This is a genomic window from Sphingopyxis sp. 550B (genome assembly GCF_057401805.1).
The window spans coordinates 3083785-4006530 of the sequence record NZ_CM171610.1; the positions used below are offsets into that span (position 1 = coordinate 3083785).

At 66.4% G+C, this 922746-nt stretch carries 809 protein-coding genes, 10 tRNA genes, 2 other RNA genes and 13 pseudogenes (2 of these 834 cut by a window edge); 342 read left to right on the forward strand and 492 right to left on the reverse strand.

Features of this window, described 5'->3' with window-relative positions; genetic code table 11:
* The 13 genes from AC2S9W_RS14420 to trbB (AC2S9W_RS14480) form a co-directional block, all read right to left on the reverse strand.
* Positions 1-1953: the 5' portion of a TonB-dependent receptor domain-containing protein gene (locus AC2S9W_RS14420; RefSeq protein WP_486571083.1), read on the reverse strand. It extends 1101 nt beyond the left edge of the window; 1953 of the gene's 3054 nt are visible here — the first part of the coding sequence; it begins with the start codon at positions 1951-1953; the stop codon falls past the left edge of the window.
* A gap of 210 nt (positions 1954-2163) precedes the next feature.
* On the reverse strand, positions 2164-2391 hold the full coding sequence (locus AC2S9W_RS14425) for a helix-turn-helix domain-containing protein (protein WP_486571084.1): 228 nt from the start codon (positions 2389-2391) through the stop codon (positions 2164-2166).
* Complete coding sequence (locus AC2S9W_RS14430; RefSeq protein ID WP_486571085.1) at positions 2391-2615, reverse strand: DUF2274 domain-containing protein; 225 nt, start codon at positions 2613-2615, stop codon at positions 2391-2393. The genes AC2S9W_RS14425 and AC2S9W_RS14430 overlap by 1 nt, the downstream gene beginning before the upstream one ends.
* Positions 2612-3832 (reverse strand): TraB/TrbI/VirB10 family type IV secretion system protein, encoded by a 1221-nt coding sequence (locus tag AC2S9W_RS14435; RefSeq protein ID WP_486571086.1) that lies wholly within the window; start codon positions 3830-3832, stop codon positions 2612-2614. Before AC2S9W_RS14435 ends, AC2S9W_RS14430 begins: the two co-directional genes overlap by 4 nt.
* Complete coding sequence (gene trbG, locus AC2S9W_RS14440; RefSeq protein WP_486571087.1) at positions 3829-4665, reverse strand: P-type conjugative transfer protein TrbG; 837 nt, start codon at positions 4663-4665, stop codon at positions 3829-3831. The genes AC2S9W_RS14435 and trbG (AC2S9W_RS14440) overlap by 4 nt, the downstream gene beginning before the upstream one ends.
* Entirely contained in the window at positions 4662-5345 is a 684-nt protein-coding gene (gene trbF, locus AC2S9W_RS14445) for a conjugal transfer protein TrbF (RefSeq protein ID WP_486571088.1), read from the reverse strand. The genes trbG (AC2S9W_RS14440) and trbF (AC2S9W_RS14445) overlap by 4 nt, the downstream gene beginning before the upstream one ends.
* A 4-nt stretch (positions 5346-5349) precedes the next feature.
* Positions 5350-6636 carry a P-type conjugative transfer protein TrbL gene (gene trbL, locus AC2S9W_RS14450; RefSeq protein WP_486571089.1) on the reverse strand — a complete coding sequence of 429 codons (1287 nt, stop codon included), beginning with the start codon at positions 6634-6636 and terminating at the stop codon, positions 5350-5352.
* Positions 6633-6956, reverse strand: a complete 324-nt coding sequence (gene trbK-alt, locus AC2S9W_RS14455) for a putative entry exclusion protein TrbK-alt (RefSeq protein WP_486571090.1) — start codon at positions 6954-6956, stop codon at positions 6633-6635. Before trbK-alt ends, trbL (AC2S9W_RS14450) begins: the two co-directional genes overlap by 4 nt.
* The gene (trbJ, locus tag AC2S9W_RS14460) at positions 6886-7596 is read right to left on the reverse strand and encodes a P-type conjugative transfer protein TrbJ (RefSeq protein WP_486571091.1); all 711 of its coding nucleotides are present in this window, start codon (positions 7594-7596) and stop codon (positions 6886-6888) included. The genes trbK-alt and trbJ (AC2S9W_RS14460) overlap by 71 nt, the downstream gene beginning before the upstream one ends.
* Positions 7593-10034, reverse strand: coding sequence for a conjugal transfer protein TrbE (gene trbE / locus AC2S9W_RS14465; RefSeq protein WP_486571092.1), 2442 nt, complete (start codon positions 10032-10034; stop codon positions 7593-7595). Before trbE (AC2S9W_RS14465) ends, trbJ (AC2S9W_RS14460) begins: the two co-directional genes overlap by 4 nt.
* Complete coding sequence (locus AC2S9W_RS14470; RefSeq protein ID WP_486571093.1) at positions 10031-10300, reverse strand: VirB3 family type IV secretion system protein; 270 nt, start codon at positions 10298-10300, stop codon at positions 10031-10033. The genes trbE (AC2S9W_RS14465) and AC2S9W_RS14470 overlap by 4 nt, the downstream gene beginning before the upstream one ends.
* Positions 10300-10632: a TrbC/VirB2 family type IV secretion system protein gene (locus AC2S9W_RS14475; protein ID WP_486571094.1), complete on the reverse strand. Its 333-nt coding sequence runs from the start codon at positions 10630-10632 to the stop codon at positions 10300-10302. Before AC2S9W_RS14475 ends, AC2S9W_RS14470 begins: the two co-directional genes overlap by 1 nt.
* Positions 10632-11609: a P-type conjugative transfer ATPase TrbB gene (gene trbB / locus AC2S9W_RS14480; RefSeq protein ID WP_486571095.1), complete on the reverse strand. Its 978-nt coding sequence runs from the start codon at positions 11607-11609 to the stop codon at positions 10632-10634. Before trbB (AC2S9W_RS14480) ends, AC2S9W_RS14475 begins: the two co-directional genes overlap by 1 nt.
* Positions 11610-12022: 413 nt before the next feature.
* On the opposite strand from trbB (AC2S9W_RS14480), the gene AC2S9W_RS14485 reads away from it, so the two are divergent.
* Positions 12023-13342 carry a glycoside hydrolase family 1 protein gene (locus AC2S9W_RS14485; RefSeq protein WP_486571096.1) on the forward strand — a complete coding sequence of 440 codons (1320 nt, stop codon included), beginning with the start codon at positions 12023-12025 and terminating at the stop codon, positions 13340-13342.
* Between the two features lie 72 nt (positions 13343-13414).
* Here the strand turns inward: AC2S9W_RS14485 and AC2S9W_RS14490 are convergent, their stop codons facing one another.
* Positions 13415-15025 (reverse strand): neutral/alkaline non-lysosomal ceramidase N-terminal domain-containing protein, encoded by a 1611-nt coding sequence (locus AC2S9W_RS14490; protein ID WP_486571097.1) that lies wholly within the window; start codon positions 15023-15025, stop codon positions 13415-13417.
* Between the two features lie 500 nt (positions 15026-15525).
* Between AC2S9W_RS14490 and AC2S9W_RS14495 the strand changes: the two genes are divergently transcribed.
* Complete coding sequence (locus AC2S9W_RS14495) at positions 15526-16866, forward strand: family 1 glycosylhydrolase (protein ID WP_486571098.1); 1341 nt, start codon at positions 15526-15528, stop codon at positions 16864-16866.
* A complete protein-coding gene (locus AC2S9W_RS14500; RefSeq protein WP_486571099.1) occupies positions 16835-18670 on the forward strand; it encodes a family 43 glycosylhydrolase in 1836 nt (611 codons plus the stop codon). Before AC2S9W_RS14495 ends, AC2S9W_RS14500 begins: the two co-directional genes overlap by 32 nt.
* Positions 18671-18713: 43 nt before the next feature.
* Here AC2S9W_RS14500 and AC2S9W_RS14505 read toward each other — a convergent pair whose 3' ends face one another.
* Both AC2S9W_RS14505 and AC2S9W_RS14510 read right to left on the reverse strand, forming a co-directional pair.
* Complete coding sequence (locus tag AC2S9W_RS14505) at positions 18714-20384, reverse strand: acyl-CoA dehydrogenase family protein (RefSeq protein WP_486571100.1); 1671 nt, start codon at positions 20382-20384, stop codon at positions 18714-18716.
* A 197-nt stretch (positions 20385-20581) separates the two neighbouring features.
* Complete coding sequence (locus tag AC2S9W_RS14510; RefSeq protein WP_486571101.1) at positions 20582-21988, reverse strand: sugar porter family MFS transporter; 1407 nt, start codon at positions 21986-21988, stop codon at positions 20582-20584.
* 380 nt (positions 21989-22368) lie between these two features.
* Here AC2S9W_RS14510 and AC2S9W_RS14515 point away from each other — a divergent pair, with 380 nt between their 5' ends.
* Genes AC2S9W_RS14515 through AC2S9W_RS14530 form a run of 4 tightly spaced genes read left to right on the forward strand, consistent with a single transcriptional unit; the run spans position 22369 to position 24722 of the window.
* Positions 22369-22887, forward strand: coding sequence for a helix-turn-helix transcriptional regulator (locus AC2S9W_RS14515; protein WP_486571102.1), 519 nt, complete (start codon positions 22369-22371; stop codon positions 22885-22887).
* A 59-nt stretch (positions 22888-22946) separates the two neighbouring features.
* Complete coding sequence (locus AC2S9W_RS14520; protein ID WP_486571103.1) at positions 22947-23276, forward strand: hypothetical protein; 330 nt, start codon at positions 22947-22949, stop codon at positions 23274-23276.
* Positions 23277-23316: 40 nt separating this feature from the next.
* Positions 23317-23805, forward strand: coding sequence for a hypothetical protein (locus AC2S9W_RS14525; protein ID WP_486571104.1), 489 nt, complete (start codon positions 23317-23319; stop codon positions 23803-23805).
* Entirely contained in the window at positions 23754-24722 is a 969-nt protein-coding gene (locus AC2S9W_RS14530) for a JAB domain-containing protein (protein WP_486571105.1), read from the forward strand. The genes AC2S9W_RS14525 and AC2S9W_RS14530 overlap by 52 nt, the downstream gene beginning before the upstream one ends.
* Here AC2S9W_RS14530 and AC2S9W_RS14535 read toward each other — a convergent pair.
* The 14 genes from AC2S9W_RS14535 to AC2S9W_RS14600 form a co-directional block, all read right to left on the reverse strand.
* Positions 24698-25129, reverse strand: a complete 432-nt coding sequence (locus AC2S9W_RS14535; RefSeq protein ID WP_486571106.1) for a CopG family transcriptional regulator — start codon at positions 25127-25129, stop codon at positions 24698-24700. The two genes, AC2S9W_RS14530 and AC2S9W_RS14535, sit on opposite strands and share 25 nt — an antisense overlap.
* Positions 25126-27120 (reverse strand): conjugal transfer protein TraG, encoded by a 1995-nt coding sequence (locus AC2S9W_RS14540; RefSeq protein ID WP_486571107.1) that lies wholly within the window; start codon positions 27118-27120, stop codon positions 25126-25128. Before AC2S9W_RS14540 ends, AC2S9W_RS14535 begins: the two co-directional genes overlap by 4 nt.
* A gap of 18 nt (positions 27121-27138) precedes the next feature.
* A complete protein-coding gene (locus AC2S9W_RS14545) occupies positions 27139-28881 on the reverse strand; it encodes a relaxase/mobilization nuclease domain-containing protein (protein WP_486571108.1) in 1743 nt (580 codons plus the stop codon).
* A 513-nt stretch (positions 28882-29394) separates the two neighbouring features.
* Positions 29395-30483: an IS110 family RNA-guided transposase gene (locus tag AC2S9W_RS14550; RefSeq protein WP_486571109.1), complete on the reverse strand. Its 1089-nt coding sequence runs from the start codon at positions 30481-30483 to the stop codon at positions 29395-29397.
* Between the two features lie 214 nt (positions 30484-30697).
* Complete coding sequence (locus AC2S9W_RS14555; RefSeq protein WP_486571110.1) at positions 30698-31390, reverse strand: lytic transglycosylase domain-containing protein; 693 nt, start codon at positions 31388-31390, stop codon at positions 30698-30700.
* Positions 31391-31429: 39 nt separating this feature from the next.
* On the reverse strand, positions 31430-31762 hold the full coding sequence (locus AC2S9W_RS14560) for a DUF736 domain-containing protein (protein WP_486571111.1): 333 nt from the start codon (positions 31760-31762) through the stop codon (positions 31430-31432).
* Entirely contained in the window at positions 31759-32349 is a 591-nt protein-coding gene (locus AC2S9W_RS14565) for a S26 family signal peptidase (protein WP_486571112.1), read from the reverse strand. Before AC2S9W_RS14565 ends, AC2S9W_RS14560 begins: the two co-directional genes overlap by 4 nt.
* Complete coding sequence (locus AC2S9W_RS14570) at positions 32346-32852, reverse strand: DUF2840 domain-containing protein (RefSeq protein ID WP_486571113.1); 507 nt, start codon at positions 32850-32852, stop codon at positions 32346-32348. Before AC2S9W_RS14570 ends, AC2S9W_RS14565 begins: the two co-directional genes overlap by 4 nt.
* A 35-nt stretch (positions 32853-32887) precedes the next feature.
* Positions 32888-33139 carry a helix-turn-helix transcriptional regulator gene (locus tag AC2S9W_RS14575; RefSeq protein WP_486571114.1) on the reverse strand — a complete coding sequence of 84 codons (252 nt, stop codon included), beginning with the start codon at positions 33137-33139 and terminating at the stop codon, positions 32888-32890.
* 118 nt (positions 33140-33257) lie between these two features.
* On the reverse strand, positions 33258-33869 hold the full coding sequence (locus AC2S9W_RS14580; RefSeq protein WP_486571115.1) for a DUF2285 domain-containing protein: 612 nt from the start codon (positions 33867-33869) through the stop codon (positions 33258-33260).
* Positions 33829-34104, reverse strand: a complete 276-nt coding sequence (locus AC2S9W_RS14585) for a transcriptional regulator domain-containing protein (protein WP_486571116.1) — start codon at positions 34102-34104, stop codon at positions 33829-33831. Before AC2S9W_RS14585 ends, AC2S9W_RS14580 begins: the two co-directional genes overlap by 41 nt.
* A 117-nt stretch (positions 34105-34221) precedes the next feature.
* Positions 34222-34539, reverse strand: coding sequence for a DUF736 domain-containing protein (locus AC2S9W_RS14590; protein ID WP_486571117.1), 318 nt, complete (start codon positions 34537-34539; stop codon positions 34222-34224).
* A 300-nt stretch (positions 34540-34839) separates the two neighbouring features.
* Positions 34840-35295 (reverse strand): hypothetical protein, encoded by a 456-nt coding sequence (locus tag AC2S9W_RS14595; protein WP_486571118.1) that lies wholly within the window; start codon positions 35293-35295, stop codon positions 34840-34842.
* A gap of 123 nt (positions 35296-35418) precedes the next feature.
* Positions 35419-35583: a hypothetical protein gene (locus tag AC2S9W_RS14600; protein ID WP_486571119.1), complete on the reverse strand. Its 165-nt coding sequence runs from the start codon at positions 35581-35583 to the stop codon at positions 35419-35421.
* 316 nt (positions 35584-35899) lie between these two features.
* Here AC2S9W_RS14600 and AC2S9W_RS14605 point away from each other — a divergent pair, with 316 nt between their 5' ends.
* Complete coding sequence (locus AC2S9W_RS14605; RefSeq protein WP_486571120.1) at positions 35900-36052, forward strand: hypothetical protein; 153 nt, start codon at positions 35900-35902, stop codon at positions 36050-36052.
* Positions 36053-36105: 53 nt separating this feature from the next.
* Here the strand turns inward: AC2S9W_RS14605 and AC2S9W_RS14610 are convergent, their stop codons facing one another.
* The 6 genes from AC2S9W_RS14610 to AC2S9W_RS14635 form a co-directional block, all read right to left on the reverse strand.
* The gene (locus tag AC2S9W_RS14610) at positions 36106-36432 is read right to left on the reverse strand and encodes a DUF736 domain-containing protein (RefSeq protein WP_337180275.1); all 327 of its coding nucleotides are present in this window, start codon (positions 36430-36432) and stop codon (positions 36106-36108) included.
* A 185-nt stretch (positions 36433-36617) separates the two neighbouring features.
* Positions 36618-39827 carry an error-prone DNA polymerase gene (locus tag AC2S9W_RS14615; RefSeq protein ID WP_486571121.1) on the reverse strand — a complete coding sequence of 1070 codons (3210 nt, stop codon included), beginning with the start codon at positions 39825-39827 and terminating at the stop codon, positions 36618-36620.
* Positions 39824-41632 carry a DUF6504 family protein gene (locus tag AC2S9W_RS14620; protein WP_486571122.1) on the reverse strand — a complete coding sequence of 603 codons (1809 nt, stop codon included), beginning with the start codon at positions 41630-41632 and terminating at the stop codon, positions 39824-39826. The genes AC2S9W_RS14615 and AC2S9W_RS14620 overlap by 4 nt, the downstream gene beginning before the upstream one ends.
* Positions 41538-42326: an ImuA family protein gene (locus AC2S9W_RS14625; RefSeq protein WP_486571123.1), complete on the reverse strand. Its 789-nt coding sequence runs from the start codon at positions 42324-42326 to the stop codon at positions 41538-41540. Before AC2S9W_RS14625 ends, AC2S9W_RS14620 begins: the two co-directional genes overlap by 95 nt.
* Before the next feature lie 97 nt (positions 42327-42423).
* A complete protein-coding gene (locus AC2S9W_RS14630; protein ID WP_486571124.1) occupies positions 42424-42846 on the reverse strand; it encodes a DUF1810 domain-containing protein in 423 nt (140 codons plus the stop codon).
* A 2-nt stretch (positions 42847-42848) separates the two neighbouring features.
* Positions 42849-43466: an SOS response-associated peptidase family protein gene (locus tag AC2S9W_RS14635; RefSeq protein ID WP_486572090.1), complete on the reverse strand. Its 618-nt coding sequence runs from the start codon at positions 43464-43466 to the stop codon at positions 42849-42851.
* A gap of 152 nt (positions 43467-43618) precedes the next feature.
* Between AC2S9W_RS14635 and AC2S9W_RS14640 the strand changes: the two genes are divergently transcribed.
* The 3 genes from AC2S9W_RS14640 (at position 43619) to AC2S9W_RS14650 (ending at position 46596) form a co-directional block, all read left to right on the forward strand.
* A complete protein-coding gene (locus AC2S9W_RS14640; protein WP_486571125.1) occupies positions 43619-44035 on the forward strand; it encodes an SOS response-associated peptidase family protein in 417 nt (138 codons plus the stop codon).
* The gene (locus AC2S9W_RS14645) at positions 44032-44628 is read left to right on the forward strand and encodes an alpha-ketoglutarate-dependent dioxygenase AlkB (RefSeq protein ID WP_486571126.1); all 597 of its coding nucleotides are present in this window, start codon (positions 44032-44034) and stop codon (positions 44626-44628) included. Before AC2S9W_RS14640 ends, AC2S9W_RS14645 begins: the two co-directional genes overlap by 4 nt.
* Positions 44629-45138: 510 nt before the next feature.
* Positions 45139-46596, forward strand: coding sequence for a serine hydrolase (locus AC2S9W_RS14650; protein ID WP_486571127.1), 1458 nt, complete (start codon positions 45139-45141; stop codon positions 46594-46596).
* 42 nt (positions 46597-46638) lie between these two features.
* On the opposite strand, the gene AC2S9W_RS14655 is transcribed toward AC2S9W_RS14650, so the two are convergent.
* Complete coding sequence (locus tag AC2S9W_RS14655; protein WP_486571128.1) at positions 46639-49512, reverse strand: alpha-L-rhamnosidase; 2874 nt, start codon at positions 49510-49512, stop codon at positions 46639-46641.
* A gap of 63 nt (positions 49513-49575) precedes the next feature.
* Positions 49576-52239, reverse strand: a complete 2664-nt coding sequence (locus AC2S9W_RS14660; protein ID WP_486571129.1) for a TonB-dependent receptor domain-containing protein — start codon at positions 52237-52239, stop codon at positions 49576-49578.
* 442 nt (positions 52240-52681) lie between these two features.
* Here AC2S9W_RS14660 and AC2S9W_RS14665 point away from each other — a divergent pair, with 442 nt between their 5' ends.
* The gene (locus AC2S9W_RS14665) at positions 52682-53572 is read left to right on the forward strand and encodes an AraC family transcriptional regulator (protein WP_486571130.1); all 891 of its coding nucleotides are present in this window, start codon (positions 52682-52684) and stop codon (positions 53570-53572) included.
* Positions 53573-53579: 7 nt separating this feature from the next.
* On the opposite strand, the gene AC2S9W_RS14670 is transcribed toward AC2S9W_RS14665, so the two are convergent.
* The 4 genes from AC2S9W_RS14670 to AC2S9W_RS14685 form a co-directional block, all read right to left on the reverse strand.
* Positions 53580-55799 (reverse strand): beta-glucosidase, encoded by a 2220-nt coding sequence (locus AC2S9W_RS14670; RefSeq protein ID WP_486572091.1) that lies wholly within the window; start codon positions 55797-55799, stop codon positions 53580-53582.
* 140 nt (positions 55800-55939) lie between these two features.
* A complete protein-coding gene (locus AC2S9W_RS14675; RefSeq protein ID WP_486571131.1) occupies positions 55940-56110 on the reverse strand; it encodes a hypothetical protein in 171 nt (56 codons plus the stop codon).
* Between the two features lies 1 nt (position 56111).
* Complete coding sequence (locus AC2S9W_RS14680; RefSeq protein ID WP_486571132.1) at positions 56112-57041, reverse strand: HEPN domain-containing protein; 930 nt, start codon at positions 57039-57041, stop codon at positions 56112-56114.
* 93 nt (positions 57042-57134) lie between these two features.
* Positions 57135-57458, reverse strand: a complete 324-nt coding sequence (locus tag AC2S9W_RS14685; RefSeq protein ID WP_486571133.1) for a DUF736 domain-containing protein — start codon at positions 57456-57458, stop codon at positions 57135-57137.
* A gap of 533 nt (positions 57459-57991) precedes the next feature.
* Between AC2S9W_RS14685 and AC2S9W_RS14690 the strand changes: the two genes are divergently transcribed.
* The 7 genes from AC2S9W_RS14690 to AC2S9W_RS14720 all read left to right on the forward strand — a co-directional run bounded on the left by AC2S9W_RS14690 (position 57992) and on the right by AC2S9W_RS14720 (position 69174).
* Positions 57992-61183 (forward strand): Eco57I restriction-modification methylase domain-containing protein, encoded by a 3192-nt coding sequence (locus AC2S9W_RS14690; RefSeq protein ID WP_486571134.1) that lies wholly within the window; start codon positions 57992-57994, stop codon positions 61181-61183.
* 183 nt (positions 61184-61366) lie between these two features.
* Positions 61367-61765: a hypothetical protein gene (locus tag AC2S9W_RS14695; RefSeq protein WP_486571135.1), complete on the forward strand. Its 399-nt coding sequence runs from the start codon at positions 61367-61369 to the stop codon at positions 61763-61765.
* 15 nt (positions 61766-61780) lie between these two features.
* Positions 61781-61978 (forward strand): hypothetical protein, encoded by a 198-nt coding sequence (locus AC2S9W_RS14700; protein ID WP_486571136.1) that lies wholly within the window; start codon positions 61781-61783, stop codon positions 61976-61978.
* Between the two features lie 12 nt (positions 61979-61990).
* Positions 61991-62188 carry a hypothetical protein gene (locus AC2S9W_RS14705; RefSeq protein WP_486571137.1) on the forward strand — a complete coding sequence of 66 codons (198 nt, stop codon included), beginning with the start codon at positions 61991-61993 and terminating at the stop codon, positions 62186-62188.
* A gap of 110 nt (positions 62189-62298) precedes the next feature.
* On the forward strand, positions 62299-64968 hold the full coding sequence (locus AC2S9W_RS14710) for a PD-(D/E)XK nuclease family protein (RefSeq protein ID WP_486571138.1): 2670 nt from the start codon (positions 62299-62301) through the stop codon (positions 64966-64968).
* Complete coding sequence (locus tag AC2S9W_RS14715; protein ID WP_486571139.1) at positions 64965-68123, forward strand: UvrD-helicase domain-containing protein; 3159 nt, start codon at positions 64965-64967, stop codon at positions 68121-68123. The genes AC2S9W_RS14710 and AC2S9W_RS14715 overlap by 4 nt, the downstream gene beginning before the upstream one ends.
* A gap of 49 nt (positions 68124-68172) precedes the next feature.
* Positions 68173-69174 (forward strand): helix-turn-helix transcriptional regulator, encoded by a 1002-nt coding sequence (locus AC2S9W_RS14720; protein WP_486571140.1) that lies wholly within the window; start codon positions 68173-68175, stop codon positions 69172-69174.
* Between the two features lie 105 nt (positions 69175-69279).
* Here the strand turns inward: AC2S9W_RS14720 and AC2S9W_RS14725 are convergent, their stop codons facing one another.
* The 3 genes and pseudogenes from AC2S9W_RS14725 to istA (AC2S9W_RS14735) all read right to left on the reverse strand — a co-directional run bounded on the left by AC2S9W_RS14725 (position 69280) and on the right by istA (AC2S9W_RS14735) (position 72287).
* Positions 69280-69768, reverse strand: coding sequence for a hypothetical protein (locus AC2S9W_RS14725; RefSeq protein WP_486571141.1), 489 nt, complete (start codon positions 69766-69768; stop codon positions 69280-69282).
* A 175-nt stretch (positions 69769-69943) separates the two neighbouring features.
* Positions 69944-70779 (reverse strand): annotated as a pseudogene (gene istB / locus AC2S9W_RS14730) (IS21-like element helper ATPase IstB).
* Positions 70776-72287, reverse strand: a pseudogene (gene istA / locus AC2S9W_RS14735) (IS21 family transposase). Before istA (AC2S9W_RS14735) ends, istB (AC2S9W_RS14730) begins: the two co-directional pseudogenes overlap by 4 nt.
* 447 nt (positions 72288-72734) lie before the next feature.
* Between istA (AC2S9W_RS14735) and AC2S9W_RS14740 the strand changes: the two are divergent.
* Positions 72735-73906 (forward strand): IS3 family transposase gene (locus tag AC2S9W_RS14740; protein ID WP_342520550.1). Its coding sequence is split into 2 segments (ribosomal slippage): positions 72735-72999 and positions 72999-73906, totalling 1173 coding nucleotides; the frame shifts between segments, so codons are not numbered across the junction.
* A 564-nt stretch (positions 73907-74470) separates the two neighbouring features.
* Here AC2S9W_RS14740 and AC2S9W_RS14745 read toward each other — a convergent pair.
* From AC2S9W_RS14745 to AC2S9W_RS14770, 6 genes are all read right to left on the reverse strand, one after another.
* Complete coding sequence (locus AC2S9W_RS14745; RefSeq protein WP_486571142.1) at positions 74471-75139, reverse strand: TetR/AcrR family transcriptional regulator; 669 nt, start codon at positions 75137-75139, stop codon at positions 74471-74473.
* Between the two features lie 217 nt (positions 75140-75356).
* Entirely contained in the window at positions 75357-76205 is an 849-nt protein-coding gene (gene purU, locus AC2S9W_RS14750) for a formyltetrahydrofolate deformylase (RefSeq protein ID WP_486571143.1), read from the reverse strand.
* A complete protein-coding gene (locus tag AC2S9W_RS14755) occupies positions 76202-76789 on the reverse strand; it encodes a sarcosine oxidase subunit gamma family protein (protein WP_486571144.1) in 588 nt (195 codons plus the stop codon). Before AC2S9W_RS14755 ends, purU begins: the two co-directional genes overlap by 4 nt.
* Positions 76782-79706 (reverse strand): sarcosine oxidase subunit alpha family protein, encoded by a 2925-nt coding sequence (locus AC2S9W_RS14760; RefSeq protein WP_486571145.1) that lies wholly within the window; start codon positions 79704-79706, stop codon positions 76782-76784. The genes AC2S9W_RS14755 and AC2S9W_RS14760 overlap by 8 nt, the downstream gene beginning before the upstream one ends.
* Positions 79703-79990 (reverse strand): sarcosine oxidase subunit delta, encoded by a 288-nt coding sequence (locus AC2S9W_RS14765; protein ID WP_486571146.1) that lies wholly within the window; start codon positions 79988-79990, stop codon positions 79703-79705. Before AC2S9W_RS14765 ends, AC2S9W_RS14760 begins: the two co-directional genes overlap by 4 nt.
* Positions 79991-79999: 9 nt before the next feature.
* The gene (locus tag AC2S9W_RS14770) at positions 80000-81295 is read right to left on the reverse strand and encodes a sarcosine oxidase subunit beta family protein (protein WP_486572092.1); all 1296 of its coding nucleotides are present in this window, start codon (positions 81293-81295) and stop codon (positions 80000-80002) included.
* A 328-nt stretch (positions 81296-81623) separates the two neighbouring features.
* On the opposite strand from AC2S9W_RS14770, the gene AC2S9W_RS14775 reads away from it, so the two are divergent.
* Positions 81624-82265 (forward strand): YitT family protein, encoded by a 642-nt coding sequence (locus AC2S9W_RS14775; protein WP_486571147.1) that lies wholly within the window; start codon positions 81624-81626, stop codon positions 82263-82265.
* A 150-nt stretch (positions 82266-82415) separates the two neighbouring features.
* Here AC2S9W_RS14775 and folD read toward each other — a convergent pair whose 3' ends face one another.
* Positions 82416-83300 (reverse strand): bifunctional methylenetetrahydrofolate dehydrogenase/methenyltetrahydrofolate cyclohydrolase FolD, encoded by an 885-nt coding sequence (gene folD, locus AC2S9W_RS14780; protein WP_486572093.1) that lies wholly within the window; start codon positions 83298-83300, stop codon positions 82416-82418.
* Positions 83301-83523: 223 nt separating this feature from the next.
* Entirely contained in the window at positions 83524-85806 is a 2283-nt protein-coding gene (locus AC2S9W_RS14785; RefSeq protein ID WP_486571148.1) for a TonB-dependent receptor, read from the reverse strand.
* Between the two features lie 565 nt (positions 85807-86371).
* Between AC2S9W_RS14785 and AC2S9W_RS14790 the strand changes: the two genes are divergently transcribed.
* From AC2S9W_RS14790 to AC2S9W_RS14845, 12 genes are all read left to right on the forward strand, one after another.
* A complete protein-coding gene (locus tag AC2S9W_RS14790; protein WP_486571149.1) occupies positions 86372-87208 on the forward strand; it encodes a helix-turn-helix transcriptional regulator in 837 nt (278 codons plus the stop codon).
* Between the two features lie 163 nt (positions 87209-87371).
* Complete coding sequence (locus AC2S9W_RS14795) at positions 87372-88304, forward strand: alpha/beta hydrolase (RefSeq protein WP_486571150.1); 933 nt, start codon at positions 87372-87374, stop codon at positions 88302-88304.
* Between the two features lie 115 nt (positions 88305-88419).
* Positions 88420-89811 carry an MFS transporter gene (locus AC2S9W_RS14800; protein ID WP_486571151.1) on the forward strand — a complete coding sequence of 464 codons (1392 nt, stop codon included), beginning with the start codon at positions 88420-88422 and terminating at the stop codon, positions 89809-89811.
* Positions 89812-89834: 23 nt separating this feature from the next.
* Complete coding sequence (locus tag AC2S9W_RS14805) at positions 89835-91628, forward strand: M24 family metallopeptidase (RefSeq protein WP_486571152.1); 1794 nt, start codon at positions 89835-89837, stop codon at positions 91626-91628.
* A 214-nt stretch (positions 91629-91842) separates the two neighbouring features.
* Positions 91843-94245: a S9 family peptidase gene (locus AC2S9W_RS14810; RefSeq protein WP_486571153.1), complete on the forward strand. Its 2403-nt coding sequence runs from the start codon at positions 91843-91845 to the stop codon at positions 94243-94245.
* A 40-nt stretch (positions 94246-94285) separates the two neighbouring features.
* Entirely contained in the window at positions 94286-95896 is a 1611-nt protein-coding gene (locus AC2S9W_RS14815) for a gamma-glutamyltransferase (RefSeq protein ID WP_486571154.1), read from the forward strand.
* Positions 95893-96675, forward strand: coding sequence for an SDR family NAD(P)-dependent oxidoreductase (locus AC2S9W_RS14820; RefSeq protein WP_486571155.1), 783 nt, complete (start codon positions 95893-95895; stop codon positions 96673-96675). Before AC2S9W_RS14815 ends, AC2S9W_RS14820 begins: the two co-directional genes overlap by 4 nt.
* Before the next feature lies 1 nt (position 96676).
* Positions 96677-97930 (forward strand): sarcosine oxidase subunit beta family protein, encoded by a 1254-nt coding sequence (locus AC2S9W_RS14825; protein ID WP_486571156.1) that lies wholly within the window; start codon positions 96677-96679, stop codon positions 97928-97930.
* An 8-nt stretch (positions 97931-97938) separates the two neighbouring features.
* Positions 97939-98223, forward strand: a complete 285-nt coding sequence (locus AC2S9W_RS14830) for a sarcosine oxidase subunit delta (RefSeq protein WP_486571157.1) — start codon at positions 97939-97941, stop codon at positions 98221-98223.
* A complete protein-coding gene (locus tag AC2S9W_RS14835; RefSeq protein WP_486571158.1) occupies positions 98220-101177 on the forward strand; it encodes a sarcosine oxidase subunit alpha family protein in 2958 nt (985 codons plus the stop codon). The genes AC2S9W_RS14830 and AC2S9W_RS14835 overlap by 4 nt, the downstream gene beginning before the upstream one ends.
* Complete coding sequence (locus AC2S9W_RS14840; protein ID WP_486571159.1) at positions 101170-101703, forward strand: sarcosine oxidase subunit gamma; 534 nt, start codon at positions 101170-101172, stop codon at positions 101701-101703. The genes AC2S9W_RS14835 and AC2S9W_RS14840 overlap by 8 nt, the downstream gene beginning before the upstream one ends.
* Before the next feature lie 2 nt (positions 101704-101705).
* Entirely contained in the window at positions 101706-102344 is a 639-nt protein-coding gene (locus tag AC2S9W_RS14845; protein ID WP_486571160.1) for a glutathione S-transferase family protein, read from the forward strand.
* Positions 102345-102428: 84 nt separating this feature from the next.
* Here AC2S9W_RS14845 and AC2S9W_RS14850 read toward each other — a convergent pair whose 3' ends face one another.
* Positions 102429-103664: a metal-dependent hydrolase family protein gene (locus AC2S9W_RS14850; protein WP_486571161.1), complete on the reverse strand. Its 1236-nt coding sequence runs from the start codon at positions 103662-103664 to the stop codon at positions 102429-102431.
* A 240-nt stretch (positions 103665-103904) separates the two neighbouring features.
* Between AC2S9W_RS14850 and AC2S9W_RS14855 the strand changes: the two genes are divergently transcribed.
* The 10 genes from AC2S9W_RS14855 to AC2S9W_RS14900 all read left to right on the forward strand — a co-directional run bounded on the left by AC2S9W_RS14855 (position 103905) and on the right by AC2S9W_RS14900 (position 118078).
* Entirely contained in the window at positions 103905-105428 is a 1524-nt protein-coding gene (locus AC2S9W_RS14855; RefSeq protein ID WP_486571162.1) for a hypothetical protein, read from the forward strand.
* A 97-nt stretch (positions 105429-105525) separates the two neighbouring features.
* A complete protein-coding gene (locus AC2S9W_RS14860; protein WP_486571163.1) occupies positions 105526-107223 on the forward strand; it encodes a DUF885 domain-containing protein in 1698 nt (565 codons plus the stop codon).
* 89 nt (positions 107224-107312) lie between these two features.
* Positions 107313-108572, forward strand: a complete 1260-nt coding sequence (locus AC2S9W_RS14865; protein ID WP_486571164.1) for a D-amino acid dehydrogenase — start codon at positions 107313-107315, stop codon at positions 108570-108572.
* A 29-nt stretch (positions 108573-108601) separates the two neighbouring features.
* Positions 108602-108946, forward strand: coding sequence for a RidA family protein (locus AC2S9W_RS14870; RefSeq protein WP_486571165.1), 345 nt, complete (start codon positions 108602-108604; stop codon positions 108944-108946).
* 149 nt (positions 108947-109095) lie between these two features.
* On the forward strand, positions 109096-110256 hold the full coding sequence (locus tag AC2S9W_RS14875) for an aminotransferase class I/II-fold pyridoxal phosphate-dependent enzyme (RefSeq protein ID WP_486571166.1): 1161 nt from the start codon (positions 109096-109098) through the stop codon (positions 110254-110256).
* 364 nt (positions 110257-110620) lie between these two features.
* Positions 110621-111442 carry a GDSL-type esterase/lipase family protein gene (locus tag AC2S9W_RS14880; RefSeq protein WP_486571167.1) on the forward strand — a complete coding sequence of 274 codons (822 nt, stop codon included), beginning with the start codon at positions 110621-110623 and terminating at the stop codon, positions 111440-111442.
* 522 nt (positions 111443-111964) lie between these two features.
* Complete coding sequence (locus AC2S9W_RS14885; protein ID WP_486572094.1) at positions 111965-112729, forward strand: tannase/feruloyl esterase family alpha/beta hydrolase; 765 nt, start codon at positions 111965-111967, stop codon at positions 112727-112729.
* Positions 112730-112758: 29 nt separating this feature from the next.
* Entirely contained in the window at positions 112759-113016 is a 258-nt protein-coding gene (locus AC2S9W_RS14890; protein ID WP_486572095.1) for a fibronectin type III-like domain-contianing protein, read from the forward strand.
* An 801-nt stretch (positions 113017-113817) separates the two neighbouring features.
* Positions 113818-115380 carry a tannase/feruloyl esterase family alpha/beta hydrolase gene (locus AC2S9W_RS14895; RefSeq protein WP_486571168.1) on the forward strand — a complete coding sequence of 521 codons (1563 nt, stop codon included), beginning with the start codon at positions 113818-113820 and terminating at the stop codon, positions 115378-115380.
* Between the two features lie 91 nt (positions 115381-115471).
* Positions 115472-118078, forward strand: coding sequence for a glycoside hydrolase family 2 TIM barrel-domain containing protein (locus AC2S9W_RS14900; protein ID WP_486571169.1), 2607 nt, complete (start codon positions 115472-115474; stop codon positions 118076-118078).
* 126 nt (positions 118079-118204) lie between these two features.
* Here AC2S9W_RS14900 and AC2S9W_RS14905 read toward each other — a convergent pair whose 3' ends face one another.
* Positions 118205-120664, reverse strand: a complete 2460-nt coding sequence (locus AC2S9W_RS14905) for a family 78 glycoside hydrolase catalytic domain (protein ID WP_486571170.1) — start codon at positions 120662-120664, stop codon at positions 118205-118207.
* Positions 120661-122154: a carboxylesterase/lipase family protein gene (locus AC2S9W_RS14910; RefSeq protein WP_486571171.1), complete on the reverse strand. Its 1494-nt coding sequence runs from the start codon at positions 122152-122154 to the stop codon at positions 120661-120663. The genes AC2S9W_RS14905 and AC2S9W_RS14910 overlap by 4 nt, the downstream gene beginning before the upstream one ends.
* A gap of 309 nt (positions 122155-122463) precedes the next feature.
* On the opposite strand from AC2S9W_RS14910, the gene AC2S9W_RS14915 reads away from it, so the two are divergent.
* Complete coding sequence (locus AC2S9W_RS14915; protein ID WP_486571172.1) at positions 122464-124140, forward strand: tannase/feruloyl esterase family alpha/beta hydrolase; 1677 nt, start codon at positions 122464-122466, stop codon at positions 124138-124140.
* Positions 124141-124279: 139 nt separating this feature from the next.
* Here the strand turns inward: AC2S9W_RS14915 and AC2S9W_RS14920 are convergent, their stop codons facing one another.
* Positions 124280-124720 carry a GlcG/HbpS family heme-binding protein gene (locus AC2S9W_RS14920; RefSeq protein WP_486571173.1) on the reverse strand — a complete coding sequence of 147 codons (441 nt, stop codon included), beginning with the start codon at positions 124718-124720 and terminating at the stop codon, positions 124280-124282.
* A 62-nt stretch (positions 124721-124782) separates the two neighbouring features.
* Positions 124783-125637, reverse strand: coding sequence for a phytanoyl-CoA dioxygenase family protein (locus AC2S9W_RS14925; protein WP_486571174.1), 855 nt, complete (start codon positions 125635-125637; stop codon positions 124783-124785).
* A gap of 188 nt (positions 125638-125825) precedes the next feature.
* On the opposite strand from AC2S9W_RS14925, the gene AC2S9W_RS14930 reads away from it, so the two are divergent.
* The 4 genes from AC2S9W_RS14930 (at position 125826) to AC2S9W_RS14945 (ending at position 134401) form a co-directional block, all read left to right on the forward strand.
* Positions 125826-127625, forward strand: coding sequence for a CocE/NonD family hydrolase (locus AC2S9W_RS14930; RefSeq protein ID WP_486571175.1), 1800 nt, complete (start codon positions 125826-125828; stop codon positions 127623-127625).
* A 28-nt stretch (positions 127626-127653) separates the two neighbouring features.
* Positions 127654-131052 carry a glycosyl hydrolase gene (locus AC2S9W_RS14935; protein WP_486571176.1) on the forward strand — a complete coding sequence of 1133 codons (3399 nt, stop codon included), beginning with the start codon at positions 127654-127656 and terminating at the stop codon, positions 131050-131052.
* Positions 131053-131195: 143 nt separating this feature from the next.
* Entirely contained in the window at positions 131196-133283 is a 2088-nt protein-coding gene (locus tag AC2S9W_RS14940; RefSeq protein WP_486571177.1) for a DUF6351 family protein, read from the forward strand.
* A gap of 41 nt (positions 133284-133324) precedes the next feature.
* The gene (locus AC2S9W_RS14945) at positions 133325-134401 is read left to right on the forward strand and encodes an aldose epimerase family protein (protein ID WP_486571178.1); all 1077 of its coding nucleotides are present in this window, start codon (positions 133325-133327) and stop codon (positions 134399-134401) included.
* Between the two features lie 397 nt (positions 134402-134798).
* Here the strand turns inward: AC2S9W_RS14945 and AC2S9W_RS14950 are convergent, their stop codons facing one another.
* On the reverse strand, positions 134799-135074 hold the full coding sequence (locus AC2S9W_RS14950) for an HU family DNA-binding protein (RefSeq protein WP_486571179.1): 276 nt from the start codon (positions 135072-135074) through the stop codon (positions 134799-134801).
* 231 nt (positions 135075-135305) lie between these two features.
* On the opposite strand from AC2S9W_RS14950, the gene AC2S9W_RS14955 reads away from it, so the two are divergent.
* From AC2S9W_RS14955 to AC2S9W_RS14975, 5 genes are all read left to right on the forward strand, one after another.
* On the forward strand, positions 135306-136226 hold the full coding sequence (locus AC2S9W_RS14955; protein WP_486571180.1) for a TraB/GumN family protein: 921 nt from the start codon (positions 135306-135308) through the stop codon (positions 136224-136226).
* A gap of 348 nt (positions 136227-136574) precedes the next feature.
* Positions 136575-137156 (forward strand): RNA polymerase sigma factor, encoded by a 582-nt coding sequence (locus AC2S9W_RS14960; RefSeq protein WP_486571181.1) that lies wholly within the window; start codon positions 136575-136577, stop codon positions 137154-137156.
* On the forward strand, positions 137153-138097 hold the full coding sequence (locus AC2S9W_RS14965; protein WP_486571182.1) for a FecR family protein: 945 nt from the start codon (positions 137153-137155) through the stop codon (positions 138095-138097). Before AC2S9W_RS14960 ends, AC2S9W_RS14965 begins: the two co-directional genes overlap by 4 nt.
* A gap of 71 nt (positions 138098-138168) precedes the next feature.
* Positions 138169-141108, forward strand: a complete 2940-nt coding sequence (locus AC2S9W_RS14970; protein WP_486571183.1) for a TonB-dependent receptor domain-containing protein — start codon at positions 138169-138171, stop codon at positions 141106-141108.
* Positions 141102-143102 carry an Atxe2 family lasso peptide isopeptidase gene (locus AC2S9W_RS14975; protein ID WP_486571184.1) on the forward strand — a complete coding sequence of 667 codons (2001 nt, stop codon included), beginning with the start codon at positions 141102-141104 and terminating at the stop codon, positions 143100-143102. Before AC2S9W_RS14970 ends, AC2S9W_RS14975 begins: the two co-directional genes overlap by 7 nt.
* Here AC2S9W_RS14975 and AC2S9W_RS14980 read toward each other — a convergent pair.
* From AC2S9W_RS14980 to AC2S9W_RS15015, 8 genes are all read right to left on the reverse strand, one after another.
* Positions 143009-144649 (reverse strand): asparagine synthase-related protein, encoded by a 1641-nt coding sequence (locus tag AC2S9W_RS14980; protein WP_486571185.1) that lies wholly within the window; start codon positions 144647-144649, stop codon positions 143009-143011. The genes AC2S9W_RS14975 and AC2S9W_RS14980 overlap by 94 nt on opposite strands.
* 47 nt (positions 144650-144696) lie before the next feature.
* The gene (locus AC2S9W_RS14985; protein ID WP_486571186.1) at positions 144697-145350 is read right to left on the reverse strand and encodes a lasso peptide biosynthesis B2 protein; all 654 of its coding nucleotides are present in this window, start codon (positions 145348-145350) and stop codon (positions 144697-144699) included.
* Positions 145351-145406: 56 nt separating this feature from the next.
* Positions 145407-145529 carry a hypothetical protein gene (locus tag AC2S9W_RS14990; protein ID WP_486571187.1) on the reverse strand — a complete coding sequence of 41 codons (123 nt, stop codon included), beginning with the start codon at positions 145527-145529 and terminating at the stop codon, positions 145407-145409.
* 72 nt (positions 145530-145601) lie between these two features.
* Positions 145602-145724: a hypothetical protein gene (locus AC2S9W_RS14995; protein WP_486571188.1), complete on the reverse strand. Its 123-nt coding sequence runs from the start codon at positions 145722-145724 to the stop codon at positions 145602-145604.
* A 96-nt stretch (positions 145725-145820) separates the two neighbouring features.
* Positions 145821-146426 (reverse strand): GntR family transcriptional regulator, encoded by a 606-nt coding sequence (locus tag AC2S9W_RS15000; protein WP_486571189.1) that lies wholly within the window; start codon positions 146424-146426, stop codon positions 145821-145823.
* Positions 146427-146440: 14 nt separating this feature from the next.
* A complete protein-coding gene (locus tag AC2S9W_RS15005) occupies positions 146441-147364 on the reverse strand; it encodes a phytanoyl-CoA dioxygenase family protein (protein ID WP_486571190.1) in 924 nt (307 codons plus the stop codon).
* A 10-nt stretch (positions 147365-147374) separates the two neighbouring features.
* Positions 147375-147989: an acyl-homoserine-lactone synthase gene (locus AC2S9W_RS15010; protein ID WP_486571191.1), complete on the reverse strand. Its 615-nt coding sequence runs from the start codon at positions 147987-147989 to the stop codon at positions 147375-147377.
* Positions 147990-148080: 91 nt separating this feature from the next.
* Positions 148081-148815 (reverse strand): LuxR family transcriptional regulator, encoded by a 735-nt coding sequence (locus tag AC2S9W_RS15015; protein ID WP_486571192.1) that lies wholly within the window; start codon positions 148813-148815, stop codon positions 148081-148083.
* 8 nt (positions 148816-148823) lie between these two features.
* Here AC2S9W_RS15015 and AC2S9W_RS15020 point away from each other — a divergent pair, with 8 nt between their 5' ends.
* Positions 148824-148961: a hypothetical protein gene (locus AC2S9W_RS15020; protein ID WP_486571193.1), complete on the forward strand. Its 138-nt coding sequence runs from the start codon at positions 148824-148826 to the stop codon at positions 148959-148961.
* A 159-nt stretch (positions 148962-149120) separates the two neighbouring features.
* On the opposite strand, the gene AC2S9W_RS15025 is transcribed toward AC2S9W_RS15020, so the two are convergent.
* From AC2S9W_RS15025 to AC2S9W_RS15040, 4 genes are all read right to left on the reverse strand, one after another.
* Entirely contained in the window at positions 149121-150122 is a 1002-nt protein-coding gene (locus AC2S9W_RS15025) for a GSU2403 family nucleotidyltransferase fold protein (RefSeq protein WP_486571194.1), read from the reverse strand.
* Positions 150123-150319: 197 nt separating this feature from the next.
* Positions 150320-151249, reverse strand: coding sequence for a DUF2493 domain-containing protein (locus tag AC2S9W_RS15030; protein ID WP_486571195.1), 930 nt, complete (start codon positions 151247-151249; stop codon positions 150320-150322).
* Between the two features lie 310 nt (positions 151250-151559).
* Positions 151560-152594 carry a DUF7146 domain-containing protein gene (locus tag AC2S9W_RS15035; RefSeq protein ID WP_486571196.1) on the reverse strand — a complete coding sequence of 345 codons (1035 nt, stop codon included), beginning with the start codon at positions 152592-152594 and terminating at the stop codon, positions 151560-151562.
* Positions 152595-152605: 11 nt separating this feature from the next.
* Complete coding sequence (locus AC2S9W_RS15040; protein ID WP_486571197.1) at positions 152606-154402, reverse strand: strawberry notch C-terminal domain-containing protein; 1797 nt, start codon at positions 154400-154402, stop codon at positions 152606-152608.
* Between the two features lie 125 nt (positions 154403-154527).
* Here AC2S9W_RS15040 and AC2S9W_RS15045 point away from each other — a divergent pair.
* The 3 genes and pseudogenes from AC2S9W_RS15045 to AC2S9W_RS15055 all read left to right on the forward strand — a co-directional run bounded on the left by AC2S9W_RS15045 (position 154528) and on the right by AC2S9W_RS15055 (position 157982).
* Positions 154528-156073: pseudogene (locus tag AC2S9W_RS15045) on the forward strand (tyrosine-type recombinase/integrase).
* Positions 156067-156981: a tyrosine-type recombinase/integrase gene (locus AC2S9W_RS15050; RefSeq protein WP_095687466.1), complete on the forward strand. Its 915-nt coding sequence runs from the start codon at positions 156067-156069 to the stop codon at positions 156979-156981. The pseudogene AC2S9W_RS15045 and the gene AC2S9W_RS15050 overlap by 7 nt, the downstream one beginning before the upstream one ends.
* On the forward strand, positions 156978-157982 hold the full coding sequence (locus AC2S9W_RS15055; RefSeq protein ID WP_155188124.1) for a tyrosine-type recombinase/integrase: 1005 nt from the start codon (positions 156978-156980) through the stop codon (positions 157980-157982). Before AC2S9W_RS15050 ends, AC2S9W_RS15055 begins: the two co-directional genes overlap by 4 nt.
* Positions 157983-158121: 139 nt before the next feature.
* On the opposite strand, the gene AC2S9W_RS15060 is transcribed toward AC2S9W_RS15055, so the two are convergent.
* From AC2S9W_RS15060 to AC2S9W_RS15085, 6 genes are all read right to left on the reverse strand, one after another.
* Entirely contained in the window at positions 158122-160686 is a 2565-nt protein-coding gene (locus tag AC2S9W_RS15060) for a strawberry notch-like NTP hydrolase domain-containing protein (RefSeq protein WP_486571198.1), read from the reverse strand.
* 93 nt (positions 160687-160779) lie between these two features.
* Positions 160780-161424, reverse strand: a complete 645-nt coding sequence (locus AC2S9W_RS15065) for an antitoxin of toxin-antitoxin stability system (RefSeq protein WP_486571199.1) — start codon at positions 161422-161424, stop codon at positions 160780-160782.
* 67 nt (positions 161425-161491) lie between these two features.
* A complete protein-coding gene (locus tag AC2S9W_RS15070; RefSeq protein ID WP_486571200.1) occupies positions 161492-162007 on the reverse strand; it encodes a hypothetical protein in 516 nt (171 codons plus the stop codon).
* Positions 162000-162488, reverse strand: coding sequence for a hypothetical protein (locus tag AC2S9W_RS15075; protein WP_486571201.1), 489 nt, complete (start codon positions 162486-162488; stop codon positions 162000-162002). Before AC2S9W_RS15075 ends, AC2S9W_RS15070 begins: the two co-directional genes overlap by 8 nt.
* Positions 162489-162636: 148 nt before the next feature.
* The gene (locus AC2S9W_RS15080) at positions 162637-164742 is read right to left on the reverse strand and encodes a ParB/RepB/Spo0J family partition protein (protein WP_486571202.1); all 2106 of its coding nucleotides are present in this window, start codon (positions 164740-164742) and stop codon (positions 162637-162639) included.
* 265 nt (positions 164743-165007) lie between these two features.
* The gene (locus AC2S9W_RS15085) at positions 165008-167320 is read right to left on the reverse strand and encodes a TonB-dependent receptor (protein WP_486571203.1); all 2313 of its coding nucleotides are present in this window, start codon (positions 167318-167320) and stop codon (positions 165008-165010) included.
* 353 nt (positions 167321-167673) lie between these two features.
* Here AC2S9W_RS15085 and AC2S9W_RS15090 point away from each other — a divergent pair, with 353 nt between their 5' ends.
* Complete coding sequence (locus tag AC2S9W_RS15090; RefSeq protein ID WP_486571204.1) at positions 167674-168948, forward strand: sugar MFS transporter; 1275 nt, start codon at positions 167674-167676, stop codon at positions 168946-168948.
* 442 nt (positions 168949-169390) lie between these two features.
* Here the strand turns inward: AC2S9W_RS15090 and AC2S9W_RS15095 are convergent, their stop codons facing one another.
* From AC2S9W_RS15095 to AC2S9W_RS15110, 4 genes are read right to left on the reverse strand one after another with little or no spacing between them, the layout of a single operon-like run.
* A complete protein-coding gene (locus AC2S9W_RS15095; RefSeq protein WP_486571205.1) occupies positions 169391-170596 on the reverse strand; it encodes an ABC transporter permease in 1206 nt (401 codons plus the stop codon).
* The gene (locus AC2S9W_RS15100; RefSeq protein ID WP_486571206.1) at positions 170596-171294 is read right to left on the reverse strand and encodes an ABC transporter ATP-binding protein; all 699 of its coding nucleotides are present in this window, start codon (positions 171292-171294) and stop codon (positions 170596-170598) included. The genes AC2S9W_RS15095 and AC2S9W_RS15100 overlap by 1 nt, the downstream gene beginning before the upstream one ends.
* The gene (locus tag AC2S9W_RS15105) at positions 171291-172604 is read right to left on the reverse strand and encodes an efflux RND transporter periplasmic adaptor subunit (protein ID WP_486571207.1); all 1314 of its coding nucleotides are present in this window, start codon (positions 172602-172604) and stop codon (positions 171291-171293) included. Before AC2S9W_RS15105 ends, AC2S9W_RS15100 begins: the two co-directional genes overlap by 4 nt.
* Entirely contained in the window at positions 172604-174019 is a 1416-nt protein-coding gene (locus AC2S9W_RS15110; RefSeq protein ID WP_486571208.1) for an efflux transporter outer membrane subunit, read from the reverse strand. Before AC2S9W_RS15110 ends, AC2S9W_RS15105 begins: the two co-directional genes overlap by 1 nt.
* A gap of 128 nt (positions 174020-174147) precedes the next feature.
* Between AC2S9W_RS15110 and AC2S9W_RS15115 the strand changes: the two genes are divergently transcribed.
* Positions 174148-174864, forward strand: a complete 717-nt coding sequence (locus AC2S9W_RS15115) for a response regulator (protein ID WP_486571209.1) — start codon at positions 174148-174150, stop codon at positions 174862-174864.
* A gap of 48 nt (positions 174865-174912) precedes the next feature.
* Positions 174913-176238 (forward strand): sensor histidine kinase, encoded by a 1326-nt coding sequence (locus AC2S9W_RS15120; RefSeq protein WP_486571210.1) that lies wholly within the window; start codon positions 174913-174915, stop codon positions 176236-176238.
* 85 nt (positions 176239-176323) lie between these two features.
* On the opposite strand, the gene AC2S9W_RS15125 is transcribed toward AC2S9W_RS15120, so the two are convergent.
* Together AC2S9W_RS15125 and AC2S9W_RS15130 are read right to left on the reverse strand one after the other, a co-directional pair.
* Positions 176324-177505, reverse strand: a complete 1182-nt coding sequence (locus AC2S9W_RS15125) for a tyrosine-type recombinase/integrase (RefSeq protein ID WP_486571211.1) — start codon at positions 177503-177505, stop codon at positions 176324-176326.
* 145 nt (positions 177506-177650) lie between these two features.
* A tRNA-Ser gene (locus AC2S9W_RS15130) sits at positions 177651-177743 on the reverse strand.
* A 246-nt stretch (positions 177744-177989) separates the two neighbouring features.
* Here AC2S9W_RS15130 and AC2S9W_RS15135 point away from each other — a divergent pair.
* A complete protein-coding gene (locus tag AC2S9W_RS15135) occupies positions 177990-178763 on the forward strand; it encodes a DUF1134 domain-containing protein (RefSeq protein WP_076077820.1) in 774 nt (257 codons plus the stop codon).
* 380 nt (positions 178764-179143) lie between these two features.
* Here AC2S9W_RS15135 and AC2S9W_RS15140 read toward each other — a convergent pair whose 3' ends face one another.
* Genes AC2S9W_RS15140 through petA form a run of 4 tightly spaced genes read right to left on the reverse strand, consistent with a single transcriptional unit; the run spans position 179144 to position 182420 of the window.
* The gene (locus AC2S9W_RS15140) at positions 179144-179698 is read right to left on the reverse strand and encodes an adenine phosphoribosyltransferase (protein WP_104959689.1); all 555 of its coding nucleotides are present in this window, start codon (positions 179696-179698) and stop codon (positions 179144-179146) included.
* Positions 179699-179724: 26 nt separating this feature from the next.
* Positions 179725-180537 (reverse strand): cytochrome c1, encoded by an 813-nt coding sequence (locus tag AC2S9W_RS15145; protein WP_067106743.1) that lies wholly within the window; start codon positions 180535-180537, stop codon positions 179725-179727.
* A 31-nt stretch (positions 180538-180568) separates the two neighbouring features.
* On the reverse strand, positions 180569-181849 hold the full coding sequence (locus AC2S9W_RS15150) for a cytochrome b (RefSeq protein WP_067106745.1): 1281 nt from the start codon (positions 181847-181849) through the stop codon (positions 180569-180571).
* Between the two features lie 13 nt (positions 181850-181862).
* The gene (gene petA, locus AC2S9W_RS15155; protein ID WP_067106747.1) at positions 181863-182420 is read right to left on the reverse strand and encodes a ubiquinol-cytochrome c reductase iron-sulfur subunit; all 558 of its coding nucleotides are present in this window, start codon (positions 182418-182420) and stop codon (positions 181863-181865) included.
* Positions 182421-182647: 227 nt separating this feature from the next.
* Here petA and AC2S9W_RS15160 point away from each other — a divergent pair, with 227 nt between their 5' ends.
* Complete coding sequence (locus AC2S9W_RS15160) at positions 182648-183106, forward strand: tRNA (cytidine(34)-2'-O)-methyltransferase (protein ID WP_067183481.1); 459 nt, start codon at positions 182648-182650, stop codon at positions 183104-183106.
* On the forward strand, positions 183103-183963 hold the full coding sequence (hemF, locus tag AC2S9W_RS15165; RefSeq protein ID WP_486571212.1) for an oxygen-dependent coproporphyrinogen oxidase: 861 nt from the start codon (positions 183103-183105) through the stop codon (positions 183961-183963). Before AC2S9W_RS15160 ends, hemF begins: the two co-directional genes overlap by 4 nt.
* A gap of 49 nt (positions 183964-184012) precedes the next feature.
* Here the strand turns inward: hemF and AC2S9W_RS15170 are convergent, their stop codons facing one another.
* Positions 184013-184870, reverse strand: a complete 858-nt coding sequence (locus AC2S9W_RS15170) for a hypothetical protein (protein ID WP_486571213.1) — start codon at positions 184868-184870, stop codon at positions 184013-184015.
* A 61-nt stretch (positions 184871-184931) separates the two neighbouring features.
* Positions 184932-185675 (reverse strand): glycerophosphoryl diester phosphodiesterase membrane domain-containing protein, encoded by a 744-nt coding sequence (locus tag AC2S9W_RS15175; RefSeq protein WP_067106757.1) that lies wholly within the window; start codon positions 185673-185675, stop codon positions 184932-184934.
* A 134-nt stretch (positions 185676-185809) separates the two neighbouring features.
* Here AC2S9W_RS15175 and lipB point away from each other — a divergent pair, with 134 nt between their 5' ends.
* Entirely contained in the window at positions 185810-186463 is a 654-nt protein-coding gene (gene lipB, locus AC2S9W_RS15180; RefSeq protein WP_486571214.1) for a lipoyl(octanoyl) transferase LipB, read from the forward strand.
* Between the two features lie 9 nt (positions 186464-186472).
* Positions 186473-186814 carry a hypothetical protein gene (locus AC2S9W_RS15185; protein ID WP_486571215.1) on the forward strand — a complete coding sequence of 114 codons (342 nt, stop codon included), beginning with the start codon at positions 186473-186475 and terminating at the stop codon, positions 186812-186814.
* Between the two features lie 697 nt (positions 186815-187511).
* Here the strand turns inward: AC2S9W_RS15185 and queE are convergent.
* The 7 genes from queE to AC2S9W_RS15220 all read right to left on the reverse strand — a co-directional run bounded on the left by queE (position 187512) and on the right by AC2S9W_RS15220 (position 193681).
* Positions 187512-188144 (reverse strand): 7-carboxy-7-deazaguanine synthase, encoded by a 633-nt coding sequence (queE, locus tag AC2S9W_RS15190; RefSeq protein WP_486571216.1) that lies wholly within the window; start codon positions 188142-188144, stop codon positions 187512-187514.
* Complete coding sequence (gene queC, locus AC2S9W_RS15195) at positions 188141-188839, reverse strand: 7-cyano-7-deazaguanine synthase QueC (RefSeq protein WP_486572096.1); 699 nt, start codon at positions 188837-188839, stop codon at positions 188141-188143. The genes queE and queC overlap by 4 nt, the downstream gene beginning before the upstream one ends.
* Before the next feature lie 176 nt (positions 188840-189015).
* Complete coding sequence (locus tag AC2S9W_RS15200) at positions 189016-189402, reverse strand: DUF3617 domain-containing protein (protein ID WP_486571217.1); 387 nt, start codon at positions 189400-189402, stop codon at positions 189016-189018.
* Positions 189403-189562: 160 nt separating this feature from the next.
* Entirely contained in the window at positions 189563-190477 is a 915-nt protein-coding gene (gene hslO / locus AC2S9W_RS15205) for an Hsp33 family molecular chaperone HslO (protein ID WP_486571218.1), read from the reverse strand.
* Positions 190474-191400 carry an ornithine carbamoyltransferase gene (gene argF / locus AC2S9W_RS15210; protein ID WP_076075230.1) on the reverse strand — a complete coding sequence of 309 codons (927 nt, stop codon included), beginning with the start codon at positions 191398-191400 and terminating at the stop codon, positions 190474-190476. Before argF ends, hslO begins: the two co-directional genes overlap by 4 nt.
* A complete protein-coding gene (locus tag AC2S9W_RS15215) occupies positions 191397-192584 on the reverse strand; it encodes an acetylornithine transaminase (RefSeq protein WP_486571219.1) in 1188 nt (395 codons plus the stop codon). The genes argF and AC2S9W_RS15215 overlap by 4 nt, the downstream gene beginning before the upstream one ends.
* Before the next feature lie 110 nt (positions 192585-192694).
* Complete coding sequence (locus AC2S9W_RS15220; protein WP_067106930.1) at positions 192695-193681, reverse strand: LLM class flavin-dependent oxidoreductase; 987 nt, start codon at positions 193679-193681, stop codon at positions 192695-192697.
* A 243-nt stretch (positions 193682-193924) separates the two neighbouring features.
* Between AC2S9W_RS15220 and AC2S9W_RS15225 the strand changes: the two genes are divergently transcribed.
* Entirely contained in the window at positions 193925-194941 is a 1017-nt protein-coding gene (locus AC2S9W_RS15225) for an aldo/keto reductase (protein ID WP_486571220.1), read from the forward strand.
* A 111-nt stretch (positions 194942-195052) separates the two neighbouring features.
* Here AC2S9W_RS15225 and AC2S9W_RS15230 read toward each other — a convergent pair whose 3' ends face one another.
* From AC2S9W_RS15230 to glmU, 8 genes are all read right to left on the reverse strand, one after another.
* Entirely contained in the window at positions 195053-195922 is an 870-nt protein-coding gene (locus AC2S9W_RS15230) for a dienelactone hydrolase family protein (RefSeq protein ID WP_212597045.1), read from the reverse strand.
* A 218-nt stretch (positions 195923-196140) separates the two neighbouring features.
* On the reverse strand, positions 196141-196797 hold the full coding sequence (locus AC2S9W_RS15235) for an HAD family hydrolase (protein ID WP_486571221.1): 657 nt from the start codon (positions 196795-196797) through the stop codon (positions 196141-196143).
* The gene (locus tag AC2S9W_RS15240; RefSeq protein ID WP_486571222.1) at positions 196790-197338 is read right to left on the reverse strand and encodes an STM3941 family protein; all 549 of its coding nucleotides are present in this window, start codon (positions 197336-197338) and stop codon (positions 196790-196792) included. Before AC2S9W_RS15240 ends, AC2S9W_RS15235 begins: the two co-directional genes overlap by 8 nt.
* Entirely contained in the window at positions 197335-199158 is a 1824-nt protein-coding gene (gene glmS, locus AC2S9W_RS15245) for a glutamine--fructose-6-phosphate transaminase (isomerizing) (protein ID WP_486571223.1), read from the reverse strand. The genes AC2S9W_RS15240 and glmS overlap by 4 nt, the downstream gene beginning before the upstream one ends.
* A 14-nt stretch (positions 199159-199172) precedes the next feature.
* Complete coding sequence (locus AC2S9W_RS15250) at positions 199173-199550, reverse strand: type II toxin-antitoxin system VapC family toxin (RefSeq protein ID WP_212597042.1); 378 nt, start codon at positions 199548-199550, stop codon at positions 199173-199175.
* Entirely contained in the window at positions 199547-199954 is a 408-nt protein-coding gene (locus tag AC2S9W_RS15255; RefSeq protein ID WP_486571224.1) for a ribbon-helix-helix domain-containing protein, read from the reverse strand. The genes AC2S9W_RS15250 and AC2S9W_RS15255 overlap by 4 nt, the downstream gene beginning before the upstream one ends.
* A 51-nt stretch (positions 199955-200005) precedes the next feature.
* Positions 200006-200329 (reverse strand): hypothetical protein, encoded by a 324-nt coding sequence (locus AC2S9W_RS15260; protein WP_076075218.1) that lies wholly within the window; start codon positions 200327-200329, stop codon positions 200006-200008.
* Entirely contained in the window at positions 200326-201705 is a 1380-nt protein-coding gene (glmU, locus tag AC2S9W_RS15265; protein WP_076075215.1) for a bifunctional UDP-N-acetylglucosamine diphosphorylase/glucosamine-1-phosphate N-acetyltransferase GlmU, read from the reverse strand. Before glmU ends, AC2S9W_RS15260 begins: the two co-directional genes overlap by 4 nt.
* Positions 201706-201753: 48 nt before the next feature.
* Here glmU and AC2S9W_RS15270 point away from each other — a divergent pair, with 48 nt between their 5' ends.
* Positions 201754-202425 carry an HAD-IA family hydrolase gene (locus AC2S9W_RS15270; protein WP_076075213.1) on the forward strand — a complete coding sequence of 224 codons (672 nt, stop codon included), beginning with the start codon at positions 201754-201756 and terminating at the stop codon, positions 202423-202425.
* Positions 202426-202438: 13 nt separating this feature from the next.
* On the opposite strand, the gene AC2S9W_RS15275 is transcribed toward AC2S9W_RS15270, so the two are convergent.
* From AC2S9W_RS15275 to AC2S9W_RS15340, 14 genes are all read right to left on the reverse strand, one after another.
* Positions 202439-203455 carry a nucleotidyltransferase domain-containing protein gene (locus AC2S9W_RS15275; protein WP_083675211.1) on the reverse strand — a complete coding sequence of 339 codons (1017 nt, stop codon included), beginning with the start codon at positions 203453-203455 and terminating at the stop codon, positions 202439-202441.
* The gene (locus AC2S9W_RS15280) at positions 203452-204318 is read right to left on the reverse strand and encodes an HprK-related kinase A (RefSeq protein WP_076075210.1); all 867 of its coding nucleotides are present in this window, start codon (positions 204316-204318) and stop codon (positions 203452-203454) included. The genes AC2S9W_RS15275 and AC2S9W_RS15280 overlap by 4 nt, the downstream gene beginning before the upstream one ends.
* On the reverse strand, positions 204315-204596 hold the full coding sequence (locus AC2S9W_RS15285) for an HPr-rel-A system PqqD family peptide chaperone (RefSeq protein ID WP_083675078.1): 282 nt from the start codon (positions 204594-204596) through the stop codon (positions 204315-204317). The genes AC2S9W_RS15280 and AC2S9W_RS15285 overlap by 4 nt, the downstream gene beginning before the upstream one ends.
* Complete coding sequence (locus AC2S9W_RS15290) at positions 204589-205035, reverse strand: MarR family winged helix-turn-helix transcriptional regulator (protein WP_067183428.1); 447 nt, start codon at positions 205033-205035, stop codon at positions 204589-204591. The genes AC2S9W_RS15285 and AC2S9W_RS15290 overlap by 8 nt, the downstream gene beginning before the upstream one ends.
* Positions 205036-205089: 54 nt before the next feature.
* Positions 205090-207138: a TonB-dependent receptor gene (locus tag AC2S9W_RS15295; protein WP_486571225.1), complete on the reverse strand. Its 2049-nt coding sequence runs from the start codon at positions 207136-207138 to the stop codon at positions 205090-205092.
* Entirely contained in the window at positions 207135-207767 is a 633-nt protein-coding gene (gene maiA, locus AC2S9W_RS15300) for a maleylacetoacetate isomerase (protein ID WP_076075198.1), read from the reverse strand. The genes AC2S9W_RS15295 and maiA overlap by 4 nt, the downstream gene beginning before the upstream one ends.
* A 72-nt stretch (positions 207768-207839) precedes the next feature.
* Positions 207840-208862, reverse strand: a complete 1023-nt coding sequence (locus AC2S9W_RS15305; RefSeq protein WP_076075196.1) for an SO2930 family diheme c-type cytochrome — start codon at positions 208860-208862, stop codon at positions 207840-207842.
* Positions 208859-210079 carry a parallel beta-helix domain-containing protein gene (locus AC2S9W_RS15310; RefSeq protein WP_486571226.1) on the reverse strand — a complete coding sequence of 407 codons (1221 nt, stop codon included), beginning with the start codon at positions 210077-210079 and terminating at the stop codon, positions 208859-208861. Before AC2S9W_RS15310 ends, AC2S9W_RS15305 begins: the two co-directional genes overlap by 4 nt.
* Positions 210080-210149: 70 nt before the next feature.
* On the reverse strand, positions 210150-211193 hold the full coding sequence (locus AC2S9W_RS15315) for an acyltransferase family protein (protein WP_486571227.1): 1044 nt from the start codon (positions 211191-211193) through the stop codon (positions 210150-210152).
* Positions 211190-211888, reverse strand: a complete 699-nt coding sequence (locus AC2S9W_RS15320) for a GDSL-type esterase/lipase family protein (protein ID WP_212597032.1) — start codon at positions 211886-211888, stop codon at positions 211190-211192. The genes AC2S9W_RS15315 and AC2S9W_RS15320 overlap by 4 nt, the downstream gene beginning before the upstream one ends.
* A gap of 190 nt (positions 211889-212078) precedes the next feature.
* The gene (locus AC2S9W_RS15325; protein ID WP_212597031.1) at positions 212079-212777 is read right to left on the reverse strand and encodes an aspartate/glutamate racemase family protein; all 699 of its coding nucleotides are present in this window, start codon (positions 212775-212777) and stop codon (positions 212079-212081) included.
* A gap of 98 nt (positions 212778-212875) precedes the next feature.
* A complete protein-coding gene (locus AC2S9W_RS15330) occupies positions 212876-214360 on the reverse strand; it encodes an NAD(P)(+) transhydrogenase (Re/Si-specific) subunit beta (RefSeq protein WP_486571228.1) in 1485 nt (494 codons plus the stop codon).
* A 59-nt stretch (positions 214361-214419) separates the two neighbouring features.
* Complete coding sequence (locus tag AC2S9W_RS15335; RefSeq protein ID WP_486571229.1) at positions 214420-214701, reverse strand: proton-translocating transhydrogenase family protein; 282 nt, start codon at positions 214699-214701, stop codon at positions 214420-214422.
* Positions 214702-214725: 24 nt separating this feature from the next.
* The gene (locus AC2S9W_RS15340; protein ID WP_076075180.1) at positions 214726-215847 is read right to left on the reverse strand and encodes an NAD(P) transhydrogenase subunit alpha; all 1122 of its coding nucleotides are present in this window, start codon (positions 215845-215847) and stop codon (positions 214726-214728) included.
* Positions 215848-216212: 365 nt separating this feature from the next.
* On the opposite strand from AC2S9W_RS15340, the gene AC2S9W_RS15345 reads away from it, so the two are divergent.
* Together AC2S9W_RS15345 and AC2S9W_RS15350 are read left to right on the forward strand one after the other, a co-directional pair.
* Positions 216213-217643: a sigma-54-dependent transcriptional regulator gene (locus tag AC2S9W_RS15345; protein WP_067106997.1), complete on the forward strand. Its 1431-nt coding sequence runs from the start codon at positions 216213-216215 to the stop codon at positions 217641-217643.
* Positions 217644-217653: 10 nt separating this feature from the next.
* Positions 217654-218163 carry a hypothetical protein gene (locus tag AC2S9W_RS15350; RefSeq protein WP_158682220.1) on the forward strand — a complete coding sequence of 170 codons (510 nt, stop codon included), beginning with the start codon at positions 217654-217656 and terminating at the stop codon, positions 218161-218163.
* 7 nt (positions 218164-218170) lie between these two features.
* Here the strand turns inward: AC2S9W_RS15350 and folP are convergent, their stop codons facing one another.
* From folP to glmM, 8 genes are all read right to left on the reverse strand, one after another.
* Entirely contained in the window at positions 218171-219301 is a 1131-nt protein-coding gene (gene folP, locus AC2S9W_RS15355) for a dihydropteroate synthase (RefSeq protein ID WP_076075177.1), read from the reverse strand.
* Positions 219302-219415: 114 nt separating this feature from the next.
* The gene (locus AC2S9W_RS15360) at positions 219416-220555 is read right to left on the reverse strand and encodes a site-specific DNA-methyltransferase (RefSeq protein WP_076075175.1); all 1140 of its coding nucleotides are present in this window, start codon (positions 220553-220555) and stop codon (positions 219416-219418) included.
* Positions 220556-220776: 221 nt separating this feature from the next.
* The gene (locus tag AC2S9W_RS15365; RefSeq protein WP_104960351.1) at positions 220777-221796 is read right to left on the reverse strand and encodes a DUF2804 domain-containing protein; all 1020 of its coding nucleotides are present in this window, start codon (positions 221794-221796) and stop codon (positions 220777-220779) included.
* A 273-nt stretch (positions 221797-222069) separates the two neighbouring features.
* Positions 222070-222966 (reverse strand): oxidoreductase, encoded by an 897-nt coding sequence (locus tag AC2S9W_RS15370; protein ID WP_486571230.1) that lies wholly within the window; start codon positions 222964-222966, stop codon positions 222070-222072.
* A gap of 15 nt (positions 222967-222981) precedes the next feature.
* Positions 222982-223539, reverse strand: a complete 558-nt coding sequence (locus AC2S9W_RS15375) for a ribonuclease HII (protein WP_212597025.1) — start codon at positions 223537-223539, stop codon at positions 222982-222984.
* A gap of 127 nt (positions 223540-223666) precedes the next feature.
* The gene (gene thiD, locus AC2S9W_RS15380; RefSeq protein ID WP_486571231.1) at positions 223667-224812 is read right to left on the reverse strand and encodes a bifunctional hydroxymethylpyrimidine kinase/phosphomethylpyrimidine kinase; all 1146 of its coding nucleotides are present in this window, start codon (positions 224810-224812) and stop codon (positions 223667-223669) included.
* Positions 224813-224834: 22 nt separating this feature from the next.
* Complete coding sequence (locus tag AC2S9W_RS15385) at positions 224835-225065, reverse strand: DUF1272 domain-containing protein (RefSeq protein ID WP_067107017.1); 231 nt, start codon at positions 225063-225065, stop codon at positions 224835-224837.
* A 122-nt stretch (positions 225066-225187) separates the two neighbouring features.
* The gene (gene glmM / locus AC2S9W_RS15390) at positions 225188-226525 is read right to left on the reverse strand and encodes a phosphoglucosamine mutase (protein WP_486571232.1); all 1338 of its coding nucleotides are present in this window, start codon (positions 226523-226525) and stop codon (positions 225188-225190) included.
* 109 nt (positions 226526-226634) lie between these two features.
* Between glmM and AC2S9W_RS15395 the strand changes: the two genes are divergently transcribed.
* Complete coding sequence (locus AC2S9W_RS15395) at positions 226635-227885, forward strand: dicarboxylate/amino acid:cation symporter (RefSeq protein ID WP_486571233.1); 1251 nt, start codon at positions 226635-226637, stop codon at positions 227883-227885.
* Positions 227882-228877 (forward strand): aldo/keto reductase, encoded by a 996-nt coding sequence (locus AC2S9W_RS15400; RefSeq protein WP_486571234.1) that lies wholly within the window; start codon positions 227882-227884, stop codon positions 228875-228877. The genes AC2S9W_RS15395 and AC2S9W_RS15400 overlap by 4 nt, the downstream gene beginning before the upstream one ends.
* On the opposite strand, the gene AC2S9W_RS15405 is transcribed toward AC2S9W_RS15400, so the two are convergent.
* From AC2S9W_RS15405 to AC2S9W_RS15425, 5 genes are read right to left on the reverse strand one after another with little or no spacing between them, the layout of a single operon-like run.
* The gene (locus AC2S9W_RS15405) at positions 228874-229416 is read right to left on the reverse strand and encodes a DUF1003 domain-containing protein (protein WP_076077809.1); all 543 of its coding nucleotides are present in this window, start codon (positions 229414-229416) and stop codon (positions 228874-228876) included. The two genes, AC2S9W_RS15400 and AC2S9W_RS15405, sit on opposite strands and share 4 nt — an antisense overlap.
* A gap of 25 nt (positions 229417-229441) precedes the next feature.
* Entirely contained in the window at positions 229442-230143 is a 702-nt protein-coding gene (locus AC2S9W_RS15410) for an NnrU family protein (protein WP_083675076.1), read from the reverse strand.
* A 39-nt stretch (positions 230144-230182) separates the two neighbouring features.
* Positions 230183-231484: an amidohydrolase family protein gene (locus tag AC2S9W_RS15415; RefSeq protein ID WP_076075159.1), complete on the reverse strand. Its 1302-nt coding sequence runs from the start codon at positions 231482-231484 to the stop codon at positions 230183-230185.
* Complete coding sequence (locus AC2S9W_RS15420) at positions 231481-232893, reverse strand: amidohydrolase (protein ID WP_083675074.1); 1413 nt, start codon at positions 232891-232893, stop codon at positions 231481-231483. Before AC2S9W_RS15420 ends, AC2S9W_RS15415 begins: the two co-directional genes overlap by 4 nt.
* Before the next feature lies 1 nt (position 232894).
* Positions 232895-234544 (reverse strand): peptide MFS transporter, encoded by a 1650-nt coding sequence (locus tag AC2S9W_RS15425; protein WP_486571235.1) that lies wholly within the window; start codon positions 234542-234544, stop codon positions 232895-232897.
* A gap of 167 nt (positions 234545-234711) precedes the next feature.
* Between AC2S9W_RS15425 and AC2S9W_RS15430 the strand changes: the two genes are divergently transcribed.
* Together AC2S9W_RS15430 and AC2S9W_RS15435 are read left to right on the forward strand one after the other, a co-directional pair.
* Positions 234712-235293 carry a nitroreductase family protein gene (locus tag AC2S9W_RS15430; protein ID WP_076075154.1) on the forward strand — a complete coding sequence of 194 codons (582 nt, stop codon included), beginning with the start codon at positions 234712-234714 and terminating at the stop codon, positions 235291-235293.
* A gap of 71 nt (positions 235294-235364) precedes the next feature.
* The gene (locus tag AC2S9W_RS15435) at positions 235365-235712 is read left to right on the forward strand and encodes a GntR family transcriptional regulator (protein ID WP_067183371.1); all 348 of its coding nucleotides are present in this window, start codon (positions 235365-235367) and stop codon (positions 235710-235712) included.
* Positions 235713-235742: 30 nt separating this feature from the next.
* Here the strand turns inward: AC2S9W_RS15435 and AC2S9W_RS15440 are convergent, their stop codons facing one another.
* The 4 genes from AC2S9W_RS15440 to AC2S9W_RS15455 are packed head-to-tail and all read right to left on the reverse strand — an operon-like array spanning position 235743 to position 242465.
* The gene (locus tag AC2S9W_RS15440) at positions 235743-237587 is read right to left on the reverse strand and encodes a tetratricopeptide repeat protein (protein ID WP_076075151.1); all 1845 of its coding nucleotides are present in this window, start codon (positions 237585-237587) and stop codon (positions 235743-235745) included.
* Entirely contained in the window at positions 237588-238964 is a 1377-nt protein-coding gene (gene prsR, locus AC2S9W_RS15445; protein ID WP_076075148.1) for a PEP-CTERM-box response regulator transcription factor, read from the reverse strand. It lies immediately after the preceding gene.
* A complete protein-coding gene (gene prsK, locus AC2S9W_RS15450) occupies positions 238961-241075 on the reverse strand; it encodes an XrtA/PEP-CTERM system histidine kinase PrsK (RefSeq protein ID WP_076075146.1) in 2115 nt (704 codons plus the stop codon). Before prsK ends, prsR begins: the two co-directional genes overlap by 4 nt.
* A 1-nt stretch (position 241076) precedes the next feature.
* Entirely contained in the window at positions 241077-242465 is a 1389-nt protein-coding gene (locus tag AC2S9W_RS15455; protein WP_067107056.1) for a TIGR03013 family XrtA/PEP-CTERM system glycosyltransferase, read from the reverse strand.
* Between the two features lie 124 nt (positions 242466-242589).
* Here AC2S9W_RS15455 and AC2S9W_RS15460 point away from each other — a divergent pair, with 124 nt between their 5' ends.
* Together AC2S9W_RS15460 and AC2S9W_RS15465 are read left to right on the forward strand one after the other, a co-directional pair.
* Positions 242590-243300 (forward strand): helix-turn-helix domain-containing protein, encoded by a 711-nt coding sequence (locus AC2S9W_RS15460; RefSeq protein ID WP_083675073.1) that lies wholly within the window; start codon positions 242590-242592, stop codon positions 243298-243300.
* A gap of 49 nt (positions 243301-243349) precedes the next feature.
* The gene (locus AC2S9W_RS15465; protein WP_486571236.1) at positions 243350-245185 is read left to right on the forward strand and encodes a DUF885 domain-containing protein; all 1836 of its coding nucleotides are present in this window, start codon (positions 243350-243352) and stop codon (positions 245183-245185) included.
* Between the two features lie 424 nt (positions 245186-245609).
* Here AC2S9W_RS15465 and AC2S9W_RS15470 read toward each other — a convergent pair whose 3' ends face one another.
* Entirely contained in the window at positions 245610-246998 is a 1389-nt protein-coding gene (locus tag AC2S9W_RS15470) for a helix-turn-helix domain-containing protein (RefSeq protein WP_486571237.1), read from the reverse strand.
* Between the two features lie 152 nt (positions 246999-247150).
* Between AC2S9W_RS15470 and AC2S9W_RS15475 the strand changes: the two genes are divergently transcribed.
* Entirely contained in the window at positions 247151-248743 is a 1593-nt protein-coding gene (locus AC2S9W_RS15475) for an isocitrate lyase (protein WP_424539490.1), read from the forward strand.
* Between the two features lie 304 nt (positions 248744-249047).
* Here AC2S9W_RS15475 and AC2S9W_RS15480 read toward each other — a convergent pair whose 3' ends face one another.
* On the reverse strand, positions 249048-251021 hold the full coding sequence (locus AC2S9W_RS15480; RefSeq protein ID WP_424539491.1) for a sulfatase-like hydrolase/transferase: 1974 nt from the start codon (positions 251019-251021) through the stop codon (positions 249048-249050).
* 245 nt (positions 251022-251266) lie between these two features.
* On the opposite strand from AC2S9W_RS15480, the gene AC2S9W_RS15485 reads away from it, so the two are divergent.
* Positions 251267-251488, forward strand: coding sequence for a WYL domain-containing protein (locus tag AC2S9W_RS15485; RefSeq protein ID WP_241940887.1), 222 nt, complete (start codon positions 251267-251269; stop codon positions 251486-251488).
* A gap of 25 nt (positions 251489-251513) precedes the next feature.
* Here AC2S9W_RS15485 and AC2S9W_RS15490 read toward each other — a convergent pair whose 3' ends face one another.
* From AC2S9W_RS15490 to AC2S9W_RS15515, 6 genes are all read right to left on the reverse strand, one after another.
* Positions 251514-252497, reverse strand: a complete 984-nt coding sequence (locus AC2S9W_RS15490) for a TerC family protein (RefSeq protein WP_076075130.1) — start codon at positions 252495-252497, stop codon at positions 251514-251516.
* A gap of 66 nt (positions 252498-252563) precedes the next feature.
* Positions 252564-252746: a DUF465 domain-containing protein gene (locus AC2S9W_RS15495; protein ID WP_076075128.1), complete on the reverse strand. Its 183-nt coding sequence runs from the start codon at positions 252744-252746 to the stop codon at positions 252564-252566.
* A gap of 459 nt (positions 252747-253205) precedes the next feature.
* A complete protein-coding gene (locus tag AC2S9W_RS15500) occupies positions 253206-254537 on the reverse strand; it encodes an amidohydrolase (RefSeq protein WP_104959696.1) in 1332 nt (443 codons plus the stop codon).
* Positions 254538-254558: 21 nt separating this feature from the next.
* The gene (locus AC2S9W_RS15505) at positions 254559-255212 is read right to left on the reverse strand and encodes a DUF4893 domain-containing protein (RefSeq protein ID WP_067110844.1); all 654 of its coding nucleotides are present in this window, start codon (positions 255210-255212) and stop codon (positions 254559-254561) included.
* A gap of 94 nt (positions 255213-255306) precedes the next feature.
* Entirely contained in the window at positions 255307-256092 is a 786-nt protein-coding gene (locus AC2S9W_RS15510; protein ID WP_076075123.1) for a 3-hydroxybutyrate dehydrogenase, read from the reverse strand.
* A gap of 4 nt (positions 256093-256096) precedes the next feature.
* Positions 256097-257278 carry a patatin-like phospholipase family protein gene (locus AC2S9W_RS15515; protein WP_486571238.1) on the reverse strand — a complete coding sequence of 394 codons (1182 nt, stop codon included), beginning with the start codon at positions 257276-257278 and terminating at the stop codon, positions 256097-256099.
* A gap of 162 nt (positions 257279-257440) precedes the next feature.
* Here AC2S9W_RS15515 and ypfJ point away from each other — a divergent pair, with 162 nt between their 5' ends.
* The 9 genes from ypfJ (at position 257441) to AC2S9W_RS15560 (ending at position 266500) form a co-directional block, all read left to right on the forward strand.
* Positions 257441-258352 (forward strand): KPN_02809 family neutral zinc metallopeptidase, encoded by a 912-nt coding sequence (gene ypfJ / locus AC2S9W_RS15520; RefSeq protein ID WP_104959697.1) that lies wholly within the window; start codon positions 257441-257443, stop codon positions 258350-258352.
* 52 nt (positions 258353-258404) lie between these two features.
* Positions 258405-258971 (forward strand): ATP-dependent protease subunit HslV, encoded by a 567-nt coding sequence (gene hslV / locus AC2S9W_RS15525; RefSeq protein ID WP_067110833.1) that lies wholly within the window; start codon positions 258405-258407, stop codon positions 258969-258971.
* A 6-nt stretch (positions 258972-258977) separates the two neighbouring features.
* Positions 258978-260279 (forward strand): ATP-dependent protease ATPase subunit HslU, encoded by a 1302-nt coding sequence (gene hslU, locus AC2S9W_RS15530; protein WP_076075118.1) that lies wholly within the window; start codon positions 258978-258980, stop codon positions 260277-260279.
* A 140-nt stretch (positions 260280-260419) separates the two neighbouring features.
* The gene (locus tag AC2S9W_RS15535) at positions 260420-261268 is read left to right on the forward strand and encodes a helix-turn-helix domain-containing protein (RefSeq protein ID WP_076075116.1); all 849 of its coding nucleotides are present in this window, start codon (positions 260420-260422) and stop codon (positions 261266-261268) included.
* 115 nt (positions 261269-261383) lie between these two features.
* Positions 261384-262328, forward strand: a complete 945-nt coding sequence (locus tag AC2S9W_RS15540) for a YbgF trimerization domain-containing protein (RefSeq protein WP_067110825.1) — start codon at positions 261384-261386, stop codon at positions 262326-262328.
* Positions 262291-263280, forward strand: a complete 990-nt coding sequence (tilS, locus tag AC2S9W_RS15545) for a tRNA lysidine(34) synthetase TilS (protein WP_076077801.1) — start codon at positions 262291-262293, stop codon at positions 263278-263280. The genes AC2S9W_RS15540 and tilS overlap by 38 nt, the downstream gene beginning before the upstream one ends.
* 142 nt (positions 263281-263422) lie before the next feature.
* On the forward strand, positions 263423-265366 hold the full coding sequence (gene ftsH / locus AC2S9W_RS15550; RefSeq protein WP_067110822.1) for an ATP-dependent zinc metalloprotease FtsH: 1944 nt from the start codon (positions 263423-263425) through the stop codon (positions 265364-265366).
* A 122-nt stretch (positions 265367-265488) separates the two neighbouring features.
* Complete coding sequence (locus tag AC2S9W_RS15555; RefSeq protein ID WP_234002648.1) at positions 265489-265797, forward strand: hypothetical protein; 309 nt, start codon at positions 265489-265491, stop codon at positions 265795-265797.
* A gap of 97 nt (positions 265798-265894) precedes the next feature.
* Positions 265895-266500 carry a DUF3800 domain-containing protein gene (locus AC2S9W_RS15560; RefSeq protein WP_067110815.1) on the forward strand — a complete coding sequence of 202 codons (606 nt, stop codon included), beginning with the start codon at positions 265895-265897 and terminating at the stop codon, positions 266498-266500.
* A 66-nt stretch (positions 266501-266566) separates the two neighbouring features.
* Here the strand turns inward: AC2S9W_RS15560 and rpoZ are convergent, their stop codons facing one another.
* On the reverse strand, positions 266567-266911 hold the full coding sequence (rpoZ, locus tag AC2S9W_RS15565) for a DNA-directed RNA polymerase subunit omega (protein ID WP_067110812.1): 345 nt from the start codon (positions 266909-266911) through the stop codon (positions 266567-266569).
* Between the two features lie 172 nt (positions 266912-267083).
* On the reverse strand, positions 267084-267734 hold the full coding sequence (locus tag AC2S9W_RS15570) for a hypothetical protein (RefSeq protein WP_158682221.1): 651 nt from the start codon (positions 267732-267734) through the stop codon (positions 267084-267086).
* 103 nt (positions 267735-267837) lie between these two features.
* On the opposite strand from AC2S9W_RS15570, the gene AC2S9W_RS15575 reads away from it, so the two are divergent.
* Together AC2S9W_RS15575 and AC2S9W_RS15580 are read left to right on the forward strand one after the other, a co-directional pair.
* Positions 267838-268074 (forward strand): helix-turn-helix domain-containing protein, encoded by a 237-nt coding sequence (locus AC2S9W_RS15575; protein WP_067183305.1) that lies wholly within the window; start codon positions 267838-267840, stop codon positions 268072-268074.
* A 71-nt stretch (positions 268075-268145) separates the two neighbouring features.
* On the forward strand, positions 268146-269336 hold the full coding sequence (locus AC2S9W_RS15580) for a phospholipase D-like domain-containing protein (RefSeq protein ID WP_076075108.1): 1191 nt from the start codon (positions 268146-268148) through the stop codon (positions 269334-269336).
* 5 nt (positions 269337-269341) lie between these two features.
* Here the strand turns inward: AC2S9W_RS15580 and AC2S9W_RS15585 are convergent, their stop codons facing one another.
* Positions 269342-269980 (reverse strand): class I SAM-dependent methyltransferase, encoded by a 639-nt coding sequence (locus AC2S9W_RS15585; RefSeq protein ID WP_067110804.1) that lies wholly within the window; start codon positions 269978-269980, stop codon positions 269342-269344.
* A gap of 138 nt (positions 269981-270118) precedes the next feature.
* Here AC2S9W_RS15585 and AC2S9W_RS15590 point away from each other — a divergent pair, with 138 nt between their 5' ends.
* On the forward strand, positions 270119-271423 hold the full coding sequence (locus tag AC2S9W_RS15590; protein ID WP_067110855.1) for an MFS transporter: 1305 nt from the start codon (positions 270119-270121) through the stop codon (positions 271421-271423).
* A gap of 1 nt (position 271424) precedes the next feature.
* Here the strand turns inward: AC2S9W_RS15590 and AC2S9W_RS15595 are convergent, their stop codons facing one another.
* Positions 271425-273755 (reverse strand): CDC48 family AAA ATPase, encoded by a 2331-nt coding sequence (locus tag AC2S9W_RS15595; RefSeq protein ID WP_067110801.1) that lies wholly within the window; start codon positions 273753-273755, stop codon positions 271425-271427.
* A gap of 149 nt (positions 273756-273904) precedes the next feature.
* Between AC2S9W_RS15595 and AC2S9W_RS15600 the strand changes: the two genes are divergently transcribed.
* On the forward strand, positions 273905-274783 hold the full coding sequence (locus AC2S9W_RS15600) for a LysR substrate-binding domain-containing protein (RefSeq protein WP_067110853.1): 879 nt from the start codon (positions 273905-273907) through the stop codon (positions 274781-274783).
* Between the two features lie 6 nt (positions 274784-274789).
* On the opposite strand, the gene AC2S9W_RS15605 is transcribed toward AC2S9W_RS15600, so the two are convergent.
* A tRNA-Thr gene (locus AC2S9W_RS15605) sits at positions 274790-274864 on the reverse strand.
* Positions 274865-274979: 115 nt separating this feature from the next.
* On the opposite strand from AC2S9W_RS15605, the gene AC2S9W_RS15610 reads away from it, so the two are divergent.
* Complete coding sequence (locus AC2S9W_RS15610; RefSeq protein ID WP_255211480.1) at positions 274980-275108, forward strand: hypothetical protein; 129 nt, start codon at positions 274980-274982, stop codon at positions 275106-275108.
* Here the strand turns inward: AC2S9W_RS15610 and AC2S9W_RS15615 are convergent.
* Together AC2S9W_RS15615 and AC2S9W_RS15620 are read right to left on the reverse strand one after the other, a co-directional pair.
* A complete protein-coding gene (locus AC2S9W_RS15615) occupies positions 275098-275412 on the reverse strand; it encodes a DUF1905 domain-containing protein (RefSeq protein ID WP_082797145.1) in 315 nt (104 codons plus the stop codon). The genes AC2S9W_RS15610 and AC2S9W_RS15615 overlap by 11 nt on opposite strands.
* A gap of 5 nt (positions 275413-275417) precedes the next feature.
* On the reverse strand, positions 275418-276353 hold the full coding sequence (locus AC2S9W_RS15620) for a peptidylprolyl isomerase (RefSeq protein WP_067110793.1): 936 nt from the start codon (positions 276351-276353) through the stop codon (positions 275418-275420).
* Between the two features lie 74 nt (positions 276354-276427).
* On the opposite strand from AC2S9W_RS15620, the gene AC2S9W_RS15625 reads away from it, so the two are divergent.
* Positions 276428-276518 (forward strand) — tRNA-Ser (locus AC2S9W_RS15625).
* A gap of 236 nt (positions 276519-276754) precedes the next feature.
* On the forward strand, positions 276755-277339 hold the full coding sequence (locus AC2S9W_RS15630) for an endonuclease III domain-containing protein (protein WP_486572097.1): 585 nt from the start codon (positions 276755-276757) through the stop codon (positions 277337-277339).
* A gap of 58 nt (positions 277340-277397) precedes the next feature.
* Here AC2S9W_RS15630 and AC2S9W_RS15635 read toward each other — a convergent pair whose 3' ends face one another.
* The 3 genes from AC2S9W_RS15635 to AC2S9W_RS15645 form a co-directional block, all read right to left on the reverse strand.
* Complete coding sequence (locus tag AC2S9W_RS15635) at positions 277398-277637, reverse strand: hypothetical protein (RefSeq protein WP_158682223.1); 240 nt, start codon at positions 277635-277637, stop codon at positions 277398-277400.
* Positions 277638-277759: 122 nt separating this feature from the next.
* Positions 277760-278986, reverse strand: a complete 1227-nt coding sequence (locus tag AC2S9W_RS15640) for an alpha/beta fold hydrolase (protein WP_286750320.1) — start codon at positions 278984-278986, stop codon at positions 277760-277762.
* A 576-nt stretch (positions 278987-279562) separates the two neighbouring features.
* Complete coding sequence (locus AC2S9W_RS15645; RefSeq protein ID WP_067113170.1) at positions 279563-280543, reverse strand: NAD(P)H-dependent flavin oxidoreductase; 981 nt, start codon at positions 280541-280543, stop codon at positions 279563-279565.
* Between the two features lie 131 nt (positions 280544-280674).
* On the opposite strand from AC2S9W_RS15645, the gene AC2S9W_RS15650 reads away from it, so the two are divergent.
* From AC2S9W_RS15650 to AC2S9W_RS15680, 7 genes are all read left to right on the forward strand, one after another.
* Positions 280675-281769, forward strand: a complete 1095-nt coding sequence (locus AC2S9W_RS15650) for an acyl-CoA dehydrogenase family protein (protein ID WP_486571239.1) — start codon at positions 280675-280677, stop codon at positions 281767-281769.
* Positions 281766-282971: an acyl-CoA dehydrogenase family protein gene (locus tag AC2S9W_RS15655; protein ID WP_486571240.1), complete on the forward strand. Its 1206-nt coding sequence runs from the start codon at positions 281766-281768 to the stop codon at positions 282969-282971. Before AC2S9W_RS15650 ends, AC2S9W_RS15655 begins: the two co-directional genes overlap by 4 nt.
* A gap of 13 nt (positions 282972-282984) precedes the next feature.
* A complete protein-coding gene (locus tag AC2S9W_RS15660) occupies positions 282985-283767 on the forward strand; it encodes an SDR family NAD(P)-dependent oxidoreductase (protein WP_212596969.1) in 783 nt (260 codons plus the stop codon).
* 150 nt (positions 283768-283917) lie between these two features.
* Positions 283918-285168: an acetyl-CoA C-acetyltransferase gene (locus tag AC2S9W_RS15665; protein WP_486571241.1), complete on the forward strand. Its 1251-nt coding sequence runs from the start codon at positions 283918-283920 to the stop codon at positions 285166-285168.
* 69 nt (positions 285169-285237) lie between these two features.
* Positions 285238-286368, forward strand: coding sequence for a CaiB/BaiF CoA transferase family protein (locus tag AC2S9W_RS15670; protein ID WP_076075087.1), 1131 nt, complete (start codon positions 285238-285240; stop codon positions 286366-286368).
* A 186-nt stretch (positions 286369-286554) separates the two neighbouring features.
* Positions 286555-287358 (forward strand): crotonase/enoyl-CoA hydratase family protein, encoded by an 804-nt coding sequence (locus AC2S9W_RS15675; RefSeq protein WP_067113149.1) that lies wholly within the window; start codon positions 286555-286557, stop codon positions 287356-287358.
* Between the two features lie 2 nt (positions 287359-287360).
* On the forward strand, positions 287361-288140 hold the full coding sequence (locus AC2S9W_RS15680; RefSeq protein ID WP_067113146.1) for a tyrosine-protein phosphatase: 780 nt from the start codon (positions 287361-287363) through the stop codon (positions 288138-288140).
* Between the two features lie 754 nt (positions 288141-288894).
* On the opposite strand, the gene AC2S9W_RS15685 is transcribed toward AC2S9W_RS15680, so the two are convergent.
* The 3 genes from AC2S9W_RS15685 to AC2S9W_RS15695 form a co-directional block, all read right to left on the reverse strand.
* Positions 288895-290202, reverse strand: coding sequence for a Xaa-Pro dipeptidase (locus tag AC2S9W_RS15685; protein WP_083675071.1), 1308 nt, complete (start codon positions 290200-290202; stop codon positions 288895-288897).
* A 70-nt stretch (positions 290203-290272) separates the two neighbouring features.
* Positions 290273-291004, reverse strand: a complete 732-nt coding sequence (locus tag AC2S9W_RS15690; RefSeq protein WP_234002649.1) for a sulfotransferase — start codon at positions 291002-291004, stop codon at positions 290273-290275.
* On the reverse strand, positions 291001-291921 hold the full coding sequence (locus AC2S9W_RS15695; protein WP_076075081.1) for an aminotransferase class IV: 921 nt from the start codon (positions 291919-291921) through the stop codon (positions 291001-291003). Before AC2S9W_RS15695 ends, AC2S9W_RS15690 begins: the two co-directional genes overlap by 4 nt.
* 83 nt (positions 291922-292004) lie before the next feature.
* On the opposite strand from AC2S9W_RS15695, the gene AC2S9W_RS15700 reads away from it, so the two are divergent.
* Positions 292005-292874, forward strand: coding sequence for a DMT family transporter (locus tag AC2S9W_RS15700; protein ID WP_104959702.1), 870 nt, complete (start codon positions 292005-292007; stop codon positions 292872-292874).
* On the opposite strand, the gene AC2S9W_RS15705 is transcribed toward AC2S9W_RS15700, so the two are convergent.
* From AC2S9W_RS15705 to AC2S9W_RS15720, 4 genes are read right to left on the reverse strand one after another with little or no spacing between them, the layout of a single operon-like run.
* Positions 292864-293466 carry a phosphatase PAP2 family protein gene (locus AC2S9W_RS15705; protein WP_104959703.1) on the reverse strand — a complete coding sequence of 201 codons (603 nt, stop codon included), beginning with the start codon at positions 293464-293466 and terminating at the stop codon, positions 292864-292866. The genes AC2S9W_RS15700 and AC2S9W_RS15705 overlap by 11 nt on opposite strands.
* Positions 293467-293509: 43 nt before the next feature.
* Positions 293510-294181 (reverse strand): hypothetical protein, encoded by a 672-nt coding sequence (locus tag AC2S9W_RS15710; protein WP_104959704.1) that lies wholly within the window; start codon positions 294179-294181, stop codon positions 293510-293512.
* A 54-nt stretch (positions 294182-294235) separates the two neighbouring features.
* Positions 294236-295651, reverse strand: a complete 1416-nt coding sequence (lpdA, locus tag AC2S9W_RS15715; RefSeq protein ID WP_286750281.1) for a dihydrolipoyl dehydrogenase — start codon at positions 295649-295651, stop codon at positions 294236-294238.
* A 1-nt stretch (position 295652) separates the two neighbouring features.
* Positions 295653-296978, reverse strand: coding sequence for a pyruvate dehydrogenase complex dihydrolipoamide acetyltransferase (locus AC2S9W_RS15720; protein ID WP_104959705.1), 1326 nt, complete (start codon positions 296976-296978; stop codon positions 295653-295655).
* A gap of 159 nt (positions 296979-297137) precedes the next feature.
* On the opposite strand from AC2S9W_RS15720, the gene AC2S9W_RS15725 reads away from it, so the two are divergent.
* On the forward strand, positions 297138-297593 hold the full coding sequence (locus AC2S9W_RS15725; protein ID WP_067113297.1) for a universal stress protein: 456 nt from the start codon (positions 297138-297140) through the stop codon (positions 297591-297593).
* Between the two features lie 424 nt (positions 297594-298017).
* Here AC2S9W_RS15725 and AC2S9W_RS15730 read toward each other — a convergent pair whose 3' ends face one another.
* The 5 genes from AC2S9W_RS15730 to AC2S9W_RS15750 all read right to left on the reverse strand — a co-directional run bounded on the left by AC2S9W_RS15730 (position 298018) and on the right by AC2S9W_RS15750 (position 306443).
* Positions 298018-299961 (reverse strand): CocE/NonD family hydrolase, encoded by a 1944-nt coding sequence (locus tag AC2S9W_RS15730; RefSeq protein ID WP_076075070.1) that lies wholly within the window; start codon positions 299959-299961, stop codon positions 298018-298020.
* 89 nt (positions 299962-300050) lie between these two features.
* Positions 300051-302456, reverse strand: a complete 2406-nt coding sequence (locus tag AC2S9W_RS15735) for a ribonuclease R family protein (RefSeq protein WP_104959706.1) — start codon at positions 302454-302456, stop codon at positions 300051-300053.
* A 172-nt stretch (positions 302457-302628) separates the two neighbouring features.
* Positions 302629-304155, reverse strand: coding sequence for an aminoacyl--tRNA ligase-related protein (locus tag AC2S9W_RS15740; RefSeq protein ID WP_076075067.1), 1527 nt, complete (start codon positions 304153-304155; stop codon positions 302629-302631).
* 40 nt (positions 304156-304195) lie between these two features.
* On the reverse strand, positions 304196-304732 hold the full coding sequence (phaR, locus tag AC2S9W_RS15745; RefSeq protein ID WP_067112679.1) for a polyhydroxyalkanoate synthesis repressor PhaR: 537 nt from the start codon (positions 304730-304732) through the stop codon (positions 304196-304198).
* Positions 304733-304820: 88 nt separating this feature from the next.
* The gene (locus tag AC2S9W_RS15750; protein WP_076075064.1) at positions 304821-306443 is read right to left on the reverse strand and encodes an MFS transporter; all 1623 of its coding nucleotides are present in this window, start codon (positions 306441-306443) and stop codon (positions 304821-304823) included.
* A 157-nt stretch (positions 306444-306600) separates the two neighbouring features.
* Here AC2S9W_RS15750 and AC2S9W_RS15755 point away from each other — a divergent pair, with 157 nt between their 5' ends.
* Positions 306601-307371 (forward strand): cyclase family protein, encoded by a 771-nt coding sequence (locus AC2S9W_RS15755; protein WP_486571242.1) that lies wholly within the window; start codon positions 306601-306603, stop codon positions 307369-307371.
* Between the two features lie 6 nt (positions 307372-307377).
* Here AC2S9W_RS15755 and AC2S9W_RS15760 read toward each other — a convergent pair whose 3' ends face one another.
* The 8 genes from AC2S9W_RS15760 to AC2S9W_RS15795 form a co-directional block, all read right to left on the reverse strand.
* Entirely contained in the window at positions 307378-307749 is a 372-nt protein-coding gene (locus AC2S9W_RS15760; protein ID WP_486571243.1) for a tRNA-binding protein, read from the reverse strand.
* A 108-nt stretch (positions 307750-307857) separates the two neighbouring features.
* A complete protein-coding gene (locus AC2S9W_RS15765) occupies positions 307858-309945 on the reverse strand; it encodes an acetyl-CoA carboxylase biotin carboxylase subunit (RefSeq protein ID WP_104959708.1) in 2088 nt (695 codons plus the stop codon).
* Position 309946: 1 nt separating this feature from the next.
* Positions 309947-310342, reverse strand: coding sequence for a hypothetical protein (locus tag AC2S9W_RS15770; protein ID WP_104959709.1), 396 nt, complete (start codon positions 310340-310342; stop codon positions 309947-309949).
* Complete coding sequence (gene bioB / locus AC2S9W_RS15775) at positions 310339-311370, reverse strand: biotin synthase BioB (protein ID WP_486572098.1); 1032 nt, start codon at positions 311368-311370, stop codon at positions 310339-310341. The genes AC2S9W_RS15770 and bioB overlap by 4 nt, the downstream gene beginning before the upstream one ends.
* A gap of 77 nt (positions 311371-311447) precedes the next feature.
* Positions 311448-312728 (reverse strand): O-acetylhomoserine aminocarboxypropyltransferase, encoded by a 1281-nt coding sequence (locus tag AC2S9W_RS15780; protein WP_286749307.1) that lies wholly within the window; start codon positions 312726-312728, stop codon positions 311448-311450.
* Positions 312725-314884 (reverse strand): methylmalonyl-CoA mutase, encoded by a 2160-nt coding sequence (scpA, locus tag AC2S9W_RS15785; protein ID WP_486571244.1) that lies wholly within the window; start codon positions 314882-314884, stop codon positions 312725-312727. Before scpA ends, AC2S9W_RS15780 begins: the two co-directional genes overlap by 4 nt.
* Before the next feature lie 168 nt (positions 314885-315052).
* Positions 315053-315490, reverse strand: coding sequence for a methylmalonyl-CoA epimerase (gene mce, locus AC2S9W_RS15790; protein ID WP_104959712.1), 438 nt, complete (start codon positions 315488-315490; stop codon positions 315053-315055).
* A 107-nt stretch (positions 315491-315597) separates the two neighbouring features.
* Positions 315598-317130, reverse strand: a complete 1533-nt coding sequence (locus tag AC2S9W_RS15795; RefSeq protein ID WP_067112987.1) for an acyl-CoA carboxylase subunit beta — start codon at positions 317128-317130, stop codon at positions 315598-315600.
* Positions 317131-317344: 214 nt separating this feature from the next.
* Between AC2S9W_RS15795 and AC2S9W_RS15800 the strand changes: the two genes are divergently transcribed.
* Positions 317345-318760, forward strand: a complete 1416-nt coding sequence (locus AC2S9W_RS15800; protein WP_486571245.1) for a helix-turn-helix domain-containing protein — start codon at positions 317345-317347, stop codon at positions 318758-318760.
* A gap of 128 nt (positions 318761-318888) precedes the next feature.
* Here the strand turns inward: AC2S9W_RS15800 and gor are convergent, their stop codons facing one another.
* Both gor and pgi read right to left on the reverse strand, forming a co-directional pair.
* Complete coding sequence (gene gor, locus AC2S9W_RS15805; protein ID WP_486571246.1) at positions 318889-320238, reverse strand: glutathione-disulfide reductase; 1350 nt, start codon at positions 320236-320238, stop codon at positions 318889-318891.
* 332 nt (positions 320239-320570) lie between these two features.
* Entirely contained in the window at positions 320571-322076 is a 1506-nt protein-coding gene (gene pgi / locus AC2S9W_RS15810) for a glucose-6-phosphate isomerase (protein WP_486571247.1), read from the reverse strand.
* Between the two features lie 207 nt (positions 322077-322283).
* Between pgi and lepB (AC2S9W_RS15815) the strand changes: the two genes are divergently transcribed.
* The 3 genes from lepB (AC2S9W_RS15815) to era are packed head-to-tail and all read left to right on the forward strand — an operon-like array spanning position 322284 to position 324672.
* On the forward strand, positions 322284-323102 hold the full coding sequence (gene lepB / locus AC2S9W_RS15815; protein WP_067109538.1) for a signal peptidase I: 819 nt from the start codon (positions 322284-322286) through the stop codon (positions 323100-323102).
* Positions 323099-323782 carry a ribonuclease III gene (gene rnc, locus AC2S9W_RS15820; RefSeq protein ID WP_104959716.1) on the forward strand — a complete coding sequence of 228 codons (684 nt, stop codon included), beginning with the start codon at positions 323099-323101 and terminating at the stop codon, positions 323780-323782. Before lepB (AC2S9W_RS15815) ends, rnc begins: the two co-directional genes overlap by 4 nt.
* The gene (era, locus tag AC2S9W_RS15825) at positions 323779-324672 is read left to right on the forward strand and encodes a GTPase Era (protein WP_076075051.1); all 894 of its coding nucleotides are present in this window, start codon (positions 323779-323781) and stop codon (positions 324670-324672) included. Before rnc ends, era begins: the two co-directional genes overlap by 4 nt.
* Before the next feature lie 79 nt (positions 324673-324751).
* Here era and topA read toward each other — a convergent pair whose 3' ends face one another.
* From topA to plsY, 5 genes are all read right to left on the reverse strand, one after another.
* Positions 324752-327295 (reverse strand): type I DNA topoisomerase, encoded by a 2544-nt coding sequence (gene topA, locus AC2S9W_RS15830; protein ID WP_076075050.1) that lies wholly within the window; start codon positions 327293-327295, stop codon positions 324752-324754.
* 169 nt (positions 327296-327464) lie between these two features.
* A complete protein-coding gene (locus AC2S9W_RS15835; protein WP_076075048.1) occupies positions 327465-328457 on the reverse strand; it encodes a hypothetical protein in 993 nt (330 codons plus the stop codon).
* 101 nt (positions 328458-328558) lie between these two features.
* Complete coding sequence (locus AC2S9W_RS15840) at positions 328559-329815, reverse strand: VWA domain-containing protein (RefSeq protein WP_486571248.1); 1257 nt, start codon at positions 329813-329815, stop codon at positions 328559-328561.
* 384 nt (positions 329816-330199) lie between these two features.
* Positions 330200-331282 (reverse strand): DNA-processing protein DprA, encoded by a 1083-nt coding sequence (gene dprA / locus AC2S9W_RS15845; RefSeq protein WP_199775084.1) that lies wholly within the window; start codon positions 331280-331282, stop codon positions 330200-330202.
* A complete protein-coding gene (gene plsY, locus AC2S9W_RS15850; protein ID WP_076077781.1) occupies positions 331279-331899 on the reverse strand; it encodes a glycerol-3-phosphate 1-O-acyltransferase PlsY in 621 nt (206 codons plus the stop codon). Before plsY ends, dprA begins: the two co-directional genes overlap by 4 nt.
* A 162-nt stretch (positions 331900-332061) precedes the next feature.
* Between plsY and murI the strand changes: the two genes are divergently transcribed.
* The 3 genes from murI (at position 332062) to AC2S9W_RS15865 (ending at position 334882) form a co-directional block, all read left to right on the forward strand.
* Complete coding sequence (gene murI, locus AC2S9W_RS15855; protein WP_486571249.1) at positions 332062-332868, forward strand: glutamate racemase; 807 nt, start codon at positions 332062-332064, stop codon at positions 332866-332868.
* 101 nt (positions 332869-332969) lie between these two features.
* Complete coding sequence (gene hemA / locus AC2S9W_RS15860; RefSeq protein ID WP_404950414.1) at positions 332970-334196, forward strand: 5-aminolevulinate synthase; 1227 nt, start codon at positions 332970-332972, stop codon at positions 334194-334196.
* On the forward strand, positions 334193-334882 hold the full coding sequence (locus tag AC2S9W_RS15865; RefSeq protein WP_067109501.1) for a nitroreductase: 690 nt from the start codon (positions 334193-334195) through the stop codon (positions 334880-334882). The genes hemA and AC2S9W_RS15865 overlap by 4 nt, the downstream gene beginning before the upstream one ends.
* Positions 334883-335019: 137 nt before the next feature.
* Here AC2S9W_RS15865 and AC2S9W_RS15870 read toward each other — a convergent pair whose 3' ends face one another.
* The 3 genes from AC2S9W_RS15870 to AC2S9W_RS15880 form a co-directional block, all read right to left on the reverse strand.
* Positions 335020-335631, reverse strand: coding sequence for a GNAT family N-acetyltransferase (locus AC2S9W_RS15870; RefSeq protein ID WP_486571250.1), 612 nt, complete (start codon positions 335629-335631; stop codon positions 335020-335022).
* 98 nt (positions 335632-335729) lie between these two features.
* Positions 335730-336191 carry a hypothetical protein gene (locus AC2S9W_RS15875; protein WP_234002651.1) on the reverse strand — a complete coding sequence of 154 codons (462 nt, stop codon included), beginning with the start codon at positions 336189-336191 and terminating at the stop codon, positions 335730-335732.
* A 79-nt stretch (positions 336192-336270) separates the two neighbouring features.
* Complete coding sequence (locus AC2S9W_RS15880; protein WP_067109495.1) at positions 336271-337260, reverse strand: threonine ammonia-lyase; 990 nt, start codon at positions 337258-337260, stop codon at positions 336271-336273.
* Between the two features lie 64 nt (positions 337261-337324).
* On the opposite strand from AC2S9W_RS15880, the gene AC2S9W_RS15885 reads away from it, so the two are divergent.
* The 4 genes from AC2S9W_RS15885 to AC2S9W_RS15900 are packed head-to-tail and all read left to right on the forward strand — an operon-like array spanning position 337325 to position 341195.
* A complete protein-coding gene (locus tag AC2S9W_RS15885; protein WP_076075042.1) occupies positions 337325-338533 on the forward strand; it encodes a saccharopine dehydrogenase family protein in 1209 nt (402 codons plus the stop codon).
* A gap of 4 nt (positions 338534-338537) precedes the next feature.
* Positions 338538-339644, forward strand: coding sequence for an alpha/beta fold hydrolase (locus AC2S9W_RS15890; RefSeq protein ID WP_083675067.1), 1107 nt, complete (start codon positions 338538-338540; stop codon positions 339642-339644).
* The gene (locus AC2S9W_RS15895; RefSeq protein ID WP_067183163.1) at positions 339641-339991 is read left to right on the forward strand and encodes a DMT family protein; all 351 of its coding nucleotides are present in this window, start codon (positions 339641-339643) and stop codon (positions 339989-339991) included. Before AC2S9W_RS15890 ends, AC2S9W_RS15895 begins: the two co-directional genes overlap by 4 nt.
* Before the next feature lie 16 nt (positions 339992-340007).
* A complete protein-coding gene (locus AC2S9W_RS15900) occupies positions 340008-341195 on the forward strand; it encodes a carboxynorspermidine decarboxylase (protein WP_486571251.1) in 1188 nt (395 codons plus the stop codon).
* Here AC2S9W_RS15900 and AC2S9W_RS15905 read toward each other — a convergent pair.
* Complete coding sequence (locus tag AC2S9W_RS15905) at positions 341188-341481, reverse strand: hypothetical protein (protein WP_156483058.1); 294 nt, start codon at positions 341479-341481, stop codon at positions 341188-341190. The genes AC2S9W_RS15900 and AC2S9W_RS15905 overlap by 8 nt on opposite strands.
* Before the next feature lie 105 nt (positions 341482-341586).
* Here AC2S9W_RS15905 and AC2S9W_RS15910 point away from each other — a divergent pair, with 105 nt between their 5' ends.
* The gene (locus AC2S9W_RS15910; RefSeq protein ID WP_067109478.1) at positions 341587-341805 is read left to right on the forward strand and encodes a helix-turn-helix domain-containing protein; all 219 of its coding nucleotides are present in this window, start codon (positions 341587-341589) and stop codon (positions 341803-341805) included.
* Between the two features lie 38 nt (positions 341806-341843).
* Here the strand turns inward: AC2S9W_RS15910 and AC2S9W_RS15915 are convergent, their stop codons facing one another.
* Positions 341844-343589: a hypothetical protein gene (locus AC2S9W_RS15915; protein WP_104959719.1), complete on the reverse strand. Its 1746-nt coding sequence runs from the start codon at positions 343587-343589 to the stop codon at positions 341844-341846.
* Positions 343590-343597: 8 nt separating this feature from the next.
* Positions 343598-344362, reverse strand: coding sequence for a GNAT family N-acetyltransferase (locus AC2S9W_RS15920; protein WP_076075041.1), 765 nt, complete (start codon positions 344360-344362; stop codon positions 343598-343600).
* A gap of 190 nt (positions 344363-344552) precedes the next feature.
* Between AC2S9W_RS15920 and AC2S9W_RS15925 the strand changes: the two genes are divergently transcribed.
* The 5 genes and pseudogenes from AC2S9W_RS15925 (at position 344553) to AC2S9W_RS15945 (ending at position 349754) form a co-directional block, all read left to right on the forward strand.
* The gene (locus tag AC2S9W_RS15925; RefSeq protein ID WP_067109469.1) at positions 344553-345743 is read left to right on the forward strand and encodes a type III PLP-dependent enzyme; all 1191 of its coding nucleotides are present in this window, start codon (positions 344553-344555) and stop codon (positions 345741-345743) included.
* A 509-nt stretch (positions 345744-346252) separates the two neighbouring features.
* Positions 346253-347602 carry an NADP-specific glutamate dehydrogenase gene (gene gdhA / locus AC2S9W_RS15930; protein ID WP_076075038.1) on the forward strand — a complete coding sequence of 450 codons (1350 nt, stop codon included), beginning with the start codon at positions 346253-346255 and terminating at the stop codon, positions 347600-347602.
* Positions 347603-347622: 20 nt separating this feature from the next.
* A complete protein-coding gene (locus tag AC2S9W_RS15935) occupies positions 347623-348783 on the forward strand; it encodes a CaiB/BaiF CoA transferase family protein (protein WP_076075035.1) in 1161 nt (386 codons plus the stop codon).
* A gap of 92 nt (positions 348784-348875) precedes the next feature.
* A complete protein-coding gene (locus AC2S9W_RS15940) occupies positions 348876-349307 on the forward strand; it encodes an MAPEG family protein (protein WP_076075032.1) in 432 nt (143 codons plus the stop codon).
* 12 nt (positions 349308-349319) lie between these two features.
* A pseudogene (locus AC2S9W_RS15945) lies at positions 349320-349754 on the forward strand (MAPEG family protein).
* Between the two features lie 123 nt (positions 349755-349877).
* Here the strand turns inward: AC2S9W_RS15945 and AC2S9W_RS15950 are convergent.
* From AC2S9W_RS15950 to AC2S9W_RS15985, 8 genes are all read right to left on the reverse strand, one after another.
* Positions 349878-351077 carry a class I SAM-dependent RNA methyltransferase gene (locus AC2S9W_RS15950; protein WP_104959721.1) on the reverse strand — a complete coding sequence of 400 codons (1200 nt, stop codon included), beginning with the start codon at positions 351075-351077 and terminating at the stop codon, positions 349878-349880.
* A complete protein-coding gene (locus AC2S9W_RS15955) occupies positions 351074-352432 on the reverse strand; it encodes an NAD(P)H-hydrate epimerase (RefSeq protein ID WP_076075027.1) in 1359 nt (452 codons plus the stop codon). The genes AC2S9W_RS15950 and AC2S9W_RS15955 overlap by 4 nt, the downstream gene beginning before the upstream one ends.
* Before the next feature lie 298 nt (positions 352433-352730).
* Positions 352731-353120 (reverse strand): hypothetical protein, encoded by a 390-nt coding sequence (locus AC2S9W_RS15960; protein WP_199775085.1) that lies wholly within the window; start codon positions 353118-353120, stop codon positions 352731-352733.
* Positions 353120-354976, reverse strand: a complete 1857-nt coding sequence (gene ilvD / locus AC2S9W_RS15965) for a dihydroxy-acid dehydratase (protein ID WP_076075021.1) — start codon at positions 354974-354976, stop codon at positions 353120-353122. Before ilvD ends, AC2S9W_RS15960 begins: the two co-directional genes overlap by 1 nt.
* A 20-nt stretch (positions 354977-354996) precedes the next feature.
* Entirely contained in the window at positions 354997-355767 is a 771-nt protein-coding gene (locus tag AC2S9W_RS15970) for an N-formylglutamate amidohydrolase (protein ID WP_076075019.1), read from the reverse strand.
* Complete coding sequence (locus AC2S9W_RS15975) at positions 355764-356612, reverse strand: 4-(cytidine 5'-diphospho)-2-C-methyl-D-erythritol kinase (protein ID WP_076075016.1); 849 nt, start codon at positions 356610-356612, stop codon at positions 355764-355766. Before AC2S9W_RS15975 ends, AC2S9W_RS15970 begins: the two co-directional genes overlap by 4 nt.
* The gene (locus tag AC2S9W_RS15980; protein WP_234002652.1) at positions 356612-358267 is read right to left on the reverse strand and encodes a tetratricopeptide repeat protein; all 1656 of its coding nucleotides are present in this window, start codon (positions 358265-358267) and stop codon (positions 356612-356614) included. The genes AC2S9W_RS15975 and AC2S9W_RS15980 overlap by 1 nt, the downstream gene beginning before the upstream one ends.
* Positions 358268-358280: 13 nt before the next feature.
* Entirely contained in the window at positions 358281-359936 is a 1656-nt protein-coding gene (locus AC2S9W_RS15985) for an electron transfer flavoprotein-ubiquinone oxidoreductase (RefSeq protein ID WP_076077765.1), read from the reverse strand.
* Positions 359937-360076: 140 nt separating this feature from the next.
* Between AC2S9W_RS15985 and AC2S9W_RS15990 the strand changes: the two genes are divergently transcribed.
* From AC2S9W_RS15990 to AC2S9W_RS16000, 3 genes are all read left to right on the forward strand, one after another.
* Positions 360077-360856, forward strand: a complete 780-nt coding sequence (locus AC2S9W_RS15990; RefSeq protein WP_243469501.1) for a uracil-DNA glycosylase family protein — start codon at positions 360077-360079, stop codon at positions 360854-360856.
* A gap of 3 nt (positions 360857-360859) precedes the next feature.
* Positions 360860-362641 (forward strand): lytic transglycosylase domain-containing protein, encoded by a 1782-nt coding sequence (locus AC2S9W_RS15995; protein ID WP_076075011.1) that lies wholly within the window; start codon positions 360860-360862, stop codon positions 362639-362641.
* A gap of 94 nt (positions 362642-362735) precedes the next feature.
* Positions 362736-363821 carry a PA0069 family radical SAM protein gene (locus AC2S9W_RS16000; RefSeq protein WP_076075008.1) on the forward strand — a complete coding sequence of 362 codons (1086 nt, stop codon included), beginning with the start codon at positions 362736-362738 and terminating at the stop codon, positions 363819-363821.
* 137 nt (positions 363822-363958) lie between these two features.
* Here the strand turns inward: AC2S9W_RS16000 and AC2S9W_RS16005 are convergent, their stop codons facing one another.
* The 10 genes from AC2S9W_RS16005 to tpiA form a co-directional block, all read right to left on the reverse strand.
* On the reverse strand, positions 363959-365563 hold the full coding sequence (locus AC2S9W_RS16005) for a long-chain fatty acid--CoA ligase (protein ID WP_076075006.1): 1605 nt from the start codon (positions 365561-365563) through the stop codon (positions 363959-363961).
* Between the two features lie 196 nt (positions 365564-365759).
* Positions 365760-369248 carry a DNA polymerase III subunit alpha gene (gene dnaE, locus AC2S9W_RS16010; protein ID WP_076075004.1) on the reverse strand — a complete coding sequence of 1163 codons (3489 nt, stop codon included), beginning with the start codon at positions 369246-369248 and terminating at the stop codon, positions 365760-365762.
* Between the two features lie 92 nt (positions 369249-369340).
* On the reverse strand, positions 369341-369799 hold the full coding sequence (locus AC2S9W_RS16015) for a GNAT family N-acetyltransferase (RefSeq protein WP_076075002.1): 459 nt from the start codon (positions 369797-369799) through the stop codon (positions 369341-369343).
* A complete protein-coding gene (locus AC2S9W_RS16020) occupies positions 369796-370275 on the reverse strand; it encodes a glutathione peroxidase (protein WP_076075001.1) in 480 nt (159 codons plus the stop codon). Before AC2S9W_RS16020 ends, AC2S9W_RS16015 begins: the two co-directional genes overlap by 4 nt.
* Before the next feature lie 185 nt (positions 370276-370460).
* The gene (locus AC2S9W_RS16025; protein ID WP_486571252.1) at positions 370461-371138 is read right to left on the reverse strand and encodes an ABC transporter ATP-binding protein; all 678 of its coding nucleotides are present in this window, start codon (positions 371136-371138) and stop codon (positions 370461-370463) included.
* Positions 371131-372381: a lipoprotein-releasing ABC transporter permease subunit gene (locus AC2S9W_RS16030; protein WP_076074999.1), complete on the reverse strand. Its 1251-nt coding sequence runs from the start codon at positions 372379-372381 to the stop codon at positions 371131-371133. The genes AC2S9W_RS16025 and AC2S9W_RS16030 overlap by 8 nt, the downstream gene beginning before the upstream one ends.
* Before the next feature lie 535 nt (positions 372382-372916).
* Positions 372917-373603, reverse strand: a complete 687-nt coding sequence (locus tag AC2S9W_RS16035; protein WP_067106455.1) for a Crp/Fnr family transcriptional regulator — start codon at positions 373601-373603, stop codon at positions 372917-372919.
* Positions 373604-373640: 37 nt separating this feature from the next.
* Positions 373641-375275, reverse strand: coding sequence for a CTP synthase (gene pyrG / locus AC2S9W_RS16040; protein ID WP_076074998.1), 1635 nt, complete (start codon positions 375273-375275; stop codon positions 373641-373643).
* A gap of 102 nt (positions 375276-375377) precedes the next feature.
* A complete protein-coding gene (gene secG, locus AC2S9W_RS16045; protein WP_076077762.1) occupies positions 375378-375815 on the reverse strand; it encodes a preprotein translocase subunit SecG in 438 nt (145 codons plus the stop codon).
* Between the two features lie 120 nt (positions 375816-375935).
* A complete protein-coding gene (gene tpiA, locus AC2S9W_RS16050) occupies positions 375936-376688 on the reverse strand; it encodes a triose-phosphate isomerase (protein WP_076074996.1) in 753 nt (250 codons plus the stop codon).
* Positions 376689-376889: 201 nt separating this feature from the next.
* Between tpiA and AC2S9W_RS16055 the strand changes: the two genes are divergently transcribed.
* The 7 genes from AC2S9W_RS16055 to lexA all read left to right on the forward strand — a co-directional run bounded on the left by AC2S9W_RS16055 (position 376890) and on the right by lexA (position 384716).
* Positions 376890-378833 carry a peptidylprolyl isomerase gene (locus AC2S9W_RS16055; protein WP_076074994.1) on the forward strand — a complete coding sequence of 648 codons (1944 nt, stop codon included), beginning with the start codon at positions 376890-376892 and terminating at the stop codon, positions 378831-378833.
* A 4-nt stretch (positions 378834-378837) separates the two neighbouring features.
* Positions 378838-380355, forward strand: coding sequence for an anthranilate synthase component I (gene trpE / locus AC2S9W_RS16060; protein WP_076074993.1), 1518 nt, complete (start codon positions 378838-378840; stop codon positions 380353-380355).
* A 57-nt stretch (positions 380356-380412) separates the two neighbouring features.
* Positions 380413-381477, forward strand: a complete 1065-nt coding sequence (locus AC2S9W_RS16065; RefSeq protein WP_076074991.1) for an alpha/beta fold hydrolase — start codon at positions 380413-380415, stop codon at positions 381475-381477.
* 62 nt (positions 381478-381539) lie between these two features.
* Positions 381540-382130: an anthranilate synthase component II gene (locus AC2S9W_RS16070; RefSeq protein ID WP_076074989.1), complete on the forward strand. Its 591-nt coding sequence runs from the start codon at positions 381540-381542 to the stop codon at positions 382128-382130.
* Entirely contained in the window at positions 382127-383125 is a 999-nt protein-coding gene (gene trpD, locus AC2S9W_RS16075) for an anthranilate phosphoribosyltransferase (protein ID WP_076074986.1), read from the forward strand. The genes AC2S9W_RS16070 and trpD overlap by 4 nt, the downstream gene beginning before the upstream one ends.
* Before the next feature lie 31 nt (positions 383126-383156).
* Positions 383157-383942 carry an indole-3-glycerol phosphate synthase TrpC gene (trpC, locus tag AC2S9W_RS16080; RefSeq protein WP_076074984.1) on the forward strand — a complete coding sequence of 262 codons (786 nt, stop codon included), beginning with the start codon at positions 383157-383159 and terminating at the stop codon, positions 383940-383942.
* Positions 383943-384041: 99 nt separating this feature from the next.
* Positions 384042-384716, forward strand: a complete 675-nt coding sequence (gene lexA, locus AC2S9W_RS16085; protein ID WP_067106468.1) for a transcriptional repressor LexA — start codon at positions 384042-384044, stop codon at positions 384714-384716.
* Here the strand turns inward: lexA and AC2S9W_RS16090 are convergent.
* Positions 384670-386778 carry a ComEC/Rec2 family competence protein gene (locus tag AC2S9W_RS16090; protein WP_234002654.1) on the reverse strand — a complete coding sequence of 703 codons (2109 nt, stop codon included), beginning with the start codon at positions 386776-386778 and terminating at the stop codon, positions 384670-384672. The genes lexA and AC2S9W_RS16090 overlap by 47 nt on opposite strands.
* Positions 386779-386897: 119 nt before the next feature.
* Here AC2S9W_RS16090 and gltX point away from each other — a divergent pair, with 119 nt between their 5' ends.
* Positions 386898-388367 carry a glutamate--tRNA ligase gene (gene gltX, locus AC2S9W_RS16095; protein ID WP_104959723.1) on the forward strand — a complete coding sequence of 490 codons (1470 nt, stop codon included), beginning with the start codon at positions 386898-386900 and terminating at the stop codon, positions 388365-388367.
* Between the two features lie 39 nt (positions 388368-388406).
* Positions 388407-389690 carry a citrate synthase gene (locus AC2S9W_RS16100; RefSeq protein WP_067106471.1) on the forward strand — a complete coding sequence of 428 codons (1284 nt, stop codon included), beginning with the start codon at positions 388407-388409 and terminating at the stop codon, positions 389688-389690.
* Between the two features lie 81 nt (positions 389691-389771).
* Here the strand turns inward: AC2S9W_RS16100 and AC2S9W_RS16105 are convergent, their stop codons facing one another.
* Genes AC2S9W_RS16105 through AC2S9W_RS16115 form a run of 3 tightly spaced genes read right to left on the reverse strand, consistent with a single transcriptional unit; the run spans position 389772 to position 393323 of the window.
* Positions 389772-391139, reverse strand: a complete 1368-nt coding sequence (locus AC2S9W_RS16105) for a sensor histidine kinase (protein ID WP_486571253.1) — start codon at positions 391137-391139, stop codon at positions 389772-389774.
* Positions 391136-392050 carry a hypothetical protein gene (locus AC2S9W_RS16110; RefSeq protein WP_067106473.1) on the reverse strand — a complete coding sequence of 305 codons (915 nt, stop codon included), beginning with the start codon at positions 392048-392050 and terminating at the stop codon, positions 391136-391138. The genes AC2S9W_RS16105 and AC2S9W_RS16110 overlap by 4 nt, the downstream gene beginning before the upstream one ends.
* 58 nt (positions 392051-392108) lie before the next feature.
* On the reverse strand, positions 392109-393323 hold the full coding sequence (locus tag AC2S9W_RS16115) for a hypothetical protein (RefSeq protein ID WP_104959724.1): 1215 nt from the start codon (positions 393321-393323) through the stop codon (positions 392109-392111).
* Positions 393324-393713: 390 nt separating this feature from the next.
* Here AC2S9W_RS16115 and AC2S9W_RS16120 point away from each other — a divergent pair, with 390 nt between their 5' ends.
* The 5 genes from AC2S9W_RS16120 (at position 393714) to AC2S9W_RS16140 (ending at position 398405) form a co-directional block, all read left to right on the forward strand.
* Positions 393714-393836, forward strand: coding sequence for a hypothetical protein (locus tag AC2S9W_RS16120; protein ID WP_267894975.1), 123 nt, complete (start codon positions 393714-393716; stop codon positions 393834-393836).
* A gap of 39 nt (positions 393837-393875) precedes the next feature.
* Complete coding sequence (gene gyrA, locus AC2S9W_RS16125) at positions 393876-396620, forward strand: DNA gyrase subunit A (RefSeq protein ID WP_286749618.1); 2745 nt, start codon at positions 393876-393878, stop codon at positions 396618-396620.
* On the forward strand, positions 396617-396925 hold the full coding sequence (locus tag AC2S9W_RS16130) for a DUF952 domain-containing protein (RefSeq protein WP_486571254.1): 309 nt from the start codon (positions 396617-396619) through the stop codon (positions 396923-396925). The genes gyrA and AC2S9W_RS16130 overlap by 4 nt, the downstream gene beginning before the upstream one ends.
* A 125-nt stretch (positions 396926-397050) precedes the next feature.
* Complete coding sequence (locus AC2S9W_RS16135) at positions 397051-397893, forward strand: TauD/TfdA dioxygenase family protein (protein ID WP_486571255.1); 843 nt, start codon at positions 397051-397053, stop codon at positions 397891-397893.
* Positions 397894-397943: 50 nt separating this feature from the next.
* Complete coding sequence (locus AC2S9W_RS16140) at positions 397944-398405, forward strand: host attachment family protein (protein ID WP_076074963.1); 462 nt, start codon at positions 397944-397946, stop codon at positions 398403-398405.
* Between the two features lie 48 nt (positions 398406-398453).
* Here AC2S9W_RS16140 and AC2S9W_RS16145 read toward each other — a convergent pair whose 3' ends face one another.
* Positions 398454-399128 carry a lysoplasmalogenase family protein gene (locus tag AC2S9W_RS16145; protein WP_486571256.1) on the reverse strand — a complete coding sequence of 225 codons (675 nt, stop codon included), beginning with the start codon at positions 399126-399128 and terminating at the stop codon, positions 398454-398456.
* Between the two features lie 109 nt (positions 399129-399237).
* Between AC2S9W_RS16145 and trmFO the strand changes: the two genes are divergently transcribed.
* The gene (gene trmFO, locus AC2S9W_RS16150) at positions 399238-400602 is read left to right on the forward strand and encodes a methylenetetrahydrofolate--tRNA-(uracil(54)-C(5))-methyltransferase (FADH(2)-oxidizing) TrmFO (protein ID WP_486571257.1); all 1365 of its coding nucleotides are present in this window, start codon (positions 399238-399240) and stop codon (positions 400600-400602) included.
* Between the two features lie 220 nt (positions 400603-400822).
* On the opposite strand, the gene AC2S9W_RS16155 is transcribed toward trmFO, so the two are convergent.
* Positions 400823-401284 (reverse strand): EF-hand domain-containing protein, encoded by a 462-nt coding sequence (locus AC2S9W_RS16155; RefSeq protein ID WP_076074957.1) that lies wholly within the window; start codon positions 401282-401284, stop codon positions 400823-400825.
* Between the two features lie 277 nt (positions 401285-401561).
* On the opposite strand from AC2S9W_RS16155, the gene AC2S9W_RS16160 reads away from it, so the two are divergent.
* Entirely contained in the window at positions 401562-402467 is a 906-nt protein-coding gene (locus AC2S9W_RS16160; RefSeq protein ID WP_067106484.1) for a hydrogen peroxide-inducible genes activator, read from the forward strand.
* 17 nt (positions 402468-402484) lie between these two features.
* Here the strand turns inward: AC2S9W_RS16160 and pgsA are convergent, their stop codons facing one another.
* The gene (gene pgsA, locus AC2S9W_RS16165; protein ID WP_104959727.1) at positions 402485-403060 is read right to left on the reverse strand and encodes a CDP-diacylglycerol--glycerol-3-phosphate 3-phosphatidyltransferase; all 576 of its coding nucleotides are present in this window, start codon (positions 403058-403060) and stop codon (positions 402485-402487) included.
* 147 nt (positions 403061-403207) lie between these two features.
* On the opposite strand from pgsA, the gene AC2S9W_RS16170 reads away from it, so the two are divergent.
* Positions 403208-404479, forward strand: coding sequence for an MFS transporter (locus AC2S9W_RS16170; RefSeq protein WP_067106488.1), 1272 nt, complete (start codon positions 403208-403210; stop codon positions 404477-404479).
* Here AC2S9W_RS16170 and AC2S9W_RS16175 read toward each other — a convergent pair.
* From AC2S9W_RS16175 to AC2S9W_RS16190, 4 genes are all read right to left on the reverse strand, one after another.
* A complete protein-coding gene (locus AC2S9W_RS16175) occupies positions 404476-404712 on the reverse strand; it encodes a hypothetical protein (protein ID WP_234002656.1) in 237 nt (78 codons plus the stop codon). The two genes, AC2S9W_RS16170 and AC2S9W_RS16175, sit on opposite strands and share 4 nt — an antisense overlap.
* 86 nt (positions 404713-404798) lie before the next feature.
* A complete protein-coding gene (locus tag AC2S9W_RS16180) occupies positions 404799-405410 on the reverse strand; it encodes a ribonuclease T2 family protein (protein WP_243469499.1) in 612 nt (203 codons plus the stop codon).
* A 91-nt stretch (positions 405411-405501) separates the two neighbouring features.
* Positions 405502-406350, reverse strand: coding sequence for a carboxylating nicotinate-nucleotide diphosphorylase (gene nadC, locus AC2S9W_RS16185; RefSeq protein WP_076074950.1), 849 nt, complete (start codon positions 406348-406350; stop codon positions 405502-405504).
* A 96-nt stretch (positions 406351-406446) separates the two neighbouring features.
* Positions 406447-406896 carry a peptidylprolyl isomerase gene (locus AC2S9W_RS16190; protein WP_076074947.1) on the reverse strand — a complete coding sequence of 150 codons (450 nt, stop codon included), beginning with the start codon at positions 406894-406896 and terminating at the stop codon, positions 406447-406449.
* Positions 406897-407076: 180 nt separating this feature from the next.
* Between AC2S9W_RS16190 and mgtE the strand changes: the two genes are divergently transcribed.
* Positions 407077-408540 carry a magnesium transporter gene (gene mgtE, locus AC2S9W_RS16195; protein WP_082796976.1) on the forward strand — a complete coding sequence of 488 codons (1464 nt, stop codon included), beginning with the start codon at positions 407077-407079 and terminating at the stop codon, positions 408538-408540.
* A 225-nt stretch (positions 408541-408765) separates the two neighbouring features.
* On the forward strand, positions 408766-408897 hold the full coding sequence (locus AC2S9W_RS16200; protein ID WP_076074945.1) for an entericidin A/B family lipoprotein: 132 nt from the start codon (positions 408766-408768) through the stop codon (positions 408895-408897).
* A gap of 19 nt (positions 408898-408916) precedes the next feature.
* Here AC2S9W_RS16200 and tatC read toward each other — a convergent pair whose 3' ends face one another.
* From tatC to AC2S9W_RS16245, 9 genes are all read right to left on the reverse strand, one after another.
* Positions 408917-409726: a twin-arginine translocase subunit TatC gene (tatC, locus tag AC2S9W_RS16205; RefSeq protein ID WP_076074942.1), complete on the reverse strand. Its 810-nt coding sequence runs from the start codon at positions 409724-409726 to the stop codon at positions 408917-408919.
* Positions 409723-410163: a Sec-independent protein translocase protein TatB gene (gene tatB / locus AC2S9W_RS16210; protein WP_104959728.1), complete on the reverse strand. Its 441-nt coding sequence runs from the start codon at positions 410161-410163 to the stop codon at positions 409723-409725. Before tatB ends, tatC begins: the two co-directional genes overlap by 4 nt.
* A 38-nt stretch (positions 410164-410201) precedes the next feature.
* Positions 410202-410429, reverse strand: a complete 228-nt coding sequence (locus tag AC2S9W_RS16215) for a twin-arginine translocase TatA/TatE family subunit (protein ID WP_067106498.1) — start codon at positions 410427-410429, stop codon at positions 410202-410204.
* A gap of 25 nt (positions 410430-410454) precedes the next feature.
* A complete protein-coding gene (gene scpB, locus AC2S9W_RS16220; RefSeq protein WP_067106503.1) occupies positions 410455-411048 on the reverse strand; it encodes an SMC-Scp complex subunit ScpB in 594 nt (197 codons plus the stop codon).
* Positions 411045-411818 (reverse strand): segregation and condensation protein A, encoded by a 774-nt coding sequence (locus AC2S9W_RS16225; RefSeq protein WP_076077751.1) that lies wholly within the window; start codon positions 411816-411818, stop codon positions 411045-411047. The genes scpB and AC2S9W_RS16225 overlap by 4 nt, the downstream gene beginning before the upstream one ends.
* 7 nt (positions 411819-411825) lie before the next feature.
* Positions 411826-412833, reverse strand: coding sequence for a beta-N-acetylhexosaminidase (gene nagZ, locus AC2S9W_RS16230; protein WP_076074937.1), 1008 nt, complete (start codon positions 412831-412833; stop codon positions 411826-411828).
* A 108-nt stretch (positions 412834-412941) separates the two neighbouring features.
* Positions 412942-413718 carry an SPOR domain-containing protein gene (locus AC2S9W_RS16235; RefSeq protein ID WP_067106508.1) on the reverse strand — a complete coding sequence of 259 codons (777 nt, stop codon included), beginning with the start codon at positions 413716-413718 and terminating at the stop codon, positions 412942-412944.
* The gene (argS, locus tag AC2S9W_RS16240; RefSeq protein ID WP_337180705.1) at positions 413718-415445 is read right to left on the reverse strand and encodes an arginine--tRNA ligase; all 1728 of its coding nucleotides are present in this window, start codon (positions 415443-415445) and stop codon (positions 413718-413720) included. Before argS ends, AC2S9W_RS16235 begins: the two co-directional genes overlap by 1 nt.
* 150 nt (positions 415446-415595) lie before the next feature.
* Positions 415596-416234 (reverse strand): hypothetical protein, encoded by a 639-nt coding sequence (locus AC2S9W_RS16245; RefSeq protein ID WP_486571258.1) that lies wholly within the window; start codon positions 416232-416234, stop codon positions 415596-415598.
* 449 nt (positions 416235-416683) lie between these two features.
* Here AC2S9W_RS16245 and ispH point away from each other — a divergent pair, with 449 nt between their 5' ends.
* From ispH to rnhA, 3 genes are read left to right on the forward strand one after another with little or no spacing between them, the layout of a single operon-like run.
* On the forward strand, positions 416684-417655 hold the full coding sequence (gene ispH / locus AC2S9W_RS16250) for a 4-hydroxy-3-methylbut-2-enyl diphosphate reductase (protein WP_212596895.1): 972 nt from the start codon (positions 416684-416686) through the stop codon (positions 417653-417655).
* A 13-nt stretch (positions 417656-417668) separates the two neighbouring features.
* Positions 417669-418628: a homoserine kinase gene (thrB, locus tag AC2S9W_RS16255; RefSeq protein ID WP_486571259.1), complete on the forward strand. Its 960-nt coding sequence runs from the start codon at positions 417669-417671 to the stop codon at positions 418626-418628.
* Positions 418625-419077 (forward strand): ribonuclease HI, encoded by a 453-nt coding sequence (gene rnhA / locus AC2S9W_RS16260; RefSeq protein WP_067109118.1) that lies wholly within the window; start codon positions 418625-418627, stop codon positions 419075-419077. The genes thrB and rnhA overlap by 4 nt, the downstream gene beginning before the upstream one ends.
* 32 nt (positions 419078-419109) lie before the next feature.
* On the opposite strand, the gene AC2S9W_RS16265 is transcribed toward rnhA, so the two are convergent.
* Entirely contained in the window at positions 419110-419286 is a 177-nt protein-coding gene (locus AC2S9W_RS16265; RefSeq protein WP_076074922.1) for a YegP family protein, read from the reverse strand.
* Between the two features lie 88 nt (positions 419287-419374).
* Positions 419375-420505, reverse strand: coding sequence for an NAD(P)/FAD-dependent oxidoreductase (locus AC2S9W_RS16270; RefSeq protein WP_486571260.1), 1131 nt, complete (start codon positions 420503-420505; stop codon positions 419375-419377).
* A gap of 109 nt (positions 420506-420614) precedes the next feature.
* Between AC2S9W_RS16270 and AC2S9W_RS16275 the strand changes: the two genes are divergently transcribed.
* From AC2S9W_RS16275 to AC2S9W_RS16305, 7 genes are read left to right on the forward strand one after another with little or no spacing between them, the layout of a single operon-like run.
* Entirely contained in the window at positions 420615-421103 is a 489-nt protein-coding gene (locus AC2S9W_RS16275) for an A24 family peptidase (protein WP_067109112.1), read from the forward strand.
* 48 nt (positions 421104-421151) lie between these two features.
* On the forward strand, positions 421152-422192 hold the full coding sequence (gene cpaB / locus AC2S9W_RS16280) for a Flp pilus assembly protein CpaB (protein ID WP_104959729.1): 1041 nt from the start codon (positions 421152-421154) through the stop codon (positions 422190-422192).
* Between the two features lies 1 nt (position 422193).
* Entirely contained in the window at positions 422194-423663 is a 1470-nt protein-coding gene (locus tag AC2S9W_RS16285) for a type II and III secretion system protein family protein (RefSeq protein WP_067109107.1), read from the forward strand.
* Positions 423664-423689: 26 nt separating this feature from the next.
* The gene (locus AC2S9W_RS16290) at positions 423690-424334 is read left to right on the forward strand and encodes a CpaD family pilus assembly protein (RefSeq protein ID WP_067109103.1); all 645 of its coding nucleotides are present in this window, start codon (positions 423690-423692) and stop codon (positions 424332-424334) included.
* Positions 424331-425620, forward strand: a complete 1290-nt coding sequence (locus tag AC2S9W_RS16295) for a CpaE/TadZ family protein (protein ID WP_486571261.1) — start codon at positions 424331-424333, stop codon at positions 425618-425620. Before AC2S9W_RS16290 ends, AC2S9W_RS16295 begins: the two co-directional genes overlap by 4 nt.
* A gap of 60 nt (positions 425621-425680) precedes the next feature.
* Complete coding sequence (locus AC2S9W_RS16300) at positions 425681-426649, forward strand: type II secretion system F family protein (RefSeq protein ID WP_067109097.1); 969 nt, start codon at positions 425681-425683, stop codon at positions 426647-426649.
* 13 nt (positions 426650-426662) lie between these two features.
* Positions 426663-427703, forward strand: a complete 1041-nt coding sequence (locus AC2S9W_RS16305; RefSeq protein WP_104959730.1) for a type II secretion system F family protein — start codon at positions 426663-426665, stop codon at positions 427701-427703.
* Positions 427704-427741: 38 nt separating this feature from the next.
* Here the strand turns inward: AC2S9W_RS16305 and AC2S9W_RS16310 are convergent, their stop codons facing one another.
* Positions 427742-428743 carry a fumarylacetoacetate hydrolase family protein gene (locus tag AC2S9W_RS16310; protein WP_486571262.1) on the reverse strand — a complete coding sequence of 334 codons (1002 nt, stop codon included), beginning with the start codon at positions 428741-428743 and terminating at the stop codon, positions 427742-427744.
* Between the two features lie 58 nt (positions 428744-428801).
* Entirely contained in the window at positions 428802-429218 is a 417-nt protein-coding gene (locus AC2S9W_RS16315; RefSeq protein WP_067183003.1) for a hypothetical protein, read from the reverse strand.
* 148 nt (positions 429219-429366) lie between these two features.
* On the opposite strand from AC2S9W_RS16315, the gene AC2S9W_RS16320 reads away from it, so the two are divergent.
* Positions 429367-430599: a sensor histidine kinase gene (locus tag AC2S9W_RS16320; RefSeq protein ID WP_486571263.1), complete on the forward strand. Its 1233-nt coding sequence runs from the start codon at positions 429367-429369 to the stop codon at positions 430597-430599.
* Between the two features lie 18 nt (positions 430600-430617).
* On the opposite strand, the gene AC2S9W_RS16325 is transcribed toward AC2S9W_RS16320, so the two are convergent.
* The 4 genes from AC2S9W_RS16325 to AC2S9W_RS16340 all read right to left on the reverse strand — a co-directional run bounded on the left by AC2S9W_RS16325 (position 430618) and on the right by AC2S9W_RS16340 (position 435187).
* The gene (locus AC2S9W_RS16325; protein ID WP_255211443.1) at positions 430618-431697 is read right to left on the reverse strand and encodes a choice-of-anchor A family protein; all 1080 of its coding nucleotides are present in this window, start codon (positions 431695-431697) and stop codon (positions 430618-430620) included.
* 152 nt (positions 431698-431849) lie between these two features.
* A complete protein-coding gene (gene aptA / locus AC2S9W_RS16330) occupies positions 431850-433163 on the reverse strand; it encodes an omega-aminotransferase AptA (RefSeq protein WP_067109084.1) in 1314 nt (437 codons plus the stop codon).
* Between the two features lie 27 nt (positions 433164-433190).
* Positions 433191-434129, reverse strand: coding sequence for a DUF808 domain-containing protein (locus AC2S9W_RS16335; RefSeq protein ID WP_486571264.1), 939 nt, complete (start codon positions 434127-434129; stop codon positions 433191-433193).
* Between the two features lie 71 nt (positions 434130-434200).
* On the reverse strand, positions 434201-435187 hold the full coding sequence (locus AC2S9W_RS16340; protein ID WP_486571265.1) for a glucokinase: 987 nt from the start codon (positions 435185-435187) through the stop codon (positions 434201-434203).
* A gap of 137 nt (positions 435188-435324) precedes the next feature.
* Between AC2S9W_RS16340 and AC2S9W_RS16345 the strand changes: the two genes are divergently transcribed.
* Positions 435325-437082 (forward strand): GGDEF domain-containing protein, encoded by a 1758-nt coding sequence (locus tag AC2S9W_RS16345; protein WP_486571266.1) that lies wholly within the window; start codon positions 435325-435327, stop codon positions 437080-437082.
* A 199-nt stretch (positions 437083-437281) separates the two neighbouring features.
* On the opposite strand, the gene sciP is transcribed toward AC2S9W_RS16345, so the two are convergent.
* A complete protein-coding gene (gene sciP / locus AC2S9W_RS16350) occupies positions 437282-437569 on the reverse strand; it encodes a CtrA inhibitor SciP (protein WP_067109134.1) in 288 nt (95 codons plus the stop codon).
* A gap of 173 nt (positions 437570-437742) precedes the next feature.
* Entirely contained in the window at positions 437743-438906 is a 1164-nt protein-coding gene (locus AC2S9W_RS16355; RefSeq protein WP_067109074.1) for an alpha-hydroxy-acid oxidizing protein, read from the reverse strand.
* A gap of 138 nt (positions 438907-439044) precedes the next feature.
* Between AC2S9W_RS16355 and AC2S9W_RS16360 the strand changes: the two genes are divergently transcribed.
* Together AC2S9W_RS16360 and AC2S9W_RS16365 are read left to right on the forward strand one after the other, a co-directional pair.
* A complete protein-coding gene (locus AC2S9W_RS16360; RefSeq protein WP_486571267.1) occupies positions 439045-439917 on the forward strand; it encodes a DUF2520 domain-containing protein in 873 nt (290 codons plus the stop codon).
* Between the two features lie 315 nt (positions 439918-440232).
* Complete coding sequence (locus AC2S9W_RS16365; protein ID WP_486571268.1) at positions 440233-442113, forward strand: YadA family autotransporter adhesin; 1881 nt, start codon at positions 440233-440235, stop codon at positions 442111-442113.
* A 133-nt stretch (positions 442114-442246) separates the two neighbouring features.
* Here the strand turns inward: AC2S9W_RS16365 and AC2S9W_RS16370 are convergent.
* The 5 genes from AC2S9W_RS16370 to AC2S9W_RS16390 all read right to left on the reverse strand — a co-directional run bounded on the left by AC2S9W_RS16370 (position 442247) and on the right by AC2S9W_RS16390 (position 448808).
* Positions 442247-442323: transfer RNA gene (locus AC2S9W_RS16370), tRNA-Arg, on the reverse strand.
* 94 nt (positions 442324-442417) lie between these two features.
* Complete coding sequence (gene ppdK / locus AC2S9W_RS16375; protein ID WP_067109065.1) at positions 442418-445078, reverse strand: pyruvate, phosphate dikinase; 2661 nt, start codon at positions 445076-445078, stop codon at positions 442418-442420.
* Positions 445079-445192: 114 nt separating this feature from the next.
* Positions 445193-447418, reverse strand: a complete 2226-nt coding sequence (gene glyS, locus AC2S9W_RS16380) for a glycine--tRNA ligase subunit beta (protein ID WP_486571269.1) — start codon at positions 447416-447418, stop codon at positions 445193-445195.
* Positions 447415-447768, reverse strand: coding sequence for an endonuclease domain-containing protein (locus tag AC2S9W_RS16385; protein ID WP_486571270.1), 354 nt, complete (start codon positions 447766-447768; stop codon positions 447415-447417). Before AC2S9W_RS16385 ends, glyS begins: the two co-directional genes overlap by 4 nt.
* A gap of 116 nt (positions 447769-447884) precedes the next feature.
* The gene (locus AC2S9W_RS16390; protein WP_486571271.1) at positions 447885-448808 is read right to left on the reverse strand and encodes a glycine--tRNA ligase subunit alpha; all 924 of its coding nucleotides are present in this window, start codon (positions 448806-448808) and stop codon (positions 447885-447887) included.
* A 230-nt stretch (positions 448809-449038) separates the two neighbouring features.
* On the opposite strand from AC2S9W_RS16390, the gene AC2S9W_RS16395 reads away from it, so the two are divergent.
* From AC2S9W_RS16395 to ychF, 9 genes are all read left to right on the forward strand, one after another.
* Entirely contained in the window at positions 449039-449383 is a 345-nt protein-coding gene (locus AC2S9W_RS16395; protein WP_067109056.1) for a UrcA family protein, read from the forward strand.
* A gap of 42 nt (positions 449384-449425) precedes the next feature.
* On the forward strand, positions 449426-449638 hold the full coding sequence (locus AC2S9W_RS16400) for a helix-turn-helix transcriptional regulator (protein WP_067109053.1): 213 nt from the start codon (positions 449426-449428) through the stop codon (positions 449636-449638).
* Positions 449631-450068: a hypothetical protein gene (locus AC2S9W_RS16405; protein WP_486571272.1), complete on the forward strand. Its 438-nt coding sequence runs from the start codon at positions 449631-449633 to the stop codon at positions 450066-450068. Before AC2S9W_RS16400 ends, AC2S9W_RS16405 begins: the two co-directional genes overlap by 8 nt.
* A gap of 70 nt (positions 450069-450138) precedes the next feature.
* On the forward strand, positions 450139-451089 hold the full coding sequence (locus AC2S9W_RS16410; RefSeq protein ID WP_486571273.1) for a TraB/GumN family protein: 951 nt from the start codon (positions 450139-450141) through the stop codon (positions 451087-451089).
* A gap of 2 nt (positions 451090-451091) precedes the next feature.
* Complete coding sequence (locus tag AC2S9W_RS16415; protein ID WP_486571274.1) at positions 451092-451988, forward strand: TraB/GumN family protein; 897 nt, start codon at positions 451092-451094, stop codon at positions 451986-451988.
* Between the two features lie 121 nt (positions 451989-452109).
* Positions 452110-452739: a 50S ribosomal protein L25/general stress protein Ctc gene (locus AC2S9W_RS16420; RefSeq protein ID WP_104959736.1), complete on the forward strand. Its 630-nt coding sequence runs from the start codon at positions 452110-452112 to the stop codon at positions 452737-452739.
* Between the two features lie 356 nt (positions 452740-453095).
* Positions 453096-453665, forward strand: a complete 570-nt coding sequence (gene pth / locus AC2S9W_RS16425) for an aminoacyl-tRNA hydrolase (RefSeq protein WP_486571275.1) — start codon at positions 453096-453098, stop codon at positions 453663-453665.
* Between the two features lie 58 nt (positions 453666-453723).
* Positions 453724-454719 (forward strand): SDR family oxidoreductase, encoded by a 996-nt coding sequence (locus tag AC2S9W_RS16430; protein WP_424539299.1) that lies wholly within the window; start codon positions 453724-453726, stop codon positions 454717-454719.
* Positions 454720-454878: 159 nt separating this feature from the next.
* Complete coding sequence (gene ychF, locus AC2S9W_RS16435) at positions 454879-455976, forward strand: redox-regulated ATPase YchF (protein ID WP_212596841.1); 1098 nt, start codon at positions 454879-454881, stop codon at positions 455974-455976.
* 63 nt (positions 455977-456039) lie between these two features.
* Here ychF and AC2S9W_RS16440 read toward each other — a convergent pair whose 3' ends face one another.
* A complete protein-coding gene (locus AC2S9W_RS16440) occupies positions 456040-456444 on the reverse strand; it encodes a MerR family transcriptional regulator (protein ID WP_486571276.1) in 405 nt (134 codons plus the stop codon).
* Between the two features lie 41 nt (positions 456445-456485).
* Between AC2S9W_RS16440 and AC2S9W_RS16445 the strand changes: the two genes are divergently transcribed.
* The 4 genes from AC2S9W_RS16445 (at position 456486) to AC2S9W_RS16460 (ending at position 461754) form a co-directional block, all read left to right on the forward strand.
* Positions 456486-457223, forward strand: coding sequence for a MauE/DoxX family redox-associated membrane protein (locus AC2S9W_RS16445; RefSeq protein WP_486571277.1), 738 nt, complete (start codon positions 456486-456488; stop codon positions 457221-457223).
* Positions 457220-458968 carry a copper resistance system multicopper oxidase gene (locus AC2S9W_RS16450; RefSeq protein WP_486571278.1) on the forward strand — a complete coding sequence of 583 codons (1749 nt, stop codon included), beginning with the start codon at positions 457220-457222 and terminating at the stop codon, positions 458966-458968. The genes AC2S9W_RS16445 and AC2S9W_RS16450 overlap by 4 nt, the downstream gene beginning before the upstream one ends.
* Positions 458965-460086, forward strand: coding sequence for a copper resistance protein B (locus tag AC2S9W_RS16455; RefSeq protein ID WP_486571279.1), 1122 nt, complete (start codon positions 458965-458967; stop codon positions 460084-460086). Before AC2S9W_RS16450 ends, AC2S9W_RS16455 begins: the two co-directional genes overlap by 4 nt.
* A gap of 96 nt (positions 460087-460182) precedes the next feature.
* Positions 460183-461754, forward strand: a complete 1572-nt coding sequence (locus AC2S9W_RS16460; RefSeq protein WP_486571280.1) for an alkaline phosphatase D family protein — start codon at positions 460183-460185, stop codon at positions 461752-461754.
* 228 nt (positions 461755-461982) lie between these two features.
* Here the strand turns inward: AC2S9W_RS16460 and AC2S9W_RS16465 are convergent, their stop codons facing one another.
* Entirely contained in the window at positions 461983-463587 is a 1605-nt protein-coding gene (locus AC2S9W_RS16465) for a M20/M25/M40 family metallo-hydrolase (RefSeq protein WP_156483099.1), read from the reverse strand.
* 157 nt (positions 463588-463744) lie between these two features.
* On the opposite strand from AC2S9W_RS16465, the gene AC2S9W_RS16470 reads away from it, so the two are divergent.
* The gene (locus AC2S9W_RS16470; protein WP_067111840.1) at positions 463745-464209 is read left to right on the forward strand and encodes a MaoC family dehydratase; all 465 of its coding nucleotides are present in this window, start codon (positions 463745-463747) and stop codon (positions 464207-464209) included.
* A 243-nt stretch (positions 464210-464452) separates the two neighbouring features.
* Here the strand turns inward: AC2S9W_RS16470 and mutL are convergent, their stop codons facing one another.
* Positions 464453-466273 (reverse strand): DNA mismatch repair endonuclease MutL, encoded by a 1821-nt coding sequence (gene mutL, locus AC2S9W_RS16475; protein ID WP_486571281.1) that lies wholly within the window; start codon positions 466271-466273, stop codon positions 464453-464455.
* Between the two features lie 195 nt (positions 466274-466468).
* On the opposite strand from mutL, the gene AC2S9W_RS16480 reads away from it, so the two are divergent.
* From AC2S9W_RS16480 to rodA, 5 genes are read left to right on the forward strand one after another with little or no spacing between them, the layout of a single operon-like run.
* Positions 466469-467515 (forward strand): rod shape-determining protein, encoded by a 1047-nt coding sequence (locus tag AC2S9W_RS16480; RefSeq protein ID WP_067182815.1) that lies wholly within the window; start codon positions 466469-466471, stop codon positions 467513-467515.
* A 21-nt stretch (positions 467516-467536) separates the two neighbouring features.
* On the forward strand, positions 467537-468430 hold the full coding sequence (gene mreC / locus AC2S9W_RS16485) for a rod shape-determining protein MreC (RefSeq protein ID WP_076074863.1): 894 nt from the start codon (positions 467537-467539) through the stop codon (positions 468428-468430).
* The gene (locus tag AC2S9W_RS16490) at positions 468427-468948 is read left to right on the forward strand and encodes a rod shape-determining protein MreD (RefSeq protein ID WP_067111828.1); all 522 of its coding nucleotides are present in this window, start codon (positions 468427-468429) and stop codon (positions 468946-468948) included. Before mreC ends, AC2S9W_RS16490 begins: the two co-directional genes overlap by 4 nt.
* A gap of 6 nt (positions 468949-468954) precedes the next feature.
* A complete protein-coding gene (gene mrdA, locus AC2S9W_RS16495) occupies positions 468955-470874 on the forward strand; it encodes a penicillin-binding protein 2 (protein WP_486571282.1) in 1920 nt (639 codons plus the stop codon).
* Positions 470871-471977, forward strand: a complete 1107-nt coding sequence (rodA, locus tag AC2S9W_RS16500) for a rod shape-determining protein RodA (RefSeq protein ID WP_067111865.1) — start codon at positions 470871-470873, stop codon at positions 471975-471977. Before mrdA ends, rodA begins: the two co-directional genes overlap by 4 nt.
* Before the next feature lie 144 nt (positions 471978-472121).
* Here the strand turns inward: rodA and metB are convergent, their stop codons facing one another.
* Genes metB through AC2S9W_RS16515 form a run of 3 tightly spaced genes read right to left on the reverse strand, consistent with a single transcriptional unit; the run spans position 472122 to position 474667 of the window.
* A complete protein-coding gene (metB, locus tag AC2S9W_RS16505) occupies positions 472122-473285 on the reverse strand; it encodes a cystathionine gamma-synthase (protein WP_486571283.1) in 1164 nt (387 codons plus the stop codon).
* 42 nt (positions 473286-473327) lie between these two features.
* On the reverse strand, positions 473328-473828 hold the full coding sequence (locus tag AC2S9W_RS16510) for a DUF6306 domain-containing protein (protein ID WP_076074853.1): 501 nt from the start codon (positions 473826-473828) through the stop codon (positions 473328-473330).
* Positions 473825-474667 carry a LysR family transcriptional regulator gene (locus tag AC2S9W_RS16515; RefSeq protein WP_486571284.1) on the reverse strand — a complete coding sequence of 281 codons (843 nt, stop codon included), beginning with the start codon at positions 474665-474667 and terminating at the stop codon, positions 473825-473827. Before AC2S9W_RS16515 ends, AC2S9W_RS16510 begins: the two co-directional genes overlap by 4 nt.
* Before the next feature lie 142 nt (positions 474668-474809).
* Here AC2S9W_RS16515 and AC2S9W_RS16520 point away from each other — a divergent pair, with 142 nt between their 5' ends.
* Genes AC2S9W_RS16520 through AC2S9W_RS16535 form a run of 4 tightly spaced genes read left to right on the forward strand, consistent with a single transcriptional unit; the run spans position 474810 to position 476089 of the window.
* Complete coding sequence (locus tag AC2S9W_RS16520; RefSeq protein ID WP_486571285.1) at positions 474810-474932, forward strand: hypothetical protein; 123 nt, start codon at positions 474810-474812, stop codon at positions 474930-474932.
* A 30-nt stretch (positions 474933-474962) separates the two neighbouring features.
* A complete protein-coding gene (locus AC2S9W_RS16525; protein WP_486571286.1) occupies positions 474963-475463 on the forward strand; it encodes a CinA family protein in 501 nt (166 codons plus the stop codon).
* Positions 475464-475490: 27 nt separating this feature from the next.
* The gene (locus AC2S9W_RS16530; protein WP_486571287.1) at positions 475491-475829 is read left to right on the forward strand and encodes a hypothetical protein; all 339 of its coding nucleotides are present in this window, start codon (positions 475491-475493) and stop codon (positions 475827-475829) included.
* A complete protein-coding gene (locus tag AC2S9W_RS16535) occupies positions 475826-476089 on the forward strand; it encodes a hypothetical protein (RefSeq protein WP_212596830.1) in 264 nt (87 codons plus the stop codon). Before AC2S9W_RS16530 ends, AC2S9W_RS16535 begins: the two co-directional genes overlap by 4 nt.
* 30 nt (positions 476090-476119) lie before the next feature.
* Here the strand turns inward: AC2S9W_RS16535 and AC2S9W_RS16540 are convergent, their stop codons facing one another.
* From AC2S9W_RS16540 to AC2S9W_RS16550, 3 genes are all read right to left on the reverse strand, one after another.
* Positions 476120-476779, reverse strand: coding sequence for a DUF6766 family protein (locus tag AC2S9W_RS16540; RefSeq protein ID WP_486571288.1), 660 nt, complete (start codon positions 476777-476779; stop codon positions 476120-476122).
* Between the two features lie 42 nt (positions 476780-476821).
* Positions 476822-477238, reverse strand: a complete 417-nt coding sequence (locus tag AC2S9W_RS16545; RefSeq protein ID WP_076074840.1) for a low affinity iron permease family protein — start codon at positions 477236-477238, stop codon at positions 476822-476824.
* A gap of 81 nt (positions 477239-477319) precedes the next feature.
* Positions 477320-478630 carry an SLC13 family permease gene (locus AC2S9W_RS16550; RefSeq protein WP_067113411.1) on the reverse strand — a complete coding sequence of 437 codons (1311 nt, stop codon included), beginning with the start codon at positions 478628-478630 and terminating at the stop codon, positions 477320-477322.
* A gap of 99 nt (positions 478631-478729) precedes the next feature.
* On the opposite strand from AC2S9W_RS16550, the gene AC2S9W_RS16555 reads away from it, so the two are divergent.
* Positions 478730-479587, forward strand: coding sequence for a hypothetical protein (locus AC2S9W_RS16555; RefSeq protein WP_486571289.1), 858 nt, complete (start codon positions 478730-478732; stop codon positions 479585-479587).
* Between the two features lie 540 nt (positions 479588-480127).
* Here the strand turns inward: AC2S9W_RS16555 and fixJ are convergent.
* Both fixJ and AC2S9W_RS16565 read right to left on the reverse strand, forming a co-directional pair.
* Positions 480128-480745 carry a response regulator FixJ gene (gene fixJ, locus AC2S9W_RS16560; RefSeq protein ID WP_067107927.1) on the reverse strand — a complete coding sequence of 206 codons (618 nt, stop codon included), beginning with the start codon at positions 480743-480745 and terminating at the stop codon, positions 480128-480130.
* Positions 480735-482261 carry a two-component system sensor histidine kinase NtrB gene (locus AC2S9W_RS16565; protein ID WP_486571290.1) on the reverse strand — a complete coding sequence of 509 codons (1527 nt, stop codon included), beginning with the start codon at positions 482259-482261 and terminating at the stop codon, positions 480735-480737. The genes fixJ and AC2S9W_RS16565 overlap by 11 nt, the downstream gene beginning before the upstream one ends.
* 100 nt (positions 482262-482361) lie before the next feature.
* On the opposite strand from AC2S9W_RS16565, the gene AC2S9W_RS16570 reads away from it, so the two are divergent.
* Positions 482362-483051: an alternative oxidase gene (locus AC2S9W_RS16570; protein WP_212596826.1), complete on the forward strand. Its 690-nt coding sequence runs from the start codon at positions 482362-482364 to the stop codon at positions 483049-483051.
* A gap of 108 nt (positions 483052-483159) precedes the next feature.
* Here the strand turns inward: AC2S9W_RS16570 and AC2S9W_RS16575 are convergent, their stop codons facing one another.
* Complete coding sequence (locus AC2S9W_RS16575) at positions 483160-484590, reverse strand: L,D-transpeptidase family protein (RefSeq protein ID WP_486571291.1); 1431 nt, start codon at positions 484588-484590, stop codon at positions 483160-483162.
* Between the two features lie 79 nt (positions 484591-484669).
* On the reverse strand, positions 484670-485350 hold the full coding sequence (locus AC2S9W_RS16580) for a murein L,D-transpeptidase catalytic domain family protein (RefSeq protein WP_486571292.1): 681 nt from the start codon (positions 485348-485350) through the stop codon (positions 484670-484672).
* Positions 485351-485521: 171 nt separating this feature from the next.
* Here AC2S9W_RS16580 and AC2S9W_RS16585 point away from each other — a divergent pair, with 171 nt between their 5' ends.
* Positions 485522-486274 (forward strand): hypothetical protein, encoded by a 753-nt coding sequence (locus AC2S9W_RS16585; RefSeq protein ID WP_486571293.1) that lies wholly within the window; start codon positions 485522-485524, stop codon positions 486272-486274.
* A 12-nt stretch (positions 486275-486286) separates the two neighbouring features.
* Here AC2S9W_RS16585 and AC2S9W_RS16590 read toward each other — a convergent pair whose 3' ends face one another.
* A complete protein-coding gene (locus AC2S9W_RS16590) occupies positions 486287-488104 on the reverse strand; it encodes a DUF885 domain-containing protein (RefSeq protein ID WP_486571294.1) in 1818 nt (605 codons plus the stop codon).
* Positions 488105-488209: 105 nt separating this feature from the next.
* Entirely contained in the window at positions 488210-488635 is a 426-nt protein-coding gene (locus AC2S9W_RS16595) for an alpha-hydroxy-acid oxidizing protein (protein ID WP_486571295.1), read from the reverse strand.
* On the opposite strand from AC2S9W_RS16595, the gene AC2S9W_RS16600 reads away from it, so the two are divergent.
* Together AC2S9W_RS16600 and AC2S9W_RS16605 are read left to right on the forward strand one after the other, a co-directional pair.
* On the forward strand, positions 488540-488782 hold the full coding sequence (locus AC2S9W_RS16600; protein ID WP_486571296.1) for a sensor histidine kinase: 243 nt from the start codon (positions 488540-488542) through the stop codon (positions 488780-488782). The genes AC2S9W_RS16595 and AC2S9W_RS16600 overlap by 96 nt on opposite strands.
* Positions 488783-489051: 269 nt before the next feature.
* Entirely contained in the window at positions 489052-489186 is a 135-nt protein-coding gene (locus AC2S9W_RS16605; protein WP_082737170.1) for an entericidin A/B family lipoprotein, read from the forward strand.
* Between the two features lie 100 nt (positions 489187-489286).
* On the opposite strand, the gene AC2S9W_RS16610 is transcribed toward AC2S9W_RS16605, so the two are convergent.
* The 3 genes from AC2S9W_RS16610 to AC2S9W_RS16620 are packed head-to-tail and all read right to left on the reverse strand — an operon-like array spanning position 489287 to position 492304.
* A complete protein-coding gene (locus AC2S9W_RS16610; RefSeq protein WP_486571297.1) occupies positions 489287-490474 on the reverse strand; it encodes a sensor histidine kinase in 1188 nt (395 codons plus the stop codon).
* The gene (locus AC2S9W_RS16615; RefSeq protein ID WP_067107910.1) at positions 490363-490809 is read right to left on the reverse strand and encodes a response regulator; all 447 of its coding nucleotides are present in this window, start codon (positions 490807-490809) and stop codon (positions 490363-490365) included. Before AC2S9W_RS16615 ends, AC2S9W_RS16610 begins: the two co-directional genes overlap by 112 nt.
* On the reverse strand, positions 490802-492304 hold the full coding sequence (locus AC2S9W_RS16620) for a sensor histidine kinase (RefSeq protein ID WP_486571298.1): 1503 nt from the start codon (positions 492302-492304) through the stop codon (positions 490802-490804). Before AC2S9W_RS16620 ends, AC2S9W_RS16615 begins: the two co-directional genes overlap by 8 nt.
* Positions 492305-492486: 182 nt before the next feature.
* On the opposite strand from AC2S9W_RS16620, the gene AC2S9W_RS16625 reads away from it, so the two are divergent.
* The 12 genes from AC2S9W_RS16625 to AC2S9W_RS16680 all read left to right on the forward strand — a co-directional run bounded on the left by AC2S9W_RS16625 (position 492487) and on the right by AC2S9W_RS16680 (position 501740).
* The gene (locus tag AC2S9W_RS16625; protein ID WP_486571299.1) at positions 492487-494637 is read left to right on the forward strand and encodes a catalase; all 2151 of its coding nucleotides are present in this window, start codon (positions 492487-492489) and stop codon (positions 494635-494637) included.
* A 98-nt stretch (positions 494638-494735) separates the two neighbouring features.
* Positions 494736-495230 (forward strand): hypothetical protein, encoded by a 495-nt coding sequence (locus AC2S9W_RS16630; protein WP_486571300.1) that lies wholly within the window; start codon positions 494736-494738, stop codon positions 495228-495230.
* A 239-nt stretch (positions 495231-495469) separates the two neighbouring features.
* Complete coding sequence (locus AC2S9W_RS16635; RefSeq protein WP_156483013.1) at positions 495470-495637, forward strand: hypothetical protein; 168 nt, start codon at positions 495470-495472, stop codon at positions 495635-495637.
* 192 nt (positions 495638-495829) lie between these two features.
* Positions 495830-497071, forward strand: a complete 1242-nt coding sequence (locus AC2S9W_RS16640; protein WP_486571301.1) for an NAD(P)/FAD-dependent oxidoreductase — start codon at positions 495830-495832, stop codon at positions 497069-497071.
* A gap of 422 nt (positions 497072-497493) precedes the next feature.
* A complete protein-coding gene (locus tag AC2S9W_RS16645; protein ID WP_212596818.1) occupies positions 497494-498249 on the forward strand; it encodes a Crp/Fnr family transcriptional regulator in 756 nt (251 codons plus the stop codon).
* A 36-nt stretch (positions 498250-498285) separates the two neighbouring features.
* On the forward strand, positions 498286-498567 hold the full coding sequence (locus tag AC2S9W_RS16650; RefSeq protein WP_067107890.1) for a DUF6894 family protein: 282 nt from the start codon (positions 498286-498288) through the stop codon (positions 498565-498567).
* A gap of 28 nt (positions 498568-498595) precedes the next feature.
* On the forward strand, positions 498596-498916 hold the full coding sequence (locus AC2S9W_RS16655) for a histidine phosphatase family protein (protein ID WP_353745028.1): 321 nt from the start codon (positions 498596-498598) through the stop codon (positions 498914-498916).
* A gap of 134 nt (positions 498917-499050) precedes the next feature.
* A complete protein-coding gene (locus tag AC2S9W_RS16660; RefSeq protein WP_158682232.1) occupies positions 499051-499317 on the forward strand; it encodes a hypothetical protein in 267 nt (88 codons plus the stop codon).
* A gap of 317 nt (positions 499318-499634) precedes the next feature.
* Complete coding sequence (locus AC2S9W_RS16665) at positions 499635-500321, forward strand: MgtC/SapB family protein (protein ID WP_486571302.1); 687 nt, start codon at positions 499635-499637, stop codon at positions 500319-500321.
* 72 nt (positions 500322-500393) lie between these two features.
* On the forward strand, positions 500394-500798 hold the full coding sequence (locus AC2S9W_RS16670) for a PRC-barrel domain containing protein (RefSeq protein ID WP_486571303.1): 405 nt from the start codon (positions 500394-500396) through the stop codon (positions 500796-500798).
* A gap of 151 nt (positions 500799-500949) precedes the next feature.
* Entirely contained in the window at positions 500950-501363 is a 414-nt protein-coding gene (locus AC2S9W_RS16675) for a hypothetical protein (protein WP_486571304.1), read from the forward strand.
* A gap of 301 nt (positions 501364-501664) precedes the next feature.
* A tRNA-Lys gene (locus tag AC2S9W_RS16680) sits at positions 501665-501740 on the forward strand.
* A gap of 17 nt (positions 501741-501757) precedes the next feature.
* On the opposite strand, the gene AC2S9W_RS16685 is transcribed toward AC2S9W_RS16680, so the two are convergent.
* The 15 genes and pseudogenes from AC2S9W_RS16685 to AC2S9W_RS16755 all read right to left on the reverse strand — a co-directional run bounded on the left by AC2S9W_RS16685 (position 501758) and on the right by AC2S9W_RS16755 (position 515534).
* The gene (locus AC2S9W_RS16685) at positions 501758-502858 is read right to left on the reverse strand and encodes a tyrosine-type recombinase/integrase (RefSeq protein ID WP_449328166.1); all 1101 of its coding nucleotides are present in this window, start codon (positions 502856-502858) and stop codon (positions 501758-501760) included.
* A 62-nt stretch (positions 502859-502920) separates the two neighbouring features.
* Positions 502921-503076: pseudogene (locus tag AC2S9W_RS16690) on the reverse strand (helix-turn-helix domain-containing protein); the annotation flags it as partial.
* The gene (locus AC2S9W_RS16695; RefSeq protein ID WP_449328165.1) at positions 503073-503303 is read right to left on the reverse strand and encodes a DUF2274 domain-containing protein; all 231 of its coding nucleotides are present in this window, start codon (positions 503301-503303) and stop codon (positions 503073-503075) included. The pseudogene AC2S9W_RS16690 and the gene AC2S9W_RS16695, both read right to left, overlap by 4 nt.
* Position 503304: 1 nt before the next feature.
* On the reverse strand, positions 503305-504525 hold the full coding sequence (locus AC2S9W_RS16700) for a TraB/TrbI/VirB10 family type IV secretion system protein (RefSeq protein ID WP_449328164.1): 1221 nt from the start codon (positions 504523-504525) through the stop codon (positions 503305-503307).
* A complete protein-coding gene (trbG, locus tag AC2S9W_RS16705; RefSeq protein ID WP_449328163.1) occupies positions 504522-505487 on the reverse strand; it encodes a P-type conjugative transfer protein TrbG in 966 nt (321 codons plus the stop codon). The genes AC2S9W_RS16700 and trbG (AC2S9W_RS16705) overlap by 4 nt, the downstream gene beginning before the upstream one ends.
* Positions 505484-506302, reverse strand: a complete 819-nt coding sequence (trbF, locus tag AC2S9W_RS16710; RefSeq protein ID WP_449328162.1) for a conjugal transfer protein TrbF — start codon at positions 506300-506302, stop codon at positions 505484-505486. Before trbF (AC2S9W_RS16710) ends, trbG (AC2S9W_RS16705) begins: the two co-directional genes overlap by 4 nt.
* The gene (gene trbL / locus AC2S9W_RS16715) at positions 506302-507612 is read right to left on the reverse strand and encodes a P-type conjugative transfer protein TrbL (protein WP_449328161.1); all 1311 of its coding nucleotides are present in this window, start codon (positions 507610-507612) and stop codon (positions 506302-506304) included. The genes trbF (AC2S9W_RS16710) and trbL (AC2S9W_RS16715) overlap by 1 nt, the downstream gene beginning before the upstream one ends.
* Positions 507605-508141 (reverse strand): hypothetical protein, encoded by a 537-nt coding sequence (locus AC2S9W_RS16720; protein ID WP_449328160.1) that lies wholly within the window; start codon positions 508139-508141, stop codon positions 507605-507607. The genes trbL (AC2S9W_RS16715) and AC2S9W_RS16720 overlap by 8 nt, the downstream gene beginning before the upstream one ends.
* Positions 508142-508267: 126 nt before the next feature.
* Positions 508268-508999 carry a P-type conjugative transfer protein TrbJ gene (gene trbJ / locus AC2S9W_RS16725; protein ID WP_449328159.1) on the reverse strand — a complete coding sequence of 244 codons (732 nt, stop codon included), beginning with the start codon at positions 508997-508999 and terminating at the stop codon, positions 508268-508270.
* Between the two features lie 26 nt (positions 509000-509025).
* Positions 509026-511464, reverse strand: a complete 2439-nt coding sequence (gene trbE / locus AC2S9W_RS16730) for a conjugal transfer protein TrbE (RefSeq protein ID WP_449328158.1) — start codon at positions 511462-511464, stop codon at positions 509026-509028.
* Complete coding sequence (locus AC2S9W_RS16735) at positions 511458-511742, reverse strand: VirB3 family type IV secretion system protein (RefSeq protein ID WP_449328157.1); 285 nt, start codon at positions 511740-511742, stop codon at positions 511458-511460. Before AC2S9W_RS16735 ends, trbE (AC2S9W_RS16730) begins: the two co-directional genes overlap by 7 nt.
* A complete protein-coding gene (locus tag AC2S9W_RS16740; protein WP_449328156.1) occupies positions 511739-512080 on the reverse strand; it encodes a TrbC/VirB2 family type IV secretion system protein in 342 nt (113 codons plus the stop codon). Before AC2S9W_RS16740 ends, AC2S9W_RS16735 begins: the two co-directional genes overlap by 4 nt.
* An 18-nt stretch (positions 512081-512098) precedes the next feature.
* Positions 512099-513049 (reverse strand): P-type conjugative transfer ATPase TrbB, encoded by a 951-nt coding sequence (trbB, locus tag AC2S9W_RS16745; RefSeq protein ID WP_449328904.1) that lies wholly within the window; start codon positions 513047-513049, stop codon positions 512099-512101.
* 47 nt (positions 513050-513096) lie between these two features.
* Positions 513097-513492 (reverse strand): CopG family transcriptional regulator, encoded by a 396-nt coding sequence (locus AC2S9W_RS16750; protein ID WP_449328155.1) that lies wholly within the window; start codon positions 513490-513492, stop codon positions 513097-513099.
* A 2-nt stretch (positions 513493-513494) separates the two neighbouring features.
* Complete coding sequence (locus AC2S9W_RS16755; protein ID WP_449328154.1) at positions 513495-515534, reverse strand: conjugal transfer protein TraG; 2040 nt, start codon at positions 515532-515534, stop codon at positions 513495-513497.
* Positions 515535-515786: 252 nt separating this feature from the next.
* On the opposite strand from AC2S9W_RS16755, the gene AC2S9W_RS16760 reads away from it, so the two are divergent.
* Genes AC2S9W_RS16760 through AC2S9W_RS16770 form a run of 3 tightly spaced genes read left to right on the forward strand, consistent with a single transcriptional unit; the run spans position 515787 to position 518448 of the window.
* Positions 515787-516398: a type IV toxin-antitoxin system AbiEi family antitoxin domain-containing protein gene (locus AC2S9W_RS16760; protein ID WP_449328153.1), complete on the forward strand. Its 612-nt coding sequence runs from the start codon at positions 515787-515789 to the stop codon at positions 516396-516398.
* Positions 516395-517354: a nucleotidyl transferase AbiEii/AbiGii toxin family protein gene (locus tag AC2S9W_RS16765; RefSeq protein WP_486571305.1), complete on the forward strand. Its 960-nt coding sequence runs from the start codon at positions 516395-516397 to the stop codon at positions 517352-517354. The genes AC2S9W_RS16760 and AC2S9W_RS16765 overlap by 4 nt, the downstream gene beginning before the upstream one ends.
* Positions 517351-518448 carry a toll/interleukin-1 receptor domain-containing protein gene (locus AC2S9W_RS16770; RefSeq protein ID WP_486571306.1) on the forward strand — a complete coding sequence of 366 codons (1098 nt, stop codon included), beginning with the start codon at positions 517351-517353 and terminating at the stop codon, positions 518446-518448. Before AC2S9W_RS16765 ends, AC2S9W_RS16770 begins: the two co-directional genes overlap by 4 nt.
* Positions 518449-518451: 3 nt before the next feature.
* Here AC2S9W_RS16770 and rlxS read toward each other — a convergent pair whose 3' ends face one another.
* From rlxS to AC2S9W_RS16790, 4 genes are all read right to left on the reverse strand, one after another.
* A complete protein-coding gene (rlxS, locus tag AC2S9W_RS16775; RefSeq protein WP_449328150.1) occupies positions 518452-520416 on the reverse strand; it encodes a relaxase/mobilization nuclease RlxS in 1965 nt (654 codons plus the stop codon).
* Between the two features lie 292 nt (positions 520417-520708).
* A complete protein-coding gene (locus tag AC2S9W_RS16780) occupies positions 520709-521329 on the reverse strand; it encodes a lytic transglycosylase domain-containing protein (protein ID WP_449328149.1) in 621 nt (206 codons plus the stop codon).
* Positions 521317-521901, reverse strand: a complete 585-nt coding sequence (locus tag AC2S9W_RS16785; RefSeq protein WP_449328148.1) for a S26 family signal peptidase — start codon at positions 521899-521901, stop codon at positions 521317-521319. The genes AC2S9W_RS16780 and AC2S9W_RS16785 overlap by 13 nt, the downstream gene beginning before the upstream one ends.
* The gene (locus AC2S9W_RS16790; protein ID WP_449328147.1) at positions 521898-522131 is read right to left on the reverse strand and encodes a helix-turn-helix domain-containing protein; all 234 of its coding nucleotides are present in this window, start codon (positions 522129-522131) and stop codon (positions 521898-521900) included. The genes AC2S9W_RS16785 and AC2S9W_RS16790 overlap by 4 nt, the downstream gene beginning before the upstream one ends.
* 206 nt (positions 522132-522337) lie before the next feature.
* Here AC2S9W_RS16790 and AC2S9W_RS16795 point away from each other — a divergent pair, with 206 nt between their 5' ends.
* Complete coding sequence (locus tag AC2S9W_RS16795; RefSeq protein ID WP_449328146.1) at positions 522338-522568, forward strand: hypothetical protein; 231 nt, start codon at positions 522338-522340, stop codon at positions 522566-522568.
* Positions 522569-522581: 13 nt separating this feature from the next.
* On the opposite strand, the gene AC2S9W_RS16800 is transcribed toward AC2S9W_RS16795, so the two are convergent.
* From AC2S9W_RS16800 to AC2S9W_RS16825, 6 genes are all read right to left on the reverse strand, one after another.
* Entirely contained in the window at positions 522582-522845 is a 264-nt protein-coding gene (locus AC2S9W_RS16800; RefSeq protein ID WP_449328145.1) for a hypothetical protein, read from the reverse strand.
* Between the two features lie 89 nt (positions 522846-522934).
* Positions 522935-523435: a hypothetical protein gene (locus AC2S9W_RS16805; protein ID WP_449328144.1), complete on the reverse strand. Its 501-nt coding sequence runs from the start codon at positions 523433-523435 to the stop codon at positions 522935-522937.
* Positions 523428-523895, reverse strand: a complete 468-nt coding sequence (locus tag AC2S9W_RS16810) for a hypothetical protein (RefSeq protein WP_449328143.1) — start codon at positions 523893-523895, stop codon at positions 523428-523430. The genes AC2S9W_RS16805 and AC2S9W_RS16810 overlap by 8 nt, the downstream gene beginning before the upstream one ends.
* A gap of 38 nt (positions 523896-523933) precedes the next feature.
* Complete coding sequence (locus AC2S9W_RS16815; RefSeq protein ID WP_449328142.1) at positions 523934-524122, reverse strand: hypothetical protein; 189 nt, start codon at positions 524120-524122, stop codon at positions 523934-523936.
* Between the two features lie 51 nt (positions 524123-524173).
* Positions 524174-525244, reverse strand: coding sequence for a chromosome partitioning protein ParB (locus AC2S9W_RS16820; RefSeq protein WP_486571307.1), 1071 nt, complete (start codon positions 525242-525244; stop codon positions 524174-524176).
* A gap of 362 nt (positions 525245-525606) precedes the next feature.
* The gene (locus AC2S9W_RS16825; RefSeq protein WP_486570907.1) at positions 525607-525972 is read right to left on the reverse strand and encodes a hypothetical protein; all 366 of its coding nucleotides are present in this window, start codon (positions 525970-525972) and stop codon (positions 525607-525609) included.
* Between the two features lie 263 nt (positions 525973-526235).
* Here AC2S9W_RS16825 and AC2S9W_RS16830 point away from each other — a divergent pair, with 263 nt between their 5' ends.
* The 4 genes from AC2S9W_RS16830 (at position 526236) to AC2S9W_RS16845 (ending at position 528893) form a co-directional block, all read left to right on the forward strand.
* Positions 526236-526712, forward strand: coding sequence for a tyrosine-type recombinase/integrase (locus AC2S9W_RS16830; protein WP_486570908.1), 477 nt, complete (start codon positions 526236-526238; stop codon positions 526710-526712).
* A gap of 107 nt (positions 526713-526819) precedes the next feature.
* Complete coding sequence (locus tag AC2S9W_RS16835; protein WP_486570909.1) at positions 526820-526990, forward strand: tyrosine-type recombinase/integrase; 171 nt, start codon at positions 526820-526822, stop codon at positions 526988-526990.
* Positions 526984-527895 carry a tyrosine-type recombinase/integrase gene (locus tag AC2S9W_RS16840; RefSeq protein WP_475283338.1) on the forward strand — a complete coding sequence of 304 codons (912 nt, stop codon included), beginning with the start codon at positions 526984-526986 and terminating at the stop codon, positions 527893-527895. Before AC2S9W_RS16835 ends, AC2S9W_RS16840 begins: the two co-directional genes overlap by 7 nt.
* Entirely contained in the window at positions 527892-528893 is a 1002-nt protein-coding gene (locus tag AC2S9W_RS16845; protein WP_486571308.1) for a tyrosine-type recombinase/integrase, read from the forward strand. Before AC2S9W_RS16840 ends, AC2S9W_RS16845 begins: the two co-directional genes overlap by 4 nt.
* 124 nt (positions 528894-529017) lie before the next feature.
* Here the strand turns inward: AC2S9W_RS16845 and AC2S9W_RS16850 are convergent.
* From AC2S9W_RS16850 to AC2S9W_RS16865, 4 genes and pseudogenes are all read right to left on the reverse strand, one after another.
* Positions 529018-529632: pseudogene (locus AC2S9W_RS16850) on the reverse strand (ParB/RepB/Spo0J family partition protein); the annotation flags it as partial.
* 84 nt (positions 529633-529716) lie between these two features.
* A complete protein-coding gene (locus AC2S9W_RS16855; protein ID WP_449328140.1) occupies positions 529717-530139 on the reverse strand; it encodes a DUF2958 domain-containing protein in 423 nt (140 codons plus the stop codon).
* Positions 530136-531107: an ArdC family protein gene (locus AC2S9W_RS16860; RefSeq protein ID WP_486571309.1), complete on the reverse strand. Its 972-nt coding sequence runs from the start codon at positions 531105-531107 to the stop codon at positions 530136-530138. Before AC2S9W_RS16860 ends, AC2S9W_RS16855 begins: the two co-directional genes overlap by 4 nt.
* A gap of 68 nt (positions 531108-531175) precedes the next feature.
* Positions 531176-531583: a DUF736 family protein gene (locus tag AC2S9W_RS16865; RefSeq protein ID WP_449328138.1), complete on the reverse strand. Its 408-nt coding sequence runs from the start codon at positions 531581-531583 to the stop codon at positions 531176-531178.
* Positions 531584-532324: 741 nt separating this feature from the next.
* On the opposite strand from AC2S9W_RS16865, the gene AC2S9W_RS16870 reads away from it, so the two are divergent.
* Positions 532325-532570, forward strand: a complete 246-nt coding sequence (locus AC2S9W_RS16870) for a helix-turn-helix domain-containing protein (RefSeq protein WP_486571310.1) — start codon at positions 532325-532327, stop codon at positions 532568-532570.
* A 28-nt stretch (positions 532571-532598) separates the two neighbouring features.
* Here AC2S9W_RS16870 and AC2S9W_RS16875 read toward each other — a convergent pair whose 3' ends face one another.
* The 29 genes and pseudogenes from AC2S9W_RS16875 to AC2S9W_RS17015 form a co-directional block, all read right to left on the reverse strand.
* Positions 532599-533354, reverse strand: coding sequence for a DNA -binding domain-containing protein (locus AC2S9W_RS16875; RefSeq protein ID WP_449328136.1), 756 nt, complete (start codon positions 533352-533354; stop codon positions 532599-532601).
* A 24-nt stretch (positions 533355-533378) separates the two neighbouring features.
* Positions 533379-534257, reverse strand: coding sequence for a phytanoyl-CoA dioxygenase family protein (locus tag AC2S9W_RS16880; protein WP_449328135.1), 879 nt, complete (start codon positions 534255-534257; stop codon positions 533379-533381).
* A gap of 11 nt (positions 534258-534268) precedes the next feature.
* Positions 534269-534505 (reverse strand): hypothetical protein, encoded by a 237-nt coding sequence (locus AC2S9W_RS16885; RefSeq protein WP_486571311.1) that lies wholly within the window; start codon positions 534503-534505, stop codon positions 534269-534271.
* A gap of 239 nt (positions 534506-534744) precedes the next feature.
* The gene (istB, locus tag AC2S9W_RS16890) at positions 534745-535590 is read right to left on the reverse strand and encodes an IS21-like element helper ATPase IstB (protein WP_486571312.1); all 846 of its coding nucleotides are present in this window, start codon (positions 535588-535590) and stop codon (positions 534745-534747) included.
* Positions 535590-537094, reverse strand: a pseudogene (gene istA / locus AC2S9W_RS16895) (IS21 family transposase). Before istA (AC2S9W_RS16895) ends, istB (AC2S9W_RS16890) begins: the two are co-directional and overlap by 1 nt.
* A 163-nt stretch (positions 537095-537257) precedes the next feature.
* Positions 537258-537668, reverse strand: coding sequence for an acyl-homoserine-lactone synthase (locus AC2S9W_RS16900; protein WP_486571313.1), 411 nt, complete (start codon positions 537666-537668; stop codon positions 537258-537260).
* 57 nt (positions 537669-537725) lie between these two features.
* The gene (locus AC2S9W_RS16905; RefSeq protein ID WP_449328133.1) at positions 537726-538478 is read right to left on the reverse strand and encodes a LuxR family transcriptional regulator; all 753 of its coding nucleotides are present in this window, start codon (positions 538476-538478) and stop codon (positions 537726-537728) included.
* Positions 538479-538745: 267 nt separating this feature from the next.
* Positions 538746-539675, reverse strand: a complete 930-nt coding sequence (locus AC2S9W_RS16910; protein WP_449328132.1) for a catechol 2,3-dioxygenase — start codon at positions 539673-539675, stop codon at positions 538746-538748.
* 269 nt (positions 539676-539944) lie between these two features.
* Positions 539945-540661, reverse strand: coding sequence for an NAD(P)H-dependent oxidoreductase (locus tag AC2S9W_RS16915; RefSeq protein ID WP_449328131.1), 717 nt, complete (start codon positions 540659-540661; stop codon positions 539945-539947).
* 375 nt (positions 540662-541036) lie between these two features.
* Positions 541037-541468 (reverse strand): tautomerase family protein, encoded by a 432-nt coding sequence (locus tag AC2S9W_RS16920; RefSeq protein WP_486571314.1) that lies wholly within the window; start codon positions 541466-541468, stop codon positions 541037-541039.
* Between the two features lie 9 nt (positions 541469-541477).
* Complete coding sequence (locus AC2S9W_RS16925; RefSeq protein WP_449328129.1) at positions 541478-542227, reverse strand: SDR family oxidoreductase; 750 nt, start codon at positions 542225-542227, stop codon at positions 541478-541480.
* A 3-nt stretch (positions 542228-542230) separates the two neighbouring features.
* Complete coding sequence (locus AC2S9W_RS16930; protein WP_449328128.1) at positions 542231-543223, reverse strand: catechol 2,3-dioxygenase; 993 nt, start codon at positions 543221-543223, stop codon at positions 542231-542233.
* Entirely contained in the window at positions 543163-543576 is a 414-nt protein-coding gene (locus tag AC2S9W_RS16935) for a 2Fe-2S iron-sulfur cluster-binding protein (protein ID WP_449328127.1), read from the reverse strand. Before AC2S9W_RS16935 ends, AC2S9W_RS16930 begins: the two co-directional genes overlap by 61 nt.
* Before the next feature lie 92 nt (positions 543577-543668).
* Entirely contained in the window at positions 543669-544130 is a 462-nt protein-coding gene (locus AC2S9W_RS16940) for a GlcG/HbpS family heme-binding protein (protein ID WP_449328126.1), read from the reverse strand.
* 2 nt (positions 544131-544132) lie between these two features.
* Complete coding sequence (locus AC2S9W_RS16945; RefSeq protein ID WP_449328903.1) at positions 544133-545188, reverse strand: NADH:ubiquinone reductase (Na(+)-transporting) subunit F; 1056 nt, start codon at positions 545186-545188, stop codon at positions 544133-544135.
* A 5-nt stretch (positions 545189-545193) separates the two neighbouring features.
* Positions 545194-545550: a phenol hydroxylase subunit P4 gene (locus AC2S9W_RS16950; RefSeq protein ID WP_449328125.1), complete on the reverse strand. Its 357-nt coding sequence runs from the start codon at positions 545548-545550 to the stop codon at positions 545194-545196.
* 70 nt (positions 545551-545620) lie between these two features.
* Entirely contained in the window at positions 545621-547135 is a 1515-nt protein-coding gene (locus AC2S9W_RS16955) for a YHS domain-containing protein (protein WP_449328124.1), read from the reverse strand.
* Positions 547136-547149: 14 nt separating this feature from the next.
* A complete protein-coding gene (locus tag AC2S9W_RS16960) occupies positions 547150-547419 on the reverse strand; it encodes an MmoB/DmpM family protein (protein WP_449328123.1) in 270 nt (89 codons plus the stop codon).
* A 12-nt stretch (positions 547420-547431) separates the two neighbouring features.
* Positions 547432-548424: a ferritin family protein gene (locus AC2S9W_RS16965; RefSeq protein ID WP_486571315.1), complete on the reverse strand. Its 993-nt coding sequence runs from the start codon at positions 548422-548424 to the stop codon at positions 547432-547434.
* A complete protein-coding gene (locus AC2S9W_RS16970) occupies positions 548424-548765 on the reverse strand; it encodes a phenol hydroxylase subunit (RefSeq protein WP_449328121.1) in 342 nt (113 codons plus the stop codon). Before AC2S9W_RS16970 ends, AC2S9W_RS16965 begins: the two co-directional genes overlap by 1 nt.
* Before the next feature lie 200 nt (positions 548766-548965).
* Entirely contained in the window at positions 548966-550660 is a 1695-nt protein-coding gene (locus AC2S9W_RS16975) for a sigma 54-interacting transcriptional regulator (protein ID WP_449328120.1), read from the reverse strand.
* Between the two features lie 144 nt (positions 550661-550804).
* Positions 550805-553348 carry a TonB-dependent receptor gene (locus tag AC2S9W_RS16980; RefSeq protein WP_486571316.1) on the reverse strand — a complete coding sequence of 848 codons (2544 nt, stop codon included), beginning with the start codon at positions 553346-553348 and terminating at the stop codon, positions 550805-550807.
* A 171-nt stretch (positions 553349-553519) separates the two neighbouring features.
* Positions 553520-555268 carry an acyl-CoA dehydrogenase family protein gene (locus AC2S9W_RS16985; protein WP_449328118.1) on the reverse strand — a complete coding sequence of 583 codons (1749 nt, stop codon included), beginning with the start codon at positions 555266-555268 and terminating at the stop codon, positions 553520-553522.
* Between the two features lie 113 nt (positions 555269-555381).
* On the reverse strand, positions 555382-556428 hold the full coding sequence (gene dmpG / locus AC2S9W_RS16990) for a 4-hydroxy-2-oxovalerate aldolase (protein WP_449328117.1): 1047 nt from the start codon (positions 556426-556428) through the stop codon (positions 555382-555384).
* Positions 556428-557348: an acetaldehyde dehydrogenase (acetylating) gene (locus AC2S9W_RS16995; protein ID WP_449328116.1), complete on the reverse strand. Its 921-nt coding sequence runs from the start codon at positions 557346-557348 to the stop codon at positions 556428-556430. Before AC2S9W_RS16995 ends, dmpG begins: the two co-directional genes overlap by 1 nt.
* Positions 557345-557554, reverse strand: a complete 210-nt coding sequence (locus AC2S9W_RS17000; RefSeq protein ID WP_449328115.1) for a tautomerase family protein — start codon at positions 557552-557554, stop codon at positions 557345-557347. Before AC2S9W_RS17000 ends, AC2S9W_RS16995 begins: the two co-directional genes overlap by 4 nt.
* Positions 557554-558426 carry a 2-oxo-3-hexenedioate decarboxylase gene (dmpH, locus tag AC2S9W_RS17005; protein ID WP_486571317.1) on the reverse strand — a complete coding sequence of 291 codons (873 nt, stop codon included), beginning with the start codon at positions 558424-558426 and terminating at the stop codon, positions 557554-557556. The genes AC2S9W_RS17000 and dmpH overlap by 1 nt, the downstream gene beginning before the upstream one ends.
* Entirely contained in the window at positions 558347-559153 is an 807-nt protein-coding gene (locus AC2S9W_RS17010) for an FAA hydrolase family protein (protein ID WP_486571318.1), read from the reverse strand. Before AC2S9W_RS17010 ends, dmpH begins: the two co-directional genes overlap by 80 nt.
* 1 nt (position 559154) lies before the next feature.
* Positions 559155-560654: a 2-hydroxymuconic semialdehyde dehydrogenase gene (locus tag AC2S9W_RS17015; protein WP_486571319.1), complete on the reverse strand. Its 1500-nt coding sequence runs from the start codon at positions 560652-560654 to the stop codon at positions 559155-559157.
* Positions 560655-560730: 76 nt separating this feature from the next.
* Between AC2S9W_RS17015 and AC2S9W_RS17020 the strand changes: the two genes are divergently transcribed.
* Together AC2S9W_RS17020 and AC2S9W_RS17025 are read left to right on the forward strand one after the other, a co-directional pair.
* Positions 560731-561771 (forward strand): LysR substrate-binding domain-containing protein, encoded by a 1041-nt coding sequence (locus AC2S9W_RS17020; RefSeq protein ID WP_486571320.1) that lies wholly within the window; start codon positions 560731-560733, stop codon positions 561769-561771.
* A gap of 213 nt (positions 561772-561984) precedes the next feature.
* A tRNA-OTHER gene (locus tag AC2S9W_RS17025) sits at positions 561985-562080 on the forward strand.
* Between the two features lie 640 nt (positions 562081-562720).
* On the opposite strand, the pseudogene AC2S9W_RS17030 reads toward AC2S9W_RS17025, so the two are convergent.
* Positions 562721-562903 (reverse strand): annotated as a pseudogene (locus AC2S9W_RS17030) (IS630 family transposase); the annotation flags it as partial.
* Between the two features lie 403 nt (positions 562904-563306).
* Here AC2S9W_RS17030 and AC2S9W_RS17035 point away from each other — a divergent pair.
* The 3 genes from AC2S9W_RS17035 to AC2S9W_RS17045 are packed head-to-tail and all read left to right on the forward strand — an operon-like array spanning position 563307 to position 565558.
* Complete coding sequence (locus AC2S9W_RS17035) at positions 563307-563636, forward strand: hypothetical protein (protein WP_039337648.1); 330 nt, start codon at positions 563307-563309, stop codon at positions 563634-563636.
* Positions 563637-563646: 10 nt separating this feature from the next.
* Complete coding sequence (locus AC2S9W_RS17040) at positions 563647-565038, forward strand: SEL1-like repeat protein (protein ID WP_212596811.1); 1392 nt, start codon at positions 563647-563649, stop codon at positions 565036-565038.
* Between the two features lie 58 nt (positions 565039-565096).
* Complete coding sequence (locus AC2S9W_RS17045; protein WP_486571321.1) at positions 565097-565558, forward strand: hypothetical protein; 462 nt, start codon at positions 565097-565099, stop codon at positions 565556-565558.
* Positions 565559-565636: 78 nt separating this feature from the next.
* Here the strand turns inward: AC2S9W_RS17045 and istB (AC2S9W_RS17050) are convergent, their stop codons facing one another.
* From istB (AC2S9W_RS17050) to istA (AC2S9W_RS17065), 4 genes and pseudogenes are all read right to left on the reverse strand, one after another.
* Positions 565637-566473 (reverse strand): IS21-like element helper ATPase IstB, encoded by an 837-nt coding sequence (istB, locus tag AC2S9W_RS17050; RefSeq protein ID WP_067182650.1) that lies wholly within the window; start codon positions 566471-566473, stop codon positions 565637-565639.
* Positions 566470-567976: pseudogene (gene istA / locus AC2S9W_RS17055) on the reverse strand (IS21 family transposase). The gene istB (AC2S9W_RS17050) and the pseudogene istA (AC2S9W_RS17055) overlap by 4 nt, the downstream one beginning before the upstream one ends.
* A gap of 25 nt (positions 567977-568001) precedes the next feature.
* Positions 568002-568858: pseudogene (gene istB, locus AC2S9W_RS17060) on the reverse strand (IS21-like element helper ATPase IstB).
* Positions 568855-570110, reverse strand: a pseudogene (istA, locus tag AC2S9W_RS17065) (IS21 family transposase). Before istA (AC2S9W_RS17065) ends, istB (AC2S9W_RS17060) begins: the two co-directional pseudogenes overlap by 4 nt.
* A 516-nt stretch (positions 570111-570626) precedes the next feature.
* Between istA (AC2S9W_RS17065) and AC2S9W_RS17070 the strand changes: the two are divergent.
* Together AC2S9W_RS17070 and AC2S9W_RS17075 are read left to right on the forward strand one after the other, a co-directional pair.
* Entirely contained in the window at positions 570627-571082 is a 456-nt protein-coding gene (locus AC2S9W_RS17070; protein ID WP_486571322.1) for a hypothetical protein, read from the forward strand.
* A 62-nt stretch (positions 571083-571144) separates the two neighbouring features.
* Complete coding sequence (locus AC2S9W_RS17075) at positions 571145-571591, forward strand: hypothetical protein (protein ID WP_283420073.1); 447 nt, start codon at positions 571145-571147, stop codon at positions 571589-571591.
* Positions 571592-571876: 285 nt separating this feature from the next.
* On the opposite strand, the gene AC2S9W_RS17080 is transcribed toward AC2S9W_RS17075, so the two are convergent.
* From AC2S9W_RS17080 to AC2S9W_RS17100, 5 genes are all read right to left on the reverse strand, one after another.
* Entirely contained in the window at positions 571877-572113 is a 237-nt protein-coding gene (locus AC2S9W_RS17080; protein WP_244857805.1) for an NAD(P)-binding protein, read from the reverse strand.
* Positions 572114-572173: 60 nt separating this feature from the next.
* Positions 572174-573001: a 2OG-Fe(II) oxygenase gene (locus tag AC2S9W_RS17085; RefSeq protein WP_486571323.1), complete on the reverse strand. Its 828-nt coding sequence runs from the start codon at positions 572999-573001 to the stop codon at positions 572174-572176.
* Positions 573002-573069: 68 nt separating this feature from the next.
* A complete protein-coding gene (locus AC2S9W_RS17090) occupies positions 573070-576480 on the reverse strand; it encodes an autotransporter domain-containing protein (protein ID WP_486571324.1) in 3411 nt (1136 codons plus the stop codon).
* Between the two features lie 155 nt (positions 576481-576635).
* A complete protein-coding gene (locus AC2S9W_RS17095; protein ID WP_212598860.1) occupies positions 576636-577289 on the reverse strand; it encodes a response regulator transcription factor in 654 nt (217 codons plus the stop codon).
* Positions 577286-579403, reverse strand: a complete 2118-nt coding sequence (locus tag AC2S9W_RS17100) for a sensor histidine kinase (RefSeq protein ID WP_212596806.1) — start codon at positions 579401-579403, stop codon at positions 577286-577288. The genes AC2S9W_RS17095 and AC2S9W_RS17100 overlap by 4 nt, the downstream gene beginning before the upstream one ends.
* A gap of 203 nt (positions 579404-579606) precedes the next feature.
* Here AC2S9W_RS17100 and AC2S9W_RS17105 point away from each other — a divergent pair, with 203 nt between their 5' ends.
* Both AC2S9W_RS17105 and AC2S9W_RS17110 read left to right on the forward strand, forming a co-directional pair.
* Entirely contained in the window at positions 579607-580104 is a 498-nt protein-coding gene (locus AC2S9W_RS17105) for a hypothetical protein (RefSeq protein ID WP_212596805.1), read from the forward strand.
* Between the two features lie 101 nt (positions 580105-580205).
* Positions 580206-580273, forward strand: a tRNA-Ser gene (locus AC2S9W_RS17110).
* Positions 580274-580511: 238 nt separating this feature from the next.
* Here the strand turns inward: AC2S9W_RS17110 and AC2S9W_RS17115 are convergent.
* The 3 genes from AC2S9W_RS17115 to AC2S9W_RS17125 all read right to left on the reverse strand — a co-directional run bounded on the left by AC2S9W_RS17115 (position 580512) and on the right by AC2S9W_RS17125 (position 581879).
* Positions 580512-580949, reverse strand: coding sequence for a hypothetical protein (locus tag AC2S9W_RS17115; RefSeq protein WP_486571325.1), 438 nt, complete (start codon positions 580947-580949; stop codon positions 580512-580514).
* A 370-nt stretch (positions 580950-581319) separates the two neighbouring features.
* Complete coding sequence (locus AC2S9W_RS17120) at positions 581320-581649, reverse strand: type II toxin-antitoxin system RelE/ParE family toxin (RefSeq protein WP_067182702.1); 330 nt, start codon at positions 581647-581649, stop codon at positions 581320-581322.
* The gene (locus AC2S9W_RS17125; protein WP_067182700.1) at positions 581646-581879 is read right to left on the reverse strand and encodes a type II toxin-antitoxin system ParD family antitoxin; all 234 of its coding nucleotides are present in this window, start codon (positions 581877-581879) and stop codon (positions 581646-581648) included. Before AC2S9W_RS17125 ends, AC2S9W_RS17120 begins: the two co-directional genes overlap by 4 nt.
* Positions 581880-582232: 353 nt before the next feature.
* On the opposite strand from AC2S9W_RS17125, the gene AC2S9W_RS17130 reads away from it, so the two are divergent.
* The 3 genes and pseudogenes from AC2S9W_RS17130 to AC2S9W_RS17140 all read left to right on the forward strand — a co-directional run.
* Positions 582233-583081, forward strand: a complete 849-nt coding sequence (locus AC2S9W_RS17130; RefSeq protein WP_237233976.1) for a conjugal transfer protein TraF — start codon at positions 582233-582235, stop codon at positions 583079-583081.
* Complete coding sequence (locus AC2S9W_RS17135) at positions 583078-583659, forward strand: hypothetical protein (protein WP_067182696.1); 582 nt, start codon at positions 583078-583080, stop codon at positions 583657-583659. Before AC2S9W_RS17130 ends, AC2S9W_RS17135 begins: the two co-directional genes overlap by 4 nt.
* A gap of 53 nt (positions 583660-583712) precedes the next feature.
* Positions 583713-584828: pseudogene (locus AC2S9W_RS17140) on the forward strand (conjugal transfer protein TraH); the annotation flags it as partial.
* Between the two features lie 292 nt (positions 584829-585120).
* On the opposite strand, the gene AC2S9W_RS17145 reads toward AC2S9W_RS17140, so the two are convergent.
* Positions 585121-585276 (reverse strand): transposase, encoded by a 156-nt coding sequence (locus AC2S9W_RS17145; RefSeq protein ID WP_148650832.1) that lies wholly within the window; start codon positions 585274-585276, stop codon positions 585121-585123.
* A 183-nt stretch (positions 585277-585459) separates the two neighbouring features.
* On the opposite strand from AC2S9W_RS17145, the gene AC2S9W_RS17150 reads away from it, so the two are divergent.
* The 4 genes from AC2S9W_RS17150 (at position 585460) to AC2S9W_RS17165 (ending at position 590687) form a co-directional block, all read left to right on the forward strand.
* Positions 585460-587016, forward strand: coding sequence for a carboxylesterase/lipase family protein (locus tag AC2S9W_RS17150; RefSeq protein ID WP_486571326.1), 1557 nt, complete (start codon positions 585460-585462; stop codon positions 587014-587016).
* A 151-nt stretch (positions 587017-587167) separates the two neighbouring features.
* A complete protein-coding gene (locus AC2S9W_RS17155; protein WP_067182684.1) occupies positions 587168-589339 on the forward strand; it encodes a TonB-dependent receptor in 2172 nt (723 codons plus the stop codon).
* Positions 589340-589443: 104 nt separating this feature from the next.
* Positions 589444-590226, forward strand: coding sequence for an alpha/beta fold hydrolase (locus AC2S9W_RS17160; protein ID WP_212596803.1), 783 nt, complete (start codon positions 589444-589446; stop codon positions 590224-590226).
* A complete protein-coding gene (locus tag AC2S9W_RS17165) occupies positions 590223-590687 on the forward strand; it encodes an acyl-CoA thioesterase (RefSeq protein WP_067182679.1) in 465 nt (154 codons plus the stop codon). Before AC2S9W_RS17160 ends, AC2S9W_RS17165 begins: the two co-directional genes overlap by 4 nt.
* Positions 590688-590696: 9 nt before the next feature.
* Here AC2S9W_RS17165 and AC2S9W_RS17170 read toward each other — a convergent pair whose 3' ends face one another.
* From AC2S9W_RS17170 to AC2S9W_RS17180, 3 genes are read right to left on the reverse strand one after another with little or no spacing between them, the layout of a single operon-like run.
* Complete coding sequence (locus tag AC2S9W_RS17170) at positions 590697-591821, reverse strand: zinc-binding dehydrogenase (protein WP_237233961.1); 1125 nt, start codon at positions 591819-591821, stop codon at positions 590697-590699.
* Positions 591822-591848: 27 nt separating this feature from the next.
* Positions 591849-593141 (reverse strand): spinster family MFS transporter, encoded by a 1293-nt coding sequence (locus AC2S9W_RS17175; protein WP_067182673.1) that lies wholly within the window; start codon positions 593139-593141, stop codon positions 591849-591851.
* Positions 593142-593186: 45 nt separating this feature from the next.
* A complete protein-coding gene (locus tag AC2S9W_RS17180) occupies positions 593187-595451 on the reverse strand; it encodes a TonB-dependent receptor (protein WP_212596802.1) in 2265 nt (754 codons plus the stop codon).
* Between the two features lie 169 nt (positions 595452-595620).
* Here AC2S9W_RS17180 and AC2S9W_RS17185 point away from each other — a divergent pair, with 169 nt between their 5' ends.
* Both AC2S9W_RS17185 and AC2S9W_RS17190 read left to right on the forward strand, forming a co-directional pair.
* Positions 595621-596376 carry a TetR/AcrR family transcriptional regulator gene (locus AC2S9W_RS17185; RefSeq protein WP_172709638.1) on the forward strand — a complete coding sequence of 252 codons (756 nt, stop codon included), beginning with the start codon at positions 595621-595623 and terminating at the stop codon, positions 596374-596376.
* Between the two features lie 271 nt (positions 596377-596647).
* Positions 596648-598165: a class I adenylate-forming enzyme family protein gene (locus tag AC2S9W_RS17190; protein ID WP_067182668.1), complete on the forward strand. Its 1518-nt coding sequence runs from the start codon at positions 596648-596650 to the stop codon at positions 598163-598165.
* Positions 598166-598217: 52 nt separating this feature from the next.
* Here the strand turns inward: AC2S9W_RS17190 and AC2S9W_RS17195 are convergent, their stop codons facing one another.
* From AC2S9W_RS17195 to AC2S9W_RS17225, 7 genes and pseudogenes are all read right to left on the reverse strand, one after another.
* Positions 598218-598496: a P-loop NTPase family protein gene (locus AC2S9W_RS17195; protein WP_067182666.1), complete on the reverse strand. Its 279-nt coding sequence runs from the start codon at positions 598494-598496 to the stop codon at positions 598218-598220.
* 111 nt (positions 598497-598607) lie between these two features.
* Positions 598608-598850, reverse strand: a complete 243-nt coding sequence (locus AC2S9W_RS17200; protein WP_067182663.1) for an ABC transporter transmembrane domain-containing protein — start codon at positions 598848-598850, stop codon at positions 598608-598610.
* Between the two features lie 58 nt (positions 598851-598908).
* A pseudogene (locus AC2S9W_RS17205) lies at positions 598909-599211 on the reverse strand (acyl-CoA dehydrogenase family protein); the annotation flags it as partial.
* Positions 599212-599546: 335 nt separating this feature from the next.
* Positions 599547-600797, reverse strand: a complete 1251-nt coding sequence (locus tag AC2S9W_RS17210) for a type II toxin-antitoxin system HipA family toxin (protein ID WP_212596801.1) — start codon at positions 600795-600797, stop codon at positions 599547-599549.
* Entirely contained in the window at positions 600794-601162 is a 369-nt protein-coding gene (locus AC2S9W_RS17215; protein WP_244857799.1) for a helix-turn-helix domain-containing protein, read from the reverse strand. Before AC2S9W_RS17215 ends, AC2S9W_RS17210 begins: the two co-directional genes overlap by 4 nt.
* 336 nt (positions 601163-601498) lie before the next feature.
* Positions 601499-603109 carry an FMN-binding glutamate synthase family protein gene (locus AC2S9W_RS17220; protein WP_486571327.1) on the reverse strand — a complete coding sequence of 537 codons (1611 nt, stop codon included), beginning with the start codon at positions 603107-603109 and terminating at the stop codon, positions 601499-601501.
* Between the two features lie 101 nt (positions 603110-603210).
* Positions 603211-603810 (reverse strand): hypothetical protein, encoded by a 600-nt coding sequence (locus tag AC2S9W_RS17225; protein ID WP_486571328.1) that lies wholly within the window; start codon positions 603808-603810, stop codon positions 603211-603213.
* A gap of 383 nt (positions 603811-604193) precedes the next feature.
* Between AC2S9W_RS17225 and AC2S9W_RS17230 the strand changes: the two genes are divergently transcribed.
* Positions 604194-606599, forward strand: a complete 2406-nt coding sequence (locus tag AC2S9W_RS17230; RefSeq protein WP_486571329.1) for a serine/threonine-protein kinase — start codon at positions 604194-604196, stop codon at positions 606597-606599.
* A 31-nt stretch (positions 606600-606630) separates the two neighbouring features.
* On the opposite strand, the gene AC2S9W_RS17235 is transcribed toward AC2S9W_RS17230, so the two are convergent.
* The gene (locus tag AC2S9W_RS17235) at positions 606631-607191 is read right to left on the reverse strand and encodes an ECF-type sigma factor (RefSeq protein ID WP_067112272.1); all 561 of its coding nucleotides are present in this window, start codon (positions 607189-607191) and stop codon (positions 606631-606633) included.
* Between the two features lie 237 nt (positions 607192-607428).
* Here AC2S9W_RS17235 and AC2S9W_RS17240 point away from each other — a divergent pair, with 237 nt between their 5' ends.
* Together AC2S9W_RS17240 and AC2S9W_RS17245 are read left to right on the forward strand one after the other, a co-directional pair.
* Positions 607429-608382 (forward strand): efflux RND transporter periplasmic adaptor subunit, encoded by a 954-nt coding sequence (locus AC2S9W_RS17240; protein WP_486571330.1) that lies wholly within the window; start codon positions 607429-607431, stop codon positions 608380-608382.
* 52 nt (positions 608383-608434) lie between these two features.
* Entirely contained in the window at positions 608435-609877 is a 1443-nt protein-coding gene (locus AC2S9W_RS17245; RefSeq protein ID WP_486571331.1) for a TolC family outer membrane protein, read from the forward strand.
* Positions 609878-610120: 243 nt separating this feature from the next.
* Here the strand turns inward: AC2S9W_RS17245 and AC2S9W_RS17250 are convergent, their stop codons facing one another.
* The 6 genes from AC2S9W_RS17250 to AC2S9W_RS17275 form a co-directional block, all read right to left on the reverse strand.
* Positions 610121-612142 (reverse strand): preprotein translocase subunit SecA, encoded by a 2022-nt coding sequence (locus tag AC2S9W_RS17250; protein WP_486571332.1) that lies wholly within the window; start codon positions 612140-612142, stop codon positions 610121-610123.
* Positions 612135-614288, reverse strand: coding sequence for a PqqD family peptide modification chaperone (locus tag AC2S9W_RS17255; RefSeq protein ID WP_486571333.1), 2154 nt, complete (start codon positions 614286-614288; stop codon positions 612135-612137). Before AC2S9W_RS17255 ends, AC2S9W_RS17250 begins: the two co-directional genes overlap by 8 nt.
* A 148-nt stretch (positions 614289-614436) precedes the next feature.
* Positions 614437-616290 (reverse strand): GAF domain-containing protein, encoded by a 1854-nt coding sequence (locus AC2S9W_RS17260; RefSeq protein WP_486571334.1) that lies wholly within the window; start codon positions 616288-616290, stop codon positions 614437-614439.
* 15 nt (positions 616291-616305) lie between these two features.
* A complete protein-coding gene (locus tag AC2S9W_RS17265) occupies positions 616306-616647 on the reverse strand; it encodes a DUF3467 domain-containing protein (RefSeq protein WP_486571335.1) in 342 nt (113 codons plus the stop codon).
* A complete protein-coding gene (locus tag AC2S9W_RS17270) occupies positions 616647-653681 on the reverse strand; it encodes a CARDB domain-containing protein (protein ID WP_486571336.1) in 37035 nt (12344 codons plus the stop codon). The genes AC2S9W_RS17265 and AC2S9W_RS17270 overlap by 1 nt, the downstream gene beginning before the upstream one ends.
* Positions 653682-653872: 191 nt before the next feature.
* Complete coding sequence (locus AC2S9W_RS17275; protein WP_067184830.1) at positions 653873-654337, reverse strand: Lrp/AsnC family transcriptional regulator; 465 nt, start codon at positions 654335-654337, stop codon at positions 653873-653875.
* 125 nt (positions 654338-654462) lie between these two features.
* Between AC2S9W_RS17275 and alr the strand changes: the two genes are divergently transcribed.
* The 4 genes from alr (at position 654463) to AC2S9W_RS17295 (ending at position 658650) form a co-directional block, all read left to right on the forward strand.
* Positions 654463-655602 carry an alanine racemase gene (alr, locus tag AC2S9W_RS17280; RefSeq protein WP_486571337.1) on the forward strand — a complete coding sequence of 380 codons (1140 nt, stop codon included), beginning with the start codon at positions 654463-654465 and terminating at the stop codon, positions 655600-655602.
* On the forward strand, positions 655599-656846 hold the full coding sequence (locus AC2S9W_RS17285; RefSeq protein ID WP_076076016.1) for a D-amino acid dehydrogenase: 1248 nt from the start codon (positions 655599-655601) through the stop codon (positions 656844-656846). Before alr ends, AC2S9W_RS17285 begins: the two co-directional genes overlap by 4 nt.
* A 29-nt stretch (positions 656847-656875) precedes the next feature.
* Complete coding sequence (locus AC2S9W_RS17290; protein WP_067107944.1) at positions 656876-657220, forward strand: RidA family protein; 345 nt, start codon at positions 656876-656878, stop codon at positions 657218-657220.
* Between the two features lie 299 nt (positions 657221-657519).
* A complete protein-coding gene (locus AC2S9W_RS17295) occupies positions 657520-658650 on the forward strand; it encodes an NAD-dependent epimerase/dehydratase family protein (protein ID WP_076076018.1) in 1131 nt (376 codons plus the stop codon).
* A gap of 9 nt (positions 658651-658659) precedes the next feature.
* Here AC2S9W_RS17295 and AC2S9W_RS17300 read toward each other — a convergent pair whose 3' ends face one another.
* From AC2S9W_RS17300 to AC2S9W_RS17340, 9 genes are all read right to left on the reverse strand, one after another.
* Positions 658660-659142, reverse strand: a complete 483-nt coding sequence (locus AC2S9W_RS17300; RefSeq protein WP_104959751.1) for a flavin reductase family protein — start codon at positions 659140-659142, stop codon at positions 658660-658662.
* Positions 659132-660301, reverse strand: coding sequence for a CaiB/BaiF CoA transferase family protein (locus tag AC2S9W_RS17305; RefSeq protein ID WP_104959752.1), 1170 nt, complete (start codon positions 660299-660301; stop codon positions 659132-659134). The genes AC2S9W_RS17300 and AC2S9W_RS17305 overlap by 11 nt, the downstream gene beginning before the upstream one ends.
* On the reverse strand, positions 660298-660990 hold the full coding sequence (locus AC2S9W_RS17310; protein ID WP_076076028.1) for a VOC family protein: 693 nt from the start codon (positions 660988-660990) through the stop codon (positions 660298-660300). Before AC2S9W_RS17310 ends, AC2S9W_RS17305 begins: the two co-directional genes overlap by 4 nt.
* Before the next feature lie 32 nt (positions 660991-661022).
* The gene (locus tag AC2S9W_RS17315; RefSeq protein ID WP_104959753.1) at positions 661023-661835 is read right to left on the reverse strand and encodes an enoyl-CoA hydratase-related protein; all 813 of its coding nucleotides are present in this window, start codon (positions 661833-661835) and stop codon (positions 661023-661025) included.
* Positions 661836-661875: 40 nt separating this feature from the next.
* Entirely contained in the window at positions 661876-663075 is a 1200-nt protein-coding gene (locus tag AC2S9W_RS17320; protein ID WP_207797305.1) for an acyl-CoA dehydrogenase family protein, read from the reverse strand.
* Positions 663076-663130: 55 nt separating this feature from the next.
* Positions 663131-665398, reverse strand: coding sequence for a TonB-dependent receptor (locus tag AC2S9W_RS17325; protein WP_067110645.1), 2268 nt, complete (start codon positions 665396-665398; stop codon positions 663131-663133).
* Between the two features lie 97 nt (positions 665399-665495).
* Positions 665496-666599, reverse strand: a complete 1104-nt coding sequence (locus AC2S9W_RS17330; protein WP_156483078.1) for a CaiB/BaiF CoA transferase family protein — start codon at positions 666597-666599, stop codon at positions 665496-665498.
* A 105-nt stretch (positions 666600-666704) separates the two neighbouring features.
* Entirely contained in the window at positions 666705-667496 is a 792-nt protein-coding gene (locus tag AC2S9W_RS17335) for an SDR family NAD(P)-dependent oxidoreductase (RefSeq protein WP_067110639.1), read from the reverse strand.
* A 13-nt stretch (positions 667497-667509) separates the two neighbouring features.
* Positions 667510-668316, reverse strand: coding sequence for an enoyl-CoA hydratase/isomerase family protein (locus AC2S9W_RS17340; RefSeq protein WP_486571338.1), 807 nt, complete (start codon positions 668314-668316; stop codon positions 667510-667512).
* A gap of 87 nt (positions 668317-668403) precedes the next feature.
* Here AC2S9W_RS17340 and AC2S9W_RS17345 point away from each other — a divergent pair, with 87 nt between their 5' ends.
* The 5 genes from AC2S9W_RS17345 (at position 668404) to AC2S9W_RS17365 (ending at position 672846) form a co-directional block, all read left to right on the forward strand.
* Complete coding sequence (locus AC2S9W_RS17345) at positions 668404-668796, forward strand: Zn-ribbon domain-containing OB-fold protein (protein WP_486571339.1); 393 nt, start codon at positions 668404-668406, stop codon at positions 668794-668796.
* Positions 668796-669947: a thiolase family protein gene (locus AC2S9W_RS17350; protein ID WP_424537924.1), complete on the forward strand. Its 1152-nt coding sequence runs from the start codon at positions 668796-668798 to the stop codon at positions 669945-669947. The genes AC2S9W_RS17345 and AC2S9W_RS17350 overlap by 1 nt, the downstream gene beginning before the upstream one ends.
* Before the next feature lie 46 nt (positions 669948-669993).
* Positions 669994-670737, forward strand: a complete 744-nt coding sequence (locus AC2S9W_RS17355) for a maleate cis-trans isomerase family protein (RefSeq protein ID WP_486571340.1) — start codon at positions 669994-669996, stop codon at positions 670735-670737.
* A gap of 56 nt (positions 670738-670793) precedes the next feature.
* Entirely contained in the window at positions 670794-671984 is a 1191-nt protein-coding gene (locus tag AC2S9W_RS17360; protein ID WP_486571341.1) for a PhoPQ-activated protein PqaA family protein, read from the forward strand.
* Between the two features lie 169 nt (positions 671985-672153).
* Positions 672154-672846, forward strand: coding sequence for a TetR/AcrR family transcriptional regulator (locus AC2S9W_RS17365; protein ID WP_083675123.1), 693 nt, complete (start codon positions 672154-672156; stop codon positions 672844-672846).
* Positions 672847-673086: 240 nt separating this feature from the next.
* On the opposite strand, the gene recA is transcribed toward AC2S9W_RS17365, so the two are convergent.
* The 7 genes from recA to dapA form a co-directional block, all read right to left on the reverse strand.
* The gene (gene recA / locus AC2S9W_RS17370; RefSeq protein WP_104959756.1) at positions 673087-674166 is read right to left on the reverse strand and encodes a recombinase RecA; all 1080 of its coding nucleotides are present in this window, start codon (positions 674164-674166) and stop codon (positions 673087-673089) included.
* A gap of 116 nt (positions 674167-674282) precedes the next feature.
* Complete coding sequence (locus AC2S9W_RS17375; RefSeq protein WP_486571342.1) at positions 674283-674633, reverse strand: response regulator; 351 nt, start codon at positions 674631-674633, stop codon at positions 674283-674285.
* Entirely contained in the window at positions 674626-677058 is a 2433-nt protein-coding gene (locus AC2S9W_RS17380) for a hybrid sensor histidine kinase/response regulator (protein WP_486572099.1), read from the reverse strand. Before AC2S9W_RS17380 ends, AC2S9W_RS17375 begins: the two co-directional genes overlap by 8 nt.
* A gap of 88 nt (positions 677059-677146) precedes the next feature.
* Positions 677147-679213, reverse strand: coding sequence for a M13 family metallopeptidase (locus AC2S9W_RS17385; RefSeq protein ID WP_486571343.1), 2067 nt, complete (start codon positions 679211-679213; stop codon positions 677147-677149).
* Positions 679214-679307: 94 nt separating this feature from the next.
* Complete coding sequence (locus AC2S9W_RS17390; protein ID WP_067110663.1) at positions 679308-679886, reverse strand: DUF2062 domain-containing protein; 579 nt, start codon at positions 679884-679886, stop codon at positions 679308-679310.
* 35 nt (positions 679887-679921) lie between these two features.
* Positions 679922-680407, reverse strand: a complete 486-nt coding sequence (gene smpB / locus AC2S9W_RS17395; protein WP_067110614.1) for an SsrA-binding protein SmpB — start codon at positions 680405-680407, stop codon at positions 679922-679924.
* Between the two features lie 85 nt (positions 680408-680492).
* Complete coding sequence (dapA, locus tag AC2S9W_RS17400) at positions 680493-681368, reverse strand: 4-hydroxy-tetrahydrodipicolinate synthase (protein WP_076076057.1); 876 nt, start codon at positions 681366-681368, stop codon at positions 680493-680495.
* Positions 681369-681468: 100 nt separating this feature from the next.
* Between dapA and AC2S9W_RS17405 the strand changes: the two genes are divergently transcribed.
* Together AC2S9W_RS17405 and greB are read left to right on the forward strand one after the other, a co-directional pair.
* Positions 681469-683502, forward strand: a complete 2034-nt coding sequence (locus AC2S9W_RS17405; RefSeq protein ID WP_076076060.1) for a lytic transglycosylase domain-containing protein — start codon at positions 681469-681471, stop codon at positions 683500-683502.
* A gap of 5 nt (positions 683503-683507) precedes the next feature.
* Entirely contained in the window at positions 683508-683999 is a 492-nt protein-coding gene (gene greB / locus AC2S9W_RS17410) for a transcription elongation factor GreB (protein WP_076076063.1), read from the forward strand.
* A gap of 338 nt (positions 684000-684337) precedes the next feature.
* Here greB and AC2S9W_RS17415 read toward each other — a convergent pair whose 3' ends face one another.
* The 9 genes from AC2S9W_RS17415 to AC2S9W_RS17455 all read right to left on the reverse strand — a co-directional run bounded on the left by AC2S9W_RS17415 (position 684338) and on the right by AC2S9W_RS17455 (position 692079).
* Entirely contained in the window at positions 684338-684493 is a 156-nt protein-coding gene (locus AC2S9W_RS17415) for a hypothetical protein (protein ID WP_156483147.1), read from the reverse strand.
* Between the two features lie 78 nt (positions 684494-684571).
* Positions 684572-684956: RNase P RNA component class A (gene rnpB / locus AC2S9W_RS17420), an RNA gene on the reverse strand.
* Positions 684957-685320: 364 nt separating this feature from the next.
* Positions 685321-686010, reverse strand: coding sequence for an N-acetylmuramoyl-L-alanine amidase (locus AC2S9W_RS17425; RefSeq protein WP_076076065.1), 690 nt, complete (start codon positions 686008-686010; stop codon positions 685321-685323).
* A gap of 79 nt (positions 686011-686089) precedes the next feature.
* Positions 686090-686950, reverse strand: a complete 861-nt coding sequence (locus tag AC2S9W_RS17430) for a CheR family methyltransferase (protein ID WP_486571344.1) — start codon at positions 686948-686950, stop codon at positions 686090-686092.
* Positions 686947-688065, reverse strand: a complete 1119-nt coding sequence (gene cheB / locus AC2S9W_RS17435; RefSeq protein ID WP_083675124.1) for a chemotaxis-specific protein-glutamate methyltransferase CheB — start codon at positions 688063-688065, stop codon at positions 686947-686949. The genes AC2S9W_RS17430 and cheB overlap by 4 nt, the downstream gene beginning before the upstream one ends.
* Positions 688066-688084: 19 nt before the next feature.
* Positions 688085-688459 (reverse strand): response regulator, encoded by a 375-nt coding sequence (locus AC2S9W_RS17440; protein WP_067113125.1) that lies wholly within the window; start codon positions 688457-688459, stop codon positions 688085-688087.
* A 79-nt stretch (positions 688460-688538) separates the two neighbouring features.
* The gene (locus AC2S9W_RS17445) at positions 688539-688976 is read right to left on the reverse strand and encodes a chemotaxis protein CheW (RefSeq protein ID WP_067184886.1); all 438 of its coding nucleotides are present in this window, start codon (positions 688974-688976) and stop codon (positions 688539-688541) included.
* A complete protein-coding gene (locus AC2S9W_RS17450; protein WP_486571345.1) occupies positions 688973-691393 on the reverse strand; it encodes a chemotaxis protein CheA in 2421 nt (806 codons plus the stop codon). The genes AC2S9W_RS17445 and AC2S9W_RS17450 overlap by 4 nt, the downstream gene beginning before the upstream one ends.
* Before the next feature lie 29 nt (positions 691394-691422).
* Positions 691423-692079: a histidine phosphotransferase family protein gene (locus AC2S9W_RS17455; protein ID WP_076076071.1), complete on the reverse strand. Its 657-nt coding sequence runs from the start codon at positions 692077-692079 to the stop codon at positions 691423-691425.
* A gap of 121 nt (positions 692080-692200) precedes the next feature.
* On the opposite strand from AC2S9W_RS17455, the gene AC2S9W_RS17460 reads away from it, so the two are divergent.
* From AC2S9W_RS17460 to AC2S9W_RS17470, 3 genes are all read left to right on the forward strand, one after another.
* On the forward strand, positions 692201-693157 hold the full coding sequence (locus AC2S9W_RS17460; protein WP_076076073.1) for an RluA family pseudouridine synthase: 957 nt from the start codon (positions 692201-692203) through the stop codon (positions 693155-693157).
* An 80-nt stretch (positions 693158-693237) separates the two neighbouring features.
* Positions 693238-694140, forward strand: a complete 903-nt coding sequence (rpoH, locus tag AC2S9W_RS17465) for an RNA polymerase sigma factor RpoH (protein ID WP_067113112.1) — start codon at positions 693238-693240, stop codon at positions 694138-694140.
* A gap of 631 nt (positions 694141-694771) precedes the next feature.
* Positions 694772-695479: a hypothetical protein gene (locus tag AC2S9W_RS17470; RefSeq protein ID WP_076076078.1), complete on the forward strand. Its 708-nt coding sequence runs from the start codon at positions 694772-694774 to the stop codon at positions 695477-695479.
* Positions 695480-695761: 282 nt separating this feature from the next.
* Here the strand turns inward: AC2S9W_RS17470 and AC2S9W_RS17475 are convergent, their stop codons facing one another.
* Positions 695762-696574, reverse strand: a complete 813-nt coding sequence (locus AC2S9W_RS17475; protein ID WP_486571346.1) for a transporter — start codon at positions 696572-696574, stop codon at positions 695762-695764.
* An 82-nt stretch (positions 696575-696656) separates the two neighbouring features.
* Here AC2S9W_RS17475 and mtgA point away from each other — a divergent pair, with 82 nt between their 5' ends.
* Together mtgA and AC2S9W_RS17485 are read left to right on the forward strand one after the other, a co-directional pair.
* The gene (gene mtgA / locus AC2S9W_RS17480; protein WP_076076083.1) at positions 696657-697334 is read left to right on the forward strand and encodes a monofunctional biosynthetic peptidoglycan transglycosylase; all 678 of its coding nucleotides are present in this window, start codon (positions 696657-696659) and stop codon (positions 697332-697334) included.
* Positions 697335-697516: 182 nt separating this feature from the next.
* Positions 697517-698395: an OmpA family protein gene (locus tag AC2S9W_RS17485; RefSeq protein ID WP_104959758.1), complete on the forward strand. Its 879-nt coding sequence runs from the start codon at positions 697517-697519 to the stop codon at positions 698393-698395.
* A 195-nt stretch (positions 698396-698590) separates the two neighbouring features.
* On the opposite strand, the gene AC2S9W_RS17490 is transcribed toward AC2S9W_RS17485, so the two are convergent.
* The 6 genes from AC2S9W_RS17490 to aspS all read right to left on the reverse strand — a co-directional run bounded on the left by AC2S9W_RS17490 (position 698591) and on the right by aspS (position 704109).
* A complete protein-coding gene (locus AC2S9W_RS17490; RefSeq protein ID WP_076077985.1) occupies positions 698591-699127 on the reverse strand; it encodes a J domain-containing protein in 537 nt (178 codons plus the stop codon).
* A gap of 648 nt (positions 699128-699775) precedes the next feature.
* On the reverse strand, positions 699776-700561 hold the full coding sequence (locus AC2S9W_RS17495; RefSeq protein ID WP_067107534.1) for a polyphosphate kinase 2 family protein: 786 nt from the start codon (positions 700559-700561) through the stop codon (positions 699776-699778).
* A gap of 92 nt (positions 700562-700653) precedes the next feature.
* On the reverse strand, positions 700654-701532 hold the full coding sequence (locus AC2S9W_RS17500; RefSeq protein WP_486571347.1) for an alpha/beta fold hydrolase: 879 nt from the start codon (positions 701530-701532) through the stop codon (positions 700654-700656).
* Positions 701529-701915: a type II toxin-antitoxin system VapC family toxin gene (locus tag AC2S9W_RS17505; RefSeq protein ID WP_486571348.1), complete on the reverse strand. Its 387-nt coding sequence runs from the start codon at positions 701913-701915 to the stop codon at positions 701529-701531. The genes AC2S9W_RS17500 and AC2S9W_RS17505 overlap by 4 nt, the downstream gene beginning before the upstream one ends.
* Positions 701912-702265, reverse strand: coding sequence for a hypothetical protein (locus AC2S9W_RS17510; RefSeq protein ID WP_241941274.1), 354 nt, complete (start codon positions 702263-702265; stop codon positions 701912-701914). Before AC2S9W_RS17510 ends, AC2S9W_RS17505 begins: the two co-directional genes overlap by 4 nt.
* A 62-nt stretch (positions 702266-702327) precedes the next feature.
* Positions 702328-704109, reverse strand: coding sequence for an aspartate--tRNA ligase (aspS, locus tag AC2S9W_RS17515; protein WP_486572100.1), 1782 nt, complete (start codon positions 704107-704109; stop codon positions 702328-702330).
* Between the two features lie 449 nt (positions 704110-704558).
* Here aspS and rnd point away from each other — a divergent pair, with 449 nt between their 5' ends.
* Positions 704559-705743, forward strand: coding sequence for a ribonuclease D (gene rnd, locus AC2S9W_RS17520; protein ID WP_424539690.1), 1185 nt, complete (start codon positions 704559-704561; stop codon positions 705741-705743).
* Positions 705744-705872: 129 nt separating this feature from the next.
* Here the strand turns inward: rnd and AC2S9W_RS17525 are convergent, their stop codons facing one another.
* Genes AC2S9W_RS17525 through AC2S9W_RS17540 form a run of 4 tightly spaced genes read right to left on the reverse strand, consistent with a single transcriptional unit; the run spans position 705873 to position 711328 of the window.
* Complete coding sequence (locus AC2S9W_RS17525; RefSeq protein ID WP_486571349.1) at positions 705873-707333, reverse strand: Ppx/GppA family phosphatase; 1461 nt, start codon at positions 707331-707333, stop codon at positions 705873-705875.
* Between the two features lie 4 nt (positions 707334-707337).
* Positions 707338-709506 (reverse strand): RNA degradosome polyphosphate kinase, encoded by a 2169-nt coding sequence (locus AC2S9W_RS17530; protein WP_486571350.1) that lies wholly within the window; start codon positions 709504-709506, stop codon positions 707338-707340.
* On the reverse strand, positions 709497-710153 hold the full coding sequence (locus AC2S9W_RS17535) for an HdaA/DnaA family protein (RefSeq protein ID WP_486571351.1): 657 nt from the start codon (positions 710151-710153) through the stop codon (positions 709497-709499). The genes AC2S9W_RS17530 and AC2S9W_RS17535 overlap by 10 nt, the downstream gene beginning before the upstream one ends.
* Entirely contained in the window at positions 710153-711328 is a 1176-nt protein-coding gene (locus AC2S9W_RS17540) for a heavy-metal-associated domain-containing protein (protein ID WP_486571352.1), read from the reverse strand. Before AC2S9W_RS17540 ends, AC2S9W_RS17535 begins: the two co-directional genes overlap by 1 nt.
* A 239-nt stretch (positions 711329-711567) precedes the next feature.
* Here AC2S9W_RS17540 and purM point away from each other — a divergent pair, with 239 nt between their 5' ends.
* The 3 genes from purM to cls all read left to right on the forward strand — a co-directional run bounded on the left by purM (position 711568) and on the right by cls (position 715263).
* Positions 711568-712674 carry a phosphoribosylformylglycinamidine cyclo-ligase gene (purM, locus tag AC2S9W_RS17545; protein ID WP_475282765.1) on the forward strand — a complete coding sequence of 369 codons (1107 nt, stop codon included), beginning with the start codon at positions 711568-711570 and terminating at the stop codon, positions 712672-712674.
* A 138-nt stretch (positions 712675-712812) separates the two neighbouring features.
* A complete protein-coding gene (gene purN / locus AC2S9W_RS17550; protein WP_486571353.1) occupies positions 712813-713763 on the forward strand; it encodes a phosphoribosylglycinamide formyltransferase in 951 nt (316 codons plus the stop codon).
* A gap of 54 nt (positions 713764-713817) precedes the next feature.
* Positions 713818-715263 (forward strand): cardiolipin synthase, encoded by a 1446-nt coding sequence (gene cls / locus AC2S9W_RS17555; RefSeq protein ID WP_475282767.1) that lies wholly within the window; start codon positions 713818-713820, stop codon positions 715261-715263.
* Positions 715264-715326: 63 nt separating this feature from the next.
* Here the strand turns inward: cls and ndk are convergent, their stop codons facing one another.
* The 4 genes from ndk to AC2S9W_RS17575 all read right to left on the reverse strand — a co-directional run bounded on the left by ndk (position 715327) and on the right by AC2S9W_RS17575 (position 718416).
* A complete protein-coding gene (gene ndk / locus AC2S9W_RS17560) occupies positions 715327-715749 on the reverse strand; it encodes a nucleoside-diphosphate kinase (protein ID WP_067107570.1) in 423 nt (140 codons plus the stop codon).
* 100 nt (positions 715750-715849) lie between these two features.
* Positions 715850-716392: a hypothetical protein gene (locus AC2S9W_RS17565; protein WP_286749871.1), complete on the reverse strand. Its 543-nt coding sequence runs from the start codon at positions 716390-716392 to the stop codon at positions 715850-715852.
* A 120-nt stretch (positions 716393-716512) separates the two neighbouring features.
* On the reverse strand, positions 716513-716962 hold the full coding sequence (locus AC2S9W_RS17570; RefSeq protein WP_076076116.1) for a DNA polymerase III subunit chi: 450 nt from the start codon (positions 716960-716962) through the stop codon (positions 716513-716515).
* 8 nt (positions 716963-716970) lie between these two features.
* Positions 716971-718416, reverse strand: coding sequence for a leucyl aminopeptidase (locus AC2S9W_RS17575; protein ID WP_067107579.1), 1446 nt, complete (start codon positions 718414-718416; stop codon positions 716971-716973).
* 131 nt (positions 718417-718547) lie between these two features.
* Here AC2S9W_RS17575 and AC2S9W_RS17580 point away from each other — a divergent pair, with 131 nt between their 5' ends.
* The 4 genes from AC2S9W_RS17580 (at position 718548) to rsmA (ending at position 724182) form a co-directional block, all read left to right on the forward strand.
* The gene (locus tag AC2S9W_RS17580) at positions 718548-720848 is read left to right on the forward strand and encodes an LPS-assembly protein LptD (protein WP_486571354.1); all 2301 of its coding nucleotides are present in this window, start codon (positions 718548-718550) and stop codon (positions 720846-720848) included.
* Between the two features lie 135 nt (positions 720849-720983).
* Positions 720984-722321: a peptidylprolyl isomerase gene (locus AC2S9W_RS17585; RefSeq protein ID WP_067107585.1), complete on the forward strand. Its 1338-nt coding sequence runs from the start codon at positions 720984-720986 to the stop codon at positions 722319-722321.
* A complete protein-coding gene (pdxA, locus tag AC2S9W_RS17590) occupies positions 722321-723340 on the forward strand; it encodes a 4-hydroxythreonine-4-phosphate dehydrogenase PdxA (protein ID WP_076076122.1) in 1020 nt (339 codons plus the stop codon). Before AC2S9W_RS17585 ends, pdxA begins: the two co-directional genes overlap by 1 nt.
* Complete coding sequence (rsmA, locus tag AC2S9W_RS17595; RefSeq protein ID WP_486571355.1) at positions 723337-724182, forward strand: 16S rRNA (adenine(1518)-N(6)/adenine(1519)-N(6))-dimethyltransferase RsmA; 846 nt, start codon at positions 723337-723339, stop codon at positions 724180-724182. The genes pdxA and rsmA overlap by 4 nt, the downstream gene beginning before the upstream one ends.
* Here the strand turns inward: rsmA and AC2S9W_RS17600 are convergent.
* From AC2S9W_RS17600 to guaB, 3 genes are all read right to left on the reverse strand, one after another.
* The gene (locus AC2S9W_RS17600) at positions 724179-724709 is read right to left on the reverse strand and encodes a tetratricopeptide repeat protein (RefSeq protein WP_067107588.1); all 531 of its coding nucleotides are present in this window, start codon (positions 724707-724709) and stop codon (positions 724179-724181) included. The genes rsmA and AC2S9W_RS17600 overlap by 4 nt on opposite strands.
* 32 nt (positions 724710-724741) lie before the next feature.
* Positions 724742-725932 (reverse strand): RsmB/NOP family class I SAM-dependent RNA methyltransferase, encoded by a 1191-nt coding sequence (locus AC2S9W_RS17605; RefSeq protein WP_486571356.1) that lies wholly within the window; start codon positions 725930-725932, stop codon positions 724742-724744.
* Between the two features lie 124 nt (positions 725933-726056).
* Complete coding sequence (gene guaB, locus AC2S9W_RS17610; protein ID WP_424537991.1) at positions 726057-727514, reverse strand: IMP dehydrogenase; 1458 nt, start codon at positions 727512-727514, stop codon at positions 726057-726059.
* A gap of 69 nt (positions 727515-727583) precedes the next feature.
* On the opposite strand from guaB, the gene AC2S9W_RS17615 reads away from it, so the two are divergent.
* The gene (locus AC2S9W_RS17615; RefSeq protein ID WP_234002444.1) at positions 727584-728981 is read left to right on the forward strand and encodes an MFS transporter; all 1398 of its coding nucleotides are present in this window, start codon (positions 727584-727586) and stop codon (positions 728979-728981) included.
* A gap of 165 nt (positions 728982-729146) precedes the next feature.
* On the opposite strand, the gene AC2S9W_RS17620 is transcribed toward AC2S9W_RS17615, so the two are convergent.
* The 8 genes from AC2S9W_RS17620 to cyoA all read right to left on the reverse strand — a co-directional run bounded on the left by AC2S9W_RS17620 (position 729147) and on the right by cyoA (position 737384).
* On the reverse strand, positions 729147-730331 hold the full coding sequence (locus tag AC2S9W_RS17620; RefSeq protein ID WP_486572101.1) for an acyl-CoA dehydrogenase family protein: 1185 nt from the start codon (positions 730329-730331) through the stop codon (positions 729147-729149).
* Between the two features lie 301 nt (positions 730332-730632).
* Positions 730633-731166: a response regulator transcription factor gene (locus tag AC2S9W_RS17625; RefSeq protein WP_104959766.1), complete on the reverse strand. Its 534-nt coding sequence runs from the start codon at positions 731164-731166 to the stop codon at positions 730633-730635.
* A complete protein-coding gene (locus tag AC2S9W_RS17630; RefSeq protein ID WP_486571357.1) occupies positions 731166-732470 on the reverse strand; it encodes an ATP-binding protein in 1305 nt (434 codons plus the stop codon). The genes AC2S9W_RS17625 and AC2S9W_RS17630 overlap by 1 nt, the downstream gene beginning before the upstream one ends.
* Positions 732470-733177: an SURF1 family protein gene (locus AC2S9W_RS17635; protein WP_486571358.1), complete on the reverse strand. Its 708-nt coding sequence runs from the start codon at positions 733175-733177 to the stop codon at positions 732470-732472. Before AC2S9W_RS17635 ends, AC2S9W_RS17630 begins: the two co-directional genes overlap by 1 nt.
* Positions 733174-733554, reverse strand: coding sequence for a cytochrome o ubiquinol oxidase subunit IV (cyoD, locus tag AC2S9W_RS17640; protein WP_104959768.1), 381 nt, complete (start codon positions 733552-733554; stop codon positions 733174-733176). Before cyoD ends, AC2S9W_RS17635 begins: the two co-directional genes overlap by 4 nt.
* Complete coding sequence (gene cyoC / locus AC2S9W_RS17645) at positions 733551-734180, reverse strand: cytochrome o ubiquinol oxidase subunit III (protein WP_067184969.1); 630 nt, start codon at positions 734178-734180, stop codon at positions 733551-733553. Before cyoC ends, cyoD begins: the two co-directional genes overlap by 4 nt.
* Before the next feature lie 4 nt (positions 734181-734184).
* A complete protein-coding gene (gene cyoB, locus AC2S9W_RS17650; RefSeq protein ID WP_486571359.1) occupies positions 734185-736194 on the reverse strand; it encodes a cytochrome o ubiquinol oxidase subunit I in 2010 nt (669 codons plus the stop codon).
* An 11-nt stretch (positions 736195-736205) separates the two neighbouring features.
* Positions 736206-737384, reverse strand: a complete 1179-nt coding sequence (gene cyoA / locus AC2S9W_RS17655; RefSeq protein ID WP_286749873.1) for a ubiquinol oxidase subunit II — start codon at positions 737382-737384, stop codon at positions 736206-736208.
* 157 nt (positions 737385-737541) lie between these two features.
* Between cyoA and AC2S9W_RS17660 the strand changes: the two genes are divergently transcribed.
* Positions 737542-738870: an MFS transporter gene (locus AC2S9W_RS17660; protein WP_076076145.1), complete on the forward strand. Its 1329-nt coding sequence runs from the start codon at positions 737542-737544 to the stop codon at positions 738868-738870.
* Between the two features lie 12 nt (positions 738871-738882).
* Here the strand turns inward: AC2S9W_RS17660 and AC2S9W_RS17665 are convergent, their stop codons facing one another.
* Positions 738883-739347 carry an Lrp/AsnC family transcriptional regulator gene (locus tag AC2S9W_RS17665; protein ID WP_486571360.1) on the reverse strand — a complete coding sequence of 155 codons (465 nt, stop codon included), beginning with the start codon at positions 739345-739347 and terminating at the stop codon, positions 738883-738885.
* Between the two features lie 125 nt (positions 739348-739472).
* Between AC2S9W_RS17665 and AC2S9W_RS17670 the strand changes: the two genes are divergently transcribed.
* The gene (locus tag AC2S9W_RS17670) at positions 739473-740528 is read left to right on the forward strand and encodes a Leu/Phe/Val dehydrogenase (protein ID WP_076077995.1); all 1056 of its coding nucleotides are present in this window, start codon (positions 739473-739475) and stop codon (positions 740526-740528) included.
* The gene (locus AC2S9W_RS17675; protein WP_067107624.1) at positions 740529-740810 is read left to right on the forward strand and encodes a hypothetical protein; all 282 of its coding nucleotides are present in this window, start codon (positions 740529-740531) and stop codon (positions 740808-740810) included.
* A 12-nt stretch (positions 740811-740822) separates the two neighbouring features.
* On the opposite strand, the gene AC2S9W_RS17680 is transcribed toward AC2S9W_RS17675, so the two are convergent.
* Positions 740823-742067, reverse strand: a complete 1245-nt coding sequence (locus AC2S9W_RS17680; RefSeq protein WP_486571361.1) for a glycosyltransferase family 87 protein — start codon at positions 742065-742067, stop codon at positions 740823-740825.
* 171 nt (positions 742068-742238) lie between these two features.
* On the opposite strand from AC2S9W_RS17680, the gene AC2S9W_RS17685 reads away from it, so the two are divergent.
* The 3 genes from AC2S9W_RS17685 to AC2S9W_RS17695 are packed head-to-tail and all read left to right on the forward strand — an operon-like array spanning position 742239 to position 745233.
* Entirely contained in the window at positions 742239-743156 is a 918-nt protein-coding gene (locus tag AC2S9W_RS17685) for an SDR family NAD(P)-dependent oxidoreductase (protein ID WP_076076154.1), read from the forward strand.
* Between the two features lie 12 nt (positions 743157-743168).
* Positions 743169-744020, forward strand: a complete 852-nt coding sequence (locus tag AC2S9W_RS17690; RefSeq protein ID WP_486571362.1) for an HTD2 family dehydratase — start codon at positions 743169-743171, stop codon at positions 744018-744020.
* Positions 744021-744039: 19 nt separating this feature from the next.
* Positions 744040-745233, forward strand: coding sequence for an acyl-CoA dehydrogenase family protein (locus tag AC2S9W_RS17695; RefSeq protein ID WP_486571363.1), 1194 nt, complete (start codon positions 744040-744042; stop codon positions 745231-745233).
* On the opposite strand, the gene AC2S9W_RS17700 is transcribed toward AC2S9W_RS17695, so the two are convergent.
* Complete coding sequence (locus AC2S9W_RS17700; protein WP_486571364.1) at positions 745227-745964, reverse strand: helix-turn-helix domain-containing protein; 738 nt, start codon at positions 745962-745964, stop codon at positions 745227-745229. The genes AC2S9W_RS17695 and AC2S9W_RS17700 overlap by 7 nt on opposite strands.
* Positions 745965-746167: 203 nt before the next feature.
* On the opposite strand from AC2S9W_RS17700, the gene AC2S9W_RS17705 reads away from it, so the two are divergent.
* From AC2S9W_RS17705 to AC2S9W_RS17735, 7 genes are all read left to right on the forward strand, one after another.
* Positions 746168-747337, forward strand: a complete 1170-nt coding sequence (locus tag AC2S9W_RS17705) for an acyl-CoA dehydrogenase family protein (protein WP_486571365.1) — start codon at positions 746168-746170, stop codon at positions 747335-747337.
* Positions 747338-747372: 35 nt separating this feature from the next.
* On the forward strand, positions 747373-748569 hold the full coding sequence (locus tag AC2S9W_RS17710; protein WP_104959769.1) for a CoA transferase: 1197 nt from the start codon (positions 747373-747375) through the stop codon (positions 748567-748569).
* Positions 748570-748649: 80 nt separating this feature from the next.
* On the forward strand, positions 748650-749864 hold the full coding sequence (locus AC2S9W_RS17715) for an acetyl-CoA C-acetyltransferase (RefSeq protein ID WP_104959770.1): 1215 nt from the start codon (positions 748650-748652) through the stop codon (positions 749862-749864).
* A 2-nt stretch (positions 749865-749866) separates the two neighbouring features.
* A complete protein-coding gene (locus AC2S9W_RS17720; protein ID WP_486571366.1) occupies positions 749867-751456 on the forward strand; it encodes an acyl-CoA dehydrogenase family protein in 1590 nt (529 codons plus the stop codon).
* A 539-nt stretch (positions 751457-751995) separates the two neighbouring features.
* Complete coding sequence (locus AC2S9W_RS17725; RefSeq protein ID WP_076076173.1) at positions 751996-752379, forward strand: DMT family transporter; 384 nt, start codon at positions 751996-751998, stop codon at positions 752377-752379.
* On the forward strand, positions 752376-753626 hold the full coding sequence (locus tag AC2S9W_RS17730) for a hypothetical protein (protein WP_486571367.1): 1251 nt from the start codon (positions 752376-752378) through the stop codon (positions 753624-753626). The genes AC2S9W_RS17725 and AC2S9W_RS17730 overlap by 4 nt, the downstream gene beginning before the upstream one ends.
* Positions 753613-755046 carry a UbiA family prenyltransferase gene (locus tag AC2S9W_RS17735; RefSeq protein WP_486571368.1) on the forward strand — a complete coding sequence of 478 codons (1434 nt, stop codon included), beginning with the start codon at positions 753613-753615 and terminating at the stop codon, positions 755044-755046. The genes AC2S9W_RS17730 and AC2S9W_RS17735 overlap by 14 nt, the downstream gene beginning before the upstream one ends.
* 24 nt (positions 755047-755070) lie before the next feature.
* Here AC2S9W_RS17735 and AC2S9W_RS17740 read toward each other — a convergent pair whose 3' ends face one another.
* Positions 755071-757536: a TonB-dependent receptor gene (locus tag AC2S9W_RS17740; RefSeq protein WP_486571369.1), complete on the reverse strand. Its 2466-nt coding sequence runs from the start codon at positions 757534-757536 to the stop codon at positions 755071-755073.
* A gap of 140 nt (positions 757537-757676) precedes the next feature.
* On the opposite strand from AC2S9W_RS17740, the gene AC2S9W_RS17745 reads away from it, so the two are divergent.
* Both AC2S9W_RS17745 and AC2S9W_RS17750 read left to right on the forward strand, forming a co-directional pair.
* Entirely contained in the window at positions 757677-758426 is a 750-nt protein-coding gene (locus AC2S9W_RS17745) for a helix-turn-helix transcriptional regulator (protein WP_486571370.1), read from the forward strand.
* A 47-nt stretch (positions 758427-758473) separates the two neighbouring features.
* Positions 758474-759604: an acyl-CoA dehydrogenase family protein gene (locus AC2S9W_RS17750; RefSeq protein WP_486571371.1), complete on the forward strand. Its 1131-nt coding sequence runs from the start codon at positions 758474-758476 to the stop codon at positions 759602-759604.
* A gap of 9 nt (positions 759605-759613) precedes the next feature.
* Here the strand turns inward: AC2S9W_RS17750 and AC2S9W_RS17755 are convergent, their stop codons facing one another.
* Positions 759614-760645 (reverse strand): acyl-CoA dehydrogenase family protein, encoded by a 1032-nt coding sequence (locus AC2S9W_RS17755; protein WP_486572102.1) that lies wholly within the window; start codon positions 760643-760645, stop codon positions 759614-759616.
* A 211-nt stretch (positions 760646-760856) separates the two neighbouring features.
* Between AC2S9W_RS17755 and AC2S9W_RS17760 the strand changes: the two genes are divergently transcribed.
* Entirely contained in the window at positions 760857-761987 is a 1131-nt protein-coding gene (locus AC2S9W_RS17760) for a GGDEF domain-containing protein (RefSeq protein WP_234002445.1), read from the forward strand.
* A gap of 15 nt (positions 761988-762002) precedes the next feature.
* Here the strand turns inward: AC2S9W_RS17760 and AC2S9W_RS17765 are convergent, their stop codons facing one another.
* From AC2S9W_RS17765 to coxB, 10 genes are all read right to left on the reverse strand, one after another.
* Entirely contained in the window at positions 762003-762887 is an 885-nt protein-coding gene (locus tag AC2S9W_RS17765) for a class I SAM-dependent methyltransferase (protein WP_486572103.1), read from the reverse strand.
* Between the two features lie 4 nt (positions 762888-762891).
* Positions 762892-764289, reverse strand: coding sequence for a threonine synthase (gene thrC, locus AC2S9W_RS17770; protein WP_486571372.1), 1398 nt, complete (start codon positions 764287-764289; stop codon positions 762892-762894).
* Positions 764290-764317: 28 nt separating this feature from the next.
* Positions 764318-764959, reverse strand: a complete 642-nt coding sequence (locus AC2S9W_RS17775) for an SURF1 family protein (protein ID WP_067108872.1) — start codon at positions 764957-764959, stop codon at positions 764318-764320.
* A complete protein-coding gene (locus AC2S9W_RS17780) occupies positions 764952-765347 on the reverse strand; it encodes a DUF983 domain-containing protein (protein ID WP_067185036.1) in 396 nt (131 codons plus the stop codon). The genes AC2S9W_RS17775 and AC2S9W_RS17780 overlap by 8 nt, the downstream gene beginning before the upstream one ends.
* Before the next feature lies 1 nt (position 765348).
* Positions 765349-766224 (reverse strand): cytochrome c oxidase subunit 3, encoded by an 876-nt coding sequence (locus tag AC2S9W_RS17785; RefSeq protein ID WP_067108880.1) that lies wholly within the window; start codon positions 766222-766224, stop codon positions 765349-765351.
* Positions 766225-766305: 81 nt separating this feature from the next.
* Positions 766306-766860, reverse strand: a complete 555-nt coding sequence (locus AC2S9W_RS17790) for a cytochrome c oxidase assembly protein (protein WP_067108881.1) — start codon at positions 766858-766860, stop codon at positions 766306-766308.
* On the reverse strand, positions 766857-766997 hold the full coding sequence (locus AC2S9W_RS17795) for a hypothetical protein (RefSeq protein ID WP_169799671.1): 141 nt from the start codon (positions 766995-766997) through the stop codon (positions 766857-766859). The genes AC2S9W_RS17790 and AC2S9W_RS17795 overlap by 4 nt, the downstream gene beginning before the upstream one ends.
* Positions 766994-767905, reverse strand: coding sequence for a heme o synthase (locus tag AC2S9W_RS17800; protein ID WP_486572104.1), 912 nt, complete (start codon positions 767903-767905; stop codon positions 766994-766996). The genes AC2S9W_RS17795 and AC2S9W_RS17800 overlap by 4 nt, the downstream gene beginning before the upstream one ends.
* A gap of 208 nt (positions 767906-768113) precedes the next feature.
* Positions 768114-769781 (reverse strand): cytochrome c oxidase subunit I, encoded by a 1668-nt coding sequence (gene ctaD / locus AC2S9W_RS17805; protein ID WP_067108883.1) that lies wholly within the window; start codon positions 769779-769781, stop codon positions 768114-768116.
* Between the two features lie 17 nt (positions 769782-769798).
* Positions 769799-770860, reverse strand: a complete 1062-nt coding sequence (gene coxB, locus AC2S9W_RS17810; protein ID WP_076076181.1) for a cytochrome c oxidase subunit II — start codon at positions 770858-770860, stop codon at positions 769799-769801.
* Between the two features lie 230 nt (positions 770861-771090).
* Here coxB and pyrE point away from each other — a divergent pair, with 230 nt between their 5' ends.
* The 5 genes from pyrE to AC2S9W_RS17835 all read left to right on the forward strand — a co-directional run bounded on the left by pyrE (position 771091) and on the right by AC2S9W_RS17835 (position 774822).
* Entirely contained in the window at positions 771091-771675 is a 585-nt protein-coding gene (pyrE, locus tag AC2S9W_RS17815; RefSeq protein WP_067108887.1) for an orotate phosphoribosyltransferase, read from the forward strand.
* Positions 771672-772415, forward strand: coding sequence for a pyridoxine 5'-phosphate synthase (locus AC2S9W_RS17820; protein ID WP_076076183.1), 744 nt, complete (start codon positions 771672-771674; stop codon positions 772413-772415). The genes pyrE and AC2S9W_RS17820 overlap by 4 nt, the downstream gene beginning before the upstream one ends.
* A gap of 66 nt (positions 772416-772481) precedes the next feature.
* Positions 772482-772889 carry a holo-ACP synthase gene (gene acpS, locus AC2S9W_RS17825; RefSeq protein WP_067108890.1) on the forward strand — a complete coding sequence of 136 codons (408 nt, stop codon included), beginning with the start codon at positions 772482-772484 and terminating at the stop codon, positions 772887-772889.
* The gene (gene lepB / locus AC2S9W_RS17830; RefSeq protein ID WP_067108893.1) at positions 772886-773734 is read left to right on the forward strand and encodes a signal peptidase I; all 849 of its coding nucleotides are present in this window, start codon (positions 772886-772888) and stop codon (positions 773732-773734) included. The genes acpS and lepB (AC2S9W_RS17830) overlap by 4 nt, the downstream gene beginning before the upstream one ends.
* Positions 773735-773739: 5 nt before the next feature.
* Entirely contained in the window at positions 773740-774822 is a 1083-nt protein-coding gene (locus tag AC2S9W_RS17835) for an AI-2E family transporter (RefSeq protein WP_067108896.1), read from the forward strand.
* A 418-nt stretch (positions 774823-775240) separates the two neighbouring features.
* On the opposite strand, the gene AC2S9W_RS17840 is transcribed toward AC2S9W_RS17835, so the two are convergent.
* Positions 775241-775756, reverse strand: a complete 516-nt coding sequence (locus AC2S9W_RS17840; protein ID WP_104959772.1) for an FKBP-type peptidyl-prolyl cis-trans isomerase — start codon at positions 775754-775756, stop codon at positions 775241-775243.
* A 372-nt stretch (positions 775757-776128) separates the two neighbouring features.
* A complete protein-coding gene (gene rpsU / locus AC2S9W_RS17845) occupies positions 776129-776335 on the reverse strand; it encodes a 30S ribosomal protein S21 (protein WP_003047635.1) in 207 nt (68 codons plus the stop codon).
* Positions 776336-776598: 263 nt separating this feature from the next.
* On the opposite strand from rpsU, the gene AC2S9W_RS17850 reads away from it, so the two are divergent.
* From AC2S9W_RS17850 to AC2S9W_RS17865, 4 genes are all read left to right on the forward strand, one after another.
* A complete protein-coding gene (locus tag AC2S9W_RS17850) occupies positions 776599-777363 on the forward strand; it encodes a class II aldolase/adducin family protein (protein ID WP_076076186.1) in 765 nt (254 codons plus the stop codon).
* 27 nt (positions 777364-777390) lie between these two features.
* Positions 777391-777936 carry a (2Fe-2S)-binding protein gene (locus AC2S9W_RS17855; protein ID WP_486571373.1) on the forward strand — a complete coding sequence of 182 codons (546 nt, stop codon included), beginning with the start codon at positions 777391-777393 and terminating at the stop codon, positions 777934-777936.
* A gap of 124 nt (positions 777937-778060) precedes the next feature.
* Entirely contained in the window at positions 778061-778912 is an 852-nt protein-coding gene (locus AC2S9W_RS17860; RefSeq protein ID WP_486571374.1) for an RcnB family protein, read from the forward strand.
* Between the two features lie 118 nt (positions 778913-779030).
* A complete protein-coding gene (locus AC2S9W_RS17865) occupies positions 779031-780302 on the forward strand; it encodes a metal-dependent hydrolase family protein (protein WP_486571375.1) in 1272 nt (423 codons plus the stop codon).
* Between the two features lie 7 nt (positions 780303-780309).
* Here the strand turns inward: AC2S9W_RS17865 and AC2S9W_RS17870 are convergent, their stop codons facing one another.
* A complete protein-coding gene (locus AC2S9W_RS17870) occupies positions 780310-782952 on the reverse strand; it encodes an EAL domain-containing protein (protein ID WP_486571376.1) in 2643 nt (880 codons plus the stop codon).
* 145 nt (positions 782953-783097) lie between these two features.
* Between AC2S9W_RS17870 and AC2S9W_RS17875 the strand changes: the two genes are divergently transcribed.
* Positions 783098-784129: a fatty acid desaturase family protein gene (locus AC2S9W_RS17875; protein ID WP_486571377.1), complete on the forward strand. Its 1032-nt coding sequence runs from the start codon at positions 783098-783100 to the stop codon at positions 784127-784129.
* 11 nt (positions 784130-784140) lie between these two features.
* Here the strand turns inward: AC2S9W_RS17875 and AC2S9W_RS17880 are convergent, their stop codons facing one another.
* A complete protein-coding gene (locus tag AC2S9W_RS17880) occupies positions 784141-784620 on the reverse strand; it encodes an asparaginase domain-containing protein (protein WP_076076192.1) in 480 nt (159 codons plus the stop codon).
* Positions 784621-784649: 29 nt separating this feature from the next.
* Positions 784650-786266, reverse strand: a complete 1617-nt coding sequence (locus tag AC2S9W_RS17885) for a lysine--tRNA ligase (protein WP_486571378.1) — start codon at positions 786264-786266, stop codon at positions 784650-784652.
* Positions 786267-786571: 305 nt separating this feature from the next.
* Here AC2S9W_RS17885 and AC2S9W_RS17890 point away from each other — a divergent pair, with 305 nt between their 5' ends.
* From AC2S9W_RS17890 to AC2S9W_RS17905, 4 genes are all read left to right on the forward strand, one after another.
* Entirely contained in the window at positions 786572-786937 is a 366-nt protein-coding gene (locus AC2S9W_RS17890; RefSeq protein ID WP_076076196.1) for a PilZ domain-containing protein, read from the forward strand.
* A 108-nt stretch (positions 786938-787045) separates the two neighbouring features.
* The gene (locus AC2S9W_RS17895; RefSeq protein ID WP_234002446.1) at positions 787046-787444 is read left to right on the forward strand and encodes a GIY-YIG nuclease family protein; all 399 of its coding nucleotides are present in this window, start codon (positions 787046-787048) and stop codon (positions 787442-787444) included.
* Between the two features lie 55 nt (positions 787445-787499).
* On the forward strand, positions 787500-790250 hold the full coding sequence (locus AC2S9W_RS17900; RefSeq protein ID WP_104959773.1) for an ATP-dependent DNA helicase: 2751 nt from the start codon (positions 787500-787502) through the stop codon (positions 790248-790250).
* Between the two features lie 62 nt (positions 790251-790312).
* Positions 790313-790864 carry a SixA phosphatase family protein gene (locus AC2S9W_RS17905; RefSeq protein WP_486571379.1) on the forward strand — a complete coding sequence of 184 codons (552 nt, stop codon included), beginning with the start codon at positions 790313-790315 and terminating at the stop codon, positions 790862-790864.
* 391 nt (positions 790865-791255) lie between these two features.
* On the opposite strand, the gene AC2S9W_RS17910 is transcribed toward AC2S9W_RS17905, so the two are convergent.
* From AC2S9W_RS17910 to rpmF, 5 genes are all read right to left on the reverse strand, one after another.
* Positions 791256-791594 (reverse strand): MerR family transcriptional regulator, encoded by a 339-nt coding sequence (locus AC2S9W_RS17910; RefSeq protein WP_067112525.1) that lies wholly within the window; start codon positions 791592-791594, stop codon positions 791256-791258.
* A 59-nt stretch (positions 791595-791653) separates the two neighbouring features.
* Positions 791654-791947, reverse strand: coding sequence for an integration host factor subunit alpha (locus AC2S9W_RS17915; RefSeq protein WP_067112480.1), 294 nt, complete (start codon positions 791945-791947; stop codon positions 791654-791656).
* A gap of 161 nt (positions 791948-792108) precedes the next feature.
* The gene (locus AC2S9W_RS17920; protein ID WP_076076206.1) at positions 792109-793074 is read right to left on the reverse strand and encodes a beta-ketoacyl-ACP synthase III; all 966 of its coding nucleotides are present in this window, start codon (positions 793072-793074) and stop codon (positions 792109-792111) included.
* The gene (gene plsX, locus AC2S9W_RS17925; RefSeq protein ID WP_067112487.1) at positions 793071-794105 is read right to left on the reverse strand and encodes a phosphate acyltransferase PlsX; all 1035 of its coding nucleotides are present in this window, start codon (positions 794103-794105) and stop codon (positions 793071-793073) included. The genes AC2S9W_RS17920 and plsX overlap by 4 nt, the downstream gene beginning before the upstream one ends.
* 22 nt (positions 794106-794127) lie before the next feature.
* Entirely contained in the window at positions 794128-794307 is a 180-nt protein-coding gene (gene rpmF / locus AC2S9W_RS17930; protein WP_056348227.1) for a 50S ribosomal protein L32, read from the reverse strand.
* A 318-nt stretch (positions 794308-794625) separates the two neighbouring features.
* On the opposite strand from rpmF, the gene AC2S9W_RS17935 reads away from it, so the two are divergent.
* Positions 794626-795063: an MAPEG family protein gene (locus tag AC2S9W_RS17935; protein WP_424538784.1), complete on the forward strand. Its 438-nt coding sequence runs from the start codon at positions 794626-794628 to the stop codon at positions 795061-795063.
* 292 nt (positions 795064-795355) lie between these two features.
* Here the strand turns inward: AC2S9W_RS17935 and AC2S9W_RS17940 are convergent, their stop codons facing one another.
* The 4 genes from AC2S9W_RS17940 to ygfZ all read right to left on the reverse strand — a co-directional run bounded on the left by AC2S9W_RS17940 (position 795356) and on the right by ygfZ (position 798148).
* On the reverse strand, positions 795356-796033 hold the full coding sequence (locus AC2S9W_RS17940) for an MBL fold metallo-hydrolase (protein ID WP_067112490.1): 678 nt from the start codon (positions 796031-796033) through the stop codon (positions 795356-795358).
* A 115-nt stretch (positions 796034-796148) separates the two neighbouring features.
* The gene (locus AC2S9W_RS17945; protein WP_424543353.1) at positions 796149-796712 is read right to left on the reverse strand and encodes a retropepsin-like aspartic protease family protein; all 564 of its coding nucleotides are present in this window, start codon (positions 796710-796712) and stop codon (positions 796149-796151) included.
* A gap of 46 nt (positions 796713-796758) precedes the next feature.
* A complete protein-coding gene (locus AC2S9W_RS17950; protein ID WP_424543354.1) occupies positions 796759-797382 on the reverse strand; it encodes a hypothetical protein in 624 nt (207 codons plus the stop codon).
* Between the two features lie 31 nt (positions 797383-797413).
* Positions 797414-798148, reverse strand: a complete 735-nt coding sequence (gene ygfZ, locus AC2S9W_RS17955) for a CAF17-like 4Fe-4S cluster assembly/insertion protein YgfZ (RefSeq protein WP_486571380.1) — start codon at positions 798146-798148, stop codon at positions 797414-797416.
* Positions 798149-798299: 151 nt separating this feature from the next.
* Here ygfZ and pyrC point away from each other — a divergent pair, with 151 nt between their 5' ends.
* The gene (gene pyrC / locus AC2S9W_RS17960; RefSeq protein ID WP_067112502.1) at positions 798300-799322 is read left to right on the forward strand and encodes a dihydroorotase; all 1023 of its coding nucleotides are present in this window, start codon (positions 798300-798302) and stop codon (positions 799320-799322) included.
* A 16-nt stretch (positions 799323-799338) separates the two neighbouring features.
* Here the strand turns inward: pyrC and rarD are convergent, their stop codons facing one another.
* Positions 799339-800256 (reverse strand): EamA family transporter RarD, encoded by a 918-nt coding sequence (gene rarD / locus AC2S9W_RS17965; RefSeq protein ID WP_486571381.1) that lies wholly within the window; start codon positions 800254-800256, stop codon positions 799339-799341.
* Positions 800257-800281: 25 nt separating this feature from the next.
* Positions 800282-800503: a hypothetical protein gene (locus tag AC2S9W_RS17970; protein WP_067185099.1), complete on the reverse strand. Its 222-nt coding sequence runs from the start codon at positions 800501-800503 to the stop codon at positions 800282-800284.
* 216 nt (positions 800504-800719) lie between these two features.
* Between AC2S9W_RS17970 and AC2S9W_RS17975 the strand changes: the two genes are divergently transcribed.
* From AC2S9W_RS17975 to AC2S9W_RS17990, 4 genes are all read left to right on the forward strand, one after another.
* Positions 800720-801124, forward strand: a complete 405-nt coding sequence (locus tag AC2S9W_RS17975; RefSeq protein ID WP_324787668.1) for a glycine zipper 2TM domain-containing protein — start codon at positions 800720-800722, stop codon at positions 801122-801124.
* A gap of 425 nt (positions 801125-801549) precedes the next feature.
* The gene (locus AC2S9W_RS17980; RefSeq protein WP_067112511.1) at positions 801550-802101 is read left to right on the forward strand and encodes a GNAT family N-acetyltransferase; all 552 of its coding nucleotides are present in this window, start codon (positions 801550-801552) and stop codon (positions 802099-802101) included.
* Positions 802098-802535, forward strand: a complete 438-nt coding sequence (locus tag AC2S9W_RS17985) for a DUF1330 domain-containing protein (RefSeq protein ID WP_076076223.1) — start codon at positions 802098-802100, stop codon at positions 802533-802535. Before AC2S9W_RS17980 ends, AC2S9W_RS17985 begins: the two co-directional genes overlap by 4 nt.
* Positions 802536-802679: 144 nt before the next feature.
* A complete protein-coding gene (locus AC2S9W_RS17990; protein ID WP_076076226.1) occupies positions 802680-803426 on the forward strand; it encodes a hypothetical protein in 747 nt (248 codons plus the stop codon).
* 96 nt (positions 803427-803522) lie between these two features.
* On the opposite strand, the gene AC2S9W_RS17995 is transcribed toward AC2S9W_RS17990, so the two are convergent.
* The gene (locus tag AC2S9W_RS17995) at positions 803523-803705 is read right to left on the reverse strand and encodes a CsbD family protein (protein ID WP_067112520.1); all 183 of its coding nucleotides are present in this window, start codon (positions 803703-803705) and stop codon (positions 803523-803525) included.
* A 116-nt stretch (positions 803706-803821) separates the two neighbouring features.
* The gene (locus AC2S9W_RS18000; protein WP_104959775.1) at positions 803822-804556 is read right to left on the reverse strand and encodes a Crp/Fnr family transcriptional regulator; all 735 of its coding nucleotides are present in this window, start codon (positions 804554-804556) and stop codon (positions 803822-803824) included.
* A gap of 655 nt (positions 804557-805211) precedes the next feature.
* Between AC2S9W_RS18000 and AC2S9W_RS18005 the strand changes: the two genes are divergently transcribed.
* Positions 805212-806600: a DUF1254 domain-containing protein gene (locus AC2S9W_RS18005; protein WP_076076229.1), complete on the forward strand. Its 1389-nt coding sequence runs from the start codon at positions 805212-805214 to the stop codon at positions 806598-806600.
* Between the two features lie 113 nt (positions 806601-806713).
* On the opposite strand, the gene AC2S9W_RS18010 is transcribed toward AC2S9W_RS18005, so the two are convergent.
* From AC2S9W_RS18010 to thiS, 3 genes are read right to left on the reverse strand one after another with little or no spacing between them, the layout of a single operon-like run.
* Positions 806714-807490, reverse strand: a complete 777-nt coding sequence (locus tag AC2S9W_RS18010) for a bifunctional sulfur carrier protein/thiazole synthase protein (protein ID WP_076076231.1) — start codon at positions 807488-807490, stop codon at positions 806714-806716.
* A 2-nt stretch (positions 807491-807492) separates the two neighbouring features.
* Complete coding sequence (locus AC2S9W_RS18015) at positions 807493-807843, reverse strand: VOC family protein (RefSeq protein WP_067113501.1); 351 nt, start codon at positions 807841-807843, stop codon at positions 807493-807495.
* Entirely contained in the window at positions 807843-808043 is a 201-nt protein-coding gene (gene thiS, locus AC2S9W_RS18020) for a sulfur carrier protein ThiS (protein WP_174521678.1), read from the reverse strand. The genes AC2S9W_RS18015 and thiS overlap by 1 nt, the downstream gene beginning before the upstream one ends.
* Positions 808044-808121: 78 nt before the next feature.
* On the opposite strand from thiS, the gene AC2S9W_RS18025 reads away from it, so the two are divergent.
* The 4 genes from AC2S9W_RS18025 (at position 808122) to AC2S9W_RS18040 (ending at position 812218) form a co-directional block, all read left to right on the forward strand.
* Complete coding sequence (locus tag AC2S9W_RS18025; protein WP_076076234.1) at positions 808122-808574, forward strand: type II 3-dehydroquinate dehydratase; 453 nt, start codon at positions 808122-808124, stop codon at positions 808572-808574.
* 69 nt (positions 808575-808643) lie between these two features.
* A complete protein-coding gene (accB, locus tag AC2S9W_RS18030) occupies positions 808644-809123 on the forward strand; it encodes an acetyl-CoA carboxylase biotin carboxyl carrier protein (protein ID WP_104959776.1) in 480 nt (159 codons plus the stop codon).
* An 8-nt stretch (positions 809124-809131) separates the two neighbouring features.
* Entirely contained in the window at positions 809132-810493 is a 1362-nt protein-coding gene (gene accC / locus AC2S9W_RS18035) for an acetyl-CoA carboxylase biotin carboxylase subunit (RefSeq protein ID WP_076076237.1), read from the forward strand.
* Positions 810494-810868: 375 nt separating this feature from the next.
* Positions 810869-812218 (forward strand): L,D-transpeptidase family protein, encoded by a 1350-nt coding sequence (locus tag AC2S9W_RS18040; RefSeq protein WP_234002448.1) that lies wholly within the window; start codon positions 810869-810871, stop codon positions 812216-812218.
* A 318-nt stretch (positions 812219-812536) separates the two neighbouring features.
* On the opposite strand, the gene AC2S9W_RS18045 is transcribed toward AC2S9W_RS18040, so the two are convergent.
* Positions 812537-813235: a murein L,D-transpeptidase catalytic domain family protein gene (locus AC2S9W_RS18045; RefSeq protein ID WP_076078021.1), complete on the reverse strand. Its 699-nt coding sequence runs from the start codon at positions 813233-813235 to the stop codon at positions 812537-812539.
* A 223-nt stretch (positions 813236-813458) separates the two neighbouring features.
* Between AC2S9W_RS18045 and AC2S9W_RS18050 the strand changes: the two genes are divergently transcribed.
* Positions 813459-813803, forward strand: a complete 345-nt coding sequence (locus tag AC2S9W_RS18050) for an arsenate reductase family protein (protein ID WP_076076240.1) — start codon at positions 813459-813461, stop codon at positions 813801-813803.
* Positions 813804-813815: 12 nt separating this feature from the next.
* Here the strand turns inward: AC2S9W_RS18050 and AC2S9W_RS18055 are convergent, their stop codons facing one another.
* Positions 813816-814133 (reverse strand): hypothetical protein, encoded by a 318-nt coding sequence (locus tag AC2S9W_RS18055; RefSeq protein ID WP_076076241.1) that lies wholly within the window; start codon positions 814131-814133, stop codon positions 813816-813818.
* Between the two features lie 63 nt (positions 814134-814196).
* Positions 814197-815306, reverse strand: coding sequence for a DNA replication/repair protein RecF (gene recF, locus AC2S9W_RS18060; RefSeq protein WP_076076243.1), 1110 nt, complete (start codon positions 815304-815306; stop codon positions 814197-814199).
* 337 nt (positions 815307-815643) lie between these two features.
* On the opposite strand from recF, the gene AC2S9W_RS18065 reads away from it, so the two are divergent.
* Complete coding sequence (locus tag AC2S9W_RS18065; protein WP_255211446.1) at positions 815644-815769, forward strand: hypothetical protein; 126 nt, start codon at positions 815644-815646, stop codon at positions 815767-815769.
* A gap of 58 nt (positions 815770-815827) precedes the next feature.
* Positions 815828-816007: a PspC domain-containing protein gene (locus AC2S9W_RS18070; RefSeq protein ID WP_067109263.1), complete on the forward strand. Its 180-nt coding sequence runs from the start codon at positions 815828-815830 to the stop codon at positions 816005-816007.
* 100 nt (positions 816008-816107) lie between these two features.
* Here the strand turns inward: AC2S9W_RS18070 and AC2S9W_RS18075 are convergent, their stop codons facing one another.
* From AC2S9W_RS18075 to AC2S9W_RS18095, 5 genes are all read right to left on the reverse strand, one after another.
* Positions 816108-816854: a protein-S-isoprenylcysteine O-methyltransferase gene (locus AC2S9W_RS18075; protein WP_475282774.1), complete on the reverse strand. Its 747-nt coding sequence runs from the start codon at positions 816852-816854 to the stop codon at positions 816108-816110.
* Between the two features lie 392 nt (positions 816855-817246).
* Positions 817247-821530 carry a DNA-directed RNA polymerase subunit beta' gene (rpoC, locus tag AC2S9W_RS18080; protein ID WP_067109266.1) on the reverse strand — a complete coding sequence of 1428 codons (4284 nt, stop codon included), beginning with the start codon at positions 821528-821530 and terminating at the stop codon, positions 817247-817249.
* A 53-nt stretch (positions 821531-821583) separates the two neighbouring features.
* Positions 821584-825762: a DNA-directed RNA polymerase subunit beta gene (gene rpoB / locus AC2S9W_RS18085; protein ID WP_076076244.1), complete on the reverse strand. Its 4179-nt coding sequence runs from the start codon at positions 825760-825762 to the stop codon at positions 821584-821586.
* Between the two features lie 251 nt (positions 825763-826013).
* On the reverse strand, positions 826014-826547 hold the full coding sequence (locus AC2S9W_RS18090; RefSeq protein ID WP_486571382.1) for a redoxin domain-containing protein: 534 nt from the start codon (positions 826545-826547) through the stop codon (positions 826014-826016).
* On the reverse strand, positions 826544-826780 hold the full coding sequence (locus tag AC2S9W_RS18095; RefSeq protein ID WP_067185140.1) for a hexameric tyrosine-coordinated heme protein: 237 nt from the start codon (positions 826778-826780) through the stop codon (positions 826544-826546). Before AC2S9W_RS18095 ends, AC2S9W_RS18090 begins: the two co-directional genes overlap by 4 nt.
* A gap of 242 nt (positions 826781-827022) precedes the next feature.
* Here AC2S9W_RS18095 and AC2S9W_RS18100 point away from each other — a divergent pair, with 242 nt between their 5' ends.
* Positions 827023-827607, forward strand: a complete 585-nt coding sequence (locus AC2S9W_RS18100) for a hypothetical protein (protein WP_486571383.1) — start codon at positions 827023-827025, stop codon at positions 827605-827607.
* An 85-nt stretch (positions 827608-827692) separates the two neighbouring features.
* Here AC2S9W_RS18100 and AC2S9W_RS18105 read toward each other — a convergent pair whose 3' ends face one another.
* A complete protein-coding gene (locus AC2S9W_RS18105) occupies positions 827693-828340 on the reverse strand; it encodes a TetR/AcrR family transcriptional regulator (RefSeq protein ID WP_486571384.1) in 648 nt (215 codons plus the stop codon).
* 72 nt (positions 828341-828412) lie between these two features.
* Between AC2S9W_RS18105 and AC2S9W_RS18110 the strand changes: the two genes are divergently transcribed.
* A complete protein-coding gene (locus tag AC2S9W_RS18110; protein ID WP_486571385.1) occupies positions 828413-829855 on the forward strand; it encodes an 8'-apo-carotenoid 13,14-cleaving dioxygenase in 1443 nt (480 codons plus the stop codon).
* A gap of 174 nt (positions 829856-830029) precedes the next feature.
* The gene (locus AC2S9W_RS18115) at positions 830030-830998 is read left to right on the forward strand and encodes a hypothetical protein (RefSeq protein ID WP_486571386.1); all 969 of its coding nucleotides are present in this window, start codon (positions 830030-830032) and stop codon (positions 830996-830998) included.
* Between the two features lie 88 nt (positions 830999-831086).
* On the opposite strand, the gene rplL is transcribed toward AC2S9W_RS18115, so the two are convergent.
* Together rplL and rplJ are read right to left on the reverse strand one after the other, a co-directional pair.
* Complete coding sequence (rplL, locus tag AC2S9W_RS18120; protein WP_486571387.1) at positions 831087-831461, reverse strand: 50S ribosomal protein L7/L12; 375 nt, start codon at positions 831459-831461, stop codon at positions 831087-831089.
* A gap of 67 nt (positions 831462-831528) precedes the next feature.
* Complete coding sequence (gene rplJ, locus AC2S9W_RS18125) at positions 831529-832044, reverse strand: 50S ribosomal protein L10 (RefSeq protein ID WP_076076256.1); 516 nt, start codon at positions 832042-832044, stop codon at positions 831529-831531.
* Positions 832045-832536: 492 nt separating this feature from the next.
* Here rplJ and AC2S9W_RS18130 point away from each other — a divergent pair, with 492 nt between their 5' ends.
* Both AC2S9W_RS18130 and AC2S9W_RS18135 read left to right on the forward strand, forming a co-directional pair.
* Complete coding sequence (locus AC2S9W_RS18130) at positions 832537-833130, forward strand: PadR family transcriptional regulator (protein WP_420894022.1); 594 nt, start codon at positions 832537-832539, stop codon at positions 833128-833130.
* Between the two features lie 11 nt (positions 833131-833141).
* A complete protein-coding gene (locus AC2S9W_RS18135; protein ID WP_286749985.1) occupies positions 833142-833489 on the forward strand; it encodes a DUF2218 domain-containing protein in 348 nt (115 codons plus the stop codon).
* On the opposite strand, the gene AC2S9W_RS18140 is transcribed toward AC2S9W_RS18135, so the two are convergent.
* From AC2S9W_RS18140 to AC2S9W_RS18155, 4 genes are all read right to left on the reverse strand, one after another.
* Positions 833462-836257 (reverse strand): DUF3857 domain-containing protein, encoded by a 2796-nt coding sequence (locus AC2S9W_RS18140; RefSeq protein ID WP_486571388.1) that lies wholly within the window; start codon positions 836255-836257, stop codon positions 833462-833464. The genes AC2S9W_RS18135 and AC2S9W_RS18140 overlap by 28 nt on opposite strands.
* 72 nt (positions 836258-836329) lie before the next feature.
* Positions 836330-837733, reverse strand: coding sequence for an amino acid permease (locus tag AC2S9W_RS18145; RefSeq protein WP_076076264.1), 1404 nt, complete (start codon positions 837731-837733; stop codon positions 836330-836332).
* 64 nt (positions 837734-837797) lie between these two features.
* Positions 837798-838439 carry a YoaK family protein gene (locus AC2S9W_RS18150; RefSeq protein WP_486571389.1) on the reverse strand — a complete coding sequence of 214 codons (642 nt, stop codon included), beginning with the start codon at positions 838437-838439 and terminating at the stop codon, positions 837798-837800.
* Positions 838440-838446: 7 nt separating this feature from the next.
* Positions 838447-838734, reverse strand: coding sequence for a 4a-hydroxytetrahydrobiopterin dehydratase (locus AC2S9W_RS18155; protein WP_076076270.1), 288 nt, complete (start codon positions 838732-838734; stop codon positions 838447-838449).
* 52 nt (positions 838735-838786) lie between these two features.
* Between AC2S9W_RS18155 and AC2S9W_RS18160 the strand changes: the two genes are divergently transcribed.
* From AC2S9W_RS18160 to AC2S9W_RS18170, 3 genes are all read left to right on the forward strand, one after another.
* On the forward strand, positions 838787-839215 hold the full coding sequence (locus tag AC2S9W_RS18160; protein ID WP_067109316.1) for a metallopeptidase family protein: 429 nt from the start codon (positions 838787-838789) through the stop codon (positions 839213-839215).
* The gene (gene ccmA, locus AC2S9W_RS18165) at positions 839212-839799 is read left to right on the forward strand and encodes a heme ABC exporter ATP-binding protein CcmA (protein ID WP_076076272.1); all 588 of its coding nucleotides are present in this window, start codon (positions 839212-839214) and stop codon (positions 839797-839799) included. Before AC2S9W_RS18160 ends, ccmA begins: the two co-directional genes overlap by 4 nt.
* 145 nt (positions 839800-839944) lie before the next feature.
* Positions 839945-840592 (forward strand): heme exporter protein CcmB, encoded by a 648-nt coding sequence (locus AC2S9W_RS18170; protein ID WP_076076275.1) that lies wholly within the window; start codon positions 839945-839947, stop codon positions 840590-840592.
* Between the two features lie 148 nt (positions 840593-840740).
* Here AC2S9W_RS18170 and rplA read toward each other — a convergent pair whose 3' ends face one another.
* The 5 genes from rplA to secE all read right to left on the reverse strand — a co-directional run bounded on the left by rplA (position 840741) and on the right by secE (position 843828).
* On the reverse strand, positions 840741-841436 hold the full coding sequence (rplA, locus tag AC2S9W_RS18175) for a 50S ribosomal protein L1 (RefSeq protein WP_067109326.1): 696 nt from the start codon (positions 841434-841436) through the stop codon (positions 840741-840743).
* A gap of 4 nt (positions 841437-841440) precedes the next feature.
* Positions 841441-841872, reverse strand: coding sequence for a 50S ribosomal protein L11 (rplK, locus tag AC2S9W_RS18180; protein WP_067109329.1), 432 nt, complete (start codon positions 841870-841872; stop codon positions 841441-841443).
* Between the two features lie 160 nt (positions 841873-842032).
* Positions 842033-842971, reverse strand: a complete 939-nt coding sequence (locus tag AC2S9W_RS18185; protein ID WP_104959780.1) for an acyl-CoA thioesterase — start codon at positions 842969-842971, stop codon at positions 842033-842035.
* A gap of 84 nt (positions 842972-843055) precedes the next feature.
* Complete coding sequence (nusG, locus tag AC2S9W_RS18190; protein WP_067109332.1) at positions 843056-843592, reverse strand: transcription termination/antitermination protein NusG; 537 nt, start codon at positions 843590-843592, stop codon at positions 843056-843058.
* Positions 843593-843630: 38 nt separating this feature from the next.
* A complete protein-coding gene (gene secE / locus AC2S9W_RS18195) occupies positions 843631-843828 on the reverse strand; it encodes a preprotein translocase subunit SecE (protein ID WP_067109334.1) in 198 nt (65 codons plus the stop codon).
* 369 nt (positions 843829-844197) lie between these two features.
* Between secE and AC2S9W_RS18200 the strand changes: the two genes are divergently transcribed.
* Complete coding sequence (locus AC2S9W_RS18200; protein ID WP_076076277.1) at positions 844198-844818, forward strand: PilZ domain-containing protein; 621 nt, start codon at positions 844198-844200, stop codon at positions 844816-844818.
* A gap of 64 nt (positions 844819-844882) precedes the next feature.
* Here AC2S9W_RS18200 and AC2S9W_RS18205 read toward each other — a convergent pair whose 3' ends face one another.
* Together AC2S9W_RS18205 and AC2S9W_RS18210 are read right to left on the reverse strand one after the other, a co-directional pair.
* Complete coding sequence (locus tag AC2S9W_RS18205; protein ID WP_067109341.1) at positions 844883-845203, reverse strand: DMT family transporter; 321 nt, start codon at positions 845201-845203, stop codon at positions 844883-844885.
* Positions 845204-845289: 86 nt separating this feature from the next.
* Positions 845290-845365, reverse strand: a tRNA-Trp gene (locus tag AC2S9W_RS18210).
* A gap of 286 nt (positions 845366-845651) precedes the next feature.
* Between AC2S9W_RS18210 and AC2S9W_RS18215 the strand changes: the two genes are divergently transcribed.
* From AC2S9W_RS18215 to AC2S9W_RS18225, 3 genes are read left to right on the forward strand one after another with little or no spacing between them, the layout of a single operon-like run.
* Positions 845652-846584, forward strand: a complete 933-nt coding sequence (locus tag AC2S9W_RS18215) for a DMT family transporter (protein WP_076076280.1) — start codon at positions 845652-845654, stop codon at positions 846582-846584.
* Entirely contained in the window at positions 846581-846775 is a 195-nt protein-coding gene (locus AC2S9W_RS18220) for a thioredoxin domain-containing protein (protein WP_486571390.1), read from the forward strand. Before AC2S9W_RS18215 ends, AC2S9W_RS18220 begins: the two co-directional genes overlap by 4 nt.
* A 45-nt stretch (positions 846776-846820) precedes the next feature.
* Positions 846821-847198 carry a glutathione S-transferase family protein gene (locus tag AC2S9W_RS18225; protein WP_486571391.1) on the forward strand — a complete coding sequence of 126 codons (378 nt, stop codon included), beginning with the start codon at positions 846821-846823 and terminating at the stop codon, positions 847196-847198.
* 289 nt (positions 847199-847487) lie between these two features.
* Here AC2S9W_RS18225 and AC2S9W_RS18230 read toward each other — a convergent pair whose 3' ends face one another.
* The gene (locus tag AC2S9W_RS18230; RefSeq protein WP_486571392.1) at positions 847488-848360 is read right to left on the reverse strand and encodes a sigma-70 family RNA polymerase sigma factor; all 873 of its coding nucleotides are present in this window, start codon (positions 848358-848360) and stop codon (positions 847488-847490) included.
* Positions 848360-848818 (reverse strand): carboxymuconolactone decarboxylase family protein, encoded by a 459-nt coding sequence (locus tag AC2S9W_RS18235; protein WP_076076282.1) that lies wholly within the window; start codon positions 848816-848818, stop codon positions 848360-848362. The genes AC2S9W_RS18230 and AC2S9W_RS18235 overlap by 1 nt, the downstream gene beginning before the upstream one ends.
* 267 nt (positions 848819-849085) lie before the next feature.
* Between AC2S9W_RS18235 and AC2S9W_RS18240 the strand changes: the two genes are divergently transcribed.
* On the forward strand, positions 849086-849463 hold the full coding sequence (locus AC2S9W_RS18240) for a DoxX family protein (protein WP_067105386.1): 378 nt from the start codon (positions 849086-849088) through the stop codon (positions 849461-849463).
* Positions 849464-849538: 75 nt separating this feature from the next.
* Here the strand turns inward: AC2S9W_RS18240 and AC2S9W_RS18245 are convergent, their stop codons facing one another.
* The 11 genes from AC2S9W_RS18245 to AC2S9W_RS18295 all read right to left on the reverse strand — a co-directional run bounded on the left by AC2S9W_RS18245 (position 849539) and on the right by AC2S9W_RS18295 (position 859960).
* Entirely contained in the window at positions 849539-850513 is a 975-nt protein-coding gene (locus AC2S9W_RS18245; protein WP_475282780.1) for a DUF6607 family protein, read from the reverse strand.
* Positions 850514-850539: 26 nt separating this feature from the next.
* A complete protein-coding gene (locus AC2S9W_RS18250) occupies positions 850540-852810 on the reverse strand; it encodes a TonB-dependent hemoglobin/transferrin/lactoferrin family receptor (protein ID WP_234002452.1) in 2271 nt (756 codons plus the stop codon).
* Between the two features lie 477 nt (positions 852811-853287).
* A complete protein-coding gene (locus tag AC2S9W_RS18255) occupies positions 853288-854295 on the reverse strand; it encodes a PhoH family protein (RefSeq protein ID WP_067105388.1) in 1008 nt (335 codons plus the stop codon).
* 132 nt (positions 854296-854427) lie between these two features.
* The gene (miaB, locus tag AC2S9W_RS18260; RefSeq protein ID WP_104959781.1) at positions 854428-855792 is read right to left on the reverse strand and encodes a tRNA (N6-isopentenyl adenosine(37)-C2)-methylthiotransferase MiaB; all 1365 of its coding nucleotides are present in this window, start codon (positions 855790-855792) and stop codon (positions 854428-854430) included.
* A 7-nt stretch (positions 855793-855799) separates the two neighbouring features.
* Complete coding sequence (locus tag AC2S9W_RS18265; protein ID WP_076076294.1) at positions 855800-856594, reverse strand: lysophospholipid acyltransferase family protein; 795 nt, start codon at positions 856592-856594, stop codon at positions 855800-855802.
* The gene (locus AC2S9W_RS18270) at positions 856563-856988 is read right to left on the reverse strand and encodes a Fur family transcriptional regulator (RefSeq protein ID WP_067105391.1); all 426 of its coding nucleotides are present in this window, start codon (positions 856986-856988) and stop codon (positions 856563-856565) included. The genes AC2S9W_RS18265 and AC2S9W_RS18270 overlap by 32 nt, the downstream gene beginning before the upstream one ends.
* Positions 856989-857114: 126 nt before the next feature.
* Positions 857115-857546 carry a Ros/MucR family transcriptional regulator gene (locus tag AC2S9W_RS18275; RefSeq protein WP_067105392.1) on the reverse strand — a complete coding sequence of 144 codons (432 nt, stop codon included), beginning with the start codon at positions 857544-857546 and terminating at the stop codon, positions 857115-857117.
* A 110-nt stretch (positions 857547-857656) separates the two neighbouring features.
* Positions 857657-858133 carry a GNAT family N-acetyltransferase gene (locus AC2S9W_RS18280; protein WP_076076297.1) on the reverse strand — a complete coding sequence of 159 codons (477 nt, stop codon included), beginning with the start codon at positions 858131-858133 and terminating at the stop codon, positions 857657-857659.
* Positions 858130-858747 (reverse strand): tRNA (adenosine(37)-N6)-threonylcarbamoyltransferase complex dimerization subunit type 1 TsaB, encoded by a 618-nt coding sequence (gene tsaB / locus AC2S9W_RS18285; RefSeq protein ID WP_076076300.1) that lies wholly within the window; start codon positions 858745-858747, stop codon positions 858130-858132. Before tsaB ends, AC2S9W_RS18280 begins: the two co-directional genes overlap by 4 nt.
* Before the next feature lie 15 nt (positions 858748-858762).
* Positions 858763-859356, reverse strand: coding sequence for a malonic semialdehyde reductase (locus AC2S9W_RS18290; protein WP_076076303.1), 594 nt, complete (start codon positions 859354-859356; stop codon positions 858763-858765).
* A gap of 22 nt (positions 859357-859378) precedes the next feature.
* On the reverse strand, positions 859379-859960 hold the full coding sequence (locus AC2S9W_RS18295; protein ID WP_067105461.1) for a NifU family protein: 582 nt from the start codon (positions 859958-859960) through the stop codon (positions 859379-859381).
* Between the two features lie 61 nt (positions 859961-860021).
* Between AC2S9W_RS18295 and AC2S9W_RS18300 the strand changes: the two genes are divergently transcribed.
* From AC2S9W_RS18300 to AC2S9W_RS18310, 3 genes are all read left to right on the forward strand, one after another.
* Positions 860022-860894, forward strand: coding sequence for a hypothetical protein (locus AC2S9W_RS18300; protein WP_486571393.1), 873 nt, complete (start codon positions 860022-860024; stop codon positions 860892-860894).
* 22 nt (positions 860895-860916) lie between these two features.
* A tRNA-Thr gene (locus AC2S9W_RS18305) sits at positions 860917-860992 on the forward strand.
* A 59-nt stretch (positions 860993-861051) separates the two neighbouring features.
* Positions 861052-863844 carry a M14 family metallopeptidase gene (locus AC2S9W_RS18310; RefSeq protein ID WP_486571394.1) on the forward strand — a complete coding sequence of 931 codons (2793 nt, stop codon included), beginning with the start codon at positions 861052-861054 and terminating at the stop codon, positions 863842-863844.
* Between the two features lie 18 nt (positions 863845-863862).
* On the opposite strand, the gene AC2S9W_RS18315 is transcribed toward AC2S9W_RS18310, so the two are convergent.
* Positions 863863-864441: a TetR/AcrR family transcriptional regulator gene (locus AC2S9W_RS18315; protein ID WP_169799619.1), complete on the reverse strand. Its 579-nt coding sequence runs from the start codon at positions 864439-864441 to the stop codon at positions 863863-863865.
* 154 nt (positions 864442-864595) lie between these two features.
* On the opposite strand from AC2S9W_RS18315, the gene AC2S9W_RS18320 reads away from it, so the two are divergent.
* From AC2S9W_RS18320 to AC2S9W_RS18335, 4 genes are all read left to right on the forward strand, one after another.
* Positions 864596-865783: an efflux RND transporter periplasmic adaptor subunit gene (locus tag AC2S9W_RS18320; RefSeq protein WP_234002454.1), complete on the forward strand. Its 1188-nt coding sequence runs from the start codon at positions 864596-864598 to the stop codon at positions 865781-865783.
* A complete protein-coding gene (locus AC2S9W_RS18325; protein WP_076076313.1) occupies positions 865780-868980 on the forward strand; it encodes an efflux RND transporter permease subunit in 3201 nt (1066 codons plus the stop codon). Before AC2S9W_RS18320 ends, AC2S9W_RS18325 begins: the two co-directional genes overlap by 4 nt.
* On the forward strand, positions 868980-870392 hold the full coding sequence (locus tag AC2S9W_RS18330) for an efflux transporter outer membrane subunit (RefSeq protein ID WP_104959782.1): 1413 nt from the start codon (positions 868980-868982) through the stop codon (positions 870390-870392). Before AC2S9W_RS18325 ends, AC2S9W_RS18330 begins: the two co-directional genes overlap by 1 nt.
* 70 nt (positions 870393-870462) lie before the next feature.
* The gene (locus AC2S9W_RS18335; protein WP_475282782.1) at positions 870463-871308 is read left to right on the forward strand and encodes a hypothetical protein; all 846 of its coding nucleotides are present in this window, start codon (positions 870463-870465) and stop codon (positions 871306-871308) included.
* Between the two features lie 4 nt (positions 871309-871312).
* Here AC2S9W_RS18335 and AC2S9W_RS18340 read toward each other — a convergent pair whose 3' ends face one another.
* Complete coding sequence (locus AC2S9W_RS18340; protein ID WP_212598739.1) at positions 871313-871945, reverse strand: cation efflux transmembrane domain-containing protein; 633 nt, start codon at positions 871943-871945, stop codon at positions 871313-871315.
* 68 nt (positions 871946-872013) lie between these two features.
* Here AC2S9W_RS18340 and AC2S9W_RS18345 point away from each other — a divergent pair, with 68 nt between their 5' ends.
* Both AC2S9W_RS18345 and AC2S9W_RS18350 read left to right on the forward strand, forming a co-directional pair.
* On the forward strand, positions 872014-872427 hold the full coding sequence (locus AC2S9W_RS18345; protein ID WP_475282783.1) for a MerR family transcriptional regulator: 414 nt from the start codon (positions 872014-872016) through the stop codon (positions 872425-872427).
* An 8-nt stretch (positions 872428-872435) separates the two neighbouring features.
* The gene (locus tag AC2S9W_RS18350) at positions 872436-872762 is read left to right on the forward strand and encodes a YnfA family protein (protein ID WP_475283694.1); all 327 of its coding nucleotides are present in this window, start codon (positions 872436-872438) and stop codon (positions 872760-872762) included.
* 204 nt (positions 872763-872966) lie between these two features.
* On the opposite strand, the gene ssrA is transcribed toward AC2S9W_RS18350, so the two are convergent.
* Together ssrA and mscL are read right to left on the reverse strand one after the other, a co-directional pair.
* Positions 872967-873324, reverse strand: a transfer-messenger RNA (tmRNA) gene (gene ssrA / locus AC2S9W_RS18355).
* Positions 873325-873347: 23 nt separating this feature from the next.
* Positions 873348-873761 carry a large conductance mechanosensitive channel protein MscL gene (gene mscL, locus AC2S9W_RS18360; protein ID WP_067105404.1) on the reverse strand — a complete coding sequence of 138 codons (414 nt, stop codon included), beginning with the start codon at positions 873759-873761 and terminating at the stop codon, positions 873348-873350.
* Positions 873762-873884: 123 nt separating this feature from the next.
* Here mscL and AC2S9W_RS18365 point away from each other — a divergent pair, with 123 nt between their 5' ends.
* The 4 genes from AC2S9W_RS18365 (at position 873885) to AC2S9W_RS18380 (ending at position 876638) form a co-directional block, all read left to right on the forward strand.
* A complete protein-coding gene (locus AC2S9W_RS18365; protein WP_475282784.1) occupies positions 873885-874481 on the forward strand; it encodes a LemA family protein in 597 nt (198 codons plus the stop codon).
* 115 nt (positions 874482-874596) lie between these two features.
* The gene (locus AC2S9W_RS18370) at positions 874597-875370 is read left to right on the forward strand and encodes a TPM domain-containing protein (protein ID WP_424539896.1); all 774 of its coding nucleotides are present in this window, start codon (positions 874597-874599) and stop codon (positions 875368-875370) included.
* A gap of 13 nt (positions 875371-875383) precedes the next feature.
* Complete coding sequence (locus tag AC2S9W_RS18375; protein ID WP_424539891.1) at positions 875384-876064, forward strand: TPM domain-containing protein; 681 nt, start codon at positions 875384-875386, stop codon at positions 876062-876064.
* Between the two features lie 28 nt (positions 876065-876092).
* Complete coding sequence (locus AC2S9W_RS18380; protein WP_067105407.1) at positions 876093-876638, forward strand: NUDIX hydrolase; 546 nt, start codon at positions 876093-876095, stop codon at positions 876636-876638.
* A gap of 79 nt (positions 876639-876717) precedes the next feature.
* Here AC2S9W_RS18380 and AC2S9W_RS18385 read toward each other — a convergent pair whose 3' ends face one another.
* From AC2S9W_RS18385 to carA, 5 genes are all read right to left on the reverse strand, one after another.
* Complete coding sequence (locus tag AC2S9W_RS18385; protein ID WP_067105408.1) at positions 876718-877353, reverse strand: rhomboid family intramembrane serine protease; 636 nt, start codon at positions 877351-877353, stop codon at positions 876718-876720.
* 13 nt (positions 877354-877366) lie between these two features.
* Complete coding sequence (greA, locus tag AC2S9W_RS18390; RefSeq protein ID WP_067105409.1) at positions 877367-877843, reverse strand: transcription elongation factor GreA; 477 nt, start codon at positions 877841-877843, stop codon at positions 877367-877369.
* Between the two features lie 97 nt (positions 877844-877940).
* A complete protein-coding gene (carB, locus tag AC2S9W_RS18395; protein WP_486571395.1) occupies positions 877941-881297 on the reverse strand; it encodes a carbamoyl-phosphate synthase large subunit in 3357 nt (1118 codons plus the stop codon).
* Between the two features lies 1 nt (position 881298).
* Entirely contained in the window at positions 881299-881979 is a 681-nt protein-coding gene (locus AC2S9W_RS18400) for a hypothetical protein (RefSeq protein ID WP_486571396.1), read from the reverse strand.
* Complete coding sequence (gene carA / locus AC2S9W_RS18405; protein ID WP_486571397.1) at positions 881976-883160, reverse strand: glutamine-hydrolyzing carbamoyl-phosphate synthase small subunit; 1185 nt, start codon at positions 883158-883160, stop codon at positions 881976-881978. Before carA ends, AC2S9W_RS18400 begins: the two co-directional genes overlap by 4 nt.
* A 132-nt stretch (positions 883161-883292) precedes the next feature.
* Between carA and AC2S9W_RS18410 the strand changes: the two genes are divergently transcribed.
* The 7 genes from AC2S9W_RS18410 (at position 883293) to AC2S9W_RS18440 (ending at position 891445) form a co-directional block, all read left to right on the forward strand.
* Positions 883293-883745, forward strand: coding sequence for a GatB/YqeY domain-containing protein (locus tag AC2S9W_RS18410; protein ID WP_486571398.1), 453 nt, complete (start codon positions 883293-883295; stop codon positions 883743-883745).
* Between the two features lie 119 nt (positions 883746-883864).
* Positions 883865-884224 carry a GIY-YIG nuclease family protein gene (locus AC2S9W_RS18415; RefSeq protein WP_486571399.1) on the forward strand — a complete coding sequence of 120 codons (360 nt, stop codon included), beginning with the start codon at positions 883865-883867 and terminating at the stop codon, positions 884222-884224.
* Positions 884224-886107, forward strand: a complete 1884-nt coding sequence (gene dnaG / locus AC2S9W_RS18420) for a DNA primase (RefSeq protein ID WP_486571400.1) — start codon at positions 884224-884226, stop codon at positions 886105-886107. The genes AC2S9W_RS18415 and dnaG overlap by 1 nt, the downstream gene beginning before the upstream one ends.
* A 30-nt stretch (positions 886108-886137) precedes the next feature.
* Positions 886138-888144, forward strand: a complete 2007-nt coding sequence (gene rpoD / locus AC2S9W_RS18425) for an RNA polymerase sigma factor RpoD (RefSeq protein WP_067105416.1) — start codon at positions 886138-886140, stop codon at positions 888142-888144.
* A gap of 875 nt (positions 888145-889019) precedes the next feature.
* Positions 889020-889421, forward strand: a complete 402-nt coding sequence (locus AC2S9W_RS18430; protein ID WP_486571401.1) for a PspC domain-containing protein — start codon at positions 889020-889022, stop codon at positions 889419-889421.
* Positions 889422-889678: 257 nt separating this feature from the next.
* Positions 889679-890350 (forward strand): DUF6975 family protein, encoded by a 672-nt coding sequence (locus AC2S9W_RS18435; protein ID WP_424539960.1) that lies wholly within the window; start codon positions 889679-889681, stop codon positions 890348-890350.
* Between the two features lie 249 nt (positions 890351-890599).
* Entirely contained in the window at positions 890600-891445 is an 846-nt protein-coding gene (locus AC2S9W_RS18440; RefSeq protein ID WP_486571402.1) for an AAA family ATPase, read from the forward strand.
* A gap of 83 nt (positions 891446-891528) precedes the next feature.
* Here the strand turns inward: AC2S9W_RS18440 and AC2S9W_RS18445 are convergent, their stop codons facing one another.
* Positions 891529-892926, reverse strand: coding sequence for a methyl-accepting chemotaxis protein (locus tag AC2S9W_RS18445; protein WP_076076347.1), 1398 nt, complete (start codon positions 892924-892926; stop codon positions 891529-891531).
* A gap of 308 nt (positions 892927-893234) precedes the next feature.
* Between AC2S9W_RS18445 and AC2S9W_RS18450 the strand changes: the two genes are divergently transcribed.
* The 3 genes from AC2S9W_RS18450 (at position 893235) to AC2S9W_RS18460 (ending at position 896246) form a co-directional block, all read left to right on the forward strand.
* Entirely contained in the window at positions 893235-894413 is a 1179-nt protein-coding gene (locus AC2S9W_RS18450) for a vWA domain-containing protein (protein ID WP_067105420.1), read from the forward strand.
* Between the two features lie 161 nt (positions 894414-894574).
* Positions 894575-895381: a lipid II flippase Amj family protein gene (locus tag AC2S9W_RS18455; RefSeq protein WP_076078043.1), complete on the forward strand. Its 807-nt coding sequence runs from the start codon at positions 894575-894577 to the stop codon at positions 895379-895381.
* Entirely contained in the window at positions 895374-896246 is an 873-nt protein-coding gene (locus AC2S9W_RS18460; RefSeq protein WP_104959790.1) for a DUF817 domain-containing protein, read from the forward strand. Before AC2S9W_RS18455 ends, AC2S9W_RS18460 begins: the two co-directional genes overlap by 8 nt.
* A 6-nt stretch (positions 896247-896252) precedes the next feature.
* Here AC2S9W_RS18460 and AC2S9W_RS18465 read toward each other — a convergent pair whose 3' ends face one another.
* The 3 genes from AC2S9W_RS18465 to AC2S9W_RS18475 are packed head-to-tail and all read right to left on the reverse strand — an operon-like array spanning position 896253 to position 899276.
* The gene (locus AC2S9W_RS18465; RefSeq protein WP_199775005.1) at positions 896253-897503 is read right to left on the reverse strand and encodes a M24 family metallopeptidase; all 1251 of its coding nucleotides are present in this window, start codon (positions 897501-897503) and stop codon (positions 896253-896255) included.
* A 13-nt stretch (positions 897504-897516) separates the two neighbouring features.
* Positions 897517-898722, reverse strand: coding sequence for an exo-beta-N-acetylmuramidase NamZ family protein (locus tag AC2S9W_RS18470; RefSeq protein WP_076076352.1), 1206 nt, complete (start codon positions 898720-898722; stop codon positions 897517-897519).
* Positions 898719-899276, reverse strand: coding sequence for a DOMON-like domain-containing protein (locus AC2S9W_RS18475; RefSeq protein ID WP_083675133.1), 558 nt, complete (start codon positions 899274-899276; stop codon positions 898719-898721). The genes AC2S9W_RS18470 and AC2S9W_RS18475 overlap by 4 nt, the downstream gene beginning before the upstream one ends.
* Positions 899277-899308: 32 nt before the next feature.
* Here AC2S9W_RS18475 and tyrS point away from each other — a divergent pair, with 32 nt between their 5' ends.
* Both tyrS and AC2S9W_RS18485 read left to right on the forward strand, forming a co-directional pair.
* A complete protein-coding gene (gene tyrS / locus AC2S9W_RS18480) occupies positions 899309-900535 on the forward strand; it encodes a tyrosine--tRNA ligase (protein ID WP_067105425.1) in 1227 nt (408 codons plus the stop codon).
* Between the two features lie 90 nt (positions 900536-900625).
* Positions 900626-900967, forward strand: a complete 342-nt coding sequence (locus AC2S9W_RS18485; RefSeq protein ID WP_067185286.1) for a PilZ domain-containing protein — start codon at positions 900626-900628, stop codon at positions 900965-900967.
* A gap of 17 nt (positions 900968-900984) precedes the next feature.
* On the opposite strand, the gene AC2S9W_RS18490 is transcribed toward AC2S9W_RS18485, so the two are convergent.
* Positions 900985-902160, reverse strand: coding sequence for an iron-containing alcohol dehydrogenase (locus AC2S9W_RS18490; RefSeq protein ID WP_234002455.1), 1176 nt, complete (start codon positions 902158-902160; stop codon positions 900985-900987).
* A gap of 77 nt (positions 902161-902237) precedes the next feature.
* Positions 902238-904304: an ATP-dependent DNA helicase RecG gene (recG, locus tag AC2S9W_RS18495; RefSeq protein WP_076076356.1), complete on the reverse strand. Its 2067-nt coding sequence runs from the start codon at positions 904302-904304 to the stop codon at positions 902238-902240.
* A 207-nt stretch (positions 904305-904511) separates the two neighbouring features.
* Here recG and AC2S9W_RS18500 point away from each other — a divergent pair, with 207 nt between their 5' ends.
* On the forward strand, positions 904512-904772 hold the full coding sequence (locus AC2S9W_RS18500; RefSeq protein ID WP_076076359.1) for a succinate dehydrogenase assembly factor 2: 261 nt from the start codon (positions 904512-904514) through the stop codon (positions 904770-904772).
* Complete coding sequence (mfd, locus tag AC2S9W_RS18505) at positions 904769-908356, forward strand: transcription-repair coupling factor (RefSeq protein ID WP_104959791.1); 3588 nt, start codon at positions 904769-904771, stop codon at positions 908354-908356. The genes AC2S9W_RS18500 and mfd overlap by 4 nt, the downstream gene beginning before the upstream one ends.
* Before the next feature lie 101 nt (positions 908357-908457).
* Here mfd and AC2S9W_RS18510 read toward each other — a convergent pair whose 3' ends face one another.
* Positions 908458-909654 (reverse strand): GGDEF domain-containing phosphodiesterase, encoded by a 1197-nt coding sequence (locus AC2S9W_RS18510; protein ID WP_076076361.1) that lies wholly within the window; start codon positions 909652-909654, stop codon positions 908458-908460.
* A gap of 60 nt (positions 909655-909714) precedes the next feature.
* On the opposite strand from AC2S9W_RS18510, the gene moaA reads away from it, so the two are divergent.
* From moaA to AC2S9W_RS18525, 3 genes are all read left to right on the forward strand, one after another.
* The gene (gene moaA / locus AC2S9W_RS18515; RefSeq protein ID WP_076076364.1) at positions 909715-910722 is read left to right on the forward strand and encodes a GTP 3',8-cyclase MoaA; all 1008 of its coding nucleotides are present in this window, start codon (positions 909715-909717) and stop codon (positions 910720-910722) included.
* 24 nt (positions 910723-910746) lie between these two features.
* Positions 910747-911517, forward strand: coding sequence for an NAD kinase (locus tag AC2S9W_RS18520; protein WP_076076367.1), 771 nt, complete (start codon positions 910747-910749; stop codon positions 911515-911517).
* 109 nt (positions 911518-911626) lie between these two features.
* Positions 911627-911701, forward strand: a tRNA-Asn gene (locus tag AC2S9W_RS18525).
* Between the two features lie 39 nt (positions 911702-911740).
* Here AC2S9W_RS18525 and AC2S9W_RS18530 read toward each other — a convergent pair.
* Positions 911741-912025 carry a hypothetical protein gene (locus tag AC2S9W_RS18530; RefSeq protein WP_104959792.1) on the reverse strand — a complete coding sequence of 95 codons (285 nt, stop codon included), beginning with the start codon at positions 912023-912025 and terminating at the stop codon, positions 911741-911743.
* A 4-nt stretch (positions 912026-912029) separates the two neighbouring features.
* Complete coding sequence (locus tag AC2S9W_RS18535; protein WP_158682257.1) at positions 912030-912461, reverse strand: hypothetical protein; 432 nt, start codon at positions 912459-912461, stop codon at positions 912030-912032.
* Positions 912462-912463: 2 nt separating this feature from the next.
* Between AC2S9W_RS18535 and AC2S9W_RS18540 the strand changes: the two genes are divergently transcribed.
* Genes AC2S9W_RS18540 through AC2S9W_RS18555 form a run of 4 tightly spaced genes read left to right on the forward strand, consistent with a single transcriptional unit; the run spans position 912464 to position 913329 of the window.
* Positions 912464-912670: a cold-shock protein gene (locus tag AC2S9W_RS18540; protein WP_067105435.1), complete on the forward strand. Its 207-nt coding sequence runs from the start codon at positions 912464-912466 to the stop codon at positions 912668-912670.
* A gap of 3 nt (positions 912671-912673) precedes the next feature.
* The gene (gene infA, locus AC2S9W_RS18545) at positions 912674-912931 is read left to right on the forward strand and encodes a translation initiation factor IF-1 (RefSeq protein ID WP_067105436.1); all 258 of its coding nucleotides are present in this window, start codon (positions 912674-912676) and stop codon (positions 912929-912931) included.
* A 25-nt stretch (positions 912932-912956) separates the two neighbouring features.
* Positions 912957-913097 carry a hypothetical protein gene (locus tag AC2S9W_RS18550; RefSeq protein WP_156482933.1) on the forward strand — a complete coding sequence of 47 codons (141 nt, stop codon included), beginning with the start codon at positions 912957-912959 and terminating at the stop codon, positions 913095-913097.
* A 22-nt stretch (positions 913098-913119) separates the two neighbouring features.
* Positions 913120-913329 carry a hypothetical protein gene (locus tag AC2S9W_RS18555; protein ID WP_076078051.1) on the forward strand — a complete coding sequence of 70 codons (210 nt, stop codon included), beginning with the start codon at positions 913120-913122 and terminating at the stop codon, positions 913327-913329.
* A gap of 45 nt (positions 913330-913374) precedes the next feature.
* On the opposite strand, the gene AC2S9W_RS18560 is transcribed toward AC2S9W_RS18555, so the two are convergent.
* The 6 genes in view from AC2S9W_RS18560 to AC2S9W_RS18585 are tightly spaced (at most 23 nt apart) and all read right to left on the reverse strand, a layout consistent with a single transcriptional unit that may run on beyond the window.
* A complete protein-coding gene (locus AC2S9W_RS18560; RefSeq protein ID WP_076076377.1) occupies positions 913375-914841 on the reverse strand; it encodes an NAD-dependent succinate-semialdehyde dehydrogenase in 1467 nt (488 codons plus the stop codon).
* Positions 914838-916118, reverse strand: coding sequence for a 4-aminobutyrate--2-oxoglutarate transaminase (gene gabT, locus AC2S9W_RS18565; RefSeq protein ID WP_104959793.1), 1281 nt, complete (start codon positions 916116-916118; stop codon positions 914838-914840). The genes AC2S9W_RS18560 and gabT overlap by 4 nt, the downstream gene beginning before the upstream one ends.
* A 23-nt stretch (positions 916119-916141) precedes the next feature.
* Positions 916142-917317, reverse strand: a complete 1176-nt coding sequence (locus AC2S9W_RS18570; protein ID WP_076076382.1) for an MFS transporter — start codon at positions 917315-917317, stop codon at positions 916142-916144.
* Positions 917308-919416: a serine hydrolase gene (locus AC2S9W_RS18575; protein WP_076076385.1), complete on the reverse strand. Its 2109-nt coding sequence runs from the start codon at positions 919414-919416 to the stop codon at positions 917308-917310. Before AC2S9W_RS18575 ends, AC2S9W_RS18570 begins: the two co-directional genes overlap by 10 nt.
* Entirely contained in the window at positions 919413-920816 is a 1404-nt protein-coding gene (locus tag AC2S9W_RS18580) for a tetratricopeptide repeat-containing sulfotransferase family protein (RefSeq protein ID WP_083675134.1), read from the reverse strand. The genes AC2S9W_RS18575 and AC2S9W_RS18580 overlap by 4 nt, the downstream gene beginning before the upstream one ends.
* Positions 920817-920821: 5 nt before the next feature.
* Positions 920822-922746 carry the 3' portion of a TonB-dependent receptor domain-containing protein gene (locus tag AC2S9W_RS18585; RefSeq protein WP_486571403.1) on the reverse strand. It continues 1255 nt past the right edge of the window, so 1925 of the gene's 3180 nt are visible here — the last part of the coding sequence; the start codon falls outside the window, past its right edge — the gene reads right to left on this strand; the stop codon is at positions 920822-920824.

A 922746-nucleotide genomic window follows, 5' to 3' on the forward strand; every position in this document is an offset into this window, starting at 1 on the left:
GACCTCCCAGGTGAAACCGAACTTCGGATTGGTCGTGCTGCCCGTATCGTTATAGTCATCGTAACGAACCGCGCCCGAAACGGCGAAGCGCTTCATCAGCGGGACATTCATGTCGTCGCCGACCAGCGGCACGTAGAGCTCGCCATAGGCCGAGGTGATCGTGCGGCTGTAATAGCTGTTGTTCTTGTCGGTCAAAACGGTGGGCAGGTTCATGATGCCGCCGAGCGATGTGTTCTCGTTCCAGTTGAACACCTTGTTGCGCTCGCCGCCGATCGCCGCGCGGACGGTACCACCGGGCAGCGCGAACAGCGGGCCGTTCAGCTTGACGTTGATATCGTCGATGCCGTTATGGCCGATCTGCTTTTGCGTCCCGGAGACCTTCGCGAGCATCGCCGGCGACAGCGGCGCGGAGCTCAGCGGATTAATGGCGCCGATATCGATCTGATACTGGAGCGCGGTCGTGTTCACATAGCTGCCGATCTGGCAGTAGGTGCAGCCCTCGTTCCGGCCGAGCGTGTAGGAAACCTCGCCCTCCCAGTTCCCCGGTAGCTTTGCGCGCAGCCCGGCGGTGACGTTGTAAGATTCATCGCTCCCGAGGTAGGTGCGCGCGCCGAAATCCTTGAGCGCCGGATAGAGAACCGTGAGATCGGCCGCCGGCTGCGCCGGGATCGGAGGAATGAAGGGCGGGAAGCCCGGGAATGCCGGCGAACCCTGCGATACGCCCGGGACATTGTAGACATAGAAGGGGTTGGGCGTGGTGGTCACCGCCCCGTTCGCATCGCGCAGCATCGAGCGGAGTTGCACCTGCGTTACGCCCGTGGAACCGACGGCTTCGGTGCTACGCGTAATGGTCTTGCGATCAGAGTAGCGGCCCTGAACGAACAGTTCGAGCGACTGCCCGAGTTCCTGATTGAGGTACAGCGAGACCTGGTGACGGTCCTGCTTTCCGAGATAGTCGGTGAAATAGGAAAAATCGGTAAGCGCCGGCTGGTTCACCAGCAGCTGTCCGACCGTCAGCCCGGGGCCCGCACCTTCGGGAACACCGTAGAAGATGCTCGATCCCGCGCGCGGGAAGACCGGATTGATCGGCGGATTGGTGGCGGCGTCGGGGGTGACTACGATCGACGGGATAAAGCCGACCGTCGCGATCCCGCCATTCACCCGCCGGTCCGGCCCGCCGAGAGACGTGAGATCGTAGCGAAGATAGGGGTTCTTTCCCGCGATATAGGGATCGCGCTTTGCATAGTCATAGGTCAGCAGGATGTTACCGCGGCCGAGGCCGCCGGCATTCCAGCTCGTCCCGCCCGTGATGCTGACCCCGCGCTCGAATCCGCCCTGGGTGTTATTGCCGCGAAGCGAGATCTCCGCGCCCTGATAATCCTTGCGAAGGATATAGTTGATGACCCCGCCGATGGCGTCGGATCCGTAGATTGCCGACGCCCCGTCGGCGACGATCTCGACCCGTTGCAGCGCCGCGAGCGGCACCTGGTTGGCATCGACTGCGGAGACGTTTGCGCCCGTGCCGACCGTGCGGCGACCGTCGACGAGAATGAGGGTGGTGCTCGAGGTCGACGTCAGGCCGCGAAGGTTCACCGTGTTGGACCCTGCGGAATTCTGGAGCGAGATGGTGGAAACACCGCCTTCGCGGTCATATTCGCCCGTGCGGACCTGCGGAAGCGTGCGCAGCAGCTCGGCGGGCGTCGTGTGACCGGTCTTCTCGGCATCCTCGCGCGTAATGACGACAGCCTCGGCGCCTGTCGGTTTGACCCCGGCGATGCTCGTGCCGGTGACAATGATATCCTCGTCGCGCGGCGCGCTTTCCTGCTCCTCTTCCGACTGAAGATCATCGTCGCCGCTGTTCTGTGCGTAAGCCGGCGTCCCCACGGCGACGGCGGTACAAAAGGCCAGCATGCTCAACGTGGCACGCAGCGACTCCTTGGTCGAAACGGTCATGGATTCCTCCCCCTCTTCAATGCCGGTGTTCATCGACGACTCGGCTTGCCTGACGAGGATATTTCAAACACCCGTGCTTGTAAATATTTCCAATCCCACCTGACTGTAACTGTGGGCGCCGACGTCGAAACGCACCAGTTTTCCGGGCTGCACGAACTGAGACGGCACCGTAGCTAGCGAGACTCCACCATTCAGCTTGGCGGTGAATTTTCACAAACTGCGATGCCGCCGCCGCTCGATGAAACCTCTGAGGCTCTCGGTGAGAACAAGGGTCGAGGATCCCAATTTTACGATTTCGACCTCGCCACGCGAGATGAGCAGATAGAGACTGCTGCGACTTATCCCGGTGAAGCGGCAAGCATCGGGAACACGCATCGATATTGGCTCGATCGCCAGCGGCGACGAGGGGTGCAGGGAGCCGGGACCGAGCGCCTCCATCAACCGGCCCTCCGCCGCCGTCGCGCAAATTCGCGGTCGGTGGCGATGAAGCGCTCGATCATGGGAGGGATGAGGCGCTCCGGCGGCAAAGGATTTGCCAAACCCGTGAGGGCGGCATGAACCCTCGCATAATCCGAAAGCTCGCGCATGAGCGCGCCCGGAAGCTCCAGCGTGATCTTGACCGGTTTTTCCTCGAGCACCGGCCCCAGGCGAAGCTTGCTCATCGTATCGCGCCCGCGAAACTATTGCCCAGAACAAGGTCCCGGGTCACGATGACCCTGAACGCGAAGCCCGGACGGACGGTGAGCGTAGGCCGAACAGAAAGTTCGCGCTCGACGACGCGCCGCCCGGCCTCGTTGGCGCCGTCCTGCATTCCCGACCGCAACGCGCGAATGAGATCGCCCTCACCTCCCGCGGCAAGTTCCGCCCCCACGCCGAGCAACGAGGAGACGAGCGCCGCGCGCAGCATGCGGCCCCAGTGATTGTCGACCCGATCTTCGAGCCCGGCATAGCCTGCCACATCGGCACCCGGCTGGCGATCGAGGCCGATCGAGCGCCCGCCGGGCAGAATGATGCGATCCCAGGCCAGAAGGATACGCCGCTGGCCCGCAGCTACCTCGCTGTCATATTCGCCGATCAGGCGCGCGCCCTGCGGGATCAGAAGAAGGCGCCCGGTAGGGCTGTCGTAGATATTCTCCGTCACCTGCGCCGTGATCTGGCCGGGGAGGTCCGACCGTATGCCGGTTATGAGCGCTGCCGGGATGACGGTCCCCGCCTGGATGATTGAGGCGGAACTTGGGGAGACAATGCGCTCGTCGCTCTCGTTCGCGCCCCGCAGGCCGCCGGCGAGAAAGGCCTTCCGGCCATTCTCCGCTCCGGCAGGTTCGTTGCCCGACGGGCCTTGCGGAGGCAGCACCTCCCCAGATCCTTCCGTGACCGCGCCGACGTTGCCGCCGAGGAACAGCGCGCTGCCGTCGGCGGCCTGCCGCTCCTGCAGAGCGCGCTGCCGAGCCTGTTCGCGGGCTGCCTGCCGATGATCGGGTGGCGGCGCCATCCTGTAATCAGGCACCGCCTCACCTGCTTTCTGCGCCGAAACAATAGGCCGCCCCAGATCGCCAGGTAGCGGCGGGCCGAGCTTGGGGACAGCGGCGTAATCAGCAGGTCCGCCAGCAATGATTTCAGGGCGGTTTGGCTCCGCAACCTCGAATAGTTCCCGACCGGCTTTCGGTTCGACTGACCGAAGCGACCAGAGCAAGGCTCCGCCGATCGCGACCCCGGCAACGCCGGCAAGCACCGCAAGCGTCTTGCGCGACAAGCGCATGACCCGCGGCAATTCGCCCTCGAGCCGGAAGCCGCCGGGACTTGCCGGCGCCACCTCCTCCGTCTCTTCGGCACGGCGACCATGAGCGGCCTCGGAAGCCATTTCTTCAGGGCGGGTCACGGCTGTGCCCGCCGGACGGGCGCTTCCCGCACGATGCGCACCTTCTTCGCCGCCTTCCCGGCGCCGAGACGGAGCTCGCCCCGCTCGAACAGACGATCGACGATCATGAAGCGACCGTCGACGCGGTAATTCAGAAGCTCGGCGGCCCCTTTCTCGCCGAGCGCGAACAGCGGCGGCATCTCGGCGGTTGCAATCGAGGGCCCGAACTCGACGAAGAGCTGGCGGCCATCATCGAATGCCCGCACGGGGCGCCAGGCCACCTTGTCGCCGCTGATGCGGTACGCAAAATTGAGCGACGGCAAGTCGATGCCGCCAGCAACCGGCGATGCCCGGACGCGCTCGGCTTCGGCGGCGCGAAGCGCAATCAGCTCGTCCTGCGGATAGCGCCACGAGACGGCTGCCATATAGGTGGCCGGCGTCGCGCGCAGTTCGATGTGATAGGTTCGGCGGCTCGTGTTGATCACGAGATTGGTCGTGATGTCGGGCCGCGTCGGCTTCACCAGTATATGGACCCGCCGCGAGGCTCCCGCACCGCTCAGCGTATCGCCGATGATCCAGCGCACCGTATCGCCCGCGGCAACCGGTCCGGGACCCACCAGTTCCTCGCCCTCCTGTAGGACGATGTCGGTGACCTGACCAGGCGCGGTATAAACTTGGAACAGCGCGCCCTCGGCCCAGGCATATTGCTGGATCGCCCCCAGGAACGTCGAACGCTCGGGCTGGACGCGCGCCGCGTCATTGGCGCGGCCGACCTGCGCGCGCGGATCGACAGGCGCGGCGTGGAGCGGCAGGGCGAACAGGACCGCCCCCGCCAGCAGAGAAATTCTGATCATTGGCTGAGCTCCTTCGAAAGATTGATCGCAGTCACCCGGAGACCGAGTGGATTTTTCTGCAGGGCTTCAGGGGTGCGCGGCGGCTGGATCGTGACCGTCACGATCGCCGACCAGCGCGAGGTTTCGATGAGCCCGCCGTCCTGATAGCGGCGCTCGGTCCAGGCGATGCGAAAGCTGTCCTTCGACGCGCGGATCACGCTCGACACATCGACCGCGACCTGCCGCTTGCCGACCTCGGCGAACGGGTCGTTGTTGCGCGCATAATCGTTGAGCGCCTGCGCCCCCGATGTCGCCGCGAAGTCATAAGCGCTGAGCCAGTTCGCACGCAGCACAACGGGATCGGCGGGGATCGACCGGATATGCTCGATGAAGCGCGCAAGGTGGAACGCGACCTGCGGATCGGTCGGCGAATAATCGGCATCGGCGGGTGCGACCGCCCTCGCCTCGCCGAGCTTGTCGACCTCGACTACCCAGGGCGTGATCGTGCCGCGCAGCGATTGCCATACGAGCGCCGAGGCGAGCCCGCCCGAGAGCGCTAGGCATGCGAAGAAGGCAAGCCGCCAATTCTTCGCCTGCACACGCGCTGCCCCGATGCGGTCGTCCCAGACCTGAGCCGCGCGCTGATAGGGCGTGACCGGCGAGGGCAATTTACCATAATGGGTCGTCGGTCGTCGGAACATGAGGTCAATCCTTCTGGCTGATGTCGGGGGATGAGCCGGCGCCATGGCTGTCGCCGGCCTTCAGGGTCTGCGCGCCGATGGTCGCGCCCGAGGTGATCGCCTGTCGGCGTTTCATGGCGGCCGCCCAAGTCGGCGGTTCAGAAGTTTCGCCGCCGCCGCCGGTTGGTGCCCGCGCCGGTTTGCCGGCCTGCCCTTCGACAAAATTCTCCCGGAGACGGGCCGCGGCGCGGCGCAGCGGCGAACCCGCGCCGCTGGCGGCGTCGCGCGCGACACTTGCCATGCCGGCGCCAAAGGCTCGCATCCCGGACTTGCCCGCAGCGCCGCGGGCATAGGAGGCAGATGCCGAACCGGCGGCTCGCGAAGCTCCTGCCGCGCCCTTCCCGGCCATCGATGCGGCGGCGCCGGTTGAGAGGGTGGCGCCGGCGGCCCCCGCTGCGATGGTCGCCCCGGCCGCAAGAGTGGTCCCGGCTGCGGCTCCGGCTCCAAGCTGGGGCCCGCCAGCGACGATGCCATTGGCAACGCTCGGGCCAAATATTCCGAGACCGAGCAATGTGAGCGCGCCGAGTGCGATCGCCATCACCTCGCGAATGTCTGGCTCGGTCCCAAACCCCGCTTCCATGAAGCGCTCGAACAGCGTGACGCCGATGCCGGTAATCACCGCGAGGACTAACAGCTTGATGCCCGATGAGATGACATGCCCGAGAACGCGCTCGGCCATGAAGGCGGTACGACCGAAGAAGGCGAAGGGCAGCAGGACGAAGCCCGCGAGCGTCACCAGTTTGAATTCCAGTATCGTCACGAAGATCTGCACTGCGAGGATGAAGAAGGCGAGCACGACGATCACCCAGGCGATCAGCAGGATCATGATCTGGACGAAGTTGGTGAAAAGGCCGACCGGGCCGACGAGATCAGCTGTCGCGTCAAGCAATGGCTCGGCCGCGTCGAGGCCGGTCGCCGCCACCATGCCGGGGCGCATGAAATCGCCGATCGCGAGTCCGCCGCCGCTCGCCTTCAGCCCGAGGCCGGCGAAGCTTTCGAGCAGGATGACCGAAAGCGCCTGGAAATTGCCGATGATGAAGGCGAACACGCCAATGTAGAGCGTCTTCTTGACGAGCCGCTGCAGCACATCCTCGTCGGTACCCCATGCCCAGAAGAGCGCCGCGATCGTCACGTCGATCACGATCAGCGTCGACGAGAGGAAGCCGACCTCGTCGCCGAGAAGCCCGAAGCCGCTGTCGATATAGGTCGAGAAGACCGACAGGAAGTTGTCGATCACGCCGGTGTCGTTCATGTCGGATCCTTGTCGTCGCGGAAGAAGTGGCGCCGCTTGACGTCCCAGGCGGCTTCGCATTCGGGGTCGGCCTCGGTGATCGTGCGGCAGCGCCTGAGCACCTCCTCGGTGAAAGGGAGTGCGTCCGCTCCGGAGATCGGGGGAGCGGACGCACGAGGCGCGGGCGGATCGAGCGAAGCGATGAGGGCCAGGGTCAGCGCAAGACCCAGGACGATTGCCCCCACGACCAGCCCGCCCGCCCGGCCCATCTCAATTGCCCTTGCGGAAGCGGCGAAAGCGTTCGCGGCCTTCGGCTTCGGCGGCGGCAGCGCGGGCGGCATCGAGCATCTCGGCGCGGCCCTGCGCCGTCATGACGGCGGCGAGGTCGGCGATCTGCTGCGACTGGATCGCGAGCAGCTGGTTTCCCGCCTGCGCCGCCTGCAGTGCACCGGTCGCCCCCTGGCTGGCGCCGACGATGGTCGAGATCGAGGTACGCGTGCCGCCCATGTTCGAGACCATGCCGGCCTGCACCTCCATCGCATCCTCAAAGGCGCCGACGCTGTCCTTCCAGCGCGCCTCGGCATTGGCGACCATTGCCGCCGCCGGCCCCGAGAAGGCGGTCCCCTTGTAGCGCTGCTCGAAGCCCTTGCGGATGTCGGTGACATCATAGGCGATGCCCTCGGCCTCGCTCAAAAGCTGCTTCGTCTGGTCGATCTGCGCCTGCAGCTCGCCGAGCGTCGACGTCGGCAGGCTCTGCAGATTGCGCGCCTCGTTGAGCAGCGAGGTCGCCTGGTTCTGGAGCTGCTTGATCTGGTTGTTGATCTGCTCGAGCGTGCGCGCCGCGGTCAGGATATTCTGCGAATAGTTGCGCGGATCATGGACGATGCCGCCGACCTGCGCATTGGCCGGCGCGGCGGCCATCGGGCCAGCTGCCGAAACGAGCAGCGCGGCCGCCAGAAGGCGGGCAAAATTCTTCGTCATTGGGGGGACTCCTGGTTGGGGGCAGCGGTGGGTTGGAGGAGCTCGGCCGCCCATTCGAGCTTTCGGTGACGGAGCCAGGCGGCCGCGAAGCCGGCACGGCCATGCGCCGCGAAAAGCTCGCCGATGCGTGTCTGGTCGGTCTTTGAGGAGGCGGCCGTGAAGGCCAATGCGACGTCGCCGAGCCCGACGTCAAACAAGCGGTTGCCGCGCCGCGACTGGCAATAATAGTCGCGCTTCGGCGTCGCCCGGCTCAAAATCTCGATCTGCCGGTCATTAAGGCCGAAGCGCTCGTAGATACGTGCGATCTGCGGCTCGAGCGCGCGCTCGTTGGGCAGAAATATCCGCGTCGGGCAGCTTTCGATGATCGCGGGCGCGATGCTCGACGTCTCGATGTCGGCAAGGCTCTGGGTCGCGAAGACGACGCTCGCGTTCTTTTTTCTCAGCGTTTTGAGCCATTCACGAAGCTGCGCGGGGAAGGCCGGGCTGTCGAGAACGAGCCAGCCCTCGTCGATGATGATCATCGTCGGCGAGCCATCCAGCCGCCCGGCGATCCGATGGAAGAGGTATGAGAGCACCGCACCCGCCGACGCCGCGCCGACGAGGCCTTCGGTCTCGAACACCTGCACTGCGGCGTCGCCGAGCCGCTCGTCGTCGGCATCGAGCAGCCGCCCCCACGGGCCGCCGATACAATAGGGCGCGAGCGCCTGCTTGAGTTCGATCGACTGGAGCAGGACCGCGAGCCCGGTCAGCGTCCGCTCGGACGCGGGGGCGGTCGCGAGCGACGTCAGCGCCGACCAGAGATGCTCCTTCGCCGCCGGATCGATCTCGACGCCTTCTCCCGCGATCATTGCGGCAAGCCATTCGGCGGCCCAGCTGCGCTCGGCTGCCTCGTCGATCCGCGCGAGCGGCTGGAGCGCCACGCCGCCCTCTCCATCATGGAGCGCGCCGCCGAGATCCTGCCAGTCGCCGCCCATCGCGAGCGCCGCGGCGCGGATCGAGCCGCCGAAGTCGAAGGCGAAGACCTGCGCGCCGGGATAGCGGCGGAACTGCATCGCCATGGTGGCGAGCAGCACCGACTTGCCGGCGCCGGTCGGCCCGACGATCAGCGTATGCCCGACGTCGCCTACGTGAAGGGAAAGGCGGAACGGGGTCGAGCCTTCGGTCTTGCCATAAAGCAAGGAGGCATCACCGAAATGCTCGTCCCGTTCCGCCCCCGCCCAAACTGCCGAGAGGGGGATCAGGTGGGCGAGATTGAGCGTGGAAATGGGCGGCTGGCGAACATTGGCATAGACGTGGCCGGGGACGCTCCCGAGCCAGGCCTCGATCGCATTCATGCCCTCGATCGCGCAGGTGAAGTCGCGGCCCTGAATGACCTTCTCGACGAGGCGAAGCTTTTCCGCCGCGAGCGCCGGATCGTTGTCCCAGACCGTCACCGTCGCGGTGACATAGGCGATCCCAGCATGATCGGCGCCGAGTTCCTGAAGTGCCATGTCGGCATCGGCGGCCTTGTTCGAGGCGTCGCTATCCATGAGCACCGACTGCTCGTTGGTCATCACCTCCTTTAAGATCGCGGCGATCGACTTGCGCTTGGCGAACCATTGCCGCCGGATCTTGGTCAGCAGCTTGGTCGCATCGGTCTTGTCGAGCATGATCGCCCGGGTCGACCAGCGATAGGCGAAGGCAAGCCTGTTGAGCTCGTCGAGCAGCCCCGGCCACGTCGATGACGGGAAGCCGGTGATCGTCAGCGTGCGCAGATGCGAGCAGCCAAGCCGCGGCTCGAGGCCGCCGACGAGCGGCTGGTCGGTCAGAAGCGCGTCGAGATAGACGGGCGTCTCGGGAACCCGAACGCGCTGCCGCTTCGTCGAGACGGTCGAGTGGAGATAGGTCAGCGTTTCGCCATCATCGAGCCAGTCGGCCTCGGGCATGAAGCCCTCAAGGAGATGAAGGACGCGGCCCGTGCGGTCGGTAAAGCTCGCGACATGCTCGCGCGGATCGACGCCCGAACGCGCCATGCCCTCATAGAGCCACCCTTCCGCCCGCGAAGCGTCTTCGGCGGGCGGCATCCACAGGAGGGTCAGGAAGTAGCGGCTCTCGAAATGCGCCCCTTCCTCCCCGAACTGCTCGCGGCGCTCCATATCGACCAGCGCCGAGGCGGGATCGGGAAATTCCGATTGCGGATAGTCGCTCGCCGGCAGGCGCTGCGCCTCGACGAACACCGCCCAGCCGGATCCCAGCCGCCGCAGCGCATTGTTGAGCCGCGAGGTCACCGCGACGAGTTCGGCGGGCGTGGCGCTGTCGAGATCGGGACCTCGGAAGCGCGCCGTGCGCTGCAGCGATCCGTCCTTGTTCAGCACCACGCCCTCGCCCACCAGCGCGACCCACGGGAGAAAATCGGAGAGGCAGGCGGATTTCGAGCGATATTCGGCAAGGTTCATCATGGCCGCATCCGGACAGGATATTTGAGGTGACGCCGGGCGACGTCGACGAAGAGCGGATCACGGCGCGCCGCCCAGACCGAGAGCGCATGGCCGATCGCCCAGATGGCGAGGCCGGCGATCCAGAGCCGAAGGCCGAGGCCGATCGCCCCGGCGAGCGTGCCGTTGACGATCGCGAGCGACCGCGGCGCGCCGCCGAGCAGGATGGGCTCGGCGAGCGCCCGGTGGACCGGCGCGAAGAAGCCCGGCACCTCGCCTTGGCTCTCCATCAGACCAGCGCTCCGCCGCCGAAGGAAAAGAAGGACAGGAAGAAGCTCGATGCCGCGAAGGCGATCGACAGGCCAAACACGATCTGGACGAGGCGACGGAAGCCGCCCGAGGTGTCACCGAACGCGAGGCTGAGCCCGGTCACGATGATGATGATCACCGCGACGATCTTCGCGACCGGCCCCTCGATGCTCTCGAGGATCGATTGGAGCGGCGCTTCCCACGGCATCGACGAACCTCCGGCTCGCGCGGGAGCGGACACGGCGAGTGCGACGAACAGTGCGGTCGAACAGAAGATGGCGCGGCGTGCGCCATGCCGGAGGGCATGGATCATCAAATTTCTCCTTCGGGGATGAGCGGGGTCAGACAGAATTGACCGGTCGCAGGATCGAGGCCGTCGACGCGGGTAAGTTCGGAAAGGCGGCGCCCGGCGCCGTCGCGGACGAGTACGGCGACCAGATCGATGGTCTCGGCGAGCAGCGCGCGCGGGACGGTGATCACCGCTTCCTGGATGAGCTGCTCCATCCGGCGGAGCGCACCGATCGCGCTGCCAGCATGGATGGTCCCGATGCCGCCCGGATGGCCGGTGCCCCAGGCTTTCAGAAGTTCGAGCGCCTCAGCACCGCGGACCTCCCCGATCGGAATGCGATCGGGCCGTAGGCGCAGCGACGAGCGTACCAGATCGGCAAGTGTGGCGACCCCGTCCTTGGTCCGCATGGCGACGAGATTGGGCGCCGCGCATTGGAGCTCGCGCGTGTCCTCGATCAGCACGATCCGATCGGACGTCTTTACGACTTCGGCCAGCAAGGCGTTGGTGAGCGTGGTCTTTCCTGTGCCCGTGCCGCCGGCGACGAGGATATTCTTCCGTTCGGCCACGGCGCAGCGCAGGATCTCCGCCGCGATATTCGACATGATGCGGGCATCGACATAGTCGCCGAGCGTGAACACCGCGACGGCGGGCTTGCGGATCGCGAAAGTTGGCGCGGCGACGATCGGCGGCAACAGCCCCTCGAAGCGTTCTCCCGTTTCGGGCAGCTCGGCGGAGACGCGCGGCGAGCCGGCATGGACCGCGGCGCCGACATGGTGGGCGACGAGACGGATGATGCGTTCACCATCGGTGGCGGCGAGCATGAGACCGCTGTCGGCGATGCCAGCGCCGAGCCGATCGACCCAGAGCCGGCCATCGGGGTTAAGCATGATTTCGATGACGGCGGGGTCCGCGAGCCACTCGGCAATCGCTCCGCCGAGCGCCGTGCGCAACATGCGCGCGGCGCGCGCCTGCGGCTCATTGACGGTCGATGTTGCGCCCATTGGAAACCCCGTTTGATGGTCCGGGCAACGGCACCCGGCTCGACGGGGACGAGTAAAAGAGCCACAAGAAGCCCGGGCTCAACATGAAAAATCATCAGGCGTAGCCTGGTGTAGAAGAAGAAGCCGCAGCGTGGGTAGAGTCAGACGAGCGAGGATATCTGGGCGGCTCAATTCATGCGCCGTCACAGCGAATCGACATCGGTTCCGCCCCCCCGACATGCGTATGGGTTCCGGGGCATCCGGGGCCACTCTGGTCCGAGCCTCCAAAGGCGATCATTATTTTACGGTCAGCTTTGCTTGTATCTAGACCGATGCTTCGCTATCGAATATGCCAACGCCGGAACACCGGCCTCGAAGGAAGCTGCCGATCGACCTGGCTTATGGGACCGAGGGCATTTTGGGAGTTGAATCACATGATCGATCGTCGAACCTTGTTGGGGGCCGCCGCCGCAGCGAGTGCTGCACCGCTGGTTGCTCGCGCGGCGCCGTCGGGAATGGGACGATTCCCGAAGGGCTTCTTGTGGGGTGCCTCGACGTCAGGCCACCAGATCGAGGGCAATAATGTCAACAGCGACACGTGGCTGGTCGAGCATGTGAAGCCGACGATTTACGCCGAGCCGTCAGGCGACGCCGCCAACAGCTTCGAACTCTGGCCGCAGGATCTCGACCTGGTAAAGCGCCTCGGCCTAGGATGCTATCGTTTCAGCCTCGAATGGTCGCGTATCGAACCCGAGCCGGGTCAGTTTTCGGTGGCAATGCTCGACCATTACAAGGCGATGATCGACGGCTGCCGCGCGCGCGGTCTCGTCCCCTTCGTCACTTTCAACCATTATACGACGCCGCGATGGGTTGCGGCTCGAGGCGGCTGGACCAACCCGGAAATGCCTGCGCTCTTCGCGAACTTCTGCGATCGGGCCGCGCGTCACCTTGCAGGCGACATCGGCTATGCCATGACGTTGAACGAACCCAATCTCATCCTCGTGATCCGGAACGGGTTTTCAGCGCAGACTTATGGGGGCATCAAGGCGATCATCGAGAAGATGAGCGCAGCGGCCGCGAAAGCGGTCGGCAGCGATCGCTTCGTGACAGGCAACACGATCAGCGTCGACGACGTCGATACCCTGCAACGGAACATGATTGCCGGGCATGAGGCGGCCCGCGCTGCGATCAAGGCGGTCCGCTCCGATCTTCCTGTCGGCGTGACCCTTGCGATACCTGACGACCAGCCGATCGGCAGCGCCAGCATCCGCGATGCAATCCGGACCAAGACCTATGGCGCATGGCTCGAAGCGGCGCGAAAGGATGATTTCCTCGGCGTCCAGAATTACGAGCGCACCTTCTGGGATGACAAGGGTAGCGTCGAAGTCCATGGCGACGGCGACCGCAACGCGGCTGGTGCCGAAGTCTATCCGCCCTCGCTCGCGAACGCGGTGCGCTACGCCCATTCGGTCGCGAAAGTTCCGATTTTCGTAACCGAGCATGGTGTCAACGCGCAGGACGATGCCGTTCGCGCGCGCATGATCCCGGCAGCACTTGCCGAACTCAAGAAGACCATCGACGAAGGCATTCCGGTGAAGGGCTATCTCCACTGGTCGCTGCTCGACAATTTCGAGTGGATATTCGGCTATAAATATCAATATGGACTTGTCGCTGTCGACCGGACGACTTTTAAACGGACCCCCAAGCCGAGCGCGGCGATCTATAGCGCCATCGCGAGACGAAACGCGCTCTGATTGGCAGGGGGCGGCGCGCGATTTTTCGCGCGCGCGGCGCCGCGCCTATCTCAGTCGCAGGAGATATTTCAGTCAAGGCGCGCGGTGCGGGGGCGCCGTGTCGTTGAACAGTGCCGTGAACCCCTTGACGAGTTCTATCTGCGCCGCGCCCTTCTTGACCCGAGTATCTTTTACCTCGAAGGCCTGATGCTCATACTCCCAGTCATCCGCGACATAGCCTTCATACCCATTGGCGGCCGTCACCAGGATCGTGTTTCGATAGGGCGATGTTTCCCTCACCGCCTTGCCGATCGACGTCACCACCTCGGCCGACACGCCTTGGAATGCGATATCGCCCAAGGTCAGCAATCGCAGCTTGTAGGGCTGTTTCTTGCCGACATCGATGGTGTCCACCAGTGCAACCGCTTCGGCGCTGTGAAACTCGGGTGCGACCTGCGTCGCCTCGATCCCGGCATTGGCCTTCAGGATGTCCCGGACATGCTCGTCGGAAAGATATTCCAATATTGCCGATCCCGCGCTTCCGAGGTTCCTCCTCTGCGGTTCCCCGTCCTTTATCGCGCCGGTGTACTGCGTCATAAATCGCGGATTCTGATCTCCTGCCGCGGCCATGGTCCAAAGGACCACAGCGTCGCCCCACCGCGCTTCGATCTTGGCGCTGGTGCGGCCGGCGATATCGCCCGTGATCGGCGTCCCGATGCCGGAGAGGTTTCCGTTCATCACGACGGGATGAACCGCATAATTCACGATCAGAGAAATTACCTTCCCATTCAGATCCTCGATGCGAACCATTCGGATCGTCTTGTCGCTCGGCCGTTCGAAATTGCTGCCAAGAACCGATTTTTTGCCAACGACGATATCCCTGTTGACGTTGATCAGAGACTGTCCTTCTCCGTAACCATAGCGGGCGGGAACCATGTTGGACCGGGCTTGCGCGATGGTGGACGCAAGCGTTCGCTTGATCTCCTCGTACCACTTGCGGCTCTTTCTGCTGTCCGCGGGGCTCGTGTAGTCAAAAAGCGATACGGGCGTCGTTCCATGCGTGTGGGTAGCAGCGACAAAGATGTTCTCGATCGGAATTCCTGTCTGCTGGTGGATAAATTGCAGCGTCTCGTCGGCCTGGGGCACAAGCGTCATATCGAGGGTGATGAACAGATACTGCTGTGTGCCATCGGACATCGCCAAAACCCTGGCGTAGACCGGGTCGTTGATCGACCTGAACTTAAGACCGTAAAGGAGCGGCATCGGCATCAGATAGGCTGACGGCGTGATCTCGCCTTTCGCCGCGCCAGCCATGAACAAAGGTCCGCCACGGATCGGTTGCTGACGCGATACGGCCCCCGTCTCTTGCGAAGGATCGGGCATCATTCCATCGCCCTCCCTATTGAGAGCAAAGGCGATTGAATTTATCACGACGCTGACCACCGCCAACGCGGAGAGGATCGCCAATATCTTTCTCGGCCGCGTGCTTTTCTTCGAGACGAGGACAAGATTGACCAGCAGGAGAGCGACGACCACCACGCAACTGAGGAATGGCCATTCCGCAATATAGAAGCTTCCATCGGAGAGATACGGCAGGCCGCGGAAAGCGAATATCGACCAAATGCTGACGAATGCGGATACCGCCCCGACAAGGATCGTCGTGCGCTTCAATTCCAGCCAGCTTGCGGTTCGGTCGCTTTTCACTTCCTGGTTCCTGTGCGTTCAAGCGCGAGCTTTGCGCGGCCTGGTTCCGTTTCTGGCTCGATGGGCAGCCCGGAGGCCCGCCGAAGATGCGGGCTGCGCTGCCTGCCTCGCCGGCTGGATCCTGGCCTCACCACCTAAACGACGCCCGATCCCTCTTTTATCTCAGCCTCAAATCCGAGCCCTCGGCGCTGGGAGCGGACACGCCCCGCTCCGCAGAAAGGCTCAGTGCGCCGAAGCTGCCGAAAGCCTAGGAACCCATCGCCGATGTTACAAGCTAAATTGACTGTTTATTCAAGCCGGGATTTATGATCGCTCATGGCGTGACCACTCTCGATCGGGCACCACTGAGCAATAAACAGTCAGTGTAGCTTGCATATGCGCGTCATCCCTCTATGAATTGCAGAGCGAACCAACCAAGCGCCCTTCGATATCGACCGGGCATGCGATCACTTTCCATCGCAATCTTGGCGTAACGACAACGAACGGGATGAGGATAAAAGATGGACTGGAATCGGCGAACCTTGATCGGTGCGGGTGCAGCCCTCATGGCAATGCGAAGCGCGGGCGCCGTTGCCGCACTATCGAAGTCGCAACGATTTCCTGAAAATTTCCTTTGGGGCGCTGCCACCTCCGGCCATCAGACCGAGGGCAACAATGTCAACAGCGACTTCTGGGTGGCCGAGCATGTCAAGCCGACATTCTTCGCCGAGCCGTCCGGGGATGCGACGAACAGCCTGCTATTATGGCCTCGCGACCTCGACCTCGTGAAATCCCTGGGGTACAACAGCTATCGCTTCGGCATCGAATGGTCGCGGATCGAACCCGAGCCCGGCAGATTCTCGATCGCCATGCTCGATCACTACAAAGCCATGCTTGAGGGATTTCGCGCGCGCGGCCTGACGTCGATGGTGACGTTCAGCCACTGGACCTCGCCGCGCTGGTTCGCCGCGCGCGGTGGGTGGAACAATGCTGATGCGGTGGACCTTTTTGCGCGGTTCTGCGATCGCGCCGCCCGCCATCTGGCGCCGTACATGGATTACGCGATCACGCTGAACGAGCCCAATCCGCTTGTCGCCAGCTTCGAACCGCCGCGCCCCGAGCGGATCGCCAAGCTGCTGGAGGCAAGTATGGCGGCTGCGGCCAAGGCGGCCGGCAGCGACCGTTTCGCGATGGCGAATATCGGTATCGATGACAAACAAGCTTATAATCTCCGCATGCTTGAGGCACACCGGCAGTCGAAAGCGGCGATCAAGGCCGCGCGCCCGGACCTTCCTGTCGGGGTCGCGCTCGCTATGCCCGACGATCACGAGGCCGGGCCGAACAGTCTGCGGGATCGGTTTCGGCAGGAAGCCTATGTCCCGTGGCTGGAGCTGGCGCGAGACGACGATTTCTTGGGCGTCCAGAACTACGACCGCGTCTTGTGGGACGCGAAGGGAAAGGTCGAGCCGCCCAAGGGCGACACACGCAGCGCGAGCGATACTGTCGCCTATAATGCGAGCGGTGGCATCGTCTATCCGGACTCGCTGGCCAATTCGGTCCGCTATGCCCATTCGGTCGCGAAGGTGCCGATCATCGTCACCGAGCATGGCGTGAACTCGGCGGACGACCGTGTCCGCGCCAATCTGATCCCATCAGCGCTCGCCGAACTGAAGAAGGTGATGGACGAGGGGGTTCCCGTGAAGGGCTATCTCCACTGGTCGCTGCTCGACAATTTCGAATGGGTCTCGGGTTACAAGCATCAATATGGCCTCATCGAGGTCGATCGGACGACGTTCCGCCGCACGCCCAAGCCGAGCGCGTCGGTGCTGGGTGCGATCGCGAAGCGCAACGGCCTCCGCTGAAGAGGCTTTACCATCCGCGCTCCGACAGCGGTCCACCTATGTGGAGGGGAGATTAACTTTGACGTTTGGACGCATGCCCGCATTGACCATCCTTCTGTCGTCCACAATTGCGGCGCTTAGCGCACCCGCTACGGTTATGGCCAAAAGCGATGACAGGCGCCTTGCCACCTTCGCCAATCCCATCGACCTTCCCTATCGCTATCAGCCGATCCGCGATCCCAAGGCGACAAAAGCTATTTTTCGGGAGGCCGCCGATCCGACGATCGTGTTTTTCAAGGATCGTTACTGGCTCTTCGCCTCGCATTCGCACGGCTATTGGTGGTCGAAGGATTTGCTGCGCTGGACCTTCGTCAAACAGGAGGGTGCGCAGGTCGAGAAATATGCACCGACCGCTGTCGTCATCGGCGAGCGCCTCTATATGGCGACGAGCGACATGGGCTCGAAGATATTCGTCACCGACGATCCGTCGACCGGCAAATGGGACGTCGCCGCTGAAATACCCATGCACTATTGGGATCCGGCGCTGTTCCTCGACGACGACGGCCGCCTCTACATGTACTATGGTCTGAGCGAGAAAAACCCGCTCGAAGTCGAAGAGCTCGATCCGAAAACATTCCAGAGTCTGACGCCGCGCACGCTTGTTCCGGCCTCGCGCGACGAGCGGTCGCGTGGCTGGGAGGTCGTCGGAGACAATAATGAGCTCGACGAAAAGCCGAGCTATATGGAAGGCGCCTGGATGACCAAGCATGACGGGCGCTACTATCTCGAATATTCCGCGCCCGGGACCGAATGGAAGAGCTATGCCAACGGCATATTGACCGCGACGAGCCCGATGGGACCCTTCACCTATCAGAGCTATAATCCATTCGCGATCAAGCCCACGGGGTTCGTCGCCGGCGCCGGGCACGGAAATACATTCCGGGGTCCCGGCGGCAAATGGTGGCACGCAGGCACCACGACGATTTCGCAGCGGCACATCTTCGAACGGCGCCTGGCGCTATTCCCGACATGGTTCACGCCCGATGGGAAAATCGTCGCCGACACCTATCTTGCCGACTATCCCCGCTATATCGACGGCAATCGCGAGTTGACCGGTTGGATGCTGCTGTCGCGCAAGAAGGCCGTGACGGTTTCGTCGACCCTCGACGGATATCCGGCGGAAAACGTGGTCGATGAAGAAATCCGGTCATGGTGGTCTGCCCGGACCGGGGCGGCCGGCGAATGGATGCAGATCGATCTTGGCGCCCCCAAGCGGATCGAGGCGGTCCAGGTCAACTTTGCCGATCAGGACAGCAAGGGTGCCGGGATCAGCACCGACGGTTATCGGTACCGGCTCGAGCTCTCCGATGATGGACGAAACTGGCGAACCGTGGTCGACCGGGCCGACGAGGGCCGCGATGCGCCTCACGACTATCAGGTGCTGCCGCGCGCGGATCGGGCACGCTACGTCAGGCTGACGAACCTGCACTCGCCCGACGGCGGGAAATTCTCGCTCTACGACCTCAGAGTTTTCGGGAAAGGCGACGGGGCGCCGCCAGCGGCGGTGACCGGCGTTTCCGCGGCGCGGCAGCCTGACGACGAGCGGAAGGCAAGCGTCAGCTGGAAAGCCGCCAAAGGCGCCGAATTCTATATTGTCCGGCTGGGTACAGCGCCCGATCTCCTGACCCAGTCTTTCCAGGTCTACGATGGCCAGACGTCGCGCCTGATCCCGACCCTCAACCGCGGCCAGGCCTATTATGTGGCGGTCGATGCGGTGAATGATGCCGGAATTCGCAAGGCAGGATCCGTGACTCGCATGAAATGATTCGGATCGAGGGTCCCTCGCCGCCTTGGGCTGGCTTTCGCGCCTAGTCCAAGGCCGCGAGAGGGATGCTCGCGGCGGTATCATGGGGCTGGGCGACGATCTGCAGCCAGCACCGTGCCTGCGGCATTTCTTCCTCGTAAAAGAAGCGGCAAGCGAACGCGACCCCGTCGCGGAAATCCGCGTCGCTCAGCTTTGCTGCGACGACGGCCTGGTCCAGCCACAGCCAACCGATAACGCCATGACCGAAAGCGCGCTGGAAGAGCGTGGCGTCGTCGAGCGCGCGCTCGGGCGCCCTGTCCCGCAGCCCGCCAATGACGGTCTCGATCTCGTCCCAGAAGGCCGCGAGGGTTTCGGCATGACGCGACAACTCGGCGTCGGCGGCGGCACGCGCGATCGTTTTGCCGATCCGTTCGCGCAGGACCGCCAATGCCGCTCCGTCGGAGCGGAGCAATTTGCGACCGAGCAGATCCATCGCCTGGATACCGGTCGTGCCTTCGTGAATGGGATTCAGCCGGTTGTCGCGCCAGAGCATCTCGACATCGAAATCGCGCGTGTAGCCATAACCGCCGTGTGTCTGGATAGCGAGGTCGTTGGCAATCAGCCCGAACTCGGCCGGCCAGGTCTTGGCGATGGGGGTCAGGAGAGCGAGCAGCGCTTCGGCTTCGTCGCCCGCCTCGTCCATGAGGCTCGCGCAATAGAGACAAATGGCAAGCGCTCCTTCCGAATAGACTTTCTGGAGAAGAAGCATTCGCCGGACGTCCGGATGTTCGATGATCGGTACCGGATCGCCGCCGGCCATTCCCGCGGGGCGGCCCTGCCGGCGCTCGCGAGCATAGCGAAGGGCGTGACGATATCCGCGATAGGCAATCGCCGCGGCTCCCATGCCGACACCGACGCGCGCTTCGTTCATCATCATGAACATCTGGGCGATACCCTGCCCCTCGTCACCGACGCGCCAGCCGACGGCGCCACCCTTTTCACCGAGATTGAGGAGGCAGTTCGGCGTGCCCCGAAACCCGAGCTTGTGATTGAGACCGGCGACCGCGATGTCGTTGCGCGTGCCATCGGGGAGCCATTTGGGAGCGATGAAGAGCGAGAGCCCCTTGGAACCCGCCGGCAGGCTCCCATCCTCTCGTGCTGCCTTGGCAAGGACAAGATGGACGATATTCTCGCTGGCATCCTGGTCACCGGCGGAAATCCACATCTTGTTGCCGGAGAGACGATAGCGCTCGCCGAGTTCGTCCGTGCCATCGCGGACCGCGCGTGTACGCACGTCGCCGAGGCTCGACCCCGCCTGCGGCTCGGACATGCACATCGTGCCGAACCACCTGCCTTCGATCTCGGGCCTTGCGAAATATTCGATCTGTCGGGGGCTGCCGAAAGCGCAGATCAGCCGCGCATTGGCTGCCGTGAGAAGCGGATAGGCCCAGGTTGCGACGTTGGCGGAGGAGAAAATTCCGCCCAAAGCCAGGCCGATGGTTCCGGGAAGTGCCAGCCCCCCGAGCGCTTCGGGAAAGGTCGCTCCGAAGAGGCCCGCATCGCGCACCTCCGCCATCGCCTCGCGCGCCGCGGGCAGAATGCGGACCTCACCGCCCTCGAGCCAGGGCTCCTCGATGTCGGACTGGCGATGATGCGTGAGAAAGGAAGAGGCCGCCATGCGCAGCGCCATGTCGATGATGGCAGTGTAGGTGTCCCGTGCCTCCTCGTCGCCCACGCCCAGCCATTCGAACAGCTGGAAAGAAAGCAGTCTGGGAGAAAGCAGAAGGTCGCTCATGTCATATCGGTCCAAAGCTTGCGGCCGCGCCGGGCGTCGAGGCAATTTGCCCTTCCGCTAGCTTCCATGTCGATCGAGCACAACCACAAACAGTCAGATCAGATTGCAAAGCGTCCGCAATCGATGTCCGACGACAATCACCCGGCCATATCTTCCAGTTCCTTGCCTTTTGTTTCCTGAATGAAGCGGCTGACAAGGAAATAGCTGATGATCGCGCAAAGCGCATAGAAGCTGTAGCTCACCGCGAGTCCGAGACCCGACGCCATCAACGGGAAGCTCTGCGCCACCAGATAATTTGCGAACCATTGGGCGAAACCGCACACTGCGAGCGCGGAACCGCGAAGCTGGTTCGGGAACATCTCGCCGAGCATCACCCACATAACCGGGCCCCAGCTCAGATTGAAGAAGATGACATACAGATTGGCGGCAACGACGGCCGTGACGCCCAATTGCTCCGACAGAATGAGCTTGCCGCCCGGATCGAGCGTTCCCTGGCTGAACACATAGACCATGACGAGCAGCATCACCGCCATGCCAGCCGACCCGGCAAGAAGGAGCGGCTTGCGCCCGATGCGATCGACAAGCGCGATGGTTACGAGGCAGGCCGCGATGGAGACGGTGCCCGAACCGATATTGATCAGCAGCGCGTCATTTTCGGTGAAGCCGGCAAGCTGCCAGAGCGTCGCGCCATAATAGAAAATCACGTTGATGCCGACGAGCTGCTGAAAAACAGCCAACAGCAAGCCGGCCCAGACGATGGAGCGGACCCGCCCCGTCACCGGATCGAGAATGTCGCGAAGCGAAGGCCTGTGGTCGGCGAAGCTCGCCTGAATTTCGGTGAGCTTGCGGCCGCCCTCAACCGCTCCGAACAAGCGCGCGAGGACGGATTCCGCCTCGCCGTGCCGGCCCCTGGAGACAAGATAGCGAGGGCTCTCGGGAATGAAGAAAAGTGCGAACAGAAAGATGGCCGCGGGCACCGCCTGCATCCAGTACATCCAGCGCCAGGCCTCATAACCACCCCAGAAGAGATTGGTCGACGCGCCCGCGGTCCGCGCGAGATAATAATTGACCAGGAAAGCCGCGGTTAGCCCGGTGATGATCATGATCTGCTGAATTGTCGTCATTCGGCCGCGGATATGGGCGGGCACGACCTCGGAGATATAGGCTGGCGAGAGCACGCTTGCCGCGCCGACGGCGACGCCGCCCGCAATGCGTGCCAGAACGAACAGCCATTGCGCATGGCTGAAGCCTTGGACCAGAGCCCCGACCAGGAAAAGTATGGCGGCAAGAATCATGACGTTCCGCCGCCCCATCAGGTCGGCAAGGCGCCCCGCCAGAAATGCGCCGATGAAGCAGCCGATGAGGAGCGAACCGACGGTGAAGCCGAGCCCGCCTTCGCTCAGCGCGAAGGCCGACTTCAGCCCCTCCTGGGTGCCGTTCACCGCCCCGCTATCGTAACCGAAAAGCAAGCCGCCTATTGTAGCGACCGCGACGATCGCGATAATCAGCGGCAGATTTGTCGCAGGTGCCTGCCTGTCGGACATCTGACCCTCTCCCCATTATTGAAGTCTGACCCCAAAGGACCGACCTCGCGCTTCCGCCACCCGCACATCCGTCTTGGCGCGAAAGGCCGATGGTCCGCCCGGAGCCATCACGACAATTCGCTCTTCCGCGCCGCGCCACCGCGCCGCGAGGTCGACGAAACGAACTCGGCGACCCGGAACTTTCGCACTACGGGTAATATCCCGCCCCATAAACCGTCAAGCGTGACTTTTATTACCCACGAATTTCCAGCGCAAAAACGAGTCGGTCCACAATATTCCGAAGGAAGCAAACGTCGGCCCACGCCGCGCATCCGCGCGGCACGCCAGGATTCGGGCCCTAAGGATTTGATCGGGAAGCGGCATTTTGGGAAAGTGGCGCCATGGATGATTCGGGGTCGCACCCAATTGACGACAAAGATCGATGGAACCGGCTGACCGGGAAGCAGCGCGCGTGCCTTGAGCTGCTCATCGAGCACAAGACGTCGAAAGAGATCGCGCGACTGCTCGATATTTCGAAGCACACGGTCGATCAACGCCTCAACCTCGCGCGTGACGTTCTTGGCGCGCAGGATCGCAATGGCACCGCCTTCATCTACCGGCAGATGAAGGAAAGATACGATCAAGTGACATACGACACAGTGGAGGTTCCGGAGCGCACGGCATTGGTGCGATCCGATTTCCCGGACGGAGGCCCTCCCGACGTCACGGCGCTGCATGACAGTTCCGGGGCGCAAACTGGGCAAACGGGAATTCGCCCGCCGTTCAGGGGTCTGTTCAGGCGCGATCATCATACGGCAAGTCGGCTTTGGATTTATGTGGCCGGACTAGCCGCAACGGTTTGGATTGTTCTGGGCGGCCTTGGCGTGGCCCAGGCGCTCAACCAGCTGATCGCACGCTGACCTCTCCTTAGATTATATCAAAAAGGCCGAGCGCCCATGGTCTCGGCGAAGGAGAAGTTATGTCCGAGAATATTGGCGCAATGACAGCAAGGCTCGAGCGCGATGTCCCGAACGCCGAAGGCAGCATCGACGAAGCACTGATTGCCGTTTCCACCCTGACTGCGAGCGTCGCAATGGCGCGCCGCGCGACGGGTGTTTCTGCCGCCAAGGGTCAGCGGACGATCGTGCGCCTCGTGAAGGCGCAGATGTCGCTGGTCCAGGTCAGCGGCAACATCCTTCGCGCTCACGGCGAGCTCGCCGAGCTTGGAAAGGAAATTGCCGGCTACGACCTGCGGGAGTGCCCGGCGAGCGCGGGCACCGATGCGGCGCCCCTCTCCTCGGTTGCCTGATCCAATTGACCGAGAGCGATCCGCATGAAAAAACTGCGAGATGCGGATAGCCGTCTTCGCCACCATCTTGTTGGTCGCTCTCATTTACGCGGCGTGGAAGGGGGGCGGCCCGGAACGTGCGATGGTCGGGATCGCAATCATCATCATTATCTGGGACCGATTGCTGGTCGGATCTGGGGCGGTGTCCTATCATTCGCTCGATTGGGGCTATCTCGCGCAGGACGTTTTCGGAACCGTTGCCACATTGATCCTGGCGATGGTGGCGTATCGCTTCTGGACGATCCCCGCTGCCGTTCTCCACACGCTCCCTCTGCTCGCCCATCTCAGCCGTGCGGCCGATCTCTCCATCAGTCCGGTCGTGTATCTCACGATGCAGGTGTCCGCGTCGTGGCTGTTCCCGCCCCTCCTCATCCTTGCAACCTGGCATCATCGACGTCGCCTGAAGCGCTACGGGAGCGATCCGTCCTGGCACATCTCGTGGAGATCGCCGCCCCCGGACGCGGCGCGGAGATCGCCAACGCCCTCCTAGACGAATTCCAGTCGCTGGGACGGCTATGGGCGCAGGAGCCCGAGGCGATCGCTCGGACCCCGGGAGCTGGCCACCCCATATCCACCATCATTCGCCACGCGCGGGAAACCGCCATCGCCGCCGCGCGTTCGGACATCCGCGGCATTTGCATCGACCCGTTCGCGCCGGCGCTCAGCCACTATCTGATATTGTCGATGGGAAACCTTGCCGATGAGCGCTTTCGGATCCTGTTTCTCGATCCGTCGCGCCGCCTGATTGCCGACGAGGAAATGCAACGCGGGACAATATCGCAAATCAACCTCTATCCCCGCACCATTTTCCGCCGGGCACTCGAGCTGAATTCCGCTGCCATCATTCTAGCCCACAATCACCCGAGCGGAGATTCGACGCCGAGCAAGGCAGATATCGAAGTCACGCGGCACCTTGAGCAGATCGGCCGCCCCTTGGGGGTGGAGGTGCTTGCGCATATTGTCGTAACCGCGACCAACGCGCATCATCTCGTCGACAGGCCGATATCGTCTGCAAGCTCTGCCGCCGCGGTCACGCTCAGAAGTCCCGAACGGCGCGCTCCTTCGGATGGCGACGATATCGCGCTCACCAATGCGCGGACGATGATGCGGAGGAGGCTGCTGCGGCTGCATCTGTTCGACGCGCCTGAACTCTTCGGCGACCCGGCCTGGGAAATGCTTGTCGACCTCTTCATTCACGAGTGCGAAGGAACGCCACTCTCGGTGACCTCGCTCTCGGTAACGCCAAGCCTCCCGTTGAGCAGCGCCATCCGGCTTTGCCAGAAACTTTGCGATGCCGGACTGGTAAAGCGCGTACCTGATCCGCTCGATGGCCGCCGCACATATATCTGCCTCCACCCCGAGACGTCGCATCGTATTCGAGCCTATTTCGTTGCCGGATCGGATTGACGCTCGCCGCGGCCCAGTTCGGCGGCAAGCTTCGTACCGCCATCCATCCGTCTTGCCAGCGCCTCGACGAAACCGTCCCAACGCCGTTTGCCGGTCGCCTGCGCGGCGGCAAGCGCGCTTTCGGGTAGCGGCGATGTGCTGGTAAGCCAGTGGCGCACGAACAGGGCCAGTGTCTCGTTCGTCAAATCGGTGTGCCATTCGAGCCTTTCCAGAACCCGCAGGAGACGGTCGAACCGCCGGATCAGCAGCTTTTCGGCGCGGTCGTCCTCGTCCGGTGCCAGAAAGGCCGCCAGCGCTGCCTCGACAACTTCGGTCTTCGTGATACCGCGCGCTCTCGCCCGTTCCTCGGCCCGCTGGACAAGGGCGGCGTCGAGACGGAAGGTCTGTTTGATATGGGCACGTCTCACATGTCGATCCCGTCATCGGGATCGAGCGACGCATTCCGCGCCGCGCGCGACAGGCGGCGGTCGGCGGCCGCGCGCGCTCGCGCGGCATCGCCTTGCAAATCGTCGTCGCTATAATCGAACTCGCCCTGCACGGGTCGCGGCGGCGGCGCGATGTCTTCATGGACCGGGATCTCCGGCTCCTGCCGAATGCCGCTGTTGGCCGTATCGCCTTCGGGCTCGGCCTCGGGTTTCGCTTCGGGAGCCGGCAGTGCCAGGAGAGGCTCGTCGCCTCCTTTTGCAGGGACGCTGATCCAATCATTCGGGCGCGGCGCAAGGGCGGGCTTCACCGGAGCCGGCAGCAGACGGGCTTTGAACCTTTCGTCGAGAAAATATCGCGCCTTCTGGGCCCGGATCGGCGGCAAGCCCGCCACCATCACAATCTCCTCGTCGGGTGGCAGCTGCATCACCTCTCCCGGGGTCAGCAAGGCCCGCGCGGTCTCGGTGCGCGAAATCATTAAATGCCCGAGCCAGGGCGAGAGGCGATGCCCGGCGTAATTTTTCATCGCCCGCTGTTCGGTGGCCGTGCCGAGCGCGTCCGATATTCGCTTGGCGGTGCGCTCGTCGTTGGTCGCGAAACTCACCCTGACATGGCAATTGTCGAGGATCGCATTATTCTGCCCATAGGCCTTCTCGATCTGGTTCAACGACTGGGCGATCAGGAAGGCCTTGATCCCGTAACCCGCCATGAAGGCGAGGGCGCTCTCGAAGAAATCGAGCCGCCCGAGCGCCGGGAACTCGTCGAGCATCAGCAGCAGGCGGCGCGGCCGCGCTGCAGGATTGAGCTCCTCGGTAAGCCGCCGCCCGATCTGGTTGAGAATGAGGCGGATGAGCGGCTTGGTCCGGCTGATGTCGCCGGGCGGTACGACGAGATAAAGCGACACCGGCGCATCACCCTCCATCAGATCGGCGATCCGCCATTCGGACGCACCTGTCATCGCAGCAATCACCGGATCGCGATAGAGGCCGAGGAAGGACATCGCGGTCGACAGCACGCCCGATCGTTCATTCTCGCTCTTGTTCAGCAATTCCTGCGCCGCGGCCGCGACGACCGGATGGACCGATGTTCCGAGATGCTTCGTCGTCTTCATCCGCCGCAGCGTCGTCTCGATGGGGCGACGCGGATCCGACAGGAAAGCGGCGACCCCGGCGAGCGTCTTGTCCTCCTCGGCGTAGAGGACATGGAGGATCGCGCCGACGAGCAGCGCGTGGCTCGTCTTCTCCCAGTGATTTCTCTTCTCGAGGCTACCCTCCGGATCGACCAGCACGTCGGCGACATTCTGCACGTCGCGAACCTCCCATTCACCGCGCCGCACCTCGAAGAGCGGATTATAGGCCGCCGAGGCCTTGTTGGTCGGGTCGAAGAGCAACACGCGGCCATGCTTCGCCCGGAAGCCCGCGGTGAGCTCCCAATTCTCGCCCTTGATGTCGTGAACGATGCAGCTCCCCGGCCAGGTCAGCAAGGTCGGGATGACGAGCCCGACGCCCTTCCCCGACCGCGTCGGCGCGAAGCAGAGGAGATGCTCCGCCCCATCATGCCGGAGATAATGCTTCCCGAGCCGTCCGATGATGACCCCGTCCTCGCCGAGCATCCCGGCGGCGCGGACTTCGCGCGGGGTTGCCCAGCGCGCAGAGCCATAGGTCTCGGCGCGGCGACGCTCGCGGGCGCGCCAGATCGACATGAAGATGGCGACGATGATCGAGAGGAACCCGCCCGATGCTGCGATCGCCGCGCCGCGGTAAAAGACCGGCGGCGCATAGGCGTCAAAGGCGAACCACCACCAGAAGAAAGCTGGCGGCGGATAGACGGGATAGTCCGACACGCGGAACCAGGGCTCGCCGAGCGCTGCCTGATACCCAAGCTCCCATGCCGTCCACTGCGTCGCGGTCCACACCGCGCCGAGCACGATCAGGAAGATGACGGTGATTTGCCCCCAGAGGATGCGATCGTTCATATGCTTTCTCCTGTCGGGTCAGATGCCGAGCCCGCGGCCGCGCCCGAGCGACCAGTCGATACCGCCCCCGCCCGTCACGGTTCCGCTGATATGCTTGCCGAGGTGCGGCTCGAGCGCGGGCCGCCAGGGCACGAGCTGGAAGCCGAGCCCGTCGTCGATCATCGCGAAGCGCCCGGAGGCGAGCTGCACCCGCTCACGGTAGATGCCGCTCACATGCTCACCCGGCGCCGAAGGCCGATGCTCGAGGCCGGTCCGCGCGGCGATCGCCTCGACCGCCATCTCCATCTCGCTCCGCTGCAGCGACGCGACCCGCTCCTTCGGGACGGGACGTTCCCTCCCCTGCGGCAAGAGGTCCGTATGTTCCAGAAACTCGGAGCGCGCTTTCATCGCGTCTTGGACCTCTCGTCCGAAGCCTTCGGCGCGCATCGTGCGCTCCGGCGATGCCAGCTGCCGGTCGAGCCAGGTAGCGCCGCGCGCCTCGACTTGCTCACCGATCGGCAGATCCGAGCGAACCGCCAGCGAGATGTGCCGGGCGCCGTCGCGCCCGTCCCAGTGCCGCAGTTCGACGATCGCACCCGACTTTGCATCCCCCGTCCATTGGAGATCGGGAAAGCGAATATGGTGCGTCCGCCCATCGACTCCGTCGACTATCGCATAGGCCGATCCGGCGAGTTCATCGTCGAGCCCCCGGGCAACGAGGCGACCGATCACACTCCCCTCGCCCTGCTCGCCGATGGCGATCGCCGAGGCGTCGAATGCGATCCCGCGCGCCGTCATCTCGCGGTGCATCGTCTTGATGATGTCGCCGCGTTCGCCGATCGCGCGAAGCCGGTCCTCGGCTGCCGGATCGATCACATACTGGGCGGGCCCAACCCGCGAGGCGAGCCCCATCGTTTCCAGCATCGCAGCCCGACCGAGAAGGTGTCGTTCGCGCCCTGCTTCTGTCCCCACGACCGGACGCAGATCTACGATCTCGTTCTCGAGCGCGCGACGCGCCAGTTCGGCATCGAGGCTCGTCCAGCGTTCGGCATCGACCTCGCGGCGGAGCGCGGCATCGACCTGAAGTTCGCTCCTCGGACCCAGCTCGAGCGTCGCGATCTCCGACGCGCGGCCGCGTACACCTTCGGCCATATAGGTCCGGTCGATGACAAGGTCGCTGCCGTCCGCCGCGACCCCGCGCACCAGCACATGGATATGCGGATTGTCGGTGTTCCAATGATCGACGGCGACCCAGTCGAGACCCGTATCGAGATCGGCCTCGAGCTGGCGCATGAGGTCCCGCGTATAGCCGCGCAGGTCGCCGAGCTCGGCCGCATCTTCGGGACTGACGATGAATCGAAAATGGTGGCGATCGCCGGCGCAGAACTCGGCGAAGGCGCCGCGATCGGCCTCGTCGCCGACGCCATCGAACATCGAGGCGTCGCGCCCGTCGCGTGTCACGCCGTCGCGTTCGAGATAGGCGATGTGCCGCCCGAGCGGCGCGGCGCGATACTGTGCGCCGCGATGCCGGACGATTCGTCCCATGACCGTAACGCGGCGCATCGCTGGGCCACGGCGTAAGGCCGCGAGGGCGCGGCGGCCGCGCCCGTGGCGCCCCGTCCCGCCGCGCGATGGCCCGGCGCGCCGGAGCCGCGTCGCGCCCGATCGCGCAGCAGCGCGCCGCACCTCGGCGGCCAGCCGCTTGCCCCGGCCCGCCGATCCGGCCCCGGCATCGCGTCCCCTTCCCGGCCTGATGCGGAAATCATTGTCGTCGGCGCTCATCGGCGCGCTGCCATATCGCAAGCCCCTGAAAAATGGGCCAAACGCAGGGCGCTATATGGCTCAAAGGCAGGGGTGCCATATGATATTACCGCACAAAACCAACCACATACCGCCAGCGAGCTGGCCGGTCTTTTATCTTGCCCTCTTATTTGGCTCCGTGATTTTCGAAGTTTTCGCCATCTCCATCTCTCCTTCATAGCAAGTAATCGGCCCTTATTCGACGACAGCCGTTGAGCATCCGCAATGTGGTCGAGGTCTGATACGCCGTGCACTCTTCCGGGCTCATCGACGGGATGTTGGGACCGCAGCTTTGCGGTGCTGGCGCCGTCGCGGCACATGTCGCTATCGGATTTACGGGGCAGCATCACAGGCACTCCGGCGTGGTCCGCGCGGGGCGGCCACAGGCAAGATATCGTGCTTCCCGTTTTCCAGGTCTGTATCATTCCTCTGCCGCTTGCGCGGACCTCCTAAGCTCGTTGCGCCGTCAACCGGCAGTCAATGGGGCGGTGGTGTTCATGAGTTCGCGCGGCTGAGCCGCCGCAGTTTCGCTGCGTTCGATGCGTCGTTGTCGTGCGCAGACGCGTCCGGATCGCCGACATAAAAGGTGCCGTCGCGCCACATCGCGTGCATCACGATTGCAAGTTTGCGCGCCACCGCGACGCGGGCTTTCGCATGACATTTCGTCTTCGCGAGCTTCAACCCCCATGTCTTGATCATGTCGCGGCCCTTGAACCGGGTAAGCATTGCTGACGCCGCTTCGTAGAGCGCGCGGCGCACGTCGGGATCGCCCGCCTTGCTGATGCGTCCGCGCACATCGATCGACGTGCCCGACTGCCATCGCTTCGACGTCAGTCCGAAGTAGGCGGCGACATTGCGTGAGCGCCGGAACCGCTGCGGATCGTCGATCGCGCTGCTGAAGCTGAGCGCCGTCACTGGACCAACGCCGGGGATAGCCATGAACCGTCGACATAACTCGTCGCGCATCGCGATCTGCACGACCAGCTTGTGCAGCGTCAGATACTCAGCCCACAGGGCAGCGCGCGCCCGAAGCATGCAGTCCATCAGGCCAGCGGTCATCGCGTCGCCGGCAACAGACTCGCGCACGACCTTCTCCATGGCGCCGCGGCCGACTTTGCCGAGCCGGATTCCGAACACCTTCAGGGAGTGGCGGATGGCATTTTCAAGGTCGAGGAACTTGCGCTTCAGATTGCGGCGCTGAACGAGCAGCAGCCTGATCCGATAGCAGGCGTCCGTCTTGACGTGCGCTTGGCGGAACCAGCCAGTCCGCATGATATGGGCGATGCCGAGTGCATCGTTGGCGTCGGTCTTGTTGCGCTGCGCCGACAGCGCCGCGCGCACGTGACGCGTTTCCAGACAGACCGCTGGAACACCTTCCGCCAGCAGCTCGGTATGCAGCCACGGCGACAGCGATCCGGCCTCGTGGCCGACGCGGCGCATGCGGTCGGCATATGGCCTGAGCGCCTCCGCGATCGCAGCCGGATCGGTTTCGACGGCGGTTTCGAACGCTACTTTGCCGTCATCGCCAACGACACAGATTGCGGTTTCGTCGACCGAGACATCGAGGCCGGTAAAGTATTCCATCACACGACTCCTTCGCTTCCGTTTGACCGGAGCGAGGGTCGCGCCGCTGGCGGGAACGACGCAAGGTTTCTCATCGGGCGCAGGGGCCGTGCTGGTCGGGAGCAACGCCAAGTCCTCGCCAAATACGGCGGCAATGCCCCCATCCTCTTCCAGACAAGCCACAACGCCCCAGCCAACAGGTCCGGGCAAGCCATCGAATAGCAGGCGCTCAAGTTCATTGATCGCGGCCGGTAAGCGGAACGAAGAGCGCCGCAGGCGCGCGAGGGGATGCGTCTCGGGCTGCATTTTTGTTGCGCCCGATCTGCACCGGCTCTGCGGCGGAAGGAGCATCCGTGCTACCTTCGCTACGCCCGGCAAAGAGCGATGCGCTGCGCCAGCTGGGTGCCGTCGATGTCAGCGCGGGGGCGAGCGAAGCGACGCCCGATGCGCCGATCGACGGTGCGATCGCGGCAACATAGGCGATGGTTTCGGCGGGCAGTCCGCGTCGTCCGGCGGCGTAAGCGTCGGCGCGGCCGGGACCGGCATTATAGGCGGCGAGCATCAGCGAGACGTCGCCGTAGCGGTCCCACATCATCCGCAGATAAGCTGCGCCCGCATGGATGTTCGCGCGGACATCGAAGGGATCAGAACCCAGCCGATAGCGCGCCGTCAGCATTGCCCAGGTCGCGGGCATGATCTGCATCAGCCCCATCGCACCGGCGTGCGATACCGCGCGCGATCGGCCCCGGCTCTCTACGTGCATTACGCGCCAGATCCACGCCTCCGGAATGGCGAAGCGCCGTGCTGCGTCGGTCACATGCGCGGCATAGGGATGCACCGCCGACGCTCGCCCAGCCGCCTCGCGGGCTGCCGCCGGAACGGCAGGCAGCGCCGCGAGCGCCAGCAATGCGGCAGCGGCGATGCGCATGGCGCGGAAGCGCGCCGAGCGAGCCGAAGGCCGCACCGGTCAGGCTCCGCCCTGCGGCGCCGGACGCGACCACAGCAGGTGATGGTCGCCTTCGTTTCGCGTCGAGCGAATGAGGTTGGCGCGCAGCGGCACCGGAAACGCCGGGTCGTCGATCTGCAGCGCGATATAGGATCCGGCCCGCTCGCCGCTGCGATCCCAGCCCGCCCCGATCTCGATGCCTTCGTCGGCCTCGACGAGCAGCACCCGCCAACTTGGTGCATTCTCGGCGTCGGACGGCGCGGCCGGAACGATCGCGATCATCGCGTCAAGGAGCAGCGTGCGGATCGATCCGGCATAGCCGTCACCTGCGATCTGGAAGTTTCCGATCATCATGGGTCTTGGTCCTTGTCCGGCGAGTTGGAGGGAAGCCGAGCGCCATCCCGGCGCCAGCGCAGCGGCGCGCCGGAGGCGTCGCGGATGAGAATGGGATGTGCGGTGCCGATGACGGCGGAAGTCGGAAGCGGCCCGAAGTAACGGCTGTCGAGGCTCTCGAGCGACGTGCCCAGCAGGAACAGCTCGCCGCGCTGGAGGCGGCGGCAGCCGAGCCAGATCGGCAGCGTTCGCCCCATACGGTCGGCCGATCGCGCGCGCGCCGCAGGCGCGCCGTCGATCGTGACGAAGACGCCGCTGCGGCAGACGAGCGCGCCTTCGGTTGCGGCGACACGCTTCAGCAGCGGCACGCCGCGCGGCAGATAACCGCGTGACACAAGCCAGCCCGCCAATGGTTTGGGCGGCGCAATGGCGACAAGGTCGCCGCGCGTCGGCATCGCGCCGACGTCGATGGAATAGAGCCCGACGGGAACGCTGGAGCTGGCGTTCCAGAGGAGTCGCGGCTGCGGCGCCAGCATCGCGACCGCGCCAAAAAGCACACCGACCAGCCCCCCGCAGGCTGCAGTCGCGCGGAGCCATCGGCGGTTCATCGCTCGACCTCCTGGCGGCGGAGCCAAGCGGCGTGTCGCTCGGCGCTATATGGCCGAAACGGCGCGGCTGCGACGAGCTGCGCGTCAACGTGACGCCAGTGATCGGGCGCGGCATCGCACGCGTCGATGCCCGCCGCCTCGATCAGATCGATCTCGCGCAACACCGCTTGGATTAGCGGAACCTCCACGACACTGAGCAGAATTTCGGCGCCGTGAGCATCACCGAAGAGCGAGGAAGATGATGAGCCAGCGACCGTCGCGACAAGGACGTCAAGGCGCCATCCAACTTGGCCGCGGTCGCATGACCGATATTCAAGCAGGCAGAATGTGGCGCCCTCGTAGAACGAGACGATACGCTTGTGCGCGTCGATCACGCGCTCGGCAGCGACACGTCCGAACCGGACCTGCTGCTCGAAGCGGCCTTCGATCCAGGTCAGTTCGACATCGACCAGCCCGTTGCCGGGACGCAGCGCTCGGGCGCGCGGACTGCCCGGGCGGATCATGGGCCGGGAGCCGACGGGGGAAAGCTTCGGGCACATCAGCGGCGGATCGGCCGCGCGGGGTGGACGGTGCCCTTGCCCGGATCGGACGTCGATTTCTTGCGGCCGATCTCCGCCCAGGCGTCGAGATCGGCGATCGCATAGACGATGCGGCCGCCGAGCTTGCGATATTCGGGGCCCGTTCCATAGCAACGATGCTTTTCGAGCGTGCGCGCAGAAAGGCCGAGATGCACTGCCGCATCCGGTGTGGTGAGGTAGCGCGGGATGAGCGGAGCATGGATGTCGTTCAAGGGATACCTCCGGGCAAGAGCCGGACCCTCTGGCGGGCGCCGGCGGCGAGGAGGCGACAATCGGAAATGCGAGCGAGGATTCGGAACGGACAAAGTTCTGCCGGTCCGAATGTCCCGATCAGGGCGCGGCGAGGAGCATCCGGAAATTGTCGTCGCGCATCGCAATCGCGGCGCGGCGCCAGCGTGCGATGCGCTTGCGCTCGCTCGAGGCATCCCATTCGGCCGCCGAGTAACCGGCGACATCTTCAAGCAACAGCGCCGCTGCGATCTCGCGCGAGGACGCGCCTTGCGCGGCCGCGTCGAGCAAGCGCAGCCACTGGACGAAGCGCCATCTCTCGGACGTACCAAGCGAGCTCGCCAGGTTCGGCTCCTGTCCCTGGAGCCCGAGGATGTGGCGGTGGAGTTCCATCATCCCTGCCGCACGCATGGCCAGGTGCGCGTCGACTGGATTGACGAACGCAAGCCGTTCATTCGCCTCGCATCGAAAGATCGCGAGACGATAACGGCGGCCTCCCGCGACGAGGACAATATGCCATGCGTGCCAGCCGATCAGTTCGGCCGCCACTTCGAGCTTGTCTACGAAGTCGGCAAGGCGGAGCGCGGCAAAACCCCGGGGGCCGGGCCGGGCAACGGTCACATGCGCACAGGCCCGAGGACACCAGAGAGCAGGCGCGAACGCCGCCGGACGCTCAGGATCGACCGCGAAAGACCAACCCCCAGTGGCGCGCATGGCGTGCCAGCAGGCGGCGGCGCTCGTCGCCGCTCGCTGCGAGCGCGGCTGAATATCCCGCGCGGTAATGGGGATTTCGACGCAAAAATTCCTGCGCGAAATCCGCGCGATCATATTGTTCGAATATACTCGGAAAATTTGGCGACTGCCATTCGACTGCCTGATCCATTCGCACCTCCGACCCGTTCGAGGAGAATAAACCGCGGTTTCTCAGCCGGTTCGGCTCACCAGGCATGACATGGTTACCGGCACATATGGGATGAGCGTAGCGCAGTTCGGTCTGAGTTTCGCACCCTAAAGCACTCAATCTGGATATATATCGCCCGGCCTGGGCCGGGCGATATCGCGTTGGTCAATTGTCGCCGCGGCGGGGCGGACGACTCCACACCAGGTCGTGCTCGCCCTCTTCGCCGGCGAAGAGCTGCGCGAACACGGGCGCGGTGAAGCTCGGGTCGTCGAGTTTGACCGAGAGATAGGAGCGCTTGTCCTGGCTCGTTTTCGACCAGGCTGCGCCGACCTCGACATCGCCGACGAACACGCGGTGGCTGGGCGCGTTGCCGCTGGCGTTCGTCTCGGGGACGATGCGGACATCCCGGGCCTGCAACGCGAGGGTGACGATCGCGCCGCGAAATTCGCCATCGACCAGTTTGAATGTACCGATCCTGCTCATGATCATTTCCTTTCTTCGCTCGGGCCGCACCAGCGCGGCCTCGATGCGGATCGGCAGCCGGCCTGCGGGCCGCGACGCAGCCCATGGGCCCGGAGCGCAGCGGAGGACGGCGGGCTCCGTGAGTTTCTTGATCCGCGAGGAACGGCGGCACGCCGGGGGAAGAAAGTCTCGGGACCGCCGTTGCGTCCAGCGGCCGAGCGCCAGCGTCAGGACGGCAGATCGCGCATCCGAAGAGGCCGGGAGGGTTCGGCGCCAGCTAATGGATCATGGGCTCGGGATCGGCAGCTCTAAATGGTCGATTTACGGCGCCATCGTCGAGCTGGGCGGGCGACCGGCCATGTTGCTTGTCAGTCCGGGTGGCGGCGGTCCCGCCAGACTGCGCAAGGCGCCGAAGGCGCCGACCGCCGCCCCCACGATCCCGAGCCAGCTCAGGGCATGCCCTTCTGCGGCAGCCAGTCCCGCAAGTCCGCTCGCCGCCTGATATCCTGCAAAGGCCGCGGGAACGGTGAACGCCAGGGCAACCGGCAGGCGATAGAGCGGCGGAAGGCTGGAACAGAGGATACGGCCCAGGCCGAGGATTATCGCGCCGGTGAAAAGGCCTGCCGCGATCGACATGCCATATCCCGAACCGCGTTCGAGCATCCAGAAACCAGCGCCGATCCCGGCATAGACAGGCAGCGCCAGCGCGGCGAGCCGGAACAGCAGCATGATGATGAAGACGGCCGCCACGGCGCCGAGGATGATCATAAAGGTCACAAGCGTCCTCCTGTCGGACGCGCTCGCCACCACCACAGCGCCATCTGCCCTCTCAGCATAGCAAAACCGCCCCGAAGGCGGAACCGGAAGCCGGCCCACCTCGGGGCGATTTGCCGTGCGGTTTCAGCGGTTGAACGGATCATATTCGCAGATGATGCAGGCGGGATCGCCGTCGAACTCGTCGAGCGGCATGACCGCATATCCAGCCGAGTTTTCGATCAGGACGATGATCGTCATCATCGTGCGGGCGAGATTCCAGCCAAGCGATTGGGCGGTTGAAAGCGGCATATCGAGGCTCCTGTCGGGGAGCGGGACCATCCCGCTCGACAGTCGCCCCGCCGGACGGGGACAGGCCGCAGTCACCGCGGCAAAGCCGCGGCCCAAGCTTGCGAAGGGACCCCATCGGGGTTGACTGTAGGAGGCCGGTCCTCGGCCAAGGGAATAGCGGCAATCGAGAGCGGGACTGGTGCCGCGGTGGCAGAAGCCATGTCGGGCTCCTCCTCCCGGTTGCCGTTGAAATATGCCGATAGCTGCCCGATGATGAGGCAGACCGATGCTACCGCACAGGCCTGCTTCGCTCCGCTCGACTGGAAAGGCCGACCCGATGGATGACGATTTACGCCAGGCGCTCACCGCGCTCATCCGCATCCGCGACGACGGCAATCTGGTCGACCGCACCAGTGATGAAGGCGGCTATATGTCCCAAGAGCTTGAGGATATTCTGGACACGATCGAGGCCGCGCTCGACGAAGCGTGATGCGAACATGCGAATGCGGCCCCGCTTGAAAGCGGGGCCGCGATGCTGTCGGATCAGGTACCCGGGGGATTCCAGATCAGCACCTTCTTCGAGGGATCGTCGCCCGGCGCGTTTGCGACGTTGCAGAAGATCTCGCCGAGTTCGGGGGCCGAGAGCGACACCGAGATATATTCGGCGCCGGTCGAGCGCGCGGTCTTCACCCAGCCGCCGCCGAGTTCGAACCCGTTGCGCCGGCTGACGACGCGGAAATCGGGCTCGCTGTCCTTCGCCTTGCGGCCGTTCTCGACGATCGCGATCGGCACGGTGACCATGAGGGTCGCGAGCGTGCCTTCGAGGCTGCCGTCGTCCTTGAGGGTCAGATTTCCGATGGTGGTACCCATGTTCAGTCTCCTTTGATGCTCGGGGACCATCCCCGATGGCGCCAGAAGGAGGGGCCGTGAGCCGCCGTCACCGAGCGTATGCGAGGGCGAACCCCCAACGGGGGTTGACGGCATTAGGCGAGCCGAGCCCCGCAATCAGGCAGCCAATGAGGGAGAGGTCCCTTGCAACGGGAGACTGAGGGTCATCAGTGGAAATCGTGACTCCGGATACGCAGCGGCGCGTCACGCGAGTCCGGTCCTCCCCCATTCCGCGCCCCATCGCCGCGTCCCGGTGCTATGGAAAGGTCGCTGCGGCCGACCGAGCGCAGCAGCGCATCATGATCGATGATCCGGTCGCAGATGATGTGAATGACCTCGCCTTCCTTCTGAAGCCGACCTCGCATCGCGATCATCGAGGCCGACATGATCTGGCGCCGATAGATGTCGAACCGGTCGGGCCAGAGGATGCCGTTGGCGATGCCGGTCTCGTCCTCGATCGTGACGAACAGCACCCCCTTCGCCGAGCCGGGCCGCTGCCGCACGAGAATCACGCCGGCGACCTCGACGTTCCGGCCATCGCGGATCTGCGCGAGGTCCGCGCAGCGGACCACGCCCATCGCGTCGAGCTCGTCGCGCAAGAAACTCAAGGGATGCGCGCGCAGCGACAGCTGCAGCGTGCGATAATCCTCCACCACCTCCCGCCCCTCGGTCATCGGCCGAAGGGCCGTCGGCGGTTCGAGCCCCTCGGGCGAGAAGCTCGCCTCGCGCGCGTCAGCGGCCGCGAACAGCGGCAGCGGCGCTTCGCCGAGCCCCCGCACCTTCCAGAGACCCTGCCGCCGGTCCTCGGCGAGACAGGCAAAGCCGTCGGCCTCGGCGATCCGTTCGATCGCGGCGCGCGGCACGCCGGCGCGGCGCCACACATCCTCGACACAATCATAGGGCACCCCGCCCCGAGCCCCCACAATCGCGGCGCCATGGACGTTCGCAAGGCTGCGAACCTGGCGAAAGCCAAGGCGCACGGCGCGATAGCGCCCTCCCCCATCCTCGAGCGTGCAGTCCCAATGGCTGTCGTTGATCGAGACCGGGCGCACCTCGACACCATGATTTCGCGCATCGCGCACGATCTGCGCGGGCGCATAGAAACCCATCGGCTGCGCGTTGAGCAATGCGGCGCAGAAGACATCGGGATGATGATGCTTCATCCAGCAGGACGCATAAGAGATCTTCGCGAAGCTCGCGGCATGGCTCTCGGGAAAGCCATAAGAACCGAAGCCCTCGATCTGCTTGAACGTCCGCTCGGCGAAATCCTTGGGATAGCCGCGCTCGACCATGCCGCCGACGAGCTTGTCGTAGAAATGCGAGACGCCCCCTGTCAGCTTGAAGGTCGCCATCGCGCGGCGGAGCTGGTCGGCCTCGGCCGGCGTGAAGCCCGCACCGACTATCGCGACCTTCATCGCCTGTTCCTGGAAGAGCGGGACGCCCAGCGTCTTCTCGAGCACGGCGCGCAGCTCGGGCTTGGGATATTCGGGCTTTTCGCGGCCCTCGCGGCGGCGAAGATAGGGATGGACCATGTCGCCCTGGATCGGGCCGGGACGGACGATCGCGACCTCGATCACGAGGTCGTAGAAGCATTTCGGCTTGATCCGCGGCAGCATCGACATCTGCGCGCGGCTCTCGATCTGGAAGACCCCGAGCGTATCGGCCTTCTGGATCATGCCATAGACCGCCGGATCATCGTCCTGCAGGTCGGCCATGCCGACCATAATCCCCTTATGCTCGGCGAGCAGGTTGAACGCCCGGTTCATGCAGCCGAGCATGCCGAGCCCGAGCACATCGACCTTCATGAACTTCAGCATGTCGATATCGTCCTTGTCCCATTCGATGATCTGGCGGTCCTCCATGCGCGCCGGTTCGATCGGCACGAGATCGTCGAGCCGCTCCTCGGTCAGCACGAAGCCGCCGGGATGCTGCGACAAATGCCGAGGCGTTCCAATAAGTTGCCGCGCGAGATCAAGACATAATCTCAGCCGATGATCGCCGGCATTGAGATTGAGCTCGGCGATCCGCTCCTCGGGGATACCGTCCATCGACCAGCCCCAGACGAGGCCGGTGAGCATCTTGGTGAGATCGCGCGGCAGCCCGAGCGCCTTGCCGACTTCGGCAACGGCGCCGCGGGTCCGGTAGCGCGTGACCACGGCGGTCAGCGCGGAGCGATGCCGCCCGTAGGTCTCGTAGATCCACTGGATGATTTCCTCGCGCCGCTCATGCTCGAAGTCGACATCGATATCGGGCGGCTCCTTGCGCTCGCCCGATACGAAGCGCTCGAAGAGCAGTTCATGCTTGATCGGATCGATCGAGGTGATGCCGAGCAGGAAGCAGACGCAGCTGTTCGCCGCGCTCCCCCGTCCCTGGCACAATATCCCGCGCCGCCGGCTCTCGGCGACGATCGAGTTCACCGTCAAGAAATAAGGAGCGTAATCGAGTTCTCCGATCAACCGCAGCTCATGATCGATCTGTTGCCGGTAGGCCGGCGGCACGCCCCCGGGAAACATGCGCGCAGCGCCTTCCTCGGTGAGCGCCGCGAGCGCCTCCTGCGCGGTGCGGCCTGCCATCACCTCCTCATAGGGATATTGGTAGCGCAGCTCGCCGAGGTCGAAGCGGCACATCGCCGCGATATCGGCGGTCGCCTGAACTGCATCGGGAAAAAGCGCGAAGCGCCTTTCCATCTCGGCCGGGCTCGTCAGGGCCCGGTCCATGAAACGCTCGCGCTTGAAGCCGAGCGCATCGACCGTGGTCTTCTCGCGGATCGCGGTCAGCACATCTTGGAGCGGTCGGCGTTCAGGCGCATGATAGAGGATGTCGCCGCAGGCGACGGCTCGAACGCCGACATCGCGCGCGAGATCATCGAGCGCGCGAAGCCGCGCATGATCCCCGGGCCGCCGGCGCAGGCCGAGCGCGAGAAAGGCGCGGGGGCCGAAGGCCTCGCGTAGCTCTGCAAGGTCGAGTCTCGCGCGATCATCAGCGAGATCCGGAACGAGGATCGCGACGAGGCCGTCGGCCGAGGCCGCGACGTCGGGCCAGTCGAGCCAGCATTGGCCCTTGCCGCCACGCGCTTTGCCCAGTGACAGGAGCCGCGTCAGCCGCGACCAAGCTGGCCGATTGGTCGGATAGAGCAGGATTGCGCGGCCATCGCGGAGGTCGACGCGCGTCCCGGCGATCAGCCGGACACCCGTCGCCTCCTGCCCCGCGAGGCCACGCACCATGCCCGCAACGCTGCCCCGGTCGCAAAGGCCGAGGGCCGAATGGCCGAGGCCCGCGGCGGCCGCGAACAGCTCTTCCGGCGAAGACGCCCCACGCAGAAAGGAGAAATGGCTCGTCGCCTGAAGCTCGACATAAGTGGTCGGGGCGCCGGTCATCCGAAGACGCCGTGCATGTACCAGCTCAAATCGCCGGTCGCGTCCTCCTGCGCGTCGCCGCGGCGGAAGAGCCAGAAGCGCTCGCCCGTCTCCGCCTCGACCCGGAAATAGTCGCGCACCGCCCACATTTCGTTCGCGCGGCGCCACCATTCCCCATGGATGCGTTCGGGACCGTCGCCTGCGACCACGGCATAGCTCCGCCCGCGCCACGCGAAGCGGCGCGGCGGATGGTCTGGAAGCAATGCGACGACGCCCGAGAGCGCCTCGGGGCGGGCAAGCATCCGCGCGGGCCGCGGCCAGGCGGGCCAGCCCGCCGGCGCCGCGAGCGGCCCGGCGCGCGCGATCGCGCGCTCGGGCACGTCGCTCTCGACCGACCGCAGCCGGAACAGCGCCGCCTCGCCCGCGCGCCCCGCGAGCTGGTCAACGAGCGGCGCGATATCGCGCGCCCGCACCTCGTCACCGAGCGGCGCCGCGACGGCGAGCGCGCCAAGCGGCTCGACCGCGGTCGCCGCGAGCCGCATCGCCTCGATCCCGAGCCCCGGCTCGATCCGGTCGATCCGAAGCCGGAACAGGCGAACGAGATGCGCCGCGTCGCGCGTCGCGCGCGCGGTCCCGACGGCAATGCGCTGCTCGGCGGCGTCGACGCGTTCGCAGCATAGCAAGGCGCTGCGCAGCCCGAGCCCGCGGGAGCGTAAATCCGACACAAGATCGCCGACCAAATCGCCGATGACCTCTTCGATCGCCTCGGCGGTCCCGATCGGCTCGACCAGCCGGCGCTCGGCGACCGGCGTGTCGAAGGGAATGACCGGCACGATCGGTTCGGGCAAAAAACCCCGCGCCTGGTCGAGCCGCTCGACCGCAGCGCGCCCGAGGCGCCGCGCCAGCGGCCCGCGGGGCATCGGGTAGAGATCGGAAATCCGCTCGATCCCGAAGCGCGCGGCCGCGCCGAGCGCCTCCGGCGATAGCCGGAGCGCCGCCAGCGGCAGCGAAGCCAGCGCCTCTCCCTCCTTCCCTTCCGGCAACACCGTCGCCGCCTCGCGGCCGTAGCGCGCGAGCGCGTGCGCGGCGCCGGGCGTGCCCGCGATCGCGACACGCGCGGTGACGTCAAGACGCCGCAGGAAGGCGATGAGCCGCGCGGCAAAGCGGGCTTCGCCGCCGAAAAGATGCGCCGCGCCGCTGATATCGAGCCAGAGCCCGTCGTTCCCCGACACCGCGGCGGTCGGGGTCCAGTGTCGCGCCGCATGAAGCGCAAGGCGGTCGAGCCAGGCCGCATCGTCGCCGGGCGCCGCATCCATTACGTCGAGATCGGTCACCAGCGCCCGCGCATGCGCCGCCGCCATCCCCGGGGACAGGCCGAGTTCGAGCGCGAGCGGGCACGCGGCGGTAACGATGTCGCGCTGCCCGGACCGAAGGACGAGGATCGTCGGGCTGGCACCCCAATTCGGCAGAAGCGCAAGCGGAGCCGGTGCCCGAGGTGCGCTGTCGTCGCCGCGGACCGGGCGAAAGGCAGGCGCAGCCGCTTCGCTTCGGCGTGCGAGCTCGCGCATCGTCGGGCGCTGATGCGCCGGCAAGGCCGCAATCGCGGCCTCGCAATCGCCCGCGCCTTGCGCCCAGCGCGCGCCCGGGCGCCAGCCGCCGCCCCTGGGTACCGAGCAGGGTCCGGGATTGTCGTCGACGGGCGGCGGAAAGCGCGGTTCGAGCCGCGACGGTTCAGGCGGCGCGGTCGGCCGCGAGCCTGTCCGCTCGGCCCGGCGCAGCCGCTCGATCGGCAGCTGCGGCAGGAAGAGCGAGGCGACCCTGATCATCGCACGCCTCCATATCGAGAGAAAATGGCGGTCCGCCGCGCTGGCGGACGAGCTCGACCGACCAGCGCCCGCGCCCGACACCGGGCCCAGAGAGGCGCTGCGAGGCGAGCGAACCGATCCGCCAGCGCGTCATCGCGAGCGAGGGATCGGCGAGCGGACATTGGCCGTAGCGGCGATAGCGGCGGTAGAGCAGCATCGGCGTCGCGCCTTCGGACGCGGCAAGCTGCAGCCGCCGCGTCGCGGTCTGGTCGGCCGCCTTCACTTCGGCGACGACGCAGCCGAGCGCCCCGTCGCGCAGCGCATCCTCGCAAAGCGCGAGCAGTTCGCGGTCGTCTTTGCCCTGAGCATAGAGGATGCGCTCGGGTCCGAGTCCGGCTTGCTCGAGCCCCGGCGCATAGAGATCGAAGCGCGTCAGCGCCCAAAGGACCGAGAGGCCGGGCTCTGCGGCAAAGCGCGCGGCAATACCCGCAGTGAAGAGCGTCGCGGCGGCATCGTCGGCGAGGCTCGCCGAAGCTCCCGCGATCTCGTGGAGGCCCGCGCCGTCGAGCCCGCCGCCCGCCAGGGCTTCATCGAGCGGCGCCATGCCGAACGGCAGCGCCGGACCGCGCGCCGAGCGGACGTGCGCGATCGTCGCGCGAAGCGCGGCGAGCTGTTCGGCAGAAGGCCGGGACGGAGGAATTAGCGTGATGGTCATAGGGCAACATCGGTCTAAATGTTCCCTATATGTTCTTCCGAGTCATGCGCGCCGTCAAGCGCCGTTCCAAAAGACGCGGAAAACCGCGCGTAAATGACTAAACTGCGAGGCGCACCAACGTCTTCGGGCAGCGTTCCCCGCCGAACCAGCGATCGAGCGCGGCGGTAAACAGGCGGTTTTCGCTCACCGACTCGAAGAGGGTCAGCGACGAGCGCAATTTGACCGCGTCTACCTCGCCGAACACCGCGGCGGGATCGCTGCCCGGCAAATCCTGGAGCGCGCCCACGCATTCGACATAGCGCGCGCCCAGCAGCGGATGCGCAAGATAGGCCCTCGCCTCATCAGCCCCCGCCAACCCGTAGAGCTGAGCCATTGCGCTGCGCCCGAGCCCGGCGAGCTGCGGAAAGACGAACCACATCCAGTGCGTGCGCTTGCGCCCGCGCCGAATCTCGTCGAGCGCGCGGGGATAGATTTGCTCCTGCGCCGTCACGAACAGCTCGAGTCCATCCTCTTCGGTCATCATCACAACGCGAGCGCCCCCTGCGCCGGCGGTTTGCCATAGACTTGGGCAACCTCCAGAATTCCTGAAGGCAACCATTGCAGAACCGCCTCAGCGGGCGTGCGCGGATCGAGCCAAGCCGCCCATTTATCCCGCGGAAGCGGGATGATCTGACGGTGATGATAGGGTGCGATATCCGGGCCTGCGTCCATGGTGAGCAGGCTGAACGCCTCGCCCACATGGGCGTCGCGCCAGATGCCAGCCATGCAGAACCAGCGATGACCCTTCATCGTGAAGAGCCATTTATCGAGCCGTTTCTGTGTCTTGTCGGCTGGGTCTGTGAACTCGTAGAAACCATCGCACAGGACAAGGCAACGCTGCGCGGAGAGATCGCGGCCTTCCGACCGCACATTATAGACGGGCTTTCCCCCCTGCCCCGGCCAGCTCCATCGCCGGTTCACCAGCTCGCCGACGACATCGCCGTCGGCCGCCTTCACGATCGGGGCCATGTCGGTGATTCGCACATCCTCGCGCGCCGGTACGTTCGGCGCGCCTTCGGGCATCCTGATCTTGATCTGGAGGTCGTCGAAGTCTTCCATGATCGAAGCAACGTCGACTTCCAGCCTGTAATCATTGCACATTCGCGACACGCCCCTGATGCTTGCGACTCAAGTCCGTTCCCATTATGTTCTACACAATGAGCACGGCGCCAACCCCCTTTGATCCCGATGCCCCGGACGGAGGTCGCCGCGCGCTCATAAGACGCAATCCCGAAGATGAAAGCGAGTTAGAAATGGTCGAGGCAGTCTGGGGCAGCGATCCCAGATTCAGCGACGGCATAAACTATCGCTTCGTTCGGTCGGAAGGCCACGCCTTCCCGAAGCGCCGCTGTCTGATCCCGGCGTCCGAGTTCCGAATGGGCACCGGCGATCATCGCTACCGTGTGACGCTCGACAGCGGCAATTTCTTCTATCTCGCCGCAGTCTGGGATCCGCCGTTCGCCGACTGGCCGCTCTCCTACCGCATCATCACCATGCCCGCGGGCGCCGACGTCATCCCCTACCAGTCGCGGCACGGAGTGATCGTCGAACGCCGCAACGTCATGCACTGGCTTGACGGCACGCTGCCCAACGAAATCCTGTTCGAGGAACCGCCGCGCCACCGATTTTACGTCGAAGCCCTGCACAGCCAGGCCGACCTCCCGTTGTGACGAATGCCGCCGCACGCGCGCCGCAGGGCGCGCGCCAACCCGACCTGTTCGCCCCAGCACCTTCCCTCCTTCCCGGCCTCGTCCTGTCGGACGATGTCGTCACGGCCGCCGGAGAAAGCGCGTTGATCGGCCAAATCGAGGCAGCGCAGCTCACCCCCTTTCGGTTCCAGCAATGGGAAGGCAAGCGGCTCACGCGATCCTTTGGCTGGACTTATGATTTTCAGAGCGGACGCTTTGCGCCCGGCGATCCGATACCGGGATGGTTATCGCCGCTCGGTGAGAAGGCGGCCGACTTTGCCGGGATAGATCCCAAGGCGATCGAACAGGTCCTGCTCATCGAATATGGCGTCGGCGCCGCGATCGGCTGGCACAAGGACAGGCCGGTTTTCGGCCATGTGATCGGCGTTTCGCTGGGTGCCCCGGCTTCGATGCGTTTTCGTCGCCGCGAAGCCGGCGGCTTCAGGCGCGCCGTTGCCGAGCTTGCCCCTCGATCGATTTACCATATGCACGGCGAAGCCCGCGACGCATGGGAGCATAGCATCGCGCGGATGGCGGCACCGCGCTGGTCCATCACCTTCCGGACGTTGCGCTGACGAAAAAGACACGGAGCAACCCGAGCGCGGAACCATCGGCCCACGGGCGCGTTACAATAGCCTGTCCAGACGAAAGAATGGCAGAATTTGATCGGCATCTTCGGATGCGATCTAGGGAAGCCCCGCTACAGAAATGTAGCGGGGCTTACGCTTTTCACATCCCCGACATCGCAATTACCGGCCCGAAGGGCCCCAAAGAATCGCACTCTTGGCGAGCCCGCCGCGGGGCGGCGTGCGATGCGGGCCAAGGGCCTAGCCGCCGCCCCGCAAGGAAAGCGAGCCCAAGTGTGCTCGCGCGGCCCAATCATCAGCGCGGCCCCGGGCGGCGCCTGCCGCCGCCCGAGCACGCCCATCAGCCGCCGCGCTCGACGGGTCGGGCAAAGAAATGTCTGCAAAAAAACGCCCGTCCAATCGAGATCGGACGGGCGCAAGATGAAGAATTCCGTCCTCATGGGAGGAAGAGCTCTTCTGGGTCGCGCCGCCCACCTAGAATGAGGCAATGGCGAGCGATTGGATAGAAACGCCAAAAATGACGCAGACTGCCCAGCTGCTCTGCGCCCATCGAGATCAACATTAAACAGTCAGAGTAGCTTGCAAAATGCGAGGGCTGTATTATTGAAACAACACCCGTATTTCAGGAGCAATGCCATGATCGATCGCCGCGAGATGTTGAAGCTCGGCGCAATGTTGGGAGCCGGAAGCGCACTTGCAGGATGCGCGGCCACCAAAATTGCCACACGCCCGGCTAGGGCGCTCGATTGGTCGACCTATTCTCCGGAGGCCGCCGGCATGACGCGCAGCGGCGTCGAAGCCATCCGCACGGCGATTGCGACGCATATCGAAGGGAATGAGCTCACCGGCGCGGTCACGGCGGTCGCGCGGCACGGCAAGCTCGGCTGGTACGAAGCTCAGGGCCTGCGTGACGTGCCGGCGAAAACACCGCTTCGCAAGGACGATATCTTCCGCCTCGCATCGAGCAGCAAGCCGGTGACCGCGGTTTCCATCCTCATTCTCCAGGACGCAGGCAAATTGTCGATCGACGACAAGGTGAGCCGCTTCCTGCCGAGCTTCGCCAATCCGAAAGTCGCCTATCTCCCGCCCGAACTGGAAATGGAGCGCTTCAACTTCGCCAAGCGCGAAGCGCTGAAGTCGCAGGTAAAAATCATCCCGGCGGAGCGTGAGCTGACGCTCAAGGATCTTCTGACGCATACGGGCGGCCTCGGCAGCGTACTCGGCATGGGCGGCCCCTCCCCGGCCATTTCCAGGGAAAAAACGCTCGCCGACCGCATCCCGCTGCTCGGCGAGTCCGTGCTCGACTTTCAGCCGGGAACGCACTGGTCCTACTCACCGCTCGATGCGTTCGACGTGCTCGCGCATATTGTCGAGATCGTCTCGGACATGCCGATCGACATGTTCATGCGCTCGCGCATTTTCGAGCCGCTCGAGATGGTCGACACGACCTTCCATCTCACACCGGAACAGCAGCCGCGCCTGGTGCCGCTCTACAAGCGCGAGGGAGACGCCTGGAAGATCAGCCCGGACCTCCTCGGCGCCGGCGATCCGGCGATGAAATATCTCTGCGGTGCCGGCGGGCTCGTCGGGACGGCGCGCGACTATATGCAGTTCCAGGCGATGCTGCTCAATCGCGGCGAGCTCGGCGGCCGGCGTATCCTCAGCGATGGGGCGGTCGCGCAAATGTCGACCAATCATGTCGGCAACCTGTTCGAGAAAATGCCGCTCATGGGCCGCAAAGGCTGGGGCTTCGGTCTCTCCGTCGGGGTCATGGTGGACCCGGTTGCCGCCAATTCCGCGCGCAAGGCGGGCGCCTTCGGCTGGGACGGCGCTCACGGCACCGACGGCTGGGTCGATCCGCAGCAAGGACTCGCGGCGGTCTATTTCGTGCAGCAATCGACGAAGCCGCCGCTCCACGCCTTTGAAAAGGCGATCGCCGCAGCCATCGCCGCCTGATCGAGGACCACCGGTCGTATCGAGCGGCGGCGATGCCGCGGCTCAGTCGTGCACCCCGGCCTCGAGCGCTTTCGTATCGCGCAGCCCGGCGTGTGCCAGCCGGAGCAGATGGCGTCCCGAACCGAGCTCACGCATCGTCTCGCCGTCCGAAAGCGCAAAATCGACCGGCGCGCGGAACTGCGCGGTCGCACCTGGCGGGACGACGAGTTCGGCGACAAGGGCGTCCTTGTCGCGTTGCCAGCAGATCGCAGCCTCGCCATAGCCGGTCGTCAGCGAGGCGCTCGCCCAGTCGAGATTGCCACCGGGTTCGGGGGCGAAGATGATGTGGCCGAAGCCGGGTTTGGCGGGATCCGGCGAAATCCCCGCAACATGCTGGTAGAGCCAGGCCGAAACGGCGCCATAGGCATAATGGTTGAAGGAGATCATCGAATTGGCCTCCTCGGTCTCCATTTCGCCCGCATGAAGGCTGCCGTCGGCGCCGACCGCATCCCAGCGCTCCCACATGGTCGTTGCGCCGCGCTCGACCTGATAGAGCCAGCCGGGACAATCGCGGTTGAGGAGCAGCCGGTAGGCCGCCGCGGTCTGGCCGGTCCGGCTGAGCGCAGGAAGAATGAGCGGAGTGCCGAGAAAACCCGTCGCGATGCGGCCGCCACCGCGCTCGACGAGCCCCGCGAGACGCGTGCCGACAGCGCCCTGTTCCGAAGCTGGCGCGATTTCGAACATGATCGCGATCGCACAGCCGGCCTGGGTGGTCATCGCCGCGTCACGCCAGCGCGCCCAGGCGGCGGCCGCGACGCGCTGCGAGAGCAGCGCATATCGCTCGGCGTCCGCATCGTGGCCGAGCAGCGCCGCCGCGTCGGCGAGACGCGCCGCGCTGTACGACAGATAAGCGGTCGCGATATATTCGCGGTCGGTCGTCGCCATGTGCGGCTGGCCCGGCGGTGCGCCGGGATCGAGCCAATCACCGAGGTGAAAATCGCCCGTCCAGAGACTGTCGGCATCGAGGCGCGAGGCGCCATAATCGACCCAGGCGCACATGCTCGCATATTGCCGCTCGAAAATTCCGACGTCCCCATATACCTTGTACAGTGTCCAGGGGACGAGCGTCGCCGCATCGCCCCAGCCGACCCCGCCATATTCGAACTTGTGGCCGCGAATGATATTGGGCGCGGTTGAGGGGATATTGCCGTCGGCGCGCTGTTCGCTCGCAAGATCGACAAGCCAGCTTGCAAGAAAGCTGCGCGCATCGGCATTGAGGCAGGCGGTTTCGCTGAAGACCTGGATATCGCCCGTCCATCCGAGCCGCTCGTCGCGCTGGGGGCAATCGGTCGGAAGCGCGATGAAATTGCCCTTTTGCGACCGCACGCTGTTCTCGAACAAACGGTTCACATCGGCGTTCGAACAAGCGAAGCGGCCCGAATAGTCGAGGTCCGAACCGATCTGAACGATCTCGACTCCTTCGATCTCGACACCGTCGTCGCAGAGGATCTCGGCATAGCGAAAGCCGTGAAAAGTGAATGGAGGCTCGAGTGGCTCGCACCCGCCATCGCCGCGCAGGATATAATTGTCCGTAGCGCGCGCATTGCGAAGCGGCGCGAGGTGGAGCGCACCGTCGGCCTCGAGCATCTCGGCATGGCGCACCTGCAGCGCGGCGCCGCGCGGCCCGCGCGCGCGGATATGGAGATAACCTGCGATATTCTGACCGGCATCGATGCGGATCGGGCCCGGCAGGCGCTCGATGGCCGCCGGTTCGAAACGATCGAGGATGCGGATCGCCGGCATGGCGCGCTGCTCGAGCCCGCGCGGCAGGTCGAGGGTCAGCACCTCCTCCCAGCCGTCGTCGTCGAAACCGACCTTATCCCAGCCCTCGGGCTCGGCGCGCCGGTCGATATCGACCCCGTCGTAAAGCTCGGCCATCTGCGCCGCGCCATATCCGCTGCGCCACGACGGATCGGTCGCGATGACCTGCCGCTCGCCCGCGCGCGTGACGACCTCGAGCTGCGCGACGAGTGCGGTCGTGTCGCCATAATGGCCGCGCTCGCCGAGCCAGCCGAGTTCGCCGCGCCACCAGCCGTCGGAGACTTCGGCCGCGATGCAGTTACGGCCGGCGCGCAGCAGCGGAAGAATGTCATAAGCCGAGAAGAGCGTGCGGTGGCGATAGTCGGTCCAGCCCGGTTCGAGCAGATCGCCGCTGACCGGCGCGCCGTTGATGCGCATCCGGTAGACGCCGAGCGCCGCGACATAGACGCGCGCCGAGACGCAATCTTCGACATCGAACTCGCGCCTCAGAAGGAAAGGCGGCGACGGCTCGAGGCGGCCCCTATTACTCCGCGGCGAGATGGCATTCGCGGTCCAGTCCGATTGTTCGAAAAGACCGCCTTCAATGACGGACGCATCGCTCCAGCAGGTCCAGCCGCAATCGGTCCGTACCCGCACGCGCCACCATTTGCGTTCGCGACTGTCGAGCGGCGCGGCCGGCCAGGGCGCAAAAAGCGGACAGTCGCATTCGACGATCCCCGACCGTGCAACGCGGGTCTCGAAACGCGGATCGCTGGCCGTTTCGATCTCATATGCGAACTGCTGGACGCCGGGCCGCGATGTCTCGAGCCGCCAAGACAGGCGGGGCAACGGCATGGCGGTGGATATGAGTCCGGAATCATCCTCGGTCCGCAGACCTACAACAAGGACCGCGTCGTCATATTCCGCTCCTGATGTGGGGGCGCCGGCGCTCATCGTGCCGCACCGTGACGCGGGTGGAAAGCTATAAGCGCGAACCGGCGAAGCCGAAGTTTCGCTTGCACGCCACTTTCGAGGATTTCGCTGAAATTCAGAACCATTCGATATTCCATCTGCGACGCGCATCGCGAACGCAGTTCGCGCCACGAACAAATGGCCTCCCCAGATAGGGGAGGCCATTCCCCCTTTTCTCGATGGGTCCCGGTGCCGCCCGCCTGCCGGGCGGACCGCACCGACGCCAAATCAGAATTTCGTGCGCAAGCCGAACTGGACCAGGCGCCCCAGCGTCGATCCGTTGGTAAAGCCGGTACCTGAATTGTAAAATGGCGGATCCTCGTTGAACAGGTTGGTGATGTTCACCGACAGATGGGTTTCGTTCGTACCGAGGATCGGTGGCAGTTTGTAATCAAAGTAGAGATCGACCGTGGTGAACGAACCGACATCGTTTTGGGCCAACGGAAACGGATTGGCCGGGTTCGCCGCGATCACAGGATCGAGATCATATCCGCTCCGGTGATTGAGAGCTGCATTGGCATTGAGGTTGCCGATCTGGGCGCCCAGCGTCGCGGTCGCGAGAAAGCGTGTGGCGCCCGGCGAGTCGAGTGTCTCGATGAACATCGCACCGGGCACGATCGATTGATCGCGGTTGAGCGTGTAGGTTCCTGCAATGCGACCGTAAACGGTCCCGAAGCCGACCTGCCGATCATATCCCAGATTGAAATCGATGCCGTCTGTCTTGATCTCGCCGGTATTCTGCAAGCGCAGGTCGATGATCGCCGTCGTCGGAGAAAAAGCACAGGTCAGCGCCACGGGGATGGTCTGGGGGAATAGTTCCAGTCCGCCCAATTCGGCAGCCGCCTCGGCGCACGGAACATTGTCGCGCCAGAAAGGTTCGAGTTCGGGTCCGAAGCGACCGGCAACCGCCGCGATCACGTCCTTGATGTGGATGTTATAATAGGTCGCGCTCATCGTGAGCCCCGGCGCAGCCGAGGGCTGGATATCGACACCCAGCGACCAGGTCGTCGCCTTTTGCGGCCGCATGTCGTCGCCGCTATTGCCGGCCCGGACGATCGCCCAGGGCGCCGACTGTCCGAAGGCGAAGACGCTCGAGAAGAAGCCGCCCGCGACATCGCGGCCGGACTTGTCGACGAGGCTCGGCGCGTTGAAGGACTTGCCCCAGTTTGCGCGGAGCTTGAGACCATCGACCGGCACATAGGTCAGACCCAGCTTGGGATTGAAGGTATCGCCGAAATCGGAATAATCGTCGTAGCGCGCCGATGCCGAAAGGGTGAGCGACTGCAGACCGCCACGCGCATTGTCCGCGCCGAAGATCGGCACCGCGAGTTCGGCAAATGCCGACTTCACATTGCGGCGCGCCTTGTTGATCGGGATCGTATTTTCCGCGCCATAGGCCGAAAGGCCGCTCTGAATCCGCGTCGACTCCCGGCTATACTCGGCGCCGATCGCAATGCGCACGTCGCCGCCCGGCAGCTTTGCGAGCGGCCCGTCGGCGATGAGCCGGAAGTTGGTGAGGTCCTGCTTCGCCTGGGCCAGATTGTGCCGCACGAAAGATGCAAGCGACGACTGCGGCGTAGCCGCGAGATCATAGGGATTGACGACGGTTTCTGCCGCCGTCGCGTCGAAGGTCGTGGCGTCTTCCCTCGTATCGCTCCAGCCAAGATTGGCCATGGCGCGCAGTTGCCAATCCCCGCCGACCTGTGCGGTTAGCGTCGGGGTGATTCCATAGGAGGTCAGGCTATTATAATGGTTGAGGTCGAGCAACGAGCTGAAGTTCGTGGCCAGCGACTGGCTTGCCTCGCCCGCGATCGGATCGAAAAACGGATTTGCCGCAGTGACGTTCAGCGAGGCCGTGCCGAGTCCTTCGTTCGTCAAAAGCTCGCGCCGAGCCCAATAGCCCTTGACGTCCACCGTTACAGCGCTGCCGATATCCTGACTGATGCTGGCGAAGATATTGTGCCGCACCGTCTTGGGCCAGAAGCTTTGCGGATCGGTGACGTCACAGCTGGAGATGGTGCCCGGCGTCAGATTATCGGGGTCGGAGCCCGTGATTTCGTAGCTCGTGCCATTCGCGAAGATCGTTCCCGCATTGCAGAAGCCGCCATTGGGGGTCGTTTGCTGCATGAAGTCGCGGTCGCGGCCATAGAGCGCATTATTATATGCCCAAGCGTAGGAGACATAGGCCGAGCCGCTACCCCAGTCCTTGCCTGCAGTGACATTGACGTCAGTGGTGCGATAATCATCGGCAAAGCCGGTACGGGCGTTCACTTCGAAGCCGTCGAAGGATTTGCGCGAGATATAGTTGATGACGCCGCCGACCGCGTCAGAACCGTAGATCGACGACCCGCCGTCAGGAACTACGTCGACCCGCTGGAGGACGCCCGGGGGAATCACGTCGGGATCGGGTGTCGTCTGCAGCACGCCCGCGCCGACGACGCGGTGACCGTCAACGAGCACCAGCGTGGTGGTGCCGCCCCCAGCGCCAAGATTACGGATGTTGGGCCGGATGACCGCAAGGCCGGCGTTCAGCCCCTTGGTCGGCGTTTGGAGAAATGCGCTCGAGACCTGCGGAATCCGCGTCAGAATTTCATTTGCGCTCTTGCCCGGCGATGCGACGATATCCTCGCGCGACATCGTCACCACATTGGTACCGACAGGCGCAATTCCGCGCAGCTGGGTACCGGTGACGATGATTTCCTGATCACTCGGCGCCTCGTCGGCTGCCGCCGCATCGTCGGACACGTCTTGCGCCTGGGCCGCCGCTGCGTGCAGCATCATCGAGCTCGCGGCAATACCGCCAAGCAAGCGGATGGTCATCGCGGCGAATCGCGAGCGAACGGGCCGGACGTCCAGAGACGCGGCGCCGGCAGTGTCGATAATATCGGTCATAATCCCTCCCGGAAACTCTTCTTCTCTTCTTCAGGCGGTGCGTGCCTGCGAGCACGCTGGCCCCATCCGTCCGCAGAGCTGACGAGGGGCTAGCCTTGCATCGACAATGACCGCTGATCGGGCACGACCGCTACAAGCGTTTTGCAGGAAGACTTGACCGGTTTTTCCAAGCTTCCGGACAGCCGCCTTGCGCCGTCCACCTAGGACAACAGGGGCGCAGCCGCAATAGCTTACAGTCAGTTGTGATTTTTTTTGACAGAAAGGCCGACGTCGATCATTATGCCCGAAACGGTCGGCGCGGTGCGTTTGCGGACAGGCAAACGCGATCCGACAGCCGGCGATGACGGGAGGGAGAGTGCCGACCCGGGCCGGTTCGCGCCGGATCGCGGATCGCGCGCGACCTTTCGCCATCATGCCGGGACGCATGGATGGGACAAGCGCGATGAAGACCCCTCAGTTCGAACATGTGCCAGCGGACGGCGGCAGCCCGTTTCGCTATATGCACAAGCGCTCCGAAGATCTCGCGCGCGAGCATGCCTGGCATTTTCATCCCGAATATGAGCTGAGCTGGGTGATGAGCAGCCACGGGACGCGCTACGTCGGCGACTATATCCAGCCCTATGGCCCGGACGAGCTCGTCCTTTACGGCCCCAATCTTCCCCATTGCTCGCGCAACAATGTCGGCGCGGGCGAGATGGTCGAACATGTGACGATCCAGTTCGATCCCGACTGCATGGGGGGCGATTTCTTCGAGATTCCCGAGGCCTCGTCGCTGAAGCGCATGCTCTGCGAAGCGAAGGGCGCGCTGATGTTCGAGGCGGCGGCGCTCGAATGCGTCGGCCCGATGCTCCTGGAACTCGGGCAGGTGTCGGGGCTCACCCAGCTCCTGCGGCTCATGGAGATACTCGACCGGCTGAGCGGCTTCGAGCGGCGCATCCTCACGACCTCGGCCTATCGCAACGACGTCGTCGTCGACCGCCGGCTCGTCGGCCGCCTCAATGAGGTGGAGCGTTATATCGACGAACGGTTCCGCGGCACGATCTGCCAGGCCGAGATCGCGCGCAAACTCGGCATGAGCGCTCCCGCGTTCAGCAAGTTCGTTCGAGCCGCGACCGGCAATACGTTCATGGGCCTCGTCAAGCTTGCGCGGATCAACGAGGCCTGCCGCCAGCTCGCATATGGCGACGAGCGGATCACCGATGTCGCGCTCGACTGCGGCTATCAGCACACCTCGCATTTCGATCGCCATTTCATGGCGTTGAAGGGCATCTCTCCCAGCGATTATCGCCGCCGGATGCAGATGCTCGAAACCGAGACCGAAGCGGCGGCCTGAGCCGCCGTCAGCGCCCCTCGAGCTGCACCGTCGCGGCGAGCCCGCCGGGCGCCGCCGAAGGCGCCGCGTGCACCGACCAGGTGCCGGCGGCGCGTGTCCAGCCTGAAGCACCCCAGATGCCGAGAATGCGCGGATCGGCGCTAATCGTGACGCGGCGTGTTTCGCCGGGCGCAAGCTTGACGCGCGCCCAGCCGACGAGCCGGTGGGTGCGCCCGGGCGGCGCGACATAAAGCTGCGCCACCTCGACGCCCTCGCGCTCGCCGCTGTTGGTGATCGAGAAGCTCGCCGAGAGCGATTTCCCGCCGGTAGCGGCAAGGTCGGAATAGCGAAAACTGGTGTAGGTAAGCCCGTGCCCGAAAGCGAAAAGCGGCGCGGCGCCGCGGCGCTCGAACCAGCGATAACCGACGTCGCTGCCTTCGGTGTCATAGTCGAGCGTGAAGGGTTCGACCTCGGTGTCGAGCATGGTCCGGATCGGCGCCCAGCCGGGAAGCCTGGGGCGCGGAAGCTGCGCCTCGCTTACGGGATAGGTGATGGGAAGGCGCCCCGAGGGCGCCGCCTTGCCGGTGAGCAGCGCCGCAATCGCCTCGCCGCCGCGCTGCCCGGGATACCAGGCCTGAAGGACCGATCCCACCTTGCCGAGCCACGGCATCGCCACGGGATTGCCGGTCTCGAGCACCACGGCCGAGGGACGCCCCGCCCCCGCCACCGCCGCGATCAGCTCGTCCTGCTTTCCGGAAAGCGATATATTCTCGCGGTCGCCGCCTTCGGTCTGGACGCTGGTGGCGAAGATGATGGCGGCGTCGGCGCGGCGCGCCGCGGCGGCGGCGCGCGCGGGGTCGCTGCCGTCGTCGTAGAGGATTTCGAGATCGGGCCGGAGCGCCTTCAGCGCCGCCATTGGCGACGATGGCACATAGGCGGGCATGAAAAGGTCCATCATCGATTTCAGCGGCGCCTCATATTGGATGCCGCCATAGGGATTGACCTGCGCCGACCCCCCGCCGAGGACGACCCATTTGTCGGCATGACCGCCGACGAGGAGGAGTTTCTTCACCGAGCCGCCGAGCGGCAGCAGGCCGTCGTTCTTGAGGAGGACGGCGCCTTCCTCGGCGACGCGCTGCGCGAGCGCGGCATGGGCCGCGACATCGACCGCGCCGCCGCGCCGCGCCGGCTTGTCGAGCGCGCCGACCGCGACGAGCGAGCGGACAACGCGAAAGGCCATGTCGCGCACGCGCTCGCGCGGCACCTCGCCCGAGGCGACGGCGGCGGGGAGCTTGTCGAAGAAGCTCGGCTCCTGCGGCGACTGCTGGTCGAGGCCCGCGAGCGCCGCGCCCATCGTCTTGACCGCGCTCCAGTCGGACATGACCCAGCCGCGATACTGCCAGTCGCCTTTCAGAACCTTGTTCAGGAGATAATCGCTCTCGCAGGCATGGTCGCCGCGGATCCGGTTATAGGCGCACATGACCGCGCCGGGGCGGCCTTCCTCGATCGCGATCTGGAAGGCGAGAAGGTCGGATTCGCGCGCCGCGGCTTCGGATATCTTGACGTCGAGCACCGCGCGCCCCGATTCCTGGTCGTTGAGCGCGAAATGCTTGACGGTCGAGACGACGCTATGATCCTGGATCCCCGCAACGCTCGCGCCGACGATGCGGCCCGCAAGCAGCGGATCCTCGCCCGCATATTCGAAATTGCGTCCCCCGCGCGGATCGCGCGCGAGATTGAGCCCGCCGGCGAGCTGGACGTTGAACCCCTTGGCATGGGCCTCGGCGCCGATGACCGATCCGAATGCGCGCGCGAGCTCGACGTCGAAGGTCGAGGCGAGTGCGAGCGTCGAGGGCAAGGCGGTCGCCTCGTCGCCGCGGCGAAGCGCGCCGCCCTGGTTGCTGATGCCGAGCCCGGCGTCGGTGATCTGGAGGTCGGGGATGCCGAGGCGCGGGATGCCGGGGATGAAGCCCGCCGAGCCGATCGCCCCGGGCGGCTTGGGCCGGCGCATGGCGGCTGGAATGAGCTCCTCCTTGCCGCCATTGGCCACCGCAAAAGTGTCGAGGGTGCGAAGGAGCTGGACCTGCTCGGCGAGCGACATCGCGTCGACAAGGCGCGACGCGCGCGCATCGATCGCCGCCTCGGCGGCCGATGATGCCCCGCCAGCCGCAGCGGGCGCGCCGCCGGAAGCGGCCTGTACCGCGCAGCCCGCCAGAGCAAAGGCACCGACCGATGCCAGCAAGATCATCCTGTTCACGTCAACTCTCCCGTGCCGGATGCCGCTCACAGGGCGCAGCGATCCGGCTATCGGAGGCAAGAATAGGACCCACCACCCGAAACGAAATAACGCTTTTGCCGGAGAAGCGGACATTCTTGCCCGCCAACGGGTCAGTCGGAAAGCCCCAGCGCGGCGCGAATGACGGCGAGCGCGCGCTCAAGTTCTTCGGAGCGATAGCCGCCCTCCTCCGCGCCGCGGTCGAACAGGCCGCGTTCATCGTCGATCGCAACGAGGATCTGGAGCGCCGCGAAGAGCTCGGCCGCGCCCGGCGCCCCGGCCATGTCAGCCCGCCGCGCGTGCGGTCGCGGCGAGCGCGTCGATACGCTCGCGGCAGATGGTTTCGACGAGGCCGGCGAGCACCGCGACGCGCGAGCCGAGCCAGGACAGTTCCTCGGCTGAGATGCTGTAATGCTTGGAATAGCGCGCCTTCACATAGGCGTCCTTCAGCTTCTCGAAGCGCGCGCGGTCGGCTTTCGCCTCGCGCGGCCAGGCCGCAAGCAGGCGCGCATCGATGCGCTCGGCCTGCGTGCGCAGAAAGGCCAGATTGTGCACATGCGGCGTGTAGAAGGTGCAGACCAGCAATGCGCAGTGATAGAGCCGTTCCGCTGACTGATGGAGCAAGAATGCAGCGTCCTTCAGTCTTCCTTCGCTTTGGCTAAACTTGGCTGTCTTTAACATCCCGGTAGCGGCTGGCATCCACTCTTCGAAATACTCTTCAGCCATGATCAATGCCGCATGCGGCGTCTTCGGCTGCGGCTCCGGAAGATCGTCATCGACCGACTGGTAAAGCGCGATCCCGTCGCCTGCGACATCCATGAAGAAATAGCGGCCCTCCGCTAGGCCCGCATTCACCTCGTCGACGCTATGAACGATGAAGTTCACCGGCGTGCGGATCGCCTTCGAGACGCCGAATTCGCGGATCAGCCGGTCGTCGAGCTTCGACCAATATTCGATGCGATCGGTGAGCCGCTTGTCGTTGACGATGATCAGCAGGTCGTAATCGGACTGATAGCCCTTCGCCGTGTGGGGTTCGTCAACCCAGCCGCCGCGGGCATAGCTGCCGTAGAGGATGATCTTCTCGATGCGCCCCTTGCGCTTCCAGTTCTGGGTCGCAATCGCGAGCGCATCGTCGAATTCCTCGAAGATGATCGCCACGACGCGTTCGAGTTCGCGCTGTTTTACAGGGGGGAGATGGTCGACGCTGCTTCGCATATCAGATCACCCTAACAAGGTGGCGCAGGCCTTGCACCCGGATTGTCGCCGATCCGGATGCAATGGGTGAGAATGAGACAGGGACGCCACCCATCAGTCCATCGGATTCCAGAGGATCGCATAGCAGTCGTCATTGCCCTGCCCCGCCGCGCGCCCGAGGTTTGCATAAAGGCGGCGCTGGCCGAACTCGGGCGCTTCAAGAGCGAGCGAGACATAGGCTTCGCCCGAAGTCCTCCCGACGCGGATCCATCCTGCGCCGATATCGACGTCGTCGGACCAGATGCGATAGTCGGGCTGAATATCCCTGCCCTTGCTGCGATTGGGGCGGATTTCGATCCGCGCCCGGATCGACAGAGTGCGTATCTCGCCGACGAAGCCCTTGTCGATCGTTCCGCTGACCATCCCGATGGCGCCCATGATGCGTCTCCTTGCCGTGCGGGCCGCTCCCGCGCCGACAGTCAGGCGCGGCGCCTCAGGCGCGCGCGCACCGAAGGCCGCAGCGAAGCGAAGGATGGGCGCAGCCCATTGCGGGCGCGCAGCGCCGTGCCAGGACCAAGGCCGGGAGCTTGGTCCGCATGGGATGCACAACGGGGTGGCAACGAGAATACTGCGGCAACGGGCGGAGCGGAATGGCTGCATTTCAGCCGAAAGTTCATCGCTAAATCTGGCCGCTTGCTGACTGGCAGCTTTCAAACCCGAATCGGGATAACCAGACACCCAATCGGGGTGCGTTCCGCCAGATAAGCTCTATGGTTGCGGAGAGTCGCAGTGATGCTGGTACAGATATATTCAAGTCCAACCGCTGATCGACTAGTCAGGCGAAGGGCACCGCGTTATGCCCCATCGTTCATCGGGGTCAAACGCTGGCGCCGTGAAGGCCAATTCACTTACACGAGGCGGATGCGCGGCAAATACCCGCTGACGACGTCTCTCAGCTTCGAGTTTTATGCATGGCAATTGGCATTCTTCCACTTTTCAACGCCAAAGTGCTCAAAAACCTGATTAAGGCCGAACAAAAAAAGTGTAGTTCTCCGCCTCCAACCGCACGTCAGCGCATTTTGTTTTGGATCGATCAACTCGAACGCGGCGTCCTGCACCGGGTGACTGAAAGCACGGCTGAACAAACATTCAACAACGAGATTTTCGGGACGGTGTTGGGTTATCAGCAAATCGGCCAAGCGGTTGAGTGCACGCTCTTGCCGAAGCGTACTGGCCAAAACACCAAACATACGCCGGATTTCGTCCTTGGCCGGTTCGACCTCACTGCCGGCATCGAGGCATGGTCCGCGGTCGGTGAAATAAAGAGCGCCGCATGTGACCTCGATCAGCCCCAGATCTCCCGGAAAAACAAAGAGACGCCGGTTGAGCAGGGATTTCGCTACGCCATCAATGGTCGCCCGGGTGTTGAATGGATCATCGTTTCAAATTTTCAAGAAGTTAGACTCTATCGAAACGGCTTCGCAAACGCGTGCCATCGCTGGGAAATGGCCGATCTGAGGGACGAGAGCCGATTTCTGGAATTTTACCTGCTGTTGCGTCCCCAAGGATTGCTCAGCATCGGCGGACCAGGGCTCGCCAATCGAGCCTACGCCGCTTCAATCGCGGCCGGCAAAGACCTAACCGAAGGCTTTTACGGATTATACCGGCATGTCCAAACTGAACTCGTAGCCCACCTCCTAACCGAACCTGCTTCGCAAGCGCTGAGCCTCAAGCAAATATATGGCAAAGCCCACAAGCTTCTCAACCGAACTCTATTTGTTGCGTTTTGCGAGGACCATCCCGCGGCTCTTCTTCCGCGCGGCACCCTTCGCACAACGCTTGATCGTGCACGTGCAGCTGGTGCGCCTTACAGCTACTGGTCGGACTTTAAAGCGTTGTTCGAAGCGCTAAACTTGGGCCAGGCAATCGACGGCGTTGCATACAATGCCTTCAACGGCGGTCTTTTTTCCGATGATCCGTATTTCAGCGCCGTCCAATTACCCAATAGCCTCTTTGAAAAGCGCTTTCAGACCGGAAAGGGGCGCAAGCTATCGAACGAAATTACCGGCATCTTCGGCTTTGAGACCTATGATTTCGCCGACGATCTGAACGCCCAAGCGCTCGGTGCGATATTCGAGCAAAGCCTCAAAGATCTTCCTGAAGGTGAAGCCGCGGTGCGCGGCGCCGGCCACGTCGAAGTTTCAAGCCAAGAAGTCAGCGGCGTCTATTATACTCCACGGGAGATCACGTATTATTTGGTGCATCGCGCGCTCGAAGAACATTTCGCCGCGGTGTGGGAGGAAGTAGAAACAGAGCTCAAGGACCAGATTGCTGCTGACCCCCGACGTTCTCGCCGTCCGTTGACCGCGAAGGAAGAGGAAATAGCTCGCTTCCGCTTATATGCCGACAAGGTTTCCTCTTCGCGCATTATCGACCCAGCCTGTGGCTCGGGTGCCTTTCTAGTGGAGGGCCTCAGTCAATTGCATTATGAGTACGAACGCGTGAACCGGACACTTGCCGGCTTGCTTGGAACACCTAATCAGCTTTCCACTTCTGACCTCGATCGCAGGATATTACAAACTAATCTGTTTGGGCGCGATATCTTGCCCGAATCTGTTGAAATCTCTCGCCTTAGTATCTGGCTCCAAACGGCAAGACCTGGCGAACGCCTCGAAACACTCGACAGCACGATCACAAGTGGCGACACGCTACGTGCGCGGGACGAGGCGTACTATGATGTAGTAATCGGCAACCCCCCTTGGGGCGCCGAGTTAGACGGTTGGACCGAGGAGGAGGTCCGCGCGCGCTTTCCCGAAAGCGGGAGCGAGCGCGACACCTACGCGCTATTCTGCATTCGCGCTTGGGAGATGCTGAGTCCCGGCGGCATTCTGGCGTACATCATTCCAAATAGTTGGCTCACCGTCCGCGGCTATGCCGGCTTCCGGCGCTGGCTTATCGAAGCATTCGAGATTCTCGAGATTACGAACGTTTGGAAAATCTTCCGTGATGTCAATCACGACGCTTGCCTGCTCGTCGCTCGAAAACGGCCAATAGGTGCACGCAGTTCTGGGCAACGCGAGCTGAATATAAAGGCCCTGCATCGTGGCAAATCTGAAGCCAGCAAACTTGCCGATTTGCAGACGCAGACTTGGTGGCTCGATCACACGACGACCGAAGAGTTTCAAACCTCCCAGCCAGAAACCCGCTTCGAGGTCATCTATGCGCCTAAAGTCGCGGCCGAACTCGACAAAGTCGCGGCGCGGTCGCGGCCGCTGGATGATATCGCGGATGTGACGGTCGGAATCCAAGTCTATCATCATAGTAAAGTGTCTAAGGCCGACATCAAGAAGCGGATATTCCACGGCCACTACAAGCAAGCAAGCGACTGGCACCGCTTCATCGACGCCAACGATGCCCAGCGCTACATGCTGCGGGAAAGCGACGACCAATGGCTGAAATATTCCGATCGCCTCCGCGACAAAAGGCCGCTTCTTCACTACTCCGAACCGCGTATTCTGGTACAACAGATCTTCTGGCAGCGCATGTCGGCGGTCCTCCAGATCCCTGTCGAACCTACCCTCTACCTGAACACCATCTTCTCTATTTCCAACGCGCGCGGCCTTCCGCTGGCCACAATTCTCGGGGTGATCAATTCACGCTTTGTCTCGGCATCTTATGAGCGCCGCGCCAACCGCCTCTTCGGCGACAAATTTCCTAAGATCAGTCGGATCGATCTCGCCAACACGCCGATGCCGAAGATGAACCCGTCTGCCTCAAAATCATTGGCCGAGGCAGCGTTGGCGTTGCAGGGATATTGGTCAGAGCTCAGAGCGGAGCTTCGGAGCGCTAATGCGATGCTTGGGCTGGTGCGCAGTAAGCTCGATCTCGCCGATGCCGGCAATTTCTGGACATTAGACGAGCGCGCATTTTCCGATTGGGCACTGAAATCTGTCGGCTCGATGTCGATTGATGAGGACAACTCGATTCGAAGCGCATTTCGTCAAGCAAAAGGTGCCGTGAACAGCCACTGGCACAACGTCGTGGCGTCGGAACAGTCAGTTGAAGAGCTGGTTGTCAAGGCCTTCAAGCTCCCGGATAGTTTGATCGAAGCCCTATCTGAAAGCTATTTCGAGCCTCAAATTGGCTGGGCTCTCCGCGGCTAGGCAATCACGCTGTATTGCTTCGAATGACCCGCTCGCCCTTTCTGCAAGGGCGCAAACCCGTTCAGTGCCGAACGGTTCGACAGCTCTGTCGATACACCGGCTCGCGGCTCACAGCGTTGCCTACCAAGTGTGGCCGGTTTGAGTCCGTCAGTCTTTGGCGCAGATCACAAATAAGCGGTTGGAATGGCCCTGGCGGGCGTCGCGTTGTTCGAAAATTTGATACGTCCGGTTTTGACGTGGTTCTGTCGCAGTGTTCGACTGTCCAAAGCGAATCGGAGACTGAACATGACATTCCAGAGCAAAAAGATAGGCCGCTTCGTCATCGACATCGACGGCTGCCTGAAATCGACCGACCTCGTGACGCTTGCTGCCGAGGACATCCGGCGGCTTCGCCATCCCTCCGGGGCCGCCGACCAAGTCTTCTGGGAAATTTATGGCGACCTGGTTCCGCTCGGGCCGGGCGACCGCGTAACACTTTCGGAGGAGAGCGTGGCCTTCTTTCGGACCCGCGCCGCGGATAGCCATTATGCCGACGGACGTCAGCACCACACCGCGCGGCCGACGTTCTCGCTCGCCGCCTGAGAAGGAGTAGGATCGATGCGTGTGCAGATCGAAAACGAGTGGGAAGGGTGGGACGGCGACACGATCGTCGTCCTGACTGACGGCTCGGCCTGGCGACAGGAAGAGTATCACTACGAGTACAGGTATTCCTACCGCCCGAACGCGATCCTCGATGGCGATCGTCTGCTGGTGGACGGCATGTCGCGGGCGATCCGCGTCCGCCGCATAGACTAAAGGATGCGGGACATGAAATCACGGATCGACGGCGCGTGGACCGGGTGGAGCGGCGATACCATCGTCAAGCTCGTGAACGGCTCGGTCTGGCGGCAGGTGCAATATTACTACCGCTATCAGTATAAGTATCGCCCCGCAGTGATCATCGAGGGCGGGCTGATGCATGTCGAGGGCATGCCAAAAGCCGTTCGCGTCCGCCGCATCGACTGATGCGCCGGTGCGCCGCCGGAAATTCGATCCGGATCGGCGCTAAATTGCACTGTGGACCGGCGTCGCGCGGCGCTAGGCTGCATGATCGGGTCAGGGGAGCGACCAAGGACATGATGGATATCATATTCGGCCTTTGGGCGGACGGCGGTGCATCGCCCGAGCAGGGCAGTGATGGTCTGGGGGCGCTCGGCGCGCCGGTCGTCGGCCCCCACGGCCTACTTGAGATATTGGAGACGGCGTGCGGACTCGGCGCCCCGCCCATCCCCCACGTCGTTCGGGTCGCCGCCTATCAGGCAGCGCTGGAAGCGGCAGGGCCGCAGCGCTTCTGGTCGCGCTCTCTCGAGGCCGATGGCTGGGCGACGGCACGGACCTTACTCGGCTGGCGCGACACGCTGATCGATTTGGGCTGGAACGCTGGTGCCGCGTGGAAATCGCAGCGGTTGACCGACCTTGCGGCGGCGGAAGCGGCTGCGACGGCGCTCCCACCCGCGGCATGCGACCGGGTCGCCGCGCTAGCGCATCACCTGTCGGCGGGTCGGCCGCTCCCCGTCGCGCGGATTCGCCTAATCGACGCGCGGGCGCACTTTTCGCCGGGATGGCGCCGCCTATTCGAACGGCTGGAGGCGTGCGGCGTGTCTCTGGTCCCGATCGAGCCCGTCCCCCAAGCCGAGACGGGGATCGCACTCGGGAGGCTGCAGCGCTGGATGCAGAACGGTGCGCCGTTCCAAGAAGGCTCCGATGGGAGCATCACCCTGGCGACGTGCGCCAGCACGGCGCTGGCGGCGGAGGTCGTCGGCCAGTGGCTCGCGAACAGCGGCGAAGAGGAGATCACGATCATCGCACAAGAGGGTGATACTCATCTCCTCGACGAAGCCTTGGCGGCTGCAGGATTGCCGAGGGCGGGGCGCAGCCGCGCTTCGGCCCATCGCGGCGCGCTTCAGACACTGTTGCTGGCCTTCAAGGTGGCATGGGCGCCCTTCGAGCCGCGCGCGCTGCTCGAATTGCTTCTCTTCCCGGGCTCCCCGGTGGCGCAGCGCGCCGGCGGCCGCCTCGCGGCGGCGATCGAGGATGCACCGGGCCGGCAGGGGCCCCGGTGGCAAGCGGCGTGGGAGCGCATCACGACCCATGAGATCGAGAAAGCGGGCGATGACACGGCCGAGAAGCACAAGGCGGAGGCGCGGATCGCGCGCTGGCGGAGCTGGGTTGAGCCCGAGCCCGCCGACCCGATCGCCGGGATGCCTCTCGCGGACGCGCTGGCTATCTGTGACAGGGTGACGAGCTGGGCGACGGCGCGTCACGGCCAGGATGACGATCCGCTCTACAGGGCGACGGCAAGCATCGCGGCGGATGTCCGCCGGGCGCTGATCGCGCTCGGGCGCGATCGTTTGCCGCGCGCCTTGGTCGAGCGCGTGATCGATCAGGCGCTCGACATCGGCCATGACAATCCGCTGGCGATCGCCGAGGCGTCGTCCTGGCGATGCGTGCCGCACCCTGGCGGCGTCTGGAACGGCGCGAGCACGATCATCTGGTGGAACTTTCGGTCTACGGGCGAAGCGCTCGTCCGGCAGCCTTGGACCGAGGCGGAGCGCCGGGAGCTCGCCGCTGCCGGCAGTCCCGCCGATGCCGACACGATCACCGCGTCGGCGGCGTCGGCGGCGTGGGAACGCGCGGTGATGCATGCGCGAAGCAGGCTGCTCCTCGTGAACGCCGGTCTCGATGCCGAAGAGGAAGAAGCGCAGCATCCGCTCGCCCATCGCCTCGCGCCCGCGACGAAGCTGCTGGGGCATCGCTTGCGGCTGGAACGCGCGATCGAGGCCTCCGATATCGACCTCGCAGGAACCCAGCTCAGACGCGAGCGACTCGAGACCCGCGCCCTTCCCGAGACGCGGACGCTCTGGCCGACGCCGAACGGGCATTCCGACAAGGTCGCAGCCCTCGAGCATTCCGCGACGTCGTTCGAGAGCGGCTTGGCGTGCCAGCTCATGTGGGCGCTCAAACATGTCGCGAAGCTGCGCCCGGGGCGGGTGCGTTCGGTTCCCGATGCCAACCAGCTGCTCGGCAATCTCGCCCACGCGCTGGCGCAGGAGATCTTCCAGCCGGGGGCGCCGCCCGACGCCGACGCCGCACAAGCCGTCGCGAGCGGACGACTGGAGGCGCTGATCGACGAGATGGCGGCGCCGCTCCGGCTCCCAGAATTTGCGGCGCACCTCGCCCTCGCGCGGCGACGGCTGCCGCCCGCAATGCGGGCATTGGCACGGACGCTCCACGACAATGGCCTCATCGTCGAAGCGTCCGAGCTTCAGACGAGTGCGCTCTTCGACGCGGCGCTCGCGGTGCGCGGTGCGATCGATCTGGTGGCGCGTGATACCGGGGGCCATCATGTGATCATCGACCTCAAATGGACGCGGCGCCCCGTCAAGCGGCTCGACGAGCTCGCCAGCGGCAAGGCGGTGCAGCTTGCGACCTATGGCGCAATGCTCGCCGACGACCAGCCATATCGGGCGGGCTATTTCCTGCTCAATCAGCGGCAGTTCGCGACCCTCGCGGCGAACGGCCTAATCGGCCGCCCGGTCGAAGGCGTGCGCAGCCTGCCGGACACCTGGGCGGCGGTCCGCGACAGCTGGGGGCGGCTGGCCGATGTCGCGAACGGCTCCGGGCTCATCGCCGGCGGCCTCGAGGGCAGCGCCGATCATCTACCCGCGGACCTGCCCATCCTACTCGAGGCCAATTGCCGATGGTGCGACTATCAGACGATCTGCCGGACGAAGGGACTTTCATGAGCGGCACCAGCCAATCAAACCCGGTCGATACGATCATCGCCTCGGCCGGTACGGGCAAGACCTACACGCTGGTCGAGCGTATCCGCGACGTCGTCGATGCGGGGCTTCCGCCCGAGCGCCTGCTGGCGACGACCTTCACGAAGAAGGCAGCAGCCGAACTTTCGGGCCGCATTCGCTCGCGGCTGATCGAGCGCGGCAAGCCGGAACTTGCGGCGGGAATGCTTGCCGCGCGGATCGGCACGGTGAACGGCGTCTGCGGCTCGCTGATCGCGGATTATGCGTTCGAGCTCGGCCGGTCGCCGGTCGCCGACGTCATCGCCGAAGACCGTCAGCGCCCGCTCTTCGAACGGGCGATCGGAGCGGCCATCGCGCAGTTCGCCGACGTGATCCATCCGATCGCCGAGCGTTTCGACATCGAGGCGCAAGGCTATCGTTCGGCGCGCGGCTGGACCGACGGATGGCAGGACGATATCCGCCGTATCGTGCATCTCTCCCGGTCGAACGGCATCGCGGCGGACCGGTTCGACGCCTGTGCCGACCATTCGCTGACCGGCCTGCTGGCACTGCTCCCCGCGCCGCACGCGGGCGAGACGGGGAGCGCACTCGACGCCGCGTTGCGGGATGCGGTGATAGCGTGCCGTGCCGCCATCGCCGGCGCCGGCGGTACGCTGAAGAAGGGAACGACCGACAAGGATGTTCCGATGGTCGAAAAGGCGGCGGCGGCGTTGGACGCAGGCAACCGCCTGCCCTGGTCGGATTGGGCGAAGCTTGCGAAGCTCGGCGCCACCAAGGCCGACGAGCATCTCTTCGAAGACGTGAAGGCGGCCGCCGCGGCGCATCCGCGGCACCCCGGCCTGCGAGACGACATCGAGCAGTTCGTGCGCCTCCAGTTTCGCTGCGCCGCGCAGTGTCTCGCCGATTATGAGCAGTTCAAGCGTGGACGCGGTCTCGTCGACTTCGTCGACCAGGAAATGCTCGCGCTCGACATACTGCGCGATCCGGACAATGCCGAGCGCTTGCGCGAGTCGATCGCGGCCGTATTCGTCGACGAGTATCAGGACTCGAGCCCGATCCAGATCGCGATTTTTTCGGCGCTCGCGCGGATCGCACCGGTCAATGTGTGGGTCGGCGATCCGAAGCAGTCGATCTACGGCTTTCGCGACGCGGACCCCGCGCTGACGCAGGCGGCGGCGGATGCGATCACCCGTGCGACCGGCGGCAAATTCGGCTATCTGCGCAAATCCTATCGCTGCACGCCCCGCCTCGGCGCGTTCGTCAACGCGGCTTTCGCGCCCAACTTCGGGCGCGCGGGCATGAGCGACGAGGAGATCAGTTTCGACGCCTATGATCGGACCGACGGCGAGACCGCGCCGCTGTCGACTTGGCGGCTGGGCGGCAAGAACAAGGAAGAGCGGGCCGCGGCATTCGCGGCCCAGGTCGCCTGCCTGCTGCGCGACAGGGACCATTGGCTGGTCGGTGCGGAGGGCGGGAAAACCCGTCCGGCGCGCGGCGGCGACATCGCCGTCCTCTGCCGGTCGAACGGTCAGGTCGCGGCGCTCGCCGCCGCCTTCGCCAGCCAGGGTCTGCGCGTCGCGGTGGAGCGGACCGGATTGCTCGATCAGCCTGAGAGCGAGTTGCTGCTTGCCGCGCTGCGCTGGATCGCCGACCCGAGCGACAGCCTCGCGCTCGCCGAGATCGCCCGGCTGTCGACGGCGGACGATGACTGGTTCGGCGCTGCCTTCGCGGACGACAAGACCGAAGCGCTGAAGGCCTGCCTTCCCTTTGCGGCGTCACTCGAGGCCATTCGCGCCGCGGCGCCCCAGCTGACGCCCGCCGAGATCTTCGACGCGGTGTGCCATATCGACCCGATCTCCGCGACGGTCCGCGGATGGGGCGGCGGCGAACAGCGGCTCGCGAACGTCGAGGCGCTTCGCGCGCTGATCTTGGTCTATCAGGAAGAGCAGCGCCACGAGCGGCAGGCCGCGACGCTTGCCGGGGTCTGCGACTGGCTCGTCCATCGCGAAGCGACTCCGCAACCGCAGAACCGGCACCCTGAGGCGGTCAACATCCTAACCTATCATGGCGCAAAGGGCCTCGAGTGGCCGATCGTCCTGCTCTCCGAACTTGAGGCGAAAGCGAAAGGCGACCCGTTCGGCATCTACGCCGAGGAGGAAGCGCCGCCGTCGTGGGAGGATCCGCTGGCCGGGCGCATTCTGCGCTACTGGCCTTGGCCCTATGGCGCGCAGCGCAAAGATGTCGGCCTCGACGTCTCGGCACCGCTGAGCGCGGAGGGCCGGGCGGCGCTCGACGATGAACGGCTGGAACGCACCAGGCTGCTCTACGTGGGACTGACGCGCGCGCGCGATCATGTTGCGCTGGTCCTCGCGGGCGGCCCCGATTGGCTGAACGAGCTCTGCACGGCCGATGGTCAACCCCTCGTCACGCCCGGCGCCGACGAGATCGTAGTTGGGGGCCAAGTCTTCCCAGCGCGTGCGGCGCCGCCCGCTCGAGAGATCGAAGCCGTGTCCGCGCTGCCCGAATTCATCCGCGCGCCCGGCGTGCGCCGCGATCACGCTCCCTTGCGCATCCGTCCGAGCGGACAGGGGGCCGACGGTGCCGTCCAAGTCGCCGAAACCGTCACATTGGGTGCGCGGATTGTTCTCGCCGGTAATCCCGACATACAGATGCTGGGGGAGGCCTTTCACCGCTATTTCGCGTGCGATGACCCTGCTCTGCCGCGAACCGAACGCGTCGATGTCGCGCGGATGATCCTGAAACGCTGGGGGGTCCCCGAGGTCGATCCCGACGAACTGGTGAACGCGGCCGATCGGTTCAGCGCCTTTCTCGACCAGAGGTTCGCGGGCGCGGCGCGTCTTCGCGAATGGCCGGTGCATGCCGCCGACGGTCTTCATCTGATCTCGGGCCGGATCGACCTTTTGATCGATCATGGCGACGCCTATTCGATCGTCGATCACAAGAGCTTTCCGGGGTCGATCGCACTCGATACCGAGCGTCTCGGCGCCTTCGGTGGCCAGGTTCAGCATTATGCCCGCGCGATAGGACTCGCGACTGGCCGATCGTGCCGCGATTATTGGGTGCACCAGCCCGTCGCCGGGATAGTCTCGCGGGTCGAGCTTTTGAGCGCGACGTCGTGATCGCGCCGTTCGGACGGCGAGCGACTGCAGTGACGGCAGCGCAGCCGGCATGAGCGATCGCTTCGCGAAATTCGACCGCCTGCTGGGCTTGATCCAGGCGCTTGCCGAAACGACCGACGGGTTGACCCTCGACGACATGGCCGATCACCTCGCCATGGGCCGGCGGACCGCGGAGCGGCTGCGGGATTTGATCGCCCTGCATTTCGACCTCGATTTCAAGATGGATAGTCGGCGCAAGCGCTTCCTGATCCGCGATGGTCTGAAGCGCCATTATGTCCGGCCGGTGCCTGCCGAGCTTGCTGCGCTACAGGCCGAGATTGATGGGCATCGGGCCGGTGGCAACGAACCGACCGCCGTCCTGCTCGCAGCACTGCTGGCGAAGATCAAGGGGGCCTTCGACGATCGGGAGAAGTTGCGGATCGATCCCGATCTCGATGCCCTTGCTCGCGTCCAGCGCAATATCGTCGCAGCAGGTCCGATCGTGAGCATCGCGCCGGAGACGATGACGATCGTCCAGAGCGCGATCCTCGCCGGTTGCTGCGTCGAGTTTCATTACCGAACTGAGGCGCGCACCGATCCACAGTGGCGGCGGGTCGTTCCCTTCGGGCTCGTGCACGGCCCCGTCACCTATCTGCTGGGCAAGATGCCGGGCGATAGCCGTGAACCGGTGTATTATCGTTTTGATCGCATTGTCGATCCGAAGCTCAGCGACAAGTTGGGTTGTGTGCCTGACGACTGGGACATCGACGACTGGCTCGCCAAGAGTTTCGGGGTCTGGCGCGACGAGGGGTTGCAGGATATTGTGCTGCGCGTTTATCCCGCCGCCGCCGACCGCGCGCGGAATTGGCGTTTCCATCGCAACCAGCATATGGAGGCGCTTTCTGACGGAAGCTTGCGCGTGACTTTCTCCACCGGCGGCATGCGCGAATTGGCCGATCATCTGTTTAGCTGGGGAGGCGACCTCGTTGTTGAGAGTCCGCCGGTTCTCATTGAAACTCTCCGCACGCGGATCGACGCCGCCAATAGTATGATTGATCCGCCCAGACTCTAGCAGATAGTAAAATGCCCGCTTCTAAGTTTCACTTGGGAATCCCAAAGTGGCAGATATGAGATGCGAGTCTGACAAGAGAGCGGTTATCGCTGGATCGGTCTTTTCCTAGTCATTCCCATAGTCTGGTTCATAATCCATCTCCCGCTCTACTTCGTCAGTGTGGATATAATTGATGCCGGCTGAATCTATCTCGTCGCTGCCTATAAGAACGAGTTTGCACGTGGGGCATCTGAACTCGTCGCCAACAAACTCACGCTCCACGATCTCCCACATCGCGTATTCGTCGTTTTCCTGTTTTATGTCCTCGCCGGTCTGGTCGCCTGCTACGAAGGCCCGGCACCCGCATCCAGGACAGGCCTCGATCCATATCTCGTCGAAGGCAGCTGCGAAGCTCGCCACTTGATCGATTGGCATGATCTCGTCCGCTACTTGGGCGAGCGCCTCCCGTTCCGCCTTCTTAAGCCCGCCGAACCATGCCTGGGCGGCTTCCACCCTGAGCTTCACGGCAGCATCACTCGCCGCGGCAGCCTCTGCTACGATCTGCCTCGGCGCCTTAGCATCGGCGCCTAACCAATCTTCAAGTGAGGAATCCATGTGGCGGAGGATTGCGTCGCAGGCGTGCCAATATCTTGCTTCCCACGCCTCAAGCCGCATGGCGCGAAACGGGATTGTAGCGCGACGATCTGGATGAGAAGTTAGCGACGATCAGGATGAGAAGCGCTGACCGCGACGGTGCCGTTTTGATGTGTTTAATTGTCGCTGGCAAGGCCTATGTCGCAGGTTGATTGTCGTGGAGCGACAGGCCGGTATTTTTGATTGTCGCGACCTTTGCGGGCCGACCTGCGCCGTGCTGCTTTCGGTCGATCGCGGCGCGCCGCCGATAGCTTTCGACGTTCATTTCGAAGATGGTGGCGTGGTGCACGAGGCGATCGACAGCGGCCAGCGTCATGGCGGGATCGGGGAAGACCCGGTTCCATTCGCCGAACGGCTGGTTGGCGGTAATCAGCAGCGAACGCCGCTCGTATCGCGCGCTGATCAGCTCGAACAGGACCGAGGTTTCGGCTTGGTCCTTGGCGACGTAAGCCAGATCGTCCAGGATCAGCAGATCGAAGCGATCGAGCCGATTGATCGCGTTTTCGAGCGTAAGCTCGCGGCGCGCAACCTGCAGTTTCTGGACGAGGTCGGAGGTCCGGACGAACAGCACGCGCCAGCCCTTTTCGATGAGCGCCAGTCCGATCGCCGACGACAGGTGCGATTTGCCCCCGCCGGGCGGGCCGAACAGGATCAGGTTCGCGCCGTTTTCGAGCCAGCTGTCTCCGGCGCAGATCGCCATGACCTGCGCCTTCGATATCATCGGCACCGCGTCGAAGTCGAACGTATCGAGCGTCTTTCCCGGCAACAGCTTTGCTTCCGCCAGATGCCGCTCCATCCGGCGGCGACCGCGTTCGGCGATCTCATGCTCGGTGATGGCGCTGAGGAACCGTGCCGCCGGCCAGCCTCCTTGTCGGACCGATCGGCGAACGTCGGCCAGAGCTGCTTGATTGTCGGAAGCCGCAGCTCATTGAGCATCAGGGTGAGCTTGGTCGCATCGATGCCCTGGGTCATGCCATTTCCTCCGCGCGAGGAGCCAGCAGCGCTTCATAGGCGCTCAGCGGGACGAGCTCGACGATAACCTCGGGTAAAGCCGCGGGGTCGGGCGCGAACCGCGCACGCAGCGCTGCCATGTCCGGCATGCCCTGCGGCGTCGCCAGCAGGGATTCCAGCACGCCAGCAAGCTCGGCCTCGCAGGCCCGCTCATGTGCAAGGCTGAGCAACTCGACCATCGTCCGGCACGCCATCCGATCGGCGAGCCGCTCGATCAGCCGGTCGAACATGCGCCGATAGGCCTCGCGCGGGAAGAGCTGGTCACGGTAAACGAGGTTCAGCAACGCCATCGGCTTACGCCGCAGCGCATGGATCACATGGCGATAATCGACGACATGATCATGCTTGCCTTTGCGGTCGGCGCGACCGCGCGGCAGAGTGAACAGGGGCGTGCCGCCGAGGAAGAGCTCAAGCCGGTCGTCGTAAAGCCGTACCCGCAGCCGGTGACCGATCAGCCGCGACGGCACCGTGTAGAAGACCTTGCGCAGCGTGAACCCGCCCGAGGAGGTGACCATGACGAGCACCTCTTCATAATCGCTGGTGCGCATGCCCGGCAGCGACTGAAGCACCGCCCGCTCGGCGTCGATGCGCTTCGCGCTCCGGGCATTCTTGCGCGCGACGATCTCGTCGATGAAGCGTCGATATTCCGCAAGCTCGCCAAAGTCGACCGATCCGCGCATCAGCAGGGCATCACGCACTGCCGCCTTCAGATGCCCGTGCGCGCTTTCTATCGCGCCATTCTCGTGCGCAACGCCGCGGTTGTTGCGGCTCGGCTCCATCCGGTAATGGCGGCACAGCGCGTCATATCTGTGCGTCAGATCATCGCGCGCCGATGCATCCAGATTGCGGAACGCCGCCGACAGGCTGTCGCTGCGATGTTCACGCGGCGCCCCGCCCAGCGCCCACAGCGCATTTTGCAGACCCTCCGCCAGCGCGACATAACTCTCGCCGCCAAGGATCACATGGGCATGCTCGAAGCCCGAACAGGCGAGCCGGAAGTGATACAGCCGGTGGTCGAGCTCGACCCCCGCGATCCGTACACCCAGATCGGCCATGTCCGTAAAATCCGACAGCCCCATCCGCCCCGGCTCGTGCACCGGCGGAAGATCACATCGCGATCCGGGCCTTGCAGCGCCCGCCAACTGCGGATCCGACGCTCCATCGTCCGCCGCACTCCATCGGGAAGCTCAGGATGACGACGCTGCATTTCTTCGAACACCGCGACGGCGCGGATTCCGGCGCACTCTCCAGAAGCGGTACAACCTCGCTATCGAAGATATCCGCCAGCGGATCGGGGCGACGGCGACCGCGCGGCGCCTTCTTTGCGACGGCAACTGCGCATCCTGCTCCAGCCGATAGGCCGTCGCCGTGCTGAACGCCGCGCACGCCGCCGCTGAACGCGGCGACACTGTCTGTCTCATCTTCATATATAATCTCACCTGATGATCGTTGATATGGCTCCCAGGCACCGCTTCTCCCCTTCAGAAGGAGGCGCCACCTGACAGGTCACGATCACCAAAAGCGCCCTTCCAGAAGAAAAGGCGCTCGCGGCGGTGTGTCTGTCGCTCCTCGGGGCTTCGCCCCTCGTCCCGACAGACACACCGCCGCCTTTCTCATCTAGATTGTCGCGCTGTTCTCACCTTGATTGTCGCGCAGCACGGGATGTCCGCAGAATGCAGCTCTGCGTTTCGACGTTCCGAAATATCCATACAGAACTTGTGCATCACGTGATCAAACCTTGGTACGAGATGCGCCAATCGTTCAAACAGGGTCTTTGCGGTGATCGTCTTCACGTCGGTGGTCACGTTAACGCCCGCTGCCACGAACAGCGACTTCCAGTTCGTTGGGTCTTGAGGTGGTGCCGGTTTTCTGGACAGGGTGTTAAGCTAGTCCAGACCTGAAGGACTGGTACGGGAATGAAGACGACGAGGAAGCGGTACAGCGCGGATTTCAAGGCGAAGGTTGCGCTTGAAGCGATCCGGGGCGATCTGACGCTGGCGGAGTTGGCCGCAAAGCATGGCGTTCACCACACGATGATTGCGTCATGGAAGCGGCAGGCCATCGCGGGGATGGCGGGCACATTTTCCGGTGCGGGCGAAGCGGCCAGGGCGGCCAGCGAGGCCGAAGTGGACAAGCTGCACGCGAAGATCGGGCAGTTGCTGGTGGAGCGGGATTTTTTAGCGAAAGCCTCCGGTCGATGAGCGTGGCACGGAGGCGATCGATGATCGAGCCTGCTCACCATCGCCTGTCGATCGCGGCGCAATGCCGGCTGCTGTCGATCAGCCGGTCGAGCTACTATTACGCGCCAGTGCCGGAGACCGAGGAGACGTTGGCGCTGATGCGAGTGATCGACGCGGCGTTCCTCGACATGCCGTGGTACGGCAGCCGGCAGATGGTCCGGCATCTGCGCCGTAATGGTCATGACGTTGGGCGACGACGGGTGCGGCGGCTGATGGCGAAGATGGGTCTGTCGCCGATCTACCAGAGGCCTCGCACGAGCGATCCGCACCCGCAGCATAGGGTCTATCCTTATCTGCTGCGCAAGCTGGCGATCGAGCGGCCGAACCACGTCTGGTGCGCCGACGTGACATACATCCCGATGCGCCGGGGCTTCCTCTATCTGGTGGCGATCATGGACTGGGCAACGCGCAAGGTACTGGCTTGGCGCTTGTCGAACACCATGGACGCGGGCTTCTGCGTCGCGGCATTGGAGGAAGCGCTGACGCGCTTCGGAAGGCCCGAGATCTTCAACACCGATCAGGGCAGCCAGTTCACCAGCTTCGCCTTCACCAGCGTGTTGCGCGAGGCCGAAGTCCGCATCAGCATGGACGGCCGGGGCCGGTGGATGGATAACGTCTTCATCGAGCGCCTCTGGCGATCGCTGAAATACGAATGCGTGTATCTGCACGCCTTCGAGACCGGCTCCGAGTTGCGGGCTGGTCTTGGCCGGTGGATCACCTATTACAACACCCAGCGCCCACACTCGGGCCTTGCCGGGAGAACCCCGGCAGAGGCCTATCGGCGGATCGGGCAATCAGATCATGGGGGGCATGCCCCCCATGATCTGATGATCAAACAGGCGGCATGAACGACAACCGGGATTAGCTTAACTTAGCCGCCAAACTGTCCAAGAAGGCGGGACCACCTCATAGCTCCGGCTCGCCCCGCGGCGGGTCGGCCAAGAAACTTGACCGCTCGGTCCGCGGCAAGAGCGATAGCCGCCTCGCACTCCGAGTTCGAAGCAAAGCGGCACCAGCCATCGCGCTCTAGGTCCGCGGCCAGCAATTCCAGAAGAATCTCCACGATTTGTCAGTTAGCTTAGCGTCTCCCTAAATAACAGCTGGATACAACTCGACATGTCGCCTTCCCCGATCTTGCCAGCATCGCAAGTGTATGAATGTCTGTTTCGACCTCCGCGAGCCTAAAACCAGATAATTGCAGTTGAAGAGTGAGAACTGTCGCTGTGCGCCCACCATATGAATGGCCGCTTTCGGGGACGGTGGTTGCATTGTTGGAACGACCGACATCAGGCGCCTTCCCGACATAATCGTGGCGCGAACCCGGACTCGGCACGCGGCCTATCCGTCCACGCCAGCCAGAACGACGACAGCCTTTGATCCTCTGCTGGATGCCGGGCGCGTCATCCGCGAAGTCAGGCGGCACGGGCTTTCCGGCTCTTCCCGGCACTCGCCCGGGCCGCCGCCAGCTTTTCCTCGCCGCAGATGATGTCGATGTAGAGATGGGCGTTCTTGCGGCGCTCAGCGATGCTCTGCAGCACCCCGATGGCGTAGTAACCGATCTGGTGATAGTAGAAAACACGCGCCCGGATCGCTGCGTGCTGGCGATCGTACCCGAGCGCCTCGAAGAAAGCACGGAGGCGCTCTAGCCGTTCGCGATCGGTACGCTCCACGGCCCAGCCCGCGCGCTTGTCGCCTCGCGCCCATTCGCGCACCGCGAGATCGAACTGATAGTCATACCCGTCGGCATCGATGAGCCGAGCCACCGTACGGTCGAGCCAGTCGGCGGCGTCCGCGGGTTTCGAAGGCGGTGCATCGTCCGGCAAGAACCGGCAGGTCTCTTCCCAATATTGGATGACCTGATCGAAGAACTCGTCGCGATCCTTGAAGTGGTGGTAGAAGCCCCCGCGCGTCACGCCGAGGCGATTGGCCAAGCGGTCGACCTTAAGCCCGGAAATGCCCTCTTCAACCAGCATTCGCTTGGCTGCTTCAATCCAGTCCTGAATTGTATTCTTTGGCGTGCGGCCAACCATGATCAATGCTTCCAGCTGGGCCTTACAAGGCATCAGAAATGCCCATGCCATATATGCACCCAGTTACAAAGCGCAGAGGCACGGAAATCTCCGGCCTGGCCGGCGGTTCATATTCCCGCCCTACTCACCCCGAAGCACTTTCCGCCGCGCACCCCGCGTTTCCGACAGAGGCGAAACGGCGAGATCACATATTTCCGCCAGCATGATCAAAACATGCAGACCTGTCCCATTGTGGAAACAAACCACCGGTTTCGCCGCGAGCAACGCCCTAGATCGATGACAGGACAACGGTCTTGTTGCCGTTCTGGAAAATACGGTGCTCGGCTTGCCAGCGGACGGCGCGGCTAAGCACCGACGCTTCGATCTCGCGGCCGATGGCAACCATTTCATCGGCCGTCACCGAATGGGATACGCGTCGCACGTCCTGCTCGATGATCGGTCCTTCATCGAGTTCGGGCGTCACGAAGTGCGCCGTCGCGCCGATCAGCTTCACGCCGCGGGCATGGGCCTGGTGATAGGGCTTCGCGCCCTTGAAGCTCGGCAGGAAACTATGGTGAATATTGATGCAACGCCCGGAGAGCTTCGCGGAAAAGTCATCCGAAAGAATCTGCATGTAACGCGCGAGGACGGTCAGTTCGGCGCCGCTCTGCTCGATGATCGACAGAAACGCCTCTTCCTGCGCAGGCTTCCCCTGATCCATGGGCAGATGGTGATAGGGCAGCCCGTGCCACTCCACGGTCTTGCGCATCGCTTCATGATTGGAGACGACACCGACGATGTCGATCGGCAGCTGCCCGATCTCGCGCTTGTGAATGAGGTCGACGAGGCAATGTCCGAACCTGGAAACGGCAATGAGGACCTTCAGCCTGGTCCCAAGATCGCGCAACTCCCAGTCCAGCGAGAGATCGCGCGCGGCTGGCTCGATGATCGCCGCGAGTTCCTCGCGCGGCGAAGAGCCGGTCAAGACCATGCGGCAGAAGAAGCCGCAGGTATCGTCGTCGCCGTAGACTTCTGCACCCCGCACGTCGCATCCATTGGCCGCAAGCAGCGTCGCGAGGGCCGCCATGATGCCGGGACGGTCCGGTGCGCGAAAGCGCAGCACAAATTCTGTAGTCAAGAATTAACTCCTGGAGACAGGGCCGGCCCGCGCAACATTCTGACAGCGTAGGTGGCCATGGTTTGATCGACGACGATCCTGAAAACCGGTTGCCCTTCGCTATCGGGCAAGCGTGCTATGAACATACCTGTGTCGCTCAGCGGTGCCCGCGCGACATCGCCCACCGTCATCGCAGCATCGGTCACATCGAGCGGCGTGACTGCGGCAAGCCTGTCGCGCGCGCTGGCACCCGAAAGCCGAAAGGCCTTACGCGCGTGCGACAGGTTCGTCGCGAGGCAGGAATCACCGAACATGGCCGCGCGTCCGATCATCGCGAGCACCTCGGCCTCGCCGCCGGTCAGAAACCACTCATCGGGTGCGAGCCAGGAGACTTCGACCGTGTCCAACGAGAGCGACTGGCGGTCGGCCGGGGCGGGATGGCCAAACAGATCGGAAAAATATGCGGCGGTGGTTCCCCTCAGGAACTGCACCTTCCCTACCCCGAGCCCGTCCTCCAGCGTGAGCGCGGCGCCTGCCTCGCTGAAGCCGGCCAGCCCAGAAGATCCACGGCGAACCAGCGGCGCCGAACCATCCTGATCAAACATCGAGCCGTGCTCCTTCCGGGTCATAGGCGCGCGGATCCACGATCCGGGCCCGTCGCGTCTGTCCAAGATGCCAAGTGCGGACCTCCTCACCCATGCGGGCGGAGCCCGCAGCAACCAGCGCCATGGCCAGCGGCTTCTGCAAGGTCGGGGACATTACGCTCGACGTCACCCAGCCCTCGGTGCCGCGCGGCTCGGTCGATCCCCGCGGAAGCAGATGGGCACCGATCGGGATCATCCCGCCCCCATCGATGACTTCAAGGCCAACCAGCTGGCGGCGATCGCTGCGCAGCCCGTCGGGACGTGTCGTCGATCGGCGGCCGACGAAGTCATCGGGCTTTTTTGCGATCGCCGGGCCGAACCCCACATCCTGGGGGTAGGTCGTCCCGTCGGTATCGGAGCCGACGTGCAGGAATCCCTTCTCGACACGCATGACCATCAGCGCCTCGATGCCGAACGGTGCGATGCCGAACTTGCGCCCGGCGCGCATGAAACGATCCCAAAGTGCCGCCCCGTAGCTCCACGGCACGGCCACCTCGTAGGAGAGTTCGCCCGAGAAGCTGACACGCTCGATCCGCGCCTCTACGCCGGCGACGCGCCCTTCGCGATAGGTCATATGCGGGAAGGCCGCGGACGACAGATCGATATCGGTCCCAACGGCTTTGAGGACGTCGCGCGCCTTCGGCCCGGCCACATTCATCACCGCCCAGCCGGTGGTGACATTCTCGACCAGAACGTTCAGATCGCGCCATTCGCACTGCAGCCACTCGTTGAAGATATCGGTGATGGCGGCGGCATGGCCACTGGTGGTGCCGACGAGGAAATGGTTCTCTCCGATCCGCGCGAACACGCCATCGTCATAAACCACGCCATGTTCGTTCAGCATGAGACCATAGCGGCACCGGCCAACCTTCAGGTTGCGCACGCCATTGACATACATCCTCTGCAGGAATTCGGCGGCGTCGGGGCCCTTGACCTCGATCTTGCCGAGCGGCGAAGCGTCGAACAGACCGACCGAATTGCGGACCGCGAGCACCTCGCGGCGAACCGCCGCTCCCTCGGCTTCCTCGCCTTTCCTGTACCAGGCGGCGCGCAGCCAGCCTCCATATTGCTCCATTTGTGCGCCGGCGGCCATCTGTTCGTCATGCGCTGCCAGGCGCGCGAACGGCATGAGGTCCTGTCCAACAGCCCGGCCGGCAAAGCCGCCGATCGTTACGGGATCGAACGGGGGCCGGAATTTGGTCGTGCCGATTGTTTGCGGCGGCTTGCCCAACAGGTGCGAGAGGACGCCGATACCCGCGACATTGGAGGTCTTGCCCTGGTCCGAGGCCATGCCCAGCGTTGTGTAGCGCTTGAGATGTTCTATCGAGCGGAAACTCTCTCGCGAGGCCAGCTGGACATCGGCCACGGTGACGTCGTTCTGGAAATCGAGCCACGCCGTCTGCGCGGCGACGTCGCCGTCGGCAAAATGACGTGTCGGACCGACCCCAACGGGGGCGGAACGGGTTGGCTTGCCGCCGCGCGCAACGGCGCGCGCGCCGGAAATTGCGGCCTCCATGTCGAACACTCCGGCTGCCGCCCCCACGCATGGAGCCTCCTGGACGGACTGGGAGGGAAGGAACGCCTGCAACGCCTCGTCGAACGCGAGCGAGCCGCCCGATTGGGAATGCAGGTGAACCGCCGGATTCCAGCCGCCGGCGGTGAGGATCGTATCGCATCGCAAGGTCGCGCGCGCCGACCCGCCGGCCGGATCGCCGATTGAGAGCGATTTCACCCGGCGCCTGCCGCGCGCCGCGACCGGCGCAGACGAGAGAATGACGCGGATCGAGCGGGAAGCAGCCTGGGCAGCCATGGGCGTTTCGGCCCGCGTGTCGATGATGGCGACGATCGCCGCCCCGGCGTCCTGGAGCGCGAAGGCGGCCTCATACCCGCTGTCATTGTTCGCGGTGACGACGATCCGCTTTCCCGGGACGACGCCATAGCGATGGGCATAGGCCTGGGCTGCAGAGGCCAGCATGACGCCGGGAATATCATTTCCCGAAAAGGCGATCGGTCGCTCGAAAGCGCCCGTCGCCAGGATCGCGCGGCGACAACGGACTTTCCAGAGCCGCTGGCGCGGCCCGCTGCGCTGCGACAGCGGTAGATGGTCGGTCAGGCGTTCGCACAGGGCGACCAGCCCGTGATCGTAGAAGCCGAACGCCATCGTGCGCGCAAGAATCTGCACATTGGGAAACGTCCGAAGCCGCGAGAGCGCGGCGTCGCGCCACGCGGCCGGCGATTGGTCTTCGACCGGCCCGGTCGACGCCAGCAATCCTCCGCCAAGGATCGCATCGGCCTCGACCAGCAGTACCTGCGCTCCGCTCGCCGCGACCGCCTCCGCAGCGGCAAGGCCCGCCGCGCCTGATCCCACAACAAGCGTGTCTATGTGTTCGAAGCGATGTTCGTACGGGTCTGGGTCGGGGTGTTGCGGCGCGACGCCAAGGCCCGCAGCCTTGCGAATCCACCGCTCGAACAGATGCCAGTTCGGCCAGAGAAATGTCTTGTAATAGAAGGCGGCGGGAATGAAGCGCTTCACCAGCGAATTCACCGCCAGGATATCAAATGTCGCGCTCGGCCAGCTATTGACGGGACTGGCCGCCAGCCCTTCATATAGTTCGACCTGCGTCGCCTTCATGTTGGGTATCGTGGCCGCACCCGCCTCGAGCTGGACGATAGCGTTCGGCTCCTCGAGGCCTGCGGCGATCAGGCCGCGAGGCCGATGATATTTGAAACTGCGCCCGACGATCGAGACACCATTGGCGAGGAGGGCCGAGGCGAGCGTGTCGCCCGCGAAACCCTCATAGCAACGACCCGCCCAGGTAAAATTCACCCGGCGAGCACGATCGATCGTCGTCCCCGCATTGTTTCGCCATCCGGTCACCGGACATCTCCCGTCACGGGCATGCTTTCACCCATCAGGTAGACCGCATTGATCCGGTGCGTGACGGTATCGCGCGCCACGTTAAACCAGCGCCGACAGCCCGCGGCGTGGACCCATCTCTCGCGATGCTCGCCCTTCGGATTTTGCCGATAGAAGAGATAGTCCGCCCAGGCTTCGTCATCGACATCGCCATGGGGGCCAGGCCGCTGGATATGACTCTCGCCGCCGCAGCGGAATTCGAGTTCGGCGCGCGGCCCGCAATAGGGACAGTTGATCAGCAGCATATTGGGTCCTTAGTGCGCGATGCCGGCGGCCGACGCTTCGTCGATCAGGGCGCCGGTCTGGAAGCGTTCGAGGCCGAAGCCTGCCGCGAGAGGATGCGACTGTCCGGTCGCCATGAGGTGGGCCAGACACCAGCCACCTGCCGGGATCGCCTTGAAGCCGCCCGTCCCCCAGCCCCCGTTGACATAGAGGCCGTCGACCGGGGTCCTCCCGAGGATCGGCGTCGAATCATGGGTGACGTCGACAAGTCCCGCCCATTGCCGCAGAAACCGCATGCGGGAGAAACCCGGGAAGAGTTCGACCACCCCGGCGGCCGCGCGCTCCATCCACGGCAGGCTGCCTCGCTGGGCATAGGACAGGAATATGTCCAGCCCCGCGCCGATCACGAGCTCGCCCTTGTCCGATTGGCTGAGATAGGTCCCGGTCGCCGGCGAGAGCAAAACGGTGTCGAGGCAAGGCTTGACGGGTTCGGATACGAAGGCCTGCAAACCGTACGAGCTGATCGGCAACCTGACGCCGGCCTTCGCTGCAAGCGCCGTCGAGTGCCCGGCCACGGCCATCCCGACGTTACCGGTGCCGATCATGCCCAGGCTCGTTTCGATCCCGCGCACCTTGCCGTTCGCGATGAGAAAGCCGGTCACCTCACAATTCTGGATGATATCGACCCCGAGGCGCGAGGCGGCGCGGGCATATCCCCAAGCGACGGCATCGTGACGCGCCGTGCCTGCGCGGGGCTGGTTGAGCGCCCCGTGGATCGGGAAACGCGGATTGTCGTTCAGCCCCGGAATATTCTTTCGTACCGAGGTGGCATCATGGAGTTCCGCATCGACGCCATTGAGGAGCATCGCATTGGCCGACCGATTGAGCATCTCCATGCCGTGCCGGTCGTGGCCGAGAATCCAGATCCCGCGCTGCGAGAACATGATGTTGTAGTTGAGTTCGCGCGACAAGCCCTCGTAGAGCTTCAGCGCGAAATCGAAAAATTGCGCCGTTTCCGGAAAGAAGTAATTCGACCGGATCACCGTGGTGTTGCGGCCGGTGTTTCCGCCGCCGATCCATCCCCGCTCGATCACGGCGATATTGGTCATGCCGTGATTCTTGGCGAGATAATAGGCCGTGGCAAGGCCGTGCCCGCCGCCGCCGATAATGACCGCGTCATATCCCGCCTTGGGCGCTGCTTCCCTCCACGCGGGCTCCCAGCCTCGCTGGCCGTTCAACCCCTCGCGTATCAGCGACAGTGCGGAATAGCGTCTCGTCACAGACTCCCCCTTCTTTTCATATGAGTTTAATGCACAACTGAATGTCATATCGCAAGAGAAATACAGCACCGTTCTTCCCATATTTTTTCCGGCGATAATACGGGCGTTCGCGCCTCAAGAGCCGCGCAATTCTCCTTATTACGCTAGGTATCTACGAGCCTTCGAGAGCGAAGCGGCAACCGCGTCGGTAAAACAATGCAGTGTTGCTTAATTTATTCGCTTCATCGATAGGCCGCCGGGGGCGCGAAGAGGCTTCGACTCGCCGAATTGCCGAGAGTGCTCACCGCCCGCTCGGGATCGCGCCGAGCCGGACAAACCGGCATGTCCGCGTCGCAATCCGGCAGTCGCGGCAAAGCCAGGGGCGGAATGACATCCGATGACGGAGCACTTAGAAAACACCGAACCGCCGCCGCTCGACCGCGCCTGGTCGACGCGTGCCACGCTAGAAGATGCCTACGCGATCTTCGTCGGTTCGCTATTGATAGTCGCCGGACTCGCCCTGCTTTCTTCCGCTCGCCTTATTATCGGGGGGCTTTCGGGAATCGCGTTGCTGATCTCCTACATCGTTCCGGTCGAGGCGGGGATCTTGCTGATGGTCCTCAGTGTGCCATTCTTCCTGCTCGCGGGGCGCGCGATGGGCCGGGGCTTCCTTGTCAAAACCGTCACGGCGAGTCTGTGCCTGTCCATCCTGTCCGGCCTCACGCCATTGGCATTCCACATCGACGTGCTCAGCAAGCCGATCGCAGCTCTCGCGGCAGGCGCGATGCTCGGTATGGGAACGCTTTCGCTGGCGAGGCATGGCGCTGGCGTAGGCGGGTTCGGAGCATTGTTTCTGTGGATCGAGCGCCGCCACGGCGTGAACCCGGGAAAAATTCAGCTTGGCATCGATACCGTGATTTTCACGGCATCATGCGCGATCATCGCGCCGTCCGATCTGCTCTGGTCGGCACTCGCGACCCTCACGGGAAGCGCCATCCTGATCCTGTGGCAACGGCCACCGCGGCTAACCACGGACTAGGCGGGCTCGGGCAATCCCGTGAAGTCGTCTGCGGCAAACGCGCATGGATTACGCTGATCGGGCAAAGCCAAATGCGCTCCGCTGCCCAATAATCCAAAGAACATCGGGGACGGCGTGCCCGTCGGGCGCCAGTTCAGGCTCGCCCGGACATCAATCGTGGCGTGCTTCGACGAGCCTCTGCCGCACATTCGCGCGCTCCGCCGATGCAATCGTGTTTTCCAAAAGCATGGTGACGGTCATCGGACCGACCCCGCCCGGCACCGGCGTTATGCCTGCCGCTTTCTGCGCGACGCCGGCGAAATCGACGTCGCCGGTGATTGTCCCGTCCGGCAGCCGGTTGATGCCGACGTCGATAACGATCGCGCCGGTCTTGACCATCTGGGGCAAAATCAGGTTGGGCACGCCCGCCGCGACGACAAGAATGTCCGCGAGAATGGTGAACTGGGCAAGGTCGCGCGTCTTTGCGTGGCAAATCGCGACGGTGGCATCGCGGGCCATCAGCATGAGCGCCATCGGCTTTCCGACGATGTTGCTGGCCCCGACGATGACGACATTCTGGCCCTCTACCGACACACCCTCGCTTTCGAGCAGCTTTACAACGCCATAGGGCGTGCATGGCGGGAAAACGGTATTCCCGGCTACGAGCGCGCCCACATTATACAGATGAAACCCGTCGACGTCCTTTTCGATCGCGATCGTTTCGAGCACCCGTGCAACATCGATATGCGGAGGGAGCGGCAGTTGAACCAAGATACCATGCACGGCGGGGTCTGCATTCAGTTCGACGATCATGCCGAGCAGTTCGGCATTGGATATTGTCGACGGCAGTCGATGGCTGACCGATTTGATCCCTGTCGCCTCGCAGGCCCTGATCTTGTTGCGGACATAGACGGCCGAGGCTGCGTCCTCTCCGACGAGGATGACGGCCAAACCCGGCGGACATGCCCCGGACGCCTCGAGCGCCTGCACGCGAAGAGCAAAAGCCTCGCGCAGTTTCGCGGCCAATTTGCGGCCATCAATGATTTTTGCCGCCAACTTAATTTCTCCGGGAACCGTTGCGCTTCCGCATGTCACTCCGGGTGCGCAAAAAGCGATCCGGTGCCACCGCCCGGATCGCGACACGCCTCCTAACCCGGGGCTTCGCCTAGCCCGCCCGCGATATGCAGCACCCATTAAAAAGGGAGCCTGCCTCCCCCCGGCGACAGGCTCCAATCGAGCGCGCATTACCCGGCTGGTGATACCGGGACGCGCCGGCCCGCTAGAACTTGGCGCTCAACGACATAGTGAAGCTGCGCGGACGGATGATGTTTGCCGTCGCCGGGACCCCAGGCGTGCCGGGCGCGTAGTTGATGACGCCGAACTCGTTCAAAACATTGTCGACGCGGAACTGGACCTGATATTGCCGGAAGCTCACACCTGCCCGCAGATCGACGGTGCCGATCGACGGGAGCTTCACGTTCGGAGCGGTCACGCTGCTCGGATAGGAGGTGAACATTTCCGACTGAAAGCGCATCGTCGCGCCCAGCTGCCCTTCGACATCGTTTCCAAGCGAAACGCTTTGGTCGACGGTTGCCGCGACCGTCCATTGCGGCGTGTACGGGATCGGGTCGCCGGCCGCTGCGCCGATGACAGCGCTCACGCCGGGATCGATCCTGGTGAGCCGCGGATCGGTGTAGCCGGCGTTGACGCCAATGCTGAGTCGATCGGACGGGCGTGCCAGGGCCGAGACCTCGAAGCCCTCCACCTTTGCCTTGCCGGCATTGGCGAGCACGATCTGGTTCTGGAAGATCGTGTAAAGCTGGATATTCTTCCAATCGATCCGGTAAACCGAAGCCTCGAGGCTCAGCGTCCTGTCGAGGAAGTCGCCCTTGATCCCCGCTTCATAATTCCAGACCGTGTCGGGATTGATCGTGGTTTGAGCGCCCGTCGGCGGGGCTACGGCCGGCTGGGGACCGCCCGGCCTGAAGCCGCTTGCGGCGCGGAGGAACAGGCTGAGGTTGCTTGTCGGCCGCCAGCGTACCGTCGCGAGATAGGATGTATGATTCTCGCTGGCGTCGAGCCCGGGTGTCTGCTGCGGTCCGCCCAGCAACGCGTCATAATAGACGCCGCTGTAGTTCAGGGTGAAATTTTCCTTGTAGTGCGCCAGTCGCGCGCCGCCGGTGATATCGAAGTTATCCGAGAGATAGAATGTGAGGTTGCCGAAGGCCGACAGCTCTTCGTACCGGTCCCTGATGGGGGAGGAGATGAAGGAGCCGAGGGCGCCCGAAAGCTGCGTGTTGGTCGTGGTGTCGCGCGCGACGATATCGGTCGTGAGCGGATCCACCCGCTCATGGGTGTAGAAACCGCCGACGAGAAATTCGACCGGGCCAAGCCTGTTCGAGACAAAGCGGAGTTCGGCAGTCTTCTTCTTTTGAGGGATCGTGCTTTGATAGGCAAAGCCGGTGTTCGCCGGATAGTTGTAACCGAGCAGTCCGAGGAGCGGGAGAATGGGCACATAGCTCGCCGAAAAGTCATTCTCGGTATGCAACTTGCTCTCGGAATAGGCGGCAACGGCGATCACCCGGCCGATCCCGACATCATAAGTTCCGGTCGCCGACACCAGCCGGTAGCGAGTGCTCGACGGCGCGTCGAAGAACTGACTGTACTTCCGCTTGCCATAGAGAGGCGTGAAGGTGCCCGTGACATTGTCCTGCAGCGCCAGGCCATTTGTATCGGTGTCCTGGAACTGGCCCACCAGATCGATCGTCAGCCGGTCGGTGGGCGTCCATCCGATCGCGAGGCGGGCGCCCTTCGAATCGCTTTCGTTGACGTTCTTGGTTCCGGTACCGATGTTGTCGACATAGCCCGGCGCGCGCCGGTAGAACGCAGTTGCGCGCACCGCCAGCCGATCCGCCACGAGGGGTATGTTGACGCTGGCATTGGCCAGATAACCGAACCCACCGCCGTCGATCGCGGTCGCTTCCGCCCGGACACTGGCAGAGAAGCTCGACGGGTCGGGCCGCTTCGAGATCATCCGGATGACGCCGCCGAGGCTCGACGCGCCATAAAGCGTGCCCTGCGGACCTTTCAGCACTTCGATTCGATCAAGGTCGACGAGTTCCGGATCGGGCGCAACGAATGCGCCGCCGCCATTGGACGAGCTGGCGGTGAACGGCACGTCATCCAGATAGACCACCGTCGTGGCGGATTGCTGGAGCGCCCCTGTCTGCAGACCGCGGATATAGACTTTCCCCGAGCCGGGAGTGCCATCGTCCTGAACGGTCAGGCCGGGCGTGAGCGTGGCATAGTCGCGAACCGACTGGACACCGAGCCGCTCGATTGCATCGCCTCCGAGCACCGTAATCGCCGAGGGGACATCGCGCAGCTTCTCTTCGCGCTTGCTGGCCGTCACGACGATTTCACCATCGTTCGGAACCTCGTCGGCAACAGCCGGCAGGACGACGCTATCGGGCGCGACTTGTGCCTTTGCGTGGTTTGCCGTCAGGCATAGCGCAACCACGCTAGCCGACAAAAGATAGCCTTTTCCGAACATCGCGGTCATCAAAACACTCCCTCGTCATAATACATAAATGTATGTTTGATATATCGTCGCCGACGGAGGATTCTCGCGTGGCCCGACCCGCATCTGAACGCCTTTTCTGCGGGAGAGCAAGCCATCCACCTTTCGAACACCGCCAAATGGATTTCGCTCACGGCCAAAATTCCAATTTTTGACGATGCTGTATTTTTACTTGACCAGCTCCGCGAACCGGGCTGAACTGCATCGACACGTAGGAGGACTGTAAGCGATGCAAGCGTCAGACGAACTCTCCGCCGGGCAGAAACACGGACCTCGGCTCGGCGCGGGTTGGATTGCACCGCGGCGACAGGCGCGGACACCCTCCCGTCTCCCCCCTGCGCGCCGCTTCCCCTCCCCCGACCGGGATACCGAACAGCTTACCATCCGCTATGCGATCGACGACTATGCGATCGACCCTGTCGTAGCCGAAGGGCAGCTCCCCGATGCTTTCGTCCGCTTGAGCGATAACCGTCACTATCGCTTCGGCGCAAGCGGCTCATTCGGGACCGGCCAACATGAATTTTGCGGGTTTACCGACGGCTTCTACATGATTTTCAGCGAGACCGAATATTACTCGCCGCAATCGAGTCATGTCCTGTCGCCCGACACGTTGCAGCTCTACGTCGCCAGCAGCGGCGATGGAGAATATGTCGCGCATGACGGAGAGCCGGTGAGCTTCGAAGGTCCGGGTACGGCACTCATCATCGAACCCGAATATCAGCCACCCGCCGATGTGACGCTCGCGGGGATGGCACGATATATCTACATCGTCATCCACCGGAATGCCCTGAAGGCGCTCTTCGCGGGCGGCGAGCATGAACTGCCGGTCGATGTCCAGGATTTCCTCAACGGTAACCTGCGGCAGACAGCCGGTCGCGCGCTGCCATTGTCGGCCGCGATGTTCCGATGCCTCGACGACGTGCATGGCTGCCCGCTCGAGGGGCACAGGCGGCGATTGTTCCTGCAATCGAAGGCAATCGAGATCATCTGCCAGATGTTCGAGGCTTTCGATCACAGCGAAGGCTTCACCTCTCCCGAGACGACGCGGCTGACGGCGCGGGGAGTGTTGAAGGCGCAGCAGGTGCTGGCCGATAATCTGGCCTCCCCGCCTTCGCTCGAGGCGTTGGCGCGCCGCGTCGGGCTTAGTCGCAGCGCCCTGTGCAGCGGGTTCCGGCAGATACTCGGCCAGTCCGTGTTCGACTATGTCCATGGTCTTAGGATGCAGCAGGCGCTGGAACTCCTCAACGAGCGGGACGCCTCGATCACGCAGATTGCCTATGCCGTCGGTTACAATCGCGCATCGAGCTTCACGGTCGCCGTTCAGAGGCACTTCGGCGCCACTCCGAGCGAGCTTCGCCGGCGCAGCGCATTGCCGCGAAGCTGAACGGCAGCCCCCCATTCCCTCGAGCATTTTCACCGGCATGGAGGCAACAGGCACGGCTCGGCGTTCGTCCATTTGGCGGCATGCGAAATCTTTTTGGCGAGGGGCGAAAGACGGGCCGGAAATCGATGGCTAGTCTGACCGCCATTTCATCAAAAGGTGTTGCATGACTGACCCGATCGCCGAGATAGCGCCGTCACCGGCTTCCACCGCGCCCGTCCGACTGCCCGTTGAGCGCGCCAATTGCGAACAATGGGACATGACGTCGGAGTCCACCGGGCGCACATATCGGATTTACGTGGCCAAGCCCGAGTGGGCGGGCGATCCGCCGCCGGAAGGCTTCCCCGTTATATATCTGAACGACGCCGATTTCATCTTCCACACATTTGCCGACACCCTTCTGATGCAGGCGGTCGGCCTGGAACTGAAGCCCGCCTACCTGGTCGGAATCGGTTATGGCAAGGATTGGGCCTATGCTTCGCGTGCGCGTTGCGCCGACCTGCTGCCGACCCAGCCCGACGCGGCTACGCTCGCGGGGCTTGAAGCGTCGCCGATCACCCAGGGCGCGATTTATGGCGATGCGGAGAATTTTCACCGGTTCATGATCGAGGAACTGCGGCCGCTTATCGACGCCACTTACGCGACCGATCGCCGTAACAACATCCTGTGGGGCGATTCGTTCGGCGGACTGTTTGCCCTGCACGTCCTGTTCAATCATCCCGCCGCCTATCAGACCTATCTCGTCGGCAGTCCGTCGATCAACTGGAGCGGCGGCGCGATTCTCGACGACGAGATCAAGCTCACGGCGCCGGTTGCGGCGGGCGAAGTCGCACCGCGCGTCTTGTTCACCCTGGGCGAGCTCGAGGAAAAGCTGGCCGAACATGTGCCGGTCCATCCCGGCGTGACGCGCGAACAGATGCAGGAGATGCTCACATCGTTCGCGATGGTCACCAATGCGCTGGCATTGGCCGACCGCCTGCGCGCTCTCGAAGCCCCGGCTCCATGCGAAGTCGAGGCCATCGTCTTCGAAAACGAAACGCACCTGAGCGTATTCCCTGCGGCCATCAGCCGCGGTTTGCGCTTCGCGCTGCGCCTCTAGTCATCGCGATCAATCGGGACTGCAGGCGGGTACGCCGCATGCCGGCCGACCACATCGACTTGCCTGAAGTCCGGACAGCGATGGCAGCATCGCTGCAAGAGGGGAAATCAAGATAATGCAATCGCGGGCATCACTCGCATCCTGGTATGCGCTTCTCGTCCTCTCGGTGGCTACGCTCTACGCGGTCATCGACCGGCAGGTCATCATCCTGCTCTCGCAGCAGTTGAAGGCGGATTTGCATCTCAGCGACACGCAAATCGGAAGCCTGCAGGGCTTCGGTGCCGTATTGTTCGCCAGTATCGCCGCCTTTCCGCTCGGTTGGCTTGCCGACCGGATGGATCGCCGCGTCCTCCTGTCGCTGTGCGTCATTGTCTGGTCGATCGGGATCGCGACCTGCGGCCTGGCGACAAGCTATCCCTCGCTGCTGGCCAGCGTCGCATTGCTCGGGGCTGGTGAGGCCGGCCTGTCCATCATCGTTTTTGCGCTGATACCCCAATTGTTCGCCGAAAAGCAGCGGATGACGGCCAATTTCATTTACTATGCGGCGTCTGTCGTCGGTGGCGGCGTCGGCATCGCGCTCGCAGGCCTGATCATCGATCATATCGGTGTGATCAGCCATTTGGTCCCGACCGGAGAGTTCACGCGCGAGACCTGGCGCCTTGTCTTCTTCGCCGTAGCCTTGCCCGGCCCGGTCCTGGCCATCGCGATCGTTTTCCTTCGTCTCAATTCACAGCCTGCTCCGGCGCCCATCTCAACGCCAACCGCCATCGAGCTGCCGGAGCTGAATTTCCGCGCCTATCTAGCCGCGAACTGGAAAGCGATTTCAGCCGTGTTCGTGCCCTTCGGGCTGGTCATACTCGGAGCATCGGCGGTTTTCACATGGCTGCCGATCATACTCATGCGCAAATTCGAAATGACCCCAGGTGCGGTCGGCGCCGGACTGGGAACGGCGATGGTGCTCGGCAGCGTGGGCGGGCTGGTTCTTGCCGGCACCGCGGCCAAGGCCATGAAATCGAGGTGGGGCGTGATGACTCCTGTGCGGGTGTCGCAGATCGGATATTCGCTCTATGCCCTCATCATTCCGCTCTACCTTTTCGCTCGGACTTCCACCGAAATCTTCGTGATCGCGACCATTCAAATGGGCCTCGGTATCGGGGGGAACTCCTTGCTGCCGACCGTCGTCCAGGACCTCGCGCCCCCGCAGCTCCTCGGACGATTCTTTGCGATCTCGACGGTCTCGTCGACGTTGTTCGGGGTGATCAGCCCGGTCCTGGTCGGGCTGTTGTCCGATCATGTGTTCGGCCCTGAAAGCGGACTGCAGATGGCCTCGCTGTCGGTGGCGTTCCCCGCGGTCGTGATCGGCGCAACGATCTACTGGCTCGCTGACAGGCATATCGCTCGAACGATCGCAAAGGTCCGCGCGCCTGACACGCCCCCTCCCCCTTCTTCGGGCGAGCTTGCCGGCGATGATCGCTGGCCGCCGAGCACTGCCCGAAAGGAAGCGTAGCCAGAAGAACCGCTCCGATCGTCATGAGAAGATACTTTGAGCATCTGATGGCCTTGCGGGCGGAACTGGCAGGGGTAGGTCTGAACGGCTTTTTGCTTGCGACGGGCGACGAGCACATCACCGAATATCCGGCAGCCTATGCCAAACGGCTCGAATGGTTGACGGGTTTCAAGGGTTCGACCGCGTCGGCCGCAGTGCTGATGGATCGAGCGGCGCTATTCGTCGATGGCCGCTACACGGTCGCGGCGCGCGAGCAGGTCGACGGCGACTGCTATCAGATCGCACCAGTGCCGCACACCGGCCCAGGCGCATGGCTGACCGAGCATGGCCGCGACGGGGACCGGATCGGTTATGATCCGCGCCTGCACACCCGTAGCTCGATAAACCAGATCACGTCGACGCTCGCCGTATCGGGCGTCGAGTTGATACCGGTCGCGACAAATCCGCTCGACCGCCTTTGGCTCGATCAACCCGGCCGCCCGGCCACACCGATGTTCGTCCAGCCGATCGAAAAGGCCGGGAGGAGTTCGGACGACAAGCGTTGCGCGGTCGCTGACCTGCTGAGGACCCGCAATCTCGACGCCTCCATATTGATCGCGCTCGACTCCATCGCCTGGCTCCTGAACATCCGCGCGAGCGATGTGGAATTCGCGCCGGTGGCCTACGCATTCGGCATCTGCTGGAGCGATGGCAGCGTCGATCTGTTCGTCGATGAAAGCAAGCTGAGCTACGCAGTCCTCCGGCATCTGGGAGCCGGGGTGCGGACCTTTGGCTACGATGATTTCTACCCCGCGCTCGAAAGCATGGCGGGGCGGCGCGTCGCGGTCGATCCCGACCTTTCGCCCATCGCCGTCTATCAAGCGCTGGCCAAGGGCGGCGCGCAGGTTCGCGACATGGCCGACCCGACGCGGATGCCCAAGGCCATCAAGAACCCGGTCGAAATCGAGGGTATAAAGCAAGCGCATCTCCGCGACGGCGCCGCTCTCACGCAATTCCTGCACTGGCTGTCCGGCGAAGCGCCGAAGGGACGGCAGACCGAGATGTCGGCGGCCGAACGCCTCGCCGGGTTCCGCCGCGCGGAGGCAGGGTTTCATGGCCTGTCGTTCCCGACAATTTCGGCAGCCGACGCCAATGCCGCGCTCCCGCACTATGACGCGACGGTGGAGACCGACCGGCCGATAAATCCGAACAGCATCTATCTCGTCGATTCTGGCGGGCAATATTCCGGCGGAACCACCGACGTCACGCGAACTGTCGCCATCGGCGATGCGCGTAAAGAGATCCGCGACCGGTTCACCCGCGTGCTCAAGGGCCATATCGCCATTGCCCGGCTGACCTTCCCGGCAGGCACGATGGGCTTCCGCCTCGATCCCTTCGCGCGGCGGGCGCTGTGGGAGGTCGGTCTCGATTACGCCCTCGGCACCGGCCATGGCGTCGGCCATTTTCTCAATGTCCATGAAGGGCCGGCCCACATGCTGGCCGCACCCCGGCCGGGTGACGCAGGCATCGAGGCAGGAATGATCCTGTCGAACGAGCCCGGCTACTACAAGGAGGGCGACTATGGCATCCGGATCGAGAATCTGGTCGTCGCCGTCCCGCGCGACATCCCCGGCGCAATGAAGCCGATGCTCGGTTTCGAGACGATCACGATGGCGCCGATCGACCGAATGCTTATCGATACCGCGTTGCTCACCGACGCCGAACTCGATTGGCTCAACGATTATCATGCGACCGTCCTCGGGTCGATCGGCCCACTGGTGCCCCCGGATGTCCGGCCCTGGCTGGAGATCCAGACATCGCCGATCGGCCGGGCATGAAGGCCGCGCCCGGCGGCGTCTTCGCCGCGCCGCGTACGACAGGACACCGGATTTTCGCCCTCGGCCAAATCTCTTTTGAAAGCCGCTGAAAGCGTCCCGGCGGCCTTGATAGGGCCGCGCGAGGGACCCTAGCTTGCCGTCTTCCACCGCCGCTCGCGACCAGCCTGGAACCCGCGCCGGCACCCTCCCCTCGCGATCGATCGGAGTTCGCTCGATGAACCAATCCCTGGTAGCCGCCGACGACGAGGCATTGGACCAACCCGCCTCCGACGCCGCGGACATGCTGGCACGATATCGGGCCGCGGAAGCCGTGCTGGATGCCAGCGTGATGCGCCTGGTATTGAACGAAAGCGTGCGGCCGAACTGGGTGGGCGCCAATAGCTTCTGGTATCGGCGCGAGGTGGCCGGAGGCGGCCGGTATATCTGGGTGGAAGGCGGAACGCGCCGCCCGGCGTTCGACCATGCGGCCGCCGCAAGCGCGCTCGAGACCGCAGCGGGACAAGCGGCGAATGCCGACCTGCTGATGGTAGAGTCCATTACCGCGGACGGGGAATGCGTGCTGCACCATGGCGGGCGGCGCTGGCGGGTGGTTTCCGACGTTGCCGAGGACCTTGGAGCGATCGAAGGGGCAAAACCCGGACTTCTGCTATCGCCCGCGGGGGACCAGGCGCTGGTCGTGCGCGGCCACGATCTTGCCGTGCTCGACATCGCGAGCGGCGCCGAACGCCGCCTCACCGACGATGGCGAGGAAAGTTACGCCTGGGGCAAATATCCCGATGCGGCCTTGCTTGCGATCGCGCGGCGCCAGGCCAACATCCCGCTGATACCCTTCGGCTGGTCATGGTCGCCCGACGGAAAATATGTCATCGGCGGACGGGTCGATGAGCGGCATATCGAGCCCTATCCCTTTCTGGAATCGGTGCCGCAGGACGGTAGCGCCCGGCCGCGCGCTTATCATGTGCAGCAGGCGCTCGTCGGGGAGCGAGGCCCCCTGTTCAGCGCCTGCGCGATCGAAATCGCCACGGGCCGGCGGGTGCCGATCGCGCTTCATGACAAGCTCGGGCGCGATCTCGGCGAAGGGATCGTCCATCTCGAGCCGCTCGACTGGTCTGACGACAGCCGCCGGGTGTTCGTCGCCACCGCGCCCGACAGGACCGGGGCGACCATGCTTCTCGAGATCGATGTCACCACGGGGACGCTTCGCATCCCCATCGCCGAACCGACGACGGGCTTTCTCAAGCTCGGCGCCGAGCTGTATAAGCAGCCCAACAGCCGGATCATCGCCGGTGGGAGCCAAGCGATCTGGTATTCCGAACGCAGCGGCTACGGGCATCTTTACCTGTACGATCTTGCGACCGGCGAACAGATCAACCCGATCACTGCGGGCGACTGGCCGGTGCGCGATGTGCTGGAGGTCGACGAAGCGAAGGGGCGTATCTATTTCACGGCCTCGGGCCGCGAACCGGGCGATCCCTACCAGCGCCGCGTGTATCGCGTGGACATCGACGGTCAAAATCTGACGCTCCTCAGTCCCGAGGCGGCCGATCATGCGGTTGACGGGCCTCCGGAATCCCTGCTGGCGCGCATCTTCGGCATGGCGCGCCCTGCATCTGCGATTTCGCCCGATGGCAGCGTCTTTATCGACAGTTGGTCGACGGTCTCCACGCCCGGCAGCACGGTCCTGCGTTCCACCGACGACGGCAAAATGATCACACCGCTCGAGGAAGCGGACGCGAGCGCGCTCTATGACACCGGCTGGCGCCCGCCCGAACCTTTCGTCGCGAAGGCCGCCGACGGGGTCACCGATCTCTACGGCGCGATCTACCGTCCTCACGGTGCGACCGGCGCCGCGGTGCCGGTCGTCACGGCGATCTACGGCGGGCCGCAGATCGTGGTCGCACCGCATAATTTCGCGGCGGGGCGTTTCGGTGTCGGCTATCATGGTCGCGCAGCCTTCGCGGCGCTCGGATTCGCCGTCGTTGTCGTCGACGGACGCGGCACGCCGCTGCGATCGAAAGCTTTCCAGGACGCCGGCTACGAGGCCTCGGGCGACGTCTGCCTCGACGATCATGTCGAGGTGCTGAGGCAGCTTTGCGAACGCGATCCAACGCTCGATCGCGACCGCATCGGCGTCTATGGGCATAGCGCGGGCGGATATACCTCGGCGCGTGCCATCCTGCGTCATCCGGACGTCTTCAAGGTCGCTTTCTCGTCGGCCGGGAGCCATAATTTCCACGGCCTCTATTATGCAGGCGGCGGCCCCCTGCCCGATTATGGCAACGGCGTGCGCCTCAAGCCCGACGCCGGGGCGGTCCCCGAGAACTACCGGAAGCTGGACAATGGCGTCCTCGCGGCCAACCTGAAAGGCAAGCTCCTTCTCGCCTATGGCGACATGGATGAAAATGCGTTTCCCGCCGTCACCTTGCAGCTTTGCGCGGCGCTCAACCAGGCCAACCGGTCCTATGATTTGCTCTACATGCCCAATGGCACGCATTTCTATCTCGCAGAGCCCTACTTTCTGCGGCGGCAATGGGACTATTTCGTCGAGCATCTGATGCGCCAAACCCCGCCGCGCGATTACAGCATCGGAAAAGGCGGCATGAGCGCATTCGCGTGACCGGTCGCGGCCCTGCGACCAAGACCCCGGGAGTTTGATGATGTTCGACGTCGACGATATCCGCCAGCTTTCCGACCGTGCGGTTTTCGGCCGGAAACGCATGGCTTCGGGCAAGGAGGGGGTCGCGGTTTCCTCGCACCCCATCGTGACGCGCGTCGCCACCGCGATCTTGCGCGACGGCGGCAATGCAGTGGACGCAATCCTTGCCGCCTCGCTGGCGCAAACGGTGGTCGAGCCGCACATGACCACCGCCTTCGGCATGCTCAGCATGATGCACTATGACGCCGCGACGGGGGCGACCCACTATCTCAACGGTTCGATGAACGCGCCGCTAGCCGGGCTTGGCGGAATAACCGGCGCGGACCTCGCGACGGGACGCGGGGTTGCGATCCCGGGCTTCTGGGCGGCATGGGAAGCCGCGCGCGAGCGCCATGCGACGAAATCGCGCGAGGAACTCGCCGCTCCGGCCATCGAGCTCGCGCGCACGGGTATTCCGATCTATCCCTTTCTCTATGGCATGATGTTCGAGCAGGCGGGCAAGATCGGCCTCAGCGAGGAGGGACGCGAGATTTATTTTCGCGACAATGCGCTGCGCGGCCCCGGCGAGATCATTGTTAATCATCGGCTCGCCGATACGCTCGAGAAGATGGCAATTGGCGGGGTCGATTATTTCTACCGGTCGCGCTTCACCGAAAAGGTGGTCGAAACCGTTCGTGCCGCCGGCGGCGTGCTGACGATGGAGGATTTCGACCGCTTCGCGCCGCGCTGGATGGAGCCCGCCTGGGGAAGCTATCGCGGGCACAGGATCGCCGGTTCGCCGCCGCCCGACAATGGCGGCACCCACATCATCGAAATCCTCAACCTGATCGAGCAGATCCCGCTCGCGGAATGGGGCATGCCCACCGACAGCGCGGACAGCCTGTACTGGCTGTCGCGCTTCTGCCTCGAGGTCCCGCTCGACGGGGCCGCACAAGGCGACCCCAACAGCTGGCCGACGCCGCTCGAAACCATCCTGTCGAAGGATTATGCGGCGATGCGCTTCGAACTCATGAAGATGCGCGACCCCGTGCCGGTCGATCCGGCGCGCTCTCCTTACCCCGGCTCGAACCATCTGACGGTGGTCGATCGCGACGGCAATGTCGCGACCGTCCTCCACTCGGTCATGTCGCTGCCGTGGATGAACGGGCTGATGGTCGACGGCATGAGCCTGTGGTCCGGCGCCGCTCACTTCGCGCGCAACATGCCGAAACCCGGCGACCGCGCGACCTGCTACGTCGCGCCGCACATCATCTTCGGTTCGAACGGCAAACCCGTGCTTGCGGCCGGATCGCCGAGCGTGGCGTTGATCCAGAATTGTGTGACCAACGCGCTGAACATCCTCGATTTCGGTATGGATATCGAGACATCGGTGCACCGGCCGCGGATCGGCGGGCCGGTCTATGGTGGGAGCACGGCGAACAGCGTCGCGATCGAACTCGATTGCGGGACCCCGGAGATACACGCAGCGGCCGCGGCGCGGGGCCTGCAGTTCGAATTGACAAGCCCGTGGAGCTTCCACGCGGGGAGCTACGAGGGCATCCATATTTCGCCCGGCGGCGTCGCCAGCGCCTGCGCGGACCCGCGTCGTTCCGGGGCAGCGGAGGCGGTATGAGCAAGGAAGCCAAACCGCTGGTCATAGTCACCGGCGCCGCGCGGGGAATCGGTCTCGCCTGCGCATCGCGCTTCCTCGATGACGGATATCAGGTCGCGATGTGCGATATCGACGTCGCGAAGGTCGAGGCGGAAGCCGGCCGGCTCGACGCAAGCGGGGCGGATGTCAGAGGCTACGGGCTCGATGTATCAAGCGCGCAAGACGTCGAAAGATGCCTCGCGGACATTTTCGAATGGGGCGGACCCGCCCATGTGCTCATCAATGTCGCCGGCATCGTCCACAAGGCGCCGTTCCTCGAATTGGCGGAGGCCGATTTCGATCGCGTGCTCGGCGTCAATCTCAAATCGGTCTTTCTCGTGAGCCAGCATGTCGCCCGCGAGATGGTCGCTTACGGCATCCGGGGTTCGATCATCAATATGAGTTCGATCAACGCGGTGGTCGCGATCGGCGATCAACTCGCCTACGCCGTGTCGAAAGGCGGGATAAACCAGATGACGCGCGCGATGGCGCTGGCGCTCGCCGCGTCCGGCATTCGCGTGAACGCGATCGGTCCCGGGACCATCGCCACCGATCTGGCCCAAAACACGCTTCTGCGCGATGCCGACGCGCTGCGTGCCGTGCTCTCCCGCACGCCGCTCGGCCGCGTCGGCGAGGTCGAAGAGATTGCCGGCATCGCCGCGTTCCTGGCCAGCAAGGACTCCTCCTATATGACCGGCCAGATCCTCTACGCCGACGGCGGCCGCCTTGTCCTCAACCACACCGTTCCGGTGCGTGACTGACATGCAGCGTTACTCGCTCTTCTCGCTTATTCGCCACGGACTGCGCAATCACTCGGGATGGCGCGAGCAGTGGCGCGCCGCGGCGCCCAAATCGCATTATGACGCCATTGTCATCGGCGGCGGCGGCCATGGCCTCGGCGCCGCCTTCTATCTCGCTCGCGACTATGGGCTCACCAATATTGCCGTGCTGGAAAAGGGCTGGATCGGCGGCGGCAACACCGGCCGCAACACGACGATCATCCGCTCGAACTACCTCTTCGACGAGAGCTCCTCGCTCTATGATCATGCGGTCAAGAAGTGGGACACGCTGAGCGAGGAACTGAACTACAACGTCATGTATTCGCGGCGCGGCGTGATGATGCTGGCTCACACGGTCCATGACGAGCAGGTGTTCCGGCGTCACATCCACGCCAATCGCTTGAACGGTGTCGACAATGAGTGGCTGACGGCGGAGCAGGCAAAGGCCTATTGCCCGCCGCTCAACATCGATCCCGGCATGCGCTACCCGATCATCGGCGCAGCGCTGCAACGTCGCGGCGGCACGGCTCGCCATGATGCGGTGGCCTGGGGATATGCCCGGGCGGCCGACGCAATGGGCGTCGACATCATCGAGAATTGCGAAGTGACGGGGATCGACCGCGACCGTTCGGGGCGGGTGATCGGGGTCCAGACGTCCCGCGGCCCGATCCGGGCGGCGAAGGTCGGCGTGTCCGCGGCCGGCAACAGCAGCGTCGTGATGGGCATGGCAGGCCTGCGGTTGCCGCTCGAGAGCTTCCCGTTGCAGGCGCTGGTGTCTGAGCCTGTGAAGCCGGTCCTGCCCTGCGTGGTCATGTCGAACACGATCCACGCCTATATCAGCCAGTCCGACAAGGGCGAACTGGTGATCGGCGCGGGCACCGACGTATATACGAGCTACACCCAGCGCGGGGGGCTTCACGTCGCGCAGCATACGCTGGAGGCGATTTGCGAGATATTCCCGCAATTCCGCAGAATGCGGATGTTGCGCAACTGGGGCGGGATCGTGGACGTCACGCCCGACCGATCGCCGATCATCGCGAAGACGTCCGTTCCCGGCCTCTATGTCAATTGCGGCTGGGGGACAGGAGGGTTCAAGGCGACGCCGGGCGCCGCGCACCTGCTGGCACATACGATGGCGACCGATGCGCCTCACGCGCTCAATGCACCGTTCACGATCGAACGCTTCCGCGACGGCTATATGATCGACGAGGCGGCCGCGGCCGCGGTGGCGCACTGAGACCGGCCATGCTTCTCATCCCCTGCCCCTATTGCGGCGACCGCCCCGAAATCGAATTCAGCTACGGAGGGCAAGCGCATATTGCCCGGCCGCCGGTGCCTGCGGCGCTCGACGATGAGCAATGGGGTTCGTTTCTCTATGGCCGCGATAATGTTCGCGGTCCTCATCGCGAGCGCTGGCGCCATTCGCATGGTTGCGCACGCTTCTTCAACATCCTCCGCGACACGCGCACCGACCTGATTCTGGCAAGCTATCGCGTGGACGACCCTCGGCCGGAGACCGGTGCGTCATGACCCAGAAATACCGTCTGGCCGGGCACGGCCTCGTCGATCGCAGCCGTCCGCTGCGCTTCCGTTTCGACGAGCGCATTTACCAAGGCTTTGCGGGCGACACGCTCGCCTCCGCGCTGCTCGCCAATGATGTTCACCTCGTGGGGCGTTCGTTCAAATATCACCGGCCGCGCGGGATATTGGGAGCCTGGGCCGACGAACCAAATGCGCTGGTCACGATCGTTCGCGGCGGGGGGCGGGTCACACCCAATCTCCCGGCGACGCAGGTCGAACTGGTCGACGGGCTCGTCGCGTACAGCCAGAACCGCAATCCGAGCCTCGCACATGATCGCTGGAGCATCAACGATCGCCTCAGCCGCTTCCTGCCCGCCGGCTTCTACTACAAGACCTTCATGTGGCCGCGCCGCGCCTGGGACACGGTCTACGAACCGCGCATTCGCGCCGTGGCCGGGCTCGGCGTGGCGCCCGACGCACCCGACCCCGACCGCTACGCTCAGCGTTACGCGCACTGCGAGGTGCTTGTCGTCGGCGCAGGTCCGGCCGGGCTCGCGGCCGCATCGGCGGCGGCTGCCGGAGGCGGGCGCGTAATCCTCTGCGACGATCGTCCGCGCATGGGCGGATCGCTTCTCGCTGCGAGCGACGCCGTCATAGATGGCGAGGACGCCGCCGAATGGACCGCCCGCACGCTCGAGCGGCTTGCCGCGCTTCCCAATGTCCGGTTGCTCCCGCGCACGACGGCGTTCGGCTATTATCCCCACAATATGATCGGCCTCGCGGAGCGGCTCGGCGACCATGTCGAGGATGGCGCCGCTCCTGTCCGCGAACGGCTCTGGCAGGTCCGGGCGGCACGCGTCATACTGGCGACCGGCGCGATCGAACGCCCCCTCGTCTTTCCCGACAATGATCGCCCGGGGATCATGCTCGCCGACGCGGCGCGTACCTATCTCCAGCTCTACGGTGTCGCCGTCGGCGCCCGCCCGGTGGTGGTGACCGCGCATGACGCCGGATATCGCGTCGCGCGGGAGCTGACGAGCGCCGGGCTGGCGACGGTGCTGGTCGACATACGGCCTGGCCCGGCCGTTTCGAGCGCCCCCTTCCGCATCATCCGCGGCGCCCGCATCGAGGGAACGCGGGGCAAAATGCGCGTGAACGCGATAGATATCGTCGCGGGCGGCCACCGCGAACGCCTTGCGTGCGATGCCGTCCTGATGTGCGGCGGCTTCACGCCGGCGATTCACCTCGCCTCGCAGTCGCGCGGCCAAATGGCGTGGAGCGCGGACGTCCAGGCCTATGTGCCCTCGGGCTCGGTCGAGGACGAACGAACGGTCGGCGCCGCAAGCGGACGCCTCGAACTCGCAGACGCGTTGAAAGACGGCTGGTGGGCGGGAATAGACGCCGCGAAGACAAGCGGCGGCAAAATCGTGGCGGCCCCGCTGCCGCCGCGAGCCGACGTGCGCCAGTCCATCGGCAAGGGCGGCGTCATCGGCGCGCTCCCGCACGGCAGGAACCCTTTGCGCGTCAAGGCTTTCGTGGATTGGCAGAACGACGTGACGGCGCGGGACCTCGCCCTTGCGACCCGCGAGGGGTTCCGCTCGATCGAGCATGTCAAGCGCTACACCACGACCGGCATGGCGACCGATCAGGGCAAGCTGTCGAATATCAACTCGCTCGGGATCGTCGCCGCCGACACCGGGCGAGCGGTCGAAGCCGTCGGCTTCACCACCTTCCGGCCGCCCTATACCCCGGTCACTTTCGGTGCGCTGGCGGGAAGCGCGCGCGGCGAACTTTTCGATCCCGTGCGGCGCACCCCGATCCATGGCTGGGCCGAAGCAAAAGGCGCGGTCTTCGAAGATGTCGGGCAGTGGAAGCGCGCCCGCTACTTTCCGCGTGCCGGAGAGACGATGCGCGAAGCGGTCGACCGCGAGTGCCTGGCGGTCCGAAGCGCGGTCGGCATTTTCGACGCCTCGACGCTCGGCAAGATCGAGGTCGTCGGGACCGATGCGGCCGAGTTCCTCGAGCGCTTCTACGTCAACGCCTGGAAAAAACTCGGCGTCGGACGATGCCGCTACGGCGTGCTGCTGCGCGAAGACGGCTTCATCCTCGACGACGGCGTCATCGCCCGGCTTGCGAGCGATCGCTTCCACGTCACCACGACGACCGGCGGGGCGGCGCGGGTCCTCGGCCTCATGGAGGATTATCTCCAGACCGAATGGCCCGATCTCGACGTCTGGCTGACGTCGACGACCGAGCAATGGTCGGTGATCGCGATCCAGGGCCCGCTCGCCCGCGAGCTGCTGGCACCGTTGGTCGAGCAGCTCGACATCTCGGCTGCCGCCTTTCCCCATATGAGCGTTGGCGAGGCCGAAATCTGCGGCGTAGCGACCCGGCTGATGCGGGTCAGTTTCACCGGCGAACTCGGCTTCGAGGTCAACATCCCCTCGGGTCTGGTGCGACAGGTCTGGGAGGCGATCTGGGCTCGTGGCCAGACGCTCGGCCTCACCGCTTATGGCACCGAGGCGATGCACATATTGCGCGCCGAGAAGGGCTATATCATCGTCGGACAGGAAACCGACGGCACGGTCACTCCGCAAGACGTCGGGCTTGGCTGGGCCATCGGCAAGGCGAAGCCCGATTTCGTCGGCAAACGCTCTCTAGAACGCCCCGCGCTCCTCGCAAAGGGCCGCAAGCAACTTGTCGGCCTCTGCACGACCGATCCGTCGATCGTGCTTGAAGAGGGCGCACAGCTCATGGCGCCGGCCGGGCGGCCGTCGCTGGGCCATGTGACATCGTCCTACTATAGCGCGTCGCTCGGCCGCTCGATCGCGCTCGCGATGATCAAGGACGGCCGGGCCATTAAGGACCAGTCGCTTGTGGTGCCGATGCCGGATGGCAACATCGCGGTGAAGGTGACCGGGACCGTTTTCGTCGACCCCGAAGGGCACCGTCTCAATGACTGACCGAGGCGACCAGCGCGGCCCGGTCCGGCATTCACATACCCTGTCGCGCCACATCTTGCGCTGCCGCGAGGGGGCCATCGAGAAAGCCTCGGCGATCCTCGGGCTTTCGCTCCCGCGCACAGCCTGCCGCTCGGCATCGGGCGACGGGCTCGACGCACTATGGTTGGGGCCCGACGAATGGCTGGTTCTGGCGACTGGAGCGGCGGCTTCAACGATGTCGCAGGCCAGCGAGCGTTTGTCCGCGCTCGGCGGAGCCTTTGTCGACGTCAGTCACCGGCAGGTCGCGATCACGCTGGGCGGCCCGGAGGCGGAGATTTGGCTGGCGAGCGGTTGCCCGCTGGACCTGGCGACTAGCGCCTTCCCTGTCGGCACCTGTGCGCGAACCCTGTTCCACAAGGCCGAAATCATCGTGTGGCGGACCGGCCCCGAGAGTTTCCATCTCGAGGTCTGGCGTTCCTTCGCGCCTTATGTCGAGGCCCTGTTGTCGGAGGCGGCTCAAGAAGAGCCCGCGAGAAGCAGGAACTGACGATGCTGACGATCCACCATCTGGGCATCTCCCAGTCGGACCGTATCATCTGGCTCTGCGAGGAATTGGGGATCGACTATGTCCTTCAGAAATATGATCGCGATCCGGCAACCGGGGCGGCGCCGGCCGCCTACAAGGCGCTGACGCCCTTCGGTACGGCGCCCGTCATCACGCATGACGCCCTGGTTCTCGGCGAGTCCGGCGCGATCATCGAATATATCATCCACCGCCTGGGTGGCGGCCGTCTTGCGCTGGCACCGTCGGACGCGGCCTATCCGGACTATCTGTTCTGGCTGCATTTCGCCAATTCCTCGCTGATGTCGGCGCTTATGGTCGAGATGATCATCCCGGCAATCGAGCCTGCGAACCCCGATATCGCCGAGGCCTTGCGCGGACGCGGCAATCGCGCCTTCGGCCTCGTCGAGCAGCGCTTGTCGGAAGCGCCCTATTTTGCGGGGGATGAATTTACCGCCGCCGACATCATCATGGCGTTCCCATTGACGACGATGCGGCTGTTCGTGCCACGCGAAATCGCCGCCTATCCGAAGCTGAAGGCCTATCTGGCGAAGATAGTCGGGCGCCCCGCCTTCAAGCGCGCGCTCGCGGTCGGCAATCCGGGGCTCAAGCCCGTGATCGACTGAGCCGAAGGTGATCGCGCGCAAAGCTTCGCGGGCGATCCTGTGAGTTCAGCGCTCACCGCGCGCCGGGCGGCGCGGCGGCCGGCCCTATAGCCGATTCTTGATGATCTCGCCGTCGCGAATGATGAGGTCAAGGCGCTCGCCATTTTGCGACAGCAAGCCGATGTCCTTGAGCGGATCGCCATCGACGACGATGAGATCGGCGAATGCGTCGGGCTTGACGCAGCCCAGCCGCCCTTCGTGCATCAGGATTTCCGCGCCCACCGACGTCGCTTGCCGAAGGATTTCGATCGGCTCGAACACTTCGCGCCGCAGGGTGAACTCGCGGCATTGCTGATCATAGAGTTCGCCGAGCAAATCGGTGCCGAGGCCAAGCTTCACATTGGCCGACCGCATATGATCGAGTCCTTCGATGGCCGATTTGTGGGCGATCTTGAGCTTGTCCATCACGACGGGCGAAATTCCCATGGCGCTCCCCCCTTCCATGAGGGCGAAGATGATCGCCAGCGTGGGTACGACATAGGCTCCCTTCCCGGCGACGAATGCGGCCGTCTCGGCATCCATCAGCGTGCCATGCTCGATCACCCTGACGCCCGCCTCCACCGAGCGGCGGACGCCGCTCGCCGGGTGACAATGCGATGAAACGTAGGTCCGTCGCTCCTCGCATTCGCGAACGATCGCCCGTATCTCGTCGTCCCGGTACTGGTTCATCCAGATGGGATCGAGGGGCGAGGTCACGCCGCCCGACCCCATGATCTTGATGCAATGGGCGCCGCGCCGAAGCTCTTCGCGCGCCGCCTTGATGCAACCGTCGATGCCGTCGGCGATCACGCTCATCGTGCCGACCACGCTGCACGAGCAGGCTCCGAATTCATGCTCGCTATCGTGCATGTCCCGAAAATCGCCGTGCCCTCCCGTCATCGAGAGGATTTTGCCGGCATAGAAGAAGCGCGGCCCTTCGATGATCCTGTCTTTCAGGGCCTTGGCCAAACTCCAGTCGCCGCCGCCGATATCGCGCATCGTCGTGAAGCCGCAATGAAGGCTGTGGCACAGCATGCGCCCGGCGTGAAGGGCGTTATAGGGCGTCCCGACCTTTTCGAGCTGCGTCAGGTCGACATCGGCGGTGTAGGCATGGGTGTGAAGATCGATGAGTCCGGGCATCAGCGTCTTTCCGCCGACGTCGATAACCCGGGCATCGGGTGCGCGGATTTCCTTTTCGGAGACTTCGCGAATTTGACTGCCGTCGATCAGGACAGACATGCCTTCGGCGCATTCCTCGTTCATTCCGTCGAAGATGCGGGCATTTGTCAGCAGCAGTGTCACATAAGGTCTCCTGTTCGGGCGGCGACCGCATCTCGTCGGCGGTCGTCGCGTTCGGACAAGAATTTCAAACGGCACCCACCATGTCAACATGCATTATTGCATTTTAATATCCCGAAAATGGCTAGGATTGTTCAAATCATTGTCAAATCCTCCGGTTAAAAATCTTGCATTCTCGCCCCATAGCATACAGATATGCATGGACGATACGCGTCGGACTCGATGGGAGTGCGTGGAGAGGTTATGGACATTCCGAATGACAACCGGGCCTATACAGCGCTCGGAGAGCGATTTGGAACGGTCGGCCGGCTGGGCGCCGCCCGCGCAACCCTGTTCTGGGACAGCCAGACGCATATGCCGCCCGGAGCAGCATGGAGCCGAAGCGAGCAAATGGCGGCGATCGACGCGACCTGCACCGACCTCATCGCCTCGCCCGAAACAGAAGAGCTGCTCGAGACCGCGGCCGCGGCGGCAGGCGCGCTGGAGCCGGTCGAGCGCACCAATCTCGGCGAGATGCGGCGCATCTGGCGTCACGGCACCGCGGTTCCCAAGGAGCTGATGCTCGAAAAGTCGCGGCGTGTGTCCGCCATCCAGCCGATCTGGCTCGCGGCCAAGCAGTCCAATGATTTCGCACCTTTCGGCGCTGCCTTCGAGGAGCTCATGCCGATCTACCGCGAGGTAGCGCAGGCGAAGGGAGAAGCTTTGGGGCTCAGCCCCTTCGACGCGCTGATGGACGAGTTCGACCCCGGCCTGAGCACCCAGATCGTGGACCCCATTTTCGCGGATCTGGAGCGCTTTCTCCCGGCGCTTCTCGCCGACGTCATCGAGCGTCAGAAGAGCTGGCCGGACCCGGTCCCTTTCGAAGGCGATTTTTCAGCCGACCGGCAGCGCGAACTTTCCTACAAGCTGGTCGAGGCCCTCGGGCACGATCTTGCGCATGTCCGCATCGACGCGGCGCCGCACCCCTTTGCGCTGGCGGGATCGCCGGGCGACAATCGCATCACCACGCGGTTCGACGCGGACAATGTGCGCTACGCGATTCTCGCGACGCTGCACGAGGCGGGCCATTCGCTGTACGAAGCGGGACTGCCGCGGGAACATGCCTTCACGCCGGTCGGGCAGGCGCGCGGGGCGACCGCCCATGAGAGCCAGTCGACGATGGTCGAGATGCAGGCGGGCCGGAGCCGCGAGTTCCTGTCCTGGCTCGCTCCGCAGTGCCAGGCCGCCTTCGGCGGCAATCCCGATTGCTGGACCGCTTCCAACCTTCTCAACACCTATCGGCGCGTGGGGAGCGGATTCATCCGGGTCGAGGCCGACGAGATTTCGTACCCGCTTCACATCATTCTCCGGTATCGCATCGAGCAGGCCCTGCTTCGCGACGATCTCAAGGTTGCGGACCTGCCCGCCGCCTGGTCCGACTTGTCCGAGGCGATGTTCGGACGCCGGCCTCCCGATCACGCAACGGGCTGCCTCCAGGACATGCATTGGGCTGTCGGACTATTCGGCTATTTCCCGAACTATGCGCTGGGCGTGAGCCTCGCGGCGCAGCTTTTCGAGCAGGCGGTGAAGGACGATCCGGCCGTCCTCGCAAATCTGGCCGAAGGCGACTTCGCGCCGTATCGCGCATGGGTCGTTCCGCGTATCCACGCCAAGGCCAGCCAGATGCCGTTCAACGAACTGGTCACCGAGGCGACCGGCGCGCCCTTGTCGGCATCTGCGCTCGAGCGTCATCTGCGAGCGCGATATCTGGTCGAGGATATGCCCTGAGGCTCGGGCACACCGTCCATCGGAGCCTCCTGCGAAGCCAAAATGAATGCCGTCGGTCGTCATGAGCATGACGCCTTGAAAAATGAACGGATCAGCTATGCAATTCGATACGCGCAACATGAACCTTGCTCTCAAGGTGATCGACGAGGTCACCGGCGAGCGCGGCAGATCCCCCTTCGCGGTGCTCGCGCAAGGCATCATGCCGACGAGCTTGCCCGATCTGGGTTATGACGAGGCGGTGCGCATCTCCAAGCTTGGAAGCGAGCTGCTCGAACGCGCTGACGCGGTCGATGCGGGGGCCCTGCCCGGCGACCTCGGCCTGACATTCGAGATCGCACGCGGGCAGGCGAAGATCTGGTCGCGCTGCGGCGACTGGTATTGGCTGATAATCGACGCCTCCTTCCCGGTCGCCTTCCTGCCGACGGTTTATGGCGGGGGTTATCTGCTCAACACCCTGAAATCCGTCTTCGCTGCGCTCGAGGTGAAATCACGCGGCGATCAACATCGCTATCTCGCGCTGGTGCATGATTATGGGCGGCTGGTGTCGCAGATGGAGGAGCGCACCCGCGGTCAGGCCGAGCGCGGCATTTTCATCCCCAAGCCGCAGCTCGAGCTTTGCTGCCCGCTGATGCGGAATGCGCGGACGGCCGCGATCAACGATCTGGCGATGTCCCCTGACCGCGTGAGCGGCATCGGCTCGGAAGATTTCGCTGCGCAGCTGCAGGCCGCGCTCGATACGGCAGTGTTGCCCGCATTCGACTCGCTCATCGCCTATCTCGAGGACCCCGCTTATGCGGCGAAGGCGCCCGATACCGTCGGGCTGAGCCAGTATCCGGGCGGCGCCGCGGTCTATGCCGAGCTGGTGCAACTGCACACCACGCTGGAGCTTACGCCCGAGGAGGTCCACGCGCGCGGGCATGAACGCATGCGCGAGGTCAGGAGCCAGATGCGGACGCTGCTGGACGAGATGGCGTTCGAGGGCGATCCTCAGGCCTATCTCGAAGAGTTGACCGCCAACCCGAAGTGGCGGGCGGAAACAGCCGAGGGGATTGCGGACGTCTTCCAGCGCTACATCGATCGCATGGCGCCAAAGGTCGAAGAAGTTTTCCGGTTCAAACCCAGGGCGGCCTATGGCGTTCGGCCTCTCGCACCCGAGCTCACCGGATCGATGACATTCGGCTATTACTCGATGCCGTCGCCGCACCAGCCTGACGGGCGCTACCTGTTCAACGCCGTCAACCTGTCCCAGGCACCGCTGCTCAACATCGGCGCTCTCAACTATCACGAGCTCGTCCCCGGGCATCATTTCCACATCGCCTCCCAAAACGAGAATGAAGAGCTTCATGAACTGCGCAAGAAGTCGAGCTTCTCGTCGTTCAACGAAGGCTGGGCCGAATATGCGGCCACGCTCGCCGGCGAACTCGGGATGTATGAGGAGCCTGCGGAGAAATTCGGGCGACTGATGATGGATGCGTTTCTGACATGCCGGCTCGTGGTCGACACCGGGATGAATGCGCTGGGCTGGTCCCTTGAGCAGGCTCGCGAATATATGCGGGAGCATAGCTTCATGTCGGAGCGCGAGATCGAATCCGAAACGCTCCGCTACTCCTGCGGCATCCCGGGGCAGTCGCTCGCCTACAAGCTTGGTGACACCTTCCTCCTCGATCAGCGTGAGCGGATGAAAGCGGCGCTCGGCGACCGCTTCGACATCCGTGACTTCCACGACCTGGTGTTGAAGCCGGGCGGGCTGCCATTGCCCCTGGTGGCGCGGAATGTGGATGCGGCGATCGGCTGACGGACATCCGCCGGTATCGGCAAGCCACGCCTGAGCTGACCACCCGGACAACCCTATGGATACCGCCCGATGAGACGGAGAGAAAAAGCATGAAGGTCGCCGTCCTTGGCAGCGGCGTCATCGGCGTTACGTCCGCCTGGTATCTCGCCGAGGCCGGGCATGATGTCGTCGTGATCGACCGCCAGCCCGGACCCGCACTCGAGACAAGCTTTGCCAATGCCGGTGAAATCTCTCCGGGTTACGCTTCGCCATGGGCCACGCCCGGCATTCCGCAAAAGGCGATCCGGTGGCTGATGATGCGGCATGCGCCGCTGATCCTCCAGCCGGCGATCGATCGCGAGATGCTCGGATGGCTGGTCGCGATGCTGCGTAACTGCACGAGCGCGCGCTATGCGATCAACAAGGCGCGTATGGTGCGGCTTGCCGAATATAGCCGCGACCGGCTCATCGCGCTCCGTGCCGTTACCGGCATCGCCTATGACGAGCGGATGAAGGGGACGCTGCAGTTGTTCCGGACGCAAAAGCAGCTCGACGGGACCGCGAAGGACATTGCCGTCCTCCGCACCGGCGGAGTGCCATTCGAATTGCTCGATCGCGAGGGGTGCATCGCAGCCGAACCGGGGCTCGCCGCAGCGCACGAGAAGATCGTCGGCGGTCTCCGTCTTCCGGGCGACGAAACGGGCGACTGCTTCAAATTCACCGGCGCACTCGCTGCGATGGCTGCCGAACGCGGCGTCCGGTTCCGCTATGGCGAAGCGATCCGGTCATTGGCAATCGACGGCGCGCGCATCGTCGGCGTCGAAACCGATCGCGGCCGGATCACTGCCGATTGCTATGTCCTCGCGCTCGGCAGCCATTCGGCGGCGATGCTGCGACCGATCGGACTCAAGCTACCCGTCTATCCGGTGAAGGGTTATTCGATCACGGTCCCGATCGTCGACGCGGCGCGCGCGCCCGAATCGACGCTGATGGACGAAAGCTACAAGATCGCTATCACGCGGCTCGGCGAGCGCATTCGCGTCGGCGGAATGGCGGAGATTTCGGGATATAACAACATGCTCCCCGAGCGCCGCCGCGCCACGCTCGTCCACTCGCTCACCGACCTCTTCGCGGGCGCCGGCGACATCGACGCCGCCAGCTACTGGTCCGGACTCAGGCCGATGACCCCCGACGGTACGCCCGTCATCGGGGCGACGCCCTATGGCAATCTCTTCCTCAATACCGGTCACGGAACCTTGGGCTGGACGATGGCGTGCGGGTCGGGCCGGCTGATCGCCGATCTGGTCAGCGGCCGCGCGCCCGACATCGAGGCTGAAGATCTTTCCATCGCGCGTTATGGCATGCGCTGAGTTTGCCCTCACAAAATGAAAGGAAAAACATGACGATCACTCGCATCCAGTCCGGCGCGCGCATGAGTCAGGCCGTCGTCCATGGCGACACCGTCTATCTCGCCGGTCAGGTCGGCGCTCCGGGCGAAAGCGTAATCAACCAGACGCAGGCGATCCTCGGGCAGATCGAGGCGCTGCTCGCCGAAGCCGGCTCGGAAAAGGCAAAGATCCTGTCGGCGACGATCTGGCTCGCGGACATGGCGGATTTCGCCGAAATGAACGCGGTCTGGGACAAATGGGTCGATGGGAAGGATGCCCCTGCCCGCGCGACCGGCGAAGCCAGGCTCGCGACGCCTGACTACAAGGTCGAAATCATCGTCATCGCTGCGCGATGACGAGCATATTCCCAAGTTAAGTCGAGCCTGTATCGAAGTTGCTTTCGATCTGACCGCAATCGGACAGCAGGCGTCTGACCTGAAATCCGGATAAGAGACGGACACCGACACCAGGCATTCGGTGGATATAAAGATGGAGCAAGTTTCCCATGCCGATCGAGATCGATCCCTTTCATGCCATTGCCGTCAGCCGGCTCGCACATCGGTTGCGGGCCGAAGGACGGTCGGTGATCCACATGGAGTTCGGCCAACCCTCGACTGGCGCCCCGGCGGCGGCGATCAGGGCCGCGCACGACATCCTCGATACCGACGGCATGGGCTATTGGGAAAGCCCGGGGCTGAAAGCGCGGATCGCGGCGCATTATGACGAAGCCTATGGAGTAGCGGTCAATCCGGAGCAGGTCATCCTCACCTGCGGCGCTTCGCCGGCGCTGGTCCTCGCTCTTTCCTGCCTGTTTTCCCCCGGCGCGCGCGTCGCGCTCGCGAGACCCGGCTATGTTGCCTACAGAAACACGCTGAAAGCGCTTCATCTCGAGCCGGTGGAACTGGCCTGCGGCGAAGCCGAGCGATTCCAGATCACCGCCGAGGCTGTCGCGCGGCTGGAGCCCGCCCCGGACGGGCTGATCCTCGCCAGCCCGGCCAATCCCACGGGCACGATCATCCCGCCGGAGGAGCTCCGGGCCCTCGCCGAGGTTTGCAAGCGCCGCGGCATCGCGCTCGTCTCTGACGAAATCTATCACGGATTGAGCTATACGCTGCCTGCCGAAACCATGCTGAAGCACGCGCCAGACGCGCTGGTCGTCAACAGCTTCTCCAAATATTTCAGCATGGCCGGTTGGCGGCTTGGCTGGCTTGTCGTTCCGGAGAGCTTGGTCGATGCCGCCCGCGCCCGAATGGGGAACTTCTTCTTGACCCCGCCCTCGCTCGCCCAGCACGCCGGCCTGATCGCCTTTGACTGCCGCGAGGAACTCGAAAGTCATATCGAAACCTATGCGCGCAATCGCGAACTCCTGCTCAAAGCCCTTCCCAAAATGGGTCTCCGGCGGATCGCACCTCCCGACGGAGCCTTTTATATCTATGCCGACGTCAGCCACCTGACGGATGACAGCCTTGCCTTCTGCGAAGCGCTGTTGCGCGATACCGGCGTTGCCATAGCTCCCGGACTGGATTTCGATCCGGTCGATGGCAACGGCTTCATACGCCTCAGCTTCGCTGTTTCCACCGACCTGATCGAGGAGGCGATCCGGCGCATTGAACCATGGTTGGCCGGCAGGGTAACCAATGGAGCCATTGTTGCTCTCACTAAATGAGATTTTTGTCCGCCCAAGCGAGTTAGCTTGCTCGCCATCTCCAATATAGATGGCGAACCTTGCGTCGCGTCCCGCTCCGGCGGAAGTACCGCGATCTCGCGGTCCGCATCATCCGGTTGCAGAACTTGGAACAACGGCAGCTTTCAAGATTTGCAATGGTCCGTCCACATGACCGAGATGAGGCGCAAAGCGGAATGGCGAGCAAGCTCCGTAGGGGAAAAACAGCAGCTCAAAACAGAGCACTCCACAAGCAGGTTGCCTTGACCGTAAATAACCATCATCAGCAAACCGCACGCCGCCACTGACCTCCGACCATTTTGCTTGCATGTCATCGGCGGCCTCAGATTCAAGGTTTCACGATCCCATGATGATTGCGATGACATTGGCATTGGCAGCAGCCGACCCGGGCTATGCACCCGTGCCCGGCGGGTTGATGGACTTTCGCTGCTTGCAATTGCCTTCCGCGCCGGCCGAGGCACTCGAATATCGCAAGGCTGTATTGGAAGCCGAAAAGGCGGGAAAGCCAATACCCGTCGCACCGCCCGATCTGGCCGCGAGATTCACCGCATGGCAGGCGTTCATCGCGAAAACGGACCCTCTGCGGCTATGCAAATATGATGCGGCCAACAAGGCGCTGCCTCCGCCAACGCGCCACCGCATCGTCTTCATGGGCGATTCCATTACCGAGGGCTGGACCGGAGACGTCTTCGGCGGCGACCGGATCAACCGCGGCATCAGCGGCCAGACAACGCAGCAGATGCTCGGCCGCTTCTATGCCGACGTGATCGCGCTCCGCCCCGCGGTCGTCCACATCCTCGCCGGCACCAACGACGTCGCGGGAATCAGCGGCGCCGCCCATCTCGAGATGGTGCAGAATAATCTGAAAGCCATGATCGACCTCGCAAGGGCCCATGGCATTCGCGTCGTCATCGGGACGGTGCCGCCCGCCAAGCGCTTTCCCTGGCGCCCGGATGTCGATCCCGTGCCATCGATCGCGGCGCTGAATGACTGGATCCGAAGCTATGCCCGCGAACGTGGCATCGAGGTGATCGATTATCATGCGGCCCTTACCGACGGACAGGGCGGGCTGGCGGCTGCCGATAGCGAAGACGGCGTGCACCCACTGCCTGCCGGCTATCTGAAGATGGCAGCGGGCGCCGAAAAGATACTCGGCGCCTCCTGGTAACATCGTTCCGGTCCCTGGGCCGCGTCATAAATGCACGCACCAGCTATTCGCGCACCGGGCGCTCCATGGTGCGGGCGGTAAGCCAGTGACGCGGCCGCCCAGCGCCACATCACCCTGCCCGCACATGTCGGCGGCAACGCGGATCGACGGGAGCGCGGGGTTGCAAAGTCGAACGAAGCGCTCCTATCGAACCTACCATGGCCCTGCGCAAAGACGCTGCAGAAGGCCCCCTGGCCGCGATCATAATGCGGGCGGCATGTCAAAGAAGAACACTCCTCATTCGCGGCGATAGCGACGGACGGGCGAGACGATCGCCCCGCCGATCCGATCATCGCCAGCGACGCAGGCGCGGCGCAATGCGCCGCACTTGCCGGGCAGACGCTGGGCGGGGCGACGATCGAGAAGGCCGACGTCATCGCCAAGGGCGGAGCGACGATTTCCCCGCTCATCAAGGCTGCGAACGACATCTGCCGCGTCTCGGCGCGGGCCACGCCGGTTCCAGGCTCGAACATCAAGCTGCGCATCTGGCTCCCCGCCAACTGGAACGGAAAGCTGCTCGGCGTCGGCGGCGCGGGCTTCAACGGCGGTTTCGCGGGCGAGTGGTTCGTCGCCGTCGGGCCGATGGCGCAAGGCTATGCCGCGGTATCGACCGATGCCGGGCACGATGCGGCCGACGATGCGAAATGGGCGCTGAACCAGCCCGAGAGGATCATCGACTATGGCCATCGCGCGGTGCATGCCGGGACGGTCGCGGCAAAGGCGGTCATCGCGCGCCATTATGGCCGCTCGGCAAGCCGCGCCTATTTCCAGGGATGTTCGAACGGCGGACGCGACGCGCTGATGATCGCGCAGCGTTATCCCGGGGATTATGACGGTATCGTCGCGGGCGCGCCCGCCAATGACTGGACGGCGCTGATGGCCCCCTTCGCGCATGGCGCGCAGCTCGGCCTGCGCTATCCCGGATCGGCGTCGGCGGGCTCCAAGCTCAAACTGGTCCATGAGGCGGCGGTCGCGAAGTGTGATGCCGACGACGGCGTAAAGGACGGGCTGATCGGCGCGCCGAATACATGCCGCTTCGATCCGGCGGTGCTGCAATGCAAATCGGGGGACGGCCCGTCGTGCCTCGCCAAGCCCGAAGTCGCCGCGCTGCGAGCCATCTATCGGGGTTCGCGAAGACCGGACAGAAGCCACTCTTCCCCTTCGGTTACGGCCTCACCTACACGAGCTTTCGCTACAGCGATCTCAAGCTCACCGGCGGCGATACATCGACCGCGACCTTCACGGTAAGCAACACCGGCAAGCGCGAAGCCGTCGCAATCCCGCAAGTCTATGTCCAGCTGCCCGACCCCGATATCCCGCCGCGTCTCGCCGGGTGGCAGACGGTGCCGCTCAAGCCCGGCGAGAGCAAGACCGTGACGGTGGCGGCCGAACCGCGCATCCTCGCTTCCTTCGACACGTCGCTTATCGGCTGGCGGATCGACGCCGGCACTTACCGGTTCAGCCTCGCCGCCTCGGCTGAGGATGTGAAGCTGACGGACACGGTCCGGCTGGAGCGCGGTTTCATCGAGCCGTGACGGGGCAGCCCGGCTCGGCGTCCCGCAAGGTGAGCAGCCCCAAATCACCTGAACGCGGATCGACGGTGTGAAAAGCCCGCGCGGGATAAGGCTGGTCAGGAGCGAGTTTCTTCGGCCACCATTCCGGCATCGCTCCCCGGGCGACCGCGCCCGATGAGCGTGACCGGTCCGCTCAACCCCGACCGCCGGATCGGCGCTTCGGGCCGGAAGGTCGACAAGGGAGTATAGGCGATACGCGTTGCCCCGGGCTGATTGTCGCCGATCAAACGGCTCTTCCAAAGGTCGCGACCTCGACCTCGAGACGATTCAGGCGAACTGCGGCCGAACGGGCTGGTCGATGACGGACGCCACCACATAAATCTGGCATAATGCTTCCGATCGGTGATGCAGAGGATGATGCCAGGATACGCGCGGAGGTGGGCGCCGTGCTCCTCCCGGTCGTGAGCGAACCGCCCAACTCCGACCGGCATTCGAGCGCCATATAAAACAGTCAGACTAGCTTGCTAGTCGGCGTGCTTTATGCGATCAGCACAGGTGAAAAATGTCAGCGTCCGGATTCACGACGCATGGATTGAGGGGAACTGAGAGTGACCAGGCGCCATATTTCGTCCATCGCGCTGATCCCTACTTTCTTTGCGACCGCGAAATCGACGGGAGCCGAGCTCCGGGTCCGAGCAACCGAAATCGAAAGCCGCGGATACGAACGCACGCGTGCTGCCATCCCCTGAACCCCCGCTTGGCCATGCGGCGAGAGGAGTATCTCGTATGAAACTGACACGGACCGGATTGATTGGCACGGCCATGGCCACCCTCTCGGCCTGTACGGGAGTGGCCATGCAGGCGCAGCCCGGCGCGGCAGCAGAACAAACGACCGCTCTTCCGGGCGGCGACGAGGCGGCGCGCTGCGCCGCGCTCCTCGGCACCGAGGTCGAGGGCGCGACGATCACCAGCGCCAAATTCATTGCCGCAGGCGCCGAACTGCCGCCCTTCAAGGTCCCTGCCCGCTCGGGCATCTGCCAGGTGCGCGCGTCGATTTCGCCGGTGCCGACCTCGAAGATCCAGATGGAAATCTGGCTCCCGGCTCAGTGGAACAACAAGATGCTCGGGCTTGGCGGGAGCGGCACGAGCGGCGGCATGGTCATGGCGCCGCTGACCTTTCCGCAGCCGGTCAACGCCGGCTATGTGACGATCGCGACCGACGCCGGCCATGATAATACGGACCAGCCCGACTGGGCTTTCAAGCAGCCCGAGCGCCTCATCGACTATGGACATCGCGCCAACCATCTGGGTGCGGGCATCACCAAGGCTCTGATCGCGCGCTATTATGGAGCGCCCGCCAAGCGCGCCTATTTCCAGGGCTGCTCGAACGGCGGACGCGATGCCCTCATGCTGGCGCAGCGCTATCCCGGCGATTATGATGGGATCATCGCCGGGGCCGCGGCGAACCGCTTCGTGTCGCTGATGACGCGGTTCGGCGTCTTCAGGCAGGCGATGGAGACGCTGCCGCCTGACAGCCTCACCGCCAAGATGCCCTTGCTCCATGAGGCCGCGCTCAAGGCGTGCGACGCGCGCGACGGAACGAAGGACGGCCATGTCGAGAATCCCCGCGCCTGCGGCTTCGATCCCGCGGTTCTCGCGTGCAAGCCGGGACAGGATCCCAAGGCCTGCCTCGCGGCGCCCGAGGTCACGGCGCTGCAGACGCTCTATCGCGACGTGAAGACGAGCAGCGGCCAGTTTATCGACTATGGCCTGCCCGCCGGCAGCGAATATCTCTGGGGCGAATGGTGGACCAAGACCAAGTCGACCGGCGGCGATTTCCCGCCCAAGATGTTCGGCTATTTCGTCTATGACAACAAGGACTGGACGATGGCCGACTTCGATCTCGACCGCGACTGGCCGGCGGCGATGCGCAAGCTCGCCGGCGTGCTCGAGGCGACCGATCCCGACATCCGCCCGTTCGTGAAAGGCGGCGGGAAGCTGATGATGTATCATGGCTGGGACGACCAGGCCGTCGCGCCCGAGAACAGCATCGATTATTTCACCGCCGCGCGGAAAAAGCTTGGCGGCCGCTCGGAGGCCGCGCAGCTCTACATGGTCCCCGGAATGGGCCATTGCTTCGACGGCAACGGCTTCCCGACGGTCGATTTCGTCGGCGCGATGGACCGCTGGTTCGAGACCGGCAAGGCGCCGCAGCGCATCGTCGCCGAAAAGCCCGTGAATGTGATGGTGGCGCTCGCCGGCATCCCGGCAAAGCCGCTTAAGACCCGGCCGCTCTGCCCATGGCCCAAGGTCGCGCGCCACGACGGCCAGGGATCGATGGACGAGGAAAGCAGCTTCAGCTGCGTCGCTCCGGAATCGAAATGACCCCGGCACGCGGGACGGGCCGCCAACGAAAGGAACCGCCCGCCTTCGACGGGCGGCAGGCCATGCGCCTTGGCGCGTCGAGGGAGAGATCATGGGCGTGAAGTCATGGGAACAGGGCGGCGCTGTGAGCCGCCGCGCGCTGCTCGCCGCGGGCGCAGGCTTGTCGGCGCTCGCGATCGCGCCGATCGGCCTCGCACGAACCGGGTCCAGCCTTCCGCGGCTGACGTCGCTGTTCGACGAGGGCTGGCTGTTCTGGCCGGGCGAGGCCGAGGGCGGCGAGCAAGTCGCCTTCGACGACCGCGGCTGGAATGCGGTGCATCTGCCGCATGACTGGAGCATCGAGGACCGCCCGGGCGCGCCCCTGACATCGGGCGACTGGACGCCTCCCGCCGCGACATGGACCCTCAAACGCGCGCCGCGCACCCCTGACAATTTCCTGACGGGCTATGACGAACCGCTGGTCGAAGGCGCCCCCCTCAGGGTCGGTCCCTTCGACCTTGCCGCGTCGGCACCGCGCGCCATGATGCGCGGCGCGACCGTCGGCGGGATCGGCTGGTATCGCAAGAGCTTCGTCGCGCCCGACCTCAAGCCCGGCGACCGCGTCGAAATCCAGTTCGATGGCGCCTATTCGGAAAGCGAGGTCTGGCTGAACGGGGTGCGGCTCGGCGCCAGCGTCTATGGCTTTGGCGCCTTCACCCTCGACATGACGGCGCACATCAGGCCCGGCGAGCGCAACCTGCTCGCGGTCCGCGTCGTCAATGTCGGCGACACCGCGCGCTGGTATACAGGTTCGGGCATCAATCGCCATGTCTGGCTGCGCGTGACCGGGCCCGTGCGTGTCGCACCCTGGGGCGTTGCGGTTTCGACGCCCGAGGTAAACGCAGCATCGGCGAGGGTGCAAATCGATGTCGAGCTTGAAAATCATCTCGCGGCGCCCGCGCGCGCCGAGGTCGTCGTTGCGCTGCGCGATGCCAGCGGACGCCGCGTCGGCTCGGGTCGGGCAGAGGCCTTGCTGCCGGCGAGCGGCAAGGGTGCAGCGCGCGCCAGTCTGAGCCTTGCCCGGCCGGACCTGTGGAGCCCGGACGCGCCCCACCTCTACACCGCCGAACTATCGGTCGCGGCGGGGGGCGCCGCGACCGATCAAGCCTCCACCCGCTTCGGCATCCGCACGATCGAGGTTTCGGCCGCACGAGGCCTCCGGATCAACGGCACCGCATATAAGCTGAAGGGCGCGTGCCTTCACAGCGACAACGGGCTCATCGGGACGGCGGCGTTCGACGGGGCGGAGCGGCGAAAGGCCGAACTGCTCAAGACATTCGGCTATAATGCGGTCCGTCTCGGCCACCAGATGTTTCCCAAGGCCTTTCTCGATGCCTGCGACGAACTGGGTCTGATGGTCATCGACGAAGTCTTCGACATGTGGGAGGAGCCCAAGGTCGCCGGCGATTATTCGAAGCATTTCAAGGCGCACTGGCGCGACAATATGGCGGGCATGATCCGCCAGGACCGCAATCACCCGAGCGTCATCTTCTGGAGCATCGGCAACGAGATCCCCGAACGCGAGCAACCGCGGGGCGCCGAAATCGCCGCGGAACTGCGCGCGCTTATCCTGTCGATGGATCGATCGAGGCCGCTCACCGCGGGCATCAACGGCCCTACCGGCGCGAAGGGCGAGATCACCCGCCGCAGCATCGATGTGGTCGGCTATAATTATCAGCTTAAGCACCATGCCAGCGACCATGCGGACTATCCGGACATGGTCATGATGTCGACCGAGCAATGGGCCGCCGACATTCACGACGGCTGGCGCCTTACCGAAGCCAACCCCTGGATGCTCGGCGAATTCGTCTGGACAGGTATCGACTATATCGGCGAGGTCGGCGTCGGCGGCACCGACCTCAAGCCCGCGTCCGATACGCTCGACTGGAAAACCTTCGCGATCTTCCTCTGGGATTATCCCGCATTTACCTCGGGCTGCGGCGAAATCGACATATTGGGGCTGCGCAAGCCGCAGGGCCTTTACCGCGACGTCCTCTGGGGCAACAGCGATCTCGAACTCCTCATCCATCGCCCGCTACCCGACGGGATGGCCGAGCGGCGCGGCCCCTGGTCATGGTATGACGAGCTCGAGAGCTGGACCTGGCCGGGACATGAAGGAAAAGCGATCACGGTGCGCGCCTATAGCTCGGGCGACGAGGTGCGGCTGCTGCTCAACGGGGAGGAGGTCGCCCGCCGATCGGTCGCCGCGCCCGCGGAGCAGCTGACAGCCACTTTCGAACTGCCCTATGCGCCGGGCGAGCTGGTCGCGGCCGCATTTCGCGGCGGCCGCGAGATCGCCCGCAAGCGGCTGGAGACGGCCGGCGCGCCGGCTCGGCTGAGATTGCGCGCCGAACGGTCCGACCTCGCCGCCTCCCCCAATGACCTTGGCTATATATTTGCCGAAATCCTCGACGCCGATGGCCGGCTGGTGCCCGACGCCCAGGTGCCGCTGGTCTTCTCGCTGGAAGGGCCGGCCATCATCAAGGCGACGGGATCGGCCAATCCGCGCGGTATCAAGAGCTTCACGGATCCGCGAACATTGACCTTCCATGGCACCGCGCTGGCGATCGTCCAGCCGGGCGGCAAGCCCGGCCGGGCGACGCTCCATGTCACCAGCCCCGGGCTCGAGAGCAGCGCGCTCGCGCTCCGGCTCGGCTGAACCGACGCGGATGGTCGCGCTTCGCTGCGCGGATCGCGCCAGGCGCCGCCGCGCGCGCGCGCCTGCACTCGCGCGAACACCCGGCCAACGACGCAATTGAACGCCGTTTCGCGGGCCGGCTCGCCTTCAGCGTGCCGTCCCCGCCTCGCGGCATATGTCCGTACAGGCGATGACATTGGTCCCGCCCGCGAGCGGTACCGACGCATCCCTCCAGCGGAAGGTGCCGGCAAGTCCCTGCGGCAAACGGACCGTACCGAGGAGGCCGTTGGCGCCGCTGCGCCGCAGATCGACCTCGATGATGCCGGCCGGATGCGGCATGCGCCCCGAGGCGCGCCGCAGCGTGCCGAGCGCAGGCTCGATACGGACCGAGCGAAATCCCGGCGATCCCGGGCGGATGCCGAGCACCGTCGCGAGCAGATGATAATTGGGGTGCGCGCTCCAGGCGTGCGAGTCCGAACGGCTCGGCTCGGGCGCTTCGGCCGTGGAGGTCATGCCGTTCTGCAACATCGTACGCCAGGGCCCCAGTCCCTCGATGTAGCGGTCGGCCATCCCGGCGCGCTGCAGCGCCTCGTCGACATAATAGCGAAAATAGAGGCTGGCCTGGATCAGCGTCTTGTCCTCGATGATCTTCGTCATCACCGCGGCGCGCTGCCCCTCCGGCACCGCATCGGCGAGGATCGCGAGCGCGTTCGCCTGCTGCCCGAAGCGGCGCACCTCGGGTGCCTCCATGAACAATTCGCGCGCCGGATCCCAGGCGCGCGCGCGAACCGCCGCCACGAGCGCATCGGCCTGCGCCCGGTTGCGCAGCGCCGCTTCCTTCCGGCCGAGCGCGTCTTCGAGATCGGCGGCCTCGCGCAGCGCAAGGACGAGCTGGAGCGAAAAGGCCGTGTTATGCCCGTCGTCGGCGCCCGGCGGCCGCCCGCCCGGATAATCGGCGGTCCAGTCGAGAAAGGGCCACCAGGGGGTCGGCCCGACCATGCCGGTCTCGTCGACCAGTCCTTCATACCAGTCGAGCGTCGCGCGGACGCCGGAGAGCTGTCCTTTCACGAAATCATCGTCGGGGCGTAGCATCCAGTAATCGTGGACCATCCCGATCCACCAGAGCGAGAAGGGCGGGATACGCTGCGCCAAGGTGCTGGGATAGCTGCTGAGCGTGATCCCGTCAGGCGTTCGCGACTGCGCGAGCTGCGTTATCGCATTGCGCGCGAGGCGGTCGTCACCCGACTGGTAGATCGACATGAGCGCCTCGATGCGCGTGTCGCCCACATATTGGAGCTGCTCATAATAGGGCGTGTCCCAGAAGGTTTCGTGCGCGCTCAGCCGCAATGCGCGCCAGTTCAGCTCCCAGACCGGCTTCAGCCAGGCCGCGTCGGACTCGAAACTTGCCTTCTGCTCGAACGGATAGGCGACGAACAGGCTGTGCAGATCGTCGATGCGCAGCGGCTCGGCGCCGGTCCGGATCTCGAGCTGGACGTAGCGGAAGGCGCGCAACCAGAGCGGCGTGAACGAACGGGCCGCGCCGCCATCGAAACGGATCGTGTCGCGAAGGCCGCGAATGGTCTTGCCTTCCACAACATTGCGGTCGCCCTTATTGCCCTTCCCGTCGTAAAGGCTCTCCGCGTAGATCATGGTAAGTTCGGCGCCCGAACCGCCGCTGGTGCGCAGCACGGGATAACCCATCGTCATATGCCCATTGTCGATGAGGAGGGTCGCGCTGCTGCCGGGCGGGATCGTCAGCGCCTGCTTCCCCTCGAGAAAGCCGCTGGGGACGCGCACGCCCTCGGCGCGCCGGACCGCGGCGAAGCGGATCGCCTGCCGGTCCATCATCGGGATCGTCCGCGGGACGAGCTGCCAGTTCAGCACGAGCCCCGCCGGATGGCGCGCGCGGCGGGACGCCGCGCCGACGACCGTCGCCGCCTGCCAGCCGGGCCCGGAAAGCTCCGCGGTTTCCCATCCCCAGGGATAGGCCGCGGCGTCGATCGTCTCGCCCGGGCCCGCCACATAGAAGCCGCCGGCATCGGCCTCCGCGACGCGGGTGAAGCTGTACGAGCGATCGGTCCGCACCTTCCAGCCGGTGCCGCTGTTCAAGGCCTTGGAGGTGTCGTCGAGGCCTTCCATGAGCAGCCCGGTCCGCAGGCTGAACTGCGCGGCAGGCTTCAAATCGCCGAAATTCCACACCGTCACCGCGATGCTGTTGCGTCCCGCGCGCAGATGCCGGGCGAGGTCGAGCGTCTCGTAATTCCAGTTGAGGAGGTCGCCGCGCGCGGGTCCCTCGGCCACAAATTCGCCGTTTACGACGAGGCGGTAGCGATTGTCGGCGGAAAGCCGGACCGGAAATGTCGAAGGCTTTCCTCCAAGCTCGATGTCGCGGCGAAAAAAATAGACGCCCGCCGCCGTCGGCGACGCATCGGGCGCGGCAATCCAGAGCGCGCTCCATCGGCGATCTTCGGCGGGGCCGGATTGCGCAGCCGCCGCAGGCTGCTGCAGCGCCCAGGCACCGCCTGCGAGGCCAGCCCCGAGCGCCAACAGCAGCGCCGCGCGTTTCAATGCGAAGAGCGGGCGCTGGGGGCGCACGCCGATCGTCATGGATAGACCTCGCCGATCGTGTCGAGGGCGGCGCGGCGCGGAACGTCGGCAAGCTTCGGACCGTCGTTCGTGAGGTCCATGATCTTGCCCGCCGGGCTTTCGAACTGCGGCCATTCGGGGCGCCCGGCGCCATTGGGACTACCGCTTTTCGCAAAGCTCACCCAATAGCCGCTAATCGTGCGCGCCTGGACGGCATCGTTCGGCCCGAAACTGGGGCCGATCAGATTGTTGAACACATAGTCGCGGTCGAGCGCGTGCGGCGTGCCCTTGAGCTTGTCGCGCAGGCTCTCGGGCAGCACCGACATCTGGTAGACGAATGTCGGATTGCCGCCCGCGGCATGGAGCCGGGCGAGGTTGAGCGCGGGTTCGTTGAAGATCACGTCGCTTGCGAGGTGCAGTTCATAGCTTTCCGGATCAGGATAGGCCGCCTTGATCCGTTCGAGCGCGGCGGCATCGAACGGCGAGCTCGCCCCGCCCATGCCGCCCTTGCCGATGATGGCGGCGGGAACCGGAAATTCGAGGCTGTTCCAGCCCACCACATAGGGAACCTTCGCCTGCTTGCCGGCGCGAAAGGCCTCGGCCGGGGAAGCGGGCAGGAGCTTGCCGTCATTGATCGCGCCGCCCATCGACTGGCCGCCGAGCGCGGTCAGAATCTGCTCGGCCGTAAGCCCGCGCAAATCGGCGGCAGCGGCGTCCTTGAGCCCGGCCGCCTCCGCCAGCGCTACGCCGCTCTTTTCGGCCTCGGCGAGCGTCGGCACCTGTTCGCGCCCGAGGCCCGACTGCGAGACCGCGCGGACGAAGAGACCGCGCGCCTCGGGCGAGACCATCAGATAATTGACCGCCATGCCCCCGGCAGATTCGCCGAAGACCGTGACCTCATTCGCATCGCCGCCGAACTGCGCGATATTGGATTGCACCCATTTGAGCGCGGCGACGATGTCCATCAGCGCATAATTGGCGACCGGCCCGCCCTTCGCCTCGGCAGTGAGCGCGGGATGCGCGAAGAAGCCGAAGCGCCCGAGGCGATAGTTGATCGTGACGACGACCACTCCCTGCCGCGCGAGCGCCGCGCCGTCATACAGCGCCGCGGTGCCCGATCCGTTGACGAAGCCGCCGCCGTGAATCCAGAACATGACGGGGGCGCCCTTGGCATTGGCGGGCGCATAGACGTTGAGCGTCAGGCAATCCTCGCTCATCGGCATCGGCCCGACGCCATTGTCCTGGGCGTTATATTTTTGCTGGCAGAGCGCGCCCACCTTGTCCGCTGCGCGCACCCCGGTCCAGGGCAGGGCCGGTTGCGGCGCGCGCCAGCGCAGCTCGCCCACCGGCGGCGCAGCATAGGGGATATTCTTGAAGCTCACCACATCGCCCTCGCGCACGCCTTGCAGGCTACCCGAGGCGATCCGGACCGTCGGCGGCGCGTCCTGCGCCTGCGCCGGCGCGGCAAGGATGAGGAGGAGCGCGGCTGCGCAGCGAAGACGGTTCATCATGGGAATATCCTCTCGATTGCCGCCATCCAGCGGCTCGCCCCACCCTAAAAGCAGTCAGCACAGCCTGCAAGACGCCTTGCCGCCGAAAGGCGGACAATTTTGGCGGCGGGACAAGAATTTCAACATAATCGCGGCGCATTTTCCAAGCCATGCTGACTGGTTGTTTGTTGGTCGGGTTGACCGTAGAACGGCACGAGATGATCGGGGCGAATCAGCGCCATGCGAATGCCGAAGGCGCTCGCAATCGCTGGCAGCGATGCCGGACAAGGCGGCACGCGGACCCGAAAAGCCTTGAAGAGGGAGAGCAGGATGAACCCGGCCAGCCATGTTGAAACTGTCGCGCACCTGCCCTTGCGGCGCGGCTTTGCCGCTCTCCTTCTCCTCGCCGCAGCCGCGTTCGGCCTCCCGGCGCCGGCTTCGGCCGCAAGCCAGCCGTGCGAAAGCCTCGGCAATGGAACGCGGATCGGCAATGCGGTCGTACTGGTCGCCAAACCGATCCCCGCCGGCGACTATACCGATGCCCAGCGCAACACGCTGAAAGGCCTGCCCGCCTTCTGCCGCGTCTTTGCGCTGACGCGCCCCCATCCCTCCTCGCGCGTCCTCGTCGAAATCTGGCTTCCCGAAGCCGGCGCCTGGAACGGGAAACTCTTCGGGACGGGCAATGGCGGCGAGGCGGGCAATATCAGCACCGGCAGTCTCGCCGGCGCCCTCAAGCGCGGCTATGCGGCAGCGAACACCGACCTTGGCACCTATCCTGGCGGCCAGCCCGACATCGGCTTCCAGTTCGGCGACGGCAGCCCCGAGATGATCCGCGACTGGGCCTATCGCGGCACGCACGAAATGACCGTGCTAGCGAAGGAAATCGTCAGCCGCTATTATGGCCGCGCCGCGGAAAGATCCTATTTCGCGGGCTGCTCGACCGGCGGGCACCAGGCGCTGATGGAGGCGCAGCGCTATCCCGACGATTATGACGCGATTATCGCCGGCGCCCCGGCGCACAATCGCACCCGGCTCCACACGCGCTTCAACGCGCTGCGCCTCCTCGGCCGCGAGCCCGGCGCGGGCCTCTCCTTCCCCCTGATCCAAAGCTGGCGCACGGCGATGCTGAAAGCGTGCACCGGGCGCGATGGCGGCGCCCCCGGCGACATGTTCCTCAGCAACCCGCTCCAGTGCAATTTTGCGCCGAGCCGCTTCGCCTGCAAGCCCGGCGCCGCCAAGGACAGCTGCTTCTCGGACGCGCAGGCCGCGGCGCTTTCCAAGATCTACGATGGCACCCGCAACCCCCGCACGGGCGAGTTGATCTATTTCGGCGACCTTCGGGGCACCGAGAGCCAACTGCTCATGGTCTATGGCGACGCCGTTTTTTCGGGCCGGTTCGACATCAGCAACTGGGTCCTGCCCGCGGACCGCAGCTTTGCAAGCTTCGACTTCGATCGCGACATGGCGACGCTCGACGACACCTGGGCGGGTGAAGTCAATGCCATGAACCCCGATCTCAGCCGCTTTGCGGCACGCGGCGGCAAGCTCATCCTGTTTCACGGCTGGGAAGACGGGCTGATCACGCCGACCGACTCGATCGACTATTTCCAGCGCATCCGGGCCGACGGCCGGCAGCGTGCCGATTTCGCGCGCCTCTTCCTCGTTCCCGGCATGGGACATTGTGCGGGCGGCCCGGGACCCTCGGTCTTCGGCCAGCTTCCCGATATTCCGGCGGCGGCCGAGCCCTCGGCCGACAACGACCTGATAATCGCCCTCGACCGCTGGGTCGAAGGCGGGGCGGCGCCGGAGATGATCATGGGCCGCGGCATGCGCAAGCCCGCCGAAGCCAAGAGCGACGACCCGCTCTTCGCCTCGCGCCCGATCTGCGCCTTTCCCGCGGCCGCCCGCTACGACGGCAAGGGCGACCCGATGATCGGCACCAGCTTCAAATGCGCCAAGGCCCAGATGCCCAAATATGAACGGCCTGCCGCGCGCTATTTGCGCTAGTGTAATAAGGTCTGCGCCGGTGCCGCACGGCTCGACCTTCCGGCCCTGCCGGAACGGCCAGAGTCGCGCGAGCGCACCAACGCACACACGCCGACCAGCGCTGCGGCCTGCGACACCTTGCCGGCGGAGAAGCGAGGGCTCAGGGCGTATCGAAGCCGACCGCGCCCATGGCGGCGATCGCCGCCTCCTGGTCCTGCTCGCCGCGGCCGCCCGATACGCCGATCGCGCCGACGAGGCGGCCATCGAGGCGCAGCGGATAGCCGCCGCCGACCGCGACGACGCGCGGCAAATGGCCCATGGGCGCGTGGCTCGGATCGGCCATCAGCCGGTTCCAGACATGGGTCGGGTAGCCGAGCGAGGCTGCCGTCCACGCCTTGCCGACGCTGAGCTCGATGGTAAGAAAATGCGCGCCGTCGGTGCGCGCGAAGCCGCGCAGCGCCCCCGCCGTATCGACGACGGCCACCGAACCCTCGAATTCCGCCGCCGCGACGGCGCCCAGAGCGGCGTCGATCAGCGCGGCGGGCGCCTTGCCGCTCACCGAGGATGTCGTCACCAGAAGATCTTCAACCATGCGCGTCATGCCGCTTCCTTTCAAGGTCCGATCGCGGGCCGCATCCCGGCCCAAAAGAGTCGCGCTCCATGTCAGGGAGCCAATATGCCCGAATATGTCCCGGGCCGCCCCTGAGGCGAAATGTCCGAATAGCCGTCGATCATCCCGAGGCCCTGCCACTGCCCGAACCCGGCGAGCGCGAGCAGCTCGGGCGAAGCTCCCGCAAGGACTTCGGGGCTCAGCGAGACCGTGTGATTTTCCTGCGGGCGAAGAAAGGGAACGCAATAGGCGATGATCATGCCGTGGCGCGGGAGGTCGGTCCGGTTTTCGCCGGTTCCGTGCCAGAGCCGCCCATCCCACATCATCAGCGTTCCGGCGGGACCGGTGGCCGCAGCCGTTTCCACCTCCTCGCCATCGGCCGGCCAGCGTCCCTCAAGATGCGTGGCCGGCGCGACGCGGGTCGCGCCATTGGCTTCGCTGAAGTCGTCGAGCATCCAGAGGCTGTTCGCGATGAGCGGCAGCGACATCGCGGCCGGTGCGAAAAGCTGGTCGGCGTGGAGCCGCTGCGCAAGCCCCCCGCGCCGCGCGATATTGGCGGTGCAGGAGAAGAGCAGAAGGTCCTTGCCGAGCATATGGCGCGCGAGCGCGCGCGCCTTGTCGTTGAGCGCGAAGCGCGCGAATATGTCACCCTTGTTGAGGAGGTTCCAGACCCGCTGGTTGGCCGCCCGCTCGGCCGGGAGCGGGCTAAAGCCATTGTCCCGGTGGGCGATGCCGGCCCTCTCCTCCCCCGCCGCCTGTTCGGCGAGGCGCCGCCGCGCCTCGGCAATGTCCGCGGGAGCGGCGGCGCCCGAAAGGCGCGTGACGCCGTAGCGGTCGAGGTCGGCCTTCGCCTCCTCGAGGCCGGTTCGAACGGACGGCAAGGCCGCGGGACCGGCAGCAACAGTCATCCGATCCTCTCTCCCTGTCACAGCGCGCCGGGCCGGCGCGTCCGGCCGAACGGCGGCCAGCGAGCCGCCCCACGCGCTCCCGACATGTAGCCCTGTGACAAAAGCGGTCAATCCCGCTTGTAACTTGCACAGCTCGGTTTTATTCGAGGGGAAAGGGAAGAGGCGAGAGAAACAAAATGGCAGATAAAGTGGCCGCAAAACCTGGACGCGGGCGCAGGATCCTGAAGATCCTGCTCTGGCTGATCGCCGGACTGCTCGGGCTTCTCCTCGGTCTCGCCGCGCTTCTTTACTGGTCGCCCGGCGCGCGCGACTGGACCGCGACGCGGCTCCTCACCGATCCGATCATCGACAAAAAGCTTGCGGCGACGCCGCCGCGTAACGAGGCACAGCCGGTGCGGATCGTCGATGTGGCGATGCGCGACGGGGTAAAGCTCAGCACGCAGGTCTATCTCCCCGAGGGCAAGGGTCCCTGGCCGGTGATCGTCGTGCGCGACCCCTACAGCTTCAGCCAATATGTCTTCTGCAAGGTCTGGGTCCGCTACGGCTATGCCTGCGTCAACCAGGAGGTGCGCGGCCGCGGCAAGTCGGAAGGCACATGGTATCCGTTCGTCGACGAGCGCCGCGACGGGCTCGACACGCTCGCATGGATTCTCCGCCAGCCCTGGCAGAATGGCAAGCTCGGCCTGTCGGGCGGTTCCTATCTCGGCGTCGTCCAATGGGCGGTCGCGGGCGACCTCCCTCCCGAGGTGAAGACCTTCATTCCGGTCGTCGCGCATGGCGACGTCCATGACATCGTCTATCAGGGCGGCCTGTTCGACGAAGGACTCGCCGGCGTGTGGCTCAGCAGCCAGATGCGCTCGCCGCTCGGCATGCTCACCGCCGGCAAGGAGTGGCGCGAGAAGGTCGCGGGCCAGTTCCCGGCCAACGGCGTCGATCGCGCCGTCTTCGGCAAGACCTGGCGCGCCTATAGCGACTATATCGGGCACCCCGAGCGCGACGATCCCTATTGGCAGTCGCCGGACTATGTCGCGCTCCGCGAGGCGCACCGCAAGGTGAAGGTCCCCGTGATGATGATAGGCTTCGCCAATGATTTCTTCCTTCCCGGAATGCTCCCCACCTATGACGAGCTCCCGACGCGCGGCCAAAGCGTGATGATGGTGGGGCCCGGCAATCATGGCGGCGGTGCCGAACCCGAGATCGCGGGCAGCTACACGCGCGACTATGCCGACATGCTCGCCTGGTACGATCATCATCTGAAGGGCGCCCCGCTGCCCGCCCGGCTGAAACCCGGCGTCAATGTCTTCGTCCATGGCGCGAACGCGTGGCGCCATTATGCGCGCTGGCCGCTGCCCGAGCCGAAGACGCCGCCGCTCGAATGGCATCTCGCCGATCTCGGCAAGGCTGGCCGCTGCGACGGCGGCAGGCTCGCCGCGAGCGCCGCTGCCCCCGAACCGCCGGCGCGCTACAGCTATGATCCGCGAAAGCCCGTGCCGACGCGCGGCGGGCCGTGGGAGCTTATCGGCGACACGGTCATGGAGCAGGGCCGCGATCTGTGCGACCGGGCAGATGTCCTCTCCTTCGCCTCGGCGCCGCTTGCCGCCGACACGCTGCTCAGCGGCGCGATCCGCGTGCGGCTCGAGGTCGCGAGCGATGCGGCCGACACGGCCTTCACGGTCAAGCTCTCCGAGCATTTCGCCGACGGGCGCGTCTATAATATCCGCGACGGGATCAGCAGCCTCGCGCTACGCAATGGCGCGACGCGGCGCGCCGCATATAAGCCCGGCGAGCGCGTCGAGCTTGTCTTCGACCTGACCCCGATCCTCTGGCAGCTTCGCAAAGGCTCGCGGCTCCGCCTCGATATCAGCTCGTCGAATGCGCCCGCCTTCTTCCCGCACCCCAATCGTGCCGGGCTCTGGAGCACGGTCGCCGACCCCGTAGCCGCGCGACAGACGGTCTTCGGCGGCACGCTGACGCTGCCCGTCGAATGAGCGGAAGGTTCGCGCAAAGGATGGCGGCATGAGCCCTTTGAACCGCGTTTGCGCGGGCGCCCAAAGAGACCGGCAACACGCGCGCGGCCGCAAGACGGCGCTCGCGCTGCTGCTCGCCGCCGCGGCCTTGCCCGGCCCAGCCCTGCTCGCGCAGTCCGGGAACATGGGGGCCGCGGAAGAAGGGGCCGCCGACCAGGCGGCCGCGCCGGCGCCATCGCTCGAGGCGCTGCTCGCCGCGCCCCCGCCCGCGGCGCGCCCGCGCGTCTGGTGGCACTGGATGGACGGCAATGTGACCGAGGACGGGATCGTCAAGGACCTCGCCTGGATGGAGCGCGTCGGGATCGGCGGGGTCCAGAATTTCGACGGTTCGCTCCACACACCGCAGATCGTCGCCGAGCGCGTGCCGTTCGGCAGCGAGGCCTGGCGCGCGGCGCTCCGCCGCGCGGTCGCCGAAGCCGAAACGCGCGGCCTCGAGTTCACGATCGCAAGCTCGCCGGGCTGGAGCGAGACGGGCGGCCCCTGGGTCCGGCCCGAGCAGGCGATGAAAAAGCTCGTGTGGAGCGAGACCGAAATCGAAGGCGGCAAGCCCCTCGCCCGCGCGCTCCCTCTGCCTCCGAGCGTCAGCGGCCCCTTCCAGGAGATTGCGGGCGGCGGCGCCGAGCCATCGGCGGCGCCCCCTGCCGACCTCCCCACGCTCTACCGCGACAGCCGCGTCATCGCCTATCGCATACCCTCCGCCGACGCACTCCCGTCTCCGCGCATCACCGCCTCGGCGCCCCTCGATCTCGTGAAGCTCGCGGCCGGCGACCGCACGGCGTTCCAGAACCTCAAAATGGACGGCGACGGGCGCGGCTGGGTCGATTTCGCCTATGATGCGCCGGTGACGATGCGCGCCGCCGAGCTGGTGCTGGGGCCGGGCCCGCGCATCGGCCCCATCTATCCAAGCTGGCCGCGCGGCTGGATCGAGGCGAGCGACGACGGCAAGACCTACCGCCGCATCGCCCCCCTGCCCGAACGCGGCGCCCCGCAGCAGACCATCGCCTTTCCGGCCACGACCGCACGCCATTTCCGCCTGCTGCTCGAAGCCCATTTTGCGCCCTTCCCCGTCAAGGCCTTCGCGCCGCCGGACAAGGCGGTCGGCGCGCATGGCATTGCGCATATCCGCTTCCTTGGCGAAGCGCGCGTCGCGCGCTTCGAGGACAAGGCCGGATGGTCGACTGTCCCCGGGCTCGCTGCCGCGTCGACGCCCGCCGCAGACGCCGCCGCGCGGATCGAGACGCGCGATGTCGTCGACGTCAGCAAATATCTGCAGGCCGACGGCCTGCTGCGCTGGACGCCGCCCAAGGGGCGCTGGCGCATCCTCCGCCTCGGCTGGTCGCTCACCGGCAAGCTCAACAATCCGGCGTCCGAGGAAGGCACGGGCCTCGAGGTCGACAAGCTCAATGGCGAACATGTGAAGGCTTATGCCGACCATTATCTCGGGCTCTACGAAAAGGCGGTCGGGCGCGAGAATATGGGGACGCGCGGCATCGCCTATATGCTGAACGACAGCTATGAGGCGATGGCGGCGAACTGGACCGACGATATTCTCGCCGAGTTCGAAAAGCATCGCGGCTATGATCCCACGCCCTTCCTGCCGGTGCTGACCGGGCGGGTCGTGCAAGACTCTGCCGCGAGCGACCGCTTTCTCTGGGATTTCCGGCGCACGCTCGCCGACCTCATCGCCGACGAACATTATGGCCTGCTTTCGGCCGAGCTCAATGCCCGCGGCATGGGGCGCTATGGCGAGGCGCACGAGGCGCTGCGCGCCTTTGTCGGCGACGGGATGGAAGTGAAGAAGAGTGCCGACGTACCGATGGGCGCGACCTGGGCGCTGCCCAATGCGTCGAAGCGGCTTCCCGACATATTGGAATCGGCCTCGGTCGCGCATCTCTACGGCCAGAATATCGTCGCCGCCGAATCCTTCACCGCGATCTTTCCCTCCTACGGGTTCGATCCCGCCAAATTGAAGCCGATCGCCGACAAGATGATGGCGAACGGGGTCAACCGCTTCGTGATCCACACATCGGTCCACCAGCCCGTCGATAAGCCGGGACCCGGCATCGGCCTTGGCGGCGTCGGCCAATGGTTCACGCGCAAGGAGACCTGGGCAGAGATGGCGCGTCCCTGGAGCGACTATCTTGCGCGTTCGAGCGCGCTCCTCCAGCAGGGCCGCTTCGCCGCCGACATCGCCTGGTTCTACGGCGAGGACGACAATATCACGGCGCTCTACGACGATCATCCCCCGGCGGTTCCCGAAGGCTATGGGTTCGATTTCGTGAACGGCGATGCGATCCGCAATTTGCTCGCCGCCGATGCACAGGCGATCAGCGCGCCGTCGGGCGCGCGCTACCGGCTCATCGCGATCGACCCCGCGGCGCGCATGACGCTGCCGACCTTGCGCAAGCTCGACGCGCTGTCGCGCGCCGGCGCGGTGATCGCCGGGCCGCGCCCCGCCGCCTCACCGAGCCTTGCCGACGACCAGGCCGAATTTGCCCGGCTCGCCGGCGCGGTCTGGAGCCGGCGGGACCGCAGCTTTGCGACGCTCGAGGCCGCGCTCGAGGCGCTGGACCTTGCCCCCGACGCGCGCCTTGGACATGAGGCCCTCGCCTTCATTCACCGCAAGCTCGCCGACGCCGACATTTATTTCATCGCCAATCTTGGCGACGAGCCGGTCGAGACCCGCGCTTCCTTCCGCCTTTCGGGCCGTGCTCCCGAGATCTGGCGCGCCGACACGGGCGCGATGGCGCGGGCAAGCTATGACATGACGCGGGATCGCACCGATGTGCCGCTGGCGCTCGGCGCCCATGACGCGCTGTTCGTCGTTTTCCGGAACCCCGCCGCAGCCCCTTCTTATCGGGCTCCTCCCGAGACGCTCACCCGGATCCGGACGATCGACGGCCCCTGGGAGCTCGAATTCCCCGGAGGCAGCGGCGCACCATCCGCGCTCACCCTCCCCGCGCTCGCCTCCTGGACCGAGAGCAAGGCGGCCGCCGTGCGCTATTTTTCGGGAACCGCCCGCTATCGCAAGACCCTCGATATCCCGGCCATTCCCAAGGGAGGCCGGCTCGTCCTCGACCTTGGCGCGGTCGCCAATGTCGCGCGGGTGACGGTCAATGGCCGCGAGGCGGGCTATGCCTGGAAGGCCCCCTACCGCGTCGATATCGGCGACATGGCGCGCCCCGGGTCCAACAGGCTCGAGATCGAGGTGGCGAACCTCTGGCCGAACCGGATGATCGGCGACAAGCAGCCGGGCGCCGGATCGCCGCGCGCCGAAGCGGCATTCGATCCGTTCAAGGCGGACAGCCCGCTGCTCCCATCGGGGCTCTTGGGCCCTGTCCAGCTGCTGTTCGCCGTTCCGATAGATCGGGAAGAAGCCGGGGATTGACGGGACCCTGACTGCCGTGCGGGCCCGCGCGCCTATTGAAACTTACAATCAGATTTGACCGTATCATTCAGCCCCGGTAATGCTGACGCCAGCAACAGGCGGCCGCGGGACACGGACCGTCGAGCCATAAGAGGGAGACAAACATGATCCGGAAGCACGTGACCCGGGCAGCAATGATCGTCGCTGCATTGGCAGGCCTTGCGACCGGCGGCGCAGAGGCCAGGGAAAAGATCGAGCTGCGTGTTCTTTCCTCGCCGCGGGCGGACCTTGTTTCGGGCGGCGATGCCCTGGTCGAGCTTCGCGGAGCCGGTGGCTCCGCAGTCTGGACGCTCAATGGCATCCCCCTCCCGCCGCCGACCCCCGATGCCGAGCGCGGAACGCTCGTCGGCATGATCAAGGGCCTCGCTCCAGGCCGCAATATCGTCGAAGCGCGCGCGGGGAAGGCTCGCACGAAACTCATACTCGTCAACCATTCACAGAATGGCCCGATCCTCTCCGGCCCGCATATCTGGCCCTATCGCTGCACGACCGAACTGGCGGGCCTCGGTCCCGCGACCGACCGCATGTGCAATGCGCCGACCAAGGTCGAGCGCTTCTACCGCACCACCGCAAACAGCTTCAAGCCGCTTCCCGCCGGAACGAAGCCCGACGATCTCGCGACGCTCACCCTCCCCGGCGGGCGCAGCCTCCCCTACATCGTGCGGGTCGAGAGCGGGACGATGAACCGCACCATCTACCGCATCGCGATGCTCGACGACGGCAGCGCCGCCGAAGGCGAGGACTGGCTGCCGGGCAGCGCCTGGAACCGCCGCCTCGCCGTCCTGTTCGAAGGCGGACTCGCGGGACGGTACGAGCAGGGGATGAGCCTGCCGCCCATGGTCCTCAACAATCTCTATCTCTCGCGTGGGTTCGCGGTGATGAATGCGAGCGGCCTCGTCAACGGGCTCGCCTCGAACGCGGTGATCCAGGGCGAAACGCTGATGATGCTGAAGGAGCATTTCATCGAGCGTTACGGCGTGCCGCGCTGGACGGTCGGCACCGGCGGATCGGGCGGCGCGATCCAGCAGATCCACATTACCGCGCTGTACCCCGGTCTTCTCGACGGCATTCAGGCGCAATCCTCCTTCGTCGACTCGCAGGTCGCAACGCATGTCCTCGACTGCGACCTCATGGAAAATTACTGGAAAAAGGCCGATGCCAAGGCCTGGACCGACGAGAAGAAGGCGGCTGCCGCCGGCTATGCGTCGGCGACGACCTGCCAGCTGTGGACCCGCTTCATCGCGCCCGGTCTCAAGGTCAAGGAAAAGGCGGCGTGCGGTCTCACCGACCTTGCCCTCGTCTATGACCCAAGGACCAACCCCAAGGGCGCGCGCTGCGGCATCTATAACTGGATGGTCAATCAGCTCGGTCGCGATCGCGCTACCGGCTTCCCGCTTTCGCCGCTCGACAATGTCGGCGTGCAATATGGACTAACCGCCCTCAATTCCGGGCAGATCGGCGCGGAGGAATTTCTCGATCTCAACGCCGGGATCGGCGGCTACACCGTCGATGGCGAATTTACGCCCGCCCGCACGGCTGCAGCGCCCGAGGCGATGAAGCGCCTTTATGCAAGCGGCCTTGTAAACCCCGGCGGCGGCGGTCTCGCGACGACGCCGGTGATGCTCTACCGCAGTTATGGCGATCCGCAGGGCGATTTCCATGACCGCCAGCGCGACTTCGAGATCCGCCTGCGCATGGAGCGCGCCAATGGCGATGCGGAAAACCAGACGATCTGGGTCGGACCGCGCACGCCCGATGCGCCTTTCGGGCAGCCCAAGCCCCTCGAGACCGAGGTGCTCGGCGCGATGACCGAATGGCTCGATGCGATCGCAGCCGATCCTGCGCCGCGCAGCCACGCCAAGGTCGTCCGCCTGCGCCCTGCCGCAGCCGCCGACGCCTGGTTCGATGCCGACGGCCGGAAGCATGTCGAGAAGGCGACGCTCGACTCCGCAAGCGCGTTCAACCGGACCTATCCGGTTCACGGCAACCCGCGCATCGCCGCCGGTGGACCGCAGACCAACGACATTCTCAAATGCCGACTGAAGCCCGTCGACCTTCGCGACTACAAGGTAAAGTTCACCGCAGCCCAGGAAGCAAGGCTGCGCGAGATTTTCGCCGACGGCGTCTGCGACTTCGGAAAGCCGGGCATCGGCCAGGAGGCGCGCTGGAAGGGGAGCTATCAGCGCTTCTGAAGGACGTCCTGCAAGAACGCCGGCACGAAGGGCAGCGGTTTATGACGAACGGCAGGGTCGAGATTTCTCCCTACGGCGCACTGCCGGGCGGCGGAACGGCGCGGCTTTACGTGCTCCGGCTCCATAGCGGAGTTTCGGTTACACTTTGCGATGTCGGTGCCGCGCTCGTCGGCCTCGTCTGTCCCGATCGCGACGGAAAAATGGGCGATATCATCCTCGGCTGCGACAATGCCGCCGCCCATTATGAGCAGAACGCCTATTTCGGCGCCATTGTCGGGCGGATCGCGGGACGAGTTTCGCAAGCCGAAATTTGGATCGGCGACGATCGCCTGCCGGTCACGCGCAATCACGGCCGCCACCAGCTTCATGGCGGCGTCCACGGCCTTACACGTCGCCTATGGGATGCCCGCATTATCAAGGGTTCGGACCCCACCGTCGAATTCAGCCTCTTCGATCCCGCGGGCAGCGAGGGATATCCCGGCAACCTCGACGTCGTCGTTCGCTGGACCCTCGCGCCGCCCTGCCGTCTTGCGCTGACGATCGAGGCGCGCTCGGACGCCCCGACGCCGTTCAATCCGACTTCCCACCCCTATTTCAATCTCGACGGCCATGACGCCGCGAGCCTGGCCGCCCACCGGCTAGCCATCGCGGCGAACCGCTATACGCCGACCGGTCCCGACCTCATTCCGACGGGCGCGTTGGCACCCGTCGCAGGGACAAGGCTTGACCTCAGATCAGCCTCACCGCTGCGCCCCGACATCGAGGAACATATTCTGGGCTTCGATCATAATTTCATCCTCGACCCGCGCGACCCACACGCGCCAGCGGCCCGGCTGGAATCGGAGGCCACCGGGCGGCGTCTCGACCTTTGGACAGACCGCCCCTGCCTTCAACTCTATACGGGCGGAAACCTCGACGGGATCGCAGGCAAGGAGGGCGCGTGCTACCGCGCCCTTGCGGGGCTTTGTCTCGAGCCGCAGGATTATCCCGATATGTTCGCCCACGCCGCTTTCCCGAAGACAATGCTGCACCCTGGCGATGCGTACCGGAGCCGGACGTTCTACGAATTTTCAACTATGGGCGCGGAAGGCGAGCGCATGCCGACCCCGAACGACTAGCAGCGACACGCCCTTGCAACCGCATTCCCAACATGCAGCCACAAGGGCGTCGCTGCAGTCCGCGGGCCGAGAGGGTCGCATTCCAAGCCCGCGGAAGCTGGTAGGGCAAACGGGAGAAAGCCCTCGCCCGCAGCAAGGTCGGGCCAGCGCGTGCACCCTAAGGGTTCGCACCGGGCGGCGAAACATCAAACAGTCACTAATGACTGCAATTAAGCTTCTTTTTCCGCCGGGTGCGACATTGCTGCATCACATGGTTTCAACAGTGACCAACGGCGGGATACTGCGGATCCATCCGAGAGACGAGAGCCCAATGTCCGCTCGTGGCAGTATTTGATCGTGATCGAGGGCAAGTGCGAGGGACCGGAACCGGCAAGTGCGCCGGTCCCTCGACATATGATCAGCCGTTGACGCGGTCCTTCAGCGCCTTGGCGGGTGCAAAACCGAGCTTCTTGGCCGCCTTGATCTGGATCGTCTCGCCGGTTGAAGGATTGCGTCCTTCGCGCGCCGGGGTCGCCTTCACCTTGAACTTGCCGAAGCCGCTGACCGACACTTCATCGCCCTTCGCGGCGGCATCGGCAACGGCGTCGAACACCGCCTCGACGGCCTTCTTCGCATCGGCCTTGCTCGTCCCGAGCGCTGCTGCAACGCCATCGATCAATTCGGCATGGTTCATTTTAATCTCCTTGTCGCGGTCCCGGGAATCGGGAGCGGGAATGCGGCTATAGCCTATGGCGCACCGCGGACAATGGGCGCAGGCAGGCGTGGCACGAGGCGAAGCGACCGCAGATTTTTACGAACAGTTTTGCTTGTAACTGACACGCAATATGGCCAATGCGTCCCCGACCGCGCAGCCCGCCAGGATCGAGAACCGAAGCGGCAAGGAAGAATGACCATGCGAAAACCGATGCTGATCGCCGTCCTCATGGCCGCCGCGCTCCTGCCGGCGGCGGCGCTCGCGACGCAGGATGACGAAGGCGAAGCGATCGTCGTGACCGCGCGCCGTTCGGGCGCGCCGATGTGGACCGTCGAGACGAACCGCGGAACCGTGCTGCTCGTGGGCGAAATCACCGAGATGCCGAAGGCGACTCCCTGGTTCCCGGACCGCCTCGAGGCCGCCACCGAACGCGCCGACCGCGTTATTTTGGGAACCAAGGCGAAAGTCTCGCCCGGCGATGTCTTCCGCCTCATCTTCAGGGGCGGCAAGCTCACCAAATTACCCAAGGGCGAGACGGCGGCGAACTATCTCGATCGTCCGCGGCTCCGGCGCCTCACAGCACTCGAAGCCCGGTTCGGGCAGGACTATAGCCGCCAGAATTTCCTGCTGACCGCCTCGGATCTCCTTTCCAAACGGCTGCGCTTCAACCGCGACACGGGAACCGACGCGACCGACGTGGTGCGTAAAGCCGCCAAGCGCGCACGCGTGTCCACCGAACCGGTCGGCACCGTCCGCGGCGAGGATATTCTCGACAATCTCTTCGCCGCCGCACCGGCCTCGCACATCCCCTGCCTCGACGCTGCCATGGCGGCCACCGAGGCGGGTTCGGACATTGTGGAGGAGCGGGGCAGCGACTGGCGTGCGTTCGACGTTCCCGCCGTGATGAACAACCCCCTCGAGCAGGCTCTCGGTCAATGCTGGCCCTGGAGCGACGGCGCCTTCGGCCCCGAGCTTCGCGCCCAGTGGAACGAGGCGATCGACGGCGCGATCGAACGGCCCGAGGTCACCATGGCGGTCGTGCCGCTCCGCCTCCTCGCCGAGAAGGGCGGCATCCTCGACCGCCTCGATCGCCGCGGCCTCGAGCTCAAGGGCCCCGTTTGGCGGCGTTGAGGCTGCAAGCGAAAGCGGCCACGATCGAGACCCTTGCCGAAATCGGGAAATCAAGCGGGACGCGGCGGCTCCAGTCGTGACGAATTGGATTCAATCTGGAGCAATCTCACGCCCTCGGGCTTGCCCTGACGTTACGGCGAGCTATGCTTGCCCGGCATCGGGCAGACAGGCGCGCGATGCCGAGTTGTAAGAAGCTCGTTCGGAATGCCTTGTGAAATTCCCATCCTTGCCGGGTGGCCGACGCGTATGTCCAAGCCCTCGGGCCAAAGGCGGCGGCACATATTTCCGAATATGTTCTTACCGCCCGGCTTTCGATCGCCGCCGCTCCCGACCGGTAGGCGATGGATTATGGATTATGACGACGACGCCCCCGAAAGAAGGGGCCTGCAGGGCGACGTGGCGCTGCCACCCTCCGACTGGTCGGGCCTCAGCCATGCTTCGACGGTGGAGGCCCTGATCGAGGCCCATAAGGAAGACCTCGCGAAATATGTCCGCCGCCGCGCGCCGCGACAGGATCTTGGCGACGTCATGCAAGAGAGCATCGGGCGCTTTGCCGCCAAATCGAGCCACACCCTGGCGCTCATCGAAAAGCCCGGCGCCTATCTGCTCCGTATCGCCCGAAACGTCCTGGCCGATCGAGCGCGATCGGATGACGCAAGAATGCAAGCGCAGCATCACAGCTTCGAAGACGGCGAGATCGCCGGACCCGATCCGCACGCGGCGCTCGAGGCCCGCGAAGCACTTCGCCGGGTCGACCGTGCCATCAAGAAACTAAAGCCCCAAACTGGTTCCATCTTCGTGATGCATCGTTTCGACGGACTGAGCTATGATGAGATCGCCGAGGCGAAGGGAATCAGTGTGAAGGGTGTCGAATGGCATATCGCGCAGGCGATGAAAGCAATCCGCAAGGCGCAGGTCGGCCCTAAGTGAGCGACCGCGACTCCGAGGCGGGCGACTGGTTCGCCCGCATGCGTTCGCCCAGCGCGGACGCCGCCCGCGCCGATTTCGAGGCGTGGCGCGCCGATCCCGACAATGCGGCAGCCTATGCCCGCGCCGAGCGCGACTGGCTGCTCGTCGGCGGCGCGTCACCCGAGGTCGTCGACAAGCACCGCCACGTTCCAGCGCAGCCCGGGCGATCCCATACACGCTGGGCCCTGGCAGCAGCGCTGTTGCTTGCTTTGTCGCTCCCTCTCGCATGGACGGTGATGGGCCAGCGCGGTGACGCGCCTGTCGTCGCCGATATCGGCAGCGGCGAACTCATTCTCGAGGATGGAACCCGCGTCTCGCTGATGGACGGGGCTACGCTCCGGCACGCGTTCGGGCCAAAGGAACGGCGGATATTCCTCAGCGGCGGCCGCGCCCGCTTCACGGTCGCCCACGATAGCGCGCGGCCGTTCCGGGTCGAGGGCGGGGGGAGCGAGACGACGGCGCTCGGCACGATCTTCGAAGTCGATCTCACCGGGGCGACGCCAATCGTCCAACTGATCGAGGGGTCGGTCGAAGTCCGGGCTGCGGCGAAGCCGGAAAGACCTCTTCGCCTCCATCCCGGCGAACGCGCCGCGGTCACTGTCGAAGGCCCGGAGCGTGTCGGCGGCTTATCACCGGAACAGCTGCCGATGCAAAGTCCGGTCCGCGAAAATGGCTCCAATAGCGTCCTTCTCGCGGACGAGCTTCCACTCGCCGCTGTGCTCGATCGCGCCAACCGGGTGAACGGCACGAAGATCGAGGTGGCGGAGGCGGCGCTCGCCGGCCGTCTCGTGAGCGGGAGGTTCGATGTCTCGGATGCAAGGTCGCTTTCGCGCAAGCTTGCCGCAGCCCTCGACCTCGTCGTCGTCGAACGCGCAGGCGCCTATATTCTGTCCGCAAAATAATTAACTAGGAGATTTCCCGCTCGCAACGACGTGCCCACCCAGACGGCCATTGAGGCCGCTGGGAGGGAAGAATGCGAAAGACTTTACTGGCCGCTTTTCTGGTTTCGGGGTGCGCTGCCGCCGCACTTGGCGCGACGCCCGCGATGGCGCAGAGCGATAACCGCAGTTTCGATCTCGCGGCCCAGCCGCTCGGCGACGCGCTGCGCCGCTATTCGGAAATTTCGGGACGCGAAGTCATCTTCTCTGCAGAACTCACGCGCGGAAAAGCGTCGAAGCGCCTGCGCGGGACGATGTCGCCCGACATGGCACTTTTCCGCCTGCTTGCCGGAAGCGGCCTTGTCGCCGAACTTGTGGACGGAACGCTTGTCATACGCGAGGGAAACGACCTTGCCGCGGAAACTGGATCGACTGAAGCGAACGGCGACGCAATCGTCGTCACCGGGTCACGTATCCGAGGCGCCGGTCCGACCGGCTCGCCGGTCGTTACGATCGACCGCGAGGCGATCGAGAAGAGCGGCTACGGCACCGTACAGCAGATGCTCCAGTCGCTTCCGCAAGCCTTCATGGGCGGCTCGAACGAAACCACGACCGGTGCGACGACACGCAACGGCACGGGCAATGATGCGACGCTCGGATCGAGCATCAACCTGCGCGGTCTCGGCACCAATTCGACGCTCGTTCTGATCGACGGTGCGCGCCCGGCGCTCGGCGGTACCGGCGGGCTCCTCGCCGACATTTCGCTGATCCCGATGACGGCGGTCGAACGCATCGAGGTGCTGACCGACGGGGCATCCGCGATTTACGGCGCCGACGCCGTGGCGGGTGTCGTCAACCTTCGCCTCCGCAACCACTTCGAAGGCGCCGAGACGATTCTTCGTGCCGGCACCGCCGATGGCGACACGACCGAGCTGCTGTTCAGCCAGCTTCTCGGCAAGAAATGGAGCGACGGGCATGTCGTCGTCGCCTATCAATATTCGGACCGCGGCGCGCTGGCAGCGCGCGAGCGCGATTTCGCGCGTGAAGATCTCCGTCCGTTCGGCGGGCCGGATTATCGTTCGATCTATGCGAGCCCCGGCACGATCCGCGCCGCTAACGGCCAGCTCTTCGGCATTCCCGCGGGGCAGAATGGTCGCGGGCTGACTGCCGGACAACTGCTTCCCGGTGTCCAGAACCGCCGCGACAACCGCATCGATACCGACATTCTCCCTCGCCAGCGTGTCCACAGCCTCTATGCGGCAGCCGAGTTCGACATCACCGACAGCCTCACCTTCCGCGCCAGCGCGCTGGCCGCGCAGCGCGAATTCAGCCGCATCAGCAACGTCACCTCGCTCCGCACCGCGCGCGTGCCCGTCACCAACCCTTTCTACGTCGACCCGATCGGGACGCGCCAGCCGGTGCAGGTCACTTACAATTTTACGAACGACGTCGGCCCGCAGATCAACGACGGGCGCGTCCGCGCCATATCGACCTCGGCGGGCCTCGAACAAGCCATCGGCGAATGGCGGGTCCAGCTCGGCGGAACCTTCGGCGCGCAGAAGGGCAAGGCGACCTCGAACAATATCGTCAACAGTGCGCGGCTCGCCTTGGCGCTCGCCGACACGAACCCCGCGACGTCGTTCAACGTCTTCGGCGACGGCACCGCGAACAACCCGGCGACGATCGACTATATCCGGGGCAGCATCACCACGATCGACGACTTCAAAAGCTGGGGCGCGTCTCTCCGCGCCGACGGACCACTCTTCCGCCTGCCCGCTGGCGATGTACGGCTTGCGCTCGGCGCGGAGTATCGCCGCGAGGCGTATGACTATTACCGGATCCTCGACAGCAACACGCTGACGCCCGCCGCCGGCCCCTATCCGGGCTTCCCCGGCCCGCGCCATGTGAAGTCGATCTATGCGGAAATGCTCGTCCCTGTGTTCGGGCCGGACAATGCCACGGCCGGGTTTCACCAGCTCGACGTGACGCTTGCCGGGCGGATCGAGGACTATAACCAGTTCGGTCGCACCGAGAATCCGAAGTTCAGCCTGCGCTGGGAGCCTGTCGAAGGCGTTGCGCTCCGCGGCTCCTATGGCACGTCTTTCCGCGCGCCGCAGTTCGACGAGCTGATCGGTCCGGCGCTGTCGCTCTATTCGACGCTCTCGGTTCCCGACCCGGCATCGCCCACCGGCATGTCGAACGTCCTCGCACTGTTCGGTTATGCCGCGAACATCCAGCCCGAGAAAGCGACGACCTGGACCGCCGGCTTCGACATCGCACCGGTGTCGGTGCCGGGGCTGAAGGCGTCGCTCACCTATTTCGATGTCGACTATCGCGACCGGATCGGGACGCTCACCGAGGATTATCTCCGCTTCCTCACCAATCGGGACGTGTTCGGCGGGGTTGTGACCGACAATCCGCCGTTCGACCTCGTGCAATTCTACTATAGTCAGCCGACCTTCACCAATCCGATCAATATCGCGCCGAACCAGGTCGTCGCAATCCTCGACGGACAGACGCGCAATCTCGCGCGTGAGCATCAGAAAGGCGTGGATTTCGACATCGGCTATGCCCCAGAGTTTGCGGGCGGCACACTCGACCTCGGCATCAGCGGCACGCGCATCTTCTCGATCCGCAAACAGCTCTCGCCGGGATCGGTCAGCAGCGATTTCGTCGGCCTCTATGCGAGCCCGGTCAAATTGCGGCTGCGCGGCCGCCTCGGCTGGTCGAAAGGCGGCTTCGCGGCGAGTGCGTTCGTCAACTATACTGACAGCTATATCAACCAGGTTGTGGTGCCGATCGAACAGGTGTCGTCCTACACGACGGTCGATCTCTCGTTTTCGCAGCGCATCGGACGGAGCGCCGAGGTCGCGGACCGACGCGGCCTACAAGTCAGCCTTGCGATCCAGAATCTCTTCGATAGAGATCCGCCCTATGTGATCAACAAGAGCCAGACTTCGGCTCTCGGCTACGACCCCGAGAAGGCGAGCCCGCTCGGCCGTATGATCTCGGTCCAGGCAGTCATCCGATGGTGAGCCGGGCCGCTTTACTGATCGCCCTTCTGGCCGCAGCATCGCCCGCGGCCAGTCAAGTCACATCGCGCGAGATCGCCGAGACCGCCGATATTTCCGGGATCAGCGCCTCGCCCGACGGGCGATGGGTCGTGTATCGGATCGAGCGCCCCTCGACGCTCACCAACCGGATCGACGTCGACTGGTACATCGTGGCCGCCGATGGCAACAGCCCGCCCCGCGCGCTCGGTCGGACAGGCACGGCCCTATGGAACGACGCTGGTGTCGTCGAACCCGGCGAAGCCAAGTGGTCGCCCAATAGTAGCTCGGTCGCGGTGCGCGCGCTCGTCGACGGCCGCGTTGCCATCTGGTCGAGCCCCGTCGACGGATCTGGTTTCCGGCTGCTCGCCGGGGGTGAAGGCGACATTGAAGCTTTTGCCTTCGACCCGAATGGTACGCTTATTGTTCGCGAAGGACCGCCGCGCGACCTCATAGCCCGCACCGAAGAAGCCGAACGGGAGCATGGAATCCTCGTCGATGGCCAGCCCGACCTCGCGCAGCCGCTGTTCCGCGGCGCGCTGATTAACGGCCGCGCCGCGTCGCAGCGCTTCGCGAACGACTGGTTCGATCGCAGGCCGCTGCTGGCAAATGCTCCGCGCAGCTTTTGGGCTATTTCAGCGCAAGGCGAAGCGCGCCCCGCCCACGACGCCGAGCAAGCGTTGCTTGCCCCTCCTCCCGACCCCGTCCGACTGCTAACGAGCGACATGCCCGCAGACATCCGGGCCGCGATCGAGGCGCGCGGCGTCTGCAAAACCAAGACGGGCTGCGCCGCGACCTTGAGACGCCTTTCATGGGTTTTGCCGCTCGCTGGCGGCGACATGATCGTCGGCGTCCATGACGCAGATTTTCGCCAAACCCTGCTGCGTTGGTCGGGCCGCGCGCACCGCCTGTCGACACTCGCCTCGTCGGAGGGCCTGCTTGCCGGGAGCCGACAATATTTCGATCGCTGCTCTTGGGCCGGCAACGCGCTCTTCTGTGTGGAGGCGGCCGCGGCCCTGTCGCCCCGGCTCGTCCGCATCGATGCGGACGGACGAAAAGCGATCATCGACAGTCCCAATTCCTATCCTGACCGCGACGGGCTCCTTGCCGAAAGGATCGTGTGGCAGGCGAGCGGCAGCCGTGCGTCGGGCGTTCTGATACGCCCGAAGATCCCCGGGCGGCTGCCGCTCTTCATCACCTACTATACCTGCGCCGGCTATCTGCGCGGCGGCGTCGGCGACGAATGGCCGCTGCGCGCCCTCGCGTCGAAAGGCATCGCCGCCCTGTGCATCAACTCGGTACCGGGCGATTATGCGAAGAATGCGCGATATGCGAAGGCGCTCGATGCCATCGAGAGCGTGACGAAGCTGCTCTCGGATCGCGGCCTAATCGATCCGGACCGCGTCGGCATGGGCGGCCTCAGCTTCGGAAGCGAGGTGACGATGTGGGCCGCGACGCACAGTGACCTGCTGAGGGCGATCTCGATCGCATCGGTGCAAATGGAACCCGCCTATTATTGGTTCAATGCGCGTCCGGGCCGCGAGACCTTCGCCGACAATCTAAAGAAGACCTGGGGCGTCGGCTCGCCTGGCGAGACACCCGAGGCCTGGAAGCAGCTTTCTCCCGCGCTCAACAGCGAGCGAATCCGCGCTCCGGTGCTGATGCAGTTTCCCGAGCAGGAGGCCCGCCTGTCAATTGAGCTGCTTAGCCGGCTCGCGACCGCAAGGCGGGGCGAAACGCATATTTTTCCTTATGCCCCGCACATCAAGGTCGAGCCTCGTCAGAAGCTCGCGGCCTACGAGCGCAACCTCGACTGGTTCCGCTTCTGGCTCAAGGGCGAGATCGACCCCGACCCTGCCAAGGCCGATCAATATCGGCGGTGGGGTCAGCTATCGCCAGCCGACCCGCCCACCGAGCCTCCGCCTTCCACGGCCCTGACCCAGCGCTCGATGTCGCCGATCTCGATCAGCCGGAAATAGTCGAAATCGCCTTCGGCCAGATCGCGCGCGAGATAGGCTTCGATCGCCGGACGATCGAGCAGTCCTTGCGCGGCGAGCCGTCCGCCAAGGAGCAGGTCGCGAAGCGGGGTACGCTGCCGCAGATAGGCAGCCGAGCACATGGACTCGAGACGTCCCTTATCACGGCGCCACACCACCTCTGCCGGGAGCCGGTGGGCAAAAGCTGACCGAGCGACTGCGCGGTTCAGCCCACCCGCAAACCAGGTCCAGCTCGGAACAGACAGGCAGTGCTCGACGACGGGCTGCGTGAGAAGAGGTGCTACGACATCGCGGTCATGCCAACGCGCGGGCCGATCGAGGAAATCAAGAATATGGCGGATCGCCTGGACATGATTGATCCGTGCTTGGGAGGCTACCACCTCGCCTGCGTCCCAAGGGTGGGGAAACTGCCGTTCGGGAACCGCCCCGGGGTTCAGATATTTGGGGTCGCGGCGCCCGCCGAGGCGTCGCCCGGCCCGGCGAGCACGAGCGGATAGTTGCAAAGCCCGCCAGACCGTCGCGTTGCCTGCGCGGGCGACGTCACGCAGCGCCCCGAAAGTGCGGCGGCCGACGCCGAACGTGCCGAACGCGTCAAGGATCGGCGCGACACTACCATCGAGGGCGAACACGCTGTCACCGCCGATCCCCCCGAAAATCGCGGCATCGCGGTCCGCCGTCGCCGCGCCAAAGGCCCGGTCAATGCCGCCCAGCACCGAGTAGGCGCCGGGCCGTGGCAGGAGAATGTCCGGCGGCGCCACGAGATCGATCGCCTCGCTGTCGCCCATAATCTCCGCGAGTTTGATCCCGCAGCGCGCCGCAACCGCGCGAGCGAAGAAGCGTTCGTCGCCGTCTGCCGCCGAGGTCGCAAAGGTTATGGCGGAGAAATTCGCTCCGGCCTCCTCGAGCGCGGCGGTCACGATCGAGGAATCGAGACCGCCCGATAGCTCGACCACGATCTCCGGTCGCGACGCAGCGAGGGCAGCGACGCTCCGCAATATCCGTCGCTCAAGTTCGCGCGCGTGATCCTGGACTGGCCGATCGACGACAGCGTGGTCCCAAGGCGACCAAGTCGCCTCGACCCTAGCCTCGGTGCCATCGAAAGTAAGGCGCGTCCCGGGCAGAAGCTCGACGACGCCGGCGATCCCGGTCCGATCGATGCGCAGGTTGATGAAATGGAGGGCGTGGGCAACGAACGCCCAGTCGACCGCCATGGGCGGAAGAAGGCTCGCCAGCAGCTCGAGGTGTGAAGCACAGAGGATCCCCGCGCAGTGCCGTACCCAATAGAGCGGTATGCCGGTAAGCGGCGCGCGCTCGATCATAGCGGCTGCACCGTCCCGCCCGAATGCGAGATAATTCCCCCAGCCCTCGCTCGGAACATCCATCGTCGCGCCCGATCGCGAAACGATGTCGCCGACGATCGTCGCGCCGCCCGGCATCGTGCAGACCGGCAACGCCCTACCGGCGAACAAGAGCATGCCCGGCTCGATGACCACTGGCTTCAGCCCGTGGCGCTCGCCGGCGATCGCCACGTCAGCGCCCTGCCGGGCGTCGCCAAGCCAGGCGATGACGCCGCGCCTCATTCGACGACCAGGATCGGCGTGAAGGCTCGCGCCTCGGCGGCCGTACCGGTGAGAACGCGCTCAGGGGTTTGAAGCCAACAATGTGCGCGAAAGGGGTCGAGCTGGACGCCGAATACCATGGACGCCGCGAGACCGCGCGCGATCAGAATATGGTCGAGGGCCAACGCATCAATCAGGCAGCGCGGGGTCACGGGGACGGCCCAGCGACAAGCCGCGAAGCGCAACGCGACCTCCGAAGCGGGACCATCGGCGCCGGCAACGCCGATCCGCGCCTTCGCGCTGCGCAGAGTCTCGATCGTGCCAGCAATGCGGTCGGGCCGCATCGCACGCCCGGCCCAATGCAGCGCGGCTCCCGCTCTGAAGGCTGATGACAGCGAGAAGCGGGCATCATCCAACGCCGATAGATCGCGTGGAGGCACCTCGATTGCAGCTGCCGATAGCCGCGCGGCGCCATCCGATCTTGCCAGAAATCCGGTGTCGACCAGACGGGTCATGGCCGCACTATCGTTGGGCTGTCCGGACCGCAGGCGCTCGAAAGCCTCGCGATCGGCCCCGCGGAGCGCGAAATATCGGTCGCGCACGAGATCGAGGAAGACAAGCTCGCCGCCCATCTCGCAATATCCGGTGCCGGATGCCAGTCGCCAGGCCATAAACATCACTCCGCCGCGTCGGGAGCCGGGCGCGAGGTCCGGCTCCCGCCGGCTGCCTAATCGGCGGTGAGGCCAGTCCAGTCCTCGCGCCCGCCCATTTCCATGGGGAGACCATGTTCGCCGGCAGTGTCGGCGCTGACACGGCCGAGCTCGACGAGGCTGTTGGGTTCGATATCCATCGGTTTGTCCCTTCGAATAGGGGTTGGTCGGCGAGAACCGGAAGCCGGGGTCACCGGCTCCCGGCGCCCGAGTCAGTCCTGGCGAAGACCGAGGTCTTCTTCCTTGCCGCCCAGTTCGATGCCGAAGCGCACCGGACCGGCGGTGTCGGCGCTGACGCTGCCGAGTTCGACGAGGGTGTTGGTTTCGCGATCCATGATCGTTTCCTCCATGATGCCGCGGAATTGCGGCTCTTTCGAAGCTAGGGCCGCCACGTCGTATAGGAATTTTATACGGCGCATATTCTCCGAATATTATCGAAGCGGATCCGACCGCTTGCGGATCTCGGCCGCGACGCGCCCGGCAAGGTTCGCACGCCGGCGATGGAAGCGCGTGATTTTGCTACGCAAAGCGCTCCAGCGTCCGAAGCGATAATCCTCCGACATCGCGGCCAGCGCGTCGACGGCGGCCCCATCGACCCGAACCTCGATCGCGCGCACTGTCATGCTGCGCTCGACACTATTGATGATCGACGCGCGAAGTTCGCCATTCGAACTGCCAGTTGCGATCGTCCGGAAGAGGCGGTCGATCCCTTCTGAATATGAGTCGGAGGCCGCCAGATCGATTAGTCCACCCGGCAAGTCGGGCCGCGGCGCCCTCCCCTTCAGGGCCATCGAGAGCAGCGCCCCGGCCCAGCCATAGAGATCGACAAGGTCGGCCTCGCTGAGGAGGGGTTGCCGGAACCCCTCCTGATGCCAGCTCTCGATGATCCGCTCGCCCGACAGGCGATAGAGGGCATCACGTACCGGCGTGGCGCTCGCGCCGAGCGACCGCGAGAGCTGTGCGGCCTCAAGCCGTGTCCCCGGCGGGTAGGCGCCCGACAATATGCGCGCCTTCAGGTCCAGATAGACCCGCTCCATCGTGGCGCCGGGACTCATGCCCCGAGCGGCCCCCGCCCGCGCCGGCCCGCCCCTCGCGGCCGCTGCGCGGTCACATAGTCGTCGAGTAGCGCCCGCTGGTCGGGCCGGAGCGCATCGACGGCCGCAATCGGGCGTTCAGGATAGCCATCGAAGAGGATCGACGGACATTGCCCCTCGAAATTGCCGAGATTGGGTCGATGCTGGGCGTAGCCGGCGAGCGCGGAAACTTCCGGCGGAAAGGTTCGCGCGATCTCGGGCGGATAGGCCAACCACTGATTTTCGTAGGGTTTGAGCCATCCCAGGCAATAGCTGACGATGACCCCGCGTCGGACGTCCGCACTGCTATTCTCGCCGGCACCGTGCAAGGTGGAACCAAGAAAGACGATCGCATCGCCCGGGTCGGCCTCGGCGACGACAGGCTGGCACCTCGGCTCTTCGACGAGCGCCTCGACCCCGTGGCTGTGCGGCCAGATGACCGTCGCCCCATTCTCCTCGGTGAAACTTGTCAGCGGCCACATGACGTTGATCAGATATTCAACCTCACCCAACGCACCCCTCCACATATCTTGATCGCGATGCGGAAATTGGGCGAGCGCGCCGGGGTGGATCTCGATCGCCTGCGCGAGGTTGAGCTGGATCCGGTCGCACCAATTGCCGAGCGCGAGCTCCGCCAGGCCGAGAATTTTCGGGTTCATGACGAGATCGGCCATGTGCGGCGAACGGATGAGCAATCGCCCGAAGCGCTTGGTGCGCGCACCGTAAAAGCCTCCCTCGCAAAAGGGCGTCGCGCTGAAACGCGGATCGAGGTCAGCGGTGATACCGGCCATGAGGTCGGGAGGCGCCGCGCCGCGCAGGATCGTATAGCCTTGATCCATAAGCTCGACGCCGGCGACGGAACGCGGCGCGGCCGCGTCGAGTGCAGCTGAATTGATGATCATCGCACCCTCCTCATGCCGCGCGCGCGGCGGGAGCCGCGATGGCAGTGCTGACGATCCCGCCGCCTTCGAGCTTGTCGATGGTTGAGCCGTCGATATCGATACGGAGCGCAACGAGCGCCTGCCCGCGATGGAGGACCGGTTCGCCGAGCGGGCGGCAGTCCCAGCCGAAGCTCTGTATCTGGCGGAACCAGGCGAGTTCGGCGACACCGGTGTAGGTCCTGATGCCGTTCGCGAGGGCGAAGTCGGCGAGGCCGACAAGGAGTGCATCGCGCGCTGCTCGCCGCTGGCGCGCCCCGACACCGGGCGACAGGCAGAATCGCGTGACCTCGAGCACGCCTTCGCCCTGCGGCACCTCGCCATCGACGAGTCCCGGAAACAGACTGTCGAGCAGCGCGGGTCGCGTCGTCAGAAGGAGCCGCGCGGAAGCGAGATGCTCGCCCTCGACATCGGTGACGATGAGATAGTTTGCATGCTCATCGTCAAACTGGTCGAGTTCGAACCGACCCGCGAGCGCGGGCAAGTCCCATTTCAGTAGATCGATGAAGACACGCTTGCGCGCTTCGAACATCGTGCGCATCGCCTTTTGCTCGAGCGCCCGATTGGTGGAATCGACAATAAGCAGCATGGAAAAAGCCTCCGTTTGAAAAGAGGCGTTCCAATTGAAGGGCTTTTTGCGGCCGCACCATAGCACGAAAGGGGGGTGCAGCCATTTTTTGTCATCGTTTCGCAATGTCCTCGAAGCTGATGTCGCCATCGTAGAGTGCCCGCACCGTCAGTGTAATGCCGCCGTTCGCCTCATATCGCTGCCGGGCGTTTCGCAAATGCTCGCGGACCGTGTCCGGGCTGAGACCAAGCCTGAGGCCTATCCTGCGGACGGTCTCGCCCTTGGCAGCCCAGATCAGTACCTCGCGCTGCCTGCGCGTCAGCCGCGGTCCTATATGCGCAAGGTCTGGATAGGCGATCAGTCGCGCCGCATCAAAGGCGGGACCGCCGATCATCCGGGCGAATTGCAGCGCGTCGGCACTCGCAATAGCGCCGGGCTTCCACGCGAACGATACCGAGCCATGCGCGTGCCCTGGAAGATGGGCGGGGACGGTGAGCCCATCGCCGATGCCATGCCGGCGCGCCTCCGCGAGGATGATTTCATCCTCGGGTCGCTCGGCCTTCATATCGTGCCAGAGAAACCCGGACATGCTGCGCTGGCTTTCGCGGTGAACGGGATCGGTGGCACCGAGCCTTTGTTCGTCGAACCAGTGCTCCCATTCTTCCGGATAGTTGTGAACCCGGATCCCGCGGTCCGGCGCCGCGAGGAAATCGATATGGTGACTGAGCGCAAACCACGAGCAGCCCATTCGTGAACAGATTTCCTGCAATAGGTCTGCCAGACCCGCCATGTCCTTTACGCGAGATACGTCGAGCGCAAAATCATGCGCGGCGTCGATCGTCGGCATTGCGCCCCATGGCGCGCGAACTGCTGTTTCCGACCAGCCCGGTCCGCGAGCCCCTCGTCAATGCGGACAGCCCTGCCCTCTTACCAGGCTGGCCTCGCCGCTTGCGGCCGATCGCTGCTGGTCATGGCGATCTTGGGAAAATCTGAAACTGCGGGCCAATTCTCTATTTTTCAAACATATTCGGAAAATAGAACCAGATTGAGTGCATCTCCCCAATCGCCTCGCCAGAATAGGGGGCCGGGCCCGGCGCCAATGAGTGAAGCGAGAGTTTCGATCGCGCGGACCCGGCCCCTGCGCCCAAAGTCCTACCAGCGCGGCAAATTGCCGTCGGAACGCTGTTCGGCCCATTCGGCATAATAGGGCGCGAGTTCTGCGGGCAAGCCGGACTCGAATTCGTCATCGAGGGGATAGTGCGGCATAGTCTCGGCAATCGCGCCCAGAAGCAGCAACCCCTGCTTGCGATCCTTACCGCGCTTCAGCTGGTTGCGCTTCGTCTGCCGAGACATCCAAAGCTTCTGGAGCGCGAACCAGCGCGGATCGGGCGCGACGATGCGCGCGGGGCTGCCGTCGCGGCAGATAAGGATCTGGTCGACGGGCCGTCCCTCAAGCAGCCATTCCTGTTCTGGAAGCGGAATCGGCTGCGGCCTGTCAGTTCGCGCCATGGTTCGCGCTCGCGAGGGCGCCGCCAGGATTTCTACCTCATAGGCTTTCGCGTTGCGCGCCTGGAAGCTGCGCTCGGTGTTGACGGTGAAGGTCGCATCGACCGCTTTCAGAAGATCCCAGACGACCTGCGCGTCGCGCTGCGGATCAGTCTCGGCCCAGGCAAGATCGAAATCGGCCGTCTCGTCCGGAAGTTCGGGGATGAAACCGCCAGCTTCGAGCGCGTAGGCCGCAACGGCGTTGGTCCCGACGACAAGCAGCGCGCCGCCGAATAGACCGCGGCGGTCGGCCTCGCGCAATATCGGTCCGGCCTCGTTGGCGATCATCGGCACCCGCACCGCCCGGGCGATGGCCGCGCTTTCACCAAGGGCCGTCCGGCTTGTGGCGCTGCGCGCCTTCAGCGTTTCCTTCTCCTGCTTGTAAGCCTCTAGCCGCGCGGCCTGCTCGTCCGACCAGGGGCCAAGGCTCTTCGCATTGCCCCGGCGGTCGAGGATCTCATAGAGATAGGCCCGGCCCGCCACCTCCTTGCGCGCGAGATTATAGGGGAGCCTCGCAAGCCCGCGCTCGGCCTCGATCCAGACCTCATAGCGCTGACGCAAATTGACGAGCGCGCGCGCCTGCTCATCGGAGAAAATTCGGACCGCCATGGCGAATTTATCCAGCAAATTCTAGATTCTGTCAAATGCAGGATAAATTATTCATATTCAGTTTATTGAAATAGACTCCTAAGGTACGATCTAGCAAATTTGTCCTGCAACGGCAGCAATTGTGCTCATCGCTGGACAATCACCGCAGAAATGGCCGACACCGAGGCGCGCGCAAGCATATGCGCGCGCTCGCCTCATCAACGCGAGCGAAAATCCCACAGCGGTATTCCCATTTTGGCCGCCTTGTCGGCGAGGTTGTCCTGAATTCCGGTTCCCGGAAAGACGATCAGACCGACCGGCAGCGCCTCGAGTAGGCGATCGTTGCGCTTGAAGGGGGCGGCCTTGCCGTGGCGATTCCATTCGGGCCGGAAGGCGACCTGTGTCACGCCGCGCGCCTCGGCCCAGCAGGCAGCGGCTCGCTCAGCGCCCGTCGGCGTCGCGCCGTGCAGGAGGATCATGTCGGGATGCCGTTCGCGCGTCCGATCGAGAACATCCCAGATCGCCCGATGCTCGCCGACGTCGCTGCCGCCGGTGAAAGCGATACGGGTACCCTCGGGAAGGAGAGCCGCTGCGCGCTCGCGAAGTTTGGCGTCGAGGAAGTCGCGGCTGTCGATCAGCGAGGCCGTCAGCGTCTGGTGCCGGACGCGCGATCCCGTGCGCGGAGCCCAGGCCTTGCGCAGCAGCAGACGGAACTGATCGGCGGCAGCTTCGCGGAAAAACTCCATGACGTCGCGCCGCTCGATGAGCGAGATGCCCTCTCGCGTCGCCTTCTCGAGCTCGACCGAGCGGATCTCGCTGCCATCCTGCTCCCGCTGCAGTCGGCGCTGGAGCTGCTCATTGTCGTCGAGGGTGCGCTCGATGCGCTCGCCGGTGCGGTGGAAGAGATTGACGAGGTTCCAGAGCAGATCCTCGAGGTCGGGCTCGATCCGCGTCTCGATGAGGCAGCCGGCGAGCCCGTCGAACATGTCGGCGATCGCGCCGCCGGCGAGCTGCGCGTCGGGCAAAGGCCGGGGATCGGGTTCGTCCTCATAAGGCCGGTAGCCGAAGAGCTGTATCTCCTGGAGGAGATAGGCGGTAGAGCCCGGTTCGGCAGGGCTTGTGTCGGGGTGATCGTGAGTATCGGTCATGGAAAGTCTCCTGTGGCCGCGCCCCGCGCGGCCTTCGCGGCGACAGGCAGCGGCAGGCGGGACGGGACCGCACCCCGCCCGAGGGGCGGGGCCGAAGCACAGCGGAGGATGGCGAGCGCGCGGCAATTTTGCTTCGCGATGCAAAGGGGCCCCAAGGCCCCGGCGGAAAATTGCCGCGAACGCCGCCATTGCGATGCCGGTCCGTCTGCCGCAGTCGCCCTCTTGCGAAGGCCGGAGCGCGGCAACACCGGGACACCAAGGCCGTTCCCGCTCCCGCCACCTGCTCCCCTTTCCGGCCGACTGGCGGCCATCAGAGAAAGCGATGACGGTCCGATGGATGGAGCTGACGCGACAGCGACCGCGCAAGACGGTCGCGGCCGAGAAGGACGAGATCGGCGTTGAAGTCGCCGCGCTCCGGCTCGAGCGGCACGACCTCGACACCGGCTGCGCCGCCGCGCTCGGTCAGCGTCGCGAGGGCGCCGGCACCGGCGGGATCGTCATCGCGGGCGACATATAGGCGGCGCAGCGCACTCGGAAATTCGATCGCCGCGAGATGCGCTGCCGATAGTGCGGCGATCATCGACATCGCCGTCATCGGCTCGCGGAGCGAGAGCAGAGTCTCTATCCCTTCCCCCGCGGCCATGACGGGCGCCGCCGGCCCGAAGCGGACACCGTGACCGAGCAGCAGCCCCATGGCGCGCCGGGGATAGGCGACGGGCGCCTTGTCCACTGTTGCCGGATCGAGCCAGGTGCGATGTACGCCGGTGACGCGGCCATCCTCACTCGTGACCGCGGCGATCATGGCGGGCCATGCCGGCGGACCGCCGGGCTCGTCGTCCTCCGAAGGTCGATAGAAGCAATGCGGATGAAAGCGGAGCGGATCCCCGGTCCTGAGGTCGATGATCTTGCGAGCTTTGAGATAGAAGCGAACGAGCGTGTTCGCCATCGGCCTCGACCCCGCCCAGAGGCGCCGCGCCGCCTCGGGCGATCCCTGCGCGGCCTTCTTCGCTTTCGGCCCAGGGGGCGATGGATCCGGCATCGGCAGGCTGAGGAAATGCCGCGCCTCGTCGAGCGTCTCTCGAAAGCCCGTATGCCCGCAGCTCACGGCGATGATGTCGAGGAGATCGCCATGATCGCCGCTCGCGGCATCGGTCCACTTTCCCGCCGCCCCGCCGCCATCACCGCGCGCCGCCAGGCGGACATAGAGGCTGCGGCCGGGACTGTTCCTTATGTCACCGACCGTCCAATAATGGCCTTCGCGGCGGCCGTTGGAGAGATAGCGGCGGCACACCGCCTCGGCATTGTCTGCGAGGCGGCGTGCGATATCGGCGGCTGTGCTGGTCATGCGGGGCTCCTTCAGGCGGCCTTGCGCTCGAGAACCCGCGCGATCGGGAATCGATCGACCAGGCGTTCGAACACATCGGCGCCAGCAGCCCCTGCCGGCACGTAGAGCTTCAGTTTCCACGAGACGATCTCGGAGATCAAGCCCATCGATTTGAGGCGTTCGACGCCGAGATCGCTGAACCCCGAAAGCTCGATCCGCCAATCGTTCATCGAGCGTACCCGCTTCAGTACCTGCCCCTCGGCGAGCTCGAGGCCCGCCTCGCCCGCGAGCAGCATGCGCCAGGCATCGGACGGCGCGAGCTTGACCGCGGCGACGCCGGTTACCGCCGCCGCCCAGGCTGCCGACACTTTGCGCCCGATAACCCGCTCGCCGGCATCGGTCTGAAGCCGGTACACGCGCGCCGATTCCTTCGGCAGGCGTCCCCAGATCGGGAGCAGCAGCCCGGTGACGATGTGCATCGTCGAGGCTTCGAACTCGGGAAGCTCGGCGACCTCGGCCTTCCACGCCTCGGCGAAGCGTCCTGAATCGACGGTTTCCCAGTGCGAGGTCAGATAATCGGCCTCGAGCATGTGCAGTTTCTCGAGCGGGCGCTGCAGCCGGATGCGGCGATGAATTTCGCCGTCATCGTCGAACAGGCTTCGCGCGCGCAGGCGCACCCCAGCCCGGCCCGAGCGCGCATTGACGACGAGGGCGCCCTCGCGCGCCGCAGCGAGCTCCAACGCATCATCGATCGACATCGACGTGACGCGGTCCTTTCGGCCCACGGTCAGCAACTCGGTCGCGGCGCCCGTGCCAGGGTGGGTGTAGATCGTCTGCCGCGCATCGACGACGAAGCTCTCCGCGCGCAGGGTCTCGAGCCCGATCTCATAGCTGCCCGACGCGACCGCCGCCTCGATCCGCGCCACCAGCAAGCCCTCGAACGCCTCGAAGAGGATGTTCTGGAGGTCGATGGTGAGCGCGAGCATGCGGTTGAGGAAGGTGGTGATTGGCGGCAGTTCGTCGCGAAGCCCGCCGTCGGCATCCATCAGCGACAGGCCCGTCGCGCTCTCGAACGCGGTGAGCGAGCAGCCGTCGACCTTGCCGTCGGCGATCAGCACATAGAGCTGGCGCAGGCTGTCGCGCGCATAGTGCGATTCCAGATTGTCCTCGGGTCGGAACATATTCTGCCCGCCGGTCTGCCGCTGTCCGCGGGTGATCGCGCCCATGGAATCGAGACGCCGCGCGATAGTCGAGATGAAGCGCTTCTGTGCCTTCACGTCGGTCGAGACCGGGCGGAACATCGGCGGCTGCTTCTGGTTCGTCCGATTGGTGCGTCCGAAGCCCTGGATCGCGGCATCGGCCTTCCAGCCCGCCTCGAGCAGATAGTGGATGCGCCGCCGCTGGTTCTTCGCGCCGAGGTCGGCATGGTAGGACCGCCCGGTTCCGCCGGCCTCGGAGAAGATCAGGATCTGCTTCGCATCGTCCATGAAGGCGTGGGTCTCGCCGATGTTGGCGCTGCCCGGACGGTTCTGCAGCGCGAAGCGCACCGACCCGTCGCCATTCGCCTTCGGAATGATCCGCCGCGAGCGCCCGGTGACCTCGGCGACCGCCTCGGCCCCGAAATGCTGCACGATCTGGTCGAGCGCCCCCGGCACGGGTGGCAACGATGCGAGCTTCTCGATCATCGCATCGCGGCGCCGTGCGGCCTCGCGGTTGACGATCGGATTGCCGGCTTCGTCATAGGCCGGACGCGAGGAGAGATTGCCCTCGCCGTCGGTGCAGGGTTCGAAAAGCTGCACGGGAAAGCTGTGCTGGAGATAGTCGAGCACATATTCTTTGCAGTCGCAGTTTATGTCGAGCGTGGCGGCAGGAGGCGCAGGTTTCCTTCGGTTTTCCATGATTTCACTCCAGATAATTACGGTTCCCTCGACCTCAACAAGTCGAAGGAACCAACATGCGATCAAGATCATCATTGCCGTTTCGAGCGGCCCCGCTCCGGGTCGACGACCCGCCCAGTCACGACGCTCTACTCACCGCATTCCTCTCCTCTCTGTCGCTCGACGAGAGGTCAGGCAGTGCGGTTCTGTTTGGCGCTGCGGCCCGTCATTTCCTGCATTGGATGGAACTGCACGGGATCGCGATCCGCACGATCGACGATCGGACCGTTCGGCGGTTCGAGAAGCATCGGTGCCGTTGCCACCGGTATTCGGCGCAGCAGCCAGTTTATAAGGCGGACATTGCAGCGCGGGTCAGGCGCTTCGTCCGCTTCCTGGAAGATCAAGGCTACGTCGATGTCGACGACGGGATGGACGATCTGCCACGGTACCTCGCCGACTATTTCGATGGGATCGATCGCTTGCAACTCGCGCAAGGACCGGCCCAGTCCTATCGATCCGAGGCCGAGCATTTCGCGGCCTGGCTTCGCATTGTGCGGCGGCGGTGGGCCGATATCGACGACACGATCATCGACCAGTACGGCGCGCATGTTTGTCGCTGTCCGGTCTGGCGCAAGCGAGGCAAGCTCGTTGCATCAGGTGCGAAGCGTCGACGGCGGTGCGCTCGGCACTTCGTCGAGTTTCTGCGGCGGCAGGGTGCCATCCCACCAGTCGAACCGGTGGCGGATGCTGACCCGCACATGGCGGCTTACCTTGCCTGGCTTCGGCAACATCGCGGCGCCACCGAAGAGACGATCCGCCGCTACCGGGCCGACATTCGTCGGCTCATGCCCATGCTGGGCGAGCCTTCGCAATGGGATGCGGCGGCGCTCAGGCGGGCGTTTGAACGACGAAGCAAGGAGACGCCGGGATCCGTCTCGCTGATCGTCACGATCATGCGGAGCTACATCCGCTTTTTGATTGGGCAAGGCGAGTGTCGACCGGCACTGTTGCACGCGATCCCTTCGGTCCAGCGATACCGCCTGTCGACGCTGCCCCGCCACGTCGACCCGGCAACGGTCGAGCAGATCATCGACGCCTGTCCGACAGGCCGCCCAGTGGAAGTTCGGGACAAGGCCATCATTCTTCTGCTCGCCGGCTCGGCCTGCGTGCCGGCGATATTCAGGATATGCACCTCGAAGACATCGACTGGCGGTCCGGTCATCTGACGGTCAAGGGCAAGACCAGACGGCCAGACCGGCTGCCGTTACCCCAGGATGTTGGCGACGCGATCCTGGACTACATTGCCACGGCCCGTCCCAAGGCCGCCGATCCGCACTTGTTCGTACGCGCGCAAGCCCCGTTCCGGCCATTCCGTTCGTCCGCCGAGATTGCCGGCATAGTTGCGCGCACGCGTGAACGCGGCGGGATCCGGGCGTGCCGACCGGATCGCACATCTTCCGGCATTCGCTTGCCACCAACTTGCTGCGCGCAGGCGCGGGGCTGGAGTCCGTCGGGACCATCCTGCGCCACAGCTCACCCGAGACCACCGCCATCTACGCCAAGGTCGATCTGCCGATGCTCATGAAGATCGCCCAGCCATGGCCAGGAGAACCGTCATGCTGAACACGCACATTTCCCGCTACGTTGCACTGCACCGCAGTCTTGGCCGGAAGTATGACGAACAGGATCGGCTGCTCCGCCTCTATGCAGCCTACGCAGGGCATTTCGGTGACCAACACACCCAGGTCCAGCGCATCTACGACTGGTGCCACACGGCGAGCTCGCAATATGTGGCACAGACCCGCTTCGACACCGTTCGCAACTTCAGCCTTTTCGCCCATGCCGAGGAACCCGCCCACGAAGTGCCTCCTGCTGGCGTCTTCGGCCGGGGTAAGCGTCCACGCCCGACCCCGTATATCATCGAGCCCGAACAGATCCGCGCCATCATGGCCGCGGCGCTGGACCTGCCGCCCAAAGGCACAATCAGCCCCCACACCTACCATTGCCTGTTCGGATTGCTGGCAGCGACTGGCCTGAGGATTTCCGAAGCCCTCGCGCTACAGTGTGACGATCTGGGCGAAGACGGGTTGATCATTCGCAATGGCAAGTTCGGCAAGCAGCGCCTCGTCGCGTTGCAACCGTCGACCCGGCAGGCGCTCGAAGCATATCTCGCGACCCGAGCGAGGCTCGGCGCCACGGGCAATGACCTGTTCGTCACCATCCGAGGACGGGCACCCCACAAGGTTCGCGCCCACATCGTGTTCGTCCGGTTGGCACGACAGCTTGGATACCGCGGACCGACCGGAACAGCGGGTATGCGGATGCACGATTTGCGCCATACCTTCGCCGTGCGCTCGCTGGAGTCCTGTCCGCCGGACAGGGAGGCCGTGGCACATCACATGGCCGGCCTCAGCGTCTATCTGGGACACGCGTCGGTCGCCAACACCTACTGGTATGTCGAGGCCACCCCGGTGTTGCTGCGCGACATCGCGGTCGCCAGCGAACACCTTTACCTGGGAGAAGCGGCATGACGGCACTCGCCCCTTATCTCTCGGCGTACCTGCGCGAACATCTTCCGCGCGACCGCGCCGTCAGCCCGCACACGGTGAAGACCTACGCCAACTGCTTCGTGCTGCTGGTCCGGTTCGCTGCCGACCGGTTGAAGCGTCGGCCAACCGATCTTGAGGTCGAGGATCTCGGCACGGACCTCATCCTGGCCTTCCTCGACCATGTTGAGAACGGACGCGGCAGCTGCGTGAGGACCCGCAATGGCCGATTGGCAGCGATCCGATCATTCTTCCGGTACATCGAGTATCGCGTGCCTGCCTGTCTCGATCAGGCCCTGCGCATTCGTGCGATTCCAACCAAGAAGACCGACAAGGCACTGATCGACTACCTCGACCGGGCAGAGATCAAGGCTTTGCTTGATGCACCTGATCCCCGGACCCGCCTCGGCACTCGTGACCGCGCTATGTTGCACCTGGCCTATGCTGGCGGGCTCAGGGTGTCGGAACTCGTATCGCTGCAACAGCGCGATTTCCCGGACCGTTCGCTGTCCACCATGCACATCATGGGAAAGGGCCGCCGCGAACGGGTCTTGCCGCTCTGGAAAGAGACCCAGATCGCATTGCGCGCATGGCTTGCGATCCGCCCCGAAGCGCAGGTTTCCGAGATATTTCTCAACGCGAACGGGCAGCCCATGACGCGTGACGGGTTCGCATTCCGACTGGCCGAACACGTTAAGATTGCCGGAATCAAGCAGCCTTCGATCCTCGGAAAACGGGTCACGCCGCACGTGCTGCGCCATTCCTGCGCCATGCACACGTTGGCGGCGACAGGTGACATTCGCAAAGTCGCGCTGTGGCTCGGCCACGCCAGCATCCAAAGTACCGAGGCCTATCTGCGCGCCGATCCCGAGGAGAAGCTGCAGATTCTCGCGGCCCACGGCGCCCCCGCCATCATGCCCGGACGCTTCAAGCCGCCATCCGACGCTCTGATCACCATGCTTACCGACGTTCGAAGACTGGCCTGACCCGTCCCCAGACATTCCCCTGATCCTCATATATTATCTGGAGTGAAATCATGGAAAACCGAAGGAAACCTGCGCCTCCTGCCGCCACGCTCGACATAAACTGCGACTGCAAAGAATATGTGTAATGTTGAGCTCAACATTACACCAGTTCGCGCGGGGTGATGTCGAGCGAGACATCGTCGAACTCCTCCGCGGGGATCTCGGCGAGCCGCCGTTCCTGAAGAGCCTCGCCCGTCGAGACGATCTGGACGACCGCGGCATGGCCTTCTTCGAGATCGCGCTTGATGCTCGCGACGACGCTCGGGGTCTGCATCGCGGTGATGAGATGGTTGAAGAAGCGCTGCTTGGTGCTCTCGAACGCCGACCGCGCCGCCGACTTCGCCTGCGCGTTGAGCGTGCCATGCTCGCTGCTGGTCACGCCGGCAGCCTCCATCGCGGCATCGAGATTGTTGTGAATGACCTGGAAGGCGCCGGCATAGCTGTCGTAGATGCGGCGTTGCTCCTCGGTCAGCGCATGTTCGAGCAGCTCATATTCGACGCCGTCGAACGACAGCGACCGCGCAGCATAAAGGCCGAGCGCCTTCAGGTCGCGCGCGAGCACCTCCATTGCAGCAACGCCGCCCTCCTCGATCGCTGCGACGAATTCGGAGCGTGTCGCGAACGGGAAATCGGTGCCGCCCCACAGGCCGAGCCTTTGCGCATAGGCGAGTTTCTGCACCGTCGTCGCGCCGGTCGCCGACACATAGACGATGCGCGCGTCGGGGAGCGCGTGCTGCAGGCGCAGCCCCGCGCGCCCCTGCTGCGAGGGCTTCTGGTCGCCGCGCTCGCCCTTGCCGCCCGCAGCATTCGCCATCGCATGCGCTTCGTCGAAGACGATGACGCCGTCGAAATCGCGGCCAAGCCATTCGACGATCTGCTCGATCCGGCTCGACTTGCCCTCGCGCCCCTGCGACCGAAGCGTCGCATAGGTGGTGAAGAGGATGCCTTCGCCGAGCTTGACCCGCGTGCCCTGCTTGAAGCGCGAGAGCGGCGTGACGAGCAGTTTCTCCTGTCCGAGCGCCGACCAGTCGCGCTGCGCGTCCTCGAGCAATTTGTCCGACTTCGAAATCCAGAGCGCGCGGCGCCGACCCTTCAACCAATTGTCGAGAATGATCCCGGCGACCTGCCGGCCCTTGCCCGCACCCGTGCCGTCACCAAGGAACCAGCCGCGCCGGAAGTGGACCGCTGCCTCGGCATCGTCGCTGGCCGCGCCGACGCGGTCCCAGTCGTCGTCGACATTCCATGCACCCGATAGATGCCCCTGATGCGCCTCGCCCGCATAGATGACGGATTCGAGCTGCGCGTCCGACAATATGCCTTCGGCGATCAGCCGCGAGGGCAGATGCGGGCGATAGGCAGGTTTGGGCGGCGCAACCGACGCCATCGCCGCCGACTGGACGAGCGCGGTCGGATGTGGACGGGCGAGCGGGATCCGCAGCGATTGGAGCGCATAGGGCTCATAGATGCTGTCGGCGAGCTGGCCCTCTGGCGACATCCAGTCGACCAGTTCATAATCGAGTTCATCGACAGCGCCGCCAATGTCCGGGACCGCCGGGTCGCCACGTCCGGCACCGCGCTGGCGCTCACCACCACGCGAGGACGAGATCTGCGGTACGACAATGGGCTGTGCGCCCGCCGGCGGCCCCGAGCGCGGCGGAAGCTCCTCTTCGACCCACTGCAGCAGCGTCCGGGCATCGGGCGCCTCGCCGCGGCTGGCGACGAAGGAGGTCGGATCTTCCGCTGCAACCTTGTCGATGACCAGCAGGCGCGTTGCGGTGGTGGTCCCATGCTTCGCATAGACTTTGCCCGCAACGGCGGCCGAGAAGAGCAAAGTGCCCTGCTCCTGGAGGCGCTCGAAGCCGGACCGGAAAGCGGACGCCTCGGGCGAGCAGTTCGCACCGACGATCGCCACAAGGCGGCCGCCGTCGCGCAGCCGTGCGAGCGCGGAAGCGACATGGCGGAGCGCAACATCGCGTATCGGCCTGTCGACGTGGGCCGCCGCCGAAAAGGGCGGGTTCATGAGCACCACATCGGGCACCGCGCCCTCGCCGAGGCGATCGTCGATCGAGGCCGCATCGTGACGCGTCACCGCAGCCGAAGGGAAGACGAGATCGAGGATGTCGGCCCGTGCGTCCGCATACTCGTTGAGCAAGAGCCTGGCCCCGGCAAGCTCGGCATGGATCGCGAGCATCCCCGTGCCCGCCGAAGGCTCGAGCACGACGTCGCCCACCGAAAGCGACGCCGCGCGCGCGGCGACGAAGGCGAGCGGCAACGGCGTCGAGAATTGCTGGAAAGATTGCCCCTCTTCGGAGCGGCGCGTCTGCGTCGGGATGCGGCTCACGAGCCGCTGCCAGATGGCGAGGCGGCTCCGGTCGGACCGGCTGCGGACCGCCAAGGCGCCGCCATAGCGGCGCAGCAGCATCACCTGCGCCACCTCGCACGCATCATAGGCGGTCTTCCAGTCCCACGCCCCTTCCGCGTCGCCCGCGCCGAAGGCGCCGACCATCGCCTCGCGGAGCTGGCCGGTGTCGAAAGGCGCTCCGGCTTCGAGCAGCGGCTGCATGAGCTCGGCAGCGGCGACGATCCGGTGAGCGGCGCTCGGATCGATCGCCGCACCGGAGGACGCGGCGGCGCCCGGCGCCGCCTCGGGAAGAATGTTTCGCATCGGTAAGTCCTCGAGAGAGAGGGAAAGGGACAAACCGCCCGCCGCTCTCTCTCGGACCCGGGCCGTTCCCCCTTCCCGGCCCCTCTCTTGCTCTCAGCCGAAGCGCCTGCCTTCCGCGGTGAAACTGTATTCATTGGCCGCGATCGCTTCGTCGACCGCCTCGTCCGAATTCAGACCGTCAAACTCCTCCTCGAGCCGCCGGTAGAGCCAGCGTGCAAGATCGCGAAGCGCCTCGGTCACGTCGTCCTCGGCAGTCGCAGTCATCTCCTGATAGACCGGGCTGTCGCGCTCGACCGAGATACCCATGCAATATTCGTGATAGTATCGGCCGCGATGCGTCACGCACGCGCGCAGCTGGAAGAAATTGCGCCATTGGATGTCGGCGAGCGCATCGGCGATCCGATGAAGCTCCTCATCTGTGGGAGCATAGGCGCGGATCGCGGCGGACGAGCCCTTCGCGTAGCTATAGTCGCCCTCGAAGCAGGCGCCGTCGCCCTGGCTCCAGAAGCCTGAGAACCAGACGCTCGGCTTTCGCCGCGTTCCGCCACCATAGAGGCAGACAGGCCGCGTATGCAGTTCGATACCAAGGATGTCGCAGATGCGCTCGAAATCGTCATAGACGAATTCCCACCATTCATAGTCGAACCCGCCCTGGCGGTACCATTCACGCGCCTTCTCGCGCGCCTCGTCCGACAGCTCGCCGATCTGAAAGACCGTCGTTTCAATAATTTCGGGCATACCAGCCTCCACAAATGAAAATGGCCCGGGGCAAGGGCCGGGCCAGGTTGAGCCAGTCGAACGGTGGTCAGGATTCGGACGCGGATCCTTGCGCGAGCCGCGCGCGCGCTTCGTCGAGGAAAGAGGCCGTCGACATCGATTCAATGGCGTCCGCCGTGATCAAGGTCGCCATCCCGCCGAAGCCATCGGGCCGCATCTTGGTGCACGTCCATCCGGCCACGACTTCCACATCTTCGAGTGCATCGCAGCGCTTCACAATATCCTGGAAGATGTCTTCATAGCCGATGGCCGACATGTCGAGCGCAAGCTCGTCTTCGCCCGGATCGAGCTTGTCCAACGCTTCGCTTACCACCCTGCTCGCATAGCTGGCCGCATCGGGGTTGGGATCGGACTGTATGAGCCAAAGCACCTCGGAAACCCGAAGGTGGAGGAGGTCGTTCACATAGTCCTCGGCGAAGAAGTATACCGAGTCCTCCTCGCCCTCGTAGCTGAACATGCCGATGAGGAGGCGATGCTCGAGCAAAGTCATCGCGGCGCGCGGAATGTCGGGCCGAACGACTGTCGGCGAGCGATAATCAGCCATGGCTCATCTCCCCGGCATCACCCGCCTGCGCCTCGAGATCGCCTTCGACGACAAGCGGTGGAACTGTGAAGTCGGCGGCATCGAAATAGGCGAGCACGGCCTCGATGCTCCCGCGCCGTTCAACTTCACCGCGATCAATCAGGACCCGATCGGATTCGTCGGCAATGAAGGAGTCGGGCGCGCCCTCGCCCCGGTAAATGATCCGCTCGGCGCTCCATTCTGCGAAGAAGCCGCCGGCCCAGAAGTGGTAGGCAACACCATGGTCGGCGCAGAAATTCTCGAGAGCCTCGACCTTGCCCCACGCAACCTCATTGGCAAAAAGTTCGAGCGGCTCGCCCTTGGTACGTTGGGACGCTTCGAAGGCCGGGCCGTCCCATTCGGTCGACAGACCTTCGGCGACGATGACCGAGACCAATACCTCATAGTCGGCAGCCGAAATCCGGCCGCCAAGGGTGAAGGTGACGGAAACGCGGTCAGCCATGACGACCTCCCCGCACGACGGGCCGGCGATCATGCGCGGCCTGATGATGTAAGATGTTCATTTCACTTCTCCGAAAAAGCGAAAGCCCGGCGCGATGGCCGGGCTTTCGAGGTTGAGACTTCATGTCGCCGCGTAAAGCGGCGCGAGATCACTCGGCAGCGATCGCAGCCGCGTCGTCACCTCCTTCCGCGTCGTCCGCGAGGAAGGCGGGCAGTTCCCCGGCATCGTCGTCATTGGCGACCATGGACGCACCTTCGCCTTCGATGCCGGGCGTGCGCATGCAGGCGGGAACCCAGTCGGTCTCTTCGAGGAGACGTTCCGCTTCGCGGGCCATGTCCCCCTTTTTGAGATGGTCGATCATGGCGGCAATATTCTCGCCCCGCGCCTCGGTAACGTCGGCGATGATCCGCGGCTTGGTCACGCTGCGGAAGTAGCCGCCCTCGGTCGGGCGCCAGCCGGCGGCATAGACATCGAGCCCGACCGCGCGCGCAAGAATGTCGCTGTGCGCGACACGCCGCGCGACGCCATGCGCCGAGATCCGGCCATTGTCATATTTGGGGACGATCTCGGCCTGTGCATTGACGGCGACCGACACACAGTGCGCGAGAAGCATAGCCCGGTCATCGTCGCCCATGCCGAGCAGATGATCCCACACATCCTTGTCCGATTTCGGCAGCCCTTCCTTCCATTCGGCCCCGCGCGCATCGATCGCCTCGGCGGGCGCGCAATCGCGAATGTTCGAGGGGGCGTTGCTGAAATAGACCCGGCTCGCCGAGACTTGGAGGCAGCTTTCCTTGCTGAAGCTGTAGAAGCAGCCGAGCACGAGGGAATGCAGAAGTGCGAGATAGGCGGTCGCCGGATTCTGCGCGAAGGCATCTTGCAGCGCAAGCGTCCGCCACGCCGTCAGATCCGAAACGAGACGATCGGGCAGCGGCTTCAGCTCCTCGGCCCCTTCGCCATCTTCGGCTTCCTCGGGTGTTTGCACGGACGCGGCCGCATCCCCTTCCGCGACCGGCGCGGCGTCGGGGCCCGAAGCATCGTCGCCCATCGCCTCTTCGTCATCGACAGGCTCATCCTCGGGCCGGACGTAACCACGGTCGATGCGGATCGAACCGTCACGCTCCAGCGACACGAACACGCCAGAGATCGCGATTTCCTCGGGCGCAAAGGTCAGCGGCCGCTTCTCGATCGCCGCATATTCGGCATTGATCGCATCGACGCGCCCATGGATGTCGTCCGGCACCTCTTCGGCCTCCGACCATTCGCGATCGATTTCTTCGCCCTCAGCCTCGAGCTCGGCGATCCGCGCCTCCTCCTCGGCCGTCATCGGAACCTCATCACGGTCGATCTCGCGATGATCGCGAAGCGCGTCCCACGGCAGATCGACCGAGGTCTCCACCCATTTCCAGCCTTCGGCGAGTAGCGCCTCGCCTTCGGCCTTCAGCTTCTCGTCGACGAGGCGATCGAGAAGCGCGGGATCGGTGAGCCAGCCGCCGCCATCGGCCTCGAACAGGTCGCGGACGATCCCGCCGCCGGCTTCGACATAGGCGTCGGTGGTCACGAAGCGCGCCCGCTTGTCCGCGGCGCGGACGACATTTTCGGTGAGTTTCTGCCGGATGAAGGCTGGCGAGAGACAGTGGCTCTCGTTCAGCAGCTCGAAGACCTGGACCTGACGTTCGAAATCATCAGAAACCGTGAACGCCATCAGCTGGTCGAGCGACATCCGGTCCTCGGCATAAGCGTCGTGCAGCACGGGCGAGACCGATGCGAGCTTGAGCCGCTGCCGCACGACGGCCGGTGTGACGAAGAAGTTCGCCGCGATTGCCTGGACGTCCTCGCCCTTGCTGGCCATCGCCTCCATCGCGCGGAACTGATCGAGCGGATGCAGCGCCTCGCGCATCGCATTTTCGGCGAGGCTGTCGTCCTCGGCGAGAATATCGTGATTGGCGGCCCGGATGATGCAGGGGATCGGCGCATTTTTAGCGAGCCGCTTCTGCTTCACCAGCAGTTCGAGCGCACGAAAGCGACGTCCGCCGGCCGGTATCTCGTAGCGGCCGGTTTCCTGGCCCTCGTCATCGAGGATCGGACGCACGTTGAGGCTCTGGAGGAGTCCCCTGCGGGCGATATCCGCCGCCAGGGTTTCGGTGGAGATTCCGGCCTTTACGCGCCGGACATTGGATTGGGACAGAACAAGCAGATCGAGAGGGATGTCACGCGAGTTGCTCAGGATGATTCTGTTTGAAGCTTTTGCCATGGCGGTTTCTCCATGACGAGCTGCGAAGAGCCTCTCTCTTCGCCCGAAACTCGTCATGAAATCCAGATCCTCCTGCCTCTCGCCCGCCGAAGGGCGGGCGTGATCTGCGTCCAGAATGGCAATAACCGGGTGTTCCGCCGCAGGGTTCGGCGGGACAAACTGCAAAAAAATGGGCGGTCCGCCGCATCGCAGATGCGCTGGACCGCCCAAGCGTGAGGAGAGGAAGGATCGCTCCGAGAGGAGCTATCCGGCCACCATTGAAAAGCTAGAAACGAAAGTCGACCGTTGCGCCCGCAGTCATGCCACGCACGGGACCCAGCCAATAGGATTGGCCGTCGCCACCGTTGAAACCGCCAAGCGGATCGCCCGTCAGGCGAGACTGGTCGACGTCCGTCAGGTTCTTCACGAAAACCGACGCCGCCCACCGGCGATCGGTTGCCCGGAAACCCACGCGCGCGTTGACGATCGTTTCGCCGGGAATATCGAGAAGCGGATCCGGTGTCGTTCCCGCGAAGCGGCTGCTTTCATAGGTCGCATCCGCCTGGAAGAAGACGGTCACACCGTCGGTCACTTCGGTGGCATATTCGCCGTTCAGCAGCAGGCGCCATTTCGGGACACCGGCCAATTGCGAGACAGGCGAGGTGAGCCCTTCTGCCGAACAGTCTCCTGCCCCCGGCGTCTGACTCTGGTTACAGGCCACCAGGAAACTCGGTGCGTAGGTCGCCTTGTTGTAGAGCACACCGCCGACCAGCGTGAGTTCATCGGTCGGACGCGCGGTAATATTGAAATCCACGCCACGCGTTTTGACGTAGGGAGCATTGCCTTGGGCGAAGCTCCCCTGCGGGCTTGTCGTCGAAGGCGGCACATAAACAAACGCCTGAAAGTCCTTGACCTTGCTGTGGAACAGCGCGAGCGTCGCAAAGACACGATTGTCGAAAAAGGCGCCCTTGATTCCCAACTCGTAGGCCATCGGGATTTCGGGTCGAACGATTGGAATCGCGATGGGAGGCGAAGCCTGGTCGTTGACCGCCGGTCCTTTGTAACCGCGCGTTGCCGTGAAATAGGCCATCACGTCCGGCGCCAAGTCATATTGGGCACCGAGCTTCCACGAGAAATTGTTGACTTTGATGCCTGTGTTGACCGGCGCGAGGAAGAAGGCCGGCGGCGATCCCGGCAGAAATGGATTGACCACAAAGGAATAGCCATAACTTCCAAGTGTCGGCGTGGTGGTCGGGGTCAACGACCGCGACACGTCGCTCAACTTGTCTTCGGTGTATCGCGCCCCAGCGATAAGCGAAAGCTGATCGGTGACATGGAACGTCGCCTGTCCGAACGCGGCATAGGCCCGCTGATCGATGTCGAGAAGCGTAACGCGTCCAATAATCGCGGTCGGCGGCAGTCCGTTCACGAGCCTGAGCACTGCACCCAGATCCCCCAGCTGCCCGGCCTGGATCACCGAATCCTTCTGGTTCTTCTCGAAATAATAAAGGCCGAGAACATATTCGAGCTGCTGGTTGCTCGGCGAGGTCAGGCGGATTTCCTGGCTGAAGGTCTGGAGGTCTTCGGCCGTAAGATTGGTGTCGAGGATATTCTCCGACAGGAAATCGCTATCGCCGCCCGGCCCGTTATAACCCATGTCTCCGAGCCGGTGCCGGCGATAGGCCGTGATCGAGGTGAGCGTATGATCGCCGAGACCGAGATCGATCTGGCCCGAGAAGCCATATTTCTCGTTACGCGCCGTCACCGGCGACACTCCGCGGGGGCAATTTTCGCGATTGTTGAGGCTTGCGGTGATCCCGCACGCAGCAAGCCGCGCCTGAAGGGCGGGCGTCGGCGCGATTGCGTAGACGACGTCGCGCTCGCCATTGCCGCCGCCGCGGTTATAATCCGCGATGAGGTTGACGCTGAGGTTATCGCTCGGCTCCCAAAGCAGGCGGCCGCGCACGCCCCGGTCGTAGCTCGTGGGGCGGTTGCCGGTAATGACGTTGCGCACGATTCCGCGATTTTCGTCATTATGTCCGCTGACGCGGAGAGCAAGATTGCTCGCAAGCGGAAGGTTGAGCGTCAGCTGCTCGCGGTGAAAACCGAATTCGGCGACTTCGACTCTGCCGCTCACTTCGAACTTGTTCGGATTGGGAGCTTTGGTGACCACATTGATCACGCCGGCCGAGGCGGTCGTTCCGAACAATGTACCCTGAGGTCCGCTCAGGACTTCGATGCGCTCGACGTCGAAGAGATTGCTGATTTGCGAATTGCCCACCACCGGCGGCCCGAGGTCGACGCCATCGAGAATGATAGCGACGGCGCCGGCGGAGGATCGCGCCGCGCCGCCAGTCGAGATGCCGCGGATGGCCCCGTTCGACGACACTGATGGAACCGCGCGCGAAAGGTCGCCCAGACTGTAGACGCGCTGGCGATCGAGTTGTTCGCTGGCAACCGCGTTCACCGACACGGGGACGTCGAGGATGCGCTCCTCGCGCTTCTGCGCGGTAACGATGATGATCGCATCGTTCGAATTATCGTCGGCCTGCGCCGAGCCCAGGTCAGCTTCCGATTGGGCGAAAGCCGGTGCGGCCATCAATCCCGATGCCGCCAATGCGATAAGCGAAACACGCGCAACGCGCGAAGACATATTTCGAGACATGGCTCGCCCTCTCCCTTCAGTCCCGGCGCTGTACCGCACCGCGAGTCTCATCAACCCTATTTTTCACAAACAGTCAAGCATGCTTGTATGGATCGTGCGTGATTTTGTTGATGGGAAAGCGGAGAGCTTTCAGTCAGGTCTGCTGGCGAATGCGCGACGCCCCCTCAAGCCGATTCAGCTTGACAAATCCCACCATTAAAGCAGTCACAACTGACCGTAACCTGACGAACGAATCCAGTCAGGGCCGGGCCGCTCGAGGTGGCGGGATCGATGAGAGGGACTGTTCGATGGCAACGCAGGCACGAGACGCAAAACCCTATGGAAAGGCGTTGGCGCTGCTCGCGACGCTTTTTTTCATGTGGGGTTTCATCAGCGTAATCAACAACACGCTGCTTCCGCACCTGCGTAGCGTATTCGACCTCAGTTACACGCAGACCACCCTCATCGAGTCGGTCTGGTTCATCGCTTACGGCATCGCTGCCATGCCGTCGGCCTTTCTGATCGAGCGTGTTGGATACAGGAAGGCCATAGTCATCGGCCTGGTGGTCATGGCCGTCGGTGCCGTCTGCATGGTCCCGGCGGCAAGATTGCCCTCGTTCGAAGTGACGCTCGCCGCCCTATTCGTCATCGCGGCGGGAATCGCGCTGCTGCAAGTTGCGGCCAATCCGTACGTCGCCGTTATCGGCCCCGCAGAAACTTCCGAGTCGCGCCTGACGCTCGTCCAGGCGTTCAACTCCGCAGGAACCTTCTTCGCTCCCTATTTTGGCGGCTATCTCATCTTGAGCCGGACGACGTCGGGCACCAGCCTCGAGGGCAACACGCTCACGGTGGAGCAGCGAATGGCCGATGCGGCAGCGACGCAATTGCCCTATCTGCTCGTCGCGATCGTTCTCGCCGTCCTTGCCGTTGCCATCGCGCGTTCGCAGCTTCCCGAACTCGATCCGGCCAACCGGCGCGCGAACGCCGAGGAACGGCGCCATCTTTCGCTCTGGAGCCACCGCAATCTCGTCTTCGGTATTCCGGCGATCTTCATTTATGTTCTCGCCGAAATCGGGGTGGCCAATCTGTTTATCAATTTCGTCGCCCAGCCCTCGATCGGAAATATGACCCATGCGACTGCGGCCAATTACCTCATCCTGCTCTGGTCGGGTATGATGGTCGGGCGATTCGCCGGAAGCTATCTTCTCGTCCGCTTTCCTGCCGGCAAGGTTCTAGCCTGTTTTGCCATCTTCGCGATGATTGTGATGATCGGCGCCGCAACCCTCGAAGGCAGGATTGCCATGTGGTCGCTCATCCTTGTCGGCCTCGGACATTCCATTATGTTCCCCGCGATCTTCGCCCTCGGCATCAAGGGGCTGGGTCCGCTCACAGAGGAAGGATCGGGACTGCTCGTTACGGCGATCGTCGGCGGAGCGCTTGTCGTCGTTCAAGGCTGGCTCGCCGACCAATATGGTCTGCAAAACAGCTTCTGGCTCACTGTCGCCTGCGAGGTCTATATCCTCTTCTACGCCCTTTGGGGCAGCAAGCCGACCAATGCCTTGCCGCCAGAGAAGGTGACCTGATCCCTGGCCAGGATTGGCGGAAAACGTCAAATCCTGCCTCGCTTCCAACCTTCCGTCACCGCGTTGGCCGAACATTCCGGACCGGCCTCCAGTCTTTGCCCTGCCCCGCACCAGGTCGAAGCTTCACGCTGATGCCAGCGTGTCGACGTCACGCTGGCGCCGGAAAATATTCCAATCCGGTACATGACCCGATGTTGGTCCGTGCGCTGGTGCTGGAAAGCCGGAAGAACTATTTCGACTTGCCAAACAGTCCATGCCGAAAGGCAAGAATGCGAAAGCGCAGCAGCGATCGGAAAGCGGGACCAGTGCGGAAAGAAGATCGTGTCACACCCCAATCCCGCGTGCCGAAGTACCGACAACGCGGCTGGACGAGCAGCCCATATCGCTGGCGGGCCGCTCGAAAGACTGACGAACGTGGGCGCCGTCCGCCAAGCGCCTGGCGTCATTCGTGGCGCAGTGCTTCGATAGGATTGAGGGCGGCCGCGCGGCGTGCCGGAAAATAGCCGAAGATGACACCGATCGCGGCGGAGAATGCAAACGCCAAGAGGTTGATCTGCGGATCGAAGATGAACGGAATGTCGAGCGCTGCCGTCGCGGCGAGCGTGAGGATGAAGGCAAGGAGCAGTCCGGTCACGCCGCCCAGACACGACAGCACCACGGCTTCGACCAGAAACTGCATCAGGACTTCCCGGCCGACCGCCCCGATGGCGAGCCGTATGCCGATCTCGCGCGTTCGCTCGGTAACGGACACAAGCATGATGTTCATGATGCCGATGCCGCCAACCAGCAAACTGACCCCGGCGATCGTGCCCATCACCGCGGTCATTGTCCGCGTCGTGCCCGTGATCGCCTCGGTGATCTCGCGGGTGTCGAAGATGTTGAAATCATTCTCTTCGCCCGGCGCCAGATTGCGCCGCTCCCGGAGCAGTTCGACAATCGATGCCTGCACCAAAGCCGGGTCATATCGCGCATCGACGGCGATCTGGACCGCTCCCAGCGTCCTCGTTCCGGTCAGGCGGCGCTGAACCGCCTTGATCGGCATCGCCACCACGTCATTCTGATCCTGAAAGCCGCCCTGCCCCTTGGACGCCAGAACACCGATCACCGCGCAGCTGACGTCGCGCAGCCGGATATTTTCGCCCACGGGATCATCGTTCGCGAAAAGTTTGTCGCGCACCGTCGTCCCGATCAGGCAGACCGACTTCCCCGCCGCTTCCTCTTCGGCGGAAAAGAGGCGGCCTTCGGTGGCATTCCACTGCTGACCGACAAAATAGTCGCCGGTCGTGCCGGTTACCGTGGTCGACCAGTTCGACGCATTGCGCACCGCCTGCGCGGACTGCTGCGCGAGCGGCGATACCGCGACGACGCCCGCCACCTGCTCCTTGAGCGCCTCTATATCGTCCATCTCGAAATTAGGCGGTGGGGGTCCGCCGCCGCCGCGACCGAACCCCTGTCCCGGTCGAATGGTGAGCATATTGGCTCCGAGCGACGAGATCTGGTCCTTGACCGAGGCCGTGGCGCCTGTCCCGAGGGTTACCATCGTGACCACGGCTGCGACACCGATCACCACGCCCAGAACGGTCAGGAAGGAACGCAGCAGGTGACGCCTGATTTCGCGAAGCGCCAGGACAAGCGTGGTCCCGAACATCAGGCGTGCCCCCCGGTTTCGATTCGCTCGACGAGGCCGTCACGGAAATGCACGATCTTCCGGGCATATTCAGCCATATCCGCCTCGTGGGTGACCATCATGATGGTGATACCGCGCGCGCGATTCAGCTCGGTGAGCAATTCCATGATCTCGACCGAGCGTTCGGTGTCGAGATTACCGGTGGGCTCGTCCGCAAGGAGCACCTCGGGATCAGTTACGAGGGCACGTGCGATCGCGACGCGCTGCTGCTGCCCGCCCGAAAGCTCCGCCGGCGTGTGATTCCACCAGTCTGCAAGGCCGACCTGCGCGAGGGAGGCCATCGCCGCGTCGCGGCGGCGCGCCTTTGCCTCGCCGCGATAGACGAGTGGCAGCTCGACATTCTCAAGTGCCGAGGTACGGGCCAGAAGATTGAAGCCCTGGAAGACAAAGCCGAGATAACGGCGGCGCAGCAGCGCGCGTTGGTCGCGGTCGAGCGCCTCGACATGCACGCCCTTGAACAGATAATGGCCTGCCGTCGGGACATCGAGGCAACCCAGAATGTTCATCGTCGTCGACTTGCCCGAGCCCGACGCGCCCATGACCGCGACAAATTCGCCGCGCGAGATCGTGAGATCGATGCCCTTGAGTGCGCGGAACGCCGTGGCACCCGCGCCGAAGCTCTTCTCGACATTGCGCAGTTCGATAATGGTTTCCGTCATGGGGCGTCGGCCAGTCGACCGGTGATCACCTTGATGCCGGGTTTGAGGCCTGCTCCCGATACGGCGGTCCAGCTGCCGTCGCTGCGCCCGGTGACGACGTCGACACGGCTCGGCTTGCCGTCGGCACCCAGAATATAGACCGACTGACGGCTGCCGCGCCCGATCTTGGCATCCCTGTCGGGTCGCGGAGGGCCGCTCATCAGGCCTCCCTGAGAAGCTGCGGTCGGAACGCGCTCGGGCGAGAAGCGCAGCGCCGCGTTGGGAACGAGGAGAGTGTTATTCACCTCAGCCGAAATAATTCGGGCGGTTGCCGTCATGCCCGGCCGCAGGATGAGCTTCGGATTGTCGACAGTGAGCACCGCCGTATAGGCCACAACCTGATTGCTGCTCACGGCGCTGCCTGTTGTCGCGCTTCCCGAGCCTCCCGATGCGTTGGCGCCGAGGTCGACGCGGATGAGGCGCGCAGGGAAGCTCTCGCCCGGGAAGGCGTCGACCGTGAAGCGCGCCGCCTGGCCTTCGCGCACCTGCCCCACGTCCGCTTCGTCGACCTTGACCTCAAGACGCATGGTGCTCAGGTCCTCGGCGATGGTGAAGAGGACGGGCGCCTGAAACGAGGCGGCAACTGTCTGCCCGGGATCGACCGACCGGGAGAGAACCACCCCCGTCACGGGCGAAACGATCGTCGCACGGCTGAGATTCGTTTCGGCCGATGACAGGGCGGCGCGCTGCTGCACGACCTGCGCTTCCGCCGATCGGGTCGCCGCGGCGGCTCTGCGATATTCCGCCCGGGCCGCATCGAGCTCGGTGGCGGAAGGAACCTTGCCTCCCGAGAGCTTGTACACCTCTTCTAGCCGCGCAAGGTTGGCACGGGCCTGCCCCTGCGTTGCCTCGGCGGTTGCGACCTGCGACCGGGCGACGGCAAGCGACGCCTCGGACTGCCGGATCGTGTCGACGAGGCGAGCCGTGTCGAGCCGCGCCAGCGGCTGCCCCTTGGTCACGCGGTCATTATTGTCGACATAGACCGCCGCGACGAGGCCCGATTGCTCCGAACCGACCTCGACCTGGTTGGTGGGCTGAAGATTACCCGTCGCAGTGATCGAACTTTCAAGTCCGCCGCGCTTGACCGCCGTCGTCGCAAACCCCTGCTCCTCGCCCCCGCTCATGCACTTCGCGAGGACGAGAAGCATGACCAGCACTAGCCCCGCCACGATCCACGTCCGCGGACGACGTATAAAGGGACGCGCCGGAGGCGCGCCCAGAAATTCGTCGAGAGCGGCATCGCCAGCAGGCGCTTTCACGTCGTTGGTCATTACGATCCTTCCGGATTGGGGAGGGAGACAGCGGCGTTCCAGCCGCCGCCTAGTGCACGATAGAGCTGGACAGCTGCTTGGGCGCGTTCGGCGCGCGCGCCGAGCAAGCCTTCGCGCGCCGCCAGAAGCGCCCGTTCGGCATCGAGCAGGGTCCTGAAATCGGTGAGGCCCGAGCGATATTGGCTGCGCGCGAGAATTGCGCTGTTAGACGCCGCCTTGAGCGCGACCTCGAACGCCTGCTCGCGCGCTTTTCCCGCGGCGGTCGCCGCGAGTCCATTTTCCGTATCCTCGATCGCGACGAGCACCGCCTTGCGATACGCCGCAAGGGCCCCTTCCGCGGCCGCCTCCGACGCACGCAGCTGTGCGCGGCTACGCCCTCCGTCGAATATCAGCTGCCCGAGCGTTCCGAAGAAATTTCCGGTGACAAGGTCGAAGAGGCCGCCCGGAGTCGCTGCGCTCGTGGAAAGGTCACCTCCAATACGAAGCGCCGGATAGAGCCGTGCCTCTGCCACGCCGATCCGCGCCGTCGCGGCCGCCAGCGAGCGTTCGGCCGACCGAACGTCGGGACGTTGGCGCAATGTGTCCGCTGGAATGCCGACAGCAAGAGCTTCGGGGGCGCGGGGAATGGTGCCGGGCTCCTCGATGAGATAGCTGGCCGCTCCGGGCGCCTCGCCGGTGAGGATTGCGAGACGGTAGCTCGCGGAGGCCAGGCGCGCCTCGATGCTGGGGATGGTCGCCGAAGTCTGTGCCCGAGACGCGCGAGCCTGTTCCTCGTCGAGGCTCGACACAAGTCCGGCCTGGACGCGCCACCGCGCGATTTGGAGATTGTCATCGGCGATCCGCAGCGTGTCGCGAGCAAGAAGCAATTGCTCCTGCGCCTGCCGAAGCATGATGTAATTGCTGGCTGTTTCCGCAGCCACAGCGACGCGAACGCCGGCCATGTCGAAGTAGCTCGCCTCGGCGTCCGCGCGCGCCGCTTCCGAGGTGCGGCGCAGGCCGCCGAAAATGTCGGCCTCCCACGATGCGGAACTTCCAAGTGACAGGCTGCTGCGGCTTCCCCCCGGCTCGGCAATAAACTCGCTCGCTCCTGCCGAGGCGCTGAGGCTCGGCAATTGTGCGCCTCTGGCCTGCACAAGTGCTTCTCGGGCCTGCCGAAGGCGCGCAAGCGATTGCGCAAGATCGAGATTGCCCGCCAAGGATAGGCCGACGATCCTGTCGAGATCCGCATCGCCGAAGGTCCGCCACCAGTCCGCGATTCGCCCGGGTCCCGCCGCCAGGGGAGAGGCTTGTTGATAGGCGGCGGGAACACCGAGCTCGCCAGCCGCAGCCGGGCGATAGTCGGGACCGACAGCTGTGCAACCAGCCAGAAAACTGGCCGTGAGTACGGCTGTGCAGATATGGGGCTTCGTTGGCATGCCCCGTCAATTAGGCCTCGAAGGTCACCCGCAATTGCCGCTATGTGACAGATTGTGTCTGCGCATGGCATGTCCGACAAACGCGCGGCCGCCAAAGTCGCTATGATTGGGGAATGGAAGAGCCTGCGATGACGACCGATCCGGCGAGGATACTCGTGGTCGATGACGATCCGAGTCTGAGGTCCCTCGTTGGCGCCTTTCTGGGCGCGCATGGGTATCAGATATTCGAAGCGGATGGCGGCGCTGCAATGCGTGCCATCCTCGAACGCGAGTCGATCGATCTCGTCATCCTCGACGTGATGATGCCGGGCGAGGACGGCCTCAGTCTGGCGAGGGGGCTCGCCGCATATCAGGACGTTGCGATCATTTTCGTGTCCGCGCTTGGCAGCGAGACCGACCGCATCATCGGCCTCGAAGTCGGGGCCGACGACTATGTTGCCAAGCCTGCATCGCCGCGCGAGCTGCTGGCACGCGTGCGCGCTGTCCTGCGCCGCCGCCGCGGAAGCGACCCGGGACCCGGCAAGGAGGCCACCTTCCTGTTCGACGGCTGGCGGCTCGATCTCGCACGGCGGATCCTCCACGATCCGAAGAAAATCGTCATCAGCCTGTCAGATGGCGAATTCTCTTTGCTCCGTGTATTTGTCGAGCGGCCACGCCGCGTCCTCAATCGCGATCAGCTGCTCGAACTGTCGCGCGGTCCCGAAAGCGACAGTTTCGACCGGGCCATCGACACGCAGGTCAGTCGCTTGCGCCGCAAGCTCTCCGGTCGGTCGAGCGGCGAGATTATCAGGACCGTTCGCTCGGAAGGCTATATGTTTCTTCCCTCGGTGACCCGCGGCGGCTGAATGAGGCTCCGAATACCCTTCCCGCGCGGCCTTCTTGGACACACGCTGATGCTATCGATCGGCGTCGTGCTGCTGGTGTTCGCCGCAGCGGTTGCGCTTGCGATGGCGTGGCGGACACCTTTCTTCACGCCGGTATCGGCCTATGAGATTGCGCGGCTCCTCGAAGATCGACCGGTAGCCTCCGAACGCCCTGGCGTGACGCGCGGAATCTTCGCGACCCCGCCCACCGAAGATGCGAACTGGCCGGCGGCGCAGATGATCCGCGGCGCCATTGCGCGCGAGCTCGGTCGTCCCCTTGCCGACGTCTCCTTCAGTGCGAAATCCATGGCTCCGGCGGATACCGACGCCGATGAGGTGGCACGTTTCTTCGCCGGCAACCGGATCGAGCGCGACTACAAGGCCTATGCCAGTGAGGGCCGATTCAATCCGGACGTCTATGATGCCTTCACCGCGGCGGTGCGAATGCCCGACGGTGGATGGAAATATATCCGCCGCGACCGGGGCGACAGTCTTGCCGATTTCCGTTGGCGCCTGACGATGCTGGTCGGCCTTGCTGTGCTGCTCGTGGTCCCGGTTGCATGGTGGTTCAGCCGTCGCATCGCCGAGCCGATCCGCTCCTTCGCTGCCGCCGCCGACCGTATCGGCCGCCGCGAGCAGAGCGAGCCTGTCGATGTGCGCGGCCCAACCGAGATCAAGCTTGCCGCGCGCTCCCTCAACGACATGCACGCGCGCCTCGAGCGCTATGTGCTGGAGCGGACCTCGATGATTGGCGCCATCGCCCATGACCTGCGCACGCCGCTGGCGCGGCTTGCCTTCCTTCTCGTCGCTGGGCCCGAGGAACTTCGCGGGCGCGCCGAGGCCGAAATCGCAGAAATGGAAGCCATGATTGCGGCTGTGCTCGACTTCGTCGCGCATGAGGCGACGCCGCGCACGCGCGAGCCGCTCGACCTTCCGCTGCTCGTCGAGGGCGTCGTCGACGATTTTGCCGACATGCGAGCGCAAGTGACGTTCGTGTCCGATGGCCCGGCCATCGTAGCAGGCGATCCGTTGAGCCTGCGGCGCATGATACGCAACCTCGTTGGCAATGCGGTCCAATATGCGGGCTCGGCCGAGGTCAGCACGGCACATAGCGGCAGCAACGTGATGATCGAGGTATCCGATCGCGGCCCTGGCCTCACCGCTGCTGATCTGGAACGTGCGTTCGAACCATTTTACCGCGGGGAGAGCTCCAGGAACCGCACGACAGGCGGGATCGGTCTCGGTCTCGCCATCGTGCGCGCAGCGGCATCCGCACACGGCGGCGATGTGGAACTTGCCGCCCGCCCAGGCGGCGGGACAACGGCGCGGATTACGCTTCCGCTCCAGAAGGGGTAAGTTCCGCGCGTAGCCCGGGAATTGTCCCATTGGACACCCGAATTTCGCCGCTGGCCTCGGTCCAAGCAGGCTTGCAAAGTGAGGGCTACGCGAACTCGCCCATCTCACCCACCGGTAGCTGCAAGGCTGGCTCGCAATAAATGGCCCAATCCTCCATCATGACCCGGCGCTTGGCGAGGAGTTTACCTCGCCGATAAGCGGCTTCGGTTTTGTCGGCCACGAGATGCGCGAGCGCGGCTTCGGCGACGTCGCCCTGATAGTTGGTCTCTTCGCTCACCCAGTCGCGAAAGGAAGAGCGGAATCCGTGCGGCGTATAGGGCTGCTTCATCTGGTGCATCAGCTTGCTCAGCGTCATGTCGGAAAGCGGCAGCCCCCGCTTGGTTCCGGAAAAAACCAGCTCGCTTCCGGGCCGCCTGAGCTCTGCGCAGCGCCGGACGATCGCAACGGCCCGTTCGCAAAGCGGAACCACATGTTCGCGGTTCGCTTTCATCCGGTGCGGCGGGATGGTCCAAAGGGCGAGCTCCAGGTCGAACTCATCCCATGTCGCCCCGCGGACTTCCCCGGAGCGAGCCGCCGCCAGGATCAGAAATTCAAGAGCAAGCCGACTGAAGGTCTCGCGGCGCCGGAGCTTGAGGACAAAGCGCGCTACCCTATCGTACGGCATAGCGGCAAAATGGCCGTCCTGCTTCGGCTGCCGCGGCAAGCCCTTGCTGATAGCGCGCATTGGCGCCTCATTGTCGCGAAATCCCATCGAATAGGACCAGTCGAGAATGTTCCCGATCCGCTGCCGTACGCGTCGCGCCGTCTCCGGTTTCGTGAGCCAGATCTTGAGAAGCAGCTCCCGGATCATCGGTCCGGTAATATGATCGACACGCTCGTTCCCGATGTGGGGAAAGGCATACGCCTCCAGAGTGTTCATCCACTGCTGCGCGTGCTTCTGGTTACGCCAGGTTTTTCTCGTTTCTTCAAAGACGGTTACCGCCGCTTGACGGAAGGTGGGTTTCCTCACCGGCGGCTTGCGCTCCTCCACCGGGTCGACGCCCATGTCCATGAGCCTGTGGGTATCGCGCGCCAGCTGCCGCGCCTCGACGAGATTGACGTCGACCAGGCTCCCTAGCCCGATGTCACGGCGGCGGCCGTCGCGCTGCACGCGACAAACCCAGCTTTTTGAACCAGTTGGCTGGACCACGAGGTAGAGGCCCCCTCCGTCTCCATATCGTCCGGGACGCGAGGCGTGATTCACGGCGGTTACGGTCAGTCTGTTCATGCTCATTTTTTGTGCAAATCCTTACCCACATTTCAAATCGTCGGGTCTGGACGCGTGAGGATGTTCAGGGATACGAATCACCCGATAAGCCGCAGAAATCCTTGGGCTTTCTCGGGACCGTTCTGGACGTATGGGGTGGAAAGTATGGCGGAGACGGAGGGATTCGAACCCTCGGTACCGGATTTACCAGTACGACGGTTTAGCAAACCGTTGGTTTCAGCCACTCACCCACGTCTCCGCATGGCCCGCCGCAAGTGCGACGGTGTTGGCCTGAGCGGGGCCTATAGCCAGCCCCGTGCCAGCCCGCAACGCCTAAGATTCGGCATTTCACGGCTCGTTCGGCGCATTTGACGGCCCGCGCGATTCGGTCCAACGCAAATTCGACTCGGGTCATCGCCGGTTCATTGCCCGAAGACCAAAGCGAGTCATGATTAACGCGACCTTCGGCCCGTCGATGCGGGCCGGACAGCTGTTGGGGGAAGAAATGCGCCGGACGCTCACCACCTTTGCGACCATGGCCCTCGCGTCGATCGGGATGGCGCTCGCGCCGTTGCCGGCGGCCGCGCAGATGACCTCGGTCGATCCGAATACCGCGATCGATTCGGATCTCGACAACCCCGCCCCGCCACCGCCCGTCGATACGCCCTCGACGGCGCCTGAAAGCGAATCCTATGACAGCGACCTCGCGACGGGCAGCGAGCAATATGGCACCACGCCCGACACGACGACCGCAACCACCGATCCGGCGACGGCGGCAACCAGCGCCCAGCCCGGCACGACCTACAAGCAGGACGACCTGATCGGCGCCGCCGAAGGCGTGTTCGGCAAGGGCGCGCAAGGGCTCGCCGCGATGATCGAGGACATTTTGCGCAAGCAGGGCGAACCCAACGCCTATATCGTCGGCCGCGAGGCCAGCGGCGCGCTCGGCATCGGGCTGCGCTATGGGTCGGGAACGCTGTACCACAAGGTCGAGGGCGAACGCCCCGCATATTGGACCGGGCCGTCGATCGGTTTCGACGCGGGCGCCAACGCCGGCAATACCTTCGTGCTCGTCTACAATCTCTTCGACAGCGAAGATCTCTACAAGCGCTATCCGGCGGGCGAAGGCGCCGCCTATCTGCTCGGCGGCTTCAACGCCTCCTATCTGCGCCGCGGCGACGTCGTGCTGATCCCGATCCGCGTCGGCGTCGGGGCGCGGCTCGGCGCCAATGTCGGCTATATGAAGTTCCGCAAGAAGCAGAGCTGGCTGCCCTTCTGATCCCGCCCCGCCAGGGATGAGACGGCTCGCGCTTCGGCACCTGGGCGACGTTCATCTCCCCTCCCGCAGGCGGGAGGGGCTGGGGGTGGGCAGCGACAGTGCAAAGGCCCGCCCCGCTGCGACTAAAGCGTGATGACATCGAATGGAATCGTCATTGCGAGCGGCGAAGCCGCGCGGCAATCCGGAATGTGCGCAAACCGCTCTGGATTGCTTCCCCCGGATCAGGTCCGGGGTCGCAATGACGAAGTGGGTCAATCCAAAGTCATCAGAGTCTAACGAACAAGTTCGTAAGCCTCGCTGCCCCTCCCGCCTGCGGGAGGAGAAAACGGGGCATGGCCCAAACCTCCGCTTCCCACCCCGAAACCGCCGCCGGATTCCCGTTATTCCCCGTCGAAGGCGATCAGCGTTTCGCATGCCAGCCCGGCGGCTGCCAGCCGCGCCGAACCGCCGAGGTCGGGCAGGTCGATCACGAACAGCGCGGCGGCGACCTCGGCTCCGGCGCTGCGCATGAGCTGTGCGGTGGCGAGGATGGTGCCGCCGGTCGCCAGCAGATCGTCGATCAGCACGACGCGATGGCCCGGAAGCACCGCGCCTTCGTGCAGTTCAAGCCGATCGACGCCATATTCGAGCTCGTAATCGACCCCGATCGTCATGCCGGGCAGTTTGCCCGCCTTGCGCACGGGAACGAGCCCCAGCCCCATCGCGGTCGCCATCGCCGCACCGAACAGGAAACCGCGCGCCTCCACCGCCACGATCAGGTCGGGGCGATGGATCGCCGCGCGGTCGCAAAGCCGGCGGACGCTTTCGGCGAAACCGGCAGCGTCGCCAATCAGCGTCGTGATATCCCGAAAGGAAATCCCCGGCTTCGGAAAGTCGGGGATCGTGCGGACGAGCGCCGCGAGGTCGAGATCGGGACGGGGCGGAAGGGCGATCATGCAAGCGGCCGCCCTTCCGTCACCGATCAGTGCTCCTTGTCGGCCCAGATGTTCCGATAGGACAGATAGGTCAGCGTGCTGAAGATCAGCAGGAAGATGAAGGCGCCCCAACCCACCTGCACGCGCTTAACCAGCTTCGGTTCGGCGGTCCAGACCAGAAAGGCCGTCACGTCGCTAGCCATTTGGTCGACGGTCGCCTTGGTGCCGTCGGCATAGGTGACCTGACCGTCCGCGAGCGGCGGCGCCATCGCGAGGTTCAGGTTGGCGAAATAGGGGTTGTAGTGCAGCCCGGTGCCGGGGCGCAGTTCCTTGGGCAGGTTCGCCGGCGGGTTCTGAAAACCGGTCAGCAGCGAATAGATGTAATCCTTGCCGCCTTCGCGCGCCTTGGTGATCAGCGACAGGTCGGGGGGCAGCGCGTTGTTGTTCGCCGCACGCGCCGCGACCTCGTTGGCATAGGGCGCCGGGAAATGATCCGACGGCAGGCCGGTGCGCGTCGCCGGTTCGCCCGTGTCCGGGTTGATCGACGGGATATTGTCATAGCTCTTGGCGAAGCTCTTCACCTGGCCTTCGGTATAGCCCAGGTCCTGAATGTTGCGGAACGCGACGAGGTTAAGGCTGTGACAGGCCGAGCAGACTTCCTTGTAGACCTGCATCCCGCGCTGAAGCTGCGCCTTGTCCCAGTGCGGCACCAGGCCGTCACTGGCGAGCTTCAAATGCTTCGGATGTTTATGGAACTCGTGCGAGGCATTGGGCTCATTGGTGAGCGGCGTCGTGAGTATCGCGAGCACCAGCGCGGCAATGAAACCCAGGCCGACGAGAAAACCGAGCGGACGAACCATGGCTGTATCAGCTCCTATATAAGTCCGGCGCTCAGGCCGTTGCCGCCGACGCGGCGTCGGCATGTTTTGCAAGGACCGCTTCCGTGATCGAATTCGGCATCGGTTCGGGACGTTCGATCCGCGAAACGATCGGCAGAATGATCAGGAAGTGCGCGAAATAATAGATCGACGCGAGCTGGCTCATGATCACATAGGGCTGCTCGGCGGGGCTCATGCCGCACCAGCCCAGGATGAACACGTCGAGGACGAGCAGCCAGAAGAACTTCCGGTACAGCGGACGATAGTTCGACGACTTCACGGGCGAACTGTCGAGCCAGGGCAGGAAGAACAGCAGCGCGATCGCCGCGAACATCGCGATGACGCCCCACAGCTTCGCGTCGATCCACAGGAAGTTGAAGGTGAAGGCGCGCAGGATCGCGTAGAAGGGCCAGAAATACCATTCGGGCACGATATGCGCGGGCGTCGAAAGCGGGTTCGCGGGGATGTAGTTGTCCGCGTGGCCCAGCATGTTCGGGACGAAGAAGGTCAGCGCGACGAACACGAGCAGGAAGATGCCGAGTCCGAACCCGTCCTTCGCGGTGTAATAGGGGTGGAAGGGCACCGTGTCCTGTTCGTCCTTCACCTCGATCCCCGTCGGGTTCGACGAGCCCGGAATGTGCAGCGCCCAGATGTGGAGGATGATGACCCCCGCGATCACGAACGGCAGCAGATAGTGCAGCGAGAAGAAGCGATTGAGCGCGGCGTTGTCGGGCGCGAAGCCGCCGAGCAGCCAGACGCGGACCGGCTCGCCGACCACAGGAATGGCGGAGAAGAAGCCGGTGATGACCTGCGCGCCCCAGAAGCTCATCTGCCCCCAGGGGAGCACGTAACCCATGAAGGCGGTCGCCATCATCAGCAGGAAGATGACGACGCCGAGCAGCCACACCATTTCGCGCGGCGCCTTGTACGACCCGTAATAGAGGCCGCGGAAGATGTGGAGATAGACGACGATGAAGAACATGCTCGCGCCGTTCATGTGCGCGTAGCGGATGAACCAGCCCGCGTTGACGTCGCGCATGATGTGCTCGACCGAGTCGAAGGCGACGCCGGCATTGGCGGCATAATGCATCGCCAGCACGATGCCGGTGATGATCTGGATCGCCAGCGCGGCGCCGGCGAGGACGCCGAAGTTCCAGAAATAGTTGAGATTGCGCGGCACCGGATAACCACCGCCGATGGCATTGTAGACGAGGCGCGGCATCGGCAGCTTCTCGTCCAGCCACTTCATCAGCGGGTGCTGGGGCTGATACTGGTTGGCCCAGGGAAAGCTCATCTTATCTCGCTCCTCAGCCGATCGTCACGACAGTGTCGCTGGTGAAATCATAGGGCGGCACGACCAGATTCTTGGGTGCCGGACCTTTGCGGATGCGCGCCGCGGTGTCGTAGTGCGATCCGTGGCACGGGCAGAAATAGCCGCCGAAATCGCCGCGCGGCTCGCCTTCGGCGGCGCCCAGCGGAACGCAGCCGAGGTGCGTGCAGACACCGAGCGTGATCAGCCAGTTCTCCTTGCCCACCTTGGTCCGCTCCGCCAGCGTTTCGGGGTCGCGCAGTTCGCTGAGCGGCACCTTGTTCGCCTCGGCGATCTCGGCGGGAACGAGGTTGCGGACGAACACCGGCTGCTTGCGCCAGCTCGTCTTGATCGACTGCCCCGGCTGGATCGCCGAAATGTCGATTTCGGTCGACGACAGCGCGAGCACGTCGGCGGACGGATTCATCTGATTGACCAGGGGAAGAACCACCGCGACGGACCCGACTCCGGCAAAACTCACTGCCGCGATATTGATGAAGTCCCGGCGCCGCACGCCATCTTCGATGCCGGCGGAGGTTTCGGTTTCACTGGCCATTCGACTGCCCTTGCATGGGTGAACTGACAAAGTTCCCGGAAAAGGAATGACCCGCCCCTGATGCATGCGCGCGAAACGACGCAGCCCCGGCGGCCCCTCCGGGAATTGCCGGCCTGATAGCCGCACATACCCGCCTTGCCAACAGGCAATTTCCCCTTTTCCGCCAATGCGGCGGGCTTGGCCCCTCGCCTCTCGATTCGCTGCCGGGCCGGCGCTATGGCGGCGACATGGACCTGGCGCTGTTCCAGCCCGAGATCGCGGGCAACGTCGGCACGACGCTGCGCACCGCGGCCTGCCTGGGCGTCGCGGTCCACATCATCGAGCCGTGCGGCTTTCCCTTTTCGGATGCGGCGCTGAAACGCGCCGGCATGGATTACGCCACGCGCGCCAACAGCCGGCGCCACGCCGACTGGGCCGCGTTCCGGTCGTGGAGCGCAGCGGAAGGGAAGCGGCTGGTGCTGCTGACGACGGCCGGAGCGACTCCCCTTCCCGCCTTCGATTTCCAGCCCGGCGACACGCTGCTGCTCGGCAGCGAATCCGCGGGCGCGCCGCCCCATGTCCACGATGCCGCGGCGGCGCGGGTCGCGATTCCGATGCGTCCGGGCTTTCGGTCCTTGAATGTCGCGGTGGCGGCTGGCATCGCGCTCGCCGAAGCGCTCAGGCAGACGAAAGGCTTTCCCGCATGATCACGCTCGATCCCCAGCAACAGGCGGCGCGCGACTGGTTCGAGTCGCTGCGCGACCGGATCTGCGCCGCGTTCGAGGCGATCGAGGCCGAAGCCGGCAGCGACGCCCGCTTCGCCTACACGCCCTGGGACCGCGAGGCCGAGGGGCTCGCTCCCGGCGAAGGCGGCGGCGGGGTGCGCGGGGTGATGACGGGGCAGGTGTTCGAGAAGGTCGGGGTCAACGTCTCGACCGTCGGCGGCCGTTTCGCGCCCGATTTCGCCCAGTCGATCCACGGCGCGGGCGACGACCCCAGCTTCTTCGCCACCGGCATCAGCCTCGTCGCGCACATGGCGAATCCGCATGTCCCGGCGGTCCATATGAACACGCGCTTCCTCGTCACCCAGAAGCGCTGGTTCGGTGGCGGCGCCGACCTCAACCCGCCGATTCCCTATGCCGAGGATACCGATGCCTTTCACGCGCGGCTGCGCGCGGCCTGCGCCCCCTTCGGGCCCGATGTCTATCAGCGCTACGCCAAATGGGCCGACGACTATTTCTTCATCCCGCATCGCGGCGTTTCCCGCGGCGTCGGCGGCATCTTCTACGATCATCTCGAATGCGGCGACGACGCCGAATATGATCGCAACTTCGAATTCACTCGCGCGGTCGGCGAAGCGTTCCTCGACATCTTCCCGCAGATCGTGCGGCGGCGGATGAACCAGCCGTTCACCGACGCGGACCGCGAGGCGCAACTCGTCTGGCGCGGCCGCTATGCCGAGTTCAACCTCGTCTACGACCGCGGCACGCTGTTCGGACTGCGCACCGGGGGCAATATCGACGCGATCCTGATGAGCCTGCCGCCGGTCGCCAAATGGAGCTGACGGACGGAAGGCGGCGCCACGGTCGGACCGCCTTCCCTCGCGTCGCAGATCAGGCGAACACGTCGCTCCTGTTGGTCCCGCCCAGCGCGCGATAGAGGCCCGCTGGCACCCCGACCTGCAGATAGGCCATCGGGACGCTGAGCAGGATCGCGCCGATGATCAGGCCGAGCATCGACCCGGTGCCCGGCGCGCCGCCGGCCAGCAGCGACACGCCGACGATCATCCCGAGGATCATGAAGATCACGATCAGCGCGACGCCGAGCAGGATGAAATAGGCGAAAATCTTCCACTGCGACGCGGCGGTCATCCGCCACGAAGCGCCGAGCGCCGCGAGCACGTTATAGCTGCGCTGGTCGGCCATATAGGGGCCGGTGCAGCAAAGGCGCGCCGCGAGCCAGACGAGGAACAGCAGGAACAGCGGCGCGATCAGAAAGAATGCCACGCCAATTCCCATCAGCGCCGAACTGCTCGGCTCGCCCCCGCTCGCCAGCGTCGTCAGGGCGCTGCCGAAGAACAGGAAACCGATGATGCCGAGCAGCAGGACCACCACGACCGCCAGCAACAGCACCGGCAACGAAGCGATCATGCCATAGCCGAGCGCCGCGCCGACCGGCTCGCCGCCATTGGTCAGGCCGATCCGCCAGGACGCGAAATAGCTGCCCGTCTGGAGCACATAGTTGACGATGCCGAGCAGGACGCCCGTCGCCCCCATCGCTGCGACCAGGCCGGCGCTGTTTTCGACCATGGCGGCCGGATCGAACATCGTCGCGCCGCCGCCCAGCAGGAGCTGGAGGATCAGCGGCGCCGCGATGCCGACGCCGATCAGCACGATCGCGTGTTGGACCGCCTGCCCGCTGAAGAAACCGGTCGCATAGGACCAGGCCTCGCTTATGCTAATTCGGTTCATGTCATCCGTCTCCCCTGCTTGCCGAACCGGCTTCCGCGCTTCCGCTGTCCGGCCCCTGCCATCATTCGAACAGTTCGCTCCGTCGCACGGCGAGCTGGCGATACGCCGCCGCCGACACCGCGATCGAAACGAAGCTGGCAACAGCGCCGAACCCGGCCTCGACAAGCCCGCTGAGGATCCGGCCGATCCCCGCGCCGGTTCCGCCGACGAGCCCGACGAGGCTGCCGAGGATCACCGATGCGATCCCGAAGACCAGCGCGACCAGGAACAGGAAGAAGAAGATGGACCAGGCGTTGCCCTGGGTCAGCCGCCAGCTTTCGCCGATCGCGGCCATGGGATTGCGGATTCGCCGGTCGGCGACCGCGGGCGCGATCAGGGCGAGCCGACCGACCAGATAGAGTCCCGGCACAATGAGCAGGATGAAGCCCAGCGCCAGCATGATGCCCGCCAGCAGATGCGCCACCACCAGCGTCGGGAACAACGTCAGCGCAAAGCTCAGCGCCTCGCCGACGCTCGTCCCGGTGCGCGACAGCCAGAGCCGCAGGATCGCCAGCGTCCCGGCAATCGTGAACAGCGCCACGACAAGGCTGCCCGGCACCATCTGCCGGATATTCTCGCGAAAGGTCGCCATGATCTGATCGACCGTCGCGCCGCTCGGCGGTTCGATCGGCACCGGGCCGAACCAGGCGACCGCGAGCGCCGGAAGGAAGAGAAAGACCGCCGCGATCGTGCCGGTCAGGCCGCTGTGGGAACGCAGCAGCTGGACCGCATCGTCCCACGCCGCGCCCATGTCGAATTTTGTCATTGATACCCCGTCGCTTTTCGGTGGTTCCGTTTTCGGGGGGAGAGTGACGTGCCCGGCCTCTCCTGTCCAGCATTCTCGGCAGTGCCGCGCAGCGCGGGCTTGCGTCGTCGGGAACCGCGAGGCAGGGAGCGACCATGCCCGACCCCGCCCTGCCCGAATGGCGCGTCACGCCCGGTCTTGCCGATTATGCGGAGGCGCTCGCCGACATGGAGGGGCGCGCCGCCGCGATCCAGGCCGGCGATGCGCCCGAACGTATCTGGCTGCTCGAACATCCGCCGCTCTACACCGCCGGGACGAGCGCCGATCCCGCCGAACTGCTCGAAGCGCGCTTTCCAGTGCATGTCGCGGGACGCGGCGGCCGCTACACATACCACGGCCCCGGACAGCGCGTCGGCTATGTCCAGTTGGACCTCGCCCGGCGCGGGCGCGACGTGCGCGCCTATGTCTCGGCGCTCGAGGGCTGGGTGATCGACGCGCTGGCGGTTTTCGGTGTCGCGGCGCGGCGCGCCGAAGGGCGCATCGGCATCTGGACCGACGATGCGCAGGGTCGCGAAGCGAAGATCGGCGCGATCGGCGTCCGGGTGCGGCGCTGGGTGACGCTGCACGGCTTTGCGCTCAACGTCGCTCCCGACCTGTCGCATTTCTCCGGAATCGTCCCCTGCGGCATCGCCGAATTTCCGGTCACGAGCCTCGCCGCGCTGGGGATCGACGCGGGTATGGATGACGTCGACGCCGCCTTGCGGCAGGCGCTGCCCGCCTTTCTCGACAAGCTTCCGGCAAGCGATTAGGAAGCCCGCATGAACCGTTCGCTTCTCGCTTCGCTCCTGCTTCTTCCCCTTGCCGCCTGCGGTGGCGGCGACAGCGGCGGCTCCTCGACCGCCAGGCTCGACGCGGTGGAGGTGCAGCCGGGGACGATCAGCGATTCGATGATCATCCTCGACGACGCCGCGGGCGACGGCACCGCGATCGACAACAGCGTGCCCGACGATGGGACGAAGAAGGAAGCGGCCAAGCCCGACGAGGCGGCGACGGACGACGCCGATGCCGCCCCCGACGCGGCCGACGACAATCCCGACGCGGTCGACATGCCCGCGGCGCGCAAGGCGGTCACCCCGGAAAGCGCAGCCAAAAAGGGCTGACCCAATCCTTTGCCGAATGTCGTCACGCTGAACCCGTTTCGGCATCCATGACCCGGCTCTCCTCCGGCGCTGCGGCGAAGAAAACGGCAGGCGATGGCGGCCTACAGGGCTCTCAGGCAGATAACGGCCTGATCCCCGGCGAAAGCCGGGGTCCAGATGGCATGGCGCTGCCCCACATGGACCCCGGCTTTCGCCGGGGAACACTCCTTGCCGGAAAGCGATAATCACCAGCTTGTTTCAGGGTCGAGGCGACATGGTAAGCCCCTCCCCTTCAAGGGAGGGGTGGGGCTCGAACCCTTGCACGATCCCCCCGCACTTGAAGGGGAAGGGCTTGATTCAATCCAGACAGGACAGAGCTTAGAGCCCGACGCCATGCGTTGGAATCGTCATTGCGAGGAGCGAAGCGACGCGGCAATCCAGAGTGTGCGCAAACCGCCCTGGATTGCTTCGCTCCGCTCGCAATGACGAAGCGGGTGAATCCCATGTCATCAAAGCCTGATGGGGCAGCGTAAAAGCTGAAACGAGTTCAGCATGACGAAGGAGTAGGTCAGCTTGGGGAAGGCCGATCTACACAGACCATAGCTGGAGATCGCTTCCCCCGGCTTTCGCCGGGATCGCAATGACGCAAGCAGGTCGATCCAGATCGTCGCGCCTGGAACCCAGGTCGACACCCGCGGCCTTCCCCATGATCCGCCGGTCAGCGCAGCCCCAGATGCTTGTGCGTCTGGAGCGACAGCTGCCAGCGCGGATCACGCATCACCAGCTCGATGCAGGCGCGTACATTGCCGGCCGCATTCGCGTCGTCGAGCGGCTGGATCAGCCGATGTGCGAAATCGAGGCCGGCCAGACGCTCGACGTCGCTGCCCGGCTGCGGCCAGACCAGTTTCAGTTCGTCGCCGCTCGTCTGGACCAGTTCGCTTCCCGCCTTCGGGCTGACGCAGATCCAGTCGATGGCGCGCGGAACCGGCAGCGTGCCGTTAGTCTCGATCGCGATGGTGAAACCTTCGCCGTGCAGCGCGTCGATCAGCGCCCGATCGACCTGCAGCATCGGTTCGCCGCCGGTCAGCACGACATAGCGACGATCGCGCGCCTCGCCCCAGCTCCGCGCGATCGCCGCCGCCAGCGTCGCGGCGTCGGCATATTTGCCGCCGAGCGTCCCGTCGGTGCCGACGAAATCGGTATCGCAAAAGCGGCATACCGCTTTCGCCCGATCGACCTCGCGTCCGGTCCACAGGTTGCATCCGGCAAAGCGGCAGAACACCGCGCGGCGCCCCGACCGCGCGCCTTCGCCCTGCAGGGTCAGGAAAATCTCCTTGACCGCATAGCTCATGCCGGGGGCTTCACCGCATAGCGCGTCGGATCGGTCAGCCCCGCCTCGGCAAATCCCTTGCTGCGCAGGCGACAGCTGTCGCACAGCCCGCAATGCAGGCCGTCGGGCGTCGGGTCGTAGCAGGACCAGCTCATCCCCGCGTCGAGGCCGAGCCGCGCCGCCTCGGCCGCGATATCGGCCTTCGACATATATTGCAGCGGCGCATGGATGCGAAAGGCGACACCTTGGTCGCCGTCGCGCGTCGCGAGCCGCGCGAGCGCCTCGAAACCGGCGATGAACTCGGGGCGGCAGTCGGGATAACCCGAATAGTCGAGCGCGTTGACGCCGATCACGATATCCGCCGCGCGGCGTGCTTCGGCAAGGCCCAGGGTCAGCGACAGGAAGATCAGGTTGCGCGCCGGGACATAGGTCACGGGAATATCCTCCCCCACCCCGTCCTTCGGCACCGCGATATCGGCGGTCAGCGCCGACCCGCCGAAGCGCCGCAGGTCGAGCGGCAGCACGATATGCTCGTCCGCGCCGACCGCGGCGGCGATCCGCGCCGCCGATTCGAGTTCGACGCGGTGGCGCTGGTTATAATCGATGGTGAGCGCGACGATCCGCGCCCCGGCCTCGCGCGCGAGGCCCGCGCAGACCATCGAATCGAGGCCGCCCGACAAAAGGACGACCAAAGGCTTTCCGGCAAGGTCCTGCATGCGCCGCCCGTTACGCTCGCGGCGGCGCCCGCGCAAGGCCCGCGCCGACAAAGGAAACGGGCCGCGCAGCCTTTGCCGCACGGCCCAGTTTGGCATGAAAGCCTTTGGGAAGAAGAACCACACATCGGCTCTGCCTCCCTTGTGGAGGAAGAAGGTTAAGGCCCGCTTAACGCGGTTCAGCAGCCGCCGGTGCGGCGTCCCTCGATCGCCTGCGAGAAGGGCCGTCCTTCGGCGATTCCCTGCGTGTCGATCTGGACGAGGCGGTTGGTCTCGGCGCGAATGGTGGTGCGGCCGTGCCCGGCGCCGGGGCAGGTGTAATGGACCGTCACCGAATTGGGTGTGTCCTCGATGACATAGCGCGAGCAGCCCGAGCGCGGGTGATAGACCTGGATCATCCGCCGCGCATCGCCGACGCACAGCGTCTGCATGACCTTGTCGCTGCCGCGCTCGCGAAGCTGCCAGCTTCCCTTTTCGAGCCGGTCGAGCATCGCCAGCGACGGCGCCTGCGCGGGTACCGCGGTCGTACCCGCCGCCACCGCCGCGCTCATCGAAATCCATCGCATGAAGGGAGAGAAGATCGCCATTTCCACCTTGTCCACCGGCTGCCCGCACCCGGGCAAAACGCGACCCTGTGGACAGTCCGTTAGCAAGACGAGGGCGCGGTTTCAACCGCTTGGCGCTGAATAGCGTCGTTTCGTCGCCCCGTTTCGGGACCGCGGCGGCTCAATCGCGCGCCGCGATGTCGTCGAGCGCGATCGGGAAGATGCGCGAGCAGAAGGCGCAATCGACCGGGATCACGCCCCCTTCGTCGGCCATCTCGCGCCGCTCGGTTTCGGGAAACTGCGCCAGCACCCCGGAAAAATGCTCGATGCTGCACCGGCACCCGCGCGACACCATCGTGCCCGGTTCCACCCGCACCTCGTCCTCGTGATAGAGGCGCCACGCCAGCGTTTCGAGCGAGGTCGCGGGGTCGGTCAGCTCCTCGTCCCTCAGCGTCGCCGCGATGGTGCGCGCATGCTCCCATTCGGGATGCTCGCGCCGCAGGTGCAGCCGGTCGCGCCCCGCCTCGCCCTCAGGCAGATGCTGGAGCAGCAGCCCGCCCGCGACGCATCCCGCCTCGGCATCGCGCCGGGCCGCGAGGCGGATCAGGCTCGGAATCTGTTCGGACTGCTCGAAATAATGCTCGGCGGCCTCCCCGATCGACGCGCCTTCGAGCGGAACGATGCCCTGATAGCGCTCCCCGGTCAGCGCATGGTCGAAGGTGATCGCGAGGAAGCCTTCGCCGAACAGCGCGAACAGGCTCGGATCGGGGCCGATTCCCGCCAGCCGCTCGGCATCGAACTTCATATATCCGCGCAGCTCGCCGCCACGATAATCGCAAACCAGCAGCTCAACCGCCCCCCCCCCCGTCTGCGCCTGCAAGGTAAGCTGGCTTCGCTCGTCCTTGAGCGTCGAGCCGAGCAGCACCGTCAGCGCCAGCGCCTCGGCCAGCAGCCTTTCGGCCACCGGCGGATAGTCGTGCGCCGCCATGATCCGGTTGAGCGTCGGGCCGAGCCGCACCAGCCGCCCGCGCACATGGCGGTCGGCGATGGTGAAGACCAGCGGCTGGTCGAACCAGCTTTCCGGCGCCTCGCTCATAGGTGGCCGAGCGCCCACAGCAGCACCGATTTCTGGGCGTGGACGCGGTTTTCCGCCTCGTCCCACACGCGCGATTGCGGGCCGTCGATCACGGCGTCGACGACTTCCTCGCCGCGATGCGCGGGCAGGCAATGCAGGAACAGCGCGTCCGCCTTCGCCTCCTCCATCAGTCGCTCGTCGACCTGGAAGGGCGCCATCGCGGCGAGTTTGTTATGCGCATGCGCCTGCCCCATCGACACCCAGGTGTCGGTGACGACGACATCGGCACCCGCCGCCGCCTCGCGCGCGTCGCAAAAGAGGTCGATGCGGACGCCGCGCGCCCGCGCCGCCTCGACGAAGCCTGGATCGGGCTCATAGCCCTGTGGGCAGCCGGCGCGGATATGGAAACCGAACAGCCCCGCCGCTTCGATCAGCGACGACAGGACATTGTTGCCGTCGCCCAGCCATGCGAGTTCGAGCCCCGGCAGGGCCTTGCCATGTTCGACGAGCGTCAGCAGGTCGGCCACGATCTGGCAGGGATGCGACAGGTCGGTCAGCCCGTTGATCACCGGCACCGATGCATGCGCCGCCATGTCCTCGACCTTGGCATGATCGTCGGTGCGGATCATGATCGCATCGGCATAGCGCGACAGCACCCGCGCGGTATCGGCGATCGTCTCGCCGCGCCCGAGCTGCATCGACCCCGCGTCCATGACCATCGCCGAACCGCCGAGCTGGCGGATCGCGATGTCGAAGGAGGCGCGGGTGCGGGTCGAGTTCTTTTCGAAGATCATCGCGAGCACATGGCCGGCGAGCGGCGCATCGGCGTCGGGCTTGCCCTTGGGCCAGCCGGCGCGCGCCGCCTTGCGGTCGATCGCATCGGCCAGCATCGCCGCGATCGCGTCGCCGCCGGCGTCGGACAGGTTCAGGAAATGCCGCATCAGCTTTCCGGCGGCGTATAGCTCGCCGCCCCCGCCGACAGTTTTTCGATGAATTCGTCGATATGATGCTGTTCGATGTTGAGCGGCGGCAGGACGCGCACGACATTGTCGCCCGCCGCCACGGTCAGCAGCCCGTGGTTGTCGCGCAGGTGCGCGACGAAGGCCCGGCTTTCCACCTTGAGCTTGACCCCGAGCATCAGCCCCATGCCGCGGACGCTTTCGAACAGGTCGTCGTGGTTCGGGATCATCTGTTCGAGCGCGCCGCGCAGGCGCTCGCCGGTCGCCTTGACCTGATCGAGGAACCCTTCCTCGAGGATCACGTCGAACACCGCCTGTCCCGCCGCCATCGCCAGCGGGTTGCCGCCATAGGTCGAACCGTGCGTGCCGAACGTCATGCCGCGCGCCGCCTTTTCGGCCGCCAGGCAGGCGCCCATCGGGAAGCCGCCGCCGATCCCCTTGGCGCTCGCCAATATGTCGGGCGCGACGTCATATTGCTCATAGGCATAGAGTGTGCCGGTGCGCGCGACGCCACACTGGACCTCGTCGAAGATCAGCATCAGATCGCGTTCGTTGCAGATGTCGCGCAACCCCTGCAGAAAAGGCTGTGACGCGGGGCGGATGCCGCCCTCGCCCTGCACCGGCTCGACCAGGAACCCCGCCGTATTGTCGTCGACGAGGTCGAGCGCGGCGTTGAGGTCGTCGAACGGCGCATAGGCAAAACCCGGAAGCAGCGGATCGAAGCCCTTGCGCAGTTTTTCCTGGTTCGTTGCGGAGATCGTGGCCAGCGTTCGTCCGTGGAAGGCATTGTTGAAGGTGATCAGGACATGCTTTTCGGCATTGCCTGCGCTCGAATGATAGGCGCGCGCGGTCTTGATCGCGCATTCGACCGCCTCGGCGCCCGAATTGGTGAAGAAGACGGTGTCGGCGAACGTATTGTCGACAAGGCGCTGCGCAAACGCCTCGCCCTGCGGGCTGCCGTAAAGGTTCGACACATGCATCAGCGTCGCCGCCTGATCCTGGATCGCCTTGGTCAGGTGCGGGTGCCCGTGGCCGAGCAGGTTGACCGCGATGCCGCTGGCGAAATCCAGATAGCGCTCGCCTCGCTCGCCGATCAGCCAGGCGCCTTCGCCGCGCACCGGACGCACACCGCACCGGGGGTAAACGGGCATCAGCGGCGTGATCGACATGGCACAGCACCTTTCCAGACAGATAAAAGGAAAAAGGCGACCGCATCCGGGCCGCCCTTGGTCGGGCGGCTCCTATACCGCCGCGGCGGGAGGCGCGTCAACACGGCGGGCTAAAGGCTCTTCGCCGCCTCCATCGCCAGCGCCAGCGAGCGCTTGCGCGCGTCATGGTCGTACATCGAGGATGCGACGATGACCTCGTCGGCACCGGTGCGCGCCACGAACGCCTTCAGCCCCGCCGCGACATCCTCGACCGTCCCGACCGCCGAGCATTGCAGCACATGGTCGAGGATCGCGCGCGCATTCGGCGGCAGGCTGTCCGTGTACCCCGCGCGCGGCGGCGGCATCCGGCCCGGATTGCCGGTGCGCAGCGCCACGAACGCCTGCTGCTGCGACGACGCGAGATATTCCGCCTCCTCGCGCGTGTCGGCCGCGAAGACGTTGAACGCCGCCATGGCATAGGGTTCGGAAAGCTGCGCCGACGGCTTGAACTGGCGGCGATAGAGCGCCAGCGCCTCGTCGAGCGCGTCGGGCGCGAAATGGCTGGCAAAGGCATAGGGCAGGCCCAGCATCGCCGCGAGCTGCGCGCCGAACAGGCTCGACCCCAATATCCACAGCGGAATGTTCGTCCCCTCCCCCGGCACCGCGCGGATACCGAGCCGCTCGTCGCCGGCCAGGAAGGCCTGCAACTCGACGACGTCCTGCGGGAACTGACGCTCGTCGCTCGCAAGGTTGCGACGCAGCGCCTGCGCGACGCGCTGGTCCGACCCCGGCGCACGGCCAAGCCCCAGGTCGACACGGCCGGGAAACAGCGCTTCGAGCGTCCCGAACTGCTCGGCGATCACCATCGGCGCATGGTTCGGCAGCATGATGCCGCCCGCGCCGATGCGGATCGTCCGCGTCGCATGACCGACGTGCGCCAGAACGACCGAGGTCGCGGCGCTCGCAATCCCCGCCATGCCGTGATGTTCCGCGACCCAATAGCGCGAATAGCCGAGTTCTTCCGCATGGCCGGCCAGATCGGCGGCGTTGGCGAGCGATTGCGCGACCGTCCCATTGTCGGTGACGGGGACGAGGTCGAGGAAGGCGAGTTTCAGCATCGGCCCTAATTGGGTGCCCGCCCCTCCGATTGCAACGTTGCGTTTCGCAACCTACAGCGTCGTCCGTCATATCCGAATTATCTTTCCCGTTCGTGTCGAGCGAAGTCGAGACACCCAACGACAGAGCGCAAGGTCGATAGGTGTCTCGACTTCGCTCGACACGAACGGAAGAGGGGTAGCACCAAATTAATGTCCGACGTTCCAAGTCGCCTCGGCCCCGAACAATAATGGAGACTCCAGCCCATGAAGACCCGCCGCCTCGGCCAGAGCGCCATCCACGTCACCGACATCTGCATGGGCACGATGACCTTCGGCAGCCAGGCCGACGAAGCGACAGCGTTCCGGGTGCTCGACCGCTGCTTCGAGGCGGGCATCAATTTCTTCGACACGGCAGAGGGATATCCGGTGCCGCCCGACATCAAATGGGTCGGCCGCACCGAGGAGATCGTCGGCCGCTGGATGAAAACGAAGCCGCGCGACGCGATCATTCTCGCGACCAAGGTGTCCGGGCCGAGCCACGTCTGGTTCAAATCGCCGTGCCGCGGCGGCACCACCGCGCTCGACCGTCACCATATCCGCGCGGCGATCGAGGGCAGCCTGACGCGGCTCCAGACCGACTATGTCGACCTCTACCAGACGCACTGGCCCGACCATGACGCGCCCTATGACGAGATGATGGACGCGCTCGACGAACTGGTGCGCGAGGGCAAGGTGCGCATCCTCGGCTGTTCGAACGAGACGAGTTGGGGCCTGATGAGGGCGCTCGCGGCGTCCGAGCGGCTGGGCGGCGCGCGCTATCATACGATCCAGAACAATTTCAGCCTCAACAACCGCCGCTTCGAGGACGAGCTCGCGCAGGTCTGCCGACAGGAAGGCGTCAGCCTGATCCCCTATTCGCCGCTCGCCGGCGGCGTGCTGTCGGGGAAATATCAGGACGGTGCACGGCCGGAGGGCGCGCGCTTCTCGCGCTATCTGGCGATGGAGGGCCGGCAGGCCGCGATGGGGCGGCGTTTCGTGAACGACCGGAGTCTCGCCGCGACCGAACGCTACCTCGCCATCGCCGAAGAGGCGGGGCTGCATCCGGTGACGATGGCGACCGCCTGGTCGAAGCAGCATGATTTCGTCGCCTCGACGATCGTAGGCGTGAGCGCTTATGACCAGGTCGACCCGATCCTCGATGCGATCGACCTTGTGCTGGGTGACGATGTGATGAAGGCGCTGAACAAGGTCGGCAAGGACATCCTATACCCGATGGGGTAACCTCGTCATTGCGAGGAGCCGAAGGCGACGCGGCAATCCAGAGCTGGCGTAAACCCGCCCTGGATTGCTTCCCCCGGATCAGGTCCGGGGTCGCAATGCCGTGATCAAAAACTATAGCGCGGCCTTGAACAGTTCGAGCATCCGTCCCCACGCCTTCTCCGCCGCCGCTTCGTCATAGGCGCGGCCGTCGGGCGGGCACCAGCCGTGCATCGCGCCCTTGTAGACCTCGACTTCGTGCCACTCGGGACGCGGGTCGAGCGCCGCTTTCAGCCGGACCTTTTCCTGCGGGTCCTTCTGGTCGTCATTGTCGGCGATCGCGAACAGGAAGCCGGCCTGCGTTTCGGGAATCAGCAGATGCGGGCTGTCGGGCTTGTCGGTCGCGACCGAGGCGCCGTGGAAGCTGGCTGCTGCCTTGACGCGCCCCGGGTTCAGCGCCGCGGTGTAGATGACCATCGGCCCACCCATGCAATAGCCCGCGGTGCCGATGCCCCGCCCCGTATCGACCTCGGCCTGCGCATCGAGAAAGGCGAGATGCGCCTTCGCATCCGTTTGCACCGTCGCACGATCGAACCGCTTCAGATAGCCGAACAGCGTGTCGCGCACGCCCGGGTCGTCGAAATCATGGCCGGGATAGACGACCGGCGCCTTCGCCCAGCGATAAAAGGGGTTCACGCACAGCACCGCATAGCCTTCGCCCGCCAGCCGGTCGGCCATCTGGCGAAAAGCCGGGCGCAGGCCGCGAATGTCGGGCCAGATCAGCACGCCCGGATGCCGGCCCTCTCCGGGCGCGGTAAAATAGGCATCGGCGGTGCCGTCGTCGGTCGCGATCGTCACGTCGCGCCCCTTCACGGACCCCGCGGCACAGGCGGCCGCCGGCAGCATCGAGGCCACCGCTCCCGCCCCGATCAGGGCGCCGAACGCGCGCCGCCGGACGGGAAGCCCGGCGCGGTCGAGATCGGCTTCGGTGAATTCGTCGCACATGGCTCTCTCCTCTTCCCTCTCTCTTCCCCGGCGCCGATACGCGCCGGAGCGCCAAAGGCTGCGGCCGCGAAAAGCGATTCTCCGAAAGGCGCGGGAAACTGCGCAACTTCGCTCTGAAATCGCATGGCGGAGGCCAATGGTTACAGGGGCAGCTAAGCACGGCCACGGATAATAGGAAAGGGTTGGCGCGAATACCCTCCCCCCGAAGGGAGCGGGCATCAGGCGCGCAACAACACTTCGTCATAACCATGCGCGACATGATGCACGCCCACGCCGCGCAGCACGTCCCCGTGCGCCGCGCGGTCGAGGATATGGCCGCCGCCGCAGAAGCCGATCACCGTCATCCCCGCCGCGAGCGCCGCCCGCGCACCGGTCGGCGAATCCTCGATTGCGAGGCAGGCCGCGGGATCGATGCCCAGCCCGTTCGCGGCGGCGAGATAGATGTCGGGATGCGGCTTGCCGCGGGCCCAGCCGTCGGCGCTGTAGACGTGGCGTCCGAAATGGCGCGCGAGCCCGAAGCGATCGAGCGACGCGGCGATATAGGCGGGGCTGCTCGACGAAGCGATGGCGCGCGGCAGGCGGCCCAGCGATTCGAGGAATTCGGGCGCTCCCGGCACCGGCGCGAAACCTTCGGCAAAGCGCCTCTGCGCCCGCTCGCGATGCCTCTCGCGGAAATCGTGCGGCAACGGCCGCCCGAGCCGCACGACGATCCGCCGCTCGGTCTCCTGCCAATTATGCCCGCAATAGTCGCGCAGGCATTCTTCATAGGTCGTGGGCAGACCGATGGCGGTCAGGCTTTCGGCAAGCGTCCGGTTCGCGCGCACCTCGCTGTCGGCGATGACGCCGTCGAAATCGAAGATGATGGCGCTATACACGGCGGCGTCCGAAGCTCTCCAAGGCCAATGGTGGGGAAGCGGGGCGACGGCGTGCGCCGCGATAATATTCGATCGCGGCCCAAGCCTCGTCGAACCCGCGATCCAGCCCGGTCAGATTAACGGTGATGTCACCGCCGGTGAGCATCCGGTTCGCTCCCGCCATCTTTCCGGTGAATTTGGTCGACGGGTATTGATCGGGCCGGACGAGGCTGAGAACGATGAACCTCTGACGCCGGAACTGCCAGACGGAAATCTCGACCATCTCCTCCCACGGAATCGTCTGTTCGGACCATTGGCGATAATAGAGTCCACTGGACGAAATTCTGATCTGGTCGCGATTGTCGAACAAACGCGTGAATATCAGAATCGAGCAGGCACCGAAAAACAGGATCGACAGCCAGCCGATCCATTCCACGCCCGGCTTGAGCGGCTGCCCCGCGATCCCCGCCAGCCAGATACCGAGGACGACAAACGCAACGCCGCCCAAGAGCAACAGCAGGAGCCGCCATCGCGAATTGTGGGCAACGAAAACTCCCGTCACTCCACCGTCACCGATTTCGCCAGGTTGCGTGGCTGATCGACGTCCGTCCCCTTGGCGACCGCGACGTGATAGGCCAGCAATTGCACCGGCACGGCGTAGACGAGCGGTGCGATCAGCGGGTGGACCTTGGGCATCTCGATCGTCGCCATGCAGCCCTCGCCCGCTTCGGCCAGGCCTTCGGCGTCACTGATCAGCACGACCTTGCCGCCGCGCGCCATCACCTCCTGCATGTTGCTGACGGTCTTTTCGAACAGCGGGCCGGAGGGGGCGAGGACGATCACCGGCACCGCTTCGTCGATGAGCGCGATGGGCCCGTGCTTCATCTCGCCCGAGGCATAGCCTTCGGCGTGGATATAGCTGATTTCCTTGAGCTTGAGCGCGCCCTCGAGCGCGAGCGGATAGTCGGGGCCGCGGCCGAGGTAGAGCACGTCGCGCGCCGGCGCGACGAGCGGCGCCATTTCTGCGATCTCCTCGTCGTGGGCGAGCGCGGCGTTGAGCGCGGCGGGCGCCTCGATCAGATGCCGGACGATCGCGCGTTCCTGCGCAGCGTCGAGCTTCCCCTTGCGCAGCGCGAGATGCGCCGCGAGCGCGGCAAGCACCGCGAGCTGGCAGGTGAAGGCCTTGGTCGAGGCGACCCCGATCTCCGGCCCCGCATGGGTCGGGAGGAGCAGATCGGCCTCGCGCGCCATGCTGCTGGTCGGGACGTTGACGACGACCGCGATCGTCTGCCCCTGCGCCTTGCAATGGCGCAGCGCCGCGAGCGTGTCGGCGGTCTCGCCCGACTGCGAGATGAAGAGCGCGAGGCCGCCGGGCTGGAGCACCGGGTCGCGATAGCGAAACTCCGACGCGACATCGATGTCGACGGGCACGCGCGCGAACTGCTCGAACCAGTATTTGGCGACCATGCCGGCGTAGAAGCTGGTGCCGCAGGCGACGATGGTGATGCGGTCGATCCGCGACAGGTCGAAATCCATCTGCGGCAGCGCCACCGTCTGTTCGAGCGGGCGGATATAGGAGGCGAGCGTCTGCGCGACGACGGTCGGCTGCTCGAAAATCTCCTTTTGCATGAAGTGGCGGTAATTGCCCTTCTCGATCGCCGTCGCGGTGACGCCCGATGTGGTGATGTCGCGCTCGACGGGAATGTTGTCGCGGTCGAAAATCCGCGCGCCGTCGCGCGTGATGACGACCCAGTCGCCCTCCTCCAGATAGGCGATCTTCTGCGTGAGTGGCGCCAGCGCCAGCGCGTCGGAACCGAGATAGGTCTCGCCGTCGCCATAGCCGACGACGAGCGGCGAGCCGAGCCGCGCGCCGATCAGCAGGTCGGGATGGTTGCGGAATGCGATGGCGAGCGCGAAGGCGCCGCGCAGTTCGGGGAGCACCGCCTTCACCGCTTCTTCTGGCGATTGCCCCGCCTCGATCCGCTCGGAGACCAGATGCGCGACGACCTCGGTATCGGTATCGCTCTCGAAACGACGACCGCGCGCGGTCAGCGCCTCGCGTAGCGGCCGGAAATTCTCGATGATGCCGTTGTGGACGAGCGCCACCTCACCCGTCGCGTGCGGGTGGGCGTTGTTCGTCGTCGGCGCGCCGTGCGTCGCCCAGCGCGTGTGAGCGATGCCGACGGTCCCTGGCGCCGGATGCGCAGCCAGTTCCTTGACGAGTCCGCCCAGCTTGCCTTCGGCCCGACGGCGGATCAGTTCGCCGCCCTCGACCGTGCAGACGCCCGCCGAGTCATAACCGCGATATTCCATCCGCCTGAGTCCGTCGACAAGGCGGTCCGCCACGGGGGCCTTGCCAATAATTCCGATGATTCCGCACATGGGCGACCGTCTTTCTATAGGGTGTAGGGGACACGGATGCCCGGCATCGCCGCCGGGAAATCCTTTGTGTTTCGCGTGACCAGAACACGACCGCGCGTAAGCGCGGTCGCCAGTATGATCGCATCCATGGCTTTGAGCCGAAACCGCTCACGCCGCAGCGCAGCGGCGCGCTCCCCGATTTCGGCGTCGATTTCATCAACCCCGAAACCGGACAGCAGGATTTCCGCGCGCCGCAGACCGTCGCCCTCGCCTTTGGACATGACCTCGATCCACACCGCCCGGCTGATCCAGACCCGCCCCCTTTGCGCGGCGCGTTCCAACTCGGCGCGCGCCTGGGGAAACCCGCGCAGCAAGTCGATGACGATATTGCTGTCGAAAGCAAAGCCGCTCACTTCTTCGCGCGCTTCTTCGGTTTCGCTTTGGTGCCCAGCCGGGTCTGCATCGCCTTTGCCGGATCGGGATGGGTTTCGCCGGGCTTTATTCCCTGTTCGGCCAGCCAGGCTGTGTGAATTTCATATTCGCGATCATCCTGCTCGTCGAACAGATCGGGAAATTCCGCCCGCACTTCCGGATAATCCGGGTCCCAAGGTCGTGTCGATCCGGCGCGCTCACGCCGCTGCCACTCAACGGCGTCGCCGATGTCGGTCCGATCCTTCCACGCCCCGAAACCGGCCTCGATCCAGTCCAGCGGCGTTTGCGGTCGATAAGCCGCCACCGCTTCGCGCAGGATCGCCGCGCGGGACTTCCCCTGCTCGACAGCAAGCTGGTCGAGCCATTTGATATCCTCATCAGGCAAATCGGCGAGTATGCGAGTCATGATATACTGATATCATATCATGATATCATGTCAACCCTGCGCTCCGCCGCCCATGGTCCGGTCGACGAAAATCATCGCGAACTGCACGGGGTCGGCCGCCTCGCCGTTTCCCGCCTCGAAGCGCGCCTTGCCGTCGGTCCATATCTTGCGGATCTGCGCCGGAAGCTCGGGGGTGAAGTTCATCTGCTTCGCGACGATCTCCGGCCAGCGGCCGGTGGTGTTGAAACTCTGATGAAGCTGCGGCTCCATCGCGGTGCAATAGGCTTCGGTCGCCTGGTCGAGGTGGCCGATCGCCTTCAGCACCCAGGCGTCGACGAAGCGCAGGAAGGGCTTGTTCTCGTACCGGTCGCTCATGTTTTCTGCTCCGCCGCCTTCTTCTTGCGCATCGCGTCGTGGAAGCGGTCGGCCCAGCCGGGCTTGACCGACTGTTCGGCGCGCACCAAGCGCAGTTCACCGTCACCGACGTCACGCGTCACCGTGCTGCCCGCACCGACGATCGCGTCGGCACCAACCCGCACCGGCGCGACCAGCGCGCTGTTCGATCCGATAAAGGCGCGCTCGCCGATCTCGGTACGATATTTGAAATAGCCGTCATAGTTGCAGGTGATCGTGCCCGCGCCGATATTGGCCCCCGCGCCGACCGTCGCATCGCCCAGATAGGTCAGATGATTCGCCTTGGCGCCCTTGCCCAGATGCGTCTTCTTGGTCTCAACAAAATTGCCGATCTTCGCCTTTTCGTCGAGCACGGTTCCGGGGCGCAGCCGTGCGAACGGCCCGACCTCGCAGCCCGCGCCGATCTCCGCGCCCTCGATATGACTGAAGCCGCGGATCGTCGCGCCGTCGGCGATCCGCACGCCGGGGCCGAAGAAGACATTGGGTTCGACCGTCACGTCGCGGCCGATTTCGGTATCCCACGAGAACCAGACGGTGTCGGGCGCCTTGAGCGACACGCCAGCCGCCATCGCCTCCTCCCGTTTGAACGCCTGCCACTGCGCCTCGGCGGCGGCGAGTTCGGCGCGGCTGTTGATGCCGGCGACTTCGTCGGCGCCGGTCTCGATCGCGACGACACGGGCTCCTTCGGCGATCGCGCCCGTCGCCACGTCGGGCAGATAATATTCGCCCTGCGCGTTGTCGTTGCCGACGGCGTCGAGAAGGCGCCACATATCGGGCGCACGCGCGACGATGACTCCCGAATTGCACAGATCGACCGCGCGCTCCTCGGCGGTGGCGTCCTTATATTCGACCATCTTGCGGACCGTTCCGTCGGCATCGGCGATGATGCGTCCATAGGCCGCGGCATCGGCGGGCCGGAACCCGAGCACCGCGACCCGCGCGCCCGCGTCGAGCGCCGCGCACAAGCGCAGCACGGTATCGGCGGCCAGCATCGGACAATCGCCGAAACAGACGAGAATCATGCCGCCGAACCCGGAAAGCGCCTCACGCGCCTGTAGCGCCGCGTGCGCGGTCCCCAATTGGGGATCCTGAACGACCGTCACCGCACCGGTGCCGGCCAGCGCGGATTCGACCTGTTCGCGCTTGTCGCCGACGACGACCACGGTCGCCGCCGGGGCCAGCGCGGCAAAGCTGTCCATCAGGTGAAGCAGCATCGGCCGCCCCGCGATCGGGTGGAGCACCTTGTGAAGGTCGGACTTCATGCGGGTGCCCTTGCCGGCGGCAAGGATGACGGCGGCGACGGGCGGGAGGGAGGCGTTGCTCATGCGCCCCGCCATGCCAGCAAATCATTGCGGTTTCCAGACCGTCGCGCCATGGCAGCGCGCATGAGCGACTTTCCCTTTCGCATCGTCGGCTTCGATCTCGACGGCACGTTGATCGACACGCTGGCCGACCTGACCGCCGCGCTCAACCACGCGCTGGGCGTCGCGGGGCGGCCGCCGCAGGATGTCGCGGCGGTGCGGCCGATGGTCGGGCTGGGCGCGGCGCATATGCTCGAACAGGGACTCGCGGCGACCGGCGGCGTCCCCGCCGATGCCTCACCGCGCCTCTACGACGAATTGATCGCCTATTACCGGGCGCACATCGCGGTCCACAGCCGTCCCTTCCCCGGCCTGCTCGCGGCGCTCGACCGCCTCGACGCGCTCGGCGTCCGGACCGCGGTGATGACTAACAAGGCCGAAGACCTCGCACGCCAACTGCTCGGGGACCTGGGGCTCGCCGATCGCATGGCGACGATCATCGGCGGCGACACGCTGGGGCCCGGAAAGCGCAAGCCGTCGCCCGAACCGATCCGCGCGATGATCGAAGCATGCGGCGGCGGGCGCACCGCCTTTGTCGGCGACAGCATCTTCGACGTCATGGCGGCGCGCGGCGCGGGCGCGACCAGCGTCGCGGTCAGCTTCGGCTTCCTGCACCAGCCGGTCGAGGAACTGGGCGCCGATCATGTGATCGACGACTATGCCGAACTGGTGCCGCTGCTCGCCGGCATCCGATGAACAGGGACAGACCCTATTGATTGCGGCGCCACTTGGTCCACAGGTGCCGCGCGAGCAGGACCGGCGGCATGCGCATCCAGTGCGAGCGGATATAGAAGGCCTGCTGCAATAGAAAGTCGGTGGGGCGTCCCCAATCGTCGCGCGCGAGCAGGCGGCGCACATAGAGGCGGTCCGCCGCGCGCGGCTGGCTCCACCCGGCCGGAAGCGTCGCGCCGTAAAGCGCATGCGCCAGCCGCGCCGCGCGGGCGACCTCGGGCCCCAGTTCGTGTTTGTCCGCGCGCGCCGCGAGCCGGTCCCAGAAATCCGGATCGGCGGCCGCGAAATCGCGCGTCAGGCAGTGGAAATCCCACAGGTTGCGCAGACCGCCCTGCAGGTCGCCGTCGGCCAGCAAGTGCGCGGCGCAGTGACACACCATGTCGACCGGACACAGCACCGTGAAACCGTCCGCCGTGGCGACCGCCTCGCTGACCAGCACCAGCGGATCGGGCGTCCGGCGGTGCGTGCGCGGCAGGATGGTGTGGTGGACGTCGATCATGCGGTCGCGGCTGCGATGGATCATCGGCGGCAGTTCGTGCATATGCTCGCGATAATAGGCATCGTCATAGGGGTCCGACTTCACCCATTCCCACCCCGATTCGAGCAGTTCGTTCTCGACTCGTCCGACCTCGTGCCACGGGATCAATATGTCGAGGTCGCCGATCTGCCGCCCCTCGCTGCACGACAGCCCCGCCGCCGCATAGGCGGTACCCTTGAGCAGCACGAATTCGAGCCGTTCGGACGTCAGCGCCCGGCGCGCCATTTCGGCTTCCCACAATGCCTGGGCCTGCGCGACCGCGACGGCCGCGCGCTGGTCGGCAAAGAGCGCGGCGACCGGCGGCGGCAGCGGCGCATCGGCGAGCCGGCAGGCCAGCGTGCCCAGCAAGGCCTCTGCCCGCGCCACCGAGATCACCCCGTCCCACGCGCGCGGCGCCAGCGCCGCCGGGTCCTGCCGCCCGGCAAGCAACGCGACGAGATCGCGCACCGCGCTCACCGCGCCGCCTCCGCCCACAGCCGGTCGACGAGCGCCATGCCGGTGGCGCTGTCGGGATAGGAGACGGCAAAGGCCGGCGTCTCGCGCACCAGCCGCAGCAGCGCGGCAAAACCGGTTTCGCCGAGCGCGACATAGTTGGTCGAGGCTTCGGTCAGGCGCACGAAGGCCTCCCCCTCGCCCATCGGCTCGACCGCCGCCTCGCCGCCGAAGCGCGGGAAGAGGAGCAGCGCCGGGCGCACCGGATCGTGCATCGCCGCGACGGCGTCGGCACGCGGTATCAGGTGGCGGATGTCGCCCTTCGGGGTGCCCGCGAGCAACGGGCCGAGGCGCGCGCGATCGACCCGCGCCGCAACCTCGGCGATCGCCGCGTTCTTCAGGCTGACGGCGCGCGGGAACGCCAGCGCGTCGCCGCTCGCGGGATCGACCAGTGTGAATTCATCACCCATCAGCCGCCAACCGTCCTCGCCGAGCAGCGCCGCGAGCGTCGATTTGCCCGATCCCGATTCGCCCGACAGGATCGCCGCGCGTCCGTCCTTCGCCACCGCGCTCGCATGGAGCAGCAGGTGGCGGCGCCAGCCGAGCGCGACCTGCAGGTTCATCCCCATCTCCGCCGCGAGCAGCCCCATCGACAGGGGCAGCGGCAGCGCATCGGGAACGGTGAAGTCGCCGCCGATCTGCACCGATGGGCGCAGCCAGCGCCGCCACGGCCGCGCCGCGAACAGCCGCACGGTGGCGTCGGCAGGGCGGTCTTCGTCGCCGGGATAGCCGGCGTAGAGACGGTTCAGCGCGGCGATCGGCGCCGCCCAGTCGCTGCCGATACGGAACTGCACCGGGCCGACCGCGAGGCGCGTTCCATATCTCACACCGGCGCCACCAGCCCCAGTTCCGCCAGTTCGACGAGCCGTTCGGCGACGAGCGCCTGCGCGCCGTCCGCGTCGCCGAGGTCGAATGCTGCTGCCAGCCGCGCGGCGACCGCGGCGGCGTTGCAGCCGTCGGCACCCATCGCCGCCAATATCTCAGGCATCGGCGAAACCACGATATGCGTCTGCGTCGAGCGCCGGTCGAAGATCAGGGTGAGGTCGCCGAGCGGTTCGACGCGCAGCGCGTCGGGAGGCGCGGCGCGATAGGTCCGATCAGCCATAATCTTCGGCGGCGGCGGTCAGCTTGGCGAGGATCGTCATCAGCGTCGCGCGCTCGGCGGCGCTGATATGCGATTCGAGCCGCGCCTCGGTCGCCAGCGCCGCGGGAACGATCGCATCGTAAAGCGAGCGGCCGGTCTCGGTCAGTTCCAGATGATGCGAGCGCCCGTCGGCCTCGTGCGCCTGCCGCGCGATCAGGTTGCGATCGGCGAGCGCCTTTGCCGCCCGGTTGACCGTCACCTTGTCCATCCGCGTCGCCGCGACCAGCTCGCGCTGCGTCTTGGGCCGCCCTTCGCCGAGCACGGCCATCAGCCGCCATTCGGGAATCTTGAGGCCGAACCGGCTCTGATATTCGGCCGCGATCCGGCTCGACAGCGAATTGGACGCGATCGACAGCCGATACGGCAGGAACTGGTCGAGGTTGAGGGTCTTGGGTGGCATGCCCTTTCTTATCGCCAAACCCGGCGCTGTGAAGGTCCGAAGTTACCGTGACGATCAGAAGTTGATGCGCGTGCCGATCCACAAGGTGCGCGGCGTCGCGCGCTCGACGATCCCCGAGGAGGAGATGGCGGCGGGCACCGGCTCGTCGAACAGATTCTCGCCGCGCGCCTCGATCCCGATCACGCCGGAAAGCCGCCACGACAGCCCGGCGTCGAGCGTCAGCGCGTCGCCCAGCCGCTGGAGGCCGAGGTCGTCCTCATTCTGCGCGCCGATATAGCGCAGTGTCGCAAAGCCGCCGAAGGGGCCGCCGCCATTGTCGCGCAGCGACAGGCTGGCGCCGTGCCTCGCGATCTGCGCCGGGCGCCGTCCGTCGAGCGCCGCGGCTGCTCCGGAAGCATCGACGCGCGCGTCGGTATAGGCCCAGGTTGCGCGCAGCACCGCGGGGCCGATCGCCTGCTCGGCGCTGACCTCGACCCCCTTGCTGTCGATTGCGTCGAGATTCTGCCGCTGGCTGTAAGTCGCCCCCGCCGCGACGAAGCCGACGCCGGGGAAATTGCCGGGACCGGTGGCGAGCGTGACGTTGGCGATCGCATTCGACAGCCGGTTCGCGAACAGCGTCGCCGACAGCTTCGTTCCACCGCCCTGCCAATCGGCGCCGACTTCGCCGCCCCACAATCGCTCGGGCTTCAACAGTTCGTTCGCAGCGGTCGCGTCGGCGCCGACGCGGAAGGGGCGATAGAGCTCGTTAAGCGTCGGCAGGCGCCAGCCGCTGTAACCCGCGGCGCGCAGCGAAAAGCCGTTCGCGGTCCAGCGCAGCCCGATGCGCCCGCTGCCTTCCCATCCCTGTCGCGCCGCGAAGGTCGCATCGCTGATCGGCGGGCCGCCGAAATTATACTCGTGCCGATAGCCCGCCGCGAGCCACCAGCGGTCGAGGCGTCCGCTGACGGTCCACAGGAAAGCTTCGTGCGGATCGCCGGAGGTCCATTCGGCGAATGTGCCGAGCGTGTCGCTGCTGCCGCCCGCGACGCGATGGCGGCCGGGGACGAGGCCGGTGAAGAAATAATCCTCCTCGGTACGTCCGACGGTCCGACGCCAGTCGACGCCGACCCGCAGCGGATTGGCGTCGCCGATCGCCGGGCGCAATTCGACGCGCCCGCCGAGTCCGGTCGCGGGCACGCGCTGGAACAGCGCCGGCGCGACGCTGTTCCGATCCGCCGCGACGCTGGCGAAACCGCTGTCGAAATCGCGCTGCTGGACATAGGCGAGCGCCAGCCACTGGGTCGCGCCCGCCGGGTCGTGGACGAAGCGCAGGCTGGCATCGACCCCATCGATCCGGCTGGTGGTGAAATCGACGCCGCGGTCGCGCCGGTCGGAAAAGCCGCGCAGGCTCGCCTCGACCCGGCTGTCGGCGCCCGCGTCGAACCGCAGCCGCACGCCGAGCCCACCCTGCTCATAAGGCGCCGCCCGATCGACCGCGCCGCGCTGTCCCGCCGTTACGGGCACGAAGCCGTCGCCGCGGCTGTAGCGCCCGTCGATCGCGACCTGCCCGGCGCCGAGCCGCGCTCCGGCGCTGAGCGTCGCGTCCCAGCCGTCGCGGCTGCCGTGGGCGAAGCTCGCCTCGATGCCGTCCGCCATTTCGGAATAGAGGCCGATCGTGCCGGCGAGCGCGCCGGGCCCGTCGGCGCCGCTGCCGCCGCCGCGCGCGACGACGATGCCGCCGAGCCGGATCGCGTCATAGGCGCTCCACGCGACCCAGGCGCCGAAGGGGTCGGCCTGCGGCACGCCGTCGAGCGTCACCAGCGCGCGGCTCGACGCATTGCCGCCGAGCCCGCGCAGCGTCACGCCCTGGCTCGTCGGATGCGCGGTGCGTCCGTCGGAGCGCCGGAACTGGACGATCCCCGCCTCGTCGCGCAGCCGGTTTTCGATGCGCGAGCCGAGGCCGGGGTCGAGATCGCGCAGCACCGCCACGCCCTGCGCCCCGTCGCCCGGCGCCGGTCGCAGCAATCCCGCGCCGGTGACGACGATGTCCTGGTCGCCGGTCTCCTCGGCCAGCGCCGTCACCGGCAGCGCCAGCGCCGCGACCCCCGCGAGGAGCCGGATCATGCCGCCTTCACCGCGTCGGGGTGCGCCCGCTGGAACGCGTCCAGCCCCGTGCACGCCGCGTCGATGGCGACGAGCCGCGGATAGGCATCGAGCGGCACATCGAACCGCCGCGCATTGTACATTTGCGGCACCAGGCAGCAGTCGGCGATTCCGGGCGTTTCGCCGCCAAGATAGCGGCCGTCGCCCGCCATCGCCTCGAGCGCGTCGAAGCCCTCGATGATCCAGTGGCGATACCAGCGGTCCTTGGTCTGCTCGTTGAGCCCGAGGTCGCGCTTCAGATATTTGAGCACGCGCAGATTGTTGAGCGGGTGGATGTCGCAGGCGACGACCTGCGCCTGCGCGAGCGCGACCGCGCGCGGCATCGCGTCATCGGGGATCAGCCGCGGTTCGGGAAAGGCGCGGTCGAGCCAGTCGATGATCGCGAGGCTCTGGATGATCGTCTGCCCGTCGGCGACGAGCAGCGGCACGAAGCCCTGCGCATTCTGCGCGAGATAGGAGTCGCTCTTCTGCTCGCCCGCGATCAGGCTGATCTCGACGCGCTCATAGGCGAGTCCCTTCAGATTCAGCGCGATGCGGACGCGATAGCTGGCCGAGGAGCGGAAATAATCGTGGAGGACGAGCGAGGTCATGGCCCGACCTAGGGTCAGTTTGGCGCTCTTGGCAAGCATCCGGCGAAAAGCAGCGGACGGTATGTCCGGCCATCACTCGCCTTTCGGCATCTCCGCTATCCATTGCCGCAGCAGCGCCACGCCTTCCCTGTGCACGGTCGAGCGCCCGATCTCGGGCATCGCGATGCCGGGGTCGAGGCTTTCGAGGCGGTAGATGAGGAAGCTGTGGTCGGGATCGCCGGGCTTTATCGCGAACTCCATCCCGCCGCTGCCGCGTCCCGCGGCGGTCGGGCGCTTGCCGACGCCGTAATTGACGCCCACCGGGTCGGTCCAGCGCAGGAACAGCCCGCTGTTCGACGCGCTACCCTCGGGGTTGTGGCAATAGCTGCAATTGGCGTCGAGATAGGCGCGCGCGCGGTCATGGAGCGATCCGCTCGCCGGATCGTCCCAGCGCGGCATCGGCGCGACCGGCCGCGCCGGGCCGGTCAGGAACCGCGCGACATCGCCGCGCGCCGCCGCCGCGCCGAAATCGATGTTCGCCGCCTTCGGCCCGATCGGGACGATCGCGCCCGCCTTGCTGTGGCATTCCTTGCACTGATTCTTGTTGGGCACCGCGTACCGGATGCTGTGCGCCTCGCCGTCGGGGCTCCGGAACGTCACCGGAACCCGCCGCCCGGCCAGCGCCAGCGTCGCGTCCTTCCCATCGGCGTCCCAGATATAGGGCAGCGCCGCCCAGCCGTCCGCACGGTGGATCAGCAGCCGCGTCTCGAGCGGAGCGCCGCCCGCCCGGTCGGGCCAGCCGAAACTCTTGACGATCACGGTGCCGAGCGGAAAGGCGATCGCGCCATCGTCGGCCACCTCGGCATGCTGGCCCGGCGGGATCCAGATCAGCCGGTGCTTCTCGGCATAGTCGCTGAACAGCGGGGTGTGCAGCGTATAGGGCAGCAGACCGCCGACCGGCTCGCTGGTGCCGACGCGAAACAGGCCGAATTCGGACAGTTTGCGCGGCATCGTATCGCCGTCGATCACCGCCTGCTGCGGCCCCGGTTCGGACACCGCGACCGCGCCGCTCGCACACAGCAGCGCGGCGGCCAGCGCGGCGGCGACGCGCCTCACCGGACCTTCGCCTCCATCGCCGCGGGCAGCGTGATGCCGGGAAGCGGCGTCGGCGCCTCGCCTTTCAGGTCGGCGGGCGACGGCTTCGCTTCGCTCTGCGGCGTCGATACGTCGGGCAGGTTCAGCGACAACACGCCGACGTCGTCGTTGACGATCGCGCTCCCCGCACCGTCCCACAGCACCGGGGGGATCGCACCGCCCATCGCCGCCGCGATCTCCGCCCCGCCCGGAAACGCCGGTGCGAACCCGGCCTTGCCATGCTCGTTGTTCCACGCGGCGATGTCGCGGGGCAGCGGCTGATATTTGTCGTCCTGATAGGGATAGCGATAGCCGACGATCATCACATTGGCGGTGCCGTTGTTCTCGAACACATTGTCGAATATCTCGACCCGGCTGTTCGCCATCACCAGCACGCCGGTGCCGGTGGGGACGCTCGCGACGATATTGCCCTTCGGTGCGAAATTGGGGGTGCTGTTGTCGTTGACGACATTGTCGAAGACGCGGACATTGTGCCCACCCTGCTGCGGCAGGCTGGGCAGATCGAAGACAAGGATGCCGCCGGTGTTCTTCGTCGCGACATTGTCGTGGACGTCGGCGTCGAAGCTGTTCTCGATCTCGATCCCCGCGACATTTTCCGTCGCGATCGAATCGCGCACGACGATATTGCGCGACTGGCCGACATAGATGCCCGCGTCCGACGCGCCACGGACATAGACGCTGTCGATGAGCACGTCGCGGCTCTCGACCGGATAGACGCCATAGGCGCCGTTGGTCTCCTTCGGCCCCGCGGTCCATTCGACGCGCAGCCGGTGATAGACGATGCGATCGGCGCCCTTCGACTTGATTCCGTCGCCCTTGGTGTTGAGCACCGCGAAATTCGTCAGATACACGTCGTCGGAAGTGACGAGCAGTCCCTCGCCCGCCCCCTGCTGGTCGGAGAAATCGAGGATCGAGCCGGTGCCGTCCTTCGTCCCCGCGCCGCGCAGCGTGACCTTGTCGACATCGAGCGAGAGCCCGTCGGTCAGCTTCCACACACCGGCGCCCAGTTCGACGATGTCACCGGGCTCGGCCAGGATCAGCGCTTCCTGCAACGCCTCGTTGGCGTCGGGACCGCCGGCCGCGACGGATATGGTCTTTGCCTCCACGGGGAAGGCCGCGAGCATCGCCACGGCGGCGATCCCAAGGCCAAGGGCGTGCGGCAGCTGGTGGACTCGCATCTCTTTCTCCCATCCTATCGCGCCGATCATGGGACAATCGCGCGGCGCTGCCAAGCCCGGCGGCGGCGGATCAGCCGGACGGCGCCCGCGCGGCAAGCGGGGTGCGGACGCGCGCGGCCCACGCCGTCAGCCGGCGCTTCATCCACGCCGACACCGGGCGCTCCCAATAATGGGTCAGCAGATGCGCGAGCAGCAGCGCACAGCCCAGCGCGACCGCGAACGACACCCAGGGTCCGACCCCCAGCTCCTGCAGGTGCGCGATCAGCGCATAGCCGAGCATCTGATGCGTCAGATAGAGCGCATAGGAAATGCCGCCGAGCCAGATCAGCGGCCTCGCAAGGCGTCCGGGCTGCCAGCGGGTCAGGCAGGCGAAGCTCATCGCCAGCACGATCAGGCCGACGACGATCAGCCCGTGCCAGCCATCGTAAAGCGCCTCGACCAGCGGCGTCGCGGGCAGGATCGCCGCCTGCGCGAGCGAAAAGCCGCGCGTGCGCAGCAGGTAGAGTGCCAGACCGCAGCCGAACAGGTCGGCATATTGGTTGAGCATCAGCAGCAGGTGCAGCGGATGCGGGATATAGGGCGCGGCGACAGAAAACAGCGCCGCCCCAGCCACCATGTAATGCGGCAGGATCGAAACGATCCGCGCGCCGCCGAGCCGCAGGGCGGTGAAGAGAAAGGCATAGAAACCCAGCTCATAGGCGAGGCTCCAGTAGACGCCGTCGACCGCCCCCACCCGCACGAAGGACTGCATCATCGTCAGGTTGATCAGGAATTCGCCCGCACTGACGCTGTAGGCGATCCAGTGCGAAGAGGTCAGCACCGCGAAGGTCAGCAGGCAGGCGAGCCAATAGACGGGATAGAGCCGCGTGAAGCGCGAGATCAGGAATTGCGACGCACTGCTGCGTTCGAGCGACATCAGGATGACGAAGCCCGACACGACGAAGAACAGGTGGACGCCATAGCCGCCCGCTTCGAAGGCGATGGGGATCGGCCGCGCTGCCGGGGCGAAGCGCGGCAGGATGACGCTGTAGTGGAACAGCAGCACCGCGAGCGCGGCGAGGCCGCGCATGATATCGAGGCTCTGGAGCCGGATTTTCGGCGCCTCACCGCTCATCGCGCCGCCACCGGCAGGCCGTTGATCGCAGCCGCCACCACCAGTCCGCCGGCACGGTTCAGGTGCAGGCCGTCGCCGCTGTCGTAGGCCGGCCGGAGTGCGCCGTCGGCACCGGCAAGCCCGGCGGTCACGTCGACGAAGCGGCAGCGCGCGCGGCACGCCTGCGCCAGCAGCGCATTGGTCCGCGCAATGGCGCGCTGCAGGTCGTGCCGGGGCGGCTTCGCTCCAACAGGTGCGATCGATACGAGCCGGATCGGAGTCGGGGCCGGGATGGCGGCCTCCGCCTGCTCGAACGCCGCGCGCACCGCTTCGGGGTCGCGGCCGCGCAGCAGGTCGTTAACGCCGGCCCACAGCACCACCGCCTTCGCCTCGCCCGGCTGGCGATAGTCGGCGATGCGCCGCGCGACGTCGCGCATCGTGTCGCCGCCCGCGGCGAAATTATAGGCGGGCATATCGAGCGCCGCGGTGTCGAGCCGCTGCAACTGGCTGTCGCCGACCAGCAGTAACCGGCCCGGCGCCGCGTCGGCGTCGATGGCGCGGAACAGGCGGTGGCTTTGCGCGCCATAGGCGCTCGGTTCGGGCTGGAGCCACGACGCGCGCCAGCGCTGCGCGTCGATCAGGTCGGGGCGCAGCAGCGCGAGCGCCACGATCCCGTGCAGGACCGCGATGTAGACAAGAGCCAGAGCAACCCGCACGCGTTCGAAACACCCCCACCCACAACCGGTCCCGATCGGCCCTGGAGTGCGTTCGGTTTTGATGGAATCAAAACCGGCACTCCAGATTCTTGTCTTGCCGCGTTTTCCGAGCCGTCAGGCGGTTCCGCCTGACTTGAAAACACTCTAGCGGTCCGGCCTTAAGAATCCGATACCGTCGCGCGGCGGCGGCCTACGGTTCGTCGCCCAGAATCCAGTCGATGCCGGCGGCGACGTGGATGCGCGTCGTGTCGTAGATCGGCAGCACATTGGCGTCGGGATCGACGAGCATGACCAGTTCGGTGCAGGCGAGCACCAGCGCCTGCACGTCCTGCTTCGCAATGTCGGTGATGATCGTGCGCATCGTCCGCCGCGAATCCTCGGTCACGCGGCCCTGCATCAGTTCGTCATAGATGATGCGATCGACCGCGTCGGCGCTGTCCGCGTCATAGGGCGCGAGCGTCAGCCCGTGCCGCACCAGCCGCTGGCGGAACCACGGCTCGGTCATCACGTTGCGCGTGCCGATCACCGCCGCGGTCCGGATGCCGTCGGCGCGCATCTTCGCGCCCGTTTCGTCGACGATGTGGATCAGCGGGATGGCGATCGCCGCCGCGACCTCTTCGGCGACCTTGTGCATCGAATTGGCGGCGATCATCAGCGCCGTCGCTCCCGCCTTTTCCAGCCGCCGCGCCGAGGCGATCAGCACCTCCTGCGCGTGCGCCCACTGTTCGGGCGTCGTCAGCCGCGACAGGTCGCAATAGTTGAGGCTCTCCATCAGGATCGGCGCCGAACAGCTCGATCCGATGCGTTTCTGCAGTCCCTTGTTGAGGTGGCGATAATAGAGCTCGGTGGAGGCCCAGCTCATTCCACCGATCAGGCCGATCTTGCGCATCGTGAATATTGTCCCTCTTTCGTCATCCTGGCGACGCCGGGATCGATAACGGTTTCAAACCGATAACGATCCCGCTTTCGCCGCCGCGACGGTCGAGGTCAATGGCCGCTGCCGCTGAGCGCCTTGACGATGTCGTCGGCCATCTTCTTCGCATCGCCGAGCAGCATCATCGTCTGGTCCATGTAGAAGACGTCGTTGTCGACCCCGGCATAGCCGACGCCGCCCATCGAGCGCTTGACGAACAGCACCGTCTTCGCCTTCTCGACGTCGAGCACCGGCATGCCGTAGATCGGCGACGTCTTGTCGGTCTTCGCCGCCGGGTTGGTCACGTCGTTGGCGCCGATGACGAAGGCAACGTCGCACTGGGCGAATTCGTTGTTGATGTCCTCCAGTTCGAACACCTCGTCATAGGGGACGTTCGCCTCTGCCAGCAGGACGTTCATGTGGCCCGGCATGCGCCCCGCGACCGGGTGGATCGCATATTTGACGTTGACGCCTTCCTTCTTGAGCAGGTCGGCCATCTCGCGCAGCGCGTGCTGCGCCTGCGCGACCGCCATGCCGTATCCGGGGACGATGATGACATTGTCGGCCTGGCTCATCAGGAAGGCCGCGTCGTCGGCGCTGCCCGGCTTCCACGGCCGCTGTTCCTTCGCGGCGCCGCCCGCCGAGGAGGTGTCGGCGCCGAAGCCGCCGGCGATCACGCTGATGAAGCTGCGGTTCATCGCGCGGCACATGATGTAGGACAGGATCGCGCCCGACGAGCCGACGAGCGCGCCGGTGATGATCATCGCGGTGTTGCCGAGCGTGAAGCCCATCGCCGCCGCCGCCCAGCCCGAATAGCTGTTGAGCATCGAGACGACGACCGGCATGTCGGCGCCGCCGATCGGGATGATGAGCAGGAATCCGATCAGGAAGCTCAGGCCCGTGATCGTCCAGAACACCCAGCCCGACTGGTCGGTCAGGAAATAGCCGATCAGGCCGAGGATCGCGGCGAGCGTGCCGAGGTTGATCAGATGGCGCAGCGGCAGCATGATCGGCGCGCCCGACATATTGCCGTTGAGCTTCAGGAAGGCGATCACCGATCCCGAAAAGGTGATCGCGCCGATCGCGACGCCCAGCCCCATCTCGACCCGGCTGACGGTGAAGATTTGGCCCAGTTCGTCGGCGATGCCGAACGCGCCCGGGTTCAGATAGGCGGCGGCGGCCACCGCCACCGCGGCGAGGCCGACGAGGCTGTGGAACGCCGCGACGAGCTGCGGCATCGCGGTCATCGCGATCTTGCGCGCCATCACGATGCCGATGACGGCGCCGATGCCGATCGCCGCCAGAATTTCGCCCAGCGCAACGAAGTCGATCGTGGACGTCTCGTGGGCGGGAAGGCCCGGCGTCGAAGCGATATTATCGAACGGCACATGGGTGATCAGCGTCGTCACGACCGCGATGATCATGCCGATCATGCCGAAACGGTTGCCGCGCCGCGCCGAGGCGGGACTCGACAGGCCGCGCAGCGCGAGGATGAAGAGGATGCCCGAGGCGAGGTACGCCAGCGCCACCCAGGGATTGATCGGTGCTACTTCGTGCATGCTAATTCCCCCGTCGGGCCGTCCGTCGACGGCCCGTCAAATCCATGAATCGCAGCGCCTCAGCGCTCCTTCTTCTTGTACATCGCAAGCATGCGCCCGGTGACCGCGAAGCCGCCGAAGATGTTGATGCTCGCCATCACCACCGCGGCGAGGCCCAGCCATTTCGACGAGGCGGAGCCGGCCGCGGCGCTGGCGATCAGCGCGCCGACGATGATGACCGAGGAAATCGCGTTGGTGACGCTCATCAGCGGCGTGTGCAGCGCCGGGGTCACCGACCAGACCACGAAATAACCGACGAAGCAGGCCAGAATGAAAATCGAGAAAATCGCAATGAAATCCATGTTATATCTCCCGATCTTCCTTGACTACCCGAGCAACCGCTCGTTCACGACCTTGCCGCCCTGCGTCAAGCGGACGGCATTGCCGATCTCTTCGTCGAGTACCGGCCTTCCCTGTTCCTTGTCCCAGAAGGCGGAAAGGAAGTTGAACAGGTTGCGGCTGAACAGCGCGCTGGTGTCGGCGGGCATCAGCGCGGCGATATTCTGCGCGCCGATCACCGTGACCCCGTGAATCCGCTTCGTCTCGCCCGACACCGATCCTTCGACATTGCCGCCGCTTTCGGCCGCCATGTCGACGATCACGCTGCCCGTGCGCATCGTCGCGAGCTGCGCGTCGCTGATCAGGCGCGGCGCCGGGCGTCCCGGGATCAGCGCGGTGGTGATGACGATGTCCTGCTTGGCGATATGCGACGACACCAGTTCGGCCTGCGCCGCCTTATATTCGTCGGACATTTCGGTCGCATAGCCGCCCGCGCCTTCGCCCTCGATCCCCGCCACGCTTTCGACGAAGATCGGTTTGGCGCCGAGCGAGAGGATCTGTTCCTTCGTCGCCGAGCGCACGTCGGTCGCGCTGACCTGCGCGCCCAGGCGGCGCGCGGTCGCGATCGCCTGAAGCCCCGCGACGCCGACGCCCATGATGAAGGCCTTGGCGGCGCTGACCGTGCCAGCGGCGGTCATCATCATCGGAAAGGCGCGGCCATAGGCGTTCGCCGCCATCAGCACCGCCTTGTAACCGGAAAGGTTCGCCTGGCTGGAAAGGATGTCCATCGACTGCGCGCGGGTGATGCGCGGCATGAACTCCATCGCCAGCGCCTCGAGTCCGAGCCTGGCATATTCGTCGACCCGCGCCCGCTCGCCGAACGGGTTCAGCCCGGCGGCGAGCCACGCGCCATCGGCGAAACCCGACAGACCCTGCGGATCGGGCCCCTGGATGGCGAGGATGATCCCCGCGCCCTTCAACACGTCGGCACGCGATGCGACGCTCGCACCGGCGGCGGCATAGTCGGCGTCGGCGATCGAAGCCCGTTCCCCTGCCCCGGTCTCGACGGCAACTTCAGCGCCCAGGCCGATGAATTTCTTCACGGTTTCCGGGGTCGCGGCGACACGGGACTCGCCGGGGGCGAGCTCCCTCAGGACAGCAATGCGCATGCGGTCGTGCGTCAGGAGATCAGCAGGACGACGACGATGGCCACGATGCCGGTGGCGATCGCGCCGACCTTGAACAGGCTGAGGAAGCCCGAATAGGTTTCGTTCGCCGCCTGCATTTGCTGTTCCGCCATGGCTTTTCCCCTTGCCTCTTCCCCGTCGAAGGCGCGCGGAAATGCGGCCCAGAATCGGGTCTCGCGCCGGTCTTAGCCACGCCTTTCGCGATGCTCAAGGCCCGCTTTGCCATCATGGCACCTTGCGGCACGCCCGAAAGCCCTTAATCGCCCCTTTACTCCTGTCCGCTACAAGCCTGCATCAAAGCGGAACACTTCCGCGGGGACCGGCGGCAAAGGACGGATTCGAGGGCGATGGCAAGCACGCGCGACACGCGAACGGTGATGATCGTCGACAGCGAGCCGGCGCAACAGCGCTTTCTGTCGGCGCTGGCGTCGCGCGGCGGCTGGCGCAGCGTCATCGCCGCCGATACCGACACCGCGCTCGCCCGGCTCGGCACGCAGGACGGGATGGCGCTCGACGCGGTGCTCGTCGATCAGGGCGTGCCCGGCCTGCCGCTCGGCGAGTTCGTCGGCGAACTGCGCCGCTGGCGGCCCGCGCTGCCGCTGATCGTCATCACGATGCGCAACGGAGTCGAAGCGGCGGTCACCGCGATGCGCGCGGGCGCGAGCGATTTCGTGCAGAAGCCGATCGCCCCCGACCGCCTGCTCGGCGCGCTCGACCGCATCGCCTCGCCCGGCGGTCCGCAGGGCGAGCTTCGTCCGCTCACCGAAAAGCTGCGCGCGCCGCTGGCGTTCGAGGAAATCATCGGCTCGGCGCCCAATTTCCGCAGCGCGCTCGCCATCGCCGCCAAGGCGGCGCGCGCGCGCGTGCCGGTGATGATCAACGGCCGCACCGGGACCGGCAAGGAAGTGTTCGCCCGCGCGATCCACGGCGCCTCGCCGCGCGCCCGCGGCCCGCTCGTCATGGTCGACTGCTCGGCGGTATCGCCAGGGCTGATCGGATCGGGCCTGTTCGGGCACGAGCGCGGCGCCTTTCCCGGCGCGTTCGACCGTCAGGTCGGCCGGCTGGTCCAGGCCGACGGCGGCAGCCTGATCATCGATCATGTCGAATGCATCCCGCTCGAGACGCAGGCGAAGCTCGTCGAGTTCCTGAACAGCGGCGAAGTGCAGATGATCGGCGGCTCGATCCGCCAGAGCGTCGATGTGCGCATCATTTCGACCAGCGCGAGCCCGCTCGACAAGCTGATCGAGGCGGGGCATTTCCGCGAGGACCTGTTCTATGCGCTGTCGGCGGCGCAATTCACCCTGCCCGCACTGTCCGAGCGGCGCGGCGACGTCGGGCCGCTTGCCCGCCACCTGCTCGCCCGCATTGGCGGCCTGCCCGGCATGGGGCCGATCGGCGTCACCGACGACGCGCTGCGCCTGCTCGCCGCCTATGCGTGGCCGGGCAACGTCCGCCAGTTGCAGGACGTGCTGTTCCGCGCCGCGGTCGCCAGCGAGACCGACGTGCTGACAAGCGCCGATTTCAAGGCGATCGAGGCGGCGCTCGGCGGCAGCGCGTCAAGCGGCAGCGACGTCGCGATCAACGGCGAGGCAATCGGCATCACCCTCTATCTGCCCGACGGCAACCTGCGCCCGCTCGAAGAAATCGAGGCCGACGTCATCCGCCTCGCCATCGGCCACTACCGCGGCCGGATGAGCGAAGTCGCCCGTCGGCTCGGGATCGGGCGCTCGACGCTCTATCGCAAGCTGAGCGATCTGGGGATCGACACGGCGGCGTGAGAAACCAGAGATGAGATATGACAATCCGCCGAGCAGCGACGCCTTATATCTGGGCGATGGCGAGTGGATGAGTTGGGAAGACTTCGGCGAAGATGAAGAATTCGACGAAGATCTTGAACAATCTGAAGCGCGCGAAGCACTTTCTGATCCCGATCCCCGTCTCATAGAAATCTTCGACCAATTACTCGATACGGCAAGGGATTATCACAACCTCACCGGTAAGCATCTGCAAGTTTATGGCGATCTCGGCGAGCTACATGGCGCAATAAAATATGGAATCCGGCTTCACCGGAACTATGCGCAGGGTTCAGATGGTCGATTGGGAAATGACCTGATCGAGATCAAGACCATTAGCCCAATCAAATCGACGAATGTTATCGAATTGAATTTCAGCCGAAATTTCAGCAAGGTTCTCATCGTCAAAATCGATGAGAATTTTAAAATTCATTCAAAGCTGATCGAACGCAAATCTCTTCGCAAGAAGCAAGGCAAGAAGCGCATCCGCTGGAGCGCATTTTAGCGAACCGTCACCCCGTCAGCGCCGCATCCCTGAGCCCGCGCCAGACGCGCAGCGCCTGCCGGGTTTCCGCAACGTCATGGACGCGCAGCAACTGCGCGCCTAGCGCCGCCGCCTGATAGTGGAGCGCGATGCTGCCGCCGAGCCGCTGATCGACGGCGGCTTCATTGTCGAGCGCGCCGATCATCCGCTTGCGGCTGGCGCCGAACAGGATCGGACAGCCGAGCGTGTGGAACAGCGCCAGCCCGCCCACCAGCGCCAGATTGTCGGCGACCCCCTTGCCGAAGCCGATGCCCGGATCGACGATGATCCTCGCGGGGTCGATCCCCGCCGCACGGCACGCCGCGACGCGGTCGGCGAGCATGTCGTAGACGTCGAGCAGGACGTGGTCATAGCGGGCGCCCTCGTGCGGGTCGCTCTTCGCCGAGGGCGCGTGCATCAGCACCACCGGGCAGCCGGCGCGCGCGACGACCTCCATCGCGCGGTCGTCGTAGCGCAGCGCCGAAATATCGTTGACGATGCCGGCACCCGCGGCGAGCGCCGCCTCCATCACCGCGGCCTTGCGCGTGTCGATCGATACCGCGACACCGCCCTTCGCCAGCGCGGCGACGACGCCCTCGATGCGCCCGATCTCGTCGCCTTCCCAGACGAGCGGCGCGCCTGGGCGCGTCGATTCGCCGCCGACGTCGACGATCGCGGCGCCTGCCGACGCCATGGCGAAACCGGCATCGGTCGCGGCGGCGGCATCGACATGCTTGCCGCCGTCGGAAAAGCTGTCGGGGGTGACGTTGAGGATGCCGACGATCTGCGGCTCGTTCAGCCGCACCGTGCGTTCGCCGAGCGCCAGCACGGCGCGGGGCCGACAGGTGGCGGCGCGCTGCGCGGTCGCCGCCTCGGCCAGGCGGTCGGGCATCGCGGCGATCCAGTCGTCCAGTTCGGGGACCGGAACGATCGCCGACCGGACGGCATCGCCGTCGCGCAGGCTGACATGCCACGCGGCGAACCACAGCATCGTGTCGGCGATGCGCAGACAGCCGTCGCCGAGTTCGTGCGGCCGGTCGATGAAGCAGGCGGGGCGCAGATAGATGCGAGCGCCCTCCCCCGTCGCGCCGAGGTCGGGCTTGGTCAATGGAGCGAACATCCGCCTCCCCTTCTCCGTTCGTGCTGAGCTTGTCGAAGCACCGTTCTTCCTTTGTGGGGTTGAAGAGAAGGACCGCCCTTCGACAAGCTCAGGGCGAACGGATTTGGAGGATGGCTACGCCTCGTTTGCGAGCAGCCAGTCCTGCCGCACCGCGTCGATCACGCGCAGTTCCCGGCCATTGTCGAGGTGCCAGAAGGTCCAGCCGTTGCAGCTCGGCGCGCCCTGCACCGCCGCGCCGACCTTGTGAATCGAGCCCGCGGGCTGGCCGTCGCAATCGAGGCTGCCGTCGACGCGGACGGTCGCCTTCCAGCGCCGCTTGGCATCGGTGAGCCGCGAACCTGGCGCGATCATCCCGCATTCGACGAGCGTCCCGAAGGCGACGCGCGTCGCCGCCTTGGGCGCCATCATCGTCCGCACCGTGCTTTCGTCGAGCGGCAGCGCCATTTCGATGCGCTCCTTCGCCGCGGCGATATAGCCGTCCTCGCGCTCGATGCCGATGAAATGGCGGCCGAGGCGTTTCGCGACCGCGCCCGTCGTCCCGGTGCCGAAGAAGGGGTCGAGAACGACGTCGCCGGGGTTCGAGCAGGCGAGCAGGATGCGATAGAGCAGCGCCTCCGGCTTCTGCGTCGGGTGCACCTTGTGCCCGCCCTTCTTGAGCCGTTCCTGGCCGCCGCAGATCGGGATCAGCCAGTCCGACCGCATCTGCAATTCGTCGTTGAGCGTCTTCATCGCGCGATAATTGAAGGTATAGCGCGCCTTTTCGCCCATCGACGCCCAGATCAGCGTTTCGTGCGCGTTGGTAAAGCGCGTACCCTTGAAATTGGGCATCGGGTTTGCCTTGCGCCAGACGATGTCGTTGAGGATCCAATAACCCTGATCCTGCAGCGCGGTGCCGACGCGGAAGATGTTGTGGTAGCTGCCGATCACCCAGACGCTGCCATTGGGCTTCAGGATGCGGCGCGCCTCCGCGAGCCAGGCGCGGGTGAAGCGGTCATAGGTGCCGAGGCTGTCGAACTTGTCCCAATCGTCGTCGACCGCATCGACCTGGCTGCCGTCGGGGCGATGGAGGTCGCCGCCGAGTTGGAGGTTGTACGGCGGGTCGGCGAAGATCATGTCGATCGACGCGGCGGGCAGCGAACGCATCATCGCGATGCAATCGCCCTGCAGGATGCTGTCGAGCGGCAGGTCCGCGACGGCCTTCGCTGCCGCACGCTGCTTCGCGACCGGACCCTCGACCCGTTCCATCACACCCATGATCCGCCCCTGCTTCCGTTCGAAAGAAGGCCTTGATGAGTCCCGCGGAGTCCGCCGTCAAGCCCGGGATTCCGAGGAATCCGCCATCGGCGCGGCGCGGCGTGACGAGAACGAAAGGAGTCTGCCACGACATATGGAGTCCGCCGCGACTCGCAGACTCAACCACTGGTGGTGTGGCCGCGCGGACTCACCTGCAAAAAATTTTTTCGAATGGCGCGGCGCTACCAGCGGTTCCAGACCTTCTCCGCGAAGCCGGGCAGGTCGCGCACCGTCATCGGCGTGCCGTCGTCGAGGATCACGCGGCCCGAGAACCAGCCGAACACCTGGTCCTGCTCGGTCTTGACCATCCCCGCATCGACCTTTGCCCAGCGGTTGACCGCCGGCGCGAAATCCATCTCGAAGCGCCCGTCATTGCTGGTGAAGCGCCACGGCGCGCTGTCGGGCGCGCCGTCGGGCATGTGGAACGTCACCCGGTCGAGCTTGTGCGCGCGGCCATCGACGAACAGCATATTCTCGCTCGCCGCCGAGGTGTCGCCGAAGCCATAGCCGATGTTGAAGCCGAACGGCCGGCCGTCGACCAGTCCCGACGCCGATCCCCAGTACCAGACATTGTCATAGGTCCAGACGCCGCGCCCCCAGTCGAGCACCGCGAAGGCGCTTTCGGGAACGAAATCATGGCTTTCCGTTCCGACCCTCACTCGGCCTCGCGCCGGCATGCAGTTGATCTTCTGGTTATAATAGAAGGCGTGCGGATCGTCGGCGAAGGGCGTCGCGATCACCATCCGGTCCATGGGCGGCTGGTCGAGCCAGACCTCGCCCGACAGTCCGCGCCCATCGTCGAAGCCCGGCGCATGGACCGTCAGCCGCCGCCCGCCCGGTTCGTGGCGAAAGGCGAGTTCGAGACCGTCCTGCGCCTGGACGATGTCGCCGCGGTCGGCGCTGGCGGGAAGCGCCATGCTGCCCATCGGCTCGGCGATCAGGGCGCCGTGGTTGACGAAGCGCCGCCCGCGCAAATCCATCCACGACACGCCCAGAAAACCCGCATAGCCATTGTCTGCAACGGTCAGCGCGAGCCCGAACTCGCCATCGAGCACGCAATAATAGTCCCATTCCTTGATCCGCACCGGCTCCGCGCCGATCGCCGCGCGGTCGTAACGGCGGACCTCGCGCGTCGCATAGCCGGGGTCGATCAGCCGCCCCGCGGCATCGTGGAGCGGGCCCTCGCCCATCCTGTGTTGCATCGTCATCCTAGGTCACAGACCCATAATTTACGGGTTCGAGGCGTCGAAATGGCGAAGATATCGGGCTTGGGCGGATGCAGCGGGTAGCATCGCTACCCGCAAGGCCGCACGAGCCTGAGATCGAAGCCATTTCGGCGTCGCTTCGCGATTTGACCGATTTTGCCCATGGCTTCGTCGGCAAGTCTTGAAATATCGACATATTCCTGCGCCTTGCCTCCTCGCCCTGAGCAAAATCGCTTCAAACCTCGAACCCGTAAATTATGGGTCTGTGACCTAGAGCCCCGGATCGACGCCAGTCAGTTCGACCGAGCGGTCCCACAATTCGCGGGCGAGCCGGGGATCGCGCGCGCGGCCGGTCGCGCGCGCCGCGCCCGACGGCCCCGAAATCTCGCCCAGCCCCTGCGGCCCGACATAATCGCCGCCGCGCACCTTGGGGCCCGTCGCCGCCTGCAGCGTCGGCCAGGCACCGCGTGCGGCGCTGTTGAAGAAAGGGGTCGCCAGCGGCGTCATCGACCGCAGCGGCCACGGCAGGTGCCGCGTCAATTCGGTGAGCGCGACGCCTGGATGGCAGCCGACCGCCTCAGTCTCCCGCCCCGCCGCGCGCAGCCGCCGGTCGAGCTCGAACATCGTCAGCAGATTGGCAAGCTTGCTCATCTGGTAGCGCGGCCAGCGAGAATAGCCGCGCGTCGCAGACAGGTCGCTGAAATCGATCTGACCTTCCTTGTGCGCGAGGCTCGCGGTGATGACGATACGGTGGTCGACATGCCGATGGAGCAGGCCGGTGAAGGCGAAGGTGCCGAGATGGTTCACCCCGAATTGCAGTTCGAAGCCCTGCTTCGTCAGCGTCCGTGGCGGGATCATCACCCCGGCGTTGTTGATCAGCCCGTGCAGGCGCGGGCCGTCCAGCACCGCCGCCGCCGCCTCGCGCACCCGGTCGAGGTCGGCGAGGTCGAGCGGCTGGAACGTCAGGTCGGCCTGCGGCACCTCGGCACGGATGTGCGCCATCGCCGCCTCGGCGCGCGCGGCATCGCGGCAGGCGAGGATCACATGCGCCCCGCGCGCGGCCAGCAGCTTTGCGGTTTCGAAGCCGATTCCGGCATTGGCCCCGGTAACGAGGAAGACACGCCCGGTCTGGGCCGACACATTGTCGGCCGTGAATCCGCTGCCCATCGCCCTCTCCCGCCGTCAGATCAGCGCCAGTTGCGCGACCGGCGCGAAACTGGAGCGGTGATGCGGCGTCGCGCCCAGCCGGCGCAGCGCCGCGAGATGCTCCGCGGTACCATAACCCATGTTGCGTTCCCAGCCAAAGCCGGGAAAGTCGCGCGCCGCCGCGACCATGATGCGGTCGCGATGCTCCTTGGCGATGATGCTCGCGGCGGAGATGCATGGATGCAGCGCATCGCCGCCGATCACCGCGCGCGCGCGATAGCGCCATCGCGGCAGCCGGTTGCCGTCGACCAGCACCTCGTGCGGGTCGCAGCCGAGCGATTCGACCGCGCGCGTCATCGCAAGGAGGGTCGCCTGAAGGATATTGATCGCGTCGATCTCGGTGACGCTCGCCTCGCCGACGCCCCAGCGGCAGCGCGCCTTGATCTGGATCTCCAGTTCTCCACGCCGCTTCGCGCTGAGCTTCTTCGAATCGTCGAGCCCGTCGATGCCGCCGTCGCACAGGATCACCGCCGCCGCGACCACCGGCCCGGCGAGCGGCCCGCGTCCGGCCTCGTCGACACCAACGATCAGCATGCCCCCTCCCGCTTGCGGGAGGGGCAGCGAGACTTGCGAGCTTGCTCACTAGTCGCAGCGGGGTGCGCGGCGAGAACTCGCTTCAATCGCACCCACGCCTGGCCCCGTCCGCTTGCGGAAAGGAGGCTCATAGCCGCCACGGCGGATACCTCCGATACTCGCCCGCCTGATAGAGGCACAGGCGGTTGCCGGCCGGATCGGTCAGCCGCGCCTCGCGCCAGCCCCATTCCTCGTCGCGCGGCATGTGGTCGAAGCGCACCCCGCGCCGCGCGAGATAGGCGACCCAGGCGTCGAGCGCGCCGCTTTCGAGATAGGTCGTCGCGCCGCCCGCTGCCGCGGTCTCCCCGACATGGATCGACAGGGTAACGCCGTTCACCGCCTCGAAGCGTGCATAGCCGTTCGCGGGACTGTCGACGATCTGCGTCAGGCCCATCAGCTTGTAGAAGGCGACCGAGGCCGCATAATCCTGCGCCGGCAGCATGAACTGATTGAGCGCGGGGCCGGTGAACAGCCCGTCGTTGCGCACCGCCTGCTGCCCCATCGGGCCATGGCCTTCGCCCAATCCGGGCGCGGCGAGCAGCGACAGGCGCACGAAATCGCGCGCGCGCGCGATCGCGGGCTCCAGCGGCATGCCCTGCGCCAGCCCCGTCGCGATCGCGCTCGCCAGCGTGCAGCCGGTGCCATGGGTGTGCGGCGTGTCGATCCGCGGCGCTTCCCAGCGCGCGACCTCGCCGGCGTCGGGTTCGATCAGGCGATCGGTCACGGTATCGCCGTCGCCATGACCGCCCTTGGCGAGCAAGGCGCAGCCGTGCGCGAGCACCGCCGCCTCGCCGCCGAGCGCCGCCAGTTCATCGCGGTTCGGCGTCGCGACCGTCGCGCGATCGAGCAGCGCCTCGAAGGCGCGAATCGTCGCCGCATCGGCGAGCGCCGATCCGCTGGTCGCGACCATCACCGGATCGAAGACCACCGCCGCACCGGCGAGGTCGGGCCGCGCAAGCCGGTCGGCAACCGCCGCCGCGGTCTGTGCGCTGCCGATCATGCCGATCTTGACCGCATCGACGCCGATGTCGGCCGCGACGCTGTCGATCTGCATCAGCACCATCTCGGCGGGAACCGCATGGACGCCCTGCACGCCCATCGTGTTCTGCGCGGTGATCGCGGCGATCGCGGTCATCGCGTGGCCGCCGAGCATCGTCACCGTCTTGATATCGGCCTGAATCCCGGCCCCGCCGCCGCTGTCGGAACCGGCGATGATCAGGACGCGCGCGGTCATCGGACGAACCCGAATATCGAAATCATCTTGCGCCCGGATGCCGCCGCTCGGTCGAGGCCGGGAACTTCGCCAGTGCCGCCCCTTCGCGCAACGGCCGGTCGAGCAGGTCGCCGCCGCAATTGGGACAGCGCTCGTCGAGTTTATCGGCACAGGTCGCGCAGAATGTGCATTCGAACGAGCAGATGAACGCGCCGTGGATATCGGCGGGCAGGTCGCGGCCGCAGCGTTCGCAATCGGGGCGCATTTCCAGCATATGATTGTTCCTTAACTTCCGTTTGCCCCGAGCTTGTCGAAGGGGGTCATTTTTCCTTCCCCGCTCTTAGAGAGAAGAACGGGGCTTCGACAAGCTCGGCACGAACGGAAACAAAAAAGCTTCTATTCCGCCGCGACGCGCACCGCGTCGCAGATCATGTCGACGACCCGCTCCACCTGTCCGGCGTCGTCGCCCTCGGCCATCACCCGGATGACGGGTTCGGTGCCCGAGGCGCGGATCACCAGCCGGCCCCTGTCCGCCAGCATCGCCTCGCCCTCGGCGATCGCCGCCGCGACCTGCGCATCCTCGAGCGGTTTGCCACCGGCGAAGCGCACATTCTTCAGCAATTGCGGCATCGGGTCGAACTGGTGGAGCAGCGCGCTCGCCGGCTTGCCGCTCGTGACCAGTTCCGCCAGCACCTGAAGCGCGGCGAGCGTGCCGTCGCCGGTCGTCGCATGGTCCGACAGGATCATGTGCCCCGACTGCTCGCCGCCGACGTTGAACCCGCCCTCGCGCATCCTTTCGAGGACATAGCGGTCGCCGACCTTGGTGCGATCGAGCCGCAGCCCCTCGCCTTCGAGGAAGCGTTCGAGGCCGAGATTCGACATCACCGTCGCGACGATGCCGCCGCCCTTCAGCCGCCCCTGCCGCGCCCAGCTCGCGCCGATCAGCGCCATGATCTGGTCGCCGTCGACGATCGCGCCCGCTTCGTCGACGACGATCAGCCGGTCGGCGTCCCCGTCGAGCGCGATGCCGATGTCGGCACCGCTCGCCACCACCGTTTCCTGCAACAGGCCCGGTGCGGTCGAACCGCATTTGTCGTTGATATTCGTGCCGTTGGGGGTGACGCCGACCGCGATCACGTCGGCGCCGAGTTCCCAGAACACCGTCGGCGCGCTGTTGTACGCCGCGCCATTGGCGCAATCGAGCACGATCTTCAGCCCGTCGAGGCGCACCGCGGGCGGCAGACTGTTCTTCACCGCGTGGATATAGCGCCCCCGCGCGTCCTCGATGCGCTTGGCGCGCCCGATGTGCGCCGGCGCGGCAAGCGGCGGCTCGCTGGCGAGCAGCCGCTCGATCGCCGCCTCGTCGGCGTCGGACAGCTTGTAGCCGTCGGGGCCGAACAGCTTGATGCCATTGTCGTGGAACGGATTGTGGCTGGCGGAGATCATCACGCCCAGGTCGGCGCGCATCGACGGGGTCAGCATCGCGACCGCGGGCGTCGGCATCGGCCCGACCTGCACCACGTCCATCCCGACGCTGGTGAATCCCGCAACCAGCGCATTTTCCAGCATATAACCCGACAGGCGCGTGTCCTTGCCGATCACCACGCGGTGCTTGTGCGTCCCGCGCAGGAAATGCGCCCCCGCCGCCATGCCGACGCGCATCGCGACCTCGACGGTCATCGGAACCTGGTTGGTCAGCCCGCGAATGCCGTCGGTCCCGAAAAACTTGCGCATGGCACCTCCGCTTCCTAATCGTCGGGATGAGACGCGAGCCCATCCCGCACAACCGGGACGGCCCTAAGTCACCCATTTTTGCTTGGCAAGCGGGCCAGGGGGTTTGAACGTGAAATCGGCATGGATCATCCTTTCGGCGCTGGTCGCCGGGATGCTGCTGGGGATCGGCATCGAAGGCGTTTCGCCGTCGGCGGCGCAGGCGTCGTTGCCGTTCGTCGAACCGTTCGGAACGCTGTGGCTCAACGCGCTCAAGATGACGATCATTCCGCTGATCGTCGCGCTGCTGATCACCGGCATCACCGCGACCGCCGACGCCGCGCGCGCCGGGGCGCTCGCCGCGCGCGCGGTGATGACCTTCCTCGGCGCCATCTTCCTGTCGGGGCTGATGTCGCTGATCATGACCCCGTTGCTGATCGAGCTGTTCCCGCTGTCGGCGGAGGCCGCCGCGGCGCTTCGCCACGGGCTCGGCGGCACGGCGCAGACCGCGCCCTCGCCGACCTTCGGCGATTTCCTGCTGTCGCTGATCCCGACCAACCCGATCGCGGCGGCGGCCGAGACGGCGGTGCTGCCGCTGATCGTCTTCACCACCATCTTCGCCTTCGCGATCACCCGCATCGGCGAAGCGCAGCGCGCCCTGCTGTCGAACCTGTTCAAGGCGCTGGGCGACGCGATGCTCGTCGTCATCGGCTGGGTGCTAGCGCTCGCGCCCTTCGGCGTCTTCGCGCTCGGCTATGCCCTCGCGGTCAAGGCGGGGGTCGCCGCATTCGGCGGGCTGGTCCATTATGTGCTGATCGTGTCGGGCATCGGGGTATGCTGCGTCGTGCTGGGGCTGCTGCTCGCCTGGCTCGCCGTCGGGGTGCCGCTGCCGCGCTTTATCCGCGCGATGGTGCCGACGCTGGCGGTGGCGATCAGCACGCAAAGCTCGCTCGCCTGCCTGCCCGCGATGCTCCAGGCGTCGGCCGAACTGGGCGTGCCGCCGAAAAAGGCCGACATCGTGCTGCCGCTCGCGGTCGCGCTGTTCCGCTTCACCAGCACCGCGATGAACCTGGCGGTCGTCGTCTATATCGCCTGGCTGTTCGGGATCGGGCTGACGCCGTGGACGATGGCGGTCGGCCTTGCGGTCGCGATGGCGGCGGCGCTGTCGTCGGTCAGCCTGCCCGGGTCGATCAGCTATGTGACCTCGATCGCCCCGATCGCGGTGTCGATGGGCGTGCCCGTCGCGCCGCTGGGGCTGCTCGTCGCGGTCGAGACCTTCCCCGACATCTTCCGCACCATCGGCAACGTCGTCGGCGACGTCGCCGCCACCAAATTCGCCGCCGACCGGGTCGACGACGCACCCGCAGAAGGAGTTTCGCCATGAAATACCGCACGCTCGGCAACGGCCTGACCGTCTCCGCCATCGGCATCGGCTGCATGCCGATGATCAAGGGCGGCAACATCCTCTACGGCGAGAACGCCGACATCGACGAATCGACGCGGACGATCCATCGCGCGATCGACCTGGGCGTGACCTTCTTCGACACCGCCGAAATCTATGGTCCCTTCAGCAACGAGGAACTGCTCGGCGAAGCGATCCGGGGCAAGCGCGAGGGACTCGTCATCGCGACCAAGTTCGGCTTCCGCTTCGAAGGTCAGCGGATCACCGGGGTCGACGGCAGCCCCGCCAACGCCCGCCGCGCCTGCGAAGGATCGCTGCGGCGGCTCGGCATCGACACGATCGACCTCTTCTATCAGCACCGCGTCGACCCGGCCGTGCCGATCGAGGAAACCGTCGGCGGCATGATGGAGCTGGTGGCGGAAGGCAAGGTCCGCCACATCGCCTTGTCCGAGGCCGGCCCCGAAACGCTGCGCCGCGCCGCAAAGGCCGCGCCGATCACCGCCCTCCAGAGCGAATATTCGATCTGGGAGCGCGACGTGGAGGAGGAAATCCTGCCCATCTGCCGTGAGCATGGCATCGGCTTCATCCCTTATTCGCCGCTCGGCCGCGGCTTCTTGACCGGCAGCGTGCGCAGTCGCGACGACCTGCCCGAGCAGGACTGGCGCCGCAACGATCCGCGCTATTCGGACGAGAATCTGCCCGCCAATCTGCGGATCGTCGATGCGATCGCGGCGGTCGCGGCGCGGCATGGCGTCTCGAACGCGCAGGTCGCGCTCGCCTGGCTGCTCGCGCAGGGCGACGACATCGTGCCGATCCCCGGCACCAAGCGCCGCGTGACGATGGAGGACAGCGTCGGCGCGGCCGACCTGACACTGACCGCCGACGACCTCGCCGCCATCGCCGCAGCAGCGCCGCGCGGCGGCACCAGCGGCCCGCGCTACGGCGAACAGGGCATGCGGATGGTGCGGCTTTAGGAGCGCCCCAACCCCTTCAGGTGCGTGTCGAGCCGTTCGGTCAGCGCGTCGACCTTGTCCATCAACTCGGCGATGCGCATCTGGTCGATCTTCTCGTGCAGCCGCATGATCTCCAGCTCGGCGCGCAGGTTGATCTCGTAATCGAGCTTTTCGGTAAGACGGTCCTTTGCCGCCTGCCGGTTCTGGCTCATCATGATGACCGGCGCCTGCACCGCCGCGAGCATCGACAGCATCAGGTTGAGAAAGATGAACGGATAGGGATCGAAGGCGAGCCCCAGCCGGTCGAGCGCCTTCGAATTGATCAGCATCCATACGAACAGCACGCATGAAAAGGCGATGATGAAGCGCCACGAACCGCCCACCGCCGCGACCCGGTCGGCCAGCCGTTCGCCGAAGCTCGGCCGCGTCGCGCCGTCGTCGGCCTCGCCGATCGACTGGCTCGTCGGCGAGCGCTCGGCGATCGATCGGATCACCCGCTGCTCGGCCCGGTCGAGTTCGTCATAGGCGCAGCCGAGCAGGCGCAGCGACAGGTCGGACATTCTTTCGTCGCTGTTCACCGCGCCCTCACCCGATCCAGCGCCAGATGCCCGCCGCCATGAAGCCGAGCGCGCCGTGCGCCCAGGTCGCGGCGAGCCACAGCACGAAGCCACCGGCCAGCGCATGCGCGCGCGGGATCGCGTCGCCCCAGGGGGTGACGCCCGCGACCTGCCGCGCGAAGGGGACGAAGCTGGTGCGCGCCGCCCAGTGCCGCCACGCATCGCCCATCAGCCGCGCCTTCTTCACATCCTGCCCCGCCGAACCGACGAGCGCGAGAAAGGCGATCGCCGCCGACAGCACGAGTTGCCCCGGCGCCGGCATGACGAGCGCATGGGCGAGCGCCCACAGTGCAAAGCCCCACATCATCGGGTGCCGGGTGATCGCGAAGACGCCGCGCGGCGCCTTCTGCGCGGCAAAGGCGGCGCCGGGCGCGGGCAGCGCCGGATTGCCGATCAGCGATCCCATGAACAGGATGCTCGCGAACAGCACGAGCAGCGACGCCAGCGCCCACAGCGGATCGTCGACGGCCCACAGCGGCGGTTCGGGCGGCATGCCGCGCCACGCCTGCACGACCATCGCCAGCGTCGCGAAGGCGACGACCGAATAGACGATCTGGAAACCGCGCGGGCCGAGCCGCCCGGCCAGCGGGTCGCGCAGCGGATGCGAGAGCAGGAGGTGCGAACCGACGAAGAGCACGCAGGTCGTGATCAACAGCGACATCGGTTCCACGGGGTCGGTCTCCCTCCTGCGCGCCCTGCCGGCGCTACGTCATCGATCGTAGGCCTTGGGCAGCGCCCCTTCCTGCGGCGTGGCATAGCGGTCGCGCAACCGGTCCTGCCGCGTCGTCAACGACTGGCGCTTGCCGTCGATCCAGATCGCCGTCGGGCGGCTGCCGAGTTCGAGCGGGTCACGGTCCCAGATCACCACGTCGCCGACCCGGCCGGGTTTCAGCGACCCGATGGCGCCGTCCATGCCGATCGCGCGCGCCGGGGCGCTGCTGATCGCGGCAAAGGCCTGGTCCCAGCTCAGCCCGCTGGCTCCCGGCTGGCGGGTGAGCGCCACCAGATTGCCGGCATATTGCGTCGTATACCCCATTTTGTGCGCATCGTCGTCGTCGAACACGCCGACCGACACGTCGATCCCCGCCGCCTTCAGCCGCCCGGCGTTCGACTGCGTCGCGCCCAGCCGCTCGAAGCTGTCGGGCAGGTCGCTGAGCGGCGACAGGATCACCGGCACCTTCGTGGCGGCGATCTGCGGCGCCACCAGCCATCCCTCGGTCGCGCCGACGAGGACGAGCTTCAGCGCCGGGAAATCGCTCTTGAGCCCCAGCACGTTCAATATGTCGGCGGCGCGGTCGACGCGCACGAACAGCGGCGTCGTGCCGTCGATCACCCGCACCAGCGCATCGGCATCGGCGCGCTGGATCATCGCGTCATTGCCCCATTCGGCGAGCGCCGCGGGATTGCGCGCATAGCTGCGCGCCGCGAGCAATTGTTCGCGGAACAGCAGGAAGGTCGCGGCTCGGCTGCCGCCCGCCTTTGCCGACCCATCCTCGCCGAAGGCGACGAACTGCAAGGCGCGGGGCCGCGTCACCATGGCCATGTCATCGCCCAGGTCGACGACGGCGCCCTGCCCCGCGAACAGGTTGCTGCTGCCGCTCGGCGCGACGATCGCGCGGGTGACGCCCGCGGCGCGGTTCACCGCGACCGGCGAGCCCATCGGGTTGAGCGCGGGCGCAATGTCGAGCCCGGCCGAAAAGCGCGTGCGCGCCGCGGCGCGGTCGTTGGTGCCCGGCACGGCATCGACCTCGACCAGCCCGACGCGGCTGAACGCCGCGACGATCCCCGGCGTCACATAGCGGCCGCCGGCGTCGACCGCCTCTACCCCTGCGGGAACGGCGACACCCGCGCCGGCCGCGACGACCTTGCCGGCGCGCACGACGACGGTGCCGCCCTCGATCGGCGCGCTGCCGTCGCCGACGACGAGCTTGGCGTTGGTGATCGCGACATCCTGCGCCGCGACGGGCGAAGCCGCCACGATGGCGACGGAAAGCAGAAGCGCGCGCATCATTTCACATCTCCCTCGCCCGGCTGGCCCAGCTCGAAATCGCTCACCGGCCGCCGCTTGGGGTCCATCGCGTCGTACAGCAGCGCCCCGTCGACCCACACTTTTTCGGGGCGGGTATAGACGCTGAACGGATTGCCGTTCCACAGCACGACATCGGCCATCTTGCCGGGTTTCAGGCTGCCCGTCTTCGCCTCGATGCCCAGCGCCTTCGCCGGGTTGTAGGACAGCCAGGTCCACGCCTGCTCGTCGCTGATCTCGATCCCCATGCGGCGCCCGGCGGCAAGGCCCTTCGCCGCTTCCTGGTTGAGCCGCTGGATCTGGTTCGCGTCGTCCGAATGGACGATCGTGCAGGTGCCGGCCTTGTATACGAGCGGAATATTCTCCGGCACGCTGTCATAGGCTTCCATCTTGAAGCCCCACCAGTCGGCCCACAGCGCGGCGCAGATTCCCTCGCGCTGCAGCAGGTCGGCGATCTTGTAGGCCTCGACCGCGTGGTGGAAGGCCGCGACCTTGTAGCCGAACTCGTGGCTCATATCGATGACCTGCGCCATCTCGTCGGCACGATAGCAGTGGTTCTGTACCCGGATCTCGCCCGACAGCACCCCCGCGAGCGTTTCCATCGCCAGGTCGCGGTCGACCGTCTTGCCGTCGTCCAGCTTCTTCTTGTACGCCGCCGCCTTGGCCCAGGTCTGGCGATCGACCGCCATATTGCCCATGCGGGTCGACGGCATCCGGCCCTTGGCGCCATAAACGCGCTTCGGATTCTCGCCGCACGCCATCTTCAGCCCATAGGGTGCGCCGGGGAATTTCATGCCCTGCACGGTCCGCGCGGGCACGTTCTTGAGCACGACCGAGCGTCCGCCGATCAGGTTGGCGCTGCCCGGCAGGATCTGGAGCGTCGTGACGCCGCCGTTGGTGAGCGCGCGGCCGAACCCCGGGTCCTGCGGCCAGACGCTGTGCTCGGCCCACACCTCGGGCGTCGTCGGGCTGGTCGCCTCGTTGCCGTCCGAATGCGCGGGAACGCTGGGCGAGGGATAGTCGCCAAGATGGCTGTGGATGTCGATGATGCCGGGGGTCAGATACTTGCCCGTTCCGTCATAGACCGCGATGTCGGCCGGAATCGGCAGGTCGGCGCCGCCGATCGCCTCGACCTTGCCGTTGGTCAGCAGCACCGTGCCGTTGTCGATCCGCCCGCCCTCGCCGTCGAAGATCGTGACATTGCGCACCGCGGTCGCCTGCCCCGGATAGGGCTTGTAGGTCGAAGGATAGGGGTCCTTGTCGAACTTGGCGGGTTTGTCCGCCGTCGCCGCCGGCTTGTCGTTCGCCGACTCCACCGTGCCGTTCGACGCCGCGCATCCCGCGAACGCCAGCGACACCGCAGCCAGCAGGCTGCCCCTTACGCCCCTTGTCATATTATGCTCCCGGATTGGTAACAGGATGGACGCCGGCGCCCTGCGGCTCGGCCAGTTCCTCGGCGCCGGCCAGTTCGCCTTCGCGATCGCGCAGCGTGTCGAGGTGCATCCATTTCTTCACGATCGGCGACAGCGCGAGGACGACGACGCTCGCGCCGATGGTGATCAGGCCGATCTCCCAATAGATGCCGAGCGTCGCTTCCTTGGTCATGTCGCCGCTTTCGCCGCCGGTCGCCTCGCCGATCTTGCCCGCGACGAAATTGCCCACCGCAGTCATGTAGAACCACGCCCCCATGATCAGCGACGCCATGAACGACGGCGCGAGCCGGTTCATCGCGCTCAGCCCCACCGGCGACAGGCAAAGCTCGCCCGTGGTGTGGAGAAGATAGAGCAGGAAGACGAAGATCACCGGGGTCGCGACTTCCGGCGCAACGCTGTTCGCGCCCCAGACGAAGACGAGGAAGCCCGCGCCGACCTGCGCCAGCGCCAGCGCGAACTTCGCGGGCGCCGAGGGCTCCAGCCCGCGCTTGCCGAGCCATTGCCACAGCCCGGCAAAGACCGGCGCGAACAGGATGATGTAGATCGGGTTGATCGACTGGAACACCGACGCGGGCACCCCGCCCGTATCGACATAGCGGTCGGTATAGAGGTTGAAGCTGCCGCCCGCCTGTTCGAACAGGCCCCAGAACAGCGGGTTGAGCGCGATCAGGAAGAGGATGGCGAAGATGCGTTCGCGCGGTTCCTTGTCGAGCTTGAACGCCTGGAACAGCACCCAGCCGAGCAGCGAGAAGCCCGATACGACGAGCAGCGTCTGAATGACGTCCTGATACTGGACGAGCGCCCACATCACCGCGACCGCGGCGAGGCCGACGCCATAGACGGTCCATTCGGTCTGGCGCGACAGCGGCGCGGACGCCTCGCCGGCGCCGAGCAGCACCTTCTTGCCGAGCACGAAGACGATCAGGCCGGCGATCATGCCGATGCCCGCGAGGCCGAAGCCATAGGACCAGCCGACCTTCTGCCCCAGATAGCCGACGAGGATCGTGCCGAGCGCGGCGCCGACGTTAATCCCCATATAGAAGATCGTGTAGGCCGCGTCGCGGCGCAGGTCGGTCAGGCGATAGAGCTGGCCGACCATCACCGAGATATTGGCCTTCAGGAAACCCGAGCCGACGATGATCAGCGCGAGCGCGAGCCAGAAGATGTTGATCGCGGAATCGGCCTGCTTCGTCGCGACGTCGGTGATGCCGTGGTCGCCTTCGAACGCCATGAAGAGATGGCCGAGCGCGAGCAGGACACCGCCGAACAGCACCGCCTTGCGCTGCCCCAGATAGCGGTCGGCGATATAGCCGCCGAGCACCGGGGTGATATAGACGAGCGCGGTATAGGCGCCATAGATCAGGTTCGACTTGCCGTCGGAGAACAACCAGTGCTGCGTCAGGTAGAAGATCAGCAGCGCGCGCATGCCATAGTAGGAGAAACGCTCCCACATCTCGGCGAAGAAGAGCATGTAGAGGCCCTTCGGGTGCCCGGCGAACTCGGGCTTTCTGCTGCCCGCGATGAGCGCGCCGATGCTCAGGAAGACGCCGAGGATGACCAGCGCGATGACCGCGATCCAGTCCCCCTCGTCCCACAAGGCCATGTCTTTCATGCGCGCGCGTCCCTTTTCCCTGTTTCGTATACCGCGGCCCCTCCGCCGCGCGAATGCGACAACCTAGCGCGAAAATTGCGTATGGAAAGAATCTAATTGCGCGCGTAACCAGTCCGGGCCGTGGCGCGCTCTTGCGAAAGCTTCGCAAAAAGCCCACATGCGCGGGCATGTTCAACGACACCTCCTCGCTGCTCGCCCATCTTTCGACACGCCGTTCGGGCAAGGCGCGCGACATGGTCGCGCCGGGTCCCGATGCCGCGCAACTGCGCGCGATCCTGTCGCTCGCCCTGCGCACGCCCGACCATGGCAAGCTCGCCCCGTGGCGCATCGTCACCGTGGCGGACAGCCAGCGCGATGCCTTTGCGGCGCTGCTGAAGCGGGCGTGGATCGACGAGCATCCGGGCGCCGAGGGGATGGACCTGTCCGCGCTCGACCAGTTCGCGCATCAGGCGCCAACGTTGCTGGTGCTGCTCTCCACGCCGGTCGCCGACAGCAAGATTCCGCGCTGGGAACAACAGATGTCGGCGGGCGCGGTCGGCATGAACCTGCTCCACGCGGCGCATGCCCATGGCTTCGTCGGAAGCTGGCTGACCGGCTGGGCGGCCTATTCCCCGCCGGTCGCGGCGGCGTTCGGCGCGCGCGAGGGCGATACGATCGTCGGCTATTTCTTCCTGGGCACGCCGGCCAGGCCGCTCGATGAACGGCCGCGACCGGAATATGGCGATGTCGTCCGCGACTGGGACATATAGTTTCGCCATCGAAAAGCATCGCGCAAGGATCGCAATTTGACTGTGATGCTGTCTTATGGCATTAAGTCGGCATGCTCGATCAATCGAAACCGGTCTACCAGCGGCTGCGCGATGTCATCGCCAACGCGATCCTCGACGGCACCTATCGCGATGGCGACATGCTGCCGTCGGTCCGCTCGCTCGCGGCGGAGGAAGGCGCCAATCCGCTGACCGTCGCCAAGGCCTATCAGACCTTTCAGGACGAGGGGCTGGTCACGGTGAAGCGCGGCGTCGGCATGTTCGTCGCCGAGGGGGCGACCGACCGGCTGCGCACCCTGATGCGCGAGGATTTCCTGACCAACATCTGGCCGCCGGTCGCGCAGCAGATTCGCCGCATCGGCCTCGACGCACGCGCGCTGCTCGACCTGACCGACGCCTGATTCGCCGGCTCGCCGGTCGCGGCGCGATGCTCAGCGCCCGATCTGGTCGGCCTTGTCGCGCAGGTCCTCCGCCGCCTGCCGGTCGCCCTGGCGTTTGAGCAGGTCGGCATAGATCAGCATGATATCGCCGTTCAGCGGCTGGAGCCGGTAGGCGAGCGCGATCAGCGGCAGCGCGCGGTCGTCGCGGTCCTTCGCGGCCCACGCGCGCGCCAGCTCGCGCAGGATCACGACGTCGCGATTGCCGATGCGCCGGCGGACGCGTTCGAAATGCGCGATCGCCTGGTCCCAATGCTCGAGGTCCATCGCAAGGTGCCCGGCCAGCCGGTCGGCGGCGATGCTCGACGGCTGGCTGTCGCGCAATGCGAGGATCGCGGCGCCCGACCCCGCGGGATCGTTCGCGCGGTATAGCGCATTGGCGAGGCGCAGCGTCGTCCGCTCGCTCGCGTCGAGGTCGCGCGCCTTGCGATAGGCTTCGATCGCCAGCTCATATTGCCCGCCCGCCATCGCGGCGTCGCCCAGCAGGATATGCGCGTCGGCGACCCCCCGATTCGCATCGCGGAGCGCCCGCGCGCGATTGATCGCCGCGCCGCCGCGCCCCCGTTCGATGTCCGCGCCGATGGCGGGGATCACCTTCGCCGGGTCGAGCGGCGCGGCGTCGGCGCGCATCGCGACGAGCCCATAGTCGTCGTCGACCGCAAAGGGCGCCGCATCGCCCCGCGTCAGCGCGGCCGCGCGCGCCATATAGCCCGCCGATGCCGCGCGCGCGCCCTGCTCTGCGGCGACGCGCGCCGCGAGCAGCAGCGACCAGCTGTCGGCATCGGCGCGCGCCACCAGCGGCGCCAGCGCCTCGCCGGCGCCGTCGGCATCACCATCGGCCCAGTTCGCCGCCGCCAGCATACGCCGCGCCGTCCCGTTGTCGGGCTGCGCCATCAGCAGGCGCTCGGCCCAGCTCGCCGCCACCGCCTCGCCGCCGAGCTGCAACTCGACGACCGCGCTGAGCAGCATGAAGCCGGGCTGATCGTCCATCTCGCCGCGCGTGCGCTGCAACAGGCTGCGCGCCAACTGGTAATCGTCGGCGCGCGCGGCCAGCACCGCCTGCAGATAATAGAGGCGCGGATCGCCCGGCGTGACCGCCGCGGCGCGGCGCAGCGCCGCGAGCATGTCGCGGTAGCGCCCGAGATCGCCGAAGGTCGCGGCCTGGTCGATCAGCGCCCCGGCATTGTCGGGGTCGATCGCCAGCGCCTTGTCGTACCAGGACAGCGCGGCGACCAGGCCCTGCTGCGTGCGCACCAGATTGGCCTTCAACGCCAGCGCCCCGCTGTTCTGCGGATCGAGTTCGATCGCATAGTCGACCGCGTCGCGCGCGCCGAGCGTGTCCGCATTGGCGTCGCGAAAGCGCGCGACGTCGACCCACAGCGCCGATTCGCGCGGCAGTTCGCGCACCGCGCGGTCGAAGGCATCGCGCGCCGCGCCCAGGTCGCCATTGTCGAGATGGACGTCGCCCGCCACCCACGCCGCCTCGCCGATCGCCTCGGGCGCGATCGGGCCGGCGTCGAGCGTCTGCAGCGCCCGCCGCCCGTCGCCCTGCATCGCATAGGCGCGCGCGAGCAGCGGGCGCAGCACCTCGGCATTGCCCCCCGCCGCGAGTGCGGCCTTGACCGCGGCTTCGGCGGCGACGCCGTCGTGCAGCGCGATCGCGACGCGCGCCAGTTCGGTCCGCGCGTCGAGCGCGGCGGGGTCATCGGCGATGGCATCGCGCAACTCAGCGCGGCGTTCCTCGAGCGTCGCGCGCGGGTCCTGCGGACGCGGACCCCCGCACCCCGCGAGCAGCGCCGCCCCGCACAGCGCGCCGATCCAGGCCCCCCGGACGCGCATTCACCCCTGCATCTGATATTGCTTGAGGAGGTCGTAGAGCGTCGGACGACTGATCCCGAGCAGCTTCGCCGCCAGCGAAATATTGCCTTCGCTCTGCGTCATCGCGCGGCGGATCGCGACCCGGTCCGCCGCCTCGCGCGCGCTGCGCAGGTTCAGATAGGCCTCCTCGCCCCCGTCGCCCGCCGCCGCCATGTCAAGGTCGTCGCGGGTGACGAGCTTGCCGTCGGCCATGATGACGGCGCGCTTGATCCGGTTTTCGAGCTCGCGGACATTGCCCGGCCACCGCCCCTCGTCGATCGCCTGCAGCGCGTCGGGCGCAAAGCCGCGGACGCCCGAGTTCATCGCCGGCGCATATTGGTGGAGGAAATGCCGCGCGAGCAGCACCGCGTCGCCCGGACGTTCGGCGAGCGCGGGAATCCGCACCACCATCTCGGCCAGCCGGTAATAGAGATCGTCGCGAAAGCTGCCCGCGGCGATCATCGCGTCGAGGTCGCGGTGCGTCGCGCAGACGATACGCGTGTCGACCGCGATCGGCTTGCGCCCGCCGATGCGCTCGATCGTCCGCTCCTGCAGAAAGCGCAGCAGCTTGACCTGCAACGGCAGCGGGATGTCGCCGACCTCGTCGAGAAACAGGGTGCCGCCGTGCGCCAGTTCGATCTTGCCCTCGGTCGTCTTGACGGCGCCGGTGAAGGCCCCCTTCTCATGCCCGAACAGCTCGCTTTCAAGCAGATTCTCGGGAATCGCGGCGCAGTTGATGGCGACGAAGGCGCCGTCGCGGCGCGGGCTCGCCTCGTGCAGGCCGCGCGCCAGCAACTCCTTGCCGGTGCCGCTCGCGCCGAGCAGCATGACCGAAACGTCGAGCCCGGCGACGCGCTCGATCGTGCGCGCGACCTTCAGCATCTCGGGCGCGCCGGTAATCATGCCGCCGAGGACGCGGTTGTCGTTCGCGCCCTCGCCCGCGAGCCGGGCATTCTCGGCCTCCAGATCGTGGACATGAAAGGCGCGGCGAACGATCAGGCCCAGTTCCTCTATGGCGATCGGCTTCTGATAGAAATCCCAGGCGCCGCTCGCAATCGCTGCCAGCGCGCTCGCGCGTTCGCCGTGCCCCGACACGACGATCACCTTCGTATCGGGTTTCATTTCGAGGATCGCTTTCAGCAGGCGAAACCCCTCGCGCGTGCCGTCTGCGTCGGGCGGCAGGCCCAGGTCGAGCGTGACCACCGCCGGCTCCTCGGCGCGCAGCAGGTCGATCGCGGCGTCATGATCGCCCGCGATCAGCACGCGATAATCGTCATAGGCCCATTTGAGCTGCGCCTGCAGGCCGGGATCGTCCTCGACCACCAGCAGCGCACGCGGCTCCCCCCCCCTGTCGCTCATCGCGTCGCCACCTTCGTCATCATCGTTCCGGTCGCTTCATCCGCCGCCGCGCCGCCGGCAAGCGGCAGCCACAGCGTGAACCGGCTTCCCTCTCCCGGCTCGCTCGAAACGTCGATCATGCCCCCCATCGCCTGCGCGATCTGCAATGCCTCGAACGCGCCGAGGCCGAAGCCGCCCTCCTTGGTCGATACGAAGGGCTTGAACAGTTCGTCGCGGATGAAGGCGCGGCTCATCCCCGCGCCGCGGTCGATCACGTCGATCCGCACCCGCCCCTGCTCGCTCGCCGCGACAAGCTGCACGGTGGCGCCCTTGGGCGAGGCGTCGAGCGCATTGGCGGCGAGCTGCTCGACGATCTGGGCGATCGCCGCGCCGTCGCCGCGCGCGGCGAGCCCGGCATCGCAGCCCACGAACAGGTCGCCGCGCGGCCGCAGCCCGGCCGCCACATCGGTCAGGATCGGCTCGACCAGCACGCGCTCGACGCTCGCCGCCCGCGCGCGCTCGCGCGGTGCCAGCCGGGTCAGAAGATCGCTGAGCCGCCCCGCGGAGATTGTCAGCGTCTCGACCATGTCGGCGCGGAACGCGGGCTTGTCGGCGTGGCGCTCGGCATTGCGCGCGAGCAGCGAAAGCTGGCTCGCCAGATTCTTGATGTCGTGCATGATGAAGGCGAAACGGCGGTTGAACTCGTCGAAGCGGCGCGCCTCGGAAAGCGCCTGCTGGCTCTGCGATTCGGCCAGGTAGCTCGCCGCCTGCTGCCCCGCGATCCGCAGCACGTCGAAATCCTCCCAGTCGAGCGCGCGCAGCGCGGGCGGGCGGTGCAGCACGGCGACCGCGATCATGCGCTGAAAATGCAGCAGCGGGACGACGACCCAGGCACGCGCATCGGCGATCAGCCAGTCGGGCATCGCCAGCGCCTCGGCATCGTCGGCGCGCCCGTGGCGCACCGCTTCGAGGTCGACGATATGCTGTGTTTCCTGCAACATGAAGGCGGTGCGCAGCGGCAGCCGTGCATCCTCGTCGATCGCGACGGGCCAGCCCCAATGCTCGGCGACGTGAAAGCCGCCCTGCGCGTCGGGCAGCATCAGCAGCGCCGCCGGGCTTCCCGTCAGTTCGGCCAGCGCCTTGGCCACGCGCCGATGCAGGCTGGTGCCCCCCTCCTCGACCTGCGCCAGCGTCGCGGTGAAGCGCATCCATTCGGACCGATAGTCGTAGCGATGCTCGAAGAAATGCTTGCTGATCGTGACCGACAGCCACGCGCGCGCGCGCGCCGATGCGAACAGCAGCCCGCCCGCGCCGAGCGCGACGAGCAGGAAAAGGCTTTGCGCAAGCTCGCCATAATCCCCGCCGACCAGCCGCGCCACGGCGCCCGCCAGCGCGATCAGGATCAGATAGGCGGCGCCGCCGACGAGCAGGACGGCGCGCATCGCGGCGGGCCGCGACAGCCGCATCCGCTCGCGCCCGATGTCCATCGCGGCGATGACGAAGGTGGGCAGGATCAGCAGCGCTACGGCCGGGACGAGCGCGATCAGCGTCGAGGCGCGCTGCCCGGTCAGCGTGCCGATCAACTGGATATTGAGCTCATAGGCCCACAGCATCGCGAAGCCCCCCGCGACGGCAAGGGTCGGCATCCGCATCCGGCCGCCGGCGTGGCGGGCGCCGCCGTCGATCAGCAGCAGCCCGCCCGACGCCACGACCATCGCGACGATCGTCAGCGTCGGCTTCAGCCACGCCGCCGCGGTGCCGCCGTCGTGGAGCCATGCGGCCGCGCCGCCCGCCAGCATCGCGAGACAGAGCGCCGCAAGCAGCCGCTGGATCAGGCGCAGCGCTTGCGAGGTCGGCGCCGCCGCGGTCCGAAACGTCCCGGCGAGCCAGCCAAGGATCGCCAGGTCGCGCAGCGCCTGTGCCGCGAGCGTCGGCGGCGACCCCGCGCCCGACAGATATAGCGCGGCGCACCAGAGCGCCATCGCCGCCGCCGCGATCGTCAGCCGCCCCGGCGCCGGCATCAGCACCGCCATGCGCGCGCGCGGACGCGTCAGCAGCCAGATCAGCGCGCCGACGAAGCCGAGCAGCGCCAGACCCGCCAGCAGGTCCGACAGGGCCGACAGCGCCCCCATGTCAGCGGGCCCCCTCCGGCCACAGCACGACGCGCACCGTCTGGAGCAGGATCAGCAGGTCGAGGAAGGGCGAATAATTCTTGGCATAGTAAAGGTCGTATTCGAGCTTCACCCGCGCATCCTCGACCGACGCGCCATAGGGATAATTGATCTGCGCCCAGCCGGTGAGCCCCGGCTTCACCATGTGCCGCTCGGCATAATAGGACAGCTCGCGTTCGAGTTCGGCGACGAAGCCCGGCCGTTCGGGGCGCGGGCCGACGATGCTCATCTCGCCCTTGAGCACGCACCAGAGCTGCGGCAGTTCGTCGATGCGCAGCTTGCGGATGACATGCCCGACGCGGGTGACGCGCGGGTCGTTCTCGCTCGCCCAGACCGCCTGCCCCGCCGCCTCGGCATCGGTGCGCATCGACCGGATCTTCCAGATCCGGTACGGCTCGCCGAACAGGCCGACGCGCGACTGGCCATAGAAGGCGGGTCCGCGGCTGTCGATCTTCACCGCGATCGCCGCGATCAGGATCAGCGGCAGGCCGACCACCAGCACCGCGATGCTAGCGATGATATCGAATATCCGCTTGCCGACGCGCGAGATTCGCTGCCCCGCCGAAAAACCGTCGGAAAAGATCAGCGCGCTGGGGTTGGTCGTCGCCAGATCGACGCGCCCCGTCTCGCGCTCGATGAAGCTCGCGATGTCGTTGACATGGACCCCCGCGGTCTTGACGCGCAGCAGGTCGGCAAGCGGCAGCGCGCCGCGCCGTTCCTCCATCGCCAGCACGACCTCTCCGGCGCCGAGCGCGACGACATGCTCCGACAGATTGTCGATCGCCTCGCGCGGCACCGCGTCCTTCACCTTGCGCTCGATGTCCGACATGGCGACGAAGCCGACGATCGCGATGCCGCTGCCGGGCGCATCGGCCAGCGCCTGCAGCCGCGCCGCGCGAGTGCCGGCGCCGAGCACCAGGATGCGCCGCTTGAAGGTCTCCGCGCCCGCCACCCGCGTCATGCCCAGGCGGATCAGGAACAGCGCCGCGATCGCCAGCGCCATCGCATACAGGCTGTTCACCCGCCACAGCGTCGCGGTCGGCAGCAGGAAGCCGACGACCGAGAGGAAGATGACCCCCAGCGAGATCGCCGCGAGCAGCCGCGCGGTCGCGAACCGCATCGATCGCAGCGCCTCCGACCCGTACATCCCGGTCGCCATCAGCGCGAGCGCGTTGGCGAGCGCGAAGGTCGTCAGCGGCAGCCACCGTCCGGCCAGCCTCCCGGCGTCAAAATCGGCGAAATGGGCATAGAGATGCCACGCCGCCTCCGCCGATCCCAGCAGCGCCAGGAACTCGATCAGCGCCAGCCAGACGACCGCATGCGGCACATAATGCTTGAACAGACGGAACATGGAGTGCGGCGAACCCTTTCGTCGCGCGATTCTAGCGGAGAGGCGTCAACTGTCGGTTAATTTTACACTTGTCGCCGGGCTATTCGGGGATGACCGCCGATGCGTCAAACGATAGACCGCAGCGATGATCGCGCGCCCATCCTTCGCCGCCGCACCATTGGGCCTGCTCGCCCACGTACCGAACGAACTGCGCGGCCGCCATTGTCACGACACGGCCTATGTCGCGATCGTCCTCGAAGGCGGCTATCAGGAAGCCGGCGACGAGGGTCGTTTCGACGTGGGGCCGGGCGACGCGCTGATCCACCATGACTTCGAATCGCATCTGGACCGGGTCGAGGCGCGAGGCGCGCGCGTGCTGATCCTCGACCTGCCGCCCACGCTCGCTGGCGCGCCGCACGTCCGCGGACGGGTGCGCGATCCCGATGCACTGGTTCGTTTCGCGAGCCGCGACGCCGCGGCGGCAGCGGCACTGCTCGTCGAGGATTTCACCGCCCTGCCGGCGGCCGCGCGCGACTGGCCCGACCTGCTCGCTCGCGACCTGCGGGCACTCACCCCTTTTGCACTCGCCGATTGGGCGGAGATGCACGGCGTGCGGGCCGAAACGCTGAGCCGGGGGTTCCGCGTCGCCTATGGCTGCACGCCCAAGGCCTATCGCGCCGACGTCCGCGCCCGCGCGGCGCTCGCCGCCGCCCGGGCGAGCGGCGAATCCTTCGCCGCCATCGCGCACCGGCTGCATTTCACCGATCAGGCGCACATGACCAGGGCCGTTGCGCGCATCAGCGGCGTCACGCCCGGCCGGTGGCGCGCGCGTCAACTGATTACAATACAGCGCTGACCGGGGCGGCTAGAACGATCTCCGACGCTTTTTTCTCCCGGAGATTTCCATGCTCGATCGCCGCACGCTCATCGCCACGCTCGCCGCCGCCTCCGCGCTCGGCGCCGCGCGTTCCCCCGCCCGCGCGATGCTCGCCGATCCGGCGCAAAGCGAGGGCGAGCGGCTGAACGCCCTCTACGAGCGCCTGTTCGACATGCTGGTCGAGAACGACCCCGAGTTCGCCACCGCGCTGGGGCTCGACAAGGGCGCGCACGCCGCGGCCAAGTCGCGCCTCGCCGACCGTTCGCCCGCCGGGATCGAGCGCAGCCACGACCTCTATCGCTTCGGCCTCGCCGCGCTCGAGAAGATCGACGCGGCGAAGCTGTCGGGGATGGACCTCGTCAATTACGAGACCTTCCGTGGACCGTGGGACCATTATGTGAAGGCCTATGACAGTTTCACCTATGGCCTGCACAGCTGGCCGGAGCCGCACCCGGTCACCCAGCTCAGCGGCACCTACCGCTCGATCCCCGACTTCCTCGTCAACCAGCACAGCATCGCCGACACGGCCGATGCCGAGGCCTATCTGGCGCGTTGCGAGGATTTCGCGGTCCAGCTCGACAACGAGACGAACCGGATGAAGACCGACCATGCGGCGGGGATCATTCCGCCCGATTTCGTCATCGACCGCACCCTCGGCCTCTACGAAAAGATCATGGCGCCCGCCGCGGAGGCCAACGGCCTCACCGCCAATCTCAAGGCCAGGACCGACGCAAAACATATCCCCGGCGACTTGGCACGCCGCTGCGCCGCGATCGTCGCAGGCAAAATCTATCCGGCGATGCGCCGCCAGGCGGCCGAACTGGCGCGCGTCCGTCCCAAGGCGACCCACGACGCGGGCGTCTGGCGGCTGCCAAAGGGCGACGCATATTACGCCTATGCGCTGAACTTCGCGACGACGACCGAAATGTCGGCCGAAGCCATCCACCAGCTCGGGCTCGAACGCATGACCGAACTGACCGCGCGCGCCGACGCGATCTTCCGCGAACAGGGCATGACCGGTGGAACGGTCGCCGAGCGGCTGCGCGCGCTCGGCGAGGACAAGCGCTTCATCTATCCGAACACCGACGCCGGCAAGACGGAACTGATCGCCAAGCTCAACGAACAGATCGAGGAGATGCAGCGCCGCCTGCCCGAGATGTTCGGCCGCCTGCCCAAGGCGAAGGTCGAGATCCGTCGCGTCCCGGCGGAGATCGAGGACGGCGCCGCCGGCGGCTATTACCAGATTCCGGCGCTCGATGGCTCGCGCCCCGGCGCCTATTACATCAACCAGCGCGATACCGCGGAGAATCCATCATGGACGCTGCCGACGCTGACCTATCACGAAGCGACGCCAGGCCATCATCACCAGATCGCGCTGGCGCAGGAAGCGACGGGTATCCCACGCCTGCGCCGCCTGCCCGTCTATTCGGTCTATACCGAGGGCTGGGGTCTCTACGCCGAGCAGCTTGCCGACGAAATGGGGGTCTATGACGGCGACCTCTTCGGCCGTCTCGGTTACCTGCAATCCTATATGTTCCGCGCCGCGCGGCTCGTCGTCGACACCGGCCTGCACCACTATCGCTGGAGCCGCGAGAAGGCGATCTCCTATATGAACGAGGCGCTCGGCACGCCCGAACCCTCGAACGTCACCGAAGTCGAACGCTATTGCGTGTGGCCCGGTCAGGCGACGAGCTACATGGTCGGACAGACGCGCTGGGTCGCAACGCGCGAAAGGGCGCGCGCGGCGCTGGGCGACAAGTTCGACATCCGCGCCTTCCACGACACCGCGCTGGCGGCGGGCGCGATGCCGATCGACGTCCTCGGATCGATGATCGACCGCTGGGTGGCGGCGCAAAAGGCCTGAAGAACCGCACGGTCTCAGCCGTTCGTGTCTATCGGTTCGTGACCTGTGGGGATTCGGGGTTTGGCGTGCTGCCACATCCTTCGTCATGCTGAATTCGTTTCAGCATCCATGGCCGGACGCTGCCCTTTGCGCCGCTTTTTAGGTGAGCGCAGACCATGGGTCCCCGGATCGGGTCGGGGCAGGCTCTGAAACAGGTGGCATATATTACCCTTCAGGCAAGTCAGGCGCCGTTCCCCGGCGAAAGCCGGGGTCCAGATGGCACAGCGCTACCTCGCATGGACCCCGGCTTTCGCCGGGGACGGTGACTTGTCGAAAAAGGGTCATTGCCAGACAAGGTCAGGGAGACGGAAAAGAGAAACCGTGCATAAACCTGCAACACCCCTATCCGTTCGGGACGATGGGTCAGATTTTAAGACTCGATGCTCTAATCCCCCGCGAAATCGAAGGCGCTGACACCGCGCTCGCCCTCTCTGAATCGCAGCGGACGGCCGAGCGGCGGCATCGAGCGCTGGACGCAGCCGCTGCGCGTGCAGCGGCGGCAGCCGAGGCCGATCGGGGTCGCGGGACTGCGCATCAGGTCGATGCCGCGCGCGGCGGCCAGCGGCGCGGCGACCTTGGCGTCGACCCCGATGCACACCGCGAAGCGCGCGGGCGTGCCCCCTCCCGTCGCGCCGGGCGCCGCGACCGAGCGGCTCTGCGTGAACCAGCGCGACCCGTCCTCCAGCTCGACAAGGTCGGCGATCACCTCGCCGGCGCGCGCGAAGGCTTCGTGGACGCCCCACAGCGGACAGCGCGCATCGCCGTCGACGAGCAGCGACTGGCTGGCGCCCGCATAGCGTTTCGACCCCTGCCCCGCGCGGTCGATGCGGAGCATGAAGAAGGGCAGCCCGCGTGCGCCGACGCGCTGTAATGTCGTCAGCCGATGTGCGACCTGCTCGAACCCGGCGCCGAAACGCCGCTGGAGCAGCAGCAGGTCGTAACCCGTCGCGTCGCAGGCGCGCAGGAAGCGGCCATAGGGCATCATCAGCGCCGCCGCGAAATATTGGATCAGGTGCCGCTCGAACAGGCGCGCGGCGGCGGGCTCGGCGAATTCGGCGCCTGCGACGAGGGCGGAAATCTCGTCCTTCGCCTCCATCTGCGCCAGCGTCGCCGCGGCCTGAAATGTGCGCGAGGCGGGGCGCAGCAGTTCGTTCAGCATCAACTGCCGCGCATGCCAGTCGAGCCAGCGCAGCCGGTCGGGCATGACGTCGGCGGGCAGGATGCGGATGCCAAGCTGGTGCCGCGTGCGCAGCCGCTCGGCGATGGTGCCATAGAGGTCGCCGCCCGCGAGCCGCAGTTCGTCGGCCAGTTCCTCGGCGCGCGCATCGAGATCGGGAAAATGGTTGCGCCATTTCTCGATCGCGCGGCGCACCGCATCGACCTCGGGCGCTTCGGCGGCGGCGGGAGCGGTCGCATCGCCCGCCGCGTCGAACAGCCGGATGAAGGCCGTCGCGGTCGCCGGCGCGCTCTCCAGCCATTCCTCGACCTCGCGCGACCCGATGTCGAGATCGGCGAAGCGCGGGTCGGCCAGACGGCGGCGCAGCGCGGCGAGCCCGCCCGGCACCGTCTCTGCCCCCAATTTCGCCGCGTCGAAGCCGAAACGCTCGGCCAGTCGGACAATCACCGTGGCGCTCAGCGGACGCTGGCCGTGCTCGATCAGATTCAGGTAGCTCGGCGAGATGCCCAGCGCCTCGGCCATCGCCGCCTGCGTCAACCCGGCATCGCGCCGCAACTTGCGCACCGCCGGTCCCGCGAATACCCGCCGCTCCGCCATTCTGTAACTTTCTTTACTAATTTACATGCTATAATGCACTTCATCCGCTTTATTCACAAGAAATATTCACAAAGCTTTTCCAATCCGGGCGGCGGGTCGGCACAAGGGCGGCATATTCATCGCCCACCGGGGCGCAGCCGAGGACAGTGAAGATGAGCTATACCGAAGACATGGCGCAGGCCGGCCGCCTCATCCGCGATCAGGACGGCCGCTGGGATGCGATCGGCGCCGAAAGCGTCGCCCGCATGCGCGCCCAGAACAAGTTCCGCAACGGCCTCGACATCGCCCGCTACACCGCGCGGATCATGCGCGCCGACATGGCGGCCTATGACGCCGATCCAGCCAACTACACCCAGTCGCTCGGCTGCTGGCACGGCTTCATCGCGCAGCAGAAGATGATCGCAATCAAGAAGCATTTCGGCACCGTCAAGGGCCGCTACATCTATCTGTCGGGCTGGATGGTCGCCGCGCTGCGCAGCGAGTTCGGTCCGCTGCCCGACCAGTCGATGCATGAAAAGACCAGCGTTCCGGCGCTGATCGAGGAAATCTACACCTTCCTGCGGCAGGCCGACGCCCGCGAACTGGGCGGCCTGTTCCGCGAGCTCGACGCGGCGCGCGAAGCCGGCGACGAGGTCAAGGCAAAGCAGATCCAGCACGCGATCGACAACCATGAAACGCATGTCGTGCCGATCATCGCCGACATCGACGCGGGCTTCGGCAACGCCGAGGCGACTTATCTGCTCGCCAAGAAGATGATCGAGGCCGGTGCCTGTGCGCTGCAGATCGAGAATCAGGTGTCGGACGAAAAGCAGTGCGGCCACCAGGACGGCAAGGTCACCGTGCCGCACGAGGATTTCCTGCAGAAGATCCGCGCGCTGCGCTATGCCTTCATGGAGCTGGGGGTCGACGACGGCGTGATCGTCGCGCGCACCGACAGCCTGGGCGCCGGGCTGACCAAGCAGATCGCTTTCACCCGCGAACCGGGCGACCTCGGCGATCAGTACAACGCCTTCCTCGATTGCGAGGAAGTGACGGGCGCGGGCAATCCGGGCGACGTGCTGATCAACCGCGACGGCAAGCTGCTGCGCCCAAAGCGCCTGCCCTCGAACCTCTATCAGTTCCGCCCCGGAACCGGCGAGGATCGCTGCGTTCTCGACTGCATCACCGCCCTGCAGAACGGCGCCGACCTGATCTGGATCGAGACCGAAAAGCCGCACATCGAACAGATCGCCGGCATGGTCGACCGTATCCGCGAGGCGGTTCCCAATGCGAAGCTCGCCTATAACAACTCGCCGAGCTTCAACTGGACGCTGAATTTCCGCCAGCAGGTGTTCGACGCGTGGCAGACGGACGGCAAGGATGTCGGTGCCTATGACCGGGCGAAGCTGATGAGCGTCGATTACGACGGCACCGAGCTGGCGGTCGAGGCCGACAACCGCATCCGCAGCTTCCAGCGCGACGCCGCGAAGCGGGCCGGCATCTTCCACCATCTGATCACCCTGCCGACCTATCACACCGCCGCGCTGTCGACCGACAATCTGGCGAAGGAATATTTCGGCGAGGAAGCGATGCTGGGCTATGTCAAGAACGTCCAGCGTCAGGAAATCCGCCAGGGCATCGCCTGCGTGAAGCACCAGAACATGGCCGGCAGCGACATCGGCGACGATCACAAGGATTATTTCGCCGGCGAAGCCGCGCTGAAGGCGGGCGGCAAGGACAATACGATGAACCAGTTCGCCGCCTGACGATCGAGCTAGAGCATTTTCCAGTCAGGTGGAATCGCCTGACGATTCAGAAAATGCGGAAAAACAAGAATCTAGAGCGGCCGATCCGATGCAATCGGATCGATAACCGCTCTAGGCGCGGGGGTTTTCGTTGCCCCCCGCGCCACCCTTCTCGGCGCGGGGTGCCTTGCACAAACGCCCCGCGCCTCCCGAGCTTTCCTGGGGAGGAAAGCCTGCCCGCCGGAAGTCGTTCGACCTCCGGCGGGCATTTTTATGCGATACGCGATTGTTTTCTCCGTGCGCGCCCGCTCCCGGCGCTACGCGGCTATGGCGAGCTTCGCGCCGCCTTGCGGGTCGCCAGATGGCGCATCCAGCGTTGTCGCGCCCATTCGTTGACCAGCCGGTCGGCGCGAGCCTTGTCCGCACCGGCAAGATCGCCGTAGCGCGCACGCCGACCGCTGTCGGAAAACCACATTTCCTCGGTTCCGAGCGCGAGCGTCGTGAAGACGCCGCCCGGTTCGACGATACCGATCGCGGCGGGCGTATCGACCGCTCCGATGTGCAGGAAAACCGGAGCGTCGTTGTCGGGCGCGGGCGCACCGCCCAGTGCCTGGAGCAGGATCGACCGCATGTCGCTGAGGCCGAGCGGCCGGTCGCTGGAGAGGCCCGGCACGTTCAGTACGAACGGGATATGGGTTTGCGCGGGCTCGATCACGTGGCCATGTCCCAGGAATCCGTTTTCGAACAATGCCTCGCCATGATCGCCGGTGACCATCAGCACGGTGTCGTCCCACGTCCCCAGCGCCTTCAGGCGAGCCACGACCGCGCCGATCTGCGAATCCGCATAGGCGACGGCGTTCCAGTAGGTCTGCTGGACGCGGCGGGCGTTGGCCGCGGAAATGTCGCCGCGCGGCAGTGGGTCGACACCCAGCATGTCGGGCATGCCCGGATGATGATAGGGGAAATGCGGCGACTGGAAATTGAAATAGACGAAGGTCGGCTGCGCCCACGGTCCCGGATCGCCCATCCGCCGATCGAATTCGGCCAGTATCTTCGTCTCGTCGACGAGCAGCGAGCCCTTGGCGGCGAAGCCGAAGGCGCGTTCGTGCGCCAGCGTTTCGGCGTCGACGAATATGTCGGCCGCCTTGCGCATCCCGACCACCGCCGAAATATCGCCGAAGCTTTCGGGCTGGCCCGAAAAGACGCCGATGCGATAGCCATTGGCCTTGAGGTCGGAGAATAAGGAGGGGTCTCCCGCCCGCGGATCGAGCGCGCCCGAAAACAGGCTCTTGAGCGAAGCCGTCGTGAAGCCGACGTGGCTGTAGGCGTGCGGAAAGCGGCTTCCCGCGCGCGCCAGCGCCGCGAGGTTCGGCGCCACCGGCCGCCCGTTCACCCGTTGCGTCAGCGCGTCCGCGCGCGTGCTTTCGAGCACGATGACGACAAGATGCTTCCGCTTCGCCGGCAGCTTCGGCGCGGGCGTCGCCGGATCGGCGCCGGTAAAGACGAAATCGCCGCCAAAGCCGTCTTCGTCGATCCCGTTCCCCGGAATGTCGAGCGCCAGCGGATGGCGCGACGCGTCGAAGGGATGCCGGTCGATCTGCGCCGAATACCAGCTATACCCGTCGCGGTCGAAATCGGTCAGCTGTTCGAGTAGCCGGTTGACCAGCCCATAGGCGGTCATCCGGCGCAGGCCGTCGCGCGCGTCGGGCACCCCGTTGGCCTGCGCGGCGATCGCCGGCATCGCGACCGCCAGCGCCAGCACCGCCCAGCGCAGCGGCGAGCGCCCCGCCGGCAGCAGGGTCCGATTGCCGCGACGGCGCAGGCGGACCAAGACGATGCCATAGAGGATCAGCGCGCCGCCGAGACCGATCAGCATCAGCGCGCCTTCGTTCAATACGAACAGGAAAGCGTCGAACAGGCTTCCCCCGCCCAGATTGCGGATCAACTGGAAACTGACCGCATCGCTGAAATAGGACAAAAGCTCGAACTTGGCGGTCAGCGCGGCGAGAAAGCCGGCGACGCCGAAAAACAGCAGGTTGAACCGGAAGATCAGCGGGTCGTATTCGCGTCCGTGCAGCCGGCGCAGCAACAGGAAGAACAGACCGAAAAGCAGCGCATGCGCACCGACGGCGCCGAGCAGGAACAGGACGGTCTCGGCCGGCGTATCCAGCGTTTGCGACTGGCCGAAGCCGCCGCCGAACAGCGCGAACTTGCGTTCGACGAGCGCCATTTCGATCAACAATGTCGCGACGGCCGCAAGCAGCAACGTCAGCAGGTCCCCCTGCCCCTTCCTGGTCATCGGATTGTCATAAATATGGCCTTGCTAATATGGTGTTAAGCCAATCCGAACGGCATTCGTCCGCAACTGCGGGCGACCGGGCGGACGAGCGATCAAGCGATGCTTGCCAGGTCCGCCGCGGCGGGTGTATGGTGCACCGCACAACGAAACCACCTCTCCCTGGGCCGATGAACGATACACGACTGAAAATGATGGAAGCGATCGCACGGCGACGCATCGTGTCCACGCGCTACAATGGCGACGCCATGACCCTTGCCCCGCACCAGATGTTCGAGCGGCACGGGGCGCTGTTCGTCAGCGCGCTGAATCTCAACAAGAACTGGCGGTCGGACGAGGAAAAGCGCCTCGGTCAGTTCAAGCTCGACGGGCTTGGCGAGACCGAGGTCACCGACGAGGCGTTCGAGCCGCTCCCGATGTTCCAGCCCGCCGCGCCGAGCGACAAGGACACGCTTCTCCTCGCCGTATGAGCGGCGGGCCGCGACAGCCGGCCCGTCACCGCACGGCCGAGTCGGACGGGCGACTGATGACGAGCGACCACAGCACGCCCCCGGCGATCAGCGCGACGGTGACTCCCAGGCTCGCCAGCGGCGGGAATTTCGCGCTGCCGAGCAGGAAATCGGCCACGAATATCTTCGACCCGATGAAGACGAGCACCAGCGCCAGCGCATATTTCAGATAGTGGAATCGATGCACCATCGCCGCGAGCGCGAAATAGAGCGCGCGCAGGCCGAGGATCGCCATGATGTTCGAGGTATAGACGATGAAGGTGTCGGTCGTGATCGCGAAGATCGCGGGCACGCTGTCGACCGCGAACACCAGATCGGCGAGGTTGATGACGACGAGCGCAAGGAACAGCGGCGTCGCCGCCAGCACGACCTTCCCCGTCTTGGCGTCGGGCACGCGCACGAAGAATTTCTCGCCATGCAGGTCCGCGGTGATCGGCATGCGGCGCGACAGCCAGCGCACGACGGGATTGCCCGCGACGTCCATCGGCTTGTCGCTCGCGAACAGCATCCTGATACCGGTGAAGATCAGGAAGGCGGCAAAGACGTAGAGCAGCCAGCCATATTCGGCGACCAGCGCCGCACCGCCCGCGATCATCAGGCCGCGCAGCACGATCACCGCGATGATTCCCCACAATAGCGCGCGATATTGATAGCGCGCCGGAATCGCGAAGGTCGCGAAGATCAGCGAGATGACGAAGATATTGTCGATCGACAGCGCTTTTTCGATGAAGAAGCCGGTATAATATTGAAGGCCCGCATCGCCGCCCTTCTCGACCCAGATCCAGGCGCCGAACGCGAGCGCGATGCCGATGTAGAGCGCGGAGAGCTTCAGGCTTTCCGCGATGCCCATCTCCTTGTTCTCCTTGTGCAACACGCCAAGGTCGAAGGCCGTGAGGGCGATGACGAGGCCGAGAAAGGCCAGCCAGAACCAGGCCGGGGTTCCCAGCCAGTCGGTGAAGAGAAATTCCATGATGACGATCCCTGGACAGGCGAAACGCGCCGCCGAAAGCAGCGCGCTTCGCCTTCATTGCCGGATTCAGCGGGCGCGAACGGGGCGCCGCATCAGTGATGCGAGGCGGTCCTTGACCGCCAGCTTCAGCTTCTTGAGCCGCAGCACGCGGAACGGGTCGCCGCCGCGGCGGCGCGCCTCGCGCCGGACCGCTTCGTCGAGCCGCCGATGCAACGCGGTCAAGTGAAAGATATGGGGATTCACAGACATATGGCCTCCTGATTGAGCGAACTCAAAACAGGCGACGCCGATGCCGGGACCTGGATCAGGGGGGAGAATTGGCCGCCGTGCATCGGTGTCACCCGATGCGGTCCGACATCACGTGGCGGGATGTTGATCCCGCCGACGCCAGAGGGGCCCGGCCCGCATTCCCGTTACATAGGAACGGCGGTCGGGCTTTTCAATCCCGGCTGCCGGGTTTGTTTCTTTCGGGGCGAAATCCCTGTTCCCGTCGCTCGTAATGACGAGCCCTTCCAAGGCCAACGAGGGTTCATCGAGGGTTGATAACGGCGGCCGCGAAACATGACGGCATATTATCCTTCAGGCAAACGAGCTGTTCCCCGGCGAAAGCCGGGGTCCATGCGAAGCAGCGCTGTGCCGTCTGGACCCCGGCTTTCGCCGGGGAACAGTTCCTTGTCGAAAAGGGATAATTGCCAATGCCAAATATGTTCAACCCTTCGGCATCAGCTTCATCGCCATCGACGCCAGCGCCTCGGTCGCGGTGGAGATGACCGCGGGAGCATCGGGTGCCCAGAAAGGAGAATGGAGGCTCGGCAGCGTCCGGCCTTCCTTCTTCGCGGCGTCATATTCGGCCTGCGGAACGCCGCCGACCCACAGGATCAGGCTCTTGATCGACTTGTCCTCGCGGCCATAGCGGCTGAAATCCTCCCCGCCCATCACCGGCGGCATCTGCACGACGCGCTGGTCGCCGAAGCGGGTCTTCAGGAAGGCCGCCATCTCTTCGGTGAACTCGGGGGTGTTGAAGACCGACGGCGTATATTCGTCCTTTGCGACGCTGATCGTCGGCATCCTGTCTTCCGGCATGCCCGCCGCGATCGCTTCGCCCTTCGCGATGCGCGCGATGCCGTCGAGCAGTTGCGTGCGCACCTCGTCGGTATAGCTGCGCACGGTCAGTTGCAGCTTCGCCTCGTCGGGGATGATATTGTGCTTGGCGCCGGCGTGGAAGCTGCCGACGGTGACGACGCCGCTGTCGAGCGGGCTGATCTCGCGCGCGACGAGCGTCTGGAGCGCGGTGACGATGCGGCTGGCGAGCACGATCGGATCCTTGGTCGCCTGCGGATAGGCGCCATGACCGCCGAGCCCCTTCACCGTGACGTCGACGCTGTCGACATTGGCGAGCGCATAGCCCGGCGTATAGCCGATCATGCCCGCGGGAAACTGCGCCGCGTCGTGAAAGGCGATCGCATATTCGGGCTTGGGAAAACGGGTGTAGAGGCCGTCCGCCAGCATCATTCGCGCACCCGCGCCGCGCTCCTCGGCGGGCTGGCCGATCATCACCAGCGTCCCCGACCACTGCCTCTTGTTCGCCGCCATCAGCCGCGCGACGCCGATCCATGCGGTCATGTGCGTGTCGTGGCCGCAGGCGTGCATGACGCCGGTCTCGACGCCTTCCTTGGTCGTCACGCGCACCGTCGACGCGCCGGGAAGGCCGGTCTGCTCGGTGACGGGAAGCCCGTCCATGTCGGCGCGGACCAGCACCACCGGGCCGGGGCCGTTCTTCATCACCGCGACGATGCCCGTCCCGCCGACCTTCTCGGTCACCGTGAAGCCCAGCTTGCGCGCCTCGGCGGCCAGGATGCCCGCCGAGCGGACCTCCATGAAGCTGAGTTCGGGATGCGCGTGCAAATCCTTGTAGATGTCCATCAGCGAGGGCATCTGCTTCTGCACCTGGTCGCCCAGCGACTGCGCCGCCACCGGCGCCGCCAGCCCGAGCGCGAGCGCCGCGGCGCCCAGTCCCAAAATCCGCCCGCTGATCTTCATTATTGCTCCCCTGTTTTCAAATCATCCGTTTGCCGGCACCAGCTCGATCACGTCGAGCAGCGATTCATAGGCGGGCGCCGGCAGCACCAGCCGCCAGCGATTGTCGGCGATCCGTTCGATCAGCCCCGCCATGTCGCGCATCCGGTCGCTGCCGTAATTGACCGGGATCTTCTCGTCCCCCAGCACCAGCGTGCCGAGGAATATCTGGCGCTTGAGATTGTCGGGAAAGATCAGGCCGACCGGCCGCTGCGACCCCGTCAGCTTGGTCAGGCTGGCGAGTTCCTGCTCGTCCGACACGCGGCAGCGGAACCAGTCATAGGCGATGAAGCCAATCGCACCGCGTCCCTGCGTGCCCAGCTTGATCGTGCGGCAGCGATACTCGCCCGCGGGCAGGTGCGGATTGGGCAGCGCCGCCGTCGGTTGCAGCAACACGCCTTCGCGTTCGACGTCGGCGCCATAGCCCTTTGCCCGCGCGTCGGCGAGCGCCGCGGTCCAGCTCGAATACCAGCCGCGGATGCGCGCCTTGTCCTGGTCGGTCGCGGTGGCGCGCCAGGTGCCCGCGGCCTCCGCCGGCGCGGCGTCGGCCGCCGAGGGCGGCATCGCCGGCACGGTCCGGCATCCGGCGAGCCCCAGCCCCGCCGCGCATGTCAAATATAGAAAGGTGCGACCCCACATCGTCCGTCTCTCCTGGTCCGGTTCGCCGTTAACCTTAGGAGCGGATGACGCAATGCTCAAGGACGCAGCGCGCCGCAGGCAGGATCGCGCAACGTCAGGCGGCGGTCCAGCCGCCGTCGACGCTCAGGTTCGCCCCGGTGATGTTCGCCGCCTCGTCGCGGGTCAGGAAGGCGGCAAGCGCCGCGACCTGCTCGACCGTCACGAACTGCTTGGTCGGCTGCCCCGCGAGCAGAACGTCGTTGATCACCTGTTCGCGCGTCATGCTCCGCGCCTTCATCGTGTCGGGAATCTGATTCTCGACCAGCGGCGTCCAGACATAGCCCGGGCTGATGCAATTGGCGGTGATCCCCGCGTCGGCGACCTCGAGCGCGACCGTCTTGGTCAGCCCGGCGAGCCCGTGCTTCGCGGCGACATAGGCCGATTTGAACGGCGAGGCGACGAGCGAATGCGCCGAGGCGGTGCCGATGATGCGGCCCCATCCCTTCTTGCGCATCCCCGGCACGGCGTGGCGGATGGTGTGGAAGGCCGACGACAGGTTGAGCGCGAGGATCAGGTCCCATTTCTCGACCGGGAAATCCTCGACCGGCGACACGAACTGAGTGCCGGCATTGTTCACGAGGATGTCGACCCCGCCCATGTCGCTGTCGGCGCGCTCGAACATTTCCGCGATCGCGTCGGGCTTGGTGAGGTCGGCGCCGTCATAGGCCGCCTTGCCGCCGTTCAGCGCGGCGAGCGCCGCGCGCTCGGCCTCGATCGCGCCCTCGTCGCCGAATCCGTTGATGATGATGTCCGCGCCCGCCGCGGCAAGCGCCTTGGCGATGCCGAGTCCGATGCCGGAGGTCGAGCCGGTGACGAGGGCGGTCTTGCCTTTGAGATGCATGGGATCAATCCTTTTTCTCGCGAGGGGATGGGGAAACGGCATGGGCCGATTTGGGCTGCAGGCCGCCCGCCTCGATGGCGAAACTGTCCGACCGCCCTTCGGCGATGCTTTTGGCGAGCAGGTGTCCGTCCTTCAGCGACGCCTCGACCGCTGCGCGGCCCAGCGCCCAGTTGGCGTCCATCGTCGCGCGCGAGAATTCGAAGTCGCGCGCGCCGGTCTGCCATGCCGGCGGCTGGTGGATGAGCTGAACGACGTTCAGCGCCTTGCAGTCGACCATGCGCTCGACCGCCTTCACCTCGGGCAGCGCGCGCATCTCCCCGGGCAATTTGTCGAGCATCCGGGCGATCAGCCGATGTTCCTTGCGCCGCCGGACCAGCCCGTCCGAAATGCGGCGGGTGCGACTGGAAAAGCGGATATCCTTCTCGCGCGACCAGGCTTCCTCCAGATCGTGCGGGCGCGGGCCGCGCGCCGGGAACAGGTCGACCTGGAACACCAGCATCGCCTCGTCCGCGCTTTCGACGACATGTTCGAGCGGGGTGTTCGAAACGAGCCCGCCGTCCCAATACCAGGTGCCGTCGATCTCGACCGGCGGCAGGCCCGGCGGCAGCGCGCCCGACGCGAGGATATGGCGCGCGTCGATGCGGTCGGTGCGCGTGTCGAAATAGCGGAAATTGCCCGTTTCCACCGCGACCGCGCCGACCGACAGGCGCACCTTGCCGTCGTTGACGCGGTCCCAGTCGACGAGGCGGTCGAGCGTCTCGACCAGCGGCGCCGTGTCGTAGAAGCTGATCGCGGCGGGCGTCTGCGGCGCGGCGAACATCGGCGGCGGGATACGCGGCGTGAAGAAGCCCGGAACGCCGAAAGCCGCAACCTGCCCGGCCGCCGCCCAATGCGCCCATTCGCGCGCCAGATCATTGTCGGCCACCGGCAGGACGGGCAGCGCCGACGACACGCCTTCCCAGAACTCCCGCATCTTCCCGACCGCCGCGTCGCGTGGATTGCCGGCGATGATCGCGGCGTTGATCGCGCCGATCGATATGCCCGCGACCCAGTCGAGCTCGACGCCGAGATCGATCAGCGCCTCGTAGACCCCGGCCTGAAAGGCGCCGAGCGCTCCGCCGCCCTGCAGGACCAGCACGACGAGGTCGGGCAAGGGCAAGGCGGCTCGGGCGGCGCGGCGGGGCATGGACTCGAAGCGATCCTTTCGGGGGGCGGGACGGCCGGAGCCGTTGGTGCACCGCAGCAACGCCCTTGGCAAGAGGCGGTTCCCGCGCGAAGCCTCTTCCAATTGCCCCCCGCCGCTGCCACAAACAGGCAGCAAGCAGATCTTCAACAGCGGAGCCCCCTCATGCGCCTCGACGATTACGACCCCGGCGACGACATCCGCGACCTCGGTCGCGGCGGCGGCGGTTTCGGCGGGGGCGGGGGCGGTGGCATGGGCGGGCTGCTGTTCGGACTGCTGCCGATGCTGCTCGGGCGCAAGATGGGCTGCGGCACGATCCTGCTGCTCGGCGTACTCGCTTTCGTCTTCCTCGGTCCCGGTTCGCAGATGCTGAGTACGGGCGGCGGCACCGCCGACCCGATGGCAGACAGCCGCGGCACGCAGCAGGGCGTCGCCTGCGACACCGCCGCCGAACGCTTCGCCTGCCAAGTGTTCAGCTCGACCAACCGCTTCTGGGAAAGCCAGATCAACGGTTATCGCGCGCCCGGCCTGCGTTTCTATACCGACCACAACAGCTCGGGCTGCGGCGCGGCGCAGGCGGCGATGGGACCCTTCTATTGCCCCGCCGACCAGGGCATCTATCTCGACACCAGCTTCTTCAACGAGTTGAAGACGAAGTTCGGCGCCGCCGGCGATGCTGCGCAAGCCTATGTCGTCGCGCACGAAGTCGGGCATCATATCCAGACGATTACCGGAACATCGGATCAGGTCCGCCGCGCGCAAGCCCGCGCTTCGCAGACCGAGGGCAATGCGATCCAGGTCCGCATGGAATTGCAGGCCGACTGCTATGCCGGCGTGTGGGCCGCGCGGGCGCGAACGAAGGACGGGCAGACGGTGATGGAGCCGGGCGACATGGAGGAGGCGATGACCGCCGCCAACGCGATCGGCGACGATACGCTGATGCGCTCGGCGGGCCAGCGACCGGTGCCCGAAAGCTTCACCCACGGCACCAGCGAGCAGCGCATGCGCTGGCTCCGCCGCGGGCTGGAGACCGGCGATCCGCGCCAGTGCGACACGTTCGCCGCCAACGCGATCTGATCGCCGTCCCCTCCCCTTGCAGCCCCGGCGCCGATTGCCCATATCGCGCCGCATGACCGATCCTCATGCGCACAGTGCCGCGCCCTGGCACGGAACCACCATCCTGTCCGCCCGCACCCCGGAAAAGGTCGTCGTCATCGGCGACGGTCAGGTGTCGATGGGCCAGACGGTGATGAAGCCCAATGCCCGCAAGGTGCGCCGCCTGCACGACGGCAGCGTCATCGGCGGCTTCGCGGGGGCGACGGCCGATGCGTTCACGCTGTTCGAGCGGCTGGAGGCGAAGCTGGAGCGCCACCACGGCCAGTTGCTGCGCGCCGCGGTCGAACTCGCCAAGGATTGGCGCACCGACAAATATCTGCGCAATCTGGAGGCGATGATGATCGTCGCCGACAAGGAGGTGACGCTCGTCATCACCGGCAACGGCGACGTGCTGGAGCCGCAGGGCGGCATCGCGGCGATCGGATCGGGTGGCAATTACGCGCTGTCCGCGGCGCGCGCGCTCGTCGATTACGAAAAGGATCCCGAGGTGCTGGCAAAGAAGGCGATGCAGATCGCCGCCGAAATCTGCGTCTACACCAACGACCAGACCACCCTCGAAATTATCGATATCCAGGCATAAGCGATCATGAACAAGGATCTGACCCCGAAGGCGATCGTCGCCGCGCTTGACACGCATATCATCGGCCAGGACGCCGCGAAGCGCGCGGTCGCCGTCGCGCTGCGCAACCGCTGGCGCCGCCAGCAGCTCTCGCCCGAACTGCGCGACGAGGTGAGCCCGAAGAATATCCTGATGATCGGCCCGACGGGATGCGGCAAGACCGAGATTTCGCGCCGTCTCGCCAAGCTCGCCGACGCGCCCTTCATCAAGGTCGAAGCGACCAAGTTTACCGAAGTCGGCTACGTCGGCCGCGACGTCGAACAAATCGCGCGCGACCTGGTCGAGGAAGCGGTGCGGCTGGAGAAGGACCGTCGCCGCGAAGCGGTGCGCGCGGCGGCCGAAGAGGCGGCGATGGAGCGGCTGCTCGATGCCTTGACCGGCAAGGGCGCCAGCGAGGCTACGCGCCAGAGCTTCCGCCAGCGCATCCGCGAAGGCCATCTCGACGACAGCGAGGTCGAGATCGAGGTCGCCGACACCCCGAACATGCCGTTCGAGCTTCCCGGCCAGCCGGGGCAGATGAGCATGATCAACCTGTCCGACATGCTCGGCAAGGCGATGGGCGGCCTGCCGAAGAAGCGCCGCAAGCTGACGGTTCTGGAAGCTGCGACGCGGCTGATCGAGGAGGAGCAGGACAAGCGCCTCGACCAGGACGACGTCGCGCGCGTCGCGCTGGCCGATGCGGAAGCGAACGGCATCGTCTTCCTCGATGAGATCGACAAGATCGCGGTCAGCGACGTGCGCGGCGGCTCGGTGAGCCGAGAAGGCGTGCAGCGCGACCTGCTGCCGCTGATCGAGGGCACGACGGTCGCCACCAAATATGGTCCGATGAAGACCGACCATGTCCTGTTCATCGCCTCGGGAGCCTTTCACGTCGCGAAGCCGAGTGACCTGCTGCCCGAACTCCAGGGCCGCCTGCCGATCCGCGTCGAACTGGGCGCGCTCGGCGAGGAGGATTTCGTCCGCATCCTGACCGAGACCAAGGCTGGCCTGCCCGAGCAATATTCGGCTCTGATCGCGACCGAGGGCGTGACGCTGACCTTCACGCCCGACGCGATCGCGCGCGTCGCGCGGCTCGCGGCCGACGTCAACGAGAAGGTCGAGAATATCGGCGCCCGCCGCCTCCAGACGATCATGGAACGGCTCGTCGAGGAGGTGAGCTTCACCGCCGAGGACCGAACGGGCACCACGCTCTCCATCGATGCCGCCTATGTCGACCGGCAGCTTGCCGACGTCGTCGGCGACACCGACCTCAGCAAATATGTGCTCTGATCGCCTGCCCTTCGGACCGCTCCCCATCCGCATGCTTGCCGCCGACGTTTCGCCGAACTTCATTTGACTTTCGCGCATCGCCAATGCGATGAACGGCGCCACGGTCAAACCGGGTTGCACCGACCGGCACGGAGACAGCAATGGCAGAGGAAGAGGTCGCCACGCAGGGCGAACTGGCGATCACGCGCACCGGTGACCGGCTGCGGCTGGCGCGGGAGGCGGCGGGATTGTCGCTCGCCGACGTCGCGACGCGCACGCGCATCACCCAGCGGCATCTTCAAGCCATAGAGAAATCCGAATTTTCGGAGCTGCCGGGGCGCACTTATGTCACGGGCTTCGCGCGCGCCTATGCCCGTGCGGTCGACCTGCCCGAAACCGAGATCGCCGCCGACATCCGCCGCGAACTCGACGAGGATCAATATGGCGCCCGGCCGATCTACGAGGCTTACGAACCGACCGACCCCGCCCGCTTGCCGACCGCGCGGCTGGCGTGGACGCTGGTGATCGTCGCCGCGGTGCTCGTCTCGGCCTATGGCGTATGGCGCTTCCTGTCGGTCGAGCCCGACGAGGCGCTGGTCGCAGCGCAGAATCGCGATGCCGACGCGTCCGAAGCTCCCGCGGCCGCAACCGCGCCGGCCGCAGCGGGCAAGGCCGCCGCCGACGGCGCCGTTCCTGCCGATGCGCCGGTCGTGCTCACCGGCATTTCGGAGGTGTGGATCGGGTTCGACGACGCAAACGGCAAGACCGAGAACTGGCGCACGCTCGATCCCGGCGAGACCTATCAGGTGCCCGCCGCCTATATCAAGCAGTTCACGCTGCGCACCAGCCGACCGCAAGCGCTCAAAGTGACCGTCGGCGGGCGCGATATCGGGTCGCTCGGCGCCGCCGACACGCTGGTCAAGAGCATCTCGCTCAAGCCCGCCGACCTTCTGGCGCGGGCCGAAGGCGGCGCCACGGCACCGGCGCCGAAGGCTTTGCCGCGGCGCTGAATTCCGCAACAATCGGGCCGATCGGAATGGCGGTGCACCGAAATGGGTTTGCGCCGCCGCCCCGTGCCGCGTTATGGACGCCAAACAAGGTTAATTGGTGGGGGCCTATCGGCAGATGAAGATGCGTCATATCTCTTTTCTCGCAACCGCCGCGATCGCGCTTTCGGCCTCGGTGCCGACGCTCGCGCAGGATGCCGGAATCGACAAGCGGGTCGAACGGCTCGAGAAGGAAATGCGCGCCGTCCAGCGGTCGGTGTTCCCGGGCGGCAGCCCAGCCTTCTTCGAGGGCGAGATCGCACCCGACAACACGCCGGGCGAACGGGTCAAGAGCAGCGCGCCGGTGATCGACCTGACCGCGCGCGTCGATGCGCTCGAAGCGCAACTCCAGACCCTGACCGGACAAACCGAGCAGAACGCCTTCCAACTTCGCGAACTCGAAAAGAAATTCAACGCCTACAAGGCCGAAACGGACAAGCGCCTCGCAGCACCCGAAGCGTCCGAGGTGACGGGCACACCTGCCAGCCTGGCTCCCACGGTCAAGCCGCCCGCGACGGTCGCGACCACCGCCGCAGCGACGCCGGCGAAGAAGCCGGCAACGACCAAACCCGCAGCCACCACACCCGACGCCACACGGCTTGCGCTGGTCAAGAAGGTCGAGATTCCCGCGACCGGCAACGAGGTCGAGGACAGCTATAATTATGGTTATCGCCTGTGGGAGGCAAAGCTCTACCCCGAGGCCGAAGCACAGTTGAAGCAGGTGGTCACGAAATGGCCGAATCACCGCCTCGCGAGCTACGCGCAGAACCTCCTCGGCCGCGCCTATCTCGACGAAGGCAAGCCAAGCCTCGCCGCAGTCGCTTTCTATAATAATTACAAGGATCGGCCGAGCGGCGCCCGCGCACCGCACAGTCTGATGTACATGGGGGTCGCGCTCGACAAGCTGGGACGCAAGGCCGACGCGTGCAAGGCGTTCCGCGAGCTCGACGAAGTCTATGGAGACAAGGCGCCAAAGGATGTCCGCGATGATGCAGCTGCCGCCAAAGCAAAAACTGGTTGCTGACGCGGACGCGGTCGAGCGTTTCGCGTCGGATCTGGCGCTCGTCGCGGGGCCCGATTGGCATAGACGTCACTATGGCGTCGCGGTTTCGGGCGGGCCCGACAGCATGGCGCTGCTCTGGCTCGCGACCTCGCTGCTGCCCGGACAGGTCGACGCCGCGACGGTCGATCACGGGCTACGCCGCGAATCCGCCGACGAGGCGCGCATGGTCGCGGGCTTCTGCGCGCGCGAACATGTTCCGCACGCGACGCTGCGTCCCCCCGCCCCGATCCGCGGTTCGTTGCAGGCCGCGGCGCGCGCCGAACGCTATCGGCTGCTCGAGGCGTGGCGCGAGGCGAACGGCATCGACTTCCTGCTGACCGCGCATCACGCCGACGACCAGCTCGAAACGATCATCATGCGGCTCAACCGCAGTAGCGGGGTCGGCGGACTGGCGGCGATCCGCGCGCGCAACGGCGCGGTGCTGCGCCCGCTGCTGGGCTGGCGCCGCGCCGAGCTGGCGCATGTCGCGCTGGAGGCCGACCTGCCGTTCGTCGAGGATTCGACCAACGCCGACACGCGCTTCGACCGCGCGCGCCTTCGCCGGGCGCTCGCCTCGCAGACCATCGTCGACGCCGAAGCCGCCGCGCGATCGGCGCGCTGGCTGGCGGAGGCCGACGCGGCGCTCGATTGGGCGGTCGCGGCCGCGATCGGGTGCTGGCCCGACGCCGACGACATCGCGACCATCCGCGACCGCGCCTATCCGCCCGAGCTGTTCCGGCGCATCGTCGAGCAACGGCTGAAGGCGAACGACCCGCGCCTCGGGCTGCGCGGTATCACCCTCGATGGAGTGATCGCGGCGATGCGCGCGGGCCGGCGGGCGATGGTCGGCAGCCTGCTGATCGACGCCATTGCGACCGACGAGCATCGCGCCTGGCGCATTTCCACGGCGCCCCGCCGCAAAACGCGCCGCTGAACGCCGCTTTACGCTAGGCGACAATAGGACCGATTGGCTCATTGTCATTTAACGCCATGCTCCTATCTTAGGAACCTGATCGCATCGCACACCATCCTTTGGCGCGATTTCGGCGATCGATGTGATTTTGGAAAGATTCCGCATGCAGGACGACAAGGAACCGCAGGGCAACCCCTGGATGAAGAGCGTGATGATCTGGAGCGGCATCCTGCTCGCCATGCTCCTTGTCGCCTCGATGTTCGGCGGCGCCGCGCAGCCCGCGGGAAGCCCGCTCGCCTATTCCGATTTCCGGCAGAAGGTGCAGGAAGGTGCCGTCAAGGAGGTCGTGCTGTCCGAGGATCGGGTGACGGGCACGATGTCGAACGGCGACCGCTTCACCGCCAATGTCGTCCGCGATCCCGACCTGCTCAAGATGCTCAACGAGAATGGCGTCAAATATGACGGCAAGCCGCAGGAAGTGCCGAACTTCTGGATGTATCTACTCGTCCAGTCGCTGCCCTTCCTGCTGATCCTCGCGGTCGCCTTCTTCGTCTTCCGCCAGGTGCAGAAGAACAACGGGTCGGGCGCGATGGGCTTCGGCAAGTCGCGCGCCAAGATGCTTACCGAAAAGCAGGGCCGCGTCACCTTCGACGACGTCGCCGGCATCGACGAGGCGCGCGAGGAACTGCAGGAGATCGTCGAGTTCCTGAAAGACCCGAGCAAATTCTCGAAGCTCGGCGGCCAGATTCCGAAGGGCGCGCTGCTCGTCGGCTCGCCCGGCACCGGCAAGACGCTGCTCGCCCGCGCGATCGCGGGCGAGGCGGGCGTCCCCTTCTTCACCATTTCGGGCTCGGACTTCGTCGAGATGTTCGTCGGCGTCGGCGCCAGCCGCGTGCGCGACATGTTCGAACAGGCGAAGCGCAACGCACCGTGCATCGTCTTCATCGACGAGATCGACGCGGTCGGCCGCCATCGCGGCGCGGGCCTCGGCAACGGCAACGACGAGCGCGAGCAGACGCTGAACCAGCTTCTCGTCGAGATGGACGGGTTCGAAGCGAACGAGGGGATCATTATCGTCGCCGCGACCAACCGCCCCGACGTGCTCGATCCCGCCCTCCTGCGCCCCGGCCGCTTCGACCGCCAGGTCGTCGTGCCGCGCCCCGACATCGAGGGTCGTCACAAGATTCTGGAAGTCCATACGCGCAAGAAGCCGCTGGCGCCCGACGTCGACCTGCGCCGGATCGCGCGCGGCACCCCCGGATTCTCGGGCGCCGACCTCGCCAACCTCGCCAACGAGGCGGCGCTGCTCGCCGCGCGCAAGGGCAAGCGCCTGATCGCCAGCGACGAGTTCGAGGAAGCCAAGGACAAGGTGCTGATGGGCGCCGAACGCCGCTCGATGGTGATGACCGAGGACGAGAAGAAGGCGACCGCCTATCACGAGGCCGGCCATGCGCTGGTGTCGCTGCACGTCGAGGGCAACGATCCACTGCACAAGGTGACGATCATCCCGCGCGGCCGCGCGCTGGGCGTGACGTGGAACCTGCCCGAGCGCGACCGCTATTCGCAGAACATGAAGCAGATGAAGGCGCGGCTCGCGCTCTGCTTCGGCGGCCGCATCGCCGAACAGCTCATCTATGGCAAGGACGAACTCAACACCGGCGCGTCGAACGACATCCAGCAGGCGACCGACATGGCGCGCGCGATGGTGATGGAATATGGCATGTCGGAAAAGCTCGGCTGGCTGCGCTATCGCGACAATCAGGACGAGGTGTTCCTGGGCCACAGCGTTTCGCGGGCGCAGAACATGTCGGAAGAAACCGCGAAGCTGATCGACGCCGAGGTCCGCCGACTGGTTGAGGAAGGCGAGAATGTTGCGCGGCAGGTGCTGACCGATCACCTCGACGAACTGCACCTGCTCGCGGGGGCGCTGCTCGAATATGAGACGCTTTCGGGCGAAGAAGCGCGCCGCGCGATCAAGGGCGAAGATATCGGCCGCGAGAATGACCAGGGCCGTCCCGGGACGCCGATCCAGGGTCACGCCGGTTCGCTGCCGCAGATCAAGCGCAAGCCGCGCCCCTTCGGCGACGCCAATCCGCAGGGCGCCTGATCCCTGATTGGGGGCGTTCGGTAAATGATGTCGGGGTGCAGCGAGTGATCCGGAGGCAAAGCGCACGCGCGGCGGTTGCCTTGGGTACCGCCGCGTTGCTGTGCGGCATGGCACCCGGCGACATGAGCGTCGCAGCCTTTCTGGCGCGCGCCGACAATCTGCTGCGCCTCGGTCCTCTCGCGCTCGCCACCCCCGAAGCGGGCGCGCTCAAGGGCGAGGTGATCGCCGCCGGCAAGCGCTACAAGGCGCGGATCGACGCCGAACGCCGGGCGGGGCGCAAGACGACAAGTTGCCCTCCCGCTTCGGGCACGCTGACACCCGAGGAATGGCTCGCGCATCTGCGCACCTACCCGCCGCAGACGCGCAAGTCGGTAAGCGTCTATGCCGCCTTCGACGGCCTGATGAAGAAGCGCTATCCGTGCCCCGCCTGATGCGCCATGATGCGGATACGATGACTCGGGGCGTTCACGGAGAAAAAGGGGGCAGCGTGGCGGGACCGGACGGACCGGCCATGCTCTTCGCCATATCATGACGATTTATTGCGACGAATCAGGCGGGCTCAACGCCGGCGCGATGACCTTTGCCGCGGTGATGCTCACCCCCGAGGCGGCGGCGGCGATCCACGCGCGCTTTCGTGCGGTCACGGGCCTGCGCGGCGAACTGAAAGGCAGCCGGATCAGCCTGACCGAGCGTGCCTATCTGCTCGAACTGTTCGATCGTGCCGGTGGACGCGCCTGGGTCGCGGTCGCCGAGCGCGAGCGGCTGTTGCCGAATGCCAACGGCACCCCGCCGAGCGACCTCGCCCTTTACGCGGCGCTGCTCGACAGCGCGGTCGGCCACTGGCTGCCCGAAACGGGCGGCGTGTGCACCGATGTGGTGATCGACGACGGTCGCTATGACCCCGCGATCCTGACGCGCGTGCGCGACACGATCCAGGCCGGGCTCGGTCACTGGGGTCGCGCGTCGCTTGCGGACAGCCGGCGGTCCGATGGCGTGCAGATCGCCGACGTAGTCGCGAACAGCCTCTACAACATCACCGCCCGGTCGCAGCGGGCGCACCGCATCGGCATCATCCTCGAACCCTTGCTCGCCTCGCGCGCAATCCGCGTCGCCGAACTGATCCAGCTGCCGTGATCCAATAGCGCAACGAAAAAGGGCCCCGGTTTCCCGGAGCCCTTTTCGATGCGTCGGACGCGGCGCTTATTCGAAGTCGCCGCCGCCGCCAGCGGGGCTGCGCGGCGGCGCGGCGGCCGTCAGGCGCAGCGCTTCGGCTGAGCGCGCGATCGAGCTGATTTCGTCGGGCGTATCGTCATCATCGACGACCACTTTCTGCAACGTGCCGACGAGCGAGTCCTTGAGGTCGACGGGACGCACGGTCTGCTCGGCGATCTCGCGCAGCGCGACGACGGGATTCTTGTCGCGGTCGCGATCGATCGTCAGTTCCGAACCGCCCGAAATCTCGCGCGCGCGGTGCGCGGACAGCAGGACCAGATCGAAACGGTTGGGAACTTTGTCGACGCAATCCTCGACGGTAACGCGGGCCATGTTGTTTCCTTGGATTGAGGAGAGGCCAGCCGGAGAGGCGTGGCGGCAAGCGCTGCGCGCTAGCAGGGAGCCGGCAAAATGTCAATCGAGCGCGGCGTGGGGGGGGCGGTAGAGTTCGACATGAGGCGCCCGGTCCACCGCCCCGCCCCGTACGGCCCGCCCGTATCGCAGGTCAATCCGCTCGCGATACCGGCTGTTGCAAGGAAGAGAAGCCGGGGCGCGCCGTTTCGTATGAATCGGGCTGCGCCGGAATCAACGCGATCTTGGGACCCGGCTCCGGATACCAGGTGAATCGCAACGGTTCCGCGAGATAGGCCTCCACGGGCGTTCCCGCGTCGATCCTGGCGCTTGGGCCATGAATGAAAAAACCACCCAGCGCCGACGCGAACAACATCGTGCCGACCGACAGCGCCGTGCCGCTCTTGCCCTCGTCATAGGATGTTCCTGTGAGGCGCACGGGACCGCTCGGCGTTTCCGCATAAAGCAGTCGGATCTCAAGTTTTCCTTTTTTGCCGACATGACCGTTACGCTGCGCCCGCGACACCTCGGCAACGACAGGCGCACCGATCGGGACGATGATCTGTCCGCGGAAACTGACGCTTTCGGCTACCTCCAGATACGCGCGATCGCCGGGCTTGTTGTCCTTGGTCGAAATTTGCGTGCGCGTTTTCAACATCAGTGGCGTTCCCATCGGTAAATAGTAACGCTTGGCCTCCCCGAGCGGCTGCGTTTCGGGCGCGGGCCAATGGAAGACCGTCTGCGCCTGCGCCGTCCCATATACCATGAATGCCGCGATGGCCGCAGCGGCTTTCCAATTCCTCATCTCACCCTCCATCGGTCAAACTGCGAATCGAATAAGCCGCAAAGGTTAACAAAGGGATCAATACTCCGTGGACCGATAGTCACCTATCCCGTGACTGGAGCGGGTGGATCCCTATCTGGACATCTTGGGCAAGCGCATTCGCGCTCGCAGGCGCGAGCTAGGCATGTCGCAGGAAGGCCTTGCCCACGAAGCGGGGCTTGATCGCAGCTATGTCGGACGAATCGAGCGCGGCGAGCATAATCTGACCTTCGTGGCGCTCATCAGGCTATGCCGGGCCATGAAGTGCGATGTAGCCACGCTGACGGTCGGCCTGCCGCTGGGCTACGGACAGGAAGACTGAGGCATCGGCAGCGTAGCGCCTCGTGGTCGCGACCCTCTTGCGCGGAGACGCCCGCAGCCTATGTCCGGGCGATGACCGAAGCGGCCGATCAAAGCCCGATGCCGGGGCGGCTGACCGCGGCCGTCGCGGGCCATCGGCTCGAACTGCTCTTCTCGGGCAGCGAGCGCCGCGAGCGACTGCACGACCTGATCGCGGGGGCGGTGCGGAACATCGACCTGGTCATGTATATCTTCGCCGACGATTCCGCCGGACGCGCGATGGTCGCGGACCTGACCGCCGCGGCCCGGCGCGGGGTTCGGGTGCGCGCCGTGATCGACAGCTTCGGATCGGCGACGACGCCTGACACTCTGTTCGCGCCGCTGCGCGCGGCGGGGGGCGAGGTAACCTTTTTCTCGCGACGCTGGCGGTCAAGCTATCTGATCCGCAACCACCAGAAGCTGATCCTGATCGACGATGCCATCGCGGTCACCGGCGGATTTAACATCGCCGACACCTATCTGGACGAGCCGCACCGCGATTGCTGGTTCGACCTCGGCCTGATCGTCAAGGGGACCAGCGTCGTCCAGGCGGCGCGATGGTTCGAGCGGCTTCACGCCTATACCGTGCACCACGACGGCAAGCTGCTGATGCTGCGACGCCTGATCCGCACATGGCCGCAGCGGGAAGGCCCCATATCCTGGCTGGTCGGCGGCCCGACGCAGCGCCTGTCGCCATGGGCGCGCGCAGTGCGCAGCGACCTGGAGGGCGCGGCGCGACTCGACATGGCGATGGCCTATTTTTCGCCGGGACAAGGCATGCTGCGGCGGCTGGGACGCGTCGCGCGACAGGGGCGTGCGCGCTTCGTCATGGCCGGGCGGTCGGACAATGCCGCGACGATCGGCGCGTCGCGGCTGCTCTACGGCTATCTATTGCGCCGGCGAGCCGAGGTCTGGGAATATCAGCCGTGCCGGCTGCACATGAAGCTGATCGTCATCGACAATGTCGTCTATATCGGATCGGCCAATTTCGACGTCCGCAGCCTGTTCCTGAATGTCGAAATCATGGTGCGGATCGCCGATGCCAAATTCGCGGCGCGGATGCGCGATTTCCTAGCGGGCCTCGAACCCGATTGCACAATCGTCACCCGATTGTCGCATCGGGCGCGTGCCGGATGGCTGACGCGGCTGCGCTGGACGCTCGCCTGGTTCGTGGTCGGCATCGTCGACTATACGGTATCGCGGCGGCTGAATTTCGGTCTCGCCGATCCCGACCCCGATATCTGAAAGGGTCAGTCCTTCCAGCCCCAGAAGAGGAAGCAGGGCGGGACGTTGACCCATTCGAAGGCGTTGTCGATGCGCCGGAAATGCGTGGCGAGGAAATCGCGCGCACGGGCACGGAACTGATAGACGAGGAAGGCGCCGCCGGGGCGCAGAACGCGGTGCGTCGCGGCGGCTATCGCGGGACCGACTCCGGCGGGCAGCGTCGAGAAGGGCAGACCCGACAGGACATAATCGGCCTGGTCGAAGCCGTGCGCCGCGATGATCGCCTCGACGTCGGCGGCCGACCCGTGCACCGCGATGAAGCGGCTGTCGCGGATGTCCTTGCGCAGATAGGCGATGAAATCCTCGTTGGTGTCGATCGCGATCAACGTCGCGTCGCCCGGCATCCGCTCGAGGACCGGACGACAGAAGGTGCCGACGCCGGGGCCGTATTCGACGAACAGTTTCGTGTTCTTCCAGTCGACGGGCCGCAGCATGTGGCGGATCAGCGTCGGCGATGACGGCACGATCGAACCCACCATGACCGGATGCTTGATGAAGCCTCGGATGAACATGCCCCACGGGCCGAATACGCGCTTGAGCCGCTCGCGAATCCGGCTGAGCGGCGCGATCTTCGATTCATGGGCCTGCGCCCTGGGGTTGGTCATGATGGCTTTCGCATTGTTAGGGTCGGAAATTGCGTGGCAAAGTTGAGGCTCCGGCGCAAGGAAAGAGTCTGGCCCGATGCTGGACAGCGCGCGCTTCCCGTGTAGGGAGAGGCAGGCATGCGGCGAAAGGAGGCGGACATGACGGCGATAGCGCGTTCGATTCCCTCCGACCGCATGGCCGTGCTTTTCGCTATCATGCTTGTCGCCGCGGCCGGCAATACCGCGATGCAGTCGATCCTGCCGGCGATCGGCGCCAAGCTGCATATCCCCGACGTGTGGGTCAGCCTCGCCTTCAGCTGGTCGGCGCTGCTGTGGGTGATGACCGCACCGCACTGGGCGCGCCAGTCGGACAAGCGCGGGCGCCGGGCGCTGATGGCGCTCGGCATCGTCGGCTTCCTCGCCTCAATGGCGCTGTGCGGACTTGCGCTGTGGGCGGGGCTGAGCGGCGCGATCTCGGCGAGCACGACCTTCATCCTCTTCGCGCTGTTTCGCAGCCTTTATGGCGGGCTCGGTTCGGCCTCGCCGCCCGCGGTGCAGGCCTATGTCGCCGCGCGCACCGATGCCGAGGAACGCACGCAGGCGCTATCGCTCGTCTCCTCCTCCTTCGGGCTCGGCACCGTGATCGGACCGGCGATTGCGCCCTTCTTCATCCTGCCCTTCGTCGGACTCGCGGGGCCGCTGCTCGTCTTCGCGCTCATCGGCCTGATCGTGCTGGTGATGCTGCGCTGGCGCCTGCCCAACGACACGCCGCGATTCGCCGCTCGCGGTGCGATCGCCCCCTACCCGCTGTCCGCCGGCCCGGCCGAACCGACCGCGGAGGACGAGAACGACCGCGATCCCTCGACGCAAAAGGCGCTGGGCTGGCGCGACCCGCGCGTGCGGCCATGGCTGCTCGCCGGCTTCTTCGGCGGCCAGGCGCAAGCGATGATGCTGGGAGTCATCGGCTTCCTGATCCTCGACCGGCTGCACCTTCGCCTCAAGCCCGACGAGGGGGCGGCGATCACCGGCATCGTACTGATGGCCGGCGCCTTTGCGACCCTGCTCGCGCAATGGGGGCTGATCCCGCTGCTGAAGATGACGCCGCGCACCACCGTCCTGTACGGCGCGGCGCTCGGCGCGGCCGGCATCCTGCTGACCGGGCTGGCGCAGGATCTGCACGCGATCGTCATCGGCTTCGCCCTCGCCTCGCTCGGCTTCGGGCTGTTCCGGCCGGGTTTCACGGCGGGAGCCTCGCTCTCGGTCTCACGCCGCGACCAGGGCAGCGTCGCCGGCATGACCGCGTCGATCAACGGCTCGGCCTACATCGTCTCACCCGCGGTCGGCGTGCTGCTCTACAACTGGCACGCGATGGTGTCCTACGGCCTGATGGCGCTGTTCTGCGGCTGGCTGGTGCTGTGGGGCTGGTCGGCCCTCCAGCAGGAGGGCCACCAGCCCCAGGCCTGAATCAATCCTTGGCCTCTGCCTCGCCGCCGTGCTTCTGCTCGCGGACCGGCTTGAGCATGCCCGGCGCGAAGAAGCCGATCGGATCGACGCTCATCGCCTGCTGCTTGATCTCGCCCTGGATCTTTTCGTAATCGCGCTCCATCGCCTCGGTGACCGAGGCGCGCGTGTCCTTCAGCGCGGCCTCGAAATCGGCCATCGTCACGATGTCGCTGTCGAGCGAGCGCTTGAGCGCCGCAAGCCCCGCGCGGCGCACCAGATCCTCGAGATCCGCGCCGGTGAAGCGCTCGGTCCGCTCGGCGAGCGTGTCGAGCGATACATCGTCCGCGAGCGGCATCCGGCCGGTATGGATTTCCAGGATGCGTCGCCGCCCCTCGGCGTTAGGTACCGAGACATAGATCAGTTCGTCGAGCCGGCCAGGACGCAGCAGCGCCGGGTCGATCAGGGTCGGGCGATTGGTCGCGCCAATGACAACGACCGACTGCATCTCCTCTATCCCGTCCATCTCGGCGAGGATCGTGTTGACGACGCGTTCGGTCACCTGCGGCTCGCCCGCCCCGCCGCCACCGCGCGCGGGAACGAGGCTGTCGAGTTCGTCGATGAAGACGATCGTCGGCGCCACCGCCCGCGCCCGCGCGAACAATCGCGCGATCTGCTGCTCGCTCTCGCCATACCATTTTGACAGCAGGTCGGACGACTTGATCGCGATGAAATTCGCGTCCGATTCGCGCGCCGCCGCCTTGGCAAGCAGCGTCTTGCCTGTGCCCGGCGGGCCATAGAGCAGAAAGCCCTTGGCAGGGCGGATACCGAGCCGGCGGAACGCCTCGGGATGCTTGAGCGGCAGTTCGATGCCCTCGATCATCTTGTCACGCGCGGCGTCGAGGCCGCCGATATCGCTCCAGCGCGTCCGGGGCGCCTGCACCATCACCTCGCGCATCGCCGACGGCTGCACGCGTTTCAGCGCGTTCAGGAAATCGTCGCGCGTCACCCGCACCTCTTCCAGCACCTCGGGCGGGATCGTCCCGTCCTCGAGGTTGAGCTTGGGCATGATGCGCCGCACCGCCTCGATCGCCGCCTCGCGGGTCAGCGCCGCCATGTCGGCGCCGACGAAACCGAAAGTCGTGCGCGCGAGTTCGTCGAGGTCGACATCCTCGCCCAGCGGCATGCCGCGAGTGTGGATGCCCAATATCTCGCGCCGCCCCTTTTCGTCGGGAACGCCGATCACGATCTCGCGGTCGAAGCGGCCCGGACGGCGCAGCGCCTCGTCGATCGCATCGGGACGATTGGTCGCCGCGATGACGACGAGGTTCGTCCGCGGTTCGAGTCCGTCCATCAATGTCAGGAGCTGCGCGACGATCCGCTTCTCGGCCTCGCCCGTCACCTGCCCGCGCTTCGGCGCGATCGAATCGATCTCGTCGATGAACAGGATCGACGGCGCCGCCTTGGTCGCCTGCTCGAAAATCTCGCGCAGCCGCTTTTCGGACTCGCCATAGGCGCTGCCCATGATCTCCGGGCCGTTGATCAGGAAGAATTGCGCGTCGCTTTCATTCGCAACCGCGCGCGCCAGCCGCGTCTTGCCGGTACCCGGCGGCCCGTGGAGCAGCACCCCGCGCGGCGGATCGACGCCCAGCCGCCGGAACAGTTCGGGATATCGCAGCGGCAGTTCGACCATCTCGCGAAGCTGGTCGATCGTCTCGCCGAGCCCGCCGAGGTCGTCATAGGTGACGTCGGTGCGGCGCGCATCCTGCGGCTCCTGATATTCGGAGAGCAGTTCGACTTCGGTGTTTTCGTCGATGAAAACGACGCCTTTCGGGGTCGCCGACACGACGAGCAGGCGTACCTCGGCCAGTGCATAGGCGGGCGCGTTCAGCATCTGGCGGAGCTGCGGCGGCATATCGCCCGAAGGCAGGCGCTGCTGCCCCGCGGTCGCCACCGTGTCGCCGGCGACGAGCGGCCGCCCGAAAAAGCTGCGCTTGAGCGCCATCGCCGATCCCTGAAGCCGCAGATTCTCCTGCGCCGGGGCAAAGACGACGCGCGTTGCCGGACGCATCTCCACCCGGCTCAGCATCACCACGTCGCCGGCACCGGCGCCCGCATTGGCGCGTTGCAGGCCGTCGAGGCGGATCACTTCCAACCCTTCATCCTCGGGATAGGGGGCGACGATCCGCGACGCAGTGTCACGCTTGCCGCTGATCTGCACCACATCGCCCTCGGTCACGCCGAGCGCGGCCATCGCAGACCGCGGAATGCGCGCGATGCCCGCGCCGCTCTCTTCCGCGCGCAGCGTCGCGACCTGCAGCTTGACCTGCTTTTCCTTCACCGGTGCGTCGGCCAATACCCGTCTCCCGCAAAATGGTCAGAACGGGGAAGATAGGAGGATCGTTCCCCGATTTCACCCCCCGCGGCGGAACGATCGATGACGCGCCGCACAAAATTCTGGCAAGCTTGCCAAGGCCATGCCATCAGCGCCGTCAGGAGACGATGATGCAACGCCTTCCCCCCCTCAGCAGCATGGAGGCTTTTCTGGAGGTCGCGCGCCACGGCACGGTGAAAGCCGCCGCGAGCGAACTCGGCCTGTCGATGCCAGCACTGTCGCGGCGTATCCAGACGCTCGAGCATGCGGTCGGCCGCCCGCTGTTCAATCGGCATCATCATGGCCTGAAGCTCACCGAAACCGGGCGTCAGTTGCAGGATCAGCTCGGCCCGATCCTCGATGATCTGCGGTCGGTGCTCGTCCGCGCCGGCAGCCCGGAAGCTTCGCTCCGCCTGCATCTCAACGTCCTGCCGCTCTTTGCGCAGCAGCGGCTTTTCCCGCGACTGCCCGCGCTACGGCAGCAGCATCCCGAACTGCATATCGACATCGACACCATGTCGCACGCCGAGGCGCGGCTGGGCGAAGGGATCGACGCGGCGATCGCTCTGGCGCGCGCGATCGATCCAGCACTCTACGCGGCCCGGCTCGATCAGAACAAGGTGTTCCCCATCGCATCGCGCGCGCTGACCGACGGCGACCGCCCGATCACGGTGCCTGAACAGCTTCAGCGGATGACCATCCTGCTGCATCGCGAGATGCCCGAAACCTTCAGCGAATGGCGGCAGGCGATCGGCATGCCCTATCTGGAACCGGCGGGGGTCGATTTCTTCGATTCGGGGCCGCTGATCCTGGAAGCCGCGGCGCAGGGCATCGGCGTCGCCTTCATGCACGCGCACCATTTCGACGACGCGCAGGACCCGCGGCTCGTGCGCCTGTTCGATTTCGACGTCGACAGCAGCTACAGCTATTGGTTCGTCTGCCGCCCGCGCGCGCTGCGCCAGCCCGCCGTGAAGCTGTTCCACGACTGGCTGCTGGCGACGAAAATCTGAAAAATATGGTGCTGCTGGACAGGATTGAACTGTCGACCTCTCCCTTACCAAGGGAGTGCTCTACCACTGAGCTACAGCAGCGCCGGCCGGCCGCGGCGACGACGTCGCGGGGCAGGCGCGGCCTATGGCGGGGCGTCCCGCGCCTGTCAAGCTGCGAGGCTTGACGTCGTGCGGATTTCGCGGGCATGGCCGGTGCATGAGTCAGCCGCCCTCCCCCGCCGACCTCGAACGCGAGCGCCGTCTGGCCGAAGCGCTGCGCGCCAACCTGCGCAAGCGCAAGGCAAAGGCGCGCGAGGCGAAGGCTGAAAGCCCGGCTAAAGACTGACCGTCACAGTTACCGCATCGCCCTCGGCCAGCTCTTCGGCCTTTCGCACCGTAGCCTTGACCGGCAACAGCCAGCCACCGCTTTCGCGATGCGGAAAGACCGACGTGTTCCAACGCGTATCGCCGATCGTCGCGCGCACTTTCGCCGATCCGAACCCGCGGCGCCCATCCAGCCATTGCCCGCCGAGCGCCGCCAGCCTGATGCCATCGGCCGCCTCGCCCCCGATCGTAAGGAAATGCCAGACGGCAGGCCCCGTCGCCGATCGCCAACGCCAGAGCGGCGCGGTGACAGTGAAATCCTCCATGCCGACTATTTCTGGGCGGTGGGGCGGATCGGGATCGGGATATTGCAGATGTCGGCGCCGCCCGCCGGCCGGATAAAAAAGGCATCGCGGCGATTGGCGCGCGCGTCGGCATAGCGCGCGAAGCTTTCGCTCTCGGTCGACAGATATTCGAACCGCGGTCGCTGGACTGCGGGCAGATCGCTGGCGAGCCGGATCGACAGGATCGGCACGCGCTCCTCCGCTCGCTCATAGACGCCCAGCGGGCCCGTCCCGCGCGGCAGGCTCGACAGATGCTCGATCCCGCTCACGACGCGTCCGACGAGCGCGATGTTGCGGTCGAGATGGCGCGGCGCGTGGCCGATCACCGTATAGAGTTCGGCTCCGGAGCCGGTATCGGGCGACATGTTGCGACCGACGCCGACCATGGCATAGCAATGGACGGGCCATATCTCTCCATTCTCACCGTGCGCAATAGGCCATCCCCAAAGCGCCTGGCTCGGGGCATAGGGATCGGCGGTCACCGACGCCGAAACGCGCATGGCCCGTGCCGCCGACCAACCCGCGGCCGTTTTCGCGTCCACGACATACTCGCTCTCCGGCACCACCGTCAGCCCTTCCGGCAGCGGTTTCGCTTCGGTCGGATCGCCCCATTGCGCGACATAATTGTCCTGCACGCGGGTGACGGCGGTGCCGTCCCACCAATGCGCGGCGGCGAGTTTGCGGATATTGTCGATCCATCCCTGGCTGAACGGCGCGGGCATAAGTTGGATGATGACGCGCCGAGGCTGCCCCTTCGCATCGGGGGCCAGGTCCATCACGAGCAGGTCCGTAGGCGCGATGGCGATCCACGCTTCGTCCGGAGCGGCCGCCACGATCTCGCCCGGCGCCGGCGGTTCCGCCTGCTGCGCGTGCGACGGAATGGCGAGCGAGGCGGCGACTGCGGCCAGGAACAGATGTCTCATCGGGCCTGTCTGCCACGTCCATGCGACTTGCGAAAGCCTTGCCAACCGATTAGGGGCGCTCGTCCAAGGCATGCGGAGCGGTGGCCGAGTGGTCGAAGGCGCTCGCCTGGAAAGTGAGTATACGGCAAAACCGTATCGAGGGTTCGAATCCCTCCCGCTCCGCCATTTTCCGCCGAATCTAATCCCATAGTGCGACGTGTCGGGACAACCGCAGAGCCCGTCGGCCGCTTTTTTTCCTTGCAATGTTCTCTTTTTGTTCATATTATGAGACTATGCAGATGGCGTTTAGCTTCTGGGCTACAGAAGATATGGAGTGGGTGCGGGATCGGCTAAGATGCCGCTTTGGCTGCCCTGCTGAACCGGTCCGTGTGCGAACGCCCGTCGGCCAGCTGGTGAAGTCGATGATCAGCGGTCGCACACGCGACGCCGTCTCGTTGGGCGCCTATCACCGCCTCGTCGAAATCTATCCCGAATGGTTCAGCATCGCACGAGCGACGACCGCTGAGGTCGAGGAAGTCATCGGCGATGTGACCTTTCCTGATGTAAAAGCGCAATACCTTCGTGATGCCTTGACCTTCGTCGCCGCAGATCGCCCTGATTTCAACCTGACGTTTCTCGGCGCGCTGGACGTGGAGAGCGCGCTCGCGTGGCTGGAACGTCTGCCGGGTGTGGGCCGAAAGGTTTCGGCGTCTACCCTCAACTTCAGCACGTTGCGCATGCCGGCCTTCGTAGTGGACACGCATATACTGAGGATCATGCGTCGATTCGGATTCGTTCGAGGCAAGGCCGACACGCAAACCGTCTATAATCTGACCATGACGGCATTGTCCGACTGGTGTGCGACCGATCTTGCGGAACTCCATGTGTTGATCAAACGCCTGGGTCAGACGGTCTGCCGTGCCGATCGCGCCGATTGTCGAAGCTGCCCGATCCGCCGGCGCTGCCGGGCTGCCACTTTCGGAATCCGAAACTCCCTCCAGAAATAGAAGCGCTTGCGACTTCGAAACCGCAAGCGCTTCATTCCATAAGAGGCGAACCCGGCTGTCAGGGACTGACGGGTGAATCGTCGTCGTTGTCATCGGCGATCGCGATCATCACCGCGATGCCCGCGGCAAGCCCGATCAGACCGATGATCCAGCTTGCGCCGCCGGCGAACTCGCTGTTTTCCTCGCTCGACGATACCGCGCGCGCGCCGTCGAATGCGGGGGCGGCCGAAACCGCAACTGGTGCCGCCACCATCGAAAACGCCGCCAGACAGACGGCGGCTTTGCTCAGATATCTCATGAAGTCCTCCATGTTGGGGCCGGTGTTTCGCGTACATCAACGCGCGAAGGCGTGCCGCGATCCGGCTTCGGCCTCGATTCGACGACAAAGCGGCACGGCCGGGAGCAATCGCGTGGTGGGGATCAGGCGAAGTGCAGCTTGCGATACTTGCCGCGAAAATAGAGCAGCGGATCGCGGCGCGGCTCGAAGATCGCCTTCAGCACCCGTCCGACGAGGATGAAATGATCGCCGCCCTCGTGCACCGCATCGCGCGCGCATTCGAAGCTGCCGAGCGACCCCACGAGCACCGGCGTGCCGAACTCGCCGATTTCCCACGGCGTCGCGGCAAAGCGATCCTCCCCCTTGCCGGCAAAGCGGTTCGAGGTGGGCTGTTGTCCGATCTGGAGGACGTTGACCGCGAAATGGTCGGCGCCGCGCAGGATCGCCGCGCTGCCCGAACTGTTCGCGATGCAGACGAGCAGCAAGGGCGGGTCGAGCGAGACCGAGGTGAAGCTGTTCGCCGTCAGGCCGATCGGCACGCCGTCGGGGTCGATCGCGGTCACCACGGTCACGCCCGTCGCGAAGCAGCCGAGCGCGTCGCGAAAGGTGCGCGCATCGGACCCGGCGCGATATTCGGGCGATTCGCGCGGCACACGGCGCTCGAGGAAGTCGATCAGATAGGCCCCGAGCGTATCGCTGCGATCGTCGGCGAAGCGCGGCGCCGTATCCTCGACCTCGACGAGTTCGCCGTCGGGAAGCCGATCGACGAAGGACGCGGCATCGTCGCGCGAGGCGAGATCGCTCGTCAGACCGTGGATATAGAGCGTCGGCAGCGCAATCGTCCCGGCCACATCCGCGAGGCGTTCGGCCAGCGCCGCAGTGTCGAACGCGTCGGCGAGGCGTGGGTCGCAGACGGGCTGCTCCGGCCCGGGGCGGACGGCATCGCGCAGCCACTCGCCGATCCGAAGCGCCGCGCCGCTGTCGTCGCCGACGGGCAGGTCGACGAGCACGAGCCCCGAGGCCAGCAATGCCGCATCGCGCGCCAGCGCCGCGCTGGCGATCCAGCCGCCGAAAGTCGAGGCGACGACCACGGGACGCGTACCGAGCTGCGCGAGCACGGCGCGGAGATCTTCGACCATCGCTTCGAAATCATAGCGGCCGTCGGCCGGCCATTCGCTGCCGCCATGCCCGCGCAGGTCGAGGCTGATGACACGGCGCCCGGCCTGTTCGAGCGCATCGGCGAGCCGCGCCCAGACCGCGCGCGTCTGCCCCGCCCCGTGCAGCAGCAGCACCGCGGGATCGTTTTCCGACCCGATGATGTCCGCTTCGAGCCGAACGCCCGCGAAGCCGCGATATTGGACCGTCGTCATGCCATTCCGTCTTCCTTAGCTCCGAGCGCCATGCCGTGCTTTCCCGGGCAAGACCAGCCCGCGAAAGAATATGGCCTCGCTTGATCCATATCAACGCGGGGACATGCTTCCACCCTATTCTGCCGGACACAGGTTCGGTGTCGGCCTGTAGCCAATGCGACACGGTCGCAGCGGCCTGCTCCTCGGCACCATCTCCCCACTGCCCCGTCGCCCTGCGGCGGGGCGTTCTTTTTGCACCGTCGACCGCCACCCCGGACCTGATCGATAATGATCCCTTTTCGACAGGTGCCGTTCCCCGGCGAAAGCCGGGGTCCATGCGGGGCGGCGCCATGCCATCTGGACCCCGGCTTTCGCCGGGGAACAGGCCGTTGCGTGTCTGAAGGATATATAGGCCGACTTGATCCGGGGTGACGGCGTCAGGGCGCTTCGGATCCCCGCGCTCATGGGGACACACGGATGCCGCATTCGACGGAATCGTCAGTGCGAGCGGCGCCGCCGCGCGGCAATCCAGAGCGGCCGCAAACCGCCCCGGATTGCTTCGCTCCGCTCGCAAGGTCAATCCAACGTCATCGGCCTCTAGCGGCGAAAGCCTGCCAGACGCTGGTCGATGATCGCTTCGGCCTGGCCGATGATGCGGTCGATCAGGTCCTGACAGCTCGGGATGTCGTGGATCAGCCCCTGCACCATGCCGGCCCAGAAGACGCCCTTGCTGAGGTCGCCGGTTTCGAGCAGTTCGCGACCCGCGGCGCCCGCGACGAGCGGCTGGACGTCCTCGAACTTCGCATCGGGCAGCGACAGGCGGCGCACCACCTCCTCGCTGACCGCGCTCTTGCCGACGCGCGCGGTGTTCTTGAAATTGCGGAAGATCAGGAAGCTGCCGCGCTCGTCATTCTCGACATAGGCCTGCTTCACATTGTCGTGGATCGGCGCTTCCTTCGTCGCGCAGAAGCGCGTGCCCATGTTGATGCCCTCCGCGCCGAGGCTGAGCGCCGCGACGAGGCCGCGTCCGTCGCCGAAGCCGCCCGAAGCGAGCATCGGAATCTTCACCTTGTCGGCGGCCGCCGGGATCAGGATCAGCCCGGGGATGTCATCCTCGCCCGGGTGCCCCGCGCATTCGAAGCCGTCGATCGAGATGATGTCGCAGCCCGCCCGTTCGGCCGACAGCGCATGGCGCACCGCGGTGCATTTGTGGAGGATGGTGACGCCGTGCGGCTTCAGCATTTCCCAGATTTCGCGCACGGCCTGCGTCCCGGCCGTCTCGACGATCTTCACCCCGCCGTCGATGATCGCCTGCGCATAGGCCTTGTAGTCGGGCGCGTTGATCGTCGGAAACACCGTCATGTTCACGCCGAACGGCTTGTCGGTCATCGACCGGCAGCGCTCGATCTCTTCGCGCAGCGCCTGCGGAGTCGGCTGGGTCAGCGCCGTCAGGATGCCGAGCCCGCCGGCGTTCGACACCGCGCTCGCCAGTTCGGCATAGCCGACGCTCTGCATGCCGCCCTGCACGATCGGATGCTCGATTCCCAGCATCTCGGTGATCCGCGTCTTGAAAGCCATTCGCTGTCCTTCCCTCTGTTCGTTGCCCACATGATGACGCTACGTCGCCGCCGCGCCGGAATTGACTTGACGTTTACGTCAACGTCCGGTTCATTGGCAAGAGCGAAGGGTGAGAGAAGGACAGTGCGGCGATGACGATCCTCCACGACGAGGGCCAGCAGGCGATCGCGACCGAATCGCGGCGCGTCCTGGAGGCCCGCATGCGCAAGGAAGACCTTCTGCCGCTGCTCGAGGTAGAGGGGCGCTATCACGAAGGTTTCTGGGCGACCGCGAAGGAACAGGGCTGGACCGCCCTCGCGCTGCCCGAATCGCATGGCGGGCTGGCGCTCGGCCTCGTCGAGCTGGGACTGATCGCGCACCAGGCGGGGCGCACGCTGAGCGGCGCGCCTTTCCTGACCTCCGGCTTCGGCGCGGCCAAGGCGATCGAGCTCTACGGCTCCGACGCGCAGAAGGCGCGCTGGCTTCCGGGCCTTGCGAGCGGCGACAGCATCGGGGCGATCGCCTTTGCATCGGGCGCCGATCCGCTGCCGGCGCAGCCCGGCGTGCGATTCGCCGACGGGCGGCTCGACGGCATCGCGCCCGCCGTGTCGGGCGGCGTCGCCGCCGACGTCGCAATCCTGTTCGCCGCCGGAGCGGACGGGCCGGTGCTGGCGATCGCCGATCTGGCCGGGGTCGAGCGGCGGACGGTCGCCAGTTTCGACAACAGTCGCTGTCTCGCCGACCTCGTTTTCGCGGGCACGCCCGCCGAGCGTCTGGAAACGGACGGCGCGGCGCGCGACGCGGCGCTGCACATCCTTGCGCTCCAGGCCGTCGTCACCGCGCACGAACAGACGGGCGGCGCCGAAGCGCTGATGGAGATCGCGCGCGACTATGCGGTGACGCGCAAGGCGTTCGGCCAGCCGATCGGCGCGTTCCAGTCGATCAAGCACCGCATCGCAGAGCTTTACGGCCTCGTCGAACTGGCGCGCGCCAATTGCATCCATGCCGCGGCACGCGAGGGGGCGGAGGATTTCATCACCGCCGCCGCCGCCGCGCGGCTGTCGGCGACCGAGGCCTATGACAGTGCGGCGCGCGATTGCGTCCAGATTCACGGCGGCATCGGCGTGACGTGGGAAATCGGCCTGCACCTTCACATGCGCCGCGCGCGCAGCCTGGCGCTCGAACAGGGCAGCACCCTGTTCTGGGAGGATGTCCTCGTCGACCGTTTGGCGGGAGAAGGTGCATGAGCGATCTGGAAGCCTGGCGCGCCAAGGCGGCCGCATGGTGCGAATCGATGGTGCCGCAATTCGGCAAGGCAGCGCGCAAGGGCCTGACCGTCGAAGAGGATCTCGCGCTCGGCCGCCGGTATCAGAAGGCGAAGTTCGACGCGGGATTCGCCGGCATCAACTGGCCGACCGATCTGGGCGGACAGGGGCTCGGCCATATCGAGAAGATCGCCTTCGAGGCCGAGGAGATGAAGCACGGCTTCCCGAACGTCTATTTCGGCATTTCGCTGGGGATGCCGGTGCCGGTGCTGATGCAGTTCGGCACCGACCGCGAGTTCGTGAAGGAACGCGTGCTGAAGGCGCTGCAGGGCGAGGAAATCTGGTGCCAGCTTTTCTCCGAACCGTCGGGCGGCACCGACCTGGCCGGCCTGCGCACCCGCGCCGAGACCGACGGCAACGGCTGGAAGATCAACGGGCAGAAGGTCTGGACGAGCTGGGCGCAATATAGCGACTATGGCGTCATCGTCGTGCGCACCGACCCGACCGTCGCCAAACACAAGGGCCTGACCTATTTCTGGGTCGACATGAAGGCGCCGGGCGTCACGGTGCGCCCGATCAAGCTCGCGGGCGGCGACAGCCATGTCAACGAGGTGTTCTTCGACGATGTGCGGATCGGCGACGATCATCGCATGTCGCCGGTCGGCGGCGGCTTCGCGGTCGCGATGGCGACGCTGATGATCGAGCGTTATGTCGCGACCGACAGCGCCGGCTTCGGTCCGCACCTCGACCTGTTCGTCGACCTGGCGAAAGAGGTGCGGCTGAACGGCCGCCCGGCGATCGAGGACGGTCGCATCCGGCAGCAGATCGCGCGCAACCATGCGATGCGCGCCGGGCTCGATTCGATCAATGTGCGCGCGCGGCTGATGATGCAGGCGGGGATGACGCCGGGGCCGGAGGGATCGCTGAACAAACTGGTCGCGGTGCGCTCGCGCCAGAAGCTGTCCGAACTCGCGATCGACTTGCAGGGCGCGGCGGGCTTCGCGTTCGACGCGCACGCCTCCCCCAAGGACGACTGGGCGTCGAGCTGGATCAACGCCCCGACGGGCCGGATCGCCGGCGGGTCGGACGAAACGCTGCTCAACACCATCGCCGAGCGCATCCTCGGCCTGCCGCAGGATCATCGCCCCGACAAGGGCGTCCCCTTCAACGAGATACCAGCCTGACAGGAGCCTCCCCATGAAGATCGATTCCTCCACCGCGGCCGTCGTCACCGGCGGCGCATCGGGGCTGGGCCGCGCGACCGCCGAAGCGCTCGCCGCCGCCGGGGTCAAGGTGGCGATATTCGACATCAACGACGCGCTCGGCGAAGAGGTCGCGAAGGCGATCGGCGGACTGTTCGTCCATGTCGACATCACCGACGAGCAGTCGGTCGTCGACGGCTTTGCCACGGCGCGCGCGGCGCATGGGCAGGAACGCATCGCCGTCCACTGCGCGATGACCTCGCGCCGCGGCAAGACGCTCGCCTTCGACAAGGAAACCGGCAAATATCGCCGCACCCCGACCGCCGATTACGAATATGGCGTCGCGGGCATATTGACCGCCAGCTATCGCATCGGCTCGATCGCCGCCGAGGGCATGGCCAGCTTGCCCGAACTGGAGGATGGCGAGCGCGGCGCGATCATCTTCACCGCGTCGGTCGCGGCGCAGGACGCGCAGATCGGGCAGGTCATCTACGGATCGGCCAAGGCGGGCGTGAACGGCCTCGTCCTGCCGATGGCGCGCGACCTGATGGACCTGGGCATCCGGGTCAATTCGATCATGCCGGGCGTGTTCGGCACGCCGCTGCTCGGCAATATGAACCCGAAGGTCAAGGAAAGCCTGGAGGCCTCCGTCCCCTTCCCCAAGCGCCTCGGCAAGGCCGAGGAATATGCGAGCCTGGCGATGGAGATGGTTCGCAACACCTATTTCAACGGCCAGTGCGTCCGCCTCGACGGCGCGATCCGCATGGCGCCGCGCTGAGACCATGACACCCCCTCTTTCCGTTCGTGTCGAGCGAAGTCGAGACACCCATCGGCACGGCGCTGCCCCGATATGTGTCTCGACTTCGCTCGACACGAACGGGAGTGGAGGATGAATTAAAATGAACTTCTCTTTGTAAAGGAACCCATCATGTCCGAAGCCTATATCATCGACGCCGTCCGCACCCCGCGCGGGATCGGCAAGCCCGGCAAGGGCGCGCTGTCGCACCTGCACCCGCAGCATCTGGCCGCGACGGTGCTCGCCGCGATCCGCGACCGCAACAATCTCGACACCGCGACCGTCGACGACATCGTCTGGTCGACCTCGACGCAGGAAGGCAAGCAGGGCGGCGACCTCGGCCGCATGGCGGCGCTGGCGGCGGGTTACGACATCAAGGCCAGCGGCACGACGCTCGACCGCTTCTGCGGCGGCGGCATCAGCTCGGTGAACTTCGCGGCCGCCAGCGTGATGAGCGGCATGGAGGATTGCGTCATCGCCGGCGGCACCGAGATGATGAGCTATCAGCAGCAGCTGTCCGCCGAGCGCGCCAACGCCGGCCTGCCGCAGCGCATGATGGGATCGGGCAACCCCGAACTCGACGTGCTGCATCCGCAATCGCACCAGGGCGTGTGCGGCGACGCGATCGCGACGATGGAGGGGATCAGCCGCGAGGCGCTCGACGCCCTCGCCCTCGTCAGCCAGCAGCGCGCCGACAAGGCGATCAAGGAAGGCCGCTTCGCCAAGTCGGTCGTCCCCGTCCACAATCCCGACGGCAGCGTCGCGCTCGACCGCGAGGAATTTCCGCGCCCCGAAACCACCGCCGAAGGGCTGGCGGCGCTGAAGCCCAGCTTTACCGCCCTCGCCGATTTCGACCTTGGTGACGGCACCACCTTCCGCAAGCAGATCAACCGCCGCTATCCCGACCTGGAGATTCAGCATTTCCACCATGCCGGCAACAGCTCGGGCGTCGTCGACGGCGCGGCGGCGGTCCTGCTGACCTCGAAGGATTATGCCGACAAGCATGGGCTGAAGCCGCGCGGCCGCATCCTCGCCTATGCCAATATCGGCGACGATCCGACGCTGATGCTCAACGCCCCGGTCCCGGCGGCGAAGAAGGTTCTCGAAAAGGCGGGCCTCAAGAAGGAGGACATCGACGTCTGGGAAATCAACGAGGCTTTCGCGGTGGTCGCCGAGAAGTTCATCCGCGACCTCGACCTCGATCGCGGGAAGGTGAACATCAACGGCGGCGCGATGGCGCTCGGCCACCCGATCGGCGCTACCGGCTCGATGCTGATCGGCACCGCGCTCGACGAGCTCGAGCGTTCGGGCGGCCGCTACGGCCTCGTCACCATGTGCGCCGCGGGCGGCATGGCGCCGGCGATCATCATCGAACGCATCTGAGGCGATTATCGCCACCCGCGAGCGCTTCGCTCCGCTCGCGGGTGGCGACGAACGGACAGGAGACACGACATGACCGGACCGCTCAGGGGCGTCAGGATCATCGAGTTCGCCGGCATCGGCCCCGGCCCCTTCTGCGGCATGATGCTCGCGGACCATGGCGCCGAGGTGATCCGCATCGACCGTCCGGGCGGGTTCATGGACCCCCGCGATCCGCTGTCGCGCGGGCGCACCTCGATCGCGCTCGACATGAAGAACCCGCAGGCGGTCGAGATCGCGCGCGACCTGTGCAAAAGCGCCGACGGCATCATCGAGGGCTATCGCCCCGGCGTGATGGAGCGGCTGGGGCTCGGGCCCGAGGTGCTGCTCGCCGACAATCCGAAGCTCGTCTATGGCCGCATGACCGGCTGGGGCCAGTTCGGTCCCTATGCCCAGTCGGCGGGGCACGACATCAACTATATCGCGCTGTCGGGCGTGCTGCACACGGTCGGCCGCGCCGGCGAGAAGCCGACGCCGCCCGTCAACTATGTCGGCGATTTCGGCGGCGGCGGCATGATGCTCGCCTTCGGCATGGCCAGCGCGCTGCTCCACGCGGCGAAGACCGGCGAAGGCCAGGTCATCGACTGCGCGATGACCGACGGGTCGGCGCTGCTCGCGGGCATGACCTGGGGCTTCCGCGCCATGGGCCGGCTGCACGACGAGGCGGGGGTCAACATGCTCGACAGCGGCGCCCATTTCTATGACACCTATCGCTGCGCCGACGGCAAGTTCATCTCGATCGGATCGATCGAGCCGCAATTCTATGCGCTGCTGCGCGAGAAGACGGGGCTCGACAAGGACCCCGCCTTCGACGCGCAGATGGACCCCGCGCAATGGGGCCCGCTCAAGGACAGGCTGACCGCGCTGTTCGCGACGAAGACCCGCGATGAATGGTGCGCGCTGATGGAGATGACCGACGTCTGCTTCGCGCCCGTGCTCTCGCTCGACGAGGCGCCGAAGCATCCGCACAATGTCGAGCGCGAAACCTTCGTCACCATCGGCGGCGCGACCCAGCCCGCCCCGGCGCCGCGCTATTCGGCGACGGTGAACGACATGCCGCGGGCGGCGCCGCAGGTCGGCGGCGACGGCGATGCGCTGCTGGCCGGGCTCGGCTATGACGCCGACCGGATCAAAGCGCTGCGCGAGGGCGGCGCGGTTCGCTAGAGCACCGCGGGTTAAACCTGAACCATTTGCCCCCCGCTTTCGCGGGGGCAGGCTCCGAGCTTGTCGAAGCACCGTCCTTTCTCTTACGGAGTCAGAGAAAGGACGGTGCTTCGACAAGCTCAGCACGAACGGGTACAATTTGATGTCTCGATGCTCCAGAGTCGGGATTCTAGAGGAGATAAGGGCGTGGGTGAATTTCTGAGTGTCGAACGGCGGGGCAAGATTGCCATCCTGACGATGAGCAAGCCCGAAAGCATGAACGCGATCGGAACGCATGCGGATTGCGACGACATCATCGACACGCTGCGCGCGCTGGGCGAGGATCGCGGCGTCAGCGCGATCATCCTGACCGGCAGCGGCAAGGCGTTCAGCGCCGGCGGCAACCTGAAGAGCATGCAGGAACGGCAGGGGATCGGGGTGCTCGACCAGCCCGATTCGACCCGCGCCAACTATCGCCGCGGCGTGCAGGCGGTGATCCGCGCGCTGATGGACTGCGAGGTGCCGATGATCGCGGCGGTGAACGGCCACGCCATCGGGCTCGGCTGCGATCTTGCCTGCACCTGCGATATCCGCATCGCGGCCGAGAGCGCCAAATTCGCGTGCAGCTTCATCAAGGTCGGGATCGTCCCCGGCGACGGCGGCGCCTGGCTGCTCCAGCGCGTGCTCGGCTATCCGCGCGCCGCCGAGCTGTTCCTGACCGGCGACCGTTTCGACGCGGCGACGGCGAAGGACTATGGCCTCGTCACCGAGGTCGTGCCCGATGCCGACCTGCTCGACCGCGCCGTCGCGATCGCCGAGCGCATCGTCTGCAACCCGCCGCGCGCGCTGCGGCTGACCAAGCGGCTGATGCGCGAGGCGCAGCACAGCCGGATGAGCGACATCCTCGAACTCAGCGCCGCTTATCAGGCGATCGTCCACGAAACCGCCGACAACCGCGAAGCGATCAACGCCTTCGTCGAAAAGCGCGCGCCGGTGTTCACGGGAGACTGACCATGGCCGCCGACCGCGTCCTGCCGCTTTCGGGCGTCCACAATTTCCGCGATTACGGCGGCTATGGCGTCGAGGGCGGCGGGCAGCTGCGCAGCGGCGTGCTGTGGCGGTCGGCGCAGCACGAGGCGGCGACCGACGACGACCTCGCCGCGCTCGACGCGCTGGGCCTCGAAACGGTCGTCGACCTGCGCGGCGACGACGAGCGCGAACTGCATCCGTGCCGCCGATCGGATCGGTTCGCGGCGCGCGTGCTGTTCGCGGGCGGCATCACCGCGGGCCTCGCCCCGCACCTTCAGGCGGCGGGCGGCGCGATCGACGTCGAGACGGCGCGGGCGCGGATGATCGACACCTATGCCGCCATGCCCTATCGCCCCGCGCTCGTCGCGACGCTGCGCCTCTATCTGTCGGCGCTCGCCGAATATGATGCGCCGAGCCTCGTCCATTGCGTCGCTGGCAAGGACCGCACCGGCTTTGCGGTCGCGATCGTCCACCGCCTGCTCGGCGTGCACGAGGACGACCTGATGCACGACTATCTGCTCACCAACACGGCGGGCAAGATCGAGGAGCGGATCGCCCAGGGTGCCGCGCATATCCGCCAGCGCTATGGGGGCGAGATCAAGGACGACGCGGTTCGCGCGCTGATGTCGGTCAACCCCGCCTACCTCGACGCCGCGCTGGCCACGGTGCGGCGCGATCATGGCGACATCGCGGGCTATGCCGAGGCGGTGCTGAACGTCACTCCCGAAATGCGCGAGGCGATGGTCGACAAGCTGGTCGTCTGAACGGCGGTTTCCCGGACCGGCGACCGTTTCGACGCGGCGAAAGCTGGAGCCGCTGGCGGTCTGTAATGGCGATCCGTCCTAAGGCGTGTGGGGATTCATCTTGCGACTGTCCTTTATCGTGTGTCCCCGCGAAGGCGGGGACCCATCTGCGGTGGTTTCGAGATGGAACCGGCCGAAGATGGACCCCCGCCTTCGCGGGGGAACACGGCTTTATACAATATCGCGGCGATAGACTCTGAATCCCCACAGACCTTAGGACGGATCGACATTCAGCTCTGGCGGCCTGCAAATAGCGGCTTTGCGAGTTTCCGGTGCTCACGTGCCATCAGCACGCTGCGCTCCGGGTCTCGCAAATCCACCATTTTGACCTGTGGTCGTCTTCGACTCCGGCTCGCCATCCTCTGAATGTCGATCCGTCCTAGGCCGTGATGACATCGAATGGAATCGTCATTGCGAGCGGCGAAGCCGCGCGGCAATCCAGAGCGTGCGCAAACCGCCCTGGATTGCTTCCTCCGGATCAGGTCGGCGTTTATACCCTTGAGACAGGGACGCTGGTGATCCCCGGCGAAAGCCGGGGTCCATGCGAGGCAGGCGCACGTAGCTGGACCCCGGCTTTCGCCGGGGAACGCTCACCTGTCGGAAGGGGATAATTGCCGATCAGGTCCGGGGTCGCAATGACGAAGTGGGTCAATCCAAAGTCATCGGATTCTAGCTTTCGCGGGGATGACGTTTCCCTGTTTTCGCCGGGCGACGTCTATTCGCTCTTTACCAGCGCCCCGCCCTTCACCACCGCCGCGACATGCTCCAGCCGCGTCACGTCGGCCAGCGGGTCGCCGTCGACCGCGATGATGTCGGCATAGCGGCCGACCGCAATCGCGCCGACGTCGCCGGTCATTCCCAGCGCCTCGGCGCCGTTGACGGTCGCGGCGCGGATCGCCTGCAGCGGGGTCATGCCCCATTCGACCATTTTCGCGAACTGCTTGCCATTGTCGCCGTGGGGGTAGACGCCGGCGTCGGTGCCGAAGATCATCCGCACCCCCGCCTTGACCGCGCGCTGGAAGGTCTGGCGCTGCGCGAGGCCGATCGCCTTTTCCTTGTCGAGGCTTTCCTGCTCGGTGCCGTTGGCGGTGCCGGTCGCGAGGATATAATCGTCGTTGTAGATATCCATGTCGAACCAGGTCTTGTGCTCGACCGCGAGTCGGATCGCCTCGTCGCTCGCCAGGCTGCAATGTTCGATCGTGTCGATTCCGGCGCGGATCGCGGTCTTGATCCCGTCGTCGCCATGCGCGTGCGCCGCGACCTTCAGCCCCAGCATATGCGCCTCGTCGGCGATCGCCTTCATCTCGTCGAAGGTGAGTTGCTGCGCGCCGACGCTGTCGCCGAGCGAAAAGACGCCGCCGGTCGCGCAGATCTTGATCGCGCGGGCGCCATATTTGTGCAGCCAGCGCACCTTGGCGCGCGCTTCCTCGGGACTGTCGACGATCGACGGCTGCTTGCGGTCCATCGACGGCGGCAGCCCGCCGCTGTCGCAATGTCCGCCGGTCGCGCCCAGCGCCCAGCCCGCGGGGATGATCCGCGGCCCGGCGATATGACCGCCCTCGATCGCCTGCTTGAGCCCGACGTCGCCGAAATCGGCCGAGCCGAGGTTGCGGACGGTGGTGAAGCCGGCGTCGAGTATCTTCTTTGCATTGGCGACGCCGACGACGGTCCAGAAGCTGTCGGTGTAGCGCAGTCCCTGATAGCCGCCGACTTCCGCCAGCGAGGTCAGGTGGACGTGCATGTCGATCAGCCCGGGCAGCAGCGTGCGGTCGCCGAGGTCGATCTGCTTCACGTCGCTGCCCCAGCGCACGGTGCGCGCGTCGGCAATGTTCGCGATGCGGCCGTCGGCCCCGACGAAGATCGCCGGATGCTCGACCGTCTTGCCGGTCAGCACGTCGACATAGCGCGAGGCGGTGATCACCGTCTGCCCGCCATCGGCCTGCGCCGCGTTCGCGGCGAAGAATGCGCCCGCGCCCAAGGCGATTGCGCGCAGGAAACCGCCGAACTTCACACTGGATTGCATATCCGCCCCCGTTGTTGGTGCCCGCGACCCTGATGGCAAAAAGCGGCGCGGCAGGACAGCGGAAAAGGTCTCAGATCGAAATCTTGTGGCGCGCCAGATAATCATAATCGGCGCGGCACGCATCGGCGACCGCGCGCGCCGCGGGGTCGAGATCGGGCATCGGCTTGTCGGGCGCGCCGAAGCCGGTGCTCGCCGCGACCGCGTCGTACCAGTGCGACGCCCAGATGCCGTCGGTGTCGCGCAGCCCCGCCCGCCAATGCAGCATCGCCGGGTCCCAGGCGATGCCGAGCGCTTCGCACAGCCGGGCGAGCATATTGGCGGGGTCGCGCAGGATGTCAGCGCTGTCGACAACCGGCGGCGCGTGGCCGAGCCGGTCGGCCTCGCGGTCGAAATATTCGACCTGCTTCGCGGTGCCGAGATGCTCAGGCCGCACCGCCTCGCGCTTTGCGGCATAGCTCGCGACGACGCGCGCCGGGTCGCGGATCAGGAAGGCATGGCGCAGCCCCGGCAGGTCGTGGTGCGCGACCGGGCCGACCATGTGATGCGCCATATGCTTCTGGTACCAGACGGCCTTCCCGGCGGGGCACGGCCCGGTCATGCTGCGCGCGACGCCGGTCCAGTCGCAATCCATGTCGGCGATCACCGCGTCGGCCATCGGCTGCGGATCGCCCGTCGCCTTCAGATAGGCACCATAGAAGGGCTCGTCGGTGACGAAGGTGTCGGCGCGGCTGCCGAAGCTGCGCATCATCGCGGTCGACAGGTTGCGCGGCCCCGACCACATGGCGATGCGGACGGTCGTCACGGCCGCCCCCGCTCCGCGATGTCGCGCTCGATCAACTGCTTGTAGAGCCCCTGCAGCCGCTCGACCATCGGGCCCCTGCCCTCGGTCAGCCGGCGGCCGTCGATCGTGTGCGCCGGGACGACGCCGGCGAAGGTGCCGGTGACGAACGCCTCGTCGGCGCCATAGACGTCGGTGAGCGAGAAATTCTTCTCGAACACCGGGATGCCGTTTTCGCGGCAGATGCGGATAACGTTGCCGCGCGTGATGCCGCCGAGGCAATAGTCGCCGCTCGACGTCCACACCTCGCCCTTGCGGACGATGAAGAAATGGGTCGAATTGCACGTCGCGACGAAGCCGTGCGGGTCGAGCATCAGCGCCTCGTCGGCGCCCGCCTGCGCCGCCTGGATGCAGGCGGTGATGCAGTTGAGCTTCGAATGCGAATTGAGCTTGGGGTCCTGCACCGCGGGGTCGCCGCGGCGGACGTGGACTGTGAAGAGCGAAAGCCCCGTTTCCACCGTCGCGGGCAGCGGGTCCTTGTGCTCGGCGATGATGACGATCGTCGCGGGCGAGATGACGACGCGCGGGTCCTGATAGGGTGTCGAGCGGATGCCGCGCGTCACCATCAGCCGGATGTGGCAGCCGTCCATGCCGTTGGCGTCGATCGTGTCGTAGAGCCGTCGCTCCAGTTCCGCGCGCGACAGGCCGATATCCATCGCGATCGCCTTCGCGCCTTCCCACAAGCGGTCGAGATGCTGGTCGAGGAAGGCCATGCGCCCCTTGTGGACGCGAATCCCTTCCCACACGCCGTCGCCGAGCATGAAACCGCTGTCGAACACCGACACGCTCGCCTCGGCGCGCGGGACGAGCGCGCCGTTGACGTTGATCAGGATCGCATCGTTGCGCGGGTCGGGGGCGAAGTCGTGGGTGCCATGTGCCATGCACGCGACGTTAGTCCGTTCGGCGCGACTGTCGAGGGTGATTGATCGGCGCTGGCAATCGGATAGGAAGGTCCGGGCTTCCCATGACCTTTCTCTCGCTCGGCCTCGTCGTTCTCGCCGCCCTGATCCATGCGACGTGGAACCTGCTCGCGAAGCGCGCGGCGCACGCCGGCGTCGCGTTCGTCTTCGCCTATAATCTGGTCGCGGGTATCGCCTATGCGCCGTGGGTCGCGTGGATCTTGCTGAGCGACGGCATGGCGTGGAGCCTGCCCGTCGCGGGCGTCATCCTGCTGTCGGCGCTTATCCATCTCGCCTACAGCCTGTGCCTCCAGCGCGGCTATCAGGTCGCCGATCTGTCGGTCGTCTATCCGATCGCGCGCGGCACCGGGCCGATGCTCGCGTCGGTCGGCGCCGTCGTGCTGCTCGGCGAAGCGATCAGCGCGCCGGGGCTGGCGGGGCTGCTGCTCGTCGTCGCCGGCATAGGACTGATCGCGACGCAGGGCCACTTCGCCGCCTTCCGCAGCGCGGAGGCGCACCGCGGCGTGCGCTGGGGGCTCGGCACCGGCGCGCTGATCGCCGCCTATACGGTCGTCGACGGCTGGGCGGTGAAGCGGCTCGGCGTGCTTCCCGTCGTGCTCGACTGGCTGTCGAACACGCTGCGCTTCTTCTTCCTGCTGCCGGTGATCCTGCGCGACCCGCGGGGGAACATGGCGCGGATGCGCGGGCATTGGCGCCTCGCGATCGCGGTCGGGCTGCTGTCGCCCGCTTCCTATATCCTCGTGCTGACGGCGCTGCGGATGGGCGCGCCGGTCCATGTCGTCGCGCCGACGCGCGAAATGTCGATGATGGCCGGCGCGCTGTTCGGGATGATCTTCCTGGGCGAGGCGGTCGGGCGCTGGCGGCTCGCGGGCTGCCTGCTGCTCGTCGTCGGCGTCGTGCTGCTCAGCGGCTGACGCGCCCGCTCCCCGCAACCGCGAGCGCGCATCCCGCGCCGAGCAGCGTGCCGCCCACGACATCGCTCGTCCAGTGCACGCCGAGCATCACCCGCGACAGCGCGGTCAGCAGGATCGCGAGCGCCGCGAAACCGGCCGCCGCCGGACGCCAGCGCGGCGGGACGAGCAGCGCGAGCGCGATCACGATCGCCGCGACGCTCGTCGCATGACCGCTGGGATAGGACCAGTTCGACACCTGATCGAGGTGCGGGACAAGGTCGGGGCGCGGCCGGCCGTAGACAGTCTTCAGCAGGCTCGACGCCAGATTGGCGACGAGCGCCGCGCCGAACAGCCGCAGCGCCGCCTGCCTGTCCACCCAGCGCCAGAGCGAAAGGCACAGGATGAGGACGAGAGCCCAGCGCGCGACGCCGCCGCCGAACCAGCTCACGCCTTGCAGAAAAGCGATCAGTGCGGGCGCCGCTATGCCCTCGCGCAGCGCCAATGCCTTCGACAGGCGTTCATCGACAGGGGTCAGAGCGCCGGTCGCGAAGCCGAGCAGCAGCGCGGCGGCGACCAGCAATGCGGCCCAAAAAAGCGAACTGCGCGCGGTCATCTCCGGCGCCTAAGCGACCGCGAAGCGCCGCGCAAGCGGGCGGTCAGGCGACCTTGCGGCCGAACGTCGGGCGGGGACGCAGGCCGGGCGTCGCGGCAGGCGCCTCGGGCCGGGGCGCCGGGCGATGGGCGAGATAGCGCGCGAGCGCCGCGTCGGCGTCGAACGCGTCGCCGCGCGGGGCGCCTTCGAGCGGATCGCGACCGCGCTCCAGCCTCGCGGTCGCGGACGCTGTCGGTTCCATTGCGGCCGCGGGGACCTGCCCGGCATGCGCCGCCTGCAGGTCGCCGACGAGCGAATCGAGATCGCGCTTCTTCACGTCGAGCACCGATGCGGCAAGGCGGATCGTCCGCGTTCCGAACACGCCGCCTTCGACCTTGAAGTCGATGAAATTCTGCCGGCTCACCGGAATGAAGCCATACATGCGGGTGACGAGCTGGCTGCGGCCGATGCTGCGGACCTGCGACCAGCGGAGGCGCTCCGACGACCAACTCGTCGCGACGCGCACCCCGGCGGCGTCATATTCGAGCGCCACGCCATCACCGAGCAGCCGCTTGATGCTCGACGCCGAAGCGAGCGGCCCCGCAACGATCAGGACGACGCCGAGAACGGCGAGCAGACCGCCGCCGAACAGCATCGGCAACCCCATCGCCGGCAGGACGATCCCCGCCAGCGTTCCGATGACGAGCTTTCCGGTCCCGAACCTGATCGTGCGCATGGCCGTCCCCTTCACCGGCCGGCATAGCGCGCAAAGCTTAAGAAATCGGCGACCTCAGATGTGCAGCGCGCGGCCCCAGGCGCCGAGCACGGCTTCGTGCATCGTCTCGCTGATCGTCGGGTGCGGAAAGACCGTGTGCATGAAATCCGCCTCGACCAGTTCGGCTGTCTTGCCGACGGTATAGCCCTGGATCATCTCGGTCACCTCGGCGCCGACCATATGCGCGCCGAGCAGTTCGCCCGTCTTCGCGTCGAAGACCGTCTTCACGAAGCCCTCGACCTCGCCCAACGCGATCGCCTTGCCGTTGCCGACGAAGGGGAAGTTGCCGACCTTCACCTCGTGCCCCGCTTCCTTCGCCTTCGCCTCGGTCAGGCCGACCGACGCAATCTGCGGGTGGCAGTAGGTACAGCCGGGGATGTTGCGCGCGTCCATCGGATGCGGGTGGACATCCTTGTTGCCCAGTTCCTGCGCGATCGCTTCGGCCGCGATCACGCCTTCGTGGCTCGCCTTGTGCGCGAGCCACGGCGGCGCGGTGACGTCGCCGATCGCCCACAGCCCCTTCACATTGGTGCGGCAATAAGGGTCGGTGTCGATATGCCCCTTGGTGGTCTTCACGCCGAGCGTGTCGAGCCCGACGCCCTCGGTATTGGGCAGGATGCCGATCGCGACGATCGCATGGCTGTAATCACCCGCCTGGACCTTGCCGTCCTTCGTCTTGATCTTTGCCGAGACGCCGTTGCCGGTCGCCTTCAGCTCCTCGACCCCGGCACCGGTCAGGATCGTCATGCCCTGTTTCTTCAGCGATTTTTCGAGGAAGCTCGACACGTCGGCATCCTCGACGGGGACGATGCGGTCGAGCATCTCGACCACGGTCACTTCGGCGCCCATGTCGTTGTAGAAGCTCGCAAACTCTATCCCGATCGCGCCCGACCCGATGACGAGCAGCTTCTTCGGCATTTCGGCCGGCGTCATCGCGTGGCGATAGGTCCAGATGCGCTTGCCGTCGGCGGGCGCGAAGGGCAGATCGCGCGCGCGGGCGCCGGTCGCGACGATGATATGCTTGGCGGTCAGGGTTTCGGTTCCCTTCTCGCCCTTCACTTCCAGTTTCCCGGGCGCGGTGAGCTTGCCGTCGCCCATATGGACGGTGATCTTGTTCTTCTTCATCAGGTGCGTGACGCCCTGGTTGAGCTGCTTCGCGACCCCGCGGCTGCGCTTCACCACCGCGTCGAGATCGGCGCTGATGCTCGCCGCGGCGAGGCCGTAATCCTTGGCGTGCTGCATATAATGATAGATTTCGGCCGAGCGCAGCAGCGCCTTGGTCGGAATGCAGCCCCAGTTGAGGCAGATGCCGCCGAGATTCTCGCGCTCGACGATCGCGGTCTTCAGGCCCAGCTGCGCCGCGCGGATCGCCGCGACATAGCCGCCGGGCCCCGAACCGAGGACGATGAGATCGTAGTTGGTGTCAGCCATGTTACGCCACCAGTCCGAGCGGGTTTTCGACGATCTGCTTGAACGCCTGCATCAGTTGCGCGCCGTCGGCGCCGTCGATGGCGCGGTGGTCGAAGCTGCCGGTTGCCGACATCACCGTGGCGATGGCCAGCGCGTCGTCGACGATCCACGGCCGTTTCTCGCCTGCGCCGATCGCCATGATCATGCCCTGCGGCGGGTTGATCACCGCGTCGAACTGGCTGATGCCGAACATGCCCATGTTGCTGATGCTCGCGGTGCCGCCCTGATATTCGTGGGGCTGGAGCTTGCCCTCCTTGGCGCGGCCCGCGAGTTCCTTCATCTCGGTCGAGATCTTGCTCACCGATTTCTCGTCGGCGCCGACGATGATCGGGGTGATGAGGCCGGCGGGGACGCTGACCGCGACCGAGATGTCGGCGCGGCTGTAGCTGATGAGCTGGTCGCCGGCGAAGCTGACGTTGCACTTGGGCACCTGAACCAGCGCCTTGGCGAGCGCCTTGATGAGCAGGTCGTTGACGCTGAGCTTGATCCCCTGCGGTTCCAGCGCCGCGTTGAGCTCGCCGCGCAGTTTGAGCAGCCGGTCGAGCTGGATATCGACGGTCAGGTAGATGTGCGGGATCGTCTGCTTCGCCTCGGTCAGGCGGCGCGCGATCGTCTTGCGCATGTTGCTGAGCTTGTCGGCGGTATGCGGGATATCGGTTTCGAACGGTGCCGCCTGCTGCGGCGCAGCGGCTGGGGCCGGAGTCGCCGCGGCGGCTTGCGCCGGAGCGGCGGCGGTGGCGGGCGCGCCCTCGAGGTCGGCCTTGACGATGCGGCCGCCGGGGCCGCTGCCATTGACCGCCGACAGGTCGATGCCCTTTTCAGCGGCGATACGCCTGGCGAGCGGGCTGGCCTTGATCCTCTCCCCCTTCTCCATTTGTCCTGACCCCGGATCGCGTCCGGGGGAAGGACCGTCCTTTTTCGCGGCGGTCGCCGAAGAGGAGGACGGCGCTTCGACAGGCTCAGCGCGAACGGGTTCAGGGGTGGGTGCGGAAGCAGCAGCGGCAGGTGCCGGCGCCGGCGCGGCCTTCGCCGTGCCCGCATCCTCGCCCTCGCCCGCGATCACCGCGATCACCGTTCCGACCTTCACATTGTCGGCGCCTTCGGGAACGAGAATCTGCGCGATCGTGCCCTCGTCGATCGCTTCGAATTCCATCGTCGCCTTGTCGGTCTCGATCTCGGCGAGCAGGTCGCCCGACTGGACCGTGTCGCCCTCCTTGACCAGCCATTTGGCAAGCGTCCCCTCCTCCATCGTCGGCGAAAGGGCGGGCATTTTGAGTTCGATGGGCATCGTTGTTCTGGTTCCTGTCACTTGGGAGGCGAAGCCTGCCGTAACGGCTTTCCCCCTCGCCATACGCATTCGCCGGGTCAAGGTCCAGCGGGTGGAACTTGCGTTTCATACGAATGTGCCGCACTCTTCCAGTGGCAAAAGGCATAAGGGGTCGGGGGTATGCGGACCTATCTGGTGGTGATCGACGATAGCCCCGAAGCGACGCTGGCGCTGCGCTTTGCGGCGCGGCGCGCGGCGCGGACGGGCGGCGGGGTGATGGTGCTGGCCATCGTGCCGCCGCAGGATTTCCTCGCCTTCGGCAGCGCGCAGGCGACGATCGAGGCAGAGGCGCGCGAACAGGCGGAAGCGCTGGCATCGTCCGCCGCCGCCGCGATCGCGCAGGAAGCCAATATCTCGCCGCAGATCCTGATCAAATCGGGCAAGCCCGCCGAGGTGGTGCGCGAGGTGATCGGCGAAAGCGACGAGGTCGCGGCGCTGGTGCTCGCAACCGCCGCCAGCGGCGCGCCGGGCCCGCTCGTCACCCATTTCACCGGGCACGATGCGGGTACCCTGCCCTGCCCGGTGATGCTGGTCCCGGGCGGCATCGACATCGCGCGGCTCGACGCGCTGAGCTAGAGCGTCGAACGGTAAATCCGCATCCCTCACAATCCGTTCGTGTCGAGCGAAGTCGAGACACCCATCGGCGTGGAGCAAGGTCGATGGGTGTCTCGACTTCGCACGACACGAACGGAACAGGGATTCAGATTAAAGGCTCGATACTCTAGACTCGGATGACATCAGATGGCCTCGTCATTGCGAGCGGCGAAGCCGCGCGGCAATCCAGAGTGGGCGGTAACCGCTCTGGATTGCTTCCCCCGGATCAGGTCCGGGGTCGCAATGACGAAGCGGGTCAATCCAAAATCATCAGAGTCTGGCGTTTTTCGGATGTAAAGAAGCCGGGGCGTAGATGGCATGGCGCCGCTCCGCGTGGCCCCCGGCTTTCGCCGTGGAACGGCTGGAGAATGCTTCCGACCGGGTTCCGGGCGCGAGCCGATCGCCCCTATCGCGCCACTTTGGCCGCCGACTGATCAACCGGCACCACGGGCAGCAGCACGCCGCTCGCGGTGTCGCCGCCCTGCAGGATCGTCACCTCCTGCTTCCGGTAATCCTCGGGCCGCGCGAGGAAGATGTTGGGGACGAAGGTCTGCGGATTGCGGTCGTAGAGCGGGAACTGGCTCGACTGGATCTGCACCATGATGCGATGCCCGGGCTGGAACACATGGTTCACGGTCGGCAGGCGGAATTTGTACGTCTGGGTGACGCCCGAGGGGATGGCGGTCGGCTGCGCGAAGCTGTCGCGATAGCGGCCGCGGAAGATGTCCTGGCTGATCGCGAGCTGATAGCCGCCCATTTCGGGCTTCGCCGCGACCTCGGCCGGATAGACGTCGATCAGCTTGACGATGAAATCGACGTCCGAACCCGTGATCTGCGCGAAGATGTTCGCCAGCGGCGCGCCCGAAACGCGCACCGGCGCCGTCAGCACGTCGGTCTGCCAGGTCAGCACGTCGGGGCGGCCGTCGACGTGGCGCTGGTCGCTGACCAGCCAGTCGCCCCAGCGGCCGTCGCGAAAGTTCACCGGGCGCGGCAGGTGCGGCACGGGCTTCGCCGGGTCGGCGATATAGCTGGTGCTGCCCGGCTGCGGCGGCGCGAAGCCGAGCGTTCCGTCGGGGCCGACATAGATGGGAGTCAGCGGCGCCTGGCATCCGCTTTCGCAGGCAAGCGGCCAGGTGCGGAAACGGTCCCAGCGATTCTCGCCGGTGTTGTAGATCGCGGCGGCGGGCATCGCGACCGGCGGACCGTCCTTCAGATAATGGTTGAAGAAGGGCAGCACCATGTCCTCGCGGAACTGCGCCGCGGTGTCGCCGTCCCACTGGAAGGGGCCGAGCGAGCGCCCCTCGCGATTGACCTGGCTGTGGCGCCACGGGCCCATGACGAGGAAATTATTCCCCATCCGGCCCTTCGCCTTCAGCGCCTCCCACGTCGTGATCGCGCCATACATGTCCTCCTGGTCCCACAATCCCTGCTCCCACAGCGTCGGGACGTTCGACGGGTTCGCGGCGACGAGCTTGTCGAGCGCCTGCTGCTGCCAGAAATCGTCATAGGCGACGTGCTTCAGCATCTTCTGCCAGAAGGGCAGCTGGTCGTATCCGACCGCCTTCGCCCAATCGTTCGCCGAGCCGCGACGGAAATTGTCATAGTCGTCATAGCCGCCGGTGGACGGCACCTTGCCCTCCGCCTTGTAGCCCGTCTGGCCGCCGATCCACGCGATGTTGGCGAGGCGGAAGGCGCCGTGATGGAACCAGTCGTCGCCCATCCAGCCGTCGATCATCGGGCTTTCGGGCGCCGCGACCTTCAGCGCCGGATGCGGGTTCAGCAGCGCCATGACGACGGTGAAGCCTTCGTAGGACGATCCGATCATGCCGACGCGGCCGTTCGATTCGGGCAGGTTCCTGCGGTTCACCAGCCAGTCGATCGTGTCCCACGCGTCGGTGATGTGATCGACCCTGGTCGGATTGAGCGGGCCGACCGGCGGGCGGTTGACGATATAATCGCCCTCCGACCCATATTTGCCGCGGACGTCCTGATAGACGCGGATATAGCCGTCCTTCACGAACATCTCGTCGGCGAGCGGCAGGGTCGACAGCATGCTGGCGCTGTCCATGCGGTTCGCGCGGCCCTTGGCGTTATAGGGGGTGCGGGTGAGGACGATCGGGGCGTCCTTCGCCCCCTTGGGCACGACGATGACGGTATAGAGGCGCGTACCGTCGCGCATCGGGATCATCTCGACGCGCTTGTCGTAATCGGCGTGGTCGCTGGGGATCGTGAAGCTGTCCGGAATGTCGCTCGCGGTCGGTGTCGACCTGGGCGCCTCGGCCGCGCCGGTCAGTGACGCGCCGGCCAGCGCGACCGCCGACAAGGTCATGAACAGGAACGAGCGGACCATGCGAACCCCCTTGATGTCGATGTCTTCCGCGCAGGATCGTGCGCGCGGCCGCGATGCTTTGCAACCTTTCGGCGTAACGATCTTGCGCCTCAGCGCCGCCGCCCCTGATGCCGGATGTTCGCCGGGCGCCCGCGGCGGCCGACCGGATGCCGACCCTTGCCGTCGCGGCGCGGCGGGCGTTTCGCCGGCGGGCGATCCTCGGCGTCGGGCAGTTCGAAGCGCAGCGCGCCGCTGATCGGGTTCGCCTCCATCAGGCGCAGGTCGAGCCGCTGGCCGACGCCATAGCTCACCCGGCCATGCTCGCTGTCGAGCGTCCGCGCCGCTTCGTCATAGAAGAAGCGCTCGCTGCCCAGCGTCGACACCGGCACCAGCCCGTCGCCGCCGAGCCCGTCGACCGTCGCGAAGAAGCCGAAGGGCTGCACTCCGGTGATCCGCGCCGGCACGATCTCCCCGACCTTCGTCGCCAGCCATGCTGCGACATAGCGGTCGACGGTCTCGCGCTCGGCCTCCATCGCGCGGCGTTCGAGCGCGCTGATCGCCTCGCCGATCCGCGACAGTCCCTTGCGGTCGGCCTCGCCCAGCCCGGTGCGCGCGGGCAGGTCCTTCGGCTTGCCCGGCGTCTCGAGCCGCCAGGCATCGACGAGCGCGCGGTGAACGATCAGGTCGGCATAGCGGCGGATCGGCGAGGTGAAATGCGCATAGCTGCCGAGCGCGAGGCCGAAATGGCCGGCGTTGGCGGGGCCGTAATAGGCCTGCGTCTGACTGCGCAGGATCGCCTCCATGATCTCGGGCAGGCGGTCGTCGCCCGAGAAGCCGTCGATCAGCCGGTTGAACACCGCGGGGGTGATCACCTGCCCCAGCGCGAAGCTCTGGTCGAAGGTGTCGAGATAATCCTTGAGGCTGACCAGCTTCTCGCGGCTCGGCGGCTCGTGGATGCGGTACATGACCAGCGATTTCTTCGCTTCGAGCGCCCTGGCCGCCGCGACGTTCGCCGCGATCATATAATCCTCGATCAGCCGGTGCGCATCGAGCCGCTCGCGCACGCGAATCTCCGCGATGCCGCCCTGCTCGTCGAGGATCACCTGCCGCTCGGGCAGATCGAGGTCGAGCGGCGCGCGGGCAGCGCGCGCCTTCGCGAGCAGAGCCCAGCAGCCCCAGAGATTTTTCAGAGCGGGCAGTATTTCCTCCCCGGAACGGGGAGGGGGACCATCCGCAGGATGGTGGAGGGGGGTAGCGGGATCAAGCGGCGGCGCGTCTGGCCGCCTGCCCCCTCCACCACCGGCTTCGCCGGCGGTCCCCCTCCCCGTTCCGGGGAGGATCTTGTCGGCATCGATCATCGCCTGCGCATCCTCATAGGCGATGTTGGCGCGCAGCCGCACCAGCGCGCGGGCGAAGCGCCACGCCGTCACCTTGCCGTGCCGGTCGACGGTCAGATGGCACGCCATCGCGGCGCGATCCTCGCCCGCCTTCAGCGAGCAGACGCCCGCCGACAGCGCTTCGGGCAGCATCGACACGACGCGGTCGGGGAAATAGACGCTGTTGCCGCGCCGCCGCGCTTCGCGGTCGAGCGCACCGTCGGGACGGACATAATAGCTGACATCGGCGATCGCGACGATCGCGCGCCAGCCGCCCTTGTTCGTTTCGTCGCTGTCGGGCGCGGCCCAGACCGCGTCGTCATAGTCGCGCGCGTCGCGCGGGTCGATCGCGACGATCGGCAGGTCGCGCAGATCCTCGCGGCCGTCGGGGGTGAGCGGCAGCTTCGCCGCGCGCCCGGCTTCCGCCAGCGTCTCCTCCCCGAACACATGCGGGATTTCGTGCCGGGCGATGGCGATCATGCTCAGCGAGCGCGGCGCGAACGGATCGCCGATGCGCTCGATCACCTTCGCCTTCGTCGCGGCGCCGCGCCCCGACAGTTCGGCGCGGACGAGGTCGCCGATCGCGGCGTCGCCCATCTCGGCGACCGCGAAATCGAAACGCGCGCGCTTGTCCGCGGGGCGCAGCCAGGTCATCGGCTTGCCGCCCGGTCCCATGTCGGACACGAGCACCCCGATGATGCTCTCGCCGCCCGACTGGAGCTTTTTCATCGGATGCGCGACATGGCCGCTGCCGCGCTCCTCGGTGCGCGCAAGGATGCGGTCGCCGACGCCGAGCGCGCCGCGCCGTCCCTTCTCCATCACCCGCACGCGCGGCGGCGGGCCGCTCGCTTCCCACCGCTCGGGCACCGCCCAGACGGCATCACCCTCCACCGCCGCGATGCGGAAGACGGTGACGCGGGGCAGCCCGCCATGCTTGTGAAAGGCGCGGCCGGGCGCCATGTCGACGAGCCCTTCGTCGGTCATGTCCTTGAGCAGCGCCTTCAGCGCGATCTTGTCGGCGCCGCGCACCGCGAAATGCTTCGCGATCTCCCGCTTGCCGACCGCCGCCTCGCTTTCCTCGATGAAGCGGAGGATCTGCTCGCGAGAAGGCAGGCCGGGTTGCGGTTTGGGCTTTTTCATCGCGGGTCGTCCAATGGATTCACGCGAAGACGCGAAGACGCGAAGAAGATCGCTCGGGCCGACAGCCCCCTACCCATCGTCCTCGATGCGGCATGGCGCGGCGCCGGAAAGAGAAAGCCGCCTCGCGGCAAGCACGACCTCTTCGCGACTTCGCGTCTTCGCGTGAAATAAATCAATAGGTCCGTCCGATCAGCACACGCTCGACTGCGGGCTCGCCCGTGAAGAAGCAGGCGCCGTCGGCAGGCGCCGCGTCCAGCGGCGTGTTGCGCATCGTCAGTTTGAGCGCCTTCAACTGCTCGACGATCCCTTCGAGCACCGCGCCCGTCGGCCGCGACCATTGGACTTCGACCCAGCCGGTGAACTTGTCGTCGCCGCCGAAATGCGCGGCAAGGTCGGTGACGTCGCGGCGGATGTTCGCGTCGAGCCGCTGCTTTGCCTCGGCATGGAGGCTCGCCTGAATATCTTCGAGCATCGCCACGGCGCCCGCGACGAAATCACCCTTCGCGACGAAGGCCGTGTTGAGCTTGCCGCTGTCCTGATAGAGGCGGTCGCGGCGGATCACCGCGACATTGCCGCCGGCGACGTCGCGCGGGCCGATCTCCAGCACGACCGGCGCGCCCTTCTTGACCCAGCCCCAGCGCTTGGCCTGCGCCTTGTTCGCGCTCGCGTCGAGCAGCACGCGCACCGGCTCGCGGAAGGCGTCGAGCGCCCGGAGTTCGGTTTCGAGCGCGCGGCAATAATCGAGGATCGCGGCGTCCTCGTCATTGTCGCGCAGCATCGGGACGATGACGATCTGATAGGGCGCGATGCGCGGCGGGCAGCGCAGCCCGTCGTCGTCGCCGTGCGTCATGATGACGCCGCCGATCATGCGCGTCGAGGTGCCCCAGCTCGTCGTGTGGCAGAGGCTGTGGCCGCCGTCCTTGTCCTGATAGCGGATGTTCGCCGCCTCCGCGAAGCCGGTGCCCAGATAGTGCGAGGTGCCGGCCTGCAGCGCCTTGCCGTCCTGCATCATCGCCTCGATCGAATAGGTCGCGACCGCGCCGGGGAAGCGCTCGTTCTCCGGCTTCTCTCCGGCGATCACCGGCATCGCCAGCACCTCCTCGGCAAAGGCGCGATACATTTCGAGCGCGCGCAGCGTCTCCGCCATCGCGTCCTCGCGCGTCGCGTGCGCGGTATGGCCTTCCTGCCAGAGGAATTCGCTGGTGCGCAAGAACATGCGGGTGCGCATTTCCCAGCGCACGACATTGGCCCACTGGTTGACCATCAGCGGCAGGTCGCGCCAGCTTTGCACCCAGCGGCTCATCGCCGAGCCGATCACCGTCTCCGACGTCGGGCGGACGATCAGCGGCTCCTCCAGCTTCGCCTCGGGGTCGGGAACGAGCTTGCCCTTACCGTCCGCGATCAGGCGATGATGCGTGACGACCGCCATCTCCTTGGCGAAGCCGTCGACATGATCGGCCTCCTTCTCGAAGAAGGACAGCGGGATGAACAGCGGGAAATAGCAGTTCTGGACCCCGGCATCCTTGATCGCCGCGTCCATCACTTTCTGGATGCGTTCCCAGATGCCATAGCCCCACGGCTTGATGACCATGCAGCCGCGCACGCCCGATTCCTCGGCGAGGTCAGCCTCCGCAATCACATCCTGATACCAGCCCGCGAAGTCGGCCTGGCGGGTTACGCTGAGCGCATGCTTGATCATCGTTCCTGTTTTCGTTCCTGGCGGGGCAAGAGGCCCCCGATTATTTCTTCCTGGCGAGTTCGGCCTTGAGCTCGGCGATCTCGGCCTTCAGCGCCGCGATCTCCGCATCCCTCGCCTTGCCGGCGCCGGGTATGAACGCACCCGCCGCCTGCTGGAACATTTCGAGATTGCGGCGCGTCAGTTCGGCGAGCGGGTTCTTCGACCCCAGCGCCCCCTCGAAAGCCGAGCGCACGTCCTGCTGATTCTTGCGGAAGGCCGCCATCGAGGCTTCGAGATATTGCGGGACGACGCCCTGCATCTTGTCGCCGTAAAGACCGATCAGGTGGCGCAGGAAATTCACCGGCAACAGCGTCTCGCCGCGCGTTTCGGTGTCCATGATGATCTGCGTCAGCACATTGTGCGTGATGTCGTCCCCGCTCTTGGCATCGACGACGCGGAAATCGCGGCCGTCGCGCACCATGGCGCCGAGGTCGTCGAGCGTGATGTAGCAGCTCCGCTCGGTATCGTAGAGGCGGCGGTTCGCATATTTCTTGATCGTGACGACATCGCCGTCCGCCGCCGTCTTGGACTTCGCCATGATGCCTCGCGCTCCTGAGGGGTCAAAGGGGTAAGGACGGGCATTAGCACCAAATTATGATGCATCGCAACATGCGCACGGGCCGGTATCAGCCGGGCTTGTCCCATTGCGCCTTGTCGGGTTCCTTCAGCCAGACGGCAGAGACGATGAAGGCGACGAGCACGACCCCCCACGTATACCAGAGCCCGGCATAGGCATCGCCGGTCCGGGCGATGATATAGCTCGCGATCAGCGGCAGGAAGCCGCCGAAATAGCCGGTCCCGATATGATAGGGGATCGACAGCGACGAATAGCGGACGTGCGGCGGGAACATCTCGGCCAGCAGCGCGGCGACGGGGCCATAGGTGAAGCCCGACAGCGCGCTGAGGCCGAGCAGCGCGAGCAGGATCACCGCGATGCCGCCCGCGCCGGGGACCTGCGGTTCGAAGTCGTAGCCCATCGCCTCGAGCGCGGGCTTGAGCAGCGCCGGGTCGTCGCTCGCGACCTGCTTGCCGCCGATGTGGATGTCGACGCTGTCGAAGGTGTTGCCGCTCGCGACGACCTTGTAGGGCACGCCGAGGCGGGTGAGTTCGCCCAGCGTCCGCGCGCACGCCGTCGCCTGCTGCTTCGCCATCGGGTCGAAGCTGCACTGCGACCCCGTCACCACGACCGGCGCGCGCTCGGCGGCGCGGTGCAGCGCGGGATTGGCCGCGCCGCCCATCAGCCAGAAGAGCGGGAAGAGCAGCATGAGCGTCGCGGCATAGCCCCAGACGATCGGCTTCTTGCGGCCGATGCGGTCCGACAGATGGCCGGCGATCAGGAAAAAACCCATGCCGAGCGCCGCGGCGGTGCCGACGATGATCTCCGCCGCGGTCTCCTCGACCTTCATCGGTCCCTTGAGCAGCGACAGGCCGGAGAACATCGCGGTGTACCAGATGACCGTCAGCCCCGCCGCGATGCCGAACAGCGCGACGAAGATGCGCAGCTTGTTGCCCGGATAGGTGAAGCTTTCCTTGAGCGGATTGCGCGCCAGTTCGCCCTCCGCCTTCATCGCGCGGAACACCGGGCTTTCGGACAGCTTCAGGCGCATCCACAGCGAGATGGCGAGCAGCAGCAGCGACAGCAGGAAGGGCACGCGCCAGCCCCAGGCGTCCCAGACCGCGTCGGACATCGCCGCCTTGCATCCCAGCACGACGATCAGGCTGAGGACGAAGCCGCCGACGACGCTCGCCTGGATGAAGCTGGTATAGAAGCCGCGCCGTTCGGGCGGCGAATGTTCGGCGACATAGATGGCGGCGCCGCCATATTCGCCGCCGAGCGCGAGGCCCTGGAGGACGCGCAGCAGGATGACGATCACCGGCGCCGCGATGCCGATCGTCGCGGCCGACGGGATCATGCCGACCCCGGCGGTCGCGACGCCCATCAGCGTGACGGTGATCAGGAAGGTGTATTTGCGCCCGAGCCGGTCGCCGAGAAAGCCGAACAATACCGCGCCGAGCGGCCGAAAGCCGAAGCCGACCGCGAAGCCGGCCCAGACGAGCAGCACCTCCAGCGTCGCGTTATCGCTGGGAAAGAAAGCCTTGCCGATGATCGCCGCCAGCGTGCCGTAGATGAAGAAATCATACCATTCGAAGACGGTCCCGGCCGACGAGGCGGCGATGACCATGCGAATATCCTTCGCGGTCGGCTGATAGGCCGCGCCGTGGTCGGCGCCGGCGGCTTGATCGGTCATATCCTCTCCCTGGCCCGTGCAGGATACGACGCCCCTCCCCGGAAGGCCTCCCCCCTGCCCGCCCGCTTCGCGGCGAACTTATGCCCCCTGTCTAATTCCCCCGCGCCGCCGCGCAAGCCTTCTTGGCGCCAGCGCCCGTTGATGGCAGACTGGCGCGATGACACGCTTCATCGACCTTTCGATCCCGATCACCAACGACGTCGTGTCCGACCCGCCGGTGATGCGTCCGCAGATCAGCTATATGACCCACGAGACGACGTGGGAGCAGATCGCGCTGTTCTTTCCCGGCCTGACGCGCGAAGACCTGCCCGACGGCGAAGGCTGGGCGGTCGAGAGCCTGACGCTGTCGACGCACAACGGCACGCACATGGACGCGCCGTGGCATTTCCACTCGACGACCGACAGCGGCGCGCGCGCGGCGCCGAGCATCAACGAGGCGCCGCTCGACCTGTTCTTCCGCCCCGGCGTGAAGCTCGATTTCTCCGACCGGCCCGCGGGCCATGTCGTCGGCGCCGCCGAGGTCGAGGCCGAACTCGCGCGCATCGGCCATGCGCTCCAGCCGCTCGACATCGTGCTCGTCCAGTCGGGCGCGATCTACGGCACCGCCGATTTCACCGATCAGGGTTGCGGCATGGGCGCCGAGGCGACGCTCTGGCTGACCGAGCGCGGCGTGCAGGTCGTCGGCACCGACGCGTGGAGCTGGGACGCGCCGTTCAGCCACACCGCGCGGCGCTGGGCCGAGACGCGCAACCCGTCGATCATCTGGGAAGGCCACAAGGCGGGACGGATCAGGCCCTATTACCAGATCGAGAAGCTGACCAACCTGGCCGCCCTGCCCCCGACCGGCTGGACGCTCTCCTGCTTCCCGGTGAAGATCGAACGCGCGAGCGCCGGGTGGATCAGGGCGGTGGCGCTGATCGACGATTGAGGCGCGTCAGAACAGCCGCGACCCGTTCGGTACCGGGCGGTCGGGGGCGAAGAGGATCACCGCGCCTTCGTCGTCGGCGAAGCCCAGCGTCAGCACCTCGGACATATACTTGCCGATCTGGCGCGGCGGGAAGTTGACCACCGCCGCGGCCTGCCGCCCCGGCAGCTCTTCGAGCGCGTAGCGCGACACGATCTGCGCGCTGCTCTTCTTCACGCCGATCGCGGGACCGAAATCGATCTTCAGCTTATACGCGGGCTTGCGTGCTTCCGGGAAAGGCTCGGCCGCGACGATCGTGCCGATGCGGATGTCGACGCGGAGGAAATCGTCGAAGGTGATCGGGTTGGCGGCTGCCGCCCCTTGATCGTGGTTGATGTGCATTCAACAAACTCCATTCGCCCTGAGCTTGTCGAAGGGCCGTTCTTCTCTTCAATGCCGTAGAAGGAAGGACGGTGCTTCGACAAGCTCGGCACGAACGGAATTGGAGAATCACTCCAGCTCCAATATCACCGCGTCGACCGCCAGGCTGTCGCCCTGCGCGGCGTTGACGCTCTTCACCACGCCGGTCTTTTCGGCGCGCAGGATATTCTCCATCTTCATCGCCTCGACCGTCGCGAGCGGCTGGCCCGCCTCGACGCTGTCGCCTTCGCCGACGTGCAGCGCGACGAGCAGGCCCGGCATCGGGCAGATCAGATATTTCGACAGGTCGGGCGGCACCTTCTCGATCATGTGCGACGCCAGCGGCGCGACATGCCACGGCAGCACGCGCACGTCGTGGATGGCCCCGCGCGTCGTCATCCGCCAGCCGGTGCGCGTCTTCGCCACCTTCACCGCCAGTTCGCTGCCGTCGATCTCCGCGACGACCAGCCGGTCGCCCGGCGTATATTCGAGCGCGATGTCGACCTTCTCGCCGTCGACCTTGATATGCTTGCGGCCGAGCTTCACCTTGTGGCTCGCGTCGCCGATCGTCACCTGCCATTTGGCGGGCGGATCGAGCCGGTCGCCGAGCTGACCGTCGACGCGCCGCGCGCGATCGGCCTCGGCGCTCGCCATGAAGCCCGCGATCGCCGCCAGCGCGCGCGTCACCGCTTCGTCGGCGGGCGCGCCGTGGAACCCTTCCGGATATTCCTCGGCAATGAAACCCGTCGTCAGCTCGCCCGAGCGGAAGCGCGGGTGCTGCATGATCGCCGAGACGAAATCGATATTGTGGCCGAGCCCTTCGAGCTCGAAGCGGTCGAGCGCCGCGACCTGCAGATCGGCGGCCTCGTCGCGCGTCTCGCCCCAGGTGATCAGCTTGGCGATCATCGGGTCGTAGAAGATCGACACCTCGCCGCCTTCGGCCACGCCATCATCGACGCGGATATAACCCGCCTTCTCATCTCCGTTCGTGTCGAGCGAAGTCGAGACACCAGGAAGTCGCGCACGACCGATGGGCATCTCGACTTCGCTCGATGCGAACGGGGCTTGATGGCGGCTTGCGGGAGGCGGCGAATAGCGCACAAGCCGCCCGGTCGAAGGCAGGAAGCCGCGATAGGGGTCCTCGGCATAGACGCGATTCTCGATCGCCCAGCCGTCGATCTTGATGTCGTCCTGCGTCAGTTCGAGCTTCTCGCCCGCCGCGACGCGGATCATCTGTTCGACCAGGTCGATGCCGGTGATCGCCTCGGTCACCGGATGCTCGACCTGAAGCCGGGTGTTCATTTCGAGGAAATAGAAGCTCTCGCCCGTCGGATCGGCGCCCGAGACGATCAGTTCGACCGTGCCCGCGCTGTAATAGCCGACCGCCTTCGACAGCGCGACGCACTGTTCGCCCATCGCCTTGCGCATCTTCTCGGTCACGAAGGGCGACGGCGCCTCTTCGACCACCTTCTGGTGACGGCGCTGGATCGAGCATTCGCGCTCGTTCAGATAGAGGATGTTGCCGTGCTGGTCGCCGAGGATCTGAATCTCGATATGGCGCGGGTTGAGGATGAACTTCTCGATGAAGACGCGGTCGTCGCCGAAGCTGTTCAGCCCTTCGCGCTTGACGCTCTCGAACCCCTCGCGGACGTCCTTTTCGTCATAGGCGAGGCGCATGCCCTTGCCGCCGCCGCCCGCCGACGCCTTCATCATCACCGGATAGCCGATCTCGTTCGAAATCTCGACCGCATGCTCGGTGTCGCGGATTTCGCCGACGAAGCCGGGGACGACGTTGACGCCCGCTTCCTTCGCAAGCTTCTTCGACTCGATCTTGTCGCCCATCGCGGCGATCGCGTTCACCGGCGGGCCGATGAAGGCGATATTTTCCTTGGCCAGCGCCTCGGCGAAGCTGGTGCGTTCGGACAGGAAGCCATAGCCCGGATGCACCGCCTCAGCCCCCGTCGCCTTGCAGGCTTCGATGATCCTGTCGGCGATCAGATAGGATTCGGACGCGGGCGACGGGCCGATGTGCACCGCCTCGTCGGCCATGCGCACGAAGGGCGCGCGCGCGTCGGCGTCCGAATAGACGGCGACGGTCGCAATGCCCATGCGGCGCGCGGTCTTGATGACGCGGCAGGCGATTTCGCCGCGGTTGGCGATCAGGATTTTCTTGAACATATTATGGCCTGTATCCCAAAATGACGTAGTGGTTATCGGCAGTGCGCCGCAGGTAGAAGTCGCCGGAGTAAGTCGGCTTCGGGTGTTCGCGATCGGGTTCCCATCCGGCACCGCTGCAATAGAATTGCATAACGCTGTGGCGGATTGGGTATGACTCGGCTGGAATCCCCTTCATGATCTTTTGCGCGGCAATGTTGCCAACGAGCCAGTCAGGCGCACCAAATGGCAGATCTTCTTCGTCGCTAAATGAGTAGGTTAGCTGACCTTTTACAACTACATCGCTTACCTCTCGGATACGGCTAATCTTTAACCGTTCCGGCTGATATCCACACGCCTCGGCCACGGGCGTGCACACGCCCAAGGCCGTCGCAACAAGGATAAGGCGCGCGATGCTCACTCCGCCGCCTCCATCCGCATCGGCTCTTCGCTCTCCATCGGGCGCAGCCCCAGCTTGGCGAACAGCGCGGCGTCTTTGCTATCGCCCGCGTTCGCCGTGGTCAGCAGCTTGTCGCCGGTGAAGATGCTGTTCGCGCCCGCCATGAAGCATAGCGCCTGCGTCGCCTCCGACATGCTCTCGCGGCCCGCAGACAGGCGAACCATCGACTTCGGCATCGTGATGCGCGCGACCGCGACGGTGCGGACGAATTCAATGTCGTCGATCTTCGCCAGCGGCGTGTCGGCCAGCATGTCGCCGAGCACCGTCCCCTTCACCGGCACCAGCGCGTTGATCGGAACGCTGCCCGGATGCTCCGGCAGCGTCGCGAGCGCGTGGATGAAGCCGACGCGATCCTCGCGCGTCTCGCCCAGGCCGACGATGCCGCCCGAACAGACGTTGATGCCCGCCGCGCGAACCTCTTCCAGCGTGTCGAGCCGGTCCTGAAAGGTGCGGGTCGAGATGATGTTGCCGTAATTCTCCGGGCTCGTGTCGATGTTGTGGTTGTAATAATCGAGCCCCGCGACCGCGAGCGTCTGCGCCTGCTCGCGGGTGAGCATCCCCAGCGTCATGCAGGTTTCCATGCCCATCTGGCGCACGCCCTCGATCATCTCGACGATCGCGGGCATGTCGCGGTCCTTGGGGTTGCGCCACGCCGCGCCCATGCAGAAGCGCTGCGAGCCCGCATCCTTCGCCTCGGCCGCCGCCTGCAGCACGGCGCGGACGTCCATCAGCTTGGTCGCCTTCAGCCCCGTTTCGGCGTGCGCCGACTGCGAGCAATAGCCGCAATCCTCGGCGCAGCCGCCGGTCTTGATGCTGAGCAAGGTGCAGAGCTGCACCTCGCCGCGCGCATGGTGGCGCCGGTGGATGCCCTGCGCCTCCCACATCAGCTCATCGAACGGCAGGTCGAACAGCGCGGCGATTTCCTCGCGCGTCCAGTCATTGCGCGCCTCTCCCGCTCCGTTCGCATCGAGCAAAGTCGAGATGCCCATCGGTCGCGCACGACCTCCCGGTGTCTCGACTTCGCTCGACACGAACGGATGAGGGGGCGGAGTGGATTGGATCTGGCTCACGCGATCGCCTCCAGCGCCTGTGCGAGGTCGGCGATGATGTCGTCGATATGCTCGATGCCGACCGACACGCGCACCACGTCGGGACCCGCGCCCGTCTCGACGAGTTCGGCTTCGGAAAGCTGGCTGTGCGTGGTCGAGGCGGGATGGATGATGAGCGAGCGTGTGTCGCCGAGGTTGGCGAGGTGGCTGAACATCTTCACCGACGACACCAGCTTGACGCCCGCGTCGTAGCCGCCCTTGAGCCCGAAGGTGAACACCGCGCCGCCCTTGCCGCCGAGATAGCGCTTCGCGAGCGCGTGATAGGGGTCGTCCTCCAGCCCGGCGTAGGACACCCAATCGACCTTCGGATGCGCACGCAGCCATTTGGCGAGCGCGAGCGCGTTGCTGCAATGGCGCTCCATCCGCAGCGCCAGCGTCTCCATGCCGGTGAGCGCGAGGAACGCGTTCATCGGTGCGAGCGCCGGGCCGAGGTCGCGCAGGCCGAGCGTCCGCGCGGCGAGGATGAAGGCGAGGTTGCCGAACGTTTCGGCGAACTTGATGCCGTGATAGGAGGCGTTGGGCTCGGTCAGCGTCGGATATTTGCCGCCCTTCGTCCAGTCGAACGATCCCGCGTCGACGATCACCCCGCCGATCGCATTGCCATGGCCGTTGAGGAACTTGGTCGTCGAATGAACGACGATGTCGGCGCCATGCTCGATCGGGCGGCACAGCATCGGTGTCGCCATCGTGTTGTCGACGATCAGCGGCACCCCGGCATCATGCGCGACCTTGGCGATCGCCTCGATGTCCTGCACGACCCCGCCTGGGTTGGCGAGGCTTTCGATGAACACCGCGCGCGTCTTGTCGGTGATCGCAGCGGCGACATTGCCGGCATCGTCGGCGTCGACGAAATGCGTTGTCCACGCCATCTTGCGGAAACTCTGGCCAAGCTGGTTCTGCGACCCGCCATACAGCTTGCGCGCCGCGACGATCTCGCAGCCCGGTTCCATCAGCGTGTGAAAGGTCAGGAACTGCGCCGCGTGGCCCGACGCCACTGCGAGTGCGCCCGCGCCGCCTTCGAGCGCGGCGATCTTGCCCTCCAGCGCGCCGTTGGTCGGGTTCATGATCCGCGTGTAGATGTTCCCGAACTCTTCGAGGTTGAACAGGCGCGAGGCATGTTCGACGCTGTCGAAGACATAGGATGAGGTCTGATAGATCGGGGTGATCCGCGCCTTGGTCGTCGGATCGGGCTGGGTCCCGGCGTGGACGGTCAGCGTTTCGGGCTTCATCTCAGTCATGCGGCATCCTCCAGTGGCGGCATATTGTGGCCGAGCAGGCGCAGCACGTCGGCGGCGCATTCGACCACGTTGGAACCGGGTCCATAGATACCCTGCACCCCGGCGTCGCGCAGATAATCATAATCCTGCGGCGGGATGACGCCCCCCGCGATAACCTTGATGTCGCTGCGCCCGGCTTCCTTGAGGCCCCGGATCAGTTCGGGGATCAGCGTCTTGTGCCCGGCGGCGAGGCTCGACGCACCGACCGCGTCGACCCCGCTTTCGAGCGCGAGCACCACCGTTTCCTCCGGCGTCTGGAACAGGGGGCCTGAGACGACGTCGAAACCCATGTCGCCGAAGGCCGAGGCGATGACGTTGGCGCCGCGGTCGTGCCCGTCCTGCCCCATCTTGGCGATCAGCAGCTTGGGCGCGCGGCCCAGCCGGCGCTCGACCGCCTTGACCCCGTCGACGACCTGCTGCCAGCGGCCGTCGTCCTTGTAGGGCGCGGCATAGACGCCCTTCACCGGGGTCGGCACGGTCGCATAGCGGTCGAAGGCTTCCTCCATCGCCGCCGAAATCTCGCCGAGCGTCGCGCGGGCGCGCGCCGCATCGACCGCGTGGGCGAGCAGGTTGGTCTCGATCGACTGCGGCGCGGCCGCCGCCCTGCGCAGCGCGTCGAGGGCCGCGCGGCACGCCGCCTCGTCGCGGCTCGCCTTCACCTTGTTGATGCGCGCGACCTGCGCTTCGCGCACCTTGGTGTTGTCGACCTCGAGCGTTTCGAGCAGGTCCTCGTCCTTCAGGCGATATTTGTTGACGCCAACGATCACGTCGTCGCCGCGGTCGACGCGCGCCTGCCGCGCCGCGGCGGCTTCCTCGATCATCGCCTTGGGCCAGCCCGCCGCGACCGCCTTCGCCATGCCGCCCTCGGCCTCGACGCGGTCGATGATCGCCTGCGCCTTGTCGACCAGTTCCTGCGTCAGCGCCTCGACATAATAGCTGCCGCCCAGCGGATCGACGACATTGCACATGCCGGTCTCTTCCTGGATGATGATCTGGGTGTTGCGGGCGATGCGGGCGGAAAAATCCGTCGGCAGCGCGATCGCCTCGTCGAGCGCATTGGTGTGGAGCGACTGGGTGCCGCCGAGCATCGCCGCCATCGCCTCGATCGTCGTGCGGATGACGTTGTTGTAGGGGTCCTGCTCGGTCAGCGACACGCCCGACGTCTGGCAATGGGTGCGCAGCATCTTCGAGCGTTCGGATTGCGCGCCGAGCTTCGTCATCGCGCGATGCCACAGGACGCGCGCCGCGCGCAGCTTCGCCGCCTCCATGAAGAAGTTCATGCCGATGGCGAAGAAGAAGGACAGCCGACCGGCGAACCTGTCGATGTCGAGGCCGGATGCGACGCCATATTTCACATATTCGATGCCGTCGGCGATGGTGAAGGCGAGTTCCTGCACCTGCGTCGCCCCCGCCTCCTGCATATGATAGCCGGAGATCGAGATGCTGTTGAACTTCGGCATCTCGCGCGACGTATAACCGAAGATATCGCTGATGATCCGCATCGAGGGTTCGGGCGGGTAGATATAGGTGTTGCGGACCATGAACTCCTTGAGGATGTCGTTCTGGATGGTCCCGTCGAGCAGCGACCGCGCCACCCCCTGCTCCTCGCCCGCGACGATGAAGAAGGCGAGGATCGGGATCACCGCGCCGTTCATCGTCATGCTGACCGACATCTGGTCGAGCGGGATGCCGTCGAACAATATCTTCATGTCCTCGACGCTGTCGATCGCGACGCCCGCCTTGCCGACGTCGCCGACGACGCGCGGATGGTCGCTGTCATAGCCGCGGTGCGTCGCCAGATCGAAAGCGACCGACAGCCCCTTCTGCCCCGCCGCGAGGTTGCGGCGATAGAAGGCGTTCGATTCCTCGGCAGTCGAAAAGCCCGCATATTGCCGGATCGTCCACGGCCGCCCGGTGTACATCGACGCGCGCACGCCGCGCGTGAAGGGCGCGAAACCAGGCAGGCCGGGGTCGGTCTTCACATCCTCGGCCGTGTAGAGCGGCTTGACGTCGATCCCCTCGGGCGTGTGCCAGGTCAGGTCCCTAAACGCATCTGGGCCCTTCACCTCCTTCTCGGCGGCGGCGGCCCATTGGTCGAGGGTGGGTTTGTCGGTCATAATCTTCAGTCCCCTGCCCTCTCCCCTTCAGGGGAGAGGATACGCAGGCTTGCCAGCTTGCTGGCTAGCCGGAGTTGGAGAGGGGCCTCCCCCTCTCCGCTGCGACTAGGGCCTGCTGCGCAGACCCAAGTCTCGCGCCTCTCCCCTGAAGGGGAGAGGGCAGAAAAGTCAGTGCGCCCCCTTCGGCGTCTCCATGATCTCGGTCAGCACCCCGCCCATGTCGCGCGGATGGACGAAGAAGATCGGCGTCCCGTGCGCCCCGATCCGCGGTTCGCCGAGCACGCGCTTGCCCATCGCCTCGAACTCCGCCTTGGCGGCGTGGATGTCGGGGACCTCATAGCACATATGATGCTGCCCGCCCTGCGGGTTCCGTTCGAGGAAGCCCGCGATCGACGCATTGCCGGGCAGCGGCTCGATCAGCTCGATCTGCGTGCCGTTCGTCCCACCCTCGCCGGGCGTATCGACGAAGCACACTTTGACGCCCTGATCGGGCATGTCGAACGGCTCGCAGATCGTCGTCGCGCCCATCACGTCGCGGTAGAAGGCGATGCTGTCGGCGATGGACGGCGTCGCGACGCCGATGTGGTTGAGGCGGCCCAGTTTCATATCAAAGTCTCTCCAGTTTCGTCATGCCGGACCCGATCCGGCATCCCGCTTAGACCTCGCGGAACAAGGATAGCGGGACCCCGGATCAGGTCCGGGGCGACGCCAAACTACAGCGGAATATTGTCATGCTTCTTCCACGGGTTCTCCAACTGCTTGTTCCGCAGCTTCCGCAGCCCCAGCGCGATCCTTTTCCGCGTGTTGCGGGGATGGATGACCTCGTCGATATAGCCGCGCGATGCCGCGACGAAGGGGTTGGCGAAGCGATCCTCATATTCCTTCGTGCGCTCGGCGATCTTCTGCGCGTCGCCGATGTCGCTGCGGAAGATGATTTCGACCGCGCCCTTCGCGCCCATCACCGCGATCTCGGCGGTCGGCCACGCATAGTTCAAATCGCCGCGCAGATGCTTCGACGCCATGACGTCGTAGGCGCCGCCATAGGCCTTGCGCGTGATGACCGTGATCTTGGGCACCGTCGCCTCGGCATAGGCGAAGAGCAGCTTCGCGCCATGTTTGATGATGCCGTTATATTCCTGCGCGGTGCCGGGCAGGAAGCCGGGAACGTCGACGAAGGTGACGATCGGAATCTCGAACGCGTCGCAGAAACGTACGAAGCGCGCCGCCTTCTTCGACGAATTGATGTCGAGCACGCCCGCCAGCACCAGCGGCTGGTTGGCGACGATGCCGATCGTGCGCCCCTCGATGCGCCCGAAGCCGCAGATGATGTTCGCGGCGTGCGCCGGCTGCACCTCGAAGAAATCGCCCTCGTCGACCGTCTTGCGGATCAGCTCGTGCATGTCATAGGGCTGGTTCGCATTAGGCGGGATCAGCGTGTCGAGGCTGTCCTCGGCGCGGTCGTAGGGATCGCTCGTCGGGCGCACGGGCACGCCGGCGCGGTTGTTCTCGGGCAGATAGTCGAAGAAATCACGCGCCGCGAGCAGCGCCTCGATGTCGTTCTCGAACGCCAGGTCGGCGACCGAGCTTTTCGTCGTGTGCGTGATCGCGCCGCCCAGTTCCTCCTGCGTTACCACCTCGTTGGTCACCGTCTTGACCACGTCGGGACCGGTGACGAACATGTAGCTCGAATCCTTCACCATGAAGATGAAGTCGGTCATCGCGGGCGAATAGACCGCGCCGCCCGCGCACGGCCCCATGATGAGCGAAATCTGCGGCACCACCCCCGACGCCAGAACATTCTTCTGAAACACGTCGGCATAACCGCCGAGCGATGCGACACCCTCCTGAATTCGCGCGCCGCCCGAGTCATTGAGGCCGATAACCGGCGCCCCCACCAGCATCGCCTTTTCCATCACCTTGCAGATCTTCTCCGCATGGCGTTTCGACAATGAACCGCCGAAGACTGTAAAATCCTGGCTGAAGACATAGACGAGCCGGCCGTTGATGGTCCCCGATCCGGTCACCACGCCATCGCCGGGGATTTTCTGGTCCTGCATCCCGAAATCGACGCAATCATGCTCGACATAAGTGTCGAGCTCCTCAAATGAATCCTCGTCGAGCAGCACGAGCAGCCGCTCGCGCGCGGTCAGCTTGCCCTTGGCGTGCTGCGCGTCGATGCGCTTCTGCCCGCCCCCCAGCGCGGCGGCGGCGCGGCGGCGTTCCATTTCGGCGATATTGGCAGACATGCGGCTCTCCACGGATATTGAGCGGTCCGCCCTGCCCCGTTCGGCGCCCGGTGGCAAATGTGAATTTGCAAAGTTGCGAAGTCGGAATTTGCAAAGTAGAGCCACACCATAGGCCGTTCGTGTCGAGCGAAGGCGAGACACCCAGCGACCTTGCGCCACACTGATGGGTGTCTCGACTTCGCTCGACACGAACGGAAATGAGAGGTTTCGTGCCATGACCCGCCAACGCATCTTCGCCGGCAGCCGCATGCGCCAGCTTCGCGCCGAGCGCGGCCTGCGGCAGGCCGGGTTCGCTGCGAGGCTCGGCATCTCGACCTCCTACCTCAGCCAGATCGAGCATGACGACCGGCCGCTGACCCCCGCGCTGCTCGACCGGCTGCAAAGACTGTTCCCGCTCGAATGGGAGGAGGTCGCCGCCGACGCGGGCGACCGGCGCGCGGGCGCGCTGCGCGAGGCGGCGGCCGATCCGCTGTTCGCCGCCGCCCCGATCGCGCCCGAACAGCTCGAACGCGCGGCGCTTCAGCAGCCGCAACTCGCCGACCAGTTCGTCGCGCTGCACGCCGCCTATCGCCGCGCCGGACAGCGGCTCCAGATCATCGACGAGGCGCTGACCGGCGGCACCGCGGAAGGCAGCCGCCTGCCATGGGAGGAGGTGCGCGACTGGTTTCACGACGCGGGCAATTACGTCGACCGGCTCGACCGCGCCGCCGAGGAACTGGCGAAGGGGCTGCGCGGCGCGTCCTCTGCCCCCTCTCCTGCGGTCGAGACGATCGAGCGGCGGCTGCGCGATGCGCTCGGCATCTCGATCGTTTACAATCAGGCGCAGGCGCTGCGCGATTATGACGCGACGATGCGCCACCTTGTCATCGACCCGTCGCAGCCGCCCGAAAGCCGCCGCTTCCAGCTCGCGCACCAGCTCGCGGCGCTGGCGCTCGCGGACGAGATCGCGGCGGTGGTCGAGGCGTCGCCGCTGCGCACCGCCGCGGCGCGCCAGTTGCTCCACGTCGGTCTCGCCAACTATGCGGCGGGCGCGGTGCTGATGCCCTATACGCCCTTTCGCGCCAGCGCGCGCGCGGTGCGGCACGATATCGACCGGCTGCGGCTCGAATATGGGGTCAGCTTCGAACAGGCGTGCCACCGCCTCTCGACGCTCCAGCGCCCCGGCGCGCGCGGCATCCCGATGTTCTTCTGCCGCGTCGACATGGCGGGCAACATCACCAAGCGGCACAGCGCGACGCGGCTGCAATTCGCGCGCTTCGGCGGCGCCTGCCCGCTGTGGATCGTCCACGAGGCGGCGGCGATCCCCGACCGCATCCTGTTTCAGCTCGCCGAGACGCCCGACGGCCTGCGCTACGTCTCGATGGCCAAGGGGCTGGTGAAGCCGTCGGGCAGCTACGCCCGCGCCCCGCGCCGCTATGCCGTCGCGCTGGGGTGCGAGGCGCGATACGCCGCCGACTTCGTCTATGCCGACGGGGTCGACGTCGACGCGCCGCAGGCGGCGGCGCGCATCGGCCCGTCGTGCCGCATCTGTCCGCGCGACGACTGCGACCAGCGCGCCTTCCCGCCCGGCGACCGGCCGATATTGGTCGATCCGGATCGCCGGGACGTGGTGCCCTATCGGATCGGGTGACCAATTCCCCTCCCGCTTGCGGGAGGGGGCTGGGGGTGGGTCTGCGACGGTGCCTCTGCCCACCCCGCTGCGAGTAGCGAGCAAGCTCGCAACTCTCGCTTCCCCTCCCGCTTGCGGGAGGGGAGCGATTACTTCAGCAGCACCAGTTCCTCCGCCATGCTCGGGTGCAGTGCCACCGTGGCGTCGAAATCGGCCTTGGTCAGCCCGGCCTTCACCGCGACCGCCGCCGCCTGCAATATCTCCGGCGCGTCGGGGCCGATCAGGTGCAGGCCGACGACCTGGTCGGTCGCCTCGTTGACCACCATCTTGTAGAGCGCGCGTTCGTTGCGGCCGGCGAGGACATTCTTCATCGCGCGGAAATCGCTCGTATAAACCCGGATCGAGCCCAGTTTATTGCGCGCCTCGGCCTCGGTCATGCCGACGGCGCCGATCGGCGGATGGCTGAACACCGCGCTCGGAACATTGGCATAATCGACCGTCGTCGGCTTGCCACCGAAGACCGAGTCCGCGAACGCCTGTCCCTCGCGGATCGCCACGGGGGTGAGCTGGATGCGGTTGGTGACGTCGCCGACGGCATAGATGCTCGGCACCGACGACCGGTTGCCCTCGTCGACCTTCACGGCCCCGTCCGCGTCGAGCTCGACGCCCGCCTCCGCGAGCCCCAGCCCGCGGGTGTTCGGCACCCGTCCGGTCGCCACCAGCACCGCGTCGGCGGGAATCGGGTCGCAATTGGCGAGGTGGACCATCAGCGAGCCGTCGGCCTGCTTCTCGATCGACTGGAAGGGGGCGTTGAAGCGGAACTCGATGCCCTTGGTCATCGATATCTGCAACAGCCGGTCGCGGATCTGCTCGTCATAGCCGCGCAGGATCGCATCGCCGCGATTGACGATCGTCACCTTGCTGCCGAACTCGTTGAAGATGCCGGCGAATTCGTTGGCGATATAGCCGCCGCCCGCGATCACCACGCGCTGCGGCAGCGTTTCGAGGTGAAAGACCTCGTTCGAGGTGATCGCATGCTCGCTGCCCGGAAAGTCGGGGACGAAGGGCCAGCCGCCGGTGGCGATCAGGATGCGCTCCGCAGTCAGTTCCTGGCCGTCGGCGAGGCGCACCGTCTGCGGCCCGGCGACCGTCGCGCGCGTCTTGAAGACCTCTACCTGGTGATTGTCGAGCGTCTGCCCGTAAAGCCCTTCGAGCCGGGTCACCTCGGCCAGCACATTGTCGCGCAGCCGCGCCCAGTCGAAGCGGCAATCGGGAGGAACGTCCCAGCCGAAATGGCGCGCGTCCTTCAGGTCTTCGGCGAAATGGGCGCCATAGACGAGCAGCTTCTTGGGAACGCAGCCGCGGATGACGCAGGTGCCGCCGACCCGATGCTCCTCCGCCACCGCGACGCGCGCGCCGTGCGACGCCGCGACGCGGCTGGCGCGCACCCCGCCCGACCCGGCGCCGATGACGAAAAGATCATAGTCGAACTTGGACATGGAAGAGCCCCCGCACTGGAATGATTGGCTGGCGCCTATGTGGGTGGGCGGCGCCGGCTTGCCAATCGAATTTTGCGGTCAGTGCGAAACACTTGTCGTTGCGGCCCCGGACGGATCGGCAATTATCCCTTTTCGGCAGGGAACCGTTCCCCGGCGAAAGCCGGGGTCCATGCGAGGCAGGCGCACGCATCTGGACCCCGGCTTTCGCCGGGGATCACCAGCTTCATTGTCTCAAGGGCATGAACGCCGACTAGATCTGGGGGAGTCATCTACAGCAGTGTACGCAACTCTGGATTGCCGCGTCGCCATGCCCCTCGCAATGACCCTATGGGTTATTCCCCCAGCGCCGCCTGCATCAGCGCCTGCGTCGCCGGATCAAAATCGACCGTCCCCTCGGCCAGACCCTTCGCCATTTCCTTGCCCAGTTCGACCCCGAACTGGTCGAACGGGTTGATGCCGAGCAGCACCGCGTTGGCGAAGACGCGATGCTCGTAGAAGGCGATGAGCGCGCCCAGCTGATGCGGCGTGACCTGTTCGAGCAGGATCGTCGCCGAGGGCCGGTTGCCCGGATAGGCGCGCGCGCCGTCGTCGCTCGCACGCCCGGCCATCAGTGCAGCCCCCTGCGCGATGCAGTTGGCGACGAGCGTTTCGTGGTGCGCGGCGTCGAGCAGATCGTCGGCCTCGCGCGCGACGACGAACTCGACCGGGACCAGATGCGTGCCCTGATGGAGCAGCTGGAACACCGCATGCTGGGCATCGGTGCCGACGCCGCCCCAGGTGATCGCGGCGCTCGCGCGGCCCAGCGGCTCGCCGTCCAGCGTGACGCCCTTGCCGTTCGATTCCATTTCGAGCTGCTGCAGATAAGAGGGAAGCAGCCGCAGCCGCTCGTCATAGGCGAACACCGCGCGCGTCTGGCAGCCGAGGCGGTTGGCATAGAGCTGGTCGGCGAAGGCGGCGAGCAGGCAGATGTTGTCGGCACCCTCGGCCAGCCGGAAATGCCGGTCCATCTCCGCCGCGCCTTCGAGCAGTTCGGCGAAAGCATCCCAGCCGAGCGCGAGCGCCGCCGGAAAGCCGATCGACGACCACAGCGAATAGCGCCCGCCGATCGTCTCGCTGAACGGCAGGATGCGCGTTTCGTCGATCCCCCATTCCATCGCCTTGTCGGGATTGGCGGTCAGCGCGACGAAGCGTCCGCTGGGGTCCTCGACCCCGCCCTCCTCCAGCCATTGCAGCGCCGACGCGGCGTTGAGCAGCGTCTCGGTCGTCGTGAAGGTCTTCGATGCGACCGCGACGAGCGTATATTCGGGGTCGAATTTCGCAAAGGCCTCGCTCAGCGCGGCCCCGTCGACATTCGAGACGACGGTAACGTCATAGCGCCGGTCGTGCCGCCCGAGCGCGTCGACGAGCAGGTCGGGGCCGAGCGCCGAACCGCCGATGCCGATGTGCAGCAGGTGGCGGATTTCGCCGAACGCCCCCGCCTCGATCGCGTCGACCAGCATGCGCATCCGCTGGTGGAGCGCCTGCGCGCGATGCACCGAATCGGGCGCGCCGTCGCCGCGCTCGGCGCTGTGCTCGGCGGCGCGCTCCTCGGTGGGGTTCACGATGCCGCCCGAAAACAGCGTCTTTCGCCGGCCCGCGAAATCCTGCGCCTCGGCCAGCCGCGACAGGATGGCGACCGCCGCATCGTCGAGGTGCGTCTTGGCGAAATCGAAGCGGATGTCGGCGACGCGGCGGACGAACGCCTGAAGCCGCGCATCGGGATCGGCGGCGACAAGCTCGGCGAGCGGACGGGGCTGCCAGTCGGCGAGGGCCTGCCAGGCTTCGGTGGCGGTGGTCATCGGATGTCCTCTTGGTTTCCGCTCGATGCGAACGGGATCGGGATGTGGCTTTCTCCATAAGCCAGCGGCGGTGCCCATGCCAGCGTCGTCCGCCGATATTCGCTTGACCTTCGCGTCCATTCGTCGCCAATGCGCGGCATGACCGACGCCAGCGCAACCGCCAGAAATTCCGCCGCCCCGACTCCCGCGCCCCCGGCCCCCGCTCCGATGTCCGCAAAGGAGGAGGCGGTCGACACCATCCGCTTCCTCGCGCTGCTCGCGGTCGCGGTGCTGATCTTCCGCAGCTTCTTTCTGTCGCCCTTCAACATTCCGTCGGAATCGATGCAGCCGCGGCTGCTGATCGGCGATTACCTGCTCGTCAACAAGATGGCCTATGGCTATTCGAAATACAGCCTGCCGTTCAGCGTGCCGCTGATCCCCGGCCGCATCTTTCCGCGCACCCCCGAACGCGGCGACGTCGTCGTGTTCAAGGCGCCGCCGGTGGGCGACAACGACTATATCAAGCGCGTCATCGGCCTGCCCGGCGACACGGTGCAGGTGAAGGACGGCGCCGTCTGGTTGAACGGCCGGCCGCTGAAGCGCGAGCCGATGCCCGATTTCGTCATTCCGGTGACGCAGAACATGATCGACGCCTCGCGCGCGATGGGCACCCTGCCCTGCTATTCGCCCGAGTTCGAGGAGACCGCCGCCGACGGCGGGCGCCAGTGCCGCTACAAGCAGTTCCGCGAGACGATGCCGAACGGCAAAAGCTATCCGATCCTCGACATCACGACGATCCAGCAGGACAATACGCCGCCGGTCACGGTGCCGGCCGGGCATCTGTTCCTGATGGGCGACAATCGCGACCGCAGCGCCGACAGCCGCTTCCCGGCGGTGGAGAATGAGGGGATCGGCCTGGTTCCCGAAGAGAATCTGGTCGGCCACGCGCTGGTCGGCATGTTCTCGACCGACGGCTCGGCGAGCTGGCTCAACCCGATCAGCTGGTTCACCGCCGCGCGGTGGAGCCGCATCGGGGACGGCTTTTGAGCGAAGGCGCGTCCGCCGAAACCATCGCCGCGATCACCGGCGCGCCGCCCGGCGACCTTGGCCTCTATCACCGCGCGCTGACCCATGGCAGCAGCGGCGCGGGCGATTATCAGCGGCTTGAATTCCTGGGCGACCGGGTGCTGGGGCTGGTGATCGCGTCCGAGCTGTTCCGCCGGTTTCCGAAAGCGAGCGAGGGCGAGCTTTCGTCGCGCCTGCACGCGCTGGCATCGGGCGAAACCTGTGCGCGCATCGCGCAGCGGCTCGACCTCAACGCACATGTCCGCTTCGGCGCGCAGGCGATCAGCGACGGCGGGCGGCAGAGCGACAATGTCGCCGCCGACGTGCTCGAAGCGCTGATCGGCGCGCTGTGGCTCGACCGGGGCGAGGTGGCGGCACGCGCCTTCATCGTCCGCGAATGGGGCGCGATGATCGAGGGGCAGACCGCGGCGCCCAAGCATCCCAAGGCGGCGCTCCAGGAATGGGCGCTCGCCCGCAAGCGGCGTCCGCCCGAATATCGCCTCGTCCGCCGCGAAGGCCCCGACCATGCGCCGCGCTTTCGCGTCGCGGTCGCGGTCGGCAAGCTCGCCGAGGCCGAAGGCGAAGGCGCATCGAAGCAGGCGGCCGAAAAGGCCGCGGCGGCCGCTCTGCTCGACCGGCTGACACAGGAAGAGAAACAATGACCCAACGCTGCGGCTTCGTGGCCGTTGTCGGCGCCCCCAATGCGGGCAAGTCGACCCTCGTCAATGCGCTCGTCGGCCAGAAGGTCGCGATCGTCAGCCCCAAGGCGCAGACGACGCGCACCCGGCTGATGGGCGTCGCGATGGCGGGCGACACGCAGATCGTGCTGATCGACACCCCCGGCATCTTCGCGCCGACGCGCCGGCTCGACCGCGCGATGGTCGCCGCCGCGTGGGGCAGCCTGGAGGAGGCGGAGGCGACCCTCGTCATCGTCGATGCCGCGGCGAAGCTGAGCGGCCGCGTCGAGCGCGTGCTGGAAGGCGTCGCGGGACGGCCCGAGAAAAAGTTCCTTGTCCTCAACAAGGTCGACCTGACGCGCAAGGACAAGCTGCTGACGATCGCGACCGAGTTGAATGCGAAGCTGCCCTTCGACGAAACCTTCTTCATCGCTGCGAGCAGCGGCGACGGCGTCGCCGACCTCAAGGCGCATCTGGCTTCGCTGATGCCCGAGGGACCGTGGCATTTCCCCGAGGATGAGGTGAGCGATGCGCCCGAGCGCATGCTCGCGGCCGAAATCACGCGCGAGCAACTCTATCGCCAGCTTCACGAGGAACTCCCCTATCAGTCGACGGTCGAGACCGAGCTGTTCAAGTCGCGCCCCGACGGCAGCGCCGAAATCCATCAGCAGATCCTCGTCGCGCGCGACAACCAGCGCGCGATCGTCCTCGGCAAGGGGGGCAGCCGGATCAAGGAAATCGGCGCGAAGGCGCGCGCCGAGCTGGCCGAGTTGATGGGGCGCAAGGTCCACCTGTTCCTGCACGTGAAAGTGAAGGAGAACTGGGACGAGGATCGCAGCGTCTATCGCGACATGGGGCTCGACTGGGTCGATTGATCCTGCCCTGAAGTCGCCTGGACTATCCTTGCCTTCGTTCGTGCTCAGGGCGAACGGGGTTGGGTTAACACGCGGAATTCTATTCCTTCGCCTTCTTCTTCGCCGGGGCCTTCTTCGCGGGCGCCTTTTTCTTCGGCGCGGCTTTCTTCTTCCCCTTGGCCGGTCCCTTCGCGGCGCGCGCGTCGATCAGCGCGACCGCTTCCTCGACCGTCAGCGCGTCGGGTTCGACCGTCTTGGGCAGCGTCGCGTTGGTCGTGCCGTCGGTGACATAGGGGCCGAAACGCCCCGCCATCAGCTTCATCTCGCCGCCGCTCGTCGGGTGCGGGCCGAAGGTCTTGAGCGGCTCTGCCTTGGCGCGCGCGCCGCGGCCGCCGCCGTTCGCCGCGTCGGCGATGCGCGCCACCGCGGCGTTCATGCCGATCTCGAAGATTTCGGCGGTGCCGGTCAACTTCGCATATTTGCCGTCATGGAGCAGATAGGGACCATAGCGCCCCAGCCCCGCGACGATCGGCTTGCCGCTTTCGGGATGCATGCCGACCTCGCGCGGCAGGCTGAGCAGCCGCAACGCATAGTCGAGGTCGAAATCCTCGGCAGGGATATCCTTGGGGATCGACGAACGCTTCGCCTCCTTGCCCTCGCCGAGCTGGATATAGGGGCCGAAGCGACCGCTGCGCTTCGTCACCTCGAGCCCGCTGTCGGGGTCGGTTCCCATCGCCTCGGGGCCGTTGTCGGCGCCGTTGTCCGCACCGCCCGGCTGCGCGAACTTGCGGGTATATTTGCACTCGGGATAATTGCTGCATGCGATGAACGGCCCGAAACGCCCGCCGCGCAGCGCGAGCCGGCCGGTGCCGCAATTGGGACAAAGCCGGGGATCGCTGCCGTCGCCCTTGTCGGGGAAGAGATAGGCGCCGAGGAATTCGTCGAGCGCCGCGGTAATCTCCGACGGTTTCTGTTCCATCACCTCGCCGGTGCGCGGCTTGAAATCGCGCCAGAAGCGGTCGAGCACCGCCTGCCACTGCGCGCGGCCGCCCGACACGTCGTCGAGCTCCTCCTCGAGCCCGGCGGTGAAATCATAGCCGACGTAGCGCGCGAAGAAGCGTTCGAGGAACGCCGTCAGCAGCCGCCCGCTTTCCTCGGGGATGAAGCGGTTCTTCTCGATGCGCACATAGGCGCGGTCCTTGAGCACCTGGAGGATCGAGGCATAGGTCGAGGGCCGCCCGATGCCGAGTTCCTCCATCTTCTTGACGAGGCTCGCCTCGGAATAACGCGGCGGCGGCTGCGTCTCGTGGCTCTCGACCTCGACGCCGGTCTTCGCCGGCGCATCGCCCTTGTCCATCGCGGGGAGCAGACGACCATCCTCGTCGTCGCTGTTATCGTCGCGCCCCTCGTCATAAAGGGCGAGGAAGCCGGGGAATTTCACCACCTGCCCCGTCGCGCGCAGCATCGTCTTGCCGGTGCCGTCGGACAGGTCGACGCTGGTGCGTTCGAGCCGCGCCGACGCCATCTGGCTGGCTAGCGCGCGCTTCCAGATCAGTTCGTAGAGCCGCGCATGGTCGCCGCCGCCGACGCGGTCCCTGCCGAAATCGGTCGGCCGGATCGCTTCATGCGCTTCCTGCGCGTTCTTCGCCTTGGTCTGATACTGCCGCGGCTTGTCGGGGACATAACCGCCGTCGTAGCGGTCGGCGATCGCGCGACGCGCGGCACTGATCGCGCTGCCGTCCATCTGGACGCCGTCGGTCCGCATATAGGTGATCGCGCCGTCCTCGTAGAGGTCCTGCGCGACGCGCATCGTGTGGCTGGCGGAAAAGCCGAGCTTGCGCGCCGCCTCCTGCTGGAGCGTCGAGGTGGTGAAGGGCGGCGGCGGGTTGCGGGTCAGCGGCTTGGTCTCGACCGCATCGACGGTGAAATGGCCCGCCTTCACATCGGCCTCGGCGGCGCGCGCATCAGCCTCTGTCGTGATCGACAGCCGCTCGATCTTGTCGCCGCGCCAGCGCGCGAGGCGCGCCCTGAACGGTGTGCCGCCCATTTCGAACAGCCCGGTCACCGACCAATATTGCTGCGTGACGAACGCCTCGATCTCGCGCTCGCGCTCGACCACCAGCCGCAGCGCGACCGACTGGACACGGCCAGCCGACTTGGCGCCGGGCAGCTTGCGCCACAGCACCGGAGACAGGGTGAAACCGACCAGATAGTCGAGCGCGCGCCGCGCGCGATAGGCATCGATCAAATCGGTGTCGAGGTCGCGCGGATGCGCCATCGCATCGGTCACCGCCTGCTTGGTGATCGCGTTGAAGGTGACGCGTTCGACCGCCTGCGGCAGCGCCTTTTTGCTGCGCAGCAATTCCTGCACATGCCAGCTGATCGCCTCGCCCTCGCGATCGGGGTCGGTCGCGAGGATCAGGCGGTCGGCCTGCTTCGCCGCGTCCTGAATCTCCTTCAGCCGCTTCGCCTTGTCGGGATAGAGCTGCCACTGCATCGCGAAGCCGTCGTCCGGATCGACCGAACCGTCCTTGGGCGGCAGGTCGCGGACATGGCCGTAGGATGCGAGCACCTTGAAATCACGGCCGAGATATTTCTCGATCGTCTTCGCCTTGGCAGGCGATTCGACAATTACCAATTGCATTGAAAATCCGTTCGCTGGGAACCCTTACACGTGTGCGCGAGGGTTGCGGAGGGCTTGGCCCTTCGTCAAGAGGGATTTGGCGCAACCGTCGCCGCCCGCGAAGATGGGACCGCTCGCGGTGTCGCACAAGGCTGCCGGCGGTCCCCTCTTCGCGGGGCGACGGTGGGGATCAGCGCAAGGCGCCCAGCCGCCCGATCAGCATCTCGCTCGCCAGGCTTGCCGCCTTGGCCGCACCCTCTTCATAGGCGCGGGGCTTTGCCGCGAATTCGAACTTGCGCGTCTTGCCGAAGCGCAGGCCGCCCAGCCCGGCGACCGCCGCGAGGCCGCCCGCGACGTTGGCGCCCGATTGCAGCGCCTTGTCCGCGCCGCTGGTCGCATCGTCCTTTTCGATGAAATCGCCCTCGACCGCGACCGGGGCCTTGACGGTGATGACCGACTGCTTGCCGCTCGGCGCGATCAGCGTCAGGCGCGAATAGTCGGCCGCGACCGACAGGCCGCTGTTGACCTGAATGCCGCCGAAGCTGAAGGCGCCGGGACGCTTCTGGTTCGAAAAGTCGATCAGATAGACGACGTCGATCACGCCGACCCCCGCCTGTTTCGCATAGTTGGCGAAGGCCATGCCGGTCTGGCCCGCGGCCATGTTGATGCCGATGCTGCTCATCCCCGACCCCAGGAAGTCGCCGGGAATCATCAGCAGCGACGGCAGGTCATTGGGCTTGAAATAGGTTGCCTTGCCCTTGCTGCCCTTTTCGAGCGCAATATTGATGTCGAGCGGCACGTCCTGCGACTTGCTCTTGCCGAGCGCCGCGTGACCGAACAGGTCGGCGGGCGTCTGGACGGTATAGCCGCTCGCCTGAAGTCGGGAGACGAAATCGGCATAGGCCGCATCGGTGATCGTCTGCATCATCGCCGGCGTCACGCCGACCAGTTCGCTCTTTGCCTTGGTGGTGCCGCCGAAGGCGCCCATCAGGCCGCCGCTCGCCTGCGTCTGGTCGATCGATTCGAAGATGAAGCCGACGTTGAACGCGCCGATCGCAACGGTGCCGACGCCCTTCGCATTGGCGGGCCCCGAAATCTTGACCGGTTCCTGGTCCCTGGCGATGGCGGCGGCAGGCTGGGCCAGCAGCGCCGCGACGGCGAGCGCCGACAGCAATTTCCTCATGGGTCGTTCCTCCGCACCCCGCGACCGCCCGGCGGTGCGAGATGTTCGCGAAGCAACCCACGATCCCGCGCATCCGCCAGATGCGAGGGCGTGTCAATCGCTTACTGATTGTCCCACCGGAAGCCCGCGGGCAGGCGGCATTTGCCGGCGTCGTAATCGCCGACGCTGCGGATCACCTCGCTGCGTTCGGGTTCGATGCGGCGGCCGCTGATCTGGCTGTCGATCACGCGGCGGACGAGCGCGTCGAGCCGGGTGACGAGATAGCAGTCGATCGCCGGCGGCGCATGCGGATTGCCGACGCCGCTGTCGTCGGTCAGGAACAGATAGCGCGACTGGGTCGCCGCGGCCATCGCGCGCATCGCATATTCGGCCTTGTCGGCGACGCCCGACGCGGCGACCGGGGTGATGTGGATCCGCTTTGCGCGCGCGGCTTCCGCCGCCTGCCACGTCCGCCCGAAGCGATCGTCATGCGGCGGCGCGTCGGCGACGAGCAGCAGCGACTTCACCGCATCGAGGCGCCAGTCCTGCCCGACCGCGCGGATCAGCGCCTGGTCCATCGCTTCGGGATAATCGCCGCCGCCGCTCGCATATTGCTGCGCGAGCCGCCCCTGCACCGCGCCGATGTCGCGGTCGAAGGCAAAGCTGCGGGTGACGTAATCGTCGCCCTCGTCGCGATAGAAGACGAAGCCGACACGGATATCGAGGTCGCGATGCCTGGCGGTGATCGCGGCGATGATCGAACGCAGTTCGGCCTGCAGATACCGGATCTCGTCGCCCATGCTGCCCGTGGTGTCGACGACGAGCATCAGGTCGAGCTTCGTCGCCTTCGCCGCCGTCCGGTCCGCGGTGAGGCCGACGAGCTGGCCGCCGGCCGCCGCCGACACCAGCACCGGGCGCGCGTCGGCGATCGCCCGGCCCGCCTGGCGCGCGGACACGGTGATCCGCTCGCTCAGCCGGTCGAGGCCGGGAAAGAAGACCGCGCTGCCGTCGGCCTGCGTCGCCATGGTGATGCTGTTGCCGTCGCTGCACGTCACGACGACGTCGGCGAAGGGAATCGGCTGGCCGTTGCGGTCGGCGACCCGGACCGTCACCACGCGCATCGTGTCGACGCGCGGCAGGGCGCGCACCTCCTGCCCCAGGTCGCTGCGATTGACATAGGCGGCGTAGAGTTCGGGATTGAGCAGGTCGTCATGCTCGCCCGCGGTCAGGATGCCCGACTGGGGCTGCGGCTGCGGCCAGGGCCGCGGCGATGGCGGGTAGCGGGAGGCGTCGGACGATCCGGGTGCCGCGCTCTCGGCAGTCCGCGACGCATCGCCCGCAGCGCGCGCACCCGTTACCGCGACCGCGTCCGCCGCCATGGGCGCCATCGCCGGCGGCGGGGGCGGAGGGGGCGGCGGGGAGGAGGAGCTGGTGGCGGCGGTGGCTCGGCAGACATCGCACGGTCGCGTCCGGAGCCGCCACGGGATTTGAGCGCGCGGTCGGGCCGCTGCTGCCCCGCCTCGGTCTCCGCAGGCAGGCGCGGGAGCGGATCGGCGGCGCGGCAAAAACCCTGCTGCCCCGTCACGGGCTTCGCGGCGGCACTTGCCGCCGGAAGCGGTGCCGGCCCGGCGGCAAGCAGTCCCGCCATCGTTGCGCCCGTCAGCAAGCGACTCCGCATCGTCCCTCTCCCCACCATGTGATACAATATCATCAACCTGTCGGCGGGGCGCTGAACCATGGCTTAACGGCCGAGGTCACCGGTCTCAGGCGACGCTGACCCGGGCGCCGGCGTGGCGTTCCAGGCGGCCCGCCAGTTCGAGTTCGAGCAGCACGAGTTGCACCGCCGCCGCCGGGCGGCCCGACTGGCGCACCAGTTCGTCGATGGCGACGGGGGTGGCGCCGAGCAGGCTGGCGATGGCGCCGCGGTCGCCCTCCGCCACCTGCGGCCCGGTCGATGCGACATCGCGGAGCCGCGGGGCCGCGCGCGTCATGCGGGCGTCGATCGGCCCGAGCGCCTCGATCACGTCGTCGGCATTCTGGACCAGCGTCGCGCCTTCGCGGATCAGCAGGTTGCACCCTTGCGCGCGCGGGTCGAGCGGCGAGCCGGGGACCGCCATCACCTCGCGTCCATAGTCGCCGGCGCGGCGCGCGGTGATCAGCGATCCCGACCGGGGCGCCGCCTCGATCACCACCGTTCCCTGCGCCACCCCGGCGATGATCCGGTTGCGCGCTGGAAAGTGGCGCGCGAGCGGTTCGGTACCCGGCGGCTGTTCGGTCATCAGCAGATGGTCGGCCGCGATCCGGTCCTGCAAGGCGGCATTCTCCGTCGGGAAGGCGATGTCGATACCGCTCGCGATCACCGCCGCGGTCGCGCCGCCCAGCGCGCCGACATGCGCCGCGGTGTCGACCCCGCGCGCCAGCCCGCTGACCACGGTGACACCGCGCGCCGCAAGATCGGCGGCGAGCTGGCGCGCGAAGCGGCAGGCGGCGGCGGAGGCGTTGCGCGCACCGACGATCGCGACGCAGGGACGATGGAGCATTGCGCCGTCGCCACGCACGATCAGCACCGGCGGCGCGCTTTCCACCTCGCGCAGCAAGGGCGAATAATCGGCTTCGTCGCTGAAGACATGGCGCGCGCCGAGCGCCGAAACGCGGGCGATCTCGCGCTCGGCGAGGTCGGCCGGGGCGATGCGTGGCTTGCCGCCGCCGCGCAGCGCAAGGTCGGGGAGCGCCGCAAGTGCGGCTTCGCCCGACCCGAAGCGCTGCATCAGCTGGTGCCAGCTCACCGGGCCGACGTGCGGCGTGCGGATCAGCCGCAGCCGCGCCAGCCGTTCGGCATCGGTCACGCGGCCGCGTCCGGTTCGGGCGCGCCCTTCCCCGCCCCGATGCGGGGTTCGGTCCCTGCACGCAGCCGGGCGATATTCTCCCGATGCCGCCACAGCAGGATCGCCGCCAGCCCGGCCAGCCCGACGGCATAGACCGGATAGCCGAGGACGAGCGCCGCGACGGGCGCCGCGACCGCTCCCGCCATGCCGCCGAGCGACGAGATGCGGAGCAGCAGCACGGCGCCGAGCCAGAAGGCGGCGAAGACGAGCCCGATCGGCCAGGCGAGCGCGAGCGCCACGCCGAGCAGCGTCGCCACCCCCTTGCCGCCGCGAAAGCGCAGCCAGACGGGGTAGCAATGACCGATCATCGCCGCGGCGCCCGCGATCATCGCGCCATGATCGCCGAGCCCGGGCACGAAATGGCGTGCGAGCAGCACCGCGACCGCGCCCTTAGCGCCGTCGAGCAGCAGCGTCGCCGCCGCGAGTCCCTTGCGCCCGGTCCGCAGCACGTTGGTCGCGCCGATGTTGCCCGACCCGATCCGCCGAAGGTCGCCCGCGCCGAACATGCGCGTCAGCAGGACGCCGAAGGGGATGGAGCCGAGCAGGTAGCCTGCGGCGATCAGCAGATAGACGGTCATCTCGGTCCCCCAATATTCTCCGGGCCGCACTGTGCAGCCAATGCGCCCGGCGATCAACGGATTCGGATCGGATGACTGCCAAAACGGACCAACGTCGTCCCTGCGAAAGCCGTTCGGCGCGAAGCGATTGAGCGCGACGCGCGCGCCTGCTAGGCGCCGGTCATGCCCCCCCCTGCCCTCGACGCCCCGATCCTCTTCTTCGACAGCGGTCTCGGCGGATTGACCGTGCTCGCCGCGACGCGCGCCCTGCTGCCGAACGCGCCCTTCGTCTATGCCGCCGACTATGCCGGCCTGCCCTATGGCCGGAAAAGCGACGAGGAGCTTGCGGCGCGCGTTCCCGCGCTGCTCGGTCGGCTCGTCGAGCGCTTTCAGCCGCGGCTGGCCGTGATCGCCTGCAACACGGCCTCCACGATCGCGCTGTCGCATGTCCGTGCCGCGCTCGACCTGCCGATCGTCGGCACCGTCCCCGCGATCAAGCCCGCCGCCGCGCTGACCCATAGCGGCGTTATCGGCGTGCTCGGTACCGAGGCGACGGTGCGCCAGCCCTATGTCGACGACCTCAGCGCGCGCTTCGCCGCAGGCAAGACGGTGCTGCGCCACGGCAGCCCCGAACTGGTGACGGCGGCGGAAGCGCGGCTGCGCGGCGAGACGGTCGACCCGGCGGTGGTGGCGCGCGCGATCGCGGGCCTGATCGATCAACCCGGCGGCGATGCGATGGACGTCATCGTGCTCGCCTGCACCCATTTCCCGCTGCTGCTCGATGAGCTGCAAACCGCGGCGGGCCCCGGCGTGCAGTTGATCGACGGCGCGGCGGGCATCGCGCGGCGCGTCGCCCAGCTGACCGCGGGGCAGGACTGGCCCATCACCGCATCTCCGGGCCTTGCCGCCTTCACCCGCAGCGACGCGATTCCGCCGCCGCCGCTCGCCGCGCTGCGCCCCTATGGCATTGGGCGGACTGAGACAATTTGACCCATGCTTGCGAATCGTTCGCACTGGCCTTCGCGGAAAATCGACGCTATTGCCCCGTCCGTTCGTCGCCGGAGGGGGCGGCGCACCCGAAGCTGCGGGGCATGCAAGTGAACTACGACGATATTTTCGCCCGAGCCATCGACCGGCTGCACGAGGAAGGCCGCTACCGCGTCTTCATCGACATCCTGCGTAACAAGGGCGCCTTTCCCAACGCGCGCTGCTTTGCCGGGCACAACGGACCGAAGCCAATCACCGTCTGGTGCTCGAACGACTATCTGTCGATGGGCCAGCACCCGAAGGTCGTCGCCGCGATGGAGGAAGCGCTGCACGACGTCGGCGCGGGCGCCGGCGGTACGCGCAACATCGCGGGCAACACCCATTATCATATCGATCTGGAGGCCGAACTCGCCGACCTGCACGGCAAGGAAGGCGCGCTGCTCTTCACCTCGGGCTATATCTCGAACGAGGCGACGCTCGGCACGCTGGGCAAGCTGCTGCCGGGCTGCATCATCTATTCGGACGAGCTCAATCACGCCTCGATGATCGCGGGCATCCGCAATTCGGGCTGCGAAAAGCGCGTGTGGCGCCACAACGACCTCGATCATCTCGAGGAACTGCTCGCCGCCGACGATCCGCAGGCGGCCAAGGTCATCGCGTTCGAAAGCGTCTATTCGATGGACGGCGACATCGCGCCGATCCACGCGATCTGCGACCTCGCAGAGAAATATAACGCGCTCACCTATTGCGACGAGGTCCACGCGGTCGGCATGTACGGCCCGCGCGGCGGCGGCATCACCGACCGCGACGAGTGCGCTTCCCGTGTCGACATCATCGAAGGCACGCTCGGCAAGGCGTTCGGCGTGATGGGCGGCTATATCGCCGCCGACCGGAATATCATCGACGTCATCCGCAGCTATGCGCCCGGCTTCATCTTCACCACCAGCCTGTCGCCGGTACTGGTCGCCGGAGTGCTCGCGGCGGTCCGCCACCTCAAGCAGTCGAGCGTCGAGCGCGACGCGCAGCAGGCGGCGGCGGCCTATCTCAAGCAGAGCTTCCGCGACGCGGGCCTGCCGGTGATGGATTCGACGACGCACATCGTGCCGCTGATGGTCGGCGACCCGGTGCGCGCCAAGAAGATCAGCGACATATTGCTCGCCGAATATGGCGTCTACGTCCAGCCGATCAATTTCCCGACCGTGCCGCGCGGCACCGAACGGCTGCGCTTCACGCCCGGCCCGACGCACGACGAGGCGATGATGCGCGACCTGACCACGGCGCTGGTCGAAATCTGGGATCGGCTCGAACTGGAATTCCAGAAGGCGGCGTGACGGGCGCATTGCCCTATGACGAGGTGGTCCGCGGTCGCCGGTCGATCCGCGGCTTCCTCGACAAGCCGGTTCCGCGCGCGCTGATCGCCGAGATCATCGAGGTCGCGATGCGCGCGCCCTCCTCCTTCAACAACCAGTGCTGGAATTTCTCGGTCGTCACCGGCGCACCGCTCGACGCGATCCGCCGCGGCAATAGCGAGGGCATCTTGGCCGGCAAGCCCGACAGCCGCGAATTCCGCCGCTTCGACCGGGTCGTCGACGCGCACCGAACGCGCCAGATCGAAATCGCCAAGCAATTGTTCGGCGCGATGGGAATCGCGCGCGACGATCGGGACGCGCGGCAGGACTGGGTGCTGCGCGGTTTCCGGCAGTTCGACGCGCCGGTGAGCATCGTCGTCACCTATGATCGCGCGCTACTCGGCAGCGACATCGCCCCCTTCGACTGCGGGGCGGTGACCAATGCGCTGGTCAACGCGGCATGGTCGCGCGGGCTGGGCTGCGTCATCAACAGCCAGGGGATCATGCAAAGCCCCGTGGTGCGCGAGCATGCGCATATCCCCGACGATCAGGTCATCATGATCTGCGTCGCCATGGGCTGGCCCGACGAGACGTTCCCCGCCAACGCCGTCGTGTCGAACCGCAAGAGCGTCGACGAGGCCGTCCGCTTCGTCGGCTTCGACGACTAGGGCGTTCATGTTTGGATGAACCATGCCGAGTCCCCGCGCAGGCGGGGACCCGGAGCGATGTAGCGCCAATTTTGGCTCTTCCCACTCTGGCTTCCCGCCTGCGCGGGTGCACTCGGCTTCTCAAGCCGAAACGACGCTCAGGCCGCCGGGCGCATCATTCCCCAGAAATGCGGTCCGCCGCCGGGCACGTCCCATTCGACCTGCGCGACGAACCCCAGCCGCTCGTAAAGCGGCACGTTGTGCGGCGTCGCGGTTTCCAGCCAGCAGGGCAGCCTTTCGGCATCGGCCCTCGCGGTCTGCGCGCGGATGATCCGCCCGCCGTGCCCCTTTCCCTGATGCGCGGGACGCACGCCGACATAATGGAGATACCAGAAGCGCCCCGGCGGCCGGTGCGCGTCGATGCTTCCCTGCACCTTCAGACCGCGCGGCAGCGTCGCGCCGAAGGCCGCGACGAGCGGAAGCACGGTGCGCAGAAATTCGAGGCTGCCGCTGTGAGCACGGCCCGGCGCCCGCCACAACGAAGCCGATTCGTCGTCCGCCCCGCGCAACGCCACGCCCGCACGCATGTCGGCGGGAACGAGGGCGCGGAACAGGCCGCGCAACGCGCGGGCGCGGCGGTCGGGTTCGGGCAATATCCACGACAGGGCGGGATCGGTCTGAAACGCCTGCGCCAGCGTTTCGACCAGGGCAGGCCGATCGTCGTCGCATGCCTCGAGGATTTGGTCCGTCCGGTTTGCACGATTCGTCATTGCGAGCGAAGCGAAGCAATCCGGAGCGGTTTATGCAAGCTCCGGATTGCCGCGTCGCTTCGCTCCTCGCCGGGGGTATCGATGCTCGCCGCGGCATCTCAATCGCGACAATAGCCCTCGCCCTGCTTGACGATCAGGCATTGCTGCTTGCCGGCCAGATATTTGAGCCCGGTTTCGTCGCCGTTGCCGCGATGGAGCGACAGTTGCTCGCCGCCGCGCCGGAACTGGATGCCATGCTCGCTGTCCTGCCCGTCATAGGTCCCCCTGGTGTCGAGGTCGGACTGCATCTCCAGCTTGTATTTGCCGGGCTCGGCAGCCGGGGCGATCGTCACATACATGCCCTCGACCCCGGTCCATTTGCCCGCCCAGCTTGCGAAGCGGTGCGACGCGGTCGCCGGATCGGTCCCTGCATCGGGCGCCGCGGTATCGACGGGCGGCACGGTTTCGACCGGGACCTCGGTGGTGTCGGTAGGCGCCGGGGCCGGCGCCTCCGCCTTTTCGCAGCCGGCGAGCAGCGCCAGCGCCACCGGGGCCGCGAGGATCAGGCTCATCTTCATCATGCGTCTCCTTCCACCGGCGCAACGCATCGCGCGGCATAAGTTTCCGCCCGGGATGCGCTGCCGGCCTTTGGAAGGTCCGTCAGCCCGCCAGTATCTCCGCATATTTCTGCGGATCGACATTGCCGCCCGACAGCGTGATCAGCGTTGCCGCGCCCGGCGTCACCTTGCCCGCGAGCACCGCGGCCAGCGCCGCCGCACCGCCGGGTTCGACGACAAGGTGCAGCTTTTCGAAGGCGACGCGCATCGCGTGGCGCACCTCTTCGCGCGTGACCACGACTCCGCGCACGCCGCGCGCCTGCAACACCGCGAAATTGATCGGCCATGTCTCGGGCGTCTGGAGCGCATCGCATTCGGTCGGATAGCTCATGTCCGCGACCGACAGGATTTCGCCGGCGGCCAGGCTGCGCGTCACATCGTCCCACCCTTCGGGCTCCACGGCGAAAATATCCGCGTCGCCGCAGGCCAGCGCGAGCCCGGCCGACAATCCGCCCCCGCCGCAGCAGGCGACGACCGTGTCGGGCCCGGCGATGCCGCGCGCCCGCATCTGCGCGGTCGCCTCGATCCCGGCGCTCCCCTGCCCCTCGATGATCCACGGGTCGCCATAGGCGTGCACCAGCGTTCCCCCGCGCTCAGCGATCAGCGCCGCCGCCACCGCGTCGCGCGATTCGGTGACGCGGTCATAGAGCACGACCTCCGCCCCCAGCGCGCGCGTCGCCGCCAGCTTCATCTGCGGCGCATTGCCCGGCATGACGATCGTCGCCCTGATCCCCAGCCGTTTCGCCGCCCAGGCAACGCCCTGCGCATGGTTGCCGCTCGACACGCCGACGACGCCGGCCGCCGCCTCTTCCGGAGTCAGGTCGCTCAGCCGGTGCCACGCGCCGCGAATCTTGAAGGCGCCCACCGGCTGGAGGCATTCGGCCTTGCACCAGAGCGTCGCGCCGTCGACCTCCAGCGGCAACAGCGGGGTCGGCGGCAGGATGGCGGCGACCTTCGCCGCGGCGCGCTCGACGCCAGCGAGCGTCGGCGCGCGCGCGGGGTCGCGCAGGGGATCGGGGCTTTGCTGTGTCATGGCTTCGTCCTATAGGGCGCGGCATGGATGACAAGCGGCGACACGCCGCGCAGGAGATTTTTCGATGAGCAAGGTTCTGGTGATCGGCGCCGGCGGCGTCGGTTCGGTCGCGGTGCACAAGATGGCGATGAACGCCGACATCTTCCCGTCCATCACGCTGGCGAGCCGCCGCAAGTTCAAGTGCGACGCGATCGCCGAGTCGGTGAAGGCGCGCACCGGGGTGACGATCGCAACGGCGGAGGTCGACGCCGACGACATCGACGCGACCGCGACGCTGATCCGTCAGGTCGGTGCGACGCATGTCGTCAACCTCGCGCTTCCCTACCAGGACCTCACGATCATGGAGGCGTGCCTGAAGACCGGCGCGCATTATCTCGATACCGCCAATTACGAACCGCGCGACGAAGCGAAGTTCGAATATCACTGGCAATGGGCCTATCAGGACCGCTTCAAGGACGCCGGACTGATGGCGCTGCTCGGTTCGGGTTTCGATCCCGGCGTGACGAGCGTCTTCACCACCTGGCTGAAGAAGCATCATTTCGAGCGCATCGACACGCTCGACATCCTCGACTGCAACGGCGGCGATCACGGCCAGCATTTCGCGACCAATTTCAATCCCGAGATCAATATCCGCGAGGTGACCGCGGTCGCGCGCCACTGGGAAAACGGCGACTGGGTCGAAACGCCGCCGATGTCGGTCAAGCAGAACTTCGACTTCGAAGGCGTCGGGCCGAAGACCATGTACTTGATGTACCACGAGGAAATCGAAAGCCTGAAGACGCACCTGCCGGAGATCGGGCGCATCCGTTTCTGGATGACCTTCGGCGACGCCTATATCCAGCATCTGACCGTGCTCCAGAACGTCGGCATGACGCGCATCGACCCGGTGATCTACGAAGGGCGCGAGATCGTCCCGCTGCAATTCCTGAAGGCGGTGCTCCCCGAACCGTCGAGCCTGGGCGAGACGACCAAGGGCAAGACCAACATCGGCGTCATCGCGACCGGCCTCGGCCGCGACGGCAAGGAAAAGACTCTCTATCTCTACAATATCTGCGACCATGAGGACGCCTATGCCGAGACGGGCAACCAGGCGGTCAGCTACACGACCGGCGTCCCGGCGATGATCGGCACCGCGATGATGGTGACGGGCACCTGGTCCGGAAAGGGCGTGTTCAACATCGAGCAGATGGACCCCGATCCCTTCATGGACATGCTGAACAGGCACGGCCTGCCGTGGCAGGTGAAGGAACTGGATGCGCCGCTGGAGTTCTGAGGCCATGATGAAGTCGCTGCTGGGATTCGTCGCGGCAGCCTTTGCCGCCGTCCTCGTCACCGCACCGGCGCAGGCGCAGGGCGACGACGCCTATGCGCCCGCGCGCGCGATCGTCGCCGACCTCAACCGGATCGTGACGCCGAACGGCGTGCAGGAGACCTTCGTCGCGACGCTCGGCGGCGCGAAGCAGGTGGTGAACGTGCGCGGTGCGGACCGCGACAATCCGATCCTGCTTTTCGTCCACGGCGGTCCGGGCGCGGTCGAGATGCCCTTCGCCTGGGCCTTCCAGCGGCCGTGGGAGGACGTCTTTACGGTCGTCCAGTACGATCAGCGCGGCGCCGGGCGTTCCTATCCGCTGAACGACCCCGCGACGCTGGCGCCGACGATGACGCTCGACCGCTATCGCGACGATGCGATCGAACTGATCGAATTGCTGCAAAAGCGCTACGGCCAGCGCAAGGTCGTGCTGATGGGGCATAGCTGGGGCTCGTTCGTCGGGCTCGCGGTCGCGCTCGAACGTCCCGACCTGCTCCACGCCTATGTCGGCGTCGGCCAGGGCATCGACTTTCGCGAGGGCGAAAAGGTGGGCATGGCGTGGACGCGCGCCAAAGCGCTCGCGGCGGGCGACCGCGCGGCGGTCGCAGCTATCGACGCACTCGCCCCCTATCCTTCGTCGGGGCCGTTCACGATCGAACAGGCGGACGGCTGGCGCAAATATGCGATGCCCTATGGCTCGCTGCTCTACAATCGCCCACCCGCGACGACGCTCTATTTCGAGCAGCCGCGGCTGTCGCCCGAATATACGGAGGCCGACCGGCAAGCGTGGGGCAAGGGCAGCGCGTTCACGGTCACGACCTTGTGGCCACGGCTCGCCGATGTCAGCTTCGCGCAGGCGCGGGCGATCGACATTCCGATCGTCTTCCTTCTCGGGCGCCACGACTATACCGTCCCGTCGCCCGTCGCGGCCGCCTGGTTCGCAAAGGCCCGGGCGCCGTCGAAGACACTCGTCTGGTTCGAGCATTCGGCGCATATGCCGATGGTCGAGGAGCCGGGGCTCTTTTTCGCCGCGCTGCTTCGCGACGTGCTGCCGCTGACCAAGGACCGTCCATGACCGCCTATCTGCTGCCGATCGGCCTGCTGTTCGCATCGAACATCTTCATGACCTTTGCCTGGTACGGCCACCTCGGCGACCTGTCGCGCCCGGTGTGGCTCGCGGTGCTGCTGGCGTGGGGCATCGCCTTCTTCGAATATTGCCTGGCGGTGCCGGCGAACCGCATCGGCCATTCGGTCTATTCGACCGCCGAGCTGAAGACGATGCAGGAGGTGATCACGCTGATCGTCTTCGCCGGCTTCGCGACCTTCTGGCTTGGCGAAAAGCTCAGCTACAACCATCTGGTCGGCTTCGCCTTGATCGCGGCCGGCGCCTTCTTCATCTTCAGGGGGCCGATCGCGGCCTGACAGGATCGATTGCATCATGGAAACCAGAGCCGGCGACCCCGGAGCCTTTGCCCGCTTCGACCTCAGCCGCGTCCCGACGCCCGCCTTCGTCGTCGACGCGGCGAAGGTCCGCGCCAACCTGGCGGTGCTGCGCCATATCGGCGATGCGTCGGGCGCGCGCGTGCTCGCCGCGCTCAAGGCCTTTTCGATGTGGTCGCTCGGGCCGGTCGTCGCCGAATATCTCGACGGCGTCTGCGCCTCCGGCCTCTACGAGGCGAAGCTGGGACGCGAGGAATATGCCGCCCCCGGCAAGCACAGCGAGGTCGCGACCTATTGCGCCGGCTACAAGGAGAGCGAACTGCCCGAGATCGCGCGGCTCTCCGACCATCTGATCTTCAATTCGCCGGGACAGATCGCGCGCTTCCGCCCGCTGCTCGACCGCCTGCGCGCGGAGGGCGAGCAGTTCGATATCGGCCTGCGCATCAACCCGATGCACAGCGAGGGCGAGGTGGCGAAATATGATCCGGCGGCGCCGTGCAGCCGGCTCGGCTTCCCGGTCAGCCAGCTTTTGCCCGAGCATATGCAGGGGGTCGACGGCATCCACATGCACACGCTGTGCGAGCAGGATTTTCCGCCGCTCGAACGGACATGGGCGGCGGTGCAGCCGATGCTGCATCCCTTCGTCCGCCAGCTCCGCTGGATCAATTTCGGCGGCGGACACCACGTCACGCGCGCCGACTATCAGATCGACGACCTGATCGCCTTCCTGAAACGGGTGCGCGCGGCGACCGACTGCGACGTGATGATCGAGCCCGGCGAAGCGGTCGCGCTCGATGCCGGAATCCTCGTCGGCGAGATCCTCGACCTGTTCGACAACGGCATGCCGATCGGCATCACCGACGTCAGCGCCACCTGTCACATGCCCGACGTAATCGAGGCGCCCTATCGCCCGGCGATGCTGGGCGAGGACACCACCGACGCCGTGGTGCGGCTCGGCGGCCCCTCGTGCCTCGCCGGCGACGTGATCGGCGACTATCGCCTGCCCGGCGGCGCGCGCATCGGCGGGCGCTTCGCCTTCCTCGACCAGGCGCATTATTCGATGGTCAAGACCAACAGCTTCAACGGCGTCCCCCTGCCCTCGATCTGGCTATGGGACAGCGAGACCGACGAACTGAAGGAAATCCGCCGCTTCGGCTATGAGGATTTCAGGACGCGCCTCAGCTGACGTCATCGGCAGAACGGGACGATCCGCGACGCCGGTCGCGGACATGGCCGTAATAGCTGCCGTAGCGACGATAACGGCGCTGCGGACCGTTCCAATATTTGCCCATCAGTCTGCCGAGAGCCCGCAGAAAGGCACCGGACACGCTCGCGAGGTTCAGCAGCGCCCAAATCGGCAGCGCCAGCGGCAGCAGGAGAAGGAAAGCCCGCCGGATCCGGCGCGGCCACGACATGGGGCGCCACAGCCGGAACAGGAAAGTCGGCGCATGGCGCCCATAACCGTCACTCACCGCCATCCCTTCCCCACCCGATCGCCGTCCATCGTCCCTTATCTGGTCCTCTATACATAATATAGTTGATAAACCCGTCGGCGATTGAAGGTCAACAGGGACCGCATGGATATGCGGCGCGTCGTTGGAGAGAATGTGCGGCGAGCGAGGCTGGCCGCCGGACTCACGCAGGAGCAACTTGCGGAGCGGAGCGGTTTCAGCCAGCAATATCTGAGCGGGCTCGAGCAGGGAAAGCGAAACCCGACCATCGTCAGCCTCTATGAACTGGCGATGGCGCTCGGCGTGTCCCATGTGGATCTGGTGAGCGCCGGACCGGACGCATGACCGGCGATCCCGTCAGGACGCGCCTCGGCTGAGCGCGCCTACCCCATCCGGTCGCGCGGCCGCAGCAGCCGCGTCGCGCCTTGCCAGACGCGACGCGGAAACGCCGTGACTTCGGAGGGGAAGGACAGCAGCAGCAGCACGATCAGCAGCAGGACGAACGCCGCCTGCCCCAGCAATTCCATCCGGAAGATGCTGACCAGCCCACTGGTCAGCTGGTCGTAGAAATTGATGAGCCCGAGCAGGGTGATGAACATCACCATGCGCCCGGTCCGCGCGCTGTTGTAGGCGCCGTTGACCGCATGCATGTCCTCGACCAGCCCCTCGATGCGGTCGATCATCCGGTGCGCCCGCTCGTAACGGTCGCGATTGCCCATCCCCGCCTCGACCGCCGCCAGAGCCTCGCGTTCCTTTTCATAGCGGAACAGATGGCTCGACTGGTTGATCGAATAGCGCCGGAACAGATCGAAGCGCGCCTCCAGATTGCGGCGCAATTCGCGGATCGGCGAGCGCCAGGGCAAGGTGATGGCACGGACGGCCTGCGCCAGCGGGCGCAGCGGCTCTGCGATCAGTTCGGCTTCGTCATTGCCATAGATGAGGACGTCGATCGCCTCCTCGATCTCGGTCACCATCAGTTCGTCGTGCACGGCGACGAGCCACATCAGCGTCAGATAGGGGCAGTTGCCGAGCGCGAGCCGCGCGTCGTGCATCGAGCGCGAATCCTCGCTGATCTCGATATGATAGCGCGGGTGCGCATAGTTGAAGAAGCTTTCGCCGCGGATCGCCGGACGCGTCGAATCATAAAGTTCGGCCGGGTCCTGAAAGGGGAAATCGACCACCGATTGCAGCACGCCCGACAGCGCCAGAAAGGGCAATAGTTCGTCCGGATTTTCGGCCGGATAGTGCGGCTGCGCACCCGCGAGGCACGCCGCGCGCCGCGCCGCCAGTTCGGCCGCCGCCTCGCGCGCCTCGTCGGTCAGCGCAAAATCCTCCTGCAACGCGTCCGAAAAGGAGGCGATGCCGAGCAGCCGTTCGTCCTCGATCGAAATCAACAGGTTGCGCACCGCGCGCGGACCGACCTCGAAGGGCGGCTTCAGTCCCAGCGCGCGTTGCAGATAGCGGCGCAGCCCATTGTGCGTCGCGCTGTCGTCGGCGGCGAGCATCGCGAGGCGCGCCGTCGCCATGTCGGTCAGCGAAACAGGCGATTCGCCGTCGAGAGCGAAACGCCATCCCTTGACCACCTGCTGATCCGGCTTTGCCGCCGCAAGCCGCTGCATCGCGATCAGCGTATATTCGTCGACCCCCTTGCCGCTGCCGTCGGCCTCGGGAAACATGCTGAAGCAATAGAAAAGCCGCCCGCTTTCGAACAGACAGAAGGCGTCGCGATAGCGCAGCGCGATCGTCTTCGCGCCGCCGCAGGCGCTCGTCATCTCCATCGTGCGCCCCTCGGAACGGTATCGCCACTGGGCGGGGCAATGAAGCGTCAGGCGGCGGCGGTCGTCTTCGATCTTTTCGGGCTGGGCCAGGAAGATCAGAGGCCGGCCGCCGCGGCCCGGCCCGCCGTTGGTCACATCGTCCAGATAGGAACGGACAGGCTCGACCAGCGCATCATAGGCCGGGAAGCGCGAATCGGATTCGTCGTCCGGTTCGATCGCGCGGTGGATCGATTCGAGGCGGAAAGCCGCCGGATGGCCGCTTTCGCCGATCCGCACCGGCAGTTCGAACAGAAAGGTCAGCGCGAAATCGGCGATGTCGGGGAACACCGGGCATTCGGCGTAACGCGGCATTGCCACCGTCATCCCTTCGCCCTCGGAAGCGGCAGCAGGTGCAGGGTGTCGCGCGTCTCCAGCGCCGCCATCATGTCCGCCGTGTCGGCATGCGCCGCCAGGTCGGCGCCGAGCGCTGCCGCCAGTTCGCGCAGGAAGGCCGCGACCTGCGGCGCGCGCAGGCTGTCCCGCACCTCACCGTCGCGCAGGAAACACATCAGGTGCAGCCGATAGGGCGGCAGTTCGGGGCGCAGCGGCGGCATCACATAATCGAAATCGAGCATGCGCGCGCCGAGCCCCGCGAGCCTTTTCTGCCGAAGGTCGGTCTCGCCCCGCTCGGCATCGTCATGCGCGTCCTGATAGCGTTCGGTCTCCGCCAGCATCGGCGTCGCGGCGTCGGCGGTCCGGTCAAGCCAGGCGCGCGCCGCGGCGATCAGGCGACGCCCGATTCCCTTGCCGCGCGCGCCCTCCGCGACCGCGATATAGGTGAGCAGACCGATCCGGGCGGCGCGATAATATTCGATCGTCACGCCCGCCACCGGATGGTCCTCCGCGTCGAGCAACAGCACGACCTCGATTCGCGGCTGCGGCGGAGGCGGCGGCTCGGCGGCGTCGAGCAGATCGACCCAATAGCGCGGATCCTCGCGGATCACCGCATCGGGGAAAGCGGGAATATAAACGTCGTGGGCATAGGCCTCCATCAGCGCGTGGCGGCGCGCCGCCGTTTCGCGCGACAGCTCGACCGCCCGCAATTCCGGCGGCGCTCCCTTCGCCTGCGTCGAACCTTCCGTCACGGCGTCTACCCCGCTTCCTTCGCTAAACCGCATAGCGTTACTGCGGGCCGCCCCGTCGCATGGCAAGCCGGATTCGCTCTTTACATGGGGGTCCCCCGACCATATATGCGCCCTCCGCTGCCCCATGGGGACTTCCAATAACCGCAAGGCAGCTCTTGTCGTTTAACTTATTTTTTGGGGGTCCCTTGAGTTGCACCAGCATCATAGCGCCCACGGGCTGATTCAGGCACTTTCGCCGATCGAACCTGTCACGCTTGTCCGCCCGCACGCCGCGCGGCGTGCGGCGCGGTTTTTCATCGAGCGATTTCCCGGCACGACCATGTATGCGGTCAAGGCGAATCCGTCGCCCGACCTGCTGCGCCTGCTGTGGGATTCGGGTGTCACCCACTATGACGTCGCCTCGATCGCCGAGGTGCGGCTGGTGGCGCGCACCCTGCCGCGGGCGACGCTCTGCTTCATGCACCCGGTGAAGGCCGAGGAAGCGATCGCCGAAGCCTATTGGCAGCACGGCGTCCGCACCTTCTCGCTCGACACGATGGAAGAGCTTGAGAAGATCGTCCGCGCGACCCGAAACGCGGCCGACCTCAACCTGCTCGTGCGCCTGCGCGTATCGTCCGACCATTCGAAGCTGAGCCTCGCCGCCAAGTTCGGCGCCGAGCCCGACGAGGTCGCCGAACTGCTGATGGCGACCCGTCAGGCCGCCGACGCGCTCGGCATCTGCTTCCATGTCGGCAGCCAGGCGATGACCCCGCACGCCTATGCGCAGGCGATGGAGCGCGTCCGCGCCGCGATCGTCGCGGCGTCGGTCACCGTCGACATCGTCGATGTCGGCGGCGGCTTCCCGTCGAGCTATCCCGGCATGGAGCCGCCCCCGCTCGATGCCTATTTCGACACGATCCACCGCAGCTTCGAAAGCCTGCCGATCAGCTATTCGGCCGAACTGTGGTGCGAGCCCGGTCGCGCGCTGTCCGCCGAATACAGCTCGCTGATCGTGCGGGTCGAAAAGCGCCGCGGCGACGAGCTCTACATCAACGACGGCGCCTATGGCGCGCTGTTCGACGCCGCGCATGTCGGCTGGCGCTTTCCGGTCACGCTGCTGCGCGATACGGCGAGCGAGGAACTGGCGGCATTCAGCTTCTATGGGCCGACCTGCGACGACCTCGACCATATGGCGGGACCCTTCTACCTGCCCGCCGACGTCAAGCCGGGCGATTTCATCGAGATCGGCATGCTCGGCGCCTATGGCTGCGCGATGCGGACGAAGTTCAACGGTTTCGGAGCCGAGGAAATCCACGTCGTCAGCGACGAGCCGATGACCAGCCTCTACACCGGCGAGGTCGAACCCGAACGCCGCACGGCGACAGTGACGAAGCTGTTCTGATCGCTTTGCCGCGCCGATAGTTGCAGGGCCGGTTCGCCAATGTGCGAGCCGGCCCTTTTCTTTTGGCGGTGCCGGAGTTCGATGGAATGGCGGACCCGCTTCGTCATGCGGGCGCAGCGAAGCAATCCAGAGTGATTGGAGCATCGAGCATTAAATCTGAACCGTTTGCCCCCCGCTTTCGCGGGGGCAGGCGCTGAGCTTGTCGAAGCCTGTCCTGAGCGCCTGCAAGGCAGTCGAAGGGGGCCGTTCTTTCTTTTGGCGCCGCAAGAAGAAGAGCGGTGCTTCGACAAGCTCAGCACGAACGGCAGAACAGGGTGATGCGGATTTACGGCACGCCGCTCTACGCCCCATCCGGATTGCCGCACGGTTTCGCGGTTCGCGGGTGAAGCGCCCTCGTCGATGGCTCGCCCGACCTCCGCCCTTTCGTCCCTTCGCGGCACAAGCGAAGCTTGCGACATCGGCTCGCATGGTCCACAGGCACGTTCGATTCATGCTGTCGGGAGGTTCTTTTGAGCAAGATTGATGAAAAGTTGCAGCCGGTTCTTGATGAAGTATTACGCCGCAACGCGGGCGAAGCCGAGTTTCACCAGGCGGTTAAAGAGGTATTGGAAAGCTTGGGCCGCGTCGTCGCGAAACATCCCGACTATGCCGACCACGCGTTGATCGAACGCATCTGCGAACCCGAACGGCAGATCATCTTTCGCGTTCCGTGGATCGACGATGACGGCCAGGTCCAGATCAACCGCGGCTTTCGCGTCCAGTTCAATTCGGCGCTCGGCCCTTACAAGGGCGGCATCCGCTTTCACCCGTCGGTCAATCTCGGCATCATCAAGTTCCTGGGCTTCGAACAGATCTTCAAGAACGCACTGACCGGCATGCCGATCGGCGGCGGCAAGGGCGGGTCGGACTTCAACCCGCGCGGCCGCTCGGATCGGGAGATCATGCGCTTCTGTCAGGCCTTCATGCTCGAACTGCACCGCCACCTCGGCGAATATACCGACGTTCCCGCGGGCGACATCGGCGTCGGCGGGCGCGAGATCGGCTATATGTTCGGCCAGTACAAGCGGCTGACCAACCGCTACGAGGCCGGCGTCCTGACCGGCAAGGGGCTCGCCTATGGCGGGTCGCGCGCGCGGACCGAGGCGACGGGCTTCGGCCTCGTCTATTTCGTCCAGCAGATGCTCGCGACCAGGGACCAGTCGCTCGACGGCAAGCGCGTCGTCGTGTCGGGGTCGGGCAATGTCGCCATTTATGCGATCGACAAGGTCCGCCAGTTCGGCGGGACCGTCGTCGCCTGCTCCGATTCGAACGGCTATATCGTCGACGAAGAGGGGATCGACCTCGCCCTGTTGCGCGAGATCAAGGAGGTCCGCCGCGCCCGCCTGTCGACCTATGTCGAGCTCAAGGGGCCGGGCGCCCGCTATATCGAAGGCGGATCGATCTGGGACGTCCCGTGCCAGATCGCCTTGCCCTGCGCGACGCAGAACGAACTGACCGGCAAGGACGCGACGACGCTGATCAAGAACGGCGTCGAGGTGGTCGGCGAAGGCGCCAACATGCCCTCCACCCCCGATGCGGTCGACCTGTTCCACGGCCAGGGCGTGATGTTCGCGCCGGGCAAGGCGGCCAACGCCGGCGGCGTCGCGACCTCCGCGCTCGAAATGCAGCAGAACGCCTCGCGCGACAGCTGGAGCTTCGAGCAGACCGAAGCGCGCCTCGCGCAGATCATGCGCGGCATCCACGACGATTGCGCCGCGACCGCCGACGAATATAGCGCCCCCGGCAATTATGTGCTGGGCGCGAATATCGCCGGCTTCGTGCGCGTCGCGGAGGCGATGAGCGCGCTGGGCGTCGTCTGATCGGCGAAAAGGGGGCGAAGATGGCCATGCTCGAGGGAATCCGGATCGTCGATCTGACCACCGTCATCTTCGGCCCCTATGCGACGCAGATGCTCGCCGACCTCGGCGCCGAGGTGATCAAGGTCGAAACGCCGGGGCTCGGCGACGTGTCGCGCTATCTGGGCACCGGCAAGCCCGATCCGACGATGGGGTCGATCCACCTTACGGTGAACCGCGGCAAGCGCTCGATCGCGCTCGATCTCAAGCAGGCGGAGGACGCCGCGGTGCTGACCGACATCATCGCGACCGCCGACGTCTTCTTCCACAATATCCGCGGCAAGGCGATCGCGCGGCTCGGCTTCGATTACGAAAGCTGCAGGGCGATCAAGCCCGACATCATCTATGTCCACGGCACCGGGTTCGGGCAGGACGGCCCCTATGCCGATCTACAGGCCTATGACGACGTCATCCAGGCCGCGAGCGGGACCACCAGCCTGCTGCCGCGCGTCGACGGCAATCCGCGCCCGCGCTATATCCCGTCGCTGATCGCCGACAAGGTCGCGGGGCAGTTCGGCGCGCAGGCCATCCTCGCCGCGCTGGTCCACAAGCTGCGGACCGGCGAGGGCCAGCATGTCGAAGTGCCGATGTTCGAATGCTTCACCGCCTTCATGCTGACCGAGCATCTGCGCGACGCGACACTCGACCCGCCAATCGGCCCGGCGGGCTATCCGCGCCAGCTCGACCCCGCGCGCCAGCCCTTCCCGACCGCCGACGGCTATCTCGCCATCGTCCCCTATACGCCCGCATCGACCGCGCGGTTGATGGAACTGCTCGGCAGCGAGGATATGCTCGCCAGCCCCGAATATACGGCCGCGAAGGCCGCGGGCACGCAGATGACGCTGATCTATGAGGAGATTGCGCGGCGGACGCCGGCAAAGACCACCGCCGAATGGCTCGCCATCTTTGCCGAGAATGCGATCCCGGCGATGGCCGCGCACGACCTGGAAGAGGTTCGCGACGATCCGCATCTGTCCGCAATCGGCTTTTTCCGCCGCCGCGAGCATCCCGAGGCGGGCGGCTTCGTCGAGATGCGGCCGCCGGTGAAATATGGCGCCGCGCGGGCCGGCGAACTGGGGTTCGCGCCGCGGATCGACCAGGATGGAGAGGCGATCCGCGCCGAGGCCGCGGCGCGCAGAGGCTGATGCGCGCGCCCCATTGCATCTCGCGCCGCATGCCCTAGCATCGCGCCCCGGACGGCCGGGCCGTGACCCGCCGCCGGGGAAGGGGAAATGCGATGCCAGGAAATCTGTTGGCGGCCGGCGCGGTGCTCGTGCTGTGGACGCTCGTCATGCTGCTGTGGACCGCGACGACGCGCTTTTCGGCGCTGGCCAAGGCCGGCGTCGACCTCAAGACCGCGCCGCCGGGCGGGCGCGGGGTCGATCTGGAGGGCGTGCTGCCGCCCGTAACCAACTGGAAATCCCACAATTACACGCATCTGCTCGAACAGCCGACGCTTTTCTATGCAGTGATCGTCTTCCTGCACCTGTCGGGCGGCGACACCGCGCTGACGCAGGGTTTCGCCTGGGCCTATGTCGTGCTGCGCATCGTCCACAGCCTGTGGCAGGCGACGGTGAACCGCGTCCCGGTGCGCTTCACCATCTTCGCGCTGTCGACGCTGTGCCTGCTGGCGCTGTCGGTGCTCGCCGTCATCGCGACGCTGGGTTGAGGGGGGAAAGACATGGATACGAACGCGATACTGGGACCGGTCGCGACGCTCGCGCTGTGGTCGATGGTCATGTGGGTGTGGATGTACGCGACGCGCATCCCCGCGATGAGCCGCGCGAAGATCGACGCCGCGAAGATGGTCGGCGGAACCGGCAAGAATCTCGACGAGGTGCTGCCCGCCGAGGTGCAGTGGAAGGCGCACAACTACAACCATCTGATGGAGCAGCCGACGGTCTTCTATGCCGTCGCGCTGGCACTCGCAGTCGGCGGCCTGGGCGGCGGGCTCAACGCGCAGCTCGCCTGGGCCTATGTCGGATTGCGCATCCTCCACAGCCTGATCTAGGCGACGGTGAACCGGGTGATGTGGCGCTTCGCGGTGTTCGCGCTGGCCAGCCTCGCGCTGCTGGCGCTGTGCGTGCATGCGTTTATGGGGTTCGTGCTGCATTGATGATTCCCCTCCCGCTTGCGGGAGGGGTTAGGGGTGGGCAGCGACGGGGCAGAAGCCCACCCCGCTGCGACTAACGAGCAAGCTCGTAAGTCTCGCTGCCCCTCCCGCTTGCGGGAGGGGAGATTATTTCATGAAGCGCGCCGCCAGTTCGACGTGGGTGGACCAGCGGAACTGGCCGACCGGCTGCACCCAGTCGAGGCGATAGCCGCCCGCGACGAGCCGCTTCGCGTCGCGCGCGAAGCTCGCGGGATTGCAGCTGACATAGGCGATCACGGGCACCGTGGACGCCGCGATCTGCTGCACCTGCTCCTCCGCCCCGGCGCGCGGCGGGTCGAGGATCACCGCGCCGAAGCGGTTCAGATCCGCCGGGATCAGCGGACGGCGGAACAGGTCGCGGTGCTCGGTCGCGACCAGCGCCCGCGCGCGGTTCGCCGCGCCGGTCAGCGCGAGCAGCGCGTCGCGCGCGCCCTCCGCGGCATAGAGCTTGCGCCCCGCCTGCACCGACAGCGCGAAGGTGCCGATGCCCGCGAACAGGTCGGCCACCGCGCTCGTCTCGCCGATCGCTTCGCGCACCGCCGCGACCAGCGCCGCCTCGCCCGCCGCCGTCGCCTGCAGGAAGGCGAAGGGCGGCACCTCGACCGCGATCGCGCCGAAGCGCACCGTCGGAGGCTCGGGCTGCCAGACCGTCTCGACCCCGTCGCCCTGGTCGATCGCGAGCCGCGCCAGCCGATGCGCCGCGGCGAAATCCTGCAACGCCATCGCCGCGTCGAGCCCCTCGGCGCGCACGCCCTCGAGCAGCACCTCGGCGCCCTGATCGAGCCTTTGCAGCTTGACCTTCACCGGCCGGCGCTGCGGCGCGATCGTTTCGAGCAGCCGGCGCAGCGGCTGGACGAGCGCGAACAGCTCGGGCAACAGCAGCGGGCATTCGCGCATGTCGACGATCTGGCTGCTCTGCGCGGCGTTGAAGCCGATGGCGACCCGCCTGCCCGCCCGCAGCGCGGTCAGCGCCGCGCGGCGGCGGCTGTGCGGCGGCGACAGAAGCGCGGGACGGATGGCATCCGCCGTCACCTGCTGCGCCGCAAGCGCCCCCGCCACCCGGTCGCCGACATAGGCGAGAAGCGCGTCCTCGGCGACATGCTGGAGCTGGCAGCCGCCGCATTGGCCGAAATGGCGGCAGACCGGATCGGCGCGGTGCGGGCCGGGCACCAACGCGCCGTCGGCCGCGACGCGGTCGCCCGGCACGCCGCCGGCGACGTGGCGGCCGTCCCCCGTCACGCCGTCGCCGCGCGCGGCGATGCGCACGATCAGATTGTCATCACTCATTTCGTAGTCTTCACCAGGTCATCCGCAACAAGGCCGCGGCCTATAGAGCGCGCCCGCGCGATATGCCAGCCGACCGCCGCGACCGCCGCGTCGAACGCATCGCCGCCGCGCGCCAGCATCGCGCCGCACACCCCCGCGAGCACATCGCCCGTTCCCGCCGTCGCAAGCCAGGGGCTGCCCGGCCACGCCGCCACGACGCGCCCGTCGGGGGCGGCGATGACGGTGTCGGCGCCCTTGTAGATCACCACCGCTTGCGCCCGCCGCGCCGCCGCCAGCGCGCGTTCGATCTTGCTGCCCCGCAGATCCGGAAAGGCGCGCGCGAACTCGCCCTCGTGCGGCGTCAGGATCGCCGCCGGCGCGTCCTTGCCAAGGCGGGGCAGCGCCGCGCCGATCGCCGCGGCATCGAGCACCAGCGGCTTGCCGGTGTCCAGCACCTCCCCGACCGCCGCCGCGAGGGCATCGCCCGCCGGAAAGCCGGGACCGACGACGATGGCGCCGACGCGCGGATCATCCAGCCGCGCGCGGAACGCCGCGGGCGCTTCGGCGATGATCGCCGACAGCGGCGCCGGCCCGCCATCTTCGAGCACCACATAGCCCGCCCCCGCGCGCAGCGCCGCCGCGGCCGAAAGCCCGGCGGCGCCCTTCATCGGCCCGGCGCGGACGAGCACCATGCCGCGGCTGAACTTGTGCGCGTCGGCGGTCGGCGTCTCCGGCCGCAGGGGCGGCAGCGTCCGCATCCGCCGCTCCGCATCGATCCCGATCGGCGCCAGCAGCACGCGTCCGCAGGCCGGTGCGGCCGGCAACAGCAGGTGCGCGGGCTTGAGCGCGCCCAGCGCCAGCGTCACGGCGGCGGGAAGCGGCGGCAGCCAGTCCTGCAAGCCGTCGCTCTCGATCCCGCTCGGCACGTCGACGGCCAGCACGCGCCGGCTTGCGAAGCGGCGCAGCATCGCGGCCCATTCGTCCGACAGCGGGCGCGTCAGTCCGACGCCGAACAAGGCGTCGACGATCAGCGGCGCCGGCACGGTGTCGGACGCGAACGCCTCGACCGGCCCGTCCCACGCGGCGCGCGCCGCCCTCGCCAGATCGGTGGCCGGCGGCGCCAGCGCGGCGACCCGTATCGTCGCGCCGCGCGCCTTCAACAGGCGCGCCGCGACATAGCCGTCGCCGCCATTGTTGCCGGGGCCGCACAGGATCAGGACCGGCGCGCCCGCCGCCATCCGCCACGCGGTTTCGGCCACCGCCGCGCCCGCGCGCTCCATCAGTTCGGACAGGGACACGCCCGCCGCCGCGCACGCGGCCTCGGCGGCGCGCATCGCGTCGGCGGTCAGGATCGGGGCATCGGCTGGCACGGTCATCCGCCGGTCCTAAGCTTGTGGGGATTTGGATTTCGACGCATTGCCCCATCCCTTCGTCATGCTGAACTCGTTTCAGCATCCATGGCCGGGCCTTTCCTTTTGCGCCGCCTTCATTCGAGGGCGGGCCATGGACCCTGAAACAAGTTCAGGGTGACGAAAGGCTAAACGGAGCGGACGCCCGAAACCCCACGGGCATAAACCGGATGCCATGGGGTGGAAACGCTTCAATTCCGTTCTTGTCGAGCGAAGCCGAGCCACCCCAGTCATCGTCTGCGGGCGGTGCAGGCGCAAAGGATGATTATTGCGCCCCGCTCGTATTGGCCGGCAGGCGATAGCGGTCGCCGCCGACCGTCACCTCGATCACCCCTTCGCCGACGATCGCCACCTTCGCGGGCTCTGCGCCGTCGGCCGATACGACGCCGCGCCCGTCGGTCGTGATCTGGAGCCGCCGATAACCGACATCCTGTTTCCCGACGACGAGGATCGCGCCATCGGCGCCGCTCATCTCGGTCACGGTGCAGGTGCGGTCGAACAGCTTCGCGCCCTCGAGCGCGCACTCGATACGGCCGTCGGCGGCGGCGCTCTTCGCCCCCCGCGCCTCGGCTTCCGCCAGCGTGCCATTGTCGGGCGCGCCGTTGCAGCCCGCGAGCAGCAGCACCGCGCCGATAGCCCCCGGCCGTCTCATCATCACCGCCCCTTGAGCTGCGACAGGTCGCGCACCGCGCCCCGCGCCGCGCTCGTCGCCATCGCCGCATAGGCTTGCAGCGCGACCGACACCTTGCGCGGACGCGGCTTGGCGGGTTGCCAGGCCGCGTCGCCCTTCGCCTCCATCGCCGCGCGGCGCGCCGCCAGTTCGGATTCGGGGATCGCGAGGGTGATCGTGCGGCCCGGAATGTCGATCTCGATCCGGTCGCCGTCCTCGACGAGGCCGATCGCCCCGCCCTCGGCCGCCTCGGGCGAGACATGGCCGATCGACAGGCCCGACGTGCCGCCCGAGAAGCGCCCGTCGGTGATCAGCGCGCAGGCGGCGCCGAGCCCCTTCGATTTGAGGTAGCTGGTCGGATAGAGCATTTCCTGCATCCCCGGCCCGCCTTTCGGCCCTTCGTAGCGGATGACGACGACGTCGCCCGCCTCGACCTGCCCGGTCAGGATGCCCGCGACCGCCGCGTCCTGGCTTTCATAGACCTTGGCGGGCCCCGCGAATTTCAGGATCGAATCGTCGACCCCAGCGGTCTTAACGATGCAGCCGTCGCGCGCGACATTGCCCGACAGCACCGCCAGCCCGCCGTCCTCGCTGAAGGCATGCTCGGCCGAACGGATCACGCCGTTTTCGCGGTCGAGGTCGAGCGATTCCCAGCGCCGGTCCTGACTGAACGCCGTCTGCGTCGGCACCCCGCCGGGGGCGGCCATGAAGAAGGTCCGCACCGCCGGGTCGTTCGTCCGCCCGATGTCCCACTGGCTGAGCGCATCGCCCAGCGTCGCGCTGTGCACCGTCGGCAGATGCGCATGGAGCAGCCCCGCGCGCTCCAGCTCGCCCAGGATCGCCATGATCCCGCCGGCGCGGTGGACGTCCTCCATATGGACGTCGGCCTTCGCCGGGGCGACCTTCGACAGGCAGGGAACGCGGCGCGACAGCCGGTCGATGTCGGCCATGGTGAAATCGACCTCCGCCTCGTGCGCGGCGGCGAGCAGGTGGAGCACCGTGTTGGTCGAACCGCCCATCGCGATGTCGAGGCTCATCGCATTCTCGAACGCCTCGAAGGTCGCGATATTGCGCGGCAGCACGCTGGCGTCATCCTGCTCATAATAGCGGCGGCACATTTCGACCGCAATGCGTCCCGCGCGCAGAAACAGCGCCTTGCGGTCGGCATGCGTCGCCAGCGTCGATCCATTGCCCGGCAGCGACAGGCCCAGCGCCTCGGTCAGGCAGTTCATCGAATTGGCGGTGAACATGCCCGAACAGCTTCCGCACGTCGGGCACGCCGACTGCTCGATCGCCGTGACTTCGGCGTCGCTATACTGCTCATCGGTGGCGGCGACGATCGCATCGACCAGATCGAGCGCGACCTCCTTGCCCTTGAGGACGACCTTGCCCGCCTCCATCGGCCCGCCCGACACGAACACCACGGGGATGTTGATGCGCAGCGCCGCCATCAGCATGCCGGGGGTGATCTTGTCGCAGTTCGAAATGCACACCATCGCATCGGCGCAATGGGCATTGACCATATATTCGACGCTGTCGGCGATCAGGTCGCGGCTCGGCAGCGAATAGAGCATGCCGTCGTGCCCCATCGCGATGCCGTCATCGACCGCGATGGTGTTGAATTCCTTGGCGACGCCGCCCGCCGCCTCGATCTCGCGCGCGACCATCTGGCCCAGGTCCTTCAGGTGGACATGGCCCGGCACGAACTGGGTGAAGCTGTTGACGACCGCGATGATCGGCTTGCCGAAATCGCTGTCCTTCATGCCGGTCGCACGCCACAGGCCGCGCGCGCCCGCCATGTTGCGCCCGTGAGTGGTGGTTCGTGAACGATAAGAAGGCATGGAGAGGATTCCTGATAATATTATTTCGCGAATGAGCGGATAGAAGCGCCTCTACACGCCTCTTCGGCCAGTTTCAACGACGCTTTCCGAACCATGTGCGCAAGCCGGTCGGCGAACAGCGCCTGCCCGGCGGCATCGGCGACCAGATCCTGCCGCATCTCGATGCCGATATAGGGGATGCCGTTCGCTTCGGCATGGCGGTTCATCGTCGCGTTGAGCAGCTTGCCCGAATAGGGAAGCTGGTCGCCGACGGTCAGCCCTTCCTCGCGCAGCGCCGCGATCGCCAGCGGCGCCAGCCGGTCGTCGTCATTGTAGAGCACGCCGACGTGCCACGGCCGCCGCTGCGCCGGGTCGCTCGCCAGTTCGGGGGTGAAGCTGTGCAGCGAAACGATCATTGCCGGGCGCGCCGCCGCGATCGTCGTGGCGATATGGTCGTGATAGGGGCGAAAGAAGCGCGCGATCCGCGCCGCGCGGTCCGCCTCGCCCAGCGCGTTGCCCGGAATCGCATGGCCGTCGCTGGCGATCGGGATCAGGCCCGGCGCGCTCTCGTCGCGGTTGCAGTCGATCACCAGCCGCGACACGCCGCCCAGGATCGCGGCATCGACCGCGCCGCCGGCGACCAGGCGCCCGGCCACCTCGGCGACGCCGATGTCGATCGCGATATGATTGCTCAGCAGCGCGGGATCGATGCCGAGGTCGATGTCCGCGGGCACGTGCGCGGAGGCATGATCGCCGATCAGCAGCACGCCGCCGGCACGCGGGCGGCCCAGGTCGCGCCACGCCTCGATCACCGCAAAGCTCCCGCCATCTGCCACCAGCCGGGGCGGCGCTGCTTCAGGTGCAGCGCAGCGGCATCGCGCTCGGCGGGCGCGTCGAACAGCGCAAAACAGGTCGCACCAGACCCCGACATCCGCGCCAGCCACGGACGCAGGCCGCCGAGTTCGGTGAGCACGTCGGCGACCGCCGGGCATTGCGCAATCGCCGGGCGCTGCAGATCGTTGCGCGCCGCGAAAAGCTGCGCGCGCAGGTCGGCGCCGGTGAACAGCGGCCCGCGATCGACCCCGTCCCACGCCGCGAAGACCGGTCCGGTCGCCACCGGCTGGCGCGGATTGACGAGCAGCACCGGCGTGCCCGACAGCGCCAGTTCGGGTGCCGGGCTCAATTCGGCGCCCGTCCCGACGCCAAGGCAGGTCTCACTCGCGACACAGGCGGCGACGTCGGCGCCGAGCGGTCGCACCAGCCTTTCCAGTGCGGCATTGCCGACCTCGGGCAGGAAATGGCGCCGCACCAGCCGGGCGAGCGCTGCGGCGTCGGCCGACCCGCCGCCGATCCCCGCCGCGACGGGCAGCGTCTTGGTCAGCCGCAGCGCCAGTGGCGGCACCCGTCCCGCGCCGTGACGCGCGCGCAGCAGCGCCAGCGCGCGCCGGACCAGATTGTCCTCGCCCGCGCTCAATTCCTCGGCAAACTCACCGTCGAGGACCAGCGAATCGCTGTCCGCCACTTCCGCGACCAGCGCATCCCCTGCGTCGACAAAGGCGAACAATGTCTCGATGGCGTGATAGCCGTCGGCGCGGCGGGCGCGGACATGCAGCGCCAGATTGATCTTTGCCCAGCCGGTTTCGCGCATTTCCGCCATCACGGCGCCATTGTCGCCGGCGTCAATCCGTCACGCAGCTTCGCCTCCAGCCGCGTCGCCATGTCGGCGTCGGCGATCAGCGCCGCTGCGCGCCAGACATAGCGCGCGGAGAAGCGCTGCCCCGCCTGCCAATAGGCATCGCCCAGATGCTCGACGATCACCGGATTTTCGGGTTCGCCGCGCTGCGCCGCTTCGAGCAGCGGCACCGCTTCGGCGATCCGACCGGTCAGCACATAGGCCCAGCCGAGCGAATCGGTGATGCTCGGATTCTGCGGCTCCGCCTTCCACGCCGCCTCGATCTGCGCGAGCGACGCATCGATGTTCCGCCGCCGTTCGAGCGCTGAATAACCGGCGAAGTTGAGGATGGTCGGATCGCCCGGACGCAGTGCGACCGCCCGGTCGAGCATCGGTTGCGCCTTGTCCCACTCTCCCTTCTGCAACAACAGATCGGCACGCGCGATCAGGATGGTGGCATGCAGCGCGCGATCCTCCTCGCTGTCACCGAGATCGGCCTCGAGCCGCGCATAGGCACGCTCGGCCGCAGCCCCATCGTCGGATCGCCGCGCAATGTCGGCAAAGCGCACGAGCAGGCTGCGCGACGCCGGCGCCTGCGCGGCCGCCGCCTCGGCAAGCGTTGTCGCGGCGCCCAGATCGCCGGCGTCGGCGAGCAGTTCGGCCTTGCGCATCGCAAGCGCCGGAAGCGGCGGCGCGCCGCGATTGTCCGCGAGCAGCGCGAGCGCCGCTTGCCGCTGTCCGTCCCGGTCGAGCGCCTCGACCAGCGCCGAGCGCACCGTCGGATCGCTGGCGTCGAGCCACCACGCGCTGCGCGCGATCATCAGCGGAAGGCGCGAGTTGCCGACCGGTGCGCGCGCAAATCCATCGGCGAGCAGAGCCAGCCAATGCGCGATCCCGCCGCGCGGCGTCGACACCGGCCGGTCCGAGAGCAGCAGCAGCGGGTCCTCGCGCCCGCCGGTCGCCAGCGCGATCCGGCCGCGCAGCCGCTTTGCCGCTTCGCCCTCGCCCGCCGCGTCGAGCGTCGCGGCAAGCCGCAGCGCGACAAGCTGGCTGGTGCGATCGGTCAGCATCGTCGCGTCAGCCAGCGCGACGGCGTCGGCGGGCCGCTTTGCCGCAAGTTGCACCAGCGCCGCCTCGAGGATGAAGGCGGGCTCGGGTCGCCCCCGGGCACCCGCCGCGAGCAAAGGCCGCTCGGGCAGCTTGCCGCGCGCACCGACCTCGATCCAGGCGCCGATCACGGGCAACAGCAGCCGCGTCATCGGGTCGCCGCCGGTCTTGTCGCCATCCACCCCGGCGAAGGTGCGCGCCGCGCGCCAGTCGGATCGCCGCACCGCGTCGACCGTCAACACCAGACGCGCATCGAAACGCCGCTCGCCGCTGGTCCAGAGCTGCATCGCCGCACTGCGCGCCGCCGCCAGGTCGCCGCCCTGCATCGCCTGTTCGAGTATCCGCCCGCGCAGCCCGGGCAGGCCGGGCGCCCGGCTCGCCACATCGGTCAGCGCCGTCAGCGCGGCGCGTGGATCGCCGGCCTCTTCCGCAAGGCGCGCGCGCGCCAGCGCATTCAGCACCTCGCGTCCGCTCTCGGTCGCCTGCGCGGGCGCAGCCGCCGTGAAGGCCGCGAGCAGCGCGGCCCCCGTCATCAGGCCGACAGACTTACATATTCGGGTAATTGGGGCCTCCGCCACCTTCGGGAGTGACCCAATTGATGTTCTGGGTCGGGTCCTTGATGTCGCATGTCTTGCAATGGACGCAATTCTGCGCGTTGATCACGAACTTCGGGTCGCCTTCGTCCTGCCCGACCACCTCATAGACGCCGGCGGGGCAATAACGCTGCGCCGGCTCGTCATACAGCGGCAGATTATATTCGATCGGGATCGACGGGTCCTTGAGCTGGAGGTGGATCGGCTGATCCTCCTCATGATTGGTGTTCGACAGGAACACCGAGGACAGCCGGTCGAAGGTCAGCACGCCGTCAGGCTTCGGATAATCGGGCTTCTTCATCTGGTCGGCGCGATAGAGCGTCGTGTTGTCCGGATGATGCTTCATGGTAAAGGGTACGCGGATGCCGAAATTCTCCAGCCACATCGTCATGCCCGCCAGCATCGTGCCCGCGAGGTCGCCGAACTTCTCGACCAGCGGCAGCACGTTGCGGACGATGCCGAGTTCCTTCTTCACCCAGCTTTCGTCATAGGCGTCCTGATAGGCGGTTAGGACATCGCCCTCACGCCCCGCCGCGACGGCTGCAAAAGCCGCTTCCGCCGCCATCATGCCCGACTTCATCGCCGTGTGCGTGCCTTTGATGCGCGGCACGTTCAGGAATCCCGCGGTGTCGCCGATCAGCGCGCCGCCCGGGAAGGCGAGTTTCGGCACCGACTGCCACCCCCCGTCGCTGATCGCGCGCGCGCCATAGGAAACACGCTTGCCCCCCTTCAGTATCTCCGCGATCGCAGGGTGCGTCTTCCACTTCTGCATCTCCTGAAAGGGGGAGATGTGCGGATTGCGATAGTTGAGCCAGGTCACGAAGCCCAACGCGACCTGTCCGTTCGCCTGATGATAGAGGAACCCGCCGCCGTTGGCGTTCTCATCGAGCGGCCAACCCTGCGTGTGGATGACACGCCCCGGCGCGTGCTTGGCGGGTTCGATGTCCCACAGTTCCTTGACCCCGATGCCGTAGACCTGCGGCTCGCATTCGGCGTCGAGCGCGAATTGCGGCTTCAATATCTTGGTCAGATGGCCGCGCACGCCCTCGGCGAAGAAAGTGTATTTGGCGTGGAGTTCGAGCCCCGGGGCATAGTCGGGCTTGTGGCTGCCGTCGCGTGCGACGCCCATGTCGCCGGTCGCGACGCCCTTCACCGATCCGTCGTCGTTGTAGAGGATTTCGGCGGCGGGAAAGCCCGGGAAAATTTCGACCCCCAGCCCTTCGGCCTGCTCGGCCAGCCAGCGGCAGAGGTTGCCGAGGCTGCCGGTATAGGTGCCCTTGTTGTGCATGAAGCCCGGCGTGATGATGTGCGGAATGCCGAACTTCTTCTTCTTCGTCAGCATCCAGTGCTGATTGTCATTCACCGGCACTTCGGCGAGCGGACAGCCCTGATCGCGCCAATCGGGCAACAGCTCGTCGAGCGATTTCGGATCGATCACCGCACCCGACAGGATATGCGCGCCGACTTCCGACCCCTTTTCGAGGACGCACACCGACAATTCGCCGCCGGCCTCGTTCGCCAGCTGCTTGAGACGGATCGCCGCCGAAAGCCCCGCAGGCCCCGCGCCGACGATCACGACGTCATAGGGCATCGATTCCCGTTCGCTCACCGCAATCACCTTTCTGCCGTCCCCGCGCGGATCATTCATCGCGTCCCGCGCTCATTCTGTCACGAATTGCGATGCCTTCCAATTGACGCGCCCGTCAACCTCCTGTTTCAAACATTTTCATGGGTGGGCGATATTCAGCCTTGCTGGCCGAAAGCTATTGCGACTGGTGGTCACTGGCCGGTGTGGACTCGCTCGTCGGCGAGGTTCCGGCGGGCTGGCTCGACGTGCCCGTGGCGAACGACGTCGCAGGCCAGACGGGCGCCGCAAGGTCCGGCCCGGCGCCGACGGCCGAACCCGAGCGCGTCGTCCTGCACGCCGCCCTTCAGCGCCAGGAGGCCCCCGCCGCGCCGCAGGCGAAAACGCCCGCGGTGTTTCCCGGTGACTGGCAGGCATTCCAGACCTGGCTTTGCGAAGGCGAAGACGTTCCCGGCAGCCAATGGGACGCGCGTCGCGTGCTGCCTGCCGGCACGGCCGAGGCGCCGCTGATGCTGCTTACCGCGTGGCCGGAGATCGACGATCAGCGCGAAGGCATTCTCTTTGCCGATGCGGCGGGCAAGCTGCTCGACGCAATGCTGCGCGCAATCGGCCTTTCGCGCGCCGACTGCTATGTCGCGAGCCTCGCTGTCACGCGGCCGCCCGGCGGACGCTGCGACGCCCGCGACGCGGCGGAACTCGACCGGCTGCTCTGGCACCATCTGCGGCTCGCGAGGCCGCGGCGGCTGTTGCTGATCGGCGGCGACATCGTGCGAATGGCGGCGGGCATCGCCCTTCCCGACGCGCGCGGAAGGTTACTCGATATTAACCAAGATGGCGGCAAGGTGGAGGCGGTGGCAGTCGCACATCCCGCGACTCTGCTTGCCCGGCCGGTCCAGAAGGCGGCCGCCTGGGATAGCCTGAAACTGTTCAACCGGGGACGTTGACAGATGACCAGAACGATCACGGCGGTGACCGCCGCTCTCCTGTTTTCGATCGCCGCGGGCGGTGCGCCCGCGCTCGCCGCGGATGCCGGTGCGCCCGAGATGACGGCGCCGCCGCAGACCGTGCCCGACATTCTCTCGTCGAAGCAGAAGGCCTTCTACAAGCAGGTTCTCGCCGCGATCCGCGGCCAGCGCTGGGCGGAGGCGAAGACGCTGCTCGACGGGGCCGACCAGGACGCGAAGGGCGCTCCGCTCAGCGATTTCCTACGCGCCGAACTGCTGCTCGCGGCGGGCAGTCCGCGCGCTGAGGTCGCCGACATCATGCCGCTGCTCGCACGAGCGCCATGGCTCCCGCAAGCCGACCGGCTCGGCCGTCTGGCGGCCAAGCGCGGCGCCACCGACCTGCCGACACTGCCGCCGCAGACGCGTCTCGCCTGGGCAGGCAGCGCGCCGCGACGCGTCGGCGCCGATTCGGTCAACGACCCGGTGGCCGCCAGCCTCGCGCGCACCATTCCCGACCGGATCAAGAATGACGACCCGGCGGGGGCCGAGGCGTTGCTCAACGCGGTGATCGACCAGCTTTCGCCCGACGCGCGCGCCGAATGGACGCAAAAGGTCGCCTGGTCCTATTATATCGAGAATGACGACGCGAACGCGCTGCGCCTCGCCCTGTCCTGCGCCTCGGGCCACAATGGCTGGGCGACGCAGGGCGCCTGGGTGCAGGGTCTGGCGGCATGGCGACTGCGCGACTATCGCACCGCGCTCGTCGCCTTCGATCGGGTCGGCCGCGAAGCGCCCGACAGCGAACTGCGCGCCGCCGGCTATTACTGGGCCGCGCGCGCGGCGATCGCCAGCGGCGAGCCGGCGTCGGTGCAGCAGCGCCTGCGCGCCGCCGCAGCCAACGAAGAAACGCTCTACGGCCTGCTCGCCGCCGAAACGCTGGGTATCGAAACGGGAAGCCAGCGCGAGAATGTCCGCGCCGACCGCAGCGCATGGCGCGCGCTGGAGGATCTGCCCAACGTCCGCGTCGCGATGGCCTTTGCCGAGATCGACGAAGATCAATATGCCGGCGACGCGCTGAAACACCAGGCGCGCATCGGCAACCCTGGCCAGCACGGCCAGCTCATCGGCATGGCGCAGGCGCTCAGCCTGCCCGAAACCCAGCTTTATCTCGCGCACAACACTCCCGGTGGCCGCAAGCTCGCCGCCGCGTCGCGCTATCCGCAGCCCAAATGGGAGCCCAACGGCGGCTGGAAGGTCGATCCGGCTCTCGTCTTTGCGCACACCCTCCAGGAATCGCGGTTCCAGCGTGCGGTGGTGAGCCCGGCGGGCGCCTATGGCCTGATGCAGGTGCTGCCCGGCACCGCGCGCGATGTCGCGCGGTGGCGCGGCGAGGCGGTGGCGACGACCGATCTGCGCATCCCCGCGGTGAACATGGATTTCGGCCAGAGCTATCTGCAATATCTGAGCCGCGACGCATCGACCGGCGGCTTGCTGCCCAAGGTGATCGCCGCCTACAACGCCGGTCCGGCGCCGGTCGCGCGCTGGGCGACCGAAGTGCGCGACAATGGCGATCCGCTATTGTTCATGGAATCGATCCCCTATTGGGAGACGCGCGGCTATGTCGGCATCGTGCTGCGCAATTACTGGATGTACGAGGCGCAGCAAGGCAAGCCGTCGGTCAGCCGCGCCGCGCTCGCGCAGGGCCAGTGGCCGCGCTTTCCGGACGGCAAGGACCGGGTGCGCCTGACCCATGCGGCCCCGACCGGCCTCGCCAGCGCCAATTGACCGCGCCCTGAATCTCTTCGACCCGTCCCGGCTGTCGCCTTGAGACGGCAAGAATGTTCTTTCTTTGTTCTTATCCGCGCTCTATCCTGCGCCGATGGTCGCCAAGCCCCTGCCCCCGATCGCCGGTCGCGGCGCACCGGCGAATCCACGCCCGACACGCACCGGGTCGCCGGATCGCGAGGCCGACGGCGACTGGCTCGACGCGGCGGCGGAGATCGACGGCGGCGCGCCGCCGCTGCGCACGACGGTGACGGTCGAGCACCCAAAGACGATCATCGCGCGCAATAGCTCGCCCGACATCGGTTTCGACCGCTCGATCAATCCGTATCGCGGCTGCGAACATGGCTGCATCTATTGCTTCGCGCGGCCGACGCACGCCTTTCACGACCTGTCGCCGGGCCTCGACTTCGAAAGCCGCCTGTTCGCCAAGCCCGGCGCCGCGGCGCTGCTACGGCGCGAACTGGCGAAGCGCGGCTACAAGCCGGCGCCGCTGGCGATCGGGACCAACACCGACGGCTATCAACCGATCGAACGCGAATGGCGCATCACGCGACAGGTTATCGAGGTGCTCGCCGAGACCAAGCACCCGCTGCTGATCACCACCAAGTCCGACCGGCTGCTGCGTGATATCGACCTGCTCGCGCGGATGGCGCGCAACGATCTGGTCGGGGTTGCGGTGTCGGTGACGACGCTCGATCCCGCGCTCGCGCGCACGCTGGAACCGCGCGCGCCACACCCGCGGCGCAGGCTGGCCGCGATCCGGGCGCTGATCGATGCCGGCGTGCCGACGCAGGTCAACATCTCGCCGATCATCCCGGCGATCACCGACCCGGAGATCGAGGCGATCATGGCCGCGGCGGCCGACGCGGGTGCGATCCGCGCCTCCTACATCCTGCTCCGCCTGCCGTTCGAGGTCGCGCCGCTGTTTCGCGCCTGGCTGGCCGCCCATTACCCCGACCGCGCCGACAAGGTCATGCATATCGTGCAGGACATCCGGGGCGGGCGCGACAATGATCCTGATTTCTTCAGCCGGATGAAGGGGCGCGGCGTCTGGGCGCAACTTATCCGCACGCGAGTTCGGCGCGCCGCCCGCGCGCACGGACTGGACGGGGGCTTCCCGCCGATCCGCTGCGATCTGTTCAGACCGCCGGAAAGGGACGGTCAGATGGAGCTTTTCTAGATTCTAGTAACCTTGGATCGATGCGTTTCGTCATTGCGAGCGGAGCGAAGCAATCCAGGGCGGTTTGTGCCTGCTCTGGATTGCCGCGCGGCTTCGCCGCTCGCAATGACGATCATCCTGTTCCAGTCTGGCCCGACCTACGCTTCCGCCAGCGACTTCAGCTTGTAATCCTTGTAATCGTCGCGGAGTTGGCGCTTCAGCAGCTTGCCCGTCGCGGTGTGCGGCAGTTCGTCGACGAAGACGATCTCGTCGGGCAGCCACCATTTGGCGACCTTGTCCTGCAGATGATCGATGATGCTCGCCTCGCTCACCTCGGCGCCGGGCTTCTTCACGATCAGCAGGATCGGCCGCTCGTCCCACTTGGGATGGAAGACGCCGACCGCCGCCGCTTCCTGCACGCCCGGCGCGCCCACCGCCGCGTTTTCGAGCTCGATCGAACTGATCCACTCGCCGCCCGACTTGATGACGTCCTTCGCACGGTCGGTGATCTGCATGACCCCGTCGGGGTGCAGCACCGACACGTCGCCGGTGTCGAACCAGCCGTCCGCATCGGCGGCATCCTCTTCCGCCTTGAAATAGCGCTGGATGATCCACGGTCCACGGCACTGCAACCGGCCGCTCGTCTTGCCGTCACGCGGCAGGACATGGCCTTCGTCGTCGACAATGCGCAGTTCGACGCCGAACGGCGGGCAGCCCTGGCGGCAGATGACGTCGACCTGTTCGTCGAAGCTCATGCTGTCCCAGTTCCACGGGCGCCGGCCCATCGTCCCGATGGGGCTGGTCTCGGTCATGCCCCAGGCATGCCCGACATAGACGCCCGCTTTCATGAACCGCTCGATCATCGCGCGGGGCGCCGCCGAGCCGCCGATCGTGACATGCTGAAGCGCCCCGTAACCGATACCGGTTGCGTCCATGTGCGCGAACATCGCAAGCCACACGGTCGGCACCCCCGCGCTGTGCGTGACACCCTCGGCGTGCATCAGGTCGCACAGCACCTGCGCATCGTTGGTCGCCGAAAAGACCATTTTCGCCCCCACCGTCGCGGCGGCGAAGGGCACGCCCCAGCTGTTTGCGTGGAACATCGGCACGATCGGCAGGATGACGCTGCGGTTCGACAGGTTGAAAGCGTCGGGCTGAATTTCAGTGATCGCGTGGATGACGTTCGAGCGGTGTTCGTAAAGCACGCCCTTGGGATTGCCCGTCGTCCCGCTGGTGTAACAAAGCCCGACCGGATCGCGCTCGTCGAGGGCGACCCATTCGAAATCGGCATCCTCGGCCTCCACCAGATCGCGATAGGACAGATAGCCGTCCCGCGCCGGCGCGTCGAACAGCACGAAATGTTCGACCGTGCGGAACTGCGGCCGCAGACGCTCGACGATCGGCAGGAACGCCGCGTCGAAGAACAGCACGCGATCCTCGGCGTGGTTGACGATATAGACGAGTTGCTCGTCGAAAAGCCGCGGATTGACCGTGTGGAGCACCCCGCCCATTCCCGCAGAGCCGTACCAGCTCACCAGATGATGCCCATGGTTCATCGCCAGCGTCGCGATGCGGTCGCCTTTTTTCATGCCGAGCCGGGTCAGCGCGGCGGCAAAGCGGCGCGCGTCGCGTCCCACTTCTCCCCATGTCGATCGCGTCATGCTGCCATCCGCCCAGCGCGTGACGATCTCCCGCGTCGCATGTTCGCGCGCGGCGTGGTCGATCAGGCTCGTGACGAGTAACGGCTGGCCCTGCATTCCCATCTTCGGCACCCCTCCAGATTATTTGTCCCAGCGATAGGGCGTGACGCGCACTCGATGCAAGGCCTCACGCACCGACGGGGCGCGCGTTCGACGGGAATCAGCTACTGTAAAAGGCGCAATTGGGGCGTTAGTCGCAATTTTATTACAAAACCGCCTGCCTGCTGTTCGCTTCCAGCTTAGCGGCGCGGCCCCTACGCTACCGCACCCGGAACTCGCGCGGCGCGACGAGCGACAGCGCCGCGTCGCTTACGCCCGCGATCATTTCGAGCCGCGAGACGACGTCGGGTCCCAGCGCGAACCCGCGGCCGAGTTCGACGCGAACATCGCGTTCGGTCAACGGATCGCGGGTATCGATGACGACCCGGCCGCGCGCATCGTCGCGGCGTTCGAGCAGTGCCGCCATCTCGGCCATCGCCTCGGCCAGTTCGACGCGGCAGGTCAGTTGCAAGGCGGCTGTCGCCGCGATGTCGGTGAGCGACTGCGCGCCGCGCACCGTCACGCGCGGCGTCTCCTCGCCCTCCAGCAGGTCGAGCTCGACCGACAGCAGCGCGCAGCCTCCTTCCGCTGCGAGCGCTTCCAGCACCTTGCCCGCGCCCTCGTCGAAGCAACTCGACTGGAACTGGCCGCTTCGGTCGGAGAGTGTCAGGTTGAGGAAGCGGTTGCCGCGCTGCGACACGCGCGCGCGCGCGTTTTCAACCATCGCCGCCATCGTCATCGGGATGCGCGTGCCCGGCGTCATTTCGACATTGTCGCAGATGTCGCCATAGGTACGCACGCCGCGCGCGGCGAGGATCGCTTCATATTGCTCGACCGGATGGGCCGAGAAATAGAAGCCGAACGCCTCCTTCTCGCGCGTCATCCGCTCCCCGAGCGTCCATGGCTCGGCCGCGGGAAGCTGCAGCACGGGCGCAAGATCGACATCGCCGCCGAACAGCCCGCCCTGCCCGGTCGATCGCTCGTGCGCCGAGCTGTTCGCGCAGCCGAGCAGCGCTTCGGCCCCGGCATAGGCGCGCGGGCGGTCGGGCTCGACGCAGTCGAACGCGCCCGCCCCCGCCAGCGCCTCGATCTGGCGCCGGTTGAGTTGCTTGGGATCGATACGCCCCGCGAAATCGTCGAGGCTGGCGAAATCGCCCTTGGCGCGGCGTTCGGCGACCAGCGCCTCCATCGCCTTTTCGCCGACGCCCTTGAGCGCGCCGAGCGCATAGCGCACCGCGAGCCCGTCCTCCGTGCGGCCGACCGAAAAATCCGCCTCGCTCTCGTTGATCGACGGCGGCGCGATCGCGATGTCGAGCCGGCGCATGTCGTCGATGAACACCGACAATTTGTCGGTCTGGTGACTGTCGAACGACATCGAGGCGGCAAAGAATTCGTGCGGGTGATGCGCCTTCAGCCAGGCCGTCTGATAGGAGAGCAGCGCATAGGCCGCGGCATGGCTCTTGTTGAAGCCATAGCCGGCGAACTTGTCGATCAAGTCGAACAACTCGTTCGCGGTCTTGGCGTCGATGCCGTTATGCTCGCCGCAGCCCTTGACGAAGGTCTCGCGCTGCGCGTCCATCTCGGCCTTGATCTTCTTGCCCATCGCGCGGCGCAGCAAGTCAGCGCCGCCGAGGCTGTAGCCGGCCAATATCTGCGCCGCCTGCATCACCTGTTCCTGATAGACGAAGATGCCATAGGTTTCGGCGAGGATGCCCTCGAGCAGCGGGTGCGGATAGGCGATCGCCTCGCGCCCGTTCTTGCGCGCGCCGAACAGCGGAATATTGTCCATCGGTCCCGGCCGATAGAGCGCGACGAGCGCGATGATGTCACCGAAATTGGTCGGCTTCACCGCCGACAGCGTCCGCCGCATCCCTTCGGATTCGAGCTGGAACACCCCGACCGTGTCGCCGCGCTGGAGCAGTTCGTAGACCCTCGGATCGTCCCACGCGAGCTGATCGAGATCGACGTCGACCCCGCGCAGCGCGAGCAGCCGCCGCGCCTCCTTCAGCACCGACAGCGTCTTGAGGCCGAGGAAGTCGAACTTCACCAGCCCCGCGGTCTCGACATATTTCATGTCGAACTGCGTCACCGGCATGTCCGAGCGCGGGTCGCGATAGAGCGGGACGAGCTGGTCGAGCGGCCGGTCGCCGATCACCACGCCCGCGGCATGAGTCGAGCTGTGACGCGGCAGGCCTTCCAATTGGCGCGCCATGTCGAACAGGCGGCGGACACCATCGTCCTGCTTATATTCGGTCATCAACTCGGACACGCCGTTCAGCGCGCGTTCGAGCGTCCAGGGATCGGTCGGATGGTTGGGAACCAGCTTCGCCAGCCGGTCGACCTGGCCATAGCTCATCTGGAGGACGCGGCCGGTATCCTTGAGCACCGCGCGCGCCTTCAGCTTTCCGAAGGTGATAATCTGCGCGACCGTGTCACGGCCGTATTTCTCCTGCACGTAGCGGATCACCTCGCCGCGCCGCGTTTCGCAGAAGTCGATGTCGAAGTCGGGCATCGACACGCGCTCGGGATTGAGAAAGCGTTCGAACAGCAGCCCGAGCTTGAGCGGGTCGAGGTCGGTGATGGTCAGCGACCAGGCGACGAGGCTGCCCGCCCCCGAACCGCGACCCGGCCCGACCGGGATATCGTGCGCCTTCGCCCATTTGATGAAGTCGGCGACGATCAGGAAGTAACCGGGGAATCCCATCTGGGTGATGACGCCGACCTCGAAATCGAGCCGCGCGACATAGGCATTGCGTTCTTCCTCGCTGAGGTCAGGATAGAGCGCCAGCCGCGCCTCAAGCCCGGCATGCGCATCGCGCGCCAGTTGCGCCGCCTCGCCCTCGCGGTCACCGGCGAGGCTGGGCAGGATCGGCTTGCGTTTCGGCGCCATGAAGGCGCAGCGCTGCGCGACGACGAGTGTGTTGCGGATCGCCTCGGGCAGATCGGAGAAGGCATCCTCCATCGCTTCGGCGGGCTTCAGCCACGCCTCGGGGCTCGACACCCGGCGGTCTTCGCTTTCGACATAGGCCGATTGCGCGATGCACAGCATCGCGTCGTGCGCCGCGTGGAATTGCGGCTCGACGAAATTGGCGGGGTTGGTCGCGACGAGAGGCAGCGCGCGCGCATAGGCCATGTCGATCAGCGCATTTTCGGCCGCGATCTCGACTGCCTCCCCCCGGCGCGACAGTTCGATATAGAGGCGCCCGCCGAACAACGCTTCGAGCTGTTCGACATAGGCCTCCGCCGCGCTCGCCTGTTCATCGGCGAGCAGGCGTGCGAGCGCCCCCTCACCGCCGCCGGTCAGGCAGATCAGCCCGTCGGTCTTTCCCGCGAGTGCCGACAGCGCAACGTGCGGATCCTGCTCGATCGGCCGGTCGAGATGCGCCGCCGAAACGAGCGCGCAGAGATTGTCGTAGCCCATATCGTCCTGCGCATAGAGCGCGAGCCAGTCGATCAGCGGCGCGCCATTAGGCAGGCGCTGCCCCGGCCGCGCGACCGACAGGAAGGTGCCGACGATCGGTTGTACCCCCGCCGCCTTGCATGCGTCGCCGAACGCCATAACCCCGTAAAGCCCGTTGCGGTCGGCGATCGCGATCGCCGGGAACCCGCGCTCGCGCGCGGCCTTCGCAATGGCTTTCGGGTCGATCGCCCCCTCCAGCATGGTGAAACTGGAAAAGACGCGCAGAGGGACGAGGGGGCTGTAGGCCATGCGAGCGACGCTAATGCGCCCGAGGCGATTCGACCATGGCCGGTTTCACAAAATCGTCGAGTGGAGCGCCACGCCCGAAGAAGTGAGGCCCGTCACCGCAGCGGGCGCACCATGTGAACCGCGATGATCTCACCGTGCCGGGTTTCCTTCTCGAATCGGTAGCCCAGCCGCTCGTAAAGGGCGATATTCTCCGCCATCAGCTTGTTGGTGTAGAGCCGCGTCGCGCGCAGCCCTGCCTCGGCCGCCAGGGTTTCGGCATGGCGCATCAGGCGGGTGCCGAGGCCGTGACCCTGATGGCCCGGTTCGATCGCCACATTGACGATCAGCAATTCGTCCGCCTGCGGCACCGTTTCGACAAGCCCCGCAAGCGTGCCGTCGCGATAGAGGCAGTCGAAACGATGGTCGCGGATCGCGGCGTCATAATCGGCGGTCATGGGACGCGGCTTGACGGGCGTGACGCCAATCCATTTCGCATAGGCCCGCAACGTCAGGCCGCGAATTTCCTCGACCTGGTCGGGCCGGGCCCGACGAATCACCGTGCCGCCGGTCACGCTCCCAGCAACGCCTCGATTTCCTCGCGCAGCAATTCCGGCCGCGTGGTCGGGGCGTGGCGCGACACCACATTGCCCTCGCGATCCACCAGGAACTTGGTGAAATTCCACTTGATCCCGCTACCGAGCAGGCCGGTCTTCTCGTCCTTCAGATGCTTGAAGATCGGGTCGGCGCCCGACCCGTTGACGTCGATCTTCGCCATCACCGGAAAGCTCACGTCATAGGTGAGCGAACAGAAATTGGCGATTTCGTCGGCGTCGCCCGGCTCCTGCGCGCCGAACTGGTTGCAGGGAAAGGCCAGCACCTCGAACCCGCGATCCTTGTAATCGCGGTAAAGCGCCTCCAACTCCTTATATTGCGGGGTAAAGCCGCATTTCGACGCGGTGTTGACGATCAGCAGCACCTTGCCGCGATAATCGGCCATCGGTTTCGTCCCGCCGTCCGGCAGCGGCGCCGAAAGATCGTAGAGCGTCATTCGCCTTCTCCCTTTTTCACCCCCTTCCGCCTGCGGGAGGGGCAGTGAGAGTTGCGAGCTTGCTCGCTACTCGCAACGGGGTGGGCAGAACCATGCCGTCGTTAGCCCACCCCGCTGCGACTAGGCCCGACTGCGCCGGACCAAGTCTCGCTGCCCCTCCCGCAAGCGGGAGCGGAGGTGTCTGCCTACGCCTCGATATGCCCTTCGTGCAAGCGCAGCACGCGGTCCATCTTCGCCGCCAGCCGCTCGTTGTGCGTCGCGACCAGCGCCGCAGAGCCATGGTCGCGCACCAGCCCCACGAACTGCTCGAACACCCGGTCGGCGGTCGCCTCGTCGAGGTTGCCCGTCGGCTCGTCAGCAAGCACCAGCAGCGGCCGGTTCGCCAGCGCGCGCGCCACGGCGACGCGCTGCTGCTCGCCGCCCGACAGCTTGCTCGGCTTATGATGCAGCCGCTCGGCGAGCCCGAGCCGGGCGAGGAGGTCGGCGGCCCGGCCCTCCGCTTCGGCCTGGTCGGCGCCGCGGATCAACTGCGGCAGCACGACATTCTCGAGTGCGGTGAAATCGGGCAGCAGATGGTGGAATTGATAGACGAAGCCGATCTTCTCGCGCCGCGTCTTTGTCCGCTGCCCCTGATCGAAGCGCGTGACGTCCTCGCCGTCGATGCGGATCGTTCCCTCGAAGCCGCCTTCGAGCAGGCCCACGGCCTGCAGCATCGTCGACTTGCCCGATCCCGAAGGGCCGAGCAGCGCGACGATCTCGCCGCGGCGCAGGCTGGCGTCGACCCCGCGCAGCGCGTCGATCGTCACCTCGCCTTGCGTGAAGCTGCGCCGCAGGCCGATCAGTTCCAGCGCCAGATCATTCATAGCGCAGCACCTGCACGGGGTCGGTGTTCGCCGCCTTGAACGCCGGATAGAGCGTCGCGAGGAAGCTGAACAGGATCGCCATCACCGCGATGCCGGCAATTTCGAACGGATCGGGCTTCGACGGCAGTTCGGCGAGGAAGCGGATCGACGGGTCCCACAGCGGCTGGCCGGTGACGAACTCGGCGCCGCGCAGGACGCCCTGGCGGAAATAGAGCAGGCTGAACCCCAGCGCCATGCCGAACAGGGTCCCGGCGATGCCGATCGACAGGCCGATCGCCATGAAGATGCGCAGCACCGCGTCGCGCGGCGCTCCCATCGTGCGCAATATCGCCATGTCGCGCGTCTTGGCGCGCACCAGCATGATCAGCGAGGAGACGATGTTGAACGCGGCGACCAGCACGATCAGCGACAGGATGACGAACATCGCGACGCGCTCGACCGACAGCGCCTCGAACAGCGCGCTGTTCATCGACCGCCAGTCGGAAATGACCGCCTTCGCCGCCACCTTCTCGGCAAGCGGCTGAAGGATCGGGCCGACCTTGTCGGGATCGGTCACCTTGACCTCGATCATCCCGACCTGGTCGCCGGTGAGGAGCAGCAACTGCGCATCCTCCATCGGCATCACGACATAGGCCTTGTCGAAATCATAGACGCCGATCTCGAAGATGGCGGAGACGCGATAGCCGATTTCGCGCGGGACGGTGCCGAAGGGCGTCGAACGGCCCGCCGGGTTGATGATCGTGATGTTCGACCCCACGGTGGCGCCGAGATTCTTTGCCAGTTCGCTGCCGATCGCGACATTGCCTGATCCCGGCGTCAGTGTATCCAGGCTGCCTTGCAACACCTTGCCGCCCAGCGTCTCGTTGCGACGGATGTCGGGGACGGTCATCCCGCGCACCAGCACGCCTTCGACGCGGCCGCCGAAGGTGGTGAGCAAGGGCTGCTCGATCAGCGGCGTCGCGGAAACGACGCCGGGCGTGGCTTTCGCCTGCTTGAGCACGCCCTGCCAGTCGTCGAGCCGCCCACCGAATCCCTGCACTACCGCATGGCCGTTGAGCCCGACGATCTTGTCGAACAGGTCGGCGCGCACGCCGTTCATCACGCTCATCACGATGACGAGCGCCGCGACGCCCAGCGTCACCGCGACGAAACTGAACGCCGCGGCGACGAAAATGAAGCCTTCGCCGCGTTGCGGGAGCATGTAGCGCTTGAAGATGGCACGCTCGTAAGGACGCAGGATCATCGGAAAACCGGCCTTCTGGAGCGCAAGGGAAGGTCATGCATGCCGCTGCTTTACGGGCGCCTCCGCCCGCTGGCAATGGGCGGTGACCGCCGTTCATTTGCGAATCATTCGCATAATCTGTTGCCCATCCGCCACAGCCGCGGGCAAAAGCGGCGATCCGCGCGTGCCAGAGGGTGACAAAGCGCCATCGTCGCCCTAGCCCGATGACTTCTGGTTCAACGCGGCCAAAGGCCCGGCTCCAGGGAGTGCAGATCCTTCGCCGGTCTGCGCACAAGGGGGATGGCGACGTTCGTCACTGGCGCCCGGGTCTCGATAGAGGCCCGGGCGTTGTGATTCGGGTCGCGGACAAGCGAAGTCCGGACACGAATGGAAGCCGGGGCAAGCCGGCACCTCCCCTGCCGCTTGCGGGAGGGGCTGGGGGTGGGCAGCCACGCCGCAACGGCCCACCCCGCTGCGACTGACGAACAAGTTCGCAAGTCTCGCTGCCCCTCCCGCCTGCGGGAGGGGAGATAGGTTCCGCTGCCGCGCGCCGCTCCTACCCCTCGCTCTCGCTGATATCCTCCAGCATGTCGGGGTCGAGCACGCGCACGCGGCCCTGCTCAAGCGAAATGATCCCCGATTCCTCCCAACTTCTCAGCTGGCGGTTGATATGTTCGCGGCTCATCCCCGCGAAATTGCCGAGTTCGGTCTGCGACAGCTCGAGGCGCTGCGCGGCGTCGCCCGCGTCCTTGCGGATCAGGCGCTTCAGGTAGCGCGCGAGCCGCGGTCCCGAGGCATAGGCACGGTCGCTTTCGATCGTCTGGTCGGCAGTGCGTAGCCGCCGCGCCAGCTGGTGCATCAGCGACCATGCGAAATCGGGGTGGCTGGTCACGAAATCGCGCATCGCGTTGCGCCCGAGCTGGAGCGCGCTGCCGGCGCTCGTCGCCGTCACCGACGCGGTCCGTTCGCCGCCGTCGAGCAGCGCGATCTCGCCCAGCACCGCGCCCGGTTCGGCATAGGCCAGCACGATCTCGCGCCCGTTCGGGGTCAGCATCGATACGCGCGCGCTGCCCTCGGTCAGGATCAACAGGCTGTCGCCCGCCTCGCCCTGCGCCAGCAATTCCTTGCCCTTGGCGAAGTGCATGTGGACCGCGCGGCCGGCGATGTCGGCCCAATCCTGAAGCGTCAGGCCGGAAAAAATGGAGTCGGGGCCTTGGAGTTCGGCAAGTTTCGCGTGATCCATGGCCTGTACGTCCTTCCTGTTGCCCCACTCCGGCGCGTCAGACCAGTCGGCTCTGCTTCACCGCCGCTTCGATGAAGCCTTTGAACAGCGGATGCGGATCGAAGGGCTTCGACTTGAGCTCCGGATGGAACTGCACCCCGATGAACCACGGATGGTCCGGCCGCTCGACGATTTCGGGCAGCATGCCATCGGGCGACAGCCCTGAAAAGACCAGCCCGCCCTTTTCGAGCGGCTCGCGATAGGCGCCGTTCACCTCGTAGCGGTGGCGGTGCCGTTCGCTGATCGTGTCGGCGCCATAGATGCTGGCGACATGGCTGTTCGGCGACAGCTTCGCCTCATAGGCGCCGAGGCGCATCGTCCCGCCCATGTCGGTATCGGCACCGCGCTTCTGAAGCCCCTCGGCGCCCATCCATTCGGTGATCAGCCCGACGACGGGTTCGTCGGTCGGGCCGAACTCGGTGCTCGAAGCCCTGGCGATGCCGCTGGTGTTCCGCGCCCCCTCGATGCACGCCATCTGCATGCCGAGGCAGATGCCGAAGAAGGGCACGCCGCGTTCGCGCGCGAAACGCACGCTCGCGATCTTGCCTTCCGACCCGCGCTCGCCGAAACCGCCGGGAACGAGGATGCCGTGCATCGGCTCCAGCTTGGCGGCGAGGTCGGCCTCGCCGTCCTCGAACATCTCGGCGTCGAGCCAGCGGATATTGACCTTGACCCGGTTGGCGAGGCCGCCGTGGGTCAGCGCCTCGTTGAGCGACTTGTAGGCGTCGGGCAGCGAGACATATTTGCCGACGACGCCGATCGTCACCTCGCCCTCGGGGCTCCGCTTGCGGTCCATGATGTCGTACCAGCGGGTCAGGTCGGGGTCGGGCGCATCGGCGATGCCGAAGGCGCGCAGCACCTCGCTGTCGAGCCCCTCGCCATGATATTGCACCGGCACCGAATAGATGGAGTCGGCGTCGAGCGCCGGGATCACCGCTTCCTTCCGCACGTTGCAGAATTGCGCGATCTTGGCGCGCTCGCTGTCGGGCAGCGGCTTTTCGCAGCGGCACAGCAGGATGTCGGGCTGCACCCCCAGCGAGGCGAGTTCGCGCACGCTGTGCTGCGTCGGCTTGGTCTTCAGCTCCCCCGCCGCGGCGATATAGGGGACCAGCGTGACGTGGACCGAAACCGTATTCTCGCGCCCGACGTCGTTGCGAAGCTGGCGGATCGCCTCGATGAAGGGCAGCGATTCGATGTCGCCGACGGTGCCGCCGATCTCGCACAGCACGAAATCGAGGTCGTCGGTCTCGGCGCGGGCAAAGGCCTTGATCGCGTCGGTGACGTGCGGGATCACTTGCACCGTGGCGCCCAGATAGTCGCCGCGCCGTTCCTTGGCGATGATGTCCTGATAGATGCGGCCGGAGGTGACATTGTCGCTCTGCCGCGCCGCGACGCCGGTGAAGCGCTCGTAATGGCCGAGGTCGAGGTCGGTCTCCGCCCCGTCGTCGGTCACATAGACCTCGCCGTGCTGATAGGGCGACATCGTGCCCGGATCGACGTTCAGATAGGGGTCGAACTTGCGAATGCGGACGCGATAGCCCCGCGCCTGCAACAAAGCCGCGAGACTAGCCGCCATCAAACCTTTGCCAAGGGAGGAGACCACGCCGCCGGTGATGAAAATGAACCGCGCCATGGGAGGAAAGACTTACTCAACAGGAGGGGGACGGCGCAAGCCGCCGAATCGGTCGCCGCGGAAATATTTTCCGCGACGCGGGGTGGACAGGGCCGAAGCCGCTTATTTCTTGGCGGGCGGCGTCTGCGCCGGGGCGGCGTCCTGGCTTGCCGCGGCAGCGGCCGCCGCCAGCGGATCGTCGCTCGCCGGGGCGGCCGGAGCCGCCTGGGCGGGGGCTTCGGGTGCCGGGCCGGTCATCGACGGCGCCGCCGTGCCGCTCGATGGCTGCGCGGTCTTCGACAGCGAGGTATCGATCGTCGAGCCGTCGCGACCGACCGAGGCCATCGCCGCAAGCAGGATCGACAGACCGACGAACAGCGTCGCGAGGATCGTCGTCAGTCGGGTCAGGAAATCCGCCGCGCCGCGCGCCGAGAGCAGACCCGCCGGACTGCCGCCGACGCCCAATCCGCCACCTTCCGACTTCTGCATCAGGATGACGCCGATCATCGTGGCCGCGATCACGGCCTGGACGACCAGCAGGAAGGTAAAGAGGCTCGACATCGACGATTCCCGAAAGCTCGCGCGGCCCCCAAACGGACCGCGCCCGCGGCGCACATAGAGACGAAGCCGCGTCGCTTCAAGCCATACGTCGCCGCCGCGGGGCCGCAGCGGCGATCGCGATCACCCCAACTGCGCCGCCGCCGCGACGATCGGCAGGAACTTGGTGGCGGTCAGGCTCGCCCCGCCGACCAGCGCGCCGTCGACGTCGCCCGCATCCAGCAGTTCGGCGGCGTTGTCGCCGTTCACCGACCCGCCATAGAGAAGACGCATCGCCTCCGCCGCCGCCGGACCGGACAGTTCGCCCAGCCTGGCGCGAATCGCGCCGTGCATCGCCGCAACATCGGCGACGGTCGGCACCAGCCCGGTGCCGATCGCCCAGATCGGCTCATAGGCGATGGCGAGGCGCGCGGGATCGAAGGCGGCGGGCAGCGAGCCCGCGACCTGCGCCAGCACATAGGCGATGGCGCCCCCCGATTCGCGCACGTCGCGCGGTTCGCCGACGCACAGGATAACCGACAGGCCGGCGGCGAGCGCCGCTTCGGCCTTCGCCTTCACATCGGCGTCGCTTTCGCCGAACCCTTCGCGCCGCTCGCTGTGCCCGACGATGACGAGCCGGGCACCGGCATCGGCCAGCATCGGCGCCGCGACCGACCCCGTATAGGCGCCCGCTGCGGCGGCATGGCAGTCCTGCCCGCCGACCGCCGCCCCCGGCGCCGCGTCCGCCATCGCGCCGATCAGGGTGAAGGGCGGACACAGCGCGACGTCGACCGCGGCATGATCCGCCGCGCCGGCAAAGATCGCCCGCGCCTCGTCCAGCGCCGCCTTCAGCCCGTTCATCTTCCAGTTGCCGACCACATATTTGCGCCGCGCCATTGCCTCTTTCCCTTGTTGAACCTGTGAATGGGCCTGCCCTAGCGGTGCGCGCCGGGGAAAGGAAGCCGTGCGCATGCGAAGGACGTCGGCGGATGAACCGGCAGACGAAAAGGCCCTTTCCCGCCTTGATGCCGCCCCGCCTCCCGCCTAAAGCAGCGCAAGCCGCGCGATGCCGCGCTTCGCCGAAAGAATGCCCGCTTCATGATCACCGCCATCCGCAATCTCTTCAGCTCCGCCATCGGCAAGTTCCTCGCGCTCGCCTTCGTCGTCGTCGTCGGTCTCGCCTTCGCGCTCAGCGACGTGACCGGCAGCGGCACCTTCGGCGGCATCGGCGGCGCCAACGTCGCGCAGGTCGGCGACACCGAGATCGGCGTCGGCGAGCTACGCGACCGCGTCCGCCTCGCCTATAATCAGGCGCGGCAGGATCAGCCGGGGATGACGATGGCGTCCTTCGTCGAATCGGGCGGACTCGATCAGGTGCTGAACCAGCTGATCGAGGGCGCCGCCTTCGAACAGTTCGCGGCCAAGCTGGGGTTCGGCACCAGCAAGCGGCTGGTCGACGGACGCATCGCCGACCTGCCCGTCTTCGCGGGCGTGTCGGGCAAGTTCGACCAGACGCGTTTCCAGGCCTTCCTGCGCGAAAACGGCATCAGCGAGGCACAGCTTCGCCGCGACCTGCGCCAGCAGCTCTTCGTCGAACAGCTCGCCGCGCCGATCGGCACCGTCGCCCGTCTCGCGCCGGGCATGGCGCAGCCCTATGCGGCGCTGTTGCTAGAGGCGCGCCGCGGCGACGCGACCTTCATCCCGTCGAGCGCCTTTGCGCCAAAGACCGATCCGGGCGACGACGCGCTGCGCAAATATCTGGCGCAGAACAAGACCAAATTCACGGTGCCCGAACGCCGCGTGCTGCAATATGCGCTGTTCGATCGCGCGTCCGCGCCGGTTCCGGAGGTCGCGGCCGACGAAGTCGCCGCCTATTACAAGGCGAATGCGGCGCGCTTCTCCGCGAGCGAGACCCGTCGCTTCGCGCAGGTGATCGCGCCCGACCAGGCGACGGCGAACGGCATCGCCACGAAGGTGCGCGGCGGCGCGACCATCCAGGCCGCGGCGCAGGCCGCCGGGCTTTCGGCCTCGACCACCGGCGCGCTCACCCGTTCGGCCTATACCGCCATGACGAGCGATACGATGGCCAAGGCCGCCTTCGCCGCCAAGCGCGGCGACCTGCTCGGCCCGACGCAGACCGGCCTCGGCTGGGCCGTCACGCGCGTCGAGGACATCATCGCCCAGCCGGCACGCACGCTGGCCGAAGCGACGCCGGAAATTCGCACCGAGCTCGAAAAGAACAAGGCGAACGAGTCGATCGTCGATTATTACAACGCCATCCAGGACGCCGTGAACGGCGGCGCCGCGATCGAGGAGGTCGCCAGCGACCGCAAGCTCAAGCTCGTCGAGACCCCGCCGCTGCTGCCGAGCGGGCGTCCGGCCGGACCGTCCGATTTCACTCTGCCGCCCGAACTGGCGCCGATGGTCGCGCAGGCCTTTCAGGGGAACGAGGGCGAGGGCCAGATCGCGACGCTCGTCGAGAACGAGAAGTTCGCGGTGTTCGCCGTCAAGTCGGTCGTCGCCGCCGCACCGCCGCCCTTTGCGCAGATTCGCGGCGACCTGCTGACCGACTGGCGCTTTGCCGAGGGGCAGAAGGTCGCGCGCGACAAGGCACGCGCGATCGCCAAGGCGGTCGAAGGCGGCAAGAGCCTGGCCGAAGCGGTACGCGCCGCCGGCCCCAATATCGGCAACGTCCAGACGATCGGCGGCCGCCGCGCCGAACTGGGCCGCGACGGTCAGGGCGTCCCGCCCGAACTCGCGCTGCTCTTTTCGATGGCGCAGGGCAGCGTGAAGACGCTCGAAATTCCAGGCAACCGCGGCTGGATGGTGATTTCGCTCGGCCATGTCGACCGCCCCGATCCCAAGCAGATCGACCCCGCGCGCGTCGCCGCCATCGCCCAGCCGCTCGGCCCGGCCTTCGGCAGCGAACTGGTCGAGCAGCTTGCCGCCGAGGCCAAGCGTCGCGTCCGGGTGAAGATCGACAAGGACCTGCTCGAACAGCTTCGCCAGGAGTTGAGCGGCACGGCAGCCGCCGTCGAATAGCGCCATGACGCTCGAAGGCCGATCCGCAGCGCTCGAAGCGCTGGCGCAGGGACGCGGCGCGGTGGTCTGGCAGCGCCAGATCGCCGACGTCGAAACGCCGGTTTCGGCGGCCCTCAAGCTGATCGAGCCGGGTCGCGGCGACTGGGTTCTCGAATCGGTCGAAAGCGGCGAGACGCGCGGCCGCTACAGCCTAATCGGCCTCGATCCCGACCTGATGTTCGAGGTGACGGGCGACGCCGCGCGGATCAACCGCGAATGGCGCCGCGACCGCGCCGCCTTTCGCCCGGTCGCGGGCGGGGCGCTCCAGGCACTGCGCGACCTCGTCGCCGAATGCCGCTTCGCGGTGCCGGAGGGACTGCCCAAGGCGCTGGCGACGCTCGTCGGCTTCTTCGCCTATGAGACGATCGGCCTCGTCGAGCGGATTCCGCGCGCGGCCGGACCGGGGCTCGGCCTGCCCGACATGATCTTCGTGCGCCCGACGACGATTCTCGTCTTCGACCGGCTCGCCGACGAACTGTTTCTGATCGCGCCGATCTGGCCCGATGCGGACGGCGCGATCGACCGGATGATCGACGACGCGCAGGAGCGGATCGAGACGATCGCCGCGCGCCTCGCCAGTGCCAGCGCGCACGGCGCGCGCGCCGAAACCCGCATCGACCCGGCCGCGATCGTCGCCACCCCCGCAACCGCGCCCGACGATTATGCGCGCATGGTGCGCGCCGCAAAGACGTATATCGGCGCCGGCGACATCTTTCAGGTCGTGCTGTCGCAAAGCTTTTCGGCGCCGTTCGACCTGCCGCCCTTCGACCTCTATCGCGCGCTGCGGCGGGTGAACCCCTCCCCCTTCCTCTATTTCCTCGACCTGCCGGGTTTCGCGCTGATCGGTTCGTCGCCCGAGATTCTCGTCCGTGTGCGCGATGGCGAGATCACGATCCGGCCGATCGCCGGCACCCGCCCGCGCGGCCGCACCAGCGCCGAGGATGCCGAGAATCGCGAATCGCTGCTCGCCGATCCCAAGGAGCGCGCCGAGCATCTGATGCTGCTCGACCTCGGCCGCAACGACGTCGGCCGCGCCGCGACCGGGGGCAGCGTGACCGTCACCGACAGCTATACGGTCGAATATTACAGCCACGTCATGCACATCGTGTCGAACGTCATCGGCCGCCTGGCGCCCGGCAAGGACGCGATCGACGCGCTGTTCGCAGGCTTTCCGGCGGGCACGGTCAGCGGCGCGCCGAAGGTCCGCGCCTGCCAGATCATCGCCGAACTCGAAACCCAGGCGCGCGGGCCCTATGCGGGCGGCGTCGGCTATTTCGCGCCCGACGGCAATATGGACAGCTGCATCGTGCTGCGCACCGCGATCGTCAAGGACGGCGTCATGCATGCGCAGGCCGGCGCGGGCATCGTCGCCGACAGCGACCCCGCCTACGAACAGCGCGAGTGCGAGGCCAAGGCGGGCGCGCTGTTCGCCGCGGCGCGCGAGGCGGTGCGGATCGCGGGAACGCCGGGTTACGGGCAATGATCGCCGCTTCTCGAAGAGGGCTTAAATCCGGCGCGCAAACGCGCTAGCGTCGCCGCCATGCTGAAATATCTCGCTCCGCTCGCCCTGCTGCTCGGCGGCATCGCCCCGACCCACGCCCAGACGGTCGAAGGTGCCGTCGAAGGCGATGCGATCCTCAAGGATTTCACCTTCGGCACGGGCGAAAAGCTGCCCGAGCTAAGGCTTCACTATACGACGCTCGGCAAGCCGCAGCGCGACGAACAGGGCCATGTCACCAACGCCGTGATGATCCTCCACGGCACCGGCGGGACCGGGAAGCAGTTCTTTCAGCCCCAGTTCGCCGACGAGCTTTTCGGCCCCGGCCAGCCGCTCGATACGAGCAGATATTATATCATCCTGCCCGACAATATCGGCCATGGCGGCTCGTCGAAGCCCAGCGACGGCCTGCGGATGAAATTTCCCCGCTACGACTATGACGACATGGTCGCCGCGCAGCACCGCATGCTCACCGAAAAGCTCGGCGTGACGAAGCTGAAGCTGATCCTCGGCACCTCGATGGGCTGCATGCACGCCTTCGTCTGGGGCGAGATGCATCCGGGTTTCGCCGAAAGGCTGGCGCCCTTCGCGTGCCTGCCTGTCGAAATTGCCGGCGTGAACCGGATGTGGCGCGCGCTGTCGATCGACGCGATCAAGGCCGATCCGCTGTGGAAGGACGGCAACTACACCGATCCGCCGCTCGCGGGCCTGCGCACCGTGGCCTCGCTCATGCTGATCGCGGGCTCCAATCCCTATGCCTTGCAGGCTCAATATCCGACGCGCGCCGCGGCGGAGGCTTACAAGGATGAGGCGTTCGCGCGCACATTCGCTCGCGGCGATGCAAATGACACGATCTACCAGCTTGATTCGTCGCGCAATTACAATCCGTGGTCGAACCTCGAAAAGATCACGGTGCCTATGCTGTGGATCAACTCCGCCGACGATTTCATCAACCAGCCCGGCTACGGGATCACCGGAAAGGCGGCGGCACGCATGCCCGGCGCGACATTCGTCCTGATCCCGGCCAGCCCCGAAACGAAGGGTCACAGCACGCACAGCTGGGCGAAATTCTGGAAAGACGACCTCGTGAAGCTGATGGCGGAGTGATCGGCCGCCGGAAAGCTTCTATCCCTTCCCCTCGCCTCTCAAAAGCGATACGGCCCGCCGCCATGATCCTGGTCATCGACAATTACGACAGCTTCACCTTCAACCTCGTTCATTATCTGATCGAACTGGGGGCAGAGGTGCGCGTCGAACGCAACGATGCGCTCACCGCAGCCGAGGCGCTGGCGAGCGGCGCCGAGGCGATCCTCATTTCCCCCGGCCCCTGTACCCCGAACGAAGCCGGGATCAGCCTCGATCTCGTCGCCGCCTGCGCCGATGCGGCACGGCCGCTGCTCGGCGTATGCCTCGGTCATCAGGCGATCGGCCAGCATTTCGGCGGCACGGTGCAGCGCGGTCACCTGATGCACGGCAAGACCTCGCCGGTGTGCCACGACGGCACCGGGCTGTTCGCCGGCCTGCCCTCGCCGCTCACCGCGACGCGCTATCACAGCCTCGAAGTGGTCGACATTCCCGCCGCGCTCGCGATCAATGCGACGAGCGACGATGGCGCGGTGATGGGCTTTCGCCATGTCGAACTGCCGATCCACGGCGTGCAGTTCCACCCCGAGAGCATCGCCACCGAGCACGGCCACGCGATGCTCGCCAATTTCATGCGGCTGGCGGGGCTGCCGGTCGCCGAGCGGCAGGCGGCATGAGCCGCTTCGGCCCCTTTCCCGACCCCGCCCGCTTCCTCGAACCCGACGAGGCGGCGCATGCCTTCGCAACGATGCTCGACGGCGGCGGCCGCGACGAGGAGGTGGCCGGCTTCCTCTCCGCGCTTTCGGATCGCGGCGAGACGATGATCGAGATCGCCGCCGCGGCGCAGGCGATGCGCGAGCGGCTGATCCCGATCCAGGCGCCCGCGGGCGCGATCGACGTCTGCGGCACCGGCGGTGACGGCCACCACACGCTCAACGTCTCGACCGCGGTGTCGATCGTCGTCGCGGCGTGCGAGGTTCCCGTCGCAAAGCACGGGAATCGCGCCGCTTCCTCGAAATCCGGCGCGGCCGACACGCTCGAGGCGCTCGGGCTCGACATGGAGCGCGCCGGGCGGATGGCGGAGGCGCAGCTCGCCGACCTCGGCATCTGTTTCCTCTTTGCCGCCAACCATCATCCGGCGATGAAGCGCATCCAGCCGATCCGTCAGGCGCTGGCGCGCCGCACCATCTTCAACCTGATGGGGCCGCTCGCCAATCCGGCGCGCGTGACGCGCCAGCTCATCGGCATCGCGCGCCCCGCCTATGTTCCGGTCTATGCCGAAGCGCTGCACCGGCTCGGCACCGACCATTCGCGCGTCATTTCGGGCGACGAAGGGCTCGACGAGCTGTCGCTCGCGGGCGGTAACGAGGTGGCGGTGGTGACGCCCGACGGCGTGCAGATGCAGCGCAGCACCGCGGCCGACGCCGGTCTGCCCTCGCATCCGATCGCTGCGATCCGCGGCGGCGACGCCAGCTATAATGCCAGGGCCTTGCGCGACCTGCTGCGGGGCGAGCACGGCGCCTATCGCGACGCGGTGCTCTACAACGCCGCCGAGGCGCTTGTCGTCGCGGGCGCGGTCGACAGCCTCGTCGACGGGGTCGAGGAAGCCGCCGAGGCGATCGACAAGGGGCTTGCCAACGCGCTGCTCGATTGCTGGATCGCCTACCGATGAATGACGCCCAGCGCCCGGAAAAGCATTCCATATGAACAAATTGACCGAAATCCTCGCCACCAAGGCCGAAGAGGTCGCCGAGCGCCGCAAGAGCCGATCGGTGACGCAGCTTGATGCGATCGACGCGGGCGCGGTGCGTGGCTTCGCGGCGGCTCTCGAGGCGAAGATCGCGGCGGGCGGCTTCGGCCTGATCGCCGAAATCAAAAAAGCTTCGCCTTCCAAGGGCCTGATCCGCAAGGATTTCAATCCGGCGGACCATGCGCGCGCTTATGAAGCCGGCGGCGCGGCGTGCCTGTCGGTGCTCACCGACGCGCCGTGGTTCCAGGGGCATGAGGAATTTCTGATCGCCGCGCGCACCGCCTGCAACCTGCCGGTGCTGCGCAAGGATTTCATGATCGACCCGTGGCAGGTCGCCGAAGCGCGCTCGATCGGCGCCGACGCGATCCTGATCATCGTCGCCGCCCTCGACGACGGGCCGATGCGCGAGATCGAGGCGGCCGCCCTCGAACGCGGCATGGACGTGCTGGTCGAAGTGCACGACGAGGCCGAGCTCGACCGCGCACTCACCCACCTCCGATCGCGCCTGATCGGCGTCAACAACCGCGATCTTCGTACCTTCGAGACCGACCTTGCCGTCACCGAACGGCTTGCGAAGCGCGTTCCACCGGGCACGTTGCTCGTCGGCGAAAGCGGCATCGCCGCCCATGCCGACTGCCAGCGCCTCGCCCGGAGCGGCGTCCATGCCTTTCTGGTCGGCGAAAGCCTGATGCGGCAGGCGGACGTGACCGTAGCGACGCGGACGTTGCTGGAGGGCTGACGGCGTCCACGGCTCAAGCCGCTCCGTCATCGCTTGACAAGTTCCGCTCTGTTCCACTATCGTTCTCTATATGTCCATTGACAGCATGGAGACCGAGAGATGTTGACCGCGAAGCAGCACGAACTGCTCCACTTCATCCAGCAGCGCCTCGACGCGAGCGGAATTTCGCCTTCGTTCGAGGAGATGAAGGATGCGCTCGGGCTCAAGTCGAAATCGGGCATCCACCGGCTGATCAGCGCACTCGAGGAGCGGGGCTTCCTGCGCCGCCTGCCCAATCGCGCCCGCGCGCTGGAAGTGCTCAAGCTGCCCGAGGCGGCGAAGGCGCCGGCGCGCGACACCGTCGTGCCGCTGCGCAAGCCGGCGCCGGCGTTGAAGCCGATCGCCGCCAACGACATCATCGAGGTCCCGCTGCACGGCCGCATCGCCGCCGGCGTGCCGATTGAGGCGTTCGAGGATCACAACCAGCTTTCGGTTCCCGCCGCGCTGCTTGGCGCGGGCGAGCATTATGCGCTCGAAGTGTCGGGCGATTCGATGGTCGAAGCGGGGATTCTCGACGGCGACTATGCGCTGATCCAGAAGGCGAACACCGCGCGCGAAGGCGATATCGTCGTCGCGCTCGTCGACGGACAGGATGCGACGCTCAAATATTTCCGCCGCGAAGGGCCGATGATCCGGCTCGATCCCGCGAACAGCGCCTATGAACCGCAGCGCTACGAGGCCGAGCGCGTCATCGTGCAGGGCCGCCTGTCGGGATTGCTTCGTCGTTACCACTGACCTGTTGCGGTCGCCGCCACGGATGCGCGTCGCCGGCGCGCAGCGCGGTGGCGACATGCGGTCGCTCGCCCAGATAGAGCGCAAGACCGCCGCTCGCTTCCAGACTGTCGCGGTCGATCGTCAGCCAGCGCCCGATGCATTCGCGTGGCAGCCAGCGGTCGCTGATCACCACGTCGGCCGCGGCGCAGGCGGCGGCCATGGCGCGGCCATCGATGCGGTCGCGGCCACGCGCGGCGAGGATGATGCGCCGTGTCGCGCCCTGCCCCTGCCGCCAGCGGCAGAAATCGGCGTTGCATTCGACATGGTCGAGATCGGCGAGCGCGGTGAAGGGGACGTCGATCCCTGCCGCTTCGGCCATCGAATCGCGGATATAGTCCCCCGCCCGCGCGCGTAGCAGCGCATAGCCGCCGCCGGGAACGGCCGCGGCGATGTGGCGTCCGTCGCCGGAGATCAGCAGGTCGGGACGCGGCTGCGCGAGCAGGATGGCGGCCCCCGCCAGCAGCGGCGCCACCCCGGCGAGCCGCCAGCGCGTCTGCCACAGCAGCAGCCACAGGCCGCCGAACAGCGCAAGCGCGAAACCGCCCGGCGGAAAGCTGGGCAGCGTCGCGACGGCTCCCGGCGCCGAAGCGACCCGGTGGGCGAGCGCGATCAGCAACCGCAGCGCCTGTTCGGCGACCCACCAGAAGGGCGCGCCGAGCCCGACGCCGTCGAACAGCAGCGCCAGCGCCTCCATCGGCATGATGACGAAGGTCGTCAGCGGGATCGCGACGATATTGGCGAGCGCGCCGTAAAGCCCCGCCTTGTGGAAATGGAACAGCGCGATCGGCGCCAGCGCGACCTCGACGACCAGCCCCGTCAGTAGCAATCCCGCCGCGGCGCGCAGCAGACGAAGCGCCGTGCCTTCGTCGCGCCGCGCCAGGAACGTGCGCATCCAGCGGCTTTCGTGCAATGCGATGATCGCCGTCACCGCGGCGAAGCTGAGCTGGAAGCTGGGTCCGGCGAGTGCTTCGGGGCGCCACAGCAGCACGAGCAGCGCACCCGCCGCGACGAGGCGCAGCGTGATCGCCTCGCGCCCCATCAGGAAGGCGGCGAGCACGAGCAGCGCCGCGATCAACGAACGCAGCGTCGGCACTTCCGCTCCGGCAAGCCAGGTATAGCCCGCCCCGGCCAGCGCCGCCGCGGCGGCGGCCAGCGGCAACACATGCCCCGCCAGCGCGAGGCGCCGGCTCAGCCCGAGCAGCCGCATCGCGAGCAGCATCACGAAACCGATCACCGCGGTCACGTGCAGGCCGCTGATCGACAGCAGGTGCGCAAGCCCGCTGCGGCGCATCGCCTCGTCATCCGTCTCGGCGATCGCGCCACGGTCGCCGGTGACGAGCGCCGCGGCGACACCGCCGGGCGATCCCGGCACCGCGGTGTGGATATGTGCGCTGAGCCGCGCGCGCAGCGGCTGGCGTCGCTCGCCCGCTCCGGGCGCGCGCGCGACCTCTCCCAGCACCGTCCCGACCGCACCGATGCCGTCGAACCAGGCGCGCTGGGCGAAGTCGTAGCCGCCGGGCAGGTTGGCCGCCGGCGGCGGCATCAGCCGCGCGCGCAGGCCGATCGACTCGCCGGGCGCGATCCCCGCCGCGCGCTCGCCGCTCAGCGTCAGCCGGACCCGCGGCGGCAGGTCGGCGCGCCCGTGCGGCCGCACGATCATCCGCACCGTGCCGCGCGCCGGCAGCGGTTCGACGCTTTCGACCACCGCCGAAAATTCGGTCGTAGCCGGATAGGCGAGCACCGGCGCCGCGACCCACGCGGCGCGCGCCCAGATCAGCAGCAGCCCCGCAGCCATCGTGGCGCAGGCGATCGCAAGGCTGCGCCCGGTCCGCCGCTGCCAGCCGATCAGCAAGCCGCCGCAGACGCCCCCGCCGAGAAGGAACAGCGTTCCGATCCACTGCGCGCGCGCCGGCGCCGCGAACCACAAGCCGATCCCCGCCGACAGCGCGACCGGCAGCCACAGTCCCAACCGCTCGCGCTCGCGGTCGAGCCGGTCCTCCAGCCACGCGAAGGCGCGCCGCAACGCGGCGGCCGCGCTTTCCCCAATGGGCGTTTGAAGCCTCCTTGTCGCCATGCTAGGGGCTGCCCCGACATCGTCCCCGGTCCCCGCCCGGGGCCGCAAGGTGAGTGAAAGAGGCCAGAGTGGCAACCGAAAACAAGACCGATCCCGCCGAAGCGACCGGCACCGACGTGGTGACGCGCTTCGCGCCCTCCCCGACCGGCTTCCTCCATATCGGCGGCGCGCGCACCGCGCTGTTCAACTGGCTGTTCGCGCGGCACCATGGCGGCAAGTTCCTGCTCCGCATCGAAGACACCGACCGCGCGCGGTCGACCGAGGCCGCGATCGACGCGATCCTCGACGGGATGCGCTGGCTCGACCTCGACTGGGACGGCGACGCCGTCTTCCAGTTCGCGCGCGCCGGCCGCCATGCAGAGGTCGCGCAGGAACTGCTCGCGAAGGGCGCGGCCTATCGCTGCTATCTGACGCAGGACGAGCTGGCCGCGATGCGCGCCGAGGCGCAGGAGAAGCGCGTCCCCTTCCGCGTCCGCAGCCCATGGCGCGACCGCGACGACGGCGATCCCGCCGCGCCGCACGTCATCCGCCTGCGCGCGCCGCAGGACGGCGCGGCGACGATCCGCGACCGCGTCCAGGGCGAGGTCACCGTCCAGAATGCCGAACTCGACGATTTCATCCTGCTGCGCAGCGACGGCACGCCGACCTATATGCTGAGCGTCGTCGTCGACGATAACGACATGGGCGTCACCCACGTCATCCGCGGCGACGACCATCTCAACAACGCCTTCCGCCAGCGGGCGCTGATCCACGCGATGGCCGAATCTCACGAGAATTGGCGCGAGCCGGTCTATGCGCATGTGCCGCTGATCCACGGCGCCGACGGCGCCAAGCTGTCGAAACGGCACGGCGCGCTGGGCGTCGATGCCTATCGCGACGAACTCGGCTACCTGCCCGAAGCGGTGAACAATTATCTGCTCCGTCTCGGCTGGGGACACGGCGATGCGGAGATCATCAGCCGCGAACAGGCGATCGAGTGGTTCGATCTCGCGCATGTCGGCCGCTCGCCGTCGCGCTTCGATTTCAAGAAGCTCGAGAATCTGAACGGCCATTATATCCGCGAGGCCGACGACGCGCGGCTCGCCGGCCTTGTCGCGCCGCGCGTCGAGCGGCGCATCGGGCGACCGCTGGACGATGCCGAGCACGCGGTGCTGGTGCGGGCGATGGATGCGCTCAAGCCGCGCGCCAAAACGCTGGACGAGATCGCCGAAGGCGCGCTCTTCCTGTTCGAGACGCTGCCGCTGCAAGTGGACGAGAAGGCCGCGGGGCTGCTAAGAGATGCGCCCGAAGGCCTGCTCGCCGATGCCACCGAAAGGCTGCGCGCCCTGACCGGCTGGAACGCCGAAGATATCGAGGCGGCGGTCCGCGAGACGAGCGAGTCGGCCGGAGTCGGGCTCGGCAAGCTGGCCCAGCCGCTGCGTGCCGCGCTGACCGGACGGTCGGTATCGCCGGGAATTTTCGACGTCCTGCTGCTGCTGGGACGCGATGCGAGCCTGGCACGACTTGACGCAGCGCACAATTTTCCGGCAGGGGCGTAGCCGCAACGGCTCCCGCCCTTACAGATCAGGGGAAGAACAATGACCGACATCGCAAAAATCACCCTGGGCGACAAGACCGTCGAAGATCCGGTGCTGAAGGGCACGGTGGGTCCCGATGTCGTCGACATCCGCAAATTCTATGCCCAGACCGGCGCCTTCACCTACGATCCGGGCTTCACTTCGACCGCGAGCTGCGAATCGAAGATCACCTATATCGACGGCGACGAGGGCGTGCTGCTCCACCGCGGCTATGCGATCGGCGAGCTCGCCGAGCATTCGAGCTTCATGGAGGTCGCCTACCTGCTGCTCAACGGCGAGCTGCCGACCGCCGGCGAACTGGAAAAGTTCGACAACACCATCACCCGCCACACGATGCTGCACGAACAGCTCGCGACCTTCTATCGCGGTTTCCGGCGCGACGCCCACCCGATGGCGATCATGTGCGGCGTCGTCGGCGCGCTGTCGGCCTTCTATCACGATTCGACCGAGATCCACGATCCGCACCAGCGCATGGTCGCCAGCCACCGGCTGATCGCGAAGATGCCGACGATCGCGGCGATGGCCTATAAATATGCGGTCGGCCAGCCCTTCGTCTATCCGCGCAACGACCTCGGCTACACCCACAATTTCCTGCGCATGACCTTCGGCGTCCCGGCCGAGGATTATGAGGTCGATCCGGCGGTGGTGCGCGCGCTCGACCGCATCTTCATCCTCCACGCCGACCACGAACAGAATGCCTCGACCTCGACCGTGCGCCTCGCCGGCTCGTCGGGCGCAAATCCCTTTGCCTGCATCGCGGCGGGCATCGCCTGCCTATGGGGCCCGGCGCATGGCGGCGCCAACGAGGCCGCGCTCAACATGCTGCGCGAGATCGGCCGCCCCGAGCGTATCCCCGAATATATTGCGCGTGCGAAGGACAAGGACGATCCGTTCCGCCTGATGGGCTTCGGCCACCGCGTCTACAAGAACTACGACCCGCGCGCGACCGTGATGCAAAAGACGGTGCGCGAGGTGTTCGCGGCACTGAACGTCAGCGATCCGGTGTTCGACGTCGCGTTGCAGCTCGAGGAAATGGCGCTTAGCGACGATTATTTCGTCGAGAAGAAGCTGTTCCCCAACGTCGATTTCTATTCGGGCGTGATCCTGTCGGCGATCGGTTTCCCGACGACGATGTTCACCGTGCTGTTCGCGCTCGCCCGCACCGTCGGCTGGGTCGCGCAGTGGAACGAGATGATCTCCGACCCCGCGCAGAAGATCGGCCGCCCGCGCCAGCTCTACACCGGCGCGACGCAGCGTCCCTATGTGTCGGTGGAGCAGCGCTGAGCCCATTCGGCGCTCAAGCTACCGCTGGGTTCCGCGTCCCCGCGAAGGCGGGGGCGCAAGCCATCGGCCCCCGCTCTGGTCCTAATCCCGCGCCGGCAGGCTCAGCGTGAAGCGCGCACCCTGCCCCGGCGCGCTGTCGATGGTCAGGTCGCCGCCCATCGCGCGCGCGAGACGGCGCGCGATGTAGAGGCCGAGCCCCGATCCGCCGCTGTCGGTGCGGCCGAGCCGCTCGAACTTCTCAAACACCATATCCTGTTGATCCGTCGCAATCCCCTGCCCCTGATCGGCAACGGTCACGGTCGCGCGGTCGCCCTCGCGATCGACGCGAATCCATATCTGCGAATTTTCAGGCGAATAGCGGATGGCGTTGCCGAGCAGGTTGAGGAGCACCTGCAGCACGCGGCGGAACTCGCCCCACGCGGGCGCCTTGTCGTCGAGGCGCGGCGCGTCGATGCGAATCCCCTTCTCTTCCGCCTTCATGCCGAGCAGCCCGACCGCACGGCGCGCGAGATCGCCGAGGTCGATCTCGTCGCGCGCCGCGCGAAAGCCCGGCCGCTCGATATTCTGGAGGTCGGCAAGGTCGTCGACGAGTCCGAGCAGGTGGCGCCCCGCATGCGCGATATCGCCGGCATAGCGGGCATAATCGGCGCGGATCGGACCGTCGAACTGCCCCGAAATGGTCTCGGCCGTCGCGATGATCCGGCTCAGCGGCCCGCGCAGCGCGCCGTCGATGCGGCGGCCGAACTGCGGGTCGGACAGCGGCAGCGATCCGAAGGCAGGATCGACGCGCGCCGGCGCGGCTGCATCCGCCGCCGCCCCTTTATCAGGCGTCGCGATACCGCGAAAGCCGGTGAAACGCCCGGTCGCATCGAACAGCGCTTCGCCCGACAAGTGCATCGCCAGCGGACCGTCCTCCCCCTCGACGCGCACCCGCTGGTCGGCGAACGGCGCCTGCCGTGCCAGCGCGCGCAGCACCGGAAAGCGACCATCGCCGTCGGGCTGCAACTCGAACAGTTCGGACAGCGAATGACCGGCCCAGCCGCCGGGGATCGCCGGGGCTTCGACACCTGCACGCAGGGCGACCATGCGCAGATGCTGATCGCACTCCCACGCCCACCCTTGCGGCTCGACCGCATCGGCGATCGCCGGCCCCTGCGGTTCGGCGGTCGGACGCGCTCGCCAGTCGCTGATTTCGAGGCTCGCACCGTCGGCATCGGGCAGGATGCGGACGAGCGCAAAAATGTCGCTGTGATCGTCGGCGGCGTGGAGCGGGCGGCTGACGTCGCGCTGCAGCCGTTGCGCGAGCGCGACCAGCCGCGCCAGATGCGGCAGCGCCAGCGGCCGGTTCAGTCCGCCGCCCGCGCGCTGCTGAAGGCGCAGCAGCGGCGCGTCGCCGCCGACCAGCGCGCCCGACCGGTCGACCCGGCCCCGGACGATCCGCTCGCTCATCCTTCCCCCTCCGGCGCCCCGGCAAGCGCCCGGGCGGGCACGCGCGCCAGCGATGCCTCGATCGGGGCGATCGCCCCGCGGTCGATACGCAGCGGCGCGAGCAGTGGTGGCAGGGCGGCGGCTTCCGCGCTCACCAGCGCCAGCGCCATCTCTCCATAGGGACGGCGATGCGCAGCGGCGGCAAGGCCGATCAGCGCGGGCCAGTCATGGCGCATCGCCGCGGCGGCGGCGGCATCGGACAGCGCCCCCTCCGCGACAAGCGCCGTGTGATAGGCGGCGGCGGCGGCGTCGATCCCGCTTTCGGATGCCTGACGCGCCGCGGCGGCGCAGGCCGCGTCATCGAGTTCGGCGACTGCGTTCGTATCCACTCCGGCGTGTGCCTGCCACTCCACGACGTCGTCCAACAGCGCGCGATAGATTTCGGGGTCGAGGTCCGCAACCGCGATGCAGGGATTGCCCAAGGCATCGAAGCGGCGCCGGTCGGCGATCGTCAGGTCGAGATAGGCCTTGTCAACCGGCGCAAGCGGTGCCTGCGGAGCGGCCGGGGGCGCATCCGCCGCGTCCGTGTCGCTCACGCCGTCGGCCGGTGAGGATGTGTCGCGATGCAGCGCCGGCAGCGCACGCCAGCGATGCTCTTCCGCGCGCGCGAAACAGGGCGCGGCGAGCCGTTCGGCGCCGGGCAGCCCTTGTACCAGCCAGTCATGCCACAGCGCTGCCGGATCGATTCGCACACCGAGCGCTGCGGCCGCCTCACCGACGAGCCGGCGCGCGATTCCGAGGGTCAGCGCGCGCTGTTCCTCGGTCAGCCGGTCGGTCAGCGGCGCCGCCAGATGCGCGGCAACATCGCCGAGACGCGCCGACAGCGTCGGCGACGGCAGGGCGATGCCGGAAAAGGCGGAAGAGTCACTCATGCGCCTGTCGCCATAGCAGCATGGCGTTAATGCGCCCTAAACCTTCCAGCGCTTTGGTTTAGCGGGGTTCCGGCCGGCGCGCGAGGCGCAGCCACAACAGGATCTGGAACAGCGCCAGCAACGGCAGGATCGCGAACATCAGCGGCGCGATGCCAAGGATCAGCGCGGGCGCCAGCAATATCCACGCCTCGTCGGTGTCGGGAAGCAGCCAGTGGAAGCGGCGCGTCTTTCCCGAATCTTCATAGAGCCAGCGCGCGAGCAGGATCGTCGCGGCGAGACAGGGCGCAAGCGCCGCCTCCGCGAAGCGCGGCATCAGACGATCGGGTCCGCCGAGCGACACCAGCCACGGATAGGCGCCCAGCAGCAGCCAGCCGAAGGTGCGGATCACGCCGCGCACCCGGTTCTGCGCCGCGCTTTCGGCGCGAAAGGCGGCAAGGAAACGCATCGCCGCCAGGCCGAGCCCGCCGAGAATCGCCACCAGCGCCCCCGCCGCCGCCAGCCCGCCGGCGGCAAGCAGCGCGACGGCGACCCACAGCAGCGCGGTTGCATAGGGCAGATAGCGCGCGGTGCGAGGCGAACGCACCAGCAGCGGCCCGGCCAGCCGCACCAGCGGCATCATGATCGCCGAGCGCCCGAGCCCCATGCCGCCATATTCGACCTGTTGCAGGCTCGATTGCTCGATCAGCGCCGCGGTGGGCCGGTCGGCGACGATCGCGATCTCCCCCTGTTCGAACAGCGCGGGTTCGCAATAGAGGCGGCGCGCACCCGACTGCACCGCGAGGCGCAGCAGCGTCAGCATCATGTCCCACTCGCCCGGCATTGAGGCGAGATCGGCGACCATCGCGTCCGAGATGCAAGCGAGCCCGCCCCAGCGCCGGGTCGCATCGATCCGCTCGAATCCCTGCGTCAGCATCGTGTCGCCGGTGACGAGAATCGCGGGCGCGCCCGGACGCGCGATCGCGGCATAATGGGTCCCGCCCGCGCGCAATCCGTCGGCGACCAGGATGATGCGGTCGTCGGGCTGGACGAGCGCCATCAGGTCGCCGGCCGCGCGGACCGGTGTGACCTTGAGTCCGCGGCGGCGGATGCGGTCGCAGGTCGCGAGCAGTTCGGCGGGCACCGCGCCCACCGCCACCGCGATATGGGTGACCCCGGCATCGGCGAGCCGCGCCGCCTGCCGCTCGATCAGCGTCTCACCCGCGATCGCGACGAGCGCGCGCAGCCCCCCGTCGGGCAGCGTTTCGCTGGCGCCGACGAGCGCGATCAGGGCCACCGGCACCCCCCAGGCTGGCAAAAGACCATCGTTCGCGAACCTTTAGGGGCCGACAGGCGATTGGCAAGCAGCTTGTCCGCCGCCATGACGCCACGAAAAGGCGCGGAAGGGCGCGGAAGGGCGCCGGCTTCGGGCGAGTTCGATCCTCTCCGCCTCGTCACCCTGAACTTGATTGGCATATGCGCCCTTCAGGCACGTAAGGCGTGTTCCCCGGCGAAAGCCGGGGTCCAGATGGCGCTGCCCCGCGTGGCCCCCGGCTTTCGCCGGGGAGAACGGTTACTTGTCCGAAAGGGATAATTGCCAACTTCGTTCAGGGGCCACGGCCTGCTCTCGAAACAGGCGCAATGCGGAAAGGAGCGGCTCCGCCATGGATGCTGGAATGAGTTCAGCATGACGAAGCTGGAGAAGTGGCGTTTTGCCCGAAATCGCCCGCATGATCGCAAACCGGATACTCGCCAAAAAATCAGCCAGAATCGCCCCGAATCACTGGCCTTTTCCGCCGCCATGGGCTAGGCTGGAACCACCTCCCGAAAGAAGAAAAAAGGCCGGGTCTTGACCGAAGAAAATACGCCTGTTCCGCCGTCCGAGGACGGCATTTCGCCGATCAATATCGTCGACGAAATGAAGACCAGCTATCTCGATTACGCGATGAGCGTGATCGTCAGCCGCGCGCTGCCCGACGTGCGCGACGGGTTGAAGCCGGTGCATCGCCGCATCCTTTATGCGGCACAGGAAGGCGGCTTCATTCCCGGCCGCCCGTACAAGAAATCGGCGAAGATCGTCGGCGACGTGATGGGCAATTACCACCCGCACGGCGACAGCGCGATCTATGACGCACTCGCGCGGATGACGCAGGACTGGTCGATGCGCGTGCCGCTCATCGACGGTCAGGGCAATTTCGGGTCGATGGACCCCGATCCGCCGGCGTCGATGCGGTATACCGAGGCGCGCCTTGCCAAGGCGGCGATGTCGCTGCTGGGCGACCTCGACAAGGACACGGTCGACTTCCAGCCAAACTATGACGCGAGCCGCGAGGAGCCGCAGGTTCTGCCGGCGCGTTTCCCCAACCTGCTCGTCAACGGCGCGGGCGGCATCGCGGTCGGCATGGCGACCAACATCCCGCCGCACAATCTGGGCGAGGTGGTCGATGCCTGCCTGGCGATAATCGACCGCCAGCTCGAGGGCGGGACGCCGCTGTCGACCGAGGAACTGATGCAGATCGTCCCCGGTCCCGATTTCCCGACCGGCGCGATGATCCTGGGCCAGGGCGGCGCGCGCAACGCCTATGCGACCGGGCGCGGCTCGATCATGATGCGCGCGACGCACGAGATCGAGGAAAGCCGCGGGCGCGGCGAAGGGCGCCGGTCGATCGTCCTGACCTCGATCCCCTTTCAGGTCGGCAAGTCAGGGCTGGTCGAGAAGATCGCCGAGGCGGCGCGCGACAAGCGGATCGAGGGCGTCGCCGACATCCGCGACGAATCGAACCGCGACGGCGTGCGTGTCGTCATCGACCTGAAACGCGACGCGACGCCCGACGTGGTGCTCAATCAGCTCTGGCGGCATACCCCGGCACAATCGAGCTTCCCCGCCAACATGCTCGCGATCCGCGGCGGTCGCCCGGAGATGCTGGGGCTGAAGGACATATTGACCTCCTTCATCGCCTTCCGCGAAGAGGTCATCACCCGCCGCTGCAAGTTCGAACTCGCCAAGGCGCGCGACCGGGCGCACATCTTGCTCGGGCTCGTCGTCGCGGTGTCGAATCTCGACGAGGTCGTCCGCATCATCCGCGGCTCGCCGTCGCCCGCCGCGGCGCGCGAGGCGCTGCTGCTGCGCGAATGGCCGATCGGCGAGATCGCGCCCTATATCCGCCTTGTCGAAGCGATCGAGGGCGAGATGGAGGCCACCGCCACCTATCGCCTGTCGGAAATCCAGGTGAAGGCGATCCTCGACCTGCGCCTGCACCGGCTGACCGCGCTCGGCCGCGACGAGATCGGCAACGAACTCAAGGAGCTGGCGAGCGAGATTGAGGAACTGCTTTCGATCCTCGCCGACCGCGTCAAGCTCTATGGCGTGATGCGCGAGGAGCTGGTGCAGGTGCGCGCGGAGTTCGCAACGCCGCGCCGGACGCTGATGGCGCCCGCCGCCGACGGTATCGACGACGAGGATCTGATCGAACGCGAGGAGATGGTCGTCACCGTCACCCTCGACGGCTATATCAAGCGCACCCCGCTCGACACCTTCCGCGCCCAGCGCCGCGGCGGCAAGGGCCGCGCCGGCATGGCGACGAAGGACGAGGATGTCGTCACCGAATTGTTCGTCACCTCGACGCACACGCCGGTGCTCTTCTTCTCGACACTCGGCAAGGTCTACCGGCTCAAGGTGTGGCGCCTGCCCGAGGGCGGGCCCGCGACGCGCGGCCGGCCGATGATCAACCTGCTGCCGCTGGCGCAGGGCGAGACGATCTCGACCGTCCTGCCGCTGCCCGAGGACGAGGCCGAATGGGGCGCGCTACACGTCATGTTCGCGACCGCGAAGGGCAGCGTGCGCCGCAACAGCATGGACGCCTTCACCAACGTGCCGTCGAACGGCAAGATCGCGATGAAGTTCGAGGGCGAGGACGAGGACGACCGGCTGATCGGCGTCGCGCTGCTGGGCGATAACGACGACGTGCTGCTCGCGACGCGGCAGGGCAAGGCGATCCGCTTCGCCGGCGACGAGGTGCGCGCCTTCCAGAGCCGCAATTCGACCGGCGTGCGCGGCATGAAGCTGGGTCAGGACGACGAAGTCATCTCGCTGTCGATCCTCCATCGCGGCGGAATGCGCGATCAGGACGAGCGCGAGGATTATCTGCGCTTCGCCCCGTGGAAGGCCGAAAAGGAAGGGTCGCCCCAGATGAGCGAGGAGCGCTTCGCCGAACTGGCGGGACGCGAGCAGTTCATCCTGACCGTGTGCGCGGGCGGCTATGGCAAGCTGTCGTCGGCCTATGAATATCGCCGCACCGGCCGCGGCGGCCAGGGCATCACCAACATCGACAACATCCGCCGCAACGGGCTGGTCGTCGCGAGCTTCCCCGCGACGCAGGCGCATCAACTGATGCTCGTCACCGATCAGGCGAAGCTGATCCGCATGGGCCTCGACAGCCTGCGCGTCATCGGCCGCGGCTCGGCCGGTGTGCGCCTGTTCGACGTCGCCGAGGGCGAGCAGGTCGTCTCGGCCGCGCTGATCGAGGACAGCGACGAGGAAGAGGCGATCGAAACCGCCGAGGCCGAAACCGCGACGGAGGCGCCCTCGGAATGAGCGCCGCGACGGCCTTCAAGGTGCTGACCGCACAGCAATGGGCCGATTTCGAGCGCGAGCATGTGTTCCGGGGCGCGCCGGTCGATATCGCCGACGGCTATATCCACCTGTCTACCGCCGAACAGCTCGACGAAACGCTGGCGAAGCATTTCGCCGGCCAGACCGACCTGCACATCGCCGAAATCGACCTGACCCGGTTCGGCAATGCGGTGCGATGGGAGGAATCACGCGGCGGCGCGCTCTTTCCGCACCTCTACGCCGAACTGCCGATGCACGCGGTGGTGGGAGTACGGACGCGCGATTGACGGGCGATCCCTTCGGGATGGAGAATGGACCCTGAAACAGCTTCAGGGTGACGGCGGCGGGAATGTCCGCCTCGGGCCGGATGCACTCGATTGACCCCACGCCCCGATTGGCGCAGCATCCCGCCATGACGCTCACCATCACCCCCAGCGGTCAGGCGTGCGGCGCGCGCGTGACGGGCGTGGACCTGACGCAGCCGCTCGCGCCCGCTACCGTCGCCGAAATCCGCGCCGCATGGCTCGATCATCATGTCCTCGCCTTCCCCGACCAGAAGGTGAGCGATGACGATCTCGAACGATTCACCGCTTCCTTCGGCGGCTTCGGCGACGATCCCTTCATCAAGCCGATCCCCGGCCGTGCGCACATCATCGCGGTGAAACGCCGCGCCGACGAGACCGCGCCGCTGTTCGCCGAAAACTGGCACAGCGACTGGAGTTTCCAGGCGCGGCCGCCCGCGGGCACCTGCCTGTTCGGCATCACCATCCCGCCGGTCGGCGGCAGCACCGAATTTTCCAACCAGCATGCCGCGCTCGACGCCATGCCCGATGGCCTGCGCCGGCGCATCGAGGGTCGCAATGCGATCCACAGCGCGCGCGGCGGCTACGCCCCCTCGGGCATGTATGGCGCGCGCGACGCCGGGCGCAGCATGGACATCCGCTCGGGCGAGGAAGCGATGGCGACACAGCGTCACCCCTTCATCCGCGCGCACCCTGAAACCGGCCGCGAAGGCCTGTTCGGCTGCGCGGGCTATATCATCGGCGTCGAGGGGATGGACGATGCCGAGGCGCAGCCCCTGCTCTACGAATTGCTGCAATGGCAGGGGCGCGAGGAGTTCCGCTACAGCCATGTCTGGGAACCCGACATGCTGCTGATGTGGGATAACCGCTCGGTCCTGCACCGCGCAACCGGCGGTTACGACGGCCACGACCGGTTGCTTCACCGCACGACGATCGCGGCGTGGGACGGATAGGGAAACCAGATCGACAGGCAAGGCGTTGGTCCGGCAGGAAGGAAGCCATCATGACGATTGCCCATAACACCCTCGTTCTCGTCGCCGACGGCCGCAAGGCGCTGATCCTGCGCAACCATGGCGACGAGCAGCGGATCGACCTGCGCACCGAAACGCACCGCGAGCGCGAGGATCGCAAGGACAGCGACATCAAGACCGCGCCTGCCGGCCAGTCGCCCGCCCCGGCCGGAACCGGCCTGCCCGGCGGCACGATGGGCGAACCCGATTTCCACCAGCAGGAAGAGGACCGCTTCGCGCGCGATCTTACCGAAAGGATCAACGCGATGGCGCTGGCGGGCGAATTGGACGCGCTCGTCGTCGTGGCCCCGGCGCGCACCATGGGGGTACTGCGGCCGCTCTGGCACAAGGAGGTCGCCGCGCGCATCGTCGGCGAGCATGTCAAGGAGATGACCGACCGCCCGACTCCCGATATCGAGGCGCTGCTAATGAACGAGGCCGCCCCGCCCGCCTGACGGTCAAAGGGGCCGCAAGGACGGATTGCGAGCCTTATCCGTTGGCCGTCATCCCGCCCGTGCTTCGCTCGACAGCGTCTTCACGACGCCCCACGCGATCAACGCCTGTCCGGCGAAATAGAACGGCCAGACGAGCCACAGCGTGACCCCCTTCGGCAGCGCGCCGCCCTCGCCCGCGAAGATGAAGAGATCGCTCGCCAGGAAAAGCATCGCGCCGATCCCGGTGCGATAGCGCGGGAAGCGGCTGATCCATGCGCAGGCCGCCATCGCCGCGACGATCGCGGTATAGGCAAGCGCCGCCCCCATCAGGTCCGCGGGCGCGGCGCGCGTCAGGCCCCAGGCGATGAGCAGCGCCAGCGGCACCACCAGCGCGGCCAGCAGCGTCTGCGACCGCGACGGGCCCCGCCGCCGATTGCGAAGATAAAGGATGATCGCTATTCCATGCCCCGCCGCGAAGGCCGCCGCACCGACGAACATGCCGATCGCATCGAGCATCCAGTCGCCGAGCGCCCCGAAACCGAGCGCGGCCGCGATCAGCCAGCCGTTCGTACCGCGCGCATTGGCGGCCGCCCACAGCGCAAGGAAACCGACCCCGGTCGCCTTCCACGCCCAGATCGCCGGACCGTCCCAGCGCTGATACACCGCGATGAAAAAGCTGATCCCGCCGATCAGCGCGAGGATCCACAGCCAGCGCGCGCGATCCCAGCTCTGTTCTCCGCCCATCGTCCGCCCCTTTGCATCTCGTTGTCTACCGCCTAGAGCATCGCGTCATTGATCGGCTCCATCCCCGATCTCCTGCGCGGCAGACCCCGCTCAAGTCAACGGATAGAATATGGCGACCCACGACATTCACATCATCGGCGGCGGTCTTGCAGGCTCCGAAGCCGCCTGGCAGCTCGCCGAAGCGGGGTTCCGCGTCCGCCTGTCCGAAATGCGCGGCGCCGGTCTGCCCGACGGGGGCGACACGACGCCCGCGCATCAAGGCGACGCGCTCGCCGAGATGGTCTGTTCGAACAGTTTCCGCAGCGACGATGGCGACAGCAACGCCGTCGGCCTGCTGCACCGCGAGATGCGCGCGCTCGGCTCGCTCATCATGCGCGAGGCCGACGCGACGAAAGTTCCCGCGGGCTCGGCGCTCGCGGTCGACCGCGACCTGTTTTCGGGCGGCGTCACCCGCGCGCTCGCCGAACATCCCAACATAACCGTCGTGCGCGAACGCATCGACGCGCTGCCCACCGAGGGCCTGACGATCGTCGCCACCGGTCCGCTCACCGCCGCAGGCCTCGCAGACAGCATCGGGACGGCAACGGGCAAGGATTCGCTCGCCTTCTTCGACGCGATCGCGCCGATCGTCTATCGCGACAGCATCGACATGGATGTCGCGTGGATGGCGAGCCGCTGGGACAAGGTCGGGCCGATCGGCGACGGCAAGGACTATATCAACTGCCCGATGGACCGGGACCAATATTACGCCTTCGTCCAAGGACTGATCGACGGCGAAAAGACCGAGTTCAAGGATTGGGAGACCGACACGCCCTATTTCGAAGGCTGCATGCCGATCGAGGTGATGGCGGAACGCGGCCCCGACACGCTGCGCTTCGGCCCGATGAAGGGGGTCGGACTCGATAATCCGCGCACCGGGCGCTGGCCCTATGCGGTCGTCCAGCTTCGCCAGGACAATGCGCTCGGAACGCTGTGGAACATGGTCGGCTTTCAGACCAAGCTCAAGCATGGCGCGCAGGTCGAACTGTTCCGCACTATTCCCGGGCTCGAAAAGGCCGAGTTCGCGCGGCTCGGCGGGCTGCACCGCAACAGCTTCATCCGCTCGCCCGAACTGCTCGACCCGCAGCTTCGCCTCAAGTCGGCGCCGCATATCCGGTTCGCGGGACAGATCACCGGCTGCGAAGGCTATGTCGAAAGCGCGGCGATCGGTCTGGTCGCCGCACGTTTCGCCGCCGCCGAACTGGCGGGCCGCCACCTGCCCCCGCCGCCGCCCGAAACCGCGCTCGGCGCGCTGCTCGGCCATATCACCGGCGGCGCCGACGCCGCGAGCTATCAGCCGATGAACGTCAATTTCGGCCTTTTCCCGCCGCTCGCCGACGAGGTGCGCAAGAAGGACCGCAAACTCGGCTATACCCAGCGCGCAGGCGAGGCGCTGGCCGGATGGATGAAGCTGGCAGACGGCGTGGTCGCCTAGGGATCGTTGCGGCAGTTTCGGGGTGGGAAGCGGTCGTTAGACATGCCCTGGTTTCCCCTCCCGCTTGCGGAGGGGCAGCGAGACTTACGAACTTGTTCGTTAGTCACAGCGGGGTGGGCCTTTGCGCCGTTGCTGCCCACCCCCGACCCCTCCCGCTTGCGGGAGGGGAGATGGACGGCAGCTTCCGGTCGCAACCAGACACTCAACCTCATCCCGCCGCTCAGCAACTGCACTTGGGCTTGGCCGCCGGTTTCGGCGCCGTCGTGGCGAACTCGGCGCGGGTCAGGTCGCCCGATTTGTCGGCGTCGGCCTTGGCGAAACGGTCGCTCGTCGCCGCCGCCCATTCCTCGAAGGTCAGCAGATTATCGCCATTCTTGTCGAGCTTGCGGAAAGCGGCGGTGCGCGTCGCCATCATCTCGATCCGGCTGATCCGTTCGTTGCGGTCGCGATCGTAGCGATTGAAGCGCCGCTCCTCGCGCGACTTCGCCTTCGCGGCGGGCAATGCCGGCGGCGCCGGGCCGCGCTTGGGTGCTCCCGCGCCCGCAACGGGAATGGCCGGCAAGGCCGGCGGGGGCGCCGGCAGCACCTCTTCCTCGGCGATCTGGCTATACCCCTTCCACACGAACAATCCGCCGGTCAGCAGCAGCGCGCTCGCCACGCCGCCGATCAGAAATCTGGACATCGCCATGGCCTCCCTCCTCACCGTCGCGTGCTAACATGGCGCGGCAAGCAGCGGCAACAAACGCGGTCCTATCGGCCTATATATCCTTGAAACATGGCAGGACCCGTTCCCCGGCGAAAGCCGGGGTCCACGCGGGGCAGCGCCATGCCGGTTGGACCCCGGCTTTCGCCGGGGAACGATGACCTGTCCGAAAGGGGACCATGATCAATCCTGTCGGCGGCAAATATCAATCGGGCGGATTGTTCAAAATCGACGACATCATTGCTATATCCGATCAATGCAGAACTACCTCCCGTCCCTGAAGCAGATGCAATATCTGGTCGCACTCCACCAGCATGGGCATTTCGGCCGCGCCGCCGACGCCTGCAACGTCACCCAGTCGACGCTGTCGGCGGGCGTTCGCGAGTTGGAGACACTGCTCGGCCAGACGCTCGTCGAACGGACGCGCCGCGTTGTCCGCTTCACCTCGCTCGGCGACCGCATCGTCGACAAGGCGCACCGCGTGCTGCGCGAGGCCGAGGAACTGGCCGACATGGCGGCGGCGGCGGCCGCGCCGCTGGTCGGCGAGCTTCGCATGAGCGTCATCCCGACGATCGCGCCCTTCCTGCTGCCGGGGCTGCTGCCCCGGTTGCGCAAGGAACGCCCGGCCCTCAAACTCTTTCTGCGCGAGGAGCCGAGCGCGCAGGCCTGCGAGTCGCTGCATCACGGACAGGTCGATTGCGTGCTGCTGGCGCTGCCATACGCCTGCGGCGACGTCGAGAGCGAGGCACTGTTCGACGACGCGCTGTTCGTCGCCTTCCCTGGCGACCAGGCCGAGGACCTGCCTGCGGTCGTCACCGCCGATCAACTCGACCCCGCGCAGATGCTGATGCTCGAGGACGGGCATTGCCTGAAGGATCACGCGCTTGCCGCGTGCAACCGGCCCGAACTGCGCGCCGGCGCGCGGATGATGGGCACCTCGCTCCACACGCTGGTGCAGATGGTCGACAACGGCCTCGGCATCACCATGCTGCCGCAGATGGCGATCGAGGCGGGTATCCTAGACCATACCGGGATCGACACCCGACCGCTCGCGTCGGATCACGATTGGCGCACGATCGCGCTGGTCTGGCGCAAGGGCAGCCCGCGCGCGGACGAATTCCGCATGCTCGCCGACATTTTTCGCAAGCACCGCGCGAACTGATCGCCGCGCAGCTTTGGTCAATCCATGTGCTTGAGGCCGACGCGCAGATAATCCCAGCCGGTGACCAGCGTCAGCACCGCGGCGCCCCATAGCGAGGCGAGACCGACCGTCTTGATCCACGCCATCGCGGGCAGCGCGCCCGCGAGGATCAGCGCACCGAAAGCGATTAGCTGAAAGGCCGTCTTCCATTTGGCGAGCCGCGTCACCGGCATCGACACCTGCAGGGTCGCGAGGAATTCGCGCAGCCCCGACACGATGATCTCGCGCAGCAGGATGACCAGCGCCGCGATGACGTGCCACCCTTGTATGTCGCGGGTGAAGACGAGCAGCAGGATCACCGCCGCGATCATGATCTTGTCGGCGATCGGATCGAGGAAGATGCCGAGCCGCGACACGGTGCCGCGCGCCCGCGCCACATAACCGTCAAAATAATCGGTGATGCCCATCAGGCAATAGAGGCCGAAGGCGAAGGCATAGTCGATCGGCAGCGGCTGGTGGCGCGCGGCCTCGTGCGCGCCGGGCCACAGCAGGAACAAGAGGATCGGCACCGCCAGGATCCGCGACAATGTCAGAAGGTTCGGAAGGCTGAGCATGGTTCCTGATTCCCGCCCGCAAAGCGCGACTGTTCCAAAATGGGCTTTGACCCCATCTGCCCTAGCCGATAAGTCCCCCGAGCGACAACCGAATTGCCCGCGGCGGCAGCGTTCGTCGCGCGTTCGAATAACAAGAGTGGGCTTCGCATGACCGGTTCCCTTGCGCTGATGAAGCAACGCCGGTTCCTGCCCCTGTTCGCCACCCAGTTCCTGAACGCCTTCAACGACAATTTCTACAAGATGGCGATGGTGATCCTCGTCACCTTCACCATCTACAAGGACCCGGAGACCGAGGCGTGGTTCAACGCGCTGGCGGGCGGGCTGTTCATCCTGCCCTTCTTCCTCTTTTCGGCGCTCGCCGGCCAGCTTGCCGACAGCACCGACAAGACCCGGATGATCCGCATCATCAAGAGCGCCGAAATCCTGATCATGGTCATCGGCGCGTGCGGCATCTGGCTGCACAATGTCCCGCTGATGCTGCTCGCGCTCTTCTCGATGGGGATGCACTCGACCTTCTTCGGCCCGATCAAATATGCGATCCTGCCCCAGCATCTGGAAGCGGACGAGGTGCTGGCGGGGACCGGCTGGGTCGAGGCGGGCACCTATATCGCGATCCTCGGCGGCACCATCGTCGGCGGGCTGACGCCGCCGCACATCGCCATTCCCGGTATCGTCGCGGTTGCGGTGATCGGCCGCATCACCGCCAGCTTCGTGCCGTCGGCCCCGCCCGAAGCCGAAGCGCGGGATTTGGTGATTGATCACAATGTCCTGCGGTCGTCGTGGCAGATCGTCAGTACGACGATGCATATCCCGCGGCTGTTTCTCGCCATCGTGTCGATCAGCTTCTTCTGGGCCATTGGCGCGATTCTCGCCGCGCAGTTCCCGCCGCTGGTCAAGAATGCGCTCGCGGCCGACAAGACCGTCGCGACGATGTTCACCGCCATCTTCTCGGTCGGGGTCGCGATCGGCTCGATCGTCGTCAACCGCCTGCTCAAGGGGCGCGTGTCGGCCCGCTATTCGCCGGGGTCGGTGATCGTGATGGGGCTGTTCGTGCTCGACCTCTGGTGGTCGGTGAAGGGCTGGCCGCACCGCGACGGCAGCCTGATGGACTGGCGCGAGTTCCTGTCGCTGTCGGCAGGCGACCGCATCATTTTCGACCTGCTGGGCATCGCGATCGCGGGCGGGATGTTCGTCGTGCCGCTCTACGCCTTCCTGACCACGACGGTCGCCAAGTCGCAGACCGCGAGGACGATCGCCGCAAACAACATCGTAAACTCCGGCTTCATGGTCGCCGCGACGCTGCTGCTAAGCGTACTGATCGGGATCGGCCTCACCATCGACGACACGTTGCTGATGGTCGCGGCGATGTGCCTCGTCTCCGCCTTCCTTGCCTGGCGGCTCCACAAGGCCTGCGACTAAAGCAGGAACATCATCGTCGCGGTGAAGAAGATCGCAAAGCTCTCAAGAAACAGCCGCAGATCGCTTCCGCTATCGAACATCGAGCGCGGCCGGCGCTGCGCGGCCAGCGCGGCGCGCAATTCGCCCTGCCAGTCACTCGGCGCGGCCAGCCGAACGATCGCCACCTGACGCACGCAGTGCGCACGCACGCGGCCGCGGATATCGATGCGTTGGCCGGAGTCGATTCGATCCATGCCGCGACGCTAGGAAATCCCTAACGGCCCGGTAAGGTTAAAAGAGCGTTAACGCGCGCGCTGTCCCGCGACGGGACGCTGCCGCCTCAACGCGGCGGGCGGATTCGTACCGGGCGGCGGTCGTCGGCCCCCGCCTGAAACGGCTTGCATCGCTGCGGGCGCATGCGCGGCCCAAGGCACAGGCGCACCTCGTCGAGCCAGCCGTCGCGATCGACCGCCACCGCGACCATCGGCGCGGCAATGCCCTTGTTGGCGGTGGCGAAGGATTGGCGGATGGTTTGCGCGGTTTGTGGCGTTGCGGCGAGCGCCGCCATGTCGGGAAAGCGCACCGCGCCGAACAATATCTCGGCGGCGCGGAAATAGGCGGCGGGGTGCGGGCTCATGCAGGTGCCGTGCTTGGCCCATTCGTGCTGGAGGAGCTGCGCCGACGGCGTCATGCACAGATGGCGGCGCAGCACCGGCGCGGGCACGACCTTCGCCGGACGGCACCATTGCGGATAGGCGGGCCCGTCGGCTTCGGGCCACAGGCCGTGCAGCACCCAGCCGAAGCGGCCGCCCTCGCCCGAACATTGGAAGCGGTCGCGCGCGCCCTTCGGATCGCGGACGCGCGCGCAATGCTGCGGCGACCAGCTCATGGCGAGCAGATAGCCGCCGATCTTCGGCGTGCGCACCGGCTCGCCGCGCGGCGGCTTTTCCACGCGTGGAACGGGGATGCGATCGGGAAGCGTGCAGGCGGGCGCCCGGGCCTGGGCGACGGCAGGGAACAGCGCCAGGGCCAGCGCGACGGCGCTAGGCCAGCGCAAAGTCGAGCCCGATATCGGCGGCGGGCGCCGACTGGGTCAGCCGGCCGACCGAGACATAGGTGACGCCGGTCGCGCCGATCGCGCCGATGGTGTCGAGCGTCACGCCGCCCGACGCTTCGGTCGGGACGCGCCCCGCGACGATGGCGACGGCCTCGCGAAGCTGGTCGGGGGCCATGTTGTCGAGCAGCAGATGCGTCGCGCCCGCTTCGAGCGCGGGGGCGACCTGATCGACGCGGTCGACCTCGACGATGATGGTCGCAATCCCGGCCGCGACGGCACGGCGCACCGCTTCCTCGACCGACCCGGCGACCGCGACATGATTGTCCTTGATCATCGCGGCGTCCCACAATCCCATGCGGTGATTGGTCGCGCCGCCCATGCGCGTCGCATATTTTTCGAGGATGCGCAGGCCGGGAATCGTCTTGCGCGTATCGAGCAGCACCGCGCCCGTCCCGGCGAGCGCATCGACATAATGGCGCGTCATCGTCGCGATTCCCGACAGATGCTGGACGCTGTTCAGCGCCGAACGCTCTGCGGTGAGCATCGCGCGCGCATTGCCCGACAGGCGCATGAGCGGCGTCCCCGGCGCCACCTGTGCGCCCTCCTCCACCAGTATCTCGATCGTCATCGCCGGATCGAGAGCGCGGAAGAAGCGTTCGGCGATCGGCAGGCCGGCGACGGCGATCGCGTCGCGGCTGTTCATCACGCCATCGAAACGCGCGTCGGCGGGGATCACCGCCTGCGAGGTTATGTCGCCACCGCTGCCGAGATCCTCGGCAAGCGTGGCGCGGACGAAGGCGTCGAGGTCGAAGCCGGGAAGCGTGAAATCGGTCATGGCCCCCGCGATAGTGGCTGGGCGGGGCAAATCAACTCGATGTTGCATCTTTCGGACACGGCTCCCTCCCGCAGGCGGGAGGGAGCGGACGCCGATTCAGGCCACCGTCGCCTTGACGATCTTGCCCGGCTCGCGCGGCGGTTCACCCTTGGGCAGGGCGTCGACATTCTCCATGCCCTCGATCACCTCGCCCCAGACGGTGTACTGGTTGTCGAGGAAACGGGCGTCCTCGAAACAGATGAAGAACTGGCTGTTCGCGCTGTTCGGATTCTGCGCGCGCGCCATCGAGCAGACGCCGCGCACGTGCGGTTCGGCGTTGAATTCGGCCGGCAGGTCGGGAAGCGGGCTGCCACCCATGCCGGTGCCGGTCGGATCGCCGCCCTGCGCCATGAAACCGGGGATCACGCGGTGAAAGACGACGCCGTCGTAGAAGCCGTCCTTCGCGAGCGTCGTGATGCGCTCGACATGCTGGGGGGCGAGGTCGGGGCGCAGGCGGATGACGACATCGCCGGTCGACAGCGACAGGGTAAGGGTCTGTTCGGACATAGGGAGGCTCCTGTGAGTGGTTTGCCAGCGCCATAGCGGGCAGCGGTCGCGATGCCACGCATTAATTGCGGTCCGGACCCGCCGCAGCGCGTGCGCGGCGTTGCCATTACCCGGTTCGCGGACTAGGGGGAGGCTCGGCCCGCCGGCGACGAGCGCCCGCAAGCAACAGGGAGGACCGCGATGGACAAACGCGAAGAATCCCTGCCCCCCCATGACGCCCCGACCGCGACCATCGACGACCGCGAGCATGATCGCGATCCCGCGCCGCGCGAAGCCGAGACCGAGCTCGACGAGGACGACCGGCTGAGGCCCGAATTCGTTCGCGACGTCATCGACCTGGTCGAGGCGGGCGAGGACGAGGCGGCGCGCGAGCGCATCGGCCGCCTGCACCCCGCCGACATCGCCGACCTGTTCGAGCTAGTATCGGACGAGGATCGGCCGTCGCTCGCCCGCGTCCTCGGCGACATGCTGTCCCCCGACGTGCTCGCCGAGATGAACGAGCATGTGCGCGAGGGGCTGATCGACCTGCTCGCGCCCGAACAGGTCGCCGAGATCGCGTCCGAACTCGACACCGACGACGCGGTCGCGATCATCGAGGATCTGGAGGAAGAGGAACAGCAGGCGGTCCTCGACGCGATGGAGCCCGAGGACCGGGCCGCGATCGAAGAGGCGCTATCCTATCCCGAGGAGAGCGCCGGGCGCCTGATGCAGCGCGAGTTCGTCGCGGTGGCCGAGCATGTCACCGTCGGCGACGTCATCGACCGGCTGCGCGAGGATCGCGAACTGCCGACCGATTTCTGGGAAATCTTCGTCGTCGACCCGATGCATCGCCCGGTCGGCACCTGTCAGCTCAGCTGGATCATGCGCACCCCGCGCGACATCGCGATCGGCGACGTGATGAAGCGCGAGCAGACGCTGATTCCGGTCGACATGGATCAGGAAGAAGTCGCGCTGCGCTTCCAGAAATATGCGCTGATTTCGGCCGCAGTCGTCGACCGCGCGGGCCGCCTGGTCGGCGTGATCACCGTCGACGACGTCGTCCACATCATCCAGGAAGAAGCGGGCGAGGACATATTGCGGCTGTCGGGCGCCGGCGACGGCGACATCAACGAGCCGATCCGCGAAACCTACAGCGCGCGCGTGCGCTGGCTGATCGCCAATCTGGGCACCGCGCTCGTCGCATCGAGCATCGTCGGGATGTTCGGCGGCGCGATCGAACATATGGTCGCGCTCGCAGCGCTGATGCCGATCGTCGCCGGGGTCGGCGGCAATGCGGGCACGCAGACGCTGGCCGTCACCGTCCGCGCGCTGGCGATGAACCAGCTCACCGATTCGAACAGCTGGCGCGCGGTGTTCCGCGAAATCAAGATCGCGCTGCTCAACGGCGGGACGATCGCGCTGATCGCCGGGACCGCCACGGCATTATGGTTCGCCAATCCGGGGCTCGGCGGGGTGATCGCCGCGGCGATGATCGTCAACATCTTCGTCGCCGGGGTCGCCGGGGTCGCAATCCCGCTGCTGCTCGACCGGCTCGATCAGGACCCGGCGGTCGCCAGTTCGATCTTCGTCACCATGACCACGGATTCGATGGGGTTTCTGGCATTCCTGGGGCTCGCGGTGGCAAGCGGGCTCACCACCCTCTGACATCGGCATCCCGAATCCACGCGGCGAAACGGCGCGATTCCGGGATTTCCGGAAAAATTTTCATCCCGGAACTTTTTTCGGGAACTCCCGCCCCATTCACGGGTTTCCCTTTCGAGCAGCGGTCAACGCCCCCGCAGCGCTGCTCAGCAACATTGGCCCGGCCCGCATTCCCTCCCCCTCGAAGCGTGCCGGGCCATTTTGCATCAAGACCCGTAGAGGTGGAAAATGACGACGCGTAACCGTGCTATCCTTCTTACCCTGCTTGCCAGCTTTCTGGTCGCTGCCTGCAATACGGTGAAAGGGGTCGGCCGCGACATCGAGTCGGTCGGCCAGGCCGGCAGCGACGCCATCCACTGATCGGCGGGAAGCTTACCCCCTATGCCTCTTCGAGAGGTTCGACAGGCGCCGTTTCGGCGCCTGTCTTGCGTCGGCGCTGGGTGAACCAGATCGCGAACAGCGACAGTTCGTAGAGAAAGACCAGCGGCACCGCGAGCAGCAGCTGGCTCAATATGTCGGGCGGCGTGAAGACCGCCGCGACCGCGAACGCCGCGACGATCATGTAGCGGCGCGCCGAGACGAGTTGCTCGCGCGTCACCAGCCCCGACCGTTCGAGCAGCATCAGCAGGATCGGCAGCAGGAAAGCGATGCCGAACGCCATGATGAACTGCATGATGAAGCTGAGGTAATTGCCGACCGATGGCAGCGCCTCCTGCATCACGCCGCCGATCTCTCCCTGATAGCCGAGCAGGAATTTGAGCGCGATCGGCACGGTGATGAAATAGGCGAAGCAGGCGCCGACCGCGAACAGCACCGGGGTCGCGAACAGAAAGGGCAGCAGCGCGCGCTTTTCCTTGCGGTAGAGGCCGGGTGCGACGAATTTCCAGAGCTGGTTGGCGATCACCGGGAAGGCGATCATCATCGCCGCGAACAGCGCGACCTTGATCTCGACGAAGAAGGCCTCGAAAAGCTGGGTATAGATCAGCTTGCCCTGCCCCGCCGCGACGAGCGGATGGACGAGGACGCCGAAGATCGGGCGCGCGAAATAGAGGCACACCCCGAAAGCGAGCGCAATCGCCACCAGGGATTTGAGCAGGCGCGAACGCAATTCGATCAGATGGTCGAGCAGCGGCATCTTGCCGCCGGCACCATCCTCATCATCGGCGGTCACGGGGGTCTCGACGGTCATGGCAGCGGTCCGCCCGGCGGCGGCACTTCGTGCGTTTCGCGCGGCGTTTCGGGCTTTGTGGTTGCCGCGGCGTGATCGGGATTTTCGGGAGCGGGGCTATCGGGTCCGGGGCTATCGGGTCGGGCGCCCGCGTCGTCGCCCTTCGCCTCCGGAGGCAGCGTCGTCGCCGGCAGCATCGTCGGCGCGTCGACGCCGTCGATATTCGGAAATTCGCGCATGATCGCTTCATTCTGCGCGCGCCACTGCTTTTCGAGTTCCTCGAGCTCGGCCTCGCGCATCATCGTGTCGAGCCCGGCGCGAAAATGGCGCGCCATGCCGCGCGCCTTGCCGACCCACTTGCCGACGAAGCGCATCGCCTTGGGCAGGTCCTTCGGGCCGATGACGACCAAGGCCACCACCACGACGAGCAGCAACTCGGTCGGTGCAACGTCAAACATGGCTCAACCCAATCCCGCGCCGGTGGTAACGGCCGGGGTCAGCGGTTTTCGGTTTCGGCTGTCGGGGTCGGCGTCGCGTCGGGCGACCGCTGTCCGTCGATCTGCCGCGGCGCGGGGCGCGCCTCGTCGTCGTCGGCCATGCCCTTCTTGAAGCTCTTTATGCCCTTGGCAACATCGCCCATCATGTCGGAAAAACGGCCCTTGCCGAACAGCAGCAGGACGAGAATCCCGACCACCAGCCAGTGCCAGATGCTGAAGCTACCCATCTATCGTCTCCTTGAGGTGCCTCATCTAGGCATCTTCGCCGTCTTTGACTAGGTCCAGCTCGTCCATCGCCGCTTCGAAAGCGAGGTCGACGGGGTCGAGCAGGCCCGCGGCGCGCAAATCCTCGATCCCCGGCAGGTCCTTCCGGCTCGCCAGCCCGAAATGCTGGAGGAAGGCGTCGGTGGTCCTGTAGATCAGCGGCCGGCCGGGCACTTCGCGCCGCCCCGCGGGGGCGATCCATTCGGCCTCCATCAGCACGTCGAGCGTGCCTTTCGACGTCTGGACGCCGCGGATCGCCTCGATCTCCGCGCGGCTGACCGGCTCGTGATAGGCGACGATCGCGAGGACCTCGGCCGCGGCGCGCGACAGCTTGCGCGGGTCGTCGCGTTCGCGGCGGAGCAGGTGGGCGAGGTCGGCCGGGGTCTGGAAATGCCAGTGGCCGCCGCGCTCGACCAGTTCGATGCCGCTGCCGGCGTGGCGCTCCGCGATCGCCGCGACGATCGCGCGCACCGCGCCGGGCGTCGTCTCGCCGCCGAGGCGCGCCGCGACCTGCCGCGCGTCGAGCGCCTCGTCGCTGGCGAACAGCATCGCTTCTATCGCGCGTTCGAGGTCGTCGATCATGCGTCTGCTGCCTTCAGATAGAGCGGTTCGAACGCGCCGTCCTGCCGCAGGTCGATGCGCCCCTGCCGCGCCAGTTCGAGCGCGGCGAGGAAGCTCGACGCGATCGCCGAGCGGCGCAGGGGTCCGTCATAATCGGCCGGCAGGAAATCGGACAGTTCGGCCCAGTCGAGCCGGACGCCGATCATGCGTTCGAGATGCTGGAGCGCCGCGTCGAGCGTCACCACCGGCCGGCGCGCGACCATGTGCACGACCGGCTCGGTCCGCAGCTTCACCTGGCCGTAGGCCGCGAGCAGGTCGTAGAGGCTGGCGTCCCAGCGCCGCTTGCGGACGTCGTGCAGCCCCTCCGGATGCGGGCGCAGAAAGACGTCGCGGCCGACGCGGTCGCGCGCGAGCAGCCGCGCCGCCGCCTCGCGCATCGCCGCGAGCCGCTGGAGCCGCAATTGCAGGCGCAGCGCCAGTTCGTCGGGCGACGGGTCCTCCGCCGGGTCCTTCGGCAGCAGCAGCGCCGACTTGAGATAGGCGAGCCACGCCGCCATCACCAGATAATCGGCCGCGACCTCCAGCTTCAGCGCGCGCATCTCGGCGATGAAGGCGAGATATTGCTCGACCAGCGCGAGGATCGAGATCTGCCGCAGATCGACCTTCTGGCTGCGCGCCAGCGTCAGCAACAGGTCGAGCGGCCCTTCCCAGCTGTCGAGCGAAAGCTGGAGCGCATCCTCGCGCTCCGTTGCCGCCGGCACGACGTCATAGGCGAGCGGCAGTTCGTCCACCGGCGCCTCAGGCCACCGCGAGCAGCGCGTCGCGCTGGTCGACGAGCAGGTCGAACGCGCGCGGGTCGTGCGCGCCGGCGATCCGGTCCATCGCACCTTCGAGCCGCGCGAGCGACGCCGGGCCCATCGGATCGAGCGCGTGCGCGATGCCGACCATGTCGTCCATCTTCGCCCAGCAGTTGAGCGCGATGTCGCACCCCGCCGCGATCGCCGCCGCCGCGCGCTGCGGCACGCCGCCCGACAAGGCCTTCATGTCGAGGTCGTCGGTCATCAGCAGGCCGTGGAAACCGATACGCTGGCGGATCACATGGTCGATGACGAAAGGCGACAGCGTCGCGGGCCGATCGGCGTCCCAGGCGTCGAAGACGACGTGGCAGGTCATCGCCATCGCGGCATCGCGCAGCGCCGCGAAGGGCGCGAGATCGGTCTGGAGATCGTGATCGGACGCGGTGACGACCGAAAGCGCCTCGTGCGAATCGAACCGGGCGCGGCCGTGGCCGGGGATATGCTTGACGACGCCGAGCACGCCGCCCGCCTGCAATCCGCCGAGGATCGCGCGGCCGAGCGCGGCGACGCGCATCGGCTCGCTGCCCAGCGCGCGGTCGCCGATGACGTCGCTCGCGCCCGGCTGGCGCACGTCGAGCAGCGGCAGGCAGTCGACCGTGATGCCGACCTCCGCCAGCATCACCGCGAGCGCCATCGCATTGAGCCGCGCCGCCTCGATCGCGCTCGCCGGCGCGCGCTCGTACAGCGCGTCGAAGGCCGCGCCGCTGGGGAAATCGGGCCATTCGGGCGCCTTCATGCGCGCGACGCGCCCGCCCTCCTGATCGATCAGGATCGGCAGCGGGTCGCGGCCGTCGAGGCTGCGCAGATCGTCGGTGAGGCGCCGCAGCTGGTCGCGATTCGCGATATTGCGTCCGAACAGGATGTAGCCCGCGGGCTGGCTGTCGCGGAAGAAGGCGCGCTCGTCTTCGGTCAGGGTCAGGCCCGACAGGCCGAAAATGGCGGGTATCATCGTGCGTCAACCTCCATCGGTCGGCGCCCCCTCATGCGGCAACCAGATCGAGCATCATGCCATAGCCGCGCCGCCGAACCAATGCCGCGTGCGGCGGGGCGGGTCGATTCAGCGGACGATGACGCAATTTTCGCCGGCAACGCGCAATTTTCCGCACAGGCCGGCCGCATTGGCCGCCGTTCCCGCCGAAACGCGCAGGCGATAGACGGTGCTGTCGCCGACCTTCGCCGGCGAGACCGAGCGATTGAGCTCCGCGAGATAGGCGAAACGCTTCGACAGGTTCGTCCACGCCTTGGTCGCCGCCGCCTCGCTGCTGAAGGCGCCGAGCTGGACCATCGTCGTGCCGCCGGGCGCAGGCGCCTCTTTCGCCGTGTCTTCGGCGGTCTTGACCGACATGGCGGCGGGCTTCGGCTTGCCCTTGTCGGCGGCCGCGATGCGCGCCGCCTCCGCCTTCGCGGCCGTCGCCTTGTCGGCGCTGGTCTTTGCGGCGGCCGCCCTGGCCGCCGCTTCGCGTTCGGCGGGAGTCACCGCGGGTTCTTCGGGCATGCGGCTGGGATCGACGCGGCCCGCGGGCTCGGCGCCCTCGCTCGCGGCGAAGCTGGCGTCGCCTTCGCCCTCGAAGGTCCGGGCGGCATCGTTGCTCGGCACGACCTTGTAATCGCCGTCCTGCGCAGCGATCAGTTCGCCCTTGCCGCGCGCGCCGCCGTTCTGGATCCACCACAGGCCGCCGAGCACGGCGCCGATCAGCAGCAGCCCGCCGAGCACCATGACGAGCAGGCGCACCGGCGACACTTCGCCGTCATCCTCGAAATCCTCCGCAGCCTCCAGCCAGGGCAGGCGATCTTCGCCCTCCAGACCCAGCCCAGCGTCCGTCTCTTCGGCCATCACAGCATCTCCTCGAGCGCCTCGACCCCCATCAGGTGCAGCCCGTTGCGGATAACCTGCCCGATTCCGTCGGCCAAATAAAGCCGCGTCGCGGTCAGTTCGGCGTCCTGCGTCAATATGATACGCGCCTCGGGCCGGTCGTTGCCCATGTTCCACCACGCGTGGAAGGCGGCGGCGACCTCCCCCAGATAAAAGGCGATGCGGTGGGGCTCGCGCGCCGCCGCGGCCGATTCGACGATGCGCGGGAATTGCGCGAGCAGCTTGACGAGGCCGAGTTCATGATCGTCGAGCCGCGCCGGGTTCGGCGCCGCGGGGGCGATCCCCGCCTCCGCGAGCTTGCGCTTGAGCGACGCGATCCGCGCATGCGCATATTGGACATAGAAGACCGGATTGTCGCGCGACGCCTCGACCACCTTGGCAAAATCGAAATCCATCTGCGCGTCGGCCTTGCGCGTCAGCATGGTGAAGCGCACCGCGTCCTTGCCGACCTCGTCGACGATGTCGGCGAGCGTCACGAAATTGCCCGCGCGCTTCGACATCTTGAACGGCTCGCCATTCTTGAGCAGGCGGACCATCTGGACGAGCTTGACGTCGAAGCGCGTCTTGCCGCCGGTCAGCGCCGCGACCGCGGCCTTGATGCGCTTGACCGTTCCGGCATGGTCGGCGCCCCAGATGTCGATCAGTTCGTCGGCATTCTGCGCCTTCTGGTAATGATAGGCGAGGTCGGCGCCGAAATAGGTCCAGCTTCCGTCCGATTTCCGGATCGGCCGGTCCTGATCGTCGCCGAAACGCGTCGAGCGGAACAGCGGCAGTTCGACCGCTTCCCAATCATCAGGCGTCTCGCCCTTCGGGGCTTCGAGCAGGCCATCGTAGACGAGATCATGCTCGCGCAGCCACGCCTCGGCCGCGGCGGGCTTGCCCGCGGCCTGCAATTCGGCCTCCGACGCGAAAAGGTCGTGATGGATGCCCAGCTTGGCGAGGTCGGCGCGGATCATGTCCATCATCGCCGCCACGGCGACCTTGCGGAACGGCACCAGCCATTCGCTTTCGGGCGCCGTCACGAAGCGGTCGCCATATTCGGCGGCGAGGCTTTCGCCGACCGGCTTCAGATAGTCGCCGGGATAGAGCCCTTCGGGGATCGCCCCGATCGCCTCGCCAAGCGCTTCGCGGTAGCGCAGGTGCGCCGAGCGCGCGAGCACGTCGACCTGCGCGCCGGCGTCGTTGACATAATATTCGCGCGTGACCCGATGCCCGACATATTCGAGCAGCGCGGCGAGCGCGTCGCCGACGACCGCACCGCGGCAATGGCCGACGTGCATCGGGCCGGTGGGATTCGCCGAGACATATTCGACGTTGACGCGGCGCCCCGCGCCGACCGCCGACCGCCCGTAATCTTCGCGCTGCGCGTGGACCAGCGCCAGTTCGGCGCGCCAGCTTTCGTCGGCGAGGCGCAGGTTGATGAAGCCGGGACCGGCGACGCTCGCCTCGACCACCTCATCGAGCGCGCCCAGTTGCTGCACGAGTTGTTCGGCGAGCGCGCGCGGGTTGGTCCCGGCCGGCTTGGCGAGCACCATCGCCGCGTTGGTCGCGACGTCGCCGTGCGACGGATCGCGCGGCGGTTCGACGCTGATCGCACCGCGGTCGAGCCCGGCGGGCAGCGCGCCCTGCGCGACGAGCGCATCGAGCGCGGCGTTGATATGGTCGGAAAAACGGCTGAACAGGGTCACGGCATCGGGCCTATCTTGGGTCGGACGGAATGGAGCGCGCCCTACCGCAGCTTGGCGGGCGCGAAAAGCCCCGCGTCGCCCGGACCGGGGCGCTGGCGCGGGCGGGGGCGCGGAAGGCCGGCGAACGGCGCCGCGGCGGCGGCGCGCGCCCTATCGTCGGACGTTGTATTCGAGCTGGTCCTGCGTGAGCTGGAAGCCGACGAGCAGTTCGAAGCTCGAACGCTGGACGGCGGCGCGCACCTCGGGCTGGCTGAGCGGATCGATCGCGGCGTCCTGATCGCCCGCCTTGCGCTTGCGGGTGATGCGTTCCTGAATGTCGGCGGGCAGCGTCGCGGCGGCCCGGTCGACATAGGCCGACGCCTGGCCGTGGCCGACCGCGCGCGTCTGACCGGCGGGGAAGGTCACGCTGACCTGGCCCAGCCGCTTGGCGACGATCGCGGTGCCGCCCTGCACGACGGTCGCGAAATAGGGGAGCGTCACCGTGCGTTCCGCCCCCGCGTCGCGGCGCGTCGCGACGACGTCGAACGACGCGAGCTGGAACACCTTCTCGCCGCCCTCGTTGCACTGCGGCGCGAGATTGGTGATCGCGGCGACGACGTCGATCGCGCTGGCGTCGCGGCTGGTCGCCGGGTCGAACAGGGTGATGTCGCCGGTATGGAGCGGCACTGCCACCGCCGGACATGTCGAGCGCGTCGCGGTGATGCCGACGCCGGCCGACACGTCGATCTCGTTGTCGCCGGCGCAGCCAGCCACCATCGTCAAGGCCGCCGCCCCGCAGAGCATCGTCATTGTCTTACGGAGCGAAGGCGAAATGGGGGTCATGATGATCGAGCTTTCCAAACGGGTGCGGCGGGACGGACAATCTCGCGCCCTAGAGCACTGAACGATTAGATTGAATCGTTCAGTGCTCTAAGGCGTGTGGGGGTTCATCTTGCGACTGTCCTTTATCGTGTGTCCCCGCGAAGGCGGGGACCCATCTGCGGTGGTTTCGAGATGGAACCGGCCGAAGATGGACCCCCGCCTTCGCGGGGGAACACGGCTTCATACAATATCGCGGCGATAGACTCTGAATCCCCACAAGCCTTAGTTTCTTCACTGTTTTCCGCATTCTCCGAGTCGTCAGGTGATTCCATCTGACTAGAGAATGCTCTATGCGCGCCGCTTCTTATCGGTGCGATGAACGCGGCGCAACGGGGAGCTTTACCGCATGGCGCCTGCTGCGCTAGAGCGCGCGCACCATGAACGCCCTTTCCCCCCTGACGCCGGGCCGTGCCGAACTGACCGTTCTGGTCGCCGCTCCGCACGGTTTCTGCGCCGGCGTCGACCGCGCGATCCGCATCGTCGAACTGGCGATCGAACGCTATGGCGCGCCCGTCTATGTCCGGCACGAGATCGTCCACAACCGCTATGTCGTCGACGCGCTGAAGGCGAAGGGCGCCATCTTCGTCGAATCGCTGAGCCAGGTCCCCGACGGCGTGCCGGTGGTGTTCAGCGCCCACGGCGTTCCCAAGGCGGTGCCCGCGAAGGCCGAAGCGCGCGGGCTCGACTATATCGACGCCACCTGTCCGCTGGTGTCCAAGGTCCACCGTCAGGCCGAGCGCGCGAACGAGGCGGGGCGCCACATCATCTTCATCGGCCACGCCGGCCATCCCGAGGTGATCGGCACGCTGGGGCAGCTTCCCGAAGGCGCGATGACGCTGGTGGAATCGGTCGACGACGTCGCGACGCTGACGCCGCCCGATCCCGACAAGCTGGCCTTCCTGACCCAGACGACGCTGTCGGTCGACGATACCGCCAGCGTCGTCGCCGCGCTGCGCCACCGTTTTCCGTCGATCCAGGGTCCGCGCGGCGAGGATATCTGCTATGCGACATCGAACCGGCAGGACGCGGTGAAGGCAATCGCGCCGCGTTGCGACCGGGTGATCGTGATCGGCGCCCCGAACAGTTCGAACAGCCTGCGGCTCGTCGAGGTCGCCGAACGGCTCGGCACCCCGGCGCACCTGATCCAGCGCGGGGTGGACATCGACCCCGCGTGGCTGGCCGACATCGCCACGCTGGGGATCACCGCCGGCGCCAGCGCGCCCGAAACGCTGGTCCGCGAAGTCATCGACGCCGTAGCCGCCCACCGCCCGATCGCCGAGCAGACGATCGTGTCCGCGGAGGAGAATATGGTGTTCAAGCTGCCCCGCGGGCTCGAACCGGCGGCATAAGGACCAAAGCCCGATGGCCGTTTACACGCACGTCGACCCCGACGACCTCGCCGCGCTGGTCGCCCGCTACGCCATCGGCACCGTCGTGTCATGCAAGGGCATCGCCGAAGGGGTCGAGAACAGCAATTTCCTGCTCGAGACGACGGACGGCCGTTTCATCCTGACCCTCTATGAAAAGCGGGTGCAGGCGGGCGACCTGCCCTTCTTCGTCGACCTGCTCGGCCATCTTGCCGATCATGGCTGCCCGGTTCCGGCGATGATCCGCGACCGCGACGGCGAGGCGATCCAGCGGATTTCGGACCGCGCCGCGTGCATCATCCAGTTCCTGCCCGGCATCTCGCCGAGCCATCCGATGCCGAGCCAGTGCGAGGCGGTCGGCGCGGCGCTCGGCGCGATGCACCGCGCGGCCGCCAGCTTCCCCGGCGGGCGCGAGAACAGCATGGGCCATCGCCACTGGCGCGCCATCGCCGAGGCGACCGGCGACCTCGACGCGGTGATTTCGGGTTTGCAGGATCTGGTCGACGCAGAGCTCGCTTTCCTCGATGCCCACTGGCCGGGCGATCTGCCCGCGCATGTGATCCATGCCGACCTGTTTCCCGACAATGTGCTGATGCTGGGCGACCGGGTGACGGGGTTGATCGACTTCTATTTCGCGGCGAGCGATTTCCGCGCCTATGACCTCGCGGTCACGCACGCCTCTTGGACATTCTCCGACGACGGCCGCCATTGCGACCCGGCGCGCGCGCAGGCGCTGATGCGCGGCTATGCCCGCGAGATCGCACTGACCGACGCCGAGGTCGCGGCGCTGCCGCTGCTCGCGCGCGGCGCGGCGCTGCGCTTCCTGCTGACCCGCGCGCACGACTGGGTCCATACCCCCGCCGACGCGCTGGTCACCCGCAAGGACCCGGCCCCGCTCCTCGCCCGCCTGCGTCGCTATCAGGCGCATGATGCCGCGGCGCTGTTCGCGGTATGAACGACACGCGGACGGTCGTCATCGCCACCGACGGCGCGTGCAAGGGCAACCCCGGACCCGGCGGCTGGGGCGCGGTGCTGCGCTGGGGCGACGCGGTGAAGACGCTGGCGGGCGGCGAACCCGATACGACGAACAACCGCATGGAACTGATGGCCGCGATCGAGGCGCTCGCCGCGCTCAGGCGAAGCTGCAACATCGAGCTGTCGACCGACAGCGTCTATGTCCGCGACGGCATCACCAAATGGGTGCACGGCTGGCAGAAGAACGGCTGGAAGACCGCCGCGAAGAAACCCGTCGCCAACGCCGACCTGTGGCAAAGGCTGCTGAGCGAGGCGAAACGCCATCGCATCGAATGGCTGTGGGTCAAGGGCCACGCCGGGCACGGCGACAACGAACTGGCCGACCGGCTGGCGAGCGACGCGGCGCTGGAGGTCGCGCGGGCGCGCTGAACGCCCGCGCGCGCTTCCCCTGTTCGGCGTCCCTATTCGGCCTCGCGGACCTCGGCGCCCGGGCCGTTCTTCAGGATCGACTCGATCGCATTTTTGGCCGAGGCCTTGCTGGTATAGCCTTCGGTCCAGAAGATCGGCTCGCTGTTATATTTGAAATAGGCGACGAACTCGCCCTTCTTGTTCTTCTTGATCTCGAAATAATGCGCCATCGGGTCCTCCGCGTTTCGGGGTGCCGCCGGCTCGCGGCGGCCAGGCCATGGTAAGCCGCCCGTTTCGCGTTGCAAGGGCGCGTTGCGGTCAGGCGAAGCGCGCGGGCGAAAAGGCGGCGGGATCGATCGCGCCGATCGCTCCACCCGGCATCGGCGCGCCGAGTTCGGCGGCGAGCAGGGCGCTGATCGCGGGCGCGGTCTGGATGCCGAAGCCGCCCTGCCCCGCGCACCAGACGAAGCCCGGAACATGCGGATCGGCCCCGAAGACCGGCAGGCGATCGGGCGCGAAGCTGCGCAGGCCGGCCCATTTGCGCTCGACCGCCGCGACCGGCCAGTCGACCACCGCCTGCAATCGCGCGATCGCGAGCGCGACGTCGATGTCCTCGGGCGCGGCATCGCCGGGGGGCGCCGGCGTTTCGTCGTGCGGGCTCAGCCAGATGCGCCGCTCTCCCGCGCCCTTGAAATAGAAATCGCCGCCGACATGGACGATCAGCGGCAGCGCGGCCGGAACCGGCGCGCCCAGCCGGACCTGCGCCATGGTGCGGCGATAGGGCCGGATGCCCATCGGCGCCGCGCCGCAGGCGGCCGCGACGCGATCCGCCCACGCTCCGGCGGCATTGACGATCACCGCGGCGCGCACGGTCCCCCGCCCGGTCTCGACCGTCCAGCCGTCGGCTTCGCGGCGCGCAGCGATCAGCGGCGCACGCGTCGCCAGCATCGCCCCGCCCCGCCGCGCCGCGCGCAGGCACGCCGCATGCAGCGCCGCGACATCGATGTCGCGGCACGAGGGTTCGGACGCGGCCGCGGTCCACCCGGCGCGCAGGCCCGGCACCCGCGCCGCGAGTTCGGCGGCCTCCAGCGGCGCGACATCGACGCCGCGCGCGGCGAAGGTGGCGATGAACACATCCACAATCGGCGCCTCTTCGGTGCGGCCGACGATCAGCGAGGAGCGCGGCAGCAGGAACGGCCGGTCCGAAAAAGCCGGGTCGGGATGCGCGAGCGCCTCGAACGAGGCGGCGGTGAGCGGCTGAACGCCCGGCCCGCCGTAGCTTTGTTGCCAGAAGGCCGCCGACCGCCCCGTCGCATGATAGCCGGGCGCGTCCTCCGCCTCGATCATCAGCACCCGGCGATGGGGCGCGAGCGCCGCCGCCAGCCCGCTTCCCGCCATGCCTGCCCCGACGATGAGAACATCGGTTGCGGAAGGGAAAGCAGCGGTCATGCAGCCGCGCATATCGGCTGGACGGCGGAATGCAAGCGGCGGGCCCAATGAACCGCAGCTCTGCACATGGTTACGCTTTGGTAAGCCATCATGCTTAAGGGACGGGGCCATGGACCGTAGCTCGATCGCTTTTGGCCTGATGGCATTGCTCGCCGCGCTGATGATCGCCGCCGCGGTCAGCGACCTGCGGTCGCGGTCGATCTCGAACGGGCTGAACGGCACGATCGCGCTGCTCGCCATTCCCTTCTGGATCGCGAGCGGCCTGTCGCTGTGGCCCGACATTCCGATCCAGTTCGGCGCCGCCTTCGCGGTATTCCTGCTGTTCGCCGGGCTGTTCGCCATCGGCGCGATGGGCGGCGGCGACGTCAAGATGATCGGCGCGGTGATGCTGTGGATTCCGTTGCCGCTGTTCGTTCCCATGCTGACCGTCATGGCACTGGGCGGCGGCCTGCTGTCCGCGATCATGCTCGTTCACATCAAGCTGCGCCCGTCGGGCAAGCCGGTCGAGGTCCCCTATGGGGTCGCGATCGCGGCGGCCGGACTTTGGGCGCTTCACCAACACTATCTTAACCAGTTTCAGTTTATCGGATCGGCCTGAGGGTAGGCACAGCCGTTTCTGGTGGGTGCAGGAGGGCGAAAAATCGTCATGGATATGCGAAAGATTATGCTGATCGTCGGCGCGCTGGTCATTGCGGTCAGTGCGGCGTTCGGAGTCAATCTGATGATGCGCGGGTCTTCGACCCCGCCCGCCCGTGCGGCGGCGGCCCCGGAAATTTCCGGCCCGATGATCCTGGTCGCAACGCGGCAACTGCCGGTGGGCACGATCATCGGCCCCGACAGCTTCCGTTTTCAGCCGTGGCCGACCGAACTGGTCGAGAAGGCCTATTTCCTGAAGGACAAGACCGACGTCAACACGCTGGTCGGCACCGTGGTGCGCTATCCGATCACCGCGGGCCAGCCGCTGACGCAGGGCGCGCTCGTCCACCCCGACGACCGCGGCTTCCTGGCCGCGGCGCTCGGCCCGGGCATGCGCGCCGTCACGGTGAAGGTGTCGCAGGAACAGGGCGTCGCCGGCTTCGTCTTTCCGGGCGACCGCGTCGACGTGCTGCTGTCGCAGGAGATTTCGGTCAAGGAAGGCAGCGCCTATCCCGACGACCAGCTCTTCACCGCGGAAACGATCGTGCGCAACGTGCGCGTCCTCGCGACCGACCAGCGCTACGATGCCGAGGACGAGACGGGCAAGACGCCGGTCCGCACCTTCGGTTCGGTGACGCTCGAGGCGACGCCCGAGATCGCGGAGAAGATCGCCGTCGCCCAGAACATGGGCCGGCTGTCGCTGGCGCTGCGTCCGCTGGCCGAAAGCACCGGCGACCTCGAATCGGCGATCGCGTCGGGCGAGATCGACGTGCCGGCCAAGGGCGGCACCGTCGCCGAACGCAAGATGCTGGCCGAAGCCGCCGCGCGTCCGACCGCCAGCCGCTCGTCGGCCACCACCGGCGGCGACGTCTCGCGCTTCTGGGTGCCGGTCCGGGGTCGTGTCACGGCGCCGCGCCAGCCGCAGCAGCAGTCGATGGCGGACACGCCGGCAGCGGCATACGGGGGCACGGCTCAGGCCGCACCGCGGGGCCCTGTCGTCCGCGTGACGCGCGGCGACAAGACCACCGAAGTTCCGGTTGGGGGTAAGTAAGATGAACAGCAAAGCCAATTTCAAGGCAGCGGCGCTCGCCCGTACCCTGGCCGTCGGCCTAGTCGCGGCAACCCTGGCCGCCGCCCCGTCGCAGCCCGCAACCGCGCAGGCGACGCAGAATGCCAGCAGCAGCATCGACCTGTCGGTCGGCCGCGGGCGCCTGATCAACCTGCCCGCCCCGATGGCCGACGTCTTCGTCGCCGACGACAAGGTCGCCGACGTGCAGGTGCGGTCGAACCGCCAGCTCTACATCTTCGGCAAGGCGCCGGGCGAGACGAGCATCTATGCGACCGACGCCGGCGGCCGCGTCGTCTATTCGACGGTTGCGCGGGTCGGCAACAATATCGAGACGATCGACCAGATGCTGACGCTGGCGATGCCCGACGCGAAGATCGCGGCGAACACGATGAACGGCTTCGTCCTGCTGACCGGCACCGTCCAGTCGCCCGACGACGCGGCGGAGGCCGAACGGCTGGTGCAGGCGTTCGTCGGCGAACAGACCAAGGTGCTGTCGCGCCTGCGCACGGCGACGCCGCTGCAGGTCAATCTGCAGGTGCGGATCGCCGAAGTGAACCGCTCGCTGGTCAAGGAGATGAGCGGCAACCTGCTGACGCGCGACATGACGGGCGGCTTCCTGGGCGGCGTGTTCAGGGGGCGCAAGGCCGGCACGATCACCACCAATCCCGACGGATCGACCAGCTACACGGTCGAGACGCCCACCGGCATCAACAGCCTGGCGGCCGCCGGACGGCTGTTCGGCGTCGACCTGATCGCTTCGCTCGACCTCGGCGAACGCTCGGGGATGGTCGCCACGCTCGCCCAGCCCAATCTGACCGCGATTTCCGGCGAGACCGCCGACTTCCTGGCGGGCGGCGAATATCCGGTTCCGATCCCCGGCAACTTCGCCGGAACGACGATCGAATATCGCAAATATGGCGTCAGCCTCGCCTACACGCCGACCGTGCTGTCGAACGGCCGGATCAGCCTGCGCGTGCGGCCGGAAGTATCCGAACTGACGACCGACGGCGCGATCGAACTCGACGGGTTCCAGGTTCCGGCGCTCACCGTGCGTCGTGCCGAAACGACCGTCGAACTGGGTTCGGGCGAAAGCTTCATGATCGCGGGACTGATGAACAATCGTTCGGTCGGCGCGATCGACAAGGTTCCCGGCCTCGGCGACGTGCCGATCCTGGGCAGCCTGTTCAAGTCGGACAGCTTCCGCCGCGGCGAAACCGAGCTGGTGATCGTCGTCACCCCCTATCTGGTGAACCCGGTTTCGGCGAACGAGATCAAGCTGCCGACCGACGCCTTCCGCGTTTCCGACGACGCGTCGCGGCTGCTGCTCGGCAAATCGAGCGACGGCGTCACCGGCGGCGACCGTCCCAAGCCGCAGCTCGACGGCGCGCCCGGCGACGCCACCCGCCCGCGCGGCAGCGGCGACGTTTCGCCCGGTTTCAGCCTCAGCAAGTAAGGCGCTGGTTTTCAGGAGCTAAAGTGATGAAGAAGATCGCAACTCTGACCGCCCTGGGACTGGCGACCGCGCTGGCCGGATGCACCGGCTCGGCCTACAGCAACCGCAGCCTCGAATCGGTCCACCAGCCGCTGGTGCGCAACGCCACCTATCATTTCGACGTCGCGGCGACGAACGGCGATCTGCCGCCCAGCGAGCAGGGCCGCCTCGAAGGCTGGCTCGACGCGATGGGCGCGCGTTATGGCGACCGCATCGCGGTCGAGGATTCCTCGACCTATGGCGCCGCGGCGGCGCAGGCCACGGTGCGCTCGATCGTCGAGAAGCGCGGGCTGCTGCTGAGCCGAGAGGCCCCGGTGACCGAAGGATCGGTCGCCCCCGGCCATCTGCGCGTCGTGATCACGCGGGCGAGCGCGCATGTTCCGGGCTGTCCCGACTGGGCGAGCAACTATTCGATCAACCCGACCAACGCGACCTCGTCCAACTATGGCTGCGCGACCAACAGCAATCTCGCCGCGATGGTCGCCGACCCGAACGACCTGATCAAGGGCGCGTCGAACGACCGCAGCGACCCGGCCGCCGCGACCAAGGCGATCAAGACCTATCGCGAGAAGCCGCAGACCGGCGCGGGCGAACTGCGCGGTCAGTCGACCAGCAACGGAGGTGCCAAGTGAACGCTCCCTTCAAAGCCGCGGGGCTGCGCGACCCGTTCAACGCCTTCGTCTGCGACGACGATACGCTGGAGCTGATCCGCGTCGCCGCGGGCGACATGGGCTGGCCGATCGAGAAGTGCAACAAGGGCGGCCTGCGCAACGCGGTGCAGTCGCTGTCGGTGTCGGCAAGCCCGAACATCCTGTTCGTCGACATGTCCGAATCGGGCGATCCGATCAACGACATCAACGCGCTGGCCGAAGTGTGCGAGCCCGGAACGGTGGTGATCGCCGCCGGGCAGGTCAACGACGTCCGCCTGTATCGCGACCTGCTGTCGAGCGGCATCCAGGACTATCTGCTGAAGCCGCTGTCGCTCGATCAGGTCCGCGAATCGCTGGCGATGGCGCAGGCGATGCTGACCGCGCCCAAGCATGGCGACGTGCACGACGACAAGCCGCACCACATGACGGCGGTGGTCGGGGTGCGCGGCGGCGTCGGCGCGTCGCTGGTATCCACCTCGCTCGCCTGGGTGACGAGCGAGCAGGCCGGCCGCCAGACCGCGCTGCTCGACCTCGACGTCCATTTCGGCACCGGCGCGCTGACGCTCGACCTCGAGCCGGGGCGCGGCCTGATCGACGCGATCGACAATCCGAGCCGCATCGACGGCCTGTTCATCGAGCGCGCGATGGTGCGCGCGTCGGACAAGCTGAGCCTGCTGTCGGCCGAGGCGCCGATCCACCAGCCGGTGATGACCGACGGGTCGGCGTTCTTCCAGCTCGAGGAGGAATTGCGCGGCGCCTTCGAGATGACGATCGTCGACATCCCGCGGCACGTGCTGATCCCCTTCCCGCACCTGGTGTCGGAAGCCGGGACGATCCTGCTGGTCAGCGACGTGACGCTCGCCTCGGCGCGCGACACGATCCGCCTGCTGTCCTGGTTCAAGCAGAACATCCCCGCGGCGCGGGTGATCCTGGTCGCGAACAAGTTCCAGAGCGCGATCGGCGAACTGTCGCGCAAGGAATTCGAATCGTCGATCGAGCGGTCGATCGACATCGTCATCCCCTTCGATCCGAAGCTGGTCAGCCAGGCCGCAAAGCTCGGCAAGTCCTATGCGGAAATCTGCAAGGGCACCAAGGGCGCGCAGGCGTGGACCAATCTGATGCGCCTGATCCTCGACGGCGCCGACGGCGACGGCGAGGAGGTCGCGGCGCCGGCCGCGAAGGGCGGCGCGAAGGACGCGGCCAGCGGATCGCTGCTCGGCAAGCTGGGCGGCATCGGCAATCTGATGGCGAAAAAGGGCGCAAAATAAGGGGGTGAAGCGGCCGCTTCGGCGGCCGTCGCGACACCCCTCAACCGGATGAATCCGACCATGAACCTGCCAGTGATCCTCATCATCGCCACCGCCTTTCTGGCTTTCGCGGCGCTTGTCGTCCTGCTGGGCGGCCCCTCGGCCGGGAAAGCCAAGTCGCGGCGGCTGGCATCGGTGAAGGATCGGCACGCGGCCTCGACCGAGGCGGTGGTCGCGGCGCAGATGCGCAAGACGATCCAGGCGTCGAGTGCCGGGAGCAACCGGCTGTCGAGCCTGATGCCGCGCCGCGAGCAGATGGAACTGCGCCTGCGCCGGACCGGCAAGACGTGGAACATCACCCAATATATGTTCGCGACGATGATCCTGTTCGTCGTCGTGGCGGCGCTGATGCTGATCATGCGCGCGCCGTTCATGCTGGCGATCCTGTTCGGCCTGCTGGCGGGGATCGGCCTGCCCTATATGATCGTCGGCCGCCTGATCAAGAAACGCGTGACCCAGTTCACCACCCGCTTTCCCGATGCGATCGACCTGCTGGTGCGCGGGTTGCGGTCGGGCCTGCCGGTCACCGAGACCTTTCAGGTCGTCAGCCAGGAACTGCCCGGTCCGGTGGGCGAGGAATTCCGCGGAATCATCGAGCGCATCCGCATCGGCAACACGATGGAGGCCGCGCTGCAGGAATCGGCCGACATGCTCGGCACGCCCGAATTCCAGTTCTTCTGCATCACGATCGCGATCCAGCGCGAGACCGGCGGCAATCTGGCCGAAACGCTGGGCAACCTGTCCGACGTGCTGCGCAAGCGCGCGCAGATGAAGCTCAAGATCCGCGCCATGTCGTCGGAAGCCAAGGCCTCCGCCTATATCGTCGGCTCGCTGCCCTTCTTCGTGTTCGGTATCGTCTGGATGATGAACCCCGAATATCTGAGCGGATTCTTCCACGAGGAGCGGCTGATGATCGCCGGGATGGGCGGGCTGATCTGGATGAGCCTGGGCGCCTTCATCATGTCGCGCATGATCAGTTTCGAGATTTGAGGACGCCGACCCGATGACCAGCAGCCTCCTCCTCACCGCCTTCACCGGAGCCCAGCCGGGCCCGACGCTTCTGGGCGTCGATGTCGTCTGGGCGGCGACCATGCTCGCCGTCGTCGGCGTGCTCGCGGTGCTCGTCGCCATTTATGGCGCGCTGACCGTGCGCGATCCGATGGCGAAGCGCGTCAAGGCGCTCAACGAACGCCGCGAACAGCTCAAGGCCGGGATCACCGCATCGACCGCGAAGCGCCGCGCGCGGCTGGTCCGCAAGAACCAGACCGCCGACCGGATGCGGACCTTCCTCGGCAAGCTGCAGGTGCTTCAGGAAGAGCAGATCAAGGATGTGCAGCAGAAGCTGGCGCAGGCCGGCATCCGCTCCAAGGACCTCGCCGTCGCCGTCATCTTCGGGCGGCTGGTGCTGCCGATCCTGCTCGGCGGCCTGGCGGCCTTCCTGATCTATGGCATCGACATGTGGCCCGATATGACGCCGATGAAGCGTTCGGGCTTTACCATGGCGGCATTGATCCTCGGCTACAAGGCGCCCGACCTGTTCGTGCAGAACAAGCGCCAGAAGCGCACCGACGCGATCCGCAAGGGGCTTCCCGACGCGCTCGACCTGCTCGTGATCTGCGCCGAGGCCGGCCTGACCGTCGACGCCGCCTTCTCGCGCGTGTCGCGCGAGCTCGGCCGCGCCTATCCCGAACTGGGCGAGGAATTCGCGCTGACCTCGATCGAGCTCGGCTTCCTGACCGAGCGTCGTCAGGCGTTCGAGAATCTGGCCTATCGCGTCAATCTGGAAGCGGTGAAGGGCGTGGTCACGACCATGATCCAGACCGAGAAATACGGCACCCCGCTGGCCAGCGCGCTGCGCGTCCTGTCGGCGGAATTCCGCAACGAGCGCATGATGCGCGCCGAGGAAAAGGCCGCGCGCCTGCCCGCGATCATGACGGTGCCGCTGATCCTGTTCATCCTGCCGTGCCTTTTCATCGTGATCTTGGGTCCGGCGGCCTGCTCGCTCAAGGACGCGCTCGCCGGCGCGATGGGCGGCGGAAGCTGAAAGCGGGGCGGGCCCAGGCCCGCCCGCTTCCCCGGCGGTCAGGCGACCGTCTGCTCGATCGCGCCGAAGATGCTGTGGTGGCGCTCGTCATCCATCCAGATGCGAACCGTGTCGCCCGTCTGCATGAAGGGCGTCGCCGGCGCGCCGCCGCGGATGGTTTCCACCGTCCGCACCTCGGCAAGGCAGCTGTAGCCGAGCCCGCCCTCGGCGATCGGCTTGCCCGGACCGCCGTCGGCATCGCGGTTCGAAACCGTCCCCGACCCGATGATCGTCCCGGCGCCCAGATGGCGCGTCCGCGCCGCATGGGCGATCAGCCGGCCGAAATCGAAGGTCATGTCGACCCCGGCATCGGCGCGGCCGAGCGGCTGGCCGTTGAGGTCGACGCACAGCGTGCCGTGCAGCTTGCCGTCGCGCCAGCGGTCGCCGAGCGCATCGGGCGTCACGAACACCGGCGACATCGCGGAGGACGGCTTCGACTGGAAGAAGCCGAACCCCTTGGCGAGTTCGGGCGGGATCAGCCCGCGCAGCGAAACGTCGTTGGTCAGGCCGACGAGCAGAATCCTGTCGCGCGCCGCCTGCGCGTCGATGCCGGCGGGCACGTCGCCGGTCACGACGACCACCTCCGCCTCCATGTCGCAGCCCCATGCGGGGTCGCCGAGCGGGATCGGGTCGCGCGGGGCGAGGAAGGCGTCGCTGCCGCCCTGATACATCAGCGGGTCGTGCCAGAAGCTTTCGGGCATCTCCGCCCCGCGCGCCTGGCGGACGAGCGCGACATGGTTCACATAGGCGCTGCCGTCGGCCCATTGATAGGCGCGCGGCAACGGCGAGGCGGCGTCGCGTTCATGGAACCGTTCGCGCGGGATCGCTTCGTGATTGACGTCGTCGGCCAGCGCCTTCAGGCGCGGCGCCGCTTCCGCCCAGTCGTCGAGCGCCGCCTGCAGCGTCGGCGCGATCGCTCCGGCGTCCGCATACCAGGCAAGATCGTCCGAAACGACGACCAGTCGGCCGTCGCGGCCGGCTTTGAGCGAAGCGAGTTTCACATCGGTCCCTTTGTCTGCGATGCGGCCGAAGCATCATCGCCCACAGGACAAGCGACGATCAGCGCGGCATCTGGATGGATGCGAAACAGGTAAAGCCGCTCTGTCCCGCCTGCAAGCGCCGGATATATTGCAGATAGGCCTGCGACTGGTCGTAGGTCGCGCCGGGCAGCGTCTGGCCGCGGAAGGCGCGCTTGACCTGCTCACCCGTGAAGGGGCGCGGCGATCCCGGAAAAGCGCCCTTCGTCCCCGGCGGGACGAGCTTGCCGTTGGGATCGATATAGCGACCGGCGCCGGTCGGGCCGGGAACCGGTATCTCGCAATTCATCACCGACACGGCGGTCTGCGCAAAGGCGGGACGGATCGTCAGCGCGGCGGAGACGCCCGCGGCGCCGAGCGCCAGCATCCGGCGGCGCGTCGGAACGGCCTCATCGGCGCCATCGGCCGGCTCGTGGCCCGGAATCTCGCTGTTTTCCATACTCTGCCCCTACCCCATAGGGAGCGGGAGGAAAAGCAAAAGACCGGCCCCCGCATCCGGCATCCCGCTTTGGGACAGGGGCCGGCACAAGCGTAACCGGCGCAAACGGCCTTGCGGGCGCCTGCGCTTCATGCGAGGCGCTGTGCCGATGTTCGACCGCCTGTCCAGCCTCGTCATCGCGTTGACGCTGGTCGCCGTCGCGGCGATCTTCGCCGGACTGGCCGGGGGCGATGCCCTGACCATCACGCTTCTGGCCGCCGCGGGCGCCGCCGCCGCCGCCATCGTCCATGCCGCAGTGCCAGGGGCCCCGCCCGACTTCGACGGGGGAACGGGCGCGCCCGAACCCGAAGCACCGCCGCCGTCGCTGTTGCGGCACCCCGATTTCGCCCGCTGGGCCGACCAGGAGCGCGAGCCGCTGATCGGAACCGCCGACAATGTCGTCACCATCGCCAATGACGCGGCGGTCCGGCTGCTGGGCCGGCATATCGTCGGCGCCGACATCCGGACCGCGATCCGCCATCCCGCCGCCACCGAAGGGCTGGCGGCGGCGGACGGCGCAAGCCCGCCGCCGCCGATCGACCTTGTCGATTTCCCCCGGCCGGGCCAGCGTTGGACGCTGCGGATCGCAGAATTGTCGGGGGGCGACCGTATCATCTTCCTGTCCGACCGGTCGGCGATCGACGCCGCCGATCGCATGCGGTCCGACTTCGTCGCCAACGCGAGCCACGAACTGCGCACTCCGCTCGCGGCGATCCTCGGCTATGTCGAGACGCTGCACGACCTGACCGGCGAAACCGACGTGCCGACGCGCCGCCGTTTCCTGTCGATCATCGAACGCGAGGCGCGGCGGATGCAACAGCTCGTCATCGACCTGCTGTCGATCTCGCGGGTCGAGGCCGACCGGTTTCGCCGCCCGACGACGCCGGTCGATCTTGCAGCGATCGTGCGGACGACGATCGCGCAGTTGCAGGACAGCGAGGAAGCGCGCCCCAAAGACATCGTTGCCTTGCCCGGCGATACCGCGGTGCCGGTGCTCGGCGACGAGGCGCAGCTGGCGCAGCTCGTGCACAACATCATTTCCAATGCGCTGAAATACGGCCGCGCGGGCACGCCGGTAACGGTCGAGCTGATCCCCGAGGACGCCGACCGGGTGCGCCTGTCGGTCAGCGATGAGGGCGACGGCATCGCGCCCGACCACCTGCCCCGCCTGACCGAGCGCTTCTACCGCGTCGACGAGGCGCGCAGCCGCTCGGTGGGCGGCACCGGGCTCGGGCTCGCGATCGTCAAGCACATCGCCGAGCGCCATCGCGGCCAGCTCGACATCGCGAGCGAGCCCGGCAAGGGTACGCGCGTGTCGGTCGTCTTTCCGCTCGCCGCCTGAAACGCTTCGGGGCGGTCGTCAGCCGTCGCGGCGGCGCCGAAACCGGCGGGCATAGATCAGGCCGCCGACGCCCAGCGCGAACAGGCCCCACAGGCCCGGTTCGGGGATCGGAACCGGATCGCCGCCCGAACTCGACCCGCCCGAGGACGACCCGCCCCCCGGCGTGCCGATATTCCCGCCCTTGTAGGTGCCGATATGCATCTCGCCATTCTGCTTCAGATTGCCGAAGACCGCCGAGCCCTGGATGTAGTTCCCGGTTTCCGCATCCGCGGACGGCGCGAGGATCGAACCGCCCCACGCGGTCGTCACGCGGATATTCTCGGCATCCGGGAAGTTCCAGATCACATGCTCGCCCAGGTTGTTGGTGCCGCCGATGAAATTGTCGTTGAGCAGGATGTTGCGGCCGCTCACATTGACGACGACCGTGTCGGCACCGTTGAGAGCGAACTGGATTTCGCCGATCTTGTCGAGGTCGGCCGAACTGATTTCGAATACCGCCAGCCCGTCGGCATTCGGCTTTGCCGTGAAGACGCCGCGATTGCCCTGGACGGCGAACTGGCTGTTCGATGTCAGCGTCCCCATGTCGAACGACAGCCGGTCGAGGCTGGAGACGAGCTGTTCCTTCTGCTGCTGCAGGCCGACCACGAAGGCCGGATCGCTGTTGCCGAGGCCGGACAACACCTTGTTCTGATTGACGTTGGTGTTGCTGATCGTCCCGCCGACCTTCACCGTCTGCGCCGCGCCGTTGAGGTTGAAGCCGCTGTTCACATTGCCGCCGACGACCGCGCCCGAACCGTTGTTCAGATTCTTGTGACCGCCATTGACGTCGCCGACGACGGTCAGGCCGGGCTGGCCGGACGTCGATTGCGCCAGCGGGCGGATCGCGTAGTTGGACGAATTTCCCGACAGGTTGCCGCCGACGAAGGTCCGCCCCTCGACCTCTGACGAGGATTCGAGATTGCCGAGAACGACAAGATTCCACTCGCGCAGGGCGTCGAGGCCGGTGATGGGCGAAGAGGATTGCGCAAGCGCGGGTAGAACCGCCAGCGATGCCGCGAAAATAGCCGTCGCGACGAGCGGCCGAAAGGCAATGGACACTCTGAAAACCTGTCTGGAAAAGGGAATTTGCCAAATGCGGCGAGGCCCTTAGCCGATTTCACGCGCCTTGCCTATCGCGGCGCTGTCCCAATCCGGAACAGGGTCGAGGCGCGGACCGCAAGGCGTGGTAAATTTACGATATCGCGCCGATTTCAGGCGATGGTGTCGAGCAGTTCGCCGAGCAACCCGAACATCTGGTCGATCTGCGCCTTCTCGACGATCAGCGGCGGCGACAGCGCGATGATGTCGCCGGTCGCGCGGACCAGCAGGCCGGCGTCGAAGGCGCGGTGGAACAGTTCCATCGCGCGCGCAGTCGGCGCGCCGGGGCGCGGTTCGAGTTCGATGCCCGCGACAAGGCCGATGGTGCGGATGTCGACGATATGACGGCGCCCCCGCAGGCCGTGCGCCGCCGCCTCCCAATAGGGCGCCAGTTCGGCGGCCCGTTCGAACAATCCCTCGCGCGCATAGAGATCGAGCGCCGCCAGCCCGGCCGCGCAGGCGAGCGGATGGCCCGAATAGGTATAGCCATGGGCCAGTTCGATGCCGCCGGGCGCGCTTTCGATCACCGCGTCGTGCAACTCGCGCTTCACCGCGACCGCACCCATCGGGACGGCGGCGTTGGTCAGCCCCTTCGCCATCGTCAGTATGTCGGGGGTCACGCCCCACGCCTGCGCCGCGGTCGCCGCGCCGACGCGCCCGAAGGCGGTGATCACCTCGTCGAAGATCAGCAGGATGCCGTTGCGGTCGCAGATCGTGCGCAGCCGTTCGAGATAGCCGACGGGCGGGACGAGGACGCCGGTCGACCCTGCCATCGGCTCGACGATCACCGCCGCGATCGTTTCCGCTCCATGCAGGTCGACGAGACGCTGGAGGTCGTCGGCCAGTTCGGCGCCATGCGGCGGGAAACCGCGCGAAAAGGCGTTGCGCGCGGGGTCGTGCGTGTGGCGCAGATGGTCGGCGCCGGGCAACAGGGCGAAGGCACGCCGGTTGCCGACGATGCCGCCCACGCTGATGCCGCCGAAGCCGACGCCATGGTAGCCACGCTCGCGCCCGATCAGCCGGGTGCGTGTCCCCTGCCCCCGTGCCCGCTGCACCGCGAGCGCGATCTTGAGCGCGGTGTCGACCGATTCCGAACCGCTGTTGGTGAAGAAGATGCGGTCGAGCCCCGGCGGCATCAGCGCGGCCAGCCGCTGCGCCAGTTCGAAGGCGGCGGGGTGGCCGAGTTGAAAGGTCGGTGCGAAATCGAGCGTCGCGGCGGCCCGGGCCATCGCCGCGGCGATTTCGGTCCGGCAGTGTCCGGCGTTGCTGCACCACAGCCCCGCGGTGCCGTCGAGGATCGTCCGCCCGTCGCCGCTCTGGTAATGCATGCCGCTCGCCGAGACGATCTGGCGCGGGTGCGCCTTGTAGGCGCGGTTCGCGGTGAAGGGCATCCAGAAGGACGCCAGCCCGTCATTGTCGCCTTGCATCGCCCAGCCGCCTTTCGCCTTTTGCCGTCAGTGCTCCGCCCGCTTGCCCGGAACGACGTGCAGCACCCCGGCGATCGCGCTGCCGAGCAGCACCCCGAACAGGCCCGCTCCCGCCGCGTTGATCAGCCATTCCCATACGCCCGCCGCCGGAAGGCCGCCCGCGACGGCATGCGCGCCATCATGGAGCGCATGGCCGATCGCGCCAAGACCATATTCATCGAGCCCGTGCAGCACGATCTGGCCGCCGACCCACAGCATCGCCGCGGTGCCGATCGTCGCAAGGGCGGCGAGCAGCCGGGGCATCAGCGTCACCAGCCCGCGCCCGATCGCCCGCCTCGCCGCGCCGCCGTTTCGCGCCATGTGCAGTCCGATGTCGTCCATCTTCACGATCAGCCCGACGACGCCATAGACGGCGATGGTGATCGCGATGGCGACGATCGCCAGCGTCGCGGCGCGCATCGCGAGATGTTCGTCGAGCACCTCGTTGAGCGCGATCACCATGATCTCCGCCGACAGGATGAAGTCGGTGCGCACCGCCCCCTTCACCATCCGTTCTTCGTGATCCGCGTCCGCGACGATCGCCGCGTCCTCGTCGAGGCTGGTCCTATCCTTCCGCAACGCATGAAGCAGCTTTTCCGCGCCTTCGAAACACAGATAGCTGCCGCCCAGCATCAGCAGCGGCGTGATCGCCCACTCCGCGAAGGTCGACAGGAGCAGCAGAACCGGCAGGATCAGCACCAGCTTGTTGAACAGCGATCCCTTGGTGATCCGCCAGATGATCGGCAATTCGCGATCGGGGGTGAAGCCGGTGACGTAGCGCGGCGTCACCGCCGTATCGTCGACCACCACGCCCGCCGCCTTCACTCCCGCCTTCGACGCCGCGGCGCCGACATCGTCGATGCTCGCCGCCGCAACCTTGGTGATGGTGGCGACGTCGTCGAGCAGTGCAAAGAGGCCGGATGGCATGGACGTCTGGTTCCTTCGATGGGTGTGCTGGCGGTGTAAAGAAGAAGGGGACGCTTCGACAAGCCTTTGCCTTATCGCCGCGAATCGTCGGCATGGCGGCGCGCGAAAGCGGCGGCGGCGCCGAACAGCCCCGGCTGCGGATGGGTGATCAGCTTGACCGGGATCGCCGCCATGATCCCGGCAAACCGCCCCTTGTCGGCGAAACGCCCGGAAAAGTCCGAACGGACGAGCCGGTCGCGGATGCGCAGGCCGAGACCGCCCGCCACGACCACCCCACCGGCGCCATGCGCCAGCGCGAGATCGCCCGCGACGCTGCCGAGCATCGCGCAGAAACGATCCGCCGCGGCAACCGCGAGATCGTCTTCCGCGCCGAGCGCGCGTGCCCACAGCGCATGGTCGTCGAGCGGCGGAACGGCGCGCCCGTCGAGCGCGGCGAGCACTTCATAGATGCCGACGATGGCTGGCCCCGCCACGACGCGCTCGACCGAGACGCGGCCGTATCTTTGGCGCAAATGCGCGAGGATGGCATCCTCGACGGCATCGCAGGGCGCGAAGCCGATATGACCGCCCTGCGCCTCCTGCACGCGACAGGCGTCGCCGTCGCGCCACAGATAGGCGGCGCCAAGGCCGGTGCCGGGGCCGATGACGCTGATCGTGCCGCGCGCGGGGAGCGGAATATCCGGCCCGGCGAGCGGTTCGAACCAGGATTCCTCCGCCTGGCCGACGGCATGGCCGATCGCTTCGAAGTCGTTGAGCAACAGGCAATGATCGAGGCCCAGCTCGGCCCCGATTCGATCGCGCCCGATCGTCCAGCGATTGTTGGTGAAGCGCAGGATGTCGCCTTGCGTCGGCGCCGCGACGGCGATCGCGGCGCTGCGGGGCAGCGGTTCGGCCAGCCGGCGCGCGTACGCCTGCCACGCGGCCTCCAGCCCCGCATGATCCGCGGTGCGCAGCGTCACCGCCTCCCCCAGCGAAACGACGCGGCCGGCGGCAATCGCCGCGATCGCGAAGCGCGCGTGCGTGCCGCCGATATCGATCGCGACGATGCGTTCGGTCATCCCTTGTCCTGTCCTCGCTTGCCCGGCCGGCGGCGGATCGCGATCCGCGATGGCGCACGACGCCCGTCGACGCAACATGCGTTCCGTTGGTAAAGCTTTCCCAAGACATTGATGCCATAGGGTTCGCGATGGAGGCGATGACGGACCTTTCGATTCGCGCTTGCGCCCGGCTGCTGCTCGCGGTGGCGGCGCTCGCCGCGCTGTGCGGCGCCGCGCCCGCGAGCGCGGAGGTGCTTCGGCTCAACCAATCGCTCTGCCATGCCGTCAGCCCGATCGAATCGGCGGACGCCAGCCTGTCGACGCTTCGCTTTTCGTGCAGCGGGACGCCGGCGGGGTATCAGCACGACAGCTTGTGGCTGCGGTCCGATCAGCGGCAATGGGCCAGCGGGCAGCGTTCGGTCGCGCTGATGGTGCATCATTCGCGCTTCGACCGGCTCGCGGTCGCCTTTTCCTATGCCGACGGCGCGGTGCGCTGGCAGCAGGTCCGGCAGGGCGATTATGGTTCGCATTGGCGCGCGGGCGGGCAGATCGTGTTCGAGGCACCGGACCGCCCCGCGTCGGTGACGGCGATCACGATGCGCTTCGACCGGCTCGCCGCCCACGACCTGGTGCGCGCCCATATCCTGTCGCGCGACCAGAGCAGTATGCAGGCCGCGGGCATGGCGGCGGCGACCGGCGCCGCGCTGATGCTCCTGCTCGTCAGCGGCATCTACAGCCTGTCGCTCGCCGTCGCGGTCCGGCGCCAGTATCTCGCCTGGCAAGCCGCGTGGGCGGCGACGATGCTTTTGTGGGGAACGCTGTGGTCGCAGATTCATCTGGCGCTGCTCCCCTTCATGGCGGGCACCGTCTCGGCCCAGCTCTGCACTTTCCTCGCCTGCCTCGCGATCGCGGTCGCCACCGCGAGCGCGGTGACGGCGCTCGACCGCAGCGGCGTTCCCGCCGCGCTGCGCCGGGCAACGCTGGCGCTCGGGGCCGGCGTCGGGCTGGCCGGCATACCGCTCGCGCTGATGCGGTCCGGCGACCTCGGCTATTGGGGCGAGGTGCTGGGCCTCGCCATCCTCGGCAACCTCGCCGCCGTCGCGATCTGCCTTGGCTGGGGCTGGCGGCGCGGTTCGATCGAGGCGCGCGATTTCGCCGCTGCCTGGTGCCTGCCGATGGCGGTGCTCGCCTTCATTCACCTCGTCGATGTCGAGAACGGCTTCTGGGGCGGCGGCTCCAAGCTGGCCGTGCTGCTCGCCGCCACCTGGCAGGCGCTGTGGCTGTCCGCCGCCGCGACCCGCCGGCTGGCCTCGCTGCGGATCGAGCGCGATCACGCACGCGCGGCCGAGGCGCAGGCGCGCGAACTGGCGCGCCGCGACCCGCTGACCGGCCTTCCCAATCGCCGCGGGTTCATCGAAAGCGTGACGCCGCTGCTCGACCGCGCGCGCGCGGACGACCTGCCGGCGGCGCTGCTGCTGGTCGACATCGACCGCTTCAAATCGATCAACGACGTCCATGGCCACGATATCGGCGACGTGGTGCTATGCCGGATCGCGCGCCGGATCGCGCGATGGGAAGGTTCGATCTGCACCGTCGCGCGCCTTGGCGGCGAGGAATTCGGCCTGCTGACGATCGGGATGGAGGGCATAGCGCTCGACCGCTTCGCCGAAAGCGTCCGGCGGGAGATCGCCGCCTGCGACCATAGCGCGTCATTGGGCGACCGGACCGTCACCGCCAGCATCGGCGTCGCCGAGGTCCGTCCCGCCTGCGATTTCCAGCGGCTGTACAAGATCGCCGACGACGCGCTCTATGAAGCGAAGCACGCAGGGCGCGACCAGGTGGTGCTGCAGCGCCATGCCGAAAGCGGCGGACCGAAGCCCGACCTGCCCGACCGCGAGGCCGTGCCGCTGGGCTGAGGCGCTGGGCTATGGCCTGTGGGGATTCAGTTTTTTTCGCAAAACAGAACCACGTGCTCCCGCGGGAGCCCACAGCGGAGGAAATCAAGGTTTGCGTTCCACCGCACTGGGTCCCGCCTTCGCGGGGACACGCCCATATGCGTCCGCAAACACCCGAATCCCCACAGGCTATAAGGGAGCATCGGCCGGGAGTCGGCCGTCAGAGGCCGAACTTCTCCCGATAATATTGGACGCGCGTCGCGCGCAGCGCCCGAACGCCGAGGCGGTCGTAGGCCCGCTGCCACGAGGCGAACTCCTCAAGGCTGAGATTATAGCGCTCGCACGCTTCGTCGACCGTGATCAGCCCGCCCTCGACGGCGGCGACCACCTCCGCCTTGCGGCGGCTGACCCAACGCCGCGTGTTGCGCTTCGGCAAATCCGCCAGCGTCAACTCACTGCCCATCGGTCCGATCACCGATGCCGGCCGAATCTTCTGATTTTCGAGCACCACGACACTCCGTTCGGCGGCCTTCGGCCGCATGGCGCCCCCCGCGTTTTCCCGAACCCGGTCTATCCGATCGTCGTAAAGGAAGGGTTAGGCGATCGGGGCGGCCGGTCGCGGGCCGGGCACGATCCGTCGCGCCGGGACCGACGTTCCGCGTTCGGCACGCCCCATCGCCGTCAGGGCAGACGCCGCGCCCCGGCTTCGCGCAGCGCGGCGATGGTCGGATAGCCGTCGACCGCCATCAGCAGGTCGGCCTCGGCCAGCAGCGAGCGCAGCACATGCGCGGCGCCTTCGGCACCGCCCAGCGCCAGCCCATAGCTGTACGGCCGTCCGACGCCGACCGCGGTCGCGCCGAGCGCCAGCGCCTTCGCCACGTCGCTGCCCGACCGGACCCCCGAATCGAACAGCACCGGCGTGCTGCCGGCGGCCGCAACGACGTCGGGCAGCATGTCGATCGCGGCGATGCCGCCATTCGCCTGCCGCCCGCCGTGGTTCGAGCAATAGATGGCGTCGGCGCCGCCATCGATCGCGCGGCGGGCATCGTCGGGATGGCAGATACCCTTGAGGACGATCGGCAGTTTGGTCAGCGAGCGCAGCCAGGGCATGTCGTCCCACGTCAGCACCTTGCCGAAGGTGCCCGCCCAGGTCATCACGCCGGTGCGCACATCCTCTTCGGGCGGGCCGCCGACCATCGTGCGGAAGCGGGGGTCGGACCAATAGTTGGACAGGACGTGCCCGCGCAGCTGCGGGAAGTTCGAATCGTTGAGGTCGCGCGGTCGCCAGCCCGTTACCCAGGTGTCGAGCGTGACGATGATCGCCTTGTATCCCGCCGCTTCGGCACGGTGGACGAGGCTCTCGGCCAGGTCCTTGTCCTTCGGGGTATAGAGCTGGAAAAAGCCCGGCGTGTCGCCCATCGCCGCGGCGACGTCCTCCATCGGATCGTTCGACAGCGTCGAGGCGGTCAGCGGCACCCCGGTCAGCGCCGCGGCGCGCGCGGCGGCGATGTCGCCATGCCCGTCCTGCGTGCAAAGGCCGGTGACCCCGATGGGCGCCATGAACAGCGGCGTCGGCAGCGTCATGCCGAACAGATCGATCGACAGGTCGCGCACCGAGCAATCGACCATCATCCGCGGCACGATGCCCCAGTGCCGAAAGGCCGAGGCATTGCTGTCCTGCGTGAACTCGTCGCCGCAGCCGCCCTGGACATATTTGAGCAGCGACGGCGCCATCGCCGCCTGCGCGCGCGCCTCGAGCCCCGCGAAATCGACAGGATATTTGGGCAGCACGCCGCTGAGCCCGCCGAAATAGATCTCGTGCTGAAAATCGCCGTAGTGCGCCATGGCCGCCCTGTCCCCTTTCGTTGATCGACGCCGATGATAAGCCGATCGCGCCGCGCGCGTCCATGCATGGATTGCATGGCGGCGTCATGATCCGATCCGGCATGGCCGCCCGCGCGCCGGCGCGCTAGGGACGAACGCATGACCGACAAACGCCTCTGCCGCCGCCTGGGAATCATCGGGACCGGCCGGGTGGCGCACGCGCTGATGCTGGCGCTTGCTCCGTATGCCGACCTGCCGCCGCTCGTCTGGGGCCGCTCGCGGGAGCAGGCCGAGGCGCTCGCCCGAGAGGCTGCCGGCGCGGCCGCCACCGACCTGCGCGCGATCGCCGAAGCGTGCGACCTGATCGTCATCGCGGTCGCGGACGACGCGGTTGCGGCCATGGCGGCCGGGCTGGCGCGCGATCTGGCGCCTCCGCATGCGCCCTTCGTCTTTCACGTCAGCGGCCGCAGCGGCGCGGCGATTCTCAATCCGCTGGCGGCAGCGGGAGCACAGATCGCGGCGATCCATCCGGTGATGACCTTCACCGGCAATCCGCGCGCCGAAATCGAGCGGATGGCGGCCGCGCATTTCGCGGTCACGGTATCGGACCCCGCGACGCTGCCGCGCGCCCGTGCGGTGATCGAACGGCTCGGCGGCACCGCGGTCGAGATCGCCGAGGCGCAGCGCACCCTCTACCACGCCGCGCTCTGCCACGCCGCCAACCATCTGGTGACATTGCTCGCCGGTGCGTCGCAGGCCTTGCGCACCGCAGGCGCCGACGCGCCCGAGGCGATGCTGGCGCCGCTGGTCCGCGCCGCACTGGAAAACAGTCTGGCGCACGGCTTTTCCGCGCTGTCGGGGCCGCTGCTGCGCGGCGACGGCGACACGATCGCCCGGCACCTCGCCGCGATCGACGCCGATTGCCCGGCGCTGGGCGCCCCCTATCGCGCCATGGCGCGCGCCACGCTCGACGAAATGGAGCGCGACGGCCTCGCCGCGGCTTCGCCGGCGATCCGCACCCTGCTGAACTGACGGCAGACCGGCCGGCAAGTCGTACGGTCGGCCGCAGATAGGGAAAAATGGGGACGACTACTTATCCCGGCCCGTTTTTCACGGCGAGAAACAACTAACGATCGACGGCTTACCTGTTGCGCCGGTCATCAATTGTTTTTCGGCATTGTTCCGCACCGTCCGTGCCGTGTTCCGCGCCGTCCAAGACGGGCGCTGGCGGGCATGGCAACCGGCAAGGGCACATAGCCGCCGCGAGAGACGATGCAACAGGGTCGCCGGGCCGAAAAGGCGCGGTTCAACGCACATCTCACGGTCCATAACAAGGAGACCCTGACCGTGCACAAGACGCGTATTTCGACCCTGCTCCTCGCCGCCACGCCCCTGGCGCTCGCCCTCCCCGCGCCCGCCTGGGCCGACCCCACGCCCGAATGCAATGCCGGAAGCGGCGCCAATTCGACCGAATGCGGCGTGAACAGCCTCGCGAGCGGGGAGAAATCGACCGCCATCGGCGATACGGCGACCGCCACCGGCGACAATAACGTCGCGATCGGCGCAGGTGCCTATGCCAACAAGGGGAACGCAACGGCGCTGGGCACCGAAGCCTACGCAACCGGCGTGGTAAGCACGGCGCTGGGATTCGGCGCCTATGCCAACAATGAAGGCGATACCGCGCTGGGTTCCTATGCCACTGTCGCCGGCGCCCATGGCACCGCTGTGGGCGGATTTGCCGTGGCGCAAGGCGAATCGAGCACGTCGCTCGGCTACCACGCCGTGGCCGTCGGCGCGAACGCCATGGCGCTTGGCGCCGACAGCCGGGCTGAAAAAGACGGCACGGCGATCGGCACCACCGCGCAGACCGGCGTTAAGGGCGTCGCCGTCGGCAGCGCGGCCGAAGCCGATAGTTATGGCGTCGCCGTCGGCACCACCGTGCACGCCGGCGTTGGGGGTGTCGCCTTGGGAGGCGAGGCCAAAGCCGGTACGTATAGCGTCGCCGTCGGCTCCAGCAGCACCGCCGGCGAATACGCCGCGGCGTTCGGCTACTACGCAAGAGCCGCCGACCATGGCTCGGCCTTGGGATTTGGGGCGGAGGTCACGCAGGCGAACGGCACCGCGCTCGGCACCGCGACGGCCTCCGGCGCTGACGGCGCGACCGCCGCGGGATATATGGCCAAGGCCATTGGCGATGGCTCCACCGCCCTTGGCACTTACGCTGAGGCCAGCGGCACCGATAGCGTCGCGCTGGGCGGGCAGAGCGCGGCCAACGGCAATGGCGGCGTCGCCATCGGCTTTCAGACCGTCTCCGATATTCAGGCGGTCGCCTTGGGTTTCGGCGCGAAGGGCAATGCGATCAACACCGTCGCGATCGGCACCGACGCCGTGGCCGACAGCGGCGCGGCGGTGGCGATCGGTGCCGGCTCCCTAGCCGAGGACGGCAGCGCGGTCGCGATCGGCTTTCAGCAACTGGCGTCGGGCAATGGCGCGGTGGCGATCGGCGATCCCAATGTCGCGAGCGGCACCGGGGCCGTCGCCATCGGCGCGGACAACACCGCATTCGGCGACGGCGCGGTGGCGCTCGGCAACCGGTCGGTCGCGAAAGGCGACGGCAATGTCGCGCTGGGCAATGCGGCGTCGGCGACCGGCACCAATGCCGTGGCGCTGGGCGCCGGGTCGGTCGCCGATCAGGACAATGTCGTCTCGGTCGGCGCGGCGGGCGCGGAGCGGCGCGTCGTCAACGTTGCGGCTGGCACGGCGGCCACCGATGCCGTCAATGTCGGCCAGGTGAACAGGGCCGCCACCGCGGTCACGACCGCGCTGGGCGGCGGGGCGGCCTATGATGTGGGAACCGGAGTCATGTCCGCGCCGACCTATATGGTCGGGGGAGCCGCCTATCATGACGTCGGATCGGCGATCGCCGCGATCGACGATGGCGTGTCGCAACTGGACAGCCGCGTCCACGCGCTCGAAAGCGTCTCCACGGAAGGATTCCGGCGCGCCAACGGCGGCATCGCGACGGCGATGGCGCTGGGGGGTACGATGATCGTCCCGGACAGCGATGTTTCGGTCTCGTTCAACCTCGCGACCTATCGCGGCGAACAGGGCTTTTCCGGCGCCGTGGTCGTCCGCGCCGCACCGCGCGTCTATATCAGCGGCGGCTTTGCGGGGTCCACCGTCAAGGGCTCGACCGGCGGGCGCGTCGGCATAGCCTTCGGCATGTAGGGGAGGATGGGCCCTGGCCTTGCGCAAGGCCAGGCCCACCCCAATCAAAACAGGGCGGACGTGGGAGCCGGTTCAGCCCGAACGGGATAATTTCCCGGCAGCCGGGCCATATGTTCGCGATGCTGTTCGGAAATGGCGCACCCGGAACGATTCGAACGTCCGACCCCCAGATTCGTAGTCTGGTGCTCTATCCAGCTGAGCTACGGGTGCGTGGAGCGGTGCCTTTACGGGCAGTCGCGGGGGGGCGCAACCCCCTATTTCGCCTTTTTCGACCGGCGAACAGGGGATCGCGCCGCCGCGGCGATCAACCGCGTTTCAGCGCCGCCTGCGCCGCCGCGAGCCGGGCGATCGGGACGCGGTAGGGCGAGGCGCTGACATAGTCGAGGCCGGTCCGCTCGCAGAAATGGATGCTCGGCGCATCGCCGCCATGCTCGCCGCAGATGCCGAGCTTGATGCCCGCGCGCGCGCCGCGGCCGCGCTCGGCCGCGATCTCGATCAACTGGCCGACACCCTCGACATCGATGCTGACGAAGGGGTCGGTGACGAAGATGCCCTTGTCGACATACTGGGTCAGGAAGCGGCCCGCGTCGTCGCGGCTGACGCCGAGCGTGGTCTGGGTGAGATCGTTGGTGCCGAAGCTGAAGAATTCGGCCGCCTGCGCGATTTCCCCCGCCATCAGCGCGGCGCGCGGCAGTTCGATCATCGTGCCGACCAGATAGGCGATCTCGCGGCCCTTCTCCGCGAACACCGCCTTCGCCGCCGCATCGACGACCGCCTTCATCAGGTCGAATTCGCGGCGCGTGGCGACGAGCGGGATCATCACTTCGGGAACCGGCGCCGAGCCGGTCTCGGCAGCGACGTCGCATGCCGCCTCGAAGATCGCCCGTGCCTGCATCTCGTAGATTTCGGGATAGGTGACGCCGAGGCGGCAGCCGCGATGGCCGAGCATCGGGTTGAATTCGTGCAGTTCGCTCGCGCGCGCCTTGAGCGCCTCGATTCCGACGCCCGCCGCGGCGGCGACCTCGGCGAAATCCTCTTCGCGCGTCGGCAGGAATTCGTGCAGCGGCGGATCAAGCAGACGGATGGTGACCGGCAGGCCCGCCATCACGCGGAAGATCGCGGCGAAATCGCCGCGCTGCTCGGGCAGCAGCTTGGCGAGCGCGGCGCGGCGGCCATCCTCGCTGTCGGCAAGGATCATCTCGCGCACCGCGGCGATGCGCGCGGCGTCGAAGAACATATGCTCGGTGCGGCAAAGCCCGATGCCCTCGGCCCCGAAATCGCGCGCGACCTGCGCATCGGCGGGGGTCTCTGCGTTGGTGCGGACCTTCATCCGGCGTACCTTGTCGGCCCAGCCCATCAGCGTGCCGAAGTCGCCGACCAGTTCGGGAAGCAGCGTCGGCACCTCGCCCGCCATCACCTCGCCGGTCGACCCGTCGAGGGTGATGACGTCGCCCTCGCGCAGTTCGCGCCCGGCGACGCGCAGCACGCGCGCCGCGCCGTCGATGCTGAGCCCGCCGGCGCCCGAGACGCAGGGGCGGCCCATGCCGCGTGCGACGACCGCCGCGTGGCTGGTCATCCCGCCGCGCGCGGTCAGGATGCCCTTTGCCGCATGCATGCCGTGAATATCCTCGGGCGATGTCTCGATGCGGACGAGGATCACCGCCTTGCCCATGCCCGCGGCCTTTTCGGCGCTGTCGGCATCGAACATGATCTCGCCCGACGCGGCGCCGGGGCTTGCCGGCAGCCCCTTGGTCAGCACGTCGCGCGGCGCCTTCGGGTCGAGGGTCGGATGGAGAAGCTGGTCGAGCGCGCCGGGATCGACCCGCTGCACCGCTTCCTGCTCGGAGATCAGCCCTTCGGCCGCCATGTCGACCGCGATCTTCAGCGCCGCCTTCGCGGTGCGCTTGCCGCTCCGCGTCTGGAGCATCCACAGCTTGCCGCGCTCGACGGTGAACTCGATGTCCTGCATGTCGCGATAGTGGTTTTCGAGCGTGTCGAAGACGCTGCCCAGCTCGGCGAAGGTTTCGGGCATCGCCTCTTCCATGCTGAGCGGCTTGGCGCCGGCCTTCTCGCGCGCGGCGCGGGTCAGATATTGCGGCGTGCGGATGCCCGCGACGACGTCCTCACCCTGCGCGTTGATGAGCCATTCGCCGTACCAGGCGCGCTCGCCGGTCGCGGGGTCGCGGGTGAAAGCGACGCCGGTCGCCGACGTGTCGCCCATATTGCCGAACACCATCGCCTGCACATTGACCGCGGTGCCCCATTCGCCGGGGATGGCGTTCAGGCGGCGATAGACTTTCGCGCGGTCGCTTTCCCAGCTCGCGAAGACGGCGCCGATCGCGCCCCACAGCTGATCCTTCGGCTCCTGCGGGAAGGGTGCGCCGGTCTCGCGCTGCACGATCGCCTGATATTCGATGACGAGCGCCTGCCAATCCTCTGCCGCCATCTCGGTATCGAGATAGAAGCCCTTGTCTTCCTTCGCGGTCTCCAGCGCTTCCTCGAACGCCGCATGGTCGAGGCCCATGACGACGTCGGCGTACATCTGGATGAAGCGGCGATAGCTGTCCCACGCGAAGCGCGGGTCGCCCGACGCTTCGGCGAGCCCGGCGACGGTACGGTCGTTGAGCCCGAGGTTGAGGACAGTGTCCATCATCCCCGGCATCGACACGCGCGCGCCCGAACGGACCGAGACGAGAAGCGGATTGGCGGGATCGCCGAAGGTGCGGCCGGTCAGCCCCTCGATATGCGCGATGCCGCTCGCGACCTCGTCGGCCAGGCCGGCCGGGAACTGCTCCGCATTGTCGTAATAGGCGGTGCAGACTTCGGTGGTGATGGTGAAGCCCGGCGGCACCGGCAGGCCGATCGAGGCCATTTCGGCCAGGTTCGCGCCCTTGCCGCCCAGCAATTCCTTCGCACGCTCGGCCGTCGTGGCCGTGCCGCCGAACAAATGCACCATCGTCGTCATGTCATGCTCCTGCTGCCCCGGGGAGGAGGGTTGGCGGGGAAATAGGGACGCCACGCCCTATGGTCGATTCAGATTTGCTTCGCGCACTATAAGGGATGCCGCATAGCCATGGCGTCAGCCCTCGATCTTCGAGAAATCGGCGACGCCATGGACGGCGCCGGTAAATCGGGCGAGCAGGCCCAGGCGATAGGCCCGGACCGCCGGATCGGGATCGTTGACCATCACGCCCTCGAAGAAAGCGTCGATCGGCGCGCGGAGCGTCGCGAGGGCCGCCATGGCATCGGTGAAATGCTCAGCGGCGACCGCAGCCGAGGCCGCCGGTTCGGCGGCATCGAGCGCGGCGAGCAGGGTTGCATCGACTTCGTTAGGCGCGGTGGCGGCAGCGGCATCGGTCACCTCGCCCGCCTGTTTCAGGATATTCGCGGCGCGCTTGTAGCCCGCGAGCAGATTGGCGCCGTCGTCGGTCGCCATGAAGGCCTGCAGCGCCTGCACGCGCGCAAGCAGGCGGACGAGATCGCTCTCACCGCCGAGAGCAAAGACCGCGTCGATCAGGTCGTGGCGGACGCCTGCCTCGCGCTGCTGGACCTTGAGGCGTTCCAAAATGAATTCTCGGACATGTGACATGAAATGACGGACAGCAACACTCGTAACCGTTTCAAGCGCGGTTTCGGCACGATACACATCGCCATAGTCGTCATTGATGCCTTGCTCGACGTACAGGCTTCGAGCACCGCGCAACCAATCACCAACTTCTCCACGAAGCCCATTCTCAAAGACTAGTCTAAGGATTGCAAGAGCCGCTCTACGGAGGGCGAACGGGTCCTTTGACCCTGTCGGACGCAGCCCGACCATAAAGAACCCTGCAATACTATCCAGCTTGTCCGCCAGCGCCACGGCCACCGTCACCGGTGCGGTCGGCACGTCGTCGCCCTGCCCGACCGGCTTGTAGTGATCGCGGATCGCGTCGACGACGGCATCGGGCAGGCCTTCGGCGCGGGCGTAATAGCCGCCCATCAGGCCCTGCAGTTCGGGAAACTCGCCGACCATTTCGGTGACGAGGTCGGCCTTCGCCAAGCGCGCCGCGCGTTCGGCTTGGTCAGCCAGTTCCTTGCGCGACACTTCCGTGTTCCCCCGCGAAGGCGGGGGTCCAGAGCTTGCGTCCGCAGACGCCGGCGCATCACCGCCCTGGGTTCCCGCCTGCGCGGGAACACACGAGGGAGCGACGATACCCTCTTCCACCAGCCAGCGCGCGAGCTTCGCGACGCGCTCGACCTTGTCGGCGACGGTACCGAGCTTTTCGTGGAAGGTGATGTTCGCCAGCTTGTCCGCGTGCTGCGCCAGCGTCTTCTTCTGGTCCTGTTCCCAGAAGAAGCGCGCATCGGACAGGCGCGCGGCGAGGACCTTGCGGTTGCCCGCGACGATCGCCGCGCCGCCGTCGCTCGCCGCGATGTTCGCGGTGCAGACGAAACCGTTCGCCAGCCTGCCGTCGGCACCGGTCACGACGAAATATTTCTGGTTCACCCGCGCCGTGAGCTGGATCACCTCGGGCGGCACGTCGAGGAAGGTCTCGTCGAAGCGGCCGAGCAGCGGCACCGGCCATTCGGTGAGTCCGGCATTCTCGACCACCAGCCCTTCGTCCTCGACGAGCGTCAGCCCAGCGTCGGCCGCGACCTTCGCCGCGCCTTCGCGGATGATGCGGGCGCGTTCCTCCTGATCGACGATGACATGGCAGGCGCGCAGCTTGTCGGCATAATCCGCCGCCGAACCGATGGTGATTTCGCCCGGACAATGGAAGCGGTGGCCGCGCGTCGCGAAACCCGCGGAAATCCCGCCAATTTCACACGCAATCAACCGTTCGCCGAACAGCGCGACGATGCCCGACAGCGGCCGCACCCAGCGCAGGCTGTCGCTGTTCGCACTGTCGCGGCCCCAGCGCATCGACTTGGGCCAGGCGAAGGCACGGACGATCGCGGGAATCGCCTCCGCCAGCACCTCGTTCGTTGCACGGCCGGGCTTGTCGATCACCGCGAACCAGACGCCGTCGCGGTCTTCGAGCCGGTCCTGCGTCAGCCCGGTCTTGCGCAGGAAGCCCTCGAGCGCCTGCGGCGGCGCGCTGGTGCGCGGACCCTTCAACTCCTCGCTGACCGCGGCGGTCGCGTCGGGAAGGTCCTTCGCGATCAGCGCGAGCCGGCGCGGGGTCGACCAGACGGTCAGATCGCCGACCGCCAGCCCCGCCGCCGCCATCCGGGCGCGGAACAGCTTTTCCAGCTCGGCGCGCGCGCCAGCCTGCATACGGGCGGGAATTTCCTCGCTGCGCAGTTCGAGAAGGAAGTCGGTCATTGCACATCCTCCCCGCTTGCGGGGAGGGGGACCATGCCGGAGGCATGGTGGAAGGGGCTATCGGCCTTGAGCCGAAGCAGCGCGACGACGCCGTCCATATTTTCCAGCACATCCTTTGCCGTCACGCGAACGACCTCAAATCCTTGCGCTGCCAGGCGTGCGTCACGCGCGGCGTCACGAGCCGGTGCCGTCCCGCGATCATGCGCCTCGCCGTCGATTTCGACGATCAGTCTTGCAGCCATGCAGCAGAAATCCGCGACATAGGGACCGACCGGGTGTTGACGACGGAATTTCGCGCCCAGTTTCTGGCCGCGCAGTTGCTCCCACAAGAGAACCTCGGGCAAGGTCATTTCGCGGCGGAGTTTGCGGGCGGCATAGACCTGCGGGCGTTGCAGGCTCCGCGAGCCCCCTCCACCACGCTTCGCGTGGTCCCCCTCCCCGTTTCGGGGAGGATTTTGGACGGCCATCACAGCGTCCATCCCGGATAGGCTGCGGTCCAGCGATCGGACTGGCTGTCGATCCACGCCTTGCAGCTTCCCTTGGCGAGGTCGCGGACGCGGGCCATGTAGTTGGCGCGTTCCTGCACGCTGATGACGCCGCGCGCCTGGAGCAGGTTGAAGAGGTGGCTCGCCTCGATCGCCTGGTCGTAGGCGGCGAGCGGAACCTGTGCGGCGATCGCGCGCTCGCATTCGGCCTCGGCCGCCTTGAAGCCCGCGAACAGCGTATCGGTATCGGCAACCTCGAAATTCCATTTCGAGAATTGCCGCTCATTTTCGAGGAACACGTCGCCGTAGCTGACCCCCGGCACGTCGCCGACCGGATCGGAGAAGCGCAGGTCGTACACATTGTCGACGCCCTGGATATACATGGCGAGGCGTTCGAGCCCGTAGGTCAGCTCGCCCGCGACCGGCTTGCAGTCATAGCCGCCCATCTGCTGGAAATAGGTGAACTGCGACACCTCCATCCCGTCGCACCACACTTCCCAGCCGAGTCCCCATGCGCCCAGCGTCGGCGATTCCCAATCGTCCTCGACGAAGCGGATGTCGTGGAGCAGCGGGTCGATGCCGATCGCCGCGAGGCTGCCGAGATACTGGTCCTGAATGTCGGCGGGCGACGGCTTCAGGATCACCTGATACTGGTAATAATGCTGAAGGCGGTTGGGATTCTCGCCGTAGCGGCCATCGGTCGGGCGGCGGCTCGGCTGGACATAGGCGACATTCCACGGCTCCGGCCCCAGGCTGCGCAGCGTCGTCGCCGGGTGAAAGGTCCCCGCCCCGACGCGCATGTCATAGGGCTGAAGGATCGCACAGCCGCGCGCACCCCAATAGGCGTGCAGGGTCAGGATCACGTCCTGAAAGCTGAGGGGTCGCTTCGCTTCGGCGTCGGCCACGGCCGCATTTCCTTCGCAGGTGCAAAATCGCCGCCGCATTGGCGCAGCAGCGGCGCAGGGTCAAGGCTCCGCTCCCGATCGGCACGGAGGAAAATCACCAGCCGTGTCAGGCTAACCGAACTTTTTGTCATGTTTTATTGACATGGTCAGCGAATCGCGACATATAGTCATGGAAACCTGACAAAACGACAGGCCAACATGACTGTCACTTCGATGAAGAAACCGATGCCATGACGACTCGCGCCGCCATCCTCGCTCTGACGCTCGCCCTCGGCGGTTCGCCCGCCTTTGCCGCGAGCGCCGATGCCGATACCGGCCGCATCGCGGTCCGCACCGCCGACCTCGACCTCGCTTCGGCGCGCGGCCGGACGCAGCTCGACGCGCGGCTGAAAAGCGCGGCGCGCCAATTGTGCCGCACGGGTCTGCGCAGCGTCGCCGACCGGGCGATTGAAGCACAGTGCATCGCCGAGACGGTCGCCGGCGCGCAACCGCAAGCGGCGAACGCCATTGCTCAGGCCGCAAGGGGCGAAGCGCAGATGGCGCTGATGATGGTGGCGTTGTCGCCGCGTGCATGAGATGGCGGCTGCCTGGCGGCACGACGAGCCCTGGAGGCGCCGATGAACAACAAGTTGAAGATATTGCGCGCGATGCGCAACTGGAGCCAGGCCGAACTGGCCGAGCGGCTCGATGTGTCGCGGCAGGCGGTCAATGCGATCGAAACGGGCAAATACGACCCGTCGCTGCCGCTCGCCTTCAAGCTGGCGCGCCTGTTCGGCATGCCGATCGAGGAAATCTTCGACGATGGCCAGAAAGGACATGCCGATGACTGATGCAGAAACCCCGCGTCCGCGCCGCCCTATGTCGCCGCGCCGTCGTCGCTATTGGACGTCGCTGGGCTTTGCCGCGCTGGTCGGCGGGCTTATCGGCGGCTGGCTCGTGGTCGATCAGCCCGAAGGGCGCGGCCTGACCGAGATGCTCGCGACCGGTTCGCTCACCCCCGGCTTCGCGATCGCGGCCGCGCTTTGCTGGACGATCGGGCTCGCGATCGCGATGATCCTCTATCACCGCGCGATCGACGATCATGAGGAGCATGCCTGGCTGTGGGCGAGCACGGCGGGATGGTATGCCCTGATGTTTCCCGCGCCCGTGTGGTGGGTGCTGCACCGCGCCGGACTGGCGCCGTCGCCCGACGCGATGCTGCTGTTCCTGCTGACGCTCGTCGTCAATGCGGTCGTCTACCTCTGGCTCAAATTCCGCTGAACCCGCCGCGCTTGCTTTCCCCATTTCCCTTGCGGCACATAGCCCCGAACGGATGAAAGGCTTTCCCCGAATGAAAAACCGAACGAAACCCTGGTTCAAGACGCTTGTCGCCGCGTGCGCGCTGCTTCCCCTCGCGCTTGGCTCGGCCGCCCCCCTTGCCTTCGCGCAGGTCAGCGAACCGGCTGCCACCGCCGCAGCCGCACCGGCCGAAACCCGCGCCGCGCCCGCGCTGTGGGTGGTGAAGGACGAGGATACGACGATTTACCTCTTCGGCTCGATCCACGTGCTGAAACCGGGGCTGAGTTGGTTCGACGGCGCGGTGAAGCAGGCCTTCGATGCCTCCGATTCGCTGATGCTCGAAGTCGTGTTGCCCGAGGACGAGATGACGGCCGCCAAGGCGACGATCCCCCTCGCGCTCGACCAGAGCGGCAGGACGCTGTCGTCGCGGCTCGAACCCGATGCGCTGAAGGCCTATCAGGCGGCGCTCGCCGGGCTGGGCATCCCGCCAGCGCAGTTCGATGCGTTCAAGCCCTGGTTCGCCGCGGTCACACTGTCGGTGCTGCCGCTGACCAACCTCGGCTACGATCCCGAACAGGGCGCGGAAAAGACGCTGACGCGCGCGGCCAAGGCCGCCGGAAAGCCGATCGAGGGTCTGGAAACGCTGGAGGAGCAGCTCGGTTTCTTCGACACGCTGCCGGAGGATCAGCAGGTCGCCTATCTCAACGCGACGGTCAAGGACATCGACCAGCTCGGCCCGACGATCGACAGGCTGGTGACGCTGTGGGGCAACGGCGACCCCGATCAGCTTGCCGTGCTGATGAACGAAAGCATGACCACCACGCCCGAACTGGCGAAGATCCTGCTGGCCGACCGCAACGCGCGCTGGGCCGAGACGCTGCAGGCGCGCATGGAGCAACCCGGCACCCTGTTCGTTGCGGTCGGCGCCGGACACCTCGCCGGACCGCAGAGCGTGCAGACCTATCTCCAGCAACGCGGATTGGCCGCGACGCGGGTCGAATAGGGATGACGCGGCGCCGTTGGCATCGGCGCCGGGGCGGCCGCGCGGCGGTCGCCCTCGCCTTCCTGCTGTTCGCCGGGTGCGGTTCGGCCGAACCGCCGCGCGAGGCGCGACCCGCGATGTGGCTGGTCGCCGATCCCGATACGCGCATCTATCTGCTCGGCACGATGCACGCACTGCCCAGGGGGACCGATTGGGACGGCGGCAAGGTCGCCGAGGCGATGCGCGCCGCCGACGCGCTGGTGATGGAATTGTCGCCCGACGAACTGGCGGCGGCCGGGGAGGTCTTCGGACAGCTTGCGCCGCGCAGCGCGCCGCTTGCGATCGACCGGCGCCTGTCGAGCGAAGCGCTCGGCGGCTATCGCAGGCTGGAGGCGAAGGGCGGCGGCTTCGGCGGCGACCGCCTCGACGACTGGGCGGTGATGGTGTTGATGGGCCAGCGCACGGCCGCGCTCGCGAAGCTATCGCCCGACGCCGGCGTCGAAGCCGGCCTGACCGCCGCTTTCCGCGACGCGGAGAAACCGATCGGCGGGCTGGAGACCGCGAAGGCCCAGTTGCTGCTGTTCGAAACGCTGCCGCCCGAGGCGCAGCGCACGCTGCTGGAGCGCGCCGCCAGCCGCGCGGACAGCGCGCCGCGCGAGGCCGGGGCGCTGGCCGACGCCTGGTCGCGCGGCGATGTCGCGGCGCTCGAAGCGGTCATCAATGCCGACGTCGAGGCGGTGCCCGCGGCGCGCAAGGCGATCCTGACCGACCGCAACCGGCGCTGGAGCGCGTGGGTGAAGCGGCGGATGGACCGGCCCGGCACGCTGCTGGTCGCGGTCGGCGCGGGGCATCTGATCGGCCCCGAGGGCGTGCCCGCGCTGCTGGAGGCCGACGGCCTGACGGTGACGCGGGTGCAGTAGATCGCGCCATTTCGCGCCGGCGGCTTGCCTTTTCGCGCTTTCCCCGCTATGCGCCCGCGCTTCCGTCATGGTCATCCCTGGAGGCGTGGCGGATTGTGCAACCGTTTCTCGGAGAAATGATATGAGCGATCAGCTGACGCTGACGGCCGAGACGCGCGAACGTGCAGGCAAGGGAGCCTCACGCGAGCTGCGTCGTAATGGCCGCGTCCCCGCCGTCGTCTATGGCGGCAACGAAGACCCCCTGATGATCCACGTCGAGGAAAAGCTGCTGATGAAGCAGCTGATGACCGGCGTGTTCCTGAACTCGGTGGTGATGATCGAGGTGGGCGGCAAAACCATCCGCACCCTGCCCAAGGACGTCGCTTTCCATCCGGTCAAGGATCGTCCGATCCACGCCGACTTCCTGCGCGTGTCGAAGGACACCAAGGTGCAGGTCGGCGTTCCCGTGCTGTTCGCGAACGAGGAGAAGTCCCCGGGCCTGAAGCGCGGCGGCGTGCTGAACGTCGTGCGCCACGAGCTGGAACTGATCTGCGAAGCGGACAAGATTCCCGACGACATCACGATCGACGTCACCGGCTTCGACGTCGGCGAGTCGATCCACATCAGCCACGTCACCCTGCCGAAGGGCGTGGAAAGCGCGATCACCGATCGCGACTTCACCATCGCGACGATCGTCGCCCCGTCGGCGCTCAAGTCGAGCGACGGCGACACGACCAAGGATGAAGGCGAAGCCGCCGAAGGCGAAGCCTGACACCGACACTTCAACCCCTCCCCCTTCCGGGGGAGGGGGCATATGCGAAGAGGCGGCGATTTCGGCGAAACGCCGCCTCTTCCCGCTTCGTCATGCTGAACTTGTTTCAGCATCCATGGTCCGACCTCTCCCTCTGCGCCGCGCCAGTTTCGAGGGCAGGCCATCGACCCTGAAACAGGTTGGCGTTTATACCCTTGAGACAGGGACGCTGGTGATCCCCGGCGAAAGCCGGGGTCCATGCGAGGCAGGCGCACGTAGCTGGGCCCCGGCTTTCGCCGGGGAACGCTCACCTGTCGGAAGGGGATAATTGCCAAACAGGTTCAGGGTGACACGACAGGGAGTGAGGGGTTTTTGACATGCAGCTCTGGGTCGGCCTCGGCAATCCCGGTCCCCAATATGCGATGCACCGCCACAATGTCGGCTTCATGGCCGTCGACGTCATCGCCGACGCGCACGGATTCGCGACGCCCGCGAAGAAATTCCAGGGCTGGGTGCAGGACGGCCGGATCGGCCGCCACCGCATCCTGCTGCTCAAGCCGTCGACCTTCATGAACGAAAGCGGCCGCAGCGTCCGCGCCGCGCTCGATTTCTACAAGCTGACGCCGCAGGACGTCACCGTCTTCTATGACGAGCTCGACCTTGCGCCGATGAAGGTGAAGGTGAAGCGCGGCGGCGGCGCGGCGGGGCATAACGGCATCCGCAGCCTGATCCAGCATATCGGCGACGATTTCCGCCGCGTGCGCATCGGGATCGGTCATCCGGGGCACAAGGACCGGGTGACCGGATATGTGCTGGGTCCTTACCACAAGAGCGAACTCGAACCGCTGACCGACCTGCTGGGCGCGATCGCCGCCGAGGCGGGCGGCCTGGCGGACGGCGACGACGCGCGCTTCCTGAACGACCTTGCGCTGCGGCTGAACGACTGAACGACGATTGGCACATGCGCCCGGCTGGGGCATGATGGCGCCGAAAGGAGTTTCGCCGATGCCCCGTCCTTCGCGCCCCGATCGCCGCCAACTACTCGCCGGGGGCGCCGCGCTGGCCGCCGCAGCCCCCGCCCTGCTTCACGCCGCCGCGCCGCCCGCGCCCGGAGCGCTGAAGGGCCGCACCGTCCTGATTACCGGCACGTCGAGCGGATTCGGCCGGATCGGCGCGCTGCATTATGCCCGGCTCGGCGCGAAGGTGATCGCGACCATGCGCAACCTGCCGCGCCCCGAGGCGGACACGCTGGCGGCCGAAGCGGCGAAGGAAAAGCTCGACCTGCACATCGTCGAAATCGACGTGACGAGCGACGATTCGGTTGCCGCGGGCACCGCAAGCGCGCTCGAAGCCGCGGGCGGACGCATCGACACGCTGATCAACAATGCCGGCGTCGGCATCTCCGGCCCGATCGAGGTGCAGGACATGGAGGCGACGCACCTTGCCTTCAATACGAACGTCATCGGCATGCAGCGGATGATCCGCGCGCTGCTGCCGCAGATGCGCGCCGCCAGGGCCGGGCAGATCGTCAACATCTCCTCGCAGCTCGGCCGGGTCATCGTCCCGGGGGGCGGCCATTATTCGGCGACCAAGTTCGCGGTGGAGGCCTTGTCCGAACAGCTTGCCTATGAACTGGTGCCGCACGGCATCGAGGTGACGATCATTCAGCCCGGCGGCTATCCGACCCGCGTCTGGCAGAACCGCAACGTCTATACCGGCGCGCTGAAGGAACGCAGCGATCCCGAGCGGCTGGCGGCCTATGAGCCCTTCACGCGCGGCATGGGGACCGAGGACGGCAGCGGACGCAGCGCCGACCCCGCCGACGTGCCGCGCGCGATCGCGGAGATCATGGCGATGCCCGCGGGCACGCGCCCGCTGCGCCGTGCGGTCCATCCGGGACCCAAGCCGCAGGAGGCGATCAATCGCGTCGCGGCCGAGGTGCAAGTCGCGTGGCTGGGTGGCAGCCCGCTGGGGCCGCTGATCCGCGCGGTCCACGACTGAGGCCCGGCCCAGCGCCCTTCCCTGCCCCCTTCTTTCGGACCCGTCCGGTACGAACCGACGGGCCGGGATCATCGCGCTCTGGAAAAAGCGATGCGAAACGGCTAGCGCGCCTCCCATCCGCGCCCGACCGGCGCCGAATATGATCGAAAGACGAGATTCATGGGTTTCAAATGCGGAATCGTCGGGCTGCCCAATGTCGGCAAGTCCACCCTGTTCAACGCGCTGACCGAGACGCAGGCGGCGCAGGCGGCGAACTATCCCTTCTGCACCATCGAGCCCAACATCGGCAATGTCGCGGTGCCCGACGACCGGCTCGACAAGCTGGCGGCTATCGCGGGTAGCCAGAAGATCATTCCGACGCAGCTCGCCTTCGTCGACATCGCCGGCCTCGTGCGCGGGGCATCGAAGGGCGAAGGGCTGGGCAACCAGTTCCTCGGCAACATCCGCGAAGTCGATGCGATCGTCCACGTCCTGCGCTGTTTCGAGGATGACGACATCCAGCATGTCGAGAACAAGGTCGATCCTGTCGCCGACGCCGAGACGGTCGAAACCGAATTGCTGCTGTCCGACCTCGAAAGCCTCGAGAAGCGCGTCCCCGCCTTCCAGAAGAAGGCGACCGGCGGCGACAAGGAGGCCAAGGCCGCGGCGTCGGTGCTCGGCCAGGCGCTCGACCTGCTGCGCGCCGGCAAGCCCGCGCGGCTGACCGAGCCGAAGGACCCCGAGGAAGAGCGCATCCTCCGCCAGGCGCAGCTTCTGACCACAAAGCCCGTCCTTTATGTCTGCAATGTCGAGGAAGCGAACGCCGCGACGGGCAACGCGCACAGCGACGCGGTGTTCGCGCGCGCGAAAGCCGAGGGCGCGCAGGCGGTGCTCGTCTCCGCCGCGATCGAGAGCGAACTGGTCGGTATGGAGGCCGAGGAGCGGATGCTGTTCCTCGAAGAGATGGGGCTGCACGAAACCGGTCTCGCGCGCGTGATCCGCGCCGGGTACGAACTGCTCCACCTGCTGACCTTCTTCACCGTCGGGCCGAAGGAGGCGCGCGCCTGGACCGTCCACACCGGCGCGACCGCGCCCGAGGCGGCGGGCGAAATCCACAGCGATTTCCAGAAGGGTTTCATCCGCGCCGAGACGATCGCCTTTGCCGACTATGTCGCGCTGGGGGGCGAGGCGAAGGCACGCGAAGCGGGCAAGCTGCGCGCCGAGGGCAAAGGCTATGTCGTGCAGGACGGGGATGTGATGCACTTTTTGCATAGCTGACCGAACTGCGTCCCAAAAAAAACTCCGTCATTGCTTCGTCGCTACGCTCCTCGCAATGACGTGCTAATATGGCTCGAACGCCGTCAGTATCGGACATGGCCCCGTATCGCTCGCCGCGCATTGGTCGGCGAGCCTCGCGAGCACCGCGCGGGTTTCGGTCATTTGCGCAATCTTCGCGTCGAGTGCGTCGATCCGCTGGCGCGCCAGCCGGCGCACGCTGGCGCGGTCGTTGCTTTCCTCGAGCGCGAGCAGGTCCGAAATCTCGTCGAGCGTGAAGCCCGCCGCCTGCGCCGAGCGGATGAAGCGAAGGCGCCGCAGGTCGTCGGCGCCATAGCGCCGGATGCCGCCGCCCCAGCGCTCGCCGCCGCTGCGCACCGGCGTCGCCATCAGGCCGCGCCGCTGGTAATAGCGCACCGTTTCGACCCCGACACCGCCCGCCGAGGCCAGTTTCCCGATCGTGATCTGCATCGCTTGACTCCGTACCATGGTACGGACGGTATAGGAGCCGCATGACGAAACAGGCAATCCTCTATCGCATGGTCATGCCCGACCATATCTGCCCTTACGGGCTGAAAGCGAAGCATCTGCTGAAAAGCCGCGGCTTCGCGGTCGATGATCGCTGGCTGACGACGCGCGCCGAAACTGACGCCTTCAAGGCCGAGCATGGCGTCAGGACGACCCCGCAGACCTTCATCGACGGGGTGCGCATCGGCGGTCACGACGATCTGCGGCGCCATTTCGGGCTGAAGGTCGCCGACCCCGACGCGACCAGCTACACGCCCGTGATCGCGCTGTTCGCGATGACCGCGCTGATGGCGCTTGCGACAAGCTTCGCGGCCTATGGCGACGCCTTCACGCTGCGCGCCGCCGAATGGTTCGTCTCGTTCAGCATGATCGTGCTCGCGCTGCTCAAGCTGCAGGATGTCGACAAGTTCGCAACGATGTTCCTGAACTACGACCTGCTGGCGCGCCGCTGGGTTCCCTATGCCAGCATCTATCCCTTTGCCGAGGGATTGGCCGGGGTGCTGATGACCGCGCATGCCCTGCCCTGGCTGTCGATTCCGGTCGCGCTGTTCATCGGCGGCATCGGCGCGGTGTCGGTGTTCAAGGCGGTCTATATCGACAGGCGATCGATCAAATGCGCCTGCGTCGGCGGCGGCAGCAAGGTGCCGCTGGGCTTCGTCTCGCTGACCGAGAATCTGGGCATGATCGCGATGGCGCTGTGGATGATCGGAACGCTGCCGTGAACGACGCCATCGGACGCCGCGCGCTGATCGCGGGGGGAGCCGCCGCGGCGCTGACCCCGTGGCTGCCGCTGTGGGCGAAGCCGGTTTCGGCAGGCCTCCCGACCGTCTCCGGCCCCGACGTCCGGCTGACGATCGCGCATCAGACGCTGACGATCGACGGACGCGATCATCATGCGATCGGCATCAACGGCACCATCCCCGGGCCGCTGATCCGCCTGACCGAAGGCACGCAGGCGCGCCTTCACGTCACCAACCGGCTCGACGAGGACAGCTCGATCCACTGGCACGGCCTGATCCTGCCCTTTCACATGGACGGGGTGCCGGGGATCAGCTTTCCGGGTATCGCGCCGGGGGCGACCTTCACCTACGAATTCCCCGTGCGGCAGGCCGGCACCTATTGGTATCACAGCCATTCGGGATTGCAGGAGCAGATGGGGCATTACGGCCCGATCGTCATCGATCCCGCCGGCGCCGACCCCGTCGCCTACGACCGCGAGCATGTGATCCTGCTGTCCGATTTCAGCCCGCTGCATCCGCACGCCATCTTCCGGAAGCTCAAGCAGATGGGCGGTTATTTCAACCACCGCAAGCAGACGCTTTCGGGCCTGCTGGCGGGGCGCGACCAGCCGCTGAAGGACCGGATCGCGTGGGGCGCGATGCGGATGGACCCGACCGACATCAGCGACGTCACCGCCGCCGCCTATCGCTATCTGGTCAACGGCCACGGCCCCGCCGACAATTGGACCGGGCTGTTCCGCGCCGGCGAGCGCGTGCGGCTGCGCATCATCAACGCCTCGGCGATGACCACCTTCAACATCTGCATTCCCGGCCTGCCGATGACCGTGGTACAGGCCGACGGATGCAACGTCCGCCCGGTGACGGTCGACGAATTCCAGATCGGGGTCGCCGAGACCTATGACGTGATCGTCACGCCGGGGGACCGCGCCTATACGCTGGTCGGCGAGACATCCGACCGGTCGGGCATGGCGCGCGCGACGCTGGCCCCGCGCGTGGGCATGGCGGCCCCGGTCCCGGCCCTGCGCCCGCGTCCGGTGCTGACCATGAAGGATATGGGAATGGGCGGCATGAACCATGGGGGGGACCATGGCGGCGGTCCGGCCTGCGCCCCCGAACATGCCGCAATGGGGCATTGCACGCCCGATGCGGCCGCCGGTCATGGCGGCGGAATGGATCACGGCATGCGCGACATGACGCTCGCCCCGACGGTCAGGGACACGCCGGCGGTGCAGAGCATCTCGCCGATGCCCGCCGATCGCACCGGCGAGCCGGGGGTGGGCCTCGAAGGAGTCGAGAGGGCGCTGACCTATCGCGATCTGATCGCGCTCGACCGCAATCCCGACACGCGCACGCCGACACGGCAGATGCAGATCCATCTGACCGGCAATATGGAACGCTATATGTGGGCGTTCGACGGGGTGAAGATGAACGAGGTCAAGGCCCCGATCCCCTTCACGCAGGGCGAGCGGGTGCGCGTGACGCTGGTCAACGACACGATGATGACGCATCCGATCCATCTGCACGGCCATTTCTTCGAGCTTGTCACCGGCAAGGGCGACCATGCGCCGCGCAAGCATACGGTCAACGTGCAGCCCGGCGGCAAGCTGAGCTTCGACCTTACCGCCGATGCCTATGGCGACTGGGCCTTTCACTGCCACCTGCTGTATCACATGCACGCCGGGATGATGCAGGTGGTGACGGTGCGCCCGGCGGGAGACGCGGCATGAGCCTGCTCGCGATCCTGCTGATGGCGGCGCAGCACCCGGCCGCCGCCGCGCCCGCCTGCACGCCCGACCATGCGGCGATGGGGCATTGCACGATGGCGCCACCGCCCGAAAAGCCGGCGCCGGAAAAGCCTGCGACCGCCTGCTCCGCCGAGCATGCGGCGATGGGGCATTGCACGATGGACCCGGCACCTCCGCGCCACGAACCGAACGCACCCGGCTGCACGGCTGAGCATGCCGCCATGGGGCACTGCACACTGGAAACGCCGCCGCCGGTACCGGCGAACCCCGCCGCCCCCTGCCCGCCCGAGCACGCCGCGATGGGTCATTGCCGGCCAGCCGAAGCCGCGCCGCCTTCCCCCATGATCCCCGACCAACCGGTGGGCGATGCGCCCGCACCTTCCGCGCCGCGCGTCGATGCCGCCGACCGGCTGTTCGGCGCCGAGGCGATGGCCGGACCCCGCGCGCGCCTCTATGCCGAGCATGGCGGCGGCCGCTTTTCGCGCATCATGGTCAACCTCGCCGAATGGCGGGCGCGCAAGGGCCGCGATGGCTACGCCTGGGAAGCCGAGGGGTGGTTCGGCGGCGACATCGATCGGCTGGTAGTCAAGAGCGAGGGCGAAGGCGATTTCGGCGGTGCGGTCGAGGGAGCCGAGGTCCAGGCGCTGTGGAGCCGCGCCATCGGCCCCTATTTCAACCTGCAGGCGGGCGTCCGGCAGGACTTCGGCCCCGGCCCTTCGCCGACGCATGCCGTGATCGGCTTCGAAGGCCTCGCCCCCTATTGGTTCGAGATCGAGGGCGCGCTGTTCCTGTCGGACAAGGGCGACGCGGCCGCGCGGCTGGAGGCGAGCTACGACCAGCGCATCACCCAGCGGCTGATCGCGCAGCCGATGGCCGAAATCGAGCTGGCCTTTCAGGACGTGCCCGAGCGCGCCGTCGGCGGCGGCCTGTCGGGCGTCGAACTGGGCCTGCGCCTGCGCTATGAGGTCGCGCGCGAGTTCGCGCCCTATGTCGGCGTCGCCTGGGAACGCAAGCTCGGCCGCACCGCGCGGATCGCACGCGCCGCCGGTGAAAAGGCCTCGCATCCCGCGTTCGTCGCGGGGGTGCACCTCTGGTTCTGAGAGCGGCCGGGCATCAGGCACGCCTGTCATTGAAGTCGCATCGGGCTCGGCTATCTGGCACTATCCGATTCGTCCTTCCTGTCCGCGGAGCCTGCCATGCTGAACCGCCGCCATTTCCTTGCCACCGCCACGCTTGCCGGGCTGTCGGCCCCCGCAATCCTACGCGCCGAGGCCGGCTTCTTCCGCGATTTTCCGTTCAGCCTCGGCGTCGCGGCGGGCGATCCGGCGAGCGACGGCTTCGTCATCTGGACCCGCCTCGCGCCCGAGCCGATGGCGCCGCACGGCGGCATGCCGCTCGTCCCGGTGCCGGTCGAATGGGAGGTGGCGAGCGACGGCGGCTTTCGCGACGTCGTCGCGAAGGGTACCGAACTGGCGCGCCCCGAGCTGGGTCACAGCGTCCATGTCGAGATCGCGGGCCTGCAGCCGGACCGCCCCTATTATTACCGCTTCGTCGCGGGTGGCGAGCGCAGCCTGCGCGGGCGCGCCCGCACCCTTCCCGCCCCCGGCGCGCGCGCCGACGCGCTGAAATTCGGGGTCTGCGGCTGCCAGCATTATGAATCGGGCTTCTACGGCGCCTATCGCCACCTCGCGCGCGAGGACCTGGCCTTCGTCTATCATTATGGCGACTTCATCTACGAATATCAGCAGGACTATCTCTACGACAGCGGCCTGCCGATCCGCCCGGTGCGCCGATATGCGCTGCGCGGACTGCAGGATCTGGGCGATTTCCGTATCGCCTATACGCAGACCTTGCTCGACATCGACATGCAGGCGGCGCGATCGGCGCATGGCTTCATCTCGAGCTTCGACGACCACGAGATCCGCAACGACTGGGTATCGACCTTCGACGACTGGAAGCTGGGGCTCGACGGCAACGACCCCGACGCGCCGCCGCCCGAGGTGTTCATGCTGCGCAAGCAGGCGGCGATGCAGGCGTGGTACGAGCATATGCCGGTGCGCCGGGCTCTGCTGCCGCGTGGCGGCATGGTCGCGGCGCATCGTGAGCTGCGCTATGGCGACCTGATGGCGATGCAGGTGCTCGATACGCGCCAGTATCGCGACAACCAGCCGTGCGGCGACGGCTTCAAGCCTGCCTGTCCCGACGTCTATGCGAAGGATGCGCAGGTGCTCGGCAAGGCGCAGGAGGAATGGCTCGCGCGCAACCTCGCCAGGGGCGGCGCGACGTGGAACACGATCGCGCAGCAGGTGACGATGATGTCGCTCGACCGCCGCCGCCGGCCCGACGAGCCCGAGAAGATCATCAACATCGACAGCTGGGCGGGCTATGAAGCGCCGCGCGAGCGCATCCTGTCGCGCTTTGCGGGATTGAAGAACTGCGTCGTGCTGACGGGCGACGAGCACCAGAATTTCTGCGGCGACCTGGTGCTGAAGGACAAGCTGGTCGCCGCCGAGTTCGTCGGCACCTCGATCTCCAGCGGCGGCGACGGCAGCGACAAGCGCGCCGGGACCGACGAATGGCTGGCACGCAACCCCGAACTGAAATTCGCCAACGACCAGCGCGGCTATCTGGTCTGCGAGGTCGGCCGCGAGGCGTGGCAGACGCATTTCATGGTCGTCGACAAGGTGACGACGCCGGTGAACACGCTGTCGAAACGCGCGACCGGCGTGGTCGAGAACGGTCGGGCCGGGATCACCATGTCGGCTTAGAGCGACGTGCCTGAAATCTGACACACCCTCACAGCCGTTCGGGCTGAGCTTGTCGAAGCATCGTTCTACTTCTTCTTGCGGCGCCTGGCAGAAAGAACGGCCCTTCGACAAGCTCAGGGCAAACGGTGCATATTTAAGGCACGGATGCTCTAAAGGCCAAATCCGCTTCCCTTTTCCGTTCGTGTCGAGCGAAGTCGAGACACGAACGGGAAAGAGGCTGCTGCGATCCTATTGATCCGGGTCCTTGTACTGGAACGGGTCATAGGGGGCCGGCTGCGACGGGACCGGGAAGCGCGGCAGCACCTTGTCGCTGTTCGCCGATGCCAGCAGCATCCCCGCCATCACCACCGACGCCTGGCGCAGGTCGTCAGCCTTCAGATGATCGAAGGTATCGGCGCTGCTGTGGTGCGTGCGCGAGCCGTAATCGAGCGGGTCCTGGATGAACTGGAAGCCCGGCACGCCGACCGATTGCATATAGACATGGTCGGTGCCGCCGGTGGGCGCCGCGACGACCTTTCCGGCGCCCATGCTGGCGAAGGGCGCGAGCCACGCCTGGAGCAGCGGAACCGCGGCGACATTGCCCTCGGCATAGAGGCCGCGCAGCTTGCCCGAGCCATTGTCCATGTTGAAATAGGCCTTGAGGTCGCCGTAGCCGGGCCGCGGCGTCACCGGATAGCGGTTCGGCCACCCGTAATAGAGCGCATTGCCGTCCTCGCCCTCGGTCGGGCCGGGACGCGTCGCCAGATGCTTGTCGACATAGGCGAGGCTGCCGAGCAGCCCCTGCTCCTCGCCCGTCCACAGCACGAAGCGGATCGTCCGCTTCGGCCGGACGCCCAACGTCTTGAGGATGCGCGCCGCCTCCATCACCACCGCGCTGCCCGCGGCATTGTCGGTCGCGCCGTCGCCCGCGACCCAACTGTCGAAATGCGCGCCCGCCATCACATAACCGGCCTTCGGGTCGCTGCCCGGGATGTCGGCGATGATGTTGTACGCCTTCGTGTCGCTGTCATCGAAGCGGATGTTGCTGTCGATCGAAAGCTGCGGCGCCGGGCCCGACTTGGCGAGGCGCGCGAGGCGGCGATAATCCTCCGCCGCCAGTTCGACACCGGGCAGCGACAGCGTGTGGCCGACGCGGTAGTTATAGCCCTCGCCATGCACCAGCTTGCCGTCGCGGTACGACTGCCGAACCCAGGCGACCGCCCCTTCGGCCTTGAGGAAAGCGTCGAGCTTTTCGGCAAAGCTGACGCGTTCGAGGCGCTTGTTGATCGCGTCGGGATCATATTTCGGCTGGCGAAAGGCGTCGAGCTTCTCGAAATCCTCACCGCCAAGGCGCCGGAAGGGGGCTTTTTCGGGCTCGTCGCCGGTGCCGGGGAGCGTGACGAGCACGATCTTGCCGGCCAGCTTGCCCTTCCATTCGGCGAAATGCTCTTCCTTGCTCATCGGCGCGACGACGATCGGCGCGGTGATCGCGCCGCCGGTCGACGGGGTCCAGGCGATCGGAATCGCCGTCAGCGCGAGCGGCCGCGGCGCCGTCATGCGCACGTCGACCGACAGGATTTCCCAGCCGCGGCCGAACTCGAACCCCTCGCGGCGGACATTGGCGAGACCCCAGCCGGCGAAACGGTCGATCGCCCATTGCTCGGCGCGGCGCATCGCGGGCGAATTGGTGAGGCGCGGACCCAGCCCGTCGGTCATCTCCTGCGCGATGCGCATCACCTGGCTGTGGTTGAAGCCCTGGTCGATGATCGCGTTGGTGTCGGCGTCGTCCGCCTTCTGTCCTGCCGCAGGCACCGCGACGAGCGCCGCCCCCGCCCCTGTCACCGCCAGGGCCATGGCGATCCAAGTCCTTCTCATGATCGGAAATTCCCCTTCGTTGCCGTTGCAACCGGATGCACCATGCGCGCGGTGCAAATCAAGGCGCAATCAGCCCGGCCGGTCGGCGACGACAAGCCCCTTGCCTCGCCCGCGCCTTTCCGCGCATAGGCGCGCCATGCTTTATTACGAGGATATAGAGGTCGGGAAAATCCAGCGCTTCGGCAGCAAGCTGGTGACGCGCGAGGAAGTCGTCGATTTCGCGAGCCGATACGACCCACAGCCTTTTCACCTCGACGACGAGGCGGCGGCGCAGACCTATTTCGGCCGTCTGTCGGCGAGCGGCTGGCACACCGGCGCGATGGCGATGCGGATGATGGTCGATCACATGAAGGCACATGAACAGGCCGGGCTCGGCTCTCCCGGCATCGACGAACTGCGCTGGTTGAAGCCCGTCTATCCCGGCGACACGCTGCGCTGCGAGATGGAGGTGGTCGAAAAGCGCCGCTCCGCGAAGCGGCCCGACATGGGGATCCTGTCCTCGAAGCTCACGGTGCTCAACCAGCATGACGAGCCGGTGATGACGATGCGCTCCGCAGGTCTGATCCGCGTCCGGGACGCGGCAGGCAACGGACAAGCGTAAACCCCGCTCTATTTGCGTGACCGTCGAAATCGACCGGGAACGCGTCGGCGAAGCGACGCGATCGTCGGCGGCACGTCCTGAAAAAACATGTCAGATCACCCATTTGGGGTATGACACCCACAACAAATGCAGCGATGGAGCCCTCAACCCTCTGCGACCCGAGGGTGACGGTCACAGATCGTCGAGGGGCGGGAAGCCGGCGGCTTTCCGCCCCTTTCATTCGGCGGCGCTATCGTCCCGCCCCTATTTCCGGCCGAACAGTTTTTCGACGTCGTCCATCGCCAGTTTCACCCAGGTCGGACGACCGTGATTGCACTGGCCCGAATGCGGCGTCACCTCCATCTGCCGGAGCAGCGCGTTCATCTCCGCGACCGCCAGCGTCCGGCCGGCGCGGACCGAGCCGTGGCAGGCCATCGTCGCCGCGACCAGCTCCAGCTTTTCCGAAAGGCCGAGCGCGGCGTCATAGCCCGCGAGATCGTCGGCAATATCGGTGACGAGCTTGCGGCAGTCGATCGTCCCCAGCATCGCGGGGGTCGCGCGCACCATCACCGCCGCGGGACCGAAGCGTTCGAGTTCGACCCCCAGCGCCGCAAGCTGCGGCGACGCCGCTTCGAGCCGGTCGCAGGCGGGTTCGTCGAGTTCGACCACTTCGGGCAGCAGCAGGCCCTGCGACGCGACGCCCTGTCCCGCCATACCGCGGCGCAGCGTCTCGAGCACCAGCCGCTCGTGTGCGGCATGCTGATCGACGATGACCAGCCCATCCTCGGCCTCTGCGACGATATAGGTTTTCGCGATCTGCCCGCGCGCGATTCCGAGCGGGTGCGCCCCGGCCGCGGGCGGCGGCGCCTCGGCGACCTCGGCGCGGCCCGCGATGGGTGCAGCGGGGCCCGCGAAGGGCGTCACCCGGTCATAGACGCGCGCGACATCCTCGGCCGGCGGCGGGACATCGGCGCCGAACAGATGCACGGCGGGCTCGGTGCGATGGCCGAACAGGAAACCCGTCGCCGATTCGGGTCCAGATGCGACCGGTTCCTGCCGCCACGCGGCGAGCGCCGCCTCGGCCGGGCGCTGGACGCTGCGGAAGCCATGCTCGTCGAGCGCGCGCCGCAGGCCGCCGACGATCATCCCGCGCACCAGTTGCGGGTCGCGGAAACGCACCTCGGTCTTGGCGGGGTGGACGTTGACGTCGACCTCGCCCGTCGGCAGGTCGAGGAACAAGGCAACGACCGGATGGCGGTCGCGCGCGAGCAGGTCGGCATAGGCGCCGCGCAGCGCCCCGACGAGCAGCCGGTCCTTCACCGGCCGGCCGTTGACGAACAGATATTGATGATCGGCGATGCCGCGATTGTAGGTCGGCAGGCTGATGACGCCGCCCAGATGCACCTCGCCGCGATCGAGATCGACGCCGATGCTGTTGTCCGCCAGCTCGCGGCTGGTCAGTGCCGCGACGCGCGCAAGCCGGTCCTGCCCGCCCTGCACGTCGAGTACCCGCCGCCCATCGTGCTCGACCGTGAAGCCGATGTCGGGCCGCGCCATCGCGAGCCTTTTCACCCCGTCGAGGCAGCTCGCATATTCGCTGCGCGCGCTGCGCAGGAACTTGCGCCGCGCCGGGACGCGGGCGAACAGGTCTTCGACCACGACGCGCGTGCCCGTCGCCAGCGCCGCGGGCCCCTCGCCCGCCAGCGCGCCATTGTCGACCACCCGCCGCCAGCCGTCGCCGCCCGCAACGCGGCTTTCGAGCGTCATGCGGGCGACGCTGGCGATCGAAGGCAGCGCCTCGCCGCGAAAGCCGAGCGTCGTGACATCCTCGATCGCGTCGCCCGGCAGCTTCGACGTCGCGTGGCGTTCGAGCGCCAGCGCCATCTCCGCCGGGGTCATTCCGCAGCCGTCGTCCTCGACCTCCAGCCGCGCGATCCCGCCCTCGGCGATTCGCACCGAAATGCGGGTCGCGCCCGAGTCGATGGCGTTTTCAACCAGTTCTTTCAGCGCCGCAGCCGGTCTTTCGACCACTTCACCGGCCGCGATCCGATTTACGAGCTTTTCCGGCAGGCGGCGTATTGACATGACCGCTCTCCTAGCGCAGTCGGACGCAAATCGCGACCCATCCGCACAGTCCTATCGCTCCATCCAGCCAGCCCTCCTTTGGTCGAGCCGGAATCTCCCTCTGATATGGTCTTGGCTGCGGGCGGACAAGCGGCGAGAATGGCGACAGGGGCGCCCCCGTCCGGGGGAGCGGCTTCGATGGCAGGAACAGTATAGATGTCCTTCTTTTCCCGGTTTCTGAAATTCAATTCCCAAGACATGGCGATCGACCTCGGCACGGCGAACACCGTCGTCTATGTGCGCGGAAAGGGCATCGTTCTCAACGAACCCTCGGTCGTCGCGGTCGAGACGCTGAACGGCATCAAGCGGGTGAAGGCGGTCGGCGACGACGCCAAGCTGATGATGGGCAAGACACCCGACACGATCGAGGCGATTCGCCCGCTGCGCGACGGCGTGATCGCCGACATCGACGTCGCCGAGCAGATGATCAAGCATTTCATCACCAAGGTCCACGGCGGCAAGCCCAACGCCTTTCGCAGCCCCGAAATCGTGATCTGCGTGCCGTCGGGCTCGACGAGCGTCGAGCGCCGCGCGATCCGCGACGCCGCATCGAACGCGGGGGCCAGCCAGGTGTGGCTGATCGAGGAACCGATGGCGGCCGCCATCGGCGCCGACATGCCCGTCACCGAACCGATCGGGTCGATGGTGGTCGACATCGGCGGCGGCACGACCGAGGTCGCGGTGCTGTCGCTGCGTGGCCTCGCCTACACCACCTCGGTCCGCGCCGGGGGCGACAAGATGGACGAGGCGATCGTCTCCTATGTCCGCCGCCACCACAATCTGCTGATCGGCGAATCGACCGCCGAGCGGATCAAGAAGGATTTCGGCATCGCGCGCATTCCGTCGGACGGCGTCGGGCTGACGATCCACATCAAGGGCCGCGACCTCGTCAACGGGGTGCCCAAGGAAATCTCCATCAACCAGGCGCAGATCGCCGAGGCGCTGTCCGAACCGATCGGCACGATCGTCGAGGGCGTGCGCATCGCGCTGGAAAATACCGCGCCCGAACTCGCGGCCGACATCGTCGACCAGGGTATCGTGCTGACGGGCGGCGGTGCGCTGATCGCCGAACTCGACGAACTGCTGCGCGACGCGACCGGCCTGCCGGTGACGGTCGCCGAGGATCCGCTGACCTGCGTCGCGATCGGCACCGGCCGCGCGATGGAGGACCCCGCCTTCCGCGGCGTTCTGCAGCAAGCCTGATCGAACGGTAGAGGTTCCCCCATGGTCCGCCCGGCACATCGACGTCCGGGGCAATCCCGAAAGGCCCAGTACGGCCTGTTCGCGGCCTATGTCATTGCGGTGACGGGGGCGGTGGCGGGCCTGTTGCTCGCGGTCCTGTCGGTGGTCGATCCCGTCGGCTTCGCCACGCTTCGCGTGGCGAGCCATGAGGTCGCCGCGCCCATCGCGCGCGTCACCCGCTCGGTCACGGGGTCGATATCCGGCATCGACGACGCGGTCTCCGCCTATGTCGGCGCGGGATCGCAGAATCGGCGGCTGCGCAAGGAACTGGCGGAGACGCGGCGCAAGCTGGTCGCGACGTCTTCGCTCGAAGAGGAGAACCGCCAGCTCAAAGCGTTGCTCCAGTTGCAGCAGACCGACAAGGCGGCGCTCGCGCACGGCTATCTGCTCACCTCGACCTCGACCAGCAGCCGGCGCCTCGCGCTGCTCAGCATCGGCCGCAACGTCGGGGTGGCGGCGGGGCAGCCGGTGCGCGGCGCCGACGGGCTGATCGGGCGCGTGCTCACCGCCGGACCGTCGGTGTCGCAGGTGCTGCTGCTGACCGACGTCGACAATGTCGTGCCCGTCCGCCGCGCGCGCGACGGCCTGCCCGCGCTCGCCAACGGGCGCGGCAACGGCGATCTCGACATCCGCACGCTCAACATCGCGAACAACCCGTTCAAGCCGGGCGACATCCTCGTCACCTCGGGCACCGGCGGCCTCTATCCGCCCAACATCCCGGTCGCGATCGTGGTACGCCGACAGGACGACGGCGCGCTCGCGCGGCCGCTCGCCGACCCGGCGAAGGTCGATGCGGTCGCAGTGTTGCGGCCCTATACCCCCGACAATCTGGAAGCGCGGGCGGCGCCCGCGGCGCCCCCCGCCGGAACGCCATGAACCGCGCCGGACCGCGCCTTGGCGAGCCGGCGTCGCTCTGGCGGATGCGGATCGTGCCGATCGCGAGCGTGATGCTCGCCTCGGCGCTGCCGCTGATGCTGCCGCTCGTCGCCAGCTCGCCCGTGCTTCCCCCGATGGGGCTGCTCTTCTTCCTGTGCTGGCAATTGCTGCGCACCGAGATGTGGCCGGTGTGGATCGGCCTGCCGCTCGGCCTGTGGGACGACCTGTTCAGCGGCGCGCCGATCGGTACCGCGATCGGCCTGTGGACGCTCGCAAGCATCGCGATCCATTATTTCTCGCAACGCATCTATTGGCGCGGCTTCTTTCACGACTGGGGCATCGCCGCGCTGCTCGCCGCCGCGGTCCAGGCGGCGGCGGCGCTGATCGCGCACCCGCACGCGCCGGCGGGGCACCTGCTGGGCCTCGTCGTGCCGCAGATCATCGTCTCGGCGCTGCTCGTGCCGCTGTTCCTGCGCCTGACCGGCGCGTTTGACAATTTCCGCCTGAAACGCCGATAACTCCCCATGCGCCGCAAAAATCCGCGTCAGACGATGCCGATCACCGAAGCCTGGAGGGGAATGACCTTCACGCGGCGCACGCTGCTGGTCGGCGGCGGGCAGATGGCCGTCGGCGCCGCGCTCGCGACGCGCATGGCCTATATCTCGGTCATCGACAACGACCGCTATGTCCTCGAATCGGAAAGCAATCGCGTCAACCTGACGCTCGTCCCGCCGCGCCGTGGCTGGATCGTCGACCGCCACGGCAAGGCGCTCGCCAACAACCGCGTCAGCCTGCGCATCGACATCATCCCCGACCGGCTGCACAACAAGGATCTGGTGCTCGGCCAGCTTCGCACTTTGCTGCGCCTCGACGGCGACGCGATGGACCGGATCGAGCGCGACCTGAAGGCCGCGTCGGGCTTTCAGCCGGTCGCAGTGGCGGAGGACGTCACCGAGCAGGACTACAGCGCGGTGCTCGTCCGCCTGCCCGACCTGTCGGGCATCGCCCCCGCACGCGGCTTTGCCCGCAACTATCCGACCGGCGCGGCGGTCGGCCATCTGATCGGCTATGTCGGCGCGCCGAATGCCGAGGAATATGAAAAGGCGAAGAACCCGCTCTACATCACGCCAGGGTTCAAGATCGGCAAGGACGGGCTGGAGAAATATTTCGAGGACGTGCTGAAGGGCAAGCCCGGCGCGCGGCGCGTCGAGGTGACGGCGCGCGGCAAGGTCGTCCGCGACCTCAGCACCCAGCCCGACGTGCAGGGCAAGACGGTCCACCTGACGATCGACGCCGACCTGCAGGAATATGTCGCGCGGCGGATGGGGCGCGAATCGGGGGCGGCGATCGTCATCGACTGCCTGAACGGCGACATCCTCTCCTTCGTGTCGATGCCCAGTTTCGACCCGAACAGCTTTTCGGACGGGATCAGCAATTCGGAATATGCCTGGCTGCGCGCCGACGACCACCAGCCGCTGATCAACAAGGCGACGCGCGGCCTCTATCCGCCGGGATCGACGCTGAAGCCGATGGCCGCGATCGCGGCGATGGAGCATGGCGTCGACCCGGGCGAGAAGCACACGTGCATCGGCGGCTACCGGCTCGGCAGCCGCTTCTTCCGCTGCCTCGGCCGGCACGGCACGATCGACATGCCGACCGCGATCGAAAAGAGCTGCAACAGCTATTTCTACTGGCTCGGCCACCGGCTCGGCTACGACGCGATCGCGCCGACCGCGCGCCTGCTGGGGCTGGGCGAGGAATATCAGCTCGCGGGCAGCGCGCAGCGATACGGCACCGTTCCCGACAGCGAATGGAAGATGCGCAAATATCACCGTGAATGGAGCGCGTCGGATTCGCTCAACGCGGTGATCGGCCAGGGCTATGTACTCGCCAACCCGCTCCAGCTCGCGGTGATGGCGGCGCGCATCGCGTCGGGCCGCGCGCTCTATCCGCGCCTGATCAACCGCCAGTTCGAGAACAAGCCGCTGCCCTTTGCCGAAGAGCATCTGGCGGTCGCGCGCGAAGGCATGAACCGCGTCGTCAACGGTCCCGGCACCGCGGTGCGCAGCCGTCTGCCGCTCGACGGCATCGCGATGGCTGGCAAGACCGGCACCGCGCAGGTGCGGGGGCTCGCCTCAGGCGGCAACGGCAAGGGCGGGACGTGGAAATATCGCGACCACGGGCTGTTCGTCTGCTTCGCCCCGGTCGACAATCCGCGCTATGCCGCGTCGGTGGTGATCGAGCACGGCATGGGCGGATCGCGCGCCGCGGCGCCGGTGGCGAAGGACATCTTCACCTTCCTCTACGACCGCGAAAAGGCGATGGCGGCGCTCGAAGGCTTCGAGGCCGGCTGGGGCGGCACGATCACCGAGCGCATGAACCGCGACTATGCGGCGTGGAAAGCGGGCGCATCGAGCGACCCCGAACCGGGAGCGCCGCGATGATCCCGGTTCCGCCAGCGATCCAGCGCATTCCGTGGAAGCTCATCGCCCTGCTGTCCGCGATCACCGGTTTCGGGCTGCTCGTCCTCTATTCGGCGGCGGGCGGCAACGCATCGCCCTGGGCGTTGCAGCAGGGCACCCGCTTCGCCATCTTCCTGACGATGGCGCTGGCCATCGGGCGCATTCCGCTCCGCTTCTTCGAGGATTTCTCCTACCTCGGCTATCTGGGGGTCGCGGTGCTGCTGGTCGCGGTCGAACTGCTCGGCTTCGTCGGCGGCGGCAGCCAGCGCTGGCTCAACCTGGGTTTCATGAACCTTCAGCCGTCCGAGCTGATGAAGGTCGCGATCGTCCTCGCGCTCGCGCGCTTCTATACCCAGTTGCCGCCCGGCGAGACGCGAAGCTGGACCGCGCTGTGGCCCGCGCTGGTGATGATCGGCATCCCCGCCGCGCTGGTGATGCTGCAGCCCGACCTCGGCACCGCGCTCGCCATCTGCGCGAGCGGCGCGATCGTGATGTTCGTCGCCGGCCTGCCGCTCTGGTGGTTCGGCAGCGCCGTGATCGCTGGCGCCGCCGCCCTGCCCATCCTCTTTTCCATGCTGCACGACTATCAGCAAAAACGGGTGCTGATCTTCCTCGACCCCGAAAGCGATCCGCTGGGCGCCGGCTATCACATCAGCCAGTCGAAGATCGCGATCGGATCGGGCGGGATCAGCGGCAAGGGATTCCTCAACGGGTCGCAGAGCCATCTCGACTATCTGCCCGAAGGCCATACCGACTTCATCTTCGCGACGATGGCGGAGGAATGGGGGCTGATCGGCGGGCTGGCGCTGATGTTCGGTTTCTTCCTGCTGCTGCGCTGGTCGACGCGCGTCGCGATGAATGCGCGCACCCGCTTCGGACAACTGGTCGCGACCGGGCTGACCATGACGATCTTCTTCTACATCGCGATCAACCTGATGATGGTGATGGGCCTCGCGCCGGTCGTCGGCATCCCGCTGCCGCTCTTTTCCTATGGCGGGTCGTCGATGCTGACGATCATGACCTGCGTCGGCATCGTCCTGGCGATCGAGAACGACAGCCGCACCGGCGTGCGCCGCTTTCACTGACATTCCGACTTGGACCATGATGACATCAGACGGCCCCGTCATTGCGAGCGGCGAAGCCGCGCGGCAATCCAGAGTCGCGTAAACCGCCCTGGATTGCTTCGCTCCGCTCGCAATGACGAAGGGGGTCAATCCATGGCAGCGGTGTCAGCAGGCCGCCAGCCCCGCTTTCATATCCTCGATCAGGTCGTGCTCGGCCTCGATACCGACCGACACGCGCAGCAGGCCTTCGCCGATCCCGGCCACGCGCCGCGCATCGTCGCCCATGTCGGCGTGCGTCATCGTCGCGGGATGGACGATCAGGCTTTCGACGCCGCCGAGCGATTCGGCGAAGGTGAAGACGCGCAGCGCCGCGACCAGCCGCTTCGCCGCCGCAGCGCCGCCCGCCAGATCGAAGCTGAGCATCGCGCCGAACCCCTGCTGCTGGCGCGCCGCGAGCGCATGGTCGGGATGCGTTTCCAGCCCCGGATAATGGACCGCGGAGACCGCCGGATGGTCGCTCAGCATCCGGGCGATCGCCATCGCGTTCGCCTGTTGCTGGCGCATGCGCGGGAATAGCGTGCGCAGGCCGCGTAGCGTCAGCCATGCGTCGAAGGGCGACCCGCCGCATCCGACGATATTCGCCCATTGCGACAGGCTGGCGGCCTGTTCGGCGTCGGCGGCGACAATCGCGCCGCCGATCACGTCCGAATGGCCGTTCAGATATTTGGTGGTCGAGTGAATGACATAATCGGCGCCGAGCGCGAGCGGCCGCTGGAGCGCCGGCGACAGGAAGGTGTTGTCGACCGCGACCGCCGCCCCCGCCGCCTTCGCCCGCGCCGCCAGCGCGGCGATGTCGACGACGCGAAGCAACGGGTTGCTCGGGGTTTCGATGAGCATCAGCGCGGGCGCGCCCGACAGCGCCGCCGCCACCGCATCCCCGTCGCGCTGGTCGACGAGCCGCAGCGACACTTGCCCAAGCTGCTCGCGCGCCTTGAGGAGGCGCATCGTCCCGCCATAGCAATCGTGCGGAGCGATCACGACGGCGCCGGCGGGCAGCCGCGACACGATCAGGTCGAGCGCCGCCATCCCGCTCGCCGTCAGGATCGCGCCCGCGCCGCCTTCGAGCTTTGCCAGCGCGGTCGCCAGCAGGTCGCGGGTCGGATTGGCAGCGCGGCCGTAATCATAGGCGCGCGGCTGCTCGAACCCCGCAAACTCGTAAGTGCTCGACAAATAGAGCGGCGGCGCGATCGCTCCGAACGCCGCGTCGCTTGCGACGCCGTGCGCGGCCGCGATCGTCTCTGGCCGCAAGCCCTCTGCCCGCTCGGTCATTCCCATATCCTTCCGTGTGGCCGCATCGCGATGAAGCGCTTCCTATTCCCCGTGCTCCGGCGGGCGCACCCGGTCCAGAAAGGCCGCAGCGCTGTCGATATTCACCACATGGCTGTCGGCCATGCGGCGCAGGTCGGCGTGGAGCGCATCGTCGCGCACCCGCCGCGTCAGGTCGGCGAGCTTGCGCACCACCCACGCCTGACCGCGATTGAGGAAGGCGAGCCGCTCGACAGGGTCCGCGATCGCCATCGCCTTGCCGTGAAAGGCACCGCACCGGCGCGACGGCGTGCCGCCGAGCCGCCGGATCTGGCGCGAGAGCATCGCGCACCAGCGGGCTTCGTCGGCGCGAACGACGCGCATCATCGCGGCATGTTCGGGCCCGGTGGCGTCGCCGACGCTCGCCAGCGCGACGCGTGCGCCGGCGCGTTCGGCCTCGAGCAATTCGTTGAGTGCCGCCAGTATCTCGTCGCGCGACGCATAGCCCATATAGACGTCGTCGGCTTCGGCGCCGTAGCAGACGGGCGAGGCGCGTTCGTCGCTCATGCCGCCGCCGCCGCGTGCAGGCCGCGCCGCGCGCGCTCGATCACCCCCGCATCGGCGGTCGCCGAATGGACGGCATAGGCGGAATAGGAAAATTCGGGGCTGTTGGGCACCCGCGCGAGCCGCCCCTGCTCGATATGCGACTGGATGAAACCTTCGCGGAAATAACCGCTGCCGCCCGTCGCGAGGATATAATCGAGCGCGAGCGGCCCATAGTCGATCGACACGACCGCATTGGGCTGGTCGGGAAAGGCGGCCTGATAACCGGCGGCGAAGTCGGGGCCCCAGTCGATGCGTACATGATCGTCGGCCGCGAGCGGGCGGTCGACCGGCGCGGTGCGGACGAGCACCAGTTTCTCCTCGAACAGCAGTTCGGCAACGACGCCGGGCAGGCGCGGCGCGGCATAGAGCACGGCGATGTCGAGCGACCCGTCCTGCACGCGGTCGAGCAGCCGGTCGGAGGCATCGATCGAGGTGCTGACGGCGATGTCGGGGCATTCGCGACGCATCCAGATCAGCCAATGGCGCAGAAGCGGGCTCCACAGGCTGAGTTCCGCGCCGATCGTCACCACCGTATGCCGTCCGGGCGGCAGCGCCACCGCCTGCTGCGCGCGGTCCCACACCTGAACCATCGTCGTCGCGAAGCGCAGGAACTGCTCGCCCGCCGGGGTCAGGCGCGCGCCCGCCTTGTTGCGGACGAACAAGGGCCGGCCAAGCTGCGCTTCCAGCCCCCGGATCCGCGCGCTGACGGCTGTTTGCGTCAGGCCGAGATCGGCGGCCGCACCGACGAAGCTGCCGGTTTTCACGATTTCCAGAAAGGTGCGGGCGACGCCGACATCCATCAACAATTTTTCTTTCAATCGCAAATTGCATCTATTTATCTGCTGCTTTCTATAAGACGGGCGATGGCGTGACAAGACGCCGCCGCGGCGAAACCGCTCTTCGTCAATCTCGCCCCGTCAAAAAGGAACGGCGCGCGCAACCATGGCCCTGCCCCGTCGTTTCGCTCTCGCGGGCGGGCCGACGATGGAGGCCGATGTGACCGACAGGACCGATACCGACGCCACCCATATTCGCGCCGCGACCCATATTGTCGCCGCGACGTGACGCGCGATGGGCGCATCACCACATCCCGAAATGGAGGTTCGCAAGACGGAACTGGCGGCGGCTCTCGCTGGCAGCGATCTCCGCATCGCGACCGCGGAAAGCTGTACCGGCGGCCAGCTCGCCGCGCTGCTGGCGAGCGATCCCGGCCTGGGCCCGCATCTCGATCGCGGCTTCGTCGTCTATTCGGCGCAGTCCAAGACCGAGATGCTGGGGATTTCGCCCGCCGACGTCGCCCGCTGCGAAGCCGTCAATGCCGAGGTTGCCGAAGGACTGGCGACCGGCGCGCTCGAACGCAGCGCCGCCGACATCGCGATCGCGGTGACCGGCTTTTGCGGACCGCAGCAGAAGGATGAGGAAGTGGGTCTCGTCTATCTCGCCTGCGCGAGCAGCCGGACCGGGCTGGCGCAACAGACATGCCATTTCGGCGACCTGGGGCGCGAACGCGTGCTGGACCATGCGGTGATGGCGGCGCTGGCGCTGGTGACAAGCACGGCGCGCGCCTGCCGGACCGAAGCCGCGCTGCCGCGATAATGAGGCGCAGCCTCGAAGGGAGACGGCATGCTGCAATTTCTGGGACGCCTGCTGGCCGGCGATCGCACCCACCCGCCGCTGGTCCGATATCTGAGCAGGGCGGAGGCCGAGCCCGAATGGCGCGAGGGGCGGCTCATGGCGCTCGACCCGCAGGGCGCCGCGTTCGAAACGCGGATCGACGGACGGCCGGTCGTCGAATGCCTCCCCTGGGGTTCGATTGCCGCAATCCACGTTCCGTTCTCCGCGCCGCGTCACGGCGAGACCGTGCAAGACACGCGTCGCCCCGATAATCCGACGAGACGTGGGGATCGGCGCAACCTTGTGTCCGATCCGCCGTTGCCTCCGTGGAAGAGGAACGACACATGATACGGACATCTGTCAAAATGATCGGCGCTCTCGCCGTGGGAGCGCTTTTCTGGTTCGCCCGGCGGCCCAAGGCGGCCGAACCCGTCAAGAGCGACGAGCATTCGGCCGCCTTCTGCGATAACGAGACCGACCCCGAGAATTTCGACCAGACCCGCTCCGCCGGTCCCGAGGGCATGCGCGATAAAACGCGCCGCGATTGGAACAAGGTCGATCAGGCGGTCGACGAATCCTTTCCGGCAAGCGACCCGCCCGCCTACTGATCGGCCGCCTTCGCTCGCGCCCGGCGGCGGTCACTCGGCGCCGGTGTGCGCATGCGGCGCGGCGACCGCTTTCGATTCGGGCGATTCGCGCTGGCGCAGGAAGATCGAGAGCACGACGAGGACGGCGGTCGACAGGAACTCGCTCTGCCAGTTCTGGAAGGATTCGAACCAGAGCTGCGGGTCGCCGAGATAGGCGATCGTCGACAGCGCGGCCTCTCCATGCTCCGCCGCCTCCTGCGCCGCGGCCTTTGCGCTCTGGGTCCAGTGCATGAGGAAGGACAGCAGGAAGAGGATGAAGAGGACGATCCCGAGCGACCGCGCATAGAGCGCGCGCGCCAGCCGGCCCTTGCGCAGGATCGCGGGGGCGCCCGGCTTCATCGCCTGCACGGCCAGATCGGCATCGCGCGGCAGGCTGTCGGGGTCCTTCGATTCCGCGGAGCCGCGCTGGATCAATATGGCGGTCAGCACGACATAGGCCGACATCTGGAGGAACTCGCTCTCCCAATTCTCGAAGACCGACGAGAGGAATTCGGGACTGATCGTATAGGACAGAAGCGACGGAGCGACCGCGCCATGGCGGGCGGCATCCTCGATCGCGACGTGCCAGCCGGCAAGCCACTGGCCGAGGATGCTCGCGGCGAACAGCAGCAGCAGGACGAGGGTCAGGCTATTGTCTTTCAGCAGGCGCATCTTCGCTCTCCACGTCGGTTCGCTTCGCCGCTCGTCGCGGGATCAATAGCGCTGCAACAGGCGCTCGACCGAGGGAACCGCGGTGCGGTTCCTGCTGTCGCCAGCCTCTATGTCCTTTTCCAGCGCGCGCCGGATCTCCTCGATCTGCGCGTCGGTCAGATGTTCGATCCCGACGAACTGCTCGCGCGCCTTTTCGAGCGATCGCAATATCTCGTCGAGCTTGGCCTGCATCGCGGCGCCGTCGCGATTCTGGCTGTTCTGGATCAGGAAGACGGCAAGGAAAGTCAGCACCGTCGTCGCGGTGTTCACGATCAGTTGCCAGGTGTCCGAATAGTGGAGCACGGGGCCGCTTGCGGCCCATATCACGACCAGCGCCATGGCGGTCATGAACGTCTGCGGCTGCCCCATGATATGGGCGCATCGCGAGGCGATCTTCGTGAATACCGCATCGACCGACATTGTCTGCTCTCCGTTGCCAAGCCGCCCCCGCCTTCAACGCCCATGCGCGTCGCAGGTTGCGGGTACGGCCGAGGCCCGGAGTCAGAAGGGAAAGAAGAAACGGATCGAGGCGATCGCGACCACGAAGGTGATGAGGTTGAGCGGCAGGCCGATGCGCACGAAATCGAGATAGCGATAGCCGCCCATCTGATAGACGATGACGTTGGTCTGATAGCCGAAGGGCGTCGCGAAGGCGGCGCTCGCGGCCATCATCACGGCGACGAGGAACGGCCGCGGGCTGACCGAAAGGCTTTCGGCGAGCGCAACGGACACCGGCGTCACGAGCACCGCCACCGTCGCGTTGGACAACAGTTCGGTGAGCACCATCGTCACCAGATAGAGGATGATCAACGCCGCCAGCGGACTCAGTCCGTGGACGCCTGAGATCAGCCGCTCGGAGGCCGCGGCGGCGAGCCCGCTCTTCTCCATCGCGATCCCGATCACTACCATACCGGCGATCAGGATCAATATCTCGGGCTTCAGGCCGCTATAGGCCTCGTCGGCGCTGATCACGCGCAGCAGGATCAGCAGCACTGCGCCCGCGAATGCCGTCGCCGCGATCGGCGCGACGCCGGCGGTCGCCAGCGCCACCGCCGCCACGAAGATCGCGAGCGAGATCGCGGCCTTGAGCGGGCGGAACGGCCGTTCCTTCGCGAACAGCGAGGCGTCGCCGACCTGGGCGTTGGCGATATGCGCCTGGTCGATTTCAGGCGCGTCGCCCGCGCGCTCGTCCGCCTCGTGCTTGCCGCCGAGCAGCCGGCCGCTGAACAGGAAAAGATAGAGGCCGCCGATCAGCGCCATCGGCAGGCCGACGGGCGTGATCTCGAAGATGCCGAAGCGTGCCTGCCCGGCCAGGCTTGCCATGTCGTCGACCAGCAGGTTGGTCGACGTCCCGATCAACGTGCAGCAGCCCGTCAGGATGGTGATGTACGACAGCGGGATCAGGAAGCGCTTGGGCGACAGGCGCAGCGTCGTCGCGACGTCGCGGATGACCGGCGCGCCGAGCACGACGATCGGGGTCGAATTGAGGAAGCAGGACACGCTGCCGATCATCGACAGCAACAGCCACAGCCCCGTCGCCCCCATCCGCCGGCACAGCGCGACGGCTCCCGCGATCGCCCGGTCGAGCAGCCCCGAGAGTTCGAGCGCGTAGGCGATGACGAACAGCGATGCGAGCGCGATGATCGCCGGGCTTGCAAAGGCCCCCTGCACGTCGACCGGCCGCACGACGCCGGTCATCAGCAGGACGGCCGCGCCGGTCAGGGCCACCACGTCGGCGCGCACCTTGTCCCAGATGAGGGCCGCAACCACCGCCGCGAGGACGAGCAGGGTCAGAACTTGGTCCACCGACATCGCCCCTGCGTCAATCGCCAGCGCCCCCCTGTCAATCGCTTCGTGAAAAAATATCCATTTGGGTCTGGAGGATGAGCGAGGATTTGCTATCCAAGTCCGATGCAGGAACCCAGCGTCAGAACGAGCCGGCTCGCCATCGCCGCCGGGTTCGCCGCCATCATCGCGATCGGCGGCAGCGGATTCTTCCTCGGCCGGGTCACCGCACCGGCCCCCAAGGCGCCGGCACCGGTCGCGCCCGCCCCCACGCCGGCGCCGAAGCCGGTCGTGAAGACGCTCGAACGCGGCGACCTGCTCGCGCTGGCGCAGCAGGCGGCGGACGCCTTCGCCTCCGGCCAGTCGGCTCCGAAGGCGGTCACCGACGCCGCCGGCCGCGCCTTCGACCTCACCCTGCCCTTCGGCTGCGGCGGTCCGGCCGATGCCGACAGCGGCGTGCCGATGCGCTGGAGCTACGACGAGGGCGAACAGATATTGCGCATCTCGGTCCGGTCCGAGACGTGGAAGGGCGGCGACTGGGGATCGTCCGGCCCGGCGGATGCCGAGGTTGCCGAAGGATTCTGGATCAGCCGTCCGTGGATGAGCAGCCCGGACTGCCCGCTACGCGGCGATCGGGCGATGGCGCGCGGCGTCGAGCCCGTGACGCTGCCCGGCCAGACGCTCGCCATCGCGCAGTTCGCGGGCAACGAAGCGGACCGCGACCTTCACCGCGGCGGCCGGCCCTACGAGATCGTCCAGCGCGTGCCGAAGGAGCGTTTCGACGGTTCGCGCGGGTTCCGGCTGCTGGTGTCGGGGCGCATCGCGAACCCCGGCGCTTCCGCGCCGATCCGGTGCGTACAGCCTGCCGGGACCGAACAGCGCCCGATCTGCGCGATCGACGTTCGCATCGAATCGGTCCGCATCGCCAATCCGGTCAGCGGCGAAACGCTGGCGACCTGGTCGACCGGCCGCGTCGGCCAATAGGGCGACTGCCCGCGATGCCCGCGTGACCGGGCGCATTCGCCCAAAGCATCGTGCGTTGAATCCGATCTGCCCCCTTCGAGAGGTTTCGATTCAGAACGCCGAGTGTCGAATATTCCCGTTCGTGTCGAGCGGGGGGAAGTGACTCAGATTATGGCCTTCGGGGATTCGGGTTTCGGCACTGTTTCTCCCTTTCGTCACCCTGAACTTGTTTCAGGGTCCATGGTCTGCCCTCGAATGAAAGGCGGCGCAAAAGGGAAGGTCCGGCCATGGATGCTGAAACAAGTTCAGCATGACGAACGGATGAGGCAGCGCGCCGAACGCCGAATCCCCACAGACCGTTGAGCGTCGTGCGTTGCATCTGCATCATTCTTTCTGCCGTTCGTGCTGAGCTTGTCGAAGCACCGCCCTTCTTCTGCGTCCTCGAAAGAAAGGACCGCCCTCTTCGACTGCCTTGCAGGCGCTCAGGACAGGCTTCGACAAGCTCAGGGCAAACGGTTCACAAGGCACGGTACTCTACGCACGTCGCTTCAGCGAGCTTTCTTAGACCCCGCCAACGCGCGCGATCGTCGCCATGCGGACGAGGTCGGACAGGGTCTTCGCCTGCATCTTCATCATCGCATTCGCCCGATAGACCTCGACCGTCCGCGCGCTGATTCCCAGATCGAAGGCGATGGCCTTGTTCGCCTGTCCCTCGACAAGGCGATCCATGATCTGGCGCTCGCGCGTCGACAGCGTCGCGATCCGGCCGGCGATCGCATTCCGCTCGGCCCGCGCGTCGGCGTCGGCCGCCCGGTCGCTGATCGCCCGGCGGATCGCCGACAGGATGACCTCGTCGTCGAACGGCTTTTCGATGAAATCGACTGCTCCCGCCTTCATCGCCTGGATCGCCAGCGGAACATCGGCATGGCCGGTGACCACGATCACGGCGGGGGCGCCGCCGCGCGCGTGCAGCGCCTCCAGCAACTCGATGCCGGTGGTTCCGGGCATGCGGACGTCGGTGACCACGCACGCACCGTCGAGCGGCGGCGACGCCTTCAGGAAGGCATCGGCCGATGCGAAGCCGCGAACGCGCAGGCCCGCGCAATCGAGCAGGAATTCGAGCGAGCCGCGAACGCCGTCGTCATCGTCGATCACATAGACGATCGGTTCACTCGCCATCTTCCAGTTCCTTCCTGTCCACCATCTGCAACGTGAAGCTGAAACGCGCGCCGCCGCCGGAGGCTTCCTCGGCCCAGATCTTGCCGCCATGCGCCTCGACGATCGTGCGCGAAATGGAGAGGCCCACCCCCATCCCGGTGCGCTTGCTGGTGATGAAGGGCTGGAACAGCCGCGCCGCGATGTCGGGGGCGATACCCGGCCCATTGTCGGTCACGCCGACGCGCGCCATGTCGCCCTCGCGGTCGATCCGCACCTCCAGCTCGCGCGGTGTCCGCCCCGATTCCGCGAGCGCATCGACGGCATTGCGCACCAGGTTGAGCACCACCTGCTGGATCTGCACCTTGTCGGCGAGCACGAGTTCGACTGCGGGATCGAAGACGAAGCGGACGCGAATATCATGTTCGCGCGCACCCACCAGCGCGAGCGCGCTCGCTTCCTCGACCAGCTTGGGCAGGCTTTCGACCGTCCGCTCGGTCTCGCCGCGCGCCACGAATTCGCGCAGGCGCCGGATGATGTCGCCGGCGCGTAAAGCTTCGGTCGCCGCCCGCTCGACCGCTTCGGCCACCCGCTCGCGCGGCACCTCCTCGCGCCCGAGCAGCATGCGGCTGCCCTTGAGGTAGTTCGCGATCGCCGAAAGCGGCTGGTTGATCTCGTGCGCGATCGCCGACGCCATCTCGCCGAGGCTGGTGAGCCGCGAGACGTGGACGAGTTCGCCCTGAAGCTCCTGCAGCCGCGCCTCGGCCTTCTGGCGCTCGGTCAGGTCGCGGATGAAGCCGGTGAAATGCCGCTCGCCGCCCGCCCGGATTTCGCCGACCGACAGCTCGATCGGAAAGGTCGCGCCGTCGCGCCGCTGGCCGACGACGACCCGGCCCTTGCCGATGATGCGCTTCTCGCCCGTCCGGTAATAGCGCTCCAGATAGCCGTCGTGCGCGCTGCGATAGGGTTCGGGCATCAGCATGCGGACGTTGCGCCCGATCGCCTCGCCGGCCGGCCAGCCGAACATCCGCTCGGCCGCCGGACTGAAATCGCGGATCTGGCCCGCCTCGTCGATCACGACGATGGCGTCGGGAACCGTTTCGAGGACCGACCGCAGATGCGCCTCGCGGTTGGCGAGCCCCGCCGCGGCGGCCTCGGTTTCGATCCGCGCGCGCTGGAACCATTCGCCGCCGGTCGCGATCGCGAGCGAGATCGCGACGAAGGCGCCCGCCGCGATCAGGCTGCCGCCTTCGACCGGCCCCGCCTGCGCATCGCACCACAGCCCCGCCGCCGCCCCCGCGAGCGCGGCGAGAGCGCCGGCGCGAAGCCCCGACAGCGCACCCGCGACGACGACGCCGGGAACGAAGAAGATGAAGGTCGCGCGCGGCCCCAGCACATCGGCGAACATCAGACGCACCCCGACGCCGCCGGCGAGGAAGAACAGCGCGACCGCGAATCCCGCCGCGGCCGAAAGGCGCGGAAGGAAACGGCTCGTGAAGCGCGCCCGCTGCGCCTCCGGGAAATCCCCTAGGGGATGCACGCTAGGGGCATCATCCGAATGTTCGCGATCCGACACAGCCCCTAAATCGGCCTCCATCGACGGCATCGCAACCCCCGCGCCGTCCCGTGGAGATATTCCAATGTCCGTACCTTTCATCGATCTTGGCGTTCATCACAAGCCGCAGGGCTTCTCTGACCGGATCGCCTATGGCTTCACCAAGGCGCTCCGCTGGTGCGCCGACACCTTCTTCGCCGAGCGCTACGGCCACCGCGCGGTCGTGCTCGAAACGGTCGCCGCGGTGCCCGGCATGGTCGGCGCGACGATCAACCACCTCGCTTGCCTCCGCCGCATGTGCGACGACAAGGGCTGGATCAAGACGCTGATGGACGAGGCCGAGAATGAACGCATGCACCTGATGACGTTCATCGAAATCTCCAAGCCGACGCTGTTCGAGCGGGCGGTGATCATCGGTGTCCAGTGGGTGTTCTACCTCTGCTTCTTCGCGCTCTATCTCGTCAGTTCGAAGACGGCGCATCGCGTGGTCGGCTATTTCGAGGAAGAGGCGGTGATCAGCTATACGCACTACCTGGCCGAGATCGACGAGGGGCGCAGTCCCAACGTCCCGGCGCCCGCGATCGCCAAGCAATATTGGGGCCTGCCCGACGACGCGACGCTTCGCGACGTGGTGCTGGTCGTGCGCGCCGACGAAGCCCACCACCGCGACGTGAACCACGGCTTCGCCAGCGAGCTTGCGGGCCTCCCCGTCGGCCGGATCGCCGAATGCCCACCGCATGTGACGCTCGAACCGAACTGGAAGAAGGCGGCCTGACACACGTCGCCATCGTGCCGGGAGCAGGGCCCACCCTGCTCCCGTTGCCGAAATCCGGCAGAGCGGACAGGTGGCCGACATGATGGAAGATGCGTCGGACCGTCGATTTTACGGCCCGATATCGTTGCCGGAGGCGCGCAATCTGAAGCCCTGCCTTTCGGGAAAGCCGAGCGCCGCGGCGACGGCGTCGTTCCAGCCATAGGGGTCGGCGCGGACGACCGGCTCGCCCGCATCGTCGAACAGCACGGTCTGGTAATAGAGCCTTACCGGTATCGCGCGCGGCAGGTCGACGAAGCTTTCCTTCCCCGTCGCGCGCGCCTTCTGCCATTCGTCGAGGATACCCTCGTCGCGCGCCAGCATCTGCGCGAAGCCGAGCGCGTCCTCGACCCGGACGCAGCCGTGGCTGCGCTGTCGCTGCACCTCGTCGAACAGCGATTTGGCGGGGGTGTCGTGCAGATAGATCGAATGCTCGTTCTTCATGTCGAACTTGACCAGCCCCAGCGCATTCTGCGGCCCCGGCTGTTGCACGATCCAGCCGTCCTTCCACGCCATGTTGTTGCGGCGAAGATAGGCCGATCCCTTCTTCGCGATCTCCCCGTTCTGGATCGAGCGCGGCACCGTCCAGGTCGGATTGGCGACGAGCCGGTAGATCGGCGATCCGAGCTGGGGCGTTTCCTTCCCCGGTTTTCCCACGACCACCTTGCGCGTATCGGCCAGCTTTCCATCGCGCCAATAGGCCAGCCGCCCCGCGGCGATATTGACGTCGATGCGCGTCGCGGGCGGCGTCCGTTCGAGCCAGCGCATGCGTTCCATCGCGACCGCGAGCGCGCGGGCCCGGTCGGCATCGGACAGGTTGAGGATTTCGAGCGCCTCGCCGCCGATCACCCCGTCGGGCTCGATGCCGTAATCGATCTGCATATGCTGCACGGCACGGACCATCGCCGGCGTGTATCGGGTCCCCTGCCCCTCTGCGCGGTCGAGATAGCCGGACGCGACCAGCTGCGCCGCGATGGCCGGGACGCGGGGATCGGTCGCACCGGGTTTCAGCGGCTTGGTATCGGGGATGGCGGCCGCCTTGTCCCCTGACCCGCGTAGCGCGAGATAGGCTTTCGAAAGCTGGCGATACTGATCATTTTGGGGCGCAAGACTGTCGATCCAATCGTCCAGCTTCCCATCGGACAGCGCCCCGGCCAGACCGGGCCGCAGATCGGCTTCGGGACGGGGGATCGTATAGATATCCTGCAATTTGGCGGGATCGGTCGCACCGCGCGCGACCGCCGCGGCGTAGCGGAGCGCGCTTTCGGTCAGCGCCTTTTCGCCCTCGGCGCTTCCCACCTGCCCCTCGACCGCAAAGCGCATATGGTCGAGACCGTGCGCCGCGCGCCGTTCGATGGCTTTGCGCAACTGCCCGACCGCTGCCTCGTTCCAGCGGATGGTGGTCGCCGCCGCGTTCGATTGCGCATCGCCGTTCGCCGAAGGATTGCCGCATCCAGTCAGCGTGAGCGCCAGCAGCGAGCCGGCCAACATCAATTTCCGCACGAATATCTCCTTGCAATGGAAGGAGATAACGCGAGGCGCTTAGGCAGCGTTCCCGCGAGATGCAAAAGCGGTGGTCGTTTCAGGCCTTTGCGGCGTAGAGAAGCCGCCCTTCGCCCAGAAAGCCGAAGACGCGATCCAGTTCATGTTCGCCGACCGCGAAACAGCCCTGGCTGCGCCCCAGCTTCCCGTGCGCGGCAAGGATGTCGGCGTTCGCATACCATGCCGAATGGATCACGATCGCGCGCCCCCGGGCATTGTCGTTCGTCGGATCGAGTCCGGCAAGCCGCTGCGACCGCCCATGCTTTCCGACATAATAGTCGCCGGTCAGAAAGGCCCCTTCGCTCGACGCGTTGGACCCGAAATCATTCGAGAAGCGCTGCAGGAAACCCGTATGCCCAGGATCCGAGCCCGCGCCGTGAGCAACGAGCAGGCTCGACCGTTCTCCCTTGATGACGTCGAGAAAATGCAGACGCGCTTCCGATGACGGCGCGGAGAAGTCGACGATCGCGATGCGGTCGCGATGGACGACCGCCCCGGCGTGACGATCCAGCGCGGCAAGGGCTTTGCGCAGCAAGGTCGGATCGAACGACGCGGGGGCCACGGATGCGGACGCCGACGGCGGCACCGTTCCGACACTCCGGGCATGGGGAGCAAGCGGCGCGGTAACGGCCGCGGACCGGCCGAGCAAGGCGGCGGCGGCCGTCGCCGTTCCCGACAGCATGAGCGCGCGTCTGTCGATCGGAAAGGAACGATCGGTCATGCGCATGATGTAGGAACGAGGAGCGGTTTTTGAAGATTCGGTCGCGACCCGCGGAGGACGGGCCCGCTCTTCCGGTCGTACAAAGGCGGCGTTTCGGCGCGCAACCGGGGCCGTCGCGCGCATCGGTGGTTCCATGAGGAACCGTTGAAATCCGCGGCGCGTTCGAACGCCATGACCGGACGATATCGGATATGTGCGGGTCCGCTCGCTTCGCTGACGCTGGCGCTCGCGGCGTGCGGCGGACCGGCCGATCGACAAGCCGGCGCCCCCGAGCCGGCCGAAACGCCGCGCCCCGCAACCGATAGTGTCGCGCGCGCCGCACCTTTGCCTTCGACGCCTGCCGCGACCGGCGAGCCGCGGTCCTGCGCCGTGGAGATCGGCAGGCAGGCGGCCGATCGCCGCACACAGCTCTGCCGCACCCTGTCGCCGGCGACCCATCCGCCCTGCAACGTCGCCAACAGCTGCGCGATGATCGACGACGAGATCGCCCGAAGCTGCGCGCTGCTGAACCGGGCGGGATCGCCGCCCGCCGATTGCCGGCCCGACCCCCGAAGCGACGAGGCCGCCGCCGATGTCGTCAAGCGCTATTATGCGGCCCTCGACGCCCGGGACTATGCCACCGCCTGGCTGCAATGGGGTCGGGACGGCCCGCCGAACCAGACCCTCGAAAAATTCAGGCAGAGTTTCGCCCACACCCGGTCGACGCACGTCACGATCGGTTCGGCGGGTGAGGCCGAAGGCGCCGCTGGGTCGCTTTATCTGACCGTCCCCGTCACGGTCGAGGCCACGCTCGATTCCGGTGCGCTACAGCGGTTTCGCGGACACTATATCGTGCGCCGCGTCAACGACGTGGACGGGGCAACCGCCGACCAGCTTCGCTGGCATATCGATTCCGCGCATCTCCAGCCGCTGCCGCCCCGCTAGAGATCCATGCGATCAGGCGGGTGCGGCGATCCAGCGGTCGACCTGCGCTTCGAGCACCGGCAGCGGCACAGAGCCCCGGCCGAGCACGATTTCGTGGAACATGCGCTGGTCGTATCGCGCGCCCAGTGCCGTCCGCGCCCGATCGCGAAGGGCCAGGATGCGCTGCATGCCGACCTTGTACGAGGTCGCCTGCCCCGGGCTCACGAAATAGCGGCGGATTTCGGAACGGATCTTGGCCGCGGGCTGCGGCGAATTGGCGGTGTAATAGGCCAGCGCCTGTGCCTCGCTCCACCCCTTGGCGTGAATGCCGGTATCGACCACCAGCCGGATCGCGCGCCATATCTCGCGGCCCAGCCGACCGAAATCGCTGTAGGGATCGGTATAGAATCCCATCTCCTTGGCCAGCCGCTCGACATAGAGCGCCCAGCCCTCGCCATAGGCGCCATAGAAATAATTCTTCCGGAATTCGGGGGTGCCGGTCATCTCCTGCGCGAGCGCGATCTGCATGTGATGGCCGGGCAGGCCTTCGTGATAGACGGTGCCTTCGATTTCATAGATCGGCGTCGCGCGCGTGTCGGCGAGGTGGACATAGAAGATGCCGGGCCGCGACCCGTCGAGCGCCGCCGGCGAATAATGCGCCGCGCCGCCCGGTTCCTCGCGAAACGCCTCGACGCGCTTGACGATCAGGTCGGCCTTGGGCAGCCGCCCGAACTGTTCAGGAAGCCGCACGCGCATGCCGTCGAGATAGGCTTCCGCCATCTTGAGATAAGCGGCGCGGCCGGCATCGTCGTTGGCGACATAGAAACGATCGTCGCTGCGCAGGAAGACGAAGAAATCCTCCAGCTTCCCCTCGAAACCGATCCGGTCCTTCAGCGTCTCCATCTCGGCCCGGATGCGCGCGACCTCGGACAGGCCGAGCGCGTGAATTTCGTCGGCGGTCATGCCGGTCGTCGTCTGCAGCCGCAGCATCGCATCATAATAGGCGGCGCCATCGGGCAGCGCGCCCGCGCCGAGCGGTTCGGCCGCGGCCTTGGCGCGGTCGGCGGCGAGCCAGGCGCGCAGCCGCTCGTAAGCAGGCTGCATAGACCCGGTCATCGCCGCGGCGACCTGCGCGACATAGCGGTCGGCCGCGGCGGCATCGATCTGCCCCGACGCGACCAGGCCCGCCGCCTTCGCCCTCGCGTCGGCGAACAGCGCCGTATCGGGACCATCGCCGAACGGTGCCCCGGTGATGACGCGCCCCACGAGTTCGATCGACTGGTCATAGGCGAATCCGGGCATGCGCACGCCCTTCGCCGCCGCCGCCGTGGCCCGCTCCAGATAGGCGTCGAGCGTCGGACCAAGCGCCGTGACGCGCGCCACATAGGCTTCCATGTCCGCCGGCGTATCGACGCGATGCTGGTTGATCATGAAGTTCGGCAGCCCGGTGTGCGGCCCGTTGCGGTCGAAGATATAATTATGTCCGCGCCATTTCGTCGACGCCTCGGCGCGCTCCAGTTCGAGGACCCACATGTCGTAGGACACCCGCGCGTCTTCGCCGAGCGCCGCGCGATCGAACTGCGTCTTCATCGCGGCGACATTGCCTCGCCGCCACGCGAGCCGCGCCGCCGCCGCCGCATCGCTGGGATCGGTGAACCGGTCCTGCTGCTCCTTGCGGCCGAGCTGGGTGAGCTGTTCGGGGTCGAGTGCGATCTCGGCCTCGAACGCCGCATCGAGAAAGGCCGTAAGCGCCGCGTCGCTCTCCCCTGCCTTGCCCGCCGCCCGCGCCGCCGGCGCCGCGACCAGACCGGCCGCCAGCGCCCATGAGAATTCCCGTCGAGATAGTCGCACCGGACCCCTTTCTCCATTGCCTGTCATCAGCGGTACCGCGATTGACGGTCCGGGGCCAAGTCCAAATTCGGCAACCTACTCTGCTTTCGGGCTCGCATCACCCTCCTAAAAGTTGACAATGTCTCGCGTGAGCCGCCGACCGACATGATCGTTACATAAGAATCTGACGTTCTGGACCCCGGTCTGGATCATCGCCAGTTCGAGCTCGGTTCTCAGCAGGTGCAGCATATGGGCGGCGCCGGCTATTCCTGCGGCGGCGAGGGCGTGGAATTGGGGTCGGCCGACAAGAACCGCTTTCGCTCCGAGCGCCAGTGCCTTGACGATATCGCTTCCCTGACGCACGCCGCCGTCCATCAGGATCGGCAGCGTGCCGCCGGTTGCGGTAACGACGGCGGGGAGCATGACGAACGGGCGGGCCGCGATGCAATCCTGCTGGTGAGCGACGACGGTCCGGGGATTCCGCCGTCCGAGCATCAACATATCTTCCGCCGCCTCACCCGCCTCGACGCCAGCCGCTCGAAGCCGGGGCACGGCCTTGGCCTGAGCCTCGTCGACGCAATCATGCGCGCCCACGGCGGAACAGTATCGATCGAACCAACGACAGTCGGGCTGCGAATTTGCTGCAATTTACCGGCGGTAGACACTCCATTTCGGCATTCTGTTGCCAAGGCTCGCTAACGCCGAGCTTGGCCTTAGCGGTCCGGCCGCTTTTGGGGGATCGACGCAATGAATCGGACATGACGCCGCATTCGGAATCAATGGCTTGGATACAATCTCCGGCGGATCGCTTTGCAAGCAGCGCCTAGCTATTTTTCCAGCCTAGCGATCATTTTGAACGCTTCGGCTAGTGTGACGCCGTGCACGGGAACAATGATTGCGGACGGCGGTTGTCGCAATATGGGAACGCAAATGAAAGGTCGTTTGCCCGCACCCCCCGGAGAGAGAAAATGAGAAGGTTCCTGACTATTTTCGCCCTTAGCGGCTCAATCCTGATCCTGTCTGCCTGCAACACGATCGAAGGTGCAGGCAAAGATATTGAATCCGCTGGAGATTGCGCTGATGGCGTTAAAGGAAACTGCTGAGCCGCAATTGCTCGCATCAGCCTGAGCCAGAAGTCGCCCATGAACGGCAATTACGTCGGCTTTCCGTATCCAGGCACTGAGCGTAAATTGCCTTCCGGCTTCAACCAGGCGCCTTAAGCTCGTGGGATCGGAGTTCGATCGAGATTGACGCGCGTGTCCCAGGATTGTCCCGTGCGGTATGCACGGGCGCGTATCGCACGGTCGCCTTGTGCGTTCGTGCGAGCGCTTCGATGAGACGAGTTCCAAGCCCGGTGCCCCGGGCAATGCCGTCAGACGGCATCCCGGCGCCGTCATCTTCCACCGCCAGTTCGACGGTCGACGCCCCCAATCTGTTGAGCATAATCCGGACCTCCCCGGCTTCGCCCGCCGGATAGGCGTATTTGCACGCGTTGCTGACCCATTCATTGGCGATCATTCCAAGCGCTACCGCCTTGTCGGTCGCGATCTTCAGAGCCTCGGCCGATGTAGACACCCGTCGTTCGCCCGTTCCGTTCGACCAAGTATCGGAAAGATCGGTGGCGAGGCCCGACAGATAGTCGTCCATCGCGACGAATTCGACATCGTTGGTCGTGTAGAGACGCCGATTGACCTGCGCGACGGTAGCGATCCGCTGCTGGGTTTTCTGGAGCGCCTCCCGGGCACCGGGATCGGACAAATTCTTCGATTGGAGCGCAACGAACGACATGACCATCTGGAGGTTGTTCGCGACGCGGTGATTCACTTCCTTGAGGAGTGCTTCGAGCCGCGCGTTGCTTGCGCGAAGTTCCGCCTCGGCTTCCTCGCGCGCACGGCGGAGCTGGGCACGCTCGAGAACCTGTCCGAAACTTGACGCGAGCAGGTCGAAAAAATCCTCGCCGACCGACTTTACGACATAATCATCGGCCCCCGATTTCAGCGCCGCGACCGCGATCCGGCTCTCCTCGGAGCCGGTGACATAGACGACCGGCGGACAAGCCGGGAGCGAACGAAGCGCTTCGAGCGTAGCAAGGCCGTCCTGTCCGGGCATATAATGATCGACGGCAATGAGATCGAAGGCCGTCGCCTTTGCCATATCGACGCCCTCGGCGCCGTTCGCCGCGAGACTGACGTCATAGCCCTTGCGGCCGAGCGCGCGAGATGCGAGCCGGCGCATGCCATCGTCGTCGTCGATGTACAGAATGTGGGACAGAAAAATTCTCAGGCCGGATCGGGATCGGGGACTTGGATCACCGACAGGAAAAGGCCGAGCTGGCGGATGGCATCGGCGAAATTCTCGTAGTTCACCGGCTTGGTGATATAGACGTTGCAACCGAGGTCGTAGCAGCGCTGGATCTCGACCTTGTCGTCGGTCGTCGTGAGCACGACGACCGGTGTGCGCCGTAGCGGACTTCCGTCTGCCTTGAGCTTCGCAAGAATATCGGTTCCGCTCATATCGGGCAGATTGAGGTCAAGCAGCACGAGCGCCGGCCCGTTGCGAACGGGGCCCTCGGCCGCGTCGTACAGAAACTCGAGCGCCGATGTACCGTCGAGGAAATGGTGGATCGTGTTCGAGATGCCCGCACGGCGGATATTCTTCTCGATGAGGCGCGCATGGCCCTCGTCGTCCTCGATCATCACGATATTGACGGGCTGCTGGTCAGTCATCCTCTTCTCCGCTTTGCCACACGAGTGGCAGGATCAGCCGGAAGGTGGACCCCACACCCAATTCGGACTGGATTTCGATATTTCCGCCGAGGCGATAGGCAAGCGCGCGTGCGTGCGCAAGGCCGATCCCCTCGCCCTGCTGATCCTGCACGCCCGATCGGCGGAAGAGGTCGAACACGCGCTCGTGATCGCGCGGCTCGATGCCGCGACCGTTGTCGGTCACCGATACCCAGGCGCGCCCAAGGTCGGTGCCCCCCGTCACGCTTATGGTCCCGGCGCGCCCCGGCTGAAGATATTTGAGCGCATTCTCGACGAGGTTCGACAGTATCTGCTCGACCGCGACACGGTCGTTCACGACTACCGGAAGCTCCTCCACCGTGACCACAGTGCCGGTCTCGTCGATCCGGTGCTGCAAACTCCCGACGATCGCGCGCACGACGCCGCCAAGATCGAGCGTTTCCGGAGCCAGCGTGCGCCGCCCCTGGCGCGAGAGATTGAGGATCGCGTTGATCAGCCGGTCCATCTTCTGGGTCGAGGTGCGAATGAACCCGATCGATTCCGGAAGATCCTCCTCAATCGCGAGACGCGTCGCGGCGTCAGGCGCTTGCCAGCCTTCGGACTCGCCCTTCTCGAGATAGCCCGCGATAGATTTGCGCGCGGTCTCGAGTTCGGCGGTGAAGCCCATGACGTTGACGAGCGGCGACCTGAGGTCATGCGACACGATATAGGCGAAGCGCTGGATTTCGGCATTGGCGCGCTGAAGCTCGCCGGTGCGGGCATCGACCAGTTCCTCAAGCCCTTCGTTGAGACGTCGAAGCTCCATGCGCGAGCTACGCAGGTCCACCAGATTGCGTCGGACGAGAAGCAGGGTCGCCGCCGCAACCACGAGCAGGAGGATGCCTGTCGCGATCAGGGTCGTTGTGAAAAGACGCTGCGTGCGGTGCTGCCGCTCCTCCCGCTCGCGAAGCAGGGCAAACTCGTCGGCAAGCATCGATTCGACAACCGCGCGCGAGGCGCGCACCGCGAGCACCCCGCGGTCGTTCGAGAAGCTGTCGATCAGCGACTGCCGGTCGGCACCGCGCAGTCCGAGCGTCTTGCTATAATGCTCGGCGTAGGCATCAAGGTGCCCGCGCAGCGTCCGGACGCGCATCTGCTGCTCGGGGTTGTCGCTGATCAGTTTCTCAAGCGTAGCCAGTTGCGCCCGCGAATTAGCCTCCGCTTCCTCGATGATCATCGCGAACTGGGCATTTTGTGTGAGGATGAGACCGCGGCGCGCGGTTTCCATTCGCTCGGTGGCGCTCGCGAAGGCGCCGAGGCCGGCTTCGACGGCCAGCGTGTGTGCGACCATCCGCGCGTCGGTTTCATTCTGGCGCTGGACGTAAAAGGCGGTCGCAGCCGCGACGAGCAACGCCGCGAAGCCGACCGACAGGAGAAGGATGATGAGGCGGCTCGCGCGCGTGTCGCGCCCAAGCGCCGATAATCTGGCCGATTCCATCTGGCTGCCCCTCGGCCCGATCCTTTGCGGCCTGATCGATGTCTTAAAATCCACCTTTAGGCAAGCAAGGGCATCAAGCTCCTTAACATAGGTTATGTGCCGCTCACGCAATTCGCGAGGCGATGAAACCAGCGCGGAAAACAGGCGTTGGCTTGGCAAAGAAACCATCAAGGAACTGCCCGATGCCGAAGAAGCCCCGCCCCTCGCCCGCAACCGACAATAGCCTTGCCGCGCACCCGCCCGGAAGCGGCCAGATGGCGCTCAAGGTCGACAAGGGGAATGCGGGTGAGCTCCACCAGCATATCGCCGCCGACGACGAGCGCGATGGCCGCGCGCACCTCACGGACAATTTCGGTCACCGCATTGCCGACAACCAGAACAGCCTCAGGGCGGGCGAACGCGGCCCGACCTTGCTCGAGGATTTTGTCCTCCGCGAGAAAATCTTCCACTTCGACCATGAGCGCATTCCCGAGCGTATCGTGCATGCGCGCGGCTCGGGCGCGCACGGCGTCTTTGAATGCACGCACGCAATCCCCGAGCTCACCAAGGCCGACATCTTTCAAGAGGTCGGCAAGACCTGCCCGGTCTTCGTGCGCTTCTCGACCGTGGCCGGCGGCGCCGGCTCGGTCGACACGCCGCGCGATGTGCGCGGCTTTGCAGTGAAGCTCTACACCGAGGCGGGGAACTGGGACCTCGTCGGCAATAATATCCCGGTCTTCTTCATCCAGGATGCGATGAAATTCCCCGATCTCGTCCACAGCGTGAAGATGGAAGCCGACCGGGGTTATCCGCAAGCGGCGAGCGCCCACGACACTTTCTGGGATTTCATCTCCCTGATGCCCGAGAGCTTCCACATGATCATGTGGGCGATGTCCGACCGAGCGATCCCGCGGAGCTTCCGCACGATCGAGGGCTTCGGCGTCCACACCTTCCGCTTCGTCAATGCGAAGGGCCAATCAAAGTTCGTGAAGTTCCACTGGAAGCCGGTGCTCGGATTGCAGTCGACGGCGTGGGACGAGGCGGTCAAGATCGCAGGCGCCGACCCCGACTATCTGCGCCGCGATCTTTACGAGGCCATCGATGCCGGCGACTTCCCGCAATGGAATCTTGGCATCCAGGTCTTCGACGAGGCTTTTGCCGCCAAGCAGCCTTATGATGTGCTCGATGCGACCAAGCTCATCCCCGAAGAAGATGTCCCGGTCGAAATCGTCGGGCGGATGACGCTCAACCGCAATCCCGACAATTTCTTCGCCGAAACCGAGCAGGTCGCCTATCTTCCCTCGAACATCGTCCCCGGCATCGATTTCAGTAACGACCCGCTGCTGCAGGGCCGCCTCTTCTCCTATCTCGATACCCAGAAGTCGCGGCTCGGTACGACCAACTTCCACCAGATCCCGATCAACGCGCCGAAATGCCCGTTCCACAATTTCCAGCGCGACGGGATGATGCAGACGCTCGTTCCGAAGGGTCGCGCGAATTACGAGCCGAACAGCCTCGCCGAAGCCGGCGAGGATGCCGGGCCGCGCGCTTGCCCGGAGACGGGCTTCACCACCTTCCCGGCCAACGGCGAGCGCAACGACCCGACCGAGAAGCTGCGCGTCCGCGCAGCCCTTTTCGCCGATCATTTCAGCCAGGCGCGGCTCTTCTACCGCTCGCAGACCGGGAATGAGCAGGCGCATATCGCCTCGGCGCTGGTATTCGAACTCTCGAAGGTCACGCTCGATCATGTTCGCGCGCGCGTCGTCGGGCAGCTCCGCAATATCGACGACGATCTCGCGAAGCGTGTCGCCAACGGACTCGCGATCGATCTGCCTGCCAGGATCAAGCCGGCAAAGACGCCCATCGACATGGCGCCTTCCGACGCGCTCTCGATCCAGAAGGACGCACGGCCCGACATCAGGGGGCGCAAGGTCGCGATCCTGTTCGCGGAGGGCTCCGACGCTTCTGCCATCGACAAGCTCAAGAAACAGATCGAGAAAGCGGGCGGAAGCGCCTTCCTCGTCGCTCCTAAGGTCGGCGGCATTCCGGTCTCGACCGGATTGCTCAAGGCCGATGGTCAGCTGGCGGGATCGCCATCGGTGCTGTTCGACGCCGTCGCCTCGGTGCTCACCGCAGCCGCCGCCGAAAAGCTGACGCGTGAAGGCGCCGCCGTCCAATGGTTCATGGACGCCTATGGCCATTGCAAGACCATCGCGCACGACGAAGCGAGCCAGGTTCTGCTCGACAAGGCCGGGGTCGAGCCTGACGAAGGTATCGTCGCGCTTGCCGATTTCATCAAGGTCGGGACGCAGCGCCACTGGGACCGCGAGCCGAAAGTGCGCGATCTCGCCTAGCGGCCCATAGCGGGACATGAAGACCGAAAAACGCCCCGCGCTCGGCGCAACACCGAGCGATTCCGTGCGTTTCAATCTCGTATCAACGGGATAGTCAGATGACGCGTTTTCTCCTTCTCATGACCTCCGCACTTTCGATCGCCGCGGCCACGCTTGCTCTTCAGTCGTGTGGCGCGGAAAGCGTCGAGGCTGCGTCCTCCGTTCGTCCGGCCAACAGTCTAGTGGTCCTGCCCGACGGGTCGACCATGGCCGCGGCGACAGGTTCGCTGTCCCGGCGCGTCTCCGAATGGCTGGCAAACCGCGAGGGCGGCAGCGCGGACTTTCAGTTCACCGGATTTCACGAGACGCAGCCCACACTCACCAGCAAGGGCCTCGGCCGCGCCGCCGATCTCGCGACGATCCTGCGCGCTGCGCCCACCGCGACGATCGAACTCGCAGGCGACGAGGCGCAGGCAACCACGCTCGCGCGCCTCCTCGAAGATCGCGGGATCGCCAACGAGAGGATGAGGGTAATTCCCGCCGCAGGTCTCGGCACCGTGACCATGACGATTCATCGCGGCACGACTGCGCCGCTGATGACTGCCCGGAGATAGGTCTCATTGACCAGCGTCGGGAATCAAGCCGGCGAGCCATTCCGCACAAAGAGTATTCGCAGTCTTATGGCGGTTGGAGCATCTGGAGTGAAAGGTTCCGGCCGCAGGGTTCCAGCCCCGATAAAATTCACGAACGTCATAACCTATGTTAAGTCCATGAAATTAGAGGAACAATCTGGAATATCCAAGCGTCTCTCCCATGCCCACCCCCGGGCAGATCATCATCAGGAGAGGCCATCATGGCGCAGAATAATCAACAGGGCGGCAACCAGCCGAATCCGAACCCCGGCCAGGACCGTCAGCAGGAACAGCAGGATCCGGCCCGCCGCCAGCAGGGCGACGATCGCGACGCCGACAAGAGCGGCAATCAGGGTGGCCGCGACGACGAGAATCGTCAGAACCGCTGATCCCTGGCACAACAACAGGCGGGCGCGCTGGTCGCGCTCTCCGGGCCGGGTCGTCGCTCCCGCGCGACCCGGCTTTTGCCGTGACGGGTCGGCCCGACCATGCTTCTCCTGCCCTCACTGTGCTCAAGACGGCGATCCAATCGAGGACGAGACGATTGCCGATAGAGGACCGACAATTCTTCCGAGACCATCATGAAAAGCGATGACGGCAGGTCGGCAAGCGATGAGCGCGACCTCAGGACGGGGCGCACCATCTGGCAGGAGCACCGCCGCCGCCCGGTTCCCGCCCTTCCCCTCCCGTCCCGCTCGCGCTGTGACGTCGCGGTGATCGGCGCGGGTATATCGGGCGCGCTGATTGCCGAGGCCCTGACCGAGGCGGGGCTCGACGTGATGATCCTCGACCGCCGCGGCATTGCGGAGGGATCGACCCCGGCTTCCACCGCGCTACTCCAATATGAACTCGACACGCCGCTCTCGCAGATGGCGGAGCGCATCGGCTGGGAGCGGGCGATGCGCATCTGGCGGCGCTCCTACCTGGCCGTCGAGGCCCTTCGCGCGCGCACCGAGCGGCTCGGACTCAAGGTCGGTGCTGCAACGCGCCCCTCGCTCTATCTCGACGGCGACCGCCTCGATCCTGCGCAGCTGGCGGCCGAGGCCGACGCAAGGCGCAGGGCCGGATTCGAGGTCGAACTCATCGGACCCGCCGAGACCGAGCGGCGCTACGGGATCAAGCGGCGCCATGCGATCGTCGGCTTCGGCAACTACTGCGCCGACCCGCGCGCGATGGCAGCAGCCTATCTGGGGGTCGCCGCGAAGCGCGGTGCACGGATCCATCCGCATAGCGAGATCGTGCGCGTCGACGCGGCGCAAAAGGGCGTGACGCTCGAGAGTGATCGGGGCGCACATGTGCAGGCTCGGCATGCCGTCTTTGCGACCGGATATGAGATGATGAAGGGCGTACCGAGGCTCGGCAACCATATCATGTCGACCTGGGTAATCGCGACGCGGCCACAACCCGAAGCCCTCTGGCGGGACGGTGCGATGATCTGGGAGGCGTCCGATCCCTATCTCTATATCCGGACAACGCCGGAGGGCGCGGTGATCTGCGGCGGGGAGGATGAGGAAATCGCGAGCGCCGGCGAACGCGACGCCAGGCTTGCGGCCAAGACGAAAATCCTGACGCGCAAGCTCGCGGCCTTGCTTCCCGCGATCGATCCCGCGCCCGCCTTCGCCTGGGCAGGCAGCTTCGGCAATAGCCCGCTCGGGACACCGACCGTCGGGCGCGTGCCGCGGATGCCGAACTGCTATTCGGCGATGGGATATGGCGGCAATGGCATCACCTTCTCGATGATGGCCGCTCAGATATTGCGCTCGGAAATTTGCGGTGCGCGCGATCCCGACAGCGACCTTTTCGGATTCCGTCGGATATTCTGAACGGGCGGCGCGCAGGCACGCAGCAACGACAGGCGATAAGAACAGGGACATGACATCACAGGCAAGGACATCGGGGTCCGGAAAGCTGCTTGGCGTCGGCGTGCTCGGCGCGCTCGTCTGGTTCACGCGCCGCGGCCAGAAGCAGACCGCCAAGGACGACGGCCATTCAGCCGCGTCTCGTGTCCTCGTGCATCAGAGCCCCTCGCCCATTCATGCTGCGCGGTTGGGATAATATTGAGGGAGGTCGGTTTCGACTTAACCCATGTTGCTTCGCCCTTCCGCATACGCGGCCATAGCGTGTCGGCATGGTCCGCCATGCTGCGGGCCGGAACCGCATCGGCCCTGCCGATGTTCTTATGGCATGCACGATCGGAAATTCTGGAACGGGTTCGAAACGCCTTATGCCCTCATCGGTACGCTGGATGGGTGACGATCCCTTCAAGTCCAAGGAGGACCGGCTCGGTATCTTCATTCGCAAACTGCTCAGCCATAGCCGGCTGTCGGCCGACGACCAGCAGGCGATAGCTTCCCTGCCCTTCAGTTTGCGACGGCTCGAGCCTAACGAATATATCTTGCGCGAAGGCGACCTCGCGAAGGTTTGCCCCGTGCTTCTCAGCGGCTTTGCGTATCGCCAGAAGACCTCGGCCGATGGCGGACGCCAGATCGTCGCGCTCAAGATTCCGGGCGATGCGCTCGACTTCCAGTCCCTCTACGTCGATATCGCCGACCACAACCTCCAGGCCCTTACCCCCGTCGAGCTTGCGGTCTTCGCCCAGAAGGATTTTGAAGCGCTCGTCGCGCCAAGGCCCAATATCGCGCGCGCCATCATCGTCGACATTCTGATCGAAGGCTCGATCAGCCGCGAGTGGCTGCTCAATATCGGCCGCCGCAACGCCCTCGGGCGCCTCGCTCACCTGCTGTGCGAGCTTTATTATCGCGTGCAGCAGATCGCGCTCGAAGAAGTTGGCGCCTTTGAATTTCCGCTGACCCAGGAGCAACTCGCCGACCTGCTCGGCCTGACGCCCGTTCACATCAACCGCACGATCAAGATTCTGGAGAAGGAAGGCGCGGTCAAACGCGTGTCGCGCCGCCTCACGATCGGCGATGTCGACACGTTGCGACGAATAGCCGATTTTTCTGATGTTTACCTGCATCGAACGTTGGATTCGCTCGTTTAGCAACCGGGGCGGCAAGACATCAGGAGAGAGCCTGCGATGCCCCGATATTATTTTCATGTTTGCGACGGCACGCAGGAGATCGACGAGCAGGGTCATGAGCTTGCCGATGACCTGGCCGCCCGGCGAGAGGCGGTTCACTATTGCTGCGGATTGCTCGGCGACGACCCCGACCTGCTCCTCGCTGACGAGAATTTGCGCATCAACGTCACTGCCGAAGACGGCCACCTCCGCTTCGCAATCGTCCTCAACGCGATCAGCGTCGATTGGCAACCGGGCACACGCGCCGAAAACCAACGCCTCACCGATACGCAGCGTTGAGCTCGGTGACGGCATTCAGTCTCCCCCTATGACGCCGCGCTGGCCCTCGATCCTTTGGGTCGTCCGGTATGGGCAAAGCGCGGGCAATGTCGCGCGCGATGCCGCCGACGCCGCGGGAGACCTCCGCATCGCGCTCGACCACCGCGATGTCGATGTCCCGCTCTCGCGCCTCGGAGAGGAACAATCGCGCGCGCTCGGCGAATGGTTTGCCGAAGGCCAGGAAGGATGCGCGGCGTCTGACCCCGCGAGAAAGGCCCCGCCTTCCGGCGGAGCCTTTCCGGGTCCAGAGGCATATCGCTATGCGCTGGAAGCCCCCCTCGAACGCTCCCGGGTCGCCAGGAACGCATGAAGAGCAGCGGTGATAAGCGCATCGCGCGTCTCGCGACACAACCTGGATCAAGTCGGAAGAACGGAACCGGCAACGACGCATGAAAGCCATCATTGTTCCCTTCGCAGGCGCCGACCTGATCTAGGTTAGGACGAATGCAAATTCTCTCGTGCGACTCCCTGTCGACACGCAACTCGCCACGGCAACGCCAGTTGTCCTCATGCCCCCTGCAAGAGGAGATCATCATGAGCATCAAAGGTAAAGCCAAGGAAGCCGCCGGCTATGTGAAGGAAGAAGCCTACGAAAATGGCGATTCCCCCGAAAGCCAGCGCAAGGCGCAGGAAGGCCGCGACCTTCGCAACGAAGGCCGGATCGAGGATGGCAAGCCGCCCAAAACCGGCAAGCCCGGCACCGAAAACTGAACCTTTCCCCTCGCAGCCGACCTCGACGCTGCGTCCTCGGCCCGCTTCGGCGGGCCGTTTTCTTGGCCATCGCCATCATGCGACCGTCGTGCAGCCGAACAGGCCGCGCCATCTTTCCCTCCGAACGCAAAGTTTCTGACGCGTCATGCAACCTTTCGCATTCTCACCGGTTTCTTTTCCGCAAGTCCCGATCTCCGGATCGGACTTCAGGAGAGCCCCGCCGCTTCGTGCAGCGGGACTTTACGTTTTGGGCCGGACACCACGATGCGTTATACTCGTGCCAAGGAACCTAAGTTCGCCCCGAGCGGTAACCGAACATGGACCTTTTTGACCCCGACCTGATCTGGCCGATTGCCGGCGCCACGCTGGCCGGCGCGATAATCGGCGCCGAACGCGAGTATCGAGCCAGCCCTGCGGGTCTCCGCACGCACATCCTCGTTTCGCTCTCGTGCTGCCTGCTGATGCTGTCCGCCGTGCATCAGATGGCGTGGCTCAACGATGCTCCTTCCGATGTCATCCGCATCGACCCGGTCCGCATGGCGCATGGCATCTTGACCGGCATCGGCTTCCTGTGCGGCGGCGTCATCTTCCGCGAAGGCTTCAATGTGCGCGGGCTGACGACGGCCGCCTCGCTCTGGACCACGGCAACGCTCGGCATGTTGTTCGGGATAGGCTTCTACCAGCTCGCGATTTTCGGCGGCGCCGCCACGCTCGCCGTGCTGGCGGCGGTCTCGGTCACCGAACGTTACGCGCCTCAGCGACGGATCGCGCATATCAGGGCCATATACCGGCGCGGCAGCGCCATGACGCTGGGCGACTTTGGCGACCTGCTCGCGGCGAAGCACCTCACGTCGATCACGATCGACCAGGCGCTCGACGGCGATCAGCACAGCTTCACCGCGATCGCGGGCGGATACACCGAAAGCCGCGCGGAGAAGCTTGCGACAGACTGGTCGGCCGACGCCGATATCATCGGGTTCGAAATCCGCCCGCAACAGGCCTGACAGGGAAACGGCGAAGTCTGCAACCCTCTTCGCGGGGAGACGTTCAACTTGTTCGCAAGCAAAGGAATGACGATGCGCATGATTCTCACCCTCGCCGCCCCGGCCATCCTCCTCGCCGCCTGCTCCGACAAGAATGAAGCAGCCGAAGACAAGCTTGAGCGCTCCGCCGAGACAAGCGCCACCGTCGCGGGTCCCGTACCCGCAGCCCTCGGCCTCAGCGAAGCACAGCTGCTCGATGCCGATATCATAGGTGCTGACGGCAAGGAACTTGCCGACGTCGCGAAGGTCGAACGCGGGGCCGACAACAAGGTCGATCGCCTGCTCGTCGAACTCGATGGCGCGGGGCCGGATCGCTATGTCCATGTCCCGATCACCGGCCTCAAGGTCGTCGTTCGCGGAGACGACACCGATCTTCAGACGTCGATGACCAAGACCGACCTTGCAAGCCTGCCCGAGGTCAAGCTGCCCCCCGCGTGATCGACACGTCGCGATCGAACCTGGGATTAGCCATGGCGCCAGGATCGCGGCGCGCGCCCATCGCGGACAAGTTCGCGGCGCTGCCGCGCTGGACGCGCATAAGGCACGATGGCGGCACCGCTCGACACGAGCGCGATGACAATGACCATGCGTGCGCGGGGAACAAGCCTCAAGCAACTCGATCATATCGCCGAGGCGGGGCTCTTCGGTCGGCCGCTCGGCGATCCGCGCCAAGGCGACCGTCCTCAAGCGCGACGGCCGAACGAAAATCGATGCGACCATCGACGCGCCACAGCTCGATTTCGACGACCTCGCCGACGACGCCGGTCTCGCTGCCGCTCGTGCAAAGGAAGCCCGGATCGGTCCGCGCATCCTCCCCGACACGCGGATCAATCTCGAAAAGATGGGGCCAACCGACGGTACGATCCGCGTCTCGATCGCAAGCCTGCTGGTCAAGGGCGGTTCGGTCTTCAAGAGCCTGAGCGGCACACTCAAGCTCGACCACCGTGTCCTTCGCCTCCCCTGTTGCCGCTCAGCAAGCCGTAGTGCATGCATCAGCCGTTGAACAAGTCCGGCTACTCATCAAAGCCGGACCGCCGCAGGAAACATTACGAATTGTGACGTTGCCAGGAGAAGAAAGTCAGTGTGATGCACTTCAGCCAAGATCATGTTGCCGGCGTCTCGTGCCTCGTCGAACAAGAATCCGAAGTCTTGTCGAAAGCAGCCGTGTCTCGCCGCAGCTTGGCTTCGGCCGAAAAAATATCGGCAAAGGCCATTGCCATGTGCTGAGCACCATGATAGCGGGCCGCTCTCTTCGCAGCACAAGGCTCCAGAGCCACTGATGAAGAACGCCGCAAACCGGCAGTGGACGCATAGCTCAGTTGGTAGAGCAGCTGACTCTTAATCAGCGGGTCCTTGGTTCGAGCCCAAGTGCGTCCACCATTTTTCTGCCTTTTTAATCAACATCTTACTCCATTCCGGGCGACCACCCGAAGGCCGCCTTCGGGCGCCGATGTGGGTGATTTTGTGTCATTGCCTTCCGCAGTTTCCTGCACCTTTTCGGACAACCCGATTTTCGGCGCAAAAATCAGCTGGTCGGCATAGGGCTGCAAATGCTTCACCGACAGATGGGCATAACGCCGTACCATCGTCTCCGATTTCCATCCCCCCAGTTCCTGAAGCACCCAGGTGGGCACGTCATTCTGCCGGAGCCAACTCGCCCAGGTGTGCCGCAGATCGTGCCAGCGAAAATTGGTGATCCCGCATCTCGCCAGCGCTTTGCGCCACGCCCGCGTATTCGCCGACCGAAGCGGTTCGCCCCGATAAGTGAACACATGGGTCTCGTGCTTGCCCAACTGCCGCTGCAAGACAGCCATGGCGAGATCGTTGAGGGGTACGCCAAGGGCATTCCCGTTCTTCGTATCGCCATGCTCGATCCTGGCCATGCGCCGGGCCAACTGAACCCGGTCCCAGGTCAGATCGAGGACGTTCCCCTGGCGCAGGCCGGTGGAGAGCGCAAACACGGCCACTTCACGCTGATGGTCGGGCAGTTCGCGAAGCAGCCGTTCGGCCTGCTCCTCGGTGATCCAGCGAACGCGGACCTGCCCTCCCCTGCTGTAGGTCTTGAACGCCGGGACGTGATCGATCCATTCCCATTCCCGCATCGCCCGCCGGAACATGGCGCGAATGAGCGCCACATAGAGGTCCTTCGTGCGATCCGAGGCCTGAACATGTTTCGTCACCAGCCGGTCGATCAGCCCCCGGTCGATCTGGTCAAGGGTCTTGCCCCGCAAATGACCAGTCCACCAGCGGATCCGCTGCACGTCGTCCCGGTAGGACTTCTTGTGCGACTTCTCCTTGAGCCAGCGCACCGCCGCTTCGTCCCAGCTACGCAGGGGCTTCCGCTTGAGCCGCGCCAAATCCCACAGTTCGGCTTTCAGCCTGTCGTGGTATTCCTTCGCCTTTGCCCGGTCGGTGGTGCCAGCAGAGCGTCTAATTCTGCTTCCGTCCGGGGCTGTGATGTCGACATTGTAGATACCTGCACGTTTCCAGAGTGCCATAGTGCCTCCTTCTCGTCGGCACTCAGATGCATCCGTGCGGGCGCAGAATACCGCTCACGCAGCCAGGCGACAAGATCGACTTCCAGAAACCGCCAATCGCGACCGATCTTGGCGCAGGGAATCATCGCCAGTCGGGCATATCTGCGCACGGTGTTGGGATGCACGCCGAGGAAATCCGCGGCCTGTTTGAGAGTCAGAAATCCCGATGAATCCGTCATGGCGACGTGACAGCATTGCGCCGTGTCTTGGCGAAGGTGCGGTCGCTGACGAGAAAGGCTTCGAGCATCGCGGGAATGAGGTCGGCGACTGTTGAAGCCGTATCCCCATAAGCCGCCCGATAAAGCTCGAGATAGTCGCGCAGCGCGTGATCAAGCTCGGGCGTCACCGTCACGGCAATCTTCACCGGCGTGCGATCGGGCAGCTTGCCGAGCTTGATCCCCGCCATGTCAGCGGCCCCCGACCGGGGCGAGCACCAGATCCTTGTGGACGACCAGCCTGACCGGCGCGCCGGGCCGGATGGTGATCGTCGGCTGGATACCGAGGTTTCGCTGGGTAATCTGATCGCCGGCCCGCGCAACGCTGTCCTGCGTCGATGTCCGCATGGCCTGGACAAGGTCGCTCTGACCGGACAACGCGAGCTGCGAGCTGACCCCGAGCAGGGTCGAGAGCCCAATGCCCTTGAGCAATTGCCACGTATGAAAATCCACTTTGTCGGCCAGCCCGGCATAGCCGGAGGGATCGGTGGCGGGCACGTTGTCGATCCGCAGCGAAGAACCGTCGGGCATGATGATCCGCTGCCAGACGATGAGCGCGCGGCTCTGCCCGAACGCCACCACGCTGTCATAGCTGCCGATCAGCCGCGCGCCCTGCGGGATCAGCAGAATACGCCCGGTCGCGCTGTCATAGGTGTTTTCGGTGACCTGCGCGGTGACGAGGCCGGGAAGATCGGAGCGCAGCCCGGTGATGAGACTCGCCGAGATCACACTTCCTGCGGACAGCGTATAGGGTGATGGCGCCGCAGCGAGCAGATGTGGATTCACGTCCCCGCGCGGATCGAGCGTGCCGACAAAGGCTTCCTTACGCCCCTGCGCGTTGGGATCGTTGGCGGGATCGAGCGCCAGCTTGGGGGCAGCGGCGCTATCCGCGCTCGCTGCCGCCGATGGGATTGCTGAAGCCTCGCCGCCGACGCTGCCCTGCCGCCCCTGCACCAGCACCCCGGATTCCCGCGCGGCCTTGAGTTCGGCGAGCTGACGCTCGCGCTCGGCGGCTTGTGCCTGCTGGAGCTGCTGATCGGCCGGATTGATCGGATTGACCGGGATGGTCATCGCCTGCTGATGATCGAGGATCGGTTTGCCGAGATCGCCGGGCAACGGCGGCCCGAGCCTGGGCACGTCGCCATAGGTCGCCGGTGCGCCGTTCAAAGCGTCGGTCGGCCGCGCATTGGGCTGCGACAGTTCTTCCTGCGTGTTGACCGCCTGAAACAACCGCGGCTTGAGCGCCATCCATGTGACCGCGACCAGGCTCACCGAACCAAGCGCGGCGATGCCGATGATCACGCCGCGCTTGAACCGGATCGCGCGCGGCGGCCGGGTGCGGATCGCCAGACTTTCCGGATCGAGCTTGGCGGACTGGGCCGGGGCGGCTCCGTTCTCGGCAACCGCGCTCATGCGCCCCTCCGGTGCTTGGCGGCAGCGCCCGCGCGGCTGATCCGCACCACATCCTGATGCTTGAGCCCGAGCCGCAGTTCGGCGACGTCGAACAGCCGATCGACGATATAGTAGCGGCCCTGCACCCGGTAATTGACGAGGCTGGCCGTGCCGTTGCCATCGACCAGGAACAACGGCGGCGCCTCGCCTACCGCCAGGTCCGCCGGGAACTCGATGAACGTCTGCCGCCCGTCATCGAACGCGCGTAGCGGCCGCCAGGCCGGCTCATCGCCGGTGATCACATAATCAAAATGAAGTCGGTCAACCGCGAGACCCGAGGCGACAGGCGCGGCGGCCCTCGCCTGCTGGGCCGCCGCCTTGAGCGCGATGAGCTGGTCGGCCGGATAGGTCCAGGATAGCGCCGCCATAGCGGTATGTTCGGTGCTGCTGAGCGCCAGATGATAGGTGCGCCGGTCGGTGGTGATGACGACGTTGGTGGCAAGCCCCGAAGTGAACGGCTTCACGAGGACATGGGTGCGCCGGGTATCGCCACTGCCGCTCGTCGTGTCGCCGACAACCCAGCGCACGGTGTCGCCAGCGGCCACAGCGCCCAGCATCTCGCCAGCCTGCAAGGCGATGTCGGTGACCTGACCCGGCGCGGTCAGCACATGATAGATCACGCCGTCACTGTACGGATAGACCTGCGCGGCATTGAGATAGCCGCCGGTCGCCGGCTCGAGTGTCGCCTTGCGATTGGCGGCGCGGACACGCAGTTCGGCCGGCGAAGGCGATACGTGGCGGTGTCGCGGCGCCGACACGGCAACCACGGGTGGCGGAGAAACGACCGATGCGGCGGGCGGCATCGTGATGACAGCCGACGGCGCTCCCGGTGCGGTGGACGACACCGGAGCGTTCGGAACGGTTTGCGCGAAGGCGGGCACGGCAGCAGCAAGCGCCGTCGCCGCAAAGAATGCGGACTTCATGGGCGGGTCTCCGGGTTGGGGGTCGGGTCGGCGAGGTGAGGATCGAGCGGCGAGCCTGCCGGGATGTTCGTCGGCGTCGGCGTGCTGGCGGTCGCTGATGCCACCGGCGATGCGGCTGGAAGCGCCGCCGGCGTTTCCAGCTCGCGGCTCCAGTCGATCGCATCGATGTAGACGCCGAGCGGATTCTTGCGCAGCGTGTCGGCGCTCGATGGCGGCGCCATCACGACGGTCAGGATCGCGGTCCAGTGCGACGCGCCCGTCTGGCTCCCTCGCTCGTAAGCCGTCTCGACCCACTTCACCTGAAACGATTTGTCGGACGCCCGCACGACGCTGGTGACCTGCACCGACACGGTACGCTCGCCGACCTGCGCGAATGGATCGGCGGTTCGCGCATATTCGCCGAGAAACAGAGCGCCCCGCCTGGTGGTGAAGTCGTAGGCGGAGAGCCAGTCGGCCCGCATCAGTACCGGATCGAGCGATCGTCCGCGCACGTCGATGATGAACCGCGAGAGGAACCAGGCGACCTGTGGATCGGTGGGCTGGTAATTCTTCTCGGCGGGCTCGACCGCCCGCGCTTCGCCGAGCCGATCGACCTCGACCACATACGGCACGACCCGGCTTTGCAAGGATTGCCAGAGCAGACCGCCCGACAATGCCGCGGTCAGCCCGAGGCAGCCGAACGCGATCAGCCGCCAGTTGCGCGCCTGCACGCGGGCCGAACCGATGCGCTCGTCCCAAAGCTGGCCGGCGCGTTGATAGGGTGTTTCGGGTTCGGGCGTTCGCCCATAGCGTTGCACCGCTCGCTTGAAGAGCATCAGTCGTCCCTTTCCTTGATGTCGGGCGTGGCGCCGTGGCCGCCACGGTCGCCCTGATTGATCGTGTGGATCGCGGCCTGGCCGTGATGACGGGTGGTTTGCTGCGCCTTCATCGCACGCGCCCAACCGGGCATGGCGGAAGCCTCGCTGCCTGTTTCGCCAGCGGCGCCTGCGGCAGCCGCGCGGCCGGTCATGGCGTTGAACGCGGCTTGTCTCCCGGACTCGGCTGCTTCGCCAATTCCGAGCGCTGAGGACATGCGCGATTTCGCGGCACTTCCCGCAGCCTGCGCCACGCCGCTCATTCCGGCGCCGACGCTCGACGAACCCGCCGCTTCCTGGCCGAGTGTATAGGCGGTCGAGGCCGCCGACCCCATCGCGGTGCCGGCGCGTACCGCGCCGAGACCGGCGGCGGCAAGGCCGCGTCCCGCACCGAGCGCGCCAGCGCCGCCCAGATACATGATGCCGCCAGCACCGAGCACGGAGCCTAGCGCCGCGCCCGCGCCAAGCTGCGGTGCGCCGGCGACCAGGCCGGAGGCGATGCCGGGACCGAAAATGCCAAGGCCGAACAGAGCAAGGCTGGCGAGCACCAGGCTCATGGCCTGGCCGATGTCGGGCTCCTGCCCTTGCAGCGCGGTCGTGAACTGCGTGAAGTAGTTCGAGCCGATGCCGACGATGACCGCGAGCACCATGACCTTGATGCCCGAGGAGACGACGTTGCCGAGCACGCGCTCGGCAAGGAAGCTGGTCCGGTTCCACAGCGCGAACGGCACGAGGACGAAGCCGGCGAGGCTCGTCAGCTTGAACTCGAGGATCGTCACGAACATCTGCACCGCGAGGATGAAGAAGGCGAGGATGACGATGACCCAGGCAACCAGCAGCACGACGATGGTCAGGAAGTTGTCGAAGAAGGTCGTGAACCCGAGATACTGGTTCACCTGTTGCAGCAGCGGCCATGCGGCGGTGAAACCCGTGCCCGCGAGCTTGCCGGGCTTGAGCAGATCAGCCGCCGTGATCGTGCCGCCGCCCGCCGTAAGCCCGGCCTGCGCGAACGAACGGAAGATGATGTCCGAGAGCGTCGAGAAGCTGTTCAGGATGAACGCGAAGGCGCCGATATAGAGGATCTTCTTGATCAGCCGGCCGAGCACATTGTCCTCGCCGCCCAGCGCCCAGAACAGACCAGCGAGCGTGATGTCGAGCGCGATCAGCGTGCGCGAGAGGAAGCTGACGTCGCCGCCCAGCAGGCCGAACCCGCTATCGATGTAGCGGATGAACGCCTGCATGAACTGGTCGATGACGTTGAGGTCACCCATGGCGGCGGCCCTCCTCCGCTTCGGGCAGCGCGAACTTGCCTTGCCATGTCGCCCAGGCGCGGCTCACCGCGCCGGTGCCGGGGAAGAGATCGATCAACTCGTCATCGGGCCGAGCGCCGGCCAGTTCGAACGCCCAGTGGCAGACGGCCTCGGGCTTCGCGCCAACCAGACCCCGGCGCTGCGTGATGCCATGCTCGATCCAGTCGCGCAGCACGAGCCGCTTCGAGACGACCGGCTTGCGCGCCGCCTTCACGATCACGGGTTCCCATGCATAAGCGACGCTGACGTTGCGCTTGAACGCCGCGAAGCCCTTGACCCAGACCATCCATCTCGCGCCGGTGGCGCTGACGATCGGCGCCAGCACCGCCATGCTGTGCGGCGTCGCCGCGGCATGAAGCACCCAGCCGTCAAAGTCGGTTTCGAGGCGTTCGATCAGCGCGGCATGGTCGACCTCGCCGGCATAGTCCGGCTGGTCGCTATAGCGATGCGCACAGGCGATATAGGGCGGGTCGGCATAAGCGATACGCATGGTCGTTTCGATCTTTCAGGAGAAACCAAAAGGCCGCGGGACCCGTCCGGGAGGCATGGGGGCAAACGAGCCCCGCGGCAGGAACGGCGACGGCACTTGGCTTTACGTCGCCTCATCGGCGTCCGCCTACTGGGGGGTGTAGGCGGTGCCGGAACCGAGGAACTTGGCGGCCGCGCCCTGTGCGTCGGTCTGCTGCTGGATGCGGTTGGCGCGCTCCATGGCATCGGCCCGGAATTGTGCCGCCATCAGGTTCTGGATCTGGAACTGCTGCTTGGCGACGAGAGCCAGAAGCTGGTTGGTGGCCTGGGTGACCTGCAACGCGCCTTCGGCGCTCTGGCTGCGCTGCACGATCCCGTTCAATGCCGCCTGGTCGGCGGCGATGTTCTCGACCACCTGCGCCTGCACGGTCATCGTCTGCTTGTAGGCCGCCATCGAGGTATCGAGCCGGCTGTGTGCGGCGATGACCTGGGCGTTGCCGGTCAGCGCCTGGTTGAAGCTCGCCGGGAACATCGAACGGAACTGCTGGTCGAGATTGGCGACACGAAACTGGATGCCCTGGGCCTGGCCCATCAGCTGGTCGATCTGCTGGATGGTCTGCTGCAATGCCTGCAATTCGGGGAAGGTGATCGTCGTCAGGTTCTTCGCCTGATTGATCAGGCTCTGCGCCTGGTTCTGGAGCATGCGGATCTGGTTGTTGATCTGCGTGAGCGTGCGCGCTGCGGTCAGGATGTTCTGACTGTAGTTCGACGGATCATAGACGATGATCGCCTGCGCCGGCGTTGCCGGCAGGACAGCGGCAGCGATCAGCGAGCCGGTCGCGGCGAGCGACAGCGCGGTCGAAAGGATTCTGGACTTCATCGGGATGGTTCCTTCTGCTTGGGGGATCAGGGGGTGGGAAAGGCACCGAGCAGGTCGGTGGCCCAGGCGAGATCGGCGGATCCGAGAAAGTGGGCGGCAAAGCCATCGACCCCGTGCTCCGCAAGGATCGCATCGATGCGCTTCTGGCTGGCGGGATCGGAGGCGCCGGCGAGCGCCAGCGCGATCGGCCCGAGACCAAGCTCGAACAGCCGGTTGCCGCGCGCCGATTGCAGATAATAATGCCGTTTGGGCGTCGCCCGGCTGACCAGCTCGATCTGGCGGTCATTGAGCCCGAACCGTTCGTAGGCCGCCCTGCCTTGCGGCTCGATCGCCCGATCGTTCGGCAGCAGGATGCGCTGCGGGCAGCTCTCGATGATGGCCGGCGCGATGCTGCTGTCGGCGATGTCGGCGAGGCTCTGCGTCGCGAACAGCACCGCGACGTTCTTCTTCCTGAGCGTCTTCAGCCATTCACGGATGCGCGCGGCGAACAGCGGGTGGTCGAGGAATATCCAGGCCTCGTCGAGAATCAGCAGTGTCGGCCGGCCATCGAACCGTTCTTCGAGCCGGTGAAACAGATAGGTGAGGACCGGCGCGACGACGCTCGCCTGGCCGAGCAGCACCTCGGTTTCGAAGCATTGCACGTCGGCGAACCGGAATCCGCTCTCTGCGGCATCGAGCAGCGACCCGTGCGGTCCATCGAGCGTATAGGGCTGGATCGCGGCGCGCAGGGCATTGGACTGCAACAGCAGCGTCAGGCCTGTCATCGTCCGCTCCTGCGGCGGTGCCGAAGCAAGGCTGTTCAACGCCGACCAGACGGCATCCTTGACCTCGGGTGTGACCGTGACCTTCTCGGCATCGAGCAACGCGGCGATCCATTCGGCGGCCCAGCTCCGTTCGGCGGGATCGTCGATGCGGCGCAAGGGCTGGAACGCCAGTGCAGCACCGGCATCCGATCCCAGCCCTAGCGCATGATGCGCCCCGCCCATCGCCAGCACGGCGGCGCGCGCGGAAAAGCCCTTGTCGAAGATGTAGACCTGGGAGCCCGCATAACGCCGGAACTGCATGGCGATCATCGCCAGCAGCACCGATTTACCCGCGCCGGTCGGGCCGACCACCATCATATGGCCGACGTCACCGACATGGGTGGAAAGCCGGAACGGCGTCGAACCGGCGGTCTGCGCGACCAGCAGCGGCGGTCCGTCAAGATGGTCGTTGCCTGCCGGTCCCGCCCAGACCGAGGACAACGGCATCAGATGCGCGAGGTTCAGCGTATGGACGATGGGCTGGCGGACATTGGCATAGGCGTGCCCGGGCAAAGATGACAGCCAGGCTTCGACCGCGTTGACGCCTTCATGGATCGTCGTGAACCCCAGGCCGCCGACGATACGCTCGACCTCCCGGATCTTGTCCTCGACCTGGGGTCGCGACACGTCCGACACCGTGATCGTCGTGGTCAAGTAGCCGAAGGCGACATGATCACCGCCGAGGGCCTGGAGCGCCATGTCGGCATCGGCGACCTTGTTGTCGGCGTCGGAGTCCAGAAGCTGCGCGGGCTGATTGTACATCACTTCGCGTAGCAGCGCGGTGATCGACTTCCTCTTGTTGAACCACTGCCGGCGCAGCCTGGTCAGCAGCCTGGTCGCATCGCTCTTGTCGAGCGCGATGAAGCGCGTGGCCCACCGATAGGGAAAATCTGCTTCGTTAAGCGCGTCGAGAATCCCCGGCCGGCTCATGTTGGGAAAGCCCGTGACGGTGAGTGTGCGCAGATGGCGCTCGCCCAGCATCGGTTCGATCCCACCGATCAGAGGCGTATCGGCAAGGAGTCCATCGAGGTAGATCGGCGTCTCGGGCACCGCGACCGGATGACGGCGCGCGGAGATCGTGCCATGCAGATAGGTCAGCGTCTCGGCCGAAGTCAGCGCCCGCACTTCCGGCATGAACGCCGCGAAGAGATCGAGCGCCCTGTCGGTCTCGGCGATAAAATTGGTCAATGCGCCGCGCCAGTCGCGTCCCCGAAGAGAACCGGCGCCGGCATCGGGCCGATCGACCAGCGAGCGTCCCGCCGCGTCCGCGCCATCGGCAGCGGGCAGCCAGGTCAGGGTCAGATGATAGCGGCTCTCGTAGTGCGCCCCTTCGGCTTCGAACCGGCCGCGCCGCTCGCGATCGACCAGCCAGGTGACCGGATCGGGAAAGCTGCTTGCCGGATACCCCAGCGCCTCTCGCCGTTCGGCTTCGAAATGCAGCGCCCAGCCGGTGCCGAAGCGCTTCAGGACATTGTTGGCTCGCGCGCAGGCGGAAACCAGCTCGGCCTCGGTCGCGGATTCAAGATCAGGCCCACGGAACGCCAAAGTGCGCTGGAAGCTGCCGTCCTTGTTGAGGACGACGCCTTCGGCGACCAGAGCGGCCCAGGGGAGATGGTCGGCAAGCCGATCGGCCACATGGCGATATTCGCGCAAGTTCAGCATGTGAGATAGCTCCGCTGGCGAAGATGGCGGGCAAGGACCGGCGCAAAGGCGGAATCGCGGCGGGCCGCAAAGACGGCGACGCTGTGGCCCACCGCCCAGACGACGATGCCGGCGATCCATTGTTGCAGCCCGAGACCGATGGCGGCGGCAAGCGTGCCGTTGACGATGGCGAGCCCGCGCGGTGCGCCGCCGAGCAGGATCGGCGCCCCGAGGCTCCCATGAATGGGAACCTCGAAGCCCTCGATATGGCCGCCGGTGTTGTGGCTGCCGATATTCACGCGATCAGCGCTCCGCCGCCGAACGAGAAGAACGACAGGAAGAACGAGGAGGCGGCAAAGGCGATCGACAGACCGAAGACAATCTGGATCAGCCGCCGAAACCCGCCCGCCGTCTCGCCGAACGCGAGCGTCAAGCCGGTGGTAATGATGATGATCACCGCGACGATCTTGGCGACCGGCCCCTGCACGGATTCGAGCACCTGCTGGAGCGGTTGCTCCCACGGCATGCCCGAACCAGCGGCCTCCGCGCTGGTGGGAAAGGTCATGGCGAGGCCGACGACCGCGGCCGTAATCAGGCTGGTGCGGCGGGCGAAAATCTTGAGGATACGCGAAGGCATGGGTCGTTCTCCTTGGGGCTAGGGTTTCGGGGTGATGTCGGTGAGGGCGTAGCTGCCGTGCCGGTCGAGCCCGGCAACGCGGGCGATGGTGTCGATCCGCCGCGCGAGACCGCGCCCGGCGATGAACACGATGAGGTCGATGGCGTCGGCGATCAGCGCGCGCGGCACGGCTGTAACGGCTTCCTGCACCAGCTGTTCGATGCGGTAGAGCGCCGACAGCGCCGAGTTGGCGTGGACCGTGGCAATCCCGCCAGGATGGCCGGTGTTCCAGGCCTTCAGCATGTCGAGCGCTTCGGGGCCGCGCACCTCACCGACGATGATGCGGTCGGGGCGCAGGCGCAGCGTCGAGCGGACAAGATCGGCCATGGTGACCGAGCCGGCCCCACTCGCATTGCCAGAACGCGTGCGCAGTGCCACCACGTCGGGCGCGGCGCATTGCAGCTCACGCGTATCCTCGATGAGGATCACCCGGTCGCCCTGATGCGCCATCTCGGCGAGCAGCGCATTGGCAAGTGTGGTCTTGCCCGACGAGGTGCCGCCGACGACCAGAATATTATTTCGGTCGACGACCGCGCCGCTGAGCAGCAATGCAGCGTCGGCCGACATGATACCGTCGTTCACATAGTCGAGTAGCGTGTAGACCTTCGCGGCCGGCTTGCGGATCGAGAAGCAGGGAAACAAGGCCACGGGCGGCAGGACACCTTCGAACCGTTCGCCCGCACTTGCCCCATGCGGCGGCAGCTCCGCCGAGACGATCGGCTTGTCACCATGCACCTCGCTGCGCGCATGGCTCGCTACCAGGCGGATGATGCGTTCGACTTGTGCGGGATCGAGGCGGACGTCGGTATCGACGCGGCCCTCCCCCAATATGTCGACGCGCAACGCGCCGTCGGGGTTGACCATCACTTCGATGACCCGAGGATCGGCAAGCGCGGCGGTGATCGCCGGTCCCATTGCGGTGCGGAGCATGGCGCGGCGGCGCGTGTCCGACGTGATGGCGGATGGAGGCGCGCCGCTCACAGCTCGTCCTCCTGCCCGAGCGTGCGCTTGCCCGAAGCAATCTGGCGGCTGACCTGCCCGACGAAGGCGGCGAAGCGCTCGCGCGCGATGGCACGGCCCGCGTTGTCATTGTCGGCAAGCGGCGCGTGGATCGCCAGTTCATAGCGAACGAACAGCGCCAGCGTCTCGATCAGGATATGCGTGTTGCGCTCGATGCGCCCGAGCGTGGTGGTCAGCCGGTCGAGCCGGTGCCCGAAGCGATCGTCGAGTTCGTTCGAGCCGCGCCGGTTTAGCCAGGCGTCGACCGCATCGGCGAGGATCGCCGACTTGGTCGCACCGGGCCGCGCGGCAAGCTCGTCGAGCCGCTGGCTCAACCTGGCATCGAGCATGAACTGATGACGGATACGCGCCATGATCAGAAGCCCGGCAGCAGGTCGGACGACGGCGAAACGCCGGCATCGATGCCATAGGCCGTGCGCGCGACGCTGGCGGCGCGGGCCTGGTCCATCATCCGCGCGTCGGCGGAACCATCGGCATCGTCCTCGCCGAGCCCCAGCGGGTCGGGCGTCGCGGGCTCGTCGGGCGCGATCGGCTGTTCCTGCGGCAGGCCGGGGTGGCGCTCCTGCTGCAAACCGCCTTCGTCACTGGCATCGGCATCTTCGGCATCACCGTCTTTGCTCGCAAGGCGCGCATCCGGCAGGCAGGCGAGGCCGCCCCAGTCGTTCGGCCGCTGCGGCGGTCGGTCGGCATAGGGGCCGTCCCCCGTCGCCGGTGGTGGCAGGAGGCGGGCCGTGAAGGTACGATCCTCGTAGTAGCGCAGCTTCTTCGCGCGGATCGGCGAATGCCCGGAGACCAGCACCAGTTCGTCGCTGGGCGGAAGCTGCATCACCTCGCCCGGCGTCAGCAATGCGCGCGCCGTCTCCTGCCGGCTGACCATGACGTGCGCGAGCCAGGGCGCGAGCCGGTGCCCGGCGTAGTTGCGCATCGCGCGCTGTTCGGTCGCGGTGCCGAGCGCGTCGGAAATCCGCTTCGCGGTGCGATCGTCGTTGGTCGCGAAGGCGACGCGGACATGGCAGTTGTCGAGGATGGAATTGTGCTCGCCGTAGGCCTTCTCGATCTGGTTGAGGCTTTGCGCGATCAGGAAGGCGCGGATGCCGTAGCCCGCCATGAAGGCAAGGCTGGTCTCGAAGAAGTCGAGCCGCCCCAGCGCCGGAAACTCGTCGAGCATCAGCAGCAGTGTGTGCCGGGCTTTGCCGTCCTCGGTGTGAAGCTGCTCGGTCAGCCTGCGGCCGATCTGGTTGAGGATCAGACGCACCAGGGGCTTGGTGCGGCTGATGTCGGACGGCGGCACGACCAGATAGAGCGAGACCGGCTGCCTCGCGTCGAGCAGGTCGGCGATCCGCCAATCGCAGCGCGAGGTAACTTCAGCGACGGTCGGATCGCGATAGAGGCCGAGGAACGACATGGCGGTCGAGAGCACGCCCGAGCGCTCGTTCTCGCTCTTGTTGAGCACTTCGCGCGCGGCCGAGGCCACGACCGGATGGACTCTCGGTGCGTCCCTGGTGCCCAGGTGATTGGTGGTCATCATCCGCTTGAGCGTCGCGACGAAAGGCCGCTGCGGATCGGACAGGAAGGTGGCGACGCGGGCGAGCGTCTTCTCTTCCTCGGCGTAGAGGACATGGAGGATCGCGCCGACGAGCAGCGAATGGCTGGTTTTCTCCCAGTGGTTGCGGCGTTCGAGCGCGCCTTCCGGATCGACGAGGATGTCAGCGATGTTCTGGACGTCGCGGACCTCGTATTCGCCGCGCCGAACCTCGAGCAGCGGGTTGTATTTGGCGGACGCGGCGTCGGTCGGATTGAACAGCAGGCAGTGCGAGAAGCGCTGGCGCCATCCAGCGGTCAGTTGCCAGTTCTCGCCCTTGATGTCGTGGATGACCGCCGAGCCGGTCCAGCCGAGCAGGGTCGGTACGACCAGGCCCACGCCCTTGCCTGAACGGGTCGGCGCAAAGGCCATGACATGTTCCGGGCCGTCATGACGCAGATACGCGCCTTCCGACTTGCCCAGGAACACCCCTGCGTCATCGTGCAAGCCGGCGCGGGTGATGTCGCGCGCGCTGGCCCAACGGGCGGAGCCGTAAGTAGTGACCTGCCGACGTTGGCGGGCGCGCCACAGCGATCCGAAGATCGCCGCACCGCAGCCGACGAAGCCGCTGGCGCCCGCGATCGCACCGGCACGGTCGAAGATTTGCGGCGCATAGGCATCGAAATGATACCACCACGGGAAGATCGACCATGGGCGATAGACCGGCCAGTGGTAGATGATGAACCACGGTGCGCCGAGTTCCGGCTGCCACGCCAGGCGCCATGCAGCCCATTGGGTGGCGAACCAGATGCCCGCGAGGACGATAGCGAAGACGACGAGGATCTGGCCGATGAGAAGCTTGGTGGGGGTCATGCGGACTCTCCGCCCGCCGACAGGGAATCACCGCGGGCCTTGGCCTCGAAAATGTTGCTGGAGCTGCGACGGCGGCAGTGTCGTTACGACGCCAGAGATGGTCAGGGGAGGACAATGAGTTGGAGCCGGAGCGCAAATGTCCAATGCTCAGTGATCGATGTGCAATGCGCCCAATACAAGGAACGGTAAGGCAGAGCGCGCAAAATGTCGGCACTTATTGACAGATGCCGACGTTTTGCACAATTTGACCCAATGAAAGTCGGCGAACCCCTCTCAAACCGCGCCATTGCTCTCGCCCGTTCACGCGGGATCGCCCGCGCCAGGGATTTCCGTGAGGCAGGTATCGCGCCGTCAATCGTCAAGCGCCTGTGCGAACAGGGGCAGCTCGTTCGTCTTGCGCGCGGGCTGTATCAAATGGCCGATACGGACGACGTGAACGCCATGCATAGTCTGGCCGAGGCGGCACGTCTCGCGCCACATGGCGTCGTCGCGCTGCTATCCGCCCTGCAATTTCACGAACTGACTACCCAGCTCCCGCATGCGATATGGCTCTGCTTCCATCACAAGGCGCGGATCCCGCGGACGCTTCCATTCCGCGTCGAAGCCGTGCGCGCATCGGGCGAAGCCTTTGAGGCGGGACGCATGACCGCCCAAATCGAAGGCGTCACGGTGCCGATCTACGATCCTGCAAAAACCATCGTCGACTGCTTCAAATACCGCAGCCGGGTTGGGCTCGACGTGGCGATCGAAGCGCTGCGCGACGGTCTGCGTCAGCGCAAGGCGACTCATGCCGATCTCTGGCGTTACGCGGCCATCTGCCGGGTGCAGAATGTCATGCGCCCCTATCTCGAAAGCCTGTCATGACACTGCCACCGCAGAAACGCGATGTGGCGGCCTCGATACGCCAGCGCCTGCTCGACCAGTCGCGCGCCTCGGGCCAGGATTTCCAGCGTCTGCTCGTCCGTTATGGCATCGAGCGGTTGCTGTATCGCCTATCGAGAACGTCGGCGCGCAATCGCTTCATCCTAAAAGGCGCGATGCTGTTCGCGGCATGGACCGATGCGCCTTTCAGGGCGACAGGCGACCTCGACCTTCTGGGATTCGGCGATGACGATATCGAAGCAGCCCATGCGACGTTCCTGGAAATCTGCGGTGTCGAGAGGGACGCGGCATCGTCTACGGACGGTCTGATTTTCGTGGGCAACAGCATCAGAGTTGAACGCACGCGAGAGGATGAGGATTATCGCGGCCTGCATGTCCGGCTCGAAGCCCGGCTCAAAAGCACGCGCATACCCATCCAGATCGACATCGGCTTTGGCGATCCGGTTCATCCCGCGCCGCTCGATCTCGACTATCCGTGCCTTATACCCGATCTACCGCCCGCCCATATCCGGGCCTATCCCCCCGAAAGCGTCGTCGCGGAAAAGTTCGATGCGATGGTTCGTTTCGATGCCGCCACGTCGCGGCTCAAGGATCACTACGACATTTGGGCGATCTCCGAGACGTTTCCCTTCGATTTGCAGATGCTGGTCGAAGCGGTGCGGTTGACGCTCGATGGGCGCGAAAGGCCGTTTCCCACCGACTGGCCTGCCGGTCTGACGCCGGGCTTTGCAGAACGACCGGATAAGCTGGTCCAATGGCGCGCCTTTCTTAATCGCAGCGCACCGACGCTGGAGCCGCCGCCCTTTCCCGAACTGATCGGTCGGCTCAGGACATTCCTTGGCCCGACGCTCAATGCGCTGTCAGACTATGAAGCGACCAGGTCGCTTCGCTGGATTCCAGGCCAAGGCTGGGTCGAACAGAGTGTGGGCAGCCTATGAGCCATTATTTGCCCACAAGGATCGGAAGCTATCTCCTCCGCCTTCACGCCGAATATGCCGCCCGAGAGCGCGCGCTTGAAATGGAAATCGTCACCAGTTGCCGCGCGCGGGTCATCGAAGAAACGGACTTCGACAACTATGATGGTGGCACACATGGTCATGATGCGCGCCTTTACCTGCCACTTCATGTTCTGGCCAAGGTTGGGATCAAACAGCAGGACAAAGTGGCCGAAGGGATTTGCTCCGACCTGAATGATCTCGCCCGGCAGATTCCCAACGAATATTTCCGGGCCGTTCAGTTCGAACTGAACGATGAAAACGATCCCAAATATCAGGCGGCGATACCGTTCTCGCAGAAGCACCCCGCCAATCCTGACACACTTCCCTTCTGGAAGCCGGGAATGGTCCGCTTGTTCATCAGCCATCGGGACACACACAAGGGCGCTGCGAATGAGCTTGCATCTGCGCTGGAACCCTATGGCATTTCGTCATTCGTCGCCCACGACACGATCCAGCCCATGTCTGAATGGCGCAAGGAAATCATGCGCGGGCTGGAAACGATGGAGGTGATGCTCCTATTCCTGACCGACGATTTCCAGGACAGCATCTGGACCATGCAGGAGGTGGGTTATGCCCTTGGAGCCGATAAACCGATCATAAGCCTCAAGCTCGGCAAGAAAGACCCGCCGGGATTTATCGGCCACGAGCAGGCGCTGCGCGGCAATAAGGACAAACCGCTCGAAGCAGCCGTGGCACTCTACCCACTGATCGCCAAAGCCCTTGGGCAGAGGGAACGGCTGCAAGCTGCATTGGTCACCTCCTTCGTGGCGGCGCCGGATTGGGGCGATGCAAGATCGCGATTCGACCGACTGAATGGTGGCGTCGAAAGGCTCTCGGAGAAGGAGCTAACCGCCATCATCGACGGATTCTATCGCAACGACCAGCTTCACAACGCGACGTATCTTACGCACCGAGGTCATCGCCGTCTGCGAGAATTTCTCGAACGGACCACGGGCAAAGAGTTTGAGATACAAGGGCGGCGCATCCAGGAAGTCTTGCCCCAAGGGGATGATCTCGACAATATTCCATTCTAGCCCTCACGAAATCGACGGTCCTCCCCTCCCTCGCCCGAATGTCCAGCTCATACCGTCGCCGCGCATGATGCCGGCGACGGGCTTGCCAATCTGCCGCTCCAGCGCCGGCCGCCAGGGCACCAGCGTAAACTCGCGCGATTTCTCGACCAGCGCATAACGTCCGCCAAGCATATCGACCTGCCGCCTGAGCGTGCCCTCGATCCGCCCGCCTGCCTTCGTTTCCACGAACGCCAGGCCCAGTTCGTCGGAGAGCTGCCCCGCAACCCGCAGCAGTTCCCGCCGTCGCAGGACTGCAAGGGCATCGGTGCGCAGCCGGATGCCGGTATCCTGTTCCTCGGCCAGCCCCTGCTCGACCAACCATTGCCGCCGCTGGCCTTCCGCCTGCCGGACCTCGCGCCCAAATCCCGCATCGCGAACCGGCATCGCATCCTCACCCGCGACCCGCCGATCGAGCCAGGTTGCAGCACCCGCTGCGATGAGTTTGTCGATCGGCATGGTCGAAAGCATCTCGACCGTGACCGGCCGGGCACGCGCCAGCCTTGCCTCATAGGCTTCGATGCGGGCCAGATGATCGGTGGCGATTTCCCAGCTTCCATCGGGCTGGCATTCGACGCCGCCGGTGAGCCGCCGGATTGCCTCCAGTCGCCGCACATGGGTTTGGGCAAAGGCTTCGCTCGCCGACGGGTCATGGCGCAGGTGCAGATCGACCGAATATCGCCCCTCGTTCGCGGCCGCGATTTCCGCGACGGTCCGATCGGCATCCCGCACGCTGCCGCGGGCGGCCTCGATCCGCACGATAGACCCTTCAGGCGTCGGTCCGATCGCATCGCCGCGTCCGATGTCGACATAATGACTGCGGCCATCGACGCCATCGACCAGCAGAAAGTGCCGATCATTGAGCTCGTCGGAGAGCCCGCGCGCAACCACGCGTCCGACGATCGCAGAGCCTTCGGCGGGATCGAACACATGCTGCTCGACGCCGGCGCGGTTGCGGGCGGTCATCTCGCGTTGCATCGTGCGGATCACGTCGCCGCGTTCGCCGACCCGGCGCAGTGTGTCCTCCAGCCCATCGGCCAACCGCCATCGGCCGCCGCCAACCTCCTCGGCAAGGCCCATCTCCTCGAGCTTGCGCAGGCGGCCAATGCGAAGCGCCTGCTGAAAGGGATCACGCATCGACTGACCGATCTCGCGATGCTCGTCCATCTCGCGGATCATGCGGCGGTCGATCGCCGTCGCCCTCTCGGCGCCGATGTCATGGCGCAAGCGTTCCTCGATCTCGAGCGTGGTGCGCGGCCCCAGGTCGAGATTGACGAGGTCGATCGCGCGCTGGCGCAGGCCGTGACTTACATATTCGCGGGCAATGATGAGATTGCCGCCGCGATCATCGCGCCCGCGCAACACGATATGGGTATGGGGATGGCCGGTGTCGTGATGATCGACCGCCACCCAGTCGAGCCGGGTACCCAGATCCTGCTCCATCTGCGCCATCAGCCGCCGGGTCAGCGATTTGAGGTCGGCATATTGATCGCCGTCCTCGGCAGAGACGATGAAGCGGAACTGGCGTTCGTCACCGACGCTACGTTCGAGAAACGCCCGTCCATCCACTCCATCCTCGCCCGCCGAATAGAGCTGCCCCTTCCCGCCATCCCGATCGACGCCGCCACGCTGGAGATATTGTAGATGGACGCGCGCGGCCTGAAGTCCGTTCGCGCCAAGTTTCCGGTAGCTCATCTTGGTGACGACGCGCCGGCTGCGATAGCCGGCAAGCCGATCGCGTCCCGACAGCACTCGTCCCATGCTCGCGCCCCGCCCGATACGAGACCCGTCGAAGCGCGCCGATCGCTTTCCCATCGCGCCACCGAGACGGGCCGAGGCCGCGACCACCGTCCCGACATATTTGCGGGCCTTGCCCTTGCCGCGCGACCCAGGCTTGCCGAGCTTCGGCGTGAACTCCTCGTCGTTGCTCACCGGCCGGGCGCCCAATCAGCAGCACCATCCACCCAGAACCGCCCGCCTCCGGTCTCCAAGGCACAGCCTCCGGAAAAAACGATGTGCAGACAGAGCATTAGCAGTGCCCCAGAGGCACTGCCTTTATCTTGCACAACCTCCCCTCCCCCTGATTTCGCCATTCCCGGCTCCATATCTAGGCCCGCAGCACGCAGATCACGCCGCCGCTGTCGGGCAAAATCCGGGCAGAAAGCTGCCAACGAAACCGGGGCTTCACGCTGCTCAAATGCCGCGAAAACCCGGTCCAACGGCATCACGGATCGCTCCGTTTGATCGCAAACATCGGGTCGTTCTGCGCCTTATCCGGAACAGTTCGTGGTGCGTCGCCAAGGTCGCGCCGCAGCACGAACAGCAGCTCGCGCGGGCTGGCGGCGACGGTCGCCGGGGTCATCCGGGCATGGCCGGTGATGCCGCCGATATAGGCGATGGTTTCGCCGGGAAGGTGCGATCTCCCGGCGAGATAAGCAGCATAGCGCCCCGGCCCGGCGTTGTAGGCGGCGAACAGGCCGGGATAGCCGAAACGATCCGCCATCAGCCGAAGATAGGCGGTGCCCGCGATAATGTTGTCGTGCGGATCGTCGGGATTGGAACCGAGGCGATAGGTATCGCGCATCGCCGCCCAGGTCGCGGGCATCAACTGCATCAGCCCCATAGCGCCGACACGCGAGCGAATGGCACGTCCGTTCAGCGTGGTATGCCCCCCGCTTTCCGCGCGCATGACACGCTCGATCCATGGCGCCGGGATGCCGAAACGGGCCGATGCTTCGGCAATATAGGGCGTCCACTGCGAGACGGCATCGGATCGCACGACAGCACTCGCCCGGACGCCAACGACGGTCATGGCGAGCGCAAGAATGCCTTTCAGCGCAGCCATAGCGGCCTCGCGATACCGACGACATCGGCGCTTGAAGTAACCCCGAAATAGCGCCCGTCAAACGAACCGGGCGCGGCGGGCGACAGCAGGAACACGTCTCCCTGACGAAGCAATCGGCACCCGAACCAACGCGGCATGGTCCGCCCGCGCCAATCAAAATCATAGCGCACCGCGGCCGGCACCCGCTCGATGGTGATGACGTTGCCGAAAGCGCAAACGGTATCGCCCGGCACCGCGCCGACATGCTTCACCAAGGGGACATTGGCGGGAATGTAGCGGCGCGATGCCGCCAGTTCGCGCACCGCCAAGGGCACCCGCGCGATGACCATATCGCCACGATGCGGCCCCATGGTGTGGCTCACCGCGTAGAGCCCGACTGGCGCGCTGGCGCTGGCGTTCCAAACAAGAAGCGGCATGGGCGGCAGGACGATGGACAGCAAGACCGCGCCCACACCCCCGCCGACCAGCGCCGCGCAGCGGCGCAATCGGCGACGCTCTACCTTGCGGCGGCGCAGGTCTTCACCCCATGCGAGAAGCGGCAGGTCACCGCCGCGCGTGCGCTGGCCGCTCACGACTCTGCCCCCTTCGCCCGGGCGTCTTCCCGTGCGCGCGACCAGGCCAGGAGATCGTCGATATGATAGAGCACCATGCGCGCATGGCGGCGCACCACTGGTCCTTCGCCCTTGGCGCGTAGACGCTGGAGCGTGCGCGCAGACATCTGCAGGAAATGGGCTGCCTGCTGCGCGTTGAGATAGGGACTGCCGCGTCGTGCGGCGCTCGCGCGATCTGTGTCGTCTGCCATGACTGTATCTGTTCCAAAGGGCGGCGGGAGGCCGCGTCTGGCGTCGGAACATGCCGGTCCGACCGGCACTGGCAGAGGCTCGAAGATCGACCGGCGCGTTTTCGTGTCCCCTGACCGGAATTCCGGTGTTTCGGGCGCGCAATATCTGCACAGCGATGCGCGTTTACACTGGCCCGCCGCAATCGTTAGAGCGGGGCGGCGGGGTAATGATGACGGTGATTCTCAATCAGATTCGGCGATTGGTGGAGCGGTTGTCGCCCGCGCCCGCTTGTTCAGGATGCCTGACAGAGCGGCTCGCCGATGTTGACGAAAGTTCGGTGGGCATCGCGCTCAACGAACTGGCGGTGCGGCGGGGATTTGGCTGGACGCAAGACGTTTGCGGCCTGTGCGGCAAGACCCGGCAGGTCATCGGCAAGCGCGGGTCAGGCATATCGTAGCGGCCCCAACGGGCTATCGCGACAATGTGCGTATCTGCCAAACCCCCAGCAGTACGCAGGCGATGCCGATCGTTCCCAGCACGCGGTCGTCGTGCGACAGGGCGTGCTGGCGCAGCATATGGAATGCGGTGAAGCCGAGCGCCGCAAGACCCAGCATGGCGATCAGGCAGAACAGCAATCTGCCCTGCCGGTTGGTCGCTGGATGATAGTAACTGTGGTAGCGGCTGCGCGTCCCGCGCCGCCACCATTTGCCTGATGGATGATTTTCAGGAGCCATAAGGCACGCTGTCATGCCGGACGTTTGCCGTCAAACGTCGCCCGCGCGCCACGCCGGAACGGCGTTGGCGCGCGGGCGAAAGGTTCAGGTCAAATCCCGCCATCCAGCGCCTGCGACAGCGCTTCGCCGGTAGTTTCGATCTCGATACGGTCGGCGAAGACGGCGCACCATCCGCCGCCAAATTCGCCTATCCGGGGCTTGGAGCAGGTCGCCGCCCACTCGAAGCCAACCGGCCCCGCCCGCAGCGTTTCGACGCAACATCGCTGGATCAGCATGGCCACGGCGGCGGGATCGAAATCGTCCATGCTGGCGAAGGATACCGCGCAATATCCCGGCTCATCGGGCAGCGCTTCGCTCCAGAAATCGCCTCCGACGCAGGGAAATACCGGGTCGGGAAATGCCTGTATGAAGCCGCTCCACGGATCGCCGGGATCGCTCGGCGGAAACGCCGCCAACAAATCCGCGCCCGGTGGATCGCGATCAAGTGCGGCGCAAATATCATGCGCGGCATTGATCGCCTCGGTCAGCAGTGCCGCCTCGGCGGCGCTGCAACGAATGGCGAAACTGCCCTGTGTCCACATGTCAGCCATGCGCCGCCTCCTGTTCATGGGCGACGATCACCAGCGGCGGAACGGTAAAATCCGCCGCGTCGAAATGCGCGCGGATCGCTGCCATGCTGCCCAGGCGCTCGACCGTGCAGCGCCCGATGAGGATATAATCGTCTTCGTCGGCGGCATAGGATTGCGGCTCGCCGTCGCCAGTGAAGACCGTGCGTTCCGCGCTCCATTGTCCGGCATAGGCCCCGGACCAGCGCGCGAAGCGCAGGCCATGCTTGGTGCAAAACGCTTCGAGTTCGGTGAAACAGCCCCACGCCACTTCGTGCGCCATCAGCACGAGCGGTTCGGCATGGGGAAGCTGGTCGGCGGCGAAGGGTTCGCCGTCCCAATCGGTCGAAAGCCCCTCGCGTTCGATGGCGGCGAGCAAACCGGGCAGGAGGATGGCGGGCAGATTGCCGCCGATGGTGATGGATGCGGACACGCGGTCGGCCATGGTGAAATTCCTTTCGGGATTTGGGGAGAAGCGGCGCGCTAGCGCAGCGCGACCGAGCGCCAGACGACGCGGCATTCGGTGATCCGGCAGGGCCTATCGAGCAATGCCGCCTTGGCGCGGGCGCGCTCGAACGAACGGTAGACGCCATATTCAGACCAGATGGTGCTATGCTTCTGGCGGTGCGGATATTGCTGTTCGAGGCGGTAGCTGGGGCATTCGGAAGCCATGATACCCTCCATGAAACGGGGATGGCGGACATGCCGCCATCCCCTCGGGATTCACGCCGCCAGCGCCATCGCGGCGGGGCCGCTCGGCTCCGGCCCGGACGGCTCGGCGGTGTCGATGTCCTGCCGCGCCGCCGCCACCAGTCCGGCCTTGTCCACGGTGCCAACGCCGCTGCGCGGGGTGTAGGCGGCGGGCGGAAACGCCATCCAGCGAGGCACCCAGCCATCCACCTTGGCGCGGCCCTCGGCCCCGGCAAGGTGGTTGCGCACGATGGTTTTCAGGGTCTTCGATTTCTCGCCAGCATTGGCCGTGGCGACGGTCGCTCCCGCCACTTCGGCGACAAGGGCGGTCAACACTTCCCGGTCGCGGATCAACTCGAAGAACGCATCGTCGGCCTGCCAGTAACAGGTCATATCGACGCCGATTTCCTGCCCCACCACCTCGACGGCAGCGCTGCCCGCCGCAAGGCTCTCGCCCATGACCACGGCAATGATGTCCATCACCGCATGATCGGACAGGGGAAGCAAGGCGAGAAAGATGCCTACCAAACCATAGGCATCGCCATTCCCGCCAAGAACGGTCGGTTCCTCGGGTGAGAAGTGCAGAAGCGCCAGAACTTCCCGCCGCTTGACGTCGAAATCGGCTTCGGCCCGGCACGTCTCGACGCTCTCGCGAATCCCATCGTTGCGCGTGGTTTGCGGCTCGGGCTTGACGGTCCACAGGTGCGAACCGGCGATGGCATGGGCGACCATCAAGCGCAGCGCAATGCCGGGCTTGCCGGTCAGCGCGGCGCGCACGGCGGCATGGCGATGCAGGTCAAGATAGGTCTGCATCGTGCCGGTCACTTCGGGCCGGGGCGCTTTGCGGCCCGTGTCCAGCGCCTCGCCGCGTTCAAGGCGGCGGGCTTCCTTGCCGGTCACATAGCCTTCGTGGAAGGTCACCTCGCCATTGCCGCGCACGTCGATATAGACGCGCCCGCCCTTGCGCTTGGGGGCCTTCTGATATTCCCAGGTCGAGAAATGTTCGGTCGGCGGCACGATCACCACATCGCTCCAGCCCGCTTCGAGATAGTCTTCGCGGCGCGCTTCGATGGCCGCATTCTGCGCGGTCCAGAAGCTGTCCACATCGGCAAAATAGCGGTCCTCGCCGAACAGGTCGGCGACGATTCCGCCTATGCCCTCGCAATTGAACAGGGCGTGTTTGACCGGGATCGACTGCCCGCCGAACAGCCATTATGCCGACCGCGTAATTATGCCGAGCACACCATAGCGAAGCGCCGTTTTCCGTACATCTGTCGGCGGCACGCTCGGGATAATCCTGTCCTCCCACAACCGAGGGAGGATATATGCACAGCACGATCTCACTATTCGATTACGAGCCGCTCGAGTCGGCTACGTCGATGTCGCTCGATGCGCTTGTCGCAGAGTTCGAGGCACCTTACGCCGGCAGTTCGAACCGCCGCCACGGCTTTGCCGCCCGGCATCTGCTATTCTGGCTGAAGCTCCGCAAGATCGCCTTGGCGGACGTCGACAATGCGGTGCTGGAACGGTTCGGCAAGCATCGGTGTCGCTGTCGTCGATACCGGACTCAGCCTAATCGCGATCCATACTATATGACCATGATACGGATGTTCGTGCATTTGCTCGAGCAGCGGGGCGTAATACCGGCTCGTTGCCCGCGTGATGTCGCATCGTATTTTGCGCCATATGCCGCCCACCTCAATGGCCAAGGCTACGTCGCCAAGGTTGTTCGGCGCATGATGTTTGACGCGCGGCACTTTGCTTACTGGGTCGGCCGCAACGCCTATTGGGGCCAGATCGACCGCAGCGTCATCGAGCATTTTGCCGGTCACGAGTGCTCATGTCCACGCGCGATGCGCGGTCGCCCTGGCGATACCGCTATCGCCGTACGCCGCCGACATGCCTCCAAGTTCCTCGCGTATCTCGTCGGCCACGGCGCCATTGCATCCACCGCAAGCGAGCCCGAGCTGGATGAACGCCTGACGGCCTATAGTCATTGGCTCGCAACCGCCCGCGGGCTTCCAACCGCTGGGATTAAACGGAACCTGCGGGAGGTGAAGCGGTGGTACGACAGCATCTGCGGTGAAGGCGTAACATGCTCGGCCGAAGCGCTCCGATCGATCCTGCTCGACCAGGATCCGAGCCGCTCGAAGGGGGCCATCGATCGTACGGTGAGCACCTTGCGGTCCTTTGTCCGCTTTCTGATTGCACGAGGGAGTGTCCGCCTGATCGCCTTGCGGCCCTTAGCATCGGGCCCAAGCGCGCGGCCACCCAGGTTCCCCGTTTCATCGATCGAGCATCCATCGAGCAGATTGTCGCAGCTTGCGATATATCAACGCCAACCGGCCTTCGTAACCGCGCCCTGCTGTTATTGCTGGCGCGTCTCGGACTGCGCGCTGGCGATCTCGTGGCAATGCAGCTCAACGATATTGACTGGGATCAGGGAACGGTCCGCGTTTCCGGCAAGTCTGCGCGCGCTGTGCGGCTTCCGCTCCCCAGGATGCCGGGGAAGCGACCCTCGCCTATATCGAACAGGCTCGACCAACAGTCGCGAGCAACCATCTTTTTCTGAACCTGAAGGCGCCATATCAGCCGTTCGCAGGCCCCAGCATCATCTGCTGGATAATCGGCAAGGCGGTCGAACGTGCCGGCCTTACCGGCATCCCGACCGGTTCGCATGTGTTTCGTCACTCGCTCGCCACATCGATGCTGCGTGAAGGCTCCACGCTGGAGGCGATTGGCACCGTCCTGCGGCATTCCAAGCCGGATACGACCGCGATCTACGCGAAGGTCGATTTCGCCATGTTGGGCGAGGTGGCGCAGCCCTGGATTGGAGGTGCGTCATGCTGATCCACCACGTCGAACGCTATGTCGACTATCGCCACAAGCTTGGGGTCGGGTTCGAAGAGGGCGAGCACACCCTCACATTGTTCGCGCGCTACGCTGGGGAACACGGCGACAGTCACGTCACCATCGAGCGGATTCACGAGTGGTGCAGTCAGGCGTGCTCGCCCGAGCGCGCTCGGGCCAAGTACAACGTGCTGCGCCGCTTTTCGCTGTTTCTACGAGCAGAAGATCCAGGCCACGCCGCACCACCGATCGGCGCGTTCGGGTGCCGCCGACGCCCGAGGCCGGCGCCGCATCTGCTCCAACGCGAGCAGATTGCGGCGATTATATCGGCTGCATTGACCCCGCCGGACAGGACGATCAACGGCTACACCTATCACTGCCTGTTCGGCCTGCTGGCCGTAACGGGCATGCGGGTGTCAGAGGCGCTCGCTTTGCAGCGCTCCGACCTCACCGGCGAGGGACTGCTTGTTCGCCGAAGCAAGGGCGGCGGCAGTCGGCTGCTGCCCATCCACTCGACAACACGGGACGCCATCGAGGCATATCTCAACCGGCGCAACCGAGTGTTTTCGATCAGCGATGATCTATTCATCATCAGCACAGGACGGGCACCGGACAGGTCGACCGTCCGCAAAGTGTTCATTGGCCTGGCCCGGGAGCTTGGCATCCGTGGCCCGGTCGGCACGCCCGGCCCGCGGCTGCATGATCTTCGGCACAGTTTCGCCGTCCGATCGCTTGAGGCCTGCGCCCACGATTACGATGCGGTGCGCCGTCACATGACGGCCCTTCGCGACTATCTGGGCCATAGCAGCATCTTGCACACCTATTGGTATCTCGAAGCCACCCCGGTGCTGATGCGCACTATCGCCGCGGCCAACGAAGTCCGCTTCCTGGGAGGCGCACGATGACCGCGCTCGCTCCTCATCTCACCGATTATCTGGTCGATCATCTGCCCCGGCATCGCAGCGCCAGCACTCATACGGTCGCAGGCTACGCCCACAGTTTCACATTACTGGTCCGGTTCGCGGCCGACCGCCGACGATGCCGACCGATCGACCTTCAGGTCGAAGATCTCGGCCCCGATCTCATCCTGGCCTTCCTGGATCATGTCGAGGAGGAGCGACGCAACAGCGTTTCCACCCGTAACGCCCGTCTCGCCGCGGTGCGATCCTTCTTCCGCTATATCGAATACAAGGTTCCAGCCTGCCTCGATCAGGCACTGCGCATCCACGCGCTGCCCCGCAAGCGGACCGCGACGCGGCTCGTCGATGCCCTGACGATCGAAGAGGTTCGGGCGCTTCTCGCAGCGCCCGATGGCCGTAGCTATTGTGGATTGCGCGATCGGGCGATGCTTCACATCGCCTATGCTTGCGGACTGCGCGCATCCGAACTGCTCGGCCTGCAGATGACCGCATTTCCGCCCGCCTCGCTGGCGACGGTCCGGATTCACGGAAAGGGGCGCCGGGAGCGCGTCCTGCCGCTATGGCGCGAGACCCAGCAAGCATTGCGAGGCTGGCTGGGCGCCCGCGGTGCGACGAGCGAACCGACACTATTCCTAAGCCGAGCAGGCGAGCCGTTGAGCCGCGACGGCTTGGCGCTGATGGTCGCAAAGCACGTCCGCCAAGCGGCATTGTCATGCCCGTCCCTGCTCTCGAAGCGGGTCACGCCGCATGTCCTGCGTCACAGCTGCGCCGCCCACACTCTGACGGCGACCGGCGATATTCGGAAGGTATCGCTATGGCTGGGACACGCTTCGCTTCGCAGCACCGAAGTCTATTTGCGCGCCGATCCGGTCGAGAAGCTCGCGATCCTCGCCGCCCACGCACCGCCAGGCGTTACGCCAGGCCGGTTCAGACCACCATCCGACGAGCTCCTCGCCATGCTTGCTATGGCCGGCAGCACCTGATCCCGGGAAGCCGCGATTATACCGATCAACGCGAGCCAGATTCCGCGCACAAAGCCGATTGGCACGACATCATCGGCATAATTACGCGGTCGGCATAATGGCTATTATGCCGAGCTCGGCATAACAGCCATGCCTTGAGCTGGTGGCCGGTCGGGACATAGCCGTCGGGATCATCGTAGAGCGCCAGCCAGGCGCGCTGCTGGCTCTTGCTGGCCATGGTCAGATGACGGACGGTCGCCGCGTCGATTTCGCCGTCGCGGTAGAGGGTGCGGATGCGCGGTATCAGGTTGCCGAGCGCGAGGATGCGCTTCACCGCGAGTTCGGGGAGGCCGAAGGTCGCCGACAGGTCGGCGATGCCGCGCCCTTCGCGAACCAGCCGGGTGAAGGTTTCCCAGCGCGTCACCTCGTCGGCGTCGAGCCGGGCGGTGTTCTCGATCAGCGAAGCCTCGATGGCGTCGGCATCGTCGCCATCGTCGAGGATCGCGCAGGGCATCGCCTCGACGTCGAGGCCGCCCGCGCGGCGCTCGTCGGCGACGATGCTGGCAGCGGTGAAACGCCGTGCGCCCGCGACGATCTCGAACGCGCCTTCGGCGCAGTTAGGGCGGACCAGCACCGGCACGATAACGCCGCGCTTGCGCACGGTCGGCAGAATGTCGGACACGTCCGGGGCCTTCTTGGCATAGCGCATGTTGGCCTTGCTGACCGACAGCTTGCCAAGCTCGATGAATTCCAGTCTCATGGCACTACCTTTCTAAGGTGCCGGTCCGTCGCTCTTTCCGGGATGGCGGACCGGCTTTTCATCGGCGGGAAACGCCCGCCCGCGTCATCCGTCCCGGTCGTCGCCGGGGTGCGGAATGGGGTGCGCCGCAAGGCGGCAAAGCTGGGTTTCGGCTTGGGAAATGGAACCTGCGGCGCGGGCCGCATCGGCCCAAACCGATAGCGGGGTGTCGCTCGCAAAGGTCAGGTCGCGCTCGATGCCCAGCCCGAACGGCAAGCGAACCGAAGCGATTTCATGGAGGCTGAACACGCCCAGTTCGGGGCAACCGAAGCCCAGATCGGCCAGCCCGAACAAGGTGTCGCCATCCTCGTAAAGCTCGCTTGCCAGCCATGTCGCCGCGCCCAGCGGGTTGAAGAATTTGACCACGGGCGCGGGATCGGGTTCGCGGGTTTCGACCAGCGCGGCGACGCGCCGAGCTTCGTCGTTGGCGCGCAGCAAGGCGCGCAGGTCGGGAGGAAGCAGGATCATGCCGCCAGCCTCCCGCCTTCGGCCAGCGCGGCGGCTTTCGCCTCGCCGTGGCGGGTCAAAAGCCAGTCGGCGGCCTTGCTAGCGGCGCTCGCTGCGCGAAAGATCGCGCGGTTGTCCTCGCGCAGCACGGCGAGCCACGTGCCCAGATAATCGGCATGGCGCACGGTCGGCACGATGCCGAGCGCCGCGCACAGGAAGGCCGATCCCATTTCGGCAATCAGTTCCTCGCGGGCGTAATCCTTGCTGCCGAACGGGTTGAGAAGATTGCGAGCGAGCCGGGAATGATGGCCGCTGGCATGACAGAGTTCGTGCAGCGCCGTCCGGTAGAAATTGACCTGATCGAAGAACGCCGGTTGTGGCGGCACCTGCACATAGTCTGCGCTTGGCACATAGAACGCCTTGTTCCCGCCGATGCGGAAATCCACGCCCGATGCGGCAATGACGTCTTCGGCCAAGGGCACGATTTCGCGTGTTGGCAGCGGCGCGGGATCGGCGGCAAGGCCGGGTCGCAAGCCTTCGCACTGCGCCAGATTGAACACGGTAAAGCGTTTGAGGAAAGGAATGGCCTTGGCGTCCTCGCCGGTCTGGCGCGCCCGTTCCTTCTCCGCTTCGGGGGTGAAGCGGTCGGCATAAACCACGGTCACGCCCTTTTCGCCCTTGCGGACATTGCCCCCGGCTTCGAGCGCCTGCCGGAACGTGAGCCAGCTTTGCGAGGGCCAGCCATGTTCGATCACCGCGCCCCACAATATCAGCACGTTCACACCCGAATAATTGCGGGCGGTAAGCGCATTGCGCGGCAAGCCGGGATTGACGGTGCCGCCATGGCCCCAAGGCTGCACCCACGGGAAGCGGCCCGCTTCCAGTTCGCCGACGATCCGGGCGGTCACCTCGTCGTAAAGGCTGGCACGGGATTCATGCGAACGCGCGGCATCGCTCCCGCGCGCGCGGCGCGCAGTCTCCTTCGTCATGGCGAAGGCTCCTTCTGGCAATTGTGGGAAAGGGTCGGGGAAGCGGCTAACCGCTCCCCCGGATCGGATCAGTTCAGGGTATCGGAATAGCCGTGGTCATCGCCCGAGGTGCCCATATCATCGGGCAGGTCGATACCGTCCACCTCGCGCCGCCGCTGCGCGGTCTTGCGCACGATATTCCAGACGCTCGTATCCTGCCGCGACCGGAACAGGCGGATGGGCACATAACCCGACTGCGCCGTGTCGATGTAGCCGCCGAAATAGACTTCGCCGGTCTCGCGCGATGCCCGTTCCCAGATCGAACCCAGCCGCACCCCGCGACCGCGCGGGCTCTTGCTCATCAGGTTGAACAGCGGCGCACGCGGATTGTCGGAAGTCACCTTCTCGAAATAGACATTCTCGAAGTCGAACCCCGCTTCGGCGATATAGCCAGAAACCATGCCGGTATCGCTGCGGATCATTTCACCAATGTTCATCGTCTTTACTCCTTGCCTGTCGGTTTTGTGTCGATGTCAGCGGACGTTCTCTTTCCCTCCGACAGTTATACTTATACAGGATTGGAAAAATCCATTCTATCGCATTGTTTTATTGACAGAAATCCATCGCAACTGGAGAGTCCGAGCATCCCCGGGGCGCGCGACCAGCGCGCCAGCAAACGACAAGAACGCATCGGCCGCCCGTGCGACCGATACCGCGTCTACCAGGGGCCGGGCGCGGGGCTTGCCCCGATCCCATCGCACCCGGAGCCGTCCTCGCAGGATCCCCAGGGCCGCGCGGATTTCTTGTCGGCAAGAGGCACGGGAGGAGGATTTACGCGGAGCTTGCCGGAACGGGGCTGGCGCTGCCGCAAGGCAGACAAACGCCGCCGGCCCCGTTCCGGCTAGCGCAGCTTTCCTCCGACGCAACTCCTTGCCGATGAAAATCCGTGCGGCACGCCAGGGATGCTGTGAGACGGCGAAGGGGGCGCATGGGATCGTCTCGCGCACGGTCCCCCATCGCGCGGCCCCCGCGCGATTCCACATTGCCGGACGCCCTGTCCGGCTGCCCCAGCGATCGTCACCTTTGGCCGGGACGGCAAAGCCGGCCCGGTGGAGCTTGGCGGCGAAGGCGCCTAGCGGAATAGAGCGCGGTCGCGCCCACGGCGCGAGGGGTCAACCTCCGCTTCTGTAGGGTATTCCCGACAGCGGAAATATCTGCGGCGTCCACAATGGCGCACAATGACCAGGGATCGCAAAATCGTAGCCGGAAACTTGAAAGCATTGCGCGAAGTTCGAAAGATCGCGCAGGAAGAACTTGCGGTGAAATCGGGCATCGACCGCAGCTACATCAGCGATCTGGAAAACGAGAAATACGCAATCTCGATCGACAAGCTCGGCAATCTCGCCGAAGCGCTGGGCGTCGAGACCTGGGAAATGCTGCATCCCGATACCGCGGCAAGGATGCGCCAGCGCACGAGCGCCTGACGCCAAACCCATATCCTCCGGCACCGGCCTAAACCGGCCCGCCGCCGAGCCATCCACCCGGCCCCATCGCCAGACAGCGCCCGGCCCCGCGCGCAAGCCGCTGCACTCGCAGTCGCCAGGATGCGGCATCGGTGCGCCACCGCGGCTGAAGCGTATCGACGCCGAACAACCCGGCAACGATCTCACGCGTCGAAACTCCGACCGCTATCGCATCATGAACGCGCAGCATTTGCGTCCACCGCGCCGCGCGCCGTTCGACGGGATGCAGGGTCCGGGAAAAGCGGCCGTGTCGCGCCAGGGCGACAAACTGCGTCAACGCCGTGATCTGCGGATCGGCGCAGGTCACGCCCGCAATGCGCCAGGCAAGCGCCAGAGGCTCACGCAAGCCGCCATTACCCAGCAAATCGATGCGGATCGAGCGCAGACCGTCCGAGATGAGAATATGGGCTCGGTCCCTCTCGCCCGGCAGCACTGTCAGCAATGGGTCAAGTCGCCTGAAGTCGAACCGATCCACACCGCCATCATCGCCATCGCCGGAAACTACGCTGCCCTGCAAAACGCCGGCATCGATCCCGCGGCTCCAGATTGGCCGCGCTGTCAACGCGTCGTCGTCAGGATCCGAAAACGCGATCAGGCCGAAAGGAGAAGGCGCCTGCCGCTCGCGCCAGGCTGCGACATAGGCCGGGGTCCGCCGCAACCACTCCCAGGCAAAGCAGCGCCGGTCTCCGCCCAGGAGCCGGGCGTAGGAGCCCGCGTCGCGCCAGTCGCCGCCGGCGATGGCCACGACGCAGGCTCCCGTCTCCTGTCGTCAGGGCTGCGAAGCCCCTGCCCTCGCCGCCTGCTGCTCCGCGACATAGCCGCGTAGCGCCTCGGCCTGATCGTCGCGTAGCGCGTCGATTGCGGCTTGATGCGCGGCCGGCTTGCCATAGAGCAGCACCGAGGGGTCTTGTCCCTCGACATTGCCGAGATTGGGCCGGTGCTGGGCATAGCCGATCAGTGCCGCGAGTTCCGGCGAGAAGGTCCGCGCGATCTCGGGCGGGTAGACCAGCCATTGCAGTTCGAAGGGCTTGAGCCATCCAAGGCTGTAGCTGACGATCAGCCCGCGCCGGGGCGTCGGGGTCCGGTTGGCGCCGCCGCCGTGGAGCGTGCTGCCGAGGAAGGCGAGCATGTCCCCCGGCTCGAGTTCGGGAACGATGGCCCGATCTTCCGCCTGCGGCTCACCCAGATACTGGTTGCTCCCCGGCCAGATCCGGGTGCCGCCGTTCTCGGCGGTGAACGGGGTCAAGGGCCAGATGACGTTGATCAGGTATTCGATCTCGCCCCTGGGTCCGGCCCACATGTCCTCGTCGCGGTGCGGATATTGCGCGAGCGCGCCTTCGTGGATTTCGACGCCCTGGGTCAGGTTGAGCGCGATGCGGTCGCAGAACGATCCCAACGCATGTTCGGCAAGCCCAAGCGCGACGGGGTGTTGGACAAATTGCGCGGCGAGCGCAGATCGCGTCAGCAGGCTGCCGAACCGCTTGGTGCGCCGACCATAGAAATCGCCATCGCAGAACGGCGTCTCGGAAAAGCAACGATCAAGGTCCGCGTTGAGCGCTTCGGCAAGCGAGGCGGACACCGCGCCGCGAACGACGGTGTAGCCCTGGCTCAGCAAATCGGCTGCGTGGTGCGTGATGAGGTGCGTCATTGCCATCCTCCTCACGCAGCGACCGCGGCGAACTTGGCCACGGGAGCGTAAATGCCGGTGCGCGCAAGGCGTGCGGGCGTGTCGGCATCGATCTCGATGCGAAAGGCGCCGAGCGTCATACCGCCGATCGTGCGAACCGGCCCAAGCGGCGAGGCATCCCAGCCCATCGCCAGCACCGCCTCGCGAAAGCCCGACCGAACCACCCCGGTCAGGGTCCGGATTCCTTCGCCCAGCGCGTGATCGACCATGGCGGTGATCAGGCGGTTGTAGCGCGACGATTACGGAGTCCGGTCGGCGTCAATTATGATGGCCGATAGGTGGCCGCGCCGGTTGGTGAATTCTGGCTACCATTTGCTGTTGCGGGGAGCAACCGTCGAGCGACAATTACGACGCTGGGTAATTGTCGCTGACGCTGGCCGGAAGCGAGGGTCTGAAGCGCATGGGATGGTTGGCATGTAATTGCCGCTGGCGACAATTACCCGTTGCCTCAGCAAGGGTGCTCCCGAGCGCGAAGCCAGCGACAATTATGATGGCCGGTCCGGGCGCCATTCGGCGGGTCGTAATCGCCGGCGTTGATACGGGCGACGGCGGAACGTTTGCGGTAGCTTTCGCCGTTCATCTCGATGATGATCGAGTGGTGCACGAGGCGGTCGATCGCGGCGACAGTCATAGCGGGATCAGGGAAGACGTTGTCCCATGCCGAAAATGGCTGGTTGGCGGTAATGGCGAGCGAGTGGCGTTCGTAGCGGTGGGCGATGAGCTCGAACAAGGCGCTGGTCTCGACCTGGTCCTTGCGGACGTAGGACAGATCGTCGAGCACGATGAGATCGAACTTGTCGAGCTTGTCGAGCATGGCGGGTAGGCTGAGGTCGCGGCGCGCGGACTGGAGCTTCTGGACCATGTCGGTGGTGGAGCAGAACAGGACGCGCCGCCCCGTGTCGATGAGGGCATGACCAATGGCAGCAACTGCGTGCGTCTTGCCGGTCCCGCTCTGGCCGAACAGCAGCAGGTTGCCGCCGCTCTCGATCCAGTCGTCACCGGCGGCGAGGGACAAGAGGTGCGGTTTGCGGATGCCGGGGGCTGCGTCGAAATCGAAGGTGGCGAAGGTCTTGCCTGCGGGCAAGCCGGACTGGTCGCGATGGCGCTGGATGCGCCGGGAGGAGCGATCGGCCATCTCGATCTCGAGAAGCGAGGCCAGCAGGTTGGCGGCCGGCCAGCCATCGCGATCGGCGGTGTCGGTGAGGCGCTTCCAGTTGCGGTTGATACTCGGCAGGCGCAAGGCCTTGAGCAGGGTAGGCAGCACGGCGGCGGCCTGGTCCTTGGTGCGGGTCATCAGTACACCTCCCCGCTGGCGATCAAGCTGTTGTAGCTGTGCAGATCGGGAGGCGGGATAGTGACATCGCGCTGCGATCTTGCGGTTGGCAGGAACTCGTCCCTGAGCGCATCGACATCGGGCAAGCGCCCTCTGTCGAGTGCCTCATCGATCCGCCGGGCCAGCACGTCGACACAGTCGCCCCGGCGGCGATATCGAGCAGCGCGACGGCATCGCGGCAGGCCTGCCGTCCATCGAGTTGGGCATCGAAGGCTTGCCAGGCCCGCCGGTAGGCGTGATCGGGGAACAGGGCTTCGCGGTAGACGAGGTTGCGCAGCGCACCAGGCTTGCGGCGCAGGTTACCGATCATGTGCCGGAAATCGATGCTGTGCCCCCGGTGGGGATGGCTGATCCGCACGCGCGGCGTGGACATTACCCTGTCCGGACCGAGGAAGAGCTCAATGCGATCGTCAAAGAGATGCGCGTTGAGGCGCCGTCCGACGAGGCGGGAAGGCACCGAATAGGTAACCCGATCGATGGCGACGGTGCCGTTGCGGGTGACATCGACGGTGACCATGGCGAAATCGGTGGTTCGCCTTGCGGGCAGCGCCTTGAGTACCCTGCGTTCTGCATCGATGTGCGCAGCATGCCGCCGGTTCTGTCTGGCGACCTGCGCCTCAACGAACTCGCGCCAGGCCTCGATGCTGACGAAATCGCGGCTTCCCCGCCGGCGTAAGGCCTGATCGAGCCGTCGCTTGAGATGGGCATGGGGACCTTCGATCGATCCGTTCTCGTGCGCCTCGCCGCGGTTGTTGCGGGTAGCGAGCATGCCGTAATGACGGCACAGCTCGTCATAGCTTCGGGTAAAATCCCGCTGCGCATCGGCGTCGAGGTTTTTGTAGGCGGCTGACAGGGAATCGCTGCGGTGTTCGGCCGGCGCGCCGCCCAGCTTCCACAAGGCATCCTGCAGGTGCTCCGAAAGGGCGGCAAAGCTCTCCCCGCCCAGCACGACAGCCGCATGCTCCCAGCCACTCGCCGCCAAGCGGAAGTGGTAAAGGCGATAGGCCAGGGTCTCGCCGGCAACGGTGACCTTGAGACTGTCGCATACCGTGAAATCCGACAGGCCCTGCCGACCGGGCTCATGATGCTGCGGGAAGAAGATCTCCTTCTCGCCGCCGTGCAGTGCCCGCCAGCGGGCGATCCGGCGTTCAAGTGTTCGTCGTATCGCATCGGGAACAGCATCCTCGCCGAACTCGTCCTGGAGCGTCTCGAAGACCGTGACGGCAATGATACCGTCGATCTGGAGCAACTCCTCGACGCGTGGCCAGAATGGCTCGAGCGGATCGGCGCGGGTGCGCCAGTGGCGCTCCTTCTTCTTCTGGGACGGAAGCTGCGGATCGTTCTCGATCCGGCGTGCGCTGCGCTCGCTGATACCGGCCTTGGCAGCCGCGACGGCCTGGGTGTGTTGGCGACGATGGGTCATGAAGAGAAATACCTGCTGATCGGAAATGTGGTGGCCCGGCATCGCAAACCCATCGCTCGTTGTTCGATGAGTGTTCCGATACCACCGCCCGCCACAGCCCCGATCAGCCCCCCCGAAAGAAGGGGAAAAAGATCGCTACCGGTTGTCTGGTCCGCTCTCCGGTCGGGGCTACGCCCCTCCCTACGATCAGCCCAGACAACCGATCCTACCGGCCATCATAGTTGCCGCTCAACCGGCCATCGTAGTTGTCGCCACGCAGGCGGTTGCGCACACGCAGCCGTTCCCCGGCCCCAAGCCGTGACGGCAGGCAAAGCCGGGTGATCTCGAAGATGTCGGCGGCGCGCGGGACGGCGCGATCGCACAGCCCGGAAAACAGATCGCCGAGAATGTGCGGCCGTGTCGAAGGCAGGAGACGCATCGATCCTTGATGATGACCGCTGTCATCGAGGTCCGCGATATAAACCGCGTCGGGTCCGTCGAACTGGTCGATCTCGAAGCGGCCGTGCGACACGGGCACATCCCAGCCCATCGTATCGACGAACAGCAATCGCCGGTCCTCGAACATTCCGGTGTCATAGATGTCGGCGAGATCGTAGCCTTGGGATAGTCTGATCATGGGCAAGCTCCTCGAAGTGGAGCCGGACAATGATCAGGATGCCGATGGCAGAGATATTCACCCGAATGGGGGAATAGACGGCAGGAACTCGATCAACCCGAGACGCAAAGCCTCATAGACGAGCTGGGCGCGGGTTATCACATTGAGCAGGCGGAACGCCGACTTGACGTAAGTCCGGACGGTTTCGAGGCCTATGCCGAGAATGGCGGCGATGTCCTGATCGGTCTTGCCATGCGCGATCCAGAAGATGCATTCGCGCACGCGGTCAGCGATATGGGGAACGAAATCTGGGCCATTCGAAAGGCCTGCGATCCGGCGCGCCGCATCAAATGCTATGCGTCCCACCACATCCGCGACAAGAATGCGCTCGGAAGTGATGTCGTGAATCCTGCTCGTTGCGAAATTAACCGACCCCTCGGGCTCGCCGGGCACATTCACTGGGATGGTTATGCCCTGACGGATGCCATAGCGTGACGCATCGTCAAGAATGGCGTGCTGCTCTCCAGACAATACCACGCGTGCCAGCACATCGCCCCAAAGGAAGCTCGATGCTCGCCGACGCGCGATCGCGAGGATGGGGTCGACGATCTTGCCGCCACGACCTATCAACCGGCGATCCCAACCCTGCGGATAATTTTCATACCGGATGAGTTGGGAACATGGCCTGACCAGGCTTGCCGAGTGGAGAACAGCGACGAATTCGAATCCCAGTTCGCGCGCGACATCATTAATTGTCCCGGCCAGTTCCATTTCTGCGGTCGCTGCGTCTGCAGCATTACGAAAGTCCTTGACGAAGCGGGACAGCCACATTGGCCAAACTCCCACCTAGCATCCAGGGAGTTTGGGCATTGCACCCACATTAAGCCATCCATGATCAATGTCTAAGCAATGAGGATTTGTGGAGTATTTTCTACAAATCGAAGCTTGAAAATTTTTACTACCGCGCCATCTTTTGTAAAAGATGGTAAATTGCAAATAAGAAATATGTCCTATACATACCCTCAAATTTTAATAATCGCTCACATTGTTAATAAGCATGTGCGTTTATAGTTTTTCACTCATATTATTATGAAACTATCAACTCACTATTGTCAGGAAGCTTTCGTGAAGCTTGCGCTGAGGATAATCAAGCCCCTGACCAAAGTGATCGAAGGACCACGTCAGAGGCTCGTAGTCCGGATAAGGTAGATGCCCGCCCATGAAGGTTTCGAAACGATTGCCTGACGGATCCCAAGCATAGATCGTGCAGCCGCGCGTCACGCCATGGCGTGTCGGACCGATATCGACTGGAACCTCGTTCATCGACATAATGTCGCCAGCTCGCAGGACCTTTTCCCAGCTTTCCATGAGAAACGAGACGTGATGCAGCTTTCCGGGCTCGGGATATTCAGCAAACGCTATATCGTGGACCTTCTGTCCGCAGGAGAGCCAGATAGCTGCGTTGCCGTTCCCATCGGGTGTGAGCACGCGCTCGACCAGGTAGAAGCCGAGCACTTCAACGAACAGGTCGTGCACCTTGGCGATATCGGGACCATAAAGCAGGGCATGATCGAACCGGACCGGGCCGATCCCATGTTCGGCGCTCAACCGCCACGGTGCGGGATTGACCATGCCGATGCCGTTGCCGACAGAGGTCTTGGTCGCATAGAGTTCAATGGTGTGGCCTGAAGGGATCGTGAAACACACGCGCCGCCCGGTTTCGAGCAGATCGCCGGCGGGCATCCATTCTGTGGCGACGCCATAAGCGTTCAGATCTGAGTTCAATCGGTCAAGCGTAGCTTCGTCCCGTACCTTGAAGGCGAGACTATCGATTCCCGCCCGGTCGCATTCGCGCAGAATGAGGCTGTGGTGGTCGCGCTCGTCCCAGCACTTCAGGAAAACCCTGCCTGAACTGTCACGACCGGTTTCCTCAAGCCCCAGAACATCGCGGTAAAATTGAACCGCCTTGTCCAGTTCCAGGACTCTGATCTGCGCATGTCCAGGGCGCAGTACGCCATCAAGTGCCATATCCACTCCCTCAATACCATCCGATCCGCTATTCGCGCCGAAACACCGTTCGCGCGACGTGCCCGAATTTCATGAATTAGCATCGACTGCCCCTCTGGCCGCCTCCTGCCTTTGCAGGTCCATCGGCGTTTCCAGATCAAAGTCCCCGGGGACGTCAACTTGTTTGCACTAAGGCGACTAGGCCTTTCATGAGTTGCGAGCAAATACCATTTTCCCGCTGCATTGTTACCTTTTCGGTATCACTTGGTCGAAAGTTGTCCCTGCTCTCCTCAGGTGAGAGGCAAAGGCAAAAATTGCGCATCGAAGACAGCCAGATCGGGCATCGCCAACAGCTCGCGCTCGTCCAGACGAGCGACAGCCGATTCAAGCGACGCGAGAATTTCCTGGCGTCCTTCGGGACTCAGATAAGGGACGTGATAAGCAACGAACGGCTCGATCACCTCGAAGCCGACATAGCCCAGCGCGCCCTGGAGGAAAGGTCGCAGCATTCCGGTCACGAGCTCACCGTGGATCGATCCGGGGCCGAACATATGCTGGCGCCCGCCAAGGCTGAACGCCGCGAAAGCCCGCTTCCCGGCCATGCCGCCCGAGCCGTAGATATGCCGGCCCCGGTAGAACGTCCCCGATACGAAAACCCGGTCGATCCACCCCTTCAAGATCGCGGGAACACCGAACCAGAACAGCGGAAAGGTGAAGATGACGAGGTCTGCGGCCAGGATCTTGGCTATCTCGAGGCTGATATCGGACGCGATGGTGCCGGTCTCGTAGGCATGGCGTTGCTCCAGAGCGTAAACCAGATGCCCTGAATCCTTCCGGGCAGAAAAATCCGCTGGCGACAAGACGGGATTGAAGCCCATTGCATAGAGGTCTGAATGCGCGATCCGCCACCCATCGGCGGCCAGGCGCCCGGCAATTCTGTCGCGCATCGCCGTAACGAACGAATCTGTTTCCGAATGCGCATGAACGAGAAGTGCTGTTCCAGACATATATGGATTTCCAATGCTTCGCTTCGTCGTGATGCCTGCATGTCGACGCGATCAAGGCTCTCAGCCGGACGGCTTGAATCGTGATTTTGCCGATGGACGATGGTCTCACGGGAGGCGCCGACCGATCGCATCGCTGCCGACCGGTTGCTTGCCTACGTCCTCACCCGCCGATGGACTCGGCCTCACGGCTCCGTCGTTCGAACCGTGCGACGCCTCCCCGCCATCGCCAAAGGCCCGAAGATGGATGCAACCATAGGCTTCAAGCCACCGCACCAACCACCCTGCGCCCATGCGCAACACGCCTTGCCAGCTCGTCACGTCGCGCTCCTACCGCGATGCCGCCCGTGGCGCATTGTCACAGGGTGCCCGGCACTCTCAGCTTCCTTTGGCGCGCCGTTCTGTTTCGCCGGCGCGGACCATGCTGGCGGGCTCCCCGGCGATGCACCAGTTCTCCGGCGCGATCGAGATCACCTGCCCGCGGACATGGCGGCGTTCGCAGCGACAGTGCTCCACGATCAGATCGGTGAATCCGCGCAGCAAGGTGTGAAGCTGCTCCTGTGGCCTTCCCGCCAGCGCCAGGCAGGTGAAGTAGGGCGCATCTGCTCCTCCTTCCGACGCCAGCACGCCTGCGGTCGCCCAATGCTGCGGCCGATGCAGTGAGACGAAAGCCCTTACGCGGTCCAGAGGTAGAGGATCGACGGCAGGATACAGCGTCCGGACATAGAAATCGGTCGCCTGTTCGAGCAACGCGCCGATGTCACCTTCGGATTGCCGTCCCTCGGTCAGATGGAACTCGACAATGGGCATTTCGTCTCCTCAAGGAATGGCGTGGCGACGCCCTGCATCGAGCATCATGGTCGAGCCGGCGAATGCGTCGGCCCGTGGGTCGAGAAGCAAAGCGATCGCCCAGGCCACGGACTCGACCGACGTGAATGCTCCGATCGCGGAGTCCGCTCGCATGCGATCGAGCATCACTTCGAAGCTCACGCCCTCCTTCTCGGCGCGCGCCCTGGCGATGCCGTGCAGGCGGTCGGTATCCGCCGGCCCCGGCGCAACGAGATGAGCCGTCACACCGAGCTCGCCATAGGCCCAGCTCATCTGCCGCACGAGATTGGCAAGCGCCGCATTGGCGACGCCCGCGGTCGCGGCATAGGCAGTCGGCTCGAAGCCATAATGGCCCCCGATCGCGACGAGACGCGATCCCCGCCGCAGATTCGGTTCGGCGGCCCGCACCAGGCGAACGAAGCCTCCGACCTTGATATTGCAGGCCTCGACCAGCGCCGCCGTGGGCGCGGCGCGCACGCCACCCGCCACCGTCACCCCCGGAGCATGGACCACCATGGCCACCGGCGCGGTGATCGCAGCGCCGATCGCCGCGATCGCCGCGTCATCGGCCATATCGGCGATGACGGCCCGAAACCTGTCGCCATGCCGTTCGCCAAGCGCGGCGAGCGATGCCGGGTTTCGGGCGATGCCGAGAACGTCGATGCCGGCACCAACGAGGTCCGCCACGATGGCTTGCCCGAGCGCGCCGCCCGCACCGACGACGATTGCCTGTTCGCGCATCGGTCAGGTCACCACATTAAGGAAGCTGGGAACGACGACGTTGCCCTGGCTGAACAGGGCGTTCCCGAATTTCGAGGTATCCCAGATCAGCGCCGGATTGTCCGGATAGTAGACATAGCCGCCGGTGAAGACCTCGTTCCTGTTGCCCGACGGATCGAAGAAATAGACCGTGGCGCCGCGGGTCACGCCGTGGCGGTTCGGCCCGAAATCGATGGGAATGTCATATTTCCCCATGCGATCCGCAGCGTGATAGAGATCGCTGACGGACTCCAGCAGGAACGACATATGATGGAGCTTGCCGTCCTCGGGCTGGGCGACGAAGGCGATATCATGCGGCTTGTTCGAACAAGACACGAATGTGGCCAGGGCTGCGCGGGATTCGTGATCCTGCAATTCCTCGGTGAGGTTGAATCCGAACACCTTGATGAACAAATCGCGCGACGCGGCGATATCCCGTCCGCCGAGCAGGCAATGGTCCAGACGGATGATGCGCATGCCCTTGATGTAGCCATCGTCGGGGATCGTTCCCGGATTGGCCGCATCCATGCCGTTGCCGACCTGCTCCTTGAAGGCATAGAGTTGGCAGACATGGCCTGTGGGGAGCGTGAACTCGACGCGCCGTCCGCTGCGGGCGTAGGTTCCAGACGGGATCTGGCGGGTTTTGACGCCATAGTCCCGCAGCCGCCGGTCGAGCTCGGACAATGCGTCGTCATCGAGAACCTTGAACGCGACATAATCGACGCCGCAATGGTCAGCAGGGCGGATGACGACCGAGTGGCAATCATGCTCGTCCCAGGCCTTGTAGTAGGTTTTGCCATCGTCATCGCGGCCCGTTTCGATCAGGCCCAGATAGTCGCCATAGTGCCGGCGCGAGGCCTCGATATCGAGAACCCGCACACAAATTTCGCCCAGCCTCAGGACGCCGTGGATAGACATCAATTTTCTCCAGGATTTTCTGGCGCGGCGTCGCCACGCTTGGGTTCCGGCTTTCGCCACACTTTGAGCGGAAGCACTTCGATTTCCAGGTCGCCCTGGGGAATGATCCTGCAGGCCAGCACAATTCCCGTCGCCTCATCGGCCTGCGAGATACGGCTCCGGCTCATGGGCAAAGCCCGATAAAGACCGCCAATCACGCGGATGCGGCAAATTCCGCAGCCTCCGCCACGGCAGCCTACGGTTACGGCCGAGGTGCCAGCGGCGATCATACCATGCAGCAACGGGATATCGGCCTGGGCGAGAAACTGGAACGACGTTCCGGCCACCCGCACACGAAACCGGTGGCCTGGCTCTGCAGCCGAGCGCCCCATCATCTCTTGTGCTGCCGCCATGCTGGCGGAATCGGGTGCCATTGTTTCGTCCTTCTCCCACCTCTTGAGGTACTGCCTCCGCACGATACTCTCCAATACCTTAGCGTGCAGCCCGCGATACGGTTTGCGTATTCTCAACCAGTTCCGGCCTGCTGAAGTCCGGCCGCTGCGATTTGCTCGTCCTCCTGCGCGGATCCGCCCGACACACCAATCGCACCCAGGCAGTGCGCCCCTTGCAGGATGGGGATGCCGCCCGGAACGACAGTCAAGCGCGGGCGCCGCAAGAGGCCGTCGCGCACACTGTCCTCGGCCTGCGCCAGCATGTCGCCAAGGCCGCGTGTCGAGAGTGAAAACCCCGCCGCGGTCCATGCCTTGTCGATCGCGAGTTCGGTCGAGATGAGGAACGCGCCGGGCAGCCTGAGGAACGCGGCCAACGCCCCCGCGGTATCGACAACCGCTACAGAGGCCCGAACGCCAAGGCGTTCACACTCGGCGCGCGCCGCGGCAAGCACCTGCTCCAGCACTTCGCCAGGCAGCGCCTCGGGCGCGAAGGAACCCCCGCCCCTCCCCGCCTCATCTTTCTGGCCCTGTTTCATCGTCAGATCGACCGGAACAGGGGCGAGCGGATCTGTTGGGCATCCGCTGCCGAAATGAACTTCTCGGTGTAGATGTCCCGTTCGAACAGCCGCCCCTGCATCAGCGTCGCGATGCAGGCCTCGATCATCAACGGCGGGCCGCACAGATAGGCCTTGTGCCCCCGGAAGTCGCCGCCGAAGTGGCGCTGCGCCAGTTCATGGACGAAGCCGCGCTCGCCCTGCCAGGCGCTGTCGTCCGGCTCGCGCGACAACACCGGTAAATAGGTGAAATTGGCATGGCTGGCGGCAGCCTCGAGAAACTCGTTGTGATAGTAGAGTTCCTCGCCGCTGCGCTGACCATAGATCAGTGTGATTGGCAGGTCGCAATTCTGCGCCAGCAGATCGAGGATCATCGAACGGGGGCTCGACAGACCCGAGCCGCCGGCCATGAACAGCATCGGCACGTTCGCGGACTTGCGCACGAAGAAGCGGCCATAGGGGCCGGTGACCTTAATCGGATCCCCTTCGCGCAAGACCTCGTGAACATAAGCGGTCCCGGCGCCGCCCGGTACGAGCCTGATGTTGAGCTCGATCAACTGCCCATCGCCCGGCGCGCTGGCGATCGAGAAGGCGCGCGTGCCGATGCCGTCCGGCAAGACAAGATTGATATATTGGCCGGCCTGGAAGTGGAGAGGTTGACCGAGATCGATCCACAGGCCTTTGATTGTCGGCGTCAGGCTTTCGATCCGGGTCACTCGGCCAGCGAAGTCGCGGATCGGGATGACCTCGGCGTCGGGATCCTCATCAACGTCCGCCTCGATCGTGACATCCTCCTCGACGGTGGCGCAGCAGGCCAGCGTGTTGCCCTCGTCCCGCTCAAAATCCATGAGCGCGAAGCTGGAGGCATCTCCATGGTCCACCTCGCCGTCGACGACGCGCACCTTGCAGGTGGCGCACAGACCATGGCCGCAGGCATGGGGAAGATATATGCCGGCGCGCAGGGCGGCATCGAGAATGGTCTGCCCCTCCTCGATCGGCACGCTCGCGCCCAGCGGCTCTATCGTCAGTTCATGAGCCATGGCGTTCAGGGCTTGGGGAAAAGCGCGCTGGGAAACAGGGTGATCATGCGGATATGATCCTTGTGCCCGATCCCGTTGGCTTCCAGCGTGGCCGCGAAATCCGGCGCGAACGGCTTGTCGCCATTCAGCCATTCGACACCGTTCCAGTCGATCTCACCGGCCTGGGGATCGGACACTAGAAGCGGCTTGACCCGGTCTTCGATCAGCTGGCCGAAGGTAACGTCCCTCGGCGTGAACAGCAGGAACGGCGCCGCGAACAGCAGGTGCTGCTCCCAGCTGAAATAGGTGATGATGTTGTCGCCGAATATCTCTTCACGATCGCGCGAAGGAAACTTGTATGTCCCGATAGCCTTGACCGACATGATGGGTCCTTTCTACGAATGCAGTGGTGTCAGGGGCGCGGGCGTCGCGGAGCGCTGTCCGCGCCTGGCCTCAGGCGGAAGCTCTCTGCCGCCAGGTCTCGAAATTGGCGCGGTCCTCGGACGTCGAATAGTCGCCATTGTCGATCCCGGGCCGCAGGCCGACCCACTCCATCCATTTGCCGAGGTCGCCGAAGTTGGGCGCGGCGAACAGCTGGTTCATCGGCAGCCATGCCTGGACGAACTTCTCGGGCTCATGCTCGAAAATGTCCTTGCAGCCGTCGGAGCAGAAGTGGAACTTCTCGCCTTCGTAGACAGTCTCGCGATAGCAATGGCGCGTCGGATCGCCCGGTTCGGTGAAGACGACAGGGAGCTGGCAGGTCTGGCACAGCTTGGCGAGGCCATAGTTGGCGTAGGGCGTGCCGGCCGCCGCCATCTGGTTGATGTGCTCCCAGCGCGGCCGGTAGTAGCGATCGAAAGTGTCCGGATATTTCTTCGAGAGCCAGTCCATGTCCTGCTCGTTCGGGATCCATGCATGGAAGGCCGTGCCGAAGCTCCACTGGTAAAGCCCAAGCATGAACTGATGGGTGACATGCTCGGATGCCTCGCTGGCCAGGTCCCAGCCCTTGGGCGGGCGGATGCCATAGCGGGCGAGATCACGGAACAGCGCGCCGCCATTCTCGACGCCATAGATCTCCCACGCTTCCTTCCAGCTCATCACGCGCTTGGGCAGCATGTAATCCATCATCGTGCCGACGAGCGAGAGCATCCGCATTCCGCGCCAGAACCATTTGTCGAGCCAGCCCTGCACGATCGGCAGGTTGTCGGGGTCCTGCTCGAGCATGAACTTGATGCACTCGAGGCCCAGTGTCATGTGCCGCGCTTCGTCCGACTGCGCGGAGAAGCCGAAGGTCACGGTGGCCATGTCGCCATTGTAGGCGGCGCCAGACATGAACGGGACGAACAGCAGGTTGGTCAGGACATATTCGAAGGCGAAGCCGATCGCGGTAATGAATTCGAACGGCCCGGCGGACATGGCATCGTCGAAGAAGGAGCGCGCGACCGAGGTGTACCAGATACGGTCGCGGCCGTCGGCGAAGGCATGGAAGCCGTTATAATATTTGTTGTAGTTGGATGCGGCGTGGATCTGGGTCTGCGCGTGGCGGATTTCATCGAGCGACTGCATCTGGCAGGCGACCTGCGTGCCGACGCCCTCGAACTCGCGGCCGATGCGCGCGAAGCCCTTGTGCGCGCAATATTCTCCGGGGCTGATCGCCTGGATGAAGATCTTGAGCGCGGTCAGGTAGCGCGCATCGGTGATATTGAGATGCCCGTTGTTCTGGGCATGGGCATCGAGAATGGCGTAATATTTGCGCTCCTTCTCCGCCTGGTATTTCCAGTAGGCATCCATGGTCAGGCGGAAGGGATCCTCCCATTTGTCCCAATCATGGATCTTGATCCCCTCATAACGGGTGTAGGGGAAAAGCGCCTCCTTCGACTGATAGGTGGGCTCCCATCCCAGGTCACGGGTGAGCAGGCGATAGCGCTCCTTGATGCCGAGCTTGGGCGCCGGGGTTTGCATGTCCATGATCGGGTATCCTCTCAATTGTTCCAGCTCAGCACGAGCCGGTCGTCGTCCTCGTCGACGTGGCCCGACAGGGTCACGAGGTTGATGTGAAGTTCCTGGAGATCGAAGCGCCGGCCGATCAGCTCCTCGATCGTCTCGCGCTTGATCGTCATTTCATCGGGCGCCGCGACGCGCACCATTGCCGGCTGATTTTCCACTTCGGCGGCCGGATTGTCCTGCACGATCGCTTCGATGATCGGACGGGTTTCCTCGTTGGCCTGAAACACAATGAACACGGTCGACATGATTATCTCTCCTCAGAGCGCGAGGCCGGCCTTGGCGGCCCGCTTGCGCAGGCTGTCCTGCGCCTCGGCGATCACGGCGTCCGCGCCCTCGCCCAGCACCGGCTCCACGACAGGCAGAAGCGCCGCGGCGGCGCGCGCGCTCCAGCTTGCGAACCATTCCGCGAGCGCGGCGGCATTGCCCTCGCTCTCTGCGGCGGCGATCTTGAGCACGCTGTCCACCCACTTGGCGGTTTCCGCGTACCAATCGACCTGGAACTGGGTGACCATGCTTATCGCCGAGGCGCCTCTGGCCGAGAGAACGCCATCGATCAGCGTTTCATAGACGACCGGATACAACAGGCCGTCGATGGCGAAGTTCTGCGCGACGAACAGTTCTACCGGATCGCGCACCACCATCGTGTCTTCGGCGAGCCTCCGCAGTGGCTGCCAGACATCCGCCCCGATCCATGCCTCGCGCCCGGCGGACAGCGCCTCGGCTCCACCGAACAAGAGGCCAGCGCGCGAGATATATTGCGCGATCGCCAGCGCATCCATGCCCTGATAGAGGCAGGGCTGAGTAAAGGTCGTGCCCACGCCGTACCCGGCGATCAGCACATTGTTCTGGTTAGAAGCCCAGGCCGCATGACGCAGCGGCACCAACACGGCGAGCGCAGCGCTCGACACATCGACCGGCACGGACTGGTGCAACCCCCGGCTCTCGACGAAGGCGAAGGCGCCTTCAACCGCTTCCTGCTGGCGAGCCCTCGTCAATGTATAGGTGCTGTAGAAATATTGACGGGGATCCTTGAAGGCGTCCCAGTCCGCCATCTTCACCCGCGAACTCTGGGTATCGTAGAGTTCCTGGTCCGGCGCCCATGTCGGGCGGTAGTGCAGATTCTCCTTCGCCTGGATATCGTAGGAGGCTTCCTGATAACGAGAGGCCGGCTTGTCGCCGAACCGCCGCACGAGATTGTCAAAGGTCTTGCGCTTCGGCTCGATCTGGATGGTCTTGAGGTCGATCTGCATCATTGCTCTCCAGGCAGGCTGGCCTGCCGCTCTATGAGGTGCTGGACGTCCGATGGGCGCCACGACATCGCGACCGCTTCGTCCCCCTGGGCAGCGTCACGGCTCGCCGTGACCAGGGTGGCCTGCTGGTCTGCGCAGAATTGGCGAAAATCTTCAGGTGGCAGCATCATCTCGACGCTGAGCGCGAGGTCGCCCACGCCGAAGTCGAATTCGACCAGACCGCGCCGCTCGCCGTTCACGCGCACGAACTTGCGCGACGGATCAAACACCGTGTCACTAGACGAGGCATGAGCGCCGCTCTCGTAGCTTCTCGCGGTTTGTGCCGGGCTTTCGCCTTCCATGACCTGCAGACCTTTCCCATCCTGTTTTGTCGCGCCTTTTCGACAGGGCGCGAGACCTGTTCAGCAAGGCCCGTGCCACTTTGCAAAATGAGCGGATATTGGGGGAAATTCGAAGGTGAAGCCCGGCGGGCGGCGGGATCTCAGGACATATTTGTCATGTCCGGTCGACTACCGGACCAAAAATGTCACGAGGCCGACGATCACACGCCCTGCTTGTTGAGGCGGTATGTGAGTTGGCGCTTCGAGAGGTTGAGCATCCTGGCCGCATCGGCGAGATTGCCGCCGGTCTTGCGTAGCGCGAGTTCGACCATCATCTGCTCGTGCGCGGCGAGATCGAAGCCGTCGACAAGCATGTCCTCGAGCATCTTCTCGCACGATGCCGCCGGTTTGTGAACGAGCGCCCCACCCCGGCTCACGCCGATCGCGCCCTCTTCACCCCGGAGCAATTCGGGCGGCAGTTGCTCGGTGCCGATGACCTGGCCATCATCGACGAGCAGCACCGCGCGCTCAATGACGTTTTCGAGCTCGCGCACGTTCCCCGGCCAATCATAGCCTTCGAGCGTCCAGAGCGCATGATCGGTAAAGCCGACGACCTGCTTGCCATAACGCGGTGAGAAGCGATCGACCAGCATGCGGGCGAGAAGCCCTATATCCCCGCCCCGTTCTCTCAGCGGCGGGATCGCAACCGGATAGGTCGCCAACCGGTAGTAGAGATCAGAGCGGAACCGCCCTTCCCGAATGGCGTCCTCCAGATGCGCATTGGTCGCCGATACGATGCGGACATCCACCTTGATCGGACGCGTATCGCCGAGACGCTCAAGTTCTCCGGTCTGCAACACGCGCAGCAGCTTGACTTGCGCCGCGAGCGGCAGGTCGCCCACCTCGTCGAGGAACAGCGTGCCGCCATCTGCGCGCTCGAAACGCCCCGGCCTCGTTTCATCGGCCCCGGTATAAGCCCCGCGCCGCACGCCGAACAGCTCGGCTTCCACCAAATCGAGTGGGATGGCCGCGCAGTTGATCGCGACAAACGGTCCGGCAGCCCGCGGACCGTTTTCGTGCAGCCAACGGGCAAAGACTTCCTTGCCCACCCCGGTTTCTCCCAGGAGGAGCACATTGATCGCGCTCTGCGCGGCCTTGCCGAGCAATGAGAAGGCGCGGATAAAGGCGGGCGAAGCGCCGATGATCGGCCCCTTCCCCGGTGCCGGCGGCCGGCTTTCGCCGCGGCGCGCGTGCCGCCGGAGTAGGCGCAGTTCCTCCTCTGCCTCCAAACGCCTGAGATCACCATGCTCGAGCCAAAGCTGCTCGATCGGCGAATCGTCGCCCCAACCTTCCGCCGGCCTTCCGACAACCTTGCATTTGGCATGACCCGCGCAGACGCATTCGACCTCGCGGAACAGGATCAATCGCTTGAAATACTCGCTGACATAACCCGATGCATAGCCGGTCAGGCTCCAGCACGCCGTCGGATCTGCCTCATCGAGAGCTAGCCCGAGCTCGGCGTGGGATTCGGCTTCCCAGCTCGAAATCCACTGAACGACGCCCTCTAGGCTCGCAGCTTCCCAGTCGATCGAAAGGTCGACAATATCGGATTTGACCATGCCTTCCAGCGCGTGGATCGCGGGACCCAGACGAAAGGAATCGTAGTCGTCCGCCTTCGTCGCGCGCTTGGCCGCGACGCGGGCGTCGCTCTGACCGCCACGAAAGCCGAAGCGCCAGAGAATGCCTCTGGCCTTGACGCTGCCGAGTTGCTCGATCAGTTCGCGACGCATCTCACCAAGCGTCGTGGCATGCAACAATAGCATACGCGCCTGATCGAACCAGATATGTCCGTCGGCCGTCTGGAACTTCAGGCTTTCGTGAAGCCCATATTGCTCAATCAGGCGATTTTCATCCATTGGATCACACCGCTACCTTCTCCGCGACTATGTTTTCCGGTTTCATGGCAGCAATTGTCCCGAGAATGAAGAGACGGACTGTCCCGCAAGCGCATGTGGCGAAAAGGCGGGAGGTCGCCCAGGCGACCTCCCAAGCAGGGTGGATCAATTGGAATAGCGCAAGGTCAGGAACCACTCACGCGGCCGGCTGAACACACCACTGTAGACCGCTTCCGCATTCGAGAAACCCGAAACGATGATCCGCTTGTCCGTAAGGTTGGTGACGCCGGCCTGCAGCTCAATCCCGCTGTTCGCCATCTTGTAGGTGAGCGACGCATTGAAAAAGCTGTGCGAGGGCGTCATCAGGTCCGCCGTGTTGGTCTCGTCATTGTAGGTCTTGGTCGCAAAGGTCCAGTCGATCCGGGGCGTGAACGAACCGATGCCGGTCTCGATCTCGTAGGACGTGCCGACCTGAGCCGTCCATTTCGGCGTGTTCACGAAATCCTCGTCGCCGGTCAGCGGAATACCGGGCAGGATCTTGGTGTAACGGGCGTTGAGATAGCCGGCGCTGGCATCGAGCGACCAATGCGGCAACAGGGCGGCGTTCATTTCCACTTCGAAGCCGTCGATCTTGCCGTTGCCGCCATTGGCGGTCACCGGCGAGGAGCCGTTGACGAAAGTAAGCTGGATATTCCGATAGTCGGTGTGGAACGCCGCGAAGTTGAGACGCAGCCTGCGGTCGAGCAAGGTGGCCTTCAGGCCGATTTCCGCGGTCTTGGCCTTTTCCGGGCCGAAGGTCGGGGCGGGAAGCGGCTGAAGCGTCGTGGTGTCGAACAACGGCCCGGTCAGGCGCGTCGTCCAGCCCCCCGCCTTGAAGGCGGTCGCATAGGACACATAGGCCATGATGTCCCTGTCGATGTGGTACTCGGCGCCGATGCGGTACGAGAAGTTGTTGAACTTCTGCGTGTTCCGACCCAGCGGATAGAGCCATGTGGGATCGGACGGGTCGGCGAGAACCGACGGCGGCAGCGCCATCAGCCGATAGACGAAGCTGTTCTCGTCCTGCTGCGTGCCCTCGAACCACTTGTTTTCGTGGGTGTAGCGCGCGCCGATCGTGATCCCCAGCCGATCGGGGATCAGCTCGATGTTGTTGTGGGTGTAGATCGCGTAGGACTTGGTGTCGTAGCGGTCATTGGGCGAATTGATCTGCAGCAGGCCACCGGTGAAGCTCACACCTTCGACATGGCTCCCGCTTTCGTGGAAGAAGTAACCGCCGAAGACGTATTTCCAGCGGCCACCGAAGCCCTTGCCGATCAGTTGGAGCTCCTGGGTGAACTGCTGCTCATCATCGCCGAAGGTAGGCTGGAAGGCGCCTGACGGATCGCCGCCGACATCGGCGCCGAAGCGTGAGTCGAGCTTGCGATAGGCCGTGATCGACTTCAGCTGCAGGTTGTCGGCGACATCATATTCGATCTGACCATTGAGGCCCCAGTTCTTCACGATGTTGAAGTTGGCACCCGCCGCATAGGACTTGTCGGGATCGATGCTGCCGTCCGCTTTCCTGACGACGTAGCGACCGTCATAGGGAAGATGCTGGCCGGCCTGACTTGCCAGAGACGGCTGCGTGCCGGTCGGCGAACCCACGTTCCCGCGTATACCGTTGCAGACGTTGGACAGCCCAGGCAAGCCGGCCATGGCCGAAACACCGTCTATCACCGCCTGATTGCCGGTGATGCAGGTGTTGTAGACCGCGACATAGGCATTCTGCTCGACGCGCAGCAACGAGAACGGCGCTGCCTGTTCGTTCACCCGCAGATAGTCGCCGATCAGCCGAACCTTGAGGTTATCGGTCGGCGTCCAGACCAACTTGCCGCGCACGGCCGTCTGGTTCTGGTTGCCCGAACGATCGGGGCGCTTCTGGCTGGTGATCGGGTAGAGATTGCCTTCGAACGAATTGGTGTTGGTCGGACCGCCATAGGCCCCGCCGGTGGCGAGCAGATAGATGGGGTTCTGGTCGGTATAGCCGGTGTAGGGAATGCGCTCCTGGTAGCCATCGCGATGCTTGGTCGAAACGGCAAGGCTCGCGACAAGGCGGTCCTCGACGAGCGGAATGTCGATCGAACCGCGGAAATCGATGCGATTGAAGCGGCCAGTGGTAACTTCCGCCTTGACCTTCAGTTCATTGCCCGGATCTCGGGTGACGATGCTGAGAGCGCCGCCCATCGTATTGCGTCCGAACAGGGTCCCCTGCGGCCCCTTGAGCACCTCGATGCGTTGCAGGTCGAGCAGATCGGCGTTCGCACCGATATTGCGGGCAAGGTAGACGCCATCGATATAGACGCCGACGCCCGGCTCGAGATTGAATGCGAAGTCGTTCTGGCCGATGCCGCGAATGTAGGAAATGAGGACCGAGCTCGATCCGCCGAACTGCGCGGTGCTGCGCAGCGTCACGTTCGGCGCCTGGCCGGCGAGACTGGCGACATCGGTGATGCCCTTGGCCGTCAGCATGTCGCCGGAAACGGCGGTAATGGCGACCGGCACGCTCTGGACGTTCTCGGCGCGCTTCTGGGCAGTGACCACGATCTCCTGCAGCCCGCCTTCGGGCGCCGCTTCCTCGGCCTGCGGCGCGGCCTCCTGCGCAAAGGCGGGCGAAGCCGATGCGGTGATGACCGCGAGCGCGGAAATCCCGAGGCGCAGATATTTCGTCATAATCCCCTCCCTGTTTGGGCGCGCTTCGGGAGAGGAACTCGGAACATGGCCGAGTATATTGAATTTGCCTCTCCAAAGGCGGTGACACTTCAATCCTTGGAAAGGTTCGTTAGTCAGCGGAAGAGATACTATCCAATACCATTTTAGCCGCTCCGCGATGCTCCAAACGTATCACCAAACACCGATGAGGGCCTGGGGCGAAAGGCCATAGAGCCCTTCGGATCCGGCGATCGCGCCGACCTTGCGCCCCAATGCCTCGGGAACGATCCGATCGAGAAAAAAGCGTGTCGTGGCCGCCTTGGCCTGGAGCCATGCGCTGTCCGCATCACCAGCTAGCCCGGCCTTGGCTGCCCTCGCCTGCCGCACCATGAGGCAACCGGCCGTGGCCACGGCCAGCATCGTCAGGAAATCGTGACTTCCCGCCAGGCGATCATCCACGGGACGGCCTTTGAGCCAGGCGAGGACCTCCAGGCACGCCCGAGCCAGAGCACCGAGCAAGGGCTCCTCACCGCATTCTGCGAGAATATCCTCGATCAGATCGCCGATCGCCGCGCCGTCCGCCATCGCGAGCTTGCGTCCCACCAGATCAGCGGCCTGAATGCCGTTGGTTCCCTCGTAGATCGGGGCGATACGGGCATCGCGATAATGCTGGGCAGCGCCCGCCTCCTCGATGTAGCCTATGCCGCCATGCACCTGGATGCCGAGGCTGGCGACCTCGCAGCCAATATCGCTGGCCCAGGATTTTGCCAGAGGGGTCAGGACTTCGGCGCGCGCTGCCGCCTTGCCATCGCCCGCCGAGCCCATATCGATCGCGCCCGCACAGGCATAGGTCAGCGCGCGCGCGGCCTCCGTCAGCGACCTCATCCGGAGCAGCATGCGCCGGACATCCGGATGCTCGATGATCGCCACCGGTCCCGCAGTCGGATCGCTGGCGCGCGCCGACTGGATACGCTGATGAGCATAAGCGAGCGCCTGCTGAGTCGCGCGTTCGGCGATCTGCACGCCCTGGTTGCCGACCAGCAGGCGCGCCTTGTTCATCATCACGAACATCGCCCGCATGCCGCCGCCAAGCTCGCCGACAAGCTCGCCGAGGCATTCCTCGCCGTCTTCGCCATAGGCCATCACGCAGGTCGGAGAGCCATGAATGCCCAGCTTGTGCTCGATGGAAACGCAGCGCACGCCGTTGGGAATGGTCGGCCGCCCCTGATCGTCGAGCCGCAGCTTGGGCACGAGGAACAGGGAAATCCCCTTTGTGCCCGAGGGCGCATCGTTCGTTCGCGCGAGGACGAGATGGACGACATTTTCAACGAGGTCGCATTCGCCGAACGTGATGAAGATCTTCTGGCCGCGAATGCGCCACTGCCCCTCGCCAGCGGCCGGTTCCGCACGCGTCCGCAAGGCCCCGACATCGCTGCCCGCCAAGGGTTCCGTGAGGTTCATCGTGCCGTTCCAACGACCGCTCACGAGATGGGGAAGCCAGACCTTCTTCTGATGGTCGGAGCCGTAGGCTTCGATGGCGTGGATCGCGCCGGAGGAGAGAAGATGGATCAGGCCGAAGCCCATATTGGCTGTGCCAAGCGATTCCATCGCCGCCACGGCCAGAGAGAAAGGCAGCCCCATCCCGCCAAGCTCGGGCGAAACCGCAATGCCGCCCCACCCGCCTTCGACGAACGAACGATAGGCCGTATGAAAGGCCGCCGGCATCTCGACGCGCCCGTTGATCCAGCGCGGCCCGGCCGTGTCGCCCACGCGATTGGTCGGCGCATATTCCCCGGCCGCAAGCGCTGCGATACCCTGCAGCACGGCTGCGACCGTCTCGCTCGTTGCTTCCGCGAAGCGCGCATGCTCTGCAATCCGCGCGAGACCGGCGGCATGCTCGAGCGCGAAGATCTGTTCGGCGACGGGCGGGAAGAAATCCATGGGGCAATCCTTGGTCGATGGCAAAATGCATGCGCTTCGCGCCCGCAAACAAAACCCGCCCGCCGCCGGGAGAGATGGCAGCGGGCGGGTCGGCAGGCCGGTAATCCGTGCGATTATGCGGGGATCAGGCCCTGCTCCTTGGCCATGGTGAGCGCGGTGTCCTCGATCATATCCTCCTGCCCGCCGATCATCTTCTTGCGGGCCAGCTCCAGCAGGAGATCGCGCGCGGAAATCCCGTATTTCCTGTGCGCGTCCTTCGCTTGGTAGAGGAAGGTCGAATAGACGCCGGCATAGCCCAGCGTGATCGAATCCCGGTCGGCGCGCGGCGGCCGGGGCATGATCGGCAGGACCCGATCCTCCGCCACGTCCATCAGCTTGAACGTATCGACCCCGGTCTCGACGCCCAGGCGATCGCACACGGCGGCGAACAATTCGAGCGGGGTGTTGCCCGCGCCCGCGCCAAGACCGGCGGCCGAACCGTCGATGCGGTCAGCGCCCGCCGCGACCGCCGCGAGCGAGTTCGCCACGCCCATCCCGAGATTGTGGTGGCCGTGAAAGCCGATCTCGGTTTCCGGCTTCAGCGCCGCGCGCAGCGAAGCGATACGGTCGGTCACGTCATCGGGCAGCATGTAGCCGGCGCTGTCGACGCAGTAGACGGTCTGCGCGCCGTAGCTTTCCATCAGCAGGCCCTGTTCGACCATGTTCGCGGTCGGCGTCATATGCGCCATCATCAGGAAGCCGACGGTGTCCATGCCGAGCTTGAGCCCGAGGCCGATATGCTGCTCGGTGACGTCCGCCTCGGTGCAATGCGAGGCGACATGCACGCATTTCGCGCCGCAGTCCGCCGCCATGCGCAGCTCGTCGAGCGTGCCGATCCCAGGGACGTGGAGCACCGAGACCTTTGCGTTCTTCATCCGCGAGGCGACGGCGGTAATATATTCCTTGTCCGTATGGAGGCCGCGCCCGTAGTTGAGCGAGGAGCCGCCGAGGCCATCGCCATGGGTAACCTGCAGCAGCGGCACGCCGGCCTCGTCGAGACCCGTGGCGATGTCGATCATCTGCTCGATCGTGATCTGATGGCGCATCGAGTGCATGCCGTCGCGCAGGCACATATCATGCATCTTGACCTTGCGGCCCCGGACTTGCGCTTCGAGTGTCATTATGCGGCCTCCTCGACGGTGTGCTTGAGTTTGAGCGTTCCGTCCAGGATCTCGTGCGCGAACATCTCGGCGGTGCGCGCTCCGGCGGCGGTCATGATATCGAGATTGCCGGCATATTTGGGGAGGTAGTCTCCAAGGCCCTCAACCTCGAGGAAGATCGACACTTTGCGGCCTTCGAAGGTCGGGCCGTTCTTCAGACGGTAGCCAGGCACATATTTCTGCACTTCGGCGATCATGTCTCGGACCGAACGCGTGATCGCCTCCTGGTCGGGATCCTCGGCCGTCTCGCAATAGACGGTATCGCGCATCATCAGCGGCGGCTCGGCGGGATTGACGACAACGATCGCCTTGCCGACCTTCGCGCCCCCGACCCTGGCGACGGCGCCCGATGTCGTGCGGGTGAATTCGTCGATGTTCTTGCGCGTGCCAGGACCGATCGACTTCGAGGCCACCGTCGCGACGATCTCCGCATAGTCGACGGGTTGAACGCGGCTGACGGCCTTGACCATCGGGATTGTCGCCTGCCCCGCGCAGGTCACCATATTGACGTTCATAACGGCCTGGTCAGCCAACGTGGCCAGGTTGACCGGCGGAACGCAGAGCGGTCCGACCGCGGCGGGCGTGAGATCGATCATGAGCACGCCAAGCGCATTGAGCTTGCGGCTGTTTTCCGGATGGACATAGGCCGACGTGGCATCGAACGCGATCTGGATCTTGTCCTCGACGACATGCGGCAGCAGCCCGTCCACGCCGTCGGCGGTGGTCCTGAGGCCCAGTTCCTTTGCGCGCGATAGGCCATCCGAAGTGGGATCGACCCCGACCATCCACACCGGCTCGAGCAGGTCCGAACGCAGGAGCTTGTAAAGGAGGTCGGTCCCGATATTTCCGGGGCCGATGATGGCACACCTGATTTTCGTCATTTGCTTGCTCCTGGGAGTAAGGCCTGCTCGGCGAACGTGACGCCGGCAACGGCATAGTTTTCGAGTGGCACTTCGTTGATGATGACCCGCACCTGGTCGGGACGGACATCGAAGGCATTGACCGTGGCTTCGGTCAGCGCCTTGATCAGCGTGCGGCGCTTCTCGACGGGCCGACCCTCGGCGATTGTGACGGATATGATCGGCATCACTCGGCGTCCTTCTGACCCATGCGGAAGCTCACGGTGCCCAGATCCTGGAACCGCGCGGAAATGTAGTCGCCGGGCGCGACCGCCACGGCTTCGGTCGCGCCGCCCGTCAGCACGATCGTTCCGGCGGGCAAGGTACGGCCCCGTTCGTAGAGCCAGGCCACCAGCATCTGGATCGCCCGCGCCGGATGACCGAGCACGGCGGCGGAAGAGGCCGTGGCGACGACTTCGCCATTCTTCTCGAAAACGATCCCGATCGTATCGAGCGACAGCTCCTGGGGCCGGCGGGCGCGGCCGCCCATCACGAAGCGGGCCGATGAACCGTTGTCGGCGACTACGCTGACGAGGTCGAACTTGAACTTCTCGAAGCGGCTGTCGATGATCTCGACGGCCGGCTGAACGAAATCTGTCGCGGCGATGATCTGCTCGATCGATACGTCAGGGCCGGACAACGCGTTCTTCATCACGAAAGCGATTTCCGCCTCGACGCGCGGATGGATCAGCTTGTCCATCGGCACCACGCCCATGTCGGAATCAAGCGTGTCGTTCATCAATATGCCGAAGCTCGGAACATGGACGCCCATCTGGTCCATCTTGGCTTTCGACGTCAGACCGGCCTTGAGCCCGGCAAGCTTGCGTCCCCGCGCCTGCCAGCGCCGCAGCAGTTCGTCCTGCACGGCATAGCTGTCCTCGATCGTCATCTCGGGATGATCATCGGTGAACTTGGTGATCGTGTGGGCGCCGTCCTGCGCCCCGACGACGATATCGGCGATCGCCTGGATCGTGGCGGTCTCAAGCATTCCAGCCTCCCCGGATGAACGAAAGCGAACAGCTGCCAAGGCCGCCGATGCGCACCGACAGGCGATCGTCATCGGCGATGCGGATCATCGGACCGAGCGATCCCGACAGGATCGCCTCCCCGGCCCGGAATGGAATGCCGAGGCGGCCAAGCGTGTTCGCGAGCCAGGCGACGGAATTAAGCGGAGAGCCCTGCACCGCCGCGCCGACCCCGGTAGCGGCAAGCTCGCCGTTGCGCTCGAGAACCATTCCCGCGAGCGTCAGATCGACATCCCGCGGATCGAAGCGCTCACGCCCCAGCGCATAGATACCGCACGAGGCGTTGTCGGCGACCGTGTCCTGGATGCGGATATCCCAATTGTCGATCCGGCTATCGACGATCTCGAAGCACGCGGTGACATAGTCGGTGGCGCGCAGGACGTCGGTGGCGGTGACGCCGGGGCCGATCAGATCCTGCTTGAGCACGAAGGCAATCTCGCCCTCGGCCTGGGGCTGGATCAGCGTGTCGAGATCGATCGCCGCGCCGTCCTCGACCACCATGGCCGAGGTCAACTGGCCGAAGTCGGGCTCGAAAACGCCGATTGCCTGCTGCACCGCTTTGGACGTGACGCCGATCTTCTTGCCGACGATGGTTTCCCCCGCAGCAAGCCTGCGCGCGATCATCCGTTCCTGCACGCGATAGCCGTCGACAATGTCCATCCCCGGATTGCGGTCGCGCAGGTTGGGCACGGTCCGGTTTTCGGACAGGGCTTCGAAGAGTTCGTCGCCGAGGCGCTCGATCATGTTGGTTTCAAGGGCCATGTCAGAGCTTCACACAGACGTTGCGCAGTTCGCTGTAGAATTCGAGACTGTGTACCCCGCCTTCGCGGCCGATGCCCGACTGCCTGGTGCCGCCGAATGGCGTGCGCAGGTCGCGCAGGAACCACGAGTTCACCCAGGTAATGCCCACATCGATCGCTGCGGCCATGCGGTGGGCTCGCGACAGGTTCTGGGTCCAGATCACGGAGGAGAGGCCATAGGAGGTATCGTTGGCAAGGCCGATCACTTCCTCCTCGGTATCGAACGGACGAACGTGGCAGCAGGGACCGAAAATCTCTTCCTGGATGACCGGGTGGTCGTCGGGCAGGCCGGTCCAGATGGTCGGCTCGACCCACGAACCACCGCCGAGTTCGGCCGGCAATTCGGGCACTCCGCCCCCGGCGACGATGATGGCGCCATCGGCCTGCGCCCGACGGTAATAGCCGAGGACCTTCTCCCGATGCTCGAGCGAGATCAGCGGTCCGAAGTTGGTGCCAGCACCTTCCGGATGCCCCGGCCTGAGGCCTTTAACCCGTTCGCCAAGTGCGCTGACGAAGCTGTCGAACAGCGGCCGCTCGACGAAGACTCGCTCGGTGCCAAGGCAGACCTGGCCGGTGTTGAGGAACACCGATCGCATGAGACCTTCAAGGACCGCTTCGAGGTCGGCGTCCGCGAAAATGATGGCGCTGTTCTTGCCGCCGAGCTCGAACGACACATCCCGCACGCCCCGCGCCGCCGCCTGCATGATCGCCGTGCCCGTGCGTGTCTCACCCGTGAAGGTGATCGCATCGACGCCTTGATGCTCTGTCAGATAGGCTCCAGCGGAATCGGGACCGAAACCATGCACCACGTTGTAGACGCCCTTCGGCACGCCGACCTCGTTCATCACCTCGCCCAGCAGCGCCGCCGTTGACGGGGTTTCCTCCGATGGCTTGACCACGACGGTATTGCCGCAGGCCAGCGCCGGCGCGACTTTCCAGGTCATCAGCAGGAACGGCGCGTTCCAGGGGCTGATCACGCCGATCACGCCCTTGGGCTTGCGGATCGCGTAATTGAGTGCTCCTCGTCCATCTGGCGTTTCCGTGTGGAAGCATTCGGTCGACACCGACTTCACCAGATCGGCGAAGGCATTGAAGTTAGCGGCGCCGCGAGGGACGAAGGCATGGCGCATTGCCGAGATGGGCTGCCCCGTATCGTTCATCTCGGCGCTGACGAAATCGTCGAACCGCTTGGTGATGCCGTCCGCGATCGCACGCATCAGATCGGCGCGGTCGTCGACTGAAATCTTCGTCCATGGACCATGCAGTGCCGCGCGGGCAGCACTTACGGCAGCATCGATTTCCTCACGCCCACCCTCGTTCACGTCGAGAATGTGCCGGCCGTCATAGGGTCGATGCTTCGGAAATGTCTTGCCGCTTATCGAGGCGCGATATTCGCCATCGATGAAATGCCGGATCTCCGGTAATGCGCCGCGCGCGCCGCTGGTTGCAACAGGGTCGTTCAAGGTCATCCTCCGCAGGCGCTTGCACCGCATCCTTAGGAGCGGGTCAGCAACCCAACCGGGTTAAAGCCGCGCCGTGATGCGGTCCAATACCGTTTCCGCGCTTTTGGGATACCTCACCCGTATCGCGCGGCTTTCAACGATACGCCGTTCGCGCTATCAACGCGATAAGAAGAACGGAGAGAGCATCCCGATGGTACGCTATTCGTCATCCATAGATATGCGACACCTGCGGTATTTTGTGGCCGTGGTCACGCACCGCAGCTTTCGCCGCGCGGCGGCTGAACTCAACGTCTCGCAACCACCGCTCACGCGCCAGATTCAGCAACTTGAGGAAATCCTGGGCGTGCGCCTGCTCGAGCGGAACAGCCGCGGCATTACACTCACTGCCGCCGGGGAAGCCTTCTATGCCGATGCGCGCAATATTCTTGCACTTGTGGATCAGGGTGCGACGCGGGCAAACGCGATCGGCCAGGGTCAGATGGGCCGGATCGATGTGGGTGTCTTCGGATCGGCCATTTTCGACCTCATCCCGCGCATCGTCCTAGCATATCGCGAAAAGTTCCCCGACGTCGAGGTCTCGCTCCACACCATGTCGCGGGAGGAACAGGTAAAGGCGTTGGCCGAACGCCGCATCGATGTGGGGTTCAACCGCTTTTTCAGTGATTATCCGGGATTGTTCTGGCAAACGATCGCAAGCCAACGAATGGTTGCCGCAATTCCTACAGAGAATCATCTTGCAAAAAAACAACATCTGTCTTTGAGAGATTTAAATCATCAGCCGATAATATTTTATCCACCAATTGAAAGGCCAGGTGGATTCAGCAATTTCTTACTCAGAATGCTGCATGAGCGTAATGTTTCTGTAAATATTGCTCAAAATGTTGAAGATGTTGTAACGGCAGTTTCATTAGTATCGAGCGGATTTGGCATTGCATTAGGCGTAGATTCCGTTCGCAACCTCAATATCCCAGGCGTCACTTATACCCCATTTACCGAGAAAGATACGACAACATTTGATCTTTGCTTGATAAAACGCGCAGATAATCAAAAGCCAATTATTGAAGAATTTGTCAGAACTGCTAAAACTGTCGGACAATCAGATCCTAGTTTTACATGATTTTCTTCTTAGAGGATAAAAACTCGAGCGCAAAGGTAAGCCTTCAGCCTATCAGATCATTCACATGCCTGCGACCACGCAATTGGCCAAAAGCAAGATGACGACAGATCTGTGCCCACATCACCGCTGTAGCACAATGTGAGTGAATATGTGACGTCGGCAAAGGTTGAGCAGTGTCAGATATGGTATTGCACATCATCAAATAATATGAACGGATGCATCTAAGTTGCTCGAATAAAATGATTTATTCCCCAGAATTGGGGCCTCTTAATCAGCGGGTCCTAGGTTCGAGCCCTAGTGCGTCCACCACAAGCTCATTATATATCAGCAACTTAGGTAAGTCGAAGATCCTCGCGAGAACCGGCGCGGCTCCGCTAGGTAGCTCTCTAGGTAGCAGGGGAACCAGTTCATATCTGGCAGAAGAATCGTACGCATGGGCAAGCCCCCTTGCGAAACGTCCGGCGGAATGGACTGATTTGCGTTGCAGCTCGGAGTGAGGCCGGCCCGGTCGGGTCTTGTAGCTTTGCCCCGCCCTGTATCTGTGTAACCGCGGTACTATGATGCGCGATACCGCCACCGCAGCGCCCGCTTGCCACCTGCCGATGCCATTTTGCGGCAGCCCAGTGATCCGTTGCCTCATTTCCCGGCGATACCGCGCATAGGTCGCTAGTCCTGCACCGAAGACGACTGCCGATGCGATCTTAAGCGGCATTGCGAGTCGCATGTTGCTTCTCCGTCAGGCCGAGGCGAACCTCCACGCGCGGGCTGCAGCCGATCATCCCCAATTCTCCGGAACCGGCAAGCTTCGTTTCTGGTACAAGCCTGAAATCCGGACGTTCGGCCAAAGCAGGATGTTCTCACGATGGCATCTCGCGCAAACGACCAGCTGTTGCTACGCGCACCCCTGACGTGTGGGGCGCTCTCCTCACTCGCCTAGAGCGGTTTCCATTCATTCCGGCTCATATCCGCAAGATTTGAAGTAATTGGCACATTCGGCAGGCTGGAAGATGTCGACGAGCCTGCCGATCAAGTCCCACAACCCGCTGACGGTTCGCTCACCTGCCTTGCGGAGCATGACCTTGAGCCGGGAGAAGGCCTTCTCGATTTGGTTGAAGTCCGGGCTGTATGCTGTCGCCCGTCGAGTTCGAACGGCAGCAGATTTTGAAAGCGGAAGGCGTCTAGAAAACTAGGGGCTACTCACCCGCCAGACGCATCTTCACTTCCGTCAGCCGCACTGAATCAAATCAAACAGCCATTGGCGAGGGGTTTTTGTAGTGCCCAGATACCGCCTGAGGCGTAGGATATTATCTCTGCCCCCCCGTTCGGGGGGTGTGCGGCGGTGAGCGGACAGCTCATTATGAAGGGGCGACCCGGCCTCCAAGGCGCTTCAGCGATGGAGCTTCTTGAAGGTAGCTCTGGCGGTGCGATTCCGTCGCACCGCCAGTTTTTTATTTATGAGTGGTTTATTTCGTTTCGGGAAGTCCTGTCTGATTATCTCTAAGGACCACCGCACATTCCTGATTGGGAGAACTTTAATGCGCATCCTACTGACCGCCGCCACCCTCGCGATGGCGCTCACGGCAACCCCCGCCCATGCCCGGTCGGGCTACGGCGCCTGCGTAGCGATCCAGCCGAGTAAGAACCGCCTTTTGTGGACCAATCCGGTTGCCGCCGAAGAGTCGTCGATGGCGGCGCTTGCCGCGAAATTCGCCGCGACGCTGCGCGACAAGAGCTATGCATCCGACCCCGAATTGTCCGAATATTGCAAATTCTTTGTGCAGCAGAAGGACGCGATGGAGTTCATCATGAGCATTCGTCAGAACCACAACGGCCCGGTAGGCCCAGGGGTGCCCTTCAGTGGCTAGCAGTCGATTTTTGCATGCGCTGCTGACAGTCGGCCTACTCGCCGTGTCGCAGGCCACGCAAGCGCAGTGGAGCGCCGCCAACGACGAGGCCAACCGCCAGCGCATGATGGCATCGATGCGGGCGCAAGACGCCGCCAATGATCGCGCTGCAGCCGACCGGGCCTTCCAGGCCGGGCTGGAGCAGCAGCGTTCGCTGGGCAGCGGCTCGTCCCCCTCGTCTTCCTCGTCCGGATCGGGTGGCATGGGCACGCCGTTGGACGGGCTGGCGGCTGCGCTTGGCCGCGGCAATCAGTCAAGCGGGGGACCGCAGTCCGTGGTCGATCGCCGCACGTACATCATCCATCAGCAGGAAACGTCCAAACAGGTGGTGGCTCGGCTGTTCGCCGAGGCAGAAGGCGGCAATCCCGAAAGTGCGTGGAACCTCGGCCGGCTCTATTACACCGGATATGCCGGCGTCCCACGGGACGATGCCCAGGCGCGCCGCTGGTTTGCCACCGCGGGCGAACGCGGCCATGCCGAGGCGCTGGCCAACCTAGGCTATTTTGCGCACGAGGGGATCGGAGGTCCGCAGGACCCGGCGCTGGCACTTGACGCCACGGCCCGGGCGGCGGCTGCAGGCAGCACTTACGGCGCAGGGCTGAACGGGATCTATCGGCTGAGCGGCCTGGCCGACGGGCAGCTCGATCCTGTTGCCGTGGCCAACCTGGAGCGAGCAGCCGATGCGGGCGAACTGTTTGCTCAGGCAGCTCTCGGTACCATTGTCTACGCACTGGGAGTGGGGACCGCGGAGAACTGGGAACGCGCGGCACACTACGCCCGCCTCGCCGCTGAACAGGGCCACGGTGCATCGATGACCGAACTGGCGCGGATGATGTTCGTCGGCCGAGGCGTGGCGCAGGACCAGCGGGGGGCCGTTGCCATGTTCCGTCGTGCGGCCGAAGCCGGCGATCCGGGAGGCATGTCCTTCCTTGGGCAACTGTACATGACCGGCCAAGGAGTGCCCAACGACGTAGCAGCGGGCCTCGAATTATTTCGCCGCGCGGCCGATCTGGGCCATCCCGGAGCGCAGGGCGTCTATGGCCTCTCCCTGATGCTGGGTCAGGGCGTGGCAAAAAACGTCCCCGAAGGTCTGCGTTACATCCGCTTGGGAGCCGCGCGGAACGATCCGCAAGCCTTGACCGTGCTGGGCAAGATGACCTTCGTCGGCGAAGGCGGCATTACCAGCGATGAGCGGCGAGGGATCGAGCTGCTCCAGGCGGCCGCGGCTCTGGGCGGCCAGGACGCCATCGAAACTTTAGCCATGGACGAGGTACAGCAGGCCATGCGCCGTCTGGGCATCGCGCAGACGGTGACGCCAACGTCCGGACCTAAAGTGCGCATGGGCGGCAAGCCCAAGAGGTGACGAACCGATTAGTTGACAATATGGCTGCGGGGGCATCACCCACCCCAAAAACAGACGCGTGTTTAAGGGGATGACGAATTCAATGGTCTTAGGCGTACCGGGAAGGGTTGTGTTCGCAGGCCTCTGGCTTGCCCTGACCCCGGTCGGCGTTCTTTCGCAAGAACCCCCACCCGGCCTCGTTTGGTATGTTCTGGACGAACTGAACCATACCGGCTTCGATATCGAGGACCCCACCAACCGTCCCATCCCGTTGTCGGAACCGCCTGCCGGGGTGCTCCTGCCAGTTGACGTCAGCCGGGACGGGGTCGTGGACTGGCTGATTCGCTGGCCGGAAGACCAACGGCTCTGCGGAACCGGAGGTTGTCGTCTCAGCCTGTACGTCAGCGACGACAATCGCTACTTGCGTGTGTTCGACCGACAGGCTTGGGATCCGGACATCCGAACAGTCGGCGACGAGATCCGACTGGAGGCTTCGTTTCACCACCTGAACTGCTTGCCTGTAGCGCGACGATCTGGATGAGAAGTTAGCGACGATCAGGATGAGAAGCGCTGACCGCGACGGTGCCGTTTTGATGTGTTTAATTGTCGCTGGCAAGGCCTATGTCGCAGGTTGATTGTCGTGGAGCGACAGGCCGGTATTTTTGATTGTCGCGACCTTTGCGGGCCGACCTGCGCCGTGCTGCTTTCGGTCGATCGCGGCGCGCCGCCGATAGCTTTCGACGTTCATTTCGAAGATGGTGGCGTGGTGCACGAGGCGATCGACAGCGGCCAGCGTCATGGCGGGATCGGGGAAGACCCGGTTCCATTCGCCGAACGGCTGGTTGGCGGTAATCAGCAGCGAACGCCGCTCGTATCGCGCGCTGATCAGCTCGAACAGGACCGAGGTTTCGGCTTGGTCCTTGGCGACGTAAGCCAGATCGTCCAGGATCAGCAGATCGAAGCGATCGAGCCGATTGATCGCGTTTTCGAGCGTAAGCTCGCGGCGCGCAACCTGCAGTTTCTGGACGAGGTCGGAGGTCCGGACGAACAGCACGCGCCAGCCCTTTTCGATGAGCGCCAGTCCGATCGCCGACGACAGGTGCGATTTGCCCCCGCCGGGCGGGCCGAACAGGATCAGGTTCGCGCCGTTTTCGAGCCAGCTGTCTCCGGCGCAGATCGCCATGACCTGCGCCTTCGATATCATCGGCACCGCGTCGAAGTCGAACGTATCGAGCGTCTTTCCCGGCAACAGCTTTGCTTCCGCCAGATGCCGCTCCATCCGGCGGCGACCGCGTTCGGCGATCTCATGCTCGGTGATGGCGCTGAGGAACCGTGCCGCCGGCCAGCCCTCCTTGTCGGACCGATCGGCGAACGTCGGCCAGAGCTGCTTGATTGTCGGAAGCCGCAGCTCATTGAGCATCAGGGTGAGCTTGGTCGCATCGATGCCCTGGGTCATGCCATTTCCTCCGCGCGAGGAGCCAGCAGCGCTTCATAGGCGCTCAGCGGGACGAGCTCGACGATAACCTCGGGTAAAGCCGCGGGGTCGGGCGCGAACCGCGCACGCAGCGCTGCCATGTCCGGCATGCCCTGCGGCGTCGCCAGCAGGGATTCCAGCACGCCAGCAAGCTCGGCCTCGCAGGCCCGCTCATGTGCAAGGCTGAGCAACTCGACCATCGTCCGGCACGCCATCCGATCGGCGAGCCGCTCGATCAGCCGGTCGAACATGCGCCGATAGGCCTCGCGCGGGAAGAGCTGGTCACGGTAAACGAGGTTCAGCAACGCCATCGGCTTACGCCGCAGCGCATGGATCACATGGCGATAATCGACGACATGATCATGCTTGCCTTTGCGGTCGGCGCGACCGCGCGGCAGAGTGAACAGGGGCGTGCCGCCGAGGAAGAGCTCAAGCCGGTCGTCGTAAAGCCGTACCCGCAGCCGGTGACCGATCAGCCGCGACGGCACCGTGTAGAAGACCTTGCGCAGCGTGAACCCGCCCGAGGAGGTGACCATGACGAGCACCTCTTCATAATCGCTGGTGCGCATGCCCGGCAGCGACTGAAGCACCGCCCGCTCGGCGTCGATGCGCTTCGCGCTCCGGGCATTCTTGCGCGCGACGATCTCGTCGATGAAGCGTCGATATTCCGCAAGCTCGCCAAAGTCGACCGATCCGCGCATCAGCAGGGCATCACGCACTGCCGCCTTCAGATGCCCGTGCGCGCTTTCTATCGCGCCATTCTCGTGCGCAACGCCGCGGTTGTTGCGGCTCGGCTCCATCCGGTAATGGCGGCACAGCGCGTCATATCTGTGCGTCAGATCATCGCGCGCCGATGCATCCAGATTGCGGAACGCCGCCGACAGGCTGTCGCTGCGATGTTCACGCGGCGCCCCGCCCAGCGCCCACAGCGCATTTTGCAGACCCTCCGCCAGCGCGACATAACTCTCGCCGCCAAGGATCACATGGGCATGCTCGAAGCCCGAACAGGCGAGCCGGAAGTGATACAGCCGGTGGTCGAGCTCGACCCCGCGATCCGTACACCCAGATCGGCCATGTCCGTAAAATCCGACAGCCCCATCCGCCCCGGCTCGTGCACCGGCGGAAGATCACATCGCGATCCGGGCCTTGCAGCGCCCGCCAACTGCGGATCCGACGCTCCATCGTCCGCCGCACTCCATCGGGAAGCTCAGGATGACGACGCTGCATTTCTTCGAACACCGCGACGGCGCGGATTCCCGGCGCACTCTCCAGAAGCGGTACAACCTCGCTATCGAAGATATCCGCCAGCGGATCGGGGCGACGGCGACCGCGCGGCGCCTTCTTTTGCGACGGCAACTGCGCATCCTGCTCCAGCCGATAGGCCGTCGCCGTGCTGAACGCCGCGCACGCCGCCGCTGAACGCGGCGACACTGTTGTCAATGGGCACCGAAGTTTCCGCAGATGTGGGCGGTTAAAATTCCCTATGTTGGTGGTTGCGATGTTTCGGTGATCAGCCGTGAGCTGGATCTTGATTTCCCTTCATTGGCGGGCGGCCTCGACGCTTCGGCGTGGGCGGATTGAACGAGGCGGCGCTGCGCAGGTTTTCGGGGATGAGCGCAGCGTGCTCCCGCATGCGGTAGCTTGAGCCCTCGATCTGGATGACGACGGCATGGTGGAGGAGCCTGTCGAGCAGCGCGGTCGCGACGACGGGATCTCCGAAGACCTCGCCCCATTCGGCGAAGCCGCGATTGGATGTCAGGATCATGGCACCCTTTTCGTAGCGGGCGTTGACGAGCTGGAAGAACAGGTTCGCGCCGCCCGGCGTGACGGGCAGGTATCCGATCTCGTCGACGACCAGCAGCGACGCCCGGTGAGGAAGCGGATCTTCTCCCTGAGCGTGCCTTCACGTTCGGCCTTGGCAAGCTGGGCGATCAGATCGGCGAGCGGGATAAAATAGACCGCTTTGCCAGCACGGACAGCCTCGACCGCAAGCGCCGTGGCAATGTGGCTCTTTCCGGTGCCGGGCGGCCCCAGCAGATGGACGACCTCGGCGCGTTCGATGAAGTCGAGGCCGGCCAGCGCCAGGATGCGGTTCTTGTCGAGCGAGGGCTGGAACGAGAAGTCGTAGCCGGCGAGCGTCTTGACCACGGGCAGCCGGGCCATGCGCAGGGCAGCCTTGATCCGCCGGTTCTCGCGCAGCGACAGTTCTTCGCCCAAGAGCTCGTCGAGCGCCTCGATGCCGTCGATCTGGCCCTGCTCGATGCGCCGCAGGGTCGCGTCGAGGATCTCGAGCGCGCGCGGCATCTTGAGGTTCACCAGGCTCCGGCGGATCGAGTCCACGCGCGAGGATGGAGCCGTCCCGTTCATGGCCGTCCCTCCATCGCAAGGCTCGCGCCGATGGCTTCGTACACCGCCAGCGATCGCAGCGGCACATGATCGCCGATCCGGCCGATCATCATGGTCGGCCGATCCGGCGTGCGCGGATGCGGCCGTCCGGTGCGATGGCGCCGGTCGATACGATATTGCCGGCGCCCTTCGAGCACAGGGTGCTCGGCAACAACGATGCCGCGATCGATGATGCGGACCAGGTCCGGCAGCTGTTCGACCTCCACGATCCGGCGGGTCCGGTCGGGCACGCTGTAAAAATTGCCGCCAACCGATACGAAGCCGTCATGGGTAACCCGCCGCTCAAGCTTCAGAACAGCGTTGAAGCGGTGATCGGGCAGGCGTTGCAGTTCCCCCTGCTCCTCGGCGAAGGCCTCCGCGACCACGCGCTGCGTCGTGCCGTGCACCCGAACGTTGGCGACGGTGTCGAGCCAGGCGATGAGCTGGGCGTTGAGGTCCTCCATATTGCGGAAGGATCGGCCCAGGAAGAAGTCCTCGCGGATATAGCGGAACGGCCGCTCGACTTTTCCTTTCGTTTTAGCACGATAGGGGCGGCACGCCCGGGCTGGAAGCGGTAGTGCTTCGCCAGCGCCAGCAGCGAGGGATTGTAGATGATATGGCCCTGATCGTCCTCGCCGGTCACCGCCGTCTTCATCCGGTCGTAGAGGATTTCGATCGGCACGCCGTCCAGCAACTCGAAGGCCTGCATATGGCAACGCAGCAGCGTCTGCAGATCCTGGTGCAGCACATAGCGGGCGAAGAGGAACCGCGAGTAGCCGAGAACCAGGCTGAACAGCCAGACGATGCGCACCGCTCCCGGCTCGTCGGTAAATTCGACAACGAACCGCGCGAAGTCGACCTGGCCCTGCACGCCCGCCTTCGTCTCGAAGCGGACCTCATAGGGCTTGGGATCATGCTCGGGACGGATCGCCGCCAGATAGCGCTTCACCGCCGTATAGGCACCAGCATAGCCCATCTCCCTGATCTCGCGGGTCAGCCGCGATGCCGTCAACTCGGGGAACGCCGTCACACGCTCACGCAGGAACTCCATATAGGGCGCGATCTTGCACGGCCGCCCCACCTTGCGCGGGCCATACGCCGGCACCTCCACGCCGCGCTCGATATATTTGCGAACGGTCTTGGGGTCGCGCCCCGTCCGGCGCGCAATCGCCGTTACCGACAGCCCCTGCCGGTGTAGCTCCAATATCATCATGGCTTCTCCAAGTCGGATCATCAGCGCCGCCTCCTCCGGGAGGTCATCGCGCCGATTTTGGCGTTCCCCAATGAGCCGGGGTTAACCCCGGCTCATTGGGGAACCTCGTCCAACAATCAGGGAATTTTCAAAGCCCACTTTTGCGGAGAATTACACGCCCTCTGACAACTGTCTGTCTCATCTTCATATATAATCTCACCTGATGATCGTTGATATGGCTCCCAGGCACCGCTTCTCCCCTTCAGAAGGAGGCGCCACCTGACAGGTCACGATCACCAAAAGCGCCCTTCCAGAAGAAAAGGCGCTCGCGGCGGTGTGTCTGTCGCTCCTCGGGGCTTCGCCCCTCGTCCCGACAGACACACCGCCGCCTTTCTCATCTAGATTGTCGCGCTGTTCTCACCTTGATTGTCGCGCAGCAGCTTGCCCCCCCGGGAAGTTTGTCGCCTCGCCTGGGCCTGGGACCCGACAACCCGCAGCCTTTCCGAGCGCCCGAGTTCCGATGGCGAAGCTGTCGTAAGCGGCTTTGGCGAGGGGACCGTGGATCTCGGCGAGGTCGATGGAAGACCGAAGTTGCCGGATGATATTCCGGCGGCTGTCTTTGACAGGTATCTCGCCGGGCGTCGCGCCTGTGGCAACCCAAATGACGCCGATGCATTCACCGTCTCCTACCCAGCCGTCGCTTCGACACCGGATTTGAACGGCGACGGCCAGCGGGACTGGGTTATCGAGGCGCCCAGCTTCTGCGCGGAGCAGGCGGCTGCCGATTATGGCTATGAAGTCTGGATCTCCGACGAGACGGACGGTGCTTCCCGCGCTTTCGTCGCGGCGCCCGGTCGCTGGCCGGCATTTCAGGTAGACCGCACTCCTGCAGGGATGCTCGACGCTCGGCCCTGTCTTACTGGCGAGATCTGCGAAACCGTCCCCCTCGAATGGAACCGCGCCGCCCGCGTATTCAGGCCGGCCTCATCGGAGAGCTTGTCGTCCCGCCCTTGACGCCTGTGAAACATGATTACAGCCGCCCTCGGCGGTCCCGGAGCCGCAGCGTGGAGTGATTTATGATTCCGGCGGTAGTCCTTGCGACGACCCTCCTGATTTCCCCCGGGCTGCAGTCGGCGCCGCTTGACGAGCGGGTATACGTTCTCAGCCAGGATGACCGCTGGGGAGCTTATCTCTCGGCGCCAGACCAGACCGCGCCGAACGGCAGAACGGCTTGGTCATGGTCTGTCTGGTTGACGCTGGACAGTTCCCTGCTGATCGACGCCTTTCTCAATGAGTATGATTGCGATAGGTCGCAATTCCGGAGGCTTCGGCAGGAGCGCTTTCGGGAGGGCGACCTATTCGACACGCGGGACTCTGAAGCAGGGCTCCGGTCCCCACACTGGCTCGAGATGGAGGGCCTGGTAATGGAAGAGGTCTGTCGAGATACCTACCTCACCCTGTCCCAGGCGGAAAACTTTCCCGCTGCTGCGGATGAATTGACCTCCGGACGTACTTCATCATGAAGTGTTTGCTCGGAATACTGTCCGTCATTATCGGACTGGAAGGTTTTTGGTCAGCGCTCCGGAACAGGCACCTGCGCGATAAGTCGGGATGGATATACGCCCGAGCGGAAAGACAGCCCCTCTACTTCTGGGTGATGACAGGGGTGTTTGCCTTGATGGTCGTGACGGGCGGTTTTCTCCTGTACTTGGCCATAACGGAAATCTGGTGATTGTTTGGGAGGGTGCCGTCAGTCAAGTCGAGCAAATCGTCGCAGGTTGGATAACCTTCATGCGTAGGCAGCGGCATCAGCCAGGCCGATAGCGCGCTGTAACCCGCAGATAAAAACAGGCGCAGTGAATTCCAACTGTGCCGCCACACACCTCTGGCCCGTCTTCGGCATCGAGGATCAGGAAATCGGCCTTGGCGCGGTGGAGGTAGTAGCCCAGCGAAAGCCCCATCTGGCCGCCGCCGATAATGACAATGTCCTGGGTCTCCATGCCCTTAGAGGCCGTTTCGACAGGGGTTGAGCGGCCGAGGTTCATGTGATTCCGGGAGTTTGCAGACATCTCGGAGGCAGGCCCGACGTGATCGGCTACTGCCAGTCAAGCATAAGGTCCCTCGCGTTGCCAATAGGTCATGACCACCTTTTCGCCTTGAACAACGGGCAGTCCAGCATGAAGGCTGGCGGGATCTCGGCGGCCCGTTACGTCCACGTTGCGGAAAATCACCGCTGATCCGGGCTGAGGACACACGGCGAGCCCGCAAGACGGAAAAGCGGTGCCGCCGCCCACTTCCGGGCTTTGCAGATAGACCAGCACCGTATTCACCCGCTGCCCGCCACGCGCGGTGTGAACTGCGCCGCCCGCGCCACCAGGAAATGAATCGAAGTGCGCCCGGTATTCCTGCCCCTCACGATAGTGCAGGATCTGCAGACCCTCGCCATTGGCAACGGGCCAGTTGGTGAGCGCCGCCAGCCGGTGTTCGAGCCGGTCGATTAAGGCGGTTTCAGCGCGCTTCAATATAACACCTGAGCTGGTCCGTTCCGGATGGGGTAAATTCTCGCCGCTGACCTCATCCACAACCGTGGAGGGACGCAGACCCCGATCGTGGGCAAAAGCGAGCAACTCGGCACATTCGACCGATGACAACACGTTTTCGCAAAGAGCAACGGCAGGGCTGGCCAGGCGCAGGGTCACTTTGATCTCGCGTCCCTCGCACCAGATCATCCCCGTGTCCGGGACAACTGGCAGAGCCACGACCGGCGCCGTCAGGCTGGGAAAGACCTGCGCGATGCCAGAAGCAAGGGCTGCGCGTGCATCCGCCTCATTCCATCCGGCGGCAATCATCCGGACTTGCATGTCCGCCGGATCGCAGCCAGCGGAGAGGTTGCTGGTGATCCATTCCTGCCAGCTTGGCTCAGATCCTTGCATCTCCTCCCTTTCGATCGGACTGGTTCCTGCGCGCTAGGCGTATAGCCCCGCGCGCAGGAACAGCCGGTTCAAAACCCGAAATGGAGCGAGGCGCTCACCGAGAACGGATTGCCTCCGGCGTTGCCCACGGTCTTGTGAGCCGAGAGAGAGAGCACGCCATTGCGTCCGATCCGCTGGTCGATGTCCGCGCCCAGGCGGGCATGGTCGCGGTCCACCGCATAAATGCCGCCCGTGCCACCCATGCCCGTGCCGATGATCTGGAATGCCGGACCGCCGTCGAACCGGTCGAAGCGGTGGATATATTCCCCGCGCAGACGCAGCGTCGTTGGCTCGGCCAGGGTGAAGCGACCGGTCAGGCCAAGGCGCCCTTCCGAAGCCTCGTCAACCGAGCGGCCGACAGTGACCGGGAAGCCGCCGCCAGTTTCAGTATAGCCATCAACCGTCACCTGGCTCCAGGAATAGCTGATCGTCGGGGTCAGTCCGAAGCTGTCGCTTCCCATCATGTCGAACCAGTCAAGCCGAGCGCGCAGGGCAATCCCGCGGGCATCGGTAGAGCCGGTGCTGGTGTCGGTGTTTGCACCATTGAGGTAGTTCCGACGCAGGTTGACGTTCCAGTCACCATAGATCGCCGTCGCGCTCAGCACGGCACCGCTCTGGCCGAGCCGCAGGTCGGCCTCGGCCACGCCGTGCCAGCCTTCCAATTTCTGCTTGCCGCCGAGCGTCAGGTCGGAATCCGACCGGTCATAGCCGATCCCCGCCCCCAGCCGCAGCGGGCCGGCATCGACGCAGGCGCCAGCTTCGGCCAACACGGAGTCGGTGTCGTTGCGGCCATCGCGGCGATAGTCCAGCACGGTCCACGCGCAGCCGCGGCCCGGCTGTACATAGTCGGTCAGGATGCGGTGATGTGCACCCCACATCATCAGCCCGAGGCTACCTTGCAGCGCGCGGTTGGGCGCCGCCTGCATCACTGTTGCGCTGAAGTCGTCCAGACCGATGACGCCCGTGCCCGGTGTCGGCGTCGGAGTGGGCGTCGGGGTCGGAGCGGGTGATCCGGCTGCGGCTCTCGCCAGATAGGCCTGGCTGGTGCCGTTGATGTTCCCCTGCCCAATCACCATCGTTCCGTCAGCGCTCACATCGGCGGCACTGGTATAGGTATTCGCGCCATTGTTCGCGCCCGCAGCGGCGAGCCAATCGGCGATCGACTGGGCGCCAGCGGACGTCCAGCGGACTGCCGAGTCGGTGAAACCCGCAGAGGAAGTGCCGACGGTGACCGTGCCATCGGCGCTGACAGCGTTGGCGACCGATCTCGTCTCTCCGGGCAGGGACGCAAGCGCGACCATCCCGCCTGCCTGAGTCCATCGGAATGCGACGAAACCGGTAGGAGCGGTGGAGCTTCCGACGATGACCGAACCATCTGCGGAAATGTCGTTGCCCGAGGAACTGAACGATTCGCCGTAGCGGCCGATCGCACCCAGTGACACCATTTGGCCGGCTTGGGTCCACCGGAAGGCCGAAAACTGGCCGTCAAAGCCGCCTCCCGAAGCCTCTCCGGTGACGACCGATCCATCCGACGAGACCGCCCGCGCCAGCGAATAGGTGAATCCGCTCGACGTGATCGCCCTGGCACGACCGCCGTCGATCCAGATCGCCGCGCGAGTGCTTGCGCTGGCGCTGGAATCCGGAGAGCTGAAGCCCACCGCCACGCGCCCATCCGCCGAAACGCCGAGTGCCTGGACGTTGACCGCGCCGTCGAAGCCCGGCAGCCTGACCGAGGTACCCGTGCCATCGACATTGCGGAACAGGAAGGCGGCAGTGCTCTGGGAGGTGGCAGCATAGGATCCGACTGCGACTGTCCCGTCATTGGAAAGCCCGCTTATCGTCATCTGATTGGTTGAAAAACCGTCGGGCAGAGGAACTTTGTAGCGCCCCGAGCCCGTTATGATGAACCCGTCCGAAGTCCCGATGGCGCGTCCATCTCCGGAAATGCTGTTGTAACGGACATTGCCGCTTCCCGGACCACCCGGAAGCAGATTGTCGCCAGTGACCGAGGGAACGACGATCGCAAAGGGAGCCGGGACGGGGGTGTTGACAGTCACCGGTCCTGGCGTCGGCGACGGGGTGGGCGTCGGCGCCGGAGCGGGCGTCGGCGTGGGCGCTGGGGTCGGGGTAGGCGTTGGCGTTGGCGTTGGAGTCGGAGCGGGTGTTGGTGTCGGCGTGGGCGTCGCTCCGGCCACACGGGCGATATAGCCTTGCCGGTGTCCGTTGATGATGCCGTAGCCCGCGACGACATTGCCATCGTCGCTGACGCCAAGCGCCTCCTGGTACTGGTTCGTGCCATTGGCCACGCCATTGGCGGAGAGCCATGCCGCAACCGTTTGCGCATTTCCGCTGGTCCAGCGCACGGCATGGGATTCGTTGACAACGAAGGTGCCGATGGTCTGTCCGGGAACGATTGCCTCGCCTACGATCACGCTGCCGTCGGCATTCACGCCAGTGGCAACGGATGCGAGCTGGTTTGTCAGCTTTGGCAGGGCGACCATGCCGCCCGCCTCGGTCCACTTGATGGCAATCAGGTTGTCGTCTTTGTACAGATCGTTGCCCATGACGCCGCCCTGCTGCGACGAGCCGACGATCGTTCCGCCATCGGCTGAAATGTCGTTCGCGAGGCTGGTCGCGAGGGCGGCGGAGTGGCTGGCAAGAACGCCCAGCTCGACAAATCCGGTGGCACGGGTCCAGCGCAGGGCCTGGACATTGGGGCCCACCGGAGTGGCGCCCGAATATTGCTGGCCGCGCCCACCGATGGCGGCGATGACCGAGCCATCTCTCGAGATGCCAGTGATCTCAGCATTGAAGGTCACGCCATTCTGCACGGGGCTGAACGTGCCGACTTGCAGCAGTTGCTCGGGGGCGGCGGTGCCGGTCCACAAGATCGGGATGTTGAAGCCCGATATACTTGCCAGACCACCGATCACATTGCCGTCACCGCTGACCGCAACCGCCCTGTAGTTTCCCGCGCCGGTGGGTTGGGCGAGGATTGTGGGGGTGCCGTCAAGCCACTTTACGCCAACCATACCGCTGAAATTCGTGCGCGCGGTCGGCTTGGCCTCGCCGACGATCACCGAGGCATCGTCGGAAATCCCGGCGGCCGTGAAATGGAGGTAACCCGTGGGCGCCATCAGGCCGGTGGCACCAGCAGGGGTGAAGACCCAAGCCTCGCTTACCGGCAGATTGTTGACCAGCTTGTTGTGAAACCCGATGACGGTCGTTCCGTCTCCGGAGATATCCACGAATTCCACGGTATTGCTGTCACCGTTCGATCCGTTTTCGGCGCCGTCCGGACTTCCCGGAATCTGCTCCGAGCCGGTGACCTGTCCGAAAGCGGGCGCAGGCAATCCCGCCAGCAGGGCAACAGAACCCAAGCTGCTGACAATAGCGGTTGTCGTCTTCAATACGGCGTTCGTCGCAAACGTGCCGGTCATCTCTGAAACTTTCCCCGTCGAGCGCCCGCGCGCAGTATCGCGAGCCCATCCGTGCCTAACTGGACTTTGAGAGAGGATGCACCCCCTGTTCCGGGGGGCTAACGCGGCGGACACAATTCACGGAAAAGAAAGAACACTTCCAATCCCCGGCACAGTCATTTGTCGGCTTTTCCGCCATAAGACAGGCCAAGTTGGGCCGCATGCCACGACGCTTCGGCCCGGCTCGAAATCCCCAGCTTGCGGTAGATCACCTTGATATAGCCCGAGACGGTATTCTCGCTGAGCATGAGCTGTGCGGCAACTTCGGCATTGCGCATGCCGCGTCCGATAAGGGTCAGCACTTCCAATTCGCGCGACGTCAGGTTTCCGGTTTCGCCTGCTGCCGGCCCGGTCCGCCGAAAATGCTCCATGATCCGCCGGGCAATGGAGGGAGAAAGCGCGGGGACCCCTTCCTTGATCTGCTGCAATTGGCGGATCATGCCTTCGCGCATCTGCTCCTTCAGCAGATAGCCCGAGGCGCCAGCCGAAAGCGCGCCGACGATAGAGCTGTCATCGGCCATCGCGGTGGTGACGATGCAAATGGTGTCGGGAAAGGCCGCGCGCAGGCGGCGCAGCACGTCCAGTCCCGACCCGTCTGGCAGGCGCAGGTCGATGAGGGCGAGGTCGAACACTTGCCGGTCCATTGCGGCGAGCGCATCGCGCACGCTGGATGCGCCTGTCACCCCGCAGCCCGGAAAAGCCTCGACTGCGATCTCGCCCAGCCAGTGCAGCGTTTCCGATACATCTTCCAGGATCAGCACGGATTTCATGCAGGGGCGCCTTCCAACGGAAAGCGCACTTCGATCATCGTTCCGCGCACTCCCATGGCCGCTCCGCGCGAAACCGTCATCGTGCCGTGAAGCGCGGTCGCGCGTGAGCGCATGTTGCGCAGACCGTTGCCCGCCGGCGCGGTGTCAGGATCGAAACCCTTTCCATCATCCGCAACCAACAGCACAAGACCTCCCGTCGTATCACCCAGGCGAATGCCGACCGTCGAGGCTTCGGCATGACGCAGCGCGTTGCCTACAGCCTCCCGCAGGATCGACCGCATGGCGGCCACCGATTGCGGTGGCAGTTCCGCTTCAGTGTCGACCTGCCAGATCAGTCCAATGTCAGCGGATGACAGCAGGTCGGCAATCTCCACCCTGAGGTCCGCCATCAGCTCGGCAAGGGTCAGTTGCTCGCCCGCGCTGTTGTTGATGATTTCCCGGAGGTCCGCGAGCGTGTCGCGGATCAGTTCATCCTTGCGCGCTGGATCGCGGCTGTGCAGCGCGCCGAGCAGTTGTACGCCGATATTGTCGTGCATGTCGCTGGTTATGCGCTGGCGCTCTTCGGCAACACCTTTTTCGTGGGCCAGGCGGCTGGCGATGGCGTGATCCAGCATCGCGCACAGTTCGCCCGCCCTTGCCTGCTCACGCGATGAAAACAGACGACGACCGTGCATGGCATGTACGAGACGAAGCGGCGGCAGCGCCCCGGTGGCGGGGATGGCAAGGGCTGCGCCGTCATCAATCACTGCGGGCTGTGCAATCGCTTCACCCGCCACGATCTTCAGCGGCTGGAATACCCGCTGAAGCAAGGCGCGCCAGCGGACCATGCGCTCCGCCTCGCCCTCTGCGAGCGCGATGGCGAGCATGTCCTGGAAACTTGCCTTGACCTCTCCGCCACGACGGAACAGCTTACGTGCAATCATATCGCGCAGGGGCAGGTAAAGGAACGCGACCAGCACCAGTGCCAGTCCGAAAGCCGGCGCGCGTTCCAGCGCGACCCACGAGATCAGAGCCGCGTCAACCGCGATCAGCAGTGCGGCGCCCGTCATGTAGAACAGGATGCGGAAGGCCCAGCGGTCGAGATCGAACAGGCGGTAGCGGGCGACCCCGATGGCCATGCCGATGTGGATCAGGAGGAAGAAGGCAAAGGCATAGCCCTGGGGCAAGCCCGGCGTCAGACCGACCAGGCTGGGCGCGATCACCGTGAATACGAAAGCGCCAGAGCCAATTGCGACCGACAGGCCGAACCACCGCACGACCGCACGGCCGCCGGGATCGCCTCGCGAGCGCCAGTATTGCAGCCCGGCGGCCAAAAGGATGCCGATCATTTCAAGCATCGTCGGCAATTGTGAACCAGCAGGAGGCCCATCGAACACCTGCAGGCTGTCGCCCAGCCACCATGCCCCGAACAGCGCGAACGGCGCCCACAACCATCGTCCCGGAACAAGTTTCCTGGGATAGCGCAGCAGCAGCGCGATCATGGCGGCGCCAAACAACAGGGCACCGCCGTGGTTCATCACCGAAAGGACGCGGAAAAGGCCGCCATCGATGGCGAGTTCACGGGTGCTGTAAACCGCGGCAGGAAATGCGAAAACCAGAATACCAAGGCTGGCCATGGCGAACAGGCGCGCTGGCAAATCGTCACGTCGCAGCGCCCAGACCCAGCCGCCGATCAGAAAACTCGACAGGCCGACAAGCATCTGCACCCAAAAGGCGACAGGAAGATCGCCGATTGGCCGCATTCTGGCGGGCGAAACCACCATCTGTCGCAGCGTATCGCCATCCAGTAGCTCTATTGAGATACTCTGACCGCGCATCATCCCCGCCAGCGCTGACTGGCGGGCGAAGAAGCGTCGCATGTCGGCATAGGTTGCCAGCGCGTCCGGCTCTTCGATCAGGTCGCCGGCCTCGATCGCAACTCTATTTCCGTCAGTTCCTCGAAGGGCCGAAACCTGCGCCGGGCCGGTCAGGGATCGATCAAGGCCCGGCGCAGGCGCCGCGTGGATGGCGCCGGTTTCATCGGCGGCGAACGTCACGCCCAGCCATGGACGGCTGATCGCCAACTGAATCAGGACAGCGCCGGCCATCAGTCCGGCCAGAACCAGCCCGATCATTACAGTTGCCAGCGACGGTCGCGCGCTCATGAAAGTTATTCGCCCCCCCGATATTACTGCCTCGGATTCCAGACTTAACGGCGGCGGGGATTCGCGCCACCCCCTGAACAGGGCATTCGCACGAGACGCTATCCCCTGAACCGGGGGGTGACGATTACAGCAATCGGTGCAAAGTATGCGCCGCCCTTGCAGAGGAGAATGACATGAAGCTCATCGGCGCATGCCTTGCCGCCGCCCTGCTGCTGACGCCAGGGATCGCGAGGGCTGATGAAGCCTCGGCGTGGAGCAAGTATGAACGACGTGTCGACGGGATTCTGGACGCTCTTCATTCCGCATGGCGAACGGGCGAAACCTCCGATGGCACCCGCCAGCGGGTAAAAGCCTTGTGCCAAGGCGTGACCCGGGACAGCACTGGGGGCGAAGGCATAATGCTTCCGGGCTGGGCGCGCAGCCTGATCACGGCATGCAGCTATGTTGACGAGCTTGCCGGGATGAATGCCGACACGATCTGGTCGGCCAACGACCTCAGGGCCAACTGCAAGCAGATGAAGAAGGACGCCGGCGATATGCTACGAGCCAGACCGGTTGCTGTTGCACCGCAAGCGCACGAAAAGGCCTTGCATCTCGGCACCGACCTCATGTTCTTTTTCGAAGGCGGATGCAAACGGCGGCGGGACGCCCGCTCCGTCTATCACCTTTGATAACGGGCAAAGATACCGTGGCCTGCCGCCGTCACCGTCAATTGCGCCGCGTTGTTCGCATTGAAAAATTGGCGGGTGCACCAAATTCGGCGGACACTGGCGAACGCATGCGGACGCTAAGCTGCTCTTAATCAGCGGGTCCTAGGTTCGAGCCCTAGTGCGTCCACCACCTTCCTCCATAAAATCAATAACTTACGTGGCCTGAAATTTGGGTCGCGACGGTCCGTCTTCCGCCTAGGTAGCAGGCTAGGTAGCACGGCCAGCTGTCGCATATTTTTTCGGTTGCGGCTGCGCGAGAGAATCCCGGCATCGCAATGACCCACTGTCTGGCGTCGCGGGGGGGCAGGAAGAGCAGCATCGGCGCGAACACGGGTCTTGGCACCTAGGATGCCACTTGGTTCGTCGATCTATGGCTGAAATTTGAGACGCAGAGCTTCGGCATACGCCCTTACCGCAGGGGGCGCGGTCGCCACAGCAAAGCGATCCAGCCAGTCAGCCCAACTCGTCGCGGCGAATCGGACACGCGCGCCGCGCACCGCGGCTGAGAAGTTCTCGATTTCCGCGCGGTGCCCTGAACAAGCAGAGGCAGGCACACTTGGTGGCTCGGCGTAGAGGTACAGCAAGACCGGCGCCCGATTGACCCGCCTGGCTTCGGTCGAGAGCCCAAAAGCGTGCTTCACGAGCTGCGCGGCATCAAGATAGCGATAGGAAAGCGGATCCTCTCGCAAGGCATCGCGCATGACCAGCCAAGGCTCCATCGTCTCGCCCCAAACATCGCGATCATACGCTTGGGCCAGAACGGCTTGCTTCTGATCTCGAAATGGTTCGAACCGCTTGGACTCCACGCCAATGAGATGGGTGCCGGTAACAACCGCTGCATCAAGCCATGCCCGGTGATCGGCTCACCAAGATCGAGATACCGTCGAGGCTTGATCCGAGTGCCTTTGACGGTCGCTATTTCTGTAACGGCAACTTGCTCGGAACGAGCATGCCCCGCGACCATGACGGCAACAGGCTCGCGCACATGATGTGGAGCGGCGTCGTGCCACCCGGCATGATCTATGTCAGGTCGCATCACCCACACGGATTCGACAGCCGTTATTTCGGTCTTGTTCCGATCGCCAAGCTAACGCGGATGACGCGTATCTTGTAATCGCATCGAGCGTTCCCGCCGTGCGGTACGCTGCATCAGCCCGACCCTTCGCACGCTATGCGTTAGTTTTCGTCGGAATCGTCGAGCCAGGCCGGGATGTCGCTGCGGGCGTCAAGCACGCGCCATACGTCGATATGATCCGCGCCCTCGACATAGAAGACGAGCCATGGAAAGCGCACAAGCCGGCGATGGCGCAGCCCGGGCAGATCCAGTTCATGCGCGTAGCGCGGCGAGCCGATGCCGGGATGCTCAGAGATCGTCCGGTAAGCTGCTTCGAGCGCATCGACGAAGCCGAGCGCAATGTCCGGCCCAGCATCGCGCGCATATTGGTCGATCGCCCGTTCGGTATCGCGGTAAGCTTGTTCGCGCGGGACAACCCGCTTTGCCGTCATGCCGCGCGGCGAGCCCGCGCACGCAGCCCCTCGAAATAGGCATCGTCCGCCGGCGCGCCGGGCGTTGACTCGGCCCCGTCCAGAAGCAGACGGCGAAGTCGCTGGCGGTCCTGGTCCTTGCGGATCAGCTCGCGTACATATTCGCTGCTCGTCCCATAGCCGCGGCCCGCGACCTGTTCGTCAACGAAGCTTTTGAGCGTGTCAGGCAGCGAGATATTCATCGTACTCATGCACGCCCATATAGCCACTTTGGCAAAAATTGGCAAGAATATAGACGCGCTCGTCAGCCGTGCGGGCGACCGCCGCCAAAGCAGAGGACAATTAGAAACATACCGGATCGGCGACTATCCCTGCCTCTTGCCGTGCCTGTCTCCAAAGCGCCAGCATTGGCACCGCAGGGCCCAAGCCTGGACCAATGAGCCAAGTTCAGCGCAAGCGGCAGTGAGATGCCCCAGCCGTTGATGGATCGCCGGGGTGTCGGCACGGTCGCGGCATGACGAATGCGATGAGATCAGTGCCGCGCAGGGTCGTACCCCATGACTCAGCGAGCCGGGCCCAGCTACTGCGTGGCTGCCTGTCAATCTTGCTCGTCGCATTGCCGATCGAGGCGTCGGCCCAAAGTGTGCCGCAGGAGAAACAGGGATATTGGTGGTACGAGGCCCCGAAGGCCGCAGCAGAGAAATCGTCCGATCCAGACGCCCTTCTGAAACCAGCGATCCCGCCCATGGCGGAGCTCGCGACATGGACGCCGCCAAGAATTCGCAAACTCATCGAGCAGCAGCGCGACTTTGCCGCCACTGTCCTGACGGTCGACGCGGTCGCGGATTTCTGGCGCCTCCAAGATTTCGCGCGCCGGAAGGCCCGGGCATTCGCGGGCGTCACGCAAATCGCGATGCTTCAGCACCCGGAGCTTAACGCCAAGTCGGCTAATCCGATGGTCGGCGACGCCCGCGCGGAGCTGAGCGCATTCAAGGATGCGAAGCGGCGACATTATCTTCGGTCGCACGCCGCTGAGTTCGCCCTTGTCATGTTCTCGCGGACCACCTGCGGTTATTGCCGGGTCCAGTGGCCGGTTATCCAGCGATTTCAGGAAGAAATGGGATGGCAGGTCACCCTTCTCGATCTCGACAACAGGCCGGAGCTGGCCCAGCGCTATGGTGTGGAGGTCACGCCGACAACCATGGTGATCCGGCGCGGCAGCCAGCAGCGGATGATCATTGCGTCGGGGGTCGAGTCTTACCCGAGCCTCGCCCAGACGGCCTATCAGGCCGTGCGCCTGCTACGGGGCGACATCCGGCCCGAGCAATTCCTGACGGGTCCTGGCGAGGATGACGGCTTTTTCGATGCACTGGCGAATGGGCCGCTGTCACCGACCGATCCGCGTGTCCGCCGCGGGGATCTGGTGCCGGCCAGCGGTCGCGCTGAGCCGTGAACAATCTCAGGGTCCTTTTGGGGATACCAGGTCTCGTCCTCGCGCTTGGACCGGCTGCCTCGGCGCAGGCGCCATCGCGGGCCGACGCGGTGCGCGCCGCGGTTCACCCGGTTGCGGATGCCCAGCAGATGCAGGGCTGGCTCTTGCGTGTGCCGGTTACGCGGGACTTTCCGAACGATTTCGGCGCGACGCTGCGCGGTCATGGATCAGCCTTCGAAATCGAGATGACGTCGGCGCCGGGCTGCGTGCCGTGCGGTGACTTGTGGCGCAAACTCGCCGCGCTTGGCACCCGCTATGGATGGCGGGTCCGTGTGCTCAACCGTCAAGAAGCGCTCATGCGATCGGGGCGCCTGGGCCTTCCGTGGGTCGGGCATCCCGTCGCCTGGGCGCGTCCGCTCGCTGACACAGGACGGACGATCCCGATCGCCGTGGGAACCGATCATTCCCAGAACCTCGCGCGCAATCTCTACCTCGCGGCCAAGATGCTGACGGGCGTTCGGCCTGCCGTGGGCGTGCGGGCGATGTCCAAATTCACTGGAATCGTCGGTGTGTCGGCACCCGTAACGGGAAGGCGTTGAGCAATGGCGGGCGCAACGTCTTCCCACCCTCTTGATCACGAATGGAGTCCGCCATGTCTCGCCCCATCGCACGCCTGTCCCTGCTGCTCGCCGGCGGATCCTTCGCGCTGACCGCACAGCCAGCCGCCGCCCAAAGCTGGACCGAGAGCTGGTTCGACAATGTCACCTACACATCACCGGGGAGTTTCGAGGATCAGACGCGAGGCTATGTCACGGCGGGCGGAATGTCGGGGCGCGTCGACGTCCACAACGACTATCTGATGTCGGTGAGCCTACCCAAGGTGAAGGCCGGATGCGGCGGCATCGATATGTTCCTCGGCGGCATGTCCTTCCTCGATCCCGAATATCTCGTCCAGAAGCTCGAGAGCATCCTTCAGGCGGCGCCCGCGGTCGCGTTTCAATATCTGCTCGAAACCCTCGACGAGAAGATGGGCAACATCATTTCGAAGATGGAGGCCGCGACCAATTTTCTGAACTCGATCCAGGTCAATGACTGCCGGCTCGCCAACCGGATGGTGCAGATCGCCAGAGGCGACGACAATATGAGCGGGATCATCGAGGAGATGACCGGGTACCGATCCGTGAAGCAGGGCTTCGCCAAGAGCTATCAGCAGAGCCGCGAAAAGATCGAGGCGAACAACAACAACCCGACCGAAGACCTGAAAGATGCGCTCGCCAATTGTCCGGCGGAGGTGACGGACATTTTCCGCACCGGCTCGCTGCTCGCGCACGCCGCGTCGCGCGTTGGCGCCGGCGATTGGGCCAATGTGATGCGGGCCCGTGTGGGCGACGTTTACATGCGCTGGAATGCGGCCGACAAGGTTCCGCTCTTCACGTCGATACCCCAATGTGCAGCGCAAGATACCGAGAGTGCGCAGGATTTTTTGACCGGTCGGGTGCAGCGCCGATCGATCAATGTGCCGCCGACCGCGGCCGATTGCTCGCAGGATGGCGGCGGGCGCGGTGCGCTCGCCCTGACCCGCGAACAGATGCAGTCGATAGCGGTTAAGATCCAGACGCGCGCGGCGCTCAGCGCTGAGGAACGGCAATTTGTCGCCAATGTGCGCACGCTTCCCATCTACCGGATGCTGGAATGGGGCGTTCGTCAGGGCGTTGTCGACTCCGTGATCGCCGATACCGACGAACTGGTGGCGCTCAGCCTCGCCTATCCGTAGCGAACACGGCTGGCCGCCAACTCCTTAATCCGCATCCTGAGGCCCGTCTGATCGGTGCGGTGGGACTGGTAGCGCTGGGTCGATCGATTGATCGCAAATGCGCTGCAAGCCCGCCGTTCACTCACCTGGTAGCTCGCCTGCAAATAGCCGACGATCTCCCGGGCCCGATTAGGCCTTACATTTTTCCGCAGATAACGTCCTGAAGCACCTCTCTGTCGAAGCTCAGATTCGCAACGAGCCGCTTCAAGCGCACGTTCTCCTCCTCAAGTTGCTTCAGACTCTTCACCTACGATGGCATCAAGCCGCCATATTTGCTGCGCCATCGATAATATGTCTGGATTGAAATCCCGGCCTTCCGGCAAATCTCCTCCACCGTCGTGCAATTATCAGTCGGTTCGGGAATAAACGCGATCTGCTGCTCGGTGGATCTCGATCTCTTCATGGCAAAAATTCTCGCGTTGTCAGGGGACAAACCTAACCGAGAATTTCATATAAAAACGAACCAGCGTTCGGGGATCGGGTCAAGGAACCAGCTTTTAGCTATGCCGACGGTCAGTCCAAGATCGTAGCTTGCATCTCGTTTCGAGATATTTCATCATATGATGAACAAACTGACTTCGTTTGATTGGGAGAGAAGATGAGAGCGATTTTTGGGTTGGGCGCCTCCTTCCTGTGCATCGCCAGTTGTTCGCATCTCGCGGCGAAGCAGCCAAAGTCTGCGGCACCAGTGGCTCAGATCCGCAGCGGATCCATATCAGGATATCATGCGGGCGATATCGATGTCTTTCGAGGCATTCCTTATGTCGCTGCTCCGCTAGGAATCCGTCGATGGGCACCCCCGCAAGCCCCACTTCGATGGGGAGGGACGCGGAGCGCGGTCGAGTTCGGACCCAGTTGTCCGCAACCTCAGCTGCCCGCGCCCTTCGGCGTCGATGGACCCAAAAGCGAAGACTGTCTCTATCTGAATATCTGGAAGCCGAGTACCCTGGGGCGCCATAAGCGACCGGTTCTGGTATGGATACACGGTGGTGCCTTCCTCATCGGATCCGGGTCGCAGCCGCTCTATGACGGGTCGAGGCTTGCCCGGCGCGGGGTCATCGTCGTCACGATCAATTACCGTCTTGGTGCGCTCGGCTTTCTAACCCATCGCGCCCTGCGGACCGAGAGGGTGCCCTCTGCCAATTTCGGGCTGCTGGACCAGATCGCCGCCCTCCAGTGGATAAAGCGGAACATAGCGGCCTTCGGCGGCGATCCGCACAATATCACGATAGCCGGGGAATCGGCAGGTGGCGTATCTGTCCAGGCACTGATGGCGAGCCCGGTCGCCCGTGGGCTGTTCGACAAAGCCATCATCCAGTCCGGAGGCGGTCTCGCCGCACTTGCCGACGCCCGAAGCGAAATGGCGCTGGCCGCCGGGGATGCCTGGGCCAAAAGTGTTGGGGCACCAGATGCCACCGCAGCCGACCTGCGAGCACTGTCGGTCGAGAAAATTCTGTCGGCTCCCTTCATCGCTTTTCCCTCGGTCGACGGAAATCTGCTCGATCGCAATCCGGCCGAAACCTTTGCGCGTGGAGAAGAGGCGAAGGTTCCGTTGCTGATCGGGGCCAATTCCTGGGAAGGCAGCCTGCGAATCCTCAGCGACGCCTTTGCTCAGGGGTTGCTGGGCCACGACTATGATGTGTTGCTGCAATCCTATGTCGCGCTTGGCCAGAATGAGGCGAGCGCCAGGGACAGGCTGCGCGGCGACCTGTTCTTCGTTCAACCGGCCCGGTTTCTTGCGGAGCACCACGTCGCGGTCAGCCCAACCTGGTTCTATCATTTCGATATGGTTCCCGCCTCGCTCCGCAGTCAGCAACCTGGAACGGCGCATGGCGGCGAACTGGCCTATCTGTTCGGAACCCCGGACGCTGCGCTGGTGAGCTGGGATGATCGGGACCGCATGCTATCGTCTGAAATGATGGACTATTGGTCCCGTTTCGTCGCTACGGGCGATCCGAATGGGCGAGGATTACCGGTGTGGCAGGATGCCCGGACAGGGCGTCACCTCCTGCTGCGCCGCGATGTCAGGATGGTAACGCCAACCGGGCAGGATAACCGGGTTTATGAAACTGTGACCGCAGCGGCAAAAGCCTGGACGACCGGTCCTGACCAAGCCGACGAGCCAACACCAAAAACACCGTGAAGGAAACCGAGAGCCGGGCCGCGCGGTCCGGAAAGGGTTCGCCATAGCCATAATGTTCATCGAATGACGAACAAAGATTGACTCCGCCACCAAACATGATCATTCCTTCATCAGTCGCTGAACATAAAGAGCGAGTCCAGGGGAGGATTGAATGAAAGATTTGTGCGTTCGCGGCTGTGCCCTCATCGTCGGGCTATCACTGTCGTCCCTTGCCGCGGCGCAGGCCCATGCGCAGGATGCGCACGCGCCATCCAGCGCCTCTGAAACCGACAAGTCGTCGGCCAGCGACAGGGAGATTGTCGTCACTGCGGAGCGGCGCACGACCAAGCTGATGTCGTCGCCACTCTCGGCCAGCGTCCTGTCGCAGGACGATCTGCGGGACCGGTCCATCCTCAATCTCGACAGCCTGCAATTTGCGGCCCCGGCGCTGACGGTCAGCAGCTATGGCGGCGGCAATCTTGTCAATATTCGCGGTGTCGGCCGCACTGAGGTCGTAACCCAGGCCTCGGCGGGCGTTCCGATCTATCGGGACGGCGTTCCGACCTTCAACGCTTATTTCAGCTCGGCCGAACCCTATTTCGATATCAAGGACATCCAAGTCCTGCGCGGCCCGCAGGGGACATTTGCCGGACAGAACTCCACGGGCGGCGCCGTTTTCGTGCGGACCGCGGATCCCAGCACGACAGAAATTGGCGGCTACGTGCAATTGGGCATCGGCAACTATACCGATGTTCAGGCGCAGGCGGCGCTCAATATACCGATCTCGGATACGCTTGCGATTCGTTTCGCGGGGGATGCAGAGCATCGCGATGGCTTTTACAATTATTCGGGTTCTTTCACCGGGCATCCCGACCGCTATGCCCGCGCGGCGGGCCGGGTCGGCCTGCTCTGGCGACCGAGCGATCGTTTCGAGGCGACCGTGAAGGTCGATTATGATTATTTTGATTATGGCGCAAACACCTATGCGCCGATTGGTTCACCAAATGATCTGTTCGACGTGTCGTCCAATACGAACCTATTCGCGGTCGACCGGTTCGTGCGGGTCGGAGGCACACTGAGCTACATCTTTGGCGACGGCACCATCCTGCGCTCGATCACCGGCTATCAATTCGGGAAGACACGGCAGAAGAGCGATTCCGACGGCACCGACATCGGGAACCTCACGCTCGAATATCGCGCGACCGAAGAAATCACCTCGCAGGAAATCAATCTCATCTCGCCCGAGGACCTGCCGCTCCGCTTCGTTCTCGGCGCCTTTTATTCCAATTCGATCGTCGACCTCCCAGTCTTCGAGATCGACGCACCTCCACTGGTGATCGCAATCGACAGCAAGCTGCGCCGCGACAATACGGCAGTGTTCGGCCACTTTAGCTACGACCTGGCGCCTGGACTGGAGATCGAGGTCGGCGCCCGATTCAATCACGCGACGGTCCGGCAGAATCTTTTGACGACGCTAACTTTTGCCGGCTTCCCGCTTGGCAGCACCCCCGGACCCGCCACGCTGCCCGACGATGATGAGGTCACCGGCAAGATCGGCCTGTCATGGCAGGTCAGCAATCAGCATTATCTCTATGGCTTCGTTGCTACCGGACATAAGAATTCCGGTCTGAACACGAGCATCTTCTCGCCGCCCTCCTTCGATGGCGAGGACGTCACCGATTATGAGATCGGCTATAAGGGGAATTTCCTCGACAGGCGTCTGCGTTTCCAGGCGAGCTTCTATCATTATGATTACAAGAATTATCAATTTAATCAATATGATGTGATGACGCGTTCTGCCGTCATTCTCAATGTTCCGGGCAAGAGCAAGAGCGAAGGCATCGAACTCCAGCTCGACGGGAATTTCGGCTCCACCGCCTTCAATCTCGCGGCATCCTATTCAACGAGCAAACTCGCTAGCTATTTCGCTGTCGATCCGCGCAACCCGCCGGTCGTCGGCGCTCCTCCCTGTCTTGCGAGCGGGCCGTCGACGAGTCCTCAGTGCCTTGACCTGAGCGGACGCCGCCTACCCTTCCAGCCAAAGTTCACCTTCAGCGCGGGTCTGCAGCATCGGTTCGATCTCGGTTGGGGCACGCTGACGCCGCGCGTCGATGTAGCCTATCTAGACAATCAGTACACCACCGTGTTCCAGGTGCCGACGATCGACACGCTTGCTGCGCGCACGCTCGTCAACGCTCAACTCGCCTATAGCTCCGGCACCTGGACCGCGACGCTCTATGCGTCCAATCTTTTGGACAAGCATTATGTCGCCGCGAAGCTCAGCGGGCTGCGCGTTGCCGGCGCCCCACGGCAATTCGGCCTGCGCGTGATGAAGACATTCTGATCGTTCCCCAATCCTTCCCTTATACGGCTCGAACCTGGTGTTCGGATGGCCTCACCCTTCACGCCCGGGATTATCCGGCCCGCGTCGAAGCGGCAAAGCCGCCGGTGGTCTGTCTGCATGGACTTACCCGCAATTCGAAAGATTTCGGCGGATTGGCGGCCTGGATCGCGGCGCGAGATCACCGCGTCATTGTACCGGACATGCGGGGGCGCGGGCTCTCCGCTTATGACCCGAACCCCATGCGCTATGTGCCCGCAACATATGCAGCTGATATCGCCCAATTGCTCGACAAGCTCGGTATCGACCGGGCTATCTTTATCGGCACGTCGATGGGCGGGCTGATCGCCATGGACCTCGCGGCGAAATGGCCGCTGCGGGTCGTCGGCGCGGTTCTGAACGATGTGGGGCCGGAGGCGTCACCAGCAGGCTTAGCGCGCATCGCGTCCTACACCGGCCTTGTCGCGCCGCTGGAGACCTGGCTGGATGCACGGGACTATGTCCGGCGGATCAACGAAGCAGCCTTTCCCCTGTTCGACGACGATGAATGGATGGAATTTGCCAGGCTGACCTTCCGCACCGACGGCGACGGCAAGCCGCTATTCGACTATGACCCGGCAATCGCCGAGCCGATCAAGGCCGGGCTTCTCAAACCCGATCCCCCGACCGCGTGGCGTCGGTTCCAGCAGCTGTGCGATCGCCGTCCCGTCATGCTGATCCGCGGCGCGCTGTCCGACATCGTCAGCGACGACATTGCCGCGAAGATGCAGGCGAAGGCACCGTCGCTGACGGTCGCCGAGGTTCCCGATGTCGGCCACGCTCCCTTGCTCAACGAACCGGCGGCGCTTGATGCGCTCGCCCGGTTCCTAGAACGGGTGCCGGTGGAATGAGCCGCAGCCCTTTGCGCGAACGCCGATCCTATCGCGCCTGGGACGATATCCGAACCCGGTGGTTGGACAACGACATTTATGGCCATGTCAACAACACGGCCTATTATGCTTGGTTCGACACGGTGGTGAACAACTGGTTGATCGCGTCGGGCCTGCTGGCGCTCGACAATCGGCGGCTCATCGGCCTCGTCGTCCAGAGCAGTTGCCGCTATGCGAGCGCGCTTTCCTATCCCGACACCGTCGAGATCGGCCTTGCGGTCGAACGGCTGGGCAATTCCAGCGTAACCTACCGATTGGGTGCCTTCCGGCGCGGCGATGAAGCCGCATCTGCCGAGGGCTTCTTTACCCATGCCTATGTAGACGAAGCCACGCGCCGACCCGTCGCGCTTCCGGAAAACTGGCGGGCGATGCTGGCCTCGCTGACCGCCGAACAGGCGGAAGCGAACCGGCGCGGCCCTTGAAACGCTCGTCTAGGGTATGACCACCTGTCGCACCGCTCGCCCTTCGGCGAGTTCGTCGAGCAGGTTGTTGATCGCTTCGATCTTGCTGACCGACGTCAGCAATCGCTCGACGGGAAGCCGGCCTGCGCGCCAGAGCGCGATATAGCGTGGTATGTCCCGCGCCGGGATCGACGACCCCATATAGCTCCCTATCAGGGTTTTGCCGCCAGCCACCAGCGAAACGGCGGGGACCGAGAACATCTCGGCGGGGTTCGGCAAGCCGACGGTGGCGATCCGGGCACCGCGGCGGCCAGCTTCATAGGCGCGCTCAAGAACGGCCGCCTTTCCCACAGTTTCGATCACCACGTCAGCGCCGCCTGGAAGATGAAGAGCCAGCATCCGGTCTGCATCATCCGGATCGACCGCTGCGTGTGCCCCGAGTTCAATCGCGAGCGCTCGCTTTTGGGGCGATGGGTCGATCGCCAGGATCGGGTTGGCGCCGGACGCCACGGCTCCGAGAAGCGCCGCGAGACCGACCCCGCCGAGTCCATAAATCACGACGCTTTCCCCAAGACGCACGGCTGCACTGTTCATTACCGCTCCGACTCCGGTCAGCACAGCGCAGCCGAATAGCGCCGCGATTTTCGCGGGAATGTCACGATCGATCCGCACTGCTGAGCGTCGATCGACGACGGCGTGGGAAGCAAAGGCGGAAACGCCCAGATGATGGTTTACCGAACCTTCGTGGCCGCAAAGCCGTGTTCCACCACGCAGTAATTCACCGCGCCCATTGGCCACGGTTGCAGGCTCGCAGAGATACCCCTCGCCCGCTGCACAGCGCGCGCATTCACCGCACGCCGGAAGGAAAGCGAGGACGATCCGATCACCCACTGCGAACCCGGGGTCGTCGGCATTTCCGAGCGCCTCGACGATGCCCGTCGCCTCGTGCCCCAGCACCATTGGCAAGGGACGCGGCCGATCGCCGTTCACGACCGAGAGATCGCTATGACAAATCCCCGCCGCATCGATTCGCACAAGAAGTTCGCCGGAGCGCGGAGGGGCAAGGTCGAGAGGAACCAGTTCCAGAGGGCGAGAGGTCGCATAGGGCGCAACGCTGCCTTCGCCGTGCAGCACGGCGGCCGTGATTTTAGTCATCATAATTATCCAGAATTGATTGGTGGCTCAAGCTTCCCAGTCTTTCGCCACGCGCCGCGCCGCCATCAGGTAGAAAATGGCCGCCGCCAGATAGAAGAGCGCACCGGAAAGCAGCGCATAGCGGAGGGATTGCGCGCCATATTGCTGCGTCAGCTTGTCCGAGATGAACCCGAGAACCGCCGAACCCAGTCCCAGGCCGATCAAATTGTTGATGAACAGGAACAGCGCCGAGGCGGTGCTGCGCAAAGTAGCTGGCACAACATTCTGAACGGCCGCAAGGACCGTGCCATAGCCCATGCTGCCAAGCATGGTCGGGATGAAGAGCAGCCCCATCGACAGCATCGGCGACGTTGCGAGAACGGCCAGCGCAAAAAACGGAATCGAAACGAGCAAGGCGCACATCGGGATCGCGATATAGGCGCCGGGACGGCGCGGCCCGATCCGGTCGCCGAGCCAGGCCCCCAGCCATATGCCCGTGATTCCTCCACTGAGAATAATGGCGGCGTAGAGCAGGGTGACTTGCGAAAGCGGCATATCGAACGACCGGACATAGAAGGACGGAATCCAAAAGGAGATGCCATAGCTCGCCGTCGATCCCAGCGCCGAGCCGAAGGAAATTAGCCAGAAGGCTGGCTTGCGGGCGATGATCCGGATCGCAGCAGCCAGTTTCGGCCGTTCGTCGGCAGGCCCATGTTCGACAGGGCCATGTTCCGCGCCCCCACGCACCGGGTCGCGCACCAACCATCGGAAGACGGGGGCGATGAGCAGACCCGCAGCTCCCATCGTGATGAAGGCCGTTCGCCAATCGAAGGCGGTCGCGATTATCCCGCCGAAGGCGAGTCCGATCGCTCCGCCGATGGGGATCCCAAAGGAAAATACGCCTAGCGCCCGCGCCCGTTCGCCTGGCCCGAAATAGTCGGCAATCATCGAATAGGATGGGGCAACCCCGCCCGCCTCACCGATCCCGACACCAAGCCTCGTAAGGAACAGCGTCACGAAGCCCGTGGCGAATCCGCAGAGTGCGGTAAAGCCGCTCCAGATGCACAGCGACACGGTAATGATCCAGGAGCGGCTATACCGATCGGCCAGCCATCCGATGGGAACTCCAAGCGTTGCATAGAGCAGTGCAAAGGCAGTGCCGCCGAGCAGGCCCAATTGACCGTCGGTCAGATGGAGCTCGTCCTTGATCGGCGTAGCCATAACGCCAAGGAGCATGCGGTCGGCAAAATTGAAGATATAGACCAGCAGGAGCAGGGCGAGGACGAGATAACGATTACCGATCCTCCCCGTCCCTGCGGTCTCCCGTTCGCTGCGTCCCATCACGGGCATTCCTTCAACATATCCCGCATTGGCGGATGGGCGGAATCAGTATCGAAATTCTGCGGTCAGCTTGACCGTCCTCGGCGGTGCGTAGAAGCTGATCACCGAGTTTCCGAACGCGGGCACTGGGAAATTATAACCACCGGTCTTGTAGCGCTTGTCGAACAGGTTGCGGCCATGGACGCCGATGCGCCAGTGATCGTCGGGCGACGTCCAAACCGCGCTCAGATCCACGAGCTGATAGGAGCCCTGATCGAGCGCCGGAATAGGGGTTTCAAAGAGGTGGACGGCGCTGCGGAACGAAAGATTGGCATTGAGGTCCAGCGCCCCCCCTGAACCCAGGCCGTGGTGCGAACTGAGGCCGACGAAGCCGCTCCATTCGGGCGTATTCTGAAAGACGCGCTGGTCGGACACGTCAATGTAACAGCCGATAGCCGAAGGCGGGGACGGCGGATTGGCGATACACGCGCTGCCCGACGCGCCAACCCCGAACGACGCATAATTCAGGAATTTCGCGTCGAGATAGCCGACCGCGAAATTGGCCCTCAGCCAATCAGTAACCGCCGCCGAGCCTTCCAGTTCAGCGCCGCGGATACGCGAATTACCGACATTGTCGACAAAACTCACGGCGCTGTTGCCGACGGGCACCTGCGTCGTCACCTGCTGCCCCTTATAGTCCGACTGGAAGATCGCACCGTTCAATTTCAGGCGACGGTCGAACAGATTCGATTTGAATCCGATTTCATAGGTCGTGACCGTCTCGGGGTCATAGCCAAGCCGCGTTGCCGGGGTCACCGACGCGTCACCGCGCATATCAAAGCCGCCCGACTTGAACCCCTGACTGTACGACGCGTAAATATTGAACGCCGGGGTGAATTTATAGGTCGCACTGAAACGGGGGGTGAATTTCGAAAAGGTGCGACCATTGGTGTAGTCGGTGAGAATCTGAAACGGGACGGCGGTCGGCCCCGGAACACCCAGACCGAAATAATTCGCCTTGAACACCTGTGCCGTCTTGTCGTCGCTGGTGTAGCGCGCGCCCGCCGACAGCAACAGCTTGTCGGTCACATCGACGCTGACGTCGGCGAACGCGGCATAGCTTTTGGTCTTGACCGAACCCGATGTCGGCTGGGTGATTCCGAAGGCCCCGAGGATGGCGTCGAACTCGCCCGCCGCGGTTCCGTCGAGATAATAGGCCCCGACGACCCCCTGCACCCGGTCGAAATTGAACTGCACCTGCAGCTCCTGTGACAATTGGTCGTCCTTGTAGAAGCCGGGAATGTCAAAATATTGCGAGGGCAACCCGTCGAAATCAATCCCGTCGCCGTGGGTGGAGCCTTCGCGATAGGCAGTGATCGACTTGAGCGTTATGGCGTCCGACGCCTTCCACTCACCCGTCAGCGAAACGCCGCCCGTTCGGACCCGACCCTTGTAGCCGATGCCCGCCAGCGTATCGTATTTATCGGCAAGCGGCGGTGTGGCGACAGGGAATCCCGGTGTTTCGCGATGCCCATTGTTGATATTGCTGTCGTCCCACAGCTTGTCAGCGGCAAGCCGGAAAAACAGCTTGCTGCTCGGCTCGAACTCGATGCTGATGCGGCCGGCGATGACGTCCTTGTTGGCGTGCTCTCGGCCCAGCGTCAGATTGTCGCCATAACCGTCGCGGCTATAGTGCGCGAAGGCTGCGCCGACGCGCAGCGTGTCGGTGACCGGTGTCGAGCCGCTGAGGATGGCGTTGATCTCTTTATAGGTGCCGAGCTCGGCGCGTGCCTTGAACTCGGGCTCCGAACCGAGGCGTCGCGTCACATATTTTACCGCCCCGCCGATCGTATTGCGGCCATAGAGTGTCCCTTGCGGGCCGCGCAGCACTTCGATTCGTTCGATATCAAAGATATCAAGAACCGCGCCCTGCGGGCGCGCGATATAGACGTCGTCGACATAAAGGCCGACGCCGGGTTCGAAGCCCCACAAAGGATCCTGTTGGCCAACGCCCCTAATGAAGGCGGTGAGCGTTGAGTTGGTGCCGCGCGAAACCTGAAGCGTGGTGTTGGGCGTCGTACGTTGAATAGCAGTGATATCAGCAGCGCCCCTTAGATCGAGTTGCTCTGCGTTCTGGACGGTCATCGCAATCGGAACATCCTGCTCGCGCTCCGCCCGCCGCCGTGCCGTAACAACAATCTCGCCGTTGTCCGCTCCGATGGCAGCGGCCGCGTTATCGTCCTGCGCCAGTGCGGGTACCGCAAACAGCGGCATAGCGGCCGCCGCGATGCCGACCAGTAGCGCTCGTCGCTGCGCATCAGAATTGATCATTGGACTCTCTCCCCACCCCGGATTATCAGTTCACTGTTTGCTGAACGTCTTTGAATAACTTGAACAGCGGCCGTGTCAATAGATGTTCATCATATAGTGAATATCGGCAGAGGCTCGAGCCTTGCGGTGCAGTGAAGCGATGTGCATGATTAAAGGGAGCCAGATAGCCGTGGAGAAGAATGTGAGCCTGCAGCGCCGAATCGCGGAGAAGGATGGCGTGCGGGAGGGGGCTCGATCACGCCAGCACAAGATCGCCCCGGCAAAGGCGAAATCCAAGAAGGCTCAGCAAAGTCTTGAAACGCGCGACCGGTTGCTCGATGCGGCCGAGGAGCTCTTCGCGCACTTCGGCTTATATGGGGTCACGGTCCGTAACATTGCCGAACATGCCGGGGTCGATAGTGCCCTGATCCACTATTATTTCGGCACCAAGCGCGGGATGTTCGACGCCGTCTTCGCGCGCCGGGCCGAGGCCATCAACGCCGCACGCCTCTTGTCGATGGACGATTATGAGGAACAGGTGGGCACTGCCATAACCGTCGAGGGCGCGCTCCGGGCCTTTCTCCATCCCATATTGGAGAATGATCGCCAGGCCGATGCGGGATGGCGCAATTTCTCGGCGCTCGTCGCGCTAGCCAACAACACAAAGGAGTGGGGCGGCGAGATGATGAGCCGCTACTTCGATTCTGTCATCCACCGACTTATCGACCTCCTGCGCAAAGCCATGCCTGATGCCAAGCCGGTCGATCTATACTGGAGCTACCAGATGCTGTCCGGCTCGCTGATGGTCATCCAGGCATCGACCGGGCGAATCGAGCTTCTGTCAAATGGCGAATGTCGCTCGGACGATGTCGATGCCTTCTCGGATCGGCTGGTCGAATATGCAGCGGCAGGTTTTCGGGCTTTGTGCCAACCCGACCGGACGTAAAGTGACGGCAGTCGTTCGTCGGGCACTCGGCGAGGCCAGGTACGCGGCGGCCTGAAGCCCGTGCGCTTTGTCGATGGTCTCCATGTGGCGCAGATTTGCGGCTCGCCGCGCTCAATCGGCGGCCCGTCGCGCCGCCTACCCTCACTGGACACAAGCGGGCGTGGAAACGATGTTCACCGTTTGACGGAGATTAGGTTGACAACCTCATAAAGTTCATCGAATGGTGAACATGATAAGCCTCCCGCTCCACTCCGGAAGAGGCATCAGGGGAATGGGATTGTCTGAAGCATCGTTCGTGTCGGTCCCCGCGCGCTTGCGTGCCGCTGCTACGGCCTTTCCAGATCGCATGGCGGTGTGCGACGAGCAATCGTCCCTGACCTATCACCAGTTGCGCGAAGCTACTGGCGCAGCGGCGGACAAGCTTGCCCGTGCAGGGGTGATTCAGGGCGACGTCGTCGCGATCTGCGCCTTCAACTCGGTTTCCTACGTAATCGCCTATCTCGGTGCAGTCGGCATGGGGGCGGTCGTCGCTCCGCTCCCCCAGTCGGCGACCGCCGACAGTCTTGCCCGCATGATCGGCGATTGCGCCGCGCGGATCGTCCTGGTCGATGAGGGAGCCGCGTCGATGCTCGCGAACTGCGAATTGCCCGCCCCCCTAGCCAGCCTGACCGATATCGCCGATCCCGCAGGAGTACTGCCGGAGGGACGAATGTTCGAGTGGGCAGAAATCGCTTCGTCCGACCGCTTCAACATCATCTATTCGTCGGGAACGACTGGGACACCGAAAGGCATCGTCCAATCCCATGCCATGCGCGAGGCGCATGTGCAGCTCGGCGAAGCTTGCGGATATTACCCAGGCTGCGTGACGCTGTTTTCCACGCCGCTTTATTCCAATACCACGTTGATCAGCCTCCTGCCGACGCTGGCGCTGGGCGGCACCGCGATATTGATGAGGAAGTTCGGCGCCGAAGCCTTCCTGACCCTGGCCGAAGAACAGCGCGTGACGCATGCCATGTTGGTGCCGATCCAGTATCAGAGGTTAATGGCGAGCGAAGGCTTCGACACCCACGACCTTTCCTCGTTCCGCGAGAAATTCTGCACCTCGGCCCCATTCCCGCCCGAGCTCAAGCGCGCGATCCTGAAACGCTGGCCTGGTGGCCTCACGGAATATTACGGAATGACCGAGGGTGGTGGCTTGTGCATTCTGCGCGCGCACGCTCATCCCGACAAGCTGCATACGGTGGGCCGCCCCGCGCCGGGCACCGATATGCGCATCATCGATGAAGAGGGCGTCGAGCTCGCGGCGGGGGAAGTCGGCGAAATCGTGGGCATCTCGGAGAATTTCATGCAGGGTTATCACAATCGGCCGCGCACGACCGAAGAAGCGATATGGGCAGCACCCGACGGAGGCAGATTCATGCGCACCGGCGATATCGGAAAATTCGACGAGGACGGCTTCCTGACGCTCATGGACCGCAAGAAGGACGTCATCATCTCGGGAGGCTTCAATATCTACCCTTCGGATCTCGAAGAGGTGCTCCGCACCCATCCGCATGTCGAGGATGCCGCCGTCGTGGGAATTCCTTCGACTCAGTGGGGCGAGACGCCCGTCGCGTTCATCGTCGGCCCGCAAGCATCACCTGTGGAGGTGCTGGAATACGCCAACCAGCGCGTTGGAAAATCGCAGCGTCTTGCTGACCTGCGCATCGTCGACCAGTTGCCCCGCAGCCAGATAGGCAAAATCTTGAAGCGCGAACTTCGGGCATCCTGCGAGGAAGACAGTGCCTGATTTGGATCACGGCATGTCGGGAAGTCGCTAGGCGGCCTTAGTTTTCATAGCCTTATGCTCCATTCCCTTCACCCATATGCATCACCTCAACCTCCAGCGCACCACAGGCGAAGCGCTCGTCGTCGACAAAGAGACGGTCGAAGTCCCGCCCATCAATTTTGAGGTCATCGAAAGCGAATACAGGTTGGAAAATCTTCTGCACATCGCGGATACCCGAACCCGACGGCCCGACGATGCCGAGCATCTCCCCCGCCTTGAGTTCGAGGGTCACGCCGCAGAGCACCTCGGGCATGTCGGGACGATAGCGAAAGCGCACCTGGTCGAAGGTCACGTCGCCGCGAATGGGCGGAAGGCTGGCGCGGTTGGAGTTATATTCGGGCTCGGCAGGCGTGTTCAGGACGTCGCCCAGACGGTCGACCGAGATACGGACCTGCTGGAAATCCTACCAGAGCTGCGAGAGGCGAAGGATCGGTGCCGCCACGCGGCCCGGCAGCATGTTGAAAGCGACGAGCGATCCGACCGACAAGTCGCCCGCGATCACCGCTTTTGCTCCGAAATCGAGGATCGCCACGGTGGTCAGCTTCGAGACGATCTGGATAAGGTGGCTGCCGGTATTGGCAAGCTTGGCGACGTCGAACCCGGTGTTCGTATAACCGGAGAACAGCTTTTCCCACCGATCGCGCATCAGGTGTTTAGTTCACATATTTCCGGGGCACGCTTCAAAGCCGATCTTTACCTCAAACTCAGAACGCCGCCAGCCCCGTAACAGCCCGGCCGAGAATGAGGGCATGGACATCGTGCGTGCCTTCATAGGTGTTCACGGTTTCCAGGTTCATCATGTGGCGAATGACGTGAAACTCTTCGGAAATACCGTTTCCGCCGTGCATATCACGAGCTTGGCGCGCAATATCGAGCGCCTTTCCGACATTGTTCCGCTTCACGATCGATACCATGTCCGGCGCGAAACGCCCTTCATCGATCAATCGGCCCACTCTGAGACTCGCTTGCAGCCCCAGCGCGATCTCGCTCATCATGTCGGCGAGCTGTGGATCAGCGTTGGAGCGGAACCCTCTTCTTTCACGATCTATCTTCTTGAACTGTCGTAAAAACTTGGCTTTGGCCGGGGTCCCAATAGGCGCCGCTCGGGACCCCGGTACGCGCTAATATATACATAACAATCAATGTATTAGCTTCCGTGAGAGTGGGGTCCCACTCCAACGCTGATCCACACCGAAAGCCAGAATGATGACGGTGACAAGCCGATACTGCCGACGATTGATGGGTCACCTTCTATCAATCATGAAAGCGGCAGTTCTTGATCGATAGAAGGGCGCCCTATCGATCAGCCCCTCCAACCTGTCCACGGCGGTCGGCGCGGCAACTAGCCGAAAAGCTTGTCGATATGCGCCAGACGTTCGGTTATCTCACCGCGAGAAGCGCCAATATCCAGTTCTTCGGCATGCCGCGGCCATTCAGCGATGCTGGCGCGAACGGCATCGATCATTTCCGACACCTGAGCGTCCGAGAAACCGTGTCGCTTGGCGAGGCGCTGGACATGGGCGCGGGTCGGCGTCCGCCCTTCCCCTTCGACCGCGAGATAATGTTCCCCGCCCGGCCCATTTGAATAGGTAAGATCATATGCAGGCGCGAGGCGCCATTGATCGTCGACACCGAACAGAAAAGCGTGCTGGCGCGTATGATCATCGCGGTTGCACGCCAGAATATTGAACAACATCCGCCGGAACGCCTGCTCGAGATCCGCGGCGTGGCGCGTTATGTGAAGCACGGCACGAAGAAAGCCGTCATAATCGATGCTTGGCATATGCGACGGCGCTTCCACCGCGCCAGCCAGCGAGACCATGTGCAAGCGCCGTCCGGGCTCGAGCCTGTCGAAACGACGGGTCGCAAAATAGCCCGGCCCGGCCTTGGCGGATAGCAAGCGTGACGGTGCCATGGTGATCCCTGCGGCCCGTGCCATGCGAGCATAAGCCTCCTCCACGGGACCGATATCGACGGGATCGGCCAGCGCCCGGAACTTGACGATCCAGCTCTCGAACGCATCGGCAAGCTCTCCTTCACCGAAGCAAATCTCTCCGTTCGGGGAAAAACCGATATGGACTTTGGGCCGTGCGCCGCCCGAAGCGCCGGCAAGCGTTGCGAGTGTGTCGGCCAGCACTGTCTCGTCACCCAACAGGATCGCGTGCGCTTCGGCTGCCAGTTGATCGAGGTCGAGTGTCTGCACATGTTCCGCTGGCGTTGTGACCGGCTCGTAGACAAGCGCGCCACGACCCTGACGTCCCACCAAGGCAAGGCGATCGACACCGCTCAGATCGTCCCACCTGACATCGACCTTGGCCAACCGCCGCTTCATCAGCAAGGCTCCCCACCCCTCAGGCAGGCTGTCGGCCAAAAACCCGTGAAGCCCCTCGAAATCACGCGTGCGTGCTTCGTGGAGGCCCGGTTCTGGTGGATAAAGGGCCGGTGAGAACGGACGCTTGTTTGCGACTACGTCAGACGCCCATTCGAGCTGCGCAAGCCCCTTGGCCATCGCCAGTCGACCGACGGGCTCCACCGCGCCGGATTCATTGGGCCAAAATCCGATCCGTAAGGGTGATCCAGGGGCGAGCTTCATGTGGGCCGCCGCGGTGCTCGCACGCGACGCCTGGATGCGTTCCCGGGATCTTTTTGCTGCCGCTCGATAAGTGCGTCCATACTGGCGGCTGCAGGCTCGGGGAACAACGCCCTCAGATTTTGCTCGCACCGCAAAGCGATCGCGGCGCGCACAAGATCATCGATAGAAGCCTTGCCTTCGGTTTCCATACGGCGCCAGGTGCGGTAGGATACGCCAGCCCTGTCGGCCGCTTCCGCTTGCCCCCACCCAAACGCCAGCCGCCGCGCGCGAATATCGCCGCCGATCGCTTCGGCAATTTCCAAGGGAGTATCAAACATCGTCCGTATATGGACAGATAATCGTGATAATGCAAGATTATTGTCCACATAAGGACAATTTCCTTCCTGATCTTCTATCTGTGGATTCGGCTTTGACAACCGCGACGGACTGCCGAAAGAGATGTGAAGCAGAACTCATGAATTTATGGGGTCGAGGCTGCAAAAAGCGGCCGAATATCGAGTACATAGCGGAAAGAAATCGCCGACTGGAACAAAGGAAGAAAACATAATAAAATCAATAACTTAATTTAACCCTATTTCTCTTAATCAGCGGGTCCTAGGTTCGAGCCCTAGTGCGTCCACCACTTCCTTCGACGATCTGCGCCGCAGAACCGCTTCATGAATATGGTCTCGCATATTCCGCGACATGAAACGCGTTCGGCCTCAAATGGCGACTTCGAAACTGTCGGCCCGCGCCAGCTTCCAGGCGTTGCCGTAGAAATCGCGTTCGCAGGCGCCGTCCAGCAATTCGCCTTCCTCAAGGAAGATATGGAGTTGGGAGAAGAGCCGGATCTCGGTCAGGCTGACCCGGCGGACGAGATGGTGCGGGGTGATTTCGCCCGGATGAGCTAGTCCGGCCGTCGCGATCATCTCGGACAGCGCGAGAAGCGTGTTGCGGTGGTAATGATAGACGCGCTGCGCCTTGTCAGGCACGACGAGCGCGCGCTGGCGAACCGGGTCCTGCGTCGCGACGCCCGCCGGGCAGCGGTTGGTATGGCAGGAGAGCGACTGGATGCACCCGATCGCGAACATGAAACCGCGGCCCGCGTTGGTCCAGTCCGCCCCCAGCGCGATCGCGACCGCGATGTCGAAGGCGCTGACGATCTTGCCGGCCGCGCCAACCCGGATCCGGCTGCGCAGACCTGCCCCCACCAGCGTGTTGTGCACGAAGAGCAGGCTTTCGCGCAGCGGCATGCCGAGGTGGTCGGCGAATTCCTGCGGCGCCGCTCCGGTCCCGCCTTCGGCGCCGTCGACGACGATGTAATCGGGCAATATCCCGGTTTCGAGCATCGCCTTGACGATGCCCATGAATTCCCAGGGCTGGCCGACGCACAGCTTGAAGCCGACCGGCTTGCCGCCCGAAAGACGGCGCAGCTCGGCGATGAACTGCACAAGCTCGATCGGTGTCGAGAAGGCCTGGTGCCGCGCCGGCGAAATGCAGTCGCGGCCCATCGGAATGCCCCGCGTCGCCGCGATCTCCGCGCTCACCTTTTCGGCGGGCAGGATGCCTCCCTTCCCCGGCTTGGCGCCCTGGCTGATCTTCAGCTCGATCATCCGGACCTGCGGATCGGCCGCCCGTTCCGCAAAGCGGGCGGGGTCGAAGCGCCCGTCTTCGGTGCGGCATCCGAAATAGCCGCTGCCGATTTCCCAGATCAGGTCGCCGCCATGCTCGCGATGATAGGGACTGATCGAGCCCTCTCCGGTATCGTGCGCGAACCCGCCCAGCTTCGCTCCCTTGTTGAGCGCGCGAATGGCATTGGCGCTCAGCGCCCCGAAACTCATCGCGGAGATGTTGAAGATCGATGCCTGATAGGGTTGCCGGCACGCGTCGCCGCCGATCGCGACCCGGAACGTCGCCGGGTCCGACGGAGGCACGGGGCGGGTCGAATGCGCGATGAATTCATAGCCGTTCTGATAGACGTCGACCAACGTTCCGAACGGACGATCGCTGATCTGGTTCTTCGCACGCGCGTAGACCAGAGACCGCTGGATACGCGAGAAGGGCGCGCGTTCGTGGTCGCCCTCGATCAGATATTGCCGGATCGCCGGCCGGATCTCCTCGAAGAACCAGCGCAGCCTGCCGACGATCGGGTAATTCCGCTTGACCGCATGCCGTGCCTGGAAAATGTCGAACAAGCCGACGAGCGACAGGGCGACGCTCGCCGGAAAGACGAACAGCGCCCATGGCGCCGGAAGGAACAGCCCCGACACCAGCGCGGCGAGAACGCTGAGGAACAGTGGAGCAAAGCGTTTGGGGAACAAGTCGGTCTCCATTCGGTCGTGCGACATGGCAAGGGGAGGAAGGTCGCGATGGCGCGGCCGAAGGGGCGGTCATCCGGAGCGGCGACGCATCCGCGCCGCCGCGGGCATGGGGATCATGTGGCCCGCCGTCTGCCGCGCGGAACGAAACGAGGCGTCGCCTCGCGCTCGTGAAGCAGGCTGACCATCGCGAGCATCACCCGGCGCGCCGATGCGCTCGCACCGATGCGCGGGTCGCACCAGAGGCTGGAATAGAGCGCGGCATGGCGACGCAAGGCGCGGTCGAGATCGCCCTCCCGGCCCGCCAGGCGGCGTTCGAGGTTCGCCACCGCGTGCGACGCGCGTTCGATCGGCAGGCCGTTCGCGTCGATGGCGCGCCAGACGGCGCGGCGCTGTGCCTCCTGCGCTACGGGCGAAGCGTCGACACGGAAATGTCGGTCGAGCACGGCCTCCATCGGCTCGCCCGGCGCGCGCCGATCGGACAGGCGCAAGGCCAGCGCGAGCATCTGGTCGTCGGCGAGCGGCGAATGCTCGAGCCGCTCGATCGCGCTGTATCCATCGTCCGCAACCGCCCGCATCCGGGACGCTTCCACAGCGGAAGCCAATATTTGCTCCGCCCGCTGCGCGGCTTCGCACAGCAGGCGCGAGAACAGCGCTTGCTGTTCCGCAGGTCCATCCACATCGATCTCCAAAGCGCTGAGCGGCGAGCGGCCCACGGGCGCGAACCATGCCGCATGTCTCGAAAACCCCCGGGCCCGCCGCGATGCGGGTCCGGGGCGGCTAGCCTTCGAGCAGCCGACCGGCGTGATGCGCCGAGCGCCTCAGGGACAGGGAGACATGCATGGCGCGCAACATGGCCTTCTTTGCGGAAAATTCAACAGGCCGCGATGCTTCCTCCGTATCGCGGCACGTCCGGCCACCCGCATCGACCGCACCGCGATCCCATTTCGCGCCGAATTTCGCTTTACAGGGCAGAGGGTGCCCGCCCGCTCTTGGCAGCGGGCCGCGAATGATGAACCATAAGCGGTCGCAAGGGGGATGTGATGGGGGAAGCTCGGTTGGGGAAAACGGCGACCGGCCCGATACGCGGCGGGCGGTCATGACCGACGTCAAGCTGGAGCGCGAGGCGCTGAAGCTGTTCGAGCGGATGCTCGACATCGAGGAAGCGGAACGCGACGCGTGGATCGAAGTGCAGACCGAGAACCGGCCCGAACTGGCGAGCCGGCTGAGGGCGATCCGCCGCGCCGCGGACAATGCGATGCTCCAGACCGGAGCGGCAACCGACGCGCTGGAGGACGAGGAAATTCCCGAGCGCATCGGCGCCTATCGCATCGTCGCGCGCATCGGGCGCGGCGGCATGGGTTCGGTTTATCGCGGCGAGCGCGCGGCGGGCGATTTCGTCCACGAAACGGCGATCAAGATCATCAAGCCGGGGCTGCTTTCCGAGAATCTGGTCGAACGCTTCGAACGCGAGCGCCAGACGCTGGCGCGGCTGCGCCACCCCAATATCGCCCAGCTCTATGACGGCGGCGCGACCGAGAACGGGTCGCCCTATATCGTCATGGAATATGTCGACGGCCTGCCGCTGTTGCAGTGGATCGACGAACATCGGGCGAGCCCGGCCGAGCGGCGGCGGCTGTTCCGCGACATCTGCGCCGCGGTCGGCGTCGCGCACCAGAATCTGATCGTCCACCGCGACCTGACGCCCTCGAATGTGCTCGTCACCCACGACGGAACGGTCAAGCTGATCGATTTCGGCATCGCGCGGCCCGCCGACGCGCTGGCGGGACCCGGCCCGGTCGCGACCACCGGCCGGTCGTCGCTCGACAGCCTGAGCCTGACGCCGGGCTATGCCGCGCCGGAGCGCATGACGGGCGCCGAGGTCACCACCGCCGCCGACATCTTCTCGCTCGGCCGGCTGCTGGCCCGGATGATGCCCGAAGGCGACGACCCCGAATTGCGCGCCCCTGAATTACGCGCCATCGTCGCGCGCGCGACGGCGGAGGAACCGGGGCGGCGCTACCCCACGGCGGAGGCGCTGCGCGCCGACGTCGAGGCCTGGGACGCGAACCTGCCCGTCGCGGCGATGGGCGGCGGGCGGGCCTATGTCCTGCGCAAGTTCGTTCAGCGCCACCGCTTCGGCGTGTTCGCCGCCACCGCCGCCGCGCTGCTGATCGCGGGCGCCTTTGCCGCGACGGGATACGCCTATTCGGTCGCGGATCGCGCACGCGCGGCCGAAGCGACGCGCTTCGGCCAGCTTCGCGACCTCGCCCGCTACATGCTCTTCGATCTCAACGACCGGCTCGAACGCGTCGTCGGCAACACCGAAGCGCGCGTCGACTTGGCGCAGAGGGCACAGACCTATCTGTCCGCGCTGGCCGCATCACCGGGCATCGCGGACGACCTGCGGCTGGAGGCGGCCGAGGGTTTCATCAAGCTCGCGCGCATCCAGGGCGTTCCGGGCGAGCCCAATTTCGGCGAGAAGGAACAGGCGCGGACCAATCTGGCCGCGGCGGAACGGCTGCTGCGCGCCGTTCGCGATCCGGGCGCGCCGACCGCCAACGCCCTGGCGCGGCTGTACGCCCATCGCGCGGTGATCGAGGCGCACGGCTTTCTCGACGACAAGGCCGCCGACAAGGCGATCGCCGAAGCGACGCGCGCCCTCGACCGGACGCCCGCGGCGAAACGCGACCTCGACTGGTTCGAGGCGCGCAGCACCGTCCGCAAGGCACAGATCGAACTCGCCGACCTCGCCGACAGGATGGACCGCGTCGGCGCGCTCGCGCAGGATCTGGAAAAGGAGGTCGGCGAATGGCCCGCCGACGCGCAGACCTCGCGCGCCGCCGAACTCGACCGCGCCTATGCCGACTATTACCGCGCCTATGCGCTGTCGTTCGACGACAAGACGATGCAACGGAGCCTGCCGCTGTTCCACGCCGCCGAACAAAGGTTCCGCGATCTCGAGCGCGCGCTGCCGAACGACCCCATCGTCCTCTACATGATCGCGTGGACCGGCTATAACGGCTTTCCGGTCGCCTCGCGCCTCGGCAGGAAGGAAGAGGCCGCCCATTTCATCGAACTGGCGCAGACGACGATCGATCGGCTGATGGCGATCGAGACCCGCGACAATGGCCTGATCACCATGTCGACCGGGATCCGCGAGGCGCAGGCGCAGTGGCTGCGCGACAGGGGCCGCTTCGCCGAAGCGATCGCCACCCAGCGCGAGGTGATCGCCGGACACCGGAAGCTGCTGGCGGTGAAGCGGTCGGCAAACACGCTGAGCGCGCACGGCTTTTCGCATATCATCCTCGGGATCATCGGGCGCGATGCCGGCGACCGGGCGCTGGCGTGCGATTCGTGGCGGCAGGCCGAGCGCGACTTCGCGGACCTTCAGAAACGCGGCACGCTGCTCGGCTTCTATGCCGAGTTCCTGCCGGGGCTGCGCGCCAATCTGGCGAAGTGCGCGGCGGGGCGGCCTGCGTCCGATTTCGGCCCGCTCCGCTGACCCGGCATCGCCGCCCCGTGGGACGGCACGGTCAGTCGGGGTCGATCGGATTGGCGAGCGCGTCGGCCAGCCAGGCCCGCGCCACCTGCCATCGCCGCTTCACCGTCGGTTCGGACACGCCCATCACCTCGGCGATATCGGCGGTCGTCATGCCGCCGAAATAGCGCATCTCGACGATCTCCATCAGTTCCTCGTCCAGCACCCGCAAGCGCATCAGCGCCGCGTCGAGCGCACCAAGGTCGATGCGGCGCGGGCCGTCCTCGATCTGCGTCGACAATTCCACCTTGCGATGGCTGCGCTTCGACGAGGACCGCAGGCGCGCGTGATCGATCAGGATATGGCGCATCATCCGCGACGCGAGCGCGATGAAATGCGACTTGTCGGCCAGCGAGATGCGCTCCATCTGCACGAGCCGCAGCACCGCGTCGTTGATCAGGTCGCCGGTCGAAAGCGACGAATTCTGTTCGCGCCGCAACCGTGCGGCCGCGATCTGCTCCAGTTCGGGATAGAGTTTCCCGATCAGTTGATCGCGTCCATCGGCGACGCCATCGCGCCAGTTCCGCAGCAGCAATCTGGTCTGTGAACTTTCCACGAGCCGAATCCCCTCAACGCTCTGCGACCCGACCTTTCGGTCAGGGTAATATTGCAATGCATCATCGCGCAACCCCCTGCTTTTGCCGCGAATCCCGTTTTCGGGCGCCCGTCGGAAATTCGTCCGCCGCCGTGATCCGAATTCCACCGGTTCGCCGCTAACCAAGACGAGGGCGAACGGGCCGCATGGCGGATGCCGACGCGGAAATGCCGGGACTATTGGGGGGACCGTGGGCGCGTGACCGATCGAAAGCGCATATTCGTCGCCAGCGCCGCTGTCCTGGCCGTGGCGGGTGGCCTGTATCTGGCGCTGGCGGACAGCAGCGCCGACAGCCGCCCGGCGGCTCAGCCTGCCATCCAGCCCGCGACCCCCGCCGTCCAGCCGCTCGCGGCCGCACCGCCGGCCGACACGGTGGCGCCGCCCGGTCTCGACGCCTCCCGCCCCAACGACTGCCTGATCGAACCGAGCCGCGTCGTGCGGGTCAACAGCGGTGTCGAGGGCGTCATCGAGGCGATCTACGTCGACCGTGGCGACAATGTCGGCAAGGGACAGGTCGTCGCCCGCCTCCGCGCCGACGTCGACCGCGCGAGCGCCGCCGCCGCGGAGGCCCGCGCCGCCAATGCGCATGCGGTGCGCGCCGCCGACGCCCGCGCCGTCTACCTCGCTTCGGTCAGCCGCCGCAGCGACGAGATCCGCACCCACCTCGCCCGCGACAAGGTGGAGGAGGCGAAGGCCAACGCCGATGCCGCGGCGGAGGAGCGCCGCGCCGCGGCGCAGGACCAGCGCGTCGCCCAGCTCGAATATGTCCGCACCCAGCGCATCCTGACCGAAAAGACCGTCCGCAGCCCGGTCAATGGCGTCGTCGTCGAGCGCGCGATGGCGCCGGGCGAATATCGCGGACCGAGCACGTCGCACATCCTGACGATCGCCCAGATCAACCCGCTCAACGTCGAGGTGTTCGCCCCGATCGCCCAACTCGGCGCGGTGCACGTCGGCGACATGGTGACGGTGTTCCCCGAGGACCCAGTGGGCGGGTCCTATCAGGCGCAGGTCAAGGTGATTGACCGCGTGTTCGACGCGGCCAGCGGCACCTTCGGGATGCGGCTGGAGCTTCCCAATCCGGGCAACAAGCTACCTGCCGGGCTTCGTTGCCGGCTTGAAATCGGCGGAAAGGCGTCACCGCGCACATGACGGCGCGGGGGCAAGCCAGCGAGAACAGGAGATTCGAGCGATGATGCGAAAAATGGCACTGCTGGGGGGCGCCGCGATGCTGCTCGCTTCGGGGGCTGCGCAGGCCGAAACGCTGCACGAGGCGCTGGAGGCCGCCTATCGTTCGAACCCGACGCTGACCGCGCAGCGCGCGCAGGTGCGCGCGGGCGACGAGAATGTCCCGATCGCGCGCGCCGCGGGCCGGCCGACGCTCGAAGCCTCTGCGGTCTATCAGGAAAATGTCCTGAAGGGCGATCAGACCGGCAACCTCTTCACCTCCGACCCCGATCGCCAGCTCGTCGGACAGCTCAACATGAACGTCCCGCTGATCAGCTTCGGTGCTGTCCGCAATTCGGTGCGGTCGGCCGAAGCCCGCAGCGACGCCAGCCGCCACGGCCTGCGCAGCACCGAATCGGACCTCTTCACCCGCGTCGTCGCGGCCTATATGGACGTCATCCGCGACGAAGCGACGGTGCGCCTCAACCAGCGCAACAGGTCGGTGATCGACTATACGCTGGCCCAGACGCGCGACCGCTTCGACGTGGGCGACGCCGGACCGACCGATGTCGCGCAGGCGGAAGCGCGCGTCGCGCTCGCCATCAGCCAGCTCGAAACCGCCGAAGCGCGGCTGATCGCGAGCCGGGAGAATTATATCCGCCTCGTCGGCAACCCGCCGGGCGACCTCGCCCCGCCCCCGCCGCTGCCGCAATTCCCGGCGACGTCGGAGGAAGCGGTGCGCGTCGCGCTCGACAACAACGCCGCGCTGCTCGCGGCGCAGGCCGAAAACCGCGCCGCAAGGCACGATATCGATGTCGCCGATGCCGAGAATCTGCCGCGCGTCAGCGCGATCGGCGGGCTCAACCGCTATGATTATCTGGGGTCGCTGACGCCGAACACCGGACCGCGCAACCGCGATCAGGGAACGACCGGCTATGTCGGCGTGCAGTTGAAGATGCCGCTCTATCAGGGCGGCCGCGTCGCGGCGCAGGCGCGGCAGGCGCGGCAGAAATATGGCGTGACGGTCGAGCAGATCGCCGCCGCCGAGCGCGATGCGGTGGCGGAAACGCGCTCCGCCTTCGCCAACTGGCGATCGACGAGCCGGGTCATCGACGCGGCGCGCAGCGGCGTGCGCGCCAACGAGCGGGCGTTAGTCGGAATCCGCGCCGAAGTGAAGAACGGCCTGCGCCCCCTGCTCGACCAGCTCAACGCCGATCAGGAACTGCTGAATGCCGAGGTCACGCTGGTGACGGCCGAGCGCGATGCCTATGTCGCCGGCTTTGCCCTGCTCGCCGCGATGGGCCGGGCCGAGGCGCGCCACCTCGATTTCGAAACCTCGCTGCTCTACGATCCGATGGTCCATTACGACGATGTGCGCGATCGCGTCTCGCTGTTCGAGGCCGATTCGCCGATTCCGCAGCCGGTCGCGACCGGAACGGCTGCGACGCCGGCGCAGGATGCCGTCATCAAGACGCCCTGACGCCGGCGGGAAGGCTTCCGATTGCCAGAGCGCCGCCACCGGCCCGATCGGCGATCATCCCGTTTCGACAAGGGGCTGTTCCCCGGCGAAAGCCGGGGTCCAGATGGCACAGCGCTGCCCCGCGTGGACCCCGGCTTTCGCCGGGGAACAGCCCCTTACCTGCCTGAAGACATATGTGCCGACCCGATCCAGGGTCGGCGCAAACGCGGAAGAAAGCCTGATGCGATCTTCAGGGCCCGCCCCCTACGCCGTGCCGCTGAACGCCATGGTCTTTTGCAGCCGTTCCTCGGACAATTCGGTCTGGCGGCGCGACGCGGCATGACGCCGCTCGGCCGCGCCCTGCGCCCAGCGGCGCAGCAGGTTCGCGGGACGCCCCTCTATCGGCCAGGCCTTTGCCGACGCTTTCAGCGCCCGTGCGGCGCGCGGGGCGAACAGCGCGTAAAGCTCGTCGTCGATGGCGGTGATCGCCTGCGTGCTGCCGGGGTCGCCCTGCCGCCCGGCGCGCCCTTCGAGCTGGCGGTCGATGCGCGGGGTTTCGTGAAAGGCGGTCAGGATGACGTGCAGCCCGCCCGCCGCGTGCGCCTCCTTCGACAATTCGATATCGGTGCCGCGTCCGGCCATGTTGGTCGCGACCGTCACCGCGCCGATCCGGCCCGCCGCCGCGACGATCTCCGCCTCTTCGGCGTCCTGCCGCGCGTTGAGGATGCGGCAGGCGATGCCGACGCGGTCGAGCGCGGCGGCAACCGCCTCGGAATCCCCGACCGAGCGCGTCCCGACGAGGATCGGCCGCTGCCCTTCCTCCTCGCGCACCGTGCGCACCGCCTCTGCCACCGCCGCCCATTTCGAGGCGGCGTCGGCATGGAGCCGGTGCCCGCGATCGCGGCGCAGATTGGGGCGGTTGCGCGGCACGACCGTGACCTTCAGTCCATAGTCGGCCCACAGTTCGGGCGCGGTTTCCTTCACCGTCCCGCTCATCCCCGACAGGCGCAGATAGCGGCGGAAGAAACGCTGATAGGTGATGCGCGCCATCGTGTTGCGCGTGCCCGACAGCTCAACCTCCTCCTTCGCCTCGATCAACTGGTGCAGCCCGCCCTCCCACGACCGGTCGGCCATCACGCGGCCGGTCGATTCATCGACGATCTGCACCTTGTCCTCGGCGACGATATAGTCGCGGTCGCGTTGATAGAGGCGCAGTGCCGCGATCGCCTGCGACGCGATCTGCTCGCGCGCCTGCCGAATCCGCCAGCGCGTCTGCGGCAGCCCTTCCGACAGCTCGGCGACGACGCGATGTCCGCGCTCGGTCAGTTCGACCGCGCGGTCGGCCTCGCGGATGCGGTAATGGCGCCCCTCCTCCAGTTGGCGCACCAGTTCGAGCGCGGCCAGATAAAGGCCATCGTCGTTCGCCGGCATCTCGGCCGAAAGGATCAGCGGCGTGCGCGCCTCGTCGATGAAGATCGAATCGGCCTCGTCGACCACGGCGAAATAGAGGCCGCGCATGATCAGCGGTTCGCGAGCCCGGTCGCCGAACAGGTCGCGCATCACCCGCCGCGCCGCGCCGCGCTTCGGCCCCAGCGCGGTCTGGTCGCGCAGATAGTCGAAGGTGATTTCCTTGTTGGTGCCATAGACGACGTCGGCGCGATAGGCGGCGCGGCGCTCGGGCGTCTCCTGCCCGTGGATCACCACCCCCAGGCTGAGCCCGAAGCGTTCGTAGACGGGGCGCAGCTTGGCGGCGTCGCGCTCCGCGAGATAGTCGTTCACCGTGAACACATGCACCGGCATTCCTGCCATCGCCCCGGTGATGGCGGGCAGCAGCGCGGTGATCGTCTTGCCCTCCCCCGTCGCCATTTCGGCGAGGCCGCCCTCGACCATCACCAGACCGCCCATCAACTGCACGGGAAAATGCCGCATCCCCAGCATCCGCCCCGTCACCTCGCGGATCAGCGCAAAGCCTTGATCGATCAACGCCGGGTCGGAAAGCCCATGACGCATCAGCCTGACGCGCAGCGCGGCGCAGCGCGCGTCGAGGTCCGCGTCATCCAGCGGGCGGAGCGCCTCCGCCGCCTCCGCGATCGCCTCCGCCCGCGCGAGCATGGCGGGCCGCTCGCCCGCCAGCGCGCGGCCGACGAGCAGGTCGACGGGGCGATCCCATTTCCACGACGGCGCGGGGCCGCGTTCGGGATAGGGCGCGATGACCGGGCGCGCGTCGCTGCGCACCTCGCGCCACAGGTCGCGGGCGCGCTCGCGGAGGACGGACAGCTCAGGCATTAAACCGCGACAACAGCAACTGGCGCAACCGCCGCGCGACCTGCCAGCCGATCGGTTCCCAGCCGAGCTGGAAGCGGACATGGACGCGCGTCCCGAACGGCACCTGCCGCAGTTCGGGCGGCAGGCCGATGTCGAACAGGAAGACGCGGCCCAGCGCCTTGCGCCCGTTCGGATCGGTCGGGTCGGTGGGAATGGTGCCGCCCTTGCCCAGCGCCAGCGCCTCGCTCGGCAGGTCGCGCGTGCCGCCGGGCACCTCGCGCACCACACGCCCTTCGTGGGTCGCGCCGGGCAGCGCGGCGATGCGGTAGCGGACGCGGACGAGTTCGCGGCGGACGAGGTCGATGTCGTCCTGAGTCACCGCGACGCGCACCACCTCCGCCTGTCCGGGGGTGACATAGCCGATCAGTTCGCCCTGGCGGACATGCCGCCCCGGCAGGTCCGACGCGGGCGCCAGCGCGGTGACGAACCGCCCCTCCGCCCCCGCGAGCAGGCGAAGCTCGCCATAGCGCTCGCGCTGGATCGCCAGCTTCTGTTCGGCCTCGTCGATCGCGAACTGACCGATCTGACGCTTGACGCGGTCGCCGCCCAGTTCGGCATCGGCCGCCGCCTGCAACTCGCGCCGCCGCCAGTCGAGCCGCGCGACGTCGGTCTCCAGCGTCGGCTGGCTGGTCTCGATCAGCAACTGTCCGGCGCGGACGAGGCTCCCCTCGCCCACGGCGACGCGGGTGATGAAGCCGCCGGTCGCGGCGCGCACATGCGCCTGGTCGGGCAGCCAGACCACCCCCTGCACGTTGACGTGGTGCGGCGCCGGAATGACGAACAGGATCAACAGCGCCGCCGCGACTGCGCCGCCCGTCAGCCGCATCGCGAAGCCCCGGTTGCGATGGAGCTGCGGGCTGCTGACGACATGCGCCCCCATCTTCCACAGCGGCAGGCCGACCCCGGTCCACAGCGTCCACAGCGCGATCAGGATACCGATCAGGAAAAAACGCGACGCAACGATCAGCGCGATGCCGAACAGCATCACCATGCGCGCGACGAAGGCCGCCGGGGCATAGACGAGAAACCAGCGCTTCTCGCCCGGCGTCGCGTCGAACGGCGGCATGTCATGGGTGCGAAAGACATGCCGGTTGACCAGATCGCCCCAATAGCGATTGGCGCGCGAGCCGAGGTTGGGGATTTCGAGCAGGTCGGCGAGGATATAATAGCCGTCGAAGCGCAGCAGCGGATTGCCGTTGACCAGCACGGTCGAGATGCCGGCGATCAGCATGACGTTATAGGCGAAACTGCGCGCGAGCCCGGGCTCCAGCACAACCCACAGCAGCGCGGCAATCGCGGCGACGAACAGTTCCGACACCATCCCGGCGGCACCGACCAGCGCCCGCTGCCACTTGTTCGGCAGGGCGCTCGCCGCCGACGCATCGACATAGGGCACCGGAAAGAGCACGAGCAGCATCACGCCCATCTCGCGCACCTCGCGCCCCCATGCCTTGGCGGCGAAGCCGTGGCCGAGTTCGTGGATCGTCTTCACCAGCGGATAGCAGACCGCCATGATCAGCAGATTGTCGGTCGACAGCACCCGGTCGATGATATTGGTCGTCAGTTCCTGCCAGTGGGTGCCGACGACCAGCAGCGCCGCGCCGACCACGGCGAGCCACAGCGCCAGCCCGGCCCAGCCGAACAGCGGCCGCACCCACGGCATGGCGCGGGTCAGGAAGGCATCGGGATCGACCAGCGGAATCCGCAGCGACATCGGGCTTTTCAGATTCTGCATCAGCAGTTGCCGCCGCTGCTTCCTCTGCCGCTTGATCAGCTCGCCGGTATCGGGAAGCATGTCGGTCGACAGCAGGTCGGACCCGTGCAGCTGGCCGAGCGCCGTGATGACGTCGTCCTGCGTCGGCGCGTCCTCGCCCAGTTCCTCGACCAGCCGCTCCCACAATTGCTCGACCGTCCGTTCGCCGTCGAGCCGCCCGACGAAGCGCCACGCGCCCTTCGTCAGCCGGTGCGCCTTGCCGGCGGCGCCGTCGTCGAGCACATATTGCACCGTGCCGCGATAGCGGTGGCGCCGGACGCGCACATGCGTCTTGAGCCGGGGCCTCAGCCGGGCGACCTGGAACCAGGAGGCGCTTTCAAAGGGATTGGCCATCGCGCGCCCAATCCGACAGCCTATCTCGAGGCAGATCCAGAAACCCGTTCGTGTCGAGCGAAGTCGAGACACCCATCAGCGTGGCGCCGGGCCGATGGGTGTCTCGACTTCGCTCGACACGAACGGATTCAACGAAATACTTCATGCTCTAGGGCAGCCACTTCCAGAAGAACAGCCGCAGCCATTCGCGCAGGCCGCGCGTCCAGATCCAGGCGTTGCTGCGCCGGTCGATCTTCACCTTGGCGACGCCTTCCATGCCGGGGCGCAGCACCGCGCGGCGGTCGCCCGCCAGTTCCGCCTCGACGCGGAATACATTCTCGCCATCGACATTGGCCGTGACCGACGTGATCCGCCTGACCGTGAAGGGCACCGTCTCGCCCGCAAGTCCCGTGGGCGCGAAGCGGCCCTGCTGCCCGGGGCGCAGATAATTCACATCCTCCTCCGCGACGTTCAGCACGACACGGAAGCTGCCGAGCGGCGCGACCTCGAACAGCACGTCGCCTTCCTCGACCGGCGTCCCGACCTTCTGGCTGAGGTCGCCCGACACCAGCACGCCCGACAGCGGCGCGACGATGCGGGTGCGCGCGAGCTTATATTCGATCAGGCGCAGGCTCGCCTCCGCCTGGCGAAGCTGCGCGCCGGCCAGGCTCATGTCGGCGCGCTCGTGCTTGGCCAGCGCCTCGCGATAGCGGCGGTCGAGCTGCTGCACCTCGCCGAGCGCGCGGGCGCGGTCGACGATCAGGTCGCGGTCGTCGAGCGTCGCCAGCACCTGTCCCGCGCGCACGACGTCTCCGGCGCGCGCCTGCGACCGCGCGATGAAGCCGGAAAAGGGCGCCGAGGCCGCGCGCTGCACCTGGCCTTCGAGTTCGGCGTCGGCGCGCACCTGAAACTGGGCGAACGGCACGAACAGGATCAGCAGCAACAGCAGCGCGCCGATCCCCAGCGCCTTCGCCAGCGGACGGCGCGGGCCGAACAGCGCGCGCGCGCCATCCATGCCGTGCCGCCGGACGCGGCCACCGATCCATCTTTCCTCGCGCCGCCGCAGCGCGATCCCCGGCGCCACCAGCGCCGCGACCGTTTCGGCGAGCAGCAGGTCGCGGGCATCGAACGGCTCGGCATCGGCCGCGCGCTCGATCGTCAGCACCCCGACCGGCAGTCCGCGGTCGGTCATCGGCACGCTGGCGACCGCACCCTTGCCCGCCAGCGCGAGCAGGCGGTCCTGCTGCAACAGGATCGGATCGCCCTCGCGCACCAGCGGGACCGACAGCAGCATGTCCTGGTCCATCGCCTCGTCCATCGCGGCTTCCAGCGCCTCGGCGACGTCCGACCGTTTGCGGAACCACGCACCGTGCGACATGGCGGACAGCTTGACGCGGTCGCCCTGCACCAGCCCCAGCGACACCCGGTCGGCGTCGAGGGCGATCGTCGCCGCATTGCACAGCGCCAGTTCCGCCTCGGCCAGCGTGTCATGCTCCTGCATCGCCGCAAGTACGTCCATCGCCGCGGTTGCCGCCTCCGTACGCCCTTCGTCGCCGGCGGAGCGGTGCTGCCAGACCAGCGAGTGAATCCAGCCGACGCCCCAGTGGAGTTCGCGCAGCAGCAACTGCATCTGCGGCGAGGTCAGCCCGGTCACGGCGAGCAGCACCGCGCCCATCATCCGCCCGTCGGCGGCGATCGGATAGCCGATGCCCATCGTGTCGGGATCGTCCGCATCGCCTTCGACCACCACCTGCCCGTTCGCGAGCGTCGCCTCGGCGACCTTGCGCAGATGGGGGTGCTCCTGCGGGCCGGCGGGCCATCCCGCCGCGGGGGCGAAGGCGCCACCGGTGCCCTCGAGCAGGATCAGTCCGGCGCTGACCCCGCGCGTGCGGGCGCATTGCAGGTCGAGCCAGGCCTGGCAGAAGGACCCCGCGTCGCGCGCCGACGCCAGCGATGCCCACAGCCGGGCCTCATCCGCCCCCTGCGACCTCGACGCGGTCCCGATGTCGGCCGCCACGCTCACCCGGTCATCCGCGCATCAGCCGAGCGGGCCATAGCGCTGCTCATAATCGCGCACCAACTGGCCCAGCGCATCGCTGAGGCGCTTCGCGGCAAAGGGGCTGAGGATCACGCGATGCTGGACATCGACCTCGAGCGGTCCCGGCGCGGCGCCGGACTGGTCCCAATTCTGATTGACCCCGAAATTCAGCACCACCTCTTCGCGGGTCGAGGTGACGTTGGCCATGTTGCAATAGCTGCTCTTCAGATTGTCGGTGCGGAACTTCAGCGTCTGCTGACGCGGCGGCGGCGCGGGCGTGTTCTTGCCGGCCGCCGCGCGTCCACCCGCTTTCGCCTTCGCCGGTCGCTTGTCGTCGCTCATCATTTACGGTCCTTGTTCCTGCGGCCCTTGCCGCGGCGCGGGCGCGGATCGGAACGGCGGTCGAGCAGCAGCGCCGGAAGCGCCACCGGCATCAGGTCGAGCGCGTCGCCGTCATCCACCGCGCCGGCGAGCCACTGTGCCAGCGGCGCATCGACCTGCTCCGGCGCTTCGGATTTCGCCATCAGCACCGGCGTGGCGCCGAAGTCGATCGTCGCCGCGGCGGTCTGCCTGCCGCGCGGAGCGGCTGGCGCGGTTTCAGCCTTGGCGTCCTTCTTGCGCGCGGCATCCTTCGCGGCGGCGATCTCCTTGGCCTTCTTCGTCTTGCCCGAAGCGGTGGCATGGATGTCGCCCGCCCATTTGGCGACCGCCGCATGCGTGCCATAGGTGACGGCATCGAAATGCGGCCGCTCCGCCGACGAAGACGACAGGATCGGCAGGCCGTCGACGACTCGCTCGACCTGGCGCAGCGCGTCGAATTCGGGCGAGCGGTCGTCGAGGAAGCCGACAAGTTGCACCGCCTCGTCCATGCGCGTCGAACTCGGCGCCGCCGCGTTGATGCTGTCGACGGTGACCGTCAGCCGCTCGCTCGCACCATAGGGCGCGTCGGCCGGAACGCGCGCGTCGAAGCTGAGCAGCCAGACCGCGCCCGCCGGGATCGGCGTGTCGCTGACGATCGAGACGATCGCCACGCGCTTGCCGCCCGGCGCGGCTTCGGTGCGGAACTCGACGACCGCGTCGGCCGGAAGGTCGACCCCGCGCAATATGCCGTCGATCGTCAGCAGCGCCGGGTCGTAGGTGACGCGGAAGGACAGCGTCCTGACCCCGCCCTCGCTGGTGAAGCGCACCTGCAAGCCAGCACGGTCGGCCAGCGGCACATCGACCTGCTCGCCGGGCCCGCGCACGAAGTCGGGCAGCTCGGCGGTTCCCGCCGCGGCGCGCGCGAACAGGATCGAGGCGCGATAGTCGCCGCCCTCGGCCCCGTCGCCATCGCCATCGAGCAACCGGCCGTCGCGGCTGAGGAAGCCATCGTCGCCGATGAACAGGCTGTAGCGGTCGTATTGCAGCGGCTTGCCGTCGGTGCGCGACAGGGTGAAGCCTTGGCCATCGGCGTCGTAACGGATCGTCGCCGCAATCGCCCCGAAGCGCTCGCCGACCAGCGTCACCGTCCGCCCGGCCTGCTCGGCGCCCAGCGGCTGCGAGAAGCGGATCGTCAGGATACCGTCGGCGATCGTCGCCTGCGTCACCTGAAGCGGCGGCGCCTGCGGCTGATCGGCGATCGACAGCGCCAGCGGCACGGCGGCAAAGCTGCCATCCTCGTTGACCAGCGTCGCCCGGACGACATAGTTGCCCGCCACAGCATAGTCGTGGCTTGCCGCCGTGGCGGTGCCGACGATCCGCGTCGGCGTAGAGCCGTCGCCCCAGTCGATGATCCACTCGATCGGCGTGTCCTGACCGGGATCGACGGCGCCGAGCAGCACGGTATAGCTCTGCGCTACCTGCCCCGTCGCTTCGCCGGTCACCGACAGCGTCGGCGCGACGTCGCGGACCGCGATGGCAAAGGCGAGTTCGGCCGACGCGCCGCCCGCATCGGTCACGCGGACGACGACCGGCACCGTCGCATCGCCGTCGAGCGCCTGCCAGGTGAACCGGCCGCTGGCGTCGATACTCGCTCCCTCCGGCCCCGACACCAGCGTCCAGACGAGCGCACTCGCGTCGCCATCGGGATCGCTGGCGGCCAGCTGGACCGAAACGGCCTGCCCTTCGTCCACCACGATGCCCGCCACGGGGGAGATCACCGGCGACAGGTTGGAACTGGCAAGCAGGGCAATGGCGAAGCTCTGCTCGCTGAACGCCCCCTTGGGATCGGTCACGCGCACCGTCACCATCTGCGTGTCGGCGCCGCCCCCGGCGATCCACTCGAACCGCCCGTCCGCCGTCACCCGCGCTCCTGCGGGACCGCTGACGAGGCTATAGACCAGCGTCTCCGCCGCATCGTCGGCATCGCTCGCCGACAGCGCGACGTTCAGCAGCCGCCCGCGCTCTATGCTCTGCGCGGGGATCGGCGCCAGCACCGGTGCTTCGTTGGCCGCCGCCACCACGGTGATGGTGAAGCGTTGCTCGCTGAACGCGCCCTTCGGATCGGTTACGCGCACCACCACCTCGCGCGGCCCGGCCGCGCCGGTCGCGACCCAATGGAACACGCCATCGGCTCCCACGGTCGCACCCGCGGGACCGCTGACCAGCGACCAGACCAGCGTCTCCGCCGCGTCATCGGCGTCGCTCGCCGACAGCGGCACGGTCAGCGCCTTGCCCTGTTCGACGCTCTGCGGCGCGATCGGCGCCAGAACCGGGGTTTCGTTGCCGACCGGCGTCACCCGAAGCAGGAAGCTGCGTTCGGCCGACAGGCCAGCGGCATCGGTGACGCGAACCGTCACGGTCCGGTCGCCCAGCCCCGCCGCCGTCCAGGCGAGCAGGCCGTTCGACGACAGCGTCATCCCGGCCGGCCCTTCGACGAGCGTCCAGGTCAGCGCCGCCGCCGCATCGTCGACATCGGTCGCGGCAAGCTGCACCGACAGCGCCGTGCCTTCGACCACGCTGCGGTTCGCCACCGGCTCCAGAACCGGTGCATCGTTCACCGGGTTGACGGTGATCGAAACGGTCGCGGAGACCGGTGCGCTCAGCCCGTCGTTGATCGTGTAGGTAAAGCTGTCCGTCCCGAAGAAATCGGCATCGGGCACATAGGTCCACGGCCCGCCCGGCACCGTCGGCGGCAACAGCGTGCCGCGCGTCGGGCCGGTCAGGATGGCGACGGTCAGCGCATCGCCGTCGGCATCGCTGTCGTTGGCGAGCATATCGATCAGGACAGAACCGTCCTCATCGACTTCCACGGCGTCGTCGACCGCGACCGGCGCCTGGTTGGGCACGGTGCGGAAGGTCACATCGTCGATGACGACCCGGCTGTCCTGATCGCCCATGCCGATCAGGTCGAACGACAGCAGGGCGCCGTTGCCGCGCGCCACGCCGAGCAGCGACACGGTCACGACCGCCGACCCGCTGCCGGGCGTCCCGGTTACGCTGACCCCCTGCGCAAGATGCAGCGTCCCGTCGGCCTGCAGGTTGAGGAACGCATCGGTCAGGTCCAGCCCGTCGAGCGCGCCGAGCAGAGACCGGCCGGTGACCGGGTCGAGCAACGCGACCTCGAACGCGTCGGGCGGCAGGCTGCCGTTGGTGCCGAGCGTGGCTGAGCGGATGACGAAGCTGATCTCCGTCGCGCCGTCGGGAATGGCGAAGGCCTGACGCAGATAGGACAGATAGCGCCCGTCCTCGGCAAGCACGCCCTCGCTGCCCGTGACGCTCGCGCCGCCGAAGGCGCTCCAGCCGTCCGCGGCGGCGAAATCGCCGTTGGCGAGCGTGGTGACCACGGGTCCCGACGCCAGCGGTAATCCGCTGCCCGGCGGGACCGCGAGCACGCCCGCGCCGCCCGGTGTCGACGACAGGGTGATCGTCGGCGGCGGCGTGCCGGTGTCGCCCTGCGGCGTCGCGGGCTTCGTCGCGTCGGGCACATCGGCGGCGCTCGGCAGGCGCCGTTCGCCGAGCCGGATCATCTCGGTCATCAACCGCGTCGGCTGGCTGGTCGGCACGTCGTCGAGCCGCAACGCATGCCCCATCTCGTGCATCACGACGGTCAGCAGGTCGACCTTGCCCTCGGCTTCGCTGCCCAGCGCGGCGGCGAGCAGCTGCGCCAGCGTTCCGCCTTCATATTCCCCGTCGTCCATCGGCGTCGTATCGACGAACCAGCCGCGGCCCGCGGCATCCGCGTCGATCGTGATGACGCCGTTCTCGAACCGGGCGAGCGCGCCGTCGGGCAGTTCGCCGATCTCGACCGTGATCCGGTCGAGCGCAGCGCCCGCGCCGTCGATCAGCCCCGACGCGACCCAGCGCGCCTGCGCCGCGGTGACGATCGGCGCGAGTTGGTCCGCGGTCAGCGGTTCCACCGCCGACGTCGTCACCATGTCCCTGGGGTCGAGCAGGATCGGCGAGCCCGACTTCACGGCCGTGAAGCGCACGGCGTCGAGCAGGAAGATCTGGCTCAGCGTCTCCGACAGGTCGATGGTCCTGTCGACGCCGCTGGTCGGGACGCCATCCCATGTTTCCACCAGCATTTCGGTCCGGCGGTCCATCGTCCAGCGCGTTTCCGTGTCCTTCTCCTGCATGCTGGGGAAGCGCTCGCCGCGGCTGATCGGGTCGAGCACCCGTTCGGGATGTGCATTGCGGTCGGCCAGATATTTGCGCAGGAACTGCGTGATCGCCGCCGCGCGGTCGAGCCCGAGCTCGTCGTTATAGGCGACGTCCCCGCGCTCGTCGGCATAGCCATAGATGCGGACCTTGACGTCGGGATGCTTGACCAGCCAGTCGCCCTGCTGTTCCAGCAGCCGCATCTGGTCGGCATCGAGCTCGCTCAGCAGCCGCGATCCTTCCGCCGTCTTGGGCCACAGGATGCGATATTCGATCCCGGAAGGTTCCATGAAGGCGTGCTCGATGGTGGCGGTGTTTTCCATGTCCACCGGCTCGAGCGTGAAGGTGATGACCTTGCCCTTATAGGCCTGCGGCACTTCGACGCTGTAGCTGTTGTTCGACATGAAGCCGGGCTTGAGCTGAACGATCTCGCTGTGCGAGCCGAGGCTGGAATCCACCGGCGTGAAGGTCACCTTGATCGCGGCATTGGCCGTCATCATCCACGGCACGAAGGTGTCGAACGTCAGATAATTCGCATTGGCCGGCACATAGAGGCGATTGTGGGTGATCGCGCTGAAATTCACCACCTTGTCGATGAATTCATGCGCCGCCGTCTCGGCGCGCTGGACATCGCCGGAGGTCGGATCGATTCCAGCCAGCATCGCGCTGGTTTCGATCATCGTCGACATGAAATCCTTGAGCAGCTTCTGCCCGCCCATGATGAGCGCATAGTCGGACTGCTGCGGGAAGAAATGGTCCATATAGGCGTTGAACACCTGGGTGATCAGCGATGCCACGCCGTCCAGCCCCGCCTTGTCGGCGGTCGCCGACTTTTCATACAGCTTGGACAGCGAGAAATCCTTGGTGACGATGCCGTCCTCGGTATTGAAGCTGACCCCGGCGTCGAGCAGCCGGCCGATCAGATTGTCGATCGCCTGGATGATCTGGACCGTCGCCATCGCCTGCAGCGCGGCCTTGCCCTGGCTGAAATCGCCCGCCGCGCGTTCGAGCCAATATTCATTGTACCATTGCCGGTATCCTTCCGACGATTCCGACGTCGGGATCGGCGGTCCGCCGTGCTTTTCCTGGATGAAGGCGCTGGCCAGCTTGGTCGCGAGAATATCCGCCCATTTCTTCAGGACGTTGTTCATCACCTCCTTGAACAGGGTGGAAAGACTGGTCTGGACGGTGAAGATGCCGGTGATGTCGATATCGGGGAACGGATAGCCGAACAGCGTGCCCTCGGTGTTCAGCGTGAACCCCGACCCGCCGTGATAGGACCAGCCGGGCAGTTCATAGGACAGCGGAAAGCGTCCATAGCCAGAATCGAAGATGAAATTCTGAAGGAAGCTGGTGATCGCCTGCTTGGTTCCGCTTTCGAAATCCCCGTTGAAAATCGTCGGCACCGCCTTGTCGTTGTCGGCGCTCGCCACCTTGCCATTGTCATAGACGGGCGAGATGGTGCCGATCGCTCCCGGCCGCACCCCGGCGCCCCCGCCGACCGCGCTGAAGAACCAGCCGGTGCCGATGCCGTCCCAGATCGCGGGCGAGACGAAGCCGTCGAGCGCGCCGCTCGATCCGCCCTTTCCGCCGGATACCAGCACCGGATAGACCTGATACCAGGGTGCGGTGCCGAATTCCTGCGTCTCGATGCCCAGCGCATAGGTGCTGCGGCCCTCGTCGACGACGCGGCGGAAGATCGGATAGCCCTGGATATTGTCGACGTTGGTGTTGATGGTACCGGCGTACCAATGGAGGATGCGGCTGTCGGGTCCGCCGAGGCCGAACATCGCGAACAGCGTGTCGTCGCCCTGTATCCCCGAAATGCCTTCGAGGTTGACGTCGAGATTGGGGCGGTTGGGCGTGAAGGCGCCTCCGGCTGATCCGGGCGCGTTGTTGACCAGCGACCGGCCGTTCATCGTCGCGGTGAAGATATATTTCTTCATCGGGCCGGTGATCCTGTCGGGCAGCAGCGTGATCGTCTTGCCGCCCACGGTGATTTCCGACAGCTTGACCTCGGTCAGTCCCGTCGCCTGGTAATAATTGTCGGCGAACTTGACGTTGCTCCAGACCTGCACCGTGGGATCGGAGAAGTCGGCGAATTCGACCGGATTGAGTTTCAGCCCCAGCTTGCCCACCACCTTCATCAGCTTGGTGAAGGCCTTGCTGACGTAATTGATCGTCTTGGAAAGCGGCGGGAACATGAAGGTAGCCGCCGAAGCCGCGCTTAACAGAAGTTCGACGAGGTCCGTCAGCGGGATGTTGAGCGCGTCCTGCTTGAAGTCGTGCGGGTCCAGCGTCGTCATGTGGATGCCGTCCTCGCCCCCCGTACCCTCGAAATAGGTGCCGAGCCGCTGGATGATCTCCGAATTGACGACCGAGCCGCGGTTGTGCCCGACGAAGTGCAGCGGCGACTGGAATATCCCGCCGCCCGACGCGCGGTTGAGCTCGACCAGCGACGCGAACAGCGCATCGGCCGCGGCCTCCGCAAAGCCGGTGTCGGTGATGTCCGACTGGCTCGACCAGTCGCTGACCAGCACGATCGCCTTGCCGCGCGCTTCGGCAAGCGCGGCGGCGTTGCGCTTGCCCGTCGTGCGGTCGACCCAGTCGCCGGTCTTGCCGTCGTAGAAAAGCACCACGCCGCCGCCGCTGGCGTCGGTGATGAAGCCCGCCATGTCGGTGAAAACACCGCCGTCCTGCTCGAACGCCGACCCGAACAGCGCGGGCGAGTTCATCATGCCGAGGCCGAGCTGGAAGCCGTGGGTGAGCAGCGTGACGCCGTTGAACGGGGCGTCGGCCACCACTTCCTTGACCTGCCACGACGCGGCTTCGCGCATGCCCTTGCCGACGATTTCGACGCCCCAGTAGTAACGCTGTCCCGCGGTCATCGCCTTCGCATATTCGGGCGAGAAAGTGACCTGCCAGGTCTGGCCGTCGAGCGGATTGTTCGGGTCGTCGGGCAGCTTGACCACCGTGCCGTCGGCCTTGACCAGATAGGCCCCCGGGTCGAGTTCGCGCGTCGTCAGGATGCGGTTGGGATGGTGATCCCCGGCCATCGATGCGGCGGACGGATCGCTGTCGAACAGGTTGCGGATCGACGGCGGATCGTCGGGCCACAGGCCCGATCCGGGGAGCAGCGAACTGACGTAGAGCTTCGCCTTGGCGTTCTTCGTACCGGTCAGCGTCGAATCGAGCCGCCATTCGAAGGTCAGCGGCGGAGCACTGGCGCCATGCAGGTCCTGCTTGCCGAGCGGCGCGAGCAGTTCGAGCGCGTCGAGCTGCTGCAACGCCAGCCCGCGCCCATGCCTGGCGACGTTGATCGACAGATAGTTGGGCGGGTTGGTCGGATCGTCGAAGCTGCCCGGATTTTCCGGATCGATCGGATAGATGTCGGGATGCCCGAAATTGACGTTGTCGATCGGCGTCTGCTTCCACTTGTAGCTGCCGTCGGTGTCCTTCGCCCCCGGCGTGATGCCCCGGATCACGTCGATGTCGAGGACGACGATGTTCCCGAGGCCGCGATAGTTGGCGTAGAGTTTCTGCCCCGAACTGTCGACGCGCAGTTCCTCCAGGAACGCCAGCGGAATCGGCGTCGTCGATCCCACGATCTCCGGCGCGGCGGAGAAGGGATTCTTGATGACCATGATCTTCGACCCGGTCTGGTGCAGCGCATCGACATCGCGGGCGACGGTCTGGTCGCCGTACCACATATAGACGGGCAACCCCCAGTCGGCGACGAACATGTAGCTGAGGTCGGGCGTCACCGCGATGCCCGCGGCGTTGCGGATGTCGAGGTCGAAGATCTGGCCCTGCGTCACGCGCTTGGTCGATGAATAATAGATGCCGGCGATGCTGTTGATGACGTCGCGGACGCCGATCGGCCCCTCGTTGATCACCGGCGCCACGCCGACATGCTTGACCTGGAAATTGATCGGATTGTTGTTGGTGACGCTCAGCAGGTGGACGCCGTTGCGCGTATCGCCGCGCGACACGAACACCATCTTGTCGGCTTCCGCCGTCGCCTGGATGTCATAGACCTCGACGCCGCCGTCGATCTTGCCGATCACCTCGCGCCACTTGCGGGCGTTGGGCTGGCCGGCCTTCGGACGGTCGCGGTCGTCGACGTTGATGACCATGACCAGCCCATGGTCCTTGCCATAGTTGGTCCAGCCGCGCGGCCCGTACATCTCCGACACCGGCACGCCGACATAGAGGCGCGTGCCGTCGGCGTTGATCGCCATGCTGGTGATGTGGCCGAACTCCTCGCCGCCGCTGCGGATCGCGACGTTGATCGCGTGCGTTTCATTCTCCAGCAGTTGCAGGTAGGTCGCCGAACCGGGGTCGATGTCGATGATGTAGACCTTGCCGAGCCCGCCGACGTAGAGGTAGCGGTTGTTGGGATCGACCGCGAGCGTGGTCACCCCGCCCGGGATTTCGATCATGTCCACTTCGGGCGTGTCGAAATCGGCGTCATATTGCTGAAGCGTCAGCGTATCGATGATCGCAACGCCCTTCTGGGTCGCCACGAAGGCGCTTCCGAGGTCGGTCGTCACGACGATTTCGGTCACGGGCGCGCCCAACTCGATCCGCCCCACCAGCAGGTCGGCGCCGCCTTCGTCCTTGCGCGCAAGGTCGATGATCTGGACGCCGCTGGCATCGCCCGCGAAGGCAAAGCCGCCCTTGTTGTCGATGGTGATCGTCTTGCTCGCCACATATTGGGCGTTCGCGGGAATCCGTCCCTTGGCGTCCAGCAGCGTGCCGGCGGCGGGCCGTTCGACGCGGATTTCCGTGACGCCCAGCAGGACGCGCTGCGGCACGTCGAACTCGACGACCGCGAAATCCTGCGTCCCGCCTTCGCGCACGCGGATCTTGTCGCTGGTCAGGACGATCTCCTGGCTGCCGTTGCGCAGCACCACGCGCATGTCGGCGAAGCTGTCCCCCGCCGTCGTCGCCCCCAGCGCCGCCGTCGCGGCGGGATAGATGAAATTGCGCCCCGTCAGCACGGCGACCGGCTTGCCGTCCACGAATTGCACGGTGCCGCCCAATATCTCCGGCGTGCCGTCGCTGATCTTCTTGGGCGTCGGCACCGTGGCCGTGACCTTGGTGTAAAGGTCGGTCGGAGAGATGGTGACGTCGAGCGTCGTTTTCAGAACCTCCCCATCGGCATAGGTGCGCCATACCTCGAGTTCCGCGAGCCCGAACAGCGTCGGCGCGGCCATCAGCGCGATCGCCGTCGCGCCAAGGCCCAGCCCGACGACGGCGCCGCCAAGGCCGCCCGACGCCGCGATGCCGAGCGCCGGCACCATGATCGCGGTCAGCGCGGCGGCATAGCCGGGGTCGAGTTGGATGCGCGGCAGCGGCGACGCGACCCGCGCCACCAGAATCTGACCGCGCCGCGTCAGGCCGGGGAACGGCGGCGATTCGGCGCGCGCCATGCCGTCCTCGTCGATGCGGCCCGAATCGATGACGGTCCACACCTCGACTTCGGCGCCGTTTTCGCCGACCGGCAGCAGCATCTTCTGGAAGAACCAGACCTCGTCGCCCACCGCGCCGACACCGCCGGCGGCCGGTACCGCCAGTTGCACGGGGCCGGTCAATTCGGCGCCCGCGACATCGAATTCGAACGCGCCGACGAAATCGAAGATATCCTCGTTCGGCATCGCGACCGGCAGGTCATCGAGGGCGATGGACTCGATCGTCACCGTCGCGTCGCCGTCCAGCCCGCCGGGGCCGAAGCCGATGGTGATGCCGTCGGTATTGGCGACGATCGCGCCGTCCTTGCCGATCTGCACGACATTGCCGACGATCGGATCGGACACGCGCACCTCGATGCGGTCCTCGCCGAAGCGGTTGATGACGGTGACGGTCGTCACCCCCGGACCGACCGCGCGCATCACGCCGTCGGCATCGACCGTGACCACGGCGGTGTCGCCCGAAACATAGGTGGTCCCGGCTTCCGCGCCGTCGAGGAAATACTGCTTTTCGGGGTCCTGCGCGGTGACGATCCGGCGCGTCGCGCCGCCCGCCATCATCGTCACATTATCGGGATAGGCGTCGATATTGTAGACGGCGGTCAATATCTCGTCGCCGTCCTTCGGCGACCCGACGGTGACGACCGTCGCCGCCGCGATGCTGCCCCGCTCGACCTTGATGTAGGTCGCGCCGTCGCGCAGCGCGGTCAGCAGCCCATCGTCGCCCCAGCGCACCACCTCGGGGTTGGCGACCGTCACGTTCAGATAGGATAGCGGCAGATAGACGTCGGCCTGATCCTCGAACTGACCGATCACCATGATCGGCGCCACCCCGCCTTCTTCGGCGAAGCGGACGCGGCGCAGGTCGAAATCGATCGCGACCAGCCGCGCGTCGGACACCGCGATGTCGATCACGCCCTCGGCCGAGGTGCCGAAGCCGTCGTCGGCCGAAATCCGGATTGCGGCCGCGCCGCTGTACCCGGCATCGGGGGTGAAGACGACCGAGCGGCCGTCGGCGGTCAGCACCGCCGAGCCGCCGGTGACGCCGACGATCCGGTAATAGAGGCGGTCGCCGTCGGGATCGGTCGCGACCTTGTCCAGATCGATCCAGGCCGACAGGTCGACGTGGGTCTTCACCGCATCGATGGCGTCGGCGATTACCGGTGCCTGATTGGCGCGGAAGCCGTAGTTGGCCGCGACGAGCTGCGTGTCGGTGGCATCGACGACGCCGTCGCCGTCCACATCGGCGCCCGCCAGCGCCGCGATCACCGCCGCGCTGTCGACGCCGTCGACCCTGCCGTCGCCATTGATGTCGCCGGCGATGCGCATCTCGACGCCATAGGCACCGGCGCCGGTCACGATCAGTTCGTGCAGTCCGGCCTCGCGCAGCGCGAACAGCGTGACCCGCTGGCCGCCCGACACGCTGCTGGCGATGGCGGTCAGCCCGGCGATTTCGGGGATCGCATCGCCCGTGGTCGCGACCCGCAGGATCAACGCGCCGCTCTCCATCCCCGCGATCTCGCTCGCGCGCACGGTGAAGGCATAGCTGTCGCTGCCGCCCCCGGCGGGCAGCGTGTCGGCGAAGGGTTTGCCGGTGAAAGCCGCGGCGCTGCCCAGATCGTCGCGCACGACGCTGGTCGTGACGCTGCCGTCGGCGGCATAGTCGATGCGCCGCCCCTCGCCATCGGACGGAATCTCGATGGCGAGCCGCCCGTCGACATAGCCGTAGCGGACCCCCGCCCCGGTCGCGAGGTCGCGCACCGCGGTCAGCCGCCCGGCGTCGTCATATTCATAGACGGTGGCCGACCCGCCGGGTCCGGTCACCTGCACGACGCGGCCCGCCGCATCGCGCAGGAACTGGAGCGCCGCGCCGCCCAGCGCGGTCACGCCGCCATCGCCGACCAGAAGCATTCCCGCGGCCGACCGGATTTCCACCGTGCCATTGCCGCTGTCGATCACGTAGGTCGTGCCGTCCGGTCCCTTCAGCACATAGTCGCGGTTGCCGTGAACCGGCGACGCGGGATTGTAGGCCAGCCCGGTCTCGACATCGAAATAGGCGCCGCCGACCTTGCGAAGCTGGCGGTCGACCGACTGCAACGTCCAGCCGTTGGCACTGTCCGCCACCCAGGCGGGGCGATAGAAGGTCACCGAACCGATCGTCTCCGCCACCGGGCGGAAGGTGAAGCCCGCGCGCTCGCCGGTCGGCAGCGTCAGCATCAGCCGCGTGCCCTGCTCGAAACCGGGCAGCGCCCCGCCGACGCCGGGCAGCGTCCCGGCGTTGGTTTCCATCGCGACGTCGAGGCCCAGGAAGATCCATTCGCCGGTCAGGCTGTCATAGGCGCGGGTCAGCGCGAACGGCACGCTGCCGAGCTGCGCCGAAACATCGACATGGGTCGATTGATAGCGCCCCGCCTTGTCGGCACCGGTGCGCACCTCGACCGCCGCGCTCGCGACGCTCGTGCGTCCCGAAATGTCGCGCCCGGTCAGACGCAGCGTATAGAAGCCGTCGGCCAGCCGCCGCCCGTCGAGCGTCGCCAGCACGCCGTCGGCGGTCGCATCGCCGCGCGCGATGTCCTGCACGCTGCCGTCGGCGCCGATCAGTTGCAGCGTCCAGAAATCGAGATTGGTGTCGGCGATGCTGCCGCGCACGTCGACCGCCCCGCGCACGAGCATCGCGTCGATCCCGCCGCCGAACGCGACGACCGGCGCCGCCTTGTCGGCGGGATCGCGGACCTTCAGCCATTGCTCGACCGTCGCGGTTCCGCCATCGGCATCGACCGCCGTCGCGCGCACCCAATATTTGCCCGGATTGCCGGCCGTGATGGTCGCGCGTCCATTGGCGTCGAGCGCGACCTCCTGCCCGTCGACCCACAGCCGCAGCGACACGATGTCGGACAGGCTGTCCGCCGTCGGATGGAGCAGCACCTTCTGCCCCGGCGTCGCGGCGAAGCTGGGGGTCGTCTCGATCCGCAACGTCGGCGCCGCGGGTTCGAGCTGCGCCCGCATCAGCACGGTCCGCCGCGTCGTCGCGCGCCCGTCGCTGACGATCAGCGTGACGACATAGTCGCCCGCCTGCCCCGGTCCCGGCATCCAGACGAACTCGCCCGTCGCGGCGTCGATCATCGCGCCCTCGGGCAGGTTTTCGGCGCTGAAGGTCAGCGTGTCGTCGCTGTCGGGGTCCTGCGCCGCGATGCGGAAGCGCTTTTCCTCGCCGATCAGGAAGGCATGATAACCCTCGGTGATCGTGGGCGCGCGGTTCACATTGGCGACGCGCACCAGCACGTCGATGGTGCCGACCGCGCCCGACGGATCGGTCGCGGCAAAGCGGATCAGATGATCGCCCGCCTGGTCATAGCCGGGCATCCATTGCAGTTCGCCGCGCGCCGCGACGAACAGCGCGCCCGCGGGCAGGCCGCTGACCACCGACAGCGACAGCGGATCGCCGTCGCCATCGGCCGCGACGACGGTGAAGGTCGACGCAGCGCCCTCGCGCAGCAATTGCGTCGCCATCGGCACGAACAGCGGCGTCTGGTTCGCATTGGCGACGGTGATCGTCACCCGCTCGGTGCTGCGCGAATGGCCGTCGCCGGCCGCGAACAGGATCTGGTAGCTGCCGGCGGCGTTCAGCGCCGGTTTCCAGCGGAACAGACCGGTCACCGGATCGAGCGTCGCGCCCTCGGGCGCACCCTCCATCGTGAAGCTGATGTCGTCGCCGTCGGCGTCGATCCCGCGCAGGCTGAACAGCAGTTCCTCGCCCTCGGCGATCGCCTTGTCGCCGACCGGGGTCAGTTGCGGGCCGCTGTTGGCGGCGCGGACGACGACGCGGAATGCCCGCGTGTCGCTGGCCGCCAGCGTGACGCCGTTTCCGCTGTCGGTGACGGTCAGGCTGGCGTCATAGCTGCCGATCTCAGCCGCCGTCGGCGTCCACTCCAGCGTCACGCGGCCATAGACGGAGGTCGGCGTCACGGTCGCGCCGGGCAGGCCCGACAGCGCATAGGACAAGGCATCCTGGTCCATGTCGCGGACGTCGATCGTCGCCGTCAGCTTTTGCCCGGCCACCGCGACCAGATTGCCGATATGGCCGATCACCGGCGCTTCATTGGGGCTCGTGACCGAAATGATGAAGGTATAGGCGCCGGTCAGCGGGATCCCGGTGCCGTCGCCGTCGTCGGTCGCGGTCACCGTCACCGCATGGTCGCCGCGATGGTTCGCGCCCGGCGCGATCCGCATCACCCCGGTACCGTCGCCATTGTCGACGAAGGTGACGAAGGGCGGCAGCGGCTGGAACGGGCTTTCGTTGATCGCCGCGAGGCGCAGCGGATTGCCGTCGGCGTCGAAGGCCGAAACCGGAATCTCGACCACCGTGTCCTTGGCCACGGTGACATTCTCGATCGTCCGCACTTCGGGGCGGCGGTTCTGGTTGAACACGCGGATCGGCACCGTGATCTCGGTCGACAGCGGCGGCTCGTCGCCGTCGCCCGTGTCGGTGGCGCGGAAGCGCAGCTCGTAATCGCCGGCCTGCGCATTGTCGGGCGTCCAGCGCAGCTCCATGGTCTCGGGGTCGAAGGTCGCGCCCGGCGGCAGCGCCGACAACAGCTCGACCGTCACCGTCTTGGGCAGGCTGGTGGTCGCCACGACCTCGCCGGTCTGCATGTTGCGCAGCGCGGGCGTGTAATAGGGATTGTCGGGATCGAAGGCGAACGCCTTGAAGACCAGAAGCTGGCCTTCGAGCACCTGCCACCCGTCGAGCTGGTCGAACACCGGCGCCGCATTGGCGTTGAGCACCGTGATCTTCGTCGTGAAGCGCACCGTGGTCTCGCCGTCGCTGACGTCGAAGGTGACGTTGTAGTCGCCGGCCTGGATATAGGTCGGCGTCCATTCGAACGCGCCGGTCGTCGGGTTCAGCGTCGCGCCGAACGGCAGCGAGGGGCTGGAGAAGGTCAGCGGCCGGTCGCTGTCGGCGGTCGCGTTGATGCGGAAGCGGATGAAATCGCCTTCGCGGGCGCTGCGGTCGGCGACCGGCACCACCTGCGGCGGCTGGTTGCGGTCGGCAACGACCAGCGAGATCAGCGCCTCGTCCCGGCTGATCCCGTCGGTGACATAGAAGCGCACGTCATAGGTGCCCGCCGAGCGATAGTCGGTGAGCCAGCTGAACATGCGCGTCGCCGGGTCGAAGCTCGCGCCGGCGGGCAGGCCGTCGACCCAATAGGTGAGCGGATCGAAATCGGCGTCGGTGGCGGCAAGCTGGAATTCGAACAACTGCCCTTCCGCTCCCTCGACACGTATCGGCGCGTTGCGGAACTCGGGCGCGCTGTTGCCGCCTTCGACCGCCAGCACGAAGCGCTGAAGCGACACCGCCCCGCGCGAATCGAAGGCTTCGACCACCACGGCGACGCTCGCCGGGCTGTCGGGCCCGGGCGTCCAGCGGATCAGCCCGGTGTCGGCGTCGATGGTCATGCCGTCGGGATGGGTCAGCAGGCCGAAGACGACCGTCTGCCCCTCGGCATCGCTCGCGGCGGCCTGATAGGCGAAGGCCTGGCCGACCTTGGCGCGGTCGGGCGCCTGGCTGGTGAAGCTCGGCGCGGTGTTGGGCAGCGTACCGGCGACGATGCCCGCGGCGAATTCCAGCCGCCGATCACCCGGCGCAGTGATCGACACGGTGCGGCCGCTGGTGCTCTGCCCGGCCTCCAGCACGCCGCCCGGGGGCAGCGCGGACGCCAGATCGACCAGCCAGCGGCCGTCGTCGGTGCGTCCGGAGGCGTCGGTCGGAACGCCCGGAAAGCCGCCGAGCGGATCGATGGTCAACAGCGCCGGCAGCGTGATCGGCCCGTCGGTGCGGTTGGTGATCGTCACCTTGTAGGAGATGGTGCCCGTCAGGCGGTCCATCCGCGTGTCGCTGAACACGACATCGACCAGCATCGAAATATCGTCATACGCCTGGAACGCGCTCTGATAATTGACCGCCATGCGCTGGCCGGTCGCGGCGGCGAGCCCCGCCTTGACCGTCAGCCGGTAATTGCCGGCGAGCAACGTCCCGACCTCCAGCACCGCGGTGCGCGTCGTCGCGTCGTAGGAGACCGACCGGATCGCGTGCGTCCTGCCGCTGTCGTCGGTCAGCTCGTAATATTGGCGGTTGGTGACCGAGGCGGCATCGCCGGCCGCACCGACGAACATGTCCTGATCGAAGGTCACGGTCAGGAACGGCATCGGCAGCACCGCATTCGATCCGGCGGGCGGATTCGTGGCGACGACCGCCGGCACGGTCGCCGGGGCGACGACATCGACCTGCCCGCTCTGGCTGATCAGCAGCCGCCCGTCGCTGGTCGCATGCACGACATCGCCGCGCGATCCTCCCGTCGCCACCGCGATGCGGCGCAGCGTCGCCATGTCCACCATCGTCAGCTCGCTGCCCTCGGCGGCAAGGCCGGTGTCGGCGACCTTGCCCGCGGTGTGCGACACGAACATCAGCCCTTCCAGCCGCGTTCCGCTCCGCCCGAAAGCGATCGAATCGGCGGGCGCGTCGAAGGTCAGCATCGTCTCCGCCCGCGCGCGGTCGTTGAAGCGCACGACCTGCTTGCGGTCGGGCCAGGTCACGGCCCACAGCGTGCCGTCGCCGTCGAAGGCCAGGCTGCCGACGCGCAGATTCTCGTCGCGGCTCCACTGGGTGAAGCTGCCGTCGTCGGGGTCGAAGACCGAAATGCCGGCGTTGGTCGAGACATAGATCGCGCCGCTTTCGGGATGCACCGCGATCGCGATGGTGATACCGTCGCCATGACGTTCGATCACCGCGCCGGTGTCGGGATCGAGCCGCAGCAGCGCGCCGCCGCCCGTCGTCGCCCACAGACGCCCTTCGAGGTCGAAGGCCATGTTGAACACCGGCACATCGAGTTCGGCGAGCGGCGTGCCCGCCACCCCGCCGCGCGCGTCGAAGCGCCAGATGGTGCCGCGATTGGCGCCGCCCGAAACCAGGATGCTGCCGTCGGGCGCCTCGACGATCGCCATCGGACCGATGCCGCCGTCGCTCTGCCCGATCCCCACGGCAAAGGCGCGCGCGATGAACGGACTCAATATCGCATCGAATTCGCTGGGCGCCGACAGCGCCGCCGCGGCGGGAACCTTGGCTTCGGCCGCGGTGAACAGCGCGTTGGTCGACGGCGCGGGCGAGGGTTCGGGCGCCTGCCCGAAATTGGGCGGCGTCGTCCCCGGCACGGTCGGCAGCGCGCCCAGATTGACGCCCGACCCGTCGGCGACGGCGTTGACGCCAGGCTTCGGCACCTCGCGATTGCCCGCGACGTCGGTCGCCAGCGCCAGGAACTCATAGGTCTTTCCGGCCTCGCCCTCGAACACCAGCGACCCCGACGCGTCGGTCAGTCGCCGCTGCCAGATGCGGAAATCGCCGCCGCCCTCTGCCACATAAAGGGTGACGTGGCGCACGCCCGACCCACCATTGTCGTCGCGCACGTTCCAGTCGATGCGATAATCGTTCGTCGTACCGATGCGCGTCGCGGTCAGGCGGCTTTCGGGCGCCTTGCCGTCGACCATCTGGTTGAGGATCGTCGTGTCCTCGGGCGCAAAGCCGTCCATCAGCACGCGCGCCGACGCGGCGATGGTTTCGCCCGTCGCGACGTCGGCCGCCGGCCGCACCGCATAGGAAACGAAGCCCGCGCCCGACCCCTGCGCGTTGTTGGGCGCCAGCAGGCCGCGCGTCGTGTCCTGCAGCACCTCGCCGGTCACCGGGTCGATCGCCTGGATCAGCCAGCTCGCGCTCGCGGGCTGCTGATAGAGGTCGAGCACCGCGCTGACGCGCAGGATGAAACCGCGCGTGCGCACGAAGTCATATTCGGCCTGGAAGCTCGTCCGCCCGTCGGGCACGTCGATGGTGATGTCGCCGATGCGGATATCGCCGAAGGTGAAGCTGCGCGCGTCGAGCTGCGGGTCGAGCTGGGTGACGATGCGGATCTCGTTCGTGTAGCGCGACGATCCGGCCGAATTCTCGAAGCCGATGCTGTAGGGAAGCTCGGCCGACGCGGGCAGCCAACCCAGCGTGTCCATCGTCTGCGGCCCGGTGATCGACGCCAGCCGCCCACCCGCGCCGCCGCTGGTGAAGAAGCGCGAGAAATCGAGCTGCGCCAGCGGATCGCCGTCGACCGGCTCCGGTCCGTTGATCTGGAAATCGGCGGGCAGGCCCGCGCCGCGCTGCGCGAAATCGACCCAGGGTACATAGACGCGGAACGCCTCGAACCAGGTCGGACCGCTCAGGCCCAGATCATAGTCGGCGGGGTCGGGAAGCGCCGGAATCGGCACCTCGCCCGTGTAGCGCGGGCTCTGGCGCGGATCCATATATTCGATCGCCGCCATCTGGCCGTTCTTGTGGCCGTACAGCGCGCGCACCTGCTCGAAGAAGCCGAGGTAATCGCCGTTCGAGCGGATTTCGCTGCCCGCCGGGCCATAGAGGATACCCGACGCCAGCGTCGCCATCAGGCTGACGATATGCGCCTGCGTGCGGATCGGCGGCACCTCGCCCTCGGGGCGCAGCAATCCCGCATCCTCCAGCGCGGCAAGATACAGGTTCACCCAGTCCCGCTCGCTCGCGGCGAGCGCCAGCAGCGCGGGCGGCGCGTCGTCCGCCGCGAGTATCGCGTCGCGCAGCCGCAGGGCCTCGTTCGTCTGGAAGGCGACGAACTCCGCCCGCGTCATCGTCGTCGCGGAGGCGAGGATGTGGAAGCGGAACGGGATGAACGGAATCTCGTCCCGGCTCGGCGTCGCGGCGTTCGACTGATAGAGGCCGACGAAGTCGAGCTGGTCGAGCACCCCGCGCGCGGCGGGAAGCTGGTCGGCGATCAGGTCCTTGACCGCATCCCACCAGTTTTCAAGATTCCCCTCGCCCGCCGCGAGCAGATTGTCGAGCGACGGGAAGGATTGCGCCATCTGCGCGCGGAACGCCTCGAACGAGCGATCCGCCATCGCCTTCAGCCCCGGATAGGTCGAGACGTTGAAGGTGAAGCCCGTGAAGCCGTCGGCCGGATGATCGTAAAGGAAGCCCGAGGTGATGAGCTGGCCGCCCGTGTTGGTGATCGATTCGAGGCCCAGCCACGGCACCAGCGCGTTGACGCCCGCCAGCACGCCTTCGGGGGCGCCGCGAACATTGGTGAAGAAGTCGAGGAAGCGCAGACCATAGACATATTGGTTGCTGCCCAGCTCGGGCACGCCGACCTGGAAATAGGTGTAGGGCGCGTCGAGGTTCGACCGGTTCTCCAGCGCCACCGAATAGGTCGCCTGGTCGCCCGCCAGGATCACCCGCGGGCCGCCGACGCCGATCGTCACCTCGGGCTCGATCCCGCGCTCGATCAGGAAGCGATAGGGCTCGCTCGACTGGGCGCCGTCGGGGTTGATGACCTTGATGTCGTAAAGGCCGTGCGGCGCGTCGGTGAAATCGAAGGTCGCGATGATCGTCGACGCGTCGACGACCTTCCACGCGACGGGTTCATATTCGGCGATATTGGGACGCGACACCTTGACGATGGCGTCGGGGTGGAACTGCGCGCCCTTGATCGTCGTCGTCACATAGCGCGAATCGCCGCCGCGATCGGTCTGGATGTCGGTGATGACCAGCGGCAGCAGGTCGGCGACCAGCGTCACCTGCGATCCGTCGGCAGGGCCGCTGTAGCCGCGCACCAGCACATAATAGACGCCGGGTTCGGTGCCGGGGACGATCGCCGTCAGTTCCTGCGCCAGCGGGCCGGTATAGGTCGCGTCGAACGCGGCCGAGGTCGGCACCTCGTCGTGGCGCACGAACACCTCGTTGATGCTGCGCTCGTCGTCGGAGCCGACGCGCAGCCGCAGCGTCTTGTCGGCGGGAACCTCGATCCGGTAAAGCCGCTCCTGCCCCGGCGCCAGCGCGACGGTCAGCGGAATGCCGAGCGTCAGCGTATCGACGGCGATCGACAGCGTCTCGGCCGACGCGGTGGTGTTGTTCGCCTCGCCGACATCCTCGTGAAGCTGGTTGCGCACGTCGGCGCGGACGATGATGCGATAGTCGCCCGCCGCCGCGCCGGGCAGCGTCGTCGTCAGGCTGAGCGTATAGGTGCCGTCGGGATTGAGGACGCCGCCGTAATCGGCGCGGCCGAGCAGCTTGTCGCCGACGTCCCAGGTCGCGTCGCGCGACAGATAGACGGCGTCGGTCCAGCGCCCCGCCGCGACGACGTCGCTGACATTCTTCACCGTCCAGTTGATCGTCACCTGATCGCCCGGCCGCCGGTCGCCGGGGACGACGATATCGACGACCTGGATATCGGTCGGCGGCGGCAGTTCGATCACCATCGGGACGGCGCTGACGCGCGCATTGTCCCGCTCGTCGCTCTCGAAAACCTGTCCGGTCGCGTTGTAGCGTGCGGGGTCGGACACGACGAAGACGTAATAGGCCTCGGTCCCGAGGTCAGTCGGCACCGCAAGGTCGAGCGCGACGTCATAGCTGTCGCCGGCCGCCAGCCCGCCGGTGTGGCGGACCGATCCGATATAGCGGTCGGACGTCAGGTCGAGGAACGGATCGCGCGACAGATAGATCAGGTCGTCCCACTGCGCCTGCAGCGCCGGGGTCGCCCCGCCATTGTTGGTCACGCGATATTCGAGGCGGAAGGTCTGCCCGCGCACCGCGCGTTCGGGCGCGGTGAGCGCCGTCACCTGAAGGTTGGGCGGCGTATAGGGGGTCAGCGTCACCGCCTTCGCCGTGCTGTTGTTGCCTTCGCCCTGGAACTCGCGGACCTTGCCCGCCAGCGATCCGCGCACGCCGTTGAGGCGCGGCGACAGGGTGCTGTTCGCATAGCCCGAATCGGCGAGCTCCGAATCGGTCATCGCGATGACGTGCATCGCCCCGTTCAGCTCGAAGGGCAGCGTCACCGTCACGGTGGCGTAATAGGATTCGCCGGCCTCCAGCACGCCGACATGCTTGTTCTCGGCGCGGACGATCACGCCCGGCGCACTCTCGCGCGACATCAGCCAGTCGCCTTCGTCGAGCGAGGCGTCGAGCGACAGATAGACGCGGTCGGTCCAGCTGTCCTCGCGCGTCGCGCGGTTGCCGACATTCTCGACCTTGAAGCTGATGGTGATCGTGCTGCCCGCGGCGATGGTGTCGGGCAGCGTCAGTTCGGTGACGCGCAGGTCGGGCTCGCGATAGACGACCGGGAAGGCGGCCTGCCCGACGTTGCCCTGCGGCAGTTCGAAGGCATATTTGGCGAAGCGGTCGAGCAGGGCGCTGTTGCCGCCGTCGCGGACGATGTCGGTGGGCACCGGCGTGTTGCCAGCCGAGTTCGCGACGACATAAACGTAATATTCGCCCTCGACCCCCGCCGGCAGGGAATATTCGGCGGTGCGGCTATAACTGTCCCCGGCGCCCAGCGGGCCGTTGGTGACGTTGACCGTCGCGACCTTCTGCGCGCGGCGGGTGTCGAACACGGGGTCCTTCGATATCCAGATTTCGTCGGTCCAATATTGGGTGCCGCTCCACACCGCGCCGCCGCGGTTCTCGACCGTATAGGTGACGCTGGTCTTCTCGCCCGAATAGGCCGGGGCCGTCGGCGCCGCCGGCACGACCTGGACGACGCGCAGGTCGGCGGGCGCGTTGGTGACGCTGGTCGCGGCAAAGCCGTTGTTGTCGAGATTGTTCGGATCGCCCGCCAGCTGCGACACGACGATCACGTACATCCCCGCCGCCGCGGGGTTCAGCGTGAAGGTCTGGCTGTTGGTATAGGACTGGCCGGGGTCGAGCGGCTTCAGATTGTCGAAGCTGCCGAGGTCGAAGCGCCGCGTCGCGTTTTCGAGCAGCGGCGCATCGGCCAGATAGACGCGATCGATCCACTTGGCCGCAGCCGCGTTGCCGTTGGAACGGACCGTCCAGCTGACGTTGAACTGCCCCCCGCCGACGCCGACCGGATCGGCCGTGACCGCATCGACGGCGATCGCGCGGGTGAAGGTCTGCGGCGGGACGCCGACGATGTCGATCGCACGCGCGCGATAGTTGCTGCTGTTGATCTCGTTCGGGTCGTCGGGATTGACGTTGGGCGCGAGCGAATCCTCGAGCAGCGTCGCATAGGGGTCGACCCACGGCATGATGTAATAGGTGCCCGACACCAGCCCCTCGGGCAGCGTCAGCGTCAGTTCGCGGTCGTATCCCGCATCCTTGACCAGGATGCCGCCGTCATAGGTCAGCGTCGTCAGCAGGATGTCGCCCTGCCCCGGATGCGGCCGGTTCTTGTCGCGGGTCAGCCAGATCTGCTCGGTCCAGCGGCCGAGGTCGGTGTCGCCGGCGCCGCGGTTGGTGACGCTGTAGCGCACCGTGACGCTGTTGCCCTCGAACGCCTGCGCCGGGGCGACGACGCTGTCGACCACCAGATCGGCGAAGGGGATCGGGTCGACGAATATCTCGTGCGCGACGATATTGCTCTGCGCCGTGTCGTTCGGCCATTCGTCGATGGCGTTGCCGCTGTCGGTGGCGACGAGGATATAGACGGTGCCGCGGAAGCGCTTGGGGATGGTGAAAGTCCCCGAGGCTGACAGATATTCCTCGAGCGAGCCGAGCGCCGACGGGTTCTGCAGGCTCGACACCAATATGTCGTCGTTGGAAATCTTGTCGTCGAGCGACAGCCACACCTGATCGGTCCACAGCCCGTTGGCGGCGACCAGCCCCTGGTTGACGACCTTGAACTCGATCGACGCGGTCGCGCCGGCGGTGATGCGGTCGGGGGCGATGACCTCGCTGACGCGCAGGTCGGGTCGCGGCAGCGCCGACACCAGGATCGCGGTGCTGCTGACCCGCCGGTTGTTGTCCTCGTTCAGATGCTCGTAGACGCTGTTCCCCGCGTCGGTGACGACGATCAGCTCATATTGATCGCTCGTCTTCGACGGCAGCCGCATTTCCTCCTTGCGGCTATAGGTCTTTCCGGCCTCCAGCGGCCCGGTGTAGCTGTAGGTGCCGATCAGCGTGCCGGCGCCCGTGTCGCCGACCTTGCGCAGATAGACGCGGTCGGTCCACGTCCCGGTCGCATTGGCGGTGCCGGCGTTGCGGACGGTCCATTCGACGTCGATGACCTGCCCCTCGACACCCGTCGCGGGGAAGGAGATGCTGTCGACGACCAGGTCGGGCGGCGGCGCGAGCGCAATCGCCATCGCGTCCGACGCGCGGCTGTTGTTGGTCGTGAACACGAACTCATAGGGGCCGCTGCGCGGGTCGCTCGACCCCGGCGTCTCGACGACGATGCGATAGGCGCCCGACAGCCCGTCGGGCAGGCGGAAGCTGGCCGTACGGTCATAGCTGGCGCCCGGCGCCAGATAGCCGAGGTGGTTGACGCTGCCCAGCCGCACCCGGCCAGTGCCGTCGGTCCGTTCCAGATAGACCTGATCGAACCACTCGCCGCTGTTGGTCAGCCCGATGCCCTGATTGGTGACGCGCCAGGTGACGTCGATCGTCTGTCCCGACACCGCGCCGGCGGGAACCGCGACCGACGCGACGACCAGGTCCGCCCACGGAATCGGCGACACGTCGAAATTCCCCGCCAGCACGCCGCGGTTCGCCTCCGCGCCATTCTCGAACACCTCGCCCTTCGCGTCCGACTGCACGAACAGCGTGTAGCGGCCGTGGAATCCGGCCGGCAGGATCAGATCGAGCCCCGCGCGATAGGTTTCTCCGACGTTCAGCGCGCCGCTGTGGACATATTCGCCGAGCACGATGTCGTCATTGTTGCCGAGCACGCCGTCGCGCGACACGATCACCCGGTCGGTCCAGCCGTGGGTGAAACCGGCGCCGGTGCCGACGTTGGTGACGGTCCACTCGACGCGGACGCGCGCGGGATCGTCGATCGTCTGCGCGGGCGCCGTGACGTCGCTGACCTCGAGGTCGGCATATTCGGACAGCCCGACGTTGAGCGCGATCGACCCGATGTTGTTCGCTTCGCCCGCCGCCGTTTCGGCGACGACCCCGCCGCTGTCCGACTGGACGATCAGGCGCCAGGGACCGCTGGCGTCGATCGGCAGCGTGACCTTGAGCACCCCGTCATAGATCGCGCCCGCCGCGAGCTGCGCCTGTGCGATCAGCTCGCCCAGCTTGATGTCGCCCGCGCCGACCGCATCGTCGCGCGACAGCCAGACGGTATCGGTCCAGCCGCCCAGCGTCGAACCGGTGCCGTCGTTGCGGATCTGCCAGCGCACCTCGATTTCGGAGAAGGATTCGGCGTTGCCGCCTTCCGGCCCCTGGATCAGCACCGGCACCAGGTCCGGATGGGTCAGCATCAGCGCGCCCGACATGCCGTCGTTGTCGCCGTCGCGCCCGCCTTCATAGACCTGGCCCTGCGCGTCGGCGCGCACGAAGATGCGCCATTCGCCGTCGGTATAGCCGGTCGGAATGGTGACGAGCTGCTTGACCTCATAGGTTTCGCCGGGCGCAAGATCGAAATTGCGCGGCACCGACACAAGCTGCTGCGCGCCCGAAATCGTCGTGTCGTCGTCGATATAGATACGGTCGACCCACGGCGCGGTCGCCGCGCTCTCGCCCGTGTTGCGGATGACATAGGTGACGAGGACGGTCTCGCCGGGCACCGCGCCCGGCGGCACCGAAACGCTGTCGACGACCAGATTGGGCGCCGCCGTCGCGGCGAAGCGCACCACCGGCGACACGGCGCTGTTGTCGCCTTCCAGGAAATTCTCGAACACCGTTTGCCCGGCATCGGTCACCAGAATCAGGCGATAGTCGCCGACGCGGCCGTCGGTCACCCGCACCTCGACGCTGGCGGTGTAGCTGTCGCCGACCGCGAGCCCCGATCCGCGCACCACCTCGGCCAGCACCAGATCGTTCGCGTCGACGACGCCGTCGGCCGACAGGATCAGCCGGTCGATATGCCCGCCCGCGGCGGGGGCGTCGCCGGTGTTGCGGACGCGCCACGACACGGTGAAGGGATCGCCGCCGAACACGGTGCCGGCGGGCCCCGACACCGCGTCCGCCACCAGGTTCGGCGCGGTCGCGCTGATCTGGATTTCCACCGGCGCGCTGGCGTTGTCGGCGCGCGTATCGGGCTCCACCACGGCCTGTCCCGCGTCGGTGACGACGAACAGGCGATAGAGGCCGCCGATGTCGGAGGGCAGCGCGATGTCGAGCGACGCCGTATAGCTGCCGCCTTCGGCGAGCGGATCGGTGCGGCGATATTCGCCGATGACGATGTCGTCGCCGTTGCCGAGCACCGCGTCGGCGCTCAGGATCACCCGGTCGACCCAGCCGCCCTCGGCCGACGCCGGCGCGCCGGCATTGTCGACCCGCCAGCTCACCGTCATCGTCCCGCCGCCGATCGCGGTCGGCGGCGCGCCGACGTCGCCGACGCGCAGGTCGGCATAGACGCGCGCCGCGACGGGCGTCGTCAGCTGCGCGCTGTTGTTGCCTTCGGCGTTGCGGCCGTCGGCGACCTCGCGCACCGCATTGCCGCCGCCCCCGGCATTCTGGTCGGCATACAGGGTGACGCGGATCGACCCGACCGAGCGCGCGCCGTCGGGCAGCTTGAAGGTGAAGCTGCGCGCCCGCTCCGCCCCGGCGGCGAGCAGCATGTCGCTCGCGACCGCGGTATCGAGCAAAGTCTCGCCGGTGGTGATGTTCTGCACCAGCACCCGGTTGTTCCAGCCCGCCAGCGTCGCGGCATTGCCGATATTGGCCTCGGTCCAGCTCAGCGTGATGCTGTCGCCCGCCTGCGGGGCGGTGGCGTCGATCGCCATGTCGCGGATCACCAGATCGGGGGCCGAGGTGATCGTCAGCGCCGCCGCGTTGTTCGTCTCGCCGGTTCCGGCATCGTTCGCCTCCGCGACCTGATCGAGGATGTCGGTGGTGACGGTGAAGCTGAACTGGCCGTGCCCGATCAGCCCCTCGGGCCAGACGATGCTGTAGCTGCCGCTGCGCGACGCGCCCGCGTCGATCGGGGCCGCCGCGACGGTGGCGAGCAGCACCTGCTGCCCGCTCGACGCGTTGCGCACGACGATGCGCTCCGAAAAGGCGCCCGCGGTCGGCCGGTTGCCGCTGTTGGTGGTCGTCCAGTTGATCGTGACGGTATCGCCGGGTTTCCAGCCGCTCACCGGTTCCACCGCGACCTGGCCGACGCTCAGGTCGATGAAGGGCGCGAGGATCGACTGGAATTCGACCGACGCCTCATTGTTGGTCTCGGCCGATCCCGAGGCATTCTCCTCCGCCACCGCGTTCGCGATATCGGTCGTCACGATCGCGACGATCCGGCCGACGCCGGCGTTGCCGGTCGGCAGGCTCACCGTCGTCTGGCGCTGGCGCGACGCGCCCGGCGCCAGGTCGCCGCCGTTGTCGGCTATCACGAAATTGCCGATGATCTGCCCGGTGTCGAGGTTGCGCAGGATCAGCCGGTCCGACCATGTCCCGGTCGCAGGCAGCGTGCCGTCGTTGCGCGTCTGCCACGCGACGGTGATCGTGCCGCCCGACTGGATCGCCCCCTCGCCGCTGACCGTGACGCCCTGCGGGATCAGGTCGGGGGCGGGACGCACCTCCAGCCCCGGAATCGGGATCGGCGCGGTTTCGGGGTTCTCGAAGACGTTGAAGCCATAGGTATAGACCGAACCGACGTCGCCGATATAGCCTTCGAGCAGCAGCGTGTAGGTGCCCGTGTCGGGCAGGACGTAGCTGTCGACGTCGTTGAAATAGCCGCTGAACAACTGCCGCCCGTTGGGCGCGATCAGCCGCCAATAGGCGCTGCCGCCCGACAGGGCCTGACGGTCGAAATAATAGCGTTCGCCGGCTTCGCCCTCGAAGCGGAACGCCTCGGTCTCCGATCCGGGGCTCAGCGTCCCCGTCACCGGCAGGCCGGGGGTGATCGGGGTCGCGGCGGCGAGATCGAGGACGCGCAGCGCATAGTCGCGCGCGGTCGTGCTGTTGTTGCGCACCCGCAGTTCATAGTCGCCCGCCGGGACGACCAGCACCGGGTTGGCGGCGCCGACCGACGCGCCGTCGGAGCTCTGGAAGCCCTTGCTCGCCACCTCACCGCGCGGCCCGGTCAGCGTCCAGACGAGGCTGCCGTCGCTGGTCAGCGGATCGACGAGCAGCAATGCGCCTTCCGCCAGCGTGAAGCGATAGACATCCTCCTGCTGCGGCTGCGCGACCGTGCCCGAATGGGTTGCGCCGAGCGTCAGCGGCGCGACCTTGTCGACCAGCTTCGACACCTTGAACTGGACCGGCGCCGACGCGCCCGCGACGGTGACATGCCCCTCGACCACCAGCGTATAGGTGCCGGAACGCGTCAGCACGACCGGTCCCATGTCGCTGCTCGCGCCGGTGTTGTTGTAGACGATCTGGCGGCCCTGCGGGTCGATCAGCCGCCAGCGCCCCGTCGGCCCCGACGACAGATAGTCGAAGAACAGCTTGTCGCCGGCCTCGCCGACGAAATTATACAGGCCGGTGCTGTTGGCAGGTTCGAGCAGGCCGTCGATGACGGTATCGAGCGCGATCGCGGACGCCGACGCGAGGTCGAGCAGGCGGAAGGCATAATCGCCGGTGACGTCGTTGTTCGCCCACACCGTCAGCACATAGTCGCCCGCCGCGGCCAGGAAGGGCGTGGCGTCGGTGCGCGATTGCGAATCGCTGTTGGCGAACGTCCGGTCCTGGATCGTCGTGCCCTGCGGCCCGGTCAGGCTCCAGCGGAAATTGCCGTTGCCCGTCAGGCTGTCGAACAGCAGCAGCGCATCCTGCGCCAGCGAGAAGCTGTAGCGCATCCGGTCGCCGGGCAGCGGCACCGTCCCCTGCGTCGTCGCACCGACGGTCAGCGCCGCGTCGCGGTCGGTCATCGACACCAGGCGGAACGCCGTCGTCTGCGGTTCCGCATTGGCGATGCGCCCCTCGACCATCAGCGTGTAGCGGCCGGTCTCGGTCAGCTCGACCTGCGAATCCGACCCGATCGAGCGCGGGGTGAACACCGTGTTTCCGCGCGGGTCGATCAGCCGCCAATAGGGCAGCGTCGCGCCGCTCATATAGTCGAAGAACAGGCGCTCGCCCGCGGCTGCGTCGAAATGGAACAACTGGGTCATGTTGCCCGGATTCAGCGTCACCGACTGCTGCTCGCCCGGGGTCAGCGCCGCCGCCTGCGCCAGGTCGAGCAGGCGGAAGGCATAGCTGCCCGTCGCCGTCCCGGCCGAGATCGCCAGGCTGTAGGTCCCCGGCTGGAGCAGCATGACCGGATTGTCGCTGAAGTTCAGCGAATCCGATGCGGTGAACTGGCGCGCCGCCGGGGTCTGGCTCGGCCCACTGATCTGCCAGCGGAAATTGCCGTTGTTGGTCAGCGGATCGAACACCACCGCGGTCGGCTGCGTGATCGTGAAGCTGTAGCGCTCGACCGCGCCGGTGCGCGCGATCGAACCGGTCACCGCCTCGCCGAACGGCACGGCGGGCATCGCCGTCGCCGCGGGAGTCATGGCGACGGCGATATTGTCGACGTCCTGATCGCCGGTCGAGGTGCCCTGCGAGGCGCTGAGCGCGACGCGCCCCGCCTCCAGCTCCATGCCGGGAATGAAATAGTCGGTGACGACCTCGATCGCGGTGCCGCCCTCGGCGGTCAGCCGGACGGTCAGCAGCGTGCCGCCGGCGGTGCGCGTCATCAGGATGCGCGCGTGCGTCCAGTCGCCGCTGGCCAGCGTCAGGCCGGGGCTGGCGATGTCGGTCAGCTTCACCCCGTTGTAATGGATCGACACATGGTTGGCGTTGACCTCGCCGTTGTTGGCGAAGCTGTCGAAGCCGATCCCCAGCGCCCCCGCGACATTGGGCTCGAGACCGCTCGACCCGCTGCGCGGGATCGTCGGCCCCGGGCCGCCGGCGCCATAGAGCGCGACGGGCAGCCAGGCGAAGGCGATGCCGTCGGGGTCGGTCGCCTGCCCCGCGCGCCGCTCGATGCGGAAATCGAAGCCGACATCGACGACGTCCTGCCGTCCGCTGCCGGTCGCGGAGAAGAAGACGCTGTTGTGCGGATTGTTGTTCAGCGCGTCGGTCAGCCGCAGAAAATCATTCTCGCCGTCGCGCAGCACCTGCGCGGCCGCCCCCTGGTGATTGACCAGCACATAGGGCAGCCCGTCGGCGTCGAAATCCTGTCCGGTCGCCCCGTTGGCGGGCGGCTGCGCCGCGACGTCGAGCAGGAAGCTGTAGCTGAAATTGCTGCCTTCGGCGGCATAGCCTTCGACCAGCAGGGTATAGGTGCCCGCCATCGCCGCGGTCATCAGCCCGCTGTCCTGCATGGAGGTCGGGCCGAACACGACCTGCCCCAGCGGATCGATCAGCCGCAGGCGATGATTGTAGTTGGGGCTGTTCAGCACATCGATGCCGAACCGCATCCCTTCCGTCGCCTCGAAACGATAGGCCGCCGTCTCGCGGCCCTGCGGCCCCAGATTGCCGGTCGTCCCCTGATTGGCGGTCAGCAGCTCCGCCGCCGCGAGGTCGAGCAGGCGGAAGGCATAGGCGCCGGTGAACTGGCGATTGCCGTCGATGGTCAGCGTGTAGGTGCCGGCCGCAAGGTCGAGAACCGGGTTGCCGGTGAAATTCAGCCCGTCGCTCTGGTCGAAGCGGCGCGCCGACACGATCTGTCCGTCCGGCCCCGTCAGCGACCAGTTGAGCTCGCCCTGATAGAGCAGCGAGTCGAAGACGAGCCGCGTCCGTTCGGTCAGCGTGAAACTGTAGACGTCGCGCTCGCCGGGCTGCGAGATGGTGGAGGAAATCTGCGCGCCGATGGTCAGCGGCGCGGTCTGCACCGCCATCGGATAGATGATGAAATCATAGGCCGCGGCCAGCCCCTGATCGATGCGCCCCTCGATCAGCAGCGTATAGGTCCCGCTGAGCGCCAGAAGCTGCCCGTCGATGTCGGCCATCGACTGCTGGTTGAAGACGATGTTGCCGTTCGGGTCGATCAGCCGCCAGCGCACGTCGCTCTTGACGCTCAGCACGTCGAAGAAGAAGGATTCGCCCGCATTGGCGGAAAAACGATGGATGGCGGTCGCGTTCGACGGGGTCAGCGACGCCGTCACGCGGCTGCCCATCGCCAGCGGCGCCGCATTGGCGAGGTCGAGCAGGCGGAAATTATAGTCGGCGACCGCATCGTCGATGCCGTCTATCGTCAGTTCATAGCGTCCCGCCGCGAGCGCCAGCACCGGATTGCCGGTGAAGGTGAAGGAATCCGACTGGTCGAAGCGGCGGCCGTCGACGATGATGTCGCCATCGGGACCGGTCAGGCTCCAGCGCAGCCGGCTGTTGTTGGTCAGGCTGTCGAACAGCGCCAGCGTCGTCTGGGTCAGCGTGAAGCTGTAGCGGTTCTCGGCGCCCGGCGTCGCGATGCGCCCCGTCACGCCATTGGGGTTGGTGCTGCGCAGCAGCGCACCCGCGGGCAGGCTGGTCGAATCGAAATCGAGCGCGATCTTCAGGTCCGGCGTCCCGGCGGGGGGCGCCGATGCCATGTCGGCGGCGATCTCCGCCGCGCTGCGCGCGACGCCCCACAGGCGGAAGCTGTCGACCGCCCCTTCGATCGGGGCATAGATGGTCTCATCGTCATAATGGCCGATGTAGAAGGGGTCGGCGACGTCGACATTGTCGTTCAGGCGGATCTGCCGCGACGCGACTTCCTGGCCATTGACATAGAGTTTGAGCGTCCGGTTGTCGCGATCGACGACCATCGCCATGTGGACCCACTCGCCGGTCGGCACCACGCCGCTCGCGCTGGTGACGTCCTCGCGTCCGGAGGCATCGCGCACCGTCGCCCAGATCTGGCCGCTGCTGTTGACCGCCAGGCGATAGGGCGCGGTGTCGCCCAGCCCCTTCGACACCACGGGCATCCAGCTGCTGGTGAAGCGGTCGAGGAAGAACCAGCCCTCGATCGTTAAATTGCGGGTCAGGTCGACATCGGGCCCGTCGGGCAGTTCGACATAATCGACCCCGCGCAGCTTCAGCGCGTTGCCGTCGACCCCGGCAACGACCGTCGGCGCATCCGGGTTCGGCCCTTCGAGCGTGATCGGGACCGGCGCGGTCTGCGCCATGTTATACACCGCCACGCGATAATCGACCGGCCAGTTCACGACCGCCGCGCGCATCTCCATCACCAGCGTATAGGTGCCGCCATAGGCGAGCACGCCGGTGTCGATGTCGCCGACCTGCACCGGACCGGAAATCTGCCGTCCGAAGGGATCGAACAGGCGGAAACTGGCGCGGCCCAGCGATCCGCCGAACTGCTGCAGGTCGATGAACAGCCGGTCCCCGGCCGCCGCGTCGATCCGCCACACGGCATTGTCGCGCGACCCGCTGGACCGCCCCGTCGCGACGCTACCCTGCGGCAGGACGGGCGCGGCTGCGACGTCGATCAGGCGAAAGGCATAAGCGCCGGTGGCCGCGCCGGTGCCGTCGACGGTCACGGTATAGGTCCCCGGCCCGACCTCGATCAGCGGATTGCCGCTGCCATATTCGTGGCTTTCGCCGTTGCGCATGTTGCGCGCTGCCGAAACGCCGCCCGGTCCGGTGATGGTGACGGTCATCTGGCTGTTGTCGTGCAGCGCGTCGAACAGCAGCATCTTCGGTTCGGCGACGGTGAAGCTGTAGGTGCGCGTATCGCCCGGCGTCGTCAGCCGCCCCTCGATCACCCCGTCCAGTCCCGCCAGGTCGCGCAGGACGGGAACATCCGCTCCCGACACCTGGTTGCGGACCGTGCCGCCTGCGATCGCATCGAAATCCATCCGCAGCACGAGCCCGCCGGTGTCCGATGGCACCCCGTCCATCCCGGCGAGAATTTCCTCCGCCGACCGTCCATGGTCCCAGATGCGCAATTCGTCGATCGCGCCTTCCAGCTTCTGATAGCTGTCGTTCTGTTCGGGGCCGGTGCCGATGTAGAGCGGCGAGGCGGCGCTGCCGTTATGCGGCGCGGTGGGGACATTGGTGCGCGACGCGACCAGCACGCCGTTCAGATAGATGCGCATCTGCCCCGTGCTGCGCTCGATCACCGCGGCGACGTGCGTCCACTGGCCCTGCGGCACCGATCCGCTGGCCGTCTCCAGCGTGTCGTTGGCCGTCCCGCGATAGCTCGACAGGTGGACATAGCCGCTGCTGTTGTACCACAGCGTATAGCCGCGCCCGTCGGTCCCTTCGCCCTTGTAGATCAGCGGCGTCCAGCTGTCGGTCATCCGATCGGGATTCAGCCAGAACTCGATCGTCAGATCCTCGCGCAGGTCGAGCGCGGGATCGTCGACCAGTATCTGCTCGTGCGTCGTCATCGACAGCGCATTGCCGATCTTGCCGGGGCGCAGCAGCGACGGCTGCTCGACATTGCCGTCGAGCGCGATCGCCGTCGCGGCGGTCGTCGCCCGGTGCAGCGCAAAGCGATAATCGCGCGCCGTCGCGTCCCACACCCGCCCCTCGATCATCACGACATAGGTGCCCGCCTGATCGGCGGTGAACTCATAATCCGCGACACCGGCCGGGGTGCGCGTCTGCGTTCCGTCGGGCCGGATGATCCGCAGCGTCGCATTGCCGATGCCCAGAAGGTTCTGGAAATAATATCGCTCGCCCGCCGCCGCGTCGAAGCGGTACATGTCGGTCTCGCTCGACGGCTCCAGCCGCCCGCTGACGCTCTGCCCGAACGCCACCGGCGCTGCGTCCGCAAGATCGAGCAGGCGGAAGCTGGCGGGCGCAGTGCGATAGCCGTCCGCCTGCACGGCGATCTCATAGCTGCCGGGCGCCAGCGTCAGCACCCGCTCGCCCGACGCTTCGGAGGAATCGCTGTAATAGAAATCGGCGGAACTGACCGTCCCGGTCGCGCCGCGCAGCGCCCAGCGGATCGTCGAATCATTGGTCAGCGAATCGAAATAGACGCGCGTCGTCTCGGTCAGCGTGAAGGTGAAGCGGTTGACCTCGGTCGGCCGCGCGATCGCGGTGCTGACCGTCTCGCCCAGCGTGATCGCCCGCGGCGCGGGATCGACCGGCCGGATCAGCGCAAAGCTGTAGGCGCTGCTTTCCGCCGTGTTGGTGGCGCGCCCTTCGACCAGCAGATAATGGCGCCCGGTGACCGCCGCCACCAGCGTCCGGTCGGCGAAGGTCAACGCCCCCGTCACCTCGTTGCCGAAGGAATCGACCAGGCGGATCGTGCTCGATGCCGGCACCGTCTGCGCGTCGAAGACGATCGTCTCGCCTGCGGAAAGGTCGAGCGCATAGACGTCGGTTTCGCTCGACGGCGCCAGCGCACCCGCGATCGTCGCGCCATCGGCGGCAAGCAGCGTCGCCGTCGCGGCAAGGTCGAGCAGGCGGAAGGCATAGGGGCCGACCGCCGCGCCGGTGCCGTCGATCAGCAGCTCATATTCCCCGGCCGCGAGCATCAGCGGCGGGCGCGTGCCCTGAAAGGCACCGTCGGCATCGCGCAGCGACGCCGAATAATCGATCCCGGGTCCTTTCAGGCGCCACGTCAGCGTCGTGCTGCCGGTGAAGCTGTCGAAGGCCAGTAGCCGCTCCGACGAAAGCTGGAAGCGATAGCGCTGGACGTCGCCCGCCGCCGCCAGAACGCCGTCGATCCGCGCGCCGAGCGTCAGGTCGAGCGGCGCGGGATCGCGCGGGCGGTTGAGGACAAAGGAATAATCGTCGTCGGCGGCGGTGTTCGCCACCCGCCCCTCGATCAACAGGACATAGGTGCCGTCGACCGGCAGCGCCAGTTCGCGGTCCGCGAAGCCCACGGGCCCGACGACCAGCCGGCCGAACGGATCGATCAGGCGGAAGCTGCCGCTGCTGAGTGCCGTCTGGGTATCGAGGTAGAGCGTCTCGCCGGCGACGCCGGTGAAGCTGTACATGTCGGTCGCGCGCGCGGGCAGCAGCCGGCTCTCGACCAGCGCGCCGCCGGGCGTGATCGGCGTCGCCGCCGCCAGGTCGAGCAGCCGCATCGAATAGGCGCCGGCCGTGCCCGACACCCGCAACTGATAGGTTCCGCCCACGGGAAGGTCGATCACCGCGCTGCCGCTGATGCTCGTGCCGTCGCTGGCGCTGAAGCTGCGACTGCTCACCTCGACGCCGTTCGGCCCCAGCAGCGTCCATGTCTTGCCGCTGTCGTTGGTCAGCGAATCGAAAGTGAGCCGCGTCGGACCGGCGACGGTGAAGCGATGGAGTCCCGGCTCGCCGCCGGCGACCAGCGTGCCCGACAGCGTGTCGCCGGGCTGGAACAGCGCGCCGCCCGATATGTCGGGCAGCGCGACATGCTCGGTCAGGTTGACGCGGAAACCATAGCCGATCGGCGCGGCTCCGACCCGCTGCTCGATCGCAAGCGTATAGGTGCCGGTGACGCGCAGATCGACGGTCGAGGTGCCATGGAGGTAATTCGCGTTCGTCACCTGCCGTCCGAACGGGTCGAACAGCCGCCAGCCGATGCTGTAGTCGCTCGATGTCGCATCGATCAGCCGTTCGAGCGTCACCTTGTCGCCCGCCGCGGCGTCGAAGCGATAGACGTTGCTCGTCCCGCCGGTCGCGAAGCTGCCGGTGACGTCGGCGTCGAACGCGACCGCCTGGGCGTTCGCGGTGTCGATCAGGCGAAAGGCGTAATCGACCGCCTCGCCGACGCTGCCGTCGACGATCAGGCTATAGGTGCCGGCGGGCAGGTCGAGCAGCGACGACAGGCCCGACGACAGGTCGAGCGAATCCGAATAGGCGAAGGCGCGCTGGTTCACTTCGGCGCCGCGCGGTCCGGTCAGCGTCCAGTGGAGGTCCCAGCGGCTGCTCAGCGAATCGAACAGCAGCCGCGCCGGCTGCGTCAGGGTGAAGGTCAGCGTGTGCCGCTCGCCGGGCTCGCGCCGCCCGGTGACGAGGGAATCGACGGCGATCGCGCGCGTCGGATCAGCGACCTTGACCATGCGCGCGGAAAAGGCGGCGGCACCGCCGTTGCCCACAACGCCTTCGACCGCGATCAGATAGGTGCCGTCCATCGGCAGATTGGCGAGGTTGAGGTCGGCCAGCGCCGCCGGCGCGACGAGTTGAGTCCCGTCCGGACGGTAGACGCGCACGGTCAGCGAAGCGCCGCTCTGGCTCGCGACGTCGAAATACCAATGCTCGCCCTTCGCCGCGGCGAAGCTGTAGAGCCGCGTTTCCGTCGCCGGCGCGCCGCCGGTCGCGGGCAAGCCGGAGGGCGAGGAATCGGCCGCGGTCCATCCGTCGGCCTCGTCGAACCGCCAATAGCCGACGAGCCCGCTCTCGCCGCCCGACAGCGGCGCCTGCGCCGCGGCGGCGATCTGGGCCGCCGAACGCGCCACGTCCCAGACGCGCACCTCGTCGATCGCCCCGTTCCACGGATAATAGGCCTGCGGGCCGCCGCCGATCACCAGCGGCGCGCCGCTATGGCGGATCGCCTCGGCGAAATCGCGCTCGGCGACCTGCAACCCATCGACATACAGTCGCATGACCGCGCCGTCATAGGTGGCGGCGACATGCACCCACCGCTCGCTCTCGATCGGCGCCTCGATATAGGCGTCGTACCAGTCGTTGAGATAGAAGCGGACCGTGTCGCCGATCCGCAGCAGGCCATAGCCGTCGTCCCACGACGTGCTCGACCCCTTGAACAGGATCGTCTGATAGGGGTCGCCGCCGAAGATGATGATGCCGCCGTCGCCGTCGTCGACGGCCTCCGCGCTGCGCACCCACGCCTCCAGCGTCAGCGTCGCCGGGCGCAGCGCATCCGAATCGGCGACGATCAGGTCCTTCTGCCGATTGACGTCCCAGCCGTGGTTGACGGTCCCGGGCAGCCCCGAATAGTCGAGCGGCGCGCCCTCGCCGCGCCCGATCGCGTCGCTCACCCCGCCGTCGCCGACCGCGCCCCCGAAGCCGGGCAGCGCCGTCACGTCCTGCGCCGCGCCCGCGGCGAGCACGCGGAAGGCGAAGTCGCCCCGCGCGTCGCTCCCGCCGCCGCCCACCGTCAGCCGGTAACGCCCCGCGGGCAGCGCCAGCAGGGGCTGGCCCGAACTGCCTTCCGAATTGGAGAAATAGCGCCCGTCGACCACCGTGCCGCGCGGGCCGGCCAGGCTCCATTGAAAGCCGCGGTCGTCGCGCAGCGCGTCGAACAGCAGCCGCGTCTCACCCGCCAGATCGAAGATATAGGTGATCGTGTCGCCCGCGCCCTCGATCCGCCCGCGCACCAGTTCGCCCGGCGTCAGCGCGGCTTCGGTCGCGGTCACGCGCGACAGGATGAAGCCATAGTCGAACGCGGCGCTGTTGCTGTCCACTCCCTCGATCGCGAGCGTGTAGGTGCCGGTGCGGTCGAGCGCGAACACGCCCGAATCGTTATAATAGTCCGGGCCGCGCACATATTCGCCGTCGGGACCGATCAGCCGCCAGCTCACCGTGCCGCCGGTCAGCGTCTGCCGGTCGAAGAAATAGCGTTCGCCGGCGACCGCGTCGAAGGCATAGAGGTCGGTGGCGCGCCCCTCGTTCTGCGCCGAAACCAGCGCGCCGGCCTGAATAGGCGCCGCATTGGCGATGTCGAGCAGGCGAAAGGCGAAGGCCCCCGTCGCGTCGCCGTCGCCATCGACGGTCAGCCGATAGTCGCCGGCGGCCAGGTCGAGGATGTTCGACCCGGAGATATCGATCGAATCCGACGCGCCGAAGGCACGGCCGTTGACGAGCGTGCCGTTCGGCCCGACCAGCGACCAGCGGATGTTCGACCGGTCGGTCAGCGAATCGAAATAGACCTTGCGCGCCTCGGTCAGCGTGAAGGTGAAGCTCTGCGTCGCGCCCGGCACGTCGAGCGAACCGGTGACCGGGGGCACGGCCGTCGGGGCCGACAAGGACAGAAGCGAGATCCCCTCGCCCTCCCCGTCCGCTCCGCCGAAAGTCGTCAGCGCGGCGGTGGTGCCCGGCGCGCCCGCCGATCCCGAGCCGCCGGAGCCGCCATGGGCATAAAAGCCGCTGGCCGTGTCGGCGCCGTCGACATCGAGCGCATAGCCGCCGACCCGCACCGAAAGCGCCGACATGTCGATGCCCGGCGCGATGCCGCCAATGCCGGTGCCGGCGCCGGCCCCGTCGAACGGCATCACGGTCAGGAACTTGGCGGAAGGCTCCATGCTGGCGACCAGCCCGGACGGAAGGCCAAGGCCGAGTCCGACGTCGATCGGCGCGACGTCGGCGGACAGCAGCAGGCGCGGCTCGAGCGCCTCGACCGACAGGCGGCTGGACAGGATCGACGATCGGCGCAGCGCCGCCTTGCGCTGTTCGGCGCGGATGCGCGCGGCCCCTTCCCCGAAGCTGAAGAGATTGGCGAGTGGGCGGCCAGGCGACGTTCCACGCCTAAAACCATTGAGCATTCCGATCCCCCCTCTTCCGACGCGACGGCCGCCATCGAATCCCATATTTCTATGCGCACGATGGGGGGATTTCGGATCACGCCCGCGCGATGGCGCGCGAGAAATTTCGCAGCGCTTCATTATGGATAGGGGATGCGGACCTCACGCGCCGGGCAAGGTCGGAGCGCGCGCGGCGGAATCGCGCCGCGGCGTCAGCGATACGCACCCTTCGGCCGCACGCCCGCATGCTTCGGAACGCTGCGCACCGCGATGCTCGAATGGATGCGCTCGACGCCGGGAAGGCGCGACAGGATCGTCTTGTGGATTTCCTCATAGGCCGCGGCGTCGGCGGCGGTGATCCGCAGGATGTAATCGGGATCGCCCGTCATCAGGAAACATTCCTCGATTTCCGGGTGCTGGCGGACGGCTTCCTCGAACCGGTTGAGATAGGCCTCGGTCTGCCGCTCCAGCGTGATGCGGATGATGACGATCAGCCCGTCCCGTTCGGTGGGCGCGACGATCGCCGTATAGCCGCGGATCACCCCGCTCGCTTCCAGGTTGCCGACCCGGCGCAGGCAGGCCGAAGGGGAAAGCCCGACCTCGGCCGCCAGCTCGCGATTCGGCATGCGCCCGTTCAGGCGCAGCAGCCGGACGATGTTGCGGTCGATGGCGTCCATTCAAACCCTATCGCACAAGGATGAAACTTAATTCAACCAGAACCGCGAAAACAGAATAATCACGCGTAATTCGCATCCAAAATCCAACATTATTCTGATATTCTTTTGCCGGAAGGGGATCGTCTTTGCCAGAGAATCGCGCGCCCACGGCCCGCTGCGGCCGGCTTTGGATCGACCTGTCGGCGCTGGCCCGCAACTATGCGGCCATCGCCGCGCGCGTCGCCCCCGCTACGGCTGCGGCGGTGGTGAAGGCCGATGCCTATGGCCTCGGTAGCGGTCCGGTGGCCTCGGCGCTGTGGGATGCCGGCTGTCGCCGCTTCTTCGTCGCGCATCTCGACGAGGCGCTGGCGATCCGCGACGAACTTCCGCCGCAGGCCGAACTCATCGTCCTCAACGGCCTGCCGCCGGGCGTCGAGCCGCTATGCGCGCGGCACGGGATCGTTCCCGTCCTCAATTCGCCTGGTCAGGCGGAGCGCTGGGCCGAGACCGCGCGCGCGCTCGATCGGCGGCTTCCCGCCGTCCTGCAACTCGACAGCGGCATGTCGCGGCTCGGGCTCGCCCCCGAAGACGGCGTCCGGCTCGCGCATGACGATCGCTTCCGCCAGGCGGTCGACCTGCGGCTGGTGATGAGCCACCTCGCCTCGTCGGGCACCCCCGACAGCGAGGCCAACGCGATGCAGATCGCCGCGTTCGACCGGCTGGCGGCCGCCTTTCCCGGCGTTCCCCGGTCGCTCGCCAATTCGGGCGGCGCCTTTCTGGCGGCCCCCTATCACAAGGACGTCGTGCGGGCGGGGATCGCGCTCTACGGCGGATCGCCCAGCGGCGACCCGGCCGACGCGCTCGAACCCGTCGTCCGGCTCGACGCGCGGGTCGTGCAGGTCCGCACCGTCCCCGAAGGCACCGGAGTCGGATACGACCTCACCCATCGCTGCACCCGGCCGACGCGCATCGCGACGATCGGCGTCGGCTATGCGGACGGCCTGCCGCGCACGCTCGGCAATCGCGGCGCCGCCTGGTTCGACGGCCGGCGGTTGCCGATCCTCGGGCGCGTGTCGATGGACAGCATCACGCTCGACGTCAGCGACCTGCCCGCCGGGCAGCCGGAGGAAGGCGACTGGGTCGAGATCATCGGCCCGCACCAGCCGGTCGACGTCCTCGCGCGCGATGCGGGGACCATTTCCTACGAGATACTGACGTCGCTCGGCCATCGTTACGACCGGCATTATCTTCCCTTCGCGGGGGTTATTTCAGGGAGGCCGGCATGAAGATCGCGGTTCTTGGCAGCGGGGTGATCGGCGTCACCACCGCCTGGTATCTGGCCGAAGCGGGGCACGAGGTGGTGGTGCTCGACCGCCAGGCCGGCCCGGCGCTCGAAACCAGCTTCGCCAACGCGGGCGAGGTCTCGCCCGGCTATTCCGCCCCGTGGGCCGCGCCCGGCATCCCGATGAAGGCGATCCGCTGGCTGATGATGCGGCACGCGCCGCTGATCCTGCGGCCGCAGATCGACGGCGCGATGCTGCGGTGGCTGCTGGCGATGCTGCGCAACTGCACCAGCGCGCGCTATCATGTGAACAAGGCGCGAATGGTCCGCCTCGCCGAATACAGCAAGGACTGCCTCGTCGCGCTGCGCGAGACGACCGGCATCGCCTATGACGAAGGCACCGGCGGCACCCTGCAGCTGTTCCGCACCCAGAAGCAGCTCGACGGCATGGCAAAGGACATCGCGGTGCTGCGCGCGAGCGGTGTCCCGTTCGAGGTGCTCGACCGCGACGGCTGCGTGGCGGTCGAGCCCGGGCTGGGCGCGGCGCGCGACAAGGTGGTGGGCGGGCTGCGGCTGCCCGGCGACGAAACCGGCGACTGCTTCAAATTCACCGCCGCGCTCGCCCGCATGGCGGAGGCGCGCGGCGTCACCTTCCGCTACGGGACCCGGATTCAGGCGCTGCGGCCCGATGTCGGGGTCGAAACCGACCGGGGTCTGGTGACGGCGGACGCCTATGTCGTCGCGCTCGGCAGCTTTTCGCCGCAGATGCTGCGCCCGCTGGGGCTGACCCTGCCCGTCTATCCGGTCAAGGGCTACTCGATCACCGTGCCCGTCGCCGACGCCGCGCACGCGCCGCTTTCGACGCTGATGGACGAAAGCTACAAGATCGCGATCACCCGCCTCGGCGACCGCATCCGCGTCGGCGGCATGGCGGAGATTTCGGGGTACAACAATGCCCTGCCCGAGCGGCGGCGCGAGACATTGCTCCATTCGCTGACCGACCTGTTCCCGGGCGGCGGTGCCATCGACGCCCTCACCTACTGGTCGGGCCTGCGTCCGATGACGCCCGACGGCACGCCGGTCGTCGGCCCGACCCGCTATCCCAACCTGTTCCTCAACACCGGCCACGGCACGCTGGGCTGGACGATGGCGTGCGGATCGGCGCGCGTGATCGCCGACCTGATCGGCGGCCGGCAGCCCGACATCGAAACCGCCGACCTGTCGCTCGCGCGCTACGGCCGCTCCTGACACCTGCAACAACATCGAAAGGAAACAGCATGACCATCAACCGTATCGAGTCCGGGCGGCGCATGAGCCAGGCGGTCGTCCACAACGGGACCATCTACCTGTCGGGTCAGGTCGGGGCGCCGGGCGAAAGCGTCACCGCCCAGACGCGCGCCGTGCTCGCCGCGATCGAGACGCTGCTCGCCGCCGCCGGCTCGGACAAGTCGAAGATCCTCTCGGCGACGATCTGGCTCGCCGACATGGCCGACTTCGCGGAAATGAACGCGGTGTGGGACGAATGGGTCGACGGCAAGGACGCCCCCGCGCGCGCCACCGGCGAAGCGAAGCTGGCTACGCCTGAATACAAGGTTGAGATCATCGTCGTCGCCGCGGCCTGACCGACACCAATGCCGATATCGTTTCAGCATCCATGGTCGGACCCTTCCAGGTGCGGGCGGACCTTGGACCCTGAAACAAGTCGGCCATTATCCCTTTTCGACAAATAGCAGTTCCCCGGCGAAAGCCGGGGTCCAGCTACGTGCGCCTGCCTCGCATGGACCCCGACATCGCCATGCTCCAGCGCATGAAATATAAATTCCTTGATAGGATAATTATAACTGTCTATTTTCTCCAAATAAGGAACGATAGAGATCGGGCCCCATGACCCGGATGGCTCGTTTCGCTGGAGAGAGAGACGATGGACCAACACAAGCACATCCTGCTGGTCGGTGGCGGCGGGCCGACGGGGGCGCTGGTGGTCAACGCCCTGATCGCCGAGGGGCACCGGATCGCGGTGATGAACACCGGGCGCCATCCCGTCGCCTTCGACGGTCCGGTCGAGCATCTGGCGGCCGACCCGAATTTCCTCGAATCCGTGCAGCAGGCCGTTGCCGGGCGCTATTTCGACACCGCGATCGTGCAATATGGCCGCCTCCGCCTCGTCGCGCAGGCGCTGACGGGCCATGTCGAGCATCTGGTCGGCATCACCTCGACCTTCTATCCCGGGTGGATCGACCCGCCGGCGACCGTGCGGCCGACCTCGGAAACCGGCGAAGCGCGCGACTGGTCGGTACAATATCTGGACGAAGGCCTGCCGATGCCGCCGCACGTCCCGCTCGACCCCGTCGGGAAATTCGGCGCGCGCGTGGTAGAGACCGACACGGCGCTGCAATGGGCGCACGCGCAGGGCGATCTCGCGACCACGATCCTGCGCTATCCCCGCATCTACGGGCCGCGCCAGCCCGGCGCGGTCGAATGGAGCATCATCCGCCGCCTGCTCGACGGGCGCGAGCGCATCATCGTCCCCGAAGGCGGCTTCCTGCTGCAAAGCGCGCTCTATGCCGAAAATGCGGCGCGGATCGTGCTCGCCGCCGTGCGCGACCGGCGGACATCGGCGGGGCGGGTCTTCAACTGCGCCGATGGCGAGCCGATCTCGCATCGCAAGTGGATACGGCTGATCGCCGACGCGATGGGCAGGACGGTGGAACTGGTCTCGGCGCCCGCGGCGCTCGCGCGCCCGGCGTGGCCCTATGCCCGCTGGCCGCTGACCGTCGGGCATCACGTCCTCGACATCGGCGACCTCGCCGCGCTCGGCTACACGCCCGCGCCGGTCGCCTACGGCATCCGGCGCACGGTGGACTGGTTCCTCGAAGACCCCGCGGCGCGCGGCGGCGCCGCCGAACCGCAACTGAAGGACGCGTTCCGCTACGACATGGAGGACCGGATCATCGCCGAACTCGACCGCGCCCGCGCCGCGATCGAAGCGATCGATTTCCCCGATTTCGACATGAGCCACTATTACGCGCACCCCAGCCGGCCCGCCCGGTGATCCCTGGTATCAGGCCGGGGCGAAGCGTCCGAACCGGCTTGCGTGAAAGACCAGCGGGGCGCCGTCGGCGACCGCGACGTCATGGACGCGCCCGATGATGATGTGATGGTCCCCCGCGACGGGGCGGTCGGCGACGCGGCACTCGATGCGCGCCAGCGCTCCCTCGACGACGGGAAGCGCGGGGCGCGCCGCGCGCGGGCTTTCGGGCGCGCCGCCCGACCGGGCGTGGCGCAGCGCCAGCTCGACCTGGCCGTCGTTCAGCACGTGCACCGCGAACATCCGTCCCGGCGCGAAGGCCGGAAGGTGGCGGCTCCGGTTGTCGAGGCACCAGAGGACGAGCGGTGGCTCCATCGAGACCGAGGTGAAGGAGTTGGCGGTGATCGCGACGGGCTCCGCGTCGGCGTGGCGCGCGGTGACGACGGTGACCCCGGTGGCGAACAGCCCGAAGACCTGCCGCAGCGCGCGCGCATCGAGCGCCGGCTCAGTCCGCATCCGCGGCCCCCGCCACCACGCCGCCCGCGTGGAGCGCCGCGACCTCCTCGCGGCTGAAGCCATAGGCGGCGAGCACCGCGTCGGTGTCGGCCCCCGGCACGGCGGGCGGTGTGCAGGCGCCCGCCGCGGTGCGGCTGAAGCGCGGCGCCGGGGCCGGCTGGACGAGGCCGCCGACCTCGACGAACACCCCGCGCGCGGCATTGTGCGGGTGCTGCGGGGCCTCGGTCATGCGCAGCACCGGGGCGAAGCAGACGTCGCTGTCGCCGAGCAGCCGGGTCCATTCGTCGCGCGTCCGGCTGCGGAAGATGGCGGCGAGCCGCTCGCGCTGGCCGTCCCACTGCCGCGGGTCGTTGCGGTTTCCGAACTCCGCCGGGTCGATCCCCAGCCGCTCCTGCAACAGCGCGAAGAACTGCGGCTCGAGCGAACCGATCGTGACGAACTCGCCGTCGGCGCACTCATAAACGGCATAGAAGGGCGCGCCGCCGTTCAGGATCGTGCCGCCACGATCCTCGCGGAACATGCCCTGCGCGAGCATTCCGTGCACGCCGGCGGTCAGCAGCGCGGCACCGTCGACCATCGCCGCGTCGACCACCTGCCCCTTCCCCGACCCCCGCGCCTCGAGCAGCGCGCAGACGACGCCGAAGGCGAGCACCAGCCCGCCGCCGCCGAAATCGCCCACCAGATTGAGCGGAGGCACCGGCGGCCCGCCCCGGCCGCCGATGCTGAACAGCGCCCCCGCGAGCGCGATATAGTTGATGTCGTGCCCGGCGCGCTGCGCGAGCGGCCCATCCTGCCCCCACCCCGTCATCCGGCCGACCACCAGCTTCGGATTCCGTTCGAGCAGCAGGTCGGGGGCGAAGCCGAGCCGTTCGAGCACTCCGGGTCGGAACCCCTCGATCAACCCGTCGGCGCCGTCGATCATGCGCAGCAGCGCCGCCTTGCCCTCGTCCTGTTTCAGGTCGAGGCGGATCGACCGGCGATTGCGCGCCAGCACGTCGAAGGGCACCGCGACGCCGATACCGCTCCCCCCGTCGACGCGCTCGACGCGGACCACCTCCGCCCCCATGTCGGCAAGCAGCATGGCGCCGAACGGCGCCGGCCCCAGCCCCGCCAGTTCGATGATGCGAATGCCGGCGAGCGGCCCCCCGCCGACCGTCATTGCGCGCTGCCCACCGGTGGCGCGCTTTCGCTCGCGTCCCAGACCTGCTGGTCGGACAGCGCGATCAGCTTTTCATAAATGCCCGGCGGATAGTTGGTCATATGCGGTCCGGGCGCGTCCGGTCCGGGCTGCGAAACCCCCTGCGCCGACGGCTCATAGACCGGCGGGTTCCGGTATCGCTCAAGCTCCTCCGGACTGATGCCCGCGCGCGCCACGACGTCGGGATCGATCCAGCTATCGGGCGCGATCGGCGCGTCGGAACAGGATAGTTCGAGCGCCAGCCCCTCGGGCCCGGCGAAATAGATCGACTTGCAGAAACCATGGTCGACCGGCCCCAGCACCGGCACGCCCCTGGACCGCAGCCGCGCCTGCATCCGCAGCAGGTCCTCCATGCCCTTCACCTTCAACGCGATGTGCTGCGTCGTTCCGGCGGCGCTCGCCGCGGTCGGATTGCCCGCGTGCGTCTCGCCGAACTTTTGCGGAATGCTCGCGACGAGCGGCCCCTGCACGAAGGCCACCGCGCTTTCGTCGTTCATGCGCAGAAAGCCGTGCCACGTCTCCTTGGCGCCGTGCATCCAGTACAGCGCCACCAGTTCCATCCCCAGCTTGTCGGTGAAGAAATCGATCTGCGTCTTGATGTCCGCCGTGCTGATCGCGAGATGATGTAGCCCCTGCACCCGGTTATCCATGACATTCTCCCGTGCGGCCCGGCCGCGATACGTCAGCGTCCCCTGAAGACCGGCGGGCGCTTCTCCAGAAAGGCGCGGGGCCCCTCGACGGCATCGTCGGTGGCGTGGACCCGCGCCGAAAATTCGGTTTCGACCGCGAGCGCCTCCGTCTCTGGCAGGCCCAGCGTGGCGCGCACCGAGTTGCGCACCGCTTGTACCGCGAGCGGGCCGTTGGCGGCGATGCGGCTCGCGATGCGCATCGCCTCGTCCATGAGCAGCGCGGGATCGACGAGGCTGTTGACGAACCCATAGGCCCGCGCCTCCTCGGCCGAGATGGCCTCCCCGGTCAGCAGCATGTGCATCGCGTGGGCAAAGGGAATCTGGTCGCGCAGGCGCACCGTCGATCCGCCGCCGGGGAACAGCCCGACCTTGACCTCGGGAATGCCGAAGGTGGCGTGCGGGACCGCGACGCGGATGTCGCAGTTCATCACCAGCTCCATCCCGCCGGCCACCGCATGGCCGTTGACGGCCGCGATCAGGGGCTTTCCGATATCGGTCTTGAACGGTCCGCCGCTCTTGCGCCCACCTTCTTTGCGGATGTCCAGCCACCGCCTTTCCCATTCGGTTTCGGGTGCCCGCGCCCCCGTCATCAGCGGGATGACCGCGTCGAGGTCGCCTCCCGCGCAAAAGGCCTTGGTCCCGGCGCCGGTCAGGATGGCGACGCGCAGTTCGTCGGCGGCGCGGACATGCTCGAAGACGTCGATCAGCCGGACCGCCATTTCGGCATCCATCGCGTTGAGCCGTTCGGGGCGATTGAGCGTGATGACTGCTATCGAATCCCGGATTTCCAGATCCACGACTGCCATCGTCAAATCTCCCGGATCGGAGGGAAGCCGAACATCGGAATCATACCAGAATCCCAGGAATTTCCTCGCCAAGCAGCGCGGCTCCATGCAGTTCGAGGCGGGCGTCGAGGTCGAACACGATATGCGCCCCGACGGTGTTCACGTCACGCGCCGCCCGACCCAGTGGGCTGTCCTGAAAATGGCCGCTGGCGCCCGCCGCTTCGCAGACATAGGCGATGACGCTCTTCGACTGGTCGACGGCATGGGCAAGCTGCGTGGCCCAGCGCGTCCGGTCGACGCGCGTCGCGTCGTTACGCAGCCGCATGACGTCCTCGACCAGATGCCGCAGCAGCAGGTAGATCTGCTCGACCTGAACCTCGGCGCGGGCCAGTCGCATATAGCTTGCGGTGCCGACCCGGCGCGTTCCGCCTTCCGCCTTCCGCGCCAGCAGCCGTTCCTTGAACAGGCGCACGCTGTTGCGCGCCTGCCCCAACGCGGGCATCGCCGCCGCCAGCCCCAGCGTCGGCAGCATCGGCGTGCGGTAGAGCGGGTTCGGGTGGAGGCTTGCTCCGGGCGTGTTGCCCTCGATCATGTCGGGGAAGGACAGCATCCGGCCGTCGGGGATGAAGGCGTCCTCGATCAGCACGTCGTTGCTGCCGGTCGCCTGCATCCCGTCGACGAACCACGTGTCCTCCACCCGCACCTCCGATCGGGGCAAGGCAAAGAACATCGGCACCCGCTTGCCGTCCTCGCGCGTCACGATCGCCGCGGGCAGCACCCAGTCGGCGTGCATGATCCCCGTGCTCCACGACCAGCGCCCGTTCAGGCGATACCCTCCCTCGACGCGCGTCACCTGGCCGGTCGGGGACAGCATCGCCGGGGCCAGCGCATAGCTCCGGCTCGCGAACAGCTCTTCCTGGAACGCGCGGGGAAAGAGGCAGAATATCCAGACATGCTCGATATAGAAATTCGCGACCCAGGCCATCGACGCGTCGCCCTCGCTCAGCGCGAGTCCGACCTCGAAGAAGGTGTCGAGGTCGAACTCGAACCCGCCGTACACGCGCGGCGCCATCAGCTTGAAGATCTCCGCCTCCTCCAGCGCCCGGATGACCGTGTCGGTCGGGCGCCGCAGCGCCTCGGCCTCGCGCGCCTCCGCGGCCAGCAGCGCGGACAGGCGCTTCGCCCTCCCGACCAGTTCTTCCTTCGTGGTGGCCGGTGCTTTCGCGCCGGGCGCCTCGCGAGCCAAAGTCTCTGCCGTCATCATGTCACTCCGTGGTCCCCGCGAGCGCCCGGATGTCGGGGCTCGCGATCATCCTTCACCGAAACTTGAACTGCAATTGCACCGCGATCGTCCGCGGCGGGTCGACATATTGCTCGTAATTGTTGCCGAGGATGTTCGACAGCGGGATGTCGTCGCCGAAATGCGCGGTCGTCTTGTCGGTCAGATTCTTGCCCACCAGCGCGAGCGAAAACGCCTCGTTCGGCGACGTCAGCGTGATCGACGCGTCGAGCTTGGTGAACGCCCGCTGCGCCACAAAGGGATCGAGGTCGCCCGCGGTGAAGAAGGAACCGCTGTGGAACAATTGCCCGTCGACCGAATAGGTCCAGCCGCCGGCGAGCCCGTCCTCCCAGCGCGCATTGAGCGTGCCGGAGAATTTCGGCGCATAGGGCAGCCGCTTTCCGGTCAGGTTGCAGGTCGTGCCCTGGCCGAACGGACAGGGACCGGCCGGATAGGAATCATATTCCGATTTCAGATAGGTCGCGGACACGCCCAGCGTCAGCCGGTCCGACGCGGCGAACTGGGCCTGCGCCTCGACACCCGCGGAGGTGGCCGCCGCCGCATTGCCGACGATCAGCGCCGCGACACCGTCGAAGATGCTGACCTGCAGATTGTCGTACTGGCTATAGAAGGCCGCGACCTGCCCGCGCAGCCGCCGGTCGGCGCTTTCGCCCTTGATGCCGATCTCGAAACTGTCGACCTTCTCGTCGTCGAAGATGATCGCGTTCAGCTTGCCCTTGGTGTCCCCCTCGTCGAAGCCGCCGGCCTTGAAGCCCTGCGTGTAGGAGGCATAATACATCACGTCGCCCGGCTTGTAGCGCAGCGTCAGCGCGAGCGAATGGTTGTTCGTGCTGCGTTCGATGTCGTTCAGCTGATGCGGCACGCCGAGCCCGATCGCCGAGAAGATCGTCAGATTGGGATTGGGCGTCAGCGAGCCGAGGTCGGAGAAATAGAATCGCTTGTCCATCCCCTTCCTGTCGTGGGTGTAGCGATAGCCGGCGACGAGCGAAAGCGCATCGGTGGCGTTGATCGTGCCCTCGGCAAAGACCGACCAGTTGTCCGTCGTCTGCCGGAAATTCTGCACGCGCGTGCCGCTGCCGAACGGCAGCGGGGTCTGCGAGAAATTCAGGAACGCCAGCTTGTCGCTGCGCAGCTTTTCCGACGACAGATAGACACCCCCCTGATATTCGAACACCCCGCCCGATGCCGACGCCAGCCGCAGTTCCTGCGCCCACGACCGCCAGCTCTGATCCCATAGCTGATGGATCAGGTCGAGCGGCGTGAAATCGCTGTCGAAAGCATAATCGACGTCATAGCCGGCATAGCTGGTGACGCTGGTCAGGGTGTGCGAGCCGAGGTCGAGCGTCGCGGTGAGGTTGGCGTTGTACGTGGACGCATCCTCGAACTCCCGGTTGAAGCGGTTGGCCACCCCGGGCCCCGACTTGCGATAGTTCAGCTCATATTCGGCGTTGGGATCGATCGGCTGGATCAGTTGCCGCAAAGTCGGCGACGCCTTGCTGATCTGCGCGCGCCCGCCCCGCATCCGCGCCTTGCCATATTCGCCTTTCAGCAGGACCTCCAACCGGTCCGTCGGGTTCCACGCCAGCGTCGCGCGCCCCACCCAGTCGCGCCGCCGCGGCTCGTCGGTGCCCAGGAATGTGTTCTTGACGAAACCGTCGGTGATATAGGAGCGGACCACCACCCGCGCCGCGAGCGTGTCGGACAGCGGCCCCGACAGGATGCCGGTGGTGCGGAACGTCCCGAACTGCGGCTCGATATATTCCTGGATCGACGCCTCGAACGTGTCGGTCGGCTTGCGCGTCGTGATGTTCAGCGCGCCGCCGATCGTGTTCTTGCCGAACAGGATCGGCTGCGGCCCCTTCAGCACCTCGATGCGGTCGACGTCGAGGAAGGCGTGCCGCGACGACTGGCCGCGTCCGAAATAGACGCCGTCGACGAAGGTGCCGACCGACATTTCGAAACCCTGGTTCTCGCCCGAACCGATCCCGCGAATGAACAGCAGGTCGCCGACCGGGGTGGGCGTCACCGACACGCCGGGCACCGCCTTCAGCGCTTCGCCGAGCATCTGGACGCCCTGCTTGTCGAGGCTCTGTCCCCCGACGACCGCGACCGATACCGGCACGTCGAGCAGATTCTCCTCGCGCTTCCGCGCCGTGACGATGATCTCGTCGAGGCCGCTGCCCGATGCGTCGGCGCGCGCCGACTGCCCGGTTCCGGCGTCCTGCGCGAACGCGGCGGGGGATTGGAGCGACAGCGCCAGCGCCGTCGCCGTCAGGAGTCCCATTCTGGCCTTGATGGTATACGCAACAGACATCTCTTCCCTCCCCAATGTCAGGACCATATGCGCGGCCCTTGTTCCCAATTATCCATCTGATTTTATGTTATGATTTCTCTCTTCCGATCAGGTCCGGATCGTGCTGGCCGATCGGCGGCGCCGGATGGCGGATCGTCGTCGGCGTGCGCGAGAATTTGACCGATGGGCCGGTGAGCTTCGCCTCCACCCCGTCGGACAGGCGCACGGCTTGCAACATGTCGCGCGCGGCGATGTGCGGCTCGGCGGCGACGTCGGCGTAGGTATTGACGCGCGTGACGGCCAATCCGCGCGCCGAAAAGGCGGCGATGACCTCGTCCACGGGGCGCGGCGCGCACCAGCCCGCGAGCAGGCCGTTCAACTCTTCGCGGCGTTCGAGCCGTTCGGCGAGCTTCAGACCCGACAGGTCGGGCCGGCCGATCAGTTCGGCCATCGCATCCCAGTGCGTATCGAGCAGCGTCGCGATATAGGCGTGGCCGTCGGCGCACGGATAGGTGTTGGCCGGCATCGCCTTCAGGAACTGGTTGCCCGTCTTGGGCAGGTCGAGCCCATAGGCGCCGACGGTCAGATTCCCGTTGCTGGTATAGAGCAGGCAGTCGGTCAGCGCGACGTCGACATGCTGCCCCTCGCCGGTGCGATCGCGATGGCGCAGCGCCGCGAGCAGCCCCAGCGCCGCATGCAGGCCGGCGAGGTCGTCCGCCAGATAGGTCGGCGCCTTCAACGGCCCCGCTCCCGGCTCACCCGCCACCGACGTCCAGCCGCAGTAATTCTGGGCGATCGGGTCGTAACAGGCCCGGTCCGACAGCGGCCCGAACTGCCCGAAGCCGCTGATCGAAACATAGACGATGTCGGGCTTGACCTTCGCGATGTCGCGATAGCCCAGGCCCCATTTGGCAAGGGTTCCGGGCTTGAAATTCTCGATCAGGACGTCCGCCTGTTCGCACAGCTTCAGGAACGCCGCCTTGTCGTCCGGGTCGCGGACGTCGAGGGCGACATTCTGCTTGTTCCGGTTCACCGTCTCGTGCTGGACCATCAGGTCCGAACCGGGGATGCCGTGCGGCTGGCGCCGCATCACTTCGCCCGCCGGATGCTCGACCTTGATGACCCGGGCGCCGAAGTCGGCGAGGATGCAACCGGCCATCGGGCCGGCCCACGACGTCGTCAGCTCGATCACGGTCAGGCCCTGGCACGGGCCGGTGCAATCGTGTCGCGCGTCTCTGTAGAACTCGGCCTTTTCCAAAATCTCTCTCCCGATCCGTTTCCGCAGAGCTTTTGCCGTCTACAGAGCGAAGGAATAGCCCCCATTGACGGGGTAGGTTTGCCCGGTGATCCAGCTTGCCGCGTCCGACGCGAGGAAAAGCGCCATGTTGGCGATATCCTCCGGCTCGCCGAACCGCCGGATCACATATTGGCCGAGCATCCGGCGGGCGCGTTCCGGGTCCTCGGTGACGTCGGCCACGCCCGGCGTGCGCGTCGTCGCGATGGCGATATTGTTCGCCGTCACCCCGTGACGTCCCATCGTTCTGGCAACCGCGCGCGTGAAGCCCGCCGCGCCGGCCTTCGCCGCGGAATAGATTTCGAGACCCGGTTCGCCGACCCGTCCGGCATCGGATACGATCGTGACCAGCCGGCCGAATTTCCGCTCCATCATCGCCGGCAGTACGGCACTGGAGCAGTTCAGCACGCCGTACAGATTGACGCCCAGAAAGGCGTCCCACGTCGCCCGGGATGCCGACCAGAATGGTGCCGGTTCGACCTCGTCCGGCTTCGCCCCCATGTTCCCCGCATTGTTGACGAGGATATCGACCGGACCGAACGCCTCCGCGGCCTTCGCTACCATCGCCTCCACGGCATCGCGGTCGGTCACGTCCGCCGCGATGCCGACCGCTTCGCCCCCCAGCGCGCGAACCTCTTCCGCAACCGCCTCCGCGCGGTCGGCGCGGAAATCATTGACGACGACTGCCCGGGCTCCCGCTCCGGCAAAATGCAGGGCGATCCGGCGGCCGACGCCCTGCCCCGCTCCGGTGACGAGGCATGTGCGCCCTTCCAATGTCAGAATCTGCCGGTTCAACGCTATCCCCCCTTCAGCGCGCCGTCGTCTTTTGCGGAGAGAATATCCCCGCATAGACGGCATCGTTCGTCATCGAACGCTCACGAAAATCGTCGCGCTCCTCCTTCGATCCCATGTCGCGGACGACCCGGCGCTCCATCGCCAGTCCCTCCGCGAGCGGCAGGTCGAGCGACCGGTTGAGGAGCGCCTTGCCGGCCGCGAGGGCATAGGGCGCCTTGCCGACGAGTTGCGCCACCAGATCCTCGACGCACCGGTCGAGCGCCTCTCTCGATGCGACCGCCGTCACCAGGCCGACCGCTAGCGCCTCGCGCGCACTCAGCGAGCCGCCGAGCAGGATCAGTTCCTTGGCCTTGGCGAGCCCGACCAGCCGCGGCAGGCGCTGCGTGCCGCCGGCCCCGGGCAGCGCGCCGAAGCGGATTTCGGGAAGGCCGATCTTCGCGTCGTCCACCATGATGCGGAAATCGCAGGCGAGCGCGATTTCACAGCCGCCCCCCATTGCGGCGCCGTTGATGACCGCGATGACCGGCTTCGCCACCGCCTCGATATGGCTGACGAAATCCCGGCGCGGATCGCCCGTGACGCCTTCTTCGGTGATCATGTCCTCGATCTCGCGCAGGTCGGCGCCGCCGCAGAAATGCTTTTCGCCCGCACCGGTCACCAGGATGCACGCGATCTCGCGATCGGCCTCGAGTTCGTCGAGCGCGTCGTTGAAATCGACCGTGAGCTGCATGGTGATCGTGTTGGCGCGCGCCGGACGGTCGAGGATGATCGTCGCGATCGCCCCGCTACGCTCGATACGGATCGGCCTGGCCTGTTGCAAAACCCACTCCCATGTATTGCTTGACTGAGGAATTTAATAATCTCATATTATCCAAGTCAACACATTTTTTGAAACGGGGGAAAAGCTTTGGCGGGGCTCTTTTTGGAAGGCGAGCCGAACCCGGCGCTCAGGGGGCAGGAATGCGAAGGCTGCGGCCGCGTCGCCTTTCCGCCCAATCCCTACGGCTGCGAAAAATGCGGGGCGCCGGCCGCGAAGCTGGTCGACCGCCCGCTGGCCGGGCGGGGGCGCATCGTGGCATTCGTGACGACGACCCACGCGAACCGGCGCGATTTGTCGGTGCCCTATACGGTGGCGTCGATCGCGCTCGACGATGGCCCGGTCATTCGGGCGATCATGACCGACTCGACCGGCGAATCGCTCGCCGCAGGCGATGCGGTCGAAACCGTGCTCGTCGAGCGAGCGGCGGACGAGGAAAGCACCGACCGCGTCCTGCGGTTCCAGAAGCGCGAGGCGGCGTGATGCGCCGGCCGCTGCGCGATTATCGCCCCGTCCATGTCGTCGGGATCGGCCTCCATCGGTTCCAGCCGCTCAGCGAGACGACCTATGTCGAACTCGGCCTGACGGCGATTCGCGAGGCGATGGCCGATGCCGGGATCGTCTTTTCCGCCATCGACTCCGCCTATTGCGGGACGGCGCTGCTCGGCATGGCGCCCAGCCGTGCGATGCTGAGGCATCTCGGGGCCTCGGGCCTGCCGATCACCCAGGTCGAAAATGCCTCGGCTTCGGGATCGACGGCCGTGCGTCAGGCGGTTCTCGAAGTCGCCAGCGGCATGGCGGACGTGTCGCTCGCGATCGGGCTCGACAAACCCGCCCCGATCCGCCTCGCCCACGAAGCGGCGGGCGTTCCCGATCTAGTCAACGCCTATGCCTCGCCTTTCACGCATTTCGCGCTGCTCGCCGACGATTATATGCGCCGGTACGGGGTCACCGCCGAACAGGTTGCCCGGGTCGCGGAAAAGAATTTCCGAAACGCATCGAAGAACCCCCACGCGCACCGGCAAAAGGGCTATTCGCTCGCGGAGATATTGTCCGGCCCCAATATCTCCGGCCCCCTGACCCGGCTGCAATGCTGCCCGATCGGGGAAGGCGCCGCCGCCGTGATCGTCGCGTCCGACGACGCCATCGCGCGGCTCGGCCTCTCTCGCGCGCGCAGCGTCCGGGTCCTCTCGTCGACGTCGCGCTCGGAGCGGGTTTACGACCCCGGCGCCGATCCCGACACCGAGCTGACCCGTGAAACGCTGGCCATGAGCTGCGCGGAAGCGGGCGTTTCACCCGGCGACCTCGACGTCGTCGAATTTCACGACGGCTTCTCGATCGAGGAGCTGCTCTACGTCGAGGCGCTGGGCGTCTGCCCGCCCGGGCAGGCCGCCGGACAACTGGCGCGCGGCGATTTCGACATCGGCGGGCGCGTTGCGATCAATCCCTCGGGCGGCCTTCTGGCGATGGGGCATCCTATCGGTCCGACCGGCGTCGGCCAGATTTGCGAGATCGCGCGCCAACTCCGCGGCGAAGCCGGCCCGCGCCAGCATCCGGGGGCCCGCCTCGGGCTCGCCCATATGGTCGGCATCGGCTCGGTGTGCGTCGTCCACATCCTTTCGGCCGCCGATTGACCCCGGCTCGCACCGGTCCGTCAGCATCAGTCAACAGGAATCACCCATGCGCATTGGTCAGATCGTTCCCAGTTCCAACACCACGATGGAAACAGAAATTCCCGCCATCCTGCGCGGGCGCGAGCGCCTGCATCCCGGCGATCGCTTCACCTTTCATTCGAGCCGGATGCGGATGAAGCAGGTCACCAGGGAAGAACTCGCGGCGATGGATCGCGACAGCCTGCGCTGCGCGGCGGAACTGGCCGACGCCGCCGTCGACGTGGTCGGCTATGCCTGCCTCGTCGCGATCATGAGCATGGGCCGCGGCTATCACTGCGCCAGCCAGGACGCGCTGCAGGCGCGAATGCGCGAGGAAGGCCACGCCGCGCCGGTCATCACCTCGGCCGGCGCCCTCGTCGACGAACTCAGTCTGGCGGGCATCCGGTCGGTCGCGATCGTGACCCCCTATATGCCGGCGCTGACCGCGCTGGTCGTCGATTATATCGAGGATCAGGGCATCCGCGTGGTCGACGCGATCGCGCTGGCGATCCAGGACAATCTCGAGGTCGGGCGCCGCGATCCGATGGCGCTGGTCGACGATGTGGACCGGCTCCGGATCGATGGCGCCGACATGGTGGTCCTGTCCGCCTGCGTGCAGATGCCGTCGCTCGCCGCGGTCCCCGTCGTCGAGGACAAGCTCGGCCTGCCGGTGACGTCGGCCTCCATCTGCACCGCCAGATCCATGCTGCGGTCGCTCGGCCTCGAACCCGTCGCGCCGGACGCCGGATTCATGCTGGCCACCCCCGACTGACGCCGCCTCCATCGCCACCGCAAGGTCACCGAACCCGCAACCGAAAGGCCACGATCATGGCAAAAGACTACCAAAAACCCACCACCACCCCTATTCTCATCGCATTCACCGAGGCGCAGCAGTCGCGCGAAACCTACGGCGGCGGGGTGGCGAACGTAGTCCTGCAGGGCATGCATCTGCGGCGCCCCGACGCCACCCGCGACACCGTACTCCTCTTCATGCACCCCACAGCGACGCTCGACACACTGCCGCTGCCGCGCGAGCTGGCGCGGCGCGGCGTTCCGGTGCTTGCGTGCGGCAGCCGCTATCCGCACAACGACAGCGCACTGATCATGGAGAAGGTGCTCGTCGACCTTGGTCACTATGTCCGATATGCCCGCGAACGACTGGGCTACAGGACGGTCATTCTCGCTGGCTGGAGCGGCGGGGCCTCGCTTTCGGTCTTCTATCAGTCGCAAGCCCAGAATCCGACGATCACGGCGACGCCGTGCGGCCATGCGATCGACCTGTCGGGGCTTCAGCCGGCCGATGCGATCATGCAGCTTGCCGCCCATTCGGCGCGTGCGCGGATCATGACCGAGTCGATGGATGCTGCGCTGCGCAGCGAAGGCGACCCGACCGATCGCAACGCCGCCTTCGACCTCTATGACTGCATCAACGGGCCGAAGCCGCCCTATGCCCCCGATTTCGTCGCGGCCTATCGCGCGGCGCAGATCGGCCGCAACCAGCGGATTACGGCGCGGGTGCGCGAGACGCTAGACGCGCTGAAGCGGCGCGGTTCGGCCGATCAGGAACGATGCTTCGTGACCCACGGCACCATGGCGGACCCCCGGTGGCTCGACCCCACGCTCGACGCCAACGGGAGAGCTCCCGGAATCTGCTACCTCGGCGAACCGGAGGCCGTGAACAACGGCCCCATCGGGCTGGCGCGGTTCGCGACCCTGCGAAGCTGGCTTTCGCAATGGAGCATCGACGAATCGCGCGCGAACACGGAGCTTCAGGGGCCGCATGTCACGGTTCCCGCGCTGGTGATCGCCAATGCCGCCGACGACTGCTGCCCGCCTTCGCACACCGACACCATCTATCGCAGCCTCGGCGGTCCGAAGGAGCTGCACACCATCCCCGGTGCCAATCATTATTACATCGGCCAGCGGGAGCAGTTGGATGCCGCCATCACACTGATCATCGACTGGCTTCGGAAGGGCGGCCTGCTCGAAGGCCTGCCTGACGCCTCTGGAGGGGGGTGAGGGGGGGTAGCGCGCCGCTGCCCCCCCTCTTCCCTCCGCCGCGGGCGCGCCCGACGTTGCGTCGCGCACAACTGTATCTTAAACGACGGGCATTCGCGAAACGGGGCGCGAGGGGCGCTGATACCGCCAGCGCGGCCCGTGCGACTGATAGAGGTGGGACAATAGTCCATTGACCAGTATATCTGCAGACGGCGCAAAAGCCGAGACGAGCCCGCAGCGCGCACCCCAGCGGCGCAAGCGGCGGGAGCAGCAGCGCGCGATCGAGACCAAACAGGCCATCCTCGCAGCGGCGCTGCGCGAGTTCGCCGACAAGGGATTCGACGGCGCCAGCACGCGGGAGATCGCCGACAAGGCCGACGTCAACCACCGTTTGATCGGGCATCATTTCGGCAACAAGGAATTGCTGTGGGAAGCCACAGCCAAATATGTTTTCGGCGAATATGTCGCGCAGCAGCGAAAGCGATATCAGGGCCTGGACGGGGTCGATCAGCCCATCCTGCTGCGTCTGATGCTGCGCGAGTTCATCCTGTTCAGCGCCAAGGTTCCCCAACTCCACCGCTTCATGGTCCAGGCCAACGAAGGCGGGCAGAAGCGGCTGGAATGGCTGATCAAGAATCATCTCGCGCCCGGCATCGCCATGGACCTGATGATTTTGCGAAAGGCGCAGGAGGAAGGCATGCTTCGCAGCGGCGACCCGATGCACCTGCGCTATCTATTCATCGGAGCGGCCACGTCGGTGTTCACGCTGTCCGAAGAATATCAATTCATGTCAAAGCAGAATCCCTTCGATGAGGATTTCATCGAAAATCACATCGAAATGGTTCTGTCGCTTTTCCTGACGCCGAAAGACAACGCGCCCTAATCATCCTTAGGGGGATTTCCAGATCAGGTAGCCGACAGGTTCACAAAAACCTTGCGGAACCCCCCGTCGGGGGCCGGTAGACTACCAGCGCGAACAATGCGAAGGCGCCGAGAGGCGCATCAACGGCGGGCGGGCCGACCTACTTCAAGAGAAGAACTTGCAGGCCCAGAGGGCGTGGACCCGCCGCCGCCGGCCGGCCGGCCCGGAAAACGGGACCGGCCGAACGGGAGACGGATACGATCAGAGATCGTCGTCTTCCCCGTCGTCGGGACCGGTCATCATCTCTTCCGCCACGGCATCGGTGCGACCGCGGATCGCGCTTTCGAGCCGCTGCATCAGCTCGGGATTCTCGCTCAGGAAATTCTTCGCATTCTCGCGGCCCTGCCCGATTCGGATCGAATCATAGCTGAACCAGGCGCCCGATTTCTCGACCAGCCCGGCCTTGACGCCGAGGTCGAGGATCTCGCCGATCTTCGAAATGCCCTGACCGTACATGATGTCAAACTCGACCTGCTTGAACGGCGGCGCGACCTTGTTCTTGACCACCTTGACACGCGTCGTGTTGCCGACGATCTCGTCGCGGTCCTTGATCTGCCCGGTGCGGCGAATGTCGAGGCGGACCGAGGCATAGAATTTGAGTGCGTTGCCGCCGGTCGTCGTCTCGGGATTCCCGTACATCACGCCGATCTTCATGCGCAGCTGGTTAATGAAGATCACCATGCAGCGCGAACGGCTGATCGACCCGGTGAGCTTGCGCAGGCTCTGCGACATCAGCCGTGCCTGCAGGCCGACATGACTGTCGCCCATCTCGCCCTCAATCTCTGCGCGCGGAACGAGCGCCGCGACCGAATCGACGACGAGCACATCGATCGCGTTCGAACGCACCAGCGTGTCGACGATCTCGAGCGCTTGCTCACCGGTGTCGGGCTGCGACACGATCAGTTCGTCGATGTCGACGCCAAGCTTCTTCGCATAAACGGGATCGAGCGCATGTTCGGCGTCGACGAAGGCCGCGGTGCCGCCCATCTTCTGCGCCTCAGCGATGCAATGCAGCGCAAGCGTAGTCTTGCCCGAGCTTTCGGGGCCATAGATTTCGATGACGCGCCCGCGCGGCAGGCCGCCGACCCCCAGCGCGATGTCGAGCCCGAGCGAACCGGTCGAGATCGCCTCGACCTGCATCGCCTCCTTCGAGCCGAGCTTCATCACCGAGCCCTTGCCGAAGGCGCGGTCGATCTGCGCCAATGCGGCGTCGAGCGCCTTCTGTCTGTCTGGTCCGTTCACTGATTTCCCCGATTCGACGAGTGACAATTGTCCGGCCATTTGCCGTCCCTTTCCTGCTCTAGAGCGAGCGCAGAGGCATCGCAACGCTCTACCTTTGTGCCACATTTGTTCTATAGGAACAAGAGGGGAACAAAATAATTTGGTGAGCGGAAAGGCTACCCGGTGAAGAACGCGCTCAGGGCCGCCTCGATCTCCGCGAGGCGGAAGGGTTTGGTCACCATCGTCCGGTGCGCGTGCGCGGGCGGGATGATGTCGCCACCGCCGGTGGTGAAGGCAAAGGGAATCGCCCGCGCCGCCAGCGCATCGGCCACCGGCCATCCCTTGGTTTCGCCTAGGTTGATGTCGATCAGTGCCGCTGCAACCGGTTGCGCGTCGAGCACCGCAAACGCCTCCTCGATCGACGTCGCCTGCGCGGGCTCGGGAAAGCCGAGCGCTTCGAGCATGTCGACGAGCATCATGCCGATCAGCACGTCGTCCTCGACCAGCAGGACCAGCCGATCATCCATCATCGGACACCCGGTGCGCGGCATCGTCGAGCGCCGCCGAAACAGCTTCGGCAAGTTGCGCTACGGAAAAGGGCTTGGGCAGGAAGGCGACATGATCGATATCGATCGACTGGCGAAGTTGCTCCTCGGCATAGCCCGACATGAAGAGCACAGGCAGCGCCGGCCGCTTCGCACGCATCGCGCGGACCATCGTCGGACCGTCCATCGTCGGCATCACGACGTCGCTGATCACCAGATCAACCTTGTCCATGCCCGCGAACCGCTCGAGCCCCTCCTCGCCCTGCGACGCTGTGACGACGCTGTAGCCCGCGCGGGTCAACGCGCGTTCGGCGACGGCGCGGACCATGTCCTCGTCCTCGACCAGCAGGAGGGTGCCTGTGCCCCATTGGGACTTCTTTGCGCGGATCGGAGCGGCGGGAACGGCGGGGGCGCCGCTGCCGGGAACGGCGGGCGCGCCGCTGCCGGAGACGGCGGGGGCGGGGGCGGCGGTGCGGTGGACGGGCAGGTAGATGGTGAAGCTCGTCCCCTCGCCGGGCCGGCTGTCGGCGAAGATGAAGCCCGCCGACTGCTTGATGATGCCATAGACCGTCGACAGGCCCAGCCCCGTCCCCTTGCCGACGTCCTTGGTGGTGAAGAAGGGTTCGAAGATCTTTGGCAGCACGTCGGCGGGAATGCCCGCGCCGGTATCGCTGACCTTGAGCGCACTGTAATCGGCGGGCGGCATGAACTCGTTGCCCATCTGCCGCACCTCGGCCGCCGACACCGGATAGGTCTCGATCGTCAGCGTGCCGCCGCCGGGCATCATCGCATCGCGCGCGTTGACGGCGAGGTTGATGATCACCTGTTCGAGCTGGACCGGGTCGGCGCGCACCGCGCCGAGCCCGCGGCCGTGATGGACCGCAAGCTGGACCGTGTCGCCCATCAGCCGCCTGAGCAGGTGCGACACCTCCGAAATCACGTCGGGAAGCTGCAATATCTGGGGCCGCAGCGTCTGCTGGCGCGAGAAGGCGAGCAATTGCCGCGTCAGGCTGGCGGCACGATTCGCGTTGCTGCGGATATGCTGGATATCGTCATAGTCGCTGTCGCCCGGCGTGTGGCGCATCAGCATCAGGTCGCAGCTTCCGAGCACCGCGGTCAGGATATTGTTGAAATCATGCGCGACGCCGCCCGCGAGCTGGCCGACCGCCTGCATCTTCGACTGCTGCGCGACCTGGCGCTTGAGCCGCGTCTCCTCGCTCGAATCCTTGAGGCTGAGCAGCACCGCCGCCTCGCCCAGCCCGCGCACGCCGACGACGCGCATCGACACCGGCTCGTCGCCCTGCCCGACGAGGCGGATCGACAGATCGCCGCCGACCTGCTGGCCGCTGCTGTGGCGGCGGATCATGTCGGCGAGCGGCCCCTTGTCCTCGCCGACGACGAGGTCGCCGGGGTAGCGCGGCATCCGGCCATCGGCCACCCCCGCCGCGCGCCCGAAGGCGCGGTTCATGTAGAGGAACCGCCCGTCGCGATCGACGAGCGCGAGCCCGAAGGGGAGCAGCGACAGCAAGGTCTCGATATAGGTCTGCGCGGTGCCGCGGTCGGCGGGCCCGACCTCCTCGTCGATCAGCGCGAGCAGCAGCGGGCCGGCGGGATCGGCCGGCGCCAGCGGAATCTGGAGCATCCGCACCGGCGGAGCCCGGTCGCCCTCGCGCGCGAAGGTCAGCCCGCCCGAATCGTCGAGCCGCAGCATCGCCGCCACGTCGCGCCCGGCATAATGACTTGCATCGCTCTCGCCGAGCGCCCGGAGCAGAAAGGCTTGGTTGGCGACGCGCAGCCGGCCCTCGGCATTGACCAGCGCCGTCATCACCCCCGCCTGCCCGAGCGTCCGGCCCGCCGGTCCTTCGAGGTGGCGGAGGATCTCCGACGCAAGGTCGAGGCGGTCGATCGCCGCGAAGCGCCAGACCAGATAATCGTCGGCCTGCCCGGTGCGATTGACCTGCGCGCGCAGCGGCAGCGCGCCGACCTTCAGATCGTCGACGCGCCCTTCGCCGTCGCGCCACGCCGCGCGGCCGGCGTTCTTCAGCGCCTCGGCGCCGCGCCCGTCGAGCGGCAGGCCGGGCGGGGTCACGAAACCGCCCATCCAGGTCGCGAACAGATCGTTGGCGCAGACGAGGCGCCCTGCCCGGTCGGTCACCGCGATCGCGACATCGTCGTGATCGACCGCCTGGCGCAGCATCGTCCAGTCGGGCGCCGCCGCCTCGCTGGCTCCCACGGCGGGAAAGACCCGGCGCAGCAACAGAACGCCGCCCGCCGCGACGGCAAGACCCGCGAGAAAACCCGCCGCCAGCACGGCATCGCGCGTCGCCCAGAAGAGAAGCCCGACCGACAGCAGCACCAGCCCACCGAGCAGCGCCACGTCGAATCGCGACAATCCCGAAGGCACCAGCGCCGCCGCCGGCCCCGTCCCCCTGCCGAGTTCGGCGTCAGCGGAAGGCAGGGTCGTCGCGGTCAAGGGCAGTCTTTCCTGTTTCGCATCACCAGATGCGGACACGGTCCTTCGGCGCCAGATACAGCTTCTGGCCCGGCTTTACCTGATAGGCCTTATACCAAGGGTCAAGGTTGCGCGAGACCCATGCCCGCTGAATCGAGGGCGAATGCGGGTCGGTGGTGATACGCTGCGACAGATTCTGCTCGCGGTAGTTGCGCCGCCACACCTGCGCCCAGCCAAGGAAGAAGCGCTGGTCGCCGGTCAGCCCGTCGATCACCGGCGCCGCCTTGCCGCCCAGCGACGCCTTGTACGCGTCATAGGCTATGGTCAGCCCCGCGAGGTCGCCGATATTCTCGCCGAGTGTGAAGGTGCCGTCGAGATGTTCGCCGGGCAGCACTTCATAGGCGTCATATTGCGCGACGAGCGCCTTGCCCGCCGCATCGAATGCCGCGACGTCGGCCGGGGTCCACCAGTCGGACAGCTTGCCGGTCTCGTCATATTTCGCGCCCTGGTCGTCGAAATGATGGCTGATCTCGTGGCCGATGACGGCACCGATGCCGCCATAGTTGATCGCCGCATCGGCCCTGGGATCGAAGAAGGGCGGTTGCAGGATCGCCGCGGGAAAGACGATCTCGTTCATCCCGAAATTGGCGTAGGCATTGACCGTCATCGGGGTCATTCCCCATTCCCAGCGGCGGATCGGCCCGCCGAGGCGGCTGATATTGTCGTCATGCGCGAACTGGTTTGCGCGCAGCGCGTTGCCGAACAGATCGTCGGCACGGATTTCGAGCGTGCTGTAGTCCTTCCAGCGGTCGGGATAGCCGATCTTGGTGGTGAAGTTGGCAAGCTTGCGCTTCGCCTTCACCTTGGTTTCGGGCTGCATCCACGTCAGGTGGCCGATGCGCTCGTCGAGCGCGGCGAGGACGTTCTTCACCAGCCCGTCCATCGCCGCCTTGGTTTCGGGCGGGAAATATTTGGCGACATAATCCTTGCCGACCGCCTCGCCCATATGGTCGCTGACGAAATCGACCGCGCGCTTCCAGCGCTCCTGCATCTCCGGCGTTCCCGACAGCGCGGTGCCGTGGAAGGCGAAAGCCTCCTGCGCCACCGCGTCGGGCAGCACGTCGGCGAAATCGTCGAGGCTGCGGACGAGCAGCGCGTCGCGGATCACGCCGATCGGCGCCTCGGCAATCAGCTTCGCCTCGCCGGTGAAGGCGCTCGGCTGCGACACGAGCAGGCTGTCCTCCTTGACCCCGATGCCCCGGATGAAGGTCGTCCAGTCGAAGCCCGGCGCTGCCTGCACGAGTTGGGCGATCGTCATCTTGTTATAGACCTTGGTCGCGTCGCCGCTGTCGTTCTTGTCCCAGTGAACCTCGGCAATCCGCTTCTCGAAATCGTAGAGCGCCCGGGCGCGCGCCGCGGCGTCCTTTTCGCCCGCGAGGGTCAGTATATTTTCGAGGTGGCGGAGGTAGGCGGCCTGCAACGCCGTGTTGCGGTCCCCGCCCTTCAGGTAGAAATCGCGGTCGGGCATGCCGATGCCGCCCTGAACCATGGTGTAGATATAGACGTCGGGATTCTTGTCGTCCTGCCCCACATAACCGCCGAAGAAATGCGAGATGCCGTTGCGGTCGGCCTCGGCCAGCAGCGCCGCCAGCCCGGCCTTGTCGACGGCGCGTACCTTGTTCAGCCAGGGCTCGATCGGCGCCAGCCCCTTCGCTTCGACCCCCGCGCCGTCGAGATAGGAGGCATAGGCGCGACCGATCATGCTGTCCGGATTGCCCTTCGCCGCATCCAGTATCTCGCGCGTGCGCTGCTGCGACAGGTCGGCGAGCGCGGTGAACATGCCATAGTTGGATTTGTCGGCGGGGATCGCCGTCGTCTTTGCCCAGGTGCCGTTCGCATAGGCATAGAAATCGTCGCCGGGCTTCACGCCCCGGTCCATGCCCGCCATGTCGAAACCGAAATCGCCGATCTCGGGCCCGGCGGCGGCATCGGCGGCGGGCGCCGGAGCCTTGGCGGCGTCCTTCGCCGTGACGGAGGAGGCGAAGCCGAGCAGAAGCGCGCCGACGGCGGCGGTCGCGAACAGGCGCGAAGAGATATGCGAACGAGTCATGACGGTCCCCAGAGGATGGTGGGCGCGACCACGGCCCCGGCGCGCGGGGCAGATGGTTACAATGGAAACAGCTATACCCGCGCGAACCGCGCGTTCAACCGGCCGTCCCGTCGCTCGTCGATGCCTCATGTCGTTGGTCGCGCGCCCGGCGCAGCTTGCGCCGCCAGCGCAGGCGGATCCAGTTGTCCCAGAACAGCGCCGCGAGCAGATAGCCCACCACCGCCGACACGACCGAGATGACGAACAACCCCGCGAGCAGCGCGGGCGCCGCGTCGGACAGCACCCAGCGCACCCACGCGCCCGCCGACGCGCCTTCGTCCACCATGATCGAGATGGTGGCGACGTTGGCGTGCAGCCCGAACATGCTGTTCCCCAGCCACACCGACGCCGCGATCAGGAAGGGCGTCGTCGCCGGGTTCGACAGGAAGGTCATCGCGGCACCGATCGGGATATTGGCGCGGAACGGCAGCGCAAGCAGCGCGACGCCCAGAATCTGGACGCCGGGGATCAGGAAGAAGATGCCGACGAACAGCCCGAGCGCGGTGCCGCGCGGCACCGACGTCCGCGTGAAGCGCCATAGATGGCTGTGCGCGACGCGATGCGCGAAGGGCTTAATGAAACGGCTCTCCAGCAATTCTTCCCGCGAAGGAGAATTGCGGCGGATCCAGTTCATCACCGCGGCTTTATCGCGAGGTTTGCCGCCGCGGCTCATCCCCGTTCCTTCATCAGGCGCTGCTTGTCGCGCTTCCAGTCGCGTTCCTTGATCGATTCGCGCTTGTCGTGCGCCTTCTTGCCCTTGGCGAGCGCCAGTTCGACCTTGGCGCGCCCGCGGCTGTTGAAATAGACCGACAGCGGAACCAGCGTCATCCCCTGCCGCGCGACGGCGGCGTGCAGCTTGTTGATCTCACGCGTGTTCAGCAGCAGCTTGCGCGGCCGGCGCGGTTCGTGGTTGAAGCGGTTGCCGTGGCTGAATTCGGGGATATTGGCGTTGATCAGCCACACCTCGCCGCCCGCCACCTCGGCATAGCTTTCGGCGATCGTGCCCTCGCCGAAGCGCAGCGATTTGACCTCTGTCCCCTGCAACGCGATGCCCGCTTCGAACACCTGTTCGACGGCATAGTCGAAGCGCGCGCGCCGGTTCTCGGCGACGACCTTCTTCTTGTCGAATTCGGGGGCGGATTGCGGACGGGCCATTGAGAAACCTGAAAATTGAACCTTATGCCAACTCTTGCCCCATTCGCGTCGAACGGAGGGGGAAAGACCACATAGCGATCATAGCCTAAATCACTCCCGCCGCGGACAGGGCGGCATCGACCGCCCGGCGCGACGCATCCGACGCCGGGATGATAGGTAGGCGCACTTCGGGCGAAAACCAGTCGTGGACGCGCGACAGCGCATATTTGACCGGCCCCGGCGAGGCGTCGGAGAACATCGCCTTGTGCAGCGCGAACAGCCGGTCGTGCAGGCTCAGCGCGCCGCTCCAGTCGCCCGCGGCGCAGGCGGCGGCGAAATCGGCGCACAGCCGCGGCGCGACATTGGCGGTCACCGAGATGCAGCCGACGCCGCCCAGCACCGCGTGCGGCAGCCACAGGTCGTCGTTGCCGCTGAGCTGGCAGAAACCGGCGCCCGCCCCGGCCCGGTGGACGGTGACGCGGGCGAGGTCGCCGCTGGCATCCTTGATCGCGACCACCGACGGAATCTCGGCCAGCCGGCACATCGTCTCGGCCGCGATGTCGGTGACGGTGCGGCCGGGGACGTTGTAGACGACGATCGGCAGGTCGCTCGCGTCGGCCAGCGCCCGGAAATGCGCGATCAGCCCGTCCTGCGTCGGCCGGTTGTAATAGGGGGCGACGACCAGCGCCGCCGCCGCGCCCGCCGCCTGCGCATGGCGCATGTGCCGGATCGCGGTCGCGGTGTCGTTCGACCCGCAGCCGGCGATCACCGGCACGCGCCCCGCCGCCGCCTCGATGCAGACGTCGATGACCCGGTAATGCTCGTCGAAGCCCAGCGTCGGGCTTTCGCCGGTGGTGCCGCACGGGACCAGCGCACTCGTCCCCTGTTTGACCTGCCAGTCCACGAGGCGCACGAAGGCCGGGGCGTCGAACGCCCCATCGCGAAATGGCGTCACCAAGGCGGGAATCGAGCCCGAAAACATGCTCCGCTCCTTTACAAAAAAGCGCCGGAACCGATAGGGAAGGTCGGCGCGCCGCCTAATGAACGCCTATTCAGCGCCCCGCAAGGAGTTTGGCACTAAAATGCCCGGCATGATCTCGCTGTTCCCCGTTTCCCGTCTCGCGCTGGCTGCAGCGCTCCTTCTTCCCTCCATGGCGACCGCCGGCGAACTGACGCCCGAACAGATGGCCTGGTATCGCGCCCAGATGGGGCTTGCGTCGGTCTCGACCACCCCGCCGACGGCGACCAATACGGTCGGCGACGCGGTGATGGAATGGCGGCGCCTGACCCAGGACCAGAGCGCCTCCTTCGACCGCCTGTCGCGCTTCCTGATGGCGAACAAGGGCTGGCCCGACGCGGACAAGATGCGCACCCGCGCCGAAAAGGCGATCGCGATCGACAGCTTCGACCCCGCGCGCACCCTCGCCTATTTCCAGGCCTATCCGCCAAAGACGCCGAGCGGCGAGCTGCGCATGGCGCTGGCGCTCAACGCCTCGGGCCGCCGCGACGAGGCCTATGCCGCCGTCCGCCGCGCGTGGACGAGCGGGCCGCTCGACGAGAGCGAGGTCAACCGCGTGCTCTCCTTCTTCCCCGGCGCGCTGAGCCTCGCCGACCATGATGCGCGGATGGACCGGCTGCTGTGGTCGAACAACACCGCCGCCGCGGCGCGCCAGCTCGGCTTCACCTCGCCCGAACGGCGCGCGCAGTTCGCGGCGCGGCTCGCGCTGCGCAGCGCCGCGGTCGACGCCGCGCTGCAGGCCGCGGCGGTCGAGGCGGCCAACCCGGCGATCCTGCGCACCGATCCCGGCTATATCACCGCCAAGGCGACCTGGCTGCGCAAGTCGGGCCGCGTCGGCGAGGCGCGCGCGCTGCTCGCGGGCCCGCGCAGCCTGGCGAGCCCTCCCACCGATGCCGAGGAATGGCTCGAGACGCTGCTGACCAACGCGCGGCAGGCCGACGCGGCGGGCGACAAGCTGACCGCCTACAATATCGCGAAGCAGATCGACGACGCGCTGCCGCCGGGCACGGTGGTGCGCGAGACGCCGCTGGGGGTGCGCGACGATTACACCTCGCTCGCCTGGCTCGCGGGCCAGCTCGCCTTCAAGGACCTGCGCCGCCCGGCCGAAGCGGTGCGGCTCTACCGCGCCTATGGCGACGCCGCCCGCTCGGCGCAGACGCGCACCAAGGGCTATTACTGGGCCGGCCGCGCGGCGCTGGCGGCGGGCGACGCCGCGGCCGCCAACGCCCATTTCGCCGACGCCGCGCAGCATTACGACCAGTTCTACGGCCAGCTCGCGCTCGAACGGCTCGGCCGGCCGCAGCCGCGCCCGACCCCGGTGCCGAGCATCCAGGTCAGCGGCGCCGAGCGAACGGCGTTCGACGACGACCGCCTCGTCCGCGCGTCGCGCGTGCTGGGAGAGATCGGCGCGTGGCGCGAACAGTCGCTGTTCCTGCGCGCGCTGGCGCAAAAGGCGACCTCGCCCGCCGACCATGTGCTCGCGGGCCAGCTCGCGCAGCAGATCGGCCGCCCCGACCTGGGCGTGATGATCGGCCGCAGCGCGCAGGCGAACAGCCTCGACGCGGTCGAAGTGTCGGGCTTTCCGACCGTCCGCGTCCCCGCCGGCCATGAGGGCAACTGGACCTTCATCCACGCGATCACGCGGCAGGAAAGCCAGTTCGATCGCGCCGCGGTCAGCCATGCGGGCGCACGCGGGATGATGCAGCTGATGCCCGGCACCGCGCGCGAGGTCGCGGGCAAGCTGGGGCTCGGCTACGACGCCGGATCGCTGACCACCGACACCGGCTACAACATGACGCTGGGGTCGACCTATTTCCAGCAGATGCTCAGCTATTTCGGCGGCAGCTATCCGCTCGCCGTCGCCGCCTACAACGCCGGGCCCGGCAATGTGAACAAATGGCTGCGCGCCAACGGCGATCCGCGGACGGGGGCGATCGACATCCTCGACTGGATCGAGGCGATCCCGATCTTCGAGACGAAGAACTACGTCCAGCGCGTGCTTGAGAATGCCGTCGTCTACGACACGCTGCGCGAAGGCGGCCGGGCGCTGCCCAAGGCGCCGCTGAGCTTCTACCTCGGCAAGTCGAACCCCGGCTGAATCCCGTGGCGGGGGACAGGAGCAACATCATCAGCCCGGCGGGCTTCGCCGCGCTGCGCGCCGAATATGACGCGCTGCTGGGCGGGGAGCGGCCGAAGCTGGTCGAAACGATCAGCTGGGCGGCGGGCAATGGCGACCGCAGCGAGAACGGCGACTATATCTACGGCCGCAAGCGGCTGCGCGAAATCGACCGGCGGCTCGCCTTCCTCGCGCGGCGGATGAAGGCGGCGCGCGTCGTCGATCCGGCGGCGCAGCCCGACCGGGACCGCATCTGGTTCGGCGCCACCGTGGAGCTTGCCGACGAGGACAACATGCGGCGCACGGTCACGCTGACCGGCGACGATGAAGCCGACGCCGGCGCCGGGCGGATCGGCTGGAACAGCCCCCTCGCCCGCGCGCTGCGCGGCGCGGCGGTCGGCGACCTGCGCACGGTCCAGCTTCCCGCCGGCCCGAAGGAATGGGAAGTGATGACGATCGCCTATCCCGGCGCGGGATGAGGTTGAAGCACCGTCTGCGCGTTACCCTGTCTATCCCGTCACCACCCTCTTCCCCGGCTAAAGCCGGGGTCCATGCGAGGTAGCGCTGTGCCATCTGGGCCCCGGCTTTCGCCGGGGGACAGTGACGTGTCGAAAAGGGATAATTGCCGACTTGTTTCAGGGTCCGTGGCCTGCCCTCGCATGAAATGCGGTACAAAAGGGGAGGTCCGGCCATGGATGCGGAAACGAGTTCAGCATGACGAACGGACGAGACAGCCCGCCGAGCGCCGCCGAATCCGCCTCTTTTCCTTTATTCCCTTCGTATTTCGCCTTCGCTCGACACGAAGGGAAGAGAGGGTTCAGGGCTGCAGCAGCGCCGGGACGATCCAGATCGCCGACAGCACGACGATCACCGCCGCGAGCGATATGGCGAGGACATAGCGGACATTGTGCCCCTTGACGGCGCTGGTGGCTTCTTCATCGGTGACTTCGACATGTTCGTCGACGACTTTCATGACCGGGCTCCCTATCGTTGGCCTGCAAAGGCAACGCGCCGCCCGCAAGCGCGGTTCCAGCGCAGGTGGGGAGAGTATGGCGCCAGAGGGTCTGTAAGCCGGGTTCTGTCCACCCCTTGCGGGGATGGGCGATCATTCCTCTAGGCGGCCGGTTGCCCGGACGCTCAAGCAGTCAACCCGGACGGCGGGGCCGGAACCAGCCCTGAGTTGCCTCTTGCCATCCCTATTCGACCTTGCTCCCGGTGGGGTTTGCCGTGCCGCGTCCGTTGCCGTCCGCGCGGTGCGCTCTTACCGCACCCTTTCACCTTTCGCCGGGCCGAAGCCTTTGGCGGTCTGCTCTCTGTGGCACTTTCCCTGAGCCCGCCCGAAAGCGGACCCGCCGGACGTTATCCGGCACCGTGGTTTCCGTGGAGCCCGGACTTTCCTCCCCCGCTTGCGCGGCGGCGATCGCCCGACCCTCTGGCAGGGCGCCATATAGCGCGGATGGCGGGCAATTGCGAGCGATTGTAGGAGTGTCGGCTTTGGGGTGGGGAACCGACATAGCTCCCCTCCACTTCCGTCATCCCGGGCTTGATTCGGGATTCCGCTTTTTTTGGGGCATCGACCGGTCTTCGGCATCAAGCGGGACCGGGATCAAGTGGGATATATACCCTTCAGGCAAGTAGGTAGCTGTTCCCCGGCGAAAGCCGGGGTCCATGCGTGGTAGCGCTGTGCCATCTGGACCCCGGCTTTCGCCGGGGAACAGTGACTTGTCTAAAAGGGATAATTGCCGATCAAGTCCGGGGTGACGATGAATGATAGGTCGGCTCCCGGCCGAACCCCGCCGCTCAATCCCCCTCGGGCTGCGGCAAGAGCAGCGCGAGCAGGATCGCCCGGCATTCGCCGTCGATCGTGCCGTCGATCAGTTCGGGACGAAAACGGCGCTGGAACGCCACGGTGGCCGCGAAGCCGTCGGTCACGTCGTAGCCGAAGCGCTCGAGCGCGAGCAGGAAGCCCGCATCGGTCCACAAGGGATCGGTCAGCTTCTTGGTCGGGCGCGGCAGCGCGAGGCGGCGGCGCGCCAGTTCGTGCCATGGAAACAGTTCGCCCGGGTCCTGCTTGCGCGTCGGCGCGATGTCCGAATGGCCGACGACATTGCCGCGCGTGACGCCGTGGCGGTCCTTGATCAGATGGACGAGCCGGACGACCGAGGCGATCTGCGGGTCGGGAAAGGGCACATAGCCATATTCGTGCCCCGGATTGACGATCTCTATGCCGACGCTGGCCGAATTGATATCGCGCACGCCCCGCCAATGCGACTTGCCGGCGTGCCAGGCCCGCTTGTCCTCGGGCACCATATGGGTGATCTGCCCATCCTCGCTGACGACATAGTGCGCCGAAACCTTCGCCGCGGGATCGGCAAGCCGATCAATGGCTTCGGCGCCGGTCTTCATGCCAGTGTAATGCAGGACGATCATCGAGATGGGCAGCGCGCGCTCGTCGAAATTGGGGGACCAGCGTTCGATAAAATCGCCCATGCCTCTCGCGATCCATTATTGTTCCGGCCCGGCGCGGAACCGCTCTTTCCCCTGCGCCAGCGGGGCGCAAAAAGCAAGGTCAGGCGGCGACGGGGCGCCGCACCTGCTGGTCGGCCGGTTCGTACAGGCCGCGCAGGCGCGGGCTGGCGACGAACTGGTCGGTCTGCCCGAGCACCGTCTCGCCGGCGCCGAGGACAAGGAAACTCTGCGGCGCCGCGATCGCGCGCAGCCGCGCGAACGCCTTCTGCCGCATCGGCATCGCGAAATAGAGCAGCAGGTTGCGGCAGAAGATCAGGTCGGCCGGCGCGGCCAGCGGCGGCCGGTCGATCAGCATGTTCTGCACCGAAAAGTCGACGCGGCGGCGCAGGTCGGCCTTGGCGAGCCATCCCGCCTCGGTCTGGTCGAACCAGCGGACCATGCGCTGCACCGGCAACCCGCGCTGAATCTCGAACTGGCTGTAGAGCCCGACCCGCGCGCGCGAAATGGCGTGGTGGCTGACGTCGGTGCCGATGACGTCGACGCGCCAGCCCGCCCAGCGCTCGCCCTGCTCGGCGAGCAGCATCGCCATCGAATAGGCTTCCTGCCCGCTCGATACGCCGCAATGCCAGATCGTCAGTTGCCGCCGGCGCGCGTTCACCACGCGAAGATATTCAAGCGCCTTCTCCGCAATATCGTCGAAGACGCTGTGTTCGCGGTAAAAGAAGGTCTCGTTGTTGAGCATCGCATCGACCGTGTCGTCGAGCAGTTGCCGCCCGTTCGCGGTGACGAGCGCGGCGACCAGCGTGTCGAGGTCGGCGATGCCGTGCCGCTGCAACACCGGTTTCAGCGACATCTCGATCCGCCAGATGCGGTTCGGCGACAGCGTCTGGCCGGTGCGCGATTCGAGCACGCTCATCAGGACGCGATAGGCCGATTCGCTGGCCGTGCCGCCGCCCATCATCGCCGCGACCGTCCCGCCAGGCTGCCGCCCAGCATCAGCGCGATCGCGTCGGGGTTGAGCGTCGCCGCGGCAATCCCGGTCCGACTGACCGCGCCGGGCATGCCCCATATCACGCAGCTTTCGGGCGCCTGCGCGAAAACCGTGCCGCCCGCCGCCTTCAGGCGCGCGGCTCCCTGCGCGCCGTCGCGCCCCATGCCGCTGAGGATCACCGCGACGCCGCCCTCGCCATAGACCTCTGCGACCGACGCCAGCATCGGGTCGGCCGAAGGACAGCAGCCATTGTCGACCGGGTGCCGGTCGAGCGCGATCTCGCGCCGCCGACCGTTGGCGACGACCACCAGATGCGCGTCGCCCGGCGCCAGATAGATATGCCCCGCCTCGACCGGCATCCCCGCCGTCGCGACATGGACACGGCGCGTCGTCAGCGTCGCGATCTGCCGTGCATAGAATTCCATGAAGGCGTCGGGCAGATGCTGCGTCAGCAGGATCGGCGCGCGAATGCGCGGATCGAGGTGCGCGAGAAAGGTCGTGAACGCCGGAATGCCGCCGGTCGAAGCCGCCACCGCGATGCATTCGAGCGGCTGGCCGGCATCGATCACCGGCGCTGCCGCGAGCCGCGCCGGACGGCAGACGGCGCGCGCCGCGGCGGGGATCGCCGGCGACCGCTGGCCAAGCGAGAGGATGCGATCGGTCAGCACCTCGGCAAAGCGGCCCGAGAAACTGCCGCGCCCAGGCTTGGCGAGCGTGTCGCTGGCGCCGAGCGCCAGCGCGTCGATCGCCGCCGATCCGCCCTCGACGCAATTCGACGACAGGATCAGCACGCGCGCATTCGCCGCGCGCTCGAGGATGAGCGGCAGCGCGTCGATGCCCGTCATTCCCGGCATTTCGAGGTCGAGCACGACGACGTCGGCCGGTTCGCGCGCCAGCCAGGCGAGCGCATCCTGCGCCGAGGCGAAGGACGCGCAGATGCTGAGCCCCGGCCGCTGCTCGATGATGCGTTCGAGGATGCTGCGCACGACGAGGCTGTCGTCGACGAGCATCACGCGCACGTCGCGCGGAACCGGGCCGGCCTCTTCCGGCGGCGGATCGTTCGGGCGGGGTTGCGGCCGGGTCATGCGGCGGTCTCGAACAGCCTCAGGCAACGCCGACGAGTTGCAGCTTTCCTTCGAGCGTTTCGCGGTCGAACGGTTTCATCACATATTCGTCGGCGCCGGCCTCGATCGCCGCGCGGATATGGTCGATGCTGTTCTCGGTAGTGCAGAAGACGACGCGCGGGCGCTCGTCGTGCCCGAAATCGAGATCGTTGAAGGCGCCCAGGAATTCCATGCCGCTCATCACCGGCATGTTCCAGTCGAGCAGGATCACGTCGGGCCGGTTGGCGCGGCAGAAGCGCAGCGCTTCCTGGCCATCGGCCGCTTCATCGACCGCAAAAGCCATGCTTTCAAGGATATGGCGCGCGACCTTGCGAATGACCTTGCTGTCATCGACGACCAGACAGGATTTCGACATTTTCTACCTCCGACCCCCGGGGATTTCGGCCACCCTAGGCCAAAGGGGTATGCAGCGCGTTAACATGATGGGCATCCCGTCAGGCCGCCCGCGCGGCGGGCGCGGCGATGAAATGCGCCGGGTCGACGACGAGCAGCGACGCCCCGTCATGCTCTATCATCGCATCCGCGACCCGCGCCCAGCCGGGCAGCAGCTTGCCCGCGACACGCGTTTCGGGCGCCGCGATGAAACAGACATCCTCGATCGCGTCGGCGAGCAGCGCATAGCCGTGTCCACCGACGTCGACGACGATCACGCGCTGGCCGGGCGCGACGGGAACCGCCGGCAGGCCGACGACGACATGCGGGTCGATCAGCGTCAGCACGCGGCTGCGCAGCGCGAAGATTCCCACGACATGCGGCGGCGCGGCGGGGACCGCGACCGGCTGGCCGACGGTGACGACCGAATTGATCGCGTCGCTGCGCAGCGCGACGCGCGTGTCGGCGATCCGCGCGACCAGATAGAGCCTGTCGATCACGGCCGGCCTCCCCCGACATGCCGGCGCAGCGCATCGAGAAGCGCCTGGCGATCGTAGCGATAGATGGTTTCGTCGGCCGGTCCGGCCGTCGCCGCCGAAGCGCGCAGGCGGATCACCGGGATGCCGCCGCCATGCGCGCAAAGCCCGTCGTCGGCGGCAAGGCACAGCAGCACGTCGGGCGCCTCGCCTTCGCCGGCATCGCCGTCGGACACGACGCGATAGCCCGCGCCGCGCAGGATCGGCGCGAGGAAATTGCCGCCCCAGCCGTCGGCATCGTCGGCGATGCGGCACAGCGGCCGGCGGGCCTCCTCCACGGACGGGGTGAGGATGGCCGCGTGGCGTTCCATCAGCCAGAACGGGTCGATCAGCTCGACCGGCTCGCCGCCGATCAGCACGACGCCGGCGACCAGCCCCGGCGCCGCGGCGGGCTGCACCGCGTCGGGCAGCCGCACGATGTCGACGACCGCCGCGACCGGATAGCAGAGCACCGTGCGGCCATCGAACAGGCGCAGCAGCTTCACCGTGCCATGGCCTTCGGGCAGCGCGTCGGCGTGGACGGGGAAAATATCGTCGCCGATCTGGACCCGCACCGTCCCGGCGCTTTCGAACAGGGCGAGCGCGGGCACTTCCTCGACGCGCTCGATCACCGACAGGCGCACGCCGCGCGTCCGGCCATCGGTATCGCGGAACAGCAGAAGCTGCGCCGCGTCGCGCGCCGCGGCCGCGGCGGCGGCCTCCTCGGCGGCGGCGGCTTCGCCGCGTTCCGCCTCGGCCGCGTCGATCGCCGCGGCGGCCAGCAGTCCCTGCACGTCGAGCAGCAGCACCGGCTGCCCATTGTCTGGCAGCGTCGTGCCGGCATAAAGGCCGGTCGCCATGATGATCGGCGCCGCGGGCTTGATCACCAGTTCCTCCTGATCGTGGATCGCCGCGACGCTCAGCGCATAGCTCTGCCCCTGCCCCGGCCGGACGATCACCAGCGCGCGGTCGTCGTCATCCTCCTCCGCATCGCGCGGGCAGCCGAGCACCTCCTCCAGCCGCAGCAGGGGGTAGCGCTGTCCGCGCACGGTCGCCAGTTCGCCGCCGCCGACGCGGTCGATGCGCACCGTATCGCTGTTTTCGAGCAGGATCTCGCGCACCGCGCCGCGCGGAATCGCGAAATACTGCCCGGCGGCGCGCACCATCAGGCCGGAGATGATCGTCAGCGTCATCGGCACGCGCAGCAGGATCGACAGGCCGCGCCCCTCCTCGTTGCGCAGTTCGACGACGCCGCCGATCTTCTCGACATTGGCGTTGACGATATCCATGCCGACGCCGCGTCCCGAAATCGCCGTCACCTGCGCCGCGGTCGAAAAGCCGGGGCGGAAGATCAGGCCGAGCCGTTCGGCGGGCGTCAGCGCGCGCGCGTCGCTCGCGGTCAGAATCCGCGCCGCGATCGCTTTGGCGACCAGCGCGTCGGGCGACAGGCCGCGGCCGTCGTCGCGCACCTCGATCTCGATCTGGTTGCCCGACTGGCGCGCCGCGACGACGATGGTCGCGGTCATGTCCTTTCCCGCCGCCGCGCGGTCGGCGGGCGCCTCGACGCCATGGTCGACCGCGTTGCGGACGATGTGGATCAGCGGATCGCGGATATTCTCCATCATCTCGCGGTCGAGTTCGACCTCGCCGCCGCTGGTCGTGAAGCGGATTTTCTTGCCCGTTTCCTGCGCCAGGTCGCGCACGATCCGCGGCAGCGGCGCGAACAGCTTGTCGATCCGCTGCATCCGCATCTGGCTGACCGAATGGCGCATGCCGGCGATCGAATCCGACAAGCGGTCGAACGAGGCGATCAGTGCCGGATCGGGCCCCGATTCGCGCAGCATCCGGGTGAATTCGTTGCGCGCGAGGACGATGTCGGTGACCCCCGTCATCACGCTGTCGAGCAGCGGCAGCGGCACCCGGATCGAGCGCCACCCCTGCCCGTCGGCAAGCAGGTCGTCCTCGCGGCGAAGCGGGATGCCCGCGACTTCGACCGCCGGATCGGCATCGGACTGCCGGCCGTCGAGCGCGGCGATGATCGCGCCGTCGTCGCCCGCGGGCTCCGCCCCGTCGCGGCCCAGCGCGTCGCACAGCTCGCTCAGCCGGTCGACGATCGCCAGCACGGCGGTGACGAGCATGGCGTCGGCCGGGCGGTTACCGCGGCGGACTTGGTCGAGCGCATCCTCGGCGGCATGCGACAGCGCCGTGACGCGCGGCAGGGCCAGAAAGCCCGAACTGCCCTTGATCGTGTGGACGAGCCGAAAGATCGCGTCGAGCCGCTCGCGATCGGCGGGGTCGGCCTCCCACGCGACGATCGCCCCCGCCGCTTCGGCAAGGATTTCCGACGTCTCGGTCAGAAAATCGTTCAGCAGATCGTCCATCGCGGTATCGGTGCGCCCCAAAATCCTGTGCGCACCATGGCCGACAATGGTTAACGGAGGGTTTGCCTAGCCCCCTTGAGCACCGCCCCGACGAGCAGCGAGGTCGGCGTTTCGCGCGCGAGCATCACCGTGCCGCCATTCTGCGCCGCGACCGCCTGGACAAGCGCGGCGGGCGCGGTGCGCGACGTCATCGCGGCGGCCCCTTCGCCTTCGGAAAGCAGGCGTTCGACATCGGCATCGACCAGGATGCGCTCGGCCTCGGCATGCAGCGCGATCTCGATCCCCTCGCCCGCCTTTTCGCAGCCGATGTCGAGCCGCCCGCCGCGCACCAGCGCATCGACGAGGATCAGCGCGAGGTTGAGGATGATCTTGACCGCCGGCTTGGGCAGCGGCTCGTCGGCGATCATCCAGTTCAGCTCGATCGGCCGGTCGGCCATGATCCCCTCGATCGCCGCCTTCGCCTCGTCGGGCGGCACCGCGTCGCCGAACCCGCCTGCCGAACCGAAAGCGAGGCGGAAGAATTTGAGCTTGTTGGCCGACGTCCTCGCGCTCTGTTCGAGCAGGTCGAACACGCGCGCACGCATTTCGGCGTCCTGCTCGTCGGCGAGCAGTTCGAGCCCGTTGGCGAAAGCGCCCACCGGGCTGAGCAGATCGTGGCACAGGCGCGAGGCCAGCATGGACGCGAAATCGACGCGATCGTCGGTCATGGATGAAGGCTCCCCCCAGGGCGGACCGGGCCCGGTCCGCTGCCGCTCCTACGGCAGCGAAGGGGCGAAGGGCAAGCGCGATCCCCTTGAATTTCGACGCGCCGAAGCCACATCGACCTCGATGCAGGGGGACGACGCCATCTTGACCGTGACGCTGGCGGACAGCGCGGCCGGGCTGCGGCTCGATCGCGCGCTGGCCGAGGCGCTGCCCGACCTGTCGCGCGAGCGCGTCAAGACGCTGATCAAGGGCGGCCGGGTCGCCGACACGCGCGGCACGGTGCTGTGGGACCCGGCGGCGAAGGCCGCGGCGCCCGCGACGCTGGAAGTGCGCGTGCCGACCCCCGCGCCCGCGCACAACGTCGCGCAGGACCTGGACCTTGTCATCGCTTATGAGGACGAGCATCTGATCGTCGTCGACAAGCCCGCGGGCATGGTCGTCCACCCCGCCGCAGGAAACCTGGACGGGACGATGGTCAACGCGCTGCTCCACCATTGCGCGGGGCAGTTGTCGGGAATCGGCGGCGTGGCGCGGCCGGGCATCGTCCACCGCATCGACAAGGACACCAGCGGGCTGATCGTAGCCGCCAAGCACGACAAGGCGCACGAGGGACTGGCGAAGCAGTTCGCGGCGCACAGCATCGATCGCCGCTATCTCGCCATCGCGACCGGCCGCCCGATGCCCGCGAACGGCACGGTCGAGGCGGCGCTCGGCCGCTCGCCGACGAACCGCAAGAAGATGGCGGTCGTGCCCGCGGGGCGCGGCAAGCAGGCCGTCACCCATTATCGCACCATCGAGCCCCTGCGCGGTGCGACGGTCGTCGAATGCCGGCTCGAAACCGGCCGTACCCACCAGGTGCGCGTCCACATGGCGCATATCGGGCATCCGCTGGTCGGCGACCCGGTCTATGGCCGCACCCGCAAGCCGCTGTCGGACGTGCTGAAAGCGCGGGGTTTCGAGCGGCAGGCATTGCACGCGGCCCATTTGGGTTTTATTCATCCAGTAACTGGCAAAAGGATCGCACTCGACAGCGATCTGCCCGCGGACATGCGGGAACTGATCGACGAACTGCGCGTTTAGGTTTCGAATGAAAATCTATTTTGACCGCCGGAGCCAACCGCGGCAGGATATTTTCAGGTTTTAGGGAAGACACTTTACCAATGGCGAATAAAAGCAACGTTCCGGCTGTGGTGCCCGCGCTCGGCGGTGAGGCGAGCCTGAACCGCTATCTGGCCGAAATCCGCAAATTCCCCCTGTTGACGCCCGAGCAGGAATATATGCTCGCGAAGCGGTTCCAGGAACATGACGATAACGAGGCCGCGGCGCAGCTCGTGACTTCGCACCTGCGCCTCGTCGCCAAGATCGCGATGGGCTATCGCGGCTATGGCCTGCCGGTCAGCGAGCTGATCAGCGAGGGCAATATCGGCCTGATGCAGGGGGTGAAGAAATTCGACCCCGACCGCGGCTTCCGCCTCGCCACCTATGCGATGTGGTGGATTCGCGCCTCGATCCAGGAATTCATCCTGCGGTCGTGGAGCCTCGTGAAGATGGGCACCACTGCGGCGCAGAAGAAGCTGTTCTTCAACCTTCGCCGGATGAAGAACAACCTCGAGGCGTTCGAGGACGGCGACCTGAGCCCCGAACATGTCGCGAAGATCGCGACCGACCTTGGCGTCACCGAGGACGAGGTGGTCAGCATGAACCGCCGCATGGCGATGGGCGGCGACACGTCGCTCAACGTCCCGATGGGCGAGGACGGTGACAGCCAGTGGCAGGATCTGCTCGGCGACGAAGGCCCGCTGCAGGACGAGCGCGTCGCCGAGGCGGAGGAACGCGACGTGCGCCACGCGCTGCTCAGCGAAGCGCTCGAAACGCTGAACGACCGCGAACGCCACATCCTGACCGAACGCCGCCTGACCGACGACCCCAAGACGCTCGAGGACCTGAGCCAGGTCTACGACGTCAGCCGCGAGCGCGTCCGCCAGATCGAGGTGCGCGCGTTCGAAAAGCTGCAGAAGGCGATGCTGAAGCTCGCCGGCGAACGGCGGCTGATCGCGACCTGACCGGCGGGGCTCTCATACTCCGGAGAGTGACGCCGTTCGACGCAGGTCGGGCTGGCGCGACACTTGTTTCCTTCGTCACGCTCGCCTTGTTTCGGCATTCATGACTCGCGCTTGCGGCAGATGCCGCGCAAAGCGGGAGGGCTGGCCACGGATGCTGAAACAAGCTCCTTTCGACAGGTAGAAACCTGTTCCCCGGCGAAAGCCGGGGTCCAGCTACGTGCGCCTGCCTCGCATGGACCCCGGCTTTCGCCGGGGATCACCAGCGTCCCTGTCTCCAAGGTATAAACGCCAAACAAGTTCAGGGTGACGAAAGAGAGAAACCGTGCCGAAATCCGAATCCCCACAGCCATACCCGCTTCGTCATTGCGACCCCGGATCTGATTCCGGGGGAAGCAATCCGCGGCGGTTTGCGCTACTCTGGATTGCCGCGCGGCTTCGCCGCTCGCAATGACGAGTCCATTCGATGTCATCGCACTCCAGGTCCAGCATGACGGGATCGGGGATGGCCGAATTTTTCCGACCCCGACCAACCGGGCTGCGTCACCGCCTGCTCGCGGCGTGAATTGACAGGCGGGAGCAAAGGATTAGCTTCCCCTCCCGACGCTTCGTCACCGCTACAGGGGGACTCATCATGTGGAAATGGATCCGGATACCCAAGGGCATTGCGCTGCTCGCCTTCCTGCTGCCGTGGATGACGGTCAGTTGCTCCAACCAGAAGATCGCCGAGGCGAGCGGGTTCGGCCTGGCTTTCGGCAGCATCAAGACGATGGGCCGGGCATCGAGCAGCGGTGACGGGGCCGCGATGAACCTGTGGCTGATCCTTGCGCTGCTCGCGATCGTCGGCGGGCTGGTGCTGCTGTTCACGCGCGGGCGCGAAACGGCGAAGCTGGTGCTCGGCACCTCGGCGGCGGCGCTGCTGCTGATCCTGATCGGGACGTGGCGCTACAGCAAGGACGCGATCGCCGCCGAAGCGGCCAAGAATGGCGGCGGCAACGGCGGACTCGATCAGGCGGCGCTGTCGATGATCCAGATCGACTGGCACTTCGGCTATTGGCTCGCGCTGCTGGCACTGATCGCGGCGGGCGTGATGGCGTGGCTGGTGATGAGCGGCAAGGAGGCCGAAGCCGAGGCCAAGATGCGCTCGCTCGCCGCCGATGCCGCGGACGCGGCCAAGGTTGCCGCCGCCAAGGCAGGCGACGCCGCCAGAGATGCGGCGGCGAAGGCGAACGACGCGATCGATGCCGCCAAGGACGACAGCAAGGACGCCAGCAAGGACAGGGCCGGCGACGATGCCGGCGCCGCGCCGGACGGGAAAGACGGCGACCCGCCGAAGCCCTGAACCGGCGAGAATGGCGGCCGTCGTACGCTCCGGCCTGCGGCCCCGTTCCCAGGAGCGTAATCCGCTTTGACTGAAACATTTGTGTGTCCCCGCGCAGGCGGGGATTCGGGGCAGGCTGGCGCAAGATCGCTCTGGGTCCCCGCCTGCGCGGGGATACGCCTATAAATCAGCAGGTTTCATTCAAAGATGATCATGCTTCAAAGTGATATGCTCCCGCGCCGTCGGGAAGCTTGCGCTTTTCCGCTTCTGGTTGAGGCACATTCAAGCCAAGCATGACAGAATCTAGAAACGGCGCGCAAAGCCGAAATAGAATTGAAAATCGGGGCTGGCGCGGTTGAGGCCGATATTGGCGCCGATGTCCCATTGGCTGTCGTCGTCCGGCTGCCATCCGGCCGACAGACCGGCGAGCCATTCGCTGTCGTGCCCGGCAGGATCGCGGTCGCGCACGAAGGAGAGTTCGGCCGCGATCGATATCGCGTCCGAAGCCGCGAAACCCGTCCCGGCCACCGCGCCATAGGCGAGATGGCGGCCATTGCCGTCGGCGTCGACCGCCGCGTCGACGTGCGGCGTCAGGCTGAGCGAAACCGCCCCCGCCTCGACGCTCGCCGGGATCAGCAGGCCCGCGCCCCAATCGCCGGCGCCGAGCGCGCGGCCGCCGACCGGCAGGCTCGCATAGGGCATGACCGCCAGCGAAAAGCCCGAACCGTCGGGGTTGCGCAGGTTGCGGCGCAGCGCCAGCGTCACGTCCCCCGTCCCGGTCCGGCCGGCCGCGGTCCCCGCAACCCTGTCGCGCTCGCGCACACGGCCGAGCGCGGTCCAGCCGACCTGCACCTCGGTCGAAGGCGTCAGGCCGACGCGCAGCAACGCCTCCCCCGCAGTCACCGTGTCGGTACGCAGGGTGCCGTCGCGCTCGCGCGTCCAGTCGCCGATGCCGAGTTCGATCACCACGGTTCCCGCCTCCACGGTGCAGGCGGGGGTGCCGAGCCCCGGCCGGTCGGGGCACAGCGCACGCGGTTCCTGCGCCGCCGCCGGGGCGACTGTCGCTAACAGGGCGATCAGGACAAACGCGGGCGGCAGCATGGCGAATCGACACATGCGATCGGGACTTTTCCTTTGCATCGCACTCGACTAGGCCGCTTCGATGGCGAGGAAAAGCGGGACGCGGGCGAAATCCACCATGGGGCGGTTCTTCGGGACCGCGCTCAAGATTCTGGTCGGCGCCCTGCTCTTCTCCGTCCTCTGGGTGCTCCTCTATGCCGTCGTGCCGCCGCCGGTGACCTTCACCATGCTCGCGGACCGCAACGGCATCACCAAGGACTGGACCAGCCTGTCGCGGATCGACCGCACCATGGTCCGCGCCGCGATCGCCGCCGAGGACGGCAAATATTGCAGTCACAACGGCTTCGACCGCGCCGCGATCGAGCAGGCGATCGAGCGCAACGCGCAGGGCAAGCGAATCCGCGGCGGATCGACGATCAGCCAGCAGACGGCGAAAAACGCCTTCCTGTGGCAGGGCAGCGGCTGGACGCGCTATCTGCGCAAGGTGCCGGAGGTGTGGTTCACCTTCCTGATCGAAAAGATCTGGGGCAAGCGGCGGATCATGGAGGTCTATCTCAACATCGCCGAGACCGGCATCGGCACCTATGGCGTCGAGGCGGGGGCGCAGCGCTATTTCAAGCATGGCGCGAGCCGGCTGACGCCCGCCGAAGCGGCGCGCATCGCCGCGATCCTGCCGCTGCCCAAGAAGCGCGAGGCGATCAGCCCGTCGGGCTTCACGCGCCGGTACGGCAACATGATCCGCGCCCGCATCGGCGTCGTCGCGCGCGACGGGCTCGATGCCTGCGTCTATGACTAGCGACGCGCCGTCGGCATAGGCCCGAAACGCGCGAAAGGACGCCGCAAACACCGTTCGCCATCGGTTCGCCGCACAATGCACTCCAATTACCGGCGCAAGCAATCGCGCGCTCTTGCAGGGACTCCGCAGGTGCCGGAAAGGGCGACCTGAACGCGGGGGCGGCTCATTGAAGGAGTGATATCATGGGTGCCGTTTCCAGAAATTCCCGAATAGCGTTGCTGCTCGCCATGCTGGCCGCACCGGCGACGGTCGGCCTGGCAGCGCAGCCGCAGGACGCGTCCGAGGGCGACGTCATGACGACCGTCTATGGCACGCTGCCGACCGAGGCGGAGATGACCAAGGGGCCGGAGATCGAGGGCATCATCTCCGCGCGCAGCGGCAACCGGATGCAGGTCACGACCGCCGACGGTGCCAACACGGTCATCGCGATCACCGACAACACCCGGATCAAGTCCAAGGGGGGCTTCTTGGGCCTCAACCGCAACAAGCTCGCCGCCGATTCGCTGCTCAACGGGCTGCCGGTGACGGTGGAGACGCTGCAGTGGGACGGCGGCCTGGTGGCGAGCGAGGTCGACCTCAAGAACAAGGACCTCAGGACCGCGTCGATGATCCGCACCGGCACCGACCAGCGCTTCGCCGAACAGACGGCGGCGACGGAGGCGCTGCGCGGCCGCATGGGCGACATCGACCAGTATAATGTCAAGGGCACGACCAACGTGAACTTCGACGTCGGCAAGGCCGTGCTGTCCGAACAGGCGAAGGCCGAGCTGTGCGCCACGGCCAGCCAGGCCGAGGGGATGGACAACGCGCTGCTGCTCGTCGTCGGCTACACCGATTCGACGGGAAGCCAGGAGTTCAACCAGCAGCTCAGCGAAAAGCGGGCGGGCCGCGTCGTCAATCATCTTCAGCAGGCCTGCGGCTGGAAACCCTATCGCATGCTGACCCCCACCGGGATGGCGGAAGCGGACCCGGCGGCCAGCAACGACACCATCGAAGGCAAGGCGCAGAACCGCCGCGTCGCGGTGAACGTACTGGTCAGCAAGGGCCTCGACGGCCTGTAAGACACGCGGGGTGGGCGCTGCCCGCCCCGATATTTCCGGGGCGGTGCCGGCTGGCGTTGTTTAGCTTCGTCATTGCGAGCGCAGCGAAGCAATCTCCAGCTATCGTTCTGCGATGCCGATAGCTGGAGATTGCTTCGTCGCTGCGCTCCTCGCAATGACGGGGTGCTTCAATCCAAAACGACGCCCAACAGCCCGCTACGCCGGTTTCCAGCTCTTGCGTTCCTCGGCCTGCTTCAGCACCTCGAATGCCGCCTGCCCCGCCGCGAAGCGCTTTGCGGCCTCTTCGTCGCCGGGCCTGACGTCGGGGTGGCATTCCTTCGCCAATCCGCGCCACGCCTTCTTCGTCGCCTCGAAATCGGCGTCGGGGTCGAGCCCCAGCACCTCGAGCGCGCGCATCTCGTCGGCGCTGCGGCTGCCGTCGCCGGGGCCGCCCCAGCCATAATGCTGCGCGCGGGCATAGCTGCGCGCGCCGCGCGCCTCGTCGGCGGCGCGCTCGGCCGCCTCCTCGGCGCTCAGCCCGGCGAAATAGTCCCAGCCGCGATTATATTCGGCGGCGTGCGCCTCGCAGAAATACCAGCGGTCGGGGCTGTTCGGCGACTTGGGCGCAGGACAGTTGCCGGGTTCCTCGCAACCGTAGCGGTCGCAGATCCGCACCTTCTGGGCCTCGCGCGACGCACCATAGGCGCGCCAGCGGGGGAAACCCCAGTCGTCGGATCTCTTGGCGCGGTTCATCCCGTTCATGTAGCGATTGAGAGACGCGATGGCTAGGCGGCAGCACCCGAAAGACGCGCCCGAAAGCGCTTTCCTGCATTATTCCACCGTGCCAGACCCGCGTTTCGGCTCTTTGCCATCGTCGGTTCCCATGCGCCTTCCGGTTTGTTGCGAAACGATCGCTTGGCCCATAACGACATGAGTTGGAATCGTCATTGCGAGCGGCGAAGCCGCGCGGCAATCCAGAGCTCATGTAAACCGCTCTGGATTGCTTCCCCCGGATCAGGTCCGGGGTCGCAATGACGAAGTGGGTCAATTCAATGTCATCAGAGTGTAAAGCCACAAAGGACACAATTTCGATGCATGCATGCGGGGCTTTTGTGGCTTTAGGGTCAGGACCCATTAATTCCGCGTTCGAGGTTTGAAGCGATTTTGCTCAGGGCGAGGAGGAAAGGCGTAGGAATATGAATATATTTCAAGACTTTTCGACGAAGCCATGGGCAAAATCGGTCAAATCCCGCAGGGACGCCGAAATGGCTTCGATCTCGGGCCCGCGCGGCCTTGCGGGTAGCGATGCTACCCGCTGCATCCGCCCAAGCCCGATATCTTCGCCATTTCGACGCCTCGAACGCGGAATTAATGGGTCCTGACCCTAAGGCTGCCGCCGCCTCAATCCTTCACCTCATAGCCGAAGGCCTTGCGCGCCAGCTTGACCACCGCGGGATCGCGTTCGGGCGGCGTCATCGGCACCGCGGCCTCGAGCCGCTCGGCGACATGCGTCAGCGCGGCGATGCGCGCCGCCTTCTTGTTGTTGCCGTCGATCACCTTCCACGGCGCCCAGCGCGTGTCGGTCTGCTGGAACATCTCCTCGATCGCGGCGAGATAGTCCGGGCGCTTTGCCCGGTTGCGATAATCCTCGCCCCCCGTCTTCCACCGCTTCCACGGATCGTCGAGGCGATCGGCGAAGCGCCGGTCCTGTTCCTCCTGCGTGACGTGGACGAACAATTTGACGAGGTTGGTCGCCGATCCGGTCAGCTGCGCCTCGAACTCGTTGATCTCGTCATAGCCCTTGCGCCACTCGGCCTCGGTCGCGAAACCCTCGACACGCTCGACGAGGACGCGCCCGTACCAACTGCGGTCGAAGACGCAGATTTCGCGGTTTCCGGGCAGGCGCGTCCAGAAGCGCCACAGGAAATGCCGCGCCTTTTCCGCATCGTTCGGCGCGCCGATCGGCCAGACCTCGTAGAAGCGCGGGTCGAGCGAGGCGGTCATCCGCTGGATGATCCCGCCCTTGCCCGCCGCGTCCCAGCCTTCGAGCATGATGACGCTGCGCTGGCCATAGGCGATATGCGCGGCCTGGATGCGTTCGAGCCGGTCCTGCAGCGCGGCGAGGTCCTTGCCATAATCGCCCTCGTATCGGGCGCCGGTTTCATGATCGGAGAGCGAGATGGTCATGCCGCCACCCTAGCCCAGCCCCACGCGCGCGACCAAGGGGGTGATCGCATATGTCGCTATCTGATACAGCCGCGAACGCCTTTCCCGAGCGGTCAGATCAGTCCGGCAAGCAGGTCCGCGACGCGCCCGGGCGCTTCCATCGGGATGAAATGGCTGTTCTGAGCCCACAGCTCGTCGCGCACCGCGCCGAGGTGCGGGCCGAGTTCGGGCCATGTCGGGCTTTGCGAGAAATCGAGCGCGCCGTCGCGCGTTCCCGCCGGGGCGCGGATCAGCGTGACGGGCGCCGCGAGGGCGCCGAGCCACGCATGGGGATCGTTCCGCAGCGCATTCTGATACATCGACGCTTCCAGCGCCGGCGGGCACGCCAGCTCAAACCCCTCGCCCGAAGCGGCCGGAAGCAGCCCGTGGGCGCAATAATCGGCGAGCACCCGCGGGTCCCACCGGCTGTAGGGCAGGCGATCGGCGAAGCGCGCGCGCATCTCGTCCGCATCCGCCCACTGGTTGCGGCGGCGCGACACCGGAAATTCGGCCGGATCGGGCACCGGCGCATCGCCGCCGCCGGCATAGAGTTCCGGCGCCATGATCACCGGATCGATCAGGACCAGATGGCGAAAGGCCTCGCGCCGCTCGGCGGCGAGGCGGGTGAGGACATAGCCGCCCATGCTGTGGCCGCAGCCGACGAGCGGCCGCCCGGCAAAGCGATCGACCAGCGGCAGCAGCGCCGCGGCATTGCCGGTCCAGTCGGACAGCGACGCCGGCCGAAAGCTGCGCCCATGGCCGCGATGATCGGGCGCGACGACATGCGTGCCGGACGGCAGCGCCGCGACCACCCGGTCCCAGCACCGCGCATGAAAACCCGTCGCGTGGAGCAGGAGCAGCGTCGCCCCTTCCCCCGGCTGCCCCCATTCGAACCAGCAGATGTCGCCGTCCGGCGTGGCGAGGCTGTGCGTAACGGGACCCTGCTCCGTCATTTCGCCGCCTCGATGCAAGGAACACCATAAAGCGCCATCTGCCGGTCGCTCGTCACGACCATCAACCGCTCCCGCTCCGCCTGCGCCAGAATCAGATGATCGAACGAGTCGCCGTGATGAAAGGCGAGCGTATCGAGCGCGCGGATATGCTCCGCCGTCACGGGCAACAAGTCGATGCGCTGATCGTCAAGCAGCTCGGCGAAATGGCTTCCCGATTGCGCCAATTTGCCGACCCGCCATTTTATCGTGATTTCCCAAAGCGACACGATACTGACCAGCACGTCATTGTCCGCATCGGCGATCAACGCGCGCGACACGGGGCCGAGGTGCCGCGAATCCTCCAGCCACCAGATCAGCGCATGGGTGTCGAGCAGCAGCCTCATTTATACCAGTTGCGCGCGGCCTCGGTATCTTCGCCATAGAGGGCGTCGAGGAAGCCTTCGGGCCATTCGTCGAAATCGTCGGCGACCCCGGTCTTCCCCCGCAGCGCCCCCGGCTGCCGCGGCTTGGCGTTCCGCGGCGCGGGCTTGATCGTCGGCGGGCCGGCCGCATAAGCGGGCGCGGCGGTAAAGGGCATGGGCATTTCCCGCACTCCGGCTTCGGGCGACGGCGCATCGGCCAATTGCCGCAGATAATCCTTCACCAGCGCCGACAGCGACGTCCCCAGTTCCGCCGCGCGAATACGCGCGCGGCGATGCGTTTCGTCGTCGAGGGCGATAGTGACATTCTTCATGTGAAACTGCGTATCACAGTTTCACAACCATCGCAAGAGAAAGCCCGAACGGAGCGTGTCCGTCAGCCCTTCGGCCCGTCCACCAGCCGGATATGAAGTTCGCGAAGCTGCTTTTCGGTGACGGGCGCGGGGGCGCCCATCATCAGGTCCTCGGCCTTCTGGTTCATCGGGAAGACGACGACCTCGCGGATGTTCGGTTCGTCGGCGAGCAGCATCACGATGCGGTCGACCCCCGGCGCCGACCCGCCGTGCGGCGGTGCGCCGAACTTGAAGGCGTTGATCATGCCGCTGAAATTGGCATCGACATCGGCCTGCGAATAGCCGGCGATCTCGAACGCCTTGTACATGATGTCGGGGCGATGGTTCCGGATCGCGCCCGACGACAGTTCGACGCCGTTGCAGACGATGTCATATTGCCAGGCGAGGATATCGAGCGGGTCCTTGGTCTCCAGCGCCTCCAGCTCGCCCTGCGGCATGCTGAACGGGTTGTGGCTGAAATCGATCCTGCCCGTGTCCTCATCGGCCTCGAACATCGGGAAATCGACGATCCAGCACAGATCGAAGCGGTTCTGGTCGATCAGGTCCAGCTGTTCGGCGACGCGCGTGCGCGCGAGGCCCGCGAGCTTCGCCGCGACGGCTTCCTTGCCCGCCGCGAAGAACAGGCCGTCGACGGGACCGAGGCCGAGTTCGGCGGCGAGCGCGTCCATCTTGTCCGGTCCGTGGTTCTTGGCGATCGGGCCGCCCCACTCGCCGCCCTTGCGCGTCGCATAGCCGAGCCCCGCAAAGCCTTCGCCCTGCGCCCAGGCGTTCATGTCGTCGAAGAATTTACGGCTCTTTTCCGCCGTCCCCGGCGCCGGCACCGCGCGCACCACGTCGCCCGCCGCGACGATGTCGGCGAAGCGGCCGAAACCCGATCCGGCGAAATGCGCCGACACGTCGGTGATGATCAGCGGGTTGCGCAGGTCGGGCTTGTCATTGCCGTATTTCAGCATCGATTCGCGGTAGGGAATGCGCGGGAAGCTGCCCGCCGGGGTCACCGACCGGCCGTTCGCGAATTCCTCGAACACGCCAGCAAGGACGGGTTCGATCGCATTGAAAACATCGTCCTGCGTGACGAAGCTCATCTCGAAATCGAGCTGATAGAATTCGCCGGGCGAACGGTCGGCGCGCGCATCCTCGTCGCGGAAGCAGGGCGCGATCTGGAAATAGCGGTCGAAGCCCGCGACCATCAGCAGCTGCTTGAACATCTGCGGCGCCTGCGGCAGCGCATAGAATTTGCCGGGGTGGACGCGGCTGGGCACCAGATAGTCGCGCGCACCCTCTGGCGACGAGGCGGTGAGGATCGGGGTCTGATATTCGGTGAACCCCTGTTCGACCATACGGCGGCGCAGGGAGGCGATGACGTTCGCGCGCAGCAGGATATTGGCGTGCAGCCGTTCGCGGCGCAGGTCGAGGAAGCGGTATTTCAGGCGGATATCCTCGGGATATTCCTGCTCGCCCGCGACCGGAAGCGGCAGTTCGGCGGCCGCCGACTGCACCGCGACGTCTCGCGCGCGCACCTCGATCTCGCCGGTGGGCAGGTTCGCATTCACCGTCTCGGCCGAGCGCGCGACGACGTCGCCGGTGACCGTGACCACGCTTTCGGCGCGCAGTCCGTCGAGCGTCGCGAAGGCCGGGTCGCTGCTGTCGGCGACGATCTGCGTCAGGCCGTAATGATCGCGCAGGTCGACGAACAACAGCCCGCCATGGTCGCGCTTGCGGTGCACCCAGCCCGACAGGCGGACCGTCTGACCGACGTCCTGGCTGCGAAGCTGGCCGCAGTTATGGGTGCGATAGGCGTGCATTTTCGTGTCTTTCAAAGGCTGGAGAGGCGCGCCCCGGAAACGCGCCGACATGGCCGCGCCTAAGGCAATGCGGCGCGCCATTTGTCAAGGGCGGGCTGGGAAATGGGTTCGGGGCGAGCCGGGATAGGGGAAAGAAAAAGTGCGCGCAGAGGCGCAGAGACCGCAGTGATTTCGGTTCACGCGGAGACGCGGAGGCGCGGAGAGGCAGCGCTTGCCGCGAAGCGGCTTTTCTCTCTCCAGCTTCGCGATGAAATCGAGGTCAGGAAAAGGAGGGGCCTATCGGCCCGACTTTCTCCGCGCCTCCGCGTCTCCGCGTGAATTTCATTCTTTCCTTCTCTGCGGTCGCTGCGCCTCTGCGCGAATCTCCATTCTCCCCCGCCGCAGCGCACGAACCGCGCCGTCACCAATTTTTCCTGCCCGTCGCGAAAAAGTCGCGGTATAGGCGCCCCATGCAAATCCATCCGTTGATCGAGTCCAGCGCGGCGCTCCTTGAATTTGTCGACCTCATCAAAGACAGCGATTTCATCGCGGTCGATACCGAGTTCATGCGCGAGAATACCTTCTGGCCCGAACTGTGCCTGATCCAGATCGCGGACAGCAACCATGCCGCGGCGATCGACCCGATGGCGCCGGGCATCGACCTGCAGCCGCTGCTCGACCTGCTCGTCGACAATGAGGACGTGCTGAAGGTCTTCCATGCCGGGGGGCAGGATGTCGAAATCATCTTCAACCTGACCGGCAAGACGCCGCATTCGATCTTCGACACGCAGATCGGCCAGATGGCGCTCGGTCAGGCCGAGCAGGTCGGCTATTCGAATCTGGTCGAAGCGTGGCTGGGCGTGCAGCTCGACAAGGGCGCGCGCTTCACCGACTGGAGCCGCCGGCCGCTCGACAAGCGCCAGATCGACTATGCGATCGGCGACGTCACCCATCTCGCCAAGATCTTCCCGATGATGCTGAAGAAGCTGGTGAAGACCGGCCGCGGGCACTGGCTCGACGAAGAGATGGAAAAGCTCGCCGACCCGGCACACTACAGCGTCGATCCGGACAAGGCGTGGCTGCGGATCAAGGCGCCGACGCGCAAACCCGAGGTGCTCGGCCGGCTCAAGGCGCTGGCGGCGTGGCGCGAACGCGAGGCGCGGAACAAGAATTTGCCGCGCGGCCGCATCGTCAAGGACGAGACGCTCGCCGACCTCGCCGCGCACCCGCCGAAGGATCAGGATGGGCTGGGCCGAGTGCGCGGCCTGTCGGCGACGTGGAAATCGAACGATATCGGCGGGCGGCTGATGGAAGCGCTCGCCGGTGCGCAGCCGCTGGCGAAGGAAGACATGCCCGACCGCGCCCCGCGCGGGCCGGGGCTGGGCAAGGAGGGCGCGCTCGTCGCCGACCTGCTCAAGCTGCTGCTCAAGATCCGCTCGCGCGAACTCAATGTCGCGGCGCGGCTGATCGCGCGCAGCGACGATCTGGAAGCGCTCGCCGCCGGGCGCCGCGACGGCATCGCGATGATGCAGGGCTGGCGCTACGAGGTGTTCGGCCAGGCGGCGCTCGATCTGGTCGAGGGACGGATGGGTTTCGCCGTCCGGGGCGGTAAGCTGGTGATGAGCGAGATCGAGCCGGCGGCGGCCGACGCCTGACGACCGAGTTTGTTCCCCGGCGAAAGCCGGGGTCCAGAAAGTGCAGCGCTACCTCGCATGGACCCCGGCTTTCGCCGGGGAACAGTTCGTCGACGTGGCATAGTTGCCAACCTTAAGCGGCGATGCGCGCTAAAGCAGCACCAGTTCGGGCTTGGCGCCCAGCGCCTGGCCCAGCGCGCGCAGGCGGCGATCGACCGCCTCGCCCGCCAGATGATGCCAGCCGGGATCGAGGCTGAGTTGCAGCTTGCCATCGACGAGCGCGAGCGCGCTGGCCTTCAGCGGCGCTTCGACCCCACCCGTCAGGCGCTGCGCAAGCCGGATCGCAAGACCCCATTGCCGCGCGCGCTCGACCCGCTCCGCCGCGACCAGGCTGTCCATCGGGGGGAAATCCTCGTCGGCGCCGCCGAATCCGGCATGGAGCGCGCGCGCGAGCAGGATGCGGCCCGGAATATCGATGCTGCGCCAGTTGCCATGCAGGCCGATCTCGGTGCTCCGTTCGGCGCGGAAATCGGGGTTCGCCGACCAGGCGACGTCGCTCAGCAGGCTCGCGGCGAGCCGGATGCGGGCGTCGGCGGGGGTTTCGCTCGCGAACAGCGGCGCGATCCAGTCGGCGATCGTCCGGCCGTGCGATCCGAAGCGCGCGAGGCGGCGCCCCTCGAATTCGGCGGCGGCGATCAGCGGGTCCTGCGCGCGCGTCGCGGGATCGAGCGCCTGATAGAGCAGGCCCTCGCGCAGCCCCGATGAGGAGACCGTCATCTGCGGCGCGTCGATGATATCGACGAGCGTCGCCAGCAGCATCGTCGCGTCGGGCAGCGCCGCGGCGCGGTTCGACGCCATGCCCGGGATCGCGCGCAATTCCTCGAAGCTCATCCGCTTCGTCGCGCGGATCAGGCGGCGCAGCGCCGTGCGCGGGATCACGTGATGATCGAGCACGGGCAGCGGATAGCGCGTCAGTTCGAAATCCAGACGCGCCAGCGCGCGCCACGAACCGCCGACCAGATAGAGCGGCAGCCCGGCCATGTCGCCCGGCCAGCCCGCCGCTTTCAGCAGCTGGCGCACCGCGCGGTCGAACGCCTGCTGCCCCTGCCCGCGCAGCGCCGGCAGGCGCAGCACGCCGAGCGGAAAGGAGGCGCGGCGCCCGACCGCGCCGTCGGCGACCTCGGCCAGTTCCAAGCTGCCGCCGCCGAGGTCGACCGCGATGCCGTGCGCATCGGGAATGGCCGCCAGCACGCCGCAGCCCGCCGCCTCCGCTTCCTCGGCGCCCGACAGCAAGCGGATCTCGAGCCCCGCCTCGGCCGCGCCGGCCATGAAGTCCGCGCCGTTGGTCGCGTCGCGCACCGCCGCGGTCGCGACGCATTGCAGGTCGCCCACCTCCATCTGGCGCGCGAGCAGCGCGTAGCGGCGCAGCGCGGCGAGACCGCGCGCCGCATCCTCGGGCGCGATCGCGCCGTCGATCGCCAGGCCGCGCCCGAGCCCGGCCGGCACCTTTTCGTTGAAGATCACCGCGGGCGCGCGCGCCGCCCCTTCGTAGACGACGAGGCGGACCGAGTTCGAACCGATGTCGATGACCGCAGAGCGGAGGACGGGCAAGAGGTCAGTCCCCGCGCAGATGGACGTCGAGCGTCGGGACGTCGTGGCGCTTGTGGAGCGCGGTGCCGCGTCCCGAAAGCGAAGGGTTGTTCATGAAATAATGATGCAGGTTGAACGGCTTGTCGCCCGGAACCAGACGCACATAGGTGCCGTCGGGCTGAAGCACCCAGCTTTGTTCATTGTCGATCAGGTTCGCGACCAGCACCTGGTCGAGGATCTGGTCGTGCACGGTCGGATTCTCGATCGGGATCATATATTCGACGCGCCGGTCGAAGTTGCGCGGCATCCAGTCGGCGCTGGAGATATAGAGCTTCGCGCCGCTGTGCGGCAGGCGCGCGCCGTTGGCGAAGGCCCAGATGCGGCTATGCTCGAGGAAGCGGCCGACCACCGATTTGACGCGAATCCTCTCCGACAGGCCGGGCACGCCGGGACGCAGACAGCAGATGCCGCGCACGACGAGCTCGATCGGCACGCCCGCCGCGCTCGCTTCGTAAAGCTTGTCGATGATGTCGGGATCGACGAGGCTGTTCATCTTCGCCCACAGACCCGACGGGCGCCCCGCTTTCGCCGCCGCGATTTCCGCGTCGATCAGCTCGCTGAGGTGCCGGCGCATGTTGAGCGGCGACATCGTCACCATTTCCAGCCGCCCGGGTTCAACATAGCCGGTGATGTAATTGAACAGCTGCGCGGCATCGCGACCGGCGCGCGGATCGGCGGTGAAGAAGCTGAGGTCGGTATAGATGCGCGCGGTGACCGGATGATAATTGCCGGTGCCGAAGTGGCAATAGGTGCGGTACCCCTGCCCTTCGCGGCGTACGACCATCGAAATCTTGGCGTGGGTCTTCCACTCGATGAAACCATAGACGACCTGCACCCCGGCGCGTTCGAGCTGGTTCGCCCACAGCAGATTCTGCTCTTCGTCGAAGCGGGCCTTCAACTCGACGATCGCCGTCACCGACTTGCCCGCCTCCGCCGCCTCGATCAGCGCGCGGATGACCGGCGACTGGTTGCCGGCGCGGTAGAGCGTCTGCTTGATCGCGACGACGTCGGGGTCCGCCGCCGCCTGGCGCAGGAAGGACAGGACGACGTCGAAGCTTTCATAGGGATGGTGGACGACGATGTCCTTGCTGCGGATCGCGGCGAAGCAGTCGCCGCCATGTTCGCGGATGCGTTCGGGAAAGCGCGGCGAATAGGCCGGGAACTTGAGGTCGGGCCGGTCGATCTCGACCAGCGCGGACAGCGAGGCGAGGCCGACGAAGCCGCCGATCTTGGCGATCGTCGCCTCGTGCCCCTGAATGCCGTCGCCGAGCACCGCCGCCAGTTCCTCGGTCATGTCGGCGCCGAATTCGAGCAGGATCACGCGACCGCGGCGGCGGCGGCGGATCGCGGTGCGGAACAGGCGGACGAGATCCTCCGCCTCTTCCTCTATCTCGATGTCGCTGTCGCGAATGATGCGGAACACCCCGCGCGAGCGGACGGTGAAGCCGGGGAACAGCAGGTCGGCGAAGATCTTGACCAGATATTCGACCGGCACGACGGCGCTCGCCTCGCCCGGCAGCGACACGAAACGCGGCAGCGATGGCGGCAGCATCACCAGTTCGCGCACCGTCTCGCCATCCGCCTTGCGCTGGAGATCGAAGATCACCCCCAGCCCGCGATTGGGGATGAAGGGAAAAGGGTGCGCCGGGTCGAGCACCTGCGGGGTCAGGATCGGAAAGATCTGGTCGATGAAATAGGGACGTAGCGCCGCGCGCAGCGCCTCCGGGTCCGAATCGGAACCGTGGACGACGATCCCCTGTTCGGCCAGCAGCCGATGGAGAAGCTGCCATTCGCTCTGCTGCTGATCGACGAGGCGCTTCACCTCGGCCTCGATTTCGGCGAGTTGCTGCCCCGGCGAGCGGCCGTCGGCGGACGGGTCGTCGATCCCCTGAAGCTGCTGCCCCTTCAGCCCCGCGACGCGGACCATGAAGAATTCGTCGAGATTGCTGCCGGAGATCGACAGGAAGCGCAGGCGTTCGAGCAGCGGATGCGCGGGATTGCGCGCCTCCTCCATCACCCGCCGGTTGAAGGCGAGCCACGACAGTTCGCGGTTGAAGAAGCGTTCGGGACCGAAGCGGGGCGGCGCCGGATTGGCGTCATTTTCGGCGCGAAGAGGGCCTGCAGCTATCGACATGTGGCGTCATCCTGCCTTTCGAGCAAATCGGAATCGATCAGCCCCTGTGACAGTAATGTTTCACGCGTAAGACGAATGCCGATGCGGCGCCTTTTTTCGAGCGAGGCCGCGTCCAGCGCGGCGACGATGCGGTGGATCATCGCATAGCTGCGCTCCATCCGCGGCACGATGTAGGAGGGAACCTCGGGCGCGATCGCCAGTCCGCGGCGCGCGAACAGTGCCTCGATCAGGTCGCGCGCCAGGCAGTCGTCGGGCTCGCCGATCGTCAGCACCGGCACCGCGCGCAGCCGCGACGCGAGGTCGGGAAGCGCGATCCCCCAGTCGGCCGGCAACGCATCGGCGATGATCAGCAGCGGCGTCCCCGACGCCTGCGCCGCGTTCCAGGCGTGGAACAGCGCCTCTTCCGAAACGCTGTCGTGCCCGTCGATGACGCGGCCGCCGGTCTCGCGAGCGAACAAGCGCCCCATCAGGCTGCGGCCCGAACCGCGCGGCCCGGTGAGCACGGCGGTCCGCACCGGCCAGGTCGCGACGTGGCGCAGGTAGCGCACCGCGTCGGCATTGCTCGTCCCGACGATCAGCGGGCCGTCGTTGGCGCCGCCAGCGCTCCAGTCGAGCGGCAGTGCGATCTGTCCCGTGACGACCGCCATCAGCGGCTGATCCTGAGCTGCCCGCCGCCTTCCTGCACCTTGAAGCCGCGCGCGGCGAGCGCCGCCTTGAGCGTACCGAGGTCGCCGCGGAAGGTCACGCGCATCACCGACGTGCCGCCAAGCGCAAGGCTGGTGGTCGAGGCCGACTGGACCCCGGCGATGGCGCCGACCGCGCGCTCGGTCGCCGAAACCGATTCGACGTCGGACGACACATATTGGACGGTGAAGCTCTGGACGCCCGCGGGCGGGGTCGCCGAAACGCTGGCGTCGGTTTCGACGGGCAGCGTGTCGTCGCCGGCCGCATCCTCGGGCAGGTCGACCTTCTCGACCGGCTTTTCGAGGACCAGATAGGTGTCGGTCCGCAGGACGCCGGCTGCCAGCGCATTGGTATAGATGGCATCCATGCGCGCGACCGCCTTTTCCATCATGTCGGGCAGCGCGGCGGGGCTCGGCCCCGTCATGGTGAAGCTGTCGATCAGCTTGTCGTCGGGGCCGAATCGCGCGGTGAAATAGCCTTTGATGGGCCCGCCGGGATAGCTGTATTCGACGCGCGCGATCGGCATCAGCACGTCGGCGGCGCCATATTGGTCGAGGATCACCCGCCACCAGACGCGCCCCCGCCGCCCCGTCTGCCCGGCGTTGAGCAGCAGCGTATCGGCGCCGGTGCCCGCAGTGCGGACATAGTCGATCGCGCTTTGCCCCGTATTATATTCGGCCCAGGCGCGCTGCCACGCGCTGCGCTGTTCGAACACCTGCGCGATGCCGTCGACCGAATAGACCGGGATGACGAGCAGCGGCGGCGAGCGCAGCGTCCGGCCGCTGACACCCAATATCTGTCCCGCGCGTACGCGATCGAACTGGATGCCCAGCGTGGCGACATAGCGGCGCGGCCCGATCTGTTCCTTTTCGACGACGATCGCGGTGACGATGCCGTCGAGCACCGAATCGCCGAGCGCGGGACCGTCGCTGCCGTTGATCCGGCGATAAAGCTGTTGCCACCCCTTGCGCTGTGCCTCACGCCACCCTTTTTCGCGCGCCTCGTCGGCATTGGCGCCGACGACATCGACGGTGATTCCGCTGGCGAGGAAATCGCCGCTGCTGTTGATAGGGGTGATGCCGCGATTGCCGCGACTGATCTGCCCCTCGACGAGGCCGGCGACCAGAATCGCCAGCAACAGCGCGGCAAACGCGGCCCAGCGCCAGTCGCGCGGCCAGGAAATCGATCGCGAAAAGCGAGGGAACGGGAGGGAAGCGGCGGAAATCATCTCTACTCTTGGTTCAACCCTCGAAGCCGTTCCGTCCTGCCGCCACCTCGGCGCCGTAACGGTGATTCCAGCATGCCCTACGCGAAAGCCATGGCCAGCGACAAGGAAATCATGGCATTTGTCGCCGGGAAGAGTTAGGCGCGCGTGCCATGGATTCCAAGCATAACCAACCCGCCTCCTATACCTATGCCCAGGCCGGGGTATCGATCGAGACCGGCAATGCGCTGGTCCGTGCCATCGCCCCGCTCGCCCGTGCGACGCGCCGTCCCGGCGCCAATGCCGACCTGGGCGGCTTCGGCGGCTTCTTCGACCTCAAGGCCGCGGGTTTCAGCGACCCGTTGCTCGTCGCGGCGAACGACGGGGTGGGCACCAAGCTCAAGCTCGCGATCGAATCGGGGCGGCACGAAGGCGTCGGCATCGACCTTGTCGCGATGTGCGCGAACGACCTGATCGTGCAGGGTGCCGAGCCCCTGTTCTTCCTCGACTATTATGCGACAGGCAAGCTCGACAACGATGTCGCGACCGCAGTCGTCGCGAGCATTGCCGAAGGATGCCGGCAGGCCGGATGCGCGCTGATCGGCGGAGAGACCGCCGAGATGCCCGGCATGTATGCCGAAGGCGATTACGATCTCGCGGGTTTCTGCGTCGGCGCGGTCGAGCGCGACCAGGTGCTGACCGCCGACAAGGTCGCGGCGGGCGACGTGATCCTCGGCCTTGCGTCCTCGGGCGTGCATTCGAACGGATTTTCGCTCGTGCGCCGCCTCGCCGCCGACAAGGGATGGAAGCTGGGACGCCCGGCGCTGTTCGATCATGACGTGCTGCTGATCGACGCGCTGATGGCGCCGACGCGCATCTATGTGAAGAGCCTGCTGCCGCTGGTGAAGAGCGGCAAGTTCCACGCGCTCGCGCACATTACCGGCGGCGGGCTGCTCGAGAATATCCCGCGCGTGCTGCCGAAGACGCTGCATGCGCATGTCGATGCCGATGCGTGGGATCAGCCGCGGCTGATGGCTTTCCTGCAGGCACAGGGGAATATCGAGCCCGAGGAAATGGCGCGCACCTTCAACTGCGGGATCGGCATGGCGGTGGTGGTGGCGGAAGCCGACGCCGCCGACGTGACCGCGGCGCTGGAGGCCGCGGGCGAGACGGTGCACCGGATCGGGCATATCGCCGAGGGCGAGAAGGGCTGCACCGTGTCGGGCGGGTCGGAGACGTGGAGCGCGATGGCGGCATGGTCGGCGACGCATCATGGCTGAAATCCTCCCCACGCGTGGGGAGGTGGCAGCCGCGCAGCGGCTGACGGTGGGGGCCATCGTGGCCCGCCTGCGTGGCTTGGGGACGCGAGCCCCCTCCACCGCTTCGCGGTCCCCCTCCCCGCAAGCGGGGAGGATTTGATGACGAAAGCCCGCGTCGCCGTTCTGATCTCCGGCACCGGCACCAACATGGCGGCGCTGCTCTATGCCGCCAAGGCCGACAGTTGCCCGTTCGAGATCGTCCTCGTCGCGAGCAACAATCCCGACGCGCCGGGCCTGACGCTGGCAGCGGCCGAGGGCATCGCGACCTGGGCGCAGTCGCACAAGGGCATGGGCCGCGATGCCTTCGACGCGCTCGTCGATGCGCAGCTCCGCGCCGCAGGGTCCGACTATGTCGCGCTCGCGGGCTATATGCGCATCCTGAGCGCCGATTTCGTCGCGCGCTGGGAGGGACGGATGCTCAATATCCATCCCAGCCTGCTTCCCAAATACAAGGGCCTCCATACGCACCAGCAAGCGATCGACGCCGGCGACGAGTTCGGCGGATGCAGCGTCCATGTCGTGACCGCGGCGCTCGACGACGGGCCGGTGCTGGCGCAGACGCCAGTCGCGATCCTGCCCGGCGATACCGCCGACAGCCTCGCCGCGCGGGTGCTGATCGCCGAGCATCAGCTCTATGCCCCGACCCTCGCCGCCTTCGTGATGCGCGAGGCGACGCCCGACTATTGGCTTGCCCGCGTGCGCGAACTGGCAATGGCGATGCCCGAGGCCGAGGAGACGCTGTCGCACGGCATGCCCTGCTTCGGAATCGTCAAGGGCAAGAAATTCGCCTGGTTCAGCCACGATCACCACGGCGACGGTCGCACCGCATTGCTCGTCAAGATCAGCGGCGCCGAGGAGCAGGCCCTGCTGATCGAGCAGGACGCGGAGCGGCATTTCCGTCCCGCCTATTTCGGCGTCGGCTGGATCGGCATCCGGCTCGATACCGGCGACAACGACTGGGACGACCTCGGCGCCCGGATCGCGCGAAGCTGGCGCGCGGTCGCGCCGAAGAAGCTCGCCGGGCTGATGGCGGCCGCGGACGAATTCTGACGCCGGGCGGATTGCTGCTGGCCTTTTCGGCAAAAGCGGGGTGAATGAAGGGCGATGCGGTCCGACATCGCCTTCGTCCTGACGATCCTGTGGATCGCGGTCTATGCGACCGTGATCGCGCGCATCCTGCTGCGCCCGCAACGCGAGCCCGCCTCGCGCCTCGCCTGGCTGATCGCCGCGATCGCGGTCCCGGTGGTCGGCGTCGTCGCCTATCTGCTGCTCGGCGAAGCACGGATCAGCGCGAAACGGCGCGCGCGATACCGGCAGATCGAGGCGCATCTGCCGCACCCGAGCGAAAAGGCGGCAGCGCGCAGAAAGCTGGCGAAGACGCCTTATGCCGCGCCCTTCGCGCTCGCCGAGACGGTGAACGCCCTGCCCCCGACGCTGGGCAATCGCGCGCATCTGGCCGCCGACGGCAATGCGGCGATCCGCGAGATGGTCGCCGACATCGACGCGGCGAAATCGACCGTTCACCTGTGTTTCTATATCTGGCTCGCCGACAACAACGGCTTTCGCATCAAGGATGCGCTGATCCGCGCCGCGCAGCGCGGGGCGAAGGTGCGCGTGCTGGCCGACGCACTCGGCTCGCGCGGTTTCATCCGATCGGCGCATTGGATCGCGCTGCGCAACGCCGGGGTCGACGCGCGGATCGCGCTGCCGATCGGCGGGCTGGTCTGGACGCTGATCCGCGGCCGCTTCGACCTGCGCAACCACCGCAAGCAGCTCATCGTCGACAACCGCATCGCCTGGTGCGGCAGCCAGAACCTCGCCGATCCCGAGTTCCGCATCAAGTCGCGCTATGCGCCCTGGGTCGACATCATGACGCGATGGGAAGGACCGGTCGTGCGCGACTGCCAGTTCGTCTTCGCCGCCGACTGGGAATCGGAGCATGGCGACGACATCGGCGACCTGCTGGGCGATGCGGCCGAGCCACCCCCCGCCGCCGATCCCGGGATCGCGGCGCAGGTGATCGGCACCGGCCCCAACCTGCCCTATCCCGCGATGACCGCCTGCTTCACCTCGCTGATCCACGCCGCGCGGCGCGAACTGGTGATCACCACCCCCTATTTCGTGCCCGACGAACAGCTGATCTGCGCGCTGCTCGACACCGCGCGGCGCGGCGTCGCGACGACGATGATCCTGCCCCGCCGCAACGACAGCCGGATCGTCGCCAATACCAGCCGGAGCTATTACGAGCCGCTGATCGCGGCGGGCGTGCGCCTTTACGAATTCGGTCCGGGCCTGCTCCACGCCAAGACGATGGTCGTCGATGGCGAGGTGGCGCTGATCGGGTCGGCGAATCTCGACCGGCGCAGCTTCGAACTCAACTTCGAGAATAATATCCTGTTCGCCGACCAGCGTTTCGCCGCCGATATCCGCGCCCGGCAGGATGCCTATCTGGCGCAGTCGACCCCGGTCACGGCGGAGACCATCGCGAATGTCGGCACGGTGCGCCGCCTGTGGCAGAATCTGGTCGCGACGCTCAGCCCGCTGCTGTGACGCGTAAGGAAAAGGCCACCGGATCGCTCCGGCGGCCTTGTCGAATATCGCCGAAGGCCTCGCTCAGCCGACGATTTCTTCGGGCTTGAAGAAGAAGGCGATCTCGATCGCCGCATTCTCGTCGCTGTCGCTGCCGTGGACCGAGTTCGCCTCGATGCTCTCGGCAAAGCTCTTGCGGATCGTACCTTCGGCGGCGTCGGCCGGGTTGGTCGCGCCCATGATGTCGCGGTTGCGCTTCACGGCGTCCTCGCCCTCGAGCACCTGCACGACGACGGGACCAGAGGTCATGAAGGCGACCAGATCGCCGAAGAAGGGGCGTTCCTTGTGGACCGCGTAGAAGCCCTCGGCCTGCTCGCGGGTCATGTGGATGCGCTTCGATGCGACGACGCGCAGCCCGGCGTCTTCGAGCGCCTTGGTGACGGCGCCGGTCAGGTTGCGACGCGTCGCGTCGGGCTTGATGATCGAAAAGGTGCGGGTGACCGCCATGGGGAAAGCTCCTGCCTTGCTGTGTCTGGAATGCGCGCGCCTCTAGCCGCGCTTTTGCCGCACCGCAAGAAAAGAGCGAAAGCCGCGCGAGCCGCGGCGATCAGCCGCCGGTGCTATAGGTGACGGTGCCGTTGACCATATCGCCCGCCTGGGTCGCCGTGACCTGGATCCCCGTCTTGTCCGCGCCTTCCTTTTCGGCGCCCAGCATCAGCGTGTCGCCCGCCTTGACCTCGGTCGTCACCTTCATGCCGGCACCCTCGGCCTGCTTGCGGAAATGGGCGATGACGTCGGCCGCCTTCGCCTTCGCCTCGAAGCTCGCCATGCCGCCGTCGCCGTCCTTGCCCGAGGCGGCGAAGCCCCCGGTCATCTTCGCACCCGGAAAGGGCGCGATGCCCGCCGGCAGCTTCGCATTGGCGGCGCCGCCGCCGAAACGCATCTCGCCGTCCTCGGTCCTGATGCTGATATTGCCCTCTTCGCCGTCGGCGCTGCTGGTGATCTTGTAATCAGTCTTTTCGCCGGTGTCGGGATCGGTGACGGTACCGCTAGCGACCTCGGTCTCGGATTTCGATCCGCAACCCGCCACGAGCAACGCAGCGGCAGCCGCGACACCGAGGGGAAGCGAAGAGAAAAGGCGCGTCGTCATCATGATCCTCCTGCTGGCCGGCAGGCTATCGGACGGATTCCCGCCTGTCACCCCCGGTCGATCGTGACAGACCCTGACGAGCGCGGCGCAGCGTGTCGGTGATGGCCGTCACACGACGGGTCAGGGTCCCTCGGACCAGCGCCCGCGCTCGTCCTGCTTCCAGAAATGAAGCTCCACGCCATCGGCCTTGCCCAGCGCGCGCCACGTCGCGCGGGTATCGTCGATCCGGCTGTTGTCGAACAGCAGGAACACGCGGTCGAAGCCGAGCGCCTCGTCGCGCCACGCGCCATCGGCAAGCGCGACGAGCCGCGCCCCGTTCGCGGGCGCCGTATCGAGCGTCCCCGCCAGCAGGATCGGCTCGATCGCCTCGTCGGGCGATCCGGCGGCGCCGTGCGGCAGGAAACTTGCTGGCTGGAGCGTCCACAGCGCTTCGTCGATCGCCTGCCGCTGCATCGCCGACGCGGCGACCACCAGCAGCCGGTCGCCGCCGTCCAGGATGCGCGCCGCGATCGCGGGAAGCACCCGCTCGACCGGATCGCGGGTCAGCCGATAGAAATCGACGCGGGCCACCTCGGGCTTCAGCCCTCGTGATTGTCGGCGATATAGCGGTCGAGCAACCGCACGCCGTAGCCGGTCGCGCCCTTCGCCCACACCGGGCCGTCCTTGTCGGCCCACGCCATGCCCGCGATATCGAGATGCGCCCAGGCGACGCCTTCGCCGACGAAGCGCTTGAGGAATTGCGCCGCGGTGATCGACCCGGCCTCGCGCGGGCCGATGTTCTTCATGTCGGCGATCGGGCTGTCGAGCAGCTTGTCGTAGGCCGGCGACAGCGGGAAGCGCCACAGCTTGTTGCCGCTCGCTTCGCCCGCTTCGATCAGTTTCGCCGCCAGATCGTCGTCGTTCGCGAACATCCCGGCATATTCATGGCCGAGCGCGATCACCATCGCACCGGTCAGCGTCGCGAGGTCGACGATCACCTTGGGCGAACAGGCCTGCTGGACCCAGGCGATCGCGTCGCACAGCACGAGGCGGCCTTCGGCGTCGGTGTTGAGAACCTCGACCGTCTGGCCCGACAGGGTGGTGACGATATCGCCGGGCCGCTGCGCGTTGCCGTCGGGCATATTTTCGACCAGTCCGATGACGCCGACGACATTCGCCTTCGCCTTGCGCCCGGCGATCGCCTTCATCGCGCCCGCGACCGCGCCGCCGCCGCCCATGTCCCATTTCATCATGTCCATGCCGGGGCCCGGCTTCAGGCTGATGCCGCCGGTGTCGAAGGTGACGCCCTTGCCGACGAAGGCGACCGGCGCATCGCCGGAATTGCCGCCGTTCCAGCGCATCACCAGGAGCCGCGGCGGACGCGTCGAGCCCTGCGCGACGCCGAGCAGCGCGCCCATGCCGAGCGCCTTCATCTGCCGTTCGTCGAGCACCTCGATCTCGACGCCGAGGTCGGAGAGATGCCGGCAGCGCTCGACGAAGCTTTCGGGATAGAGGATGTTCGGCGGCTCGGCGACGAGCGTCTGGGTCAGCGCGACGCCGTCGGCGACCGCCGACTGGCGCCCCCAGCGCGCAGACAGGTCGCCGGCGGGCGACGCGATGACAACCTTCTGCAGGCTGGGCTTCGCGGTGTCGGCCAGCCGGGTGCGATAGGTGTCGATCCGCCAGTTGCGCAGCTTCACGCCCATCGCAAAGGCGAGAATGTCCTCCTCGTCGCTCTGCCCGGCGCTCGCGAAATCGACATGCACCGTCCCGACGCCGCTCGTCTGCAACCGTGCGGTGAGCGCCGCGCCGCCGCGTTCGAGGTCGTGCGTCGTTCCCTCGCCGATCCCGACGAGCAGCAGCCGCCTTGCCTGATCGCCGTCGATCGCCGCGGTCTCCGCCACCGTGCCCGCCGCGCCGTCGAACCGCGTCTGAGCCGCGAGCGCCCCGAGCAGCGCGCCGAGCGCGGAAGCGCCCCCTTTGCGGACCGGAAAGGCGACAACGTCGGCGGACGCAGCGATTTGCGCGACAAACTGAATGTCCATGGACCTACTTTCTTATGCGACGATTGATTGGAACGTGCCGGACCGATAGGGGTTTCGCCTGCGAGTTGCAAAAACAAAGCAGCCGATCCAGTCCGGGCGGACGCTAGCGAGATGTGGGACAAAGGGATTCGATGAACTGGGCTTTGTTCCGACCGACGACGGGTGTGCAGGCCTTCGGGCTGGCGACCGCGAGCGGCCTTGCCCTGTTCGCAAGCCAGGCGTTCGCGCAGCAGGCGCGCGAAGCACCGTCCGCCGCCGCGCAGGACGAACCCGACCTCCAGACTCTCGCGGCGTCGCCCGTCACGACCGACGCGCCCGCTCCGGCGGATGAGCAGCAGATCGGCTTTGCCGCCGACAATCTGAACTACGACACCGACAGCGAAATCGTCGTCGCCGAGGGCAATGTCGCGATGAACCGCGACACCATATCGATGCGCGCCGACAAGGTGACGTGGAACCGCAAGACCGGCGAGGTCGTCGCCGAGGGCGACGTGGCGATCAAGAATCCCGAAGGCGACACCGCCTATGGCGACCGCATCGTCCTGACCGACAGCCTGCGCGACGGGGTGGTCGAGAATCTGCTGGTCGTGCTCGACAACGGCGCGCGGCTTGCAGCGGTGAAGGGCACCCGCTTCGACAACGGCAATATCGAGCTGGAAAACGCCGCCTATACGCCCTGCCCGGTCGAAGACGCGGCCGGTTGCCCGAAAAAGCCGAGCTGGCAGATTCGCGCCGTGCGCGTGCTGTACGACCGCACGAAGAACAAGGTGCGCTACAAGGGCGCGCGGGTCGAGATCTTCGGCCTGCCGCTGATCCCCCTGCCCGGATTGAGCCATCCGGCGAACAGCGAGGCGGGCAGCGGCATCCTGGTCCCCGAGGTGCGGGTCGACCGGACCAACGGGTTCGAATTCGCCCTGCCCTATTACCTGCGCCTCGCGCCCGACCGCGACCTGACGATCACGCCGCACCTCTATACCGGCGCCGCGCCGATGCTGGAGGGCGAGTTCCGCGCGCTGACCGATATCGGCTCGTTCCGCATCAACGGCTATGCGACCCACAGTTCGGTGGTACCGCTCGTCGGCGCGCCGACGCGTTCGACCAAGGAATTCCGCGGCTATCTGGAAAGCGCGGGCAAGTTCCAGTTCGACCCGCGCTGGAGCCTCACCTATTCGGGCCGCATCGCGAGCGACCGCACCTTCATGCGGCGCTATGACATCAGCCGCGACGACCGGCTGCGCTCGACCTTCGAGGTCGAACGGATCGGCGGGCAAAGCTATCTGTCGATCGCGGGCTGGGCGACGCAGACGCTGCGCGTCAACGACGTGCAAGGGCAGCAGCCGGTCGCGCTGCCGATCATCGACTATCGCCAGCGGCTCGACGATCCGTGGCTCGGCGGGCAGTTCGAGCTGCAACTGAACACGCTGGCGATCGGGCGGACGGCCGGACAGGACACGCAGCGCGCCTTCGCCGGCGCGCGCTGGGATCTGCGCGGCCTGACGGGGCTGGGGCAGGAAATCGCGCTGACCGCCATGGTGCGCGGCGATATCTATCACAGCGACGAGAATCTGCTCACCGCCATTCCCGGCTATCGCGGCAAGTCGGGCTGGCAGGGGCGCGGCATCGCCGCGATCGCCGCCGACATGCGCTGGCCCTTCATCGGCGAGCTGCTGGGCGGTACGCAGACGCTGACCCCGCGCATACAGGTCGTGGCGACCCCGCCGCTCAAGAACCTCGACATCCCGAACGAGGATTCGCGCGCCTTCGACCTGGAGGACAGCAATCTCTTCGCGATCAACCGCTTCAACGGCTACGACCGGTTCGAGGACGGCGCGCGCATCACCTATGGCTTCGAATGGAACTACAGCCGCCCCGGTTTCAACATCAACACGGTGATCGGCCAGAGCTATCGCCTTTCGGACAAGCCCAGCCTGTTCCCGAACGGCACCGGCCTGACCAACCGCACCTCGGACATCGTCGGGCGGACGACCGTCGCCTATCGGGATTTCCTGCGCCTCACGCATCGCTTCCGGCTCGACAAGGACAATCTGGCGGTGCGGCGCAACGAGTTCGACGCGACGATCGGCAGCCAGTCGACCTATGCCGTGCTCGGCTATTCGCGGCTGAACCGCGACATCCTGCTGCTCGGCGAGGATCTGCAGGACCGCGAGGAGGTGCGTGCCGGCGGCCGCGTCGCGGTCGCCCGCAACTGGTCGCTCTTCGGTTCGGCGATCGTCGACCTTACCGGCAAGAAAGACGACCCGAGCGCCACTTCCGACGGGTGGGAGCCGATTCGACACCGGCTCGGCATCGCCTATGACGACGATTGCCTGTCGATCGCGCTGACCTGGCGCCGCGACTATATCGACACCGGCGACGCGCGCCGCGGCAACAGCTTTTCCTTCCGTATCGCGTTCCGCAACCTCGGTTTCTAGGCGCGGCCCGCTCAGCTTGCGTTCAGCGACGCGCGCCTATCCGAAGGACGAACGGGTCCGAACGGCCGATTGCGCTGGACCAGCAGGCATTCCGGCTGATACGGAGCGTCGCGATATTTCTCGAATAGGGTGAAGATGACCAGATTTTCGACCATGATCGGCCTGCTTGCCGTCGCGGCCGCGGGTATGACGCCGGTGCTGGCGCAGACCGTTTCGGACGATGAGACGCCGACCACCAGCCTCAACATCCCCGGCAACGTCCAGCTCTATGGCGATGCCAAGCCCAACGTCTATCGTCCCTCGGCGACAGTGAACGGCGAGATCATCACATCGACCGACATCGAGCAGCGGCTGGCGCTGATCCGCATCGCCAACAGCGACATGGTGCTGCCGCCCGAGGAAGAGCAGCGGCTGCGTCAGCAGATATTCAGCAACCTGATCGATGAAAAGCTTCAGATTCAGGAAGCGCGCGCCGCCGATATCACGATCGACGAGGCGATGATCGATCAGCAGTTCGCCCAGCTCGCGGCGCGCTTCCGGCAGACGCCCGATCAGTTCGCCGAATATCTGAAGTCCAAGGGATCGTCGGCGAGCGCGGTGAAGCAGCAGATCCGGGGCGAGTTCGCCTGGGACCGGTTGCTCGCGCGCAACGTCCAGTCGACGACCAACGTGTCGACCGAAGAGGTCGAAGCGGTGGTCAAGCGGCTCAACGAGGCCAAGGGACAGGACGAATTCCACCTTGGCGAAATCTATCTGTCGGCGACGCCCGAGAATGCCGCGGCGGTCGCAGATAATGCGCGCAAGATCATGGAGGCGCTGCGCAGCGGAGGGTCGTTCGCGGCCTATGCGCGGCAATTCTCCGAAGCATCGACCGCCGTCGTCGGGGGCGATCTCGGCTGGGTGCGGCCGGGCCAGCTTCCTCCCTCGATGGCGCAGGCCGCGGCGCAGATGGAGCCCGGACAGTTCGTCGGCCCGATCGAGGTGCCCGGCGGCATGTCGATCCTGCTGATGGTCGACCGGCGCCAGGTGCTGACCGCCGATCCGCGCGATGCGGTGCTCAGCCTCAAGCAGATTTCGCTCAACTTCGCGCCGGGCACGACGCCGGCGCAGGCAAGCGAACTGGCCGGCAAGTTCACCGAAGCGACGAAGACCATCGCCGGCTGCGGCGCCGCCGATGCCGTGGCACAGAGCCTTGGCGCCTCGGTGGTGGCGCGCGACATCCTGATGCGCCAGCTTCCGGCACCGCTGCAGGCGACGATGATGGACCTGCAGGTCGGCCAGACCTCTCAACCATTCGGCGCGGTCGACGAGGGGATCAGCGTCCTCGTGCTGTGCGGGCGCGATATGCCGCAAAGCGCGTCGGCCCCCGATCTGCAGCAGATCGAGCAGCGTCTGCTCGACGAAAAAGTGAACAAGCGCGCCCAGCGCTATCTGCGCGACCTGCGCCGGGATGCCGTGATCGAATATAGCTGATGACCGTCGTCCCTCATCGACCGCCGATCGCCGTCACCATGGGTGATCCGGCGGGCGTCGGTCCTGAAGTCGTGGCGCGCGCCTGGGTGGCGCGCCGCGAGCATAGCCTGCCCCCCTTCGTCGCCATCGGCGATGCGGCCGCGATCGCCGCCGTGTGGGACGGCCCCGTCGCGCGCGTCGGCGACATGGCCGAAGTGGTCGCCGCCTTCGCCGAGGCGTTGCCTGTCTGGCACCTCGAGGACAGCGGCGCGCTGACTCCTGGCGAACCGACCGCGGCGGGCGCCACCTGCGCACTCCATGCGCTCGAAACCGGCATCGGGTTGACCCGGACCCCGGCTGCATCGGCGCTCGTCACCGGTCCGGTGTCCAAGCATGCGCTGCAAAGCATCGGCTACACCCACCCCGGCCAGACCGAGTTCATCGCCGAACGCTGCGGCGTCACTGCGACCAACGCGGTGATGATGCTGGCGGGCCCGGCGTTGCGCGTCGTGCCGCTGACCGTGCATATCCCGCTCGCCGAGGTGCCCGAACGGCTGACGAGCGACCTGATCGTCGCCAAGGCGCGGATCGTCGCGCGCGGGCTGAAGCGCGACTTCGGGATCGCGCACCCGCGCCTCGCCATCGCCGGCGTCAATCCGCATGCGGGCGAAAGCGGCCGGCTGGGCGACGAGGAGACCCGGATCATCGTGCCCGCATTGGCGGCACTGGCCGAGGATGGACTGGCCATCGACGGACCGCTCGCCGCCGACGCGCTGTTCGCACCCGGCATCCGCGACCGCTACGACGCGCTGCTGTGCGCCTATCACGACCAGGCGCTGGCGCCGTTCAAGGCGCTGCATTTCCACGACGGCGTCAACCTGACGCTGGGGTTGCCGATCGTGCGCACCTCGCCCGACCATGGCACCGCCTTCAACATCGCCGGAACCGGCCAGGCCGATCCGGGGCCGACGATCGCCGCGATCGCGATGGCGGCGCGCATGGCCGCGATGCGCGAGGCCGGCTGCGCAGCCGCGAAGTGACGCAAGACCCGTCGCGTCCGCTGCCGCCGCTGCGCGAGACGGTCCGCGCGCACGGCCTGTCGGCTAGCAAGGCGCTGGGGCAGAATTTCCTGTTCGATGAGCAGTTGCTCGACCGGATCGCGGCGCTGCCCGGCAACCTCGCGGACGCCACGGTGTTCGAGGTCGGTCCCGGCCCCGGCGGCCTGACGCGCGCGCTGCTGCGCGCCGGCGCGCACGTGATCGCGGTCGAGCGCGACGCGCGCTGCCTGCCGCTGCTCGGCGAATTGTCCGAAGCTTTCAACGGGCGCCTGACGGTGATTTCGGACGATGCGATGGCGATCGACGCCGACGCGCTGGCGGGCGGCCCTTACCATATCGTCGCCAACCTGCCGTATAATGTCGGGACCGCGCTGTTCACCCGCTGGCTGGAGCCGCCCGCATGGCCGCCGCTGTGGCGGTCGCTGACGCTGATGTTCCAACTGGAAGTCGCCGAGCGCATCGTCGCGCCGGTGGGCACCGGCGCCTATGGCCGCCTGGCGGTTCTCTCCCAGTGGCGATCGAACGCGCGGATCGCGATGAAGGTCCACCGATCCGCCTTTACCCCGCCGCCCAAGGTGATGTCGGCGATCGTCCACCTCACCCCCAGCGACCAACCCCACGGCGTCGACCCGGCGCTGCTGTCGAAACTGACCGAAAAAGGCTTCGGCCAGCGCCGCAAGATGCTGCGGCAGAGTCTCAAAGGTCTGCCGGGCGCGGTCGAGGCGCTCGAACGCATCGGGATCGATCCGACGCGGCGCGCCGAAACGGTGAGTGTCGCCGAATGGGTTGCGCTGGCGCGAGTGCTGGGCGGCCAGTCGACCTAATTCTGTCCGCTCGGCGGGTTCGCCGTCGTCACCACTGGCTTGGGCGCGATCGCTTCGGCCGCAACGACGCGCTTCGACGCGCCGGCGTCGATCGCCTTTTCAAGCGCCGCGACCTGCGGGCATGCGTCCGAACAGACGCGGCGCGCGTCGGCAAGTTTCTCGCGCGCCAGTTCGAGCGCGCCCTTGTCGGCAAGCGCCTCGCCCTGCCCGGCCAGCGCGACGACATCATTGGGTTCGAGCAGCAACGCCTCGCGATACAGTGCGATCGCCTTGCCCGGCAGCCCCTGCGCGCGCGCCACCTGCGCGAGCGCGATGATCGCCGAGCGGTTGCGCGGATCGGCGGCGAGCGCCGATTCATAATAGTCGATCGCGCCATCGAGATTGCCCGCGCGCTGCGCATTCTCGCCCTCATGCTGGAGGGCGACCGAGCGCGGGAGAATGTCATTGTCGGCGCGCTGCGCGTCGGATGCGGTGGGCAGGCTGGCCAGTACAAGCCCGGCGCCGAGAGCCAGAAAACTGACGCGCATTGCATTCTCCCATCTTCGCATCCGCGGCGAGCCTAACATGGCGCCGTCAGCCGTGCGAGGAAAAAGCCGTCGCAGCGGTCGTGCGCCGGCGTAAGCAGGAACCCCCTGCCCGCAGCGCGCCCGATGCCCGCGGGCAGATAGCCACCGTCGGCTGTCCAGCCGGGATGCCGGTCGAGAAATTCGTCCACCTGGGCCCGCCCCTCGCGCGCGATGATCGAGCAGACAGCATAAAGAAGTTTGCCCCCCGGCGCCACAAGTTCGGCGCCGAGCGCGATCAGTTTCGCCTGGTCGGTCAGATGACGGTCGAGCCGCGAGGGGGTGAGGCGCCAGCGCAATTCAGGGCTGCGGCGCCATGTACCGCTGCCCGAACAGGGTGCATCGACGAAGACGCGGTCGGCCCGGCCGCGCCAGTCGGCGAGCACGTCGATCTCCTTGCCCGGGTCGAGCAGCCGCGTTTCGATCCGCGTCGCCCCCGCGCGCTCGGCGCGCGGGGCAAGCTGGCGCAGCCGCGCGCGATTGGTGTCGCAGGCAAGGATATCGGCCGCGTCGCCGGTACAGGAAGCAATGGCGAGCGTCTTGCCGCCGCCCCCCGCGCACAGGTCAACGATCCGCATCCCCGCCGCGGCATCGAGCGCCGCCGCGGCATATTGGCTGGCGGCGTCCTGCACCTCGAACAGCCCTTCGCCATAGGCGGGATGCTGCGCGGCGGCGGTTTCGGGGGGCAGGCGCCAGCCGTCGGGCGCGCCCACGATCGACTCGCCCTGAGGAAAGAGTTTGGCCAGCCCGTCGCGCGTCGCCTTGAGGCGATTGACCCGCAGGTCGAGCGCGGCGCGTTCGAGCATCGCTCCGCCTTCCCCTGCGCCGACGAGCGGATCGAACAGGTCGATCAGCGCCGGCGCCGCCAGACCGGTTTCGGCGCGCGGCTCCGCATCGGCGATCGGTTGGGGGCCATAGGGCGAGCCGTCGAACAGCACCGCAAGGTCGGGATCGCTGTCGGCAAGCGCCAGCATCGCGGCACGCCCCGATGGCGGCGCCGAACGCACCGCGCGGATCGCGTCGTAAACGAGGGCGCGGATCGCGCGGCGGTCCTTCGATCCCGCATAGCGCCGCGCGCGCATCGCCTCGGCAATCAGGGCGTCGGCGGGCGGGCCGCCGTCGCGCGCCGATGCCGCGATGGCGTCGAGAATCTCGATCGCGGTCTGGAGGCGGGCTGCGGGAGTCATGGCGTCAACCTTCCCTCGTCATTGCAACCCGGCGAAAGTCGGGGAAAGCAATCTCCAGCTGGCGGTATGGTATGACGGTGGCCGGAGATTGCTTCGTCGCCACGCTCCTCGCAATGACGACCTCTCAGCCTGCCGGATAGTTGGGCGCCTCGCGGGTGATCGAAACATCGTGGACATGGCTTTCGCGAAGGCCGGCGTTGGTGATGCGCACGAATTTCGCGCGCTCACGCAGATCCTTGAGGGTGCGGCTGCCGGTATAGCCCATCGCGGCCTTCACCCCGCCGACGAGCTGGTGGATCACATCCTTCGCGGGACCCTTGAACGGCACCTGACCCTCGATGCCTTCGGGGACCAGCTTCATCTGGTCCTTGATATCCTGCTGGAAATAGCGGTCGGCCGAACCGCGCGCCATCGCACCGACGCTGCCCATGCCACGATAGCTCTTGTAGGTGCGCCCCTGGTAGAGGAACGTCTCGCCCGGCGCCTCGGCCGTGCCGGCGAGCAGCGATCCGACCATCACGCTCGACGCCCCCGCCGCCAGCGCCTTGGCGATGTCGCCCGAGGTTCGCAGGCCACCGTCGGCGATGATCGGAACATTATGCTTCGCCGCTTCCTCGACACTGTCGAGGATCGCGGTCAATTGCGGCACGCCGACGCCGGCGACGATCCGCGTCGTGCAGATCGAGCCCGGGCCGATGCCGACCTTGACCCCATCGGCGCCGGCGTCGATCAGCGCGCGGGTCGCGTCGCCGGTCGCGACATTGCCCGCAAGAATCTGCACCCGGTTCGACAGTTTCTTGATCTTCTCGACCGTCGCGCCGACCATGCGGCTGTGGCCGTGCGCCGTGTCGACGACGATCAGGTCGCATTCGGCGTCGATCAGCGCCGCGGCGCGCTCGACCCCCGAATCGCCGGTGTTGGTGGCCGCCGCGACGCGCAGCCGGCCAGCGGCATCCTTGGTCGCGTCGGGGAAGGTCACCGCCTTTTCCATGTCCTTGACGGTGATCAGCCCGATGCAGCGATAGTCGCCATCGACGACGAGCAGTTTTTCTATGCGGCGCTGGTGAAGCAACTTGCGTGCTTCCTCCTGGCTGACGCCCGGACGCACGGTGGCGAGGTTGTCGGCGGTCATCAGTTCGCGCACCGGCTGGCCGGGGTTGTCGGCGAAGCGCACGTCGCGGTGGGTCAGGATGCCGACGAGCTTGCCGCCCGGTTCGACCACCGGAATGCCCGAGATGCGGTGCTGTTCCATCAGCGCGATCGCATAGGACAGCGGCGCGTCGGGGGTGATGGTGATCGGGTTGACGATCATCCCGCTTTCATAGCGCTTGACCTGGCGGACGGCCGCCGCCTGTTCCTCGACCGTCAGGTTGCGGTGGAGCACGCCGATGCCGCCGATCTGCGCCATCAGGATCGCCATGTCGGCTTCGGTCACCGTGTCCATCGCCGAGGAGAGGATCGGGATGTTGAGCCCGATGTCGCGGGTGAGCCGGGTCGAGAGATTGGCTTCGGACGGCAACATGTCCGAGGGGCCGGGGACCAGCAACACGTCGTCGAAGGTCAGGCCGGTGATGATTTCCATGGGTTGCCACTTTCTGGTGCGGGCGGCGTCTGCCCCCCGGGCCGGGAAGCGGCGCGCGCGATTCGTTCGGTGGCGGCCCATGTAACCAGTCGGGCCGATCCGCGCCAGTGGGGGGCGCACGAATATTTCAAGGGCGCGTCGAATGCGCGGACGGCGCGCCGCACCGGCGCGGGCTTGCGGGGCTTTCGCGGCGCGGCTAGGCGGGTCGGCGTGATCGACGCTGGCTCCCCCGCTCCTTCCCGTTCTCCCTCGTCCTCCGCGCTCGCTCCGTTCCGGTTTCCCGCCTTCCGCGCGATCTGGATCGCCAACCTCGCGTCGAACATGGGGTCGATGATCCAGTCGGTCGCCGCCGCCTGGCTGATGACCGAGCTGACGCCGTCGCATCAGTTCGTCGCGCTGGTGCAGGCGAGCGCGTCGATCCCGATCATGCTGCTCGGCATCTTCGCGGGCGCGATCGCCGACAATTTCGACCGCCGCCGCGTGATGCTCGCGGCGCAGAGCGCGATGCTGATCGTCTCGGCGGCGCTGACCGTGACGACATGGATCGGTGCGATGAGCCCGGTGCTGCTGCTGTGCTTCACCCTCGCGGTCGGCTGCGGCACCGCGCTCAACGCGCCGGCGTGGCAGGCCTCGGTCCGGCTTCAGGTCGGGCACGAGCATCTGCCGCAGGCGATCGCGCTCAACACCATCGCCTTCAACCTCGCGCGCAGTGTCGGGCCGGCGCTCGGCGGCCTGCTGATCTCGCTGACCGGCCCCGCCCCCGCCTTCGCGCTCAACGCGCTCAGCTATGTCGCGCTGATCCTGGTGCTGCTGCGCTGGCGCCCGACCATCACCCCGCCCAAGCGCACGCCGATCCTCGCCGCGATCGCCACCGGCATGCGCTTCTGCGCGCAGTCGGACCCGCTGCGCCGCATATTGGCGCGCGGACTCGTCTTCGGGCTGGGCGCGGCGAGTTTCCAGGCGCTGCTGCCGTCGCTGGTGCGCGACCGGCTGCACGGGACGGAGATCGTCTATGGCCTGTGCCTCGCCGCCTTCGGCGCGGGGTCGATCTGCGCCGCGCTGGGGATCGGCGCGATGCGGCGGCGCTGGGGCAGCGAGACGGTGGTCGGCGCCTCGGCGCTGATCTTCGCCGCCGCACTGATCCCGGTCGCGGTCACACGCAGCCTGCCGCTCATCCTCCTCGCCTCGTTCGTCACGGGGGCGATGTGGGTATCGACGCTGACGACGCTCAACGTCGCGATGCAGCTTCGCTCGCCCGAATCGATCCTCGGGCGCTGCCTGTCGATCTATCAGGCGGTGACGTTCGGCGGGATGGCGCTGGGCGCCTATCTGCTCGGGCTGGTCGCCGACCTGTGGTCGCTGCCGGTGGCGCTGTTCGCCGCGGCGGCATGGCTTGCGCTGTCGGCTCCGGCGCTGCGCATCTTCGCGCCGATGCCGGGGCGCGACGAGGGACGGGTGCTGCCTTGAGGCAGGGAGCCATTCAGGGCACCGAACCCTTATCTTCCCGTTCGTGTCGAGCGAAGTCGAGACACCCCTCCGCGTAGCGCAAGATCGATGGGTGTCTCGACTTCGCTAGACACGAACGGAATGGAGATGGTGTCGACTTACGCAAACCGCCGCAGCGGCGCCTCCCTACCCCTGCGCGGCCTTCCAGTCGCGCTTGATCTTCTTGGCGAGGCTCCATTTGTGGACCTCGGTCGGGCCGTCGTAGATGCGGAAGGCACGGACCTCGCGGAACACCTGCTCGACGATCGTCTTGTCGGTGACGCCGGTGCCGCCCATCACCTGGACGCAACGGTCAGCGATGCGCATCAGCGCCTCCGACACCGCGACCTTCGCCATCGAGCTTTCGGTCGTGCCGAGCGAGCCGGTGTCGAGCACCTCGGCGCACCAGGCGATCATCAGTTCGGCCTGCGTGAGGTCGATCAGATTCTCGGCGAGCATGAAGCCGACCCCCTCATGCTCGATCAGCGGCTTGCCGAACGCCATGCGGCGGTTGGCATAGTCGCTCGCGATCTCGTGCGCGCGCTGGCAGGCGCCGTGCCAGCGCATGCAGTGCGACAGGCGCGCCGGCGACAGGCGAACCTGCGCATATTTGAACCCCTCGCCCGCCTCGCCCAGCATCTGGTCGGCGGGAACGCGCAGATTGTCGATCGTCACCGTCGCGTGGCCGCCGGGCATCGAGCTGTCGATCGTGTTCGGCACATGGTCGATGCGGATCGCCGGGTCGGGCAGATCGACGAGGAACATGCACGCGCCGCCGCCCTGCGCGACACCTTCCGCCTTTGCCATCACGATGCCGACCTTCGCGCCGTCGGCGCCGGTGATGAACGCCTTGCGGCCGTTGATCACCCAATGATTGCCGTCCATCCGGCAGGTCGTCTTCATCATCGAGGGATCGGACCCCGCGCCGCCCTCGTCGGCCGGTTCGGTCATGAAGAAGGCCGAGCGCGCGCGGCCTTCGACCAGCGGTTTCAGGAAGCGTTCCTTGAGTTCGGGACTGCCGACCTTGCCGAGCAGATACATGTTGCCTTCGTCGGGAGCGCCGGTGTTGCACGCCAGCGGGCCGAGCGGCGACAGGCCGGTCTTTTGCAGCACCCACGCCGTCTCGACCTGCGTCAGATGGTCGCCGTCGGCCAGGATATGCGGCGTGAGCACGCCCGCGGCGCGCGCCTTTTCCTTGAGTTCCGCGACCAGTTCGTCGGTCGGCGCACCGTGATGATCGCGCCGCGCGTCGCTTTCATAGGGGGCGACGACGTCGCGAACGAACGCCTCCACCCGCTCACCGATCTCCCGCGCCCGTTCCGATACGCCCATCACCTGCTCTCCTGATCGAATCCTGCGCTGCCCATGCGCGATCGGGCCCGGCATGGCAATCGGTCGCGGGGCCCATATGGCTAGACGGTGTTGACATGGGATTGACCCGCTTCGTCATTGCGACCCCGGACCTGATCCGGGGTCCATGGTCTGCTCTCGAATGAAAGGCGGCACAAAAGGGAAGGTCCGGCCATGGATGCTGAAACGAGTTCAGCATGACGAACGGATGAGGCAGCGCGCCGAGACCCGAATCCCCACGGGCCATAGCATAGCAATTTTTACCGCCCGAGGTCGGTCGCGCCTATCGTATCTGCCGCTTCTCCAGCTTCCGGGCGAGCGTGCGGCGGTGCATGCCGAGCCGCCGCGCGGTTTCGGAGATGTTGAAGCCGGTCTCGACGAGCGTCTGGTGGATATGCTCCCACTCGACGGTCTTGATCGACGACGGACGCGCGTCGAGCGGCGCGTCGACATTGCCCTCCGCACGGTCGAACGCCGCCTCGATGTCGTCGGTGTTCGACGGCTTGGCAAGATAGTAGGAGGCGCCGAGCTTGATCGCCTCGACCGCGGTGGCGATGCTCGCGAAGCCGGTGAGCACGACGATCCGCATCGCCGCGTCCGACGCGCGCAGCGTCTGCACGCAGGCGAGGCCGGACGCGTTGCCGAGCTTGAGGTCGACGACGGCATAGCCCGGGCGAAAGCGTCCGAGCAGATCGGCCAGTTCATCCGGATCGTGCGCGACCTCGACCCGGTAACCGCGCCGTTCGAACGAGCGCCGGAGCGTGCGCGCAAAGGGCTCGTCGTCCTCGACGATCACCAGCATTCTCTGATCGGCCATCATGGCTCTCCTTCGGGGGGCGCGAGCGCGGACAGCGGCAGGAAGATGCGCACCCGCGCACCGCCCGCCGCGCGGCTCGTCACGCTGGCGCCGCCGCCCAGCTTGCGCACGACATTGACAAGCAGGAACAGCCCGAGCCCGCCGCCCGGCCTGCCCTTGGTCGAGCGATAGGGCTGTCCGAAATGTTCGAGCATTTCGTCGCTGAAGCCGGGGCCGCGGTCGACGATCTCGATCACCGCCATGTCGCCGTCGCGCGACGCGGTGATGCCGATCCAGTCGGACGACACCTCGGCGGCGTTGTCGACGACATTGCCGATGACCTGGCGCAAGGCGGGGTCGGACACGATCGCGACGTCGGCGCCGAACAGGTCGTTGAACGCGACCGTCCCAGGCATGCGCGCGGCGCGCGAATCCTCGACGATCTCGGTCAGGAAACGGCGCATCGTCGTGAGCTGCGGCGCCTCGCCGCGCGCCTCGCCCGCCGACATCAATATGCCGCCGACGATCGTCTTGCAGCGCTGGACCGCCGCATCCATGTCGGCGAGGTCCTCCTGCAATTCGGCATCGGCCGCGAAGCGCGGCGCCCCTTTCCAGTCGCCGATCAGCACCGACAGCGTCGACAACGGCGTCCCGAGTTCGTGCGCGGCGCCCGAGGCGAGCAGTCCCATGCGGACGATATGATCCTCTTCGGCCGCCCGCTGGCGCGCGGCGGCGAGCGCCGCGTCGCGGTCGCGCAGGTTGCGGCTGATCCGCGTGACGAAGGCGACGAGCAGCACCGCGATCAGCACGAAGCAGACGAAGCTGCCCTTGAGATAGAGGCCGAGCGGATCGCCGGCATAGCGCGGCGGCAGCACCAGCGGCGTCGGCCCGATGCGCAGCGCCGCGAGCGCGGCGAGCGTCGCGGCGACGATGGCCCATGACGAGCGCGGCGTGAGCAGGATGGCGCCGATCACGACCTGGAGCAGAAACAGCGAGGCGAACGGGTTGGCGAGGCCACCGCTGTGATGAAGCTGCCACGCCAGCGCCGCGACGTCGAACAGCAGCGCGGCGGTCAGCTCGCCATTGGTCACGGCGCCGCCGCGATGCAGCCGCACGCGGCTCGCCACGTTGATCGAGGCGAGCAGCACGATGGTGGCAAGCAGCGGGACGAGCGGCAGGGTGATGCCCATCAGGCCGGTCGCGATCGCGATCGTCGCAAGCTGTCCCCCGACCGCGAGCCAGCGGAGCTGGATCAGCAGCGTCAGGTTGCGGCGCCCGGCGTCGGCCTCGGGCAGCGCCAGCGATGGGTCGGGCATGGCGGTCATCAGGCCTCTTTATAGGGCCGCCACAACCGCCACGCAAAATAGAGGCTGATGAACGCGAGGCCGAACCAGGTCAGCGCATAGACCAGATGGTTGTCGGCGAATTTCACCACCGTCAGCCCGCCGACCGGATAGCCGCCAACGTTGGGTGCCGCGTCGGCGTCGAGGAAATAGGGCGCGACGCGCCCCAGCCCCCGCGCCTGCGCGATCGCGGCGACATCGCGCGAATACCAGCGGTTCGCGGCGGGATCGTTCGATCGCAGGAAGGCGCCGCCCGGCTCGGTGACGCGCAGCAGGCCGGTCACGGTGACGGGGCCGGCGGGATTCCCCGCGGCGCGCGCCCGCGGATCGCGCTTGCCCGGCGGCACGAAGCCGCGGTTGACGAGCAGGGTGAAGTCCGGCGTTTCGAACGGGGTGAGCACCCAATAGCCGCCGCCGCGCGCCGTCACCGCCTGCACCAGCGTCTCGCGGTCGTGGCGAAAGGTACCGCGCGCGCGGATGCGGCGATAGGCGTCGGTGTCGGCGCGGATCGCGGGCCACGCCGCCGGCCCCGGTGCGGCGACGGGATCGGTCTGGAGGCGCGTCTCGACCGCGGCGATCAGCGCATGCTTCCAGACGCGCCGTTCGAGCTGCCACACGCCGAGCGCGAGCAGGCAGGCGGTCACGAGCAGCGCCGCCGCGGCGAGGACCGCGCGGCGGGTCGCTGTCACGGAAGCTGGCTCATGTCGTGCGGCATCGGCATCATGTTGGTGTTGAGGTGATGCATCACCCACAGCGACCCCGCCAGCGCGATGGCGAGGATGATGATCGTGAACACGAGCGAGGTCAGCGACCAGCCGCCCTCCGCCTTCGGCGTCATGTGCAGGAAATAGACCATGTGGACGATGATCTGCGCGACCGCGAAGACCATGATGATCGCCGCGGTCGCGCCGGCCTCCAGCGGCCGCGTCATCACCAGCCAGAAGGGGATGGCGGTGAGCACCACCGACAGCAGGAAGCCGATCGCATAGTCGCGCATCGACGCGTGCGGCATCTCGATCTCGGCGTGCCCGCCGGCGGCTTGCTCGCCATGGGGGTCGGGGGTCATCGCAGCACTCCCAGCAGGTAGACGATCGTGAAGACGCCGATCCAGATGACGTCGAGGAAATGCCAGAACATCGACAGGCACATGACGCGGCGGCGGTTGGCGGCGATCAGCCCGTGGCGGCCGAGCTGGACCATCAGCGTGACCAGCCAGACGATGCCGAAGGTGACGTGCAGACCGTGCGTGCCGACCAGCGTGAAGAAGCTCGACAGGAAGGCGCTGCGCTGCGGCGTCGCGCCGATCTCGATCAGGTGATGGAACTCGTAAAGCTCGATCCCCAGGAAGGCGGCGCCGAACAGCGCGGTCACCGCCAGCCAGAGCTGCGTCCCCCGCACGCGCCCCTGCTGCATCTGGAGCACGGCAAAGCCGTAGGTGATCGACGAGAAGAGCAACATCGCGGTGTTGAGCGCGACGAGCGGCAGGTCGAACAGATCCTTCGGCGCCGGCCCCGCGGCATAGCTGCCGCCGAGCACCGCATAGCAGGCGAAGAGGATCGAGAAGATGAGGCAGTCGCTCATCAGGTAGATCCAGAAGCCCAGCATCGTGCTATGCCCCTCGGGATGCGCATGCTCCTCGAGCTGGTAGAAGGACACCGGCTCGGCGGCGGCGGACGGCGTGGGATGGCTCATGCGATCAGGCTCCGGCCGCCGCGAGCTGGCGGGTGCGCGCCTCTTCCACCTCGGCCACGGTCGCGGCGGGGATGTCGCAGTCGCGCTTGTAGTTGAAGCTGTGGGTGATCGCACCGCCGATCAGCCCGGCGAAGCTCAGCCCCGCGAGCCACCAGATGTGCCAGACCAGCGCGAAGCCCATCACCAGGCTGATCGCCGCCAGGATGATCCCGGCGCCGGTGTTGCCCGGCATGTGGATCGCCCGGAAACCCGCGACCGGCCGCTGGTGCCCGCGCCGCTTCATGTCGTGCCACGCATCGAGGTCGTGGATCAGCGGCGTGAAGGCGAAATTATAGTCGGGCGGCGGCGAGCTCGTCGCCCATTCGAGGGTGCGGCCGTCCCATGGGTCGCCGCTTTCGTCGCGCAGATCGTGGCGCCGCCAGATGCTGACCCCGAACTGGATGAGCATCGCGACGATCCCCATCGCGATCAGCGCGGCGCCCACCCCGGCGACGACGAACCAGATCTGCAGGCTCGGGTCGTCGAACACGCGCATCCGCCGCGTCACCCCCATCAGGCCGAGGATATAGAGCGGCATGAAGGCGACCCAGAAACCGACGACCCAGCACCAGAAGCTGACCTTGCCCCAGAACACGTCGAGCTTGAAGCCGAGCGCCTTGGGCCACCAGTAGTTGATCGCCGCGAACACGCCGAACACGACGCCGCCGATGATGACGTTATGGAAATGCGCGATCAGGAACAGCGAGTTGTGCAGCACGAAGTCGGCAGGCGGCACCGCGAGCAGCACCCCGGTCATGCCGCCGATCACGAAGGTCAGCATGAAGGCGACCGTCCACATCATCGGCAGTTCAAAGCGGATGCGGCCGCGATACATGGTGAACAGCCAGTTGAACAGCTTTGCCCCCGTCGGGATCGAGATCACCATCGTCGTGATGCCGAAGAAGCTGTTGACGCTGGCGCCCGACCCCATGGTGAAGAAATGGTGCAGCCAGACGAGATACGACAGGATGGTGATGCACACGGTCGCATAGACCATCGACGTGTAGCCGAAGAGCTTCTTGCCGGAGAAGGTCGCGGTGACTTCGGAATAGACGCCGAACAGCGGCAGGATCAGGATATAGACCTCCGGGTGGCCCCAAATCCAGATGAGGTTCACGTACATCATCGGCGAGCCGCCGAAATCGTTGGTGAAGAAATTGGTGCCGACGTAGCGGTCGAGGCTGAGCAGCGCGAGCGTCGCGGTCAGCACCGGGAAGGTCGCGACGATCAGGATGTTCGTGCACAGGCTGGTCCAGGTGAAGATCGGCATCTTCATCATCCGCATCCCCGGCGCGCGCAGCTTGAGGATGGTGACGATCAGGTTGATCCCCGACAGGGTCGTCCCGACCCCGGCGATCTGGAGCGACCAGATATAATAATCGACCCCGACGTTGGGACTGTAGGCCAGCCCCGACAGCGGCGGATAGGCGAGCCAGCCGGTCTGCGCGAACTCGCCGATGAACAGCGAGACCATGCACAATACCGCGCCCGCGGTCGTCATCCAGAAGCTGAAATTGTTGAGGAAGGGAAAGGAGACGTCGCGCGCGCCGATCTGGAGCGGGACGATATAGTTCATCAGCCCGGTGATGAAGGGCATCGCGACGAAGAAGATCATGATCACGCCGTGCGCGGTGAAGATCTGGTCGTAATGGTGCGCGGGCAGATAGCCCTCCGACCCACCGAAGGCCATCGCCTGCTGAAGCCGCATCATCACCGCATCGGCGAAGCCGCGCAGGAACATGATCAGGCCCAGGATCATGTACATGATCCCGATCCGCTTGTGATCGACGGTCGTGAACCACTCGGTCCACAGATAGCCCCAGAGGCGATAGCGGGTGATGAGCCCGAGCAGCACGAGGCCGCCGACGGCGACGCCGAGAAAAGTGAAGATCAGGATCGGTTCGTGCAGCGGAATCGCGTCGAGCGACAGGCGGCCGAAGATCGGATCGGTGGCGGGAGGGGAAGAGGGGGTCATGGCGATCTCGGTCAGGACATCGGGCGGGTGGCGGGAGCATTGAGCGCGGTGCGCCCCGGACCGTCGCCGGGAACGGGCAGCCCCTCGCCCTTCAGCCGTTCGGGATTCACCGGCGTGGCATCGGGCCGCTCGCCGCGCATCAGCGGCGAACTGCACAGCGCCGCGACATAGCGCAGGCTCCAGCGCGCGATGTCGGTGCTGCCGCGCGCGGCGAACTTGTCATAGGCAATGTCGCGGACGTTGTGGATGCCGGCGATCCCCGCCCCGCCCTTCGCGTCGATCGACATCATGTCGTGCATGCACATCTTGCCGGGTTCGACGCACATGTTGACCACCGCGTCGAAAAGCTGCGTCTCGACCGCGGCGAACCGGCGCACCGGTTCCTTTTCGCTCGGCCGTTCGAGCCGCAGATAGGTCAGCCGGTCGAGCGTCCCGCCCTCCGAAGCCTTGGTCTGCGCCACCCACCGGTCGAAGGCCGCGGGCGGCAGGCTTTTCACCGCGAAGCGCATGTTGGAAAAGCCGGCGCCCGAGTAATTGGCCGAAAAGCCGGTGAAATTGCCGGTTTCGTTGAAGACTCCGTGCAGCTTGGTCTCCATTCCCGGCATCGCATAGATCTGCCCCGCGAGCGCCGGGACATAGAAGCTGTTCATCACCGAAGAGGCCGAGATGCGAAACCGCAGCGGGCGATGCGCGGGCACCGCGAGTTCGTTGACCGTCGCGACGCCCTGTTCGGGATAGATGAACAGCCATTTCCAGTCGAGCGCGACGACCTGGACGTCGAGCGGCTGCACCTCTGCCGCCACCGCCTGTCCCGGCCCGGTGCGCGCGAGCGGACGATAGGGATCGAGCAGGTGCGTCGCGACCCAGGTGATCGCGCCGAGGCAGATGATGATCAGCAGCGGCGCCGACCAGATCACCAGTTCGAGCTGGGTCGAATGGTCCCAATCGGGCTTGTAGGTCGCTTCCTTGTTGCTAGCGCGATAGCGCCACGCGAAGAAGATGGTCAGCAACATCACCGGAACGATGATCAGCAGCATCAGCCCGGTCGAGATCAGGATCAGGTCGCCCTGCTGTTTCGCGACGTCGCCGGCCGGATCGAGCACGACCAGGCCGCATCCGGCGAGCAGGGGCAGCGCGGCGAGCGGCAGCAACCGCTTCCACGCGGCCGAACGAGGGAGATGACTGGGCATGACGCGCGCCTAGGCCTCCTTTGTTGCACAGCCCATAGGACATTTTGTCCAATCCCGCGAGCGGCGACGATCGCGCAGGGGCGATTTCATAACGGGCGCTTTTGCCCTATGATCGACTCGCGCCGCGCCAGCGACGCCCAGAAGCAGGACGTCTGCCATGTCTGCCGAAAACGCGCCTTCCACCACCCAGGCCGAACGCGATGCGCGCGCGCTTTACGATGTTGGCCATCGCATCTCTCCCGGCGAAATCGCCATCGGAGTGATCATAGGCCGGACGTCGGAGTTTTTCGACTTTTTCGTCTACGCGATCGCGTCGGTGCTGGTGTTCCCGAAGCTGGTCTTTCCGCATCTCGACCCGGTCGACGGCACGCTGTGGTCGTTCGCGATCTTCTCGCTCGCCTTTTTCGCGCGGCCGGTCGGGACCGTCCTCTTCACCTGGATCGACCGCACCTATGGCCGCGGCGCCAAGCTGACCAACGCGCTGTTCCTGCTCGGCGGATCGACCGCCGCGATCGCCTTCCTGCCCGGTTACGCAACGATCGGCATCGGGTCGGCGCTGCTGCTCGCGCTGTTCCGCATGGGTCAGGGTGTCGCGCTCGGCGGATCGTGGGACGGGCTCGCCTCGCTGCTCGCGATCAACGCGCCGGAGGGCAAGCGCGGCTGGTACGCGATGATCCCGCAGCTCGGCGCGCCGCTCGGCCTGATCGTTGCCAGCCTGCTGTTCATGTTCCTGATCGCGGCGCTGCCCGCGCAGGATTTCCTCGACTGGGGCTGGCGTTATCCCTTCTTCGTCGCCTTCGCGATCAACGTCGTGGCGCTGTTCGCGCGGCTGCGCATCGTCGTCACCCCCGAATATGCCGCGCTGTTCGAGGACAAGGAACTCGAACCCGCGCCGCTGACCGAGACGCTGCGGTCGGAATGGAAGGTGATCGCGGTGGGCGCTTTCGCGCCGCTGTGCAGCTTCGCGCTCTTTCACATGGTGACGGTGTTTCCGCTGTCGTGGGTGTTCCTGTTCACCGAGGAAACGCCCGCGCGCTTCCTGGCGATCGAGGCGATCGCGGCGGTGGTCGGCGTGTTCGCGATCATCGCCTCGGGCTATCTCGCCGACCGGGTCGGGCGGCGCACCGTGCTGGGCGTCACCGCCGCCGCGATCGCGGCGTTCAGCGGCTTCGCACCGCAACTGCTGGGCGCCGGAGAGATGGGCGAGGCGGTGTTCATGATCCTCGGCTTCCTGCTCCTCGGGCTGGCTTTCGGCCAGTCTTCGGGCGCGCTGTCGTCGAACTTCGACCAGCGCCACCGCTATACCGGATCGGCCTTCACCTCCGACCTCGCCTGGCTGTTCGGCGCCGGCTTCGCGCCGCTGGTCGCGCTGTGGCTGTCGAGCGTATTCGGCCTGATCGCGGCGGGCGCCTATCTGTTGTCGGGTGCGATCGGCACGCTCGTCGCGCTGTGGCTGAACCGCGAACTGGCGCAAACCATCGGCTGAGACGCGGGCGGGTCAGCCGAGCGGCAATTCGGTCGTCGACTTGATTTCCGATAGCGCGACGGTCGAGTTCATTTCCTGCACCCCCGGCAGCTTGCTGAGCTGGTCGAAGAAGAAGCGCTCATAGGCGTCGATGTCCTTCGCGACGACGCGCAGCATGAAGTCCATCGACCCCATCAGCACATAGGCGTCGAGCACTTCCGGAAAGGACCGGATCGCCGCGCTGAATTCGTCGAGGTTGGCGCGGCCGTGCGCGTTGAGCTTCACCTGCGCGAAAACATGCGCGTTGAGCCCGACCCGGCGCCGGTCGACGATCGCGACGCGCTTGCGGATGAAGCCGTCGCGTTCGAGCCGGTCGATGCGGCGCCAGCAGGGCGACACCGACAGCCCGACGCGCTCGGCGATCTCGGCCGTCGTCTGGTTGGCATCGCGCTGCAATTCGCGGAGGATTTTTATCTCGAATGGGTCAAGGTCGGTCATTTATTCCTCATAAACAGATTTATCCGGCAATAATATCCCATAATCGTACCAGCGCCCTTGAAAAGCGAGCAAGATTGTTCGCCTCGCGGATGCGATGATCGGGCATCATTTCGAGGAGCAAGATGATGGTTGCCCGCCCTGCCCGCCTGACGCCCCCGGTCGAATGCGTTCGCCTGTACGATGCCGAAGCGCAGCTCGACGGCGTGATCGCCATCCATTCGACCGCGCTCGGGCCGGGTGCCGGAGGCTGCCGCTTCTGGAGCTATCCCGACGCCGACAGCGCACTCGCCGACGCGCTGCGCCTCGCCGAGGGGATGAGCTACAAGAATGCGCTCGCCGATCTGCCCTTCGGCGGCGCCAAGGCGGTGCTACGGAAACCCGCGGGCGATTACGACCGCGCGGCGCTGTTCCGCGCCTTCGGCCGCGTGGTCGAGGGACTGGGCGGGCTCTATGTCACCGCCGAGGATGTCGGGACCACGGTCGCCGACATGCAGGAGATCGCGGGCGTGACGCGCCATGTCGCGGGGCTGCCGCCCGCGAAGGGACGCGCCGGTGGCGATCCGTCGCCATGGACCGCGCGCGGCGTGTTCGAATCGATGCAGGCGGCGGCGGGCTTCGCGCTGGGGCGCGACCTGGCCGGGCTGACCGTCGCGGTGCAGGGCACCGGCCATGTCGGCGCCGAGCTCTGTCGCCACCTGGCCGATGCGGGCGCGAAGCTGGTCATCGCCGATCCCGACCCGGTGCGGCGCGACCGGCTGCGCGCGATCCTCGATGCGCAAGTGGTCGGGGTCGACGAGATCGCGACGGTCGAGGCCGACGTCTTCGCGCCCTGCGCGCTCGGCGGCGCGCTGGCCCGCGACACGGTCGCGGCGCTCAAGGCGCGGCTGGTGTGCGGCGCCGCGAACAATCAGCTGGCGACGCCCGATGTCGCGGACCTGCTGCACGAACGCGGCGTCGCCTATGTTCCCGACTATGTCGCCAATGCGGGCGGGATCATCAGCGTGTCGGCCGAATATCTGGGCGAAGGCCCGGCCGAGGTCGCCGAACGCGTCGCCGCCATCGCCCCGCGCGTCGCGGCGCTGCTCGAACGCGCGGCGCGCGAGGCGCGTTCGCCCGCGCTCGTCGCCGACGAAATGGCCGAAGAGGTGATCGCCGACGCGCAGCGGCGGGCGGCGGCCTGAATGCACCGCTTTCGGATCGAGGCGCTCGCCGACCCGCAGTCGCTGCCGCGCGTCGCCGGTTTCTTCGCGCAGCGCGCGATCGTGCCGACCAGCCTGTCGGCCTCGCTCGATCGCGGCTGGATGCGGATCGAGGTGGCGGTGGCGAACCTTGCCGCGCAGCAGGCGGCGATCCTCGCCGCCAAGCTGGGCGAGACGGCGGCGATCGCGGCGGTGGAACTGGAGGATTCGGGCGGCGCGATGCCGGCGATTCCGGTCGGCGCGCCGGCGTCGGTCGCCGTTTAACGGTCGGGTGCGTCAGGCCGGACGCGCGGCCTTGCCCTCCCGGCCCAGCTGGCGCCAGCTGATCGCCAGCAGCACGAGCGCGGCGACCGCATAGCGCGCGTAGAAGAGCTGCGCCGCCCAGCCGGGCAGCATCTCTGCGATCGCCAGCCGGTGATAGCCCGGCGGGAGCAGCGCCAGATAGCAGAGCCCGATCGCGACGGCTTCGCCCCACCCCTCGCCGGCCTCGATGCGGGCGAGCGACACGCGGCAGAGCTGGACGAACAGCGGAAACAGCAGGACATAGGTGTGTCCCCACCCCAGCGGCGCGACGAGGCAGGCGATGGCGGTCGCCCAGCTCGCGACGGTCAGGGCCGGCGCGCCGGTTCTCCGCACCCGCAGCATGATCGCCGTCATCGCCCCCAGCATCGCCAGGACGACACCGCCGCGCAGCCAGCCCGGCAGCGGCGCGGTCTGGTAGGACAGAGAATAGACTTCGAGCGGAAGATCGAGCCGCGTGACGATGGCGGCGATCGACTGGTTGTCGATATGGACGATCGCGCGGCCCGACATGGCAGGAAGCTGGGTCTGGAAATAGTCCAGATAGAGGGCGGGCGGCACCTTGACGAGCGCCACGAGCGGAATGCCGACGGCGGCGATGGCGAACCCGGTCAGCATCGGGCGCCACTGCGGCCGGCAGAAAAGCCAGAACAGCATCAGAACCGGATAAATCTTGATCCAGCAGCCGGCGGCGATCAGCGCGCCGGCCAGCTTCGGCCAGCCGCGGCTGTCGAGCCAGACCGCCGCGACGCACAGGAACAGGATGATCGTGCCGACCTGTCCCTGCCGAACGGCGAGCATCGCGCCGGTCGAGGTGGCCAGCGCCACGATCACGAGCGCCGCGAGCCAATCGCGCCGCAGGCCCAGCGCCTCGCGCGTCAGGCTCAGCCACATCAGGCAGGACAGCACGCCGCATCCGACGATCACGGCGCTGGCGATCGCAAAGCCCTGTTCGACCGACCCGAGGAGCAGCGGCAGGAACAGCAGGGCGGCGGGCGGCGGATACAGATAGCCCTGCAGGCTCTCCCGCGCGTCGGGCGCATACAGGGTCGCGGGATCGGCGAGCAGCCGCCGCACGCTGTCGTAGAAAATCCGGTAATCGCTGCCGACATGCCCGTGCAGGCTCATCGCTTCGACGCCGTGAAGCAGCAGCAGAAGCGGCAGAAGCGCGGCGAGCGCCCATCGCAATCGAAGCGAAGAACGGGAATCGCTGGAAACCATGGTCCTGACGCTCCTGGGCTGCATTCCCGTAACCGATTGGCGCCAGTTCCTAGGCGACAAGTCTTGCGATATCCTTGATCGCCCTTCGCGCGCGGCGCGATCACGCGCTCTGGTCCCGGCGCCGAAAATCGCTATCAAGCGGCGCAACGCGGATTCACGGGGAGAGACGAAGTGAGCGGATGCCTCGAAGGGAAAGTCGTCGCGATCACCGGCGCGGGGCGCGGGATCGGCCGCGAGCTGGCGCTGCACTGCGCGGCACAGGGCGCCGCGGTCGTCGTCAACGACCCCGGAGTCGCGCAGGCGGGCGACGGCGGCGACGCCGCCCCGGCCGAAACCACCGCCAACGATATCATAGCGTCGGGCGGCAAGGCGGCGGCCAATTTCGGCAACGTTGCCGACCCGAAGGAGGCCGCGAGCATCGTCGAGGATGCCGTCGCGCGCTTCGGCCGCATCGACGCGGTCGTGAACAATGCCGGCATCCTGCGCGACACCATCTGGCACAAGATGAGCTATGAGGACTGGAAGAGTGTCATCGACGTCAACCTGACCGGCGTCTTCAACGTCTCGAAGGCCGCGACGCCCCATTTTCGCGAGCAGCAGTCGGGCAGCTTTATCCATTTCACCTCGACCAGCGGCCTGATCGGCAACATCGGCCAGGCCAATTATTCGGCGGCGAAGCTGGGCGTCGTCGCGCTGTCGCAGTCGATCGCGCTCGACATGGCGCGCGTCGGGGTGCGGTCGAACTGTATCGCGCCCTTCGCGTGGAGCCGGATGACATCGTCGATCCCCGCCGAAACCCCCGAGCAGCAGGAGCGCGTCCGGCGGATGCAGGAAATGTCGGCGGACAAGATCGCCCCGCTCGTCGCCTACCTCGCCTCCGACCTGTCGCGCGACGTCACCAACCAGATCTTCAGCGTGCGCAAGAACGAGATTCTCCTGTTTTCGAAGCCGCGCCCGGTGCGCTCGATGGTGAAGCTCGATGGCTGGACGGCGGAAACGATCGCCGACGAACTGATCCCCGCCTTTCGTCCCGCCTTCGCGCGCGCCGACGAGGTGTCGGCGCATGTCTTTCCCTATGACCCCGTCTGACGGAGGCGCCGCATGAGCGAATGGCAGGGCTGGATCGGGCGCGAGGAGGAACGGCGCGACCGGATCGACGCGTCGGCGCTGGCGCGGTGGCTCGCGACGCTCGACCGCGGGGCGCCGTCCGACGGCGCGGTGCCGCAGGGGTTCCACTGGTGCCTCGGCCTGCCCGATGCGCCAACCGCGCAGCTCGGCAATGACGGCCATCCGCGACGCGACGAGAGCGAAGACAGCTTCATGCCGCCCGCGCCGCTGCCGCGCCGCATGTGGGCGTCGAGCGAGGTCGAATTCCTGCGCCCGCTGCACGTCGGAGAGGCGATTGCGCGCCGCTCGCGCATCGCCGCGATCGCCGAAAAGCAGGGCGGATCGGGCAAGCTGCTGTTCGTCACGATCGAACATCGAACGCACGCCGGCGATGCGCTCGCGCTGCGCGAGACCCAGTCGATCGTGTTTCGCGAAGCGGCGCCCCCCGATGCCCCGCTCTCCCCGCCCCCGCCGGGCGCGACAGGCTTCGACCCCGCGGCATGGGACGCCCATCGCCCGACGACCCCGAACGAGCCGCTGCTGTTCCGCTATTCGGCGCTGACCTTCAACAGCCACCGCATCCATTACGATCTGCCCTATGCGCGCGATGCGGAGCGTTATCGCGGGCTGGTCGTCCACGGCCCGCTCACCGCGACTTTGCTCCTCGACCTCGCGCAGCGCCAGTTCGGCGACAATGCCCTGACCCGCTTCGCCTTTCGCGGCCTGTCGCCGGCGATCTGCGGCGAGCCGCTGCACCTCGTGCTGCGCGGCGGCGGCGACGCGATCGAACTGGCCGCCTTTGCCGGCGACGGCCGACAGATCATGAGCGGCAGCGCCGCGACCTGACCCAGCGATAGGACCGACCATGCACCTCAGCCCCTATGATGCCGAGCATTTTCCCGAAATCCGCGAGGGCGTGCGCCGCCTGTGCGCCGAGTTTCCGGGCGAATATTGGCGCGAACTCGACGCGAAGCGCGAATATCCCACGGCGTTCGTCAAGGCGCTGACTGACGCGGGATACCTGTCGGTGCTGATCCCGGAGGAATATGGCGGATCGGGGCTGGGCCTGTCGGCGGCGGTCGCGATCCTCGAGACGATTCAGGCCGAGGGCTGCAACGGCGGCGCCTGCCACGCGCAGATGTATACGATGGGGACGATCCTGCGCCACGGCTCCGAAGAGCAGAAGCGTGCCTATCTGCCGAAGATCGCGACCGGCGAACTGCGCCTGCAGGCCTTCGGCGTCACCGAACCGACGAGCGGCACCGACACCACCGCCCTGCGCACCGTGGCGGTCCGTGAGCCTGCCCCGTCGAAGGACGGGGGCGACGATTATGTCGTCAACGGCCAGAAGATCTGGACCAGCCGCGCCGAGCACAGCGACCTGATGCTGCTGCTCGCGCGCACCACGCCCCGCGACCAAGCCGCGAAGAAGACCGACGGCCTTTCAACCTTCATCGTCGACATGAAGGCGGCGCTCGCCGACGGTTCGCTGACGATCCGGCCGATCCGCACGATGATGAACCATGCGACGACCGAGATTTTCTTCGACAACATGCGCATCCCGGCGGCCAACCTGCTGGGAGAGGAAGGAAAAGGCTTTCGCTACATCCTGTCGGGCATGAATGCCGAGCGCGTGCTGATCGCCGCCGAATGCGTCGGCGACGCCAAATGGTTCACGAAGAAATCGGCCGATTATGCGAACGAACGCCACGTCTTCGGCCGCGCCATCGGCCAGAATCAGGGCATCGCCTTCCCGATCGCGCGTGCCTATGCCAACATGCGCGCGGCCGAACTGATGGTGCACGAAGCGGCCCGGCTCTACGAAGCCGGACAGCCGAACGGCGCCGAGGCGAACATGGCGAAGATGCTCGCCGCCGATGCGTCGAGCGAGGCGGGCAATGTCTGCATCCAGACGCACGGCGGCTTCGGTTTCGCCGAGGAATATGACGTCGAGCGCAAGTTCCGCGAGACGCGCCTCTATCAGGTCGCGCCGATCTCGACCAACCTGATCCTCTCCTTCCTCGCCGAGCATGTCCTCGGCCTGCCGCGGAGCTATTGATCGGCGACGAGCCGCGCGCGAAGCTGCCCAAGCGCGGCGGCGAGCTGCGCGACCTCCGCCTCCCCGCGCGACCCCGCAACGATCGAGGCCGACAGGCAGAAGCCGGGCGCCACATCGGCGATGCCGACCGCGACCGTCCATATCCCGCGATGTGCGAAACCGCGGTCGATCGCATAGCCCCGCGCCGCCGCCTCGCGCACCTGCGCGGCATAGACGTCGAACGGCAGATCGGCCTGCCAGCGCACGGGCGCATAGCGGCGCGCCAGTTCGGCATCGTCGACACGCTGCGCCGCCGCCAGCGCCCGGCCCGCCGCGCCGCCGCCGAGCGGCTGGCGCTGCGCATCGGCGAACCGCAGCCGCATGACGGCGTCACTTTCGGCGTGCGCGACGAGTTGCAGCCGCTCGCGCGACGCCATTTTCCACAGCCCGACCGCGGCGTCGCCCTGCTGCGCCAATCTTGCCATCAGCGGCCGCGCGCGATCGATCAACGAGCGCCCCGCCCGGTCGCGCAGTCCCTCGAAACCGCCCCAGGGGCCCGCCAGCCGATAGCGCTTGCCGCCGGCGCCGCGCACGATGGCCCCTTCGGCCACCAGCGTGTTCAGCAGGTTGAAACAGCTCGACGGGCTGAGGTCGAGCGCGCGCCCGATCTCCGACAGCGTCAGGCCATCGCCATCGGCGAGCAGCCGCAGGATGGCAAAGGCTTGTGCGACGGACCGGACCGGCTGGCTCATCCCTCCTTCATATTTTTCCTGATGATGAAAAGCAAATTCCATTTATTGAAAAATGCCGAGGAACATCCTAGCCCACGCTCGAAGCGATTCGGCCCGCAACGCGCGGCGCCGAGGTGCGAAAAATCATTGCCATCGCGCGGTGGGCGGACAAGGATCGATCAGGACTTTTCCGCAAACGCGGGCGACAAGAAGGGACCGAAGGGATGCAGAACCTCGGAATGGACGCCGACGTCTTCGAACAGTTCATCGAACAACTCGACCGCTATGTCCGCGAGCGCCTTCTCCCCGCCGAAAGGGAGATCATCGAGACTGACCGCATCCCCGACGACATCCTGTCCGAAATGCGCGACATGGGGTTGTTCGGCCTGACCATCCCCGAGGAGTTCGGCGGCGCGGGGATGAACGTCAGCCAGTATATCCGCACCATCCACACGCTGTCCTATGCGATGCCGGCGTTCCGGTCGATCATCTCGATCAACATCGGCATGTTCACCTCGGCGCTCAAGAATGGCGGGACCGACGCGCAGAAGGCCGAATGGCTGCCGCGCGTCGCATCGGGCGAAATCGCCTGCTTCGGCCTGACCGAGCCCGGATCGGGATCGGACTCGGCGGGGCTCCAGACCAGCGCGGCGCAGACCGACAACGGCTGGGTGCTGAACGGCACCAAGCGGTACATCACGAATTCGCCCTTCGCGACAGTCGGGCTGATCATGGCGCGGACGAGCAAGGAGAATCTGCCCAAGAACGCCCATGTCTCCGCCTTCATCGTGCCGATGGACGCGCCGGGCGTGTCGATCGGCAAGTCGGACCAGAAGATGGGCCAGGCGGGCAGCCATATCGCCGACATCGTGATGGACGACGTCCGCGTCGGCGGCGAGGCGCTGCTCGGCGGCGAACTCGGCAAGGGCTTCGCCTATGCGATGATGAGCCTCGACAACGGCCGCATGTCGGTCGGCGCCGCCGCCACCGCCTATGCCCGCCGCGCGCTCGACAGCGCGGTGCGCTATGCGACCGAGCGCAAGGCGTTCGGCGAGCCGATCGCGAACTTCCAGCTCATCCAGCAGATGCTCGCGCAGAGCGAGATCGACATCTATGCCGCCGAATGCATGATGGAGGATGTCACCCGCCGCGCCGACGCGGGCGAGAATGTCCTGCGCAAGGCCGCGGCCTTCAAGGTGTTCGCCAGCGAGATGTGCGGCCGCGTCGTCGATGCCTGCGTCCAGGTCTATGGCGGCGCGGGCTATCTGGCCGAATATGACGCCGAGCGCTTCTTCCGCGATGCGCGCATCTATCGCATCTACGAAGGGACGACGCAGATCCTTCAGCTTCAGATCGCCAAGCATATGCTGCGCGAGTTCCATGCGAATGGATAAGCCCGCCACGATCGAGGCCCCGGAGGGAGCGGCCCATGTATAACCTCCTCCCCGGCCTCTCCGTCATCGAGGCGTCGTCCTTCGTCGCCTCGCCCACCGCGGGCCTGTATCTCGCCCAGTTCGGGGCCGAGGTGATCCGCGTCGACCAGATCGGCGGCGGTCCCGATTTCCGGCGCTGGCCGGTCACGGAAAACAACGATTCGCTCTATTGGGAAAATCTCAATCGCGCGAAGAAGTCGGTCGCGCTCGACCTCGGCCGGCCCGAGGGGCGCGAACTGCTGCAGGCGCTGGTGCGCGCGACGGGGCAGTTCGTCACCAATTTCCCGGTCAAGGGCTTCCTGTCGCACGACCTGCTGGCCGAAGGGCGTCCCGACCTCATCACCATCCGTGTGATGGGCTGGGCCGACGGGTCGCCCGCGCTCGACTATACGGTGAACAACAGCGTCGGCTATCCGATGCTCACCGGTGCGGGGCCGGAGCCGGTCAACCATGTCCTGCCCGCGTGGGACCTGCTCACGGGCGCCTATGCCGCCTTCGCGCTGCTCGCCGCGGTCCAGCGGCGCGCCGCAACCGGCGACGGCGGCGAGGTGCGCCTGCCGCTGTCCGACGTCGCGATCGGCACCGTCGCCAACATGGGCGGCATCGCCGAGGTGCTCTATAGCGGAGCGAACCGGCCGCGGCTGGGCAACGCCGTCTATGGCCTGTTTGGCCGCGATTTCACGACACGCGACGGGCAGCGGACGATGATCGTCGTCGTCACGCCGCGCCAATGGGCGAATCTGATCGCGGCGCTCGACCTCGGCGATGCCGTCGCGGCGGTCGAGGCGGTGCGCGGCGTGTCCTTCGCGAAGGATGACGGGCTGCGCTTCACGCACCGCGACGCGCTCTATCCGCTGTTCGAGCGGGCGATCGCGCGCCGCGACCACGCCGACCTCGCCGCCGCCTTCGACGCGGGCGGGATCGTCCATTCGCCCTATCGCACGATGCTCGACGCCGCGAACGACCCGGCGCTGGTGGCGGACAACCCGATCTTCGCGGACGCGGCCAATCCGAGCGGCTTCGCCTATCCCGCCGCGGGCGCCTTCGCGACCATCCCGCAGGCCGACCGCCAGCCGCCCCGCCCCGCCCCGCGCAACGGCGAGCATTCGGAAGAGGTGCTGGCCGCCCGCCTGTCGCTGTCGTCGGGCGAGATCGCCCGGCTAATCGACGCCAGGATTGTCGGCATTGGTTGAGATATCCCTTTCTTCCGTCACCCCGGACTTGATCCGGGGTGACGATCCAATTCAATACCAGAAACATACCGGAGAATGACATGACCCTGCGCCGCGCCGCCATCGTCGCCCCGATCCGCACCGCCGTCGGCAAGTTCGGCGGCAGTCTGTCGTCGGTTACCGCCGGAGAGCTGGGCGCCGTCATCCTGAAGGCGCTGATCGACCGCACGAAGATCGACCCCGCACGCGTCGACGATGTCGTCTTTTCGCAGGGCTATGGCAATGGCGAGGCGCCGAGCATCGGGCATTGGTCGTGGCTTGCCGCGGGCCTGCCGCTCGAAGTGCCGGGCTATCAGCTCGACCGCCGCTGCGGCTCGGGCCTGCAGGCGGTCGTCAACGCCGCGATGATGGTGCAGACGGGCATGTCCGACATCGTCGTCGCGGGCGGCGTCGAATCGATGTCGAACGTCGAGCATTACACGACCGACATTCGCAAGGGCGTACGCGCGGGCAATCTGACGCTGCACGACCGGCTGACGCGCGGCCGCGTGATGTCGCAGCCGGTCGAGCGCTTCGGCGTCATCACCGGAATGATCGAGACCGCCGAGAATCTGGCGAAGGACTACAACATCACCCGCGAGCAGGCCGACGCCTACGCCGTGCGCAGTCACCAGCGCGCCGCGGCGGCGTGGGACAAGGGGCTGTTCGACGACGAACTCGTCCCGGTCAGCGTGCCGCAGAAGAAGGGTGACCCGGTTGTCTTCGCGCACGACGAAGGCTATCGCGCCGACGCGAGCATGGAGACGCTGGGCAAGCTGCGCGCGCTGGAAGGCGGCGTCGTCACCGCGGGCAACGCCAGCCAGCAGAATGATGCGGCCGCCGCGTGCCTGGTGGTGGCGGAGGACAAGCTGGACGAACTCGGCCTCGAACCCATCGCCTGGTTCCATAGCTGGGCCGCCGCCGGATGCGACCCGAGCCGCATGGGCATCGGGCCGGTGCCCGCGGTCGAGCGACTGTTCGCGCGCAATGGGCTCGGCTGGGACGACATCGACCTCGTCGAACTCAACGAAGCCTTCGCGCCGCAGGTGCTCGCGGTGCTCAAGGGCTGGGGCTGGTCCGACGACGACAGCCGCAACGAGATACTCAACGTCAACGGATCGGGCATCTCGCTCGGCCACCCGATCGGCGCGACCGGCGGGCGCATCCTCGCCAATCTGACGCGCGAACTGGTGCGCCGCGACGGCCGTTACGGGCTGGAGACGATGTGCATCGGCGGCGGCCAGGGCATCGCTGCGATCTTCGAGCGCGCGGCCTGACCATGGAGCTCCGCCCGGCTCTGGCGGCGGCGCAAGCCTATCGCGCGACGGCGCAAGGGGCGCTGGCCGCACGGCTGGCGGCAAACCCGATCGACGCCGAGCAGCGCGCAGCGCACGGCTTCGCATGGGTCGCGACGACGGTCGCCGCGCTGGAAGCCGTGCTCGACTGGCTCGAGGCCGGAAGGGGCGACAACCCGCTCGACGCGCAGGTCGCGACGCTGGCCTTCGCCGAAAGCATCGGCCAGCTCGCCGGCGGGCTGCCGATGGGGCAGAATGAAATCTTCCGCCCGGCCGACCTCGGAATCGGCGCGGCCGCCCGGACGCTCGCCGATGCCTGCGCCGATCTGCTCGACGCCGACCATGCCGCAATGCGCGCCGCTGTCGCTGCCGCGCTCGCCGAGGGTCACTGGCCGAGCGAGACGCTGCACGACGCCGACCTCGACGCGATCCGCGACCAGTATCGGCGCTTTACCGAAACGGAGATCATCCCCCACGCGCATGGCTGGCACCTCGCCAACGCCCTGATCCCCGACGCCACGGTTCAGGCGATGGCAGACCTCGGCACATTTGGCGTTTGCATAGCGGAAGAATTCGGCGGGCTCGGCCTCGGCAAGCTCGTCATGTGCATCGTCACCGAGGAGCTGTCGCGCGGCTGGATCGGCGCGGGGTCGCTCGGCACGCGGTCGGAGATCGCGGGCGAACTGATCGCGATGGGCGGCACCGACGCGCAGAAGGCCGAATGGCTGCCGAAGATCGCCAGCGGCGAGATATTGCCGACGGCGGTGTTCACCGAACCCGACACCGGCTCCGACCTCGGCTCGCTCCAGACGCGCGCGCGGCGGGTCGGCGACGGCTGGGTGATCGACGGCGCGAAAAACTGGATCACCCACGCCGCGCGCTCGGACCTGATGACGCTGCTCGCGCGCACCGTCGCCGACGCCAAAGGCTATGCGGGCCTGTCGATGCTGCTGGTCCCCAAGCCGCGCGGGACCGAGGCCGATCCCTTCCCGGCCGCGGGAATGAGCGGCAGCGAGATCGAGGTGCTCGGCTATCGCGGGATGCGCGAATATGCGTTGCAGTTCGACGCGATGAAGGCTCCAGCCGACGCGCTGCTCGGCGGCGAGGAAGGGCAAGGCTTCAAGCAGCTCATGCGCACCTTCGAGGGCGCGCGCATCCAGACCGCGGCGCGCGCGGTCGGGGTGGCGCGACGCGCGCTCGAACTCGGGCTCGCCTATGCGCTCGCCCGCAAGCAGTTCGGCAGGGCGATCGTCCATTTTCCGCGCGTCGCCGACAAGCTGGCGATGAGCCTCGTCGATTTCGTCGCCGCGCGCGAGTTGAGCTACGCCGCCGCACGCGCCAAGGACTCGGGCAAGCGCTGCGACATCGAGGCGGGAATGGCGAAGCTGCTCGGCGCGCGCGCCGCCTGGTCGAACGCCGACGCCGCGCTGCAAATCCACGGCGGCAACGGCTACGCGCTCGAATATGAGATCAGCCGCGTGCTGTGCGACGCGCGCATCCTCAATATCTTCGAGGGTGCGGCCGAGATTCAGGCGCAGGTCATCGCGCGCGGGCTGACCGCCGGGCGGAACTAGATCGCATTCGTTTTCAGAGCATGGTGATTTTGGATAGACCCGCTTCGTCATTGCGAGCGGAGCGAAGCCATCCAGGGCGGTCTGCGCACGCTCTGGATTGCCGCGCGGCTTCGCCGCTCGCAATGACGATCATTCGATGTCACGCTCTAAATGAACCTCGATACTCCCGCGAAGGCGGGAGTCCAGAGCGGCGAAAAGCCCGCGTCGGCATATGAACGCTCGGGGTCCCCGCCTGCGCGGGGACACAAGAACATTCAAACGGCATATTTCGGCTTCCTCGTCACCCGGACTTGATCGGCATATATAGCCTTCAGGCAAGTCAGGAGCTGCTCCCCGGCGAAAGCCGGGGGCCAGATGGCACAGCGCTGCTTCGCATGGACCCCGGCTTTCGCCGGGGAACGGTGACTTGGCGAAAAGGTATAATTGCCGACTTGATCCGGGGTGACGATACAGGAACACGCGCCATCGCCCCGTCGCACATCGTCATGGATTACCGCGATTTAAGGGTAATTTTACAGCTCGCGGGCTAGAGGGGCGCGATGAATGCCACCCTCTCCCCTCCGCTGCTGCTGCTCATCCTGACCAGCGTCGGCATGTCGGCGCTCGCCCAGATGCTGCTCAAGCTGGGGGTGCAGGGCGCACGAGCCACGCGGACCCTGTCCGAAACCATGCTGGCCTATGCCAGTTCGCCCTATCTGATCGCGGGCTTCGCGCTCTATGGCCTCGGCGCGGTGCTGTGGCTGTTCGTCCTCGCGCGCCTGCCGCTGAGCGTCGCCTATCCCTTCGTGGGGCTGGGTTTCATCTTCACGATGCTGATCGGTGCGATGGCCTTTCACGAACATCTGTCGCTCACGCGCATCGCCGGTACGCTGTTGATCGCGCTCGGCTGCGTCCTCGTCGCGCAGAGCGCTGGCGGTTCATGATCGGGGCGGCCGCCGCCTGGATCGAAGCCCATTATCGCGGACTGGTCGCAACGCTGATCGCCGCGACGGTCGGCGTGCGCCTGCTCGCCTGGTTCGCGATCGGCGAGCCGCTCGGCAACGACGGTCTCGCCTATTTCCGCATGGCGGAGGCGATGGCGGGCGGGCATTGGCCGGTCGATCAATGGGGACAGCACGCCTTCTATTCGATCGGCTATCCGGCGGCGCTGGCCCCTTTCTTCGCGCTGTTCGGCGCGAGCGTCGGGACCGCGATCGCCGCGAATCTGGCGCTAGCGGCGGCGAGCGCGGTGCTGCTGGTGCTGCTCGCGCGCGAAATCGCGATGCGGCCGCCCTTCGTCCTTCTGCTCCTGCTGGTTCATGCCCTGTGGATCCCCGGCATCTGGAACAGCGCGATGCTGGCGCGCGAGAATCTGTCGACGCCGCTCTTCCTGCTCGTCCTGCTCGCGTCTTGGCGAATGCTGCGCGGCGGCGGCAGCACGGCCGCGCTGCTCGCGGGCGCCGCCTATGGCGCGGCGATCCTGACCGGGGGATCCGCGCTGCCGCTGATCGTCGCGCCGCTGCTCGCGCTGCTGTGGACGGGGGAGCAGCGGGTGCGTCGCGGCCTGCTGGTCGGGGCCGGTACGCTGGCCCTGCTCATCCCCTGGGCCGCCGCCACCACGGCCATGGTCGGGGCACCGACGCTCAACACCAACGGCGGCTTCAACCTCTATCTCGGCAACAATCCCGCGGCGACGGGCGCCTTCGTCAGCATCGCGGACACCCCGGCAGGCCCCGAGTGGGAGGAGATGCGCCAGCGGCTCGGCGAGCGCGGGGCGAGCGCCGAGCTCGGCGCGCGCGCCATCGCCTATGCCAGCGCGCATCCCGCACGAACCGCGAGTCTGGGCCTCACCAAGCTCGCGCTGTTCTGGGCGCCGAACGTCCCCGACGCCGCCGATTTCGCACAGTCGCGCGCGGTGGCGACGGCGCGCTTCGTCGAGGTCGCGCAATATCTGCTCATCCTCGGCTTTGCGCTGTTCGGCCTGCTCGCAGGCGGAGGAACACCGCGGCAGCGCTGGATCGTCGCGGCGGCGATCGCCGGTTTCTGGGCGCTGCACGCCGCCGCCTATGTCATCACCCGCTATCGCGACCCGGCGATCCCCGCGCTGATGCTGTTCGCGGTCGTCGGCTGGGGCATCGCCTGGGACCGGCTGCGCCCCCGCCCGAAGGACGCGCTCGATGCCGCCGCATGATCCCGCCGAGCCGGCCAAGGTCGCCCTGATCGTCGATCTCGACCGGACGCTGACCCGCGCCGATGTCGCGGTCGAATCGCTCGTGCGCCTGATGCGGCGCAGTCCAATGCTGTTCTGGCAATTGCTGCTCGCGCTGCTGTGGGGCCGCGCCGCGCTCAAGACGCGCCTCGCCCGGCTCGATCCGGTCGATCCGGCGCTGTTGCCGCTGCGCGCCGAGGTCGTCGACCTGATCGGCGAAGCGCGCCGCGACGGCCGCCCGGTCATCCTCGCCAGCGCCGCGCACCGACGCAATGTCGGCCGCGTCGCGCGCCATCTGGGACTGTTCGACCGCTATCTGGGATCGAGCCGTCGCCGCAACCTGAAGAGCGCCGGAAAGCTGCGCGCGATCCGCGCCGCGATCGGCGACGCACCCTTCGACTATGTCGGCGATTCGACCGCCGACCGCGCGATCTGGCGCGAGGCGCGGCACGCCTACACGGTAGGCGTGCCGACCCGCTCGGCGAACGAGCAGCGCGTCGGCCCGCCCCCCAAGAGCCCGTTTCGCGCGCTGGTGAAGGCGATACGCCCGCACCAGTGGGCGAAGAATGCGCTGGTCTTCGTGCCGCTCGCTACCTCGGGCCATATTCTCGATTTCGTCGCGCTGGGGCAGGCGACGCTCGCCTTCGTCAGCCTGTCGGTGATCGCGTCGAGCGTCTATCTGCTCAACGACCTGCTCGACATCGACGCGGACCGCCGCCACGCGCGCAAGCGCTCGCGCCCCCTCGCGGCGGGCGATCTCGGCATTCCGCTGGCGCTCGCGATCAGCGGCGCGGCCGCGATCCTGGGCCTTGCGATCGGCTGGTTCCTGCTCGGCCCCGCGACCTTCGCCGCGCTCGCGGCCTATTTCGCGCTGACGCTCGCCTACAGCTTCCGGCTCAAGTCGGCGATGATCGCCGACGTGCTCGCGCTCGCCTCCCTCTACACGATCCGCATGATCGTCGGCGCCGCCGCGATCGCGGTCGCCCCGTCGATGTGGCTGCTGATCTTCTCGATCTTCTTCTTCCTCAGCCTCGGCTATCTCAAGCGCTATGTCGAGCTCGACGAAAGCCGCAACGAGCGGCACCAGCTGTTGTCGGGGCGCGGCTATGTGCCGTCGGACAAGATGTTCGTCGCGATGGGCGGCGTCGCGTCGGGCATGGTGTCACTGCTCGTCCTGCTGCTGTTCGCCGCCGAAAAGGGCGAAGGCGGCGAATATGCGCATCCGGCGCTGCTGTGGCTGCTCGTCATCCCGCTGCTCTATTGGCTCAACCGTATCTGGATGATGGCGGGGCGCGGCCAGGTCGACGGCGATCCCGTCGCCTTCGCGCTGCGCGACCGGCGCAGCATCGTCGTCGGCGCGCTGCTCGCGGTCATCGTCGTCGCCGCCAAATATGGCGGCTGACGACGACGCTCGCTTCACCTTTCCCTAGAAGTCATAGCCCAGCGTCAGGCCGAAGGTTCGCGGCTGGTTGGCGAAGCGCACGACGACATTGGCGTTGCTGGCGACCGCCGACCAATAATATTTGTTGAACAGATTCTTCGACCACAGCGACAGCGACCAGCCGGCCTGCGACTTCAGGCCGAGGCTGGCGTTGACGACGGCGTAGGAATCGACCTTGTAGAGCGGATCGTCCTCGAAGATCGTGTTCGCCTTGCCCTGATAGCGCAGGCTGACCGCGCCATTGGCGCTCAGCGTGTCGGTCACCGGCGTATCATAGGCCGCGACGATGCTGCCCTGGAAGCGCGGGCTGTAGATGAACTCCGCCCCGTCGAAATTCTCCGGCTGGCCGGCGGCGTTGGTGCCGACATAGTCGATCACGCGGGTCTTCAGCCACAGGCCGTTGGCGGCGATCGTCACGCCCTGCGCGGGACGCAGCGTCAGTTCGCCCTCGAAGCCATAGGCCCTCGATTTGGGCACATTGTCGAGGCGCGACAACGCGGTGTAGATCGGATCGGCGAAATAGGTGCTGATCTGCTTGTCCTTGTAATCGTAGTAGAAGGCGGCGAAATTGGCCTGCAGCAGACGGTCGGCCAGCGTCGCCTTCAGCCCCAATTCGTAGGCCGTCAGCTTTTCCTGCGTCACCGGCGCGTTCTGCCGCGCCTTGCTCGCCGCGTTGACCGGCGAGGTGCCCGACTTGTAGCCGCGGGATACCGACGCATAGACCAGCGTGTCGTCGTTCGGCGACCAGTCGAGCACGACGCGCCAGGCGAGGTTGTTCTCGTCCAGCGTCGACACCACCGGACCGAAGCTGTTGGTCGCATCGTCGAAGGTGTTGCACTGCCCCTCCACGATCGGCGCCGGGATGGGCAGCGTGCCCCCCGCCGAGAAGAGGAAGCGGTTCACGATGTTGACGTTCGGCAGCATGCTGCCCTTGTAGTCGCGCGAGCAGCCTACATAGTCCTGCTTGTCCTCGGTATAGCGAAGGCCGACGGTCAGTTTGAGCTGGTCGGTCAGTTCGGCGTCGGCATTTCCGAAGACGCTCCACGTCTTGGTGTTCATCGTGCCGATGTCTTCATAGGTGCGGAACGCCGTCGCCATGTCGGCGGCGGTATAGCCGCCGGAATTGAACGGCGTGTCGAGCAGGTTGACGCCGGGAACGAGGATATAGGGCACCGCGCGGATGAAGCGCGAGTTCGCATTGTCGCCGAGCATTGTGCGGTTGCTGTCGACGATCTTGTCGTGGCCGTAATAGGCGCCGACCAGCCAGTTCAGCGTGCTGGCCTCGCCTTCGAAATGAATTTCCTGCGCAAAGCTCTTGATGCGGCCGTCGGCCTTTTGCAGCAGGATTTCATAGGGCGCGCCGCTCCAGTCGGACAGCGCCTTGCGCTGGAAATCATTGTAGCTGGTCAGGCTGACGAATTTCACCGCATCGGCGACATCCTGATCGACGCGCAGTTTCAGGCCCCAGAAGCGATTGTCTTCGGCGAGGTCGCCGGGCAATCCGGCGCCGCGGCCGACGTCGGCCGATCGCCCCGCCTCGGGCGCCCAGTCCGCCTGGCTCGCCCGGGTCGGGAAATTGCCGGCGATATAATCAGCCAGCCCCGGCGCGTTGAAGAGGTGCGATGCGCTGGTCCCCGTTACCGGGTCGGTCGCCGGGGTGAAGCCGATGCCCTGCCCGGCGACCGTGTCCGACTTGTTCTGCCACCAGGTCACCGACAGGTCGATGCTGGTGCCGGGGCCGGGGTCGATCGCCAGCGAGCCCCGGATGCCCAGCTTGTCGACCTTGCCGAGCCGTTCGACGGGGCGCGAGTTGCTGATCTGCCAGCCCTTGTCGCTGTTCTCGCTGCGCACCGCGATCCGCGCCGCAACCCCTTCGCCGAGCGGCCCCGAGACGTGGCCCGCGAAATTATAGGTCCGGTAGTTCCCGAGTTCGGCGGTGACGCCCGCGTCGAAATGATCGGTCGGCTTGGCGGTGATGAAGTTGATCAGCCCGGCCGTCGTGTTGCGGCCATAGAGCGTGCCCTGCGGCCCCTTCAGCACCTCGACGCGCTCGAGGTCCATGATCGGGCCGGTGTTCATGATCGGATAGGCATAGGCGACCTCGTCGACATAGGTGCCGACGGTCGAGGTCGCAGACAGGTTGATCGTGTTGAAGCCGATGCCGCGCAGCGTATAGGTGGGCACGCCCTGATAGCTTTGCGACACGGTAAAGCTCGGCGCCACCGCGGTCAGGTCGCGCACGTCGGTGACGCGCAGGCTTTCCAGCGTCGCGGCGTCGACCGCCTGCACGGCCATGCCGATGTCGTTCAGCGATTCGGCGCGGCGCTGTGCGGTGACGATGATCTCGCCGTCGGTCCGCGCCGCCGTTTCCGCTTCGACAGCCAGCGCCGGCGGCGCAACCGACAGGCCGGCGGCGGTGCCGGCGAGCAGGAACAGTCGATAGGCCTTCATTCGTCATCTCCCTCAAACGGCTGGCCGATGCGGCTCGTCTTTGCGCGAGCGCCGGCGCGGCCGGACCCTGTCAGAGGATATAATTGCGGCCCCGCTCACAAGCTGGCATCTGTGTCAGTATCGAACCGGGGGAAGAGGATGTGACGGACAAACGGGCGCTTTGCTGGTCGGAACTTCCCGCGCTGATCGCCGACGTGCAGGCGATCGGCGACGCGACGGGCCTTTCCTATATCGCCGCGCAGGCCGACCTCGGCGATCCCGAACCGATGGCCGACGAGCACGGCCGCCCCTATGCGGAGACCAGCTTCCGCTGGATCGATCCGGCCTATGCCTATTGGCGCGACCGCAAGCTGGCGCTGCACGTCGCCTTCCTGACCGCGGCGCGGCTGATCGCCGAGCCTTTCTATTACAGCGACGGGCGGCTCGGCAGCTGGCGCGCGACCGCGCTGCTCGACGCGGTCGATTGCCAGCAAGCGAAGGAGACCCCCAATTTCGGCGAGGCGATCATCGCGCCGGTCCATCTGCCGCGCGGGCTGGTCGGCGCCGTCTTCTGGTGCTCGCGCGAGCCGGTCGGGGTCGAGGCGCTGTTCCGCGCGCATGCCGGCGCGATGCACAACCTCGCGCTGCGCCTCGTCGCGACGCACAACGAGGCGCGGGGCCGGCCGCGCAACGCCACCGTGCCGCAGACGCTGACCCGGCGCGAGGTGCAGTGCCTGCGCTGGGCCGCCGCGGGCAAGACCGATGGCGAGATCGGCATCATCCTGTCGCTGTCGGTGTCGACGGTGCGCTTTCACCTTCGCAACGCCGCCGCCAAGCTGGGCGCCACCGGGCGCGCGCAGTCGATCCAGATCGCCGCCGGGCTGGGCTTCGTCGGCGCGCAGGCCGCCTGACGCATCCGCCAGCTTGGCCGGGTCGGCGCGCCGTTTAGGAACAGGGCATGGACATCGCACTCGAACCCGATCTTCACGCGTTCCGCGACATGGTGCGCGCCTTCCTGGCCGAGCATCTGCCCGAGGAACTGCGCCGCGCCGCCGAGCGCGCGACCAGCGTCTTCATCGATCCCGCCATAACGCTGCCGTGGCAGCGCATCCTGCATGCGCGCGGCTGGGCGGCGCCCGACTGGCCCGAACGGTTCGGGGGACCGGGCTGGAGCGAGATCGAGCGCTATATCTTCGCCGCCGAATGCGTCGCGGCGGGCGCGCCGAACCTCGCGCCGATGGGGCTGAAGATGGTCGCCCCGGTGATCATGCACTATGGATCGCCCGATCAGCAGGCGCATTATCTGCCGCGCATCCTGTCGGGCGAAGATTATTGGTGCCAGGGCTTTTCGGAACCCGGCGCCGGCTCCGACCTCGGCCGGCTTCAGCTTCGCGCGGTCCGCGACGGCGCCGACTATGTCCTCAACGGGTCGAAGATCTGGACGACGCACGCCCATTTCGCGAACCGCATGTTCTGCCTCGTGCGCACGTCGAACGAAGGCAAGCCGCAGGCCGGGATCAGCTTCCTGCTGCTCGACATGCAGTCGCCGGGCATCGGCGTCGAGCCGATCCGCACCCTCGCCGGCGAGCATGAACTGAACCAGGTCTTCTTCGACGACGTCCGCGTCCCCGTCACCAACCGGCTGGGCGAGGAGAATGACGGCTGGTCGGTCGCCAAGCATCTGCTCACCTTCGAACGCGGCGGCAAATATGCGCCGGCCCTGATGGGACAGCTTCGCCGCCTGCGCGGCCACGACGTGCCCGACCCGGTGATCCGGGCGCGGCTCGACCGTGAGGCGGTGACGCTGCGCGCGTTGCAGGCGCTGGAGATGAAGGCGATGCGCGGCCTCGGCGGCGGCGCGGCGCTCTATGCCTCGGCGCTCAAGCTGCTCGGCACCGAAGCGGCGCAGCGCATCGACACGCTGGCGTGCGAAATCGCCGGTCCGGCGGCGTGGAGCGAAGCCGACGGCCAGACGCCGCCGAGCCTTGCGGTCGCGGTGCCGCGCTATCTGAACGGGCGCGCGGCCACCATCTATGCGGGATCGAACGAAATTCAGCGCGACCTGATCGCGCGCCAGATTCTCGGCTGACCGCCGCCTTCAGGCGGCCGCCTCGGCAAAGCGCGCGAGATGCGTGGCCTGCGGCCCCATCGCCGCCGCGATTCCCAGCGCACGCTTGAAACGGCTGCCGAGCGCCAGTTCCTCGGTCAGCCCCATCGCGCCATGGATCTGCACCGCACCTTCGCCGACGATCCGCACCGCGTCCTGCACCTCGACACAGGCCGCGCCGACCGCGGCGGCGCGCTCCGCCTCGTCGCCGTCCACCGACAGCACCGCCAGCTCGGTGAGCGCGGCCGCCTTCATCAGTGCGAGCTGCATGTCGGCGCAGCGGTGGCGCAGCGCCTGAAACGAGCCGATGGGCACGCCGAATTGCCGGCGCTGCCCCATATAGGCGGCGGTGTCTTCGATCATGCGCCGCATCAGCCCGACGGCCTCGCCACACCGCCCCGCCAGCACCATATCGGTGACGATCTCGGTCGCCGCGCGCGCCGCTTCCCCCTCGGCAAGCGCCTCGGCTTCGGCGGGACCGGACGCAAAACCCAGGTCGGCGGTGACGCTGCCGTCGAGCATGATCCGGTGGCGCTGTTCGACGCGGTCGGGGTCGGCGGCGACGAGCAGGACCGCCTGCGGATCGGCGACGACGAACAGGTCGGCCTCGGCCGCGCCGGCGACCAGCGTCGCCAGTCCGCGCAGCCGCCATCCCCCGTCCGCCGCCTCGACGATCGGCATAGCGGCGGCCGTCGCCGGACAGACCAGCGCCGCCCGCTGCCGCCCTTCAGCCAGCGCCCCCAGCGCAGCGTGACCCGGCGCCAGACGCCCGACGAGCCAGGTCGCCGCCGCGTGCGAGAGCCAGTCGGCGCCCGCCAGCGCCGGTCCCAGCTCCGCCATCAGCAGCGCCGTCTCGACCGCGCCGCCACCGAAGCCGCCCGCCGCCTCGGGGATCGTGACGCCGCCAAGGCCGAGCGCAGTCAGGTCGGCCCACCCCACCCGCTCCTTGTCGGCAAGGAAGCGCTGCACGCTGTCGCGCAACATCTGGCGTCCGGCGTCGAGCGGAAGGTCGAGGCCCGCCATCGTCACCCGGCCCGTGCCGCGACGAAATCATATCGGCATGCCGTCATCGTCGTCTCTCCAATCGCTTCCATGCCGGCGCGGCGCATGCGGCCGCCCTTTCCCATTGAGATCATGCCGCTTTGGTCCACGATGCTCTAGCTGGCGAGCGTGTCAGGTCGCGCCGTGGCTAATCGCGGCTTAATCATCGCAACAAGCGCTCGTTAATGGCCATATGACCACTTACGCAACATCATCGAACGAGCCGGTCGGGCGGCTCCTTGGCTGGCTGGGGCTCAAATCCGCGCGGGGGCACGACGATGCCGCCGGTGCGGTGGCGGCCCAAATGGGTGAGGCGCGCGACCGCCCCCATGAAGTGCGAAGTCAACTCGCCCATTCGATCATGTCCTTCCTTCTCGACAACGACCTCGATATTTCGCCCGCCAACCTCGTCCTGGCGCATGGCGCCTTTTCCGGAACCAACCCCAAGCTTGCGCGCCAGTTCGCGGCGCGATCGCAATCGGCAGAGGGGATCACCCAGCCCTGGCTCGACGAGCTGGTCGCGCACGAACCCGAGCAGCAGGGACGCGCCGACCTCGACCGGCTGATGGCCAAACTCGAAACCGATCTCGACAGTTTCCAGGCCAGCACTCGGCAGGCGCGCAGCGTCACCAGCGATTATGGCGTCGAACTGGCGCAGCATGTGTCCGACCTCGAACAGGTCGAGAAGACGGGGCGGATCGTCTCCAACCTCGCCGTGCTGGCGCGCACGATGCTCGAACGCACCCGCAAGGCCGAGGACGACATGCACCGGAGCGAGGAGGAGGCGAAGGCGCTTCGCCGCAGCCTCGCCCGCGCCAAGCGCGATGCCGAGATCGACTATCTGACCGGCCTGCCGAACCGCCGTGCCTTCGAGGCGCTGCTCGATCGCCACCATGGCGAAGCGCGCGCGGCGTGCGAGGCGCTGAGCGTCGCCTTTTGCGACATCGACGAATTCAAGAAGATCAACGATGTGCACGGGCACGACGCCGGCGACCGGGTGATCAAGATGATCGCCGACACGCTCGCGCACATCTCGAATGACCATTGCCATGTCGCGCGCCATGGCGGCGAGGAATTCGTGATGCTGTTCCGCGGCCTGACGCCGAGCGAGGCAGCGAAGCAGCTCGACGACGCGCGTGAGCGGCTGTCTGCGCGCCGCCTGATCAACCGCAAGACCGACGAGCCGTTCGGGCAGATCACCTTTTCCGGCGGGGTGGCCGACGTCTTCGGCTATGCCGATCCGCGCGCGGCGCTGAAAGCCGCCGACGAAGCGCTCTACCGCGCCAAGGAAAGCGGGCGGAACCGCATCGAGATCGCCGCCTGACGAGCCCCGGAGCCGTCAGCCGTGGCGGCTCCAGCGCGCGAAGATCGCAGTGGGCAGCAGCAGTCCGCGCGCCTCCTCGCGCACCGCGAGTTCGCCGCATTCGACCTTGCCGGGCAGATCGGCGAATAGCTGCGCCAGCAGTTCGCCGATCGCCAGCGCCGACATCCGCACCGCATAGACGGTGAGGAACAGCGCGCGGCTGTCGGCGTCGAGCAGGTGGCGGCAATCGGCGAGCAGCGGCGCCAGCCCCTCCTCGATCTGCCAGCGCTCGCCGTTCGGGCCGCGCCCGAACTTGGGCGGGTCGAGCAGAATGGCATCGTAGCGCCGCCCGCGACGCACCTCGCGCGCCGCGAACTTGCCGGCGTCGTCGACGATCCAGCGGATCGGCCGTTCGGCCATGCCGGCGAGCGCGGCATTCTCGCGCGCCTGCGCGACCGATTTCTTCGAGGCGTCGACATGCGTGACCGCCGCACCGGCGGCCGCGAGCGCCTGGCTGCCGACCCCGGTATAGCCGAACAGGTTGAGGAAGGTCGGATCGGTCTTGTCCGCGACCTGTTCGCGCAGCCAGTCCCAGACCGGCGCCATGTCGGGAAAGAAGCCCAGGTGGCGAAAGGGCGTGCAGCTTGCGGTGAAGCGCGCCTCGCGCCAACCGAGCGGCCAGCCTTCGACGGGCACGGGGCGGTGATAATACCAGCGCCCCCCGCCATCCTCGTCCGACGCGGGGACGAACTCCCCGTCGGCCTTGTCCCATTCGGCCTGCCGCAACGCGGGCTGCCACATCGCCTGCGGTTCGGGGCGGATGAAGCGATAGCGGCCATAGCGTTCGAGCTTGCGCCCGCCGCCGCTGTCGACCAGCCCATAATCCTCCCACGCGTCCCCGACGAGCGTCGCCAGGGGCAGCAGGTCAGCCACGGGCGGCTTCCGCCAGGATATGCGCCTTCACCGCGTCATAGTCGCCGGGCAGCTTGCTGTAGCGCTCCTCGCGCTCGAACAGGTTGCCGAGCCGCGGCGGCAGCGCCGGACGCACCCCGGTCGCGCGTTCGACCGCGTCGCGGAACTTCGCGGGATGCGCGGTCGCCAGCGTGACGACGGGTACGTCGCCGTCGATCTCCAGCGCGCGCGCAGCCGCCAGGCCGACGGCGCTGTGCGGGTCGATGATCTGCCCGCCCCGTTCCTGCGCCCAGCGCAGCGCCAGCGTCATACCGTCGGCATCGATCCGCGCGCTGGAGAACAGCGCCTGCGCGCCGGCGCGCATGTCGGCGGGGATCGTCATCGCGCGGCTGCGGTCGAATTCGGCCATCATCCCGGCGATCGCCGCGCCGTCGCGCCCCGACAGGTCGAACAGCAGCCGCTCGAAATTGCTGCTGACCTGGATGTCCATGCTCGGCGTCGCGGTCGGGGTGACGGTGCCCGCGCTGTAATCGCCGCTGGTCAGCGCCCGGTGGAGAATGTCGTTGACGTTGGTCGCGACGACAAGCCGCGCGATCGGCAGCCCCATCTGCGCCGCGACATAGCCCGCGAAGACGTCGCCGAAATTGCCGGTCGGCACGCTGAACGCCACCGGCCGCTCGGGCGCCCCGAGCCGCACGGCGGCATAGAAATAATAGACGACCTGCGCCATCAGCCGCGCCCAATTGATGCTGTTCACCGCCGACAACGTCAGCCGGCTCCGCGCCTCGGCATCGCCGAACAACCGCTTCACCATCGCCTGCGCATCGTCGAAACTGCCGTCGATCGCGATATTATGGACGTTGGGCGCGAGCACGGTGGTCATCTGCCGCCGCTGCACGTCGCTGACCCGGCCTTCGGGGTGGAGCATGAAGATGCGGATATGGTCGCGTCCCGCAACCGCCTCGATCGCCGCCGATCCGGTGTCGCCCGACGTGGCGCCGACGATCGTCAGTTCGGTCTCGCCGCCGCGCAGGAAAGTCTCGAAAAGCTGGCCGAGCAGTTGCAGCGCCACGTCCTTGAAAGCCAGCGTCGGGCCGTGGAAGAGTTCGAGCAGCCAGTGGCGATGGTCGAGCTGGACGAGCGGCGTCACCGCATCGTGCCCGAAGCGGCCGTATGCGGCCTTGCACAGCCCGCGCAGTTCGCCCTCGCTCAGCACGCCGGCGACGAAGGGCGCCATCACCCGCACCGCCGTCTCGACATAATCGAGCCCAGCGAGCGCACGAATCTCGTCGGCCGTCATTTGCGGCCAGCGCGCGGGCACATAGAGGCCGCCGTCGTCGGCGAGGCCGGCAAGTGTGGCGGCACGAAAGTCGAGGGTCGGCGCGGAGCCGCGGGTGCTGATATAATCCATCACGGCCATGCGCCCTAACGGCGCGCCGTCATCGCTGCAAGCGGCGGCGTAGCGCGAGGACGTAAATCGCCACCGCCATCGCGGCGAACAGGAACCATTGCACGGCATAGGCAAGGTGGTTGTTCGGCACGTCGGCGCCCGATGGCACCGCGCTCGCGCGCAGGCCCGGCGCGGGCTGGTCGGCGACGAGCATCGCCCGCGCCGGCACCGCCCTGCCCGTCAAATGCTCGATCAGCCCCGGCTGGTCGGGACCAGGGACGATCGTGCCGGCCACGACGCCGCCCTTCCACGCAGGCGGCGTGAAATCGTCGGCGATGCCGACGTCGACGAGAACGCCCGGCCCCTCGGCGCCGGTTCGGCAGTCGGCGATCATGCGGATGCCGGTCCGGCCGCGGCGGTCGGTGCCGCTGCGCGGGTCCCAGCGGACGGGTTCGAGGCAGACCACGCTGCTCTTGCGGAACAGCAGCGCGTCGGGAACGGGCGGAAGCTCGGGATAGGCGACGCTCGACGCCATCGCCCCGTTGCGCTCGTAGAGCGCGATCAGCGCCTCCTTCTCCCCCTTGCGCTGGAGCTGCCAGACGCCGAGCGCGATCATCACCGCCACCGCCGCCGCGACCAGCAGCGTCGGGATCAGCGGCCAGCGCCGCGCCGGAGTCGCGGGGTCAGTCATCACCGTCCTCGGCGCGGCGCCCTTCGGCCGCCTGGCGCTGGTGCTCGCTGGCGAGCAGCGCCGCCTTGCCGACGCGCAGGCCATAGAGGACCGCGGCGGCGGTCAGCGGCACCCACAGGAGGATATGCACCCACAGCGGCGGCTCGAAGGCGAAATCGAGGCTGAGCGCCGCGGCGATCAGCAGCGCGCCGATGATCAGCGTCAGGAAGGCCGCCGGCCCGTCGCCGACGTTGTAGCGGCCGTAATCGAGCCCGCAGGCGCGGCATCGCGGCCGGAAGCGCGCCGGCCCCTCGAACAGTCCCGACGCCCCGCATTCGGGGCAGAGACCGAAAAGGGCAGCGCGCCAGAGCGGCGGCTGCCCTTGCTGTTTCGGAGCTTCGCCGGGCAAATCAGTGCGCAGCGACCGGAGCGCCCCAGCCGCCCCAGACATAGACGATGATGAACAGGAACAGCCACACGACGTCGACGAAGTGCCAGTACCAGGCCGCGGCCTCGAAACCGAAATGCTGCTGCGGGGTGAAATCGCCCTTGTAGGTGCGGACGAGGCAGACGATCAGGAAAATCGTCCCGACGAGCACGTGGAAACCGTGGAAGCCGGTCGCCATGTAGAAGGCCGAGCTGTAGTTGATCTCGCCGAAGGCAAAGGGCGCCGCCGAATATTCATAGGCCTGGATCGTCGAGAAGATCGCGCCGAGGATGATCGTCAGCCACAGCCCCTTCTTCAGCCCTTCGCGATCGCCGTGGATCAGCGAATGGTGCGCCCAGGTGATCGTCGTGCCCGAGCAGAGCAGGATCAGCGTGTTGAGCAGCGGCAGCGAGAAGGCGTCGATGACGTGGATGCCCTTCGGCGGCCACTGGGTGATCGCCGCCGCGCCGTCCTGGCCGAACAGCGAGCTGACCGCACCGTCCACGATCTCGACCGGCACCGGGAAGAGCGCGAAATCGAACCATGCCCAGAACCAGCCGACGAAAAACATGACTTCCGACGCGATGAACAGGATCATGCCGTAGCGCAGGTGAAGCTGGACGACGGGGGTATGATGCCCCTCGTGCGCTTCCTCGATCACCTTGCTCCACCAGCTGAAGAAGGTGACGATGATGCCGAGAATGCCGAGCCAGAACACCCACTTGCCGGACCCGCCGAAATAATCGGTGTGCATCCACATCACGGCGCCGAAGAACATGACGAGCGCCGCCAGCGAGCCGATCATCGGCCAGACGCTGGGATTGACGAGGTGATAATCGTGATGTTTGGCACCAGCCATGTCGCAGTTCCCGTTTATTGCCCCAGCATCGCGATTCCCCATCGCACCGCCGGTCTGGTTATTAGACTCTCGATCGCGGCCTTAGCTCGCCTTTTTGCCCTCGTCCACAGGGTAGAAGGTATAGCTCAGCGTGATTTCCTGAATGTCGCGCGCGTCGACATCGTCCTTGATCTTTGGATCGACGAAGAACAGCACCGGCATGCGAATCCGCTCGCCCGGCTGCAGCACCTGCTCGGTGAAGCAGAAGCACTGGATCTTCGTGAAATACTTGCCCGCCTGGTCGGGCGTGACGTTGAAGGTCGCGGTGCCGGTGATCGGATGCGGCGAATTATTCTCGGCAATGAAGATCGCCATGTCGCGCGCGCCGATGCTCACCGTGTCGCGCGGCCGTTCAGGATGGAATTTCCACGGCAGCTTCGGCGAGACGTTGGCGTCGAAGCGCACCGAGATGGTGTCGCTGAGCACCTGCGGCTCCTCGGCAGCGGCGGCGGGGTCATAACGCTGCGTCGTGCCGTTGAAGCCGGTGACGCGGCAGAAGAGATTGTAGAGCGGCACCGCCGCGAAGCCGAGCCCGATCATCATGACCGCGACCAGTCCCGCGAGCATCGCGGTCCGCAGATTCTTGCTGTCCGTCATCCCATTCGCGCCATCGTGATGAAGAAGAAAAGCAGCGCCAGTCCGCCCAGAATCCAGCCGGTCAGATTGGCCCGGCTGCGCTGGCGGCGGCGATATTCGGCCTCGTCGAAAGGCTCTTGCGTCGGTTCGTCTGTCATAGCGGCCACATATGGTCGACGACGATCGCGCCGAACAGGATGAAAAGATAGGCGACGGAAAAAGCGAAGAGCCGCTTTTCGGGCTGCATGCGGTCGTTCTCGGCCGAACGGCGCAATCCGACCTGCGCCGACAGCAGCACGAACAGCGCCGACAGGATCGCCGCGGTCCAGCCATAGAGCGCGCCGGCATAGCCGAGCGGCCACGGCGCGACCGCCGCGACGGCCATGATGATCGCATAGAACAGGATCTGCCGCCGCGTCGACGTCTCGCCCGCGACCACGGGCATCATCGGGATGCCAGCGGCGGCATAGTCCGACCGCACGAACAGCGCGAGCGCCCAGAAATGCGGCGGCGTCCACAGAAAGATCAGCAGGAAGAGCAGCACCGGCAGCGGCGCGACATGGCCCGTCGCGGCGACCCAGCCGATCAGCGGCGGAAAGGCGCCCGCCGCCCCGCCGATCACGATATTCTGCGGCGTCCGCGGCTTGAGCCACATCGTATAGACGATGACGTAGAAGAGGATCGACACGGTCAGCAGCGCCGCCGCCTGCCAGTTGGCGGCGAACAGCATCAGGAACACCGAGAAGGCGGCAAGCCCGACGCCGAACTGCAGCGCCGTCTGCGGATCGAGCCGGCCGGCGGGCAGCGGGCGTCCGGCGGTGCGCTTCATCTTCGCGTCGAGCGCCGCCTCATACCATTGATTGAGTGCCCCCGACGCCCCCGCCCCCAGCGCGATCGCGAGGATCGACGCGAAGGCGAGCACCGGATGGATATGCCCCGGCGCCGCGAGCAGCCCGCACGCCGCCGTGAAGACGACGAGCGACATGACGCGCGGCTTGGTCAGCGCGAACAGGTCGCGCCAGTCGGCGGGAAGCGCCGTACCGGCATGGGTCAGGCTGTGCGTCATATCGGACATGTTAACCTTTTCGGTCCGTCATTGCGACCCCGGCGAAAACCGAGGGTCGGCGATCTAGAGTAGCGAAAACTCGCTCTGGACTGCTCCACCCGGATCAGGTCCGGGGCTGCGATGACGACTTCGATACGCTCACACATTCCAAAAACCGGCCTTGAAAGAGACGCCCCCTGCCAAGGTGCCGGCAGGGGGCAGAACCCGATCAGGCGATACGCGGCAGTTCGTTGAACTGGTGGAAGGGCGGCGGGCTCGACAGCGTCCATTCGAGCGTCGTCGCGCCTTCGCCCCACGGATTGGCGGCGGCCTTCTTGCCCGCGACATAGGCATAGACGATGTTCGCGAAGAAGAAGAGCATCCCGACGGCCATGATCGCATAGCCGATCGACGAGATGTGGTGCCAATAGGTGAAGGCTTCCGCATAGTCGGGATAGCGGCGCGGCATGCCCTGCTGCCCCAGGAAGTGCTGCGGGAAGAACAGGACGTTCACGCCGATGAAGAAGATCCAGAAATGGAGCTGCCCCAGCACTTCGCTGTACATCCGGCCCGACATCTTCGGGAACCAGTAATAGAAGCCCGCGAAGAGCGAGAAGACCGCGCCCAGCGACAGCACATAGTGGAAGTGCGCGACGACATAATAGGTGTCGTGCAGGTTGGTGTCGACACCGCCGTTGGCGAGGACGACGCCGGTCACGCCGCCGACGGTGAACATGAAGATGAAGCCCAGCGCCCAGAGCATCGGCGTCTTGAAGCTCAGCGAGCCGCCCCACATGGTGGCGATCCAGCTGAAGATCTTGATGCCGGTCGGGACCGCGATGACCATCGTCGCCGCGGTGAAATACATCTTCAGGTTGACGCTCATGCCGACGGTGAACATGTGGTGCGCCCACACGATGAAGCCGACGACGCCGATCGCGACCATGGCATAGGCCATGCCGAGATAGCCGAACACCGGCTTGCGGCTGAAGGTCGAGATGACCTGGCTGATGATGCCGAAGCCCGGCAGCACCATGATGTAGACCTCCGGGTGGCCGAAGAACCAGAACAGGTGCTGGTAGAGCACCGGATCGCCGCCGCCCGTCGCGTCATAGAAGGTGGTGCCGAAATTGCGGTCGGTCAGCAGCATGGTGATCGCCGCGGCGAGGACCGGCAGCGACAGCAGCAGCAGGAAGGCGGTGACGAGCACCGACCAGACGAACAGCGGCATCTTGTGGAGCGTCATGCCCGGTGCGCGCATGTTGAAGATGGTGGTGATGAAGTTGATCGCGCCGAGGATCGACGCCGCACCCGCGAGGTGGACCGAGAAGATCACCATGTCGACCGCCGGGCCGACCGATCCGCTGGTCGACAGCGGCGCATAGAGCGTCCAGCCCGTGCCTGCGCCGAGCCCGCTGCCGCCGGGGACGAACATCGACCCGACGAGCAGGACGAACGCCACCGTGGTCAGCCAGTAGCTGACGTTGTTCATGCGCGGGAAGGCCATGTCGGGCGCGCCGATCATCAGCGGCACGAACCAGTTGCCGAATCCGCCGATAATCGCCGGCATCACCATGAAGAAGATCATGATCAGCCCGTGCGCGGTGATCAGCACGTTCCAGAAATGCTTCGCCTGCGTATCACCCGCGGCCGGATCGAAGAACTGCGCCCAGCCGTGGAGATACTGGATGCCCGGCTCCGCAAGCTCGAGGCGCATCATCCCCGACATCACGCCGCCGATGATGCCCGCGAAGATCGCGAAGATCAGGTAGAGCGTCCCGATGTCCTTGTGGTTCGTCGAGAGGAACCAGCGGGTGAAGAAACCAGGCACATGATCATGCTCGTCATGCGCATGATCGTGGCCGTGGACGGGTGCAGTCGCTGCGATATCGGTCATCTGTCGGACCCCTTGTCTTAATTCTTGGCTGCCGGAACGGCGGCGGGCGCTGCCGCCGGCGCGGCTTCGGTGGTGGCGGGGACCGGACCGGTCGGCGCCGGCGCGGCCGCGGCGGGCGCCGCGGCTTCAGCGCCGTCGGGGTTGCCACCGCGCGAGCGGACCCACGCCTTCCACTTGTCCATCGGCAGCGCTTCGACCGCGATCGGCATATAGCCGTGATCGACACCGCACAGTTCCGAGCACTGGCCGTAATAGACGCCCGGCTTGGTCACGGTGAAGGTCGTTTCGTTGGCGCGGCCCGGCACCGCGTCCATCTTGATCCAGAAGGACGGCACCGCGAAGCTGTGGATCACGTCAGCGCCGGTGATGATCAGCTTCACCTGCTGCCCGACGGGAACGACCATGCGGTTGTCGACCGCCAGATGATAGGGTTCGCCCGCGGCCGTCGCCTGCTCGGGCGTCAGCATCTTCGACACATATTCGCCGATGCCCTGGTCGGGATAGGCATAGCCCCAATACCATTGATAGCCGGTGACCTTGACCGTCAGCGCATCCTTCTTCGGCGGTTCGTACTGCGCCGCGAGCAGGCGGATCGACGGCACCGCGATCACCGCGAGGATCAGCACGGGAACCGCGGTCCAGATCACTTCGATGATCGTGTTGTGCGAAGTCTTCGAAGGTTCGGGATTGGCGCTGGCGCGATAGCGGACGACCACCCAGAGCAGCAGGCCGAGCACCAGCAGCGAAATGGCGGTGATGACCGGGAGCAGGATGTGGTGGCTGAGGCCATAGGCCTTCTGGCCGAGCACGCTGGCCTGCGGCTGGAAGTTCAGCCCGCCGTCGACCGGCTGCCCGACGCCCGGGACGGGCTTCATCGGCACATAGGTCGCGTCGCCGGCCGGCACCGCGGCCGCGTCCGTCGCGGGCGCCGCCGCGTCGGTCACGGCGGGCGCCGGAGTCGCGACCGGCGTCGCCGCCGGCGCCTCGACCGGTGCGGCGGCGGGAGCCTGCGCCTGCACCACGCCCATGGTGCCGAACGATAAAGCCGCTGCAATTACAAGGGTTTTCAAACTCTTCATAAGAATGGTGCCGCCCGTTGCCTATATTGTTCCCGATATCCAGCCTCGTCCCATCCGACCGCGGATCGCGGATCGCCGATGCCAACGAACGGGCTGAATCTCGCGGGCGCTATAGACCCGCTTGCCGCTTGCCTCAAGCATCTCTAACACTATTTTGCGGCTCGCAAATCTTGGCGACCCCAACCCGCTTCGAAAAAAGCGGGACAACAGGAAGAAAAGACCGTTCTCCCATGACAGACGACGAAATACTGGCCGAGTTCCGCGCTGCCGACGCGCTGTTGCAGGGGCATTTCCTCCTCTCCTCCGGCCGCCACAGCGAATATTATCTGCAATGCGCCCGCGTCCTGATGAATAGCGAGCGCGCCGGGCGGCTTGCCTCCGCGCTCGCGGCCAAGCTGCCGCGCGAGCTGCGGCAGGCGACCGACCTCGTCGTGTCGCCGGCGATGGGCGGCGTCATCATCGGCCACGAGATGGGCCGCGCGCTGGGCAAGCCCGCGATCTTCGTCGAGCGTCCGACCGGCACCTTCGAACTGCGCCGCGGCTTCGCCATCGCCCCCGGCACGAAGGTGCTGATGGTCGAGGACGTGGTCACCACCGGCCTGTCGTCGCGCGAGGCGATGGAGGCGGTGCGCGCGGCGGGCGGCGAAGTGCTGGCCGAAGCGGCGCTGGTCGACCGCTCGGCGGGAAGCAACATCGACCTCGGCGTTCCCTTCTATCCGCTCGTCGCGATCAATTTCCCGACCTATGCCGCCGACGACCTGCCGCCCGAACTGGCGGAAACGCCGGCGATCAAGCCGGGGAGCCGCGCGAATTGAGCGCGTCCCGGTCCGGCCGCCTGCGTCTCGGCGTCAACATCGACCATGTCGCGACGATCCGCAACGCACGCGGCGGCGACCATCCCGATCCGGTGCGCGCGGCGCAGATCGTCGCGGCGGTCGGCGGCGACGGCATCACCGCGCATCTGCGCGAGGACCGGCGCCACATCCGCGACGACGACCTCGCACGCATCCAGACCGCGACCGACCTGCCGCTCAATCTCGAAATGGCCGCGACCGAGGAGATGCTCGCCATCGCGCTGCGCCACGCGCCGCACGCCGCCTGCATCGTTCCCGAAAAGCGCGAGGAGCGCACGACCGAGGGCGGGCTAGACGCGGCGGGGCAGCATAATCATCTCGCGCCGATCGTCGCGCGGCTGGGCGACGCGGGGATTCGCGTCAGCCTGTTCATCGAACCCGACGCGCGCCAGATCGAGGCGGCGATGCGGCTCAGGGCGCCGGTGGTCGAATTCCACACCGGCCGCTATGCCCATGCCGAGGGCGAGGCGCGCGCCATCGAGCTTCGCCGCCTCGCCGACGCCGCGGCGCTCGCGTGGAAGAACGGCATCGAACCGCACGCGGGCCACGGCCTGACCTATGACAATGTCGTCCCCGTCGCCGCGATCCCGCAGATCGCCGAACTCAACATCGGGCACTATCTGATCGGCGAGGCGATCTTCACCGGGCTCGAAAGCGCGGTGCGCCGGATGCGCGAACTGATGGACGAGGCACGGGGATAGGATGATGACCACCGTCATTGCCGCGTCGCCTTCGGCTCCTCGTAATGACGGCCCGCCGGGGTCGTCATGATCATCGGCCTCGGCTCCGACCTGTGCAGCATAGAACGCATCCAGGCGTCGCTCGACCGCTTCGGCGAGCGCTTCGAAAGGCGCGTCTTCACCGACATCGAGCGCGCCAAGGCGGCGCGCCGTCCCTTCACCCGCGCCGGCACCTATGCCAAGCGCTTCGCGGCCAAGGAGGCTTTCTCGAAAGCCGTCGGCACCGGCTTCAAGCGCGGCGTGTTCATGAAGGACATCGGCGTCGTCAACGCGGCGTCGGGCGCGCCGACGCTGGCGCTCACCGGCGGCGCGGCGGCGCGGCTCGCCGAAATGGTGCCGCCGGGGCATGACGTGCATATCCACCTGACGCTGACCGACGACCATCCCTGGGCGCAGGCCTTCGTCATCATCGAGGCGATCAAGGACCGAGCATGACGAAAGCGCATAGCAAGGACGAAGGAAGCTGGGGCAAGCTGGTCCGCGACATCGCGGTGATCCTGCTGCTCGTGCTCGGCATCCACAGCTGCGTCGCCAAGCCTTTCTATATCCCGTCCGATTCGATGATGCCGGTGCTGCGCAATGGCGACCGCCTGATCGTCAGCAAATATCCCTATGGCTGGTCCTACGCCTCGGCCAGCTTCCACCTCGCCCCCCGGACAGAGGGCCGCTGGTTCGCGGCCCTGCCCGCGCGCGGCGACATCGTCGTCCTCGAGCATCCCGAGACGCGGATCGACTATATCAAGCGGGTCATCGGCCTGCCCGGCGACACGATCGAACTGCGCGGCGGTGCGCTGATCATCAACGGCAAGCCGGTGAAGCGCGAAATCCAGCCGATGCTGTCGATCGCGGTCGACCCCAACCTGCCCGGCCCCGACAGCGGCCTCGGCCGTTTCGCGGCGCGCGATGCGGCGGGCCGGCCGGTGCTCGAACTGCCGATCGTGCGCGAAACGCTGCCCGGCGGCGCCACCTTCGACACGATCGACATGGGCCCCGGCTATGTCACCGACGATTTCGGGCCGATCAAGGTGCCGGCCGACCATCTGTTCCTGATGGGCGACAATCGCGACGGCAGCGCCGACAGCCGCGTGCCGAGCAGCATGAAGGGCCTCGGCGGCCCGGTGCCGTTCGAAACGATCGCCGGCCGCGCCGAGATCATCAGCTTTTCGACCGACGGCACCGCGAAATGGTATAATCCGCTGAGCTGGTTCACCGCGCTTCGATCGGGGCGCGCCGGAACCAACCTGCGGCCCGAGCGTGACGGCAGCGCAAACAGGGAGTGACGGGCATGGCGGACAGCAAGACTCGGGGCGAAGCCCCCGGCCCCACCGATATCCGCAACCAGCTTGTCCGCACCGAAATGCTCAAGGCCAGCGTCTGGCTCGGTCTCGCCCTGCTGATCGGCGCCTGCATCATCCTGATCCAGCCGATCCTGCTGATCTTCGCGGGGATCGTGATGGCATCGATGCTAGACGGCGGCGCGCGCCTGCTCGGCCGCGTGCTGCCGATCGCGCGCGGCTGGCGACTGCTGATCGTCTGCCTCGGCATCGTCGCCTTCATGGCGTGGGCGATCCTGTTCGCAGGCTCGCAGATCGCCGACCAGGCCGCCGCGTTGCAGCAGGTGGTGATGGCGCAGATCGACCGCGTCGCTGCCTGGGCGAGCGAGCACGGCATGGGCAATCTGGAGATCGACACCAAGACGGTCACCGACAATCTGGCCGGAACCGTCGGGCGCGTCACCGCGGCGCTAGGCACCGTCTTCGGCGCGCTCACCAGCCTGGTGATGATCATGGTGCTCGGCATCTTCCTCGCGATCGAGCCGCGGCTCTACGAACGCGGTGTGGCGTGGATGCTGCCGATGAAGGCGCGCGAGGATTTCTACATCACCACCGCACGCATGGGTTTCACCCTGCGCCGGCTGATGGCGGGGCGGCTGCTCGGCATGGTGGTCGAAGGGATCGGGACATGGCTCGCCTGCCTGGCGGTCGGCATTCCGATGGCGGTCCTGATGGGTCTGCTGACCGGCTTGCTCGCCTTCATTCCCAACATCGGCGCGATTGTCTCGGGCGTGCTGCTCGTCCTCGTCGGCTTTTCGGCGGGCGTCGATACCGGGCTGTGGGCGATCGCCATCTATTTTTTCGTCCAGACGGTCGACGGCTATCTGATCGTCCCGATGGTCGCGAAACAGACGGTCGACCTCGCGCCCGCGCTGGTGCTGGCGGCGCAGATCCTGCTCGGCACGCTGCTCGGCATCCTCGGCCTGTTCCTCGCCGACCCGATCGTCGCGATGATCAAGGTCGCGCTCGAACGCGAGGCGGAGCGCAATGCCGGCTCGCAGGCCGGTAACAAGAAGGCGGCGACGGGCTCCTGAAGCGCGAGTCTATGGGAATGAATAGCCATCGCTCCCGCGGACGCGGGGCGCGAAACGTCACACGACGCCGACGCACTTTCGTTACCGGGGACAGCGTGGCCAAATCCGCAATCGCTGAAATGGCCTTGGGGATGGATTCCACACACTTCCATCTTGTCATCCCCGCGAAAGCGGGGATCCAGAGCGGACGTCGGCTTACCTTTCCCTGGGTTCCCGCTTTCGCGGGAACGACGAAGTAAGAAACGAGAATGGTGAAATCCGGTCGGCATCAGACGACCGAATCGATCCACGCCGCCCGGAGCCGGATTGTCCGGGGGGTACGTAGCGTGACCTTTGTATACTTTGGAATAATATTACACGCTCGCTAAGCCCGCCCCGGCGGTGCGCATTCGCCGTCCCGAACGGGCCCGGCCGCGCCTTACTGCTGCGGCGCGGGGGCCGGGGCGCCGGGGGCACCGCCCTGCTGCATCATCTGTTGCTGCTGCATCATCTGCTGCATCGCGCGCACTTCGGCCTCGGTGCGGAAGTCGATCAGTTCAACGTCGAAATGCAGTGTGCTGTTCGCGGGAATCGGCCCGACGGCGCGGTCGCCGTACCCGAGCGCGGGCGGGATGCTGATCTTGTACTTGCCGCCCTTCTGCATGCGGGTCAGCGCCTCGGAAAAGCCGGGGACGACCTGCGCCACCTGCATCGGCGCCTGCTCGTTCGAATCGAAGACGGTTCCGTCGTCGAGCTTGCCCTCATATTTGACGAGCACGACATCGCTGATCGTCGGGCTGGGGCCGGTGCCCGCCTTCACCACCTCGAAGCCGATGCGCGGCGTCGTGGAGAAGGCGAAGGCCGTGCCGACCGCGAGCAGCACCGCCAGCCCGATCCACAACAGCCAGAGCCCGCCCTTGCTCACCGGGCGCAATGGAACCGCAGTCACGCTCATCGTTTCGTCCTTCCCCTGCCCCGGTGTCGGGGCGAAAATATCGCGTCGCCTATAGGCGGAGCGACGCGGAAGGGTCCAGAGGCAATATGCGTCGCTTATGCACCGGCCATGCTGACAAGTTGGCGTATATGCCCTCGGACAAGCGCGGGCTTGCACCCCGGCGAAAGCCGGGGTCCAGATGGCGTCGTGCAACCTCGCGTGGACCCCGGCTTTCGCCGGGGAACGGCTATGTGTTGGAAAGGAATGATCACCGGACAAGTTCAGGAGGCAACACAGGCTCGTGCGCCCATCGCATGTCGCGCCCAACGAAAAAGGGCGCCGCGTTGCCGCAGCGCCCTTTTCTCGAATCAGGATCCCGGACGGGAAACGGACTTACTTGATGCCGTCGCGTTCCATCCGCTTGCGCTCCATCTTGCGGGCGCGGCGGACGGCGGCGGCGCGTTCGCGCGCGCGCTTCTCGCTGGGCTTTTCATAGTGACGGCGCAGCTTCATCTCGCGATACACACCCTCCCGCTGCAGCTTCTTCTTGAGCGCGCGAAGGGCCTGGTCGACATTATTGTCGCGAACGATGATCTGCATACGCCGTGTCGTCTCCTGTTCGTCCAAACGGTTCTGGCGCCGGATAGAATGCCGGTATGCCGTGACCGCCGATATTCGGGCAATAAAAAGAGCGCCGCGACACCGCGACGTTCGGATGCAGCGCCCCTAAAGAGATTCGCGCCGAAATGCAAGCCCCGACGCGGCGGACCGGCCGCGGTTCGCGCGCAGCCGGGATTGTGCCCCGCCCCGCGCCTGTGGCATAGGTAGCAGGACGAAACCCAAAGCAGAAAGAGGATCAGGCCATGGCGACCCAGCTCAAGCGCAACAGCAAGTACAGCGAAGCCGAGTGGACGGCGCGGCAGGAACTCGCCGCCTGTTACCGCATCTTCGCGATGATGGGCTGGGACGAGATGATCTTCAACCACATCACGGTGAAGCTGCCCGACGAGGACGGCAGCTATCTGATCAACCCCTATGGCATGCATTTCAGCGAGGTCACCGCGTCGAGCCTGATCAAGATCGACATCGACGGCAACAAGGTCGACGCCGACAATCCGTGGCACGTCAACAAGGCGGGTTTCGTCCAGCACAGCCTGTTCCACCGCGCGCTGCCCGACGCGCATGCGATCATCCACACCCACACCACCGCGACGATGGCGGTCTGCTCGCTCGAAGGCGGACTGCAGCCGACCAATTTCTATGCCTGCAACTATATGGGCCAGATCGCCTATCACGACTTCGAGGGCATCACGGTGCGCGAGGAGGAGGGCGAGCGCCTGCTCGAGCATCTGGGCGACAAGCGCATCCTGATGCTGAAGAATCACGGCCCCGTCGTGATGGGCCGCAGCCTGCCCGAGGCGTTCATCAAATATTGGGCGCTCCAGCGCGCGTGCGAAATCCAGCTCGCGACGATGAGCATGGGCCAGCCGGTGCTGATCGGCGACGATGTCGTGAAGGTCCACCAGCGCGACCTTTACCAGGCGCAGATTCCGGGCGGCGCCGGCAAGGCCGAATTCGACGCGATGGTGCGCAAGGTCGACAGGATCGACACGAGCTGGCGTGACTAATCCGCACCTTTCGCTATTGCGGATCGCATGACGAAATTCTCGGTCAACGACCGTCCGGTTGAATATCGCATGGACCCCGAAACGCCCCTGCTGTGGGCGCTGCGCGATGCGTCGAACCTGACCGGGACCAAATATGGCTGCGGCACCGGTGATTGCGGCGCCTGCACCGTCGACATCGACGGCGAGGCGATCCGCAGCTGCCTGGTCACCATCGCCGAATGCGAAGGGCGCTTCGTCACCACCATCGAAGGCCTGTCGCGCGATCGCAGCCACCCGGTCCAGCAGGCCTGGGTCGCCGAGCAGGTGCCGCAATGCGGCTTTTGCCAGTCGGGAATGATCATGACCGCCGCGGCGCTGCTCCGCAAGAACAGCAACCCCGGCGATGCGGAGATCGACGCGGCGATGACCAACATCTGCCGCTGCGGCACCTATCCGCGCATCCGCGCCGCGATCCGCCTCGCCGGGCGGGTGCTGCGCGGCGAGGAACGGATCGCCGCGGCGCCGCCCCCCGGCATTCGGCCGGTGGACGCCGCGCGCGCCGTTCCCGCGCTGCGCCCCCCGCCGGGACGCTGACGCGCAAGCTGAACCGCAGGCAACATCACGGTTCAGCGGTGACTCATCTTGTCCGCGGTAACTTTCGATTCATCTTCCCGGCTGGCCCCTCCAGCATGCGGGACATGAGTTGGAGAATGGCGAGATGAAGAATTGGATCGGAGGGTTGCTGATCGCCGCGACGATGCTGACCCCCATCGCCCCCGCCGCCGCGCAGGCGCGCGACAGCCATCAGTGGAGCCAGCGCGGTAGCGGCGGCGATCGCGGCGCGCGTAGTGCCGGCCCCCGCGGCGAAGCGCGCGGCCAGCGTCAGCAGGCCCCGCGCCCGCAGATGCGCCAGCAGCAGCCGGTTCAGCCGCGCGCCGAGCGTAGCCAGCGCTGGAACGGGCAACAGCAACGTCCGCAGCAGCAGCAACGTCAGCAATGGCAGCGCCCGCAGCAGCGCACCGAAACACCGCGGAGCGACACGCAGCGTCAGCGCGGCACCACCTATGACCGGAGCCGTGACAGCCGCACCGATCGCCAGTGGGACCGCAACCGCAACGGGCAGGTCGACCGTCGCTCGGACCGCAATCGCAGCGGCACTGTCGACCGCCGTTGGGACCGCCGCAACGACAATCGCATCGACCGGCGGAACGACCGCAATCGCGTCGCCGACCGCCGCTACCGCGACAACCGGTCCGGCAACAACTGGAACCGCAGCTGGCGCGACGATCGCCGCTACGACTGGCGCAGCTATCGCGATCGCAACCGCAGCTATTACCGGATGCCGCGCTATTACAATCCATATCGCGGACGCAACTACACCCGGTTCAGCATCGGCTTCACGCTCGGATCGCTGTTCTACGGCCAGCGCTACTGGATCAACGATCCCGGCTATTATCGCCTGCCGCCCGCCTACGGCCCCTACCGCTGGGTGCGCTATTATGACGACGCGCTGCTCGTCGATACCTATTCGGGCGAGGTGGTCGACGTCATCTACGACTTCTTCTGGTAATATTCCTTTCGGTTACCGGAAGCTCCCTGAAGGGCCGGCTCTTGCGCCGGCCCTTCTTTTATGCGCATTCCCCATTATCGCGCCGCGTCGTCACGGCCGGAAAGACAGGGGAAACACTATGCGCAAACTGGGCCTGGTCGCCGCAGCGACATGCGCGCTGATGAGCAGCGCCGCCATCGCCAAGACCACCGTCATCTATGCCGGCCATGTCATCACCGACGTCGCCCAGCCGGCGCAGGGGCCGTCGACCGTCATCGTCACCGACGACCGCATCACCTCGATCGCGCCCGGCCGTATCGACGCGCCCGCGGGTGCCGAGATCGTCGACCTCGGCGACAAGACCTTGCTTCCCGGCCTGATCGACCTGCACGTCCACCTGACCGGCGATCCCGGCGGCGATTATCGCTCGGAAGCCGTCGAACCCGACGAATGGGGCGTCGTGGTCGGCGAAAAGAATGCGCGGATCACGCTGCGCGCCGGCTTCACCACCGTCCGCGAGGCGGGATCGGCGCAATATACCGCCTTCGCGCTGCGCCGCGGCACCGCCGAAGGCCTGATCGAGGGGCCGCGCATCGTCGCCGCCGGTCCGGCGCTCGCGATCATCGGCGGACATGGCGACGTCACCGGCTTCCGCGAGAATATCCACGCAGTGCTCGACCAGGGCTACACCTGCACCGGCGCGGTCGAGTGCGCCGAAAAGGTCCGCAAGGCTTCGCGGGCGGGCGCCGACGTCATCAAGATCACCGCGACGGGCGGCGTGCTGTCGCAGCAGGGCCGCGGGCTCGGCGCGCATTTCTCGAACGCCGAGATGGAAAGCATCGCCGAAACCGCGCATTCGCTGGGATTGAAGGTGATGGCGCACGCGCATGGCGCGCGCGGCATCGAATCGGCCGCCGCCGCCGGGATCGACAGCATCGAACACGGCACCTTCGCCGACGAGGCGGCGCTGAAGGTCATGAAGGCGAAGGGCACCTATATGGTCCCGACGCTGATGGCGTTCGAGGGTATCCGCGAGCGGCTCGGCAAGGGCATCTATACGCCGACGGTCGAAGCGAAGGTGCGGATGACGCTGAACGACGTCGGCAAGGCAATGGCGCGCGCGAAAGCGCTGGGCGTTCCGATCGCCTTCGGGACCGACGCCGGCGTTTTCGAGCATGGCCGCAATGCCCACGAGTTCGCGCTGCTCGTCGAGCATGGCCTGACACCGCGTGAGGCGCTGGCAAGCGCGACCACCGTCGCCGCGCGCCTGTTGTCGATGGAAAATGAGATCGGCCGCATCGTCCCCGGCATGTCGGCCGACATGATCGCCGTGTCGGGCGATCCGCTGAGCGACGTGACGACGCTCGAAAAGGTCAATTGGGTGATGACGCGCGGGCGGATCGCCGGCTGACAGGCGGTCAGGCCGCGCGCTCGATCCGTCCCGATCCTTCGCCCGCCAGGCGCGGCTGACCGATCAGCCGCGCGGTCTCGACCGCTTCGGCGAAGCGGACGCCGACGCGATTCGCATCCGACCAGCGCGCTTCGGCCTCGATCGTCAGGTCGGGGCCGAATTCGAGGGTCAGCGGCGTTCCCTCGGGCACGTTCCACAGTCCCTCGATCAGCGCGCCGCGTGATGAAACATTGCGGACGATGGCGTCGTAATCATGGCCGCCGCTGTGGACGCGAATGGTGCGGAAGGTCCGCAGCCGCGTTTCCCGCACACTCTTGAACCCCTGCGCGACGACCTGGCCCCCGCCGGCATCAAGAAGTGCGAGCACCTCGTCGACATCCATCGGCTTGCCATAGATATAGCCCTGGACATGGCTGCATCCGAGGCCGCGGATCAGCGCGAGGTCATCGTGCGTCTCGACGCCCTCGGCGGTCGTTTCCATGCCCAGCGCATCGGCGAGGCTGACGATCGACGCGATGATCGCCGCATTCATGCTGCTCTTGTCGGCGGCGCCGAGCACGAAGCTTTGGTCGATCTTGATCTTGTCGAACGGCGCTTTCTTCAGATAGCCGAGCGCCGAATAACCGGTGCCGAAATCATCGAGCGCAAGGCGCACGCCGGTGCGCTTGAGCCGCTGGAACATCTCCAGATTCTCGGGGCTTTCGTCGAGGAATATCCCCTCGGTGATTTCCAGTTCGAGCTGTTCGGGGCGAATGCCAGATGCCGACAGCGCGCTCATCACCGTCGCGGGCAGCTTTTCATTGGCGAATTGCCGCGGCGATACGTTGACCGCAACGCGATAATCGGGGCCAAGGCGCGCGATCGTGTCGCATGCGGTGCGGATGATCCATTCGCCGATCGGGACGATCAAGTTCGAATCCTCGGCGATGGGGATGAATTTCGACGGGCTGACGACATTTCCCGTGTCGCGGCGCCAGCGGATCAGCGCCTCGAAACCCGAGATGCGCTCGCTCTTCACGTCGACGATCGGCTGATAGAACAGCGCCAGTTCGTCGCGCGCCAGCGCCTCGCGCAGCGAATCCTCGATCGCCTTCCGCTCGCTCGCCTGGTCGTGCATCGCGTCGGCATAGAAGCGATAGACGCCGCGCCCCGCGTCCTTCGCGGCATAGAGCGCAAGGTCGGCGTTGCGGACGAGCGACGAGGCGGAAATGCCCCGCCCTTCCGACACCGCGATGCCGATCGACGATCCGATGCGCACCTGCTCGCCCTCGATGGCGAAGGGCTTGGCGAGGCTGAGGATGATAGCGTTGGCGATGCCGGCGAGCTTTTCAGGCTGGACCATCTGCGGCAGCACGATCTGGAACTCGTCGCCGCCCAGACGGCCGACCTGCCCCCTGTCGCCGACGATCTGGGTCAGCCGCCCCGCCACCTGCTGCAGAAGCTGATCGCCGACCGGATGGCCCAGCGTGTCGTTGACCGCCTTGAAACGATCGAGGTCCATTAGCAGCAGCGCGCAGGGCTGAGGCTGGCCGACGTGATTGCGGAGCGCGCGTTCGAGCAGGTCGGCGATATGCCGCCGGTTGGCGAGCCCGGTCAGCGTGTCGTAGCGCGCGAGCTGGTTGATCTCGCGCTCCGACCGCTTCATCTCGGTCAGGTCGGTACCGCTGCCGCGGAACCCCTGGAAATTGCCGAGTTCGTTGCTGATCGGATTGCCCGAGATCGACCACCAGCGCTCCTCGCCCGGCACCGCCGCCTGCACCGTCAGTTCCTTGAACGGCGTGCGCGACGACAGGCTGAAGCCTAGCGTGCGTTCTTCGCTTTCATCGTTGCCGAGCCGGCGGCGGATGATGTCGGTGAAGGGCCGGCCCAGCAGGTCGCCGAGCGGCCGGCCGAGCTTCGCCGCGACCGTCGGCGAGATATAGACGAGCTGGCCGTGGCGGTCGGTTTCCCAGAACCAGCCGCGCCCCGCCCTTTCGAAATCGCGCACGAGGCCCAGCGCGCGCTGCTGTTCGCTGACCGCCAGACGGGCTGCACGCGTCGCGCGGCGCTGGTGCCGGATATCCTCGCGCATCATCACGATGAGCAGGCCGAGAAAGACGAGGCCCGCGATCGCGAAGGGCCACGACGCGGCGCCGAGCGCGCCGCCGAGCGCGCTGGCGCCGGCGAAGGCGAAGAAAGCGGGCCGCGCGATCGCCGCGGCCGAGGCGGCGACGAGGATCGAGCCCGCCTGGATCGCCAGGACGGCGTCGAACCAGCCGGCGCGATCGGGCGCCGCAATCTCGGCAAAGGTCGATGCGGAGGTGAGCAGGCTTCCTGCGGCAAGCAGGCCCAGACACAGCGGGACGGTCAGCCGCGGGTCGGGCAGCGCCGCGACCCGGCGGCCGCGTGCGACCTGACCGATCACCGTCAACGCAAGGTCGCACAGCAATCCCGCCGCCATCGGCGCCCAATGCAGCGGCGACGCCAGAAAGGGCGACGGGCCGGGAAAGAAGGCGAAGGCGAAGAAGCCGAGCGAACGCGCGATCAGCACATAGTGCCAGAGCTGCGCGACCCGCATCAGCCGCGCCACGAAGTCGGGCGAATCGAACAGCGACACATCCGCGGACGCTTCGCCGGTGGCCGGCCGTGTGATGATGCGTTTCGCCCCCAAGGTCGTATCATTCCTGCTGGAAGGGATCACCGCCCCTCTTTCAGAAAGGGGTTTCCAAATCCTTAGTCCGACCCAGCGAAACTCCTGATTTTGTGCCAGAATGGACGATGTTCCGTTTCATGGCGAAACTTGTTAGGATCGGTCCATGCCTGCCGTCCGCCTGCTGCCGCCCGACCGCTTTTTCGACCGCGCGCAATGGTCTGCCATCACGCGCGTTTCGGCGTGGCGGGGGCCTTGGCTCGTCGCGCATGCGTGGATCGTCAGCATCGCCGCGGTGGGGCTTGCCGCCTGGGCGCAGAACCCGGTCGGCTGGCTGCTCGCGATCATCCTCGTCGGCGGACGCCAGCTCGGCCTCGCGATCCTGATGCACGAAGCGGCGCACGGACTGCTCCACCCGAAGCGCAAGGTGAACAATTTCCTTGGTCAGTGGCTGACCGGCGCCGCGACTGGATCGGACCTGTTCGCCTATCGCACCTACCACCTCCAGCACCATAAGTTCACCCAGCAGCCCGAGGACCCCGACCTGTCGCTGTCGAAGCCGTTTCCGACGACGCGCGCCAGCCTGTGGCGCAAGGTGGTCCGCGACCTGACCGGGCAGACCTTCCTCAAGCAGCGCACCGCGCAGTTCCGCTTTGCGCTCGTCGGGCTCAGGGCGATGCTGCGCGGCGAAGGCGGCGCGAAAGGCTCTGGCGGGACACGCGCCGGAACGCCCTTCAACCGACAGTCCGAGGACGGCATGACGGCGCCGACGATCGACGCCGCCGGCGCGATGGCGGTGACGCGCGCAGTCGGCCGGTTCCTGCTCGTACAGGCGGTGCTGCTCGCCGCGTCGCTGATCCTCTATGGCTGGACCCCATGGCTGCTGTGGACGCTGAGCCTCGCGACGACCTTCCAGCTTTACCTGCGCATCCGCAACATCGCCGAACATGCCTGCACGACGACGGGCAGCGACGATCCCTTCACCCATGCGCGCACCACCCATGCCGGCTGGATCGCGCGCGCCACCGTGGCGCCCTATTGGGTCAATTATCACGCCGAGCACCACCTGTTCATGGGCGTGCCCTGCTATCGCCTGCCCGCCGTCCATGCGATGCTGGGCGAAGCCGGGCGGCACGAGGCGATGACGATCGCGCCGCATTACCGCGCGGTGCTGCGTCAGATCACCGCGAAAGGCTGACCCGGCGCCCCCTATTGCCGGACGAAGCGCTGGCCGGCGCGGTCCTTCACGGTCGTCGCGGGGTCGAAGATCATGCCGTTCATCGCGATATAGACGCCCGGCGACAGCGTCTGCACCGCGGCGAGCGCGAAGCCGACGTTGAATTCGGCATCGCTCGCGCGCACCGAGGCGGGCTGCATCGCGCCGGTCATCACAATCGTCTTGCCGGGGATTCCCGCCAGCACCCGCCCGGTCAGGACCATGGTGTCGGTGCCGTGGGTGACGAGGATGCGCGCCGCGTCGCTCGCCGCCACCGCGGCGCGGATCGCCTCGCGGTCGGCATCGTCCAGTTCGAGACTGTCCTTGCGCATCAGCTGCGTGACGCGATGCGGGACATGGACGTTATTCTCGCGCAGCATGTCGGGGATCGCCGCAGGCCCGATCTGGAATTCGGATAAGGCATCGAAATAGACCTTGTCGATCGTTCCGCCGGTGGTGAAGATGTCGATCATATAAGGCCCGCCTCAAAAACAAGGGTCGATTACGCCAAAGCCTCCGCGATCAGCCGCCGCGTGTTGGCGATGCCGAACAGCGCGATGAAGCTACCCATGCGCGGCCCGGCGCTCGACCCGAGCAGCGTCTCGTAGAGCGCCTTGAACCATTCGCGCAGGTTTTCAAAGCCATAGGCCTCGTCCTTGCCAATCTCGTAGACAATGTTCTGGATGTCGTCCGCGGCGGTATCGGCGGGCAGCGCGGCGAGCCGCGCGTCGAGTTCCGCGAGCGCCGCCACCTCGCCGCCGCGCGGCTTGCGGCGCTGGAGCGTCGGCGCGACATAGTCGCGGTTGTAGGCCATCGCATTGTCGATCAGCCGGTCGAGCTCGGGCCAGGTCGCCGCGTCCGCCCCCGCGACATATTGGCCGAGGTAGCGCCAGATCTGCTCCTTCGACGCATCGGCGCCCATCACCCCGACGAGGTTTAGGAGCAGGCCGAAGCTCACCGGCAGTTCGGTCGCGGGCACCGCCTCGCCGCGCGCGGCGTGGACGTGATGCACCGGATTGCCGAGCTTCTTGTCCGGTTCCTGCGCCGAGTAATTGCCGCGCATCTGGAGATATTCGTCGATCGCCTTGGGGATCACGCCGATATGAAGCTGTTTCGCCGCCTTGGGTTCGCGATAGGCATAGAAAGCGAGGCTTTCCTCGCTGCCATAGGTCAGCCACTGCTCGATCGACAGGCCGTTGCCCTTCGATTTCGAGATTTTTTCGCCCTTTTCGTCGAGGAACATCTCGTAGATCAGCCTCTCAGGCTTGCGGCCGCCGAGTGCGCGCGCGATCTTGCCCGACTGGACGCCGCTGTCGGTCAGGTCCTTGCCGTACATCTCGTAATCGACGCCGAGCGCGACCCAGCGCATCGCCCAGTCGACCTTCCATTGCAGCTTGGCACCCCCCGACAGGATGCTGTGAGTGATCACAGTCCCATCGTCCTCGAACGACACCAGCCCCGCGTCGGCGTCGACCACCGTCACCGGAACCTGGAGCACGATGCCCGAGGTCGGGCTGATCGGCAGCACCGGCGAATAGGTCGCCGCACGCTCGGCGCGCAGCGTCGGCAGCATGATCGCCATGATCGCGTCATAGTGGCGCAGGACATTCTTCAGCGCGTCGTCGAACGCCCCCGACCGATAGCGTTCGGTCGAGCTGACGAATTCGTAATCGAAGCCGAAACGATCGAGAAAATCGCGCAGCATCGCATTGTTATGATGCGCGAAACTTTCATATTTGCCGAACGGGTCGGGAATGGCGGTGAGCGGCTTGCCCAGATGTTCGCGCAGCATTTCCTGCTGCGGGACATTGTCGGGCACCTTGCGCAGGCCGTCCATGTCGTCGCTGAACGCCACCAGCCGGGTCGGCGCAGGCACTCCGGATTCATTGGCGGTCAGCGTCTGATAGGCGCGGCGGACCATCGTCGTGCGCAGCACCTCGTTGAAGGTGCCGATATGCGGCAACCCCGACGGGCCATAGCCGGTTTCGAAGACGACGGGCTGCCCCCCCGGCTTGCCGTCTGGATAGCGTTTGACCAGCTTGCGCGCTTCCTCGAACGGCCAGGCCTTTGAGGTTAGCGCGGGTTCGCGCAGCGACGGATGGAGATGAAAGTCGGTCATGGCGCGCCCATAGCGGCAACGGGCGCCCAAGGGAAGAAGGGCGGATTTCCGCGCAACTTCACAGTGGAAACGCATGGGTGACCGCGCCGATCATCGCTTAAAGCCACAAAAGCCCCGCTCGCGCAGTGCATTTTTGTGGCCTTTATGGCTTTAGGCAGCGCCTCTCCTGCCGAAGGGCAAATGGCGAATGGGGGCGCATCTCCCAGCATGAAGCACGGCGGCGCAATGTGGACAGAGCGTTTTTTGCGTTTTGCGCCCGATGAGCGTTACCGGAATATTTACCATGACCGGCCTAGCCTTTCGGCATGACCAGCACCCCGCCCCGCCCCCGCGCGCACAAGCGCACCCCGGTTTCCATCGAGGTGATCGTCAACGGCGTTCTCAACCATGTCGAGGGGCGGATCGTCGACCTGTCCGAAGGCGGCGCGCGGATCGACGGCGCCAGCCTGCTCGAACGATCACGCTGCGAAATCCATTATGCGGGACAGGTCGTCTATGCGGTGGTGATGTGGTCGGAATGGGACCGCATGGGCGTGCGCTTTCCCTACGAACTGACGCAGGGCCCGCTCCATGCCGCGCTCGAACGCGCGCGTGGCGCGGCCGCGATCCCGGCGACGCCGGTCTTCCTGAGCAACCGCGCGATCGGTTTCGGGCGACGCGGGGTGAGTTGAGGCCTGCAGAGGCCGCCGGGAGCATTTTTCTTTCTTCCGGCACCGCGAGAAAGAAGAACGGTGCTTCGACAAGTTCAGCACGAACGGGGTTGGGTGAAGATGTCGCCTATGGCGCGAACCCCGGCCCTTCCTTTCCCTCCGTTTGCCCTGAGCTTGTCGAAGGGCCGTTCTTTCCTCTACATCAAGGCGATGAGCTTCTGGACCTATATGCTGCATTGCCGGGGCGGAGCCTTCTACGTCGGGCACACGGATAATTTGCAGCGACGTGTCGGCGAGCATGAATCGGGGCTTATCCCCGGCTTCACGGCAGACAAGCGTCCCGTCGTGCTGGTGTGGAGCGAAGAGTTCCCGACGCGTATCGAAGCCCTGGCGTCCGAACGCCGGATAAAGGGCTGGAGTCGTGCCAAGAAGATGGCCTTGATCCGCGGCGACTGGCCGCGGATTTCTGCCTTGGCAAAAGGCAAGAGCGGTGCTTCGACAAGCTCAGCACGAACGGCGCAAGGGTAGGTTCAGCGTAACACCGCCCCTTGCCGCGTTCCTCTTTTGTCCTTAGCTTGGCGCGATGGCGCCCGCCTCCCTCTCCCTGCCCGCGATCCATGCGAGCCATGTCGGAATCTGGCTGTCCGATGCCGCGGGGCGGGTGCAGCGCGTCGGGCGCGGCGAGGCGATGGCGGCGGTGGCGGGGACGCCGCACCTGCTGCTTGGCGCGACGCTGACCGGCGACCGGCTCGGCTATCCCGAACTGTCGGGGCTCGACCTGCTCGAACTGTTCGCTTTTCTTCACCCCGCGCGCTTCGCTGTGCCGACGCCGGCGGGAATCGCCGCCGCGCTCGGCCTGTCCGCGGCGCAGCGCGAGGATGAGGTCGCGGCCTTTCTGCCGCAGGCGGCGGCGGCGATGCTGGCCTGCCTCGACGATCCCAACTGGCCCGAGCGTGAGGGCGCATGGCACGCCCTGCAAGCGCTGACGCGCCAGCGCTGGCCGTGGGCGCCGCTGATCCAGCCGCGCCTCGCCGCACCCGACCGCGCCGACCGCTGGCTGTTCGCCCGCCTGCCCGAATGGGAGGAGCAGCCGCCGCGCGCTCAGCCGCGACAGGTGGTGCTCGATCCGGCGAACGTCGCGGCGCGGCTCGACCGGCTGACCGGCGACGGCGCCGAGAGACGGCCAGGGCAGCAGGATTATGCACGCGCGGCGACGGCGATCTTCGCCCCGCGCGAACGCCGCGACACGCCGCAGATGCTGGTGGCCGAGGCGGGTACCGGGATCGGCAAGACGCTGGGCTATCTCGCCCCCGCAAAGCAGTGGATCGACGAGTCGGCGGGCAGCGTCTGCATCTCGACCTACACCAAGGCGCTGCAACGCCAGCTCGCGCGCGAGACCGAGAAACTCTATCCCGACACGCGCGCGCACCGCGAGAAGGTGGTGGTGCGCAAGGGGCGCGAGAATTACCTCTGCCTGCTCAATCTGGAGGACGCGCTGCAAGGCGGTTTTTCGGGGCGCGCGGCGGTGCTGGCGCAACTCGTCGCACGTTGGGCCGCCTATACGCGCGACGGCGACATGATCGGCGGCGACCTGCCCGGCTGGCTTCCCGCGCTGTTCCGCCGCAACGGCGCGACCGCGCTTACCGACCGGCGCGGCGAATGCATCTATGCCGGGTGCCCGCATTTCCGCAAATGCTTCATCGAGCGCTCGACTCGCGCGGCGGCGCAGGCCGACATCGTGATCGCCAACCACGCGTTGACCATGGTGCAGGCGGCGCGGCCGCGCGACGTTTCGCGCGAAGGGGGGGGCGCCCCGGCGACGCGGTTGATCTTCGACGAGGGCCATCATCTGTGGGATGCCGCCGATTCGATGTTCGCGGTCGCGCTGACCGGGCAGGAGGCTATCGAAATCCGCCGCTGGATCATGGGCCCCGAAGGCAAGGCGCGCGGCCGCCGGCGCGGGCTCGCCGCGCGGCTCGCCGATGTCGCGAGCTATGACGAGGCCGGCGAGCGCGCGATCCAGGCGGCAATCGCGGCCGCCGCCGAACTGCCCGGCGACGGCTGGCTCGCGCGGCTGGCGGAGAACGCCCCTTGGGGGGCGATCGAACGGCTGCTCGCCGCGGTGCGCGGACAGGTCTATGCGCGCGGCGCCGATCCGAAGCAGGCCGACAGCGGCTATGGGCTCGAAACCGAGCTTGCCGACCCCGATCCCGAGCTGGTGACGGCCGCCGCCGCCGCGAGCGACGCGGTCGAGGCATTGCTGCGCCCGCTGATGGCGCTCGGCAAGCGGCTCGACGCGCTGGTCGAGGACCCGCCCGACTGGCTCGACGGACAGGCGCGGGCGCGTGTCGACGGGGCGCGGCACAGCCTGGGGACGCGGATCGACACGCTCGGCGCGTGGCTGGCGCTGCTCGGGCGCGTCGGCGGCCCCGCCGACCCCGATTTCGTCGACTGGCTCGCGGTCGAGCGGTTCGACGGGCGCGAATATGACTGCGGGCTGCATCGCCACTGGCTCGACCCCGCGAGGCCGGTCGCGGAAATCGTCTATCGCCCCGCGCAGGGCGTGCTCGTCACGTCGGCGACGCTGCGCGGCGACGGCCACGCGGCGGACGACTGGAGCGACGCCGACATCCGCACCGGCGCGCGCCATCTGGACGGAGGCGTGACGCATTTCGCGGTTCCCAGCCCGTTCGACTATGCACGCCAGTCGGAGGTGCTGATCGCCACCGACATCGCGCGCGGCGACCTGCCCGCGCTCGCCGGCGCCTATAGCCGGCTGATCGAGGCGGCGGGCGGCGGTGCGCTGGGGCTGTTCAGCGCGATCCGGCGGCTGCGTATCGTTCATGCGCGCATCGCCGACCGGCTGGCGCGCGCCGGGCTGCCGCTGTTCGCGCAGCATGTCGATCCGCTCGACACCGGAACGCTGGTCGATATCTTTCGCGCCGACCCGCACGCCTCGCTGCTCGGCACCGACGCTCTGCGCGATGGGGTCGACGTGCCCGGCGATTCGCTGCGGCTGGTGGTCATGGAAGGCGTACCCTGGCCGCGCCCGACGATCCTGCACGCCGCCCGCCGCGCGGCGCAGGGCGGCAGCGCCTATGACGACCGGGTGATCCGCGCGCGCATCGCGCAGGCCTTTGGCCGGCTCATCCGCCGCAGTGACGATTTCGGCCAGTTCGTGATGCTGTCGCCGAGCTTCCCTTCGCGACTGCTGAGCGCCTTTCCCGACGGGACGCCGATCCGCCGCCTGCCGCTCGACGAGGTGGTCAATCGCGTCGCCGCCGCGAATGTCGAGCGGCGAAAAAGCGCCTATGCCGCCTTTTCACCGTCCTGAGTTTGCGGCACAAGGCGGCGGATTCGCGGGGGACAGGCGCCCGAGCGTCCGGGGGAGAGATTTTGAAGAGTTTGACCATCCTGCGCCACGCCAAATCGGGCTGGGACGCCGCCGTCGAGCGCGACTTCGACCGTCCGATCAACGCCCGCGGCGCGCGCGGGGCCGAACTGATCGGCCAATATGCGAAGCGGCAGGCATGGCCGATCGACCGGATCGTCGCCTCCCCCGCGGTGCGCGTCGCCGAAACGCTCGCCATCTTTCAGCCCGCCGCGGGGCTCGACCGAATCGAGCCGCACTGGGACCGGCGCATCTACCTCGCCTCGGCGGCGACGCTGATCGACGTGCTGCGCGATACCGGCGGCGATGCGCAGCACCTGCTGATCAGCGGACACAATCCGGGGCTGGAGGACCTGATCCTGATGCTCGTCCCCGAAACCCCCGACGACGCGCAGCGCGCGCTGGTCGAGGAGAAGTTCCCGACCTGCGCCCTTGCGCGGCTGGACCTCGACATCACCGACTGGAGCGACCTCGACGTCAATCAGGCGCGCCTGGCCGCGCTCATCCGCCCACGCGACCTCGACCCCGCGCTGGCACCGGCGATGGACGACGACTGAGGCCCACTGGCCGCGCCAGGGTGGATTCTGGAATGTCCGGCTTCGCGCATAAAATGCCGTGAACGGGCGTGCGAAGATAACTCACGCAACAGATATGGCTTCTATTTGCCCCTTCCAACCTTCGTCATCCCGGACTTGATCCGGAATCCATTCTCTCGGTGCTGCGTGAATGGACCCCGGATCGAGTCGGCAATTATCCCCTTTCGACAAGTAGCAGTTCCCCGGCGAAAGCCGGGGTCCACGCGGGGCAGTGCTGTGCCATCTGGACCCCGGCTTTCGCCGGGGAACAGCCGCTTACTTGGCTGTAGGACATATGGGCCGATCGAGTCCGGGGTGACAAGGAAAGACAGGCTGCGCGACCGAATAGTCTTCGCGGGGGCGACAATGGTTTCTAGCGCAGCGCCGCCGCGAGGCGCTGGCGCAGCGCCACCAGCGCTTCGACTGGAACCCGGCCCGTCGCGGGCGTCGCAGCCGTCGGCTCGGCGGCGTCCCCGTCCGGCGGCGCGGCGCCATCGGATTCGGACAACGCCTTGCGCGCGCCTTCGACCGTGAAGCCCTGCACGTGCAGCAGATGGTGGATGCGCTCGGCGAGCGCGATGTCGGCCGGGCGATAATAGCGGCGGCGCCCCGACCGCTGGAGCGGCTTCAACTGCGGAAAGCGGGTTTCCCAATAGCGCAGCACATGGGTCGGCACTCCGATCCGGTCGGCGAGTTCGCCGATCGCGAGCATCGCGCCCGCCACCTTGCCGCCCGCCGCCTCGTCAGATTCCGCCACGGCCGACGCCCCGTTCAGCTATCGGCGACGCGGGCACGCATCGCCTGGCTGGCGCGGAAGGTCATCACGCGGCGCGGCAGGATCGGCACTTCGATGCCGGTCTTGGGATTGCGGCCGATGCGCTGCGCCTTGTCGCGCAACACGAAGGTGCCGAAGCCCGAAATCTTCACATTCTGGCCGGCGGCGAGCGCGTCCGACATATGCGCGAGAATCGATTCGACGATTGCCGCCGATTCGTTGCGCGACAGGCCGATCTGCTGGTTGATCCGCGCCGCGATGTCCGCGCGCGTGAGCGTCCCTGCTACCATCTTCTTCCCTTCCCCTCCTGAAAGCTGGTGCTCGGGAAGGCCCCCACCGTCACGAGTCCCACACGCATGTGTAACAAAAGCGAAGAAATCCGCCAAACTGAAAAGGATGGAGCGAGAAGTTGATGCGGTGAGCCATGCGGGGCCGACTCAGTGCGCGGCGGTCATATCCGCAGGACGGCCGCGCCCCAGGTGAAGCCGCCGCCCATCGCCTCGAGCACGACGAGGTCGCCGCGCCGGATGCGCCCGTCGCGCACCGCGAGGTCGAGCGCCAGCGGCACCGACGCCGCCGAGGTGTTGGCGTGCTGATCGACGGTGAGCACGACGCGCTCCGCAGGCAGCCCCAGCTTCTTCGCGGTCGCGTCGATGATGCGCTTGTTCGCCTGATGCGGCACAACCCAGTCGATGTCGGCGGCCGAGAGGCCGACGTCCGCCAGCACCTCGCCCAGCACGGCAGCGAGGTTGGTGACGGCATGGCGGAACACCTCGCGCCCCTGCATGCGGACGTGGCCGACCGTTCCCGTCGTCGACGGGCCGCCGTCGACATAGAGCATGTCGCCATATTGCCCCTCGGCATGCAAGCGGGTCGCCAGGATGCCGCGATCGTCCGCGACCTCCTCCGCCGACAGCACCACCGCGCCCGCGCCGTCGCCGAACAGGACGCAGGTCCCGCGATCTTCCCAGTCGAGGATGCGGCTGAAGGTCTCGCTGCCGATGACGAGCGCATGCTTCGCGGCGCCGGTGCGCAGCATCGAATCGGCGACCGAGAGCGCGTAGAGGAAGCCCGAACACACCGCCGCGACGTCGAAGGCGATGCAGTCGGGCGCGCCGATCAGCGCCTGCACCTTGGTCGCGGTCGCCGGGAAGGTGTTGTCGGGGGTCGCGGTCGCGACGATGATCAGGCCGATGTCGGCGGGCGCCAGACCCGCCGCCGCGAGCGCGTGCCGCGCCGCGTCGGCGGCCAGCGTTCCCGTCGTCTCGTCGGCCTCGGCGATGTGGCGGAAGCGGATGCCGGTGCGCTCGACGATCCATTCGTCGCTGGTATCGACGCGCTTCGCGAGTTCGTCGTTCGAGACGCGCGTGCGCGGCAGCGCCGAACCGGTGCCGACCAGGATCGAACGGCGCGTCACGCCGCGTCCTCGCGGCGGAAATTGGCGAGATCGTCCGTCACCTGACGCGTGATGTCCTTTTCGATGAGTTCGGCGCACAGGTGCACCGCATTGGCGACGCCCTTGGCATCGGCGCTGCCGTGGCTTTTCAGCACGACGCCGTTGAGGCCCAGGAACACCGCCCCATTGTGGTTGTTGGGATCGAGATGGTGGCGCAGCAGTTCGGTCGCGGGGCGCGAGATGAGGAAGCCGATCTTCGAGCGCAGCGAACTGGTGAAGGCACGGCGCAGCAGGTCGGTGACGAAGCGCGCCGTCCCTTCGATCGTCTTGAGCGCGATATTGCCCGAAAAGCCGTCGTGGACGATCACGTCGACCCGGCCGCGCGACAGCTTGTCGCCCTCGATGAAGCCGGCGAATTCCATCGGCAGGCCCTGCGTTTCGCGCAGGATCGCGGCGGCGTCGCGAATCTCGTCGGTGCCCTTGAGTTCTTCGGTGCCGATGTTGAGCAGCGCGACGCGCGGGCGTTCGAGCCCCATCGCGGTGCGCGCATAGGCGGCGCCCATCACCGCGAACTGGACGAGGTTGGTCGCGTCGCACTCGGTATTGGCGCCGAGGTCGAGCATCACCACGTCGTTGTCGCCGAGCGTCGGCAGCAGCGCGGCGAGCGCCGGCCGGTCGATTCCCGGCATGGTGCGCAGCGCGAGCTTCGCCATCGCCATCAGCGCGCCGGTATTGCCCGCCGACACGGCGCCGCCGGCGTCGCCGCGCTTCACCGCGTCGATCGCGAGCCCCATCGAGCTGCCGCGGCCGTTGCGCAGCGCCTGGCTCGGCCGATCCTCACCCGACACCACCTTGTCGGTGTGGACGATCTCCGACGCCGCGCGCAGGTTCGGATGGTTTTCGAGCGCGGTCTTGATCCGCGTTTCGTCGCCGACGAGCAGAAAGCGGAGGCCGTCGTGCTGATGACGCGCCATGGCCGCGCCGGCGCACATCACGCGCACGCCGACATCACCGCCCATCGCATCGATTGCGATTCGCGGTGTCAGGCTCATGGAAGCGGCCTCCGATTAATGGTCAGGCGCCGACCGACACCACTTCACGGCCATTGTAGTGGCCGCAGGCGTTGCACAGGTTATGCGGGCGCTTGAGCTCGCCGCAGTTCGGGCATTCCTGATAGGCTTCGACCTTCAGGCTGTCGTGGCTGCGACGCATGCCGCGCTTCGAGGGCGAGGTTTTTCGCTTGGGGACGGCCATGATATATCCTGCATTCTTAACTGTTTAACCGAATCGGCGAACCCGGACTTGTCGCCCACCGCCAAGGATGGAAAACGACTGGCCCGCCCGCCGTGCCGAAGGCTGCCCCGCCATGAATCGCGGGAAAATCTTCCGCCGGAAGGTGCCTCAACGCCTGATGGTGTCGGGTGCCGGATCGGGCGCGGCTATAGCGTTTTTGCCCGCAAAGGCAAGCCCCGAGCGCGAACGGGACGACGCTTGCCGATTGCCCGCGACGATGCCACACCCTTGCGGCGCCGGACAGCAGGAAAGAGCCGGGCCACAGACGGGGGAAGCGACATGATCATATTGCCGATCAGCCTGACGATCGCGGCGGGCGCCGCACTGCTCAACATCTGGATCGCGATGCGCGTCGGCCGCGTGCGCGGCGAGGCGAAGGTCTCGATCGGCGACGGCGGCGACGAACGGCTGATCCGCCGGATGCGCGCGCACAGCAACTATGTCGAGAACACGCCTTTCGTGCTGATCCTGCTCGCGCTCGTCGAGTTGAGCGCCGGCTCGTCGATCTGGCTGTGGGCGGTCGGCGCCCTGTATCTGGTCGCGCGCATCCTGCACGCGATCGGCATGGACGGGCTGGGCTGGGCGCGCGGTGCCGGCATCACCGTCACCATGCTGATCCAGCTCGGTCTCGCGGTCGCGGCGCTGCTCACCGTCTATCTGACCCCGACCAGCATCAGCTCGACCCTGACCGATACGGTGGCGGTGGAATCGGAATAGCGGTTGAACCGGGCCCGGCGGGACCAGCAAGGACTCGTCATTGCGAGCGGCGAAGCCGCGCGGCAATCCAGAGTGGGCATAGACCGCCCTCGATTGCTTCGCTCCGCTTGCAATGACGGCAGCGGACCGATGAGTCGGGCGACCTGGAGCGGCGTGCCATAAACCCGCAACGCCCCTTATCCGTTCGTGTCGAGCGAAGTCGAGACACGCATTGGCCTTGCGCCACGCTGATGGGTGTCTCGACTTCTCTCGACACGAACGGGACGATGGGTCAGATTTAAGGCTCGATGCTCTAGGCCCCCTGGTGTGCCCCCATCGCCATGTCGCCGACATAGGGATTAGTGCGCCGTTCCTGCGCAAAGCTGCTGTGCGGTCCGTGGCCGGGCAGGAAGATGGTATCGTCGCCGAGCGGCCACAGCTTCTGCGTGATCGAATCGAGCAGTTGCTGGTGATCGCCGCGCGGGAAATCGGTGCGGCCGATCGATCCCTGGAACAGCACGTCGCCGACGATCGCGAGCTTCGACGGGCGATGATGGAAGACGACGTGGCCCGGGGTGTGGCCGGGACAATGGATGACGTCGATGACGAGGTTACCCACCGTCACCGTGTCCCCGTCCTTCAGCCAGCGGTCGGGCTCGAACACCTCGCCCGCCATGCCATAGCGCGCGCCATCCTCGCCCAGCCGCTCGATCCAGAAGCGGTCGTCCTCGTGCGGCCCTTCGACCGGGACGCCGAGTTCCTTCGCCAGCACGCCCGCCTGACCGCAATGGTCCATGTGGCCGTGGGTGACGAGGATCTTCTCGACCTCCACCCCTGTCTGGCGGATCGCCTCGCGCAGCTTCGGCAGATCGCCGCCGGGATCGACCAGCGCCGCCTTGTTGGTTTCGGTGCACCAGAGCAGGGTGCAGTTCTGCTGAAAGGCGGTGACCGGGACGATCGCGGCCTTGAGCGGGGGATTGGGAGCGTTCATGCGCTTCGATGTGGGGAAATGCGGCGGGGTTGGCAAGGGCGGAGGGACTTGTAGTCGCGCCCTCCTCCCCTCCCGCTTGCGGGAGGGACAGGCGCACTTTCCGATGGTACCGGAATCAGCGCAGCGTCATCGTGTCGCCTTCGATATTCACCGCGTCGAGCCGCGACAGGAAGCTCTGGCCGAGCAGCGACACGCCCATGTCGGCATCGACGACCGCCGCCTGGACGCCGCGAACCTCGATCCCGTCCACCTCGACGCTGTCGAGCATTACCGGGCGCATCGGCACCGCACCGCCCGCGGTGTTCGCCATGCCCGCGACCGGCAGGCGATCGACGTCGATCCCGATCGCCTCCGCATCGCGGCGCGTCAGCGCGACGATCGAGGCGCCGCTGTCGACCATCATGCGGATATTCGCGCCGTCGACATCGGCGTCGGCATAGAAATGCGAATCGCCCGCGCGGCCGATCCGCACCTCCCCCGACCCGCCGCGCGCGGCGGCAGGTGCCGAAGACCAGCCATGACGGCGCTTCGCGGTGGTCCAGTTGCCGTTCGTGTCGTCCTTGCCCGCATCGGCGGCGACTCCGGCATTGCCGATCGACGCCGTCCGGCTGGCGATTCCCGCCATCCCGACCGACACCGCCGCGACCACCGCGGCCAGACCCAGCATACGCCCCAACATGGCAGCGATTGTCGCAGGTCGGGGTTGGGGAATCGTTAAGCCGCGGTCAGAATCCGGTGGGCGGCGTTTCGATGAAGGCGCGCCATTGCGGCGATCCCTCGCGCAGCGAATAAGCGATGCGCGCGCAGCCATAGGGGCGGTCGGGCGCATTGTCGGCTTCGGCTGCAGTGCGCGGCCAGACGGCTTCGGCCGGCGGGCGGGCGCTCCAGCAGACGAGCGCCTCGGCCTCGGGCCGCGCCGCGATCTCGGCGCGCTCGGTGGCGGAATAGGAGGCAGGGACGCTCCATCCCAGAATGCGGCGCGTCGGCGGCGTCTCGCCCGCGAACAGCGGCGCGAAGGCGCCGCACGGGTCGGCCAGCAGCGCTTCCACCGCGCGGGCATCAGCCGCGCCCAGCCATGGCCCGCCGAGCAGGAGTTGCCAGCGCGCGACATCGCCCGAGCGCAACGCCGCCAGCAACGCGTCCGCCGCCGCCTCGAAACGCGGCAGCCACGGCGAATCGCCGGCAAGGTCCGAAAGCGGCGTCGGAGTCCGCGGCGCATCGTCCTCATAGCCGGGGACGAGCGGCGCCGCCGCGCGCGGCTCGGCGGCCGGGACAGGCGGCGCGCAGCGGCTCTGCGCCGCGGCGGGCGTCGCGGCCGCCAACAGGCAAAGAGTCAGGATCGCGCGCATGCCGCCATCATAGCGCCACGGGCTGCACGCGTCATGAACCGTCCGACGTCAGCGCCTCGCGCATCCATGCGGGCGCCTTTGCAGCGTCGATCGATTCAACGCGGCGATGCTCGACCGACCAGCCGAGTTCGGGATAGGCGACCACCTGCCGCCTGGCATCGGCGTCGGCGATCGGCACGACGACCAGCCGCCGGTTGACCTTCTGCCGCCAGTTCATCCGCGCGGTGTTCTCCTGCCCGACATAGCAGCCCTTGGTGAAGCTGACGCCGTGCAGTTCCGCGGCATTGCATTCGAGCCACAGCGTCGTGCCGTCGCCCAGCTCGGTCCGCCCCTCGGTGACGCCGAGCGACAGGCGGTGCGTGTGCCACGCCGCGTCGGCGCCCTCCCCTTCGCCTTCATCGGCCGGGCCGAGCCAGCGCTGGCCGAGGTCGGGAAGGCGCGGATCGGGCTCGCCGAGGTCGCCGTAAGGCGCCCAGTGCACGGACAGGCCGGGCTCGGGCGCGATGGTGATCGCGCGGCGCAGGCGGTAGAGGGTCAGCCGCTTGACCAGCGCCTCGCTTGCTGCGCGCTCGCAGTCGATGAGGATGTCGTCGCGGTCGCCCCAGATCAGGAAATCGAACAACACCTTGCCCTGCGGCGTCAGCAGCGCCGCCCAGACCGGCAGGTTGCCCGACACGTCGTTGGTGACGAGTCCCTGCAGGAAGCCGCGGACATCCTCGCCCGACAGGCGGACGAGGGCACGATCGTCGAGGGTATTGTTGGCCATGGATAGCGAAATAGGACGACATGGCGGCGACTTAAAGCCCCCTCCCGCCTGCACGAGGGGTTTGGGGTGGGCCTGAACCTCGACTTGGGCTAATCGCGCAACGGACTGCCCACCCCCGACCCCTCCCGCAAGCGGGAGGGGGGAGACGAAAATGACCGACCGCCTGATCCTTCGCCGCCCCGACGACTGGCACGTTCATCTGCGCGACGGCGCGATGCTGGCGCATGTCGCGCCGTGGACCGCGCGCCAGTTCGCGCGCGCGATCGTCATGCCCAACCTGTCGCCGCCGGTGACGACAGTCGCCGAAGGCGTCGCCTATCGCGAGCGCATCCGCGCCGCGGTGCCCGCCGGGCTCGATTTCACGCCGCTGATCGTCGCCTATCTCACCGACCGCACCGATCCCGGCGAAATGGCGCGCGGCCATGCCGAGGGCGTGTTCACTGCCGCAAAGCTCTATCCGGCGCACGCGACCACCGGCAGTGCGCACGGCGTCACCGACATCGCCAACATCATGCCGGTGCTCGAGACGATGCAGGCGATCGGCATGCCGCTGCTGATCCACGGCGAGGTCACCGACGCGGACGTCGACATCTTCGACCGCGAGGCGGTGTTCATCGACCGCACGCTCGCGCCGCTGGTCACGCGTTTTCCGGCGCTCAGGATCGTCTTCGAGCATATCACGACGGCCGAGGCCGCGCAGTTCGTCGCCGACGCCCCCGCTACCGTCGCCGCGACGATCACCCCGCAGCATCTCCACATCAACCGCAACGCGATGCTCGTCGGCGGCATCCGCCCGCACGCCTATTGCCTGCCGGTCGCCAAGCGCGAGCATCACCGTCTGGCGGTGCGCGCGGCGGCAACCTCGGGTTCCCCCAAATTCTTCCTGGGCACCGACAGTGCGCCGCACGCGATGCATACCAAGGAAGCCGCCTGCGGCTGCGCGGGCATCTTCAACGCGCCCTTCGCGCTCGAAAGCTATGCGACCGCGTTCGACGAGGACGGGGCGCTCGACAAGCTCGAAGGCTTCGCGAGCGAGCACGGGCCGCGCTTCTATGGCCTGCCGCTCAACGAAGGCACGGTGACGCTCGAACGCGGCGCGGTGACGGTCCCCGACCGCATCGGCGAGGTCGTGCCCTTCCACGCCGGCGAAACATTGGGCTGGCGGCTGGCGTAGGGTCCGTTCCCGCCAGTCAGGGCGTCGGCGCGACCCGCGCCCCGCGCGATTTCGCCCAGATGTCGAAGCTGAACAGCGCGATGCTGATCCAGATCAGCAGGAAGCAGACAAGCTGCGCCGGTTTCAGCGGTTCGTCGAACAGGAAGAGGCCGAGCAGGAAGACGATGCTCGGCGCGAGATACTGGCAGAAGCCGAGCACGGCGAAGCTCATCCGCCGCGCCGCGGTCGCGAAGAACAGCAGCGGGATCGCGGTGATCGCCCCCGCCGACACCAGCAACAGCGTGATGTCGCGGTCGGAGCCGAATCCCACCCCATCGCCGGCCGCGACATAATAGACGGCGACGACGAGCGCGGGCACGAACAGCAGCGTCGTCTCGATCGCCAGACCCGGCAGCGATCCGACCGGCGCCACCTTGCGCAACAGACCATAGAAGCCGAAGCTGAAGGCGAGCGTCAGGCTGATCCACAGCGTTTCGAGCGCACCGCCGAGCAGTAGCGCGACCCCAAGCGCGGCGATCGCGACCGCCACCATCTGGAGCCGCGAGAGTCGTTCGCCGAGGAAGATCATTCCCAGCATCACATTGACCAGCGGGTTGAGATAATAGCCGAGGCTGGTCGCCAGCACATGGTCCGTCACGATCGCATAGATGTAGACGAGCCAGTTGAGCGCTATCAGGATCGAACTCACGAGCAGGATGCGCAGCGTCCGCCAATCCCTGAGCGCCGCCAGATAGGCGCCGATCTGACGGCGGAAGACCATGATCGCGAAGCAGAGCGGCAGCGACCAGAGGATGCGCTGCGCCAGCACCTCGACCGGCGGCACGCTGACCAGCAGCTTGAAGAAGATCGGGACGAAGCCCCAGATGCCATAGGCGGCGAGCGCATAGGGCAGCCCGCCCTGATCGCTCCCCTGCGCGGCAGTGGCTCGGTTCATCGCACGGGTTCGCCCGGCCGGCTGGTCAGAGGATGCCGCCGCCGAGCATCAGGCGTATCACGCCGACGACGATCACGACGATGTTGAGGTTGCGGCCGCTCGTCCGTCCCGACATCGCGCCCAGCGCCAGCCCGACGATGGCGATCGGCACGATCACCCAGTTCGCCCAGCCGAGCAGCGGGATGAAAGCCGGGATGGCCAGAACCAGCGCGAAAACGCCGATGACAAGCGAAAGGAGGTTGAGCATGGCTCTATGTCGCACGGTCGCCTGCGCCCTTCAAGCCTCTTCGGCGGTCGCACGGCGATAGCCGCGATGCGAGAATTATCTCGGTTCATCTATCGAAATACTCGCTTCGTCTTGTTGCCCAGGGTTCATGCAACGCAGTCCAGACGAGGCTCGTTCTCCCCATCGAAGCGTCCGCCGTCCGTGCGGCGGTCAGGGCGCCAGACCAGGAAAGGATTCATGATGCAGAATTTCACCAAAGGCCTGATCGGCGCTTTCGTCGCGGCAGGCGTCGTCGGCAGCGCCCCGGCCTACGCCGGTCTGTCGAGCGCGGTTGCCGCTCCGGGCTATCACAAGGCGGAGGCTTCGGCCGATTATTACAAGAAGCGCAAGCACCGCCGCAATTATGCCTCGCGCGACGAGCGGATCAATTCGAACACCCGCATCTGGCGCGATAGCGACGGGCGCTATCGCTGCAAGAAGGACAATGGCACGACCGGCCTGCTGATCGGCGGTGCGGTCGGCGGCCTCGCCGGGCATGAGATTGCCGGCGGCGGCGACAAGCTGCTGGGCACGGTGCTCGGCGCGGCCGGCGGCGCGCTGCTCGGTCGCGAGATCGACCGCGACAAGTATCGCTGCCGCTGATCCAGCGGATTCCAATGCGGGGTGCGGGTCCGAGACCCCTCCATCCGCTCCCCGCATGGAAGAGGGCGTCGGCCTAGCGGCCGGCGCCCTCGTTCGTTGGGGCCATTGTCGTTCGGGTAAGGACCTGTTCCCCGGCGAAAGCCGGGGTCCACGCGGGGCGGCAGCTCATGCCATCTGGACCCCGGCTTTCGCCGGGGGAACGGTTAGCTGTCGAAAAAGAGAGGGTTGCCAACCTGTTTGGGAATCCATGGTCTGCGCTGTCCATTGGCGCGGCGCCGAAGGAGACGGCGGGCCATGGATGCTGAAACGCGTTCAGCATGACGAAGGAAGGAAGAAAGGGTGTCAGCGGGCTTGCCCCTCGCCCCGCCTTGTCGCACAACCGGTCGCCCCGGCGCTTGCCGAAACGCCCTTCGGAAAGGATCGCCATGCTCAACGGCCCGCTGCTCGTCACCGAACGGCTGATCCTGCGCCCGCCGGCCACCGAGGATTTCGATGCCTTCGCCGCCATGTGCGCCGAAGAGGAGACGATGCGCTTCATCGGCGGCACCTGTCCGCGTTCGTCCGCATGGCGGCATTGGTGCACGCTCGCGGGCGCGTGGCATATCCGGGGTTTTTCGATGTTCTCGGTGATCGAGCGCGCAACGGGCGAATGGGTCGGGCGGCTGGGGCCCTGGGAGCCCGACGGATGGCCGGCGCCCGAGATCGGCTATGGCGTGCGCGCCCGCTTCGCCGGCAAGGGCTATGCCTTCGAGGGCGCGGTCGCGGCATGCGATTTCGCGGTCGAATTTCTGAAATGGCCCGAACTGATGCACAGCATCGACCCCGCGAACGGCCGCTCGCAGGCACTGGCGCGGCGGCTGGGCGCCACCAATGCGGGCCCGACCCGCCTGCCCCCGCCCTTTGAGCACGCCCCCGTCGACGCCTGGACGCAAAGCGCGGAGGCATGGCGGGCCAAACGCAAGGAATTCCGTCCATGACCAATCGCCATGTCGACCCCGAACGCGCGCAGTTCGACGCCTTCAAGGCGCTGCCGCGCGATACGCCGATCCATATGCTGAACCTCGTGCGCTTCCGGGCCGAGGCCGCCTACCCGGCCGAACACCCGCTCGCGGGCAAGGGGCTGAGCGGCGCGGAGGCCTATGCCCATTACGGGCGGGACAGCGGCCCGGTGTTCGAACGGCTCGGCGGCCGGGTCGTCTGGCGCGGCACGATGGAGGCGATGGTGATCGGCCCGGCGGATGAAAGATGGGATGCGGTGTTCGTCGCGCAATATCCGGACAGCGGCGCCTTCATGGCGATGGTGACCGACCCCGTCTATCGCGAGGCGGTGGTTCACCGGCAGGCGGCGGTCGAGACCTCGCGGCTGATCCGCTGCGCGCCGGGAACGGCGGAAACGAAGGGTTTCGCATAGGGCGCGCGGTGCGGAGAGCGGAATAGCGTCTCGCTCCGGCACAGTTTTCGGCTAACAAATCCTTGCCTGTTAACGCTTTTTCCTCACATCTTCTTAACCAGCTTCCGGCAAGCCCGAGGCCAAGAGATTAAGGGAGTGTTAGCAATGATCGTGCGGGGAAAATGGCTGGTTGCCGGCTTGCTGGTGGCGACGGCGGGGCTCGCCGGCTGCCGGGACAATCCCGCCGCCAAGGCGGAGTTGAAGCCGCTCGACGACGGGCTGACCAACGCCGACCCGACGGTGAAGGGCGCGCTCGAAGACAAGATCATGGTCGATCCGAAGCTGACCGGCCAAGCGAACCGCAACGCGGTCGGACCGGGCAACCGGCCGGTCGACGGCGGCGTTCCCGGCATCGGCGCCGGCAAGGCGGCGACCGCGGCCGAAGCCGCGGCGGCGATGAAGGCGGGCAAATTGCTCGCCGCGCCCAAGGCGCTGCCGTTCGAGGCGAATTGCGACGGGTGCGAGGCGAAGCGCCCCGTCACCATCGGCGCGCTCGCCCGCGAGCAGGCGAAGGGAAGCTGCGATGCGAAGCTGACCTATGGCAACCAGTGGGCCGACCGCCTGCCCGCCGCCTTCCCCGTCTATCCGCGCGCGACGCTGCGCGAGGCGGCCGGAGTCGCCGGCGGCCAGTGCAACATCCGCGTCGTCAATTTCCAGACCGCCGCCTCGCTGCAGGGCGTTCTCGACTATTATCACACGATGGCGATCCGTGCCGGCTATACCAGCGACCATCGGATCAACGGCAACGAGCATATGCTGGGCGGCACACGCGGCGACCTTGCCTATGTCGTCTTCGCGCGCCGCGACGGCGGCATGACCGACGTCGACCTGGTGGCGTCGGGCGGAAAATAGCAGGGTCGGAAAATAGCGGGCAGGCTTCGACGATATGAAAATGCCCCGGAGAGAGGGGAGCTCCGGGGCATTTTCCATGTGCGGTGAAGGCTATCGTCAGACCTTGTCGCCGAGCGCGCCCTTCACCTTGCCGCTGAGATTCTGCGCTTCGCCCTTGCGTTCCTGAAGCTCGCCCTCGGCGCGCAGGCGCTCGTTGTCGGTCGCCTTGCCGACCGCCTGCTTCGCATTGCCGATCGCTTCGTTCGCGAGGCCCTTGGCCTTGTCTTTCATTTCACCCACGGGGGAATCTCCTTGTTGATCGAGGCCGCATCGCCTCATGCCCGATCAACGCACCGACCGGGCCCATGTTCCACGGGCGCGGTAAAACGCGCGGTCCGCGAGGCGGCCCGGGTGGATCAATCCCCCGCCGCGGCGATCCCGTCGAGCGCCAGCGGATCGCGGATCGTGATGCGATTGTAATCGGTCGCGATCAGCCCCGCCTCCTCGAAGCCACGCAGCAGCCGGTTGACGCTCTGGCGCGTCACGCCCAGCATCGCGCCGAGCTGTTCCTGCGGCAGGCGGAGGCCGAGTTCGGTACCATCCTCGCCCGCGATGCCATGGATGCGCGCGAGCCCGACGAGCGTCGCCGCCATCCGCTGCTCGAGCGAGCCGAGCTGCTGGTCGTTGAGCAACCGCAGGCTGTCGCCCTGGCGCGCGCACATGAACAGCGCGATGTCGCGCCACAGCGCCGGTTCCGCATCGAGGATCGCGATCAACGCGTCGGCGGGCAGGTGGAGCAGGATGCTGTCGGCATGCGCGCGATAGGCGAAATGGATGGGCTGGCGGTCGAGCAGGCGCACGAGGCCGACCACATCGCGCGGACCGGCGAGGCCGAGCACGAATTTCTTGCCCGCCGCCGACACGCGACTGATCTCGATTCCGCCCGAGACGACGACGAAAGCCTCGCGCCGCCGGGGATCGCGCGGATAGATTTCGGTGCCGCGCGGATAATGTCCGGCCCGCGCGATCGCCGCGAGATCGGCGAGCCGCGCCGCGGGCCAGGCGCCGAAAAGATGACAGGACCGCAGCATCTCCAGCCGCTCCTCGCGGCTCCAGCGGTGCTCGCCCTGCTTCGCCTGCCCCCTCGCCATATCCAACCGGCCTCCCGCCCGTCGTTCTAGTTACCTGAATCTGAAGTTCGCCACATCGATTCCGTCACCCCGGGCTTGGCCCGGAATCCCGCTTCCTTTCGCGCACGGACGGAGGAAAGGCGGGACCCCGGGTCAAGCCCGGGGTGACGATGAGGACAAGAACCTTGATTCCACCATACTAAGGCGTGTGGGGATTCATCTTGCAACTGTCCTTTATCGTGTGTCCCCGCGAAGGCGGGGACCCATCTGCGGTGGTTTCGAGATGGAACCGGCCGAAGATGGACCCCCGCCTTCCGCCTATGGCGGAAGTTTATCCTGAGCGCCCGCCCTGCGGGCAGTCGAAGGGCAGGGGAACACGGCTTTATACAATATCGCGGCGATAGACTCTGAATCCCCACAGGCCATAGAGCGGCGTGCCATACACCCGCAACGCCCCTTATCCGTTCGTGTCGAGCGAAGTCGAGACACCCATCGGCGTGGCGCAAGGCCGACAAGTGTCCCGACTTCGCTCGACACGAACGGAACGATAGGTCAGATTTAAGGCTCGATGCTCCAAATGCCGGGAACCGGAATCCCAGGAGATTGTCGCCCGGATGACAGACTGGCGCCGCCGCGAACGCTAGCGGGACGGAAAATCTGCGAGGAGATCGGTTCGATGAAAAGCCTGCTGGCCCTGATGGCGATGGCGACGATCCTGCTGCCCGGCGCGACGCGGGCGGCGCCGGTGAGCGAGGAGGAGGCCTATGCCGTCGGTCTCGAAGCCTATGCCTACGCCTATCCGATGGTGCTGATGGAAGTGACGCGGCGCGTCGCGACCAACGCCCGGGAAGGCCGGCTGCGCGCGCCGATGAACCAGTTTTCGCACATGCGGCGCTATCCCGACGCAACCTTCAGGGACGTCGTGCGGCCCAACGCCGACACGCTCTATTCGAGCCTGTGGTACGATGTCGGGAACGAACCGCTGGTCCTGACGCTGCCCGACACGGCGGGGCGCTATCATGTCGTGCCGATCATGGACATGTGGACCGAAGTGTTCGCGACGCTCGGCACGCGCACCACGGGCAATGACGGCGGCACCGTCGCGCTCGTCGGCCCGCACTGGCAGGGTACGCTGCCCCAGGGCATGCGGATGGTACGCAGCCCAACCGACATGGGCTGGATCATCGGCCGCATCCAGACCAACGGCGCCGACGATTACGATCATGTCCACATGCTCCAGGCACGCTATGCCGCGACGCCGCTGTCGGCATGGGGCAAGCCGCAGGCGGCCGCCGCACCGGCGAAGGCCGATCCGTCGGTCGACATGACGACGCCGCCGGTCGAGCAGGTCGCAGCGCTCGCGCCCGACGCCTTTTTCGCGCTGTTCGCCGAGACGATGAAGCGCAATCCGCCACACGCCACCGACGTCGCTATCCTGCTGCGCATGGAAAAGGTCGGGCTGGAAGCGGGGCGGAGCTTCGATCTCGGCAAGGCCGACCCGGCGGTGCAGCGCGGGCTGACGCGCGCCGCCGCGGACGGCTATCGCCGCATTGTCGAACGACGCCGGAGCGTGCCGCTGAGCCGCGATGGCTGGGTCGCGCTGGGCAATGCGCTCGGCGTCTATGGCAACGATTACCTCCAGCGCGCCTTCATCGGCTATGCCGGGCTCGGCGCGTTGCCGCCCGAGGAGGCCATCTATCCGATGGCGCCGATCGACGGCGACGGCAAGCCGCTGAACGGCGCGGCGCGCTATGTCCTCCATTTCGACAAGGAGCGGATTCCGCCCGCCGACGCCTTCTGGTCGCTGACCATGTACGGCGCCGACCAGTTCTTCGCCGCCAATCCGTTGGGCCGTTTCGCGATCGGCGACCGCGACAAGCTGAACTTCAACGCCGACGGCTCGCTCGACCTCTATATCCAGACGGACAGCCCGGGGACCGACAAGGAAGCCAACTGGCTGCCCGCGCCCGCGGGACCGTTCACGATGAACCTGCGCCTCTACCTGCCGCGGCGCGAGGCGCTGGAAGGACGCTGGACCCCGCCGCCGGTGAAACGGGTGCCCTAAGCAAAACCGCCGTATCCCCGCGAAGGCGGGGATCCATCTCCGGCCGGTTCCATCTTGCACCGACCGGAGATGGGCTCCCGCCTTCGCGGGAGTATGCAGCTTTTTCCGGTAGCCTAGATCAGCCCCGCGAGCGGGCTTGACGGGTCGGCGTAGCGGCGCTGGCCCATGCGGCCGGACAGATAGGCGTCGCGCCCCGCTTCGACCGCCAGTTTCATCGCGCGCGCCATGCGGATCGGGTCCTTCGCCTCGGCGATCGCGGTGTTCATCAGCACCCCGTCGCAGCCGAGTTCCATCGCCACCGCTGCGTCGCTCGCGGTGCCGACGCCGGCATCGACAAGCACCGGCACCGATGCACCCTCGACGATCAGGCGGATCGTCACCCGGTTCTGGATGCCGAGCCCCGACCCGATCGGCGCACCAAGCGGCATGACCGCGACGGCGCCCGCATCCTCGAGCTGCTTCGCCGCGATCGGGTCGTCGACGCAATAGACCATCGGCAGGAAGCCCTCCTTCGCCAGCACCTCGGTCGCGTGGAGAGTTTCGCGCATGTTCGGATAGAGCGTCTTCGCCTCGCCCAGTACCTCCAGCTTGACGAGGTCCCAGCCGCCCGCCTCGCGCGCGAGGCGCAGCGTGCGGATCGCGTCGTCGGCACTGAAGCAGCCCGCGGTGTTGGGCAGATAGGTGATCTTCTTCGGATCGATATAGTCGGTGAGCATCGGCGCATTCGGGTCCAACACGTTGACGCGGCGCACCGCGACGGTGACGATCTGTGCCCCCGACGCCTCGACCGCGGCGGCGTTCTGTTCAAAATCCCTGTATTTGCCGGTGCCGACGATCAGCCGCGACGTGAAGGTCCGCCCGGCAACGCTCCAACTGTCGATTCTGTCCACATTCAATCCTTGTTCTGCACCACGTTCGCAATGTCGCCGAGGGGATCGCGAACGAAAAACCGGCGAACGCCCCAGGGCTCGTCGCGCAGGGCGTAGACGATCTCGTGCCCCGCCGCGACCGCGCGGGCATGCACCGCATCGACGTCATCGACGCCCACCGAATAGGCGGGCCGCAGCCCCGACGGGTCGTCGGTCAGGACGCTGATCTGCGCCGTCGGCTGGGTGGACGAACGATAGATGGTGATGAAATCGATCGCCATCGCCGTTTCCAGCCCCAGCACATCGTTGAAAAAGCCCGCGCCTTCCCGGACGTCGCCGGCATAGCGATTGGGCACGATCCGCGCGACCGCCATCAGCCGCCTCCCACGAAATGGACGATTTCCAGCGCGTCGCCGTCCGCGAGCGCCACGTCGGCAAGGGTCGAGCGCGGCACGATCTCGCGATTGCGTTCGACCGCGACCTTCTTCACGTCGAGCCCGAGCGACGCGACGAGGTCGGCGATGCTGCCCCCGCGCACCTGCCTCTGCTCTCCGTTGAGGATGATCGCAATCACCGCCGCTGCCCTTCTTTGCGTTTCGCCGTGCAGCCCATATAGGGGGAGCCAGCCCCGCCGCAACCGAAAGCCAGGTCTTTGCCGGAAACCTCCTCCGAAACCCCCGTCGTCTTCGTCCTTTCGGGCCCCAACCTCAACCTGCTCGGCACGCGCGAGCCCGAAATCTACGGCCACGATACGCTGGACGCCATCCACGCGCGGCTGGCCGCGCAGGCGGCCTGGCTGGGCCTGTCCGTCGACTGCCGCCAGTCGAACCACGAGGGGGTGCTGATCGACTGGCTGCACGAAGCGCATTTCGCGGGCGCGAAGGCGGTGCTGCTCAACGCCGGCGGTTATACGCACACCTCGATCGCGCTGCACGATGCGATCAAGTCGATCGCGGTGCCGGTGATCGAGGTTCATCTATCGGACCCGAAAAGCCGCGAATCCTTTCGCCATATCAGCTATATCGGCATGGCGGCGGCCGCGCATTTCGCGGGGCACGGCGCGAACAGCTACACGCTGGCGCTGGACGCCGCCGCGCGTCTCTGACAAGAGGGCGCGACCAGAACAGGGGTCGAGTGCCACCAAGGCACCACAACAACAACAGGAACTATCGCAATGGGTGACCACAAGGATCAGGGCATCAACATCGATCCGGCTTTCGTCCGCGCGCTCGCCGAGTTGCTCGACGACACGCAGCTTTCGGAAATCGAGGTCGAGGACGGCGACCGCAAGGTGCGCGTCGCGCGAACGCTGACCGCCGCCGCAGCCGCGCCTGTCGCCTTCGCCCCCGCGGCCCCCGCCGCCGTTCCCCTCGCGCCGCCCGCTCCCGCCGCGGCGCCGCCGCCCGCCGCCGACAGCTTCGCCGACGCGGTCAAGTCGCCGATGGTCGGCACCGTCTATCTCGCGCCCGAACCGGGGGCGCCGACCTTCGCCAGCGTCGGATCGTCGGTGAAGGAGGGCGACACCGTCCTGATCATCGAGGCGATGAAGGTGATGAACCCGATCACCGCCCCCACCTCCGGCACGCTGAAGGCCGTGCATGTCGAGAACAGCCAGCCGGTCGAGTTCGACCAGCCGCTGTTCACCATCGGCTGATTCATCCGATGACGATCGAGAAACTGGTCATCGCCAACCGCGGCGAGATCGCGTTGCGCATCCACCGCGCCTGCCACGAAATGGGGATCAAGACAGTCGCGGTGCATTCGACCGCCGACGCCGACGCGATGCACGTCCGCCTCGCCGACGAGGCGGTATGCATCGGCCCGCCCGCGGCGAAGGACAGCTATCTCAACATTCCCGCGATCATTTCGGCGGCCGAGGTGACGGGCGCCGACGCGATCCATCCCGGCTACGGTTTTCTGTCGGAAAATGCGCGCTTCGCCGAGATCATCGAAGCGCACGGCATCACCTTCGTCGGCCCCAAGCCCGAGCATATCCGCACCATGGGCGACAAGGTCGAGGCCAAGCGCACCGCGGTCGAACTGGGCCTGCCCGTCGTTCCCGGCTCGCCGGGCGCCGTCACCTATGGCGACGAGGCGAAGCGGATGGCCGAGGAGATCGGCTATCCGGTGCTGATCAAGGCGGCGTCGGGCGGCGGCGGCCGCGGCATGAAGGTCGTTCCCGACGCCGACAGCCTCGAAAGCCTGATGGGCCAGGCATCGAGCGAGGCGGCGGCGGCATTCGGCGATCCGACCGTCTATATGGAGAAATATCTCGGCAATCCGCGCCACATCGAATTTCAGGTGTTCGGCGACGGCAACGGCAATGCGATCCACCTCGGCGAGCGCGACTGCTCGCTCCAGCGCCGCCACCAGAAGGTGCTGGAGGAAGCGCCCTCGCCCGTCATCTCGGCCGAGGAGCGCGCGCGCATGGGCCAGATCTGCGCCGATGCGATGGCGAAGATGCACTATCGCGGCGCCGGCACGATCGAGTTTCTGTGGGAAAACGGCGAATTCTTCTTCATCGAGATGAACACCCGCATCCAGGTCGAGCATCCGGTGACCGAGATGATCACCGGTTTCGACCTCGTCCGCGAACAGATCCGCATCGCCGACGGGCGCGGCCTGTCGGTCCGTCAGGAGGATCTGGAATTCCGCGGCCACGCGATCGAATGCCGGATCAACGCCGAGGACCCGCGCAGCTTCCTGCCCTCGCCGGGCAAGGTGACGCAATATCACGCCGCGGGCGGCATGCACGTCCGCGTCGATAGCGGGCTCTATGCGGGCTATGCGATCCCGCCTTATTACGACAGCATGATCGGCAAGCTGATCGTCTATGGCCGGACGCGCGAAAGCTGCATGATGCGGATGCGCCGCGCGCTCGACGAGATGGTCGTCGGCGGGATCAAGACCAACATCCCGCTGCATCAGGCGCTGCTTGCCGACCCAGACGTGATCGACGGCAACTACACGATCAAATGGCTCGAGGACTGGCTCGCGCGGCAGGATGCCGAGGCGAAGGGGTAGGGCGCGGGGCCGAAGCCGGCCATTCGGCGTCGTTGCGAGCAGCGAAACCGCGTGGCAATCCAGAGCGCGGCGGGAGCATCGCGCCTCTATCCTGAATCGCTGTCCCGTTCGTGTCGAGCGAAGTCGAGACACCCATTGGCCTTGCGCTACGTCGATGGGTGTCTCGACTTCGCTCGACACGAACGGATTTCAGTTGGTCCGGATTAAGCACGGCGCTCTGAATTGCTCCGAGATTGCTTCTCCCTGATCAAATCCGGGGTCGCAATCGCGACGCCGGTCAAGGCCATCGAACTCCGGCACCACCTCCATTCGGAGCCACCCTGCCCACCCGTCCCGCGCTTCCAAACCCTTGGAAACTCGGTTATGGCGGGGCGCATGTCGAAACTCTCCCCCCGCTTCGCATTCGCCCTGCCGCTTCTTTTCGCGGCCGCACCAGCCCTCGCGCAGACGACCGACGTCAAGGAGGATTCGGTCGTCCTGCAACCCGACAAGGTCACCGACGACGCGCCCGTCGTCGAAACGCTGGCCGAAGCCAATCTGCCCGACTGGTCGGCGAACAATGCCAAGGCGCTGCTCGCCTTCATCGGCAATGTCGGCGCCGAAGGATTGTTTCCAAAGGATTACAACCCCGACGGGCTGCAGGCCGCGATCGCCGGCGGCGACCAGGCGCGGCTCGACAAGGTCGCGACCGACAGCTTCCTGCTGCTCGCGACGCATATGCGCGACGGGCGCACGCCGAACGCGGCGCGCAAGCAGTGGTTCATGACCGACAACGACGCCGAGCAGACGCCGCTGATCGCATTGCTCACCTCCGCGCTGCTGTCCAATTCGGTTCCCGAGGCGCTGCTCGGCCTCGACCCGGTCCATCCCGATTTCGCCGCGCTCAAGGCCGCGCTCGCCGTCGCCAAGACGCCCGCCGACACCAATGCGATCCGCGTCAACATGGAACGCTGGCGCTGGATGCCGCGCGACCTGGGGTCGGGCTATGTCGTCAGCAACGTCCCCGAATATCTGACTCGCGTCGTTCACGACGGCGTCGTCATCGCAACGCACAAGGCGGTGGTCGGCAAGCCGTCGACGCCGACGCCGCAGCTCAACCCGATGGCGACGGGCGTGATCCTCAACCCGACCTGGACGCTGCCGCGCAGCATCATCAACGAGGGCATCGGCGCGACGATCGCGCGCAATCCCGCCTCCGCGCGCGCGCAGGGCTATACCTGGACGGGCAGCGGCAAGACGCTGTCGGTCGTGCAGCAGCCCGGCGCCAACAACGCGCTGGGCGTGATGAAGATGGAGATGCTGAACGAACACGCCATCTACCTGCACGACACGCCGTCGAAGGGCGCCTTCGCGCAGGCGGCGCGCGCGTTCAGCCACGGCTGCATCCGCACCGAGCGCGCGCTGCACTTCTCGGGCCTGATGGCGGTGATGTTCGCCGGCCGCAGCCCCGAAGAGTTCGGCGAGGCGGTGGCGAGCGGCAAGACGACGCGCTTCGGCTTCGAAAATCCCTTCCCGGTCTATGTCGCCTATTGGACGGTCGTTCCCGATGCCAAAGGCGGGGTGAAGAAACTCGCCGACATCTATGGCCGCGACGCGCCCGTCGTCGCCAGCTTTGCCAAGCCCGGCCGCACCGCGGCGGTCGTCATCTCCCCGGCGCCGCCAACCGTGGTGCCGACGATCCCGGCCCCCAACGTCACGACGCAAGCGACGACCGGAATCTATTGAGCCTGACGGTCATAGCCGGGTGACGCTGCATGGGATCGTCATTGAATAGCCGGAGCGGGATGACATCGAATGGACTCGTCATTGCGAGCGGCGAAGCCGCGCGGGAATCCAGAGCTTGCGTAAACCGCCCTGGATTGCTTCGCTCCGCTCGCAATGACGAGGTAGGTCAATCCAAAGTTATCAGAGTCTAAGCCGACAGCCGCGTGCTCCCGCGCAGGCGGGAGCCCAGAGCGACAAAGAGCCAGCGTCGGCGCCAGAATGCTCTGTGTCCCCGCCTTCGCGGGGACACTATCCTTTTCAGTCGAGGACGATCATGCCCTAATCCGCCGTCTTGGGCAGCGTTCCGTTGGCGCCGGTGCGGATGATATTGTCCGCGACCGGCGGCAGCTCGAACGGCGCCGGCGGCGGCGATACGCTCAGCTTGTCGGCGAAGAGCAGGCGTCCGGGGCCGAGCTTGTAGAGGATTTGCGGCAGCAGCGCCTCGCCGAACACGAAGCAGCCTTCGCTGCGCCCGAGCTTGCCCTGCGTCGCGATCAGCGCGGGGTCGGCATACCAGGCGCCGTGGACGACGATCGCGCGGATGTCGGCGTTGCTGTTGTCGGGCTCCAGCCCCGCGAGGCGCATCGACGAGCCGTTGGCGCCCCAATAATAGTCGCTGGTGCGATAGGCGCCGCGCGAACTGGCCAGCGATCCGACGCGGTTCGAGAAACTCTTGAGCCAACCGTCGTGCTGCGGGTCGGAACCGCGACCGTGGGTCACCGGATAGAGGTCGATGGTGCCCGCGACGAGGTCGACGAGCGCGAAGCGCGGACGCGAAGAGGGCAGTCCGAAATCGACGATGCCGACGCGATCGGTCTGGCCGATTCGGTTGCCCTGCCGTTCGAGCTGCTGGCGCGCGACCGCCAGATAATCGACCGGCGGCGCGGGCGGCGCCACCGGCTGCCGAATCCAGTCGGGGAGCTGCGCGCGGGCCGGGGCGGCGGCCATCGCCCCCGCACCGGCCAAGGCCGCCAGCATCGCCCTGCGATCCATCATATCATTCACGTGCAACCCAACCCCGCAACGGCCGCCAGCCGGCGGCTCCTCGACCGTCATAAGCGCCTGTCCGCGTGGCAAAGGCAAGACGGTCGTGCTTCGTCATGCGGGAGAATGTGGCATATTCGCCATGAATAGCGGGTTTACGCCGGCGCCCTTTTTCACGACCTTGCCCGCGCCGGACCCGCGCGGTAGGAGCGAGCGCATGAAAGCGACCATCTGGCACAATCCGGCCTGCGGCACCTCGCGCAAGACCCTCGCCATCCTCGAAGAGACGCCCGGCGTCGAGGTCGAGGTCGTCGAATATCTGAAGACTCCCTACACCGCCGACAAGCTGCGGCAACTCTTCGCGGACGCCGGGCTGACGGCGCGCGAAGCGCTTCGCCTGCGCGGCACCGACGCCGAAGAGCGGGGCTTGCCCGACGCGGACGAGGACGCGATCATCGCCGCGATGGTGGCCAATCCCGCCTATGTGAACCGGCCCTTCGTCGAAACCGACAAGGGCGTGCGTTACTGCCGGCCGCAGGACATGGTACGGGAAATTCTCTAGACTGCCGTCCCGTCACGGACATTGCACGCCAACGCTGCCCGGCGGCACACAGATGAGATACGTCCCGTCATCGCCGCGTCGCAGCTTCCAGCGCATTTTCCGGCCGTCCCGAATGTGCGTGTGGCCGAAATAGCGGACGGTGATGACGCGGGCCAGGCGCTGACCGCTCAGCACGCGCGAGACGTGCAGCCTGGCCGTCATCCAGCCGTGATCCAGCACGTCATCGGGATCGTTCGTCGATTGATAATCGTGGAGATTTTCGAGCCGTCCAATCAGTTCCACATAGGGCGTCGCCGCAGGCGGCTCGGCGGCCGCCCCGGAACCGAGCATCAGCGCGCCAACCAGCGTGGCTGAGTGTCTCCACGGCATCCCGCACCTCCCATTGGTTATTCTTCATGCGGCCGAAATCCGACCGCCCGCGATATGGAATCGCATCACCGGGCCCGGCATCGCGTCGAACAGCGCCGGCTCGGTTCCGGTCAGCCATGCCTGCCCGCCCTGCCCCGCGAGCCGCTCATAGAGCGCGGCACGGCGCGAGGGGTCGAGGTGCGCGGCGACCTCGTCGAGTAGCAGCACCGGCCGCCGCCCCCGCGCCCGCGCCACGCAATCGCCGTGCGCGAGGATGAGCGAGAGCAGCATTGCCTTTTGCTCGCCGGTCGAACAGCGCGCCGCCGCGCGGCCGCTCGCGGCGTGGACGGCGGACAGATCGTCGCGGTGCGGCCCGGCGGTCGCCCGTCCCGCCGCCGCGTCGATCCGCCGCCGCCCCGCGAACAGCGCACGCAGCGCCTCGGCCGTCCATGGTTCGGCGCGGGCCTCCCCTTCGCTGTCGACGAGCGTCAGCAGCGGCCGCGCGAAGGGGGCGTCGGGCTGCTGCGCCAGTTCGGCGGACAGCGCCGCGAGCGTGTGCTGCCGCGCCGCGTCGATTGCGGCGCCATGCTCGGCGAGTTGCGCTTCGAGACTGGCAAGCCATTGCGGGTCCGCCGAAGTCGCGTCGGCGAGCAGCTTGCCGCGCGCGCGCAGCGCCGCCTCGTAGCGGTTGCCGTGCTGCGCGTGGCGGGGATCGAGCGCCAGCACCAGCCGGTCGAGGAAGCGCCGCCGGTTCCCCGCGGTCTCGACGAACAGCCGGTCCATCGCGGGGGTGAGCCACAGCACCGCCAGCCAGTCGCCGAGCGCGGTCGCCGCCGCCGCGCCGCCGTTGATCCGCACCAGCCGCCGCCCCGGATGCGCGGGCTCGATCCCGGTGCCGAGCGCGACCGGCGGCAGATCGTCGCCCGCAAGCACCTCCGCGAACACCGCGAAGCCGCCGCTCGCCCCGTCGCGCACCATCTCGGCGAGCGGCGCGCGGCGCAGCCCGCGACCCGGCGCGAGCAGCGAGATCGCCTCCAATATATTGGTCTTGCCCGCGCCATTGTCGCCGTGGAGCGCGACCAGCCCCGGACCAGCGGCCAGATCCGCGCCGGCGTGATTGCGAAAATCGGTCAGCGAGAGGCGGATCAGCGTCATCGGCTTTCCGCGTAGGATATTTCCCACGCCAAGGGAAACCGCTCTTTCGCCCCGTGCGGCGCGACAGCGGGATCAGCGGGCGGGTTCATTGGCCACGAACCGGGGGCGGACCGGCCTTCCATGCGGGGTGACGAAAAACGCCCGCCGGATCCAAGCTGTATATATTTGACCGATCAATGGCATTTTTTCCCATCATCGCGCAATTATCACGGCGAAATAAAATAATAGAGCCGCAAAAACCGCGCTGAACCGCCAATGAACGCAATTGGCACGGTCCCTGCAAAACATGGGGCATCCACCGGATAGTCCGGATGGGAGGAAAGAAAGGAACTTCACAATGGCCCGTTTCGACATGGACTCGTTCAAGAGCTACGCCCTTGCCGCCTTCGCATCGCTCTATGCCTCGGCCCTGCTGATGGCGATTGCCGCCCAGAACGCGCAGGTCGGCTCGCTGGTCGTCTGACCAGCCGCCGCCTTCGCCAGCAACGCCGGCCCCCGTGGCTGGGATCGAAAGGAACAACATGAAACAGGGTTTTCGCAAGAATCGTCAGGACGGCCTGATCTTCGGGGTCTGTGCCGGCCTGGCCGATCAGTTCGGCTTCGACGTCTTGTGGACACGCGTCGCCTTCGTGGCGCTGACCTTGCTCGGCTTCGGCCTGCCGCTGCTGCTCTACCTGACCGTCGCGATCCTCGCGCCCTAGCAGCACCGGGCCGGCCGCCTTCGAGGCGCCAGCACCGGCCCGCCCATTTCCAGAACCAGAAGCCCGTCGGCCGCGCCGGCGGGCTTTTTCATTCATCGATTCAGCGCGCCCTTTTCGGGAACAAACGGCCGGTGCGCGCGCAATATTCGTCCCATGCGTCGCCGAAACGGCCGCGCATCAGAGCCTCCTCGTTCGGAACGCGAAGGAACCACATGGCCGCGAAGGCCGGCACGACCAGAAAGCCGGCGATCCAATTATGGATCAACAGCGGCTGCGCGAGCGCCGATATCCAGATCGCAGCATACATGGGATGGCGAATACGGGCATAGATGCCCTTTGCAACCAGCTGGTGCCCGTCGCGAACCTCCAGCCCCGGACTCCAGTTACGGCCAAGGTCCGCATGGCTGCGCCAGAACAGCCACAGATAGGCGGGCTGCGCCAGCGCCCCGATCGCCGTCGCCCAGTCGGGCAGCGAATAGTCGGCAAAGCCAAAACCCCCTACCACAAGATGAAGAAGGGGCAGCACCATCATCGCAAGAAACATCGCCGTAAGCAGCAGGATTTCGTCCAGTCCTTTGCGCGCATCGACCACGATATTGGCGCGGTTGCGCTTCGCATGCGGCGTGCGAATGGCGAAGGTCGCGACGAAGGCCGCGAGCCAGACCAGCGCCCCCCAGCCATTCTCCCGCCATCGCAGCGCGGCAGCCAGCAACAACGCGAGAGCGACGATCACGGTCGCCGCCATGACCAGCCCTTTCAGGATCGGTCGCTGCGCCTTGTCCGCCATCTTTCCCTCCCATGCGTGCGTCGATGGCTGCCGCTTACTATATTTGATATTGATTCTCAATATCTATTGAAAAGAGGGCCAACCGGAAACTCTCGGCCTCTTGCCCATGCCGAACTCGTTTCGACATCCGTGGCCGACCTCACCTTCGTTCAAGGACAGGCCGCGCCCCCTGAAGCTGGGGATTATCCCTGCCCGACAGGAATTGTTCCCCGGCGAAAGCCGGGTCCATGCCAGATGGCGCTGCCGCTTCCGGACCCCGGCTTTCGCCGGGGAGCGAGATCCGCCATGTTCCAAGGGAGGAGACGAACCAATCCCGTTCAGGGTAGCGCAACGGGAAGGATTGGCCGTGCCGAACGCAGACATATTCGCGAGCCACCGGACTCCCAAAAGAAAGCCCCGCCGGATCGCTCCGGCGGGGCTTCTTTCCTTTGGCCGTCGGGCCGGCGTGAGGCTTATTCTTCCTCGCCGCCTTCGGGACGGTCCTCGACCATCACGTCGTCGGTGGTGAAGTCCTCGCCCTGCACCTTGCCGAGCGGATCGTCGCCCAGCGCGGCTTCGGGGCCCTGTGCCAGCTCGGCCGCATGCTCCTCGGCCGCCGTCTGCGGCGCGACGAGGTGCGCCTCGTTCGCGGCGCGCATGGCGGCGCGCAGCGCGGCGTCCTTCGACGACGCGGTGACGCGGACGCGGTTCATCGCCGCGCCGGTGCCCGCCGGGATCAGGCGGCCGACGATGACATTCTCCTTGAGGCCCATCAGCGAGTCGACCTTGCCCTGCACCGATGCTTCGGTGAGGACGCGGGTCGTTTCCTGGAAGGACGCCGCCGAGACGAAGCTGCGCGTCTGCAGGCTCGCCTTGGTGATACCGAGGAGGACCGGGCGGCCCTCGGCAGGCTTGCCGTTCTTGGGCAGCTTGGCGTTATATTCCATCATCTCCAGATAATCGAGCTGCTCGCCCGGCAGCAGCGTGGTGTCGCCGCCGTCGGTGATCTCGACCTTCTGCAGCATCTGGCGGACGATCACCTCGATGTGCTTGTCGTTGATCTTCACGCCCTGGAGTCGATAGACTTCCTGGATCTCCGCGACGAGGAACTCGGCCAGTGCCTCGACCCCCATGACGTCAAGGATGTCGTGCGGGTTGGGCGAGCCGCTGATCAGCGCGTCGCCGCGCTTCACATAGTCGCCTTCCTGCACCTCGAGCACCTTCGACTTGGGGATCAGATATTCGACCGGATCGCCTTCTTCCGGAACGATCGCGATCTTGCGCTTCGCCTTGTAATCCTTGACGAATTCGATGCGGCCGCTGATCTTGGCGATCACCGAATTATCCTTGGGGATGCGCGCCTCGAACAGTTCGGCGACGCGCGGCAGACCGCCGGTGATGTCGCGCGTCTTCGACGCTTCACGCGTGACGCGCGCCAGCACGTCGCCCGCCTTCACGTCCTGCCCGTCGTCGACCGAGATCATCGTGCCGACCGCGAGCAGGTAGCGCGCCGCTTCGCCGCTCGTCTCGTCGAGCAGGGTCAGTCGCGGCTGGAGCTCTTCCTTCTTGCCGCGGCCCGTGGCGCGATATTCGATGACGACGCGCTGCGCGATGCCGGTCGCCTCGTCGACCTGTTCGGCCAGCGTCTTGCCGTCGATCAGGTCCTGATACTTCACGACACCGTTCTTTTCGGTGATCAGCGGCATGGTGAACGGATCCCATTCGGCGATCCGGTCGCCCTTCTTCACCTTTTCGCCGTCCTTGTGCATGATCTGCGCACCATAGGGCAGGCGATGGGTCGCGCGCTCGCGGCCCTCGGGGTCGATGACCGCGATCTCGCCCGAACGCGACAGCGCCAGACGGCGGCCGCGCTGATCGACGATCGTTTCCATGTCGCGATATTCGATCGTGCCGTCGGAGATCGCCTCCAGGTTCGACTGTTCGTTGACCTGCGCGGCGCCGCCGATGTGAAAGGTCCGCATCGTGAGCTGCGTGCCCGGCTCGCCGATCGACTGCGCCGCGATGACGCCGACCGCTTCACCGATGTTCACCGGCGTGCCGCGCGCGAGGTCGCGGCCATAGCATTTGGCGCAGACGCCCAGCGCCGCTTCGCAAACGAGCGGGCTGCGAATCTTGACCGCCTGAACCTCGGCCTCCTCGATCTTCGCGACCGTGGCTTCGTCGAGCAGCGTTCCGACCGGCGCAAGCAGCGTGCCGTCGGAATCGGTGACGTCCTCGAGCGTCGTGCGGCCGAGGATGCGCTCGCCGAGCGACGCGATCACCGATCCGCCCTGCACGATCGCGCGCATTTCCATGCCGCGATCGGTGCCGCAATCCTCCTCGATCACCACGCAATCCTGTGACACGTCGACGAGACGGCGGGTCAGATAGCCCGAGTTCGCCGTCTTGAGCGCCGTGTCCGCCAGGCCCTTGCGGGCGCCGTGGGTCGAGTTGAAATATTCGAGGACGGTCAGACCTTCCTTGAAGTTCGAGATGATCGGCGTTTCGATGATCTCGCCCGACGGCTTGGCCATCAGCCCGCGCATGCCGGCGAGCTGCTTCATCTGCGCCTGCGAACCGCGGGCACCCGAGTGCGCCATCATGTAGATCGAGTTGATCGGCGCGAGGCGACCGTCGTCGAGCTTCGGCGTCGCGCGAATCTCGTCCATCATCGCGTTTGCAACCTTGTCGCCGCACTGCGACCAGGCGTCGATCGCCTTGTTGTATTTTTCCTGCTGCGTGATCAGGCCGTCCTGATACTGCTGCTCGAAATCCTTCACCAGGGCGCGCGTCTCGTCGACCAGCTTCTCCTTGGCCGCCGGGATGATCATGTCGTCCTTGCCGAACGAGATGCCGGCACGGAAGGCGTGACGGAAGCCCAGCGCCATGATCGCGTCGGCGAACAGCACCGTCTCCTTCTGCCCGGTATGGCGATAGACCTGGTCGATGACGTCGCCGATCTCCTTCTTGGTGAGGAGGCGGTTGACGACGTCGAAGGGCACGGTGTGCGACTTCGGCAGGCATTCGCCGATCAGCATGCGCCCCGGGGTGGTCTCGAACCGCTTGAGGTAGCTGTTACCCTGCTCATCGGTCTGCGGGACGCGGCTGATGACGCGCGTGTGCAGCGTCACCGCGCCCGTGTAGAGCGCCTGGTGCACCTCGGCCATGTCGGCGAGCAGCATGCCCTCGCCGGGCTCACCCTCGCGCTCCATCGACAGATAATAGAGACCGAGGACCATATCCTGCGACGGCACGATGATCGGCTTGCCGTTCGCGGGGGACAGGATGTTGTTGGTCGACATCATCAGCACGCGCGCTTCGAGCTGCGCTTCGAGCGACAGCGGGACGTGCACGGCCATCTGATCGCCGTCGAAGTCGGCGTTGAACGCGGCGCAGACCAGTGGGTGAAGCTGAATCGCCTTGCCCTCGATCAGCACCGGCTCGAACGCCTGGATGCCGAGGCGGTGGAGCGTCGGCGCGCGGTTCAGCAGCACCGGATGCTCGCGGATCACCTCGTCGAGGATGTCCCAGACTTCCTTGCGTTCCTTCTCGACCCACTTCTTCGCCTGCTTCAGGGTCATCGACAGACCCTTGGCGTCGAGGCGCGCGTAGATGAAGGGCTTGAACAGTTCGAGCGCCATCTTCTTGGGCAGGCCGCACTGGTGAAGCTTGAGTTCGGGGCCGGTCACGATGACCGAACGGCCCGAATAGTCGACGCGCTTGCCAAGCAGGTTCTGGCGGAAGCGGCCCTGCTTGCCCTTAAGCATGTCGGACAGCGACTTGAGCGGACGCTTGTTGGCGCCGGTGATCGTGCGGCCGCGGCGGCCGTTGTCGAACAATGCGTCGACGGCTTCCTGCAGCATGCGCTTTTCGTTGCGGACGATGATGTCCGGCGCGCGCAGTTCCATCAGCCTTTTCAGACGGTTGTTGCGGTTGATGACGCGGCGGTAGAGGTCGTTGAGGTCCGAGGTCGCGAAGCGGCCGCCGTCGAGCGGCACCAGCGGGCGCAGTTCGGGCGGGATCACGGGGATGACTTCCAGGATCATCCATTCGGGACGGTTGCCCGATTCGATGAAGCTTTCGACGACCTTCAGGCGCTTGATGATCTTCTTGGGCTTCAGCTCCGACTTGGTCGTCGCCAGCTCTTCCATCAGATCGCTGCGTTCCTGTTCGAGATCGAGATTCTCGAGCAGCACGCGGATCGCCTCGGCACCGATCCCGGCCGAGAAGGCGTCCTCGCCATATTCGTCCTGCGCGTCGAGCAGTTCGTCCTCGGTCAAAAGCTGGAACTTCTCCAGCGGCGTCAGGCCGGGTTCGAGGACGATATAGGCCTCGAAATAGAGAACGCGCTCAAGCTGCTTGAGCTGCATGTCGAGCAGCAGGCCGATGCGCGACGGCAGCGACTTCAGGAACCAGATGTGCGCGACCGGCGCGGCGAGTTCGATATGGCCCATGCGCTCGCGGCGGACCTTGGTCACCGTGACCTCGACGCCGCACTTCTCGCACACGATTCCCTTGTATTTCATGCGCTTGTACTTGCCGCACAGGCATTCGTAATCCTTGATCGGACCGAAGATGCGCGCGCAGAACAGGCCGTCGCGCTCGGGCTTGAACGTGCGGTAGTTGATCGTCTCGGGCTTCTTGATCTCGCCGAACGACCACGAGCGGATACGCTCGGGGCTGGCGATGCCGATCTTGATCATGTCGAAGGTTTCGGGCTTCGCCACCGGGTTCATGAAGTTGGTAAGCTGGTTCATATTTCAGGCTCCATCTTCCCCTCTCGCGGCAAGCGAGAGGGGTGAGGAAAAAATCATTCGGCGGCTTCGGGAAGAGCGTCCGGACCTTCGTCGGGATCTTCGTCCGCATAGGACGACAGTTCGACGTTGAGGCCCAGCGAGCGCATTTCCTTGACCAGCACGTTGAAGCTTTCGGGAATGCCGGCCTCGAAGGTGTCGTCGCCCTTGACGATCGCTTCATAGACCTTGGTGCGGCCGATCACGTCGTCGGACTTCACCGTCAGCATTTCCTGCAGCGTGTAGGCCGCGCCATAGGCCTGGAGCGCCCAGACCTCCATCTCGCCGAAGCGCTGGCCGCCGAACTGCGCCTTACCGCCCAGCGGCTGCTGGGTGACGAGGCTGTAGGGGCCGATCGACCGCGCGTGGATCTTGTCGTCGACCAGGTGGTGCAGCTTGAGGATATACATATATCCCACCGTCACCCGGCGGTCGAAGCGATCGCCGGTGCGGCCGTCATACAGATCGACCTGACCCGAGCGATCGAGCCCGGCGCGTTCGAGCATCGCCGACACGTCGCCCTCGCGCGCGCCGTCGAACACCGGCGTCGCGAAGGGCACGCCCAGCGACAGCCGCCCGGCGAGGTCGACGACCTGATCGGGCGTCCGCGCCTCGATGTCGGCGGCATAGTCCTCGCCATAGGCGTTGAGCAGCGCCTCGCGGACCGCCTCGGGCGGCGATGCCGCTTCCGGGTTCGGGTTCGCCGCGCGCCACTCGTCGAGCGCCGCGGTGATCTGCCGCCCGAAGCCGCGCGATGCCCAGCCTAGGTGCGTTTCGAGGATCTGCCCCACGTTCATGCGGCTCGGCACGCCCAGCGGGTTGAGCACGACATCGACGTGCGTCCCATCCTCGAGGAACGGCATGTCCTCGATCGGCAGGATGCGGCTGATGATGCCCTTGTTGCCGTGACGGCCGGCCATCTTGTCGCCCGACTGCAGCTTGCGCTTGATCGCGACGAACACCTTGACCATCTTGAGCACGCCGGGCGCCAGTTCGTCGCCGCGCTGCAGCTTTTCGACACGATCCTCATATTTCGCGTTGATGCGCTTGATCGCCTCGTCATATTGCGCCTTGATCGCTTCGAGCGCGGCCTGTGCGCGGTCGTCGACGACGGCGAGCTTCCACCAGTCGGAGCGTTCGAGCTCGACAAGCTGCTCTTCGGTCAGCGCCTCGCCCTTCTTCATGCCCTTCGGCACCGCGCTTGTGGTCTGGCCGACCAGCAGTTCCTTGAGGCTGGAGAAGGTCGCGCGGTTGAGGATCGAGCGTTCGTCGTCGGCGTCCTGCTTCAGCCGCTCGATCTCCTCGCGTTCGATCGCGATCGCGCGCTCGTCCTTGTCGATGCCGTGGCGGTTGAAGACGCGAACCTCGACGACCGTGCCCGACACGCCCGGCGGCAGGCGCAGCGAGGTGTCGCGCACGTCGCTCGCCTTTTCGCCGAAGATGGCGCGCAGCAGCTTTTCTTCCGGCGTCATCGGGCTTTCGCCCTTCGGCGTGATCTTGCCGACCAGGATGTCGCCCGGGCCGACCTCGGCGCCGATATAGACGATGCCCGCCTCGTCGAGGTTGCGCAGCGCTTCCTCGCCGACGTTCGGAATGTCGCGGGTGATGTCTTCCGGCCCAAGGCGCGTGTCGCGCGCGGTGACCTCGAACTCCTCGATATGGATCGAGGTGAAGACGTCGTCCTTCACGATGCGCTCGGAAATGAGGATCGAGTCCTCATAATTATAGCCGTTCCACGGCATGAAGGCGACGAGCACATTCTTGCCGAGCGCCAGTTCGCCCAGTTCGGTCGACGGACCGTCGGCGATGATGTCGCCGGTGCGGATCACCTCACCCACCTTCACCAGCGGGCGCTGGTTGATGCAGGTGTTCTGGTTCGAGCGCTGGAACTTCTGCAGGCGATAGATGTCGACGCCCGACTTGCCCGGTTCGACCATGTCGGTCGCGCGGATGACGATGCGGGTCGCGTCGACCTGGTCAACGATGCCGCCGCGGCGCGCCGCGATAGCCGCGCCCGAATCGCGCGCGACGGTGCCTTCCATGCCGGTGCCGACCACGGGCGCCTCGGCCCGCAGCAGCGGCACCGCCTGACGCTGCATGTTCGATCCCATCAGCGCGCGGTTGGCGTCGTCGTTCTCGAGGAAGGGGATCAGCGACGCCGCGACCGAAACGAGCTGCTTCGGCGACACGTCCATCAGCGTGATCTGGCCCTTCGGCGCCATCAGGAATTCGCCCGCCTCGCGCGCCGAGATCAGTTCCTCGGCGAAGCTGCCGTCGGGGTTGAGATCGGCGTTCGCCTGCGCGACGGTGTGCTTCGATTCCTCCATCGCCGACAGATAGACGACCTCGTTGGTCACCTTGCCGTCGACGATGCGGCGATACGGCGTCTCGATGAAGCCGTATTTATTGACGCGCGCAAAGGTCGCGAGGCTGTTGATCAGCCCGATGTTCGGACCTTCCGGCGTTTCGATCGGACAGATGCGGCCATAGTGCGTCGGGTGGACGTCGCGGACCTCGAAGCCCGCGCGCTCACGCGTCAGACCGCCCGGCCCGAGCGCCGAGACGCGGCGCTTGTGCGTGACTTCGGACAGCGGGTTGGTCTGGTCCATGAACTGCGAAAGCTGCGACGAGCCGAAGAATTCGCGCACCGCGGCGACCGCGGGCTTCGCGTTGATCAGGTCGTTCGGCATGACGGTCGACACGTCGACCGACGACATGCGCTCCTTCACCGCGCGCTCCATGCGCAGCAAGCCGACGCGATACTGATTTTCCAGCAGTTCGCCGACCGAACGGACGCGGCGGTTGCCGAGATTGTCGATATCGTCGATCTCGCCCTTGCCGTCCTTCAGGTTCACCAATTCCTTAACCACGGCGAGGATGTCCTCGCTGCGCAGCGTCGTCACCGTGTCCTCGGCATCGAGGCCGAGGCGCATGTTGAGCTTGACGCGACCGACCGCCGACAGGTCGTAACGCTCGGGGTCGAAGAAGAGGCCGCCGAACAGCGCTTCCGCCGTCTCGCGCGTCGGCGGTTCGCCGGGGCGCATGACGCGATAGATATCGCTCAGCGCCTGGTCGCGGTCCTCGGCCTTGTCGGCCTTCAGCGTGTTGCGGATCCACGGGCCGGTGTTGTTGTGGTCGATGTCGAGCAGCACCAGCTTGTCGATGCCCGCCGCGTCCATCTTTTCGAGATTCTCGGCCGTCACTTCGTCGCCGGCCTCGATATAGATCTCGCCGGTCGCGTCGTTGATCAGGTCATAGGCCGAATAGCGGCCGAAGATCTCCTCGGTCGGGATCAGCAGCGTGTCGAGCCCGTCCTTCGCCGCCTTGTTGGCGAGACGCGGGCTGATCTTGTGGCCCGCCGCAAAGACGACTTCGCCGGTCTTGGCGTCGACGACGTCGAACGCGGGCTTGGCACCGCGCCAGTTCTCGACGACGAAGGGCACCTTCCAGCCGTTCTCGGCGCGCTCGAAGACGAGGCGGTCGTAGAAGAAATTGAGGATGTCCTCGCCCGACATGCCCAGCGCATAAAGCAGAGTCGTGACCGGCAGCTTGCGCTTGCGGTCGATGCGGACGTTGACGATGTCCTTGGCGTCGAACTCGAAATCGAGCCATGAGCCGCGATAGGGAATGACGCGCGCGGCAAACAGATATTTGCCCGACGAATGGGTCTTGCCGCGGTCGTGGTCGAAGAGCACGCCCGGCGAACGGTGCATCTGCGACACGATGACGCGCTCGGTGCCGTTGATGAAGAAGGTGCCGTTCTCGGTCATGAGCGGCATGTCGCCCATGTAGACGTCCTGCTCCTTGATATCGAGGACCGAGCGGGTGTCGGTTTCGCTATCGACCTCGAACACGATCAGGCGCAGCGTGACCTTCATCGGCGCCGCATAGGTGATGCCGCGCTGACGGCATTCCTCGACGTCGTATTTCGGATCTTCGAGTTCGTAGTGGACGAAGTCGAGTTCGGCGGTGCCGGCGAAATCGCGGATCGGGAAAACGCTGCGCAGCGTCTTTTCGAGGCCCGAGACATAGCCGACCGAGGGGTCGGACCGCAGAAACTGTTCATAGGATTCGCGCTGCACCTCGATGAGGTTGGGCATTTCCACCGCTTCGTGGATGTTGCCGAACAGCTTGCGGATTCGCTTGCTTGCGGTTGCTTCGAGGGCCTTGCCCACCGACGTCGCCTTGGTCGCCATATGTGATTGTCTCGCCTGCAAAAAATCAAGTCGCGAGCGCGATAGGGACGCAAAAAGGCCGCAGGCAACCGTTGCCGGTTTACCGCAGCTTCTCAACGCATCCCGAAATCCCCGACGCCCTATTCCTGTGGCCCGCTGCGCAAGGTCGGACCCGTCCCGGACGTAAGGAGGTGTGGGCGCGATATAGGATCGCGGGCGCGCGCTGTCAACGCGGGGTGGTCGTCATTATGCCTGACACCATGCCGGCGCCCTCAGCCGCAACCTCCTCCGACTGCGCAGACCTCGCCCTCCTCCCCGGCCGATGGAATCGCGCCCTCCCTTTCGTCGAGCAGTTGTTGGATCGCGGCGCCGACGGCAAGGTCTGGGACATGGCCGAAGCGATGCAGGCGAAGGCGGCCCTGCCGGTCGATCAGCAACAGGCTCGGCGTACCGCGCAGGCCATAGCGCGCCATGGTGACCGGCATGCCCGCCGGATCGTCGTGGCGATCGACCGCCACCGGAAAGGCGATACGATATTCGTGGAGAAAGGGCTCGAGCGACACTGGGCTCATCGCGGCATGATGTTCGAACACGCTGTGCAGGCCGATGACGGCGACCGCTTCCTTCGGGAACAGCTCATATATCCGCTGGAGCTGCGGCAGGCCGTTGGCGACGCAGCCGGGGCACAGCATCTGGAAGGCGCCGATCGCCACGACGCGGCCGCGCAGCGCCGCGAGCGACAGCGGCGCGCTGTTGAACCAGCGCGCAATGTCGAGTTCGGGGGCCACGCCCACTTCGGCTGTCACCGGCCCTTCCAATAGTCGTTCGCTGCGGCGACGGTCGCGAAATGGGTCGCGACGACCTGCGACGCGGCGATCAGCGAATCGGCATTGCCGCCATAGGCCGCCCGGCCCGCGTCGCGGACCGCGGCGTCGGGCTGCGTCAGCTTGACCGCGACACGCGCCATCTTGACCGCGAGCGCGAAGCCCTCTTCAGGCGTTTCGGTCGTCAGGCTCGGCAGCCAGCTTGCGTCACTCATCCTTTTTCTCCTTTGCGGGCGCCCGGACTCGGACAGCCGCGGCGAGCCTAGGCCTTTGCAGCCGAAAATGCACATCGGCGCCGAGCGCCGTCGCCGCCCCGTCGCGGCCGATTACACGACTCGTCCCGCCGAACGCACGGTTCGGCAGCATCGCGTTGGCCATATCGCGCGCTGGCGGGTTCAGCGTGCATGTCTGTTGATCACCAAGGAGAATGAACGCGATGCGAAAGATCGCCTGTTTGATGACGTCTCTTTCCCTCGGCATGGCCCTCGCCGCCGCTGCCCCGGCGGCAGCGCAGGAGGCGGCCCAGGCCGCGGCCGGCCCCAATCTTGCGCCCGGAACGGTCGTCTATGATTCCGAAGGCGCCGAAATCGGTCCGGTTTCCAGCGAGGTCGGCGACAATATCGTCGTGATGCTGGGCGACAAGCCGGTCACCCTGCCCAAGAATGCATTCGGTCAGTCCGACAAGGGCCCCGCGATCACCATCACCCGCGCGCAGTTGACCGCCGCGGTCGGTCAGGCGGCCGCCCAGACTGCCGCCGCACTCGACGCCGCGATCCAGCCGGGTGCCGACATCCTCGGCGCGAATGGCAGCGCCGTGGTCGGCAAGGTCAAGCTGGTCGAAGCCGACGGCATCGTCGTCGCGACGTTGAGCGGCGACGTCAAGCTGCCGCGCCATGCCTTCTTCCTCTCGCCCAAGGGCCTCGCCACCAGCTTCACCGCCGAGCAGTTCGCCGCGGCCGTCGCCGAAGCGACCGCTCCCGCTGCCGCGAGCGAAGCGGTTGCCGATGCCGATACCGAGACGCCGGATCGCTCTGCGAACTGACGCGTCGAAGATCGTAAACAGGAAGGGCGCGGAACCATCGCGGTTCCGCGCCCTTCTTCGTATGGTGCATCCGGAAGGAGGGTTCCTATTCGGCGACGCCGAAGGTCAGGCCGACGACCTTCTCCACCATCGTCTCGTCCCATTCGACCCGGTGATCGAGGATCAGCATGGCGAGGCCATGGACCACCGCCCAGGCGTGGAGCGACGCGGGTTCGGGATCGTCGAGATCGGGCAGCGCCTGCGCCACCCCGGCGCGCAGCAGATGATAGGCGGTCTCTCCCCCGTCGGCGCCGCCGTCGCGATAGCGTTCGGGCATCTGCCGCGTGAAGCTCAACCGGAAGATCGCGGGCTCGTCATGCGCGAAGCGGACATAGGCGATGCCGGTCGCAAGGAAGCCCGCCTTGCCCCCCCCCGCCTTCAGCCACGCCTGCGCCTGAAGCGCGCCCAGCCGCCGCAGCCCTTCGTCGGCAAGCGCGTCGAGCAAGGCCTCCTTGTCGGGGAAATGGCGATAAAGGGCGGTGGCGCTCACCCCCACGTCGCGCGCCAATGCGCGCAGGCCCAGGTCGCCCCCGTCGCCCTCCGCCAGCCGCTTCATCCCCGCCGTGATCACCGCCGCGCGCAGGTCGCCATGGTGATAGGAGCCGCCCCGCGGCGCGGCTCCCTCCCCGTGCGGCGCCGGCGCTGGCGCGGCCAGGCCGCTTTCCAAGTTGACACTGTTATCATCGCCCGTCATGTTGCCACCGTAAACATAGCGACTCGATCGCGCAAGCGCAGAGTCCGGACAAGGGAGCAGAGGAGCACTGCCATGGCCAGCAACGTCGAAAATCTGATCCGCAGCGCGGTGACCAAGGGTATCACCAAGGTGGCGGACTATAACCGCAGGCGCCTGCCCCGTCCGACCGACGCGCACCCCTATCTGACCGGCATCCACACGCCGATGACCGAGGAACTGACGCTGGAAACGCTGCGCGTCGAGGGCGATATCCCTACCGCGCTGTCCGGCCGCTACCTGCGCAACGGCCCCAATCCGGCTCTCCCCCCCGATCCCGCGAGCTACCACTGGTTCACGGGCGCCGGAATGGTCCATGGCGTCCGCATCGCGGACGGCCGGGCGCACTGGTACCGCAACCGCTGGGTGCGCGGGGCCGAGGCGTGCGAGGCGCTCGGCGAACCGTTGCCGCCCGGACCGCGCGGCGACCGCAACGACGCGCCGAACACCAATATCGTCGGGCTGGCCGGGCGGACCTTTGCGATCGTCGAGGCGGGCGGCAAGCCGGTCGAACTGTCCGACACGCTGGACAGCATCGCCCACAATCCGTTCGACGGCACGCTCGCCGGTCCCTACAGCGCGCACCCGCACCGCGACCCTTTCGCCAACGAGACGCATGCAGTCACCTATGCCGGGGGCGAGCCGAACCGCGTGTGGCACGTCGTCCTCGACGCCGACGCGCATGTGATCCGCGAAGAACCGGTCGCGGTCAGCGACGGGCCGTCGATCCACGACTGCGCGATCACCGAACATTATGCGCTGGTCTTCGACCTGCCCGTCACCTTCTCGATGAAATCGCTGCTCGCCGGGCACAGCTTTCCCTATGCGTGGAACGAGCGTCATCGGGCGCGGGTCGGCCTGCTGCCCCGCACCGGGCGCGGCGACGACATCGTCTGGGTGCCAGTCGATCCCTGCTATGTCTTTCACCCTGCCAATGCGTTCGAGACGGCGGACGGCAAGGTGATCGTCGATGTCGTCGCGCACGACACGATGTTCGCGCGCTCGAAACGCGGCCCCGACAGCGAGCGGTCGCGGCTCGAACGCTGGACGATCGATCCCGCGGCGCGGACGACGCTGCGCACGGTCATCGACGACCAGCCGCAGGAATTCCCGCGTTACGACGAGCGGCTGACGACGCGCCCCTATCGCTATATCTACAGCGTCGCGCTGTCCGAAAGCGCCGGCGCCGAGATGGCGATCGCCGAGACACGGCTGCTGCGCCACGATCTGGAGAAAGGCACGACCGAAGCGCGCGACTTCGGCCCCGGACGCCATCCCGGCGAATTCGTCTTCGTGCCGCGCGCGGCGGCGGGCGCGGAGGATGACGGCTGGCTGATCGGGCTGGTCGTCGACATGAACGACCAGACGACCGAACTGACGATCCTGAACGCCGACGACTTCAGCGGACCGCCGCAAGCCGTCGTGCATCTGCCGCACCGGGTGCCGCCGGGATTCCACGGCAACTGGGTCGCCGACTGACGCCTTCGGGCGGACGCAGCAGCGCCCAATCTTCGCCCAGCCGCCTCAGGACAACGGCTCATCGTGGAAATCGGTTGTTTTGGGCAGCGCTTTGCGCGCGCCGTCCGTTCGATTGTCACTATGACAAGACATATTGCCCTCTCCCGCCCCGCCACGAGCGCGATTGCCGCGCTCATGGTCCTGTCCGCCCCTGCCGCTTTCGCGCAGGAAGCGCCGACGGCGCCTCCCACCGTATCCCCCACGATGCCGATGAGTCCGCCGGTCGCCGCACCGACCGTTCCGGCACCCGGCCCGGCCGCTTCCACGGCCCCCGTCGCCACGCCGCCCGCGCCGCAGCCGGTGATCCGCGTTCCCCTCGATATCGCGCCGCCCGACGAGGCGGACACGCCCAAGGCCGAACCGAAGGCGGCAGCCGCAGCGGCCCCGACACAGGCGCAGCGTGCCCCGGCACGGCCGCGCGCGGCCGTGCCCGCTCGGGCCGCCGCCGCGCCGGCGCCCGTCGAAACGGCTCCCGCCGAAACAGCCGAAGCGGCGCCAGCCACCGAGATGACGGCGGCCGCTCCGCTTGTCGCAGCCCCCGCGACCGTTGCGCCGCCGGCCGAGACCATGGCCGAACCAGTTGCGCAGCGCGCGACGGGCAATGACGCCTTTCCCTGGGAGATCGTCGGCGGCGCCGCGGCCTTGCTGGTGATCGGCGGCGCCGGCCTCGCCTTCGCACGCCGCCGCCGCACGGCGGATGAGGAAGAAGCGTTCGACACCGTCTTCATCGACGATACCCGTGCAATCGATCCGGTCCCGGCGGTTCCCGCACCCTCGCCGACGCCGCCGAGCGCGCCCGCCTTTGCGGCAACCCCTGCTGCCGGCATGGGGCGTCACGAAGCGATGGCGATGGCCGGCCCTACCCCGGACAACCCCTTCGTCACGCTCCACAAACGCCTCGTGCGCGCGCGCTTCCTCGATCGACAGGACCGCGCCCGCTACGACGCCATGCTCGCGGGCCAGAAGGACCTGCGCCGCAAGCCGGTGAGCGCGTGGGAGGTTTCGCAGCGCCCCGCCCCGGCCCCGGTGGCCGAGCAGGAGGTACGCCGGCCGGCGCCGGGTCGTCTCGGCGAGACGCGCCGTCCCGGCCTGACCCGCGGCTGACCAACAGAAAAAGGGCGGCGCCATACGGCACCGCCCTTTTTCTTTAGCGGAAGCGGCGGGACAGGCCCGCCGCGACCCGCACGACCGATTACTTGAGTTCGACGGTCGCGCCGGCAGCTTCCAGCTTCTTCTTGATTTCTTCGGCTTCCGCCTTGTTGGCGCCTTCCTTGACGGCCTTCGGCGCGCCTTCGACGAGCGCCTTGGCTTCACCCAGGCCCAGGCCGGTGATCGCGCGGACTTCCTTGATGACGTTGATCTTCTGACCACCGTCGCCCGTCAGGATGACGTCGAATTCGGTCTGCTCTTCGGCAGCCGGAGCGGCGCCACCAGCGGCGGGAGCGGCAACCGCAACCGCGGCGGCGGCCGAAACGTCCCACTTCTCTTCGAGCAGCTTCGAAAGCTCGGCGGCTTCCAGAACGGTCAGCGCCGACAGGTCTTCAACGATCTTGGCAAGATCAGCCATGTTCATTCTCCATATGGGACCGGGAAAACCCGGTGAATTGTTGCAGATAGATAATCAGGTAAAAGACTTATGCCGCTTCCTTGGCACCATAGGCGCCAAACACCCGCGCAAGCTGACCCGCCGGGGCTGCCGCGATCTGGGCAACCTTGGTGGCCGGGGCCTGAACCAGGCCGACCAGCGTGGCGCGCAGTTGGTCGAGCGATGGCAGCGCCGCCAGCGCCTTCACGCCTTCCACGTCGAGGATCACGTCCCCCATGCCGCCGCCAACGATCTCGAGCTTGTCGTTGGTCTTGGCAAATTCCACCGCGACCTTCGCAGCAGCCACCGGGTCGGCGGATGAAGCAATGGCCGTGGGGCCGGTCAGCAGATCGCCGATACCGGTATAGGGCGTGCCGTCGAGCGCGATACGGGCGAGGCGGTTCTTCGAGACCTTGAAGCTCGCGCCGGCGTCACGCATCTGCTGGCGAAGCACCGTCGACTGGGCGACGGTGAGGCCCAGGTTGCGAACAATCACAACCGAGGCTGCATTCGACAGCGTGGCGTTCAGCGCGGATACGGCTTCGGCCTTTTGAGCACGATCCATGCCTTGTTTCTCCACTCATGCCCGAAAGCCCGCGCACCGGAATGCGCGCGCCGCCGGGCGGCTGACACACGCACGGACAGACACGGGACGCATCCCGCCGATCCGCGCGCAACGATGTCCGATGGGGTCGGTCAAGCCGCGAACGCCGGGCGGGGCCAGGCGGGCGACCGATAAAGACTGTTCCCCGTCTAGGCTGGAAATTAAGCGGGGCAAATCCCCCGCACCAACGGTCTCGGACGGAATTGCCGGGGCCAGGGCCCTGACAACACGGGGGCGCTCATAGCGGCGCGACGCGCAAAGTCAAGGCGTGGGGGGGCATTAGGATGTCGTGCGCCTACCTGATCTCCCCTCCCCGCCTGCGGGAGGGGAGTCAGATCTCAGCGGCCGCATTCAAAATGACCCGGCGCCACATGAAACTCATCATTCGCCCTTGCCAAAATCTATTTAAGATATATCTTAGAAACATCTTGAAACACATAAAGGAAAGATATCATGCATTTTCATCGACATAAGGACGGCTGCGGCAAACGGCACGGCATGCATCGCGGCGGACGCGGCTTCGGCCATGGGTTCGGTCCGGGCTTCGGCGGCCGGCGCGGCCATGACGACGGCGCGCGCGGTCCGCGTCGCCGCATGTTCGACAGCGGCGAACTGCGGCTCGTGCTGTTGAAGCTGATCGCCGACGAACCGCGCCACGGTTACGACTTGATCCGCCGGATCGAGGAACTGACCGGCGGCACCTATGCGCCGAGCCCGGGCGTCGTCTATCCCACCCTTACCCTGCTCGACGACATGGGGCAGATCGAGGCGCAGCAGAGCGAAGGCGCGAAGAAGCTGTTCGCGATCACCGCCGCCGGCGAAGAGGAACTGGCGGCGAACCGCGAGCTCGTCGAAGCGCTGATCGCGCGCCTTGCCGCGATCGGCGAGGAGCAGCAGCGCACCGACAGCGCGTCGGTCCGCCGCGCGATGGGCAACCTGCGCGCGGTGCTCGTCAACCGGCTGCGTTCGCGCGACCTCGACGAGGCGACGGTGCACCAGGTCGTCGCGCTGATCGACGAGGCGGCGCAGAAGATCGAGCGGCTGTGACGGAGGAAGCGATGAGCGCCGCCACCGCCACGGTGCCGACCGGCCACGCCAGCCGATACCTCCAGCAGTTATGCAAGCATTGGCAGCATAATCTGGCGGTCGAGTTCACCCCCGATCGCGGAACGGTCGTGTTCCCGCGCGATGTGCGCGGGGCCGACTGGCCCGGCGACGCGCGCGTCACCTTCGACGCCACCGCCGCCGCGCTGACCGTCCGCATCGACGCCAGCAGCGCCGAGCATCTCGAAGCGCTGAAAGAGGTGGTCGCCCGCCACCTCGACCGCTTCGCCTTTCGCGAGGCGCCGCTGGCCTTCGACTGGCGCGCGCCCGAAGATCAGGGTTTCAGGCCGAACCGCGCGTAATCGCGTTCGAGCGCGGGGGACAGCTGGCGGGCAACCGCCAGGTCGGCCGCCGCTCGCTCGCCATGGCCCAGCCGCTTGTTGACGATCGCACGCAGCAGGCGGCTGGAGGCGAGCGCCGGAATTTGCGACAGCGCCGCATCGAGGTCGCGCAGCGCATCCTCGTCGCGGCCGAGCCGCATCCACACGAGCGCGCGGCTGTCGAGGATGTTCGCCGTGCTCTCGCTCAGCTCGATCGCCGAGGTGCAGTCCTTGAGCGCAGTGTCGATCGCGACGTTGCGCGTCGCCTTCACCCAGCAGCGCGCGTTGAGCAGCGCCGGCGAGCCCGGCTTCTCCCCGATCAGCGCGTCGAACGCGTCGATGGCGGCCTGCGCTTCACCGAACTCGCCGACCATCGCCGCCTTGGCGAAGCGGAAATCGTCGCGCGCCTTGCCGCCCAGCGCGATACGCTCGTCGAGCAGCCGCGCCGCCCGGTCGACATCGCCCTGCGCGGCGACCAGCCACGCCAGCGACGATATCGCGGACGCCGACGATGGGTCGAGCTTGCGCGCCTCCTCAGCGTCGGCGATCGCGCCCGTGCTGTTGCCCAGCTCCTTGCGGACCGCCGACCGCTCCAGATAGGCATCGACCGAAGGAAGCAGCGCGATCTGCCGCGTGAGCATCGCCTCGGCCGCCTTGAAATCGCCGATGCCGCGCTGGAACGACGTGGCGCTGGTCAGCGCGGTGATATTCTCCTCGTCCGCCTTGGCGGCATTGGCCGCATAGATCGCCTTGATCGCGTCGAGCTGCGACGTCGAAGCCGCCCCGGCGAGGTTCCAGCGACGGCGCGCGTCCTCGGGCGCGATCATCCGCGGCGCCTGCCCCAGCATCGTCGCGACCCGGTCGCGCTCTCCCGCGACCTGCGCCGCCGGAATCTCGATGCCGGAGGTCGCCAGCGTCTCGTCGACGGTGACGATGCCGTCGGCCAGCGTCACCGATCGCTGCACCTCATATCCGCCATAGCGGCCGTCGAGCGCCCCTTCGCCTTCGATCCGATACCCGCGCCCACCGTCGGGCAGACGGATGCGAAGGCGGTAACGGGCGCGATCGGGACCCGGCGTCGCCACGGGAATCTCGGCCCAGGCGGCGCGCGCGCGGTCGGGCGCGAACGCCACGATATCGGGAATGCGCGCCAGCCAGCGCTCGGTGCGCTTGTCGACGCGATCCCAGGCGCTGCCGAACACGCCGCGGGCGCGGATCGAGACGCTGCCGTCCTCGACCGCCGGCGTTACGGTCACATCTTCGAACTGGGCTTCGCCGACATATTCCTGCAGCAGGCGCTGGGTCAGGTCGCGGCTCTCCTTCGCGCCGAGTTGCGACGAGGCCAGCGTGAGCAGGCTCGCAAGCTGGCCGCGCAGCGTCATGTCGACCGTCATCACCGACGGCAGGTCAACGCTGGTACTTTCGTCGGCGTCGAGGGCGAGATCGACGATCGGCCGCGCCGGCGGGCGCGCGTCGATCCGCTCCAGTTCCGCGCCGGCCGCCCGCACCGGCAGCACATGACCGAAAGGCGGCGGGTCGCCGAGGTCGGGCAGCCTGGTGCCGAGCGCCGTGCCGTCCAGCCACAGCGCCCTACCCCCGACATGCGCCCGCACGAGGATATGGTTGAACGCGAGCACGCTCGGAATCCGCGAAGGGATCGCGTCGCCGAGCTGGGCATGCGCCATCACCGGCTCCGCGTCGATCTCCATCGCGTGCAGCATGGCGAGCAACAGCAGGGTCTTGGCCTTGCAGTCGCCATAGCGCGCATCCCACGTTTTCGCGGGGGTCTGCGGTACATAATTGCCACCGTCCATGCCGACCGCCAGATAGCGGACCTTGTCCTGCACCAGTTGCAGCGCCATCGCCGTCCGGCGCAGCGGATCGTCGGTCGCCGCCATGATCCGTTCCACCTCGGCCGCGATCGGGCTGCCGTCGGCGATCGTCCCCTCGGTCGCATAGAGCGGCGCCATCACCTTCGACACATCGTCCCAGCCGGTAAAGGTCGAGGCCTCGACCATCGGCGGCCGGCGATAGCGGATCGGCGCATCGTCGGGCATCTCGGGCTGCTTCGCCAGCGGCAGCGCGATCGGCAACTCCATGAAATCGCCGTTGCGCCGCGGCGCGGCGTCGACGCCGCCGGTCAGCGCCTGCCACTTGAGCGGCTCGTCCTTGCGCCACGACAGGCGATAGGACGCCGACGCGACGCGAACCGGTTCGGCGAGCAGCGGGACGGCGAGCTGGCTGCGCCCGCCGAGCGCCGCATCCTTGCTCGTCGTCGACATGCGCAGCCGCAGCGTGTCGCCGACGCGCAGCCCCTCGACCGCCAGCGCCGCCGACAGGATGCCGGTCAGTTCGCGCTGCTCGAGCGCCTGTTCGCGGCGCAGCACGGTGAATTTCTGCCCGTTGGCGAGCGCGTCGATCTCTGTCCCGTCGCGGAGGATGACGAGCTGGTGGATGATCAGGTCGCCCTTGTCGGGCGACCAGGGCAGCACGATGTTGCTGCTTTGCGACAGTTCCTCGGGCGTGCCGATCTTCACCGCCGTGTCGCTGAATGCCCAGACCGTGGGCCCGTCGACGCGCTGCTGGATGTCGAGGACAAGCAACCCGTTCGGCGCGCTCGCCATATCGGGCAGCTTGACGGGCGTCACCCACTCGGGCGCCGGCCGGTAAAGCGGTTCCTCGCCCGCCGATGCCGCGCCCGCCGGCAGCGCCGCCGCCGCCACGACCAGCATCCGCCCCCAACACCGCATCATTACCTCCCCCCGTGTGGATACCATGCCCTCGACCGCATGGGCGCCCCGCCCGATGCGGCCGGACCGACCTCAGCCTGCTGTCGCCGCCAGCGCGCGCTTGCGCGCATAGAGGAAATAGACGGCGAGACCCGCCGCATTCCACACGCAGAACCAGATCTGCGTATTCACCGGCAGGCTGAAGAAGAGATAGACGCAGCCGAGCATCGCGACGATGCCGACCACCCACGGCATCGGCGCGCGGAAGGTGCGCGGCGCATCGGGCGCGCGGCGGCGCATGATGAGCATGCACAGCGAGACGGCGGTGAAAGCGGCGAGCGTCCCCGCGTTGGCGAGCGCGGCCAGTTCGCCGAGCGGGATGAAGCCCGCCAGCACCGCGACGACGAGCGCAGTGAAGATGGTGATGCGCACCGGCGTCCCGCGTCCCGACAGCTTCGCCAGCCCTTCGGGAAGCAGGCCGTCGCGCGCCATGGTGAAGAAGATGCGGCTCTGGCCATAGAAAAAGGCCAGGATCACCGTCGGCAGCGCGATCACCGCCGAAATAGCGAGATAATGCGCGGCGAGCGGCTGCCCGAGCTCGCGCAGGATCAGCGCCAGCGGTTCGGGGCTGTTCGCGAAGCGGCCATAGGCGACCGCACCCACCGCGGCGACGGCCACGGCGATATAGATGGCGACGCAGGCGATCATCGACCCGACGATCCCGATCTTCAGGTCGCGGTCGGGGTTCTTGGTCTCCTCGGCCGCCGTCGCGATGGCGTCGAAGCCGTAGAAGGCGAAGAAGATGATCGCCGCGGCCGCCATCACCCCGCGCTCGACGCCGTCGGGGCCCATGTGCTTGGCGAAGCCATAGGGGCTGAACGGCTCCAGGTTCGCGGCATCGAAGGCAGGCAGCGCGACCGCGACGAACACGGCGAGCGCCGCGATCTTGACGAGCACGAGGATCGCGTTGACCGTTGCGCTTTCGCGCGTGCCGTACAGCAGCATCCCGGCGACGAGGGCGATGATCGCGATCGCCGGCAGGTTGACGATGCCGCCCAGTTCGGGGCCCTGCATCAACGCCATCGGCATGCCCGCCCAGGATTGCAGCAGCGGCGCGGCATAGCCCGACCAGCCGACCGCGACCGCGCTGACCACCAGCGAATATTCGAGGATCAGGCTCCACCCGACGATCCAGGCGATCAATTCGCCGATCACGACATAGCTGTAGGTATAGGCGCTTCCCGATGCCGGGATCATCGTCGCCATCTCGGCATAGGCGAGCGCGGCGCAGGCGCAGATGATGCCCGCGACAGCAAAGGACAGGATCACCGCCGGTCCGGCCTTGTCGGCGCCGACCCCGATCAGCGTCAATATGCCCGTGCCGACGATCGCCCCGACGCCCAGCGCCACCAGGTGCGGCCAGCTCAGCGTGCGCACCAGTTGATCGCCCCGCCCCTCCGTCTCGATTACTTTGCGGCGCAGCAGGCTGTCGGACATGCGTTGTTCCCCTCTCTGGTTTGCGGTCTTGTGGAGCGGCGGCGCGGCGAAGGCAAGCGCCGCTTCACCGCGCCTGGCGATCGATCGCCGCGGCGCGCAGCGTCAGCGCGGCGGCAAGTCCGATCGCGGCGCCATAGGCGAGCACGCCCCACTGGATGACCGCGACCGCGCCCAGGATCGCGCCGCCGGTCAGCCCGGCCCACAGCGCCAGATGCGGCCACCAGCGCGCGTCGCCTTCGCCCCGCAGCCGGTTGGCGAGCTTGTAGCCGGTCTGGACGAGCGTGCCGGTCATATAGGTGACGCCGACCACCGCGCAGTCGCGCCCGCGGAACGCCGCGTTGACCACCCCCATGGCGAGCGTCAGGCACAGGACCGCGGGCCAGACCGCATCGACCGCGCGCAGCCCCGCGGCGGCGCACAGCAGCAGCGTCGCGCACGACAGCACCGCGGGCGTCCGAACGCGGCGATACTGTTCGGCGACGAGCGAACCGGCGACGACGCCGGCCACGAAGGTCGCGATCAGGCCGCCGGCGATCGCCGCGCCGCGCGTCCCCTCCGCGACCCCGACCGCGAAGCGCGTCGAGTTGCCCGTCATGAAGGAGACGAAGAAGCCGGCGGTCTCGACGAAGCCGATGGCGTCGACGAAGCCCGCCAGCGCCGCCACCCCGATTGCCAGTGTCTGATAAGCGCGGTCGAAGCGGATCATCGGCGCGTCAAAGCAAGGCCTCGATCGCCTCGGCCAGCCGGGCGTCGCGCTCCGACAGGCCGTTCGCGTCGTGCGTCGTCAGCAATATGTCGACGCGGTTGTAGACGTTCGACCATTCGGGATGATGATCCATCTTCTCCGCGACGATCGCGACGCTGGTCATGAAGCCGAATGCCTGCGCGAAATCGACGAACAGGAACCGCCGCACGATCGCATCGCGGTCGGGTTCATGCCGCCAGTCGGGAAAGCGGGCGAGCAGCGCGGCGCGCGCCGCATCGTCGAGTTTCTGGACCACCTGTTCTTCTCCCGCTGGTCAAGGCCGCGCGCCCGCCATAAGGAAGGGCGCGATGACCGACAAGACCGTCCTTTCCGACCTGCCCGCTGGCTGGACCGGCGGCGCGCCCGACGCCGACGCCTTTCATGCGATGGCGCAGGCGGCGCTGGCGACGCTGCCCGACGTTTTTCTGCAGCACATCCGCGACGTGGTGATCGCGATCGAGGAATTCGCCGACGATGCGACGCTCGCCTCGCTCGACATCGAGCATCCCTATGATCTGACCGGCCTGTACGAAGGCCGCCCGCTCACCGAACGCAGCATCGACCACAGCGGCGGCATGCCCGACCGCGTGACGCTCTATCGTATCCCGATCCTCGTCGAATGGATCGAGGGGGGCGAACGGCTCGACTGGCTGGTGCGCCATGTGCTGATCCACGAGATCGGCCATCATTTCGGCTTTTCAGACGACGATATGCACGCGCTGGAAGACATGGCGTGACAGACGCGCTGCTGCGCCTCGACGGCGTCGCCTGCATCCGCGGCGACCGGCTGCTGTTCGAGGGGCTGTCGCTGACGCTGGCACGCGGCGAGGCGCTGTGGCTGCGCGGTCCGAACGGCGCGGGCAAGTCCAGCCTGATCCGCCTCGCCGCCGGGCTGCTGCGCCCCGCCGCCGGAACCGTGGAGCGCCATGAACGCATCGCGCTGATCGATGAGGCGACGGCGCTCGACGCCGAACTGCCGCTGCGCCGCACGCTCGACGTCTGGGCGCGGATCGACGGCATCGACGGACCGATGGTGGCGCGCGCGATGGAGGCGATGGCGCTCGCCCCGCTCGCCGAAGTGCCGGTGGCGATGCTGTCGACCGGCCAGCGCAAGCGCGCCGCGATGGCGCGCGTGATCATGAGCGCGGCGCCGGTCTGGCTGCTCGACGAACCTGCGAACGGCATGGACGACACGGCGCGGGCGCGGCTCGTCGCGGCCATCGCCGCGCACCGCGCGAACGGCGGCGCGGTGCTGCTGGCGTCGCATTTCGCGCTTGGGATCGAAGGCATGGCGGAACTCGACTTGGGAGCGCTGGCATGATCCCCGATCAACCCCACCCCCGTTCCGTTCGCCCTGAGCTTGTCGAAGGGCCGTTCTTTCCTTTACCCTCGAAAGAAGGAAGAACGGTGCTTCGACAAGCTCAGCACAAGCGGATTTGGGGCGGCAATGCCACGGGAAAGGACCGATGACCGCCCTCCTCACCCTGTTCTGGCGCGACCTGCGCCGCGCGTGGGGCAGCGGCGCGCTGTGGCTGCCGGTGATCTTCTTCCTGCTCGTCGCGACCGCCTTTCCCTTCGCGGTCGGTCCCGATGCGCCGCTGCTCGCGCGCACCGGCGGCGGCATGGTCTGGGTCGCGGCGCTGCTCGCCGCGCTGCTCCCCATCGACCGCCTCGTCCGTCCCGACCGCGAGGCGGGCGTGCTCGACCAGCTTGCGGTGCGCGGCTTCGCCGACGAGATCATCGCTGCGATCAAGATCGCCGCCCACGCCATCGGCTTCGGCCTGCCGCTGCTGATCGCGCTGCTCCCCGCGGCGGCGCTGCTGGCGCAGGACGGCGCGCGCGTCGAGACACTGGCGACCGGCCTCGCCATCGCCATCCCCGCCCTCGCCTCGCTCGCGGTACTGAGCGCGGCGCTCACGGCGGGGCTGAAAGGCGGCAATGCGATCGGCGGCCTGCTGGTGCTGCCGCTGGCGGTGCCGCTGCTGATCTTCGGCGCCGGGATGCTCGACCCCGCCGGGCGCGGCGCCGTGAAACTGCTCGCCGCGTCGAGCTTGCTGCTGACGGTGATCGGCCCGTTTGCGGCAGGGGCGGCGCTGAGGGGGCTCCGGGAATAAGGGGAGGTCCAGAAGCGGGACCGGGCCTATCCTTCATCGTCATCCCGGATCAAATCCGGGATGACGAGAGGAAGATCGACATACGCATTTCCCAAAAGAAAAGGGCCGGAGTTTCCCCCGGCCCTTCCCCAAATCTTGGTGGTGCGGATCAGGCGCCGATTTCGGCGACGTCGATCTTCACGCCCGGACCCATCGACGACGACAGCGCGATCTTACGGACATATTTGCCCTTCGCGCCGGCCGGCTTCGCCTTGACGATCGCATCGACGAAGGCGTCGAAGTTCTGGCGCAGCTTGTCCTCGCCGAACGACAGCTTGCCGAGGCCGGCGTGGATGATCCCCGCCTTTTCGACGCGGAACTCGATCTGACCGCCCTTGGCCGCCTTCACGGCTTCGGCGACGTTCGGGGTGACGGTGCCCAGCTTCGGATTCGGCATCAGGCCCTTCGGACCCAGCGTCTTGCCGAGACGGCCGACGATGCCCATCATGTCCGGCGTCGCGATGACGCGGCCATAGTCGAGGTTACCCGCGAGCATGTCTTCCATCAGGTCCTCTGCCCCGACCTTGTCGGCGCCGGCGGCGAGCGCCTTTTCGGCATTGTCGCCGCGCGCGAAGACCGCGACCTTGACGTCCTTGCCGGTACCGGCGGGCAGCGTGACGACGCCGCGCACCATCTGGTCGGCGTGACGCGGGTCGACGCCCAGGTTCATCGCGATCTCGAGCGTTTCGTCGAACTTCGCCGAGGCGAGCTCGCGCACCGTCTTCAGCGCGTCATCGACGCTGTGCAGCTTCGTCGCGTCGACCTTGCCCTCGAGCGCCTTCTGCTTCTTGGTCAGCTTTGCCATCGGTTCAGCCCTCCGTCACTTCGAGGCCCATCGAGCGGGCGCTGCCTTCGATGATCTTCGTCGCCTGTTCAATGTCGTTGGCGTTCAGATCCTTCATCTTCAGCTCGGCGATCTCGGCGAGCTTCGAGCGGGCGATCTTGCCGGCGACGAGCTTGCCGGGTTCCTTCGAGCCCGACTTGAGGTTCGCGGCCTTCTTGATGAGGTAGGTCGCCGGGGGCGTCTTGGTGACGAAGGTGAAGCTCTTGTCGGCGAAGACGGTGATGATCGTCGGGGTCGGCTGACCCTTTTCGAGCCCGTCGGTCGCGGCGTTGAACGCCTTGCAGAACTCCATGATGTTGACGCCGCGCTGACCCAGCGCCGGCCCGAGCGGCGGCGAGGGGTTCGCGGTCCCCGCCGGAACCTGCAGCTTGATATAGCCGCTGATCTTCTTGGCCATGATGGCCTCCTTTCTTTCTGTCGGCGCGCCGCGGACGGCGAACCTCAAAATAAGCGGTCGAACGGAAGGGCATCACCCCTCCTCCCGCGCGGATTCGCGCCCGTATCTGACACGAAGCGGCGCGCTTAGGCGCAAATGCCGCCGAAAACAAGCCCGATCGTCACCCCTGCGGGCGGTAGCGAACCAGTCCTTCCTGCGCCGCGTGCGCGATCAGCGTGCCGTCCTGACGATAGATCGCCCCGCGGCACAGCCCACGGTCACCGCCCGTCCACGGACTGTCCATCACGAAGACGAACCATTCGTCGACCCGGATGTCGCCGTGGAACCACATCGCGTGGTCGAGGCTGGTCGACACCATCCCCGGCGTCCAGAAGCTCACGCCGTGCGGCAGCATCGCGGTGGACAACAGCCCCATGTCGGAGGCGAAAGCGAGGAAGCCGCGATGGACGAGCGGATCGTCACCGATCGGCGCGGCAACGCGAAACCACTGATAATGCTGCGTCGCCTGCGCCGAGGCAGGCGGACGATAGCTGCGGATCTCGAACGGCCGGCGCCGCGACATGTGGGCGAGGTGGCGTTCCGAGATGTCGGGATCGGCGGCGACGAAATCGGTGAAGTCCCAGCACTGCTCGGGCGGCAGCAGATCGGGCATCGGCACCTGGTGCGCCAGCCCCTCGGCGGGGAACTGGAAGGAGGCGGTCAGGTTGAAGATGACCCTGCCGTCCTGCCGCACGACGACGCGGCGGTTCGAGAAGCTGCGCCCGTCGAAATCGCGGTGGATGCGGAAATGCAGCGGCTTCGTCTCATCGCCGCCGCGCAGGAAATAGGCGTGGAGCGAATGGATCTGCTTGCCCGTTTCGACCGTGCGCGCCGCCGCGACCATCGCCTGCGCGATCACCTGCCCGCCGAAGATGCGGTCGCGCGCGGTGGTGGGCAGTGCCGGAAAGGTGAACTCGTCCTCGACCCCAGGAACGGGATCGAGGTCGAACAGGCGCATGACGGCACCGACGACCGTCTCGGCCGAAACGCCGGCGTTGATCTCGCGCGCGCGGGCGATGCGCGCCTGAAGCTCGGAAGGAGAGAGGGATGTCACGGTCATGCCCCTTTTCGTCATCCCGGCGAAAGCCGGGATCGCTTGCGTTGCCGCAATCGCCAACGGCCCCGGCCTCGGCCGGGACGACGCTTACTTCATCCGTTCGACCTGCTCGAAATCGAGCTCGACCGGGGTCGCGCGGCCAAAGATCGACACGCTGACCTTGACCCGCGCCTTGTCGAAATCGAGCTCCTCGACGACGCCGTTGAAGCTCGCGAACGGGCCTTCGAGCACCTTGACCTGATCGCCGATCTCGTAATCGACGCGCACCTCGGTCTTGGGCCGCGCCGCGGCTTCTTCCTTGCTGTTCAGGATGCGCGCCGCCTCGGCCTCGCTGATCGGCTGCGGCTTGCCCGACGAGCCGAGGAAGCCGGTGACCTTCGGCGTGTTCTTGACGAGGTGATAGACGTCGTCGGTCATCGTCAGCTTGGCGAGCACATAGCCGGGAAAGAATTTGCGCTCGGCCTGCACCTTCTTGCCGCGTTTCACCTCGGTGACGGTCTCGACGGGCACCTCGACCGCCTCGACGAAATCGCCGAGCCCCATGCGCTCGGCTTCCGCGAGCACCGAATCGCGGACCTTGTTCTCAAAGCCCGAATAGGCGTGAATGATGTACCAGCGCGCCATGATGCGTGTCCTGTCCCCGAAATCCGAAAAAGCGCGGCTCAGCGCGCGAGCGACGTCAGCCAGCTAACGATGAACTGAAAAACTGAATCGATGCCCAGAAAGAAGAAGCACAGGATCACCGTCATGATCAGCACCATGATCGTCGTCCGCACCGTCTCGCTGCCGGTCGGCCACACGATCTTGCGGGCTTCGGCGCGCACCTGATTGAGGAATTCGGCCGGGCTGTTCTTGGCCATGTCGATCGTCCTGTCCTTCAAATTCCGTGGTCCGGGTCAGATGGGTTGCCGCCCGCTACGCGTCAAGCGCGCTTTCGGGCACCACTCCGCCCACCCTCCCCGACAGGTCGGCGAAAGGCGGATGGAAAACGGCGCATCTGTCCGAATGGGCGGCCTTTACCCGCGCGCCCCGTCCTTGGCAAGTGTGCCCGTGACCGCCGAAGATTACGGCCGGCCCGTCGGACAAAATACACAATCCCTAATAATATATTAATAAATATTTTTCAGGAACAATATATATCGACTGAACTGCCTTAATATTCTATGGTTTCTCCGTAAACGCATAGGTCCCCAAGCGCTCTTTCGGGTCGCCATGAAGAGGAAAAGCCTATGACCATGTCTCGCGCTCCCACGCCGCGGCCTGCGGATGCGAGTGCCCCCATCGAGGACCGCCGCGGCGGAAATCGTCATTGTACCGTGTTCCGCATCGCGAAGATCGCGCGCGAAGGCGACGCGGGCTTGTGGCGCGTGCGCAATATCTCCGACAGCGGCATGATGCTGGCGACCGGCGTCGCCGTGGAAACTGGCGAGCGGCTGGAAATCGCGCTATCCGAAGAGGTGGTGCTGACCGGCGAGGTCGTCTGGGCGCGCGAGGGGCGCTGCGGCGTCGCCTTCGACGCGCCCGTCAATGCGCTCGACATCCTGCGCCAGCTGGCCGCAGAGCGGCAGTCGGGCGAATATCGCCCGCCGCGCCTGCCCGTCCAGGGCCGCGCGCTCGCGGTGACCGACGATGGCGAGTTTCCGGTCGAGATCGAGAATCTGTCACAGAACGGCGCCGGCATCATCCACGACGGCCGGCTCGAAGCCGGCACCGAACTGACGCTGGCGCTGGGCGAGGACGTCCGCCGGCGCGGCATCGTCCGCTGGTCGCGCAAGAATCGCGCCGGCATCTGGTTCGCCTCGCCGCTCGGCGGCGCCGACCTCGAAAGCATCCGCCGCTTCGAATCCTGAAGCGCCTACCGCCTGGCCGGACCATAGGGGCCAGGCGCCTTCGCTTTCCACGTCACCAACGCCTTCAGACGGGGGACGCCAGCTTCATCAGCAGCAGGCCGCAGACGATCAGCACCGCGGCCGCAATCCGCATCGCGCTCATCGCCTCGCCGAGCACGACAACGCCAACCACGAACGCGCCGACGGCACCGATTCCCGTCCAGATCATATAGGCGGTTCCCAGCGGCAGCGCCTTCATCGACAACGACAGCAGGCCGAAACTGGCCGTCATCGCGACCAGCGTGACGAGCGACGGACCCAATCGGGTGAAACCGTCGGATTGCTTCATCGAAAAAGCCCAGACGATTTCGAGTATGCCGGCAATCGCAAGATAGACCCAGGCCATGGGGCAGCCTCCTTCAACAGGCTGCCGGGCCGTCCCGGACATGAAACCCGCACGGGGCGGGCGAGGACGTGGCCTCTTTGGCGGCCTGGCAGGGGCAGCAGGATTCGAACCCGCGACCCTCGGTTTTGGAGACCGATGCTCTACCAGCTGAGCTATACCCCTAGGCCGGACAGCGCCCTTAGCCGCAACGGGCAGGAGTGCGCAAGGGGATTGCGAGTGCAGGTTGCGCATCCCATTTGAAACGGCTGCCCCTCCCGCAGGTGGGCGGGCAATGAGGCTTACTGATTAGCCGCAGCGAGATGCGCAAAAGCGCAACGCCGCCGGCCCACCCCCGGCCCTTCCTGCCTGCGGGATGGGGAAAATGATAATCGCGTGCAATTGCCCGAGGGCGCGGCCATGCCGATGCATAGCTTGCAAAGCACCCCCGGGCTGATATGCGCGGACCCGCATGACCGCCGCCCACCCCTTCGACGTTCCGCAGCATTATCTCGGCGGCATCGCGCTCCGCCTTCTCGCCATGCTCAGCCTGTCGCTGATGTTCGTGCTGGTGAAGCTGATCGACGCGGCGGGCATCCATATCGTCGAAAGCCTGTTCTGGCGGCAGGCGATCGTCCTGCCGATGCTCGTCGCCTGGGCGATGACGCACGGCGGGCTGTCGCTCTATCGCACCAGCCGGCTGGGCACCCACGCCCGCCGCGCGATGATGGGGCTGACGGGGATGGCGCTCAATTTCGGGGGCATGATCTTCCTGCCGATGGCGGAGGCGACGACGATCAACCTGTCGGTGCCGATCTTCGCGGTGATCTTTGCCGCGATCTTCCTGGGCGAACGCACCGGCTGGCAGCGGGGAAGCGCGGTGATCATCGGCTTCCTCGGCGTCCTCGTCGTGCTCAACCCGACCACCGTCGTGTCGAGCGGCTTTGCCGGCGAGCATGGCATGGGCACGCTGATCGCGCTGGCGGGCGCGATCATGACCGCGCTCATCACGATCCAGGTCCGCGACCTAGCGCGCACCGAAAGCCCGATGGCGATCGTCTTCTGGTTCAGCCTGATCTCGCTGGTGCCGCTGGGGCTCGCCCTGCCCTTCGTGATGACCGCGCACAGCCCCGCCGAATGGGCGCTGCTCGCGGGGCTCGGCGTGCTCGGCGCGGTGGTGCAGATGGCGCTGACCGGCGCGTTGCGGCTCGCCCCCGTCGCGGTGGTGATGCCGATGGATTATTCGAGCCTGCTCTGGTCGATCGCCTGCGGCTGGTATTTCTTCGGTACGCTGCCCGCCGACACGACCTGGGTCGGCGCACCGCTGATCATCGCGAGCGGCCTGTTCATCGCCTGGCGCGAGCATCGCCTCCATATCGAGCGGCAGAAGGATATCACCGCATGACGCGACCGATCCTCTATCACTGCGCCGACGCGCGGTCACTGCGCTGCCTGTGGGCGGCCGAGGAAGCGGGGATGGCCATCGATCTTCGCCTGCTGCCCTTCCCGCCGCGCGCCTTCGCGCCCGACTATCGCGCGGTGAACCCGCTGATGACGGTGCCGGGCTGGGTCGAGGACGGGCGGCTGATGACCTAATCGGCCGCGATCTGCGAGCGCATCGCCGAAGGCACGCCGCTGGAGGTGCGCCGCGAAGAGGGGGATTACTGGGCGTGGCGCAACTGGCTGCACCGCAGCGACGCGACGCTGACCTTTCCGCTTGCGATTATGATCCGCTACACGCGCGTCGAGCCGCCCGAGCGGCGGCTGGCGCAGGCAGTCGCCGACTACAAGGCCTTCTTCGGAGGGCGCGCGCGGAGCATCGAGGCGGCGCTGTCCGACGGCCGCGACTGGCTGGTCGCCGGACGTTTCACCATCGCCGACATCGCGATCGGCTATGCCGCCTTCCTCGCCACCACGCTGGGCGCCGACGACGTGCTGGGCGAAGCGACGACCGCCTGGCTCGCACGCTGCACGGCGCGCGACGGGTTCCGGCGCGCACGCGAACGCCAGAAGGGGTAAGCGCGTCCGTCGCGGGGGGCGATCGGGCGTCATCCTGCGCTTATCCAATTCGTCATTGCGAGCGGAGCGAAGCAATCCAGAGCGGTTTGCGCACACTCTGGATTGCCGCGTCGCTTCGCTCCTCGCGGGTGACGATTTCAACTCATGTTATCATGCTCTAAATCTGAACCGTTTGCCCTGAGCTTGTCGAAGGGCCGTTCTTTCTTTCCATCCATGCAGAGAAGGACGGTGCTTCGACAAGCTCAGCACGAACGGATGAAAGAGCGGTTCAGATTTAACGCCCGCTGCCCTAATGCATATGCTTCAGCTTGTCGGGGTTGCGCATCACATAGATGGCAACGACCTTCCCCGCCTCGACCTCCAGCGCCGTGGTCTGATATTCGCCGTCGGCTTCGCGGGTGACGAAGCCGGGCAATCCGTTGATCGTCCCGACATGGACCAGCGTCGAGGCATGTTTGGCGAACAGCACGGCGAGGCTGCGATGCACCCGCATCACATGCACGAAGCCGAGCACCGGCACCATCGCCGCGGGACGCTTGCCGCCGCCGTCGGACCACAGCCCGACATCCGCCGCAAGCAGCGTGCCCAACGCCTCCATGTCGCCGCCGCGCGACGCGGCGAAGAAGGCGTTGGCGATCGCGAGCCCCTGCTCGCTTTCGAGCCTGTAGCGCGGGCGCGCCTCGCGGACGTGCCTGCGCGCCCGCGCGGCGAGCTGGCGCGTCGCGGCGGCGTCGCGGCCGATCGTCGCCGCGACCTCGTCGAAGCCGACGCCAAAGACGTCGTGCAGCAGGAAGGCCGCGCGTTCGAGGGGGGAGAGCCGTTCGAGCGCGAGCATCAGCGGCAGCGTGACATCGTCGTCGGCCGCTTCCTCGACGAGCGGATCGGGCAGCCACGGTCCGATATAGGTCTCGCGCTGGCGCCGCGCCGACTTAAGCTGGTCGAGGCACAGCCGCGTCACGGTGCGGCGCAGCCACGCCGCCGGCGCCTCGACCGCCGCGCGGTCGGTGCCGAGCCAGCGGAGGAAGGCATCCTGCACCACATCCTCGGCATCGGCGACCGAACCGAGCATGCGATAGGCGACGCGGGTCAGCAGCGGCCGCAGCGGGTCGAAACTTGCTGCCGCATCCGCCGCCGCCACACCGGAGATGCCCGCGTCCGGCATCAGGCGGCCTTTACGGCCTTGCCGCCTTCGTACCACAGGCCGAAACCGACGACGAGGCGGTTCCAGCCGTTGATGACGTTGATCATCAGGGTCAGCTTCACCTGTTCCTCGGGCGTGAAATGCGCCTCCAGCGCCTCCCGCGCGGGTTCGTGCGCATGGTCCTGCGACAGGCGGGTCAGGGCATCGGTCCACGCGAGCGCGGCGCGTTCACGGTCGGTGTAGACCGGCGCCTCCCGCCATGCCGCGAGCAGATAGAGGCGCTGCTCGCTTTCGCCCTTCTCGCGCGCTTCCGCCGTATGCATGTTGATGCAGCTCGCGCAGCCATTGACGATCGACGAGCGGATCTTCACCAGTTCGATCAGGCTCGGCTCGAGGCTGTCCTGCGTCGCAAGCGACAGGCTCATCCATTGCTTCATCAGGGCCGGGGCGGCGGCAAAGGGGTCGGTCACAGAGGTCATCGCATGTCTCCTTGGCTTGAACATACGAACATGACGAGCGACGCGCGGGCATTGTGACATGCCGGCGGAAAATAATCGCATTCGCACCGTCATGGTCCCCCTCCCGGTAAAGCCGCTCCCCGGCGAAAGCCCGGGTCCATGTTCGGTCGCGCTGCGCCACGTGGCCTGGCAAGCTCAAGGTCGTCTTCGAGGCTGCGCGCGCGGCGCTATGCAACGGGCCGCGCTTGACCTAACACATGCCATCGACAGCGAAGGAGGGATTTGGTCATGAAATTTCTCGATGGTTACGCCGAACAGGCCTATGCGCTGCTGCGCATCGTCGCGGGGCTGATGTTCCTCGCGCACGGGGTGCAGAAATTCTTCAATTTTCCGACGGCCTTCCCGATGCCACTCAACCCGATGCTGAGCGCGGCGGGAGCGATCGAACTGGTCGCGGGCGGGCTGATCGTCATCGGCCTGTTCACGCGCCCCGCCGCCTTCGTCGCCAGCGGCATGGCGGCGGTCGGATACTGGATGGTCCACGGCAGCAAGGATATCTTCCCGATCGTCAACGGCGGCGAGACGATCGCGCTCTATTGCTTCCTCTTCCTGTTCGTCGCGACCCGCGGCGCGGGCATCTGGAGCGTCGACGCGGCGCGCGGATAACCGAGCCGGCAAAGATCGGGGGCAGCCCTTGCGGGCCGCCCCCAGTTGCGGGCTTCACATGCGTGAAGGGAGAGATCAAAGCGTCTTCGTGTTGGTCTCGATCAGCTTCTTCGCCTCGGCGATCGCCTTGGCGGTGGTCAGCTTCCTTTCCTGAACCTCGTCGGCGATCTCGAGCAGGCGGCCGCTGACGACGGTGCCGGTATCGGCCTGTTCCTTGATGGCGATGCCGCCTTTCTCACGCGCGACCCGGTCCCATTCGGCGCGCACGGCGGCCCAGTAATCCCTGGTCGCGGCCCAATAATCGTCGGCCGCCTTCACATCGTAATCGTCATATTTGATATAGGTGTTGAGGACATATTCCTGGACGATCGGGACGAGCTTGCCGCCCTTGATCCCCATCTTCGTATTATCCTGCCAGTGGATCCAGCCATCAGGCGACAGTTGGTGGCGGTTGATCGAGTAATAGCGGTCATAGGCGGGATTGCGGACCGCGTCGCGGCGCGCGAGCGGGCGCCACGTCCAGTTGGAGCGCCAGCGGCGGATGCCGGCCTGCGTCTCCAACTGGCCCCAGCCGCCATAGCGCGGGCTGTCGTCGACCTGCCACACCGTCTGCGACCAGCGGCCGGTGCGCATCTTCTCGGGAACATCCTCCCATTGCCAGCGGTTGCGGTCGGCATAGACGAGCACCCGCGCCGGTTCATATTCCCAATCCTGCCGCCAATGCTTGATGACGAAGGTCTTGTCGTTGTCGTCGGTGATGACGAGCATGTGCTGGAGCACGATCCGGCGCCCCGTGTCCTCGATCACCCGGACGACCTCGTTGCCCCCCGACCGCTTCGGTTCCAGCACCTCGTAGGTGGGGTCCCAGCGCGTCGATTCCTGCATGTTGAAGCCGACGTGATAATTGCCCGCCATCGCCAGGATGTCGGCCCGGTCGCGCTCGAAATTCGCGGCGGCTTCCTCGGCCGCGATCGGCGGATGCGCCGAAGCGGCGACGGGCAGCACGGCGGCGAGGATCAGCGCGGCGGCGAACGGGCGAAATCGGGTCATGGTGCAGTCTTCTTCCGGTTTGACGATCAGAAACGATAGCTCAGCGACACGCTCGCGTTGCGGCCGGGCTGGGTATAGGCATCGGCGCTGGCGGGCGCGACGAAGGTCGGCGGCGTCCCCGGCGGCGATCCCGCCGGCGGCGGAACCGCGGTCATCGCCAGGCTGCGCACATCGCTCCACCAGCTGTATTTCCTGTCGAGGATGTTGAAGATGCCGCCGCGCAGCGTCAGCCCGTCGGTGATCCGCACGAAGGCGGTCGCGTCAAGGATGGTGAAATCGTCGGGGCGGAAACATTCGGTGGAACAGACACCCGCGGCGCGCGATGCTTCCTTGCGGGCGCTGTGCGTCATGATGATCTGGCCGCCGAAGCGCCCCTGCCCCGGCTCGCGCCAGCCGACGCCGGCGACGAGCTTGAGCGGATCGACGCTCGACAGCGGCGAGCGGGCGCCAGACGGGTCGATCACGTCGCCCTTGGCATAGGATAGGGCGAGCGTCGTATATAGGCCGGACGACGCCCGCCCCTCGAACCGCGCCTCGGCCCCCTTGACCCTGACGCGATCGAGATTGACGAACTGGAATATGGTCGGGTCGGCCGCGGTGCCGCTGCCCCCCACATCTTCCTGACTGATGAAATCCTTGTAGCGCGCCGAAAAGGCGGTGACGTCGAGGCTGACATGGTCGCTTGAGAAACGCACGCCGCCTTCGAAGCTCTCGCTGCGCTCGGGTCCCAGGTCGGGGTTCGGCGCCGAGGTGTAGCCGAAAGCCAGATTCTCGAAGAACTGGTTCACTTCGCCCGGCTCCGGTGCCTTGAAGCCGGTCGCATAGTTGGCGAACAGCCGCACCTCGTCGGTGATCTTCCACACCGCCCCGAACTTGGGCGACAGGCGCGATCCGTCCTGCCCGGCGCCGGTGAAGCCCGGAAGCAACGGGTCGTTGCGCGGCGACAGGTCGTACCAGTCGAAGCGCAACGCCGGATAGAGTATCAGCCGTCCGTCGGCGATCGAAATCTCGTCGCCGACGAACAGGCCCGCGCGCGTGAAGTCGGTGGTCGGAAAGGCACGGGTCGGAAAGACCTCGCCCATCGGCGGGACGGTCCCGTCGCGCACGCCGCGCTGACGCGTCTTGCTGATGTCGCCGCCGAACACCAGCCGGTGCGTGATCGCACCGGTGGCAAAGTCGGCGCGGGCGTCGGCCGATGCGCCGAACACGCGGTTTTCGAAGGTGTTCAGGCGTTCGCGGTCGACCGCCGGGGTGCGATCCTCGTCGGTGAACTGCCGATCCTCGCCGTCCTGCCAATAGAGGGCGACCCGCGCGAAATCGATCGCACCCTCGCCCTGCCAGCTCCAGTCGAGCGACACGCGCTTGCGCTGCCCCGTGTCGCGCGCCTCGAGCAGCTCGACCGTCGGGCTGAGCCCGGTCAGCCCCTCGGTGAACAGGCGCGTGTCGAGATATTCGCCGGTCAGCCGCAGCTTGTGGCCGTTCGCGGGATCATAGACGATGCGGCCGAGCAGCGCGTCGGAGCGGCCGTCCTGCGGATTGGGTTCGGTGCGCGCCGTGCCGGTGCCGCCGACCGTCCCCTTGTTGTCGAGTTCCTTGTAGTCGCGCCGCGTATAGGCCGCCATCGCCGACCAGTCGCCGCTACGCCCGGCGAGGATCAGCGTTTCGCTGAACTCCTCGTCGGCGCTGCTGTAGGCGGCGCGAGCGAGGCCGCCGACGCTCTTGCCACCATCCAGGAAATCGGCCGGATCGGCGGTGATGAAGCTGACCGCGCCGGCGAGGCCGTCGCTGCCGTAGAGCGCCGACGAGGGGCCGCGCAATATCTCGACCGACTTGACGAGGCCCAGGTCGACATAGTCGCCGCGCCCCGCCGCCTGCGCGCCGAAACTGAAGCCGTCGGGAACGCGGACGCCGTCGACCTGGATCAGGACGCGGTTGCCGCCGATGCCGCGGATGTTGAAGCTGTCGTTGCCCGAGCGCCCCGTAGCGCTGAGCGCCGCGTTGAACCGCGCGGGCTGGCGCTGGACGCTGACGCCGGGTTCGAAGCGGACGAGGTCGCGGATGTCGGTGACGAGTTCGTCGGCCATCTGCTCGTCGGTCTTGACGGTGACGGTGGCCGGAACATCCTCCGCCTTCGTCGCGATGCGCGTTGCAGTGACGACGATATGATTCTTGCGCGCGAGCCAATAGGCGCCGTCATTGTCCTGCGCGACCGCGGGCGCCGCCGTGACGGCGAGCGCGAGACCGAGCGCCGCGCCGGCGGCGAGACGGGCAGCGGATGACGGGCGGTGGCTGATCAATTCTCTTCCCCTGAATGATTGCGATTGATTCGCAATAGCGTTGCCCTAGAGGCGGCCGATCACAGGGTCAAGAATGATATTGAGAATCGTTTGCGTAATATTGTGGGGAGCAGGCGGAAAGACCCGCGGCCGTCTCCGCGGTTCGGGGCGATCTGAAAGGACTTTCCTAAAATATCGCGGCGTGCCAGCCTTCGCATGGCTCTTTCGCTTTTCGGATATGCGCGGCTTTCGTTGAAAGCCATGCGGCAGGCCGCGCCGCCATGCCGAGAAAGGGAGCAAGCTCGCCAAGGCAGCGAGGACGAATTCCGCAATCATTGAAAAGACGAATCGCCTTTGCGTGAAAATCCACGTGCTCCCGCGAAGGAGGGAGCCCAGAGCGGCGAAACGGCTGCGCCGGTGTCAGAATGCCCCCCCGCCTGCGCGGGGACACCCAGCCGCGAGCACCGGAAGACCGTCAGAGCGGAATGCTGATCGGCCCTAAGCCCCCGGTCCCTCATAGGCCTCGACGATCCGCCCGACGATCGGGTGGCGGACGACGTCGGCGGCGGTGAAGCGGCTGACGTTGATCCCCTCGATCCCTTCGAGCCGCGCGACCGCGTCGGCCAGCCCGGACGTCGCGGGTGCGGGCAGGTCGACCTGCTTGGGGTCGCCGCAAATCACCATGCGGCTGTTCATGCCGAAGCGCGTCAGGAACATCTTCATCTGCGGGATGGTGGTGTTCTGCGCCTCGTCGAGGATGATGAAGGCGTCGGCGAGCGTGCGGCCGCGCATGAAGGCGAGCGGCGCGATCTCGATCTCGCCGCTCGCGATCCGGCGCTCGACCTGCTCGGCGGGCAGGCAGTCGTGGAGCGCGTCGTAGAGCGGGCGCAGATAGGGATCGACCTTTTCCTTCATGTCGCCGGGCAGGAAGCCGAGCTTCTCGCCCGCCTCGACCGCGGGGCGCGACAGGATCAGGCGCTGGACGCTGCCGGTGATGAGCTGCGCGACCGCCTGCGCGACCGCGAGATAGGTCTTGCCGGTGCCCGCCGGACCAAGCGCGAAGATCACGTCGTCGCGCGCCAGCGCCTGCATATAGGGGACCTGCGACGGCGCGCGCGGGACGATCGTCTTCTTGCGCGTGCGGATCATCACCGCCGGCGCCTCCGCCGCTTCGTGGCGGATGATGCCGTCGAGCGTCGGCTGCGCGGTCATCGCGATCACCGCGTCGACCAGCCCGACGTCGATCTCCTCGCCACGCTCGATCCGGCCATAGAGTTCAGTGAGCACGTCGCGCGCCCGCGCCGCGGCCTCGGCCTCCCCCTCGATCTGCACCCGGTTGCCGCGCGCCGAGATATAGACGCCGAGCCGGTTCTCGATCGCGACGAGATTGCGGTCGAACTCGCCGAAGAGGATGCCCAACAATTGTGTCCGCTCGAACTCCGCCGTCAATCGGACGCGGTCGCCGGGTTCGGCGGGCGTTGCGGCGGTCAGCGGGCGTTTGGACACGTGGGCAGGACTCCTTGGTTTAATGCGACTTGTGTCCCCGCGAAGGCGGGGACCCGGCGAAGAAACGCGCAAGGCCGCTCTGGGTCCCCGCCTTCGCGGGGACCCATACAGAAAACGGCCACAGCGCCGCCACTAGGCGACGGCTTCCATCAAAGGTTCGGCCCCCAGGCTGTTGGGACCGGCGGACGTGATCCGCACCTCGACCATGTCGCCGATCGCGAGCCCCGGCGCGGTGACGTGCACCGACTGGAGCCAGGGCGACTTGCCGATGAGCTGGCCGTCATGCTTGCCGCGACGTTCGAGGAGCAGGCGCGTCGCCCGCCCCACCGTCCGCTCGTTGAACGCCTGCTGCTGTTCGTTGAGCAGCGCCTGAAGCCGCTGGAGCCGGTCGTTCATCACCCCCTCTTCGACCTGTCCGTCCATCGTCGCGGCGGGGGTGCCGGGACGGCGCGAATATTTGAAGCTGTAGGCCATCGCATATTGCGTGGAGCGGACGATGGCGAGTGTCGCCTCGAAATCCGCTTCGCTCTCGCCCGGAAAGCCGACGATGAAGTCGCCGGAGATCGCGATGTCGGGCCGCGCGGCGCGGACGCGCTCGATGACCCGCAAATAGGATTCGACGCTATGGCTGCGGTTCATCGCCGCGAGGATGCGATCGCTGCCCGCCTGCACCGGCAGGTGGAGAAAGGGCATCAGCTTGTCGACCTCGCCATGCGCGGCGATCAGCCCGTCGGTCATGTCGTTCGGATGGCTGGTCGTATAGCGGATGCGTTCGAGCCCGTCCTCCTTCGCCAGTTCGCGGATCAGCCCGTCGAGCCCGATCGCGCGCCCCCGCTCGTCCTCGCCGTCCCACGCGTTGACATTCTGGCCAAGCAGCGTGATCTCCCGCACCCCGCCCGCGACCAGCGCGCGCGCTTCGGCGATCAGGTCCGCGAAGGGCCGGCTCGTCTCGGCGCCGCGCGTGTAGGGCACGACGCAATAGGTGCAGAATTTGTCGCAACCCTCCTGCACGGTCAGGAAAGCGGTCGGGCGCTGGCCGCCGGCGCGCTTCGGCAGCGCGCCGAACTTGCTGTCGAGCGGCATGTCGAGGTCGATCGCCTTCTCGCCCCGTTGGGCGCGGGCGATCAGGTCGGGCAGGCGGTGATAGGCTTGCGGACCGACGACGACATCGACGCTCGGCGCGCGGCGCGCGATCTCCGCCCCTTCGGCCTGCGCGACGCAGCCCGCGACCGCGATCGTCGGACGGCTGCCGTCCTCGCGCTTCAGCCGGCCGATGTCCGAATAAACCTTCTCGGCCGCCTTTTCGCGGATGTGGCAGGTGTTGAGGACGACGAGGTCGGCGTCGGCACCCTCGGCGGCGGCGGCATAGCCCCCGGCCTCCAGCATCTCGGCCATGCGTTCGCCGTCATAGACGTTCATCTGGCAACCGAAGGATTTGACGCGAAAGGTCTTGCCGGGACCCGGGACAGGCTTGCGGGCGGGAGAGTCGAATGTCATCGGCGCGCTATAGGCGATGCCGTGCCGTCGCGGAAGGGCGCGCCGTTTCCATGCACGCGACGATCGCGCTGCGCGCCGCCTCGGCCAGCAGCTTGCGGTCGCTCTCCATCTCGTCGGGCAGCGGATCGAGATAGTGGATGGTCAGCGCAACCTGGCGCCGCCGCGCGAGCATCCGCTTGAAATTGTCGAGCCCCGATTCGGGGTCCAGCCACGCGATGTCGGGCGCTTCCTCGCCATAATCGAGGAACACCGGCTGGACCTGAAGCCGCGGCGGCGTCGGGATGACGGCCTGGAGCAGCGAGGGACGGAAGGGCAGCAGGCCATCGCCCGGCCCCGTCGTCCCCTCGGGAAACAGCGTCACCGGCCTTCCCTGCGCCAATGCGCTGCGCAGCGCGTTCGTCTGGTTGTGGATCTCGCGCTTCGCCTCGCGCTGGATATAGACGGTGTGATTCTGGTCGGCGAGCCAGCCGACCAGCGGCGTCGTCTCCACCTCCGCCTTCGACACGAAGGCCGACCGCGCGGCGCCGCCCAGCGCCAATATGTCGAGCCAGCTCACATGGTTCGACACGAACAGCACGTCGCGGCGCAGGCGGGTGCCGGTGGTGCGGATGCGCAGCCCCGCGATCCAGCCCGCGGTGTTCAGGAAGGCCATGACCATCGGCGACGGCCGCCCCACCGCGCGATAGCAAAGATGCGGAACGATCAGGAACAGCAGCACTACCACCATCAGCGCCAGCCGGCAGACCGTGCGCCAGGTGACCGGAGCGCGATCAGTCGCGCTTGCGATCGATGGCGACGCCATAAAGCTCCATCCGGTGATCGACGAGGCGATAGCCGAGCCGCTCGGCGATCACCTTCTGCAACGCCTCCAGCTCGGGATCGACGAACTCGATGACCCGGCCGGTCTCGACATCGATCAGATGGTCGTGATGCGCCTCGGGCGCCGCCTCGTAGCGCGACCGGCCGTCGCCGAAATCGTGGCGGTCGAGAATCCCGGCCTCCTCGAACAGGCGGACGGTGCGATAGACGGTGGCGATCGAGATGCCGCTGTCGATCTTCGACGCGCGCTCGTACAGCGTTTCGACGTCGGGATGATCCTCCGAATCCGAAATCACGCGGGCGATGATCCGGCGCTGCTCGGTGATGCGCAGACCCTTTTCGTGGCACAGGGCCTCAAGATCGATCGTACCGGACATGGGAGCCTTTCCTGCAAGAAGCAGCCGTGCCTGTTCTTATGCCGACTGTATAGGGTCGCCCGGCCGATAGGACAAGGGCGGCGGCCTTGCGGTCGTCGCCCCCTTCCTTTCCGCCGGCGCTAAAATTCAGGCTTTCTTGCGCTTGCGACCGCCGCCGCGCCCCTTGGTGCCGAGGCCGATCTCCTTCGCGAGCGCGCGCCGCTTCTCGGCATAGCTGGGGGCGACCATCGGATAGTCGGCGGGCAGGCCCCACTTGGCGCGATAATCGTCGGGGGTCATGCCGTAATGCGTCATCAGGTGGCGGCGCAGCATCTTCAGCTTCCGGCCGTCCTCCAGGCAGACGATATGGTCGGGCTTCACCGACGCGCGGATCGACACCGCCGGGACCGGCTTTTCCTCGGGCTCCGGTTGGGTGCCGAGCCCCGACAACGCGGCGTGGACATTATTGATCAGCATCGCAAGGTCCGAAATCGCGACGCTGTTGTTGCTGACATGTGCCGCGACGATGTCGGCGGTCAGCGTCACGAGCATTTCATTGGTATCGGCCTGATCCGACATGAGCTTGTTCCTTATCGTATGAACCGGAGGCAGGAATGCCTCATAGTATATCTCTGCGTCCCGATGCCTATAGTGGCATCGGGATCGTTCCGTCGCAAGACGAATCGTATCTATTCTTCGGCTATGTCCGATCGCCGCATGGTAATCGCATCGCGGACCAATCCATCGCCGCCTCTATAATAGGCATTTCGCCTGCCACATTCAGAAAAGCCGGCGCGGGTGTAAAGATGAACAGCGTCATTGTCGGCACGCATTTCGAGGAAATAGTCGGACACGCCCTGATCCGACGCCCATTGCCGCCAGTCGTCGATCAGGCGTGCGCCGATTCCGCGCCCGCGCCGGTCGGGCACGACGGCGAGCAGCAGCAATTCGCTTTCGGGGCCCGCGACGCGCGCGGCATAGAAGCCGCAGGGCACCTCCCCGTCCCAGGCGAGCGCGACGCGCGCCGACGGCAGCGCGAACAGCGTGAGCATCTGCGCGCTGCTCCATGCTTCGCCATAGGCCGGATCGAACGCCGCCTCCATCACACGCATCACCGCGCCGATGTCGGCGATTTTAGCCGGCGCGAGGCGCAGACCCCCCATCATCGCGTCACCATCGGTTTCGCATCGGGGTCGCGGCCATAGATCGGGCTGGGATCGGCGAAAAAGGCGGCGGGGGGTAACGCGGCGGCATGGCGGGCGTCGGGCAGCATCGGCAGCGCCCGGCCCGACCCGCGCCGCGCGACAAAGGCTTCGGCGCGGTTACCGACCGCCAGCGCCGCATCGAACGTGGCCGCCTCGTCGGGCAGCAGCGAGCGCACCGGAGCGCGGGGCGTGAGATCGGCGCCGAAGGGCTGCACGAACCATTGGCCGTGCCCGCCTTCCATCACCACCAGCGCGCCGTCCGCCACCGCGACCGCTTCCGCCGCCCCTGCCGCGACCAGCGCCAATGTCGAAAAGCCCTGCACCGGGATGCGCCAGCCGAGCGCCAGCGCGCGCGCCGCGGCGACGCCGATGCGCACGCCCGCGAAGCTGCCCGGGCCGCAGCCGACCGCGATCGCGTCGGCGCGGCCGCCGTCCGTCAGTTCGGCGATCAGCGGCACCAGCCGTTCGGCATGGCCACGCCGGATGATTTCATGCCGGAAATCGACGACCCGCTCCCCGTCCAGCAGCGCCGCCGAGCAGGCTTCGCTCGCCGAATCGATGACCAGGCGCCGCATCGATGCCGCGCGCGGTCAGGCGATGCGATTGAAGCGGCCGAAATCGGGCCGCGGGCTGCGCTCGAAGATGCTCGCCGGATCGCCATAGCCCAGCGTCGCAATGAAATTGCTCTTCACGTTCGGCGTATCGGCAAAGAAGGCCGCGTCGACCCCCGCATTATCGAAGCCCGACATCGGGCCGGTATCGAGCCCGAGCGCGCGGGCCGCCATGATGAAATAGGCACCCTGCAGGCTTGCGTTGCGGAACGCCGTCGTCTGCGCCAGCGCCGCATTGCCGACGAACCAGCTCCGCGCGTCGGTGTGCGGGAACAGTTCGGGCAGATGCTCGTAGAATTCATGGTCCATCGCGATGATCGCGGTGACCGGCGCCTTCAATATCTTCTCGGCATTGGCCGGCATGGCGAGCGCCGCCAGCTTCTGCTTCGCCGCGTCCGACACGCACCAGACGATCCGCGCCGGCAGGCTGTTCGCGCTCGTCGGGCCATATTTCATCAGGTCCCAGATGGCGCGCAGCTGATCCTCCGACACCGGCCGGTCGAGATAAAAGTTATAGGTGCGCGCGGCACGAAAAAGCTGGTCGAGGGCGCTGTCGGCAAGCGGCTCGCTCATCGGGATACTCCTGTGGCTGGATTCAGATGGCGTGAACCGCCGTCACTTCGGGAACATAATGCTTTAGCAGCGTCTCGATCCCGTTCTTGAGCGTCGCGGTCGAAGACGGACAGCCCGAACAGGCACCCTGCATCTTCAGATAGACATTCCCCTTGTCGAACCCGCGATAGATGATGTCGCCGCCGTCGTTGGCGACCGCGGGGCGGACGCGGGTCTCGATCAACTCCCTGATCTGCGCGACGATGTCGGCATCGGCTGGGTCGTCGGCGAACCCGCCTTCCTCTTCCTCCGCCGGAACCGCGATGCCCGTGGCGCTCGGGGGATGGAACAGGGGCATGTCGGCCAGGAAATGATCGACCATGATGCCCAGCACGTCGGGCTTCACATCGCCCCATGCGGCACCGGGCGCGATCGTCACCGAAATGAAGTCGCGGCCGAAGAAGACACCGGTCACGTCGCCGAGCGCGAACAACGCGGTGGCGAGCGGCGACGCTTCGGCTTCCTCGGGACTGGCGAAGTCGCGGGTTCCCATGTCCATCACCGGCCGGCCGGGCAGGAATTTGAGCGTCGCGGGGTTGGGCGTCGATTCGGTTTCGATCAGCATGGCGTGCATGTGGGACGCCCGCGCGCTTTGTGCAAGGAATGAGATAATTCTATGAAGGCGCATGCGCCGCTTTTCCCATTTCGCCGCCATCGACTGGTCGGGCGCCCGCGGCGCGCGGCACAAGGGGATCGCGCTGGCGGTAGCGAGCGGCGCGGCGGCGCCGCGGCTGGTCCGTCCCGGTCATGTCTGGTCGCGGGGCGAAGTGCTCGCATGGCTCGAATCGCTGCTGGCCGCGGACGCGGACATGCTGATCGGTTTCGATTTCTCGGCCGCCTTCGCCTTCGCCGACCGCGACGCCTATTTTCCCGGCTGGCGCAACAGCCCGGACCGGATTCGCGACCTTTGGGCGCTCGTCGAGCGGCTGGCGGCGGGCGATCCACATCACGAAGCGGGCGGCTTCCTGGCTCACCCAGAGGCGCGGCGTCATTTCCGACACCCGGGGGGCGAGGTCGGCGATCTGTTCGAGCCCGGCGCCGGCCGGCTGCGCATCGTCGAGCATCACCAGCGCGCGACGCGCCAGGCGGCGAGCGTCAGCAACTTCAACCTCGTCGGCGCGGCACAGGTCGGCAAGGCGAGCCTCAGCGGCATGCGCCTGCTCCATCGTCTCGCCGGCCGCCTGCCGCTGTGGCCGGTCGATCCGGTGCCCGCGCACGGTCCGCTGCTCGTCGAAATCTATACCAGCCTCGCCGCGCGCGCGGCGGGCATGGCGCCGGGACGCAGCAAGATTCGCGACGGCACCACACTCGATGCCGCGCTCGCGGCGCTGGGGTCGCCGCCCGCGGGCTTCGTCGGCCCGATCAGCGACCATACGAGCGACGCGCTGCTCACCGCCGCCTGGCTGCGCGCGATCGCGCCGGACGCCGCCCCCTGGTCCCCCACCCCGCTGACCGATGCCGTCGCACGCACCGAAGGCTGGACCTTCGGCATCATTTGAAGCAAAGGGCGAAACGCCGCGTGCCGGCTTAGCTCAGTTGGTAGAGCAACCGCCTTGTAAGCGGTAGGTCGTCGGTTCGAGTCCGACAGCCGGCACCAGCGATACGGCATCCCGCCGGTCGCACCTTCGCCCGCCATCAGTTTAACCGGAGTCGTTCATGCGCCATCATCCTTCGGTCGCCATCGCCGCAGCCCTGTTCGCGGCAACGCTGCCGATGGGATCTACGCTCGCGCAGCAGGCCGCCGAAGCGGGCACCGCGACCGCCACCGTCACCGCGCCGGCCGATTTCTTCAAGCAGTCGCCGGGAAGCGACTATTATCTCGCGAACTACAGCGAATATGAGGCCTATCTGAAGCGCCTCGCCGGCGAGACGGACCGGATGAAGCTGGTCGACATCGGCAAGACCGCCGAAGGTCGTACCCAGTGGATGGCGGTCGTCTCCTCCCCCGCCAACCTCGCGCGGCTCGACGAATATCGGGACATTGCGCGAAGGCTGGCAAAGGCGGAGGGCATCGACGAGGCCGAGGCGCACCGGCTGGCGGCGCGCGGCAAGGCCGTCGTGTGGATCGACGCCGGTCTCCATGCCACCGAGACGGTGACGTCGCAGGGGCAGATTCAGATCATCCACCGCATGCTCAGCCAGTCCGATCCCGAAACGCTGCGCATGCTCGACGACTGCATCATCCTGTTCGCACACGACAATCCCGACGGGATGGAACTGGTCAGCAACTGGTACATGCGCCACGCCGACCCGGCAAAGCGCGAGTATGCGACGCTGCCGCGGCTCTACCAGAAATATGTCGGTCACGATAACAACCGCGACAGCTTCATGGCGGCGATGCCGGAGACCGAGAACGTCAACCGCGTCCTGTTCCGCCAATGGTATCCGCAGATCGTCTACAACCAGCACCAGACCGGCCCCGAGGGGATGGTGGTGTTCGTGCCGCCGTTCCGCGACCCCTTCAACTTCAACTATGATCCGATCGTGATGGCGATGCTGAACGAGGTCGGCTTCGCCATGCATTCGCGCCTGATCGCAGAGGGCAAGGCGGGATCGGGCACGCGCAGCGCGGCGCCCTATTCGACGTGGCACAACGGCATGGAGCGCTCGGTCTCCTATTTCCACAACAGCATCGGCCTGCTGACTGAGATCATCGGCGGCCCGACGCCGACGAAGATACCGCTGGTCCCCGCGACGCAATTGCCGCGCGGCGACGAGATGATGCCGATCGCGCCGCGCGCCTGGCATCTGCAGGATTCGCTCGACTATCAATGGACGCTCAACCGGGCGGTCATCGACTATGCGTCGCGCAATCGCGAGCGGCTGCTCTTCAACATCTGGCGGATGGGGGCGAACAGCATCGAGAAGGGCAGCAGGGACAGCTGGACGATGACGCCGACCAAGGTCCAGCGCCTCGCCGACGCCGCACCACTGGACCAGAAGGACGCGCGCCCGGGCAGCGCGAAGAAGGTCGACCCGGCGCTCTATACCGCCCTGACGCAGCGGCCCGAGGAGCGCGATCCGCGCGCCTATGTGATCCCGGCGGGACAGGCCGACATGCCAACCGCGGTCGCCTTCCTCAATGCGCTGATCAAGAACGGCGTCGATGTCGAGCAGGCCGCCGCGCCGTTCACGGCGGGGGGCAACACCTATCCGGCGGGCTCCTATATCGTGCGCACCGCGCAGGCCTATCGCCCGCATATCCTCGACATGTTCGAGCCGCAGGACCATCCGCACGACGCCGAATATCCCGGCGGTCCGCCGAAGGCGCCCTACGACATCACCGGCTATACGCTCGCCTATCAGATGGGGATCGGGTTCGACCGCATCCTCGACGGCATCGAGGGGACGTTCGCGCGCGTGCCCGATCTGTTGTCCCCGCCCCCCGGCCGCATCGAGGGACAGGGCAAGGCCGGCTGGATCGTCGGCCACGAAACGAACAACAGTTTCATCCTGACCAACCGTCTGCTCAAGGCGGGGGCAAAGCCGGCGTGGATCGACGCGCCGGTCACCGCGAACGGTCACGCGCTGCGGCCCGGCGCGATCTGGATCCCGGCCTCGCCCGGGGCAACGCCGGTCATCGAGCGGGCCGTCCGCGAGTTGGGGCTGGTCGCGATCGCCAGCGACCGGGCGCCCGAGGCGGGACTCCTGCCGCTGAAGCCGGTGCGCATCGGCCTCGTCGACCGGTATGGCGGGCTGATGTCGGCGGGCTGGACCCGCTGGCTGCTCGAACAGTTCGAGTTCGATTTCCAGCCCGTCTATCCCAGGCGACTCGAGGCCGGAAACCTCGCGCGCGATTTCGACGTGATCCTGTTCACCGATGGCGCGCTGCCGCCGAAGGGGGCGTGGGGAACCGACCGGGCGGGCAAACAGCCGTCCGAACAGGACACGCCGCCCGAATATCGCGCCACGCTGGGAACACTCTCGGACGAGCGGATCGCGCCCGCCATCGACGGCTTTATCCGCGGCGGCGGAACCGTCGTCGCGATCGGCAACGCGGGACGGTTCACCGACCTTCTGTCGGTGCCGCTCGCCCCGGCGCTGGTGCGGCAGGTCGGCGGTGAGCGCAAGGCGCTCGACACCAAGAGCTTCTATATTCCCGGGTCGATCCTGCGCGCGCGCGTCGATAACCGGCAACCGCTGGGATACGGCCTGCCCGAGGCGGTCGACATCTTCTTCAACCGCTCGCAAACCTTCACCCCGGCGCCCGGCGCCACGGATTACGGCAAGGTCGCCTGGTTCGAGGATCGCAACCCGCTGCGCAGCGGCTGGGCCATCGGCGAGGAAAGGCTGGCCGGCACGATCGCGGTGGCTGACATCAGCCTTGGCCGCGGAAAGCTGTTCCTGATGGGGCCGGAGGTCGCCCAGCGCGCGCAATCGCACGGCACCTTCAAATTCCTGTTCAACGGCCTGCTCTACGGTCCCGCCGCGGCAGAGGCGAAGCGGTAATCCGCTTCGTCCCGCGCGTCAGCAGGTCAGCGCGGCTTCGAACAGGCAGCGAAAGCGTTCGGTGCATTCGGCCCGGTCGCCGTCGTCGAGCGACAGCGCATCGACGCGCATGATGCTTCGCAGCACGCCGATCCCGATCAGGATCGACAGCAGCATGTTGGCGCGCAGTTCGCCGTCCTTGCCGATCAGCTCCGCCAGCGGGCCGAGCACGTCGAGATGGACGAGGTCGCGGATGATCTCCCCCGCCTTGGGCGAGGAAGCGGAGCGCAGCATGATGATGAACATTTCCATCCGATGCTGCCGATCCTCGTCGGCATCCTCGGCAACGAGCTGGGCGAGGAAGGCTGGCAGGTCGGCGGCGCTCTTCGGTTCACGGAACAGGTCGGCTTCCTTGTCGGCGAAGACGACTTCGCGGAACAGGCCCTCCTTGCTGCCGAAATAGCGGCCGATCAGCGCGACATCGACCCCGGCGTCGCTGGCAATGTCGCGCAGCCCGACGCCGTCATAGCTTTCGCGCACGAAGCGCTGGTGCGCCGCGGCCAATATCGTCGCGCGCGTCGCGACGGGGTTGCGTTTCCTTATGGGTGTGGTCCTCACCATGGCGCCGCCCCTAAAGCATTCCGCGAATAAATCAACAGGTGTTGACTTGCCTCGCAAGGGCGATTAGTCGGCGTCCCCGGCGTCGCGCGGCCCCTTCCCCCTCCCTCGCCGCGCGATGCCGCATCGTCCTGACAGAAAAAAGATACAAGCCATGACCCTGCGCTTTCCTCTCGCGCTTTCGCTGATGCTTTCGCTGCTGCTGTCCGCCTGTTCGGGCGGCGACGACGCGCAGGGCGGTCCGCCCGCGCTGCCGGTGACGGCGGCCACGCCGCTGGTGCGCGAGGTTACCGAATGGGACGATTATGTCGGGCGTTTCGAGGCGGTCGACAGCGTCGAGGTGCGCCCGCGCGCCTCGGGCTACCTCCAGCGCTCGCATTTCACCGACGGCCAGTATGTCCGCGCCGGCCAGCTTCTCTTCACCATCGACGCGCGACCGTCGCAGGCCGTGCTCGACCAGGCGCGCGCGCAGCTTGCGCGGGCACAGGCGACGCTCGCCAACGCACGGACCGAACTGGCGCGCTCGCAGACGCTCGCCGCCTCGCAGGCCGCCAGCACCGAGGAGGTCGAACAGCGCCGCGCCGCCGTGCGCGCCGGAGAGGCCGACGTCGCCGCCGCGCAGGCCGCGATCCGCGCCGCCGCGCTCAACGTCGGCTTCACCCGTGTCACCGCCCCGATCTCGGGCCGCGTGTCGCAGCGTCTGGTCGACCCCGGCAATGCCGTCACCGCCGACCAGACGATCCTGACGACGATCGTGTCGACCAGCCCGATGCATTTCAGCTTCCAGGGGTCGGAGGCGAGCCTGCTCGAATATGAGCGCCGCGGCGACACGCTGCAGAACGCACCGGTGCGCATCCGCCTGCAGGGCGAGGAAAGCTACACCCGTACCGGGCGCATAGACTTCGTCGACAATGCGCTGAGCACCGGGTCGGGCACGATCACCGTGCGCGCGGTGGTCGCCAACAGCGACGGCAAGCTGCGTCCCGGCCTGTTCGGCCAGCTCCAGCTCGCCGCTTCGGCGCCCCGCTCCACGATCCTCGTTCCCGACACCGCGATCGTAACCGACGCCGCGCGCCGTCTCGTCTATGTCATCGACCCCAAGGATGTCGTGCAGGCACGTCCGGTGACGCTCGGCCCGGTGATCGACGGGCTGCGCGTCATCCGCTCGGGCCTGACCGCGCAGGATCGCGTCGTCGTCGGCGGCATCCAGCGCGCGATGCCCGGCAAGCCCGCCAAGGTCGAGGCAGGCCGCATCGTCCCCGATGGCAAGGTCGTCACCGCCAAGGGCCAGCCCGCGGCCCCGGCAAAGGGCGCGGCGGCGAAGAAGGGCGCCGGCCAGTGAAATTCAGCCGTTTCTTCGTCGACCGCCCGATCTTCGCGGCGGTCATCGCGATCTTCATCACGCTGATCGGCGCCTTCGCCTATCCGCAGCTTCCGCTCGCCCAATATCCGGAGATCGCGCCGCCGACGATCGGCATCACCGCCTCCTATCCCGGCGCCTCGTCCGAAACGATCGCCGAGACGGTCGCCTCGACGCTGGAGCAGGAGATCAACGGCGTCGAGAACATGCTCTATCTGCAGAGCAGCTCGACGCAGGGGATGGCGCAGATCACCGTCACCTTCCAGCCGGGCACCGACCTCGATGCCGCGCAGGTGCTTGTCCAGAACCGCGTCGCGCTCGCCGAGCCGCGCCTGCCCGAACAGGTGCGCCAGATCGGCGTGCAGGTGAACAAGCAGGAAACCGGCTTCCTGATGATCGTCGCGCTGACCTCAACCGATCCGGCGATCGACACCGATTATGTCGGCAACTACGCCAATTCGACGCTGCGCGACCGGCTGTTGCGGCTGAAGGGCGTCGGCGGCGTCCAGATCTTCGGCGGCGGCTTCTATTCGATGCGTGTGTGGATCGATCCCGACAAGGCCGCCGCGCGGAACCTGACCGCGACCGAGATCGTCGCTGCGCTGCAAAGCCAGAATGTCCAGGTCGCAGGCGGGTCGGTCGGCGCCCCGCCCTATGGTCAGGGCAATCCCGCCTTCGAGCTGCCGGTCGAGGTTCCCGGCCGCCTCGTCACCCCCGAACAATTCGCCGATGTCGTGATCAAGACCGACACGCAGAACGGCGCGATCACCCGGCTGAAGGACGTCGCGCGGGTCGAACTGGGCAGCCAGGACTACAGCGTGCGCGGTGTGTTCAACGGCCGGCCCGGCGTCGGCATGGCAGTGATCCAGCAGCCCGGCGCCAACGCGCTCGACGCCGCGAATCTCGTGCTGCAGGAAGTCGAGGCGGCGTCGAAGGATTTCCCGCCGGGGCTCGAATATCAGATTCCGTTCAACCCGACCGAATATGTCCAGGCGTCGGTGACCGCGGTGCAGGAAACGCTGGTCGAGGCGCTGCTGCTCGTCGTGCTGGTGGTGATGGTCTTCCTCCAGACGTGGCGTGCCGCGATCATTCCGATCGTCGCCATCCCCGTGTCGCTCGTCGGCACCTTCGCGGTGCAACTCGCGCTCGGCTTCTCAATCAACTCGCTGTCGCTCTTCGCACTCGTGCTCGCGGTCGGCATCGTCGTCGACGACGCGATCGTCGTGGTCGAGGCGGTCGAGAAGCATGTCCGGCAGGGCCTCAGCCCGCGCGAGGCCGCGCACCGGACGATGGACGAGGTGTCGGGCGCGCTGATCGCGATCGCACTGGTGCTCGTCGCGGTGTTCGTGCCGACCGCCTTCGTCCCCGGCATCCCCGGCATCTTCTATCAGCAGTTCGCGGTGACGATCGCCGCCGCGACGGTCTTCTCGCTGCTCACCTCGCTGACGCTGTCGCCGGCGATGGCGGCGCTGCTGCTGCGCCCGCACGAAGAGGGTCGGCATGCAGAACCGAAGAACCCGGTGATGCGCTTCGGCCGCCGCGCGGCGGACCGCTTCAACGAAGGGTTCGACAAGCTGTCGGAACGCTACGGCCAGACGACGGCGAAGCTGGTGCGCAAGACCGGCGTGATGCTGGTCATCTATGCGGTGCTCCTCGCCTTCACCGGCTGGCGCCTGACCGACACGCCGACGGGCTTCATCCCCGACCAGGATCAGGGCGTGCTGATCGGCGTCGTCCAGCTTCCTCCCGGCGCGTCGCTCGACCGCACCAGCGAGGTGCTGACCCGCGCCCAGCAGACAGTGGCGGCGATGGACGGTATCGAAAGCGTCTCGACCTTTGCCGGGCTCGACGGCGCGAGTTTCTCGACCGCATCGAACGCGGGCACGATGTTCATCCGCCTCGCCGACTGGAGCGATCGCGGCAAGGCGCTCAGCGCGACCGCGCTGTCGCAGCAATTGTCGGGCGCGCTCGCCGGCGCGCTGCCCGAAGCCAACGCCTTCGTCATCGCCCCGCCGGCGGTGCAGGGGCTCGGCAACGGTAACGGCTTCACCATGATGATCCAGGCAACCGGCGGCGGCAGCTATCAGGACCTCGAAAAAGCGACGCTGGCGATGATGGGCGGTGCGCAGCAGGTGCCCGACGTCACGCAGGTCTTTTCGTTGTTCAACACCGGCAGCCCGCGCATCTTCGCCGACGTCGATCGCGACAAGGCGCAGATACTCGGCGTCGACCCCAGCCAGGTCTATGCCGCGCTCGGCACCTATCTCGCCTCGACCTATGTCAACGACTTCAACTTCCTCGGCCGCACCTTCCGCGTGACCGCGCAGGCCGAACCGTCCGCGCGCAGCCGGATCGAGGATGTCGGGCGGCTTCAGGTTCGCTCCTCGTCGGGCGAGATGGTCCCGCTTTCGTCGGTCGCGAGCTTCCGCGACGACAGCGGCCCGACGCGCGTCGTGCGCTACAACCTCTTCCCCGCGGTCGAATTGCAGGGACAGGCGGCACCGGGCGTGTCGTCAGGCGCGGCGCTCGCCGCGATGGAGGGGCTCGCCGCGCAGACCCTGCCCGCCGGATTCGCCTATGAATGGACGGGCCTCGCCTATCAGGAGAAGGCGGCGGGAAGCAGCGCGGTGCTGATCTTCCTGCTCGCGGTGGTGTTCGTCTTCCTCGTGCTCGCGGCGCAATATGAATCGCTGCCGCTGCCGCTCGCGGTGATCCTGATCGTGCCGATGTGCATATTGGCGGCGATGATCGGGGTGAACCTGCGCGGGATGGACAATAACATCCTGACGCAGGTCGGCCTCGTCGTCCTGATCGCGCTGGCGGCGAAGAATGCGATCCTGATCGTCGAATTCGCCAAGCAGGGCGAGGAGGAAGAGGGGATGAGCACGCTGGAGGCGGCGGTGCATGCCGCACGGTCGCGCCTGCGGCCGATCCTGATGACCAGCTTCGCCTTCATCTTCGGCGTGCTCCCGCTCGCTGTCGCCAGCGGCCCGGGACAGGAAATGCGCCAGGCGCTCGGCACCGCCGTCACCTTCGGCATGCTCGGCGTCACCGTGTTCGGCCTGATCTTCACCCCCGTCTTCTATGTCGTCTGCCGCCACCTCGGCGACCGGGTGAAGGCGCGAGTCAGGCGGCGGCGCGGCAGCGCAGGCGACGAACAGCCGGTGGAGGCGCAGTGATGACCCGTTCGATCCTTCTCTCCGCAACCGCCGCGCTCGCGCTGTCGGGCTGCATGGTCGGTCCCGGCTATGTGTCGCCGACTCCGACCGCGCCCTCGCAGGTGCCATTCCTCGAAGCTGGCGCGTCGCCCGCTTTCACCGGCGACCAGCCGCCGGGCGAATGGTGGAGCCTGTTCGGCGATCCGACGCTCGACACGCTGGTCGGGCAGGCGCTGGCCGCGAACACCGACCTGCGCGTCGCCGCCGCCAATCTGGCGCAGGCGCGCGCGGTGCTCAAGGAAGCGCAGGCGGGCCGCCTGCCGACGACCAGCATCGGCGCCGGCGGCACCTATGCGCGCCAGTCGGGCGCGACCACCGGCGTCGGCCCGGTCGAGGGCGAAAGCTATGATGTCGGTCTCGACGTCGGCTATCAGGTCGACCTGTTCGGCCGCGTCGAAAGCGCGATCCGCGCGAGCCGCGCCGACGCCGACGCAGTGCAGGCCGCCTTCGACCTCACCCGCATCACCGTCGCGGCGGAAACCACGCGCGCCTATGCCGATGTCTGCGCGTTCAACCGCCAGCTCGCTGTCGCCAATGACACGCTGCGCATCCAGGAACAGACATTCGACCTGACGCGCCGCCTGTTCGAGGGTGGTCGCGCGACGCGGCTCGACACCGGCCAGGCCGGCGCGCTGCTCGAACAGACGCGCGCGACGCTGCCGACGCTGGAAGCACAGCGCGCCGCGGCGCTCTATCGCCTTGCGGTGCTGACCGGCAAGCCGCCGGCAGAGGCCCCGCAGGCGGCGCTGCAATGCCAGGCGCCGCCCGAGCTCGACCGGCCGATCCCGGTCGGCGACGGCGCCTCGCTGCTCGCGCGCCGCCCCGACATCCGCCGCGCAGAGCGTCAGCTCGCGGCGGCGGCGGCCCGCGTCAACGTCGCGACGGCCGACCTCTACCCCAGCATCAGTATTGGCGGCGCGATCGGATCGACCGCGGGGTCGGTGTCGGGGCTCGGCCGCTCGGACAATTTCCGCTTCTCGATCGGCCCGCTGATCTCGTGGAGCTTTCCGAACATCGCGGTCGCACGGTCGCGGCTGAAACAGGCGGAGGCGGGCGCCGACGCGGCGCTCGCGACCTTCGACGGGACGTGGCTGGCGGCGTTGCAGGAGACCGAAAGCGCGCTCGCCAACTATGCCGGCGAACTCGACCGGCTGGCGGCGCTGCGCCGCGCCGCGGACGAGGCGGGCGAAGCGGCGCGTATCGCGCGGCTGCGCTATCAGGCGGGGCGCGAGGCTTTTCAGGTCGTGCTCGACGCCGAACGCTCGCTCGCGCAGATCCGGGCGAGCATCGCGCAGGCGGAGCAGCAGCGCTCGACCAGCCTCGTCGCGCTGTTCCTCGCCCTCGGCGGCGGCTGGCAGGCGCCGGCGGGTTGATCGGCTACATGATCGGGCGGATGACCGCGCACGCCGGGCATGTCATCATGCTCTTGCGGGAAGCCCGGGCTTGACCACCCTGATCGCCCTCGTCGCCGCGCTCGCCTTCGTTCCGCTCGCGGCGGGGCTTTGGCTGTTGCCGCAGGCACCGGGCCGCGAGCCCATGCAGTGGCGCGGCTTCGGCGCATCGGCGCTGCTTTGCGCGCTCGCCTTCAACCTGACCTTCTTCGTGCAGGAGGTCGGGCTCGTGCTCCCCAAGGCGCTGGTGCCGGGGCTGCATCCGGTGCTCTACCACAATGATCACGACTGGCGCGGCGATGTGCCCATCGCCGAATTGCTGCAGGCCACGGGCGCGGTCGCGACGCTGGCGAGCGGGCTTTTCTTCCTCTGGCTGGCGCGGCGGATCGGGCCGGACCGACCCGGCTGGCGCCTGTTCGCCTTCTGGATGGCGTTCGAGGGGCTGTTCCAGTCGCTGAGCCAATGGGCGGTCGGCAGCCTGATCCCGGGTAACGACGTCGGCCGCGCGCTGGCCTGGCTGGGCGCCGGGACCGGCGTTCGCGCCGCACTGCTCGCCGGGACGGCGTTCGCGCTGTTCGCCGCCGGGCGTGCATTGGCGCCGCTGTGGCCGCTGCGCCGCGGGGCCGCGAGCCGCGCGACGGTGCTGCCAGTCGCCGCCGCGCTGGCCGTCGCGGTGCTGCTGTGCATTCCGTTCCGCGCCCCGCGCGAACCGGTCGAGGTCGTGCTGATCCCGATCGTCGTGCATCTGATCGGGCTCGGCTGGCTAGCGCTCGGCTTCGCCATGCGGCGCGCCGGAGCGGAAGGTCATGCTCTCGCGCACCCCGGCCCGCCGCTGGCGGCGCTGATCCTGCTGCTCGCCTTCTTCCAGATCGTACTGCGACCCGGCATCGCCTTCTGACGCCTCAGCGCGCCTCCTGCGCCGCGACCGTCAGGTCGCCGCGCGCATGGCGGAACACGTCGAGGCTGCCCCAGATGGCAAGCGCGGCCATGATCCCGGCGACGATCAGGTCGGGCCATCCCTGCCCCGTCCCGAACACGCCCAGCGCCGCAGCGAGGACCGCGAGATTGCCGAGCGCGTCGTTGCGCGAGCAGATCCATACCGACCGCATGTTCGCATCGCCGGTGCGATAGCGATAGAGGAGCAGCGCGACGATGACGTTGGCGGCCAGCGCGGCGGTGCCGATGATCCCCATCGTTTCGGCATGCGGGCTGCTGCCGCTCAGAAATCCCCACAGCGTCGATGCGAGCACCCAGAGGCCGAAGGCGAGCATCGTCGCCGCTTTGAGCAGCGCGGCACGCGCCCGCCACGTCAGCGCCATGCCCGCGACGCCCAGGCTGATCGCATAATTGGCGCTGTCGCCCAGGAAATCGAGCGCGTCGGCCTGAAGCGCCCGCGAATCGGCGGCAACCCCGGCGACGATCTCGACCCCGAACATCGCGGCGTTTATGACCAGCGCGATCCACAGGATGCGCCGCCAACGGGGATCGTTGAGCGCGCTGGTGCCGCTTTTGCCCGCGCAACATGAATCGGCCATCACCGAACCTCCTTGGGTTTTCGAGTCGGCGCCCTATATGCAGCCTGTAGCAACTACGGGGTCAAGCGATGAAAATCGGCGAGCTTGCGCGGGCCACCGGCACGCATATCGAGACGATCCGCTATTATGAGCGGATCGGCCTGCTTCCGGCGCCGGACCGCACCGCCGCCAATTACCGCAGCTATGGCGACGCGCACCGCGCGCGGTTGAGCTTCGTGCGCCATTCGCGCGAACTCGGGTTCACGATCGACGAGGTCCGGTCGCTGCTCGACCTTTCCGATCATCCGGCGCGCGACTGCGGCGAGGCCGACCGCATCGCGAGCACGCATCTGGAGCAGGTGGAGAGCAAGATCGCGCAGCTCGCCGCACTGCGCGACGAACTGGAGCGGATCGTCGGGCGCTGTCGCGGCGGGCTGGCGGGCGATTGTCGGGTGATCGAGGCGCTCGGCGATCACCGCCTGTGCGCGGCGGACCATCCGTGACCGCGCCGCTGTCCACCCTCGCCTTCTACATCCTCGCCGCCTTTGCCGAGATCGGGGGCTGCTTCGCCTTCTGGGCGGTGCTGCGCCTCGGCCGATCGCCGCTGTGGCTGGCACCCGGCGCGGTGTCGCTCGCGCTGTTCGCCTGGGCGCTGACGCGCGTCGACGCCGATGCTGCGGGCCGCGCCTTCGCGGCCTATGGCGGCATCTACATCCTCGCCTCGCTGGTCTGGCTGAAAATGGTGGAGGGGGTGACGCCCGACCGTTGGGACCTGATCGGCGGCGCGATCTGCCTCGGCGGCGCGGCGCTGATCCTGTGGGGCCCGGGGCGCGGATAGGGCGCCCTCGGATCGGAAAATCATCCCTCTGCCGACAAAGGCTCGTTCCCCGGCGCAAGCCGGGGTCCAGATGGCATGGCACTGCCCCGCGTGGACCCCGGCTTGCGCCGGGGAACAGGTTAATCATGATGCGGAGAGCGCAATCGGCATGGACGTGTGGGGAAAGGTGGGACGATTCTGTTGCCCGGCTCGTCCCCAGCCGCTGGTATCCGATTCTGTTGCCCGGTTCGGTCCGAACCGCGTTCTATTTGTCTAACCTTAGGCCGTGAGGCTTATCGGTTAGGCAGCAAGAGCGAGTGCTTCGTTATCGTTAGCACTTATTGGTTTTGAGCCTTTAACGGGTTACTCAGCCCGGAAGAAAACATCGTCTTTGAACACACGTCGATCCTGGTTCGGCCCCGTCAGAAGCCCGCGCACCCCTTCAAAAGCGCGCGGGTTTGTGGTGGAGCCGCCGGGTACTGCCCCCGGGTCCGCTGTGTCTATTCCACGACACCATTTATCCTCATAGCCGGCCGAAACCGGCATTGCCGATATAGGGAGCCGCGGGGCGGTTTGCAACGTGGGCGGCCGACCGCCGCCGCGCCGCTATTTCCGCCGCAATTCGTCGCGTATTTCGGTGAGCAGGTCGACCTCGGTCGGCGCGGCGGCTTCGGGTCCCTTGCGCAGCAGCCGGTTCACCGCGCGCACCATCAGGAAGATGATGAAGGCGAGGATCAGGAAATTGATCACCGCGGTGATGAAGGCGCCATAGCCGACCATCGCCACCCCGGCTTTCTTGAGCGCCGCATAGTCGGTCGCCGCGATCCCGTCGGGCACGCTGCCCAGCAGGATGAACTTGCTGGAGAAATCGACCCCGCCGAATATCCAGCCGACGAAGGGCATGATCAGGTCCTCGGTCAGCGACCCGGTGATCGTCGCAAAGGCGCCGCCGATGATGACGCCGACCGCCAGATCGATGACGCTGCCGCGTGCGATGAATTCCTTGAACTCGTTCAACATCTTCTCACTCCCGGGAAAATTGGGCGAACCGCCGAGTGGTGCCGCGACGATTGCGCAAAGGCAAGCGTCATCCTATTATGTGTATTGTTGCGGCAAAACGCCGCCGGAGGGAGTTTAGAGACCATGACCATGCGTTCCGCCCGCTGGATGATCGTCCCCGTCGCCGCGCTGTCGCTGTCCGCCTGCGGCATCAACAGCGTTCCCACCAAGGAAGAGGCCGCCAAGGCGAAATGGGCGAATGTCGAGGCCGCCTATCAGCGGCGCGCCGACCTGATCCCCAATCTCGTCGAGACCGCGAAGGGCGCGGCGAAAATCGAACAGACGACGCTGGAAAGCGTCATCCAGGCACGCGCCTCGGCTACCCAGATCAAGCTGACCGCCGACGACCTGGAAGACCCTGCGAAGGTGCAGGCCTTCCAGCAGGCGCAGGGCAATGTCACCGGCTCGCTCAGCCGTCTGCTCGCCACCGTCGAGCAATATCCCGACCTCAAGAGCCAGGGTCGTTTCGCCGACCTGATGACCCAGCTCGAAGGCACGGAGAACCGGATCAACGTGACGATCCAGGACTATAACAACGCGGTGCAGGATTATAACACGACGATCCGCACCTTCCCCGACATCATCGGCGCCAAGATCGTCCACGGCGCGAAGCCGATGACGCCCTATCGCGCGGTGACGCCCAACGCCAACGTCGCGCCCAAGGTCGATTTCGGGCAATAGGGCCATCGCTATGCCATTTCTCCCGTTCGCCCAGAGCACGAACGGACGCGAGGGCGGCTTCGGTTTCGCGGGATTGTGGGCCGCCCTGACGTCGGCCCTCCTCCTCGCTTTGCTTATGGCGGTCCCCGCCGCTGCCCAGACCTTTCCCCAGCTCACCGGGCGCGTCGTCGATCAGGCCGACATCATCCCGCCGGCCGAGGAAGCGGACCTCACCGCCCAACTCGAACAGCTCGAAAAGACGACCGGGCACCAGCTCGTCGTCGCGACGGTCAACGATCTCGAAGGACAGGACGTCGCCGATTACGGCTACAGGCTTGGCCGCGCCTGGGGCATCGGGGGCAAGGAAGAGAATGACGGCGTCGTCTTCCTGATCGCGCCCAACGAGCGGCGGATGAACATATCGGTCGGCTATGGCCTCGAACCGATCCTCACCGACGCCCTGTCGGGGCGGATCATCCGCGATCAGGTGACGCCACGCTTCAAGGATGGCGATTATCCGGGCGGCATCCAGGCCGGGGTGAACGCGATCGCGCAGCAGATCGCGCTCCCGCCCGAGGAAGCCGCGGCGCGCGCCGCCGCCGCTGCGAAGGCAGAGCGCGACCGCGCCGATGACGGCAGCTTCGGCGGCTTCATCTTTATCGGTTTTATCATCCTTTTCTTCTTCGTCCTGCCGATGCTCTCGGCCTTCGGGCGGCGCGGCCGGCGGCATCGCAAGCATCGCCCGTGGGGCGCCGCGCCGATCATCGTCTGGGGCGATCATGACTGGGGCGGCGGTGGCCGTGGCTCATCTTGGGGCGGCGGCGGCGGCTGGAGCGGCGGTGGCGGATTCGGCGGTTTTTCGGGCGGTGGCGGCAGTTTCGGCGGCGGCGGCGCCTCGGGCGGCTGGTAGGGAGGCGGAACGCATGAAAGTCAGCCATGTCAGCGCCGCCGATCACGACCTCGTCACCGCCGCGGTCGCCGCCGCCGAAGCGCGGACGAGCGGCGAGATCGTCACCGTCATCGCCGCGCAATCGAATGATTACGACGATGTCGCGCTTGTCTGGGCGAGCGTGATCGCCTTCCTCGCCATGTCGGTGATCGCGCTGTTTCCCGATTTCTATCAGGGCCTCTACGACCGGCTGACCGGCGGCTGGGGACACGGCCTGACCGCCAATCAATGGCTTGGCGTCGTCATTGCAGTCGGCGTGCTCAAGTGGATCGCCATGTGGCTGATTCTGCTGTGGCGGCCGCTGCGCTTGTGGCTGACGCCGCGCGCGATCCTCGCCGGCCGCGTCCGTGCCCGCGCGATCGACCTGTTCAAGGTCGGGGCGGAGGCGAAGACGCTCGGCCGCACCGGCGTCCTCCTCTATCTCAGCCTGCGCGAACATCGCGCCGACATCGTCGCCGACGAAGCGATCGCCTCGAAAGTCCCGGCGGAGGTATGGGGCGACGCGATGGCGGCGCTGATCGAACGCGTGCGCGCCGGCCGGCCCGGCGAAGGCATGGCAGAGGCGGTCGCGTACATGGGCGTCATACTCGCCGAACATTTCCCGCGCGGCAGCGAAAATCCGAACGAATTGCCCGATCGCCTGATCGAGCTTTGACGCGCTCCATCGCCGCGAAAGGAAAGCCATGTCCCGCCCCGCCCCCGACGCTCCCATCGAAACGCGATGGGAGGGCCGCTTCATCACCGTCCGGCAGCAGGGGACGTGGGAATATGTCTCGCGCTCGCGCGGCATCCACGCCGCGGTGATCCTCGCGATCGACGCGGACGAAAGCGGGCATCACGTCCTGCTGGTCGAACAATATCGCGTGCCGCTGGGGCGCCCCTGCCTCGAACTGCCCGCGGGCCTCGTGGGCGACGACAGCGCGGGCGAGGCGTCGGAAACGGCGGCCGAGCGCGAACTGGAGGAAGAAACCGGCTATCGCGCCGCGCACTGGCGCACGGTCGGCGAATTCTTCAGTTCGCCGGGCATGGTCAGCGAGAGCTTCACCCTGCTCGTCGCCACCGGATTGACCAGGGTCGGCCCCGGCGGCGGAGTCGGCGGCGAAGACATCATCGTCCACCGCGTGCCGCTGACCGGCATCGCCGATTTCGTCGCGGCAAAGCGCACCGAGGGATGCGGCATCGACGTGCGCGTCGCGATGCTGCTTGCGGGAGGCTTGCTGGAGGAATGAGGCTCGTTCGGAACGCGGTTAGCGGGTGCGGTCGGCTTAAACCGGACTCATCTTCCCGTTGATGCAGCTTTAACGCCGCTCACCGCCCCCCGAACCGCCAGCGCAGCAGCGGCCGCGCGAGCAACAGGCCCGCTAGGAAGCCGCCGACATGCGCCCAGATGGCGATGGCGCCGAAACCGGCGCCGCCCGCGAAACCGATCAGCAACTGGACGCCGATCCACGCTGCGGCGAGCCATAGCGCCCGCACCCAATGGCTGGGGATCGGCCCGAGCGCCGGCGCCTGCGACCGGCTGAAGATCAGCGCGAACACCGCGATCAGCGCCGAGATCGCGCCGCTCGCGCCGATCATCGGCACCACCGACGTGGGGTTGGAAAGCCATTGCGCGAATGCGCCGGCGCAGGCGCCGACGACCAACAGGACCGCGATGGCCTTCGTCCCCATCGGCGCTTCGAGCGGCCGCCCGATATAGAGCAGCACGACCAGGTTGAAGATCAGGTGCAGCAGGCTCCCGTGCAGGAAGGCAGAGGTCAGCGGCGTCAGCACGAAAGGCACGAACGGCCCCGGCGGCAGGATCAGCTCGCCGCTCCAGCGCGCCGGCACGAAGCCCGCGCGCACGATCGCCTCGGTCTGGAAACCGCTGAGCGTCAGCACGACGAACAGCGCCGCGCAGAGCAGCGCATAGCCCGTGACCAGCGGCGCGTCCTGCGGCTTCATGCGCGTCCGTCCGTCAGATGAATTCGATCTTCGTCACCAGATAATATTTGTCGCCCGACGGCACGGTGACCTCGATCTCGTCGTCGACGCGGCGGCCGATCAGCGCGCGGCCGAGCGGCGAATTATAGCTGATCCGCCCTTCCTTGGCGTCCGCCTCGGCCTGCCCCACGATCTGGTAGCGCACCGGCTTGTCGTCCTCGTCGGCCAGGGTGACCGTCGCGCCAAAGACGATGCGGTCGCCCGAAAGCGTCGTGGGGTCGATGATCTGCGCGCGCGCCAGCTTGTCCTCGAGATCGCCGATCGACGCCTCGACCTGGCCCTGGCGCTCCTTCGCGGCGTGATATTCGGCATTTTCCGACAGGTCGCCATGCGCGCGCGCTTCCTCGATCGCGTCGACGATCTGCGGGCGCTCGGCCTTCAGCGCGGCGAGTTGGGCGCTCAGCTTCTCATAGCCTTCCGCCAGCATCGGCACCTTTTCAACGCTTGCCATTATCCCATTGTCCTTCGTCAAAAATCCTGTTCCGGCGAACCGGGCGTCGGGCGGCTGAGCCGCTGTTTCCGTCAATGTCGGGGGGTGAAGCGGTGCGTCAATAATAGTCCTGAAGCGGCTTTACTTCAAGACTGCGCGCGCGCAGCGCGCCGATGGCGTGGGTCGCGGCATCGCTTCCCGCCGCCGTCGTGTAATAGGCGACGTCCGCCGCGAGCGCCGAGGCGCGGATCGACTGCGAATCCTGCAGGCTCTGCCATCCCTCGGTGGTGTTGAAAATGAGCTGGACGTCGCCGTCCTTGATCCGGTCGACGATATGCGGACGCCCCTCGGCCACCTTGTTGACGCGCTCGATCGCGATGCCCTGCTCGGCCAGATAGTCGGCGGTGCCGCCGGTCGCGATCACCTGCCACCCCCAGTCGGCGAGTTGCTTCACCGCACCGACGACCCGCGGCTTGTCGCTGTCCTTGACCGACACGAACAGACGGCCCTCGGTCGGCAGGCTGTCGCCCGCGCCGAGCTGCGCCTTGGCAAAGGCTAGGTTGAAATCGCTATCGATTCCCATGACTTCGCCGGTGGACTTCATCTCCGGCGACAGGACCGGATCGGTGCCGGGGAAACGCGCGAAGGGGAAGACCGCTTCCTTCACCGCGACATGCGCGATGTCGCGGTTGATCTTCGGCAGGTCGGCCAGCTTCTCGCCCGCCATCACGCGCGCCGCGATCTTGGCGATCGGCGATCCCACCGCCTTGGCGACGAACGGCACGGTGCGGCTGGCGCGCGGGTTGACCTCGATCAGATAGACGCTGGCCCCGGCGGGCGATCCGGGATCGGCCTGCACCGCGAACTGGATGTTCATCAGCCCGCGCACGTTCAGCGCGCGCGCCAGCGCGTCGGCCTGCCGCTCGATCTCGGCGACGATGTCGGCGGACAGGCTGTAGGGCGGGATCGAGCAGGCGCTGTCGCCCGAATGGACGCCCGCTTCCTCGATATGCTGGAGCACGCCCGCGACCACGACATCGGTGCCGTCGCACAGCGCGTCGACGTCGACCTCGATCGCGTCGCGCAGATAGCGGTCGATCAGCACCGGCGAATCGCCCGATACCTGCACCGCGGTCTCGATATAATTTTCGAGCTGTTCCTGGTCGTCGACGATCTCCATCGCCCGCCCGCCGAGAACATAGCTCGGGCGCGTCAACACCGGGTACCCGATACGCGCCGCGACCGCGATGGCCTCCTCGCGGCTGCGCGCGATGCCGTTGGCGGGCTGCTTGAGGCCGAGCTTGTTGACGAGCGCCGCGAAGCGCTCGCGGTCCTCGGCCAGATCGATTGCGTCGGGTGAGGTTCCCAGGATCGGGATGCCCGCTTCCTCCAGCGCCTGCGCGAGCTTGAGCGGAGTCTGTCCCCCGAACTGGACGATCACGCCGATGAGGGTGCCCTTCGACTGCTCGACGTGCAGGATTTCGAGCACGTCCTCGGCGGTCAGCGGCTCGAAATAGAGGCGGTCCGACGTGTCGTAGTCGGTCGACACCGTCTCCGGGTTGCAGTTGACCATGATCGTCTCATAGCCCGCATCTTCCAGCGCGAAGCAGGCGTGGCAGCAGCAATAGTCGAACTCGATCCCCTGCCCGATCCGGTTCGGGCCGCCGCCCAGGATGACGATCTTTTTCCGGTCGCTCGGATTGGCCTCATTCTCGGGCGCGCCGAAGGTCGGCGCTTCGTAGGTCGAATAGAGATAGGGCGTCTGCGCCTCGAACTCCGCGGCGCAGGTGTCGATGGTCTTGAACACCGGGCGCACGCCCAGCCGGTGACGCAGCGCGCGCACCTCGGCCTCGGTGACGCCGCCGGTCATCGCTTTCACCGCCTCGTGGATCAGGCCGCTACCGAGCGCCGCGGCATGGCCCGCTCCGGGCTGGAGATTCGCCGACTGGAGCGCCAGATAGGCGAGCCTCTTGTCCGAAAAGCCCATCGCCTTCAGCCGCCGCAGTCCTTCGGCATCGCGCGGCAGGCCGTCCGCAACCACGGCCTTCTCGGCCGCGACGATCTCAGCGATGCGGTCGAGGAACCACATGTCATAGCCCGCGATGCGGTTGATCTCGGCGAGCGGTAGCCCCTCGCGGATCGCCTGCGCGGCGACGAGCAACCGGTCGGGGGTCGGCTTCGCCAGTTCGATCTTCAACTGCTCCGCGCTCGCACCAACCAGCCGGTCGACGAAGTTGAAGCCCGACAGCCCGGTTTCCAGCCCGCGCAGCGCCTTTTGCAGGCTTTCGTGGATCGTGCGGCCGATCGCCATCACCTCGCCCACCGACTTCATCGCGGTTGACAGCGTCGCCTCGGCGCCCTTGAACTTCTCGAAGGCGAAGCGCGGAATCTTGGTGACGACATAGTCGATGGTCGGTTCGAACGACGCGGGCGTGACGCCGGTGATGTCGTTCATGATCTCGTCGAGCGTATAGCCGACCGCCAGCTTCGCCGCGACCTTGGCGATCGGGAAGCCCGTCGCCTTCGACGCCAGCGCGGAACTGCGCGACACGCGCGGGTTCATCTCGATCACGATCAGGCGGCCGTCCTTCGGGTTGACCGCGAACTGCACGTTCGACCCGCCCGTCTCGACCCCGATCTCGCGCAGCACCGCGATGCTCGCGTTGCGCATGATCTGATATTCCTTGTCGGTCAGCGTCAGCGCGGGCGCGACGGTGATGCTGTCGCCGGTATGCACGCCCATCGGATCGACATTCTCGATCGAGCAGATGATGATGCAATTGTCCTTGCGATCGCGCACCACCTCCATCTCGAACTCCTTCCAGCCGAGGAGCGATTCCTCGATCAGGACCTCGGTGGTGGGGGATGCGATCAGGCCGCCGCGAACGATGCCCTCGAACTCCTCGCGGTTATAGGCGATGCCGCCGCCGGTGCCGCCGAGCGTGAAGGACGGGCGGATGATCGCGGGCAGGCCGGTGCGTTCGAGCACCGCGAACGCCTCTTCCATCGTGTGCGCGATGCCGCTGCGCGCGCTTTCGAGGCCGATCTTGTCCATCGCATCGCGGAACTTCAGCCGGTCCTCGGCCTTGTCGATCGCCTCGGCGTCGGCGCCGATCATCTCGACCCCGAACTTTTCGAGCGTGCCGTCCTGCGCGAGCGCGAGCGCGGTGTTGAGCGCGGTCTGTCCGCCCATCGTCGGCAGCACCGCCCACCCCCCAGGAAACTCGGCGGTCTCCTTTTCGATGATCTTGGCGACGATCTCGGGCGTGATCGGCTCGACATAGGTCGCATCGGCCAGTTCGGGATCGGTCATGATCGTCGCCGGGTTGGAGTTGACGAGGACGATGCGATAGCCCTCCTCCTTCAGCGCCTTGATCGCCTGCGTCCCCGAATAGTCGAACTCGCACGCCTGACCGATGACGATCGGGCCGGCGCCGATGACGAGGATGGATTTTATGTCGGTTCTTTTGGGCATCTTATTGTTTTCCAAATAGCGCGAGTATCGGCGTAAAAACGGAGGCAATGGACAGAATCGAAGATGCTCGATTGATCATCGTCCATATGTCTCGTTTTGGAGGATCGGGCGCCTCGCATAAAATTTTTGCCGATCGAACAAATGCCAATCCTTGGCCAACGTCGCGATCATTGGACGCTGAACTAGACAAAGTCTTTTCGGCCTCAGTGAGCATTTTCAGCAATTTGAGCTTAATCTCTTCGTTCAATTGAAAATTGGCATCGAGCCCTGTCCACCCCGCGCTATCGATTGGCAAATCGGTCAGAACAGCAGCGGCTTTGGTGAAGCCATGATCAATGGCCTTTTCACAGAGTGCATCGCGATTCTCAAATGCGTAGTCGATAGCCCGACGGCCGAGGCAAAACTTTTCGTCCAAGCCGATGATGGTCATGTCGTTGAATTTGATGTCGCCGTGCTCGCTATGATCATAGATCGCAGAGTCCAAGTCTCCATCCGCCTCTATGTCAAATTGGCAGATGACATCTTCTCGTTCCAACCGATATATAGAGGATTGCAAGTCTTCAATTTTGGCCTCTGAGCTTAGCCCAAAATGCTTTCTGTAATAATGAGCAATTCCATGAAGGCTTTCCAAATCTCCTTCATTTAGAATAATCAAGAATGTAATCTGATCTTCAGCAATCACTTCAACCTACCCACAAACTTCTCGAACAGATAGAAGCTGTCCTGCGGCCCCGGGCTCGCCTCGGGGTGATATTGGACGCTGAACGCCTGCTTGCCCGTGATCGCGATGCCGCAGTTCGATCCGTCGAACAGGCTCTTGTGCGTCTCGACCACGCCCGCGGGAAGCGTCGCGGCGTCGACCGCGAAGCCGTGGTTCATGCTGGTGATCTCGACCACGCCGTCTTCCGCGCGCTGCACCGGATGGTTCGCGCCGCGGTGGCCCTGGTGCATCTTCACCGTCCTGGCACCGACCGCGATGCCCAGCATCTGGTGGCCGAGGCAGATGCCGAACAGCGGAATGTCGCGGTCGAGCAGCCCGCGGATCACCGGCACCGCATATTCCCCCGTCGCCGCGGGGTCGCCGGGGCCGTTCGACAGGAACACGCCGTCGGGCTTGTGGCTCAGCACCTCGTCCAGCGTCGCGGTCGCGGGAACCACGGTGACGCGCGCGCCGGCCTTCACCAGGTTGCGGAAGATATTGTCCTTCGCGCCATAATCGATCGCGACGACATGCGGGCGCGCATCGCCCCCGGCGCTCGCATAGCCCTGTCCCAGCGCCCACGCGCCGCCGGTCCAGTCGCCCGTGTCCGCGCGGCTGACGCCCTTCGCCAGATCGAGGCCTTCCAGCCCCGGCCACCCCCGCGCCATGGCGAGCAGCTCGTCGATGTCGAACCGGCCGTCGGGGCTGTGCGCGATCACGCCGTTCGGCGCCCCCGCGTCGCGGATGCGGCGGGTCAGCGCGCGGGTGTCGATCCCCGCCAGCCCGATCACGCCCTGATCGGCCATCCATTCGGGCAGCGTCTGGACGCTGCGGAAATTGCTGGGCGCCGTCGGCAGTTCGCGCGTGATGCAGCCCACCGCGCCATGCACGCCGCGCTCCATATCCTCCGGGTTCGCGCCGACGTTGCCGATGTGCGGGAAGGTGAAGGTAACGATCTGCCCGGCATAGCTCGGGTCGGTCAGTATCTCCTGATACCCCGTCATCGCGGTGTTGAAGCAGACTTCGCCCACCGCCGCCCCGGCGGCGCCATAACCGATGCCCCACAGCAGCGTGCCGTCGGCGAGGACGAGCACGCCAGTGGCGCCGGCAGGCTGTTTTGCGGGCGCGACTTCAGGCGCGGCGGACGGGGTGGCTGGTGCCATCGAGCATGCTCCGGTGGGAAGGCTAAACGGCCGATCACCTATGCGCCAAAAAAGTGATTCACAAGCTATCGGATTATGAATCTTCCCGCTAAGGGTTCTCCTTTCCGAAATGGCAGCGCAAGAGGACACGCAATGATTCGCGAGGACATCAAGGCTGCGCAGGTTGCCGCGATGAAGGCCGGCGACAAGGCGCGTCTGGGCACCATCCGGCTGATGCTGGCCAAGATCAAGGACCGCGACATCGAGCTTCGCACCGGCACCCCGCCGGCCGACGACGACGTGCTGGTCGTCGACGTGTTGCAGAAGATGGTCAAGCAGCGGCGCGAATCGATCGTGATGTACGAACAGGGCGGCCGCCAGGAACTCGCCGACGCCGAAGCGGCCGAGGTCGCGGTGATCGAGGATTTCCTTCCCGCGCAGCTGGGCGAAGACGAAGCCAGGGCCGCGATCGCGGCGATCGTCGCCGAACTCGGCGCGACGAGCGTCAAGGACATGGGCAAGGTCATGGCCGCGGTGAAGGACCGGCACGGCAGCCAGCTCGACATGAGCAAGGCGAGCGGTTGGGTGAAGGCGGCGCTGGGCTGATAGCGGATAAAACCGTCTTCCTTCTTCCGTTCGTGTCGAGCGAAGTCGAGACACCCATCTATTGCGCACGCCTTCGGGGTGTCTCGACTTCGCTCGACACGAACGGGTAGAGAGCGGGAATGGCGTTCTGGTCCTACATCCTGCTTTGTGCCGATGGGCGATACTATACCGGGCATACGGATGAGCTGGAGCGCCGGATCGCGCAGCACCAGTCGGGGGAGATCGAAGGCTTTACGTCGTCACGATTGCCGGTTCGGCTGATGTGGTCGCAGGACTTCCCGACGCGGACAGAGGCCCTGGAAGCTGAGTTGCGGGTCAAGAAATGGTCACGCGCCAAGAAGGAGGCGCTGATCCGCGAGGATTGGGCAGCCATCAGCCATTTCGCCAAGCCGCCCAAAGAGCGCTCCGCCGCCCCCTCTTCCGTTCGTGTCGAGCGAAGTCGAGACACGAACGGCAATGAATCCGAGGGTCTGTCCTGATGGCCCTCACCCCGCAATGGCTCGACGAACTGCGCTCGCGCGTCACGCTGTCCACGCTGATCGGACGGACGGTGAAGATCACGCGCGCGGGGCGCGAGTATAAGGCCTGCTGCCCTTTCCATAACGAAAAGACGCCCAGCTTCACAATCAACGACGAAAAGGGCTTCTATCACTGCTTCGGCTGCGGCGCGCACGGCGACGCTATCCGCTGGATGACCGACCAGCGCGGCCTGTCGTTCATGGACGCGGTCAAGGAACTCGCCGCCGAAGCGGGCATGGAGGTTCCCGCCCCCGACCCGCGCGCCGCGAAGAAGGCCGAGGCGCAGGCCAGCCTGCGCGACGTCGTGCAGGCCGCCGCCGACTGGTTCGCGCAGCAGCTCGCCAGCGGCAACGGCGCCCCGGCGCGCGATTATCTAGCAAAGCGCGGCATTTCGGACGCGACCCGCGACGCCTTCGGCTTCGGCCTCGCCTCCGACAGCCGCAGCGCGCTGAAGGAAGCGCTGAAGAAATTCCCGACCGCGATGCTCGTCGAATCGGGGATGCTGATCTCGGTCGAAGAGAAAGAGCCTTACGACCGTTTCCGCGGCCGCCTGATGATCCCGATCCGCGACGCGCGCGGCCGCGTAATCGCGTTCGGCGGGCGCATCCTGGGCGACGGTGAGCCCAAATATCTGAACTCGCCCGACACGCCGCTGTTCGACAAGGGGCGCACCCTGTTCAACCTCGACAAGGCGAGCCCGGCATCGCGCCGCACCGACCGCGTCATCGTCGTCGAGGGCTATATGGACGTGATCGCGCTCGCAGAGGCGGGGATCGCCGACGCGGTCGCGCCGCTCGGCACCGCGCTCACCGAAAGCCAGCTCGGCCTGCTGTGGCGAATGGTGCCGGTGCCGCTGCTCTGCTTCGACGGCGACGCGGCGGGGCAGAAGGCGGCGATGCGCGCTGCGACGCGCGCACTGCCGCTGCTCCGTCCGGGCTTCAGCCTCGCCTTCGCGACCCTGCCCGCCGGGCAGGACCCCGACGACCTCGTCCGCGCGAAGGGCGCCGAAGGCTTCGCCGGCGTGCTCGACGACGCCCAGCCGCTCGTCGAACGGCTGTGGACGTACGAGGTCGCGGCGGCACCGCTGAACACACCCGAGGAGCGCGCCGCGCTGAAAACGCGGCTGCTGGCCCACGCCGACGCGATCCAGGACCCCGACGTGCGCCACCATTATCGCGAAGCCTTTCGCGAGCGGCTCGACACGCTGTTCGCGCGCGCGCGGGCCGAACGCGGCCCGCGCGTCCCGTGGGCGCCGCAGGGGCAGCGCGGCGGCGGGCGGCGCTTTCAGCCCGACCCGCGGCTGCAGCCGCCCGCCGACGAGACGCGGTCGATCGGACAGGCGGGAATCGCCGCCCCGCTCGCGGCGGCGCTGATCGGCGGATTGCTGCGCTATCCCGAGGTGTTGCGCCGCCACGAGGAGGCGCTGGCGCGACTCCCGGTGCCCGATTCCGCCGACGCCGAACTGCTCGGCCTGATGCTTGACATCGCGATGCGCGAAGAAGGGCTTGATACCGAGGGGTTGCTTGCCATATTGGAGCCGATGAAAGTGTATAATAGGGCGATGGCATTGCTCAGAGCCGACCGAATGCACTTCTCGTTCAATCGACGGCTGGAAGGCGATGAAGGGGTTGCCAAGGCGCGGGAAACCGCGCTGCGCGACCTTGACGAATATATCGGCGTGCTGGTGACGCAGCCCGAAATCCGTGCCCGGCTGGCCGAGGCGACCGCGGATTTCCAGCGGACGATGGACGACGAAGGCCTGGCGCGGCAGCAGAAACTGCGCGCGATGGACGAGGAACTGACCCGCAGGCTGGCCGCGCTGTCCGACAGCAGCCAGCTCTGACCATTTGATGCCCCAAGGCAGGAACAACGCATGGCAACGAAGAATACCGCCGAAACCGACGCTCCGCTGATCGACCTCAACGAGGCCGACGTCAAGAAGCTGATCGCGCGCGGCAAGAAGCGCGGTTACCTGACCTACGACGAGCTCAACGAGGCGCTGCCGCAGGACCAGATGTCGTCCGAGCAGATCGAGGACATCATGTCGGCGATCTCCGACATGGGCATCAACATCGTCGAAAGCGACGAGGACGTGCAGGAGGAAGCCGAGCAGGAGGCCGACGACGACATCGACGTCGCCGCCAATTCGGGTTCGGTGTCCGCGCCCGCGGTCGAGAAGAAGAAGGAAACGGTCGACCGCACCGACGACCCCGTGCGCATGTACCTGCGCGAGATGGGCGCCGTCGAACTGCTGAGCCGCGAGGGCGAGATCGCGATCGCCAAGCGCATCGAGGCGGGCCGCGACACGATGATCCTCGGCCTGTGCGAAAGCCCGCTGACCTTCAACGCGATCATCGAATGGTCGAACGCGCTCAACAACGGCGACATGCAGCTTCGCGAGATCGTCGACCTCGAAGCGATGCTGACCAAGGATCCCGCGCCCGAGAATCTCGAGGACGAGGAAGAGGTCGACGGCGAGATCAGCGAGAAGAACGCCGGCGTCTCGTTCAAGGACGAGGACGAGGTCGAGGAGGAGCCCGAGGCCGACGGCGACGACGAAGAGGGCGGCGCGGCCAAGAAGCGCGAGAATTACGACGACGACGACGAGGACAATACGCTGAGCCTCGCCGCGATGGAAGAATTGCTCAAGCCCGACGCACTCGAAAAGTTCGCGGCGATCACCAAGAGCTTCAAGGCGTTTCAGAAGCTGCAGGAAGCGCGGCTCGACGCACTGTCGGCGGCCGGCGACTTCCCCGCGGCGTCGGAGAAGAAATATCACAAGCTGCGCGAGGAACTGACCGCGCAGGTCGAAAGCGTGCAGTTCCACGGCACCAAGATCGAATATCTGGTCGACCAGCTCTACAGCTACAACCGGCGCCTGACCGCGCTCGGCGGCCAGATGCTGCGCCTGGCCGAACGCCACAAGGTGGCGCGCAAGTCGTTCCTCGACCATTATGTCGGGCGCGAGCTCGAGGAGAATTGGCTCGACGAGGTCGGCAAGCTCGACAAGAAATGGGCCGCCTTTGCCGAGAATGAGGCGGTCGCGGTCGATCGCATCCGCACCGAGATTTCAGAGATCGCGCAGGCGGCGGGGATGAGCCTCGTCGAATTCCGCCGCGTCGTGAACATGGTCCAGAAAGGCGAGCGCGAGGCGCGCATCGCCAAGAAGGAAATGGTCGAGGCGAACCTGCGCCTCGTCATCTCGATCGCCAAGAAATACACCAACCGCGGGTTGCAGTTCCTCGACCTGATCCAGGAAGGCAACATCGGGCTGATGAAGGCGGTCGACAAGTTCGAATATCGCCGCGGCTACAAGTTCAGCACTTATGCGACTTGGTGGATCCGCCAGGCGATCACCCGCAGCATCGCCGACCAGGCACGCACGATCCGCATCCCGGTCCACATGATCGAGACGATCAACAAGCTGGTGCGGTGCAGCCGCCAGTTCCTGCACGAAAGCGGCCGCGAGCCGACGCCGGAGGAAATGGCCGAACGGCTGTCGATGCCGCTCGAAAAGGTCCGCAAGGTGATGAAGATCGCCAAGGAGCCGATCAGCCTCGAAACGCCGATCGGCGACGAGGAGGATTCGCACCTCGGCGATTTCATCGAGGACAAGAACGCCGTGATCCCGGTCGACGCCGCGGTGCAGTCGAACCTCAAGGAAACGGTCACGCGAGTCCTGGCTTCGCTGACCCCGCGTGAGGAGCGGGTTCTGCGCATGCGCTTCGGCATCGGCATGAACACCGACCACACGCTGGAGGAGGTCGGCCAGCAGTTCAGCGTCACCCGCGAACGCATCCGCCAGATCGAGGCGAAGGCGCTACGCAAGCTCAAGCACCCGTCGCGCAGCCGCAAGATGCGCAGTTTCCTCGACCAGTAAGCGCGCGCGTTCCGGCGGCGGGGCCCGGGCTGAACCGCCCAAGCCCTCTCCTCTTCAGGGGGTGACACATCATCTCGTGTCCCCGCGCAGGCGGGGACCCAGAGCGGCCCGACGCCACCTTGGCGCTATCCGCTCTGGGCCCCCGCCTGCGCGGGAGCACTCGGCTGCTCGATCCGGACCCGAATTCGGATGCCCCCCACTCGCGACGTTGCGAGCGGAGCGAAGCAACCCGGGGCGGTTACCGCCCGCTCCGGATCGCCGCTGACCTGTGGGGATTCGGCTTCCGGCACGCTGCCTCATCCCTTCGTCATGCTGAACTCGTTTCAGCATCCATGGCCGGACCTTCCCTTTTGTGCCGCCTTTCAGGCGAGGGCAGACCATGGCCCCCCGGATCGGGTCCGGGGCAGGCTCTGAAACAAGTTCAGGGTGACGAAAGGGAGAAACCGCGCACAACGCCGAATCCCCCCAGACCATAGCCATGGGCTGCACTTTTTCGCTGCCCCGCAAAATACTCCATCAGGGCCTGTTCCCCGGCGAAAGCCGGGGTCCAGGTGGCACAGCGCTACCACGCATGGACCCCGGCTTTCGCCGGGGAACGTTTCCTTGCCGAAAACGGACGATTCCCGAACCCATTTAAGATGGCCATTGGCGGAAAGCGTCCGGCAAACCCGAATCCCCCACGCTGCATAAAGTTTCGCCCTACCGCTATGCTGCACCGCACAAATATTTTGCCGCCACGGTCTTCAAATTTTCATCTTCGCGCCCCAGATAGCGACCCGCCGGACAGGTCGAGCTTCATTCGCCATTCATTCGGCACCCATCAAATGGTGATCCTTCCCATTCGTTGGGAATCGATGCATCGAAAAAGGCACCGGATGGCGCATATCAGCCCGAAAACGCCCGAAAACGGAGAGAAAGCCCGAATTGGCACGCCCGTTGCTTTGGAACGGACATGGGTGGGGAACGGCCCACCGCCAGAACGAAAGACGAACAAGATGGAACAGGAAACCACCAATCTCTTCCGCCGCCGCGATACCTTCTTCGGCATCTGCGAGGCCGTGGGCCAGGACTTCGGCTTCAACCCGCTGTACCTGCGGCTCGCCTTCATCGCGCCGCTCTTCTTCTTCCCGGTGCAGACCTTCGCCGCCTATTTCGCGCTGGGAGGCATCGTGCTCGCCTCGCGCCTGATCTTCCCCGCCAGGACCGCGCCCGCGGCGACAGAGGCGGAAACGGAAACGCGCACGCCGCAGACCGAAGAGATGGCCCTCGCGGCTTGAGGGCTTGCGGGGCGGGGCCGCCCCTCTCTGGCCCCGCCCCGCTTCCCCGATCCCGCGGCGTTCCACTGGCGCCGCGGTCCCTGGGGACCGGCAGTTCCCTTGCCTGCCGGTCCCCTTGATTCTGTCCCGTGCGGGGACAGGCGCGCGGCACTTTGCCGGCGCCTCATAAACGCGACGTTTACGACGATGCTCTAGGACTGGCCTTCGCATATCCAACGGCGCGACCCCGACCATCGCGCCCCAGAGAGGATGAGACGTTGAGCCAGTCGCCCCAGCAAAAGCTGCCGACGCGCGGTATTGCCGAACTGCTCGATTCGCTGGTCGCGAACGAGGGAACGGGCGCGCATCCGCATGTCCGGTCCGGCCGCCTCAGCCAGGGCGGCGACGCGATGCGCAACCTGGCCGATGCGGTCCATTTCCTGTGCCTGCTGCACGGGCGCCATCCCGGGGTGGTCGACAGCGCGGCGCGCAAGGCGGTCGATCCGGCCTCGCGCGCCTGGATGGAGGAGGCCGCGCAGGCCTTTGCCGACGAGCGCGCCTTCCTGTCGCGGATCGCCGCCGCCGCCGGCCCGGTGCCGAGCACGCCGGGGCAGGACCAGTGCGAGGCTGCGGTCGCGGCCCAGTGCAAGGCGCTCGACATGCTCGCCGAATCGGACCGCCACGGCTGCGCGGTCGGTGCCGCGATCGCGCTGGCGCTCGACTGGCGCACGATCCGCGTCCTCCTCGACATCAGCGCGCAGCGGCTCGACCTGTCGCCGCCAGGCTGCGCGCTACCCGACCTGCCGGGCACCGCCCGCCTCGCGGGCGCGATCGCCCAGACCCCGGCGATAGAGCGCGCGCTCACCTTCGGCGCCCAGCAACTGCTCGCGCAGCACAGCGGCCTGTGGGACCTGCTCGCCGCCCGCGCTGCCGCGCGCACGCATTCCTGAAACGGGATATCCGGACTCGTCATTGCGAGCGGCGAAGCCGCGCGGCAATCCAGAGCGGGCGTGGACCGCGCTAGGGTCAGGACCCAAAGCCATCCCCATGACGGCGCCACTGCAAAGGCTGGGGACGCTGGCAGCCGCGCACGACATCACCGCATGGCCGGGCGGCGACGTGCCTGCTTGCACCCCTCCCCCGCCCCCGCTATGCCCAACGCGAGTTGACGTTCACGTTAAGGGAAAGGCAGCGAGCCGATGCGTTTCGAAGGTACCAGCGCCTATATCGCGACCCAGGATCTGAAGATCGCGGTCAACGCCGCGACAATGCTGCGCCGTCCGCTGCTCGTGAAGGGCGAGCCGGGCACCGGCAAGACCGTGCTCGCGGAAGAGATCGCCAAGGCCTTCGACGCCCCGCTGATCGCCTGGAACGTCAAGTCGACGACGAAGGCGCAGCAGGGCCTCTACGAATATGACGCGGTCGCGCGCCTGCGCGACGGCCAGCTCGGCGAAGAGCGCGTCCACGACATCCGCAACTATATCCGCAAGGGCAAATTGTGGGAGGCTTTCACCTCCCCGAAACTGCCCGTGCTGCTGATCGACGAGATCGACAAGGCCGACATCGAATTCCCGAACGACCTGCTTCAGGAACTCGATCGCATGGCCTTCCACGTCTACGAGACCGACGAGACGATCACCGCCCGGGAACGCCCGATCGTCGTCATCACCTCGAACAACGAGAAGGAACTGCCCGACGCCTTCCTGCGCCGCTGCTTCTTCCACTACATCAAATTCCCCGACCGCGACACGATGGCGGAGATCGTCGAGGTCCACTTTCCCGGCATCCAGAAGACGCTGGTCAGCCGCGCGATGGACATCTTCTACGACGTGCGCGACGTGCCGGGCCTCAAGAAAAAGCCGTCGACGAGCGAACTCATCGACTGGCTCAAGCTGCTGCTGGCCGAGGACATGCCGCTGGAGGTCCTGCAGAACCGCGACGTCGGCAAGGCGATCCCACCGCTGCACGGTGCGCTGCTCAAGAACGAGCAGGACGTGATGCTGTTCGAAAAGCTCGCCTTCATGGCACGCCGCCAGGGTAGCTGAACCTCATCCCGGCGAAAGCCGGGATCGCTCGCTCTCCGGAGCCGCGCCTGTGGGGACCCCGGCTTTCGCCGGGTTGACGAAATCTACAGCTGATACGCGACCTCGACGTCGCCCCAGCGGCGCCCGCCGATCACCACCGGCATATAGACGTTGCGCACGGTCACATAATTGGTGCCGTCGCCCTCCTGCCGATAGACCGCCATGAAGAAGGGCGCGTCGCTGCGCTTCGCCGCGGCGTCGATCGCGTCGAGCAGGATGCGCCCGTTGCGGCAATGCGCGGTGTCATGTTCGAGGTCGCCGGTCGGCGCGCGCGAACAGTCGCTGATGTGTGTCGGCAGAAATCCGTTCATGTCACCCGCCGACGACATCTTCACCTCGGGATGCTCGGCGACGATGCGGTCGAACAGCGGCCGCCAGTTGGCGTCGGCCCAGTCGCTCAGCGTCGTGCGAAAGCGTTCGGGATTGGAATGCGGCACCCGCACATAGTCGGCGTCGAAAAGCTGCTCCATCGTCAGCGTCCCGGTCGCCAGCCCGCGTTCGGCGATGGCGACGAACTCGTCGCGCACCCGCGCCGCCAGTTCGACCACCGCGGAATCGCGGGGGGACACGCCGGCCGATATCACCGCGTTGAACATGCGGTTCGACACCTGCTCCATCGTCAGGATCGAATCGCGCGTCGCGCCCAGCGTCGCGCCATTCTCGCGCACCGACGCGACGACGCCGTCGAGCGCCTCGCGCACCTTGGCGCCGTTGGCATGCACCATCGCGCTCGACTGCGCGATACGGTCGCTCTGATCGTCGAGCAGCGCGACGAGATGCGTCGCGTCGTGCAGCGCGTCGGTGATCGTCTCGAACTGCGCCTCGGCGCGGCTCGACTGTTCGACCCCCGACTGGATTTCGGCGACGAGGCCGCCCGCCTCGGCCGCGAGGCTGCCGATCGAGCGGCGGATCTCGTCGGTCGCGCCGCGCGTGTTCTGCGCCAGCTTCTTCACCTCGGCGGCGACGACCGCGAAGGTGCGCCCGGCATCGCCCGCGCGCTCGGCCTCGATCGCCGCGTTGAGCGCGAGCATGTTGGTGGTCTTGGCGATCGATTCGATCGACTGGCTGACCTGCTGGACCTGTTCCATCACCGCCGCGAAATTGGTGACATGCGTGCCGAGCCGCGCGACGAGGTCGATCACGGCGCGAAACTCGGTCACCGCCGAATTGACCCGTTCGGCCCCGGCATCGAGCTGTTCGCACGCCCGCGCCGACAGCAGCTTCGCCTCGTCGGTCGAATCGGCGATCTGGCGCTGATCGGCCTCGAGGCTGACGACATATTGTTCGAGCCGGCCCAGTTCGGCGATCTGGCGATCCATCTGGTCGGTGGTACGCTTGATGCGCCCGGCCGCTTCGCTGCATCCGACGGCCAGCTCGCCGCAATCGCTCGCGACCGACTGGTCGAGGATCGGCCGGGCCGGATTGATCGGATCGAATTTCATTGCGCACTCACGTCCCTGAATGATCGCACGACCATGCCGGACATTGGTTAACGCGGCGTCAATGGATCGGAAGCGGAACGACCGCGAACATCGGGTTCGGACATCCGCTGCCTCCTTGAAGCCACAAGAGTCGATTTCGCACCCGACATGCGGGGCTATTGTGGCTTCAAGCGACCGGCCATCGACGCACCGCCGCGCATCGCGCGTGAAGTTGCGCGATTTTCCGCCGCTTTCCTCCCGCTCCCGCCCTTGCTTTCCGTAAACGTAAAGTGATTGCGCCCGCCGCCCCGACAGGATAATCCTGCCTCATGTTTTTCGGCTTTCTCGACGAGCTTCGCGCCGCGGGCATTCCCGCCAGCCTGAAAGAGCATCTGTTGCTGCTGGAGGCGCTCGACCGCGAGGTGATCGACCGCACCCCCGAGCAATTCTATTATCTCTCGCGCGCCATCTACGTGAAGGACGAGGGGCTGCTCGACCGCTTCGACCAGGTGTTCAACAAGGTCTTCAAGGGCCTGCTCACCGACTACGGCCAGACCCCCGTCGACGTTCCCGAGGACTGGCTGAAAGCGGTCGCCGAGAAATATCTGACGCCCGAGGAGATGGAGGCGATCAAGTCGCTCGGCTCGTGGGACGAGATCATGGAGACGCTGAAGAAGCGGCTCGAGGAACAGCAGAAGCGCCACCAGGGCGGCAACAAGTGGATCGGCACCGGCGGCACATCGCCCTATGGCAATTCGGGCTACAACCCGGAAGGTGTGCGGATCGGCGGCGAGAGCAAGCACAAGCGCGCGCTGAAGGTCTGGGAAAAGCGCGAGTTCCAGAATCTCGACAACACCAAGGAACTCGGCACCCGCAACATCAAGATCGCGCTTCGCCGCCTGCGCAAATTCGCGCGCGAGGGCGCGGCGGACGAACTCGACATTCCGGGCACGATCGACGGCACCGCGCGGCAGGGCTGGCTCGACATCAAGATGCGGCCGGAACGGCGCAACGCGGTCAAGCTGCTGCTGTTCCTCGACATCGGCGGGTCGATGGACCCGTTCATCAAGCTGTGCGAGGAATTGTTCAGCGCGGCGACGAGCGAATTCAAGAATCTCGAATTCTTCTATTTCCACAACTGCCCCTATGAGGGCGTGTGGAAGGACAACAAGCGCCGCTGGTCCGAACGCACCCAGATGTGGGACATCCTCCACAAATACGGCCATGACTACAAGCTGGTGTTCGTCGGCGACGCGTCGATGAGCGCCTATGAAATCAGCCATCCGGGCGGCAGCGTCGAACATTTCAACGAGGAAGCGGGCGCGGTGTGGCTGCAGCGGATGACGAACGTCTATCCCGCCGCGGTATGGCTGAACCCGGTGCCCGAGGCGCACTGGGGCTACACCCAGTCGATCAAGATGATCAAACAGCTGATGAACGACCGCATGTATCCGCTGACGCTGGCCGGCCTCGACGATGCGATGCGCGAGTTGACACGCAAGCATTGACGGAGCGCCCGAGCGGTTTCGCCGTGACGCGGCCGGGCCGATCCCCTAATCCCGTTCGTGTTGAGCGAAGTCGAGACACCCCGCGGGCGCGCGCTGCCGATGGGCATCTCGACTTCGCTCGATGCGAACGGATTCCCTGAGTCCCTGTCCCGGACGCCTCCATGCTCGACCTCCCCCTCATCGTCATCCTCCTCCTCACCGGCTTCATCAACCTGATCGGCGCGCTCGCCTATGCGGCGCGGATCGCGGGGGTGCGGACGGGGCGGATCGCCATGTCCTTCGCGCTGTTCAACATCCTCCTGCTCTTCTCGCGAACCTCGAACAGCTTTCTCGGCCCCTTCCTCGCCAAGCGGATCGAGACGCGCATCCACGACGGCACCGGCGCGCCGCTCTTCCTCGACATGCAGTTCGTCCTCGCCGCGGCGAGCATCGCGACGCTGGTCGGCATCCTGCTCGTCCCCACCGGCCAGCGCCTGTTCGCCGCGGCGATCGGCTGGTATCAGGACAACCGCTCGACGACAAAGCTCGCGCTCAAGGCCGCCAGTCCCGCCGGGCTGCGCACGCTCCGCCGGTCGTTTCGCCTTCCGGGCCTTGTGCATCTCAAGGGCTGGCACATGCCGCAGGGGATCGGCTGGGGCGTACTGATCGCCAATTGCCTCGCGCAGTCGCTGCTCGCCGTCGGCGTCGTCGCCTCGCTCTATGCCGGCTATCTCGCCCCCGAATTTCGCGTCACGGCCTCGCAACTGTCGGCGCTGATCAACGGTTTCGCGACGATCCTGCTCTTCGCCTTCATCGACCCGCAGCTTTCGGTGATGACCGACGACGCCGTCGAGGGCAGCGTCGGAGAGGCCGACTTCCGCCGCGCCATCGCGCTCATCTCGCTCAGCCGGCTGGCAGGAACGGTGCTGGCACAGGCGCTGTTGCTGCCCGCCGCGCTGCTGATCGCGCTCGTCGCCGTCCATGTCTGAACCGCGCCGCGCGCACAGCCGTTTCCACCGGGTCCGCCTCCGCCTCGAGGCGATGGCGGTCGTGCCAGGGCCGCGCGGCTGGTTCCTCGAATTTCTCGTCTTCGGTTTCAAGCAGGGCTGGGCCTGCCTGTTCGGCGGCCTGATGCTGGCGCTGCTGCTCGGCACGCATCTGTTCTGGCCCGAAGGCGCGCCGGTCCACCGCTATGACGCGATCACCGTCGGTGCGGTGCTGATCCAGCTCTCGATGTTCGCCTTCCGGCTCGAAACGCCGCGCGAGGCCGTGGTCATCCTGCTCTTCCACATCGTCGGCACGGTAATGGAATTGTTCAAGACCGCCGCCGGTTCGTGGCAATATCCCGAAGCGAGCCTGCTCCATATCGGCGCGGTGCCGCTCTTCTCGGGCTTCATGTATGCGGCGGTCGGCAGCTATATCGCGCGCGTCTGGCGCATCTTCGATTTCCGCTACACGCGCTATCCGCCCGCAGGGGCGACATGGGCGCTCGCCGCGGCGATCTACGCCAATTTCTTCGCGCACCATTGGCTGCCCGACATCCGTTGGCTGCTGTTCGCGGCGACCGGACTGCTCTTCTGGCGCTGTCAGGTGTGGTTCCGCCCGCTGCACGTCCATCGCCGCATGCCGCTGCTCGTCGGCTGGGGCCTCGTCGCGCTCTTCATCTGGTTCGCCGAGAATATCGGCACCTTCGCGCGCGCCTGGACCTATCCCAGCCAGAAGGACGGCTGGCACATGGTCGGGGTCGAAAAGCTGGGGAGCTGGTACCTGCTGATGATCATCAGCTTCGTGCTGGTGAGTCTGGTGCAGCGGCCGAAGAAGCCCGATGCCATCATCCTGACCCGTTCACCCTGAGCTTGTTCAGCCGAACGGCCTATCGATCGAAGGCGGCGGTTCGCTGAACCATTCCGGTCCACCCTCGGTCATGTGGAAGCAATCTTCCAGCCGGATGCCGAACTCGCCGGGGATGTAGATGCCCGGCTCGTTCGAGAAGCACATGCCGGCGGCGAGCGGTGTCGTCTCGCCGCGCACCAGATTGACCGGCTCGTGCCCGTCGAGCCCGATGCCGTGCCCGGTGCGGTGCGAGGTGCCGGGCAGCTTGTAGCCGGGTCCATAGCCCAGGCTTTCGTAATAGGCGCGCACCGCATCGTCGACCGCGCCCGCCGGCGCGCCGATCCGCGCGGCGGCAAAAGCGACGTCCTGCCCCTTGCGCATCTGGTCCCACACCTGCCGCTGGTGCGGGCTCGCCTTGCCGAAAACGAAGCTGCGCGAAATGTCGGACTGATAGCCGTGAACGGTCGCGCCGCAGTCCATCAGCACCACCTCGCCCGGCCGCACCGCCTGCGGCTTGCCGCTGCCGTGCGGATAGGCGCTCGCCTCGCCGAGCAGGATCAGGTTGAACTCGCCGCGTCCGCCCAGCGCTTTCGTCGCCGCGCCCATGATCGCGTCGATGTCGGCGGGCGTCATCCCCGCCTCGATGCGCGGCGCGGTGTGGCGATAGGCGGCGATGGTGATGTCGGACGCGAGTCGCATCAGCGCGATCTCGGCCGCCGACTTGATCATGCGGCAGCCCCGCACGACGGGCGCGCCGTTGACCACCGTAACGTCCGGCATCGCTTTCTGAAGCCCGTCGACCGCGAAGAAGCGCACCGTTTCCTCGACGCCGACCCGCCCCTTCGCCAGACCGCGCTTGCCGAGCCAGTTCGCCACCGCGGCGAGCGGATTCTCGTCCTCGTTCCACGTCAGCACCTCGGCCGCGACGCCTAGGCTCTCGCGCACCGACGGCTCCTCGAAGAAGGGGGTGACGATCGCCACCTCGCCTTCGCGCGTCAGCACGGCGGCGGTCAGCCGCTCGCTGCGCCACCATTCGACGCCGGTGAAATAGATGAGGCTCGATCCCGGCTCGATCAGCAGCGCATCCATGTCGTGCGCCCGCAGCAGTCCGGCCGCCTTGGCGATTCGCGCCTTGCGCTCTTCGGCGCCGATCGGCACCGCCTTCGCCGCCAGATCGGGAAGGCCCGCCGTGTCGGCGGCGATGACAGGGGCGGGCAAGGTCGCCGCCAGCCCGCCGAGCGCCGCGGTGCCCAGAAATTGCCGTCGCTGCATCGTCATTCCCCCTCGCCTTTCAGTAAAGAAGCAGGCCCGCGATCTCCTCGCGCCACGCCGTCTCGTCGGGCAGCGTCAGCGCGTCGAGGTCGCCCGGCGCCGCGCCTGCATCATCGACCCATTCGCGCAGCAACGGCGACCCGTTGATCACGTCGATCGCCAGCACGTCGTCGGTATATTCATATCGGAAATCCTTGCCGCGCCAGATCGGATAGTCCGGCCACAGCGAACGGATCGCCTTGAACGCCAGCGCCTGCACGCGCCACGGGCGGAAGGCCGCAGGATCGTACCACGGCCCATCGGCATGGATATGCACGCCGCCGCACAGGGCGCCGACATGCTTGTGAAAGGTCGGCTGGAACCAGATATCGCGCAGCTTGCACCCGCCCAGCCATTGCGGCGCCAGCCGCCGCATCTCGGCGATCAGCGCCCGCGCGTCGATGTCGGGGGCGCCGAACAGTTCGAGCGGCCGCGTCGTCCCGCGCCCCTCGCTCAGCGTCGCGCCCTCGACCATCACCGTGCCCGCATAGGCGCGCGCCATATTGACGTTGGGCGCATTGGGGCTGGGGTTGATCCAGACGCGCTCCGCGGGCCAGCCGAAGCCTGGGCCCTCGGGTTCCCAGCCCTCCATCCCGATCACGCGATAATCGACGTCGAGCCCGAAGTGGCGGATGAACCAATGCCCCATCTCGCCCATCGTCAGCCCGTGCCGCATCGCCATCGGGCCGGCGCCGACGAAGCTTTCCCAACCGCTGCGCAGCAGCGTGCCCTCGACCGGGCGGCCCGCCGGGTTCGGTCGGTCGAGCACCCAGACGGCCTTGCCGTGCGCGGCCGCGGCCTCCAGCACATAGAGCAGCGTCGTGATGAAGGTGTAGATCCGGCAGCCGAGGTCCTGCAGGTCGACCAGCAGCACGTCGAAGGTCTGCATCGACTGGCCGGTCGGTCGTCGCACCTCGCCATAGAGGCTGAAGCAGGGCACGCCATGGACCGGATCGGTGAAGTCGGGCGACTCCATCATATTGTCCTGCAGGTCGCCGCGCACGCCGTGCTGCGGCCCGAACACCGCGCTGATGGTCACCCCCGCCGCGACCAGCGCGTCGAGGCTGTGGACGAGGTCGGCCGTCGCCGAGGCAGGATGGGCGAGCAGCGCGACGCGCCGCCCTTCGAGCGGCCTGCGCAGTTGGGGGTCGGCGAGCAGGCGGTCGATGCCGAACTGGATGGTCATGGCCGTTCGGGTGCCCCAAGCGTCAGGCGAAAGCAATCGGGATGATGGAAGTCGGGTTTCCCCGGCGGATGCGCGAGCGCCCAATAGCTTCGGGTGCCGTCCAGTTCCTCGACGACGGCGGACAGGCCCAGCCGGCTGCCGCGCTCGGGATAGATGCCGGGTTCGACGCGCAGCGCATAGAGCGCATGCCCCCGCTCGCTCGTCATGTCCCAGGGGGCCAGGTCGTCGGATTTGAACAGCGAGCGATAGTCGTCGAACTGATAGCAGGCCCAGCGACCGTCGGGGGCATAGTTGAACTCGGTATAGTCGGGCTGCCCTTCCTCGCTCAGAAAGGCCTCGAAACAGCTGCTCTGCCAAAGGCCGTCGGTCGCGGTATCGGCGATGACGAGTTGTCCGTCGCCCTGCGGCAGCGCCAGCGCGTCGACATCGCCTTCGATCCCGAAGCGCAGCGCGAAGCCTTCGTCGAAAGACAGCGACACCTCCACCCACACGGCGCGCGCGGCGCGCGCCGGCGTGTCGGGATGACAGATCAGGTCCTTCCGGATGCTATCCAAACCGCAAACCCCATGCTAAGCGCGCCCGCGCTATGACCACCTACAAATCCGACCTGCTGCGCCTGCTCGACGAGCGAGGCTATATCCACCAGATGACCGACGCGGAAGGGCTCGACGCCCTCGCGGCGAAGCAGGTCGTCCCGGCCTATATCGGTTTCGACGCGACCGCGCCCTCGCTCCATGTCGGCAGCCTCGTCCAGATCATGATGCTGCGCCGTCTGCAACAGACGGGGCACAAGCCGATCGTGCTGATGGGCGGCGGAACGACGCGGATCGGCGACCCGACCGGGCGCGACGAGAGCCGCAAGATGCTGTCCGACGCGACGATCGAGGCGAATATCGCCTCGATCTTCAGCATCTTCCAGCAATATCTGACCTTTGGCGACGGTCCGACCGACGCGGTGATGGTCAACAACGCCGACTGGCTCGGCAAGCTCGGTTATATCGAGTTGCTGCAAGAGGTCGGCACCCATTTCACGATCAACCGCATGCTGACCTTCGATTCGGTGAAGCTGCGGCTCGAACGCGAACAGCCGATGACCTTCCTCGAATTCAACTACATGATCCTGCAGGGCTATGATTTCCGCTATCTGTCGCGCGAGATGGGCGTGCGGCTCCAGATGGGCGGGTCCGACCAGTGGGGCAACATCGTCAACGGCATGGAACTGGGCCGCCGTATGGACGGCACTGAATTGTTCGGGCTGACGACGCCGCTGCTGACCACCGCGGCGGGCGCGAAGATGGGCAAGACTGCCGCCGGCGCGGTGTGGCTCAATCCCGCGCAATTGTCCCATTTCGACTATTGGCAATATTGGCGCAACTGCGACGACCGCGACGTCGGCCGCTTCCTGCGCCTGTTCACCGACCTGCCGCTGGACGAGATCGCGCGACTCGAAGCACTCGAAGGCGCCGACATCAACGAGGCGAAGAAGATATTGGCGAACGAGGCGACCGCGCTGTGCCGCGGCGCCGACGCGGCAAGGACCGCGGCCGAGACCGCCGCGCAGACCTTTGAAAAAGGGCATATCGGCGGCGATCTGCCGCGCGTCGCGGCCCCGGCGGAGGGAATCGGCATCCTCAATGCGCTGCGCGATCTGGGCTTTACCGCATCGAACAAGGAAGCGCGCCGCAAGCTGGAGGAAGGCGCTGTGAAGGTCGACGGCGCGGTGATCCGCGACCCCCATCACCTGATCGTGCCGGGCGATGCGGAGGTTCCGGTGAGCCTCGGCAGCAAGAAGCACGGGCTGGTGACCCGCTGAACGGGGTTGCCGGGAACGAAGCAACAGCGTTTACCGTTTCTTCAGCAATCGGACCGATTCTATTCGGTCAGACCAGCAAGGCTTTTTGGTATGCGCAAGATCGACACGAACAAGGCCCATTATGTCGGGCTCGACCAGCGGATCGCGCCGCGCAGCGACGTCTATTGCCGCCTGCCCTTCGTGCTGCCCGACGGGCGGCAGGAAATGTGCACCTGCGTCAACATCAGCGCCGACGGCCTGCTGATGCGCTATGAGCGCGGGCTCGAGCCCGGCGACCTCGTCGTGTTCCGCATGCCGATCATCGGTCGCACCGCCGCCAAGGTCATCTGGTCGCTGGGCGGCAAGACCGGCGTCCAGTTCGAAAAGTCGATCGTGGCGGAGGATTATCTGCCGATGCTGCGCGCCATGGGTGCCCGCGGCGACGTCAACTAAGGTCGACACGCGCGACGTTACGCCGCCATCCGCAATATCTCCAGCACATCGTCCTGCGATTCGATCGGCCGCGGGTTCGACCGCAGCCAAAGGTCATGCATCGCATAGCGGGCGACGGCGCCGAACTGGTCCTCGCCGACGCCCACCTCCGCCAGCGTGCGCGGCATGCCGAGCCCGCGGACGAAGGCGTCGAGCGCCGCCGAAGCCGTGGCATGGCCGCCGCCCAGGCATTGCAGGATGCGGCGCTGCCTGCTCGCGTCATCCTGGGCGTTCCAGGCCAACACGACAGGCGACAGGATGCACGAGGTATAGCCGTGCGGCACCCCGCAGGTCCCGCCGAGGACATGACCGATCGCATGGCTCGCCCCCATCGGGACACCGGCGAGCACCGGCATCATCGCCTGCCACGCGCCGATCTGGCACTTCAGCCGCCCTTCGAGATCGCGCGCGTCGGCCTTGGCCCGGCGCAGCCCCTCGACGAGCAGCCGCAGCGCGCTGTCGGCGAGCCCGTCGGCATAATCGTTCGACTGGAAGGAGGCGAGCGTCTCGACACAATGGTCGACCGCGCGCACCCCAGTCGAAAGCCAGACCCACTCGGGCGTGTGGACGGTCAGCGCCGGGTCGAGGACGATCGCGACCGGGACCATCGCCGGATGGCCATAGCCCTGCTTGTGCCGCGTCGCCTCGTCGGTGGCGCCCGAACGCGGGTTGAATTCGCCGCCCGACAGCGTCGTCGGCACGCAGATGACGCGAACGTCGGGCCCTTCGGTGAGCGGATTCACCGCGCGGCCCTGGTCGTCGACGCGCGTGCGCAGCGGCTCGAAATCCTCGACACGCCGCACCCCATGCCTGAGCGCCAGCGCGACGATCTTGGTCGCGTCGGTCACCGATCCGCCGCCGACCGACACGATCAGGTCGGCCCGTGCTGCGCGCGCCGCTTCGACCGCGCGCAGCACGTCCGAGCGCGGTGCGTGCGGTGCGATGCCGTCGAAGGTCGCCGCATGCCGGTCGCCGAGCGCGCTCTCGATCCGCGCCACGGCGTCGGTCTGTTTGCGAAGCGAGGTCGAGGCGATCAGCAGCACCCGCCGCGCGCCCATCGCCTCCGCCTGCTCGCGGAGCGCTTCTCCCGCCGGTCGCCCGAAAACGATGCGCTTCGTTTCGGTGAAGGTCACTTCGCCCGACGACAGTTGCACTGCAGTTCCTCCATCTTCGCTCATCAGATGGTTAGGATACAAAGTATTTCCGCTCCAGCCAATGGGCGGGGAGTCGATCAGCCGCTGCGCAGGAGCGGCACCGCCGCGTCGCGCTCGAACAGATAGAGGCACAGGCGCACCGCCTCGCCGCGCGGGCCGTCCATGCCGCCGTCGCGTTCGACGAACAGGCGCGCATCGTCGTGCGCGACGGGGAGCAGGCGCACCAGTTGCTCGGGTGTCGCAAGGCGATAGTCGGCGTCGCCCGACTGCTTGAGCCCGAGCAGTTCGCCCCCGCCGCGCAGTTCCAGATCGCGCTCGGCGATCACGAAGCCGTCGTTCGTCTCGCGCATCAACGCGAGCCGCTCACGCGCCGTCTCCGACAGATTCTGCGAACGCAGCAGCAGGCAGACCGATTTCGCCGTCCCGCGCCCGACGCGCCCGCGAAGCTGATGGAGCTGTGCGAGGCCGAAGCGGTCGGCGTGCTCGACGATCATCAGGCTCGCCGCGGGGACGTTGACGCCGACCTCGATCACCGTCGTCGCAACGAGGACGCCGATCTCGCCCGCTTCGAAGCGCGCCATCACCGCATCCTTGTCGGGCCCCTTCATCCGTCCGTGGACGAGGCCGACCGCGGCGGCGCCGAAGCGTTCGCGCAGCAGCGCCGCGCGATCCTCTGCCGCCGCGAGTTCGCTCGCCTCGCTCTCCGCAACCAACGGGCAGACCCAATAGGCCTGCGCCCCGCTCGCCAGATGGCGCCCGAGCCCGTCGATCACCTCGTCCAGCCGGTCGACCGAGACAACGCGCGTGTCGACGGGCGTGCGCCCCGGGGGCATCTCGTCGAGCCGCGACACGTCCATCTCGCCATGATTGGCGAGCAGCAGCGTGCGCGGGATCGGCGTCGCAGTCATCACCAGCAGGTGCGGCGGCCGCGCGCCCTTGTCGGTCAGCATCAGCCGCTGTGCGACGCCGAAGCGATGCTGTTCGTCGACGACGACCAGCGCCAGATCCTTGTATGCGACATGCTGCTGAAAAATGGCGTGCGTGCCGACAAGGATATCGATGCTGCCGTCCGCCAGCCCCATCAGCGTCGATTCGCGCACCTTGCCCTTGTCGCGCCCGGTCAGGATCGCGAGGTTGACCGGCAGGCCCGCGAGCATCTGTTGCAAGGTCGCATGATGCTGGCGAGCCAATATCTCGGTCGGCGCGAGCAACGCCGCCTGCGTCCCCGCCTCGACTGCCGTCAGCATCGCGCGCAGCGCCACCAGCGTCTTGCCCGACCCGACGTCGCCCTGCAGCATCCGCAGCATCGGCACGTCCTGCGCCATGTCGCCCGCAATCTCGCGCCCGACTCGCTCCTGCGCGCCGGTCAGACCGAAGGGCAGCTTCAGCGCCCCGGTCAGCCGCCCGTCGCCGGCAATCGACCGGCCCTTGCGGTTGCGCAGCCCCTGCCGGATCAGCATCAGCGCGACCTGGCTCGCGAAAATCTCGTCATAGGCCAGCCGGTCGCGCGCCGCATCGTCGCGCGGGCCGGCATGCGCGCGCGCCAGCGCCTCACGCCATGCCGGCCAGCCCCGGCCGGCCAGCAGCGGTGCGTCGATCCATTCGGCGAGGTCGGGCCGCCGGTCGATCGCGACCTCGGCAAGCTGCGACAGCCGCGCGTTGGTCAGCCCCTCGGTGAGCGGATAGACGGGCTCATGCTCCGCGATGGCGGTTTCGTCCCCCAGCTCGGCGACATGATCAGGGTGCACGATCTGGCGCATGTCGCCATAGAGGTCGAGCCGGCCCGACACGCGGCGCTTTTCCCCCAGCGGGAACAGCTTGCGCGCGAGGCCGGAGGTGCGCCCGAAATAGACGAGCCGCACATGATCGCCCGCGCCATCGACGGCCTCGACACCGAAGGGCGCGCGCGGGGAGCGGCCGGAGCGATAGTCCTGCGCGGTCAGATCGACGATGATCGTCTGCCCCGCCTGTGCCTGATCGAGCCGTTCGACCGGAATACGCGAGATGAGGCCGGTCGGCAGGTGGAACAGCACATCGACGACGCGCTCCAGCCCGAGCCGCGCCAGCGGCTTGGCAAGCTGCGGCCCGACGCCCTTGAGGTCGGTCAGCGCGGCAAAGAGCGGGTTGAGGATTTCGGGTCGCATGGCTAGAGCGTGTCTAGCCTCGTCTTTCCGTTCGTGTCGAGCGAAGGAAAGCCGGCCCCTCTTCCGTTTGTGCTGAGCTTGTCGAAGCACCGTCCTTATTTTTCGGCGGCGCAAAGAAAGAACAGCCCCTCGACAAGCTCAGGGCGAACGGTGAGCGGATACGATGCCCGTTTCCGCTTCATCGCTCGCGCGATTAAAAGGCCCGCCATGCAAGACCGCCTGAAACGCCTGAGATTCCGCGCCTGGCACCGCGGCACGCGCGAGGCCGACTATATGATCGGCGGCTTCTTCGACCGCTATTCGCCCGGCTGGGCCGAGGCGGAGGTCGAATGGTTCGAGGCCGTCGTCGAAGAGGACGACGTCGATATCATGGCGTGGGCGCTGGGGACCGGGCATCCGCCCGCGCACCTCGACCGTCCCGAATGGATCGCCGCGATGCGCCGGCTGGATTATATCCCGCTGCCATGACCCGGACCGCCGCCGACATCTTCGCCGCCATCGGGTCGGCGTCGGCGCCCCTGACGCTGGCGCGCGCCGCCGACGGATTCCTGCCGCTGCTGCTCGCCGATCTGGCGCGGGCGAGCGACAAGAGGCTGCTGTATGTCGCGACCGACGATGCGGCGATGCAGGCGATCGCCGACGCCGCACCCTTCTTCGCGCCCGACCTGGTCGTCCACCGCTTTCCGGCGTGGGACTGCCTGCCTTATGACCGCGCCGGGCCGTCGATGCGGGTCAGCGCCGACCGGCTGGCGACGCTGTCGGCGTTGCAGGCGCCCCCTAGGCGCGGCGAGCTGATCCTGACCACCGTCGCCGCGATCACCCAGCGCACGCTGACCCCGTTTCGCATCCGCCAGCTCGCGACGACACTCGCGGCCGGACAGCGGATCGATCGCGACGCGCTCGCCGAATTGCTGGTCGCCAGCGGCTTCAACCGCGTCGATACCGTCACCGACCAGGGCGAGTTCGCGGTGCGCGGCGGCATCGTCGACCTGTTCCCCGCGGGCGAGGACGCCGGATTGCGCGTCGATTTCTTCGGCGATGAGATCGAGAGCATCCGTCGCTTCGACCCCGCCGACCAGCGCAGCCTGGGCCCCGCCAAGGCGCTGCAACTGCTCCCGGCCGCTGAAACCCTGCTCGATGAGGCGACGATCAAGCGCTTCCGCACCCGCTATCGCGAGATGTTCGGGGCGCAGGCGACCGGCGACCCGCTCTATCAGGCGGTGAGCGAGGGGCGGCGGCAGGCGGGAATGGACCATTGGCTGCCGCTGTTCGAGGAGCGGCTGGCGACCTTGTTCGACCATATCGACCCGGCGACCCCGGTGCTGCGCGGCCACCGCACCGACGCGACCGCCGAGACGCGCTTCGACGCGATCCGCGACTATCATGCCAACCGCGTCGCCGCCGAGCAGGAGCAGGCGGGCAGCTATCGCCCGCTCGCGCCCGAAGCGCTCTACCTGACCGAGGCCGAGTGGAGCGAGGCGGAGACGGCGCGCCCTATCCATGTCGTCACCCCGTTCGACGTTCCCGAGGCGCCGACGGTTCTCGACCTCGAAAGCTTCGCGGCGCGCGATTTCACGCCCGAGCGCACCGCCGACCTCAATGTCTACGACAAGGTGGCCGACCATCTGTCCGACGAACGGCGCAGAGGGCGGCGGACGATTATCGCCAGCTATTCGGCAGGCGCGCGGGATCGGCTGGCGGGGCTGCTCAAAGAGCATGGCGTCAGCGGGCTGGCGCAGGTCGATACGTGGCAGGAAGCGCTGGGTTCAACGTCCGTTCGTGTCGAGCGAAGTCGAGACACCCCGCGGGATAGCGCCACGCCGAGGGGCGTCTCGACTTCGCCCGACGCGAACGGGTTGGGAGCGAATAATCCGGGGACAGACACCGTCGCCCTGATCGTCCTCCCCCTCGACCACGGCTTCGCGACCGACGCGATCAGCCTGCTGACCGAACAGGACATCCTCGGCGAACGGCTGGTCCGGCGGCAGAAGCGGCGCAAGAGCGCCGACGCCTTCCTCGCCGAACTGGCGACGCTCAGTGTCGGCGATCTCGTCGTCCACCTCGACCATGGTATCGGCCGCTACGAGGGGCTGACCTCGATCCCGGTCGGCGACAGCCCGCACGACTGCGTCGCACTCACTTACGCCGGCGGCGACAAGCTTTACGTGCCGGTCGAGAATCTCGACGTGCTGTCGCGCTACGGCGGCGAGAGCGAGGGGGTCGCGCTCGACAGGCTGGGCGGCGAGGCGTGGCAGCGGCGCAAGGCGCGGATGAAGGAGCGCATCCGCGAGATCGCGGGCGAACTGCTTGCCACCGCGGCGCAGCGCGCGCTGCGCGCCGGCGAAATGCTGGCGCAGGATGCCGCCTATCCCGCCTTCGCCGACCGCTTCCCCTATCAGGAAACCGACGACCAGGACCGCGCGATCGGCGACGTGCTCGCCGACATGGCATCGGGGCGGCCGATGGACCGGCTGGTGTGCGGCGACGTCGGCTTCGGCAAGACCGAAGTGGCGCTGCGCGCCGCCTTCGTCGCGGCGATGGCGGGGGTGCAGGTCGCGGTCGTCTGTCCCACCACGCTGCTCGCGCGGCAGCACTACAGCAATTTCGTCGAGCGCTTCAAAGGCTTCCCGATCAACATCGGGCGGCTGTCGCGGCTGGTTCCGGCGGCCGAGGCTGCGAAGACGCGCGACGGGCTGGCGAGCGGGCAGATCGACATCGTGGTCGGCACGCACGCGGTCTTTGCGAAAGCGGTCGAGTTCCAGCGCCTCGGCCTCGTCGTCGTCGACGAGGAACAGCGCTTCGGCGTCGTCCACAAGGAGCGGCTGAAGCAGTTGAAGACCGACGTCCATGTGCTGACGCTGACCGCGACGCCGATCCCGCGCACGCTGCAGATGGCGATGTCGGGGCTGCGCGAACTGAGCGTCATCCAGACGCCGCCGGTCGATCGTCTCGCCGTGCGGACCTATGTCGCGCCGTGGGACCCGGTGGTGATCCGCGAGGCGCTGCTGCGCGAGCACGACCGCGGCGGGCAGAGCTTCTTCGTCACCCCGCGCATCAAGGACCTTCCCGACATCGAGGAATTCCTGCGCACGCGGGTGCCCGAGGTCAAATATGTCGTCGCGCACGGCCAGATGGCGCCCGGAGAGGTCGAGGAGCGGATGAGCGCCTTCTATGACCGCAAATATGACGTGCTCGTCTCGACCACCATCGTCGAGAGCGGGCTCGACATTCCGAGCGCCAACACGCTAGTCGTCCACCGCGCCGACCGCTTCGGCCTCGCGCAGCTCTATCAGCTTCGCGGGCGGGTCGGGCGGTCGAAGACGCGCGCCTATGCCTATCTGACGACGCCCGAGCATGGCGCGATCACCGACACCGCCGAAAAGCGGCTCAAGCTGCTCGGTGACCTCGACACGCTGGGCGCGGGCTTTCAGCTCGCGAGCCACGATCTCGACATCCGCGGCGCGGGCAATCTGGTCGGCGATGAGCAGTCGGGACATATCCGCGAGGTCGGCTTCGAACTTTATCAGTCGATGCTGGAGGAGGCGATCCTCGTCGCCAAGGCGGAGGGCGCCGGCGTCGCGCCGCCGCGCGAGGCGCTGTCGCCAGTCATCACCATCGACGCGCCGATTCTGATTCCCGAGGATTATGTCCCCGACCTGCCGCTGCGCATGGCGCTCTACCGCCGCCTCAACGAAGCCGGGGACCGCGCGGCACTCGACGCGTTCGCGGCCGAGATGATCGACCGCTTCGGCCCGCTGCCGCCCGAAACGGCGAACCTGATCCAGCTGATGGAGATCAAGGCGAACGCCAGGGCGGCGGGCATCGCCAAGCTCGACGTCGGCACCAAGGGCGCGCTGGTCGCCTTCCACGGCGACGAGTTCGCGAATGTGCCGGGCCTGATCGCCTATGTCGAACGGCTGAAGGGCCGCGCGCGCATCCGCCCCGACAACCGCCTGTCGGTCAGCGGCGAATGGGGCAGCGCCGGCGCCCGGCTCAACGGCGCGCTGCAATTGTCGAAAGGTTTGGGAAAGCTGGCGAAGCAGGCGACGTAAAAACCGTCGTCATTGCGAGCGGCGAAGATAGAGTGGCGTATCTGATCTGACCACCGTCCCGTTCGTGGAAACGGGTGGATGTGGATTTAGGGCTCGATGCCCTATTCCATCAACGCCAGCAGTTCGTCGCCCGGGACCGGCCCCGATTTCAGGAAGCCCTGCCACGTCGCCACGCCGATCTCCTTCAGCCGCGCGAGCTGGCTCTCGCTCTCGATCCCCTCGGCAACCACCAACAGGCCGAGCGCGCGGGCAAGGTCGACGATCGCGCGCACGACGATGCGGTCGCGGTCACTGCCGTCGATGGTGCGCGTGAAGCCGGCGTCGATCTTCAGATAGTCGATCGGCAGCCGCGCGAGCAGCGACAGGCTGGAATAGCCGGTGCCGAAATCGTCGATCGCGATCGCGCAGCCGAGCGAGCGGATCTGCGCGAGCTGTGCCGCCGCGCTCGTCGGATCGCTAAGCATCGCCTGTTCGGTGAGTTCGAGCGTCAGCCGGTCGGGATCGACGCGCGCCGCCTTGATCATCGCCGCCAGCCGGTCGGCAAACGCCGGGTCGCCGAGGTCGGCGGCGGTGATGTTGAGCGAGACGCGCAGCTTGCCGAGCGGCTTCGGCCAGCGCGCGACCTCGGCCAGCGCGACGCGGTGCGCATGTTCGGTCAACTCGCACTCGAGCCGCGCCGCGCGCGCCGCGGTGATGAGCGGCCCGGCGCCGAGCAGGCCGAGGTCGGGATGCCGCCAGCGCAGCAGCGCTTCGACCCCGACCATCGCGCCGCTCGCGACGTCATATTGCGGCTGATAGAAGATCGCCACCTCGCCGCGCGACAGCGCGGCCTTGACCATCGCGCCGTCGCGCGCCGACGCCGGCCGCGCGAGCTGCTCGGCCGCCATGCGTAGCTGATCGTCGATCGGCTCGTCGCGCGTGATCAGCGCCGCGGCGATGCGGATCGCCAGCCGCCCGTTGGGGTCGCCGACCATCGGCTCGGCGAGCGCGACGTGAAGGGCCCGTTCCTGCGCATGCAGCGCGCCGAGCGACAGCGGCACCGCCGGTACGATCAGGAAGCGCGGCCCTTCGAGCCGCGCGACCAGCGAGCCATGGCCGAATTCATCGCTGGCGAAGGTGTCGAGCCGCCGCGCCACCTCTTCGAGCAGGGCGTCGCCCGTTTCGGTGCCCGCGCTGTGATTGATTCGCGCCAGCTGGTCGAGCTGGATCAGGATCACGCCCAGGTCGGCGCCGTGCCGCGCATGCAGGTCTTCAAGATGCCGAACGCTTGCCGCGTTCGTGTCGTTCAATCGATTCATGCCGGCCCCCTAGCAGGCTTTGCTTGCCAATCTCTTCCCATTTGCACCACAATAATCACGATGACCGCAAATTCCGCCCCATCTGCCGCGTCGCTGGCCGACGGCCATGGCCGCCGGATCAGCTATCTGCGCCTGTCGGTGACCGACCGCTGCGATCTGCGCTGCCGTTATTGCATGGCGGAGACGATGACCTTCCTTCCGCGCTCGGCGGTGCTGACGATCGAGGAAATGGGCGATCTCGCGGAACGATTCGTCGCGCGCGGCATCCGCCGCATCCGCCTGACCGGCGGCGAACCGCTGGTGCGGCGCGGCATCGACATGCTCGCTGGGCGGCTCGGCGCACTGGTCGGCGACGGCCTCGACGAACTGACCCTCACCACCAACGGCATGCGGCTCGCCGAACATGCGGCGATGCTCGCGGCGGCGGGCGTGCGCCGCGTCAACGTCAGCCTCGACACGCTCGATGCGGCGGCCTTTCGCCATATCACCCGCGTCGGCGACCTCGCCGTCGCGCTGCGCGGCATCGCGGCGGCGCGCGCGGCGGGACTGTCGGTCAAGATCAACATGGTCGCGCTCGCCGGGCTCAACGAGGACCAGCTCCTCCCGATGCTCGATTTCTGCGCCGCGAACGGCTGCGACCTGACGCTGATCGAAACGATGCCGCTCGGCGAGGTCGAGGCGGACCGCAGCGCCCATTTCATTCCGCTCCACCGCTTCGTCGCGCCGCTGCGCGCCGAGCGCGCGATCTGGCCGGTCGACAAACGCACTGGCGGCCCGGCGCGCTATTTCGCGGTCGAGGACAGCCCGGTGACGCTCGGCCTGATCACGCCGCTGAGCGACAATTTCTGTGCGACCTGCAACCGCATCCGCCTGACCGTCGAAGGGCGCATCTACATGTGCCTGGGACGCGACGACCATGTCGACCTGCGCGCGGCGCTGCGCGACGGCGGGGACGTCGATGGGTTGATCGACACGGCATTGGCTGGCAAACCGCGCGCGCACGATTTTCGTATCGAACGGAAATCGGCGCCGGCGGTCGCGCGTCACATGAGTGCAACGGGCGGCTGACGCGGCGCCCTTCTGGGGGTAGTTATGCAACGCAAGATCGCGCTCGTCGCGTCGAATGCGCCCGCGGGACAGGAGGCCGAGGCCGAACTGCGTCCGCTCTACGACTTCGTCGATCTCGCCGAGGCCGACCTGCTGATCGCGCTCGGCGGCGACGGCTTCCTGCTCCACATGCTGCACCAGCTTCTCGACCAGCGGCGTAGCCTGCCCGTCTTCGGAATGAACCGCGGGACGATCGGCTTCCTGATGAACGAGTTCCGCGTCGAAGGCCTGCTCGAACGCATCGCCGCCGCGCGCCCCTTCCTGATCCACCCCCTGTCGGGCGACATCACGACGATCAGCGGCGAACGGCATATCCTGCCCGCGATTAACGAAATTTCGCTGCTGCGCGAAACGCGCCAGGCGGCGAAGCTGGAGGTAGTGATCAACGAGCGCACGATGCTGGAGGAACTGGCGTGCGACGGCGTCCTCGTCGCGACCCCCGCGGGTTCAACCGCCTATAATCTGTCCGCCAACGGACCGATCCTGCCGCTCGAATCGGAAATGCTCGCGCTGACCCCGATCAGCCCCTTCCGCCCGCGGCGTTGGCGCGGCGCATTATTGCCCGAATCGGCAAGCATCCGCTTCAATGTCCGCGAAGCAGCCAAACGCCCGGTCAGCGCCGTCGCCGACCAGCGCGAGATCCGCGACGTGAAGACCGTCCTCGTCACCACCGACCGCAGCCGGCCGCTGACGCTGCTGTTCGATCCCGATCAGGGGCTCGACGAGCGGATCGCGATGGAACAATTCATCGTTTGAGGCACGCTGGCTCCAGCGCAGGGCCAGCGGTACAAAATATACCGAATCCCCCTTGCAAAATGGCGCGGGCAACGGCAAAGGGGCCGCCTTGCCCGCCTTGGCGGGCTGCTCCTCGGTAGCTCAGCGGTAGAGCAATCGACTGTTAATCGATTGGTCGCAGGTTCGAATCCTGCCCGGGGAGCCATCTTCTTTCCACGATGGCAGCGACAGGCTTCGGGGCATTTCAGCCGTCCGAAATGGTCTCATCCTCAATCGCCGCGGTAATCATCCGATCCCATATGGCGGCGTCGCCGGCGGCGACCATGCGCCCGCTCGGTTCGCGAAGCGTGCGGAGCACCGCAAGCGCGGCATCGGTGTATTCGGGCCAGCTTTCGTCGACCGCCGCTCCGGCCGACGACATGTCCCCTTCGGCATTGCGGCTGAGCGCATGGCCCGCGAGCACGCGCGCGATCCGTTCGACAGGGGCGGTTTCGGCTGCATCGAGCAACGCGTCGCGGCGGTCGGTCATGATGTCATCTCCTGTCGCGGATCATCCTGTCGCGCACCAGCTTTGCTGGCGAGCCTGTTCCAGACGAACGCACGGCAAAGACGGCAGTTGCCGCGTCCGGGTTTGCCGATCCTTCGCACGCCGACGAAGCGATACGGGCCGGAAACCGGATGTCGGCCTGAATCGATGAAATCGCGATTCTCAAACGCATCGTCATATGAAAAAATCCGGACGAATCCGGCGATCGGACATTAGAAAAGAAAGCGAATTCCGAGCGTCGATCCTGCGGGGATTTTCCGCGAAACTTGACTTTTTCTCCCCATCTACCCATATTGTTCGCGCTAACGTCGCCTGCGACGGAAAATTTACGCCCCAGGCGCTGAACTTCCCTTCTCACGCTACCAGCTCCGCCGGTGCTTTTGCCGGTGGGTATCTTGTTTTCGTGAAAGGAAAACACCCATGCCGATCGGCACCGTCAAATTCTTCAACACCGACAAGGGTTACGGCTTCATTTCGAATGAAGACGGCTCGGGCGACAGCTTCGTCCATATCACCGCCGTCGAGCGCGCCGGAATGGCGACCCTGAACAAGGACCAGCGCCTTTCCTACGAACTGGAAACCGGCCGCAACGGCAAGGTATCGGCCATCAACCTTCAGCAGGCCTGATCCTTGGCGAAAGAAGAGCTTCTGACCTTCGAAGGCGTGATCGACGAAATCCTGCCCGACGGCCGTTTCGGCGTCGTGCTCGAAAATGATCACCGCCTTATCGCCTATACCGCTGGCCGGATGCGACGCTTTCGCATCCGGTCGGTGGTCGGCGACTCGGTCCGCGTCGAAATGACGCCCTACGACCTGACCAAGGGCCGCATCGTCTATCGCGAGCGCGGCCCCGGCGGTCCCGGCGGCGGCGCGCGCAAGCGCCGCTGACTTACAGAATAAACAAGAGTAAAGAATGATTTATAACAATATTTTCCCGCGCCTCGCGGGTCTGTCCCTCGCCGGCAAGGCGATCGCACCGCGTCCGGCCCCGCGCCGTTCGCCGACGCTGTCGCGCCGCGAGTTGCGGCGACTGATCGCCGACATGGTTGATTGACACACGAACAAGGGAGCAGATGATGTCCGCAACGATCGATTTCTACCTGACACAGGCCGAGAAATGCGATGTCGATGCGGCCGGCACCAAGCTGGTGCAGGTTCGCGACCGCAGCCTGCGCGCAGCCGCCGCCTGGCGCGCGATGGCGGACAAGCTGATCCGCGCCGAAACGGCGCGTGTGGAAAAGGAACGGCAGATCGAAGCCGCGCGCAACGCCGCCAAGGTCGACTGAGCGCGAACCGCCGTTCCGTTTACAGGAACCGATCGTCCCCCAGGGTCAGACCGGATTCAGGCCCATGCAGACATATTTGATCTCGAGATAATCGTCGATCCCATAGCGTGACCCCTCGCGCCCGACGCCCGATTCCTTGATCCCGCCGAACGGCGCGACCTCGGTGGAGATCAGACCGGTGTTGACCCCGACGATCCCATATTCGAGCGCCTCCGCAACGCGCCAGACGCGCGCGAGGTCGCGCGCATAGAAATAGGCGGCAAGGCCGAAGCGCGTGTCGTTTGCCTGCGCGACGACGTCAGCCTCGTCCTCGAAACGGAAAACCGGCGCCAGCGGGCCGAAGGTTTCCTCCTGCGCCACCGCCATCGCCGCCGTGACCTCGACAAGCAGCGTCGGTTCGAAAAAGGTGCCGCCGAGCGCCGAGCGCGCGCCGCCGCAGACGACCCGGGCTCCCTTTGCAGTCGCGTCGGCGATATGCCGTTCGACCTTTTCGACCGCCGCTTCCTCGATCAGCGGGCCGACCTCGATCCCCGGCACCGCGCCATCGCCGACCTTCAGCGCCCGCACCGCGTCGGCGAGGCGCGCGACGAATGCGTCATGGATGCCCGCCTGCACATAGAGACGGTTGGCGCAGACGCAGGTCTGCCCGGCGTTGCGGTATTTGGAGGCGATCGCGCCCTTCACCGCTTCGTCCACATCGGCGTCGTCGAAGACGATGAAAGGGGCGTTGCCGCCGAGTTCGAGACCAAGCTTCTTCACCGTGTCGGCTGACTGGCGATAAAGCAGCTTGCCGATCTCGGTCGAGCCGGTGAAGGAGAGCTTGCGGACCAGCGGGTTGCCGGTCATCTCTTCGCCGACACCGCGCGCATCGCTGGTCGGGACGATCGACAGCAGGCCGGTGGGCAGCCCGGCTTCCTCCGCCAGCACCGCGAGCGCGAGCGCCGACAGCGGCGTCTGCGCCGCCGGCTTGACGACGATGCCGCAGCCCGCGGCGAGCGCCGGACCGACCTTGCGGGTGATCATCGCGGCGGGGAAGTTCCACGGCGTGATCGCCGCGACGACGCCGACCGGTTGCTTGAGCACGAGGATGCGCTGGCCGTTCTGGGTCGCGGGGATAACATCGCCATAGACACGCTTCGCTTCCTCCGCGAACCATTCGATGAAGGAGGCCGCATAGGCGATCTCGCCCCGGCTTTCGGCGAGCGGCTTGCCCTGTTCGGCGGTCATCAGCCGCGCGAGATCCTCCTGATTCGCCATGATCAGATCGAACCAGCGGCGCAGGATCGCGGCGCGCGCCTTGGCCGGCATCGCCGCCCAGGCGGGCATCGCCGCCGCCGCCGCATCGATCGCGGTGCGCGTGTCGGCGGCGGTCGTATCGGCGACCTCGGCGATCAGCGCCCCGGTCGCGGGGTTGGTGACGGCCAGCCGGCGTTCGCCCGCCACCCAGCGGCCGCCGACGAAAGCCTCGGTCCGCAGCAGGTCGCCGCGCGTCAATGTCCATGCGTTGCTCATAATGCGCTCAAGGCCTCTTCCAATATCGCCATGCCCTCGTCGATCACCGCGTCGGACGCGGTGAGCGGCATCAGCAGGCGGATGGTTTCGCCATGGATACCGCAGCTCAGCAGTACAAGCCCCCGCTCCAGGGCGCGCGCCGTCACGCGCTTCGCCGCCGCGCCGTCGGGTTCGTCGCCGCCGCGCGCCGCGAGCAGGTCGAAGGCGACCATCGCGCCGGGGCCGCGGACATGGCCGATGGGCAGAAGGTCGTTGCGCGCCGCGAAGGCCGCCAGAGTCGTCCGCAACCGGTCGCCGATGGCGTTCGCCCGCGCGATCAGCCCTTCCTCCTCGATCACGTCGAGCACCGCGAGCGCCGCCGCGCAGGCGACGGGCGACCCCGCATAGGTGCCGCCGAGCCCGCCGGGCTGCGCCGCGTCCATGATGTCGGCGCGGCCGATCACGCCCGACAGTGGGAAGCCGCCGGCGAGCGACTTGGCGACGGTCATCAGGTCGGGCTCGACCCCACCATGCTCGATCCCGAACATCCGCCCGGTGCGCGCGAAGCCGGTCTGCACCTCGTCGGCGATCAGCAGGATGCCATGCTCGTCGCAGATACGGCGCAGCGCCTGAAGCAATTCGGGCGGTGCCATGTGGAAGCCGCCCTCGCCCTGCACCGGCTCGACGATGATCGCGGCGACGCGCGACGGCTCGATGTCGGCGGCGAACAGCAGCGACAGCGCGCGCAGGCTATCCTCGACGCCGACACCGTAGTGCGCGATCGGAAACGGCAGGTGGAACACCTCGCCCGGCAGCGGGCCGAAGCTGCGCTTGTAGGGCAGCACCTTGCCCGTCATCGCCATGGTGAGCAGCGTGCGGCCGTGGAAGCCCCCGCCGAAGGCGATCACGCCCGGCCGCCCGGTCGCGGCGCGCGCGATCTTCACCGCATTCTCGACCGCTTCGGCCCCGGTCGTGAACAGGATCGTCTTGGCGGGCCCCGCGATGGGCGCCAGGGCGTTCAGCCGCTCGCACAGCGCGACATAGGGTTCATAGGCGACGACCTGAAAGGCGGTGTGAGTATAAAGGTCGAGCTGGTCGCGCACCGCCGCGATCACGCGCGGATGGCAATGGCCGACGTTGAGCACCGCGATGCCGCCGGCAAAGTCGATGTAGCGCGCGCCGTCGGCATCCCACAGCTCGGCATTTTCGGCACGCTCCGCGAACAGCGGCGTCGCGGTGGCGACCCCCTGCGGGACGGCGGCGACACGGCGCGACAAAAGAAGGGCATTCTGGCTCATCGTTGGACCTCGTTGGTTTGGGATCAATCTTGGGAAGGGGCGGCGCGGTCGAGCAGCCGGGCGGGCCAGGCCGCCGCAAGTCCGCTCAGCAGCAACAGCAGCACCGCGGCCCCGATCGTCAGCGGATAGCCGCCGCGATCGAGCAGCAGGCCGGTCAGCAGCGGCCCGCTCGCCAGGCCGAGCTTCGAACAGAAGCCGCCGAGCGCGGCGGTCCGCCCGACCTTGTCGAAAGCGGCGGCAAGGCCGAGCAGATAGGGGATGGTGAAGGCCCACACGATCGCCGAGCCGATGTTGGCGGCGACATAGACGACGGCGAGATCGGAGCGCCAGAAGGCGGCGGTGAACAGCAAGGTCACCGCGATCGAGCCGAGGATCGGCTTCGCCCGCCCGAAGCGCGCGCCCATCGCAACAACGAGGATCGACCCCAGCGCGCCGAGCCAGTTGGCGGCGGCAAGCGTCGGCCCGATGAAATCCTGCGACAGGCCCGCGTTGCGCCCCAGCCCAATGATGAAGGCGGCGAGACCCATATTGCCCGCCTGGAACAGAAAGATGGCGGCGAGCGTCGCGGCGAGCGGGCGCCGTGCGATCGGCGCGGGCGCGGCGGTCACGCCGCTCTCCGTCGCAACGGGATAGGCGGGCAGGAAGGGCAGCATAGCCAGCGTCGCGAGGCTGAAGGCGGCGAGTGCGAGGAACAGGATCGCGGTGCCATAATGCGGAACCAGCGACGGCAATGCCCACAGGCCGATGCCGCCAATCCCGAACTGCACGACAAGCAGCATCCCGAACACACGGTCGGGCGAACGGGTGCGCGCGATCACCGCGAAGGCGACCCCGACGAGCAGCCCGCCGACGATCCCATGACAGGCGCGCAAGGCTGTGAGCCACGGCACCGACACGACGCGGGTCGAGACGAGGTCGATGGCGATCAGGCCGAGCAGCGCCGCCGTTGCGGCAACACGCCACGGGATGCGCCGGATCAGGAACACCGCCGCCAGCGCCCCGACCGCAGCCCCATAGACATTGGCCGATGCGATCAGCCCCGCGCTCGCGGGCTTGATCCCCAGCCCGTCCGACAGGCCGGTGACGAGCGCCGCCATGATGTTGACGTAGAAAAGCCCGGCGGTGGCGAGGAAGGACAGCAGCACAGCGGCGGGCAGGCCGTCGGGCGCCACCTTCGGCAGCGTATCGGTCAGCCGCATGGCGCATCCTTTCCGGCCAGCGCCACGGCGGCGGGACCCCAGTCCCAATGATCGCTGTCGCCGAAGCTGTAGAAGAGCGCGTCACGGCCAGGCAGCATCGCGACCGAAATGCCGCCGAACCCCGACATGGCGGGAACCCAGAGCGGCGCGGCGCAACCTTGCTTCGCGCCCATCTCGCGCGCCCAGAAGCCGGCGCGGTAGCGGAAGCCGGGAAAACCCGCCGGAAGCCCGCCGCCCTTCGGCGCGCGCTGCATCGCCGCGTCGAGCAGGCGCCGATCGAGCAGCCCGCCCGCCCCCTGCATCAGCCAGCGCGACAGCCGCGCGATGTCGTCGGGCTGATAGGTCAGCCCCCAGCCGACGAAGGGCTGCGCCGCCGCATCCTCGGTCCGCCGCGTCGTCGACAGCGTCGGGCTGAGCTCGAGGTCATCCCACAGCGGCCGGACGAGATCGTCGTAGAGATCGGCCTGCGCGCCGCGCTTCTCGCGCAGGATCGCGGCCATCGCGGTACCGAGCAGATAGGTGTCCGAGGTATGATAGACCCATTTGCCGCCCGGCGGCGCCTTGCGCGGATAATGGGTACAGGCGAAGGCGATCTTCGCCGCATGGTCGGCGGGCTCGAAGAAACCGGCGATCGACGGGTCGTCTTCGTCGACCATATAGGCGGCCGAGCGATAACGGCCGGTCGTCATGTCGAGCGCCTGCTCGAGCGTCACGCCCGCCCAGCCGCGCGCGCAGGCGGGGACATAGGCGGCGATACTCGCCCCGGCGCTACCCGGATAGAGTTTTTCGAGCCGCATCAGCGCCACGCCGCCGAACAGCGACTTGGCGGTCGAATAGGACGGCAGGTCGATGACCTCGCACGCCGGATAGTCGCCATGACGCGTCACGCAGGCGCTGCGGTAATGGATGCCGTCCACCACCGCGCCATAGACGGTCGGCTCCGATCCCGCGGCGGTGGCGAGCGCCAGCGCGTCGGGCAGTGCCTCGACCGGCCGCACCGGAAGCCGCGCCGCGACGACCGCTTCGTGCCGCCGGACGATCGCCTCGGCATCGGCGACCGCGCCCGGCGCAGCGCGCGCCGCGACGAAGCCCCAGGCGTCGAACTTGCGGTAGCGGCAGGTCTCGCTCGCGATCTCAAAGGCGGCCTTGCTCACCGTTCCGTCCGCGCCGAACAGGAAGGTCAGCATCCCGTTGTGCGTGCAGTTGGCATTGCGCTCCTGCAATGCAAAGGGCAGCGCGGCGCGGGCCAGCCCGCCGTCACCGGGCTCGGACCAGACGCGGCCGGGCTCGACGATCCAGTTCCAGTCAGGATGGTTCGAGGCGATCAGTCCGCGCTGCGCGGGGATCAGCGCATCGCCGTGCTGGACGAGATCGAGGGCAAGGTCGGGCAGCGAGCGGATCGTATCGCCGCGTTCATAGCCCTTTTTCTCGGCGATCAGGCGAAAGCCCGCCATCGCCGCGCCCGTCAGATGCAGGCGGCCGGTAAAATTCGCCTGCGGCGGCGCGGCATCGGCGGTGGGCGCAAAGGCCGACAGATCAACCGGACGGTCGAACCCCGTGCCTGCGAACAACACGTCGCGGCCCAGCGCCTGCCGCGCGTCGGAGGTTTCGGCCCGGGCAACGCCCGTCACCACCACATCGTCGAACCAGCAGGTCGCGCGCTTCCCCTGCGCCGACAGGCGAAGCAGCAGGCCGCCACCAAGCCCTTCCCCGCCGTCGGCGAGCGCTTGTCCGCCCGGCCACAGCGTCACCGCATCGGCACGCGCCTTGCCGACCGAAAGGATCGGCGTCCATGTCGCGCCATCATCGCGCGAGGCTTCGGCCATGCAGGCGGCGGTGTCGTCGAGCGCGTCGGCGGCGATCTTCGCATTCACATACAGGCGGCGTTTGCCCTCGACCGGCACCGCGACCTGCGCGCTCGCGCCGGCGGTGAGGCGCATCGAGACATTGCCCTCGAAACTCGTCAGCCGCACGTCGCCCGCGCCCGCCGCGCGCCACGGGTCGGCGCTGCCCTGCTGGAAGTCGCTGCGCAGCAGTTCCTCGGCCGCCGCGCTGCCGGGCGCCGCGAGCGCGACGAGGATCAGCGGCCAATATCTCATCGTCCGTAATCCAGCGGAATACCGGCGCCGCGCAATGCGTCGGCGAGGGGCGTGAGCCCGGCCTCATAGCGCCGCCAGAGGCCGACCGAACGGTCGTGGATCGGCGCGCGCACCTGCACCGCGCTCGCGGTCGCGACGGGCGCGGGATTGCGGTGAAAATCGAGGCAGCCATCCTCCCAGTCGAGCCCGCACGCCGCGACGAGACGCCGGCTTTCGCCTTCCTGGTCGGCGATCAGCGCCTCATAGTCGATCTCGATCATCCGGCCGGGCAGCGCGGCCCGCCAATGGTTCATCAGCCGTTCGTGGGCGATGCGATAGGCGGCGAGGTCGCCAAGGTCGTAGCTGAACGGATAGCCCATGCGGAACAGGGTCTTGTACATCGCATAGCAGCCGTCCATCGCTCCGCGCCGGACATGGACGATGCGCGCGTCGGGCAGCGCGAGCGCGATCAGCCCGATATAGAGGCAATTGAGCGGCGTCTTGTCGATCGCGAACGGCGCGTCCGGATCGCGCTCGGCGATGCGCGCGCGATAGGCGCGGCCGAGCGCGGCATGGTCCATCGCGGCGCTGCGGCGAATGAGGTCGGCCTTGCCCTGCGCCGTTCCCGCCCCCTCGACCAGCGCGAGCGCGAAATCCTGAATTTCGCCGAGGCTTGCGACGCGGCTGTGCGACGAGAGGATGCGGTCGACCAGCGTCGTCCCGCTGCGCGGCAGGCCGAGAATGAAGATCGGCCCCGGCTCGGCGGCCGGTGGCGGTGCGCCGCGCAGGCGTTCGGCCGAAAAGGCGTCGGCGATTCCCGCCATCGTCGCGACATCGTCTGCAACGCGATAGGACAGGCGCGCGCGCCGCGCATCGGCGGCCGCCTTCAGAACCGAGAACGCCCGGTCATGGTCGCCAAGGTCCTCGAGTTCCTTCGCCAGCGCATGGCCGAGCGCGATGCGCGCTTCCGCGTCGCGCCCCGCCGCCGCCATCGCGCGATCCAGCGCCGCGACATGGTTGCGCTCCGCCGTCGCGCGGCGCAGCGTCGAGCGGTTGGCCCATGCGTCCCAGTCGCGCGGATCGGCCGCGATCACCCGGTCGAAATGTGCCTCCGCCGCATCGATCCGGCCGATCGCGATCGACGCCGCGGCGAGATCGTAGTGCGCCCGCGCATCGTCCGGCGCCAGTTCGACCGCACGGGCGCAACAGCGCTCGGCCTCGACCGGCCGGTTCATATGACCGTGATATTCGGCAAGACGGCGCAGGTCGCGGGGGTTGTCCCACGCGCGTTCCTCGATGGCGGCGAGGATCGTGCGCGCCTCGCGGTAGCGTCCGCCCAGCGCCGCCTCCCTCGCCCGCGCCAGCCCGGCGTCGAAATCGCCGGGACGAGCGCGGGAAGGAGGAGCGGCGGGCGGCGCCATGAGCGTCAGAAACGCACGTCCGCCGACAGGCCGACGGTGCGCGGTAGCGTGATCATATCCTTCGATCCGTTGCCGTAATAGCCCTGCCCCGGCGACGTCCCCATATAGGCTTCGGTGAAGATGCCCGTGACGCCGTCCGCATTGAACAGATTCTTGACGAACAGCGTCAGCCCATAAGGGCCCTTGCGCAAAGTCGCCGAGGCGTTCCAGATCGAGAAGCCCGGCAGACGCACGTTGAACTTGGGCGAGGTGCTGATCGCGTTGCGCGTCGACGACTGATAGAAGCCGTCGCCGCGCAGCGTCAGGCTGGTGTCGTCGCCCAGGTCGAAGCTGTAATCGGCACTGCCGGTCAGGATGTGGCGCGCCGAACCGGGCAACCGGTCGCCGTCGCGCCCGATCAATGTGCGGCTGGGGTCGGGGGAGAAGAAGTCGCGCGTCAGCTTCGCGTCGACATAGGTGTAGCCGAGCGCATAGTGGAAGCCGCCCGACCGGCCCTCGACCTGCGCCTCGATGCCCTGCGAGCGCGCCTTGCCGCCGTTCTGGACGACGTAGAAACCCCAGACCGGCGTCGCTGTGTTGAGCTGGATGTCCTTCCAGTCGATATAGAAGGCGTCGAGGTTGTAGGTGAGCCCGCCGACGCCGCCCTTCACGCCGACCTCGTAGTTGATCAGCGTGTCCGACTTGTACTGCTGCCACGACGGGTCCTCGGCATAGCGGCCGATCGTCGGCACGGCGTTCGACCCGCCTCGGCGATAGCCCTGCGACACCGTGGCATAGAGCAGACCGCGGTCGGCGAATTTCCATGACAGATTGCCCTTGAACAGCGCCTTGTCCTCGCTGGTGCGGAAGGTCGCGTCGGTCGGCTGCGACAGCGAGGGAAAGATCGGAATGTCGATCGAGGTGTCGTTGCGCGCCTTGTTCCAGAAATAGCGCACCCCGCCGGTCAGATCGACCGTATCGGTGACATGCCAGGTCAGCTCGCCGAACAGGGCGCGATCCTTGAAATTCTCGTGCCGGCGATAGAAGAAATCCTGATCGCCCGCGACCGCGGCAGTCAGGCCCGTCGCGGCGTCCCACCAGCGCTTGAAACCGCGCAGATAGCTGTCCTGCGACGAAAAGAGCTTCTGGTCCTGGTAATAGGCGCCGACCACATAATCGAGCGGCCCGCCGCCCTTCGACACCAGCCGCAGTTCCTGCACGAAGCTCTTGTCGCGATAGCCGCGCACCGCCGACGCCATCGGGCGCGGATAGTTGTAATAGAAAGCGAGGAAACCCGCCTTGGCATAGAAGCCGGTATTCTCGCTGACACTGTCGCCCTCATGCTCGTACCATGAGGAACTGGAGGTCAGCGTCGCGAAGCCCAGGTCGACATTCGCCTCGAGCGCGACCGAATCGACGTTGCGGTTCGACGGTTCGAGCTGGACCGAACCGTTCTGATACCCCCGATACGCCTCGCCATAGCCGTCGAGGCCGCGCGTGATCTGGCGGCGACCGCCGACCTTGTCTTCCTGATGGTTATAGGTCAGCGTCACGTCGACGGCGTCGCTCGGCTGCCACAGCGCGGCGATGCGGCCGTACCAGACATGGACGAAGTCGGCATCCTTGACGCGGCGATATTCGGCGTCGGGCGCCAGCACGCCCGCCGGCGCGGTCGGGATGCCGTCGCCATCGAGCTTGTAGACGTTCACATAGTCGGTAAGCCCCGGATAATGCTGGCGGCTGCCGACCGCACGGATCGCGAAGGTCTCGCCCAGCGGCACGTTGAGCACGACGTCCGCCTCGTAGCCGATGCCGTCCGATCCCTTGACGCTGCTGACGCCGCCGGTGACGCGCCCTTCGAAGCGGCCGAGCACCGGCTTCTTCAGGATGTAGCGCACCGTGCCGCCGAGCGCACCCGACCCATAGAGCGTGCCCTGCGGTCCGCGCAGCA

Bases quoted from the DNA above. Each gene is read 5' to 3' on its own strand.
- AC2S9W_RS14425 (WP_486571084.1), bottom strand. From the start codon at position 2,391: ATGGAGGCGCTCGGTCCCGGCTCCCTGCACCCCTCGTCGCCGCTGGCG.
- AC2S9W_RS14430 (WP_486571085.1), bottom strand. From the start codon at position 2,615: ATGAGCAAGCTTCGCCTGGGGCCGGTGCTCGAGGAAAAACCGGTCAAG.
- trbG (WP_486571087.1), bottom strand. From the start codon at position 4,665: ATGATCAGAATTTCTCTGCTGGCGGGGGCGGTCCTGTTCGCCCTGCCG.
- trbF (WP_486571088.1), bottom strand. From the start codon at position 5,345: ATGTTCCGACGACCGACGACCCATTATGGTAAATTGCCCTCGCCGGTC.
- trbL (WP_486571089.1), bottom strand. From the start codon at position 6,636: ATGAACGACACCGGCGTGATCGACAACTTCCTGTCGGTCTTCTCGACC.
- trbK-alt (WP_486571090.1), bottom strand. From the start codon at position 6,956: ATGCCGCCCGCGCTGCCGCCGCCGAAGCCGAAGGCCGCGAACGCTTTC.
- trbJ (WP_486571091.1), bottom strand. From the start codon at position 7,596: ATGACGAAGAATTTTGCCCGCCTTCTGGCGGCCGCGCTGCTCGTTTCG.
- trbE (WP_486571092.1), bottom strand. From the start codon at position 10,034: ATGATGAACCTTGCCGAATATCGCTCGAAATCCGCCTGCCTCTCCGAT.
- AC2S9W_RS14470 (WP_486571093.1), bottom strand. From the start codon at position 10,300: ATGGAGAGCCAAGGCGAGGTGCCGGGCTTCTTCGCGCCGGTCCACCGG.
- AC2S9W_RS14475 (WP_486571094.1), bottom strand. From the start codon at position 10,632: ATGATCCATGCCCTCCGGCATGGCGCACGCCGCGCCATCTTCTGTTCG.
- trbB (WP_486571095.1), bottom strand. From the start codon at position 11,609: ATGGGCGCAACATCGACCGTCAATGAGCCGCAGGCGCGCGCCGCGCGC.
- AC2S9W_RS14485 (WP_486571096.1), top strand. From the start codon at position 12,023: ATGATCGATCGTCGAACCTTGTTGGGGGCCGCCGCCGCAGCGAGTGCT.
- AC2S9W_RS14495 (WP_486571098.1), top strand. From the start codon at position 15,526: ATGGACTGGAATCGGCGAACCTTGATCGGTGCGGGTGCAGCCCTCATG.
- AC2S9W_RS14510 (WP_486571101.1), bottom strand. From the start codon at position 21,988: ATGTCCGACAGGCAGGCACCTGCGACAAATCTGCCGCTGATTATCGCG.
- AC2S9W_RS14515 (WP_486571102.1), top strand. From the start codon at position 22,369: ATGGATGATTCGGGGTCGCACCCAATTGACGACAAAGATCGATGGAAC.
- AC2S9W_RS14520 (WP_486571103.1), top strand. From the start codon at position 22,947: ATGTCCGAGAATATTGGCGCAATGACAGCAAGGCTCGAGCGCGATGTC.
- AC2S9W_RS14525 (WP_486571104.1), top strand. From the start codon at position 23,317: ATGCGGATAGCCGTCTTCGCCACCATCTTGTTGGTCGCTCTCATTTAC.
- AC2S9W_RS14540 (WP_486571107.1), bottom strand. From the start codon at position 27,120: ATGAACGATCGCATCCTCTGGGGGCAAATCACCGTCATCTTCCTGATC.
- AC2S9W_RS14545 (WP_486571108.1), bottom strand. From the start codon at position 28,881: ATGAGCGCCGACGACAATGATTTCCGCATCAGGCCGGGAAGGGGACGC.
- AC2S9W_RS14550 (WP_486571109.1), bottom strand. From the start codon at position 30,483: ATGGAATACTTTACCGGCCTCGATGTCTCGGTCGACGAAACCGCAATC.
- AC2S9W_RS14555 (WP_486571110.1), bottom strand. From the start codon at position 31,390: ATGCGCATCGCCGCTGCCGCATTGCTGGCGCTCGCGGCGCTGCCTGCC.
- AC2S9W_RS14560 (WP_486571111.1), bottom strand. From the start codon at position 31,762: ATGATGATCGGAAACTTCCAGATCGCAGGTGACGGCTATGCCGGATCG.
- AC2S9W_RS14565 (WP_486571112.1), bottom strand. From the start codon at position 32,349: ATGAACCGCCGATGGCTCCGCGCGACTGCAGCCTGCGGGGGGCTGGTC.
- AC2S9W_RS14570 (WP_486571113.1), bottom strand. From the start codon at position 32,852: ATGATCCGCCCGGGCAGTCCGCGCGCCCGAGCGCTGCGTCCCGGCAAC.
- AC2S9W_RS14580 (WP_486571115.1), bottom strand. From the start codon at position 33,869: ATGCGCGCCACTGGGGGTTGGTCTTTCGCGGTCGATCCTGAGCGTCCG.
- AC2S9W_RS14585 (WP_486571116.1), bottom strand. From the start codon at position 34,104: ATGCCTGGTGAGCCGAACCGGCTGAGAAACCGCGGTTTATTCTCCTCG.
- AC2S9W_RS14590 (WP_486571117.1), bottom strand. From the start codon at position 34,539: ATGAGCAGGATCGGTACATTCAAACTGGTCGATGGCGAATTTCGCGGC.
- AC2S9W_RS14600 (WP_486571119.1), bottom strand. From the start codon at position 35,583: ATGCCGCTTTCAACCGCCCAATCGCTTGGCTGGAATCTCGCCCGCACG.
- AC2S9W_RS14605 (WP_486571120.1), top strand. From the start codon at position 35,900: ATGGATGACGATTTACGCCAGGCGCTCACCGCGCTCATCCGCATCCGC.
- AC2S9W_RS14610 (WP_337180275.1), bottom strand. From the start codon at position 36,432: ATGGGTACCACCATCGGAAATCTGACCCTCAAGGACGACGGCAGCCTC.
- AC2S9W_RS14615 (WP_486571121.1), bottom strand. From the start codon at position 39,827: ATGACCGGCGCCCCGACCACTTATGTCGAGCTTCAGGCGACGAGCCAT.
- AC2S9W_RS14620 (WP_486571122.1), bottom strand. From the start codon at position 41,632: ATGATCAGGGTCGCCTCGCTCTTCCTGCCGCAGCTGCCGATCGAGCGG.
- AC2S9W_RS14625 (WP_486571123.1), bottom strand. From the start codon at position 42,326: ATGACCATCACGCTAATTCCTCCGTCCCGGCCTTCTGCCGAACAGCTC.
- AC2S9W_RS14630 (WP_486571124.1), bottom strand. From the start codon at position 42,846: ATGACCGAAGAGGATGGACTCGAGCTGTTCGTGACGGCGCAGGAGCAA.
- AC2S9W_RS14635 (WP_486572090.1), bottom strand. From the start codon at position 43,466: ATGTGCAATGATTACAGGCTGGAAGTCGACGTTGCTTCGATCATGGAA.
- AC2S9W_RS14640 (WP_486571125.1), top strand. From the start codon at position 43,619: ATGGTCGAGGCAGTCTGGGGCAGCGATCCCAGATTCAGCGACGGCATA.
- AC2S9W_RS14655 (WP_486571128.1), bottom strand. From the start codon at position 49,512: ATGGCCTCCCCTATCTGGGGAGGCCATTTGTTCGTGGCGCGAACTGCG.
- AC2S9W_RS14660 (WP_486571129.1), bottom strand. From the start codon at position 52,239: ATGACCGATATTATCGACACTGCCGGCGCCGCGTCTCTGGACGTCCGG.
- AC2S9W_RS14665 (WP_486571130.1), top strand. From the start codon at position 52,682: ATGAAGACCCCTCAGTTCGAACATGTGCCAGCGGACGGCGGCAGCCCG.
- AC2S9W_RS14670 (WP_486572091.1), bottom strand. From the start codon at position 55,799: ATGATCTTGCTGGCATCGGTCGGTGCCTTTGCTCTGGCGGGCTGCGCG.
- AC2S9W_RS14675 (WP_486571131.1), bottom strand. From the start codon at position 56,110: ATGGCCGGGGCGCCGGGCGCGGCCGAGCTCTTCGCGGCGCTCCAGATC.
- AC2S9W_RS14680 (WP_486571132.1), bottom strand. From the start codon at position 57,041: ATGCGAAGCAGCGTCGACCATCTCCCCCCTGTAAAACAGCGCGAACTC.
- AC2S9W_RS14685 (WP_486571133.1), bottom strand. From the start codon at position 57,458: ATGGGCGCCATCGGGATGGTCAGCGGAACGATCGACAAGGGCTTCGTC.
- AC2S9W_RS14690 (WP_486571134.1), top strand. From the start codon at position 57,992: ATGGCAATTGGCATTCTTCCACTTTTCAACGCCAAAGTGCTCAAAAAC.
- AC2S9W_RS14695 (WP_486571135.1), top strand. From the start codon at position 61,367: ATGGCCCTGGCGGGCGTCGCGTTGTTCGAAAATTTGATACGTCCGGTT.
- AC2S9W_RS14700 (WP_486571136.1), top strand. From the start codon at position 61,781: ATGCGTGTGCAGATCGAAAACGAGTGGGAAGGGTGGGACGGCGACACG.
- AC2S9W_RS14705 (WP_486571137.1), top strand. From the start codon at position 61,991: ATGAAATCACGGATCGACGGCGCGTGGACCGGGTGGAGCGGCGATACC.
- AC2S9W_RS14710 (WP_486571138.1), top strand. From the start codon at position 62,299: ATGATGGATATCATATTCGGCCTTTGGGCGGACGGCGGTGCATCGCCC.
- AC2S9W_RS14715 (WP_486571139.1), top strand. From the start codon at position 64,965: ATGAGCGGCACCAGCCAATCAAACCCGGTCGATACGATCATCGCCTCG.
- AC2S9W_RS14720 (WP_486571140.1), top strand. From the start codon at position 68,173: ATGAGCGATCGCTTCGCGAAATTCGACCGCCTGCTGGGCTTGATCCAG.
- AC2S9W_RS14725 (WP_486571141.1), bottom strand. From the start codon at position 69,768: ATGGATTCCTCACTTGAAGATTGGTTAGGCGCCGATGCTAAGGCGCCG.
- AC2S9W_RS14745 (WP_486571142.1), bottom strand. From the start codon at position 75,139: ATGGCATGGGCATTTCTGATGCCTTGTAAGGCCCAGCTGGAAGCATTG.
- AC2S9W_RS14755 (WP_486571144.1), bottom strand. From the start codon at position 76,789: ATGTTTGATCAGGATGGTTCGGCGCCGCTGGTTCGCCGTGGATCTTCT.
- AC2S9W_RS14765 (WP_486571146.1), bottom strand. From the start codon at position 79,990: ATGCTGCTGATCAACTGTCCCTATTGCGGGCCGCGCGCCGAACTCGAA.
- AC2S9W_RS14770 (WP_486572092.1), bottom strand. From the start codon at position 81,295: ATGACATTCAGTTGTGCATTAAACTCATATGAAAAGAAGGGGGAGTCT.
- AC2S9W_RS14775 (WP_486571147.1), top strand. From the start codon at position 81,624: ATGACGGAGCACTTAGAAAACACCGAACCGCCGCCGCTCGACCGCGCC.
- AC2S9W_RS14785 (WP_486571148.1), bottom strand. From the start codon at position 85,806: ATGACCGCGATGTTCGGAAAAGGCTATCTTTTGTCGGCTAGCGTGGTT.
- AC2S9W_RS14790 (WP_486571149.1), top strand. From the start codon at position 86,372: ATGATTTTCAGCGAGACCGAATATTACTCGCCGCAATCGAGTCATGTC.
- AC2S9W_RS14795 (WP_486571150.1), top strand. From the start codon at position 87,372: ATGACTGACCCGATCGCCGAGATAGCGCCGTCACCGGCTTCCACCGCG.
- AC2S9W_RS14800 (WP_486571151.1), top strand. From the start codon at position 88,420: ATGCAATCGCGGGCATCACTCGCATCCTGGTATGCGCTTCTCGTCCTC.
- AC2S9W_RS14805 (WP_486571152.1), top strand. From the start codon at position 89,835: ATGAGAAGATACTTTGAGCATCTGATGGCCTTGCGGGCGGAACTGGCA.
- AC2S9W_RS14810 (WP_486571153.1), top strand. From the start codon at position 91,843: ATGAACCAATCCCTGGTAGCCGCCGACGACGAGGCATTGGACCAACCC.
- AC2S9W_RS14815 (WP_486571154.1), top strand. From the start codon at position 94,286: ATGTTCGACGTCGACGATATCCGCCAGCTTTCCGACCGTGCGGTTTTC.
- AC2S9W_RS14820 (WP_486571155.1), top strand. From the start codon at position 95,893: ATGAGCAAGGAAGCCAAACCGCTGGTCATAGTCACCGGCGCCGCGCGG.
- AC2S9W_RS14825 (WP_486571156.1), top strand. From the start codon at position 96,677: ATGCAGCGTTACTCGCTCTTCTCGCTTATTCGCCACGGACTGCGCAAT.
- AC2S9W_RS14830 (WP_486571157.1), top strand. From the start codon at position 97,939: ATGCTTCTCATCCCCTGCCCCTATTGCGGCGACCGCCCCGAAATCGAA.
- AC2S9W_RS14835 (WP_486571158.1), top strand. From the start codon at position 98,220: ATGACCCAGAAATACCGTCTGGCCGGGCACGGCCTCGTCGATCGCAGC.
- AC2S9W_RS14840 (WP_486571159.1), top strand. From the start codon at position 101,170: ATGACTGACCGAGGCGACCAGCGCGGCCCGGTCCGGCATTCACATACC.
- AC2S9W_RS14845 (WP_486571160.1), top strand. From the start codon at position 101,706: ATGCTGACGATCCACCATCTGGGCATCTCCCAGTCGGACCGTATCATC.
- AC2S9W_RS14855 (WP_486571162.1), top strand. From the start codon at position 103,905: ATGGACATTCCGAATGACAACCGGGCCTATACAGCGCTCGGAGAGCGA.
- AC2S9W_RS14860 (WP_486571163.1), top strand. From the start codon at position 105,526: ATGCAATTCGATACGCGCAACATGAACCTTGCTCTCAAGGTGATCGAC.
- AC2S9W_RS14865 (WP_486571164.1), top strand. From the start codon at position 107,313: ATGAAGGTCGCCGTCCTTGGCAGCGGCGTCATCGGCGTTACGTCCGCC.
- AC2S9W_RS14870 (WP_486571165.1), top strand. From the start codon at position 108,602: ATGACGATCACTCGCATCCAGTCCGGCGCGCGCATGAGTCAGGCCGTC.
- AC2S9W_RS14875 (WP_486571166.1), top strand. From the start codon at position 109,096: ATGCCGATCGAGATCGATCCCTTTCATGCCATTGCCGTCAGCCGGCTC.
- AC2S9W_RS14880 (WP_486571167.1), top strand. From the start codon at position 110,621: ATGATGATTGCGATGACATTGGCATTGGCAGCAGCCGACCCGGGCTAT.
- AC2S9W_RS14895 (WP_486571168.1), top strand. From the start codon at position 113,818: ATGGCCACCCTCTCGGCCTGTACGGGAGTGGCCATGCAGGCGCAGCCC.
- AC2S9W_RS14900 (WP_486571169.1), top strand. From the start codon at position 115,472: ATGGGCGTGAAGTCATGGGAACAGGGCGGCGCTGTGAGCCGCCGCGCG.
- AC2S9W_RS14905 (WP_486571170.1), bottom strand. From the start codon at position 120,664: ATGACGATCGGCGTGCGCCCCCAGCGCCCGCTCTTCGCATTGAAACGC.
- AC2S9W_RS14910 (WP_486571171.1), bottom strand. From the start codon at position 122,154: ATGATGAACCGTCTTCGCTGCGCAGCCGCGCTCCTCCTCATCCTTGCC.
- AC2S9W_RS14915 (WP_486571172.1), top strand. From the start codon at position 122,464: ATGAACCCGGCCAGCCATGTTGAAACTGTCGCGCACCTGCCCTTGCGG.
- AC2S9W_RS14920 (WP_486571173.1), bottom strand. From the start codon at position 124,720: ATGACGCGCATGGTTGAAGATCTTCTGGTGACGACATCCTCGGTGAGC.
- AC2S9W_RS14925 (WP_486571174.1), bottom strand. From the start codon at position 125,637: ATGACTGTTGCTGCCGGTCCCGCGGCCTTGCCGTCCGTTCGAACCGGC.
- AC2S9W_RS14935 (WP_486571176.1), top strand. From the start codon at position 127,654: ATGAGCCCTTTGAACCGCGTTTGCGCGGGCGCCCAAAGAGACCGGCAA.
- AC2S9W_RS14940 (WP_486571177.1), top strand. From the start codon at position 131,196: ATGATCCGGAAGCACGTGACCCGGGCAGCAATGATCGTCGCTGCATTG.
- AC2S9W_RS14945 (WP_486571178.1), top strand. From the start codon at position 133,325: ATGACGAACGGCAGGGTCGAGATTTCTCCCTACGGCGCACTGCCGGGC.
- AC2S9W_RS14950 (WP_486571179.1), bottom strand. From the start codon at position 135,074: ATGAACCATGCCGAATTGATCGATGGCGTTGCAGCAGCGCTCGGGACG.
- AC2S9W_RS14955 (WP_486571180.1), top strand. From the start codon at position 135,306: ATGCTGATCGCCGTCCTCATGGCCGCCGCGCTCCTGCCGGCGGCGGCG.
- AC2S9W_RS14960 (WP_486571181.1), top strand. From the start codon at position 136,575: ATGGATTATGACGACGACGCCCCCGAAAGAAGGGGCCTGCAGGGCGAC.
- AC2S9W_RS14970 (WP_486571183.1), top strand. From the start codon at position 138,169: ATGCGAAAGACTTTACTGGCCGCTTTTCTGGTTTCGGGGTGCGCTGCC.
- AC2S9W_RS14975 (WP_486571184.1), top strand. From the start codon at position 141,102: ATGGTGAGCCGGGCCGCTTTACTGATCGCCCTTCTGGCCGCAGCATCG.
- AC2S9W_RS14985 (WP_486571186.1), bottom strand. From the start codon at position 145,350: ATGGCCTGGCGACTGGCATCCGGCACCGGATATTGCGAGATGGGCGGC.
- AC2S9W_RS14990 (WP_486571187.1), bottom strand. From the start codon at position 145,529: ATGGATATCGAACCCAACAGCCTCGTCGAGCTCGGCCGTGTCAGCGCC.
- AC2S9W_RS14995 (WP_486571188.1), bottom strand. From the start codon at position 145,724: ATGGATCGCGAAACCAACACCCTCGTCGAACTCGGCAGCGTCAGCGCC.
- AC2S9W_RS15000 (WP_486571189.1), bottom strand. From the start codon at position 146,426: ATGGAGCGGGTCTATCTGGACCTGAAGGCGCGCATATTGTCGGGCGCC.
- AC2S9W_RS15005 (WP_486571190.1), bottom strand. From the start codon at position 147,364: ATGATCATCAATTCAGCTGCACTCGACGCGGCCGCGCCGCGTTCCGTC.
- AC2S9W_RS15010 (WP_486571191.1), bottom strand. From the start codon at position 147,989: ATGCTGCTTATTGTCGATTCCACCAATCGGGCGCTCGAGCAAAAGGCG.
- AC2S9W_RS15015 (WP_486571192.1), bottom strand. From the start codon at position 148,815: ATGCCGACGATCGACGCCGCGCATGATTTTGCGCTCGACGTATCTCGC.
- AC2S9W_RS15020 (WP_486571193.1), top strand. From the start codon at position 148,824: ATGGCGCGCGAACTGCTGTTTCCGACCAGCCCGGTCCGCGAGCCCCTC.
- AC2S9W_RS15025 (WP_486571194.1), bottom strand. From the start codon at position 150,122: ATGGCGGTCCGAATTTTCTCCGATGAGCAGGCGCGCGCGCTCGTCAAT.
- AC2S9W_RS15030 (WP_486571195.1), bottom strand. From the start codon at position 151,249: ATGACCGATACTCACGATCACCCCGACACAAGCCCTGCCGAACCGGGC.
- AC2S9W_RS15035 (WP_486571196.1), bottom strand. From the start codon at position 152,594: ATGACCAGCACAGCCGCCGATATCGCACGCCGCCTCGCAGACAATGCC.
- AC2S9W_RS15050 (WP_095687466.1), top strand. From the start codon at position 156,067: ATGCTGAACACGCACATTTCCCGCTACGTTGCACTGCACCGCAGTCTT.
- AC2S9W_RS15055 (WP_155188124.1), top strand. From the start codon at position 156,978: ATGACGGCACTCGCCCCTTATCTCTCGGCGTACCTGCGCGAACATCTT.
- AC2S9W_RS15060 (WP_486571198.1), bottom strand. From the start codon at position 160,686: ATGCGAAACATTCTTCCCGAGGCGGCGCCGGGCGCCGCCGCGTCCTCC.
- AC2S9W_RS15065 (WP_486571199.1), bottom strand. From the start codon at position 161,424: ATGCCCGAAATTATTGAAACGACGGTCTTTCAGATCGGCGAGCTGTCG.
- AC2S9W_RS15070 (WP_486571200.1), bottom strand. From the start codon at position 162,007: ATGGCTGATTATCGCTCGCCGACAGTCGTTCGGCCCGACATTCCGCGC.
- AC2S9W_RS15075 (WP_486571201.1), bottom strand. From the start codon at position 162,488: ATGGCTGACCGCGTTTCCGTCACCTTCACCCTTGGCGGCCGGATTTCG.
- AC2S9W_RS15080 (WP_486571202.1), bottom strand. From the start codon at position 164,742: ATGGCAAAAGCTTCAAACAGAATCATCCTGAGCAACTCGCGTGACATC.
- AC2S9W_RS15085 (WP_486571203.1), bottom strand. From the start codon at position 167,320: ATGGCCGCACCGGCTTTCGCCCAATCGGAAGCTGACCTGGGCTCGGCG.
- AC2S9W_RS15090 (WP_486571204.1), top strand. From the start codon at position 167,674: ATGGCAACGCAGGCACGAGACGCAAAACCCTATGGAAAGGCGTTGGCG.
- AC2S9W_RS15095 (WP_486571205.1), bottom strand. From the start codon at position 170,596: ATGTTCGGGACCACGCTTGTCCTGGCGCTTCGCGAAATCAGGCGTCAC.
- AC2S9W_RS15100 (WP_486571206.1), bottom strand. From the start codon at position 171,294: ATGACGGAAACCATTATCGAACTGCGCAATGTCGAGAAGAGCTTCGGC.
- AC2S9W_RS15105 (WP_486571207.1), bottom strand. From the start codon at position 172,604: ATGACCAACGACGTGAAAGCGCCTGCTGGCGATGCCGCTCTCGACGAA.
- AC2S9W_RS15110 (WP_486571208.1), bottom strand. From the start codon at position 174,019: ATGCCAACGAAGCCCCATATCTGCACAGCCGTACTCACGGCCAGTTTT.
- AC2S9W_RS15115 (WP_486571209.1), top strand. From the start codon at position 174,148: ATGACGACCGATCCGGCGAGGATACTCGTGGTCGATGACGATCCGAGT.
- AC2S9W_RS15120 (WP_486571210.1), top strand. From the start codon at position 174,913: ATGCTATCGATCGGCGTCGTGCTGCTGGTGTTCGCCGCAGCGGTTGCG.
- AC2S9W_RS15125 (WP_486571211.1), bottom strand. From the start codon at position 177,505: ATGAACAGACTGACCGTAACCGCCGTGAATCACGCCTCGCGTCCCGGA.
- AC2S9W_RS15135 (WP_076077820.1), top strand. From the start codon at position 177,990: ATGCGCCGGACGCTCACCACCTTTGCGACCATGGCCCTCGCGTCGATC.
- AC2S9W_RS15140 (WP_104959689.1), bottom strand. From the start codon at position 179,698: ATGATCGCCCTTCCGCCCCGTCCCGATCTCGACCTCGCGGCGCTCGTC.
- AC2S9W_RS15145 (WP_067106743.1), bottom strand. From the start codon at position 180,537: ATGGTTCGTCCGCTCGGTTTTCTCGTCGGCCTGGGTTTCATTGCCGCG.
- AC2S9W_RS15150 (WP_067106745.1), bottom strand. From the start codon at position 181,849: ATGAGCTTTCCCTGGGCCAACCAGTATCAGCCCCAGCACCCGCTGATG.
- petA (WP_067106747.1), bottom strand. From the start codon at position 182,420: ATGGCCAGTGAAACCGAAACCTCCGCCGGCATCGAAGATGGCGTGCGG.
- AC2S9W_RS15160 (WP_067183481.1), top strand. From the start codon at position 182,648: ATGGACCTGGCGCTGTTCCAGCCCGAGATCGCGGGCAACGTCGGCACG.
- hemF (WP_486571212.1), top strand. From the start codon at position 183,103: ATGATCACGCTCGATCCCCAGCAACAGGCGGCGCGCGACTGGTTCGAG.
- AC2S9W_RS15170 (WP_486571213.1), bottom strand. From the start codon at position 184,870: ATGAACCGAATTAGCATAAGCGAGGCCTGGTCCTATGCGACCGGTTTC.
- AC2S9W_RS15175 (WP_067106757.1), bottom strand. From the start codon at position 185,675: ATGACAAAATTCGACATGGGCGCGGCGTGGGACGATGCGGTCCAGCTG.
- lipB (WP_486571214.1), top strand. From the start codon at position 185,810: ATGCCCGACCCCGCCCTGCCCGAATGGCGCGTCACGCCCGGTCTTGCC.
- AC2S9W_RS15185 (WP_486571215.1), top strand. From the start codon at position 186,473: ATGAACCGTTCGCTTCTCGCTTCGCTCCTGCTTCTTCCCCTTGCCGCC.
- queE (WP_486571216.1), bottom strand. From the start codon at position 188,144: ATGAGCTATGCGGTCAAGGAGATTTTCCTGACCCTGCAGGGCGAAGGC.
- queC (WP_486572096.1), bottom strand. From the start codon at position 188,839: ATGCAGGACCTTGCCGGAAAGCCTTTGGTCGTCCTTTTGTCGGGCGGC.
- AC2S9W_RS15200 (WP_486571217.1), bottom strand. From the start codon at position 189,402: ATGCGATGGATTTCGATGAGCGCGGCGGTGGCGGCGGGTACGACCGCG.
- hslO (WP_486571218.1), bottom strand. From the start codon at position 190,477: ATGAGCGAGGCGCCGGAAAGCTGGTTCGACCAGCCGCTGGTCTTCACC.
- AC2S9W_RS15215 (WP_486571219.1), bottom strand. From the start codon at position 192,584: ATGTCGATCACGCCGCTGATGCCCGTTTACCCCCGGTGCGGTGTGCGT.
- AC2S9W_RS15220 (WP_067106930.1), bottom strand. From the start codon at position 193,681: ATGCTGAAACTCGCCTTCCTCGACCTCGTCCCCGTCACCGACAATGGG.
- AC2S9W_RS15225 (WP_486571220.1), top strand. From the start codon at position 193,925: ATGAAGACCCGCCGCCTCGGCCAGAGCGCCATCCACGTCACCGACATC.
- AC2S9W_RS15230 (WP_212597045.1), bottom strand. From the start codon at position 195,922: ATGTGCGACGAATTCACCGAAGCCGATCTCGACCGCGCCGGGCTTCCC.
- glmS (WP_486571223.1), bottom strand. From the start codon at position 199,158: ATGTGCGGAATCATCGGAATTATTGGCAAGGCCCCCGTGGCGGACCGC.
- AC2S9W_RS15260 (WP_076075218.1), bottom strand. From the start codon at position 200,329: ATGAGCGACCGGTACGAGAACAAGCCCTTCCTGCGCTTCGTCGACGCC.
- glmU (WP_076075215.1), bottom strand. From the start codon at position 201,705: ATGGCGGGGCGCATGAGCAACGCCTCCCTCCCGCCCGTCGCCGCCGTC.
- AC2S9W_RS15270 (WP_076075213.1), top strand. From the start codon at position 201,754: ATGAGCGACTTTCCCTTTCGCATCGTCGGCTTCGATCTCGACGGCACG.
- AC2S9W_RS15285 (WP_083675078.1), bottom strand. From the start codon at position 204,596: ATGGCTGATCGGACCTATCGCGCCGCGCCTCCCGACGCGCTGCGCGTC.
- AC2S9W_RS15290 (WP_067183428.1), bottom strand. From the start codon at position 205,035: ATGCCACCCAAGACCCTCAACCTCGACCAGTTCCTGCCGTATCGGCTG.
- AC2S9W_RS15295 (WP_486571225.1), bottom strand. From the start codon at position 207,138: ATGATCCGGCTCCTCGCGGGGGTCGCGGCGCTGGCGCTGCCGGTGACG.
- maiA (WP_076075198.1), bottom strand. From the start codon at position 207,767: ATGACCTCGCTCGTCCTCCACGATTATTTCCGCTCCTCGGCCAGCTAT.
- AC2S9W_RS15310 (WP_486571226.1), bottom strand. From the start codon at position 210,079: ATGCGAGTCCACCAGCTGCCGCACGCCCTTGGCCTTGGGATCGCCGCC.
- AC2S9W_RS15315 (WP_486571227.1), bottom strand. From the start codon at position 211,193: ATGAGCGGTGAGGCGCCGAAAATCCGGCTCCAGAGCCTCGATATCATG.
- AC2S9W_RS15325 (WP_212597031.1), bottom strand. From the start codon at position 212,777: ATGCGCAAGATCGGCCTGATCGGTGGAATGAGCTGGGCCTCCACCGAG.
- AC2S9W_RS15330 (WP_486571228.1), bottom strand. From the start codon at position 214,360: ATGCACGAAGTAGCACCGATCAATCCCTGGGTGGCGCTGGCGTACCTC.
- AC2S9W_RS15335 (WP_486571229.1), bottom strand. From the start codon at position 214,701: ATGGATTTCATTGCGATTTTCTCGATTTTCATTCTGGCCTGCTTCGTC.
- AC2S9W_RS15340 (WP_076075180.1), bottom strand. From the start codon at position 215,847: ATGCGCATTGCTGTCCTGAGGGAGCTCGCCCCCGGCGAGTCCCGTGTC.
- AC2S9W_RS15345 (WP_067106997.1), top strand. From the start codon at position 216,213: ATGGCAAGCACGCGCGACACGCGAACGGTGATGATCGTCGACAGCGAG.
- AC2S9W_RS15350 (WP_158682220.1), top strand. From the start codon at position 217,654: ATGAGATATGACAATCCGCCGAGCAGCGACGCCTTATATCTGGGCGAT.
- folP (WP_076075177.1), bottom strand. From the start codon at position 219,301: ATGTTCGCTCCATTGACCAAGCCCGACCTCGGCGCGACGGGGGAGGGC.
- AC2S9W_RS15360 (WP_076075175.1), bottom strand. From the start codon at position 220,555: ATGGGTGTGATGGAACGGGTCGAGGGTCCGGTCGCGAAGCAGCGTGCG.
- AC2S9W_RS15365 (WP_104960351.1), bottom strand. From the start codon at position 221,796: ATGCAACACAGGATGGGCGAGGGCCCGCTCCACGATGCCGCGGGGCGG.
- AC2S9W_RS15370 (WP_486571230.1), bottom strand. From the start codon at position 222,966: ATGGGCAGCGGATTCACGGCCGACAATGTGTCGGCCCAGACCGGGCGT.
- AC2S9W_RS15375 (WP_212597025.1), bottom strand. From the start codon at position 223,539: ATGCTGATCGTTGGTGTCGACGAGGCCGGACGCGGGCCGCTCGCCGGG.
- thiD (WP_486571231.1), bottom strand. From the start codon at position 224,812: ATGACCGCGCGCGTCCTGATCATCGCCGGTTCCGACAGCGGCGGCGGG.
- AC2S9W_RS15385 (WP_067107017.1), bottom strand. From the start codon at position 225,065: ATGCTGGAAATGCGCCCCGATTGCGAACGCTGCGGCCGCGACCTGCCC.
- glmM (WP_486571232.1), bottom strand. From the start codon at position 226,525: ATGCGCAAGTTTTTCGGGACCGACGGCATTCGCGGGCTGACCAACCAG.
- AC2S9W_RS15400 (WP_486571234.1), top strand. From the start codon at position 227,882: ATGAAATACCGCACGCTCGGCAACGGCCTGACCGTCTCCGCCATCGGC.
- AC2S9W_RS15405 (WP_076077809.1), bottom strand. From the start codon at position 229,416: ATGTCCGACCTGTCGCTGCGCCTGCTCGGCTGCGCCTATGACGAACTC.
- AC2S9W_RS15415 (WP_076075159.1), bottom strand. From the start codon at position 231,484: ATGATGCGCGCGCTTCTGCTTTCCGTCGCCATCGTGGCGGCTTCGCCC.
- AC2S9W_RS15420 (WP_083675074.1), bottom strand. From the start codon at position 232,893: ATGACAAGGGGCGTAAGGGGCAGCCTGCTGGCTGCGGTGTCGCTGGCG.
- AC2S9W_RS15425 (WP_486571235.1), bottom strand. From the start codon at position 234,544: ATGAAAGACATGGCCTTGTGGGACGAGGGGGACTGGATCGCGGTCATC.
- AC2S9W_RS15430 (WP_076075154.1), top strand. From the start codon at position 234,712: ATGTTCAACGACACCTCCTCGCTGCTCGCCCATCTTTCGACACGCCGT.
- AC2S9W_RS15435 (WP_067183371.1), top strand. From the start codon at position 235,365: ATGCTCGATCAATCGAAACCGGTCTACCAGCGGCTGCGCGATGTCATC.
- AC2S9W_RS15440 (WP_076075151.1), bottom strand. From the start codon at position 237,587: ATGCGCGTCCGGGGGGCCTGGATCGGCGCGCTGTGCGGGGCGGCGCTG.
- prsR (WP_076075148.1), bottom strand. From the start codon at position 238,964: ATGAGCGACAGGGGGGGGGAGCCGCGTGCGCTGCTGGTGGTCGAGGAC.
- prsK (WP_076075146.1), bottom strand. From the start codon at position 241,075: ATGGGGGCGCTGTCGGCCCTGTCGGACCTGCTGGCGGGTCTGGCGCTG.
- AC2S9W_RS15455 (WP_067107056.1), bottom strand. From the start codon at position 242,465: ATGTTCCGTCTGTTCAAGCATTATGTGCCGCATGCGGTCGTCTGGCTG.
- AC2S9W_RS15460 (WP_083675073.1), top strand. From the start codon at position 242,590: ATGATCGCGCGCCCATCCTTCGCCGCCGCACCATTGGGCCTGCTCGCC.
- AC2S9W_RS15465 (WP_486571236.1), top strand. From the start codon at position 243,350: ATGCTCGATCGCCGCACGCTCATCGCCACGCTCGCCGCCGCCTCCGCG.
- AC2S9W_RS15470 (WP_486571237.1), bottom strand. From the start codon at position 246,998: ATGGCGGAGCGGCGGGTATTCGCGGGACCGGCGGTGCGCAAGTTGCGG.
- AC2S9W_RS15475 (WP_424539490.1), top strand. From the start codon at position 247,151: ATGAGCTATACCGAAGACATGGCGCAGGCCGGCCGCCTCATCCGCGAT.
- AC2S9W_RS15480 (WP_424539491.1), bottom strand. From the start codon at position 251,021: ATGACCAGGAAGGGGCAGGGGGACCTGCTGACGTTGCTGCTTGCGGCC.
- AC2S9W_RS15485 (WP_241940887.1), top strand. From the start codon at position 251,267: ATGACCCTTGCCCCGCACCAGATGTTCGAGCGGCACGGGGCGCTGTTC.
- AC2S9W_RS15490 (WP_076075130.1), bottom strand. From the start codon at position 252,497: ATGGAATTTCTCTTCACCGACTGGCTGGGAACCCCGGCCTGGTTCTGG.
- AC2S9W_RS15495 (WP_076075128.1), bottom strand. From the start codon at position 252,746: ATGTCTGTGAATCCCCATATCTTTCACTTGACCGCGTTGCATCGGCGG.
- AC2S9W_RS15500 (WP_104959696.1), bottom strand. From the start codon at position 254,537: ATGAAGATCAGCGGGCGGATTTTGGGACTGGGCGCCGCGGCGCTCGCG.
- AC2S9W_RS15505 (WP_067110844.1), bottom strand. From the start codon at position 255,212: ATGTGGGGTCGCACCTTTCTATATTTGACATGCGCGGCGGGGCTGGGG.
- AC2S9W_RS15510 (WP_076075123.1), bottom strand. From the start codon at position 256,092: ATGCATCTCAAAGGCAAGACCGCCCTCGTCACCGGCTCGACCTCCGGC.
- AC2S9W_RS15515 (WP_486571238.1), bottom strand. From the start codon at position 257,278: ATGCCCCGCCGCGCCGCCCGAGCCGCCTTGCCCTTGCCCGACCTCGTC.
- ypfJ (WP_104959697.1), top strand. From the start codon at position 257,441: ATGCGCCTCGACGATTACGACCCCGGCGACGACATCCGCGACCTCGGT.
- hslV (WP_067110833.1), top strand. From the start codon at position 258,405: ATGACCGATCCTCATGCGCACAGTGCCGCGCCCTGGCACGGAACCACC.
- hslU (WP_076075118.1), top strand. From the start codon at position 258,978: ATGAACAAGGATCTGACCCCGAAGGCGATCGTCGCCGCGCTTGACACG.
- AC2S9W_RS15535 (WP_076075116.1), top strand. From the start codon at position 260,420: ATGGCAGAGGAAGAGGTCGCCACGCAGGGCGAACTGGCGATCACGCGC.
- AC2S9W_RS15540 (WP_067110825.1), top strand. From the start codon at position 261,384: ATGAAGATGCGTCATATCTCTTTTCTCGCAACCGCCGCGATCGCGCTT.
- tilS (WP_076077801.1), top strand. From the start codon at position 262,291: ATGATGCAGCTGCCGCCAAAGCAAAAACTGGTTGCTGACGCGGACGCG.
- ftsH (WP_067110822.1), top strand. From the start codon at position 263,423: ATGCAGGACGACAAGGAACCGCAGGGCAACCCCTGGATGAAGAGCGTG.
- AC2S9W_RS15555 (WP_234002648.1), top strand. From the start codon at position 265,489: ATGAGCGTCGCAGCCTTTCTGGCGCGCGCCGACAATCTGCTGCGCCTC.
- AC2S9W_RS15560 (WP_067110815.1), top strand. From the start codon at position 265,895: ATGACGATTTATTGCGACGAATCAGGCGGGCTCAACGCCGGCGCGATG.
- rpoZ (WP_067110812.1), bottom strand. From the start codon at position 266,911: ATGGCCCGCGTTACCGTCGAGGATTGCGTCGACAAAGTTCCCAACCGT.
- AC2S9W_RS15570 (WP_158682221.1), bottom strand. From the start codon at position 267,734: ATGAGGAATTGGAAAGCCGCTGCGGCCATCGCGGCATTCATGGTATAT.
- AC2S9W_RS15580 (WP_076075108.1), top strand. From the start codon at position 268,146: ATGACCGAAGCGGCCGATCAAAGCCCGATGCCGGGGCGGCTGACCGCG.
- AC2S9W_RS15585 (WP_067110804.1), bottom strand. From the start codon at position 269,980: ATGACCAACCCCAGGGCGCAGGCCCATGAATCGAAGATCGCGCCGCTC.
- AC2S9W_RS15590 (WP_067110855.1), top strand. From the start codon at position 270,119: ATGACGGCGATAGCGCGTTCGATTCCCTCCGACCGCATGGCCGTGCTT.
- AC2S9W_RS15600 (WP_067110853.1), top strand. From the start codon at position 273,905: ATGCAACGCCTTCCCCCCCTCAGCAGCATGGAGGCTTTTCTGGAGGTC.
- AC2S9W_RS15610 (WP_255211480.1), top strand. From the start codon at position 274,980: ATGAGTCAGCCGCCCTCCCCCGCCGACCTCGAACGCGAGCGCCGTCTG.
- AC2S9W_RS15615 (WP_082797145.1), bottom strand. From the start codon at position 275,412: ATGGAGGATTTCACTGTCACCGCGCCGCTCTGGCGTTGGCGATCGGCG.
- AC2S9W_RS15620 (WP_067110793.1), bottom strand. From the start codon at position 276,353: ATGAGACATCTGTTCCTGGCCGCAGTCGCCGCCTCGCTCGCCATTCCG.
- AC2S9W_RS15630 (WP_486572097.1), top strand. From the start codon at position 276,755: ATGATCAGCGGTCGCACACGCGACGCCGTCTCGTTGGGCGCCTATCAC.
- AC2S9W_RS15635 (WP_158682223.1), bottom strand. From the start codon at position 277,637: ATGAGATATCTGAGCAAAGCCGCCGTCTGTCTGGCGGCGTTTTCGATG.
- AC2S9W_RS15640 (WP_286750320.1), bottom strand. From the start codon at position 278,986: ATGACGACGGTCCAATATCGCGGCTTCGCGGGCGTTCGGCTCGAAGCG.
- AC2S9W_RS15645 (WP_067113170.1), bottom strand. From the start codon at position 280,543: ATGGCTTTCAAGACGCGGATCACCGAGATGCTGGGAATCGAGCATCCG.
- AC2S9W_RS15650 (WP_486571239.1), top strand. From the start codon at position 280,675: ATGACGATCCTCCACGACGAGGGCCAGCAGGCGATCGCGACCGAATCG.
- AC2S9W_RS15655 (WP_486571240.1), top strand. From the start codon at position 281,766: ATGAGCGATCTGGAAGCCTGGCGCGCCAAGGCGGCCGCATGGTGCGAA.
- AC2S9W_RS15660 (WP_212596969.1), top strand. From the start codon at position 282,985: ATGAAGATCGATTCCTCCACCGCGGCCGTCGTCACCGGCGGCGCATCG.
- AC2S9W_RS15665 (WP_486571241.1), top strand. From the start codon at position 283,918: ATGTCCGAAGCCTATATCATCGACGCCGTCCGCACCCCGCGCGGGATC.
- AC2S9W_RS15670 (WP_076075087.1), top strand. From the start codon at position 285,238: ATGACCGGACCGCTCAGGGGCGTCAGGATCATCGAGTTCGCCGGCATC.
- AC2S9W_RS15680 (WP_067113146.1), top strand. From the start codon at position 287,361: ATGGCCGCCGACCGCGTCCTGCCGCTTTCGGGCGTCCACAATTTCCGC.
- AC2S9W_RS15685 (WP_083675071.1), bottom strand. From the start codon at position 290,202: ATGCAATCCAGTGTGAAGTTCGGCGGTTTCCTGCGCGCAATCGCCTTG.
- AC2S9W_RS15695 (WP_076075081.1), bottom strand. From the start codon at position 291,921: ATGGCACATGGCACCCACGACTTCGCCCCCGACCCGCGCAACGATGCG.
- AC2S9W_RS15700 (WP_104959702.1), top strand. From the start codon at position 292,005: ATGACCTTTCTCTCGCTCGGCCTCGTCGTTCTCGCCGCCCTGATCCAT.
- AC2S9W_RS15705 (WP_104959703.1), bottom strand. From the start codon at position 293,466: ATGACCGCGCGCAGTTCGCTTTTTTGGGCCGCATTGCTGGTCGCCGCC.
- AC2S9W_RS15710 (WP_104959704.1), bottom strand. From the start codon at position 294,181: ATGCGCACGATCAGGTTCGGGACCGGAAAGCTCGTCATCGGAACGCTG.
- lpdA (WP_286750281.1), bottom strand. From the start codon at position 295,651: ATGGCTGACACCAACTACGATCTCATCGTCCTCGGTTCGGGGCCCGGC.
- AC2S9W_RS15720 (WP_104959705.1), bottom strand. From the start codon at position 296,978: ATGCCCATCGAACTCAAAATGCCCGCCCTTTCGCCGACGATGGAGGAG.
- AC2S9W_RS15725 (WP_067113297.1), top strand. From the start codon at position 297,138: ATGCGGACCTATCTGGTGGTGATCGACGATAGCCCCGAAGCGACGCTG.
- AC2S9W_RS15730 (WP_076075070.1), bottom strand. From the start codon at position 299,961: ATGGTCCGCTCGTTCCTGTTCATGACCTTGTCGGCGGTCGCGCTGGCC.
- AC2S9W_RS15735 (WP_104959706.1), bottom strand. From the start codon at position 302,456: ATGAAAAAGCCCAAACCGCAACCCGGCCTGCCTTCTCGCGAGCAGATC.
- AC2S9W_RS15740 (WP_076075067.1), bottom strand. From the start codon at position 304,155: ATGATCAAGCATGCGCTCAGCGTAACCCGCCAGGCCGACTTCGCGGGC.
- phaR (WP_067112679.1), bottom strand. From the start codon at position 304,732: ATGGCGAAGTCCAAGACGGCGGCGGACGGCGATGTCGTCACGATCAAG.
- AC2S9W_RS15750 (WP_076075064.1), bottom strand. From the start codon at position 306,443: ATGACCGATCAAGCCGCCGGCGCCGACCACGGCGCGGCCTATCAGCCG.
- AC2S9W_RS15755 (WP_486571242.1), top strand. From the start codon at position 306,601: ATGACACGCTTCATCGACCTTTCGATCCCGATCACCAACGACGTCGTG.
- AC2S9W_RS15760 (WP_486571243.1), bottom strand. From the start codon at position 307,749: ATGCACATCAACCACGATCAAGGGGCGGCAGCCGCCAACCCGATCACC.
- AC2S9W_RS15765 (WP_104959708.1), bottom strand. From the start codon at position 309,945: ATGTTCAAGAAAATCCTGATCGCCAACCGCGGCGAAATCGCCTGCCGC.
- bioB (WP_486572098.1), bottom strand. From the start codon at position 311,370: ATGGGCATCTCGACTTTGCTCGATGCGAACGGAGCGGGAGAGGCGCGC.
- AC2S9W_RS15780 (WP_286749307.1), bottom strand. From the start codon at position 312,728: ATGACTGAGATGAAGCCCGAAACGCTGACCGTCCACGCCGGGACCCAG.
- scpA (WP_486571244.1), bottom strand. From the start codon at position 314,884: ATGACCGACAAACCCACCCTCGACCAATGGGCCGCCGCCGCCGAGAAG.
- mce (WP_104959712.1), bottom strand. From the start codon at position 315,490: ATGAAACTGGGCCGCCTCAACCACATCGGCGTCGCGACGCCGTCCATC.
- AC2S9W_RS15795 (WP_067112987.1), bottom strand. From the start codon at position 317,130: ATGTCTGCCAATATCGCCGAAATGGAACGCCGCCGCGCCGCCGCCGCG.
- AC2S9W_RS15800 (WP_486571245.1), top strand. From the start codon at position 317,345: ATGACCCGCCAACGCATCTTCGCCGGCAGCCGCATGCGCCAGCTTCGC.
- gor (WP_486571246.1), bottom strand. From the start codon at position 320,238: ATGTCCAAGTTCGACTATGATCTTTTCGTCATCGGCGCCGGGTCGGGC.
- pgi (WP_486571247.1), bottom strand. From the start codon at position 322,076: ATGACCACCGCCACCGAAGCCTGGCAGGCCCTCGCCGACTGGCAGCCC.
- lepB (WP_067109538.1), top strand. From the start codon at position 322,284: ATGTCCGCAAAGGAGGAGGCGGTCGACACCATCCGCTTCCTCGCGCTG.
- era (WP_076075051.1), top strand. From the start codon at position 323,779: ATGACCCAACGCTGCGGCTTCGTGGCCGTTGTCGGCGCCCCCAATGCG.
- topA (WP_076075050.1), bottom strand. From the start codon at position 327,295: ATGCAATTGGTAATTGTCGAATCGCCTGCCAAGGCGAAGACGATCGAG.
- AC2S9W_RS15835 (WP_076075048.1), bottom strand. From the start codon at position 328,457: ATGAGGAAATTGCTGTCGGCGCTCGCCGTCGCGGCGCTGCTGGCCCAG.
- AC2S9W_RS15840 (WP_486571248.1), bottom strand. From the start codon at position 329,815: ATGGCGGCGGACGCGGTCGCGGTAACGGGTGCGCGCGCTGCGGGCGAT.
- plsY (WP_076077781.1), bottom strand. From the start codon at position 331,899: ATGACCGTCTATCTGCTGATCGCCGCAGGCTACCTGCTCGGCTCCATC.
- murI (WP_486571249.1), top strand. From the start codon at position 332,062: ATGCCCCCCCCTGCCCTCGACGCCCCGATCCTCTTCTTCGACAGCGGT.
- hemA (WP_404950414.1), top strand. From the start codon at position 332,970: ATGCAAGTGAACTACGACGATATTTTCGCCCGAGCCATCGACCGGCTG.
- AC2S9W_RS15870 (WP_486571250.1), bottom strand. From the start codon at position 335,631: ATGACGAATCGTGCAAACCGGACGGACCAAATCCTCGAGGCATGCGAC.
- AC2S9W_RS15875 (WP_234002651.1), bottom strand. From the start codon at position 336,191: ATGATGAAGATGAGCCTGATCCTCGCGGCCCCGGTGGCGCTGGCGCTG.
- AC2S9W_RS15880 (WP_067109495.1), bottom strand. From the start codon at position 337,260: ATGACACAGCAAAGCCCCGATCCCCTGCGCGACCCCGCGCGCGCGCCG.
- AC2S9W_RS15885 (WP_076075042.1), top strand. From the start codon at position 337,325: ATGAGCAAGGTTCTGGTGATCGGCGCCGGCGGCGTCGGTTCGGTCGCG.
- AC2S9W_RS15890 (WP_083675067.1), top strand. From the start codon at position 338,538: ATGATGAAGTCGCTGCTGGGATTCGTCGCGGCAGCCTTTGCCGCCGTC.
- AC2S9W_RS15895 (WP_067183163.1), top strand. From the start codon at position 339,641: ATGACCGCCTATCTGCTGCCGATCGGCCTGCTGTTCGCATCGAACATC.
- AC2S9W_RS15900 (WP_486571251.1), top strand. From the start codon at position 340,008: ATGGAAACCAGAGCCGGCGACCCCGGAGCCTTTGCCCGCTTCGACCTC.
- AC2S9W_RS15910 (WP_067109478.1), top strand. From the start codon at position 341,587: ATGGATATGCGGCGCGTCGTTGGAGAGAATGTGCGGCGAGCGAGGCTG.
- AC2S9W_RS15915 (WP_104959719.1), bottom strand. From the start codon at position 343,589: ATGCCGCGTTACGCCGAATGCCCGGTGTTCCCCGACATCGCCGATTTC.
- AC2S9W_RS15935 (WP_076075035.1), top strand. From the start codon at position 347,623: ATGGCCATGCTCGAGGGAATCCGGATCGTCGATCTGACCACCGTCATC.
- AC2S9W_RS15940 (WP_076075032.1), top strand. From the start codon at position 348,876: ATGCCAGGAAATCTGTTGGCGGCCGGCGCGGTGCTCGTGCTGTGGACG.
- AC2S9W_RS15950 (WP_104959721.1), bottom strand. From the start codon at position 351,077: ATGAGTGATGACAATCTGATCGTGCGCATCGCCGCGCGCGGCGACGGC.
- AC2S9W_RS15955 (WP_076075027.1), bottom strand. From the start codon at position 352,432: ATGACCGTGCCAGCCGATGCCCCGATCCTGACCGCCGACGCGATGCGC.
- AC2S9W_RS15960 (WP_199775085.1), bottom strand. From the start codon at position 353,120: ATGATGAGACGGCCGGGGGCTATCGGCGCGGTGCTGCTGCTCGCGGGC.
- ilvD (WP_076075021.1), bottom strand. From the start codon at position 354,976: ATGCCTTCTTATCGTTCACGAACCACCACTCACGGGCGCAACATGGCG.
- AC2S9W_RS15975 (WP_076075016.1), bottom strand. From the start codon at position 356,612: ATGGCGGAAATGCGCGAAACCGGCTGGGCAAAGATCAATCTGGCGCTG.
- AC2S9W_RS15980 (WP_234002652.1), bottom strand. From the start codon at position 358,267: ATGACGGGGGCCGCGCTGCTCGCGGCCTTCACGGCGGCTGCGCCCGCG.
- AC2S9W_RS15995 (WP_076075011.1), top strand. From the start codon at position 360,860: ATGACCAGAACGATCACGGCGGTGACCGCCGCTCTCCTGTTTTCGATC.
- AC2S9W_RS16000 (WP_076075008.1), top strand. From the start codon at position 362,736: ATGGTCGCCAAGCCCCTGCCCCCGATCGCCGGTCGCGGCGCACCGGCG.
- AC2S9W_RS16005 (WP_076075006.1), bottom strand. From the start codon at position 365,563: ATGGGAATGCAGGGCCAGCCGTTACTCGTCACGAGCCTGATCGACCAC.
- dnaE (WP_076075004.1), bottom strand. From the start codon at position 369,248: ATGGCCTACAGCCCCCTCGTCCCTCTGCGCGTCTTTTCCAGTTTCACC.
- AC2S9W_RS16020 (WP_076075001.1), bottom strand. From the start codon at position 370,275: ATGACGCTCTACGATCTTTCGGCGCCGCTGCCGGACGGCGGGACGAAA.
- AC2S9W_RS16025 (WP_486571252.1), bottom strand. From the start codon at position 371,138: ATGAATGATCTGGCGCTGGAACTGATCGGCCTGCGGCGCAGCTTCACG.
- AC2S9W_RS16030 (WP_076074999.1), bottom strand. From the start codon at position 372,381: ATGATCCTGCGTCCTTACGAGCGTGCCATCTTCAAGCGCTACATGCTC.
- AC2S9W_RS16035 (WP_067106455.1), bottom strand. From the start codon at position 373,603: ATGGATCACGCGAAACTTGCCGAACTCCAAGGCCCCGACTCCATTTTT.
- pyrG (WP_076074998.1), bottom strand. From the start codon at position 375,275: ATGGCGCGGTTCATTTTCATCACCGGCGGCGTGGTCTCCTCCCTTGGC.
- secG (WP_076077762.1), bottom strand. From the start codon at position 375,815: ATGTCGAGCCTCTTTACCTTCCTGCTGGTCGTCCAGGCCGTGATCGCG.
- tpiA (WP_076074996.1), bottom strand. From the start codon at position 376,688: ATGGCGCGGCGCAAATATGTGGTCGGCAACTGGAAGATGAACGGGCTG.
- AC2S9W_RS16055 (WP_076074994.1), top strand. From the start codon at position 376,890: ATGATCACCGCCATCCGCAATCTCTTCAGCTCCGCCATCGGCAAGTTC.
- trpE (WP_076074993.1), top strand. From the start codon at position 378,838: ATGACGCTCGAAGGCCGATCCGCAGCGCTCGAAGCGCTGGCGCAGGGA.
- AC2S9W_RS16065 (WP_076074991.1), top strand. From the start codon at position 380,413: ATGCTGAAATATCTCGCTCCGCTCGCCCTGCTGCTCGGCGGCATCGCC.
- AC2S9W_RS16070 (WP_076074989.1), top strand. From the start codon at position 381,540: ATGATCCTGGTCATCGACAATTACGACAGCTTCACCTTCAACCTCGTT.
- trpD (WP_076074986.1), top strand. From the start codon at position 382,127: ATGAGCCGCTTCGGCCCCTTTCCCGACCCCGCCCGCTTCCTCGAACCC.
- trpC (WP_076074984.1), top strand. From the start codon at position 383,157: ATGAACAAATTGACCGAAATCCTCGCCACCAAGGCCGAAGAGGTCGCC.
- lexA (WP_067106468.1), top strand. From the start codon at position 384,042: ATGTTGACCGCGAAGCAGCACGAACTGCTCCACTTCATCCAGCAGCGC.
- AC2S9W_RS16100 (WP_067106471.1), top strand. From the start codon at position 388,407: ATGACCGACATCGCAAAAATCACCCTGGGCGACAAGACCGTCGAAGAT.
- AC2S9W_RS16105 (WP_486571253.1), bottom strand. From the start codon at position 391,139: ATGAGCGAGCGGATCGTCCGGGGCCGGGTCGACCGGTCGGGCGCGCTG.
- AC2S9W_RS16110 (WP_067106473.1), bottom strand. From the start codon at position 392,050: ATGAGTGACTCTTCCGCCTTTTCCGGCATCGCCCTGCCGTCGCCGACG.
- AC2S9W_RS16120 (WP_267894975.1), top strand. From the start codon at position 393,714: ATGACGAAGCTGGAGAAGTGGCGTTTTGCCCGAAATCGCCCGCATGAT.
- AC2S9W_RS16130 (WP_486571254.1), top strand. From the start codon at position 396,617: ATGAGCGCCGCGACGGCCTTCAAGGTGCTGACCGCACAGCAATGGGCC.
- AC2S9W_RS16135 (WP_486571255.1), top strand. From the start codon at position 397,051: ATGACGCTCACCATCACCCCCAGCGGTCAGGCGTGCGGCGCGCGCGTG.
- AC2S9W_RS16140 (WP_076074963.1), top strand. From the start codon at position 397,944: ATGACGATTGCCCATAACACCCTCGTTCTCGTCGCCGACGGCCGCAAG.
- AC2S9W_RS16145 (WP_486571256.1), bottom strand. From the start codon at position 399,128: ATGGGCGGAGAACAGAGCTGGGATCGCGCGCGCTGGCTGTGGATCCTC.
- trmFO (WP_486571257.1), top strand. From the start codon at position 399,238: ATGGCGACCCACGACATTCACATCATCGGCGGCGGTCTTGCAGGCTCC.
- AC2S9W_RS16155 (WP_076074957.1), bottom strand. From the start codon at position 401,284: ATGTCCAGATTTCTGATCGGCGGCGTGGCGAGCGCGCTGCTGCTGACC.
- AC2S9W_RS16160 (WP_067106484.1), top strand. From the start codon at position 401,562: ATGCAGAACTACCTCCCGTCCCTGAAGCAGATGCAATATCTGGTCGCA.
- pgsA (WP_104959727.1), bottom strand. From the start codon at position 403,060: ATGCTCAGCCTTCCGAACCTTCTGACATTGTCGCGGATCCTGGCGGTG.
- AC2S9W_RS16170 (WP_067106488.1), top strand. From the start codon at position 403,208: ATGACCGGTTCCCTTGCGCTGATGAAGCAACGCCGGTTCCTGCCCCTG.
- AC2S9W_RS16175 (WP_234002656.1), bottom strand. From the start codon at position 404,712: ATGGATCGAATCGACTCCGGCCAACGCATCGATATCCGCGGCCGCGTG.
- nadC (WP_076074950.1), bottom strand. From the start codon at position 406,350: ATGACCGATTTCACGCTTCCCGGCTTCGACCTCGACGCCTTCGTCCGC.
- AC2S9W_RS16190 (WP_076074947.1), bottom strand. From the start codon at position 406,896: ATGTCCGAACAGACCCTTACCCTGTCGCTGTCGACCGGCGATGTCGTC.
- mgtE (WP_082796976.1), top strand. From the start codon at position 407,077: ATGGACAAACGCGAAGAATCCCTGCCCCCCCATGACGCCCCGACCGCG.
- AC2S9W_RS16200 (WP_076074945.1), top strand. From the start codon at position 408,766: ATGACGACGCGTAACCGTGCTATCCTTCTTACCCTGCTTGCCAGCTTT.
- tatC (WP_076074942.1), bottom strand. From the start codon at position 409,726: ATGACCGTCGAGACCCCCGTGACCGCCGATGATGAGGATGGTGCCGGC.
- tatB (WP_104959728.1), bottom strand. From the start codon at position 410,163: ATGTTTGACGTTGCACCGACCGAGTTGCTGCTCGTCGTGGTGGTGGCC.
- AC2S9W_RS16215 (WP_067106498.1), bottom strand. From the start codon at position 410,429: ATGGGTAGCTTCAGCATCTGGCACTGGCTGGTGGTCGGGATTCTCGTC.
- scpB (WP_067106503.1), bottom strand. From the start codon at position 411,048: ATGATCGACGACCTCGAACGCGCGATAGAAGCGATGCTGTTCGCCAGC.
- nagZ (WP_076074937.1), bottom strand. From the start codon at position 412,833: ATGATACCCGCCATTTTCGGCCTGTCGGGCCTGACCCTGACCGAAGAC.
- AC2S9W_RS16235 (WP_067106508.1), bottom strand. From the start codon at position 413,718: ATGGCCGAAGAGACGGACGCTGGGCTGGGTCTGGAGGGCGAAGATCGC.
- AC2S9W_RS16245 (WP_486571258.1), bottom strand. From the start codon at position 416,234: ATGACGATGCTCTGCGGGGCGGCGGCCTTGACGATGGTGGCTGGCTGC.
- ispH (WP_212596895.1), top strand. From the start codon at position 416,684: ATGAACGCCCTTTCCCCCCTGACGCCGGGCCGTGCCGAACTGACCGTT.
- thrB (WP_486571259.1), top strand. From the start codon at position 417,669: ATGGCCGTTTACACGCACGTCGACCCCGACGACCTCGCCGCGCTGGTC.
- rnhA (WP_067109118.1), top strand. From the start codon at position 418,625: ATGAACGACACGCGGACGGTCGTCATCGCCACCGACGGCGCGTGCAAG.
- AC2S9W_RS16265 (WP_076074922.1), bottom strand. From the start codon at position 419,286: ATGGCGCATTATTTCGAGATCAAGAAGAACAAGAAGGGCGAGTTCGTC.
- AC2S9W_RS16270 (WP_486571260.1), bottom strand. From the start codon at position 420,505: ATGACCGCTGCTTTCCCTTCCGCAACCGATGTTCTCATCGTCGGGGCA.
- AC2S9W_RS16275 (WP_067109112.1), top strand. From the start codon at position 420,615: ATGGACCGTAGCTCGATCGCTTTTGGCCTGATGGCATTGCTCGCCGCG.
- cpaB (WP_104959729.1), top strand. From the start codon at position 421,152: ATGGATATGCGAAAGATTATGCTGATCGTCGGCGCGCTGGTCATTGCG.
- AC2S9W_RS16285 (WP_067109107.1), top strand. From the start codon at position 422,194: ATGAACAGCAAAGCCAATTTCAAGGCAGCGGCGCTCGCCCGTACCCTG.
- AC2S9W_RS16290 (WP_067109103.1), top strand. From the start codon at position 423,690: ATGAAGAAGATCGCAACTCTGACCGCCCTGGGACTGGCGACCGCGCTG.
- AC2S9W_RS16300 (WP_067109097.1), top strand. From the start codon at position 425,681: ATGAACCTGCCAGTGATCCTCATCATCGCCACCGCCTTTCTGGCTTTC.
- AC2S9W_RS16305 (WP_104959730.1), top strand. From the start codon at position 426,663: ATGACCAGCAGCCTCCTCCTCACCGCCTTCACCGGAGCCCAGCCGGGC.
- AC2S9W_RS16315 (WP_067183003.1), bottom strand. From the start codon at position 429,218: ATGGAAAACAGCGAGATTCCGGGCCACGAGCCGGCCGATGGCGCCGAT.
- AC2S9W_RS16320 (WP_486571263.1), top strand. From the start codon at position 429,367: ATGTTCGACCGCCTGTCCAGCCTCGTCATCGCGTTGACGCTGGTCGCC.
- aptA (WP_067109084.1), bottom strand. From the start codon at position 433,163: ATGCAAGGCGACAATGACGGGCTGGCGTCCTTCTGGATGCCCTTCACC.
- AC2S9W_RS16335 (WP_486571264.1), bottom strand. From the start codon at position 434,129: ATGCCATCCGGCCTCTTTGCACTGCTCGACGACGTCGCCACCATCACC.
- AC2S9W_RS16340 (WP_486571265.1), bottom strand. From the start codon at position 435,187: ATGACCGAACGCATCGTCGCGATCGATATCGGCGGCACGCACGCGCGC.
- AC2S9W_RS16345 (WP_486571266.1), top strand. From the start codon at position 435,325: ATGACGGACCTTTCGATTCGCGCTTGCGCCCGGCTGCTGCTCGCGGTG.
- AC2S9W_RS16355 (WP_067109074.1), bottom strand. From the start codon at position 438,906: ATGGCGCACTACGGCGATTTTCAGCACGAGATCTATTTCGGCGGGCTC.
- AC2S9W_RS16360 (WP_486571267.1), top strand. From the start codon at position 439,045: ATGACCGACAAACGCCTCTGCCGCCGCCTGGGAATCATCGGGACCGGC.
- ppdK (WP_067109065.1), bottom strand. From the start codon at position 445,078: ATGACGACGATGGTGCATTTGTTCGGCGGCACGGCCACGACGGCCGAG.
- glyS (WP_486571269.1), bottom strand. From the start codon at position 447,418: ATGACCGACTTCCTTCTCGAACTGCGCAGCGAGGAAATTCCCGCCCGT.
- AC2S9W_RS16385 (WP_486571270.1), bottom strand. From the start codon at position 447,768: ATGACCTTGCCCGAGGTTCTCTTGTGGGAGCAACTGCGCGGCCAGAAA.
- AC2S9W_RS16395 (WP_067109056.1), top strand. From the start codon at position 449,039: ATGACGACTCGCGCCGCCATCCTCGCTCTGACGCTCGCCCTCGGCGGT.
- AC2S9W_RS16400 (WP_067109053.1), top strand. From the start codon at position 449,426: ATGAACAACAAGTTGAAGATATTGCGCGCGATGCGCAACTGGAGCCAG.
- AC2S9W_RS16405 (WP_486571272.1), top strand. From the start codon at position 449,631: ATGACTGATGCAGAAACCCCGCGTCCGCGCCGCCCTATGTCGCCGCGC.
- AC2S9W_RS16410 (WP_486571273.1), top strand. From the start codon at position 450,139: ATGAAAAACCGAACGAAACCCTGGTTCAAGACGCTTGTCGCCGCGTGC.
- AC2S9W_RS16415 (WP_486571274.1), top strand. From the start codon at position 451,092: ATGACGCGGCGCCGTTGGCATCGGCGCCGGGGCGGCCGCGCGGCGGTC.
- AC2S9W_RS16420 (WP_104959736.1), top strand. From the start codon at position 452,110: ATGAGCGATCAGCTGACGCTGACGGCCGAGACGCGCGAACGTGCAGGC.
- pth (WP_486571275.1), top strand. From the start codon at position 453,096: ATGCAGCTCTGGGTCGGCCTCGGCAATCCCGGTCCCCAATATGCGATG.
- AC2S9W_RS16430 (WP_424539299.1), top strand. From the start codon at position 453,724: ATGCCCCGTCCTTCGCGCCCCGATCGCCGCCAACTACTCGCCGGGGGC.
- ychF (WP_212596841.1), top strand. From the start codon at position 454,879: ATGGGTTTCAAATGCGGAATCGTCGGGCTGCCCAATGTCGGCAAGTCC.
- AC2S9W_RS16440 (WP_486571276.1), bottom strand. From the start codon at position 456,444: ATGCAGATCACGATCGGGAAACTGGCCTCGGCGGGCGGTGTCGGGGTC.
- AC2S9W_RS16445 (WP_486571277.1), top strand. From the start codon at position 456,486: ATGACGAAACAGGCAATCCTCTATCGCATGGTCATGCCCGACCATATC.
- AC2S9W_RS16455 (WP_486571279.1), top strand. From the start codon at position 458,965: ATGAGCCTGCTCGCGATCCTGCTGATGGCGGCGCAGCACCCGGCCGCC.
- AC2S9W_RS16460 (WP_486571280.1), top strand. From the start codon at position 460,183: ATGCTGAACCGCCGCCATTTCCTTGCCACCGCCACGCTTGCCGGGCTG.
- AC2S9W_RS16465 (WP_156483099.1), bottom strand. From the start codon at position 463,587: ATGGCCCTGGCGGTGACAGGGGCGGGGGCGGCGCTCGTCGCGGTGCCT.
- AC2S9W_RS16470 (WP_067111840.1), top strand. From the start codon at position 463,745: ATGCTTTATTACGAGGATATAGAGGTCGGGAAAATCCAGCGCTTCGGC.
- mutL (WP_486571281.1), bottom strand. From the start codon at position 466,273: ATGTCAATACGCCGCCTGCCGGAAAAGCTCGTAAATCGGATCGCGGCC.
- AC2S9W_RS16480 (WP_067182815.1), top strand. From the start codon at position 466,469: ATGTCCTTCTTTTCCCGGTTTCTGAAATTCAATTCCCAAGACATGGCG.
- mreC (WP_076074863.1), top strand. From the start codon at position 467,537: ATGGTCCGCCCGGCACATCGACGTCCGGGGCAATCCCGAAAGGCCCAG.
- AC2S9W_RS16490 (WP_067111828.1), top strand. From the start codon at position 468,427: ATGAACCGCGCCGGACCGCGCCTTGGCGAGCCGGCGTCGCTCTGGCGG.
- mrdA (WP_486571282.1), top strand. From the start codon at position 468,955: ATGCGCCGCAAAAATCCGCGTCAGACGATGCCGATCACCGAAGCCTGG.
- rodA (WP_067111865.1), top strand. From the start codon at position 470,871: ATGATCCCGGTTCCGCCAGCGATCCAGCGCATTCCGTGGAAGCTCATC.
- metB (WP_486571283.1), bottom strand. From the start codon at position 473,285: ATGACCGAGCGGGCAGAGGGCTTGCGGCCAGAGACGATCGCGGCCGCG.
- AC2S9W_RS16510 (WP_076074853.1), bottom strand. From the start codon at position 473,828: ATGAGCGACGAACGCGCCTCGCCCGTCTGCTACGGCGCCGAAGCCGAC.
- AC2S9W_RS16515 (WP_486571284.1), bottom strand. From the start codon at position 474,667: ATGGATGTCGGCGTCGCCCGCACCTTTCTGGAAATCGTGAAAACCGGC.
- AC2S9W_RS16520 (WP_486571285.1), top strand. From the start codon at position 474,810: ATGGCCCTGCCCCGTCGTTTCGCTCTCGCGGGCGGGCCGACGATGGAG.
- AC2S9W_RS16525 (WP_486571286.1), top strand. From the start codon at position 474,963: ATGGAGGTTCGCAAGACGGAACTGGCGGCGGCTCTCGCTGGCAGCGAT.
- AC2S9W_RS16530 (WP_486571287.1), top strand. From the start codon at position 475,491: ATGCTGCAATTTCTGGGACGCCTGCTGGCCGGCGATCGCACCCACCCG.
- AC2S9W_RS16535 (WP_212596830.1), top strand. From the start codon at position 475,826: ATGATACGGACATCTGTCAAAATGATCGGCGCTCTCGCCGTGGGAGCG.
- AC2S9W_RS16540 (WP_486571288.1), bottom strand. From the start codon at position 476,779: ATGCGCCTGCTGAAAGACAATAGCCTGACCCTCGTCCTGCTGCTGCTG.
- AC2S9W_RS16545 (WP_076074840.1), bottom strand. From the start codon at position 477,238: ATGTCGGTCGATGCGGTATTCACGAAGATCGCCTCGCGATGCGCCCAT.
- AC2S9W_RS16550 (WP_067113411.1), bottom strand. From the start codon at position 478,630: ATGTCGGTGGACCAAGTTCTGACCCTGCTCGTCCTCGCGGCGGTGGTT.
- AC2S9W_RS16555 (WP_486571289.1), top strand. From the start codon at position 478,730: ATGCAGGAACCCAGCGTCAGAACGAGCCGGCTCGCCATCGCCGCCGGG.
- fixJ (WP_067107927.1), bottom strand. From the start codon at position 480,745: ATGGCGAGTGAACCGATCGTCTATGTGATCGACGATGACGACGGCGTT.
- AC2S9W_RS16570 (WP_212596826.1), top strand. From the start codon at position 482,362: ATGTCCGTACCTTTCATCGATCTTGGCGTTCATCACAAGCCGCAGGGC.
- AC2S9W_RS16580 (WP_486571292.1), bottom strand. From the start codon at position 485,350: ATGACCGATCGTTCCTTTCCGATCGACAGACGCGCGCTCATGCTGTCG.
- AC2S9W_RS16585 (WP_486571293.1), top strand. From the start codon at position 485,522: ATGACCGGACGATATCGGATATGTGCGGGTCCGCTCGCTTCGCTGACG.
- AC2S9W_RS16605 (WP_082737170.1), top strand. From the start codon at position 489,052: ATGAGAAGGTTCCTGACTATTTTCGCCCTTAGCGGCTCAATCCTGATC.
- AC2S9W_RS16615 (WP_067107910.1), bottom strand. From the start codon at position 490,809: ATGACTGACCAGCAGCCCGTCAATATCGTGATGATCGAGGACGACGAG.
- AC2S9W_RS16620 (WP_486571298.1), bottom strand. From the start codon at position 492,304: ATGGAATCGGCCAGATTATCGGCGCTTGGGCGCGACACGCGCGCGAGC.
- AC2S9W_RS16625 (WP_486571299.1), top strand. From the start codon at position 492,487: ATGCCGAAGAAGCCCCGCCCCTCGCCCGCAACCGACAATAGCCTTGCC.
- AC2S9W_RS16630 (WP_486571300.1), top strand. From the start codon at position 494,736: ATGACGCGTTTTCTCCTTCTCATGACCTCCGCACTTTCGATCGCCGCG.
- AC2S9W_RS16635 (WP_156483013.1), top strand. From the start codon at position 495,470: ATGGCGCAGAATAATCAACAGGGCGGCAACCAGCCGAATCCGAACCCC.
- AC2S9W_RS16640 (WP_486571301.1), top strand. From the start codon at position 495,830: ATGAAAAGCGATGACGGCAGGTCGGCAAGCGATGAGCGCGACCTCAGG.
- AC2S9W_RS16645 (WP_212596818.1), top strand. From the start codon at position 497,494: ATGGGTGACGATCCCTTCAAGTCCAAGGAGGACCGGCTCGGTATCTTC.
- AC2S9W_RS16650 (WP_067107890.1), top strand. From the start codon at position 498,286: ATGCCCCGATATTATTTTCATGTTTGCGACGGCACGCAGGAGATCGAC.
- AC2S9W_RS16655 (WP_353745028.1), top strand. From the start codon at position 498,596: ATGACGCCGCGCTGGCCCTCGATCCTTTGGGTCGTCCGGTATGGGCAA.
- AC2S9W_RS16660 (WP_158682232.1), top strand. From the start codon at position 499,051: ATGCAAATTCTCTCGTGCGACTCCCTGTCGACACGCAACTCGCCACGG.
- AC2S9W_RS16665 (WP_486571302.1), top strand. From the start codon at position 499,635: ATGGACCTTTTTGACCCCGACCTGATCTGGCCGATTGCCGGCGCCACG.
- AC2S9W_RS16670 (WP_486571303.1), top strand. From the start codon at position 500,394: ATGCGCATGATTCTCACCCTCGCCGCCCCGGCCATCCTCCTCGCCGCC.
- AC2S9W_RS16685 (WP_449328166.1), bottom strand. From the start codon at position 502,858: ATGGCACTCTGGAAACGTGCAGGTATCTACAATGTCGACATCACAGCC.
- AC2S9W_RS16695 (WP_449328165.1), bottom strand. From the start codon at position 503,303: ATGGCGGGGATCAAGCTCGGCAAGCTGCCCGATCGCACGCCGGTGAAG.
- AC2S9W_RS16700 (WP_449328164.1), bottom strand. From the start codon at position 504,525: ATGAGCGCGGTTGCCGAGAACGGAGCCGCCCCGGCCCAGTCCGCCAAG.
- trbG (WP_449328163.1), bottom strand. From the start codon at position 505,487: ATGAAGTCCGCATTCTTTGCGGCGACGGCGCTTGCTGCTGCCGTGCCC.
- trbF (WP_449328162.1), bottom strand. From the start codon at position 506,302: ATGCTCTTCAAGCGAGCGGTGCAACGCTATGGGCGAACGCCCGAACCC.
- trbL (WP_449328161.1), bottom strand. From the start codon at position 507,612: ATGGGTGACCTCAACGTCATCGACCAGTTCATGCAGGCGTTCATCCGC.
- AC2S9W_RS16720 (WP_449328160.1), bottom strand. From the start codon at position 508,141: ATGCGTATCGCTTATGCCGACCCGCCCTATATCGCCTGTGCGCATCGC.
- trbJ (WP_449328159.1), bottom strand. From the start codon at position 508,999: ATGAAGTCCAGAATCCTTTCGACCGCGCTGTCGCTCGCCGCGACCGGC.
- trbE (WP_449328158.1), bottom strand. From the start codon at position 511,464: ATGCTGAACTTGCGCGAATATCGCCATGTGGCCGATCGGCTTGCCGAC.
- AC2S9W_RS16740 (WP_449328156.1), bottom strand. From the start codon at position 512,080: ATGCCTTCGCGTATCCTCAAGATTTTCGCCCGCCGCACCAGCCTGATT.
- trbB (WP_449328904.1), bottom strand. From the start codon at position 513,049: ATGCTCCGCACCGCAATGGGACCGGCGATCACCGCCGCGCTTGCCGAT.
- AC2S9W_RS16750 (WP_449328155.1), bottom strand. From the start codon at position 513,492: ATGGCGCGTATCCGTCATCAGTTCATGCTCGATGCCAGGTTGAGCCAG.
- AC2S9W_RS16755 (WP_449328154.1), bottom strand. From the start codon at position 515,534: ATGACCCCCACCAAGCTTCTCATCGGCCAGATCCTCGTCGTCTTCGCT.
- AC2S9W_RS16760 (WP_449328153.1), top strand. From the start codon at position 515,787: ATGAAAGTCGGCGAACCCCTCTCAAACCGCGCCATTGCTCTCGCCCGT.
- AC2S9W_RS16765 (WP_486571305.1), top strand. From the start codon at position 516,395: ATGACACTGCCACCGCAGAAACGCGATGTGGCGGCCTCGATACGCCAG.
- AC2S9W_RS16770 (WP_486571306.1), top strand. From the start codon at position 517,351: ATGAGCCATTATTTGCCCACAAGGATCGGAAGCTATCTCCTCCGCCTT.
- AC2S9W_RS16780 (WP_449328149.1), bottom strand. From the start codon at position 521,329: ATGGCTGCGCTGAAAGGCATTCTTGCGCTCGCCATGACCGTCGTTGGC.
- AC2S9W_RS16790 (WP_449328147.1), bottom strand. From the start codon at position 522,131: ATGGCAGACGACACAGATCGCGCGAGCGCCGCACGACGCGGCAGTCCC.
- AC2S9W_RS16795 (WP_449328146.1), top strand. From the start codon at position 522,338: ATGATGACGGTGATTCTCAATCAGATTCGGCGATTGGTGGAGCGGTTG.
- AC2S9W_RS16800 (WP_449328145.1), bottom strand. From the start codon at position 522,845: ATGGCTCCTGAAAATCATCCATCAGGCAAATGGTGGCGGCGCGGGACG.
- AC2S9W_RS16805 (WP_449328144.1), bottom strand. From the start codon at position 523,435: ATGGCTGACATGTGGACACAGGGCAGTTTCGCCATTCGTTGCAGCGCC.
- AC2S9W_RS16810 (WP_449328143.1), bottom strand. From the start codon at position 523,895: ATGGCCGACCGCGTGTCCGCATCCATCACCATCGGCGGCAATCTGCCC.
- AC2S9W_RS16815 (WP_449328142.1), bottom strand. From the start codon at position 524,122: ATGGCTTCCGAATGCCCCAGCTACCGCCTCGAACAGCAATATCCGCAC.
- AC2S9W_RS16830 (WP_486570908.1), top strand. From the start codon at position 526,236: ATGCTCGGCCGAAGCGCTCCGATCGATCCTGCTCGACCAGGATCCGAG.
- AC2S9W_RS16840 (WP_475283338.1), top strand. From the start codon at position 526,984: ATGCTGATCCACCACGTCGAACGCTATGTCGACTATCGCCACAAGCTT.
- AC2S9W_RS16845 (WP_486571308.1), top strand. From the start codon at position 527,892: ATGACCGCGCTCGCTCCTCATCTCACCGATTATCTGGTCGATCATCTG.
- AC2S9W_RS16855 (WP_449328140.1), bottom strand. From the start codon at position 530,139: ATGATCCTGCTTCCTCCCGACCTGCGCGCCTTGCTGCGCGCCAACGAC.
- AC2S9W_RS16860 (WP_486571309.1), bottom strand. From the start codon at position 531,107: ATGACGAAGGAGACTGCGCGCCGCGCGCGCGGGAGCGATGCCGCGCGT.
- AC2S9W_RS16865 (WP_449328138.1), bottom strand. From the start codon at position 531,583: ATGAACATTGGTGAAATGATCCGCAGCGATACCGGCATGGTTTCTGGC.
- AC2S9W_RS16870 (WP_486571310.1), top strand. From the start codon at position 532,325: ATGACCAGGGATCGCAAAATCGTAGCCGGAAACTTGAAAGCATTGCGC.
- AC2S9W_RS16880 (WP_449328135.1), bottom strand. From the start codon at position 534,257: ATGACGCACCTCATCACGCACCACGCAGCCGATTTGCTGAGCCAGGGC.
- AC2S9W_RS16885 (WP_486571311.1), bottom strand. From the start codon at position 534,505: ATGGTCGATCACGCGCTGGGCGAAGGAATCCGGACCCTGACCGGGGTG.
- istB (WP_486571312.1), bottom strand. From the start codon at position 535,590: ATGACCCGCACCAAGGACCAGGCCGCCGCCGTGCTGCCTACCCTGCTC.
- AC2S9W_RS16900 (WP_486571313.1), bottom strand. From the start codon at position 537,668: ATGATCAGACTATCCCAAGGCTACGATCTCGCCGACATCTATGACACC.
- AC2S9W_RS16905 (WP_449328133.1), bottom strand. From the start codon at position 538,478: ATGTGGCTGTCCCGCTTCGTCAAGGACTTTCGTAATGCTGCAGACGCA.
- AC2S9W_RS16910 (WP_449328132.1), bottom strand. From the start codon at position 539,675: ATGGCACTTGATGGCGTACTGCGCCCTGGACATGCGCAGATCAGAGTC.
- AC2S9W_RS16915 (WP_449328131.1), bottom strand. From the start codon at position 540,661: ATGTCTGGAACAGCACTTCTCGTTCATGCGCATTCGGAAACAGATTCG.
- AC2S9W_RS16920 (WP_486571314.1), bottom strand. From the start codon at position 541,468: ATGCCCATTGTCGAGTTCCATCTGACCGAGGGACGGCAATCCGAAGGT.
- AC2S9W_RS16925 (WP_449328129.1), bottom strand. From the start codon at position 542,227: ATGCGCGAACAGGCAATCGTCGTCGGTGCGGGCGGCGCGCTCGGGCAA.
- AC2S9W_RS16935 (WP_449328127.1), bottom strand. From the start codon at position 543,576: ATGGCACCCGATTCCGCCAGCATGGCGGCAGCACAAGAGATGATGGGG.
- AC2S9W_RS16940 (WP_449328126.1), bottom strand. From the start codon at position 544,130: ATGAAACAGGGCCAGAAAGATGAGGCGGGGAGGGGCGGGGGTTCCTTC.
- AC2S9W_RS16945 (WP_449328903.1), bottom strand. From the start codon at position 545,188: ATGGCTCATGAACTGACGATAGAGCCGCTGGGCGCGAGCGTGCCGATC.
- AC2S9W_RS16950 (WP_449328125.1), bottom strand. From the start codon at position 545,550: ATGTCGGTCAAGGCTATCGGGACATACAAGTTTCCTTCGCGCGATCGT.
- AC2S9W_RS16955 (WP_449328124.1), bottom strand. From the start codon at position 547,135: ATGGACATGCAAACCCCGGCGCCCAAGCTCGGCATCAAGGAGCGCTAT.
- AC2S9W_RS16960 (WP_449328123.1), bottom strand. From the start codon at position 547,419: ATGTCGACCGTGTTCATTGTGTTTCAGGCCAACGAGGAAACCCGTCCG.
- AC2S9W_RS16965 (WP_486571315.1), bottom strand. From the start codon at position 548,424: ATGCAGATCGACCTCAAGACCATCCAGATCGAGCCGAAGCGCAAGACC.
- AC2S9W_RS16970 (WP_449328121.1), bottom strand. From the start codon at position 548,765: ATGGAAGGCGAAAGCCCGGCACAAACCGCGAGAAGCTACGAGAGCGGC.
- AC2S9W_RS16975 (WP_449328120.1), bottom strand. From the start codon at position 550,660: ATGGATGAAAATCGCCTGATTGAGCAATATGGGCTTCACGAAAGCCTG.
- AC2S9W_RS16980 (WP_486571316.1), bottom strand. From the start codon at position 553,348: ATGACGAAATATCTGCGCCTCGGGATTTCCGCGCTCGCGGTCATCACC.
- AC2S9W_RS16985 (WP_449328118.1), bottom strand. From the start codon at position 555,268: ATGGATTTCTTCCCGCCCGTCGCCGAACAGATCTTCGCGCTCGAGCAT.
- dmpG (WP_449328117.1), bottom strand. From the start codon at position 556,428: ATGACACTCGAAGCGCAAGTCCGGGGCCGCAAGGTCAAGATGCATGAT.
- AC2S9W_RS16995 (WP_449328116.1), bottom strand. From the start codon at position 557,348: ATGACGAAAATCAGGTGTGCCATCATCGGCCCCGGAAATATCGGGACC.
- AC2S9W_RS17000 (WP_449328115.1), bottom strand. From the start codon at position 557,554: ATGCCGATCATATCCGTCACAATCGCCGAGGGTCGGCCCGTCGAGAAG.
- dmpH (WP_486571317.1), bottom strand. From the start codon at position 558,426: ATGACGATCGCCTGTCGGTGCGCATCGGCGGCCTTGGCAGCTGTTCGC.
- AC2S9W_RS17010 (WP_486571318.1), bottom strand. From the start codon at position 559,153: ATGGCCCTTGAAACCAACATGATCGAGCGCCTCGGCGACGAACTCTTC.
- AC2S9W_RS17020 (WP_486571320.1), top strand. From the start codon at position 560,731: ATGCGGTCCAATACCGTTTCCGCGCTTTTGGGATACCTCACCCGTATC.
- AC2S9W_RS17035 (WP_039337648.1), top strand. From the start codon at position 563,307: ATGCGCATCCTACTGACCGCCGCCACCCTCGCGATGGCGCTCACGGCA.
- istB (WP_067182650.1), bottom strand. From the start codon at position 566,473: ATGACCCAGGGCATCGATGCGACCAAGCTCACCCTGATGCTCAATGAG.
- AC2S9W_RS17075 (WP_283420073.1), top strand. From the start codon at position 571,145: ATGATTCCGGCGGTAGTCCTTGCGACGACCCTCCTGATTTCCCCCGGG.
- AC2S9W_RS17080 (WP_244857805.1), bottom strand. From the start codon at position 572,113: ATGAACCTCGGCCGCTCAACCCCTGTCGAAACGGCCTCTAAGGGCATG.
- AC2S9W_RS17085 (WP_486571323.1), bottom strand. From the start codon at position 573,001: ATGCAAGGATCTGAGCCAAGCTGGCAGGAATGGATCACCAGCAACCTC.
- AC2S9W_RS17090 (WP_486571324.1), bottom strand. From the start codon at position 576,480: ATGACCGGCACGTTTGCGACGAACGCCGTATTGAAGACGACAACCGCT.
- AC2S9W_RS17095 (WP_212598860.1), bottom strand. From the start codon at position 577,289: ATGAAATCCGTGCTGATCCTGGAAGATGTATCGGAAACGCTGCACTGG.
- AC2S9W_RS17100 (WP_212596806.1), bottom strand. From the start codon at position 579,403: ATGATCGGGCTGGTTCTGGCCGGACTGATGGCCGGCGCTGTCCTGATT.
- AC2S9W_RS17105 (WP_212596805.1), top strand. From the start codon at position 579,607: ATGAAGCTCATCGGCGCATGCCTTGCCGCCGCCCTGCTGCTGACGCCA.
- AC2S9W_RS17120 (WP_067182702.1), bottom strand. From the start codon at position 581,649: ATGACGGCAAAGCGGGTTGTCCCGCGCGAACAAGCTTACCGCGATACC.
- AC2S9W_RS17125 (WP_067182700.1), bottom strand. From the start codon at position 581,879: ATGAGTACGATGAATATCTCGCTGCCTGACACGCTCAAAAGCTTCGTT.
- AC2S9W_RS17145 (WP_148650832.1), bottom strand. From the start codon at position 585,276: ATGAAGAGATCGAGATCCACCGAGCAGCAGATCGCGTTTATTCCCGAA.
- AC2S9W_RS17155 (WP_067182684.1), top strand. From the start codon at position 587,168: ATGAAAGATTTGTGCGTTCGCGGCTGTGCCCTCATCGTCGGGCTATCA.
- AC2S9W_RS17165 (WP_067182679.1), top strand. From the start codon at position 590,223: ATGAGCCGCAGCCCTTTGCGCGAACGCCGATCCTATCGCGCCTGGGAC.
- AC2S9W_RS17170 (WP_237233961.1), bottom strand. From the start codon at position 591,821: ATGACTAAAATCACGGCCGCCGTGCTGCACGGCGAAGGCAGCGTTGCG.
- AC2S9W_RS17175 (WP_067182673.1), bottom strand. From the start codon at position 593,141: ATGGGACGCAGCGAACGGGAGACCGCAGGGACGGGGAGGATCGGTAAT.
- AC2S9W_RS17180 (WP_212596802.1), bottom strand. From the start codon at position 595,451: ATGATCAATTCTGATGCGCAGCGACGAGCGCTACTGGTCGGCATCGCG.
- AC2S9W_RS17190 (WP_067182668.1), top strand. From the start codon at position 596,648: ATGGGATTGTCTGAAGCATCGTTCGTGTCGGTCCCCGCGCGCTTGCGT.
- AC2S9W_RS17200 (WP_067182663.1), bottom strand. From the start codon at position 598,850: ATGCGCGATCGGTGGGAAAAGCTGTTCTCCGGTTATACGAACACCGGG.
- AC2S9W_RS17210 (WP_212596801.1), bottom strand. From the start codon at position 600,797: ATGAAGCTCGCCCCTGGATCACCCTTACGGATCGGATTTTGGCCCAAT.
- AC2S9W_RS17220 (WP_486571327.1), bottom strand. From the start codon at position 603,109: ATGGAGACCGACTTGTTCCCCAAACGCTTTGCTCCACTGTTCCTCAGC.
- AC2S9W_RS17230 (WP_486571329.1), top strand. From the start codon at position 604,194: ATGACCGACGTCAAGCTGGAGCGCGAGGCGCTGAAGCTGTTCGAGCGG.
- AC2S9W_RS17245 (WP_486571331.1), top strand. From the start codon at position 608,435: ATGGCACTGCTGGGGGGCGCCGCGATGCTGCTCGCTTCGGGGGCTGCG.
- AC2S9W_RS17250 (WP_486571332.1), bottom strand. From the start codon at position 612,142: ATGCCTGAGCTGTCCGTCCTCCGCGAGCGCGCCCGCGACCTGTGGCGC.
- AC2S9W_RS17255 (WP_486571333.1), bottom strand. From the start codon at position 614,288: ATGGCCAATCCCTTTGAAAGCGCCTCCTGGTTCCAGGTCGCCCGGCTG.
- AC2S9W_RS17265 (WP_486571335.1), bottom strand. From the start codon at position 616,647: ATGAGCGACGACAAGCGACCGGCGAAGGCGAAAGCGGGTGGACGCGCG.
- AC2S9W_RS17270 (WP_486571336.1), bottom strand. From the start codon at position 653,681: ATGCTCAATGGTTTTAGGCGTGGAACGTCGCCTGGCCGCCCACTCGCC.
- AC2S9W_RS17275 (WP_067184830.1), bottom strand. From the start codon at position 654,337: ATGGACGCCATCGACCGCAACATCGTCCGGCTGCTGCGCCTGAACGGG.
- AC2S9W_RS17285 (WP_076076016.1), top strand. From the start codon at position 655,599: ATGAAGATCGCGGTTCTTGGCAGCGGGGTGATCGGCGTCACCACCGCC.
- AC2S9W_RS17290 (WP_067107944.1), top strand. From the start codon at position 656,876: ATGACCATCAACCGTATCGAGTCCGGGCGGCGCATGAGCCAGGCGGTC.
- AC2S9W_RS17295 (WP_076076018.1), top strand. From the start codon at position 657,520: ATGGACCAACACAAGCACATCCTGCTGGTCGGTGGCGGCGGGCCGACG.
- AC2S9W_RS17300 (WP_104959751.1), bottom strand. From the start codon at position 659,142: ATGCGGACTGAGCCGGCGCTCGATGCGCGCGCGCTGCGGCAGGTCTTC.
- AC2S9W_RS17305 (WP_104959752.1), bottom strand. From the start codon at position 660,301: ATGACGGTCGGCGGGGGGCCGCTCGCCGGCATTCGCATCATCGAACTG.
- AC2S9W_RS17310 (WP_076076028.1), bottom strand. From the start codon at position 660,990: ATGGATAACCGGGTGCAGGGGCTACATCATCTCGCGATCAGCACGGCG.
- AC2S9W_RS17315 (WP_104959753.1), bottom strand. From the start codon at position 661,835: ATGGCAGTCGTGGATCTGGAAATCCGGGATTCGATAGCAGTCATCACG.
- AC2S9W_RS17320 (WP_207797305.1), bottom strand. From the start codon at position 663,075: ATGACGGCAGAGACTTTGGCTCGCGAGGCGCCCGGCGCGAAAGCACCG.
- AC2S9W_RS17325 (WP_067110645.1), bottom strand. From the start codon at position 665,398: ATGGGACTCCTGACGGCGACGGCGCTGGCGCTGTCGCTCCAATCCCCC.
- AC2S9W_RS17350 (WP_424537924.1), top strand. From the start codon at position 668,796: ATGCGCCGGCCGCTGCGCGATTATCGCCCCGTCCATGTCGTCGGGATC.
- AC2S9W_RS17355 (WP_486571340.1), top strand. From the start codon at position 669,994: ATGCGCATTGGTCAGATCGTTCCCAGTTCCAACACCACGATGGAAACA.
- AC2S9W_RS17360 (WP_486571341.1), top strand. From the start codon at position 670,794: ATGGCAAAAGACTACCAAAAACCCACCACCACCCCTATTCTCATCGCA.
- recA (WP_104959756.1), bottom strand. From the start codon at position 674,166: ATGGCCGGACAATTGTCACTCGTCGAATCGGGGAAATCAGTGAACGGA.
- AC2S9W_RS17375 (WP_486571342.1), bottom strand. From the start codon at position 674,633: ATGGATGATCGGCTGGTCCTGCTGGTCGAGGACGACGTGCTGATCGGC.
- AC2S9W_RS17385 (WP_486571343.1), bottom strand. From the start codon at position 679,213: ATGACTCGTTCGCATATCTCTTCGCGCCTGTTCGCGACCGCCGCCGTC.
- AC2S9W_RS17390 (WP_067110663.1), bottom strand. From the start codon at position 679,886: ATGAACTGGATCCGCCGCAATTCTCCTTCGCGGGAAGAATTGCTGGAG.
- smpB (WP_067110614.1), bottom strand. From the start codon at position 680,407: ATGGCCCGTCCGCAATCCGCCCCCGAATTCGACAAGAAGAAGGTCGTC.
- dapA (WP_076076057.1), bottom strand. From the start codon at position 681,368: ATGTTTTCGGGCTCGATTCCCGCCTTGGTGACGCCATTTCGCGATGGG.
- AC2S9W_RS17405 (WP_076076060.1), top strand. From the start codon at position 681,469: ATGCCCGGCATGATCTCGCTGTTCCCCGTTTCCCGTCTCGCGCTGGCT.
- AC2S9W_RS17415 (WP_156483147.1), bottom strand. From the start codon at position 684,493: ATGAAAGTCGTCGACGAACATGTCGAAGTCACCGATGAAGAAGCCACC.
- AC2S9W_RS17425 (WP_076076065.1), bottom strand. From the start codon at position 686,010: ATGGGCGATTTTATCGAACGCTGGTCCCCCAATTTCGACGAGCGCGCG.
- AC2S9W_RS17430 (WP_486571344.1), bottom strand. From the start codon at position 686,950: ATGATGGGCGGCGGCACGGCCAGCGAATCGGCCTATCGCGTCCTGATG.
- cheB (WP_083675124.1), bottom strand. From the start codon at position 688,065: ATGACCCGGCCGCAACCCCGCCCGAACGATCCGCCGCCGGAAGAGGCC.
- AC2S9W_RS17440 (WP_067113125.1), bottom strand. From the start codon at position 688,459: ATGTCGAAATCCTGTCTGGTCGTCGATGACAGCAAGGTCATTCGCAAG.
- AC2S9W_RS17455 (WP_076076071.1), bottom strand. From the start codon at position 692,079: ATGACCGACGATCGCGTCGATTTCGCGTCCATGCTGGCCTCGCGCCTG.
- AC2S9W_RS17460 (WP_076076073.1), top strand. From the start codon at position 692,201: ATGCAGGGGGACGACGCCATCTTGACCGTGACGCTGGCGGACAGCGCG.
- rpoH (WP_067113112.1), top strand. From the start codon at position 693,238: ATGGCGAATAAAAGCAACGTTCCGGCTGTGGTGCCCGCGCTCGGCGGT.
- AC2S9W_RS17470 (WP_076076078.1), top strand. From the start codon at position 694,772: ATGTGGAAATGGATCCGGATACCCAAGGGCATTGCGCTGCTCGCCTTC.
- AC2S9W_RS17475 (WP_486571346.1), bottom strand. From the start codon at position 696,574: ATGTGTCGATTCGCCATGCTGCCGCCCGCGTTTGTCCTGATCGCCCTG.
- mtgA (WP_076076083.1), top strand. From the start codon at position 696,657: ATGGGGCGGTTCTTCGGGACCGCGCTCAAGATTCTGGTCGGCGCCCTG.
- AC2S9W_RS17485 (WP_104959758.1), top strand. From the start codon at position 697,517: ATGGGTGCCGTTTCCAGAAATTCCCGAATAGCGTTGCTGCTCGCCATG.
- AC2S9W_RS17490 (WP_076077985.1), bottom strand. From the start codon at position 699,127: ATGAACCGCGCCAAGAGATCCGACGACTGGGGTTTCCCCCGCTGGCGC.
- AC2S9W_RS17495 (WP_067107534.1), bottom strand. From the start codon at position 700,561: ATGACCATCTCGCTCTCCGATCATGAAACCGGCGCCCGATACGAGGGC.
- AC2S9W_RS17500 (WP_486571347.1), bottom strand. From the start codon at position 701,532: ATGACGGAGCAGGGTCCCGTTACGCACAGCCTCGCCACGCCGGACGGC.
- AC2S9W_RS17505 (WP_486571348.1), bottom strand. From the start codon at position 701,915: ATGAGGCTGCTGCTCGACACCCATGCGCTGATCTGGTGGCTGGAGGAT.
- AC2S9W_RS17510 (WP_241941274.1), bottom strand. From the start codon at position 702,265: ATGAAGAATGTCACTATCGCCCTCGACGACGAAACGCATCGCCGCGCG.
- aspS (WP_486572100.1), bottom strand. From the start codon at position 704,109: ATGCACGCCTATCGCACCCATAACTGCGGCCAGCTTCGCAGCCAGGAC.
- rnd (WP_424539690.1), top strand. From the start codon at position 704,559: ATGCAAATCCATCCGTTGATCGAGTCCAGCGCGGCGCTCCTTGAATTT.
- AC2S9W_RS17530 (WP_486571350.1), bottom strand. From the start codon at position 709,506: ATGTCGATAGCTGCAGGCCCTCTTCGCGCCGAAAATGACGCCAATCCG.
- AC2S9W_RS17535 (WP_486571351.1), bottom strand. From the start codon at position 710,153: ATGGCGGTCGTCACGGGACAGATCGCACTGCCGCTCGACTGGAGCGCT.
- purM (WP_475282765.1), top strand. From the start codon at position 711,568: ATGGATTCCAAGCATAACCAACCCGCCTCCTATACCTATGCCCAGGCC.
- purN (WP_486571353.1), top strand. From the start codon at position 712,813: ATGACGAAAGCCCGCGTCGCCGTTCTGATCTCCGGCACCGGCACCAAC.
- cls (WP_475282767.1), top strand. From the start codon at position 713,818: ATGCGGTCCGACATCGCCTTCGTCCTGACGATCCTGTGGATCGCGGTC.
- ndk (WP_067107570.1), bottom strand. From the start codon at position 715,749: ATGGCGGTCACCCGCACCTTTTCGATCATCAAGCCCGACGCGACGCGT.
- AC2S9W_RS17565 (WP_286749871.1), bottom strand. From the start codon at position 716,392: ATGACGACGCGCCTTTTCTCTTCGCTTCCCCTCGGTGTCGCGGCTGCC.
- AC2S9W_RS17575 (WP_067107579.1), bottom strand. From the start codon at position 718,416: ATGGACATTCAGTTTGTCGCGCAAATCGCTGCGTCCGCCGACGTTGTC.
- AC2S9W_RS17580 (WP_486571354.1), top strand. From the start codon at position 718,548: ATGAACTGGGCTTTGTTCCGACCGACGACGGGTGTGCAGGCCTTCGGG.
- AC2S9W_RS17585 (WP_067107585.1), top strand. From the start codon at position 720,984: ATGACCAGATTTTCGACCATGATCGGCCTGCTTGCCGTCGCGGCCGCG.
- pdxA (WP_076076122.1), top strand. From the start codon at position 722,321: ATGACCGTCGTCCCTCATCGACCGCCGATCGCCGTCACCATGGGTGAT.
- AC2S9W_RS17600 (WP_067107588.1), bottom strand. From the start codon at position 724,709: ATGCGCGTCAGTTTTCTGGCTCTCGGCGCCGGGCTTGTACTGGCCAGC.
- AC2S9W_RS17605 (WP_486571356.1), bottom strand. From the start codon at position 725,932: ATGACTCCCGCAGCCCGCCTCCAGACCGCGATCGAGATTCTCGACGCC.
- guaB (WP_424537991.1), bottom strand. From the start codon at position 727,514: ATGGAAATCATCACCGGCCTGACCTTCGACGACGTGTTGCTGGTCCCC.
- AC2S9W_RS17620 (WP_486572101.1), bottom strand. From the start codon at position 730,331: ATGGGCGTATCGGAACGGGCGCGGGAGATCGGTGAGCGGGTGGAGGCG.
- AC2S9W_RS17625 (WP_104959766.1), bottom strand. From the start codon at position 731,166: ATGGCCGATCAGAGAATGCTGGTGATCGTCGAGGACGACGAGCCCTTT.
- AC2S9W_RS17630 (WP_486571357.1), bottom strand. From the start codon at position 732,470: ATGACCGCCATGCCCGACCCATCGCTGGCGCTGCCCGAGGCCGACGCC.
- cyoD (WP_104959768.1), bottom strand. From the start codon at position 733,554: ATGACCCCCGACCCCCATGGCGAGCAAGCCGCCGGCGGGCACGCCGAG.
- cyoC (WP_067184969.1), bottom strand. From the start codon at position 734,180: ATGAGCCATCCCACGCCGTCCGCCGCCGCCGAGCCGGTGTCCTTCTAC.
- cyoB (WP_486571359.1), bottom strand. From the start codon at position 736,194: ATGACCCCCTCTTCCCCTCCCGCCACCGATCCGATCTTCGGCCGCCTG.
- cyoA (WP_286749873.1), bottom strand. From the start codon at position 737,384: ATGCCCAGTCATCTCCCTCGTTCGGCCGCGTGGAAGCGGTTGCTGCCG.
- AC2S9W_RS17660 (WP_076076145.1), top strand. From the start codon at position 737,542: ATGTCTGCCGAAAACGCGCCTTCCACCACCCAGGCCGAACGCGATGCG.
- AC2S9W_RS17665 (WP_486571360.1), bottom strand. From the start codon at position 739,347: ATGACCGACCTTGACCCATTCGAGATAAAAATCCTCCGCGAATTGCAG.
- AC2S9W_RS17670 (WP_076077995.1), top strand. From the start codon at position 739,473: ATGGTTGCCCGCCCTGCCCGCCTGACGCCCCCGGTCGAATGCGTTCGC.
- AC2S9W_RS17675 (WP_067107624.1), top strand. From the start codon at position 740,529: ATGCACCGCTTTCGGATCGAGGCGCTCGCCGACCCGCAGTCGCTGCCG.
- AC2S9W_RS17680 (WP_486571361.1), bottom strand. From the start codon at position 742,067: ATGGTTTCCAGCGATTCCCGTTCTTCGCTTCGATTGCGATGGGCGCTC.
- AC2S9W_RS17690 (WP_486571362.1), top strand. From the start codon at position 743,169: ATGAGCGAATGGCAGGGCTGGATCGGGCGCGAGGAGGAACGGCGCGAC.
- AC2S9W_RS17695 (WP_486571363.1), top strand. From the start codon at position 744,040: ATGCACCTCAGCCCCTATGATGCCGAGCATTTTCCCGAAATCCGCGAG.
- AC2S9W_RS17700 (WP_486571364.1), bottom strand. From the start codon at position 745,964: ATGAGCCAGCCGGTCCGGTCCGTCGCACAAGCCTTTGCCATCCTGCGG.
- AC2S9W_RS17705 (WP_486571365.1), top strand. From the start codon at position 746,168: ATGCAGAACCTCGGAATGGACGCCGACGTCTTCGAACAGTTCATCGAA.
- AC2S9W_RS17710 (WP_104959769.1), top strand. From the start codon at position 747,373: ATGTATAACCTCCTCCCCGGCCTCTCCGTCATCGAGGCGTCGTCCTTC.
- AC2S9W_RS17715 (WP_104959770.1), top strand. From the start codon at position 748,650: ATGACCCTGCGCCGCGCCGCCATCGTCGCCCCGATCCGCACCGCCGTC.
- AC2S9W_RS17720 (WP_486571366.1), top strand. From the start codon at position 749,867: ATGGAGCTCCGCCCGGCTCTGGCGGCGGCGCAAGCCTATCGCGCGACG.
- AC2S9W_RS17725 (WP_076076173.1), top strand. From the start codon at position 751,996: ATGAATGCCACCCTCTCCCCTCCGCTGCTGCTGCTCATCCTGACCAGC.
- AC2S9W_RS17730 (WP_486571367.1), top strand. From the start codon at position 752,376: ATGATCGGGGCGGCCGCCGCCTGGATCGAAGCCCATTATCGCGGACTG.
- AC2S9W_RS17735 (WP_486571368.1), top strand. From the start codon at position 753,613: ATGCCGCCGCATGATCCCGCCGAGCCGGCCAAGGTCGCCCTGATCGTC.
- AC2S9W_RS17740 (WP_486571369.1), bottom strand. From the start codon at position 757,536: ATGAAGGCCTATCGACTGTTCCTGCTCGCCGGCACCGCCGCCGGCCTG.
- AC2S9W_RS17750 (WP_486571371.1), top strand. From the start codon at position 758,474: ATGGACATCGCACTCGAACCCGATCTTCACGCGTTCCGCGACATGGTG.
- AC2S9W_RS17755 (WP_486572102.1), bottom strand. From the start codon at position 760,645: ATGGCGGGCCTCGACCTTCCGCTCGACGCCGGACGCCAGATGTTGCGC.
- AC2S9W_RS17760 (WP_234002445.1), top strand. From the start codon at position 760,857: ATGACCACTTACGCAACATCATCGAACGAGCCGGTCGGGCGGCTCCTT.
- thrC (WP_486571372.1), bottom strand. From the start codon at position 764,289: ATGGATTATATCAGCACCCGCGGCTCCGCGCCGACCCTCGACTTTCGT.
- AC2S9W_RS17775 (WP_067108872.1), bottom strand. From the start codon at position 764,959: ATGACTGACCCCGCGACTCCGGCGCGGCGCTGGCCGCTGATCCCGACG.
- AC2S9W_RS17785 (WP_067108880.1), bottom strand. From the start codon at position 766,224: ATGGCTGGTGCCAAACATCACGATTATCACCTCGTCAATCCCAGCGTC.
- AC2S9W_RS17790 (WP_067108881.1), bottom strand. From the start codon at position 766,860: ATGACGGACAGCAAGAATCTGCGGACCGCGATGCTCGCGGGACTGGTC.
- AC2S9W_RS17795 (WP_169799671.1), bottom strand. From the start codon at position 766,997: ATGACAGACGAACCGACGCAAGAGCCTTTCGACGAGGCCGAATATCGC.
- AC2S9W_RS17800 (WP_486572104.1), bottom strand. From the start codon at position 767,905: ATGACGCACAGCCTGACCCATGCCGGTACGGCGCTTCCCGCCGACTGG.
- ctaD (WP_067108883.1), bottom strand. From the start codon at position 769,781: ATGACCGATATCGCAGCGACTGCACCCGTCCACGGCCACGATCATGCG.
- coxB (WP_076076181.1), bottom strand. From the start codon at position 770,860: ATGAAGAGTTTGAAAACCCTTGTAATTGCAGCGGCTTTATCGTTCGGC.
- pyrE (WP_067108887.1), top strand. From the start codon at position 771,091: ATGACAGACGACGAAATACTGGCCGAGTTCCGCGCTGCCGACGCGCTG.
- acpS (WP_067108890.1), top strand. From the start codon at position 772,482: ATGATCATCGGCCTCGGCTCCGACCTGTGCAGCATAGAACGCATCCAG.
- lepB (WP_067108893.1), top strand. From the start codon at position 772,886: ATGACGAAAGCGCATAGCAAGGACGAAGGAAGCTGGGGCAAGCTGGTC.
- AC2S9W_RS17835 (WP_067108896.1), top strand. From the start codon at position 773,740: ATGGCGGACAGCAAGACTCGGGGCGAAGCCCCCGGCCCCACCGATATC.
- AC2S9W_RS17840 (WP_104959772.1), bottom strand. From the start codon at position 775,756: ATGAGCGTGACTGCGGTTCCATTGCGCCCGGTGAGCAAGGGCGGGCTC.
- rpsU (WP_003047635.1), bottom strand. From the start codon at position 776,335: ATGCAGATCATCGTTCGCGACAATAATGTCGACCAGGCCCTTCGCGCG.
- AC2S9W_RS17850 (WP_076076186.1), top strand. From the start codon at position 776,599: ATGGCGACCCAGCTCAAGCGCAACAGCAAGTACAGCGAAGCCGAGTGG.
- AC2S9W_RS17855 (WP_486571373.1), top strand. From the start codon at position 777,391: ATGACGAAATTCTCGGTCAACGACCGTCCGGTTGAATATCGCATGGAC.
- AC2S9W_RS17860 (WP_486571374.1), top strand. From the start codon at position 778,061: ATGAAGAATTGGATCGGAGGGTTGCTGATCGCCGCGACGATGCTGACC.
- AC2S9W_RS17865 (WP_486571375.1), top strand. From the start codon at position 779,031: ATGCGCAAACTGGGCCTGGTCGCCGCAGCGACATGCGCGCTGATGAGC.
- AC2S9W_RS17875 (WP_486571377.1), top strand. From the start codon at position 783,098: ATGCCTGCCGTCCGCCTGCTGCCGCCCGACCGCTTTTTCGACCGCGCG.
- AC2S9W_RS17880 (WP_076076192.1), bottom strand. From the start codon at position 784,620: ATGATCGACATCTTCACCACCGGCGGAACGATCGACAAGGTCTATTTC.
- AC2S9W_RS17885 (WP_486571378.1), bottom strand. From the start codon at position 786,266: ATGACCGACTTTCATCTCCATCCGTCGCTGCGCGAACCCGCGCTAACC.
- AC2S9W_RS17890 (WP_076076196.1), top strand. From the start codon at position 786,572: ATGACCAGCACCCCGCCCCGCCCCCGCGCGCACAAGCGCACCCCGGTT.
- AC2S9W_RS17895 (WP_234002446.1), top strand. From the start codon at position 787,046: ATGGCGCGAACCCCGGCCCTTCCTTTCCCTCCGTTTGCCCTGAGCTTG.
- AC2S9W_RS17900 (WP_104959773.1), top strand. From the start codon at position 787,500: ATGGCGCCCGCCTCCCTCTCCCTGCCCGCGATCCATGCGAGCCATGTC.
- AC2S9W_RS17910 (WP_067112525.1), bottom strand. From the start codon at position 791,594: ATGCTCGCGATCGGCGAACTCGCCGACCGGATCGGAGTGCCGACCCAT.
- AC2S9W_RS17915 (WP_067112480.1), bottom strand. From the start codon at position 791,947: ATGGTAGCAGGGACGCTCACGCGCGCGGACATCGCGGCGCGGATCAAC.
- plsX (WP_067112487.1), bottom strand. From the start codon at position 794,105: ATGAGCCTGACACCGCGAATCGCAATCGATGCGATGGGCGGTGATGTC.
- rpmF (WP_056348227.1), bottom strand. From the start codon at position 794,307: ATGGCCGTCCCCAAGCGAAAAACCTCGCCCTCGAAGCGCGGCATGCGT.
- AC2S9W_RS17935 (WP_424538784.1), top strand. From the start codon at position 794,626: ATGATCATATTGCCGATCAGCCTGACGATCGCGGCGGGCGCCGCACTG.
- AC2S9W_RS17940 (WP_067112490.1), bottom strand. From the start codon at position 796,033: ATGAACGCTCCCAATCCCCCGCTCAAGGCCGCGATCGTCCCGGTCACC.
- AC2S9W_RS17945 (WP_424543353.1), bottom strand. From the start codon at position 796,712: ATGTTGGGGCGTATGCTGGGTCTGGCCGCGGTGGTCGCGGCGGTGTCG.
- AC2S9W_RS17950 (WP_424543354.1), bottom strand. From the start codon at position 797,382: ATGCGCGCGATCCTGACTCTTTGCCTGTTGGCGGCCGCGACGCCCGCC.
- ygfZ (WP_486571380.1), bottom strand. From the start codon at position 798,148: ATGGCCAACAATACCCTCGACGATCGTGCCCTCGTCCGCCTGTCGGGC.
- pyrC (WP_067112502.1), top strand. From the start codon at position 798,300: ATGACCGACCGCCTGATCCTTCGCCGCCCCGACGACTGGCACGTTCAT.
- rarD (WP_486571381.1), bottom strand. From the start codon at position 800,256: ATGAACCGAGCCACTGCCGCGCAGGGGAGCGATCAGGGCGGGCTGCCC.
- AC2S9W_RS17970 (WP_067185099.1), bottom strand. From the start codon at position 800,503: ATGCTCAACCTCCTTTCGCTTGTCATCGGCGTTTTCGCGCTGGTTCTG.
- AC2S9W_RS17975 (WP_324787668.1), top strand. From the start codon at position 800,720: ATGATGCAGAATTTCACCAAAGGCCTGATCGGCGCTTTCGTCGCGGCA.
- AC2S9W_RS17980 (WP_067112511.1), top strand. From the start codon at position 801,550: ATGCTCAACGGCCCGCTGCTCGTCACCGAACGGCTGATCCTGCGCCCG.
- AC2S9W_RS17985 (WP_076076223.1), top strand. From the start codon at position 802,098: ATGACCAATCGCCATGTCGACCCCGAACGCGCGCAGTTCGACGCCTTC.
- AC2S9W_RS17990 (WP_076076226.1), top strand. From the start codon at position 802,680: ATGATCGTGCGGGGAAAATGGCTGGTTGCCGGCTTGCTGGTGGCGACG.
- AC2S9W_RS18000 (WP_104959775.1), bottom strand. From the start codon at position 804,556: ATGGCGAGGGGGCAGGCGAAGCAGGGCGAGCACCGCTGGAGCCGCGAG.
- AC2S9W_RS18005 (WP_076076229.1), top strand. From the start codon at position 805,212: ATGAAAAGCCTGCTGGCCCTGATGGCGATGGCGACGATCCTGCTGCCC.
- AC2S9W_RS18015 (WP_067113501.1), bottom strand. From the start codon at position 807,843: ATGGCGGTCGCGCGGATCGTGCCCAATCGCTATGCCGGCGACGTCCGG.
- accB (WP_104959776.1), top strand. From the start codon at position 808,644: ATGGGTGACCACAAGGATCAGGGCATCAACATCGATCCGGCTTTCGTC.
- accC (WP_076076237.1), top strand. From the start codon at position 809,132: ATGACGATCGAGAAACTGGTCATCGCCAACCGCGGCGAGATCGCGTTG.
- AC2S9W_RS18040 (WP_234002448.1), top strand. From the start codon at position 810,869: ATGTCGAAACTCTCCCCCCGCTTCGCATTCGCCCTGCCGCTTCTTTTC.
- AC2S9W_RS18045 (WP_076078021.1), bottom strand. From the start codon at position 813,235: ATGCTGGCGGCCTTGGCCGGTGCGGGGGCGATGGCCGCCGCCCCGGCC.
- AC2S9W_RS18050 (WP_076076240.1), top strand. From the start codon at position 813,459: ATGAAAGCGACCATCTGGCACAATCCGGCCTGCGGCACCTCGCGCAAG.
- AC2S9W_RS18055 (WP_076076241.1), bottom strand. From the start codon at position 814,133: ATGCTCGGTTCCGGGGCGGCCGCCGAGCCGCCTGCGGCGACGCCCTAT.
- recF (WP_076076243.1), bottom strand. From the start codon at position 815,306: ATGACGCTGATCCGCCTCTCGCTGACCGATTTTCGCAATCACGCCGGC.
- AC2S9W_RS18065 (WP_255211446.1), top strand. From the start codon at position 815,644: ATGGCCCGTTTCGACATGGACTCGTTCAAGAGCTACGCCCTTGCCGCC.
- AC2S9W_RS18070 (WP_067109263.1), top strand. From the start codon at position 815,828: ATGAAACAGGGTTTTCGCAAGAATCGTCAGGACGGCCTGATCTTCGGG.
- rpoC (WP_067109266.1), bottom strand. From the start codon at position 821,530: ATGAACCAGCTTACCAACTTCATGAACCCGGTGGCGAAGCCCGAAACC.
- rpoB (WP_076076244.1), bottom strand. From the start codon at position 825,762: ATGGCGACCAAGGCGACGTCGGTGGGCAAGGCCCTCGAAGCAACCGCA.
- AC2S9W_RS18095 (WP_067185140.1), bottom strand. From the start codon at position 826,780: ATGAGTGACGCAAGCTGGCTGCCGAGCCTGACGACCGAAACGCCTGAA.
- AC2S9W_RS18100 (WP_486571383.1), top strand. From the start codon at position 827,023: ATGACGTCTCTTTCCCTCGGCATGGCCCTCGCCGCCGCTGCCCCGGCG.
- AC2S9W_RS18105 (WP_486571384.1), bottom strand. From the start codon at position 828,340: ATGACGGGCGATGATAACAGTGTCAACTTGGAAAGCGGCCTGGCCGCG.
- AC2S9W_RS18110 (WP_486571385.1), top strand. From the start codon at position 828,413: ATGGCCAGCAACGTCGAAAATCTGATCCGCAGCGCGGTGACCAAGGGT.
- AC2S9W_RS18115 (WP_486571386.1), top strand. From the start codon at position 830,030: ATGGTCCTGTCCGCCCCTGCCGCTTTCGCGCAGGAAGCGCCGACGGCG.
- rplL (WP_486571387.1), bottom strand. From the start codon at position 831,461: ATGGCTGATCTTGCCAAGATCGTTGAAGACCTGTCGGCGCTGACCGTT.
- rplJ (WP_076076256.1), bottom strand. From the start codon at position 832,044: ATGGATCGTGCTCAAAAGGCCGAAGCCGTATCCGCGCTGAACGCCACG.
- AC2S9W_RS18130 (WP_420894022.1), top strand. From the start codon at position 832,537: ATGCATTTTCATCGACATAAGGACGGCTGCGGCAAACGGCACGGCATG.
- AC2S9W_RS18135 (WP_286749985.1), top strand. From the start codon at position 833,142: ATGAGCGCCGCCACCGCCACGGTGCCGACCGGCCACGCCAGCCGATAC.
- AC2S9W_RS18140 (WP_486571388.1), bottom strand. From the start codon at position 836,257: ATGCGGTGTTGGGGGCGGATGCTGGTCGTGGCGGCGGCGGCGCTGCCG.
- AC2S9W_RS18145 (WP_076076264.1), bottom strand. From the start codon at position 837,733: ATGTCCGACAGCCTGCTGCGCCGCAAAGTAATCGAGACGGAGGGGCGG.
- AC2S9W_RS18150 (WP_486571389.1), bottom strand. From the start codon at position 838,439: ATGATCCGCTTCGACCGCGCTTATCAGACACTGGCAATCGGGGTGGCG.
- AC2S9W_RS18160 (WP_067109316.1), top strand. From the start codon at position 838,787: ATGACCGACAAGACCGTCCTTTCCGACCTGCCCGCTGGCTGGACCGGC.
- AC2S9W_RS18170 (WP_076076275.1), top strand. From the start codon at position 839,945: ATGACCGCCCTCCTCACCCTGTTCTGGCGCGACCTGCGCCGCGCGTGG.
- rplA (WP_067109326.1), bottom strand. From the start codon at position 841,436: ATGGCAAAGCTGACCAAGAAGCAGAAGGCGCTCGAGGGCAAGGTCGAC.
- rplK (WP_067109329.1), bottom strand. From the start codon at position 841,872: ATGGCCAAGAAGATCAGCGGCTATATCAAGCTGCAGGTTCCGGCGGGG.
- AC2S9W_RS18185 (WP_104959780.1), bottom strand. From the start codon at position 842,971: ATGACCGTGACATCCCTCTCTCCTTCCGAGCTTCAGGCGCGCATCGCC.
- nusG (WP_067109332.1), bottom strand. From the start codon at position 843,592: ATGGCGCGCTGGTACATCATTCACGCCTATTCGGGCTTTGAGAACAAG.
- secE (WP_067109334.1), bottom strand. From the start codon at position 843,828: ATGGCCAAGAACAGCCCGGCCGAATTCCTCAATCAGGTGCGCGCCGAA.
- AC2S9W_RS18200 (WP_076076277.1), top strand. From the start codon at position 844,198: ATGACCATGTCTCGCGCTCCCACGCCGCGGCCTGCGGATGCGAGTGCC.
- AC2S9W_RS18205 (WP_067109341.1), bottom strand. From the start codon at position 845,203: ATGGCCTGGGTCTATCTTGCGATTGCCGGCATACTCGAAATCGTCTGG.
- AC2S9W_RS18215 (WP_076076280.1), top strand. From the start codon at position 845,652: ATGACCGCCGCCCACCCCTTCGACGTTCCGCAGCATTATCTCGGCGGC.
- AC2S9W_RS18220 (WP_486571390.1), top strand. From the start codon at position 846,581: ATGACGCGACCGATCCTCTATCACTGCGCCGACGCGCGGTCACTGCGC.
- AC2S9W_RS18230 (WP_486571392.1), bottom strand. From the start codon at position 848,360: ATGCCGGACGCGGGCATCTCCGGTGTGGCGGCGGCGGATGCGGCAGCA.
- AC2S9W_RS18235 (WP_076076282.1), bottom strand. From the start codon at position 848,818: ATGACCTCTGTGACCGACCCCTTTGCCGCCGCCCCGGCCCTGATGAAG.
- AC2S9W_RS18240 (WP_067105386.1), top strand. From the start codon at position 849,086: ATGAAATTTCTCGATGGTTACGCCGAACAGGCCTATGCGCTGCTGCGC.
- AC2S9W_RS18245 (WP_475282780.1), bottom strand. From the start codon at position 850,513: ATGACCCGATTTCGCCCGTTCGCCGCCGCGCTGATCCTCGCCGCCGTG.
- miaB (WP_104959781.1), bottom strand. From the start codon at position 855,792: ATGACATTCGACTCTCCCGCCCGCAAGCCTGTCCCGGGTCCCGGCAAG.
- AC2S9W_RS18265 (WP_076076294.1), bottom strand. From the start codon at position 856,594: ATGGCGTCGCCATCGATCGCAAGCGCGACTGATCGCGCTCCGGTCACC.
- AC2S9W_RS18270 (WP_067105391.1), bottom strand. From the start codon at position 856,988: ATGTCCGGTACGATCGATCTTGAGGCCCTGTGCCACGAAAAGGGTCTG.
- AC2S9W_RS18275 (WP_067105392.1), bottom strand. From the start codon at position 857,546: ATGTCGGATCAGGCCGATACCAATGAAATGCTCGTGACGCTGACCGCC.
- AC2S9W_RS18280 (WP_076076297.1), bottom strand. From the start codon at position 858,133: ATGATGGGGGGTCTGCGCCTCGCGCCGGCTAAAATCGCCGACATCGGC.
- tsaB (WP_076076300.1), bottom strand. From the start codon at position 858,747: ATGCGGCGCCTGGTCATCGATTCGGCGAGCGAAGCCTGCTCGGCGGCG.
- AC2S9W_RS18290 (WP_076076303.1), bottom strand. From the start codon at position 859,356: ATGAGCGAGCCGCTTGCCGACAGCGCCCTCGACCAGCTTTTTCGTGCC.
- AC2S9W_RS18295 (WP_067105461.1), bottom strand. From the start codon at position 859,960: ATGCTGATCGAAACCGAATCGACGCCCAACCCCGCGACGCTCAAATTC.
- AC2S9W_RS18300 (WP_486571393.1), top strand. From the start codon at position 860,022: ATGCGCCGCTTTTCCCATTTCGCCGCCATCGACTGGTCGGGCGCCCGC.
- AC2S9W_RS18310 (WP_486571394.1), top strand. From the start codon at position 861,052: ATGCGCCATCATCCTTCGGTCGCCATCGCCGCAGCCCTGTTCGCGGCA.
- AC2S9W_RS18320 (WP_234002454.1), top strand. From the start codon at position 864,596: ATGACCCTGCGCTTTCCTCTCGCGCTTTCGCTGATGCTTTCGCTGCTG.
- AC2S9W_RS18330 (WP_104959782.1), top strand. From the start codon at position 868,980: ATGACCCGTTCGATCCTTCTCTCCGCAACCGCCGCGCTCGCGCTGTCG.
- AC2S9W_RS18340 (WP_212598739.1), bottom strand. From the start codon at position 871,945: ATGGCCGATTCATGTTGCGCGGGCAAAAGCGGCACCAGCGCGCTCAAC.
- AC2S9W_RS18345 (WP_475282783.1), top strand. From the start codon at position 872,014: ATGAAAATCGGCGAGCTTGCGCGGGCCACCGGCACGCATATCGAGACG.
- mscL (WP_067105404.1), bottom strand. From the start codon at position 873,761: ATGTTGAACGAGTTCAAGGAATTCATCGCACGCGGCAGCGTCATCGAT.
- AC2S9W_RS18365 (WP_475282784.1), top strand. From the start codon at position 873,885: ATGACCATGCGTTCCGCCCGCTGGATGATCGTCCCCGTCGCCGCGCTG.
- AC2S9W_RS18370 (WP_424539896.1), top strand. From the start codon at position 874,597: ATGGCGGTCCCCGCCGCTGCCCAGACCTTTCCCCAGCTCACCGGGCGC.
- AC2S9W_RS18375 (WP_424539891.1), top strand. From the start codon at position 875,384: ATGAAAGTCAGCCATGTCAGCGCCGCCGATCACGACCTCGTCACCGCC.
- AC2S9W_RS18380 (WP_067105407.1), top strand. From the start codon at position 876,093: ATGTCCCGCCCCGCCCCCGACGCTCCCATCGAAACGCGATGGGAGGGC.
- AC2S9W_RS18385 (WP_067105408.1), bottom strand. From the start codon at position 877,353: ATGAAGCCGCAGGACGCGCCGCTGGTCACGGGCTATGCGCTGCTCTGC.
- greA (WP_067105409.1), bottom strand. From the start codon at position 877,843: ATGGCAAGCGTTGAAAAGGTGCCGATGCTGGCGGAAGGCTATGAGAAG.
- carB (WP_486571395.1), bottom strand. From the start codon at position 881,297: ATGCCCAAAAGAACCGACATAAAATCCATCCTCGTCATCGGCGCCGGC.
- carA (WP_486571397.1), bottom strand. From the start codon at position 883,160: ATGGCACCAGCCACCCCGTCCGCCGCGCCTGAAGTCGCGCCCGCAAAA.
- AC2S9W_RS18410 (WP_486571398.1), top strand. From the start codon at position 883,293: ATGATTCGCGAGGACATCAAGGCTGCGCAGGTTGCCGCGATGAAGGCC.
- AC2S9W_RS18415 (WP_486571399.1), top strand. From the start codon at position 883,865: ATGGCGTTCTGGTCCTACATCCTGCTTTGTGCCGATGGGCGATACTAT.
- dnaG (WP_486571400.1), top strand. From the start codon at position 884,224: ATGGCCCTCACCCCGCAATGGCTCGACGAACTGCGCTCGCGCGTCACG.
- rpoD (WP_067105416.1), top strand. From the start codon at position 886,138: ATGGCAACGAAGAATACCGCCGAAACCGACGCTCCGCTGATCGACCTC.
- AC2S9W_RS18430 (WP_486571401.1), top strand. From the start codon at position 889,020: ATGGCGCATATCAGCCCGAAAACGCCCGAAAACGGAGAGAAAGCCCGA.
- AC2S9W_RS18440 (WP_486571402.1), top strand. From the start codon at position 890,600: ATGCGTTTCGAAGGTACCAGCGCCTATATCGCGACCCAGGATCTGAAG.
- AC2S9W_RS18445 (WP_076076347.1), bottom strand. From the start codon at position 892,926: ATGAAATTCGATCCGATCAATCCGGCCCGGCCGATCCTCGACCAGTCG.
- AC2S9W_RS18450 (WP_067105420.1), top strand. From the start codon at position 893,235: ATGTTTTTCGGCTTTCTCGACGAGCTTCGCGCCGCGGGCATTCCCGCC.
- AC2S9W_RS18455 (WP_076078043.1), top strand. From the start codon at position 894,575: ATGCTCGACCTCCCCCTCATCGTCATCCTCCTCCTCACCGGCTTCATC.
- AC2S9W_RS18460 (WP_104959790.1), top strand. From the start codon at position 895,374: ATGTCTGAACCGCGCCGCGCGCACAGCCGTTTCCACCGGGTCCGCCTC.
- AC2S9W_RS18465 (WP_199775005.1), bottom strand. From the start codon at position 897,503: ATGACGATGCAGCGACGGCAATTTCTGGGCACCGCGGCGCTCGGCGGG.
- AC2S9W_RS18470 (WP_076076352.1), bottom strand. From the start codon at position 898,722: ATGACCATCCAGTTCGGCATCGACCGCCTGCTCGCCGACCCCCAACTG.
- tyrS (WP_067105425.1), top strand. From the start codon at position 899,309: ATGACCACCTACAAATCCGACCTGCTGCGCCTGCTCGACGAGCGAGGC.
- AC2S9W_RS18485 (WP_067185286.1), top strand. From the start codon at position 900,626: ATGCGCAAGATCGACACGAACAAGGCCCATTATGTCGGGCTCGACCAG.
- recG (WP_076076356.1), bottom strand. From the start codon at position 904,304: ATGCGACCCGAAATCCTCAACCCGCTCTTTGCCGCGCTGACCGACCTC.
- AC2S9W_RS18500 (WP_076076359.1), top strand. From the start codon at position 904,512: ATGCAAGACCGCCTGAAACGCCTGAGATTCCGCGCCTGGCACCGCGGC.
- mfd (WP_104959791.1), top strand. From the start codon at position 904,769: ATGACCCGGACCGCCGCCGACATCTTCGCCGCCATCGGGTCGGCGTCG.
- AC2S9W_RS18510 (WP_076076361.1), bottom strand. From the start codon at position 909,654: ATGAATCGATTGAACGACACGAACGCGGCAAGCGTTCGGCATCTTGAA.
- moaA (WP_076076364.1), top strand. From the start codon at position 909,715: ATGACCGCAAATTCCGCCCCATCTGCCGCGTCGCTGGCCGACGGCCAT.
- AC2S9W_RS18520 (WP_076076367.1), top strand. From the start codon at position 910,747: ATGCAACGCAAGATCGCGCTCGTCGCGTCGAATGCGCCCGCGGGACAG.
- AC2S9W_RS18530 (WP_104959792.1), bottom strand. From the start codon at position 912,025: ATGACCGACCGCCGCGACGCGTTGCTCGATGCAGCCGAAACCGCCCCT.
- AC2S9W_RS18540 (WP_067105435.1), top strand. From the start codon at position 912,464: ATGCCGATCGGCACCGTCAAATTCTTCAACACCGACAAGGGTTACGGC.
- AC2S9W_RS18550 (WP_156482933.1), top strand. From the start codon at position 912,957: ATGATTTATAACAATATTTTCCCGCGCCTCGCGGGTCTGTCCCTCGCC.
- AC2S9W_RS18555 (WP_076078051.1), top strand. From the start codon at position 913,120: ATGTCCGCAACGATCGATTTCTACCTGACACAGGCCGAGAAATGCGAT.
- AC2S9W_RS18560 (WP_076076377.1), bottom strand. From the start codon at position 914,841: ATGAGCAACGCATGGACATTGACGCGCGGCGACCTGCTGCGGACCGAG.
- gabT (WP_104959793.1), bottom strand. From the start codon at position 916,118: ATGAGCCAGAATGCCCTTCTTTTGTCGCGCCGTGTCGCCGCCGTCCCG.
- AC2S9W_RS18570 (WP_076076382.1), bottom strand. From the start codon at position 917,317: ATGCGGCTGACCGATACGCTGCCGAAGGTGGCGCCCGACGGCCTGCCC.
- AC2S9W_RS18575 (WP_076076385.1), bottom strand. From the start codon at position 919,416: ATGAGATATTGGCCGCTGATCCTCGTCGCGCTCGCGGCGCCCGGCAGC.
- AC2S9W_RS18580 (WP_083675134.1), bottom strand. From the start codon at position 920,816: ATGGCGCCGCCCGCCGCTCCTCCTTCCCGCGCTCGTCCCGGCGATTTC.